Annotated in this window: 776 protein-coding genes, 2 tRNA genes, 12 pseudogenes, 2 CRISPR repeat arrays and 4 riboswitches (2 of these 796 running past the window's edge); of the genes and pseudogenes, 322 read left to right on the plus strand and 468 right to left on the minus strand. The window is 69.2% G+C overall.

Annotated elements, in window-relative coordinates:
* Positions 1-224, plus strand: the end of a protein-coding gene (locus AC0VYP_RS13210; protein ID WP_475469882.1) for a multidrug effflux MFS transporter. It extends 1,348 nt beyond the left edge of the window; 224 of the gene's 1,572 nt are visible here — the last part of the coding sequence; its start codon lies beyond the left edge, outside the window; the stop codon is at positions 222-224.
* 18 nt (positions 225-242) lie between these two features.
* Here AC0VYP_RS13210 and AC0VYP_RS13215 read toward each other — a convergent pair whose 3' ends face one another.
* The 4 genes from AC0VYP_RS13215 to fdh form a co-directional block, all read right to left on the minus strand.
* The gene (locus AC0VYP_RS13215) at positions 243-2,771 is read right to left on the minus strand and encodes an ATP-dependent Clp protease ATP-binding subunit (RefSeq protein WP_475469884.1); all 2,529 of its coding nucleotides are present in this window, start codon (positions 2,769-2,771) and stop codon (positions 243-245) included.
* 155 nt (positions 2,772-2,926) lie between these two features.
* Complete coding sequence (gene nrfD / locus AC0VYP_RS13220; RefSeq protein ID WP_285759991.1) at positions 2,927-3,985, minus strand: NrfD/PsrC family molybdoenzyme membrane anchor subunit; 1,059 nt, start codon at positions 3,983-3,985, stop codon at positions 2,927-2,929.
* Entirely contained in the window at positions 3,982-4,878 is an 897-nt protein-coding gene (locus AC0VYP_RS13225) for a 4Fe-4S dicluster domain-containing protein (protein ID WP_475469886.1), read from the minus strand. Before AC0VYP_RS13225 ends, nrfD begins: the two co-directional genes overlap by 4 nt.
* 2 nt (positions 4,879-4,880) lie before the next feature.
* Positions 4,881-8,132, minus strand: a complete 3,252-nt coding sequence (gene fdh / locus AC0VYP_RS13230; RefSeq protein WP_475469887.1) for a formate dehydrogenase — start codon at positions 8,130-8,132, stop codon at positions 4,881-4,883.
* Positions 8,133-8,311: 179 nt separating this feature from the next.
* On the opposite strand from fdh, the gene AC0VYP_RS13235 reads away from it, so the two are divergent.
* Together AC0VYP_RS13235 and AC0VYP_RS13240 are read left to right on the plus strand one after the other, a co-directional pair.
* The gene (locus AC0VYP_RS13235) at positions 8,312-8,713 is read left to right on the plus strand and encodes a hypothetical protein (RefSeq protein WP_475469889.1); all 402 of its coding nucleotides are present in this window, start codon (positions 8,312-8,314) and stop codon (positions 8,711-8,713) included.
* A 228-nt stretch (positions 8,714-8,941) separates the two neighbouring features.
* Positions 8,942-9,247, plus strand: a complete 306-nt coding sequence (locus AC0VYP_RS13240) for a hypothetical protein (RefSeq protein WP_475469891.1) — start codon at positions 8,942-8,944, stop codon at positions 9,245-9,247.
* A 29-nt stretch (positions 9,248-9,276) separates the two neighbouring features.
* Here AC0VYP_RS13240 and AC0VYP_RS13245 read toward each other — a convergent pair whose 3' ends face one another.
* Positions 9,277-10,713, minus strand: a complete 1,437-nt coding sequence (locus tag AC0VYP_RS13245; protein WP_475469892.1) for a xylulokinase — start codon at positions 10,711-10,713, stop codon at positions 9,277-9,279.
* A 126-nt stretch (positions 10,714-10,839) separates the two neighbouring features.
* Here AC0VYP_RS13245 and AC0VYP_RS13250 point away from each other — a divergent pair, with 126 nt between their 5' ends.
* Positions 10,840-11,412, plus strand: a complete 573-nt coding sequence (locus AC0VYP_RS13250; protein WP_475469894.1) for a GNAT family N-acetyltransferase — start codon at positions 10,840-10,842, stop codon at positions 11,410-11,412.
* Here the strand turns inward: AC0VYP_RS13250 and AC0VYP_RS13255 are convergent.
* The 5 genes from AC0VYP_RS13255 to iolC form a co-directional block, all read right to left on the minus strand.
* A complete protein-coding gene (locus AC0VYP_RS13255; protein WP_475469896.1) occupies positions 11,381-13,762 on the minus strand; it encodes a lysylphosphatidylglycerol synthase domain-containing protein in 2,382 nt (793 codons plus the stop codon). The genes AC0VYP_RS13250 and AC0VYP_RS13255 overlap by 32 nt on opposite strands.
* A gap of 423 nt (positions 13,763-14,185) precedes the next feature.
* Positions 14,186-16,057 carry a 3D-(3,5/4)-trihydroxycyclohexane-1,2-dione acylhydrolase (decyclizing) gene (gene iolD, locus AC0VYP_RS13260; RefSeq protein ID WP_475469898.1) on the minus strand — a complete coding sequence of 624 codons (1,872 nt, stop codon included), beginning with the start codon at positions 16,055-16,057 and terminating at the stop codon, positions 14,186-14,188.
* Positions 16,054-16,953 (minus strand): 5-deoxy-glucuronate isomerase, encoded by a 900-nt coding sequence (gene iolB, locus AC0VYP_RS13265; protein ID WP_285759999.1) that lies wholly within the window; start codon positions 16,951-16,953, stop codon positions 16,054-16,056. Before iolB ends, iolD begins: the two co-directional genes overlap by 4 nt.
* Before the next feature lie 31 nt (positions 16,954-16,984).
* Positions 16,985-17,869: a Cgl0159 family (beta/alpha)8-fold protein gene (locus AC0VYP_RS13270; protein WP_475469900.1), complete on the minus strand. Its 885-nt coding sequence runs from the start codon at positions 17,867-17,869 to the stop codon at positions 16,985-16,987.
* 20 nt (positions 17,870-17,889) lie between these two features.
* Positions 17,890-18,849 carry a 5-dehydro-2-deoxygluconokinase gene (gene iolC / locus AC0VYP_RS13275; protein ID WP_475469901.1) on the minus strand — a complete coding sequence of 320 codons (960 nt, stop codon included), beginning with the start codon at positions 18,847-18,849 and terminating at the stop codon, positions 17,890-17,892.
* 126 nt (positions 18,850-18,975) lie between these two features.
* Here iolC and AC0VYP_RS13280 point away from each other — a divergent pair, with 126 nt between their 5' ends.
* Positions 18,976-19,764, plus strand: a complete 789-nt coding sequence (locus AC0VYP_RS13280; RefSeq protein ID WP_349497210.1) for a GntR family transcriptional regulator — start codon at positions 18,976-18,978, stop codon at positions 19,762-19,764.
* Between the two features lie 159 nt (positions 19,765-19,923).
* Entirely contained in the window at positions 19,924-21,480 is a 1,557-nt protein-coding gene (locus tag AC0VYP_RS13285) for an aldehyde dehydrogenase family protein (protein ID WP_475469902.1), read from the plus strand.
* Positions 21,481-22,060: 580 nt separating this feature from the next.
* Here AC0VYP_RS13285 and gndA read toward each other — a convergent pair.
* Positions 22,061-23,512: an NADP-dependent phosphogluconate dehydrogenase gene (gene gndA / locus AC0VYP_RS13290; protein WP_475469903.1), complete on the minus strand. Its 1,452-nt coding sequence runs from the start codon at positions 23,510-23,512 to the stop codon at positions 22,061-22,063.
* Positions 23,513-23,882: 370 nt separating this feature from the next.
* Between gndA and AC0VYP_RS13295 the strand changes: the two genes are divergently transcribed.
* Positions 23,883-25,181, plus strand: a complete 1,299-nt coding sequence (locus tag AC0VYP_RS13295) for a pyroglutamyl-peptidase I (RefSeq protein ID WP_475469905.1) — start codon at positions 23,883-23,885, stop codon at positions 25,179-25,181.
* Positions 25,182-25,257: 76 nt separating this feature from the next.
* Here the strand turns inward: AC0VYP_RS13295 and AC0VYP_RS13300 are convergent, their stop codons facing one another.
* The gene (locus AC0VYP_RS13300; protein WP_285760005.1) at positions 25,258-26,391 is read right to left on the minus strand and encodes a glutathione-independent formaldehyde dehydrogenase; all 1,134 of its coding nucleotides are present in this window, start codon (positions 26,389-26,391) and stop codon (positions 25,258-25,260) included.
* A 67-nt stretch (positions 26,392-26,458) separates the two neighbouring features.
* Positions 26,459-26,941: a hypothetical protein gene (locus AC0VYP_RS13305; RefSeq protein ID WP_285760006.1), complete on the minus strand. Its 483-nt coding sequence runs from the start codon at positions 26,939-26,941 to the stop codon at positions 26,459-26,461.
* Between the two features lie 116 nt (positions 26,942-27,057).
* On the opposite strand from AC0VYP_RS13305, the gene AC0VYP_RS13310 reads away from it, so the two are divergent.
* A complete protein-coding gene (locus tag AC0VYP_RS13310; RefSeq protein ID WP_285760007.1) occupies positions 27,058-27,375 on the plus strand; it encodes a hypothetical protein in 318 nt (105 codons plus the stop codon).
* Between the two features lie 13 nt (positions 27,376-27,388).
* Here AC0VYP_RS13310 and AC0VYP_RS13315 read toward each other — a convergent pair whose 3' ends face one another.
* On the minus strand, positions 27,389-28,138 hold the full coding sequence (locus AC0VYP_RS13315) for a hypothetical protein (protein ID WP_475469907.1): 750 nt from the start codon (positions 28,136-28,138) through the stop codon (positions 27,389-27,391).
* A 190-nt stretch (positions 28,139-28,328) separates the two neighbouring features.
* On the opposite strand from AC0VYP_RS13315, the gene AC0VYP_RS13320 reads away from it, so the two are divergent.
* Complete coding sequence (locus AC0VYP_RS13320; protein ID WP_475469909.1) at positions 28,329-29,603, plus strand: MFS transporter; 1,275 nt, start codon at positions 28,329-28,331, stop codon at positions 29,601-29,603.
* Between the two features lie 289 nt (positions 29,604-29,892).
* On the opposite strand, the gene AC0VYP_RS13325 is transcribed toward AC0VYP_RS13320, so the two are convergent.
* Entirely contained in the window at positions 29,893-30,513 is a 621-nt protein-coding gene (locus AC0VYP_RS13325; RefSeq protein ID WP_475469911.1) for a TetR/AcrR family transcriptional regulator, read from the minus strand.
* A gap of 265 nt (positions 30,514-30,778) precedes the next feature.
* Between AC0VYP_RS13325 and AC0VYP_RS13330 the strand changes: the two genes are divergently transcribed.
* The 3 genes from AC0VYP_RS13330 (at position 30,779) to AC0VYP_RS13340 (ending at position 34,067) form a co-directional block, all read left to right on the plus strand.
* Positions 30,779-31,738 carry an alpha/beta hydrolase family protein gene (locus tag AC0VYP_RS13330; protein ID WP_475469912.1) on the plus strand — a complete coding sequence of 320 codons (960 nt, stop codon included), beginning with the start codon at positions 30,779-30,781 and terminating at the stop codon, positions 31,736-31,738.
* A 37-nt stretch (positions 31,739-31,775) separates the two neighbouring features.
* Entirely contained in the window at positions 31,776-32,546 is a 771-nt protein-coding gene (locus AC0VYP_RS13335; protein ID WP_475469913.1) for an SDR family NAD(P)-dependent oxidoreductase, read from the plus strand.
* A 567-nt stretch (positions 32,547-33,113) separates the two neighbouring features.
* On the plus strand, positions 33,114-34,067 hold the full coding sequence (locus AC0VYP_RS13340; protein ID WP_475469914.1) for a hypothetical protein: 954 nt from the start codon (positions 33,114-33,116) through the stop codon (positions 34,065-34,067).
* Positions 34,068-34,192: 125 nt separating this feature from the next.
* On the opposite strand, the gene AC0VYP_RS13345 is transcribed toward AC0VYP_RS13340, so the two are convergent.
* The 5 genes from AC0VYP_RS13345 to AC0VYP_RS13365 all read right to left on the minus strand — a co-directional run bounded on the left by AC0VYP_RS13345 (position 34,193) and on the right by AC0VYP_RS13365 (position 41,073).
* Positions 34,193-35,467 carry a M14 family metallopeptidase gene (locus tag AC0VYP_RS13345; RefSeq protein WP_475469916.1) on the minus strand — a complete coding sequence of 425 codons (1,275 nt, stop codon included), beginning with the start codon at positions 35,465-35,467 and terminating at the stop codon, positions 34,193-34,195.
* A gap of 206 nt (positions 35,468-35,673) precedes the next feature.
* Complete coding sequence (locus AC0VYP_RS13350) at positions 35,674-37,128, minus strand: rhamnulokinase (protein ID WP_475469918.1); 1,455 nt, start codon at positions 37,126-37,128, stop codon at positions 35,674-35,676.
* Positions 37,129-37,307: 179 nt separating this feature from the next.
* Positions 37,308-39,359, minus strand: coding sequence for a bifunctional aldolase/short-chain dehydrogenase (locus AC0VYP_RS13355; RefSeq protein ID WP_475469920.1), 2,052 nt, complete (start codon positions 39,357-39,359; stop codon positions 37,308-37,310).
* Between the two features lie 49 nt (positions 39,360-39,408).
* Entirely contained in the window at positions 39,409-40,575 is a 1,167-nt protein-coding gene (gene rhaI / locus AC0VYP_RS13360; protein ID WP_475469921.1) for an L-rhamnose isomerase, read from the minus strand.
* 180 nt (positions 40,576-40,755) lie between these two features.
* Positions 40,756-41,073: an L-rhamnose mutarotase gene (locus AC0VYP_RS13365; protein WP_285760018.1), complete on the minus strand. Its 318-nt coding sequence runs from the start codon at positions 41,071-41,073 to the stop codon at positions 40,756-40,758.
* 411 nt (positions 41,074-41,484) lie between these two features.
* Between AC0VYP_RS13365 and AC0VYP_RS13370 the strand changes: the two genes are divergently transcribed.
* Both AC0VYP_RS13370 and AC0VYP_RS13375 read left to right on the plus strand, forming a co-directional pair.
* Positions 41,485-42,531 (plus strand): LacI family DNA-binding transcriptional regulator, encoded by a 1,047-nt coding sequence (locus AC0VYP_RS13370; RefSeq protein WP_475469922.1) that lies wholly within the window; start codon positions 41,485-41,487, stop codon positions 42,529-42,531.
* Between the two features lie 557 nt (positions 42,532-43,088).
* Positions 43,089-43,490: a hypothetical protein gene (locus AC0VYP_RS13375; protein WP_475469923.1), complete on the plus strand. Its 402-nt coding sequence runs from the start codon at positions 43,089-43,091 to the stop codon at positions 43,488-43,490.
* Here AC0VYP_RS13375 and AC0VYP_RS13380 read toward each other — a convergent pair.
* On the minus strand, positions 43,382-44,395 hold the full coding sequence (locus tag AC0VYP_RS13380) for an NAD(P)-dependent alcohol dehydrogenase (RefSeq protein WP_475469924.1): 1,014 nt from the start codon (positions 44,393-44,395) through the stop codon (positions 43,382-43,384). The genes AC0VYP_RS13375 and AC0VYP_RS13380 overlap by 109 nt on opposite strands.
* A gap of 53 nt (positions 44,396-44,448) precedes the next feature.
* Between AC0VYP_RS13380 and AC0VYP_RS13385 the strand changes: the two genes are divergently transcribed.
* Both AC0VYP_RS13385 and AC0VYP_RS13390 read left to right on the plus strand, forming a co-directional pair.
* Positions 44,449-45,084: a TetR/AcrR family transcriptional regulator gene (locus AC0VYP_RS13385; protein WP_475469925.1), complete on the plus strand. Its 636-nt coding sequence runs from the start codon at positions 44,449-44,451 to the stop codon at positions 45,082-45,084.
* 127 nt (positions 45,085-45,211) lie between these two features.
* The gene (locus tag AC0VYP_RS13390) at positions 45,212-45,814 is read left to right on the plus strand and encodes a hypothetical protein (protein WP_475469927.1); all 603 of its coding nucleotides are present in this window, start codon (positions 45,212-45,214) and stop codon (positions 45,812-45,814) included.
* A gap of 14 nt (positions 45,815-45,828) precedes the next feature.
* Here the strand turns inward: AC0VYP_RS13390 and xylA are convergent, their stop codons facing one another.
* Entirely contained in the window at positions 45,829-46,986 is a 1,158-nt protein-coding gene (xylA, locus tag AC0VYP_RS13395) for a xylose isomerase (protein ID WP_475469929.1), read from the minus strand.
* A gap of 211 nt (positions 46,987-47,197) precedes the next feature.
* On the opposite strand from xylA, the gene AC0VYP_RS13400 reads away from it, so the two are divergent.
* Positions 47,198-47,854: a DUF5701 family protein gene (locus tag AC0VYP_RS13400; protein ID WP_475469930.1), complete on the plus strand. Its 657-nt coding sequence runs from the start codon at positions 47,198-47,200 to the stop codon at positions 47,852-47,854.
* 164 nt (positions 47,855-48,018) lie between these two features.
* Here AC0VYP_RS13400 and AC0VYP_RS13405 read toward each other — a convergent pair whose 3' ends face one another.
* Both AC0VYP_RS13405 and AC0VYP_RS13410 read right to left on the minus strand, forming a co-directional pair.
* Positions 48,019-49,701: an MDR family MFS transporter gene (locus AC0VYP_RS13405; RefSeq protein WP_475469931.1), complete on the minus strand. Its 1,683-nt coding sequence runs from the start codon at positions 49,699-49,701 to the stop codon at positions 48,019-48,021.
* A 7-nt stretch (positions 49,702-49,708) separates the two neighbouring features.
* On the minus strand, positions 49,709-50,335 hold the full coding sequence (locus AC0VYP_RS13410; RefSeq protein WP_475474249.1) for a TetR/AcrR family transcriptional regulator: 627 nt from the start codon (positions 50,333-50,335) through the stop codon (positions 49,709-49,711).
* A gap of 229 nt (positions 50,336-50,564) precedes the next feature.
* On the opposite strand from AC0VYP_RS13410, the gene AC0VYP_RS13415 reads away from it, so the two are divergent.
* The 4 genes from AC0VYP_RS13415 to AC0VYP_RS13430 all read left to right on the plus strand — a co-directional run bounded on the left by AC0VYP_RS13415 (position 50,565) and on the right by AC0VYP_RS13430 (position 54,793).
* Positions 50,565-51,815 carry an ROK family protein gene (locus tag AC0VYP_RS13415; RefSeq protein ID WP_475474251.1) on the plus strand — a complete coding sequence of 417 codons (1,251 nt, stop codon included), beginning with the start codon at positions 50,565-50,567 and terminating at the stop codon, positions 51,813-51,815.
* 60 nt (positions 51,816-51,875) lie between these two features.
* Positions 51,876-52,538 carry a hypothetical protein gene (locus AC0VYP_RS13420; protein WP_285760028.1) on the plus strand — a complete coding sequence of 221 codons (663 nt, stop codon included), beginning with the start codon at positions 51,876-51,878 and terminating at the stop codon, positions 52,536-52,538.
* A 235-nt stretch (positions 52,539-52,773) separates the two neighbouring features.
* Positions 52,774-52,923 carry a hypothetical protein gene (locus AC0VYP_RS13425; protein WP_285760029.1) on the plus strand — a complete coding sequence of 50 codons (150 nt, stop codon included), beginning with the start codon at positions 52,774-52,776 and terminating at the stop codon, positions 52,921-52,923.
* 385 nt (positions 52,924-53,308) lie between these two features.
* Positions 53,309-54,793, plus strand: a complete 1,485-nt coding sequence (locus tag AC0VYP_RS13430; protein WP_285760030.1) for a UDP-N-acetylmuramoyl-L-alanyl-D-glutamate--2,6-diaminopimelate ligase — start codon at positions 53,309-53,311, stop codon at positions 54,791-54,793.
* Here the strand turns inward: AC0VYP_RS13430 and AC0VYP_RS13435 are convergent.
* Complete coding sequence (locus AC0VYP_RS13435) at positions 54,790-55,302, minus strand: globin domain-containing protein (protein ID WP_285760031.1); 513 nt, start codon at positions 55,300-55,302, stop codon at positions 54,790-54,792. The genes AC0VYP_RS13430 and AC0VYP_RS13435 overlap by 4 nt on opposite strands.
* 409 nt (positions 55,303-55,711) lie before the next feature.
* On the opposite strand from AC0VYP_RS13435, the gene AC0VYP_RS13440 reads away from it, so the two are divergent.
* Positions 55,712-56,578: an ATP-grasp domain-containing protein gene (locus tag AC0VYP_RS13440; RefSeq protein ID WP_475469933.1), complete on the plus strand. Its 867-nt coding sequence runs from the start codon at positions 55,712-55,714 to the stop codon at positions 56,576-56,578.
* Between the two features lie 146 nt (positions 56,579-56,724).
* A pseudogene (locus AC0VYP_RS13445) lies at positions 56,725-58,065 on the plus strand (arsenic transporter).
* A gap of 61 nt (positions 58,066-58,126) precedes the next feature.
* Here AC0VYP_RS13445 and AC0VYP_RS13450 read toward each other — a convergent pair.
* Positions 58,127-58,957 (minus strand): metallophosphoesterase family protein, encoded by an 831-nt coding sequence (locus AC0VYP_RS13450; protein WP_285760034.1) that lies wholly within the window; start codon positions 58,955-58,957, stop codon positions 58,127-58,129.
* Positions 58,958-59,112: 155 nt separating this feature from the next.
* Between AC0VYP_RS13450 and AC0VYP_RS13455 the strand changes: the two genes are divergently transcribed.
* Positions 59,113-59,463, plus strand: a complete 351-nt coding sequence (locus AC0VYP_RS13455; protein ID WP_285760035.1) for a helix-turn-helix domain-containing protein — start codon at positions 59,113-59,115, stop codon at positions 59,461-59,463.
* 74 nt (positions 59,464-59,537) lie between these two features.
* Here the strand turns inward: AC0VYP_RS13455 and AC0VYP_RS13460 are convergent, their stop codons facing one another.
* From AC0VYP_RS13460 to AC0VYP_RS13515, 12 genes are all read right to left on the minus strand, one after another.
* Positions 59,538-60,140, minus strand: coding sequence for an ATP-dependent Clp protease proteolytic subunit (locus tag AC0VYP_RS13460; RefSeq protein WP_285760036.1), 603 nt, complete (start codon positions 60,138-60,140; stop codon positions 59,538-59,540).
* A complete protein-coding gene (locus tag AC0VYP_RS13465) occupies positions 60,137-60,808 on the minus strand; it encodes an ATP-dependent Clp protease proteolytic subunit (protein WP_475469935.1) in 672 nt (223 codons plus the stop codon). The genes AC0VYP_RS13460 and AC0VYP_RS13465 overlap by 4 nt, the downstream gene beginning before the upstream one ends.
* A 122-nt stretch (positions 60,809-60,930) precedes the next feature.
* Positions 60,931-62,769, minus strand: a complete 1,839-nt coding sequence (locus tag AC0VYP_RS13470) for an ABC transporter permease subunit (protein ID WP_475469937.1) — start codon at positions 62,767-62,769, stop codon at positions 60,931-60,933.
* A gap of 4 nt (positions 62,770-62,773) precedes the next feature.
* Positions 62,774-64,279, minus strand: coding sequence for an ABC transporter substrate-binding protein (locus AC0VYP_RS13475; protein ID WP_475469938.1), 1,506 nt, complete (start codon positions 64,277-64,279; stop codon positions 62,774-62,776).
* Positions 64,280-64,404: 125 nt separating this feature from the next.
* Complete coding sequence (locus AC0VYP_RS13480; RefSeq protein ID WP_475469940.1) at positions 64,405-65,691, minus strand: MDR family MFS transporter; 1,287 nt, start codon at positions 65,689-65,691, stop codon at positions 64,405-64,407.
* Positions 65,692-65,705: 14 nt separating this feature from the next.
* The gene (locus tag AC0VYP_RS13485) at positions 65,706-66,926 is read right to left on the minus strand and encodes a GTP-binding protein (protein ID WP_475469942.1); all 1,221 of its coding nucleotides are present in this window, start codon (positions 66,924-66,926) and stop codon (positions 65,706-65,708) included.
* 131 nt (positions 66,927-67,057) lie between these two features.
* Positions 67,058-67,906 (minus strand): siderophore-interacting protein, encoded by an 849-nt coding sequence (locus AC0VYP_RS13490; RefSeq protein WP_285760042.1) that lies wholly within the window; start codon positions 67,904-67,906, stop codon positions 67,058-67,060.
* 208 nt (positions 67,907-68,114) lie between these two features.
* Positions 68,115-69,107: a phosphotransferase gene (locus tag AC0VYP_RS13495; RefSeq protein ID WP_475469944.1), complete on the minus strand. Its 993-nt coding sequence runs from the start codon at positions 69,105-69,107 to the stop codon at positions 68,115-68,117.
* A gap of 64 nt (positions 69,108-69,171) precedes the next feature.
* On the minus strand, positions 69,172-69,837 hold the full coding sequence (locus AC0VYP_RS13500) for a response regulator (RefSeq protein ID WP_475469946.1): 666 nt from the start codon (positions 69,835-69,837) through the stop codon (positions 69,172-69,174).
* A gap of 27 nt (positions 69,838-69,864) precedes the next feature.
* Positions 69,865-71,043 carry a sensor histidine kinase gene (locus AC0VYP_RS13505; RefSeq protein WP_475469948.1) on the minus strand — a complete coding sequence of 393 codons (1,179 nt, stop codon included), beginning with the start codon at positions 71,041-71,043 and terminating at the stop codon, positions 69,865-69,867.
* A 110-nt stretch (positions 71,044-71,153) separates the two neighbouring features.
* Complete coding sequence (locus AC0VYP_RS13510; protein ID WP_285760046.1) at positions 71,154-72,806, minus strand: ABC-F family ATP-binding cassette domain-containing protein; 1,653 nt, start codon at positions 72,804-72,806, stop codon at positions 71,154-71,156.
* 340 nt (positions 72,807-73,146) lie between these two features.
* A complete protein-coding gene (locus AC0VYP_RS13515; protein ID WP_285760047.1) occupies positions 73,147-74,139 on the minus strand; it encodes an NAD-dependent epimerase/dehydratase family protein in 993 nt (330 codons plus the stop codon).
* Positions 74,140-74,458: 319 nt separating this feature from the next.
* Here AC0VYP_RS13515 and AC0VYP_RS13520 point away from each other — a divergent pair, with 319 nt between their 5' ends.
* On the plus strand, positions 74,459-75,955 hold the full coding sequence (locus AC0VYP_RS13520; RefSeq protein WP_475469950.1) for a polysaccharide deacetylase family protein: 1,497 nt from the start codon (positions 74,459-74,461) through the stop codon (positions 75,953-75,955).
* 336 nt (positions 75,956-76,291) lie between these two features.
* Positions 76,292-77,119 (plus strand): formate dehydrogenase accessory sulfurtransferase FdhD, encoded by an 828-nt coding sequence (fdhD, locus tag AC0VYP_RS13525; RefSeq protein ID WP_475469952.1) that lies wholly within the window; start codon positions 76,292-76,294, stop codon positions 77,117-77,119.
* Positions 77,120-77,588: 469 nt separating this feature from the next.
* Here fdhD and AC0VYP_RS13530 read toward each other — a convergent pair whose 3' ends face one another.
* The 4 genes from AC0VYP_RS13530 to AC0VYP_RS13545 are packed head-to-tail and all read right to left on the minus strand — an operon-like array spanning position 77,589 to position 80,677.
* Positions 77,589-78,287, minus strand: coding sequence for a glycosyltransferase family 2 protein (locus AC0VYP_RS13530; protein ID WP_475469954.1), 699 nt, complete (start codon positions 78,285-78,287; stop codon positions 77,589-77,591).
* Positions 78,284-78,895, minus strand: a complete 612-nt coding sequence (locus AC0VYP_RS13535; RefSeq protein ID WP_285760051.1) for an SAM-dependent methyltransferase — start codon at positions 78,893-78,895, stop codon at positions 78,284-78,286. The genes AC0VYP_RS13530 and AC0VYP_RS13535 overlap by 4 nt, the downstream gene beginning before the upstream one ends.
* On the minus strand, positions 78,892-79,659 hold the full coding sequence (locus AC0VYP_RS13540; RefSeq protein ID WP_285760052.1) for a PIG-L deacetylase family protein: 768 nt from the start codon (positions 79,657-79,659) through the stop codon (positions 78,892-78,894). Before AC0VYP_RS13540 ends, AC0VYP_RS13535 begins: the two co-directional genes overlap by 4 nt.
* A complete protein-coding gene (locus AC0VYP_RS13545; protein ID WP_475469956.1) occupies positions 79,640-80,677 on the minus strand; it encodes an acyl-CoA dehydrogenase in 1,038 nt (345 codons plus the stop codon). Before AC0VYP_RS13545 ends, AC0VYP_RS13540 begins: the two co-directional genes overlap by 20 nt.
* Positions 80,678-80,844: 167 nt before the next feature.
* Here AC0VYP_RS13545 and AC0VYP_RS13550 point away from each other — a divergent pair, with 167 nt between their 5' ends.
* Positions 80,845-82,107, plus strand: a complete 1,263-nt coding sequence (locus tag AC0VYP_RS13550) for an FUSC family protein (protein WP_475469958.1) — start codon at positions 80,845-80,847, stop codon at positions 82,105-82,107.
* Positions 82,108-82,123: 16 nt separating this feature from the next.
* Here AC0VYP_RS13550 and AC0VYP_RS13555 read toward each other — a convergent pair whose 3' ends face one another.
* The 4 genes from AC0VYP_RS13555 to AC0VYP_RS13570 form a co-directional block, all read right to left on the minus strand.
* The gene (locus AC0VYP_RS13555) at positions 82,124-82,807 is read right to left on the minus strand and encodes a FadR/GntR family transcriptional regulator (RefSeq protein WP_285760169.1); all 684 of its coding nucleotides are present in this window, start codon (positions 82,805-82,807) and stop codon (positions 82,124-82,126) included.
* A gap of 453 nt (positions 82,808-83,260) precedes the next feature.
* Positions 83,261-85,717 (minus strand): glycoside hydrolase family 9 protein, encoded by a 2,457-nt coding sequence (locus AC0VYP_RS13560; protein ID WP_475469960.1) that lies wholly within the window; start codon positions 85,715-85,717, stop codon positions 83,261-83,263.
* A gap of 237 nt (positions 85,718-85,954) precedes the next feature.
* On the minus strand, positions 85,955-87,112 hold the full coding sequence (locus AC0VYP_RS13565; protein WP_285760056.1) for a YeiH family protein: 1,158 nt from the start codon (positions 87,110-87,112) through the stop codon (positions 85,955-85,957).
* Positions 87,112-87,246 carry a hypothetical protein gene (locus AC0VYP_RS13570; RefSeq protein WP_285760057.1) on the minus strand — a complete coding sequence of 45 codons (135 nt, stop codon included), beginning with the start codon at positions 87,244-87,246 and terminating at the stop codon, positions 87,112-87,114. Before AC0VYP_RS13570 ends, AC0VYP_RS13565 begins: the two co-directional genes overlap by 1 nt.
* 205 nt (positions 87,247-87,451) lie before the next feature.
* On the opposite strand from AC0VYP_RS13570, the gene AC0VYP_RS13575 reads away from it, so the two are divergent.
* A complete protein-coding gene (locus tag AC0VYP_RS13575; protein WP_475469963.1) occupies positions 87,452-88,843 on the plus strand; it encodes a GH1 family beta-glucosidase in 1,392 nt (463 codons plus the stop codon).
* Positions 88,844-88,943: 100 nt separating this feature from the next.
* Here the strand turns inward: AC0VYP_RS13575 and treZ are convergent, their stop codons facing one another.
* The 6 genes from treZ to AC0VYP_RS13605 form a co-directional block, all read right to left on the minus strand.
* On the minus strand, positions 88,944-90,692 hold the full coding sequence (gene treZ / locus AC0VYP_RS13580) for a malto-oligosyltrehalose trehalohydrolase (RefSeq protein WP_285760059.1): 1,749 nt from the start codon (positions 90,690-90,692) through the stop codon (positions 88,944-88,946).
* 454 nt (positions 90,693-91,146) lie between these two features.
* Positions 91,147-92,031 (minus strand): putative RNA methyltransferase, encoded by an 885-nt coding sequence (locus AC0VYP_RS13585; RefSeq protein ID WP_475469965.1) that lies wholly within the window; start codon positions 92,029-92,031, stop codon positions 91,147-91,149.
* Between the two features lie 83 nt (positions 92,032-92,114).
* Complete coding sequence (locus AC0VYP_RS13590; RefSeq protein WP_475469966.1) at positions 92,115-94,481, minus strand: beta-xylosidase/alpha-l-arabinosidase; 2,367 nt, start codon at positions 94,479-94,481, stop codon at positions 92,115-92,117.
* A 66-nt stretch (positions 94,482-94,547) separates the two neighbouring features.
* Positions 94,548-95,396: a carbohydrate ABC transporter permease gene (locus AC0VYP_RS13595; RefSeq protein ID WP_475469968.1), complete on the minus strand. Its 849-nt coding sequence runs from the start codon at positions 95,394-95,396 to the stop codon at positions 94,548-94,550.
* A complete protein-coding gene (locus AC0VYP_RS13600; protein ID WP_475474253.1) occupies positions 95,393-96,196 on the minus strand; it encodes a carbohydrate ABC transporter permease in 804 nt (267 codons plus the stop codon). Before AC0VYP_RS13600 ends, AC0VYP_RS13595 begins: the two co-directional genes overlap by 4 nt.
* Positions 96,197-96,297: 101 nt before the next feature.
* A complete protein-coding gene (locus tag AC0VYP_RS13605) occupies positions 96,298-97,587 on the minus strand; it encodes an ABC transporter substrate-binding protein (protein WP_285760064.1) in 1,290 nt (429 codons plus the stop codon).
* 198 nt (positions 97,588-97,785) lie between these two features.
* Between AC0VYP_RS13605 and AC0VYP_RS13610 the strand changes: the two genes are divergently transcribed.
* Positions 97,786-98,811 (plus strand): LacI family DNA-binding transcriptional regulator, encoded by a 1,026-nt coding sequence (locus AC0VYP_RS13610; RefSeq protein ID WP_285760170.1) that lies wholly within the window; start codon positions 97,786-97,788, stop codon positions 98,809-98,811.
* Here the strand turns inward: AC0VYP_RS13610 and AC0VYP_RS13615 are convergent.
* Positions 98,790-100,355, minus strand: coding sequence for a glycoside hydrolase family 43 protein (locus AC0VYP_RS13615; RefSeq protein ID WP_475469970.1), 1,566 nt, complete (start codon positions 100,353-100,355; stop codon positions 98,790-98,792). The two genes, AC0VYP_RS13610 and AC0VYP_RS13615, sit on opposite strands and share 22 nt — an antisense overlap.
* 247 nt (positions 100,356-100,602) lie before the next feature.
* Here AC0VYP_RS13615 and AC0VYP_RS13620 point away from each other — a divergent pair, with 247 nt between their 5' ends.
* Positions 100,603-101,385, plus strand: coding sequence for a L,D-transpeptidase family protein (locus tag AC0VYP_RS13620; RefSeq protein ID WP_475469972.1), 783 nt, complete (start codon positions 100,603-100,605; stop codon positions 101,383-101,385).
* Positions 101,386-101,439: 54 nt separating this feature from the next.
* Here the strand turns inward: AC0VYP_RS13620 and AC0VYP_RS13625 are convergent, their stop codons facing one another.
* Genes AC0VYP_RS13625 through glgX form a run of 3 tightly spaced genes read right to left on the minus strand, consistent with a single transcriptional unit; the run spans position 101,440 to position 106,511 of the window.
* Positions 101,440-101,901, minus strand: coding sequence for a PPOX class F420-dependent oxidoreductase (locus AC0VYP_RS13625; protein WP_285760067.1), 462 nt, complete (start codon positions 101,899-101,901; stop codon positions 101,440-101,442).
* Between the two features lie 57 nt (positions 101,902-101,958).
* Complete coding sequence (treY, locus tag AC0VYP_RS13630) at positions 101,959-104,343, minus strand: malto-oligosyltrehalose synthase (protein WP_475469974.1); 2,385 nt, start codon at positions 104,341-104,343, stop codon at positions 101,959-101,961.
* Entirely contained in the window at positions 104,340-106,511 is a 2,172-nt protein-coding gene (glgX, locus tag AC0VYP_RS13635) for a glycogen debranching protein GlgX (RefSeq protein WP_475469976.1), read from the minus strand. The genes treY and glgX overlap by 4 nt, the downstream gene beginning before the upstream one ends.
* A gap of 241 nt (positions 106,512-106,752) precedes the next feature.
* Between glgX and aroQ the strand changes: the two genes are divergently transcribed.
* The 3 genes from aroQ (at position 106,753) to AC0VYP_RS13650 (ending at position 109,402) form a co-directional block, all read left to right on the plus strand.
* Positions 106,753-107,214 carry a type II 3-dehydroquinate dehydratase gene (aroQ, locus tag AC0VYP_RS13640; RefSeq protein ID WP_475469977.1) on the plus strand — a complete coding sequence of 154 codons (462 nt, stop codon included), beginning with the start codon at positions 106,753-106,755 and terminating at the stop codon, positions 107,212-107,214.
* 127 nt (positions 107,215-107,341) lie between these two features.
* Positions 107,342-108,454, plus strand: a complete 1,113-nt coding sequence (pstS, locus tag AC0VYP_RS13645) for a phosphate ABC transporter substrate-binding protein PstS (RefSeq protein ID WP_475469978.1) — start codon at positions 107,342-107,344, stop codon at positions 108,452-108,454.
* A 96-nt stretch (positions 108,455-108,550) separates the two neighbouring features.
* Positions 108,551-109,402: an SDR family oxidoreductase gene (locus AC0VYP_RS13650; RefSeq protein WP_285760071.1), complete on the plus strand. Its 852-nt coding sequence runs from the start codon at positions 108,551-108,553 to the stop codon at positions 109,400-109,402.
* A gap of 143 nt (positions 109,403-109,545) precedes the next feature.
* Here AC0VYP_RS13650 and AC0VYP_RS13655 read toward each other — a convergent pair whose 3' ends face one another.
* Entirely contained in the window at positions 109,546-110,985 is a 1,440-nt protein-coding gene (locus tag AC0VYP_RS13655; RefSeq protein ID WP_475469980.1) for an aminotransferase-like domain-containing protein, read from the minus strand.
* A 40-nt stretch (positions 110,986-111,025) separates the two neighbouring features.
* Between AC0VYP_RS13655 and AC0VYP_RS13660 the strand changes: the two genes are divergently transcribed.
* Complete coding sequence (locus tag AC0VYP_RS13660) at positions 111,026-111,880, plus strand: DMT family transporter (protein WP_475469981.1); 855 nt, start codon at positions 111,026-111,028, stop codon at positions 111,878-111,880.
* Positions 111,881-111,902: 22 nt separating this feature from the next.
* On the opposite strand, the gene AC0VYP_RS13665 is transcribed toward AC0VYP_RS13660, so the two are convergent.
* Positions 111,903-113,444 carry a glycosyltransferase family 2 protein gene (locus AC0VYP_RS13665; protein WP_475469982.1) on the minus strand — a complete coding sequence of 514 codons (1,542 nt, stop codon included), beginning with the start codon at positions 113,442-113,444 and terminating at the stop codon, positions 111,903-111,905.
* A gap of 485 nt (positions 113,445-113,929) precedes the next feature.
* Positions 113,930-114,532: a CGNR zinc finger domain-containing protein gene (locus AC0VYP_RS13670; protein WP_475469984.1), complete on the minus strand. Its 603-nt coding sequence runs from the start codon at positions 114,530-114,532 to the stop codon at positions 113,930-113,932.
* 20 nt (positions 114,533-114,552) lie between these two features.
* Between AC0VYP_RS13670 and AC0VYP_RS13675 the strand changes: the two genes are divergently transcribed.
* Positions 114,553-115,005 carry a VOC family protein gene (locus tag AC0VYP_RS13675; protein ID WP_285760076.1) on the plus strand — a complete coding sequence of 151 codons (453 nt, stop codon included), beginning with the start codon at positions 114,553-114,555 and terminating at the stop codon, positions 115,003-115,005.
* Between the two features lie 69 nt (positions 115,006-115,074).
* On the opposite strand, the gene AC0VYP_RS13680 is transcribed toward AC0VYP_RS13675, so the two are convergent.
* The 3 genes and pseudogenes from AC0VYP_RS13680 to AC0VYP_RS13690 all read right to left on the minus strand — a co-directional run bounded on the left by AC0VYP_RS13680 (position 115,075) and on the right by AC0VYP_RS13690 (position 116,353).
* Positions 115,075-115,797, minus strand: coding sequence for a pentapeptide repeat-containing protein (locus tag AC0VYP_RS13680; RefSeq protein ID WP_475469985.1), 723 nt, complete (start codon positions 115,795-115,797; stop codon positions 115,075-115,077).
* 77 nt (positions 115,798-115,874) lie between these two features.
* Positions 115,875-116,228, minus strand: a pseudogene (locus AC0VYP_RS13685) (PucR family transcriptional regulator); the annotation flags it as partial.
* Positions 116,195-116,353, minus strand: a complete 159-nt coding sequence (locus AC0VYP_RS13690; RefSeq protein ID WP_475474366.1) for a hypothetical protein — start codon at positions 116,351-116,353, stop codon at positions 116,195-116,197. The gene AC0VYP_RS13690 and the pseudogene AC0VYP_RS13685, both read right to left, overlap by 34 nt.
* A 224-nt stretch (positions 116,354-116,577) precedes the next feature.
* On the opposite strand from AC0VYP_RS13690, the gene AC0VYP_RS13695 reads away from it, so the two are divergent.
* From AC0VYP_RS13695 to pucD, 4 genes are read left to right on the plus strand one after another with little or no spacing between them, the layout of a single operon-like run.
* On the plus strand, positions 116,578-117,447 hold the full coding sequence (locus AC0VYP_RS13695; RefSeq protein ID WP_475469987.1) for an FAD binding domain-containing protein: 870 nt from the start codon (positions 116,578-116,580) through the stop codon (positions 117,445-117,447).
* Complete coding sequence (locus AC0VYP_RS13700) at positions 117,438-117,944, plus strand: (2Fe-2S)-binding protein (RefSeq protein ID WP_285760080.1); 507 nt, start codon at positions 117,438-117,440, stop codon at positions 117,942-117,944. Before AC0VYP_RS13695 ends, AC0VYP_RS13700 begins: the two co-directional genes overlap by 10 nt.
* The gene (locus AC0VYP_RS13705) at positions 117,941-119,296 is read left to right on the plus strand and encodes an 8-oxoguanine deaminase (protein ID WP_475469989.1); all 1,356 of its coding nucleotides are present in this window, start codon (positions 117,941-117,943) and stop codon (positions 119,294-119,296) included. The genes AC0VYP_RS13700 and AC0VYP_RS13705 overlap by 4 nt, the downstream gene beginning before the upstream one ends.
* Positions 119,296-121,695: a xanthine dehydrogenase subunit D gene (pucD, locus tag AC0VYP_RS13710; protein ID WP_475469990.1), complete on the plus strand. Its 2,400-nt coding sequence runs from the start codon at positions 119,296-119,298 to the stop codon at positions 121,693-121,695. The genes AC0VYP_RS13705 and pucD overlap by 1 nt, the downstream gene beginning before the upstream one ends.
* Before the next feature lie 41 nt (positions 121,696-121,736).
* On the opposite strand, the gene AC0VYP_RS13715 is transcribed toward pucD, so the two are convergent.
* The 3 genes from AC0VYP_RS13715 to AC0VYP_RS13725 form a co-directional block, all read right to left on the minus strand.
* Positions 121,737-122,687, minus strand: a complete 951-nt coding sequence (locus AC0VYP_RS13715; protein WP_285760083.1) for a D-alanine--D-alanine ligase family protein — start codon at positions 122,685-122,687, stop codon at positions 121,737-121,739.
* Between the two features lie 57 nt (positions 122,688-122,744).
* Entirely contained in the window at positions 122,745-124,067 is a 1,323-nt protein-coding gene (locus AC0VYP_RS13720) for an aminotransferase-like domain-containing protein (RefSeq protein WP_475469992.1), read from the minus strand.
* Between the two features lie 191 nt (positions 124,068-124,258).
* A complete protein-coding gene (locus AC0VYP_RS13725) occupies positions 124,259-124,420 on the minus strand; it encodes a hypothetical protein (RefSeq protein WP_285760085.1) in 162 nt (53 codons plus the stop codon).
* 357 nt (positions 124,421-124,777) lie between these two features.
* Between AC0VYP_RS13725 and AC0VYP_RS13730 the strand changes: the two genes are divergently transcribed.
* Positions 124,778-125,620 (plus strand): SigB/SigF/SigG family RNA polymerase sigma factor, encoded by an 843-nt coding sequence (locus AC0VYP_RS13730; protein ID WP_285760086.1) that lies wholly within the window; start codon positions 124,778-124,780, stop codon positions 125,618-125,620.
* A 173-nt stretch (positions 125,621-125,793) separates the two neighbouring features.
* Here the strand turns inward: AC0VYP_RS13730 and panD are convergent, their stop codons facing one another.
* From panD to AC0VYP_RS13745, 3 genes are all read right to left on the minus strand, one after another.
* The gene (panD, locus tag AC0VYP_RS13735; RefSeq protein ID WP_475469995.1) at positions 125,794-126,234 is read right to left on the minus strand and encodes an aspartate 1-decarboxylase; all 441 of its coding nucleotides are present in this window, start codon (positions 126,232-126,234) and stop codon (positions 125,794-125,796) included.
* A gap of 94 nt (positions 126,235-126,328) precedes the next feature.
* Positions 126,329-127,327 carry a sigma-70 family RNA polymerase sigma factor gene (locus AC0VYP_RS13740; protein ID WP_475469997.1) on the minus strand — a complete coding sequence of 333 codons (999 nt, stop codon included), beginning with the start codon at positions 127,325-127,327 and terminating at the stop codon, positions 126,329-126,331.
* 49 nt (positions 127,328-127,376) lie between these two features.
* The gene (locus AC0VYP_RS13745) at positions 127,377-127,562 is read right to left on the minus strand and encodes a hypothetical protein (RefSeq protein WP_475469999.1); all 186 of its coding nucleotides are present in this window, start codon (positions 127,560-127,562) and stop codon (positions 127,377-127,379) included.
* A 327-nt stretch (positions 127,563-127,889) separates the two neighbouring features.
* Between AC0VYP_RS13745 and AC0VYP_RS13750 the strand changes: the two genes are divergently transcribed.
* Positions 127,890-128,231, plus strand: a complete 342-nt coding sequence (locus AC0VYP_RS13750) for a hypothetical protein (RefSeq protein ID WP_285760090.1) — start codon at positions 127,890-127,892, stop codon at positions 128,229-128,231.
* Positions 128,232-128,241: 10 nt separating this feature from the next.
* Here AC0VYP_RS13750 and AC0VYP_RS13755 read toward each other — a convergent pair whose 3' ends face one another.
* Together AC0VYP_RS13755 and ilvA are read right to left on the minus strand one after the other, a co-directional pair.
* A complete protein-coding gene (locus tag AC0VYP_RS13755) occupies positions 128,242-128,961 on the minus strand; it encodes a TVP38/TMEM64 family protein (protein ID WP_475470001.1) in 720 nt (239 codons plus the stop codon).
* Positions 128,962-129,014: 53 nt separating this feature from the next.
* Entirely contained in the window at positions 129,015-130,274 is a 1,260-nt protein-coding gene (ilvA, locus tag AC0VYP_RS13760; protein WP_475470003.1) for a threonine ammonia-lyase IlvA, read from the minus strand.
* Positions 130,275-130,447: 173 nt separating this feature from the next.
* Here ilvA and AC0VYP_RS13765 point away from each other — a divergent pair, with 173 nt between their 5' ends.
* Both AC0VYP_RS13765 and AC0VYP_RS13770 read left to right on the plus strand, forming a co-directional pair.
* On the plus strand, positions 130,448-133,018 hold the full coding sequence (locus AC0VYP_RS13765) for a penicillin acylase family protein (protein WP_475470004.1): 2,571 nt from the start codon (positions 130,448-130,450) through the stop codon (positions 133,016-133,018).
* A gap of 709 nt (positions 133,019-133,727) precedes the next feature.
* Positions 133,728-135,305: a glycerol-3-phosphate dehydrogenase/oxidase gene (locus AC0VYP_RS13770; protein WP_285760094.1), complete on the plus strand. Its 1,578-nt coding sequence runs from the start codon at positions 133,728-133,730 to the stop codon at positions 135,303-135,305.
* 94 nt (positions 135,306-135,399) lie between these two features.
* On the opposite strand, the gene AC0VYP_RS13775 is transcribed toward AC0VYP_RS13770, so the two are convergent.
* Together AC0VYP_RS13775 and AC0VYP_RS13780 are read right to left on the minus strand one after the other, a co-directional pair.
* Positions 135,400-136,215, minus strand: coding sequence for an SAM-dependent methyltransferase (locus tag AC0VYP_RS13775; protein ID WP_475470006.1), 816 nt, complete (start codon positions 136,213-136,215; stop codon positions 135,400-135,402).
* 256 nt (positions 136,216-136,471) lie between these two features.
* Complete coding sequence (locus AC0VYP_RS13780; protein WP_285760096.1) at positions 136,472-137,230, minus strand: TetR/AcrR family transcriptional regulator; 759 nt, start codon at positions 137,228-137,230, stop codon at positions 136,472-136,474.
* A 142-nt stretch (positions 137,231-137,372) separates the two neighbouring features.
* On the opposite strand from AC0VYP_RS13780, the gene AC0VYP_RS13785 reads away from it, so the two are divergent.
* Positions 137,373-138,527 carry an acyl-CoA dehydrogenase family protein gene (locus AC0VYP_RS13785; protein WP_285760097.1) on the plus strand — a complete coding sequence of 385 codons (1,155 nt, stop codon included), beginning with the start codon at positions 137,373-137,375 and terminating at the stop codon, positions 138,525-138,527.
* Positions 138,528-138,725: 198 nt separating this feature from the next.
* On the opposite strand, the gene AC0VYP_RS13790 is transcribed toward AC0VYP_RS13785, so the two are convergent.
* Positions 138,726-139,604 carry a helix-turn-helix transcriptional regulator gene (locus tag AC0VYP_RS13790; protein ID WP_475470009.1) on the minus strand — a complete coding sequence of 293 codons (879 nt, stop codon included), beginning with the start codon at positions 139,602-139,604 and terminating at the stop codon, positions 138,726-138,728.
* A 94-nt stretch (positions 139,605-139,698) separates the two neighbouring features.
* Here AC0VYP_RS13790 and AC0VYP_RS13795 point away from each other — a divergent pair, with 94 nt between their 5' ends.
* The 20 genes from AC0VYP_RS13795 (at position 139,699) to hisG (ending at position 170,084) form a co-directional block, all read left to right on the plus strand.
* Positions 139,699-140,142 (plus strand): nuclear transport factor 2 family protein, encoded by a 444-nt coding sequence (locus AC0VYP_RS13795; protein WP_285760099.1) that lies wholly within the window; start codon positions 139,699-139,701, stop codon positions 140,140-140,142.
* Entirely contained in the window at positions 140,139-141,008 is an 870-nt protein-coding gene (locus tag AC0VYP_RS13800; RefSeq protein WP_475470012.1) for an NAD(P)H-binding protein, read from the plus strand. The genes AC0VYP_RS13795 and AC0VYP_RS13800 overlap by 4 nt, the downstream gene beginning before the upstream one ends.
* 677 nt (positions 141,009-141,685) lie before the next feature.
* Positions 141,686-142,285 (plus strand): phytanoyl-CoA dioxygenase family protein, encoded by a 600-nt coding sequence (locus AC0VYP_RS13805; RefSeq protein WP_475470014.1) that lies wholly within the window; start codon positions 141,686-141,688, stop codon positions 142,283-142,285.
* 209 nt (positions 142,286-142,494) lie between these two features.
* Entirely contained in the window at positions 142,495-143,088 is a 594-nt protein-coding gene (locus AC0VYP_RS13810; RefSeq protein WP_475470016.1) for a DUF6309 family protein, read from the plus strand.
* The gene (locus AC0VYP_RS13815; protein WP_475470017.1) at positions 143,085-147,284 is read left to right on the plus strand and encodes an amino acid adenylation domain-containing protein; all 4,200 of its coding nucleotides are present in this window, start codon (positions 143,085-143,087) and stop codon (positions 147,282-147,284) included. Before AC0VYP_RS13810 ends, AC0VYP_RS13815 begins: the two co-directional genes overlap by 4 nt.
* A gap of 42 nt (positions 147,285-147,326) precedes the next feature.
* Positions 147,327-148,583: an aspartate aminotransferase family protein gene (locus AC0VYP_RS13820; RefSeq protein WP_475470018.1), complete on the plus strand. Its 1,257-nt coding sequence runs from the start codon at positions 147,327-147,329 to the stop codon at positions 148,581-148,583.
* Positions 148,584-148,632: 49 nt separating this feature from the next.
* The gene (locus tag AC0VYP_RS13825; protein WP_285760105.1) at positions 148,633-149,493 is read left to right on the plus strand and encodes a TauD/TfdA family dioxygenase; all 861 of its coding nucleotides are present in this window, start codon (positions 148,633-148,635) and stop codon (positions 149,491-149,493) included.
* Positions 149,490-150,257 (plus strand): SDR family oxidoreductase, encoded by a 768-nt coding sequence (locus tag AC0VYP_RS13830; protein WP_475470020.1) that lies wholly within the window; start codon positions 149,490-149,492, stop codon positions 150,255-150,257. The genes AC0VYP_RS13825 and AC0VYP_RS13830 overlap by 4 nt, the downstream gene beginning before the upstream one ends.
* Before the next feature lie 4 nt (positions 150,258-150,261).
* Entirely contained in the window at positions 150,262-151,023 is a 762-nt protein-coding gene (locus AC0VYP_RS13835; protein WP_475470022.1) for a class I SAM-dependent methyltransferase, read from the plus strand.
* A 310-nt stretch (positions 151,024-151,333) separates the two neighbouring features.
* Positions 151,334-154,592: a CRISPR direct-repeat array (repeat unit 28 nt; unit sequence GACCAACCCCCGCGTGTGCGGGGAGCAC).
* 525 nt (positions 154,593-155,117) lie between these two features.
* Positions 155,118-158,138, plus strand: coding sequence for a CRISPR-associated helicase Cas3' (gene cas3 / locus AC0VYP_RS13840; protein WP_475470023.1), 3,021 nt, complete (start codon positions 155,118-155,120; stop codon positions 158,136-158,138).
* 14 nt (positions 158,139-158,152) lie between these two features.
* Entirely contained in the window at positions 158,153-159,787 is a 1,635-nt protein-coding gene (gene casA / locus AC0VYP_RS13845) for a type I-E CRISPR-associated protein Cse1/CasA (RefSeq protein WP_475470025.1), read from the plus strand.
* Between the two features lie 4 nt (positions 159,788-159,791).
* Positions 159,792-160,463, plus strand: a complete 672-nt coding sequence (locus tag AC0VYP_RS13850; protein WP_475470027.1) for a type I-E CRISPR-associated protein Cse2/CasB — start codon at positions 159,792-159,794, stop codon at positions 160,461-160,463.
* Between the two features lie 70 nt (positions 160,464-160,533).
* Positions 160,534-161,793, plus strand: a complete 1,260-nt coding sequence (gene cas7e / locus AC0VYP_RS13855; protein ID WP_475470029.1) for a type I-E CRISPR-associated protein Cas7/Cse4/CasC — start codon at positions 160,534-160,536, stop codon at positions 161,791-161,793.
* Positions 161,790-162,569 (plus strand): type I-E CRISPR-associated protein Cas5/CasD, encoded by a 780-nt coding sequence (gene cas5e, locus AC0VYP_RS13860; protein WP_475470030.1) that lies wholly within the window; start codon positions 161,790-161,792, stop codon positions 162,567-162,569. Before cas7e ends, cas5e begins: the two co-directional genes overlap by 4 nt.
* Positions 162,566-163,225 (plus strand): type I-E CRISPR-associated protein Cas6/Cse3/CasE, encoded by a 660-nt coding sequence (cas6e, locus tag AC0VYP_RS13865; RefSeq protein WP_475470032.1) that lies wholly within the window; start codon positions 162,566-162,568, stop codon positions 163,223-163,225. Before cas5e ends, cas6e begins: the two co-directional genes overlap by 4 nt.
* A gap of 2 nt (positions 163,226-163,227) precedes the next feature.
* Entirely contained in the window at positions 163,228-164,178 is a 951-nt protein-coding gene (cas1e, locus tag AC0VYP_RS13870) for a type I-E CRISPR-associated endonuclease Cas1e (RefSeq protein WP_285760114.1), read from the plus strand.
* Positions 164,179-164,499, plus strand: a complete 321-nt coding sequence (gene cas2e, locus AC0VYP_RS13875) for a type I-E CRISPR-associated endoribonuclease Cas2e (RefSeq protein WP_475470034.1) — start codon at positions 164,179-164,181, stop codon at positions 164,497-164,499.
* A gap of 28 nt (positions 164,500-164,527) precedes the next feature.
* Positions 164,528-167,361: a CRISPR direct-repeat array (repeat unit 28 nt; unit sequence GTGCTCCCCGCACACGCGGGGGTTGGTC).
* Positions 167,362-168,335: 974 nt separating this feature from the next.
* Positions 168,336-168,851, plus strand: coding sequence for a hypothetical protein (locus AC0VYP_RS13880; RefSeq protein ID WP_475474367.1), 516 nt, complete (start codon positions 168,336-168,338; stop codon positions 168,849-168,851).
* Positions 168,763-169,011: a transposase gene (locus tag AC0VYP_RS13885; protein WP_475474256.1), complete on the plus strand. Its 249-nt coding sequence runs from the start codon at positions 168,763-168,765 to the stop codon at positions 169,009-169,011. The genes AC0VYP_RS13880 and AC0VYP_RS13885 overlap by 89 nt, the downstream gene beginning before the upstream one ends.
* A 221-nt stretch (positions 169,012-169,232) precedes the next feature.
* Positions 169,233-170,084: an ATP phosphoribosyltransferase gene (gene hisG / locus AC0VYP_RS13890; protein WP_475470036.1), complete on the plus strand. Its 852-nt coding sequence runs from the start codon at positions 169,233-169,235 to the stop codon at positions 170,082-170,084.
* Between the two features lie 485 nt (positions 170,085-170,569).
* On the opposite strand, the gene AC0VYP_RS13895 is transcribed toward hisG, so the two are convergent.
* Together AC0VYP_RS13895 and AC0VYP_RS13900 are read right to left on the minus strand one after the other, a co-directional pair.
* Positions 170,570-171,574 (minus strand): FkbO/Hyg5 family chorismatase, encoded by a 1,005-nt coding sequence (locus tag AC0VYP_RS13895; protein ID WP_475470038.1) that lies wholly within the window; start codon positions 171,572-171,574, stop codon positions 170,570-170,572.
* A gap of 43 nt (positions 171,575-171,617) precedes the next feature.
* Positions 171,618-178,313 carry a beta-ketoacyl synthase N-terminal-like domain-containing protein gene (locus tag AC0VYP_RS13900; RefSeq protein ID WP_475470039.1) on the minus strand — a complete coding sequence of 2,232 codons (6,696 nt, stop codon included), beginning with the start codon at positions 178,311-178,313 and terminating at the stop codon, positions 171,618-171,620.
* A gap of 1,781 nt (positions 178,314-180,094) precedes the next feature.
* Here AC0VYP_RS13900 and AC0VYP_RS13905 point away from each other — a divergent pair.
* Positions 180,095-180,445, plus strand: coding sequence for a hypothetical protein (locus AC0VYP_RS13905; RefSeq protein WP_475470041.1), 351 nt, complete (start codon positions 180,095-180,097; stop codon positions 180,443-180,445).
* A 262-nt stretch (positions 180,446-180,707) separates the two neighbouring features.
* On the opposite strand, the gene AC0VYP_RS13910 is transcribed toward AC0VYP_RS13905, so the two are convergent.
* Together AC0VYP_RS13910 and AC0VYP_RS13915 are read right to left on the minus strand one after the other, a co-directional pair.
* Complete coding sequence (locus AC0VYP_RS13910) at positions 180,708-181,562, minus strand: response regulator transcription factor (protein WP_475470042.1); 855 nt, start codon at positions 181,560-181,562, stop codon at positions 180,708-180,710.
* A gap of 691 nt (positions 181,563-182,253) precedes the next feature.
* Positions 182,254-182,889, minus strand: coding sequence for an NAD(P)-dependent oxidoreductase (locus tag AC0VYP_RS13915; RefSeq protein ID WP_475470044.1), 636 nt, complete (start codon positions 182,887-182,889; stop codon positions 182,254-182,256).
* 393 nt (positions 182,890-183,282) lie between these two features.
* Between AC0VYP_RS13915 and fabD the strand changes: the two genes are divergently transcribed.
* From fabD to AC0VYP_RS14005, 18 genes are all read left to right on the plus strand, one after another.
* Complete coding sequence (gene fabD / locus AC0VYP_RS13920; RefSeq protein ID WP_475470045.1) at positions 183,283-184,236, plus strand: ACP S-malonyltransferase; 954 nt, start codon at positions 183,283-183,285, stop codon at positions 184,234-184,236.
* Positions 184,237-184,287: 51 nt separating this feature from the next.
* Positions 184,288-186,018, plus strand: coding sequence for an acetyl/propionyl/methylcrotonyl-CoA carboxylase subunit alpha (locus tag AC0VYP_RS13925; protein WP_475470046.1), 1,731 nt, complete (start codon positions 184,288-184,290; stop codon positions 186,016-186,018).
* Between the two features lie 262 nt (positions 186,019-186,280).
* Positions 186,281-187,750, plus strand: coding sequence for an FAD-dependent monooxygenase (locus AC0VYP_RS13930; RefSeq protein WP_475470048.1), 1,470 nt, complete (start codon positions 186,281-186,283; stop codon positions 187,748-187,750).
* Between the two features lie 41 nt (positions 187,751-187,791).
* Positions 187,792-188,121: a TcmI family type II polyketide cyclase gene (locus AC0VYP_RS13935; RefSeq protein WP_285760127.1), complete on the plus strand. Its 330-nt coding sequence runs from the start codon at positions 187,792-187,794 to the stop codon at positions 188,119-188,121.
* Positions 188,118-189,389: a beta-ketoacyl-[acyl-carrier-protein] synthase family protein gene (locus tag AC0VYP_RS13940; RefSeq protein ID WP_475470050.1), complete on the plus strand. Its 1,272-nt coding sequence runs from the start codon at positions 188,118-188,120 to the stop codon at positions 189,387-189,389. Before AC0VYP_RS13935 ends, AC0VYP_RS13940 begins: the two co-directional genes overlap by 4 nt.
* Complete coding sequence (locus AC0VYP_RS13945) at positions 189,386-190,603, plus strand: ketosynthase chain-length factor (protein WP_475470052.1); 1,218 nt, start codon at positions 189,386-189,388, stop codon at positions 190,601-190,603. Before AC0VYP_RS13940 ends, AC0VYP_RS13945 begins: the two co-directional genes overlap by 4 nt.
* 38 nt (positions 190,604-190,641) lie before the next feature.
* Entirely contained in the window at positions 190,642-190,911 is a 270-nt protein-coding gene (locus tag AC0VYP_RS13950) for an acyl carrier protein (RefSeq protein WP_475470054.1), read from the plus strand.
* Positions 190,912-190,999: 88 nt separating this feature from the next.
* On the plus strand, positions 191,000-191,785 hold the full coding sequence (fabG, locus tag AC0VYP_RS13955; protein ID WP_285760131.1) for a 3-oxoacyl-ACP reductase FabG: 786 nt from the start codon (positions 191,000-191,002) through the stop codon (positions 191,783-191,785).
* Positions 191,786-191,848: 63 nt separating this feature from the next.
* Entirely contained in the window at positions 191,849-192,793 is a 945-nt protein-coding gene (locus tag AC0VYP_RS13960; protein ID WP_475470056.1) for an aromatase/cyclase, read from the plus strand.
* A gap of 2 nt (positions 192,794-192,795) precedes the next feature.
* Positions 192,796-195,090, plus strand: a complete 2,295-nt coding sequence (locus AC0VYP_RS13965) for an SDR family oxidoreductase (RefSeq protein WP_475470057.1) — start codon at positions 192,796-192,798, stop codon at positions 195,088-195,090.
* Positions 195,091-195,180: 90 nt separating this feature from the next.
* Positions 195,181-196,677, plus strand: a complete 1,497-nt coding sequence (locus AC0VYP_RS13970) for an MFS transporter (protein ID WP_475470059.1) — start codon at positions 195,181-195,183, stop codon at positions 196,675-196,677.
* Between the two features lie 152 nt (positions 196,678-196,829).
* Positions 196,830-198,374, plus strand: coding sequence for an acyl-CoA carboxylase subunit beta (locus tag AC0VYP_RS13975; protein WP_475474257.1), 1,545 nt, complete (start codon positions 196,830-196,832; stop codon positions 198,372-198,374).
* The gene (locus tag AC0VYP_RS13980) at positions 198,374-198,613 is read left to right on the plus strand and encodes an acyl-CoA carboxylase subunit epsilon (protein ID WP_432707486.1); all 240 of its coding nucleotides are present in this window, start codon (positions 198,374-198,376) and stop codon (positions 198,611-198,613) included. Before AC0VYP_RS13975 ends, AC0VYP_RS13980 begins: the two co-directional genes overlap by 1 nt.
* Before the next feature lie 556 nt (positions 198,614-199,169).
* On the plus strand, positions 199,170-199,844 hold the full coding sequence (locus tag AC0VYP_RS13985) for a hypothetical protein (RefSeq protein WP_475470061.1): 675 nt from the start codon (positions 199,170-199,172) through the stop codon (positions 199,842-199,844).
* A 77-nt stretch (positions 199,845-199,921) separates the two neighbouring features.
* The gene (locus AC0VYP_RS13990) at positions 199,922-201,199 is read left to right on the plus strand and encodes an MFS transporter (protein WP_285760136.1); all 1,278 of its coding nucleotides are present in this window, start codon (positions 199,922-199,924) and stop codon (positions 201,197-201,199) included.
* A gap of 67 nt (positions 201,200-201,266) precedes the next feature.
* Positions 201,267-201,848: an NADPH-dependent FMN reductase gene (locus AC0VYP_RS13995; protein WP_285760137.1), complete on the plus strand. Its 582-nt coding sequence runs from the start codon at positions 201,267-201,269 to the stop codon at positions 201,846-201,848.
* A gap of 178 nt (positions 201,849-202,026) precedes the next feature.
* Positions 202,027-203,220 carry an MFS transporter gene (locus AC0VYP_RS14000; protein ID WP_475470064.1) on the plus strand — a complete coding sequence of 398 codons (1,194 nt, stop codon included), beginning with the start codon at positions 202,027-202,029 and terminating at the stop codon, positions 203,218-203,220.
* Position 203,221: 1 nt separating this feature from the next.
* Positions 203,222-204,091, plus strand: a complete 870-nt coding sequence (locus tag AC0VYP_RS14005; RefSeq protein ID WP_285760139.1) for an alpha/beta hydrolase — start codon at positions 203,222-203,224, stop codon at positions 204,089-204,091.
* Here the strand turns inward: AC0VYP_RS14005 and soxR are convergent.
* Both soxR and AC0VYP_RS14015 read right to left on the minus strand, forming a co-directional pair.
* Entirely contained in the window at positions 204,067-204,540 is a 474-nt protein-coding gene (soxR, locus tag AC0VYP_RS14010; protein WP_285760140.1) for a redox-sensitive transcriptional activator SoxR, read from the minus strand. The two genes, AC0VYP_RS14005 and soxR, sit on opposite strands and share 25 nt — an antisense overlap.
* Before the next feature lie 477 nt (positions 204,541-205,017).
* On the minus strand, positions 205,018-205,935 hold the full coding sequence (locus AC0VYP_RS14015) for an MBL fold metallo-hydrolase (RefSeq protein WP_475470065.1): 918 nt from the start codon (positions 205,933-205,935) through the stop codon (positions 205,018-205,020).
* A 100-nt stretch (positions 205,936-206,035) separates the two neighbouring features.
* Here AC0VYP_RS14015 and AC0VYP_RS14020 point away from each other — a divergent pair, with 100 nt between their 5' ends.
* Positions 206,036-206,221: a cupin domain-containing protein gene (locus tag AC0VYP_RS14020; protein ID WP_285760142.1), complete on the plus strand. Its 186-nt coding sequence runs from the start codon at positions 206,036-206,038 to the stop codon at positions 206,219-206,221.
* Here AC0VYP_RS14020 and AC0VYP_RS14025 read toward each other — a convergent pair.
* From AC0VYP_RS14025 to AC0VYP_RS14045, 5 genes are all read right to left on the minus strand, one after another.
* The gene (locus tag AC0VYP_RS14025) at positions 206,183-207,136 is read right to left on the minus strand and encodes an SDR family NAD(P)-dependent oxidoreductase (RefSeq protein WP_475470067.1); all 954 of its coding nucleotides are present in this window, start codon (positions 207,134-207,136) and stop codon (positions 206,183-206,185) included. The genes AC0VYP_RS14020 and AC0VYP_RS14025 overlap by 39 nt on opposite strands.
* Positions 207,136-207,609, minus strand: a complete 474-nt coding sequence (locus tag AC0VYP_RS14030; RefSeq protein WP_285760143.1) for a MarR family winged helix-turn-helix transcriptional regulator — start codon at positions 207,607-207,609, stop codon at positions 207,136-207,138. The genes AC0VYP_RS14025 and AC0VYP_RS14030 overlap by 1 nt, the downstream gene beginning before the upstream one ends.
* A gap of 489 nt (positions 207,610-208,098) precedes the next feature.
* Positions 208,099-209,346, minus strand: a complete 1,248-nt coding sequence (locus tag AC0VYP_RS14035; RefSeq protein ID WP_475470069.1) for an MFS transporter — start codon at positions 209,344-209,346, stop codon at positions 208,099-208,101.
* Between the two features lie 410 nt (positions 209,347-209,756).
* Positions 209,757-211,043 (minus strand): diaminopimelate decarboxylase, encoded by a 1,287-nt coding sequence (locus tag AC0VYP_RS14040; RefSeq protein WP_285760145.1) that lies wholly within the window; start codon positions 211,041-211,043, stop codon positions 209,757-209,759.
* Positions 211,044-211,079: 36 nt separating this feature from the next.
* A complete protein-coding gene (locus tag AC0VYP_RS14045) occupies positions 211,080-212,012 on the minus strand; it encodes a fatty acid desaturase family protein (protein WP_285760146.1) in 933 nt (310 codons plus the stop codon).
* Positions 212,013-212,262: 250 nt separating this feature from the next.
* On the opposite strand from AC0VYP_RS14045, the gene AC0VYP_RS14050 reads away from it, so the two are divergent.
* Positions 212,263-215,634 carry a non-ribosomal peptide synthetase gene (locus tag AC0VYP_RS14050; protein WP_475470071.1) on the plus strand — a complete coding sequence of 1,124 codons (3,372 nt, stop codon included), beginning with the start codon at positions 212,263-212,265 and terminating at the stop codon, positions 215,632-215,634.
* 236 nt (positions 215,635-215,870) lie between these two features.
* Here the strand turns inward: AC0VYP_RS14050 and AC0VYP_RS14055 are convergent, their stop codons facing one another.
* From AC0VYP_RS14055 to AC0VYP_RS14145, 19 genes and pseudogenes are all read right to left on the minus strand, one after another.
* Complete coding sequence (locus AC0VYP_RS14055) at positions 215,871-216,770, minus strand: GNAT family N-acetyltransferase (RefSeq protein ID WP_475470073.1); 900 nt, start codon at positions 216,768-216,770, stop codon at positions 215,871-215,873.
* A gap of 159 nt (positions 216,771-216,929) precedes the next feature.
* Positions 216,930-219,701, minus strand: coding sequence for a non-ribosomal peptide synthetase (locus AC0VYP_RS14060; protein ID WP_475470074.1), 2,772 nt, complete (start codon positions 219,699-219,701; stop codon positions 216,930-216,932).
* A 1-nt stretch (position 219,702) separates the two neighbouring features.
* The gene (locus AC0VYP_RS14065) at positions 219,703-221,079 is read right to left on the minus strand and encodes a serine hydroxymethyltransferase (RefSeq protein WP_285761689.1); all 1,377 of its coding nucleotides are present in this window, start codon (positions 221,077-221,079) and stop codon (positions 219,703-219,705) included.
* Positions 221,076-222,056, minus strand: coding sequence for a TauD/TfdA family dioxygenase (locus AC0VYP_RS14070; protein WP_475470075.1), 981 nt, complete (start codon positions 222,054-222,056; stop codon positions 221,076-221,078). Before AC0VYP_RS14070 ends, AC0VYP_RS14065 begins: the two co-directional genes overlap by 4 nt.
* Positions 222,053-223,051 (minus strand): TauD/TfdA family dioxygenase, encoded by a 999-nt coding sequence (locus AC0VYP_RS14075; protein WP_475470077.1) that lies wholly within the window; start codon positions 223,049-223,051, stop codon positions 222,053-222,055. Before AC0VYP_RS14075 ends, AC0VYP_RS14070 begins: the two co-directional genes overlap by 4 nt.
* Before the next feature lie 94 nt (positions 223,052-223,145).
* Complete coding sequence (locus tag AC0VYP_RS14080; RefSeq protein WP_475470078.1) at positions 223,146-226,406, minus strand: non-ribosomal peptide synthetase; 3,261 nt, start codon at positions 226,404-226,406, stop codon at positions 223,146-223,148.
* Between the two features lie 12 nt (positions 226,407-226,418).
* Positions 226,419-226,625 carry an MbtH family protein gene (locus tag AC0VYP_RS14085; RefSeq protein WP_285761693.1) on the minus strand — a complete coding sequence of 69 codons (207 nt, stop codon included), beginning with the start codon at positions 226,623-226,625 and terminating at the stop codon, positions 226,419-226,421.
* A 38-nt stretch (positions 226,626-226,663) separates the two neighbouring features.
* Positions 226,664-229,138, minus strand: coding sequence for an ATP-binding protein (locus AC0VYP_RS14090; protein ID WP_475470081.1), 2,475 nt, complete (start codon positions 229,136-229,138; stop codon positions 226,664-226,666).
* A 402-nt stretch (positions 229,139-229,540) separates the two neighbouring features.
* Positions 229,541-234,262, minus strand: a complete 4,722-nt coding sequence (locus tag AC0VYP_RS14095; protein ID WP_475470082.1) for an AMP-binding protein — start codon at positions 234,260-234,262, stop codon at positions 229,541-229,543.
* Positions 234,263-234,677: 415 nt separating this feature from the next.
* Positions 234,678-235,409: a gamma-glutamyl-gamma-aminobutyrate hydrolase family protein gene (locus AC0VYP_RS14100; protein WP_475470084.1), complete on the minus strand. Its 732-nt coding sequence runs from the start codon at positions 235,407-235,409 to the stop codon at positions 234,678-234,680.
* Positions 235,409-236,815, minus strand: a complete 1,407-nt coding sequence (locus tag AC0VYP_RS14105) for a PLP-dependent aminotransferase family protein (RefSeq protein ID WP_475470085.1) — start codon at positions 236,813-236,815, stop codon at positions 235,409-235,411. Before AC0VYP_RS14105 ends, AC0VYP_RS14100 begins: the two co-directional genes overlap by 1 nt.
* Positions 236,812-239,187 carry a carbamoyltransferase HypF gene (hypF, locus tag AC0VYP_RS14110; protein ID WP_475470086.1) on the minus strand — a complete coding sequence of 792 codons (2,376 nt, stop codon included), beginning with the start codon at positions 239,185-239,187 and terminating at the stop codon, positions 236,812-236,814. Before hypF ends, AC0VYP_RS14105 begins: the two co-directional genes overlap by 4 nt.
* A gap of 13 nt (positions 239,188-239,200) precedes the next feature.
* On the minus strand, positions 239,201-240,232 hold the full coding sequence (gene hypE / locus AC0VYP_RS14115; RefSeq protein WP_475470088.1) for a hydrogenase expression/formation protein HypE: 1,032 nt from the start codon (positions 240,230-240,232) through the stop codon (positions 239,201-239,203).
* Positions 240,233-240,276: 44 nt separating this feature from the next.
* Positions 240,277-240,861 carry a cysteine hydrolase family protein gene (locus AC0VYP_RS14120; RefSeq protein WP_285761700.1) on the minus strand — a complete coding sequence of 195 codons (585 nt, stop codon included), beginning with the start codon at positions 240,859-240,861 and terminating at the stop codon, positions 240,277-240,279.
* Positions 240,862-240,967: 106 nt separating this feature from the next.
* Positions 240,968-242,374: pseudogene (locus AC0VYP_RS14125) on the minus strand (condensation domain-containing protein).
* Positions 242,371-243,144, minus strand: a complete 774-nt coding sequence (locus tag AC0VYP_RS14130) for a thioesterase II family protein (protein WP_285761702.1) — start codon at positions 243,142-243,144, stop codon at positions 242,371-242,373. The pseudogene AC0VYP_RS14125 and the gene AC0VYP_RS14130 overlap by 4 nt, the downstream one beginning before the upstream one ends.
* Positions 243,141-244,373: a cytochrome P450 gene (locus AC0VYP_RS14135; protein ID WP_475470089.1), complete on the minus strand. Its 1,233-nt coding sequence runs from the start codon at positions 244,371-244,373 to the stop codon at positions 243,141-243,143. The genes AC0VYP_RS14130 and AC0VYP_RS14135 overlap by 4 nt, the downstream gene beginning before the upstream one ends.
* 2 nt (positions 244,374-244,375) lie before the next feature.
* The gene (locus AC0VYP_RS14140) at positions 244,376-246,439 is read right to left on the minus strand and encodes a non-ribosomal peptide synthetase (protein ID WP_285761704.1); all 2,064 of its coding nucleotides are present in this window, start codon (positions 246,437-246,439) and stop codon (positions 244,376-244,378) included.
* Between the two features lie 113 nt (positions 246,440-246,552).
* Complete coding sequence (locus AC0VYP_RS14145) at positions 246,553-248,469, minus strand: condensation domain-containing protein (RefSeq protein ID WP_475470091.1); 1,917 nt, start codon at positions 248,467-248,469, stop codon at positions 246,553-246,555.
* A 617-nt stretch (positions 248,470-249,086) separates the two neighbouring features.
* Between AC0VYP_RS14145 and AC0VYP_RS14150 the strand changes: the two genes are divergently transcribed.
* The 8 genes from AC0VYP_RS14150 to AC0VYP_RS14185 all read left to right on the plus strand — a co-directional run bounded on the left by AC0VYP_RS14150 (position 249,087) and on the right by AC0VYP_RS14185 (position 259,812).
* Complete coding sequence (locus AC0VYP_RS14150; protein WP_475470093.1) at positions 249,087-250,037, plus strand: MaoC family dehydratase; 951 nt, start codon at positions 249,087-249,089, stop codon at positions 250,035-250,037.
* Positions 250,038-250,080: 43 nt separating this feature from the next.
* Complete coding sequence (locus AC0VYP_RS14155) at positions 250,081-251,439, plus strand: MFS transporter (RefSeq protein ID WP_475470095.1); 1,359 nt, start codon at positions 250,081-250,083, stop codon at positions 251,437-251,439.
* A complete protein-coding gene (locus AC0VYP_RS14160) occupies positions 251,436-252,443 on the plus strand; it encodes a hypothetical protein (RefSeq protein WP_475470096.1) in 1,008 nt (335 codons plus the stop codon). Before AC0VYP_RS14155 ends, AC0VYP_RS14160 begins: the two co-directional genes overlap by 4 nt.
* Positions 252,443-254,131 (plus strand): thiamine pyrophosphate-binding protein, encoded by a 1,689-nt coding sequence (locus AC0VYP_RS14165; protein ID WP_475470098.1) that lies wholly within the window; start codon positions 252,443-252,445, stop codon positions 254,129-254,131. The genes AC0VYP_RS14160 and AC0VYP_RS14165 overlap by 1 nt, the downstream gene beginning before the upstream one ends.
* A gap of 16 nt (positions 254,132-254,147) precedes the next feature.
* Positions 254,148-255,356, plus strand: a complete 1,209-nt coding sequence (locus AC0VYP_RS14170) for a CaiB/BaiF CoA transferase family protein (protein WP_475470099.1) — start codon at positions 254,148-254,150, stop codon at positions 255,354-255,356.
* Positions 255,356-256,072, plus strand: a complete 717-nt coding sequence (locus AC0VYP_RS14175) for a GntR family transcriptional regulator (RefSeq protein WP_475470101.1) — start codon at positions 255,356-255,358, stop codon at positions 256,070-256,072. The genes AC0VYP_RS14170 and AC0VYP_RS14175 overlap by 1 nt, the downstream gene beginning before the upstream one ends.
* Positions 256,069-257,493, plus strand: a complete 1,425-nt coding sequence (locus AC0VYP_RS14180) for a xylulokinase (RefSeq protein WP_475470102.1) — start codon at positions 256,069-256,071, stop codon at positions 257,491-257,493. The genes AC0VYP_RS14175 and AC0VYP_RS14180 overlap by 4 nt, the downstream gene beginning before the upstream one ends.
* Positions 257,494-258,387: 894 nt before the next feature.
* Complete coding sequence (locus AC0VYP_RS14185; protein WP_475470104.1) at positions 258,388-259,812, plus strand: PepSY-associated TM helix domain-containing protein; 1,425 nt, start codon at positions 258,388-258,390, stop codon at positions 259,810-259,812.
* 81 nt (positions 259,813-259,893) lie between these two features.
* On the opposite strand, the gene AC0VYP_RS14190 is transcribed toward AC0VYP_RS14185, so the two are convergent.
* The 3 genes from AC0VYP_RS14190 to AC0VYP_RS14200 are packed head-to-tail and all read right to left on the minus strand — an operon-like array spanning position 259,894 to position 262,389.
* A complete protein-coding gene (locus AC0VYP_RS14190; protein ID WP_475470105.1) occupies positions 259,894-261,150 on the minus strand; it encodes a Dyp-type peroxidase in 1,257 nt (418 codons plus the stop codon).
* A 4-nt stretch (positions 261,151-261,154) separates the two neighbouring features.
* On the minus strand, positions 261,155-261,703 hold the full coding sequence (locus tag AC0VYP_RS14195; RefSeq protein WP_285761718.1) for a copper chaperone PCu(A)C: 549 nt from the start codon (positions 261,701-261,703) through the stop codon (positions 261,155-261,157).
* Positions 261,704-261,759: 56 nt separating this feature from the next.
* Positions 261,760-262,389, minus strand: a complete 630-nt coding sequence (locus tag AC0VYP_RS14200) for a copper resistance CopC family protein (RefSeq protein ID WP_475470106.1) — start codon at positions 262,387-262,389, stop codon at positions 261,760-261,762.
* A 641-nt stretch (positions 262,390-263,030) separates the two neighbouring features.
* Here AC0VYP_RS14200 and AC0VYP_RS14205 point away from each other — a divergent pair.
* From AC0VYP_RS14205 to AC0VYP_RS14220, 4 genes are all read left to right on the plus strand, one after another.
* On the plus strand, positions 263,031-263,576 hold the full coding sequence (locus AC0VYP_RS14205; RefSeq protein WP_475470108.1) for a copper chaperone PCu(A)C: 546 nt from the start codon (positions 263,031-263,033) through the stop codon (positions 263,574-263,576).
* Positions 263,577-263,893: 317 nt separating this feature from the next.
* Complete coding sequence (locus AC0VYP_RS14210) at positions 263,894-264,280, plus strand: hypothetical protein (protein ID WP_475470110.1); 387 nt, start codon at positions 263,894-263,896, stop codon at positions 264,278-264,280.
* A gap of 198 nt (positions 264,281-264,478) precedes the next feature.
* Positions 264,479-265,021 carry a hypothetical protein gene (locus tag AC0VYP_RS14215; protein WP_475470111.1) on the plus strand — a complete coding sequence of 181 codons (543 nt, stop codon included), beginning with the start codon at positions 264,479-264,481 and terminating at the stop codon, positions 265,019-265,021.
* 177 nt (positions 265,022-265,198) lie between these two features.
* Complete coding sequence (locus AC0VYP_RS14220; RefSeq protein WP_285761723.1) at positions 265,199-265,702, plus strand: hypothetical protein; 504 nt, start codon at positions 265,199-265,201, stop codon at positions 265,700-265,702.
* A gap of 271 nt (positions 265,703-265,973) precedes the next feature.
* Here AC0VYP_RS14220 and AC0VYP_RS14225 read toward each other — a convergent pair whose 3' ends face one another.
* The 22 genes and pseudogenes from AC0VYP_RS14225 to AC0VYP_RS14330 form a co-directional block, all read right to left on the minus strand.
* On the minus strand, positions 265,974-266,621 hold the full coding sequence (locus AC0VYP_RS14225) for a GOLPH3/VPS74 family protein (RefSeq protein ID WP_475470113.1): 648 nt from the start codon (positions 266,619-266,621) through the stop codon (positions 265,974-265,976).
* A 199-nt stretch (positions 266,622-266,820) separates the two neighbouring features.
* Positions 266,821-267,537 carry an ABC transporter permease gene (locus AC0VYP_RS14230; protein ID WP_285761725.1) on the minus strand — a complete coding sequence of 239 codons (717 nt, stop codon included), beginning with the start codon at positions 267,535-267,537 and terminating at the stop codon, positions 266,821-266,823.
* Positions 267,538-267,562: 25 nt separating this feature from the next.
* Positions 267,563-268,459 (minus strand): ABC transporter ATP-binding protein, encoded by an 897-nt coding sequence (locus tag AC0VYP_RS14235; RefSeq protein ID WP_285761726.1) that lies wholly within the window; start codon positions 268,457-268,459, stop codon positions 267,563-267,565.
* A gap of 382 nt (positions 268,460-268,841) precedes the next feature.
* Complete coding sequence (locus AC0VYP_RS14240) at positions 268,842-269,648, minus strand: SDR family NAD(P)-dependent oxidoreductase (protein WP_475470115.1); 807 nt, start codon at positions 269,646-269,648, stop codon at positions 268,842-268,844.
* A gap of 217 nt (positions 269,649-269,865) precedes the next feature.
* A complete protein-coding gene (locus AC0VYP_RS14245) occupies positions 269,866-271,377 on the minus strand; it encodes a flavin-containing monooxygenase (RefSeq protein ID WP_475470116.1) in 1,512 nt (503 codons plus the stop codon).
* Positions 271,378-271,563: 186 nt separating this feature from the next.
* Complete coding sequence (locus AC0VYP_RS14250) at positions 271,564-272,445, minus strand: aldo/keto reductase (protein ID WP_475470117.1); 882 nt, start codon at positions 272,443-272,445, stop codon at positions 271,564-271,566.
* A 379-nt stretch (positions 272,446-272,824) separates the two neighbouring features.
* Positions 272,825-274,240 (minus strand): ABC transporter ATP-binding protein, encoded by a 1,416-nt coding sequence (locus AC0VYP_RS14255; protein WP_475470118.1) that lies wholly within the window; start codon positions 274,238-274,240, stop codon positions 272,825-272,827.
* Between the two features lie 50 nt (positions 274,241-274,290).
* On the minus strand, positions 274,291-275,067 hold the full coding sequence (locus AC0VYP_RS14260) for an ABC transporter permease (protein ID WP_475470120.1): 777 nt from the start codon (positions 275,065-275,067) through the stop codon (positions 274,291-274,293).
* Entirely contained in the window at positions 275,064-276,047 is a 984-nt protein-coding gene (locus AC0VYP_RS14265; protein WP_285761732.1) for an ABC transporter permease, read from the minus strand. The genes AC0VYP_RS14260 and AC0VYP_RS14265 overlap by 4 nt, the downstream gene beginning before the upstream one ends.
* A 100-nt stretch (positions 276,048-276,147) precedes the next feature.
* A complete protein-coding gene (locus AC0VYP_RS14270) occupies positions 276,148-277,659 on the minus strand; it encodes an ABC transporter substrate-binding protein (protein WP_475470122.1) in 1,512 nt (503 codons plus the stop codon).
* A 25-nt stretch (positions 277,660-277,684) separates the two neighbouring features.
* Positions 277,685-277,915, minus strand: coding sequence for a ferredoxin (locus AC0VYP_RS14275; RefSeq protein WP_285761734.1), 231 nt, complete (start codon positions 277,913-277,915; stop codon positions 277,685-277,687).
* A complete protein-coding gene (locus AC0VYP_RS14280) occupies positions 277,912-279,105 on the minus strand; it encodes a cytochrome P450 (RefSeq protein WP_475470124.1) in 1,194 nt (397 codons plus the stop codon). Before AC0VYP_RS14280 ends, AC0VYP_RS14275 begins: the two co-directional genes overlap by 4 nt.
* Before the next feature lie 65 nt (positions 279,106-279,170).
* Positions 279,171-280,904, minus strand: coding sequence for an ABC transporter ATP-binding protein (locus AC0VYP_RS14285; protein ID WP_475470126.1), 1,734 nt, complete (start codon positions 280,902-280,904; stop codon positions 279,171-279,173).
* A complete protein-coding gene (locus tag AC0VYP_RS14290) occupies positions 280,904-282,682 on the minus strand; it encodes an ABC transporter ATP-binding protein (protein ID WP_475470128.1) in 1,779 nt (592 codons plus the stop codon). Before AC0VYP_RS14290 ends, AC0VYP_RS14285 begins: the two co-directional genes overlap by 1 nt.
* A 178-nt stretch (positions 282,683-282,860) precedes the next feature.
* Positions 282,861-283,589 (minus strand): class I SAM-dependent methyltransferase, encoded by a 729-nt coding sequence (locus AC0VYP_RS14295; protein ID WP_285761738.1) that lies wholly within the window; start codon positions 283,587-283,589, stop codon positions 282,861-282,863.
* Between the two features lie 46 nt (positions 283,590-283,635).
* On the minus strand, positions 283,636-284,421 hold the full coding sequence (locus AC0VYP_RS14300; RefSeq protein WP_475470129.1) for a thioesterase II family protein: 786 nt from the start codon (positions 284,419-284,421) through the stop codon (positions 283,636-283,638).
* Entirely contained in the window at positions 284,418-285,524 is a 1,107-nt protein-coding gene (locus AC0VYP_RS14305; RefSeq protein ID WP_475470131.1) for a Gfo/Idh/MocA family oxidoreductase, read from the minus strand. The genes AC0VYP_RS14300 and AC0VYP_RS14305 overlap by 4 nt, the downstream gene beginning before the upstream one ends.
* A complete protein-coding gene (locus AC0VYP_RS14310; RefSeq protein ID WP_475470133.1) occupies positions 285,521-286,660 on the minus strand; it encodes a saccharopine dehydrogenase NADP-binding domain-containing protein in 1,140 nt (379 codons plus the stop codon). The genes AC0VYP_RS14305 and AC0VYP_RS14310 overlap by 4 nt, the downstream gene beginning before the upstream one ends.
* Positions 286,657-287,157 carry a thioesterase domain-containing protein gene (locus tag AC0VYP_RS14315; protein ID WP_475474369.1) on the minus strand — a complete coding sequence of 167 codons (501 nt, stop codon included), beginning with the start codon at positions 287,155-287,157 and terminating at the stop codon, positions 286,657-286,659. The genes AC0VYP_RS14310 and AC0VYP_RS14315 overlap by 4 nt, the downstream gene beginning before the upstream one ends.
* A gap of 132 nt (positions 287,158-287,289) precedes the next feature.
* A pseudogene (locus AC0VYP_RS14320) lies at positions 287,290-287,364 on the minus strand (hypothetical protein); the annotation flags it as partial.
* Between the two features lie 334 nt (positions 287,365-287,698).
* Positions 287,699-292,111 (minus strand): annotated as a pseudogene (locus AC0VYP_RS14325) (non-ribosomal peptide synthetase); the annotation flags it as partial.
* A 156-nt stretch (positions 292,112-292,267) separates the two neighbouring features.
* Positions 292,268-298,804, minus strand: coding sequence for an amino acid adenylation domain-containing protein (locus AC0VYP_RS14330; RefSeq protein WP_475470134.1), 6,537 nt, complete (start codon positions 298,802-298,804; stop codon positions 292,268-292,270).
* A 122-nt stretch (positions 298,805-298,926) separates the two neighbouring features.
* Between AC0VYP_RS14330 and AC0VYP_RS14335 the strand changes: the two genes are divergently transcribed.
* Entirely contained in the window at positions 298,927-300,558 is a 1,632-nt protein-coding gene (locus tag AC0VYP_RS14335) for a (2,3-dihydroxybenzoyl)adenylate synthase (protein ID WP_475470136.1), read from the plus strand.
* Between the two features lie 45 nt (positions 300,559-300,603).
* Here the strand turns inward: AC0VYP_RS14335 and AC0VYP_RS14340 are convergent, their stop codons facing one another.
* From AC0VYP_RS14340 to AC0VYP_RS14350, 3 genes are read right to left on the minus strand one after another with little or no spacing between them, the layout of a single operon-like run.
* Complete coding sequence (locus AC0VYP_RS14340) at positions 300,604-301,242, minus strand: isochorismatase family protein (RefSeq protein WP_475470137.1); 639 nt, start codon at positions 301,240-301,242, stop codon at positions 300,604-300,606.
* Positions 301,239-302,480, minus strand: a complete 1,242-nt coding sequence (locus tag AC0VYP_RS14345) for an isochorismate synthase (protein WP_475470138.1) — start codon at positions 302,478-302,480, stop codon at positions 301,239-301,241. The genes AC0VYP_RS14340 and AC0VYP_RS14345 overlap by 4 nt, the downstream gene beginning before the upstream one ends.
* Positions 302,470-303,270 carry a 2,3-dihydro-2,3-dihydroxybenzoate dehydrogenase gene (locus AC0VYP_RS14350; protein WP_475470140.1) on the minus strand — a complete coding sequence of 267 codons (801 nt, stop codon included), beginning with the start codon at positions 303,268-303,270 and terminating at the stop codon, positions 302,470-302,472. Before AC0VYP_RS14350 ends, AC0VYP_RS14345 begins: the two co-directional genes overlap by 11 nt.
* 185 nt (positions 303,271-303,455) lie before the next feature.
* Between AC0VYP_RS14350 and AC0VYP_RS14355 the strand changes: the two genes are divergently transcribed.
* From AC0VYP_RS14355 to map (AC0VYP_RS14370), 4 genes are all read left to right on the plus strand, one after another.
* Complete coding sequence (locus AC0VYP_RS14355) at positions 303,456-303,980, plus strand: PadR family transcriptional regulator (protein WP_475470141.1); 525 nt, start codon at positions 303,456-303,458, stop codon at positions 303,978-303,980.
* Positions 303,977-304,693: an ABC transporter ATP-binding protein gene (locus tag AC0VYP_RS14360; protein WP_475470143.1), complete on the plus strand. Its 717-nt coding sequence runs from the start codon at positions 303,977-303,979 to the stop codon at positions 304,691-304,693. The genes AC0VYP_RS14355 and AC0VYP_RS14360 overlap by 4 nt, the downstream gene beginning before the upstream one ends.
* Positions 304,694-304,767: 74 nt before the next feature.
* Positions 304,768-307,038 carry an ABC transporter permease gene (locus AC0VYP_RS14365; protein WP_475470144.1) on the plus strand — a complete coding sequence of 757 codons (2,271 nt, stop codon included), beginning with the start codon at positions 304,768-304,770 and terminating at the stop codon, positions 307,036-307,038.
* A 222-nt stretch (positions 307,039-307,260) separates the two neighbouring features.
* Positions 307,261-308,046, plus strand: coding sequence for a type I methionyl aminopeptidase (gene map, locus AC0VYP_RS14370; protein ID WP_475470146.1), 786 nt, complete (start codon positions 307,261-307,263; stop codon positions 308,044-308,046).
* Between the two features lie 69 nt (positions 308,047-308,115).
* On the opposite strand, the gene AC0VYP_RS14375 is transcribed toward map (AC0VYP_RS14370), so the two are convergent.
* Positions 308,116-308,379, minus strand: a complete 264-nt coding sequence (locus AC0VYP_RS14375; protein ID WP_475470148.1) for a MerR family DNA-binding transcriptional regulator — start codon at positions 308,377-308,379, stop codon at positions 308,116-308,118.
* Between the two features lie 459 nt (positions 308,380-308,838).
* Between AC0VYP_RS14375 and AC0VYP_RS14380 the strand changes: the two are divergent.
* Both AC0VYP_RS14380 and AC0VYP_RS14385 read left to right on the plus strand, forming a co-directional pair.
* Positions 308,839-309,867 (plus strand): annotated as a pseudogene (locus AC0VYP_RS14380) (GAF domain-containing protein); the annotation flags it as partial.
* A 254-nt stretch (positions 309,868-310,121) separates the two neighbouring features.
* Positions 310,122-310,649 carry a SpoIIE family protein phosphatase gene (locus AC0VYP_RS14385; RefSeq protein ID WP_475470149.1) on the plus strand — a complete coding sequence of 176 codons (528 nt, stop codon included), beginning with the start codon at positions 310,122-310,124 and terminating at the stop codon, positions 310,647-310,649.
* A gap of 31 nt (positions 310,650-310,680) precedes the next feature.
* Here the strand turns inward: AC0VYP_RS14385 and AC0VYP_RS14390 are convergent, their stop codons facing one another.
* The gene (locus AC0VYP_RS14390) at positions 310,681-311,163 is read right to left on the minus strand and encodes a DUF2000 domain-containing protein (protein WP_285761754.1); all 483 of its coding nucleotides are present in this window, start codon (positions 311,161-311,163) and stop codon (positions 310,681-310,683) included.
* 101 nt (positions 311,164-311,264) lie between these two features.
* Here AC0VYP_RS14390 and AC0VYP_RS14395 point away from each other — a divergent pair, with 101 nt between their 5' ends.
* The 3 genes from AC0VYP_RS14395 (at position 311,265) to AC0VYP_RS14405 (ending at position 313,369) form a co-directional block, all read left to right on the plus strand.
* Entirely contained in the window at positions 311,265-311,759 is a 495-nt protein-coding gene (locus AC0VYP_RS14395; RefSeq protein ID WP_285761755.1) for an Lrp/AsnC family transcriptional regulator, read from the plus strand.
* Positions 311,760-311,831: 72 nt separating this feature from the next.
* The gene (locus tag AC0VYP_RS14400; RefSeq protein ID WP_475470152.1) at positions 311,832-312,239 is read left to right on the plus strand and encodes a YchJ family protein; all 408 of its coding nucleotides are present in this window, start codon (positions 311,832-311,834) and stop codon (positions 312,237-312,239) included.
* A gap of 638 nt (positions 312,240-312,877) precedes the next feature.
* Complete coding sequence (locus AC0VYP_RS14405; protein WP_475470153.1) at positions 312,878-313,369, plus strand: ester cyclase; 492 nt, start codon at positions 312,878-312,880, stop codon at positions 313,367-313,369.
* A 492-nt stretch (positions 313,370-313,861) separates the two neighbouring features.
* On the opposite strand, the gene AC0VYP_RS14410 is transcribed toward AC0VYP_RS14405, so the two are convergent.
* The 3 genes from AC0VYP_RS14410 to AC0VYP_RS14420 all read right to left on the minus strand — a co-directional run bounded on the left by AC0VYP_RS14410 (position 313,862) and on the right by AC0VYP_RS14420 (position 317,048).
* Positions 313,862-314,119, minus strand: a complete 258-nt coding sequence (locus AC0VYP_RS14410) for a hypothetical protein (RefSeq protein ID WP_475470155.1) — start codon at positions 314,117-314,119, stop codon at positions 313,862-313,864.
* 440 nt (positions 314,120-314,559) lie between these two features.
* Complete coding sequence (pdxA, locus tag AC0VYP_RS14415) at positions 314,560-315,582, minus strand: 4-hydroxythreonine-4-phosphate dehydrogenase PdxA (protein ID WP_475470157.1); 1,023 nt, start codon at positions 315,580-315,582, stop codon at positions 314,560-314,562.
* 512 nt (positions 315,583-316,094) lie between these two features.
* Positions 316,095-317,048, minus strand: a complete 954-nt coding sequence (locus AC0VYP_RS14420; protein WP_475470158.1) for a DUF5996 family protein — start codon at positions 317,046-317,048, stop codon at positions 316,095-316,097.
* Between the two features lie 489 nt (positions 317,049-317,537).
* Between AC0VYP_RS14420 and AC0VYP_RS14425 the strand changes: the two genes are divergently transcribed.
* The 8 genes from AC0VYP_RS14425 (at position 317,538) to AC0VYP_RS14460 (ending at position 325,654) form a co-directional block, all read left to right on the plus strand.
* Positions 317,538-317,933 (plus strand): ANTAR domain-containing response regulator, encoded by a 396-nt coding sequence (locus AC0VYP_RS14425; protein WP_285761768.1) that lies wholly within the window; start codon positions 317,538-317,540, stop codon positions 317,931-317,933.
* A 160-nt stretch (positions 317,934-318,093) separates the two neighbouring features.
* The gene (locus AC0VYP_RS14430; RefSeq protein WP_285761769.1) at positions 318,094-318,285 is read left to right on the plus strand and encodes a hypothetical protein; all 192 of its coding nucleotides are present in this window, start codon (positions 318,094-318,096) and stop codon (positions 318,283-318,285) included.
* Between the two features lie 103 nt (positions 318,286-318,388).
* Positions 318,389-320,290, plus strand: coding sequence for a helix-turn-helix domain-containing protein (locus AC0VYP_RS14435; protein WP_475470160.1), 1,902 nt, complete (start codon positions 318,389-318,391; stop codon positions 320,288-320,290).
* Between the two features lie 117 nt (positions 320,291-320,407).
* Entirely contained in the window at positions 320,408-321,676 is a 1,269-nt protein-coding gene (locus tag AC0VYP_RS14440) for a hydroxymethylglutaryl-CoA reductase, degradative (RefSeq protein WP_475470162.1), read from the plus strand.
* A gap of 17 nt (positions 321,677-321,693) precedes the next feature.
* Complete coding sequence (locus AC0VYP_RS14445) at positions 321,694-322,614, plus strand: hydroxymethylglutaryl-CoA lyase (RefSeq protein ID WP_475470163.1); 921 nt, start codon at positions 321,694-321,696, stop codon at positions 322,612-322,614.
* 2 nt (positions 322,615-322,616) lie between these two features.
* A complete protein-coding gene (locus AC0VYP_RS14450) occupies positions 322,617-323,030 on the plus strand; it encodes a hypothetical protein (RefSeq protein ID WP_475470164.1) in 414 nt (137 codons plus the stop codon).
* A complete protein-coding gene (locus tag AC0VYP_RS14455; RefSeq protein WP_475470166.1) occupies positions 323,027-324,415 on the plus strand; it encodes a tripartite tricarboxylate transporter permease in 1,389 nt (462 codons plus the stop codon). The genes AC0VYP_RS14450 and AC0VYP_RS14455 overlap by 4 nt, the downstream gene beginning before the upstream one ends.
* Positions 324,416-324,982: 567 nt before the next feature.
* Positions 324,983-325,654, plus strand: coding sequence for an enoyl-CoA hydratase/isomerase family protein (locus AC0VYP_RS14460; protein ID WP_475470167.1), 672 nt, complete (start codon positions 324,983-324,985; stop codon positions 325,652-325,654).
* A 174-nt stretch (positions 325,655-325,828) separates the two neighbouring features.
* Here the strand turns inward: AC0VYP_RS14460 and AC0VYP_RS14465 are convergent, their stop codons facing one another.
* Together AC0VYP_RS14465 and AC0VYP_RS14470 are read right to left on the minus strand one after the other, a co-directional pair.
* Positions 325,829-326,218, minus strand: a complete 390-nt coding sequence (locus AC0VYP_RS14465) for a VOC family protein (protein WP_285761776.1) — start codon at positions 326,216-326,218, stop codon at positions 325,829-325,831.
* The gene (locus AC0VYP_RS14470) at positions 326,208-326,519 is read right to left on the minus strand and encodes an ArsR/SmtB family transcription factor (RefSeq protein ID WP_475470169.1); all 312 of its coding nucleotides are present in this window, start codon (positions 326,517-326,519) and stop codon (positions 326,208-326,210) included. The genes AC0VYP_RS14465 and AC0VYP_RS14470 overlap by 11 nt, the downstream gene beginning before the upstream one ends.
* Before the next feature lie 204 nt (positions 326,520-326,723).
* Between AC0VYP_RS14470 and AC0VYP_RS14475 the strand changes: the two genes are divergently transcribed.
* A complete protein-coding gene (locus tag AC0VYP_RS14475) occupies positions 326,724-327,431 on the plus strand; it encodes a GAF and ANTAR domain-containing protein (protein ID WP_475470171.1) in 708 nt (235 codons plus the stop codon).
* Between the two features lie 77 nt (positions 327,432-327,508).
* Here AC0VYP_RS14475 and AC0VYP_RS14480 read toward each other — a convergent pair whose 3' ends face one another.
* Positions 327,509-328,399 (minus strand): LysR family transcriptional regulator, encoded by an 891-nt coding sequence (locus tag AC0VYP_RS14480; RefSeq protein ID WP_475470173.1) that lies wholly within the window; start codon positions 328,397-328,399, stop codon positions 327,509-327,511.
* Positions 328,400-328,502: 103 nt separating this feature from the next.
* Here AC0VYP_RS14480 and AC0VYP_RS14485 point away from each other — a divergent pair, with 103 nt between their 5' ends.
* Positions 328,503-328,883, plus strand: coding sequence for a YybH family protein (locus tag AC0VYP_RS14485; protein ID WP_285761780.1), 381 nt, complete (start codon positions 328,503-328,505; stop codon positions 328,881-328,883).
* Between the two features lie 44 nt (positions 328,884-328,927).
* On the opposite strand, the gene AC0VYP_RS14490 is transcribed toward AC0VYP_RS14485, so the two are convergent.
* The 5 genes from AC0VYP_RS14490 to AC0VYP_RS14510 form a co-directional block, all read right to left on the minus strand.
* The gene (locus tag AC0VYP_RS14490; RefSeq protein WP_475470175.1) at positions 328,928-330,151 is read right to left on the minus strand and encodes an MFS transporter; all 1,224 of its coding nucleotides are present in this window, start codon (positions 330,149-330,151) and stop codon (positions 328,928-328,930) included.
* Between the two features lie 171 nt (positions 330,152-330,322).
* Positions 330,323-331,459 carry an acyl-CoA dehydrogenase family protein gene (locus AC0VYP_RS14495; protein ID WP_475470177.1) on the minus strand — a complete coding sequence of 379 codons (1,137 nt, stop codon included), beginning with the start codon at positions 331,457-331,459 and terminating at the stop codon, positions 330,323-330,325.
* Positions 331,429-332,475 carry a hypothetical protein gene (locus tag AC0VYP_RS14500; RefSeq protein WP_475470179.1) on the minus strand — a complete coding sequence of 349 codons (1,047 nt, stop codon included), beginning with the start codon at positions 332,473-332,475 and terminating at the stop codon, positions 331,429-331,431. The genes AC0VYP_RS14495 and AC0VYP_RS14500 overlap by 31 nt, the downstream gene beginning before the upstream one ends.
* Positions 332,465-334,036 (minus strand): class I adenylate-forming enzyme family protein, encoded by a 1,572-nt coding sequence (locus tag AC0VYP_RS14505; RefSeq protein ID WP_475470181.1) that lies wholly within the window; start codon positions 334,034-334,036, stop codon positions 332,465-332,467. The genes AC0VYP_RS14500 and AC0VYP_RS14505 overlap by 11 nt, the downstream gene beginning before the upstream one ends.
* A gap of 38 nt (positions 334,037-334,074) precedes the next feature.
* Positions 334,075-334,461: an ectoine synthase gene (locus AC0VYP_RS14510; RefSeq protein WP_285761785.1), complete on the minus strand. Its 387-nt coding sequence runs from the start codon at positions 334,459-334,461 to the stop codon at positions 334,075-334,077.
* A gap of 1,598 nt (positions 334,462-336,059) precedes the next feature.
* Here AC0VYP_RS14510 and AC0VYP_RS14515 point away from each other — a divergent pair.
* From AC0VYP_RS14515 to AC0VYP_RS14525, 3 genes are all read left to right on the plus strand, one after another.
* The gene (locus AC0VYP_RS14515; protein WP_475470183.1) at positions 336,060-336,479 is read left to right on the plus strand and encodes an ANTAR domain-containing protein; all 420 of its coding nucleotides are present in this window, start codon (positions 336,060-336,062) and stop codon (positions 336,477-336,479) included.
* A 306-nt stretch (positions 336,480-336,785) separates the two neighbouring features.
* Positions 336,786-337,445: a DsbA family oxidoreductase gene (locus AC0VYP_RS14520; protein ID WP_475470184.1), complete on the plus strand. Its 660-nt coding sequence runs from the start codon at positions 336,786-336,788 to the stop codon at positions 337,443-337,445.
* On the plus strand, positions 337,438-337,635 hold the full coding sequence (locus AC0VYP_RS14525; RefSeq protein ID WP_285761788.1) for a hypothetical protein: 198 nt from the start codon (positions 337,438-337,440) through the stop codon (positions 337,633-337,635). Before AC0VYP_RS14520 ends, AC0VYP_RS14525 begins: the two co-directional genes overlap by 8 nt.
* Before the next feature lie 389 nt (positions 337,636-338,024).
* Here AC0VYP_RS14525 and AC0VYP_RS14530 read toward each other — a convergent pair whose 3' ends face one another.
* Together AC0VYP_RS14530 and AC0VYP_RS14535 are read right to left on the minus strand one after the other, a co-directional pair.
* The gene (locus AC0VYP_RS14530; protein WP_475470186.1) at positions 338,025-338,285 is read right to left on the minus strand and encodes a DUF7660 family protein; all 261 of its coding nucleotides are present in this window, start codon (positions 338,283-338,285) and stop codon (positions 338,025-338,027) included.
* On the minus strand, positions 338,282-339,259 hold the full coding sequence (locus tag AC0VYP_RS14535) for a hypothetical protein (protein WP_475470188.1): 978 nt from the start codon (positions 339,257-339,259) through the stop codon (positions 338,282-338,284). Before AC0VYP_RS14535 ends, AC0VYP_RS14530 begins: the two co-directional genes overlap by 4 nt.
* Between AC0VYP_RS14535 and AC0VYP_RS14540 the strand changes: the two are divergent.
* Positions 339,162-339,419: pseudogene (locus tag AC0VYP_RS14540) on the plus strand (tyrosine-type recombinase/integrase); the annotation flags it as partial. The gene AC0VYP_RS14535 and the pseudogene AC0VYP_RS14540 sit on opposite strands and share 98 nt — an antisense overlap.
* A gap of 98 nt (positions 339,420-339,517) precedes the next feature.
* On the opposite strand, the gene AC0VYP_RS14545 reads toward AC0VYP_RS14540, so the two are convergent.
* A complete protein-coding gene (locus AC0VYP_RS14545; protein ID WP_285761792.1) occupies positions 339,518-339,871 on the minus strand; it encodes a hypothetical protein in 354 nt (117 codons plus the stop codon).
* Positions 339,872-339,906: 35 nt separating this feature from the next.
* Entirely contained in the window at positions 339,907-340,377 is a 471-nt protein-coding gene (locus AC0VYP_RS14550) for a polymorphic toxin-type HINT domain-containing protein (RefSeq protein ID WP_475470189.1), read from the minus strand.
* A gap of 143 nt (positions 340,378-340,520) precedes the next feature.
* Here AC0VYP_RS14550 and AC0VYP_RS14555 point away from each other — a divergent pair.
* Positions 340,521-341,378, plus strand: a pseudogene (locus AC0VYP_RS14555) (IS630 family transposase).
* Between the two features lie 372 nt (positions 341,379-341,750).
* On the opposite strand, the gene AC0VYP_RS14560 reads toward AC0VYP_RS14555, so the two are convergent.
* The 3 genes from AC0VYP_RS14560 to AC0VYP_RS14570 all read right to left on the minus strand — a co-directional run bounded on the left by AC0VYP_RS14560 (position 341,751) and on the right by AC0VYP_RS14570 (position 354,697).
* Positions 341,751-349,136 carry an RHS repeat-associated core domain-containing protein gene (locus AC0VYP_RS14560; protein ID WP_475470191.1) on the minus strand — a complete coding sequence of 2,462 codons (7,386 nt, stop codon included), beginning with the start codon at positions 349,134-349,136 and terminating at the stop codon, positions 341,751-341,753.
* Positions 349,137-349,219: 83 nt separating this feature from the next.
* Entirely contained in the window at positions 349,220-352,753 is a 3,534-nt protein-coding gene (locus AC0VYP_RS14565; RefSeq protein ID WP_475470193.1) for a LamG-like jellyroll fold domain-containing protein, read from the minus strand.
* Positions 352,754-353,455: 702 nt separating this feature from the next.
* A complete protein-coding gene (locus AC0VYP_RS14570; RefSeq protein ID WP_475470195.1) occupies positions 353,456-354,697 on the minus strand; it encodes an MFS transporter in 1,242 nt (413 codons plus the stop codon).
* 383 nt (positions 354,698-355,080) lie between these two features.
* On the opposite strand from AC0VYP_RS14570, the gene AC0VYP_RS14575 reads away from it, so the two are divergent.
* The 4 genes from AC0VYP_RS14575 to AC0VYP_RS14590 are packed head-to-tail and all read left to right on the plus strand — an operon-like array spanning position 355,081 to position 358,536.
* A complete protein-coding gene (locus AC0VYP_RS14575; protein WP_285756553.1) occupies positions 355,081-355,803 on the plus strand; it encodes a class I SAM-dependent methyltransferase in 723 nt (240 codons plus the stop codon).
* Positions 355,800-356,597, plus strand: a complete 798-nt coding sequence (locus AC0VYP_RS14580; RefSeq protein WP_475470198.1) for a Rossmann-like domain-containing protein — start codon at positions 355,800-355,802, stop codon at positions 356,595-356,597. The genes AC0VYP_RS14575 and AC0VYP_RS14580 overlap by 4 nt, the downstream gene beginning before the upstream one ends.
* On the plus strand, positions 356,594-357,556 hold the full coding sequence (locus AC0VYP_RS14585) for a GHMP family kinase ATP-binding protein (RefSeq protein ID WP_475470200.1): 963 nt from the start codon (positions 356,594-356,596) through the stop codon (positions 357,554-357,556). Before AC0VYP_RS14580 ends, AC0VYP_RS14585 begins: the two co-directional genes overlap by 4 nt.
* Complete coding sequence (locus AC0VYP_RS14590) at positions 357,514-358,536, plus strand: pyridoxal-phosphate dependent enzyme (RefSeq protein ID WP_475470201.1); 1,023 nt, start codon at positions 357,514-357,516, stop codon at positions 358,534-358,536. Before AC0VYP_RS14585 ends, AC0VYP_RS14590 begins: the two co-directional genes overlap by 43 nt.
* 99 nt (positions 358,537-358,635) lie before the next feature.
* Here AC0VYP_RS14590 and AC0VYP_RS14595 read toward each other — a convergent pair whose 3' ends face one another.
* The 9 genes from AC0VYP_RS14595 to AC0VYP_RS14635 form a co-directional block, all read right to left on the minus strand.
* Entirely contained in the window at positions 358,636-359,646 is a 1,011-nt protein-coding gene (locus tag AC0VYP_RS14595; protein ID WP_475470203.1) for an ABC transporter substrate-binding protein, read from the minus strand.
* On the minus strand, positions 359,643-360,434 hold the full coding sequence (locus tag AC0VYP_RS14600) for an ABC transporter ATP-binding protein (protein ID WP_475470205.1): 792 nt from the start codon (positions 360,432-360,434) through the stop codon (positions 359,643-359,645). The genes AC0VYP_RS14595 and AC0VYP_RS14600 overlap by 4 nt, the downstream gene beginning before the upstream one ends.
* On the minus strand, positions 360,434-361,540 hold the full coding sequence (locus tag AC0VYP_RS14605; protein ID WP_432707426.1) for a FecCD family ABC transporter permease: 1,107 nt from the start codon (positions 361,538-361,540) through the stop codon (positions 360,434-360,436). Before AC0VYP_RS14605 ends, AC0VYP_RS14600 begins: the two co-directional genes overlap by 1 nt.
* Before the next feature lie 551 nt (positions 361,541-362,091).
* Positions 362,092-362,595, minus strand: a complete 504-nt coding sequence (locus AC0VYP_RS14610) for a hypothetical protein (protein WP_475470206.1) — start codon at positions 362,593-362,595, stop codon at positions 362,092-362,094.
* A 430-nt stretch (positions 362,596-363,025) separates the two neighbouring features.
* Entirely contained in the window at positions 363,026-364,036 is a 1,011-nt protein-coding gene (locus AC0VYP_RS14615; RefSeq protein ID WP_285756560.1) for an MsnO8 family LLM class oxidoreductase, read from the minus strand.
* A 363-nt stretch (positions 364,037-364,399) separates the two neighbouring features.
* Positions 364,400-364,963: a sigma-70 family RNA polymerase sigma factor gene (locus AC0VYP_RS14620; RefSeq protein ID WP_475470207.1), complete on the minus strand. Its 564-nt coding sequence runs from the start codon at positions 364,961-364,963 to the stop codon at positions 364,400-364,402.
* A gap of 374 nt (positions 364,964-365,337) precedes the next feature.
* Positions 365,338-365,940, minus strand: a complete 603-nt coding sequence (locus tag AC0VYP_RS14625) for a hypothetical protein (protein WP_475470208.1) — start codon at positions 365,938-365,940, stop codon at positions 365,338-365,340.
* 534 nt (positions 365,941-366,474) lie between these two features.
* Positions 366,475-367,002, minus strand: a complete 528-nt coding sequence (locus tag AC0VYP_RS14630; protein WP_475470210.1) for a lytic polysaccharide monooxygenase auxiliary activity family 9 protein — start codon at positions 367,000-367,002, stop codon at positions 366,475-366,477.
* A gap of 671 nt (positions 367,003-367,673) precedes the next feature.
* Entirely contained in the window at positions 367,674-369,125 is a 1,452-nt protein-coding gene (locus tag AC0VYP_RS14635) for a carotenoid oxygenase family protein (protein WP_475470211.1), read from the minus strand.
* An 85-nt stretch (positions 369,126-369,210) separates the two neighbouring features.
* Here AC0VYP_RS14635 and AC0VYP_RS14640 point away from each other — a divergent pair, with 85 nt between their 5' ends.
* A complete protein-coding gene (locus tag AC0VYP_RS14640) occupies positions 369,211-369,888 on the plus strand; it encodes a TetR/AcrR family transcriptional regulator (protein ID WP_475470213.1) in 678 nt (225 codons plus the stop codon).
* Between the two features lie 101 nt (positions 369,889-369,989).
* Here the strand turns inward: AC0VYP_RS14640 and AC0VYP_RS14645 are convergent, their stop codons facing one another.
* The 3 genes from AC0VYP_RS14645 to AC0VYP_RS14655 are packed head-to-tail and all read right to left on the minus strand — an operon-like array spanning position 369,990 to position 374,467.
* Positions 369,990-371,315 (minus strand): MFS transporter, encoded by a 1,326-nt coding sequence (locus AC0VYP_RS14645; protein WP_285756566.1) that lies wholly within the window; start codon positions 371,313-371,315, stop codon positions 369,990-369,992.
* A gap of 14 nt (positions 371,316-371,329) precedes the next feature.
* Positions 371,330-373,048, minus strand: coding sequence for a dihydroxy-acid dehydratase domain-containing protein (locus AC0VYP_RS14650; protein WP_475470215.1), 1,719 nt, complete (start codon positions 373,046-373,048; stop codon positions 371,330-371,332).
* Positions 373,049-373,093: 45 nt separating this feature from the next.
* Positions 373,094-374,467: an FAD-dependent oxidoreductase gene (locus AC0VYP_RS14655; RefSeq protein ID WP_285756568.1), complete on the minus strand. Its 1,374-nt coding sequence runs from the start codon at positions 374,465-374,467 to the stop codon at positions 373,094-373,096.
* Positions 374,468-374,594: 127 nt separating this feature from the next.
* Between AC0VYP_RS14655 and AC0VYP_RS14660 the strand changes: the two genes are divergently transcribed.
* Complete coding sequence (locus tag AC0VYP_RS14660; RefSeq protein WP_475470216.1) at positions 374,595-375,242, plus strand: GntR family transcriptional regulator; 648 nt, start codon at positions 374,595-374,597, stop codon at positions 375,240-375,242.
* A 53-nt stretch (positions 375,243-375,295) separates the two neighbouring features.
* On the opposite strand, the gene AC0VYP_RS14665 is transcribed toward AC0VYP_RS14660, so the two are convergent.
* Positions 375,296-376,279, minus strand: a complete 984-nt coding sequence (locus AC0VYP_RS14665; RefSeq protein WP_475470217.1) for an NAD-dependent epimerase/dehydratase family protein — start codon at positions 376,277-376,279, stop codon at positions 375,296-375,298.
* A 722-nt stretch (positions 376,280-377,001) separates the two neighbouring features.
* On the opposite strand from AC0VYP_RS14665, the gene AC0VYP_RS14670 reads away from it, so the two are divergent.
* The 4 genes from AC0VYP_RS14670 to AC0VYP_RS14685 all read left to right on the plus strand — a co-directional run bounded on the left by AC0VYP_RS14670 (position 377,002) and on the right by AC0VYP_RS14685 (position 380,508).
* Positions 377,002-377,487: a hypothetical protein gene (locus AC0VYP_RS14670; RefSeq protein WP_475470218.1), complete on the plus strand. Its 486-nt coding sequence runs from the start codon at positions 377,002-377,004 to the stop codon at positions 377,485-377,487.
* A gap of 168 nt (positions 377,488-377,655) precedes the next feature.
* Positions 377,656-378,498: an LLM class F420-dependent oxidoreductase gene (locus AC0VYP_RS14675; RefSeq protein WP_475470220.1), complete on the plus strand. Its 843-nt coding sequence runs from the start codon at positions 377,656-377,658 to the stop codon at positions 378,496-378,498.
* Positions 378,499-378,749: 251 nt separating this feature from the next.
* Positions 378,750-379,427 carry a GntR family transcriptional regulator gene (locus AC0VYP_RS14680; protein WP_285756573.1) on the plus strand — a complete coding sequence of 226 codons (678 nt, stop codon included), beginning with the start codon at positions 378,750-378,752 and terminating at the stop codon, positions 379,425-379,427.
* A gap of 73 nt (positions 379,428-379,500) precedes the next feature.
* Positions 379,501-380,508 (plus strand): 1-aminocyclopropane-1-carboxylate deaminase, encoded by a 1,008-nt coding sequence (locus tag AC0VYP_RS14685; RefSeq protein WP_285756574.1) that lies wholly within the window; start codon positions 379,501-379,503, stop codon positions 380,506-380,508.
* A 40-nt stretch (positions 380,509-380,548) separates the two neighbouring features.
* Here AC0VYP_RS14685 and lhgO read toward each other — a convergent pair whose 3' ends face one another.
* Positions 380,549-381,754 (minus strand): L-2-hydroxyglutarate oxidase, encoded by a 1,206-nt coding sequence (gene lhgO / locus AC0VYP_RS14690; RefSeq protein WP_285756575.1) that lies wholly within the window; start codon positions 381,752-381,754, stop codon positions 380,549-380,551.
* 266 nt (positions 381,755-382,020) lie between these two features.
* On the opposite strand from lhgO, the gene AC0VYP_RS14695 reads away from it, so the two are divergent.
* On the plus strand, positions 382,021-382,857 hold the full coding sequence (locus AC0VYP_RS14695) for a hypothetical protein (RefSeq protein WP_475470222.1): 837 nt from the start codon (positions 382,021-382,023) through the stop codon (positions 382,855-382,857).
* 51 nt (positions 382,858-382,908) lie between these two features.
* Here AC0VYP_RS14695 and AC0VYP_RS14700 read toward each other — a convergent pair whose 3' ends face one another.
* On the minus strand, positions 382,909-384,198 hold the full coding sequence (locus AC0VYP_RS14700; protein ID WP_475470223.1) for a YeeE/YedE family protein: 1,290 nt from the start codon (positions 384,196-384,198) through the stop codon (positions 382,909-382,911).
* 306 nt (positions 384,199-384,504) lie between these two features.
* On the minus strand, positions 384,505-385,800 hold the full coding sequence (locus AC0VYP_RS14705; protein WP_475470224.1) for a hemolysin family protein: 1,296 nt from the start codon (positions 385,798-385,800) through the stop codon (positions 384,505-384,507).
* Between the two features lie 198 nt (positions 385,801-385,998).
* Here AC0VYP_RS14705 and AC0VYP_RS14710 point away from each other — a divergent pair, with 198 nt between their 5' ends.
* Positions 385,999-387,927 (plus strand): FAD/NAD(P)-binding protein, encoded by a 1,929-nt coding sequence (locus AC0VYP_RS14710; RefSeq protein ID WP_475470226.1) that lies wholly within the window; start codon positions 385,999-386,001, stop codon positions 387,925-387,927.
* Between the two features lie 49 nt (positions 387,928-387,976).
* Here AC0VYP_RS14710 and AC0VYP_RS14715 read toward each other — a convergent pair whose 3' ends face one another.
* The 20 genes from AC0VYP_RS14715 to AC0VYP_RS14810 form a co-directional block, all read right to left on the minus strand.
* Positions 387,977-389,317: an NtaA/DmoA family FMN-dependent monooxygenase gene (locus tag AC0VYP_RS14715; RefSeq protein WP_475470227.1), complete on the minus strand. Its 1,341-nt coding sequence runs from the start codon at positions 389,315-389,317 to the stop codon at positions 387,977-387,979.
* On the minus strand, positions 389,314-389,490 hold the full coding sequence (locus AC0VYP_RS14720; RefSeq protein ID WP_475470229.1) for a hypothetical protein: 177 nt from the start codon (positions 389,488-389,490) through the stop codon (positions 389,314-389,316). Before AC0VYP_RS14720 ends, AC0VYP_RS14715 begins: the two co-directional genes overlap by 4 nt.
* On the minus strand, positions 389,487-390,626 hold the full coding sequence (locus AC0VYP_RS14725) for an LLM class flavin-dependent oxidoreductase (RefSeq protein ID WP_475470231.1): 1,140 nt from the start codon (positions 390,624-390,626) through the stop codon (positions 389,487-389,489). The genes AC0VYP_RS14720 and AC0VYP_RS14725 overlap by 4 nt, the downstream gene beginning before the upstream one ends.
* Before the next feature lie 73 nt (positions 390,627-390,699).
* Entirely contained in the window at positions 390,700-391,668 is a 969-nt protein-coding gene (locus tag AC0VYP_RS14730) for an ABC transporter substrate-binding protein (protein ID WP_475470233.1), read from the minus strand.
* Positions 391,669-391,717: 49 nt separating this feature from the next.
* Positions 391,718-392,470: an amino acid ABC transporter ATP-binding protein gene (locus AC0VYP_RS14735; protein WP_475474258.1), complete on the minus strand. Its 753-nt coding sequence runs from the start codon at positions 392,468-392,470 to the stop codon at positions 391,718-391,720.
* An 11-nt stretch (positions 392,471-392,481) separates the two neighbouring features.
* The gene (locus AC0VYP_RS14740; RefSeq protein ID WP_475470234.1) at positions 392,482-393,456 is read right to left on the minus strand and encodes an amino acid ABC transporter permease; all 975 of its coding nucleotides are present in this window, start codon (positions 393,454-393,456) and stop codon (positions 392,482-392,484) included.
* Positions 393,453-393,989, minus strand: a complete 537-nt coding sequence (locus tag AC0VYP_RS14745) for a GNAT family N-acetyltransferase (protein ID WP_475470236.1) — start codon at positions 393,987-393,989, stop codon at positions 393,453-393,455. The genes AC0VYP_RS14740 and AC0VYP_RS14745 overlap by 4 nt, the downstream gene beginning before the upstream one ends.
* Before the next feature lie 171 nt (positions 393,990-394,160).
* Positions 394,161-394,949: an ABC transporter ATP-binding protein gene (locus AC0VYP_RS14750; RefSeq protein ID WP_285756586.1), complete on the minus strand. Its 789-nt coding sequence runs from the start codon at positions 394,947-394,949 to the stop codon at positions 394,161-394,163.
* Complete coding sequence (locus AC0VYP_RS14755; protein ID WP_285756587.1) at positions 394,933-395,979, minus strand: taurine ABC transporter substrate-binding protein; 1,047 nt, start codon at positions 395,977-395,979, stop codon at positions 394,933-394,935. Before AC0VYP_RS14755 ends, AC0VYP_RS14750 begins: the two co-directional genes overlap by 17 nt.
* An 82-nt stretch (positions 395,980-396,061) precedes the next feature.
* Complete coding sequence (locus AC0VYP_RS14760) at positions 396,062-396,901, minus strand: ABC transporter permease (RefSeq protein WP_475470238.1); 840 nt, start codon at positions 396,899-396,901, stop codon at positions 396,062-396,064.
* Positions 396,898-397,992 (minus strand): LLM class flavin-dependent oxidoreductase, encoded by a 1,095-nt coding sequence (locus AC0VYP_RS14765; RefSeq protein ID WP_475470240.1) that lies wholly within the window; start codon positions 397,990-397,992, stop codon positions 396,898-396,900. Before AC0VYP_RS14765 ends, AC0VYP_RS14760 begins: the two co-directional genes overlap by 4 nt.
* Positions 397,993-398,267: 275 nt before the next feature.
* Entirely contained in the window at positions 398,268-399,386 is a 1,119-nt protein-coding gene (locus AC0VYP_RS14770) for an LLM class flavin-dependent oxidoreductase (RefSeq protein ID WP_475470242.1), read from the minus strand.
* On the minus strand, positions 399,376-400,338 hold the full coding sequence (locus AC0VYP_RS14775; RefSeq protein ID WP_285756590.1) for an LLM class flavin-dependent oxidoreductase: 963 nt from the start codon (positions 400,336-400,338) through the stop codon (positions 399,376-399,378). The genes AC0VYP_RS14770 and AC0VYP_RS14775 overlap by 11 nt, the downstream gene beginning before the upstream one ends.
* Positions 400,339-400,402: 64 nt before the next feature.
* Positions 400,403-401,347 carry an ABC transporter substrate-binding protein gene (locus AC0VYP_RS14780; RefSeq protein ID WP_475470243.1) on the minus strand — a complete coding sequence of 315 codons (945 nt, stop codon included), beginning with the start codon at positions 401,345-401,347 and terminating at the stop codon, positions 400,403-400,405.
* Between the two features lie 34 nt (positions 401,348-401,381).
* Entirely contained in the window at positions 401,382-402,425 is a 1,044-nt protein-coding gene (locus AC0VYP_RS14785; RefSeq protein ID WP_475470244.1) for an ABC transporter substrate-binding protein, read from the minus strand.
* Positions 402,426-402,461: 36 nt separating this feature from the next.
* On the minus strand, positions 402,462-403,184 hold the full coding sequence (locus tag AC0VYP_RS14790; protein ID WP_475470246.1) for an ABC transporter ATP-binding protein: 723 nt from the start codon (positions 403,182-403,184) through the stop codon (positions 402,462-402,464).
* A 35-nt stretch (positions 403,185-403,219) separates the two neighbouring features.
* A complete protein-coding gene (locus AC0VYP_RS14795; protein ID WP_475470247.1) occupies positions 403,220-404,104 on the minus strand; it encodes an ABC transporter permease in 885 nt (294 codons plus the stop codon).
* Between the two features lie 26 nt (positions 404,105-404,130).
* A complete protein-coding gene (locus AC0VYP_RS14800) occupies positions 404,131-405,147 on the minus strand; it encodes an NrtA/SsuA/CpmA family ABC transporter substrate-binding protein (protein WP_475470248.1) in 1,017 nt (338 codons plus the stop codon).
* Between the two features lie 32 nt (positions 405,148-405,179).
* Positions 405,180-406,265, minus strand: coding sequence for an LLM class flavin-dependent oxidoreductase (locus AC0VYP_RS14805; RefSeq protein ID WP_475470250.1), 1,086 nt, complete (start codon positions 406,263-406,265; stop codon positions 405,180-405,182).
* A 227-nt stretch (positions 406,266-406,492) separates the two neighbouring features.
* Complete coding sequence (locus tag AC0VYP_RS14810; RefSeq protein WP_285756597.1) at positions 406,493-407,251, minus strand: IclR family transcriptional regulator; 759 nt, start codon at positions 407,249-407,251, stop codon at positions 406,493-406,495.
* A gap of 306 nt (positions 407,252-407,557) precedes the next feature.
* On the opposite strand from AC0VYP_RS14810, the gene AC0VYP_RS14815 reads away from it, so the two are divergent.
* The 3 genes from AC0VYP_RS14815 to AC0VYP_RS14825 are packed head-to-tail and all read left to right on the plus strand — an operon-like array spanning position 407,558 to position 409,839.
* Positions 407,558-408,727, plus strand: a complete 1,170-nt coding sequence (locus AC0VYP_RS14815; protein ID WP_475470252.1) for an LLM class flavin-dependent oxidoreductase — start codon at positions 407,558-407,560, stop codon at positions 408,725-408,727.
* A gap of 16 nt (positions 408,728-408,743) precedes the next feature.
* Complete coding sequence (locus tag AC0VYP_RS14820; RefSeq protein ID WP_285756599.1) at positions 408,744-409,277, plus strand: NAD(P)H-dependent oxidoreductase; 534 nt, start codon at positions 408,744-408,746, stop codon at positions 409,275-409,277.
* 31 nt (positions 409,278-409,308) lie between these two features.
* Positions 409,309-409,839: a flavin reductase family protein gene (locus AC0VYP_RS14825; RefSeq protein ID WP_475470254.1), complete on the plus strand. Its 531-nt coding sequence runs from the start codon at positions 409,309-409,311 to the stop codon at positions 409,837-409,839.
* Positions 409,840-410,218: 379 nt separating this feature from the next.
* Here the strand turns inward: AC0VYP_RS14825 and AC0VYP_RS14830 are convergent, their stop codons facing one another.
* From AC0VYP_RS14830 to AC0VYP_RS14840, 3 genes are all read right to left on the minus strand, one after another.
* A complete protein-coding gene (locus AC0VYP_RS14830) occupies positions 410,219-410,581 on the minus strand; it encodes a hypothetical protein (protein ID WP_475470255.1) in 363 nt (120 codons plus the stop codon).
* Positions 410,574-410,825 carry a hypothetical protein gene (locus AC0VYP_RS14835; RefSeq protein ID WP_475470257.1) on the minus strand — a complete coding sequence of 84 codons (252 nt, stop codon included), beginning with the start codon at positions 410,823-410,825 and terminating at the stop codon, positions 410,574-410,576. The genes AC0VYP_RS14830 and AC0VYP_RS14835 overlap by 8 nt, the downstream gene beginning before the upstream one ends.
* A 589-nt stretch (positions 410,826-411,414) precedes the next feature.
* Positions 411,415-411,921, minus strand: coding sequence for an RHS repeat-associated core domain-containing protein (locus AC0VYP_RS14840; RefSeq protein ID WP_475470259.1), 507 nt, complete (start codon positions 411,919-411,921; stop codon positions 411,415-411,417).
* On the opposite strand from AC0VYP_RS14840, the gene AC0VYP_RS14845 reads away from it, so the two are divergent.
* Positions 411,899-412,180 carry a Scr1 family TA system antitoxin-like transcriptional regulator gene (locus AC0VYP_RS14845; protein ID WP_475470260.1) on the plus strand — a complete coding sequence of 94 codons (282 nt, stop codon included), beginning with the start codon at positions 411,899-411,901 and terminating at the stop codon, positions 412,178-412,180. The genes AC0VYP_RS14840 and AC0VYP_RS14845 overlap by 23 nt on opposite strands.
* A 3-nt stretch (positions 412,181-412,183) precedes the next feature.
* Positions 412,184-412,375, plus strand: coding sequence for a DUF397 domain-containing protein (locus tag AC0VYP_RS14850; RefSeq protein WP_475470262.1), 192 nt, complete (start codon positions 412,184-412,186; stop codon positions 412,373-412,375).
* Positions 412,376-412,969: 594 nt separating this feature from the next.
* Here the strand turns inward: AC0VYP_RS14850 and AC0VYP_RS14855 are convergent.
* Positions 412,970-413,797: a carbohydrate ABC transporter permease gene (locus tag AC0VYP_RS14855; protein WP_285756610.1), complete on the minus strand. Its 828-nt coding sequence runs from the start codon at positions 413,795-413,797 to the stop codon at positions 412,970-412,972.
* Complete coding sequence (locus tag AC0VYP_RS14860; RefSeq protein ID WP_285756611.1) at positions 413,794-414,744, minus strand: carbohydrate ABC transporter permease; 951 nt, start codon at positions 414,742-414,744, stop codon at positions 413,794-413,796. The genes AC0VYP_RS14855 and AC0VYP_RS14860 overlap by 4 nt, the downstream gene beginning before the upstream one ends.
* Before the next feature lie 651 nt (positions 414,745-415,395).
* On the opposite strand from AC0VYP_RS14860, the gene AC0VYP_RS14865 reads away from it, so the two are divergent.
* On the plus strand, positions 415,396-416,742 hold the full coding sequence (locus AC0VYP_RS14865; RefSeq protein ID WP_475470265.1) for an ABC transporter substrate-binding protein: 1,347 nt from the start codon (positions 415,396-415,398) through the stop codon (positions 416,740-416,742).
* A gap of 108 nt (positions 416,743-416,850) precedes the next feature.
* Here AC0VYP_RS14865 and AC0VYP_RS14870 read toward each other — a convergent pair whose 3' ends face one another.
* Positions 416,851-417,780 (minus strand): PfkB family carbohydrate kinase, encoded by a 930-nt coding sequence (locus tag AC0VYP_RS14870; RefSeq protein ID WP_475470266.1) that lies wholly within the window; start codon positions 417,778-417,780, stop codon positions 416,851-416,853.
* 108 nt (positions 417,781-417,888) lie between these two features.
* Positions 417,889-418,893, minus strand: coding sequence for an ADP-ribosylglycohydrolase family protein (locus AC0VYP_RS14875; protein WP_475470268.1), 1,005 nt, complete (start codon positions 418,891-418,893; stop codon positions 417,889-417,891).
* A 1,080-nt stretch (positions 418,894-419,973) separates the two neighbouring features.
* Between AC0VYP_RS14875 and AC0VYP_RS14880 the strand changes: the two genes are divergently transcribed.
* Positions 419,974-422,241 (plus strand): terpene synthase family protein, encoded by a 2,268-nt coding sequence (locus AC0VYP_RS14880; protein WP_475470270.1) that lies wholly within the window; start codon positions 419,974-419,976, stop codon positions 422,239-422,241.
* A gap of 247 nt (positions 422,242-422,488) precedes the next feature.
* On the opposite strand, the gene AC0VYP_RS14885 is transcribed toward AC0VYP_RS14880, so the two are convergent.
* Positions 422,489-422,788, minus strand: a complete 300-nt coding sequence (locus AC0VYP_RS14885) for a hypothetical protein (RefSeq protein WP_285756616.1) — start codon at positions 422,786-422,788, stop codon at positions 422,489-422,491.
* Between the two features lie 671 nt (positions 422,789-423,459).
* On the opposite strand from AC0VYP_RS14885, the gene AC0VYP_RS14890 reads away from it, so the two are divergent.
* From AC0VYP_RS14890 to AC0VYP_RS14905, 4 genes are all read left to right on the plus strand, one after another.
* Positions 423,460-424,479: a hypothetical protein gene (locus tag AC0VYP_RS14890; protein WP_475470273.1), complete on the plus strand. Its 1,020-nt coding sequence runs from the start codon at positions 423,460-423,462 to the stop codon at positions 424,477-424,479.
* A gap of 178 nt (positions 424,480-424,657) precedes the next feature.
* The gene (locus AC0VYP_RS14895; protein WP_285757821.1) at positions 424,658-426,022 is read left to right on the plus strand and encodes a pyridoxal phosphate-dependent decarboxylase family protein; all 1,365 of its coding nucleotides are present in this window, start codon (positions 424,658-424,660) and stop codon (positions 426,020-426,022) included.
* A 281-nt stretch (positions 426,023-426,303) separates the two neighbouring features.
* A complete protein-coding gene (locus AC0VYP_RS14900; protein WP_285756618.1) occupies positions 426,304-426,894 on the plus strand; it encodes a hypothetical protein in 591 nt (196 codons plus the stop codon).
* A gap of 312 nt (positions 426,895-427,206) precedes the next feature.
* Positions 427,207-429,366, plus strand: a complete 2,160-nt coding sequence (locus AC0VYP_RS14905) for an FGLLP motif-containing membrane protein (RefSeq protein WP_475470275.1) — start codon at positions 427,207-427,209, stop codon at positions 429,364-429,366.
* Positions 429,367-429,381: 15 nt separating this feature from the next.
* Here AC0VYP_RS14905 and AC0VYP_RS14910 read toward each other — a convergent pair whose 3' ends face one another.
* Positions 429,382-429,993, minus strand: coding sequence for an FMN reductase (locus AC0VYP_RS14910; RefSeq protein ID WP_475470276.1), 612 nt, complete (start codon positions 429,991-429,993; stop codon positions 429,382-429,384).
* On the minus strand, positions 429,990-431,105 hold the full coding sequence (locus tag AC0VYP_RS14915) for an LLM class flavin-dependent oxidoreductase (protein ID WP_475470278.1): 1,116 nt from the start codon (positions 431,103-431,105) through the stop codon (positions 429,990-429,992). Before AC0VYP_RS14915 ends, AC0VYP_RS14910 begins: the two co-directional genes overlap by 4 nt.
* 214 nt (positions 431,106-431,319) lie before the next feature.
* Here AC0VYP_RS14915 and AC0VYP_RS14920 point away from each other — a divergent pair, with 214 nt between their 5' ends.
* Entirely contained in the window at positions 431,320-431,832 is a 513-nt protein-coding gene (locus AC0VYP_RS14920) for a pyridoxamine 5'-phosphate oxidase family protein (RefSeq protein ID WP_285756622.1), read from the plus strand.
* Positions 431,833-431,895: 63 nt separating this feature from the next.
* Here the strand turns inward: AC0VYP_RS14920 and AC0VYP_RS14925 are convergent, their stop codons facing one another.
* Positions 431,896-432,882 (minus strand): SAM-dependent methyltransferase, encoded by a 987-nt coding sequence (locus AC0VYP_RS14925; RefSeq protein ID WP_349497175.1) that lies wholly within the window; start codon positions 432,880-432,882, stop codon positions 431,896-431,898.
* Positions 432,883-433,007: 125 nt separating this feature from the next.
* Between AC0VYP_RS14925 and AC0VYP_RS14930 the strand changes: the two genes are divergently transcribed.
* The gene (locus tag AC0VYP_RS14930; protein WP_285756624.1) at positions 433,008-434,000 is read left to right on the plus strand and encodes an LLM class flavin-dependent oxidoreductase; all 993 of its coding nucleotides are present in this window, start codon (positions 433,008-433,010) and stop codon (positions 433,998-434,000) included.
* Positions 434,001-434,022: 22 nt separating this feature from the next.
* Entirely contained in the window at positions 434,023-435,102 is a 1,080-nt protein-coding gene (locus AC0VYP_RS14935; RefSeq protein WP_475470280.1) for a Gfo/Idh/MocA family protein, read from the plus strand.
* A gap of 225 nt (positions 435,103-435,327) precedes the next feature.
* On the opposite strand, the gene AC0VYP_RS14940 is transcribed toward AC0VYP_RS14935, so the two are convergent.
* From AC0VYP_RS14940 to AC0VYP_RS14950, 3 genes are all read right to left on the minus strand, one after another.
* Positions 435,328-435,507, minus strand: a complete 180-nt coding sequence (locus AC0VYP_RS14940) for a hypothetical protein (RefSeq protein WP_285756626.1) — start codon at positions 435,505-435,507, stop codon at positions 435,328-435,330.
* A 79-nt stretch (positions 435,508-435,586) separates the two neighbouring features.
* Entirely contained in the window at positions 435,587-436,744 is a 1,158-nt protein-coding gene (locus tag AC0VYP_RS14945; protein ID WP_475470282.1) for a glycerol dehydrogenase, read from the minus strand.
* Between the two features lie 208 nt (positions 436,745-436,952).
* Positions 436,953-438,641, minus strand: a complete 1,689-nt coding sequence (locus AC0VYP_RS14950) for a DEAD/DEAH box helicase (protein ID WP_475470284.1) — start codon at positions 438,639-438,641, stop codon at positions 436,953-436,955.
* Between the two features lie 658 nt (positions 438,642-439,299).
* Between AC0VYP_RS14950 and AC0VYP_RS14955 the strand changes: the two genes are divergently transcribed.
* Complete coding sequence (locus tag AC0VYP_RS14955) at positions 439,300-439,662, plus strand: ANTAR domain-containing protein (protein ID WP_285756629.1); 363 nt, start codon at positions 439,300-439,302, stop codon at positions 439,660-439,662.
* A 52-nt stretch (positions 439,663-439,714) separates the two neighbouring features.
* On the opposite strand, the gene AC0VYP_RS14960 is transcribed toward AC0VYP_RS14955, so the two are convergent.
* Positions 439,715-439,864 carry a hypothetical protein gene (locus AC0VYP_RS14960; RefSeq protein WP_475470286.1) on the minus strand — a complete coding sequence of 50 codons (150 nt, stop codon included), beginning with the start codon at positions 439,862-439,864 and terminating at the stop codon, positions 439,715-439,717.
* A 317-nt stretch (positions 439,865-440,181) separates the two neighbouring features.
* A complete protein-coding gene (locus AC0VYP_RS14965; protein ID WP_285756631.1) occupies positions 440,182-440,355 on the minus strand; it encodes a hypothetical protein in 174 nt (57 codons plus the stop codon).
* A 333-nt stretch (positions 440,356-440,688) separates the two neighbouring features.
* Here AC0VYP_RS14965 and AC0VYP_RS14970 point away from each other — a divergent pair, with 333 nt between their 5' ends.
* Positions 440,689-440,898 (plus strand): hypothetical protein, encoded by a 210-nt coding sequence (locus AC0VYP_RS14970; protein ID WP_285756632.1) that lies wholly within the window; start codon positions 440,689-440,691, stop codon positions 440,896-440,898.
* A 241-nt stretch (positions 440,899-441,139) separates the two neighbouring features.
* Positions 441,140-442,108 carry a TIGR03557 family F420-dependent LLM class oxidoreductase gene (locus AC0VYP_RS14975; protein WP_475470288.1) on the plus strand — a complete coding sequence of 323 codons (969 nt, stop codon included), beginning with the start codon at positions 441,140-441,142 and terminating at the stop codon, positions 442,106-442,108.
* A gap of 403 nt (positions 442,109-442,511) precedes the next feature.
* Here AC0VYP_RS14975 and AC0VYP_RS14980 read toward each other — a convergent pair whose 3' ends face one another.
* Positions 442,512-442,721, minus strand: coding sequence for a type II toxin-antitoxin system antitoxin (locus tag AC0VYP_RS14980; RefSeq protein ID WP_285756634.1), 210 nt, complete (start codon positions 442,719-442,721; stop codon positions 442,512-442,514).
* A gap of 13 nt (positions 442,722-442,734) precedes the next feature.
* Positions 442,735-443,634 carry an SPFH domain-containing protein gene (locus AC0VYP_RS14985; RefSeq protein ID WP_285757823.1) on the minus strand — a complete coding sequence of 300 codons (900 nt, stop codon included), beginning with the start codon at positions 443,632-443,634 and terminating at the stop codon, positions 442,735-442,737.
* A gap of 123 nt (positions 443,635-443,757) precedes the next feature.
* Between AC0VYP_RS14985 and AC0VYP_RS14990 the strand changes: the two genes are divergently transcribed.
* Together AC0VYP_RS14990 and AC0VYP_RS14995 are read left to right on the plus strand one after the other, a co-directional pair.
* The gene (locus AC0VYP_RS14990; protein WP_475470290.1) at positions 443,758-444,723 is read left to right on the plus strand and encodes an ABC transporter ATP-binding protein; all 966 of its coding nucleotides are present in this window, start codon (positions 443,758-443,760) and stop codon (positions 444,721-444,723) included.
* Positions 444,720-445,547, plus strand: coding sequence for a hypothetical protein (locus AC0VYP_RS14995; RefSeq protein ID WP_475470291.1), 828 nt, complete (start codon positions 444,720-444,722; stop codon positions 445,545-445,547). Before AC0VYP_RS14990 ends, AC0VYP_RS14995 begins: the two co-directional genes overlap by 4 nt.
* Positions 445,548-445,786: 239 nt before the next feature.
* On the opposite strand, the gene AC0VYP_RS15000 is transcribed toward AC0VYP_RS14995, so the two are convergent.
* The 4 genes from AC0VYP_RS15000 to AC0VYP_RS15015 form a co-directional block, all read right to left on the minus strand.
* On the minus strand, positions 445,787-446,857 hold the full coding sequence (locus AC0VYP_RS15000; RefSeq protein ID WP_475470293.1) for an ABC transporter ATP-binding protein: 1,071 nt from the start codon (positions 446,855-446,857) through the stop codon (positions 445,787-445,789).
* Between the two features lie 26 nt (positions 446,858-446,883).
* Positions 446,884-447,714: an ABC transporter permease gene (locus AC0VYP_RS15005; RefSeq protein WP_475470295.1), complete on the minus strand. Its 831-nt coding sequence runs from the start codon at positions 447,712-447,714 to the stop codon at positions 446,884-446,886.
* Complete coding sequence (locus AC0VYP_RS15010) at positions 447,702-448,643, minus strand: ABC transporter permease (protein ID WP_285756637.1); 942 nt, start codon at positions 448,641-448,643, stop codon at positions 447,702-447,704. Before AC0VYP_RS15010 ends, AC0VYP_RS15005 begins: the two co-directional genes overlap by 13 nt.
* Before the next feature lie 99 nt (positions 448,644-448,742).
* A complete protein-coding gene (locus AC0VYP_RS15015) occupies positions 448,743-449,894 on the minus strand; it encodes an ABC transporter substrate-binding protein (protein ID WP_475470297.1) in 1,152 nt (383 codons plus the stop codon).
* Positions 449,895-450,291: 397 nt separating this feature from the next.
* On the opposite strand from AC0VYP_RS15015, the gene AC0VYP_RS15020 reads away from it, so the two are divergent.
* From AC0VYP_RS15020 to AC0VYP_RS15035, 4 genes are read left to right on the plus strand one after another with little or no spacing between them, the layout of a single operon-like run.
* Positions 450,292-452,592 (plus strand): sensor histidine kinase, encoded by a 2,301-nt coding sequence (locus AC0VYP_RS15020; RefSeq protein ID WP_475470299.1) that lies wholly within the window; start codon positions 450,292-450,294, stop codon positions 452,590-452,592.
* Positions 452,589-453,038, plus strand: a complete 450-nt coding sequence (locus tag AC0VYP_RS15025) for a roadblock/LC7 domain-containing protein (protein WP_285756640.1) — start codon at positions 452,589-452,591, stop codon at positions 453,036-453,038. The genes AC0VYP_RS15020 and AC0VYP_RS15025 overlap by 4 nt, the downstream gene beginning before the upstream one ends.
* On the plus strand, positions 453,035-453,406 hold the full coding sequence (locus AC0VYP_RS15030; RefSeq protein ID WP_285756641.1) for a DUF742 domain-containing protein: 372 nt from the start codon (positions 453,035-453,037) through the stop codon (positions 453,404-453,406). The genes AC0VYP_RS15025 and AC0VYP_RS15030 overlap by 4 nt, the downstream gene beginning before the upstream one ends.
* A 17-nt stretch (positions 453,407-453,423) precedes the next feature.
* Positions 453,424-453,996: a GTP-binding protein gene (locus AC0VYP_RS15035; protein WP_285756642.1), complete on the plus strand. Its 573-nt coding sequence runs from the start codon at positions 453,424-453,426 to the stop codon at positions 453,994-453,996.
* A 103-nt stretch (positions 453,997-454,099) separates the two neighbouring features.
* Here the strand turns inward: AC0VYP_RS15035 and AC0VYP_RS15040 are convergent, their stop codons facing one another.
* The 3 genes from AC0VYP_RS15040 to AC0VYP_RS15050 all read right to left on the minus strand — a co-directional run bounded on the left by AC0VYP_RS15040 (position 454,100) and on the right by AC0VYP_RS15050 (position 457,311).
* A complete protein-coding gene (locus tag AC0VYP_RS15040) occupies positions 454,100-454,498 on the minus strand; it encodes an STAS domain-containing protein (RefSeq protein ID WP_285756643.1) in 399 nt (132 codons plus the stop codon).
* A 118-nt stretch (positions 454,499-454,616) separates the two neighbouring features.
* Positions 454,617-456,053, minus strand: coding sequence for a dihydrolipoyl dehydrogenase family protein (locus AC0VYP_RS15045; RefSeq protein ID WP_475470302.1), 1,437 nt, complete (start codon positions 456,051-456,053; stop codon positions 454,617-454,619).
* A gap of 91 nt (positions 456,054-456,144) precedes the next feature.
* Positions 456,145-457,311, minus strand: coding sequence for a magnesium and cobalt transport protein CorA (locus AC0VYP_RS15050; RefSeq protein WP_285756645.1), 1,167 nt, complete (start codon positions 457,309-457,311; stop codon positions 456,145-456,147).
* A gap of 280 nt (positions 457,312-457,591) precedes the next feature.
* Here AC0VYP_RS15050 and AC0VYP_RS15055 point away from each other — a divergent pair, with 280 nt between their 5' ends.
* Positions 457,592-457,903: a hypothetical protein gene (locus AC0VYP_RS15055; protein WP_285756646.1), complete on the plus strand. Its 312-nt coding sequence runs from the start codon at positions 457,592-457,594 to the stop codon at positions 457,901-457,903.
* A gap of 69 nt (positions 457,904-457,972) precedes the next feature.
* On the opposite strand, the gene AC0VYP_RS15060 is transcribed toward AC0VYP_RS15055, so the two are convergent.
* Both AC0VYP_RS15060 and AC0VYP_RS15065 read right to left on the minus strand, forming a co-directional pair.
* A complete protein-coding gene (locus tag AC0VYP_RS15060) occupies positions 457,973-459,775 on the minus strand; it encodes a hypothetical protein (RefSeq protein ID WP_475470303.1) in 1,803 nt (600 codons plus the stop codon).
* A gap of 366 nt (positions 459,776-460,141) precedes the next feature.
* Positions 460,142-461,143: an EamA family transporter gene (locus AC0VYP_RS15065; RefSeq protein WP_285756648.1), complete on the minus strand. Its 1,002-nt coding sequence runs from the start codon at positions 461,141-461,143 to the stop codon at positions 460,142-460,144.
* 72 nt (positions 461,144-461,215) lie between these two features.
* Between AC0VYP_RS15065 and AC0VYP_RS15070 the strand changes: the two genes are divergently transcribed.
* Positions 461,216-462,157, plus strand: a complete 942-nt coding sequence (locus AC0VYP_RS15070) for a LysR substrate-binding domain-containing protein (RefSeq protein ID WP_475470305.1) — start codon at positions 461,216-461,218, stop codon at positions 462,155-462,157.
* Between the two features lie 325 nt (positions 462,158-462,482).
* On the opposite strand, the gene AC0VYP_RS15075 is transcribed toward AC0VYP_RS15070, so the two are convergent.
* Complete coding sequence (locus AC0VYP_RS15075) at positions 462,483-463,418, minus strand: LysR family transcriptional regulator (protein WP_285756650.1); 936 nt, start codon at positions 463,416-463,418, stop codon at positions 462,483-462,485.
* Between the two features lie 149 nt (positions 463,419-463,567).
* Between AC0VYP_RS15075 and AC0VYP_RS15080 the strand changes: the two genes are divergently transcribed.
* The 6 genes from AC0VYP_RS15080 (at position 463,568) to AC0VYP_RS15105 (ending at position 471,242) form a co-directional block, all read left to right on the plus strand.
* Positions 463,568-464,500, plus strand: coding sequence for a magnesium transporter CorA family protein (locus tag AC0VYP_RS15080; RefSeq protein ID WP_285756651.1), 933 nt, complete (start codon positions 463,568-463,570; stop codon positions 464,498-464,500).
* Positions 464,501-465,078: 578 nt separating this feature from the next.
* The gene (locus tag AC0VYP_RS15085; protein WP_475470307.1) at positions 465,079-465,633 is read left to right on the plus strand and encodes a GNAT family N-acetyltransferase; all 555 of its coding nucleotides are present in this window, start codon (positions 465,079-465,081) and stop codon (positions 465,631-465,633) included.
* Between the two features lie 128 nt (positions 465,634-465,761).
* Positions 465,762-466,754: an ABC transporter substrate-binding protein gene (locus AC0VYP_RS15090; RefSeq protein WP_285756653.1), complete on the plus strand. Its 993-nt coding sequence runs from the start codon at positions 465,762-465,764 to the stop codon at positions 466,752-466,754.
* Positions 466,755-466,841: 87 nt separating this feature from the next.
* On the plus strand, positions 466,842-467,531 hold the full coding sequence (locus AC0VYP_RS15095) for a pyridoxamine 5'-phosphate oxidase family protein (RefSeq protein ID WP_475470309.1): 690 nt from the start codon (positions 466,842-466,844) through the stop codon (positions 467,529-467,531).
* A 391-nt stretch (positions 467,532-467,922) separates the two neighbouring features.
* Complete coding sequence (locus AC0VYP_RS15100; RefSeq protein WP_475470311.1) at positions 467,923-469,044, plus strand: hypothetical protein; 1,122 nt, start codon at positions 467,923-467,925, stop codon at positions 469,042-469,044.
* A 200-nt stretch (positions 469,045-469,244) separates the two neighbouring features.
* Positions 469,245-471,242 (plus strand): FUSC family protein, encoded by a 1,998-nt coding sequence (locus AC0VYP_RS15105; RefSeq protein ID WP_285756656.1) that lies wholly within the window; start codon positions 469,245-469,247, stop codon positions 471,240-471,242.
* Between the two features lie 10 nt (positions 471,243-471,252).
* Here AC0VYP_RS15105 and AC0VYP_RS15110 read toward each other — a convergent pair whose 3' ends face one another.
* A complete protein-coding gene (locus AC0VYP_RS15110) occupies positions 471,253-471,918 on the minus strand; it encodes a cyclase family protein (RefSeq protein WP_475470313.1) in 666 nt (221 codons plus the stop codon).
* Positions 471,919-472,061: 143 nt separating this feature from the next.
* Between AC0VYP_RS15110 and AC0VYP_RS15115 the strand changes: the two genes are divergently transcribed.
* The 3 genes from AC0VYP_RS15115 to AC0VYP_RS15125 all read left to right on the plus strand — a co-directional run bounded on the left by AC0VYP_RS15115 (position 472,062) and on the right by AC0VYP_RS15125 (position 476,555).
* Positions 472,062-472,763 (plus strand): lysophospholipid acyltransferase family protein, encoded by a 702-nt coding sequence (locus tag AC0VYP_RS15115; protein ID WP_285756658.1) that lies wholly within the window; start codon positions 472,062-472,064, stop codon positions 472,761-472,763.
* A gap of 327 nt (positions 472,764-473,090) precedes the next feature.
* Entirely contained in the window at positions 473,091-474,440 is a 1,350-nt protein-coding gene (locus AC0VYP_RS15120) for an FAD-dependent oxidoreductase (protein ID WP_475474260.1), read from the plus strand.
* Positions 474,441-474,776: 336 nt separating this feature from the next.
* The gene (locus tag AC0VYP_RS15125; RefSeq protein ID WP_475470315.1) at positions 474,777-476,555 is read left to right on the plus strand and encodes a penicillin-binding transpeptidase domain-containing protein; all 1,779 of its coding nucleotides are present in this window, start codon (positions 474,777-474,779) and stop codon (positions 476,553-476,555) included.
* 117 nt (positions 476,556-476,672) lie between these two features.
* Here the strand turns inward: AC0VYP_RS15125 and AC0VYP_RS15130 are convergent, their stop codons facing one another.
* Entirely contained in the window at positions 476,673-476,969 is a 297-nt protein-coding gene (locus tag AC0VYP_RS15130; RefSeq protein WP_285756660.1) for a DUF3040 domain-containing protein, read from the minus strand.
* A 138-nt stretch (positions 476,970-477,107) separates the two neighbouring features.
* Positions 477,108-478,736 carry a glycoside hydrolase family 10-like protein gene (locus AC0VYP_RS15135; RefSeq protein ID WP_475470318.1) on the minus strand — a complete coding sequence of 543 codons (1,629 nt, stop codon included), beginning with the start codon at positions 478,734-478,736 and terminating at the stop codon, positions 477,108-477,110.
* A gap of 190 nt (positions 478,737-478,926) precedes the next feature.
* On the opposite strand from AC0VYP_RS15135, the gene AC0VYP_RS15140 reads away from it, so the two are divergent.
* The gene (locus AC0VYP_RS15140; protein ID WP_475470320.1) at positions 478,927-480,189 is read left to right on the plus strand and encodes an isochorismate synthase; all 1,263 of its coding nucleotides are present in this window, start codon (positions 478,927-478,929) and stop codon (positions 480,187-480,189) included.
* Between the two features lie 65 nt (positions 480,190-480,254).
* Here the strand turns inward: AC0VYP_RS15140 and AC0VYP_RS15145 are convergent, their stop codons facing one another.
* The 5 genes from AC0VYP_RS15145 to menB form a co-directional block, all read right to left on the minus strand.
* Entirely contained in the window at positions 480,255-480,851 is a 597-nt protein-coding gene (locus AC0VYP_RS15145) for a hypothetical protein (RefSeq protein ID WP_475470321.1), read from the minus strand.
* A 1-nt stretch (position 480,852) separates the two neighbouring features.
* On the minus strand, positions 480,853-481,191 hold the full coding sequence (locus tag AC0VYP_RS15150; protein ID WP_285756664.1) for a PadR family transcriptional regulator: 339 nt from the start codon (positions 481,189-481,191) through the stop codon (positions 480,853-480,855).
* 563 nt (positions 481,192-481,754) lie between these two features.
* Positions 481,755-483,428, minus strand: a complete 1,674-nt coding sequence (gene menD, locus AC0VYP_RS15155) for a 2-succinyl-5-enolpyruvyl-6-hydroxy-3-cyclohexene-1-carboxylic-acid synthase (RefSeq protein WP_475470323.1) — start codon at positions 483,426-483,428, stop codon at positions 481,755-481,757.
* 96 nt (positions 483,429-483,524) lie between these two features.
* Positions 483,525-484,472: an o-succinylbenzoate synthase gene (locus AC0VYP_RS15160; RefSeq protein ID WP_475470325.1), complete on the minus strand. Its 948-nt coding sequence runs from the start codon at positions 484,470-484,472 to the stop codon at positions 483,525-483,527.
* Positions 484,469-485,308: a 1,4-dihydroxy-2-naphthoyl-CoA synthase gene (menB, locus tag AC0VYP_RS15165; protein ID WP_285756667.1), complete on the minus strand. Its 840-nt coding sequence runs from the start codon at positions 485,306-485,308 to the stop codon at positions 484,469-484,471. Before menB ends, AC0VYP_RS15160 begins: the two co-directional genes overlap by 4 nt.
* 139 nt (positions 485,309-485,447) lie before the next feature.
* Between menB and AC0VYP_RS15170 the strand changes: the two genes are divergently transcribed.
* From AC0VYP_RS15170 to AC0VYP_RS15185, 4 genes are all read left to right on the plus strand, one after another.
* A complete protein-coding gene (locus tag AC0VYP_RS15170; RefSeq protein WP_475474262.1) occupies positions 485,448-486,638 on the plus strand; it encodes an AMP-binding protein in 1,191 nt (396 codons plus the stop codon).
* Positions 486,639-486,908: 270 nt separating this feature from the next.
* The gene (locus AC0VYP_RS15175) at positions 486,909-488,222 is read left to right on the plus strand and encodes a sigma-70 family RNA polymerase sigma factor (protein ID WP_285756668.1); all 1,314 of its coding nucleotides are present in this window, start codon (positions 486,909-486,911) and stop codon (positions 488,220-488,222) included.
* 161 nt (positions 488,223-488,383) lie between these two features.
* Positions 488,384-488,707, plus strand: a complete 324-nt coding sequence (locus AC0VYP_RS15180) for a hypothetical protein (protein WP_285756669.1) — start codon at positions 488,384-488,386, stop codon at positions 488,705-488,707.
* Between the two features lie 62 nt (positions 488,708-488,769).
* Positions 488,770-489,162: a hypothetical protein gene (locus tag AC0VYP_RS15185; RefSeq protein WP_475470327.1), complete on the plus strand. Its 393-nt coding sequence runs from the start codon at positions 488,770-488,772 to the stop codon at positions 489,160-489,162.
* Between the two features lie 38 nt (positions 489,163-489,200).
* Here the strand turns inward: AC0VYP_RS15185 and AC0VYP_RS15190 are convergent, their stop codons facing one another.
* The 3 genes from AC0VYP_RS15190 to AC0VYP_RS15200 form a co-directional block, all read right to left on the minus strand.
* A complete protein-coding gene (locus AC0VYP_RS15190) occupies positions 489,201-489,599 on the minus strand; it encodes a hypothetical protein (RefSeq protein ID WP_475470328.1) in 399 nt (132 codons plus the stop codon).
* A gap of 492 nt (positions 489,600-490,091) precedes the next feature.
* A complete protein-coding gene (locus AC0VYP_RS15195) occupies positions 490,092-490,454 on the minus strand; it encodes a GntR family transcriptional regulator (RefSeq protein ID WP_285756672.1) in 363 nt (120 codons plus the stop codon).
* Positions 490,455-490,467: 13 nt separating this feature from the next.
* Complete coding sequence (locus AC0VYP_RS15200; RefSeq protein WP_285756673.1) at positions 490,468-490,866, minus strand: hypothetical protein; 399 nt, start codon at positions 490,864-490,866, stop codon at positions 490,468-490,470.
* Between the two features lie 114 nt (positions 490,867-490,980).
* Here AC0VYP_RS15200 and AC0VYP_RS15205 point away from each other — a divergent pair, with 114 nt between their 5' ends.
* Complete coding sequence (locus tag AC0VYP_RS15205) at positions 490,981-491,631, plus strand: TetR/AcrR family transcriptional regulator C-terminal domain-containing protein (protein ID WP_475470329.1); 651 nt, start codon at positions 490,981-490,983, stop codon at positions 491,629-491,631.
* 102 nt (positions 491,632-491,733) lie between these two features.
* Here the strand turns inward: AC0VYP_RS15205 and AC0VYP_RS15210 are convergent, their stop codons facing one another.
* The 3 genes from AC0VYP_RS15210 to AC0VYP_RS15220 form a co-directional block, all read right to left on the minus strand.
* Positions 491,734-492,474: a Clp protease N-terminal domain-containing protein gene (locus AC0VYP_RS15210; RefSeq protein WP_475470330.1), complete on the minus strand. Its 741-nt coding sequence runs from the start codon at positions 492,472-492,474 to the stop codon at positions 491,734-491,736.
* Positions 492,475-492,547: 73 nt separating this feature from the next.
* Complete coding sequence (locus tag AC0VYP_RS15215) at positions 492,548-493,192, minus strand: response regulator (RefSeq protein WP_475470331.1); 645 nt, start codon at positions 493,190-493,192, stop codon at positions 492,548-492,550.
* Complete coding sequence (locus tag AC0VYP_RS15220) at positions 493,189-494,454, minus strand: sensor histidine kinase (RefSeq protein WP_475470333.1); 1,266 nt, start codon at positions 494,452-494,454, stop codon at positions 493,189-493,191. The genes AC0VYP_RS15215 and AC0VYP_RS15220 overlap by 4 nt, the downstream gene beginning before the upstream one ends.
* A gap of 119 nt (positions 494,455-494,573) precedes the next feature.
* On the opposite strand from AC0VYP_RS15220, the gene AC0VYP_RS15225 reads away from it, so the two are divergent.
* Positions 494,574-495,161 carry a hypothetical protein gene (locus AC0VYP_RS15225; protein ID WP_285756678.1) on the plus strand — a complete coding sequence of 196 codons (588 nt, stop codon included), beginning with the start codon at positions 494,574-494,576 and terminating at the stop codon, positions 495,159-495,161.
* 138 nt (positions 495,162-495,299) lie between these two features.
* Here AC0VYP_RS15225 and AC0VYP_RS15230 read toward each other — a convergent pair whose 3' ends face one another.
* The 8 genes from AC0VYP_RS15230 to AC0VYP_RS15265 form a co-directional block, all read right to left on the minus strand.
* A complete protein-coding gene (locus tag AC0VYP_RS15230; protein WP_475470335.1) occupies positions 495,300-496,445 on the minus strand; it encodes a tetratricopeptide repeat protein in 1,146 nt (381 codons plus the stop codon).
* 207 nt (positions 496,446-496,652) lie between these two features.
* The gene (gcvP, locus tag AC0VYP_RS15235; protein WP_475470336.1) at positions 496,653-499,532 is read right to left on the minus strand and encodes an aminomethyl-transferring glycine dehydrogenase; all 2,880 of its coding nucleotides are present in this window, start codon (positions 499,530-499,532) and stop codon (positions 496,653-496,655) included.
* A 103-nt stretch (positions 499,533-499,635) separates the two neighbouring features.
* Positions 499,636-499,727: riboswitch (glycine riboswitch) on the minus strand.
* Between the two features lie 176 nt (positions 499,728-499,903).
* Complete coding sequence (locus tag AC0VYP_RS15240) at positions 499,904-500,512, minus strand: MerR family transcriptional regulator (RefSeq protein WP_285756681.1); 609 nt, start codon at positions 500,510-500,512, stop codon at positions 499,904-499,906.
* 242 nt (positions 500,513-500,754) lie between these two features.
* Positions 500,755-501,225, minus strand: coding sequence for a bifunctional nuclease family protein (locus AC0VYP_RS15245; protein WP_285756682.1), 471 nt, complete (start codon positions 501,223-501,225; stop codon positions 500,755-500,757).
* 295 nt (positions 501,226-501,520) lie between these two features.
* Positions 501,521-502,051 carry an FHA domain-containing protein gene (locus AC0VYP_RS15250; protein ID WP_285756683.1) on the minus strand — a complete coding sequence of 177 codons (531 nt, stop codon included), beginning with the start codon at positions 502,049-502,051 and terminating at the stop codon, positions 501,521-501,523.
* Between the two features lie 298 nt (positions 502,052-502,349).
* Positions 502,350-504,848, minus strand: coding sequence for a sugar phosphate nucleotidyltransferase (locus tag AC0VYP_RS15255; RefSeq protein WP_475470339.1), 2,499 nt, complete (start codon positions 504,846-504,848; stop codon positions 502,350-502,352).
* A gap of 128 nt (positions 504,849-504,976) precedes the next feature.
* Complete coding sequence (clsA, locus tag AC0VYP_RS15260) at positions 504,977-505,660, minus strand: cardiolipin synthase ClsA (RefSeq protein WP_285756685.1); 684 nt, start codon at positions 505,658-505,660, stop codon at positions 504,977-504,979.
* A 205-nt stretch (positions 505,661-505,865) separates the two neighbouring features.
* Positions 505,866-506,537, minus strand: coding sequence for a gamma-glutamyl-gamma-aminobutyrate hydrolase family protein (locus AC0VYP_RS15265; RefSeq protein ID WP_285756686.1), 672 nt, complete (start codon positions 506,535-506,537; stop codon positions 505,866-505,868).
* A gap of 511 nt (positions 506,538-507,048) precedes the next feature.
* Between AC0VYP_RS15265 and AC0VYP_RS15270 the strand changes: the two genes are divergently transcribed.
* From AC0VYP_RS15270 to AC0VYP_RS15280, 3 genes are all read left to right on the plus strand, one after another.
* Complete coding sequence (locus tag AC0VYP_RS15270; RefSeq protein WP_475470341.1) at positions 507,049-508,308, plus strand: globin domain-containing protein; 1,260 nt, start codon at positions 507,049-507,051, stop codon at positions 508,306-508,308.
* Between the two features lie 211 nt (positions 508,309-508,519).
* The gene (locus AC0VYP_RS15275) at positions 508,520-510,718 is read left to right on the plus strand and encodes a carbon starvation CstA family protein (RefSeq protein WP_285756688.1); all 2,199 of its coding nucleotides are present in this window, start codon (positions 508,520-508,522) and stop codon (positions 510,716-510,718) included.
* Positions 510,718-510,933 (plus strand): YbdD/YjiX family protein, encoded by a 216-nt coding sequence (locus AC0VYP_RS15280; protein ID WP_285756689.1) that lies wholly within the window; start codon positions 510,718-510,720, stop codon positions 510,931-510,933. The genes AC0VYP_RS15275 and AC0VYP_RS15280 overlap by 1 nt, the downstream gene beginning before the upstream one ends.
* 54 nt (positions 510,934-510,987) lie before the next feature.
* Here the strand turns inward: AC0VYP_RS15280 and thyX are convergent, their stop codons facing one another.
* From thyX to AC0VYP_RS15295, 3 genes are all read right to left on the minus strand, one after another.
* Entirely contained in the window at positions 510,988-511,785 is a 798-nt protein-coding gene (gene thyX / locus AC0VYP_RS15285) for an FAD-dependent thymidylate synthase (RefSeq protein WP_475470342.1), read from the minus strand.
* A gap of 187 nt (positions 511,786-511,972) precedes the next feature.
* A complete protein-coding gene (locus AC0VYP_RS15290; RefSeq protein ID WP_285756691.1) occupies positions 511,973-512,116 on the minus strand; it encodes a GPGG-motif small membrane protein in 144 nt (47 codons plus the stop codon).
* A 166-nt stretch (positions 512,117-512,282) separates the two neighbouring features.
* On the minus strand, positions 512,283-514,481 hold the full coding sequence (locus tag AC0VYP_RS15295) for an anthranilate synthase component I (RefSeq protein ID WP_475470344.1): 2,199 nt from the start codon (positions 514,479-514,481) through the stop codon (positions 512,283-512,285).
* Positions 514,482-514,791: 310 nt separating this feature from the next.
* Here AC0VYP_RS15295 and AC0VYP_RS15300 point away from each other — a divergent pair, with 310 nt between their 5' ends.
* Entirely contained in the window at positions 514,792-517,083 is a 2,292-nt protein-coding gene (locus AC0VYP_RS15300; RefSeq protein ID WP_475470346.1) for a HelD family protein, read from the plus strand.
* Between the two features lie 9 nt (positions 517,084-517,092).
* Here AC0VYP_RS15300 and AC0VYP_RS15305 read toward each other — a convergent pair whose 3' ends face one another.
* The 5 genes from AC0VYP_RS15305 to AC0VYP_RS15325 form a co-directional block, all read right to left on the minus strand.
* Positions 517,093-517,602, minus strand: a complete 510-nt coding sequence (locus tag AC0VYP_RS15305) for an isochorismatase family protein (protein WP_285756694.1) — start codon at positions 517,600-517,602, stop codon at positions 517,093-517,095.
* A gap of 89 nt (positions 517,603-517,691) precedes the next feature.
* Positions 517,692-517,823 (minus strand): hypothetical protein, encoded by a 132-nt coding sequence (locus tag AC0VYP_RS15310; RefSeq protein ID WP_285756695.1) that lies wholly within the window; start codon positions 517,821-517,823, stop codon positions 517,692-517,694.
* A 65-nt stretch (positions 517,824-517,888) separates the two neighbouring features.
* Positions 517,889-519,007, minus strand: coding sequence for an acyltransferase (locus AC0VYP_RS15315; protein ID WP_475470349.1), 1,119 nt, complete (start codon positions 519,005-519,007; stop codon positions 517,889-517,891).
* Between the two features lie 180 nt (positions 519,008-519,187).
* Positions 519,188-520,420 (minus strand): acyl-CoA dehydrogenase family protein, encoded by a 1,233-nt coding sequence (locus tag AC0VYP_RS15320; protein WP_475470350.1) that lies wholly within the window; start codon positions 520,418-520,420, stop codon positions 519,188-519,190.
* A gap of 58 nt (positions 520,421-520,478) precedes the next feature.
* Positions 520,479-521,915 (minus strand): helix-turn-helix transcriptional regulator, encoded by a 1,437-nt coding sequence (locus tag AC0VYP_RS15325; protein WP_285757827.1) that lies wholly within the window; start codon positions 521,913-521,915, stop codon positions 520,479-520,481.
* Positions 521,916-522,146: 231 nt separating this feature from the next.
* Here AC0VYP_RS15325 and aceA point away from each other — a divergent pair, with 231 nt between their 5' ends.
* The gene (gene aceA, locus AC0VYP_RS15330; RefSeq protein WP_475470351.1) at positions 522,147-523,439 is read left to right on the plus strand and encodes an isocitrate lyase; all 1,293 of its coding nucleotides are present in this window, start codon (positions 522,147-522,149) and stop codon (positions 523,437-523,439) included.
* A 96-nt stretch (positions 523,440-523,535) separates the two neighbouring features.
* Positions 523,536-524,312: a CPBP family intramembrane glutamic endopeptidase gene (locus AC0VYP_RS15335; RefSeq protein ID WP_285756699.1), complete on the plus strand. Its 777-nt coding sequence runs from the start codon at positions 523,536-523,538 to the stop codon at positions 524,310-524,312.
* On the opposite strand, the gene AC0VYP_RS15340 is transcribed toward AC0VYP_RS15335, so the two are convergent.
* Positions 524,278-525,540: a CynX/NimT family MFS transporter gene (locus AC0VYP_RS15340; RefSeq protein ID WP_432707393.1), complete on the minus strand. Its 1,263-nt coding sequence runs from the start codon at positions 525,538-525,540 to the stop codon at positions 524,278-524,280. The genes AC0VYP_RS15335 and AC0VYP_RS15340 overlap by 35 nt on opposite strands.
* 127 nt (positions 525,541-525,667) lie before the next feature.
* Here AC0VYP_RS15340 and AC0VYP_RS15345 point away from each other — a divergent pair, with 127 nt between their 5' ends.
* Entirely contained in the window at positions 525,668-526,345 is a 678-nt protein-coding gene (locus AC0VYP_RS15345) for a FadR/GntR family transcriptional regulator (RefSeq protein WP_475470353.1), read from the plus strand.
* On the opposite strand, the gene AC0VYP_RS15350 is transcribed toward AC0VYP_RS15345, so the two are convergent.
* Positions 526,342-526,989 (minus strand): TetR/AcrR family transcriptional regulator, encoded by a 648-nt coding sequence (locus AC0VYP_RS15350; RefSeq protein ID WP_475470354.1) that lies wholly within the window; start codon positions 526,987-526,989, stop codon positions 526,342-526,344. The genes AC0VYP_RS15345 and AC0VYP_RS15350 overlap by 4 nt on opposite strands.
* Before the next feature lie 256 nt (positions 526,990-527,245).
* Here AC0VYP_RS15350 and AC0VYP_RS15355 point away from each other — a divergent pair, with 256 nt between their 5' ends.
* The 3 genes from AC0VYP_RS15355 to AC0VYP_RS15365 are packed head-to-tail and all read left to right on the plus strand — an operon-like array spanning position 527,246 to position 529,826.
* Entirely contained in the window at positions 527,246-528,043 is a 798-nt protein-coding gene (locus tag AC0VYP_RS15355; protein WP_475470356.1) for an ABC transporter permease, read from the plus strand.
* Positions 528,036-528,842, plus strand: coding sequence for an ABC transporter permease (locus tag AC0VYP_RS15360; RefSeq protein ID WP_475470358.1), 807 nt, complete (start codon positions 528,036-528,038; stop codon positions 528,840-528,842). The genes AC0VYP_RS15355 and AC0VYP_RS15360 overlap by 8 nt, the downstream gene beginning before the upstream one ends.
* A gap of 6 nt (positions 528,843-528,848) precedes the next feature.
* Positions 528,849-529,826 carry an ABC transporter ATP-binding protein gene (locus AC0VYP_RS15365; RefSeq protein ID WP_285756703.1) on the plus strand — a complete coding sequence of 326 codons (978 nt, stop codon included), beginning with the start codon at positions 528,849-528,851 and terminating at the stop codon, positions 529,824-529,826.
* A gap of 15 nt (positions 529,827-529,841) precedes the next feature.
* Here AC0VYP_RS15365 and folP read toward each other — a convergent pair whose 3' ends face one another.
* Positions 529,842-530,681 (minus strand): dihydropteroate synthase, encoded by an 840-nt coding sequence (folP, locus tag AC0VYP_RS15370; RefSeq protein WP_475470359.1) that lies wholly within the window; start codon positions 530,679-530,681, stop codon positions 529,842-529,844.
* Positions 530,681-531,625, minus strand: a complete 945-nt coding sequence (locus AC0VYP_RS15375; protein WP_475470361.1) for an Lrp/AsnC family transcriptional regulator — start codon at positions 531,623-531,625, stop codon at positions 530,681-530,683. Before AC0VYP_RS15375 ends, folP begins: the two co-directional genes overlap by 1 nt.
* 361 nt (positions 531,626-531,986) lie before the next feature.
* Between AC0VYP_RS15375 and AC0VYP_RS15380 the strand changes: the two genes are divergently transcribed.
* Both AC0VYP_RS15380 and gdhA read left to right on the plus strand, forming a co-directional pair.
* The gene (locus AC0VYP_RS15380; protein WP_475470362.1) at positions 531,987-533,480 is read left to right on the plus strand and encodes an LCP family protein; all 1,494 of its coding nucleotides are present in this window, start codon (positions 531,987-531,989) and stop codon (positions 533,478-533,480) included.
* 195 nt (positions 533,481-533,675) lie between these two features.
* Positions 533,676-535,028 (plus strand): NADP-specific glutamate dehydrogenase, encoded by a 1,353-nt coding sequence (gene gdhA, locus AC0VYP_RS15385; RefSeq protein ID WP_285756707.1) that lies wholly within the window; start codon positions 533,676-533,678, stop codon positions 535,026-535,028.
* Between the two features lie 56 nt (positions 535,029-535,084).
* On the opposite strand, the gene AC0VYP_RS15390 is transcribed toward gdhA, so the two are convergent.
* Complete coding sequence (locus AC0VYP_RS15390) at positions 535,085-535,663, minus strand: flavin reductase family protein (RefSeq protein WP_349497177.1); 579 nt, start codon at positions 535,661-535,663, stop codon at positions 535,085-535,087.
* A 210-nt stretch (positions 535,664-535,873) separates the two neighbouring features.
* On the opposite strand from AC0VYP_RS15390, the gene AC0VYP_RS15395 reads away from it, so the two are divergent.
* The 5 genes from AC0VYP_RS15395 (at position 535,874) to AC0VYP_RS15415 (ending at position 541,148) form a co-directional block, all read left to right on the plus strand.
* A complete protein-coding gene (locus tag AC0VYP_RS15395) occupies positions 535,874-536,581 on the plus strand; it encodes a cell wall anchor protein (protein WP_285756708.1) in 708 nt (235 codons plus the stop codon).
* A gap of 25 nt (positions 536,582-536,606) precedes the next feature.
* Complete coding sequence (locus AC0VYP_RS15400; RefSeq protein ID WP_475470364.1) at positions 536,607-537,362, plus strand: VldE C-terminal domain-containing protein; 756 nt, start codon at positions 536,607-536,609, stop codon at positions 537,360-537,362.
* Positions 537,363-537,400: 38 nt separating this feature from the next.
* A complete protein-coding gene (locus tag AC0VYP_RS15405) occupies positions 537,401-538,888 on the plus strand; it encodes a TldD/PmbA family protein (RefSeq protein WP_475470366.1) in 1,488 nt (495 codons plus the stop codon).
* Between the two features lie 35 nt (positions 538,889-538,923).
* On the plus strand, positions 538,924-540,327 hold the full coding sequence (locus AC0VYP_RS15410) for a metallopeptidase TldD-related protein (RefSeq protein WP_475470367.1): 1,404 nt from the start codon (positions 538,924-538,926) through the stop codon (positions 540,325-540,327).
* Positions 540,328-540,917: 590 nt separating this feature from the next.
* Positions 540,918-541,148 carry a hypothetical protein gene (locus tag AC0VYP_RS15415; RefSeq protein ID WP_285756712.1) on the plus strand — a complete coding sequence of 77 codons (231 nt, stop codon included), beginning with the start codon at positions 540,918-540,920 and terminating at the stop codon, positions 541,146-541,148.
* Positions 541,149-541,179: 31 nt separating this feature from the next.
* Here AC0VYP_RS15415 and mobA read toward each other — a convergent pair whose 3' ends face one another.
* The 5 genes from mobA to moaA all read right to left on the minus strand — a co-directional run bounded on the left by mobA (position 541,180) and on the right by moaA (position 545,839).
* Entirely contained in the window at positions 541,180-541,755 is a 576-nt protein-coding gene (gene mobA, locus AC0VYP_RS15420) for a molybdenum cofactor guanylyltransferase (protein WP_475470369.1), read from the minus strand.
* Between the two features lie 114 nt (positions 541,756-541,869).
* The gene (locus AC0VYP_RS15425) at positions 541,870-542,502 is read right to left on the minus strand and encodes a hypothetical protein (RefSeq protein WP_475470371.1); all 633 of its coding nucleotides are present in this window, start codon (positions 542,500-542,502) and stop codon (positions 541,870-541,872) included.
* A 34-nt stretch (positions 542,503-542,536) separates the two neighbouring features.
* Positions 542,537-543,199 carry a hypothetical protein gene (locus tag AC0VYP_RS15430; RefSeq protein WP_475470373.1) on the minus strand — a complete coding sequence of 221 codons (663 nt, stop codon included), beginning with the start codon at positions 543,197-543,199 and terminating at the stop codon, positions 542,537-542,539.
* 315 nt (positions 543,200-543,514) lie between these two features.
* Complete coding sequence (locus AC0VYP_RS15435; RefSeq protein ID WP_285756716.1) at positions 543,515-544,702, minus strand: RtcB family protein; 1,188 nt, start codon at positions 544,700-544,702, stop codon at positions 543,515-543,517.
* Between the two features lie 147 nt (positions 544,703-544,849).
* Entirely contained in the window at positions 544,850-545,839 is a 990-nt protein-coding gene (gene moaA, locus AC0VYP_RS15440) for a GTP 3',8-cyclase MoaA (RefSeq protein ID WP_285756717.1), read from the minus strand.
* 218 nt (positions 545,840-546,057) lie between these two features.
* Between moaA and AC0VYP_RS15445 the strand changes: the two genes are divergently transcribed.
* The gene (locus AC0VYP_RS15445) at positions 546,058-546,903 is read left to right on the plus strand and encodes an alpha/beta hydrolase (protein ID WP_285757833.1); all 846 of its coding nucleotides are present in this window, start codon (positions 546,058-546,060) and stop codon (positions 546,901-546,903) included.
* Between the two features lie 14 nt (positions 546,904-546,917).
* Here AC0VYP_RS15445 and AC0VYP_RS15450 read toward each other — a convergent pair whose 3' ends face one another.
* Positions 546,918-548,789 carry an AMP-dependent synthetase/ligase gene (locus tag AC0VYP_RS15450; protein ID WP_475470375.1) on the minus strand — a complete coding sequence of 624 codons (1,872 nt, stop codon included), beginning with the start codon at positions 548,787-548,789 and terminating at the stop codon, positions 546,918-546,920.
* A gap of 120 nt (positions 548,790-548,909) precedes the next feature.
* Entirely contained in the window at positions 548,910-550,340 is a 1,431-nt protein-coding gene (yczR, locus tag AC0VYP_RS15455) for a MocR-like transcription factor YczR (RefSeq protein WP_285756719.1), read from the minus strand.
* 60 nt (positions 550,341-550,400) lie between these two features.
* On the opposite strand from yczR, the gene yczE reads away from it, so the two are divergent.
* From yczE to AC0VYP_RS15475, 4 genes are all read left to right on the plus strand, one after another.
* Positions 550,401-551,099 carry a membrane protein YczE gene (gene yczE / locus AC0VYP_RS15460; protein ID WP_285756720.1) on the plus strand — a complete coding sequence of 233 codons (699 nt, stop codon included), beginning with the start codon at positions 550,401-550,403 and terminating at the stop codon, positions 551,097-551,099.
* A gap of 298 nt (positions 551,100-551,397) precedes the next feature.
* Positions 551,398-553,212, plus strand: coding sequence for a glycoside hydrolase family 15 protein (locus AC0VYP_RS15465; RefSeq protein ID WP_475470377.1), 1,815 nt, complete (start codon positions 551,398-551,400; stop codon positions 553,210-553,212).
* Positions 553,213-553,288: 76 nt separating this feature from the next.
* Positions 553,289-554,788 carry an MFS transporter gene (locus tag AC0VYP_RS15470; RefSeq protein ID WP_285756721.1) on the plus strand — a complete coding sequence of 500 codons (1,500 nt, stop codon included), beginning with the start codon at positions 553,289-553,291 and terminating at the stop codon, positions 554,786-554,788.
* Complete coding sequence (locus AC0VYP_RS15475; protein WP_285756722.1) at positions 554,766-555,500, plus strand: MgtC/SapB family protein; 735 nt, start codon at positions 554,766-554,768, stop codon at positions 555,498-555,500. The genes AC0VYP_RS15470 and AC0VYP_RS15475 overlap by 23 nt, the downstream gene beginning before the upstream one ends.
* A gap of 19 nt (positions 555,501-555,519) precedes the next feature.
* Here the strand turns inward: AC0VYP_RS15475 and AC0VYP_RS15480 are convergent, their stop codons facing one another.
* The gene (locus AC0VYP_RS15480; RefSeq protein ID WP_475470380.1) at positions 555,520-557,310 is read right to left on the minus strand and encodes a protein kinase domain-containing protein; all 1,791 of its coding nucleotides are present in this window, start codon (positions 557,308-557,310) and stop codon (positions 555,520-555,522) included.
* Positions 557,311-557,545: 235 nt separating this feature from the next.
* On the opposite strand from AC0VYP_RS15480, the gene AC0VYP_RS15485 reads away from it, so the two are divergent.
* From AC0VYP_RS15485 to AC0VYP_RS15500, 4 genes are all read left to right on the plus strand, one after another.
* Complete coding sequence (locus AC0VYP_RS15485; RefSeq protein ID WP_475470381.1) at positions 557,546-559,138, plus strand: serine/threonine-protein kinase; 1,593 nt, start codon at positions 557,546-557,548, stop codon at positions 559,136-559,138.
* Between the two features lie 60 nt (positions 559,139-559,198).
* Positions 559,199-559,870 (plus strand): uracil-DNA glycosylase, encoded by a 672-nt coding sequence (locus AC0VYP_RS15490; RefSeq protein WP_475470382.1) that lies wholly within the window; start codon positions 559,199-559,201, stop codon positions 559,868-559,870.
* 116 nt (positions 559,871-559,986) lie between these two features.
* Positions 559,987-563,202 carry an NACHT domain-containing protein gene (locus tag AC0VYP_RS15495; protein WP_475470384.1) on the plus strand — a complete coding sequence of 1,072 codons (3,216 nt, stop codon included), beginning with the start codon at positions 559,987-559,989 and terminating at the stop codon, positions 563,200-563,202.
* A gap of 139 nt (positions 563,203-563,341) precedes the next feature.
* A complete protein-coding gene (locus AC0VYP_RS15500) occupies positions 563,342-566,194 on the plus strand; it encodes an NACHT N-terminal helical domain 7-containing protein (RefSeq protein WP_475470385.1) in 2,853 nt (950 codons plus the stop codon).
* A gap of 59 nt (positions 566,195-566,253) precedes the next feature.
* Here AC0VYP_RS15500 and AC0VYP_RS15505 read toward each other — a convergent pair whose 3' ends face one another.
* The gene (locus AC0VYP_RS15505; RefSeq protein WP_475470387.1) at positions 566,254-567,024 is read right to left on the minus strand and encodes an SIR2 family NAD-dependent protein deacylase; all 771 of its coding nucleotides are present in this window, start codon (positions 567,022-567,024) and stop codon (positions 566,254-566,256) included.
* A gap of 149 nt (positions 567,025-567,173) precedes the next feature.
* Here AC0VYP_RS15505 and AC0VYP_RS15510 point away from each other — a divergent pair, with 149 nt between their 5' ends.
* Both AC0VYP_RS15510 and AC0VYP_RS15515 read left to right on the plus strand, forming a co-directional pair.
* Positions 567,174-568,055, plus strand: coding sequence for a sulfotransferase family protein (locus tag AC0VYP_RS15510; RefSeq protein ID WP_285757835.1), 882 nt, complete (start codon positions 567,174-567,176; stop codon positions 568,053-568,055).
* A gap of 82 nt (positions 568,056-568,137) precedes the next feature.
* Positions 568,138-568,296 carry a hypothetical protein gene (locus AC0VYP_RS15515; protein ID WP_285756729.1) on the plus strand — a complete coding sequence of 53 codons (159 nt, stop codon included), beginning with the start codon at positions 568,138-568,140 and terminating at the stop codon, positions 568,294-568,296.
* Between the two features lie 76 nt (positions 568,297-568,372).
* Here AC0VYP_RS15515 and AC0VYP_RS15520 read toward each other — a convergent pair whose 3' ends face one another.
* From AC0VYP_RS15520 to AC0VYP_RS15535, 4 genes are all read right to left on the minus strand, one after another.
* Entirely contained in the window at positions 568,373-569,200 is an 828-nt protein-coding gene (locus AC0VYP_RS15520; protein ID WP_475470389.1) for an aldo/keto reductase, read from the minus strand.
* A 140-nt stretch (positions 569,201-569,340) separates the two neighbouring features.
* Positions 569,341-570,174, minus strand: a complete 834-nt coding sequence (locus tag AC0VYP_RS15525; protein WP_285756731.1) for a SigB/SigF/SigG family RNA polymerase sigma factor — start codon at positions 570,172-570,174, stop codon at positions 569,341-569,343.
* Between the two features lie 291 nt (positions 570,175-570,465).
* Positions 570,466-571,410 carry a glycoside hydrolase family 16 protein gene (locus tag AC0VYP_RS15530; protein ID WP_475470391.1) on the minus strand — a complete coding sequence of 315 codons (945 nt, stop codon included), beginning with the start codon at positions 571,408-571,410 and terminating at the stop codon, positions 570,466-570,468.
* Positions 571,411-571,484: 74 nt separating this feature from the next.
* Complete coding sequence (locus AC0VYP_RS15535) at positions 571,485-572,675, minus strand: glycoside hydrolase family 64 protein (RefSeq protein ID WP_285756733.1); 1,191 nt, start codon at positions 572,673-572,675, stop codon at positions 571,485-571,487.
* A gap of 715 nt (positions 572,676-573,390) precedes the next feature.
* On the opposite strand from AC0VYP_RS15535, the gene AC0VYP_RS15540 reads away from it, so the two are divergent.
* The gene (locus AC0VYP_RS15540) at positions 573,391-575,370 is read left to right on the plus strand and encodes an amino acid permease (protein WP_475470393.1); all 1,980 of its coding nucleotides are present in this window, start codon (positions 573,391-573,393) and stop codon (positions 575,368-575,370) included.
* A 49-nt stretch (positions 575,371-575,419) separates the two neighbouring features.
* Here AC0VYP_RS15540 and AC0VYP_RS15545 read toward each other — a convergent pair whose 3' ends face one another.
* A complete protein-coding gene (locus AC0VYP_RS15545) occupies positions 575,420-575,785 on the minus strand; it encodes a MerR family transcriptional regulator (protein ID WP_285756735.1) in 366 nt (121 codons plus the stop codon).
* A gap of 146 nt (positions 575,786-575,931) precedes the next feature.
* On the opposite strand from AC0VYP_RS15545, the gene AC0VYP_RS15550 reads away from it, so the two are divergent.
* Positions 575,932-576,888 carry an NADP-dependent oxidoreductase gene (locus tag AC0VYP_RS15550; protein WP_475470394.1) on the plus strand — a complete coding sequence of 319 codons (957 nt, stop codon included), beginning with the start codon at positions 575,932-575,934 and terminating at the stop codon, positions 576,886-576,888.
* A gap of 528 nt (positions 576,889-577,416) precedes the next feature.
* On the opposite strand, the gene AC0VYP_RS15555 is transcribed toward AC0VYP_RS15550, so the two are convergent.
* The 4 genes from AC0VYP_RS15555 to AC0VYP_RS15570 all read right to left on the minus strand — a co-directional run bounded on the left by AC0VYP_RS15555 (position 577,417) and on the right by AC0VYP_RS15570 (position 580,747).
* A tRNA-Pro gene (locus AC0VYP_RS15555) sits at positions 577,417-577,490 on the minus strand.
* 94 nt (positions 577,491-577,584) lie between these two features.
* Entirely contained in the window at positions 577,585-577,977 is a 393-nt protein-coding gene (locus AC0VYP_RS15560) for a hypothetical protein (RefSeq protein WP_475470395.1), read from the minus strand.
* A 13-nt stretch (positions 577,978-577,990) separates the two neighbouring features.
* A complete protein-coding gene (locus AC0VYP_RS15565; protein ID WP_475470396.1) occupies positions 577,991-579,673 on the minus strand; it encodes a phosphotransferase in 1,683 nt (560 codons plus the stop codon).
* A gap of 168 nt (positions 579,674-579,841) precedes the next feature.
* Positions 579,842-580,747 (minus strand): SDR family oxidoreductase, encoded by a 906-nt coding sequence (locus tag AC0VYP_RS15570; protein ID WP_475470398.1) that lies wholly within the window; start codon positions 580,745-580,747, stop codon positions 579,842-579,844.
* Between the two features lie 793 nt (positions 580,748-581,540).
* Here AC0VYP_RS15570 and AC0VYP_RS15575 point away from each other — a divergent pair.
* Positions 581,541-582,962: an aldehyde dehydrogenase family protein gene (locus AC0VYP_RS15575; RefSeq protein ID WP_475470400.1), complete on the plus strand. Its 1,422-nt coding sequence runs from the start codon at positions 581,541-581,543 to the stop codon at positions 582,960-582,962.
* A 134-nt stretch (positions 582,963-583,096) separates the two neighbouring features.
* Complete coding sequence (locus AC0VYP_RS15580; protein ID WP_285756741.1) at positions 583,097-584,035, plus strand: helix-turn-helix domain-containing protein; 939 nt, start codon at positions 583,097-583,099, stop codon at positions 584,033-584,035.
* 22 nt (positions 584,036-584,057) lie between these two features.
* On the opposite strand, the gene AC0VYP_RS15585 is transcribed toward AC0VYP_RS15580, so the two are convergent.
* Positions 584,058-584,768, minus strand: coding sequence for a class I SAM-dependent methyltransferase (locus AC0VYP_RS15585; protein WP_475470402.1), 711 nt, complete (start codon positions 584,766-584,768; stop codon positions 584,058-584,060).
* 107 nt (positions 584,769-584,875) lie between these two features.
* On the opposite strand from AC0VYP_RS15585, the gene AC0VYP_RS15590 reads away from it, so the two are divergent.
* Entirely contained in the window at positions 584,876-585,472 is a 597-nt protein-coding gene (locus AC0VYP_RS15590; protein WP_285756743.1) for a helix-turn-helix domain-containing protein, read from the plus strand.
* A 166-nt stretch (positions 585,473-585,638) separates the two neighbouring features.
* On the opposite strand, the pseudogene AC0VYP_RS15595 reads toward AC0VYP_RS15590, so the two are convergent.
* The 17 genes and pseudogenes from AC0VYP_RS15595 to AC0VYP_RS15675 all read right to left on the minus strand — a co-directional run bounded on the left by AC0VYP_RS15595 (position 585,639) and on the right by AC0VYP_RS15675 (position 603,557).
* A pseudogene (locus AC0VYP_RS15595) lies at positions 585,639-586,147 on the minus strand (2-thiouracil desulfurase family protein).
* Between the two features lie 121 nt (positions 586,148-586,268).
* Positions 586,269-587,696, minus strand: coding sequence for a ribosome biogenesis GTPase Der (gene der / locus AC0VYP_RS15600; protein WP_475470404.1), 1,428 nt, complete (start codon positions 587,694-587,696; stop codon positions 586,269-586,271).
* A gap of 131 nt (positions 587,697-587,827) precedes the next feature.
* Positions 587,828-588,529, minus strand: coding sequence for a (d)CMP kinase (cmk, locus tag AC0VYP_RS15605; protein WP_285756746.1), 702 nt, complete (start codon positions 588,527-588,529; stop codon positions 587,828-587,830).
* A 97-nt stretch (positions 588,530-588,626) separates the two neighbouring features.
* Positions 588,627-589,694, minus strand: a complete 1,068-nt coding sequence (locus tag AC0VYP_RS15610; protein WP_475470405.1) for a prephenate dehydrogenase — start codon at positions 589,692-589,694, stop codon at positions 588,627-588,629.
* Between the two features lie 163 nt (positions 589,695-589,857).
* Positions 589,858-590,220, minus strand: coding sequence for a chorismate mutase (gene aroH, locus AC0VYP_RS15615; RefSeq protein WP_285756748.1), 363 nt, complete (start codon positions 590,218-590,220; stop codon positions 589,858-589,860).
* A gap of 24 nt (positions 590,221-590,244) precedes the next feature.
* Complete coding sequence (locus AC0VYP_RS15620; protein ID WP_475470406.1) at positions 590,245-591,039, minus strand: pseudouridine synthase; 795 nt, start codon at positions 591,037-591,039, stop codon at positions 590,245-590,247.
* A gap of 1,144 nt (positions 591,040-592,183) precedes the next feature.
* Positions 592,184-592,780, minus strand: coding sequence for an SMC-Scp complex subunit ScpB (gene scpB / locus AC0VYP_RS15625; RefSeq protein WP_285756750.1), 597 nt, complete (start codon positions 592,778-592,780; stop codon positions 592,184-592,186).
* Positions 592,777-593,619 carry a segregation and condensation protein A gene (locus AC0VYP_RS15630; protein WP_475470408.1) on the minus strand — a complete coding sequence of 281 codons (843 nt, stop codon included), beginning with the start codon at positions 593,617-593,619 and terminating at the stop codon, positions 592,777-592,779. The genes scpB and AC0VYP_RS15630 overlap by 4 nt, the downstream gene beginning before the upstream one ends.
* A 65-nt stretch (positions 593,620-593,684) precedes the next feature.
* The gene (locus AC0VYP_RS15635; RefSeq protein ID WP_285756752.1) at positions 593,685-594,101 is read right to left on the minus strand and encodes a hypothetical protein; all 417 of its coding nucleotides are present in this window, start codon (positions 594,099-594,101) and stop codon (positions 593,685-593,687) included.
* On the minus strand, positions 594,074-595,045 hold the full coding sequence (locus AC0VYP_RS15640) for a ParA family protein (protein ID WP_285756753.1): 972 nt from the start codon (positions 595,043-595,045) through the stop codon (positions 594,074-594,076). The genes AC0VYP_RS15635 and AC0VYP_RS15640 overlap by 28 nt, the downstream gene beginning before the upstream one ends.
* Before the next feature lie 192 nt (positions 595,046-595,237).
* Entirely contained in the window at positions 595,238-596,221 is a 984-nt protein-coding gene (locus AC0VYP_RS15645; RefSeq protein ID WP_475470410.1) for a site-specific tyrosine recombinase XerD, read from the minus strand.
* 156 nt (positions 596,222-596,377) lie between these two features.
* Entirely contained in the window at positions 596,378-596,998 is a 621-nt protein-coding gene (locus AC0VYP_RS15650) for an NUDIX domain-containing protein (protein WP_475470411.1), read from the minus strand.
* The gene (locus tag AC0VYP_RS15655) at positions 596,995-598,653 is read right to left on the minus strand and encodes a CTP synthase (RefSeq protein WP_475470412.1); all 1,659 of its coding nucleotides are present in this window, start codon (positions 598,651-598,653) and stop codon (positions 596,995-596,997) included. Before AC0VYP_RS15655 ends, AC0VYP_RS15650 begins: the two co-directional genes overlap by 4 nt.
* Before the next feature lie 190 nt (positions 598,654-598,843).
* Entirely contained in the window at positions 598,844-599,746 is a 903-nt protein-coding gene (locus AC0VYP_RS15660; protein ID WP_475470414.1) for a hydroxymethylglutaryl-CoA lyase, read from the minus strand.
* Positions 599,747-599,838: 92 nt separating this feature from the next.
* A complete protein-coding gene (gene ggt, locus AC0VYP_RS15665; RefSeq protein WP_475470415.1) occupies positions 599,839-601,632 on the minus strand; it encodes a gamma-glutamyltransferase in 1,794 nt (597 codons plus the stop codon).
* A 160-nt stretch (positions 601,633-601,792) separates the two neighbouring features.
* The gene (locus AC0VYP_RS15670) at positions 601,793-602,788 is read right to left on the minus strand and encodes a GNAT family N-acetyltransferase (RefSeq protein ID WP_285756759.1); all 996 of its coding nucleotides are present in this window, start codon (positions 602,786-602,788) and stop codon (positions 601,793-601,795) included.
* A 277-nt stretch (positions 602,789-603,065) separates the two neighbouring features.
* The gene (locus AC0VYP_RS15675) at positions 603,066-603,557 is read right to left on the minus strand and encodes a DUF3060 domain-containing protein (protein WP_285756760.1); all 492 of its coding nucleotides are present in this window, start codon (positions 603,555-603,557) and stop codon (positions 603,066-603,068) included.
* A 730-nt stretch (positions 603,558-604,287) separates the two neighbouring features.
* On the opposite strand from AC0VYP_RS15675, the gene AC0VYP_RS15680 reads away from it, so the two are divergent.
* The 4 genes from AC0VYP_RS15680 to AC0VYP_RS15695 all read left to right on the plus strand — a co-directional run bounded on the left by AC0VYP_RS15680 (position 604,288) and on the right by AC0VYP_RS15695 (position 607,303).
* A complete protein-coding gene (locus tag AC0VYP_RS15680) occupies positions 604,288-604,812 on the plus strand; it encodes a DUF6879 family protein (protein WP_285756761.1) in 525 nt (174 codons plus the stop codon).
* Positions 604,802-605,644: a helix-turn-helix domain-containing protein gene (locus AC0VYP_RS15685; protein WP_475470417.1), complete on the plus strand. Its 843-nt coding sequence runs from the start codon at positions 604,802-604,804 to the stop codon at positions 605,642-605,644. Before AC0VYP_RS15680 ends, AC0VYP_RS15685 begins: the two co-directional genes overlap by 11 nt.
* A gap of 217 nt (positions 605,645-605,861) precedes the next feature.
* Positions 605,862-606,317 (plus strand): NUDIX domain-containing protein, encoded by a 456-nt coding sequence (locus tag AC0VYP_RS15690; protein WP_285756763.1) that lies wholly within the window; start codon positions 605,862-605,864, stop codon positions 606,315-606,317.
* A 47-nt stretch (positions 606,318-606,364) separates the two neighbouring features.
* Positions 606,365-607,303 (plus strand): hypothetical protein, encoded by a 939-nt coding sequence (locus tag AC0VYP_RS15695; RefSeq protein WP_475470418.1) that lies wholly within the window; start codon positions 606,365-606,367, stop codon positions 607,301-607,303.
* Positions 607,304-607,348: 45 nt separating this feature from the next.
* Here the strand turns inward: AC0VYP_RS15695 and uvrB are convergent, their stop codons facing one another.
* Both uvrB and AC0VYP_RS15705 read right to left on the minus strand, forming a co-directional pair.
* On the minus strand, positions 607,349-609,457 hold the full coding sequence (uvrB, locus tag AC0VYP_RS15700) for an excinuclease ABC subunit UvrB (RefSeq protein ID WP_475470419.1): 2,109 nt from the start codon (positions 609,455-609,457) through the stop codon (positions 607,349-607,351).
* Between the two features lie 108 nt (positions 609,458-609,565).
* Complete coding sequence (locus tag AC0VYP_RS15705; protein ID WP_475470420.1) at positions 609,566-610,126, minus strand: ATP-binding protein; 561 nt, start codon at positions 610,124-610,126, stop codon at positions 609,566-609,568.
* A gap of 219 nt (positions 610,127-610,345) precedes the next feature.
* Between AC0VYP_RS15705 and AC0VYP_RS15710 the strand changes: the two genes are divergently transcribed.
* Complete coding sequence (locus AC0VYP_RS15710; protein WP_475470422.1) at positions 610,346-611,209, plus strand: helix-turn-helix domain-containing protein; 864 nt, start codon at positions 610,346-610,348, stop codon at positions 611,207-611,209.
* Positions 611,206-611,388, plus strand: coding sequence for a DUF397 domain-containing protein (locus tag AC0VYP_RS15715; protein WP_475470424.1), 183 nt, complete (start codon positions 611,206-611,208; stop codon positions 611,386-611,388). The genes AC0VYP_RS15710 and AC0VYP_RS15715 overlap by 4 nt, the downstream gene beginning before the upstream one ends.
* 21 nt (positions 611,389-611,409) lie before the next feature.
* Here AC0VYP_RS15715 and AC0VYP_RS15720 read toward each other — a convergent pair whose 3' ends face one another.
* The 7 genes from AC0VYP_RS15720 to polA all read right to left on the minus strand — a co-directional run bounded on the left by AC0VYP_RS15720 (position 611,410) and on the right by polA (position 621,283).
* Entirely contained in the window at positions 611,410-612,558 is a 1,149-nt protein-coding gene (locus AC0VYP_RS15720; RefSeq protein ID WP_475470425.1) for a methyltransferase domain-containing protein, read from the minus strand.
* A gap of 225 nt (positions 612,559-612,783) precedes the next feature.
* A complete protein-coding gene (locus AC0VYP_RS15725; protein WP_475470426.1) occupies positions 612,784-614,196 on the minus strand; it encodes an HNH endonuclease signature motif containing protein in 1,413 nt (470 codons plus the stop codon).
* A gap of 449 nt (positions 614,197-614,645) precedes the next feature.
* Positions 614,646-615,440 (minus strand): SDR family NAD(P)-dependent oxidoreductase, encoded by a 795-nt coding sequence (locus AC0VYP_RS15730; RefSeq protein WP_285756772.1) that lies wholly within the window; start codon positions 615,438-615,440, stop codon positions 614,646-614,648.
* A gap of 35 nt (positions 615,441-615,475) precedes the next feature.
* Positions 615,476-616,078 carry a dephospho-CoA kinase gene (gene coaE / locus AC0VYP_RS15735; protein WP_475470427.1) on the minus strand — a complete coding sequence of 201 codons (603 nt, stop codon included), beginning with the start codon at positions 616,076-616,078 and terminating at the stop codon, positions 615,476-615,478.
* A 93-nt stretch (positions 616,079-616,171) separates the two neighbouring features.
* The gene (gene rpsA / locus AC0VYP_RS15740) at positions 616,172-617,674 is read right to left on the minus strand and encodes a 30S ribosomal protein S1 (protein WP_475470428.1); all 1,503 of its coding nucleotides are present in this window, start codon (positions 617,672-617,674) and stop codon (positions 616,172-616,174) included.
* A gap of 392 nt (positions 617,675-618,066) precedes the next feature.
* A complete protein-coding gene (gene arfB, locus AC0VYP_RS15745) occupies positions 618,067-618,483 on the minus strand; it encodes an alternative ribosome rescue aminoacyl-tRNA hydrolase ArfB (protein ID WP_285756775.1) in 417 nt (138 codons plus the stop codon).
* A 46-nt stretch (positions 618,484-618,529) separates the two neighbouring features.
* Positions 618,530-621,283 (minus strand): DNA polymerase I, encoded by a 2,754-nt coding sequence (gene polA / locus AC0VYP_RS15750; protein ID WP_475470430.1) that lies wholly within the window; start codon positions 621,281-621,283, stop codon positions 618,530-618,532.
* 95 nt (positions 621,284-621,378) lie between these two features.
* Between polA and AC0VYP_RS15755 the strand changes: the two genes are divergently transcribed.
* The 3 genes from AC0VYP_RS15755 (at position 621,379) to AC0VYP_RS15765 (ending at position 624,202) form a co-directional block, all read left to right on the plus strand.
* Positions 621,379-621,804 (plus strand): PaaI family thioesterase, encoded by a 426-nt coding sequence (locus AC0VYP_RS15755; protein ID WP_285756777.1) that lies wholly within the window; start codon positions 621,379-621,381, stop codon positions 621,802-621,804.
* A 51-nt stretch (positions 621,805-621,855) separates the two neighbouring features.
* Positions 621,856-622,635 carry a DUF554 domain-containing protein gene (locus AC0VYP_RS15760; protein ID WP_285756778.1) on the plus strand — a complete coding sequence of 260 codons (780 nt, stop codon included), beginning with the start codon at positions 621,856-621,858 and terminating at the stop codon, positions 622,633-622,635.
* Positions 622,636-622,966: 331 nt separating this feature from the next.
* Entirely contained in the window at positions 622,967-624,202 is a 1,236-nt protein-coding gene (locus AC0VYP_RS15765) for an ABC transporter substrate-binding protein (RefSeq protein WP_475470432.1), read from the plus strand.
* 537 nt (positions 624,203-624,739) lie between these two features.
* Here the strand turns inward: AC0VYP_RS15765 and AC0VYP_RS15770 are convergent.
* The 5 genes from AC0VYP_RS15770 to AC0VYP_RS15790 form a co-directional block, all read right to left on the minus strand.
* Complete coding sequence (locus AC0VYP_RS15770; protein WP_285756780.1) at positions 624,740-625,567, minus strand: ABC transporter ATP-binding protein; 828 nt, start codon at positions 625,565-625,567, stop codon at positions 624,740-624,742.
* Positions 625,564-626,436, minus strand: coding sequence for an ABC transporter ATP-binding protein (locus AC0VYP_RS15775; protein WP_475470434.1), 873 nt, complete (start codon positions 626,434-626,436; stop codon positions 625,564-625,566). Before AC0VYP_RS15775 ends, AC0VYP_RS15770 begins: the two co-directional genes overlap by 4 nt.
* Positions 626,426-627,412 (minus strand): branched-chain amino acid ABC transporter permease, encoded by a 987-nt coding sequence (locus tag AC0VYP_RS15780; RefSeq protein ID WP_285756782.1) that lies wholly within the window; start codon positions 627,410-627,412, stop codon positions 626,426-626,428. Before AC0VYP_RS15780 ends, AC0VYP_RS15775 begins: the two co-directional genes overlap by 11 nt.
* Before the next feature lie 10 nt (positions 627,413-627,422).
* Positions 627,423-628,820, minus strand: a complete 1,398-nt coding sequence (locus AC0VYP_RS15785; RefSeq protein ID WP_475470436.1) for a branched-chain amino acid ABC transporter permease — start codon at positions 628,818-628,820, stop codon at positions 627,423-627,425.
* Positions 628,821-629,127: 307 nt separating this feature from the next.
* On the minus strand, positions 629,128-629,691 hold the full coding sequence (locus AC0VYP_RS15790; protein ID WP_285757837.1) for an ANTAR domain-containing response regulator: 564 nt from the start codon (positions 629,689-629,691) through the stop codon (positions 629,128-629,130).
* 161 nt (positions 629,692-629,852) lie between these two features.
* Here AC0VYP_RS15790 and AC0VYP_RS15795 point away from each other — a divergent pair.
* A tRNA-Leu gene (locus AC0VYP_RS15795) sits at positions 629,853-629,929 on the plus strand.
* 345 nt (positions 629,930-630,274) lie between these two features.
* A pseudogene (locus AC0VYP_RS15800) lies at positions 630,275-631,213 on the plus strand (DUF1266 domain-containing protein).
* A 104-nt stretch (positions 631,214-631,317) separates the two neighbouring features.
* Here AC0VYP_RS15800 and pyk read toward each other — a convergent pair.
* The 20 genes from pyk to hisI form a co-directional block, all read right to left on the minus strand.
* Complete coding sequence (pyk, locus tag AC0VYP_RS15805) at positions 631,318-632,748, minus strand: pyruvate kinase (protein WP_285756784.1); 1,431 nt, start codon at positions 632,746-632,748, stop codon at positions 631,318-631,320.
* Positions 632,749-632,862: 114 nt separating this feature from the next.
* The gene (locus AC0VYP_RS15810; protein WP_475470438.1) at positions 632,863-633,423 is read right to left on the minus strand and encodes a type 1 glutamine amidotransferase domain-containing protein; all 561 of its coding nucleotides are present in this window, start codon (positions 633,421-633,423) and stop codon (positions 632,863-632,865) included.
* A 73-nt stretch (positions 633,424-633,496) separates the two neighbouring features.
* The gene (locus tag AC0VYP_RS15815; RefSeq protein WP_475470440.1) at positions 633,497-634,393 is read right to left on the minus strand and encodes a prenyltransferase; all 897 of its coding nucleotides are present in this window, start codon (positions 634,391-634,393) and stop codon (positions 633,497-633,499) included.
* A gap of 132 nt (positions 634,394-634,525) precedes the next feature.
* Positions 634,526-634,945 carry a DUF2784 domain-containing protein gene (locus AC0VYP_RS15820; protein WP_475470442.1) on the minus strand — a complete coding sequence of 140 codons (420 nt, stop codon included), beginning with the start codon at positions 634,943-634,945 and terminating at the stop codon, positions 634,526-634,528.
* Between the two features lie 97 nt (positions 634,946-635,042).
* Entirely contained in the window at positions 635,043-636,497 is a 1,455-nt protein-coding gene (locus tag AC0VYP_RS15825; protein ID WP_475470443.1) for a glutamate synthase subunit beta, read from the minus strand.
* Positions 636,498-636,527: 30 nt separating this feature from the next.
* The gene (gene gltB, locus AC0VYP_RS15830; protein WP_475470445.1) at positions 636,528-641,090 is read right to left on the minus strand and encodes a glutamate synthase large subunit; all 4,563 of its coding nucleotides are present in this window, start codon (positions 641,088-641,090) and stop codon (positions 636,528-636,530) included.
* Between the two features lie 456 nt (positions 641,091-641,546).
* Positions 641,547-643,220, minus strand: a complete 1,674-nt coding sequence (locus tag AC0VYP_RS15835; protein ID WP_475470447.1) for a bis-aminopropyl spermidine synthase family protein — start codon at positions 643,218-643,220, stop codon at positions 641,547-641,549.
* Positions 643,217-644,197, minus strand: a complete 981-nt coding sequence (locus AC0VYP_RS15840) for a hypothetical protein (protein ID WP_475470449.1) — start codon at positions 644,195-644,197, stop codon at positions 643,217-643,219. The genes AC0VYP_RS15835 and AC0VYP_RS15840 overlap by 4 nt, the downstream gene beginning before the upstream one ends.
* A gap of 90 nt (positions 644,198-644,287) precedes the next feature.
* Positions 644,288-645,511: a hypothetical protein gene (locus tag AC0VYP_RS15845; RefSeq protein WP_285756792.1), complete on the minus strand. Its 1,224-nt coding sequence runs from the start codon at positions 645,509-645,511 to the stop codon at positions 644,288-644,290.
* 231 nt (positions 645,512-645,742) lie between these two features.
* Complete coding sequence (lgt, locus tag AC0VYP_RS15850; protein ID WP_285756793.1) at positions 645,743-646,717, minus strand: prolipoprotein diacylglyceryl transferase; 975 nt, start codon at positions 646,715-646,717, stop codon at positions 645,743-645,745.
* Entirely contained in the window at positions 646,714-647,661 is a 948-nt protein-coding gene (locus AC0VYP_RS15855) for a DsbA family protein (RefSeq protein WP_285756794.1), read from the minus strand. The genes lgt and AC0VYP_RS15855 overlap by 4 nt, the downstream gene beginning before the upstream one ends.
* Before the next feature lie 151 nt (positions 647,662-647,812).
* On the minus strand, positions 647,813-648,349 hold the full coding sequence (locus AC0VYP_RS15860; RefSeq protein WP_285756795.1) for a MauE/DoxX family redox-associated membrane protein: 537 nt from the start codon (positions 648,347-648,349) through the stop codon (positions 647,813-647,815).
* 278 nt (positions 648,350-648,627) lie between these two features.
* Complete coding sequence (gene trpA / locus AC0VYP_RS15865; RefSeq protein WP_285756796.1) at positions 648,628-649,437, minus strand: tryptophan synthase subunit alpha; 810 nt, start codon at positions 649,435-649,437, stop codon at positions 648,628-648,630.
* Positions 649,437-650,669, minus strand: a complete 1,233-nt coding sequence (gene trpB / locus AC0VYP_RS15870; RefSeq protein WP_475470452.1) for a tryptophan synthase subunit beta — start codon at positions 650,667-650,669, stop codon at positions 649,437-649,439. Before trpB ends, trpA begins: the two co-directional genes overlap by 1 nt.
* A gap of 181 nt (positions 650,670-650,850) precedes the next feature.
* The gene (trpC, locus tag AC0VYP_RS15875; protein WP_475470453.1) at positions 650,851-651,657 is read right to left on the minus strand and encodes an indole-3-glycerol phosphate synthase TrpC; all 807 of its coding nucleotides are present in this window, start codon (positions 651,655-651,657) and stop codon (positions 650,851-650,853) included.
* A gap of 243 nt (positions 651,658-651,900) precedes the next feature.
* Positions 651,901-652,350: a DUF2752 domain-containing protein gene (locus tag AC0VYP_RS15880; protein WP_285756799.1), complete on the minus strand. Its 450-nt coding sequence runs from the start codon at positions 652,348-652,350 to the stop codon at positions 651,901-651,903.
* A 20-nt stretch (positions 652,351-652,370) separates the two neighbouring features.
* Entirely contained in the window at positions 652,371-652,733 is a 363-nt protein-coding gene (locus AC0VYP_RS15885) for a CD225/dispanin family protein (protein ID WP_285756800.1), read from the minus strand.
* Positions 652,734-652,999: 266 nt separating this feature from the next.
* Positions 653,000-653,368 carry an HGxxPAAW family protein gene (locus AC0VYP_RS15890; RefSeq protein WP_285756801.1) on the minus strand — a complete coding sequence of 123 codons (369 nt, stop codon included), beginning with the start codon at positions 653,366-653,368 and terminating at the stop codon, positions 653,000-653,002.
* Positions 653,368-653,994, minus strand: a complete 627-nt coding sequence (locus AC0VYP_RS15895; RefSeq protein ID WP_475474264.1) for a Trp biosynthesis-associated membrane protein — start codon at positions 653,992-653,994, stop codon at positions 653,368-653,370. Before AC0VYP_RS15895 ends, AC0VYP_RS15890 begins: the two co-directional genes overlap by 1 nt.
* Positions 653,995-654,047: 53 nt before the next feature.
* Positions 654,048-654,389 carry a phosphoribosyl-AMP cyclohydrolase gene (gene hisI / locus AC0VYP_RS15900; RefSeq protein ID WP_475470456.1) on the minus strand — a complete coding sequence of 114 codons (342 nt, stop codon included), beginning with the start codon at positions 654,387-654,389 and terminating at the stop codon, positions 654,048-654,050.
* A 99-nt stretch (positions 654,390-654,488) separates the two neighbouring features.
* Between hisI and AC0VYP_RS15905 the strand changes: the two genes are divergently transcribed.
* Positions 654,489-655,472: a MurR/RpiR family transcriptional regulator gene (locus AC0VYP_RS15905; protein WP_285756804.1), complete on the plus strand. Its 984-nt coding sequence runs from the start codon at positions 654,489-654,491 to the stop codon at positions 655,470-655,472.
* A gap of 50 nt (positions 655,473-655,522) precedes the next feature.
* On the opposite strand, the gene AC0VYP_RS15910 is transcribed toward AC0VYP_RS15905, so the two are convergent.
* The 9 genes from AC0VYP_RS15910 to hisD all read right to left on the minus strand — a co-directional run bounded on the left by AC0VYP_RS15910 (position 655,523) and on the right by hisD (position 665,004).
* Positions 655,523-657,358 (minus strand): ABC transporter ATP-binding protein, encoded by a 1,836-nt coding sequence (locus tag AC0VYP_RS15910; protein WP_475470458.1) that lies wholly within the window; start codon positions 657,356-657,358, stop codon positions 655,523-655,525.
* Positions 657,355-659,256: an ABC transporter ATP-binding protein gene (locus AC0VYP_RS15915; RefSeq protein WP_475470459.1), complete on the minus strand. Its 1,902-nt coding sequence runs from the start codon at positions 659,254-659,256 to the stop codon at positions 657,355-657,357. The genes AC0VYP_RS15910 and AC0VYP_RS15915 overlap by 4 nt, the downstream gene beginning before the upstream one ends.
* A 217-nt stretch (positions 659,257-659,473) precedes the next feature.
* Positions 659,474-660,244, minus strand: a complete 771-nt coding sequence (gene hisF / locus AC0VYP_RS15920) for an imidazole glycerol phosphate synthase subunit HisF (protein ID WP_475470460.1) — start codon at positions 660,242-660,244, stop codon at positions 659,474-659,476.
* On the minus strand, positions 660,241-660,984 hold the full coding sequence (gene priA / locus AC0VYP_RS15925) for a bifunctional 1-(5-phosphoribosyl)-5-((5-phosphoribosylamino)methylideneamino)imidazole-4-carboxamide isomerase/phosphoribosylanthranilate isomerase PriA (protein WP_475470461.1): 744 nt from the start codon (positions 660,982-660,984) through the stop codon (positions 660,241-660,243). Before priA ends, hisF begins: the two co-directional genes overlap by 4 nt.
* 96 nt (positions 660,985-661,080) lie before the next feature.
* Positions 661,081-661,716: an imidazole glycerol phosphate synthase subunit HisH gene (gene hisH / locus AC0VYP_RS15930; protein ID WP_475470463.1), complete on the minus strand. Its 636-nt coding sequence runs from the start codon at positions 661,714-661,716 to the stop codon at positions 661,081-661,083.
* Between the two features lie 61 nt (positions 661,717-661,777).
* Positions 661,778-661,936: a hypothetical protein gene (locus AC0VYP_RS15935; RefSeq protein ID WP_285756810.1), complete on the minus strand. Its 159-nt coding sequence runs from the start codon at positions 661,934-661,936 to the stop codon at positions 661,778-661,780.
* Complete coding sequence (hisB, locus tag AC0VYP_RS15940; RefSeq protein WP_285756811.1) at positions 661,936-662,529, minus strand: imidazoleglycerol-phosphate dehydratase HisB; 594 nt, start codon at positions 662,527-662,529, stop codon at positions 661,936-661,938. Before hisB ends, AC0VYP_RS15935 begins: the two co-directional genes overlap by 1 nt.
* A gap of 79 nt (positions 662,530-662,608) precedes the next feature.
* Positions 662,609-663,703: a histidinol-phosphate transaminase gene (locus tag AC0VYP_RS15945; RefSeq protein WP_475470465.1), complete on the minus strand. Its 1,095-nt coding sequence runs from the start codon at positions 663,701-663,703 to the stop codon at positions 662,609-662,611.
* A complete protein-coding gene (hisD, locus tag AC0VYP_RS15950) occupies positions 663,700-665,004 on the minus strand; it encodes a histidinol dehydrogenase (protein ID WP_475470466.1) in 1,305 nt (434 codons plus the stop codon). Before hisD ends, AC0VYP_RS15945 begins: the two co-directional genes overlap by 4 nt.
* A 202-nt stretch (positions 665,005-665,206) precedes the next feature.
* On the opposite strand from hisD, the gene AC0VYP_RS15955 reads away from it, so the two are divergent.
* From AC0VYP_RS15955 to ybaK, 3 genes are all read left to right on the plus strand, one after another.
* Positions 665,207-665,773 carry a ferritin gene (locus AC0VYP_RS15955; RefSeq protein WP_475470467.1) on the plus strand — a complete coding sequence of 189 codons (567 nt, stop codon included), beginning with the start codon at positions 665,207-665,209 and terminating at the stop codon, positions 665,771-665,773.
* Positions 665,774-665,859: 86 nt separating this feature from the next.
* Positions 665,860-666,537 carry an LON peptidase substrate-binding domain-containing protein gene (locus AC0VYP_RS15960; RefSeq protein WP_285756815.1) on the plus strand — a complete coding sequence of 226 codons (678 nt, stop codon included), beginning with the start codon at positions 665,860-665,862 and terminating at the stop codon, positions 666,535-666,537.
* 40 nt (positions 666,538-666,577) lie between these two features.
* Positions 666,578-667,057, plus strand: coding sequence for a Cys-tRNA(Pro) deacylase (gene ybaK / locus AC0VYP_RS15965; protein ID WP_475470469.1), 480 nt, complete (start codon positions 666,578-666,580; stop codon positions 667,055-667,057).
* Between the two features lie 39 nt (positions 667,058-667,096).
* Here ybaK and AC0VYP_RS15970 read toward each other — a convergent pair whose 3' ends face one another.
* Entirely contained in the window at positions 667,097-667,696 is a 600-nt protein-coding gene (locus AC0VYP_RS15970) for a hypothetical protein (protein ID WP_285756816.1), read from the minus strand.
* 452 nt (positions 667,697-668,148) lie between these two features.
* On the opposite strand from AC0VYP_RS15970, the gene AC0VYP_RS15975 reads away from it, so the two are divergent.
* The 3 genes from AC0VYP_RS15975 to AC0VYP_RS15985 all read left to right on the plus strand — a co-directional run bounded on the left by AC0VYP_RS15975 (position 668,149) and on the right by AC0VYP_RS15985 (position 669,618).
* The gene (locus tag AC0VYP_RS15975) at positions 668,149-668,910 is read left to right on the plus strand and encodes a PadR family transcriptional regulator (protein ID WP_285756817.1); all 762 of its coding nucleotides are present in this window, start codon (positions 668,149-668,151) and stop codon (positions 668,908-668,910) included.
* Between the two features lie 217 nt (positions 668,911-669,127).
* Complete coding sequence (locus AC0VYP_RS15980; RefSeq protein WP_285756818.1) at positions 669,128-669,409, plus strand: Scr1 family TA system antitoxin-like transcriptional regulator; 282 nt, start codon at positions 669,128-669,130, stop codon at positions 669,407-669,409.
* The gene (locus AC0VYP_RS15985) at positions 669,406-669,618 is read left to right on the plus strand and encodes a DUF397 domain-containing protein (RefSeq protein WP_475470471.1); all 213 of its coding nucleotides are present in this window, start codon (positions 669,406-669,408) and stop codon (positions 669,616-669,618) included. The genes AC0VYP_RS15980 and AC0VYP_RS15985 overlap by 4 nt, the downstream gene beginning before the upstream one ends.
* A 57-nt stretch (positions 669,619-669,675) precedes the next feature.
* Here the strand turns inward: AC0VYP_RS15985 and AC0VYP_RS15990 are convergent, their stop codons facing one another.
* A complete protein-coding gene (locus AC0VYP_RS15990; protein WP_285756820.1) occupies positions 669,676-670,476 on the minus strand; it encodes a serine/threonine-protein kinase in 801 nt (266 codons plus the stop codon).
* A gap of 205 nt (positions 670,477-670,681) precedes the next feature.
* Entirely contained in the window at positions 670,682-672,073 is a 1,392-nt protein-coding gene (locus tag AC0VYP_RS15995) for a glycosyltransferase (protein ID WP_475470472.1), read from the minus strand.
* Between the two features lie 75 nt (positions 672,074-672,148).
* On the opposite strand from AC0VYP_RS15995, the gene AC0VYP_RS16000 reads away from it, so the two are divergent.
* From AC0VYP_RS16000 to AC0VYP_RS16010, 3 genes are all read left to right on the plus strand, one after another.
* Entirely contained in the window at positions 672,149-672,676 is a 528-nt protein-coding gene (locus AC0VYP_RS16000; protein WP_285756822.1) for a 2'-5' RNA ligase family protein, read from the plus strand.
* 142 nt (positions 672,677-672,818) lie between these two features.
* A complete protein-coding gene (locus AC0VYP_RS16005; RefSeq protein WP_285756823.1) occupies positions 672,819-673,100 on the plus strand; it encodes an isoamylase early set domain-containing protein in 282 nt (93 codons plus the stop codon).
* 64 nt (positions 673,101-673,164) lie between these two features.
* The gene (locus tag AC0VYP_RS16010) at positions 673,165-673,878 is read left to right on the plus strand and encodes an SDR family NAD(P)-dependent oxidoreductase (RefSeq protein WP_475470473.1); all 714 of its coding nucleotides are present in this window, start codon (positions 673,165-673,167) and stop codon (positions 673,876-673,878) included.
* A 25-nt stretch (positions 673,879-673,903) separates the two neighbouring features.
* Here AC0VYP_RS16010 and AC0VYP_RS16015 read toward each other — a convergent pair whose 3' ends face one another.
* The 3 genes from AC0VYP_RS16015 to AC0VYP_RS16025 form a co-directional block, all read right to left on the minus strand.
* A complete protein-coding gene (locus AC0VYP_RS16015) occupies positions 673,904-675,673 on the minus strand; it encodes an AMP-dependent synthetase/ligase (protein ID WP_285756825.1) in 1,770 nt (589 codons plus the stop codon).
* 100 nt (positions 675,674-675,773) lie between these two features.
* Positions 675,774-676,436 carry a PaaI family thioesterase gene (locus tag AC0VYP_RS16020; RefSeq protein WP_475470475.1) on the minus strand — a complete coding sequence of 221 codons (663 nt, stop codon included), beginning with the start codon at positions 676,434-676,436 and terminating at the stop codon, positions 675,774-675,776.
* 190 nt (positions 676,437-676,626) lie between these two features.
* Complete coding sequence (locus AC0VYP_RS16025; protein WP_285756827.1) at positions 676,627-677,067, minus strand: GNAT family N-acetyltransferase; 441 nt, start codon at positions 677,065-677,067, stop codon at positions 676,627-676,629.
* 115 nt (positions 677,068-677,182) lie between these two features.
* On the opposite strand from AC0VYP_RS16025, the gene AC0VYP_RS16030 reads away from it, so the two are divergent.
* The 4 genes from AC0VYP_RS16030 (at position 677,183) to AC0VYP_RS16045 (ending at position 680,927) form a co-directional block, all read left to right on the plus strand.
* Complete coding sequence (locus AC0VYP_RS16030; protein ID WP_285756828.1) at positions 677,183-678,022, plus strand: helix-turn-helix transcriptional regulator; 840 nt, start codon at positions 677,183-677,185, stop codon at positions 678,020-678,022.
* A gap of 43 nt (positions 678,023-678,065) precedes the next feature.
* A complete protein-coding gene (locus AC0VYP_RS16035; RefSeq protein WP_475470477.1) occupies positions 678,066-678,791 on the plus strand; it encodes an AzlC family ABC transporter permease in 726 nt (241 codons plus the stop codon).
* A complete protein-coding gene (locus AC0VYP_RS16040) occupies positions 678,788-679,099 on the plus strand; it encodes an AzlD domain-containing protein (RefSeq protein ID WP_475470478.1) in 312 nt (103 codons plus the stop codon). The genes AC0VYP_RS16035 and AC0VYP_RS16040 overlap by 4 nt, the downstream gene beginning before the upstream one ends.
* A 133-nt stretch (positions 679,100-679,232) precedes the next feature.
* Positions 679,233-680,927, plus strand: coding sequence for a thiamine pyrophosphate-dependent enzyme (locus AC0VYP_RS16045; RefSeq protein WP_475470480.1), 1,695 nt, complete (start codon positions 679,233-679,235; stop codon positions 680,925-680,927).
* A 72-nt stretch (positions 680,928-680,999) separates the two neighbouring features.
* On the opposite strand, the gene AC0VYP_RS16050 is transcribed toward AC0VYP_RS16045, so the two are convergent.
* From AC0VYP_RS16050 to AC0VYP_RS16060, 3 genes are all read right to left on the minus strand, one after another.
* Entirely contained in the window at positions 681,000-681,926 is a 927-nt protein-coding gene (locus AC0VYP_RS16050; protein ID WP_475470482.1) for an RluA family pseudouridine synthase, read from the minus strand.
* Positions 681,919-682,524 (minus strand): signal peptidase II, encoded by a 606-nt coding sequence (locus AC0VYP_RS16055; protein ID WP_285756833.1) that lies wholly within the window; start codon positions 682,522-682,524, stop codon positions 681,919-681,921. Before AC0VYP_RS16055 ends, AC0VYP_RS16050 begins: the two co-directional genes overlap by 8 nt.
* A gap of 226 nt (positions 682,525-682,750) precedes the next feature.
* Entirely contained in the window at positions 682,751-683,011 is a 261-nt protein-coding gene (locus tag AC0VYP_RS16060; protein ID WP_475470483.1) for a hypothetical protein, read from the minus strand.
* 470 nt (positions 683,012-683,481) lie between these two features.
* Between AC0VYP_RS16060 and ileS the strand changes: the two genes are divergently transcribed.
* Positions 683,482-686,616, plus strand: a complete 3,135-nt coding sequence (ileS, locus tag AC0VYP_RS16065; protein ID WP_475474266.1) for an isoleucine--tRNA ligase — start codon at positions 683,482-683,484, stop codon at positions 686,614-686,616.
* A 118-nt stretch (positions 686,617-686,734) separates the two neighbouring features.
* Here the strand turns inward: ileS and AC0VYP_RS16070 are convergent, their stop codons facing one another.
* From AC0VYP_RS16070 to mraZ, 19 genes are all read right to left on the minus strand, one after another.
* On the minus strand, positions 686,735-687,766 hold the full coding sequence (locus tag AC0VYP_RS16070; RefSeq protein ID WP_475470485.1) for a hypothetical protein: 1,032 nt from the start codon (positions 687,764-687,766) through the stop codon (positions 686,735-686,737).
* A 59-nt stretch (positions 687,767-687,825) separates the two neighbouring features.
* On the minus strand, positions 687,826-688,725 hold the full coding sequence (locus AC0VYP_RS16075) for a DivIVA domain-containing protein (RefSeq protein WP_475470487.1): 900 nt from the start codon (positions 688,723-688,725) through the stop codon (positions 687,826-687,828).
* A gap of 127 nt (positions 688,726-688,852) precedes the next feature.
* Positions 688,853-689,122, minus strand: coding sequence for a YggT family protein (locus AC0VYP_RS16080; protein ID WP_432707429.1), 270 nt, complete (start codon positions 689,120-689,122; stop codon positions 688,853-688,855).
* 72 nt (positions 689,123-689,194) lie between these two features.
* Positions 689,195-689,719: a cell division protein SepF gene (locus AC0VYP_RS16085; RefSeq protein ID WP_475470489.1), complete on the minus strand. Its 525-nt coding sequence runs from the start codon at positions 689,717-689,719 to the stop codon at positions 689,195-689,197.
* 112 nt (positions 689,720-689,831) lie between these two features.
* Positions 689,832-690,560 (minus strand): YggS family pyridoxal phosphate-dependent enzyme, encoded by a 729-nt coding sequence (locus tag AC0VYP_RS16090; protein WP_285756840.1) that lies wholly within the window; start codon positions 690,558-690,560, stop codon positions 689,832-689,834.
* A 1-nt stretch (position 690,561) separates the two neighbouring features.
* Positions 690,562-691,281: a peptidoglycan editing factor PgeF gene (gene pgeF, locus AC0VYP_RS16095; RefSeq protein WP_475470491.1), complete on the minus strand. Its 720-nt coding sequence runs from the start codon at positions 691,279-691,281 to the stop codon at positions 690,562-690,564.
* 144 nt (positions 691,282-691,425) lie between these two features.
* Positions 691,426-692,805, minus strand: a complete 1,380-nt coding sequence (gene ftsZ / locus AC0VYP_RS16100) for a cell division protein FtsZ (protein ID WP_285756842.1) — start codon at positions 692,803-692,805, stop codon at positions 691,426-691,428.
* 391 nt (positions 692,806-693,196) lie between these two features.
* Positions 693,197-693,940: a cell division protein FtsQ/DivIB gene (locus AC0VYP_RS16105; protein ID WP_475470493.1), complete on the minus strand. Its 744-nt coding sequence runs from the start codon at positions 693,938-693,940 to the stop codon at positions 693,197-693,199.
* Between the two features lie 50 nt (positions 693,941-693,990).
* Complete coding sequence (gene murC / locus AC0VYP_RS16110) at positions 693,991-695,430, minus strand: UDP-N-acetylmuramate--L-alanine ligase (protein WP_475470495.1); 1,440 nt, start codon at positions 695,428-695,430, stop codon at positions 693,991-693,993.
* The gene (gene murG, locus AC0VYP_RS16115) at positions 695,427-696,584 is read right to left on the minus strand and encodes an undecaprenyldiphospho-muramoylpentapeptide beta-N-acetylglucosaminyltransferase (protein WP_475470496.1); all 1,158 of its coding nucleotides are present in this window, start codon (positions 696,582-696,584) and stop codon (positions 695,427-695,429) included. The genes murC and murG overlap by 4 nt, the downstream gene beginning before the upstream one ends.
* On the minus strand, positions 696,581-697,933 hold the full coding sequence (ftsW, locus tag AC0VYP_RS16120; protein ID WP_475470498.1) for a putative lipid II flippase FtsW: 1,353 nt from the start codon (positions 697,931-697,933) through the stop codon (positions 696,581-696,583). Before ftsW ends, murG begins: the two co-directional genes overlap by 4 nt.
* A gap of 193 nt (positions 697,934-698,126) precedes the next feature.
* Positions 698,127-699,536 carry a UDP-N-acetylmuramoyl-L-alanine--D-glutamate ligase gene (murD, locus tag AC0VYP_RS16125; RefSeq protein ID WP_475470500.1) on the minus strand — a complete coding sequence of 470 codons (1,410 nt, stop codon included), beginning with the start codon at positions 699,534-699,536 and terminating at the stop codon, positions 698,127-698,129.
* A gap of 3 nt (positions 699,537-699,539) precedes the next feature.
* Positions 699,540-700,595 carry a phospho-N-acetylmuramoyl-pentapeptide-transferase gene (gene mraY / locus AC0VYP_RS16130; RefSeq protein WP_285756848.1) on the minus strand — a complete coding sequence of 352 codons (1,056 nt, stop codon included), beginning with the start codon at positions 700,593-700,595 and terminating at the stop codon, positions 699,540-699,542.
* Positions 700,592-702,004: a UDP-N-acetylmuramoyl-tripeptide--D-alanyl-D-alanine ligase gene (locus tag AC0VYP_RS16135; protein ID WP_475470502.1), complete on the minus strand. Its 1,413-nt coding sequence runs from the start codon at positions 702,002-702,004 to the stop codon at positions 700,592-700,594. Before AC0VYP_RS16135 ends, mraY begins: the two co-directional genes overlap by 4 nt.
* 302 nt (positions 702,005-702,306) lie before the next feature.
* Positions 702,307-703,911 carry a UDP-N-acetylmuramoyl-L-alanyl-D-glutamate--2,6-diaminopimelate ligase gene (locus tag AC0VYP_RS16140; RefSeq protein ID WP_475470504.1) on the minus strand — a complete coding sequence of 535 codons (1,605 nt, stop codon included), beginning with the start codon at positions 703,909-703,911 and terminating at the stop codon, positions 702,307-702,309.
* 63 nt (positions 703,912-703,974) lie between these two features.
* Complete coding sequence (locus AC0VYP_RS16145) at positions 703,975-705,948, minus strand: peptidoglycan D,D-transpeptidase FtsI family protein (RefSeq protein ID WP_475470506.1); 1,974 nt, start codon at positions 705,946-705,948, stop codon at positions 703,975-703,977.
* Between the two features lie 64 nt (positions 705,949-706,012).
* A complete protein-coding gene (ftsL, locus tag AC0VYP_RS16150) occupies positions 706,013-706,447 on the minus strand; it encodes a cell division protein FtsL (RefSeq protein WP_285756852.1) in 435 nt (144 codons plus the stop codon).
* A gap of 73 nt (positions 706,448-706,520) precedes the next feature.
* Positions 706,521-707,525 carry a 16S rRNA (cytosine(1402)-N(4))-methyltransferase RsmH gene (gene rsmH, locus AC0VYP_RS16155; protein ID WP_432707395.1) on the minus strand — a complete coding sequence of 335 codons (1,005 nt, stop codon included), beginning with the start codon at positions 707,523-707,525 and terminating at the stop codon, positions 706,521-706,523.
* Positions 707,526-707,835: 310 nt separating this feature from the next.
* Entirely contained in the window at positions 707,836-708,267 is a 432-nt protein-coding gene (gene mraZ / locus AC0VYP_RS16160) for a division/cell wall cluster transcriptional repressor MraZ (RefSeq protein ID WP_285756853.1), read from the minus strand.
* A gap of 324 nt (positions 708,268-708,591) precedes the next feature.
* On the opposite strand from mraZ, the gene AC0VYP_RS16165 reads away from it, so the two are divergent.
* The 3 genes from AC0VYP_RS16165 to AC0VYP_RS16175 all read left to right on the plus strand — a co-directional run bounded on the left by AC0VYP_RS16165 (position 708,592) and on the right by AC0VYP_RS16175 (position 713,258).
* Complete coding sequence (locus AC0VYP_RS16165) at positions 708,592-709,584, plus strand: AAA family ATPase (RefSeq protein WP_475470507.1); 993 nt, start codon at positions 708,592-708,594, stop codon at positions 709,582-709,584.
* A 129-nt stretch (positions 709,585-709,713) separates the two neighbouring features.
* A complete protein-coding gene (locus AC0VYP_RS16170) occupies positions 709,714-710,934 on the plus strand; it encodes a DUF58 domain-containing protein (RefSeq protein WP_475470509.1) in 1,221 nt (406 codons plus the stop codon).
* Positions 710,935-710,960: 26 nt separating this feature from the next.
* Positions 710,961-713,258 (plus strand): transglutaminase TgpA family protein, encoded by a 2,298-nt coding sequence (locus AC0VYP_RS16175; protein ID WP_475470511.1) that lies wholly within the window; start codon positions 710,961-710,963, stop codon positions 713,256-713,258.
* A 57-nt stretch (positions 713,259-713,315) separates the two neighbouring features.
* On the opposite strand, the gene AC0VYP_RS16180 is transcribed toward AC0VYP_RS16175, so the two are convergent.
* The 12 genes from AC0VYP_RS16180 to AC0VYP_RS16235 all read right to left on the minus strand — a co-directional run bounded on the left by AC0VYP_RS16180 (position 713,316) and on the right by AC0VYP_RS16235 (position 723,129).
* Positions 713,316-713,720, minus strand: coding sequence for a DUF3040 domain-containing protein (locus AC0VYP_RS16180; RefSeq protein WP_285756856.1), 405 nt, complete (start codon positions 713,718-713,720; stop codon positions 713,316-713,318).
* Between the two features lie 269 nt (positions 713,721-713,989).
* Positions 713,990-715,261: a DNA polymerase IV gene (locus tag AC0VYP_RS16185; RefSeq protein WP_475470512.1), complete on the minus strand. Its 1,272-nt coding sequence runs from the start codon at positions 715,259-715,261 to the stop codon at positions 713,990-713,992.
* Positions 715,262-715,282: 21 nt separating this feature from the next.
* The gene (locus tag AC0VYP_RS16190) at positions 715,283-716,059 is read right to left on the minus strand and encodes a methyltransferase domain-containing protein (RefSeq protein WP_285756858.1); all 777 of its coding nucleotides are present in this window, start codon (positions 716,057-716,059) and stop codon (positions 715,283-715,285) included.
* Positions 716,060-716,102: 43 nt separating this feature from the next.
* On the minus strand, positions 716,103-716,516 hold the full coding sequence (gene nusB, locus AC0VYP_RS16195) for a transcription antitermination factor NusB (RefSeq protein ID WP_475470514.1): 414 nt from the start codon (positions 716,514-716,516) through the stop codon (positions 716,103-716,105).
* Positions 716,516-717,079 (minus strand): elongation factor P, encoded by a 564-nt coding sequence (gene efp / locus AC0VYP_RS16200; RefSeq protein WP_475470515.1) that lies wholly within the window; start codon positions 717,077-717,079, stop codon positions 716,516-716,518. Before efp ends, nusB begins: the two co-directional genes overlap by 1 nt.
* A 182-nt stretch (positions 717,080-717,261) precedes the next feature.
* Entirely contained in the window at positions 717,262-718,359 is a 1,098-nt protein-coding gene (gene aroB, locus AC0VYP_RS16205; protein ID WP_475470517.1) for a 3-dehydroquinate synthase, read from the minus strand.
* Positions 718,360-718,413: 54 nt separating this feature from the next.
* On the minus strand, positions 718,414-718,929 hold the full coding sequence (locus AC0VYP_RS16210; RefSeq protein WP_475470519.1) for a shikimate kinase: 516 nt from the start codon (positions 718,927-718,929) through the stop codon (positions 718,414-718,416).
* 127 nt (positions 718,930-719,056) lie between these two features.
* Positions 719,057-720,238 carry a chorismate synthase gene (aroC, locus tag AC0VYP_RS16215; RefSeq protein WP_475470520.1) on the minus strand — a complete coding sequence of 394 codons (1,182 nt, stop codon included), beginning with the start codon at positions 720,236-720,238 and terminating at the stop codon, positions 719,057-719,059.
* 44 nt (positions 720,239-720,282) lie between these two features.
* Entirely contained in the window at positions 720,283-721,080 is a 798-nt protein-coding gene (locus tag AC0VYP_RS16220) for a prepilin peptidase (protein ID WP_475470521.1), read from the minus strand.
* 61 nt (positions 721,081-721,141) lie between these two features.
* Positions 721,142-721,828, minus strand: a complete 687-nt coding sequence (locus AC0VYP_RS16225) for a maleylpyruvate isomerase family mycothiol-dependent enzyme (protein WP_475470522.1) — start codon at positions 721,826-721,828, stop codon at positions 721,142-721,144.
* A gap of 12 nt (positions 721,829-721,840) precedes the next feature.
* Positions 721,841-722,566 carry an SseB family protein gene (locus tag AC0VYP_RS16230; RefSeq protein WP_475470523.1) on the minus strand — a complete coding sequence of 242 codons (726 nt, stop codon included), beginning with the start codon at positions 722,564-722,566 and terminating at the stop codon, positions 721,841-721,843.
* 101 nt (positions 722,567-722,667) lie between these two features.
* On the minus strand, positions 722,668-723,129 hold the full coding sequence (locus tag AC0VYP_RS16235; RefSeq protein WP_285756867.1) for a MarR family winged helix-turn-helix transcriptional regulator: 462 nt from the start codon (positions 723,127-723,129) through the stop codon (positions 722,668-722,670).
* A 134-nt stretch (positions 723,130-723,263) separates the two neighbouring features.
* Here AC0VYP_RS16235 and AC0VYP_RS16240 point away from each other — a divergent pair, with 134 nt between their 5' ends.
* On the plus strand, positions 723,264-723,809 hold the full coding sequence (locus AC0VYP_RS16240) for a YceI family protein (protein WP_475470524.1): 546 nt from the start codon (positions 723,264-723,266) through the stop codon (positions 723,807-723,809).
* A gap of 118 nt (positions 723,810-723,927) precedes the next feature.
* The gene (locus AC0VYP_RS16245) at positions 723,928-724,245 is read left to right on the plus strand and encodes a DUF2470 domain-containing protein (RefSeq protein WP_285756869.1); all 318 of its coding nucleotides are present in this window, start codon (positions 723,928-723,930) and stop codon (positions 724,243-724,245) included.
* A 46-nt stretch (positions 724,246-724,291) separates the two neighbouring features.
* On the opposite strand, the gene AC0VYP_RS16250 is transcribed toward AC0VYP_RS16245, so the two are convergent.
* Positions 724,292-725,485 (minus strand): CaiB/BaiF CoA transferase family protein, encoded by a 1,194-nt coding sequence (locus tag AC0VYP_RS16250; protein WP_475470527.1) that lies wholly within the window; start codon positions 725,483-725,485, stop codon positions 724,292-724,294.
* A gap of 225 nt (positions 725,486-725,710) precedes the next feature.
* Here AC0VYP_RS16250 and AC0VYP_RS16255 point away from each other — a divergent pair, with 225 nt between their 5' ends.
* The 4 genes and pseudogenes from AC0VYP_RS16255 to AC0VYP_RS16270 all read left to right on the plus strand — a co-directional run.
* A complete protein-coding gene (locus AC0VYP_RS16255; RefSeq protein WP_475470529.1) occupies positions 725,711-728,308 on the plus strand; it encodes a protein kinase domain-containing protein in 2,598 nt (865 codons plus the stop codon).
* Positions 728,309-728,422: 114 nt separating this feature from the next.
* Positions 728,423-729,334 (plus strand): aldose 1-epimerase family protein, encoded by a 912-nt coding sequence (locus tag AC0VYP_RS16260; protein ID WP_475470531.1) that lies wholly within the window; start codon positions 728,423-728,425, stop codon positions 729,332-729,334.
* Positions 729,335-729,922: 588 nt separating this feature from the next.
* On the plus strand, positions 729,923-730,126 hold the full coding sequence (locus AC0VYP_RS16265) for a hypothetical protein (protein ID WP_475470532.1): 204 nt from the start codon (positions 729,923-729,925) through the stop codon (positions 730,124-730,126).
* 76 nt (positions 730,127-730,202) lie between these two features.
* A pseudogene (locus AC0VYP_RS16270) lies at positions 730,203-730,401 on the plus strand (IS630 family transposase); the annotation flags it as partial.
* A 24-nt stretch (positions 730,402-730,425) separates the two neighbouring features.
* On the opposite strand, the gene AC0VYP_RS16275 reads toward AC0VYP_RS16270, so the two are convergent.
* A complete protein-coding gene (locus tag AC0VYP_RS16275) occupies positions 730,426-730,737 on the minus strand; it encodes a hypothetical protein (RefSeq protein WP_475474371.1) in 312 nt (103 codons plus the stop codon).
* Between the two features lie 154 nt (positions 730,738-730,891).
* On the opposite strand from AC0VYP_RS16275, the gene AC0VYP_RS16280 reads away from it, so the two are divergent.
* Entirely contained in the window at positions 730,892-731,725 is an 834-nt protein-coding gene (locus tag AC0VYP_RS16280; protein WP_475470534.1) for a helix-turn-helix domain-containing protein, read from the plus strand.
* Complete coding sequence (locus AC0VYP_RS16285; protein WP_475470536.1) at positions 731,706-731,897, plus strand: DUF397 domain-containing protein; 192 nt, start codon at positions 731,706-731,708, stop codon at positions 731,895-731,897. Before AC0VYP_RS16280 ends, AC0VYP_RS16285 begins: the two co-directional genes overlap by 20 nt.
* A 1,123-nt stretch (positions 731,898-733,020) precedes the next feature.
* On the opposite strand, the gene AC0VYP_RS16290 is transcribed toward AC0VYP_RS16285, so the two are convergent.
* The 13 genes from AC0VYP_RS16290 to AC0VYP_RS16350 form a co-directional block, all read right to left on the minus strand.
* Positions 733,021-733,629: a nucleotidyltransferase family protein gene (locus AC0VYP_RS16290; protein WP_475470537.1), complete on the minus strand. Its 609-nt coding sequence runs from the start codon at positions 733,627-733,629 to the stop codon at positions 733,021-733,023.
* Between the two features lie 6 nt (positions 733,630-733,635).
* Positions 733,636-734,757, minus strand: a complete 1,122-nt coding sequence (locus AC0VYP_RS16295; RefSeq protein ID WP_475470539.1) for an XdhC family protein — start codon at positions 734,755-734,757, stop codon at positions 733,636-733,638.
* A complete protein-coding gene (locus AC0VYP_RS16300) occupies positions 734,750-735,895 on the minus strand; it encodes a vWA domain-containing protein (RefSeq protein WP_475470540.1) in 1,146 nt (381 codons plus the stop codon). Before AC0VYP_RS16300 ends, AC0VYP_RS16295 begins: the two co-directional genes overlap by 8 nt.
* A gap of 3 nt (positions 735,896-735,898) precedes the next feature.
* A complete protein-coding gene (locus AC0VYP_RS16305; RefSeq protein WP_475470542.1) occupies positions 735,899-736,846 on the minus strand; it encodes an AAA family ATPase in 948 nt (315 codons plus the stop codon).
* Positions 736,847-737,257: 411 nt separating this feature from the next.
* Positions 737,258-737,677, minus strand: a complete 420-nt coding sequence (locus AC0VYP_RS16310; protein WP_285757845.1) for a PH domain-containing protein — start codon at positions 737,675-737,677, stop codon at positions 737,258-737,260.
* 137 nt (positions 737,678-737,814) lie between these two features.
* Complete coding sequence (ribH, locus tag AC0VYP_RS16315; protein WP_285756877.1) at positions 737,815-738,294, minus strand: 6,7-dimethyl-8-ribityllumazine synthase; 480 nt, start codon at positions 738,292-738,294, stop codon at positions 737,815-737,817.
* 57 nt (positions 738,295-738,351) lie between these two features.
* Entirely contained in the window at positions 738,352-739,641 is a 1,290-nt protein-coding gene (locus AC0VYP_RS16320; RefSeq protein ID WP_475470543.1) for a bifunctional 3,4-dihydroxy-2-butanone-4-phosphate synthase/GTP cyclohydrolase II, read from the minus strand.
* Positions 739,638-740,300 carry a nicotinamide riboside transporter PnuC gene (gene pnuC / locus AC0VYP_RS16325; protein ID WP_475470545.1) on the minus strand — a complete coding sequence of 221 codons (663 nt, stop codon included), beginning with the start codon at positions 740,298-740,300 and terminating at the stop codon, positions 739,638-739,640. Before pnuC ends, AC0VYP_RS16320 begins: the two co-directional genes overlap by 4 nt.
* Entirely contained in the window at positions 740,297-740,914 is a 618-nt protein-coding gene (locus AC0VYP_RS16330) for a riboflavin synthase (protein WP_475470547.1), read from the minus strand. Before AC0VYP_RS16330 ends, pnuC begins: the two co-directional genes overlap by 4 nt.
* Before the next feature lie 109 nt (positions 740,915-741,023).
* Positions 741,024-741,154, minus strand: a riboswitch (FMN riboswitch).
* 145 nt (positions 741,155-741,299) lie between these two features.
* Positions 741,300-741,965, minus strand: a complete 666-nt coding sequence (rpe, locus tag AC0VYP_RS16335) for a ribulose-phosphate 3-epimerase (RefSeq protein ID WP_285756881.1) — start codon at positions 741,963-741,965, stop codon at positions 741,300-741,302.
* A 97-nt stretch (positions 741,966-742,062) separates the two neighbouring features.
* The gene (locus tag AC0VYP_RS16340) at positions 742,063-743,493 is read right to left on the minus strand and encodes an RsmB/NOP family class I SAM-dependent RNA methyltransferase (RefSeq protein WP_285756882.1); all 1,431 of its coding nucleotides are present in this window, start codon (positions 743,491-743,493) and stop codon (positions 742,063-742,065) included.
* A gap of 139 nt (positions 743,494-743,632) precedes the next feature.
* The gene (gene fmt, locus AC0VYP_RS16345; RefSeq protein ID WP_475470548.1) at positions 743,633-744,565 is read right to left on the minus strand and encodes a methionyl-tRNA formyltransferase; all 933 of its coding nucleotides are present in this window, start codon (positions 744,563-744,565) and stop codon (positions 743,633-743,635) included.
* Positions 744,566-744,739: 174 nt separating this feature from the next.
* Positions 744,740-746,167, minus strand: coding sequence for a hypothetical protein (locus tag AC0VYP_RS16350; RefSeq protein WP_475470550.1), 1,428 nt, complete (start codon positions 746,165-746,167; stop codon positions 744,740-744,742).
* 318 nt (positions 746,168-746,485) lie between these two features.
* On the opposite strand from AC0VYP_RS16350, the gene AC0VYP_RS16355 reads away from it, so the two are divergent.
* Together AC0VYP_RS16355 and AC0VYP_RS16360 are read left to right on the plus strand one after the other, a co-directional pair.
* On the plus strand, positions 746,486-748,651 hold the full coding sequence (locus tag AC0VYP_RS16355; RefSeq protein WP_475470552.1) for a primosomal protein N': 2,166 nt from the start codon (positions 746,486-746,488) through the stop codon (positions 748,649-748,651).
* Between the two features lie 149 nt (positions 748,652-748,800).
* On the plus strand, positions 748,801-749,607 hold the full coding sequence (locus tag AC0VYP_RS16360; protein WP_285756886.1) for a nucleotidyltransferase domain-containing protein: 807 nt from the start codon (positions 748,801-748,803) through the stop codon (positions 749,605-749,607).
* A 74-nt stretch (positions 749,608-749,681) separates the two neighbouring features.
* Here AC0VYP_RS16360 and AC0VYP_RS16365 read toward each other — a convergent pair whose 3' ends face one another.
* Positions 749,682-750,395 (minus strand): SAM-dependent methyltransferase, encoded by a 714-nt coding sequence (locus AC0VYP_RS16365; RefSeq protein WP_475470553.1) that lies wholly within the window; start codon positions 750,393-750,395, stop codon positions 749,682-749,684.
* A 121-nt stretch (positions 750,396-750,516) separates the two neighbouring features.
* Positions 750,517-751,845 carry an aminotransferase class V-fold PLP-dependent enzyme gene (locus AC0VYP_RS16370; protein ID WP_475470555.1) on the minus strand — a complete coding sequence of 443 codons (1,329 nt, stop codon included), beginning with the start codon at positions 751,843-751,845 and terminating at the stop codon, positions 750,517-750,519.
* Between the two features lie 61 nt (positions 751,846-751,906).
* Positions 751,907-752,033: riboswitch (SAM riboswitch) on the minus strand.
* Between the two features lie 356 nt (positions 752,034-752,389).
* Between AC0VYP_RS16370 and AC0VYP_RS16375 the strand changes: the two genes are divergently transcribed.
* The 5 genes from AC0VYP_RS16375 (at position 752,390) to AC0VYP_RS16395 (ending at position 756,798) form a co-directional block, all read left to right on the plus strand.
* The gene (locus AC0VYP_RS16375; protein WP_285756889.1) at positions 752,390-752,764 is read left to right on the plus strand and encodes a DUF3870 domain-containing protein; all 375 of its coding nucleotides are present in this window, start codon (positions 752,390-752,392) and stop codon (positions 752,762-752,764) included.
* Positions 752,745-754,037 carry a CaiB/BaiF CoA transferase family protein gene (locus AC0VYP_RS16380; RefSeq protein ID WP_432707398.1) on the plus strand — a complete coding sequence of 431 codons (1,293 nt, stop codon included), beginning with the start codon at positions 752,745-752,747 and terminating at the stop codon, positions 754,035-754,037. The genes AC0VYP_RS16375 and AC0VYP_RS16380 overlap by 20 nt, the downstream gene beginning before the upstream one ends.
* The gene (locus tag AC0VYP_RS16385; RefSeq protein WP_475470557.1) at positions 754,034-755,224 is read left to right on the plus strand and encodes an acyl-CoA dehydrogenase family protein; all 1,191 of its coding nucleotides are present in this window, start codon (positions 754,034-754,036) and stop codon (positions 755,222-755,224) included. Before AC0VYP_RS16380 ends, AC0VYP_RS16385 begins: the two co-directional genes overlap by 4 nt.
* An 85-nt stretch (positions 755,225-755,309) precedes the next feature.
* On the plus strand, positions 755,310-755,774 hold the full coding sequence (locus tag AC0VYP_RS16390) for a nitroreductase/quinone reductase family protein (RefSeq protein WP_475470559.1): 465 nt from the start codon (positions 755,310-755,312) through the stop codon (positions 755,772-755,774).
* A gap of 409 nt (positions 755,775-756,183) precedes the next feature.
* The gene (locus AC0VYP_RS16395; RefSeq protein ID WP_285756893.1) at positions 756,184-756,798 is read left to right on the plus strand and encodes a phosphatase PAP2 family protein; all 615 of its coding nucleotides are present in this window, start codon (positions 756,184-756,186) and stop codon (positions 756,796-756,798) included.
* 71 nt (positions 756,799-756,869) lie between these two features.
* Here AC0VYP_RS16395 and metK read toward each other — a convergent pair whose 3' ends face one another.
* The 13 genes and pseudogenes from metK to pyrR form a co-directional block, all read right to left on the minus strand.
* Positions 756,870-758,063, minus strand: coding sequence for a methionine adenosyltransferase (gene metK, locus AC0VYP_RS16400; protein WP_475470561.1), 1,194 nt, complete (start codon positions 758,061-758,063; stop codon positions 756,870-756,872).
* A gap of 260 nt (positions 758,064-758,323) precedes the next feature.
* Positions 758,324-759,550, minus strand: coding sequence for a bifunctional phosphopantothenoylcysteine decarboxylase/phosphopantothenate--cysteine ligase CoaBC (gene coaBC / locus AC0VYP_RS16405; RefSeq protein WP_285756895.1), 1,227 nt, complete (start codon positions 759,548-759,550; stop codon positions 758,324-758,326).
* Between the two features lie 143 nt (positions 759,551-759,693).
* Entirely contained in the window at positions 759,694-759,969 is a 276-nt protein-coding gene (rpoZ, locus tag AC0VYP_RS16410; RefSeq protein ID WP_475470563.1) for a DNA-directed RNA polymerase subunit omega, read from the minus strand.
* 154 nt (positions 759,970-760,123) lie between these two features.
* Positions 760,124-760,714 (minus strand): annotated as a pseudogene (gmk, locus tag AC0VYP_RS16415) (guanylate kinase).
* Positions 760,715-760,982: 268 nt separating this feature from the next.
* Positions 760,983-761,303 carry an integration host factor, actinobacterial type gene (mihF, locus tag AC0VYP_RS16420; protein WP_285756898.1) on the minus strand — a complete coding sequence of 107 codons (321 nt, stop codon included), beginning with the start codon at positions 761,301-761,303 and terminating at the stop codon, positions 760,983-760,985.
* A gap of 308 nt (positions 761,304-761,611) precedes the next feature.
* Complete coding sequence (gene pyrF, locus AC0VYP_RS16425) at positions 761,612-762,313, minus strand: orotidine-5'-phosphate decarboxylase (RefSeq protein ID WP_285756899.1); 702 nt, start codon at positions 762,311-762,313, stop codon at positions 761,612-761,614.
* Between the two features lie 323 nt (positions 762,314-762,636).
* On the minus strand, positions 762,637-763,617 hold the full coding sequence (locus tag AC0VYP_RS16430; protein WP_285756900.1) for a dihydroorotate dehydrogenase: 981 nt from the start codon (positions 763,615-763,617) through the stop codon (positions 762,637-762,639).
* A gap of 143 nt (positions 763,618-763,760) precedes the next feature.
* Positions 763,761-764,654 (minus strand): dihydroorotate dehydrogenase electron transfer subunit, encoded by an 894-nt coding sequence (locus AC0VYP_RS16435; protein WP_475470565.1) that lies wholly within the window; start codon positions 764,652-764,654, stop codon positions 763,761-763,763.
* 133 nt (positions 764,655-764,787) lie between these two features.
* A complete protein-coding gene (gene carB, locus AC0VYP_RS16440; RefSeq protein ID WP_475470567.1) occupies positions 764,788-768,090 on the minus strand; it encodes a carbamoyl-phosphate synthase large subunit in 3,303 nt (1,100 codons plus the stop codon).
* Between the two features lie 96 nt (positions 768,091-768,186).
* A complete protein-coding gene (gene carA, locus AC0VYP_RS16445) occupies positions 768,187-769,323 on the minus strand; it encodes a glutamine-hydrolyzing carbamoyl-phosphate synthase small subunit (RefSeq protein ID WP_285757847.1) in 1,137 nt (378 codons plus the stop codon).
* Positions 769,324-769,677: 354 nt separating this feature from the next.
* Positions 769,678-770,973: a dihydroorotase gene (locus AC0VYP_RS16450; RefSeq protein ID WP_285756903.1), complete on the minus strand. Its 1,296-nt coding sequence runs from the start codon at positions 770,971-770,973 to the stop codon at positions 769,678-769,680.
* A gap of 17 nt (positions 770,974-770,990) precedes the next feature.
* The gene (locus AC0VYP_RS16455; RefSeq protein WP_285756904.1) at positions 770,991-771,917 is read right to left on the minus strand and encodes an aspartate carbamoyltransferase catalytic subunit; all 927 of its coding nucleotides are present in this window, start codon (positions 771,915-771,917) and stop codon (positions 770,991-770,993) included.
* Complete coding sequence (pyrR, locus tag AC0VYP_RS16460) at positions 771,914-772,543, minus strand: bifunctional pyr operon transcriptional regulator/uracil phosphoribosyltransferase PyrR (RefSeq protein ID WP_475470568.1); 630 nt, start codon at positions 772,541-772,543, stop codon at positions 771,914-771,916. The genes AC0VYP_RS16455 and pyrR overlap by 4 nt, the downstream gene beginning before the upstream one ends.
* Positions 772,544-773,078: 535 nt before the next feature.
* Here pyrR and bldD point away from each other — a divergent pair.
* On the plus strand, positions 773,079-773,573 hold the full coding sequence (gene bldD, locus AC0VYP_RS16465) for a transcriptional regulator BldD (RefSeq protein ID WP_285756906.1): 495 nt from the start codon (positions 773,079-773,081) through the stop codon (positions 773,571-773,573).
* Between the two features lie 193 nt (positions 773,574-773,766).
* Here bldD and AC0VYP_RS16470 read toward each other — a convergent pair whose 3' ends face one another.
* Positions 773,767-774,219 (minus strand): SAV_6107 family HEPN domain-containing protein, encoded by a 453-nt coding sequence (locus tag AC0VYP_RS16470; protein WP_285756907.1) that lies wholly within the window; start codon positions 774,217-774,219, stop codon positions 773,767-773,769.
* A gap of 231 nt (positions 774,220-774,450) precedes the next feature.
* Between AC0VYP_RS16470 and AC0VYP_RS16475 the strand changes: the two genes are divergently transcribed.
* Together AC0VYP_RS16475 and AC0VYP_RS16480 are read left to right on the plus strand one after the other, a co-directional pair.
* The gene (locus tag AC0VYP_RS16475; RefSeq protein WP_285756908.1) at positions 774,451-774,942 is read left to right on the plus strand and encodes a YbaK/EbsC family protein; all 492 of its coding nucleotides are present in this window, start codon (positions 774,451-774,453) and stop codon (positions 774,940-774,942) included.
* 28 nt (positions 774,943-774,970) lie between these two features.
* Positions 774,971-775,570 (plus strand): GNAT family N-acetyltransferase, encoded by a 600-nt coding sequence (locus AC0VYP_RS16480; RefSeq protein ID WP_285756909.1) that lies wholly within the window; start codon positions 774,971-774,973, stop codon positions 775,568-775,570.
* On the opposite strand, the gene metF is transcribed toward AC0VYP_RS16480, so the two are convergent.
* Entirely contained in the window at positions 775,497-776,456 is a 960-nt protein-coding gene (metF, locus tag AC0VYP_RS16485) for a methylenetetrahydrofolate reductase [NAD(P)H] (protein ID WP_475470571.1), read from the minus strand. The genes AC0VYP_RS16480 and metF overlap by 74 nt on opposite strands.
* A 171-nt stretch (positions 776,457-776,627) precedes the next feature.
* On the opposite strand from metF, the gene AC0VYP_RS16490 reads away from it, so the two are divergent.
* The 3 genes from AC0VYP_RS16490 to AC0VYP_RS16500 all read left to right on the plus strand — a co-directional run bounded on the left by AC0VYP_RS16490 (position 776,628) and on the right by AC0VYP_RS16500 (position 780,069).
* Positions 776,628-777,698: a polyprenyl synthetase family protein gene (locus AC0VYP_RS16490; protein ID WP_475470573.1), complete on the plus strand. Its 1,071-nt coding sequence runs from the start codon at positions 776,628-776,630 to the stop codon at positions 777,696-777,698.
* A gap of 198 nt (positions 777,699-777,896) precedes the next feature.
* A complete protein-coding gene (locus AC0VYP_RS16495) occupies positions 777,897-779,129 on the plus strand; it encodes a DUF418 domain-containing protein (protein WP_475470575.1) in 1,233 nt (410 codons plus the stop codon).
* 55 nt (positions 779,130-779,184) lie between these two features.
* Positions 779,185-780,069, plus strand: coding sequence for an SDR family oxidoreductase (locus AC0VYP_RS16500; RefSeq protein WP_285756913.1), 885 nt, complete (start codon positions 779,185-779,187; stop codon positions 780,067-780,069).
* 36 nt (positions 780,070-780,105) lie between these two features.
* Here AC0VYP_RS16500 and thiE read toward each other — a convergent pair whose 3' ends face one another.
* On the minus strand, positions 780,106-780,759 hold the full coding sequence (gene thiE, locus AC0VYP_RS16505) for a thiamine phosphate synthase (RefSeq protein ID WP_475470577.1): 654 nt from the start codon (positions 780,757-780,759) through the stop codon (positions 780,106-780,108).
* A gap of 48 nt (positions 780,760-780,807) precedes the next feature.
* Positions 780,808-781,167, minus strand: a complete 360-nt coding sequence (locus AC0VYP_RS16510) for an Rv2175c family DNA-binding protein (protein ID WP_285756915.1) — start codon at positions 781,165-781,167, stop codon at positions 780,808-780,810.
* A gap of 124 nt (positions 781,168-781,291) precedes the next feature.
* Positions 781,292-781,403, plus strand: a riboswitch (TPP riboswitch).
* Here AC0VYP_RS16510 and thiO point away from each other — a divergent pair.
* The 4 genes from thiO to pknB all read left to right on the plus strand — a co-directional run bounded on the left by thiO (position 781,397) and on the right by pknB (position 785,768).
* On the plus strand, positions 781,397-782,572 hold the full coding sequence (gene thiO, locus AC0VYP_RS16515) for a glycine oxidase ThiO (protein WP_475470579.1): 1,176 nt from the start codon (positions 781,397-781,399) through the stop codon (positions 782,570-782,572). Its footprint overlaps the riboswitch before it by 7 nt.
* Before the next feature lie 100 nt (positions 782,573-782,672).
* Positions 782,673-782,873, plus strand: a complete 201-nt coding sequence (thiS, locus tag AC0VYP_RS16520; protein ID WP_475474268.1) for a sulfur carrier protein ThiS — start codon at positions 782,673-782,675, stop codon at positions 782,871-782,873.
* Between the two features lie 2 nt (positions 782,874-782,875).
* On the plus strand, positions 782,876-783,652 hold the full coding sequence (locus AC0VYP_RS16525; protein ID WP_285756917.1) for a thiazole synthase: 777 nt from the start codon (positions 782,876-782,878) through the stop codon (positions 783,650-783,652).
* A 148-nt stretch (positions 783,653-783,800) separates the two neighbouring features.
* Positions 783,801-785,768 carry a Stk1 family PASTA domain-containing Ser/Thr kinase gene (gene pknB, locus AC0VYP_RS16530; protein ID WP_475470580.1) on the plus strand — a complete coding sequence of 656 codons (1,968 nt, stop codon included), beginning with the start codon at positions 783,801-783,803 and terminating at the stop codon, positions 785,766-785,768.
* A gap of 332 nt (positions 785,769-786,100) precedes the next feature.
* Here pknB and AC0VYP_RS16535 read toward each other — a convergent pair whose 3' ends face one another.
* The 5 genes from AC0VYP_RS16535 to AC0VYP_RS16555 form a co-directional block, all read right to left on the minus strand.
* Positions 786,101-787,816 carry a sodium:solute symporter family transporter gene (locus tag AC0VYP_RS16535; RefSeq protein WP_475470582.1) on the minus strand — a complete coding sequence of 572 codons (1,716 nt, stop codon included), beginning with the start codon at positions 787,814-787,816 and terminating at the stop codon, positions 786,101-786,103.
* Positions 787,813-788,196 carry a hypothetical protein gene (locus AC0VYP_RS16540; RefSeq protein WP_285756920.1) on the minus strand — a complete coding sequence of 128 codons (384 nt, stop codon included), beginning with the start codon at positions 788,194-788,196 and terminating at the stop codon, positions 787,813-787,815. Before AC0VYP_RS16540 ends, AC0VYP_RS16535 begins: the two co-directional genes overlap by 4 nt.
* Positions 788,193-788,933, minus strand: a complete 741-nt coding sequence (locus AC0VYP_RS16545) for a LytR/AlgR family response regulator transcription factor (protein ID WP_475470584.1) — start codon at positions 788,931-788,933, stop codon at positions 788,193-788,195. Before AC0VYP_RS16545 ends, AC0VYP_RS16540 begins: the two co-directional genes overlap by 4 nt.
* A gap of 151 nt (positions 788,934-789,084) precedes the next feature.
* The gene (locus tag AC0VYP_RS16550) at positions 789,085-790,257 is read right to left on the minus strand and encodes a sensor histidine kinase (protein ID WP_475470585.1); all 1,173 of its coding nucleotides are present in this window, start codon (positions 790,255-790,257) and stop codon (positions 789,085-789,087) included.
* A gap of 52 nt (positions 790,258-790,309) precedes the next feature.
* Positions 790,310-790,912, minus strand: coding sequence for a molybdopterin-dependent oxidoreductase (locus AC0VYP_RS16555; RefSeq protein ID WP_475470587.1), 603 nt, complete (start codon positions 790,910-790,912; stop codon positions 790,310-790,312).
* Between the two features lie 288 nt (positions 790,913-791,200).
* On the opposite strand from AC0VYP_RS16555, the gene aroF reads away from it, so the two are divergent.
* Entirely contained in the window at positions 791,201-792,241 is a 1,041-nt protein-coding gene (gene aroF / locus AC0VYP_RS16560; protein WP_475470589.1) for a 3-deoxy-7-phosphoheptulonate synthase, read from the plus strand.
* A gap of 54 nt (positions 792,242-792,295) precedes the next feature.
* Here aroF and thiI read toward each other — a convergent pair whose 3' ends face one another.
* The gene (thiI, locus tag AC0VYP_RS16565) at positions 792,296-793,558 is read right to left on the minus strand and encodes a tRNA uracil 4-sulfurtransferase ThiI (RefSeq protein WP_475470591.1); all 1,263 of its coding nucleotides are present in this window, start codon (positions 793,556-793,558) and stop codon (positions 792,296-792,298) included.
* Positions 793,559-793,753: 195 nt separating this feature from the next.
* Positions 793,754-794,779, minus strand: a complete 1,026-nt coding sequence (locus AC0VYP_RS16570; RefSeq protein WP_285756926.1) for a 6-phosphofructokinase — start codon at positions 794,777-794,779, stop codon at positions 793,754-793,756.
* Between the two features lie 271 nt (positions 794,780-795,050).
* Here AC0VYP_RS16570 and glpK point away from each other — a divergent pair, with 271 nt between their 5' ends.
* Complete coding sequence (glpK, locus tag AC0VYP_RS16575; RefSeq protein ID WP_285756927.1) at positions 795,051-796,529, plus strand: glycerol kinase GlpK; 1,479 nt, start codon at positions 795,051-795,053, stop codon at positions 796,527-796,529.
* A gap of 37 nt (positions 796,530-796,566) precedes the next feature.
* Here the strand turns inward: glpK and AC0VYP_RS16580 are convergent, their stop codons facing one another.
* The 3 genes from AC0VYP_RS16580 to AC0VYP_RS16590 are packed head-to-tail and all read right to left on the minus strand — an operon-like array spanning position 796,567 to position 799,226.
* Positions 796,567-797,226 carry a response regulator gene (locus AC0VYP_RS16580; protein WP_285756928.1) on the minus strand — a complete coding sequence of 220 codons (660 nt, stop codon included), beginning with the start codon at positions 797,224-797,226 and terminating at the stop codon, positions 796,567-796,569.
* Positions 797,227-797,251: 25 nt separating this feature from the next.
* Positions 797,252-798,403, minus strand: a complete 1,152-nt coding sequence (gene macS / locus AC0VYP_RS16585; RefSeq protein WP_475470594.1) for a MacS family sensor histidine kinase — start codon at positions 798,401-798,403, stop codon at positions 797,252-797,254.
* A gap of 4 nt (positions 798,404-798,407) precedes the next feature.
* Positions 798,408-799,226 (minus strand): lysophospholipid acyltransferase family protein, encoded by an 819-nt coding sequence (locus AC0VYP_RS16590; RefSeq protein ID WP_475470595.1) that lies wholly within the window; start codon positions 799,224-799,226, stop codon positions 798,408-798,410.
* A gap of 276 nt (positions 799,227-799,502) precedes the next feature.
* Here AC0VYP_RS16590 and AC0VYP_RS16595 point away from each other — a divergent pair, with 276 nt between their 5' ends.
* Complete coding sequence (locus AC0VYP_RS16595) at positions 799,503-800,270, plus strand: alpha/beta hydrolase (protein WP_475470597.1); 768 nt, start codon at positions 799,503-799,505, stop codon at positions 800,268-800,270.
* Complete coding sequence (locus AC0VYP_RS16600; RefSeq protein WP_475470598.1) at positions 800,267-801,082, plus strand: hypothetical protein; 816 nt, start codon at positions 800,267-800,269, stop codon at positions 801,080-801,082. The genes AC0VYP_RS16595 and AC0VYP_RS16600 overlap by 4 nt, the downstream gene beginning before the upstream one ends.
* A gap of 18 nt (positions 801,083-801,100) precedes the next feature.
* On the opposite strand, the gene AC0VYP_RS16605 is transcribed toward AC0VYP_RS16600, so the two are convergent.
* Together AC0VYP_RS16605 and AC0VYP_RS16610 are read right to left on the minus strand one after the other, a co-directional pair.
* A complete protein-coding gene (locus tag AC0VYP_RS16605) occupies positions 801,101-801,790 on the minus strand; it encodes an endonuclease/exonuclease/phosphatase family protein (RefSeq protein WP_475470600.1) in 690 nt (229 codons plus the stop codon).
* A gap of 38 nt (positions 801,791-801,828) precedes the next feature.
* Positions 801,829-802,263, minus strand: coding sequence for a VOC family protein (locus AC0VYP_RS16610; RefSeq protein ID WP_475470601.1), 435 nt, complete (start codon positions 802,261-802,263; stop codon positions 801,829-801,831).
* A 100-nt stretch (positions 802,264-802,363) separates the two neighbouring features.
* On the opposite strand from AC0VYP_RS16610, the gene AC0VYP_RS16615 reads away from it, so the two are divergent.
* Positions 802,364-802,963: a TetR/AcrR family transcriptional regulator gene (locus tag AC0VYP_RS16615; protein WP_475470603.1), complete on the plus strand. Its 600-nt coding sequence runs from the start codon at positions 802,364-802,366 to the stop codon at positions 802,961-802,963.
* A gap of 33 nt (positions 802,964-802,996) precedes the next feature.
* Here the strand turns inward: AC0VYP_RS16615 and AC0VYP_RS16620 are convergent, their stop codons facing one another.
* From AC0VYP_RS16620 to AC0VYP_RS16630, 3 genes are all read right to left on the minus strand, one after another.
* Positions 802,997-803,947: an ROK family glucokinase gene (locus AC0VYP_RS16620; RefSeq protein ID WP_475470604.1), complete on the minus strand. Its 951-nt coding sequence runs from the start codon at positions 803,945-803,947 to the stop codon at positions 802,997-802,999.
* A gap of 291 nt (positions 803,948-804,238) precedes the next feature.
* Complete coding sequence (locus AC0VYP_RS16625) at positions 804,239-804,631, minus strand: hypothetical protein (protein WP_475470606.1); 393 nt, start codon at positions 804,629-804,631, stop codon at positions 804,239-804,241.
* A 110-nt stretch (positions 804,632-804,741) separates the two neighbouring features.
* Positions 804,742-805,179, minus strand: a complete 438-nt coding sequence (locus tag AC0VYP_RS16630) for an SRPBCC family protein (RefSeq protein WP_285756938.1) — start codon at positions 805,177-805,179, stop codon at positions 804,742-804,744.
* Between the two features lie 352 nt (positions 805,180-805,531).
* Between AC0VYP_RS16630 and AC0VYP_RS16635 the strand changes: the two genes are divergently transcribed.
* The gene (locus tag AC0VYP_RS16635; protein ID WP_475470608.1) at positions 805,532-807,328 is read left to right on the plus strand and encodes an AMP-dependent synthetase/ligase; all 1,797 of its coding nucleotides are present in this window, start codon (positions 805,532-805,534) and stop codon (positions 807,326-807,328) included.
* Between the two features lie 104 nt (positions 807,329-807,432).
* On the opposite strand, the gene AC0VYP_RS16640 is transcribed toward AC0VYP_RS16635, so the two are convergent.
* From AC0VYP_RS16640 to AC0VYP_RS16655, 4 genes are all read right to left on the minus strand, one after another.
* Entirely contained in the window at positions 807,433-808,503 is a 1,071-nt protein-coding gene (locus AC0VYP_RS16640; RefSeq protein ID WP_285756940.1) for a C40 family peptidase, read from the minus strand.
* 554 nt (positions 808,504-809,057) lie between these two features.
* Positions 809,058-810,065, minus strand: coding sequence for a C40 family peptidase (locus AC0VYP_RS16645; RefSeq protein ID WP_285756941.1), 1,008 nt, complete (start codon positions 810,063-810,065; stop codon positions 809,058-809,060).
* Between the two features lie 443 nt (positions 810,066-810,508).
* On the minus strand, positions 810,509-811,876 hold the full coding sequence (locus tag AC0VYP_RS16650; protein ID WP_475470610.1) for an NYN domain-containing protein: 1,368 nt from the start codon (positions 811,874-811,876) through the stop codon (positions 810,509-810,511).
* A complete protein-coding gene (locus tag AC0VYP_RS16655; protein ID WP_285756943.1) occupies positions 811,873-812,145 on the minus strand; it encodes a hypothetical protein in 273 nt (90 codons plus the stop codon). Before AC0VYP_RS16655 ends, AC0VYP_RS16650 begins: the two co-directional genes overlap by 4 nt.
* 229 nt (positions 812,146-812,374) lie before the next feature.
* Here AC0VYP_RS16655 and AC0VYP_RS16660 point away from each other — a divergent pair, with 229 nt between their 5' ends.
* The 3 genes from AC0VYP_RS16660 to AC0VYP_RS16670 are packed head-to-tail and all read left to right on the plus strand — an operon-like array spanning position 812,375 to position 815,235.
* Positions 812,375-814,096 carry a DEDD exonuclease domain-containing protein gene (locus AC0VYP_RS16660; protein ID WP_475470612.1) on the plus strand — a complete coding sequence of 574 codons (1,722 nt, stop codon included), beginning with the start codon at positions 812,375-812,377 and terminating at the stop codon, positions 814,094-814,096.
* A 49-nt stretch (positions 814,097-814,145) separates the two neighbouring features.
* The gene (locus AC0VYP_RS16665; RefSeq protein WP_285756944.1) at positions 814,146-814,922 is read left to right on the plus strand and encodes a rhomboid family intramembrane serine protease; all 777 of its coding nucleotides are present in this window, start codon (positions 814,146-814,148) and stop codon (positions 814,920-814,922) included.
* 37 nt (positions 814,923-814,959) lie between these two features.
* Positions 814,960-815,235, plus strand: a complete 276-nt coding sequence (locus AC0VYP_RS16670; RefSeq protein WP_285756945.1) for an Lrp/AsnC family transcriptional regulator — start codon at positions 814,960-814,962, stop codon at positions 815,233-815,235.
* A gap of 62 nt (positions 815,236-815,297) precedes the next feature.
* Here the strand turns inward: AC0VYP_RS16670 and trpD are convergent, their stop codons facing one another.
* Together trpD and AC0VYP_RS16680 are read right to left on the minus strand one after the other, a co-directional pair.
* The gene (trpD, locus tag AC0VYP_RS16675; RefSeq protein ID WP_475470613.1) at positions 815,298-816,344 is read right to left on the minus strand and encodes an anthranilate phosphoribosyltransferase; all 1,047 of its coding nucleotides are present in this window, start codon (positions 816,342-816,344) and stop codon (positions 815,298-815,300) included.
* Positions 816,345-816,592: 248 nt separating this feature from the next.
* On the minus strand, positions 816,593-817,024 hold the full coding sequence (locus AC0VYP_RS16680; RefSeq protein ID WP_285756947.1) for a helix-turn-helix domain-containing protein: 432 nt from the start codon (positions 817,022-817,024) through the stop codon (positions 816,593-816,595).
* Between the two features lie 535 nt (positions 817,025-817,559).
* On the opposite strand from AC0VYP_RS16680, the gene ctaE reads away from it, so the two are divergent.
* From ctaE to qcrB, 4 genes are read left to right on the plus strand one after another with little or no spacing between them, the layout of a single operon-like run.
* Positions 817,560-818,144 (plus strand): aa3-type cytochrome oxidase subunit III, encoded by a 585-nt coding sequence (ctaE, locus tag AC0VYP_RS16685; protein WP_475470615.1) that lies wholly within the window; start codon positions 817,560-817,562, stop codon positions 818,142-818,144.
* A gap of 16 nt (positions 818,145-818,160) precedes the next feature.
* Positions 818,161-819,117: a cytochrome bc1 complex diheme cytochrome c subunit gene (qcrC, locus tag AC0VYP_RS16690; protein ID WP_285756948.1), complete on the plus strand. Its 957-nt coding sequence runs from the start codon at positions 818,161-818,163 to the stop codon at positions 819,115-819,117.
* Complete coding sequence (gene qcrA / locus AC0VYP_RS16695) at positions 819,110-820,222, plus strand: cytochrome bc1 complex Rieske iron-sulfur subunit (protein ID WP_475470617.1); 1,113 nt, start codon at positions 819,110-819,112, stop codon at positions 820,220-820,222. The genes qcrC and qcrA overlap by 8 nt, the downstream gene beginning before the upstream one ends.
* On the plus strand, positions 820,222-821,949 hold the full coding sequence (qcrB, locus tag AC0VYP_RS16700; protein WP_285756950.1) for a cytochrome bc1 complex cytochrome b subunit: 1,728 nt from the start codon (positions 820,222-820,224) through the stop codon (positions 821,947-821,949). Before qcrA ends, qcrB begins: the two co-directional genes overlap by 1 nt.
* Positions 821,950-822,319: 370 nt before the next feature.
* On the opposite strand, the gene AC0VYP_RS16705 is transcribed toward qcrB, so the two are convergent.
* The 4 genes from AC0VYP_RS16705 to ctaC form a co-directional block, all read right to left on the minus strand.
* Entirely contained in the window at positions 822,320-823,654 is a 1,335-nt protein-coding gene (locus AC0VYP_RS16705) for a L,D-transpeptidase (RefSeq protein ID WP_475470618.1), read from the minus strand.
* Positions 823,655-823,913: 259 nt separating this feature from the next.
* On the minus strand, positions 823,914-824,339 hold the full coding sequence (locus AC0VYP_RS16710) for a cytochrome c oxidase subunit 4 (RefSeq protein ID WP_285756952.1): 426 nt from the start codon (positions 824,337-824,339) through the stop codon (positions 823,914-823,916).
* A gap of 11 nt (positions 824,340-824,350) precedes the next feature.
* Positions 824,351-826,039: an aa3-type cytochrome oxidase subunit I gene (gene ctaD / locus AC0VYP_RS16715; RefSeq protein WP_285756953.1), complete on the minus strand. Its 1,689-nt coding sequence runs from the start codon at positions 826,037-826,039 to the stop codon at positions 824,351-824,353.
* Positions 826,039-826,983 carry an aa3-type cytochrome oxidase subunit II gene (gene ctaC / locus AC0VYP_RS16720; protein WP_432707401.1) on the minus strand — a complete coding sequence of 315 codons (945 nt, stop codon included), beginning with the start codon at positions 826,981-826,983 and terminating at the stop codon, positions 826,039-826,041. Before ctaC ends, ctaD begins: the two co-directional genes overlap by 1 nt.
* Before the next feature lie 410 nt (positions 826,984-827,393).
* Between ctaC and AC0VYP_RS16725 the strand changes: the two genes are divergently transcribed.
* Entirely contained in the window at positions 827,394-827,630 is a 237-nt protein-coding gene (locus tag AC0VYP_RS16725) for a sulfurtransferase TusA family protein (protein WP_285756954.1), read from the plus strand.
* Positions 827,631-827,730: 100 nt separating this feature from the next.
* On the opposite strand, the gene rpsD is transcribed toward AC0VYP_RS16725, so the two are convergent.
* On the minus strand, positions 827,731-828,342 hold the full coding sequence (rpsD, locus tag AC0VYP_RS16730; RefSeq protein WP_285756955.1) for a 30S ribosomal protein S4: 612 nt from the start codon (positions 828,340-828,342) through the stop codon (positions 827,731-827,733).
* 73 nt (positions 828,343-828,415) lie between these two features.
* Between rpsD and AC0VYP_RS16735 the strand changes: the two genes are divergently transcribed.
* Positions 828,416-829,189: a DUF2470 domain-containing protein gene (locus AC0VYP_RS16735; RefSeq protein WP_475470620.1), complete on the plus strand. Its 774-nt coding sequence runs from the start codon at positions 828,416-828,418 to the stop codon at positions 829,187-829,189.
* Between the two features lie 46 nt (positions 829,190-829,235).
* On the opposite strand, the gene AC0VYP_RS16740 is transcribed toward AC0VYP_RS16735, so the two are convergent.
* The 7 genes from AC0VYP_RS16740 to AC0VYP_RS16770 form a co-directional block, all read right to left on the minus strand.
* Positions 829,236-830,210, minus strand: coding sequence for a carbohydrate kinase family protein (locus AC0VYP_RS16740; RefSeq protein ID WP_285756957.1), 975 nt, complete (start codon positions 830,208-830,210; stop codon positions 829,236-829,238).
* 176 nt (positions 830,211-830,386) lie between these two features.
* Complete coding sequence (erpA, locus tag AC0VYP_RS16745; protein ID WP_475470621.1) at positions 830,387-830,740, minus strand: iron-sulfur cluster insertion protein ErpA; 354 nt, start codon at positions 830,738-830,740, stop codon at positions 830,387-830,389.
* Between the two features lie 221 nt (positions 830,741-830,961).
* Positions 830,962-832,065 carry a glycerate kinase family protein gene (locus AC0VYP_RS16750; protein ID WP_475470622.1) on the minus strand — a complete coding sequence of 368 codons (1,104 nt, stop codon included), beginning with the start codon at positions 832,063-832,065 and terminating at the stop codon, positions 830,962-830,964.
* A 102-nt stretch (positions 832,066-832,167) separates the two neighbouring features.
* The gene (pspAB, locus tag AC0VYP_RS16755) at positions 832,168-832,746 is read right to left on the minus strand and encodes a PspA-associated protein PspAB (RefSeq protein WP_285756960.1); all 579 of its coding nucleotides are present in this window, start codon (positions 832,744-832,746) and stop codon (positions 832,168-832,170) included.
* Between the two features lie 37 nt (positions 832,747-832,783).
* The gene (gene htpX, locus AC0VYP_RS16760; RefSeq protein WP_475470624.1) at positions 832,784-833,701 is read right to left on the minus strand and encodes a zinc metalloprotease HtpX; all 918 of its coding nucleotides are present in this window, start codon (positions 833,699-833,701) and stop codon (positions 832,784-832,786) included.
* Positions 833,702-833,912: 211 nt separating this feature from the next.
* A complete protein-coding gene (pspAA, locus tag AC0VYP_RS16765) occupies positions 833,913-834,197 on the minus strand; it encodes a PspA-associated protein PspAA (RefSeq protein WP_285756962.1) in 285 nt (94 codons plus the stop codon).
* Positions 834,194-834,958 (minus strand): PspA/IM30 family protein, encoded by a 765-nt coding sequence (locus AC0VYP_RS16770; protein ID WP_475470625.1) that lies wholly within the window; start codon positions 834,956-834,958, stop codon positions 834,194-834,196. The genes pspAA and AC0VYP_RS16770 overlap by 4 nt, the downstream gene beginning before the upstream one ends.
* 157 nt (positions 834,959-835,115) lie before the next feature.
* Here AC0VYP_RS16770 and AC0VYP_RS16775 point away from each other — a divergent pair, with 157 nt between their 5' ends.
* Positions 835,116-835,712, plus strand: a complete 597-nt coding sequence (locus AC0VYP_RS16775) for a DUF3043 domain-containing protein (protein WP_285756964.1) — start codon at positions 835,116-835,118, stop codon at positions 835,710-835,712.
* 48 nt (positions 835,713-835,760) lie between these two features.
* On the plus strand, positions 835,761-836,765 hold the full coding sequence (locus AC0VYP_RS16780; protein ID WP_285756965.1) for an aldo/keto reductase family protein: 1,005 nt from the start codon (positions 835,761-835,763) through the stop codon (positions 836,763-836,765).
* A 61-nt stretch (positions 836,766-836,826) separates the two neighbouring features.
* On the opposite strand, the gene AC0VYP_RS16785 is transcribed toward AC0VYP_RS16780, so the two are convergent.
* Entirely contained in the window at positions 836,827-837,039 is a 213-nt protein-coding gene (locus AC0VYP_RS16785; protein WP_475470627.1) for a hypothetical protein, read from the minus strand.
* A 225-nt stretch (positions 837,040-837,264) separates the two neighbouring features.
* On the opposite strand from AC0VYP_RS16785, the gene AC0VYP_RS16790 reads away from it, so the two are divergent.
* From AC0VYP_RS16790 to AC0VYP_RS16830, 9 genes are all read left to right on the plus strand, one after another.
* Positions 837,265-838,236, plus strand: coding sequence for a bifunctional adenosylcobinamide kinase/adenosylcobinamide-phosphate guanylyltransferase (locus AC0VYP_RS16790; RefSeq protein ID WP_285756967.1), 972 nt, complete (start codon positions 837,265-837,267; stop codon positions 838,234-838,236).
* Between the two features lie 35 nt (positions 838,237-838,271).
* Positions 838,272-839,003, plus strand: a complete 732-nt coding sequence (locus AC0VYP_RS16795) for an adenosylcobinamide-GDP ribazoletransferase (RefSeq protein WP_475474269.1) — start codon at positions 838,272-838,274, stop codon at positions 839,001-839,003.
* 271 nt (positions 839,004-839,274) lie between these two features.
* Positions 839,275-840,771, plus strand: a complete 1,497-nt coding sequence (locus AC0VYP_RS16800; RefSeq protein WP_475470628.1) for a leucyl aminopeptidase — start codon at positions 839,275-839,277, stop codon at positions 840,769-840,771.
* An 88-nt stretch (positions 840,772-840,859) separates the two neighbouring features.
* Complete coding sequence (gene lpdA, locus AC0VYP_RS16805; RefSeq protein WP_285756969.1) at positions 840,860-842,239, plus strand: dihydrolipoyl dehydrogenase; 1,380 nt, start codon at positions 840,860-840,862, stop codon at positions 842,237-842,239.
* 11 nt (positions 842,240-842,250) lie between these two features.
* A complete protein-coding gene (gene sucB, locus AC0VYP_RS16810; protein WP_475470630.1) occupies positions 842,251-843,717 on the plus strand; it encodes a 2-oxoglutarate dehydrogenase, E2 component, dihydrolipoamide succinyltransferase in 1,467 nt (488 codons plus the stop codon).
* A 356-nt stretch (positions 843,718-844,073) separates the two neighbouring features.
* Entirely contained in the window at positions 844,074-844,970 is an 897-nt protein-coding gene (locus tag AC0VYP_RS16815) for a TIGR01777 family oxidoreductase (protein WP_285756971.1), read from the plus strand.
* A 23-nt stretch (positions 844,971-844,993) separates the two neighbouring features.
* Positions 844,994-845,695, plus strand: a complete 702-nt coding sequence (lipB, locus tag AC0VYP_RS16820; protein WP_285756972.1) for a lipoyl(octanoyl) transferase LipB — start codon at positions 844,994-844,996, stop codon at positions 845,693-845,695.
* Positions 845,696-845,749: 54 nt separating this feature from the next.
* Positions 845,750-846,694 carry a lipoyl synthase gene (gene lipA / locus AC0VYP_RS16825; protein ID WP_285756973.1) on the plus strand — a complete coding sequence of 315 codons (945 nt, stop codon included), beginning with the start codon at positions 845,750-845,752 and terminating at the stop codon, positions 846,692-846,694.
* A 77-nt stretch (positions 846,695-846,771) separates the two neighbouring features.
* On the plus strand, positions 846,772-847,503 hold the full coding sequence (locus AC0VYP_RS16830; protein ID WP_285756974.1) for a DUF4191 domain-containing protein: 732 nt from the start codon (positions 846,772-846,774) through the stop codon (positions 847,501-847,503).
* Positions 847,504-847,577: 74 nt separating this feature from the next.
* On the opposite strand, the gene AC0VYP_RS16835 is transcribed toward AC0VYP_RS16830, so the two are convergent.
* Entirely contained in the window at positions 847,578-848,075 is a 498-nt protein-coding gene (locus AC0VYP_RS16835) for an RDD family protein (RefSeq protein WP_285756975.1), read from the minus strand.
* Positions 848,076-848,350: 275 nt separating this feature from the next.
* On the opposite strand from AC0VYP_RS16835, the gene glnA reads away from it, so the two are divergent.
* Positions 848,351-849,775: a type I glutamate--ammonia ligase gene (gene glnA / locus AC0VYP_RS16840; RefSeq protein ID WP_285756976.1), complete on the plus strand. Its 1,425-nt coding sequence runs from the start codon at positions 848,351-848,353 to the stop codon at positions 849,773-849,775.
* Between the two features lie 418 nt (positions 849,776-850,193).
* On the opposite strand, the gene AC0VYP_RS16845 is transcribed toward glnA, so the two are convergent.
* From AC0VYP_RS16845 to AC0VYP_RS16865, 5 genes are all read right to left on the minus strand, one after another.
* Positions 850,194-850,778 carry a TetR/AcrR family transcriptional regulator gene (locus AC0VYP_RS16845; protein WP_285756977.1) on the minus strand — a complete coding sequence of 195 codons (585 nt, stop codon included), beginning with the start codon at positions 850,776-850,778 and terminating at the stop codon, positions 850,194-850,196.
* A 48-nt stretch (positions 850,779-850,826) separates the two neighbouring features.
* The gene (locus tag AC0VYP_RS16850; RefSeq protein WP_285756978.1) at positions 850,827-851,150 is read right to left on the minus strand and encodes a DMT family transporter; all 324 of its coding nucleotides are present in this window, start codon (positions 851,148-851,150) and stop codon (positions 850,827-850,829) included.
* A gap of 102 nt (positions 851,151-851,252) precedes the next feature.
* Positions 851,253-854,267 (minus strand): bifunctional [glutamine synthetase] adenylyltransferase/[glutamine synthetase]-adenylyl-L-tyrosine phosphorylase, encoded by a 3,015-nt coding sequence (locus AC0VYP_RS16855; RefSeq protein WP_475474271.1) that lies wholly within the window; start codon positions 854,265-854,267, stop codon positions 851,253-851,255.
* Positions 854,268-854,423: 156 nt separating this feature from the next.
* A complete protein-coding gene (locus tag AC0VYP_RS16860; protein ID WP_285756979.1) occupies positions 854,424-854,759 on the minus strand; it encodes a hypothetical protein in 336 nt (111 codons plus the stop codon).
* A gap of 510 nt (positions 854,760-855,269) precedes the next feature.
* Complete coding sequence (locus AC0VYP_RS16865; protein WP_475470633.1) at positions 855,270-857,465, minus strand: carbohydrate-binding module family 20 domain-containing protein; 2,196 nt, start codon at positions 857,463-857,465, stop codon at positions 855,270-855,272.
* Positions 857,466-858,046: 581 nt separating this feature from the next.
* Between AC0VYP_RS16865 and AC0VYP_RS16870 the strand changes: the two genes are divergently transcribed.
* Positions 858,047-858,220, plus strand: coding sequence for a hypothetical protein (locus AC0VYP_RS16870; protein ID WP_285756981.1), 174 nt, complete (start codon positions 858,047-858,049; stop codon positions 858,218-858,220).
* 79 nt (positions 858,221-858,299) lie between these two features.
* Here the strand turns inward: AC0VYP_RS16870 and AC0VYP_RS16875 are convergent, their stop codons facing one another.
* Positions 858,300-860,024 (minus strand): NAD+ synthase, encoded by a 1,725-nt coding sequence (locus tag AC0VYP_RS16875; RefSeq protein WP_475474273.1) that lies wholly within the window; start codon positions 860,022-860,024, stop codon positions 858,300-858,302.
* 220 nt (positions 860,025-860,244) lie between these two features.
* Here AC0VYP_RS16875 and AC0VYP_RS16880 point away from each other — a divergent pair, with 220 nt between their 5' ends.
* The gene (locus AC0VYP_RS16880) at positions 860,245-861,606 is read left to right on the plus strand and encodes a glutamine synthetase family protein (RefSeq protein ID WP_285756983.1); all 1,362 of its coding nucleotides are present in this window, start codon (positions 860,245-860,247) and stop codon (positions 861,604-861,606) included.
* A 283-nt stretch (positions 861,607-861,889) separates the two neighbouring features.
* On the opposite strand, the gene AC0VYP_RS16885 is transcribed toward AC0VYP_RS16880, so the two are convergent.
* Both AC0VYP_RS16885 and AC0VYP_RS16890 read right to left on the minus strand, forming a co-directional pair.
* Positions 861,890-864,775: a helix-turn-helix transcriptional regulator gene (locus AC0VYP_RS16885; protein WP_475470635.1), complete on the minus strand. Its 2,886-nt coding sequence runs from the start codon at positions 864,773-864,775 to the stop codon at positions 861,890-861,892.
* 14 nt (positions 864,776-864,789) lie between these two features.
* The gene (locus tag AC0VYP_RS16890) at positions 864,790-864,969 is read right to left on the minus strand and encodes a hypothetical protein (RefSeq protein WP_475470636.1); all 180 of its coding nucleotides are present in this window, start codon (positions 864,967-864,969) and stop codon (positions 864,790-864,792) included.
* A 393-nt stretch (positions 864,970-865,362) separates the two neighbouring features.
* Here AC0VYP_RS16890 and panB point away from each other — a divergent pair, with 393 nt between their 5' ends.
* Together panB and AC0VYP_RS16900 are read left to right on the plus strand one after the other, a co-directional pair.
* Positions 865,363-866,202: a 3-methyl-2-oxobutanoate hydroxymethyltransferase gene (gene panB, locus AC0VYP_RS16895; RefSeq protein WP_285756986.1), complete on the plus strand. Its 840-nt coding sequence runs from the start codon at positions 865,363-865,365 to the stop codon at positions 866,200-866,202.
* A 138-nt stretch (positions 866,203-866,340) separates the two neighbouring features.
* The gene (locus AC0VYP_RS16900; protein WP_285756987.1) at positions 866,341-867,378 is read left to right on the plus strand and encodes an LLM class F420-dependent oxidoreductase; all 1,038 of its coding nucleotides are present in this window, start codon (positions 866,341-866,343) and stop codon (positions 867,376-867,378) included.
* Between the two features lie 78 nt (positions 867,379-867,456).
* Here the strand turns inward: AC0VYP_RS16900 and npdG are convergent, their stop codons facing one another.
* Together npdG and AC0VYP_RS16910 are read right to left on the minus strand one after the other, a co-directional pair.
* The gene (gene npdG, locus AC0VYP_RS16905) at positions 867,457-868,143 is read right to left on the minus strand and encodes an NADPH-dependent F420 reductase (RefSeq protein WP_475470638.1); all 687 of its coding nucleotides are present in this window, start codon (positions 868,141-868,143) and stop codon (positions 867,457-867,459) included.
* 102 nt (positions 868,144-868,245) lie between these two features.
* Positions 868,246-868,452 carry a hypothetical protein gene (locus AC0VYP_RS16910; protein ID WP_475470639.1) on the minus strand — a complete coding sequence of 69 codons (207 nt, stop codon included), beginning with the start codon at positions 868,450-868,452 and terminating at the stop codon, positions 868,246-868,248.
* A 147-nt stretch (positions 868,453-868,599) separates the two neighbouring features.
* Between AC0VYP_RS16910 and map (AC0VYP_RS16915) the strand changes: the two genes are divergently transcribed.
* The 6 genes from map (AC0VYP_RS16915) (at position 868,600) to AC0VYP_RS16940 (ending at position 875,339) form a co-directional block, all read left to right on the plus strand.
* A complete protein-coding gene (gene map / locus AC0VYP_RS16915; protein WP_285756990.1) occupies positions 868,600-869,451 on the plus strand; it encodes a type I methionyl aminopeptidase in 852 nt (283 codons plus the stop codon).
* Positions 869,452-869,504: 53 nt separating this feature from the next.
* Positions 869,505-870,338 (plus strand): M55 family metallopeptidase, encoded by an 834-nt coding sequence (locus AC0VYP_RS16920; RefSeq protein ID WP_285756991.1) that lies wholly within the window; start codon positions 869,505-869,507, stop codon positions 870,336-870,338.
* A gap of 45 nt (positions 870,339-870,383) precedes the next feature.
* On the plus strand, positions 870,384-871,739 hold the full coding sequence (locus tag AC0VYP_RS16925) for a M20/M25/M40 family metallo-hydrolase (protein ID WP_475470640.1): 1,356 nt from the start codon (positions 870,384-870,386) through the stop codon (positions 871,737-871,739).
* A 114-nt stretch (positions 871,740-871,853) separates the two neighbouring features.
* Positions 871,854-873,890, plus strand: a complete 2,037-nt coding sequence (locus AC0VYP_RS16930; RefSeq protein WP_475470641.1) for a prolyl oligopeptidase family serine peptidase — start codon at positions 871,854-871,856, stop codon at positions 873,888-873,890.
* Positions 873,887-874,825, plus strand: a complete 939-nt coding sequence (locus AC0VYP_RS16935; protein ID WP_432707403.1) for a S66 peptidase family protein — start codon at positions 873,887-873,889, stop codon at positions 874,823-874,825. Before AC0VYP_RS16930 ends, AC0VYP_RS16935 begins: the two co-directional genes overlap by 4 nt.
* A 151-nt stretch (positions 874,826-874,976) precedes the next feature.
* Positions 874,977-875,339 (plus strand): hypothetical protein, encoded by a 363-nt coding sequence (locus tag AC0VYP_RS16940; protein ID WP_475470643.1) that lies wholly within the window; start codon positions 874,977-874,979, stop codon positions 875,337-875,339.
* 137 nt (positions 875,340-875,476) lie between these two features.
* Here AC0VYP_RS16940 and AC0VYP_RS16945 read toward each other — a convergent pair whose 3' ends face one another.
* Both AC0VYP_RS16945 and eat read right to left on the minus strand, forming a co-directional pair.
* On the minus strand, positions 875,477-876,250 hold the full coding sequence (locus tag AC0VYP_RS16945; protein ID WP_475470644.1) for a FadR/GntR family transcriptional regulator: 774 nt from the start codon (positions 876,248-876,250) through the stop codon (positions 875,477-875,479).
* Positions 876,251-876,349: 99 nt separating this feature from the next.
* A complete protein-coding gene (eat, locus tag AC0VYP_RS16950) occupies positions 876,350-877,810 on the minus strand; it encodes an ethanolamine permease (protein WP_475470645.1) in 1,461 nt (486 codons plus the stop codon).
* Between the two features lie 372 nt (positions 877,811-878,182).
* Here eat and AC0VYP_RS16955 point away from each other — a divergent pair, with 372 nt between their 5' ends.
* The 4 genes from AC0VYP_RS16955 to AC0VYP_RS16970 all read left to right on the plus strand — a co-directional run bounded on the left by AC0VYP_RS16955 (position 878,183) and on the right by AC0VYP_RS16970 (position 882,614).
* On the plus strand, positions 878,183-879,541 hold the full coding sequence (locus AC0VYP_RS16955; RefSeq protein WP_475470647.1) for a glutamine synthetase family protein: 1,359 nt from the start codon (positions 878,183-878,185) through the stop codon (positions 879,539-879,541).
* Positions 879,542-879,567: 26 nt separating this feature from the next.
* A complete protein-coding gene (locus tag AC0VYP_RS16960; RefSeq protein ID WP_475470648.1) occupies positions 879,568-880,965 on the plus strand; it encodes an aldehyde dehydrogenase family protein in 1,398 nt (465 codons plus the stop codon).
* 124 nt (positions 880,966-881,089) lie between these two features.
* Positions 881,090-881,854, plus strand: coding sequence for a 3-oxoacyl-ACP reductase (locus tag AC0VYP_RS16965; RefSeq protein ID WP_475470650.1), 765 nt, complete (start codon positions 881,090-881,092; stop codon positions 881,852-881,854).
* A gap of 37 nt (positions 881,855-881,891) precedes the next feature.
* Positions 881,892-882,614 (plus strand): gamma-glutamyl-gamma-aminobutyrate hydrolase family protein, encoded by a 723-nt coding sequence (locus AC0VYP_RS16970; RefSeq protein WP_475470651.1) that lies wholly within the window; start codon positions 881,892-881,894, stop codon positions 882,612-882,614.
* Positions 882,615-882,676: 62 nt separating this feature from the next.
* Here AC0VYP_RS16970 and AC0VYP_RS16975 read toward each other — a convergent pair whose 3' ends face one another.
* A complete protein-coding gene (locus AC0VYP_RS16975; protein WP_475470653.1) occupies positions 882,677-882,991 on the minus strand; it encodes a hypothetical protein in 315 nt (104 codons plus the stop codon).
* A gap of 403 nt (positions 882,992-883,394) precedes the next feature.
* Between AC0VYP_RS16975 and AC0VYP_RS16980 the strand changes: the two genes are divergently transcribed.
* The gene (locus tag AC0VYP_RS16980; RefSeq protein WP_285757000.1) at positions 883,395-884,159 is read left to right on the plus strand and encodes a GntR family transcriptional regulator; all 765 of its coding nucleotides are present in this window, start codon (positions 883,395-883,397) and stop codon (positions 884,157-884,159) included.
* A gap of 78 nt (positions 884,160-884,237) precedes the next feature.
* Here AC0VYP_RS16980 and AC0VYP_RS16985 read toward each other — a convergent pair whose 3' ends face one another.
* The gene (locus AC0VYP_RS16985; RefSeq protein ID WP_475470655.1) at positions 884,238-884,552 is read right to left on the minus strand and encodes a hypothetical protein; all 315 of its coding nucleotides are present in this window, start codon (positions 884,550-884,552) and stop codon (positions 884,238-884,240) included.
* A complete protein-coding gene (locus AC0VYP_RS16990) occupies positions 884,549-884,818 on the minus strand; it encodes a hypothetical protein (protein ID WP_475470657.1) in 270 nt (89 codons plus the stop codon). The genes AC0VYP_RS16985 and AC0VYP_RS16990 overlap by 4 nt, the downstream gene beginning before the upstream one ends.
* Before the next feature lie 68 nt (positions 884,819-884,886).
* Between AC0VYP_RS16990 and AC0VYP_RS16995 the strand changes: the two genes are divergently transcribed.
* Positions 884,887-885,696 carry a GntR family transcriptional regulator gene (locus AC0VYP_RS16995; protein WP_475470659.1) on the plus strand — a complete coding sequence of 270 codons (810 nt, stop codon included), beginning with the start codon at positions 884,887-884,889 and terminating at the stop codon, positions 885,694-885,696.
* Positions 885,697-886,076: 380 nt separating this feature from the next.
* Here the strand turns inward: AC0VYP_RS16995 and AC0VYP_RS17000 are convergent, their stop codons facing one another.
* From AC0VYP_RS17000 to AC0VYP_RS17030, 7 genes are read right to left on the minus strand one after another with little or no spacing between them, the layout of a single operon-like run.
* Complete coding sequence (locus AC0VYP_RS17000; protein WP_475470660.1) at positions 886,077-886,283, minus strand: hypothetical protein; 207 nt, start codon at positions 886,281-886,283, stop codon at positions 886,077-886,079.
* Positions 886,284-886,304: 21 nt separating this feature from the next.
* Positions 886,305-887,348 (minus strand): LLM class flavin-dependent oxidoreductase, encoded by a 1,044-nt coding sequence (locus AC0VYP_RS17005; RefSeq protein WP_475470662.1) that lies wholly within the window; start codon positions 887,346-887,348, stop codon positions 886,305-886,307.
* Between the two features lie 2 nt (positions 887,349-887,350).
* Positions 887,351-887,623, minus strand: coding sequence for a tautomerase family protein (locus AC0VYP_RS17010; protein ID WP_285757006.1), 273 nt, complete (start codon positions 887,621-887,623; stop codon positions 887,351-887,353).
* 1 nt (position 887,624) lies between these two features.
* A complete protein-coding gene (locus AC0VYP_RS17015; RefSeq protein WP_475470663.1) occupies positions 887,625-889,112 on the minus strand; it encodes an aldehyde dehydrogenase in 1,488 nt (495 codons plus the stop codon).
* Positions 889,105-889,836, minus strand: coding sequence for an alpha/beta fold hydrolase (locus AC0VYP_RS17020; RefSeq protein ID WP_475470665.1), 732 nt, complete (start codon positions 889,834-889,836; stop codon positions 889,105-889,107). The genes AC0VYP_RS17015 and AC0VYP_RS17020 overlap by 8 nt, the downstream gene beginning before the upstream one ends.
* Before the next feature lie 6 nt (positions 889,837-889,842).
* A complete protein-coding gene (locus tag AC0VYP_RS17025; protein ID WP_475470666.1) occupies positions 889,843-890,394 on the minus strand; it encodes an amino acid synthesis family protein in 552 nt (183 codons plus the stop codon).
* Positions 890,391-891,020 (minus strand): amino acid synthesis family protein, encoded by a 630-nt coding sequence (locus AC0VYP_RS17030; RefSeq protein WP_285757010.1) that lies wholly within the window; start codon positions 891,018-891,020, stop codon positions 890,391-890,393. The genes AC0VYP_RS17025 and AC0VYP_RS17030 overlap by 4 nt, the downstream gene beginning before the upstream one ends.
* Before the next feature lie 297 nt (positions 891,021-891,317).
* On the opposite strand from AC0VYP_RS17030, the gene AC0VYP_RS17035 reads away from it, so the two are divergent.
* From AC0VYP_RS17035 to AC0VYP_RS17050, 4 genes are read left to right on the plus strand one after another with little or no spacing between them, the layout of a single operon-like run.
* Positions 891,318-892,940, plus strand: a complete 1,623-nt coding sequence (locus AC0VYP_RS17035) for a BCCT family transporter (RefSeq protein ID WP_475470667.1) — start codon at positions 891,318-891,320, stop codon at positions 892,938-892,940.
* The gene (locus tag AC0VYP_RS17040; RefSeq protein WP_475470668.1) at positions 892,927-893,352 is read left to right on the plus strand and encodes an ester cyclase; all 426 of its coding nucleotides are present in this window, start codon (positions 892,927-892,929) and stop codon (positions 893,350-893,352) included. Before AC0VYP_RS17035 ends, AC0VYP_RS17040 begins: the two co-directional genes overlap by 14 nt.
* Before the next feature lie 29 nt (positions 893,353-893,381).
* Positions 893,382-893,885, plus strand: coding sequence for a flavin reductase family protein (locus tag AC0VYP_RS17045; protein WP_285757013.1), 504 nt, complete (start codon positions 893,382-893,384; stop codon positions 893,883-893,885).
* Positions 893,886-893,945: 60 nt separating this feature from the next.
* Entirely contained in the window at positions 893,946-894,635 is a 690-nt protein-coding gene (locus AC0VYP_RS17050) for a GntR family transcriptional regulator (RefSeq protein ID WP_475470669.1), read from the plus strand.
* Between the two features lie 174 nt (positions 894,636-894,809).
* Here the strand turns inward: AC0VYP_RS17050 and AC0VYP_RS17055 are convergent, their stop codons facing one another.
* The 5 genes from AC0VYP_RS17055 to AC0VYP_RS17075 are packed head-to-tail and all read right to left on the minus strand — an operon-like array spanning position 894,810 to position 900,706.
* A complete protein-coding gene (locus tag AC0VYP_RS17055) occupies positions 894,810-895,901 on the minus strand; it encodes an ABC transporter ATP-binding protein (RefSeq protein ID WP_285757015.1) in 1,092 nt (363 codons plus the stop codon).
* Positions 895,898-896,935 (minus strand): ABC transporter ATP-binding protein, encoded by a 1,038-nt coding sequence (locus tag AC0VYP_RS17060; RefSeq protein ID WP_285757016.1) that lies wholly within the window; start codon positions 896,933-896,935, stop codon positions 895,898-895,900. The genes AC0VYP_RS17055 and AC0VYP_RS17060 overlap by 4 nt, the downstream gene beginning before the upstream one ends.
* Positions 896,932-897,843, minus strand: coding sequence for an ABC transporter permease (locus tag AC0VYP_RS17065; protein ID WP_475470670.1), 912 nt, complete (start codon positions 897,841-897,843; stop codon positions 896,932-896,934). The genes AC0VYP_RS17060 and AC0VYP_RS17065 overlap by 4 nt, the downstream gene beginning before the upstream one ends.
* Positions 897,840-898,874 carry an ABC transporter permease gene (locus AC0VYP_RS17070; protein WP_432707405.1) on the minus strand — a complete coding sequence of 345 codons (1,035 nt, stop codon included), beginning with the start codon at positions 898,872-898,874 and terminating at the stop codon, positions 897,840-897,842. Before AC0VYP_RS17070 ends, AC0VYP_RS17065 begins: the two co-directional genes overlap by 4 nt.
* 2 nt (positions 898,875-898,876) lie before the next feature.
* Positions 898,877-900,706: an ABC transporter substrate-binding protein gene (locus AC0VYP_RS17075; RefSeq protein WP_475470671.1), complete on the minus strand. Its 1,830-nt coding sequence runs from the start codon at positions 900,704-900,706 to the stop codon at positions 898,877-898,879.
* A gap of 254 nt (positions 900,707-900,960) precedes the next feature.
* Here AC0VYP_RS17075 and AC0VYP_RS17080 point away from each other — a divergent pair, with 254 nt between their 5' ends.
* The 6 genes from AC0VYP_RS17080 (at position 900,961) to AC0VYP_RS17105 (ending at position 908,049) form a co-directional block, all read left to right on the plus strand.
* A complete protein-coding gene (locus tag AC0VYP_RS17080; protein ID WP_285757019.1) occupies positions 900,961-901,677 on the plus strand; it encodes a metal-dependent hydrolase in 717 nt (238 codons plus the stop codon).
* Positions 901,678-901,794: 117 nt separating this feature from the next.
* Entirely contained in the window at positions 901,795-902,454 is a 660-nt protein-coding gene (locus tag AC0VYP_RS17085; RefSeq protein WP_475474275.1) for an O-methyltransferase, read from the plus strand.
* An 84-nt stretch (positions 902,455-902,538) separates the two neighbouring features.
* Complete coding sequence (locus AC0VYP_RS17090; RefSeq protein ID WP_475470673.1) at positions 902,539-903,696, plus strand: exonuclease SbcCD subunit D; 1,158 nt, start codon at positions 902,539-902,541, stop codon at positions 903,694-903,696.
* Entirely contained in the window at positions 903,696-906,722 is a 3,027-nt protein-coding gene (locus tag AC0VYP_RS17095) for an AAA family ATPase (RefSeq protein WP_475470674.1), read from the plus strand. The genes AC0VYP_RS17090 and AC0VYP_RS17095 overlap by 1 nt, the downstream gene beginning before the upstream one ends.
* A gap of 156 nt (positions 906,723-906,878) precedes the next feature.
* Positions 906,879-907,595, plus strand: coding sequence for an AAA family ATPase (locus tag AC0VYP_RS17100; RefSeq protein ID WP_285757023.1), 717 nt, complete (start codon positions 906,879-906,881; stop codon positions 907,593-907,595).
* A gap of 52 nt (positions 907,596-907,647) precedes the next feature.
* Positions 907,648-908,049, plus strand: coding sequence for a hypothetical protein (locus tag AC0VYP_RS17105; protein WP_475470676.1), 402 nt, complete (start codon positions 907,648-907,650; stop codon positions 908,047-908,049).
* A gap of 23 nt (positions 908,050-908,072) precedes the next feature.
* On the opposite strand, the gene AC0VYP_RS17110 is transcribed toward AC0VYP_RS17105, so the two are convergent.
* A complete protein-coding gene (locus AC0VYP_RS17110; RefSeq protein WP_475470677.1) occupies positions 908,073-910,115 on the minus strand; it encodes a bifunctional copper resistance protein CopD/cytochrome c oxidase assembly protein in 2,043 nt (680 codons plus the stop codon).
* A 246-nt stretch (positions 910,116-910,361) separates the two neighbouring features.
* Complete coding sequence (locus AC0VYP_RS17115; protein ID WP_475470679.1) at positions 910,362-911,387, minus strand: class I SAM-dependent methyltransferase; 1,026 nt, start codon at positions 911,385-911,387, stop codon at positions 910,362-910,364.
* Positions 911,388-911,681: 294 nt separating this feature from the next.
* Between AC0VYP_RS17115 and AC0VYP_RS17120 the strand changes: the two genes are divergently transcribed.
* From AC0VYP_RS17120 to menC, 3 genes are all read left to right on the plus strand, one after another.
* Positions 911,682-912,980, plus strand: coding sequence for an amidohydrolase family protein (locus AC0VYP_RS17120; RefSeq protein ID WP_475470681.1), 1,299 nt, complete (start codon positions 911,682-911,684; stop codon positions 912,978-912,980).
* Positions 912,981-913,221: 241 nt separating this feature from the next.
* Positions 913,222-914,349 carry an alanine dehydrogenase gene (gene ald, locus AC0VYP_RS17125; RefSeq protein WP_475470682.1) on the plus strand — a complete coding sequence of 376 codons (1,128 nt, stop codon included), beginning with the start codon at positions 913,222-913,224 and terminating at the stop codon, positions 914,347-914,349.
* Positions 914,350-914,528: 179 nt separating this feature from the next.
* The gene (gene menC, locus AC0VYP_RS17130) at positions 914,529-915,668 is read left to right on the plus strand and encodes an o-succinylbenzoate synthase (RefSeq protein WP_285757029.1); all 1,140 of its coding nucleotides are present in this window, start codon (positions 914,529-914,531) and stop codon (positions 915,666-915,668) included.
* Here menC and AC0VYP_RS17135 read toward each other — a convergent pair.
* Positions 915,646-916,680, minus strand: coding sequence for an isopenicillin N synthase family dioxygenase (locus tag AC0VYP_RS17135; RefSeq protein WP_285757030.1), 1,035 nt, complete (start codon positions 916,678-916,680; stop codon positions 915,646-915,648). The two genes, menC and AC0VYP_RS17135, sit on opposite strands and share 23 nt — an antisense overlap.
* Before the next feature lie 477 nt (positions 916,681-917,157).
* Here AC0VYP_RS17135 and AC0VYP_RS17140 point away from each other — a divergent pair, with 477 nt between their 5' ends.
* The 4 genes from AC0VYP_RS17140 to AC0VYP_RS17155 form a co-directional block, all read left to right on the plus strand.
* On the plus strand, positions 917,158-919,296 hold the full coding sequence (locus AC0VYP_RS17140; RefSeq protein WP_475470685.1) for a phosphodiester glycosidase family protein: 2,139 nt from the start codon (positions 917,158-917,160) through the stop codon (positions 919,294-919,296).
* 131 nt (positions 919,297-919,427) lie between these two features.
* Entirely contained in the window at positions 919,428-919,799 is a 372-nt protein-coding gene (locus tag AC0VYP_RS17145; RefSeq protein ID WP_285757032.1) for a hypothetical protein, read from the plus strand.
* A 70-nt stretch (positions 919,800-919,869) separates the two neighbouring features.
* Complete coding sequence (locus AC0VYP_RS17150; RefSeq protein ID WP_475470686.1) at positions 919,870-921,525, plus strand: DUF2397 domain-containing protein; 1,656 nt, start codon at positions 919,870-919,872, stop codon at positions 921,523-921,525.
* Positions 921,522-922,746: the 5' portion of a TIGR02678 family protein gene (locus tag AC0VYP_RS17155; RefSeq protein ID WP_475470687.1), read on the plus strand. Its footprint extends 65 nt past the window's final position; the window shows 1,225 of its 1,290 coding nt (coding positions 1-1,225); its start codon is at positions 921,522-921,524; its stop codon lies beyond the right edge, outside the window. Before AC0VYP_RS17150 ends, AC0VYP_RS17155 begins: the two co-directional genes overlap by 4 nt.

A 922,746-nucleotide genomic window follows, 5' to 3' on the forward strand; every position in this document is an offset into this window, starting at 1 on the left:
GGTTGGACCTGCGGGCCCGCGACGTCCTACAGCGTTGCCACGCCGGCTACGAGGTGGTTCCCTACGTGGGCGCCTTGGGCGCGGGGCAGCGCTACGGTCTAGACGGCGAACTCTTCCCGGTGCCGGTGGAAGGCGTCGGCGCGTGGGACCTCCCCGCCGTGCGGACGCCAGGCGACACGCTGGCCGACGTTGACAGCAACATGCTGGAACTGCGGCGCGCGTGAGCGGGAGGCGACGCGCCCTCAGCCGGCGCCGACCGCGGAGTCGGCGGCCGGCTCCACCGAGAAGTGCAGTTCGCCGTGCTCGGCGTCAACGCGGACCCGGTCCCCGGGATGGATCTCGCCGCTGAGCAGCTTGGCGGAGAGCCGGTTGCCGACGGTGCGCTGGATCGTCCGGGCCAGTGGCCGTGCGCCGAACTCCGGCTGGTGGCCGTTCTCGGCGATCCAGTGCACGGCGGCGTCACTGAACACGATGGCGACGTCCTGGACGCTGAGGCGGTGTTCGACGTCGGTGAGCAGCATCCGGGTGATTCGCACCAACTGCTCCTCCCCCAGCGGGGAGAAGACGATGATCTCGTCGATGCGGTTGAGGAACTCCGGGCGAAACTCCTCGCGCAGTCGGCGCATGACGCGTTGACGGGGTTCGTCCCCCGAACCGCTCTCCCCGAGGAAACCGATGGGGCCGCTGCCCGTGACGAGGTCGGAACCGAGGTTGCTGGTCATGATGACCACGACGTTGCGGAAGTCCACCGTGCGGCCCTGCCCGTCGGTGAGCCTGCCGTCGTCGAGCAGTTGGAGCAGCAGGTTGAAGACGTCGGCGTGCGCCTTCTCGATCTCGTCGAGCAGCAGCACGGCGTAGGGGGTGCGCCGGACCGCCTCGGTCAATTCGCCGGCCTGCTCGTAGCCGACGTATCCGGGCGGCGCCCCCACCAGGCGGCTGGCGGTATGGCGCTCCTGGAACTCGCTCATGTCGAAGCGGACCATACGGTCCTGGGAGCCGAACAGGGCTTCTGCCAGGGCACGTGCCAGCTCGGTCTTCCCCACCCCGGTGGGCCCCAGGAACAGGAAACTGCCGATGGGCCGGTCGGGCGAGGCCAGGCCCGCCCGGGAACGGCGCACCGCTTCGGCAACCGCCTCGACGGCCTCATCCTGGCCGATCACCCGCGTGTGCAGGCGCTCCTCCAGTCGGGTGAGCCGATCACGGTCCTCCTGGGTGAGCTGGGCGACGGGGATGCCCGTGGAACGGGAGACCACGTCGGCGACGTCAAAAACCCCGACCTCGGGTACGCCGGTGGGCCCCTCTGAGCGGGCCTGGCTGATCTTCTCCCTGGTGCGGGCGATCTCGTCGCGGGCCTGTGAGGCGCGCTCGTAGTCCTCGTCACGGACCGCCTGCTCCTTGCGGGTTTCCAGGCCCCGCAGCTCCTGCTCCAGCTCACGCAGGTCCACGCTCGGGGTCTTGGTGCGCAACCGCACCCGGGCTCCGGCCTGGTCAACCAGGTCGATGGCCTTGTCGGGCAGGTAGCGGTCAAAGACGTAGCGGTCGGAGAGCCTGGCCGCGGCCACCAGGCTCTCGTCGCTGAAGCGCACCTGATGGTGGGCCTCGTAGCGGTCGGCCAGGCCCCGCAGGATCTCGATGGTGTCCTCGACGCTGGGCTCGGGAACGAGGATGGGCTGGAAACGGCGCTCCAGCGCCGCGTCCTTCTCGATGTTCTGGCGGTACTCCTCGATGGTCGTGGCGCCGATGACGTGCAGTTCACCGCGGGCCAGCGCCGGTTTGAGCATGTTGCCGGCGCTCACCGCGCCCTCCGCACCGCCCGCACCCACCAGGGTGTGCATCTCGTCGATGAACACCAGGAGTTTGGTGGCGTTGTCGCGGATCTCGGTGATGAGGCCGCGCAGCCTCTCCTCGAAATCGCCGCGGTAGCGGGTACCGGCGACGATGCCGGCAAGGTCGAGTTGGACGAGGCGGCGGCCGTGCAGGGTCTCGGGCACCTGGCCGTTGACGATGCGCTGGGCGATGCCCTCCACGATCGCGGTCTTGCCCACTCCGGGGTCCCCGATGAGGACGGGGTTGTTCTTGCGCCGCCGGGCCAGGACCTCGATGGTCTGTTCGACCTCCTCGTCGCGCCCCACCACGGGATCGAGACGGCCGTCGGCCGCCAGCGCCGTCATGTCGGTGCCGTACTCGTCGAGCGTGGGGGTGGAACTGTCGCCTTGCGCGGGCCCGCCCGCCTCGGTGTTGGGCACGGCGCCCGCGGCCGCGCGCAGTGCGTCGGGAGTGACTCCGGCTCCGCCCAGGATCCGGCCGGTCGGGGAATCCTCGTTGGCGGCCAGGGCGAGCAGCAGGTGCTCAGGGGCGATGTAGGGCCAGCCGAGCGCCCGGGCGACCTGGTGGGCGTCGAGCAGGGTGCGCTTGGCCGCAGGGGTCAGCACGGGGGTGGGCGAAGGGGTGTGCGGAGCGCGTTCGGCCTCGGTCGCGGCCGACTGGGCGAGTTGCTGGGGGTCGGCCCCGGTGCGGGTGACGAGCGCCCGGGCCGGCTCGTGGCGCAGCAGCGCCCACAGCAGGTGGGCGGCGTCCAGGTCGGTGTGGTCGGCCTGGCTGGCGCGGCCGATGGCCTCGGCGACTATCTGCCGAGCGGGCTCGTCCATCAACCGGGACAGGTCCACCCGCCGGGTCGGCCCGCTGGGGCCTCCCCTGCCGAAGAACCGGGCCAGGAACTCCTCGTAGGCCCCTTGGTCGAACTCTCCGCCGGCCGGAAAATCGTGCGTCATCGTCGGCTGCCCTTCGTCGGTGCCATTACGACTTGGCAGCCCGTTGGCACCGATGTCCGGCCACGGGCAGCCGAGCCCGACGGGTCCGGCTACCCGTCCTGTCCGATCACAACCCCGTCCCGGCTGCCCGCCACTGGCGGGAAACCGGGGCCCGGTCAGTTCCCTCGAACGGTGTCGGCGGGCTCTTCCCGGTCCGCGAGATCGCCGGCGCGGGCGCGCAGGCGCGCCCGTTGGGGCACGACCGTGTACTTGGGGTCGGCCGCCGAAGCGGTTCCCGCGCAGAAGACACCGAAGCGCGTGCAGGCGGAACCGGCCAGGAGCGCGGCCCCTGACAACGCGGCGGCCAGGCGGCTGCGGCCGCCCAGGAGCACGGCGCCGGTCGCGCCGGCCACGGTCAGCGTCGTGGCGGCCTTCATGAGCCGTCCCGCCCGGCCTCGGTCGTAGGTCTGCGCGGCCAGCCCCATCCGGGCGCGCATGCGGTAAAGCGCCAGCGTCTCCAGTACCGCTCCGGCCACCGCCGCCCGTCGGGCCGACAACGCCTGGGCCATCGGCGCCGCGAGCATTCCGGCACCCCCTGCGGCTGCGGCCGCCGATCCGACGAAGACAAAAGGCATCTCACGGTAACCGTCGTGCCAGGCGGGCACGGCGGTGTCGCAGATGAGCGGCGCGGTGTAGGCGGCCACCGCTGCCCCGCCCAGGGCCGCCGCCAGGGTGGCCGCGGTGCCGGCCCTGGGCAGGAGGCCGGTGAGGTCGCTGATCGCGGCGGCGCCCGCCAGCGGACCGTAGCCGGCCAGCAGCCACGACCCCACGCTCATGGGGGACGTCGGTTTGAAGACCCGCAGCATGTTGACGAATCGTGCGGGGCGCCCCAGGTCGTGGACCAGGGCGACGACCGAGCCGGAGATGGCGGCCAGCGCGGTGAGTTTCATCGCCGTGGCCAGTGCCGGGCGGCCCGTCACGTGGGCACCGGCGGCGAGTCCGGAGGACGCGCCGGCCAGACCGCCCAGGAACAGGTATCCGGCGATGTCGGATTCGGCCCAAGGGACCTGGTTGAGGACAGGCTTTCCGTAGTAGGAACCGAACTCCGCATCGGGGACCATGAGCTGCTCGCCCCGTCGGCGACGGCGTCGGCCGGGGCGGGTTGCGCCGGTCAGGGCGTCGCGGTCCGGGCGCGCGCCGGTGATTCCGTCTTTGGTGACGTCGGAGGTGCTCATCGTCGCCTCCCTGCGAAGGCCAGCGCCACTCCGGCCAGGAGGGCGGCCGCGGCCACGCCGGCGTGGCGCCACATCGACGCCAGGTCTCGGGTGGTCACGACGGGGTCGGGTGGCAGCCCGTAGACCTCCGGTTCGTCCAGGAGCAGGAAGAAGGCGCCGGTGCCGTCCACACCGTCGTGCGGATCGCGTCCGTACAGGCGCGCCGAGGTGATACCGGCCTCCTGTAGGCGCTCCACCCGGGCGTCGGCGCGCTGGCGCAACTCGTCGAGGTCGCCGTACTGGATGGAGTCGGTGGGGCAGGCCTTGGCGCACGCCGGCTCCATGCCCGCGCCGAGACGGTCGTAGCACATCGTGCACTTCCAGGCGCGCCCGTCGCCCTCGCGCTTGTCGATGACCCCGTAGGGGCAGGCCGGCACGCAGTAGCCGCAGCCGTTGCAGATGTCCTGCTGGACGACAACGGTGTCGAACTCGGTGCGAAACAGGGCACCGGTGGGGCATACGTCCAGGCAGGCGGCACTGGTGCAGTGCTTGCAGACGTCGGAGGACATCAACCAGCGGAACTCGCCCCGTTCCTCTGGTCCGGTGTCGGCGCCGGGTGGTCGCGGCAGGGGCATCCCCAGGTTGACGGTCGTCGTGGTGCGCCCGACCCCGGTCTCCTGGCCCCCCAGTGGCTGCCGCTGCTCGATGAAGGCGACGTGGCGCCAGGTGTCGGCGCCCAGTCCCCCGCTGTTGTCGTAGGACATGGCGGTGAAGTCCAGGCCGTCCTCGGGGACGGCGTTCCACTCCTTGCAGGCGACCTCGCACGCCTTGCATCCGATGCACACGCTGGTGTCGGTGAAGAAACCCTTGCGCGAGGGTTCGCCCCCGGTGCGCGGTTGTTCGTCGAGGGTCATGCTCACGCTTCCGTTCCGGTGGTGTCGGTGACTCCGGCACGCTCCTGGTAGGCGTGCACCATGGCGGGGCGCAGTGCGCCGCGCGGGCGGCGGCCCGGTCTGATGTCGGCGGTCAGCGCCTTGACCTCCTGGATGTGGGCGTTGGGGTCCAGTGAGATCGACGAGAGCTCGTTGGCCGCGTCGCCGGTGGCGTAGCCGTTGGTGCCCCAGTGGTAGGGCAGGCCGATCTGGTGGACCGTGCGCCCCTGGACGCGCAGCGGCGCCATGCGGTCGGTGACCAGGACCCGGGCCTCGACGGCGTTTCGGGCGGTGACGATGGTGGCCCAGCCGCCGTGGCACAGGTCCCGTTCGGCGGCCAGTTCCGGTGAGACTTCGCAGAAGAATTCCGGTTGGAGTTCGGCGAGGTAGGGCGTCCAGCGGCTCATTCCGCCGGCGGTGAAGTGTTCGGTGAGCCGGTAGGTGGTCACCACGTAGGGGTAGACGTCGGCTCCCGGGGTCTGGGCGTCGGGGTGGTAGCGGTTGTGGCGCCCCGGATAGAGGAGTCGGGTCGGGCTGTGCTGTTGGTCGTAGAGCGGGTTGCGAAACGGCGAGTCCTGCGGCTCGTAGTGCGCTGGGAGGGGCCCGTCCGTCAACCCGGCGGGCGCGTACAGCCAGCCCTTCCCGTCGGCCTGCATGATGAAGGCGTCGGTGCCGCTGAGCGCGGCCACCCCGCCTGCCTGTGGTCCGGGCCGGTAGTCGGGGTTCTTGTCGGCTTCGAAGTCGGGCACGTCGTGGCCGGTCCACCGGCCGGTCGCCTCGTCCCACCAGACCAGGGCCTTGCGGGGGCTCCACGGTCGGCCTTCGGCGTCGGCCGAGGCGCGGTTGTAGAGCACGCGCCGGTTGGCGGGCCAGGCCCATCCCCATTCGGCGGCGATCCAGTCCTGCCCCGTAGCGGGCACCCTGCGGGCCGCCTGGTTGACACCGTCTGCGTACACGCCGCAGTAGATCCAGCAGCCGCAGGTGGTGGAGCCGTCCTCGCGTAGTTGGGTGGAGGAGGCGAGGGGCACGCCGTGGGCGTCGGAGCCGTTGATCTCGGCCAGGACCGCCTCTGCGCTGGGCTCGTCTCCGTGCTCCAGGGGGTAGTCCCAGGTGAGGTCGAGGATCGGCCGGTTGACGGGATCGGTGGAGCCGGCGAGCTCGCGGCGGATGATGCGTCCCAGGTGGTACATGAACCACAGATCGCTGCGCGCGTCCCCCGCGGGTGCGACGGCCTGTTCGTGCCACTGCAACATCCGGTTGGTGTTGGTGAAGGTGCCCGACTTCTCGGTGTGGGCCGCCGCGGGGAAGAAGAAGACTTCGGTGGCGATCTCCTCGGTGCGCAGCTCCCCGGATTCGATCTCGGGCCCGTCCTTCCACCATGTCGCACTCTCGATCAGTGAGAAGTCGCGCACGACGAGCCAGTCGAGGGCGGCCATCCCCAAACGCTGCAACTTTGCGTTGGCCGATCCCACCGCGGGGTTCTCCCCCATGAGGAAGTAGCCCTTGCAGACTCCTTCCAACTGTGCCTGCACGGTGTCGTAGGTGCCGTGCGAGCCGGTGATGCGGGGCAGATGGTCGAAGCAGAAGTCGTTTCCCTCGTGGGCGGCCTCTCCCCACCATGCTTTGAGCAGGCTGACGGTGTAGGCCCTCATGTTGGCCCAGTAGCCCTTCTGCGCGGAGTCGGCGCGGATGAAGTCGTCCAGGGACTGCTCGTGGTGGGCGTGGGGCATCGGGATGTAGCCGGGCAACAGGTTGAAGAGGGTCGGGATGTCGCTGGAACCCTGGATGCTGGCGTGGCCGCGCAGCGCCATGATGCCGCCGCCGGGGCGGCCGATGTTGCCCAGGAGCAGTTGCAGGATGGAGGCGGCACGAATGTTCTGGGTGCCCACGGTGTGCTGGGTCCAGCCAACCGCGTAGCAGAAGGCGCTGGTGCGATCGGGGCCGGAGTTGGCGGTGAGCAGATCGCATAACTCTTTGAACGTTTCCGGCGCGATACCGCAGGTGCGCTCGACCATCTCGGGCGTGTAGCGGGCGTAGTGCCGTTTGAGGATCTGGAAGACGCAGCGTGGGTCCTGCAGGGTCGGATCGGTCCGGATCGAGCCCCCGACCCCGGCGCCGCCCGCGCCCTGCTGTTCGGGGCGTCCCGCGTTCCTGACGGCGGAGTCGTGTTCGAGGCGGCGACGGGCAAGCTGGTCGCGGTCGCCCGAGGCGGGCGTCACTGCCGCGCCGTCGTACTGCCAGGTGCTGACGTCGTAGTCGCGGTTGTCGGCGGAGAATCCGGAGAACAGACCGTCCAGGTCCTCGGTGTCGCGGAATTCCTCGCAGACGATGGTCGCGGCGTTGGTGAAAGTGGTGAGGTAGTCGCGGAAGTACCTCCCCTCGGTCAGGACATGGTTGATGATGGCGCCGAGGAAGGCGATATCGGTGCCGGCCCTGATGGGAACGTGCAGGTCGGCCAGTGCACTGGTACGGGTGAAACGCGGGTTGACGTGGACGACGGTGGCGCCGCGCGCCTTGGCCTCCATGACCCACTGGAATCCGACCGGGTGCGCCTCGGCGAAGTTGGACCCCTCGATGACGATGCAGTCGGCGTTTTGCAGGTCCTGCATGAACGTGGTGGAGCCGCCCCTGCCGAAGGAGGTGCCCAGCCCCGCGACGGTGGAGCTGTGGCACACCCGGGCCTGGTTCTCCACCTGCACGACGCCCAGGCCGGTGAAGAGTTTCTTGATGAGGTAGTTCTCCTCGTTGTCCAGGGTCGCGCCGCCGAGGCTGGCGATGGCCATGGTGCGCGCCGTTCGCAGTCCTTCGTGCTCGTCCTGCCAGTTGTCGCGCCGCGTGCGCACGACCCGCTCGGCGACCATCTCCATGGCGGTGTCGAGGTCGAGTTCCTGCCAGTCGCGGCCGTGCGGCGGCCGGTAGAGCACGGTGTGCATCCGGGAGGGACCGGTGGTCAACTGGAGCGTGGCCGATCCCTTGGGGCACAGACGGCCTCGGCTGACCGGGGAATCCGGATCGCCCTCGATGTGCACGACCTTGTCGTCGCGGACGAAGATCTCCTGGCCGCACCCGACCGCGCAGAACGGGCACACGGACTTGGCGACCCGATCGACCGTGGCGGTGCGCGGGATGAGCCCGCGGCTGGCGTCGGACTCGGCCGCGGCGCCTCTTCCCGAGGGGTCGCCCCCGGTGGCCTGGCGGTAGACCGGCCATGACTCGATCCAGGAGCGGACTCCCATGGGTTCTCCTTCGCTCGGTCGTCTTCTGCCAAGCGGTGGCACCCCGGGTTCCTCCGCCTTCGCCGGCGGCGGCTACCCCCGGCCCCAGCCTGCGAAACGGAGGAGTTCGGCGCTGGTCACGGGGTTCTCTGGACCCTCGGGGGTAGTGGGGCGCCAGGCCGACATACCTGGAGGACACGGTGGGCGAGGGCAAGCGTTTCGGGTTCGACTTCGATGAGCGGTACGCGCGGGTGCTGGCGGTCCTGGGGGTGCGGCCCGACCGGGCCCACGTGGATGTCAACGGGCAGGCCCTTCGCATCCGGTTCGGCCCGTGGACGGTGGACACGCCCCGCTCCAACATCACCTCGATCCAGGTCGGTGGACCGTTCGTCCCGTGGAAGGTGATCGGGGCGCGCGTGTCGCTGGCCGACGGCGGTTTGACTCTGGGCACCGCTGCCCGGCGGGGGGTGTGCGTGCGGCTTCGCACCCCGGTACGGGGAATCGAACCCTTGGGGCTGCTGCGTCACCGGGGGGTGACCGTCACGGTGGTCGATCCCGATGGGCTGGCAGCAGCGCTGGAGGCAGCACCAGAGACAGCTTGACCTGGGCCGACTCTTTTTTCGCGACGGTTCGGGCAAAGAGCGCTGAAAGTTCGCCGGAGGACGCATAACACCCGCCTTCCAGGGCTAGTCGTCGGGTGCACGCGTGGCCTGGGCGATGGCGAGGGGAGCACCGTCCGGCGGTCCGGTGACGGTGGCGCGCGGTGCGGCCGGCCGCGCCGGAACGCTCCTTGCCGGAGGTCGTGCCGAGGAGCTTGGAGGACGATGGCCGTGGCGTTTTCACCCGGAGGTCAGGAGCGGGTCTTACGCGAGATCGAGGAGCGGTTCCGCGACGACGACCCGGGTTACGTGCGGCAATTCGAGATGCTGTTGCAGGATTCTCGCGGTTGGGACCCCCCTGAGGAGGAGTGGCCCGATGCCGAGGAGGAGCGGTCCTCACTGGTGGTGACGGTGCTGTGCGGAATATTCATGGTCTGCGCGGTGCTGCTGCTGGTGGTGGTCATCGCCGGCTGGAACCCCGAGCCCCCGTCGATGACTTCGCCCCATCCGCCGCCGACGCTGAGTTCGGACCCCTAGCCTCTTCGCCTCGGCCCGAGGGCCGGGGTTCATCGGCCTCTGGCGTGCGCACCGTAGTCAACGGCTGCCGTGTAGGCGGCGAAGACGTCGTCGTAGGCCGCGCGATCGGGTCCGGGCCGCACCGGTAGGTCCAGGCCCAGAGCCGGAGCAGGCACGGAGAGCCCGACCGCGTCCGCTGCGAGCAGGGCCGCACCCAGCCCCGATGCGCTGCGCAGCGTGATGGGGACCAGTTCCACGCCGAGGACGTCGGCGAGCAGTCGCCGAAAAGCGGGGTGACGCGCACCGCCGCCGGCCAGTCGCACGCTCGCGGGCAGCCCGCCCGGGAGCGCCGTCGCGGCGTGGCGCACCGAGAGCGCCACCCCTTCGAGGGCGGCACGCAAGACGGCGGCGCGGTCGGTGCCCAGCCGCAGCCCGGACAGCACACCGGTGGCCAGCGGGTCCAGGACCGGGGTGCGCTCACCGGTCAGGTGCGGCACGAACAGCGTTTTGCCCGCTCCCGGCTCCCCGACTGCGGCCGCGTCGTACAGTTCGGTCCAGTCCGCGCCGAGGAGACCGCGCACCCATTCGAGGGCGATCCCGGCGTTCTGTACCGCCGCCATGCGGTACCAGCCGGTGGCTGCGGCTGTTCGGTAGACGTTGACTCCTTCGACGGCCGCGGGGGTGTCGGTCAGCAGGACGAGTTGGGCACCGCTGCCCACGGTCAGCTGGGCCTGCTGGGCGCGCAGACCGGTCGCGTGCAGCGCCGCGGGGGTGTCACCCGCCCCCACGGCAACGGGGGTGCCCGCGTTCAGTCCGAGTTCCGCGGCGGCCTCGGGGGCGAGTTCTCCCGAGGACTTTGCGGAGGAGCGCACCGGGGGCAGCAGTCGGCCCGGGACGCCCGCCGCGTCGATCGCGGCGGACGACCAGGTATTGGCGGGCATGTCCCACAGCAGGGTGGCCGAGGCGTCGGAGGGGTCGGTGGCTGCGTTGTTGGTGAGGTGCAGACGCAACCAGTCCTTGGGCAGCAGCGCCCAGCGTGCGGCGGCCAGGGCGGCGGGTTCGTGGCGGGCCGTCCAGGACAGCAACGGCCCCAGCATTCCGGGGGTGAGCGGGTTGGCCAGTCGGGTCTGCTCGGCGGCCGACAGGCCGCGCCAACGGACGAGTTCGCCGGTGGCGCGCTGGTCGGCCCACAGTAGCGCCGGGCGCACGGGAGTGCCGTCGGCGGACGCGAGCACCAGGCCGTGCATCTGCCCGTCCAGGCCGATCGCCACGATTCTGGGATGCCCTGCGCGGGCCAGGGCGGCGTGGACGGCGCCCACGCAGGCCGTCCACCACTCCTTCGGGTCGGTCTCGGCCCACCCGTGGGCGGGTGCCGAAACCGGATGGGCGGCGTCGGCTTCGGCCAGAACGGTTCCGTCGGTCGCGACCACCAGCGCCTTGACCCCGCTGGTGCCCAGGTCGATCCCCAACAGCGCGTCGGTGGCCATCGCGCGTCCCCCTCCGGTCGGTGGTCGTGCGCGTGTACCGGCCTCGGGCCGCTAGCACGCCGTGTCCTCGGATACGGCACTAGCATCACACGGGTGAACCGAAACGGATTCGACGGTACGCAGGCCGTGACACGACGATTGTCGCTGCGGCGACCGGAACCGAAGGATGTCGAGGCAGTTCTGGCGGTCCACAGCGACCCGCTGGCCTGCGCGTACAACCCCTTCGACGCGGTGTTCGACCTGAACGGGGCGACGGAGCGCCTGGCGCATTGGGACGAGCACTGGCAGCAGTTCGGGTTCGGCTACCGGGTGATCCGCGAGCACGGTTCGGAGCAGGTCCTGGGGTTCTGCGGGGTCAAGCTCACGATGCTGGCCGATCGGCACGTTCTCAACCTGTTCTACCGGCTGGCACCTGAGGAGTGGGGCCGGGGCGTGGCCACCGAGGCCGCGTCCTGGACTGCGTGGTGGGCCGCCGAGTACCTGCCGGTCTACCCCCTCGTCGCGCGGGTGCGGTCCGACAACACCGCCTCCCAGCGTGTTGCGCTCAAGGCCGGGTTGATGCGCGCGCCGCACCTGGACGACCCGGGCCCCGACGGCCTGGACTGGATCTTCGCGGCCCGCTGGCCCGGTGTCGAACCGGGTGTTCCCTCCCCCGGCGGGGCGCGGGTCAGATCGCCTCGACGCGTTGCAGGTGGCTGAAGGCGGCCCAGCCGGGCAGGACCGGGAGCCAGAAGGTGAGCACCCGGAACAGCAGGACCGCCGGGAGCGCCACGGCCGCCGGGACCCCGGCCACGGCGGTGAGACCACCGATCAGAGCGGCCTCCACCGCGCCGATCCCCCCTGGCGAGGGGGCCGCCGAACCGATGGCGTTGCCGGCCAGGAAGACCACTCCGATCGCGACCACCCCCGGGTCGTGGCCGAAGGCTACGACGCTGAAGTACAGGCACAGCACGAAGGAGAAGGTGAGCAGCAGGGTGCCGCCCATTCCCAGTGCGAGGCGGCGGGGCTGCTGGATCAGATCGAGCAGTTGGGGCAGGACACCCCGGAAGTAGGGTCGGGCGCGGGCCAGGAGCGCACGGCGCAACCGGGGCAGCGCCAGAACCGCGGCGACCACGAGGGAGAGGGCCCCTGCGACGATGAGCAGGGCCAGCGACGGTGCGAAGTCGCCGCCCGGGTAGGCGGTACCGGCGAGGTAGGCGAACAGCAGCAGCAGGGGGACGTGCGTGATGAGCCCGGCGAGCTGGGACACGCCCACCGCGGCGACCGCCTCGGGGGTCGTGGCTCCCGAACGCGCCAGGTAACGGGTGTTGATGGCCAGGGATCCCAGGCCCGCCGGGGTGGCGATCCGGATGAAAGAGGCCGCGAACTGCACCAGCAGGGTCCGCCACAGCGCGATGCGCACGGGGGAGAACCCGATGAGAGACAGGGCGGCGGCGAGCATGCACGCCAGCGACATCGCCAGCGCCCCCCAGGCCCACGGCGCCGAGGGGTTGCGGATGGTACTGAGGTTGACACCGGTGAGCTGGTAGGCCAGCACCAGTCCGACGACCGTTGCCGCCACGACGCTGACCACCGCGCGGGGACGCATTCGCTCCACCTTGGCGGCCTGGGCGGGAGCATCGGGGGCCACCAGCGAGATCTCCTCGCGGATGCGGCCCAACAGGGTGCGGTGTGCGCGCAGCGCACGGCGCAACGCCAAGGGCAGTCCTGCTCCCTGGATGAAGGGGAGGGTCGCGGCGACCGTTTCGGTGCCCGCGCTGCGTACGGCCGAGGCGACGGCGCGGCGCGGCCCCACGCGCAAAGCGATCGTGGTGATGAGAGCCGCGGTGTCCAGTGAGAGGGCCAGCGGACCGGCGGCGATCGTTCCGGTGGACAGTCCGGTGAACATGACGCGTCCGTCGGCACGCAGGGCGATGGTGGCCGCGCTGAGGTTGCGGTGGGCCACGCGGTGGCGGTGCAGCAGGCGCAGCTCGTCCCAGATCCGATCCACGAACGCGTCGTCGAAGGTGTCGTCGGTGACGTCGCCGAGGGCACGGGAGCGGACGTGTTCGCGCACCAGCACAGCGGTGCCCAGGTCCAGTTCGCCCACGGCCAGCAACCGCGGGGTGGCCGCCCCCGCGGCGCCGGCCGCGTACTCCAGCAGCGCGGTGTGCTCGACCCTGCGCCGCACCCCCAGCAGAACGGGGGGTGCGGCGGGGTCGCGCAGGGCGATCCGCGTGAGCAGGCGCTTCCACACGCCGTTGGCCATGTCGGCGCGCAACAGCACGACGTCCAGGCGGCGTCCCACCGTCTCCGCGACGAAGTGCTGGTTGCCCTCGGGGTCACCGCCGCGCGGGGTCAGGCTCAGCGGCTCCATGCCGAAACGGGAGAGTTCACGGTCCAACCGGGGCCGGAGGGGGGCCTGGGCGCCGCTCCCCACCAGGTAGAAGACAAGGTCGGCGCAGATCAGGCCGATGAGGAAGGTCAGCAGCAGGGAGACCACGGTGGTGTAGCCGGACAGGACCACCGAGGCGGCGGTGACCGCGATTCCCAGTGTCATGGCACCGGCCACGCGGGGCAGTTGGACGGGGCGGGCAGCGCGCAGGTAGGCGGTGACCGCGGCGAGGTAGGCGTGCAGCGGACTGCTGGCGATCCCCCCGGCGTCGGAGGCGCTGAGGAAGCCGGGAAGCATGTCGGCGGTCAGGGCGATCAGGGCCGCGTTGAGGCAGAGCACGAGGACGTAGCCCAGGGCTGCGGCGCTCAGGGCCCGCACGAGCTGCCGATAGGCACGGCGCAGCAGCCGTTCGACGACCGTGACGCTGATCAGCAGGATGACGGTGATGTTGGCCAGCCCCGCGGCGATGAACAGCAGCGATTCGGGGAGCAGTCCGCGCAGTTCCTCCGCCTCGGCCGTGCCGGGCGGCCCGGAGGTGAGGACGGCGAACAGCAGTACCAGGAACAGCACCCCGCTTCCGATCACCGCCATCAGCAGGTCGGTTGGTCGGCGCGCCGTTGTGTGCAGGTCGGCGGGGCTCGCGCCGTCTGCCGATACCGCTTGTCCCGTTTCCACGTGTCCTAGATTGCCCTGTCCCCATTGGTCGTCGCGCCAGGGGCGGTCCGTGTGTCGTGGAACGGCGCGCACGACGGTCGGCGGGCGGACCGTGCACGCACCGGTGCCGGGAGGAGCGGGTCTCCGTGCGGTCAAGGCTGTGTCGCGCGTGCGCGCCTGCGCTACACAGGTATCGCGGACCCGGTGTTCACCGGCCGGAGGGGCCCTCCTCCGGACCGGAGAAACATCGGTCGGCAGGCACCGGGCCGGGCGGGTAAATCTCCGCCTCCGCGACTCGAACGGTCGAGGGGCACGGCGGGCAGTGCAGCCGGAGCCCCCGTCCTCGTGGCCGGAAACGGTCAGGTCGGTACCGCCCCGCGCGGGCACGCCGACGCCACCGGAGCCGGCGGCCGGCGGTGGCCGCCGGAGCCGCGCAGCGGGGGATCACAGGTGGTGGCGGCGGGAGACGGAGCGGGCGTCGTACTCTGCGCGGGCGGCGACCGCGGCCGGTCGGGTGGCGGCCTGGGCGACGGGCACGTCCCACCAGGCGTTGGCTCCGGGAGCGGACAGGTCGGGATCGGTCTCGACGTAGACGGCGGCCGGGGCATCACCGTCGCGGGCCGAGCGCAGGGCGGTCCGCAGTTGGGCGACGGTCGTGGCCCGGTGCACGGCCATGCCCAGGCTCGCGGCGTTGGCCGCCAGGTCGATGGGCAGGGGCGCTCCGGTGAACGCACCGGAGGTATCCCGGTAGCGGTAGGCCGTGCCCAGGCGCTCGGCGCCGACCTGTTCGGACAGCCCACCGATGGAGGCGTAGCCGTGGTTCTGCACGATGACGACGACGATCTTGACGCCTTCCTGCACCGCCGTGACGAGTTCGGTGGGCATCATCAGGTAGGTCCCGTCGCCCACCAGTGCGAACACCTCGCGTTCGGGGGCGGCCAGGCGTACGCCGATGGCTGCGGGGATCTCGTATCCCATGCAGGAGTAGCCGTATTCCACGTGGTACTGGCGGGCGTCCCGGGCACGCCAGAGCTTGTGCAGGTCCCCGGGCAGGGAACCGGCGGCGTTGATGACGACGTCGGTGTCGGCCGCGACCTCGGCGAGCACACCGAGGACGTGCGCCTGGCCGGGGACGGCGTGCTCGTCGGGGGCACGGCAGGCCGCGTCCACGACGTCCTCCCAGGCACGGGCGGCTGCACGGTACTCCCGGACATAGGCGGGGTCCACCCGATGGTCGGCCAGGGCGTCGCCCAGCGCCTGAAGGGCGACGCGGGCGTCGCCCACGACGGCGGCGCCGGCCTGCTTGGCGGCGTCGAACCCGGTGATGTTGAGGTTGACGAAGCGCACGGACGGGTCGGCGAAGAGGGTGTTGGAGGCGGTGGTGAAGTCGGAGTAGCGGGTGCCCACGCCGATGACCAGGTCTGCCGTACGCGCGATGTCGTCGGCCGCGGCCGTACCGGTGTGGCCCACGGCGCCCAGCAGTGCGGGATGGCCGTGGGTCAGCGATCCGCGTCCGGCCTGGGTCTCGGTGACCGGGATGGCGGTGGACCGGGCCAGTTCGGCGAGTGCGGCCTCGGCTCCGCTGTGGTGCACTCCTCCCCCGGCGATCACGACCGGACGGCGGGAGGCGCGGATCAGTGCGGCGGCGTCGGCCACCGCCTCGGGGTCGGGGACGGCGCGGCGTACGTGCCAGACCCGGTCGGCGAAGAACTCCAGCGGCCAGTCGTGCGCCTCTGCCTGGACGTCCTGGGGCAGGGCGAGGGTGACCGCGCCGGTCTCGGCGGGGTCGGTGAGTACGCGCACGGCTTTGCGGGCGGCGTCGATGAGCGCTTCGGGCCTGGTGATCCGGTCGAAGAAGCGCGAGACGGGCCGCAGGGTGTCGTTGACGGTGACCCCGGGCTCTGCCGGTACTTCCAGTTGTTGGAGGACGGGGTCGGCGGGCCGCGCGGCGAAGGTGTCGCCGGGCAGCAGCAGGACCGGCAGGCGGTTGATGGTGGCCAGTGCCGCACCGGTGACCAGGTTGGTCGCACCGGGGCCGATGGAGGTGGTGACGGCCTGCACCGAGAGCCGACCGCGTTGGCGCGCGTAGCCCACGGCCGCGTGCACCATCGCCTGCTCGTTGCGTCCTTGCAGGTAGGGGAGATCGGATCCTGGCTCCAGGAGGGCCTGGCCGATGCCGGCGACGTTGCCGTGGCCGAAGATGCCCCAGCAGCCGGTGACCAGGCGGTGGCGCACGCCGTCGCGCTGGGTGTACTGGACGCTGAGGAAGCGCACCAATGCCTGGGCGACGGTGAGGCGGACGGTGGCCCTGCTCATCGGTCGGTTCCTCCGGATCCGTGGGCGGGCCGGGAGTAGAAGGGCAACCGGGGGTCGGGGGCCTGTTCGGCCCAGGTGTCGCGGACCCAGGTATGGACGGGGTCGTCGCAGATGCGCCAGGCGCGCTCGGGGTCGGGGCCGGCCATCACGTTGAGGTAGTACATGTCGTAGCCGGGCACCGCCATGGAGGGACCGTGCCAGCCGTCGGGGATGAGGACGGCGTCACCGCTGCGGACCTCGGCAAGCACGTCGGTGGCATGGCCGGCGCCGGAGGGGTAGACCCGCTGGTAGCCCATGCCGGGGCCGTCTGGCCCATCGGCGATCTCGAAGTAGTAGATCTCCTCCAGGACCGATTCGCCCTCGCGCTCGGTGTCGTGCTTGTGCGGGGGGAAGGACGACCAGTTTCCGGCCGGGGTGAGCACCTCGACGGCGATGAGCCGGTCGGCCTCGAAGGTGTCGGCGGCCAGGAAATTGTTGACCTGGCGGGTGGCCTGGCCTGCGCCGCGCAGTTCGACGGGGACGCCGGAGGCGGGGCCGTAGCGAAACTCCAGCCGGGTGGCGCAGCGGGCGCCGGTGAGGGCGAACCGCCCGCCCCCGGCGGAGGAGATGCGGGCGATGGCGTCGCGGGGGAGGTAGGCGAAGTCGGTGACACCGGAGAACACGCTTCGGCGACCGGCCAGGGTGAACGAGCGTCCGTCGCAGGAGACGTCGCAGGAGCCGGTGAGCGGGAGCACCGCCCATTCGCTGTCACCGGTGCGGAGTTCGTGCCCCTGCCCCGGGGCGAGCTCCAGCACGCGCAGGGAGGAGTAGCCCCAGCCGGCCGACTCGGGGTCGATGCTGGTGGTGTAGGCACCGATGGCGGTGCTACCGGCGCGAAGATGCGGTGACGTGCTCATGGGGCGGGCGTCCCTTCGGGTGAGTGGGTGGTCACAGCAGGCTCACGGCGGTGTCAACGGCACCGGTGACGTCGTCGTCCGCGGGGTAGAGCAGGGTGCGCCCCACCACCAGGCCCTGGACGGAGGGCAGTTCCAGGGCGCGGTGCCAGCGTTCGAAGACGGCCGCGGACTCCCCCGTGACCTCCCCGCCCAGCAGCAGCAGGGGCAGGGTGGTGGCCGCCGCCACCCGTGCCATGTCGGTGACGTCGTCGGTGAGGGGGACCTTCAGCCAGGTGTAGGCGGAGGTACCGCCCAGCCCCGAGGCGATGGCGACCGAGCGGATGACGGCTTGGGCGGAGAGGTCGTTGCGCAGTCGGCCGTCGGCGCGGTGGGCCATGAACGGTTCGACCATCGCCATCAAACGGTGGTGGGCGAGCTCGTTGACGGCGTCGGCGGCAGCGGCCATGGTGGCCAGCGAACCGGGATCGTCGGGGTCGATGCGCAGCAGGAGCTTGCCCGCGTCGAAGCCGGCGCGTTCGATGTCGTCGGCCCGGTAGGCGGTGAAACGGTCGTCGAGCTCGAAGGCCGCTCCGGCGAGGCCGCCCCGGTTCATCGAACCGACGACGACCTTGTCCTCCAAGGCCCCCAGGAGCAGCAGGTCCTCCAGGATGTCGGGGGTGGCAAGTACCCCGTCCACTCCCGGTCGCGCCAACGCCGCCACGAGACGTTCCAGCAGGTTGACACGGCTGGCCATTGCGTCGGGGCGGCCGCTGACACCCAGCGCGCCGCGTGCGGGGTGGTCGGCCGCGATGATCATGAGGCGGCCGCCCCCGGGGGGCAGCAGCGGACGCCTGCGACGGGCGCGGGCGGCCTCCATGACGGTTTCGGGGCGCGTGGCGCGCAGCCGGGTCAGCTCACTGATGGCGGGTGTGGACACGGTCAACCTTCCAGTCGTGGTCACGCGGGCGGGGCTGCGCGGTGGGCGAGCAGTTCCTCGACCTCGGCTGCGTAGGGCATGGCCGGGGAACAGGCCAGTCGGGCGGCCACGATGGCGCCCGCGGCGTTGGCGAACCCGATGACGCGTTCCAGGTCCCATCCGGCCAGCAGTCCGTGGCACAGTGCGCCGCCGAAGGCGTCCCCCGCGCCCAGACCGTTGACGACCTCCACCGGGACGGCCGGGGCGGCGACACGTCGGGTGGGGGTGACCGCCAGCACCCCGGCGGGCCCCTGCTTGACCACGGCGAGTTCCACACCCGCGGCCAGCAGGAGGTCGGCGGCCCGGTCGGGGTCGCGGGTCCCCACTGCGCGCTCGCATTCGTCAACGTTGCCCACGGCGACGGTGGCGTGGGCGAGGGCCTGGCCGTAGAGGTCGCGGGCGAGGTCGTGGTCGCTCCAGAACATGGGGCGCCAGTCCAGATCGAACACGGCGGTGCCGCGCTTGGCGCGCTCGCGCAGTGCGGCCAGGGTCGCGGTGCGGCTGGGTTCGGCGCACAGGCCGGTGCCGGTGACCCAGAAGACCCCGGCGGCGGCGATGGCCGGATGATCGAGGTCGGCCGCTTCGATTTCCAGGTCGGGGGCCTTGGGCTCACGGTAGAAGTACAGCGGGAAGTCGTCCGGGGGGAACAGCTCGCAGAAGGTGACCGGGGTGGGGAGCGCGGCGACCGGGGTGACCCAGCGGTCGTCCACTCCGAAACCCTGGAGCGCGGTGTGCAGGAACTCGCCGAAGGGGTCGGCTCCGGTGCGGGTGATGACGGCGCTGGAGCGGCCCAGGCGCGCGGCTGCGACCGCGACGTTGGTGGCCGATCCGCCGAGGTACTTGCCGAACGTCTCCACCTCGGCCAGCGAGACGCCGGTCTGGAGGGGGTAGACGTTGACGCCGATGCGGCCCATCGTGATGACGTCGAACGCTGGGGTCATGGGGCGCCCTTCACGGCCGGAGCTACTCGGACAGTCCATCTCTACTAGGCAGGGCGAAAGCATGTCAACGATTTGTCTTGACATACTGACTTCACGACTTCCTGCACCGTTGGGTAGGGTGTGCGCGTGACGACGCCCAACAGCCCCCGGCCCTCTTCCCCGGGCATCTGGGATCCCGGCGCCGAGATCCTGGTGGACCACTCCAGCCCGATGCCGCTGTACTTCCAGATCGCCACCCAGCTGGAGAGCGCCATCGACTCCGGTGCCCTGGCCCCGGGTGCGCGCCTGGACAACGAGGTGCACCTGGCCGGCCGGTTGGGCCTGTCGAGGCCCACCGTGCGCCAGGCCATCCAGATGCTGGCGGACAAGGGCCTGGTGGTGCGCAAGCGCGGCGTGGGAACCCAGGTCGTACACAACAGGGTCAAGCGCGGAGTCGAGCTGACCAGCCTGTTCGACGACCTCAGCGCTCTCGACCAGCGGCCCGGCACCCGAGTTCTGGTCAACGTGGTCGAACCGGCAGGGGCCGCGGTGGCACGCGCCCTGGACGTCGCGGAACGAACCGAGGTATGGCGCCTGGAGCGGGTGCGGCTGGCGCGCTCCGAACCGATCGCGCGCATGTGCAACTACCTCCCCGCCGACCTCATCCCGCTGCCCGGCGACGAGGTACTGGAGACGCGCGGCCTCTACCAGCTCCTGCGCGGCGCGGGCGTGCGCATGCACGCGGCCCGCCAGAGCATCGGCGCGCGCGCCGCGAGCCGCGCCGAGGCCGAGTTGCTGGGCGAGAGCGAGGGCGCGCCGCTGCTCACCATGGAGCGCACCTCCTACACCGCCGCGGGGCAGGTCGTGGAGTACGGCACCCACCTGTACCGCGCCTCGCGCTACTCCTTCGACTTCGCGTTGCGGGGAACCGGCTAGTCCCCGCGCCCGCGGGGCGCAACCGCGCGCGGGGCGGGGGGAACTTGAAACCCCGATGCGCGGCGTGACAGCCTCAGCGTGCCCGGGGCACGACCCCGCGCGTTCGACCGTCGCGGCCACCAGTCGCGCGCCGCCCTGTCCACGAGCAATGGAGCATCTGTGACAGCCACGCCCCTGACCGTCAGTTCCGTGATCGCCGGAGAGCCGGCCCCCGGCACCGCGGGCACCTACCTCTCCACCAACCCTTCCCGAACCGAAGAGGTCGTGGCCGAGGTCCGCCTGTCCGGACGCGCCGACTTCACCGCCGCCTGCCGGGCGGCCAAGGAGGCCCAGGCCGCCTGGGCGCGCACCCCCGCCCCCGTGCGTGGCCAGGTCATCGCCAACTTCGGCGACCTGGTGAGCGCGAACAAGGAGGCGTTGGCCCAGATCGTCACTCGCGACATCGGCAAGACGCTGGCCGAGGCGCGTGGTGAGGTGCAGGAGATCATCGACACCGCGGAGTTCTTCCGCGGCGAGGGGCGCAGGCTCTACGGCCAGACGGTGCCATCGGAGATGCCCGACAAGCAGTTGTTCACCTTCCGCAATCCGTTGGGCGTGGCCGCGATCATCACCGCGGGCAACTTCCCCGTGGCCGTCCCCGCCTGGTACATCATTCCCGCACTGCTGAGCGGCAACGCGGTGGTGTGGAAGCCGGCCGAGTACTCGGCCGGGTGCGCGTGGGCGTTCCACGAGCTGCTGGTGCGGGCGGGTGCGCCGCGCGGGGTGGTCAACCTGGTCTATGCCGAGGGGGAGGAGACCTTCGCCGGACTGGAGCAGGCGCTGGACGAGGGCCTGGTGGACAAGGTCGGATTCACCGGCTCCAGCGCCGTGGGCGTGCGCGTGGGCGAGCTGTGCGGGCGGCACCTGCAGAACCCGTGCCTGGAACTGGGCGGCAAGAACCCGATGGTGATCACCGAGGACGCCGACCTTGAGTTGGCGGTGGAAGGAGCCCTGTTCTCCGGGTTCGGCACCGCCGGGCAGCGCTGCACCTCGCTGGGGACGGCGATCGTGCACGAGTCGGTGCACGACCGCTTCGTGGAACTGCTGGCCGAGGCAGCGGGCAAGGCCGCGGTCGGCGACCCGACGCAGGACGTGCTGTACGGACCGATGATCAACGAGCGCTTCGCCGAGCGGTACGAGTCCTACCTGGGCTGGATCGGCGACCATCACCGGGTGCTGGGCTCCACCGGTACCGGGCGCATCGGCGCCGCCAACCCGCGCGAGGGATTCGTGGGGGACGCCGAGGCCGGCCTGTTCTACCACCCGGTGATCCTGGACGGGGTGCGCGCCGACGACCGGGTCTTTCGCGAGGAGACGTTCGGGCCGATCATCGGGGTGGCCTCCTACACGCGGCTGGAGGAGGCCGTCGAGTTGGCGAACCTGCCCGGCTACGGGTTGTCCTGCTCGATCTACACCACCGACCCGGCCAAGGCGTTCGCCTACCGCGCGGGAATCGGGGCCGGGATGGTCAGCGTCAACAACTCCACCTCCGGCGCCGAGGCGCACCTGCCCTTCGGCGGCAACGGGCGCTCCGGCAACGGCGGGCGGCTCTCCGGGGTGTGGGTGCTCGACCAGTTCACCCGCTGGCAGTCACTGAACTGGGACTACTCCGGTCGCCTGCAGAAGGCGCAGATGGAGGGCCCGCAGATCGAGGCGCAGCCGGACTTCCGGCTCTAGGCAGCGGGGCCGCGTCGTCCTCGGACCGGCCGGGGGCGACACGGCCCCGTACGCACAGCGGCTGCGTGCGGTAAAGACTCGGCGGTTTCCCTGACCGGTTCCGCGCGGTGTCCGTTGCAGGGGCCGTGATGCCGGTGCCCGGTCATGATCTGCGGCCTCGTGGCCGGGGTGGTCCTCTGGGGCGGGTGCGGGGACGACGACCGGGCGGACGTCCTTGCCTGGATCGGCTCCGGCGCGCCGCTGTTTCGCACGGACGGGCCGGCCGTAGCGCCCAGGCACCTCTTTCCACCTGTTTCGCGCTGCTGGACGATGCCGGCCGCACGGTAGCGATGGTGGACCGTGCCCCGATGGGGTGCGTACTGCTCGGGGGGCACGTCGCCGAGGGCGGGGACCCGCGCCGGAGCGCCGAGCGGGGGCGGGAAGGGTTCGCGCTGGGCCCCGGGGTCCCATCCGTCCTTCGGGGACCGGCCGGCGAGACGGAGAGCCCGGCACCGCCCGCGGCAGCGGATCGCGACACGGAACACGGGCCCTGCCGTACTCGCCGGCCGGACGGGTCCGGGCACGGCAGGGCGACGGGCGCCTACTCCGCGGAGATCTGCACCTCGCTGCGGTCTCCCGACCAGAGGGTGTGGAAGACGCCCTTCTTGTCGGTGCGACGGTAGGTGTGCGCGCCGAAGAAGTCCCGTTGGGCCTGGACCAGCGCGGCGGGCAGGCGCTCGGAGGCCAGCGCGTCGTAGTAGCTCAGCGCAGAGGCGAAGCCGGGGATCGGGATGCCCGACAGCGCGGCGGTGGCCACGATCCGGCGCCAGGCGTCCTCGCCGTCGGTGACGGCCCTGGCGAAGTAGGGGTCCTCCAGGAGGGTCGCGATGTCGGGGTTGGCGTCGTACGCCTCGACGATGCGGTTGAGGAACTGGGCGCGGATGATGCAGCCGCCGCGCCAGATCTTGGCGATGTCGCCCTTGTTGATGTCCCAGCCGTACTCCTGGGCCCCCGCGATGATCGCGTCGAACCCCTGGGCGTAGGCGACGACCTTGGACGCGTAGAGCGCTGCGCGGACGTCGTCCTCAAAGCTGGAGCTGGGCTTTTGGATGTCGGGGCGCCACGTGATGGCGCCGCGCACGGCGGCCCGCTGGCCGGGCTTGGCCGACACCGAGCGGGCGAACACGGCCTCGGCTATACCGCCGACGGGAACCCCCAGGCCGAGGGCGTTCTGCACGGTCCACACACCGGTGCCCTTGGATCCGGCCTGGTCCAGGATGACGTCAACCAGCGGCTTCTCGGTTTCGGCGTCCTTTTGGCGCAGCACCTCGGCGGTGATCTCGATGAGGTAGCTCTCCAGGTCGCCCTCGTTCCACTGGGCGAAGACATCGGCGATCGCCTCGGGGTCGTGCCCGGCGACACGGCGCAGCAGGTCGTAGGACTCGGCGATGAGCTGCATGTCGGCGTACTCGATGCCGTTGTGGATCATCTTGACGAAGTGGCCGGCGCCGTCGGTCCCCACGTGGGTGACGCACGGTTCGCCCTCCGCGACGGCGGCGATCGAGGCGAGGATCGGGCCCAGGGTCGCGTAGGCCTCGGCGGAACCACCGGGCATGATCGAGGGGCCCTTGAGCGCGCCCTCCTCGCCCCCGGAGATTCCGGCGCCCACGAAGTTGAGGCCGCGCTTCTTGGCCGCGCCCTCCCGGCGGATCGTGTCGTGGAAGTTGGCGTTGCCGCCGTCCACGATGATGTCGCCCTCCTCGAAGAGGTCGCTCAACTGGTCGATGACGGCGTCGGTCCCTGCTCCGGCCTGCACCATGATGATCGCGGTGCGCGGCTTGGACAGGGAGTCCACGAAGTCCTCGACGGACTCCGAGGCGATGAACGCGGCCTCGGGGTGGTCGGCGACGAGGGTACGTGTCTTCTCCGGGGAGCGGTTGTAGACGGCGACGGTGTTGCCCGCTCGGCTGGCGAGGTTGCGGGCGAGGTTGGAGCCCATGACCGCAAGCCCCACCACCCCGATGTTGGCGCGTGCCTCGTGCGTTTCACCCATGCGTGTGCTCCTTGATCCGCGGGGAGCTTCCTCCCCTGCCTGTCCCCTGCATTCGGCGGTGCCCCTACCCAGGAGCAACCGCTCGGCCACCTTGTCCAACAGCCCGGATCGGCGTCGGCGCCGCGGAGCGGCGGAGCGATGTCCGGCGCGACGCGCACGCGGGCGCGGACCGGGTCGCGCGCGGCCCTCGTGTTGCCCGCCCCTGCCGGTGGTCGGCACCAACGTAGCGGCCTCACCAGGCCGGGGACGGGATTGGGTGGGGCGGAAGAGTTAACCAGAACGACAAAATGAGGTATTGCTCAACAATCCTTCAATACATTAAGTTTTCGGATCAGCACTGACCGGAACCGCGATCCGAAAGTGAACAATTATGGCGAGAACCCGCACGGCCGCTCGACTCCTTGCCGGAGCAGTCATGATCACCCCACTGTTGATGGCGGCGTCGCCCGCCGCGGCAGGCCCCGGCAACGGGCCCCGCGCCTGCCTGGACCACGACGGCGCCACCGTCGAGGAGGCGCGGGTGGACGAGGCCGCGGTCAAGGAGATCCTGGAGCGTTCGGGCTTCGACGCCCCCGTGCGCGAGTTCACCGCGGCGCTGTGCAAGGCGCGCACCCAGCGCGCGGCCGAGGCGCTGGTGGAGCGGCACGGGGAGCGGCTGTGGCGCTCGGCGGTGGACCGGGTCCAGGACAAGGGCAAGGGCAAGGGACCGAAGGCCGGGTCCTTGAGCGCCGGGGACGACCGTCCGCTGTACTGGGCCCGCTTGTCCATGACCGGTGCGCTGAACAACTGGTCGCCGGGCTTCGCTCTCTCCGAGGAGGCCCGCGCCGACCTCGTGGCCCGGATGGAGCGCAGCTCACGCGGCTACTCCAGCCTGGAGAAGCCGGCCCGCAAGGGCGTGACGCGCATCGTGGTGACCGGTTTCGACCCCTTCCGGCTGGACAACGACATCCGCCAGGGCAACCCTTCGGGGGCCGCCGCCCTGGCCCTGGACGGCACCCGCGTGGAGACCGGTGCGGGGACCGTGGTCATCGAGACAGCGATGTTCCCGGTGCGCTGGCGCGACTTCACCGACGGCATCGTGGAGGAGGCGCTGCTGCCGGCCTACACCGGGCGCACGACCGCCGACGCGGTGATCACCGTCAGCCAGGGCCGCGCGGGACGCTTCGACCTGGAGGCGTACAACGGCGCGTGGCGCGCTGGCTCCCCCGACAATGAGATGGCCGGCACGCCTGAGCAGGTGCCCGTCCCGCGGGGCGTACCCACCGTGCGCCCTCAACCCCAGTGGACGGAGTCCACGCTTCCGCACGACGCGGTCATCGCCGCCTGGACCGGGGTGTTCCCCGTCTACGACAACACCCAGGTCACCGAGATCCCGGCCGGTTCCGACCAGCAGGTGGCCCGGCCCGACGGTCCCACCGAGGGCTCCACGGCGCGCTCGGGCGGCGGGGGCAACTACCTGTCCAACGAGATCGCCTATCGCAACACCCTGCTGCGCGACGGGTTCGGCAGCGGCATTCCCGCTGGGCACGTGCACACGCCGATCCTGTCCTTCGGCGGGGACAACACCGACGCGGTCTCGGACCCGGTGTTCGAACAGAACCGCACCGCGATCGTCAACCAGGTCGCGGCGATCGTCGAGGTGATCGCCAACGAGACCGTCGGCGACTGACCCCTGGCCATCGACACGCGGTGGGCCCGCACAGGATCTCCTGCGCGGGCCCACCGGATCGGGACGGGCAGCCGGGTCACGGGTGCATGATCACCTTGGTGTAGCCCTCTTCCCGGCGGTCGAACCGCTCGTAGGACACCGCGGCGTCGGCCAGGGGAACCTCCTTGGTCACCACGAACGACGGAGTCGCCTTGCCCGTGGTGATGAGGTCGCGCAACTGGCGGTTGTAGCTCTTCACGTTGGCCTGGCCGGTACCCATGCGCAGGCCCTTCTCGAACATCTTGCCGACCTCGAAGAGCAGGCGGCCGTGCTTGGACTCCTCGTCAACGCCGCCGGGGTCCGAGGGCAGGTAGAGACCGGGCACGCCCAGGGCGCCCGTGGGCCGGACGGTGTGCACCAGCGCGTTGAGCACGACCGCGGGCTCCTCCTTGCCGGGATCGGAGTATCCGCGGGCCTGGTAGCCCACGGCGTCCACGCCCTTGTCCACCCCGCCGTCGGTGGCGTCGCGGATCTGCTCGGCGGGGTCCCCTGTGGTGAAGTCGACCGGGACCGCGCCCATCTGCTCGGCGAGCCGCAGCCGCTCAGGGACCTGGTCAACCACGAACACCTGGGAGGCACCGCGCAGGAAGGCGGAGTAGGCGGCCATCAGCCCGACCGGCCCCGCGCCGTAGACGGCCACCGTCTCCCCCGGGCTGACGTCGGCGAGCTCGCAGCCGTGGTAGCCGGTGGGGAAGATGTCGGCCAGCATCGCGTAGTCGGCCTCGTGGTCGGTTCCCGGCGGCAGGACCAGGCAGTTGAAGTCGGCGTAGGGAACCCGCAGATACTCTGCCTGGCCGCCGGGGTAGGGCCCCATGGCCACATAACCGTAGGCCCCACCGGCGAACCCCGGGTTGACCGTCAGGCAGAACCCGGTCTTCCCCGCGAGGCAGTTGCGACAGAAGCCGCAGGCCACGTTGAAGGGCATGACCACGCGGTCGCCCTTGCGCAGCGTCGAGACTCCTGATCCCAGTTCCTCGATGATCCCCATGTTCTCGTGCCCGAAGACGATGCCGGGCTGGGCGTCGGTACGGCCCTCGTACATGTGCAGGTCCGAACCGCAGATGCAGGTCGAGGTCACCCGTACGAGCACGTCGTTGGGATGCTCGATGCGCGGATCGGGGACGTCTTCGACGTTGACGTCGTAGGGCCCGCGGTAGACGACTGCTCTCATGGTGTGCTCCCAGCGTCGGTCGGTGTCCGGGCCGGCCGGCCCGGACCGTTCGTGCGCGGCGCCTTCCTCACGGGGGCGGTCCGGCCTCATGGCCGGGCACCCCTGCCGTGCGGCGCCGTTCCTTCATCTCCGACTCCTGGACGTGGCGCACTCCCCCGAGCAGCGCCTCGCGGACCGTGCGCTCCGCGTCGCGAAAATGCGTGTAGTAGCCGTCGTCGTACTCTTCGACGAGCTGGTAGGTCCAACGGCCCTCGATGACGTTGCGGCCCACGAGCGAGTGCTCGATCCCGGCCGCGAGCTCCTCGTGTCCGCCGGCCCTGAGCCGCGTGACGACCTCGTCGAGTTTGAGATCGGCTTCCCCGGTGAGCCGGTGCATCGCGTACAGGTGGCCACGGGCACACTCCACGATCTCCAGCGCCTCGGTGAGCCGACCTGCCGCTTCGACAGCGGCGGCGTCCGCTCCGGGCGGACGCCGGTCGGCACCGGGACCGCCCGCGGATGCGTCCAGGTTCTCCATGCCGGGCCGCTGCCCCCGGAGGCTCCGTTCCATGCACACGCCCGGCGCGGCACCGGACCGGCGGCGATGCCGCACGAATGTGGTCAACGGCCGCGCCTCGGGTAGCCGCCGTGGCCAGAGGGACGACCCGCACACGGAGGAGGCCGGACATGGACGCCTTGACCAGGGACGAGATCGACACCGCGCTGAGCGCGCTGGGCAACTGGGAGTACCAGGCGGGAGTACTGGCCCGGCTGGCCCGCACCGACGACCCCGAAGGGCTCGGCCGCGCGTTCGACCAGGCCGCGGGCAAGGACCGCGACCACGTGGACGCGGTGGACACCCCCAACGGACTGGTGCTGCGCGTACGCACTCCGGGGACCGACACGGTGACCGCGGTGGACGTCGAGGTGGCCGCGCGCCTGGAACAGGTCATCGAACTGGGCGGTGCCGATTCCGTGCCCCCGGCCCCGCGGGAGAGGGGCTGAACCTCCCGCAGGTCTAAGGAGCGGCCGGGAAGCTCAGCGCGAGGTACTCGTATTCGCTGTTGCCGATGGCCTCGTCCGCGTCGCGGTCAACGACCACGGCCAGGTAGAGGTCGTCCTCCCAGTCAACGATCGGAACGGCGCGGTCGCGAGCGTCGTGGACGGTGTCGTAGTAGGCGGCCCGCGCACCGTCGGGCGTGTCCCGCAGGCGGGTCCCCACCAGGTGGTTGTGCCGGTCGGTACCCAGAAAAAGGATGCCGCTGCTGTACTCGGTGTCGGCGGCTCCCGTGCCCGGCGCCATGCACAAAACGTCCTCGAGTTCGGTGTCGCTGTCCAGGGAGAACACCGAGTCGTCGGTCCAGGCGCAGATCCGGACCGGGGTCTCCTCGTCCAGGTCGGGGACGCGGAGTTCGAAGGGGAGACGCTCCAAGGCGACCTGGGAGGTGCGGGAATCGCCGGAGCCCGCGTCGGCCGCCACCCCAACGGTGGTCCCGCTCTGGACGACCTCGATGCCCAGCCGAGGAGTGCGGGGCAGGCCGTCGGGGCCTCCCTGTCCCGGTTGTTCCTGCTGCGACGGTTCGGGCGTGACCGGCGCCGACGCGGACTCCCCGACCGCCCCTTGGCCGCCGGAGGCGACGATGGCGTAGATCGCGGCGACGGCGCCGGCACATGCGACCACCGCGAAGACCACGACCAGGGCGGTGACGGAAACCGCGGTGGGGTGCGGAGCGCGGCCGTGGTTTTGATGGTGGGGGTGGTGATCCATTGGGGGGTTCCTCGTCGCGGTGGAGGGGCGGTGCGGCCGGGGTGCTCCGGGCCATCTTGCCCGGTCCGCGCGGGGTGCGCCTGGGGCAATGTACTCAGGTTCACCCGGGGGACGTCCGCCCTGCCCAAGAAAACACCCGATGATGGGCCCTCCCTGTCGCCCGTGCCGACGCCTGGGCTAGAAAGGAACGATGGCCCTCCCTTTCTCCCCCGTACCCGGCTCCCGGCACGACGGCCTGCGCAGCCGGGCCTTTCGGCTGCTGTTGCTGGCCACCGTGGCGAGCTTCAGCGGGTACGCGATGTTGTTGCCGTTGGTCCCGTTGTGGGCGGTCCGGGGCGGCGCGGGTGAGATCGGGGCCGGCGCGACAACGGCGGTCTTCATGCTCACCACCGTCGCGATGCAGCTGGGGATGCCGTGGCTGTTGGCGCGCGGGGGCTACCGGTGGACGTTCGTGACCGGGTCGCTGCTGTTGGGCTTGCCCACCGCACTCGTGGGTCTGTCCTTTGACCTCGTCCCCCTGCTGGTGGTCGCGGCCGTGCGCGGCGTGGGATTCGGCATGGTGACCGTGGTGGGATCGGCGCTGGCCGCCCGGCTGGTGCCGCCCGGGCAGATCGGCCGCGCCGCGGGCTACTACGGAATGGCGGTGGGGGCCCCGCTCCTGGTCGTCCTCCCTGCAGGAGTGTGGCTGAGCCTGAACGTGGGCTTCTGGGTACCGTTCCTCGCCGCGACGCTGGCACCGCTCCTGGGCGCGGTGGCCGCGGCGGCGATCCGGCTCGACGTCCGTGGCGATGCCGACCGGGCCGGACGGGACGGACAGCGCGCCGACGGCCGCACGGTGCTGCGGCTGTGGGGGACGCTTGCCGCCCCCCTGGTGGCGATGCTGGTGCTGGCGGTCGCCTCCAGTGCCGTGGTCACTTTTCTGGCCATCCCCTTGGCGGCCGCACCGTGGGTGGCGACGGCCGGACTGCTGGGGTACAGCGCTGCCGTACTGGTGGGCCGCTGGGCGGCGGGGCTGGCCAACGACCGGGGGCCCGGGCGGTCGCTGCTGGTGGCCGGCGCGCTGGGGGCGTCGTCGGGGATGATCCTGCTGGCGTGGGCGCTGTGGCCGGCAGGCCAGGGGTGGAGCGGGCCGGGGGCCGTGGCCGTGACGTTGGTGATCGTGGGAGCGGTGCTGTTCGGTGCGGGGTTCGGCGGCGTGCAGAACGAAACCATGGTGCTGATGTTTCGCCGGTCGGGTCCGGCGGAGTACGGCACCGCCAGTGCGGCCTGGAACATCGGGTTCGACGCCGGGACCGGCGTCGGCGCCCTGGGGCTGGGGGTGGTCGCCCAGACCCTGGGCTACGGTCCGGCGTTCGCGGTCGCGGCCGTGGCCGCCACCGCCTGCCTGCCCGTGGCGCTGTCGCTTGCCCGCCGCACCGGACGCGGCGGGTCGGCACCGTCAGCGGCCGACGGCGGCGCGTACTAGCCGCAACACCTGTGCCTTGCGCCATGTAGGGGCACCGACGGGCGTCGAGCGCCCGCGCCGACGACCGCGGGCCCAGCCGGGCCGTCCTGAGCACCGGCCGTGCCGTTGCCGAACCGGCCGCTCGCCACGGTGCGACCACCGCCCCGCCTTCCGAAAGGACCGTCGGGCACCGGCCACGACACGGTCGTGCGTAAGGGGCGCGATCGCGCCGTCGAGTAGGCGGAGCCGTGAGCGGGCCGAAGCATCGAGCGTTGTGGACCGCGCATCCGGCGCCGGCCGGCGGCAGTGGTCACGCACTGGCCGACGGCGGGGTCGAGGAGTCGGCGCCTGAACCACGCAGACCGCGAGTAAGCAGTCCGACCATGTGGCGGGGGTTGTACCGGGCGTCGGTCTCGTGTCCGATGCAGAGGTTCCCGATTCCGCGCATCAATTCGTAGGCGTCCACACCGGATGCGATCTGGCCGGAGCTTTCGGCAGCGTCCAACAGCTCCGCGCACACCGGAACGAGCCGATCGAGGAAGTACGCGTGCAGTCGTTGGAATCCGGTGTCGTCCGAGCCCAGCGCGTCGGCGAGACCGTGCTTGGTGATGACGAAGTTGACGAACTGGTTGACCCACGCAAGGAGCGCGTCGAGAGGCGAAGCCGCCTCGGTGAGCAGTCGGGGGCCCGCAGCCGCACATGCCTCCACCTGGTGCCCGTACACCTCGACGACCAACTCGGTACGGGTCGGGAAGTGCCGGTAGATGGTTCCCAGGCCGACGCCCGCTTCCGCCGCGATCTCACGGATCGGCGCGTCAACGCCCGAAGCCGCGAAGACAGCGGCGGCAGCGTCGAGAAGCCTTCGCTCGTTTCGCTGCGCATCGGCGCGCCGAGCCCGACGCGGGGATGTCGCCGATCCCTGTTCTGTCATCTGGATAGTCCCTAAGGGGCCTTGGTGTCGTGGAACGCCTTCCGCACCGCAGGTTACTGGAACGGCGATCCGTTACGAGTGGAGTCGGCCGGACCTCGTCTGCCATCGGCCCATCCGACGATGCCCCGGAGAGCCTTTGACAATCCGGAACAATGTTCCGTATCGTCTTTACCGGAACACTGATCCGTTAAAGCCCGGCCGCGAGCCGGCCGCGGCGTTGCGACGGCGGCGCCGGCCGCACCACTCCACAAGAGGAACCACTTCCATGAGCTACACCGGCTACACCCGCAACCCCGTGCCCGCTTCGGCGGTACTGTCCCTTGCCCCGGTGACACTGCCGACCCCGGATCGCGCCGTCGATCTGGAACTGCGCGTCTCGGCGCCGGTGTCCGGCGCGGGCCTGCCCATCGTCCTGCTGTCGCACGGACACGGACCGTCGAACTTCCTGTCGTCGCTGTACGGCTACGGACCACTGGGGAACTTCCTTGCTGCGCACGGCTTCGTGGTGCTCCATCCCACGCACCTGGACTCGGCGACGCTCGGTCTGCGCGACGCCGACGACCCCGAAGCACCGCTGTACTGGCGCACACGAACCACGGACATGTCGTTCATCCTCGATCACCTCGACGATGTCGAGAAGGCACTGCCCCAGCTGCGAGGACGCACCGATCCAGGCAGGATCGCCGTCGTCGGGCACTCGATGGGCGGGTTCACGGCGAGCCTGCTGCTGGGCGCCCGCACCGTTGACCCGACGAACGGATCGGAACTCGATCTCGCCGACCCCCGCTTCACGGCCGGTGTCGTGATGTCCGCGCCCGGCAGGGGCGGTGACTCGCTGAGCGAGTACGCCAAGGAGCACTACCCCATCCTCTCGGGCACCGAGTTCTCCCACATGGATGCTCCCGCACTCGTCATCGGGGGTGTCGAAGACGTCTCGACCCACCTGACCGTCCGCGGCCCCGAGTGGTACACCGACGCCTACGCGCTCTCCCCCGGCCGCAAAGCGCTGCTCCGACTCTTCGGTGCGGGGCACGCCCTCGGGGGCGTGTCCGGCTACGACGCCGCCGAAGCGTCGGACGAGAACCCGGAACTGGCCGATGCGGCCCTGTGGCTCACCTGGGCTTTCCTGTGCACCGAGCTGGGCCTGGACGAACACGCCTGGGACTTCGCCAGCAACGCGCTCGCAAGCGCACCCGCCCCGCTCGGACGAATCGAGTCCAGGTGACACACGACGGGCCCGCAGGCAACGAGAGGAACAAGCAATGCTCGACAACGGGACTTCCGACGACAACCGCCCCGACGGCGCACCCGGCCGCCTGGCGACGACCGCCCTGATCACCGGAGCCGCACACGGGATCGGCGAAGAGGTCGCCCGACAGCTGAGCCGGCTCGGAACACGCGTGGTCGTCTCCGCGCGCAACCCCGTCAACGCGGCTGCCGCCGTCGAACGCGTTGACGGAGCCGAGGCCCTGCCCGTGGGACTGGACATCTCCGACCAGGAGTCGGTCAACACGGCAGCCGCAGCGTTCGCCGCCCGCTGGGCGCACCTCGACATCCTGATCAACAACGCAGCCGCCCACCCCGACAGGGACGAGACGCCCTCCCGGGCGAACCTCGCGATCGCCACTGACGCTTTTCAGGTGACGCTGTTCGGAACATGGCGGACGACGCAGGCATTCCTGCCCCTGCTGCGCCGGTCGAACCATCCCCGGATCGTCAACGTCAGCTCGGGCGCAGGATCGCACACCGACGAACGGTACGGCTTTCCCGTGTTCGGCGGCACGGCTGCGACCCACGCGATCAGCAAGGCGGCACTCAACGCTTTCACCGCTGTCCTGGCGGCCGAGCTGGCCGACACTCCCGTGATCGTGAACGCGGTCTGCCCTGGCGTGACGGCGACGGTGCCCGGCGCCGAGGCGTTCGGTGCGCGCCCGGTCGAGGAAAGCGCTCCGGGGGTCGTCTGGGCCGCGACCCTGCCCGACGACGGTCCGCGGGGCGGCTTCTTCCGCGACGCCCAGCCCCTCGGCTGGTAGATCCGGTCCCGACCCCGTTCGGAGCCGGCGTGGAAAGCGCGGTCGTCGCATGGCCGCGCCTTCCCGACGATCGAGTTCCTGCCCCGGATCGGGCGGCACCGGCCCGTTTTGCGACGCGCCGACACACCCGTTCCCGCACCCCCCGGTGGTGCGCGCGGCGTGGCGTTCCGGCCCGAGCAGGTCCTTCACCCTCCAGATGATCGTCTCGATCCTCTGGCGCGGCCAGGAGGGGGACCGGCCGTCGTCGGGTTCGTCCTTGCGTGCCGGCCCGATGAACACGTGCCCCGGATCCGCAGCGGCCTTCTCGGCCCCGGCCCCGGCACATCCCTCATCGTCCACGGCCGGGCACTGCCCGGGTCCGATGGGGATGACGTTGAACACGTGCGGGGCCTGTTCGCGTTCGGGTGCGGGGTCTCCCACCAGGTCGAAACGGCGTTGACCGGCCCGATCGCGGCGATGGACGGGACCGGGGCAGGGGAAGGTGTGAACCGGGAGACCGTGGGGGTTTCCTCATCCCTTCAGGGGGAAGAGTCCGGTCGCCCCTCCCCCTCCTCTAAGGAAACCCCTGTGACGGCCACCCCCATCGCCTCCCGGACCGCCGAGGCCATCGACACCTACCGGACCGGCGAACTCACCACGCTCGGGGCCGACGGCACCCCGCTGACCTGGCCAACCGCCGTCTGGCGGCACCCGGACGACACACTGCTCATCACCACGTCCCTGGCCTACGCACAGAAGGCGCTCAACGTCCGACGCGACGGGCGCGTGTCGGTGCTCTTCTCCGACCCCACCGGCAGCGGCCGCGCCGACCTGCCCCAGGTGTTCGTCAGCGGGACCGCCACCTGCCCCGAGGAGATCCTGACCGGTCCCGGCGAGGCGGCCGATTACTGGCGCAGGCTCTTCGAACGCCAGCCGCACAGTCTGGGATACGTCCGGGCGCCGGGACGGTGGCTCATGGACTGGTACTACATGAGGTTGTCCATCACCGTCACGCCCGACCGGGTGGAGACGCGGATCCCCCTCACCGAGCAACTCGCCGCCGGACCAGTCCCCGGCCAGGACCCCGCTCAGGGAACGGAAACCGGTTCCGGGCCGCTCGGCGCCGACCTGGTGGCACGTTTCCCGAGCGGGGTCCTGGGGGTCCGGGACGCCTCCGGAGCGCCGCTGCTGGCGCGCGTGCGCCCCAGGGCCACCGACGCCGGATTCGTCGTCGAGGCGGACGTCCCCGAGGGCGCCGTCCCCGGGAAGGCATCCCTGCTCGTGCACCGGCACGACGAGCACCTCAACGGCATGCACAACGCCCTGGTCCGGGGTGAGCTGCACATGGACGGGGAGCAATGGGTGCTGGTGCCCAGCAAGGTCATCGAACCGATGGGGGCCGGCAACCGCAGCAGCGCGGTCCGCATCCTGCGGGACGCCCGCCGGTCCACGAACCGGTACCTGGAGCGGCGGGGACTCGACCGGCCCAGGATCGAGTGGGGCCAGTTCCAGGAGCTGTTCTCCAAGAGCTCCCCCGCCTAGATCGTTGATGGGGGTTTGGAGGCGCCTCCTGCTGGACGCGGCGAAGGGCGTCAAGGTCGGTCTTCACATACCGATCCTTGACGCCCTTCGCCATAGAAGCAGTTCAGGAATCTCCCCTCAATGATCTAGGCGCAGTACTGCGCCTGCTTGCCGATCACCCGCTGCGGGCAGTCGGCGTACTCGACGAGTTCGAGCACGGCCCCGCGGTTGCGGCTGGTCTCGCGGTTGATGATGGAACCGGGCGGGTAGAAGCCGCCGCCGCTGGCGCCGCCCGGGTACATCTCGTAGGTGAACGCGAAGATCTTCTGGTTGGCCCAGAGCCAGTCGGTGCTGGACCCGTCGGTGATGTAGAGGTCGCTGGACTGCTGGGGGGTGTAGCCGTTGAGGGCGGCCATACGGCGGCCGAGGGCGGCGTGGGTGTCGTAGTCGTCGCGGGTCATGCCGGTCGCGGTCTCGGCGTAGGTGTAGCCGTAGGGCCACAGGATGAGCTGTCCGTAGGTGTGGAAGTCGATGGAGACGCGGATCTGCTGCTTTCCGCCCACGACCCGGCCGCGCACGAAGTTGGACAGCGCCCTGACCTCGGGCGACGACTCGGCTCGGGGGCCGCGGTAGGTCGTGCTGGAGGGGCTGCCGGAGGAGCCGTTGCAGCACCCCCACAAGTAGGCGAAGTTGCGGTTGAGGTCGGTGCCCACCGCGGTGGTTCCGGAATTGGGTTGGCGGTTCTTGCGCCAGCTGCGGTAGGAGCCGGTGGCGATGTCGTACTCGCTGCCGTCGGGATTGAGGCTGGGCAGGACCCAGATCTCACGGCTGTTGAGCAGCCGCGTGATCTGGGCGTCGTTGCCGTAGCCGTCGCTGAGCAGGTCGATGAGGTAGAGGCCCATCTCGACCGTCAGGTGCTCGCGGGCGTGCAACTGGTGGAAGAAGAGGACCTCGGGCTCGTTCTGATCGGTTGCGACATTGGCGCTGATCTTGACGGCGAGGAGGTTGCGGCCCTCATGGGAGGTACCGAAGGTGGTCTTGCGCACGAGAGTGGGGTGGTCGGCCACGGCCTTGTCGATCCTGGCGACCATTTCGGCGTAGTTGTGGTACGCCGAGTCACTGGGGGGGAAGTCCAGGGTCCGCAGGAGCGGGCTGACCTCGAAGCCCAGGGCCTCGATCGCCCTGACCTCGGCAGAGGTCGCTGTGATCTGCACGGAGCCGGTGTTGACCCCGTCGATGGCCGCGCCCGTGCGGGCCACCTCGGTGCGCTCCGCTGCGGTCGCGGGGCCGTCCACGCGGTACTGCGCCGGGGGGCCGGGGCGGGCCGCGCCGTCCTCGGCGTGGGCTCCGGCGGTAGCACCGCCGGAGAGCACTAACGCCGCGAGGGTGAGTGCCGTGAGCAGTCTTCGTCGTCCGTTCACCAATGCCTCCAAGAAGCGGGGGTGGGAGGGCGGAGCCCGCACGTGGACTTCGCCTCCTTATTGACGGACGAGCACCCAGGGGTGTCAATAAGTAACACAATGTCAACATATTGCGCTTTTATGCCTCCGGGCACGTAACTGCCCGGGTCCGACCCCCGAGACGATGTGGGGCTGACCGATAGCGGCCAGCCCCGTTTAGCGGACGGCTACTCCCAGCCGATGCGCGCCGCCGCCGCGGCCCAGTCCGCCTCCGCGCCGCGGGGCTCGTAGCGGCGCACCTCCTGGGTGGCGGCGATCAGCGCGCGCATTCCGGCCAGGTCGCCGACCAGGCCGGCTGCCCGCGCCTGGACCATGACGTTGCCGATGGCGGTGGCCTCGACCGGCCCGGCGAGCACGGGCAGTCCCAGGGCGTCGGCGGTGAGTTGGCACAGCAGGGCGTTGCGCGCCCCTCCTCCGACGATGTGCACCACTCGCAGGTCGCGTCCGGTGAGCACAGCGGCGGTGCGCAGCGTACGCCGGTGGGCCAGGGCCAGGCTCTCCAGGATGCAGCGCAGGACGGCCGCGCGGCCCCGGGGCGGGGTCTGGCCGGTTTCCCGGCAGTAGGCATCGATACGGGCGGGTATGTCACCGGGGGCGAGGAAACGCGGGTCGTCGGGGTTGACGAGGGCGGCGAAGGCCGGCGCAGCCGCCGCCCGGTTGACCAGGGCGGGGAGCGCCGCGGCGTCCAGTCCCCACGTGCGCATGCTCTCGCTGACCAGCCACAGTCCCATGACGTTGCGCAGGAAGCGGGTGGTGTCGTCCACGCCGAGCTCGTTGGTGAAGTTGGCGCGTCGAGCGCCCTCGGTGCGCAGCGGGGCGTCCAGCTCCAGCCCTGCGAGGGACCACGTTCCGCAGGAGATGTAGCCGAATTCGGGCGTGGTGGCGGGTACGCCGATGACGGCGGAGGCGGTGTCGTGGGAGGCGACCGAGACGACGGGGGTGCCGGTGAGGCCGGTGGAGCGAGCGGGATCGGCCAGTAGTTCGCCGACGGTGGTCCCCGGCTCGCGCAACGGCGGCAGCAGTGCGGGGCGCGCCCCCACGGCTTCGGCGAGTCCGGGCAGCCAGGCACGGGTGGCGGCATCCAGCATCCCGGTGGTGGAGGCGTTGGTGACCTCCGCGCCGATCTGGCCGGTCAGCCAGTAGTTGACCAGGTCGGGGACGAGCAGGAGGGTGGCGGCCGCGTCCAGTGCGGCGCTGTCGCGTGCGGCTGCCAACTGGAACACGGTGGTGAAGGGCAGGAACTGCATGCCGGTCAGCGCGTAGAGGCGTTCGGACCCCAGTTCTTCGGCGGTCCGGGCCGCGACGCCGTCGGTGCGGGTGTCGCGGTAGTGGTGGGGCAGGCCCAGCAGCGCGCCGGTGGCGTCGAGGAGACCGTAGTCCACCGCCCAGGAGTCCACGCCCACCGACACGGGGCGGTGCCCGGCGGCCAGTCGCAGCCCCCGCAGCACTTCGCGGTACAGCCCCAGCATGTCCCAGTGCAGACCGCCGGGCAGGCGCACCGGCTCGTTGGGGAAGCGGTGCGCCTGCTCCAGGGCGAGTTCGGCACCGCCCACCCTGCCCACCACGACGCGCCCGCTGGACGCGCCGAGGTCCACCGCGGCGAAGGATCGGGGCTCGGTCATGCGGGGATGCCTTTCGGTCGGGCTCGGGGCGACTCCGCGGTCCGGGGCGTCCACAGTTCGCGGGCCCGGCGACCGCAGGAGTCGTGACAGGGGCGGGGTACCGCTCGGTTGACGGGGTTGGGAACCCCCTGGTGGGGCGGGATGCAGGAGCGGCGCCGCTCCTGCATCCCGCCCGGTGCTCAGCGTAGGAACGCCGCCGCCACCCCGGCGTCCACCGGGACGTGCAGACCGGTGGTGTGGCTGAGGTCGCCGCCGGTCAGGGCGAAGACCGCGGCTGCCACGTTCTCGGGCAGCACCTCGCGCTTGAGCAGGGTTCGCTGGGCGTAGAACTCGCCGAGCTTGTCCTCGGACACGCCGTAGACGGCGGCACGCTCGGCCCCCCACCCTCCCGCGAAGATCCCCGATCCGCGCACCACCCCGTCGGGGTTGACCCCGTTGACCCGGATCCCGTGCGCACCCAGTTCTGCGGCCAGCAGGCGCACCTGGTGGGCCTGGTCGGCCTTGGCCGCACCGTAGGCGATGTTGTCGGGGCCGGCGAAGACCCCGTTCTTGCTGGAGATGTAGACGATGTCGCCCCCCATCTCCTGGGCGGCCATGATCCGGGCGGCTTCACGGGCCACCAGGAAAGAGCCCCGGGCCATCACGCCGTGCTGAATGTCCCAGTCGGCGGCGGTCGTCTCCAGCAGGGGCTTGGAGATGGACAGTCCCGCGTTGTTGACGACCAGGTCCACACCGCCGAAGGCCAGTGCCGCCGCGGCCAGCGCGGCGGCGACCTCCGACTCGTCGGTGACATCGGCGGTGACGGCAACCGCCCGGTCGGCGGTGCCGATCTCGGCGGCCACCTTCGCGGCCGTGTCGGCATCGCGGTCGGCGACGACCACGCAGGCGCCCTCGGCGGCAAGGCGCAGCGCGATAGCGCGCCCGATCCCCGATCCGCCGCCGGTCACGAACGCCACCCGGGTGGCCAGGGGCTTGGGCGCGGCCATGCGCTGGAGCTTGGCCTCTTCGAGCGCCCAGTACTCGATGCGGAACTTCTCCGCCTCCTCGATGGGGGCGTAGGCGGAGACGGTCTCCGCGCCGCGCATGACGTTGACGGCATTGACGTAGAACTCACCGGCGACCCGGGCGGTCTGGGCGTCCGTGCCGAAGGAGAACATGCCCACGCCGGGGACGAGGACGATGGCGGGGTCGGCGCCGCGCATCGCCGGGGAGTCGGCGTCGGCGTGGCACTCGTAGTAGCCCCGGTACTCCTCGCGGTAGGCGGCGTGCAGCTCCTTGAGCCTGGTCACCGCGTCGGCCAGCGGTGCGTCGGCGGGCAGGTCCAGGACCAGCGGGCGGACCTTGGTGCGCAGGAAGTGGTCGGGGCAGGAGGTGCCCAACGCGGCCAGGCGCGGATGCTCGGCGCGGGACAGGAAGTCCAGGACCGCGGCGGAGTCGCTGTAGTGGCCGATCTGGGGGCGGTCGGTGGAGGCGAGACCGCGCAGGACCGGGAACAGGGCTGCCGCGCGCGCCCGGCGCTGGTCCTTGGGGAGGGCGGCGCGGCCCTCCAGAACGGGCCCGAAGGCGTGCTCGTCGGTGGTGCGGGCCTCGATGAACGCCTCGGCGGTGCGGATGATCTCCAGGGAGTTGGCCTCGCACTGCTCGGAGGTGTCGCCCCAGGCGGTGATTCCGTGGCCGCCGAGGATCACGCCGATGGCGGTGGGGGTGGCGGCCTTGATGGCGGCGATGTCCAGCCCGAGCTGGAAGCCGGGGCGGCGCCAGGGAACCCAGGCCACACGGTCGCCGAAGCACTCCGCGGTCAGCTTCTCACCGTCGGCCGCACAGGCCAGGGCGATCCCGGAATCGGGGTGCAGGTGGTTGACGTGGGGGGCTTCCACCAGGCCGTGCATGGCGGTGTCGATGGAGGGGGCCGCGCCGCCCTTGCCGTGGCCGCAGTAGTCGAAGGCCGCGACCATCTCGTCCTCGCGCTCCACTCCCGGGTAGACCCCGGCCAGCGCGCGCAGCCGGTCGAGGCGCAGCACGGCCAGACCGTCCTCCGTGAGCGTGCCCAGGTCACCGCCGGAGCCCTTGACCCACAGCAGCTCCACCGGCTCGCCCGTCACGGGGTCGGTGTCGGTGCCCTTGGCGGAGGTGTTTCCCCCGGCGTAGTTGGTGTTGCGCGGGTCGGCGCCCAGCGCGTTGGAGCGGCGCAGGAGTGCCTGGGCCTGCGGGTGGGGCGTGGGAGAGGTCATCTGGCGGTCGGTCCTTCCGATGGGTTGGGTGGTGTGGGGGCGGGGATGCTCACGCCCCCCATCCCGCCTGGTGGCCGCCCACCCTTTCGGCGGCCACGCGCTCGGCGTAGCCGGAGCGGGCGAAAGCGGTTATGGGGTCGGGGTCCAGCCCCTGCTCGGTGCGCAGGTCGGCCAGGAACGGACGTACGTCGGTGTTGTAGGCGTCCATCAGCGCGGCGTTGGCGCCGAGCACGTCGCCCCGGGCCTGGGCTTCCGCCAGCGTGTCGGCGTTGACCAACAGGGCCTTGGCGGTGGCCTCCTGGACGTTGAGCACCGAGCGGATCTGACCGGGGATCTTGGGCTCGATGTTGTGGCACTGGTCGAGCATGAAGGCGACGCCGGCCTCAGCGGAGAGGCCGCCTCCGCGCACCACCTCGTGCAGGATGCGAAACAGCTGGAAGGGGTCGGCGGCGCCGGCCATCAGGTCGTCGTCGGCGTAGAAGCGGGAGTTGAAGTCGAAGGCGCCGAGTTTGCCCGCGCGCAGCAGGAAGGCGACGATGAACTCGATGTTGGTTCCGGGGGCGTGGTGGCCGGTGTCCACCACGACCTTGGCCTTGTCGCCCAGTTCGAGGCAGTGGGCGTAGGCGGTGCCCCAGTCGGGGACGTCCATCGTGTAGAACGCGGGCTCGAAGAGCTTGTACTCCAGCACGATGCGCTGGTCGTCGCCCAGGCGCGCGTAGACCGCGGCCAGTGCCTCTGCGAGGCGGTCCTGGCGGGCGCGGATGTCGTCCTGGCCGGGGTAGTTGGTTCCGTCGGAGAACCACAGCTTGAGGTCGCGCGAGCCGGTGGCGTCCATGACGTCCACGCACTCCAGCAGGTGGTCCAGGGCCTTGCGCCGCACCGCGGGATCGGGATTGGTGACGCTTCCCAGGCGGTAGTCGTCCTCCTGGAAGACGTTGGCGTTGATGGTGCCCAGGCGCACCCCCTGCTCGGCGGCGTATTCGGCGAGTTCGGTAAAGTCCTCGACGCGGTCCCAGGGGATGTGCAGCGACACGGTGGGGGCGATACCGGTGTAGGCGTGCACCTGGGCGGCGTCGGCGATCTTCTCGTGCGGGGTGCGGGGCACCCCCGGCTGGCCGAACACCTTGAACCGGGTGCCGCTGTTGCCGAACGCCCACGAGGGCAGCTCGATGGCCTGGCGGGCCAGCGGCTCCTTGACTGCACTGAATTCGGTCATCTCGGGAAGCTCCTGCTCCGATCGGCCAAGTCCACTGATTACAACGTTGCAATTCGATGTCGCTTGGATTTTCCGCCTATCAGTCAAGCGGAACGGTGAAAACGACTCGGACGGCAGGGGTCGGGTTGTGGACCGGTTGGGCGTTTGGCGATAAATCGTTTTAACCGACGGCCGGGCCGCTCACGCGAGGTGGAAGACCTCGGTGAGGGGCACCATTGCCTCGTCGGGATTGCCGTCGATGCCCTCGAAAAACGGCGCCATGTCCCGCTGCCAGCGGGCGTTGACCTCCGTACGTTCCATCGCGGCCTGGGCCTCGGCGAAGTCGTCGGTCTCCAGGTAGCCCACGAGGAGGCCGTCCTCGCGGCAGAACAGCGAATAGTTGCGCCAGCCGGACGCGCTGAGCGCAGCGAGCATGTCCGGCCAGATGGCGGCGTGGCGTCGGCGGTACTCGGCCAGCCGCTCGGGCCTCACTTTGAGCAGGAAGCAGACGCGCTGCATGGGTGGTCTCTCCTCGGGGAATGGCCCCCGCTCCGGCGGCACCTCTCGGAGCCCTCGGCCGCTCCGAAGGACGTGGCCGCGCCGACGAGTGCGAGGGCGGAGGGGCAAAGGGGGCTTCTGGGCCACGGCAGCCTCCTCGACGATCGGGCCCAGTCGCCGCCCACCGCGACGAAAAAACGTTTTAATTGAGAGAGACGTTAGATCTGCTCCATCCTTGAGTCAAGAGGCCAGCAAAATTACTAACACAAAGTTACATATTTAGATATTCCATTCTCTATCCTCACCCAGAGCAACTGACCTGCGGGGCTTGTCAACGGAGAGGACACCTTGCCATTGACACGTTTCAATCAAGCTGTGACGATAAGCCGCGCCTCACATGTCCACCGTCGCGACCCTGTTCGGAGCCCCCGCGTGTCCTCGACCGAGAACGTCAAACGGCCTGTCGGCATCAACGACGTCGCGGCACGGGCCGGAGTCTCCCCCGGGACCGTCTCCAACGTGTTGAACCGGCCCGAGCGGGTCGCCGAGGCCACCCGGCTGCGGGTGGAGAAGGCGATCCGGGAACTGGACTACGTGCGCAACTCCTCCGGGCGCAACCTGCGCTCCGGGCGCAGCGACTCGGTGGGGCTGCTCGTCCTGGACGTCACCAACCCGTTCTTCACGATGGTGGCCCAAGGGGTGGAGGACGAGGCCGCCGAGGCCGGGCGCACCGTCATGCTGCTCAACTCGGCCGAGGACCTCGCCCGGCAGCGCCGCTCGCTGCGGCTGCTGGCCGAGCAGCGCGTCGCGGGCGCGGTCGTCATGCCCGTGGACAACGACGTGACCGACCTGATGTGGCTGCGCGACCGCGGCATTCCCTGGGTGCTGCTGGACCGCGGCGACGTGGGCGCCGACCTGGGCAGCAGCGTATGCGTGGACAACCACGCCGGGGGGGTGGCCGCAGGACGGCACCTGATCAACCTGGGGCACGAACGTGTCACCTTCCTGAGCGGTCCGCTCGGCCTGGAGCAGTGCCGCACGCGTCTGGCCGGCCTGCGCTCGGCGCTGGCCGAGAGCGGGATCGACGCGGAGGATTCGGTACGGGTGATCGAGACCGGCTCGTTGACGGCCGCCTCCGGGGAGAAGGGCGTGGAGGAGGTCCTGGCCGGCGGCCCGCGCAGGCGCCCCCAGGCGGTTTTCTGCGCCAACGACCAGCTCGCCCTCGGGCTGCTCAAGGGCCTGGGCGAGCGCGGTCTGAGCGCCCCGCACGACATCTCCGTGGTCGGCTACGACGACATCGACGTGGCGGCCCTGGTCCACCCGGGCCTGACCACGGTGGCCCAGCCCAAGTACGAGATCGGACGGGCGGCGATGCGGCTGCTCAGCGCCGAGCTCGACGACCCCCGCCACGGCTACGAGCGGATGCTCTTCGCTCCCGAACTCGTGGTGCGCGGCTCCACCGCCGCCTACCGCGACTAGACCACGCCCCACCGCACCCTTCAGGGCATCGGAAAGGAACGGCCATGACCGTCGCATCGTCGTTCACGGCCACCGACCAAGCAAGCGCCCGGCCCACGATCGGTCTGGTGGCCGGCGGCCTGGGCGCCTACTGGCCGCAGTTCCCCGATCTACTGCCCGGCTGCGACGCTCCTCCGAACGCGTGGCCGAGCGGATGCGGGGCTTCGACGCCGAGGTGGTCAACGTCGGTTTCGTCTCCGACGCCGTCGAGGGCGCCGAGGCGGCCCAGCGGCTGCGCGCGGCCGACTGCGACCTCATCGTGTGCTTTTTGACCACGTACATGACCGCGACCGTGGTCATGCCGATCGCCCAGCGCTCGGGGGCGCCGGTGCTGCTGATCAACCTCCAGCCCACCGGGTCCATGGACCACGCCTCCTTCGACACCGGTGCCTGGCTGGCCTACTGCGGTGCCTGCCCGCTGCCGGAGATGGCCAACACGTTCGCGCGCGCCGGCGTGGAGTTCCGCTCGGTGTCGGGGTACCTGGAGGACCCGCGCCTGGCGGCGCATCGAGAACTGGGTGCGCGCAGCGGGTGTGCGGTCGGTGCCGCGCGGGGGCCGGCACGGACTCATGGGCCACCTCTACCCGGGCATGCTGGACGTCTCCACCGACCTGACCATGGTCACCGCGGACCTGGGCGGGCACGTGGAGGTGGTGGAGTTCGACGACCTGCGCGTGCGGGCCCCCGAGGCCGACGCCAAGGAGGTGACGGCCAAACTCGCCGAGGCGCGCGAGGTCTTCGAGATCGACGCCTCGGTGGTCGAGGACGACTTCCGCTGGGGCGCGCAGGTGGCGTCCGGGGCGCCCCGGCTCTACGGCGTCTTTGCCGCGGTGGGGCCGTTGACGGCCACGAGGATCTTGCCGACGGTGCCACCGCGCTCCGCGTGGGCGTGTGCTGCGGCTATCTCCTCCAACGGGTAGACGGAATCGACGACGGGGGCGATCGCGCCTCGTTCGGCCAGTGTCGCCAGGCGTTCGAAGAGCGCGCGTTTGGGGTTGCCGCTGAAGAAGCGGACCCGTTGCCGACCGTGCCGGACGGAGAGCGCGATGTAGGCGAGGCTGCGGGGAATGTGGCGGTGGTCGAAGGTGATCGTGACCAGGCGTCCGCCGGGCGCAAGTCTCCTGCGGAACGACTCGAGGTCGGAGAAGGCGGTATCGAGGATGACGTCGAAGGGGCCCAGGCGCTCCGGGGACGTCGTCCGGTAGTCATGGACGACGTCCGCGCCGAGCGCCTCGACCCGGGCGGCCGTCTCCGGCGAGGCCAGAGCGGTGACGTGCGCCCCAGCGGCGCGCGCCAGTTGTACGGCGGCGCTGCCCACCCCGCCCGCGCCTCCGCGGACGAGGATCCGCTCGCCGGGCCGGAGGCGGGCGTGCTGTTCGAGCGCGGTGATCGCCGTCGTCCCGACCGCGGGCAGCGCTGCGGCGCGGATCGGGTCGAGGCCGGCCGGGATGCGGGAGACCCGCTCCAGGCTCGCCTCGATGTACTCCGCGGCGGCGTCCAGTCGCGATTGGCCCCAGACGATATCGCCGACCTGGGGAGAGCGGACCCCTTCACCGACGGCGTTGACGGTGCCGGCGAAGTCCAGCCCGACCCTCTTCGGGAACCCCGGCTGCAGGGCCGCCATGAACCGGACCGCACCGGACCGGGCCAGCAGCTCGCCGCCGTTCACGCTGCTCGCCAGCACTTTCACGATCAGTTTTCCCGGGCGCGGGCGCGGTCGTGGGACCCGCTCGACCCCGAGCACCTCCGGCCCTCCGTAGCGGTGGTAGACGGCGGCGCGCATCAGCTCGGCCATGAGCTCCTCTTCGGATCGGACGATGCTCACGAACCTAGATCGTCGAACGGGCGGGACCGACCGTTCGGCGTAAAGTGGGATGAATGAAGCAGCAGGGTTCTCGGATTCGGGCTTCCCGGGGGGACGCGCGGCGCAACCGGGAACGCATCCTGGCGGCCGCCCGTGAGGCCCTCAACGGGAAAGGCCTCGACGTTCCCGTCGCGACCATCGCCCGCATGTCCGGGCTCGGGACCGCGACCGTGTACCGGCATTTCCCGACCAGGCATGATCTGATCGTCGCGGCCTTCACCCAGCAGATGCACTCCTGCGCCGCGTTGATCACCGCGGCCGCCGAGACGCCCGACCCGTGGGAGGGGTTTCGCGCGGCCGTCACCGGTGTCTGCCGCCTTCAGCGCGAAGACCACGCGTTCACCGCGGCGTTCCTGAACGCCCACCCCACCGAACTCGACCTCCGCAGCGAACAGGCCGCGGCCTTCGCCGCCTTCACGGATCTGGTACGGCGTGCGAAGAGCACGGACCGGTTGCGCCCGGACTTCACCCCCACGGATCTGATCTCACTGCTCATCACGCATAACGCGCTTCTCGGGACCTTCCCCGGTGACACCGTCGCCGCGTCCGAACGGTTCCTCGCCATCACCCTGTCCGCATGGAGCACCACCCAGGATTCCCGGCTGCCGCCCGCACCCGCAATCGAACGCGTGCTCTGGACGGGCGCGTAGCGGTTCCAGCGCATCGGTGTTCGGACGGCGCCGACCTCCGAGGTGCTGTCCGGCGCTGGCGCGCACCGCGGCCCGTCCCACATCATGGGTGTACACCACGACCGCGATCAGATATGAGAGCCGCCGCATGCCCCCTCCCCCGCCCGTGCCCCGCTCGCTCGAAGAGTTCCAGGACCTCGCCGACCAGGTGACGATCGCGGCGCTGCTGCCGACCCCCGTCGTCACGATGGACGGTCATGACTCCTCCCGTCACGCGGGTGGGCGCAAGGGGGTGCTGGCCCTGCCCTCGGACGTACCGCCCGAGACGGTGGCCGGGGCGCTGGGCCGGGGCGTGGGGCTGGCCGCTACCGCGGCTCGACGCGAACGGGTGCACACCACTCGCCGCCAGGGCGGACCGCTCGCGGCGGCGTTCGCGGTCCCGGTCGTCATCATGCTGGCCATGGGCCAATGGGTGGCCGCAGCGGTGGTGGTGGTGATCGCGGCCGTGTGCTGGTCATGGGTGCTGCTGGCGGCACTGGCCCGGCTGCGCGCCCTGGATCTGGCCGCCGATGCCGAGGGGGCGCGGTTGCTCGGCACCGTCGGCCACCCGGGGCACGATTGGGTGGCCGCCTGGGTGGCCGTGGAGACGGCCGGCCAGGACGCAGCGGACAGCCGCCCGCCGTGGCTGCGCGAGCGGGCCGCGCCCGAGCAGCGCCGTGCCGCGCTGCTCGGGTCGCCGCCGCCACGATGACCGGTCCTGCCGCGTCAGCGCACGCCCAGTAGGTGTTCCACAGCGAGCTGGTCGAGGCGTTCGAAGTGGTAGCCGCGCTCTCCCACCTCGGCCAGGTCGATCTCTTCGGCGAGCAGATCCTTGAGGTTCTCGCCGGGGTCGAGGGTGGGCCGGGCCAGCTCGGCGACCCTGGACGCGGCCAGGGCCTCCTGGACGTCGGGGTCGGCGCGGAAAGCCGCGGCCTTCTCTTTGAGGATGAGGTAGTTGCGCATACAGCCCCGCGCCGACTCCCACACCCCGCTCATGTCCTCGGTGCGCGGCGGCTTGAAGTCGAAGTGCAGCGACCCGTCGTATCCACTGCTCTCCAGCAGGTCCACCAGGAAGAACGCCTCCTTGACGTCACCGGCGCCGAAGCGCAGGTCCTGGTCGTACTTGATACCACGCTGGCCGTTGAGGTCGATGTGGAACAACTTCCCCTGCCACAGGGCCTGGGCGATGCCGTGGGCGAAGTTCAGTCCCGCCATCTGCTCGTGGCCGACCTCGGGATTGACCCCCACCATCTCGGGGCGCTCCAACTGGTTGATGAAGGCGAGGGCGTGGCCGACGGTGGGCAGCAGGATGTCGCCGCGCGGCTCGTTGGGCTTGGGCTCGATGGCGAAACGCAGGTCGTAGCCCTTGTCCAGGACGTAGCCGCACAGAACGTCGAACGCCTCGCGCAGGCGGTCCAGGGCTGCTGCGTCGTCCTTGCCCGCCTCGGTCTCGGCGCCGTCCATGCCGCCCCAGCACACGAAGGTGCGCGCCCCCAGTTCGGCGGCCAGGTCGATGGTGCGCACGACCTTGCGCAGGGCGTAGCGGCGCACGTCCCGGCTGTTGGAGGTGAATCCGCCGTCGCGGAACACGGGGTCGCTGAACAGGTTGGTGGTGACCATGGGGACGGTGAGCCCGGTCTCGGCGAGTGCTGCGGTGAAGCGTTTGACGACGGTGTCGCGGGCCGCGGCGTCGGAGCCGGGCGCAACGAGGTCGTCGTCGTGGAAGGTGATGCCGTGGGCGCCGAGCGCGGCGAGCGAGTGCACGGCGTTGACCGGATCGAGGACGGGCCGCACCGCCTCGCCGAAGGTGTTGTGGCCGCGCCACCCCACCGTCCACAGGCCGAAGCTGAAGCGGTCCTCTGGGGTTGGCCGGTAGTCGCTCATGCGGGCTGCCTCTCACGGATGGGCCGGGCGGCTTGGCCGATCCGGCCGCCAGACGCGGACCCCATTAGTTTGATCACTAAACAAATTGCCTGTCAAGCCTGTGCGGCTCCGGAGCCGCAACGACCACGACCACGACCACGACGGGAATGTTTCGCGTGCCGCGGGAGTTGTGGGCGTGCCCCCTTCCCCGCGACGAGAGGTGTACCCGACCATGCCGCCCACCCCCACAGCAGGGACCACCCCCACTGGTATCGCCGGTCAGATCGACCGGCTCGTCGAACTGGGCCTGCCGGCGCTGGCCGGTATGACCGTCGAGGAGTTCCACGCCCTGGCGCGCGACCTCCCAGCCGAGGCGCCGGGCGCGATCGTGGCCGTCCACCCCGGGCTCGTCCCTGCGAGCGCGCTGGCGCCCCTGCTCAGCCGGGGAGACAAGAGCGGGTTCGTCGTGGTGGACATGGCCGACCTCGACGCGTTCGCCCCCATCGACGGTCTCGACGCCCCCGAGGACGCGCTGTACCTGATCAGCGAGGTTGACCGGGGCGACGACATGGCCAACTGGAGCCCCGATGAGGCGCTGCCGGAGATCAGCTCCAGGGGACGGCGCCCCCTCACCATCGGGGAGGGGATCAGCTGGCTGCTCCAGGAGCCCGAACGCCTCGCGCCCAACCACTGCTTCATGACGATCGGATCCCGCAAACGCAGGAAGGGCACCGCCCTGGACTCCCGCACCCCCGCGATCTGGATCAGCGGCGGCACCGGGCGCGACGGCCGCGACAACCGCGGTGCCCCGAAGGTCGGCTGGTGCTGGGCCGGCAACCGACACACCTGGCTCGGGTTCGCCTCTGCCGCTGCGCAGCCGCCTGCCTGACCGGCCTTCGGCGGGTGCGGCCGCATCGAAGAGCATCTGGAACGGCCGTTGGGCGGTGTCCGCGAAGGACACCGCCCCGCTCGACGCACCGGCGGTGCACCGCCGCGCATCCCCGTCGCGGATGTCCGGGGCCGGCGCTCTCGGCCCCCCGGACGCCCACGGGTTCACCTGCGGTCGGCCCCCTGCTCAGTGGTGGCGCCGGTGCTGTCGGGGCGGTCGGCGTCCTGGGCCTCGGACGCGGTCTCGGGTGCGTCCGCCGTGGCGTCCCTTGTGGGCTCCTCCGTGACGGCCTCTCCGCGCGCGACCATCCCGGCGGTGTCGGAGAGCGGGATCTGCTTGAGCAACAGCGCCAGCAGAAGCGCGACGACGAGGAAAGGAACGAGGATCCAGAACACCGGTGCCAGGGAGTCGGCGTAGGCGTCCACGATGACCAGCCTCAGCTGTTCGGGCAGGGACGCGAGGGTCGCCGGATCGATGGTGGCCGCGGCCTCCTCCGCCTCGGCCGCCGAGGCGCCCGCGCCGGAGAACGCCTCGCCGAGCCGCTCGGAGAGACGGGTGGTGAACAGCGCACCGACGACGGCGACGCCCAGGCTCGCACCGACCTCGCGGAAGTAGTTGTTGGTACTGGTGGCGGTACCGACCATCGCGGGGTCCACCGCGTTCTGGACCACCAGGACGACCACCTGCATGACCAGCCCGATACCGCTGCCGAACACGAACAGGTAGGTACAGATGAGCCAGATCGGGGTCTGGCCGCTCAGCGTGGTCATCGCGATCATCGCGACGAGCATGAGGACGATTCCGGCGATCGGGTAGGGCCGGTAGCGTCCGGTGCGGCTGATCGCGAGCCCCGACCACGTGGCGGTGGCGAAGAGGCCCACCATCATGGGCAGCCCCAGCAGGCCGGATGCGGCGGCCGAGGTCCCCGCCGCCATCTGCAGGAAGGTGGGCACGAACGCCAGGGCGGCGAACATTCCCAGGCCGAGCATCAGACCGATGGCGGTGGCGTTGACGAAGATCGGGTTGCGGAACAGCGAGAGCGGGATGATCGGGTCCTGGGCTCGGCGCTCGACCATGAGGAAGCACAGCAGCGCGACGACGAGGCCGCCCGCGGCGAGCAGGGTCACCGGGTCGGTCCACCCGAGTTCGCCGCCGCCCAGGTCGGTGGCGAGGATGAGGCAGGTGGTGGCCACCGACAGCAGCGCCAGGCCGAGCCAGTCGATGCGCTTCACCGGGCGCTTGCCGGGCAGGGTGAGCATCTTCCAGGCGACCGCGAAGGCGGCGATGCCGATGGGGATGTTGATGTAGAAGGCCCAGTGCCAGGTGAGGTGGTTGACGAACAGTCCGCCCAGGAGCGGTCCGGCCACGGCTGAGACTCCAAAGACCGCGCCGAGCGGGCCCATGAACTTGCCGCGCTCCTTGGCCGGGACGATGTCGGCGATGATCGTCTGTGAGAGCACCATCAGCCCGGCGCCGCCGAGCCCCTGCATGGCGCGGAAGGCGACGAAGGTCCAGAAGTCCGGGGCGAACGCGCAGCCGATGGAGGCGACGGTGAAGATCGCGATGGCGCCCAGGAAGAGGTGGCGCCTGCCCAGGACGTCGCCGAGCTTGCCGTAGGCCGGCATGGCGACCGTGGTCGCCAGGAGGTAGGCGGTGGTGATCCAGGTCTGGTGCTCGACCCCGCCGAGCTGGCCGACGATGGTCGGCATGGCGGTGGAGACGATGGTCTGATCGAGGCTGGCCAGCAGCATGCCGCTGAGCAGGGCACCGAAGATGATCCAGATCCGGCGCCGGGTCAGGACCAGCGGGGCCTGCGCGGGCCGGGAGTCGAGGGTGGTGGAGTCCATTGCGGTCCTAGGCTGTGTGGTCGGTCGGGGCCGGGGCGAACAGCGCGCGCGCCGCGGCGAGGTGGGTGTGGACGAGGGCGCCGAGGTCGGTGCCCGGACCGTGGCGCAGGATCTCCTCGGAGGCGGTGCGCATGACGACGCCCACGAGGCGGACGGCCAGGCGGGGCACGGGGTCTTCCTCGGGGAGTCCCTCGCGGGTGCGGACGAGGTCGATCAGCCGCCGGTCGTGCTCCTCCCCGTCGCGCACGATCAGGTTGAGCAGTTGGGGTTCGCGGTCGAGGGCCCGGCGAACGGTCTCGATGTCGTCGAAACCGATGTCGAGGCGGACGAGGTGGCTGACCGAGAATTCGACGAGGTCGTTGACGAGGCGGCCCGGCGCCGCACCGGCGAGGAACCACTCCACCAGGTCGTCGTCGAAACCGTCCTCGACCCGGCCGATGACCGCGTGTTCCTTGGTCGGAAAGTAGTTGAAGAACGTCCGCCGCGAGACACCGACCTCGGCCGCGAGCTCGTCAACGGTGAAGCCCGCCATCCCGTGCTGCGCGACCAGCTCGCGCGCGACCCGGCTCAGTTCATGACGGGTCCTGCTCTTCTTGGCCGCCCGCCCGACCGGTTTTTTTGCACCATCTATCACATCGTGCAATAGTACACTTTGCTTTAAATAGTGCAAAATTACCGCCTCCTCTCGACGCCAGAAGCCCCTTGCGCCACCCCCGCGCACGGCTGCCGAGCAGAAAATCCCATTAGTTTGGTGATTGAATAAATTGATTGCCGAGGCAGCGGCGGCGCAGGCGCCGGCCCGTCCCGCCACACTGGTGCGGGGGCGCCGTCGGCGCGCACGGACATGGGAGAGATGCCGCGTGGTGGGCGTGAGTGAGGGACCGGCCGGATTCCAGGCCATCAGAGAGACCAATCTGGGTATCGTGCTGCGCACGATCCGCGAACAGGCGCCGTGCTCACGCGCCCTGGTCGCGGGCGCCACGGGGCTGACCAAGGCGACCGTGTCCAGCATCGTGGCCGACCTGATCGGCCGGGGGCTGGTCCGCGAGACCGGGCAGCAGGCCGAGCGCAAGGTGGGCCGGCCCGGCGTCATGCTCACCCTGGACCACCAGACCCTGGCCGCCATCGGGCTGGAGATCAACGTCAACTACGTCTCGATCGTAGCCGTTGACCTGCTGGAACAAGAGCTTCTTACCGAACATGTGGAGTTCGACGCGCGCGCGGCCGGACCGGAGGCGTGCGCACGCCGACTGCGTGACGCGCTGCTGGAGGTCATCGGCGACCCCCTGATGCGCCGGCGGGCCCTGCTCGGGGTGAGCGTGGCCGTGCCCGGTCTGATCGACTCCGCCTCGGGCACCGTCACCAACGCGCCCAACCTCGACTGGCACGGTTTCGCCCTGCGCGACCGCCTGTCGGCGCTGCTGGCGGATGCCGGCCACCCGGGACTGGCCCTGCTCGTGGACAACGACGCCAACCTCGGCGCGATCGCCGAGTACCGGGGCGGGCATCTGGCCCGCACCCCCGATCTCGTCTACATCACCGGGGAGGTCGGCATCGGCGCGGGCCTGCTGATGGACGGCCGGTTGCTGCGCGGGTCCGGCGGGTTCGCCGGCGAACTCGGACACATCCCGTTGCTCAAGGACGGTCCCGCCTGCGGTTGCGGCCGACGGGGGTGCCTGGAGGCGCTGGCCGGTGTGGACGCCGTGCTGCGCCGCGCGCTTCCCGACGTCCTGGCTCCCGAGCGCACCGCGAGCATCGACGTCGGCGCCATGGTGGACCTCACGGTGCAGCGTGCCGAGGCCGGGGATCCAACCGTGCTGGAGGCGCTGGAGGACGCCGGGACCTGGCTGGGCCGGGGCGCTGCGACCCTGGTGAACCTACTCAACCCGCGTGCGGTGGTGTTCGGTGGATACTTCGTGCCCCTGGCTCCGTGGCTGCTGCCGCCCTGCCGGGCGGTCCTGGGCGCGCACGTCTTCGCCGCGGACTCCGGAGGATGCCGCGTGGATGCCTCGGCCCTGGGCCTGAGCGCCGCCGCACGCGGCGGGGCGATGGCCCTGGTGGACGCGCTGGACACCGGTGCGCTGCCGTTGCCGCCCAGCCGAAGCGCCGCCTGAGGCCGCGCCGTTCCGTCTGGCAGACGGTGCCGTGTCGGCAGCAACTGGTTGGATACAGGGATGAACGCTCCTGAGGTCGCCCCCCTGCTCCCGTCGGTTCCGGTTCTGCGCGAGCTGTGCCGGGCCATGGCAGCGGTGGAGTTCCTCGTCGCCCCCGACAACAGCTACCGCACGCATTCCTTCGACAGGGGCTGGTCCGAGCCGTGGGACCTCGCGGGTATGGACAACGGCGGCGGCGACAACTACTCGATCGTGCTGTCCGCCGAGGCCGCGCTGATCCGCTGTTTCGACCACGAGTCCCCGATGAGCCCCTACGTCGCCGTTGACGAGGGACTGTGGCCCGGGCTGACCGACGGCCTGCCCCCGGTGTTCGCCTCCCTGCTGAAGCACCCCGACTTCAGTCCGGAGGGCGTGTTCGAGGCCACCGCGCTGCTGTGGCGGGAGGAGGGGGACGGCGCGTGGCGTACCGCGACGGTGGAGTTCCCGCCCGAGGACCGGGGCGACGACGGCGCGGCGTGGTTGCTGGGCCGGCTGACCGCCGCCGACCCCGCCTCGGCGTTCACCGAGCACCTGTCGGTCCAGTACGGCACGGCCGTGGATCCCGCCGCGGTGGCCCATGTCTTCGACGGCGGGGCGCTCACCACCGAGGTGGCGGCGGCCCTCAACCCGGTGGTGGCCGATCCCTCGGCACTGGCCATCCGCGCATCGGTGGAGTGCGGTTGAAGTCGGTGGTCCCGGCGCGGCGGCGACCGCCCTGATGCAGGGAGTGGTCCACCGGCGCCCCAGGGGAAGCCATCGGCAGCGGCGCTGGAGTTTGCCGCAACCTCTGGCCGAGCGGACTCGTGGAGACCCGAACACGAACGCCGGGCGAGCGGCTGCGAGGCGCGTCGTCCCGGTCCGCGTGATCTGGCGAGGACGCGCGCCTGGACGACCTCGCCGGGCACCGTCACGGGTGTTCGTGCTCAATCACACCGACACCGCACAGAAGGTGCGCGCCGCGGATCTCGGCCTGGGCGAGGACGCACACGACCTGGTGTCAGGACACGGGGCCGACCGTCTTGAGCTGGCTCGGGGTGACTGCGCCGTTCTGCGCGGCAACACACGGTGACCCGGCCCTGGGCAGGGGACCGCAGCGGACGTACACTCCTCCTATGAAGCGCACGCACGCGGGACGGGAACGCCAACGGCGCACCCCCTGTGCGTGTCCGGCACCGAGCTCCCGCCCCAAGGCGCCGCACGGCCGCGGCTAGCGCCCCCAGCGGCTCCGCCCCCGCCCCCGTGCGTCTGTGCACGGGACCAGCGGCCCCTCTCCTGATACGAGAGCACCGCGCCCGCACGCGCCCCGGCCCCGCAAGACCCGGTCCGGCGCAGAGCGCCCGTGCACTCCTGCTCCACCTCACCGCGGTGCCCCACATGCTCCGCCGGCTCCCGTTGCGTGCGCGGAGGCGGCTCCTGACAGCGTGCGCGGCACCGCCCCCCTGAAGGGATCGACCGTGCAACTGAGCAAACTGCTGGCCGGGTGCGAATACGAGGTAATCCAGGGCGACCCGTGGACGGAGGTCACCGCCGGGGCGTGCCTGGACGCCGAACGGGCCGCGGCCGGCTGCCTGTTCGTCGCCCTGTCCGGCCCCGAGGCGGGCGGGGCGGCGGCCGGTGCAGCGGCGCTGGCCCGCGGGGCGGCGGCCGTGCTCGTGGACGGCACGGCAGACGTACCGGGATGGGTCGGGAACGCCTGTGTGGTGCGGGTCGCCGATGCACGGGTCGCGACGGCGGTCGCGTCCGCGCACCACCACGGCGAGCCGGGGCGTGCGATGGAGATGGTGGCGGTGACCGGCACCAACGGCAAGACCTCGGTGTCGTCGATGGTGGAGTCGGTGTTGCGAATCGCCGAGGGCGCACGGGTGGGCGTCATCGGAACGCTGGGCAGCCGGATCGGCGACGCGTTGATCCCGATGCCCCCGACCGTGTTGAGCACGCCTGAGGCCCCGGAGCTGCAGTATCTGTTGGCCCGCATGCGCGCAGGCGGCGCCACGAGCGTGGTGCTGGAGGCCACGTCGATGGCCCTGCTGAACCACCGGGTGGACCGCGCGTTCATCGACGTGGGGGTCTTCACCAACCTGACCCAGGACCACCTGGACGACCACGGGACGATGGAGGACTACCGCGACGCCAAACTGGGCCTGTTCCGCGGTCTGTGCGGGCGAGCGGTGGTCAACGCCGACGACCCGGTCTGCGCGGTGGTGTCGGCGTTGATGCCGGGGGCCACCGCCACCTACGCTCTGGACGCCCCGGCCGACTACCGGGCCACCGACCTGTTCGCGGACGCCGGTGGCACCCGCTTCACCCTGCACCACGGCGGCCGCAAGTACCCGGCGGCGGTCCCGGTGCCGGGCCGGTTCTCGGTGTCCAACGCGCTGGCCGCCGTGGCCGCCTGTCACGCGCTGGGGCACGACCTGGCCGGACTCGTGTCGGCACTGGAACGGATTCCCCCGGTCCCGGGACGCTTCGAACGTTTTGCGACCGCGGGGGGCGCCACCGTGGTCGTGGACTACGCACACTCCCCCGACTCCTTGGAGAAGGTCCTGACCGCTATCCGCGGCTTCGCCACGGGCCGGGTCATCACGGTCTTCGGCTGCGGCGGCGACCGCGACATCACCAAGCGCGCCGAAATGGGGCGGATCGCCGGCACCCACTCCGACCTGTGCGTCCTCACCTCCGACAACCCCCGCACCGAGGACCCGGAGACGATCCTGGACCAGATCGCACCGGGTCTGGTCGCCGCCGATGCGGTGTTTCGGCGGTTGACCGACCGGCGGGCCGCGATCGCCCTGGCCCTGACCGCGGCCCGTCCGGGCGACACCGTGCTGATCGCGGGCAAGGGCAGCGAATCCCACCAGATCGTCGGCGAGGAACTGCGGCCCTTCAGCGACATGGCGACCGCTCGTGAACTCGCCGACGCTGCGGACGGGCGGGGCTAGAGCGAGCGGGCCGGACGCTTGTGACGGGCGGTGCTCTCCGTGGCCCCGCCCTCGGCCATCTGTTGGGCGCGGGCCCTGGCCCCGGCCAGCATGGTGGCGGCGATCCACTCGTAGACCAGGATCCAGGACGAGCTGAAGGAGGAGGACCACACCGGCGACAGGTCGCGGATCGCCCGGACCATGGCGCGGCCCACGAAGGGGTAGTGGTCGGGCTTCACCCCGAGCATCTGGTGGTGGTGCGCCCCGAGCTGGCGCAGGTAGTCGGCCACTTCGTGGGGCTGGTCCAAGTGGGTGACCACTTGGAGCAGCACGTCGGCCATGCGCTCGTGCTGGCGGGTCATGTCGGCACCGAACATGGACCGGATCTCCGGGACCAGGTCGAACAGGTGCCAGTAGAAGCGCTCCGCGAGGATCGTGGGGCTGTCGCCGAGATCGGCACAGGAGGCGCGCACCTCCTCGATGGTGCGCTCATCAGGCAGCGGTACGTCATCGATGGGGCGCGGTGCCATGGGCTCTCCGAGGTAATACGACGCGCGGAAGCGAACCAGTCCGTGTGGTGTCCGCTCCGCACCGCCTTGGGCAGGGGGTTGTGCGGTGCAACCGTAGCGATCACCGACACCAACGTGCACAAACCGCGGCTGAGAATACTTTTTCGTAAGCCCCTGACCGTGAAAGATAGTCGTTTCATTTTTTAGCGATAAAAAACACATAGGATTTGCCCATATTTCACTCTTTGTGAGTGGTATATTACCCCGCCCCCGTGATCGGAATGGTCGCTCCGGACCAGCGACAGGGCGGCCGCGTTCACCTCTACCGGCGGACACGGCCCCCAAACACGATCGGGTGGCCCCGCCCGCGACGGCGCCGACGGCTTTGGCCATAGTTGGCGGTTGGAGACCCCCACCGCCGAGGAGCACCATGCCCGACCTGATCCTGGCCAGCGCCCGCCGACTCCCCCGCCCGGTCCCCGAGACCGACCTGCTCGTGGCCGCACTGGACGCAGTGGGGCTGAGCGCCCAGGTGCGCGCCTGGGACGAGCCGCTGGACTGGGCCGAGATCCCTCTGGTCGTGGTGCGCACGCCCTGGGACTACGCCGGGCGCCACGGGGAGTTCCTGCAATGGACCCGGCACGTGGCAGAGGTGTCCCGGCTGCTCAACCCAGCGCCGCTCATCGAGTGGAACAGCCACAAGGGCTACCTGGTGGAACTGGCCGACAAGGGGGCTGCGGTGCTGCCCACCGCGCTGGTGCGCCGCGACGCCTCGCCCGGCCGGCAGGCCGAGGCGCTGCGCGCCTCCGGCACGGGCGAGGTCGTAATCAAACCCGCGGTGGGCGTGGGCGGCCACGGGGCGTTGCGTTCACCCGCCGACGATCCGCGGGCAGCAGACCACCTGGCCGCGCTGACCCGCGAAGGCGATGCGCTGATCCAGCCCTTCGCCCCCTCGGTCCTGGCCGACGGGGAGATCTCTCTGCTGTACTTCGGCGGACGCTTCAGCCACGCGGTGCGCAAGGTGCCCGCCTCGGGCGAGTACCGGGTCCACGAGCACCACGGCGGATCGGTCCTGGACCACACGCCCGATTCCCAGGAGCGCGCCGTGGCCGAACAGGCCCTGGGACTGGCACCGGAAACCACCGGCTACGCCCGGGTCAACCTGGTCCGGACCGCATCAGGACCGGCGGTGATGGAACTGGAACTGATCGAACCCGAACTGTTCCTGACCCGGGACGCCGGTGCCGCGTCCCGCTTCGCCGAGGTCCTGGCCGGCCATGCGGGCGCCCGGCGCTGAGCGAACCCGCTTCCGGGCATACTCCTGACCACTCGCCTGCCCGGCGGTGGTGATGGTTCTCGCCACCGCGGGTAGGTCACCATGAACGTCACGCCCACCGCGCCCGAAGGCGGCACGGGCCCCACGAGCGCGGAGTCTGATCAGCCATGGCAGTGGTGGCCGTCCTCATCTTCATCGGTACGCTCGCGCTGGTGATCTGGCAGCCCAAGGGGCTGGGCATCGGCTGGAGCGCGCTGGGCGGCGCCGCAACGGCGGTGGCGGCGTCGGTGGTGCACCTCAGCGACATCCCCGACGTGGTGGGCATCGTCGGCAACGCCACCCTGGCCTTCGTCGCGATCGTCATCATCTCGTTGCTGTTGGACGCGTCCGGTTTCTTCGAATGGGCGGCACTGCACGTGGCGCGGTGGGGTCGGGGACGCGGAACAGCACTGTTCGTTCTCGTGGTGCTGCTGGGCTCGGCGACCTCGGCGCTCTTCGCCAACGACGGGGCGGCACTGATCCTGACCCCCATCGTCGTACAGATCGTCCTGGCCCTGAAGTTCCCGCCCGGGGCGGCGCTGGCGTTCGTGATGGCCACCGGGTTCATCGCCGACACCGCGAGCCTTCCGCTGGTGGTGTCCAACCTGGTCAACATCATCACCGCCGACTTCTTCGGGATCGGATTCACCCGCTACGCGGTGGTGATGACACCCGTCGGATTGGTGGCGACAGCCGCGAGCCTCGCGGTGCTCCTGCTGTATTTCCGCCGTTCGATTCCCGCGACCTACGCGATGGACGCACTGCCCGCACCGGACACCGCCATCGGCGACCGGCTGACGTTTCGCGCGGGGTGGGTCGTACTGGCGCTGCTGCTGGCCGGCTATTTCGCCGCGGAGCAAGCGGGGGTCCCCCTGTCTGTGGTCGCCGGCCTCGGGGCGTTCGCGCTGGCCGCTGTGGCCGCGCGTTGACCGGCCTTCCTGTTCGCCCGGTTGGATGCGGACCGCCCTGCCGTCCGGCCCGTTGACGTGGGCCGGGTCGTGCGCGAGGCTCCTTGGCAGATCGTGCTGTTCAGCATCGGGATGTACCTGGTGGTCTATGGCCTGCGCAACCAGGGGCTCACCGACGAGCTCGCCCGGCTCTTCGCGTTCTTCGGCGACCACGGCGTGCTCGCCGCCGCCCTGGGGGTGGGCGTCGTCGTGGCCCTGCTGGCCTCGATCATGAACAACCTGCCCGCCGTGCTGGTGGCGGCGCTGGCGATCGGCACGGTGGGCGCCACCGGTCCCATCCACGACGCCATGGTCTACGCCAACGTCATCGGCTCCGACCTGGGACCCAAGATCACCCCCATCGGCAGTCTGGCCACGCTGCTGTGGCTGCACGTACTCGACCGCAAGGGAATGCACATCGGCTGGGGCCGCTACTTTCGCACCGGCGTCGTGCTCACCGTCCCGGTACTGCTCATCACACTGGTCGCCCTGGCCGGCTGGCTGACCGTACTCGGTCCCTGAACAGCGCTCGGGCCCCGCCCCGGGGCGCCGACCGGGCCAACGAGCCGCGACGCCGATCGGGTCACAGGATGCGGTGCGGCAGCACCGGCGGGGCCGGGCGGGCACGCCACTCCCGCGGATAGCCCAGGGACACCTCGTGGAAGCGGACCCCGTCGTGCACGGTGACGCGCGGGATGTGCAGGTGCCCGTAGACCACGGCTGCCGCGCGAAAGCGCCGGTGCCAGTCGGCGGTGTGCTCGGTACCGCACCACTGCGCGAACTCCGGGTAGTGCAGGATCCGGGTGGGCTCGCGGACCAGGGGATAGTGGTTGACCAGGACGGTGGACAGATCGGGATCACAGGCGGCGAGGCGGGCCGCCGTGGAGGCCACCCGGGCCGCGCACCACGCCTGCCGGCTGAGGTAGGGGGAGGGGTCGAGGAGGAACTCGTCGGAACACACCACTCCCGTCTTGTGGGCGTAGGCCAGGGCCTCCTCCGGTGTACTGGTCCCCTCCGGACGCCAGGTGTAGTCGTAGAGCAGGAACAGCGGTGCCACGGTGACGGGGCCGCCCGCTCCCCGCCACACGGGGTAGTCGTCCTCGGGGGTGAGCACACCCAGGGAGCGGCACATCTCGACCAGCGCCAGGTAACGGTCCTCGCCCCTCGGCACGTCGGCCCGGTCGCGCGGCGACCACAGTTCGTGGTTGCCGGGAACCCACACCACCTGGGCGAAGCGATCGCGTAACTGCCGGAGCGCCCATTCGACGTCTTCGATGGTCTCGGCGACGTCCCCGGCGACCAGCAGCCAGTCCTCGGGGCCTTCCGGGCGGATCGTGTCCAGGACGGGGCGGTTGTCGCGGTGGCTGACATGCAGGTCACTGACGGCGAACAGGACGGACGGGCGCGCGGCCACGGGCGGACTCCCCCACGGGTGGATCGGACAACGACTGACCTCGACGTTATCGGGATCGGGGCGCACGATACGCCCGCAGCGAAGCGCCCTCGGCAGGAGGGGCGCCGGTGTCTAGACTGACGGCACCGTCCACCGGCCAGCAGCGGAAGGTCCCCATGAGCGATCGCATCCTGCACATCGTGCCCGATCCCGCCCACGACGAGGAACCGTTGCTGCGCCACCTGATCGGTGACGCGCTGCGCCGTGTCCGGCAGGAGCAGGGACGCACCCTGCGCGAGGTCGCCGACGCCGCCCAGGTCTCCATGCCCTACCTCTCCGAGATCGAGCGGGGACGCAAGGAGCCCTCCTCGGAGGTACTGGCCGCCGTCTACCGCGCACTCGACCTGCGGCTCATCGACCTGGTCGGCGACGTCGGCGAGCAACTGTCCCACCGCTTCGCGCCCGCCGCGCCGACGGCGCTTCCCGCGCCCCGCACCGGCCCGCAGGCGATGCTGCTGGCGGCCTGACCTCCTCTCGCCCCCGTCCCCGTCTTCAGCGGTGGGAACGGGGGCACTGCACCGTCACGACGGTGCTGGGCCGCTCAGCCGGCACGCAATGCGCCGTTGGGGATCACCTGGTCGATGATCCCGTACTCCTTCGCCTGCTCCGCGGTGAGGATCTTGTCCCGGTCGGTGTCCTCGCGCAGGGTCTGCACACTCTGGCCGGTGTGCGCGGAAAGGATCGCCTCGACCTCGGCGCGGACCCGCAGGACCTCCGCCGCCTGGATCTCCAGGTCCGACGCCTGCCCCTGGGCACTGCCGGAAGGCTGGTGCAGCAGTACCCGCGCGTGCCTCAGCGCCGAGCGCTTGCCGGGTGCGCCGGCAGCCAACAGCACGGCGGCGGCCGAGGCGGCCTGTCCCATGCAGACCGTGGCCACGTCGGGGCGCACATACTGGACGGTGTCGTAGATGGCGGTGAGCGCGGTCGCCGAACCGCCGGGCGAGTTGATGTAGAGGTGGATGTCCTGTTCGGCGCTCTCGGCCTCCAGGTGCAGCAACTGCGCCATCACCACGTTGGCCACCCCGTCGTCGATGGCGGTGCCCACGAAGATGATGCGCTCCGACAACAGCCGGCTGAACACGTCGTAGGCGCGTTCGCCGTTGGAGGTGCGCTCCACCACCGTGGGGATCGTGTAGGAGCTCACGCGTCCTCCCCGGCGGTCGCGCCGTTGTCCACGGACCGGCCGACGAAGCCGTAGCCCCGCGAATCGGCGGAACCCACCGCGGCGGCGGAGTCCACGACGTGGTCCACGATCCCGTAGTCCCGTGCCTGCTCGGCGGTGAACCAGCGGTCCCGGTTGCTGTCGCGGGTGATCGTCTCCACGCTCTGGCCGGTGTGCGCGGCGATGCGCTCCTGCATGACGGCTCGGGTGTGGGCAAGGTTCTCGGCCTGGATGGCGATGTCGGCGGCCGTCCCGCCCAGTCCGCCGGAGGGCTGGTGCATCATGATCCGGGCGTGGGGCAGGCTGTAGCGCTTGCCCGCGGTGCCCGCGCACAGCAGGAACTGGCCCATGCTCGCCGCCAGTCCCATGGACAGTGTCGAAACGTCGTTGGGGATGAAGTTCATGGTGTCGTAGATGGCCAACCCGGCGCTGATGGAACCGCCCGGCGAGTTGATGTAGAGGTGGATGTCGTTGCGGGAGTCCTCCGCCGACAGCAGCAGTAGTTGCGCGCAGACGCGGTTGGCGACGGGGTCGTCAACCTGCTCGCCCAACACGACGATCCGGGCGTGCAGCAGGCGGGCCGCCAACTGGTCGTCGAAGGGCTGTGCGGCGGCGACCGCTCCCTCCAGGCGCTGGGTGATCGGTGCCATGGTGTCCTCCTGATGGTGGCCGGACCCGTTCCGGCTCACCACCAGGCTCACCGCTGGAGCACTCCCGGTGGAAGCGAATCTGCCCTGGGGAGATCTGCTACGGGCAGACGACGGCCGGCCCTTCAGCGCCCGGCGCGCCCCCCGGCCACCGTCAGCCCGTCCGGCACCCGGTCAACACGATCGCCCGGCCGGGCCGTACCGGAGCGACGCCGCTGCCGAGCGGGACCGCGCGGGGGCAGGGTGGACAGGGTGACCGCCAGGGCGCCCAGGAGGGCGAGTCCGCCCGCTGGGGCCAGCGCGGCCCACGGTGCGCGCTCGACGTAGCCCATCCCCTCGGCCAGGACCAGACCCCACTCGGGAGCGGGCGGCCGGGCGCCCAGGCCGAGGAAACTGAGCGAGGCCAGGGCCAAGGCGATCCCCGACAGCCGCACCAGCGCGTGCCGCAGGACGAAGGGCAGCACGTTGGGCAGTACCTGGGTTCGGTAGATCCACCAGGTGGAGGCACCGAGGGTCCGGCAGGCCTCGACGTATCCGGTGGCCAACTGTTCGCGCACCAGAGCCGAGGTGTGGGCGGCCAGCGGTGCCCAGGAGGTCGCCGCCACGGCCACGGCCGCCCCCAGAGCGCTCGGCCCCAGGGCCGCGGTGGTGACGAGGCCGGCGACAATGGGCGGCATCGCGTTGACGACCTCCACCGGCCCTCGACTGATCAGGGGGAACATTCCCAGGAGCAGTCCCACGGCCAGGACCGCGACGGTGACGGCCCCGGCCGTGGCGATGGTGCCTGCCGCACCGTGACCGACCCGCGCCAGGACGTCGCGCCCCAACGCGTCGGCGCCGAAGGGCAATGCCCAGGAGGGAGGTGCCAGCCGCATGGAGGTGTCCACCGCCTCGGGGTCGCGCAGCAGGCCGGCGACGATCACCACGCCCAGCACCGCGGCGATGGCCACCGGCAGTGCGCGGCGCAGTCGGCTGTCGGAGGGCGGGGGCGGCGGTGCTCCGGAGAGTGCGGCCCCGCGCAGCGCCGGCCCGATCACGATGAGCTGAGCGAGCGCGGCCAGGGCCCCGGCTGCGACACCCAACAGCAGCAGTATCAGCACGCATGCCTGGAGGACCGGCAGGTCCTGGACGATGGCCGCGCCCACGGCCGTGCGGCCGATACCGGGCACCGCGAACAGCGTCTCCACGGTGACGGCTCCGCCGACCAGGGACACCACGACGAGGGCGAACTGGGGGAACAGCGCGGGCAGGGCGCGGGCGAGTCCGCCGGCGACCACCCGGGTGCTGCGGAACCGCAGGGCCTGCCAGGTCTGGTTCCACTGCTCGCCGAACGCACCGGTCAATCCGTCGTTGACCAGGCGGGCGAGGAGGCCGCCGGCCGGGATCCCCATGGCCAGGGCGGGCAGCACCATGTTCGCGGGGCCGTTCCAGCCGTAGGGCGGCAGCCAGCCCAGCCATACCGAGACCACAACGAGCAGCGCCGAGGCGATGAGGAACTCCGGGGTGGCGGTGAGCAGGGCGGCGGTGAAACCGGTGCCTTCGCGCCGTCTGCCGCGCGAACCGGCGTGCAGGGTCGGCAGGACGAGCAGGGCCGCCAGGAACAGGGCCACGGCCAGTGCGCCGCTCATCAGGGTGAGGGAGACCCCGAGGTTGGCCCAGAGTCCGTCCAGGACGGGGCGGCCCGACACCCAGGAGGTTCCGGGGTCGCCGCGCAGGAGGCCGTCCAGCCAGCGACCGAGCAGGGCGAGGGGGCCGTCCTCCAGGTCGAGGCGCCTGCGCACGGCCTCGACCGCCTCGGCGTCGAGATCGCGGTCGGCGGACCCCGCGCGCAGGATGGTCCGGGCGGGGTCGCGGCCCGACCACCAGGGCAGGGTTCCCAGGACGAGGAGCAGCAGCCCGACCGCGACGACCCGGCTGACGGCGACGATCAGCCATGGAGGCGGCCGGAGGTGGTCAAGGCGCACGGGATCAGCCCGCGGCACTGGTGTCGAGGCCGACGAGGAGCCGCTCACGGGGATCGAAGAGCGCTCCGGTCACGCCGGGCGCATTGCCCTGGATGACACGCTCGTGCAGCATCGGCACGGCGGCGCCGGTCCGCAGGATCGCGCGCTCGGCCTCAAGGACCAGGGTGCGGCGCCGGTCGAGGTCGGCCTCCTGTGCGGCGTCCGCGAGCAGGGTGTCAACCTCGTCGTCGCACAGGCCGGAGATGGCGAACCCGCCGTCGCAGGAGAAGTCGCTGACCAGGTAGGCAACCGGGTCGCCGGAGTCCAGGACGGTCGCGCGCGACAGGATGAACAGGTCGAACGCACCGTCCAGGGCGTCGGCCTCGATCTGGGAGTACTCCCGGATCTCCAGTTGGACGTCGAATCCCGCGGCTTCCAGTTGCTGCTCCAGCGTGGCGGCGACCTCGGGGAGTTCGGCGCGGTCGCTGAAGGTGCCCAGGGTGAGGGGGACGTCGTCGGGGTCGGCTGCGTCGGTGGTGAACCGGGGCTCCGGACGCCCGGCGGACCAGGGCAGCGCCGGGCCCAACAGGCCGGCGGCCCGGTCGGCGCGGGACTCGTAGATGTCGGCGACCAGTGGTGCGGGGTCGATCGCCTCGCGGACCGCGGCGCGCAGTCCCGGGTCGGCGAGAGGGCTGCTCTCCCGGGTGTTGAGGTAGAGGGTGTTGGTGCGCGGCATGGGTACCTCGCGGAAGGTGCCCTCCTGGAGCAACGAGGTCTGCGCGGGCGGGATGGCCTCGACGATGTCGGCCTCGCCGGTGCGCAGCGCAGCGGCGCGCGCGGTGCCGTCGGGAACGAAGGAGACGTCGATGCCGGAGGCGGAGGCGGTGCCGTTCCAGTAGTCGTCGTTGCGGTCCAGGGTGGCGCTGTCGCCGCCGCTGAGCGCGGTCAGCTCGAAGGGTCCGGTTCCGCGGCCGGTGGGGTCCACGGCCTGGCCGTCGTAGGCATCGGGTGCCAGGATGCTGAGTTGGGGGCTGGAGAGCCGCTGGGGCAGCAGGGGGTCGTCGGAGTTGCTGCGGATGACCACGGTGTCCCGGCCGACGGCCTGGATCTCCCATTCGACGCCGTCGAGGATGCGCGGCTTGGGCTCGGCCCGGGTGGCGGCGGTCAGGGCGGTGACCACCGTGTCGGTGGTCATGGGGGTGCCGTCGTGGAAGACGACGTCGTCGCGCAGGGTGAACTCCCAGGTCGTGGCGTCCACGCGTTCCCATCGGGCGGCCAGCATGGGGTGGGGGTCTCCTGGCTCGTCGAGTTGGACGAGCGTCTCGGCGATACCGAGCCGGGACAGTTTGAAGGCGTCGTCGGTGAAGGGGTTGAGCGCCGAACGGGGCGGCAGCAGCATGGCCACGGCCAGTCGGTCGTCGGCGGCAGGCGCCCCCGACCCGCTGAAGCAGCCTGATACGGCGAGCAGGGACAGTCCGGTGGCCATGGCGGTCAACGCACGGAGCAGCCGGGCGAGGGGATGGGCAGGCATGAGGGTCTCTTCTACTTCTGGGCGGGGCCGGGGCAGGATCACCGCGCGGGCGGAGGCCCGGCGACCGGAAAACGGCATTGCGGACGAACAGCCACACCTTACAATGAAAACGACAATGATTGTCGTTATTGTTCAGAGTCGGGCGCCGGATGCCCCTCGCGGACGCGACCGATCAGCAGCCACAACGCCGCACCGCCCAGTGCGGGGACCCCCGCCAGCACGACCCACGGCAGCGCGCCGAACCCGTCCAGCAGGTGCCCGACCCCCGCCCCGCCGACCAGGACCGCCAGTCCGCCGACCGACGACAGGAAGCCGAAGTGCGCCCCCAGACGCCGTTCGGCGGCCAGGTCCGCGACCAGGTCCTGGGCGGTGGGAACGGCCAGCATCTGTCCGAATGTGAGCAGCACCACCATCGACACCGCAGGAGTCAGCGCCCCCCAGCCCGGCGCGGCCCAGACATCCAGCGCCACGACAGCGAACGCCGCCGAGAGCAGCGCGAAGCCCAGCGGCAGCGCACGCCGCGGCCCCAGGCGGGCCCGGGCCCAGTCGGCCATCGGCAGCTGGCCGAGCACGACGAGCAGCGAGGCGAGCGCGAACAGCCAGCCCAGCGCCCACGGGTGCCCCGCGCGCTGCAACTCTGCCGGCAGTGCCAGGTAGAGCTGGTTGTGACTGAGCAGGTAACCGCTGTAGCAGAGCGCGAACAGCCAGAACACCCGGTTGCCCAGCACCTCCGACCATCCCGCCAGGACCGGTTCCGTTGCGTGGCGAGGTGCCGAGCGCGGCAGCCAGCGCACGTGCGCAAGGCCGATCAGCACGAAGGCGCCGGCGGCGACCAGACAGACCAGGGCGAAGTCCACCCGCAGCAGCAGGGCCCCCAGCAACGGCCCGGCGACCGCCCCCACCTCTCCGCAGACCGCGAACAGGGCGAACAGTTCGGATCGGGTGATCGTCCCTCGGCGCTCCAGACCGGCCCCCTGTTCGGCCAGCGCCGCCTCGACCGCCGGCGAGAACAACGCGCCGGCCAGCCCGGTCAGCACCGCGCCGACCAGGACCGACCACAGGTCTCCGGCCAGCGCCAGGATGGCAAATCCCGTGACTCGCAGTGCGCACCCGGCCAGCACGGCGGGCCGGGTGCCGAACCGGTCGGCGAGGGCGCCGCCGAGGGCGAACAGTCCCTGCTGGCTGAACGTGCGCACCCCCAGAACCAGGCCGACCGCCCAGCCCGCCAGCATGAGGTCCTGGGCGAGGTGGACAGCGAGGAAGGGCAGGACCAGGTAGAAGCCGACGTTGAAGGCCAGCTGGGTGAGCAGGAGCAGTCGGGTGGGACCGGGAACGGCGCGCAGGCGGCCCAGCAGCCACCACCGCTGCACCAAGGCTGGGAGGAGTCTGGGCGCACGGGTGGTCGGGGACACGGGAGAGCCCTTGGTCAGTGCGGGTGGGTGAGGTCGTCGGGCGCGGTGGGGAGATCCCATGCCGGGAACGGGTCGGACAGGACAGCCGGGCCCCGCGCGTGCTCGTCCGCGGTGAGCAGGCATTCCTCCGGTGCCGCCTGCAAAGCGTCGGTGCGCAGTCCGGTGCCGATGAAGACGAGTTCCTGGCGAGGGGCGGCCGCCCGGGGGGCTTCCGCGGCGGGGGTCCCCTCCGGCGGTGCCTCGTCGAAATCCCAGAGCCCCGAGGGTTCGAAACGCAGAACCGGGCCGGCCTGGGACCACATCCCGCTCACTGCACCGCGGGTGGCCAGCCAGAAGAAGCCCTTGGAGCGCAGCACCGCGCCGAACTCCGCCGTCTGGACGATGCGCTCGACCACCTGCCACAACCGTTGCGGATGGAAGGGGAGCCCGGCGCGAAAGACCAGGCTGGAGATCCCGTATTCCTGGGTCTCGGGCACGTGGTCGCCGTTGAGCTCGGCCGCCCAGCCGGGAGCGCGTGCGGCCCGCTCCGGGTCGAAGAGATCGGCACCGATGATCAGGGCCGGATCGATGCGGCCGTGACTGGCGCGGACCACCCGGGCCAGGGGGTTGAGCCTGCCGAGCACGGCTGCGACCCGGTCCAGCTCCGCCGGGGCGACCAGGTCGGCCTTGTTGAGCACCAGGACGTCGGCGAATTCCACCTGGTCGATCAGCAGGTCGCTGACGGTGCGCTCGTCGTCCTCGTAGGCATCCAGTCCGCGGGCGGCCAGATCGTCGCCGGCCCCCAGTTCGCGCAGGAAGTTGGCGGCGTCCACCACCGAGACCATGGTGTCCAGGCGGGCACGGTCCAGCAGCCGGGCGCCGCTGTCGTCGGCGAAGGCGAAGGTTGCGGCCACCGGCATCGGTTCGGAGATACCGCTGGATTCGATGAGGAGGTGGTCGAAGCGTCCTTCGTCGGCGAGTCGGCCCACCTCGGCCAGCAGGTCGTCGCGCAGGGTGCAGCAGATGCAGCCGTTGGTCAGTTCAACCAGCCGCTCCTCGGTACGGGACAGGGCACCGCCCTCGCGCACCAGCCCGGCGTCGATGTTGATCTCGCTCATGTCGTTGACGATGACCGCCACGCGCACTCCCGCGCGGTTGTGCAGGACATGGTTGAGCAGAGTGGTCTTCCCTGCCCCCAGGAAGCCCGAGAGCACCGTCACCGGCAGCGTCGCCGCGTCGTCTCCTGTCGCGCCCACGCGCCACCGACCTTTTCGCAATGGTTATCGTTTTCAATATGCCTGTATAGCATCCCCTCTGCCCCGCGCGCACCGGCCCTGCAACGCAACGGGGCCGCCTCCGCGTGCGGAGGCGGCCCCGTTCGACCGGTCTAGGAAGCAGAGGCCGCGGCCTCTTCCGCCTCCACCTGACGGTTCCATTCGGCCTTGCCCGCCTGCCAGCCGTCCTCGTTGTTCCCCAGTCGCCAGTAGCCGGAGATGGACAGGTCGTCGCGGGCCAGGCCCCACTCGACGCGCAACAGGCGGCGCAACTCCTTGACGAACCCGGCCTCGCCGTGGACGAACGCGTGGACCCGACCGGTGGGAACGTCGAGATCGCGGACGGCGGCCACCAGGGCCGCGCCCACGGGGGACGTGCCGCGGTGCAGCCACCGCAGGCGCACTCCGGCCGGCACCGCGAGCTTCTGCTCCTCCTCGGGGCCGGCCACCTCGACGAACACGTGACCGCGGGCGTCCTCGGGCAGGCGCTCGACCGAAGCCGCGATCGCCGGCAGTGCGCTCTCGTCACCGACCATCAGGTGCAGGTCGGCGGCCGGATCGGGGGCGTAGAGGCCCCCCGGCCCCAGGAGTACGATCTCGTCGCCGGCCCGGGCGTTGGCCGCCCAGGGGCCGGCCAGCCCGGTGTCACCGTGGTAGACGAAGTCGATGGTCAGCTCCAGGGACTCGGGGTCCCAGGCCCGCACGGTGTAGGTACGCGTGCTGGGCCACTGCTCGCGCGGGAGGTCCCGGCGCACCGCCTGCATGTCGAAGGGCTCGGGGTAGTCGACTCCGGGCTGCGGGAAGACCAGCTTGACGTAGTGGTCGGTGTACGCCCCCGCCTCGAACCCGGCGAGACCCGCCCCGCCGAGCACCACCCGGATCATGTGCGGGCTCAGCCGTTCGACTGCGCGCACCCGGCCCCGGTTGACCGGTCGGGGATTGCGCTGTGGACGGTCGGACATGGTCACCACCAGCTGTAGTAAGGCACACCTCTTTGTTAGGTAAGCCTAATGCCTCTCCGAAGGGCAGTGACCTCGCACCCCGTCGATGCTATGAACCGATCGATCGCAACGCCGGACCGACCGGTGGCGCCGACACCGCTCGGACCCTCCGGCGACGGGCACCCCCACTCACGGGCCGGTCGGCTGCCCCACGGGCCCGCTCCGTGTCCTAGGCCGAGTCGTCGGCGGCCAACCTCCGCACGGTGTCGCCGAACCCCGACCAGGCCCGCTCCGTGTCGGAGGTGCGGTCGTGCGGTGCGCGAAAGCAGGCGAGGAACTCGGCCGCGTCGGAGAAGTCCCACCTGAGCCGGTAGAACGCCAGAGCCGCCGGATCGGGCACCCTGCCACTGCGCCCGGCGTAGCGGTCGAGATCGGCGGACGTCGCGGCGACCAGCCACAGGTCGCGCTCGGGCAGGGCCAGCCCCACCGTGTCCCAGTCAACCAGCAGGACACGCTTCCCCGCCCAGAGCAGGTTGCCCGGGTGCGGTTCTCCGTGGGTCACCACGGGAGTGCCTGCGCCGAGCCCCACCTGCTCGGCCAGGCGGTCGAACGCGGCCAACCGACGACGCAGTCCCGGCGCGTTGGCCGCGATCAGCCGGCGGGCGGGCTCGGCGTAGGGGCCGCCCGCCCAGGGCCGGCCGGTCCCCGCCAGGGCCGCGGCCAACCGGTGGCGCCCGGGCAGTTGAAGTGAACGGTCGGCAACTGCTGCCGGCGGGGTCTGCCGGTGCAGTTCGGCGAGGAGATCGATGACCCGGCCGCGCTCCTCTGCGGCCAGGTCCTGGCCGAAGTGACCGGTTTCCCCCTCCACGAACGGGAAGACACTGATCGCGTAACGGTCCCCGAGCCGGTGCACCGTCCGGCCGCGCACGGTCCGCAACGGCGCCACGACCGTGTCCGGTCCCCCGTCCTCGGCAAGGACCGCGGCGGTGTCCATGGCGCGCCGCAGACCGTCCAGTGCGGCGGCCCGGTCCGCACCGCAGTGCTCCTTGTGGTCGAGGTCGGCGACGGTGACGAACCACCGCCGGCAACCGGCGTCGAGCACGTGCCAGTGGTGGTCGCCGAAACCGACCGGAGCGTAGTCCGACCGAACGGCGTCGATCCCCCATTCCCGCAGGGAGTGCCGTATTCCGGTCTCGTCGATGTCCGCTGGCCGCTCACGCACGCCGCCACGGTAACGCCCGGTTCCCCCGCACGCACCCGAATTACCGCCCCGGCGGCAGTGCCGGTCAGGTCTCGTCGTCCATCAGCCCGCACCGGTAGGCCCAGGCCGCCACCTCGACGCGGTTGCGGGCGCCGAGCTTGGTCTGGACGCTGGACAGGTGCGTCTTGACCGTGCTGAGCGAGACGAACAGGTCGTCGGCCACCTCGACGTTGGTCAGCCCCTGTGCGACCGCGCGCACGATCTCGGTCTCGCGCCGGGTGAGGTCGTGCTCGGGCATCCCCCCGCGCGCGGCGCGTCCGCCCGTGGCGGTGAAATGCCGCAGCAGGCGGACCGTGACCGTCGGCGAGACCAGCGCGTCACCGCGGGAGGCGGCTCGCACCGCCTCGATCAGCAGCGTCGGCCCGGCGTCTTTGAGCAGGAAGCCCACCGCGCCGCCGGTGAGCGCGGCGTGCACGTACTCGTCGAGGTCGAAGGTGGTCACCACCACGACCTTGAGCGGGTCGGCCACCCCCGGGCCCGCGATCCTGCGGGTCACCTCCAGGCCGTCCAGGCCCGGCATGCGGATGTCGAGCAGGGCGACGTCGGGGCGCAGCCGCCCGGCCATCTCCAGGGCGCCTATCCCGTCGCCGGCCTCACCGACCACCTCGATGTCCTCTTCGGCGTCGAGCATGTAGCGAAATCCGGTCCGGACCATTTCCTGGTCGTCGGCCAGCAGCACGCGGATCACCACGTCGTGTTCCCCTGTCTCACGAGTCCTCTACACCGGGAACCGGGCGTCAACCCGCCACCCTGGGCCGTCCGGCACCGGGCCCGCGGTGAAGTCGCCGTCGAGGATCTTGGCCCGCTCGGCCATCCCGGTCAGACCGTACCCCCTACGCCGGCCGGCGGCCGAAGCACCGCCTCTGCCGTTGTCGCGCACACTGAGTTCCACCCCGTCGCAGGCGACCCGGACCAGGACCTCGATACGGGTGGCATCGCGGGCATGTCGGCGCGCGTTGGTGACCGATTCCTGGGCAATGCGCAGTACGGCGTCGGCGATCTCGACGGGGAGCCGATCGGGGTCGCCCTCGACCCGGACGTCAACCCTCGCCTCGAACTCGCTCCCCTGAGCCGAAAGGGCGTGCAGGGCCGCACCGGGCGGGGACGCCTCATGGCCGGAGCCGTCGTCCTCGCGCAGTGTGGCCACGATCCGGCGCATCGCGGTCAGGGCGTCCCCGCTGGCCTCCTCGATGGCGGGCAGCGCCGCCACCGCCAAATCGGGGCGGGCCGCCGCCACGTGGCGCAGGGCCTGGACCTGGACCACGATGCCGGTGATGTGGTGGGCGGCCGCGTCGTGCAGGTCGCGGGCGAGGAGGAGCCGCTCCTCCCGGCGGGCCTGGTCGATGCGCCAGGCGTGCTGGGACGCGCGCCACCGTAGGTAGAACCCGGGCGCCAGCGCGGCCACGCCGAAAGCGAGGGGAACGACCCAGTTCTGCGGGTCGTCCCCCACCGTCGCCCGGCGCAGCTCGATGGACAGGTAGGCGAGCAGCAGTCCGCCCGCGGTGCACACCAGCGCCCCGGGCGACCCGCGCAGCACGACCAGGTTCGCCAGCAGCGCCAACGCCAGCATCTCGGTCATGGCGACGGGATAACCGAAGAACTGGCCCGGGGGCCCCGCCCCCAGGACTGTGGAGACCACGATGGACCCGACGGTGATCACCGCGGCGACGATCCAGGTGGGGCGGGCCGGGACCGCGGGAGGCAGAACGGCGAGCGCGGCCACCACGGTGACCGCACCGAAGACCGGGGGCAAGTAGTCGCGCCATGACGGCGGCGGGCCCATCCACTCCGAGGTGAAACGCAGGTCGGGCAGCGTGTTGCCGAGATCGCTGTACCAGGCCGCCCCGAGCAGTGCGGCGGCAACGGCGGTCAGCAGCACCGACCTCCGGAGGGACATTTTCCCTGCCTTCTGCCCCGTCTGGTCGTACGTCCTGTTCGGCATCGCCCCAGAATAGGCCGCGCGGTGGTGTCGGGGCCTCGGCCGATCGGCCGAGGCCGTGTGAGCCGTCAGGCGGCGGGCTCGACGACCCGCCCCTGCTCCAGGCGCAACCACGGTCCGTCCCAGCCCCTGCGCAGCCACCGGTCGTGCGTGGCCACCACCACCGATCCCGGCGCGCTGCGCAGGGCCTCCTCCAGTTCCTCGGCCAAGGTCAGCGCGATGTGATTGGTGGGCTCGTCCAGGAGCAGCACCTGCGGGGCGCGGGCCACCAGCAGGGCCAGCGCGACCCGACGGCGCTGGCCGACGCTGAGCGCGCCGACCGGTCGATCGAGGTCGGCGCGCGCCACGAGGCCGAGGCCGGCGAGGTCCGGCGGGTCGTCCATGGTGCGTGTCATGGCCGCGAACAGTCCCGATGGGGTGGCTTCGGGGCGCTTGAACCCGACGTCCTGTTCCAACAGCGCCACCTCGACCCCGCGTCGCCAGCGGACGGTTCCGTGGACGGGACGCAGGGTACGCGCCAGGACGTGCAGGAGGGTGGACTTGCCCGAACCGTTGGGACCGGTCACCAGGAGCCGCCCCGAGCCGGGCAGGTCCAGCTCGGGCACCACCAGTCGGCCCGGGACCTCGACGTCGCGCACCCGCACCGCCGCTCCTTCCGGTGGGATTCCGGTGAGTCCCGCTGCGAAGGAGAGCGGCCGGGGCGGGTGCGCCACCTGGTCGCGCTCCAGCGTGTCCAGGCGTTGGCGGGCGTTGCGGACACGGCGGGCGATCTGTTTCTGCACGGCGTTGCCCATCCCCCCGTAGTCCATCCGGTTGCCGTCCTTCATCGGGCGGAACTGGCCGACCTTGCGGGCGGTGTCGTGCACGGACTGGCGCAGGTGCACCAACTCGTCCTGCTCGTCCCGGTACTGCTGCTCCCAGCGCAGTCGCTCCACCCGTTTCTCGCGCAGGTAGTAGCTGTAGGCGCCCCCGTAGAAGGTGCGTCCCTCGCGGGAGGGGTCGAGGTCGAGGATCTGGGTGCACACCTCGTCCAGGAACACCCGGTCGTGGCTGGCCAGGACGAGCACGCCGGTCGTGGCGCGCAGGTGGTCCTGCAAAAAGGCCACGGCCGCGTCGTCGAGGTGGTTGGTGGGTTCGTCCAGGACGAGGGCTTTGGGACGGCGGACGAGCAGCGCGGCGAGGGACAGGCGTGCGCGCTCACCGCCCGAGAGCGTGTCCAGGGTGCGCTCGGGGTCGCGGTCGGCGAGCCCCAGACCGGCGAGGACGTGCGCGGCCCGCCGGTCGGCGTCCCAGACCTCACGCGTCTCGGCCTGGTCCAAGGCCGCTCCATAGGCGCTCAGCGCCGCCTCTTCTTCGGGGCGGGCGTCCAGGGCCGCGGAGCGTTCGGCGAGTTCCCGCTCGATCGCGCGGACCTCGGCCAGCGCGTCCTCCACGACCGCGCCCAGCGTGGTGGAACCCGGGTAGGGCGGTTCCTGGTGCAGGAAGGCCGTGTCGGCCGGGCGCACGACGGTACCGGCATCGGCGTCCTCGACGCCGGCGAGCAGGCGCAGCAGGGTGGACTTGCCCACGCCGTTCTCCCCGACGAGGCCCAGACGCTGCCCCGGGGCGACGTCAACACAGAGCCCGTCGAAGACGACGTGCTCGCCGTAGATCTTGGCGAGGTCGCGGGCGCTGAGCACCGGGGACTGCTCCTGGTACTGCTGGAATCGGGTGGTGGACAAGAGGCGGCCGCCTTCGTGGAATCGGGGCGGTGGGCCATGGGGCTCGCACCTGCGAGCACGGAATCGTCCGATTCGGCACGGCCCGGCCGCACACGCGGACCGTGCCGAGGCATAGAAGGGACGACACCGAGCCCACACCGGACAGGGGTCTCGGTTGTGCCCGCCGGGCCTGCTCGACCGCCACCGGAACGCGGAGCGGGAGCGCCACGGACGCGGGCGGTCTCGATGTCGTCACTTCACGTCTTCAACGGTAACGGGGACGGCATCCGCGGACAAGTGATTTTCTTGTGCCCGGTGCCGCCCGCGGCGCGCAGCGCGACCGCACCGGCCCTCACCCTGTTCAGACCATGGCTGCGCTGTCGATGAGCTCCGCCACCGTTCTCCTCTCCCGCACGACGGACTCGATGATCGCGTCGAGGTCGGTGGTCGCCCCCCACCCGATGAGTGCGCGGGCCAGGCCGGTGTCGGGGGCCCGGTGCCCGGCCTCGACGTAGCCGGGGCCGCGCGCGATCTCGTGGTCGATGGTGACCAGGTCGGAGGTGGAGCCGGTCACCGTGCGGACCCGTTGGGCCAGGTGCAGGATGCTGGTCTGCTCGGTGGCGCCGAGGTTGACCGCGCGTCCGTACGCGCCGGGTTGCTGGACCAGGCGCACCAAAGCGGGCACGACGTCGTGCACCGAACAGAAACAACGGCGTTGGGAACCGTCGCCGTGCACGGTCAGCGGGCGGCCCTGGAGGGCCTGCTCGACGAAGGTCGGCAGGACCATTCCGTAGCGGGCGCTCTGTCGCGGTCCGGCCACGTCGAAGAGTCGGACGCTGACCGTGGGCAGTCCGAACTCGTGGTGGTAGCGGGCGGTCAGGAACTCCGCCAGTCCCTTGGCCACGGCGGTGCACCAACGGCCCGTCCGGTCGGGGCCGAGAATGCGGTCGTCGCTCTCGCGCAGGGGCTCTCCCTGGCTGCGGCCGTAGACCTCGGCGGTGGAGGCCAGCAGCACGGAACAGTCGTGTTCCAGCGCCGCGGCGAGCACCCGTTCGGTACCGACCGTGTTGACCCGCAGCACCTGCAAGGGGGCGGGGGCGACCAGCAGCGCGCCCACGGGTGCGGCGAGGTGGTAGACGGTGTCGCAACCGGCGATCGCGCGGTCGAGCGAGTGCGGATCCAGCACCGAGCCCTGGACGACGTCGAGGCGCGGATCGCGCAGCGCCCGGTCGAGGTTGAGGGGGTTTCCGGTGGACAGGTCGTCCAGGATCACCACCTCACGGCCCAGATCGAGCAGGTGGTCCACCAGATGGGAACCGATGAAACCCGCTCCACCCGTCACCAGCACCTTCATGCGCCGACCGCCTCCCACCGCAGAAACACCGCCCCGAAAGGCCATTCAACTACGCAGGGCAACCTCGCTGCGGTAGCCAGCAGGCGTGTCCCGCAATCGCCCCCTCCCGCGACCGGGGCAAGAAGTACCTGTTCAGCGATTAACGATTGCCTCACGAGGAGTCCCAAAGCACACCAATTATCGCCAAAACACACACATTCTGATTGCACAGAGTGATGAGAAATCGTACTTTCGGCATGCCTTCTGTTTCCCCGGCCGCTTCCCGTGCCGGGGCCGCACAGGCGGGTTTCTCCGTCACCCACCGACAGGTCGATGCGCCGTGCTCTCACACTCCACTTCCCGCAGTCACCGTCCGGCCGCCGCAGTAGCGGTCGCGACGCTGTGCGTCCTGGCCGCCTGCTCCACTCCGGCCCCGGAGGAGGCACTGCCACCGGGCCTGCGACTGGTGAGCACCAGCGCACTCACCGACCTCGACCAGCGGGAGGAGGTCGTCACCGCCGACGGAATCGCGACGACCGCCCGCTACCCCTTCCTGCCCGGCGCCCACCCGCTGACCCTGGAGATCCGCACGACGATGGCCGAACTGGAGACGGCGTTCCTCTCCAACGGGTCCAAGAACGCTACCCTGGTCCAGGAGACCCACCTGCTCGCGGCCTCCGCCGACGTCATGGGGGCGCGGTTGGTCGCCCAGGAGAAGAACGGGGACTCCGGCCGCAGCAACGCCACGACACGCTGGTACGACGGCCGCACGAAGCTCGCGCTGCCCTGGACGGCGCTACTCGACGGCGAACCGGCGATCAGCGAACTCGGCGACCGGGTCGCGCGTCTTCTGATCAGTGAGCACGACGTCGCCTCCGATGCCCTTCCCGCGGGTCTGTCCGCGCCCTCCTCCCCGGCCTCTGCGACACCGAGCAGAGCGGCTTCGCCGTCGCCCTCTCCGGTGGACGCCACGGTCGCGTGGGCCGACGCCGACAAGCACAAGGGTTCCCCGTTGGAGGATCTCGGCTTCACCGCGGCCGGCGACCTCGTGGTCAGCCTCAGCCCAGGCGAGGTCGCCGGCTCCGACGACGTCCAGATCACCGTGCCCCAAAGCGCCGGACTGCTCTCGGAGTTCGGGCTGCGGGCCCAGAAGTCGGCCACCGGAAAAGCCGTGCTTCCCGTTCCGGGGAAGGAGAAGGCCCCCGCCCACACCATGGACTGCTCCCGCGTCGCGTGCGTGGCGCTGACCTTCGACGACGGCCCCGGTCCCGACACAGCACTGCTGTTGGACCACCTCGCCGCGTACTCCGCGCCCGCGACGTTCTACGTTCTGGGCGAACTCGTGGCCGACAACAAGGACGTGCTCCGACGCGCGACCAGGGAAGGCCACGAGCTGGGCAACCACACCTGGAAGCACGACGACCTCACCCGTCTTTCCGGGAAGGCCGTCGCGGCCGACATCGCCCGCACGAGCAAAGCGGTGCGGGAGGCGACCGGGGCGGACACACCCACCCTGCGACCGCCCTACGGGGCCCACGACGCCAACGCCCAGAAGCACGTGGGCCTGCCGATGATCATGTGGGACGTGGACACCCTGGACTGGCAGCACCGCGACTCCGCCAAGACCGTCAAGAGCGCGATCGCCGACACGACCCCCGGCAGCGTGGTGCTGTTCCACGACATCCACCGCCCCACCGTGGACGCGATCCCCCAGGTGTTGCGAGGATTGCGCGCCAAGGGCTACCACTTCGTGACGGTCTCCCATCTCTTCGGCGGTCAGGACCTCGCCCCGGGCACCGCCTACAACCGGCTCGACCGGCCGACGCCCGAGGGGTGACCGCTCGTCGTGAGGAGCGGATCAGCTGCGCATCGGTCGGGTGAGCACGGGCGTTTCGCCGGGGAAGAGCGTGCCCGGCAAAATCGGGGGCCCGCGCCCCGGCCGCCCGTTCCCGGACCCGGCTGTATGCGTTCCACTGGTCCACAGCCGTTCGCCTCTGTCCCGCGTCGCCCATGCCGTCCTTGGACCGGCTTCCCCCGCAACCGCGCCATCGGTCGCCCGTGACCGTCTCCGATCGGGCCACTGTGGGGACCGCCGCGACCTGGCGGTTCGGTCAGACACGATCGGCCTGCATGATGGGAGGGCAAGCAACGATGCGGGAGGGCGGCGAGACTAATGGGTCGAGTCACGGTCCGGGACAAGGTGTGGCGGATCAAGGGGGCGGAGTCGGGCGAACGGCTGGACTCCCTCGTCGTGGAGGAGCCGCTGGAGATCCGCCTGGGCGGTCGGGCACTCGCGGTCACCATGCGCACACCGGGGCACGACTTCGAACTGGCCACCGGGTTCCTGGTGAGCGAGGGCGTGGTCACCGAAGCCGAGCAGGTCCACTCGATCCGCTACTGCGCGGGGGCGACGGACGACGGGTCCAACACCTACAACGTGCTGGACGTGGTGCTGGCCCCCGGGGTGACGGTGCCGGAGCTGTCGTTGGAGCGCAACTTCTACACGACGTCCTCGTGCGGGGTGTGTGGGAAGGCGAGTCTGGAGGCGGTGCGCACCATCGCCCGGTTCCCGGTGGACGGCGACCCGGTGCGCTTCTCCACCTCGGTCCTGGCCGCCCTGCCGGACCGGTTGCGCGAAGCGCAGCGCGTGTTCGAGCGCACCGGCGGCCTGCACGCGGCGGCGCTGGTGACCCCCGAGGGCGAACTGCTGGCCGTGCGCGAGGATGTGGGCCGCCACAACGCCGTGGACAAGCTGGTCGGGTGGGCGACGCGCGAGCGCGGGCTGCCGCTGTCGGGCACCGGGTTGCTGGTGTCGGGGCGGGCCTCGTTCGAGCTGGCGCAGAAGGCCCTGATGGCGGGCATCCCCCTGCTGGCAGCGGTCTCGGCGCCGAGTTCGCTGGCGGTGGAGCTGGCAGCGGATTCCGGGCTGAGCCTGGTGGGCTTTTTGAGGGGCGAGTCGATGAACGTCTACGCGGGGCGCGAGCGCGTGTTCGTCGGCTGAGCGCTGTCGGAACAGGAATGCGGCAAGAGGCCGGGGCACGGTGCCCGATGAAAAGCGCACATCTGCGCGCTCGCTCCCGTTTCGGAGTGGGCGGTTGCGGAGCTGCCCGACTGTCCGGCGCGCATGGCCGCCGCGCGTTCTCGGCTGCTCCGCAAAGGCGCAGGACCGGACGCGGGCACGACGATGACGAGCTCCGCGCATGGCCGCTCGCGATTTCAGGACGTGGCCACGCGGAACCGCTCCAGGACGCCCGCCCCGGCAAGGCCGCCCACGAGGACCCGGCGCAGCTGCCGCTGTGGCGTGCTCTCCCGGCCGTGCGGTCGGACCGGGTCGGCGCATGGGCCTGGAGCCCCTGACAGGTGCTCCGGGTAGGCCCCGGTCCGCGCACCGGACGAAGCCATCGACGCGGCCGGGCCCCTGGAGCACTGACCGGGGGCGTCCTTGCCGATACAGGCGGTGCCGTCAACGGCTATCCGATCCCCGCCGCGATGTCGGTTAGCCGGTCACCGAATCCCCCGGGCACTCGGGGGGCGGATCGGGCCGAGGTGCGGACGGGGAGATCGACGGGGCGCCGGATGCGATGACCGCGGGCACCGAGTCCGGCCACCAGTGCGTGGTCCTCGGCACGGGCCAGCGGGGCGAACCCGCCGACGTCGAGGTAGGCGGATGCCCGCACCCCGAGGTTGGCCCCGTGCACGTGCGGATGCTCCTCCCGGTGCGCGTCGTACTGGCGCGCGAACGCCTCGGCCAGTCCCGGGGGGCGCCGCGACCAGTCGGCCACGGCCACTGTGCCCACCACCGCGTCCCAGCCGGCCGCGGCGTACCCCAGTTGCGCGGTCAGCCAGCGACGGGGCACGACACTGTCGGCGTCGGTGGTGGCCAGCCAGATCTCATGCGCGGGGTGGGCGCCGGAACGGCCCAGCGCGTAGCGCATCCCCGTGGCCCGCGCGGCCCCGACGCTGCGGTGTGCGACCTCGAGTACGTGGGCGCCGCGGGCCCGGGCGAGGGCCGCCGTGGCGTCGCGACAGTCGTCGGCGACCACGACCAGGTGACAACGGTCGGGCGCGAGGGGGCTCGCGGCCAGCGCGTCGGCAATCGCGCGGAGGCACCGCTCGATGCGCGGGGCCTCGTCGTTGGCCGGGACCACCACGGCGACCGTCTGGATCACGCCAGCCCCTCGCGTTGGGCGACCGAACGTGCGCCGCCCGGGCCAGGGGCCTCGAAGACGTCGAGCACGAAGTCGGTTTCGACGTGGCCGACGACGCGGACCAGGCCCGGAAGGGAACCGAGCGCGGCGTGGACGTCGTCGCCGGTGCGAACATGTTCGACGACCTCGTGGCGCCAGTGCACCGCCAGGAGGGTCGCTCCGGGCCGCAGTGCGGAAACGGTCCGGGACAGCACCGCGTCCAGATCGGTGCCGTCGAAGTAGTAGAGCAGTTCCGAGAGCACCACCAGATCGAAGTCGCCGCTCGGCCAGTCCTGGGGGATCCGCCCTTGGGCGAGGTGCACGTGCTCCGCACCCCGTAGGTGCTCCTGGGCTCGGACGACCGCCGTTTCTGCGCCCTCCCAGGCCACGAGGGAATCGCAGCGCGCGGCGAGCATCCGGGTCAGTGCGCCGATGGAGCAGCCCGGTTCGAACCCCCGCCGGTAGCGTTCGCGCGGCAGCGACGCCAGGGTGAGCGCTCGTTTGCGGCGCTCGTACCAGCGGGTGCGAAACCCCCATGGGTCGCCGGAGCGGGCGTAGGCGTCGTCGAAGTAGGTGGCACCGAGTGTCATCGGAACACGATTTCTGTGGGGCGGTCGAAGTGGGCGAGCATCTGTTCGGACAGGATCGCGGCGTCGTCGGGGTGTTCGCTCAACGGTGCGATCTGGGTGGTGAAGCAGTTGACCGCCTCGGCCTTGCGGCGCTGGATGTTCGCGGGGAGGTCGATGCGCCTCCCGTCGTGCCAGGGGACCTCGCCCTGCCCGGGGACGGCCCAGTGCCACATCCACACCGGGTAGTGGGCGAGGGGGGTACCCGCCGCAACGGCCGCCGCCTCCGCGGCGCGCCCGGTGGCGTCGTGGTCGGGGTGCAGGTCGCCCGGCCACGGGGCCAGGCACAGGTCGAAGCCGGAGCACAGGGCGTTGAGCCGGGTCGCGACTTCGGCCTGGGCCGCCCCCACCGATCCGTCGGGGATGGACAGTTTGACCACCTCGGCGGACTCCGCTCCCAGACAGCGCAGCGCCTCGGCGCGCTCGGCGGAGCGGCGGGCGACGAGTTCGCCCGGGGCGAGGGTCGGGCTGTTCGGGTGCGACGCCTCGCCGTCGGTGACGGCCACGATGCGCAACCGGGCTCCCGCCTCGGCCAGCAGGGCGAGGCTCCCGCCGAAGCCGAGCACCTCGTCGTCGGGGTGCGGGGCGACCACGACCACACTGCGTACGCCGTCGAGGTCGAGAAGGGGGAACTGTGCGAGGTCGGGCCAGGCGCGCCAGTCTTCCTCAGCGGTTCCGCGAGCATCGATGGGGTGCGCGGGATCGCGGTCACCCATTCCCGTGGCCATTGGCCGTCTCCTTTTCCCGGTTGGTGGCGAGCGAGCCGAGCGTCTCCAGCGCGCGGTCGTTCTGGTGTTGGCTCAGGTAGGCGGGGAGGTCCGCGCAGGCGCGGGCGTATTCGGGGTCCGCGGCCAAGGGGCCGGCGCCCAGCGCGCTGCCGGCGTCGGCGAGGACGGAGGCGCACGTCGCGGCGACCACTGCCCGGGCGCGCAGCGTTCGGCGGGCGGCGCCGCCCGCCAGGTCATGGGGGTCCGCGTCGATCTCGTGGGCGGCAAGGCGCAGGACCGCCTCCGCTGCGTGCAGGTCGCGGTCAACGGCCCCCATGCGCGCCAGTGCGTGGGCATCGGCCCGGCCGGCCGCCGCGCGCTCGACGAGCGGGCGGGCCAGGGCCAGTGCGCCGCCGTACCAGCACGCGGCCACTCCGATTCCGCCGTGGTGGAAGCCCGGGCGCCCGATGTAGTCGCCCGGGGCGCCGACCGGCTCGGCCGGGACAGCGTCGAACACGAGCGTCAGGGTGTCGCTGGCGGTCATCCCGCAGGCCGCCCAGGTTCGGGGGTCGGCGACGACGGTGTCGGCAAGGACCGCGAACAGTCGGCGGCCCTCCCCCTCGACCAACGCGCTGACCAGGCCGTGGGTGCATATCCGCGCGCCGGAGCAGAAGCGTTTGACCCCGTCCACCCGCCATTTCCCGCCGTCACGACGGGCGTGCAGGTCGGGCCCCGGCGGATGGGCGGCCCAGACCCCCCACAGCGTGCCCGGTCCGGGATCGGGACCGTGGAGTTCGTCGAGGATGGCCACCGCGTCGGTATGCCCCTCGGCCAGGCGGGCCAAGGACAGGTCGCGGCGACCGAGATCGCGCAGCCGTTCCCAACGCTGCCAGGTTCGGCCCTTGCCGGGGAGCGGGAGGTCCAGTCCGCCCCTGCGGATCTCCTCGGCCAACGCCGCGGCGACGGTTCGAGCGTGGTCGGGCAGCGCGGTGTGACCGGCACCGGCCGCGATTTGGTGGCTGTTGGCCGATTCGGTCACGGCTGCGCCCTCCCCTGTGTCGGCGGTGCCCCACTGCCCCTGAGCCTGTGGGGCAAACGGTTCGGGGCACGGACATGCGGCGTCGAGTGGACCGATCATGGGAGGACCGCGTCGATCGGGGTAGCGCGGCAGGAACGGATGTTCGATCGGGGAAGAAGGAGCGAGCGATGGTGCAGGTCGTGCCCGGGCGGCGGACATGGGTGGCGGAACAGGGCCCCTGGGCCAGGTCGAAGCAGTGGTTGCGGCGCGCGGCGGGCTCGGAGAGCCACGAACGCCACACGCTGCTGTCGATCGGCAAGAGCACCCTGGCCGCGAGCGTGTCCTGGTTGATCGCCTACCACCTGATGCAGGCGTCCTCCGCTGCGTTCGCACCGTTCTCGGCACTGCTGATGATGCAGGTGACGGTCTACCAGTCGGTGGCGCAGTCGCTGCGGTACGTGGCGGCGGTGGCCGCGGGCGTGGCCTTGCAGGGACTGATCGGGTTCGCCGTCAGCCCCGACATGGCCGCCTTCGTACTGGTGACCCTGGTCGCTCTGGTGATCGGCCGCTGGTCGGCGCTGGGCGCCCAGGGCTCCCAGGTGGCGACCGCCGCGTTCTTCGCCTTCTCCACCTACGTCAGCACCACCGGAACCGTGGAACGCCTCACCCAGCTCGGCCAGATCATCGTGCTGGTGCTCATCGGCTGTGCGGTGGGGATCCTGGTGAACCTGCTGGTCTTTCCGCCGATGCGGTACCGGAGCGCCGAATACGGCATCCGTTCCCTGGCACACGCCCTCTGCGACCTCGTCGGCGACATCCACCCCTCGCTCAGCGAGGACTCACTGGACCCCGACTCCACGGACCAGTGGCGCACCCGGGCCGAACGGATGCAAACGCTGGTGGAACAGGCCCGTTCCGGCGTGCAGACGGCGCAGGAGAGCGTCTACCTCAACCCCCGGGGATTCCTGCGGCGCCACCGGGGGCACACCAGTTTCACCGGCTACGCCGCCCTGGTCGAAGCACTGGACCGGGTCGCGCGCCAGCTGGTTTCGGTGACGCTCGGGCTGGACCAGGCGCGCTGGGAGGACGAGCGCGGAGCGGACCACCGCGCGTTCGTGCGCGGCTACGGCGACCTCCTCGCGGCGACGGGCGAGATCACCCGATTGCTCAGCGAGCTCGACGAGGACCGGCTGCGTGAGCAGGCCCGGCACCTGTGCGCGCAGGCGGAGAGGGCGCAGGAGTGCCGCACCCTCCTGAGCGACGAAACCGAGAACGGGTCCCTACCGCTCGCCGACCACACCCGGCCCTACGGGATCCTGATGGTGGAGGCGACCCGGCTCATGGACGAGTTCCAGTACACCTGCGACCTATTGCAGCAGTGCGTGGACCAGGCCCTGGGAAGATCGGAGTGCGACGACGGTTCGACGGAATCCACCACCTTTACAAAGTAGATCTCCAGGCGGTCAACTACCCGAAATCGTCCAGGTGGGCGCACAACCAGTTCTCCACCTCGAGGATGTGCATGGTGGCCGCGGCCCGTGCGGCATCGGGGTCGCGCGCCAGCAGCGCCCGGTAGATGCGCTCGTGGTCCTCGCGCAGGCGCACGGTCATCCCCTCCTCCCGGTGGCCGCGCCACACCCGCGCGTTGAACGTGTGCGACGACAGCCCCCCGTTGATCGCGGCCAGGGTCGCGTTGTTGGTGCTGGCCACGATGGCCTGGTGAAAGGTGAGGTCCGCGGAGACCGTCTCCCCCACACTGGTGCCGTGGCCGATCCGGTCGAGCAGGCCGGCCAGGTGGCGCAGCTGGTCGTCGGTGGCGCGAGCAGCGGCCAGCGCGGTGGCGGCCGGTTCGAGCATGCGGCGCACCTGGAGCACCTCGACCAGGGTCTGGCCGTGCGAGATCTCGGCCAGCACCGAAAACGTCTCCAGCAGGTCGGCGGGCCGCAGCGCGGTAACATAGACGCCGGCTCCGTGCCGGGCCTCCAGAACGCCCAGGGTGATCAGGGCCCGGATCGCCTCGCGCATCGAACTGCGCGACAGTCCCATCTCCGCCGAGAGCTCGCGCTCGGTGGGCAGACGCTGGCCGGGACCGAGCGCCCCCTCGGCGATCATCGACTTGATCCGCTCGATCGCCCGCTGGGTGACCGGCATCCGCTCGGCGTCGTCGGCCTCGGTCAACCGCACGCGTTCGGGGATCGTCACTGTGGCTCCCTTTCTCGGGTCGGACCGGCCGCGCCTCACCCGCCCGGTCCGACCGATTTCTCTGCTGCACATACTGGCACCACCGGTGCGAAGAGGGACGCGCTTCGCAATCGCTCCCCGACGCCCTGGGGCGACTTCCCCGGAAGCCGGCGAATATCTCGGAGCAGCAGTGGTGTTTTCCGACGGACAACGATCACCGGGGCAGACCGGAACCGGAAAGCGTCGGCAACCCGGCCGCACGGGGTGTGACCGCACCGGACAGACCGGAAGAATCGAATGCGTGGAGACCGGTGGTGCGACGGAGGACCACCCGTCCGGGGCGGGATGACGGGGGTGAACCCGGCGCGGGCCCTTGCGACCGCCCTCCATGTGTTGTGGAGGGGAGGGGCCCGCGCCGGGCCGTCAGGCGACGGCGCAGGTGGCGCCGTTGAGGGTGAACCCGGTGGGGGCGGGGTTGGACCCCGACCAGGCCCCGTTGAATCCCAGGTCCACGGAGGCTCCCGGTGCGAGCGTGTTGTTCCAGGCCAAGGAGGTGGCGGTCACCGTGTTCCCGGATTGGGACCACTGGGCGTTCCACCCGTTGGTCAGGGTCTGGCCCGCGGCGAAGGCGAACGTGAGTTGCCAGCCGGAGCGGGGGGTGTCACCGGTGTTGGTCAGACGGACCGAGCCGGTGAACCCACCCTGCCAGGTGTTGGCGGTGTAGGCGACTCGGCACGCGGAATCGCCGCCTCCCGCAACCGTGCGAAACGTTCCGTCGGCCCCGGCTGCGGACCGGTTGCCGGCCCGGTCGCGCGCCACCACGCGGTGGGTGTAGCCGGTGTCGGGAGTGAGGCCGGTCAGGGTGAGGGAAACGGCCGTGGGCGAGCCGACCAGTTCGGTGCCGGAGCCGGTCACCCGGTAGACGTCGTAGCCGGCCAGGCCGCTTCCTCCGCTGTCGGTGGAGGCGTCCCAGGTCAGGACGGCGCCCTGGCCGGTGATCCCGGAGGCGACCGGAGCCCCCGGAACGGTGGGCGCGGTGGTGTCCCCACTGCCCGGGTCGTCACCGCCCTGCCCCTGGTCGGCGATGAAGGAGGCGATCCAGGACAACGGGGCGTTCCAGTTGATGGTCAGCTCGTTGGTGGACCAGGAGTGGATGTCGTCGAGATAGCAGGTCTGGGGCGCACATCCGGTCAATTCCTGATGGGCGAGCTCGTCCCAGGTCCAGCTCTGGGAGTTGGGGCCGCCGGCCAGGGTTCCGTCCGGCGGATTGGGCAGACTCGGGTCGAGCTGGTGGGCGTACCAACGGCTGTGCTGGTTGCGCGCGTCGTTCTCCCCGTAACCGGTCACGTAGGACTGGCCCAGGGCGTTGCGGCCGAAGATGTAGTCCATGCCCTGCAGGACGGTGTCGCGGTAGACGTCGTCGCCGGTGAGGTCGTAGGCCGTGGCCGCGATGATCAGGTTGTTGATCACCAGGTTGTTGGAGCCCCAGTAGAACGCTCCGTCCTCGGTGGCGTAGGCCAGGCCCCATGGGCTGTCGTTGACGATCTCCACCACCCGGTCGGCCGCGGTGACCACGGAGGCACGCACACGGTCGCGGTCGGCGAGGCCGTTGGGCAGGGTGGCGAGTTGGAGCCGGGCCAGCGGGGCGGTCGAGGCCCACTCGAAGCCGAAGTCGCGGAACACGTTCTCGGTGTGCAAAGGCGAGGCGGTGACCTCGGTGCGGTACTGCTGGGCGCCGGTGGTGATGAACAGTTCCGCCGCGGCCCAATAGAACTCGTCGGTGACGTCGTTGTCGTTGTAGGGGCCGCCGCCCTGGCCTTCGGCGGGGGCATAGACGGCCGGATTGGCCTTGGCCGCCGTCCAGGCCGTCTCGGCCGCGTCCAGGCACTCGGCGGCGAACCCGGAGTCGTAGGGCTCGAAGACCCTGGCGCACTGGGCGGCTGTGGCGGCGAGGTTGAGCGTGGCCGCGGTGGAGGGCGGCTGGAGGTAGCGCCGTTGGGGGTCGGCTGCGGGCATCAGGGGAAGCCCGGTCCAGTTTTCGTCGTGGATCTTGTGATGGGCCATGCCCGCCCGCGGCTGCCCGGCGGGCACCTGCATCTTCAGCATGAACTCCATTTGCCAGCGGGCCTCGTCCAGGACGTCGGGGACCCCGTTGCCGTGCTCGGGCACGCGCAGGGTGGAGTCGCCCAGGGCGCCCTCCTGGACATCGGCCACGCCGGTGCGCTCGAAAGCGCTCATCACCTGGTGCACCGAGATCCCGCCGTTGACCACGTACTTGCCGTGGTCGCCCGCGTCGTACCAGCCACCGGACACGTCCAGGGAGTAGTTGCAGGTCCCGGGTGCGCACGGAACGCTGATATCGCCCTGGTTGGGGGCGACGCCCACGTGACCGGCGGCACGACCGTAGCCGGGGGCGACGGAATCGAGGATCTCGATCCCGCTGCGCTGGGGGTAGTAGAAGGACAGCGCGTCCACCCGCAGGGCGTCGTAGGCACCGGTGTCCAGGTCGAAGGGGTGGCTGGCCGCACCGTCCACGGTGAGCCGGTAGCCGCTTCCGGGTTCGGTGTAGTCGCTGAAGTCAACGCTGTGCACCCGGGTGTCGGTGGAGGGGTCGTAGCCGCGGGGCGTGGTCGTGCCCTCCGCGACAACCGTCCCGGAGGAGGTGCTGAGCTCCCAGGCGAGCGGACTCGCGGCGTCGGTGGTCACCGTGGCGTTCTTGGGGCCGTCGGGGAAGTAGCCGACCTGGTTGACCTTGACGATCGGTCCGACGTCGGCGTGAGCGGGTGCCGCGACGAGCGCGGCACCGGCCAGTACTGCGGAACAGGCGAGGGCGGTGGCGGTAAGGGTACGTGGCGCTCGTCTACCGGGTTCGCGGAACACGAGAGTCCTTTCGCAGGGGGACCGACGATGAGGGGGTGCCGGATGCGGAAGGATCACCATTTGGGAGCGCTCCCATTTATGTGATCTATGCCATAGAACCAGGGTTACGAAAGCGTGTCAATGCGTGAGCATCCCCCTGCGGACGCGGCTCCACCGCGCGAGGAGTGCGCGATGGAGCCGCAGGGGCAAAGACCTCCGTCCACGCCCTCCGGCGATGGACTTCGCCGACCGGAAAGGTCAGACCACCACCCCGCGAAACAGCAGGACCGCCAATGCCAGCCCCAGGAGCAGGTTGACAACGGTGGCCGCTGCGAACACCCCGATCGGACGCCAGCCGGCCTCCTTGAGCGCCCCGACCCGAAACTCCAGACCGATGCTGGTGAAAGCCGCGATGAGGAACCAGTCGCGCAATGCCTTGGCGGTGTCCAGCCCGGACTGAGCGGCCTCCCCGACCGTTCCCGCCCAGATCGTGGCGACCACCGACGCCACCAGGAATCCGAGCACGAACTTGGGGAACCGTTCCCACAACGTGCGGCCCCACGACGCGGACGCGGCGGCCGGCTCCGCACCGCTTCGCGGGGCGACCACGAAGGCGAAGTAGGCCGTCAGGGCGACGGCGACCACGCCCATCAGGACGTTCTGCGTCGCCTTGACCACGGAGGCGATCTGCAGCGCCCCCTCCCCCACGATGGCACCGGCAGCCGCAACCGCAGCGGTGGTGTCGATGTTGCCGCCGATCCACGCCCCCGCCTGGGCGTCGCTGAGCCCGATGACCTCGACCAGCCAGGGCAGCAGGAAGATGGAGGGCACCGCGAACAGGATGACCAGGCTCGCGGTGTAGGCCAACTGCTCCTTCTTCGCCTGCACCGACCCGGCCGCGGCGATGGCGGCGCTGACCCCGCAGATGGAGACCGCCGAGGCGAGCAGTGCGCGCAGCCGGTCGTCCAGGCCGAGGCGTCCGCCCAGCCACCAGGTGAACAGGAACACCGAGGAGACCAGGACCAGGGCCTGGAGGACCGCCGGCCCCGCGGAACGCACGATCACGTCGAAGAGGACGGTGGAACCCAGCAGCACCAGACCGGTCTTGATGAAGAACTCGGTGCGAAAGCCGCCGGCCAGCCGGTCGCGCAGCCCCGCCACGCTGAGCAGCGCGTTGGCCACCAGCCCGAGGATGATGGCGTAGACGGGATACTCGACCGCCGAGGCGAGGCCGCCGAGAGCGGTGCCCTGGGCGGCCTCGGGCACCACCGTTTCCAGGGTGCGCGTGGCTGCGGCCAGTGCGACGACAACGGCGACCCCGATAACCGCCCAGTACCAGGCCGGCCGGGGGGCCGGATCGATCTGCGCGGACTCGGATTTCGCACCGGGGCGCACCCCGGCGTCCTCGGCGGCCATCAGGGCACCAGCCCTGCGGGGATGAGGCCGACCAGGGCTGCGGCGAGCAGCACCAGGCCGGTGATGGTGGCGGCCCAGTCCTCACTGATGCGCGGCCGGACGGGGGCCGACTTCTCGGGTTCGTCGTTGCTCATGCGTTGTCCTCGACAGGAAAAGGGACGGTGCCGGAGCACCACGGAACAGCGCAATTTTATATTAAACCTACTGATTTAGTATAGATAAAGGGCGCGGCAATCCCCCTGAAACAAAGGGTCCTTCCCCTCGACCCAGCCCCGGGCGGCGCCTACCCTGGTGAGCTGAACCGGTTAATTCTTTGCCGCCCGACCGTCAGGAGCCGCCGTGACCACGGACCCCCTCCCCACTTTCCCCGCAGGATTCCTGTTCGGCGCGGCCACGGCCAGCTACCAGATCGAGGGCGCGGCCACCGCCGACGGACGGGGTCCCTCCATCTGGGACACCTACAGCCACACCCCCGGTCTGGTCCTGGGCGGCCACAACGGCGACGTCGCCTGCGACCACTACCACCGCTACCACGAGGACGTCGCGCTGCTGCGCGACCTGGGAGTGGACACCTACCGCTTCTCGGTGGCCTGGCCGCGGATCCAGCCGACCGGTTCCGGCACCGCCAACCCCAAGGGCCTGGACTTCTACGACCGCCTGGTGGACGCGCTGCTGGCGGCCGGGATCGAGCCGGTTCCGACGCTCTACCACTGGGACCTCCCCCAGGCGCTGGAGGACGCGGGCGGCTGGCGCTCGCGCGACACCGCCGAACGCTTCGCCGAGTACACGACGATCGTGGCCGAGGGCCTGGGCGACCGGGTGCGGCGCTGGATCACCTTGAACGAACCGTTCTGCTCGGCCTTCATCGGGTACGCCGTGGGCCGCCACGCCCCGGGAGCGCGCGAGGGCACTCCCGCACTGGCCGCCGCCCACCACCTGCTCCTGGCACACGGACTGGCCACCCGGCGCCTGCGCGCGGCGGGAGCCTCCGAGGTCGGCATCACCCTCAACCTGGACCGGCTCCTGGCCGCCTCGGACTCCCCCGCCGACCGCGCGGCGGCCGACCGCGCCGAGACCCTGCACAACCGGGTCTGGCTGGAGCCGCTGTTCAACGGCGCCTACCCCGCCAACGAGGACGAGGTATGGGGCCCGCTGGCCGACGGCTCCTTCCGCCGCGAGGGGGACCTGGACATCATCGGTGCGCCGTTGGACTTCCTCGGGGTGAACTTCTACCGACCGATCATGGTCGCCGACGCACCGCACAACGAGCCCGACCCCGCGCTGCGCACCGCCGTGGACGTACGGGCCCCCGAACAGCCCATCGAGGGCCCCCGCCGCACCACGATGGACTGGCCGGTGGTTCCCGACGCCTTCACCGACCTGCTCGTGGACCTCGACCGCCGCTACCCGGGGTTGCCGCCGATCCTGATCACCGAGAACGGGTCCGCCGAACCCGACGAAGTGGCCGCCGACGGCAAGGTGCACGACACCGACCGGGTGGCCTACCTGCGCGACCACCTGAGCGCGCTGTCGGCGGCGATAAAGGCCGGCGTTGACGTACGCGGATACTTCGTGTGGTCGTTGCTGGACAACTTCGAGTGGGCGTACGGCTACGAACGCCGCTTCGGAATCGTCCGGGTCAACTACGACACCCTGGAGCGGCTGCCCAAGGACAGCTACCACTGGTACCGGGAGCTGATCGCCGCCCACCGGCGGGAAGCCACCGGATAGCCGCCGTTTCGCGGCGCGCTCCGGCAACGCACTCCCCGCACAGCGGGTGGACCGGTTCCGGGGCGCGCCGACCATGACCGCCGGTGCGGGCCCTTGGGCACTACGGCTGGACGCGCAACAGCGCGAAGGACTCCGCCCCCAGGCGCGTCTCGCGTCCGTCCACCTCGGCGCCGCCCCAGACCAGCAGGACGTCGGCGGCCGGAGCGTCCAGCGACACAGCGGCCGGTTCGTTACCCAGGTTGCACACCAGCCGCACCCGGCCGCGATGGATCGTCAACACCCGACCGCCCGCGTCGGCGGTGACCCGGTAGCGGTCCAGCCGCGGGTCGGCAAGCTCGGGGTGGGAACGGCGCAGCGCGATGAGCACGCGGTAGAGCTCCAGCACCGCGCGATGCGAAGCCCGTTCCGGCTCTCCCCAGTCCAGCACCGAGCGGTCCCGGGTGGCCGGATCCATCGGGTCGGGAACGTCGGCCTCGCCCCAGCCGTGCGCGGCGAACTCGCGTCTGCGTCCTTCGCGAACACCCCGGGCCAGCTCCGGATCGGGGAAGGAGGCGAAGAACTGCCAGGGGGTGCCGGCCCCCCACTCCTCCCCCATGAACACCATCGGGGTGTAGGGAGAGCACAGGACGAGCGCGGCGCCGCAGCCCAGCAGGCCGCTGGAGACGGTCGCGGCCATGCGGTCACCGGCGGCGCGGTTGCCGATCTGGTCGTGGTTCTGCAGGTAGGCGAGGAAGCGGTGGCCGGGCAGGCGCGCGGTGTCCACCGGGGCTCCGTGGGTTCGGCCGCGAAAGGACGACCAGGTGCCCGCGTGCAGGAAGGCATGGGACAGGGTGTGTGCCAGCACGCCGGGGGCGGCGAAGTCGCGGTAGTAACCGTGGTCCTCCCCCGTCAGCGCCGCGTGCAGCGCATGGTGCAGGTCGTCGCACCACTGGGCGCTCATCCCGACGCCCCCCGCCTCGCGTGCGGTGACGGTGCGGGGGTCGTTGAGGTCGGATTCGGCGATCAGGCTGAGCGGGCGGCCCAGCCCGGCGGACAGTGCGTCCACCTCGGCGGCGAGTTCGGTGAGGATGGGGACCGCCCGGGTGTCGCGCAGCGCGTGCACGGCGTCCAGGCGCAACCCGTCCAGGTGGAAGTCGCGCAGCCAGCCCAGCGCGTTGTCGATGACGTAGGCGCGGACCTCGTCGGAGCCGGGGCCGTCGAGGTTGAGGGAGGGGCCCCACGCGTTCTCGCCGCTGAAGTAGGGGCCGAAACGGGGAAGGTAGGCACCTGACGGGCCGAGATGGTTGTAGACGACGTCGAGGAGGACAGCGATGCCGTGCGCGTGACAGGCGTCCACGAACCGTTTGAAGGCGTCGGGACCGCCATAGGGTTCGTGCACCGCCCCCCACAGCACGCCGTCGTACCCCCATCCGTGGTGGCCGTCGAAAGCATTGAGCGGCATGACCTCGACGAAGTCCACCCCGAGCGCGGCTAGGTGGTCCAGCCTGCTGACGGCGGCGTCCAGGGTGCCCTCGGGGGTGAAGGTGCCGACGTGCAGCTCGTAGACGACGCCGGGCAGTCGGCGCCCGGTCCAGGCGTCGTCGGTCCAGGCGAACGCCCCGTGGTCGTAGCGGCGGGTGGGGCCGTGCACGCCGTCGGGCTGCCACAGCGAACGGGGGTCGGGCAAAGGGGTGTCGTCGTCATCGAGGAGGAAGGCGTAGTCAACGCCCGCCTCAAGGCCCGGGACCTGCGCCTGCCACCAGCCGCCCTGCGTCGCCTCCATGGGGTGGTCGGCGCCCAGCGCCCGCACTCGAACCCGCTCGCTCTCGGGTGCCCAGACCCTTACACGTCCCGCTCCAGTGGTAGTCACGGCGCTTAACTACCCTTCCGGCGATGGCGGTAACGCCCATGGGGCAGGGCGAGCGTCACCACAGTGGAGCCCGGCCCGGGCGCGGCACGACGCGTGTTGACGGAGAGTACCGGTGACCGGCCGGACCACCGCCGAGGGTGTTGGCGGGGCCGGCCACGGCTGCGACAGGCAGGCGTCAACACGATCTTCGTCAACGGCCGCGGTGTCGGCCTCCCGACCGGGCGTCAACCCCCGGGCGTGGTGGCGCAACCGGTACCACCCGGGCCCGCGGGCAGCGGCGGGAGCGGGTGGACGGCACCGTCGGGCCAGGCGTCGTCGCTGCGGATCGACCCGGCACCCCCGTGTCCGGCTCCGCCCGGTGGCAGGAGACGCCGCGCCCGAAGCGCGGTACCTGGGTTCCGGTCATCGCGGGAAGGCCGGGGCGCCGCACCCACTTTCCTTGCCTCGCTGCAGGTCAGCGGGGTCGGTACACCGACAGGTGGAACGCGGCGGCGGCCTCGATCGGTTCGGTGAGGACGGCTGCGCGCTCGACCAATGCCTGCGGGGTCGTGTGGCGGGCACTGGGCGTCATGGCGACCAGCCCCACGGCCTCCTCCCGGCTCAGCCCCAAGGAGAAGGCGACGTCCTCGCGGCTCTCCAGGGCGAAGTGGGTGTCCAGGCTCGTCGCCAGGCGCTCCTCCTTGCGCGGGTCCACCTCGATCAGCCCCAGGGGGGAGCGCAACCGCGCGAGATGGCCCGGGGCGGGGGTCACGACCAGGAGGGCGCCGTCGGGACGCAGCACCCGGTGGAACTCGGGGCCGTTGCGGGGCGCGAAGACATTGAGGATCAGTCCGAACGCCCCGGTGGCCAGCGGGAGGCCGTGCCAGGCGTCGCAGCCCACCGCTCCGGCGCGCTCGTGGCATTTGGCGGCGCGGCGCAGCGCGAACTTGGAGGCGTCCGCCGCAACCCCGACGGCCTCGGGCAGCGCGTTGAGGACCTCGGACAGGTAGTAGCCGGTCCCGGCGCCGATGTCGGCGACCACCCCGTCCGGCCAGCAGCGGACCGCCACCGCCGCGACCCGGTCGGCGAGCGGGGCGTAGTGTCCGGCCCGCTGGAAGTCGGCGCGGGAGCGGACCATGTCGCGGTCGTCGCCGCCGCCGGCCACCGGGCGGCCGGAGAGCAGGTTGGCGTAGCCCTCCCGAGCCACGTCGAAGGAGTGCCCGGCCGCGCAGCCCAAGGCGTTGCGCACGGGCGCGAGGGCGCCCCCGCAGTGCGGGCAGGCCAGTGCGGCCAGCGCCGGGGCGGGAATGCGCAGCCGGTCGAGGACGGCGGGGTGTCGGTCGTCGCTGTTGGTCACCATGATCGCCGTTCAGGCTATCGCCGCCGTGCGGCGGCGCGGACGCCGGGCGATCCGTACGGGCGGGGCCGCGGGGCCCGCCCGGCTCAGGAGCGGGGCGGGGCCACCGTGACGGGGGCGGTGAGCCTGCGGGTGTGGTCCACCTCCCGGACCGGCCCGACCAGGTGCGGGCGGACGGTATGGCGGATGTCGGAGCTGGAGGCCGCGAGCTCCAGGACCAGTTCTCCGGGTTCCACGATCGCCCGCCCTTCGGGCCCCGTGTAGGCGGCCAGGTCGGCGGGCACCGTGAACTCGACCCTGCGCTCCTGTCCCGGTTCCAGCGCGACGCGGGCGTAGCCGATCAGTTTGCGCAGGGGGCGGGCCACCCGTGCCACCGGATCGCCGAGGTAGAGCTGGACGACCTCGGTTCCGGCCCTCGCCCCGGTGTTGCGCACCGCGCATCCCAGCCGCAGCTCTCCGTCGGTGGACGCCTCCTCGTCCGCGAGCCGGAGATCGGTCCACTCGAACCGGGTGTAGGACAGGCCGTGGCCGAAGGGGTGCAGTGGGGTCGGGTCAACGGCGCTCACCTCGCTGCGCAGTCCCAGCGGTGCGGCGAGGTAGGTCCAGGGCTGACCCCCCGGGCCGCGGGGAACGCTCACCGGGAGCCGGCCCGAGGGGGCGACCCGCCCGCCCAGGACGCCGGCGAGCGCGGGACCGCCCTCCTCGCCGGGGAAGAACATCTGGACCTGCGCCGCGACCCGCGGAGCGAGGCCGCCCAGCGCGTAGGGGCGTCCGGTCAACAGCACCAGGACGACAGGGGTACCGGTAGCGGCCAGTGCGTGGGCGAGGCGTTCCTGGCTCCCGGGCAGCGTCAGGTCGGTGGCGTCGCACCCCTCGCCCGAGGTGCCCCTGCCGAAGAGGCCGGCGCGGTCGCCCAGCACGAGCACGCACACGTCGGCCTCCTCGGCCGCGTGCAGCGCGGCGGCGAAGCCGGTCTCGTCGTCACCGGTCACCGCGCATCCGGCGGCGTGGGTGATCTCGGCGCGGGGCAGTTCCCGGCGCAGTGCGGCCAGAACGGTGGGCACCTCCACTCCCAGCGGCACCTCGGGGTGGTGGGTCCCGACGTGGGCGGGGAAGGAGTAGCAGCCCAGCATCGCGTTCGGGTCGTCGGCCAAGGGCCCTACGACGGCGATCCTGGCGGTCGCGCCCAGTGGCAGTACGGCGGCGTCGTTGGCCAGCAGCACGACCGACTCCTCGGCCACCCGCCGGGCCAGTGCACGGTTCTCGGGCGGGTCGAGGTCGATGCTGCCGCGCTCTCCCGCGGATACGGCGGCCGGCAGTGGTGTCCAGTCCTCGTCCAGGAGCCCCAGTTCGCACTTCTGGGTGAGCACCCGGCGCACGGCGGTGTCCACCGCGGCCTCCGGCAGCAGCCCGGTGCGCACCGCCTCCAGCAACGGGGGGCCGAAACAGTGCACGGTGGGCAGTTCGACGTTGACGCCCGCCTGCAGGGCCAGTGCCGCGGCGTCGGCGTCGGTGCCGGCGACCCCGTGCAGGGTGCGCAGGAACGCGATCCCGAAGTAGTCGGCCACGACCGTTCCGGTGAATCCCCACCGCTCGCGCAGGAGCCCGGTGAGCAGGGAGCGGTCGGCCGCGGCCGGGACCCCGTCCACGTCGGCGTAGGAGTGCATGACCGAGCGGACGCCGCCGTGGCGGACGGCCATCTCGAAGGGGGGCAGCAGCACGTCGGCGGTCTCGCGGGGCCCGACCGAGGCGGGGGCGAGGTTGCGGGCCCCGCGCGAGGCCGAGTACCCCACGAAGTGCTTGAGGGTGGCCACCACACCGGCGGACTGGAGGCCGCGCACGTAGGCGGTGCCCAGGGTGGCGACCAGGTAGGGGTCCTCCCCCATGGTCTCCTCGGTGCGCCCCCACCGGGGGTCGCGGGTGACGTCCAGGACGGGGGCCAGGCCCTGGTGCACACCCACGGAGCGCATACTCGCGCCGATCTGAGCGGCCATGCGCTCCACCAGGTCGGGGTCGAAGGTCGCCCCCCAGGCGAGCGGGACGGGATAGATCGTGGCGGTCCATGCGGTGAAACCGGCCAGGCACTCCTCGTGTGCGATGGCGGGGATGGCGAACCGGTTGGCCGCGGTGATGCGCTCCTGGGAGCGGGCCAGCGCCAGCGCCCCCATGGCGGGGTCCACCGGGGTGGTGCCGAACGGCCGGGTGAGCTGGCCCAGCCCGTGCTCGACGAGGGCGTCGAGGTCGGGGGGCTCGACGGTCATGTCGTGCTGGTGGGGGGCGACGCCTTCGCCGGAGTCGTCGGCTCCCACCCACACGCCGTAGAGCTGGGCGACCTTCTCCCGCAGTGTCATGCGCGCGAGGAGTTCCCCGACCCGCTGGGCCACCGGCAGCGAGGCGTCGCGCCAGGGTGCGGGGCGGCCGACCGGGTCGGCGTGGTGCGGGGGCGAAGTCATGCGGATCTCCTCCTGCTTGCTGGGGGCACCCCGGCCGGGGTGCTGGTCTCACCACACGCGGTCGGCCTATTTGCCGCCCACTCCCATCAGCCCGTTGACCAGGGAGCGCCGGGCCACCAGGTAAAGGAGCAGAATCGGAATGGCCGAGAGCACGACGGCCGAGAGCAGACCGGGGATGTCGGTGCCGTACTGGCCCTGGAACTCGTACAGGCCCAGGGTGATGGGCCGTTTCTCGGGCGAGGTGATGAGGATGAGGGGGAACAGGAAGCCGTTCCACGCCTGGAGCGCGGCGTAGACGGCGACCGTGGCCAGGCCCGAGCGGCTGAGCGGGAGGACCAGTTGCACGAAGGCCCGCAACTGTCCGGCCCCGTCCAGGGCCATCGCCTCATAGAGCTCCTCGGAGATGTCGCGCATGGAGCCGGTGAGGATGAGCACGCATACCGGCAGGGCGAACGCGGCGGTGGGCAGGATGACGGCCAACAGGGTGTCGTTGAGGCCCAGCTGGTTGATGATCAGCAGGACCGGGATGATCACCGCCTGGGCCGGAATGGCCAGGCCCAGGAGGAAGAGCCGGAACACGCCGCTGCTGAAGCGGGTGCGCGAGCGCACCAGCGCGTAGCCGACCGTGGCGGACAGGAACACGACCAGGACGACGACGCCCGCGGTGATCAGGACGGTGTTGAGGACGAAACCGAGGAAACCGTTCTCGATGGCGCGCACGTAGTTGTTGACGGTGGGCCGGGTCGGCGGGGTCAGCGGGTTGGCCTGGGCGTACTCCGGACGCGAGCGCAGGGTGGCCACGAGCATGGCGTACAGCGGCACGGCCACGACCAGCAGCCACAGTGCGGCTCCGAGCCCCGCGAGCGGGTTGGCGCGGGCGCGTCGCGGTGCGGGGGGTGCGGACGAGCGGTTCACATTCCCTCCCGGGTGCTGCGCATCGCCCCGAAACCGGTGAGGCGGACCATGAGCAGGGAGGCCGTGGTGGCCACGACCACGAGGGTGAAGGCGATGGCGCTGGCGTAGCCCAGCTCGTAGCCCCGGAACCCGGTCCAGAACATCAGGTACGGAACGATCGTGGTGTCGGTGCCGGGGCCGCCCTGGGTGAGGATCAGCACGGTGTCGAAGTAGGTGAGGGCGCCCACCACCATGAGCACCGAGGAGGTGGTGATGGTGGCGCGCAGCTGGGGCAGGGTGATGTGGCGGAACCGCAGCAGTCGCCCCGCGCCGTCCACTTCGGCCGCCTGGTAGAGAACGGCCGGGATCTGGCGTGCGCCGCCCTGGTAGAGCAGTGCGTGCAGCGGGATGAACTGCCAGGCGCTGACGAAGACGACGGCCGTGAACGCGCCGGTCGAGGTTCCCAGGATGTTTCCGCTGCCCATGCCTAGGGCGTCGCTGATGCGGGCGACGGGGCCGAAGTTGGGGTCGAGCAGGGATTTCCACAGGACGGCGATGGCCGCAGAGGACAACAGCAGGGGGAAGAAGAAGACCGCCGAGAGGACGGCGCGGTTGCGCTGGGGACCGGCGGCCCACACCCCCAGCAGCAACGCGATCGGAGTCTGTACCGCCCAGGTGGCGGCGGTCAGCGCGAGGCTCAGGACGACGGCCTGTCGCATCACCGGGTCGGCCACCAGCCGCGTCCAATTGTCCAGGCCGGTGGGCGCGGGGGTGGCCAGACCGTCCCAGTCGGTGAAGGACAGGTAGGCCACCAGCACCATGGGCACCACGGCGAAGAGCGCGAAGAAGAGGGCGCCGGGGAGGGCCCAGACGGCGCCCGGACGCCCGGTGGCGGGGCCGCGCGGGCGCCGGGTCCCGGTGGTCACCGCAGGGCCGCCACGGCGTCAACGAACTGCTCGGGGGTGCTCTGGCCGTTGAACAGCTTCTGGATCTCGGTCTTCATGGGGTTGGCGATTCTGCTCTCCAGCGCCTGGTCCCAGGAGAGCTGGAAGGCGGGGGCGTCCTGGACCAGCTGGTACTGGAACTCGGCGAAGTCGGGGCTGGGGCTGTCGGCCAGCAGGTCGGCGGCGTTCGCGGTGGTGGGCACCTCGCCGTTGGCGACCATGTCGCGCACGTAGTCGGGGCTCGATGTCAGTTTGAGGAAGGCCACGGCTTCGTCGGGGTGATCGGTGTCGGCGCCGACGGAGAAGTAGTTGGTGGGGTTGCCCACCACGTTGGCCGGGTCGCCCTCGCCGTCGGGCAGGGCCGGGAAGGGGAGGTAGCCCAGTCCGTCCTCGGCGAACTCCGGAGCCTGGCTGAGCTGGGTGGAGTACTCCCAGGAGCCCATGAGGTGCATGGCGGCGCGTCCTTGGGCCAGCAGGGTGGGTGCGCCGCCCTGGGTGTAGTTGACCGAGGCGAAGTTGTCGCCGAAGGCGCCGCGGTCCACGAGGTCGCTCACGGTGCGGGCGGCCTCCAGCACGACCGGGTCGCGCCAGCCCTCGGGGTCGCCGTCCTGGATACGGCCGAACACCTCGGGGCCGCCGAGGCGGTCCACGAGGTACTGGAGCCACATCTGCTGGGGCCAGCCCTCGGCGCCCGCCAGGGCGAAGGGGGTGATGTCCTCCTCGGTGAAGGTGTCAACGAGGTCGAGGAGGTCCTGCCAGGTCTGCGGGGGCTCGACGCCGGCCTCGGCGAAGACGTCCTTGTTGTAGAAGAGGATCACCGGCTGCGTTCCGCGCAACGGGATGCCGTACTGCACGCCGTCGATCTGTCCGGCCTCCATGACCGAGGGCAGGAACGCGTCGGCGAGTTCGGGGTCGGCGGCCAGGGCGTCGTCCAGCGGCAGCAGCTTGTCGGCCTCGACGTAGGGGCGGATGCTGCCGCCGCCCCAGTTGAAGAAGACGTCGGGGACGTCACCGGAGCCCATCGCGGTGCGGAGCTTGTCCTGGTAGCCGTCGCCGGGTACCGGGATCATCCGAGCGTGGACGGTGGAGCCGGTGTTGAACTCCTCGATCGCCGCCTCCTGGACCACGGCGAGATCGTCCTGGTACATCCAGACGTCCATCCCCGCGTGGTCGTCGTCCCCCCGAGGGGAACAGGCGCTGAGGACCAGCACCCCTGACAGCGCCGCGGCAGCCGCCGCGCGCCCCGATGTCCGTGCGACCGATCGCATGGCGTCTCCTTAGAAACTATCGGTAACTATCCCGAAACTTTGAGAACCGAAAGTACGGGTGGAATCGAGTCGCGTCAATAGGAAAATGAGACCTGCGCCACTCCCCTGCGCCACTTTTCCTGCTCCGAGCACGTAAAATCCCGGGACGTGAGTGCAGATTCAGCGCCGGACACCCCGGACACCGCCGACACCCCGCCGATGACGATCTCGAAACTTGCGGAGGCCGCCGGGGTATCGGTCCCCACGGTCTCCAAGGTGCTCAACGGTCGGTCCGATGTGGCCCCCCAGACCCGTTCCAAGGTCGAGGCCCTGATCCGCCGGCACGGCTACCGGCGCCGCCGTGGCCCCGGATCGGGCCGCGCGGCAACCCTGGACCTGGTCTTCCACGAACTGGACAGCGCGTGGGCCATCGAGGTGATCCGCGGGGTGGAACGGGTCGCCCGCTCCGAGGGGTTCAGCGTGGTGCTGTCGGAGTCGGGCGGCGAGCGCTCTCCCCGCGACTCCTGGGTGGACTCGGTGCTGGCCCGGCAGTCCGCCGCGGTGGTCCTGGTCTTCTCGGACCTCGCCCCCGCCCAGAAGGCCAGGCTGGCCGCGCGCGGCGTCCCCTTCGTCGTGGTGGACCCCACCGGCGATCCGGGGGACGACGTGCCCTCCATCGGCTCGGCGAACTGGAACGGCGGCCTGGCGGCGACGCGTCACCTCATCGAGTCGGGCCACCGACGCATCGGTTTCATCGGCGGCCCGTCGAACGTGTTGTGCAGCCGGGCCCGCCTGGACGGCTATCGGGCCGCGCTGGACACCGCGGGGCTGGGGGTGGACCAGGCGCTGATCCGCTCCGGGGACTTCCACGTGGAGGGCGGACGCGACCACGGCCGCGCGCTGCTGCTCATGGACGACCCGCCGACGGCGGTGTTCGCCGGTAACGACCTACAGGCGCTGGGCCTGTACGAGGCTGCCCGGGAACTGGGGGCCCGCGTCCCCGAGGACCTGAGCGTGGTCGGCTACGACGACCTGCCGGTGGCCCGCTGGGTGGGGCCGCCGCTCACCACGGTGCGCCAGCCGCTGACCGAGATGGCGGAGGAGGCCACCCGGCTCGCGTTGCGACTCAGTCGCGGGGAGACCCCCGCCAATCTGCGCCTGGACCTGGCGACGAGCCTGGTGGTGCGCCAGAGCACCGCACCACCCGCCGCTGCGGTCCGGCCTCAGCCCGAACGGCCCTCGTAGTCGAACCAGTCGATGTCGGCGTGCGCGGCTCCCGTACCGTCGCCGTGCGCGTAGAGCCCCACGTAGGCGCCGGTGAAACCGCCGGCGCTCTGCGTGCTGAGCACCCGGCCGTCAACACAGGCCAACCGGACCGGGGGCTCCCCCGGGCGCGCCCAGGACAGTCGGTAGTCCTGCCCGCGGGCGTGAACGGCCAGGACGAGAGGCCCCGGCGGAACGAGGGCCCGGGCCAGGACCTCTTCCGGTCCGCCGGCGCGGCGAAGGACGCTCAGCACCCGGCCCGCCCCGTCGTCGGCGCGGGTCACGACCAGCAGGACGTGGTGGGTGTCCGCGCGCAACAGCGCCAGACCCGCGCGGTCGGCCACCGCACGCGGGACGAAGTTGACCAGGGCCGCGGCGCGGAAGTCGCGATGGCGCAGGCGCTGGCCCACGAAAGCGGGCGAGGCCCGTTCGGCAAGGGTGGCGGCCAGGGCTCGCAGGCGCAGGTGTCCGGGGCGCTCACTCAGGCTCCACCCGGGTTCGGCCGGCGTGCGCAGGCCGTTCCAGACCGGGGCCAGACCGGGCGCGTCGAAGTCGTCGCGCACCGGTTCGGGGGGCCAGGGGTGGGGTGCGAGGTCGGGCGCGGGCGCCCGGGGTTCCAGCCGGCCCGCCCCGGGCGCGAGGAGCGGCCACCCCTCCTCCCACTGCACCCTGGTCAGAAAGGTCTCCCTGCCCAGGGTGTGGTGGTAACCGCCGTAGGAGCGCGACGCCAACAGCAGCGCCCACCACTCACCGCGCTGGGTGCGCACGAGGTCGGCGTGGCCGACGCCGACGACGGGGTGGTCCAGGCCCAGGTGACGGTGGGTCAGGACGGGGTTGCGCGGGTTGCCCAGGTAGGGGCCGGTGATCGAGGCCGACCGGGCGGCCATGACGGAGTGGTTGTGCTCGGTGCCGCCTTCGGCGGTGATGAGGAGGTAGTGTCCGTCCACCCGGTACAGGTGCGGCCCCTCGGCCCAGACTCCCCCGCGCAGCGCTCCCGTCCACAGGACGTGTTCGGGCCCGGTCAGCCGCATTTCCTCGGCGTCGAAGCGGCGCAGCCAGATTTCGGTCTGTCCCGGCCATTGGGGATCGGCCGCCTCGCGACAGCCGGTCCACCACGCGCTCCCGTCGTCGTCGAAGAACAACGATGGGTCGATGCCGTGCGCGTCCTGGATCCAGTGGGGACCGGACCAGGGGCCTGCCGGATCGGTCGCGGTGAGGACGAAGGACCCGTCCTGGGCGGTTCCGTCAACCAGGGTGCACACCAGGTAGAACCGGCCCTCGTGGTGACGGATCGTGGGGGCGTAGAGGCCGCCGGAACAGCGGATTCCGCTCAGGTCCAGTTGGTCGGACCGGTCGAGGGCGTGGCCCAGGATCCGCCAGTGGACGAGGTCCCGGCTGTGGTGGACCGGGAGGCCGGGGAAGTATTCGAAGGTCGAGGTGACCAGGTAGTAGTCGTCGCCGACCCGGCAGACCGAAGGATCGGGGTGGAATCCGGACAGTACGGGGTTGCGAAAACTTCGGGTCATGGGCTCCCCGTCGGGGCGGTCGGCCGAACGGTATTCCGATAGTTTCGAAAATCTTGCCGGTTGCTTTCGGGACTGTAGGCACCCGCGGCGGCACGGTCAAGCCGTGGCCGGATCCGGCCACGGCTCAGCCGACGGGGCTCGCCCCACCTGCGTCAACACGCGGCGCCGATGGCGGGTGAGCCCGGCAGGGGCAACGCGACGGCCAGGAAAAAGCCATGACATCGTCAATCGCGGGCAAAATCCACGCATGGCTACTAGCAGATCCGGCCGTTTCCGACGGCACACGACGAATGCGGCCGTGCTCGCGGTGTCCACGGTCATGGTGGCAGGGTTCGGCACCGTCGCCCACGCGGGCACCGCCCCCACCGGCTCCTTGCTCGCGGCCGGCGCCCCGGCCGCTGCCGGACTGAACCTGAACGCGGCCGACGTGCAGTCGGGTCTGCTGCGCCAAGGCGCCAAGGGCAGCCAGGTCAAAGCGATCCAGCAACGCCTCATCGACCTCGGCTACTGGCTGGACGGTGCGGACGGGGAATTCGGCCCGCTCACCACGCAGGCCGTCTACGCGGTGCAGAAGGCCGCCGGGATCGAGCGCGACGGCGTGGTCGGTCCGGCCACCCGCGCGGCCCTGGACAAGGGTGCTCGCCCCAAGGCGAGCACGTCCTCGGGCAACGTGGTGGAGATCGACCTGGCACGGCAACTGCTGTTGGTGGTCTCCGACGGCAAGGTGCGCCGGATCTTCAACACCTCGACCGGCTCGGGCAAGCCCTACGTCTCCAACGGGCAGAAGCAGGTGGCCACCACCCCCAAGGGCCGCTACCCGGTGTTTCGTGCGGTGGACGCCTGGGATCCCGGCCCGCTGGGCGCCCTGTACCGCCCCAAGTACTTCAACCGCGGCATCGCCGTGCACGGCTACAGTTCGGTCCCGCCCTACCCCGCCTCGCACGGATGCGCACGGGTGAGCATCGCGGCGATGGACTGGCTGTGGGCCAACGGCAGCCTCAAGCAGCACACTCCCGTCGTCGTGCGCTGACCCGGCCCGTCCGCCGATACCGGACGGCACCCGGTACCGGCGGACGGGAGCCGCTCACGCCAGCCTGGCCGGGAAACCGCCCGTGGCGATGGGCCCCCAACGTTCGGGGGTGATGCGCAGCAGCGCCTTGCCCTGGCGGCGCATCGCCTGGCGGTACTCCTCCCAGTCGGGATGCTCCCCGGAGATGGAGCGGAAGTACTCCACGAGAGGCTCCACCGCATCCTCCCCGGCCAGGACCTCTGCGGTACCGTCCACCTGCACCCATGCCCCGTCGAAGTCGTCGGAGAGCACGACCACGCTCACCCGGTCGTCGCGCTCGGCGTTGCGGGTCTTGGCGCGCTCGGGATACGTGGAGACCACGACGCGCCCTTTCTCGTCCACCCCGCAGGTGACCGGGGACGCCTGCGGTGAACCGTCGGCACGGCGGGTGACCAGGAGCGCGCGGTGGCGCGGCCGCAGGAACTCCAGCAGCTCGGCGCGCTCCACACGGGTGTTGGTGGCGATGGATGGGCTCACGGGTTGTCTCCCCTTGTCTTCGTCTGTGTCGTTCGAGGCGGCACCGCGGAACGGGCGTCAGGCCCGCATCAGGAGCGCCACCGGGTAATCGGCCAGCACGTCGGCCAGCGGGGCAGTGGTGAAGCCGGCGGTGCTGGTGGGGGGCACCGTTCTCCCGGTCAACAGATCGGTCCACTCCCCCTTGCCCGAGGGCAGGGGCACGACGGTATCGCGCCATCCCCCCGCAGCGGCCAGCCCCACGGGCAGGCGGGTGGCGACCACCACCACACCCTGATCGGCCCCACGGGCGAAGGCGAGGCAGTGCCTGGCCGCGGGACCGGAGGCGGGCAGCGGCCGGTATCCGGTGAGTTCACGGGCGCGGCGCAGCCGCAGCGCGGTCGCGACCACGTGCAGTTTCGCCGCCCCGGTCTCGTCCACCGGTGGACGCCATCCGCCGTCCAGGCGCTCCAGCAGCCCGCGGCGCAGGTCGTAGTTGACGAGGCGGCGGTTGTCGGGGTCCACCAGGGACAGGTCCCACAGTTCGGTGCCCTGGTAGACGTCGGGGACGCCGGGCATGAGCAGCTGCACGAGCTTCTGGCCAAGCGCGTTGGACCAACCGGGGCCGCGCACCCGGTCGACGAACGCCGCGACCTCGGCGCTCAACCCGGCATCGCCCAGGACGCGGTCGGGCCAGGCGGCCACCTCCTTCTCGAAGGCGGGATCGGGGTCCACCCAGGACGTGCGCAGCTTGGCCTCCTTGGCGGCCTTCTCCAAGTAGCCCCGCAGCCGGTCCGCGTCGATGGGCCAGGCGCCGACGAGGGTCTGCCAGGCCAGCAGGTCGAGCGTGGGTTCGCTGAGACCCGCGCGCCCGGTCCAGCCCCGAACCGCCTCGGCGAACTCTCCGGGGACCTCTGCGAGCACCGCCAACCGGGCCCGCACGTCCTCGGAGCGCTTGGTGTCGTGGGTGGACAGCGTCGTCATGGACCGGGGCCACGACGCCTCGCGCGCGGCCGCCGCGGCATGGAACTCCGGGACCGTCACCCCGAAGCGATCGGGCGATCCGCCCACCTCGTTGAGCGCGATGAACCGCGAGTAGCGGTAGAAGGCGGTGTCCTCGGTACCCTTGGCGATGACCATACCGCTGGTCTGCTGGATGCGGCGGGCCAGTTCCCCACCGGGATCGGCGCGCACCCCCTCGTCGACGACCGCCAGCGCCCCGGCGAGGTCGGGGCGCCGCTCGGCCGACCTCGCGATCGCGCGCGCCCAGTCCTGTTCTCCCTCCGGCAGGTAGGAACGGTAGACCTCGAACGCGCCGAGGAGTTCGGCGACGGCCCCGCGGGCGCGGTCGGGCTCGACGCCGGGCACCAGGGCGGCGATGCGTGCGACCTCTGCGGCGAGCACGGTCGTGGCGACCGCGCGTCGGCACTCGGTCTCGACCTCGGTGAAATCGGTGGGCACGCCAAGGCCCTCGGCGAGCAGGGTGAGGCGCCCCTGCCCCGTGTCGTCAACGAACACCCCGCAGACCTCGCGCAGCGCGTCGTACCCGGTGGAGCCGTCCACCGGCCAGGAGGCGGGCAGCGTCTCCCCAGGGGCCAGGATCTTCTCCAGCACGATCCAACCGGGGAAGAGTGCGCGCAGCCGGCGGGTGTACTCCCCCGGGTCGCTGAGTCCGTCGGGATGGTCAACCCGGATCCCTTGGACGTCGCCGTCCAGGGCCCAGCGCAACACCTCCCCGTGCGTGGCCTCCAGGACCCCGGGATCCTCCACCCTGACCGCGGCCAGGGTGGTGACGTCGAAGAAGCGCCGGTAGTTGAGCTCGGAGTCCCCACGCCGCCACGAAACGAGCCGGTAGTGCTGGCGTTCCAGCACCTCCAACGGGTTGTCGCCGGGCTCGTAGGTGCCCTCGGCGATGGGGAAACGGTGCTCGTAGTAGGTGATGCAGTCGTCGGCGATGGTCAGGGTGCCGAGGGCTCCCGCACCGTCGTCGCCGTCGTCGCCCAGGACGGGGACCAGCAGCGGACCCGCCGACCAGTCGATGTCGAAACAGCGGGCGTACCGCGACCGGCGGCCGTGCAGCAGCACGTCCCACCACCACTGGTTGGCGGCGGGGTCGGCGATCGACATGTGGTTGGGGACGATGTCCACGACCAGGCCGAGGCCCACCTCGCGCAGGCGGGCCGACAGTTCCCGCCGTGCGCGTTCCCCGCCCAGAGCGGGCGCGGCCCGGGTGGGGTCCACCACGTCGTAGCCGTGGGTGGACCCGGAGGCCGCCGCGAGCATCGGGGAGGCGTAGGCCGCCCCCGTTCCCAGCAGCCGAAGGTAGTCGGCGGTGTCGGCCGCCGCGGCGAAGTCGAACTCGGGGCGCAGTTGCAGCCGGTAGGTGGAGGACGGCGGGGACGGGACGTCCGCCCCTCTCCGCGCCCACTGCTGGGGGTGTCCGACCGACGGACCCGTGCCGCTCACTCCGCGACCGCGGTGCGTTGCAGCAGCATCAGCGAACGGGCGGGCAGCGGAAAGGAGTCCCCGGCCTTGACGGACTGGGCCTGGGTCGGGACCGCACCGGCGACCGTACCGGTCACCACCCCGCCGCCGGACTCGGCGAAGACCTCGCCGCTGGCGGTGTCGGCGACCACCGTCCATTCCGTTCCGTAGTCCGCCTGGGGAACGGTGACCTCGACGTCGCCGTCGTGGGCGTTGAAGCACAACAGGAAGGAGTCGTCGGTGACGCGTTCACCGCGCGCGTCGAGGTCGGTGATGCCGTCGCCGTTGAGGAAGATCACCACACAACGACCGAAGCCCGACCCCCAGTCCTCCTGCGTCATCTCGCTTCCGTCGGGGGTGAACCACGCGATGTCGCGCAGTTCGTCGCCGGTGCGGATGGGGCTGCCCGCGAAGAACCGGGTGCGCCTGAAGATCGGGTGGTGGTGGCGCAGCCGGGTGATCGCGGAGGTGAAGGCCACGAGGTCGGCGTTCTCCTCGGCCTGGGACCAGTCCATCCAGGCGATCTCGTTGTCCTGGCAGTAGGCGTTGTTGTTGCCGCCCTGCGTGCGGCCCATCTCGTCGCCGTGCAACAGCATGGGCACGCCCTGGCTGAGCATCATGGTGGCGATGACGTTGCGACTCTGCCGGCGGCGCAGTTTCAGGATCTCGGGGTCGTCGGTGGGGCCCTCGACCCCGCAGTTCCAGGACCGGTTGTCGTTGTGGCCGTCGTTGTTGTCCTCGCCGTTGTCGGCGTTGTGCTTGTCGTTGTAGGACACCAGGTCGGCCAGGGTGAAGCCGTCATGGGCGGTGACGAAGTTGACCGAGGCGAAGGGGCGGCGGCCGTCGTCCTGGTAGAGGTCGGAGGAACCGGTGATGCGGGAGGCGAACTCCCCCAGCGTCGCGTGCTCGCCGCGCCAGAAGTCGCGCACGGTGTCGCGGTACTTGCCGTTCCACTCGGTCCACAGCGGCGGGAAGTTGCCGACCTGGTAGCCGCCGGGCCCGACGTCCCACGGTTCGGCGATCAGCTTGACCTGCGAGATCACCGGGTCCTGCTGCACGATGTCGAAGAAGGCGCTGAGCCGGTTGACGTCGTAGAACTCCCGGGCCAGCGCCGAGGCGAGGTCGAAGCGGAACCCGTCCACGTGCATGTCCAGCACCCAGTAGCGCAGCGAGTCCATGATCAGCTGCAACGAGTGCGGGTCCCGGGCGTTCAGCGAGTTGCCGGTCCCGGTGTAGTCCATGTAGTACGTGGGGTCGTCGTTGACCAGGCGGTAGTAGGCCTCGTTGTCGATGCCGCGCATGGACAACGTGGGACCCAGGTGGTTGCCCTCGGCGGTGTGGTTGTAGACCACGTCGAGGATCACCTCGATGTTGGCCTCGTGCAGGGCCTTGACCATGGCCTTGAACTCCTGCACCTGTTCGCCGCGCGTTCCCGTGGCCGCGTACCCGCTGTGCGGTGCGAAGAAGCCGATGGTGTTGTAGCCCCAGTAGTTGCGCAGGCCACGGCTCTGCAGGGCGTGGTCGTGCAGGAACTCGTGCACCGGCATCAGTTCGACGGCGGTGACGCCCAGCGTCGTGAGGTGGTCAACGACGGCCGGGTGGGCCAGGCCGGCATAGGTCCCGCGCAGCCGCTCGGGCACGCCGGGGTGGCGCATGGTCAGCCCCCGCACGTGCGCCTCGTAGATGACGCTCTCGTTGTAGGGGGTCCGGGGACGGTTCTCGTTGCCCCAGTCGAAGAAGGGGCTGATCACCACGGAGGTGGGCACGTGGGCGGCGGAGTCGGCGTCGTTGCGCTGGTCGGGGTCGTCGAAGCGGTAGCCGAACAGGGACTCGTCCCACTCCACCTCCCCCGTGACGGCTTTCGCGTAGGGGTCCAGGAGCAGCTTGGCCGGATTGCAGCGCAGGCCGCGGGAGGGGTCGTTGGGGCCGTGCACCCGGTAGCCGTAGCGCTGGCCGGGGCCGACCCCCGGGAGGTAGCAGTGGTGGACGAATCCGCGCACTTCCGGTAGGCGGATGCGCGTCTCGGCTCCGTCGTCGTCCAGAAGGCACAGCTCGACGTACTCGGCTACCTGGGAGTAGAGGGCGAAATTGGTTCCGGCACCGTCATAGGTGGCACCCAGTGGATAGGACGAACCCTGCCAGGGTCGCAAAGCGGACTCCTTCTGAGGCCCCGTCAACCCGTGGGCCGGCGGGGTGGATGCGGACGTGCGGGGCCGCGTCGGCCATGCCCCAAGCCTAGAACGCGCCTTCGCGCAGCACCGTTGTTGGCGCGGCGTGTTGGCGCAGCACGCTCACTAGGCTCGTGAGCAGGCGACCGACTGCTGGTGGTTCACGGCATCGCACGCCTTTTTCCGTGGATTCTCGGATCGAACTGAAAGGACGCCTTCCCCTATGGACAGCGCCGAAACCGCCCGCCCCACAGTGCTTCTGCTGCACGGCCCCAACCTCAACCTGCTGGGTGAGCGGGACCCCGCGCAGTACGGCACCACCACGCTGGCCGACGTGGAGGAGCGGGTGCGCGCGCTGGGCGCGGAGCTGGGCGTCAACGTCGTGTGCGAGCAGAGCAACCACGAGGGCGTCCTGATCGACCACGTGCACGCGGCGCGCGCCATGGACGGAATCGTGCTCAACCCCGGCGCCTTCGCGCACTACAGCATCGCGCTGCGCGACGCCCTGGAAGCGGTGGCCACGCCGTGTGTCGAGATCCACATCTCCAACGTGCACGCCCGTGAGTCGTTCCGGCACACGTCGGTGACGGCTCCGGTGACCCGGGGCTACGTCAGCGGTTGCGGGACGAACGGCTACGAACTGGCGCTGCGCCAGGTGGTCCACCTCATCGCCGAGCGGACCTGACCTCGCCCCTGTTCGACCAGCACAACAGGGTTGACGCCGGGCCAGGTCGGCACGAGTGTTCGGAGCTTGTTAAATTCGTTGACGGCACCCGAGCACCGGGTGTTCAATCAGGGGATCTAGGAGAGCCGTGTTGCCGTCAACCTATCGCAGGATGCCCGCGATCGCGCTGCTGGGCGCGCTGGCGCTGACGACCGGGTGCGGCAGCGACAACGCCGTGCGCGGCAACGACCCGGTGCCGGTGCCGGCCGACCTGGAGTGCGTGGACGGCACCGTCACGGGGTCGGGGTCGAGCGCGCAGGAAAAGGCGATGCAGGTGTGGATCGCCGGTTTCCAGGGGGCGTGCGACGACGCCCGGGTCTACTACGACTCGATCGGCTCCGGTGGGGGACGCAGCCAGTTCATCGACGGCGCGGTGGCCTTCGCCGGCAGCGACGCGGCGCTGGACCCCGCCGAGGCCGAGGAGGCGAGCCGTCGCTGCACGGACGCCGGCGCCATCAACATCCCGGTCTACGTCGTCCCGATCGCGGTGGTGTTCAACCTCCCGGGCGTGGAATCGCTCAACATGGGCCCCGAGACCATCGCACGGGTGTTCACCGGCGCGATCACCGACTGGAACGACCCGGAGATCGCCGAGGCCAACCCCGACGCCGAGCTCCCCGACCTGCCGATCGCGCCGGTGAGCCGATCCGACGAATCCGGCACAACCGAGAACTTCACCGCCTACCTGGAGGCGACGGCCGGGGACGCCTGGCCCTACGAGCACAGCGGCCAGTGGCCGATCCCCCCGGCCGAGGCCGGGCAGGGCAACAGCGGTGTGGCCCAGGCCGTGGAGAGCGGCGGCGGCACCATCGGCTACCTGGAGTCCTCGCACGCCCAGGGGATGTCCACGGTCAAGGTGGGGGTGGGTGACGGATTCGTCGAGCTGTCGCCCGAGGCTGCCGCCGGGGTCATCGCGGCCTCGCCCGAGCGCGAGGGCAACAGCGAGCACGACCATGCGCTGGACCTGGACTACGCGACCTCCGAGACCGGTGTCTACCCGATCGTGCTGGTCAGCTACGAGATCATGTGCCAGACCTACCCGGAGGCCTCCGACGCCTCCGCGGTCAAGGCGTTCGTGAACTACATCCTGAGCGACGAGGGCCAGCAGGCGGCCTCCGAGGAGACCGGGTCGGCGCCGCTGTCGCCGGAGGTGCGCGAGAACCTGGTGGCCTCGGTGGCGACGGTGGACGGCGCCCGATAACCATGGGCCATTCGGTGTTTACCGGTTCTTGACTCGGTCAGCCGTATCGCAGCGGGTGGGGACGGTCCCCGCCCGCGCGCGAGGAAGGCGGTACCGATGCCCAAGCCGGAGCACGGCCAGACCCAGACCTACCCCGGACGTACCGACGAGATGGACCCCAGGCCCCGCGACGAGATGCGCGGCTACTCCGGCAGCGGCAAGCTCGCCGGGAAGATCGCCCTGGTGGCCGGCGGCGACTCCGGTATCGGAAGGGCGGTGTCGGTCGCCTTCGCCAAGGAGGGCGCGGACGTGGCGATCGCCTACCTGTCGGAGGACGACGACGCCCGGCACACCGCGGCGCTGGTGGAGCAGGAGGGGAGGCGCTGTCTGCTCCTGCCCGGCGACCTCGGCGAGGAGCGCCGGTGCGAGGAGGTGGTGACGCGTACCGTGGCCGAGTTCGGGGGGCTGGACGTACTGGTGGCCCACCAGGCGACCCAGACTCCGGTGGAGGACTTCGCCGACCTGCCCACCGAGCAGTTGCGCCGCACCTTCGAGGTGAACGTGTTCGGAGTCTTCTGGCTGCTGCGCGCCGCTATCCCCGTCATGCCCGACGGCGGGTCGGTGATCGTCACCGGTTCGATCAACGGGCTGCGCGGCAACGCCTCGCTGATCGACTACTCGGTCAGCAAGGCCGCGGTGATGAACCTGACGCACTGCCTCGCCCAGCACTACGTCAAGCGCGGGATCCGGGTGAACTGCGTGGCGCCGGGGCCCGTGTGGACGCCGTTGATCCCGGCGACGCTGCCCGAGGACAAGGTGGAGGGGTTCGGTGGGCAGGCCCCGATGGGGCGGGCGGCCGACCCTGACGAGGTCGCGCCGTCCTACGTGTTCTTCGCCAGCGGCCAACTGTCCTCCTACTACTCCGGTGAGGTGCTGGCACCGGTCGGCGGGGAGATCCAGGCCGGCTGAGCTGACTCTTCACGTCGAGGAAGGTGGAAAACCGCTTTCGCGCGGGACGCCGAGGCGGTGGGCCGAGGTGGTGGGCCGCCGCCCACCACCGCCCTCGTGCACGCGCGCAAGCCGCGGTGACACCGCGGGCACCGGCACGCCGGTCAGTACCGGTCCAGGGCGCTGCGCAGACGGCGCACCCCCTCGGCGATCTCGGTGGTTCCCGCTGTTGCGGCGAAGCTCAACCGCACGTGCGGTGCGGGTGCCTCCGCCGGGAAGTAGAACCGGCCCGGCGCGATCGCCACTCCCGCGCGCAGTGCGGCGGCCACGAGCCCGGTGTCGTCGGTCCCCTCGGGCAGGCGCAGCCAGAGGTGGAGCCCGCCGACGGGAACGCGGGCGAGGGACAGTTCGGGAACCTCGGCCGCGAGTGCTGCGACCATGGCCCGACGGCGCTCGTGGAGACCGCGGGCGACCGTTCTGAGGTGGCGTCCCCACCCCGGGGCGGCCACCAGTTCCGCCGCGGCTTCCTGCAACGGCCGGGGCACGAAGAAGTTCTCCACGACCTGGATGGCGCGCAGCCGCTCCATGACCGGGCCGCGGGCCGTGAGGGCGGCGACGCGCAAGCTCGGTGACGTCGCCTTGGTGAGGGAGCGCACGTGCACGACCGTGCCGTCGGGGTCGTCCGCGGCCAGCGGCGCGGGCACGGGGGCGGCGTCGGCGTGCGCCAGGTGGCGGGCGAAGTCGTCCTCCAGGACGAATGCACCGGCCGATCGGGCGATGTGCAGGACCTCGGCCCGTCCCTTCTGCGAGAGGACCGTGCCGGTCGGGTTGTGGAAGAGCGGCTGGCACACCAGCAACCGCGCCCCGGTCGCCCGGAACGCCTTCTCCAGCAGGTCGGTACGGAGTCCGTCAACGCCGACGGGTACCGGAACGGGGCGGGCCCCGCAGGCCCGGGCCACGGCCAGCATCCCGGGATAGGTCGGCGATTCCACCAGGACGGGGGCTCCCGGCGCGGTGAGCGCGCGCAGCGCGGTGGTGAGGGCGCTCTGCCCGCCGGCGGTGATGAGGACGTCGGCGGCGCGGACCGCGCCGCCGATCTGGCGGGCGAACCAGGCGCGCAGCTCCTCGACTCCTTCGATCGGAGGGCTGGTCCATGCGTTGGGGCGGCGGCCCGCGCGGGCGAGTGCGGACGCCAGTTCGCGTTCGGGTTGCAGCCCGGAGTAGAGGTATCCGCTGTTCATCGCGATCACGTCGGGGGCGGGAACGGCCAGGGTGGCCAGGACGCTGGAGGCGTCCACGGTGCGCTCGCCGTGCTCTGCGGCGGCTGCGGCCTGCTCCGCGCTCAGCGACACCTCCTGCCAGGAGGTGTCGGGAGGGTTGGGGGTCCGGGGCTCGACCGGGGCGCGAAAGGCTCCGGAGCCGGGGCGGGTGCGCACCAGTCCTTGCGCGGCGAGCACGGCGAGCGCGCGGGACACGGTGACGGGGCTGACGCCGAAGCGCTCGACCAGGGCTCGGCTCGACGGAAGCTTTTCCCCCGGAGAGTAGCGGTCAAGGTCACCTTTCAGGGCTTTCACCAAATTGTCCACACTGCTACCGTTGTTCATGAAAATAGAGAGTAGCGCTATCAGCCGGGAGGCGATAGCGGTGCGCACCGGGACCCTGCTGGCCGGTGCGGGCGTACTGGCCTTTTCGCTGAACTTTCCGGCCACCACGTGGTCGCTGGGGTCCTTCGGCCCGTGGACCACAGCCGCCCTTCGCTGCGTGATCGCCGGGCTCCTGGCGGGCGGTTGCCTGCTGGCGGCGGGGGCACGCGTGCCGGCCAGGCGGCACTGGCCCGGCCTACTCGTCGTCGCCGTCGGGTGCGTTCTGGGTTTTCCGCTGCTCAGCACGCTGGCGTTGGAGACGACTCGCACCTCGCACGCGGCGGTCGTGATCGGCGGCCTGCCCATCGCGACCGCCGTCGTGTCCTGTCTGCGTACCGGGCAACGGCCGTCGCCGGTGTTCTGGGGAGCAGCGGTGGCCGGAGCCGCGACGGTCGTGGGCTTCGTGCTCCTGGAGGGCGGCGGGTCACTGACCGCGGGGGACGGCTACCTCTTGGCGGCACTGGTGGTCTGTGCGGCCGGTTACGCCGAGGGCGGTCAACTGGCCCGTCACCTGCCGGGCTGGCAGGTGATCGCCTGGGCACTGGTGGCGGCGCTACCGCTGACCACACTGGTGAGCACGGTCGCGCTGACGGCCGAACCCGTGCACCCGGCCTGGACGGGGGTGGCCGGGATGGCCTACCTGGCGGTGGTGACGCAGTTCGTGGCCTTCGTGCTGTGGTACGGCGGGATGGGCGTCATCGGCGTGGCCAAGGCCAGTCAGCTGCAACTCGCCCAACCCCTGCTGACCCTGCTGTGGGCGGTGGCCCTCCTGGGCGAACGCCTCACCCCCGCGGCTCCCGCGGCAGCGGCGGCCGTCCTCGCCTGCATCGTGATCACCCAGCGGGCACGCGGCTGAGCAGCGGGGTGCGTGGGACCGGTCAGCGGCGGCGCAGGGAGCGCAGGGAGCGGGTCAGCCGCGCGGCGGCGCGACGCAGGGCCGTACGGCGGCGCGGCGGCGGGGGCACGTCGTAGGGCACGGACTCGCGACGTGGTGCGGGCAGTCCCGGCCAGGGGCGCTGCTGGGACTCCCCCACCGTCAACGCGGTCAGGTCGATCAGCTCGACCGGCGCGCTGTGCGTCCGGTACCGCCCGTGGATCTCGGCGACGACCAGCGCGAGGTCCTCGCCGGGCCGGCGCACCCGCAGTGCGCGGGCGACCGCGCGCGTACGCCACAACCGCACCCCGGGACTGGTGATGCCGGGCAGGCGGCCGAGCTCGGTGAGCCCTGCGCGAGAGCGCTCGGCGCGGGCGACCAACAGGGCGACGGTCTCGCGGCCGACCCCCACTTCGACGGGGAGTTCCAGCAGGTAGGGCGAGGGAAATCCGGTTCGGGGCGCGACCGGGGCGAAGCCGACCCGGGGTTCGGACAGGTAGTTGGCCTGCACCAGGCGCGCCTCCAGGCCGGAGTCGCCCGCACCGTCCCAGTCGGCGACGAGGGTCACCTCCAGGTCGGTCTCGCTACAGGACAGGAGCCGGTCCACGCAGGCGCGCACCAGTTCGTAGCGGACACCGGTGACGTCAACGACCGCGCGCACGAGCGGGACCCGGCTCTCCTGGACTGCGGCCTGCTCGCGGTAGACCCGCGGATGCGGCATGAACCCGGACAGGACCTCCGCACGGAAGTCGGGCGAGGGCACGCGGGTACGGTTGGGGGTCGCCGGGCCCAGGTGCCAGACCCTGGCCGCACGGTCGGGCACGAACACTCCGCCGGCCTGCCAGAGCCGGTAGCCGAGCTCGGTGTCGTGGCCCAGGGTGAGCGCGGGATCGACCCCTCCCGCCGCCTCGTAAAGGGCACGGCCGACGGTGGCGCAGGAGCCCACGAACGCCTGGAAGCCGAGATGGTCGGCGTCGCAGAGGTCGGTGGTGGAGTGCAGGAGGCGTTCGACCCAGGCATGGGGCCGGGCGTCCGCGAGAAGCCCGGGGAGCGCTCCGGACGCGGTGAGCCGGGCCGTCTCGGCCGGGGTGAACCACTGGTCGGAGGCGAAGCGCGGGCTGCCGAGCGTGACCGCCTCGGGGTGGACGTGCTGCCATCGGACCAGGGTCGCGATGAGGTCGGCCCCGGCGACGAGGTCGGGGTCCAGCCAGCAGATGACCTCACCGGAGGTCACGTGTGCGCCGTAGGCGCGGGCGTGCCCGACCCCCCAGCCGGTGTCCGGGGCCCGCTCGATCCGGCAACGGGCGGGGCGCAGCGCGGGCAGGCGCAACGGGGCCGCGGAGTGGTCGTCCACGACGACCACGTCGATGAGGTGGGCGGGGTAGGTCTGCTCGGCGAGACTGGCCAGCGTGAGGTCGAGCCGGGCCTGGCCGCCACGGGCCGGGATGACGACGCTGACCGAGAGGCGGGGCGTCTCCTCTCCGACCGGGGGCGGGGCCAGCGGCTTCCAGTCGTTGCGAAAGACGCGGGTGTCAACGTGGTCCACCCGGCCTCGGTGGGACACCCCGTCCGCACGTGACACTGCGTACTTAAATGACTGCACATAGTGACTATACGTGAGCTTGGCGGTCCGCGACAGGTTTCGACAGGAACCTCCGCCCCGGACATCGACGCGGGCGGCACCTCGGCCGTCCTCCGAAGCGCCGCCTTCGCCGACAGGACAGACGCTAGCCCGTGGGTACGACACAACGGCGCCGCGCAACCGAAACGCGGTCCGACGAGCGGATCCCGCGCCGTCTCCTGCGGCCGTCCGTTCCGGTCGGGCACCCGGTTCTCCCGGTCGGGACGGCCCCGGTCCCTGCGACAAGGGACCTTGCGCCCCGGAGCGGCGTCGAGGCACACGCAACGGCTGCCCGCACCTGGCCACCAGGGCGTGGCCATGGCCTTTCCACCCCCGTCAGGGCCGCCGCCGAGATCCCGGGCGACGGGCGGGCGGGACGGCGTCCTCGTCCGGCCCGGTGGATGCGACGATCACCCCTCCTCGGCACGGCGCGCACGCAGTGCCCGCACCTTGTGACGGTTGCCGCAGTGCTCCATGGAGCACCAGCGGCGACGCCCCGGGCGGGAGGTGTCGGCATAGACGAGAAAGCAGTCCTCGGCGGAGCACACCCGGATGCGGTGCGCAAACGGACCGGTGAGCAGGTCGACGGCGTCGCGGGCGACGGTGGCGAGCAGTTCGGCGCCACTGGCGGGGCCGGCCCAGCTCCGTTCGCCGGCGGGGCCGATGACCGGCGCCATCGGCGACCGGGCCGCGAAAGCATTGAGGGCACCCAGGTCCTCGAGGGCGAGCGGGCGGTCCTGGGCCCGGGCTGTGGCGACCCGGAACAGCGCGTCGCGCAGGACGCGCGCGTCCGCCAGTTCGGCCTCGGAGACCTCCAGTCGCGGCGTGGGGTCCAGCCGCGACCGCTGCGCCCAGGCGGCGAGGTCGGCGGGGGCGTGCAGCACCTCGTACCGGCGAAACGCCCCCGGGCCTCCGGTGGTCAGCAGCTCCAGGCACAGTGCGCCGGGGTCGAAGCGGTAGGCAGCCCCGGCACGGGAGCGCATCGGCATCCCCGGGGTTGCGGACGAATCCATGTAACCACTATAACCAGCACATGGCACTGCACTGGAAACTGGTCTTCGACGCCACGGACGCACCCGCCCTCGCGGACTTCTGGGCCGCCGCGCTGGAGTACGAAGTGGAGGACACCAGCGCGCTGATCGACCAACTGTTGACCGACGGCCTCGTCGGCGCGGACGCCGTCACCGAGCACAACGGCCGCCGGATCTTTCGCGGCTACGCCGCGATCCGCCACCCCGAGGACCCGTTCGACGCGGTGACCGGCATCGGTGGCGGCCGGAGGCTGCTCTTCCAGGACGTGCCCGAGGAGAAGACGGTGAAGAACCGCCTGCACATCGACGTCCACGGCGCGCCCGGCGAACTCACGGCGCTGGTGGACCGGTTGGAGACGGTCGGCGCCACCCGCGTCCGCGAGGTGGACCAGGGACCGGCCGGGCACTGGTGGATCATGCGCGACCCCGAGGGCAACGAGTTCTGCGCCGTCTAGGGCCGTGGCGGGAAGAGTTCACCCGCCCCTGGGCCCACCTGCCGTTCGCATCGCCGGAGGCCGGTCGGCTCAGTCCGCGGCCACCACCACTCCCATCGCCGCCAGCAGCATCTGGGCCTGGGCCGCGGAGACCGTCGCGCCGCGCATCCACCCGGCCTCGCCCAGGACGACCTCCCCGAGGTCGGCGCCCCTGAGGTCCGCGCCCCGCAGATCGGCACCGCGCAGGTTCGCACCGCGCAGCGCGGACCGGCTCCATGTGGTGTCGCGCAGGTCGGCGCCGCCGAGATCGGCCTCGTCCATGCGCAGCCCGGCCAGTTTCTGACCGCGCAACCCGAGGCGGGGCATCCGCGCCAGCATGAGGTTGCAGCCGGCGAAGGACAGGCCGACCCCGCGGCTGCCCCGGAAATCCGCGCCGCTGAGCCGACAGCCGACGAAGGCGGTCTGCGCCAACAGGGCGCGGTCCCACCGGGTACCGGCGAGGTCGATGTCGCCGAAGCGCGTGTCGGCGCACTCGGCCTCGGTGAAGTCGGCGTCGGGTGCGCCTCCCCCGGTGAACACGGCGTTGTCCAGGACGGCACGCCCCAGACGGGCACCGTCCACCCGGCAGCCGGTGAAGACCGCACCCACGAGGTCGGCACCGCGCAGGTCCGCACCGCGCAGGTCGCACCCGGTGAACCGGCGCTCGCCCTGCTTCACGGGCGATCCCAGCTCCTCGCGCAGGTCCGCGCCGTTCAGATCCGTTCCTGCGAGCTCCCCGCCGTCGGCCAGAACCCGGGCCACCGTCGATTCCACCGCTGCTCCCCTGCTCGTTTTCGCTTCCCCGACTGTCGCGACCGGTGGAGCCTAACCGGACGCGGTGACAAGACCGTTCACTCGCGCAGTCGAAGCGCCAGGAACAGGTCAACCCGCTGATCGATGCGGGACAGGTCGCGCCCGGTCAGCTCCTCGATGCGCCCGATCCGGTAGCGCAGCGTGTTGACGTGGACGTGCATGGCCGCGGCGCAGCGCTGCCACGATCCGGAGTGCTCCAAGAACGCCTGCGGTGTCCACGTCAGGTCGCCCCGGTGGTCGCGGTCGTGGGCCGGCAACGGGCCCAGCACCCGGTCCCGGTAGGACGAACGCACCTCTCCGGGAAGCGAGGCCAGCGAGCGCACGAACTCCTCGGAGTCGGCCGCCCCCGCGTGCCACATCATCCCCCGGTCATGACCAGCTCTCCGCCGGTGGGGTAGCGCTGCGGGCTGGGCAGATCGGTGGTGGGGACCGAGCGCACCGGACGCCGCGCGTGGTGGGCGCCGCTGAGGAAGCGCAGCCGCAGGCGCGGTACGGCGACCAGCTCGCTGATCAGCATGGCCCGTCCTTTGCCGTTGCGCGCAGAAGGACCCCCTGCGCTGCGGCCACGGTAGCCCAGACGGGCTTTTGGAGGAAAACACCGATGAAAGGCCCGACCTGCCGTTCTCTTCATGTCTTCGCGTCCTGGTCCTGGCCCCCGTCAAGTGCTGTACTGGAACCCGGAGAGCGGGCAGGGACCGACACGGCGCACCGTCGCGCGCCGGCGAGCAGCAAGGACGACGTATGCAATTCCTGAGCCCCGCCACCCTGGCGGAGGCGCTCGCCGCCAAGGGCGAGCAGCCGGACGCGGTGCCGATCATGGGCGGCACCGATGTGATGGTGGAACTCAACTTCGACAAACACCGGCCGCCCGCACTGATCGACCTGACGCGCATCGCGGAGCTTCGGGAATGGCGGGTCGAGCCGGGCCACCTGCGCCTGGGGGCCGGGGTGCCCTACACCGAGATCATCGACCGTCTGCGCGGCCGCGCCCCCGGTCTGGCCATGGCCGCACGCGCCGTGGCCTCCCCCCAGATCCGCAACCGCGGCTCGGTCGGGGGCAACCTCGGCGGCGGCTCGCCGGCCGGCGACGCGCACCCACCGCTGTTGGCGGCGGACGCCACCATCGAGCTGGCCTCGGCGCGGGGCGTGCGCCGGGTCGCGGCCCGGGAGTTCTACCTGGGGCCGCGCCGGACGGCGCGCCAGGACGACGAGCTGATCACCGCGGTGCTCCTGCCCGAACCGGCCGGCCCGCAGCAGTTCTGCAAGATCGGCACGCGCAACGCGATGGTGATCGCCGTGGCCTCGTTCGCCCTGGCCCTGAACGGCCGCACCCGCGAGGTCGGGACCGGGATCGGTTCGGCCGGACCGACACCGTTGCGCGCACGGGCGGCCGAGGAGTTCATCGCGGCGGAACTGGACTGGGACGAGGCAACGGCCCCCGCGCCGACGGCCGTACGCCGGTTCGGCGAACTGGTCGCCGCGACCGCCCGCCCGATCGACGACGTGCGCGGCAGCGCCGAGTACCGCAAACACGCCCTTTCGGTCATGGCCCGCCGGGCCCTGGCCTGGGCCGTCACCGACTACCGGAAGGAGATCGCCACGTGCGCGTGACATTCGAGGTCAACGGCCGGGAGGTGTCGGCCGACAACGTATGGGCCGGTGAGAGCCTGCTGTACGTGCTGCGCGAGCGACTGGGCCTGCCCGGGAGCAAGAACGCCTGCGAACAGGGCGAGTGCGGTTCCTGCACGGTCTACCTGGACGGGGTGACGGTGTGCTCGTGCATGGTCGCCGCCGGGCAGGCCCAGGGGCGGGCGGTGCGCACCGTGGAGGGCATGGCCGAGCAGGGCGCGTCCGGCGAGGCCCGGCTGAGCGTGATCCAGGAGGCGTTCGTCGAGGCCGGTGCCGTGCAGTGCGGTTTCTGCACCCCGGGCCTGCTCGTGCAGACCGAGGACCTCATCGCGCGCACCGTCGGTCGGGGCCGCGGTGTCCCCGAGGACGCCGCGATCCGCGAGCACCTGTCGGGCAACCTGTGTCGCTGCACCGGCTACGAGAAGATCGTCGAAGCCGTGCGCACCGCGGCCGAGCGCACAGAGGAGGGCGCCCGGTGAGCACGACCGTGGTCATCGACGGCGCCCATGTGGTGACCGTGACCGGCGCCGAGTACCCCTCGGGCCACGTCGTCGCCGTGGACGGGCACATCACCGAGGTCGGCCCTGGCCCCGCTCCGTCCACGGCCGGCGCCCGGATCATCGACGGACGCGGCTGCGTGGCCACCCCCGGGCTGGTCAACACGCACAACCACCTGTACCAGTGGGCCACCCAGGGCCTGTTCACCGACAACACCCTGTTCGAGTGGCTGGCCGGTTCCTACGAGATCTGGGACCGCCTGGACGCCGACGTGGTCGCGGGCACCACCACAGCGGGGACCGCGTGGCTGGCGTTGTCCGGTTGCACGACCGCCTCCGACCACCACTACATCTTCCCCGACGGGCGCGGGGACATCGCCTCCGCCGAGGTGGAGGCCGCCCGGGCCGTGGGCATCCGCCTCGATCTGGCCCGCGGCTCGATGGACCGCGGACGTTCCGCGGGCGGCCTGCCGCCCGACAGCGTGGTGGAGACGCTGGACGGAGCGCTGGAGGCGACCGCGGCTGCCATCGACACCCACCACGACCCTGCCTTCGACTCGATGACCCGGGTGGCGGTGGCGCCGTGCTCGCCCTTCTCGGTGAGCCGGGAGCTGATGGTGGGGGCCGCCGAGTTGGCCCGCACCAAGGGAGTGCGGCTGCACACCCACCTGGCCGAGACCCTGGACGAAGAGCGTCAGTGCCTCGCGGAGTTCGGCTGCACACCGGTGGAATACGCCGAGAAGCTGGGCTGGCTGGGGCCCGACGTCTGGTTGGCCCACGCCGTGCACCTGTCCGACGACGCGATCGCCCGGGTGGCCGCGACCAAAACGTCGATCGCGCACTGCCCCACCTCCAACGCCCGCCTGGGCGCGGGAATCTGCCGGGTGACCGAACTGGTGGCGGCGGGCGCGGCCGTGGGCCTGGGGGTGGACGGCCCCGCCTCCAGCGAGCTGACCCCGTTGGCGGGCGAGATGCACCAGGCACTGCTGATGGCGCGCGCCCGTATGGGGCCCCAGGCGCTGAACGCGCGCCAGGCCCTGGAACTGGCGACCATGGGCGGGGCCCGCTGCCTCGGCCGCGCCGACGAGCTCGGTTCCCTGGAACCGGGGAAGCTCGCCGACATCGCCCTGTGGCGAGTGGACGGTTACGGCTACGACGTCATCGCCGACCCGGTGGTGGCCCTGACCTTCGGTCCCACTCCCCCACTGGAGCATCTGCTGGTCGGCGGTGCAGGCGTCGTGGACCGCGGAGAGCTCCGCACCGTCTCCGCGGAGGCGGCCGCCCTGGCCGGACGCCAGGCCCACACCAGGCTGCTCCGGGAGGTGAACCGCTGATGACGACCACGACCGGAACCACCGCGTCGGGCCTCTCCGGCGCGATCAAGGACGGGGTTGGCACCAGCCCGCGCCGTCCCGACGGCACCCTCAAGGTCACCGGGGAATTCGCCTACTCCTCGGACATGTGGACAGAGGACATGCTCTGGGGGATGACACTGCGCAGTCCGCACCCCCATGCCCTCATCAAGGGGGTCAACATCACCGAGGCGCTGCGGCTGCCGGGGGTGTACGCCGTCCTCACCCATGAGGACGTGCCCGGCGAGAAGCGCTACGGGCTGGAGTACCTCGACCAGCCGGTGCTGGCCGAGGGCAAGGTCCGCTACCAGGGCGAACCGGTGGCCATCGTGGCGGCCGACCATCCCGAGACCGCGCGCCGGGCGCTGGAGCGGATCAGGGTCAACTACGAGGTGCTGGCACCGGTGTCGGACCCGATCAGGGCCGCGTTCGACCCCGACTGCCCACTGGTGCACGAGGCGGGTTCGCTGCCGGTGCACCGGCAGTACAACCAGAACGGCAACCAGGTCCGCTACCAGCCGATCCGTACCGGCGCCTTCGCCGAGGGCGCCTCGGTGGAGGAGCTGCGCGCCCGGGCCGACGTCACCGTGTCGGGCTCCTACGAGGTCGGCATGCAGGACCAGGCGTTCCTGGGGCCGGAGTCGGGCCTGGCGGTACCGGCCGAGGACGGCGGCATCGACCTCTACATCGCCACGCAGTGGCTGCACGTGGACCAGCGCCAGATCGCCCCCTGTCTGGGGCTGCCCGCCGACCGGGTGCGCCTGACACTGGCCGGCGTGGGCGGGGCGTTCGGCGCCCGCGAGGACCTGTCGATGCAGATCCACGCCTGCCTGCTGGCGCTGCGCACCGGGCGGCCGGTGAAGATCGTCTACAACCGCGAGGAGTCCTTCTTCGGGCACGTGCACCGCCACCCCGCGCGGATGGAGTACGAGCACGGTGCCCTGGCCGACGGCACGCTGGTGTACGCGACGATGCGCATCGTGCTGGACGGCGGCGCCTACGCCTCGACCACCCCGGCGGTCGTGGGCGTGGCCTCCTCCCTGGGCATCGGGCCCTACGAGGTGCCCAACGTGCTGGTGGACGCCTACGGCGTCTACACCACGAACCCGCCGTGCGGGGCCATGCGCGGCTTCGGCGCGGTCCAGGCGTGCTTCGGGTACGAGTCGCAGATGGACCGCCTCGCCGAACGGCTGGGCATGCACCCGGTGGACTTGCGGCTGAAGAACGCCGTGGCGCAGGGATCGCGCATCATCACCGGTCAGGTGATCGACTCGCCGCTGCCGATGGCCGAGATGCTGATACGCGCCCGGGACGCGCCGATGCCGCCCGAGCGCGCGGCCCTGCCCGACCCCGGCGACCCGCGGATCCTGCCCGGCGGGATGGCCAACACCAGCCACGGCGAGGGGGTGGTGCGCGGCGTGGGCTACGGCGTGGGTCTGAAGAACCTGTGCTTCTCCGAAGGGTTCGACGACCACTCCACCGCACGGGTGCGCCTGGAGGTCATCGGCGGCGAGCCGACGGTCCTGGTGCACACCGCCGCGGCCGAGGTGGGCCAGGGCCTGGTCACGATCAAGGGCCAGATCGCGCGCACCGAACTGGGGGTGGAACAGGTCACCATCCACCCCGCCGACACCCGGGTGGGGTCGGCCGGCTCCTCCTCCGCCTCGCGCCAGTCCTACATGACGGGCGGAGCGGTGAAGAACGCCTGCGAGGCGGTGCGCGAGAGGGTGTTCGGCCTGGTCCGCGAACGCGGGCTGGTGGCTCCCGACCATGCGGGCGCCCTGCTGTCGCTGAGCGGGGGCAAGGTCCTCTCCGCCACCGAGGGGGTGCTGGTGAGCCTGGTGGAGCTACTGGGCGACTCCGCGGTGGAGGAGACCCGCGAGTACCGACACCGCCTGACCCAGATGATCGACCCGGTCACCGGCCAGGGCGACTCCCACACCCAGTTCGGGATGTGCGTGCACCGGGCGGTCGTCAACGTGGACGTGGAACTGGGCCTGGTCAAAGTCGTGGAGATGACCGCGGTCCAGGACGTGGGCCGGGCACTGCACCCCCAACAGCTCGCCGGGCAGATCCAGGGCGCCACCACCCAGGGGATCGGATTGGCGCTGATGGAGGAGATTCAGGTCAAGGACAGCGTGATCCGCAATCCGTCCTTCACCGACTACCTCATACCCACGATCGCGGACACCCCGCCGATGCGCCTGGACATCCTGGAGTGCCCCGATCCTCAGGCCCCCTACGGACTGCGCGGGGTGGGAGAACCCGGAACCCTGTCCTCCACTCCGGCGGTGGTCGCGGCCGTGCGCGCAGCCACCGGTCGGGCGCTTTCCCGGACACCGGTGCGCCCCGAGGACATCGTGGGGATCGAGCGGGCGTGACCGTGGCGCCCGGGCACCGAAAGGACCCGGGCGCCCGGTGCTCAGCCCCGCAGCAGCGCCCGGTGGGCGAGTTCTCGGCACACCACGGCGAAGTCCAGGCCCGCCGCCTCCACCGCGAGGGGAAGCGTGGAGGTCTCGGTCATGCCGGGCGAGACGTTGGCCTCCAGGAAGCGCACCGTGCCGGAGTCGTCAACGATGAGGTCGGTGCGCGAGAGGTCGCGCAGCCCCAGGGCCTTGTGGGCGGTGACGGCCGCCTGGGCCGCCGCGGCGGCGACCTCGGCGGACAGCCGGGCCGGGCTGAAGAACTCGGTGCGCCCGGCGGTGTAGCGGGCGGTGTAGTCGTAGGCCCCGCCGTCGGGGACGATCTCCACGGCGGGCAGTGCCACGGGGCCGTCGCCCAGGTCCAGGACGCCCACCGCGATCTCGGTGCCCAAGAGCTGTTCCTCGATCAGCGCGGTGTCGCTGTAGGCGAAGCAGCTGACCAGCGCCGCGGAGAGGTCGGCGGCGCCGGCGACCGCCGTGGCGCCGAACGCGGAACCGCCCTGGTCGGGCTTGACGAACAGCGGCAGGCCCAGGGAGTCCACGATCCGTTCCAGCACGGCCGGGGCGCCGAGGTCGTGGAAGACCGACTTGGGCAGGGCCGCACCGCGGGGGACGGCGACCCCGTGCTCGGCCACCCTGGCCTTGGCGATGGGTTTGGCGTAGGTCGCCCGGCAGGCGTCGGGGCGTGCACCGACATAGGGCACCCCCGACAGCTCCAGGACCTCGCGGATGGCGCCGTCCTCGCCCAGTGCACCGTGCAGGACCGGCAGGACCACCTGCGGCGGGTCGGTGGTCAGTGTCTCCAGCAGCCCCGCGGAGGCGTCGGCGAGCTGCACCTCGATGTCCAGGCGGCGCAGCGCGTCGGCGACCCTTCGGCCGGAGCGCACCGACACCTCGTGCTCGGGTGAGAGCCCGCCGGCCAGCACGAGTACTCGGTTCAGGTCGGCCACGGCCCTGTTCTCCCTCTGTCCTGCCACTGCCGGCGCCCCAGTCTCCTCGCCCCGCCGCTACGGCAGGTCGGGTGCTGGGGCGTCGTCTCCCAGGCGCGGCGGCGCCGACGCGCTGCCGAACGTATCACGCAGCGAGATCTCACTCTCCAGTACGCCGACGAGTCGCCGCACGCCCTCCCGGATCTGCTCCGGGGTGGGGTAGCAGAACGACAGCCGCATGTTGCCGCGGCCGTCGTCGCCGTGGAAGAAACCGGTTCCGGGCACGTAGGCGACGCGCTCGCCGACTGCGCGCGGCAGCATGGCCTTGGAGTCCAGTCCCTCGGGCAGGCGCACCCACACGAAGAAGCCGCCCTCGGGCCTGGTCCAGGAGCTCCCCACGGGCATGAGGGCGTCCAGGCTGGTCAGCATCGCGTCGCGCCTGGCCCGGTACATCTCGTTGAAGTCCTTGATCTGCTCGCGCCAAGGATGCGTGGCGAGATAGCGCCCCACGACCAACTGGTTGAAGCTGGAGTGGCTCAGCATCGCGGACTCGGCGGCCAGGACCAGTTTGTCGCGCACCGCGGAAGGGGCTAGCGCCCACCCGATGCGAAAGCCCGGCGACAGCGTCTTGGAGAAGGAGCCGAGGTAGATGACGTTGCGGGGTGCGTCGGCGCGCAGCGCGCGAACCGGTTCCCCCTCGTAGCGCAGCAGTCCGTAGGGGTTGTCCTCCAGGACGAGGAGGTTGAACCGCTGGCAGATCTCCAGGACCCGTGCGCGGCGTTCGGTGGTGAGCGTGACGCCGGCCGGGTTGTTGAAGGTGGGGACGGTGTAGAAGAACTTGACCCGGGCGCCCTCGGCCGCCAGCCGGGTCAGCATCTCTTCGAGCGCCTCGGGGATCACGCCGTCGTCGTCCATGAGGACGTGTTCGATGCGGGCCTGGTAGGCGGCGAAGGTGTTGATGGCCGTCACATAGGTGGGACCCTCGGTGAGCACCACGTCACCGGGGTCGATGAAGACCTTGGTGACCAGGTCGAGCGCCTGTTGGGAGCCCACCGTGACGATCACGTCGTCGGGACTGGCGTCGATCCCCTCCAGGCCCATGACCTCGCAGATGTGCTGGCGCAGCACGGGATCGCCCTGGGCCGAACCGTACTGCAGGGCGGTGGCGCCCTGCTCGGTGACGACGCGCTGGACGATGTCGCTGAGCGCGTCCAGCGGAAGGGCGCTGACGTTGGGCATGCCCCCGGCCAGCGAGACGACCTCGGGCCGCGATGCGACGGCGAACAGTGCGCGGACCTCCGAGGCCACCATCCCCTGGGCGCGTGCGGCGTAGGAACCGACGTAGGGGTCGATGCGCGAGCCCTGCGGGCAGGGCTTGGACTCTCGGGGATCAACGGACACGATCCACCTCCGCGTACTGATGGCAGGAATCCGGGAGGCAGAGGCGGACCTGCGAGAACGGCGGGCATGCGCCGGTCGGCGCCGCGTCGGCGACCCGGTGGTCGCGGGCAAGTCTACGCACTCGCTCACGGGCACGACCGGCGAAGACCACGAAACCCGCTCGCCGGGGGGCGAACCGCGCGCGAGCGCACTCAGGGGGCGCGTTGCGGCCCCGGTTCGTCGTCTCCCGCTCCCATGATCGCCTCGACGAGCGCGAACACCGCCGCCGGCGGCGGATCCTGCCACAGGAGGGCCGCTGCCGCCTCCAGCATCTGACCATCGTCGAGGTCCTCCCAGTCCACGCGTGCCGTCATGGCCTCTCGCTGCCCCGAAGCGTCCGGGGCAACCAGTGGCAATAGCACCGGTTTCACCCGCCGTATGACTACCCGCGGCTTTTGTGGAGGCAAAGAACCCTTCCGACCGGAGTGAAACCTCGGGCAACCACCCCCTCTGGGGCTGTCGTGGGGGACTCCGGGCGGGTAAGTGTGGAACCGCACCATTTTCGCTCCCGGATTTCCGGGCGGCGATTTCTTAAGGTCCGAATAACGGCCTCGTTGCTTCATTCGCACCCGCGCCCCAACCGGCCCGCGTACTCTGCGCGGGATCTTGCCGGCGTAAGGGGCGGCGCCACTTCGTCACGCCGCCGCCAGGGCCAAAAGCAGGAGATCCACATGGCTGGAACGCAAACCGAGTCCTCGAACGCTGCACGCGCACGGATGCCATGGGCGGTCGCGCCTTATCCGCGCCAGGCCGCCGATGACGATGCTCCGAGCACCGAGGAGCTGTTGACCGAATTAGCGGAGGCGGGTTGCGCGGCCGAGGCCGAACCCATCCGCGCCGAGGTCGTGCGCCGTCACGAACACATAGCCAGACGCGAGGCGCGGCGCTACCGCAACCGTGGTGAACCGCTGGAGGATCTGTACCAGGTCGCCGTGCTGGGTCTGATGCGCGCGATCGAGGGCTACGATCCGCGCTTCGGCAAACCGTTCATCTCCTATCTGATGCCGACGATGTGCGGCGAGCTCAAACGCCACTTCCGCGACCACACCTGGGCGGTGCGGGTTCCTCGCAAGTACCAGGAGCTGCGCACCGAGCTCAACCGCATGACCCTGGAATTCGCGCAGGCCAACGGGCGTTCGCCCACTCTGGTCGAGACCGCGCACGAGCTGGGCCTGGCCGTGGAGACCACTGTCGAGCTCCTCGACGCCGCAGCACAGTACCGGGCACTGTCCCTGGACGCCCCGCACGGGGGCTCCGACGACGACACCGACAGCCTGGGCGACACCATCGCCTACACCGACCGAGCGCTGGAGGGTGTCGTGGACCGGATCGCCTTGAAGGAGGCCCTGGCCCAACTGCCTTCCAGGGAACGGCGCATTCTGCTGCTGCGGTTCTTCGGTGACAAGACCCAGGCGCAGATCGGCGCGAGCATGGGGTTGTCCCAGATGCACGTCTCGCGGCTGCTGTCGCAGACCCTGGAGCGTCTGCGCGACCACATGCGCGAGCGGAGCTGACGCGCTGGGGCAGTCGCCCCGACCGTCTTCGTTGTGACGGAGCACCCCGCCCGATCGTGGACGGGGACGTCCGCCTGCGCCGAGCGCGGGCGGACGGCCTCGTCACGGCGGCAGGGAACCGGGCACGGGGCGGGAACCCCGGCTGGTGCACCTGCTTTCGGCCGCCCCGCGGGTCAGCCGACCCGTTCGCGTGTCCCGGACCCCGTGTGGCCGGCACCGGAGCGCAGATCCGAGCCGGGAACCGGCTGTGCCGGGTCGTCGCCCAGTTCCACGATCCGGTTGGCCGCGTCCACGTGCACGACGCTGGGGACGTGACCGGCCCGTTCGGCCTCGTCCACCACGGCGTAGGAGATGATGATGACGAGGTGGCCGGGGTTGACCAGGTGGGCGGCCGCGCCGTTGATGCCGATCACCCCGCTGCCGCGCTCGCCGGTGATCGCGTAGGTGACCAGCCGGTTGCCGTTGTCGATGTTGACGACGTGCACCTGCTCTCCGTCCACCAGGTCCGCGGCCGCCATGAGGTCGGCGTCGATGGTGATCGATCCGACGTAGTGCAGGTCGGCCTGGGTAACCGTGGCGCGGTGGATCTTGCCGTTGATGAGGGTGCGCTGCACGATCTCTGCGTCCTTAAGCTGTGCGGTCCATCAGGTCTACAGGCCGCGAAGGGTCCCGTGTCCCTCCATCATGCCCTCCGTGCACGCGACGTGCTCACCCGGCGGGGGTGGCGGGCGACACCCCCGCCAGTGACGGGGGCAGGCCGAACGTCACGAAGAGCCGGGGGGCGAGGAAGCTGACGACATGGGAGAAGCCCGCCCGGGTGGGGGTGAGCACCTGGAGGAGGAAGGGCCGGTACTCGCCTCCGTCGCGCAGATACACCCCGAACGCCGGCTGGCCGTTGGCGCCGGCCGGCAGCAGGCGGAAGTCGCCGGGACCGCCCGGGCACCTGGCCGCGAGGTGGCGGCCCACCGCGGCCGGGCCCCGGTACCAGGAGGCGAAGGGCGGCATCTCCCATACCGCGTCGGCGGTGAGCAGGCGGGTGATGGCGGCGACGTCCTTGCGTTCGAAGGCCGCGGCGTACCGGTCGAGCAGCCGACGGTACTCGGCGTCCTCCGGTTCGAGGACGCTTTCCTCGGCCGGGGCGGCTTCGGCGATCCGGGCGCGGGCGCGCTGCAAGGAGCTGTTGACAGCGGTGGTCGTGGTGCCCAGCAGTTGGGCGACCTCGGCGGCGCGCCACTGCAGCACGTCGCGCAGCACCAGGACCGCACGCTGGCGGGGCGGCAGGTACTGGAGGGCGGCGACGAGCGCCAGTCGGAGGCTGTGGCGCTGGGCGACGACCGAGGCGGGATCGCCCCATTCGACGGCGACCGGCACATCGGGCAGGGGGTGCAGCCAGGGAATGTCCGCGGAGCGCCTCGGGTCGTCCTCGGGGTCGGCCGGCGAGCCGCCCAGCCCGGTCGGCAGCGGGCGCCGGGCCCTACCGCTCAGGGCGGTCAGGCAGACGTTGGTGGCGATGCGGTAGAGCCAGGTACGGATGCTCGATCGGGCCTCGAACCCGTCGTAGGAACGCCACGCCCGCAGGTAGGTCTCCTGGACCAGGTCCTCGGCATCGTGCACCGAGCCCAGCATCCGGTAGCAGTGCACCAGCAGCTCGCGGCGGAAGGGCGCCGCCGAGTGCAGGAAGGCGTCGTCGGCGAGCACCTGTTCCATGGTCGTGCCTCTCCCGCGCGTGGCCTGTCGGCACCGACCCTAGACCCCGTCAAGGCACCGTCTCGCCATCTGTGTGGCACAGGATGGCGTTGACGAAGGCGAACACCACGGCGGGCGGAGGCTCCTCTTCTATGAGGGCCATGGCCGCGGCCATCAGCTCGTCGTCGTCGAGGTCGCTCCAGTCGGCGTAGGTCATCATGGTTGTTCTGCTGCCCAGTAGGAGCGCGGTCAACACGCCGGCCCCGTGCGTCCTGCCCGTCCCGGGCCAGATCTCCCGCTCCGGCGCGGGCCCCGGCGATGGGAAAACCCGTACTTTTCCGCCCGGGGACCGTCGGTCGTGCATCGCATCACCGAATCGGCCAATCCATGCGCCCACCAGCACCGAATTACCTCTGGGGCGGGGGGAGCCCCCCACTGGAGACGGGGGCACGGACCTCACCGCCCCTCTTGGAGGCCACCCCGGTGAAACGCGGGCGCGCTTCGCGTAATGGATGCTGCGCGAAGCGCGTCTGCTAACCGGTTCGGCCCGCACGCGGCCGGGGAAGACGCTAGCGTCGCCACCGTGCCCACGACCCGACTCTCAACTGCCCAGGGATGGCTGCGCCGCCTCTACCACGAGCACGGTGAACCCCTCCTGTTGGCCGCCCGAAGCGATCCGCGCCTGCACGACCTGATCGTGGTGCGGGCCGGGGCCCTACAGGCCGACCTGTGCGCACGGGGGATCAGACCGCGCACCCGACGGGCCCGCCAGGCGATCACCGACCAGGCACGCTCGGCCGTGGAGGCGGTCACCGCCCCGAACGCCCGGCTGCCCCCGCCTGTAGCGGACGGCCACAGCTGGTTCTGCCTGGAACTGGCGGCCTGCTACGTGCTGCTCACCCACAACGAGGTGCGCCGCGAATAGGGTGCCGGGCTCAGCCTTCGTCGCCGGTTCGGTCGGCGGGCTCCATGCGACGCGACAGCCGTCGGGCAGCGAACGCGCCCCCGACGACGAACAGCACCAGTACCCCCACGGCCGCGAGAAAGATCGGCGACGTGGGGGTGGCCGCACCACGGCCCAGGAAGACGTAGACGAACACCGAGGGCACGATGCCGATCGCCGTTCCCAGCGTGTACTGCCTCAGGGTGACCGCGGTGAGGGCGGAGCCGTAGTTGACCAGGGTGAACGGGAAGAGCGGGAAGAGCCGGACCAGTGCGACGGCGAGGGTCCCCCGTCGGGCCAGGAATGCGTTGAGGCGGTTGACCCTGCCCCCGGAGAGGCGTTCGACTGCTTCGCGGGAGAGCCCCCGGCCCAGCAGGAACGCGGCGACCGCGCCCAGCGTCGCACCCGCCCATACCAGGGCCGCCCCCAAAAAGATGCCGAACAGCGCCCCGGCAGCCGCATCGAGGAACGCGACGGGAAACAGCGCGACGGTGGCCAGGGCGTAGAGGAGGACGTAGAGCGGCGGCCCCCACGCCCCCAGTCCCGCGACGTGCTCGCGCGCCGTTGCCAGTGCGTCCAGCCCTTGCGTGGCCGCCAACCAGCCGCACCCCGCCAGGATCGCGACCAGCAGGACCACACGCGGCCACGGCGAGCGCAGCAGACGCACCAGCGGGGCGGGGCGCGAGGGCGCCGGAGGCTCTTCGTGTGTCACCGCGGTTGACTCGCTTCCATCCGCCGCACCGTCCTTGGTAGTCGCGGGCCGGGTCAGAGCAGGAAGGAGAACAGCGGCGACCCCGGGGAGACCCGTTCGATCTGCAGCGGGCTCTCCGACATCCGCTTGACCAGGGCCTCGATGTCGTCGGCGCGGTCCAGTTCGATGCCGACCAGCGCGGGCCCGGTCTCCCGGTTGTTCTTCTTGACGTACTCGAAGGCGACGATGTCCTCGCCCTCGTCCAGCACCTCGTCGAGGAAGTGGCGCAGCGCGCCGGGTTCCTGGGGGAAGGTCACCAGGAAGTAGTGGCGCAGCCCCTCGTGCAGCAGGGAGCGCTCGATCACCTCGCCGTAGCGGCTGAGGTCGTTGTTGCCCCCGGAGACGACGCACACGACCGGCCCCTCGGGCCTGCGCCCCAGTGGCATCCGGGCGGCGGCGCTGGCCAGTGCTCCGGCGGGCTCGGCGATGATCCCCTCGTTCTGGTAGAGCGCGACCATCTCCGTGCACACCGCGCCCTCGGGCACCGACACGATCTCGTCAACCAGGTCGCGCACGAGCCGGTAGCAGTGCTCACCGACCCGGCCCACCGCGGCCCCGTCGACGAAGGTGTTGACGTGGGGCAGCGCGACGGGTCCACCGTTGTCCAGGGCAGCGCGCATACTGGCCGCACCGGCGGGTTCGGCGCCCACGACACGGACCCCGGGCAGGTTCTCCTTGACCCACAGCGCGATGCCGGAGACGAGGCCGCCACCGCCGACCGGGACGACGACGGTGTTGACGGGGCCGGTGAGCTGCTGGGTGATCTCCAGCCCCACGGTGCCCTGGCCGGCGATCGTGCGGGGGTCGTCGAACGGGGGGACGTAGACGGCGCCGGTGCGCCGGCTGTCCTCGTGGGCGGCGGCGTTGGCTTCGTCGAAGGAGCGGCCCACGATCACCTGGCGCACCCAGTCGCCGCCGATCGCCGCGATGCGTCGGCGCTTTTGCCGCGGGGTGTTGGAGGGAAGGTAGACCCGTCCCTTGATCCGGAGTTCGCGGCAGCTGAACGCCAGTCCCTGGGCGTGGTTTCCCGCGCTGGCGCACACGACGCCGCGGCTGCGCTCCTGTTCGCTCAACGACGCGATCAGACTGTAGGCGCCGCGCACCTTGTAGGAACGGCACAGCTGGGCGTCCTCGCGCTTGAGCAGCACCGGGACGCCTACGTCGTCGCTGAGCCGGGCGCTGTGCTCAAGCGGGGTACGCCGTACCACCGCCTCCAGGCGGGAGGCGGCACGGACGATCGCGGCGGGGGTCAACTCATCGGGCTCGTGGGACACGGCAGCGATGCTACCTCGCCTGTTGCGGTCCGCTCGTCGATGCGGGAGCCGGTGCACCGCGACGACGGGCGGACCTTTTCCCTGCGGCCGACCGATGCACCCCATAAGCCGGAGTTGTGAAAGTGAGACGCGGAACACGGGCCCCGGCGCCGAGCGGGCCCTACAGTCATCCCATGTCTCGTGCTCAATCCCGTCTCAGGCGCTGGACGCTGGGCGTCCTCGCGGGCCTGGCGGCCCTCCTGCTCGTCACCGCCGGTCTGGCCGTGTGGACCGTGCAGCGTTCCTTCCCCGACACCGACGGCGAACTGTCGGTGCCCGGGCTGAGTGCGCCTGCGACGGTGCATCGTGACGCCGGCGGCATCCCGCACATCTATGCCGACACCTCCCGGGACCTGTTCCTCGCCCAGGGCTACGTGCACGCCCAGGACCGCTTCTGGGCGATGGACTTCAACCGGCACGTGACCGCGGGGCGCACCGCGGAGCTGTTCGGTGCCGACCAGGTCGCGACCGACGTCTACCTGCGCACCATGGGCTGGCGGCGGGTGGCCGAGCAGGAGTACGCGCTGCTGGGCGCGGATACCCGGGAGTACCTGGACGCCTACACCGAGGGGGTCAACGGCTACCTCGACGGGCGCGCGGCACCGGCGGTGAGCCTGGAGTACGCGGTGCTGGGCCTGACCAACGGCGACTACGCGATCGAGCCGTGGACCCCGGCCGACAGCCTGGCCTGGCTCAAGGCGATGGCCTGGGACCTGGCCGGCAACATGGACGCGGAGATCGACCGTGCCTCGCTGCTGGCCGGCGGTCTCACCCGCGAGCAGGTCGAGGAGCTCTACCCCGATTACCCCGAGGCCGAGCACGCCCCGATCCTGGCAGAAGGCACGGTCGAGGACGGCGTGTTCACCACGGGCGGCGGAACCGACGAGGGCGACGCGGCCAACCCTCCCTACGATGCCGCGGAGGCGGCCCGGGTCCTGCGCGAACTGGGCGAGGGCCTCTCCGGCCTGCCCGAGCTACTGGGCCCCGACGACTCCCCCGACCTCGGCTCCAACTCCTGGGTGGTCTCGGGCGACCACACCGCGTCGGGCAGACCGCTGCTGGCCAACGACCCCCACCTGGGTGCGGCGATGCCCTCGGTGTGGGCGCAGATGGGCCTGCACTGCACGACGGTGGGCGAGGAGTGCCCCTTCGACGTCACCGGATTCACCTTCCCCGGCCTGCCCGGGGTGGTGATCGGCTTCAACCAGCAGATCGCGTGGGGGTTCACCAACCTCGGCCCCGACGTCACCGACCTCTATCTGGAGAAGATCGAGGGTGATTTTGCCATCGTGGACGGCGCCGCCGAACCGTTGGAGACCCGGGCGGAGACCATCGCGGTGGCCGGCGGCGACGACGTGGAGATCACGGTGCGCTCCTCCCGGCACGGGCCGCTGATGTCGGACCCGGAATTGGGTGCGCAGTTGCGCGCCCTGGGCGAGGACGCCCCGGTGGATGCCGAGGGCGAACCGGCCGGGACCGCCCGACCGGGCGGATACGGGGTGGCGATGAGCTGGACGGCGCTGCGACCGGGCCGCACCGCCGACGCGATCTTCCTGCTCAACCGGGCCCGCGACTTCGAGGAGTTCCGCACGGCGGCCTCCTTCTTCGAGGTCCCGGCACAGAACCTGGTCTACGCCGACACCGACGGCGGCATCGGTTACCAGGCGCCGGGGCTGATCCCGGTTCGCGGCAAGGGCGACGGGCGCTGGCCCGCACCCGGGTGGGACTCCGACTACGACTGGGAGGGGTTCGTCCCCTTCGAGGAGCTGCCCAGCGTGCGCGATCCGGAGTCGGGGGTGATCGTGGCGGCCAACCAGGCGGTGATCGGCACGGACTACCCGAACCTGCTGACCCGCGACTGGGACTACGGCTACCGCTCCCAGCGCATCACGACCCTCCTGGCCGAGGCGGTCGGGGAGGGCGGGATCACCGTGGCCGACATGTCGCGGATCCACATGGACAACGAGAACTCCGGGGCGCGCGCGGTGGTGCCGCACCTTCTGGCGGCCGAGGTGTCGGGTCCCGCGGCCCGAGCACGCGACCTGTTGGCGGACTGGGACTACCAGCAGGACGTGGACTCCGCGGCGGCGGCCGTGTACAACGCGACCTACAAGCACCTGCTGCCGCTGGTCTTCGACGAACTGGGCGACCTGGGTCCGCCCTCCAACGCCTCGCGCTCCTGGCTGCTGCTGGGCGCCCTGGTGGAGGCGCCGGAGTCTCCCTGGTGGAAGGGGTCCGTCGCCGACAACCGCGACGACGCGCTGGCCATGGCGCTGGAGCGGGCGACCGACGAGCTCACCGACCTCCTCGGCGACGACCCCGCGGACTGGCGCTGGGGCGACCTGCACACGCTGACCGCCACCAACGCCTCGCTGGGCACCTCCGGTATCGCCGCGGTGGAGTGGCTGTTCAACCGGGGGCCGGTGGAGTCGGGGGGCGGTTCCAGCACCGTCAACGCAACCGGATGGAACGCCTCGACCGAGGGGTACGCGATCACCACCGTGCCCTCGATGCGGATGGTGGTGGACCTGGGCGACCTGGACGCCTCCCGTTGGATCAACCTGACCGGCGCCTCCGGACACGCCTTCCACCCCCACTACGCCGACCAGCTGGAGCCGTGGGCGCGGGGCGAGACCTTCCCGATGCGCGCCTCGACCGGGGCGGTGCGCGCCGCTGCCGAGAGGACACTGGTCCTGACCCCGTGACCGCCGGGGCGGGCGCGCTTTCCGCACGAGCGCGTCCTCCCCGCCCGCACGACCGGGCCCGGATGGGCCGACCGGCGCCGTTCGGGTTCGACTCGGTTCGACTCGGATTCGACAATGTCGAACGCAAAGCGTGGAAAAGCGATTGCGGTGCGGCGCCGACGGGACCACCACGGCAATCGTGCTCCCGGACGGGCGGTGTCGGACCCGCGCCCGAGCGGTTTCCAGGGGGGCGAGGCCCCGGGGCCGGTCGCCGCGACCGACCCACTGGAGGCCGTTGCGCGGCGCGCATCCTTACGGGGCGACAAAGGACGGCGGGCATCGGAGCGGCGCCGGGTGCCCCGACCACCAGGCGCCCGTGGGGCGAGGACCTTCGATCAGGGCGCGTGCACCGGGCGGGGAGCGGGTAGGGGTCGGTGTCGGCGGCGCCGGTGGACACCGCGGGGGCCGTCGGGCGGAGCCCGCGTGGGACACGGTCCGCTCCGCGGCCCGATCGTGGGGTGCGGGCGGCCCGCGCGGCCTGGCACGACCCGGGTGGGCCGGTACGCCGGCGCGACCGGTCCGACAGGTTGACACGTCGGAACCCGGAAGGCATTATTCGCAGAAAGTGTTCGACATTGTCGCACGATGGCCGACATAAGGTGACTGGACGGTCCGACGAGCGCGTCCTAAGTCCCCGACCGAGCGGCTCGACGAACCTGTGAGGGGTCCCATGATCACCACATCCCACTCCAGCGGCGACGCCCGGGTGCAGGCCCGCTCGGAACTGTCCCGCGGCACCTTCGACCTCCTGGTCATCGGTGGAGGCATCCTCGGCACCGCGGTGACCTGGATGGCCGCCCAGACCGGGCTGCGCGTGGCGATGGTGGACGCCGGGGACTTCGCCGGCGCGACCTCCAGCGCCTCCTCCAAACTGGTGCACGGCGGCCTGCGCTACCTGCAGACCGGCAACATCGGGCTGGTCGCGGAGAACCACCGCGAGCGCCGCTCCCTGGCCGGTGACGTGGCGCCGCACCTGGTCAACCCGATGCCGTTCCTGGTACCGGTATACAAGGGCGGCCCGCACGGCGCGGCCAAGCTGGGCGCGGGCGTGTTCCTGTACTCCGCGCTCTCGGCGTTCGGCGACGGCGTCGGGCGGGTGATGTCGCCCCTGCAGGCACGCCGCATGGTGCCCGGCCTGCGCACCGACGGACTGCGCTCGGTGGCCGCCTACCACGACCACCAGATGAACGACAGCCGCGTCGCGGTGATGACGGTACGCGCGGCCGTGGAGGCGGGCGCGGTCGTGCTCAACCACTCCGAGGTCGTCGGGCTGCGCACCACCCGCGGCCGGGTCGGCGGCGCCGACCTGCGCGACCGGCTCGACGGCAGCGAGTTCGGGGTGGACGCACGCCTGGTGCTCAACGCGACCGGCCCCTGGGTGGACCACCTCCGCCGGATGGAGAACCCCGACGCCGCGCCCAGCGTGCGGCTGTCCAAGGGCGCACACCTGGTCGTGAAGACGCCGCGGCCCTGGCGCGCCGCGCTGACCATCCCGGTGGACAAGTACCGCGTGTCCTTCGCCATTCCCTGGGAGGACCACCTCCTGCTGGGCACCACCGACGAGGAATACACCGGCGACCCCGCCGAGGTGGGCGTGGTGCAGAGCGACATCGACCAGATCCTGGGCGAGGCGGGGGTCGGCGTGGAGCCGGCGCTGCTGGACCCCGCGTCAATCGTCTACTCCTTCGCCGGGCTGCGGGTGCTGCCCGGCGGCGCCGGCGGCACCAGCGCGGCCAAGCGCGAGACGGTGGTGACCGAGGGGCGCGGCGGCATGCTCTCGGTGGCCGGCGGCAAGTGGACGACCTACCGGCACATCGGGCGCAGCGTGATCGAGCGGCTGCGCCGGCTGAGCTCGGTCCCCCTTGCCGAGGACATGGCGGCACCGCTGCGGACCGTGCCGCTGCCGGGGGTGGCCCGCCCCGACGCCGTGGTGCACCGGCTGCTGGCCGAGGACGCCCCCGGCGAGCGGATGGACGTGCTCGTCGCGCGGCACCTGGCCTCCCACTACGGGAGCCTGGCGTTGGACCTGGCCGCGCTCGTGCGCGAGGACCCGGCGCTGGGCGAGCGCATCCACCCCGACGGTCCCGACATCTGGGCCCAGGTGGCCTACGCCCGCGACCGCGAGTGGGCGGCCACCGCCGACGACGTGCTGCGCCGGCGCACCACGGTCACGGTGCGCGGCCTGGCCACGCCGCAGGTCCGCGCGGCGACCGAGTCGATGCTGGCGCCGCCCCTCCGCGCGGCCTGACCGCACGGGGCGAGCGCCCCGTCGCGGGAAGCGCGTCCTTCTCCGACGCGCTTCCCGCTTTCTTGCCGGCACCGGGGGCGGGAGGGGAAGCGGGTCAGGTCGTGCGGCCCAGGGCCCCGGCGAGCAGGTGGTGGGTGTCGCTGCCACGGGGGGTGTGGTCGTCGGGACGCCAGTCGTTGGCCGCCGCCACGCCCGGCTCCAGGAGCTCCATCCCGTCGAAGAAACGGGCGATCTGGTCGGCGGTGCGGAACCAGCCGCTGCCCAGGCCCCCCTTGACCAGCGCCGCCTCGACGTCGCGGGCGCGTTCGTCACCGGAGTCGTAGAAGTGCGTGATCATCACGTAGCTGCCGCTGGGGAGGCGGTCGCGGATCTGGGCGGCGATCGCCCAGGGGTCGTCCTCGTCGTCGAGGTGGTGCAGGATCGAGGCCATGAACACCGCGACCGGCTGGTCGAAGTCCAACAGGCGCAGGGTGTCGGGGTGCTCGAAGATGCCGTCGGGGTGGCGCAGGTCGGCCTGGATGACGGTGGTGGTCTGGTTGTCGGCCAGCAGCGCGCGGGCGTGGGCGAGCACGATGGGGTCGTTGTTGACGTAGACGACCCGCACCTCCGGGTCGGTCTCGTGCGCGATCTCGTGGACGTTTCCGGCCGTCGGCAGGCCCGAGCCGATGTCGAGGAACTGCTTGATCCCGTTCTGCACCAGGAACCGGGTGGCGCGCTGGAGCATGAACCGGCTCTCCTTGCCCAGCTGCTTGCCCTGGGGGAAGACCTGCTCGACGGCGGAGGCTGCGGCACGGTCGGCCGGGAAGTTGTCCTTGCCGCCCATGAAGTAGTCGCACACCCGCGCGATGCTGGGGACCTCCCTGTTGACCTCGGGCGGGAGCTTCGTGGGGTCCGGAGCCTGCGTTTTCATCCAGGAGTCGTTACCCATGGCGATCGGGCCTCTCAATGTCCGGGGACGATACCCGCGCAAAGCGGTTGCCCGCATGATATTCCCGCAACGGCAGGGACCAGGCGGTTTTCAACTACCCCCCGGTAACCCACTTCTGTGACCAGGGATTCTTCGGTCGAAGCAGCGAAAAAGGTGCCCGAATCGCAATTCCACGTCTCGAAAGATTTGCGATAAGTCCGTTTTAATCCCGTTTCGAGAACCGCGGAGGTCCTTCTGCCTACTGGAGTTGCTGGGGGCCGCCGGCCTCCAGGGCCGCGCGGACCTTGGCCAGGACCTCTCCCCCGGAGGCTCCCGCGGGATAGACGGCGACCAGCACCGCCCCCTCCGGCCCGGAGGGCCGCGACCGCCCCGAGGCGGCGGCGCGCAGCGAACCGGCCAGTTCCTCCGTCACGAAGGACAGCGCCTCCTCCAACCTCTGCGCGACAGCGGCCCCCGTCTCCCCCGGCGTGCGCAGCCACCCGCGCAGCACATGGTTGTGCGCGGCGATCACCGCGGCTGCCAGCACCTCCGCGGCCAGCAGGGTGCGGGCGTCGGTGTGGCCGCGCGACAGGTGCTGGGTGAACAGCGCCTGGTAGCGCGCCGACATCGCGATCTCGCGGTCGCGCAGGCCCGTATGTGCGCGGACCAGCTGGTAGCGGGCCAGGGCGACATCGGGATCGGTGGTGTAGCCGCGCAGCACCATCCGGGCCGCCGCGCACACGGCCGCCACCGGTTCCTCGCCCGATTCCGTCAGGAGCGCGCCGATTTCCTCCACCAGCTCATCCTGGTCGGCGAAGAGGACGTCGTCCTTGGAGCCGAAACGGCGGAACAGCGTGCTGCGGCTGACCCCCGCGGCTACCGCGATGTCGTCCATGGTGGTGGCCTCGAAACCGTGCTCGGCGAACAGCCGCAGCGCGGCGCCCACCACTCCCCGCGAGTGCGCCGGCCGCGCGGTGTCGCGCCCGCGCCGGGCCGCCGTGTCCGTGTGCCGCTGCATCGTCCCCCGTTTTCCGCGCCCGTACCGGTCGGGACGCCCCGCCGATTGTCCCGCCTGCGCGGCACAACGCCGATATTGAGACTGAGTTTCAATCCTTGATACTCAGTGTCATACTGGGCGCATCGCGATGCAAGGAGACCGGATGAGCGACTTCGACCTGTACCGCCCCAACGACGAGCACGACGCGATCCGCGAGGCCGTCCGCGCCGTCGCCGAGGACAAGATCGCCCCGCACGCCGCCGAGACCGACGAGACCGCGCAGTTCCCGCAACGCGCCTACGACGCACTGCGCGCCAGCGACTTCCACGCCCCGCACGTGGGCGAGGCCTACGGCGGCGCGGGCGCCGACGCCCTGGCCACCTGCATCGTCATCGAGGAGGTCGCGCGGGTCTGCGCCTCCTCATCGCTCATCCCCGCCGTGAACAAGCTCGGCTCGATGCCGCTGATCCTGGCCGGCTCCGAGGACGTCAAGCAGCGCTACCTCACGCCGCTCGCCGCCGGCGAGGCGATGTTCTCCTACGGGCTGTCCGAGCGCGAGGCCGGATCGGACACCGCGAGCATGCGCGCCCGCGCCGTCCGCGACGGCGACGACTGGGTGCTGTCGGGGCAGAAGTCCTGGATCACCAACGCCGGGATCTCGCAGTACTACACGGTGATGGCGGTGACCGACCCCGACGGTGCGCGCGGGCGCAACGTCAGCGCGTTCGTCGTGCACGCCGACGACCCCGGCTTCTCCCTGGGCGAGCCCGAACGCAAACTCGGCATCAAGGGCTCCCCCACCCGCGAGCTCCTGTTCGACAACATGCGCATCCCCGGCGACCGGTTGGTCGGCGAGGTCGGCGAGGGGCTGCGCATCGCGCTGCGCACCCTGGACCACACCCGGGTGACCATCGGCGCCCAGGCCGTCGGCATCGCCCAGGGGGCGCTGGACTACGCGCTGGGCTACGTCAAGGAGCGGCGGCAGTTCGGCAAGGCCGTCGCGGAGTTCCAGGGCGTGCAGTTCATGCTCGCCGACATGGCGATGAAACTGGAGTCGGCCCGCCAGATGGTCTACGTGGCCGCCGCCAAGTCCGAGCGCGGCGACGCCGACCTGTCCTTCTTCGGCGCCGCCGCCAAGTGCCTGGCCTCCGACGTGGCCATGGAGATCACCACCGACGCGGTCCAGCTCCTGGGGGGCGCCGGGTACACCCGCGACTACCCGGTCGAGCGGATGATGCGCGACGCGAAGATCACCCAGATCTACGAGGGCACCAACCAGATCCAGCGCCTGGTGATGGCCCGGCAGCTGCTGAAGTAGCCCTTGGGCGGGTGCCCCGCGGGCCACGGCGCTCCCCTGAGGGGAGGGAGCCCGTGGCCCGCGTGCTGTCGGGGGGAAGCCGGCGGCCGTGACCGTGGCCCGTCCTCTGGATCATCGCGGGACGGCACCCCCGGTAGTCGGGGGCGGTTGACTGCGTTTCGCGCCGGACGGCGCACTCCGGCCCCCGGTGGACCGGGGTCAGGCGCCGCGGGATGCGAGCCGGGCGAGCGCGGCGGCGCTCGCGCTGCCCGGCTCGGCGGTGTACATCACCAGGCTCAGGCAGGTGCCGGGCAGCAGCAGGGTCTGGCAGTCCAGGTCGAGGTCGCCCAATTCCGGGTGGCACAAGCGTTTGCGCAAGGCGGGCACCGGGCGCACGTGATGGTCGCGCCACCGGGTCGCGAAGTCGGTACTGTGCGCTGCGAACGCGTTGACGAGCTCGCCGAGGACCCGGTCGGCCGGGCTGCGGACGCTCGCCGCGCGCAGTTGGGCGGCCGTCTGCCGGGCGAACCCGTCGTCCTCCGGGGCCGACGACGAGCACAGCGTGCCGTTGAACCGGATGGCCAACCGTACGGTGTTGCGTTCCTCGACGGGCAGCAGCGCGAAGTCGGTGATCAGTTCGACCGCCGCGCTGTTCCAGGCGAGGACGTCGAGTCGCTCGTCGGCCAGGTAGGCGGGGATCGGCCCCAGCCTGTCCAGCAACCGGCGGGCACCCGCGGGAACCGGTGGCCGACCGGCTCCGACCTCCCGCGAAACCTCCTGCCCGGCCAGCCGTACCAGGTAGTCGCGTTCCTCGGCGGTGAGCCGCAGCGCATTGGCCAGCGAGCCCAGCACCTGCGGCGAGGGACGCGGTGCGCGTGCCTGTTCGAGCCGTTCGTAGTAGCTGGTTGACACCCCGGCCAGTGCGGCCACCTCTTCGCGCCGCAGTCCGGGGGTACGCCGCGCGCGTCGGCCCGGAGGATGGACCGCCGCGGTCGGCATGCGGTCCGGACGCAGCGCTTCGCGTCGGCGGCGCAGGAAATCTGCCAGTTCGGCTCTGCTCACCCGGCCAGGATGGCACAGCGGCCCCGGCGCAGCCACGGACCGGTGGTCCGGGGCTAAGCCGTCCGTTCCTCGACGGTGCTCCCGCCCTCAGCCTGGTGTGGTCACACCCGTTCGACACCGGAGGGCCACCGTGCCACGCACACCCGAAGAGGTATTTCGTCGATTGCTGGATCTGCTGCTGGTCAAGGACATGGACGCCATCGCACGTCTGTGGGCGCCGGACGGCACGGCCGAGTTCCCCTTCGCCACGGGGAGCCAACCGCGGCGGCTGGTCGGACGGGAGGCGGTCCGCGGCTACCTGGCCGACTACCCGGAGCTGATGGACGTGCGTGAGATCTCCGCGGTGACGGTGCACCACACGAAACGGCCGGGGACCGTCGCGGTGGAGTTCACGGCGCACGGCCACACGGTGCGCACCGGTGAGCCCTACCGGCTGGACTACATGACGGTGGTCACCACCCGGGACGGTCTGATCACCCACTACCGGGACTACTGGAGCCCGCTGGCCGCCGCTGCTGCGGCCGGGACGCTGCCCGAACTGCTCGACTCGCTTCGTCCGGAGGTCACCCGATGACCGGTGTACTGGTGACCGGCGGTACGGGGAAGACCGGGGGCGCACTGGTGGACCTGCTGCGAGGCGGTGGGGTCCCGGTCCGGGTGGCCAGTCGCACGCCGTCTGCTCACGACCGCGACGCGGTCCGGTTCGACTGGACCGACCCGGCCACCCATCCGGCTGCGCTCCGGGGGGTCGACCGGGTCTTCCTGGTGCCTCCGGTGAACGCCGTCGATCCGATGCCGTTGGTCGGGCCGTTCCTGGCCGAGGCGCAACGGCTCGGCGTGCGTCGGGTGGTACTGCTCGGTTCCGCCATCGTATTGCCCAACGCTCCCGGCGCGGTGGAGATGGCCGCGCAGGTGCGGGCCCGGCCCGGGTGGGTCGTGCTGCGCGCCTCCGGCTTCATGCAGAACTTCCTGGCCCCGCACCCATTGGGCGAGCGGATACGGCGGCACGGCGAGATCCGCACCGCCGCCGGGGACGGCCGGCTGGGCTGGATCGACGCGCGGGACATCTCGGCCGCCGCCTTCGCGCTGCTGGCCGGCTCCGGAACCGCCTCCGACGATCAACGCGACCACCTGCTCACCGGGCCGAAGGCACTGAGCTACACGGAGGCTGCCTCGATCATCACTGCCCGCACCGGCCATCCGGTCCGGGTGACGCCGATCCGCACCGACGAGCAGGCGGCCCATTACCGGTCCGCAGGTATGCCCGCCGAGTTCGCCACCGCCCTGGCCACTGTGGAGGACGGCGTCAGGGCGGGCCGCGAGGACCGGGTCAGCACTGCGGTACTGGATCTGACCGGCCGCCCGCCCCGCGCTTTCGCCGAGTTCGTCCAGGACCACGCGTCCGAGTGGGCCCATGGCGAGGGGACCGCCGACCGCTGAGTCCTTTGCGCCCCCGGAAGAGACCGGAGAAGTCGGACGTCGCCCACCGGGACTCCCGCCGGGTGCGGGGAGGAGGGTTCCCGACCTGATCGGATGCCGGCCCTGAGGGCCTGGACGCCCCGGCACCGTATCGGCGTTCGCACGGGCGCGTCGGGGGCGGCCCCTCAGGGGGTCGCCCCCGACGCCTGCCCGCAAGCAGCCGAGCACCGCAAAGTGTTCGTCGGAGGCCCGGACGAACGGCGGCGCACCGTATGGCTGCGTGGTCTTCGGGCTTCGCGCGGACCGGAGCGGAAAGAGAACTCCCACATCCCACGCCCCCTCCAGCCCCAGACGAATCAGAACTAATTAATTCGAACTTTCTTCACTCGCGTCCATCCTGGCCGGATAACCGCCCTCATTCTCGATATCTCCCAATTCCCTCTGGACGGGATGCGGGTCAGTGAATATGATCTCACGGTGCAGTCGAAACAACTTCAACTGCGCCAGGGCGGACATCGAACCATGGGGGCAAGGCTGGCTTTTCTCCGCAAAGGCCGAATTCTCTTCGCGGTTTTCCGGCGGCCCGCCCCGCTCGCGAATTCCAACCGTCGGCAGCAGATGCCAATTCCAGGGAAAGCACTCCAGGAGCCATTCGATGAAACCCCGACGGTTTCTCTGCTGGGAGGGTGCGTTGCATTATGTGGTCTGATCCCGGGGAAGTGGTGGCCGTGGACGCCCGGAGGGAGGAGTTCACGAGGTCGGGCTATCTCGTCCTCCCCGAAATGGTGCCCCGAGCCCTGATCGACCGGCTCGTTCCGGAGGTGGACCGCTGGGTGGACGACGGGCTGCGCGCCCGCTCCATAGCGTGCTGCACGGACACGGTGCAGGTGAGCGCACCTCCGGTGATGGAGTTGGAACTGCCCGCCCATGGCGCGCTGCTGACCCATCCGCCACTGATGGACGTGCTGGCGCAGCTCATCGGCTCGTCGTTCGTCTTCCATCACCTGCATAGCGATCGGCACGACGCGGGACGCGGGGGCAAGCCCTGGCATCACGACCGTGAGCCCAACGCCAGCGCCGACCCGTCGTTGACGATGGTGCACGCTCTGCATTATCTGGGCGGCCTGGACGAGACGGTGGACAGCCTGGTGGTGCTGCCGGGCTCCCATCATGAGAGCGCCTCCAAGGATTCCCGGACGCATTTGGGTACCAGCGAGTTACCGGACGAGATAATCATCGACCGCCTGCCCCCCGGGTTGACCGTGCTGATCAATTCAGGGCTTTTCCATGCGCGTTGACCCGCGCCTCCGGTCAGCGATCGCTTCCGTTATTTCGTTGACGCCTCCTACTGCCAGACGGGAACGCAGTGGCGGCCCGCGAAACCGTACTGGCGCCATATGCTCTCCCGGGCGCGGTCGCTGGGTCTTGATGGTGGACGATGGCCAGAGCTCTTCGCGGAGCGCCATTTCACCGAGTACACGCAGACGGCCTGAGGGGAGCATCACTCGTGGAGATTCTGGAGCGCGTCGCCTTCTCCGACGTTCGACTCGACTACCTGAACGAGCATCCGGCCGAACGGGACCACGCGGGGAACACCAACCAGTCCGGGGAGGAGAACCTCTGGCGTGCCGAGAAGCTGCTGGGGGTCTGGTGGCGGGTCCGGCTCTCCCGCCCGGAAGTCCTCTCCGTCGTCCTTCCGTGGCACACCGCCGAGGGAGGGGAGTTCGAGCTGATTCCTCCCTCCGGCCTGACGGTCGGGCAGGTGGCGGCCCGGGTGCGGGCGTTCTCCACCGATATCGAGAAGGCCAACCCGGTCTGCACGGCCAAGATGCGCGTGCTCGGTCAGGCACCCATCACACCGGTGCACCTGAGCACCCTGGCGGTCAACCACATCGACTACGCGGGTTTGCCGTGCAGGGAGGGGCTCATCCACCTCGACGGCCTGCACCGGATGCTGGCCTGGGAGCTGACGGGCAGGCTGGCAAACGGCCCCGGGCTGGAAGTACTGATCGCCGGCGACCCCGAGGGTCCGACCGGTCCCCATACGGCCGAAGGGCCGGACGGGGGATCGTCGGGGTTGACGGGGGATGAGCGGGAGTGACCCAACCGGCGAGAACCCTTCCGCAGGCGCTGGCGCGGGCCGCTCGGCTCCGACCGGACCAGACGGCCCTGACCGACCACGACCGTGCCTACGACTACCGCTCCCTCGCCCGGTCGGCCGACCAGGTCGCCGCCCGTCTCAGGGACCAGGGCGTACGCGCCGGGGACCGGGTCGCCCTGCTCGGCCCACGGGACGCCCGCCTGCTCGTCCTGCTGCACGGTGTTCTGCGGGCGGGGGCCACGGTGGTGGCGACCGACGCGCAGTGGAGCGCCGCCGACCTGGGTTCCAGGCTCCGGTCGGTCGGAGCCCGCCACGCCGTGTGCTCCGAGGAACCGCCGCACGAGCTCCCGGGGCTGCGCGCCGAGGTCGTGGACGTTGACGCCCTCGCGCCCGACGACTCGCCCGTAGCGCTGGGCTTCGAGACGCCGGGCGCGGGCGACACGGCCTATCTCTCCTTCACGTCGGGCTCCACGGGCAGGCCCAAGGCGGTCGCCATCACCCACGCCAACACGCTGCACTACGCGCTGGGGGTGCGCGAACGGCTCGGGCTCGGTGGGGCGGACGCGCCGCGCATCGCCCACCTCACCACCCTGGCGGCCGACCTCGGTCACACCTGTTGGCTGTTGGCCCTGGTCACCGCAGGCTCGGTGCACGTCGTTCCCGAGGACTGCAGGAGGGACGCCGAGGCGTTGTGGGCATCGCTGCGAGACGCCCGCGTCTCGATGCTGAAGACCACCCCGTCGCACATGGCCGCGCTGTTGGAGGAGCGCCCCGATTCCAGCCCTGCTCTGGACACGGTGATCCTGGGCGGCGAACCCCTGCCGCGCCTGCTCGCCGAGCGGCTGCTCACCAAGGGGGTGGGCCGCCGGCTGGTGAACCATTACGGCCCCACCGAGACGACCATCGGCGCCACCTGCTTCATTGCTTCGTCGGTGGAGGACCTTCCCGGCGACGAGGAGAGCGTGCCGATCGGCACGGCGATCGGCGCGGCCCGTCCGCGCCTGCTGGACGGCGAGGGGAACCCGGTCGCCGACGGCTCGGACGGCGAACTGTACATCGGCGGCCCAGGGGTCGGCCTCGGTTACTTCGACTGTCCGGCCGAGACGGCCCGTGGCTTCGTCCGACATGCCGGCGACCGGGTCTACCGCACCGGTGACCTGTGCCGCCGCCGCCCGGACGGCGACCTCGTCTTCCTCGGCCGGGCCGATCGGCAGGTCAAGGTGCGGGGTTTTCGCGTGGACCCGGCCGGAGTGGAACGTGTCATCGGCGGGTGCCCCGGAGTGGTCCAGGGAGTGGTCGTGGCGCGGGACGCTCCGGGCGGCACCACGCTGCTGGCCGCCGTACGCACGGCGGAGGGGCACGACTCCGACGCCACCGTGCAGGTACTCCGCGCCCACCTGCGCGACCGGCTGCCGGAGTACTCGGTGCCCGCCCCGATCGTCGTCCTCGCGGAGTTCCCGGTCAACGCCAACGGGAAACTCGACCGGCCCCGCCTGGAGGCCGCGGTGGACCGGGTCGTGCGGGCCTCGGCCGGGCCCGCCGACGGCGGACGGGCCGCGGCGGAGCCGTCGCACACCTGCCTGACGAGGACGATCGGCGAGCTCTGGGCGGAGGCGCTGGGCCTGCCCGCGGTCGATCCGGACGCGGACGTGCTGCACCTGGGCGGTGACTCGCTGCTGGCCATGCGGACCATCGCGTACCTGCGCCGCGAGGGGCACCGGGTGAGCTTCGACGACTTCTACCGCAATCCGACTCCCGCACGTCTGGCGGCAGCCGCAGCGGCCACGACCGCTCCCCGGCAGGCCGTGGCGGCACCCGTCGTCGCCCGGCACGACCGGCTCGCCCCGGCACAGCGGTGGCTGTCGAGCCGCGGCATCGACGACCCCCGGCACTGGAACCAGTCCGTCCTGCTGCGCTGCGGTCGCCGCGTACGGGCCAAGGCCCTGTCGGCCGCCGTCACCGCCGTCCTGGAACGCCACCCGGCCCTGCGCCGGCCGATCGGCCCGGACGGCCCGGGAGCCGCCAGACCGGCACCCGGCCTGGACGCCGTGTCGTTCTCCCGGATCGAGGCGGCAGGGCCGGAACCGATCTGCGAAACGATCACCAGGACCTGCACCGAACTGCATCGCAGCCTCGACCCGCCCTCCGGCCGGCTGCTCCGCGTCCACCTGTTCTCGGGCGCCCCGTTCACGCAGGACCGCCTGGCACTGATCGCCCACCACCTGGTGGTCGACGGCCTGTCCTGGCGCATCCTCCTGGAGGACCTGGCCCACGCCTACCGCACGGCGCTGTCGGGCGAACAGCCCGTCCTACCCCTGACCGCCGACTTCTACCAATGGGCCGCCGGGCTGCCCCCCGCGCCGGCGCCGCCCGCACGCACCGCTTCGCCGCTGCCGGTGGACGACCCGGTGGGACCGGTCGAACCCGCCGCCCTGACCTGGGCCCTGGACCGGCGCGGGACCCAACGGCTGATCAGCGGGCACGGCGGCGCGCACGGCCTGGAAGCACTACTGCTGTCGGCGTTCGCCGACGCCACGTGCCGCTGGAGCGAGCAGCCCTGGGTGGAGGTGGAGGTGGAGACCCACGGCCGCGACACATCGGGCAGCTCGCCCCACCTCGACACCGTCGGCTGGTTCACCGCGGTGAAGCGGGTACGCCTCGACGGCCTCCACGGATCGGACGTGCCCGTCCCCGCCCGTGTGCGGGAGACCGAGGACCGGGTGCGCGCGGCCCCCGAACTGCCGATGGACGCGGCGGGGCAATCCCCTGAGGCCGCGTTCAACTTCCTCGGCACGTTCCGGCTGCCCGACGAACCGTCCCTGGCCTGGACACCGGCGGACGAACAGGCGGGGACGGCGCGCTGCCGCAGCGGCGACACCCTGTACCGGCTCCGGCTGACCGCCCGTGTGGTGGACGGCAGACTGGTCACCGACCTGGTGTACGCGTGGCCCCGGACGGCGCACGCCAGCGCGCTCGACGTGATGTCCGGGTTCTCCCGCGCCGTGGCGTCCGCCGCCCGGACCGCCGCGCCCCCGCCGGTCAGGGCGCCGTTGACGACGTCGGGGCAGATCCTGCACACCGGGCGCCACCCCGCCCCCGGGCGGGTGCGCGTCGGGCGTGAACCGGTGGACGTCCTGTTGACCGGCGCCACCGGTTACGTCGGCGGCCACCTCCTCACCGCCCTCGTCAACCGGGGCGCCCGCGTCACGTGCCTGGTGCGCGGGGAACGCGACATGGACGCCGCGGCCAGGCTCGACATTCCGCGCGGCGCCGTCGACACCGTCGCCGGCGACATCAACCGCGAAGGGCTCGGCCTGTCCGCGCACGGGCTGGCCCATGCCCGCCGGGCCGACATCGTCGTCCACGCGGCGGCGGACGTCCGGCTGGTGGCCTCGCCGGCCGAACTGGAGCGGACCAACCACACCGCGGTCCGGCGCCTGTTGGCCTGGATCGACACCGAGACCCGCGCGGCGACGCTGCACCACCTCTCCACTCTCGCCGTCGCGGGAACCGTCGGCGGTGGTCCCCGGCGGTTCAGTGAGGCCGACCTCCGCATCGGCCAGAACTTCACCACCCCCTACGAGCGGGTGAAGCTGGCCGCGGAGGAGACCGTCCGCGCCTGGGCGGCGTCGGGCCGCCGCTGCTGTATCCACCGCAGCGGCCACATCGCCGCGCACAGCCGGACAGGTGCCTTCCAGCACAACATCGCCGACAACCGCGTCTACCAACTGGTCCGCGGCTACGTACAGGCCGGCGCCGCGCCCAGCAGGCCCGCCGAGACCTTCGCGTTCTCCTACGCCGACACCGTGGCCGCCGGTATCGCCGCGCTCGCCACCCACCCGTATACGGCCCCCGGCGTCTACCACGTGGAGACCCCGTACTCGGTCCCCCACGACGACCTGGTCCGCTGGATGACCGATCACGGCTACCCGATCGCCCTGACCGACGGCCCGACCTTCGCAGCGGCGCTGGCCCGCGCCGAACGCGAGAACCCCGAAACAGCCCGGCTGACGGCCGCGTGGTCCCATGCCGCGCGGCGCAACGTCGAGATCGACTGCTCCTACACCACCGCCGCCCTCGAACGCCTCGGCGTCCGCTTCACCCCTCCCACCCCCGCCTGGTGGTCCCGATGCCTGGACTGGGCGCAAAGCACGGGATTCCTGCCGACGGCCGTGTCCTGCGCCCGGCCGGTCTGAGCGTCTTCGCGCCCTCCCGTCGCAGCAACGAAGGGAAAACCCGTGTCCCAGCTCTCCCCCGTGCTCACCCAGGCCACCCCGGTGGTGGCCGTCCGCGGCGAAGGCGTGTACCTCTTCGACGCCGAAGGACGCCGCTACCTCGACTTCACCGCCGGTGTCGGGGTGACCGGCACCGGCCACTGCCATCCCAGGGTCGTCGAAGCCGCCCAACGGCAGGCGGGCCGGCTCATCCACGGCCAGTACACCACCGTGTTGCACCAGCCGCTGCTCGATCTCACCGAACGGCTCGGGACCGTACTGCCCGAGGGCCTGGACTCCGTGTTCTACCTCAACTCCGGCAGCGAGGCAGTGGAGGCGGCCGTGCGTCTCGCCCGCCACGCCACCGGCCGGCAGAACGTGATCGTGTTCGACGGGTCGTTCCACGGGCGCACCATGGGGGCGGCGGCCCTCACCACCGCCGGCACCCGCTTCCGCGACGGCATCGGCCCCCTGATGCCCGGCGTGGCCGTGGCCCCGTTCCCCCACGCGTTCAGGCTCGGGCTGGACGCGGAGGCCGCCGTGGAGCACGCGCTGCGCGGCCTGGACCATGTCCTCGCCACGGTGAGCTCCCCCGGGGAGACCGCCGCGCTGTTCGTCGAGCCGGTCCTGGGAGAGGGCGGCTACGTGCCCGCGCCTCCCGGCTTCCTCGCCGGCCTGCGGGAGAGAGCCGACCGGCACGGCATGCTCCTCGTCCTCGACGAGGTGCAGACCGGCTTCGGCAGGACGGGGCGGTTCTGGGCCCACCAGCACGGCAGCGGCACCGTGCCCGACATCCTCATCACCGCCAAGGGCCTGGCCAGCGGATTCCCGCTGTCGGCGATCGCCGCGCCCACCGCGTTGATGCGCAAGGCCCGGCCCGGCTCCCAGGGCGGCACCTACGGCGCCAATCCGGTGGCCTGCGCGGCCGCCGTCGCCACCCTCGACGTCATCAGGGACGAGCGCCTGGTTGACAACGCCGCGGCACAGGGCGAACTGCTTCTGCGCGGCCTGCGGGAGGCCGCCGCCGGCGTCCCCGCCATCGCCGATGTGCGCGGCCTCGGACTCATGGCGGCCTGCGAGTTCCAGCGTCCCGACGGCTCACCCGACCCCGCGACGGCCCGACGCGCCCAGCAGGCCGCCGCGGAACTGGGCCTGCTGCTCCTCACCTGCGGGGTGCACCAGAGTGTCGTGCGCATGATCCCGGCGCTCGTGGTGGACAGTGGCCAGATCGGCGAGGCCCTCTCCCTGTGGTCCAAGGCCGTGACCTCGGCCACGGCCTGAGCGCAGCCCCCGAGCAGACCGTCCGTTCCCGTGCCGGAAAGGTTCACCCATGTCCGACGACACCCTCACCGACGTCAGCTGGGACAGCGACTACCTCGAATCCCACCGCGAGCTGTGGTCCCTGCCGCTGACCGACACCGACCGCGACGCCCTGTGGCGCGACGCGTCCGCCGGGGAGTGGGGCCCGGCCGACTCCGCGCGCCGCGGCCTCCGCTCCTTCGCACTCACCAGCCTGAGGACCGTCGGCTTCGTCCACGTCCGCAACCTCGTGGACGCCTCCGCACCCGAGGACGCCATCGTGTCCGCGCTGTCGTTCCTTCTCCGGGACTTCGGCCAGGTCATCCCGCAAAACGCCCAGGGCGACCTCACCCAGGTCCTGCGGGACCGCGACGGCGACGGCGCCACCGAGCTCGGCTTCCACTGCGACACCTGCGACCTCCTGGTGCTCCTGTGCCTCCAGCCCGCAATCCGCGGCGGCGGCATGACCAAGCTGGCCAGCGCCCGCCGTGTCCACGACATCATCGGACGCGAACAGCCCCGGGCCCTGGCCGCCCTGCGCGAGGACTGGACGTTCGACAGGACCGGCCGCGCGGGACAGCAACTGATCGTCTCCCCGATCCTCTTCACCCAGCCCGACGGGGCCATCGGCTGCTACTACCAGACCCGCACCGTCCGCGCCTCCGCGGAACGCAGCGCCACGCCCGTGACCGCCCGCCACTGGGAGGCCCTCGACGTCCTCGACGAGGTCCTCTACCGGCCCGAGATCGCCTTCGGCCTGCGGTTGGAGGCCGGCGAACTCCTCGTCATCCGCAACAGCAGGGTGCTGCACGGACGGTCGCCCTACACCGACGTCCCCGGCCCCGCCTCCCGTCGCGTACTGCGCCTCTGGATGAACACGGAGGCCCTGTGACCACCGCACACCGGCCCGCCGGCCGGGTCGCCCTCGTCACCGGCGGCGGCAGCGGCCTGGGCCGGGCCTGCGCCCTGGCCCTGGCCCGCGAGGACTGGTCGCTGGTCCTGGCGGGACGCCGCGAGGAAGCCCTGGCCGAGACCGCCGCGCAGTGCGCCGCGCCCCCCGGCCGGGTGCTCGCCGTCCCCACCGACATCACCGACCCCCAGCAGGTCGGGGCGCTCTTCGACGCCGTCCGCAACCGTTTCGGCCGCCTCGACCTGCTGGTCAACAACGCCGGCGCGCCCGCTCCCCGGCTACCTCCCGAGGACGTCGCGTACGAGGACTGGAGCCGGGTGCTGGACACCATCGTCACCGGCGCCTTCCTCTGCTCCCAGCAGGCGTTTCGGATCATGCGGGACCAGGACCCGCAGGGCGGGCGCATCATCAACAACGGCGCACCCTCCGCGCACACGCCGCGCCCCTGCTCCACCGCCTACACCGCGGCCAAGCACGCCCTCCTCGGCCTGACCCGCTCCCTGTCCCTGGACGGACGCCGCCACCGGATCGCCTGCGGCCAGATCGACGTCGGCAACGTCGCCCCGCCGGACGGCAGTCCGCAGCCCCCGGCGTTGCAGGCCGACGGCAGCAGGGCCGTCGAGGCGACCCTGCCCGTCGAACGCTTCACCGAAGCCCTGGTGCTGATGGCCTCCATGCCGCTGGACACCAACGTCCAATCCCTCACGGTGCTGCCCACGACCATGCCGTTCGTCGGCAGGGGCTGATCCCATGCTGGTCAGCGCCCGCTCCTACGACGAATACCGCGCCATGTTCGCGCTGACCGACGAGGACCTCTCCCAGCGCGTGCTGGACTGCCCGGGCGGGGCGGCCGACTTCACCGCCGTCGCCTCCGCCCGGGGCGGCGACGCCCTCGCCGTTGACCCCCAGTACGCCCTCGGCCGGGACCTCGGCCCCCTCGTCCTGCGCGAGATCCAGTACAAACACGCCGACCTCGCGGCCACGGCCGACGCACACATCTGGACCTGGTTCGGTGACGCCGACCGCTATACCCGCCTGCGTCTTCGATCCGCGCGGACCTTCAGCGCCGACCTCGCCACCCGTCCGGAACGTTACCTCGCCGCCGCCCTGCCCTCCCTGCCCTTCGCCGACCGTTCCTTCGACCTCGTCCTCAGCTCGCACCTGCTGTTCTCCTACGGGGCCACCCTCGACGAGGCGTTCCACCTCGCCGCCCTCCTCGAACTCGCCAGAGTGGCCCGCAAGCAGGTCCGGCTCTTCCCCGTCGTACTGCACACCAGCAACCGGCCCTACCCCGCACTCGACAGGCTCAGGCAGCGCCTCCGCGACTCCGCCATCCCCACCCGCCTGGAGCCGGTCGGATACGAGTTCCAGCCGGGCGGCAACCAGGTCCTCGTACTCGACTGCACCCACCACGACCCCCTTCCGGGCACGACCGCCGCCATACACACACCCCACCTGATCGATCCGGCCCGATGGAGGCACCTGGAAACGCCCCGCTCCACCCCGTCATGACCCGGACCCGCACGGGCGCCCCCTCCCGAACGGCTCCGGAGGGAGGCGCACCTCATGAGGAATGGTGGGGCACGACCGAACAGGGGCTTCCCCATCACCGGGAAACGGTTCCGATGCGCCCGTGTATCCGGGGGGCGGGCCTCCTCCTTGTCCTGGTTCGCCGCGGACTGCTCAGACCACGGCGGCCAACGCATCGGACGTCTCGGGGCCGGCGCAGGCATGGGCGCGCTCGAAGTGGTCGAGGTAGGGGCGGGCCAACGGCAGATCGTCTTGGTCGTCGTGCGGGGTGCGGGTGGGACAGGGCTCCAGGGACCAACCCCCGCGTGTGCGGGGAGCACGAAGTCCTGTGTGTTGAGCGAGTGGATGCCTGAGACCAACCCCCGCGTGTGCGGGGAGCACCCACTGGCAAAGGGCGACTGCCTGGTTCTGGGGGACCAACCCCCGCGTGTGCGGGGAGCACTGCCCGGCCCCGGCCGTGGCCTGGTGCCCGGCGGACCAACCCCCGCGTGTGCGGGGAGCACGCGATCGAGCAGGACTCCAACATCGCGATCATGGACCAACCCCCGCGTGTGCGGGGAGCACGCGGGGGTGATGTCGGGGGCGCCGTCGGGCTTGGACCAACCCCCGCGTGTGCGGGGAGCACGGGGGCGTCGTGGCCGACCCTGGCGCCGTCGCCGACCAACCCCCGCGTGTGCGGGGAGCACGACGCCCGATATACCAGCGCACGCCGGGCTCCCGACCAACCCCCGCGTGTGCGGGGAGCACGATTCCTGGACGGGCAAGCCCAACGATTCTTTGGACCAACCCCCGCGTGTGCGGGGAGCACTCGGTGCGTATAGGGCCTGACAGTTTTCCCAGGGACCAACCCCCGCGTGTGCGGGGAGCACCTGCACCACCCCCGACCGGGCCCCGGCCCGGTGGACCAACCCCCGCGTGTGCGGGGAGCACCACCGGCGCATGCGCTCCCTCGTGCAGGCCGCGGACCAACCCCCGCGTGTGCGGGGAACACGTGGCGGCTGCGTGGCAGCAGACGGGCTCTTCGGACCAACCCCCGCGTGTGCGGGGAGCACGATCCCGACCGCGGGCTTGGCCTGCCCGCCGGGGACCAACCCCCGCGTGTGCGGGGAGCACGCGACGCTTCCGAGCAACGTCACCGAGGACATGGACCAACCCCCGCGTGTGCGGGGAGCACGCGGCGGACGCGCTGTTGCCGGACGTCTGCCCGGACCAACCCCCGCGTGTGCGGGGAGCACTGGTCTTATCCCCCATCGCATCCGAATTGCCGCGACCAACCCCCGCGTGTGCGGGGAGCACTAGTTTTCCCGCCCCCGGATGGGGCCAAGATCGGACCAACCCCCGCGTGTGCGGGGAGCACCGCCTTCGGGCACGCGGCGCTCTGCACCTCATCGACCAACCCCCGCGTGTGCGGGGAGCACGCATCACGGGCATCGTCACTTCGGATTGTCTCCGACCAACCCCCGCGTGTGCGGGGAGCACCTCGGGCGCGGCCGCGTAAAAGTCCGGTCCGCGGACCAACCCCCGCGTGTGCGGGGAGCACAGGCCCCGGACTCCGCCGGACTCGTGGACCGCCGACCAACCCCCGCGTGTGCGGGGAGCACACGTTGATCCGCGACAGCCGCGCCTACGCCCGGGACCAACCCCCGCGTGTGCGGGGAGCACGGGCTTTCCTGTGCCTACCGGTTGAACCAGCCCGACCAACCCCCGCGTGTGCGGGGAGCACGCTCGAATCGTGCCATCGAGGGAGAGCTCCGAGGACCAACCCCCGCGTGTGCGGGGAGCACCGGCCAGGTCACCGGCGCGAAGTGGAGTGAAAGGACCAACCCCCGCGTGTGCGGGGAGCACGGGGCGTTGTTCGTTCACGCGGTGCGGACGACGGACCAACCCCCGCGTGTGCGGGGAGCACCCACCCCCGGCCCCCGCCATGAGGGGCGGGGGCGACCAACCCCCGCGTGTGCGGGGAGCACGGCGACTGCGGGCCGCATCCTCCGTGTAGGCGGGACCAACCCCCGCGTGTGCGGGGAGCACTGCGGCCCCCAACGGCTCCGGGACCTCGAGGGACCAACCCCCGCGTGTGCGGGGAGCACGCCTGCCAAGGATTACAGGAATGGCTTGCGACAGACCAACCCCCGCGTGTGCGGGGAGCACGTGCGGCCGGGGGATTGGACTCCCCGCGAACCGGACCAACCCCCGCGTGTGCGGGGAGCACGTGCGGCCGGGGGATTGGACTCCCCGCGAACCGGACCAACCCCCGCGTGTGCGGGGAGCACGCGCACCTGATCCAAAGCTTCGGCGTGTGCCTGGACCAACCCCCGCGTGTGCGGGGAGCACGTGGGGGTGTCTTGGGGGGAGAAGCCCACGAAGGACCAACCCCCGCGTGTGCGGGGAGCACCGACATCGCACCAACCGGTTAGGGAGAAACCCGGACCAACCCCCGCGTGTGCGGGGAGCACCCTCGGCGATGCGATAGATGACGGGGAGGCTCAGACCAACCCCCGCGTGTGCGGGGAGCACTGGGTGCGCCAGGCTGCGCTCGGGGCGTGCTCGGACCAACCCCCGCGTGTGCGGGGAGCACGCTACCCAGCTGATCCGCGCGGGCATCGTCGAGGACCAACCCCCGCGTGTGCGGGGAGCACGCTTCGACTTGGGCGATGTGGCTGCGGGAGTAGGACCAACCCCCGCGTGTGCGGGGAGCACGTGGCCACTGCCGAGGATCAGACCGCGAACACCGACCAACCCCCGCGTGTGCGGGGAGCACCACCACCTCATCCCAACCGCCGACCTCGGCATGGACCAACCCCCGCGTGTGCGGGGAGCACCACCACCTCATCCCAACCGCCGACCTCGGCATGGACCAACCCCCGCGTGTGCGGGGAGCACTCCTGATCGACCGGTCCCAGATGATCCACACGCGACCAACCCCCGCGTGTGCGGGGAGCACGGAGGAATTGGGCTGTTCGAGCTGCTCAGCTCGGACCAACCCCCGCGTGTGCGGGGAGCACGACCTGCAATTTCAGAAACCGAGAGCGCACCCGGACCAACCCCCGCGTGTGCGGGGAGCACCCACGCGAGCACTGCGGGGAGCTCGCTCTGGAGGACCAACCCCCGCGTGTGCGGGGAGCACTGCGTGGCGCGGGGGGAGCGTTTCGTGGTCGTGGACCAACCCCCGCGTGTGCGGGGAGCACTCAGATGTTGATCTGCTTTCCGGCTCGGGCTTGGACCAACCCCCGCGTGTGCGGGGAGCACACGGCGACCGCCGGAGTTTCCTGCGCCAACTCGGACCAACCCCCGCGTGTGCGGGGAGCACGCGTTGTACGGCTTGGTCCTGGCCGTGCGGGAGGACCAACCCCCGCGTGTGCGGGGAGCACTCGGGGGGTTCGGTTCGATCCGGTGGCGGCCTGGACCAACCCCCGCGTGTGCGGGGAGCACAACCCCTTCCGCTTCCTGTACGCCTGCGTGTCCGACCAACCCCCGCGTGTGCGGGGAGCACGTTCGCATACGGGTTCGTGGTCATGGCCTGTGCGACCAACCCCCGCGTGTGCGGGGAGCACCCTTCGCGACCTGCAGAAACGCAAGCCGTTATAGATTTTTAATCTTAGGGATTTCGAATAAAATGGACCCAAATGGTCCAAATTTACCGATTTCACCGAAGCACTTCACCACAGCGCCTTGAACGAGCATCCCGACCCTCCTACTCAGCTTGAACACTGCTCTGGCCATTCCATCCCACTTTGAGTATCGACGAACCAGCCCAGCCCTTCCACCCCTTCAACGTTTCGACTCACAGGGCACTCCCGCACGACTTGGCACAACCATTGAAGATGCCCCCACATCGCCAAAACGAGCAAAATATGACATTTGCCCCCCAGGGGGAGAGTGAGTTCCTCGGAAGCTGTCGAAGTTAAGATCGAGAGCGCTAGCAACTTCCTCGCACGCGCGAGGGTGGGCCAAGCCACTGCTGATTGACGTGGCCAGCCAATAGCACAGCTCCCTGCACGCGCGGGGGTTAGATCAGCAGAGTGACCGAATCTGGCATTTAGCGAATAGCCAATGTTGATTGCTGTAACTTACTTGCCATGTCCTTTCGCCGCTCCCTCCAGAGAGCCACCGCCCGCACTGCCGCCCCCCAACGTGGCAACGACCGGCCTCGGGCGTTGGGCGTGGTGTGGGGCAAGTCCGAAGGACTTCCAGCCCCGTATCCCCTGATCGCGCACCTTCTCGACGCCGCCGCCATGATCGTGGCACTGGGTAGTGACAATTTCCGGATGGGCTTCGGTGGAGCGTCCAAAGCACTGGGGCGACAGGAGCTTCTGTGCCTGGCCCTGTTGGCGGCGCTACATGACCTCGGCAAGGCCATCACCGGCTTTGCCGCCAGGGACAAGACGGCCTGGTTGGCCATGTGGGAGGGGAAACCTCCTTTTTCCGAAGGTTTCTCGCGGGCGCACACCGCCCCGGGACACGCCAGCGCCATACAGGACGGCTGGATCGCGCAGATGGTCGCCGCAGGTCCAGCTGTTAAGACCGTCATCGAATACGTGGGGCTGGTGGTCGGTTCCCACCACGGCAAGGTCCCAGGACTGATGAACACGACCGACGCGCTCACGGCCCTGGCCGCCAGCGGTGACGCGCGGGCCGACTGGGTGTGGGTGCGCTCAGAGATCGCACACACCGTATGGCAGGCGTTGGGCAGCCCGATGTTCTCGGCGGATGAGGACGAACGCTCAAGTCGCGCCCTGGCGGTGGCGGGGGCCTGCGGGATGGTGCAGTGGGCCGACTGGATCGTTTCCCAGGAGTCCTACATCCAGCGCCGCATGGAGCATCTGCCCGGGCCACGGGGGTGGACGGTCGAGGCCGCCCGAGCGTTCTTCGAGTCGGGAATCGAGGCAGCGGCCGCCGAACTCAAACGCATCGGTGTACGGCCGTTGAAGCTGCGGAAGCAGACGTTCGTTGAGCGCTTCGGTTTTGAGCCGCGCGGGGTGCAGCTTTCCCTGCGACAGGAGCTGGCACCCATGATCACCGGGCCTGGTCTGCTGGTCATCACCGACCGTACGGGTGCGGGCAAGACCCAAGCCTCCTTGGATGCCTTCTCCATGATGCGCGAGCGGCTCAACGAAGAAAGAGGGCTGTTGTTCGTCTTGCCGACGATGGCCACCACCGACGCGATGTTCGGGCGGGTCGTGAAAGACATGCGGCGGACTCTGGGCGAGGATGCCACGGTTGAGCTCCTGCATTCCATGGCCAGTTTCTCCGAAGAGGCCGCCCGGTTGTTGGAGAGAAGACCCGGTACTGCCGAGGCCGTGGGTGGGGCCGCGATGGACAAAGCGGTGATCGAGTCCGACTGTGAGCGGGGCAGCCCTTACCGGTCGAAGTGGATGTCGCAAGGGGCGCGGCGTCTGCACGCCACGGTCGGGGTGTGCACTATCGACCAACTGCTCGCGATCTCCCTGCCTTCGCGTTTCCAACCGCTGCGCATGGCCGGTCTGCGCGACAAGGTCGTCGTGATCGACGAGGCCCACACCTGTGACGCCTACTCCCAGAGCCTGCTGCGGCGCACACTCATGTGGCTGGGGGCCATCGGGGTTCCGGTGATCGTGCTCTCGGCGACGCTGCCCGACAAGTTGACGCGGTCTCTTCGTGACTCCTATGACGTGGGTGCCGCTTGTTGGCGGCGTATCAACGGTCTGGGCACGGTGGAGCAGTCGGGGCATGAGCAGCGGGCTCCTTACCCCGGCTGGCTCTACTACGACGCCCGGTCGGCGCGTACCCAGGTACGGCACTCTCCCGTGGGTGAGGTCGCCCAGCTCTCGTTTCGCCTGCACGCAATGGAACTCGCTGAGCGCGATCTGGCCAAGCGGGGGGTGCAGATGGCGGAGCGTTGCCGAAGTGTTCTGGACGCGATTTTCGCGCCTGAGGGGCAGGGCAACGCGTTGATCGTGGTCAACACGGTCACTGCGGCCCAGGCGCTGGCGGTGCGGTTGCGCGCGCAAGCCCCGGCCGATTGCCGGGTGGAGCTGCTGCACGCACGTTTTCCTGTGGGAGAGCGCGGTCGGCGCACGGACCGGCTGGAGCAGCAATTCGGCAAACCCGGCTCGCGGGACTCCGAGCAGCGTCTGGCGCGGCCACGCCGCTCGATCCTGGTGGCGACATCGGTTGTCGAGCAGTCCTTGGATTGGGACTTCGACGTGGTGATCAGCGAGCTGGCGCCGATGTCGCTGCTCTTCCAGCGCGCGGGCCGTGCCCACCGCCACCGCTCTGGCGGCCAGATTCCGCGTGCGTGGCGTCAGTGGTCGGTGCACGTGTTGGCGGGGATCGAGCAGGGGCTCCCGGTGGAGGCCGTCCCTTACCCTCTCGACGAGCTCATGGCCACGTGGGAAGCCCTTGAAGAACGCACGGGCAACGGGCTGGAAGCAGCTGCGGGCCTTCCTGGTCGTCTGGTCGAGGTTCCCACCGGTGTGCAGGAACTGGTGGAGCGGGCCACTCGCGACCAGTTGTGGCTGTGTTCGGAGGATGAGCGTTTCGCCGAGGCGGCGATGGCGTGCTGGAGCGAGGCCACGGTGCAGGCCGGGCAAGGCGAGCAGGTCGTCATCCCCCGCCCCGATCTTCGGGTCAAGGATCTTCACAAGCTGACCAGTGCTTCTGAGGACGTCGAAACGATCCTCACCACACGGCTGGGTGCTGACAGCGTGCGGCTGCTGCCGGTGTGGACCAAGGACGACCAAATGTTTTTGGATGTTGACTGCACGCTGCCGATGCCTCAGGTCCCAGAAGAAGAGGACCAGGAGAAGCCCGGTCGTAAGAAAAAGCGCAAGCGGGTTGACCAGGAGATCGTGTGGAGCATCGTCAAGCACACCATCTCCGCGCGTTCGGCCTTTTGGCACGAGGAAGCCCGATCGCCTTCTCCCGGTTGGTTCGACAGAGACCCCGCTCTGGAGCGCGTGGTCACCGTCGAGTTCGAACGCACAGCGACCGACCACCGCATCGCCGACACCGATGTCACCATCACCGGCCACGCTCCGGTTCACCCGATCAGCGCCTACCGGGTGTTGCTCTCGGAGGATCTGGGCCTGTTCGCCGCGTTCTCACGCCGCTACCGCTAGCAAAGGCACCCCTCTTGGACGACTACGACTACAGCCTGCGCCATTGCCCATGGCTGCCTCGCCGCCACTTCAACAGGGACACCGTGGAAGGAGGTTTGCAGTCCCTTTTCACCACGGCCCAGCACACGATCGACATCGTGGCACCCACCCCTCCGGCTTATGGGGCCGTGTGGCTGGTACTGACCACGCTGACGTATCGCATCACCGGCCTGGACCGACAAGACACCCCGCAGGAGTGGGAGAAGCGCCGCGACGCCTGGTATCGCCATGGCACCTTCACGTCCGTCCCCCCTGAGCTGCGCGACTCCGCCGGCGGTGCGGCGGAGAGCAACCCGGTCGAGGAATACTTCGAGCGCTACGCCGATGCTTTCTTCCTCTTCGGGGACAAGCCCTTCCTGCAGGATCGACGCCTTGTCGCTGAGTGCAAGCAGACCTCGGGGGTCAACAAGTTCGTGTTGGGCCGCCCCACCGGTGTCAACTCGGCCACGTGGTGGACACGCCACCACAAGGACAAACAGACCCCGATTCCCCCTGCGGAGGCCATCTGGTGGTTGCTGGTGCAGTGGTACTACGGTGCTGCCGGCCAGATCACCGCACGCGAGGTTGACGGCAAGTCCTCTTCCTCATCACGGTCAGGCATGCTGCGCGGGAGCATGGTCTACATCCCGCGCGGCAAGACCTTGTTCGAGAGCCTTTTGCGATCTCTGGTGCCTCCGGGAGAAGCCGCACCCGACCCGGGTGTGGCGGCGTTCGCCGACGAGTGCCCCTGGGAGTGGGAGGCCTGGCCCTCCCCCGGACGGCCCGCTCTGCAGCCGGGTGGGATGTGTGCGCTGTTGAGCGCGGTGCACAACCATTCGATGCTGCTGGTACGCGACGACAACGGCGATGTCGCCGATGTCTATCGCACGTGGGCCTACCGCAACCCGTGGCCCGCGCTCAAGAAGATCCCGTTTTTGAGTTACGAGCATTCCAAAGGCAACACCCGCAAGGCCAATCCCTCCCGCGCACTCTGGCGTGAACTCGACGCGCTTCTCCCCAGCGCGCGCAACAACGCGCAACCGAGCCGCGACGGCTATCTCCCTCCCGCGTTCCTGGCCGAACGGCCCGACGAAGGCATCGGGATCGCAGGTCTTACCGCGGTGGCCTTCCACCAGGATCCCAAAACCGTGGACTACGCCTGGTGGCTCTCCCAGACCCCTGTGGCTTTGGCTGAGTTCCTCACCGCGGCTGACGAGAACGAGCGGGCGACGGTGTCCGCCGAGATCCAACAGCTGCTGCAGACCTTCGACACCGAGGCGTGGCTCCTGCGTAGCGCGCTGCGCAGCGCCTGGCGCAATGGTGTTCGCAGCGGCCCCAAGGAGAAACTCCTCGAAGCATGGCCCAACCGCGCCACCCCGCTGTTTTGGAAGCGCGCCGAAAACCTCTTCTACGGGCTTTTGTCCGGTGACCAGAGCACCGCCCCTGCTGAGGACGGTAGCCAGGGCCAGCACAGGGGCCAGCGTGCGATTCGCGCACTGACCTGTGAGATCTACGACGAGGTCACCGACCTCGTCGTGCACGCCGAGACCGCCACATCAGCTGATTACCTCCTGCGTCGCGCGGTGATCCGCCACCGCCCCCGCCTCAACCAAACCGCTCATCGAAAGTGAATCCATGACCACACCACTTGCCGATACGCGTTATCGGCTGAGCGAACAGACTCTGCGTGACTTCGCCAAGGAGTTCACCGAGCTGGCGGCCTTCAACGCCTCAGCCCGCGGCGATCTGCGCACTGCGGTGCGTGCTGATCGCACCGACGCTGTTCGCGCTCAGCGCTACCTGATCAGTTGGATGCACGACGAGTTGGGCGGTCTTCCCTCACCCCACGTGCAGGCGTCGCTGTACACCACGGCCGGTCTCATCGCGCATTTCCACAGTGCCCCGACCCTGCTCGAACGCTATGACCGGCACCTGGAGCAAGAGAAGGAAAAGGAGGAGGAGAAGAGCGAGGAGGAGGGGTTTCCTGCGTGGGTTCCCCGCCTGGACCTGGGACTGGCCCTGGGCGAGGTGCAACGCGCCCAGGAAGCCCGCCGCTCTGAGAGGCCCTCCTCGGAATCCGTCGGCCTCTCACCCATGGAGAAGAGGCTGCAACACCTGTGCCGCTGCGACGACGAGCGGCTACGCCGGTACCTCTTCTCGGCGCTCTCCTACCTGAACTCCGCCGGCGCGGTCCTTCCTGCGTGGTGGCAGCTGGCAGACGATCTTCGCTTCCGCGTCTACCAGCGCAACAAAGTCGCCCTGTATTGGCAGCAGTCCTTCATTTTCGCGCCCCCATGGCGCCGATGACCACACCACCGGTTTTCACCGGCGAGCACACCACCACCTCTTCATTCAACCGAAAGCGAGCACACTCCTGATGAACCCGCGTTTTCTCGACATCCACGTCCTGCAGGCCATGCCCCTCTCCAACCTCAACCGCGACGACCTGGGAGCCCCCAAGGAACTCTCCTTCGGGGGGAAGACACGGATGCGCGTGTCGAGCCAGTGCTACAAACGTGCCACGCGAACCACGTTGAAGGACCTCTCCACCGACGGCCTGTTCGACTTCGGCGACCGTTCCCGCGCCCACGGGCGTTCCATCATCACCGAGCTGCAAGGCCGGGGCTGGGACGAGAAGGCAGCCAGCATCGCCGCACGCGACGTCTTCTCCACCATGGACAAAACCGAGGAAGCCGCTGCGGCCGAAGAGGCCAAGCCCAAGCGCGGCCGCACCAAACCCAAGGCCGAAGAGGTCGAAGGCAGCAAACTGCTGACCAACGTGTTGCTGTTCCTCAACACCAGCGACATCGCACGCCTGGCCGACCTCGCCGAGCAGCATCGCGACGCTTATGAGAATGCCGCAGCCGAAGGAAAAACCAAGACCGAGACCGCGCAGATCAGCTCCAAGGAACTCATCAAGACCCTCAAGGCCGGAACCGGCGCTGGCCTTGCCCTGTTCGGCCGCATGATCGCGGCACTGCCCGAAGGCAACATCGACGGTGCCGTGCAGGTCGCCCATGCCTTCACGACCCACGAGGCCAAACTCGAAGTCAACTACTTCACCGCCGTGGACGACCTGCTCACCGGCACCGGCAAGGAAAGCGGAAGCGCGCACCTGGGAACCGCCGAGTACGCCAGCGGCGTCTTCTACCGCTACGCCACCATCGACATCGCCGAACTCACCCGCAGCCTCGGCGACGAGAAGGCAGCTCTCACCCTCGCGGGTCTCTTCACCCAGGCCTTCGCACTCGCCGTCCCCTCGGGCAAGCGCACCTCCACCGCCCCCCACACCCTCCCCACACTGGTCTACACCGCGGCTCGTACTGACCGCCCCGTCAGCCTCGCCGCAGCGTTTGAAGCCCCGGTTCGCCCCAACCAACACGGCCACCTCGACACCAGCCTCAAGGCGCTGGGAGAACACCTGGCCGGCCTGGACGGCTTCCTCGGCACCGAAGGACGCCTCTGGCACGCCCACTCCGCAATGCTCAGCACCCAGAAAATGCAGGACTCCCTTTCCCGGGACACCTCCGCGAGTTCCGCCGACACCTCCGCAAATACCCACGTGTCGGCCGACGTCTTCGGGGACCGCCTGACCCTGCCGGCCTTGACCGAGCGAATCAGCGCGGGCGCGAAGTGACCGAACGAACCCTCGCGCTCTTGCTGACCGGCCCCTTGCAGTCTTGGGGCTGCAGGTCGTCGTTCAACTACCGTGACACCCAGGACCACCCAACGCTGTCGGGGATCTTGGGGTTGTTGGCCTCCGCCTCAGGAATTACTCGTGATGAGCCTTTGCCCGAGGAATGGTCGGGCCTGAGCATGCTCATCCGCGTTGACCGCGCCGGCACCCCCCTCACCGACTACCACCTCATCGGTGGGGGCTACCCGGCGGCCGAACGGATGATCACCGCCGAGAAGTCACGCCGGGCACACGCTGTCATCACTGAACGCGACTACCTCAGTGATGCCGCTTTCACCGTCTACCTCCAAGGGCCCGCTGAGGTGACCGAGGAACTGGCGCGAGCACTCAAAGCACCGCACTGGTCGCCCTACCTGGGCAGGCGCGCCTGCCCGCCATCCCTGCCGGTGCTTCTTGGAACCGTCGGCGAGAAGAAAGAGGAGATCGCCGCGCGTCTGCCCCTCTACCGGGCCGGCCGCAAAAAAGCAGCCGGAGGGAAACCAGCCGTGTTGCGCGTTGACGCCTACCGCGACGCCCGCTCCTCTGCTCGGGAAGAGGACGACATGCCGGTCAACCGTTGGGCCCGCGACGTACCCACCGGCAGCGACCCCGAGAACCGCTCTTTCAGTGAGCGGCCGGTCAACGAGTTCCCGCTCGAATTCACCACAGACGACTGCGCAGGCATCGGCATCGCCGCTTACACCACGATCGTCACCGCACTGAAGGAAGCAGCGTGAGCGACCCGCAAGAACTCTGGCTCACCCAGATCGTCTTTCCCACCGCCTCGGTGGGACGCTTCCTGCGCGACGCCAGGAAAACGCACCAGATGATCATGGGGATGTTTCCCGACGACCTCGGCGTCCACCCCCGCCGTGCATGCGGGGCGCTGTACCGCATCGAGCCCACTGAGCGTCAAGTCGTGATCCTCGTGCAGTCCACGATCGAACCTAAAACGAAGAAATTCGCGCACAGCCGCACGCTCTCACTCGCCCCGTTACTCGACCGGCTCACCGAAGGCGCGACCGTGCGCTACCGGATCGCCGCCAACCCCATCAAGTCGGCCAAGACACCGGGGGACCGCTCACGCGGCCAGCGCAAAGCCCTGCACGGCCACCATGCCGAGGAGTGGTGGGAGCGCAAAGCCCACGAGGCGGGCCTGCACCTGACTCTCACCCGCAGCCGCCGCTACGACTTCGCCGCGGCCCCTCCAACCGAGGAACCTCCCGAAACGGACGACAAAAAACCCGACCGTCTTCTGCACCACGGAGTCCGCTTCGAAGGACTCGCCGAAATCACCGACCCCAAGGCGCTCACAACCGCCATCGTCAACGGAATCGGTCGAGGAAAAGCCCACGGGCTCGGCCTGCTCTCAATCATTCCCCAGGAGACCTGACCATGGTCCGCCGCTTACCCAAAACCCTGGGAGCGCCCTCGGTCATCGCGCTCCCCCGAGTCATCGACCGATTGAGCTTCCTCTACCTCGACACCGTCAAAATCCAAGCCGACCGCAACGGCGTGTGCGCCATGGTCGAATTCGACGGAGAAACCGAGCGGGTCTACCTGCCCAGTGCGGGCATCGCCTGCATCCTCCTTGGACCGGGCACCTCCACGACCCACGAGGCCATCTCCAAACTCACTCGTGACGGAACCACCATCATCTATGTCGGAGACGCCGGTGTGCGGTGTTATTCGGCGTTCCTCAACGACAGCACAACCACTCGTCTCCTCGACCGCCAAATCGAGATCGTCTCCGACCCACAGCGCCATCTCGACGCCGCGCGCCGTCTCTACGGCATGCGCTACGACGAGCCCCTCCCTGAGGAACTCACACTGGACCGGCTTCGCGGTCTGGAGGGGCGGCGGATGAAAGCGCTGTACCGCACACTCGCCCAGCAGCACAAAATTCCCAGCTTCAAACGCAGCTACGACCCCAACGACTGGGAGTCCCAGGACCCGGTGAACATGGCGCTCACCTGTGCCAACATGACCCTCTACGCCATGGCGACCGCCGTCCTGCTCAGCCTGGGGGCATCGCCGGCCATCGGCATCCTCCACCACGGCCAGCAACGCGCGTTCGCCTTGGACATCGCTGATCTGTACAAAGCAAAAGTCTCGGCACCTCTGGCATTCTCACTTCACAAAAGTCTCCATCCAGACCGGCAGGTCCGGCACCGGATGCGTGAAGATTTCCGCCTCCTGAACCTGATACCGAGCATGGTTGAAAACGTCTACAAAGTATTGGACCTCCCACACAAAAAGCAGTCAGAACCCGCTGACATCGTCAACCTCTGGGACCCCGACGGCGCTGTCCCCTCGGGGGTCAACTACAGCAAAGTGGACTGGTAGATGGCTGGCGGGTTTGTCGCTATCGCCACTACAGCCATCGTGGATGGAACCCGCGGCGCGCTGACTCGATGGATGGTCGAGCCCGCGCCCGGGGTCTACGTCGGGACACTCACAGAACGCGTGTGGAAAGAGCTGTGGGGTGGTCTTTGTTCGTCGATTGATGCTCAAGGCGGGTGGGCCGTGTTGATCCACAACGCTCCAACCGAACAAGGGTTCAGCGTCCTCACCCATGGAGAAGGGATAAGGCGACCTCGCGAAATCGACGGATTTGCATTAATTGGGTGGCCTTTGTCTGAATCTCTTGAGGTTAAAAATCTATAACGGCCCACATTGTTGCAGGTCGCGAAGGGTGCTCCCCGCACACGCGGGGGTTGGTCCGCGTCCAGGAGCCGGTCCCCCGGGGTCATCCCGTGCTCCCCGCACACGCGGGGGTTGGTCCAGCTACGCCGCGCACACGGGCAGGAACCCGAGGTGCTCCCCGCACACGCGGGGGTTGGTCCCGGTTTGTCAACCCCTGCAACCGCTTGCATTGGTGCTCCCCGCACACGCGGGGGTTGGTCCGCGGCCCTGCCCATCCTGACGTTCGCCCGGCAGTGCTCCCCGCACACGCGGGGGTTGGTCCGACGGCGACCACACCGTGAACCTGGCGGGCACGTGCTCCCCGCACACGCGGGGGTTGGTCCCGTGGCGGTTCGCGGCGGTTCGCAGCAGACCAGTGCTCCCCGCACACGCGGGGGTTGGTCTCCCGTGGCTGCATCACGGTATTCCCAAATCAGTGCTCCCCGCACACGCGGGGGTTGGTCCTTTCTGGCTCTGGATGACACCTTCGTCTTCGCGTGCTCCCCGCACACGCGGGGGTTGGTCCGTCCCAGTCCGCCTCCAGCTCGCTCCTGACTAGTGCTCCCCGCACACGCGGGGGTTGGTCAGCATGTCTCATCTCTCTGTGAAGTAGGGGCCCGTGCTCCCCGCACACGCGGGGGTTGGTCCCATGTCCTTCTCTTTTTCCTTGTCTTCCTCCCGTGCTCCCCGCACACGCGGGGGTTGGTCCTAATCCACGCGTCTTCGAGCTTGTCGAGCGAAGTGCTCCCCGCACACGCGGGGGTTGGTCCCGCCGCGGCGCGAACTTCTGGAGTGAACGGGCGTGCTCCCCGCACACGCGGGGGTTGGTCCGCGACGCGGCCCGTAGGGAGCGCGACCAGGCGGTGCTCCCCGCACACGCGGGGGTTGGTCCGGCCACAATCGGGCCGCTCAGGCTCAAGCCGCGTGCTCCCCGCACACGCGGGGGTTGGTCCGACCCCGAACTGATCGACGAATGCCCCAACTGGTGCTCCCCGCACACGCGGGGGTTGGTCGTCCGGGTCGTACTACACGCCGCGCGTCCTCGTGTGCTCCCCGCACACGCGGGGGTTGGTCCGCCGCTATGGCGTCCATCCCGGCGGGGAGGTTGTGCTCCCCGCACACGCGGGGGTTGGTCCAACGGGAGCGGGCGTCTCGCCGGGGGCGGCCGGTGCTCCCCGCACACGCGGGGGTTGGTCCGCGACCTGTTCGCTGACCTCGCCCTTGGCGACGTGCTCCCCGCACACGCGGGGGTTGGTCGGACCCACATGAGTACACCCCCCGACGACGACCGGTGCTCTCCGCACACGCGGGGGTTGGTCGGACCCACATGAGTACACCCCCCGACGACGACCGGTGCTCCCCGCACACGCGGGGGTTGGTCATGAGCACCTGGCTATCCGGATCACCGCCCCGACGGTGCTCCCCGCACACGCGGGGGTTGGTCGAGCGCCACATCAGCTGTGCGGCGGGTTCCTGAGTGCTCCCCGCACACGCGGGGGTTGGTCCATGGGCACCTCGGTGACCAGCCAGTTGGGGACGTGCTCCCCGCACACGCGGGGGTTGGTCCGTCACGTCTACGTCTTCGGGTACGCGCCCGCGGTGCTCCCCGCACACGCGGGGGTTGGTCCCCACTCCTCGAATGGCTCATCGATGCGTCCCCGTGCTCCCCGCGCACGCGAGGGTTGGTCTGACGGCGATGACGATCCACCAGCAAGACAGTGGTGCTCCCCGCACACGCGGGGGTTGGTCCGCCGGAGTCGCCGGTCAGAGCGCCACCGGCGGGTGCTCCCCGCACACGCGGGGGTTGGTCCAAGGGCGGTGGCTCTCCGTAGGACGATCGGCCGTGCTCCCCGCACACGCGGGGGTTGGTCTCCCTCATCGCACTGGGCTCCAGCCGGTGGATCGTGCTCCCCGCACACGCGGGGGTTGGTCCGTGCGTTTGACGCGGTGGATACTTGCCATGCGGTGCTCCCCGCACACGCGGGGGTTGGTCCTACACCCCATCCCATGGCCGCCGCTCGATACAGTGCTCCCCGCACACGCGGGGGTTGGTCGGTGAACTGTCCGGCGTCAACCTCGGTCGGGGCGTGCTCCCCGCACACGCGGGGGTTGGTCGGTGAACTGTCCGGCGTCAACCTCGGTCGGGGCGTGCTCCCCGCACACGCGGGGGTTGGTCCGCGGGAACCGGGCCGCCCCCGGTCCTCACGTGGTGCTCCCCGCACACGCGGGGGTTGGTCCGGGGGGCTTTCTTCCTGGGATGGTGCTGTGAGTGCTCCCCGCACACGCGGGGGTTGGTCCGCAACAGCCTCGGCGCGCTCGGCCTCGACCTGGTGCTCCCCGCACACGCGGGGGTTGGTCCGCGGTTCGCGCTGCCTGGATCAGGGCCTCTCGGTGCTCCCCGCACACGCGGGGGTTGGGCCAGTCCCCCTCATAGAGCTAGCCAGTGGGGGGTGCTCCCCGCACACGCGGGGGTTGGTCCGCGGTTCGCGCTGCCTGGATCAGGGCCTCTCGGTGCTCCCCGCACACGCGGGGGTTGGGCCAGTCCCCCTCATAGAGCTAGCCAGTGGGGGGTGCTCCCCGCACACGCGGGGGTTGGTCCATGCCGTTGCCGGAGACCCGGGGCGGGAAAACCAGTGCTCCCCGCACACGCGGGGGTTGGTCCATGCCGTTGCCGGAGACCCGGGGCGCGGACCTGTGCTCCCCGCACACGCGGGGGTTGGTCCGTGGGCATCACGTACAGAGTCACCTCTACCGGGCGCTCCCCGCACACGCGGGGGTTGGTCCGTGTCGTGGGACCCGGTGGCGGGGCGCACCGAGTGCTCCCCGCACACGCGGGGGTGGCTACGTCGGTGTTTTATGGGGTTCTGGCGCGGTTTTTGTGAAGCGGTCACACAACGTAACGGTCATCAGTGATTATCAGGAACCCTCCGCGCTGATCGTGTTCCCTCGGCAGGGTCCAATCCCATGGACGAGGTCTGCGCATGGATTGCCCGGGCACTGTTTCCCGAAGCCATCGACATCACGGGCACCAACGTGGAGACCACGGAGAATGGGATGTCCATCGAGGCGAGAACAGCGGGTGACGGTGCTTGCTGCCCGGCCTGTTCCCAGTGGTCACAACGGGTGCATGGCTCCTACTGGCGTCATCCCGCCGACCACCCGCCGCCGGATCACCGGTGCGCCTTCGCCTTAGGGTCCGCCGGTTTCTGTGCCCGAACCCCGGATGCGGTCGGCGGACCTTCGTCGAACAGGTGCCAGGCCTGACCCGCCGACGCAGCCGCTGGACCGAGCGGCTGCGCCCGGTACTGGCCGCGACCGGGCTCGCCCTGGCCGGCCGCGCCGCCGCCCGCCTCCTTTGCGGCCACCTGGCGATCCCGGCCAGCCGGAGCACCCTGGTGCGGCAGGTGGCCGCCCTCGATGACCCCGAACCGTCAAAGGTCCGCGTGATCGGCGTGGATGAGTTCGCCCTGCGCAAAGGGCATGTCTACGGAACAGTCCTGGTCAACGTCGAAACCCGCCGCCTGTGGATCTGCTGTCCGACCGAGAGGCGGCCACGGCCGCAGCCTGGCTCCAAGAGCACCCTGATATCGAGGTCCTGTGCCGGGACCGGGCCGCGTTCTACGCGGAGGCCGTCGAACGCTGCGTCTCCGACCACAGGACCGAGCTGCGCCCCGCGTCCTCAACGGCTCAGGAGGAGGCCCCTGAAGCCGAACCCGCGGTCGAACCCGCACCCGCCCCGCTCCGCCGGGCACCGCCACGCCAACCGGGTGTGCGAGACCCACGCCGCCGTCCACGACCTGCGCTCCAAAGGCCACAGCATGAGGTCGATCCAACGCCAGCTCCGGATGGGCGCCAGCACCGTAGTCCGCTACGCCCACGCCGCGACCCGCGAGGAACTGCTCCGCAGGCCGTGCCAGGAGCATTCGAGCCGGGTCAACCCCTTCAAGCCCTACCTCGACCAGCGCTGGGACCAGGAGGGATGCACCAACGCCTGGAAGCTCTTCGAGGAGATCAAGGAGCTGGGCTACCCCGGCGGTTACTCCATGGTGCGCGCCTACCTGTACCCCAAGCGCATCCGAGCCCAGCCGGCCGAGCCGCGACCGCCCCGGGTGCGCAAGGTCGCCGGGTGGATCATGACACCCCCGGATGCCCTGAGCGAGGAGGACCGCATGCCACCTCAAGGAACTGTCCGAGGGGTGCCCGGAGCTGGGGACGCTGGCCTTACTCGTGCGCTTCTTCGGACAGATGCTCACCCGACGGGAAGGGCACCGCCTGGAGGCATGGCTCAACGAGGTGCGTGGATCGGGGCTGCGTGCGCTGCGGGTGTTCACTGAAGGGCTGATACGCGGCCAGGACGCGGTGCGGGCCGGGTTGAGCCTGCCGTGGAGTTCCGGCCCGGTCGAGGGCAACGTCAACCGCATCAAGATGCTGAAGCGGCAGATGTACGGCCGGGCCGGGTTCGCTCTGCTGCGTAAGCGGGTGCTGCTCGCCTGAAAACCATCACGCTTTGTGACCATTCCACAGAAAAAGCGCCAGAACCAGCACTGACGAACAGGACCAAGCGCGGGCGCGCGGTGGTGGACCACATCGCCGCGTTGACGGAACCCCAAGTGATCGAGCAGCACCGCGCCCTAATGCGGTAAGGGCCTGACCTGGTGTGCAAGGGTCTGGGACCATGGAATCTCCAGCCACGTGACAATCAGTAAGGGCTTCTCATGCTGCGCATCGCCATCCCCAACAAGGGTTCGCTGAGCGATTCGGCGGCCAGGATGCTCCATGAGGCCGGCTACCGGCTACGCACCGAATCCAAAGAACTGGTGGTCGTCAACGAGGCCAACGGGGTGGAGTTCTTCTACCTGCGTCCTCGCGACATAGCCACCTATGTCGGGTCCGGACAGCTCGACATCGGCATCACCGGGCGCGATCTGCTGCTGGATTCAGCGGCCCCGGCCGAAGAGGTACTGAAGCTGGGGTTCGCCCGCTCCACGTTCCGCTTCGCCGGTGTGCCCGGATCTGCCGGCAGCGTCAACGACCTGGCAGGCATGACCATCGCCACCTCCTACCCCGGGGTGGTCGCCAAACACCTGGCCGAACACGGCGTGGAAGCGGCCGGGATCGTGCGCCTGGACGGCGCGGTCGAGACCTCCCTGCGGTTGGGTGTCGCCCAGGTCATCGCCGACGTCGTCGAGACCGGTGCGACCCTGGCCCACCTGGGGTTGGAGGTCATCGGAGAGCCCATCATGCACTCCGAGGCCATCATCATCCGCCCCTTCGGGGCCGACGCCTCCCACCCGCCTGCCCAGCGCTTCCTGCGCCGCATGCAAAGCGTTCTGGTCGCCCGCGGTTACGTGATGGTCGATTACGACATCGCCGCCCGCCACCTCGACAAGGCGATGGCGTTGACTCCCGGCCTGGAGTCACCGACCATCTCTCCCCTGCACCGGGAAGGGTGGTCGGCCGTGCGGTCGATGGTCCCCGCCGACAAGGCGCACACGGTCATGGACGAGCTGGCGGCCGTGGGCGCCCGCGCCATCTTGGCCACCCGCATCCACGCCTGCCGTATCTGAACGCGGCTACGGGTACTCCAGAAAGGAACGCACAGGTCGCGCCGTTTCGAACGGAGTTCGGGGCCAGTCCTGTCCGGGGCCGACCGGTCCGATTCGGCTCCGGCCTTCGTGGCCGCTTTGCTCACCTGCCGTCCGGCAGCCCGGCCCCGAGTGTACTGACACCTTGAATCCCTCACCGTTTTTCGAACGGGGTGTGCGGGGCTGTCATGAAACCGATCTTGAGTGGCCCGGAAATGACCTTCTGCCGCTCGCTTCGGAACGGGCGCGATCGTTGTGGGAAAAGGAGCCCTACGCTCAAGCCCCGTGGAAGCAGGCCGGCAGGGTCGGGCCCAGCGAAGTGCCGCCGGGCCCCGCCCCGGGTCGCCCGAGGCGGGGGCCGGGCTGGACAGACCGGCCCCCGCCAAAAGGATGGCTGTGACAACAGCTATGGCTTGAGCAACCCTCGATTCCGCGGCCGGAGGAGAGGTCGTTTCTCTTCGGCTTTGTCAGGGCCCAACCGGCTGCATGATCGCTTCGATCTCCACGAGAAGGTCTGATCGGCAGATGTCCACGGGAAAATAGGCGACATCGGCACCGGCGGGCAGATAGCCACCCAAAAGGTCTCTCACTTTCGGCAGATCGGCGTCGTGGCGTACATAGACCTTGCTGCTGCGGATCGCGGCCAATCCGAAGGTTCCCGGTACACCGTGCTTCAGAAGGTTCTCCGGGGAGACCAGACCGGCGATGTTCTCCATTGACGTGTGCACCTGCGCCTGAAGGTCTCCGATGTTGACACTCTGGTGGCCGCGGATGGAGGCGGTTCCCGAAACGTAGATGGTTCCTGCTTCTTCCTGCGCGGAACCGGGCAAGAACGAAGCCCGGGCGAATTGCGGTGCCCGGGGCCCGTACCGATCCGGATAGCTGTATGCCGAGATCTGCACCGGATTCTCGATGTTGGTGACACCTTGGCGGCTGGTGGCCAGAAGGTAGAACCAGACACCGCGCTCCCGTGCTCCGATGCCCGTGGCCGCGGGTGCCTGCGTCACGTCCAGGGCCTGTTCGTCGAAGGCCAGTGCCCGGCCCAGGCAGAAGTCCCGGTACACCTCCAAACCTTGGTGGTTGTTCCCGTTGATCTCACCGATCGAGTTCCACATCCGAAAGATCGTCGGATACCCCAACTGCTCGAGTACGTCGAAAGCCCTCGAATAGGCGTTGAACACCGGGCGCCGGTACTCGTCCTGATACGGAACGTACGCCGCGCAGAGCACCGTGTTTTTGTCGTGTGCGTAGTAGACGCCGCCGAGCTCACCGGACTCGACTTCTCCCGTAGCGGGCCAGATCTCGTCGAAACCGGTTGCGGGTGATGCGGACATCGGCAGGTCGAGGGCCAGGGAACCGTTCTCGATCCGGGGTGCGGTTGCGGTTGCGGTGTAGCGAATCATCCCGAGCCGACGGTACGCGGTGTTGGGAGTGGCGCTTGCCGGTTCAGCCGGTTTCCAGACAGGCAGCATCGCAATATCTCCAGAAATAGGGGGAGGGATGAGAGGGGTCGTCCTACGCCTCGGAGGCCCGGCTCATTTCCATGTGCAGGTGGTCGGCGAGCTGGCTGCTGGTCGGCAGGTCGAAGAGCAGAGTCGCGGCCACCGTCATCCCGCTGAGGGTGGAGATCCGGTTGCGCAGCTCGATCATGGCCAACGAGTCCAGACCCAGTGCGTCGAACCGATCCGTGCCCACGATGCTTCCGGCGTCGGCATGCCCGAGGATCGAGGCGACCTCAGCCCGCACGAGCTCGTCCAGTTCGATCGTGGAGAGCCCTGCCGGCCAGCGTCTCCGTGTCGGAGGCGCCTCGGTGCGGAAGAGGTCGCGGATAACTGGTGGGGCCTTCGGGGCGTTGCGGTCCAGACGCACCGGTAGCAGGACGGGTTCCTTCGCTCCGAGAGCAGCGTCGAACAGGTCCAGGATCTCGTCAGGGGTGAGGCCGAGAACGCCGTAGGAGCGCATGCGCAGGAGCGCCACCTCCGGGATCTGGTCGCCTAGGCCGCCTTCTTTGCCCGCACCAAGCTCCAGCAAGCCCCAGGCCAGTGACAGCGCGGGCAGGCCCCGCCTCTGCCGATGCACGGCAAGCGCGTCCAGGTAGCGGTTCGCGGCACCGTAGTTGGCCTGCCCCGCGTTCCCGAAAGTTCCGGCGACGGACGAGAACAGGATGAAAGCGCGCAGCGGCAGGGCCTGAGTGGCAAGATGCAGGTTCCAGGCTGCGTCCGCCTTTGACCGCAGCACCGTGTCCATCCGCTCAGCGGTTTGGGAGGCGAGCACGCCGTCGTCAACGACTGCGGCAGCGTGGAGCACTGTGCTCAATGGGGGGTCGCAGGAACGGACGAGTTCGTCGACCGCGGCGGGATCGGAGACGTCGGCCGCGCGGACGGTGACCAAGGCGCCGAGCTCGGTCAGTTCCGCCACCAGTTCGGCCACCCCCCGGGCGTGCCGCCCTTGACGGGACACCAGCATCAGATGCCTTACACGGTGTGTTGTGACCAGGTGGCGGGCCAGCAGCGAACCGAGAGCGCCGGTGCCGCCGGTGAACAAGACCGTGCCGTCCGGGCCGAGAACAGGAGCTGTTTCCGGGATGGTCGGGGTGGCCCCCACTATCCTCAGCGTGTAAGGCACATCGCCGCGCAGAGCGATCTGGTCCTCAGTGGTACCGCCGACCAGTTCCAGGACTCTTTCGATGGGCATGTCGGTATCGGTGTCAACCACGCTGACCTGGCCGGGGTACTCGGCCGACACCGCTGTGGCCATCCCGACCACGGCGGCCGAGGCCAGGTCCGGGTCCAGGCCGGTGGCGTCCCGAGTGACCACGATCAGATGGCCCTCACCGCTCCATGCCTGGAGATCGGCCAGCACACGCGCGGTGAGCTGATGAACGTCCTCCTGCTCGGCGACGGCGTTCACGAGCGTGACCGGGGCCGTCTCCCGAGAAGTGGGCATCGGGACCCAGTGCGGCCGATACAGCATTGACTCGGCCGCAAGCAGGGGGCGGGTGAGCATCGATCCCACGGAAACCAGCGCACGGTCTGTCTCATCGCGGATGTCAACGGTGAACCGGCCCTCACCCGTCCGGGTGCAGCGAACCCTGGCGGTACGGCCGCTTCCGCGATCGAACACCTGGACGTCGTTCCAGGCGAACGGCATGCGGGGGCCACCGGAAGGATCGGCCAAGGCGTGCGCGTGGACGGCGGCGTCGAGCAGAACCGGATGCACGTCGAACGGCCCATCGGCCGCCCGGGGCAGGCTCAGCTCGGCGAAGAGTTCCTCACCGAACGTCCATAGCCTCTGCACTGCCTGGAAAGCCGGACCGTAGTCCAGCTCGGCGTAATTCTTTTCGACGTCGATCTCGGTGGCGCCGGCAGGAGGCCAAGGCGTGGTCGCCAAGTTTACGGGCTTGGCAGAGACGGCCAGTTTCCCTGAGGCATGCCGGGTCCAGGTGCCGCTCCCGGGTTGCTGGGAGTAGATGTCGAAACGGCCGTCCTCGATCACCAGTTGCAGCAGGCAGTCCTGGGTCGGGTCGAGCCGTAACGGACTCTCCATTATGAGTTCGCCGACCGCGCGGCCCCTATTGGCGTGGACGATGAGGTCTACAAAGACAGCGGCCGGCACCACGACCGACCCGCCGATCACGTGGTCTCCGAGCCAGGGGTGGGAGCGCAGCCCGATCTGACCGCCGTGCACCACTCGTGAGGAGTCCGGGGCGACCAGAGCCGGCCCGAGGAACAGATGCCCGCCTCCCGTCTGCACCGCCGCCGGCACCTGGGGCGGGATCCAGTAGCGGGAGCGCCGGAACTGGTAGGTGGGCAGATCGACGGGATCGGAACCAAGGCTGCCCGCGACGTCTCCCCAGCTGATCGAGGCGCCGGCGCAGTGCAGTGTGCCCAGTGCGAGGAACAGGCTGTCGGCCGTACCGGCGGTCGAGACTGAGGGGCCGTACAGGGCTGCGGCTCCCCGTAGTACCGCGTCCGGACCGATCTCCAGGAATGCCCCGACCCCGGAGTCGGTGGCCCTCTGGAGGGCGTCGGTGAAACGCACCGGCAGCCGGGCGTGGCTCACCCAGTACTCGGCGTCGATCTGCGTCAGAGGCTGACCGGTCACGGCAGAGATCACGGTACGGGAGGGCGCACGGTAAGTCAGGGTCTGGGCAACGGCGCGGAATTCCTCCAGCATCGGGTCCAGCAACGGGGAGTGGAACGCGTGGCTCACTCGCAGGCGCCGGTGCCCTGGAAAATTTGCGGCGATCTCGAGAACCGCCTCTTCCACACCGGAGATCACCAGCTTGCCGGGAGTGTTCACAGCCGCCACAGCGACCTCGTGATCGCGGCCTTCCAACAAGGTCAGCACGTCGTTCTCGGTGGCATTCAGCGTCATCATCGCCCCACCGGAGGGGAGGGCGGCCATCAGCCGCCCACGGGCGGCCACCAAGGCCGCTGCATCAGCCAGGGACATCATCCCGGCCACGTGGGCGGCAGCGATCTCCCCCACCGAGTGCCCGGCGAGGACGGCCGGGGTCACGCCCCACGACTCCAGCAGGCGGAACAGGGCCACCTCGAACGCGAACAACGCGGCCTGGGCGTGGTCGGTCCGGTCGAGCAGAGCTTCCTGTTCCTTGTCGGTCCCTCCGAACGCCACATCCTGCACGCTTTGCCCACCCACCGGGCCGATCGCGGCGCTGGTCGCCGCGAAGGACCGGGCGAACACGGGGAACCTCTGCGCCAGTTCACGCCCCATGCCGGCCCGTTGCGCCCCCTGGCCGCTGAACAGGAAGGCGACCTGAATGCCGGGGTCCGCCCTCCGCCCCGCGGTCTCCCCCGCGGCCAGGGCCCTGAGGGCGTCGAGGTCCCCGGCGGCCACCACCGCACGGTGGCTCAACGGGGTTCGGCGCAGCAAGTCTCTGGCCACCCTGTCAGGATCGGCCCGGGGCAGCTCCGACAGCGAGGCTGCCAAGGCCGCAGCCGAGTCCTGTAGGGCCTGCGGGCCGACCGCACTCAGTATCCACGGTAGTGGAAGCGCCTCTGCGGCGTCTCGGCGGTGCTCAGCAGGTGGTGTCTCCTCCAGTACTACGTGGGCGTTCGTGCCACCGATACCGAACGAGGAGACGGCGCTGCGGCGGATCCGCTCGCTTCTCGGCCACGGGCGTCCCTGTTCGAGCAGAGCGACTTTCCCGGAGTCCCATCGGACCCTCCGGCTGGGGTTGTCGGCATACAGCGAGGCGGGCAGGCGCTCGTGCAACATCGACTCGACCATCTTGATCACACCGGCCACGCCGGCCGCAGCCTGTGTGTGCCCGAGGTTTGACTTCACCGACCCCAGCCATACCGGGTTGCGCCGCCCCTGCCCGTAGGTGGCCAGCAGCGCCTCCGCCTCGATCGGGTCTCCCAAAGCCGTGCCCGTGCCGTGCCCGTCCAGTGCGTTGACATCGGTCGGGGTGAGGCCTGCGTCGGCCAAGGCGGAACGGATGACGGCCTGTTGCGCCTGCCCACTCGGCGCGGTGAGACCGTTGGAGGCGCCGTCGGAGTTCACGGCGCTGCCCCGGACCAGCGCCAGCACCGGATGGCCGTTGCGGCGGGCGTCGGAAAGCCGTTCCAGCAGCACCACACCCGTGCCTTCGGCCCAACCGGTCCCGTTGGCCCCGTCGGAATAGGATCGGCATCGGCCGTCGGGCGACAGGCCCCGTTGACGGCTGAACGCCAGGAAGTTCCGCGGTGAGGAGATGACCGTCGAGCCACCGGCCAATGCGAGGGAGCACTCCCCCGATCTCAGTGCTCTGACGGCCCAGTGCAGTGCCACCAGCGACGAGGAACAGGCCGTATCGACTGCGATCGACGGGCCGTTGAAGCCGAACGTGTACGAGATGCGCCCGCAGGCCGTCGCCCGCGAGGAGTTGATGCCCAGCCTTGCTTCCATTTCGTGAACGTCGAAACGCGCTGCGTAGTCATCGCTCATCACCCCGACGAATACGCCGGTGTCGCTCCCTCTCAGGGTCGTGACGTCGATCCCGGCCCGCTCGAACAGCTCCCACGATGTCTCCAGGAGCAGTCGCTGTTGAGGGTTGACGACAAGTGCTTCGTTGGGCGGGATACCAAACGGTTCCGGGTCGAAATCCATGGCGTCGTAGAGGAAGCCGCCTCGACGGGTCGTCGAGTGGCCGACCCGTTCGGCATCCGGGTCGTACAGGTCGTTGACGTCCCAGCCGCGGTCCGTGGGAAAGTCACCGGTGGCGTCCACACCATCTGCGACCAGTCGCCACAAGTCCTCCGGAGAGGAGGCGCCTCCCGGGTAGCGGCAGGCCATTGCGACGATCGCGATCGGGTCGTCCCGTCCCGGGCCCCCGGGAACCTTGATCCGCGCATCCTGCGGCTGGACGGGCGGCTCCGGGCGGCTGAGCAGCCCCAGCACAGCCTTGGGGGTGGGGCGGTCGAAGATCAGCGTGTGCGGAAGGTCGGCACCGGTGAACTCCCCGAGCCTCAGACGCAACTGGCTCCCCGTCAGCGAGGTCAGCCCGAGATCACCGAAGGGTCGGTCGAGCCACCCCTCCCCTATGCTTGCGCCGGTCAGGGCCTCTATCTCGGCGCGCATGAACTCGACCAGGCCCGGATGTGCGTACGGTGCGGCAGGCGCCGAGAACGCCTGCGACCGAACCGGCTGAAGTGGATCGATCAGAGAATTCGGCGACTCGGCTGGCCCGGACGCGGCGCCCCGCACCGTGGCCGTGGCCGGCGTGCCGCCCGCACCCGAAACCGTTCCCGGGACCGAGAAACCAGCCGTGGCCGCAGGCCCCGCCCCACGACCGGAACGTTCGGCGGCACCGGGGACCGGGCCGCCCGTGCGCGGCTGCCACGCAAGCGCACGGCGCAACGGTTTACCGGAAGCGTTGCGCGGGACCTCGGCGATGGTCTCAAAACTCACCGGGACCTTCTCCGGAGACAACTGTTTCGTGCACAGTTGACGCAGACCGCTCCGGTCGAGGACGTCTTCGTCGGCAGGGACGATATACGCGACCGGAACCTGACCGAGCATGTCATCGGGGCGACCCGCCACCAGGACGTCGGTCACCGAAGGATCACGCAGCAGGACGGTCTCGATCTCGGCGGGGTGGATGTTGCGGCCACCGCACAGGAACATGTCATCGATGCGCCCCTCGATGCTCAGTACGCCGTCCTCCAGGCGCCCGGCGTCTCCGGTTCGATACCAACCCTCCACGACATTCGGCGTGGGCCGACCGTGGTAACCGATCATCAGGGCCGGTGTCCGCAGATGGATTTCGCCTTTGACGATCGCGACCTCGACCCCGGGCAATGGGATCAGCCCCGGATCGCCGGGGCGCTGGATGGCGGTCATGCCACAGGTCTCGGAACTGCCGTACCCGTCAACCAGGTCGAGGCCGAAAAGGTCCCGCACGGCGGCCCGAGTCGGCGCCGTGTTGCTGGCACCGGCGCTCAGGCACAGTCGCGGCGCCCAGGCCCGGTCAAGCCGTTCGTTGCGTAGTTTCAGGTAGATCGCCGGCACTCCGAGCAGCACGGCGCCCGGATGCTCGGCCAGGGCAGCCGCTGTGTCATCCACGGCGATCCGGACGTGCGCGCCGATCGTGATGGCACCGCCCAACACGCACGACAACGCGAAACTGGATTGTAGGGGCAGGGGCCAGACGATCGTGTCCTCTCCTGAAAGCCCCAGCATCGGCACGTACCCGGCTGCCGTGGCCCAGACCGTGGCCCGCTGCGAGGTGATGACGCCCTTGGGGTCACCGGTGGTACCCGAGGTGTAGACCAGCCAGGCAGGATCATCCATGGCCAGATCGTCCCGTGGGGACGTATTCCGCCCGCGTGCGGCGGCCGGCAAGCCGTCCTCGACGATCAGCAACCGAAGATTCTCACGAGCAGCGCACAACCGATGCGCGATCCCGGCCTGCGCGGCATGGGCGATGAGCAGAACGGCCCCACTGTCGTCGGCTATGCGTGCCAGTTCCGCCTCGGTGGCGGTCGAGCCGACCGGCACTCCTACGGCCGAGGCCCGCAGCACTCCCAGCCAGTATTCGACGAACTCGACCCCTGCTCCCAGGTGGAGCAGAACCCGTTCACCAGGATGCACTCCCAGTCCTGACGCGATAGCAGCACTACGGCTACGCAACTGACCGTAGGTCACCGAACGGCGTCCGTCACTGTAGGCCGGGCGTTCGGCCGGATGCATAAGCAGTGAAGTCACCAAAGGCCTGATCAGGGAGTCCTGAACCATAAACACGTTTTCGGTGTGGGCCATCTCAGCTCGAACTCCATCAGCATCGGTTGACAAGGAATATCCGATAAAAGAAACCAGGGTTCATCTGACGGCTCACTTGAATGCGAAACAAGGCACGATCGGACCAGGAGCCAGCTCTCCGCCAGACAAGCACTTGCTCCAACCGATCATTCGCACGGATGCCAAGCAGGCTCAAGTTTTCAACTGTGAAATAAACTGTTAATACCGACGACTTATTCTTTAATCTTTTCAACAAATCCGAATAATTTCACTGCGACACAAGCCACACTGAAATCTGTTCCGTGAATAATCTACGCGTTGCGATGGCACGGAAAGGTCGGTCGCTCTTCAGAACTCACGGTCACTCGGCACAGGAAAAATCGTGTGGGTGGTAAATGCCGCTTGTCGCGTATGGCACTTCAGTAGCCCCTTGGGCCGATGGTCGAACAGGATCTTCCCTGCTGCTCCTTCTTCTCAGCTGGCGCCCCCTTACGACAGGCAGGAACACCAAGACGTCCCGTCGATGGAGTAGCGAGGCAGGCCAGAAAGCGAGGGGAGCGATCCAGCAGATGAGGCTCTGTGGCTGCCGGCCGACCCGCGCATTGATCCTGGTCCGTGGTTCCGACTGCCGATCAGCATAATGCCGAAGGTTTCTCAGAACGCACTCTTCCACGGCACACCGGCCTCTTCATGCTCGCCATCTGCTGGAATACCGGAAAAAAATTTTCAGCAGCAACCCCCGCTTTCCAAACGCAGGTCAAAGGCGGTTTCTCATGCTCTCCTCCAGCTCAGAAGTCCGAGTACGGCTCCGAATCACCTCGCCGGAAGAGTGCTTCGGACAATCGGAACCCTGGGGCCCTCTCCTAAGCTGCGGACTCGCCCAAGACACGGTTCTTCAAGAACGCGCGAACCAGCGACACGAATACTTCTCGTGCGCGTTGGGCTTGTGAACAGCGCAGATGCAGAAATCGGGACGCAGGGCCGCCGTTTTCTGCCAACCTAAGGCCGCCGGGTTTCGCAAGGGGACTGGATCGACGCCATTCCTTGAATCCCATTACCCCAGGCCCGCCACCTCGCTCCTTGCCGTTCTTCCGCCAATCCGCGGTACGGGCGCCGGCTCTGCGCGACCCTATAGAGCGGCCTGCCACAAGCGTCAACCGTGCTCTACGCCCGCCCCGCTTCCCGCCGTCCAGGGCCGAGCAAGCACCCACGAAGGCATGGGCGCCATCACCCTGCTCACCGGTGACCACGAAAAAGCCCAACGCGCGTTCCAGCGGTCACTGAAAGAGCGCCTCATGCCCGGCAGCGAACGCGGCGTCGCACCGCAACGCCGCCACCTGGGCGCCCTGTGGCGCATTACCGGGCGCGTTGACGAGGCCCTGGACTCCTACGGACAAGCTCGGGCGACACCTGCCAAGACGCCCGCGTCCGCCTCGTCCTGGCCGACATCACCGCCGACGAGGACAACCCCGCGGTCGGACTGGAACACGTCGAAACCGCCCACCGAATCCAACCTCCCGACCTCCACGCCCCCAGGCGCGACTTGCCCGGCTGCGAAGGAGACGGACCGGCCACGGATCCCATGCTTCCCGCGCGCGATCGGCGATCCCCACTGAGGGGAAGTCCACGCAGGCCACAGCCCCGGCCACCACACTTGGTCAGCACGGTCGGGGCCTTTCCCACCAGCACACCTGACAGCGGTTGCCGAATCTCCCGGCGCGATGACGACGACCACGAAGGACACACTCATGCCCGCCACACCGACGACAAACGCCGAACAAGCCCGCCAGGACATGGTCGATATCCTGCTCCAGCTCCAGAAGGAATGGGGCATGACGCTCGAACAAGCCGGGCTCGAACCCGGAATGCGGGTACTGGAGATCGGGTCCGGCGGATACAACGCCGCACCGATCGCCGAGCTGGTCGGCCCAGAGGGCGAGGTGACCACCATCAACATCGACTCCGACGTCACCGACCGCACCCGACGCGTTTGGGTACCTCATCACGACGGCGCGCGTCTCCGGAACCGACCGTTGTCCGCAGGCGACCATGATCTTGGCCCGCCTGCGCGAGGCACACCGTACTCTGCGCGAGCATGACGGTGTACCCGCTCCCGGAGGCCTCGCCGACGTGGCAAGGCGGGCTCAGGCGGCACTCGCCCAAGCAGCTCCCACGGTTCGTCGGCGCAAGCCGACGCGACCGATCAACCCTCAACAGTGCGACATCGCGCCCCACCTCCCGAGCACCTCATGGGGCATCCTCGAAGACCTTCGGACGGCAGGCCCCGATTTCGCGAGGAGGGGCGACCGGGGCCCGGGGCGTGAAGGAAGGCAGCCACAGGCGTGCGGATGGCAGGCCGTCTCACTCGTGTCCTATCCGGTATCCCACTCCATGGACAGTGGTAATCCAAGAGCTGGCTCCAAGTTTGCTGCGCAGACTGCTGACATGGGTGTCGATGGTGCGACCGTTCTTCGCCCATTCGTTGCCCCAGACCCTCGTCATGAGCTGTTCCCGGGATACCACCTTTTCTCGTTGCGAGAGCAGAAGATAAAGGAGGTCGAATTCTTTCCGGGTCACCTTGACGTCCTTGCCACTGACACGAACCTTTCGTCCCGCGCAATCCAGGTACAGCTGACCGTGGCAGATAACCGATCCCTGAAAAGCCGACTTCGGCCGGGTACGACGCATGACTGCCTCTATCCGGGCAATTAGCTCTCTCAACCCGTAAGGCTTGTTGATACAGTCGTCCGACCCCGCCTGAAGCCCCAGCACCCGATCTAATTCGGTTCCCCCGTCGGTGACTGAAATGATTGGCGTGTCACAAATGGCCCTTATCTGTCGGCAGACCTCAAGTCCATCGAGATCGGGGAGATCGAGGGCCAGGAGGACGAGATCAGCGTTTTCAGCCTCATCGAGTGCGGCCTTTCCAGTGCCGACACTGTCGGCGTCGTAGCCGTTCCGCCGCAGGTTGGAGACAGTAGTCTTGGATAAATTTACATCGTGTTCCACTACAAGAGTGCGAATCACGTACTCCTCCAGGGTGAACTTTCCCCGCGAAAGTGAGTAACCTTTCTTCCAACCGACAAACGCCCCGTTGCCACAGATAAACAATGACAGCCGCTTATATATTCCCGATTTTTTACCGGTGTTTTGCCAGTGTTTTACTGATACCCCAATTGCAGCATTGATTAAAGTCGGACTGTCCGGTTTTGTCAACTATTCTGCATGTTGTTGCAGGAGTGAGGGGAGTTGTCCGCAAAACGCGTATTTCCAGGTCACAGCCAACAAATTAGACCCAATACACCAAATGTGACATAAATCACTTTTTTCCAGAGCTGTTTGCCCAGCCGGAGGCGGGGCCACCACCTGGGCGTCGGCCCAAGTTTTGGCTTCACCATTCACTCGACCCGAGTTTTTATTTCTTTCTCGCTTCTTCTTTGTTATGGAAAAATTAATTCCACGGCTCCCGCGCATTCGAGGACCAGCGCGCAGTCCTCTTCCAAAGGCCCGCGGAGACACCACCGGGCACTCAAGGACGACCTCACGCCGCCGGCGGCGTGTCAGCCGACGTGACGAGGACCGCGAAACCACTCACCCCGCCGGCGGCCGTCCTTGTGCGGACCAGCGGGAGGTGCCGACCATGGCGAACCGGTGCCCTTCTCGGACCGGCCCCCATCCCGTCCTCCCCTGGGAGCACTGGGGGCGCACGGGCTCCGCCTTCCGATACTCGGCATCGCATGCGTCCTCGTCTGCGACGAGAGCACGTGGCCAAGCATCCGGAGCGACTCGTGAAGTGAGGTCTTGACCGGCTCCGATGCGCAGGTCCCTGGATGGCGGAGTGCCTTCGCGACCCGTTTCGTCACGAGGAGCGGAGCAGACGAGGACCGGGGCCGACCTTGTCCGGGGGTCAGTACGCGACACCGACGAACCGGCCGACAGAGGCGGGATCCCGGGACAGGGCGAGCAGGGCGTGGGCAAGATCCGCGCGGGAGATCGAACTGCCGCGTACCACGTTGCCGCCGACGGTCGTGCGATAGACGCGGGTAAGGGGGCCGTCGGTCAATCGAGGCGGGCGTACCACCGTCCACTGGAACTCACTCCGTTCCATCTCCTCCTCCATCACCGCAAGGTCTGCATAGGTCGCGCGCAGGGCAGCTCTGAGAGAGGGGATCACAACACAACGCTGCACAAGCCCTTCACCGTCGGGAACCGGGCCGACCGGCACCGCGCTTAGCGCAAGAAAGCGTTTGACTCCTCCTTCCTCTAGCGCTCGCAAAACCCGGCCGGTCCCCAGAGAAGCGACGCCTACCTGCTTTCTGCCGCGCGGACCCAGCGCGGAAATGACGGCATCCCGTCCCGCGACGAATTCAGCCAGCCTTTGCGAGGTGAGCACATCGGCTGTCACCGTTTCGAGAGCAGGGTGCTTGAGGAGAACCCTCGCCGGATCGCGCACCACGGCTGTCACCCGCCACCCGGAATCGAGAGCTTGCCGGACCACATGCTGCCCGGTTCCACCAGTCGCCCCAAAAACTGTGATCTTCATGGGTTCGGAACCTTTCACGTACGGCCGGTTTCCGGGTTCCCACGATCACTACAACAACGCTAAGTGCCGAGTCAATCGGCTACCGCCCCGGAAGGGCTCCTGCCGGTCAATGGCGGAGAAGAAAAATTTTTATTTGATCTGACATACTTGACAGACCTGCCGAGATGTTCACATTTAAATGAATGAATCTGACTTCATTCTGAAATACCATCCTTGACTGCGATGCCATAGAGGAGTGAAAATAATTTCGGTAGCCGATTCATCGTGAAGCAAATCCGAAGCCACAGTCTCGGTGGAATACGAATTCGAAACCGAGACCAGCCCCACCGAGGAATCGATCACTCGCCCCCCGCACCCGGCAATTATTCTGCACAAAAGCAACATTAGGCGAACATGGAATCCATCGCTTTTATTTTCCCAGGCCAGGGTTCGCAGCGCGTCGGAATGGGAACGGAGTTCCACCAGCGTGCTCCGGACCTGGCCGACACCTACTACCGCACCGCCGACGAAATACTCGGATTCTCGCTCTCGGATCTGTGCCGGAATGCTTCCGCCCAGACGCTGCGCGACACCTCGATCACCCAACCGGCGGTTTTCCTCACCAGTCTCGTAGCCCTGGAGCTACTGCGCGATCACGCTGTGGCACCTGACGTCGTAGCCGGACACAGCCTTGGCGAATTCACGGCGCTCGTGTGCGCCGGGGCACTGGAATGGACCGACGCACTCAGTCTGGTCCGGCGGCGCGGAGAATTGATGAAAACGGTCAACGAGAAGGTTCCCGGGACCATGGCGGCTGTCCTGGGGCTGGAAAAAACCGTAGTGGAGGCGGCCTGCTCCGAGGCCCTGGTGAAGACGGGGCAGATCGTCGAAGTGGCCAACGACAACGGCCCCGACCAGGTCGTGGTCTCCGGGCAGGTGCGAGCTGTCGAGGAACTGATTCAGATAGCGAGAAGTGCGGGCGCGCGGCGGGTCGTGCCGTTGGGTGTCGGGGCGCCATTTCATTGCAGTCTCCTGCAGGAGATCGAGGAGGAATTCGCCGAAGTCCTGGAAGGGACCGATTTTCGCGACCCGACTATTCCGGTGATCTCCAGTGTCACTGCCGAGCCGCTCTCGGACGCCCACGACATCATCCGCATACTGCGTCGCCAGTTGACGGCTCCGGTGCGCTGGCGCGAGACGGTCACCCGTATGTCACACGGGGGGGCGGAAAAATTTGTCGAGGTCGGGCCGGGGCGGGTCCTTACCGGACTGTGTCGGACGATCCTCCCGACAGCCCAGACCTACACGACCGCCACCGTCAACGAATGCGAGAAGACAACCGCCGCCCTTGCCAAAGCGGAACTGTGATCGGTTGCGCGGATTTCCGCTTCGCCAACGCTTCGTGGAGGTAATCGCACAATGCCAGGCAAGGTGTTAGTCGCCAACCGCGGTGAAATCGCGGTTCGGATCATCCGAGCGTGCCAGGACGCCGGGATCTCAACCGTCGCCGTCTACGCCGCACCGGATAGAGACGCCCTGCACGTGCGGGCGGCGGATGAAGCGCACTCGCTGGGCGGGGACACCCCGGCCACCAGTTACCTCGACATGGCGAAGGTGCTGGCTGTGGCGGCTCGATCGGGAGCCGACGCGGTGCATCCCGGTTACGGCTTTCTGTCCGAGAACGCGGATTTTGCGCAGGCAGTCCTCGACGCCGGCTTGACCTGGGTCGGACCACCGCCACAGGCCATCCGCGATCTGGGAGACAAGGTCGCGGCGCGCAGCATCGCACAACGCGTGGGGGCGCCTCTGGTGGCCGGTACTCCCGGTCCGGTCAGTGGTGTTGAGGAAATCCAGGCGTTCGCGGACCGGCACGGGTTGCCCATCGCCATCAAGGCCGCCTTCGGCGGTGGTGGAAGAGGGCTGAAGGTCGCTCGTGCCAGGGAGGAGATCCCGGAGCTTTACGAGTCGGCTGTGCGGGAGGCCACCGCGGCCTTCGGAAACGGAGCGTGTTTCGTCGAGCGCTATCTGGAGCGTCCCCGTCATGTGGAGACGCAGTGCCTGACCGACACCCACGGCAACGTCGTCGTCGTGTCCACTCGCGACTGCTCGTTGCAGCGGCGTCACCAAAAACTCGTGGAGGAAGCACCTGCGCCTTTTCTCACCGATCAGCAGGACGCGGAGATACGTGCGGCATCGAAAGCCATCATGCGAGAAGCCGGCTACGTAGGGGCAGGAACCTGCGAGTTCCTGGTCGGCGCAGACGGGGCTCTTTCGTTTCTCGAAGTCAACACCCGTCTTCAGGTCGAGCACCCGGTCACGGAAGAGGTCACGGGTATCGACCTGGTACTCGAAATGCTGCGTATCGCAGACGGTGAAGAAATCGGTTATGACGATCCCGTCGCCAGAGGGCACTCCATCGAGTTTCGTATCAATGGCGAAGACCCAGGAAAAGGATTCCTTCCCACACCGGGAACAGTGGCTGCCTTTGTTCCGCCGACCGGTCCAGGAGTGCGGGTTGACACCGGGGTGGAATCCGGAAGCGTTGTCGGCGCGGCCTGGGACTCCCTCCTCGCAAAACTGATCGTCACCGGCGCCACCCGGGAGCAAGCACTGGGGCGTGCTCGCCGGGCCCTTGCGGAATTTCACGTTGACGGTATAGCAACCGTTCTTCCTTTCCATCGCGCGATCGTCATGGAACCGGCATTTGTTGGATCTTCGTTCGCCGTTCACACTCGTTGGATCGAGACTGAGTTTTCCGCCGAACTCTCCCCGTTCACACCTCCGAGCACCGGAACCGTGCCCGAATCCCTATGGGAGACAGTCGTTGTCGAGGTCGAAGGCCGGCGTTTGGAAATCGCTGTTCCCGGGCCGTCCACAGCGCCGGGAAACCGGGTGAAGCGACGGGCCAACCCGCAGAGCAGGAGTGCGGTGTCCGGTGACACGCTCTCCTCCCCCATGCAGGGGGCCATCGTGAAAATCGCCGTTCGCGATGGTCAGCACGTCGAAGAGGGCGAACTGGTAGTCATGCTCGAAGCGATGAAGATGGAGCAACCGCTCAACGCACCTCGTTCCGGAACGGTCAGAGGGATCCAGGTCGATGTGGGGGATACGGTCGCCTCGGGTGCCGTCATTTGCGAGATAAAAGAATGATGAGAGCTTCATGTTCGACTCCGACCAGAAAAACGGCAGCGCTCACGGGCAGAAATAAAACCCCTGGAAACCTGCCAAATCCTCGACATCCCGATATCAAAATTTCTTTGGATTCGAAAACCGTTTCGAACGGCAAAGATTTTTGCACCGTCGAACCACCACGAAAACCTTGACCTTCCGGAAAGCGGACCCTTCTTCTCTGAATGCTGCTTTTCCGATGAGTGCCAATTTCGCGCCGGTATCGAAAAACAGGGAGACGCGTGTGGATGCCCAAGTCATTGTCGTGGGTGCCGGCCCAGCCGGAATGATGCTCGCGGGAGAGCTCCGATTGGCCGGAGTGGACGTCATCGTTCTGGAACGCCTCGCCAAGCGCACAGGAGAGTCCCGCGGACTGGGATTCACCGCTCGCACCATGGAGGTTTTCGACCAGCGCGGTCTGCTACCCCGGTTCGGGGAGATCGCGATCAGCAACCATGGCCACTTCGGCGGGCTTCCGGTCAACTTCGGCCTGCTCGACGGCGCCCACCAGGCGGCGAAGAGCGTTCCACAGTCCCAGACCGAGACGGTGTTGGAAGAGTGGGTCCTCGGGATGGGCTGCGACATCAGACGCGGCCACGAAGTCCTTGCCGTGAAGGACAACGGCAACGAAGTGGAGGTCGAGGTCCGTGGACCAGAGGGCATTCTCCGGCTCACCAGCGGCTACCTCGTCGGTTGCGACGGCGGGCGCAGTCTCGTGCGCAAGGCCCTCGAATTCGACTTTCCCGGGACTCCCGCGACCCTGGAAATGTTTCTGGCCGACGTGAAAGGGCTCGATCTCGCACCCAGGATGATCGGGCAGACCCTACCGGGCGGCATGGTCATGGTGGGACCGCTACCGGACGGTGTCACCCGCCTCATCGTCTGCGAACGCGGGACCCCGCCGCAGCGCCGCGAAACACCACCGGCGTACGAGGAGGTCTCCGCTGCCTGGAAACGCCTCACCGGTGACGACATCTCCCACGGAGAACCGGTGTGGGTGAGCTCCTTCGGCGATGCCACCCGTCAGGTCACCGAATACCGCAGGAACAGGGTCTTCCTGGCCGGCGACGCCGCACACATCCACCTCCCGGCTGGTGGCCAAGGCATGAACACGAGCATTCAGGATGCCGTGAACCTCGGCTGGAAACTCGCCGCCGTCGTCCAGGGGCGAAGCCGTGAAGCGCTCCTGGACAGCTATCACACCGAACGCCATCCGGTGGGCGAACGCTTGCTGATGAACACGCGGGCGCAGGGGCTGTTGTTCCTGAGCGGTCCCGAGATGCAGCCGCTACGCGACGTGATGTCCGAGCTCATCGCCTATGAGGACGTGGGTCGGCACCTGGCCGCGATGGTCAGCGGTCTGGAGATCCGCTATCCCGTTGACGGAGGGCGGCACCCCCTGCTGGGGAGGCGTATGCCCGGCCTGAAGCTGTCCGGACCGACCCGTTTCGCCGACAGCACGGAGGTACTGCACAGCGGACGCGGCGTCCTCCTGGATCTGGGGGACAACCCTGAACTACGCCGAAGGGCCGCGGGGTGGGAAAGCCAAGTGGACATCGTGACCGCAGAACTCGGGCCACTCCCGAAGGACAGTCCCCTGAACGCAACCACCGCAGTACTGGTGCGCCCCGACGGTTACGTGGCGTGGGCCGCGCCTGGAAGCCACGGCGACCTGCCCATGGCGCTGGAGCGGTGGTTCGGACCACGGCGATAACCGTCCCCCATCACAGCCGACCCGATTGCGAGGAGACAAACATGCACAGCACTTTGATCGTGGCCCGGATGGCCCTCCATTCGAGTGACGAGGTGGCCCGTCTGTTCGGCTCGTTCGACGCGACCGACATGCCCCATCTCATGGGGACGCGCCGCCGCCAGCTGTTTTCGTACCAGGGCCTCTACTTCCACGTTCAGGACTTCGACACCGACACCGGCGGCAGGCGCATCGAACAGGCCCGGCGAGAGCCGCGCTTCGTTCGGATCAGCGACGACCTGAAGCCCTACATCAACCCCTACGACCCGACCACCTGGCGCTCCCCCGCGGACGCGATGGCCACACGCTTCTACAGCTGGGAGGCGTCAGCGTGAACGACAGGCGAGCTGTGATTACCGGTATAGGCGTGATCGCCCCCGGGGGGATCGGGGTGAAGGAATTCTGGAGCCTTCTCAGCGAAGGGCGGACGGCGACGCGGGGAATCACCTTCTTCGACCCGTCCCAGTTCCGCTCCAGGGTGGCCGCGGAGATCGATTTCGACCCGCTTGCCTCTGGACTGGGCCCCCAAGAGGTCCGACGTATGGACCGCGCAGCCCAACTGGCGGTCGTGGCCGCTCGTGAAGCGGTGGCCGACAGCGGGCTCGAGATCGACCGGCTCTCCCCCTACCGGGTCGGGGTCACCATCGGTAGCGCGGTAGGCGCGACGATGGGCCTGGACCAGGAATACCGCGTGGTCAGCGACGGTGGGCGACTGGATCTGGTCAACCACGGGTACGCGGTTCCCCACTTGTACAACTATCTGGTGCCCAGCTCGTTCGCGGCAGAGGTTGCTTGGGCGGTGGACGCGCAAGGTCCGTGCACCGTGGTCTCCACGGGCTGTACTTCCGGTCTCGACGCGGTCGGCCACGCCGTCGAGCTGATCCGCGAGGGCTCGGCGGACGTCATGATCGCCGGCGCCTCGGACGCGCCCATATCGCCGATCACCATGGCCTGCTTCGACGCCATCAAGGCGACCACGCCACTCAACGACGCCCCCGGAGAGGCGTCTCGCCCCTTCGACGGAACCCGTAACGGATTCGTACTCGGCGAGGGATCGGCCGTGTTCATCCTGGAAGAGCGTGAAGCCGCCAAACGGCGCGGGGCCCACATCTACGCGGAGGTCAGTGGTTACGCCTCTCGGTGCAATGCCTTTCACATGACGGGCCTTCGGCCGGACGGCGTGGAGATGGCCGAGGCCATCGGTGTCGCCCTTGCGGAAGCAGGCACTGCCGCAGCGGAGATCGACTACGTCAACGCACACGGATCAGGGACCAAACAGAACGACCGGCACGAGACCGCGGCGTTCAAGAAAAGCCTCGGGGAGCACGCCTACCGGGTTCCCGTCAGCTCCATCAAGTCGATGGTCGGCCACTCCTTGGGGGCCATCGGCTCGATCGAGATCGCCGCCTCGGTACTGGCCATGGAGAACAACGTGGTCCCACCCACCGCGAACCTCCATACACCAGATCCCGAATGCGACCTGGACTACGTTCCCTTGACCGCTCGGGAGTGGCCGACGGACACGGTGCTGACGGTCGGCAGCGGTTTCGGCGGCTTCCAGAGCGCGATGGTCCTGACGGGCGAGAAACGGGGGACGCGATGAACGCCCGGACCGTGGTCACGGGAATGGGGATCGCAGCGCCCAACGGACTCGGAGCAGAGGACTTCTGGACGGCCACCCGGAACGGCCGGAGCGGGATCGGACCCGTGTCCCGCTTCGACCCCGCCCAGTACCCCCTGCGGTTGGCCGGCGAGGTGCCGGGATTCGTTGCCGAGGACCACCTGCCGGGGCGCCTCCTGCCCCAGACCGACCGGATGACGAGGCTCGCGCTGGTCGCAGCCGACTGGGCGCTGACCGACGCGGGGATCACCCCCGATGAGGTACCCGCCTTCGATATGGGGGTCGTCACCTCCAGCTCTTCGGGGGGCTTCGAATTCGGCCAAGGAGAACTCCAGAAGCTGTGGAGCAAAGGCAGCCGCTATGTCAGCGCCTACCAGTCCTTCGCTTGGTTCTACGCCGTCAACAGTGGCCAGATCTCCATTCGCAACGGGATGAAAGGACCCAGTTCAGTATTGGTCAGTGACCAGGCGGGCGGCCTCGACGCGGTGGCCCAGGCCCGGAGACAGATCCGCAAGGGCACTCCCATGATCGTGACCGGTGGTGTTGACGCCTCCATCTGTCCCTGGGGATGGGTCGCTCAGCTGGCGAGCGGACGGCTGAGCACCGGCGACGACCCGCGGCGGGCTTACCTTCCCTTCGACGCGCACGCCCATGGCCATGTTCCGGGCGAGGGGGGCGCGATCCTTCTCCTGGAGAACGTCGAGAACGCACGATCGCGTGGCGCACGGATCTACGGAGAGATCGCGGGGTACGCGGCTACCTTCGATCCACGGGCGGGCAGCGGCCGCGAGCCCGGACTGCGAACAGCCATCGAGCTGGCGCTTGCGGACGCGGAGGTACGGCCCGAGGACGTCAACGTGATCTTCGCGGACGCCGCCGCCATCCCGGAGATGGACCGTGTCGAAGCCGAAGCCATCGCCGCGGTGTTCGGGCCGTACGGGGTACCGGTGACCGCACCCAAGTCGATGACCGGACGACTGTACTCAGGCGCCGCTGCCCTGGACCTGGCGTCCGCCCTGTTGTCGATCTCCACCGGCGTGATCCCGCCGACCACCAACGTCGAGGCGGTTCCCGACTACCGGCTCGACCTGGTGACGGACGAGCCTCGCTCGACTCCGATACGTACGGCCCTGGTGGTGGCCCGCGGCCACGGCGGATTCAACTCCGCGGTCGTCGTCCAGGCCCCATCAGACTGATCCCTTCTCCCTTCCCATCCACCCGAAGAAGGATTCTTATGAGCACAAAGAATTTCACCCTCGACGACCTGAAGCGAATCCTGCGTGAGGGGGCCGGTTCGGACGACGACATCGACATCGACGGGGACATCCTCGACGCCGGGTTCGAGCAGTTGGGCTACGAGTCCCTGGCTTTGTTGGAGACCGGCAGCCGAATCGAACGTGAGTACGGGATCACCCTCGATGAGCCCTCTCTCGTCAACGCCACCACCCCTCGCGCCCTGATCGCACTGGTCAACGCCCACCTCGCCGACTCCCTCGCTGCCTGAAGGCCGACCGGCGCCCCTTCACCGGGGCGGGTCCCCACTCAACCGACACGGCCGGTTGACCCCACGACCCCCACGTTCAGGAGAAGTCATGCCCCAGCAGGACCAACGAGTCGCCCTTGTAACCGGAGCCACCAGTGGAATCGGCCTCGCCGTCACCCGACTGCTGGCTGTTCAGGGACACCAGGTTTTCATCGGAGCGCGCACCACCGAGAACGTGGTCGGCACGGTGAAACGCTTGCGCGAGGAGGGAATGGACGTGGACGGCGCCACCCTCGACGTCTGCTCCGACGACAGTGTCGAAGCGTTCGTCCAAGCAGCGGTGGACCGCTTCTCCACGATCGACGTCCTGGTCAACAACGCGGGCCGCAGCGGTGGTGGTGTCACCGCCGATATCACCGACGAACTGTGGGAGGCGGTCATCGACACCAACCTCAACAGCGTCTTTCGCATGACCCGGGCGTCTCTCAACGCCGGCGGCATGCGGCACAAGCAACGCGGTCGCATCATCAACATCGCCTCGACCGCGGGCAAACAGGGGGTGGTACTCGGAGCTCCGTACTCGGCGTCCAAACACGGTGTCGTGGGTTTCACAAAAGCGCTCGGCAACGAACTGGCCCCTACCGGGATCACCGTCAACGCGGTCTGCCCCGGCTACGTGGAGACGCAGATGGCCCAGCGGGTCCGCCAAGGCTACGCCGAGGTCTGGAACACCTCCGAGGACGCGGTCCTCGAGAAGTTCAGCGCCAAGATCCCCCTCGGCCGCTACTCCACCCCTGACGAGGTCGCCGGCCTCGTGGGCTATCTCGCCTCCGACACCGCGGCCTCGATCACCTCCCAGGCGCTCAACGTCTGCGGCGGCCTGGGCAACTTCTGACCCGCACGAACACTCGCCGTCCCCCTCCATCGGAGCACCTTTTCACCCCAAGGAGACACCACCATGCCTGAACAAGGCCGTCACGAGGTGGAACACGAGATAACCATTGCGGCCCCGGCCGTCAACGTCTACCGGCTCATCGCGGACGTGGAGAACTGGCCACGGATTTTTCCGCCGACCGTCCACGTTGACCACCTCGAGCGGAGCAGCACCGAAGAGCGTATCCGGATCTGGGCCACCGCCGGTGGCGCCGCGAAGAACTGGACCTCCCACCGCACACTCCTCCCCGACGAACTGCGAATCGACTTCCGTCAGGAGGTCTCCGCCCCGCCCGTGGCCGCAATGGCCGGAACTTGGCTCATCGAACCCCGTTCCGCCAACGAGTCCCGGGTACGGCTCCTGCACGACTACCGTGCGGTCGACGACGACGCCTCGCACCTCGCTTGGATAGACCAGGCCGTCGACCACAACTCGCGCTCCGAACTCGCGGCACTCAAAACCAACGTGGAACTGGACGTTTCGGCCAAAGACCTGCTGCTGTCCTTCGAAGACACGGTCCACGTCGCCGGAGCGGCCAAGGACCTCTACGACTTCGTCAACGAAGCACATCTGTGGACCGAGCGGCTGCCCCACGTGGCGAGAGTCAACCTGGAAGAGGAGACCCCCGGTCTCCAGACCCTTGAAATGGACACGCGCACCAAGGACGGTTCCACTCACACCACCAAGTCGATCAGAGTGTGCTTCCCCCATCATCGAATCTCCTACAAGCAGATCACCCTTCCCGCCCTGATGTCTTTGCACACCGGTTACTGGCTTTTCGAAGAGACGGCCGACGGCGTCACCGCCACCTCCCAACACACGGTGGCGATCAAAAGGGAGGCCGTCGCCGAGGTGCTCGGCACCGGAGCCAAAATCTCCGACGCGCGCTCCTACATTCGCGACGCCTTGGGGGCGAACAGCCGGGCCACACTCGGCCACGCCAAAACCTACGCCGAGCGCGACCGCTGAACATGACCGAGCCGAGCACAGTACTTACCCAGGTCATAGTGGTCGGCGCCGGGCCGGTCGGACTGATGCTCGCCGGTGAGCTGCGACTGGGCGGTGCGGAGGTAATCCTTCTGGAGCGCCGCACCGCTCCGACCAACGAGTCCAGGGCTTCCACACTGCACGCCCGCACCATGGAAATCTTCGACAGCCGCGGACTGCTGCCGGCTTTCAAGTCCCCGCCCAACGATGTGATGGGCCATTTCGGTGGAATTCCCGTCGCCCTTACCCTCCCCACCCCGTACCCCGGTCAATGGAAGGTCCCACAGGTACAGACCGAAGCCGTCCTTCAACAATGGGCGCTCTCCCTCGGGGTGAAACTGTGTCGCGGCCACGAGCTGCACGGCCTCACCGTTCACCGTGACCACGTGGAGGCTCTTGTGGTGGGGCCTGCCGGGCCGGTGCGGGTCAACGGTGCCTATCTGGTCGGATGTGACGGCGAGCAGAGCACGGTGCGTCAACTGAGCGCCGCCTCCTTTCCCGGGACGGACGCGGTCCGCGAACTGATTCGTGCCGATGTGGCGGGAATCAAGGTCCCCAACCGGCGATTTCAACGCCTGCCCGCCGGCATGGCTGTTGCCGCCCGGCGCGGCGACGGGGTCACCCGGGTCATGGTCCATGAGTTCGGCCGAGCTCCGACCGAACACGCGGGTGAACCGGGCTTCACGGAGATCCGGGACTCCTGGGAGCGGGTCACCGGAGAGGACATCGGAACGGGGAGGCCGCAGTGGGTCAACCGGTTCACCGATGCCTCCCGCCAACTGGCCCAGTATCGCCACGGTCGGGTGTTGTTCGCGGGTGACGCCGCCCACCAGCAGATGCCCATCGGCGGTCAGGCTCTCAACCTCGGGCTCCAAGACGCGTTCAACCTCGGATGGAAACTCGCCCTCCACGTCACCGGCAAAGCCCCGGAGACACTGCTCGACAGCTACCACGACGAAAGGCACCCGGTCGGCGACCGGGTCCTGGGAAACATCAACGCTCAGGCAACGCTGCTTCTCGGGGGGCCGGAAACCGACGCCCTGCGTCAACTCTTCGGAGAGCTCGTCAACTACGGGTCCGTCCGACAGAACCTGGCGGGAACGGTTTCCGGTCTGGCCATCCGATACGACACCGGTTCCAGTGGCCATCCGCTTCTCGGAGTGCGGCTGCCGCCGGCCCAACTCGTGTGCGACGGCGTGGAGACAAGCACCGCACGCCTACTGACCCCCGGTCGTGGAGTGCTTCTGGACCTCTGGGGCGGCCTCGGCCACAGAGCCCACCTCAAAGCCGCGTGCGCGCCCTGGACAGACCGTATCGACACGATCACGGCCCGGCCTTTCGATACCCACGGCACTGCGTTGGAAGAGGGCGACGCTCTCCTCATCCGGCCCGACGGTTACGTCGCCTGGGCGTCTCAGGGCAACCCGGTGGGGTTGCCCGAGGCACTGCAACGCTGGTTCGGGCCTCCCTCGACGACCGTTCCTCACCCCATCCTTTCAACCGATCGGAGAGACGACATGAGCAAGCTTGTGGGCAAGACAGCACTGGTGACCGGATCGAGCCGGGGAATCGGCCGAGGGATCGCCGTCCGGCTGGCACGGGAGGGCGCCCTGGTCGCCGTCCACTATGCGGTCGGCCAAGACGCCGCCGAGGACGTCGTCGCCGCGATCGAGAAGGACGGCGGCCGGGCTTTCGCCGTGCAGGCAGAACTCGGGGTTCCGGGGGACGTCCACCAACTCTTCCTCGGACTCGAACAAGGCCTGAAAGAACGTACTGGGTCAACCGAACTGAACGTCCTGGTCAACAACGCGGGTGTCATGGGTGGCGTCTCGGCCCAAGACACCACCTCCGAGCAGTTCGACCGGCTGTTCGCCGTGAACGCCAAGGCGCCCTTCTTCATCATTCAGCGCGCACTGGCCCTCCTCGCCCCCGGCAGCCGGATCGTCAACATCTCTTCCGGGCTCACACGGTTCGCCAACCCCGACGAGATCGCCTACGCGATGTCGAAAGGGGCCGTGGAGCAGCTCGCCCTGCACTTCGCCAAGTTCCTTGCCCCACGCGGCATCACCGTCAACAGCGTCGCACCGGGGATCACCCGCAACGGAAGCCCTGTCTTCGACATCCCCCAGGCAGTCGAACAGATGGCGCAAATGTCAGCCTTTGGCCGGGTGGGCGAACCTCAGGACATCGCTGATGTGGTGGCCTTCCTCGCCTCCGACGACGCGCGATGGATAACCGGGGCCTTCATCGACGCCAGCGGCGGCACTCTCCTGGGCTGAGCATCGCCCGGCGCCGATGCGGCTATCGGCGCCGGGCGGTGTGCGTCCACGCAGACTCGAAACGGTCGGCACGATCCCGGGATGGGCACCATGAAACCCGCAGAGAGCAAGACGCGCCACTCCGCCGACGAGGCCGTCGCCAGGTGGAGCCCGCAAATGTGGGGGCTCCTGATCGTCCTGGCCGGCAACATGCTCATCGACGCTCTCGAAGTGTCCACGGTGCTCGTCGCGCTGCCGTCGGTCGGCCGGGAGCTGAACCTTTCCCTCCCGCTCCTCCAATGGCTGGTGAGCGGATTCGCTCTCGGCTTCGGTATGACCGTGCTGTTCGGCGGCCGGATCGTCGAGTCGTTCGGCCGGCGCCGGGTTTACCTCGCCGCACTCGTCTGTTTTGCCGCGGCCTCTGTGATCGCGGGGCTCACCAACGACCCCACCGTCCTGGTCGCCACCCGATTCGTCAAGGGCGTATGCGCGGCCCTCACCGCTCCCATCGGTCTGGCCATCATCAGCACCGCGTTTCGTCGTGGACCCGATCGTGATCGGGCGGTCGCGGTGTACTCCTTTGTCGGAGCCTGCGGTTTTGTCGCCGGTCTCCTTCTCGCCGGACTGCTGACCGGACTGAGTTGGAGGCTGACTTTTGTTTTCCCGGCTCCCGTCGTCCTGGTGCTCCTCGTGGGAGGGATACTGCTCATTCCCCGTGACGTCCCCGACAGGACCGCGCCCCTGCGCCTCGCGGCTGTGGGAGCAGTGTGCCTGGCCGGCGGTTTCTCGGCTCTGGTCCAAGGAGTCGTGATGGTGCCGGTGCGAGGCTGGGGGGATCCGCTCACCCTCGGAGCCTTTGCCGCGACCGGGGTTCTTTTCCTGCTTTTCTGCGTCGCCGAACATTTCGCGAGTCGGCCGCTGATCCGTTTCGGAGTACTCCGTAACGGCGCACTGATTCGCTCGATGTTAGGCGCCGCGGCCCTCAACGGTTCATTTGTGGGGCTGCTTCTGGTGGCCACGTTGCACATGCAGACGGTGTTGGGATGGTCCCCGGCCGAAACAGCCTTCGCCTTCCTTCCTGCGAGCCTTCCACTGGCAGTCGCCGCACTGTTCTCACAACGCCTGACAAAGCGATTCGGCGCCGTTCGACTGATCGCTGTCGGGGCGCTCGGCCCCCCGCTCGGATACGCCCTCTATTTGAGGCTGTCTCCACCGGTGGTGTACGCGGTGAACATCTTGCCCACGATGCTGTTGGTGGCGTGGGGTTTCGTATTCGGGTTCGCCGCACTGAACGCCCAGGCCGTTTCGCTGGTACCGACGCGCGACCGGGCCTTGGCCAGCGGGCTCTACCAGACCGCTGTGCAGACCGCGGCCGCGGTCGTCCCCGCTCTGGTGGTGGCGTTGCTCCTGACGGGAGCGACACCCGGCGATCCCCAACAGATGCTCGACGGACACCGGTTCGCAGTAGGGGCGATCACGGCCCTAGGCGTGTCAGGGCTGGTGGTCGCTGTTGTCGGTCTAATCGCGGACCGCCGCTGTAGGGGCCGTGACACCACTGGGAGAAGCGCGCGGCCGGAGACGGCACCCACCTGCACGAAAGATCCGTGAAGCCCCAAAGGCGACCTGTCCCCGGAACACTTCCACCTGTCTCTCGCTCCAGTCTTCGCACGCTCGTTTGCGGCCTCCCACCCAAGAAACCCACCTGGAGGGTGAACCCCATGTCCATTACCGACACGACCACCTCGCGCACGCAATGGTCCATGAGCGAGCGGCTGGAGGAACTCGACCTGATCAAAGCCACGGCCTGCAACGGGAGCGATCCCGAGGCGACCCGGCGTCAACACGCCAAGGGAAAGCTGACGGCGCACGAGCGGATCGCCCTGCTCCTGGACGAGGGATCGTTCCACGAGGTCGAGCAGTTGCGCCGGCACCGGGCGACAGGGTTCGGCCTGGAGGACAAGCGTCCTTACACCGACGGCGTCATCACCGGATGGGGGACCGTGCACGGGAGAACGGTCTTCGTCTACGCTCACGACTTCCGGATTTTCGGTGGAGCCCTGGGAGAAGCGCACGCCACCAAGATTCACAAGGTGATGGACATGGCCTTGGCGGCTGGTGCGCCGCTGGTGTCCCTCAATGACGGTGCCGGGGCGCGGATTCAGGAGGGCGTTTCCGCTTTGGCCGGTTACGGCGGGATCTTCCAACGCCACACGAAGGCATCAGGGGTGATCCCGCAGATCTCAATCATGCTGGGGCCGTGTGCGGGCGGTGCCGCCTACAGTCCCGCCTTGACCGATTTCGTTTTCATGGTCCGCGACACCTCCCAGATGTTCATCACCGGACCTGACGTCGTCCAGGCTGTGACAGGAGAGAAGATCAGCCAGAACGGCCTCGGTGGCGCCGACGTGCACTCAACTGTCTCCGGGGTTGCGCACTTCGCCTACGACGAGGAGCGCGCCTGTTTGGAAGACGTACGTTTTCTTCTGTCGTTACTTCCCTCCAACAACCGGGAACTTCCTCCGAGCCAACCGTGCGAGGACCAGACGGACCAGCGCAACGAAGCGTTGTTGACCCTGGTTCCAGAAGATCCCGGACATGTCTACGACGTGCGTGTCGTTATCGAGGAGATCGTCAACAACGGAGAGTATTTCGAGATTCACGCCGACTGGGCCCCCAACATTGTCTGCGCGCTGGTGCGAATCGGCGGAGAGGTGGTGGGTGTCGTGGCCAACCAGCCCGCAGCCTACGCCGGCGTACTGACGATCAAAGCGAGCGAGAAAGCCGCCCGGTTCGTACAGTTCTGCGATGCCTTCAACATCGCACTGGTGACTCTGGTCGATGTCCCCGGTTTCCTGCCGGGGGTTGACCAAGAGCACAACGGCATCATCAGGCACGGAGCGAAACTGCTGTACGCCTACTGCAACGCTACGGTTCCGCGGATTTCCCTCGTGTTGCGCAAGGCCTACGGCGGCGCCTACATCGTCATGGACTCGCGTTCCATCGGCGCGGACCTGGCGTTCGCCTGGCCCGGCAACGAGATCGCGGTCATGGGCGCGGAGGGCGCGGCCGAAGTGATCTTTCGTCGTGCGATCAAGGCATCAGACACCCCCGATGCCTTGCGCCAACAGAAGATCAAGGAGTACCGGGCCCAGCTCATGCACCCTTACTACGCAGCGGAACGGGGCCTGGTGGACGACGTCATCGACCCACGGCGTACTCGCGAGGTTCTCGTTGACGCCCTTGCGATGTTGAGAAGCAAGCATGCTGACCTGCCCCATCGCAAGCACGGGAACCTGCCGCAGTGATGGGCCGGCAGACAGACGCCGCCACGGTCGCCCCCCTTTTTTTCCGAATCGTCAGGGGGCGCCTCGACACCGCGGAACTTGCAGCGCTCACTGTTGTTCTGCTCAGGGCAGCTGCTGTTGCGAGGCCCGAATACGTCGGTGGACGGCAACCGAAAGCCGCCGAATGGCGGCGCTCCTCACAAGCAGTAGTGCGTAATCATGGTCCGCGGAGCTGGTGCGGCACGCCAAGACGACCCTGACCCGAAGCTGTTGTGTTCTCCGTATAGAACGGTCTCCTCAGCCGCCGGTCTGGGGCTGTGCCGTCAGCATGGTTCCTGAATTCACTTTGCCGCTACGGAATAAGAATAAGAGTGCACGGCGACGCACTCTGTGATTCTAGTCACTGCGGCCATTGGCAATATCGATCCACACCTCGTCTCTTGACTGCTGGAGGTGAAAGTGACGGCCCGAGCCCTTGTCCTGCCAGATGGCCCGCTGTTGCAAATCTTCTCCCGGGGCCGAACTCTACGTCGGTGACCTCGCGGTTTCCGAAAATCTGGACATCGCCTCGGAGGGATTCACGACCGCGTTCTGGATGTGGCCGTTCTTTGCATGGAAGGAACTTCCCAGACTGATGGCCCGGAAGCAGATGGTCACCACCGGTTGGCCTTCGGCATATGCGGACGGCGCTCTGGACTATTTTTCTCTACTGACGGAAAATCCAGAGGTGATGTCACGCTCAGTTGAGGGAAGAACCGGCCGGACGGCCAGGTCCTTCCAGACATGAGAGCACGAGTAAATGGAGGTTTTTCAACAATGCCGGAAACAAACATCAGACCAGAGAAACCCCAAAGGCTAGAGGCGGGTTTTGTTTCTTTCGGGATCCTTGAGACGAACTCCCCCGAGGCTGCTGCTGACCTCGTGGACGCGCTTACCAGCGAGGTTCGGCAATGGGCGCGGGCAACTCCGGGGTTCCTGTCTGCCAGGATTCATGTGAGCGTGGACCGGACGGCAGTTGTCCACCGCAGCGAATGGGCGACGGATTCCGACTACCAGGATTCGTTCGTCAACACCGCCCGTGGAAAAACCCTGCGCGAATTGGCGAGACTACCGGGGATTGTGTCGGCGACCTCTGTGCACGCCTTCCCCCTGGATGGCCTTGAGGGGCCAGAGGCCGGCAAGGAGCCGGGGATCGTGGCGGTGGCGGTACGGCACTTCGCGAACCGCGACGCCGTGGACGGGGTGATGGAATTGCTGATGAGCAGTGGAGAGTGGAAGCGGAACTTCCCGGGGTTCATCTCGGCGTCCCCATGCGTCAGCGCCGATGGCACAACCTTCGTCAACTACCCGATGTGGGTTGATGAATCCGCACAACACTCATGGATGAAAGACCCACGGATCTCCGAAGGACAGGAAGAGATCGCTCGCTTGGAGGCTGCTCCCCCGGAGTACTTCATCTGCACTCCAGTTGCGTACATCACAGCGGTTTGACTTGAACTTAAGTTCAAGTTCTATCGTCGGTGCCAACGACATCAGCTGATCGACACCGGCAAGGGAGAGCAGTGGATATGCCCCAGACAGTGACTGCTCCCCTCCACCGCAGAAAAGCAGGCCAGGCAGTTGTACTCGTCTTGGTCGGGACGCTGACGGTCATGGCCGGCGCGACCGTTGCGCCGGCCATCCCTGGAATCCAGCGAACTTTCGGAGACGCCGCGGACGTCGAGTTGATGGCCAGGATGGTCACCACCACCCACGCTCTGGCAATCGTGCTCTTCTCACCGTTCTCAGGCTTCGTCGTGGAGCGCGTCAGCGCTAGGAACGGGCTGATGCTCGGCTTGCTTGCCTTCAGCATCGGTGGAAGTTCAGGGTTCTATCTCCCCACGCTTCCCACGATCCTCATTGGCCGGGCCGTTCTCGGAATCGGAGTTTCACTGGTACTGACCAGCGGAATGACGATGATTGCGGATCTGTACGAAGGTGTGAAACGGCAGCGGTTGTTGGGATGGCAGACAGCTGCGGGCGCATTCGGCGGTGCGGTTCTCCTCTTGGGAGGCGGAGCCCTTGCCGCATTGGATTGGCGGGTTGTATTCCTTGTCTACCTGCTGGGCATCGCATACATCGTCCCAGTGCTGATCTATCTTCCCAGGCCCCGAAGAAAAGCAGAAACTTCTCTGACTCCAGGAAACACGTCCGAGTCCGTCGAACGCCAGACCAAGAAGGTTCCATCGACAGTCGCCGCAGCCCTTGTCGCCATGCTGCTGGGGCAGATTGCTTTTTACTCCGTTCCCGTACAAGTCCCGTTTCTTGTCGAGAATGATTTCGGTGCCAGTTCGATCGTCTCCGGAGCAGTCATCGCCGCACAGACGTTCACCACTGGTATGGTATCGACGCGTTTCGCATTTTTTCGTCGCTTCGCGGCCGAATCCGGACTGGTAGCGCTCTCCTTCTTGGGAATTGGAGTCGGCTACCTCGTACTCTTCCTCGCTCAAAACGCCCTTGTCCTGACGGCCGGTCTGGTAATCATGGGAACCGGTCTAGGAATCCTCATTCCCAATCTCAACAATTGGGTTATGGGCGAGGCAGCACCCCGAATGCGTGCCCGTTACGCGAGCCTCCTGACGACCTCGTTGTTTCTGGGGCAGTTCCTGGCCCCGATCGTGACCCAGCCGGTCGTGGAGGCAATCGGTGTCCAGCACCTTTTCGCTGTTGTTGCCACTGGCGCGCTCGTGGTCGCTGTCGTGTACTTCATCGCGGGACGGCCTCTGGGCCGCACGCCTTCCCATCGGACGAGGTCTGCGGCTTTCGACCGGCCAGAGAAATGCGAACGAGCCGGTCCAACCGGTTGACACAGCCACTTCCTCCGATTCAAGCCTTTTTGAAACAATTGCCCAATCAGCAGCCATTAGGGAAAGCATGTCTAATCCTCTCCGACTGACAATTATCTGTTCCAGCGTCCGGGAGGGCCGCTTCGGTCCCACCGTGGCAAAGTGGTTCACGCAACAGGCCGAACAGCGCCGCGACCTCCAGGTCGGCTTCGTAGACCTTCTCGACTTCCAGCTGCCGCACCAGCTGACGGGTTCCCCCCAACCGCCAGCTACCGAGATGCTGTCGATCTTGCCCCCTCAACTCGATGAGGCCGAAGCCTTCGTCGTGGTCACTCCCGAGTACAACCACAGCTTTCCTTCCTCATTGAAAAGTCTGCTCGACTGGCAGAGGACCCCTTGGCAGGCAAAACCCGTCGGTTTCGTCTCCTACGGCGGCCTGGCCGGTGGTCTGCGCGCGGTCGAACAGTTGCGGCCGATCTTCAGTGAATTGCACGCGGTGACCGTGCGCGACGTGGTCAGCTTCCACATGGCGTGGGACCTGTTCGACGAAAACGGGGACTTGAAAGACCCGGAAGGCTCCTCGGCGGCAGCCAAGATTTTGCTGGATCAGCTCGCCTGGTGGGGACTCGCCCTGCGTGAGGCAAGGGAGAAGCGGCCCTACGGAGGATAGAAGCCCTGTTCTTTGCAGTGGGCCGTCAAGCACGGCTCTGCGGGGGTCTGGACGTTGTCATGCAGACCCCCGCACGGATGCACGCGCGTGGACTCCGTTGTGTTGACCGTCTTGCGAGGCAGCCATGTCAGCGCCCGTCACAGGTCAATCCGCAGCACCAAGCCCTGCTGCGGTTTTCGTGCTCCTCTCGGCTTCGACCCTCACCGTCATGGCCGGTACCGTCCTCTCCCCCGTCCTCACCGCCATCCGGCATGACCTCGACCTCACCGAGACAACTGCCGGGCTCCTGCTCACCGCGCACGGCCTGTCGTTGGCCGTCACCAGTCCACTGGCCGGTCGGCTGGTCGATACTCTCGGGCCCCGCCGTCTCCTGTCCGCAGGACTCCTGTTATACGGCGTTGCCGGCTCGTCCGGCCTTTTGACGACCTCATATCCGGTGCTGATCGCTCTTCGCCTGCTTTTCGGCGTCGGTGCGGCAGTGGTGTTCGTGGCAGCGACTGTGGCCCTGTTGTCACTCTGCTCCGGGACAGGCCAGGACCGTCTGATCGGGTGGCGTTCGGTGGCCATCAGCTGTGGAGGAATCGTTTGGCCCTTGGTGAGTGGGGCGCTCGGGAGTATCGCCTGGAGCTGGTCCTTCGCTGTCTATTTCGTCGCTGTTCCGCTGGGCGTGATGGCACTGTTCACCGTTCCCGAGTCCCGGGTGAGCAGTGCAGGCCCCCGCGTAGGCTCACTCGTGCTGCTCCGACGCAAGCCCGTTCTCCTTTCCCTTTACGCTCTGTCTTTTCTCAGTTCCCTGCTGCTGTACGTCATGGCGGGGTTCCTTCCCCAGCGGCTCGCCGAAACCGGTCTTTCCCATCCCTTTCTGATTTCCCTCTACATCATGGCCACGTCACTGTTCGGAACCCTGGGAGGGTTGGCCTACGTGCGGTTCCGGGGACGTCTGCAACACCAAACAGTGATCCGGACGGCTGCCGTCTGCTGGATGGTCGGGCTGGTTGTGGCGGGTTTGGCAGACCGGCCGGTCTTGCTGATCCTGGCTCCGGCGTTCTTCGGAAGCGGGATGGGCATCGCCGTTCCCGCTCTGACGGTCCTGATCGGCCGGGCGGCTCCGCCCAGCGCGCGCGGCCTGGCCACGTCGATGTCGGCCACAGCCGCTTTCACCGGCCAGTTCTGTGCACCGCTTCTGATCGGCCCCCTGATCGGTGCCACTTCGCTGGGCACAGGTTTCCTCGCAGCCGCGGCGATAGCGGCGGTTGTGGTGATCTCGCTCAGCGCCGGATGGCGCTTGTCCTGTTCCGCAGGCCCCGATACAGCCCCGCCGGATACGATCCGGCGATCGGCGAATCGGCCAGACACCACCGAGGTGCACTGAGATGACCGATGTCCACGAGATCATGCTCGCTGCCGGTGACGTCAAGCTGTCGGCGCTGCTCGCCGAACCCACTCATGCTCCGCCGCGGGCAGTCATCGTGGCCGTACACGGCAGCGGCATGCGGGCCGGTTATTTTCATGGCCAAGCCACCCCTGAACTGTCGCTGTTGGCCCTCGGTGCACGCCTGGGCTTTACCGTATTGTCCATCGATCGCCCTGGTTACGGGTTGTCCGCGCTCCGCCTCCCCAAGGGGCAGGAACTCAACGGACAGGTCACGACACTGCTCGCGGCGCTGACCGACTTCACCCGCAGCCGCCCGACCGGAGCGGGGTTGTTCCTTCTGGCGCATTCTCACGGAGGCAAGCTCGCGCTCGCAGTCGCCGCAGACGAAAGGAGACCGAACTTCATCGGGGCCGATGTCTCCGGTGTCGGCTATCGCTATGCGGAGGACGTCCGAAGCATGCCGGCTTTCGACACCCGAGCGGCTCAGCTCAAGCACTGGGGTCCCCTGGGTCTCTATCCGCCCGACACTTTTCGTCTGGCCGCATCGCTCACCGCAACCGTGCCCGAGCGGGAACAGGAGGAACTACTCGGCTGGCCGGACGTCTTCGCCGATATCATCGGCCGAGTGAACATCCCGCTCCGGTTCACTTTCGCCCAACACGAGCGCTGGTGGAGTCACGACGAGGAGGCGCTGACCGAACTGGCCGAACTGTTGCCGACCGGAGCCAGGATGGAGCGGTTGCCGAACGCCGGACACAACATCAGTCTGGGCTGGGCCGCACGGTCTTACCATCTGAAAGCTCTCGCCTTTTTGGAGGAGTGCCTGGTTTCTCGGGAAGTTGGTCAGCAGGGCGCCGATTCGCCCTGACGGATCTCCAGCCGACGTGGCCCTGGCCCCTCTTCACCCAGTTCATCGTAGGGATTTGCCAGAGTGCACCGTTCCAGGGTGAGGCAACCGCACCCGATGCAGTCGGTCAATTTGTCACGCAAACCGATCAACTGGGCGATGCGCGTTTCCAAGTCGGCTCGCCAGTGCTCGGATACGCAGGCCCAGTCCTCTTGGGTCGGGGTTCGGCCCTCCGGGAGCAGATCGAGGACGTCTCGGATCATGCCGAGTGGAATCCCGACCCGCTGGGAGACGCGGATAAACGCCACCCGACGCAGGACGTCCCTGGTGTAGCGGCGTTGGTTCCCGCTGGTGCGATTGCTCCGGATCAGTCCTTCGCGTTCGTAGAAGCGAAGCGTGGAAGTGGGAATTCCCATGCGTTTTGCGACTGTGCCAATCGTCAACTCCTTGGCAAAGGGGGGGTTCAACATGGCTATACCGTACGGGCAACTTAATCTATGGTTCAACTTTGCGCGGTCCTTGGCCCCACTCTTGGCCCGAGTCCGAGGCCGGGGTCTCCAGCGGCGCGAACAGCGGGGTGAATATCGTGTGCCATGGAGGGACCTCGGACGCCCAACAGCAAACGACAATCACGTAATCACCGGCCAAAGAGTTCCAGCGTCGTGTTTTCGCTTGTCGGATTCCTCCCCCACCGGACAGAGGAGGCCGGGGTTTCGGGGCCCTCCGAATGCACTAGCCGAAACACTGTCCGGCCCGGGTCCTTCCTCCGGGAGGGGTAACTTCATCGTTTCCGGGCTCTTGGGGGAGCCCGCCGAAACCCACTCCGCACCACGTCCTTACTCCCGGGGAGTCCCCCGCTCGGAGGCGGCCCAGAACTCCGAGGCCCCGAGAGAGGGACGGGCAGCCGCAATCGCCCATTGCCGGGTCCTGTCCTGATGCTCCCCTGCCTAGCCGGCCCACTCCGCCCATGGGCCGAGGGTGAAGCCGCCGCCCTCCCGTCGGACTTCCACCGCGCCCGCGCCGCCGAAGTGCGCGGGGACGAGCAGTTCCCGTTCGTCGGCTGCCCGTTCGAGGATCCGGCGGCGACTGGCCACCGCCTGCCTCGGTGCCAGGCAGGCATTGCTGTTGCAGCAGGGGTGGAGGATCTGCACCGGGCTGTGCAGCAGGTCTCCGACGAAGACCGCCCGGTCCCTCCCCGACTCCAGTCGGACAACGGACGACCCGGGGGTGTGGCCCGGCGCGGACTCCAGGGTGAGGTGCTCGTCGAGGCGGTGCAGGCCGTCCCACAGCACGACCTGCCCCGCCTGGTGGACGGGGGCGACGCTGTCCTCGTAGATCAGGCGGTCAACCTCCTGCGCGCCGTTGCCGTACGCGTTGTCCGGACCGTAGTGGAAGTCGTCCGCGGCGGGCACGAGATACCGGGCGTTGGGGAACGTCGGTACCCACTGCCCGTCCGCGTCAACGGTGTTCCAGCCGACGTGGTCAACGTGGAGGTGGGTGTTGACGACGACGTCAACGTCCTGGGGGCGCACACCGCCCTTCTCCAGGAGGCCGAGGAAATCGCCCTGGCAGTGGTGGAACGGCGCCATCCCGGGCCGTTCGCGCCCGTTGCCCGCCCCGGTGTCGACCAGGACGGTCCGCCCGCCGCTGCGCAGTACCCAGGTCTGCAGCGCGAGCACCGTCGAGTCGTCGCCTGGCCTCCAGTGGTCCGGTACCAGCCAGTCCTCGTTGTCCTTCCAGGCATCCGCGCTTGCTTCCGGGAACATGGTGGAGGCGGGCAGGAACGGTTCGTGCCACTCGATGATCCTGATGACCTCGACGTCCCCCAGCACCATGCTCTGCACACTGTCGTTCTCGTTCGTCATGCGTTCGCCCCTAAGAAGGCCGAATGAGCTTCTCAATGCGTATCGGGCTCAATGAAATACGCATCCGTCTCACGCTTCATACGGGAAATATCCTGAGTGGATGGATGTGGTGAGTGACGCGATCTCAGCCGTACACCTGGGGCACCCCTGGTCCCACCGCGTGCGGACGAGCGGGAGCTGGTGCGCGCGGCTGGACCCGTACGACGGCGCGGGCTTCTACGTCGTCCTGAAGGGCAGCTGCTGGCTGTCAACCGACAGCGGCGGCCCGGTGTCCACGGCGGTCTGACACCGAAGACGCGGTCGGGGAAGCGCGCTCGGGCTCACCTCGTGAGGGGCGCCACCCCCAGGAGGGCTGCGGTCCTGGTGTAAACGGCGCCGGCGAGGGTGTCGTCGAGAGCCGGGCGCGAAGGGGTGTCGGGCCGGGACGCGCTGAAGAAGCCTCCGCTGGGGTGGGGGCGGGCGAGGCCGTGGCGAGCCAGACAGGGGTCCGCACCCCTTCGTCCGGGGTGACGGAGAACGGTCGGAACAACGGGGCGCTCAACCGCATCAGCCCGCCGGCGTTGCTGTTCATCGCGGTGCCCTTGACCATGCCGGGATTGGCGCTGTAGACGCTCATCCCCTCGGGCAGGCGGTGGGCGAGTTCCCGCGCCGCCAGGAGGCCGACGAGCTTGCTCGTCGCGTAGACGTTGATCTGGTTGTAGAAACGGTTGCTCCACGATGTTCCCGCGACATCCGGATCGGCGGCGTCGAGCCTTCCCCGCTTCTCCACGAACGAGGACATGTTGACGATCCGCGCCCGGGGCGCGAGCGCCCCTTCGGCCAGCAGGGCGTGAGTGAGCAGGAACGGGGCATGGTGGTTGAGCGCGTAGGTGCGCTCCGCGCCGTCGGCCGTCTGCTCGTACCGGGGGAAGGCCGCCCCCGCGTTGTTGATGAGGACGTCCACCGGGCGGCCGTGGGCGGCCAGCTCCACGGCCAGCGCCCGTACCCGCGACCACTGCTCCAGGTCGGAGGTGTATGTCCTGGGCGGAGCCGCTTCCCGGCCGGCACGGGCCCCGCCGTACAGGCGTTCGGCGGCGGCCCGGGTGCGCGCCGCGTCCCGGCCGACGAGGACGACGCTGTGCCCGGCCCCGACCAGGTGGCGTGCCATCACCAGACCCAGGCCGGAGGCTCCGCCCGTGATGACGGTGGTCCTGCTGTCCATCACCGCTGTTCCTTTTCCGACGGGGCCATGACGTCGGCGGTTTCTCCTGTCGGGCGGGTGTCGTCAACCGCTTGGCGGAGAAGCGCGTGCAGGCGCAGCCTGCTCTCGCGGTCGAGACGGGCGAAGGGTGAGTGCTCGGTGGTGTGCCGGACGACGCGATCACGCAGCGCGCATCCTTCGGGGGTGAGCTGGATGACCTTCACACGGCGGTCGGTGGGGTGGGGGACCCGGCGCACCAGACCGCGCTTCTCCAGCCGGTCGATCATCGAGGTGGCGGTCGAGGCGTCGCACCGCAAGCGGTCGGCCAGCCGGCGCGCGGTCATCTCCCGCCCCCTGCTCAGCCTCCACAGCGCATCGGTCTGGGTATCGGTCAACCCCGCTTCCCGGGCCAGTTCCTTGAGCTCGGTGTGCACGTGGGCGCGAATCGCGAACAGACAGTCGTGGAGCTCTTCGTTCAGTTGCCGGTCGTCCATGACCACCAAAATACATGGAAAACCCAATCATTGGAACATCCACACATCAGATGGGCGGCCCCACCGCCTGCCCCGCACCGAGATCCCGACCGACGAGAAGAAGAGACCGCGATCGGCTCCTTGAAGCACGGCCGCACGTATCTCGCGCCGGCGGGAGTCGTGGTGGAGCGAACGCCGAGCGGCAACGGGACCCACTGGGAATTTGCCCGTCGGGCGGGGGCTACCCGGCGGGTGGGGCGTCGCGCACGCCCGCACCGGCCCCCGACCGACGGCGAGGGCGAACGGCCAGAAGCGTTCACAGGATGGTCGTACCACTGCGACCAGCACCGATTCCGCGCCGCGATCAGCCGTCCTCCCGCCGCCGGCGCAACCGGCCTCCCCGGTCGGCACACCTGGTACCACGATGACAGCAGGAGCCGGCGCGCACACCACGCGTCCGCGAAGTCCCTCCGGACACGTGGGAACGAGCCATGGGGCGAACGCGGACGACTACCCCCCGTCTCGGCGGGCTTCCCGCACACTCGACAAAAGCCCGGGCCAACCGAAGGAGACGACAAACACCGCTGTCAGGAGCAGGAACGCTCCGACGAAAAACGGTGCCCGCAGGCCGAACCCGTCAGCGACGAGACCTCCGGCCAACGCGCCCAAGGGGGACAGACCGTTACCGACAAACCGGTAAGCCCCGTTGACCCGACCGAAGAGGGCAGCGGGAATGACCGTCTGCCGGATGGTGGCCGTCACCACGTTGAAGACCGAGATCCCCACTCCCACGAACGCCAACGCCGTGGCGGCCACCACGGCGTCCGTCGTGACCCCGCCGACCAAGAAGGCAACGGGGCACATCAGGAGCACGGCCTTCAACGCACGCCCCCGTCCGACCGCGGCCACGAGTCCTGGTGCGACCAACAAACCGACCAGACCGCCCACGGCGATAAAAGCCAACAACAGTCCGTAGCCGGTTTGGCTGATTCTCAGCACTTCCAGCGCGTACAGCACGGCGATCCCCAACACCCCGACCACTGCGAAGTTGAGCACACCACCGAGCAGGCACAGAGTCCGAAGGGTCTGATGACGCCAAAGCCAACGAACCCCGAAAACCATCTCCGACCACAACACGGCAGGGGTGAGCGGAACGCATGATCGCGCCGGGTCGCCGCCGACCGTCCGGAGGCTGAACACCAATACCGCCGAGACCACGAACGACAGCGCGTCAACTACGAACGGTGTCGGCTCGGACAGCACGAACAACGCGGTGCCAAGCGGTGCGCCCACGAATTCCACCGTGACGAACTGCCCGCCGAGGATTCGGCTGTTGGCCGTGTCGAGTGTCTCTTTATCGGCCACGTCCGGAACAACTGCCTGAGACAGGTTGTTGGACATGGTCTGGACGGAGCTCAGGGAAAAGGCGGCTATCGCGAGCACGACGACCCCGACCTGGCCTGCCAGCATGAGGGCCACGAATACGACGAGCACTGCCACCCGCACGACGTCACAGATCCACAGCGCGCGCCAGCGGTTGACGCGGTTGACGAGCACTCCCGCGAAGGGCCCCACGCAGGCCCACGGCAGCTTCCCCGCCAGAGTGACCATGGCGACCTGGACCGGGTCGCGGGTGAGCGCGGCGGCGAACACCGCGAGGGCGGTCGTCCTGATCCCGTCCCCCAGACCGGAGACGACCATAGCGGTCCAAAACCGCCAAAAGGCCGGAGAAAAACTCTTGCCCGAGGCTTTAGCCATCAACCTTCTCACTACTCAGGGGCCCGGCAATGGTTTCGGTCCTGACGAACGGCGCCTCTCGGCTCGGCCCGGAGCCGCCGGGTTTTGCGCGTCCGCCCGAAACACGCCGAATCCGTTCGGGGAATTCTTCCTCGCCACCGCAGACAAATCCCGAAATAACGAATACACGAAAAACCGTTTTCCCGGGAAGGGAAACCCGAAATCCCGATTGAACCGAAACCCGCTCCCGCGACTTCACCCGCCATCGGCAAAGCCGACTGCCGAATCGTCTCGACCCCGATGGAAAACCAAGAAATGCAAAGACGATCGAATTCGGCGAAAATTTATTTCCCACCCACCCTCGACCCTATGAAAAAATGGGGAACCGGAAGGAGCTGTAAGCCCCTCCCGGTTTTCGCCGACCGCAGATTTCATAGACCCGAAGGAATCACTTCGTTGGCCACCAGTTGTTCCAGTGTCTGGCGCGAGCGGATCAGATCCAGCGACCCATCCGCCCGACGCAAGACTTCCGCCGCTTCCGGATAGGAATTGAAGTTCTTCATGGACATACTGGAGCAGTAGCTACCGGCTCGTTCGATCACGAGGTAGTCCCCGATTTCGGTACGTCCGAGCGACGCGGGCGCCAGCGCCTCCTCCGGCTGGTAGACGGCCGTGAGGACATCACCGGCGATGCAGCAGTGCCCGACCACGTTGCATTTCTCGACTTCTGTACGCAGGGGCCCTTCCGCGGGCACGGAGACGAGCGGATGGGTGACGCCGTAGTACGACGGACGCGCGATTTCCGTCAGCCCACTATTGATCTTGAGGAAGGTCTGCCCTTCGCTCCCGGTATCGGTCCTGTCGATGACACGTGTAACCAGCGCACCGGACAGTGCCGTCAGGAACGTGCCCGGCTCCACCTCGATCCGCAGCCTACGGCCGGTCTCCTCGGCGAAAGTGGTCAGCTCATCGGCGACGACACGGGCCCACTCCGTGTGGTCGTACTCGGGATCGCTCAACAATGCCTTGACCCGGTAACCGCCGCCCAGGTCGAGCGTCTGCACGTCAGGGAATTGCCGGGCGATGGCCAGCAGTTTCTTCACCGCGTCCACGAGGATGTTCCAGTGGTGACCGGAACCGATATGCGACTGAAGCCGCACCAGTTTCAGGCCGTATTCTTCCAGCGCGGCCTTCATCTCGGGAATCTGGTCGTGCCAGATACCGAAGCTGGAGTTGACACCACCGCTGTTGAGCCGATTCACCAGCCCCGACCCGAACCCGGGATTGACCCGCACCGCGATCGAACCACTGGGATACTGCTTTCCGTATTCCGTCAATTGGTGCAGCGACCCCGCGTCGAACTGCAGCCCTTGGTCGATGAGTTCCTTGAGGCTGTGGTCGAAGACGGCCTCTTGGGCGGTGAGAGAGATCCTTCCGGGGTGGACGCCGGCGAGCACCGCCCGGCGAGCCTCCCATACCGAACTCGCGTCGAACGCGAACCCCTCTCGATCGAAAAGCCTGATGATCGCCTGGCTCGGACAGGCCTTGAGGGAATACCGGACAGTCAACCCGAAAGCATTGGGAAGTGCAGCCATTTCCGCGGCCGCCCTCTTGATCGTCGCCTCATCATAGACAAATGTAGGAGTACCGAACCGTTCGGCGACCATCCTCACATCGTCCGGTGAGAGAAATTTCAGCGATTCCACTTCGACGTCCATGGAAACTCAATTCTTTTCGGAGAAGAAAAGGATGTTCTATTCATCAGCGGTATTCGTTGTCGATTGCGAAGACCTGTTCGGCGAGGGCTCGGACAAGATCCGGGTACGCACCCGCAACCGGTTGCCGTAACCGTCCGGGTCGGCCTGCAACAGAATCTGGTGCAATGTACGCAACCCGTGATGCGGTGTACCCGGCCATAGGTGGTGCACCGTGTGGTAGCCATCGCTGTGGGGGTGGATCAGCCATCGTTGCAGCCGCCCGAGGTTGGTGACCGTGGAGTCGAAAACCGTGTCGGCGTCCGTGTAGCTGTGCTCACTGCTCTCCGCGATGAAACGCAGCACCGGCAAGGCAAGAAAGTGGGCCGCCGCCCAAACGGCCAGGCCTGCGGCGGCTGACGCCACCCCCCATAGCAGGAACGCAGGCAACGCGATTGTCAGCAATGCCCAGAGCAACGGCATGGCGGCGCTGACCGGATCGGCTGCGGTGGCGCGTAGCCATCCGCGCTGATAGGAAACGAGTCGCGGAACGAGACCGCGGACAAATGAGGCCAGGCTGCTGCGATCCAGGCCTTCGATGTCCAACTCGCGGTAACGCTGCCGGTCGGGGTCTTCGTCGGTCCCCAACCGCCCGTGGTGGAACAGGTGCGAGGCACGGTAGTCACCGATCCTGATACCGGTCGGCCATCCGCACAGTACTGCGGCAAGCGTGTCGTTGACCTGTCGGCGCCGTCGGCTCCAATTGAAGTGGCTGGCCTCGTGCACCAGACATTCCATAGCCCTCAACTGGCGGCCCACGAGACACACCGCGACAAGTGTTCCGGCGATTCCAGCACTCACCGACCAGCCGTACAAAAAGACGGTGGTCACCACCATGGAGGGAATCGACACGTGGTCCACCAACGCGACGAACACAGTGATCGGAAGCCTCGTACGGTGCGCTTCACCAATCAACTCGCGTGTTTCGGGCACTTGCCGATAACCACGCTTGTAAGGCCGCGTGATCGGCCCCGGAGAGGGGGGCATGGGCATCGCGCACCTCCCGGTCATGAGATTCCTGCTCCGCCCTTGCGCATGAAAAATTCTCAAGGGCTCGGTCCAGGAAGTTCCTGTCGATCCCACCTTCGGTTGGACGATCGTCGAACGGTAGTCAGGGGAAAACCGGACTTCCCGAGGAGCGCACCTGCCCCGACCGTGGAGACAGTCGGTGACAGGAGAATCGATGACGGACGACCTGAACCCAGCGGCGCTGCGCCGCGCGGTCGAAGAGCTGTCCCCTGAGAAACGAGCGTTGTTGAGTTCGCGACTGGCCGACCGGCAGACGGCCGGCACAACCATGCGGGCCCTGCCTCGGGGAACAGGCGTCCAGCGCTTCCCTGCGTCACCTGGGCAGGAACGATTGTATTTCTTGCACCAGCTGGCTCCTGCCGCGCCGGTCCACCTGCTTCCGTTCATGGTTCGGCTGACAGGAAAGCTCCGCCCAGAAGCCTTGGCCCTCGCTTGGGACACCATGGTGGAGCGGCACGAGATCCTGCGCACCGGTTTCGAGGTGGACCCACGCGAAGGCCTGACTCAGGCCGTGCGGCCTGCCGGGAGCGTAGAACTCGAACTGACGACGCGGGAAATCGATGCGGACGAAGTGGAATCGCGCGTTGCGGCGCTCGTCACCGAACCTTTCGATCTCTCCTCCGCCCCCTTGGCCCGTGCCACGCTGTGGCGGTTGAGAGGCCGGGACGACGAGTGGGTACTGGCTTTGTGCGTACACCACATCATCGTGGACGGCTGGTCGATCGGTGTCCTGGTGGACGAACTCGTCCAGGCCTACACCGCTGTCGTCACCGGATCACCCTCGCCCTTGCGGCCCCTTCCGGTGCAATACGCGGACTTCGCCCATTGGCAGCGGAACTGGCTCTCCAGCGACTCGGCACGCGAGCAGCTCGACTACTGGCACGGGGCGCTGGCCGGCACGAGCAGGCTGCTACTGCCCACCGACCGTCCCCGCGACGCCGGACAGGCAACGATCGGTGAAGCCGTACCGTTTCGGCTGGATCGGGAACTGACCGCAAAGCTGGAGGCGCTGGCACGGTCGGAGCAGTCAACAGTGTTCATGGTCCTGCTCACGGCGCTTTGCTCGGTACTGGGCCGATGGGCTGACCAGGACGACATGGTGGTGGCAACCCCGGTGGCCGGTCGGCCGACACCCGAGGTCGAGCGGCTGGTCGGCTTTTTCGTCAATACGGTCCCCATACGGGTCGAGCTGGGCACGGCGGTTTCGTTCCGCGACCTGCTGCGCCGGACCCGAGCATCGTGTCTGGCGAGCTACGAACACCAGGACATCCCCGTCGAACGCATCGTCCAAAAGGTGGACGGGGAGCGTCACGGGGGACGATCGACGCTGTTCAATGTGATGTTGGCGTTGCGCAACGTCCCGATCGGCACGATCGACCTACCAGAGGTCGAAGCCGAAGTAATCGACTTCCCCCCGACGAGCACCGATTTCGACCTGACGCTGGAACTCGCACCGGACGGCACGGACGGGCTCCGGGGGTGGCTCGTCTACTCCGCCAACCTCTTCGATCCCGCCACTGTGGAACGGATCGCGGCGGGCGTACGGGAAACACTGTCGGCCGCGGCAGCCTCCCCTGACAGCACGCTGAGTGGGCTTCCCGTCGTTTCCCCCGAGGAGCACGCCCTTCTGGTCGAGGAATTCAGTGGAAGGACCGCCTCACCCTTGACCAGCCGACCGTTGCTGGCATGGTTCGACGATCACGTGACCGCCTCTCCTGCGGCCCCGGCCGTGACTGCCGGGGGTGAGACCCTGACCTTTGCCGAGCTCGACGAACGCGCCGATCGACTCGCGCACTGGCTCCGCCGGACCGGTGTCGGCGTGGAGGACAAGGTAGGAGTCTGCCTCAACCGGGACCTGAACCTGATCGTCTCGTTGGTCGCGGTGCTCAAAATCGGCGCTGTATTCGTCCCACTGGAAGCAGACCAGCCGCGCGAACGAATCGCCATGATCGTCGCGGACGCGTGCCCGGGCCTGGTACTCACGACCTCGTCGATCGATGCGGAGCTCGATCTGGCTACGCGCACTATTCGGCTTGACGAAGTCGATCTGGGGACGGGCCGGGTCAACCTGTCCGGCGTCGCGGTCGCCGGACTCAATGCCGCGTACGTGCTGTATACGTCCGGTTCCACCGGAGTCCCCAAAGGGGTGGTGATCACCAGGGAGGGCTTGGCGAACCGCGTCCATGGAATGTGCGCGGAATTCGGTTTCAACCGCGACGACAAAGTCCTGCATCGGACACCGTTGAGCGCGGACACCGCCATGTGGGAACTGCTCGTGCCGTTGTTCTGCGGCGGCGAGTTGGTCATGGCCGAGAAGGGGCGGCACGTCGAGACGCCCTATCTCTATGACACGATGTCGCTGCACGGGATAACTACCTGTTTTTTCGTACCGTCGGCGCTGCGCCTGGTACTCGCCTCTCCGGGATTCGACAGTGCCGCACGCACATTGCGTTTGCTGATCTGCGCCGGCGAGGAGCTCCCGGCGGAACTATCGGAGCGGGTGATCGCTCTCGCGCCGCACACAAAGCTGATCAACTCCTACGGGCCCACCGAGGCCACGATCAACGTCGCCGAGCACTGGGTGACCACACCTGTCCCGACACCGGTGCCGATCGGCCGCCCCGTACCCGGCGCCGACCTGTACGTGCTCGACGATTCGATGCGAGTGCGGCCCATCGGTGTGCCGGGCGACCTGGTCGCCGGTGGGGCCCAATTGGCTCGCGGGTATCTCGCTCGACCGGCGCGGACCGCAGAGGCCTACGTTCCTCACCCCTTTCGGCCGGGCGAACGGCTCTATCGCACCGGTGACAGGGCGCGCTGGCGGACCGACGGTGCGCTGGAGTTCTTGGGCCGGGTGGACAACCAGGTGAAGGTTCGCGGCTACCGGGTCGAGCTGGGCGAAGTCGAAGCCACGCTCCGCGGCCATGAAGACGTCGTGGAAGCAGTGGTCCTCCCCCAAACCGATTCCCGGTCCGAGCTTCGGCTGATGGCGTACCTGACCGCCCGGGACGGGCTGCTTCCATCGGCAGCGTCGCTGCGCACGCACATGGCCAAGTTCCTCCCTTCGCCGATGATCCCGTCCGTTTTCGTCACCGTGGACTCGTTCCCGTTGACCGGGTACGGCAAAGTCAACCGGGGCGCCCTGTCCACAACCGCGGCAAAGGTACAACCGACCGAGGCGGCTCGGGTCACGCCGTCCGACGCCCTACAGGAGGTACTGGCCGCGATCTGGAGCCGTGTCCTGGACGTCCCGCGTGTCGGTGTGCGCGACGACTTCTTCACGCTGGGCGGGCATTCCCTACTGGCCACCCTGGTGGTCGCCCAAATCCGCGATCTGTTCCGGCTCGAACTTCCCATGCGCTTCTTCGTAGACGCGCCGTCGATCGCCGAATTGGCCGAGCTGTTGCGGTCGCACGGCGCCCGGCAGGGCGTCAACGTCAACCGGGTCGCCGCCCTGATCCTCACCGTGGAACGGATGGCCCCTGCCGACGTCGAGTCCGCGCTCACCGACCCGACGGCTCCGTGACGACGGTTCGGCCGAGACGGCAGCCCGTACCGTCTGTTTTTTCAAGCCCCGGCACGCGGTTGGCAAACAGATCACTTGACCGAGGAGGGGCTTGGCCGACCGAAGGCGCCGGACGGCACGGCAGGATCCGGTGACGCGCTGTTTTCACCGTGCCGTCCGATCGCATCTCTTTCCAAGGCCCCGAGGAGGCCACGCCTGGCGCGGCCGTCGCGCCTCACCGTCCGCCGAGATCGTCGTCAGGTCAGGTCGATGCGTTCCTGCTCCACCGGGTAACCGGCCCTGGCGAAGGTCGCGGCCATCGGGGTGTTGGTCACGTCCGTGCCCGCCACGATCCGGTCCACTCCCTCGGCCGCCAGCAGGTGCGTGGCCTCCACCAGCAGGTCGTAGGCGTAGCCGTTGCCCCGATGCTCGGGCACCACACCGATATAGCCGATCAGCGGGTCGCCGTAGTTGCGGCTGGGCACCGAGACGCCCACCGGCTCGTCCCCGGCGAAGGCCACGCGCCACCACTCCCGCGGCGAGGGCATCCACAGGAGATAGTCCATCTCCTGCTGGACGGAGGCCTCCAGACCGGCCTCCTCGATGGTCTTGCGCACATGGGCGTCCAGACTCCCGGTGTTGATGCGGCGGAACAACTCGAAGAACACCGAGTCGTCGGGTTCGGGGCGAAACCCCAACCGTCCCGGCCGCCGCGGGACACCGCACTCAGGGGTCCAGCGGTAGCGGTAGCGCTCGACCAACGGCCGCAGCCCCGCCGCCCGCGCGGCCGCGACGCGAACGTCGGCCTCCCTCTTGACCTGGGGGTCGTGACGCCATCCCGGCGGGAGCTTCAACGTGTACTGGGTCCGCAACGGCGCCTCGGCCAGCAGCCGCACGGCCGCCTCCGCGTCGGTGAAGTCGAACCAGTCCAGCACCTTGGGCTCGGTGTCCTGGGGCCCGCCCCACCAGGCCGCGCGGGCCACGACCACGCCCTCGCGCAGCGCCACCCAGCTCCAGTCGGGGCGGTACTCACCGGCCGCCGCCATCGACGCGTAGGTGTCACCGAACGCGGCGAAGCCGACCAGGCCGGGGTCGGGCAGGGAGTCGAAAAGAGCGTCCTCGCCGACGCCGAGCGGCCGGATGACGAGATCGGGCACGGGGGTTCCCTCCGGAGGGTGCGTTTCTGAAGCGGCGTCAAGGCGCCTCAAGACGGGACAGAGCTTGGGGCCGTTTACTTGACCATTGTCTGCTCATCCTCGACGATACAGGCGTTTTCGGTCCTGAAATTCAAAATATTTTGACCACGGCCAAGGAGGTCAGCCGAAACCGGGAGTCGAACGCGGCAAAGGCAACGCTTCCCGATCAAGTTTCCCGTTGCGGGTGAGTGGGAAACCGTCGAGCACGAAAATCACCGACGGCACCATATACGCGGGCAAACGGGACCGCAGCACTTGCCGCAATTCGTTCGGATCGAGTCCGCGACCCTTTCTTCCCACCACGTATCCGACCAGTGTCCGAATACCGTTTACCGGCGGAGCAGCGGCGACGGCGGCTTCGACACCCGGTTGGTCACGCAAGGCGGTCTCGACCTCCCCCAGCTCGACCCGGTTGCCCGCTATCTTGACTTGAAAATCCAGCCGTCCGATCAGCTTGAGCACACCGTTGGGGAAATACTCCGCCGAATCGCCGGTCGCGTACATCCGGGAGCCTGGCGAAGGGGAGAAAGGGTCGGGAACGAATCGTTCGGCGGTTCGCGCAGCGGCACCCGTGTATCCCCAGGCGAGTCCGACTCCTCCGAGGTAGAGTTCACCAGGCACCCCCACAGGCGCCAAATGGCCATCGACATCAACCACATAGGCACGTTGGCCGGCCATTGGACGACCGTAGGGAACACTGCGCCGGTCAGGGGCGACCTGATCGATTGGATAGATCACGGAGTCCATGGACACCTCGGTGGCTCCCCCGAGGCTGATCACTTGGGCAAACGGGGCGAGAGCGCGCACCCGGTCCGCCAGCCCGACCGGTATCCAGTCACCTCCGAGCAGGACCAACCGCAGCCCGGGAAGCTTTCGCACACCGAGTTTCTCCGCCGCGAACAGCACGAGGTCGAGCAGCGCAGGAACCGAATGCCATATGGTGACGCCGCACGTGCGCAACAGGTCCAGCCAGTGTGCCGGGTCACGGTCCCGCCCCGGATCGGGCAGTACGGTCGCCGCGCCGGCGATGAGCATCCCGAACAGGTCGTAGGTGGTCATGTCAAAGCCCAGCGAGGAAACCGAGAGCACCGCGTCGCCCGGACCGACCTCGAATCTCCGGTTGAAATCACCGAAGTTGTTCACCCGTCCGCGTTGCGCCAGCAGGACTCCCTTGGGGCGGCCGGTCGAACCGGACGTGTAGATCACGTAACACAGGTCCTCGACGGTCGTCGCCCCGGGAGGTTCGGCCGCTGCCGGGCTCTGTTCCCGCAGTGCGATCAGCGGTACCCCGAACGGCGCGAGCCGCTCATGCTCTTTCTCGTCCGCCACCACCATGACCGCGCCGGCGTCGTCAAGCATCAATCGCAGACGTTCGTCCGGATCGGACAGGTCGAGCGGAAGGCACGCACCACCGGCCCGCTGTACCGCCATCAGCGAGACGGGAAGATCCGGGGTCCGCCCGACAGCCACACCCACCACGTCCCCGCGCTGCACTCCTTCCGACCGCAGACGTGCGGCAAGGCCGTCCGCCTGCTCGGCGAACTCCTTGTACGACAGCTCACCGCTCGCGGTCCGTACGGCCGTCGCCCCAGGTGTTCGGCCGACGTGGCGCGTGAACAGCTCCGGCAGGGTGGCCGAGGCGGGAAACTCCGGTTCGGTCGCGTTCCACGTCTCGGCCGCCCGCCGGTGCTCCTCCTCTGTCAGAATGCGCAGTCCCGACACCTGGGACCCGGGCGCGTCAGCCATCGCGTTCAACGTCTGGTCGAGATGAGCCAGCAGGCGATCGATCCGTTCGGCGGAGAAGACGTCCGCGTCGTACCGGCAGCTGACCGCCACGCCCCCGCCCCGGTCCGCGAAGAGCAGGCTTACGTTGACCCCGGCGGGCAGCGCCGGCGGATCCTGCTCGACATCCACGCGCTCCACCTGGTGACCGGGCCACTTCGGTGCGCGTCCGGGCCCTTGGTGGTCAACCAGAACCTGATACGGGACCGCGCCGACTCCTATGACGCGGTCGAGCCGGGCGTGCCTGTGTCCGTGGGCGGCGGCGCCGTCGCGTGCGACCGCGCGCACTAGTTCTTGCACGCTCTGGCCCGGGCTGATCCGTATTCTCAGGATCAGGGGCGCGGTCGCGGCACCGACGAACCGGGGGTTCCTGCGGATGTCCGTGGTGACACCCACGAGGATGTCGTCCTTGCCCGTGTAGCGCCGCAGCACCACAGCCAGTGCCGCCATCAGTACGGCCCGGGTCGGCACCGCTTCGGTGGTCGCCAGACCGTGAGCCGCGGGACCGAGTCCGCGTTTCCTTGTCCCGACCGTATGTCGTGGTCCCTGCCGCCGCAACCGGTCGGTGGGCAGATCCAGTGCCCCGTCGGCGCCTTCGAGAGCGGCCCGCCAGAAATAGTCGCCGTCCTGGCCCGCCTCCGCGATGGGTTCGTTCCCTGGGGTGGCGTCGTGCAGGATCTCCGTGAGTTGTCCGCAGAGAACATCCATCGACCGAGCGTTGACCGTGACGGGGTGGGCGGCCAGGACCACCAGGTGGTCTTCCGGGCCGACTTCCACCAGCGCTGCCCGAGCCGTTGCCGACGCCAGGTCGAACCTGGCACGGACATAGCGTCTGACCAGATCCAGTGGTTCGTCGTCCTCGGCCCGGAATTGTTCCACGCCCAACTGTTCGATCCGCAGCAGAACCCCCACCGGGTCCTCATCGGCCGTCCGGAAACATGTGCGCAGCGCCGGGTTGCGGTCCAACAGCGTGTGCAGTGCCGAGATGATCGGTTCCCGGTCGAGTGGGCCACGCAACCTGAGCACCAGCGACCGGTTGGCCGAACCGTCGTCGGGTTCTTTCAGCCACTGACGAAGACTTCTCCGTTGCGCCACCGAGAGCACGACCATGTCACTGCCTCTTCCCAGAAGGTTCGCCCAACAGTCGGGGGTAACGGGGAAGTGGAAATCCCGACATCAGTTTGCGAACTTCCGCACGTACGAAATCGGCCGCGAAATCGTCCAGTGCGTAGGCGCGGTCGCCGTTCGGGCGGACCGCTTCGAGCACCTGGTGGATCAGCTCTGCGCAGTGGCGCATCTCCGCTGCGCCGAAGCCCCTCTGCGCGACCGAATTCGTGCCGATCCGGATGCCGCTGCATGTCGAGGCCGATCGGCGGTCTCCCGGTACCCGGTTCTTGTTGACGATGATCCCGACACTTTCCAATGCCTTCTCGGCCACGAGCCCGCTGAGGGCGTTTCCTGTCAGGTCCAGTAGGACGATGTGGTTGTCCGACCCGCCGGAGACGACGGTGTAGCCGAGGGCCGTCAGCTCGTCGGCGAGCGCACGGGAGTTGTCCACTGTCCTTCGCATGGTCCGCCGGTAAGCCGCGGTCCGGGCTAGCCCGAGCGCACGGGCCTTCGCGGCGATCATCGGGAGGATCGGCGCCCCCTGGAAGTATGGGAAGAGCGCCCGGGCCAACTGTTCGGCCAGGGTTCGTCCGGTGTCGCCGAAGGGTGTGCCCGCGTCTTTGCCGCACATGATGAGACCGCCGCGCGGACCGGCGAGCTGTTTGTGCGTACAGGTCGTGGTGACATGGGCATGATCGATGGGGCTGGTGTTCAATCCGGCCGCGACGAGGCCGGCGGTATGCGAGATGTCGGCCATCAACAGCGCACCCACCTGGTCTGCGATACGGCGGAACCGGGCCCAGTCCACGTTTCGCGGATACGCGGTCGCACCACAGATGATGAGCTTCGGCCGGTGGAACGCCGCCAAGGCGGCGGCCTCGTCGTAGTCGATGAGGCCGTCGGCGTCCAAGCCGTAGCCGATCGCTTGGAAATACGTTCCGGAGTAGGCGGCTCGGGAACCGTGAGTCAGGTGCCCGCCCTGGTCAAGCCGCATCCCCATGATCGTGTCCCCTGGTCTCAACAGACTGGAGAGCACCGTGTAGTTCGCGGTGGTGGCCGAATGCGACTGGGTGTTGACGTACTGGGCCCCGAAGACCTCCTTGGCCCGATCCACGGCGAGCCGCTCGATCACGTCGGCCTGCTCGCAGCCGGCATGGTAGCGGGCCCCGGGGTACCCCTCCGCGGTGACGTTCATCGCGGCGGAGGAGAGGCAGGCCAAGACCGAGGGGTCGGTCACGCTCGAAGACGCGACCAACGACAACGCGGATTCCTGGCGTTCGTGCTCACCGCACAGGGCGTCGTGGAGCTCGGGGTCATCACCCGCCAGCAGTTCCACCGCCGAAAGGACGAAATCGCCGAGTGGTGTCCCGGCTGAAGTCACTGATGCCCTCGATTCGTGTGAAGATCCGACATGGCTACAAGGATCCTGCGCTTACCGGTGAACGGTTCCCGGGCGTGCGCGGCCAAAAAGTTGTCCACCACCAGAACGTCCCCCCGTTCCCAGTCATAGGAGACCGCCGCGTCCCGGTAGAGCTCGCGGATCAGGTTGACGACCTCATCCTCGATCGGCTCCCCGTCCCCGTAGTAGGCGTTGCGTGGTAGGCCCTCGAACCCGAACTCCTCGACGAGCATCGAGGAAATCTCGGCCGGGAGATTCGAAACGTGGAACAGGTGGGCGTGGTTGAACCAAACGGCTTCACCGGTGACCGGGTGCGCACTCACCGCTTGACGTACCGATGTGGTCCGCAGGCCGTCGTTCCCGACCCAGGAGAACTCGGTTCCTGCCCGGCGGCAGTACTCCTCGGCCTCGGCACGGTCGGTGGTCTGGAACGCCTCCTGCCAAGGCAGGTCGATATGCGGTCCGTAGTTGCGGACGTACCGGACTCCCCGCTCCTCGAACCGTTGTCGGATGCTCTGCGGGATCTGCGGGAGCACGGCTCGCTCACTGGCGACCGGTGTCGCGCCGCCTGTCGCGGGCGGCACGTCGCAGTAGAAGTACAGCCGGCTCGGCCAGTTGTGCGAATAGGACATCTCGTGATGGAACGGAATCCACTGGTCCTGAGCGAACTCTGTGGACGTGAAAACACGGTCGGCGACCTCGATCCGCGGCGCGGCACGTTCCAGGTAGTCGAGCAACTCCGGGGAGAGAGCTCTGGCAGCTCGTCCGAACTCTTCTGGGCCGTTTACCGAGAAACCACGGAACAGCACGGCGCCGTAGGTGTTGAGCTGGCTGATCACCCATTCGCGGCGAGCCGCGATCCAGGCATCCAGACGCTCTTCCGCGCCCCCTCCGTTCACCCGCAACAGGAACGGCTCGTCGTGCAACGGCCGACAGGTGATGTTCTCGTCGGGAATCATCGCGGCGGCACCTCGCTGATCGGGTCGGCCATAGCGGCAAGAATCCGGCGTGGACCTTTGAACGGTTCCCGGGCGTGCGCGGTGATCATGTTCTCGACGACCAGGACGTCGCCTTGTCGCCACTCGAAAGCCGTGGTCTCCTCGTCAAGCGCGGCACGGATCTCTGCCAACGTGGTGTCCGCGATCGCGCTGCCGTCCCCGTAGTAAGTGTTGTGGGGCAGGTCCTCTTCTGGAAGCACTTCCAGAAGCCCCGCGCTGACCTCGGAGGGCAACGAGGTGATATGGAAGAAGGCCGCGTGATTGAACCAGCTGCGCTCACCGGTGAACGGATGAACACGGACGGCGGGACGGACTTGGTGGGTACGGAGGTGTCCCCCGTTGACCCATTCGGCGACGATGTCTGCCTCGGCGCAGTAGGCGTTGACCTCGGCCTTGCGGTCGGTCTGGAACGCTTCCTGCCACGACAGGCCGATACCGGGCAGATAATTGCGCACGTACCGGACCCCCAGATTTTCGAACTTGGCGACGGTCCGCGGCCGCAGTCGGGTGAGTACACGACGCGAATCGGCCAGCGGCGTACGGCCGCCGCTGGTCGGGGGCAACTCGCAGCAGAAGACGATCCGGACCGGCCAGTCAGTGGTGTAGGACTGTTCGTTGTGCAATTGGATGTACTGGTCGGCCGGATACTCGGTGGACGTGTAGACCCCGGCAGAGATCTTGGTCCGTGGTGACGAACGCTCCCCGTACTCGAGAACACGATCGGATAGAACGTCCATTACGGTCCGGAACCCGGCCGCTCCGTGTACGGCGAACCCACGCAGGAGAACCGCTCCCGCCCGGTGCGCGAGTCCGTCCACCAGGTCCTTGTTCGCCCTTAGCCATGTGTTCAGGTCGGCGCCCTCGATCTCGGCCCGAACAAGCGCCGGCAAAGCGCTTTGGGACATGCGCTCCCGGACCGTGATCGGGGGCGGCCCCGCTTCGGGCGAATACCTCATGATGAACTCCAGATTCGTCGGTTTCCATCGTGGTGGCCTCCGCCCGATGGGGAGGAGTCAGGACAACCCCTGACTCGATAACGAAGGCTCGTTGTCAGCTTCGGTCGATACGCGGAATGGGAGCGGTTGCGACGTGGGGCTCCGGTTTTCGCCGTTCGATCAGTCGCGCCACCGAGGCGACGTCGGGAGCCTGAAAAAACTCACCGATTCGCAAACTCACATCACAGGCCGCTCTGATTCGCGCGATCGCACGAATGGCCAGGAGCGAATGTCCACCGAGTTCGAGGAACGAGTCATGCACATCGACCTGTTCCCGTTGCAGTAGTTCGCTGAAGATGTCCGCGACCTTCTGCTCCAACGGGTTTCGCGGACCGACGTGGTCGTTGACAGGTGCCCGCCACCCCTCCGGGTCTGGCAGCGCGTTTGTGTTGACCTTGTTGTGTGGGCCGAGCGGCCATTCGTCGAGCACGACCACGTGAGCCGGCACCATCGGTCCGGGCAACCGTTCAGCCAGATAGCGGGAGAGACCGGGGCCGGTCAATGCCGTGCTGCCGGAAACATACGCGACCAGGCGGACCGGCTCCGATTCCGCCCGGACGGCCACTAAGGCCCGGACGACGTCAGGGTGATTCCGGAGAACCGCTTCGACCTCTCCTGTTTCCACGCGGTTGCCGCTGATCTTCACCTGGCTGTCCGACCGGCCGAGGAACTCGATCGCCCCGTCGGGAGACAACCGGGCCCGGTCCCCGGTGGCGTAAAGGCGTTCGCCCGGTGTCGCGGCGTAGGGGTCCGGGACGAACCGGTCGGCGGTCTGACCGGGCTGGTCGAAGTAGCCGCGTGCAAGTTGTGGACCACCGATGTACAGCTCACCGGGCACACCGGCTGGCTGCGGACGCAGCCGGTCGTCCAGGACATGTACCCGGCTCCCGGGAACCGGGCGTCCGATCGGGACCCCGTCCTTTGAAGGGGCGGAGATCCGACCCGCTGTCACATCGATCGCAGCCTCGGTCGGGCCGTACTGGTTGTACAGCACCGCGTCCGGATAGCGCTCAAGAATGTGTTCGGCCAGATCGACGGTTGTTCGTTCGCCTCCGCTCAGCAGCAGACGCAGACATGCGTGAGTGGGGCCGGAGACGAATTCCTGCCACATCGAGGGGACGAAATGGCAGACCGTTACCTGGTGACGCTCGACGACCTCGTGCAAATGGTCGGGATCACGATGTCCTCCCGGTCGCACGGAGACGGCGGAAGCCCCCTGCGTCAGGGGCCACAGCATTTCCCACAGCGACACGTCGAACCCGATGGGCGCTTTCTGGAGCACCCGGTCATCCGCGGTGATTCGATACTCCTGCTGCATGCCGTCGAGCCGGTTGAGCAGTCCCCGATACGTGCCCAGTACCCCCTTGGGGCGACCAGTCGAGCCGGAGGTGAACAGACAGTATGCGGTGGCGTCAACCGGGGGTACGGCCCTGGGCGGCCGGTCCACCGGATACTGTTCGACGTCATCCGGCAGAACGGCGACCGAGTGGTCCGCGAACAGTCCGGCCGGTTCGGCACTGGTGATGACGAGCCGCGGTTCCCCCTCGGCTATCAGCTGGGTGAGACGCGCCTGCGGATAGCCGGGGTGTATGGGAAGGTAGGCGGCTCCCACTTTGTATATACCGAGCAGGGCCGCCGCCAGGTCGGCGCCGCCCTCCAAGCACACACCGACCCGGTCTTCGACACCGATTCCTCGGGCACGCAAGAGATGGGCGACACGATTGGCCCGTTCTTCCAGCTCACGGTAGGTGATCGGACCGGAGGGCTCGATCACCGCCGTTGCGTCCGGAGCCGCGTCCCTGTGAGCCTCGAACCGCCCGGCGATATCGGGAGCACCTTGGCGAACGGGAATCTCGATCGTGGACAGCCGGAGCAGTTCGTCCAGAACTTCGGCAGGCATCACGGGCAGCTCGGCCACCACAACGTCAGGGTCAGCGGCGACAGCGGCCAGCACCGTCAGGAAAGCAGTGGCCAACCGATGCGCGGTCGGCGGATCGAACAGTTCCGTGGAGAATTCCAACCATCCGTCGAGCCCGCCTTCCGCACACGGGACGAGCTGAAAGGAAAGGTCGCAACGCACCGAGCCGACGAGCGCGGGCTCCACAGCACATTCCAGATCCGGAAGCTGAAATTTCGGCGGCTGCGTGTTGTGCAGCACGATCCAGTGCCGGGCCAACGAGGTCTGTCCCGACTCGTCCCGGTCCGGTTGCAGCTCGTTGATGATCTGCTCGAACGGGACGTCCTGATGCGTGTAGGCGCGCGTGCAGATCTCGCGGATATTTGCCAGTAGTTCTCGAAAGGACTGGTTGTCGTCGAACCGGATACGCAGAGGGATGGTGTTGACGAAGAAGCCGGCCACACGTTCGAACTCGGAACGTTGGCGGCCGGCCAGAGGCGTCCCGATCACCACGTCAGGCGTATTCGCCCAACGTCCCAGGACCACGCTCAACGCCGACAACAGCACCATGAACAGCGTCGCCCGGATACCGTCGGCAACGCCTCTCAACGAGCTGACGACCTGGGGAGGGACCCTGAACGGAACGACGTCCCCGGCATAGGACCTGCGCGCGGGCCGGGGCCGGTCGGTGGGAAGGTCCCCGGCAGGCAGGTTGACGAGCTCTTCCCGCCAGAAATTCAACTGGTCGGCCAGGATCGCCTCGGTCAGCCGTTCCCGTTGCCAAACCGCGAAGTCCACGTACTGGACCGTCAACTCTGGAAGCCTCGGTGGGCGGTCCGCATGCAGCGCCGCGTAGGTCTCGCTCAACTCGTCGATCAACAACCCCAACGACCATCCGTTGACCACGATGTGGTGCACGCATAGCACCAAGACCCACTCGGGTCGTTCAGAGTCCCGCAGCCTCAACAACTCCGCGCGCACCAGCGGTGGCCGAGCCAGGTCGAAGCCGGTCCGCGCCAGTTCGGCCACCCGATCGCGTACCCGGTCGCTGTCGATGTCCGACTGGTGGATGTTGACCCTGGACTGCTCGGATGAGTACACGACCTGGTGAGGCGCTCCCGCCCCGTCGGTGAACCCTGTGCGCAGGACTTCGTGCCGAACCACCAGTTGGTGTACTGCTGCCTGTAGCGCGTCCGTGTCCAACGCTCCGCACAGCCGCAAGGCGCCGCACACGTGGTAGGCGGCCGAACCGGGATGCAGCTGATCGAAGTAGAACAGCCGTTCCTGGCCGAACGACAGCGGCGCGCACGAGCGGTCCCCGGTCCACGGACGGATCTCGTCCGGAGCCTTCGCGATCCCGTTCTCGTCCAACAGGCGATTGAGCATCCGGCGTTGGTTCTCTGTGAACTGCAGGCGCATCCGAGGCTCCCCTCACGCCCGTTCCGTCTGTTCCATCTGCCGCCGAAGGCTCAACGGCCGCATATCGGTCCATACTTCATCGATGTGCGCCAGACACTGTTCCCTCGTGCCGCTCGTTCCCTCGGGCCGCCAGCCGTTCGGTATGGCCAAGTCCGCTCGCCAGATGGAATACTGCAGTTCCTCGTTCAAAACGACGTGATACGTCTGCTCGTCAGCCATGAGTAACCTCCAACGCGGGGTCGGTGTCCCAGCCTCGTCTAAGCAGACTTGCGCACGCGGCCCACTGTTGTGATGTCCGGGGTTCGCCCGACGGTGGGCGCGGCGGTAGCCGACGGCCCGCCGATCGTCGCCGTGGACTGCCCGCTACGGCCGACTGTCGCGGCGACTTCCGCTCGTGAGGAAACGACCAGTTTCTTGAAGATTCGGGCCAGGTACGTCTCGACGGTCTTGTGGCTCAATTCCAGCCTTCTGGCGATCTGCTGATTGGTCCTTCCGTCGCTGACCAGGAGCGCGATCTCCATTTCCCGCCCGCTGAGGCTTTCCAGTTCGTCTTCGGACCTTCTCTCCGGACCGGTCGTCGCCTTGCCGTCCCAGACACACGAATCGACCACACGCGTACGGCCGGCGTTCCCCTCCGAAGGGGCCGGACCACGTCGCATGGGCCCCCGTGTGCCTTCCGGGGCCGCTCCGGCGATTCGCCCGAGATCAGCGGCAAGGGCCCGTAGGTAGTCATTACCGGTCCTGGTGGCCGCTTTCCCCGCACACGCGGCATGCCTCACGGCTCCGTCGAAATCGCCCATCCGCGATTGGAGACTCCCCAGGGCGACGGCGAAATGGGGAACCATGCTGTCGAGCTGGCGCTGTTCACATATCCTCAGGCCGCGCTCGTACTGTGCCATGGCCGCGGTGTACTCGCCGAGCTCCGTCTCGGTGTACGCCAGCCAATAAACGCCTTCGATGTCCACCTCGACGTCGGCGTCGGGCGAAGCGGTGAGGCTCCGGGCGGTGGTCGCGTACCGCCTGGCCTGCTCGTAATCACCTTCTCGACAGGCTGCCGCGGCCAGAACGGCGGCCACGTGACCGGCTCCGGCGCCGGACGGCTCCGGCCGTGTCTCGGTCAAGAGCTCGACGGCCTCCCGGTCCGCCTTGCCCGAACGCAGGGCGAGTACGACTTTCGCCCGGTAAACCGGGGCGGCGGACCGATCCGGCGGGGTGGCCGCCAGCAAGGCGTCCAGATCCGAGCCGGCATCGTCAAACCTGCCGGTCAGGTCGCGCACCCAGGCACGCCACCACATCGCCTCTCCCCGATGGGCCTCTTCCCGTCCGCCCTCCACCAGAGGGTCCAATACACGTGACGCCTCCAGGAACTTCCCGGCCAATGCCAACGCCTTGGCGAGAAGCAAACGGTGGTCAAGCTGGTGTTCGACGGACTGGACGTTCAGGTGTGCCGCGGCCTTCACCCAGGAGACCGCTTTCAGCGGGTCGGTCCACAAACACTCCCGCGCACCGTCCAGGAGTATTCTGGCACCCTCCTCGTCACCATTCACGACAGCGTGTTCCAGATGCCCGGCGACCTGCTCGACCGCTTCCCCACGGGCGATCAGGGCATCGGCGACCCTCGTGTGGGCTCCGAGCATCCACCCCGGTCCGGCCGAATGATAAGCCGTTGCCCGCAGCAGCCTGTTGGCGAATCTCAGTCGGCTCGATTGGCTTTCGACACGGATCACGTCTTCGGCGATCAACTCGTCGAGGGCCGCCCACACGTCGTCGTCGTCGAGTTGGGCCACTTCCTTGAGCAGTCCGGGCTCGAACGGATCGTCCAGCACAGCAGCAGACCTGGCAACCAACCAGCCGTTGGCGGAAAGCTCCCGGAAGTCACGCAGACAGTTGACGAACACGTCGGAAGGCAACTGCGGTGGCGGACCGCAGGACAGATACCGGGCCGTTCTCAACGAGACCAACGTCCGAAGCAGCCCGGGGTTGCCACCGGACTCGTCCAGAAGCTCCGCGCAACAAGAAGCGCTGAGGTCGCCGGGCAGCAAAGCCGCCGCGTCCCGTTCGGACAGCGGAGCGAGCAGGATACGCAGCGCCGTTCCGTTTCTCTCCGCGTTGGCGACCTGGCTGGGGAGCACCCCGTGGAACTGTCGCGGTCGTTGCGCGGTCATGATGAAGACGTTGCCGTCAGGGGGATGTCGCAGCAGGTGCGCGAGCAACGCCATCGACTTCTCATCGGCCCAATGCATGTCGTCGAGCAAGAGCAGCAGGTTTCCGAATCTGCCGACCGCGCTGATCAACTGACGGATGGCGTGCAACACGTGGTAGATCTGGCTCGGCCCCACCGGGGCGGCGAGTGAGGTCGTGCTGGCCAAAGCGGGGAAGACCCCACCCAGCCAGCGCACGTGCTCAGGTGGACAGTCGGCCACCAGTTCGGAACCGAAACGACTGATCAGTCCGTCCAGCGCTTCGGCGAAGACCCCGAACGGCACTCCTTGGGGCGGTGAAGCCGCGGACCCCGCTGCCACCTGCCAGCCCGCGTTCGTCGCGACCTTGGCGCAATCCTTCATCAACGCCGTCTTCTCGCTCCATCGGTCTCCGCTGATCTCGATCAGCCGGGCCTTTGGCGGTCCGCAGTTCAATAGGTGCTCGAATCGAGCAAGAGCCGCGGGGCGGCTTTGGGCGATTGGCTCGGACTTGAGCCCGGGACACGAACCGGGCAGCGCGCCGAGAATCATCAATGAAGCCCCTCCAGTAAGCTCAGCGCCACGGTCGCTGTTGTCCATAAACGACTGTAGGCAGCCGGGGAACAATTGACCTGAAAACGCTACGGGTGCGAGTGTCCCGCCCCAATACCCCACTCTTCGAAACGCAATTGAAGTGGAAGATGAATTACGTCCACCCTATTTTGGGACAACTTCAGGCTACGGTTTGGCCGAGAAACCTCACGCAAAAATTTGGGCGCGAACCACAGAGGCCGGACCCTCCCGAAGAACCAGCTTCACGAGCGAGCATTCCCCGAATCAAAGTTTTCTGAAAATAACTGCAACCAAATAGTAACCTCGCGTAGTGGCCCCGTCAAGATTTACGGTAAGATCCACCTTCCCCGGAAAAACTTCCCGCACACGAAAGCGATTCATTCAACTATCGAATTCCGTCTTGCCCGAAAGCAGCTGAGCTGCCTGTTCATCGGATATCCCGGCTATGCCCTCCAGCAGTTCCGCCAGATCATTGGCGCTCGCCCGGTCGAACTGATCGGCTTGAACCCGCTCGGCCAGTCCGGCGACGGTAAGCCCTCCGGCCAGCAACGCGGCCACCGGAACATCGACCCCGAAGTCGCTCCGGATGCGGACGGCGACTCGGGTGGCGAGAAGCGAGTGTCCTCCGAGTTCGAAGAAATCCCTGTTCACCGGGACTTCAGCCAGACCAAGAACTTCGCTCCACATTCCGGCGAGCCTGAGCTCGACCTGGTTGCGCGGCGCGATGTCCGTCTCCATGGCCGTTTGTCCGACGGGAACCGGCCGATCGGTCGGCCTGACCGTCTCCACTTTTCCCGCCGCTGTCCAACGCCCTTGCCAACCGGTGCGGTACAGCCTGGAGCCATGGGTCACCGGATCGGGCGGGAAGCGTTCCGCCGTCCGCGCGGGTCCGTTTGCGTATCCCCGTGGGACGGCTTCTCCTCCGATGCGGATCTCCCCTACCGCTCCGAGGGGAAGGAGACGTCCTTTCGTATCGAAGACATCCGCCCGCGCAACGATGGCCGGCTCCACCAGTTCGGCAGACGGCAGCACGGTCCGTACCCGATCCACCAGAGAAAACGGGAGGGGCTCGCGGCAGACGATTCGCCGGAGCATCCCGACGGAGGGGTCTGGAAAAGCCAGGAGCCTGTCCACCGAGTCGGCCGACCCGACCAAGGTGGTGACGCCATGCTCGACAATCAAGTCGAGAACCGAATCGCCTTCCCGCCGGAGAACGACGGTGGCACCGGCGCCGAGCAACCACATCAGTTCCACGACAGACGGCTGGGCGAGTACGACCTCTGTTGCCCCCAACGTGGGTAGCGCCGCCATCCGACTGACCGCAGCGGTGTGATCGAACAACAATCCCGACTCGTCCACCAGCGCGAGCGACCGCGGGGAGACCGCCGCTTCGACGCGCTTCGCGGAATAACCGGCCTGCGGCTCGGTATCAAGCCACACCTTGACGGCGTCACCCCACCGTTCTCCGGTCGCGCCCCCTCGAACGCCCAGCACAGCTTTCGGGCGAACCTCCGATGCCCCCAGTGCGACGCACGCCCCGGCTTTGAGTACCGCCAGAACCGCGACGACGCTCTCCACCACCATGGGCGTCTCCACCAGAACGGTGTCCTCCGGACCGACTCCGTAGTCGCGCAGCAGACGGGCGAGCCGATTGGCGTCGGCTTCCATGTCCCGATAGCTGAGGCTCCTGGTTCCCACCGTTACCGCGCAAGCGTCCGCTTCACGGACGGCCCGCTCCTCCACCCGTTCGTGCAGAAACCGTTGGGGAAGGCTCGCGGGAGGCTGAGAGAGCCCGCGCTCCTCGGTCGGGACGAACAGAGGAAGATCCGCCACGGGAACGTCCGGAAGGGTCGGCGCCGTGTCGAGCAGGTTCCGCAAGGCGTCGAGCAGCGCCTGGATCGACGCACTTTCAAAGAGTTCGGACATATAGACGACATGACCAGCGATCCTGCCGTCCTGATGCTCGGCCACCCTCAGATACAACTCGAACTGCGCCCCGGGAGCGGGGCGTTCGAACGGTTCGGCCCTCACATCCCCTACCTGCCATGGGTACATGGGCACGTTCTGCACAACGAGCACCACTCGGACCAACGGTGCTCGGAAGGAGGGCTTCTCCGGTCCGGCCAACCGCAGGATCTGCTCGAACGGCAGTCTCCGATGCGGGTAGGAGGACAGGGAGGCAGTGCGTGCCCGGTCAACCAGTTGCCCGAACGTCGGAGACCCAGACATGTCCAGGGCGGTCGGCACGACGTTGACGAACATCCCGATATGCTCCGCGGTAGCTGGATCCCGTCCGGTGGACGGAGTTCCGATCACCGGTTTGTCCTGTCCCGTCCACCGGGCCAGGACCGCGCCGAGCCCGGCGATCAGGACCATGAACGGCGTGGCGTCGTGCGCGGCCGCGTACGCCTTGAGCCGCTCGGTCTGCGCAAGGCTCAATCCGAACGGCAGCGAGTCGGCCTTCCACTTCGGCTCGGTCGGCATCGGGTGGTCGAGAGGCAGATCAACGGCCTGCGCCTCGTTGAGGTGCTCCCGCCAGAATCGCTCCGCCCCGACCGTGTCGGCCTGGGAAAGCGGACTGTCGGTAATGGCCGAGGCAGGACTCGGGAGGGCTGGCAGGGCTTCCTTCGAGACCAGCAGTCGGTAGCACGCGCCGAGTTCACTCAAAAGAAGACCCAATGACCACCCGTTGACGACGATGTGGTGGGCGCACACACCGAGGAACCAGTCGTCATCGGCGCCACGGATCAGGACAGCGCGCAGCAGTGGCCCTTCCTCCAGTTGAAACCGCTGTTCGGCCAGCTCGTCGATCACCGCGCGGACCGACAGGTCGGGCTCGGGCGTTCCCGATACGTCCACCTGGGTGGGTTCGAGCACGACCTCGTCCAGGACCTCGACGCCTATCCCTCCGTCCGCTCGGAGCCGGAACACCGAGCGCAATGCCTCGTGCCGGTCCACCAGGATGTTCAGGGACCTCCACAGCAGCAGCGGATCCAGTCCGCCGGTCAACCGCACGCCCCCCACCACATGACACGCTCCGCTGGCGCCGATCCTCTGGTCCAGCAGCCACATCCACTGCTGGGCCCGGGTCGCCCCGACCCGCCCTGGAGGCTCCTGCCGCGGTGGTCCGCTCGTCTTGGGCAGCGTGTTCACACAATGGTCGAGGCCGCAAAGCGTCATGCCGTCGAGGAGCTGGTCCACAGGAACCTCGACACCGAACGAATCCCGCACGGCACCCGCCAGTCGGACCGCTGTGAGCGAGTCGAGGCCGTTGGCCACCAGTGAGGTGTCCGCCCCGACCTTGCCGGGGCTCACCCCGAGCACCGCGCCGACGGTGTCGGCAAGATCGGGGTTCCGCAGCCTCACCAGCGGGCGGGGACGCTCCACCGTCGGACTTGCCGAAACCGTCGGCAGACTGCGCTCCATCCACCGGTGACGGCAGGAACCACGCCGGATCTTCCCACTGGTGGTGCGCGGGATGGCGCCGCGCCGGACGAGGACGACGTCGTGCAGCGCAAGACCGTGTTCTGCGACGACAGCCTCGCGGACGGCCTCGACGACGGCTTCGGCCTTCTCAGGGCGAAATCCCCGGACAACCTCGTGCACGAGCACCACTTGCTCGGACACACCGTCATCCACCGAGAAGGCGGCCCCTCCCGATGGACGCAGATCCGGATGGGCACGTTCGGCCGTGTGCTCCAAATCGTGCGGGTAGTGGTTACGGCCGCGCACGATCATCAGATCCTTGTTCCGGCCGGTGACGAACAGCTCTCCGGCCAACACGAAACCCTGATCTCCTGTACGGAGAAAAGCGCGCTCGCCATGACCGGGCGACCTGGCGCCGAAAACCCTTTCGGTTTCCTCAGGACGCCCCCAATACCCGGCGGTCACCCCCCGGCCGCTGACCCAGATCTCGCCCACCGTCCCGGGTTCGCATTCTTCCCCTTCCTCTCCGACGACGATCAGAAGGTCATCGGAGCGAGGCCGGCCACAGCTGGTCAAAGCCACCGATTTTCCGGACGCATCGATCCCCGTAACGGCACGCCCCGACGCGAGTTCCTCCCGGCCGACCTCGATGACGGCGGGAGGCGATTCGCGGCCGGCATTTCCGGAGACGAACAACGTGGCCTCAGCGAGTCCGTAGCACGGAACGAACGCCGACCGCCGGAAACCGGATGGCGCGAATGCCTCCACGAATTCCGCCATCGTGCTCGCCCGAACAGGTTCGGCACCGGTCAGCGCATGGCGCCAATTACTGAGGTCCAACGAGGCCCGCTGCTCGGGATCAATCCGTCGTGCGCATTCCAGGTACGCGAAGTCCGGCGCGACCGATGCTGTGGCGCGCGTCCGGCTGATCGCGGCCAACCAGACCATCGGCTTGCGAAGAAACGTCATAGGGGCGAGCAGCGTAGAGGGGTAGCCCGCGTAGACCGGTTGGAGGATAGCGCCCACGAGCCCCATATCATGATAGGGCGGCAGCCAGCTCACGCATCGGCTGTCAGGATCGGCTCCGATCACGTCCCTGATGACGGCGGAGTTGTGGATGAGGTTGGCGTGCCGGACCATCACGCCTTTCGGCGCTCCGGTCGTCCCAGACGTGTATTGCAGAAAAGCCAGGTCCTCACTCCCCGGCGCCTGCCCGGACCAGTCATCGGCGGCCTCGTCCGGCACCTCATCGGTGACCAGGGTGGCCAGTTGGGCTATCGCGGCGGCGGAGTCGGGCCTGGACCGTATTGCCGTCAGACTCGCCCGGTCGCCGAGGGCCACGGTGACGCCCGCGTCACCGCTGACCGCGATCATGCCGGGAAGCCCTCGCTGCCCAGTAGGCAGATAGACGGGTACGGCGATCACTCGGGCGTACAGGCAGCCGAAGAACCCGACGATGTAATCGATTCCCGGCGAGTACAGCAGCAAGGCACGCTGCCCCGCCCGGCCGAGCCCTGCCGCGACCGCCCTGGCCCTCATGTCCAATTCGCCGTAGGTGATCGAGCGGGTGGCCCCGTTCGCCTCGAGGAACTCGAAGGCCAGCCGTGCCGGCGTGTTCGCGGCACGTTCACGCAGTACGTTGACGATGGTTTGGTGGGTCGTGGAAGAAAAAATCACGCTTGGCACTCCTCCAACCGATTGAACCGGTGAAGCCACATGATCAGTCCCTCGCTATGGGAAAGTGATCGGATTCCAGGCGCTCACCCAAAACCGCGCGTCGTCCTCTCGACGCGCACCCCTGTCAGGGCCATTCGTTTGACAGTGGAATCCGTGTTCCGACACCGGTCTCCCCGGACCTTCAGGGCAAAAAATTTCTTGCCCCAGGGACGATCTTCTTATCCGCTCACGAACCGGCCCTTCTCGTGCGATCGGTCAGAGTTCGCTTTGCGCCATGCCGGCCGCGGCTGCCCCTTTCTCCCACTTGCGCACAAACCGACCACGGTGGAGTTCACCTTCGTCCCGAGGCGGGGCGCCCCCGCCAGGAGAAGCGGACAGGCACCGCCGTACCGGCCCGTGGAATCGGCGATCGCGTTCATCCACGCATTCCACCCCGATCGTTCGTGACCGGAGAACACGCTGCGACGAACGCCGCGAACACCTCTTCGCCTTTCGCGATCTCGGGGTGCCACTGCACCCCGAGGACGAATCGCGCTTCCGGATCCTCCAGCGCCTCGATCAGACCGTCCCCGGTGTGGCCGGTCGGCGTCATCTTGCCGGGGTCCGCGACCCCCTGATGGTGATGGGAGTTGACCGAGGCACGCTCGCCGAAGAGGTCCGCGGCACGACTTCCGACAACGAATCGAACCTCGTGCTCCCCCATTTCCCCTTCCCGTGGGCAATGCTCTTCGTTCCCCAAGGAATCCGGTAGGTGCTGGTACAGGCTTCCCCCTGTCGCGACCGCAAGCAGCTGCATGCCGCGGCAGATGCCGAGGACCGGTGTCCCCTTGGCCAAAGCCGCTCTGAGCAGGAGTAGTTCTGTGGCGTCTCGTTGCGGACGAGCCCGGTCGGTGGCACTGTGCCGGGGGCTGCCATAGAGCGCGGGGTCGATGTCGGCACCGCTCGGCAGCAACAACCCGTCAAGGTGGTCGAGGATGTCGGCCTCGACGGCGCCTGGCGGTAGAACCACCGCTTGAGCGCCATTATCCGTGACCCCTTGGACGTAAGAGTGCTGGATGAGGGTCGCCTGGGAGTCCCAGATATCCCAACGAGCCGACTCACAATAGCCGGCGATACCGATCACGGGTTGACGTGTACCGCGATTCATCACGACCTTGAAACCTGCTCTCGACCGCTTCGGATATCCGGCCAACCGGGCAACCCCGGGTTGTCGGAGTTGTCATGGCCGGCGGTGACGGCCTCGGTGTACAGAGAAGCCGCATCACTCAGCACCGGTGAGTCCGGTTCGAAGGTGAAGCCGTACCCGGGACGCCCGCGCAACCGGGCAACACGCGCCGACAACGCGGACGGGTGTCCGGTGTCACGGACCGCGTCCGCAAAGATGTCCGCGAGTTCCGGCAAGTCGTCCACCGTGATACCGCGGTAGGTCGGCTCGTTCAGACCGACACGGACTCCGGCCTCCACGAAACCGGGCAGACCTGTCATGAAGTTCACCCGGATACCGGCTTGGAACAGGCGGTGGCTTGCCACCTTTGCCGCGATACCTTCCGCTGCCGTGTCCAACCACAACTGATGCCCTGCCGAACATCCACGATCGGCGGCGACCACGGGGATTCCGCGCTCGACCAACAGCCGGCCGAACCGCCGGGTGTTGTCGGCGACCGCGCGCGCGTACTGCTCACCACCGAAATCACGGAATTCCAATAGCGCCATACCGAGACTTATGGTGGTGGCGAAATGGTGGCTGCTGATCAGATAGTCCTGGGTCTGCTCGACCCGTTCGGCGACCTTGGGACTCCGTGTCAGGAAGACCGCCTTCTGCGGCCCGGGAAAGGTCTTGTGGGTGGAGCCGCCGAAACTGTCGGCGCCGCAGTCCAAGGGGTTGGCGTACACACCGCCGAGGACCAGACCGAACCAGTGGCTCGCGTTGACGTGTACCAGTGTTTCGGGACTGGCAGTGCGAACCGTCCGCACGAGGCTTGGGATGTCCACCGGGAAAAGGCAATGGGACTGATCGACGTAGACCAGGGAAGGGCGTTTCTCAGCCAACAACTGGGCCGCGTGCTCCAGGTCCAGGCAATGCGGGTCGGGTCCGCTGAGGCAGTTGACGCCTAAACCCATCCGTTCGGCGATCAAACCGGTCGCGTAGTGGCCGCCGTTCTCCGGCGAGATCGTCATCACCGTCGAACCGGGCGAGCCGCCCAGCGAGGCCAAGACCAATGCCATCGCGCTCAGTCCGCTCAGCGGCCGAACCGACACGTGCCCGGCCTTTCCCAACTGGGCCAGCAACGGCACGGTCAGACTCGTCTCCAACTCCCACAGGTTCTGTCCCCCGCGAAAGTTCCAGCGGTCCGGGTTCCCCTGCTCGTTGAAGAAATACCGGTGATAGGCATCGGTGAGCATGGGCAGTTTCGCCAGACCGGACATGGCGTTCTCGGACGGCACCATGTTCAGGACGTGAGAGGCCGCCCGCTCATTGGCCACGAGCATTCGCAGAACGTCTTCCACGGTGAGATCCGGTTTCTGCATCCCTGCCTCCTTGGGTTCGTTCACTGGTTCTCCTGCCGGGCCCGGATCAGAGCTCCGGCAACCATCACCTGACCGAGTGAGATCCCGCCGTCGTTGCACGGCACCAACCGGTGGCCGTACGCGTGGAAACCGGCTCGACGCAGCTTCACAAGGCAGTTCACCGCCAAGAACTCGTTGAGGAAAACGCCACCGGAGAGCACGACCTGCCGGATTCCCCGGGCAGCGCGAAGTGCGAGGCACCGGTTGACGACCAGCCCGACCACTCCTGAGTGGAATCTGCGACTGATCACCGAAAGCGTTTCGCCGGCCGCGAGGTCCACCGCGATCTGTCGAACCACCGGGCGCGGGTCAACCTCCACACCGTCGGCCCGCGGGACATGATCGAACGAATAAGACTCGGTCAAGGCGAGGTCTCGATCCAGCAGTCCTTCCAGCTCTATCGGCCCTTGCGCCTCGTATTCGGCCCGGGTGCAAAGACCCAGCAACGCGGCGACTCCGTCGAACAAGCGCCCCATACTGGATGTCGGTGGCGCGTTGACCCCTTTGCGGATCATCGTGGTGAAAACATGCCTCTCCCGCTGCGACAGGTCACGGAGGGCCGGGAAAGCGGCGCACGCGGCCTCCGAGGTGCGGAAAGCGTCCAACGCAAGGGCGAAACCGGTCCGGACCGGTTCGCGCACCGCCTTGTCGCCTCCCAACAACGGCAGGTACCGCAACCGGGAAACTCGATCGACACGCTCGAAATCACCGAGCAGGAACTCGCCGCCCCAGATCGTTCCGTCCCCTCCATAACCCGCACCGTCGAAGACGACTCCAAGCGTGGTTCCCGACAACCGGTTCTCCGCCATGCAGGCGGCCATGTGCGCATGGTGATGTTGCACCGGCAGCACCTCGGCCACGTCCTGTTCCACGGCCGTCCTGGTGGCTCTGAACGACGGGTGGGAGTCGCAGGCTATGTACCGTGGCTGCAATTCGTGCAACGCGGCCACGTGGGAGGCGGTCGTCTGATGTGAGGAGAAGGTGGCGTCGTTCTTCAGGTCTCCGATGTGCTGGCTGATGAACACCGATTTCCCGTCGGCCACCGCCACGGTGGTCTTCAATTCCGCCCCTAGTGCGACCACCGGCTCCTGGGAATCGTCCACGCGCACCGGATAGGGCGCGTACCCTCTGGACCTTCGCAGGAAACTGACCAACGGTTCGTCGAGTTCCGGGTGGACCGAACAGCGCACCACGGAGTCGTTGACCCTGATCTGGATGTCCCGGTCGTGGTGGAGTACGAGGTCGGCGACGGAGAACAGCCGGGCAAGGGCTTCGTGGTTGCGGTACTCGATGGGGTGACCGGAGGCGTTTCCGCTCGTCATCACCAGCAGGTCCGGGCCAGGGGGTAGCAACAGCAGGTGGTGCAACGGTGTGGAGGGCAGCATCACCCCGAGACTGGGATTGCGCGGCGCCACCTCTTCGGGGATCGCGCCCGGTATCTTTCGCAGCAGGACGATCGGGCGCGCAGGTGCGATGAGCAGCTCCGCCTCGGCCGGGCCCCACTCGGCGAAGCCCGAGACGCCTGCGAGGTCCGCGGCAAGCAGGGCGAACGGTTTGGAGTCGCGTCGCTTGGCACGCCGCAGCCGTAGCACCGCGTCCCGGTCGCGTGCGTTGACTGCGAGGTGAAAACCACCAACGCTTTTCACTGCGACGATCCGACCGTTGGCCAACGCGTCGCTGGCCAGCCGAAGCGCGTCCTCGCCTTCGGCGAAATCACCTGTCGGCCCAGCGAGCGTCAACCTTGGGCCACAGGCAGGGCAGGCATTCGGCTGGGCGTGGTACCGCCGGTCGCCCGGGTCGGTGTACTCCTTTGCGCAGTCGGGGCACATCGCGAACCGGGCCATGGTCGTCTGCGCGCGGTCGTAGGGCAACTTCTGGATGAGGGAGTACCTCGGACCGCAGTGGGTGCAATTGGTGAACGGATAACGGTAACGGCGGTCGGCCGGATCAAGGACCTCCTGGAGGCAATCCCCGCACACGTGCGAATCCGGCGCGACGAATGTCCGTGCCCGCACGGTGCGAACGCTTTTCCTGATCTCAAATCCGGTCGGCGCTGTCGCGGTGTTGACCGGGACAGCTGTCTCGAGCGAAATACGATCGACGCGCGCCAACAATGGAGCTTGTTCGGTCAACGCGGCAAGAAATTTTTTGAGGACCGGAACGAAACCGTTCACTTCGATCCTGACGCCAAGGGTGTCGTTGAGCACCCAACCCGTCAACCCCATCGCGGTGGCCGTCCGGTAGACGAAGGGCCGGTACCCTACTCCTTGGACGACCCCGTTGACCTCGATCGACCAACGCTCGACAGGCGCTCCCGGATCCGCTTCAGCAGGATGACGGATGTTCTGATGCCGCATGTGTCCCATCCGCTCAGCACAGTCGCGGCAGTTCGGCGCCCTGCAATTCCTCGAGTATCCGAATATGGCCGTCCCGGTCCCGCATTCGCACGGCTGACTCGGTGTCATCCGCCACCTCACCGACGACGACCGCTCGGCGACCATATGGATGGCTATGAAGTGCGGCGAGGACGCGTTCCACCGCTCCTGGATCGAGGAAGAGGCACACGCAGCCCTCGTTCGCGGTGTTCAGGGGGTCGATACCCAGCATGTCGCACGCCATTTTGACCTCCGGGTCAACCGGTAGCGCCTGTTCATCGATTCGCAGCCCGGCTCCCAGCGCTTTGGCGTACTCATGCAGAACCGCCGCCAGGCCACCACGGGTCACGTCCCGAACGGACCTCACGGCGCCGTCCTCGACTGACTCGAACGCTTCGGTGATCAGACCGTTGAGTGGGGCGCAATCGCTGGATACCCGACTCTCGAAGCCGAGGCCTTCACGAACAGACAGCAAATGCACGGTGTGATTGCCGATCGGTCCGCTCAACACGATTTGATCGCCCGCTCGCACGTCGGTCATCCGCAAAGGCGTCCGCTCGAACACACCGATCCCGGTCGTGTTGAGGTAGATCTGGTCCGCTTCTCCCGGACGGACGACCTTGGTGTCGCCTGCCACTATCAGCACACCGGCCTGACGTGCGGTCTCCCGGATCGACTCGAGCACCCGGGTCAGTGCCGCGACCGGAAGACCGGCTTCAATGATCATGCCGAGCGTGAGGTACTTCGGGGTGGCGCCTATTACAGCCAGGTCGTTGACCGTCCCACAGACCGCGATCTTTCCGACATCCCCGTTTCCGAAAAACGGCGGGTCCACCACGAACGAGTCGGTGGTCATCGCCAATTGTCCGGCCGCGACGGAGAGGACGGCGCTGTCTTCCATCTGTCCGATATAGACATCGCCGAGCACAGCCACGACGTACTCGACCAGCTCACGGCTGAGCCGGGCTCCGGTCCCGTGGTCGAGCACGATCTGCCGGCCTGCGAAAGAACGTGTTCCTGTCAGCACGCGGTTCCCGTCCATCGGTGCGTCGGATACATGATCGGTACGGGTCAGGGGGTGACGAAGACCTTGCGCGGCAGCCCGCCTTCGACATCCAACGTCCGAAGGATCTCGTCGGATTCGGCGACCGTGGCGCAGTAGCCGTCCAACCAGTCCAGTGCCCTGATCCGGTCTTTGTCCCGGGCCGAGACCACGCAGTCACTGGGCACCCAGACGTTGTAACCGCGGAAGAAGGCATCCGCGGCGGTGGTCTGGACACAGATCTGCCCCTGCATCCCGGTCACGATGACGGTGTCCACGCCAAGCGACTGCAGGCGCTCGTGAAGGTCGGTCTCGAAAAATCCGCTGTCCTTGTTCTTTTCGACGAGGATGTCGGACTCGTCGAGGAAAACGGGCAGGATCTCGACTCCCTGAGTACCGCGTTGCGCCGGCAATCTGCCCTCGTAGCGTTCGGCGATGGGATCATCCGGCAGGTTGACGAGCTGAAGATGCAGTACGTGGTGTCCACGACGGCGGATCTCGTTGAGGAATCGCGAGAAACTCGGAGTCGCCTCCTCGATCGCTCTGATCCGTTCTTCGTTCTTGTTCACCAGGTCGTACTGCAAATCGTTGGTGAGCACTGCGACCTTGCCCATGAGGACTCCCACCCTTGATACGGCGATGCGCGACGTTTCGTACAACACGTTGGCATCGGCCAGATGCATTCAGTAGTCGGGCGAAACCCTGACAGACGCTACGATCTCAGTCGAATACTCGTCTGTGCTGCTGCGCGGCCAACTCGCCGAGCAACGCTATGTAGTCGGTCGCCAATTGTTCGGCTCTGGCGTGGGTGAACCTGTTCGCCCGGTAACGGAGCAGTACGAACGCGTCTTGATCATCGTGCCTCAACCGCAGGCTCAACGGACGCAGCACGTATTGGCGGGGCGGGTTGACGCGTTCAACTCGAAGGCCGAGGGCCTTCTCCACGATTTCCGGTTCGCGCTCCGCCGTGAACTGGACCTGGGCCATTCGCTCCATCAAGTCGGTTCCGTCGAGGTGGGGGGCCAACAAGTGCGGTGGCAGGTCATTGTGGAGGAAATCGCGGACGACCTGATCGTGGGTCCTCCGGATCAGTTCGTCCCAGGTCGGGTTCGCGGACAGGTTGACGCGCACGATCACGTCATTGGAGAAGTCCGCGACCAGGTCGCGAAGTTCGGTGCGGTCCCGATAGGAGATCGGTGCGTTCACACCAATGTCTTGTTGTCCGGAGTTCCTGGCCAACAAGACAGCGAACGCGACAAGCCCCACTGTGTAGAGCGTCGTGTGCCGTTTCTTCGCCGTCTTCCACAGCTCGGCGAACAGAGAACAGCCGACAGGCATATTCACCATGCCGCCGAGCTGCGCCTCTTCCGGTGTCTCGTCCCCCGGCTCGACATCGGTGGGCAATTCCGCCGGCAGCGCGCCTGCCATCCGCTCGGACCAGTAGGCAGTCAGCTCGGCCCCCCGCGCACCGGCAAGGCGTCGGGCGTGCCACGACGCGAAATCGGACCACTGGACCGACAGCGCGGGCAGCACCGGCTCGGTTCCGCTTACAACAGCGCCGTAGCACACCGCCAGGTCCCGGACCAATACCTCCAGAGTCCTGGCATCGGCGATGATGTGATGGACGAGAAGGAGTGCGATGTGGTCGTCGTCGGCCAACCGGAGCAATCGCAACCGGGCCAGGGGACGCTGATCGAGCGGGAACCGCCGGTCAACTTCCTGTCAACTGATCTCATCACACTCCGCCAGGCCAGACACACGGGTAACCTCGATCGGGACCCTCAGCCGATCCGCGATCACTTGTGTCAACTGGCCGTGCTCCATGCAGAGCGCGGTCCGCAACGTCTCGTGTCGGGCGATCACCATGTTCCACGCGTCCGTCAATTTTCCCACGTCGAGCTGGCCGCGCAAACGCAATCCGCTGATAATGGCCAGGGCCGGACCGGGCCGCCGTTCGATCCCTTGCCACATCCCTTGTTGGGACACGGCCGCGGGGAACCGGGATTCCCCCGGCTGGCGGGGAAGCGACGGGATCCGCTCGGCCCTGCCTCTCCGCGAGCGCAACAGCTCGGCCTCAAGTTCCCCTCGCTTTGCGAAGTCCGAGGCGTCCACCCGTGACGTGCTCATGCTCGTTCCTCCGTTCGCGCCGGCGACAGGCCGTCGGCGAACAAGGCGATCAGCTCCGGAGGAGCGTCGATGAAACTGTGGTGGTTCCCGCCCAAGAGCCGGAAGGTGGTCTTTCCGGTTTCCGACCACCCGCCCATGAGTTGGTGCGGAACCTCGACGTCCTGGTCCCATCCGATCGACGTGATCGGGCAGGCCACCCTTGCCGGTCGCTCGACGCGGTATGCCCTGTGCACCTCGATGTCGGAGAGCAGCACGTCAAGGGTCAACGAAACCATGTCCGCCCGTGGTTCACCACCGAGCCTCGTGAGCAGGCCCCGTACTTCCTCGGCGAGTTCGTGGGGAGCCATCGACAGGAACCGGCCGTATGGCCCGTCGTGAGGCGCGACTTGCGACGAGACGAACAATCGGGCCGGCGTGGAGGCACCGTTGCGGGCCGTCCGCAGGACGGCTTCATAAGCGAGCAGAGCCGAGCTGCAATGACCGAAGAACCCGAACGGACGGTCCAGGTAAGGCGTCAAAGCATCGACCATCTCCTCTGCGAGGGCATCGAACGAGGAGAAGTTCGGCTCTCGCAACCGGTTCTCCCTCCCGGGCAGCTGGACCGCGCACAGTTCCACCTCGTCGTCCTCGCCGATGAACCTCGGCCAATGCCGGTACATGCTCGCACCGCATCCCGAATAGGGAAGACAGAACAGACGGGCAGCCACCCACTCGGAGGGCTGGCTCAGGAGCCATCGGGTGGACCGAACCGACTTCGGCCGCATAGTCATCGCCTCCTGGCAACCAATGGGAGATGTTTGATGCCGGCGATGAAGTTCGAGCGCAAGTGCTCGCTCTCCCCTGCCGGTTCGAAATTCGAAAAGGACTGGTCCAGCTCGTCGAACAGCACTCTCAGGGAAAGTCTGGCGACCGAATGGCCGACGCAGTAGTGCGCACCGCTGCCGAACGCGATGTGTCTGTTGCCCTTGCGGGAGGGGTCGAATGTGTACGGCGCTTCGAACACCTCTTCGTCCCGATTGGCCGAACCGATCCAAACGACGATCGCGTCGCCGGCACGAATGCGGCGGCCCGCCATTTCCAGATCGCTCTGAGCATGCCTCATGAAGTGATTCGCCGGTGACGACCAGCGCAACGCCTCCTCGATGGCCGGATCGTCGATCCCCGGCCCGGCCAGCATCCGCGTCAGTACGTCCGTGCCGGCGAGTTCCGCCAGCATCGCGGTGGGCACGTACGGTGTGGTCACCAGGGCCCCCAGCAGCAGGCTGTAGCAGTTGGCGACCACCTCGCCCGGGGCCGCCGCGCGGCCGTTGACCTCCATTCCCAGCAGCAGACCGATCAGGTCGTCGCGCTGTGGTTTTCGACGGCGGTCCCGGATGGTGTCGGAGAAATAGGCGAACAACTCTCGATGCGCGCGAACCAGAGTGCTCCCAGGATCGCCGTCCACCGTGTACTCGGGGTCGTCTGGGGCAACCGCCATCAGGGACAACCGGGAAATCTCAGGGTAATCGGCCTCGGGCAACCCGAGCAGCGAACCAGCGGCGGCCACGGGCAGCCCGCCGATCGCGTCCGCGAAGTCGAAGGGTTCCTGGCTTCTGGCAGGGAGCAGCAAACGCCGAACGTGGGCGGTGAGATCGTCCCGGAGCCGATCGATCGACCGCATGGCCAACGCCCTGCGCAACGGCTCGCGCATCTGTCGGTGTCGTGGCGGGTCGGTGGCCACCAGCTGCCGACCGGCAGCCGGATCAGACTTGCCCAGCAGATTGAGCAGGGTACCGCGTTCGGAGGTGAACGTGGCCGAATCGCGCAGTACCCGGATGCCCAGCTCGTGTGTGGTCACCGACCAGAACCCGGGACCGCGGTCCGTCTCCTGCCAGCGCACAGGCTCACGCAGTCGCATCTCGCGCCACACCGGGTGCGGGTCGCCGTGCGCGTACAGTGAGGGATCGGCCAGGTTGACCCTGTCGAGATCGATCTCCCCGGCATGTGGCGGGCAAGCCATCCTCATGGTGTTCCCCCGTTCTTTCCGGCCGGTGACGCATCAAACGAATCGATCAGCTCGGCCAGCTCCAGCACGGTGGGTCGGAGATAGAACGTCCGTGCCGACACTTGGATCCCGCGGTCGCTCTGGAGCCGATCAAGAAACTCCGCAGCGGTCAGGGAATGTCCTCCGAGTTCGAAGAAGTCGTCCTCGACTCCGACCTGTTCGATCTCGAACAGCTCGGCCCATAGCTCACACAGATACCGCTGGACGAATCCGACCGGAGGTACATACGGATTTGGCGACGGTCGGGAAAGGGAATCGTCTGGTGGGCGCAGCGCTGCTCGATCCACCTTTCCGGCAGTCGTGAGCGGCACCTGATCGATTACGACCAGCTTGGACGGGACCAGATGCTCCGGCAACCGTTCGCGCAGCCATATTCGTACCCGACCGGCCAGATCCCCCTGGCCTTCATCCTCGGCGACCAGGTAGCCAACGAGTTCTTTGCCGTTCCGCGCAGGAAACGCGACCACCACGCACCCCGCCACGGCGGGATTCTGGTTCAACACGTTTTCGACCTCACCGGGCTCCACCCTGTAGCCGTTCACCTTGACCTGATGGTCCAGGCGGCCCAAGTAGTCCAGCTGTCCGTCCGGCCTGGCGCGGACCATGTCTCCCGTCCGGTAGAGCCTGGAACCGGGATGCCTGCCGGTAGGGTCCGGTACGAATCGATTCGCGGTCCTCGCGGGATCGCCCAGATAACCGCGGGCCAGCCCCGATCCACCGGCGTACAGCTCTCCGGCGATCCCCGGAGGAACCGTCTGAAGGTCCGGGTCGAGTACCAGGACTCGTGACCCCCTGATCGGTACACCGATAGGCAACGGCGCATCCGGGTCGACAGATCGGATCCTCGCGCAAGTCGTGAAAGTGGTGTTCTCGGTCGGTCCGTAGCCGTTGGTGAACTCGATGTCCGGATAGGCCTCCAGCAGACGGGCCGCGGCAGACGGGTCCACCACGTCGCCTCCGACGAGCAGGTGGCGTACCCCGGCCAGATCCGGTAGATGTGCGACGACAAACCGATGGAACAAGCCGGAGGTCAACCACAGCACCGTGACGCCCTCATCGCGTATGGTCGCGCCGAGTCGGCTCAGATCCGGGCGGCCGGGCGGGAACAACACGAGCCGGCCACCGTTGCACAACGGCGCCCAGAGCTCCAGTGTGGACGCGTCGAAAGCGATCGGCGCGGCTTGCAAGAACACGTCGTTGCGCTGGAAGTCGGCCCAGTCCGGGCGACGTACCAGCCGTGTCACCGCCGAATGCGGAACAGCGACTGCCTTCGGCACCCCGGTAGATCCGGATGTGTAGCTGACGTACGCGAGGTTTCCCGGTGCCCCGACGAACTCCGCACCGGGAGCGCGGGCGGACGGCTCCAGTGGCACGACGTCGGCTCCCGACTCGGCGAGCCGCGAAATCAGCGCGCGATCGGACAGGACGACCCGAACCCCCGCCTGCCTGATGAGAGCGGCCAGCCGTTCGGGAGGCGACTCCGGGTCAAGTGCGAGGTAGGCGGCCCCCGCGTTGAGCACGGAGAGCAGTCCGGCCACCAACCGCGGCGACCGTTCGGCCAGGACGCCCACTACCTCCTCTTCGCGTACCCCTCGCTCTCTCAGCCGCTGGGCCAGCCCTTCGGCCTGTTCGGTCAACTCCTGAAATGTAAGGGAACCGTCGGCCTCAGAAGTCACGGCGACCGCCTCTGGCGTACGCGTGGCCCATTCCCCGACCATGTGGTGCAGGCACCCGTGCGAGAGCGATGAGTCGTTTTCATCGGGGACCCCGGGGGGTCCGGTGAAAGGAATGGTCGCTACCGGCTGCTCAGCCGGGGCAAGGGCGGCTTGACCGACCAGACCGGCCGTGAGCTCCACATCCGGCCGGCTCATGGTCGCGGACCTCAGGGCGGGGCCTGTCACCAGTTCCACGCCGTCCACTACGGCCCCGTCCGCCTCCGGCAATCCCTCGGCCAGGTCCCCGAGCGTGGTGAGCGGCGTGAACGCGACCGTGATGCTGCCAGTAGCCCAGCGGACCGGCACATGGTCGCTCCCTGTGCGCCGGTGCATCACCGCCACAAACGCGGCGAGTATTTCACGGAATGGCAGATCCGCTGCGGCCGGCGCCAACCGGACTGGTTCCACACCCATCCACCTCATTCTTCGACGATCCGTCGCATTACCAGCCAAGCCGTTTCCGCGACGGTGTCATTCATATAGAGGTCCCGAACGGTCAGTTCGACATCGAATTCGTCAAGGATCCTGGCGGTCAGGCGAACGGCGATCAAGGACTGGCCTCCCAGCTCGAAGAAACCGTCGTGCACGCCTACACGGTCGGCGTCGAGCAATTCGGCCCACATAGAAGCGATTTCCCGCTCGAACGGAGTTCGTGGCGCCACATAGCCGTTCGGGGAATTAGTCTGCCCTGCCTTTTCACCGGCCAATCGGCCATAGTCGATCCCGCCCGACGACAACCGGGGCAGCTCTTCGAGTTCGACGAATCTTTCCGGGACTTTCCCATCGGGGAGTCGCTCCGCGGCAAGATCGAGCAGCCTTCCCCCATCGAATCGGGTGTCTGGTTCCGGCACCACGAAGGCGACGAGCGTCGATTCCTGAATGACGACGGCAGCGGCCTCGACCCCGGGGAGTTCGGCGACGACCCGTTGCGTCTCGACCGGGTCCGCCTGTCGGCCCCCGGTGGCAGCCTCCCGCTCGGAGGGAGCCGAACCTCCGGCACGGATGGCTCTTCGGCCTCGAACCGGTTCGGGCAACGGGATCCGGGAGAGGCGCAGGCTCGGATCTGACGCAACCGTGTCCAGCACGGTCAGCAGGCTCGCGGCCATCCGTTCCGCTGTGGACCGATCGAACAAATCCGTGCGGTACTCCAATCGGGCGGGATAATCGCCCGCCCCGGGTTCGATGTCGAACAACAGGTCCGCCTTGGCCGTGCCGGTGTCCACGTCCAACTGCTCGAACACCAGGCCGGCTGCTCGCAGAACCGGACGCCCCATGTTCTGGAGCGCGAGGATCACCCGTGCGGGGTCGGCGTCGCTCCTCTGCGCTCGTGCCAGTTCGAGTACCCGGTCGAATGGCATCTCCTGATGGTCGAAGTCGCCCGTGCAATTGTGTTTGACCTGTTCGAGCAGGTCACCGAAGGACGCCTCTACGGCCACGGCTGTTCGCACTACCGTCGGGTTGACGAAGCAGCCGATCAAGGATTCGAGTTCGGGCCGGATCCGGCCGGCCATCGGAGTGGTGACGGCGACATCCCGCTGACCGCTGCAACGTGCCAGCACAACGTTCAGACCGGCCAGGATCACCATGAACAGGGTGGCCCTTCGACGTCGGCCCAGTTCCTGGAGCCGGGTGATGAGAGCGGCGGGCATCACAAACCGGTGAACCGCACCCCGACCGCTGGGAACCGCCGGACGCGGCCGGTCCGCGGGCAGTTCCAACGGGGCCAGCCCTGCGAGGCGATCGGTCCAGTAGCCGTTCAACCGGGCGAGGTGGGCACCGCTGAGCAGGTTCCGCTGCCACACGGCGAAGTCCGCGTACTGGATCGGTTGCTCCGGGAATTCGAGCGGCATGCCACTGAGCAGTGCCTCGTATTGGGCGGCCAACTCGTCCAACAGCAAGGTCGAGGACACTCCGTCAGTGATGATGTGGTGCATCACCAAGAGGGCCACGTGTGCTTCCTGGCCCAACCGCAGCAGGCTGAGCCGGAGCAGGGGTCCTTCCCCGAGGTCGAAAAGCCGACCCGCTTCGGCCTTGACCGCTTGTGACAGGTCTGTCGGGCGTATCCGCGAAACCGGAACGGTCAGCGGACGGTGCCGCCGGATGATCTGGACCGGCGCCCCGTCCCTCAGCTCGAAAACCGTCCGCAAGACCTCGTGCCGGTCCACCACAAGATTGAGCGCGGCCTCCAGGACGGCCGTGTCCAGCGGACCGCTCAGCCGCAGTATCCCGGTGACGTTGTAGGTCGGTAGATCGGGGTCGATCTGGTGCTGCAACCACAGGCTCTGTTGAGCGAACGACGTCTGGACCGCCAGTGCGTTGACTGCGCCATCGGACACGGGCCTCTCCTCCCTCTGGCCTCCGAGCGACCGGGCTCGCGGTCAGGCTTCAAGAGGATGGTCGGCCAACGCGCGCGAAGCACGGTAGTCGGTGCTCTTCCCGACTACCGTGCCTCGCGCCTCGCGCCTCGCACTGTGTCGCGGTCGCGGTAGGCCACCCGGTCGAAAGCCGGGGCCGACCTCCCGTCGATCCTCTGCGTTTGCGGTGCTCGCGCTGTTCACGGGACTCAGCGATCGTCGCTTCGGTGGCGCAGCGCCTCGGATGCTCCCGCTTGGCCCGGCTGGAGCGGGCCTTGCCTCCCAGCCCCCGGGCTCCGGGCGGGCCCGGGGCCGCCCCTTCGGCAGACCTCCCCGACCGCCCGGGAAACACGTCCGCGCGGCCCGGCGGAGGCGTTCCCTCGGCACCGGCAGACCCCTCGCGCCGCACGGCAATCGCAGGCCTCCATCCCGCCCCGCATGGGGCAGACCCCCGCCACGCGGCGTCGGCGGCCCCGTGACGAGGGAGAAGAGCATCCTTTGTGACCCTTGACACTCTGCGCCCGACAAACATAACCTCCCATCTAGTTGTCTAGACACATTGCGTTAACAATGTCCTGCTTCACCCCGACGGAGGACCTATGGCATCCCTGAAGGAAGCCCGTTACGAACTGGTCGAGATCCCGGAGCGCTTCGGCCCGGTCACCCTCGACGTCAACCGGCAGAAAGTCCTGGACTACGCCTACGCACAGCGCGACTTCGGCGACTGGTACTTCCACGGGTCCCCGTTCGGCGGACCGATCGGGCACCCCCTCGTGCTCGCCAACGACCTGCTGTTCCTCTTCTACCAAGGCTACGACGGCAACACCGCCCAGGGGCTGCACACCCACGAGACACTGCGCTTCCACTCCCCGGCGGCGGTGGGCGAGACGGTGACCGTCGAGGGCGGCTACACCGAGAAGTACGAAGCCCGGGGCCAGGGCTACGTCACCCTTGAGGCCACGGCGCGCGGCGCCGACGGCCGTGTGCTCGTCGAGCACACGGGCAAGGAGATCATGCGTACCGTCGCCGGCGACGTCGTCGGCAAGGGCCGCTCGGCCGGGGCGGCACGCAAGCGCTCGGTGCAGGCACTCGTTGACGGGAGCGTCCCCGCGATCACCGTCGCCGCCCACAACGTTCCCGTGCGTGCGGGGATCCCCGCACGGACCGTCTCCTTCACCCAGGACCAGATGTCGCTGTTCTCCTGGGCCGGCAAGGGCTACTCCAACGTGCACACCAGCCCGGAGAAAGCCGCCGCGAGCGGCCTCGACCGCACCATCGTGCAAGCCCAGCAGCAGACCGGGCACATCATCGCCAACCTCGTGGACGTCTTCGGAGCAAGCTGGTTCACCAGCGGCGAGCTGGACCTGCGCTTCGTCTCCCCCGCCTACGTCGGTGACGTGCTCACCACCACCGGTGCGGTCCTCGGCGAGACGGACGGCCGCCTCGAACTCGAAGTATGGGTCGAAAACGGCCAGGGCACGAAAACCGCCGTCGGCTGGGCCTCAGCCGCGATCGACGAGGACACGGCGCGCCCTGTCCAACTGATCTGACCGGCTCGTTCCGGCCATCCCTCAGACGCCAGAGGAACCAACCATGACCAACACCGACCCATCAGCCCCACAAACGCCCGAAGGACGCGCCAAACTCGCCAAACGGGCAGCCGTCGCAAGCCTCGTCGGCACCGCCGTCGAATGGTACGACTACTTCATCTTCGGCACGGCCTCCGCCCTGGTCTTCGGGCGCCTGTTCTTCCCGAACCCCGACGACCCCATCCTCGGCACCCTTTCGGCGTTCGCCGTGTTCGGGGTCGGATTCGTCGCCCGCCCCCTCGGTGCCGTCGTCTTCGGTCACTTCGGGGACAAATTCGGCCGCAAGGTCGCACTCATCACCACCCTGATGATGATGGGCGTCTCCACCTTCCTCATCGGCCTGCTGCCGACAGCCGAGCAGATCGGTATGTGGGCCGCGGCACTGCTGGTGCTGATGAGGCTCATCCAGGGCTTCGCCGTGGGTGGCGAGTGGGGCGGGGCCTCACTGGTGGCCGTCGAGTACGCCCCGGAGGACAAACGCGGCGCCTACGGCAGTTTCCCGCAGATCGGCAACGCCATAGGACTCGTGTTCTCCACCGGCATCTTCGCCGTCGTCTCCCTTCTCCCCGACGAACAGCTCTTCTCCTGGGGCTGGCGGATTCCCTTCCTGCTCAGCGCCGTACTGATCGTCGTCGGCCTGTTCATCCGCTTCAAGCTCACCGAGACCCCCGCCTTCCAGGCCGCGCAGGCGCAGGTGGAGGCCGAGCAGGCGGCCGTGCAGGTCAAGGAGAAGATGCCGCTGGCCGAGATCTTCAGGCACTTCAAGAAGCCGCTGCTGCTGGCGATGGGCATGCGCTTCGGTGAGGCGGTCTTCGGCTACATCGTGCTGACCATCGGCCTGACCTTCGTGGAGAACTACACCGACATCCCGCGCACGCACGTGTTGATCGCCTCGTCGGTCGCCGCCGGATTCGCGATCTACACCTATTACTTCTTCGGCAAGATCAGCGACAGGGTCGGGCGGCGCACGGTGTTCATCTTCGGCTCCGCGTTCGGTGCCGCCGTCGTCTTCCCCTTCTTCTGGGTCCTCGCCGCCGACAACATCGTGCTCATGTACGTCGTCTACACACTCGCCTACGCCATCGGCGTCGGCGCGGTGTACGGGGTGGAGCCGGCGTTCTTCTCCGAACTGTTCGGCACCAAGGTCCGCTACACGGGGGTCTCCCTGGCAGCGCAGATCCCCTCCATCCTGGTCGGTTTCTGGCCCTTCCTCGCCACCGCGCTGTTCGCGGCCACCGACGGCGACCCGTGGCCCATCGCACTGCTGACCGTGGTCTCCCTGGGCATCGGTCTGCTCTGCGCCTACCTCGCCCCGGAGACCAACCGGTCGGACATCAACGAGATCGGGGAAGAGGCCCGATGAGCGCTGGAGCTTCCTGGCGGGACCTCACCGATCCCCGAGCGGCGGAGACCGGGGAGAGCCCCGAGACGGGCCTGAAGGAACCGCTCTTCGAGAACCTCGACATCCCGGAGCGGCTGGGCCCGGTGACCGTGCTGATCGACGACCACAAGATCAAGCGGTTCGCCTTCACCCAGGACGACCACCACCCGTGGCACCTGGAGTCCAGCCCCTTCGAGGGCAGGCGGATCGGCCACGCCGCGCTGCTGGGAAACGACCTCGTCCAGCTGTTCACCACGGTCTACGCGGCCAGCGAGGTCGTCGGGCTGCACACCGAGGAACAGCTGTGGTTCGACTCCCCGGCGTTCCTCGACGAGGCCGTCACCCTGGAAGGCGCCTACACGCAGGCCTACGAACGGCGCGGCCAGGGCTACGTCGTCATGGAGGCCGCAGCCACCGGCCAGGACGGGCGCAGCGTGCTGCGCCATCGCGGGGTCGAGATCCTGCGCACCCGACCGGGTGACGTCGCGGGCCGCGGCTCCTCAGCACCCGGCCCGGACTCGCGCCGCGTCACCGGCGAGGTCCCGGCCGGTGCCCCCGCCTTCGACCCGGTGGCACCGCGACCGGGCCAGGTCCTGCCTCCCCTGGTCAAGGCCATCACCACCGAGCAGGCGGCCGTGTTCTCCCGCATCGGGGAGTACGTGCGCAACATCCACAACGACCTCGGTCTCGCCCGTGACGCAGGAATGCGGGTGCCGATCGTGCAGGGGCAACAACAGTTCGGCGTACTCGCGGAACTGCTGACCCGGGCTTCGGGCGCCGCGTTCTTCAGCGGCGGCTGGATGCGCGTCAAATTCCTCAACACCGTGAACGTGCACGAGCCGATCGAGGCGAGCGGCGTCGTCACAGCGGTTGACGAGGAGAACGTCGAATTCGAGATATGGGTGCGCCGAGCGGACGGAAAGCTCAGCACCGCGGGGTGGGCAAGCGCGCCGCTCCGCACAACCACCGAACGAGAGGGACGGTAATGACGGAGATGACCGGCGGAGCACTGGTGGTCAAGATGCTGGAATCGCTCGGAGTCACCCACGTCTTCGGCGTGGTCGGCGGGCAGACGCTCGCCATCACCGACGCGATCATCGACACCGACTCCATCGAGTTCGTCCACACACGCCACGAGAACGCGGCGGCGGTCATGGCCGACGCCTACGGAAGACTCACCGGCCGCCCCGCGGTGGCGATCTCCACCACCGGGCCCGGCGCCACGAACCTGCTCACCGGCGTCGGCGGAGCGTTCCGCGACTCCAGCCCCGCGATCATCATCACCTGCAACAACAACGGCGAGAACATCCACAAGGACGACGCGCAGAACGCCGACCACATCGACATCTTCCGCAACTACGTCAAATACGGACGGCTGGTCGCACACGCCACCTCGATCAAGCAGGCCATGGAAGAGGCCTACATCAACGCCATGACCGGGAGCCCTGGGCCGGTGCACCTGGACTTCGCCCGCGACACCATCGAGCAGCCGGTGGAGAACCCGCCGACGGTGCCCGCCGTGCACCCGGCCCGTTCCTGGGTGGGCGCCCGACCGGTCGCGCCGGGCGAGCAGATCGAGGCGGTCGCCGCCCGCGTGCTCGCCGCGGAGAAGCCGGTCATCTGGCTCGGCAACGGCGGAAACCGCGGCCAGGCCTCGAACGAGGTCCTCGCCCTGGCCGAAGCGCTGAACATCCCGGTCATCACCACGTTCAACGGCATGGGCGCGGTCCCGACCACCCATCCGCTCGTCTTCGGGGCACTGAGCCGGATGGGAACCAACCTGAGCACCCGCGTGATCGGCGAGGCCGACCTCGTGCTGGCGTTGGGCAACAGCCTCAACGCGGTCTCCACCACGCGCTGGCGCCGCCGGCTCCCCGAGATCGTGCAGGTTGACATCGACCCGGCCATGATCGGCCGGTACTACGCGGACGTGACCACCGGCGTCGTGGGCGACCTCGCGTCCTTCGCCCGGGACCTCACCGCGGCCACCGCGGCGCAGGCCGGGCAGGCACACGGCTCCCGCGCCGGCTGGATAGCGGAACTGCAGAAAGCCGAGCAGGAGTGGTGGGAGCTCAGCGCCGCCGTCGAACCGGAGAACCCGGGGACCGTGTCCCCGGCCGTCGTCGTGCGCCGGCTGCGCGACGTCACCCCCCAGGACGCCGTGCTGATCCCCGACGCCGGAAACCCCGGGGTGTGGTCGTTCCTGTGGGAGATGCCGGTCCCCTACCGCTACATCAAGCCGGTCGGGTTCGGGAACATGGGGTTCGCCCTCCCCGCCGCGATCGCCTCGGTCTGCGACGCCCCGGAGCGGCCCGTGCTGGCCCTGATCGGCGACGGATCCCTCGGCATGAGCCTCGGCGAGCTGGAGACCCTCGCCCGGGTCGGCGGCCCCGTGGTCGTCGTGGTGCTCAACGACTCCAGCTACGGCAACATCCGCCAGGAGCAGGTCCTGCACTTCAACGGACGTACAGTCGGAGTGGATTTCCGGGACGTGGACTTCGCCCAGGTGGCGCGCGGCATGGGTCTGGAAGGGGTCCGGGTGGCCGACCAGGAGTCGATGGTGCGCGCGGTACGCGAGGGCTTCTCCTCCGGTGCGCCCCTCGTCGTCAACGTCGTGCTGGACCGCGAGGCGAACGCCTGGACCTACGAGGCGTTCACCCCCTACGAGGGCTGAAGGCGAGGAGGCCGACATGGAGCAGCAGGACAGCGAGCACACCCCGGGACCGCTCGACGGCGTGAAGGTCCTCGACCTCTCACGCTTCATCGCGGGCCCGCTGTGCGCCCAGATCCTCGGGGACTTCGGTGCCGAGGTGGTGAAGATCGAGCGCCCCAGCGGCGAGGACTCCCGTCACCACGGGCCGTACTGGCAGGGCGAGAGCATCTACATGTTCCTCTACCACCGCAACAAGCAGGCCGCGACCCTGGACACCCGCCACCCGCGCGCCAAGGCGATCCTGGAGGACCTGGTGCGCTGGGCCGACGTCGTCGTCGAGAACTTCCGGCCCGGCACCCTGGAGAAAATGGGGTTGGGGTACGAGCGGATGAAGGAGATCAACGAATCCGTCGTCCTCGTCTCGATCTCCGGGTTCGGGCAGACCGGGCCGGAATCGCCCCGTGCCCTGTTCGACGCGATCTCCCAGGCCTCGTCCGGCCTGATGAGCATGACGGGTGATCCTGACGGCAGGCCGACCCTGAGCGGGACCTACATCGCCGACTACACCACCGGGTACCAGGGGGCGATCGGTGCCATGGCGGCGCTGACGCACCGGGAACGCACGGGAGAGGGGCAGCTGGTCAACATCGCCAGCTACGACACGATGTTCTCCGCGCTGGGCACCCGGTTGATCGCGGAGCTCATGCTGGGGCTGGAGATGCCCCGTTCGGGGTCGCGCGACCTCCTCACCGCCCCCGTGAACGTGTACGAGGCGGCCGACGGTCCGATCTACATCCAGGCCGGGACGGCGTCACTGTTTCCGAAGCTCTGCTCGGTGATGGGCCGCGAAGAGCTCTCCGCCGATCCGCGCTACGCCACGGTGGAGGGCAGGATGGCCGACCAGGCCGCCCTGGAGTCGGCGATCCAGCAGTGGGCCGAGGGGCTCACCCGTGAGGAGATCGCCCGCCGGCTCGACGCGGCGGGGGTGCCCTACGCCAATGTCGCCAGCGTCCGCGAGGTCGCGGCCTCTCCGCAATTGGCGGCGCGTGGCATGATCGTCGAAGCAGAACATCCGTCGCTGGGAACGATCCGCATGCCGAACAATCCCATCCACATGGAGAAGTCGCCGCCCACGGTGCGCAAGGCACCGCCGCAGGCGGGCGAGGACAACGACTACGTGTACGGGAGCATCCTGGGGTTGAACGCCGAACAGATCCGGCAGCTCCGCGCCGAGGGCGTCATCTGATGCCGCGGAGCGTCCTCTACCGGGTGATCTACGACGACATCCTTTCCCAGATAACCTCGGGCTCGCTGAAGGCCGGTGCGAAGCTGGAGAGCGAGCCCGAGCTCGCCCGCCGGTACCAGGTGAGCCGCATGACCGTGCGGCAGGCCCTCGACCTGCTCATCACCGATGAGCTGGTCACGCGCAAGCGCGGCAGCGGCACGTATGTGCGCGAGAACCCGCGTCGTGGACGGCGGCTCAACCGGTTGCGCTCGTTCGCCCAGGAGCTCGCGGGCTCCGATGTGGCCGTTACCAGCAGGACTCTCTCGGCGACCGAGGAAAAGGCTCCACAGGAGGTCGCCGAGGGACTGGGCCTGGAGGTCAACGACGCGGTGAACCGGATCAAGCGCCTGCGCCTCGTCGGCGGGGTGCCGGCGGCGGTGCAGGACGCGTGGGTGCCCTACGCCGCCGCCCCCGGTCTGGCGCGCGACCCTCTGGTGGACGGCTCCCTCTACCGAACCCTGACGGAGAGACACGGCCTGAAGCTCCGATGGGCGGATCAGACGATGACGGCGGCCCTGCTGGAACCCGCTGAGGCGGGGGCGCTCTCGGCGCCAGTGGGCGGAGCGGTGCTGCATTCCCTCCGCATCACCTACTCCGACACCGAAAGCGCCGTGGAGTACACCAACGGCTGGACGCTCCCGGAATTCCCGCTCCTGCTGCGGATCGATGCCGAATGAGCGCTTCCGAACCGACCGTCGTCGCCGTCAACGTCGGTACCTCCGCCGTGCGGTCCGGACTGTTCGACCTCTCCGGCGGGTTGCTGCGCTCCGCACGGGTCGCGCGCGCCACGGGTGTCGGTGACCTCTTCGACGCCTCCGGGCTCTTCGCCGAGGTCGGCGAATCGCTGCGCGAGCTCGCCGTGGAGTCCCGGCCCCGCGCGCTGTGCGTGTCCGCGCACATCGGCAGTGTCGCCGTGGACGCGCGCCTCGATCCGGTGCTGCCGGGCGGCGGGTGGTCCGACACCCGGGGCCTGGACCTGCTGGGCCGTCTGCCGCGTCCGCGGCAGGCGGCGCTGCTCGCCGCCGCCGGACGTCCCGCGCTCTCGGGCGGGGCTGTCGCGCTCGCCCTGACACTGGGAGGGTCCGGCCACGAGGAGCAGGTCCACGCGCTGCTGAGCCCGAAGGACTTCCTCGTGGCCCGGTTGACCGGCCGCGTGGCCTCGGACACGGTAAATGCCGCCTACACCCTGGGCTCCGACGTGCGCGCCCGGTCCTGGCAGTTTGACGCGCTGCGGTCCCTGGGGCTCCCGGAGAGCTGGTTCCCTGCGCAGGTGGAACCGACCTCGGTGGTCGGGGAGGTCCACGGTGTCGGAGCACGGTGCACCGGCCTGCCGGAGGGGACCCCGGTCGTCTCGGGTGGCCCGGACGGCTCGGTCGGCATCGGCGTACTGCTCGGCACCACCCCCTCGGGGATCGCGAACGTGGCGGGAACGACCGATGTGCTGGCCCGTTTGATCGATGATCCCGCCCGTGCACGAGACGGGGCCGTGGTGAATCCGTCCATGGTTCGCGCGATGTGGACCGCCGGGGGCGCGACCGGGATGACCGGCGGCGCGGTCGCCCGTTGGCGGTCGTTGGTGGGGGCGGTCAACGACGAGAGGCTCGGTGCCGTGCCGGTGGGCAGCCGCGATTTGCTGGTCTTTCCCGGCTTCTCAGGGGAGAGGTTCCCCCGCTGGCGGCCCGATGCGCGGGGCGCCGTCCTCGGGCAGGGCCCGGAGCACGGGCCGGCGGAGATTCTCCGTGCCGCGCAGGAAGGAGCGAGCTTCACCGTGCGGGAGGGGGCCGATCTGCTGGATCCGCACCGCGAACTGCCCATGCTGTTCGCGGGGGGCTCTGCCCGTTCCACCCAGGTGGCGCGGCTGCGCGCGGACGCTCTCGGGCGGGCGGTGCACGTCGCGAGCAATCCCGATGTGACCCTGGTCGGTGCGGCCGCCCTGGCACTGGTGGGGATCGGTGAAGTGCGCGACCTCGACGAGGCGCGCGACCGGCTCGGCCTCACATTCAGCGTGGTGACGCCGGACGAACGGCGCAGTTCCCGTTACGACGAGGTGTTCGCGCGTTGGACCGCCGCGCGGGGGTCCGATCGGGCGGCAGTCTGATCACACCTGTTTTCGCGATACCGGGGAAGCGGCGCGGGCGAGGACGCGGTGCACGGCCGTCCGGCCACAGATTCTGACAGGTCTCCCCACTCGGTGGGGCCGCGGCGATAGTCGGACTCGGGTTCCCTGGTACCGGCGAAGGGGGCGCGCCCGACCCGGGTGCGCCCCCTGAGGAGCAGATGGACGCTCCCACCGGAGCAATCGGCCACTCGTTCTGCGCATCAGCCTGGACAGCGTTGGTTCGCCCCCATGGCGCGCCCCCTTCCCGGCCGTCGTCAACCGGTTAACGGACCCGGCACAGAGGTGCCGGGCCCGCGGCGGTGCGCCCAGTCGCTGTCGGCCGGTGTCCCTGATCTCGGCTGCGCGCGCCCACGACTGCCGCGCCTCATCGATCGCGTCCTGTTCATGAACAGGACGCCCAGGCCGAAAATGGTACAGGGGCCCGCCCGCCCCAGCTCCCTAGACGGTTTCGCGGTACCGCTCCCGGGCCTCGTCGGCCCCTTCCCGTTCGCGGGACAGCTCATCCGGATCGCCGGTCGTGGTGTGGGGGTCTGCCCTCGGCGGTAGCGGAGGGCCTGGAGCGGGGCGGGCCCACCGAACGCCCGAGACGAAGGCCGTGTCCGCCCAGGCCTCGGTGAAGAAGATGGCCGCACCCGCCCGATCTGCGCCGAGGAACGTCACGGCAGTGATGGGTGGTCGGCCTGCCGACCGGGGTGGTTTGCACCGCAGGACGGCTTCCGGGCAGAGACTCCTCGGTTCCGCCACGCGTATGCGACGGAATACACGCCGGAACTTCTCGGCGCGGCCGGGAACTTCCACGGGGCCGGACCCGACTTGTCTACCCGTTGCCCCTTCTCCCGCTCATCGGAGCGGAACAGACACAGGAGTCCGCGCGTGTCCACCGACGATCGACCATCCCCCACGATTCCTCCCGGACAGCAGGACCCGCAGCCGTCCGCCGGGCCGGCCCCGGCCGGAAAAGGGCCGACGTGCTCGACCTCCGCATGGTCCCTGTTGCGCCCTCTGGTACTGCGTCTGCACTTCTACGCCGGCGTGCTGGTGGCGCCGTTCATCTTCGTCGCGGCGCTGAGCGGACTGCTCTACGTCTGGACACCGCAACTCGAAGAGGTCGTCCACCGCCACGAGTTGTACGTACCGGTCGGCGACGAGCGGCTTCCCCTGCGCGAACAGGTGGCCGCCGCGGAGGAAGCACTGCCAGCGGGAACCCTGCAGGCCGTTCGTCCCGGCGAGGGCCCCTCCGACACCACCCGGGTGCTCTTCGACCTCGACGGGCTGGGCGAGAGTCACCGCCAGGCCGTTTTCGTCAACCCCTACACCGGCGAGGTCCGAGGGTCCCTGGTGTCCTACGGCAGCAGCGGGGCCCTTCCGGTGCGCACCTGGATCGACCTGCTGCACCGCAACCTGCACATGGGCGACGTGGGCCGGGTCTACAGCGAACTCGCGGCGAGCTGGATGTGGTTGATCGCAGCGGGCGGCGCGGCGTTGTGGGTGGCGCGGCGTCGGCGCAGGAAGCGCGTGCGGGGCGTACTCCTGCCCGAACCGACGGCGCGGGGACTGCGCAGGACGTTGTCCTTTCACGGGGCGATCGGGCTCTGGGCGCTGGCCGGCTTGTTCTTCCTCTCGGCGACCGGTCTGACCTGGTCGCAGTTCGCAGGGGAGAACGTGGCCGGCATCCGCGCGGCACTCGCGTGGGAGACGCCTTCGGTCACCGCGGAGGTCCCCGCCGGCTCCGACGGTTTGATCGGCGTCAACGTGGGGGTCAACCGGGTGCTGGAGAGCGCCCGGGCCTTCGACGTCAACGGCCGGGTGGAGGTCGTCTACCCGGTGGCGGACGGCGCCACCTACACCGTGAGCGAGTTGGACAAACGGTGGCCCACCAGTGCCGATGCCGTGGCTGTGGATCCCGGCACCGGTGAGGTCGTGAACGAGGTCCGGTTCTCCGACTATCCGCTGATGGCCAAGTTCAGCCGCTGGGGCATCGACGCGCACATGGGGCTGCTGTTCGGGGTCGCCAACCAGGTCGTCCTCACCGCCTTGATGCTGGGGCTGCTCACAGTGATGGTGCTGGGCTACCGGATGTGGTGGCAGCGCCGCCCCACCGGTCGCGGTCCGGCACTGGGCCGTGCTCCTGGACGGGGGACGTGGAAGGCGCTCCCGTGGTGGTTGAAGGCGATCGTGGCCGTCGCGGCCATTGCGGTCGGTTGGCTGATGCCGGTGCTGGGGGTGTCCCTGGTGCTCTTCCTCGTCGTCAACGCCCTGCTCGGACGACTGCGCTTTGGAACCGTCAAGACGGACTGAACAACCGACCGGCCGCCGGTTCGGCCGGTCACGACGGTTCCTCACGGGGAGGGCCCCGGCGCGCGCACCGGGGTCCTCCGGTCAGGCCGGGAACAGGGTCTCCCCGATGAAACCGCCCTCGGCGCAGCCCGGCGGAACGGCGAAGACCGCCGAACCGATGGGGCTGATCCACTCGTTGAGGAGGTCCAACTCGTCCAGGCGCCGCTGGATGGGGACGAACTGGAGGTTGACATCGGACTGGTAGGAGACGAAGATCAGTCCGGCGTCCTGCCCCTCATCGCCGAGGGTGGGGACGTCGTAGTTGTAGGCGCGACGGAAGACCTGTTCGTCGGGGTTGTCCGAGCGGGCACGGCGGATGTGGGCGTACTCGGCGATGCGGGGGAAGCCCAGGGGGGTGAGTGCGTCGAAATCCGGTTCGTCGTGCTCGGTGCCGCCGGTCAGCGGCGCCCCGTCGAAGATGCGGCGCCCGACCGACTCCTCCCTGCCCGGACGGTCCAGGCGGTCCCATCCGTCCAGGTCCATCGCGATGCGGCGGACCACCATCCCGGTGCCGCCGTGCAGCCATTCGGGGTTGTCGCGGGGCTCCCACACCATCGTCTCGAACGCGTCGGTGTCGGGTCGGGCGTTGACGGTACCGTCAACCTGTCCCATGAGGTTGCGCATGGTGGTGCCGTCGGGTTCGGCCCCATAGGCGCGGCGGAACCCGTCCTGGGTCCAGCGCACGGTGCCGAAGGCCCGGGTGTCCTTGATCAGCATGCGGGCCGCGTGGGAGACGGTGAGCGGATCGTCGGCGCAGATCTGCATCAGGAGGTCGCCGCTGTTCCACTCCGGGCGGAGCCGGTCCACCGAGAACTCCGGGAGCGGCTTGAGCCAGGCGGGCGCGGGTACTCCGGGGACGCGGTTGACGAGTCCGGGGCCGAACCCGAACGTCACCGTCAGGCGGGCCGGGACGAAGGCGAGTTCGGGTTCGGAGTCGGCCAGCGCCGCCTTCCCCTGGGTGAGCTTTGCGGCGTCGTCGCTGAGCAGGGTGAGGAGGCGGCGGATCTTCTCGGCGTTGACGTCCTCGGCGAGGTTGACGGCCACGAACTTTCCGTGGGCCTGCGGGGGCGTCTCGACCCCGGCCTGGTGCGTGCCGTGGAAGGGGACGGTCTGCCCTCCGTGCGCGGCGGCGCCGGGTGTCTCCCCCAGGGGCGGGGTCGAGCGCGTGTTGAGCAGGGAGTCCGCGCCGACCAGCGCCGCGGCGCCCACACCGGCCGCGGCGCCCCCTAGGAGGAGGTGACGCCGGCTCAGCCGCCCCGTGGAGGGGGCGGCCGGTTCCGGGGATCTGTCGGGGTGCATTTCCCTAGTGCTCCTCGCCGTGGCCCGCGCCGTCGTCGTAGTTCTCGTTGGCTCCCTCGTAGTCCTTCACCGGGGCGCTGAACTCCAGGGTGGATCCGTCGGAGAACTCCAGTTCCACAGCGACCTCGGTTCCGGGATCGAGATCCTCGGTGAGGCCCATGAGCATGATGTGGTCGGCCCCGGGCTCCAGGACGTGGGTGTCCCCGGCCGGCACGAGGAAGCCTCCGTCCTTCTCCTGCATGACGGCGTTGCCGTCGTCGCCGGTGACGACCTCGTGCAGTTCGACCATGCCGGCCACCGGCGAGGACGCCGCCACCACGGAGAGGTCGCCGTCGGCGGGGTTGTTCAGCAGGCCGAAGGCACCGGTCATCCCGTCCTCGGCGGTCACCGCCTTGACCCAGGCGTCCTCGATCGCGAAGGAGTCGGCCTGCGTGTGCTGTTCGGCCCGGTCGGCGTCGGCCTGGGGTTGTGCACCGTCCTGCCCGGCGCAGCCGGTGAGGAGAAGGGCGGCAAGGGTGCCGGCGGCCAGTGGAGTGACGGCTGTCGTTCGCATGTGCGGTGTCTCCCTGTTCTTTCGTGTGGTTGCTGATGGTGGATCGCGGTCTGGGGTCATGCGGGTGGGTGCGTGGTGCGGGAACGCCTGGCGGAGGTCTTCGCGGCGAGGAAGTAGAGGAGCGCGCCCGCACCGGCCCCGATCACGGCCGGCGTCAGCATCCGTGGAAGGGCGGAGGGGTGGTCCACGGCGGAGGCGTCGGCGGACGGTGCGGGGTCCGTTGCCTGCCCGGTCTCCTCCTGCGGGACCAGGGCCGGGGGCGCGGCCGAATGGTCGCCGAGGGTGAAGGTGAAACTCCCGCTGATGGGGTGCCCGTCGCTGGAGATGACCCGCCAGCGCACCCCGTAGCCGCCGTCGGGCAGTCCGGCACGCACCGTCTGGGTGACGTCGGGTCCCTCGACTTCGGCCTCGCCCTCCGCCACCACCTGGGAGTCCCCGTCCAGGACGGTGACGGCGGCCCCGATGTCCATGACCGTGTTGTTGAAGGTCAGCACGATCTCGGCAGGAGGGTCTTCGAGTTCGGCTCCGTCACCCGGCGTCGAGGAGATCAACCGGTCGTGGGCCGATGCGGGTGCCTGTCCCACCGCAGCCACCGCAGTCACCGCCAGTGGAACCGCGAGCATCAGGGCGAGTGCGCGCGACCGGCGCACCCGACGGGAGTCGGCACTCCCCTTCTTTTTCTGCATTCCCCGCTTCTCCTTACCGGCGACCGCGCCTAGCGGCCCGTTCGTGCTCTCCTTCGACAGGAGTCGGCTGCGGGAGCACGGAAGTTCCCTCCCGCCCCGAAGCCTGTCGGGTGACGTGCGCCACTCACTCGATGGGCGTCCCCTCTCCTCGTTGGAGCGACGTTCGCCTGCGCCGGAGCGGACAGCGGGTGCACCGGGTCCGGGCGCTTCGGTCGAAGACGCGGGAGGCACGGCGTCCGCACGGGAGAGCTCCGGCCCGGCGCTTTCGACACGGGGCGGTGGACGCGATCCGCGGCCGCGTGGACATTCCCGGGAACTTCTCGGCGACGGGCCACGACTTCTTGGCCGACACCCGCGGGAGGCTCGGCGAAGGAGCCGGCGGGAAACCGAACGGGCGAGGAGAGGAAGACGTGTTCGCACGCACGAGGCAGTACGTGTCACCCCTGGATCACGATGCCGGGGCCGCGGTCGCGGACCGATCGTCGCGGCGGGAGGCCGGAGCGGGCCGGGGCGTCGGGCGCGGTCACCGCACGGACGGACACCCCACCGTCCCGGACACCGACAGAGGGGGCCTCGTGACGGCCGCGCACCGAAGTCGCCCCCGCCGCTCGAAGCCGGACAGGAGGGGGCGCCTCTCCCTCGTGGTGGCATGGGCGGCCCTGCCCCTGGCCGTACTGGCCACCGGGTGCGGCGGCGGCACCGCATCGGACGCGCTCGGCGACGCTTCCGACACCCGACACACCGGCCCCGACAAAGGCGCCGCGCGTTCGGGCGACCTCCGGGTGGAGGGGGCGTGGATCCCCGAACCGGCGATGCCGGAGATGACGGTCGCCTACCTCACGATCGCCAACGACTCCACCCAGGACGACGTGCTCGTGGACGCCTCGACTTCGGCCTCGCCGGACACCGACCTGTGCTCGACGGTGACGACCGACAGCGGGGCCTCGCAGATGCGCGTCGTCGAGGAGATCCCCGTCCCCGCAGGCGGTTCCACGCAACTGAAGCCGGGCGGATTCCACCTGATGGTCAACGACATCCCCGACCCCGTCGGGGTGGGCGACACCGTGACCCTGACGCTTAGTTTCGCCGGCGGAACCGAGGTGGAGGTCGAGGCCCCCGTACTGGAACGCACCGCCGGCAACACCGAAGAGCGGGATGCGGGCGGCGACCACTCGGGCCACCACTGAACCCGGTGGCACGGCGCCTTCCGAGCGCCCCCGTACAGGCGACGACGGGACGTGGCGGACCCGCCGGGTCCGGAAAAACGCTTCTACCGGAAAACCAGTATTTCTCCGGCGACCGACACGGCGGGCCGGAACCAGTTTTGCGGAAGTCCGGGTTCACTCATCGTCAAGGACCTGTCGCCTCTCGGTCATGGCCAGGCCCTGGAATTCCTGCCAAAATTGCAAAGGCAAGCGATTCCACTGGCTTTCGGCCGATCGAAAAACATTTCCTCGCGAATCGGTTGCCCTTTGCTCTCGCCCCCGAACACCAGGAGGAATGCGTGGGAATTACGAGAATGCCCGCGACCGTCAAGGTCTGTGCCGCGCTGCTCCTGCTGGGCGTGCTGCCGACCGCTCCGGCGTCTGCGGCCGAGACCTCTACCGCGCCCGCTCCCCGGCCCTCGACCGACGCGGCCCAACAGACCCTGTACATCCCCTGCGACGGGGAACCGGGGCTGAGGGCGCAGTTCACCCTGCGTCCGATCGGCGCCGTCGCCACCAACCTGAACTTCACCAACCCGTGCGGACATTTGGTGAGTGTTCGGGTGCTGGTGTCGAGGAGCGAGGGCGGCGTTCGCGAATGCCTGCGCGTGGGGCCCGAGACGAGGGGAAACAAGAATTACCAGCACGGCCCGGGCGGAGGGGTCCAGATCAGCCCGGGCTGTTGAGGCCGTTCGACCGGGTCGAGACGGGACGGGTCCCGGCCCTTTTTCCTGGGTTTTCCCCGCACCGGAACAGGCCACTCCGGAAGAAGACGCATCCGGAGATACTCACATGTCCATACGATTCGAATTTTTCCGCACCCCGCCGATTCGGCGGCGAACAAAATTGCAAGGCACCGAAAAACCAACTTGGGGAGCGAATTCATGCAGAAAACCTCCAGAGGAATCACGGGCCGGCTTTTCGCAGCCTGCACGGCACTGGGGATGGGAATCTCCCTGATGGCCGCTCCGGCGGCCGCGGAGAGCACTGATACCCGCACTGAAGGTGTCACCGGTTTTTCGGACGAGGAGCTTCTGGAATACGGCGACCTGACACGGTCCGACAGTGGGACGGTCACCTACTCGATCGAGCTGACCTCCTACGACGACGGCTCGATTCTGCCCTCCCAGGCGCCCACGACCCTCGGCGACACCAAGACGGAACTGCACAACGGCACCCTTCGCCTGACCACCACCAACTGCCATTCCGTGAAGGTCAGTTACACCAAACTGAACGGGGCCACCATCGAACGCCGCCTCGGGTACAGCCATCTCGGCGTCCGATCCTACCGGAGCTGGGGGTCACAGCGTGATCTGACCACACACTCCTCCAGTTGGTCCGGCCTCCGGCTGACCGGAACAGTGACCGGGATCTTGGACGTGCGCAACCAGCAGATCTTCCTCACCCCCGCGATCGGATGCCGCTAGGCCCCGGCCCAGACCCCTGGACCGGGGACGGCGCCCCCACCACCGAAGCAAAAACGGGAAACACGAAGACGGGTGGGACTCGACGCCTCAACGGGCCCTTCCGTCCACCATCCCCACCGACTGAAGAATTGGATCGACTCGCACATGGGCGAAAGAACAAGGAGCACGACCCGCCTGGTGTCCGTACTGTCAACACTTGCCCTGGGCATCGGACTTCTCGCGCCTCCCGCAAACTCGAAGGAAGTCGCTCAGGGCGGTGACGACCAGGTCGTATTCTCCGACCAGGAACTCCTCGCCTACGGGGACCTCACCCGAACTGAAAACGGAAAGGTCTCCTACTCCATCGACATCGTCGTCTACGACGACGGCACCATCATTCCTGCCGACGCGCCGACCACACTCGGCCGCACCAATACGTCGCTCTCCAACGGGGTTCTTCACCTGGAGACGACCTACTGCCAGAATGTCGTGGTCCGATACAACAAGACCGCCGGTAACACGATCACCCGGCGCTTGGGTTACCAGCACGGCGGATCCCAACATTTCAGGGTATGGCAGAACCACCCCATCGGTTCACGTTCCAACAGCTGGAACAATCTCCGACTCACGGGAAACGTCATCGGGATGATGGACGTCCTCGGACAGGGACTGTTCATGACGCCGCCCATTCCCTGCCGCTGACCCTTCCTGCCCGGGAGTGCCGCACTCCCGGGCAGGACCGGCGCGCAACGCGGTTTCCGAACGCGCGGGGAGGATCGTCCGCCCTGTGATCCGGGAATCGCGTTGCACGGCCGTCCCGCTCGCCCCATCGCTGCCACCGACGCCCCGTCCCGGAGAAAGCACCACCCCGACAACTCATGACTTTCATGTCGAGGCCGGTCCTGCTCACGGGACGTCGTGCCGGTGACTGCCCGGCCGGTCGGGGGGACCCGCAGGGCGCATGGAGCCGGCATCAAGCGAACCGCATTCCCGCCCTGCTGTTCACGACGGTCGTGAGGATCGCGTTGCGGAGTGCGGGGACCTCCGAGTCGAAGCGCTTTTGGAGCGCCTTGAGCGCTGCTTTGTGCGTGCCGCGCTCCTGCGGGCCGAACACGGTCCAGATGTCGCCTTCGACCGCGATCACGGCCAGCGCGGCGTCCTCGATGGGGACCGTCGCCGGGTCGTGGCCCGCGACGACCGCGTTACGCGTGTGCTCGCGCAGCAGGCGGACCTGTCCGGGATCATTGGGGGTGACGGTGCGGGTGGGGAACACCCCCAGCATCCGGCCGCGCTCCACCGTGATCGACCCGTTCGCGACGAGCTGCTCGCACACGGCCTCCTCGGCTCTCACCGTCCCGCGCTGGACGGCGTTGATCCAGTGGCCGGGTTCGTTCGGAGCGACGTCGGCCAGCACTTCGGCGAGGAACGGGTCCTCCGGCGGTCGGACCGCGGTGCGTTCCGCCTTTCCCCCACGGCCGTGCAGCAGCCCGCCGATGATCAGCTCGGCCAGTGCCGCGGCGCGCAGCAGCGGGCCGCGGTAGGTGGTGCTGACAGGGTCGAACCGGCCCTTGTCGGTGTCGTAGCTGATCAGGTAGAGCCGTTGCGGCAGTGTCAGGTCCATGCGGTTCTCCTCTGGATCGTCTCCCCACGCCCGCGGACTCGTGCGGGCGCTGTCGTGTGGGTACCCCGCCCACGGCCTCCCGCACGAGGGCACCCGGTCGGCCGGGCCGATCCCACTGTGGCGCATCGGCTGGAGCGTCCGGCGGGTGAAGGGGACGGGCGGTGCGCCGCTTTACCGATCGCGCGGTTCAACGGGGGTGTCATCGGCGGGGCTCCCAGCGAAAGATCCGGGCCGCCAGCGCGACGGCGACGACGACCCAGCCCAGTGTGGGCACCAGGAGAACCAGCGAGTCCATGACGGGGGTGCCGCCGTTCCAGGCGTTGACCAGCAACTCGGTGGCCGAGCCGCCGGGGAGCAGCCTCTTGAACAGGGTGAGTTCCTCGGTGCCGGTGAACCCCACCCAACCGGACAGGGCAAGGGTCCCGATCATGATGGGAAGCGTGGTCACCTGGGCGTGCTCGGGAGAGTTGGTGAGTCCGGCCGTGGCCAGCCCCAGGCCGAGCATCATGGCCACCGTCGAGAGGACGGCCACGGCCAGGAGGAGAACGTTGGCCGGTCCGCCGGCGACCACGCCCAGCACGGTCAGGATCACTGCCACCTGGGCCAGCGTGATGCCGGTGACGGGGAGCAGGAGCCCGGTGAGGATACCGGCATCGCCCAGCGCGGTGGAGCGCAGCCGCTTGAGGAAGAGGTTCTGCCGACGGGAGGCGAGCGTGGTCACCGTGGTGGCGTACAGCCCCATTGCCACCACGAGGAACACGAGTATCGCGGCGACCCCGCCGAGGTCCACGATCGTGAACTGCTGGTTCAGGTAGATGTAGAACGCGCTGGATGCCGCGGGGAGAACGAGCATGGTGACCAGAACCAGGCGGTTCCGGAAGATCTGGATCAGCTCGCCGAGAGCGATCGAGGGCATCGTGAAGGTCCTTTTCTCGGAAGGTTCAAAAAGTGGTCTGGTCGCTGCCGATGGAGCGGAAGACGTCGTCGAGGCGAGTCGGTCCGGCTGCGAGTTCCCGCAACTCCACGGCGTGGTCCTGCGCCCAGCGGAGCAGGGCGTGCAGGTCCTTTTGCAGGTCGGGGGTCTCGATGAGGAACGTCCCGTCGCTCTCGCGCACTGCCTGGAGCGGTGGCTCCGGCGCGGGGACCGGAAGGGAGAAGCGGATCGTGGCCGGCAGGGTCCGCGTCAGTTCGACGACGGATCCCTCCTTGTGGAAGACGCCTTCGTGCATGAGTCCGATGCGGTCGGCGCGCTGCTGGGCCTCTTCCAGGTAGTGGGTGGTGAGGACGATAGTGGAGCCGTCCTCACGCAGCTTGTCCACGGCGTCCCACAGATCGTCCCGGGCCTGGATGTCCAGGCCGGTGGTGGGCTCGTCCAGGAAGATCAGCTCCGGAGCCCCGTACACGGCGGTGGCGAAGTCGAGGCGCCGCTTCTCGCCGCCGGAGAGCTGGGACACCTTGGTGCCGGCCTTGCGCGTGAGGCCGACGATGTCGAGGACGCGTTCGACCTTGTCCGTGCGCCGGGTGAGGCTTCCGATCAGCCGGACCGATTCCCGCACCGTCAGGTCCGGTGAGAATCCGCTCTCCTGCAGCATGATTCCCGTCCTGGGCCGCACGGCGCGGCGGTCGCGCGGGTTCTGCCCGAAGACCCGCACGGTGCCCGAGGTGGGAAGGCGGTGGCCTTCGACGGCCTCCAGGGTGGAGGTCTTACCCGCCCCGTTCGTGCCGAGCAGGGCGTAGAACTCGCCCCGCCGTACCTGGAAGGACAGGTCCTTGACGGCATGGAAGTCGCCGTAGGCGAGGTTCAGACGTTCGACGTCGATGACTGGAGTAGAGGACATACCGTCCATCTCAGCCGTCGGCGCGCCGATCCGTCAGTGGTGCCGCGTCATGGCTTGCCCCGGAGGAATGTCACGGCGGAGCAATGACGTGGTGTCACTGGTGGCCTCACGGGATCGACGGCACACCGGGGACGAACCCCGTGGTTCTGGTTCCGGGGAGTCCCGCACGCCCGTCCGCGCCCCCGCGCATCCCGCCAGGGCCTCTGCACCCTCGATGCGCTCGCCGGGGGGCACCCGGCAGTCCAACGGCGGCTGGCCCCGTCCCGTGCCTGTGCGAGGCTCGGCGCACGGGAACGGGACGGTACGTGCGCCACCGCGATGATCGAGGTCGCAGAGGTTTCCGGACCGACCGGCGGCGCGGGTCGGCCCCAGCGCCCCGGGGCTACCGCGAGGACGGGGCCGGCTGTGACGTCTGCCTGCGGTGGGCGTTCTCGGCGACACGCCCCATCGCGTAGTCGTAGAGCGGGCGCGTCAGGCGTTTGGCGAGCAGGGCCAGACGCCCGTCCCGGTCGGTGAGGATGAGCCGGCGTCGCCGGTCCACGCCCCGCAGGATCCGGGCGGCGACGTCGTCCGCGCCCAGCCTGGACCCGTTGATCAGCGACACCGCTCCCGCCTCCACCTCGGTGTCACTCCCCCGCAGGGAGGAGGCGAGGCCGCTGCGGAAGAACGAGGGGCAAGTCACCGACGTGCGGATCCCGTAGGGGGCGAGCTCGTGGGCGAGGGTCTCGCTGAGCGCCACCACCGCGGCCTTGACCGTGTTGTAGGAGCTCATCTGCGGTGGGTGGACCAGCCCGGCCATGGAGGAGACGTTGAGGATGTGGCCCGATCCCTGGCGTTTGAACAGCGGGGTGAAGGTACGGCATCCCCGGACGACCCCGAAGAGGTTGGTCTCGGTGATCCGCCGCCACTCCTCCAGGGTGACCACGTCTATACGTCCGCCCGCGGCCACACCGGCGTTGTTCACCAGCAGGTCCAGCCCGTCCCAACGCTGCTCGACACGGGCGAGCGCCATCGCCCAGTCGTCGTCGGAGGTCACGTCCAGCCTCAGGTACTCCACGCCTTCGGGGAGATCCTCGGGAGCCTGTTCGGCCAGGTCGGTGGCGAGGACGCGGTCGCCTCGGGCCGCGAGTGCCGCGACCAGCGCGCGGCCCAGGCCCGAGGCTCCTCCGGTGACCAGTACGCGTTTCACTTCTTGACTCCTCGGCGGGGTTCGGGCTCGAAGCAGCGGTGCCGTCGGGCGGGGCCCGGTCGACGACGGCTCGGGGAGACGGGGCCCGGCGCAACGGGCACCGTGTACGGACCGCACGCCTCCGCGTCACCGGATCAGGCTACCGGGAGCGCCGCCGCCGGATTTTGCTCCGATCCTCCGGGAAGAGGGTTTCCCGGAGGATCGCGGTACCGGCCGTTCATGTCGTCCTTCTGCCCGAGGGCGCGCCCTCGGGTTCACGCCGGAAGGCGAGATTTCCGTCCTGGACCGGAGCACGGCGCAGCAGCCGCACGTCGTCGTGGTAGTCCTTCGACATCAGCCACGGGGACTCCTGCCCCTGCCGGGGCAGGTCCTGGATCGAGCGTTGGATGTAGCCGGCCCCGAAGTCCAGGAACGGTCGCGTCAACCCCGCGTCGGCGGGCAGCACCGGAGCGCACACGGCCCAGGAGTTGGCCTCCATGTACTTCAGGAGCCGGACGAGGTACTCGCACAACAGGCCGACCTTCAACGCCCACGACGCGTTGGTGTATCCGATCGCGAACGCGAAGTTGGGCACCCCGTCGAGCATCATCCCCCGGTAGACCACGTGTTCGGCGAAGTCCACCGGCTCGCCGTCCAGGTCGAGCCGGATGCCGCCGAGGGGAAGCACGTTCAGTCCGGTGGCGGTCACGATGATGTCGGCCTCCAACGCGCGTCCCGATTCGAGTTCGATCCCCGTCTCGGTGAAGGTTCGGACGCGGTCGGTCACGATCGACGCACGACCGGAGCGGATCGCGGCGAAGTAGTCCCCGTCCGGTGCCAGGCACAGCCGCTGGTCCCACGGGTCGTAGGGCGGGTTGAAGTGCACGTCAACCGGGTAACCGTTCGGCAGCTGTTTCGCGGTGGCCCGCCGGATGAACCTGCGGGCCACCGTGGGGAAGCGTTGGCAGAACTTCCAGACCCAGCGCTGCACCAAGATGTTCTTGCGGCGGGCCAGCGCGTGTCCGCGGCCGTCACCCAGGAGCTTCCTGGCCGCGATCGCGAAGAGGTCCCGCGCCGACTGCGCCAGCACATAGGACGGGGTGCGCTGCAACTGGGTGACGTGTCCGGCCGTGGCCGCCATCGCGGGAACGACCGTGACCGCGGTCGCGCCGCTGCCGATCACCACCACGCGTTTGCCCGCGTGGTCGAGGTCCTGCGGCCAGTGTTGGGGGTGGACGACCGGCCCGCGGAACCGCTCACGGCCCTCGAAGGCGGGAGCGTACCCCTGGTCGTACCGGTAGTAGCCGGTCGCCGAGAAGATCCACGAGCAGGTGAGCGTCTCCGCCTCGTCGCCATGGGTGCCCTGGACCCGCAAGGTCCACAACGCGGTCCGGGACGACCAGGACGCGGCGACGACGCGCCTGCCGTACTCGATGTGCTCGGCCGTCCCTTCCTCTTCGACGGTCTCTCGCAGGTAGGACATGATGCGGTCCGCCTTCGCGATGGACACGTCCTCCCGCCACGGCCGGAACCCGTATCCGAAGGTGAACAGGTCCGAATCCGACCGGACACCGGGGTAGCGGAACAGGTCCCACGTTCCGCCGGGGGAGTCCCTCGCCTCCAGGATCGTGTACGACTTTCCCGGCAGTCCCCCGGCCACGTAATGCGCCGCACCGATGCCCGAGATGCCGGCACCGATGATCACCACGTCCCGATGACGGGGGACCGTCTGCGTTGGCTCCGCGCTCATTCGCCTCCCCACACCACGTCGTCCGATCTGCCCCTATCGTCGCGCACGACCACGACCCCCGCCAACGGCTTCGACCGAAACGCCTCGGACGGTGCGGCCTGTACGGCGGCCGAGGGGAGGTCGCGTTCACGCGGAGGGGCGACTCACTGGTTCACGGCGCAGCGGCACCCGAACACTGCACGTGGTTCAGGAGAACGTGTCGGGTCCGACCTCGTCGGGGTCGGGTCCACCACGCACCCCGGTGTCGAGCGCGTCGATGGCGGCGACCTCGTCGGGTGGCAGCACGAAGTCGAAGACGTCGAAGTTCTCCGCGATACGGTGCGCCTTGACCGACTTCGGGATCGGCGACAGACCGTGCTGGATGTGCCACCGGAGCACGATCTGCGCCGGTGTCTTGCCGTGCCCGTCGGCGATGTTGACGATGGTCCGATGCCGCAGAGGGTTCTTCGCCGCGTGCGGATCGGCTGCGGAGTAGACGTTCACCCCGCCGATAGGCGACCACGACTGGGTGATGACGTCGTGCCTGGTGTCGAAGTCGCGCACCTCCTGCTGGGTGAAGAACGGATGCAGCTCGACCTGGTTGACGGCCGGGACCACGCTGGTGCGTTCCACGAGGTTCGCCAGGTGCCCGGGTCCGTGGTTGCACACACCGATGGCCCGTACCCGGCCGTCGGCCAGGAGCTTTTCCGCGGCCCGGTAGGAATCGACCGTGGCGTCCAGCACGGCCGGGGCGGGCCAGTGCAGCAGGTACAGGTCGAGGTAGTCCAGGCCGAGCTTGGCAAGGCTGATGTCGAAGGCGTTCAGCGCGGAGTCGTAGCCGTAATCGGTCAACCACAGCTTGGTCGTCACGAAGATGTCGTCGCGGGCGACACCGGAACGGCGGATCCCTTCACCGACCTCCTTCTCGTTGCCGTAGGCGGCTGCGGTGTCGATCAGCCGGTATCCGTCCTTGAGCGCGGTCTCGACCGCCGGCACGGTCTCCTCGGGCGTGCTCTGGTAGACACCGAGCCCCAGAGCCGGCATTTCGACTCCGTTGTTCAGCGTCAGGAACGGGCTCTGTTCGGTCATGGGTGCTCCTCGAAGTTGTGTGGTGGAGGCGGGGCCGCAAGACCTGCCTCGCCACTGTTTGCGCGGGCCCTGCTACCCAACCGCGCGTTCTGACGCACACGGGAGCCGTAGTCTGCGCCTTCCGGGGCCCGTCCGGTCCCGCTGGCCCGCTCGGCCCGGACCATTGCGCCGATCATGACGCCCACCGCACGAAGACCTCGCGCGGTCCTCCCACAGCGAGCCCTTCGACGCGACCGACGGGACCGTGCCGGCTCAGGGACGAATCGCACCGACGCCGGATCGGGTTGACCGGGATCGGGTGGTGCGCGGCACCGTGTCCCCTTCCGTCTTTCGGTCCGTCGCGCCAGGTGCCTGCCCGGAGCGCTGTGCCGGTCAGGGATCAGGGAATCGGAAGGGCAGACTCACCGACTGTGCGCATGGCGGGGTCGAACTCCAGTACCCGATCGGCGCGCCGGGCCACCGAGCGGTCATGGGTGACGAGCAGGACGGCCAGGCCACGGGTTGCCCGCAAGTGGTCGAGGAGGTCGAGGACCGTTCCTGCGGTCGCGGCGTCCAGAGCAGAGGTCGCCTCGTCGGCGAGGAGTACGTCGGGCTCGGCTGCGAGGGCGCGGGCGAGGGCGACCCGCTGGCGTTGTCCGCCGGAGAGCTCCCCCGGGCGACGGGCGGCAAGGCGGGGGGCCAATCCCACTGCGTCGAGCAGTTCGGGCACCCGGCCACGGGCGGTGCTCCGGTCCAGGCCGCCCAGAATCCGCAAAGGGCGGGTAAGAGCCGTGGCAACGGTGTGAGCGGGGTTGAGCGCGGTTGCCGGGTCCTGGCCGACGAACTGGACGGCACGCAGGTGGGAACGGGTGCGCTCGGCCAGGCCGCAAGGAAGTTCCTGGCCCTTCAGCCGCAGTTCCCCCTGCTCTGGGCGGTGCAGTCCGGCCAAGGCGGTGAGCAGGGTGGATTTTCCCGCCCCGGAAGGCCCCAGGACCACGACGCACTCTCCCGCGTGTACGGCCAGGTCGGCCTCGGTCAGCAGAGGGCGACCGCCCGGAGGCTGGGCCAGGGTGAGTCGGCGGGCCGTGAGAACGGGAACGCCGCCGGAGCGGACCCGCGCCCCGGGGCGGGGACGGACGGCAGGCACCTCCCCCACGTGGACCACCCGGTCGGCGAGCCCGGTGACGAAGTCGGTGTCGTGCGAGATGACCAGGGTGGACATGCGGGGATCACCGCGCCGCCGTCGCAGGGCCACGCGTACGAGTTCCAGGGTGGCGGGGTCGAGGCCACCGGTCGGCTCGTCCAGGACCAAGAGCGGCGGCTCCCCGACCAGTGCGCGGGCCAAGGCCACGCGCTGTGCCTGGCCTCCCGACAGTTCGTGGGGGCGGCGCGACCACACTGCTTCAGGGGCCAGACCGACCTCGGCCAATGCCCGGGCGACCGATTTCGCACGGTCGGCACGACGGCTCCCGGGGAGCCCTTCCCCCACGAGTCCGGCCACGCTGCGCAGCGGGTGAAGCGCACCCGCCGGGTCCTGGGCGAGTATCCCCACGTGCGAACGGCGCCATACCCGTGCGGCGCGACCGCGCCCGATCGGTACACCGTTCCACCTCACCGTGCCGGAGGACCGGTGCAGACCGGGGCCGAGCGCGTCCAGTGCGGCGAGCACGGTGCTGGTCTTGCCGCTGCCGGACTCCCCCATCAGCGCCACGACCTCCCCGGCGGCGATCGTGACGTCGGCGTTCTCGACGACGGGACGACCGGAGGCGTCGTGCACACCGATTCCGGTCAGGACGAGTCCGGTGGTCGGGGGCATCTCTGGTGGCTCCTCGGTGGTGGCGGTGGGGACGGGAGGGACGTGGTCCGTCAACGTTCCCTGTGCGCCGTGCTCTGGGCGAACAGGGCCAGGGTCGTGGTCATGAGGCCCAGCGCGACGGCCGGGGCCGCCACGGCAGCCGGGTTGAGTGCGACCCCGGTCATGTTCTCGCGCAGCATCAATGCCCAGTCGGGGGCGGGCGGGGCCGCGCCGAAGCCGAGCAACCCCAGGGCCGCGGCGATCTGCAAGGCGATGACCAGGCGCAGTCCGAGATCGGCACCCACCAGTCCGGACATGGCGGGCAGTACCTCGCGCACCAGGACGGCGACGGAGCGCTCCCCGCGGGTGCGAGCAGCAATCACGTAGCCGGTGTGGCGGATCTGGGTAACGGCGTCGCGCACCACTCGCAGGGTGAGTGGCGCTCCCCCGCACACGGTGGCGACGATGACGGCCGCGCTCCCGGGCAGACGGGTCGCGGCGACCAGCGCGAGCAGCAGCGAGGGAACGGCGAGGAACACGTCGGCGACACCGGTGAGGATCCGGTCTGTTCGGCGGCCGGCCCATCCCGCGGCCAGACCGCCGGCCACCCCCACGACCGATGCGGCGAGGGCGGCGGGGATCGCGGTGAGGACGAGGGAGCGGCCGCCGGCAACGACCCTGGACCATACGTCGCGGCCCAGCGCGTCGGCGCCGAGCGGGTGGGCCGTGGTGGGGGCGGCCCAGGCAGCGGTGACGGGGCTGGTGGGGGAATACGGTGCCGCCCACTCACCGAGCAGGGTGAACCCGATCAGCACGACGGCGAGAACGGTACCCAGCACGCGGGTCACGGCTGGACTCCTAGGTAACGGGGTGCACGCCGTTTCGGACGGGGCGCACGACGGGGGTCGGCGAGTACGGCGATGACATCGGCGAGCAGCAGACCGCCCAGGACGACGGCTGCGGCCGCCATCGCCACGGCCTGGACCACCGGGGTGTCACGGGCCGAGACCGACGTGACCAGCAAGGAGCCGAGTCCGGGGTAGCCGAACAGGGTCTCCACCACCGTGGCGGCGGCGATGAGGCCGCCCGCGCTGATGGCGACGACCCGGGCCAGGGGGGTGAGCAGGAAGGGCACGACGTCGCGGGCGAAGAAGAGCACAGTGGGGGTGCCGCGCAATCGGGAATCGACCGCGTGCGGGCGGCGCACGGTGTCGGCGACGGCCCCGGCGAGCAGACCCGCCCCGAAGACCACCGTGGGCAGGGCCACCGACAGCACCGGAAGGATCAGGAGGTGGGGGCTTTCCAACGGGGAGCCCCCGGGGGGCAGCAGCGATACCGGAGGCAACCAGCCCAGAGCCCCTGCGAACAGGGCGCTCAGGACCGCGGCCAGAACCACCTGGGGAACGGCGGCCAGGCCGGTGACGACCGCGGTGCGGGTACCACGGGTCCGTGAGCCGGCACCGGCCCAGCATCCGATGACCAGAATCAGCGGGCCGGCGAATGCCAGGGCGAGGACCACCAGGGCGGTTGAGGCGGGCAGCCGTTGGGAGATCGCGTCGGCGACCGGGCGGTCGTTGACGAGCGAGGTTCCGAGCCGGCCGGTGGCCAAGGAACCGAGCCACGCGGTGTAGCGCTGCCAGGCCGGCCGGTCCTGACCGGTCTCGGCTCGCAGCGCGGCCACTTGCTCCACGGTGGCTCCGTTGCTGGCGCGGGCGCCTGCGGCATCACCGGGCAGCAGTTCGGTGGCGACGAACACCATGGCCGAGACGGCCAGCAGCAGGAGCAGGGCGCGCGCGATGGCTGTCAGGAAGGCGCGCAGCGCGGTCATCAGGTCGTCCTTGTCGCTCGGAGCGGGCGGGAGGCGCCCGCGTGCGGGGAGGGAAAGAATGCGGGCCGCCGGGGCAGAGCGGCCCGCACCAGGCCGGGGATCAGCCTCCGACGGTGGCGTTCTCGATGAAGATGCGGTTGAAGCCGGGGCCGGTCGGCATGCCCCGGACGCCTTCAGCGATCAGGTCGAGGCCGTCGCCGAGCCCCCACACCACGTAGCCGCCCTCATCGGCGACCGTGTTCTGGAGCGCACCCAGAAGTTCGCCGCGTCGTGCGTCGTCCGCGGTGGCCAGGGCCTCCTGGAAGTCGGCGTCGAAGTCGGCGTCGGTCCAGCCCGTCTCGTTGATGGGCCCCTCGGAGAGCAGCGCCATGCGGGCGAAGTCCACGAACCCGCTGCCGCCGAGGCTGTTGAGATAGAACGGTTCGACGTTCCAGACCTCGGTCCAGTAGGTGTCGGGCGGGTGGACCTCGACGGTGACGTCGATGCCGGCCTCGCCCAGTTGTTCGGCGGCGAGGGTGGCGGCCTCCTCCATCCCGGGATAGGAGTTGGTGGTGGTCAGGGTCAGTTCGACGCCGTCCGCGCGGCCGGACTCCTCCAGCAGGCGTTCGGCCTCGGCGAGGTCGCGGCGGACGGGGGCCGCGTCGGGCGACGTCGGCTCGTTGGGTGAAAGGACGTCGGTGCCGGGCTCCCCGAAACCGAGGAATACGGTCTGCACCAGTTGGTCGCGGTCCAGCGCCAGTTTCACCGCACGGCGCACGTCGGGGTCGTCGAAGGGCTCGGTCCGGGTGTCCATGACCAGGGGATAGTTGACGGCTCCGGGACGGCGCAGCACCGTGAAGCCGTCCTGTTCCTCGTACCGGCTCGCTGTGGCGGGGCTGATGCTCCCGGCGACGTCGGCCTGCCCGGAGGCGACCGCTTCCGCCCGGGTCTGGGCGTCGGGCATGGCCAGGATCTCCAGGCGTTCGACACCCGGAGTGCTCCCCCACCACGCGTCGTTCCGGGTGAGGACGGCAGTGGTGTCGTCACCCTCGCCCGTGTCGGTGAAGGGACCCGATCCGGGGACGGGGTCGCCGGTGAAGTCGTCGCTGCCCTCGGGGACGACGAAGGTGAGGGAGGCGACCGCCGAGGCGAACTCCGCATAGGGACCCTTGGTGACCAGGTCGAGGGTGTGCTCTCCGGTGGTCGCGGAGGCATCGAGGTCGAACATGGAGAGCCGGCCGTTGTTCTCCGCGCCCTTGCCCTGGATGCGACGCAGCGAGAACAGGACGTCCTCGGCGGTGACGGGGGTTCCGTCACTGAACACAGCGTCGTCGCGCAGGGTCACCGCCCAGGTCGTGAGGTCCTCGGAGTCCCAGGACACGGCCAGCCTCGGCTGGATCCCGCCGTTCTCGTCGGGGTAGGTCAGCACGTCGTAGAGCATTGCGAAGCGGGTGTAGTCGGACTCGTTGCCGACGCGGCCGTGGGGATCCGTGGCGGTGGCCGCCGGGGCTCCGACCGCGGCGTAGCGCAAGGCGGGGACGTCAGCCGAGCTGTCGGCAGTGCTCGCGCAGCCCGCCCCCAGCAGTAGGAGGGCCGAGGCGGCTGCGGCGACATGTCGGCGAGGTGTGTTCATCGGTGGCGTGTTCTCTTCTCGGGGTCTACTCGGTGATGGGACGTGCGCGAGGGAGGTCGCCGTGCAGGGCGATCGCTCCCGATGGGCACAGGTCGGCCGCCAGGCGCGCCTGGGACAGCGCCTCAACGGGAGGGTTGGGGATCAGGAGAACGGCGAGCCCGTCGTCGTCCTGGTCGAACAGGGTTGGCGCAGTGCGCGCGCACTGGCCGGCGCCCGTGCACCTCGCACGGTCGGCACGGAGTCGGGGCGCGTTCACCAGGAGACCCGGACCTGTTCGAGGCCGAAGATGGCGGAGGTGTCCTTGAGCGGAAGTTCCTCGAAGGGTTCCGTGAGGGCGAGGGCGGGTGCTCCGTCCGTGAGAACCCGCAGTGCGATCTCCAGTTCGAGGCGACCGAGGTTCTGGCCGATGCACTGGTGCGCTCCGTAACCGAAGGCGACGTGGTGGCGCTCGGGGCGGTCGATGTCGAAGACGTGGGGGTCGGCGAAGGCGGCCGGGTCGTGGTTGGCCGCGCCCAACAGTGGGATGAAGGCATCGCCCGCGGGGATGGTGGCCCCCTCCAGCTCGATGTCGGCGGTGGCCACGCGCAGGGTGATGGTGTCGGCCACCGAAAGGTAGCGCAGGAGCTCGTCGACCGCCGCGGGCCAGCGGCCGGGGTCGTCGCGCAGCTTCGCCAGCTGATCGGGGTGGCGCAGGAGGGCGACCGCGGCCAGGGGGATCATGTTGCGCGAGGTCTCGTGTCCGGCGTTGAGGGTGATGCCGATCTGGGAGAGCAACGAGGATCGGGTGATCTCCCCCCGCTCCAGCGGTCCGAGGGCCAGCCGGCTGATCAGGTCGTCGCAGGGGTTGGCCTTCTTGTCGTTGACAAGCCGGTTGATCAGCGCGAACAGGTCGTTCAGGGCCGCACCTACCTGTTCGGCGGTACTGGAGCGCGCACCGGTGACGGTGGTGATGGAACGGAAGAACTCAAGGTCCTCGGTGGGCACACCGAGCAGGTGGCAGATCACGGTGGTGGAGACGCGGTTGGCATACTCGGTCACCAGGTTGACCGGCGGCGTCAGGGAGAGCATGCGGGCCAGCTGCTCGTGACAGGTCTGCTCGATGACGGGGCCCAGTGCACGGGTGCGTTTGAGGGTGAACTCGCCGATGAGCATGCGGCGGACAAGGGTGTGGTCGGGGGGGTCCATGCGGATGAAGGGTCGTAGTTCGGCGGCGACCTGCTGCTCCCCGTGGCCCAATGCCGGGAAGTCGGGGTTACGGGCGTCGGAGCTGGCGGCCGGGTCGGCCAGGGCGGCGCGCACGTCGGTGTGCCGGGTCAGCAGCCACGCCCGCTTGCCGCTGGGGATGGTGACGCGGGTGAGTGGACCGGCTGCGCGCATGGCGTCGTAGGAGTCGGGCGGGGTGAAGGGGCAGTTCCGGGGGATGGGGAAGTCGGCGGGGGTGGACATGGGTTCTCTCCGGGGTGGTGCAGGCGGACGGGAAGCGGGGCTCGTGGTCGCGTGCGACGTGTTTTCTAGGACGGTCGGGCGGTGAGGCGCCAGCCCTGGGCGCGCTCCCGACTGCGCAGGAAGTCGGCGTAGCGGCCGTCGCGGGCAAGGAGTTCGTCGTGGGTGCCGCGTTCGGCGATGCCTTGACCGTCGAGGAAGAGGATCTGGTCGGCGTTGCGCACGGTGCCCAGGCGGTGGGCGATGACCAGGAGGGTGCGATCGCGGGCGAGTTCCCCGATGGCTGTGGCCACGATGGCCTCGTTCTCGGGGTCGAGTGCCGCGGTCGCCTCGTCCAGGACGATGATCGGGGCATCCTTGAGCAGGGCGCGGGCGATGGAGACGCGCTGCTTCTGGCCGCCGGACAGCGCGACGCCGCCTTCGCCGACACGGGTGGCCGCGCCTTTGGGAAGTTCGGCCAGGACCGGGTCCAGTCCGGCACGGGTGGCCGCCCGGGCGACCTCTGCATCGGTCGCGCCGGGCCGGCCCACGCGGATGTTGTCGGTGATGGAACCGTCGAAGAGATAGACGTCCTGGAAGACCATGGCCACGCGCTCGGAGACGCCGTCGCTGCCGATGGCGCGCGCGTCGGCGCCCCCCAGGGTGATGCGTCCGCTCGTGGGATCGTAGAAGCGGGCGAGCAGGCGCACCACGGTGGTCTTGCCCGACCCGGAGGGGCCCACCAGTGCCGTCATGGACCGTTCCGCGACGGTGAAGGAGACGTCGCTGAGGACGTCGGGGCCGTCCCCGTAGGCGAAGGAGACGTCGTGGAAAACGATGTCGGAACCCGCCGGGGCTGCCGGGACCGCGGGCTCGGGCAGTGGCCGGACGGCCAGGAGCGCGTTGATGCGGTCCGGTCCGCTCCTGGCCATCCGCAGTGCCGCTCCGAGCTCCGCTGCCGCGGCGAGGGGCTGGATGCAGCGCGCGACGAGCACCAGCAGGCCGACGAGCAGGGCCGCGTCGAGGTCCCCGCCGAGGGCGAAGTAGACGGCCGTGACAAGGAGCAGGGCGAAGACCAGGCGGACCAGGAACCCGAATCCGACGATGGCGGGCACCGCTCGGGTGAGCAGGCGGCGCGCGGCTGCGTGCTGGGCGACCAGCGCGGTGTCGAGGGCGGAGCGTTCGGTCCCGACCCGGCCGAACGCGCGCAGGACCGGTTGGGCGCGGGCGTACTCCAGGACCCGACCGGCAGCCTCGTCCCCGGCCGCGTTGACGGCCGCGTCGTTGCGTTCCACTGCGGCGTTGCTGTGGCGAAAGGCGAGCCATAGCAAAGGGGCGCACACCGCCGCCGCAGCGGCGAGGCGCCAGTCGTAGAAGGCCAGCACGCCGACGGCGACCAACGGGGTGACCACGGCGTCGGCGAGGGGCGGCACGATGTGCACCGGTACCTGCATGGTCTGGCTGACGGCACTGGTGGCGGTGCGGTTGAGCTCGCCCAGGCGTGCTCCGGTGAACCAGCCCAGGGGCAGACGCACCACGTGACCGCCGATGCGCCGGTGCAGGGCACGGGAGATGGAGCCGCCCAGGCTGAAGTTGGCGTAGAGGCCGAGGGCACGCAGCACGGCATAGACCGTGGTGGTGCCGGCCAGGGCCCCCACCCATGGCAGGACGGCGGCCGGGTCGGGACCGAGCAGGACCGCGACGACCGGCACGAGCAGCGCGAACACGGCCCCCTGCAAGGCCGAGACCACGACGACGAGGGCCAGCCGGGCGCGGATCGGGCCGACGTGGTCGGGGCCCAGGGCCCGCAGGAACGAGGTCATCACCGAGAGGTCTCCTTGTCGTGGCCTGCGTCGGGTGTGCTCTGGGCCGCCCAGAGCCGGGCGTAGCGTCCCGATTCGGCCAGCAGCCGCTCGTGGGTGCCCTGTTGGGCGACGCGGCCGTGGTCGAGGACGACGATGTGGTCGGCGTTGGTGACGGTGGCCAAGCGGTGGGCGATGACCAGGAGGGTGCGCCCCCGGGTCAGCGCGGAGAGCGCGTCCTGGATGGCCGCCTCCGACTCGGGGTCGGCGAAGGCGGTGGCCTCGTCCAGGACGAGCACGGGCGGGTCGGCGAGCAGCGCGCGGGCGATGGAGACGCGTTGGGCTTCCCCGCCCGAGAGGTGGGCGTCCTCGCCGACGACCGAGTCGTAGCCGCGGGGGAGGGCGGCGAGGCGCTCGTGGATGCTGGCGGCGCGTGCGGCTGCCTCGATCTCCCGGAAGGCCGCGTCGGGACGGCTCAGGGCGATGTTGTCGCGAATGGAGGTGCGCACCAGTTGGACGTCCTGGAACACGAAGCCGATGCTGCGGTAGAGCTCACCGGTGGGGATGTCGCGCAGGTCGGCGCCGCCCACTGTGATGGAGCCCGCGGTGACGTCGTGAAAACGCGCCAGTAGCGCGGCCAGGGTGGACTTGCCCGCCCCTGAGGGGCCTACCAGCGCGGTCACCGTCCCCGGCTCCAAGACCAGGTCCACCCCGGCCACCGCCTCGGTGTTCTCGGTGTCCTCCTCGGTAGCGGGATAGGAGAAGTGCACCCCGGCCAGGACGACTCGACTGTCCACCGGCAGGCGCCCGGTGCCCTCGGGCAGGGCGGGAAGCGCCATCAGGTCGGTGACGCGGCGTGCGGCGGCGCCGGCTGCCTGGAGTTGCTGTACACGTGAACCGATGACGTTCATGGGTGCGCACAGGGCGGGGGCGAGCAGTGCGAAGGCCACGACGTCGAGCGGCGCACTCCAGCCCTGGAGGGCGAAGAGCGTCCCGGAGACGGTGACGACCACGGTGACCACCGGGGCCGACAGCACGAGGAAGGAGCCTACCGAGGGGGCCATGGTGGAGCGCGACCACGAGGCGAAGAAGTCGGCGAAGGCGTCGGTGGCGCGGGTGAAGCGCGCGTGTGCGCGATGCTGGCCGCCGAAGTGCTTGACGACCCCGATGCCGTCGACGAACTCCACGACGCCGGCGTTGACGTCGTTCATCGCGGCGGCGTAGTCGGCCATCTTGGCCATGGACCCGGCCATCGCACGGGCGAACAGCAGGACCCCGGTGGCGACGACCGCAACGCTGACCAGGGCCAGACGCCAGTTGACGACGAACAGGTAGACGAGGGCGACCAGTGGAACGGTGACGGCCGAGGCGAGGTCCAACAGGGTGTGGGCGACCAAGGAGTGCACTTCGGAGACGTCGTCGTGCAGCGCCTTCTTGACCCGGCCCGAGCCCTGTGCGGTGAACCAGCCCAGGGGTGCGCTGCCCAGGCGTTGGGCAAGGGACCGGCGCACCGACAGCTGCATGTCGTTGTCGGCGTGATGGCTGACCAGGGTGGCCGCAGCGGCGAAGGCCAGGGCGGCCACCGCACCGACAACGGCGGCGGCGACCAGTGCCCAGGCGTGGCCGGGGCCGGGGGGTTCGGCGTCCGCCAGGAAGAGGCGGCCGATCTCCACGACGGCGACCAGGGGGACCAGGCCGAGCGCGGAGGAGGCGACCTGGCAGGCCACGGCAGCACGCATGCGCCCCTTGATCGGGGCGAGCAGTGTTGCCAGCGGCCGGGCGGGGGCTGCTGCGCTCATCCGGGGTGTCCTCCGTTTCTGGGGGTACGGCCTCGGGGGGAGGCGGTGGCGGGGGGCGGCTCGGCGGGACGGCCCGGGAAGGGAACGAGCACGGGGAGGGATGCATACTCAAAACGAAAATGATTTTCATTTTTAATACTACTCCCCCGGCCCTCCCGGGAGGAACGAATCGGGCGCCTCACTTGACCAGCACCCCGATCTCGGGGGTGACCTCTCTGCCCAGATGGGTGATCTGGCGACTGGTCAGCCCCGATTCGACCGCCAACTGGTCCACGCCGAAGGTCTCCCAGTCGTAGGAGTCCTCCACGGTGCGCACCCTGCGGCCCTCGCGGAAGACCCGCCACTCCGTGTTCCAGCGCATGACGGTGGGCCCGGCGGGCTCACCCGCGATCCACCACTCGTAGGTCTGCGCACCCACCGTTTCGCGCACCATCCGGGTCGCCGGAATCGTGCGCGGGGTGTCCACACCCATCAGCTCCACCACGATCGGCGCGCCCACGGGCAACCGCTGGGAGAGCCGGCGCCACAGGTGGATGCGCTCGGGCCGGGTGAGGTGCCCGGCCACCCCGAAGATCACGGCCGCGGAGATGGAGTCGGGCAGCTCCAACTCCTGGGCGGGTTCCGGCACCACCGTCACCCTCCGGCGCAGCCCCGGGTCTCCGTAGACACGGCTGGTGAGGATGGCGCGCATGTTGGGCGAGGGCTCGGCGCTGATGATGTCGGCACCGGGCAGCACCTCGGCGATGGTCGCAGTGACCAGTCCGGTGCCCGCCCCGATGTCCACGACAGGGCCGTGGGAAGTGTCCAAGCCGGCCAGGGCGGCGCGCAGCGCCGGGCCGCTGCTGGCCATGTGGCGGTGCCCGACCAGGTCGAAGAACTCGGCGGCCGGAGAGTAGTAGTCGATCACAGAATGCCTTCTTTGCCAGGCCGCGGTGCGGCTGGGGGAGGGGGTGTCACGGGGTGCTGGGCCAGGGCGGGGAGTCGTGCGCCAGCGCGGGGTCCAGTCGGCGCACGAGTGCGTTGACCACTTGCCTGCGCCCGGGCACGAGGTAGAAGTGGTCCCCGGGGAACACCTCGACGTCCAGGCGGCCGGTGGTGGTCCGCGCCCACCCCCGGGCCTGTTCCATGCCCACCTCGGGGTCGGCGTCGCCCAGGAAGACACTCACGGGGCAGCCCAACGGCGGTCCCTCCGCGGGAACGTAGCGTTCGATCAGCCGGTAGTCGGCCCGGACATAGCCCAGGATCATCTCCCGCATCCCGGGGTCCTCGAAGATGGCGCGCTCGGTACCGCCCAAACGGGTGAGCTCGTCCACCAGGGACTCGTCGTCGCCTTCGTGCACGCGTCCTCCCAGGCGGGCGGCGGGGGCCCGGCGCCCCGAGGCGAACAACCGGACCGGTTCGACGAAGCCGCGCCTGCGCAGTTCCCGTCCCAGTTCGAAGGCCACGGCGGTCCCCATGGAGTGACCGAACAGCGCATAGGGGCGGTCGATCAGTGGGGTGACCGCGTCGGCGATCCCGGCCACCAGGGTCGCCATGTCGTCCACGGGCGGCTCGTCCAGGCGGTCCTCCCGCCCGGGGTACTGGACGCACACGAGGTCGATCCCCGCGGGCAGCAGCGGCGTCCACCCGCGGTAGGAGCCTGCGCCGCCGCCGGCATGGGGCAGGCACAGCAGACGCAGGCGGGCGTGGGGGCGGGGCCGGTAGCGGCGCAGCCAGGAGTCGGTCGGGTTCGCGGTCATGATCGTCCAGTGGTGGTGTGGAGGTCGGCAAGCCGTACGGTCGGCGGGGCGAGCGAGCGCACGAGATCGGGAGGCCCCAACCGGCCGGTGAGGTCCTGCCACATCCGGCTGGCCGCGAGATCGTACTCGCCGACACGCAGCGCGTCGGCGCCGCCCGCGACGTCGCGGGCGAACCCCGCCAGCGCGCGGCCCAGGGCATCGGGCCACAACCGGGTGAAGACCTCGCGGAGCGTCCCGGCCCCGGTCCCCTCCAGGACGGCCGTACTCGCCACGTCCAGGTATCCGGTGTCGGGCCCGTCATGGCGCAGGCGGTGATGGGAATCGCGGGGGGCGTGCAGGCGCGGGCTCCAGACCACGGGGCCGTGGGTGTCGGCCAGGGTGAGTACGCCGGCGTCGGTGGCCAGGGCCAACCGGTGCCACAGAAGCGCGCCGTTGTCGGCGTCGAGGGGGTCCATCTGGTTCTGCACCCGAAGAGTGGCCGGGACGCCGCCGACGACGCCTTGGACCACCCGGTAGGGCTGGGGGGTGGCCGCCAGGGCTGCCAGCTCGGCATCGAACTCGACCGGCTCCGTGAAGGCCCACGGCCGCAGTCCCCCGAGGGCCGCCCCCAGGACGTCCACCAGTGGGTGGAGCACCTGTAGGGCCACGGTGGCCTCCACCGCGCGCACAGTCGTCCGGGTGCGCAGCGCCGCGGCAGCTTCGATGAAGCGGCGTACCGGGCGGACGTGACGGTAGAAGGGGTTGAGCCGGTAGCGGGCTCCGCCGCCGCGCGCCGCGCGCATGGCGCCCGCGAGTTCCCCGTACCCCACGGGATGCTCCTGGAGCACGTGGACGCCTCGTTCCAGGAGGGTGCGCGCGAGCATGCCGCCCGGGCCCCCTGAGACCTCTGCCCCCACCACTACGCATGCCGCGTCAACGTCGCCGGGCAGGCCGGCGGGGTCGGTGTACAGGGGCACGCCCAGGTGCCGGGCGTACCTGCGGGAGAACCCCCCGCCCCGGGCGAGGATCCCGACGAGGTCGAACCCCGGTGCGGCGGTGACCGCGTCGGCGTAGAAGCGGCCGAACCCCGTTCCGCACACGACGGTGCGCAGTGGCGGGCTCACAGCACTCCCTCCTCGACGTCGTCGGATTGCGGGACGCCCTCCTGGAACCGCACCGGCTCCATCGCCCCCGCGTCGGTGAGCCGCGCGACGGTACCGGCGGGGTCCAGGACACGGGCCGCGTAGTGCACCCCCGGCTCGATCCCCCCGCCCACCAGGGCGTGGGCTGCCAGGGCCCCGACGTATCCCGTGGTCCGGTAGCTGTCGGTCAGACGGACCGCCAGGGAACGCACCCGCTCACGGCCCGCCACGCGATCGGTGAGGACGTAGGCCAGCAGGTAGTAGGGGACCCGACCGGCCAGGTCGAGGTCGGCTGCCGCGCGCAGCCGGGCGGTGAATCGGTCGAACTCCTCGGCACGGTGGAGGGGGCGTCCCGCGGCCTCGGTCAGGACGGCGCGGGCGGCCGCTCCGGGATGGACCGTGTACCAGTCGAGGCCGTCGAACCCGAGGTCAACGGCCAACCGCTCGGCCTCACCGGTCAGGAACGGTTGGAGATGGGCCGACGCGGGAAAGAAGGGGGCCCGGACACCTTCCTGGGCGCGCAACGCGCGCGGGACACGCCGTCCCCTGCGCCAAGCGGCCAGGGACTCGCCGAAGGAGAAACCGGTCGCGGACCCCGGCAATGACAGAGCCATGTCGGCGGCAGCGGTGGGCGTACACTCCTCCAACCCACCGGTGTAGGCGCTCAGGTGCGCGTCGGCGCCGTCCGGGGTGAACAGTCGCGGCAGCAGTGCCGAGAGACCGGGCAGAACACCGGCCGACAGCACGGCGGTACGTCCCCGTTCCGCGAGGGCCAACGGGGCCAGGCGGTCGTGGCAGGGGTCGTCCCCGGTGACGTCCGCGTAGTCGGCGCCGGCGGCAATGGCGGCGAGGGCCACCCGGTCCACCACCGCGTAGGAGGGGCCCGCACAGTTGAGGACGACGCGCGCGCCCGCGCAGAACGCCGACAGCGCCGCGTCATCGGCCAGGTCCACGACGACAGCCTCGGTTCCGGGCCCCAGCTCTGCGGTCAGGGCCCGCAGCGGAGCGGGACCGCGCGCGCCCAGGCGCAGGGGGCCGGGCCAGAGCCCGTGCAGGGCTCTGGCCGCGGCGGTGCCGACGGCGCCGGTGGCGCCCAGGACCGCGATGGGCGCGGTCATGCGATCACGTCGCCGTCGGTGATCTCGGCGAGCAGCTTGACGATGCCCGGGGCGTAGGGCACCGACAGGCAGCTGAAGTGGTCGCCGGGGATCTCGGTGACCGTCAGGGTTCCCAGGACCAGGCGTTCCCAGTAGTCGGTGACGCTCTCCTTGTTGCCGGGGAAGGGGTAGGCGCCGCTGTGGCGCAGGAACGTGACGTCGCCGGCGTAGGGCTCCGGCTCGTAGCGCGAGATCGCGAAGACGCTCTGCCGGAAGATGCGGAAGAGGTTCATCAGCGCCTCGGGCTCGTACGTCCCGGCCGAGGCGGGAACGGCCGCGGTCATCCGCTGCACCCTGACATCGCGCGGAAGCGCGGCCAGTTCCCTGAAGCACTCCGCGACGTCGGCGTATTCACCCCGCAGGCGGCCGATCGCACCGTCGGGAAGCAGGCCCGGCGTCTGCTCCAACAGGACGTCGGAGGCGGCGGAGACCCTGTTCTCGTCGGCGGGGAACCCCACACGCGCCGGGTCGATGCCCATCATGACCGCGAAGGCGTACTCCGAGATCAGCTCGTCGTCGAGGCGGAAGGGCGGTCGGTGCGTGCTGATGGCGGTGAGCGAGGCGACTTCGGCACCGGCCTCCCCAAGGGTGCGGGCCACCTCCGTGGCGATCAGGCCGCCCAGGCAGTACCCCACCACGTGGAAGCGGCTGCCGCCGGTGTCCAACAGCGCGCGGGCGTAGTCGGCGGCCCACTTCTTGATGATGACGGAGGGGTCTGCGTCCAGGAACTCGCCGGTGCGGGGCAGCTCCAGCCCGGCCAGGGTCGAGGAACCGCCCGACCGTCGAACGGATCTCGGTGATGAGGGAGCGGTAGGGCACCAGGGTTCCGGTCCCGGCGTGCACGATGGCGGTGACGGGGCCGCCGGAGCCGTTGAGACGCACGTAGGGAGTGGCCGTGGCGCGCTCCTGGGCGGCGTCGGTCCTACCGTCGAGTCCGCGCAGATAGGCGGCGAGGCCCGCGACGGTGGGGGTGCGCAGCATATGGCGCAGTACGACCTCCCACTCGATGTCCCCGGCGGCTTCGACGTGTTCGCCGAGACGGCCCACCATTCGGGCCACGAGCAGCGAGTCGCCGCCGAGGGCGAAGAAGTCGTCGTCGCGGCCGACGTGTTCGCGCTCCAGGAGCTCCTGCCAGAGGCCGACCAGTCCGCGTTCGAGGTCGTCGGCGGGCTCGGCGGAGACGGTGGCCACTCGTGCGCCCTCCGCCTCGCGCGGCAGCAGGCGTTCCAGTGCCGCGCGGTCAACCTTGCCGTTGGCCGTCAACGGGAGCGCGTCCAGCAGCTGCCATTGGCCGGGCACCATGTAATCGGGCAGTCGAGCCGCAACGTGCCTGTTCAGCTCACCGGTGCTGACGGGGACCCGGTCGGTGGCGAGGCGGGTCAGGAACAGGCTCTGCCCGGCCCCGACCAGCCGATCGTCCTCGGCGGGCAGTACCAGGGGCTCCTCGGCCCCCGCCCCGGCCAGCAGGGTCCGCCACTGGTCGCGTGTGGCGAAGGTCTGGTCGGCGTCCGCACGCAGGTCCCGATGCCCCCCGGCCAGGCCCTCCAGGAACTCCATGGACACCATGAGCGGGTACTGCCCCTCCTTGGTGGTCTCGATGAACAGCAGGTGCCCGCCGGGGACGAGCAGTTCTCGTGCGGCCTCCAGCGCGGCTGCGGCGTCAACGGCGTTGTGCAGGACGTTGGCGGCGACGACGACGTCCACGGTGCTGGGCAGGTGGCCCTGGTCGCGTACCGGCAGGTTGACGTCGAAGAGGCCGTACCGCACCCAGGGAAAGTCGGCGAACTGCTCCCTGGCCTCGGTCAGGAAGAACGGCGAGACGTCGGTGAACAGGTAGTCCACCCCGTACTCGGCCAGGGCCGGCACCAGGGCGGCGGTGGTGCCCCCGACGCCCGCGCCCAGTTCCATGACGCGCAGGCGCTCCTCCCCCACGTGCTGTCCGGCGATGCGCGCCAGCGCGGCCGCCGCTGCGGCGTTGAGGTGGCGGATCGCGAGATTGTCCCGGTAGGCGGCTCCGGCGGTCTCCAGGTCGGCGCCCGGGAAGAGCAGGCTGCGCACGTCCAGGCTCCCGCTGACGAGCTCGGGAAGCCGGTCGGCGCAGGTGCGCATGTACTCCAGTAGTTCGGTGCCGTAGTTCACGCGTCGCTCGGCCTCCGTCGCCCGCTGCCACGCGGCCTCCTGCTGCTCGGCGGTGACTGCGCGCAGGCCACGGAAGGCCCCCTCGTCGTCACAGGCCAACCGGCCCTCGCGCACCAGGGCCACCAGCCAGCGCCTCAGCAGGCGGTGGTGCGTACGCTGGGCGTTCAGGGCACCCGCCACTTCCTCGAATGAGTGGGCCGTGTCGGGGGCACCGAACAGGCCGGCCGTGGTGAGGGTCCTGGTGACGGCACCCAGCGCGACCTCGTCCAAGGCCGTCAGGAACACATCGAGGTCGTCGCGGTCCAGGTCCGCGGTCGCCGCGCGGTGGGCCGCGGTGACGGCCTCGGCGAGGCCGTCGGGGGCGGGGGGCGGGGTGGTGGAGCGGGCGGGTTCGGCGAAGGCCGCGAGCCTGCGGGCGTCGCGGGGGCCGACCGCGACGACGGCGGCGGTCGCCACCCCGGGGTGGTTCTGCACCGCCGATTCGATCTCGGCGAGCTCGATCCGGTAACCGCGGATCTTGACCTGGGAGTCCTCCCTTCCCAGGAACTCGATGTCGCCGCCGGGCCGATAGCGCCCCAGGTCGCCGGTGCGGTACAGGCGCTCACCGGTGGCGGGCCGGGTGATGAAACGCTCGGCGGTGCGCTCGGGGTCGCCCAGGTACCCCTGGGCGAGGCCCGCACCGCCGATGTAGAGCTCGCCCGCGACCCAGTCGGGACGGTCGCGCAGGGCCGGGTCCAGGACGTGGAAGGTCTGGCCTGCGAGGGGGCGCCCGTAGGGGATGCTGGGCCAGTCGGGGTCAACCGCACCGATGCGGTGGTGGATGGACCAGATGGCGGCCTCGGTGGCTCCACCAAGGCTGACCAGTTCCAGGCCGGGGACGGCCGAGCGGAGGGTGTCGGGCAGGGTGACCGGGATCCAGTCGCCCGATACCAGTGCCAGGCGCAGGGCCGACAGGTCCTCGTCGGTACCGGAGGCCAGGTAGTCGCCGAGCATCTGCAACTGAGCGGGGACCGAGTTCCACAGGGTGACGCGGTGCCGGGTCGCGAGTTCGGCCCAGTGCGAGGGGTCACCGCGCCGTTCGGCGTCGGGAAGCACGATCGCGCCGCCTGCGGCCAGCGGCCCGAACAGGTCGTAGACGCTCAGGTCGAAGCCGAGATTGGCCAGGGCCAGGACGCGGTCGTCGGGACCGACGCCGAAGCGTTCGTTGACGTCGGCGACGGTGTTGAGGGCCGCGGCGTGGGCCACCATGACGCCCTTGGGCGTCCCGGTGGAACCGGAGGTGTAGATGACGTAGGCCAGGTCGTCGGGGGCGGCCTGGCTCTTCGGCGGGGCGAGCGGGCCGGGGGCGGGGTCGATCTCGTTGACGCACACGGGGATGTGACGCTCGGTGTCCACCGCCTCGACCAACCAGGACTGGGTGAGGACGTGGGTGACGGCGGCGTCGGCGAGGATGACGTCGCGGCGGGCGGTCGGCTGGTTGACGTCAACCGGAACGTAGGCGCACCCGGCGAGGAGTACGGCGTGGGCCGCCACGACCTGTTCAGGACCTTTGTCCATGAGGATGGCCACCCGCGACCCCGGAGCGCAACCGGTCGAGGACAGCCTGGCCGCGGTGGCGATTGCGGCGGCCAGGAGTTCCCCGTGCGTGAGCACCTCGCCGGCTGTGATGACCGCGGGTTCCCCGGGTGTCGCCAGCGCGGCCGCCACCACCCCCTCGTGCAGGAGCGCCGGCGGGCAGGGGGCCCCGGTGGCGTTGGCGTCGGCGCGGGAGTCGGCCTGGTGGCCGGGCAGGCGCAGGGGTGCGTCCTCGGTCCATGCGCCGTCGTCCTCGGCGAGGCGGGCCAGCAGATCGGTGTAGGCGCCGAAAGCGTCCGCGGCCAGCCCTTCGGGCAGGACTCCGTCGCGCACGTCCCAGTTGACGGCCAGGCCGGTTGCGATTTCCTTGACCTGGCAGTCGATCCACACCTGCGGGGTCTGGCTGATGCCGTGGACCTCCCGGGCCGCCCAGGAGTCGGCTTCCGGCGCGCTTCGGGCCCCCAGGGTGCTGGTGAAGACCACCGGCATGAGCGCACCAGGGGTGCCCCGGCGACGGGTGTGCTCGGCCAGGACCTCTCCCCCGGTGAACAGGCCGTGGTCGAGGTCGTCGAGCAGACGCGCGTGCAGCAGGGCGGCGCGTTCGGCGAAGGGCAGCGCACCGTGGTCCTCGACCGCCAGCAGGGTGACGGCGGTGAAGTCGCCCACGAGCCGATGGACGTCGGGGTGCAGATCCAGGCGCTGGTTGACGGGCAGGGCGAGGGTGAAACGGGGGCGGCGGCTCCACCGGGCGATGGTGTCGGCATAGGCCGCCAAGGCCACGGCGGAAGGGGTCAGGCCGTGCCGCTCCGCGCGCTCGCGCAGGCCCGCCCACTGGTCCGTGCGCAGGACCGCGGCATGCCGGGTGAAGGCGGGCTCGGCGGTGGTGCCGTCAACGGTGGGCAGTTCGGGGGCGGCGGGCAGGTCGGCGAGGCGCTCGGACCAGTAGGCGCGGTCCCGCTGGTAGAGGGGGCCGTCCTTGAGCGCGCGCCGTGCCAGGACGTAGTCGCGGAAGGAAAGCGCGAGGGGGGCCGGGGCGTATGCGGGATCGGCGTAGAACGCGGCGAGCTCGGCCAGCAGGAGCTGGACGCTGGCGTAGTCGGCGGCGATCAGGTTCACCGAGAGGTGCAGGACGCTGCGCCGGCGCGAGCGGGTCAGGTGCAGACGCACCAAGGGGCGCTCCTCCCCGGCGGGACGGCCGTCGCTCAACCGGGCGCGTGCCTGCCGCACCGACGCGTCGGGGTCACCGGTCTCGGTCACCGTGAAGGACTCCCCCACCGGATGGTCGAGGACCTGCTGGAAGCCGTCCTCGGACACCGTGACGCGCAGCATGTCGTGCCGGTCCACCAGTGCGGCCCAGGCAGTGGACAGCCGGGCGGGGTCGAGGTCGGCGACGTCCAGTTCCAGGTAGGCGTGACAGTCCAGACCGCCGTGGTCGTAGGCGTTGCCTCGGCCGATCAGGTAGGCGGCCTGCACCTCGGTGAGGGGGAAGGGCTCGTGGCGGGCCTCGGGGGCGGGGGTCAGCGCGGGGGCGGTGGCCTCCAGGTGGGCGATGACCTCGGCGCGGTGGTCGCGCACGGCCGCACGGTGGGCGTCGGTGAGTGCGCCCTTGGGCGCGCGGAAGCGGAGTTCCCCGTCCTGGGTCCACAGGTGGACGCCGGCGCGATCGAGTTCGGTGAGCAGGGTACGGATGTCCATCATGGGTGCGGCGCGCGGTGGTACGACGCGCCGGTCCTCCTTGGCATGTGTCGCGGTTGGGGCCCGCACCGCTTTTTTTCTTGGGTCTGGTGCGGGGCGGGAAGCGGCGGGGGCGGGGATCGTGCGGATGCGTGGACGGGGGTCAGGTGCGGGCGGGGGTCACAGGGCGCCCGTCTCCAGGTCGGCGGTCGTGCCCGCCAGGTGGGCGGCGAGGGCGGCGACAGTGGGGGCGGCCAGGAAGGCGCGGGTCGGCACATCGGTGCCGAATTCCCTGCGCACCGCGGTGACCAGGCGGATGGCGAGCATGCTGGTACCGCCGAGGGTGAAGAAGTTGGCGTGGCGGTCGGTTACGGGGACGCCGATCAGGTCGCCCCACAGGGCGGCCAGGCGCTGCTCCGTACCCGGCAGGGGCGGCCGGCCGGAATCCTCATGGGCCCCTGCCCAGGCGAGTTCGGTGAGCGCGGCGCGGTTGACCTTGCCGTTGGCGGTCAGCGGAAGCGCGTCCAGGACGTGGATCCGTCCGGGGACGGCGTGTGCGGGGAGCCGGCGGGCGAGGAAGGCCGCGAGGGCGGCCTGGGTGACCGGGCCGGCGGCGAAGGCGTGCAGCCTCCGGGCGAAACGGCCGCCTGCGGTGAGGGCCACCGCACGGTGGACCTCGGGGTGTGCTTCCAGCGCGGCCTCGACCTCGCCCAGTTCCAGGCGGTGTCCGCCGATCTTGACCTGGTGGTCGGTGCGGCCCAGGAACTCCAGCGTCGCGTCGGGCCAGTACCGGCCGAGGTCTCCGGTGCGGTACCAGCGCCGACCGGCGTGTTCGCGGAACTTCTCGGCGGTGCGCACGGGGTCGCCGCGGTAGCCCGACGCCACGCCGGCTCCACCGATCCACAGCTCTCCGGGCACCCAGTCGGGGCAATCCCTGCCGTGGGGATCGACGACCCGGTAGCACTGGTTGCGCAGGGGGAACCCATAGGGAACCGAGGACCAGTTCTCCGGGACCTCGCGCACTTCCATGGAGTTGGACCAGATGGCGGCCTCGGTGGCCCCGCCCAGCGCGACCAATGTCGCCCGTTCGGCCGCTTCGGCCAGACGGGGTGCCAGGTCCAGGCCCACCCAGTCTCCGGAGACCAGGGCGAGGCGCAGTGCCCGGGCGAACCCTTGTCGCTGCTGTCCGGCCAGGAGCAGCATGTCCAGCAGGGCCGGGACGGTGTTCCAGACCGTGACGCCGTGTTCGGCGACCAGTTCGCACCAGCGTGCGGCGTCACGGCGCTCGCCCTCGTCGGGCAGGACCAGCGCCCCGCCGGCCCCCAACAGGCCGAACACGTCGTAGACGCTGAGATCGAAGTCCAGGGCGCTGAGGGCCAGGACGCGGTCGTCCGGTCCGACGCCGAAGCGTTCGTTGACGTCGGCGACGGTGTTGAGGGCCGCGGCGTGGGTCACCTCGACCCCCTTGGGGTCACCGGTGGAACCGGAGGTGTGGATGACATAGGCGAGGGCGTCGGGGTGGTGGCGCACCGGTTCCGCGAGTGGAGCCGCGGCCAGCAGGGCCGCCATGCCCACTCCCCCGGAAACGCCGTCGGGGTCGGCGCAGACAACGACGCCGGTCCCTGCGCGTTGGAACATCCGGTCCCGCCGAGCGGGAGGGGTGTCCACCCCGATCGGCAGGTAAGCGGCTCCCGCCGCCAGTACCCCGAGGACCGCCGCGATCTGATCGGCTCCCTTCGGCAGCGTGACGCCCACCGCGTCTCCGGGACGTACTCCGCGCTCGACGAGGGAGGCTGCGACGCGACGGGCGCGTTCGGAGAGTTCGGCGTAGGAGGTCTCGCCCAGTGCGTTGACGAGGGCGGTCCGCCCCGGGTGGGCTTCCGCGTTGGCGAAGAACGCGTCGTGGAGGAGGCCGTGGGGCTCGGGGCCGGCGGTGGCGTTGGCGTGCTCGCGGGCCCGACGCTGGTCGGCTGGCAGGACGATCCCGGGCGGCTTCGGCCCGGCTGCGGTCGCGAAGTCCACCAACAGGCGGCGGTAGGCGTCGAACATGGCGTCCAGGACGCCGCTGGGGAAGAGTTGTTCCACCGCGTCCCAGTGCACGGTGAGCCCACCGTCCGCCTCCAGGACCTGGTTGTCCAGGTGGACCTGGGGCGACTGCGACAGTCCCCACACCCGTGCGCCGAAGGGGGGATCGGTGTCGTACCCCAGGCCGGCTCCGACCCCCAACGAGCTGGTGAAGACCACGGGGACACCGGTTTGGGCCAGGCCGGTGGCGCGGGCGAGCTCGCCCAGGACCCACACCGCCGAGGCGTCGCGATGGTCGAGGTCGCGCCCCAGGCGTCGGTGCAGGCGCGCGGCCGCCGAGGAGAGGTCCTCGCCCGGTTCGCGGTCGTAGGAGGTCAGCGACAGCGAGGTGAAGTCTCCCAGGACGCGGTCCACGTGGGGATGGGCGTCGCGCCGGTTGAACAGGGTGAGGGTGAGGCTGAGTGCGGACTGTCCGCTCCACATCGAGAGCACTTCTCCGTAGCAGGCCAACAGCAGCGCCGACGGGGTGAGGCCCAGTGCCCGGGCACGGTCGGTGAACGCGGCCCACTCGGCGGGGCCGAGCCAGGTGCCGCGTCGGGTGAACCGGGGTGCGTTGACCGCAGCGGGGTCCACCGCGAGAGGGAGCGCCGGGGCCGGGGGCAGCTCGGACAGCCTCTCGCTCCAGTAGGCGCGGGCCCGCCGCACGTCCTCCTCGTCCGGACCGGCCTGGGCGAGGTAGTCGCGGAATGTCAGTTCCACAGGGGCCAGCCGTGCGTCGGGGTCGGCGTAGAGGCGGCCCAGTTCGTCGTAGAGCGTCATGATGCTCAGGGCGTCCAGGACGATGTAGTCGAGGCTGACGCCCAGCCGGGTGCGGGTGCCCCCCTGTCCGGGGTAGCGCACCGCACGGACGTCGAACAGCGGCCAGCGGGTGAGATCGAGGATCTGGTGGCTCATGCGGGTGCGCAGTGCGGCCAGCGCCGTGTCCGCTTCGTCGGCCGTGGCCGTGACGACGGGGATGCGCACCGGTCCGACATCGGCGAGGACGCGCTGGTCGCCGTCCGTGTCGAAGACGGCGCGCAGCATGTCGTGGCGGGCCACCAGTCGGTCGAACGCCTTCTCCAGACCGGCCAGGTTGACATCGGCGCCGTCGAACTCGGTGTAGTGGTGGGTCCCCACGCCTCCGAGGACGAAGTCCTGGTTGCGGCCGATCCAGTAGGCGCGTTGCACGTCGGTGGGAGCGAAGGGCGTGTGGCGACCGCCGGGGTCGGGGCGCACGACGGGGTCGGCCGCTCCCGTGCCCGGCGTGAGACCGGCTGCGAAGTCGCGCAGGCGCGGCGCGGCGAACAGTTCACCCACCCGGGTGTCGGGGTATCCGGCTTCCCTCAGCGCGGCCACCGCTCGGGTGGCCAGCAACGAGTCGCCGCCCAGTGCGAAGAAGTCGGCGGTGCGACCGATCTCCCCTGCTCCCAGGATGTCGCGCCATACTCGGGCGACGTCCCGCTCGACGGCGCCCTCGGGTACGGCGTCGGCCTCCGGGGCGGCTCCGGCCCCTTCCGTCAGCGCCAGTGCCGCGGCCGAGCGGTCGGGCTTGCCGTTGGGGGTGCGGGGCAGTTCCGGCCAGACCTCGATGTGCTCGGGCACCATGTACGCGGGCAGCAGCTCGGAGGCGCGCGCCGCCAGTCCGTCGGGTTCCGGAATCCGGTCGGAGGCGAGAACCACTGCCGCGGCCAGGCGGGGTGCCGCTCCACCGATGACCACCGCGATGGCCGCCGCCACGTGCGGGACGGCGCACAGGGCTGCTTCGACCTCACCGGGTTCGATCCGGTATCCGCCCACCTTGACCTGGTCGTTGACGCGGCCCAGGAACTCCAGCGTCGCGTCGCCACGGTAGCGGGCCCGGTCACCGGAGCGGTACCAGCGCGTGCCCTGTGCGGTGACGAAGGAGTGCGCGGTGCGCTCGACGTCGCCGCGGTACCCGGCGGCCAACGCGGCGCCGCCCACCCATAGTTCACCGGGGACGTGGTCGGGGCGGTCGCGGCCGGTTTCGTCCACGACCCGGCAGCGCACGCCCGGCAGTGGCACTCCCCACGGCATCGAGTGCCATGACGGGTTGACCCGGTCGATCTCGGCGATCGTGGAGTGGACGGCGGCCTCGGTCATCCCGCCCAGCGCCAGGAACCGGCAGTCGGGGGCCTGTGCGCGCACCCGGTCGGGCAGGTCGAGGCCGATGACGTCGCCGCCCAGGAGGACCGCGCGCAGCGGTGCGTCCAGACCGGGGCCGGACTCCGCCTGGGCCAGCAGCATCTCCAGGAGAGCGGGGACGCAGTTGAGGAGGGTGACCCGGTGCTCGTGCATGAGCCGGGCCCAATCGGCCGCGTCCCGACGCACGCCGTCGTCGAGCAGGACCGCCGCCCCTCCACTGGACAGTGGGGCGAAAAGGTCGAAAATCGACATGTCGAAGTCGAGTTCGGCCAGCGCCAGGGTCCGGTCTCCGGGGCCCGCCCCCAGACGGGCGATGAGCACGTTGACCGTGTGCGCGGCTGAACGGTGCGGCATTTCCACCCCCTTGGGCTCTCCGGTGGAACCCGAGGTGAAGAGCACGTAGGCGGTCTGGTCGGGGTCGGGACGCACCGGGCGCGGCAGGGCCGCCGTGTCCGCGGCCCCGGCCACGTCCACCGCCGGGATCCCTTGGGCGGTGGCCCGGTCGAGGTGGGCGGTGTCGGTGAGCACCAGTGCGGCGCGCCCACGGGCCAGCAGGCGGGCCCGTCGCGCCGACGGGATCGACGTCCCCAGGGGAAGGTAGGCGGCTCCGACCGCGAGCACGCCCAGCACAGCGGCGACCTGATCGGTGCCGCGGGGCATCGTGACGGCCACCGTGTCCCCCTGTTCCACGCCTCGCGCGGCGAGCAGGCCGGCGACGCGCAGGGCGTGGTCGGCGAGTTCTCCGTAACAGACGCGGGTGCCGTCCGCTGCGACGAGGGCGGTGTCGTCGGGGCGGTGCCGAGCACGGACGAAGAAGGACTCGTGGAGGGGCCGCGGCGGGCTGGCCGGACCCGACCCGCGTCGGGCCCGGGCGGCGAGCTGCTCGGCGGGGGCCTCGGGAGCAGCCGGTCGATGCCAGGCGGCGGGGTCGGCGACCAGTGCTGCGACCAGCTCGCGGTAGGCGGTGAAAGCCGCGTCGAGGACGCCGGGCGCGAAGGCCGCCTCCCGCACGTCCCAATTGAGCAGCAGGCCACCGTCCAGTTCGGTGACCTGGGCGTCCAGCCACACCTGCGGCCCTTGCGAAATGATCCAGGAGGGACGGCCGAAACACTCCTGCACGGCGTCGCTGAACAGCGGTCCGAGCCCGATTGCGCTGGTGTAGACGACCGGGGCCGGTCGCCCTCGTCCGCCGGAGGCTCGGGCGAGGTCGCGCATGACCTCCACGCCGCTGTAGGCACCGTGGTCGATGGCCGTGTGCAGATCCGCCTGGACCTGGTGGGCGCGCTGGGTGAAGGGAAGGGGATCGGTGACGTTGACGTCGAGCAGGACCGAACCGCTGAAGTCGCCGATGAGGCGCTCGACGTCGGGGTGCAGGGGGGCTCGGTCGAACAGTGGGAGGTTGAGCAGGAAGCGGCGTTCGGCGCTCCAGGAGCCGATGGTCTCGGCGAACACGGTGGCCAGGGCCGCGGCCGGGGTGATCCCGGCCGTTTTGGCGTTGCGTTCCAGAGCTCGGACCTCCTCGGGCGGGAGCCAGTGGTGCAGCCGGCTCGACCGCGCCAACGGACTGCGGCCGGGAGTGAGGTCGGTCGCGTCGATGACGGTGGGCAGGCGGGGCGCCTCGGGCAGGTCCGGCAGCCGCTCCATCCACCAGGAACGGGCCCGTTCGCGGGCCGCCTCCATGCGGGGCGTACGCTCGGCGAGGTAGCGCGCGAAGGTGTAGGACAACGGCGCGGGGGTGAGTTCGCCGTTGTAGGCCAGGCGCAGGTCCTCCAGCAGGATGCGCAGGCTCAGCGCGTCGGCCGCGATCATGTCCAGGTCGATGTGCAGCCGGGTGCGGCCCTCGTCCATGAGGGTGAGCGCGACGTCGAGGACGTGCCCCTCCTCGACGTCCAGGCGCTGGCAGGTGTAGCGCTCGCGCAATTCCTCCAGGCGGCGCGCGACCGCGTCCTGGGGCTGGGAGCGCAGGTCGTGGACGCGGACCCCGCTCCGGGCCGCGGTGGCACCGATGCGTTGGCGTCCGTCGTCCAGGAACCGGACGCGCAGCATGGGGTGACGGGCGGCGACAGCCGCCAGGGCGGTGTCGAGTCGCCCGGGATCCAGGTCGTGGCCGTCGAACTCCGTGTAGAAGTGCGCGCCGACGCCGCCCAGGGGTTGCTCGTCGCGACGACCGATCCAGTAGGCGTACTGCATCGTGGCAAGCGCGAACGGTTCGTCCTCGGCAACGGTCACCGCGGGACGTACTGCCGGGGCGGGCCCGCTGGACCGACGGGGCAGGAGTCTGCTCCACGCGGCCACGGTCGGCTCGCTCGACAGGTCCTCGAACGTGACGTCCGCGCCCTGTTCGCGCCACGCGCCCACGAGCCGGATGAGGCCGAGGGAGTCCAGCCCGTGGTCGAAGAGGTCGTCGTCATCGGCGAAGCCGCCGGCTCCGAGGATCTGCGCGACCTGCGTTCGGATCTCTTCGACCGGTGCCCGCCCGTGTGGTGACACGACGTACCGCCCCCTGCTTTCCGCGTGCTCCACCGCAATCGCTCGAAAACGATAACGGTTTTCATTTACGGCATTATGTATAGCACTGTCGGCTTGGCCCCGTCGAGGCCGATGAGCGAGGAATGGGAGATCACGTGGACGAGAAGGACTGGATCGGCTGGCCGGAGGAGTTCGCGAACGCCTACCGGCGAGCCGGCCACTGGCGCGACCGGACCCTGAGTGAGCTGCTCTGCGACCAGGCACGCGACCTGGGCGAACGCATCGCACTCGTGTCGCCCTCCGGACGGCTGAGCTACGCGGAGCTGGACACCCGTGTGACTCATCTGGCACGGGGGCTTGCCGACCTGCCGGTACGCCCGGGCGAACGGGTATTGCTTCAGCTGCCCAACCGGGAGGAGTACGTGATCGCGCTCTTCGCGCTGCTCCGGATCGGCGCGGTCCCGATCCTGGCCCCGCCCTCACTGGGCCGCGCCGACCTGGTCGCGCTAACCCGGCTCTCCGCGGCCGCCGTCCACGTCGTCGCCGACCGGCACGGCCGACGGGATCTGGGACCGGTCGCGGCGGAGGTCGCCCGCGCCTGCCCCTCACTGCGCCGTCTGGTCGTCGCGGGCGCCCCTGGAACGGGCAACGGCATCACCCTCGGCGCGCTGGAGGAAAAGGGCGCCGCCCTCACCGGCGGGTTCCCCGACGTGTCCCCGAACGCGCTCGCGCTGCTCCTGCTTTCGGGCGGCACCACGGGAACGCCCAAACTGATCCCGCGCACCCACGCCGACTACGCGTACAACGCCCGCGCCTCGGCCGAGGTGTGCGGGGTGGGCGCCGATTCGGTCTATCTCGCCGTCCTGCCCGTCTCGCACAACTTCACCATGGTCTCACCGGGCCTCCTGGGGGTCCTCTGCTCGGGAGGGACCGTGGTGCTGTGCCCCGACCCGAGCCCCACAACCGCCCTCGCCCTGGTGGAGACCGAGGGGGTCACGATCACCTCCCTCGTCCCCGCGCTTGTTCCCCACTGGCTCGACGAGGCCGCCCGGGGCGGGCGCAACCTGAGCAGCCTGGAGGTGCTACAGGTCGGCGGCTCCCGCCTGGACGACACCACTGCGCGCCGTGTCAGCCCGGAACTGGGCTGTGGCCTGCAACAGGTGTTCGGCATGGCCGAGGGTCTGAACAACTACACCCGCCTGGACGACCCCGAGGACATCGTGTGCACCACCCAGGGGCGCCCGCTGTCGCCCTCCGACGAGGTGCTGGTGGTCGACGAGGAGGGCAGGCCCGTACCCCCCGGGCAGCCGGGCGAATTGTTGACCCGCGGCCCCTACACCCTGCGCGGCTATTACCGGGCACGGGAACAGGACCGGTTGTGCTTCACCGCCGAGGGCTTCTATCGCACCGGTGACCTGGTCACCCGTACCGAACGGGGTGACCTCGTCGTGGTGGGGCGCGTGAAGGACCAGGTCAACCGGGCCGGGGAGAAGATCGCGGCGGTGGAGGTGGAGGAGCACCTGCTCGCGATCCCGGGGGTGCGCGCCGCTGCCCTGGTGGGTGTGCCCGACCCTTTCCTGGGCGAACGCGCGGTCGCCGTACTGGTGGCCGGGGGCCACCGCCCCTCGGTGGCAGAGGTCCGGGGACTGCTGCTGGAACGCGGCGTCGCCGCCTTCAAGGTCCCCGACGAGGTGCGCTTCGCCGCGGTGCTTCCGCTGACCGGGATCGGCAAGGTTGACAAGCGGAGACTGCGCACCGAGCTGGGCTCTTCCTGATTCCGCGGACGCGGTGCGGGCACGCCCCGCACCGCGTCCGTCGGATCACCTCCCCAGCGCCGTCATCGCGTTTCGCGTGCTCACCGCCATCGCACAGCGGCGGGTCGCATAGGTGAGGGCCATGGAGTGGTCCTCCGCCGAGAAATCAGCCACGGCGTCGGCCACGATGAAGGGTTCGACGTCGCGCATGAACGCGTCGCAGGCGGTCATCAGGACGCCGATATGGGCGTAGACGCCGCAGACGACCAGTTGGTCGCGTCCGAGGCGGCCCATGGTGGCCGACAGTCCGGTGTTCGCGAAGGCGCTGTAGCGTCGCTTGGTCACCACCGTGTCCTCCTCCCGGGGAGCGAGATCGGCGATGACTGCGGTGTGGGCGGGCTCGTCGCTCAGGCCCCTCCCCCAGAAATCCTGGAGCAGACCCCGCTCCCGGGGCTCCTGGGATCCGGGCTGCGTGGTGTAGATCGTCGGCACGCCCCGTTCCACGCAGCGCTCGCGCAGTGCACGGATGTTGTCGACCAGGGTCGGAACCGGTTCGGCGTCGGCACGGAAGGCGTCCAGGAAGTACCGCTGCATATCGTGGATCAGCAGTACGCAGCGGTCGCCGTCGAGTCGCCAGTCGGCGTGGTTCTTCGGGATCTCCTCCTCGGTGGGCATGGGATAGGCGTCGATACGCGGCAGCGTCATGGGGCATCGTCCTGTCGGGTCGGGCTCCGCGGAGCCACCGGCGGTTCCCGGTGGGGGGACGCCTCTTCGAAGGCGTCGAGCATGGTGCGGAACTTGGCGGAGGTCTCGGCGAGTTCGGCGACCGGATCGGAGTCGGCGACGATCCCCGCCCCGGCGAAGAGCCGGGCCTCGTCGCCCTCAACCTCGGCGCAGCGCAGCGCAACCGCCCACTCGCCGTCTCCGTCCGCGTCGCACCAGCCCACTGCTCCGGCGTAGTGGCCGCGGTCGAAGGGCTCCAGTTCACCGATGGCCTCCAGTGCCAGACGCGTCGGCGTGCCGCACACCGCCGGGGTGGGGTGCACGGCGCGGGCCAGGTCCAGTGACGAGGGGAACGGCTCCGCCAGTCGTCCGGTGATACGCGTACCCAGATGCCACATCGTGGCGGTCGCGGTCACCGAGGGCGCCTCGGGGACGTGGAGCTCCGCGCAGAACGGGCTGAGCGACTCGGCGAGGGCCGCCACGACGAAGGCGTGCTCGTGCCGGTCCTTCGCCGAGGCGACCAGCTCGCGGGCCCGTCGGCGATCGGTCGCGGGATCGGGGTCGCGGGCCGCGGAGCCGGCGAGCGGATGACTGTGGACGGCCGGTCCCCGCCGTGCGACGAGCAGCTCCGGGCTGGCCCCCAGCAGGGTGCGGCGTGCTCCCCCGTGTTCGGGGGGCACGTCCACGGCGAACACGTGGGCGGCGGGGTCGGCGGAGGCCAGGCGACGCAGGAGCTGTCCGGGATCGACAGGGTGGTCGAGGACGAGGCGCAGGGTCCTTGCCAGCACCACCTTGTCCAGCTCCGTTCGGGCGATCCGGCCGATCGCCCGGGCAACGGCACGCGTGTACCCGTGCTCGTCGGTGACACAATGGCGCGCGCTGATCCGGGGCCAGGCCGGCCCCTCGTCACTACTTCCGCCCCTGGGTGGCCTGCCGCTCATCACGACCTTGTGCGGAACAGCGATGTGCACGGGGGCGGCGGGGTCGAATGCCAGGGCGCCGACCGCGACGGGGCGGGACAGGCCCGAGCGCCGGGCCGCGTCGAAGGCGGCGCCGAGGTGCTCGCCCGTGGCCCGTTGGACGCGGGTCCGGGACATATCGCGGGCGAGGAGCGTGTGGCCGGGAGTGCTGAACACGAAGTCACCCGGCCGATACGCGTGGAGTGCGTCCAGGGGTCCGGGCTTCTTCCCGGGCAGGTGGTCCCATCGGTCAGGAGCCAAGGCCGGCTCCCCCGTTGACGCGAAGGTCGTGCATGGTTATGTGCTGTGCCCTGGGTGAAGCGAGGAAGAGCACCGCATCGGCGACGTCCTCCGGATCGGCGATCCGTCCCAGGGGGATCCCTCCCCGGAACGATTCGGGCGATCCCGCCACGGACGACTCCTCCGGGGCGTCCCCTCCCCACAGCTGCCGGCGCATGGCGGTGGCTGTCGATCCCGGCGAGACCACGTTGCACCTGATCCCGAAAGGGGCGAGTTCCAGACCCAGGCACAGGGTGAAACGGGTGGCCGCGGACTTGGACGCCGCGTAGGCGGCCATCCCCGTTCGCGAGAGCCGGGCCGCATCGGAACTGACCGTGACGATCGCACCGGCTCTGCGCGGGGTCATGTGACGCGCGACGGCCGTGGAAACATTGAACACACCCGAGCTGTTGACCGCGAACACCGCCGCCCAGTCCTCTGCGGCGAGTTCCAGGACCGGGCCCGGACACAGGATGCCGGCGATGTTGACGGCCAGGGCGATCGTCCCGCTCTCCTCGATCTCGGCCACCGCCGTCTCGACGGCCGCCCGGTCCGCGACGTCAACCGCGTACCCATCGACGGCGTGCCCCTTCTCTCGGTAGGCCGCCGCCAGTTCCCGGACAGCCGAACCGTCAACGTCCAGGGCCGCGACACGTGCCCCCTGTTCGACCAGGCCGCGCACGACGGCCGCCCCGATGCCTCCGCAGGCCCCGGTCACCAGCGCGGTCCCATCCGCGCCGACCGCATCGCCCCGCCTCTTCCCGACCGCCACTCTGCCCCCTCCAGACCTCCATCAATATTGATAAAGATAATCATTTTCAAAATTTGTGTCAAAAGGGACCTCCCGGAACGTTCCACGGCCACCCACAAACCACGCGCACTACGACGCCTTTCTCGTAAAATCCCAGCTCAAGAGACTATAAACTTTGCGTATACACGTGGTGTATAGTCACCTGCATGTCCATCAGCAACACGTTGCTCGGCCTCCTCGAATCAGGCCCGCGCCACGGCTACGACCTCAAGCGAACCTTCGACGAACGGTTCGGCCACGACCGTCCGCTGCACTACGGGCAGGTCTACTCGACGATGTCGCGCCTGCTGAAGAACGGCCTCGTCGAGGTCAACGGGGTGGAGGCAGGAGGCGGCCCGGAACGCAAGCGCTACGCCATCACCGACGCCGGCATCACCGACGTCGGACGCTGGCTCGCCACCCCGGAGAAACCCGAGCCCTACCTGCAGAGCACCCTCTACACCAAAGTCGTACTGGCGCTACTGACCGGGCGCGACGCCGCCGACCTGCTGGACGCCCAGCGGGCCGAGCACCTGCGCCTCATGCGTGAACTCACCCGCCGCAAGACGAACGGGGATCTCGGCGACCAGCTCATCTGCGATCACGCCCTGTTCCACCTGGAGGCCGACCTGCGGTGGCTCGAACTCACCGCCGACCGGCTCGACAGACTCGCCAGAGAGGTCGGCAAATGACCCGCACCGATTCAGCGGAAAGCACCGGACCCCTGCTCACCGCAACCAGACTGCGCAAGACCTACGGCCCCACCGCCGCACTGAACGGAGCGGAATTCACCATCGACTCCGGTGAGATCGTCGCCGTCATGGGCCCCTCCGGGTCGGGGAAGTCGACTCTGCTGCACTGTCTGGCCGGCATCATCACCCCCGAGGGCGGCACCGTTCACTACCGCGGTCATGAACTGTCCGCCATGTCCGACGCCCAGCGCAGCAAGCTGCGACGCGGGGATTTCGGTTTCGTCTTCCAGTTCGGCCAGCTGGTCCCCGAGCTGACCTGCGCGGAGAACATCGCGTTGCCGCTGCGACTGGCCGGCACAAACCGCAAGGAGGCCGAGTCCTGCGCGCTGGAGTGGATGGCGCGCCTGGAGGTGGACGACGTCCAAAGCAAACGCCCCGGCCAGGTCTCCGGCGGCCAGGGGCAACGGGTGGCCGTCGCGCGGGCCCTTGCGGCGCGGCCCCGCGTCATCTTCGCCGACGAACCCACCGGCGCGCTGGACTCGCTCAACGGTGAACGTGTCATGGAACTGCTCACCACTGCGGCGCGTGAGACCAACGCCGCGGTCGTCCTGGTCACCCACGAGGCCCGGGTCGCGGCATACTCCGATCGGGAGGTCGTCGTCCGCGACGGTCAGGCCCGCGACATCACCTCCGCAACGGCGGGCATCGCATGATCCTCCGGTGGTGCCGCGAGCTGGGGATGGGGGCCAGGTTCGCGCTGAGCGGCGGGCGACCGGGCTGGACGAGGATGCTACTCACGGCGCTGGGGGTCGGCCTGGGCGTGATGCTGCTTCTGCTGGCGTCCACCGCCCCTACCGTGCGGGACGCGATGCAGGACCGGATGGGCGCCCGGTCACCGGTGTTCCTGGAAGGGGGTGAGGAGGCCGGCGGCGACGCCCTACTGGCGTCGTACGAGCTGACCGGTTTCCGGGGAACCATGGTGAGCGGGCTGTTGTTGGAGCCGCTCGGGGACCCGGAAGCGGCCGTCCGCCCCCCGGGGATCGACCGGATACCGACGGCAGGCGAGCTCTACGTCTCCCCGGCCCTGCGCGATCTTCTGCGTTCCGAGGACGGCGCCCTGCTCGCCGAGCGGTTCGACGAGGCGTCGATCGTGGGCGTGATCGGGGTCGAAGGACTGAGCGGCCCCCATGAACTCCACTTCTACCTGGGCACGGACACCCTCTCGAAAGAGCCGGCCCCGTCCGCCGTCTCCTCCTTCGGCGAGGACCGGTCCAACAGCGGCATGGACCCGGTTTTCGTGATGCTGATCGTGGTCATCATCGTGGTGCTGCTGCTGCCGATCGGGGTCTTCGTCCTCACCGCGGTGCGTTTCGGCGGGGAGAGCAGGGACCGGCGGCTGTCGGCGCTGCGGCTGATGGGCGCCGACAACGGGATGACCCGGCGGATCGCCGCCGGCGAGTCCCTTGTGGGCGCGCTCCTCGGACTGCTGGTCGGCGCTTGCCTCTTCCTGGTGGCCCGGATGTTCGTCGGCGAGGTGCCGCTGCCCTACGGAGGCGTGTCGCCGGCGGACACCGTACCCGCACCGCTGATCGCCGCGTCGATCGTGGTGCTCGTCCCTGCCTGCGCCGTCCTGGTGACGCTCTTCGCGCTCCGCAAGGTCGCCGTCAGCCCGCTGGGTGTTTCCCGCGAGGGCACCGACCGGGGCCGCCGGCTGTGGTGGCGGTTGGTGCTGCCTGCCGTCGGGATCGCGATACTGGCCGTGCTCGGCGGTGGGTCGGCCTCCGCGGCCGACGAGTGGGCGATCGTGACCGGCGTCCTGATGACGCTGACGGGGTTCACCCTGTTGTTGCCGTGGATCGTGGAAGTCGTGGTGGCCCGGCTGCGCGGGGGTCCGTTGTCGTGGCAGCTGGCCACGCGACGCCTCCAGTTGAACAGCGGCCCCGCTGCCCGAACCGTCAGCGGCATCACCATCGCCGTGGCCGGCGCGATCGCCCTCCAGATGCTGTTCTCCGCAGTGGACGAGGCGGACCGGGAAGCGACCGGCCAGGGCCCGTCCCAGGTGCAGCTGGTCGCCTCTTCCTCGGTGGACAGCAGCGCCGAGGGCCTGGAGTTCGCCCGAGGGATCGACGGCGCCGAGGGAGTGGCGTCCTCCTTCTCGATCCTGCGGGCCGATCTTCCACTGGTGGGCGCCGAACCCGACTCCTCCGGCCGTCAGGAGAGGCGGTCGGTCGTGGTCGCCGACTGCGCGGCTCTGGACAAGCTGATCACGTTCTCGTCCTGCGCCGACGGTGACGCCTTCGTCGCCGGTGCCGACGGTGACGGCGACTCCTTCGCCGACCGCGGCGACGCGTCGGTCGTGCGTCCGGGCGACCGGCTCGACCTCGACAACGCCTATCCGGGAACCGGCGTCACCGACCCCCGTCCGTGGGACGTCCCGCGGGTGGAGCAGGCCGGAACGAGGGAATTCACGGTCGGGGAAACCTACGAGGGCCTGTTCGTCACCCCGTCGGCCTTCCCTGTGGAGGAACTGTCGGACATCCGGTCCACGGTGCTGATCACCCTCGACCCGAGGGTCCCGGACGCGGCCGAGCACGTGCGCAACCACATCGGGATCGGCGACCCCGGGCTCACGCTGCACGCGCTCTCGCCCGATGCCAACAGTACGGAGATGGCGGCCGTCGGCGATGCGCTCAGGGCCGCCGCGATCGTCACGATGGCGGTGATCGGGGCCAGTATGGTCGTCTCGACGGTCGAACAGCTGCGCGACCGCAAACGGCAGCTGTCGGTACTGGTCGCCTTCGGCACCGACCGCTCGACGTTGGGGGCGTCGGTGCTGTGGCAGACGGCGATCCCTGTGGTGATCGGCCTGGTGATCGCGACCGGCTGCGGAATCGGCCTCGGTCTTCTGCTGCTGCGGATGGCCGGCCTCCCGGTCACCGACTGGCTGTCGTTCGTCCCACTCGTGGGCGCGGGGCTCGCCATGGTCGTACTGGTGACGCTGGCGAGCCTGCCCTCCCTGTGGCAGATGATGCGACCCGACGGCCTGCGCACCGAGTAGCAGGCACAACCGATGCCCGGCCTCCCGTTCGGTGAGTGGACGCGCCGAACGGGAGGCCCCTGCCCGGGGCAGGAAGCACACGCGCGGCGCCTCGCTCCCGGCCGTCAACGAACGACACGGCACACGGGATGCCAAGCCGCGCCCTGCGAGGAGCCGACCGGATCTTCGGTGAGCGGCATGATAATACTGGTATTTTAATACCACCTGGAGAAGGAAACGGCCATGATCGAACTGAAGTCGCCCGCAGAGATCGATCAGATGCGTGTCACCGGCCAGTTCGTCGCGCGGATCCTGAGCGAGCTCAGCACGATCGCCGGCATCGGCGTGAACCTGCTCGACCTGGAGAACCACGCCCGTGGCCTCATCCGCGAACGGGGCGCCCGGTCCTGCTACTGGGACTACGCCCCCTCTTTCGGCCGCGGCCCGTTCCGCAACGTCATCTGCCTGTCCGTCAACGACGCGGTCCTGCACGGACTCCCCCACGACTACACCCTCCGCGACGGGGACCTGCTGAGCATGGACATCGCGGTCTCCATCGACGGTTGGGTGGCCGACTCCGCAGTCAGCATCATCGTCGGCACGCCTGCGGAGGACGACCTTCGCATCGTCCGCGCCACGGAGGAAGCCCTCGGAGCAGCCATCGCGGCTGCCCGGCCGGGCAATCGCCTGGGTGATGTCTCGGCCGCCATCGGCGCGGTCGCCGCGGACTACGGATACCCGGTCAACGTGGAATTCGGCGGCCACGGCCTGGGACGCACCATGCACGAGGCACCCCACGTCCCCAACAAGGACGTGGCCGGCCGCGGCCTCGTGCTCCAGCCGGGCCTGGTCCTCGCCCTCGAACCCTGGTTCGCCCGCACCACGGACCGGATCGTCTTCGACGCCGACGGATGGACGATCCGCACCGCCGACGGCCTGCCCGCTGCGCACTCCGAGCACACGGTCGCGATCACCGAGGACGGCCCCCTGGTGCTCACCCGACGCGACACAGAGGTTCCCCGGCCGTAGAACGCGCCGAGGAACCGATGTCGGGGCGCCGGCGGACGAGGCACGGTAGCCGTCCTCCGGAGCACGGCGCTACCCACCAGAGGGCGGGGCGGCCCCGGCTGAACGACCGTTCTTCCGAGGCACCTCGTCCGGCGAGAACGAACCGATGAACGCCGCGACTTCGGTGTCGGGGACTTTGAGCAGAAGCACCAGCGCATCACGCAGGCGTGACAGCTGCTCGATGTCGCGGTAGCCGCCGGCGGCGCGGAGGCGCGGGGATGCCCCCTCGTCCTCGTAGAACCGCAGGGTGTCGATGCTCGAGCCCGTCGCCCTCGACGGTTCGCCGCACCGCATCCGCTACCGGTCCGGGCCATGATCTCCACCCGCCTACCGCGCCGCCGCTCCCCGTGGAGGCTCGGTGGTCCGAGCCGTGCTCAGTGTGCGGTCGGGAGTGCCCTCCAGAGTCACGTCGGCATCGGTTCGACGGTTCTGCCCCGCGGCTTTCCCGTGACTCGGCGGCGTCCCGACCGACCGGCCCGTGCTCCGCCCAGGACCGGCACGCCTCTCCCCGGCTCGTTTCGGAGCGCGGTCCGGCCGGTGCGATGCGGTGATTCCCGCGCACGCTGCTGGTTAAAGTAGGACGTCAGTCTTTGTGACGTCCTCGCCTGCTCGCTGGTCAGCGGACACCGGGTCGGGGCGGGAAGGGCCGTGATGCCACAAGAACGCCGCCGGGAGGAGGACGGGTCCGCGCCGTTCCCCGACCGCGGATGGGTACTGGCCGAGACGGGGCTGTCAGCGGCCTCCGATCCCGATATGGACCGCTTCGCCCGACTGGTGTCCAGCCTGCTGGACGCCCCCATCGCCCTGGTGTCGCTGGTGACAGAGGACCGCCAGGTGTTTCCCGGGATGATCGGCCTGTCCGAGCCGTGGGCGACCATGCGCGCGACGCCGCTCTCGCACTCGTTGTGCCAGCACGTGGCGGCCGACGACCAGCCGTTGGTACTGCCCGACACCCGGTTGGACCATCGAACCTGCACGAACCCGGCCATCGACGATCTGGGGGTGGTGGCCTACGCGGGGATGCCGTTGAGCGACGGGAACGGCCGTGTTCTGGGGACGCTGTGCGCGATCGACACCAAGGCACGCGTCTGGTCGCGGCAGCAGTTGCGGGACCTCGGCGACCTCGCTGCGGCGTGCAGCGCGGACCTGCGCCTGCGGATGGCCTCGCGCAGCGCGCAACGAGCCCGGCATTCGGCCGAGGACGCCCGCGAGGCGGCCGGCAAGGCGCAGGCGTTGGCCATCCACTCGCAGATCCTGGCCGAGCGCTCGGCCAAACGGGAGCAGGCACTGTCCGAGCAGGCACGGGTGGCGCTGAGCCGGTCGGAGCTGCTCCTGCGGGCCGCCGAAGACCTCGCCGGAGCCGCGAGCCTGATCGACGTACGCCGCCGGGTCCGCGACCTGGTCAGCGGCGACCTCAAACCTTCGTATGTAGGCATCTCCCTGGTCGAGGGCCAGGTACTGCGGCGGGTGGGCGACCCGGAGGTCTCCTACTTCGTGGAGGACTCGCACGGCGTCTACACCGTGCAGGACGGCTGGCCGAGCGCCCGGGCGGCACACGAACGCCGGATGGTCCTGGTTCCCGACCGCGCCGCACTGATCGAGGAGTACAGCGCCGAGGCTGTGGTCGGCTTCGACTCCCTGGGGCTGGCGACTGCCGTATGCGTGCCCCTTCTCGGTTCCCGGCAGGTGGTCGGCGTGATGATGCTGGGCTGGGAGATGCCCTACGAGATCGACACCCAGGAACGCGCGGTGCTCACCACGATCGCGGGTTACGCGGCCCAGGCCGTGGAGCGGGCACTGTTCGTGGAGGAACGCATCACCGTGGCCCACCAGCTCCAGGAGGCCATGCTCACCGAACTCCCCGCCCATTCCGGCCTGGAGCTGGCCTCGCTGTACCGGCCCGCCGCCGACAACGACATGGTCGGCGGCGACTGGTACGACGCCTACCACCTCCCGAACACGGCGAACGGCGCAGAGGCCCCCTGGCCATCACGGTGGGCGACATCACCGGCCACGACATTCACGCGGCAACCCTCATGGGGCAGCTGCGCAGTATGCTCCGCCAGGCCGACCTCGACCATCCCGGCCAGGGGCCGGCGCGGGCCGTCGAGGCACTGGAGTACGCCTGCTCCGCCCTGGCCGTCGAGGCCAGTGGCAGCCTCGTGCACGCCCACCTGCTCCCCGGCCCACAGGGCTGGTCGCTGAACTGGACCAACGCGGGCCATCCGCCACCGCTACTGGCCCCACACCAGGGCCCGGTCATCCGGCTCGAACTCCACGACCGGCTCTTCTTCCCCGGGCTGGAATCCGGGACGCGCACCACCCATGAACACCTGCTGGCCCCCGGAAGTCTGCTACTGCTCTACACCGACGGCCTCGTGGAACGGCGCGGGCACGACATCGACACCGCCATCGACCACGTCGCCGCGTTACTGGATGCACTCGACCATGATTCTCTCCCGGTGCTGCTCGAAAGACTGGCCGAGCGGGTCGCGGCCGACCGCACCGATGACGACATCGTCATCCTCGCGGTGAGAGTGCCGACCACTCCCCCGGAGCAGTAGGGAGCGACGGCAGCAGTAACGCCACGGTTCCTCAGGGCAGCAGGGACAGTCCCTTGGTCAGCTTGTCGATGCGGTTGCGCGGGCCGACCAGACTGATCGCGGAGTAATCGAGGTCCTCGGCCCCGCTCCGGGCCACCTGGTCGAGGTAGTCGTCGTAGACGCGGGTCCGCTGGGCGTGGCCGGGCATGTCCGCGACGAAGACCCCGGCGGATGCGGCGGCGCGGGCGCGGATGGCGGCCAGGCGGCCGCCCGCCGCCGCCAGCACGGAGCACCCGGCCCAGGGCAGTCCCGGATGGGTACCGCCGTCGGCGTCCTTGACGTCCTGGCCCAGCAGCCCGATGACGTTGGCCGAGGTGGCAGCGGCGACGCAGATGACTGCGTTGGCCGCACGCCCCGCCGGCAGACGCTCATCGACGACCACGACCCACTTCAGTCGAGCCGAGCGCGTGGGCTCTGCGGTCAGCATCTCCTCCGGGGCGAATCCCACAGGTGCCGGGGACGACTGCTCAGACATCGATACCTCTCTGGCTAGTCATACGAAACTTGAGCCAGACACTACGGCTTGATTCGAGCAAGCCGCAAACAGTCCGTACTAAGTACGGCTAAAATGACTAAATGGCTAACTTAGATGAACTCGACAAGGCAATTCTCAGGGAACTCCAGTCGGATGCACGCACGACCAACCGGGACGTGGCAGCGGCCGTGGGCGTCTCCCCGACGACCGCGTTGGACCGCACCCGTTCCCTCAAACAGCGGGGCGTCGTCAAGGGCGCCTTGCTGGACGTGGACCTCGCCCAGATCGGCCGTCCCGTCCAGGCCCTGATCGCGGTGCGGATCCGGCCTCCCTCCCGGCACAACATCGAGGCGTTTCGCAACTGGGTGAGCCGTCTGCCCGACACCCTGGGCGTGTTCGTCACGTCCGGCAGCGAGGATTTCCTCGTCCACGTCGCGGTTCCCGACAACGAAAGCCTGTACGCGTTCGTCATCGACCGGCTCACCGAACGTCCCGAGGTCGCCGATGTCCGGACCTCCGTGGTGTACGAGCACATCCGCAACCACCACCCTTCTCCGCCCGAGAACACCACGTCTCCCCGCCCTGGAGGGCGGTAGCTTTCGGGCGGGGGCCGCGGAGCCGGCGAAGGCCAAAACGCAGGCGCTCCACGGATCCTGGACAATCGGGAGATGCCCAAACGCCGTACTCGCACCGATCCGGCCGCCGCGCCCTGCCCCTGTGGCTCACCGAAGGTCTACGGAGGCTGCTGCGCCCGGCTGCATCGCGGCTCGGCCGTGGCCTCCACCGCCGAGGAACTGATGCGGTCGCGCTACAGCGCCTTCGCGACCGGCGAGGCCGGCTATCTGTTGCGGACGTGGCATCCACGGACCCGGCCCCAGCATCTCGACCTGGACCCCGGCCTGGAGTGGCTGGGGTTGGAGATCGTCGGGAGTACCGGCGGCTCGCCCTTCCACCAGGAGGGCACCGTCTCCTTCCGCGCCGTCTACCGCGACGGGCAGGAAGAGGGCGAGCTCCGCGAGAACAGCCGCTTCCTCCGAGCGGACGGCGTCTGGACCTACGTGGACGCTCTCGCCTAGCGGCCGACAGGCAGTGGCTGCCCGGCTCCGCCGCCCTTCCCGGGAAGCGTCGGGGAACGGGCGCGTAGTCGTGGGCCACTCGTTGGCCCCGGTCCCGCCAGGACCTCGCGTGTACCGTTTCGCACCGGTGGGCCCGCGTCCGGGCGGGAGCGGGGGCGGCCAACCAGGCGGAGCCGCCGCCCGTACACGATGAAGCGGACGACACGAAGACCGCGCACCCTGGAGGCGCCTCCCTGCGCCCCCCGACCTGTCCCCGTGACGCTCTTCGCGTTTTCCCACGTGAAACGCTTTCGCTCCCGAACGCGCTGTCAATGACGGACCGCGTTTCATTCACCGTGAACAACCCCGGTCGGATTTCCCACCACTCTCCACGCTTTCCAGGACCACCGGGAGAGGCGCTGATCACGCGCATTCGTCACTCGTGGGGACAATTACCACCGCATCATCGGTTACGCTCCCCCAGTCGCATAATCCGTGCTTTGCGTTCGCAGAATCCCCTACGAATCAAAATTTGCCCCCTACCAGTAATAACGCGGATCACCGCTTAGCCGCACAGCGACTTCGCGGTCATTTCGAGCTGCTCGAATTCGGCGTGCCCCCGCCCCGGCATCATTTCCGAAAAACCAGAGGAGCCGTACGTGATCACCGAGGAACTTCGTGCAACACGGGAGAAAATCGTCCTCGACCACTTCCAGGACGAGGTCGCCCAGCAGTGGGACGACGTTCTCTCCACGTTTCCCCACCCGCGTTACGAGGTGATCGCGCTGGGCGTGGTCCATGACGGTGACGAGGCCGTCCGCGGTTACTACGCCGACTCACGTCGCGCGTTCCCCGACCAGCACCACGAGATGATCCGGCTCCGGCACAGCGACGACGCGGTCATCTGCGAGTTCTACCTGATCGGCACGCATCTGGGTCCGTTCGGATCGATCCCGGCCACCGGCAACGAATTCAAGGTGCGCATGACGGCGTTCTTCGTCTTCGAGGACGACGTCCTGGTCTGCGAGCGCATCTACTTCGATGTGTTGACGATGCTCAAGCAACTGCTCGGCGGACTCGACTACAAAAAACCGAAGAACTGGCTTCTGCTGCTGAGGGCCCTGCGCGGCGCGCGCAAGGAACTGGGGTGAAAGCGCGGGACAGCGCGAATTCGCCGGTCCACCCATCCCTATAAAGCCTTGACCTGGTAGGAGAACTCCGGCTCCCGCCGGAAAAGAACCTTCTCGTTGCACCGGTCGGCCCCGGCCCGACCGTTCGCTCTTCTCCGCCTCCCAAGGCGGAAAAGGCCGGCCGCTGCCCGGTGATGTGTCGGTACGCGCATCCGTTCTTCCCACGGATCGGCTCCGAACCACGCACACCGGCGTCCGGACAGTCCGCGGGGCCGTTGTGCCTCTGCGCCTCGGGGCCAGCCGGCGCGATGCAATGGCACGGCATCTGGCCGGGTCGCGCAGTACCCCTGTGCGACCCGACCAGACACCGCCTGTTCCCGGGCCGACACCGGTTCGGCCCGCTCCCCGGGTGCCCCGCCAGAAGACCCGCCGCACGAGGTAGCCGGGTGGTGGTCGTCGGTCGGTCGGGGCGCCGGAGAAGTCATCGGCGGGAACGTCCGTACTGCTCTGCGCCTAGAAACCGCCGAACAAGGAACCCAAGGAGCCCAGGACCTGCTGTGCCTGCTCGGGGTCGTAATTCCCGTTGATGCACACGGCTACCTCCTCGGCCTCTTTGATCTCTCCGTCTCCTGATGAGCACTTGGCGATGGCGACGCGGTCACCCTGGGGAAGCCCGTCCGCGAACGGGGCGGCAGCGACCGGTGCGGCCGTCAGGGCCAGGGCGCCGGCGGTGGCGCACGCGGTCAGAGCGGTGGCGATCAGGCGCTGCACAAGATCCTCCATGATGTTGCCGAGCTGCGAATACCCCAACCTTCCTCACTGTTGGTGAGCCTTGTCGGCACCACGCCGCAGACCAGGTTACGGACATCATCCGATCGGGCTCAAGCAGGATAGGGAAGACGTTCATCAGCGATTACGGAACACCTGTTTGCCGGTTCCGCGGGGTGGCGTCTCAGGCGCGGCTGCCACCGAACTGTTGCTGGTGACCGGTCCAGGAGCCTCCGCGTTTTCCGGTGCCACGACACCCGGTCCGCACGCAAGGCGCCCACGGGGTCGTTCCAGGCCGGGGCCTAGCGGTTGCGGTCGGCGGCGGGGACGGCCCGGCCGCCTTCGACCACGGGGGTCCGCCCCTTCCTCGGGCACCGGGCCGCGGTGGGCACCCCCCTTCGGGTGTGGGATGCCCACCGCCGCCGTGGCCACGGGGTGCGGTGTCACACCGCGTACTCGGCGCGGATACGGTCGGCGAAGTGCGCGAACTCGGCGCCGTGCTCGAAGGCGGAGCGCATGGTGGCCGGATCGGCTTCTCCGGTGCCCGCGATGTCGAACGCGGTGCCGTGGTCCACCGAAGTGCGCAGGATCGGCAGGCCCACGGTGACGGAGATGGTCCCGTCGAAGTCGTAGGTCTTGGCCGCGATATGCCCCTGGTCGTGGTACTGCGAGAGGACGCCGTCGAACCGGCCCTGGAGCAGTTGGTGGAAGACCGAGTCGGCGGGCACCGGACCGACCACATCCGCTCCGGACGCCTGGGCACGTTCGACCGCGGGGCCCAGATGCATGATCTCCTCGTCACCGAAGGCGCCGTTCTCCCCACCGTGCGGGTTGATCGCGGCGACGGCCAGGCGCGGCCGGTCGTGGCCGAATACCCGGAGCGCGGTGAGGGCCTCGTCGATCTGTGCCGACTGCTGGTTGACGCTGATCTGGTCGAGGGCCTTGCGCAGGGACAGGTGCCGGGTGGCGAAGAAGATCTTCTTGCCGCGGACGACGAACATGGTGTTCTGCCGGGTGGCCCCGGTCAGGGCGCCGAGCATTTCGGTGTGACCGAGGTGTTCGCTGCCGGCCGCCCAGATGGCCTCCTTGTTGATGGGGCCGGTGACGATTCCGGCCACGTCGCGTTCGAGCGCGGCACGCGTGGCCACCTCGATGGCGCGCACCGCGGCGCGGCCGGCCCGCTCGTCAACCGTGCCCCAGGGCAACACGATGTCTTTGAGGACGCCGATGTCGAAGCAGTCGATGGTCCCTTCTTCCTCGGCGGGCAGGTCCCAGGAGTCCAGGGTGCGGACCGTGGCGTCGAGGCCGCAGACCTGTAGCGCACGCCGCAGGACGGCCGCATCGGCGACGACGACGCCGCGCGCCGCGGCCGTGGTTCCCACCTGTAGGAGCGTACGCACGGTGATCTCGGGGCCGATCCCGACCGGATCGCCGACCGTGACGGCCAGCGTAGGGCGTTCAGTCATGGAAGTGTCCTTCTGCTCTGTCGCGTTGCGGGGCCTCGCGGAATGGGGCCGGGGTGCCCGCGAGGGCGTGGTGCCGTGCCGCGGCACAGCGGTGGGGGCGGGGCGGTCGGTGCACTCGTGACGGCCCCTCCGCGGCCGGGCGGGCAGTCCCCGGCGGCCCGGGGGCTTCGTGGAGCGGGAGGGGAGGACCTTCTCTGCCCAACCGCCGAGCGCGCCCATCCGTAGTGTCTCAAGGAGGCTCGGGGACGGCGCGCCACAGGGTGACACATGACCGCCCCGGCCCTCGCCTGCGCCGGCGGGCGGTGACCGTGACGGTTTCCGCTACCGCGACGGGGGCCGGAGGCGCGCGGTGGTGGTGGAGGCCGAGGTCGGTTACCGGCCGAGCCGGTTTCAGGGTTCCCGGGCGTCCTCTCTCTGCGGGGAGGACGCCCGGGACGGCGAGCGGTACTGCTCCTCCCCCGGACAGGCCGTGGTTGCCGGTCCGCCGAAACACGCCGGAGCGGGGTGGGGCGTCAACGGGCGGCTGCCCCGCCAACGCGCGTCCTGAGTTCGGGGTCGGTGATGCCGTTGGTGCAGGCCAGACGGTTGACGTCCCACCCCGCGCGGCGGGCGCCGGCCTGGTAGGCACTCTCGTAGAAGTCCAGCACCGTCTTTCGCGGGTCGGGTGCGGTGCGGACCTCGTCGTAGCGCAGCACCGCGAGGTGGCTTCCGCCGCGCTCGGCCCATGCTGCGGTGTCCGGGGTGAGGGGTTCTTCGGCCAGGCCGTCGGGCTCGGGGGCGGTGTAGGAGTAGAAGGCCGCTTCGGGGAAGGAGGCGTCGCCGAACCAGAAGCCGAAGCTGACGACGTCCCGGGAGTAGGCCTCCCGGGTGACGGAGTCCGTGGTGCCCGACTGCGGCACCGGTGTGTCGCCGAACCGGGTGACGGCGATGTCGAAGGTGTGCCAGAAGTGGTGGACGGGGCTGGTCTTTCCCGAATAGCGTCCCGCGAATTCCTCCAACAGCAGGTTGACCTGGCTGAGCACCTGCCAGTAGCGGGTCACCATGGCCGGGTCGTAGGCGGTGTGCTCGGTGTCGGAGGCGAAGGGCCGGTCGGCGTCGGGAAGGTCGAACGGGTAGGGCCGCTCGATGGTGGCGTGGACGCCGACCGCGGCGAGACCGTCCTGCACCCGCTGGTAGAAACCGGCGACCGACTGTCCGATCAGGGAGAACGAGTACCGCAGACCGGTGGTGGTGGCGATGTCGAGCCGGTGGTCGAGGAAATCGAAGTCGATGCTGAAGACACCGGTGCCGTCGCTCATCGGGCGGGTGGTGATGCCCCGACCGGTGAGGTGGAACGGGACGTTCCACCAGTGGTTGCGACGCGGACTCGCCGCCAACCGGATCTTGCCGACGATCTGGGTGAAGCGGTGCACTGTGGCCTGGGTGTCCTGCCAGGCGGTGAACGGCATGTCGGGGAAGGCGTCCATCGGTGGTCTCCCTAGGGTTCGCCGGCTGCTGCCGGGCAGGGCATCGCCCCGGTTCGGTGGGCGAGGCGACACCGACGTCGGAGCGCTCGCGACACGGCGCCCCGGAGCGGGTCCGACCCGCTCCCCGTACGGTGGCGCGGCCGTGCTCACCCGCCAGCGCGGTGATCCTACTGTCCTGCGTCACTGGAACGCTGTCACTGCCCCCTCAACGGCGCGCCGGACCACGCGGTCCCGGGCCGACCCCTGAGGTGTCTCCCGAAAACCCGACCTCTCACCAGCGACGACAGTCGCAAACATCACGCGCCTCCGAAAGAGCGCAGGCGACGGCGGTGAACGTCGGTGCTGGTGGGCGGCCTGCTCGCACGGGTCAGGTGTGCTTCTTTTTCCACTGGGAATAGGAAAGGATGTTTTCCCATGTAAAGACACCCAGCGATGCGCCAGTACGTCTGCGACCAGTCGGACACACGGCAGCGCTTGGGGGAGGAGCACATGACGGCTGACCACACCCAGGAGACCCCGGACGCGGCCGGGGTTGACCGACACCGACAACTCGAAGAAGAGGTCGCCAGCCTCACCACTGCCCTGCACAGTCGTACAGTCATCGATCAGGCCATCGGCATCACCATGCAGGCGCGCGGGTGCAACGCGGAGGACGCATGGAAGATCATCACCTCCGCCTCGCAACATGCCAACATCAAGGTCCGTGACATCGCCCAGGCGCTGACAGCCAGCGCCGCGAGTCCTGTACCGCTGAACACCACGCGTTCCACGAGGGTCGCGCTGATGGCCGTGCTGGGCACCAGCCAGCTCGCTTCCTCCCAACATCCCCCGCCCACCCCTCCTCCGGGCAAGGAGCGGCCCCCGGGAAACAGGCCGCCCCGGTAGCCACGGGGGACCGCCCGCCCGGTTCGCGACGGCGCCTCGGCCCCCGGTCACCGGGAGCCGCGCCATGACCCCACTGCTGCCCGCCCGGTATCGAGGAAACGGACCCCGGTGTGCCTGCGATCACGGGGTGACCACAACCACGACGCAAGGAAGCCACACGTTGGCGAAGACCGCCTCGGTACACAACGGGGCGGCTCTCGCGACGTCGCCGGCCGGCCAGGTGAGCGGACTGGCACGCAAGCACGATCTCGCGGAAGGGGCGCATCCGACCGAGCAGTGGATCGCCGTGAAACACGTGCGCGACGCCCGTGCACGACGGGCCTCCCGTGAGGACGCCCGCAACCGCGCGTAGACCGTCAACCGTCCGGAGTTGTGTCCAACATCCCGGGACAACCAACCGGAACCGCAGCTCTCATCTGCGGTGATGCGACACTTACGAAATGTGTGACACCCCCGTGCGCCTCGACGACGCCGCGCAGCGTTCGATTACCGACCTGTTGACCCGGCTGGAGTCCGGGGAGCAACTCGCGCGCGAGGACGTGCGGTCGGTCCTCGGCCCGGTTGACGAGACCCTTGCAGCTCAGGCGCAGCGCACGGCCGCACGGATCCGCCGGTTGCGCCGGCGCGACGGCGAGCTCTCCGCACTCATCGCCAGCACCCGCGACCTGGTGGAGGTCCGCGACGTGCAGGCGCTGCTGAAACGGCTCGTGGACCGGGCCCACGACCTGGTGGGCACCGACGTCACCTACATGTCGGTCTACGACGAGCGCAGCAACGAGCTGTTCGTCCGGGCGAGCCGGGGCACCGTCTCCAGCCGGTTCCACGGGCTGCGCGTACCGGCGGGCGTGGGGATCGCCAGTCGGGTCGTGCAGACCATGGCCCCCCAATGGACCGCCGACTACGGGACCGACGACGACTTCGACCGCGACCCGGAGATCGACGCGGCCATCGTCGAGGAACACCTGCGGTCCCTGCTGGGCGTGCCGATGTCGGCGAACGGGGAGATCCTGGGCGTGCTGTTCGCCGCGGACCGTTCCGCGCGCGCCTTCGCCGGCGACGAGATCGCCCTGCTGACGGCGTTCGCCGACCACGCCGCCATCATCTTGCACACCGCCCGCCTGTTCTCCGCGGTGACCGAGGCGGCGGACCGCGCCGAGGAGGCCCAGGCCCGCGCCGAACACCACGTCGAGGCGATGAGCGCCTCTGCACGGGTGCACGAGCGCCTCACCGCGCTGGTGCTGTCCGGGCACGGACCGCGCGAGGTGGCCGCGACCCTCGCCGAGTCGCTGGGGCGGGCCGTGGCCATCGCCGATCGGGAGAACCGGCTGGTGGCGGCGACCACCGACGAGGTCAACCGGTGGTGGCGGCAGGGACGGTTGATCGCGCCGGCCGCCGAGGCGGTCAAACGCAGCCGGGCCTCCGGGCACTGCGCAGACGTGGGGGCGCGAGGGCTGGATGTGGTCTGCGCGGCCATCGCCGGGTCCGCGCTGCTCGGGCTGCTGCTCGTCGGCGAGGGGCCGACCCCCCTCACCGACGTCGAGCGGCGCACCGTCGAACGTTCCGGGCAGATCGTCGCGCTGTTGACCATGCAGCGCGACGCGCTGACCGACGCGGAGGAGCGGGTACGGGGCGAACTGGCCCTGGACCTGGTGTCGGGGACCGCCGACATGGCTGCGCTCGAACGCCGGGCCGCGGTTCGGGGAATCGTCCTGGACCAACCGTGGTCCGGAGTCGCGGTCCCCGCCCCCGACTCCTCCCGCCACCCCCTGCTGCGCACACTCTCCGCGGGGAGTCAGCCGTGGCTGATCGCCACGCAGAGCGAAGGCGTGAGCGTGCTCGTGCCCAGCGCCGATCCGCGGGCCGCCGCCGTGGAGGTACGGCAGCGCTGGCGCGCGACCGGGGGCGGGCCGCTCATCGCCGTGGGTTCCCGGGTCGGGGCGCCCACGGAGATCGCCGACGTCTTGTCCGAGGCGTGGGAGTGCGCGGCGTTCCTGCCCGCACTGGGCATGGCCGACGGCGCGTTCCACGTCAACGACTATGCGCCCTACCTGGCCATGTTCGGTACCGACGGCGCCCGGGCCCTGGCCTACGTGGAGCGGATGATCGGCCCCGTGCTCGCCTGGGACGCCCGCAACCGCACCGGCCTGACCGAGACGGTGGCCGCCTACGCCGACAGTGGAGGCAGCGTCGCACGCACCGCGCGGGTCCTGTACGTGCACCCCAACACCGTCAAGCAGCGGCTGGAGCGGGTGACGTCGCTGCTGGGCGGTGAGTGGAAAACCGGGGACCCGCTGTTCCGCGTCGCCGTGGCCGCCCGGCTGCACCGTCTTCGCTCCACTGCGGATCGGACATGGTGAGCCCTCGATTGGTGTCCGATCCGGACATGTCGCCTGGATCACTCCCACTGCTTACATGGACGGATTCGCAGTGACGCAGCACACATCGCGGCGTCCGTTTCATGGGAGACAGCCACCGTGGCCACCAGCAGCAGGTTGACCGGTTTTCGCAAGCTCGGCGTTCACGAACGACGCGCGGCCGTCGTGCGGGAGAGCGGCCTGGACCCCGACGTGTTCGCGGCCCTGGACCCGGACGGGCTGAGCGTGGACGCCGCCGGCCACATGATCGAGAACGTCGTCGGGGTCATGGGCGTCCCCGTGGGGATCGCCACCAACTTCACCGTCAACGGGCGCGACGTCCTGGTGCCGATGGCCACCGAGGAGCCCTCCGTGGTGGCCGCCGCCAGCAACGCCGCGCGCATCGCGCGCGTCCTGGGCGGTTTCACCACCAGCAGCACCGGGCCGGTGATGCAGGCCCAGATCCAGGTGGTGGACGTGGTCAACCCGCGTGCCGCCCGTCTGCGCGTGCTGGAGGCCCGCGACGAGCTGATCGCCCTGGCCGCAGCACAGGACCCCAAGCTCGCCGAGGTGGGCGGCGGGGTACTGGACCTGACCGTGCGCATCGTCGAGGCCCCGGCCCACACCTACGTGGTGGCGCACCTCGTCGTGGACGTACGTGACGCGATGGGCGCCAACGCGGTCAACACCATGGCCGAGGCGGTGTCGGAGCGGCTCGCCCAGATCGCCGGCGGCCGAGCGGTCCTTCGCATCCTGACCAACAAGGCCGACCTGCGGTTGAGCAGGGCACGCGCGGTCCTGGACTCCGAAGCCCTGGGCGGACCGGCGATCGTGGCCGACATCGTCCACGCCTACCAGTTGGCCGCAGCCGACCCCTACCGCGCGGCCACCCACAACAAGGGCATCATGAACGGCGTATCCGCCGTGGTGCTGGCAACGGGCAACGACACCCGCGCCGTGGAGGCGGGCGCCCACTCCCACGCGGTGGGCGCGGCCGGCCACTACGCATCACTGTCCGCCTTCGAGGAGGACGCGGACGGCAATATCGTGGCGACCCTGGAACTGCCGATGCCGGTGGGCCTGGTCGGCGGAGCCACCAAGACCCATCCCGCGGCGCGTGCCGCCATCGCCGTCACCGAGGTCACCTCCGCACGCGAACTCGGCGAACTGATCACCGCGGTCGGCCTGGCGCAGAACATCGCCGCGGTGCGGGCCCTGGCAGGAGAAGGCATCCAGCGCGGGCACATGTCGCTGCACGCCAAGAACCTCGCCCTCGCCGTGGGCGCCCAGGGCGACGAGATCGACCGGGTCGTCGCGGTCCTCATCACGGAGAAGGCGTTCCGGCACGACCGCGCCGAGGCCGTCCTGGCCGAACTGCGGGAGCACTGATGGCCCCGGGACTGCCCATGCCCGTACCCCAGGCCGGACTTCCCGACCGCGTACGCGTCTACGAGGTGGGGCCGCGCGACGGGCTCCAGGCGGAGGCGGCCGTCCTGGGCGCGGACGTCAAGGTGGAACTGATCCGGCGCCTGGTGGCCGCCGGGCTGCGGGCCGTGGAGGTGACGAGTTTCGTTGACCCCGCCCGGGTCCCGCAGATGGCCGACGCCGCAACCGTGCTCGGTGCGCTGGAGCGCACCGACGGCGTGCGGCACCCGGTGCTCGTCCCCAACCTGCGGGGGCTGGACGACGCACTGGCCGCGGGCGCCGACGAGGTCGCCGTCTTCCTCAGCGTCACCGAATCGTTCTCCCGAGCGAACCTGGGCCGTTCCCGCACCGAGGCAACGGCCGCGGCCGCACGGGTGGTGGAGCGGGCGGGCAAGGAGGGCATCCCTGTCCGGGGCTATCTCTCGATGGTCTTCGGCGACCCCTGGGAGGGGCCGGTCCCGGTCGCCGATGCGGTGGCGGCCGCACGCGGACTGCGGGACATGGGGGTGACGTCGATCTCCCTGGGCGACACGATCGGCGTCGCCACACCCGGACACGTCAAGGCACTCGTCACCGCGCTGGAGGGCGCGGGGGTCCCGGCGGACGACCTGGCCCTGCACGCCCACGACACTTACGGGCAGGCGCTCGCCAACGTCTACGCCGCAATCGAATCCGGGGTCAGCGAGTTCGACTCCTCCGTCGGCGGGCTCGGCGGCTGCCCCTTCGCCCGCACCGCGACCGGCAACCTGGCCACCGAGGACCTCGTGTGGATGCTGCACGGGCTCGGCATCGCGACCGGGGTCAACCTCGACTCCCTCGTCCACACCAGCACCTGGCTGGCCACGCACCTGGGACGGCCCAGCCCCTCCCGGGTGGTCGCCGCCCTCAGCGAACGGAACTGACCATGTCCAACCTGTTGGAGATCTGGGGCGACACCGTCAACTCCAGACACACCGTCGGCGCGATCGCCCTGGGAATCGGTACCGCCACCCCCCTCTATCTGGGTGCCGACTACTTCTTCTCCCGAATCGCCGATCCGTCCCTGGCGGGCTCCTACGCCCTGTTGACCGGACTGGCGGGCTGCCTGATCGCCGGATTCATCGGGGCCCGGCTGTTCGAGCCCAAGCGGGTGGTGACCGAGCAGGACTCGGGCAACGAGGGCCGCGCCGCGGCCATGGACGCCATCGAGGCCGAGTACGGCCCCCTGGGCGACCCCGCCGAACTGCCCGAGCCCGTCCGGGAAGAGATCCGCGCGCTCGGACTCTACGACGACCTGCGCGCGCAGCACGAACGCCACCTCAAGGAGGCCACCCCATGAGTCCGGACCTGCTCACCGACGCCTCGTGGGCCCTGGGCATGGGCCTGCTCGGCGCCGTCGTCTTCGCCCTCATCGGTCTGGTCTCGGGGACCGACGAAACCGCCACGGTCGCGCCGTTGACCCTGCTCGTGGTGCTGTTGGGCGTCCCGGCCGCCGGGGTGTTCACCTTCTTCATGGCGGGGATCGTCGCCAAGCACATCACGCACGCCATTCCCACCGCGCTGCTCGGCATCCCCGGCGACACCATGGCGGTGCCGATGCTGCGCGACGCGCAGATGCTGCGCGACCTGGGCGTGCCGCACATCGCACTGCGCAAGGCCATCTCCGGCGGCGTCATCGCCGCGTTCATCTCGGTGCCGCTGGCCGTGCTCTTCGCGTGGCTGCTCAGTCCCTTCGCCGACCAGATCGGCAAGGCCGCCCCCTGGATCTTCGTGGCCGCCGCGGTACTGATCGCCTACACCTCCAAGGGCCGGCTGGCAGCAGTGCTGGCCCTGGTGCCCTTCGTCCTGCTGATCGTGGGCCTCCAGACGTTCGTCTCCCAGACGACGGGGGGATCGTTGTCGATCAGCTTCTTCCTGGGCATCGCCACCGGCCCGCTGATCGCGGACCTGTTCACCGCGCTGTCCCCGGCCGGGCGCACGACACTGCGCCGCGACTCCCGGCGCAGCTTCGACCTGGCGCCGGACACCCGTACCTGGACGGGGCGCGTCCCCAACCCGCTCAAGGTGCTGGACCGCAAGCAGATCGCCTACACCAGCGCCGCGGCCGGGGTCTCCAGCGCGACGTTCGTGTTCTCCCCCGTGGCGATGACCGTGCTCATGGGTGAGGTCGCCGGGGCGCGCATCAAGAACGGCTACCACCGCCTCACCTCGGTCATGTCGGTGCGCAACGGCACCACCGAGTCCACCTACATCGCCGAAACGCTGATCCCGTTGATCGCGTTGGGGCTGCCCCTGTCGCCGATGGCCGCGGGGCCGGCGGCACCGCTGTTCAACGCTCCCCCGGTGTATACGGTCAACGCCGAGACCGGGCAGACCAACAACCTGCACAACCTGCTCTCGGGCGGGGAGTTCCTGGTCTACGGCCTGTTGGGCGTGGCCCTGGCCGCGATCATCGCCTACCCGTTCGCGATGACCTACGCCCACCGCGCGGCCTCCTTCGTGATGCGCAAGGTCTCGCACGAGGCCATCATCGGCGCCTTCGCCGGCCTCATCATGGTGATCTGCCTGTACGAGGGCGGACTGCTCGCCGTGGGTGTCGCTCTCACGGTCGGCCTGGTCGGGGGGCTGCTCAACAAGGTGTTCAACGTGCATACCGGTGTCCAGTTCATGGGCTTCTACGTCGCGGTCCTCACCGTCCCGCAGGTCCTCGCGCTGATCGGCTGACCTCCGGACCGCCGAGGCGGCGCCCCTCGGGCGGGTGGGTCGCGACCCACCCGCCCGTCGCGTGTCCGCTCCCGGGGGTGTACGCATCTCCGCCGCAGGCCGCCACGAGCACGGGCGAAGAGCCGGCCGTGACGGGAGGGGCACCGCCCCCCCCCCCCCGCAGTGCGGGAAGCCCATGAGAGCAGAGGCCGCAGGCAGTACCCGCCCCGAACCGCGAACCCACCCCCGGAAGTCACTTTTTGTTTTACTATGCAAACTCAAAGTGATAATCACAGGTGGGAGCCTCCCGCGCGAATACCATCAACCCCGACAGAACCGCATGCGTCTCAGTTTCCCGACCGTCGCGGCCGGAGCGAGCACCTCCGGCCCGTCGTCGGGAGCACCCGCATCCACTGCCGCCGGAGGCAGCGGACACACCGGTTTCGTCCCCTCGGCTTCCCCTTTCTTCCCCTCGACTTCCCCGCGTGGCATCCACGAGGACGAACACCCGGTTTCACTTTGCCCCGGGGCGACACGGGGCCGGCGTGAACCTTTCCGGACACACCGACGACCTCTCAAGGAGTTCACGTGCCCGCTCTCGAACGCCACGATGACGTCTTCGTCCTGGACCTCGGGGACACCGAGAACCGCCTGCACCCCGACTGGGTCGTCTCGGTTGACACCATGCTGGACGAGGTGGAGAGGGCCGAAGGACCACGCGCGTTGGTGACCACGGCAAGGGGCAAGTTCTATTCCACGGGCCTGGACCTCGACTGGCTGCTGGCCCACCCCGAACAGCATCCGGCCTACGTCCTCAGCGTCCACCGCCTCCTCGCCAGAATGCTGTCCCTCCCGGTCATCACCGTGGCCGCCCTGCAAGGCCATGCGTTCGGCGGGGGCGCCATGTTCTCCCTGGCCCACGACTTCCGCGTGATGCGCGCCGACCGCGGCTACTGGTGCCTGCCCGAGATCGACATCGACATCGCGTTCACCCCGGGCATATCCGCACTGATCCAGGCGAAACTCTCCTCGCGAACAGCGCACACCGCCATGATCACGGCCCGCCGCTACGGCGGGCACGAAGCACTCGACGCGGCCATCGTCAACCACGCGGTGGCCGAGGACTCTGTGCGCGACACAGCGCTGGAACTCGCCCGACCCCAGACCGCGAAGGCAGGTCCGACCCTTGCCACCGTGAAGGCCCGAATGTACGCACCGGCGTTGCAGATCCTGCGGGACAGCGGTGCACCCGTCAGTTGAAGCCGGACCACCGCGCCTCTCGGCCCGGCTCAGCCGCCCCCTCTGCTCACCCCCAGGAAGGACAGCGCGGCCGGCACCGGGGCCCGGGGCCGCCCGCAACCCGGATGCGGGCCGACTGCTCACTCCGCACGCCCGGGCATCGGGCAAGGGGCGGACAGGCCGCCCTGCTTCGCCTCACCTGCCCGTGCTGGCGATCTGCAGAAGGTTGCCGCACGTGTCGTCCAACACCGCGGTCGTCACGGGCCCCATCTCCGTGGGGGGTTGCGTGAACTGCACGCCGAGTTCGACGAGTCGCCGGTACTCGGCCCGGACGTCGGTCACCGCGAAAGAAGTGAAGGGGATGCCGTCGGCCGCAAGCGCCTCCTTGAAGGGACCGACGGCGGGGTGGCCGTCCGGTTCGAGGACGAGTTGGGGACCGTCCGGCTGCTCCGGGGAGGCAACCGTCAGCCACCGTGCCTCCCCCATCGGAACGTCCTGCTGCTTCACGAATCCGAGGACGTCGGTGTAGAACGCGAGCGCCCGGTCCTGGTCGTCAACGAACACACTGGCGAGGTTAATCCGCATGATTGTTCTCCTCGGGTCGGGGCCATCTGCTGATGATCAGCTGCAAAGGTGCGGTGTCCAGGAAGTGGTACTTGTAGCGGCCACGGCGCTCGGTGCGCACGAGTCCGGCATCCTCGAGGATCTCCAGATGCTGGGAGATCGCCTGCCGCGACGACGCCAGCCCGTGCCCGACCGCGAGGCGGCCGCAGATCTCGAACAGCGTCTGCTCGTCCCGCTCGGCGAGCTCGTCGAGGATCGCGCGCCTGGTCTCATCGGCGATGGCCTTGAAGACGTCTCCCACGCGCACACCATACGCAAGCATTTACTTGCACGTCAATCAACGGAACCTTCCCCTGAATAAAGACGGGTTCTTTGGCATCCGACCTGTACTTCTGCGCTTCTGATCGACTCGTTCCCGTTTACGGCGCGCCGTGGAGGTAGAGGAGGAGGAAGACGGAGCAGTGTGGGTAGCGTGCTCTCTGCAGCACCCGGTCACGGTGTCCGAGCAGAGGGAAAAGGGGCGGCGATGGGGGATCGTTCGAGAACCACCGGGATAGACGCCTATCCCCGGCTTTTCGCCCAAATGGCGAGGGACCTGCTCTCCCAGGAGTCGGTCGAGGACATCCTGGAATCGATCACGGCGCTGGCGGTGACCACCGTGGAAGGATGCGAGGAAGCAGGGGTCCTTCTGGTGAACCGCAACGACCACACCTTCTCGACCCCGGCCGCCACCAGCGACCTGGTCCGTGAATCCGACCGCGCGCAGTTCGAATGCGACGAGGGGCCATGCCTGGACGCCGCCCGCCACCAGCAGAGCTTCTACGTCGAGGACATGGCCAACGAGACCCGTTGGCCCCTCTACCGGCCCCGCGCCATCGAGTTGGGCGTGGGTTCGATGATGGGCTTCGAGCTGTTCACGTACAAGGGCGCGCTCGGCGCACTGGACCTCTACTCGTCCCGTCCTCGGGCTTTCGACGAGCATTCGCGGGAGATCGGCTGGGTCTTCGCCTCGCACGCGGCGGTTGCCGTGGCCGCCTCCCAGCGCGAGGCCACGCTGCAGGAGGGATACGCCACCCGCCAGGAGATCGGGGAGGCCGTGGGCATCCTGATGGAGCGCCACCGCCTCACGAGCGCCGCAGCGTTCGAGCTGCTCAAAAAAGCCTCCATGAACACCAATACCAAGCTCCGTGAGATCGCCCGCCGCATCACCCGCAGCGGGGAGAAACCCGGCTGACCCGGACCGCACAGGCGTCGGCCGGGGACCGGGCCCGGGCGGTTTTGGGACGCGGAGCCCGACAGCGCCGAACGCCCTTACCGCGGAGCCGGTGGGGAGAAGGCCCTGGTGCTGTGCCGGATCAGCTCCCGAAGCGCCGGGCCGGGCGATGCCTTCCAGACCAGCGCGAGTACCGCGGGGGTGGTGGCGTCGTCGATGGCAAGGGCCCTCAGCCGCCCCTTGTGGCCGGTGATCATCGATGCGCACAGGACCGCGACACCGAGTCCGCGGACGGCGAGGGCGGCCACGGCGTCGGGGGAACCGGCCTGGAGCGCAACGGCGGGCTTCAGCCCCTGGGCCGCGCAGGTCAGGTCGAACACGGTCCGAATACCCGTGCCGGTGGGCAGACACATGATCGGATAGGCGCAGATGTCGGCGAGACCGACACTCGGCCGACGCGCCAAGGGGTGCCCCGGGGGGACCACCGCGACGAGCGGTTCACTGATGATCGCCAGCGCGTCCAGCCCCGGAGGCGGCTCGGCGGCCGTGCCGATGAGCGCCAGGTCCACGGCACCGGAGCGCACGCTTTCGACGAGGCGATCGGAGTCGTCCTCGACCAGGACGATCTCCACCCCGGGATGGGCGAGGTGGAACGCCGCGAGGGCATCGAACAGCGGAGTGACCGTGCATCCGATGACCATTCCGACGACGAGACGTCCCCGGATCAGCGCGGAGACCTCCTCGACGGCCTGCCGTACCGCATCCGCCGCGGCAAGCGCGGCGCGGGCGTGTTCGAGCGCGGCCCGTCCCGCCACCGTCAACGTGGCCGTGCGACCGGAGCGGTCGATGAGCGGGGCACCGAGCTCTCGTTCGAGTTGGCGGATCTGGGCGCTGACCCCTGACTGACTGATGTGCACGCGTTCGGCAGCCCGGGTGAAGCCGGCTTCCTCGGCGACCGCGACGAAGTACTCCAGCTGCCTCAGTTCCATAACCAGAAATTCTAGTTCCCAGCAGAGTTATCTGTTGGACTTCTTTTGCCGTTCGATTCATGCTGGACAGCGTTGACGTGGTGTTTCACTGAAAGGAAGTCACGTGTCGGACCTGAAGAAGGCACTACGGGAGAAGGCACTGCGGCCGGAGGACCTGACCCGGCTGTTCGTGGAGCGCTCCAACGCCGGGGACGCCGTGGGCGTCGCGGAACTCTACGAGGAGGACGCCGTCATGGCCTACCCGCCGGGCGGTCGGACAGTAGGGCGCGCGGCCATCGAGGAGCTGTGGGCGTCGGTGCTGGCCGACGCGCCGAGGTTCGAGCCAGAAGCACCGCTTCCGACGCTGATCAGCGGCGATATCGCGCTGACCTCCACACCGCCGCGCGACGGCGCGGGCGCGCGTGCGCAGGTGGCCCGGCGACAACCCGACGGCAGCTGGTTGCGGCTGCTCGACCAGCCCGAATTCATCCCGCCCGCACACTGATCGACCGTTGCGGCGCACACGTCTTTGCCGCAGCGGGGTCCTGCCTACTGGGCGCTCCATGTCCGGGCGCGGGCCCGAACGGCGCCGGTGGCGCCGACCATCACCGCCGAGGCTGCCAGGCAGTACCCGCCGAGCACCGCCACCTGCCCCGGATAGCTCACCCCTGCGTCGATCAGCAGCCCTGCGGCGCCGGGGCCGGCAGCGGAAACGAACACCAGGACGACCGTGACCACCGAACGGATTCCGCCGAGGTGGCGCACCCCGTAGACCTCGGGCCACACCGCACCGAACACGGTGAGCGAAAGCCCATTGGTGACGCCGTACAGCGCCATGAAGACGAAAACGCTCCAGGACTGGCCGACCGCGGCGAGCACGAGCAGCCCACAGCCCAACGGCAGCAGGTAGACCGGCACCATCCGCAGCGCGGTGAACCGGTCCACCAGGTGCCCGCCCACCAGGTTCGCACCGACGGTCGCGGCGGCGTAGACGGTGAACGCCGAAGCGAAGAGCGCGGAATCCCACCCGCGCAGTCCTCCCAGGTAGAGCTGGTGGAAGAAGACGGTGTTACCGATCAGTGCCGGGGCGGCCAGCGCAGCTGCGAGGAGCGGAAAATAGGGGTCGCGCAGCGCCTCCCCACGGGTCCAGTGGCGGACGGAACGCGGAGGCGACCCGTCCGCACGGGCACCGGGGCCGGGCCGATCGCCCAACAGGGACGCCGCCGGCCACAGCGAGAGCAGCAACGCGACGGCGGCCAGCCACCATGCCTGGCGCCACTCCGTTACGGTCACCACCACGACCACCAGGGGCAGCAGCGCCTCTCCCGTGTTGAGGCCCAGGGTCGCCACCGTGGTCGCACGGCCCCGTTCCCGGTCGAACCACCGCCCCATCAGGGTGAAGGACGTGTGGGCCAGCATCCCCTGCCCGAAAAGGCGCAAAACGAAGAGGGCGAGGAGCAGGAGCAGGAGGTGGGTCGCCAGTGCCATCGTCACAGCGCCGAGCACGAGTGCCCCGATCGCCACGAGCACGACCGTTGACGCGCGATAGCGGTTGACCACGGCGCCCAGCCGGGTCAGCGACAGTGCCCCGACGAGGGTCGCCACCATGAAGAGCGCGCCGAACTCCCCGTGGGAGAGGCCGTGTTCGGCGCGGATGTCGTCGGCGAAGAACGAGATGAAGAACGTCTGTCCGAACGACGACAGGAAGAAGAGCAGGAATCCGCCGCTGAGCCTCCTTCGGTTGGCGTGCACGAAATCGAGGTAGGTGGGCATCGTGAGTCGGTCTTCTCGGTCGGCTGCTCGCCATGGCGCGTGCTCCCCGCCAGGGCGCGCAGGGCGCGGCCGACGGCGAGCGGGACGACGGCTTCCGGGAGCGGGGCGGGCACCGGGGCGGTCCTGCGTGTGCTGTCCGTGAAAAGGGCAGGGGCGTTCGGGCCCGGGAGGTCACCCGGCGTCGGCGACCGCGGCTGCGAAAGCGACGTGGTTGGTCGCCCAGTTCACGTCACGGTGTGCTGCCATCATCTGCAGGTCGCGCCAGTGGCGCGACAGCACCGCGTCCTCGGTGTGCGCCGCGGTGCCGGCGAGTCCCACCAGGCGTTGGACGGCGGCGACACACAATCGGGCGAGGTAGGCACGGTCGCGTCTGAGTATGCCTGTCTCCATGGGTGAGAGCGTGCGTCGGCGCATCCCCGCCGTGTGCAGGACGGACCCGATGGAGTCGTACAGGTGCCGCGCGCAGGCCAGTTCCGCCGCGCTTTCGGCGATCCCCGCCTGGACGGTGGGCACCCCGATCCTCCCGGCTGCCCGCACCGAGTCGAGGTACTCGTCGTAGGCGCCTTCCGCGCAGCCGAGGATCGGGCCGATGACGGCGCTGTTGACGTATTCGATGAACGCGACCTCCATGAGGTAGCCCTCGTCACCGGGCAGTTCGGGGGTGCGTTGCGCGAAGCACGCGTCAAGCGGGTAGGCCGACTCCTCGGGGACGAGGACGTCGTCCAGGATCGCCCCTTTCGACCCCGTACCGGCCATCCCGGCCACCTGCCAGGTGTCCGACACGCGCACCCGGTCGGTTCGTACCGGGATGAAGTACCGGCCCGTCTCCGGGGAGTCGTCGCGGACACCGCTGAGGATGAGCCAACTGGCGTGGTCGATCCCCGAACAGAAGCGCCATTCGCCGTCGATGCGCACCCCGCCCGCCTCGCGGGTGATCGTGCCGTCACGGGTGACCGATGCGGTGGCGAACAGTTGGCGGGCACCCGCGGCGAAGAGCACCTCCGCCAGCGGAGGGGGGAAGCGGCTCGCAACCCCGGCGTGGCAGCCGACCACACCGATCGTCCACCCCGTCGAGGGGCACGCGCGGGCCGCGCGCCGGGCCGCCTCGGCAAGGGTCGGCCAGGACGATCCCAGACCGCCGTAACGGACCGCGGTGACGATCTGCAGGAGCTCTGCGTCGAACAGCTCCTCCAGCGTCTGCGCGGGCAGGACGGCGTCCCTGGCGGTCCTGGCGGCGCGTTCCCGCCAGCGAGGGGCCAGTGCGTTGACCCGCTCGGCTATGTCCCGTTGGAGCAGATTCTCTGCCACAGTGCGTCCTCCTGTTCACGTCCCCCCAGGGGGCGGACGACCGGCGCCTCGCAGCAGAACCGGTCGGGGATGATCGGTTGTCCGGAGACCTCGATGAACGCGCGCATCTTCTCGGCACTGTTGGACGCGGCCACCTCGGAGAAGTTCGTGCCGTTCCAGACGAGGAAGACGTAGTCGAAGAACGGGCGAAGCGCCTCGGTCAACGCTTCCAGGGTCACCTGCCCGCTGCTCATCCGCCCCAGCATCTGCCGACGCTTCCACTCGATCTCTTCGGGCGAGAAGTAGAGGGCCTTGTGGACCTCGTCCTTGACTGCCTCGCGACGTGCGTACTCGGCCGGGTCGGGGTGGTCGAACTTCTCCAGGAAGAAGGCGATTGCGTCGGGCCGGAGGAAGTCGGCGACGTGCGCGACCTGCCTGGCCCGGTCCTTTCCGTAGAACTGGAACGCCGCGGTCTCGTAGAAGAAGTTGACGCCGTCGCGGAAGGGCCGGTACTCCTCGCGCTCGGCGAGCGTCGCGGTGCCCAGTTCGAAGAGGGAGCCGGGGAAGTAGCGGGAGGCGGCCGGATCGGCGAACGTATGGAACCACGGCTCGTTGGCGCGGTTGGGCGAGGAGGTCAGCGTCGTGATCCGCCCTTGGGACACCGCCGCGAGCGTGCGCCCGTTGGTGCCGTCGAAGGCGTCGCCCTCGTAGAAGGTCAGGCCGCGCCCTTCCTGCTCGGACCACCGCTCGGCCAGGCGTGACAGTGCGGTGCCGACCCTGGCCATTTCCTCCAGGATTCCCGGGACGCTGGCGAGGAAGTGCTGGAAGAGGGGGCCGGAACGCCTGACCATCCGGTCCTGGTAGTCGAGCACGGACCGGTCGTGGGTGCGGTCCCTGACGGTGGAGCGGACAGGGCCGGCGGGAATCTGCCTGCGGCCGGTGGCCAGGGAGTCGAACTCCGCGGTGAGGGCGATCATCGCCGACGTCTCGACGTAGTCGTGGAGGGGGCCGCGTGCGGGCGGCGTCTCAGCGGTCATCCTGTGCACCGTTTCGCCGGTCGGATTCGGACGCTTCCAGGCCGCGGACCAGGGCACGCTTGTCGGTCTTGCCCGAGTCGGTCAGGGGCAGCACGTCATGGAAGACGACCCGGGCGGGCACCATGTGCCAGTCGAGCGTGCGTGCGCAGTGCTCGACGATCGCCTCCGGATCGGCCGCTGCCCCCTCGTCCAGGACGACGCAGGCCACAGGGACGCTGCCGGCGAGCTCGTCGGCGAGCGGGACGACCGCGCAGTCGGCCACGCCGGGGAACGCGCGCACCCGTGCCTCGACCTCCTGGGGGTCAACCTTGACCATCGCCCGTGCGAAGAGCTCGTCGCGCCGCGCCACCCAGTAGAGGAAGCCGTCCCGGTCCTTTCGGAAGAGGTCGCCGGTGAAGAAGACCTTCGCCTCTCCGAAGACATTCCGCTTGAGGACGCGGGAGGTCAGCTCCGGGTCGCGCCAGTAGCCCTGGGTGACGAGGTCGCCGGCGACCGCGAGCTCCCCCACGGTGTCGTGCCCGGTGACGAGGCGGCCGTCGTCGTCCACGAGGTAGGTGCGGACCTCCGGCAGTGGCAGCCCGACGGAGGTGGGGCGCCTGTCGGCCTCCTCGGGAGGAAGGTAGGCGACCCGCTTGCACTCGCTGAGGCCGTACATGGAGTGGATCAGGACGTCGGGGAACGCCTTGCGCAACCGCGCGATGTGCTCGGGCGGCAGCCGTTGTCCGCTGCTGGAGATGTAGCGGACCGAGGGGAGTGCGTAACGGTGCAGGTCGTCCGCACGGCACAGGTGCGCCAGCACGGGAGGGAAGGCGTGCAGGGCGGTGACCTGCTCGCGGTTGATGAGTTCGATCAGCTCGTGCGGACGCACGGGCATGGCGGGGAACGCGACGACCCGGCCGCCGAAGCTCAGCGGCATCATGACGTTGTGGAAGCCGAAGTCGGAACCGATGGGGGTGAAGGTGAGGACGGCGTCGTCGGCGGTGTTCTTCTGGTGGGCCGTGACGGCCCGGAAGGCGGCGTCCATGTTCTCGTGGCTGGTCGCCACCCCCTTGGGCGCCCCGCTGGAACCCGACGTGTAGAAGAGTGCGGCCAGCGAGCCCTCCAGCGGGATCTGGGCGTCGGCGCTCCGGGGGGAGGCGAGTGGTCGGGAGCGGACCAGCGTGCGCGGTGCGGACCGGCCGGTGTCAACCGGCAGCACCGCGTCGAGCGGGGTCTCGTCGAACACCCCGCTGAAAGTGTCGGGCCGGCCGGTGATCAGGAACGCGGCCTCGGTCTCGTTGATCTGATGGCAGAGTTTCCTTCTGCTGAACGACGGGTGGGTGGTGACCAGGACGCACCCGGCCTTGAGGATGCCGATGACGGCGGCGATGGTCTGCACCGACAGTTCCGCGTAGAGCGCCACCCGGTCGCCGGCCACGGCCCCGCGCCCGACCAGGGCCGTGCGGTGACGCTCGGCCAGGGCGTCGAGCTCGCCGTAGGAGACGTCGCGGCCGGCGAGGGTGACCGCCGTTCGCCCCGGGAAGGTCGCGGCGTTGCGCTCGAAGCGGGCGTGGAATCTCAACGGTGCACCGCCTGAGTCGGAGGGCCGGTTGCCGGGCATCAGTAGGAGGACGCCTCCAGCGAATCGAGGAGATGGCGCTCCGTCCCCTCCAACGCGGGGGCGAAGACGCTCAACAGGACGAGGTCCTGGCCGGAGTCGGCACGGAGGTGGTGGCGGTCGTTCTCTTCCAGGGCGTACAGCACGCCCGGGACGATGCGGTGGACGGTGCCGTGGGAGTCCTCGATGGTCCCGGCCCCCGAGAGGCAGAAACACGCCTCCAGGTGCGAGCGGTACTGCAGGTGCGACGTGGTACCCGCGCGCACCACCGTGTAGCAGACCGAGAAGCCGGTGTTGTCGGTGGCGGTGAGCAGCCGCAGACTGGTGCCGTTGCCCCAGTCAACGTCGAATTTCGTGCCGGCCACATCGGCGAGCGAACGAACGAGCATTACAGCACTCCACAGCGTACGGCGGCCATTGCCAACTATCGGGGCGGAACTTCCGGCCAGTCGATTTGTTCGAGCAGACCGCGAATACCGGAAAGGGACGCCATCCACACCGGAAAGAGCATACCCAAGACCCCGAACCCGGGCAATGGAATACCCCAATCAACGGGAAACCGCAGGCCATGCACGATGCAAACAATGCGCGGCACTAAAACGACATGACTTCTCGGACCGCTTGGACCATTGGGATTATTCCTACCTCCGCCAAGCATTTCTACCAGCCAAAACCATCCCACCTGCGAAAAAGTTCAATACCGGAAGCCCTCAACCAATCCGAAGACCGGGAACCCCGACGCAGTCCGGTCCGGTTGTTCGAATACCGAAGGCCGGTCACTCGCGTCCGACCGTCCACGGGTTTTTCTTCCTGAGGCGGAGGCCACTCCCGGCCACACCGAAAGAGGGATGCCGCCCCCTTCTTCCCCTTGGGACAATTGGCTCCCCCGAAGGAAAAACCGACCTTCTCGGACTCCCCAATTCATGCATCGGTAAGGACGTGGGCGAGGGGACTTCATTCGCGACCGGGTCGAATGGCGGCGCCTCCCCCGCAAAAACGCCCTTCGGTCCACCGGACCGGTCCCCCGACAACGACCGCGCCGTTCACCGCCGGCCGCGAGGCGCGGCCCTGGGAGGGGTGGCGCCCCTTGCCAATCGGGGACACGCATCCCATGCGACCTGCTGCCGACATGCCCGGAGGGCATGCGCCGACAGTTCCCGGCAACGGTTCGCGGGCAACGGTGCGGCGGAGACGGAGGGCCCACAGCATGCTCCTGGAGCAGATGCGCGGAACCGCCCCTCCCGCCGACGAGCCGAGCCCCCCGGGCGGGCGGCGGTCCCCGGTCGTGCGGACCTCTTCCACGCCCCCGCGCGGTACGTCTCCGGAGAACGAACGACCCAGGCCACCGACTCATCGGCGGAGAGGTTACGACGGGAAAGGCGGTTCCCGACCCCGGTCCGCCCAGTTCTTCCACCGAACCGCCACCTTTGCATCGTAGATCTTTGACTGGGGGGGCGGCTGACACCTCATTGCCGGCATCGGGGCGAATGGACCGGCCCCGCACACGCTCGACCCGTCACCGCTTCCACCGGAAGTCCCGACCGTGATGTGCCGGTACCGACGAGGACCGGCCGATCGTCCCGTGTTGGTCGGCCGGGAGTAAAAACATGCGCCCCGGGTAGTCTGACCACGTGGAGCGCTGGGTACACGCGCCCCTGTTTGTCGCCCAGCGGGTGCGGATGTTAGAGAGCAGCCTCCGCGCTGGGGCTTGCCGTTCCGTGCGCAATGTTAGGAAGCAGCGTTGACGCCGGGGCCGCGCGCCCTCTCGCGGGAAGCCCCCTCCTCACCCCCGTTCGCACGGGAGCCCGCTCCCCGGCACCGCCCGGACTCCTTCCCCCGCACCGGATGCAGGTCACGGCGGGCAATGTGTAAGACCCTCTCACTCGGGAATCAGGGGGACGACGACTCGTCCGCCGAACCGCCCAGCGATGCACCGACGGATCCGGGAGAAGCCGGCCCCGGCTGCACCGTCCCCCGGGGAGGAACCATGACAGCTGACGCCGTACCCGAGAACGAGCGGGCCACGAGGGACCACGACCGCATCCGCGAGCTGGAGGCCCAGGTCGACAACCTCACCGCCGCGTTGAGGACACGCGGCGACATCGGCCAGGCGGTCGGCATCACCATGGCGGTCCGGCAGTGCGGCGCCGAACAGGCACTGGACATCCTCAAGAGCGCGTCCCAACACACCAACACCAAGGTCCACGACATCGCCGCGGCCCTGGCCCAGAGCGTGAAGGCTCCCGTTCCCGTGGACGCCTCGCGTTCCATCCGCCACGCGCTGCACATCGTCCTCAGGACCCCGCAGCTGAATCCCGTTCAACACCCGGCGCCCGCCGGTGTTCCCGACCACAGGACCGCCCGCCGCACCGCCCCCGTCGACGAGGAGTCGCGGGCACACTGGTAGGCCGCGCAGGAGTTCCCTCCGGACGCACGATTGGCGGGGCGTGCCCGACCGGATGGGGGTTCCGGTGTCGGAACGACCCCTTGCGGCGGGACGCCGGTCGAGTCCGCGCACGACCAACCGGGGCCCAGACGCACGGCCGGGCGGATACGCCGCCCGGCCTCCTTGGGCGCGACCGGCCGGACATGCTGCTGATCGCGGCAGCCTGTCGCCGTGGGGCACGCCCACCCACTGCCCAAGGGTCTCCAGGGTGACGAAAAGTGCTCCCCCGACGGGAATGCCGCGCCCTGCCCCCCGGTTGGAACACGCATGCCTGAAACCATGAAGGTCGATATCTGGTCGGACGTGCAGTGCCCCTGGTGCTACGTCGGGAAGCGCCGGTTCGAGGAGGGGGTGGCCCTGTTCGGCGGTGCGGTCGAGGTCGAGTACCACAGCTTCGAACTCGCCCCCGACACCCCCGTTGACTACGAGGGCAGCACCGCGGACTTCCTCAGCGAGCACAAGTCCATCCCCCGGGAGCAGGCGGAGCAGATGCTGGCGCAGATGACGACCGTGGCGGCCGGGGTGGGCCTGGACTTCCACTACGAGGACGTGCACCAGACCAACACCGTGAAGGCGCACGAGCTGCTGCACTACGCCAAGGCGCGGGGGCGGCAGCTGGAGATGAAGGAGCGGCTGCTCAAGGCGTACTTCGTCAACGGCCGCCACGTGGGGCGGATCGAGGACCTCGCCGATCTCGCCGCCGAGATCGGCCTGGACCGCGAGGACGTGGTCCGCTCCCTCAGCGGCAGCGAGTACCTGGCCGCTGTGCGGGCGGACGTGGCCCAGGCCCAGCAGTACGGCATCCAGGGCGTTCCGTTCTTCGTGATCGACGGGGTGTACGGGGTGTCGGGCGCCCAGGAGCCCGCGACGTTCGTCAAAGCCCTGGAGACGGCGCGCGCGGAGCGGGAGGCTGCGGCCAATGGCTGACGGGGCGGGCGCTCCCCCGGCCGTGACACCGCTGCGCTTCCTGGGCGATCCGGACGCGGCGGCCTGCGAGGGCGACCTCTGCCCGATGCCCACGACTGCCGGAACAGCTCCCTATGCGGTGGGGGCGGACAACCCGCCGGGAGGCGGACCGGCCGGCGACAACAACGGAGGCGCGCTCTCGGACGGGTGACGGAGCTCTTGTCCCTGTCCTTTCCAACGCTGTCTTCTTCTTTTTCGGCCCGTGTTGACCGGCGGCTCACGACTGCCCGGCCACACGGGCCGCCGCGTGTGCACGGGGCGGCCCCAGCAAAATCTCGGTACCGGCGGGAATCGGGTTGCCGGAATCCGGTGGGACTCGCGCAACCGGGCTCGTTTGCGCCGAAGGCCGAGTGGGCGGACGCACAGGCGGCCTCGGCTGAATCCGGTTGACGGTGTTGCGCGACCACGGCATCGCCCGGGAACCGACCGCACCCGCGATACGACCACCGAGCATCCGGGCAGAACTCCATTATTCATCCACGGGGTGCCTGTGAACGAACACGTCAATCATTTAACTAATTGGCAAACTCGCCAAGAGATTTACTCATAGACGAGTGCTGCTCGAAAAATCGCAGCAATCATCGTCCAATCGGGGGTCTCTGGCACGGGTTCCTCGATTACGTTTTCAAAGAAGCCTTCCATCGCCTCCGTCCAGCGCCCAGCGGAATCCATGAAAGAATCCGTCGTGGCGTTTTCCACTACGATATTTTCATCGCGAATCTTTTTCGCTAATTCTGTCAGAAAATGAGCAAGATCCTCTCTGCTTTGGATCTCGTTCAACTTTACATCGGGCCAATTCATGGAGCCCACTCTAGAGGGTCGAAGTAGTTGATCAAGATTGAGCGTCCTTTATTTTGAGCCGTGAACTTTCTTTCTTCGTTGGAGGCTTCTTCAGGAGTTGCCATGCGAAACGGCATCGGGACGCCCGGCTTTTGGAAAGCCACGAGCCTTCTGTTGTCGAGCGAGTGGATCTTCCCGCCTCTGACCGTCAGGCGCACCGTCGGGAGATCGCTCACCTTAAGGTATCCCGACCGCCATGCGGCGACTGTTTGCTCAATCGTCTCTCCGATGCCGAAACGAGGACCGACAGCATCCTGGTGGAATCGCACCAATTTCGGGTCGATTGTTCTACCATAATTGTGCACTAGGACTGGGTTGCTTCCGGCCAGTGAGCCTCTTCCAACCTGGCGCGTGGCTGGGCCGACGCCCTGGTGACGGGCATGAAGAAAGCTCCTGGTAGACGGGTTCACGACCAAGATCACCAGTCCGCCAGGAGCTCTCCCCTCACCGCCGCCGAAGCCCGGCAACTTCTCCAGGCAGCCAACGGCGACCGGCTCCACGCCCTGTACGAACTCGCTCTGCGCGCCAGGCTCCGCAAGGGCGAACTCCTCGGCCTCCACTGAGAAGACCTCGACCTCGACGGCGGCACCGCCAGCATCAACCGCTCGCTCCAGCGGACCCGCAGCCAGGGGCTGGCCGTCCTGAACACGAAGACCCTGGCCTCCGAGCGGCACATCGCCCTCCCCACCGAATGCATCAGCTCTCTCAAGATCCACCAGGAACGGCAGGAGGAAGAGCGCCAGGCGACCGGAACGGGCTGGACAGACAACGGGCTCGTTCACCACCCCGAACGGCAGGCCGCTCGACCCCACCAACCTCACCCGCCGCTTTCGCCGCCTCCTCCACGGCGCAGGACTCCGGACTATTCGCTTCCACGATCTTCGGCACTCGACCGCCACTCTGCTCCTGAAGCAAGGCGTCGATCTCGTCGTCATCAAGGAACTCCTCGGCCACGCCCGCATCGGCGTCACCGCCGGCGTCTACGCCCACGTCCGACTCCGCCTCCAACGCCAAGCCATCGACACCCTGGGCAACGCCCTCAGCCCGACCGACGGCGACCGTGACGCCCCACCCACCGCAGCAGTCGTCCGCTGAGGTTGCCGTCAGCGTTGCCGTCAAACGCCACAGGAGCCCCACCGGAATTTCCTTCCGACGGGGCTCCTCGATTCCCTCAGATCTCTTATCGGGACACTTTACGGGCTCATAGATCCCTGACCTGATTCCCCATTGCCGTGGACCGAAAACAGGGCGCTCTCAATCGCATCACGAAGATACGGACGCGCGTTTCCTGCGTCAGCCTTTCCCAGCAGGATCGGAAGGAATTCTGAATTCGGGTATCCATCTCCCTCAGCATCCTTCATAGCCCACACTTGCAGCCAGATGGCGATCATCATCTCGTTGCAAGCTCGGGCTTGTTGCAGTGCATCCGAACTTGCCTCCGAGAAAATGAAGCGCGCCGATATCCCCATCCGGTGCCCCAAGGCGAGCAGGAACACTTCCTTGGACTCCGACTCCAGGACCGCAAGCACTCGATCTCGAATATTCATTGATCCATGTTCCAGAAATCCTCGTCCGTCATTGGTCAACTACTGCCGTAGGGCTCGCGAGGCAAGGAGTGAACATCGTACCCGCGATCCCGCAGGACCTTAATCCGAGTGTTTCCATTCGCGATCGTCCCGTCCGGCTTCGCTCTAAGCGCCTCTTTCGCCCCTGGCCTCAACGAAAAGAGGATATCTTCCGTGTCTTGCTTTCCCCAGAAGTCCAGCGAACTCTTATCGAGCGAGCTGTCAGGGTGCAACGACTTCAGAGGCGGATCACAAGGGCCGGAATTGTGAACCAGGACCGGCGTGGCGCCCGCCAGCACATGATAGGTGTGGATGTCGGCGATGGTGAGGTTGTGGACCCTCTGCTCACGAACGCTCCACTGTTTGACCTGTTCGATTTGGACCCACGTGTCCACCGGGGTGCGTAGCCACATTCCCTCGGCCAGCTCACCGGCCGCCACCCACTCGCCCCGATCGGCCACCCAGAACTCGTGGTTGTCGGTGGCCACCACCGGCTCCCCGACCACGCCCTGCGCGCCATCGGAGCCCTCCGATTCCTCCGCGCCCCTTTCGACGGGCGCGCCCAACGGATCGGGTGCCTTCTCGCTGGTGTCCTGAGTCGTTAGTTCGTTTGCGGTTGTAGGGTGGGGCGGTGCCTGGCCCGAAGCCGTTGCCGCTGGCGTTGTCCGATCACGAACGCAGGGTGCTGCGGGGCTGGTTGGGCAAGCAAACCTCCCCTCAGGCACTGGTGTTGCGGTCGCGGATCGTGCTGGAGTGCGCGCAGGGCCTGCCGAACGCGCAGGTCGCGGATGACCTGGGTGTCTCGCGGACCTGGTGGGCGTTCGGCCTCAAACCACACATCGTGGAGACCTAAAAGCTGTCAACCGACCTGCAGTTTGTGACCAAGGTCCGTGACGCGGTGGGTATTTACCTGTCGCCGCCGGAGAACGCCCTGGTCCTGGCGATGGACGAGAAGTCGCAGATACAAGCCCTGGACCGAACCCCGCTGGTGCTGCCGATGGCGCCGACCACGCCGGCGAAGATGACCGTCCGGCACGGCACCACCAGCCTGTTCGCCGCCCTGGACATCGCCTCCGGCTCGGTCATCGCCCAGCACTACCGCCGCCACCAAGAGTTTCTCCGCTTCCTGAAGGTCATCGACGCAGCCGTCCCCAAGCACCTCGAACTCCACCTCGTCCTGGACAACAACGCCACCCACAAGAGCGAGCCGGTCAAGAAATGGCTGCTGCGTCACCCCCGTTTCCACCTGCACTTCACCCCCACCTCCGTGTCCTGGCTCAACCTCGTCGAGCGATGGTTCGCCGAGCTGGCCTGCCGCAAACTCCGCCGCTCGGCCCACCGCAGCGTCGTCGAACTCGAACGCGACATCCGCGGCTGGATCAATGAGTGGAACAAGAACCCCAAGCCGTTCGTCTGGACGAAACCCGCCGACGACATCCTCGACACCCTCGCCTCATACCGCACACGAATCAACGACTCAGGACACTAGTGACTCAAAAAGGAAATCTATTTCTGATGCTTGATTGACTGGGTTTCTCGCCTCGATACTTCCCGAATCAATCACCGAGAAACCAGAGATAAAAGTGGGAATTATTCTCTACATAAACACAAATCCTCTCGATTTCCGAAGCGGCATCCTCTCCTAAAAGGCCCCTGATGGAGTCGCTTGCAACTTCCTTTCGAAGCCTCTCTGTCTGCCGTGAATTAAAAATTGTATCTGCATAAGGGAGCACGCCGCTCAAAAGTGGAAACTCATCCTCATTTACAGTTCGCAAAGTTTCCATCCAGTCCAGCCCGCAAACCCCGCGCAATACTACCTCGCCAAGCTCTGTGCGAACTTGAATATTAATCATTAGATGACTCACTTGTCTGGAAATACACTTTCGACAGCACCATTCCTCACCCATACCGCAACCGAAAACAAGTCATTGCCGTCTGCATCATAGCCAACCTGGTGGCGACTTCTAATCTGGAGAGTATGACGATGGGCAGAACCAGTGCCAAGATTCATGCCCTCTATCGGCTTTCTCATTGCCAATTTGGCCCAGTTTTGAATATGTGCAGGCGTAACCCAGTGCTCGAACTTTGACTTTTCTGCCCAGTTCCAAGAAGCTGAATGATTCGCATCATGCCTTGGGAGGATATGATTATTCATTACATCATCTGAAATTGTTCCATTTCCACAGTTGTGTACGAGTACTGCGGTTTCGCCTGTGCGTACATGGTAGGTGTGGACATCTTGGATGGTGAGGTTGTGGACCCTCTGCTCACGAACAGTCCACTGTTTGACCTGTTCGATTTGGACCCAGGTGTCTGTCGGGGTGCGCAGCCACATTCCCTCGGCCAGCTCACCGGCCGCCACCCACTCGCCGAGGTCGGCCACCCAGAACTCGTGGTTGTCGGTGGCCACCACCGGCTCCCCGACCACGCCCTGCGCGCCATCGGAGCCCTGCACGCCCTCCGATTCCTCCGCGCCCCTTTCGACGGGCGCGCCCAAGGGGTTGGGGGCCTTCTCACTGGCCGCGTTGACCCAGACCTCGACCATCCGCTTGGCACCGGTGCCCACGTGCGTGGCCACCACCTCGCGCGCACCCCCCACACCGGCTTCCGGGTCGGCGGCCACCACACTGGCACCAACACTCAACGACGCGATAGGCACCGATGACCCGTCGGCCAGCAACACCGGCGTGGCTGGCACGAAACTGCACGTGCGCCCAGTACTTGGCCCCGATCTGGACGACGCCCCGCCCGAACCACTGGGGCGCGAGGACGAACCCGACCCCGCACTGGGTTTGGGAGCCGGCGCCGGACGCGTGGGCGGGCGCACCGGAGGCCTGGGCGTACTCGGGCGAAACCGGTTGACGGTGTTGCGTACCCACGGCATCGCCCGGGAGCCGACCGCACCCGCGATACGACCACCGATCGCGCCGCCGGCCCAACCGAACGCACCCCCCAACGCGGTGGCTCCCAGTGCCCCGGTGAAACTGCGGTTCCTGCGCGGTGTGCTGAGCCGGTAGCCGACCCAGCCCGACACCGCGCCGCCCAGGATCGCGCATCCGGCCGTGCCCGCGCCCACGGTCAACGCCGAGCACGCCGCGCCCACCGCGATGCCCACACCCGTGGAGATGATGGTGTTGCGGTGCTTCTTGACGAACCTCTTCGTGCTCCGGTACGCGGACTTGACGGTCTTCTTCGTCTTCTTGTACGCCGACTTGACCGTCTTCTTGGTCTTCTTGTACGCCGACTTCGCCGTGGACTTGGCCTTCTTCCACACCGACTTCCAGAACAACCCGTCGGGGTCGGTGTAGGTCATCGGGTTGTTGTTGGCGTAGATATAGCCATTGATCTGCTGGGCGTCGTCGAAGTCCAGGATCGGGTCCGCGGAGACGAACCGACCGATCGTCGGGTCGTACTCGCGCGCGCCCAGATGCGACAGTCCGGTCGAGGCGTCCACGACCTTGCCGAGGAAGCCCTTGTCGTCGGGCCACAGGCCCTCGGTGTGGCCGCGCTCCTCGCCGAAGGGGGTGAAGCGGCGGCGCACCGTCTCGCCGGTGGTCGCGTCCACCGCGAGCTCGGCGGTGCCGTGGTGGTCAGCTGCCAGGAACGTAAGCCCGTCCGCCTGGGTGCGCACCGCGACGGTCTCGTCGTTGTGGGTGTAGTACCGGGTACCGCTGACGGCACCGGCCTCGGAGCGCAGCTCCATGCCCGGCAGGTAGAGGGTCGTGGCCTGGGCGTCGGTACGGACCAACCGCTCGCCGGTGGGGGTGTAGACGAAGGACATCCGTCCTTCGGCCGTGTCGGCCGTGTTCAGTTTTCCCTCGGCGGTCCAGGTGAGGACCTGTTCCTCCCCCGCGATCACCCGCTTGACGGTGTTGCCGGACTCGTCGTACTCGTAGCGGTAGAGGCGGTCGCCGCCGGGGGTCTCCTCGACCACCTGGGACAGCGTGTTCGGCTGGCCGCCCTGGGGATAGCTGTAGGTGCGGACCGTGTCGGCGCTGTCGGCGGCGGCAGCGGTGGCGGCCTCGTCGGCGCCTTCCCCCTCCTGCTCCTCCCGGGCTGCGGCGGGCTCGTTCTCCTGCCCGTCGGTCGGAGCCTCTTCCACGTCGCCGACGGGGGCGGGAGACTGCTCCGCCTCCGGTGCGGTGGCCTCAGGCGCGGCCTCCTGATCCTCGGGGGCACCGGGGGCGGCCCACTGAAGCGGTCGCGGTTCGGGGACCGGGCCCGACTGGGGCGCCGGCGCGGGGCCCGGCTCCGGGGCGGGGACGGGTACCGGACCGGCGGTCTCCTGCACGGAGGGGGAAGGTGTCTGGGGCAGCGGGGAGAGGCTGGGGCTCGGCTGCGCCGACGCCTCTGCCTCCGGTGCGGGCTCCGCCTCTGCGGAAGGAGCGGTCTGCTGGGCCGCCGCGCTCGCCGCGGCCGAACCGACACCGTGGATGGTCTCGGTGAGGCGGTTGCCGGAGACGTCGTAGGTGAAGGAGTGCCAGTAGGGCTGCGGACCGCCGACGGTCTCCGTGGTGGGCTGGGTGGCGCAGACGTCGTCGCCGGTCTCACCGGTGCTCCACGCCTGGGTCATCCGCAGCAGGTAGTCGTGCTCGAAGCACTGGGTCTCGGAGACCCCGCCGGCAGGAGTGTCGGAGACCCACTGGACGGTGCCCGCGTCGTCGTAGCCGTAGCGGATATCGAGTTTGTCGGAGCCGGGGGCCTGGGTTTCGGCGCGGGAGCGCAGAAGACGACCGGTGCCCTTCTCGTAGTTGTAGGTCAGCCAGGTCGTGGGCCCGCCGCTGGAGAGTTGGTACTGAAGCGGTTCACCGGTCTGGGCGTAGTCGGTTCTGGTGACGTAGGTGCCCTCCGCGCTGCGCATGGTCGTGGGGCGTTGGAGGTCGTCATAACCGTAGAGCAGCGCCTCGGCCTTCAGCCCGCCTCCAGCGGGCATCCCCATCCCGCGGAGCGTACCGTCGAGATTGTAGGTGGCGGTGAAGGTGTAGTTGCCGGCGAGCGCCCCCTGGGAGGCGGGGATCCCGTAGACGGTCCTGGTCGGACGGTAGAGGTCGTCGCGCTCGGTCACCGCAATGCGGTATTGCTCCCCTCCCGCATGGCGGGTCTCCATGTACAGCTGCCCCTTGAGGCGGGTGTCGTACTCCCAGGAGGTGAGCCTGGTGCCGGTGGCGATGCTGCCCTCGTAGGTCGCGGTGAGCCGTCCCAGCAGGTCGTAGGCGTTGGAGACGGTGACGCCCCGCGCGTCGGTGGTGGAGACCAGTTGGTCGAAGTCGTCGTAGCTGAAGGTGCTGGTGCCCGCGTCGGGATCCACCGCCTCGATCTTGCGTCCGCGCTGGTCGTAGCGGTAGCGCCAGGTCTGGCCGGCGGGGCTGGTGACGGACTCCAGCTGTCCGGCCCGGGTGTAGGTGTAGGTGGTGGCGTCGTAGGCCCCGGTGGGGGTCGCGCCCTTGTACTGGCGCTTCTCCGTCTGCTGGCCGCGCGCGTCGGTGATGACGGTGGTGGGGATGCCGCCCTGCACCGGGGTGACGTGCACACGGTCGCCGCCGTAGGAGGCGGTGGAGCGCCACTTCTCGTCGCCGGAGACGCTTTGGATCACCGCGGTGGGCCGGCCCACGCCGTCGTAGGTGTAGCTGGTCTGGCCGTTGACGCTGCCGTTGACGACGGTCAGCAGGCTCGCCGAGGGTGCGCCCTCTGCATAGTAGACGTCGTTGGTCTTGGCGGTCTCGCCGATGGCGTTGTAGAAGGTGTCGGTGACCAGCCGCCCGCCGTCCGGCCCCTTGGTCTGCACCTGGCGGGGGCGCAGGAAGCCGTCGTAGATCTCGTAGGCGGGCTCGTAGGACCCGTCGTTGCGCAGATCCTCGCTCTTGACCGCGACCGGCGCGTCCTTGCTGATGAGGTACTCGAAGCGCTGGCTGGGAGAATAGCCGCGGCTCCTGGAGCGGTCGGGGTGCCAGATCTGGGTGAGGCGCCCCAGGGCGTCGTAGGCGAGGTCGATGCGGCGGTTGTTGGCGTCAACCTCCGCGACGGGGACGCCGCGCTTGGGGTCCAGGTCCATGGTCGTGCGGTGCTTGAGCGCGTTCTCGCCGACGATCCTGGTGGTCAGGCCGTTGGTCTCGGTGTAGGCGATGGTCTCGGTGACGAGGCCGGCGCTGTCGCGCATCTCCAGGACCCGGCCGAAGCGGTCGTAGGAGGTCTGTTCGGCCGTGAGATAGGTCGGGGTGGTGCCGTCGTGGGAGACGAGGTTCTCGACCTTGGTGACGTCGCCCTTCGTGGGGGCGGCGCCGAAGCCCTGGCCGTCGTAGTGCTTGCGCATGTCGGAGAGGACGTCGGTGGCGCGGTCGGGCGTGGTGGTGCAGCCCACCGCGACGATCTCCACCCGGGAGGCGTGGGTGAGCATCCCGGCGGCGGTGTTGTCCGCGTAGGTGGTGCGTACGCACTGGTCGTCGGCGGTGGTGGAGACGTCGCCGAAGTCGTGGACCATCGTCTCGCGGGCGGTCTCGGGGTCGAACGTGGTGGTGGACCTGGTCTCCTGCCACCCGCCCGAGGCCAGCGCGGTGAAGGAGCGCTCGGTGGCGTTGCGCTGGAAGGTGGCCCGGCTGGTGCCCCAGTCCTCGACGCGGGTGGCGGTGTGCCGACGCCAGGGGACGTTGACGTCCTTGTCGACGACGGCCGAGCCGTTGTAGTCGATCTCCTCCAGTTCGAAGCCGGCGAGGTCGTCGTGGTCGGTGTGCTCGGTGCCGGTGGAGTCGGTGACGGTGACGCTGCGCGTCCCGCCGCCCGGCCTCTTGTCGCCGTGCAGTCCGCGCAGGAAGGTGTGCTCGGTGCGGCCGGTCATGCTCTGGGCTCCGCCGCTGCGCACCCGTACCCTGCCGTAACCGCGCCACTGCCCCCAGGTCTGGTGCTTGGCGTCGGTCAGGCCGTTGGGCTCGTCGTGGCGCCAGCCGGCGTCGCCCAGGTACTCGTAACGGGTGTACTCCTCGGGGGCACCGCCGGTGCGGTCCTCCTCGATGAGTTCGGTGACCACGTACTTGTGGAACCAGTCGGTGATGGGGTTCTCGGCGCCCGGCGGGCTCCACTTGACCGGGTAGCAGCGCCCCGTGCTCTCCCCCGGTGTGGGCAGGGTGGTGGGGGTGCATTCACCGCCGGTGTAGTTGACGGTGATCTGGCCGCCGGTCTCGGTGTAGATGTTGGAGAGCCGGAAGCGGTTCAGGGGGGAGATGTGGTCCCCGGGCCTGTCAACGCGGTTGGGCAGCTGGATGCCGCCGAGTTCGATGGCGGGCAGGCTCTGGGTGCCGCCCACGTGCCCCGTCTCGGTGATCGTGGACAGCCACAACGTCCTGGAGCCGTCGCCGTTGTCGGTGAACAGGTGCTTGAGCGCGAAGGAGTTGACCTTGGCGTAACCGCTGCCGGTGCTGACCTGGGTGGTGATGTCGGTGAGGCGTTTGGTGGTCCAGAAGGACGGCGCGGTCTGCGCCCAGGCGCACCTGGTGTCGGCCTTGCAGTCGAGGTCGAAGGGGACGTCGGGCCAGTGGGTGGCGTTTGCCGCGGTGAGCTTGGCGGGGGCGCAGTCGAAGCTGCCGGTCTCCAGGCAGCGCTCGGCGACGGTGAAGGTGACGCGCGCCGGTGCGGTGGTGCTGTAGACCTCGCCCGCGCGCTGGCCGTAGTTGACCCGCTTGAGGTAGCCGCCACGGGTGTAGGCGGTACCGTTGCGGTCGGTCTTGGCCTCGCGGGCGTAGTGGTTGGTCTCCTTGCCGTAGTAGTAGGACATGACGTTGCCGTGCCGGTCCTCGACGTAGTCGAGGTTCCAGCGCCACGCCTGCTGGCACCAGGACTCCGCAAGGGTGCTCTTGTTGCAGGGCTCGTCCTTGTCGTCTCCGAAGACGGGGACGGTCCAGGCGGAGGCGGTCTCCTCCTTGCCGCTGCTCCACCCCGGCAGGCGGTTGAACCCGAAGTAGTACTTGATGCCCTCGACGGTGGTGACGCGCCAGTACTCGCCGTCGTTGTCGCCGTTGACGGCGCCGGTCAGGCGTTCGATCTTGGAACCGTCGTCGCTCTTGAGCCGCCAACGGCCCGTGGCGTCGTCCTTGATCAGCTCGCCCGAGGAACCGCCCAGCATCATGGTGGCGTTGTCGGTGCCCCAGCACTGGTCGCCCAGCGTCTTGTGACCGTCGTCGGCGCACGCCTTGTAGCTGCGTTCGATGTAGCCGGGCTCGTAGGAGAAGCCTTCGCCGACCCAGGACCCCTGGTTGTTGGTCGCGGTGGTGCGCCCGTCCACGGCCTGGGAGGAGTAGCCCAGGTCGATGGCGGGTTCGAGTTCGCCGGGGACGCCCGGCACCTCCACCGGGTGGTTCCAGGAGAAGTCGCCGGAGGAGAGCGACACGTCCCAGTTGGAGGAGGGCGCCAGTTGCGTGGCGGAGTAGCTGCCCTGGGACGAGGAGGCGTTAGCGGCCAGTGCGTAGACGGCAGGGGCGGCCGACGGCTCGGCGGTGAACGGCGACGGGGCGCGCGACCGGGACACGGGGTCGGCGAGCACCTGCGCGGTGAGGGTGTGCTCCTCGGGGTCGTTGCCGGTCTCGACCGGGCGGGGTGGGGAACAGAGCCCCGACTGCGGGGTGTCCAGCACGCACGCGGGCAGGCGGACCAAGTCGAGCCGTGCCCCGAAGTCACCGCCGTAGGCGTCGGCGAAGTCGGAGTAGTCGAGGGACAGCTCCACGCCGGCGGGTCGGGGGTCCCCGTCGGCACGGGTGACCCGCAGCAGCAGTCCTTGGACCCCGGCTGCCTTGGCGGCGTCCTGGCCCATGACCTCGACGTCCACCTTCTCCGGCCCGTCCCCGGTGGCCCCGGGGGCGGGCCGCACGGTGACCGGCAGTCCGCCGACCGACACGGGGCCGGGCTCCTGCCTGGGGAGGGGGGCGGCCCCGCCCTCCGGGGCGAAGACCCTGCCCTGACGCGGTGCTCCCGACTCGGACACCTCGACCGTCGTGACGGCGGCGGTGGGCCAGGCGACGTCGGCCGGCCCGGTGACGGCGGCCTCGTGCTCCTCACCGGGGACGCGCGGTTCGACCTTCGCGTCACTGCCGACGACCGCTGGGCCGAGATCCTGGATCGGTGGTGCTTCGTCGTCGAGCCAGTCGGGCCTGGGCGGCATCGCCTCGGTGAGCGTGACGAGCATGATCACGGCCATGGCGGCGCTCGCGAGGCGCGCGGTCCTGCCGTGGGCACGCCTGTCGAGGGGGGCGGGGGTGGTCATCGGATTCCTCACTGGGGGAAGCGGGGGTACCGCTGGAACGTGGGGAGAAGTGGGGGCGGCCCGGCGTCCGGGCCGCCCGGGGATCAGAGGTCGGGTTGCTCCTCGATCAGGGACAGGAGCCCGATCGTCGTGATGTCGGCGGCGCCGGCGTAGACACGGACATCGTCCACCGCACCGGAGAAGTACTGGCTCCAGTCACCGGAACTGAGCGCGCGTCCTAGGCTGAGTGGCCCGGTGGCTGCCCAGGAGGTGTGCGCGACGGCGGTGTTACCGGCGAGCTGGGCGTTGACGTAGAAGCGGATCTCACGCGCGAAGGCGTCGTAGACCACCGCGAGATGGTCCCCGCTGTACTCCGAGCTGGGCTGAGTCGTGTCGTAGCCGATGGTGGTGGTTTCGGCTGTTGCCCCGTCGGAGTCGGTCAGCGCCAGTTCCCAGCGACCGAGATCAGGACTGTAGCCGAGCTCCAGCTGGTTCTGGTTCTGCCCCGCTTGAGACAGCACCGTCATCGGCTGCTCAGGCGCAGCCGAGGCAAGCCGTGCACGGACGCTGAGGGTGAAGCTTCCGTCGGTCGCGGTGGGCGCGGCCGGGACGAACGCGTGTCCGTCGGTTCCGTCCAGCACCAGGTGACCGCTGCCGATCAGCGCGGGCTCGCCGAAGCCGTCGCCCTGGAAGATCTCCGCTCCACCGGACAGGGCCAGTGGTTGCCCCTCGTTCGCCTCCGGACTGGTTCCGTCCTCGACCTCGTTGAGCGGCCAGTAGGCGACGCGTTCGGTGGGCAGGCTGTACAGGGTGTGGACCTCGTCAGCAGTGATCAGCCTGTCGAAGGCACGCAGGTCCGAGAGCGCCCCGTGGAGATGGTCTCCGAAAGTTTCGGTATCGACGAAGGTGCGCCCGATGCGTCCCTCGCTCCACAATGCCATTGGGGCGACGGAGCCGTCCGGGGACTGTATAACGCTATGGCCGCCGTTACCGCCCTGACCTGGCCGGAAGGATGCCTCGGCTGCCTTGCGGCCGTTGACGTAGAGGGTGGCGTGCCTTCGACGGTCGTCGTTGACGACGGCCAGGTGCGTCCACACCCCTTGGACCGCACTGCCGGGAGCGGCGACGGTGAATCTCCCGGAGCTCCGGTAGTCGGGGAAGGTGATCTGCCATCCGTCGTGACTCTTGGCGTAGCCGAGCACGAAGTCCACGTCTTCGCCGCTGTCCTGGCTGAGTACCGTCTGGTCGCGGTTCGTCGCGTCGAGGCGCACCCATCCCGCCAGGGAGAAGGAAGACTCTGGAAGCCCGAGGTAGGCGCGGTCCGGGTTCAGGTAGGCGTCCTCTGTCCCGTCGAAAAGCGCGGCGGAGCTGCCGGGGCCGCCCGGCCCTGCCGTCCCGAAGGAGACCCCGGGTCCGGCCGGCGCGGGGGTGGGCGAGTACCACTCGCCCGCACCGGTGTCGGCCGCAGTAGGCGATCCCGAAGCCTCGTTGAGCGGCCAGTGCGGGGCTGCGGGACGGCCGGCACTGACGAGGAACATGTAGTTGGCGCGGGTACTCACCCGCCCTGCGGCGTCAACGGCCTCGACGTAGAGACTGTGCGGCCCTTCATATTCGGGGACGAATTCGAGGGCGACGCTCGCACCGGCCCTTGTCGGGGTGAGGGTGTTGGCGGTGGACGGGTGTGTGTTGACCCCGTAACGGTAGGCAACCACATCGGTGGAGGGCGAGCTGATGGTGAAGTTCCCGTAGGAGCCCACCCCGTCGTGCCACTTGTCGTCGTCGGGGTAGGCGGTGGACCGGATCACCGGTTCGGCCGGGCTGGTCGCGTCGTAGACGAACTGGCACCGGGTCTGGTCACCGTCCCAGCTCCATCCCGACCAGGAGTGTCCGTCGTGGGCGCGCACGATCCAGCCGATCACGACGTTCTGCGGGATGTCGGCGGGGATCTGGTAGTAGAAACGGGAGTTCGCGGCCTTGTAGGACGTGGTGAACTCGCGGCGCTGCTCCACTCCCGCGGCGTTGTTCCAGAACACTCGGAATTGGGCGCGGACCTGCTCGACGTTGGCGGAGGAGTGGTCGGGGTCGCGCAGGTAGGCGGAGATGCGCGGCGGCTCGTCCACGTAGGGGCGGCTCGCCCCGTACACGCAGGCCCCTCCGGGGCTCAGTTGCAGGTCGGACTGTTTGGGGAGGGTGGGCGCGGTGTTGTAGCGCACCTCCAGTTGGGCGTTGTCGCAGAACCGCTTCCACTGCGTGTAGTCGGACTCACTGTCGGCGCGCAGACCGAAGGTGGTGGTCGCCCACTTGCCGGCGGCCGCCTGGGTGACGGCGGCCGTGGCGTTGAACCGGGCGTTCTGGTTGGTGGTCGTACAGGAGCCCGCGGTGTTCTTCGGGCTCTTGGTGTCCAGCAGCGAGCTCCAGGCCGGCTGGTTGTTCCAGGTGGTGGACGAGGTGATCGCGCCCGTGCGGTAGAGCCTGACCGGCTTGGCCGTGGTGTTGTAGGTGTGGCGCAGGGTGACCGCGAACTCCGCCGACAGGATCTGCTTGCCGTGGTAGGCCGAGGTGGGGAGGCCGTAGAGGACGCGCTTGGTGCCCACCCCGTTGCAGTAGTAGGGGTCTCCGCTGAGCTGGGGGCAGCGGCCCGTGCCCTCGTCCTTCTTCCCGGCGAACTTCCAGAACTTCTGGCTGGGGTAGCCGCTGGACACCATCGCCCAACTCGACCGGGTCGCGGTCTTCCACACCGGGTCGATGTAGACGGGATAGACAGTGTCCTGCGCGCCGAGCAGGTCGGCGTCGGGGGTGAGCACGAGGTCGTCCCCCGCGACTTCGACGCCGACCTCGGCGAGCTTGGAGCTCTCGGAGGGGCCCTCGACGAGGTCGGGATCCTCGGCCTCGACCACAGCACGCTGCGCGGTCGTGGCTCCGGCGTCCTGCTCGCTCTGTTCCACGGCGCCCGAGTCCCACATCAACGGGACGGGGGCCTCGAAAACCGCTCCCCCTGCTCCGGTGTCAACGGCTTCGAGCCCGCCCTCGGGCCGCTCGCGCACCTCGACGCCCGAGGCGTCGATCGCCAGACGGATCAGGGCGAGATCGGGGTGCTGGGCGGCCTCGGCGCTCTCGACCACGAGGACGTGGGAGACACCGTCCACGTCGGCGCGCAGGATCAGGTTGACCCCGGGCAGGACCGCCTCGTAGACGGCCCGGGTTCCTCCGATCCGGGGCTCGGGGAGTTCGCCCGGCCAGTCCAGGGCGAGGACCTTGCCCGCCCGGGACAGCCGGGCGAGCGGTCCACTCCCGCCGGTGGACAACGACAGTCCGACGGTGGAGGCCTTGGGGCCGATCGTGCCGTCGGCGTGCTCGACGAGCGTGGCATCGGTGTCCACCCACGCGCCGGCACGCAGGACGCGCACCGGCTGGGTGTGCTCGATGGCGGTGAAGGTGCCGTCCGCGTTGGCGTAGACCTCGCGCCGCTCGGCGCGCAGCGTCTCGACCTCGACGCGCTCTCCCGTGTCGGCGGCCTCGGCGAGCGCCTCCCGCTCGTCCGGGGAACGCGCCTCCTCCGCTGTCGCGGGGGAAGCGCAAAGCAGTCCCCCCACCAGGGCGGACGCCATCAGGGCAGCACTGAAGCGCACAACGCGCATGGGCACATCCGATCCAGCATCGTAGAACAACACTCGAACCGAACCGGACAAACCCGGCGGTTTTCTAAATTCGAGCTAAAAGTAGCGGAAGCCTCAGAAGCTTTCCAGCCGGTTTCACATCACAGTGGTCGAGCAGCGAAGAGGGCGAAATCTCTGGTTTAACGCTCTGAGCTGGCTTTGGGGCCTTCAAACCGAAGGTCAACGGAAAGTCCCATGACCCGCTGTCCGGATCCGGCCACCCTTCCGTTCGGCTTCGGGGACGAACGCCCGCGCGCGGAGCGCCGAACGCCGGGAAGCACTCGTCCGCGCAGTTCAGAGCGACTGCCCCTTGGCTGTTTCGCACGCACGAAAGAAAAACAAGGACGCCGGGAGCAAACCGGGCGATCCGTCGAGAACAGCAGCGGGGTACACGGGAGGAATAAACGTCGGCAACGAGGGCAGGGAGGTTTTTTCGTCCGGCCGGCACGAGAAGCGTGCACCGTGCCGAGGGCGACCGGCGTCGCCTGAATCGGGCGGGGAACACAGCTCGTTCACGGTGGCGCATACGGAGGAACCGCGCGGTGGCCGTGTCCGGCTCCGGCCACGGTCACACCGTGGCACGCCGCGTGCCCGCCCAGGAGAAGCTGCGTTCAAGACGGTGACGGTCCGGCGGCGCGGCCGGGGGTGCGAAGGGCTCCGTCCTCCGACCGCGCCGTGTCCGGTTCAGGCCATTTCCCGGGTCCGGAAGTCGCGTGCCCCGGGTGCGAGCGCGGCGAGTGCGGGTGCGAGGAAGCACAGCAGCGCGCAGGTGGCGAGCACCGCCTCGATGCCGAACGCCTGGGCGGCCGGTGCGATGAGCGCCAGCCCCACCGGGGCGAGCCCGTAGGAGAACAGGAAGTCCAGGGACGACACCCGGGCGAGCTTTCCTGGTTCCACCTCGCGCTGGGCCGCGGTGAACCACGGCACGTTGAACAGTTCGATCCCGACCCCGGCCAGGACGTAGGCGGCGATGACGACCACGGGGTCCGTGGCGAACAGCAGGCTCAGCGGCGCGAATCCGTAGCAGGCCAGCCCGGCCAGGGCCGCCCACCCTTGGGAGCGGGGCCGCCAGCGGGCGACGAGTACCGCGCCGGCCAGGGCGCCGGCGGTGTAGGCGGTGAGGGCGGCGGCCAGAACCACCTCGGTGCCGTAGTGGTCCCGGCTGACCAGCGGGAGCAGTACTCCCGTCGCGGAGTACCCGGTGGCGATCACGGCGGTCAGCGCACCCAGGCCGGCCATGAACCAGGGGTGGCGGCGTGCCTCCCGCAGGCCGTCGGCGAACTCGACGTGGAAGGGGGCGCGGACCGACACTCCGACGGCCCGGGGGGCACCGGGCGGGGGGAGCAGGGCTGCGACCAGCCAGAGCAGGCCGGTGCCCAGCAGCAGGACCCCGGTGCCGGCGACGGTGGACAGCAGGGCGGTGAGCCCCGGCCCCACCAGGGTGCTGACCCGCACCGAGAACGTCATCGCGGCGTTGGCCTGCTGGCGCAGCGGCGGATCGACGACCTCGGCGGTGAGTGCCTGGAAGGCGGGGCGGCACGCGCCCTGTCCCGCACCGACCACGGCTGCGGCGGCGGCCATGAGGAGGGTGGAACCGCCCAGCCCGACGGCGAGGAAAGGGGTGGCCAGGGCTGCCGCGATGCCCGACCAGCGCACGACCGCCCGGCGCGAGCAACGGTCGGCCAGGATGCCGCCGACGGGTACGGCGGCGAGGAAGCCGACCGTCCGGGTGGCGAGGACCAGGCCGAGCCCCGCAGCGGTGAGGGAGCCGTCGAGCACGGCCAGCCCCAGGATGAACGGAAGCGCCCAGGTGGCCAGCCCCGAGGCGGTGGTCCCCGACCACAGGCGCACGAAGGCGGGGTCGCGCAGAACGGTCGTCCGCGGTGCTGGTGGGTGGACCGTGTCGGTCGCCGGCGGGGAAGGCACGAGTCGTCTCTCCTTGGGGACGGGCGGTGGTCATCCCCTCCACCTTAGATGGAAACAGTTATCATTCTCAATTTTACCGCACCCCCCGACATTCCCGATCGAAGGCGAACCACCCACGACGTGCCCACATTCCCCCAGGGAGCGTTTTCGGACATGCACCAACTGCGGCGCACTGTCAACAATGGGTGACAATGATTTTCATTCACACTATAGTGGCCGCTGGTAAAACCGACATTGACAGCACCACCCGCCGACCACCGGCGGGTGCCAGGAGTGAGGGGACGCACATGCCCGCAGGAACCGGCCGGGGGACGGCCCGCTGCCGGGGCCCTCCGCAAGGGCCGAGCCGGATACGCAGACAGCCCCCATTCGAAAGGACCCGCGTGGACCACTCCCTGGTCGCCCAGCTCCCGCTCCCGCTTCCCGCCGCACAGGTCGTCGCGCTGAACAAACCCAAGGCCGACCTCGGCACGCACCGCTCCTACGCCTGGAACGGCTGGGATTTCGACGTCCCTCCGGGTGTCTTCCTGCCCGGCGCCACCAGCCGGATGATCCACCAGCGGATCCTCGACGACGACATCGACGTGCGCGGCCGGCGCTACGCCGCCATGGGTGTGGGTCTGGGGGTGGAGACGGTCGTGGCCGGGCTCCGGGGCGCCCGGGAGGTCTACGCGATCGACGTCCACCCCGACAGCGTCGCGGCCGCCGCCGACAACTACGCGCGCCTCGTGGGCGAGCCGGCCAAAACCGCGTTCGTCCCGGTCGTGGCCGACGTCTTCGACGGCTTTCCCGCAGGTGTCCAACTCGACGTCATCACCTTCAACCCGCCGGCCGTCAGCCAGCCCGTCAGCGACGACCCCGACATCGTGCGCAACGTGTGCGCGGGCGCACCGGTCACCGAGGCGTTCTTCACCCAGATCGCCGCGCGCGACCTGCTGGCGCCCGGCGGCGAGGTCTTCCTCATCGCATCCAACACCGCCGAACTGCGGCGCATCATCGGCCACGCCCTCGACACCGGCTTCACCGCCGACATCCACCACCGGCACGACTGGGGCGACGGGGTCCTGACCTACCTGTTCCGCCTGCAGCGGGGAGGCCACGCGTGACCACCCTCGACGACCTGTTCCGCGGAGCGCTCGACGACCCCGCCCCGCTCGTGGCCACCAGCGTGTTCTGGCTGCACCACGGCACCCGGCTCGCCGGCGGGGACACCACCTACCTCAACCAGTACGTCGTGGTCCGGGTCGGGCGGGTGTTCGGCGCGTGCGCCTTCGAGCCGGGCGAGCTCACCCCCACGATCTGCCGGGAGGCGTCCGGCCTGCCCCTGTCCGCCCTGCTGGGCGAGGACCGCCCGCTTCCCCTGCGCACGGCAGCCCTCGACGCCTACCTGGCCCACGCCCGTCCACACCGCGACGACCCCTCGGCGGAAGCGATGCCCCTGCCGCACGGGACACCGGAGGAGCGCGCTCGGGCCCGCGACGCGGCCATCGCCGGCCTCCTTCCCGCCCCGGAGGGCAGGAAGGTGGGGCTCATCGGAGTGGTCAACCCACTGGTCGCGGCCATCCGCGAGCGCGGCGGGGAGTGCCTGCCCTGCGACTTCAACCTGCGCGCCACCCAGTGGGGCGACCCGGTGACCGACGCGATGGCCGAAGTGCTCGACACGGCCGACGCCGTCGTCGCGACCGGGATGACCATCGGCAACGGGACGTTCGGCGAGATCCTGCGCCGCTGCCGGGAGCGAGGGATCCCCTTGGTGGTCTACGCCCAGAGCGGCAGTGCCGTGGCCCGGGCCCTCCTCGGGTCCGGGGTGACCGCAGTGTCGGCCGAACCGTTCCCGTTCTCCCAGTTCAGTGCCGACCCGACCGTGCTCTACCGGTACCGCGTCACGAGTGAGGCGTGATCACCGGGACGGGCCTGGCCGGGTGCCATCACGGCGAGATCCTGCAGGGCGTCTTCTCCGGCGAGGGGGGACGCCCCTGCCGGGGCCTCGTCACCCTGCCGATGTCCTCCCCGGTCGCCCGGGCGGTGTTCACCCCGCTGCCCGGGACCCCGGGCGAGCACATCGTGCTGGACACCCCCGGACGCACCAAGGCCGCGCGCGCGGCGGCCCTGGCGGTCGCCGAGTGCGCGCGCCTGGCCGGGCGCCCGGCGTGCGGCGGGCGGCTCCGGGTCGGTGGCGGGGCCGCCCCCGGCCTGGGGATGGGGTCCTCCACCAGTGACGTCATCGCCTCGATCCGCGCGGTCGCGGCGAGCTTCGGTGCGCGGCCCTCGCCCGGGGTCGTCGCCCGTCTGGCGGTGCGCGCCGAACGGGCCAGCGACCCGATCATGCTCGGGGACCGGCCGGTGCTGTTCGCCCAACGGGAGGGACGCGTCCTGGAGGACTTCGGCCCGGTGCTGCCGGCAATGGCGGTGGTGGGCTGCCTGACCGGCGGCGGGCAACCGGTCAGCACCCTCGACCTGCCCGGCGGCGCCGTCGAGGGCGACGTGGCCGACTACGAGTTGCTGCGCGCGGCGCTGCGCGCGGCCATCACCGACGGCGACTCCGCTGGGGTGGGCAGGGTGAGCACCGAGAGCGCCCGGCTCAACCAGCGCGTCCTGCCCAAGGCCGAGTTCGCGACCCTGCAGGACGTCGCCCGGCGCTGCGGTGCCGTGGGTGTGCAGGTCGCCCACAGCGGCAACGTCGCCGGCCTCCTTTTCGACGCGGGCGTCCCCGACCTCGACGCCCGGCTGCGTTCCTGCGGCACCCGCCTTCGCGACCATGGACTCACCGCTACCCGTATCTTCCGTACTCCCCCCTGGAACAACGGAGCACGATCATGGACGACCACATTTCCGAGACGATCGGCAGACCGGATCTAGTCACCCTCGACGACGGGCTCGTGTGCCTGCGCTTCGAAACGATGAAGGTGGTGTCCGCGCTGGCGGCGGTACGCCACCTGCTTCGAACCGGCGCCGTCCGCCCGGGCGACACCCTGTTGGACAGCTCCAGCGGTATCTACGCCTACGGCCTCGCGCTGGCCTGCCACCGGTTCGGCCTGCGCTGCCACATCGTCGGTTCCACGACCATCGACCGCACGCTGCGTGTACAGCTCGCCGTGCTGGGTGCGACCCTGGAGCAGATGGAACCGTGCGCGGACCTCAAGCTCGACCAGAGCCGCCGGGTCCGGCGCGTCAAGGAGGTCCTGCACGCCAATCCCGGGTACCACTGGATGCGCCAGTACCACGACTCCATCCACTACCTGGGCTACCGCGCGGTCGCCGACCTGATCGCCAAGGAAGTGGGCCCGGGCGACCTCACCCTGGTGGGCGGGGTCGGGTCGGGCGCCTCGACGGGAGCGCTGGCCACGTTCCTGCGGGAGTACTCCCCCACGACCGCGCTCGTCGGGGTGCAGCCTTTCGGCAGCGTCACCTTCGGCAGCGAGGGGGTCGTCGACCCGGAGATCATCATCGCCGGCATCGGCAGTTCGATCCCCTTCGGCAATGTCAACCACTCGCTCTACGACACGGTGCACTGGACGGGGTTCGAGGCGGCGCTGGCCGGGAGCGTGGACCTGCTGCGCCGGCACGCGGTCTTCGCCGGCCTCTCGACCGGCGCCGCCTACCTCGCCGCCCGGTGGGAGCACGCCAGGGCACCGGAGCGGCAGGTGGTGTTCGTGGCGGCGGACTCCGGGCACCGCTACGTCAACTCCGTCTTCGCCCGGCACGCGGAGGCGCCCGCGGTGGAGGACCTGGCGCCGTTGGAGGTCGGCGCGCTGTCGGAGTTGGCCATGCCGTGGTCGCGGATGGAATGGCGACGGGGCGGGGCTCCCCCGCGCGCCGTGCACGAGGGGGCCGGGTGAGTCCGCGCCGAGGCGCCGGTGGAAGGACCGCCGCACCGTGACGGGCGGGGGCGGTGGCCGCGGATGCCCTCCGCCGCCACCGCCCCCGGCGCGTTCGGCTCAGCCGTTCCGCAACGCGGCGAGGTAGTCGGCGAACTTCTCCAGGCCGTTGACGTTGCGGGGGCTGGAGATGCCCTCGTTGTAGTCGAGGACGAAGAAGTTGTCGTTGACCACGGCGGGCAGTTCCGCGGTGACCGGCGAGGACTTGAGGAAGTCGATCTTGTCCTCGGCGGGCTGGTCACCGTAGTCGAGGATGATGACGACCTCGGGTTCCGCCTCGACCACTGACTCCCAGCCGACCTGGGCCCACCGCTGTTCGAGGTCACCGAAGATGTTCTCGCCGCCCGCGAGGCGGATGATGTCGTTGGGCGGGACCTGGCTGCCCGCCGTGAACGGCTGGTCGGTCCCGGAGTCGTAGAGGAAGACCCGGACCGGCTCCCCTTCGGGGACTCCCGCGAGGACCGTGTTGACGCGCTCCTGGAGATCGGTGACGACCTGCTCGGCCCGGTCCTGGACGCCGAAGATCAGTCCCAGCCGTTCGAGGTCGGCGTAGAGGGCGTCCAACGGTGCGACCCGTTCGGGATGGCCGGGGTAGTTGTAGCAGGACTCGGTGTGCATGAAGCTCTGGATGCCCAGGCCGTCCAGGATCTCGGGCGTGATGCCGCGCTGGTCGCTGAAGCCCGAGTTCCACCCGGCGACGACGAGGTCGGCTTCGGCGTCCACGACGAGTTCGCGGTTGAGCAGGTCGTCGCTGAGGAACTCCACCTTCTCGTAGTCGGCGGCCCAGGGGGACTCCGACACCGGCGGGTTGGCCGGGGGCAGCACATAGCCGTGTACGTGGTCCGCCAGGCCGAGAGAGAAGAGCTTGTCGGCGCTCCCGCCCTCGTAGACGACCGCGCGCTCGGGCGTCGTGTACTCGACCTCCTCACCGCAGCGTCGCACGGTGACGGTGTCTGCTTCTCCCCCGTCCTCGACGGTCGCTCCGCAGCCGGTGGCGAGCAGGGTCGCGGCGGTGGCGCAGGCGAGCAGCCTTCCGGCGGCTCGGGGTCCTCGTTGGGCTCGGATGGTCATCGGCGTCCTCTCTCGGGGGCGGGGGAAAGCAGGGTGTACAGCAGTTGGGGGTCGCCGGTCAGGGGGTGGGGGACGACCGCGGCGTTGACGCCGAAGACCTCCTTGATCAACGGGGGCGTCAGGACCTCGGCGGGGGTGCCCGCGGCGACCAGGGCCCCCTCGGACAGCACACCGATGCGGTCGCAGGCCGCGGAGGCCAGGTTGAGGTCGTGCAGGACGACCAGGACGGTGGTCCCGGCGCCGCGCAGCAGCGACAGCAGTTCGATCTGGTGGCGGACGTCGAGGTGGTTGGTGGGCTCGTCGAGCACCAGCACCCGGGGTTCCTGGACGAGTGCGCGGGCCACGAGGACGCGCTGGCGCTCGCCGCCGGAGAGTTCCAGGACACCGCGACGCGCCAGGTGGGCCACGTCCAGCCGCTCCATGGCGTGCCGGCACAGGTCGCGTTCCCGTGCGCTGAGGGGCTGGTTGCCGCGCAGGTGCGGTGTCCTGCCGAGGGCGACGACCTCTTCGACGGTGAAGTCGAGATCGCTGCCGCTCTCCTGGGTGAGCGCCGCAACCGTTCGGGCGCTCTCGCGCAGGCTCAGGGCGAAGAGGTCTCCTCCGCCCAGCCACACGGTGCCGGAGCTGGGCCGCAGCGCCCGGTACACGCAGCGCAGGGCGGTGGACTTTCCCGATCCGTTGGGGCCCACCAGGCCGACGACGTGTCCGTTTGCCACGTCCAGGGAGAGCCTCCGGACGATCTCCTGGCCGTTGAGGGTGACGCAGAGTCCGTCGATGCGCAGGTCCACTACCGGCCTCCAAAAAGGTAGCCCCTGCGGCGCATCAGCGTGATGAACACCGGCACTCCGATGAGAGCGGTGATGACGCCGAGGGGAAGTTCACGGGGGGCCATGAGCACCCGGGAGGCGAGGTCAACCCACACCATGAAGACCGCTCCCACCAGGGGGGCGATCGTGAGTACCCGCCGGTGGTCCGCGCCAACGACGATGCGCACGATGTGGGGGATGACGAGGCCCACGAAGCCGATCGCTCCGCTGACGGCCACCATGGCGCCGGTCATGACGGCGGTCAGGACGAAGAGGCCCCTGCGCAGGCGGTCGCTGTCCACACCGAGGCTCGCGGCGGTCTCGTCGCCCAGCGCCATGACGTCCAGCGACCTGGCGAAGCACCGCAGGGCCACGATGCCGGCGAGGACCACGAGCGCGACCACCGGCAGGGAGCCCCAGGTGGCCGCGCCGAAGCTGCCCATCGTCCAGAAGAGCACGGTGCTGGTGGCCTCGTTTCCCGGAACGAGGTAGACGACGACGCTCATGATCGCCTGGAATCCGAACGACAACGCCACGCCGGTGAGCACCAGCCGCAGTGGGGTCACCCCGACCCGGGAGTAGGCGATCAGGTACACCAGCAGGGTGGCCCCCAGCGCGCCCAGGAAAGCACCGGCGGATACGGCGTAGACCCCGAACACCGTGAGCGCGCCGAGAACACCCACGGCGACCGCTCCGACCGAGGCACCCGAGGAGACGCCCAGGATGAAGGGGTCGGCCAGTGCGTTGCGCACCATCGCCTGGATGGCCACGCCCACGACGCCCAGGCCTGCGCCGACCACGGCCGCCAGCAGCACGCGGGGCGTGCGGATCTGCCAGATGATCTGGTAGCGGGTGACTTCGTCGGCCCCGATCGTGCCGCCGCCGATCGCCGCCCAGAGGTAGCGCACCGTCTCGTGGGGGCCGATGACCGCCGTGCCCAGTCCGATGGCCAGCACGGCCGACACGACCAGGACTGCGGCGAGGACGACGGCTGTCGTCGCGGTACCCAGGGGTGTGGTGGGCCACCGGGGTCTCGACTGTAACGGGGGCTCCGCGGGGTCGGCTCGGAACTCGCCGGGTGGGGGGATCACCTGCCGCACGGGTCGGCCCTCCGATTCTTTATGAAAACGACTATCGTTATCAATATATCCCCCTTCTTCCAGATCGCCGAACCCTGGAATGACCGCGCCGCCACCCGACAGACCCCTCAGACCTCTCAGACCCCCGCCACGACCACGGCACCCCGAAGGGAAATACCCGTTTCCGTGTGCGCGGGATCACCGAACGTAGGGAAAGTGTCCGACGGCAGAAAGGGAGAGAAGCGGCCTGCGCCACTGCGCCACTGCGCCACTGCGACCTGCGGAGCGGGGCACCGCACCGGGAAAACCCAGGGAACACACCGCGCATACCCGCGCCCCGGAAGGCTGTCAACCTGCCGTTCGAGGGCTTTCACGCCGACCGCAAAGCACCATCACGCCTTGGACACGTGAACCGAGAAGGCCGCTCCGAACCCCGGCCCCGCGGATCACGCGCACCCCGCACGCCCCTGCACCCCCCTCACCCGGGCGCCGACACGGCTACGCCCGCCCCGGTCGAGGCGGGCGGGCGCTGCCGGATCACCGAACCTGGGCTCGGGTGGTTACGCTCCGGCCGGGACGCCGGCGAACACGATGGAGAGGTCGTCGCCCTCGGCGTCACGCTGGGTGAAACGAACCTCCAGCACGTCGGCGCCCTCAGGGACGGCGCACTGGAGTTCGTAGAGGTGGGCCCCCTCCTCCAGTTCGGTAGTGCCGGGCAGCGGCGTCGGCTGGTCGGAAGCGGCGCCGTCGGCGAAACACTGGGGGGCAAGTGCACTCACGCCGAAGACCCGCCCGAGTTCGGGGGTCGTGATGAGGAGCTCGTAGCGGACCTCTCCGGTCGCGGTGCGCTGGACACCGTTGACGGTGAAGGCGACGTCGCGCATGTCGTCCCAGTCGTACTCGGCGGGATAGGCCCCGAAGGGGAAGGCGATCACGGCGCTGTCGCCGAAGGCGAAGGGACCGTCGGGATGGCCAGTCGCGTGCCCTGCGACAGCGGGCAGGGCGGACAGGGGCAGGGCGATCGCCACGGCAAGAACAGTCGAGCGAAATACAACACGTCTCACAAAACCACGCCTTCTCTCGTCGAATTCGCACAATGCACGGAGTAAACCGCTCCTGGGTCACCCTACTGACTAACAGAAAAATCATCCGGAAGAAGAATTCCATGCGGACCGATTGTGGTCACGGTTTTTCCACAACCGATTCCCTTGCCTAGAACAAGCCAGCGAGCTGCTTATATGAAGATTTTCACGAGCAGAAGACTCGACCCCACGGCCGGATAAGTGACTATAAAACCGATGCCACACCCGCCTCTGCAGTCACCGATACCACTCGCGTCGATAATTGATCCACCGTGAACGGCCATCGACAGGACCGGGCTGCTTCAACCGGGAACATCGTCCCACGTAACCACCGAAATAATTCCTGGAAACAGTTGAATTCATTCGGCGGGCAGGAAGGAAAGGGGACGGACATGCCTGGAAAAGGCGCAGATCATTCGGCGATCCCGGCGGCCCGCGCGAGCCTGGCGTAGACCTCGCGGAGCCGGCCGGGATCGTGCGTGCTCGTGGTGACCAGCACTTCGTCGGCGCCTGTACGGGCGACCAAACCGCTGAGAGCCGCCGCGGCCTCCTCCTCGTCCCCGGCGATCCCATTGTCCAGTGCGGCCTCGAACAGCTCCCGTTGTTTGGCCGTCATCGTTGACGCGAGCACGTCCTCGACCGTCGGCGAGGGCGGGAAGACGCCCCTGGTGCGGGCGTGCGTGATCGACCACGCCTCCGGCATGAGCAGTCGCCGGGCCTCCTCGGCGGTGTCGGCGACCGCGACGTCGGTGGAGACGACGACATAGGGGTGCGGTGCCCGGGCCGAGGGACGGAAACGGTCCCGGTAGCGCTCGATCCACCGTCGCATCTGCGGCTCCCCGTTGACGGCCGCGATCACCAGGGGCAGGCCGAGAGAAGCGGCCGTCTCGGCCCCCGCCCCGGTGGCCAGGACGAAGGCCGGTATGTCGAGCCCCTGGCCGGGGTGGGCGCGGACCCCGGGATAGGTGTGCTGCGTTCCCGTGAAGTAGCCGAGCAGTTCGGCCAACTGGCCGGGGAAACCGTCGGCCGCGTCGTCGGCCGTGCCGAGCGCCCTGCGAATCCCTCCGGTGAAGGCGACCGAGCGCCCCACCCCCATGTCGATCCGCCCCGGAAACAACGACTCCAGGACCCCGAACTGCTCGGCGACCACGAGGGGCCGGTGGTTGGGGAGCATCACACCGCCGGTGCCGATACGAATCCGCGTGGTGGCCGAGGCCAGCGCTGCGGCCAGGACCGTGGGAGCCGAGCCGGCGATACCGGGGACGCTGTGGTGCTCGGCGACCCAGAAGCGGTGGTAGCCGAGCGCTTCGGCCTGTCGGGCAGACTCGACGGTCGCGCGCAGCGCGTCCGTCGAGTCGCGGCCCTCGCTGATCCGCGAGCGGTCCAGGATCGAGAGGCGAGGCGTGTTCGGTACGGAAGTCACACATGCGTCAACACCGCCCGAGGCCGTGCGGTTCCTGCCCCGAAAGCTTTTGTCGCCTCGACGACGGCGGGACCACCCTGACCTCCGTCGTGCTCCTCACCGACGGGGAGGTGAACCACGGTCTGAGCTGCACGGAGTTCCGCGATCGCGTGCACGCCGAACTTCCCGAGAGGCTTCGCGGCGTACCGGCGTCCACCGTCCTGTTCGGGGAGGCGGACCCGACCGCGCCGGCGGACCTCGCCGAGCTGAGCGGCGGCCGGACCTTCGATGCCCGCGCGACCTCCCTCGATCGGGTGTTCCGGGAGATCCGCGGGTACCAGTGCCCCGTCCCTCTGCCCGCTGAGGGCCGAGGGACGGGAACGGTCAGCGGACCGCGGCGACGGATCCTTGGGCGTCGGCGGCTCGCAGCGCCCGGATCAGGTCTTCCCTGGCCCTGGCGACCCGAGAACGCACGGTCCCCACTGGTACCCCGGCCATGCGCGCCGCCTCCGCGTAGGAGAACCCCTCCAACTGGGTGAGGACGAACGCCCGGCGTCGCTGCTCGCCGAGACCGCTCAACAGGTCCGCCAGCGCGAACTGTTCGTCGAAGCGGGCAGCGTATCCGGGCAGACGGTGCTGGAGCCCGTCCCATTCCTCGACGCCCCGGGTACGGGGGCGTGCGGCAGCCGAACGGTAGCGGTCCACCACTGTGTAGCGGGCGATGGCCAACAACCACGAACGCGCCGAGGAGCGCCCGGCGAAGCGCGGGAGTCCGCGCAGGACCCGGATGAAGGTCTCCTGGGTGAGCTCCTCCACCCATAGTGGGTCGGCCATGCGGGCGATGAACCTGGTGACGTCGGCGCGCGTCTCCGCGACCAGTCGCTCCAGCGCGTCCTCGGCGCCGTCTCGGGCGGCCATGGCCAGGTCGGTCAGTTCGGCGTCATCCATGGCGGACCCGCCCGGGTGCGGTGCGGCCGGGCGAACACGGTCCGGGAGAGGGTTTCGGCGGTACGGGGGCTGCACCCACGCGCACGGCCGGGCCTGCGGGCAGGCGGCAGTCGAACGGAACCATCGTTGGGCTCTCTGTGCTGGTCGCGCCGGAGCGGCCCCACGGCTCGGACGGTCGGGGGCAGGCGGCGGCGCCCCGCCCTCGTCTCGGGCGGGCCGAGTCGCGGACGGGCAGGTGGGTCCCGGGGCGCGCGGAGGGCCGGAAGGCGTCGGGCGCACCGGGAAGATGGGGACCGGGAGCCGCCGCCCCCCTGCCGTACGGGACGCGAGAAGACGTCCCGGCCGCGCCTCTTGAGGGCGGGGACGGGGAGAGGTCAGGCGGCGAGGGGCACGGGAGGACCGCGCAGCACAACGACGTGGCGCAGGAACAGCACGGTGCGATCGCGGCCGCACCGCTTCGCCCTGCGCCAAAGGATCGGACCGGAGATCGGGCCGGGGGCGGGGACCAGGAGCAGCAGAACAGGCAGCAGGAGCGCCGCGACCAGCCGCAGCAGCGCGAAAAGCGCGGCCTCGCCTCGGCGCAGCCACCACGCGCTCACCAGTGCCGCGACGATGTGGGCCGCGATCATGGCCAGGCCGGAACCGTGGTCGGCCGGGTCGTCCGCCACGGCGGCCGGCAGGCCTGCGGCCATCCCGTGCATAGGGGCGCCGTAGGAGGAGCCTGCGCCCTGGACGAAGCTGAAGACGAGGTGCAGGGCGAGCTGCCCCCAGAGCATCCAGCCCAGGATCGTGGCGAATCCCCGTTCCCGCCCTGCGGCCGCCCAGGCGAACGCGAACACCAGGAGGCCGCCCACGAGCGGCCCGGCGACGGGCAGCTCGTGCGCCGATGTCATCGCGTGCCCGCCGGCGGACACGCCGACGCACACCGAGGTGAACACCCCGGCGCGCACGGATCTCAGCTGCGGCTCGACGGACATGGCAGCCCCATGGTCGCACCACCGCCCCGACGGCGAAATCCGGGGCCCGCGCAGTGGAGGCGCGGGAACCAGGACAACGGGCCCGACCAGGGACACGGCCGACGGCGCGAGGGCGGCCTACGATGCCCGTGGGACGCATGGGTCGGTCAGGGGATCGGACGGTTCCTTCTGCGGCAGAAGCCCCGGGGCGAACAGGGCAGCGACATAAGTCCGGGGAGTGCGCCACTGCCGTCGCCGAGTACCGGTCGGTGCACGGCACCGTAGGTGCCACCGGCGGGTTCACGGTGGCCGATCGTGCCCCGGTACCGAGGGGCGAAGGGATTTCGGGGTCGGTTCGTCTCTGGTGTCGTCCCGGACGCCGAACTCCCGGAGACCAGTGCCCCCATCGTTTTCATGGGCCGCGTGGCGGGGCCGAGAACGGTACCGCTCGCCGGGGACTGCTGCAACGGAGGCCGCCTCGTGCCGGCTCCCATCGACCGAGGCCGTCCCCGTGCCGTGTGCCGGGAGGGCACGCGGCACGGGGAGGGCGTCGCGCTACTGGGCGGCGCCGACGTTGACGTCGATGCAGGCGTAGAACGCGTTGTCGGTGTCGGCGACGTTCCAGACCGCCAGGAGCTTCTGTTGCCCGCTGAGACCGCTGAGGTTGACGTTGTGCGTCAGCGATGCCGGCGGCTGGGCGCCGTTGTCGTTGAAGACCGCGAGCCGCTGCCCGTTGGCGTAGTACTCCCAGGTGCTGGTGGAGTGCCGGGCGGTGATCGTCCAGGTGAAGTTGACCGAGGTGCCCACCGGGGTGACCTGCCACCCCTTGGAGTCGTCGTTGAGCTCGGCGAACTGGCTGTTGCCGCCGTGGCAACCGGTCAGTCCCTTGGGGCCCTCGACGCTCTGCGGCTCCCACTGGATGGCACCGCAGGAGACCGTGCCGGCCGCGCACTGGGCCTGGCGGCTGGCCGGTGCCGACACGTAACCGTGGGCGTTGGCCGTCCCGGCGGGCAGGATCGCGAAGACGAACGGGGTGACCGCGGCGACGGCGGCAGCGGAGAGGAATTTCTTCTTCAGGTCCATGTCACGCCTTTCTCGGAAAGGATCACGCTTTCTCCCGCTGGGCGGTGAAGCCCTCCGACTATCAGGAGAGAACGCGTTAGCGGGGTGACGGGAACCGTGCTGGGTCCCCTACGGGAACCGGACCGGACCGGCGCGCCGCGTCGGGGCGGCGATGTTCGCGGGTCGAATGGAGTCCATTTTCTTGGGGGTCGTGCGCTGCGCGAACAGGCGGTCGGCTCGTTTCCCGCAACGGTGGGTACCGTTGACCGTTCGGCGCCGGTGATTGGTAGGCCGGACCGCCCGGTATCGGCTTCCACCGATTGGCCACGACCGTAATTCGACACAAACTCCCCGTCAAGGGTCGATTACGTTTCGTACTCACCGCTGGCCCCGGGGCGGGAATCATGCCTCCGACCCAGCACAACGGCCGCCAACCCGCCTGGTATTGCCGCACGGGAAATCCGGGATGACTCCGGACCTGCAATTCCAGCCGCACCGGCGGCCACCTGGTCCAACTGGTCGGTGCGCAATAAAATCAGCCGCAAATTGTGCATTGCACAAAAAGCAAGACCCCTCTTACCTCTTGGCCACACTTGTCGTGGGGCCCGGTCGCTACGCAGCGCAGACGCCCCGGACCGCACTCTCTCCCACACGGGCCCGTCGAAGGCCCCGACACGCGAGGACCGTGCCGCTCAGCGGGTCGGCGCCCAGTTTCCGTGGAAACCCGAGGGAACGCGGTCGGGCAGATGAACCGCGCCGACGGTCTCCAGGGTGGCGGCGTCGAGCAGGGTGAGGTCGCTGCGCTGGGTGGCCGCGTCGTAGACGAACCCCATCAGCACCCCCTCGTCCTCGGCGGCGTCGGGGTGCGACGGTGCGAAGACGAACTCGCCGGGCTGCCGGCCCGCGCCGAACGAGCGGGTCTGTGCGGTGCCCCGGACGAAGTCGTGCTTGATGATCGCGTCCGCGGACTCGGCACCGCTCCCGTTGACGAGGGCGACCGCGTACCCGTAGCGGTGCCGCTTGCCGACGAGGCGCTCGTTGACCCGGGGGAACTCCTGGCCTCGGTCGTCGAGTCGCTCCTCGCGAACCCTTCCGACACCGAGGTTGACGGTCCAGCGGTGCAGTGACGGACCCCCCTCGTTGGGGCCGGTGAAGTCGGTGGCGAACATCTTGGGGTGTCGCACGACGTCGAGTACGACGCCGTCGCCCTCGTCGTAGGCGTTGAGCGGGTGAAAGACGTAGCAAGGCTCGATCTCGAACCAGCGCACGTCCGCCGAGGTCCCGGAGCGGGGCATGACCCCGATCCTGGCCGGGTATTTCGGGTCCCACGCGTAGGGGAGCCGGAGGTCTGAGCCCCCGCCTCTCGTCATCCGCGCGGTCACCGGGTCGGGCACGCGCACCCGGCCGATCAGCGCGGACAGCACCAGCTTCACCGGCGCGCGCAGATTGCGCGGGACGGTGGCGGGCAGTGCCTGGTTGACGTCGAAGGTGACGGGCAGGTCGTAGAAGACCACGTGTTTCTCGGTCAGCGAGAAGTCGTGCATCATCGGCGACCCGTTCACCTTGATGTTGACCGAACGCCGGGCCCGCCCGTCCGCCCCGATCACCGAGTACCGCACCCGGTTGCCCCTTCCGAAGAAGTAGGAGACGGCGTGGAGCTCACCGGTCGCGGGGTCGCGCTTGGGGTGGGCGGTGTATCCGCCGGGCAGAGTGCCGTCGAAGTCGCAGGGGCCGACGGTGTCGAGTTCGTCGGTGAGTTCATAGCTGGCCGCTCCCCCCTCGACCAGCGCCAGCGTGGTACCGGCGTGCGCGATCACGTTGGTGTTGGCACCGATCTGGTCGAGGCCCGCCCGATGGGTGCGCCCGTGCGGCCGCTCGCCCAAAGCCCGGGCGACATCGGGTGTGCGGATCCACCTGTTGCGGTACCACTCGGCCCGACCGTCCCGCAGCCGGACACCGTGGACCATGCCATTGCCCATGAACCAGTGGTAGGCGGCGGGGTTGACCTCCGACAGCGGGTTGGGCCCGTTGCGTAGGTACCGGCCGTCCAGGAACTCCGGGATCTCCCCGGTGACCGCCAGATCGGTGATCGTGTGCTCCGTGTCCACCGGCGCGAAATTGTCCCGTAGGAACGCGTTGTCCATGCCCTGACTCCTCACTCGACCGACCCAGCATCTATAACACTGTTATCCCCTTAATTAATAACAGCGTTATGCGATACTGGCAAGTGTGAGCATCGAAACCGACACCCGGGCCCGACTCGTCGCCGCCGCCATACGGCTGCTCGCCGACGGCGGCCCCGGAGCACTGCAGGCCCGCAAGGTCGCCGCCGAGAGCGGCGCGTTGACCATGGCCGTCTACACCTATTTCGGGGGAATGGGCGCCCTCGTCGAGGCGGTCGCGCACGAGGGCTTTCGCCGGCTCACCGCCAACCTGGACCGGGTCCCCCGCACCGACGACCCGGTGGCCGACATCATCGCCCAGGGGTACGCCTACCGGCACACCGCCGTTGAGCACCCCAACCTGTACTGGGTGACCTTCGGCCTGTTCACACCGGGCGGGCAGCAGGCACCGGAGTACGCCGTGACCGACGCCTCCGACGCCCCGAACGAAGCGTTCGGGCGCCTCGTGCACAGTGCCGCACGCGCGATCGAGGCGGGGAGGTTCGCCCCGAGTGAACCGGAGTTGGTGGCCGCACAGCTGTGGAGCGGACTCCACGGGTACGTGACACTGGAGCTGTCGGGCCACTTCGGCCCCGGCGGGCAGGGAGTCGCCACCGTCCTCGGCCCTTTCGTGGCGACGCTCGTGGTGGGGTTGGGCGACTCCCCCGACGCGGCCGGACACTCGGGGAAGACGGCCGTGGAAACGTGGCGCCGTATCACCGGCGACGGCCTCGGCATGTCGTGACCGCGACCGGCCCCCCCTGACAGCGGCGGCCCCGGCGCGTTGACGCCGGGGCCGCCCGGTGGGGCGTGCGCGACGACCGGCCGTCGCTTGACGCAGAGCCGTCAGGAACGGAGCGCGTCCTGCGGGTCTTCGTCGATGCTGCTGACGTCGATGTCGCGATGGACGGTCTCCGGGCCCAGCGCGAGTGCGACCAGCGTGATCGCCGAGAGCAACGCCATGTAGGCCACGATCGGCCACCAGTGCCCCGACCACGCGAAGAGGGCGGTAGCGATGAAGGGCGCCAGCCCGCCGGCCAGGACCGATCCGACCTCACGGGAGAACGCGAATCCGGTGAGACGGAACTCGGTGTCGAACAGTTCGGCGTACCAGGCGGCCTGCGGGGACAGCATTGCCGGGTAGGCCAGGCCGAGTCCGACGATGAAGGCCAGCACCACAGCGGTGGTGCTCCCCGTGCCCACCAGCAGGAAGAAGGGAGTCAGCCAGAGCATCGATACGACGGTGCCGAGAGCATAGACGGGCTTGCGACCGATCCGGTCCGAGAGCATGCCGTAGAACGGCACGGTGATCACCTGTACCGCGGAGGCGGCCATGACCGACCACAGCGCCAGCGGCTGCCCCAGGCCCAGCGTCGTGGCGACGTAGGCGACGCCGAAGACGGGCAGCAGGTAGGCGAAGCCGTTCTCCCCCATACGGGTGCCGACCACGATGAAGAAGCTGCGGGGGTGGCGCCTGATCGCGGAGAAGAGCCCCGTCTGCTTCGTGCGGGCTTGCTCCTTTGCGTTCTCGAACGCCGCGGGCTCCTCGATCTTGCGTCGGATCAGGTAGCCGACCAGGACGCATCCTGCTCCGAGCAGGAAGGGAATCCGCCATCCCCATGCCTCGAACTGCTCGGTGGGCATCAGCAGGAACAGGGCGAACACACCGTTGGCGAGCAGCGTGCCCAGGGAGAAGCCGAGCGGCGCCGCGGAGCCGGCCAGTCCCCTGCTCTTGGGGTTGGCGTGCTCGACCGACAGCACGACCGCGCCGGCGTACTCCCCTCCCGCACCGAAGCCTTGCACCAGGCGCAGCACGACGAGCAGGATCGGGGCCGCGACTCCGATGGTGGCGTAGGTGGGCAGCAGTCCGATGCAGGTGGTCGCGCCACCCATGAGGAACAGGGTGAGGACCAGAACGGCCTTGCGGCCGATGCGGTCGCCCAGCCGTCCGAGGACCAGTCCGCCCAGCGGCCGGGCCAGGAAACCCACGGCATAGGTGGCGAATGCCGCGAGGGTGCCGATCAGCGGATCCTCGGAGGGGAAGAACAGGGTGTTGAGGATGATCGCGGCGGCGGTGCCGTAGATGATGAAGTCGTACCACTCCAGGACGGTACCCACGAGTGCGGCGACAGCTGCTCGACGGTTCTGTGGTCGAGCGGGGGCTTGAGCCATCGGTTTTCTCTCTTTCAGGAGTGGAAGGGGCGGCGCAGCACCGCGCCCTGCTGGACGGGGCCGACGAGCGCGGCGTACTGGCCGAGCCAGCCGCGCTCGTCGGCAGGACGCCCGGATCGCACGGGGGCGCCGTCGCGGACCGGGTCGGCGTCGAGCAGCCGGGCGTCCAGATCGATGGAGATGACGTCCTTCTCGCGGATTCCGGCCAGCGGGCCGCCGTCGGCGGCCTCGGGCATGACCTGGCCGACGACGAGTCCGTGGTTGAGGCCGGAGAGCTCGCCGTCGGTCACCACGGCGACCTTTCCCCCGAGCCCGGCACCGTTGAGGGCGGCGACGAAACTTGCGGCGAAGACGGTACCGGGGCCGCCCCGCGGCCCCATGCCTCGAAGCACGATGACGTCGCCGGGGGTGATGCCGTTCTCGCCCAGCGCGGCGATGGCGTCGTCCTCGCCGGCGAAGACCCGGGCCGGGCCGGAGAACTGGCGGCGCGCCGTGCCCGCACCGGCGACCTTGACGATCGCGCCGTCGGGGGCGAGGGAACCGCGCAGGATCAGCAGACCGGGCTCGTCGCGGACCGGGTCGTCGAGACGGCGCAGGATCGTTCCGTCGGCGTCGTCGGCGTCGGCCGCGAGGGCGGCGACCGTGCGTCCGGAGACAGTCAGGGCGTCGCCGTTCAACCGGGGCAACAGGGTCCGTAGCACTGTCTGGACCCCGCCGATCCGGTCGAGGTCCCAGACCTGGTGGGGCCCGTTGGGGCGGATCGCCGCCAGTTGGACCGCCTCGCGCCCGCGCTCTTCGAAGGTGGCCACCACGTCCATGTCGAGGTCGGCCTCGTTGGCCACCGCCGCGAGATGGCGAATGCAGTTGACCGAGCCCCCCAGGGCAAGTGCGACCTCCACGGCGTTCTCGATGGCTGCGGGGGTGAGGACCTTCCGGGCGGTCAGGCCCTCGTTGACCATCGCGACGATGCGTCGGCCGGCATCTGCGGCGCGGGCCCGCATCGGCATGGAATCGGCTCGGGTGGGCGCGGAGCCGGGCACGGTCATGCCCAGGGCCTCGGCGAGCACATGCATGGTGTTGGCCGTGGCCAGACCCGCGCACACCCCGGGGCCGGTGATGGCGGAGTCGGCGAGCTCACCGAGCTGGCGGACCGTCATCTCGCCGGACTTCACGGCCCCCACCGACTCGTAGACCGTGTCGATGTCCACCGAGCAGCCGGCGTAGGTACCGCCCTGCTGGTAGCCCCCGATCACCAGGATGGAGGGGATGTCCAGGCGCGCAGAGGCCATGAGGTGCGCGGGGGTGGTCTTGTCGCACGAGGAGAGGCAGACCATCGCGTCGAGGACTGCGCCCTCCACCGACGCCTCGATGTCGTTGACGATCAGGTCACGCGTAGGCATCAGGTAGCGGGCCTTGCGCCCCGCGCTCGTGACGAAGTCGCTGGGCGCGACCGTGCGGACCTCCAGGGGCAGGCCGCCGGCCTCCCAGATCGCCTCGGCGACGACGTTGACGACGCCGTCGAGGTGGGAGAAGCAGACCGACAGTTTCGAGGAGGTGTTGACGATGGCGATCTTGGGCCGGTCCTGGTCCTCCAGGGCGTGGCCCATTGCGGTCCATTGGGCGCGGCGCACAGCCCACCGGGTGGAACCCGGGACGAACTGGCTGCGCAACCGGCCGGGCTCGCCGCGGTCGCCGTTGACGAGGGGGCGGGGGTCGCTGTGGTCACGGGTCATTGCGGATGCTCCTTGTAACAAGCGTGCGGGGTGGATCGAACGGGTTCAGAGCGCGCTGCCGGCGGCGCGCATGCGCTCGCGGACGTCGGCGCCGTCGATGTCGCGGTAGGCGAGGCCCTCCTCCAGCGACATGAGAGTCGCCGTGGCCGCCGCGTGGCCGTACTCGAAGCACTGGGCGGTGACGCGGGCCGAGGCCAGGGCCTCGTGCTCGGCGCTCAGGCAGCGACCGGCCACGATGACGCCCTCGCCGGTTTCGGGGACCAGCGCGCGGTAGGGCACCTCGTAGTAGTCGTCGAACAGCCAGTGCAGTTTCGGGCGGTCCCCACTGTGCAGTTCGATCGGCCACGCCGAACGGACGATCCCGTCGGGCCGCTTCCGGCAGGCGGTGACGTCGTCGTTGGTCAGGGTCGCCAGTCCCCGAATGCTGCGGGTCTGGCGGATGCCCGCTTCCACGCCGGTGTCGATGACGTGGCTGTTCTCGCACCCGGCGACGGTGTCGGCCAGGAAGCGCGCGTAGGCGCGCACCTGCCGGCGGCCCTGGATCTCGGCCTCGGTGAAGTCGGCGGGGTCGATGACGTTGAGCATTCGCCCGTCGCGCCCGGCCAGCCGAGTGGCGTTTACGAGCAGTTCGGCGGGCCGGGGGGTGCGAAAGATCCAGATCTTGGACCGGGGCAGGTCCAGTCCTGAGGCACGGGCCTCCTCGATGGCCTTGCTGACCTCGGACGAGCAGATGGTGTCCACACCATAGGACGCGGCGTAGGCGTCCATGGCGACGTTGCCGAGCCGGAAGAACATGGTGGGATTCTGGATGGCCCCGTTGTCGCCGAAGGCGGTGGCACCGCCCGAACGTGCCACCACGGCCGCGTCACCCGAGGCGTCGATGACCCGCCCGGCCCGCACGACCGAGCGGCCGGCGTTGGACTCCACCACCACTCCGCGATGGGTGCCGTCCTCCAGGACAGGGGCGACGACCGCGGTGTGCAGCAGGATGCGGACACCCGCCTGCTCGAGGAAACCGTCGGCGGCCTCGCGCCACATGAGGGGGTCGTGCGCCTCGGTCCAGGTCTTTCCGTAGAGCTGGGCATCGGTGAGGCCGCCGCGATCGAGCAGGGCCGCGCGGAAGCGCTCGGCGAATCCGAACACCAGACGCTCGGGGGTGCGGGGGTCCTGTGTCGTGTAGTAGAGGCCGCAGATGGTGCCGGAGAGGCCGGCAACCGCGGCCCCACCGCAGAAACCGTATTTCTCGATGAGGACCACGGAACGGCCTGCCTCGGCGATCACGGTTGCCGCGGCGACGCCGGCCGCGCCACCGCCGACCACGACAGCGTCCACCTCGGCGAGCACGGGCAGGCGGGAGGCGTCCACGTCGCGGGCGTCAATACGCCAACCAGGGAATTCCCCGTCTGATGTATGGTTCATATATTACTAGTACATCAACAGGATATTTCCTGTCCATATCCTCGGGGCGGTTCGGTCGGACCTCTGCGAAGATGGCCGGGCGCGCCGCGCCCCACGACGGGGCCGGCGATCACCAGGAGGAGGGCGCGTGCCGGGGCAGGCGAACAAGGCGGATCAGGCGTACGAACGCCTGGAGGACATGATCACCTTCCAGGAACTGGCCCCTGGGCAACTGCTCTCCGAGTCGATGCTGATGGAGCTGACCGGCTTCGGACGCACGCCGGTACGAGAAGCACTCCAGCGACTGGCGCGTGAGCGCATGGTCGAGATCCTTCCCCGTCGGGGCGTCTTCGTCGCCACCACCTCGATCGAGGAGCACTTCCGCCTCCTGGAGCTGCGCCGCACCCTGGAGGAACTGGCCGTCCGACTGGCGACCTTCCGCGCCCAGACCCGACAGAAGGAGTCGATGCTCGAACTCGCCGGACGCCTGGACGCCTTCACCGGCGACGGCGTCCGCGATTTCGGTGAACTCCTCAAACGGGCGCACACGCTCATGGCCGTGGCCGGGCACAACGACTACCTGCAGCTCGCGATGGCCCCGTTGCAGGCACTGTCGCGGCGGTTCTGGTTCGCCCATCTCCCCGACGTGGCCGAGCACCTGCACATCGCGGCCGGCTTCCACAGCGCGATCCTGCGCGCGGTCGCCCACGGGGACGAGGCCGACGCGGTCGCCTCCTCCCACCGGCTGAACGACTACCTGGTCAACCTGACCTACCAGGCGCTGGGCGCGCCGTAGCTGCTCGGGGCCCGCGCGCTCCGGGCCCCGAGCCATCACCACGGCCGGACCGTTCAGTCGCGCAGCAACGCCGCCTCCGTCTCCGGGGCCAGCCCGACGGCGGGCCGATCGGGACGCCGGGGTGCGTGCCCTCCCAGTCCCTTGAGCCATGCCCAGGTGTCGGTGACCGTCTCCGCCACGGGGCGGCAACGCAGGCCCGCCGCGACCGCCTTGGTGACGTCCCCCCGGTGCAAGGCGTCGTAGAGATCTCCCTCGGGCAGCCAGATCGGCAGGTCGGTCCAGGGCTGGACACCGGCTGCCAGGATCGTCTCGGGGGCGACCCAGTGCAACCGGGCGTCGGCGCCGGTCGCCCGGACGCACGCCTCCAGCAGTTCGCCCATCGTCGCGTGTCCCGGCTCGCTGACCAGGTTGTAGGGGCCGCCGAGCCCGCGCTCGACTGCATCGACGACCCATATCGCGAGGTCGCGGGCGTCGATGTATTGCAGGCCCAGGTCGGCGGGACCGGGGGCCAGAACGTGGCCGCCGCGGGCGATGCGCCCCAACCACCAGGGCAGGCGGCCGACGTTCTCCCGCGGACCGAGGATCAGTCCGGCCCGCCCCAGCAGCGCCCGATCACCGAAAACGGCCAGCGCGGCCAGCTCACCACCCCGCTTGGCCCGGGCGTAGGCGACCTCTCCGTCGTCGGGATCGGCGTTGACGACAGGGCCGTCCTCGGCGAGCCCCGCACGGACGGGCTCGGCATAAACCGAGCGGCTGGAGACGTAGACGTAGCGCTCGGCCCGGTCGGCCAGCAGCCGGGTCGTATCGCGCACGGCCGAGGGGGCGCCCGTCCAGGTGTTGACGACGGCATCCCACTCGCCCCGCTCGAGGGCCCCGAGGCCGCCCTCGGAGCCGCGCTCGCCACGGAGTGCCCGGACACCCGGCGGCGGAGCGTGCCGCCCGCGGTTGAACACGGTCACCTGCCAACCACGCGCCAGCGCCTCGTCGGCGATCGCACGACCGACGAACTCCGTTCCACCCAATATCAGAAGTCGCATGAGGGCCACTCTGCCCCTGATCGCTCTTCCTGGGATCGATGCCTGCTCTCAGCAGATCCGCCGAGAGCAGAAGCGCCCGTCCCGGCGACCACCGTTTCCGGTCCGGGCGGTGCCGTCGCGGTCCGCGGCGGCGTCTCCGCACCGCCCCGGGACGACATCACCATCAGCGACAGCGGAACGGCCGTCCCGCCCACCACCCTGACCGACGGCGACGGCGAGCACGTGGTCGTCAACGGCCAGAAGCCGCCCGCCGGCTCCACCCCGGTGGGCGGCTCGATCCCGCGCCCCGTCGCCACGGCCGAGGCCGAGCGGGGAGGGGCTCCCCGTAGCGGCTGGGGAGCCCCAGGCCGGGCTGCTTCCTAACCGCGTGCCCGCCGGACGGCGCCCTTGCGGATCGTCGTCCGGCGCCCTGATTGGCCGCTTACCCGTACGGGCGGTAGTCATGCACCGACCGTGCGAAATCGTGGCTGTGCCGCGGCAACCGTCGTACCCGTCCCGTGCCGGATCGCAGCCCGACCGGACGCGGCGTCCGCCGACCGCCCCACGCGGCATCGCCCGCTGCTCATATAAGCAGAAGCAAGGAAAAACTTCTCCAAGTGCCTGCATTTGCTAGCTGAAAAGAGAGAACCCATTGCAAATACGATTTGCTGGTTCCTGGGCCGGGCATCACCGCACAGCCGGGACACCGGCAGCGGCCACCCCACCAGCGGAGGACGACGGCAATGGACCCTGCCCCAGGAATCGGCACCGCAGTCCACCACCCCGTTCCCGCTGCTCCGCCTCTTCGGGTCATCGGAGGCGCGGTCCCGGTCCTCCTGGGCGTCAACCACCTTCGCGCGTGGGAGCAGCGCGCGGTCGTCACCACCTACTCGTGTGCCACGAACGGTCCTCGTCGCATGCACTGCGTCGGACCGCTGCTCTACGACGTCCTCGGCTCGCACGTCTTCGCCGCGCACGCCACCCGCAAGGCCCGCGCCCACCACCTCGTCACCGTCGTGGGCCGCGATGGACACCTCGCCGTACTGAGCTGGGCGGAAATCGATCCCGACTTCACCGGCACCCCCGCACTACTGGCCACAGCGGTTGACCACCACCCCCTGGACGCCCTGGGGCCGCAGCTGGTGGTGCCCGCCGACGCCTGCGGGGCGCGCCACATCAGCGCCATCACCGAACTACGCGTCACGGCTGCCGCCGTAGGGCCGGGGTAACCCCGCTCCCCCGGACCAACGCGTCCGCCGAACCGCCCGTCCTGTTTCCTTCGCGTCGTGGACGGGGCCTCCGGGCACGAGGATTTGCCGAGCAGGCAGAGTGGTCGGCGCCGCCTGCGGGTAGTCGAGGACGATTCCGGATGCCGAGGACACGCGAGGGGAACAACGATGACCGCGCTGCGCGACGAACTGGGACCGCATGGGATCTGGAGCGCAGAGCTACGCTCCGAGGACGCCGCCTTGCGCGGGGAGATCCCCGAGGCGGCTGCCGAGCTGGAGGAACTCGGCTTCGGAGCCGTCTGGCTGGGCGGGAGCAGCGGTGTCGAACACGCGGTTCCCCTCATCGAGGCCACCTCGACGCTGACCGTCGCCACCGGCATCCTCAGCATCTGGCAGTACGCGGCCACCGACACCGCCGCGCGCTTCCTGGAGCTCGACCGAGCACACCCAGGGAGGTTTCTCCTGGGCATCGGGGCCAGTCACGCCAGACTCGCCGCTCAGTACAAGCGTCCCTACTCGTCGATGGCGACCTACCTCGACGCGCTGAAGGCCGCCGGCGTCCCGGCCGGACGAATCGTGCTGGCCGCCCTCGGCCCGAAGATGCTCGAACTCTCCCGCGACAGCGCGGGAGGCGCCCACCCGTACCTGGTCACCGTCGAGCACACCGCGAAAGCGCGCGAGCTCCTCGGTCCGGGGCCGCTCCTGGCCCCCGATCTGAAGATCGTCCTGGAGACCGACCCGGCAACCGCCCGCTCTGCCGCCCGCGACTACCTCTCGCGCTACTTGTCCCTGCCCAACTACACGAACTCGTTCCTGCGCCTGGGGTTCACCGAGGACGACTTCGCGGGTGGCGGCAGCGACCGGCTCGTTGACGCCGTCTACGCCTGGGGCGACGACGAGAGGATCCGCAACCGGGTCGCCGATTTCCGGGCGGCGGGTGCGGACCACGTCGCCCTACAGGTGGTCGTGCCCGGCGCCACCGGCTCCCTTCCCCGTGAGCAGTGGCGTTGACTCGCCGCCGCACTGGCCTGACCTCGGGCTGTTCACGCTCCCGCGGTGCCTTGAGAGCGGTCGGACGAGACAGGGGCCCGGTCCGGTTTGCTGGGAAGGGCCGTCGTCGCGGACGAGGACGCACCGGTTCATCTGCGTCACCTCACCGCTCGCCCACTGGGCACCGAGCACCGGGCACCGGCCCGGGGAGACCGCCCGGTCGGCTACCCGGCCCTTGACAATCATGCGACATGCAGCATGCAATATATTGCATGCCAGTTCCCCAGGGCCGAGGGCTCGCCGCCAAGTCACTCCTTCGGGAGAACGCCTATCGAATGATCCGGGACGCGATCGTTGACGGCACGCTCGCTCCGGGCGAACGCCTCGTTGACGGCGACCTGGTGGCATGGCTGGGTGTCAGCCGCACCCCCATCCGAGAGGCGCTGGCACGCCTTGAGCAGGCCGGGCTGGTGCAGACCAAACCGGGACGCTCCACCATCGTCAGCCCGCTGGACGTGCGTGCCGCACGCAACGCCCAGTCGGTGACGGGCGCCATGCACGAACTCGCCGTGCGCGAGGCGCTCCCCCATTTGTCCGCAGCCGAACTGGACGCCATGCGCGACGCCAACTCCCGGTTCGCCGACGCGCTGCGGCGCGGCGACGTCGAGGCCGCACTCGCCGCCGACGACGATTTCCACGGCGTCACGGTCACGGCCTGCGCCAACCAGGCGGTACTCCGTGTCCTCGAGCAGTTCACCCCGGTGCTGCGACGCGTCGAACGGCTGCGTTTCTCCTCGTTGAGCGGCCGTGGGTCGGTCGCCCAACACGAACGGATCATCGCGCTGTGCGCAGAGGGGGACGTCGAGGGTGCGGCCGCCGCAGCCCGCGCCAACTGGCAGACGCTCGTCCCGCTCTTGGACGCCGCCGCCCCCGATACGGAGCACGGCTAGGGCTGTGCCCCCACGACCTTTCCCACTATCGACCGGTCGCACCGCACCGGACGTGTCCCGCCAAGGAGGAACGATGTCCCTCGACGATTTCGAGCGCTATCCGCTGCTGTTCGGCCCCAGCCCCGTACACCCCCTGGACCGCCTCAGCAACCACCTCGGCGGAGCCCGCATCTGGGCCAAGCGCGAGGACTGCAACAGTGGACTGGCCTACGGCGGCAACAAGACCCGCAAACTGGAGTACCTCGTTCCAGACGCACTGCGCCAGGGAGCCGACACCCTGGTGAGCATCGGCGGTGTGCAGTCCAACCACACCCGCCAGGTGGCGGCGGTGGCCGCCAAACTCGGGTTGAAGGCCGTGCTGATGCAGGAGAGCTGGGTGGACTGGCCCGACCCGGTCAACGACAAGGTCGGCAACATCCTGCTCTCCCGCATCGCGGGTGCCCGGGTCCAGCTCGTTGACGCCGGGTTCGACATCGGGGTCAGGGACAGTTGGACCCGGGCGCTGGAGGACGTGCGCGCGGCGGGCGGGACCCCCTACGCCATCCCGGCCGGGGCCTCGGACCACCCGTTGGGCGGTCTGGGCTTCGCCAACTGGGCCTATGAAGTGCAGACCCAGGAAAAGGAGCTGGGGGTCTTCTTCGACACCGTGGTGGTGTGCAGTGTCACGGGCAGCACGCACGCCGGGATGATCGCCGGATTCGCCGGCCAGGACCGGCCCCGCCGGGTCCTGGGCATCGACGCCTCGGCCAAGCCTGCCGCGACCCGTGCCCAGGTCGCCTCGATCGCACGCGCCACCGCAGAACTCATCGGCCTGGGCCGCGACCTGCGAGAGGAGGAGATCACCCTGCTGGAGGGGTGGGCCGGCGACCTCTACGGCATCCCGGTGCAGTCCACGATCGACGCCATCCGGCTCACCGGGAGCCTGGAAGGCATGATCATCGACCCTGTCTACGAGGGCAAGTCCATGGCAGGGCTCATCGACCTCGTCGGCTCCGGCGAGATCCCCAAGGACTCCAACGTCCTCTACGCCCACCTCGGTGGCCAACCCGCCCTCAACGCCTACAGCGGCCTCTTCAGCTGATGCCGATCGTGACCGGGGCGACGGCGGCGAACGGCTCCGGTCACGGCTGTTCCCGCTTGGCGACAGCGCGTTCGGCCAAGTGCGCGCCGATGGGCAGCGCGGCCGTCGCCGCGGGGGACGGCGCGTTGAGCACGTGCATCATCCGGGCGGACTCCGCGATCTCGAAGTCGTGGACGAGCGTGCCGTCGCGGCGTACGGCCTGTGCCCGGATCCCTGCCCCGTGCGGGAGGAGGTCGTGCCGGGTGAGCGAGGGGGCGTAGGCGCGGCACTCCCGGAGGTAGCTGGTGCGCGACAGGGAATTGCGCATCTCGCGTGCACCCGCGCCGATGGCGGATCGGGCCAGGCGCCACGTTCCGGGGAAGGCCGCGACCTCCCACGTGTCGCGGAGGCTGACGGAGAACTTCGGGTATCCCTCCCGGGCCAGCCCCAGGACGGCGTTGGGCCCCACTGTCACCTCGCCCCGGAGGGTGGGGCTCAGGTGGACCCCGAGGAAGGGAAGGGCGGGGTCGGGCACCGGGTAGACGAGGTGGCGCACGAAATCGCTCTTCCCGGCGGGGAGCCGAAAGTACTCGCCGCGGAACGGGACGATGCGGATGTCGGTGGTGACACCGGCCATCCGGGCGAGTCGGTCGGCTTGCAGCCCTGCACACACGACAAGCGCGTCGCAGCTGTTCAGGCCCTGTTCGGCGACGATCTCCACCCGTGTTCGGCTTTCCCGGATGCCGCGCACCGCGGCGCCGAACCTCAGGTCGGCACCTGCGTCGGCGACGACCCGGGCGAGCACCTCGCTCACCTGGCGATAGTCCACGATCGCGGTTGCGGGCACGTACAGGGCACCCGATCCTTCGATGTTGGGTTCGCGATCACGGAGCTGCGCGGCGCTGAGTGTCCGTGCTTCGATGCCGTGGAGTGCGGCGCGCTCCCCCAACCCCCTCATCCGTTCTTCTTCGACCGGGGTGGTGGCCACGAGCAGCTTGCCCCGCTGCTGCCAGGCGATGCCGTGACGGTCGCAGAACTCCTTGGTCCGGGCGGCACCCTCCTTGCTGAAGACCGCTTTGCGGCTGCCCGGGGCGTAGTAGATACCGGAGTGGATGACTCCGCTGTTGTGGCCGCTCTGGTGGCGGGCGACTCCGTGCTCCTTGTCCAGGAGGAGCAGGTCCGCGCCGGGTCGCCTGCGCAGGATGGCGGCAGCGGTGGCCAGGCCGACGATTCCGGCACCGATCACACAGAAGTCGTAGTGCGCCATTGCCCACCTCGGATCGTACGGGGAGCGCCCCGGTAACGTGCCCCGCCGAGGATAACCGCCCCCGGGGCGGGTGGCCGGCGCGTCCCGCCCATCGGCTCGCCGCGACCTTCACAACCCCCTGCCGCGTCTGCCGGCAACGGGCCGGCCCGAAGGGATATGGCCGCCGGGCAAGGTCGTCGTGCCCGGTGGCGACACGAGACTTACCCCTGGCCGCGTTCCCCGCTGCCCTTCCCTGGTCGATGCTGGTCAGAGGAGGATTGACGACGATGGCTGAGACGGTCCTGATCGTGATCGGCGAAAAGAAGCAGTACGCCTCGGCGGTGTCCCCGGAGCGGTTGTTCTTCGTCTACAGCGTGACCGCACCGCCGGATGGGCTGCACCACCGGCCCGAGCGGAAAGTACTGCGGGGCAGCGGGGAACTGTACCGGCGATGGGTGACCGCGGCACGCACGTACGAGGCGGTGCTCGTCGAGGAGGAGACCCGGCTGGACAGGCTGTCGCGCCTGCGGTGGACGGATCTGCTCTCGGGCGGCAGACAACGGGTGGCCCGGGCGAGACAGTGCTATCGGGAGCGGACGGATGCCGCTGCCGCCGCCTACCGGCCGGTGCAGGAGGAGATCGAGGAGCGGCTGGCCGCGCGCGGAGCGGAAATCGAGGCGCGGGAACGGAAACGGCGCATCGCCGCGACCGAGCGCCGGGAACGGGCGGACCGGTTCCATTCGGTGGCCGACAAGGCCGTGTGGGGGTGGATCCTGCTCGCAAAGCGCAAGACGCCCATCGTCGTGGTGTTTCGCCACGACATCGCACCGGCCCGTGCTCTGCCCCGGGGCGACCGCAGGTCGGCGGAGCCGCTGGACGCTGCCGGGCTGGAGGAGTCGCTGCTGGGGCTGCGGACCGTCCGGATCATGATCGTCAGGTGGGAAAGCGCCGCACGTGAGGCGGTGGCCGACGAGTGCTCCGTGCCGGGCGCCTCCCCCGAGCAGTTCGGCCACTGGTGGCGGACGGTTACGGCGCAGAGCTGGCCCAATCCCGCACGTATCCCCGAACGGTCCGGACGCCGGGGCCGCCCCTCCCCTGTCGGGTGGGACGACGACTCCGGCTGACCGTGCGGGCCGCCCCGTCGAAGACCGCGGCCGTGGTGGTGTCCCGCGCCGTCAGCAGACGCTGTCGCCGGGCTTGGGGTTGGCCATCATGAACAGCGAGCGGGCGCGCAGCCCCACCCAGGTACCGGCGATGGCTGCGACGGCCCAGAGCCAGCCGTGCAGGCTGCCCGAGGCGATACCGGCGAGGTAGGCACCGATGTTGCAGCCTCCTGCCAGGCGTGCCCCTATCCCCATCAGGATGCCTCCGACCAGGGCAGCGGCCACGACGTTCCAGCGCAGTCCGGTGTGCAGCTTCCACGCGCCGGCGGCGGCTGCGGCGATCGCGGCGCCGATCATGATGCCGATGTTGGTGAGGCTGTTCTTGTCGGCGAGGACCGGCCCGGCCAGTTGTGCGGCCTGGTCGGGTTGCTGCCAGAACGCCCACGTCTGCGGGTGCAGGCCGATGAACTGGAGGAACTTCGCACCCCACAGGTTGAAGGCGCTGGTGATCCCCCACGCGCCTCCGGAGACGACCAGCACGGCGCCGCCGAGTACGGCCAGCACTAGCGCGCCTGCGAGCATCGGCCAGCTCCCGCGAAGGATCCGCGCGGCGCCCGCGGTGCTGGGGACCGCGCCGACCGGCGGCGGGGTGCGCCGGTTCTGCACGATGCGGGTGCCGACGACCAGAGCGGCGAGCAGCGCGACGGTGACGGCCCATGACCCGGCCCAGCCGACGTGGTCGGAGAGCAGGAAGGGCGGCAGCGCGGGCAGGTCGGCGACCATCGGCCATCCGGCGCTGTAGATGACCGAACCGGCGATGAAGCCCGCCAGTGTCACGAGGATGGCGGACTGCCCGGAGCCGACGGCGAACAACGTCCCGGAAGCGCACGCTCCGCCCAGTTGCATACCGATGCCGAACAAGAAGGCGCCGAGGAACAGGGCGACCCCGATCGGCCCGGCCGAAGGCTGGGGATCGCTGCCGAACAGGCCGGTTCCCGTCCCGATCACCAGGGCGAAGAGTGTCGCGGTGGTGCCCAGCAGCAGGGCGTGGGCGCGAAGCCCGGTCCCGTTTCCGACCGCGACGAACTGGCGCCAGGCCGAGGTGAACCCGAAACGGGAGTGGAAGAGCGCGAGCCCCAGTCCGGTGCCCAGCAGCAGCAGGACGGCCGGCTTGGCTCCGTGTTCCAGCCCGACGTAGGAGGCGAGCACGGCGAGTACGGCGAAAGCGACGACCAGCGGCGTCCAGCGGACCGGTTCCAGCGCCGGTGCTGCGGGGGGCGGCACGGACAGGGTGTTGTGGAAGAGCAGTCCCGCTGTGAACGATCGGCGGTCATCGGTGTCGGGCGGGGCGGATGGTGTCATCGCGACGGTCTCCATGGCATGACGGGCAGCCCGGAACAAGGGGGTGCGGTGGGTCGGGACGGATCGTGCCCTCCCCCTGCCGAAGAAACGGCGGCTCAGCGGGGAGGGGCCGCGTCAGAGAGCGCGGCGGGAAAACCGGCGACGACACAGGCCGTCATCGGTGCTCGTGAGCGACATGGAGATCAGCACCATGCGCAAGAAGATCGTCGGACCAGACATAACGACCACAGGCTACCCCTTGGGTGCGATGCGTGAACAAGGCGGGGACGGCCTGCGGTGGCCCGTCGCCGTCGGATGCCTCTCGGATCACTCCCGCTGTCCCGGGGGCGGTTCGGGGGAGGGCGCCGGGGAAAGGACCACCTCGGTGACGGCGCGGCCGTCGGTGCCGGTGACGGCCGCCGTCCAGGCCCCCAGGTCCACGCGGTCGCCGGGCTCGGTGGGGATGCGGTGGAGGAGGGCGATGACCAGCCCGGCGATGGTGACGTAGTCGCCCTCGGGACGGTTGCCGAGACGGATACCCAGGTCGGGAAGGTCGTGGAGCGGGAACGTGCCGGGGATCCGCACGGAGCCGCCGTCCAGGTGGGCGACGGGCTGTCCCTCTGCGTCGGTCTCGTCGTAGATGTCGCCGACGATCTCCTCCAGCAGGTCCTCCAGGCTGACGATGCCGTCAACCGAACCGAGCTCGCCGACGACGAACGCCAGTTGCTGGCGTTGGGCCGTCAGGTGGTGCAGCGCCTTCGACACCGGAAGCGAGTCGGGGAGCAGCAACGGGGGGCGGGCGAGGTCGCCCGCACTGCCCTGTCCGCGCAGCAGGTCCGACCAGTGCACGACCCCGATGAGGGTGTCGAGGCCCTCCCCCTCGACCACCGGCGCGCGGGAGTGCCCGCGTTGGGCGAGCAGGCGCACCGCGTCCGGGGCCGACAGCGCTGTGGGCAGGACGTTGACGCTGCGGCGCGGCACGAGGATCTGGCGCAGTCGCCGATCGGTGATCGCGAATGCGCCGGTCAGGATGGTGCGCTGTTCCGTCGTCATATCGTGCCGGGTGACGATCATGTCGCGCAGTTCTTCGGTCAACACCTCGTCCCGTCCCGCTTCGGGGTCGGCGCCGCCAAGGCGTACCACCAGGTTGGTGGAGGCGCTGAGCAGCCATACCGCTGGACGGGAGAGCGCGGCGAGCAGGGTGAGCGGCCTGGCGACCAGTAGTGCCCAGGCTTCGGCCCGCTGCATGGCGATGCGTTTGGGGGCAAGCTCGCCGAGGACCAGGGTGACGAAGGTGAGCACTACGGTGACCAGCACGATCGATACCGGGCCGGCTGCGTTGCCGAGGAATCCCAAGGGCTGCACGAGCGGCTGGGCGAGGGAGACGGCGGCGGTGGCCGAGGCGAGGAACCCGGCCAGGGTGATGCCGATCTGGGTGGTGGCCAGGAAGCGGTTGGGGTCGCGGGCCAGGCCGGCGACCAGCCTCCCGCCGGTTCCCCGCTGTTCCAATCGTTTGAGTTGCCCCTCGCGCAGTGTGATCAGCGCGATCTCGCTGCCGGCGAAGATCGCGTTCAGCACGAGCAGGACGAGGACGAGGACGAGCTCGGTCGCGTAGTTGTCCATGGGGCCCTTCAGGCACGTGAGTCCGGACGGGTACTCGAAGACGCGTGACGCACGGACTCACGCATGCCCTCAACGGCTCCGGTGTATTCGGCCCGGCCTCGGCGGTCGGTCGCGGTGGTCAGTCGCGGTGGTGAAGAAGAGGCCGACTCCCTTTATTCAGGTATTTACTACCGGTTTAGTTTGGATTAACGTCGGTGCGTGACCCGCCCATTCCAGTCCCCCGACCAGCGCCGTGCCCCGAGTCTGGCGATCATCGGCGCAGGCCCGCGCGCAACCTCTCTGCTGGAACGCATCACCGCCAACCGCTCGGAGCTGACACCGGGACTCTCCTTCGACGTGCACGTGATCGATCCTCACCCTCCGGGGGGCGGACGGATCTGGCGCCGCGAACAGTCGCGGTGGCTGTGGATGAACACCACGGCCGACGACTGCACGATGTTCACCGACGAATCCGTGACCTGCACGGGCCCCATCGTGGCCGGCCCGACTCTCACTGAGTGGGCGGGCCAGGTGGTGACGGGACGGCTCCCGCTCCCCGCCGGCTTCGAACCCGACTACGACGACCTCTCCGAGGCCGCCCGGGTCACCGGGGGCTGGTTCGCCACGCGCCGGCTGCAGAGCCACTACCTGTCCTGGGTCTTTTGGCACGTGGCCGGTCGCGCCGCCCCCGCGGTGCGGGTGCACACCGTGGCGGCGCGGGCCGTGGACGTCATCGACCTGTCCGACGGACGCCAGCGGGTGGTGCTGGACGGCGACCGGCCGGCCCTTGACGTTGACGCCGTGGTCCTGGCCCAGGGCGGACCGGACACCGCGCCCACCCCCGAGGAGGAGCGGCTGGCCCGCTACTCCGACGCCCACGGGTTGACCTACCTGCCCACCTCCTCCACCGCCGACGTCTCCCTGGACGCCGTCCCGGCACGGGAACCGGTGATCGTGCGCGGACTGGGTCTCGCCTTCATCGACACGATGGTGCTGCTCACCTCCGGACGAGGCGGTGCCTTCCGCCGCGACGCCGCCGGCGAGCTGCACTACACGCCCTCGGGCGCCGAACCCGTGATCCACGCAGGTTCGCGCCGGGGCGTGCCCTACCACTCGAAGATCCACTACGACCTGCCCGGCTCCCGCCCCTCCCTCCCCCGGCACTTCAGTGCCGAAGCGGTGGCGGCGCTCGGCGAAAGCCCCCTGGACTTCGACGAGGACCTGCTGCCCCTCATCGTGCGCGAACTCACCGACGCCGCCTACCGTGAACTGGCCGGCTCGCATCCCGAGCGCCTGTCCGTGGACGCCGACGAGTTCCTGGCCCGCCTGGACGCCCTGGACTGGAGCGATCCGGCGCTCAAGGACCTGGTGGCACAGGCCGTCCCCGAGGAGGCCGACCGGTTCGACGTCCAGGAGTTGGACCGTCCTCTGGCCGGGCTCCGCTTCGCCCGCCCCGCGGACCTGCAGACGTGGATGGTTGACTATCTGCGTGCCGACCTGCACAGGCGTCGCGACGACCGTCACAGTTCCGATCTGGCGGTGTTCCACGCCTTGCTGTCGGTGTTCGGCGTGCTGAGCGAGCTGGCTCCCGACCGGCTCTCCCCTTCGTCCCAGGAGCGCGGGTTCCCCGCCTTCATGGGCTTCTTCAGCTATGTGGCGAGTGGGCCGCCGGGACCGCGCCTGGAGGAGCTGCTGGCGCTGGCCCGCGCCGGTGTGGTGCGGTTCATCGGAGCCGGCACCGAGGTCGGCGCTGTGGACGGCGTGTTCCGGGCGTCGTCCACCAGTACCGGTTCCGTCGTGGAGGCCCGCGCGCTGATCGAGGCGCGCCTGCCCGCCACGACGCTGACCCGCTCGACCGACCCGCTGTTGCGTGCCCTCCTGGACCGGGGGGCGATCCGGGAGCTGGAGCGGACCGATCCCGGGACCGGCACCGCACATCGCACCGGGCTCATCGACGCCGCCCCCGGCGACCAGCGGCTCCTACGGGGCGACGGCAGCCCGCACCCGGCCCGGTTCGGTGCGGGCGCACTGGTCGCGGGGGTGGTGGGCGCGGGCGGTTTCTCCCGTCCCCGCACCAACGCGGGGTTCTTCAGGCAGAACGACACCGTGGCCCGCGCGGTGCTGCGCGCACTGGCCCTCACCCGCTGACCGGCGGGCTGTCCGCCCTCCCGAGGGACGCCGGCGGGAAAGGCCCCGCTCAGCGGGGGGCGGGCAGCCCCAGGTTCTCGCGCAGGGTGGCACCGGTGTACTCGGTGCGCAGCACCCCTCGTTCGCGCAGGAGCGGGACCACCAGGTTGACGAAGTCGTCCAGACCTCCCGGGGTGAGGTGCGGAACGAGCACGAAACCGTCACAGGCCTTGGTCTGCACGTGTTCGTCGAGCTGGGCGGCGACCCCGTCGGGCGTTCCGACGAAGGTCTGGCGCGCCGTGGTCTCCACCACGAGGTCGCGGATGCTCAGCTTCTTGGCCTCGGCGAGTTCGCGCCACGCGCGGACCTGGGCGAGCGGGTCCTTCACCCGCCCTGCCCGGCCCTGGCTGATCGCGGTGTTGCCCGGATCGGGCTCGACGTCGGGGAGCGGGCCGTCGGGGTCGTACGCCGAGAGGTCGCGGCCCCACACCTGCTCCAGGGAGCGGATCGCAGTCTGGCCGCTGACCTGCTGGTAACGGATGTGGCGCGCCCTCTCCTCGGCTTCGGCCGCGGTGCCGGCGACCACGAACGTGGCTGCCGGCATGATGAGCAGGTCCTCCGGCGAGCGCCCGTAGCCGCCCAGCCGCCCCTTGACGTCGGCGTAGAAGTCGCGGCCCTGTTCGAGCCCTCCGTGCCGGGAGAAGATGACGTCGGCGTTGGCCGCGGCGAAGTCCCGCCCCTGGACCGAGTCGCCCGCCTGGATGACGACCGGATGGCCCTGGGGCGAGCGGGGGACGGTCGATTCCCCTTCGACGGCGAAGAAGCGGTCCGTCTGTGCGAAACGGCGCACTCCGCCCTCGTTGACGAACGTCGGCCGGTCGCGCCCCCCGGCCAGCGCGTCGGCGCTCCAGGAATCCCACCACCCTCGGGCGGCACGTACGAAAGCGGCTGCGCGCTCGTAGCGGTCGGCGTGGTCGAGGTAGCCCCCGCGACGGAAGTTCTCACCGGTGAAGGCGTCGGAGGTGGTGACGACGTTCCAAGCCGCCCGTCCGTCGCTGAGATGGTCCAGGCTGGCAAGCTGCCGGGCCAGTTCGTAGGGCTCGTTGTAGGTGGCGCTGAGCGTGCCGGCCAGGCCCAGGTGGCGGGTGACCGCAGCCAGTCCGGCGAGGACGGCGAGGGTGTCGGGGCGCCCTACGACGTCGAGGTCGTGGATGCGTCCCTGGTGTTCGCGCAGGCGCAGCCCCTCGGCGAGGAAGAAGAAGTCGAACCCTCCGCGTTCGGCGGTACGGGCCAGGTGGACGAAGGAGGAGAAGTCGATCTGGCTCCGGGAGGCCGGGTCGCTCCACACGGTGGTGTTGTTGACGCCGGGGAAGTGGGCGGCCAACCGGATCTGCTTACGGGGCGTGGTCATGGGTGGCGCTGCTCTCCGGGTCCGGGACGGTCGGGTTCGGGGCCTGTGCCCCGGGACGGGGGTGCGGCCCGCGGCAGCGGGCTGACCCCCAGCTCCAGACCGAGCTCCATGAGGTAGGTGTCGTGCTCGGTGGTGCCGTTTCGTTCCTCCGGCGGCTGCCCGGGGGTGGTCATGCGCGGGCGTAGCGATTGCCGGCGCGGGGCAGGCCGAAGCGGCCGCGCAGAGTGGCTGTCGGGGAGCCGGGGCGCAGCGCCCCGGCCTGTCGCAGCAACGGGACGACCCCGTTGACGAAGGCCGAGAGGTCGTCGGGCAGTACGGCCGGGTAGAGGGTGAAACCGTTGACCGCGCCTGTCCAGTCCAGGATGCGGGCGGCAAGGTCGTGGGGCGTTCCGGTGAACCGCAGGCCGGCTTCACGGACGGGTGGGGCCGCCAAGGAGTCCAGGCGGTCCCTGCGGTTGAACGCGGTGGCCGTGTCCTCGGCCAGCAGGACCCGGAGGTCGGCCAGGACCGACACGTGCGCGGGATCGCGTCCGGCACGCTCGGCGGCGGCCCTGATCCGGGCGCGCAGCGCGGTTGCGGCGCCGTGTTCGGTGGGCGCGACGAGCACGACGTCGGCGACCGCGGCCGCCACGCTCTCGGCCTCCTCCGAATCGGCGCGTACCACGACGAGAGGGTGGCCCTGCGGCGGGCGGGGTGTGATGGAGGGGCCGCGCACCGACCAGCCGGGGCCGGAGAAGTCCACGTAGTGGAGCCGGTCGGTGTCGACGAAGCGGCCGGTCGCGGTATCGCGGATCTCGGCGTCGTCCTCCCAGCTGTCCCAGAGCCGGCCCACGACGTCGGCGACCGCGGCGGCCTCCGTCCACAATCGCGGGCGCTCCGCGACCGGGCGCCGGCCGAAGTGGCGGGATTCGGCTTCGGTGGTTGACACCTGTACGCGCCAGCCGGCCCGGCCCAGGCTCACGTGGTCGAGGGTGGCCACCGCCTTGGAGACGTGGAAGGGCTCGGTATGGGTGGTGGTGACCGTGGGCACCAGGCCGACGGTGGTGGTCTCGGGGGCGATCCGGGTGAGGGTGAGCAGGGCGTCCAGGCGTCCGCGTACCGTCTGTCCGGTGTCGTCCTGAAGGGCGAGCGAGTCGTCGAGGGTCACGAAGTCGAGTGCGCCTCGCTCGGCTTCGCGCGCCAGTTCGGCGTAGTGTCCGGCGGTGAACAGTTCGGCCGGTTCCGCACGGGCGACCCGCCACGCGGCCGGGTGGGCACCGGCACCGTCGATCGCCGCCCCGATCCGCAGGGGTTGGGGTGCGTCGGACATGGTCGCTGCCTTTCTGGTCGTGGCCCGCCCCCGCCTGTTGACGGGGGCGGGCGCAGTGGCGCCGGCGGCCCGGCTACTCCCGGGGCAGCCCCGGCGGGTTGATCTCGGAGGCGGAGACCGCCTCGGCGTTGACCGCCCAGCGGTCGAGCACCTCCTGGTACTCACCGGTCTCGATCAGGCTGTTGATGGCCGCGTTGAGGGACTCGATGAGGCCGTTGTCCTTGAGGGTCATCGCCGCGATCTCGGCCTTGATCTCGCCACCGCCGGAGATCGTGCCCACGAGCTCGGTCTCGCCGGAGACCTGCGCGTGGTACGAGACGCTGGGTGTGGGGCCCAGGTAGACGTCGATGCGGCCCGACTGCAAGGCCAGGTAGTAGTCGGTGGCGTTCTGGTAGTACTGCAGGTCCAGTGGTTCCAGGCCGGCCTCCTGGTTCTGTTCGTCCCAGCGCAGGAGGATCTCCTCCTGGTTGGTCCCCGAGTCCACCGCGACCGACAGGCCGGCGATGTCGGCGGGCTCGGTGACCTCGGTGAGGTCGCTGCCCACGGCGGTCTCGAAGGACACCGTGTCCACCCGGTAGGTGGCGAAGTCGTAGAGGTCCTTGCGCTCCTCGGTCACGGTGACGTTGGCGAAGGCCACGTCGTACTGGCCGCTCTCCACGGACAGGAAGAGGTTCTCCCAGGAGGTCGCCTGGGTGTCCATCTCCAGGTCGAGGACGTCGGACACGAGTTGGGCGATGTCGGTCTCCACGCCGATGAAGGTCTCGTCGTCGTCGGCGTAGAAGGTCAGCGGGGGCGCGCCTCCGCTGGAGTGGCCGACGGTCAGTGCGCCGGTCTCGCGGATCTCCTCGGGGACCAGCGCGGCGATCTCGGGAACGGCCTCGGCGCGGATGCGGTCCTGGTCGGGAGAGGTGTTGAACCCGCTGTCGCCTTCGGCTCCTGCGGGGGCGTCGGCGTCGGCGCCCCCTCCACAGGCCGAGAGCGCCAGGACGGACGCCACGGCAAGGGCAGGCAGGGCTGTTCTGCGGTGCGGGACGAAGGACATCGGTCTCCTCAGAGGTAGGGGATGGGTTGGGGATCGGGGCCTGGCCCGGTCAGAGGACCTTGGCGAGGAAGGCGCGGGTGCGCTCGTGGCTGGGGGCGTCGAAGACCTGGGACGGGGGCCCGGTCTCCACGATCCGCCCGTCGCTCATGAACACGACGGTGTCGGCGACCTCGCGGGCGAAGCCGATCTCGTGGGTGACGATGATCATCGTGGTGCCGCCGGCGGCGAGGTCCCGGATGACGTCGAGGACCTCCCCGACCAGTTCGGGGTCCAGCGCGCTGGTGGGCTCGTCGAACAGCAGGACCTTGGGGCGCAGGGCCAGGGCCCGCGCGATGGCCACGCGCTGCTGCTGGCCGCCCGACAACTGCCGGGGGTAGGCGTCGGCGCGGTCGGCGAGGCCCACCCGCGCCAACAGCGCCCGGGCATCGGCCTCGGCCTCGGCGGCCGGGCGGCGCAGCGCGGAGCGGGGCGCCTCGGTGATGTTCTCCAGGACGGTGAGGTGCGGGAAGAGGTTGAAGCTCTGGAACACGAAGCCGATCGCGCCGCGCTGGCGCAGGATGTGCTTCTCCTTGAGCTCGTGCAGTACACCGCGACCGCGCCGGTATCCGATCAGTTCGCCGTTGACGCTGACGTAGCCGCGGTCCGCGCGCTCCAGGTGGTTGACGCAGCGCAGCAGGGTGCTCTTGCCCGATCCGGAGGGGCCGAGGACAGCGGTGACCTCGCCCTCGGCGACGGTCAGGTCGATGCCGTGCAAAACCTCCAGGGTGCCGAAGCCCTTGTGGACTCCGCGGATCTCGACCATGGGGCGGGCGGTCACGGGGTACTCCCTCGGGTGGGCGCGATACGGGCGCGCAGGGTCAACGCGGCACGCCGCAGCCGTTGCACCGGGGTGGGCGGCAGGGTGCGCAGTGCGCCCTTGGCGTAGTGGCGTTCGACGTAGAACTGCACGATCGACAGCAGCGTGGTCAGCACGATGTACCAGAGGGTGGCGACCATGAGCATGGGCACGACGTCGCCGGTGCGGTTGTAGATGACCTGGATGCGGTAGAACAGCTCGCCCAGGGCCATGATGTAGACCACCGAGGTGCCTTTGAAGAGGCTGATCACCTCGTTGCCGGCGGTGGGCATGATGGTGCGCATGGCCTGGGGCAAGATGATGCGGCGTACCTGGCGGACCCATGGGATGCCCAGTGCCGCTGCCGCTTCGCGCTGCCCCTGGTTGACGGAGAGCACGCCCGAGCGCACGATCTCCGCCGAGTAGGCGGCCTGGTGCAGGGCCAGGCCGAGCACGGCGGCCGCCATCGGACTGATGAGGTCCATCGTGCCCACGGAGTAGAAGGACGGGCCGAAGGGGATTCCGAAGGAGATCTGGTTGTAAAGGATCGCCAGGTTGTACCAGAAGAGCAGCTGTACGATGAGGGGGATCGAGCGGAACGCCCAGATGTAGACCCAGGCGACCGCGACCAGCAGCGGGCTGCTGGACAGCCGCATCAGGGCCAGGATCACGCCCAGCGCGAAGCCGATCACCGTGCCGTACAGGGTGAGCTGGATCGTGAGCCACAGTGCGTTGAGGACGGATTCGGCGAACAGGTACTCGACGACGACGTGCCACTTCCACGCCGGGTTGGTGAGCAGCATGTTGACGAACATCGCCGCGAGCACTGCGACGACGGCACTGGCGGCCCAGCGCAGCGGGTAGCGCGCCGGGTGTACGGGGCGACCCGCGAGGTCGTCGGTGTCGCGGGCGGGGTCGGCCTGCTCGGTGGCGGGGGTGGAGAGCGCGCTCACTGCCGTCCCTCCCCCCGTCCGGCCGGGGGAAGGGCCTTGTCGAAGGGAAGCGGGCCGATCGTCTCGGGATCGGCCGCGAGATCGAACAGCGGCGTGTAGCCGGCCGCGAGGTAGAGGGCGCGTGCCTCGGGTTGGCGCGGACCGGTGATGAGGTACAGGCGCGCGTATCCTCCACGGGCCGCCTCGGCCTCCAGCGCCGCGAGCACCCTGCTGGCGTAGCCCCGGCGGCGGCTGTCGGCAGCGGTCCACATCCGTTTGATCTCTGCGGTGCGGTGGTCGTAGCGGCGGTAGGCGCCGCCGGCCACGGGGACCCCGTCGCGCAACAACAACAGCAGCACGCCGTGGGGCGGGGCGAAGTCCGACGCGGGGAACCGGGTCATCTCGTCGCTGATGTCACCGTAACGGGCGGTGTACTCCTCGGACAGTTCGGCCAGCAGGGGTGCGGCCTGGGGGTCGTCGATCCGGGTCGCGCGGATCACCAGGTCCTCGGTTGCCGGGGGCGCCGGCGGCTGGGGGCCCATCGGTTTGCTCACTCTCTGACTGCGTGCGGGTGCGCGGATTCGGCGGCCGCGCCGAACGGAACGTGCGGCATGGAGGGATTCTTGGGCACCAAAAACCTATTTGTCAAGTAGGAAAAGTATATTTACAGGTCAGGGGCCTGCCCCCACGGACCGCCGTCCCCGGGCCCGCCGGCGGCGCGGTCCTCAGCGGGACGCCCCGGCCGCCTCACGCACGGCCGCAGCGACGCGCTCGCGCAGGGAGACGAATCCCTGGTCGGCGCGAGGCCGCTCAAGACGAGGCAGGTCGGAGGACTCGTCGAACACGATCCGCCCCGGCCGGGCGCTCAGGACGATGATCCGGGTGCCCAGGTGGACGGCCTCGTCCACATCGTGTGTGATGAACATCAACGTCTTCCCGCTCAGCCGCCACAGGGCGCGCAGCTCCTCCTGCATGCGTTCGCGGGTGAGCGCGTCCAGCGCACCGAAGGGCTCGTCCATGAGCACGATCGCGGGGTCGGGGGCCAGGGCGCGGGCGATCGCGACCCGCTGGCGCATGCCTCCGGACAGCTCGTAGGTACGCATACGGGCCGTATCGGCCAACCCCACCAGTTCGAGCTGGCGCATGGCCCGTTCCCGGCGCTCCTTGCGCCCCACCCCGGTCATGCGCAGCCCGAACTCGACGTTGGCGCGGACGCTGAGCCACGGAAACAGGGTGGGCTGCTGGAAGACGACACCGCGATCGGGCCCCGGTCCGGTAACCGGCCGCCCGTTGACGGCGACCGCGCCGCGCGCGGGCGGGTGGAACCCCGCGACGATGCGGAGCAGGGTGCTCTTGCCCGAACCGGAGGGGCCGACCACCACCAGGTGCTCCCCTTGGGGAAGCCGCACGTCGATGCCCTCCAACGCAGGGACCCACCCGCCACGACCGCGGTACTCGTGGCCCACCGCACGAAGCTCCAGGGCGGTCGGCGCCGTCTCAGCCTCCCGCGACACTCTCGGCCCCCGTGGGAAGAAGCGCCGCCTCGAAAAGGGACCGGTCCGGCGCCGTTTCGATCTCGCCCTGCTCGGCCAGGAACTCCGCGGTCAGGCCGAGGTACTCGGCGAGGCGACCTGGTTCGCCGCTGGTCCCGAGGTAGTCGGCGGAGGCCTGCTCGGCCGCGGTGAGAAAGACGAGCTGGTCCACCTGCTCCTCGGCCTGGGCGGGCTCAAGGTTGAGTTCGGCTGCGATGGCCGCCACGGCGGTCTGCTTGTCATCTCGCAGGAGGGTCACCGCACGGTCCTGTTGGGCGACCCATTCGGCCAGCGCGTCAGGGTAGTCCTCGGCGAACCCGGTGGCAACGACCGCGAGGTCGGCGGTGACCTTCCCCCGTCGGGCCAGTTCACCACTGGTCACCAGCGCGTGGCCGCCCTCGTCGTAGAGCTGCCCGAGGACCGGGTACCACACGAACGCGGCATCGACGTCGCCCCGCTGCCAGGCGGCCTGGATGTCGGGCGGCTCCAGGTCGAGGAGTTCCACGTCCCCCACCTCCAGTCCGGCCTCGTCGAGAGCTGCGATGAGGTGGTAATGGGTGGTGGAGGCGAAGGGCACAGCGACAGTGCGGCCCTCCAGGTCGGCGACGGCGTCGATGCCGTCGACCGCGACGAGCGCCTCGTTGTCGTCGATGACGTCGTGGATCCACGGCACCTGGTAGCCGATGTCCAGCGGCTGCGACAGCCCGCGGGTCACCGGAGCGCTGCCGGCCAGGGCGATGTCGAGTTCACCCGCGAGGAAAGCGGTGTTGACGTCTCCACCGGAGTCGAACTTGTTCCAGGTGACCGTGGTGTCGGGCAGCGCCTCCTCCAGCCAGCCCTGGTTCTTGACGATCAGGTCGCCGTTGGGGATGGACTGGTAGCCGATGCGAAGCTCTCCGGGGATGCCGTCGGCCGGGTCGGCGGCCGGATCGGCACCGCATGCCGACCCCAGGAGAAGGGTCGCGGCGAGCGCGGCTGCGAGTGCTGTCCTGGACGTGGGGCGGGGGGACACGGGCGACTCCTGATGGGCGGGGAGCACGGACGGGCGGAAACGAAAGGGCGGGCGCGGGCGTGCGGAGCGCACGGCCACTGGGTCAGGTACGCCCCCGCCAGGGGGCGAGGACACGGTCGGCTGACTGGAGGAGCCAGTCGATGAGGAGTCCGGAGAGCCCGATGACGATGAGGCCGAGGATGACCACGTCGGTCTGGTTGTAGCGCTGGGCCTCGCGGATCATCCCGCCGATGCCGGGGATGCCGTTGATCGTCTCGGCTGCGACGACGGAGGTGTAGGCCACGCCCACGGCGATGCGCACCCCGGTCATGATCTCGGGGAGGGCATAGGGAAGGACGACCCGGACCGGGAGCTGCCAGGACCGGGCCCCCAGCGAGCGGGCGGCGTTGAGGTAGTCGGGGGCGACGCCGCGCACGGCATCGGCGGTGGCGACCGCCACCGGTGGCAGGGACGCGATGACGAGCAACCAGATCTTGGGTTCCTCGCCGATGCCGAACCAGATGACGAGCAGGCTCAGGTAGGCCAAGGGCGGCAGGGTGCGCACGAAGGTGATGAAGGGCCCCAGGACGGCGCGAGCGGCCGGGACGAGCCCGACGAGCAGGCCCAGCACGATACCGCCCACCGTGCCGTACCCACTGCCGAGAAGGATGCGCCCCAGACTGGTGAGCAGATGCCCCTGCACCGTGGAACCGCTGTAGCCGACGGTGGCCGTGGTCACCAGTTGCGCCCAGACGGCACCGGGAGAGGGCAGGATGACGGGCGGCCAGATCCCCGCGCGCGCCACCGCCCACCAGAGCAGCAGGAAGCCGCCGACGGACAGGGCGCGCAGACCGATCGACCCCGCGGCCTCGGGTATGCGAAACCGCGTCGGCCGGTCGTCGGCCTCGGTGTCGCGGGGAGGGGTCCGCGTGGTGGTGCTCATGCCGTGGCCGCCGGAAGGGCGGCCGTCAGGCGCGGCAGGACGTACTCGCCGACCCGGTACGCCTCTTCCAGGTGCGGCCACCCCGAGAGGACGAACTCCTCTATACCGAGTCCCCGGTACTCCTGGAGGCGGCGGGCCACCTCGTCGTAGTCGCCGACCAGTGCGGTCCCGGCCCCCTCGCGGACCAGACCCACACCGGCCCACAGGTTCGGCGCGACCTCCAGGGCGCGGGGGGAACCGCCGTGGAGCGCGGCCATCCGCGCCTGTCCGACGGATTCCATCCGCGCGTAGTAGTGCTGCATGGCCTCGATCCGGGCGGGGTCCATCCCTGACAGCAGCCGGTCGGCCTCGCGCCATGCCTCGGCCGAGGTGTCCCGGGCGATGACGTGCAGCCTGATACCCAAGCGCACGCTGCGCCCCTGCCCGGCGGCCAGGGAGCGGACCCGTTCGATCCTCTCCGCGATCATCGCGGGCGGCTCGCCCCACATGAGGTAGGTGTCGGCGCGGGCGCTGGCCACCCGTTCCGCGGGGGCCGAGGCCCCGCCGAAATAGATCTCGGGTGCGGGGTCCAACGGATCGGTGGGCCCCGCGTCCTGCACCCGGTAGTGCCTACCGGTGAAGTCGAAGCGCTCACCGGAGAAGGAGCGGCGCAGGACGTCGAGGAACTCGTCGGTGCGGGCGTAGCGGTCGTCGTGGCCGAGGAAGTCGCCGTAGGCGCGCTGCTCGACCGGGTCTCCCCCGGTGACCACGTTGAGCAGCAGCCGGTCGCCCGAGATCTCCTGGAAGGCGCGCGCCTGCTGGGCGGCCAGGGTCGGCAGGACGAAGCCGGGGCGAAACGCCACCAAGAACTTGAGGCGGTCGGTGTGCTGGGTCAGCGCGGCGCAGGTGATCCAGGGGTCAGGGCAGCCCGAGCCCGTCGGGGTGAGGACTCCGGTGAACCCGGTGGCCTCGGCTGCGCGGGCCACCTGGGCGAGGTAGCCGAGCGTGGCGGGGCGCGTGGGCGAGGTGACGCCGCCCGTCCCCAGACGGATGGTGGAGTTGCGGACCGCGTGGCCGTCTCCCGTCGTGGGCAGGAACCAGTGGAAGCGCATGCGGGCCCACCTTTCGCGCGGGTGTTCCGGAGCCACGGATCAAAGTACACTATACAAGTAGGAAAAGATAAGAAAAAGCGGCACCGACCGGGTGGGCACCATCCCCGGCGCCAGGGTGCGCCTCTGCCCTCCGTACGCCCGGCGGCCCCCGGCGGCCTCGCCGAACCGGCCCGCCGACCGCGCGCTCGGCCCTCCGCCGGCCTCGGCCCGGACCGGATCCACCCGAACGCCGGCCCCGAGGGCCGGCGGCTTCACCGGTCGTCCCGACCCGATACTCAGCCGCGGAGGAGCGGCAGGACCTCCTCCCCCACCCTGTGCGCCTCCTCCAGGTGCGGGACACCGGCCAGGATGAAGGAGTCAACGCCAAGGGCGATCAGTTCGTCGAGGCGTTCGGCGACCTGCTGGTAACTGCCGACCAGCCCGAAGGCCGGGCCCCCGCGCAGCAGTCCGAAACCACCCCACACGTTGGGCGCGACCTCCAGGTCGCGGTAACCGTTGACGGGCCCGCCGAGGAAGGCGCGGCTACGGGCCGCCCCTACCGAGTCCCCCGATCGACCCGCCCGCAGCGCCGCGGTGTCGGCGGCCTCGAAACCGCGCCGGACCTCCGCCCAGGCCGCTTCCTCGGTCGCCCGCGCGACCACCTCCGCCCGGACGGCGAAACGGGGGGTGCGTCCAGTGGCGGCGCTGTGTGCGCGCACGGCCGCGAACTTCTCGGCCAGCGCCCCGAAGGGCTCCAACCAGGACAGGTAGTAGTCGGCGTGCCGACCGGCCGCGTCGATCGCCGCGGGCGAGGAGCCCGAGAAGTAGACCTCCGGGAACTCCTGGGCGGCCAGCGCGTCGGGCAGCGCACCGCCCTCGACCCGGTAGAAGCGCCCGTCGAAGTCGAAGGGCCGCTCCTGCCACACTCCCCGGTGCACCCGGAGGAACTCCTGGGTGCGCGCATAGCGGTCGTCGTGGGCGACCTCGTCGCCCCACCACAGCTGCGCGGGACCGCCCCCGCCGGTGATCACGTTGTAGACGACACGGCCGTGCGAGGCGCGTTGGAGGGTGGCCGCCATCCGGGCGGCGTGCACGGGGTTGAGGAAGCCCGGCTGGAAGGCGACCATGAACCGGAAGGTGCGGGTCTCGCGGGCGAGCATCGCGGCCGCGGCCCAGGGATCGTCGGTGAAGGGGAAGGAGGGCATGAGCCCGCCGTAGAACCCGGCCGATTCCGCTGCACGCGCGACATCGGCCATGTGCTCGATGTAGGCGTAGCCGTCGGGCGCGCCGCCCCGCAGTGCCGGAGTGATGCTCCCGGCGACGTGCGGAGCCCAGTCGCCGCGGCTCTCGGCGCGCTCGCGCAGCGACCGCTGGTCGCCGTGCATACCGATGCGCCAGTAGAAGTCAACGGACACGGGCCTGCTCCTGCTCTGCCAGGGCGGGCAGCAGCCGCTCGCCCAACCGGTAGGCCTCGGGGAGCGCGGGGAGCGCCTCGACCGAGAAGGTGCGCACTCCCCGGCGCGCGTAGTCGTCAAAAAGGGCCGCGACGTCGTCGTACGAACCGACCAGTCCGCTGGGCAGGGTGTGCCCCAGGCCCGCGAAGCCCTCCCAGTGCGGCCCCGCATCGCTCCCGGCATCGGCGCGCGCCTCCGCCGTGTCGTCGCGGGCCAGGACCGACAGCTCGACCCCAAGCTCGACGTCGCGTCCCCACCGCGCGGAGCGGCCGGCGAGCTCGGCGCGTACCGCCTTGATGTCGTCGGCCGGGCCCAGCAGGTGCACGTCGGCGTGGCGGGCCGACAGTTCGAGCGCCTCCTCGCCGGTGCCCGAGAGGTAGACGCGGGGAAACGCCCACCCGGTGAGCGGCGCGTCGAAACCGCCCTCCAGCACCCGGTAGAAGCGGCCCTCGAAGGAGAAGGGGCGGCGGGTCCACACGCCCTTGGCAGCGGTGAGGAACTCGTCGGCCCGCCGGTAACGGTCGGGACCGCTCAAAAAGTCGCCCTGGGCTGCGTGTTCGGCCGCGTCGCCGTCCAACGCCGGCCGCCACCCCAGCCGCTGGGCCGAGAAGCGCTGGAGAGTGACCGCCATCTTGGCCGCGTAGACGGGGGTGGCGAAGCCGGGGTGGAACTCTGCGACGACACGCAGATGACGGCTGTGGCGCAGGAGCCCCGCGGCCACCGTCCAGGACTCCTCCCCCAGGGGGTCGTGCGGGACGAGCACGCCGCCCAGGCCGGCCGTCTCGGCCGCACGCCCGGTCTGGAACAGGCGTTCCAGCGGACCGTAGTGGTCGGCACGCACGTCACGGGGCACCGGCCCGAGGCCGGTCGGGGGCCCGTGACGGGTGGGCAGTCTCAGGAGCAGTTCGGTCATACGGGGATCCTCGGTCGAAAGTGGGGGTCGGGGACGGGCGCCGTCAGCACCCGTCCCCGGCGGGTCAGCGCGCGTCGGGGTCCGGAAGCGGCGGGACGAGGGCGTTGACGTCCGCCAGCACGGCCGAGGCGACGTCGGCCTCGCGCGACAGCAGGCCGCTGGCGAAGAGCAGGTCGGCCGCGCGCTGCTGCTCGGCGACGAACTCCCCGGTCACGGGAAGAAGGCCGAAGGGCCTGGTACGCAGGGCGTGCTCCCAGGCGTCCAGGTCGGTGTCGGGCCCTCCGCGTTGCCGGGCGTCCGCGACGAAGAGGGCAGCGGCCTCGCGCGGGTTGTCGCGAATCCAGGCGTCGGACTCCTGCAGGGCGGCGATGATCGCGGCCAGCTCCTCGGAGCGGTTCTCGGCGAAGTCGCGACGGGTGAACCACAGCGAACGGTGGCTGAACAGGCCGTCGGTGGCGACGAGATCACGGGTGGAGACCTGCGCTTCCACCGCGCTCAGGCCGGGGTAGGCCCCCACCCACGCGTTGACGGCACCGCTCAGGAACTCCTCGGCTGCGTTGACTCCGGTGTCCACGGGGATGATGTCGCCCCAGCCCAGCCCTGCGCGCTCCAGTGCGAACAGCAGCAGGGTGGTCTGCCAGGAGCCGTGCGCGATACCGACGGTGCGACCCCGCAGATCGGCGATTTCCTTGATGTCGGAGTCGGCCTTGACCAGCAACCTGCCATTCTCGTGGCGGGGACCCGAGATCGCGACGTAGACCACGTCGTGCCCCTGGCCCTGGGCGGTGATGGGCGGGGTGAAACCGGTGCCGATGAAGTCGTAACCGCCGTCGAAGAGGCGGTCCGCGTGCACGGTGGGCAGCCCTTCGGTGGGGGCGGGACGCTGTCCCTGCGGGAGGTCGCGCAGGTCCACCCACTCGACGTCGGGCAGCCTGCGCTCCAGGATGCCCCGGTGGCGTAGGACGAACAGCGAGTTGTTGTGCGGGAAGTAACCGACCTTGGTGCTCATGGTGTCTCCGGCTGGTTGGGGGTGGGGACGCGGGTCAGGAGGTGGTGCGGGCGAGGATCGCGTGTGCGGCGGCCAGTGGTTCGTGGGCGGCCCAGGCGTGCACGTCCACGGGAGCGGCGAGGAAGCCGTTGCGGTGCAGGAAGTCCTGCTGGACGGCGAGCAGGCCCAGGCGTTCGGCGGAGAGGTCGGGGTGCAGACCGGTGTGGAAGCCCTCCGCGTAGGCGGCTGCCACCCCTTGGGCACCCGATCGGGTCTCGGCCGCCAGGATCCGGCGGACGCGCGCGGGGTTGTCGGCCGCCCAGTCGGCGGCGCGCAGGGTCTGCACCAGGAAGGCGGTGACCAGTTCGGGGCGTTCGGTGAGGATGCGCTCGTGCACGGTGATGGGGCGCGGGGTGCCGTTGTTGACGCGGAAGCGCCGTTCGGGGGCTGCGTCGAGGTCGATGGCGACGACCGCGCCGAGGGCGGCTGCCTCCTCCACGGCCCGGGCGCCCTTGACGTAGACGGCGTTGACGGCACCCGCCGCGAGTTCGGCGAGGCCCGGCCAGGAGGCGGCACGGGCATCGGCGCCCACGGTGGGAGCCAGGTCCGCGGCGACCTCGACCTGTTCGACGTCGTCCAGGGTGTGCCCGGCCAGGGCGAGTGCGCCGGTGAAGCCGTGCAGCGCCATGGCGCGTGGAAAGCTGCGGGCGGGACTGTCCGCGTGGGCGGGGACCGCGACGCGTCGGCCCTTGAGGTCGGCGGGCGAGGCGATCCCCGCGCCGGGGAGAGCGAGCACCGACTGCGCCTCGTCGATCCAGGTCAGACCGATGAGTCGGGTGGGTGCCCCCTCCGATCGGGCGGCCAGGGCCGGTACGTTGCCGCCCTCGCGGAAAAGGCCGAGGAGGCGGTGGTCGAAGTGGTGGCGGGCGATCTCGGGGGGCGCGTCCTGGAGGATGCCCACGTCCAGCCCCTGTTCGGCGAAGGACACGGCGAGCCAGCCGAGGTTGTGGGCCAGGCCGCTGGCGGTGGGAACGGGGCAGCGGGTGTACCAGATCTTGTCCACGCCGGTGGCGGCGGACGACGGAGGGGCGGTGGTCACAGGGGTTCCTCCCGTTGGGCGGCGGTGGACTCGGGGTCAACGGGTGGAGCTGACCCCGAGTTCACCGAGGAAGTCGCGGCGGTAGTCCAGTACAGCCGGGTTGTTGCGGTCGCGGGGGTGGTCGAGGACGATCCGGCGGTTGACGGAGAAACGGCCCCGTCGCAGGACCGCCACCCGGTCGGCGAGCCGGACGGCCTCGTCCACGTCGTGGGTGACCAGGAGGACGGCCGGCCGGTGCCGAGCGCACAGGTCGGCGACCAGATCCTGCATGTGCAGCCGGGTCAGGGCGTCCAGGGCGGCGAACGGCTCGTCCAGCAGCAGCAGTTCGGGGTCGCGCACCAGGGCCCGGGCGAGGGCCGCGCGCTGGGCCTCCCCGCCGGAGAGGGTGGCCGGCCAGGCACGTGCCTTGTCGGCCAGGCCGACTTCGGCGAGGGCACGCGCTCCGGCAGCGCGGGTAGCGGCTCCCCGGGGCTGGCCGATGGTGACGTTGGACAGCACCCGGCGGGCCTGGACCAGGCGCGGTTCCTGGTAGACGGTGGTGCGCCTGGCGGGGACAAGCACCTCGCCGCCGTCGGGCGCCTCCAGCCCGGCCAGGGTGCGCAAGAGGGTGGTCTTGCCCGTGCCGCTGGGGCCGAGCAGGACGAAGAACTCACCGCGCCGGATGTCGAGGTCAACGCCGTCCAGGACGGTGGCGGCGCCGTAGGACTTGCGCAGTCCGCGTACGCGCACGGCGAGGTCGGTACCGGGTCGGGTAGCCACGGGTTGCTCCTGACGGGTGGCGGGACGGTGGGCGGTCATCGGGCCGCCACGTGGGCACGCCAGGGCATCAGCACCCGTTCCAACAGGCGGATCGCCGCGTCGATGAGGAGGCCGATGACGGCGTACAGCACGATGCACAGCACCATGTAGTCGGTACGGAAGTACTGCTGGGCGAGGGTCACCAGGTAGCCGATCCCCGCCGTGGTACCGATCTGCTCGGCGGCGATGAGACCGGTGAGGCTGATAGTCATGCAGATCCGCAGGGCCATCAGGATGCTGGGCAGGGCGCTGGGGATGATGACGCCCAGCGCCAGCCGGGCCCCTCTCAGGCCGAACCCGCGGGCGGCCTCCAGGACCTTGCGGTCCACCCCGCGTACGCCCACGTAGGTGTAGGCGTACATGGGGGCGACGGCCGCGACCGCGATGAGCACGACCTTGAAGGTCTCGTCCACGCCGAACCAGGAGATGAACAGCGGTACGAGGGCCAGGAAGGGAACGGCGCGCACGATCTGCATGGAGGGGTCCACGAGTTCCTCGCCGAGCGCCGTGAGTCCGGACATGATCCCCAGGAGCAGGCCCGCTCCCACCCCCACTGTCACGCCCAGGGCCGCGCGGCCGAACGAGGCCGCCAGGAACTCGGCGAGCTGACCGGTCGCGATCAACTCGCGCAGCGCCGTCAGGACGGCCGGAGGGCTGGACAGGATCCGGGAGTTGACGAAGCCGGCGATCGACCCCCACCACCACAGCCCCACCAGCAAGAGAGGGATGCTGACGCGCACAGCCAGGGACAGCAGCGGGTTGCGGGGGCGGCTCCCCAGGTGGACGGGGCGTTCCAGGCCGGGCGGCGCGGGGCGGGGGCCGGTGGGCGCGGCCTCGGCGAACGGGGGTGCCGCAGGCGACGGCCCGGATGAAACGGTCATGGGAGTGCTCCTGGTCGTGCGCGGGATCAGCTCAGGGCGGCGGGAAGGTCGAAGACGACGTCGGAGGCGGCGATGGGGTCGGGCAGCACCCCGTGGTCGGCGAAGGTGCGGCCCACCGTCTCGACCTTGGCGAGATCGTCCTCGGTGGGGTAGCGGTAGACGGTAGTGGCGCGGGTCAGCTCGATCTCCTCGGCCAACCGGTCGCCGTTGACCGCGGTCGGGCCCTGGTCGAGGAAGACGTTCTGGAACTTCTCCGGCTCGCTCTGCCCCTCTTCGATCAGTTCGTTGAGGACGTCGAAGAAGACCTTGACCGCCTCGGGGTGCTCCTCCAGCAGGTCGGTGCGGGCCGCGAAGATGCCGAGGTCCGCGTCGTTGACGTCGCGGCTGGTGACGATGGTGTCCGCGCCGCTGGCCACGGCCTCGGGATAGGCGTTGACGATCGCCCACCATGCGTTGACCTTGCCGGAGCCGAAGGCCGCTGCGCCCTCCTGGGGGTTGAGGTAGACGCGGTTGACTTCCTCTGGATCGACGCCTTCGGCCTCCAATGCCCGCAGCAGGAGGTACTCGCCCTTTCCTGCCTGGTTGACGGCCACCCGGCGGCCTTCGAGATCGGCCAGGCCCGTCACGTCGCTGCCGGCCGGCACGACGAGTCCGTCGCGCACCGGGGCGGGATCGGTGAGGGGGTCGGAGACGCTGAAGATGCGCAGTTCGTCGGTGCTGGCCAATGCACCCGCGGCCGGTGAGATCGCGCCTTGTTGAAGGTTGACGTCCCCGGATTTCAACGCTTCGGCGGCTGCGGTGAAGGAGGCGTAGGAGCCGCCCCATTCGATGGTGGCCCCGACCTCGGCCAGGCGGTCCTCGAAGATGCCTTCGCGTTTGGCGTAGGCGAGGGGGCCGGCGTTGCCGGGGTCGATGACGCGGATGACCCCGCCGTCGCCTTCACCGCCGGGGCCGACCTCGTCGGCGGTGCCGCAGGCGGTGAGGGCGAGGGAGGCGGCCAGCAGGACGGCGGCGCCGGCGGCGCGCGGACGGAGGGTGCTCATGGGGGTTCGCTTTCTGGGACGGGCCGTGGAGGTCAGGCCGGGTGGCCGGGGGTGGGGATGCCGAGGTGCGGCAGGATCGTCTCGGCGACGTGGTGCGCCTCCTCCAGCAGCGGGTTGCCGGAGAGGATGAAGGTGTTGACGCCCAAGGACTCGAATTCCTGGAGGCGTTCGATGACGTTGGCGTGCGAGCCGACCAGGGCGGTCCCGGGGCCGGGGCGCAGCAGGCCCATCCCCGGCCAGAGGTTGGGGGAGGACTCGATGTCCTTGGCGCGGTCGGGAACCCGCCCACGGTGGGCGGCCAGCTGCCGGTTCTGGCCGACGGAGTCGGCGTTGGTGGTGAGGTCCAGCTGGCGGGCGAAGGTCTCGGGCCGGGTGACCTTGAGCAGGTAGTCGGCGTAGGACCATGCCTCGGCGTCGGTGTCCTTGACGATGAGGTGCACGCGCAGCCCGAACCTCAGGGTTCGGCCGCGTTGCGCGGCTTTGGCGCGCAGGCGGTCGATCTTCTCCTTGAGGTCGGCGGGCGGTTCCCCCCAGGAGAGGTAGACGTCGATCAGTTCGGCTGCCAGGTCCAGGCCGGGTTCGGAGGAGCCGCCGAACCACAGGGGCACGTGCGGCTTCTGCACCGGGCGCAGCTGTTGGAACCCGGTTCCGGCTCCGGTGACGTCGATGTGGTCGCCGTGGAAGTCCACGGTCTCGCCGGCGGTGAGGCGGGTGAACACCGACCAGTACTCGCGGGCGAGGGCATAGCGCCCGTCGTGGGCGAGGGTGAGCCCGTACGTGCTCAGGGTCCGGGTGTCGCCGTTGATGACGTTGATGGTGAGACGGCCGCCGAAGAGGTGGTCGAAGGTCAGCGCCATCTTGGCCAGCAGGACCGGGGAGATGAGCCCCGGGTGCACCGCGACCAGTGGCCGCAGCCGGGTGGTGACATCGGCGAGTGCGGTGCCCAGTACCCACACGTCGTGGAAGGCGGTCGCCAGCAGTGCTCCGGAGTAGCCCAGCCGGTCCACTCCGCGGGCCAGGTTCTGCAGATAGGCGAGGTTGACCTCGCGGCGCCCCTCGGGCTCCCAGGGGTAGGCGCCGTCCTGGGGGACGATGTACCAGAGGACTTCCTTGGCCACGGAGGACTCCCGGAGGCGTGGGGCCGCACCGTACGCACCAGGCACACGACTCGAATACGACCCATATCGGACAAGTGCCCACACCGTATTTGCCACATCATGGAATTGTCAATCAAGTCAGTAGGTTTTATGGGTAATTAGGCGACACCGATGCCCCAGGTCATCGAGGAGAAGGGCGGCCCACACCCGGCAACCGGCCGGCGCAACGGAGCCGCGAAGGTCGCGCCTCAGACAGTGGGGCGCAGCAGGACGCGCTGGAAGGCCGGGGCGTACTCGCGGCCGATCTCAGCGACTTCCGCGACCCGCTCCCGGGGCAGGGCGGTGGCGTCGGCGCGCAGCGCCAGGGCCATCTGGACCTGACCGAACTCGTCGGCCAGAGGCACGGCGACCGTGCGCTTGCCCGCCATCAACTCCTCGTCGTTGACGGCATAGCCGCAGTCGCGCACCCGGACCAGTTCCGCCTCCAGCCGATGCGGGTCGGTGATCGTGCGCCGGGTCAGCGCGACCAGTTCGCCCAGCTCCGCGGCTTCGAAGTCGGGGTTCCAGGCCAGGAGGACCTTGCCCATCGCCGAGGCGTGCAAGGGGATATGCACGCCGACACCGGCTTCGGGGTCGGCCACCTCGCCAACCACGACGATGGCGCTGCGGCCGCTGCGGATCGCCAGTCCCGGCGAGGTTCCCGTGACCGCCGCCAGACTCTCGATCAGCGGCTCGGCCCGATAGAGGCCCCGATGGCGATAGAGCACCTGCCCGAGTTCGGCGACCGAGGCGCCCAGCCGGTACCGCGAGGAACCCGGGTCGCGTTCCAGGAACCCCTCCCCCACCAGCGTGCGCGCCAACCGGTAGGCGGTACTGGTGCGCAGGTCGAGCAGGCGGGCGATATCGGTGGCCCCCAGTTCGGGGCCGTGGTCGCGGAAGCAGTGCAGCACCCGCAGCGCCCGGACCACCGCCTGGGCACCCGACGGCGGGGCATCCTCCACTGCCATCGTTTCCTTTCGCTCCAAACGATCCGGCCGAGAGGACACCTCCGGCCGACGATCGGGCAAACCTACCCGACCCGGCACCCCCGAACCGCAGGACAGTCCACCCGCCCCACCATAATTTCCTACTACACAGGTTGACAAAGTCAATTTAAGAAATCACCCTAAAGAGGGCACGCCGGCGGCCAGACCGGCCGTACGGCGGCCGGCCTGCATCAGCCGCCCGGTCCACAGCGCGCCGAGACGGGAGCGCGCACCGGACCGCCCCTTCCGGACCACGGGGGTCGCCACGAAGCAGAACGGAAGCCTCCGATGACACTGACGTTCCACTGGTTCCTGCCCACCCAGGGCGACAGCCGGGGCATCGTCGGCGGGGGCCACGGGGTGGAGGTCGCCTCCGCGTGGCAGACGCGCGAACCCACGCTGGCCTACCTGGCCCAGGTGGCCCGAGCAGCCGAGCAGTTGGGCTTCGCCGGCGTCCTGACCCCGACCGGGGCCTGGTGCGAGGACGCCTGGCTCAGCACCGCGATGCTGGTCGGCGCGACCCGTCGGCTGAGGTTCCTGGTGGCCCTGCGTCCGGGCCTGCTCTCCCCCACCCTCGCCGCACAGATGGCCGCGACCTACCAGCGCCTCAGCGAGGGACGCCTCCTCCTCAACGTGGTCACGGGTGGAGAGAGCGCGGAACAGCGGGGCCACGGCGACTTCCTGGACAAGGACGCGCGCTACGCACGCACCGACGAGTTCCTGCGGATCGCGACGCGGCTCTGGGAGGGCGAAACGGTGGACTTCGCCGGCGACCACCTCACCGTCGAGCAGGCGACGCTGCACCGTCCGCCCGTAGCGCGGCCACCCGTGTACTTCGGCGGTTCCTCCCCTGCGGCGTTGGAGGTAGCGGCGCGACGCGCCGACACCTACCTGACCTGGGGAGAACCTCCCGGGCCCGTGACCGACAAGATCGACCGGGTGCGCGCCCTCGCCGCCAGGCGCGGACGCGCCCTGGAATACGGCATCCGGCTGCACGTCATCACCCGTGACACGGCGGCCGAGGCGTGGGGCGAGGCGGACCGGCTCCTCTCCCGCCTCGACGACACGACCGTTTCGGGGGTCCAGGCCGGACTGGCCCGCAGCGAATCCGAGGGGCAGCGTCGCATGCGGGCGCTGCACGGCGGGAGCAGGGACCACCTGGAGGTCTATCCCAACCTGTGGGCGGGCGTCGGCCTGGCGCGCGGCGGCGCCGGCACCGCCCTGGTCGGCAGCCACAGTGAGGTGGCCGACCGCATCGAGGAGTACCACCGGTTGGGCATCACCGAATTCGTCCTCTCCGGGTACCCGCACCTGGAGGAGTCCTACTGGTTCGGGGAGGGGGTCCTGCCTCTGCTGCACAAGCGCGGCCTGTGGCACCACCCGGACGCGGCCCCTCCCGCCGCACCCCCACGGGTCCCCCTCGCCCGACCGTCCCTGACCGCCGACCCCGCCACCTGAGCAAGGAGCGCTCACCATGTCCGTCACGGTTCTCGTGGGAAACCCGCGACCGGGTTCCCGTACCGCATCCGCCGCCCTGGCCGCGGCCGATCGGGTCGCCGCCGCCCTGGGCCTCCCCGGTGGGCACGACCTCGTCGAACTGGCCGTCCTGGGGCCGGACCTGCTGGTTCCCGGCCCGCCGCCCGAGGTCGCCGACGCGCTGCACCGGGTCGGGACCGCCGACGTCCTGATCGTGGCCAGTCCCACCTACAAGGCGACCTACACCGGCCTGCTCAAGGTCTTCCTCGACCTGCTGCCCAGCGGGGCGCTGACCGGGACGACGGCCCTCCCCCTTCTGGTCATGGGCTCACCGGCCCACACCCTCGCCGTCGAGGTGCACCTGCGCCCCCTGCTGGTCGAGTTGGGTGCCGAGGTGCCCACTCCCGGTCTCGCCGTCCTCCAGGGCAGCATCGCGGCCGGGGACGGTTCGGAGTTGGACGCCGTCCTCGCTCCCTGGGTCCAGCGGGTCGCCCCCCAGATCCGCCAGCGCCTGCGCGGGGCGACCGCATGATCGCCGTCCCCCTACCCCTCGGAGGTTCCCGATGAGCAAGACCGACACCGTCTCCCCGCCCTCCGGGAACCAGCAGGGCCCCGACACGGCCCGGTTCAGGGCAGCGCTGCGGCACCACCCCGCCGGCGTCGTGATCGTGACCGCCGATGTCGCGGGCGAACCCGTCGGACTCACCGCCACGTCCTTCACCAGCGTCAGTCTCACCCCTCCACTGGTCTCGTTCTACGTGGCCACGTCCTCGACCACTTGGCCGAGGCTGCGCCTGGCCGACTCCTTCGCCGTCCACCTGCTGGGCGAGGAGCAGGCGGATCTCGCGGCGCGTTTCGCCGCCAAGGGCGCCGACCGTTTCGCCCCGCCGACCCGTTGGACGCGCGGGGCGGGGGGCGTCCCCCTGCTGGACGGGGGCACCGTCCGTCTGGTGTGCGCGCGGCACGAGACCCGGCTGATCGGCGACCACTGGCTGGTCGTGGGAGAGGTGACCCACAGCCAGGTGCACGCTGATCCGCCGCCGCCCCTGCTGTACCACCAGGGGGCCTTCGGCGGATTCACCGCGCTGCCCTGAACATGTCGCGGTCACCGCACCGGGATGACGGGTTCGGACGGACCGGGCAACGTCGTGGCGGGCCGAGTCGGCGGGCATCGTGGTGCACCGCCGGCAGGCGGTGGCGCCCGGCCCCGGGGAAGAGGTCCGCGCGAGACACGATGTGTCCACCAGGCGCGTGTTCATCGGCGCAGCCCCTCCCCATCAGCGGGACTGCACGACGGCACACCGCTGAAAGCCCGGGAGACGTTGGCGGTCCGTCCCCGCGTGCGCGGGGCTCACGAACTGTTCGAGCTCGCGGTACTCGGCCACTACGGTCCATCCCCACATGCGTGGGGCTCACGCCGGCGTTGTTGGCGAGGCGTGAGAGCAGGGAGGTCCATCCCCACATGCGTGGGGCTCACGGCACACCAGCGGACACGCCGGGGCCTACCGGCGGTCCATCCCCACATGCGTGGGGCTCACCCACCTGCGCGGCCTTGAACGCCAACGCGGACTTGCCCACCCCTCCCATCCCCGACAGTGCTGAGACCACCACCGCGCCCTGCCCTGGCCCTTTCTCGGCTTGGGGGTTCAACCGGTCGGTGACCTGGAGCAGGTCCCGGGCCCGACCGGTGAACCCATCGGGCGGGGCCGGGACGGCGTCCAACGCCATGGGCACCACCGGCCCCGAATGGACATGAGTGGTGTTGTGGACCCCGCCGTGGACGGTGCGGGCCTGCACGGTGGTCCCCGAGGGGTCACCGGTAATCGTGTTAGCCACGGCCGAACCCACCCCCGAGGGCCTGCCCGGCCGGCTCCGCACCGGCCTCGCCCCGGAGAGCGGAGCGCAGTGTCCAGATGCCCACGACCAGCGCCCCCACGGCTACGGCGAAGGAGGCGATGCCGGCGATGCTGTTCAACTCGCTTAGCCCCAGGCCCGGGAACACCAGCGGTGCCGCGGCGAAGGAGCCCAGCACCACCGCGATCACGACCAGCACGACCGGCCAGGCCCACCCGTGTTTCATGCGCCGATTCTTCCCTGCCCGCAGACGATGGGCGGGTTTCCGCCGAAAACGGCCGCACCTTCTTCGAAGGAGCGGACCACGAGGGCCACCGGCCGGGCAAACCGTCTACACGCAACCGGTGGTGGTCAGACACCGTGTCCGACCTTAGAACGGCTGCCTACCGGGAGCCAGAACCGTGCAATGCAAGTGCAAACCACGCGGACCTACCAGGCCACATCGAACGGCCGGATTGGCCTACTTCCTGACCTGCTGAAACGTATGAGTCGCCCGCGGTCCAACCGTGGACGACTCAACGAAATCCGGGAGAGCTACGCGGCTTGTTCGGACTCGCGACACGTTGACAACAGGAAGAGAGAATCCAGCGCCCCGGAATTTCCGGGGCGCTGGATTCCTCTCACCCCCAGGTGAAAAATGCTGCCAAAATTCCGAGGAAAACAGTAACGAAAGTCAGAAAAAGGCCGATTGCCCTGTCGTTTTTTCCTTCAGTTTTCGCGCTTCGCTTTCGTGAGTATACGAATGCGTAAATTCCTGTAACGAAAACCGAGGCGAAAAAGAGGAGTGTGAGAACTTCTTGCAAGACGAACCCGTTCTAGATGATGTTTCCGGTCACGGCCTGCCTGATGGTGCACCCACCTGCGACAACCCCTGAAATACCTGCCACGGGTCCAGCTACCGGTGCCGTGGGCGGCGCGAGAAAGATACTGGCGGCAGCGACGCCGCCAACCGCTCCAGCGCCGCAGCACACCGCGCTCCACAGCTCTTCTCCCGTGGCCAAGCCTGTGGGGTCAGTCTTGTTGACCGGGTCGCACTGGGCGTAGGTGTAGTTGTTCATCTCTTGGCGAGAGGGGTCGGGTTGGGTGAACTGACTGATCAAAGGTGAGTAGAACCGGTGGTTGAGGTGCACGTCCTGGTTGAGGAATTGGTAGGCGCCGGTATAGGTGAACGGATTGAGTTCTGCGGCCTTCTCCCCTTCCTCGCCAGTGGTGTGGGTCAGGGTCTGTCCGTTGGAGGTGTAGACGTACTCCACCTCGGCTTTTTCGGCTTGGGAGCCATCGGCGGTTGCTGCCAGGCAGTTGCAGAACCTGCTCGATGTCACGGCGAACTCGTACGTGGTGGTTCAGGTGGTTCCGTTCGCCACACACCGGCATCCGGGACTTTCCGGGGCCTTCCGGCTACTGCGCGGGCCGGAGATCGGTGAAATCCTGTATCTGGAAACCGCGATCGGCGGATCTCCGGTGGACGACACCGACCACGTGGCCAACTGCACCCACATGTTCGGGGACTTGCGCGGTGTGGCGCTTCCCCCCGACAAGTCACGCGAGTTCATCGCGGACGTCATCAAAGGAGGCTTCTGAACCATGGACGCGCACGCCACCAAGTGGCACAAGTCCAGCTACAGCAACGCCAGCGGCGGACACTGCGTCGAGGTCGCGGAGACCACGGACGTCGTGCTGGTGCGTGACACGCAGAACCGGGGCCTTGGGCATGTGGGGGTTTCGGTCGAGGCGTGGGGCGCCTTCCTCGCCGAGGTGAAAACCGGTCGCCTGTAGCCCTCCCCCTAGGTTTCGGTCACCCCCCTTTCGCGTGTCGGGAGGGGGTTTGCTCGTGCCCGGGACCGGCTGGACGTGCTCTTTTTCAGAAGCGGGTGAGCAGCCCCAGCAAGGCACACCCGTCCCTCGGGGCCGCACTCCAAAAAGTCGTACGCCGCACCGATGAGCGGGTGTCTTTGTGGAGAGCGCACCGGCAGCGGTCAGCAGTGCCACCTCGACCTGGAAGCAGTCGTGCGGGGCACCGGACACGACACCGTCAGCGGGTGCCGGCGAACCGCTCCATTCCCCTCAGCGCCCCCGTCGAGCACGCGCAGGCCGCTCTGCGCAGAGCGCTGGAGGGCATGACCACGCGCTTTCGTCGAGGAGCGCGCTCGCGCAGGGGCCGGCGGCTGTTGTCCCGGGACATGAAGAGGGTCGTGGTCGCGGTGGGCGGCCGGCGCCGCGACGTATCCGGTGCAGGAATGGCCCGTCCGCGCGAAAACCCACCTCGAACGCTCCCGGTGGCCCCGCCCCGGACAGGCCGACGCCCGCCCCCGATGGGCGGGCCGCGCCGGCTCGGCCGGGGTGGTCCGCCCGCGGGGCGGGCGGGGAAGGCTACTCCTTGACGGCGCCGCCGAGCAGGCCGTTGATGAAGTTGCGCTGCAGGAAGAAGTACACGATGACCAGTGGAAGCGCCACGATCACGGCCGCCGCCGCGGTGACGCCGATGTCCGCGCCCTTGACGTTGCCCGCGAAGAAGGACAGCGAGAGCGGGGCGGTGCGCACGTCCACGTTGTCGGGTACGAGCACCAGGGCGAGCAGGAAGTCGTTCCACGCGTAGAGGAACACGATCAGCGCCAGGGCCGAGACACCGGGCAGCGCAGCGGGCAGCAGCACCTTGGTGAGGGTCTGGAAACGGGAGGCCCCGTCGATGGACGCCGCCTCGGGCAGCGACTTGGGGATGCCGCGGAAATAGGTGTGCATCCAGAAGACACCCAGGGACACCGACAGGCCGATCTGCGGCAGGATCAGCGCCGCGGTGGTGTTGATCAGCCCCATGTCCTTGATCAGGGAGTGCAGGGGAACGATCACGCCTTCGTAGGGCAGGACCAGCCCGATGAGCAGGACGCCCAGGATGGTGGCGCCCATGGGGACCCGGAGCCAGGCCAGCGCGTAACCGGTGAGGACCGACAGGGTCACGGTCACGACGACGACGCTGAAGGCGACGGTCGCGCTGGAGAGCAGCGCCGAGTCGAAACCGCCTCCCGACCAGGCACGGGCGAAGTTGTCCAGGGTGAAGCTGCGCGGCACCCCGAGCGCGCTGGGCCGGGCACCGCGCTTGCTCAGCGCGAGGATCAGGATGGACAACGCCGGGTACAGCGCGATGATCGTGCCGATCACCAGGATGAGGTGGCTGATCACCGACTCGCGACGGGATCTCATCGGGCGGGCTCCCTGTCTCGGAGAAGGAAGAGGACGAGCGCGGTCAGGATCAGGATCATCAGGGTGAGCAGGACCGAAACGGTGGCGGCGATGCCGTAGTCGCGCGTGTTGAAGGCCGCCTTGTAGATGATCACGCTGGGCATGATGGTGGAGTTGCCCGGTCCCCCCGACGTGGTGTTCCACACGACGTCGAAGTTGCGCAGTGCGTAGGTCGTGGTCAGGACCAGACCGAAGGAGATCTCGCGGCGCAGGCCGGGGAGCGTGACGGTGAAGAACTCGCGCACCGCCCCCGCGCCGTCGATACGGGCCGCCTCGTAGAGCTCGGTGGGGATGCGCTGGGCACCGGCCAGGAAGAGCACCATGCACAGTCCGAACATGACCCAGGTACCGATGAGGCCGACGCTGGGCAGTGCGGTCGCGAAGTCACCGAGCCAGGCCCTGGTGATGCCATCCAGCCCGAAGAGGTCCAGGAAGCCGTTGAGGGGACCGTCCGCGGCGTACAGGTAGCGCCAGGCCACGGCCACAACGACCCCGGAGAGGATCTGGGGGACGAACAGCGCGGCCCGGAAGAAGGCGAGCCCGTGGATGCGGATCCGCGCCATGACACCGGCGAGGACGAGGCCGACCGCCGTGGGAAGGACGGCGTAGAAGACGATGAAGACCAGCGAGTTGCGCAACGCGAGGCGCATCACCGGATCGCCCAGGACGTCGATGTAGTTCTGCGGACCGACCCACGTGGCCGCGGTGACGCCGTTCCACTTCCACAGGCTCAGCCAGACCGACTGCCCGAGCGGGTAGAGGACGAACACCGCGAAGAAGACCATGGCGGGCAGTACGTAGAACAGCGCCCGCCAGTCCTTTCGCGGGCGGCCTGGTCGGCGCGCGACGCGGCCGGAGCCGCTTGCGGAGGGGCGCCGGGAACCGGGCCTGGTGGTCACAGCGGGCATCGCCGCTCCTGAGGGCTTGAACGGGGACGGCACGCGACGCAGCTCGGGCACACGACCGACCGTGATGGTTTCGGGTGGGGTGGCGCAGGAAACCACGGCACACGGGGAAGTTTGTGGACGGACAAGCCGATGGGAGCCCCCGCGCCGCACAGGTCCGGCGCCTTGAAGCGCACCCTACTGGAAAGCCCCTGAGTGATGTTTCAGAACCATAGTCCGCTTTGCGAAGATTGATGCTTTTTCAACCACATGCCCCATGGCTCACCGCGAACCGGACACCTCGGGACGACCATGCGCACGCCTCATCACAAAGCACGCATGGGAAGCGCATTCCACCGCCACAGCAACGGATGCGATCAGTTCGTGATGTGAAAATCCGCCCGCCATCTTGTGTGATATGTGCAACTGGCAGGGCGAACCCCTCCAAGGGGCTCAAAATGTAACAATTAAACTTCCTTTGGGCGATGTGGGTTTCCCTTCCTGGACGACCGCTTTCAACGGCTGCGAGGATCTGTCACCGCAACGCGAACCAAGGCTGGCGAGACGGCCCTCCCCCTAGAGGAAAAGTAGAGAATGACGGAAAATACTGCAGATACGGCTCTGAATCCGCTCTTTAGCGCGCGAAACAGACGATTCGGTCGTGCTGGAGTCGGGGTGCTCGTAGCCGCCTCTCTCGTGGTCACCGCGTGCACCCCCGGAGGCGACGAGGCCGGTGGGCCCGCCACGCTCTCCGACGAGAACGAGGTCACCGAGCCGGTGACCCCCGAGCAGATCGCCGAGCTCGGTGACGTCACGCTGCGTCTGATGCTCGACTCCAACGACGAGTCCGCCATGGGCAAACTCATCCCGCGCTTCGAGGCGGAGTACCCCAACGTAACGGTTGACGCGCAGTTCAAGTCGTTCGACGACCAGATCGGCACCGTCGTGGCGACGCTGCAGTCCGGCGGCCAGAACCCGCCCGACCTCGTCCACGGCAACCAGGGCTACTCCGTTGACGGCGTCCTGGTCGAAGGCGGCCTGGTGCGCCCCCTCGACGACATCGCCGACGCCTACGGCTGGACCGAGGACTACAGCCCCTCGCTGCTGGGCCCGCTGCGCTGGTCCAGTGACGGCCGCACCTTCGGTTCGGGCAGCCTGTACGGAATCAGCCCGGTGACCCAGAACGTCGGCGTCTTCTACAACCGGACCAAGCTCCAGGAGCTCGGCCTGGAGGCCCCGGAGACGTTCACCGAGTTCGAGGCAGCGTTGGAGACCGCCAAGGCCGCCGACGAACAGCCGCTCATCATGGGCAACCAGTCCCAGTACCCGGGTTTCCACGCGCTGGGCATCATCGCCGGCGCCGAGAGCGAGACCCTGGCCATGACCGAGTGGATCAACGGTCTGGAAGGCGCGGACTTCGTCAGCGAGGCCAACCTGAAGGCCGCCGACACGCTCCTGGAGTGGGAGGAAGAAGGCTACTTCCAGGAGGGCTACAACGGCATGAGCGAGGAGGACGCCACCAACCGCTTCGGCGAGGGTGACGCGGTCTTCTACATCGCCGGCGACTGGAACGCCGCCCCCCTCGTCGAGGGCGCCACCGCCGACATCGGCTTCATCCCCGCCCCCAAGGGCGACAGCGGCGCGCACAACTCCCAGGGCTCGGCCGGGCTGTCCTGGCACCTCAACGCCGAGAGCACGAACGTCCTGCCCGCGGCGGCGTTCCTGGGCATGCTGATGGACGAGCAGCACGCCGCGGACCTGACCTCGGTCGGCCGCATCCCGCTGTCCGACCCGGGCAACGTTGACCTCGACCCGCTCTCCGAGGACACCATCACCGCCACCCAGACCGTTCTAGGCGACGACGCGCTCGTGGGCTACTGGGACTACGCCACCGACACCATGTACGACACGATGGGCGTCAAGACGCAGGAGCTGCTCGCCGAGAAGATCACGGTTGACGAGTACCTCTCCGCGATCCAGAAGGACTGGCAGATTTTCCAGGCCGAGCGCAACAGCGGCTGATCCGACGCACGCCGGCCGGGCCGGCCGTCCGCCTGAGTGGGATCGGGGGCGCACCCCCTTCCCGCCCGGGCCGGGCGGCCGGCCCGTTCTATGTCGGGCCCACTCCGCTCAGCCGGTCTGATCCGTCAGGAACGCACGCAGTTCGGCGGAGCGGGGAGCCGTCGCGGGGCCGAGCCGCGTGACGGCGATAGCCGCCGCCGCGTTGGCCCAGCGGGCCGCCTGGTGCGGGCTCCGTCCTGCGGCGAGCGCCGCGACGAACGCCCCGGTGTGCGCATCGCCGGCGCCATTGGTGTTGACCGCCGCCACGGCGAAGCCCGCAACGCGAACCGGATCGCCGCCGGATTCGGCCAGGAGGCACCCGCGCGCGGAGTCGCGCAGCACGACCAGGCTCCCCTGCCGCCCCCGGCGCACCAGGTCCGCTGCGGCCTCCTCCGGACGCGACAGACCGGTGACCAGTTCGGCCTCCCGCGCGTTCAGGCTGAGAACGTTGACCCGGGCGAACACGCGTGCCAGGATCGCGGGGTCGATCTCGGCCACCACCGGCGCCGGGTCGAAGACCAGTCGTACCGAGTCGGGAAGTTCCTCGATCCAGCGGACCAGGTCCCCGACCCGTGGACCGGACATGAGCGAGTACCCGGCCACGTAGACGAAGTCGCCCGCTTCCACGGGCGCCTGCGCCAGCTGCGCGTAGGCCAGGTGCCCTTCGGCGCCGAGGCTGCTGATGAAGGTGCGTTCGGCGTCGGAGTTGACGAGGGCCACGCAGAAACCGGTGTCCAGGTCGGGAAGCGGCGGGTGGACCACCTCCACCCCCTCTTCGGCCAGCGCGTGCCTCGCCATGTCACCGTTGCGGCCCGTTCCGTGCGCACCGGCGTAGAGGACCTCCATCCCGCTTCGGGCGGCGGCAGCGATGACGTTGAATCCTCCGCCCGGTGAGGTACTCGTGGACGTGGCGAGCACGTCACCGCCCGCGGGGGGAAGGGCCGGGACGGTCATGACGAGGTCGGCGACCACCGACCCGCAGTGGATGAGGCGGCTCACGGGGCGGCTCTCCTTGGGTTCGTCCGGCGACCGGATCGACGGTCGCCGGAAGTGGGCTGGTCAACGGGGTGCTCCGGCCGGAGCACCCCGTCGCGGCGGGGCGAGGGGTCAGCGTGCGCGCAGGGCCAGTAGTTCGTCGGTCAGCGACTCGAAGTCGATGCCGTTGACGTCGCGCACGGTCGCCGCCGCCTCGGCGGGGAAGGCGGCCGTTCCGTGGCAGGCCCCCAGAATCGCACCGAGGATCGCGGCCACGGTGTCGGTGTCGCCGCCGAGGGCCGCCGCCAGGCGGACCGCCTTCCACGGGTCGTTGACGCAGTGCTGGGCGAGTGCGAAGACCGCGACGACGGACTCCTGGGAGGCCACACTGGTGCCCACCACGTCGTAGGTGAAGTCGAGCACCTCGGCTTCGCCCCGACCGATGACGTGGGTGCGGGCCCAACCGATGCGGGCCGCCATGTCACCGCCGGCGATCCAGTGCCCGCGCGTCGCACCCACCTTGGCCGCGTGCTGGCCGGCGTCCAGCGCCTCCTGCGGGGTGGCACCGGCGATCCCCGCGCTCACCGCGGCCGCGACGGCCGCGGCGGAGGCGATGCCCAGGCCCGTGTTGTGGGTGACCAGACCGGCCTCGACCACTCGGTCGAGCAGGAGGTCGAGGGGCTCGTGCGGGGTGGCCACACCCACCGGGGCGATGCGCATGGCCGCCCCGTTGGTGGTTCCGGTGCGACCGGTCTCCTGGGGGGACTTGCCCTCGGCGATGGCGCTGATGGCGCTCTTGGTCGAGGGGCCGAGGAGGTCGGCGGAGCCCTTGGCCGCCATCTCCTTCTCCCACAGGGTGAGCTCGGTGGCGAAACGGTCGGGGTCGATATGCCCGTCGCCTTCGAGGAGCAGGCGCGCCACCAGCAGCGCCTGCTCGGTGTCGTCGGTGATGGTCCCGGCGCGCAGTCCAGGCGCGATGGGGTGGTCGGCGGGGCCGTCCTCGAACCCTTCGATCACACCGAAACGGTTGGCGATGTCGGAGCGCGACAGCAGTTGGGTGGGCATTCCCAGGGCGTCGCCGATGGCGAGGCCGTGCAGTGCGGCCAGTGCGTGGTCGCGGGTGCGTGCGGTGTTCATCACGGCGGTCCAAACGTCTCGTGGGGGCGAAAGGCGGTCGAGGGGAATCGGTGCCAGGGCGCGGTACTGCCCGTGAGCGTTGCGTGCCCGCTGCGTCAAGGCGGTCGAACACGGCACGTGCCGAGGACTTCCAGCGGTGTGGCCGAACCCCCCGACCTGCTCCCGCGTGGGCAAACAGTCCATCAATAGCGGACGAAATGCGTGCTTGTACACACCGGGGGGTGCGAATCGACTGCCCTCAGGTCGGCCGGGGGACGAGACGACGGCCGGGGAATACTCCGCCCCGAAGCCGGGCACGGCCCCTTCGGCACAGTGGGGCGCCTGCCCCCGAAGTCCCACGACCAACAATTCGAGAGGAAATTAGCAGGTCACAGCGATTCCACTCGCGGAGAGGGACGCGAACCAGCACCGAGGGCGGCCGCTGCCGGCCGGCGCGGGGCACACCGATCCCGTGCGATACGCCGATTCCGGGCGTGCGCCACTTCACGCCGCCGCCACCACGCCGCACTGCGATCCCGACACCTTGGGCAGCCTCCCCTGCGTTTGGGACGCGCTTGCCCGGCGCCCGAACGCAACACCGGGCGGAGCACCGCCTCCTGCCCGAACCGACGATTTCTCATTGCGGATGTTCCGCGACAAAAATCGATTACCACTGCCAATTACGACAAAAGTTACAAGGACGAGAAATAAGGCGAATCATCGACGACTGCCGCGCCCTGCCAACGCGGCCGCCCCGACAATCGGCCCGACCGAAAGGGGGACAATCGAACCGCGTCCAGCCAAGAAGAACCATGCGACTTCACTGCACAACCCTACGGCGACCAGGGCCGACGATGCCGAGCGAGCGACTCTCATTACTCCCCTGTCGCACATCGGGAAATCCCGGCCGCTGCCTCTGGAATTTCCTGCTCCCTGCGCCGTTTTCCTGCCGACCGCTATTGCCGATCATCCCGTGACGGACTCCGCAGCACGACCCCATCGGTCCGGAATTTCAAAAAACCGCCTCGTGTCCCTCGCACCGACCGATAAATTCCGGAGAGTACAACCGTTTTCGGTCTGCTGATGAGAGTGGGCACGCCCATGGAAGCCTTCACACTTCCCGACTTCTATCTGCCGCACCCGGCCACGATCAACCCGAACCTGGAGCGTTCCCGTACGCACAGCATGGAGTGGGCCCGGCAGATGGGCATGCTCGACGCGCCCACTCCCGGCGGCGGCGTCGTCTGGGACGAGGCCGCGCTGGCGGCGATGGACTACGCGCTGCTGTGCGCCTACACCCACCCCGACTGCGACGGCACCATGTTGGACCTGATCACCGACTGGTACGTCTGGGTGTTCTTCTTCGACGACGACTTCCTGGAGAAGTTCAAGTACTCCCGGGACCTGACCGGTGCCCGCGCCTACCTCGACCGTCTCGAACTGTTCATGACCGAGGAGGGCCAGGAGTCCCCCGAGCCGGCGAATCCGGCCGAGGCAGGACTGGACGACCTGTGGCGGCGCACTGTCCCGCTGATGTCGAACGACTGGCGGCGACGCTTCATCACCAGTACGCACAATCTGATGGTGGAGTCCATGTGGGAACTGGACAACATCAACCGGGAGCGGATCGCCAACCCGATCGAGTACGTGCAGATGCGGCGCAGGGTCGGCGGGGCACCGTGGTCGGCCAACCTGGTCGAGGTCGCCGTCGGCGCCGAGGTCCCCGCCCCCATCGCCGGCACCCGGCCGATGGGCGTCCTGTCCGACACCTTCTCCGACGCGGTGCACCTGCGCAACGACCTGTTCTCCTACCAGCGCGAGGTCGAGGAGGAAGGCGAGAACTCCAACGCGGTCCTGGTCTTCGAGCGGTTCTTCGACTGCTCCACCCAGGAGGCCGCAGAACTGGTCAACGACCTGCTGACCTCTCGGCTCGTACAGTTCGAGAACACCGCTCTGGGAGAACTTCCGGCTCTCTTCGCCGAGTACTCGGTGCTCCCGCACGACCAGTTCGGGGTGGCCGCCTACGTCAAGGGGCTCCAGGACTGGCAGTCCGGTGGGCACGAGTGGCACGCCCGGTCCAGTCGGTACATGAACGAGCGGGCGATCACCAGTCCCGGCGGGTCGATCGGGGGGCCGCTCGGCGGACCGACCGGCCTGGGTACGTCGGCTAGCAGGATCGCGTTCTCCCCCGCGGCCTTGGGGATCGGCCTGCGGCACAGGTCCAGGCAGCAGGCACCGCCGCCGTTCCCACCGGTGGGGCACCTGCCGCTTCCCGACTTCTACATGCCCTATCCGATCCGCAAGAGCCCGCACATCGACGCGTCCCGCGCCTACGCGGTCGGCTGGGCCCGGGAGATGGGCATGTTCGACTCCCTTCCGGGAGTGGAGAAGAGCGGAGTGTGGGACGAGCGGCGCTTCCTCGACTTCGACTTCGCCTACTGCGCGGGGATGATCCACGCCGATGCGGGAATCGACCAGCTCAACCTGTCATCGGACTGGTTGGCGTGGGGCACCTACGGCGACGACTACTTCCCCCTGGTGTTCGGTGCAGCGCGCAACGTGGCCGCTGCGAAGCTGTGCAATCAACGGCTTTCGGCCTTCATGCCCCTGGACGCGGGCCAGACGCCCGAGCCCACCAACCCGGTCGAGCGGGGCCTCGCGGACCTGTGGCGGCGTACGGCGGGGCCGATGACCGACTCCTCCCGGCAGCAGTTCCGCACGGCCGTCGAGGACATGACCTCCAGCTGGGTGTGGGAACTGGAGAACCAGGCGCTGAACCGCGTCCCCGACCCGGTGGACTACATCGAGATGCGCCGCAAGACGTTCGGCTCGGACATGACGATGAGCCTGGCCCGGCTGGCCCACTCCGACGACGTGCCACCGGAGATCTACCAGACCCGGGTTCTGCACGAATTGGACACCGCGGCGCAGGACTATGCCTGCTTCACCAACGACCTCTTCTCCTACCAGAAGGAGGTCGAGTACGAGGGCGAGATCCACAACATCGTCGTGGTGGTGGAGAACTTCCTCGGCGTGGACCGGATGACGGCACGCGACGTCGTGGCTGACCTGATGACCGCGCGGATGCGCGAGTTCGAGCACATCCTCGCCAACGACCTGCCGAGCCTGTTCGAGCAGTTCGACCTCGACGAGGCGGGACGCGCGCTGATCATCCGGCACGCCGACGACCTCAAGGAATGGATGTCGGGAATCCTGGAGTGGCACCGGAAGGTCGGGCGCTACACCGAGGCCGGACTCCAGCACAACCGCGAGGACGGCGTGGTGTCGGACTTCTCCTGGCAACCCACGGGGTTGGGGACGTCGGCGGCCCGGGACCTGCTCCCGGCGGGAAGTCCGGTGCCCCGCTGACCCGGCCGGCTTCCCGGGGGCGGCACGCCGAGGGCGTGCCGCCCCCGTCCCCTCACCGAGGACGAAGGGCGCGGAGGACACCCGCGATCCGTGTCACCCGCTGTGTGCCGGCATCCGTGCGGACCGTTCGTAGCGGGCACCGGGCCACAACGGCCCTGCGGGTCGTCGGCCCAGTGCGCCCAGTGCGCCCGGTGACAGGGTGCCTGCCCGCCGAGGCGGCAGGCGCACATCTGCGGGCTCGCGGGGTCTAGTGCTCGTCCCAGTGGTCGTTGTGGACCGCGTGGCGGTGTCCGTCGTGGATGTAGTCGGTGTGGTCGCCGTGTGGCACGGCCACGTGCCCGCATCCCTCCCCGTGGCGATGCTCGTGGGCCGCGTGGGAGCGATGCTCGGTGGTGTTCTCGCACTCGTCGGTGTGGTCCTCGTGGACGCGGTGCAGATGCCCGTCGTGGATGTAGTCGGTGTGGTCGCCGTGTGGCACGGCCACGTGCCCGCATCCCTCCCCGTGGCGATGCTCGTGCCCGCGATGCACTTCGTGCGTCATCGTCATGGTCCTCGCTCCTCACGCGGTTCAACAGCATTGTCGCCGGCCTACTCGATCCGGGCGCGCGCCCGGACGACGGGCATCCGGCCGCACACTCGAAACGCTAGCCCTCTGACCAGGGAAAACAACTCGACTTCCGGTCAACTCTCGCCAAAAGTTGACCTCGCTCGGTGGTCCTGGCCACAAGCGGACGAGCAGGCCCGGAAACACCCTCGGCCACGATTTCACCAATTCACAGTGCACCCATTTGATTACTCTAGGTAAAATATTCGGTGGTCGGGCTGGTCACGGAAGCAGTCGTCCATCGGTGCGGCCTTTTCTCCCCGTGCTCCTCGTCCTCCCTACGACCTAGCGGGCGCCCGGCTCCACCGCGGGCCGACAGCCGGCCACCGGGTGCTACGTGGCGGCAAGAAGCGAGGGTCGATTGCCTGCCTCCCCCTCCAGGAAACCGACCACGGGCGGGGAACGTCCGTTCTTCGCCGCGCGATCGACGAAATCTGGTGGTACGACCGTTCGCCGTTCGTCAGCGCACCGTTGCCGAACGGCTTTCCGGGGCCGCGCTACGAGCACCGTCCTTCCCGGGAACGTTCGGCAAGAACGGCCGGACCGCTTCTCGGCACGCTCGCGGGCCTCTCGACCTCGACGCCCACCCGTCAACTGATAAGGAACCGACTCCCGTGGCCCAGCAGAACCCCCCGTTGCAGTTGCCCTTGCCCGAACGGCTGCCGCGGCACCGCGCGGAGATGAGTGGAGCACTGCGCACCGTGACCGATCTGTGCCCCATCGGAATGACCGCGCAGGAGCGCCGGGCCACGCGTGCCCGGCTGGGCTCTGCGGTCAACGCCGCACCGACGAAAGCGACGGGGCGCCGGGAACGCGAGGCCGCCGCGTACGACGTGCACTTCGGCGTCGAACGCGTCGGCGGGGATCCCGGACGGGTGTTCCTGGTCGGACTGTTCACGGCCTACTGTGATCTGCTCGACGACGTCGAGGCGTGCGGGAGCAGGCTGCGCGCGCAACGGTGGCGGGCCCTGCTCGACGGTTCGACCGCTGTCGTCGGCTTCGCAGCCCGCACCGCGCCGGTCACGACAGTGCCCACCGGCCCGCCCCCACCCCCACCCGTTGCCCCGGACGGTCCAGCCGTGCTGCGGCGGTGGCACGTCGGCCACCGCCTGTTCTTCGTGCTCGTCCAGGCGTTGACCGTCGCGCTCTCCTGCCTGCGCAGCGCACGGGGCGACGGAACCGGGATGCGCGACGCATTGGAACTGGCGATCGTCCTGAACAGGGCGTCAGCGGCCTCCATGCACTATGCCGGGGACTTTTCGGCAGCAGGATACGCCGAGGTGGTGCGGCCCAGCATGGAACCCCCGTTCACCGCTCCCGGGTTCAGCGGCCTTCAGGGACGCGACCACCGGTATCTGATCCGACAGTTCGGCGGCCTGCACGCCGTGGCGGCCGAAATCCCCGGGGGCGCGGACGTCTACCGGCGTTTCACCGCGTCGGTAACCGACCTGCACCGCGCGCACAGTCGCGTCTGTGCGCGGTTCGGTGGTGACGCCCTGCCGACGAGTCTTCGGATGCGCGGCGACCGGCCCGAGCAGGAGGGTGCGCGCTCGGTGGAGGTACTGGCTGTCTTCGCCGAGCGACGCCTTTCGCTGCTGTCCAGGGCCACCGGGCCCGACCCGTCGGGTCGCTGACGGAGCCCTCCCGGGGGCCGCGCGCCGACTCATCAACCGCAAGACTCCGGAGGTTTCCCGCGCGGCCCGATGGAGCCGAGTAGGCTGTCGCGGGTGGTTGACAGGGCACGGCCTTGCGCCCCCTCGCAGCGCGTTTCGGACCGAACCGGCGCGAACGCTTAAAGGAGTCGTCGTGGAGATGGGCCACTGGACGAGTCGGGCGATCGACGCGGTTGCCGACTGGCAGGCCGAGTGGGGCCGATACAACCAGCATCCTTCTCTCGACGTGGATCTCGATGTCCTGGGTGACCGCCTGGCGGAGCTGACCGACCGGCTCACCGGGAACTATCCCTTCTTCCATCCGCGCTACGCGGGCCAGATGCTCAAGCCCCCGCACCCGGTGGCCGTCGTCGGCTACCTCGCGGCCATGTTGATCAACCCGAACAACCATGCGCTCGACGGCGGGCCGCCCACCGCTGAGATGGAACGGGAGGCGGTCGCGGAGCTGGCAGGAATGTTCGGGTTCGACACCCATCTGGGCCACCTCACCTCGGGCGGCACCATCGCCAACCTGGAAGCGCTGTTCGTGGCGCGGGAGATCCATCCGGGCAAAGCCGTCGCCTTCAGTGCGGAGAGCCACTACACGCACGCCCGGATGTGCCACCTGTTGGGTGTGGCAACCCGGTCGGTGGCCACCGACCGGTTCGGTCGTATGGACCCGGCCGCGCTGAACGCGGCGCTGGCCACCGGCGAGATCGGTACCGTCGTGGTGACTGCGGGAACAACCGGGCTGGGCGCGATCGACCCCGTGGACGAGGCCGTGGCGACAGCCCGGGAGCACGGGGTCCGCGTCCATGTGGACGCGGCCTACGGGGGGTTCTACACCCTGCTCGCGGGGGCCGGGGCCGAGGGACTGGCGCCGGAGCCCTGGCACGCGATCGCCGAGTGCGACTCTGTCGTCGTGGACCCGCACAAGCACGGCCTGCAGCCGTACGGGTGCGGGGCGGTACTGTTTCGCGACCCCTCGGTCGGACGGTTCTACCGGCACGACTCGCCCTATACCTACTTCACCTCCGACGAACTCCACCTCGGCGAGATCAGTCTGGAGTGCTCGCGGGCGGGGGCGGCAGCGGCGGCGCTATGGCTGACGCAACAACTGTTCCCCTTGACCCCGCAGGGCCTGGGCGCGGTGCTGTCGGCCAACCTCCGAGCGGCGCGCGGCTGGGCCGAACGCGTCTCCGCCGCACCAGAGCTGACCCTCTACCAACGTCCGCAATTGGACATCGTGACCTATTTCCCTACTGTGGAGCACCCAACTATGGCGGGGATCGACGCGGCCAGCGCAGCTGTGCTGAAGGCCGGCATGGCCGAGGAGGACCCGGTCTTCCTGTCGACGCTCACCGCCGGCCGTTCGGACATGCTGGAGCGGCACCCGGGGGTGGGCGCCGACGCCGACAGCGCACGGGTTCTGCGCAGCGTGCTCATGAAGCCCGAAAGCGAACACCACCTGGACTGGCTACAGGACAGAGTTCGCACACTGGCCAGAGCCGCCACCGGGAGCTGATTTTCGCGGCCTGTCCGGCACGGTCGCGGTGGGCGTTCTTCAAACGGCTGCCAAACGCGCCAAGAAACGCACTCCCACCCCAAGAGAACACAAAGACCCCAGAAGTCTCCCCGGGCCCGGCAGTGGAAAACTCGATGAAAATGGGTGACTTTTTCTCGGGGTTTCTGACAAACGCGAAAAAAGGAGTGGCCAAGATCGGTCACCCAGGGGCTTGTCGCCTTACTTGTGATGGCGCGTCGTTAAGATCGCTGGAGCTTAGCGATTGAAAGGTGTTCACCGCAATGACCCCGGCCCCTGTTTTCAGCCTCGCCGAACTTGAAGCGATGAACCACCAGGAGTTCAAGGCCATCGTCTCGGGAAATCTCGGTGACGAGCACGAGGAACTGTGGGAACTGCTCAGCGGAATCAAGCTCTACCCGCGGACCCGCGCGGTACTGGTGGATCTCCTGCAGACCATCGCACTGCACGCCAACACCGAACGCGTCGAACTCGACCGCCTCAAGGCCGAGTGCCTGGCCGAGGGCCCCGAGGCGCGGAGCCGGTTCTTCGGGGCCCGAAGCGACTACGAATCGCGAAAACGCCGGCGCAACGGATTCAAACGCCTGGTCGAAGCCCGGATGCAGCGACTGAAAACGGCTAAGAGAAACAACCACGAGACCCACCAGGCCCGCAATCACGATCGCCATCGGCTGGGGCTGTGCAATCTCGCGCTAGCGGTGCACCAGCACCGCGACAGCATGCTCGAGGAGGGGATCACCCCCGACAAACACGATCTTGTCCTGTGGGAGGCCCTGGAGAAGATCGAGGTGGAGATGGGCGGACGTGTGATATCCCTGGCCCAGGCGATCGAGTACGGACACTGGACGGACTAACCGAGCCGGTCATGTGAGCCCGTGTTCGACGAATGACCGTTTCATGTTTCTTCTTTCTCCCTGGTAAAGAATAAAAACAATTCTTCACAGAACTCCGACACCTCCAGCGCATAATAAAACCAGAGCGAGGATTAGGCAGGACGGGGAGCCCCCATGGCCCATGCGCTGAACAGCAGCCGATCCACCGACGACGGATCCGAAAGCGCATCCGACCGTGGTGCGGTCCGGCAGTGCTTATCGACGCCGTCCGCGGGATGGAGTGCCCCGCGGACGGCACACGTTGTTTCGAGGACACGCGATGCCGCGTCCCGGTTGCTGACCGGTATCGGGACCCTCCTCGTTCTCCTCCTGCTGAGCGCCGGCGGGGCGACGGCGTGGGCCGCACCGGCGGAGCACGGAGCCGAGGAACCCCGCACCGGTCAGGGTGGGGCGCGGACATCCGCCGGAGGCATCCTCGACGATCAGAGCGGTGTCGAGGCTTCCCTGCGACCGTCCCTGCCTCTCCCCGACGCCCGGGGGGCGACCTTTCACGAGTTCTTCGGCCATTCCGGCGATCCCTACTCGATCGCGCTGCGCGACGCCGAGGCATGCGCGCTTCCCCGGGGTGTTCAGGGGCCGAGCAGTGCGGGCAGCCGCGGCGTGCGGCTGAGCATCACCCAGCAGGACCCGGCCGGCCGGCCATCGGTGCCGGTCCCGGCCGACGTCTTCTACGCCAGTGCCACCGACCTGGTCGTCACCTTCAGCAGTACCGACTTTTTCGGCGAGGTCACAGCGGTCGTGGAGTGCCTGGCCCCAGAGGGCGCCTGGGAGATTGCCGCCGAGGTCTCCTATTCCGTTCTGGCCACGGACTTTCCGCCCATCGGGGTCTTCTTCTCCGCCGAGGAATTCGATCCGGTGGTCTCCGACGGGCAGGTCCTGCTGCGGCTGTGGACCCAGGACAACATGATGACCGGGGAGAGCGCGCCGACCCTGGACGAGGTGAGTGCCGAGATCGACGGGGAACCCGTCGAGATCACGGGGTCGCCGGGAGATGTGCGGATCGCGATGCCCGACGACGCCGAGCCCGGCCTGCACCTGCTGAGCCTGATCCGCGACGCCCCTTATCCCGCCTGGGTCGTCGTGCCGGTCGTCAACGGTTTCGCCGCAGCGGTGGAGCCGGCTCCCCTGCCCGGGACAGGTGCCGACGGTGTTCCCCGGCTCGACGAACTGTCCACCGATCCGCACACGATCGCGATCGCCGTTGCCGTGGCCGCTGCGGCGGGCGGAGCCGCGTGGCTGCTGATCGGGTTCCCTTCCGATGTCTTCAACAAGTCATTGGAAGGCAACCGCGGGCGGATCGGTTCCTGGTGGCAGCGCCTGGGCCGGCTCGTGCGCAGGCCGGGGCGGCCGGGCCGGGTCAAGGCACGTTTCTCACTGTCCAGCGGGGCGGCTTTCCTGACGTTCTGCCTCATCTCGGCGGGATTCCCGGTGCTGCTCGGTTGGGAACCGCCCCCCGAGGGCACCCCCTTGCTGGACTTCCTGGGCCTGGTGGTCGCGGTCCTGGTCACGACACTCGTGTACTCCTGCGCGGCCGAGGTCGCCGACCACCGCTGGTCGGGGGTCGAGGGCCGGTTCGACGTCGCCCCTTTCGCGCTGATCGTGGTCGCGGTCTGCTCGCTGACCTCCTACCTGGCCCAGTTCGATCCGGGCTACTTCTACGGCCTGGTCGGGGGGTTCGTCGCCGTGTCCCAGCGCGGGGCCGCCGTCGGCGACGCCCCCGCAACCGGCGCGAACCGCATCAGGGCCTACGAGGGGCGTGCCACCCTGCTGGCGGCGGTGTGCGTACTGGGCACGAGCGTGCTTGCCTACCTGATGTGGAACTCGGTCGCAGCCCTGGTGGACGACGCCGGCAGCAACTCGTTCGGAGCCCTGCTCCTGGAGAAGTCCCTGCTGGCAATCTTTCTGGTGGGGATCCAGACGGTAGTGTTCGGCCTGCTGCCCATGCGCTTCCTCGACGGCTACCGACTGTGGTCGTGGCGACGGACCTCCTGGGCGGCCGTTTATCTCCCTGCAACCCTGGTCTTCGTCTACCTGCTGCTCATGCACCCCGACGAGGCGGCCGGCAAAACCGTCCCGGACTCGCTGCTGGCCACCGCTGTTCTGTTCGGGGCGTTCGGGGCACTGTCCCTGACCGTGTGGGGGTTCTTCGTGTGGCGGGTGCACCGCGAGACATCCGCTCCCCAGCCACCGCATTCGCTCCCGGCCGCGCCGACCGCCGCGGTTCCTGTCTGCGGCGGTGACCGCACGACGGCCCTCACAGCGCTGGCGACCGCCATGGCACGGGCCGCCGCGCGCAGGACCCCGGGCAGCCGGCCCGGTGATCCACCGGGGCGCACCGGAGAGCCGGCCGGAGACGACAGGCCGGCGCGGCGCCTCCCGCCGGAACCTCCCGATGCCGCCCCTACCGCGGTCCCCGGCGACACCGACGGCTAGGGCCACGACACCGGCCTACTCCCCCGACAACAGCGTCGCGAAGGGGACCGGGTCGTCGAAGGGGTCGCGCGGTTCGGCCCTGCTGCGGCTCCCCACCAGGGCGGCGAACTGGTCGGCTGCCCGATCGATACGGACACCGAGCCGACCGTCTCCGCCCGATCCCCAGTCCTCGGCGGCGGCGAAGACGGCGGTGGGGGCCACCACCGACCTCAGGTAGCCGAACAAGGGACGCACGGCGTGCTCAAGGGCCAACGAATGGCGGGCCGTGCCTCCGGTCGCTGCGATCAGGACCGGTGTGTCGGTCAGTGCGTCCGGCTCCACCGCGTCGAAGAACGTCTTGAACAGTCCGCTGTAGGAGGCGTTGAAGATCGGGGTCACCGCGATTACCCCGTCTGCGTCGGCGATACCGTTGACGACCTCCGCGAGCCCCGGGGAAGCAAAACCGGTGAGCATCCGGTCGGCGAGGTCACGGGCGTGGTCGCGCAGCTCCACCGTTTCGACGGTGGCCTGGTGCCCCTGTTCCCGAAGGGAGCGCACGGCCGATGCGGCGAGCCGGTCGGCCAGCAGCCGGGTGGAGGAAGGGGTGCTCAACCCGGCCGTGACCACGACGACCCTGCGGGCGGTCATCGTGCGGCCTCGACGAGGTCGGTGCCCTCTTCGAGCGTGCCGGTGGCCGCCGCGCGCAGGCCGGCGTGCGTCGGTGCCTCGGGGACGTGCGCGGGGCGCAACCGGTCGAACTCGGCGCGCAGTACCGGGACGACCTCTTCACCCAGTAGGTCCAGCTGTTCCAGGACCGTCTTGAGCGGCAGCCCAGCGTGATCCATCAGGAACAGCTGGCGCTGGTAGTCGCCGAATTTCTCGCGGAAGGTCAGGGTCTTGTCGATGACTTCCTGGGGGCTTCCCACCGTGAGCGGGGTGCCTTCCGTGAACTCCTCCAGTGACGGACCGTTGCCGTAGACCGGGGCGTTGTCGAAGTAGGGGCGAAACTCCGCCACGGCGTCCTGGGAACGCTTGCGCATGAACACCTGGCCGCCGAGTCCGACGATGGCCTGGTCGGCGGAACCGTGCCCGTAGTGCTCGAAACGCCTGCGGTAGAGGTCGATGAGCCGCTGGAAGTGGTTCGTGGGCCAGAAGATGTGGTTCGCGAAGAATCCGTCGCCGTAATAGGCCGCCTGTTCGGCGATCTCGGGGCTGCGGATGGAACCGTGCCAGACGAACGGGGGGACACCGTCCAGGGGGCGAGGCGTGGAGGTGAAGGACTCCAGGGGCGTGCGGAACCGGCCCTCCCAGTCGACGACGTCCTCGCGCCACAGGCGGCGCAGCAGTTGGTAGTTCTCCACGGCCAGCGGGATGCCCTGGCGGATGTCCTTGCCGAACCAGGGGTAGACGGGCCCGGTGTTGCCGCGCCCCATCATCAGGTTGACCCGGCCGTCGGCCAGGTGCTGCAGCATCGCGTAGTCCTCGGCGATCTTGACCGGGTCATTCGTGGTGATGAGGGTGGTCGCGGTCGAGAGGATGATGCGGCTGGTGCGGGCGGCGATGTACCCCAGCATGGTCGTGGGCGAGGAGGGCACGAAGGGGCGGTTGTGGTGCTCGCCCGAGGCGAAGACGTCGAGGCCGACCTCCTCCGCCTTCTCCGCGATCGTCACCATCGCCTTGATCCGCTCGGCTTCGGTCGGCACCGTTTTGGTGGTCGGGTCGGGCGTCACATCGCCCACGGTGAAGATCCCGAACTGCATCTCTCGCCCTCCGGCTTTAGTTCCAATTTCAACTATCTTCTCGAACCTTCGACATGCGGATTCCATTCCCAGCGGGACCCCCGCAACGAGGTGGGGTTGGGCACTTTGCACGTCCTGCACATCCGCTTCGCACCCGATCGTCGCGATGAGTTTCACGGGGCAGGGAAGTCACACTTCTCAACGGTTCCGCCCCGGAACCTTGAGGAGGCAAACCATGGCGGGCAAGAACCCGACCGGAGAGATCGACGCTCGTTACAGCAGCGAGGGCGCGGCCCCCGTACAGTGGGCGCACGCGCGCGGGCTCCTGGAGAGCGCGGAGGTGTTCTGGCTGTCCACGGTGCGCCCCGACGGGCGCCCCCACGTCACTCCGCTGCTGGCGGTCTGGCTGGCGGACGCGCTGTACTTCTGCACCGGAGCAGAGGAGCGCAAAGCGCAGAACCTGGCGCGCAATCCGCATTGCATCCTCACCACCGGCCACAACACCCTCGCCTCTGGCCTGGACCTCGTGGTCGAGGGCGACGCGGTACGGACAAAGGACCACGACCTGCTGAAGCGCTTGGCCGGCCTCTACGTCGCCAAATACGGGACCGCCTGGAGTTTCGAGGTCCGCGACGGCGCCTTCCACCACCCGGGGGGCGGGGAAGCCCTGGTGTACGGGGTCTCCCCCACCAAGGTTCTGGGCTTCGGCAAGGGGACGGAGTCCAGCCAGACACGCTGGCGCTTCTGAGGTCCGCCCCTGCGGTTTCCCCCGCCCTCGGCTCCTGACCCTGAAGGCCGTCGTCCTCCAGGGTCAGGAGTCGAGGCGGGCGACACCACCGAAGTGCCAGCGGGTGGCGTCCGAGAGGTCGCTCTCGGGATCGGGGCGCCACCAGGGCAGATAACTGGCCCCGGGATCGATGAGGGTGAACCCCGCGAAGAAGTCCTCGATCTGCTCCGGATAACGCAGGTAGACCGGCGCGGTGGCACGGCGGTAGGTGTTGGTCATCGCATCGACGGCCACGCCGCCGGCGCTGCGGGTGCCGTGCGCGATGACGACGTGGCTGCCCGGGGCCAGCACTGAGCGCAGGCGGCCGATGATGGCGGCCGGATCCTCGTCGTCGGAGATGAAGTGCAGGACCGCCACGAGCAGGACGGCGACCGGACGGGTGAAGTCGATCAGACGCAGCTGGCGGACGCGGTCCAGGAGATCGGGGCTTCGGGCATCGGCCTTGATCACCAGGGTCTTGCGTTCGCGGGCCAGGAGTGCCCGGGCGTGCGAGAGGACGGTGGGGTCGTTGTCAACGTAGACCACGCGGGAGCAGGGGACGTAGCGTTCCGCGACCTCGTGGACATTGCCCTGGGTGGGGAGACCGGCACCGATATCGACGAACTGGTCGATTCCCGATTTTGCCAGATCACGCACTGCGCGACGCAGAAAAGAGCGATTCTCCCGGGCCGTCTGGAACAATTCGGGAACGTCCCGGAGGATTTCCCGGGCAGCCTCGCGATCGACCCGAAAATTGTCCTTTCCCCCCAGGTAGTAGTCATACATGCGCGCTGGACTGGGCTTTCGCAGATCAACTTCTGGCGGATGCCAGAACGGCGCTTCCCCTCCGGTGAACTTCCACCCCGGTGGTATCGATGCGCTGATGCTGCGCCTCCTGAAATCTACGTGTGGATAGGGCATGCCTGCGCTCGGGCGTGCGCTGCGCGCCCTGCCGTGACCGCGGGCCCGGATGGGAAGAGGAGCGTTGTCGAGATGGGCCGGCACGCTTGTCCGCCATCCTAGTACAGCCATTTTCCGGTGTTTGAAACGCAGCTGTGACGAACGATTGTTGTTTCCCCCCTCTGCTCTGGGTATACGTTTGCCTCTGCGCTCGCCCCGGGGCGAAGTTGTCGCAGAAAAATCGAAAAGGGAGCAGCATGGGATTCGGAGTCGTATTCACGCAGGGTGTCGTTTCCGGTGACCCCTACCGCGTGGGACAGGAGGTACTGGAGCAGGCCACGGCGGCCGACCGACTCGGCTTCGACGCCGCTCTGACCACCGAGCACAAGCACTCCACCGAGTACTTCGGTTCCGCCCTCCCCATGGCGTACGCGATCGCAGCGCGCACAGAGCGGGTGCGAGTGGGGACCAGCGTGGCGCTGGGCCCGCTGTACAACCCGGTGGAACTCGCCCAGGACGCCGCGATGCTCGACCAGATTTCCGGCGGACGACTGTTCCTCGGCCTGGGCGCGGGCTATCTGGAGGAGGACTTCACCACCGTGGGGGTCCCCTTCACCGAGCGCGCGGGACGCCTGGACGAGACGGCGCGGATCGTCCGGTCGGCGTGGACGAACGAGCGTTTCTCCTTCTCCGGCGAGCACTACACGTTCGACGACGTGTCGGTCATTCCCAAGCCCCTTCAGGCCCACGCGCCCCTCCACCTGGGGGCGTGGACCCCTGGTGGGCTGCGTCGCGCCGCGCGCCTGGGCGACGGCTGGATCAGCAACGCCCTGATGTCGGTGGACACCATGGCGCAGATGGCCTCGGCCTATCGCGACGAGGCCGCTCTAAACGACAAGGAGGGCCACGTCAGCGCGGTGCGGTTCTGCTGGCCCGCGCGCAGCCGCGAGGAAGGAATGCGCGACTTCGGCGACACGGCCCTGGCAATGGTGCGCACGCTCTGGGAGTACGGGGCCATCGGCGACATGCCCGGGGTGCGTTCGGCCTCCGACATCACCATCGACGACGCGGTGCGCGACCGGATCATCTTCGGAACCCCCGACGAGTGCGCCGAGTCCATCAGGGGCTTCCAGGACACCGCGGGCGTGCAGGACTTTCTCCTGATCTTTCGTCATCCCACCGGCCCCGGGCAGGCGAAGGTCCTGGCCGCCATGGAGTTGTTCGCCACCGAGGTCGCAAAACAGTTCTGAGAATCCAGCCGAGGAGCTCGCCGTGTCCGTACGTGAACCGATCCGGGTCGGGGTGATCGGCGCCGGTTACGGCTCCGTCGCGCACCTGCCCGCTTACACCGCACTGCCCGAGTTCGAGGTGGTCGCCCTGGCGACCAGCCACGCCTCCTCCGCCGAAGCCGCGGCTGCCCGGTTCGGGATCGAACGGGCCTACGGCGACTACCGGGAACTATGCGCGGACGACCGTGTGGAACTGGTTGACGTGGTGACCAGGCCCAGCCTGCACGCGCCGATGGTGCGCGCCGCCGCGGCGGCCGGACGGCACGTTCTGTGCGAGGCTCCCCTGGCCGTGCACTCCCGGGAAGCCGAAGAGATGTCGGCGGCGGTCCACGACGCCGGGGTCCGCGCCTTCGTGAACATGCAGTCGCGGTTCTCCCCGGGGCTGCGCACCTTGCGCCGCCTGGTGGCACAGGGCTGGATCGGTCGGGTGGCCAACGTCCGCGCCACCGCCTTCTATCCCACTTTCACCCGCCCCGCGGCGGCACCAGGTTCTCTGTGGTGTGCCGACTCAGCAACCGGAGCGGGATCGTTGCGCGTTCACGGCCTGCACACCCTCGACTTGATCAATTGGGTCTTCGGGACGACGGAAACAGTGAGCGGGCACGCGGTCACGTCGCGGACTTCCTGGCCGATGCCCGAGGGCCGGCTGCGTGCCGACAGCGTCAACTCCGCGGCGGTGACCGGACGGTTGCCGCAAGGGGGCGTGTTCTCGCTGCACACCTCGTGGGTGGCCTGGCACGGCAGTGGCTGGAGTCTTGAGGCCTACGGCGACGAGGGAATGCTGCACGCCAGCGCGGCCGGGCACACCGGGCATTTTCCGGTGACGCTGCGGGGTGCGCGACACGATACGGCAGAGCCCACGGAGCTCTTCCCCGCGGGGGCCTCCCGAACGACCGCCGGCAGTGGCGTGCCGCCCTTGGGCGGGCTGCTGACAGCCGTCGCCGAGAGTCTGCGCAGTGGACGCGACGACCCGGATCTGCCGACGTTCGCCGATGGGTTGTCCCTGCTGCGGACCGCGGAATCCGTGGAAGGCGCGCTGTGGGACGGGACCCGATCGGGCTAGCCCCACCGGATCGGACTCCTGGAAGCGGACCATCGGTCGGTGCGACGAAGGCCATGCCCGACCGCGGCCCGTACTCGCCGCCTCTTCGTACGGTACGGGCCGAGAACGGTCCCGCCCTGCACGGCGGTGCGCCGATACCCGGTCCCGCCGATCCAATGGGTCGGCGGGACCGGGCCGGTCAGCCCCAGGCCGATTCGCTCCGGCGGCGGTGCGCGCCGTCCACCGCTAGTCGGGAGGCTCGGTGTCGGCTTCGGTGTCGGGGCGCTCGTCCTGGCCGGGACGGGACTTCTGCTCCGGCTCCTCGGTCTCCTCTGCCGGCTTGGAGAAGTCGATTTCGGGGACCTCGGGAAAGCCCGGGGGAAGCGGAGGGTCGGGGGTGATGGGCGGGTCGTCGTGTCGAGTCATGGCCCCCCGCTACCCATAGGAGGCCGCAGTGAACGAAACGCCGCGCAGCAACCCGGCTCCCGCCTCACCCGACCGCCGTTCAGTGCCTGTTCGGTGCCTCCGGAGCGGGCAGCCCCGCCTCGGAGCGGACCGAACGGCCCAGGACCTCGACCGCCTTGAGGGCGTCCAGCAACGCGTCCTCGGAAACGGGGAACGCGAGATTGTGGATCGTCTCCTCAGGCACGATCGCGGCACGCACGACCTCGCGCAGCGTGTCGTCGTCGGCGTCGCCCAGCCCCACCTCGGTCAGGCTGGTCGGCAGCCCGACCCGCATGGTGAACGCGACGAACTCCCTGATCTCGCTGGTGTCGGCGCCCTCCAGGATCAGTTGGCAGATCGAACCGATGTTGACCTTTTCGCCGTGGGCGAGGCCGTGCGTCTGGGCGACCGCGGTCAGCCCGTCGTGGACCGCGTGTGCGGCGGCCAGACCGCCCGACTCGAATCCGAGCCCCGACAGCAGCGTGTTGGCTTCGACGACCGCCTCGACCGAGGGTGTCACCAGGTCGTTGCGCACCGCGTCGATCGCCGGCAGGGCGTGCTCCCAGAGGATGTCCCAGGAGAGCCGGGCCAGTGCCGTGCCCGCATGCGTCGCGCTGCCGCCCGCCATCGTGGTGGCAGCGGAACGTTGCACGGCGCGGGCCTCGATCCAGGTCGCCAGGGCGTCGCCGACCCCCGCGATGAGGAACCGCACCGGAGCTTTGGCGATAAAGCCGGTGTCAACGAGGACGAGGTCCGGGTTGCGCGAATAGAACCGGTAGGAATCGAACGCTCCGTCCTCGGTGTAGACCACCGAGAGAGCGGAGGTCGGGGCGTCGGTGGAGGCCGCTGTGGGAACACTGACCCAGCGCACTCCGGCGTTGTCGCCCGCGGCCTTGGCGGTGTCGATGGCAGCGCCGCCGCCCAGCCCGATGACCACATCGGCGCCCTGTCCGCGGATCAGTTCCGCGATCCGCTCCGCCTCCGCGGCGGTGGGCACTCCGCCGAAGATCTCGAACACCACCGGCAGGCCGGCCCGTTCGAACGACTCGGTGACGGTCAACTCGGTCAACTTCCGCACCACGTCGTCGGTGAGGATCAGCGGTGTGGATCCGATCTGGGCGACGTAGCGCCCCAACTCGCCCAATGCCCCGCGGCCCTGCACGTAACGGGCCGGTGAGAGCAGCGAGCGCAGTACCGGGGCCTGGGTCGTCTCAGTCACGGAAATGGTCTCCTCGTTCTTTTCTTGCCGACACGATCGAAGAACCTCGTGCTCGCGCGACTGCCGGAGTACGGCGCGATGACCGGCCCCACCCCGGAGGCGCTCGACGGGCCCCTCTCCGGGAGACTGACCGCACAGCTCCGGTTAAACCGCTCGGGAAAGCAGAAACCGCCCCCCGACCGAAATCGAGGGGCGGTTCGGGCAAAGGTCAGCGCGCTTCGTAGCGCTCGCGGCGCACGACCGTCTTCTTCCCCTTGACGGTGCTGCCGCGCAGGGCCTCGATGACGTCCTCGGCGGACGCCTCGGGGACCTCCACCAGGGAGAACCGGTCGGCGATCTCGATCGCACCGATGTCGCGGCCGCTGAGCCCCGACTCCCCGGCGATGGCTCCGACCAGGTCCTGGGGCCGAACCCTGGAACTGCGGCCGATCCCGACGAACAGACGCGTCATCCCGCCCGAAGGCGCGCGCCCCCGCCGCGGTCCGCGTCCGGATGTCTCGCGCCGGTCCCCACGCCCGTCACGGTCACGCTCCGGACGCATGGTGATCTCGGGGATCTCCTCCTCGTCGGCGGCCGCGCCACTGGACTCGTGCGCCAGTTTCACCGCGGCGAGCGCGATCTCCATGACGTCGAACTCCTCGGCGAGCGTCTCGACCACGCCGCGGAACCGGTCCAGGTTGTCCTCCAGGAGGCTTTCCTGGAGCGCGGCCCGGGTCAGTTCGAGCCGCCGAGCCCGCAGGTCGGCGATGCTGGGCATCTTCTCGACCGTGATCTGACGCTTGGTCGCACGCCCGATGGTCTTGAGCATGCGGTGCTCGCGCGGCTCGACGAGAGTGATGGCCACACCCTCGCGCCCGGCGCGACCCACGCGGCCGATCCGGTGCACGTAGGACTCGGTCGCCGAGGGCACGTTGTAGTTCACCACGTGGGTGAGGTGCTCGATGTCGAGACCGCGCGCGGCGACATCGGTGGCGATGAGCAGGTCGGCCGTCCCATTGCGCATCCGCCCCATCACGCGGTCGCGCTGCTCCTGGTTCATCCCGCCGTGCAGGGCCTCGGCCCGGTAGCCGCGGGCGTTGAGGGTCTCGGTCAGCTGGTCAACCTCCTCGCGGGTGCGACAGAAGACCAGTGCGGCGGTGGGGGCTTCCACGTCCAGCACGCGTCCCAGCGCCGCCGGCTTGTGGGCCCGCGGAACCACGTAGGCGCTCTGGCGCACCAGCGGCTCCTCCCCCGGTGCGGGGGTGTCGCGCGCGATCTGGATGCGGACCGGGTCCTGCAGATGGCGACGGGCGATCACGTTGATGCGCGCGGGCATCGTCGCCGAGAAGAGCACCGTCTGGCGGTCTTCGGGGGTCTCCTGGAGGATCGACTCGATGTCCTCGGCGAATCCCATGTCCAGCATCTCGTCGGCCTCGTCGAGGATGACCATCTGGAGCGCGTCCATGGGCAGCGTTCCACGACCGATGTGGTCGAGTGCGCGGCCGGGCGTGGCGACGACGACGTTGACACCGCGTTCCAGGGCCCGCAACTGGCGTCCGATGGGCTGCCCCCCGTAGATGGGGAGGACGCGTGCACCGAGGTCGCGTCCATAGCGGTGCAATGCCTCCGAGACCTGGACGGCCAGCTCTCGGGTGGGGACGAGCACCAGGGCCGTGGGCTCCTTGCCCTTCCCTCCCGCGGGCATCCTCTGGAGGACCGGAAGAGCGAACGCGGCCGTCTTCCCCGTCCCCGTTGCGGCCTGTCCGAGCAGGTCACGACCCTCCAGCAGTGAGGGGATCGCCTCCCGCTGAATGGGCGTGGGCTCCTCGTAACCGAGACCCGAAAGCGCACGCAGCAGCTCCGGCCCCAATCCAAGGTCAGCAAATCCGGTCGTGTCGTCGGTCGTGTTCTGGGTCATGCTCCGGTCTCCTCGTCCCGGGGCAGATGCGCACGGGACCCTCGTTGACGGCGTGTCGCGCTCCTGCGTCCGATCCCGTTGCGACACCGAGGCACCTGTTTTTGGGCGCGGTGGGGCTCATCGGGGCGACGGCCATGGCGACCTGCCGATTGTAAGTCCCGACGGCGTGTCCCTCGTGTCACCCATCGCCAGAAAAGGATTCCGGAGGACTTTTTCCCCGGTTTCATGTGCCCTGGTCATCTCGGCTGAGCAGACGCGAGTATGCGTGGCGACGCTGGGTAGGCGGCGAATCGTGGAGCGTCCGAGCGCGCGCATCGCGCCCGCCGGGCTGGGCCGGGTTGAAAAAACAGCTCGCCGCCGGGGCCCATGCCCGTTCAGGGCATGGGCCCTCTCCCCTTTCACAATCCGGTGTGGTGCGCGCCATGGTTTTAGGCATGTCGCAAACCGGCCGCTGCGGGACACGAGCCGTCAGCGAGAAACCGAGGTCCGGTGATCTGCCAGCTCATCACGGTGCCCGGGAACACACGTTCGGGCCGCAACGTGTGGCCGAACGTAAAGAGGGCATTCAGATTCACGACACCCCCGGAACCCGCCATGCCGCGAGGGATGCCGCATCTGCGACCAGTCGGATGCTCCCTCCGGGCTTGTGGAGGACTCCATGACCGTTGACTCGAAACCGCAGTACGTGCTCCCCGAAGCACTCGTCCACCGCAACCAGGAACTGGAGGAGAAGGTACGTAATCTCACGCACGCGCTGGAGTCGCGTGCGGTCATCGACCAGGCGATAGGCGTGATCATGGCGGTGCGCTCCTGCGATTCAGAGCGTGCGTGGACGATCCTGTCCACCGCGTCCCAGCGCACCAACACCAAGGTCAGGGAGATCGCGTCGGCCCTGACGGCCACCGCGTTCGGCGCGCTGCCCCCCGAGACGGCCAGGCCGGTACGCCATGCCCTGGCCATCATCACGAGTCAACCGCGCCGGAAGCCGGCCTGCCTGCCCGACCAGGACGCCGGCGACTGATCGCGCCGCCCGGCGGCTGCCCGAGCGGAGACGGGAGGCCGCCGCCTCGGGCTCAGTGCCCGGGCGGACCGTTTTTCGGGCTGTCCTGGGGACTCGCCAAGGCATCGAGCAGTGCGAGCAGGCCGGAGCCCGGCTTCTCTTCGTCGATGAGTGCGTACGCGGCTGCCAACATCTCCTCGTCATCGAGGTCGCTCCAGTCCACGTTCTCCACCCCGGGTTGTCTGTCGCCCTCCGCTCGGTTCCCAGCACAACAGCTGGAAAACGAACCGGCCCCCAACCGACGATTTCATGATCACCGAGCCGGCAACACGGCCAATAATGATGAAATCTCTGGCAACGGTACCCTTTTCCACTCGTCCGACACCGCGAAGAACGAAGGCGGGACCATACCGCCGGGGCGACCGGGCAACGCCACGGGCGTCGCGCAAAAGACTTCCGGGGTCGTGGAGATCAAGGACACGCCCGTCCCCGGCCCGGAGACCGGGGCTGGGCGTTGATCACTGATCGGACCGGGCCACCTCAGCGGCGCCGACCGCGCGGCAGCGCAGTGGCGATTCCGGAGAGGTGCAGCGCGACGCAGAGCAGCCCGGCAAGCGCCAGGCTGGTGGGGGTGATGATCTCGGCGACGGAACCGATGGCGATCTCGAACAGCAGGGCGAGACCGAAGAGAACTGCGGCTGCAATGGCGAACATGGAGTCCTCCGAGGGGATCGGTGATTCGGGGGTCGTGTGATTGGTACGGCGGCAGCCCGCTACCCGGCGTGTCGGCGGCCTACGCACATCCGCGGGGTTTTTGCATTCCGGTTCGGTAACGCCCCCCTTCCGCATCGCCTGCGCACAAGGCTTTTCAGCGCGGCGACCTGCACCGGCCACCGGGCGGCAGCCCGGAACGCGACACGGATCCCTGTTCACGGAGCGAAGCGGATGAACGCGGACGTTTCAGTGGAATCTCCTGCCCTGGTCGGGGTAGTGCTACCGCGACCATGAACAGGCCGTCCGTACGGCCGTTGCCCCCTGGAGGCAGCAGTGCGCAGCAGAACGGTACTTCCGGTAATCATCGTCGTCTGGCTGCTCATCGGGGTGCTCGCGGCGGTGCAGCGCGGGTACTTCAACGAATCCGAGCAGAACTGCGCCACGATCGGCAGCACCCTGGTGACCGTGCTGGCCGGTCCCTTGAACTACGTCGGCCTCAACCCCAGCATCGACTGCCCCGAGTTGCCCCAGCCCTCGGAGTAGCCGACAAGAGCGGTCAGATCCCTGTGGGCCGCTGGGTGGGGCTCGGGCCTACCCCGACCCGGCCCAACGGCCCACGAACCCCGGACCCTGTTTCTCAGGGGCGCATGCACCCCGACCGGCGGCGCGATGACGCCACGGTTCGACCGGACGGACGCCTCACCGGAGCAGAGCGATGTGCATGACCCCTCCGGTCTGGGCAGCGGCCCCTTGATCCGTACACCGGACGAGGGGAACGACGCACATGAGAATCGGGTACAAGCTCTTCGCCGAGGCGTACTCGCCACAGGAAATGGTGCGCCAGACCATCCGGGCCGAAGCGGCCGGATTCGACTTCGTCGAGATCAGCGACCACTTCCACCCCTGGCTCTACAGCCATGGGCACTCCGGCTACGCCTGGTCGATCCTGGCGGCCGCTGCCGCCCGCACCGAAGGCATCGAGCTGGCCACCGGGGTGACGTGCCCCTTCATCCGGTACCACCCCGCGGTGGTGGCGCAGGCGGCGGCCACGACCGCGCTGCTCAGCGGCGGCCGATTCGTGTTGGGCGTGGGAGCGGGGGAACGGCTGAACGAGCACGTGGTGGGCCGGGGATGGCCGGCCGTCCATCACCGCCACGCGATGCTGCGGGAGTCACTGGAAATCATCCGGCTGCTGTGGTCGGGGGGCTACCACTCCTTCGAGGGCGAGCACCTCTCTCTGGAGGACGCCCGTGTGTTCGACCTTCCCGAGACGGCACCACCCATCATCGTGGCGATCAGCGGCCCCGCATCGGCGCGGATCGCCGCCGAGTTCGGCGACGGGATCTTCACCACCGAACCCAAACCCGAACTGGTCGGTGCCTACTCCGATGCCGGAGGCTCCGGAGCGGCCTACGGCGAGGTCCCGCTGTCCTGGGCGCCCGACGAGGCGAGTGCGCTCCAGTCGGCACACGAGAAATTCCGCTTCGGGCTGACCGGCTGGAAGGTGCAGTCCGAGCTTCCCAACCCGGTCAACTTCGAGGCCGCCACCGCCCACATCCGCGAAGAGGACATGCGCGCGACCTTCGGCTACGGACCCGATCCGGCGAGTCATCTGGCGGTGGCACGCCAGTTCGCCGACGCGGGGTTCGACAACCTGGCGCTGGTCAACGCCGGCCCCGATCCGGACGGGTTCTTCGACTTCTTCACCGCCGAGCTCGCCGAACCCTTGCGGAGACTGCGGGCGGCGTCCTGAGCAGAAGCCGGGGCGCGGCGTTCGTGAACCGAGGGGGCCGCGGCCATGGATGGCCTGGGCCGGCCAGGGACGGGCGGCGCCGCGAAGTCGTTCATGGTTGCTGGGCGTCCCCCACACGGAGGTGGGCGCGGTGGTGCGCACGGTCGCTGGATCGGAACTGGACGCGAAGACGCTGCGCGCCTTTCTGGTCGGCCGGCTGGTCGCGTTCAAGGTCCCCGGTCACGTGCGGGTCAGTGCCGAGGATCGGCCGAGCAACGCCACGGGCAAACGACTGAAGAAGCGTCTGCGCGACGAGGCCGGTTGGGCCCGCGGCCGGCAGCCACCTCGCCCGACGCACAGTCGAGGGGTCGCTCCGGGCCGTTGGAACGGCGGGGAGCGCCCCCTCGACACGATCGGCAGACGGTCACCCGTCGTCGGCGGAAGGCTTGCGCGGCCGCCCCCGACGCGGGATCTCGCCGGTCTTCTTGGGCATCCGTCCGGCCCCGTCCAGCGCCCTGCGCAGCAAGAACTCGATCTGCGCGTTGGTACTGCGCAGTTCGTCACCGGCCCAGCGGGTCAGCGCGTCGTGCACCGCCGGGTCCAGCCGGAGCAGGATCTTCTTGCGTTCACTCACGCCACGATCACCGTCACGAGTAGAGCGACCCGGTGTTCACGACCGGCTGGGTGGCACGGTCCGCGCACAACACGACCAACAGGTTGCTCACCATCGCCGCCTTCCGCTCCTCGTCCAGTTCCACCACATCCTCTTCCGCGAGGCGCTGGAGCGCCAAATCCACCATGCCCACCGCGCCTTCGACGATGTACTTGCGAGCGGCCACGATGGCACCGGCCTGCTGGCGCTGGAGCATGGACTGGGCGATCTCGGGGGCGTAGGCCAGGTGGGTGAAGCGCGACTCGATGATCTTGACGCCGGCCGAATCGACGCGCTCGGCGATCTCCTCCGACAGCTTCTCGGTGATCTCGTCGGCGTTGTCGCGCAGGGACAACCGGGCTGCCTCTTCGTGGGTGTCGTAGGGGTAGTTGTTGGCGATGTGGCGCACGGCCGCCTCGGTCTGGATGCTGACGAACCTGACGAAGTCGTCCACCTCGAACATGGCCCTCGCGGTGTCCTTGACCTGCCAGACCACGACGGCGGCGATCTCGATGGGGCTACCGCCGGAGTCGTTGACCTTCATGACGGTGGTCTCGTGGTTGCGGATGCGGGTGGAGATGGGGTGCCGCGTGGTCAGCGGGTTGACCCAGCGCAGACCGTCGGTACGGATGGTGCCGGTGTAGCGGCCCAGGAACTGCAGCACACGGGCCTCGTTGGGGGCGACGACCGTCAGACCGGCACAGACCACGAGGCCGATGATGACGAGCAGTGAACCGCCCACGACCGTGAGCACGGTCGGCAGCACGCCCTGGAGGCCGAAGATTCCCCAGGCCCCCACTCCGAGACCGGCCAGGAACAGGAGCAGGGCGAGGCCGAAGACGGGGAGCCCGGCGCGGCCGTCGGCGAGCTTCTCTCTGACCTGGGGGGTGGGCATCTCGACCCCGGTGACAGTGCCTTCTTTGGTGTGCACCTGAAAATTCCTTCCGTTCGCGAAGTGATGCCTTAAGCCTAGCATTGTGATATCACTTTTTTAAGCGAACGGGACGAGAGGATTCTGATGATCGAAGCAAGCGGACTCACCAAGCGCTACGGCGACACCCTGGCGGTGGATCGACTGTCCTTCACGGTCAGGCCCGGCGTCGTCACCGGTTTTCTCGGGCCGAACGGCGCTGGGAAAACGACCACCATGCGCATGGTCCTGGGCCTGGACTCCCCGACCGACGGCAGCGCCACGATCAAGGGAAAGCGTTACGCCGACCTGGTGGCGGCCCCGCGCACGGTCGGCGCACTGTTGGATCCCGGCGCGGTGCACCCGGGTCGCAGCGCCCGCGCCCACCTGCGGTGGATGGCCTACGGTGCGAAAATCACGGCGTCCCGGGTCGAGGAGGTCCTGGGGACGGTAGGGCTGACCGGGGCAGCGGGAAAACGGGTCGGCGGATTCTCGCTGGGGATGCGCCAGCGCCTGGGCATCGCCGCCGCGCTCCTGGGCGATCCCGAGATCCTGATCCTGGACGAACCCCTCAACGGCCTGGACCCCGAAGGCATCGTGTGGGTGCGCACCCTCCTCAAGGGCTTGGCCGACGAAGGACGCACGGTCCTCGTCTCCAGCCATCTGATGAACGAGATGGAGGCCACCGCCGACCACGTACTGGTGATCGGACGCGGCAGACTCATCGCCGACGCCCCGACCGCCGATCTCACCGGAAGCGGAAGCGCCGGGGAGGTCTTGGTCGCCTCTCCCGGGGCAGCCGCCCTGGCCACTCTTCTGACCAGCGAGAACGCAACCGTTCGCGCAGGGGAGGCCAGCACCCTGATGGTGGCCGGGGTAAGCGCCGCGCGCATCGGCGAGGTAGCGATGGAGCACCGTATCCCGCTGTCCGAGCTGACCCCCGAGAGCGCCAACCTGGAGGCCGCCTTCATGGAGCTGACCGCCGCCAGCGTCACCCACCGGTCCGGACGACACGCCACCCGCGGCGACGCCCTGGCCACCGCCCGCGACCTCGGAAGGGCAGGCAGGTCATGACCGCGACCGTTCCCGTTCCCAGCCCCCCGTCCCCTACGGCCCCGCCGCGAGTGGTCGCGGCGGTTCGCTCCGAGTGGGCCAAACTGTGGTCGCTGCGCTCGACCTTCGTCCTTCTCGCCCTGACACTGCTGATCGGTACCGGGTTCAGCGCGCTGCTGGCGCTGGCGCTGGGCGCGGCACCGGAAACCCCGGAGGGGCTGGACACGACATCCCAGGCACTGGTTGCCGCGCAGGTCGGCCCGGCCTTCGCCGGCATCGTCCTGATCGTGCTCGGTGCCGGCTACTCGGCGGCGGAGTACTCCACCGGCACCATCTCGGTCACTTTTGGCGTCACGCCGCGCAGGTGGCGCCACCTGGCCGCCAAGACAGCCGTGACCGCTGCCGTCACCATGGCGGCGGGCGCCGTCGTCGCCCTTGCGGCGTTCTTCGCCTCCCAGGCGGTCCTGGACTCGTTCGGCCTGCCCACCACCGGCCTCACCGATGAGAACGCGGTACGGGCCGTGACCATGGGCGCGGCGACCATGCCGCTGTTTCCGCTGCTGGCGCTGGCGCTGGGCGTGCTGCTGCGCAGCACGGCCAGCGCGATCACCACTGCCCTGGCCCTGATGTGGGCACCGATGGTCTTCGGCGCCCTGCTGCCGCAGTGGGCCCAGGAGAACGTGCTGCGCTATCTGCCCACCACCGCGGTCGACAGCCTGGTCGGCGGCCTGCCAGAGGGGTCCCCGTTGTACCTGGCGCCCTGGGCGGCAGCGCTGCTGGCCGCGGCATGGCCGGCGGTGGCCCTGGGCGCGGCGTTCGCCGTCCAGGCACGCCGCGACGCATAGGACACGTTGCCCGTGGCCGAGCAAAAAGAGTTTCCTCGGCTCACCGGGGCAACGGCGCGCGATCCGGACCTCGCGGAGGCAGGGCTTGCGCTGCGGTCGCACGCACAAGGGCGTGTTCGGTGCACTCGGCGGGTCTCTTCGCACGCAGGGATCAGGCCCCGCTCTCCACCGAGAACACCGCCTGGTCCGGGGCCGTTCGTCGGGCGTCTTCTGCTCGCCGCACGGCCCCGGACCGCCCCTCAGGCGCCGGCGGCGAGCACCGGATGGGGGCGCGGGGTCACCGTGACGGCCGTGCCCGGGGTGAGGTCACCGATGCTGGAGCTGGCGACCTGTGCGATCACCACCTGGTCGTCGGCGAGTCGCACCTGGACCCGGGCCAACGACCCCAGGAAGCTGGCGGCCACCACCCGGGCGGCACCGGCCTCGTCCGGGGTCACCTCAAGTGCCTCAGGGCGCAGCAAAACGGTGACGTCCCCCTGCGCCGACCCCTCCAACAACGGAACCCTGGCCCCCAGCACCTCGGCGTGGCCGTTGACGGCATGGCCGGGGACCTTGTTGGTGAGCCCCACGAAGTCGGCGACGAACTCGCTGGAGGGGCGGGCGTAGATGGTGGCGGGGTCGGCTATCTGCTCCAGGCGCCCCGCACGCATCACACCGACCCGGTCGGCCATGGCCAGCGCCTCCTCCTGGTCGTGTGTGACGAAGAGGGTGGTGATGCCGACCTCCAGTTGGATGCGCCGGATCTCGTCGCGCAACTGGGCGCGGACCTTGGCGTCCAGCGCCGACAACGGTTCGTCCAGCAGCAACACCTGCGGTTCGATGGCCAGGGCCCGGGCGATCGCCACCCGCTGCTGCTGGCCGCCGGAGAGCTGGTGCGGATAGTGCGCGGTGTGCGACCCCAACCCCACCAGTTCCAGCAGTTCTCCGGCCCGGGTCCGCCGCTGCGCGGTGGCCCTGCCGCGCAGCCGCAGCCCGAAGGCCACATTGTCCAGCGCGGTCATGTTGGGGAACAGGCTGTACGCCTGGAAGACCATACCCATGTCGCGCTTGTTGGCGGGACGGTGCGTGATGTCGGTGCCGTCCACCAGGACCCGGCCGGAGTCCACCTGCTCCAGTCCGGCGAGCACGCGCAGGGCGGTGGTCTTGCCGCAGCCCGAAGGGCCGAGCAGGGCCACCAGCTCACCGGGCGACAGCTCCAGGTCGAGCCCGTCGAGGGCGCGCACGGAGCCGAAGGTACGGGTCAGCTCGGCCAGGTGTACGCGCACACCCTGGGCGTTGAGGTGCTTGGCCGCATCGGGGGTCGTCGTCATGTGCGTCTTCTCTTCCGTCGTCACGGTCACGGTCCCTGCCGCGACCCGCGCCGCTGCCCCACGAAGGACAGCAGCGCCAGCAGGACGAACCCGAACATCAGCGCGGCCAGCGAGACCGCCACGGACAGGCTCGCGCTGCGCTTACCGATCTCGAAAACCCTGACCTGCAGGGTGTCGTAGTTGAGCAGGGAGGCGATCGTGAACTCTCCCAGGACCAGCGCGACCGAGATGAGCGCCGCGGAGAGGATGGCGGCTCGTACGTTGGGCACCACCACCCGCAGGATCACCGACCACCAGGAGGCCCCCAGGCTGAGCGCCGCCTCGGCCAGCGTCTTGAGGTCGATGGAGCGCAGTCCCGCGTCCAGCGCCCGATAGGAGTAGGGCAGCACCAGCACCACATAGACCAGGGCCAGGTTCAGGGGCGAGTCGCCCAGAAGGTAGCCGACCCAGGCATAGATCGGGGACAGTCCCACCACGATGACGATGGCCGGGATGGTCAGCGGCAACAGGCAGACGAACTCCAGGACGCGGCGCAGGCGCGGCAGCCGCAACTGCACCCACACCATGGTGGGCAGCAACAGGACCAGCATCCCGAAGACGGTGAGCGCTGCCAGGCGCAGCGACACCCAGATGGCGTCCACCAGCGCGCGGTCCTGGCCGATGGCCAGCCAGGCGTCGGCGGTGCGTCCTTGTGCCCCGCGGGTCGAGAACTCCAGCATCGCCAGCAGCGGGAACAACAAATAGGCGCCGACCACGAACAGGACCGCCCAGCGCAGCGCGGCCGGTCCGCCCGCTCGGCGGCGACGGCTCGGCCTGGGATCGGGCACGGCGGCCTCGGCGGGGGTCAGCGCAGCCATCGGGAGGTCCGCCTTTGCAGCAGGGCGTACAGGGACATCACCACGGCGACCACGACCACCATGCCGAAGGCGAGCGCGTAGCCCACTCCCTCTTGGCCGAGGGAGACCTCACTGGTGAGGACGTTGCGGATCTGCAGCGGGACGATCGGATCGCCCTGGGAGACCAGGGCCGCGGCCGTGGCGTAGGAGGAGAAGGAATTGGCGAAGAGCAGCAGCGCCGAGCCCGCGAAGGCGGGGGCGAGGATCGGGCCGGCGATGTGGCGCCAATAGTGCCAACCGGTGCCGCCCAGGCTCGCGTTGGCCTCGCCCCACTGCACGCGCAGTCCGTCCATGGCGGGCAGGAACACGATGAACATCAGCGGGATCTGGAAGTAGCAGTAGACCAGGATCAGGCCGGGCATGTCGTAGAGCCAGTTGCCGCCGGCGAAGAGGTCCAGTCCGAAGGCGTCGCGCAGCATGATGGTCAACCAGCCGTTGAGGCCCACCGTCGCCAGGAACGCGAAGGCGAGCATGACGCCGCCGAACTGGGCGAGCACGCTGGACAGTGCGGTGACGAGGCGGCGGGTGACACCGTCGCCGCCCGAGCGGCCGGCGGCTGAGACGGCCCAGGCCAACAGGGCGCCCAGAACCGCACCGAGCAGCGCGGTGACCAGGGACAACCAGATGGAGCGGCCGAAGGCGTCCATAAAGCGGGGGCCGGTGATGGCGGTGAGGTTGTCCAGGGAGAAGGCGCCGTTGCTGTCAGTGAAGGCACCGGAGACGACGATGAGCGTCGGCCAGAGAAGGAAGACCGCGATGAAGGCGAAGAAGGGCAGCGCGCCTGCGTGGTCGAGTGCGCAGCGCAGCACGGCACGGGAGCGGTGCGGTCGGGGCGGGGCGGGGGCCGTTGGCGTGGGGGCCTCTGCGGCGAGATCTGTCTCGGGGGTCATGGCGTAGGCGTGTTTTTCCTGACTGGTGGGAGCGGGATCCGGGGCGCGGACGGTGGTTCCGGCCCCGGAACCCTACCTGGAGGGGAGCGGCTGGGCCGGTCAGGCCACCGCGTCGGCCCAGTTCTGTGTCAGGTACTCGGCGGCCGCGTCGCTTTGCTCCTGGGTCAGGGAGACGGGCTCCCCGTCGCTGGCGGGCAGGCGGCCAAAGGCATCGGTGTCGATGGTTCCCGCGGACTCCATCGCCTCGGCGCGCGCGGGGCGGGCGAAGCCGTTGAGGTAGATGTTCTGGCCCTCGTCGGAGAACACGAACTCCTGCCACAGCCGGGCGGCGGCCGGGTGGGGGGCGTCGAGGTTGACGGCCTGGTAGTAGTAGGAGCTCACCACTGCGTCCTCGGGCACGAACACCTGCCAGTTGACCTGGCCTTCGAGGTCGAGGGTCTGCTGGGCGTTGGTGTAGTCCCAGTCGATGACCACGGGGGTCTCGCCCGAGGCGATGGTGGCCGGAGTCGGGTCCACCGGCAGGAAGTTGCCGGCTTCCTTGAGTTCGGCGAAGAACTCCACGCCCGGGGCGATGTCGTTGACGCTGCCCCCGTTGCCCAGGGCGGCCATGACCACCCCGGAGAAGGCAGCGCCCGCCTGGGTGGGGTCGCCGTTCAACGCGACCTTGCCCCGGTACTCCTCGCCCAGCAGGTCGTCGAGGCTGGTGGGGGCGGGGACCTCGTCGGCGTTGTAGCCCACGGACATGAATCCCGTGTAGTCGCCGACGTACTTGCCCTCGGGGTGCTTGATCGAGTCGTCGATGTCGTCCCAGGTCTCGACCTGGTAGGGGGCGAAGTGCTTGTCGGCGTTTGCCAGGGCGACGGCTTGGCCGAGGTCGAACACGTCGGGGGCGCGGTCGGTGCCGGCGTTCTGCTCGGCGGCGTTGATCTCCTCCTGGCTGGTGGCGTCGGAGGCGGCGGAGTTGACGGTGATGTCGTACTTCTCTTCGAAGGTGGAGATCATCTCGCCGTAGTTGGCCCAGTCCGGCGGCAGTGCGATGACGTTGAGCTCGCCCTCCTCCTGAGCGGCTTCGATCAGCCCCTCCAGGCCGCCGAGGTCGGCCGCCGAGGTCGCGCCGGCCGCCTCCCCGCGGTCGGCGCCGTCCCCCGAGGGCGCCGGGGGCGCACCGCAGGCACTCAGGAGCAGCAGTCCGCTCAGTGCGGCTGCGGTCGGCTTCCAGAGCGCGACGGGTCGGTCAGATCGGTTTCGCATGGCGCTTACCATTCCGTTTTCTGCGCGGCCAGGGGAGGCACACCCGCTCCGGCTGGGTACCGGGCCAGGGGTTACGGCCGGGTACGGCCGGTGCGTTGACACGATCCCATGGCGGTCATCGCATTTTGGCAACGGCTTGGAGAACTTAGTGGGGACGATTTCGCCAACCATGACATTTGGCAACATTTAGCAATGAAACAGTACATTCTGGTGGCCCGATCGACCGGGATACGGCCGATCACGTGCACCCTTGCTGCCGTTAAGGGTTGCTATATCGGCTCTGGCGCGGTTAGCTCGGTTTTTCCTGCAGCCGCACCGGGCCGGCCAGCAGACGTCGCTGGCCGACGCCGTTTCGTCCCGCCCGAATCCCCCCGCCCATACGTCCAAGAGCGAGCCCATGAAGAAAGAGCAGCGCCGGTCGATCCGCGCACGCCTCGTAGCGCTGGCGCTCATCCCGAGCACCGCCCTGCTTGCCCTGTGGATCGCCATCACCAGCGTCCTGGTGGGCGACATGGTTGACCTCCGACGGAGCGCGGCCTTCACCGACACCATCGGCATGCCGGTGCTCAGCGTCATCACCGATCTCCAGGCCGAACGGCGCGCCACCATGGAGTACATCGCCGGTGACCGGACCGGACGCGTTGACTACCGCGCGGGTGTGCAGGAGGCCCGTGACCGAACGGACCAGACCATCGACGACTTCGCCGGCGCGCTGGGACGGGTCCCCGATCGTGCGCTGCCCTCCACCGCGCACAGCCGGATCGAGACGTTCGAGGACTACCTCGCGTCGCTCCCATTGCACCGTGCCGCGATGGACGCCATCGCCCCGAGCCGCGCCGGCGGCAGCCACCCCTTCGACATGGCGATCGAGGCCGGGCTGCTCATCTGGGACGTGCAGGTGGAGATCTCCGACCCCGCGCTGTCCCAGCAGGCTCGCAGTCTGACCTCGCTGATGCGCGCCCGCGAACTGCTCTCGCAGGAGGACGCCCTGATCGTCCACGCGGTGACCGCGGACTCCTTCACCATCACCGACCACGCCGACTTCTCCCGCGCGGTCGGGGCACAGCGCTACCTCTACACCCAGATCGCCCCCGAACTCAGCCCGCAGGAACGCGCGGCATACGACGAGGTGACCGGCACGGCCTTCTACCGAACCGTGCGCGAACTGGAGAACGACGTGATCACCGGCGGTCCCCTCCAGACAGGACTGCCCGTCAACAGCCAGGTGTGGAAGAACGCCCGGGTATCGGTGGACCTGGACTTCCAGCGGGTGGAGCGCGACCAGACCGACGCGGTCCTGGAGCAGGGCCGCCAGGCGTCCGTCGAACTCATGATCGGCGTCGTCGCCGTCAGCACGATGGCGCTGGCCGTGGTCGTGGCCTCGCTGCTGTTCTCCCTGCGCGTGGTCCGGGCCCTGGGACAGCGGCTGAACACTCTGCGCGACGCCACCCTGGACTACGCCCACACCCGGCTTCCCGACATCACCCGGCGGCTCAGAGCGGGCGAGCAGGTGGACATCGTCGCCGACGCCCCGATGCTCAGCACAGGCCCCCGGGACGAGATCGGCCAGGTGACCGAGGCATTCAACCTGGCGCAGCGGGCCGCGGTGGAGTCAGCGGCCGAAGAGGCCCGGCTTCGCGCGGGCGTGCGCAACGTCTTCCGCAATGTCGCACGCCGCGCCCAGACCCTGCTGCACCGCCAACTGGGCCTGCTGGACACCCTGGAGCAGTCAGAGACCCAGCCCGCGGTACTTGAGTCGCTGTTCAAGATCGACCACCTGAGCACCCAGATGCGCCGCAACGCCGACAACCTGATGCTGCTCACCGACGACCGCACCCTGGTCCGGCGCAGCGAGGAACCGCTCCCCCTGGGGCACGCGGTGCGCGCGGCCTCCAGCGAGATCGAGGCGTACGCCCGGATCAAACTGCTGACCACCACCGAGGCCGCGCTGCGGGGGCCGGTAGCCGCGGACGTGGTGCGCCTGCTGGCAGAGCTTCTGGACAACGCAACCGTCTTCTCCCCTCCGCACACCCCGGTGATGGTGCGCGCCGAGGCATTGTCCAACGGCTACTACTCCCTGGAGGTCGAGGACCGCGGGCTGGGCATGACCGCCGAGGGCTACACCGAGGCGAACGAGCTCCTGAAAGGCACCTCGGAGGGGTTCAGCCTGGCCGACATGCGCGAGGACTCCCGCCTGGGACTGATCGTGATCGCGACCCTGGCCCAACGCCACCGCCTGAAGGTGACGCTGCGCCCCTCCCCCTACAACGGGACGCAGGCCATCGTGGTGCTTCCCCCCGAGGTCATCGCCGAGCCGGGTACGGCCACCGCCGCACCTGCGCTGCCGGCCCGCCTGACCGAGTCCCCCACCGGACCGCCGCCCCCCGCGCCGACGGCGCTCATGCCTGCGCGCCCGGCAACCCCCGCACCGCGCCGAAGCGCCCCGGCACCGCGCACGACCGCGGAATCCACCTACAAGGGCTTGCCCCGCAGGGTCCGCGGCACCAAAGGCACCCCGGATTCAGCCCCCGCTCCGCAGCCGGACCCCGTGGTGGAGCGCGCACCCGTGCGCCCCCACTCGCCGGCGCGAGAGCGGTCGCTGGAGGAGATCCGGGCCATGATGAGTTCCTTCCAACAGGGCACCCGGCACGGGCGCACCGGCAGCGGAAGCGACCACCACACCACGGAGGGCCGATGACCGATCCCACAACCACCGCTCCGACCACGGCACAACTGGACTGGCTGCTCAACGAGCTGGTGGAGCGGCTGCCCGGTGCACGCGAAGCGGTCCTGCTCTCGTCCGACGGCCTGCTGCTGTCCGCTTCCAGCCACACCGGGCAGGAACGGGCCGAGCGCATCAGCGCCATCGCCTCGGGCTTCTCCAGCCTGGCGCGCGGGGCCGCTCGCCAGCTCGCCGCCAACGAGGTCCGCCAGACCGTGGTCGAGATGGACAACGCCTTTCTCTTCGTGATCGCGGCCGGGAACGGGGCGTGCCTGAGCCTGGTCTCCGACGCCGAGGCCGACGTCGGCCTGGTCGCCTACGAGATCAACCGGCTCGTGCGCCAGGTCGGCCCGCACCTGTCCGCGCTGCCGCGCAACCGTCGCCCGGCAGCACCAGGATTTTCGGGCGGGGAGAACGGTTGAGCGTCACACCCGGCGACGGCTTCGGCGACGGAGGGGGCCGACTGATCAGGCCCTACTCGCTGACCGGCGGGCGCACCCGACCGTCCCGGTCGGATTTCGCCATGACCTCTCAGGTGGTGGCGGTTCCGATGATGCGCCGCGCGGTGGAGTTGGAGCCCGAACACCGTGCGATCCTGGTCGAGTGCGCGCGGCCCGCCTCCGTGGCCGAGATATCAGCCCGGGTTCGCCTGCCGCTGGGCGTCTTGCGCATCCTGCTCGCCGATCTTCTCGACGGCGGGCACGTGATGGTTCATGAGTCAACCTGGCAGCGCGAGCGGCCCGACGCTCAGACCCTGCGTTCCGTGATCGACCGCATCCGCGCTCTCTGAGAAGGAGACGACACGATATGTCCGACACCGCCGGGGTACTCCCCGACGCGTTGAAAATCCTGGTCGCCGGTGGGTTCGGCGCCGGAAAGACCACGCTGGTGGCGGCCCTGAGCGAAGTGGAGTCCCTGCACACCGAGGAGCTCATCACCGCCGAGAGCATCGGCGTGGACGACCTTCTCGGGGTCGAGGCCAAGACCACCACCACCGTCGCCCTGGACTTCGGCCGCATCAGCCTGGACGAGCGCACCGTCATCTACATGTTCGGCACTCCCGGACAACGGCGGTTCTCGTTCATGTGGGAGGAACTAGCCGAGGGTGCGCTGGGCGCGATCGTGCTCGCCGACACCCGCCGGCTGGAGGACTGCTTCGAGACCATCGACTTCTTCGAACAGCGCCAGGTTCCGTTCATCGTCGCCGTGAACTGTTTCAACGGCGTGCGCTCGCACCTTCCGGGCGACGTGCGCATCGCCTTGGACGTGGACTCCGGCGTCCCGGTGATGCTGTGCGACGCCCGCGAACGCGAATCCGTCAAACGCGTCATGATCGAACTGGTCTCGCACGTACTGGAACTCGAACTGTCGGGAGCATAGACGGTTCTGCTCCCGCTCACGGTTCCCGTTCACCGCACCCGACGGGACCGTCGGGCGGTGGCGGGGGTGCCTCGGGGACGGCCGGGGCACCCCTGCGTCATGGCTACTGGTCCGTCCCGGTTACTCCGGTGACCGGACCTTCCTCGTAGCGCTGGCGCGAGGTGTGGGTGAGGGCGGCCTCCACGATCGGGTAGATCTCGAAGGTCCGCTCCAGGTGCAGTGCGTACAGGACCCGCTGGGCCGGACCGGAGGGCTCGGCCAGCACCATGTGCCGCCCCTCCCCGGTCAGGATCCGATAGCACTCCATCAGGGCACGCACCCCGCTGAGGTCCATGAAGGCGACGGTGGAGAGATCGACCACCAGGCACTGGCACCGGTCCCGGTCGGTGGCGTGCAGCAGACTCGCGCACAACTGCGCGGCGTTTGCGATGTCGATTTCTCCGCGCACGGAGAACACCACCGCCTCACCGCACGGAAAGGACTCCCGGTTCTGTCCGGACATGCCGCTACGCCTCCCTTGACAACGCTTCGGCAGTTCCCCCCGTATACACCGATGATATCGATCCGGGCAGCGCCCTCGGACGCGAACGCCCGAATCACTCGGCTTTGCCGCCGCGGCTTCACCGACCGTACGTCTCCAACAGACGCAACCAGACCTCGCTGACCGTGGGAAACGACGGTACGGCGTGCCATAGTCGCTCCAAAGGCACTTCCCCCACCACGGCAACGGTCGCGGCGTGGATGAGTTCGCCCACTCCGGGGCCGACCAGAGTGGCTCCGACAACGACCTGACGGTCCTCGTCCACCACCATCTTGGCGCGCCCCCTGTACCCGGGATCGAACAACGTCGCCCCCGACACCGACCCCAGGTCGTACTCGACCGCGCGCACGCGCAGACCGGCCTCTCGTGCGGCGTGCTCCGTCAGACCCACCGCCGCGACCTCCGGTTCGGTGAAGATCACTTGGGGCACCGCGCGGTGGTCGGCCGTAGCCGCCCACCTGGTCCAGGGCCTGGGCTCGGCGGCCTCTCCCCGAGAACGGGCCGCAATGGTGTCACCCACCGCCCTGGCCTGGTACTTGCCCATGTGGGTGAGAGCGGCCCGACCGTTGACGTCGCCCACGGAGTACAGCCAGCCACCGGCCACTCCACGGACCCGGCAGTCGTCGTTGACGTCGGCGAGCGCCGCTGTGCCGAGGCCCAGCGCTTCCAGGCCGAGCCCGTCGGTGGCAGGACGCCGCCCGGTGGCCATCAGCAGTTCCGCAGCGGTCACGCTCTCCGAACGGCCGCCGGTGGTGAAACGGACGGTGCGTTCTCCGCCCGGGACACGCGACACCTCGACCGTTTCGGTCTCCATGCGTAGGTCCACACCCGCCTCACGCAGTGCGGCGGCCACCAGTTCGCCGGCGAACGGCTCGTTGCCGGCGAGAAGCCGCGGCCCGCGCACCAGTTGGTGCACCCGCGCGCCAAGGGAGCGCCAGGCCCAGGCGAGTTCGCAGGCGACGACGCCGCCCCCCACCACGACGAGGCTGTCTGGCACCGACTCCGCCGCCGTAGCCTCCCGGTTGGTCCAGGGCTGCGCCTGGGCCAACCCTGGGATCGGGGGCAGGACCGGCACGGACCCCGTGCACACTGCGACGGCCAGGCGTGCGGTGAGCGTCACGGTCGCGCCGTCGGGGCCGGTGGCCTCCACGATGCGCGGCGCGGTGATGCGTCCCCGTCCACGCACCAGGGTCACCCCCGCCCCCTTCAACCAGTCGGCCTGTCCGGAGTCGTCGAAGCCGGCGACCATCTCGTCGCGGCGCCGCAGGACGGCACGGGCGTCGATGACGCCGGTGACCGCCTGGGCGCTGCCCTGCACCGCCTTGGCCTGGCCCAGGGCTGCGGCCGGGCGCAACAGCGTCTTGCTGGGGATGCACGCCCAGTAGGAGCACTCCCCGCCCACGAGCCCGGCCTCGACCAGGGCCACCGACAGTCCTCCCGCGACCGCGCGGTCAGCCACGTTCTCCCCTGTGGGGCCGCCTCCGATGACCACCAGGTCGAATTCGTGCTCTGCCATCGCCCAACGCCTCGCTCTCCTCGTGGACACCGCGTCCGTGCCAGACCCTATGCCCGGGGGTGCGGCGGATACGCGGACGACACAGGCTGTTTCACAACCAGCCGCGGCGCTTGAAGAGCGTGTAGAGGACGACGCTGACGCCCACCATCAGTGCCACGGCCATCGGGTAGCCCAATTTCCAGTGCAGCTCGGGCATCGCGTCGAAGTTCATTCCGTAGACGCCGCCGACCACCGTCGGGGCGAATAATATTGCGGCCCATGACGAGATCTTCTTGACCTCCTCGCTCTGCGCATAGCTGGCCTCGGTGAGGTGCTTCATCTCCTCGTTCTGGGCCTGGCTGACCAGGGTGGCGTTGACGGTGAGGATCGAACCGAGCATCTGGCGAAACCCGTCCACCCGCTCGGCGACGATGGTGGCGTGGTCGGCGACGTCGCGCAGGTAGCGCTGCAGTTCTTCGCTGGTGCCGTACTTGTCGAAGCCGGCGACCAGGCCGTCCAGGATGTCCAGTAACGGCCGCGCCGCCCGTTGGAACTCGATGACCTCGCGGGAGAGCTCGTAGATACGCCGCGACACCTTGGGGTCGCCGTTGAAGACCTGGGTCTCGATCTCGTCGATGTCGTTCTGCAGGCCCGCGATGACAGGCGCGTAGCCGTCCACCACCGCGTCGAGGATCGCGTAGACCACGGCCTCGGGCCCCATGCTCAACAGCTCGGGGTCGCCCTCCAGACGACGGCGAACGATCGCAAGGTCGGGGGCCTGGCTATGGCGCACCGTCAACACGAAGTCCTGGCCGGTGAACAGGTGGATCTCGCCGAAGCGCACCTCCTCGACGTCGTCCAGGTAACGGGCGGCGCGCAGGACCACGAACAGCGTGTCGCCGTAACGTTCCAGCTTGGGCCGCTGGTGGGCGACGATGGCGTCCTCCACCGCGAGCTCGTGCAGCCCGAACTCATCGGCCGCGGCCAGCAGTTGGGTTTCGGAAGGCTGGTACAGCCCGATCCAGGCCATCGTCGAGCCTGGCCGTCCCGGCCCCGGGCGACGGGGCAGCCCCGGACCCGGCTGGGTGGGCTGGCGGTGCCCGTCCACATAGACGGCCGCGTCGATGACGCTCTTCTCGACGGGCTGCGGGGGCTGCTCTTCGTCCTCGGCCCTCGGGTCCATGGAGTATTCGGGCGCGTCGGCCTTCGACCGACGTTTGGCAGTGGCCACGGTGGGACGCAGGCTGGGCAGCCAGGAACGCATGCGCCGTTGCGACATCAGGTGACTCCCAAGACAGGTTGATCCGGTGCGACCGCCGGCAGCAAAAGCGTGCGAGCCCAGATGTGGCGGCGGGGACCGAGGGACGGACCGGTCGGGCGCGGCGGGACCGGAGGGGGTCGGACCGCTAATCCGTACTCGGAGGTTGGCCCATGATCGGCCTCACCTCCAGCGTGGTCCGTGGCCTGGGGATTACCAGCCTACCGCCCGGAGAGGCGTTTGGACTCCCCCGCAGGCGGTAGTGGCACCGCACTGTCGCCACCTGAAGGGATCCGTACAGATGGGTATCGCCGGGAGTCTGCTGTTCATTGCCCTGGGCGCGATTCTGGCGTTCGCGATCGAGATCGAGAGCGCCGGAGTGCTCAACATCAACACCATCGGATGGATCCTGATGCTCGTGGGCCTCATCGGCCTTGGGCTGCAGTTCATCACCTGGCGGCCGCGCAGGGCCACCGTCGTGGCCGACGGCCCCACCGACGGCCCCACCGGGGCTGCCGGGCGCGGTCCGCACCTGCGCGACGCCCGTGACGTCGGCCCCGTCGAGGACGACGGCCGCGGCCCGCACCTGCGCGATGCCGGACCCACGCCGTAACGGCGGACCTGACGACTGAGCGGGGCGGGCGCGGCCAGACGGCCGTGCCCGCCCCGCTCGACGGATCTCTCAGCGGCGCAGCAGGTCGCGGACGTTGACGAACAGCAGCGACACCACGACCAGCGCCAGGGGAACCAGAAGCGTGATCTGCCAACTGGCGATGAATGCGGCGATGATCGCGCCGACCACTCCGATCACGACGACGAAGATCGCGAGCCCGGTCAGGAACGACATGAGCTTGCGCCGCGCGAAGGCGTCGAAGGTCGCGAACAGCAGGACGGTCCCGGCCAGTGCCATCAGCATGGTCGCACCGTTGAGCGCCACGATCGTCACGCACAACGCGACGATCAGCAGCGGTGTGCTCAGCGCAGCCCAGACGTGCAGGAAGCGCGTCGGGCGCTGTTCCCCCGAGGCGTAGGGAAGGTGGGGTGAGTGGAGGTGCTCCTGGGGGGCGTGGGCCAGGGGCGCACCGCTCTCCAGTTCTGCGCGGTGCACGTCGCGTTCGTCGGCGAGCGTGGAGCGCTCCCGGTAGCGAGCGGCCAGCGCCTCTTCGGCGTCGGAGATCTTGGAGCGGTACTCCTTGGCCAGGGGCTCGGCGTGCGCGTGCCGGTTCAGCGAGATCTCGGCCGAGGACAGCCTGCGCAGGGCGTCGCGGTCGCGCACGATGTCGGCGTCGGCCTCGCTGATCCGCTCGTCCAGCTCGCCGATGTGGGCGACCAGTTGGGCGCGGGCAGCATCGGGGGTCGGTGCGACCTTTTGCAGGCCGACCCACCACAAGGGGTCGGCCCAGGAGCGCCGGATCGTGCCCTCCCGCTCATAGCGGGGGCCGCTGGGTGCGCGCTCACCGTCGAACCAATCGCGGGTGTCGCGCCCCCACAGGCCGCGGAAGCCCCGGACCCAAGGGGTTTCGTCGTCGATGACGACCGCGTCCCACTCCCGGTCTCCGCCGGGCCCCACGCGGGTGCCGTCACCGCGCGCGTAGTTGACGAAGGGCACGCCGATGCCGTGCCGGACGATGGGGCTGGTGGCCGGGAGGAAGCGCGTGGTCAGGCGGCGCCAGGCACGCACGAGTCCGCGCAGGGCGGCGGGATCCACCTGGATCAGGTAGTCGCCGGGCAGCATCTGGTGGGAGTGGGAGCCGGCGCCGACGAAGACCACCGGGTGGTCACCGTCTCGGTGGAGTTCGGGATCGTCCCAGCTGCGTCGCAGGTCGTCGCCGAGGTACTCGTGGGAGGAGGCCCCGACCCAGGCGGGACGGTACCCCCCTTCGGGGGTCTCCACCAGGTAGACGGTGACCTTCTCCCAGTCGGCCTCGTGGTCGTTGACGCCCCCGTAGATCGACCGCCAGTCGTTCATGGCGTAGAAGAACCAGTACTGCAGCGCGATGTAGCCGCCTTCGCGCACCACTCGGCCGTAGTAGGTGGCGCCGCCGGTGTCGAGGCGGTCGCGGTAGCGGGTGGCGGCCGCAGCCGCCAGTCCGCCTGGGACGGCACCGCGGATCAACAGTGAGAACTTCATGAGGACGTCGAGGACCCGTCCGAAGACGCCGACCGCCGCCAACCGCCCGCTCTTGGGGATGACCGGGTGGGAGACCCGTCGGAACCGGCGCGCCTCGGCACGCAGCGACGACTCCTGGACGAACCGCAGGTGCTGGTGCTGGCCGGGCCACTCGGCGTCGGCGCCGGCCAGACGCTCGGCGGTCAGCTCCCCCGCCGGCACGACCTCGCGTTCCTTGCCCCCGGGCAGGTCCAGCCAGAGACTGCAGCACTGTAGATAGCTCTCGATGTCACTGGGGAAGAAGAGCTCGCCCTTGGTGTACATCAGCACCGGCTCGAACGCCCGGAGCAGTTCCAGATCAGTTTTAGCGCCCATGATTGGGCCTGACATTAATGGATTCAACGGACGTTCTCTGCCTCACTAGGGACGGTTTCGGCTGCGTGGGTCACCATCGTGGCAGGTCGGTCATTACCGTCGTGCCAGGCGATCGGACCACCGCTTCGCTCGCGCCACTTGACGGGTGGTGCGTCGCACCGGCCGCACCAGCGGGTCTGCACCTTGGCGTGGTCGTCCGCCGCTGCGATCCGGCTCGTGCAAATCGGGCCGAAACGGCCTGGTTCGAGCGGCGCGCCACCATGTGGTGCGGGTTCGCGAGGACGGCCGTTGAACGCCGAAAAGACACTGGTGATCGTATTGGCGCGCTCGCGGTGTTGTGATCATCACAGCGGCCCGCGAAGGCTCTCACACAGCGGTGGGCTCGGGGAGGCGGCGTGCGTCGGCGCCGACGGGAGGCATCCATTCGGGCCGTTCGATGTCGGGGAGCGTGGGCGAGGACGGTTCGGGGGCCGGCGGCGCAGGCGGAGGTGCAGCGCTGTCGTGGCGGGTGGATCCCAACCCCGCGACGACCACCAGGGCCATTCCGACCAGTTGCACCGGCGTCGGGCTCTGCGCGATGACCATGACCCCCATGAGAAGGCTGACTGCGGGGTCCAGGCTGACGAACGTGCTGTAGGCGGTACGGCTCATCCGTTGCAGTGCCACCATCTCCAGCAGGAACGGCACCAGGGGGAACAGCAACGCGATGCCGAGGGTGAACAGCAGGACCCGCCAGTCGGGGGCTGCGATGACGCCCGGGGCGCCCAGTGGGGCGGTGACCGTGGCCGCAACCGTCATGGACAGTGCCAGTCCGTGCACCGCGCCGAAGCTGGAACCGACCCGCTGGGCGAGCACGACGTAGAGGGCCACGCACACTGCTCCGGCCAGGGCCAGGCCCACTCCCGCAAGATTGACCTCCGCCGCCCACGGGCTGGTCAGACAGACCACACCGGCTACTGCCGCCAGGATCCACCCCAGTTCGCGACGACGCCGCATGGCCAGCACCGCAACCGCCAGCGGTCCGAGAAACTCGATCGCGGTCGCGGTGCCCAGGTCGATCCGGGCCGTGGCCTCGGAGTAGAAGGCCATCATCCCCGCGCTGACCGTGCCCAGCATCACGACCGCCGCCAACTCTTTTCGCTGCGCTTCGCGCACGGCTCGCAACAGAGAGCGACCGCCGAGCGCAAGCAGGATGAGTGCCGCCCAGAGCAGGCGCAACCAGGTGACGGCGCCGGGGGTGGCCAGCTCGAACAGGCGCACGGCAAACGCACTGCCGGTGTGCAGCACCACCATGCCGACCAGCAGGAGGACGGGGGCGGGCACCTGGATCCGGGCACGCCGAAGCAGGGAGTGGGAAGAGATGATCACCCGACCAATTTGCTGCCGACCATCCGTTGCTGTCCAGGCACCAATAGCGAATGGACCGTATAGTTTTAGTCAATGGATTTGACGCGGTTGAGGCTCCTGGTGGAATTGGAGCGGTTGGGCACGATGGGCGCCGTCTCGGAGGTCACCGGGATGGGCACCTCCGCGATTTCCAAGCACCTCGCGGTGCTCGAGAAGGAAGCCGGAGTCGTCCTGCTCACCCCCGACGGACGCAGGGTCCGTCTCACCCCGGCCGGACATCGGTTGGCCGAGCATGCGGTTGACATCCTCGCCCGGGTGGAGGCGGCAAAGGCGGAGATGACAGGTGAGGGCGACCCCGTCGGCCGTGTGGACCTCGTGACGTTCATCAGCATGGCCGTACCGGTCGTGTTGCCCGCGTTGGAGCGGTTGCGCCTGGATCACCCCGGGATCGACGTGCGCCTTATCGAGCACGAACCCGACCAGGCACTGGAGCTGCTGCACAACGGTGACGCCGACCTCGGGTTGATCTACGAGTACAGCCTGGTCCCCCGCCGGATGCCCGAAACCCTGGCGCTGCACCGCATCGGCTCCGAGCCGCTGCTGCTGGCCCAGTCCGCGCGGTCCGCCGGCGGCGGACGCCGCACCATGACCAGGGAGCGGCTGAGCGAGTTGTCGGGGGCCTCCTGGATCGCCAACTCCCGGGGCAGCGACGAGGACGAGCTGGTGCAACGCATGTGCGGCGCAGCCGGTTTCCGCCCGCGTATCCGGCACCGCATCGACAACCTGGAAGCGGTCAACGCCGTGGTCGCCGCGGGGTGGGGCGTGGGTGTGATGCCCAAGCTGGCCGCACCCCGGCGTCGCGGGATCGCACTCACCCCTCTGGGCGGGCTGGGCGGTGTGCGGCGCATCTACCTGGTCGCGCGCACCGGCAGCTGGGCCTGGCGACCGATCCGCACGGTGGCGCACTACCTGCGCAGCACGGCTCGCGAGATCCTGGACGATGTCAACGAGGTCGAACCCCCCGAACAGGTCTGAGCGGCGACTGCAGACGTGTTCGGGGCAGCCGCCGATGCCTTCCGCGGCGCAGGTCGGCCCGTGCCGCTGCCACCGGTTCGAGGAGCAGGGGCTCGGAACACGCCCACACGTTTGGCTCTACGGAGCGTCATCACACCGGCACGTTTTGCGGTCGGCTGGGCGCCGGTGGGACGGGAACCGGCGAGTGTCCCCAAAAAACGCAGTACGCCGTCGTTGAAGGCGGCGGGCTGCTCGATATTGGTCGCGTGCCCCGCCCTGCCGATCACGGCCGCTGATCCCCGGCGGGGTGACGGCTGCTGTATTGCCACTACGGCACGGCACACCGTCAGGTCGCGACACCCAGGATCATCGGACTGACCGACGGCACGGGAACCTTGCTTGCCGCTTTGCGCATGGCGGAGAGCAACGGTTCGGGGTCGGCCCCGGAGCGGGTGACCGCGACGATGTGGCGCCTAGGCGCTCCGCGCACGGAGCGCACCACGACGTTGGAGGCGGTCAGGCCGCTCCAGGCGAGCCTGGGCATGAGCGCCATGCCCAATCCTGCGCTGACCAGGGCGAGCGCCGCACTGAACTCGTCCACCGTGTGCACGACCCGGGGCTGGAAGCCCGTCTGGTGACAAGCCGCGGACACACAGTCGAACCAGGCCGTGCCCGGCGCCGACATGACCCAGTCCTCATCCGAGAGGTCCGCGGCCAGGTCCACCTCGGCGTACGCGGCGAGGGGATGGTCGTAGGCGAGGACGGCGTCCAGCGGCTCGACCATGATGGGGTGCAGCTGGAACTCCCCCGACCCCTTGGGCGGCAGGTGCACCGAGGACATGGTCACGGCGATGTCGAGGTCGCCGGTGCGCAGCAACTCGGTGCTCTCCTCCGGTTCGGCCTGCACGACCGAGAACCGCCAGCCGGGGTCGGTGCGGCGCAGCCCGGCGAGGGCCGGGGCGATCAGGTCGGAGATCCCGGTGGCGAACGACCCCACTCGGACGACCCCCAGCGATCCCTCGGTATAACGGACCAGGTCGGACTGGGCACGCTCCATCTCGGCGAAGATGACCTGTGCATGGTCCAGGAGCACCCTGGCCGCCCCGGTGAGCAGGAACCGACGCCCGCTCCGCTCGACGAGGGCAACCCCGGCATCCTTGGCAAGCGCCGCGAGCTGCTGGGAAATGGCCGAAGGGGTCACGTGGAGCGCCTCGGCCGTGGCCGCGACGGTGTGGTGCTTGTCAAGCGCTTGCAACAACTGCAAGCGCCGCACGTCGATCATGGGATCACCCTATGTGAGAGAACCAGGTTGTCGGCACGCCCGACCAGGCATGGAAGATGCGGTGCCGGTCGGCCTCCCGCACACGGTCCAGGACGCGCCCGGGCGCCTGTGGAGCGCTCGACCGGGTACGCGAATCCTAGAGTGGGCTCATGGCCCAGATCCTGTTGTACCGCGACCAGGAATCGACTGCGGACCCGGTGCCGCTCTCGGCGGTCGAACACTTGGCCGACGAGGACCATCCGGCCTGGGTAGGAGTCACCGGAGAGGAACAGGACCTCCTGGAAGAGCTCTCCCCCGCATTGGGCCTGCCCCAGGACCAGACCGTGATGGCGCACGCACACCGCAACCGTCCCTGGGCCTGGGACGATGACGGCCGTTTCGTCTTCACCGTGCACGTTCTGCTGGGCGGCCGGCAGGCTCCGCGCTTCACCACTCTGACCGTGTTCGCGACGAAGGCCCTACTGGTGACGGTGGGCCCAGACCTCTCCGAGGCACTGAGCGACGCGCGTCCGCGCCACGGGGTCACCGACCTGATGGGGACGCTCCTGGAGTGGCTGACAACGGGCTACCAGGAAATGGCGATGGACATCGACTCCGCGATCGACGACGTCGAGGGGATGATGTTCGAGGAGGGGCGCGCAGAAGTAGCGCTGGTGCAGCGCCGCAGCTACGAACTGCGCACGCGCGTGCTGCTGTTGCGCCGGGCGGTGATCCCGCTCAGCGAGATCCTGCACGGGGCGGCCAAGGGGCCGGGCGATCCCGGGCGCGGCGTGCAACGCTACCGGGAGGTGTCGGCCCAGCTCGACCACACGGCGCGTCTGACCGAGTCGCTGCGCGACATGCTGATCTCCCTGCTGTCGACCAACCTCAACATCCAGCAGGCGCGGCTCAACGTCACCATGAAGAAACTGACCGGGTGGGCCGCGGTGATCGCCATCCCCACGGCCGTGACCAGCTGGTACGGAATGAACGTCCCGTTGCCGTGGCAGAGCACCCTCTGGGGGGCGGCTCTGGCCAACTGCCTCGTGGTGGGGGCCGCCGCCCTTGTCTACTTCTCCTTCAAGCGGCGCGACTGGCTGTGAGCGGCCGCAGGAACCCTCGCCGGTGTGGGCGCACGAGCCGGCTCCGCGCTGTCTCTTCGACACGGAACCGGAGCGGAAAACACGTGTGTGCACACCGGTCTCTGTGGGCAGGGGGGACGACAAGCCCGCATCGGAACGTGTTCGCATCATCACTATCTGTTGAGACGAACGGTTCGGTGGTGCACGCGCTCCCGGCCGCCACGCGATCCGATCACCCGGGGCGAAGCGCCGCGGCATCCGAAGCGGCGGACAAGAGCGGTGCGACTGAAACGCGGATTTCACCCGTACGCCCCGGCCTCCGCGGCGGATGGCGCCCGCTCCGGGGGCGGCGAGACCCCGGAACGAGGCGGAGAGACCCCGGAACGAGGCGGAGAGACCACTTGCTCCACCGAATCCGCCAGATGTGAAAATCTTCAAAACTTTCCCAACCGACACGAGCACACTTCCTTTTCCTGAGCTGCACCCACGACACCCTTGCCCTACGCGTAGGCTCGCACTTACAGCTCAGGATCACGAAGGGCCGGAACCTTCCGGCCTGAACGGTCAGCGTCGTCCTGAACAGATCGGGTGAGAAAAAGATGCAAAATTCGCTGGAGACCGAACCTCGCGCAGAAGTTTCGGACGTGCTGCGCTTTCGCTACATCGGCTCCTTCGAGGTAGAGGAGCTCTCCGGCCTGTGGGGAGCCCTGCACCGTCACCACACGGCGATCGCCTCACATTTGGAAGATCTGATCACCTCCGTCGAGGAAGGCGAATCCTGGCGCCGGCGCCGAGCGCGCTACCTGGAGTGGCTGGCCGACCCCGACACGATCGCCGTCGTCGCCGAGCACGACGAGGTCGACGCCGGCTATGCGATGGTCACCGTGCGCGAGGACCAGCGAGGTTCCTGGGACCGCGGCGAGCGGGTCGCGATCGTGCAGACCCTGTCGGTGCACCCCGACCACGCCGTGGCCCACATCGGCGGAGGCCTGCTGGACGAAGTGCGCCGCCAACTCGGTGCGATCGGTGTGCGCGACCTCGAACTGCCCGCGGTGGCCGGCAACGCCGAGGCCATGCGGTTCTACGAGGAGCAGGGCTTTCGCCCCTTCGTCACCACGATGGTCTCGCGCATCGGTGCGGGTCCGCACGACTGATTCCACGGACGCGACGGCGCCGGGGGCCCGACCGACGAGGTCGGACCCCCGGCGTCGTCGCGTCCGGCCGGGTTAGCCTGCCCCTGCGGGGCTGCCCGCCCGGGTGGCGCACGAGGGTTGGAGCGCGCATGACCACGTCCCCACTGACCGCAGCGGCAGCACTGCTGGTCGCTGTCCTGGCACTGAGCGGCTGCGCTGACCCCGGTCCGCCCTCGGCGGGTTCGGACAGCGACAACGCGACCAGGGTGGTCCGGGCTGCCAACGGAGAAGTCGAGATCCCGGCCGCCCCCGAACGGATCGCTGTACTGTGGCGCCCCACCCTGGCGGCTGTGACCCAATTGGGCTTCGCACCGGTGGCGAGCATGGGGGACCCCGGCGCCGAGGACGGCGGCCTGAGCCCCTACCTGCCCGAAGGCCATTCCCCCGCGCCGCTGCTGGTCGCCACGGGGCCGGGCGAGGCCGAGATCAACGTCGAGGAATTGGCGGGGGCCGCTCCGGACCTGATCATCGGGGTGTCCACCCAGACGGGGGATCAGGCGGCGCAGTTGCCGCGCCTGAGCGAGATCGCCCCGACCGTGCTACTGGATTGGGAGGGCACGGGCTCCTGGGTGGCCCACCTCACCGAGGTCGCCGAGGTACTGGACGCCTCCGCAGCGGCCGAGGAGGCGCAAGCGGCCTACGAAACCGCGGTGGCCGAGGTGCGGTCGGAGATCGGCGCCCCGTCCGGCACCGAGGTGTCGCTCATCCGACTGCAGAGCGAGGCAGAAGTGCGATTCGAGACACCGCGGTCCTTCGCCGGTCAGGTGATCGACGACCTCGGCCTGAGCCGCCCCGAGGGTCAGCGCACACCGACCGGTTCGGCCGACTACAACTCGGCCAGCTACGAGAACCTGGCCGAAGGCGACGCCGACATGGTCTTCGTGTTCGCCGCAGGCGGCTATGCCGACCAGGCGCCCCGGGCTTTCGACACCGGGGTGTGGGCACAGTTGCGGGCCGTGCGCGAGAAACAGATCTTCCTCATGGACGCCTCCACCTGGGGGGCTCCCGGCTATCCCGCGGCCCATCGCATCCTGTCCGACGTGCGTGCGGCCTTCAACGGGGAGCTCTCCCCGGCGGTATGAGCCAGGCGCTCGGCCTCCCCTTCGACCATCACCCCTGCTAACATCGCCATACATAAAAAACTTTGTACCCACACAAAAGAGGGCACTGTGAGCCACCCGCCGGCCCCGACCGACTACACCCCCACCCCGCGCAGCACCCCCACCCGCAACCGCGACCGGGCGCACTACGACACCGCGACCGTGCACGCCATCCTCGACGCCGACTTCATCTGCCACATGGGCTTCATCGCCGATGACGCGCCCGTGGTGCTGCCCACCCTCTACGCCCGAGTCGACGACCGCCTCTACCTGCACGGCTCCAGTGGGAGCCGGCCACTGCGCAACGCCACCGGCGCAGGTCTCGCAGTGTGCGTCACCGTCACCCTCACCGACGGCCTGGTCCTGGCCCGCTCGGCGATGCACCACTCGCTGAACTACCGCTCCGTCGTGGTGCACGGCATCGCCGAACGCGTCACCGAACAGGCCGAACTCGACCTCGCCTTCACCTCGCTGGTGAACCAGGTGGTGCCGGGCCGGGCCGGGGACTGCCGCGCACCTTCTCCCAAGGAGCAGGCACAGACAGCGGTGCTGCGACTGGACCTGGAGGAGGTGTCGGCGAAGGTGCGCACCGGCGGCGTCGGCGACGCGCCCGAGGATCTGGGACTGGCGCACTGGGCAGGGGTCGTCCCGGTGCGACGGGTCCTGGGCGAACCGGTGCCCGACCCCGCCCTGCCGGCCGGAACCCGGCAACCCGGCTACCTGCGCGCGGCGGTCGAGTCGGCCCGCCAGGCCATTTGAGACGAGCCTCACAACAGCGACGTTTATCCAGTTCAACGACGCTTTGCCTCCTCTTCTCCGCCTTCGGGCGCGCGACGGGGTGCGGCAGGCCCCGGCGGGCGGATAGGTTCTGCGGGTGGCCCGGCAGTTGGTCCGCCATCGTCAACCCGATGGCGTTGACCCACCGACCGCAGCCCGCAGCGCGCGCCGACCCGCCGTGTGCGGGCGTTCGGCGGCACTTCGCCCGGCGCTGCGCGCGCCGGGCGGTGCCGCCCCACCGGCCCCCACCGGTAACGATTGCAGGCACCGGCAGTGCACGTCCGCCGCCACCTGGGCCGCACCAACCGCTACCCTCGTCGGCGTGGCCGACAGCGATGCGAATACCTGCAACTATCCCGGATGCACCCGAGAGGTGCCCCGTGGCACTTCCCCCGGCCGCCCACCCGAGTACTGCGACCTGCCCGAACACACTCGCTGGCGAGCCTGGCGCGAACGTCAGCGGCTACAGCAGGAGGCGGTGGCCGCCGAGGAACAGCACCGCGAGGCCGAGAACACATCCGTGTCCGTGCCCGCCGCCCGCCCGGGAGGTGATCCTGCTCCCATCACCAGCGCACGGCTGCGCGCCGACGAACTTCTGACCCGCTTCGCGGTCCAGGCCGAACAGCTCACCGCCACTCTCGCGTCGGCGACCACGGCGTTCACCGCGATGAGCGACCCTGCCAACGCCGAAGCGCAGGTCGAAGCGGCCCGGGTCGCCGCGGCACGACGGATCGCCGAGGCCGACGAGGCGCGGTTGGCCTCCGACAACGACCGCCGCGCTGCCGAACGCGCCCGCAAGGAAGCCGAGGCCGAGGCCGCCAGGGCCCGCGAGGCGGCCGACTCGGCGATCGGCGCGGCCGGCTCGGCCGAGCGCATGGCCGATCAGGCCATCACCGCCCGCCAAGAGGCACTGGAGGCGGGCGCGGCCGCGACAGCCCTGGCCCAGGCCACAGCCGTCGAACGCGACGAGGCGCTTCAGGCGCGCGAGGCGGCGGCGGCCGAGGCCGAAGCCGCACGCGGCGAGACCGAGCGGGTGCGTACCGAGGCGACCCACCGGGTCGAGCGTGAACGCGCCGCGGCCGCGCTGCGCCTCAGCGAGGTCCAGGAGCACGCGGCAGCCGAGCACACCCGCCTGAGCGAACGGCTGGACGCCCTTCAGGAACAGCTGGGCGAGGCGACGGCGGCCCGCGACACCGCCACCGCGCTGGCCGAACGCACCAACGAGCAGGCGGCCCAGGACCGCGCCGAACGCGATCGTCTTGCGGCCGAGGTGGAGCGGGTCCGCGAGGCGGCCCGCGCCGACCTCAACGAGCAGCGATCCGGTGCTGCCGCAGCCCTGGCCGAGACCCGGGAGGCAGCGGCCCAGCGCCTGGCCGCGGTGGAGGACGCACGCACCCAGGTCCTGCACCGCGCGCAACGCGCCGAAGCCCAGCTCGACGACGCACTGGCCGAACTGAAACAGCTGCGTGCGGCGACGCCTGCCGACGGCTCCTGAACCCCCGGTTGCGCGGCACCGGTGCCGCGCAACCGGGAGGACCAGCGCGCCCGCTGGCCCGGCTCCTCCCGATTCCTCCTACGATTGGGCGTGTGCATGATCAGGGGGCGAACGGCAGCGAATCGGCGGACGCAGACCCGCAGGAGTGGAATCCTCCATCCCGGGTGCGGGCGCGGGTCGCTGAGCGACCGCGCCAACGGATGGACCTGAAAGCACTCTTCGGGCTCGCCTCGGGACGCTTCGCCTGGACCATCGCCGCAAAGGCGGCCATCGCCATGAGCTCATCGTTCGCCCTGGTCGCCTTCCTGTTCGGGCCCGCGGCGGGATCATTGGCGGCGCTGGGCTCGATGACCGTGCTCTACGAGAAGAACACGCCCTACACCCATCGCGCCCTCTCCCTTGGTCTTATCGCGCTGGGCTTCGCGGCCAGCGTCGCGATCGGGTCCGTGGCCTCGGTGTCGCTGTGGTCGGGCGCGCTGGCGATCGGCTTGGTGGCCGGAGTCTCGACCTGGCTGTGCCAGTCGCTGCGGGTGGACGTTCCTGGACCGTTCTTCTTCGTACTGGTCTGCGCCATCGCCACGATCGCCCCCGGCGGCCTGGCAGCGGCGCCCGCGCACACCGCGACGGCTGCCATCGGTGCCGCGATCGGCTGGCTGGTGTCCATGGTGGGTGCGCCCTTCCGTGCGCGCCATCCCGAGAACCGCGCCGTGGCCGAGGCGTTTCGCCAGTTGGCCGCGTTGCTGCGGGCGATCGGCACTCCCCGGGTTGACCATGTCCAGCACCAGGCGTCCCTGGCGGTGTCCAATGCCTGGCGTGTGGTGCTACAGGCCCAGACCCGCGGTTACCGCGACACCCCCGACGCCGCGCGGCTGCGCGCCCTGCTTCGCTGGGTGTCCGACATCCACCTGGCCGCCACCGAGGTGTCGCTGGCCCGTTCCGAACCGCTGCCAGCGGTCGCCTCGAACTTCGCCGAGGGCCTGGCCGTTGCGGTGGGCCGACCGTTGCTGTCGCCCGATCCCGACGGCCTGGACGAGATCCGCAAGGGTCTTCGGCCGCGCTCGTTGGAGTCGCGGCTGTACAGCAACCTGGCCCGCGCCGCCCAGAGCGCCCGCAAGCGCGACCACGAGGTGGAGGGGCTCGGCGGAAAACTGCACGACCGCCGCAACCCGCCCGCGATGGACTCGCTGCGCTCGGGGTTGAGCCGCAAATCCCTGATCCGGCCGACCGCACTGCGCATGGGGATCACCGTGGCCGCAGCCGGTCTGCTGGCCATCGCGCTGGGCTTCGACCGCTACTACTGGGTCTCCATCACCGCCGCCTCGGTGCTGCAGGGCGGCAACGTGGTCCTGACCGCCAACCGGTCGGCCCAACGTGCGCTGGGAACGGTGCTGGGCGTGGTCATCGGGGCGGGCATTCTCATGACCTCGCCCCCGCTGTGGGTGGTGATCATCACCGCGGCGCTGTTCCAGGCACTGGCCCAATTGGTGATCGCCCGCAACTTCTTCTACGCCAGCATCGCGCTGACACCGATGGCGTTGCTCGTCGCCTTCACGGCGTCGCCCTACCCGGTGGACCAGCTGGCGCAGGCACGCGTGGTGGACAGCGTCGTCGGGGCGTTCGCCGGCATCCTGGGCGCACTGCTGCTGTGGCGCAAGGCATCGGCTGCGCGACTGCCGCAGACCATCGTCACGGTCCTGGGCAGCTCCCAGGCGGTCCTGATGGAGGTCCTGGACCCGCAGGTGGAGATCACGCCGGAGCGGCGCTACCGGCTGCGCCGTGACCTGCGTCGCGACCTGCTGAGCCTGCGCGGCGTCTACGACAGTGCCATCGGCGACGTCCCCCGCGCCGAGCACACCCGGCCGCTGTGGCCGGTGGTCATCGCCACCCAGCGCATCGGCTACCTGGCGCTGTCGGCGCTGGCGTTGGAGGAGGCCCCTCCGGCCTCCCAGATCACCCTGCAACGACTGGGCCTGGCCTTCGACGAACTCGCGGCGTCGCTGGTGGAACGGCGGACTCCGCGGCTGGGTGCACTTCCGCGACTGGTGGATTATCCACGCATCAACATGGAACTGCGTGCGCTGTCGTCGTCGATGCGCAGCGCGGTGGCCACCGACGAACGCGACGCCACCGCCGAACAGCAACTTCGGGCACAGCGCGAGCAGCGCCGCGCCCGGGACGAGGTGACCGGGGATCTCTGACCCCCTCGGGCTACTGCGCGGCGAGGGCGAAGGCGCGGACCGGGAAGGTGGCCAGTCCGCGGATCTTGACCGGTACGGCGAAGAACTCGAAGTTCTCCACGGGGAGCTCGTTCAACAGGCACAGGTGCTCCACCACGGGGATTCCCGCTGCCAGCAGCCGGGAGTGCGCGGGGCGTGCCCCCGCGCTGTGGGAGGAGGTGTCGTCGATGTTGACCGAGTCGATGCCGACCAGCGCAGCGCCGGCGTTGACCAGCGCGCGGGCCCCGTCCTCAGTGAGGCAGGGATGCCCGGGGTCCCCGTATGCCTCGGTGCGCCAGTGCCGGTCCCAGCCGGTGCGGATGAGAACGGCGCGCCCGGCGACGTCGGCACCCTTGAACGCCTCGGGGCCCACCTCGCGCTCGGTCGGGTCGATCACGATGCCCGGCAGCGCGGCGACCTTGGAGAGTTCGAGGTCGGCTAGGTCGGAGCCGTCGCGGTAGCGGTGGGCGGGCGTGTCGAGGTAGGTGCCGGTGTTGGCGACCATGGAGATGCGCCCGATCTGGAACTCGGTACCCGCCGCGTAGGTGCCGTGGGAGTCGTCGAAGGACAGGTGGTCCTCGATGACCGGGGCGGGCAGCCCGGGGTAGGTCGTCATACCGGCAACGATCTGGTGGCTCAGGTCGATCAGGCGCGCCATGGTGTTGTGCCCTCGGTTCTCTCGCTCCCGGATAGGTCTAGACCAAACTCTAGCGCGCACCTCGGCGTCCGGACAGGCCAAAGGCACCGCTAGAGTTCACGCGTCGGGAGTGAAGCAGTCAAGGCGAGAAGGAGACACCGTCCGTGTCGCTGTACGGGATCGCCAAATCCGTGATCAAGCCGGTCACCATCGCGCTGTGGCCGCAGCGGGTCGAGGGACTGCAGCACATCCCGGCGCACGGACCGGTGATCATCGCGTGCAACCACCACTCCAACATCGACCCGTTGTTCTTGGGCGTGGTCGTGCCGCGGCCAATCATCTTCATCGCCAAGCAGGAGTTGTTCGCCCAGGGCAACATCGCCCAGCGGATGTTCAGCCGGGCCCTACGGGCCATCGGTCAGGTGTCGGTGGACCGCAGGCCGGGGCAGAGCTCCCAGGAGGCGATGTCCAACAGCCTGGACGTGCTCGCCGACGACAACGTCTTCGGGATCTTCCCCGAAGGGTCGCGTTCGCCCGACGGTCGGCTCTACAAGGGGCAGACCGGCCTGGCCTGGTTGGCACTGACCTCCGGCGCTCCGGTGGTCCCGGCGGCGCTGTCGGGCACCCGGCACATTCGCCCCAAGGGGCGCCGGATCCCCGCGTTGCGCCGGGTGGGGGTGCGCTTCGGGCCGCCGGTGGACCTCTCCTCGTGGAAGGGCCAGGCAGACAAGGCGCGGGCCCGCCGCGAAGCGACCGAGGCGATCATGGCCGACATCCAGCGCCTCTCGGGGCAGGAGCGGGTGGCCCGCTTCGCGGCATCGGCCAAGGCCGAGGCGAAACCCCTGAACGGCCCGGGCAAGCAGTGACACCGCGACCGCGTGAGCTAAACCACAGGCGGTCGGGGCTTGAGGCAGCACCGTACATGCGTTGCAGATGGTGGGGAACCAATCCACACCTTGACGTGCGCGGGGATATCCGACCGCGGTAACGTCCCCCCGGCAACCCGGACAGGAAGAGGGTTGTCTATTTTTATAGTTGGTTTAGTGGGGAATTGTTTTCCGCTACTATTAGGTTAGCCTAGCCTGATTTATCGTGTCCTGGGCGACCGTGGCGCGCGGCACGTCCTGCCGGCCACGCACGTGCCGCCGAATCAGACGCGAAGGATGGAGAATCGAATGACGCGTCCACTGCGAGTGGGAATCGTGGGGTCTGGACCTGCGGGTATCTACGCCGCCGATCTGCTGACCAAGGACGAGACCCTTGCCGCCAGCGGAACGCCACTCAGCATCGACATCCTCGACAAGCTTCCGGCCCCTTACGGGCTGGTCCGTTACGGAGTCGCGCCCGACCACCCCCGGATCAAACAGATCCAGGGGGCGCTGCACAAGATCCTCGACAAACCCGAGGTTCGCTTCCTGGGCAACGTCAACTACGGCGTGGACCTGAAGCTGGACGACCTGCGCCGCCACTACGACGCCGTCATCTTCGCCACCGGCTCCGACCGCGACCGCCCCCTGGACATTCCCGGTGCCGACCTGCCCGGTTGCCATGGTGCCGCGGACTTCGTCTTCTGGTACGACAGCCACCCCGACGTTCCCCACAACTGGCACGTCAACGGAACCAGCGTCGCCGTCATCGGCGCCGGCAACGTCGCCGTCAACGTCGCGCGCATCCTGGCCAAGCACGCCGACGACCTCCTCACCACCGACATCACCGACAACGTGCACCGGGACCTGCTGAACAAGCAGATCACCGACGTGCACGTCTTCGCCCGTCGCGGCATCGCGCAGGGCAAGTTCACCCCGATGGAACTGCGCGAGCTGGACAAGCAGCCCGGCGTCGAGGTGATCGTCTACCCCGAGGAGTTCGACCTCGACGAGGCCAGCCTGGCCGCCATCGAGGACTCCAACCAGATCAAGACCAACGTCAAGGTCCTGCAGAACTGGGCGATCCGCGACCCCCGTGGCGCCGAGCGCCGCCTGCACCTGCACTTCCTGCACCGCCCCGTCGAGGTCCTGGGCACCGAGCGCGTGACGGGCCTGCGCACCGAGGTCATGGAGCTGGACGGCACCGGTAACGCCCGAGGCACCGGCGAGTTCGTCGACCACGACGTCCAGGCCGTCTACCGGGCCATCGGCTACCTGGGCTCCCCACTGGCCGACCTGCCCTTCGACGCCGAGCGCGGCGTCGTGCCCAACGACGGCGGCCGGGTCCTCGACATCGAGGACACCCCCATGCGGGGCGTCTACGCCACCGGGTGGATCAAGCGCGGCCCGGTCGGCCTGATCGGGCACACCAAGGGCGATGCGCTGGAGACCGTGGGCAACCTGGTGGCCGACCACGAGGCGCTGCCCCGGGCCACCGACCCCGCCCCGGAGTCCTTCACCCGGCTGCTGCACGAGCGCGGCGTCCCCTTCACCACCTGGGAGGGCTGGAAGCGCATCGAGGCCCACGAGGAGTCCCTCGGCGTGCCGCACGGACGCAAGCGTGTGAAGGTTCTCGCCCGTGATGAGATGACCCAGATCGCCCGTACCGAGGGCTGACCTCTCTCCGACCCCGAAGCCCCCGGCGTCGCCGGGGGCTTCGGTCGATCTCGCCCGATTACGACGTTCGGGGAACATCCACGCACACCGATGGGTTAGAGTTTCTGGTGGTCGGTGTGGTCTAAGTGTCCCCCGGGCTCTAACCCACGCCTTCGCGGAATACCGCGTGCGGCCCCCGCCCCCGGCGGGGTGCTCCGTACGGCCACATGGAGCCGCGTTGTGCACCACGCCGTGAGGCGACCGCCACACCGGCCACCCACTCACTTGCTCCGCCCCGCGCCTCCCCCTTGAGTCGCGGGGTTTTTCTCATCCTGCCAGGGAAGGACAGCGTGCGCCGTGGACGACAGATGGACGCCTGAAGGGGATGGAGCAGCTGACTTCCCCGCCGCGGCTCCCGCGGGCCCCGGGTTCCCCCCACCCCCTGATACTCACGATTCCGACGAGCCCAAGCCTGCCCCCGAGCCCGAGCGCCGCTCCCGCAAGGGACTGGTCATCGGAATCGTCGCGGGGGTGACGGTCCTGGCCCTGGCCGGGGCCGGCGTGTCCTGGTACGTACTGTCCATGCCCAAACCCGAGGAGACCGTCACCGGCTACGCCAGTGCCTGGAACTCCGGTGACTACCCCGCACTCGCGGAACTGGCCACCGGCGAGGGCGTCGCCGAGGCGTACACCGCCGTGGCCGAGAACCTGGGCGTGGAGTCCACCTCGGTCACCACCGGGACGGTGACCAGCGACGGCGACACCGCGAGCGTCCCCTACACCGTCGCCCTGACCCTGGCCAACGCGGGCGACTGGTCCTACGAGGGCGAGCTTCCGTTGGAGCGGGTTGACGGAGAATGGAAGGTGGCGTTCTCCCCCTCCGTCATCCACCCGCAACTGGGCCAGGGCCAGACCCTGACCCGTGTCAACCAGTGGGGCGACCGCGGTCAGGTCCTGGCAGCCGACGGTTCACGGGTGGACACCCCGGAGAACGCGGGCAGTTCGGTGGGGATGATCGTCGGCGAGGTCGGCACCGCCTCCGCAGAAGACCTGGAGGACCTCGGTCCTGCCTACGCCGAGGGCGACCCCACCGGCGCCAGCGGAATCCAGAAATCCCAGGAGGCCCGGCTCGCAGGCACTCCCACCACCAGTATCCAAATCGTTGACGAGGGGGAGGACGCCGAACCCGACGAAGACGCCCCCGTGGTGGGCAGTATCGAGGGAACTCCCGGCCAGGACGTCACCCTGTCCATCGACCCCGCGATCCAAAGCGCCGCCGGCGCCGCCATCAGCGGGCAGGGCAAACCCACCGCCCTTGTGGCCGTGCGACCTTCCACCGGTGAGGTCCTGGCCGCGGTCAACGCCCCCGGCGGCTTCAACCGCGCCTTCGAAGGGCAGTACCCGGCAGGGTTGACGTTCAAGATCATTTCCTACGACGCGCTGCTGGGCGCCGGCCTGGGCACCGGTGACACCATGGACTGCCCGAAGGTCGCCGAGGTGGGCGGCTGGCCGTTCAAGAACGCCGGCGACGCCGAGTACGGCGACCAGAGCGTGACCGAGGCGTTCGCCACCTCGTGCAACACCGCGCTGGTCCAGGAAGTCGCCGAGCGGCTGGACGGAGCCTCGCTGGTCAACGCGGCCGAGAGGTTCGGCTTCAACAGCGACCTCGACGTGGGCGTCCCGACCCTGGAGTCCTCGTTCCCGACCCCGGACAGCACCACGCTTCTGGCCGCCATGAGCATCGGACAGGGGCAGATGCTCACCTCTCCGCTGCACATGGCCACCGTCCCGGCCGCGGTGGCCGACGGCTCGTGGCGCTCTCCCGTGCTGGTCACCGATCCCGCGCTTCCCGACCAGCCCGAGCCCACACCCGTCCCCAACGCCGAGGCGCTGCGGCCGATGATGCGCGCGGTCGTCACCGAGGGCACCGCCAAGGACGTCGGTTTCACCGGCGACGTGCACGGCAAGAGTGGAACCGCGGAGTACGGAACCGCTGAGGAGGGCGAGGACCTGCCTGCGCACGGATGGTTCGTCGGCTACGAGGACGACGTCGCCTTCGCGGTCATCGTCGAGGACGGCGAGAGCGGTTCGGGTGCTGCCGCACCACTGGCGAAGAAGTTCCTGGACGGACTGTAAGCACACAGCGGCGCGGACGTCTCGGGGTTCGTAGCCGCACGGGCGGCCAACCGGAAGATCGGCGGTTGGCCGCCCGTGTCATGTCCGGGACAACAGACCCGGCGAACGCTTCTGGGCTCAAGGAGCCGACTGATCGGCCACCACTGCTTCAGGGGCGGGAGTGGAGCCGGCGGGAGAGGGAACAGAAGACGCGCCGGGCGTGGCAACGAAGAGCACGACCAAGAGTCCCACGACTGCGAAGGCGATGGCTCCGCAGACCAGCCACGGACGCCACCCGCCGGCACTGTGGGCAACCGCGAAAGAAGGGTCGTCGGACCCGAAAGACGACAGGTGCCCGGCGAGCTGAGGATCGTCCTCACTGAGCCGAATCTCGATCTCAGCGAGAATCCTTCTCTCGTTCTCCCGCAAAGCCACGGCACCCTCCTCGGCGTGTGGGGGACATTCAACGCTGGTGCATGTGGATCTCTGCCCCGTCGGACCGATTTCTATCCGCTTCCACGGGGCCAATTCCACAGGTTTCACGGTCAGCGAGGCTAACCACCAGGTACGTCTTTACTCACCGTCGCTGATCAGGGCCCCGTCTCCGGGCGCGCTCTCACTGCGGTAGACGTCCAGAGCCGTCACGTAGTAGGCGGCGGCCTCGGCCGGGGCATCGGCGTCGAGGTACCGTGCCTCGCCCCCGTCAGGGGCGCCGACCACGGCCACCAGGTTCGCGGCGTCGGCCAACGCACAGAGGTCGTCGCCCTGCCCGGGAACCCGGTACACCGCGTACATCAGGTCGCCGTCGGCGACATTCCAGACCAGTTCGGCTCCCCCGTCGGTCCGCTCCGCGGCCAGGCCGGCCACCGGCGCGGGCGCGTCCTGGGCGCCGTTGGCGACGGGCGGCAGAGCGGGGCGGCCGTAGTGGCGCTCCACAAGGTGCTCGGTGGCCTCCCGGGCTTTTCCGCTGAGATCCTTCATCGAGAAGTAGACGTCGCCCGTGACCGCGGAGTGATCGCGGTTGAAGTCGAGCTGTCGCGACAGCGCGTCCTTGCCCGTCCAGTTGCTCTCCCCGACCCGGTAAGGGGCCTGTCCTATATAGAGGTTGACGTCGGTCCCTTCTACCTCGTCCGCCCACCAGGGCACCAGTTTCGCGTAGTCGGCGGTGGCGAAGCCCTGGTGCCAGTAGAGCTGGGGAACGACGTAGTCGATGGTGCCCGCCTGGATCCAGGCGCGGGTGTCGGCGTTGAGCGCGTCGTAGGACTGCAGACCGCTGGTAGCCGACCCCGAGTCGTCGGTGTTCTTGTTGCGCCAGATCCCGAACGGGCTCACCCCGAACTGGACCCAGGGCTTGCTCTGCTCGATACCGTCGTCGATGTCGGCGATCAACTGGTTGACGTTGTCGCGCCGCCAGTCGTCACGGTCGTCGAAGCCATCGCCGTGGGCCTCCCAGCTGGCATCGTCGTCGAAGGTCTCCCCCTCGGCCGGGTAGGGGTAGAAGTAGTCGTCGAAGTGCACGCCGTCCACGTCGTAGCGTTTCACGACGTCCAGGACGACGCTGGTGACCCAGTTGCGGGCATCAGGGTTTCCGGGGTCGAAGAAGCCCTGCTTGTCGTAGGTGATCAGCCAGTCGGGGTGGCGCTTGACCGGGTGATCGGCGACCAGCCCGTCGAGGTCGGGATCCTTCCAGCCGACCCGGTAGGGGTTGAACCAGGCGTGCAGTTCGATCCCGCGTTTGTGGGCCTCGGCGGTGGCGAACTCCAGCGGGTCGTAACCGGGGTCACCGCCCTGCTTGCCGGTCAGGTAGCGCGCCCACGGCTCCTTGTCCGAGGCGTACACCGCGTCGGCGGTAGGGCGCACGTGGAAGAAGACGGCGTTCAGGCGGAGCTCGGCCGCGCGGTCCAGTTGGGCCACGAGTTCGTCCTGCTGCTTCTTGACGCTCAGCCCGGGCTTGGAGGGCCAATCGATGTTGCGCACGGTGGTGATCCAGGCGGCACGCATCTGGCGCTTGGGCCGCGCGGCGTCAACTTCGCAGTTATCGGGGATCGGCTCCGCCTGAGGGTGCGCCGCGGCAGAGGGAGCCGAGGAACCGGCCCCGGGAAGCCCGCCGACATTGGGCGAGACGCCGTCAGGAACAGTGGCGCACGCCGCAAGCATCGGCGCTGCCAGGCATACCGCCACCGACCGAGTGAACCATCCCATCGCGCGTTTCCCCCGTGCACACCATTCGTCAGCTGCGGACGCAGGCCAGCTTAGGGGGCCGTCAACGGTCCTTCCCGCCAATCGCGGCCTTTTACGTCCCGAAATCACAACCGAAAGGACGATACCCCCGGCATGAGAGAAAAAGGTGCCTCGTTCTCCGTGGTGACCAGGACGCATAGACTGCTGGGTCGTGAACTCCGCCATCGAACCGCCTCTGCGCCTCTTCGTGCGCACCGTGGCGCTCCCCGACGACCGCGCCCTGATCGACCACCTCCCCGAGACCGCACCGCTGGCCTGGATCAGGCGGGGAGAGGGGTTGGTGGCCTGGGGGGAGGCCGCCCGGCTGCGGTTGTCCGCCGAGACCGAGCGCACGGGTCGCACGCGCTTCGCGACTGCGGCGGAGTGGGCGCGCACCCTTCTGGCCGGGGCCGAGGTGACCGACGACGTGAATATCGCCGGCACCGGACCGGTGGTCTTCGGGTCGTTCTCCTTCGACGGGACCGGCACGGACTCGACGGTCGTCCTGCCCAGGGTGATCGTGGGCCGGCGAGCGGGGCGCTCCTGGATCACGACGGTGAACGATCGGCCCGGCCACCCCTCCGATCTGCTGGCGGGCAGCGGGCGGCGGCGCGAGATCGGAGCGCTGCGCTGGTCCGGTGGCGCCCTCGGCGACGATGCGTGGCGCACGGCGGTGGGGGCGGCGGTGGACCGGATCGGCACCGGAGGGCTGGAGAAGGTGGTGCTGGCCCGCGACCTCGTCGCGGAGGCACCCGACCCCATCGATGTACGCACGCTCCTGGACCGCCTGACGGGTGACTACCCCGATTGCTACTCCTACTCCGTCAACGGCCTGGTGGGCGCCACCCCCGAACTGCTGGTGCGGCGCGACGGCGACACCCTCGAATCGCTGGTGCTGGCGGGGACACGTCCCCGTGGGACGGATCCGGACACGGATGCGGCCCTGGCCGCCGCGCTGCTGGACTCGGACAAGGACCTGGCCGAACACGCCTACGCGACAGAGTCGCTGCGCCTGGCGTTGGGACCGTTGTCCGCGCGGTTGACGGTGTCCGATCAGCCGGAGATCCTGCGGCTGGCCAATCTGCAGCACCTGGCCTCCGCGGTGCGTGCCACGCTACGGCCGGGCGTGTCCGCCCTGGACGCGGTGGCGGCGCTGCACCCCACCGCCGCGGTGGGGGGAACCCCCACCGCGGCGGCGATGGAGGCCATCGCCGAGCTGGAGCAGATGGACCGCGGACGCTACGCGGGGCCGGTGGGCTGGCTGGACGGCCACGGTAACGGCGAGTGGGGGATCGCGCTGCGCTGCGCCCACGTCGTGGGAAGGAGCGCACGGTTGTTCGCCGGATGCGGGATCGTGGCCGGTTCCGAACCCGAGGCCGAACTGGCCGAGGCAGTGACGAAGTTCGCGGCGATGCGCACCGCGCTGACCGACTGAGCAGCCTCCTCGACGGCCGCATCACCGGCGGGGCAGTCCCCTCGCCGGCGATGCGGTTCACGTCGTCATGCGCGGACCGCCCAGACCCGGCCCGAGGGATCGCGGTAGGTGGTCCAGTGCACCGGCCGACCGTCACGGTGGAAGTCGTGCTTGGTCAGCATCCTGCGGCGCTGATAGGGGATGCTGGCCGCCCCCATCAGCACCACGAGTCCACCGGCCAGCGCGATCATCCCTCCGTTGGTGAGCACACCGCCCAGGGCGCCGCCCAAGGGGGCGGCCAGCATCGCCCAGAGACCGGTCTCGGGCGAGCTCAGGAGGTAGAGGGGCAGGACGAGCACCAGGTAGAAGGCCAGCGAGGCCATGATGGTGCGCACCGGGTAGTACCTGCTCATGAGGTCGTCGCGCGCCCACATGCGATGGCGGTGGGGTACCCGGATGTTGAAGAAGCGGTAGGCCAGCCAGTTCAGGAAGGGCGGCCGTTCTCTGGCGCGGGTGGCCAGTCCCGCCCACATCAACCCCCGGCGCTCCGCCTTGCTGACGGTGAGTTCGTCGAGATCGCGCAGTTCGAGCGCGGTCTCCACGATCTCGTCCCCGTGACGCTCACGGTAGTGCTTGGGGTACCAGCGCAGTGACCGGCGCAGCTCCCGCTCGTATCGATCCATGTCAGGCGAACCCCATTCCCAGTTGCGGACGCGGCATCAGCAGCCGCGCGCGGGCCGTCTCGGCCATGCGCGCCAACCGCTCGGTCTCCTCGCTCAGGACACGGTGACCGTTGTCGGTGAGGCGGTAGTACCGGCGATTGCGGCCGTTGACGACCTCCTCGCGCTCCACGGCCACCAACTCCTCCCCCGCCAACCGGTCCAGCGCGCCGTAGAGCGTCCCCGCTCCGATACGCACCCTGCCCTCCGACAGGTCACGCACCGTGGTGATGATCGCGTACCCGTGCCGCGGCCCTTCGGTGAGGGCCAGCAGCACGAGGTAGCTCTGCTCTCTCAGTGCCATGATCTATATATATCAGCAAACGATATATAATGGAACCAAGAATTACTGGTCCTGGGCGTCGCCCCAGTCGGCTCCGGGAACGAACAGACAACAGACGGTGGCGCGGGTCCCTGTTGGCCCCGCCGGCAGGCTGCGCTGCCACGTACCGCCGTCAACGGGAACCTGCCGAGCCTGTGCGACGCGGACGTCCGTCCCCAGAACGGCCCGCCCCGGACACCGGGGGCGCCGGTACCGCCCGTCCCGAACGCCAGCGGGCCGCGCTCGTCGAAGGAGACGAACACACCGTCGGGGTCGCGGCGTGCGTAGCGCACCCCGACCACGGCCCCGACGGGGATGGGACCGTAGACGTGGGGGAACAGGGTTCCCGGCTCCACACCGGACGGCGGCGACCATGACCGCCTCGTCGGGTGAGGCGTGCACGAACCCCTGGTGGCGAAAGAGTCAGCGGCAACGGGGCCGGTGCGGTCAACCCAGCGGGCGGGATCCGTCATGGGCAACACGCGTGTCATGGCGTCGAGTATCGCCACCGACCCGTAGGAACCCGCCCGGCAGGGTGCGCGGACTCAGCCGGCGACCGCCGCGGTCACCGCCCCCTGCAGACGCTTGCGCAGCGCTGTCGAGGCGACACGGTCGGTCTGGACCTCCACCACACGCACCCCCTCGCCCAACAGGGCCTTGGGAAGGTCGGTGGCCCATTCCAGACGGGTGTAGGGCAGCTCGGCCACAGCGGCCACCCGCTCCATCGTCACCCCGTGCGGGGTGCCGAACACGCGCTCGAAATCGGGATGGCCCGCCTGCTCCAGCCCGGAGAAGATCCCGCCGCCGTCGTTGTTGACCACGACCACTGCCAGGTCCGGGCGCGGCTCGGCGGGCCCCAGCAGCAGACCGTTCTGGTCGTGCAGCATCGCCAGGTCACCCAGCAGGGCAACGGCCGCCCCGCCGCCCTGGGCCTGGTGGGCGAGCGCCGCACCGACCGCGCTGGAAACAGTGCCGTCGATACCGCTCACTCCCCGGTTGCCGATCACGCGCGCGCCACAACGCGGCAGCATGACGGCGTCGAGGTCGCGGATGGGCATGCTCGACCCGGCGAACAGCAACGAGCCGTTGGCCAGGTGGGAGGCGAGGTCACGGGCCAGCCGGGGCTCGCTCAACGACTCGTCGGCGTCGAGGACCGCGTCCACTGCGGCACGCCCGGTGGCCTCGGCCGCCGCCCAGGAGCGCGCCCAACCGGTGTCGGGCAGAGCGGTGTCGGAGGCGCGCACGGCGGCGACCACGTCGGTGGCGGTGCGCACGGGGTCGGCAAAAGCGAGCGGGTCGTCGGCGACCACCACGTGGCGCCGGGCCTGGCGCAGGTACCCCAGGAGCTGGCGTGACAGACCCGGGCGCCCGACGCTCACCACGATGTCGGGGGCATAGCGCTGGGCGAAGCCTGGGACCGCCAGGAGCTGGCGATAGACCGAGACGGCCTCGAACCGGCGAAGGTTGGAAGTGGGCTCGGCCAACAGCGGCCAGCCCGTGGCCATGGACAATTGCAGGAACGGCACAGGGTCGTAGTCGCCGTCCCCGCAGACGATGACGCCGCGCTCCACGTCGGGCAGTTCCAGGGGCTCGGGTTCGGGGCCGCGTAGGGGCATCGTGATCCAGGGCCGGTTCCGATCGCGCCCCTCAAGGGGTTCGACCCAGGGTGGCCCCGCCCCTTCGGCGTCGGGCACCAACGGGTCCCGAAACGCCAGGTTCAGATGGACGGGTCCCGGCCGGGATCCACGGGTGGCCGTCCACGCGCGGCAGGCCAGCGAACGCCAGTAGGCGACCATTCCCACCACCGGTTCGGGGACACCGACCTCGGTGAAAGAACGGACCGCCGATCCGTAGAGCCCGATCTGGTTGACCGTCTGGTTGGCACCCGTTCCGCGCAGCTCCGGCGGACGGTCCGCGGTCAGGACCAGCAGCCCGACACCGCTCTCGTCGGCCTCCAGCACCGCCGGATGGAAATTGGCGGCCGCAGTTCCCGAGGTGCACACCAGTGCCACGGCCCGACGCGAGACCCGGGCCAGGCCCAGTGCGAGAAAAGCCGCGGAGCGCTCGTTGACGCGGACATGGACGCGGATCGTGGGATGTGCCACCAGCGCCAGGGCGAGCGGGGTCGATCTGGACCCCGGCGCGATGACGGCCTCGGCCAGGCCCAGCCGGGCCAGCTCGTTGACCAGGACTCGCGCCAGGGCGGTAGAGGGGTTCATTCGGACTCTCTTGTAGCGAGACGTGACTGCCAAGTTATAACCACGCGGACGGGCCGGGCAGTCCGCCCCGCACCCTGATGGGTGCTGGATCACCCCTCAGGGTGTCGCCGAACGCCCCTCCCACTGCCCACGCGCCGCCGCCATACGCTGCGGCCACCCGCCCGGGTCCACCTCCACCTCCGCCAACAGCCGTTCGTTGACCACCGGTCGGGAGACGGGGAGGTAGCCCTCCACCGGAAGCAGTGACTCGGCACACACGTCGGCGTCGAGCAGTTGCATCGTGGCCAGCCCGCACGCATAGGGCAGGTCCGGGAGCGCCGCTGCCAGCGCCACCCCCGCTGCCAACCCCACCGAGGTCTCCACGGCACTGGACACCACGACCGGCAGTCCGCACTCAGCGGCCACCTCCAGCGCCGCACCGACACCGCCCAGCGGCTGCACCTTGAGGACGACGATGTCCGCGGCACCGGCGGCACGCACCCGCAACGGGTCCTCCGCCCGACGAACCGACTCGTCGGCGGCGATGGGGACGTCCACCCTGCGCCGCACCCGGCCCAGCTCCTCCAGGGTGGCGCAGGGCTGCTCCACGTATTCCAGGTCGAAGCGGTCCAGCAGGCCGATCATCCGCACCGCGCGATCGACGTCCCAGGCACCATTGGCGTCCACGCGGACCCGGCCGCCCGGACCGATGGCGTCGCGCACGGCCTCCACCCGGGCCAGGTCCTCGTTCTCGCTCTGCCCTTTCTCCGCCACCTTCACTTTCGCCGTGGCGCATCCACCCGCGGCGGTGATGCGGTGGGCCTGCTCGGGGCCCACCGCAGGGACGGTGACGTTGACCGGGACGCGCCTGCGCACCGGCGCGGGCCACCCCAGTTCGGCGGCCTCGTGGCACGCGGCCCACCAGCGGGCGCACTCACGGGGGCCGTACTCGGCGAAGGGGGAGAACTCCCCCCACCCCGCCGCGCCCCGCACGAGCACGCCCTCCCTGACGTCCAGGCCGCGAAACCGGGTGCGCATCGGGATCGCGAACGCCCGGGCCGTCATGGCCGGCGCGGGAACTTGTCGAACTCCGGGCGCCGCTTCTCCTTGAAGGCGTCACGGCCTTCTTGCGCCTCTTCGCTCATGTAGTAGAGCATCGTGGCGTCGCCGGCGAACTGCTGCATTCCGGCCGCACCGTCGCTGACCGCATTGATCGCACCCTTGAGCATGCGCAGCGCCATCGGGGACTTCTCCAGCAGTTCACGTGCCCAGGTGACGGTCTCCCGCTCCAGGTCGGCCAGCGGCACCACCGTGTTGACCATGCCCATGTCCAGGGCCTCCTGCGCGCTGTACTGGCGGCACAGGTACCAGATCTCACGGGCCTTCTTCAGCCCCACCGTCTCCGCCAACAGCCACGAGCCGTATCCGCCGTCGAAGGAACCCACCTTGGGCCCGGTCTGGCCGAACTTGGCGTTGTCCGCGGCGATCGTGAGGTCGCAGCACACCTGCAAGACGTTTCCGCCGCCGATGGACCAGCCTGCGACCATGCAGATGACCGGTTTGGGCAGCCGCCGGATCTGCACCTGCAGGTCCAACACGTTGAGCCGCCCGATGCCCTTGCGCGCCATCTGGTCGTCGCCGATATAACCGTCGTCGCCGCGGATCTTCTGGTCGCCGCCCGAGCAGAACGCCTGATCGCCGGCACCGGTGAAGATGATGACACCGACCTCGGAGTCGTCGCGCGCCTCGTTGAAGGCGTGCTGCAACTCGAAGAGGGTCTGGGGCCGGAAGGCGTTGTGCCGCTCGGGGCGGTTGATCGTGATCTTGGCGATTCCCTCAGCGGTCTCGTAGATGATGTCGCTGTAATCGCCGGACCGCTTCCAGTCCACCAGGCTGCTCACGCTCTCGCCTCTCCTCGCCCAAAACCCGCGTCTTTCGGGCCACAACCTTAGTGGCCCCTCCCCACAGCACTGTACGACCAGCGGCTTCACCGACCGCGGTGCACCCCGCTCGCAGCGGGGAGCACTACCCTTGGCGATCGTGCTGAACCGACCCTTGCAGGTGGTGGCGGGCCTCGCCCCCGAAAGCCTGGCCGAACTGGTGGACACGGCCCTGGACGGGAATGGTCCCGCTGTCCTGCCCATCGCCCCCGGGACTCCGCCCGCGCGGGTACGCGCCCTCGTCGAGGCGATGCGTCCGCACAGCGTGCGGACGCCCGAAGGCACCGAGAACCTCGGCGACGGTGTCGCGGTGTCCGCTGACACCGCACTGGTCATCGCCACCTCCGGGTCCACCGGAACGCCCAAGGGGGTGGAACTGGGCGCAGACGCGCTTCGCCACTCCGCGCGCGCCTCGGTGGAGCGGATGGGGGCCCGAACCGGGGAGGCGTGGCTGTGCGTACTGCCCACCGCGCACGTGTCGGGCCTGCAGGTCGGCCTGCGCGCCCGTGCACTGGGGACGACAGCGCTGTACCGGGAGTTCGACGCGGTCGAGGTCCTGGAATTGGCCGCCCGCCACCGGCCGCACGTGTCGCTGGTCCCGACCCAATTGCGGCGGCTGCTGGCACTCAGCGGCGACCTCTCGGCGTTTCGCACCGTCCTCCTGGGGGGCGCCGCAGCCGATCCCGGCCTGCTGATCGCGGCGCGGGCCGCCGGTGCCCGGGTGATCACCACCTACGGCATGAGTGAGACCTGCGGGGGCTGCGTCTACGACGGACTCCCGCTGGCGGATGTGTCCGTGGAGGTCAACGACGAGGGGCTGGTGCGGCTGGGCGGCCCCGTGCTGTTCAACGGGTACCGGCTGCGCCCCGATCTGACCGCTCGGCACCTGGAGGGCTCGGGCGACCGCATCCGGTTTCGCACCGGCGACCTGGGGGCGCTCGATGCCGGCGGATCGCTTCGGGTACGCGGGCGGGTTGACGACGTGATCAACACCGGCGGCCACAAGGTCGTGGCCGGGGAGGTCGCCGAGCTGCTGACCCGGTTGGACTCGGTGGCAGAGGCCGCGGTGGTGGGGCGGCCCGATCCCGAATGGGGAGAGCGGGTGAGCGCCGTGGTGGTTCCCTCCGACCCCGGGGCCCCGCCCGCCCTGACCGAACTGCGCGACTGGGTGGGCCGGCACCTCCCCCGTTATGCCGCCCCGCGCGAGGTGGAAGTGCGGTCCTCACTGCCGTTGCTGGCGTCGGGCAAACCGGATCTGCGTGCGCTGATCACCCCGTCCGCCCCGGACTGATCGGGTTCGATCGGGAACCTTCCCACCGCGTGAAGCGTCCTACTCCTCAACCGAGCAAGGCCCTACGACCCCGAATCGCGCCGGCCCCCTTTACCTGGTGGCGTCCCCCTAAGCGACAAAAAAGCACGTGACTCCCGTCACTTCGGCCGATATCCAATCGAGATTCGGGAACATTTGACTCTTCTACACGTTGGACATAATGGCGCGCCAAGACGGCGGTTCACCAAGCCGCCGCGTGCCTGACGTCTTGGAAGGGAGGGAGGTGCCCTCATGTCGCGTACTGCCCTAGCCACTTCTCCCACGGTGGCCGAGATCGTGGCCGACAAAGCTGCCTCGGGTGCTCTGGACGAGCTGATCACGCGGGGGCGCTCCCAGGGACATGTGTCCCTCGCGGAGCTTCGCAACGCGTTTTCCGCCGCCGGCATCAGCCCGGCCGAAGGCCGCTCCATCCTGCGGGAACTCTCCGACGCCGGGGTCCGGCTCGCCAACGGGGACGACTCCGCGCTGGAGTCTGTTGACACCAGCGACGACGACGCCCTGGAGGAGGCGCTGGAGGGCGGCGAGACCGGCACCAGGCCCACCAAGTCACGCAAGGGCAAGGCCACAGGCGTGGCCGATACCGAGGCGCCCGAAGCCGACCTCGACGACCAGTCCCCAGCCATGGGCGACTCCGTCCACACCTACCTCAAGGCCATCGGCCGCCGCCAACTGCTCACCGCCGAGCAGGAGGTGGACCTGGCCAAGCGGATCGAGGCCGGTCTGCTGGCCGACTACAAGCTGGGGCTGTTGGAAGAGGCTCCGAGCCCCTCCGCCCTCAGCGACGACGAGCGCGAGTGCCTGGAGCTGGTCTCCGAGGACGGCCGTCAGGCGAAGATGCACATGCTGGAGGCCAACCTCCGGCTCGTGGTCTCGGTCGCCAAGAAGTACAGCGACCGCGGCATGACCCTGCTCGACGTCGTCCAGGAGGGCAACCTCGGCCTGATCCGCGCGGTCGAGAAGTTCGACTACGCCAAGGGGTACAAGTTCTCCACCTACGCCATGTGGTGGATCCGCCAGGCGATCCAACGGGGTTTCGCCGACTCCGCGCGTACCATCCGGCTGCCCGTCCACGTCCTGGAGCTGCTGAGCAAGGTCAGTCGTCTGGAGCGGGACATGCACCAGACGCTGGGACGCGAACCCACTCCCGAAGAGTTGGGACTCGAACTGGACAAGACGCCCGCCCAGATCGAAGAGCTCCTGCGCGTCACCCGCCAGCCGATCAGCCTGGACTCCACGATCGGCGAGGACGGCGAGACCCGCATCGGTGACCTGATCGAGGACATCGACGCTTCCGAGGCGTCGGAGGTGGTCGACCGCCAGCTCATGGCCGACCAGCTGCGCCGTGCACTCGAGGACCTGGAACCACGCGAGGCGACCATCATGTCCTTGCGGTTCGGCCTCATGGACGGCCGGCCCCGCACCCTGGACGAGATCGGCAAGCACCTGGGGCTCACCCGGGAGCGCATCCGTCAGCTGGAGAAGCAGTCGCTGTCCAAGCTGCGCCACCCGAGCCGTGCCCAGCAGCTGTTGGACTTCGCCAGCTAGTCGGGACCGACCGCCGGGCACCGGTCGCGGCACCGATGGCCCCGTACCGCCCTGTTCTCGGGCGCTACGGGGCCATCTGACGTCGTGCCCCTACCGACGTCGATCAAAGAATCGGTCTTCCGGAGGAGGCGCATCCGTCGGCGCACTGAGAAAATACGGCCATGAAGCCGCACAGTGCGTCCACCGAGGAAATGACGGCTCCCCCCGAATCCAGCCGGACGACGGTTTCTGGGGACGACCCCGTCACGAAGGACACGCTGAGCAGATCCGTCTCCCGCCGGGACACCACTCGCGGCCTCGGCGCGGGCAGCGGAGCAGAGACCGCCTGGGGCGTCGGGGTCGTCGCCTTCTTCTCCCTGCTGTTCGGCGCCCCGGGAACCGCGATCGTCGCCGACCAGTCGGGCGTTCTCGGTGTGACGCTGCTATGGCTGGGGCTCCTCGCCCTCAACTTCGCCACGGTCGTCCTCGCACGGGGCCGGCGCTGACCGCCACCGGCGCGGCCACCGCACAACCGAATTCGTCATTTCCCAAGGAGAAGTCAGCAGCCATGTCCACACACCCCGTCCCCGAGGACGAGATCGCCGCATCCCTGCGGGCAAGCCGTGAGCTGGGCCCCGACTACGACGACGCCGTGGCGGCCGCACTTTCCGAGCGCCTGGAGACCAACATCGCCGACCAGGTCAAAGGGCAGTTGGATGCTCGTCTGGGGCAGCCGTCCGCACCCGGTGGATATCCGCCCCACCTCGGCCACGGCCACCAACTTCACCCCAAAGGGCCCAGCGGCAACGCGGTGCGGCTGTCCATGGGCATCGTCTCGTTGGGAATCGCGATCCCGATCTCGGGCATCAGTGCCGGCCTGGCCGGCCCTGGCGGGCTGTTCGTCGCATGGATCGGGATCATCGCGCTGTACGTCCTGGTCGTGCGCGGCATCCGGGACTGAGCCGCACCGGGTGCCGAGGCACCCGATCGGGCCATCGCCTAGGAGCACGCCGAACGCATCGAATCGTCGGTGTCGGTGATCAGGTCCAGGGACTTGGTGACACCGGCCTCGTCACCGGCGTCGATGGCGTTGAGGAAGTCGGCGACGGCATCGGCGCGCTCTCCCGCGTTCGTGACGACCTGCTCGCCGGCGTCCTCCTCCAGCTTTTCCAGGGCGTCCAGATGCCGCTCGAGCGTGGTGTAGTCGCCCTCGTAATAGCTCCCGTCCTGACGTACCTCGCTCTCGATCTGCTGGGCCGCCGTGCGTACCCCACTGATCTGGGACACCACCGCACCGCAGGGCGAGGGGGAGGCCGAGGACAGGGAAGAGGGCAGGCGCAGCACTCCGTCGGAGAACAACTGGACGCCCACGGCGACGACCGCGATCAGGATGAACACCAGGAAGCAGCCGCCCAGTCCGCACCCTCCGCGTCAACGGCCGGAGCCGTAGCGCTGCCGAGGGCCCGACCACGACGAGCCGTGCAGGTAACCGCGATGGTAGGAGGAGTCGCGCGAGGACCGGGACCGGAAACCGCCTCCGCTGCTGCGGGACGAGCGGGAGGTGAAGCCACCGCTACCGCCTCCGCTCGAGCGACGCGGCGAACTCGATCGGCTCGAACTACGTGACCGGAAACCTCCTGAGCTCGATCCCGAACCGGAACGACGTCTGCTCATGGGGGCTCCTCCAGGTGATGCCGGATCGGCCGGGGGCAGGGGCCAGGAAATCGGTACTCGCACCAAAACTACCGATTAATCCAAGAAAATACATTTTTAGTCGCTTTTATGACCCTTGCCGGCCAGCGTGGAACCCCGATGCGTCAGCCACCGTCGCATTCGCTACCGAGAGGGGTGTTTCGCACCGCGCAGGCGATTGCGAGACACCCGCTGCCTTCAGCTGCGCAGGGCCGCCCTGGCGATCTCCACCGCCTCGTCAACGTCGATCCCCAACCCGGAGACGACCTCGGCGTAACGGCGGGCCGCGGCCAGCGCCTCCTCACGCTGGCGGTCTCCCCCCGCCGCGACGAACGTCCCCGAACGTCCGCGGGTCTGCACCACCCCGGCCTGTTCCAGCTCGCGATAGGCGCGGGCAACCGTGTTGACGGCCACCGCAAGCTCTCCGGCCAGGGCGCGCACCGTGGGCAGCTTGTGGCCGACGGGCAGCTCCCCGCTGGCCGCGGCGTGCGCCACGGCCGTGCGGATCTGCTCGTAGGGCGGGACCCTGGACGACTGGTCGATACGCACGAAGTCCGTCATCGTGGTTCTCCGGTCACACCGCCGCTGCGGGAGTGCGCGGAACCAGCTCGATACCGTGCAACCGGTGCGTCTCCCGCAATGTCAGCAGCCGCTCGGCGAGGTCGGTGGCTTCCTTGACGTCGGGTCGGGCCAGCCTGCGCCGACGGTACAGCCGGTCCTCATGTCCACGCGCACCGACCAGCTCGCGCTGGCGGGCATAGGCCGCACGCATGGCATCGGTGAGGGCGACGTCGTAGGCCACCCCCAGACGATTCAGCTCCACGACGTCGGCATCGGCGCGGCGCGCTGCCTCCAGCTCGTCGCCGGTCTGCTGCGCCGTCTCCAACAGCCCGGGCAGCCGCCCGGCGTTCTCGACGTCCTCGGCGTGCAACTCGCGCGCTTTCGAACCGGCCTTGCGACTGCCCAGCACCATCTCGGCTCCTCGTGTCGGGTCGATAGGACAACTCTAGAGGTGTGACGTAAGAGACGCGCGAGCGGCCACGCGTCAACGCCCGTCAACTTTACAAAGTAAGTCTAGGATGGCGGGGTGAGCCGAAACAATGCCGGCCTCAGCGCCGAACGCATCATCATCGAAGCACTGCGCATCATCGACGGGATGGGCCTTCGCAATCTCACCATGCGGCGGCTAGGCGACGCACTGGAGGTGGAGGCCATGGCGATCTACCACCACTTCCCATTGGGCAAGGAACAGCTGTTCGGCGCCATCGTGGAACACATCAGCGACCCCCAGCGCCCTGCCGAGCCGACCGACGGCTTCGACGACGAGGACGACGAGCCGCCGCAGGAGCCTCACCACTGGTACGACCGGCTGCGCGACTGGGCGCACGCCTACCGCGCCGCACTGCTGCGCCACGCCGGAGCGCTACCGCTGATCATCCACCGCCGCCCCGACACCGCGGTCGCACTGCACTCGGCGGAACTGCACTACGCCGCCTTTGCCGAGGCCGGCCTGACCCCCGCAGCGGTACCCGCTGCGGCGGCCTCGCTGGACGCCTACGTCGTCGGATCGGTCGTGCACCAGGTGCGCGACGAGGGGCTGGCCAGCCGCGAACCGGCCGTCATCGACTCCCGGTTCCCCACCGTGGCCGCCCTGCGCTCAACCGGCCCCGACCACGACGGCGCGTTCGACCTGGGCCTGACTGCGCTGCTGCGCGGCCTGACCGGCTTCTCCGGCTAGACCGGAGCACAGGGGCGAAGCAGCGCAAAGAGATCGGGAGAGGGGGAGCTTGTCGGCCGCCCCTCTCCCGACCGCCACGGCCCCGTTGTTGCCGTGTCGCGGTCAGTCGTCCTGCTGCGCGGCAGCAGCGGCGGCAACTGCACGGATGACGACCACTTCCGCTGCGGCCTTGTCCACACCGAGAGCACCGAGCCCACCGGAGCCGTCACCGACCTCCAGCAGCGCGAGCAGGATGTGCTCGGTCCCGACGGCGTTGTGCCCCAGGCGCAGGGCCTCGCGGAACGTGAGTTCCAGGACCTTTCGCGCCCCCGCGTCATAGGGGATCAGGTCGGGAACCTGTTCGACCGCCGCGGGGAGCTCGGCGGCGATTGCCCGGCGAACGGCCTCCAGCCCCACTCCTTGGGCGACGATCGCCCTGGCACCGATCCCGTCGGGCGCGGCCAGGAGGCCCAGTGCCAGATGCCCGGGGCCGATCTCGTTGTTGCCCGCCGCACGGGCCTCGTTCTGTGCCGCCATCACCACGTTCTTCGCCCGCTCGGTGAACCGGTTGAACCCCTGACGGGGATCGAGGTCGGACGGCGTCCCGGGGTCCTTGGCGACGAAGCGTTTCTGAGCCGCCTGCTTGGTGACCCCCATGCTGCGACCGATTTCGGTCCAGGAGGCGCCCGAGCGCCGCGCCTGGTCCACGAAATGGCCGATCAGGTGGTCGGCGATGTCTCCGAGGTGGTCGGCAGCGACGACCGCGCCGGAGAGCTGGTCGAGCTCATCGGGATGTGCGTTCTTGATGGCCTCGATCAGGTCGTCGAGGCGGACCGGGTTGGTCATGCGAACTGGATTCGTCATGCGTCAACCATAGGTTGACGCATGTATTTCGTCAACCAAAAGTTGACGATTGGTGGGGTGGATCCCGGCTCGCTCAGCGGAGCCCCCGTTCCTGGGCCAGGATCGCGGCCTGCACCCGGCTGCGCAGGTCGAGTTTGGCCAGGATGCGGCTGACATGGGTCTTGGTGGTGGTCTCGGTGATCAGCAACCGCCGCGCGATCTGGGAATTGGACAGCCCCTGCCCCACGCACACCAGCACCTCGCGCTCCCGCGAGGTCAACACGGCGAAGGCGTCGTCCTCGGCGGCGGAACGCGCCGACGGGCGAGTCGCAGCGAACTCACCGATGAGGCTCCTGGTCACCGCGGGAGCGATCACCCCCTCCCCCCGCGCGACCGTGCGCACCGCCGCGATGAGTCCGTCGGCCTCGACGTCCTTGAGGAGAAAACCGGCAGCCCCGGCGCGCAGCGCGCCGAACACGTACTCGTTGACGTCGAAGGTGGTCAGAACGAGCACGTTGACACCGGTTCCGGCCAGTTCCCGGGTGGCGGTGATCCCGTCCTTGCGGGGCATTCGCACGTCCATCAGCACCACGTCGGGACGCAGCCGCAATGCGTGCTCGACCGCCTCTTGCCCGTCGGCGGCCTCGGCCACCACCTCGATGTCGGCGACGGATTCCAAGATCATCACCAGTCCCGAACGGACCGCCCACTGGTCCTCGGCCACCACCACCCTGATCAACTCCGCTCCCCTCCCGTTGACGTGTTGACCGGCCCGAGCGGCAGCTCCGCGCGCACCGCCCACTCCCCCGCACCGTTGGGACCGGCGGTGAACACCCCGTCCAGCAGGGCGACCCGCTCGCGCATTCCGGCCAGCCCGGCCCCGGCCCCCAGCCCCTCGCGCCAGCGCGACGGGGCGTGCGGGTCGTAGCCGTTGACCACCCCGATGCGCAGCACGGGCGAGCGTTGCCCGCCGACCAGGTGCACTTCCACGCGCGCCAGTTGCGGACGGGCATACCGCAGGGCGTTGGTCAGCGACTCCTGCACGATCCGGTAAGCAGTGGTGTCCACCTTGGCGGACAGTTCCCCGTCGGGGACCGGCCCGACCAGCTCCACCGCCATCCCCGCGTCCCTCGCTCCTGCCACCAGACGCCCGATCTCGCGCAGACGGGGGGTCACCCGCTCCAGTCCGGTCCGGCCGTCAGCACGCAGCACCCCGATCATCTGCCGCATCTCCGTCAGTCCTCGCACACTGCTGTCGCGCACCACCTCCAGCACGCCGCGCACCCGTTCGGGGTCGAATTCGCGCAGGGACAGCGCTGCGGTGGACTGCACCGCGATGGCGCTGAGGTGGTTGGCAACGATGTCGTGTAGCTCGCGGGCCATCCGACCGCGCTCTTCGGCGACGGCATTGGCCCGGTCCAGCTCCGCCAGGCGCGCGATCTGTCCGGCACGCTGACGCTCCAGCTCCGCGCGCATCCGGTGCTCCCGGATGGTCAGACCACTGATCATGGGGACGTGGAACATCACCACATAGAGGCCGGCGGTCTGCAGCAGGCCGAGCGGCCCTCCCGGGTAGTATCCGCCGGCCACAGAAAAGACCCCGGTCACGAACAGGAGCAGACCGAGCACGGTGAACACCGCGAACGACCAATAGGCCAACCTCCGCCGGCCCCACGCCGCGATCGCGTACAACAGATCCCCGTAGGTGATGAGCACCCAGACCGATGGCCCCAGCAGTACCAGGTCCACCAGCACCACGACCGTGCCGACCGCCAGTCCCACTCCCGGAGCGGTCCGGCGCAGCAACAGGGCGGCGCAGACGACGACCAGCGGCACCAGCAACCAGACCGGCTGGGGCCACGGACGGGCCGCGTAGGCGCCCAGACTCCACAGCACCAGTCCCATGATCAGGTGGGTCACCGCCCACAGGGTGCTGCCCAGGTACAGGCGTCCCCAGAGGATCCGCCGATCGACCAGCTGCCGCCAGGATCCGTCACGCATACCCCCATCACAGCACGTCGGTCCTCTGTGCGCGTCCATCGAAAGAAGGAGCGGATCGTCCTCCCCTCGGCCGATGCCCCTTCCCGGGCGGGTGAGCACAGTGGTGGGACCGACGAGTGATGGGAGACGCCGTGGTCGTGGCCGCGATCGTGATCTGCGAGGCGCTGTTCTGGGTGCTGGTGCTCGGCGGACTCGCCACGCGCTACCTGCTGCGGATGCGCGTGCTGAGCGCCGCCCTGTTCCTGCTGGTTCCGGTGCTGGACGTACTTCTGCTGTCGGTCATCACGGTGCACCTGGCCAAGGGGGCCACCGCCGAGTGGAGCCACGGCGTGGGCGTGCTGTACCTGGGGTTCACCGTGGCGTACGGGCACAGCGTGATCGCCTGGGCCGACGTGCGCTTCGCGCACCGTTTCGCCGGCGGCCCGGCTCCGACGAAGGCCCCCCGCAAGGGAGCGGCGCGCGTTCGCCACGAAGCCGTGGCCTGGGCCCGTGGTTCGGTGGCCGCCGCGATCGGGGCGGGCGTACTGTGGGCGATGATCTGGTTCGTCGGCGATCCCGAACGCGTTCAGGCGCTGTCGGGTTTCTACGCGCCGCTCTCGATCTTCATGCTGGTCAACACGATCATTGCAGGGTGGGGAATCGCGAAGGGCGTGCTCTCGCTCGGCGACGGCACCGCGGCCGAGGAGACAGAACGCGTGAGAACCTGAGCGAAGGCACGCCGTCGGTCGCCGGATCGGACGCCAATGCCCGCCCCTCTCCCGGGGCGCGACCACCGAACTACGCGCCGACCGGCTCTCCAGGGGCGTACTGGCCGTTTCCCCGGGCGGGGCAACCGGAGAGCTGCGCTAGTCGGGCCAGCCCGGGGGCAGGACGTCACCACCGGTCGCCCGGCGCAACCGCTCACGGAAATCGTCGTGCAGGGCACGGCCCCACACGTACTCGCCGGGTGCTCGGACCGCCTGCTCCACAACGGCGCGCAGCGCAGCCGCCCGGGCCTCGCCGCTGGCATGGGGCAGCGCCAAGTGGCTGTAGAGCTGGTCGAGTGCCAGGAAGAGCTCCCCCGCGAGCATGGGCACACTGTCCTGGGCGACCGCCGCCTCCAGGTAGGGGTCCCACCAGGACGGAGCGGGCTCGGTGTCGGCGTCCTCGGCGTCGGGCACGAGGAAACCGCGGCGCAGCCGGGTGCGTACCTCGGCTGCCACGGAAGGATCACGGTGGTCCAGCCCCTCCTCCCATGCGGTCGCGGAGGTGTCGGCGTCACCGCGTACCGCCAGGAGGCGGGCCAGAAGTTCGTAGGCGACACCGGTGTCCATCGGGTCGAGCCCGCCGGGTCCCCCTGCCGTGGCGGCACCGAACTCGGCGATCGCACGCTCGACGTGCACCGCACCCAGCAGGACGCGCAGGGCCGGGTCCTCCTGCGCCGCGAGCCCCCGGGCGATGACCTCTTCGGCCCGCGTCACCGCGCCGCGCGCCAGGAGCCCGCGTGCGTAGTCGTGAGCGGTGGCGGCCACCACGGCGGCGTCCTGCCCCTCCAGCGCCAACTGCCAGTGTTGGTCTGCTCCCTGCTCGTCACCGCGCTCCTCGGCCAGCCGCGCGAGTCCGCGATGGGCGGCCTGGAGGTAGCGCTCGTTGTCGAAGGCCAGGACCTGTCGCCAGGCCGCGGCCTCCTCGGCTGCCGCGCCGGCGCGTTCGTGGAGGAGCGCCAGGTGGTAGGCGGCGCGCGGACCGAATTCGGGGTGGCCGGTGGCCACCGCATTCTCATCCGCGCGGCGCGCGGCAGCAGGATCGCCGAGTTGTTCGTGCACCACGGCCAGTCCGAGGGACGCCTGGGCCCGGCGGGACGGCCCGGCCTCGGCGGCGACCCGTTCGTAGATCGCGGCGGCGCGGCGCAGGTGGCCGGCCTCGGCGAGGTCGCGAGCCTGGTCGCACAGGCTCGCGAAGTCGGAATCTCCTGCGTCGGAATCCAGGGGGGTGCCGGACATGGCGGTCATGATTCGCTTTCCACGCAGGGGGTTGAGTGGCTCGGTTGGGAGCCTAACCGCTGTGTCCGCCGCAGAGAACAGGACAGGCCTGTCCGCGGGAAGATCGACGCGACAAATCCGCCGTCTTTACGTTGTAGATCATTGAAAGGCGGTGTCGATCGGATCGCGGTGGCGACGGCACCGTCGGAACGGGCTGCCGCCACCGCGCCGCAGCGGTTACTCCTCGAACGCCTCGGGCGGCGGGCAGGAGCAGACCAGGTTCCGGTCGCCGAACGCCTGGTCGATACGCGCCACCGGGACCCAGTACTTGGACCGGCGCAGCGAGGGCACCGGGTAGGCGGCCTCTGACCGGCTGTAGGCGTGCTTCCAGTCGTCGGCGGTCAGCGCCTCCGCGGTGTGCGGGGCGTTCTTGAGCGGATTGTCCTCCCGCTCGTATGAGCCGTCGGCGACCCGGTCGATCTCGGCGCGGATCGCGACCATCGCGTTGACGAAGCGGTCCAGCTCTGCCAGGTCCTCGCTCTCCGTGGGTTCGATCATCAGGGTGCCGGCCACCGGGAAGGACATCGTGGGGGCGTGGAACCCGTAGTCGATGAGCCGCTTGGTGAGGTCGTCGTTGGAGATACCGGTCGCCTTCTGCAGACCGCGGATGTCGATGATGCACTCGTGGGCCACGAGGCCGTCGGTACCCGCGTACAGCACCGGGTAGTGGGGGGCCAGCCGCTTGGCGACGTAGTTGGCGGCCAGCACCGCGGTCTCGGTGGCCGCGCGCAGCCCCTCCTCCCCCATCATCCGGATGTAGGCCCAGGAAATCGGCAGGATGCCCGCCGAACCGAACGGGGCGGCCGAGACCGGGCCGACGCCGGTGTAGGGGCCCGCCTCGGACTGGGCGGGGTGGTTGGGCAGGAAGTCGGCGAGGTGCGCGCGCACCGCCACCGGACCGACCCCCGGGCCTCCGCCGCCGTGCGGGATACAGAAGGTCTTGTGCAGGTTGAGGTGGCTGACGTCGGCGCCGAACTCGCCCGGCTTGGCCCAGCCGACGAGGGCGTTGAGGTTGGCGCCGTCCACGTATACCTGGCCGCCGCCCTCGTGCACCAGACGGCACACCTCGGTGATGGTGTCCTCGTACACGCCGTGCGTGGACGGATAGGTCACCATGATCGCCGCCAGCGCGTCACCGGTCTTGGCGATCTTGGCGCGCAGGTCGTCGAGGTCGATGTTGCCGCCCTCGTCGCAGGCGACCACGGTGACGCGCATGCCCGCCATGATGGCGCTGGCGGCATTGGTGCCGTGCGCGGAGCTGGGGATCAGGCAGACCTCGCGTGCGGCGTCACCACGGGAGCGGTGGTACTCCCGAATGGCCAGCAGGCCGGCGAGCTCCCCCTGCGAACCCGCGTTGGGCTGCAGGGACACCGCGTCGTAGCCGGTGACCTCGGCCAACCACGTCTCCAGGTCGCGCACGACGCGCACCAGGCCGGCCGCCTGCTCCAGCGGCGCGAAGGGGTGCAGACCGGCGAACTCCGGCCAGGTCACGGCTTCCATCTCGGCCGTGGCGTTGAGCTTCATGGTGCACGAGCCCAGGGGGATCATCGTGCGGTCCAGGGCCAGGTCCTTGTCGGCCAGTCGGCGCATGTAGCGCAGCAGCGAGGTCTCGCTGCGGTGGGTGTTGAACACGGGATGGGCGAGGTAGTTGACCTCCCTGGCCAGCGCGGCGGGCAGCACCGGGGCCGCCGGGGCCGCGTCGTTGGGCACTCTGGCCCCGAACGCGTTCAGTACCAGGGCGACGTGTCCGGAGGTGGTGGTCTCGTCGCAGGAGATGCCCACGGTGTCGGCGTCCACCCGGAACAGGTTGACGCCCGCCTCGCGGGCGGCCTCGACGACGGCGTCGGCCCGGCCGGGAACGCGCACCCGCAGGGTGTCGAAGAAGGAGTCGGTGAGCACCTCGACCCCGGCGGAACGCAGTCCGGCCGCCAGCAGGACGGCCCGACCGTGGACACGCTCGGCGATTGCCCGCAGTCCCCGGGGGCCGTGGTAGACGGCGTACATCCCGGCCATGTTGGCCAGCAGCACTTGGGCGGTGCAGATGTTGCTGGTGGCCTTCTCGCGACGGATGTGCTGTTCGCGGGTCTGCAGGGCCAGGCGGTAGGCAGGGTTGCCCGCGGCGTCCACCGACACTCCGACCAGACGGCCGGGAAGCTGGCGCTGGAGTCCTTCGCGAACCGACATGTAGCCGGCGTGCGGACCACCGAAGCCCATGGGAACGCCGAAGCGCTGTGTAGAGCCGACCGCGATGTCCGCGCCCAGCCCACCGGGCGAGGTCAGCACGGTGAGAGCCAGGATGTCGGCCGCGACCACGGCCAGCGCGCCGCGCTCGTGGGCGGCTTCGATGAGCGGCCGGGGGTCGCGGACCTCGCCGGAGGCAGCCGGGTACTGCACGAGCACACCGAAGATGTCGCCTTCGGGCAGACCGTCGGACAGATCGGCGACCACGACGTCGATTCCCAGCGGCTCGGCACGGGTCCGCAGCACCGCAAGGGTCTGACCGAAGACGTTGGAGTTGACGACGAAACTGGCGCTCTTGCTCTTGGTGGCGCGCCGGGCCAGCGTCATGGCCTCCGCGGCTGCGGTCGCCTCGTCCAGGAGGGAGGCGCCGGAGACCGGCAGGCCGGTGAGGTCGGCAACCATGGTCTGGAAGTTGAGCAGTGCCTCGAGGCGGCCCTGGGAGATCTCGGGCTGGTAGGGCGTATAAGCGGTGTACCAGGCCGGGTTCTCCATGATGTTGCGCAGGATGACCGGGGGGACGACGGTGTCGTAGTAGCCCTGGCCGATCATCGAGACGAGTACCTGGTTGGTGTCGGCCAGCGCGCGCAGTTCGGCCAGCGCCTCGGTCTCGCTGGCGGGCTCGGGCAGGCCCAGGGCGGCCGGCGCTCCGGGAGCGCTCAGGATGCTGCTGGGGACGGCAGCGGCCATCAGCTCCGCGGTGGAGCCGTACCCCACCGCCTCCAGCATGACCGCGCGCTCGACCTCGTCGGGGCCGATGTGGCGGTCGGCGAAGACGGTGGCGGGAGCGCGGTACGCGGGGACGTGCTGATCCGGCATGGAGACCTCCTGGTCGCTGGGCCGACGAGCGGCTTGCTCCTGGTCTCCCCCTCTGTCACCCACGGTGACCGCGGGCGCGCCGCGGGCGTGGTGCTCCAGAGTGCCTATCCACACGGTCCTTGGTGCCTGAGAGGTTAGCTGGGGAGTCTTGCCCCGTCGGCGCCCCGTGGTCGGGGTCTCTCCCGTGCGGTATCAACGGCTGTTCGTACTGAAACTGTGGCGTACTCTGCCATAGCCATCGTACTGACCGTGCTATCGGGCCCGTGCCCGCGGTGGCGAGAAGCGGGTCACACGCCCGGCCCCGCCGGAAACCCGGTTGCGCGTCGCTTGGCCCCCGGATCCGCGCCGGAAGTCGCCGGCGCGGTTGCGGATCAGCCGGTGCGGCGCTCGCGGCGCCGACGGGCCAGCTCGTCGCCGGGATGGGGGTCCGCCGACCGCGCGTCGGCCGCCGACAGGTTCTCGCCCTGGAGTTCGCTCAGGCTTCCTTCCAGTTCACGCCAGACACGCCCCAACGCGATGCCGAACACGCCCTGTCCGCCCTGGAGCAGGTCCACGACCTCGTTGGGCGAGGTGCACTCGTAGACGCTGACCCCGTCGCTCATGAGGGTGACCTGGGCGAGATCGGCGATGTTGCGGTGGCGCAGGTGGTCCACCGCCGTACGAATCTGCTGGAGCGAGATCCCGGTGTCCAAGAGGCGTTTGACCACCTTGAGGACAAGGATGTCGCGGAAGCTGTACAGGCGCTGGCCGACCGTGTCCTCGGACACGCTGACGCTGGGCTCGACCAGCCGGGTTCTCGCCCAGTAATCGAGCTGACGGTACGTGATACCCGCGGCCGCACAGGCCGCGGGTCCACGGTATCCGACGTCCATTGGCAGCCCCACTACGTCCTGTTCGCACAGCAGGCCCTGCTCACCGGCCAACCGCACGGCTGACCGCCTGTGGTCGGAGGCTTGCTGCTTGCCGCTGATAACCGCCACGCCGAACCTCCGGCTCCTCGACCTGCGGCGGTTTGACAAGGGGAGATAACGCGAGACGCCGCAGGTTGCTTCAACAGTGACGGTAAGCCGGTGGCATGGACAGCGTCAACGACAGCCCTCGGCGCGTCGCGCTTCACGTTCTTTCGTCCGGGTCGCATCCCGGGGAACGACCGGCTCGCCGAAGCACCGCGGAATGGTCGTCCTCCGCGGTGTCTGACGGGCCAACGCGGTGTCACGGCTGCCTACGTGGTCCGGCCGAAGTCCTCGGGAGTGATGTTGTCGAGGAACTCCCGGAAGCGCTCGACCTCGTCTTCCTGCTCATCGGGGATCGGCACTCCGGCCTCCTCGATGACGTCGTCACGGGCATAGATCGGCGTACCCGTGCGCAACGCCAGCGCGATGGAGTCGGAGGGGCGGGCGCTGACCTCCACACCGTTGGAGAACACCAGGTCGGCGTAGAAGATCCCGTTCTCCAGGGCCGTGATGTTGACCGTGGTCAACGTGGCGTCCAACGCGTCCAGGACATCGCGGAACAGGTCGTGGGTGAGGGGACGGGCAGGCTTGACGCCCTGCTGCGCAAGAGCGATCGCGGTGGCTTCCACCGCGCCGATCCAGATGGGGAGGTAGCGCTCCCCATCGGTCTCCTTGAGTAGGACAATCGGTTGGTTGGCGGGCATCTCGACCCGGACGCCGACGACCTCCATGTGCTTCACTGCGGCTCCGTCCCACGACTCGTCGCGTTCGGAGGGACACACACCCCAGGGTGCGCTCTGCTCCGTCTTTCACGGTACACCGCCGAGATCCGCACGAACCGTCCAGGGCGGGACATGGTGGCCCCCGCTCCCCCGACGCGCAGTTGCCCGGAGCCGGGAACTGTGGTTGGCACCCCGACACACGCGCACTCGGCAGCGGTCTTCCCTAGAAGGTTGTCCGAGTTGGGAGAGGTGCAAACCTGTGATCCGGGTGGGGCCGGAAATGCCTCCGCCCCCACCCGTTCGTGTGCGCGACTCAGCCCCGTCGCGGGTTGGTCAGCAGGACCAGGCGGAACTTGCCGATCTGGACCTCGTCGCCACCGCCGAGCTCGGCCTCGTCGATGCGCTCACGGTTGACGTAGGTGCCGTTGAGGCTGCCGACGTCACGGACCCCGAAGGAACCACCGCGGCGATAGAACTCGACGTGCCGCCGCGAGACGGTCACGTCGTCGAGGAAGATGTCGCTGTTGGGGTGACGCCCCGCCGTGGTGACGTCCTTGTCCAGCAGGAAACGGCTTCCCGCGTTGGGACCTCGTTTGACGACGAGGAGCGCGGTGCCCGCCGGGAGCGCCTCCACGGCCGCGGGGTCGTGCCCCACCTCGTCCGCGCCGTCGCTCTCGGCTTCCAGCGCCTGGATGCCGGAGATGGAGATGGTGGACGTCGTCTCGCCGATGCGCTCGCGCGGTTGGTCTCCCCCGGACTTGTTGATGGGGGAACCGCAGTTAGAGCAGAAACGGGCATCGTCCGCAACGGCGTGACCGCACTGCGTGCAGTAAACGCTCGACATAGGTCGGCTCGGCCTCCTACCGCACGGGGCGGTCCTTGATTCGGCTGGTGATCAACAGGTTACGGCGGCGTCGTCCGCCGCACCGTCAGGCTTCATGCCTCACGTTCTCATCCCGCGCAATCGCCCCTTTTTCACCATCTCTTACACCAGGAGCACTCGACTCTAAACCATATCTGTGCGCTGTCCACACCTGCGCCGTCCTGGGGAGTTCCGCGGGTCGGACCGTACCGCGAGCGCGCGCCCGGCACGGCTTTCACCGGACGCGCGCCGGCCGGACGAGTACCCGCCCGGCCGCGGCCTAACCCTCGGCCCGTTCGACCACGGCCGCCCACTCCTCAAGCAACCGCTGGGCGGTGTCGGCATCGGGCCCCTCGGCCCACAGGTGCGTCACCGCCTCGGCGGTGTCGGGCAGGACAAGCGCCCAGGAACCGTCGGGCTCCAGGACCCTGACCCCGTCGGTGGTGTCGATCTCGCGGCCCTCCGCGGCCTCCACCACCTCACGCATCACGCTGCCCTTGACCGCCCAGGGGGTGGGCACCGAACGACGCAACAGGTGCGCCCGCGGGATACGGTCGTCGATCTGGCTGAGCGACAACTTGGTGCGGGCCACCAGGCCGACCAACCGGACGAACGCCGCGATCGCATCGGAGGTCCGGGAGAACTCCGGCAGGATGAACCCGCCCCGGCCGTCCGCAGCGAACACGATGTCATCGGCCATGGCGGCCTTGGTGAGCTCGTCGGTGGCCGTCGGGGTCCAGACCACGCCGACCCCGTGGAAGTTCGCCACCTTCTCGGCGACCCTGGTCGTGGTGACGGGCAACGCCACCTTTCCGCCGCGACGTTCCGCAGCTACCAGGTCGAGCACCACCAGCAGGGCCCGCTCGTTCTCCACGAGCTCGCCGTTGCCGTCCACGATGGACAGCCGCTCGGCCACAGGGTCGAAGCGCACCCCGAAGTCAGCACGCGAGGATCCCACCAGCTCGCCCAGCCGCTGGAGGTCGCGCATCTGTTTGGCCAGGGTGTCGGTGGGCGAGTCCTCGTCCAACCGGTTGTTGACGGTGAGGACCTCTGCTCCGATCCGCCCCAGCAGGGACGGCAGGATCAGCGAACCGGTTCCGCCGGCGCAGTCCACCACGACCTTGAGATCGGCCCCGTCCACACCGGAGGTGTCGATCCTGCGCAGCAGCTCATGGGTGTAGACCTCGACGTCGCGCGAGGGGAAGGAGAGCTCGGCGATCTCGCCCGGGAAGGCACGCCGGTACTCCTGCCGGGAGAACACCCGCTCCAGCTTGCGCTGGGCAGCCGGAGAGAGGTCGGCCCCCGTCTCGTCGAGGAACATGATGTCCACCGACTGCGGGTCCCCGGGGGTCGTGCGCAGCGAGATCCCGCCGCTGAGCCCCGACCGTGAGGTGTGGAAGCGCGCCACCGGCAGTGGCACCGCCTCCAGGTCCTCGACGTTGATGGCCCCTGCCGTGAGAGCGCTGATCACGGCCCGCTTGAACGTCCGCGCGGCCCGAGAGGCGTCCCGGGAGGTGGTGACCACCGCGCCCTTCTTCAGCGTGGTGGCGTAGGCGCTGGCCAACTGAACGGCGAGTTCGGGGGTGATCTCGACGTTGATGAGGCCGGACACGCCACGGGGCCCGAACAGCGATCGTTGCCCTTTGGACTCCCAGATGACGTTGGCGTTGACGACCGCGCCGGCCTCGATCGTCTTGAACGGGTACACCTTGATGTTGTTGGCGAGATACGCCTCGGACTCGATGACGCACTCTTCACCGACGACCGTGCCCTCTTCGACACGAGCACCGGTCATGATGTCGGTGTTCTTGCCGATGACACAGCCGCGCAGGTGGGTGCCGGTGCCCACGTAGACGTTGTCGTGCACCACTGCGCGGTGCAGGAACGCCTCGGAGCGCACGACGACGTTGCTGCCGAGCACGGTGTACTCGCGCAGCTCCGCGCCTGCTTCCACCTTGGCGTAGTCGCCGATGTAGAGCGGGCCCTTGAGGACGGCGTCCGCGTTGACCTCCGCACCCTCCGCGACCCAGATGCCCGGGGACATCTCGAAACCGTCGATCTCCACGTCAACCTTGCCCGAGAGCACGTCGGCCTGGGCGCTCAGATAGCTCTCGTGGGTGCCCACGTCCTCCCAGTAGCCCTCGGCGATGTAGCCGTAGAGCGGGGCGCCGGCCTCAAGGAGCTTGGGGAAGACATCGGAGGACCAGTCAACGTTCTCGCCCGCGGCGAACTGGTCGAGAACCTCGGGTTCCATGATGTAGATGCCGGTGTTGACGGTGTCGGAGAAGACCTGGCCCCAGGTCGGCTTCTCCAGGAACCGCTGGATGCGGCCCGCGTCGTCAACGATGATGATGCCGAACTCCAGCGGATTGGCCACCCGCTTGAGCCCGATGGTGACCATCGCGCCGTTCTCACGGTGGAAGCGCACCATGTCGGTGAGGTCGATGTCGGTGAGCGCATCGCCGGAGATGACGATGAACGGTTCACCGCGCAGGTGTTCCTCGGCGTTCTTGACACTGCCTGCGGTGCCGAGCGGGACCTCTTCGGCGACGTAGCGCAGGTTCATTCCCAGTTCTTCGCCGTCACCGAAGTAGTTCCGGATCAGGGTGGCGAGGAACTGCACGGTGACGACGGTGTCGTCGAATCCGTGCCGTTTCAGCAACCGGAGAACGTGCTCCATGATCGGTCGGTTGACGACCGGAAGGAGCGGTTTGGGTTGGTTCGCGGTCATCGGGCGCAGGCGTGTGCCCTCTCCGCCGGCCATGACAACGGCCTTCATCGCGGCCACCTCCGGGCCCCGGTCAACATGCGGCGAGACGCCCTAACGCGGGCTTTCATGGTGGGGACGCGCTCCCTTCCTTCGCTGGTCGGTGGCCCGGAAGTCACCGGCCACGCGGTCGGCGCCTCTTACGCCTGGGCACCGCGTTCGATCACATCGGGATCGTCGGCCGAATCGACTTCAGGCGCCCCGGGCCCTTGTTCGGACCCGGTGGGGCGATCCAGGCCACGGCTCTGTCGCATGAGCCGCAGTCCCTGGACCGTGTAGAGCAATCCGGCCCACCAGTAGATAGCAGTTCCCCAGATCGCGAAGGCCCAACCCACGATTTGCGCGACATCGCCGACAATGCCGTCATATGCGGCGACGAACAGCAGTGGAAAGGAGTAGAGCAGGCACAGCGTCGCGGCCTTGCCCGCAAAATTGACCGGAAGCGGCCCGTAGCCGTAGTGGCGCAGAATGGGCAGCGCGACGATGATCAGCAGATCGCGCAGGACCAGGATCGCCATCAGCCACCACGGGACGATGTCGCGCACGACCAGGCCGAGCAGGGCCGCGAAGATGTAGAGCCGGTCGGCCATGGGGTCCAGGACCGTACCCAGCCGACTGGTCTGGTTCCAGGCGCGCGCGATCTTGCCGTCCAGCCAGTCGGAGACGCCGGCCATGGCGAGGAGCAGCAAGGCCCACCAGTCCTCCTGGGGCCCAAGGACCAGCCAGAGGAACAGCGGCACACCGAGCAGGCGAACAATGCTGATCAGGTTCGGAACCGTCCAGATGCGGTCCGCCCCGGAACCCGCGCTCGTCGAGATCGCCATCCCACCTCCCCTGCCCCTGTGCTTCGAGACTACCCACTGCCGCACGGGTAGGCGTCACCCTCAGCCGCCACCCGATTCCCGTTGAATCTTCGCATAAACGACAAAAACTCAACGCGCGGGCACGCCGCAACCATGACGCATACTCAGCGTAACGACAGGACGGTGAAAGCACCGCGCCCGGGGGCGGTGCGCCGGGGGCTGTGTCTCAATGGGCGGCCTTGGCAACCAGCTCCTCGAACAACCGGCGGTCGGTTCCCTCCTCCGGGTGCCACCGTACTCCGATCCCGAACCCGTTCCCCGAGACCTCCAATGCCTGGACGGCCTGCTCGTCGTCCCACGCCACGGGCAGCAGGCCGGAACCGACCCGGTTGATACCGGGACCGGGCGCACGACGGACCCTGACCGAGTCGCCGACCGCTTTGCCCAGGCTGCTGGTGAGGCTCACCGCCACATCGACGTCGGCGAGCCGGGAGGCGCCCTCCTGGACATAGGGGAAAGGGGCACCTCCGGCAGCCGCATTGAGGACCTGAAGTCCGCGGTCGATGGCGAGGAAGGGCCGCCCGGCGGCGATCGCCGCCTGGATCAAGGCGATCTCAAAACGGTCGCGCCGCGCATCGGGCTCGGGCGCGCCGGGCCCGGAGTCGACCCCGTGGACCTCCGCCCCGACCGGGGCACCGGTGGTGAAGACCAGCGCGTCGAAACGCTCGACGAGTTCGGGGACGCCGCGGGGGTGGACCGGCGCGAGGACCACCGGCAGGCCGCCTGCACGGTCCACCTCGCGCAGGAAGGGAGTGGCCACGACCGCCGCCTCCCGGATCCAGGCCCCCCATCGCGCGGGTTCGAGGCAACTCGTGATCCCGATGAGCGGGCGGGACATGCGTTCTCCTCCTGCAGGATGGCGCCGGCCGGACGTGGGGGGCGAGGCCGTGCCGATGATGGCGCGAAAAGCGTATTGGCCGACTTGTCGCGACTGAACCGATAACGACATTAACAACACTTCACCGGACTGTCTTATTTGTTACGCAAAGCAACGACGGCTGCCAAAAGCCGCCCCCGCCGCGACCGCGCGGCACCACCTGGGGGAAGACCCGACTATGCCCACACGGAGACGTCCGCGCACCTCCGAATGCCTTTATCACATTGATATCGAGTCGCGCAGGAGAATGTTTCAATCACGGAAAGTAACGAGACAAAACGAACCGTAAACACCGTGCGTAATTATTGAGAATCGGTTGTTGGCCCCGAAAATGGGTGCCACACTTCAGCGCAAGGCGCTCCAGTGAACACATCGGTGGCGATTGGAGCCGCCAGCAGCGGCCCAGCGGCCGCGACCGCCGCGGGGAGGGGCGGTTAGTCGCCCACGCGATCCGAAGGGGACGGGTCACTTCATGCCGTTGAACCCAGGCCTTATCAGAGACACATTCACCGAAGTCGAGAAACAGACCGAACGGGCCACCGCATACTTCTACGGTCGGCTTTTCGCGGAGAACCCACGCCTGCGCGCAATGTTCCCGCCCGCAATGGACGTCCAACGCGACCGGTTGTTCAGCGCACTGGTCACGATCGTGCAGAACCTGGAAAGTCCGGACACCCTATCGGGGTTCTTGGGCCACCTCGGCCGCGATCACCGCAAGTTCGGGGTGGAAGCCGGCCATTACGACGCGGTCGGGGCAGCGCTGCTGACCACTGTGCGCAAGTTCAGCGGCACCGCATGGAGCGTCGAAGCCGCCCAAGCATGGTCGGACGCCTATGCCCTGGCCGCCCGGATGATGATCGAGGCCGCCGAGGAACACTCTGCGTGGGCTCCCCCTTGGTGGCACGCAGAGGTCATCGACCTGGAACGGCCCTGCCGTGACCTCGCGCGCATCACCCTGCGACCCAATCAGCCCTACTCCTACCTCCCCGGTCAGTACCTGTCGCTCCAGGCAGCACGCTGGCCGCGGGTGTGGCGCTCCTACTCCATCGCCAACGCACCGCGCAACGACAACCTGCTCCGCCTGGTCGTGCGCGGCGTGGCGGGGGGATGGGTGAGCAACGCCCTGGTCACCCACACCCGACTGGGCGACCGGGTACTGCTGGGCCCACCGCTGGGATCGATGGTGCTCGACGCAACCTCCGATCGCGACCTGGTGTGCGTGGCGGGAGGCAGCGGGATCGCCCCCGTCAAGGCGATCCTGGAGCAAGTGGTGAGCCTGCCCAACCGCCGCAACGTCGTGCTGCTGTACGGTGCGGGTGATCGCGACCACCTCAGCGAGATCGCCGACCTCATGAAGCTGCGGGCCACTTATCCCTGGCTGCGGGTGGTCTCGGTGCTGGAGCGGGAGTCCGACGACAAACGTCTGTCCCGGGAGGCGCCCGACGGCGAGTCCATCGGCGAGGTGGTGCACGGCAGACTCCGCGACGCCCTGCCCGCCCTGGGCTCCCTGGCCGACCACGACGCCTACGTGTGCGGACCGCCGGAGATGGTGCGTGCCATGGTCCCGGACCTGCGGGCAGCGGGGGTGCGACGCTCGCGGATCTATCACGACCTGACCGCGATCGGGGAGGAGCAGAGCGGCTCCCGGGAGGAGACCGAGGCCGAGGAGCACGACCTCGCCGCGCCGGCCGCCACCGCGGCCGACGAGATCCTGGACCGCTCCGCACTCTGACCCTGCCGGCGAATCGGCGGGCACCACCCAAAACCGGGGGTACCGAAACGACCGGTACCCCCGGTTCCGTGTCAACGGCTCCGGCTGTCTCCCCGACTTCTTCGCATCGAATCCGATCACGCTGCGCTACGACTACTTACGCTTTATGTGAAGACATGGTTAAATCGCGCCCGATCGCTCATCGACGATCCACCATCGCAAGGGGGCGCGCGTGACCACCATCGGCACGGTTCACAAGGGGGCGAACGAACCACCCCGCTGGACCCCCGTCCGCGTTCTCGTCTGGGTGGCGGTCGCCCTGGTCGGCGCCGTGGCATGGGCCGTCATCGCCCTGTCCCGGGGCGAGGAGATCTCGGCGGCCTGGCTGATCTTCGCGGCCCTGGCGTCCTACGCCATCGGCTACCGCTTCTACGCCCGCTTCATCAGCTACCGGGTCCTGCGGGTGGACGACACCCGCGCCACCCCGGCCGAGCGGGTGAACAACGGCGCGGACTTCCATCCAACCGACCGTCGCGTGCTCTACGGCCACCACTTCGCCGCCATCGCCGGCGCCGGCCCGCTGGTGGGGCCGGTACTCGCCGCACAGATGGGATACCTGCCGGGAACGGTGTGGATCATCCTGGGCGTGATCTTCGCCGGCGCCGTGCAGGACATGGTGGTGCTGTTCTTCTCGATGCGCCGCAACGGCAAGAGCCTCGGGCAGATGGCCCGTGAGGAGATCGGCCCGGTGGGCGGGGTCGCCGCACTGGTCGCGGTGCTGGCGATCATGGTGATCCTGCTGGCGGTCCTGGCGATGGTCGTGGTCAACGCGCTCGCCGACTCCCCCTGGGGCGCCTTCTCCCTGATCATGACCATCCCGATCGCGTTGTTCATGGGGTTCTACCTCCGCTACGTACGTCCCGGCCGGGTCATGGAGACATCGGGCATCGGGGTGGTGCTGCTGTTGGCGGCGATCGTGGGCGGCGGATGGGTCGCGGCCGACCCGGTGCTGGCCGAGCTCTTCCACTTCAGCCACAACGAGCTGACCTTCGGCCTCATCGTCTACGGCTTCATCGCCTCGGTCCTGCCGGTGTGGATGCTGTTGGCCCCTCGCGACTACCTCTCCACCTTCATGAAAATCGGCGTGGTGGTGCTGCTGGCCATCTCCATCATCGTGGCGATGCCCAGCCTCCAACTGCCGGCCTTCACCGATTTCGCCTTCAACGGTGAGGGGCCGGTCTTCGCCGGCTCGCTGTTCCCGTTCGTGTTCATCACGATCGCCTGCGGCGCGCTGTCGGGGTTCCACGCGCTGATCGCCTCGGGCACCACGCCCAAGCTGATCGAAAAGGAGTCCCAGGTCCGGATGATCGGCTACGGCAGCATGCTGACCGAGTCGTTCGTGGCGGTGATGGCACTGGTCGCAGCCTGCGTCATCGACCCGGGCGTGTACTTCGCGATGAACATGCCGGCCGGGGCCCTGGGCGAAGGGGTCCAAGGGGCGGCCGCCACGGTGAGCCAACTCGGTTTCACGGTGACGCCCGAGACCCTGCAAGCCACCGCGGACGCTATCGGCGAGGACAGTGTGATCGCCCGGACCGGCGGCGCTCCGACCTTCGCGCTGGGCGCAGCCCAGATCTTCTCCGCGGTGTTCGGCGGGCAGGCGATGATGGCGTTCTGGTACCACTTCGCAGTGATGTTCGAGGCGTTGTTCATCCTGACCACCGTTGACGCCGGCACCCGGGTGGGACGGTTCATGCTCCAGGACACCCTCGGCAACGTCTACAAGCCGATGCGCGACGTCAGCTGGAAACCGGGTCTGTACCTGACCAGCGCCCTGGTCGTTGCCGGATGGGGCTACTTCCTGTGGGCTGGGGTCAACGACCCGTTGGGTGGGATCAACCAGCTGTTCCCGTTGTTCGGCATCGCCAACCAACTGCTGGCGGCGGTGGCGCTCGCGGTGTGCACGACCCTGTTGATCAAGTCCGGGCGGGCCAAGTACGCCTGGGTGACCCTGGTTCCGCTGGTCTGGGACGTGGTGGTGACACTGACCGCCAGCTACCAGAAGATCTTCTCCGCCGACCCCAAGATCGGGTTCTTCGCCCAGCGCGCCCAGTATTCCGAGGCGCTGGCCAACGGGGAGACCTCGCTGGGGTCGGCCGCGACGGTGGACCAGATGCGCCAGGTCGTGGTCAACACCACCGTGGACGGGGTGCTGTCCGCCTTGTTCGCATTGTTGATCATCGTGATCCTGGTGGACGCTGCCCGGGTCTGGATCAAGGCGCTGCGCGCGGGCGGACAGCTGCCCACCACCGAGGAACCGTACGTGCAGTCGAAGCTGTGGGCCCCTTCGGGGCTCGTCCCGACCGCGGCCGAACGGCAGATCGCGCGTGAGCGCGCGGCCGCGGGAGCCGCGGACACCGAGGGTCGCTGATGGGCGGCCGGCTCCGACAGGGCTGGGCGACCCTGGCCCGGGGATTGTCGAGCGCCTGGCAGATCGCGCGGGGCGTGGTCGGCGAGCGTGCCTACGAGATCTATCTGGAGCACCACGCCCGCACCCACGCCGGCACCCCGCCGATGGGCGAACGCGAGTTCTGGCGCCACCACACCGACCGCGGCGACACCCATCCCGGGAGCCGGTGCTGCTGAGAGCAGCGTGGCCCCGCCCCCGTGCAGGGGTGCGGGGCCACGGTCGTCAGCGGGTCAGACCTTGCGCCATTTGGGCGTCCAGGCACCGTTGACGACCTCGTAGTCGCCGAACAGTGCGGGGGCCTCCCTCACCAGGACCGTGCCGATCTTGTCGAACAGCAACCGGATCTCCTCCTCGGCTCCCGGGGCGGTACGCGCTTCCAGGGTGTGGCGCAGGGTGCGGACGTTGGCAGTCCACACCAGGCCGGTGGCCACGCCCTCGGGGGCGAAGCGGCGCATGAACGACGTGCGGTGCTTCTTCACGGAGAAGGGCACTCCCTCCTCGTCGAGGCCGAAGTGGTCGGCCATCCAGAGTTGGAACTGTTCCATCTGCCCGAGGAGTTCGGTGGCGCGCTTCATCAGCTCGGGATCCTCCTGCGCCCATTCGGGGAACCAGAAGGGAAGGTCCTCCAGGCGCACGAAGCGCATCGACTCCTGGGAGATCGCCACGCCGGGACGGTGCCGGATGAGTTCGTGGGTCAGTACCCGGCTGACGTTGTGCAGCACGAAACTGAAGCTGATGTGTTCCAGGACGGAGCCGTGCAGGCTGGCGAGGATGTTGGAGAGGTAGGCGTCCTGGTCGGTGCGTACCCGGGTGACGTTGGGGTTGAGACCGGGTTCCCACGAGCGGTAGCAGAGCCGCCCGGCGAACTCCGCGAGGTTCTGCGGGTCATTGAGGGTGTTCTCCAGATCGCCCCGGTCCAGACGTTCCAGCCAGCTGCTGCCCCCGACCTCGGCGAGGTAGCCGGCGACCTCGTCGTAGTCCAGTTGCGGTCGGGCAACAAGGCGGACCTCGGGTTCGACGCTCTTCACCGGTTCTCTTCCCTACTTGGGTCGTCCAAAGCTAACGGTCCCGGCTGCACCCAGCGAAGGGGTGCAGCCGGGACCGTTATCGAACCTAGCATCCAGCGGGGACGGGGAATGACCGCCTAACTGACCTGGGAAGATTTCGGGTCAGGGACGTCAGTCGATGGTGGGCGGGGTGGATGGGTAACGGTCCTCACAAACCAGCGATGTAACCGCTGGGGGTGAGCAGAACGCCCACGACGAGGAGGACGACTCCCCACAGGAGCTGGCGCCGCAGCAGGGCGGCAACGCCGGAGACGATGAGGACGATACCGAGAATAAGAAGAACGATGCTCATGGCCTACCGACTGCCCCCGCGCCCCCAAGGAAAACAAACTGGATCGTCTAGAACAGTAATTGTGCAGGTCAAGGACACAAAGAAACCTTGAAGCGAACCCCCCGGACCGGCTATAAACCAACGAACCAGCCTGCCCGGGGGTTCCCGGGTGCCCCTGGGAATCTCCTCAGCCGCGCGCCAGACGCAGTGCGTTGGCGATGATCTGCTCGCCCACAGAGGCGGTCAGGATCGATTCCGGATGGAACTGCACAGCCCACCGCTTGGCCCCGGCGTCCTCGATCGCCATGACCACCGGCTCGGGCCCGTCCTCCACGACCGCCGTGACGGCATACCCCTTGACGAGATCGCGCGTGGTGTAGGTGGAGTGGTACCGCGCGGCGGCGAACGCCCCGTCCGCACCCAGATCGCCCAGCAGCGCACCACCGCTTACCAGCACCCTGCCCGGTTTGCCGTGTACCGGCTCGGCAAGGGTCCGAAGCTCGCCGCCGGCGTGCTCGACCATGCCCTGCAACCCCAGACACACACCGAAGACCGGCAGCGATCGGGCGTCCAGTTCGTCCAGCAGCGCATTCATCGCGAAGTCCGCCGGCAGGCCGGGGCCCGGCGACAGGACCACCAGGTCGGGAGCGAACTCGTCCAGCAGTTCGGGGGCGAAGCCGTGGCGCACCGTGGTGACCTGCGCGCCGTGGCGGCGCACATAGTCGGCCAGGGTGTTGACGAACGAGTCCTCGTGGTCAACCAGGAGCACGCGCATCCCCTCCCCCGCCCGGGGAAGCGGGGCCGGCCCGGCTTCCCGGGCTCCGGGCCGGTCCTGCGCGGCCGAGTCGTCGGCATCGGCGTCGGCGTCGGCCAAGGTCTCCAGCAACGCCCGGGCCTTGAGGTAGGTCTCGCGCTCCTCGGACTCGGGGTCGGAGTCGTAGAGCAGTGTGGCCCCGGCGCGCACCGCGGCCACACCGTCGCGGATATGGGCGGTACGCAGGGTGAGGCCGGTGTTCATCGAACCGTCGAAGGAGATCACCCCGACCGCCCCGCCGTACCAGCGCCGGGGCGCGCTCTCGTGCTGCTCGATGAAGCGCATGGCCCAGGTCTTCGGCGCACCGGTGACGGTGACGGCCCACATGTGGGTGAGGAAGGCGTCCAGTGCGTCGAACTCGGGACGCAGGGTTCCCTCGATGTGGTCAACGGTGTGGATGAGACGGCTGTACATCTCGATCTGGCGGCGCCCGATCACTCGGACGCTGCCCGGCTCGCATACCCGCGACTTGTCGTTGCGGTCCACGTCGGTGCACATCGTCAGCTCGGACTCCTCCTTGGGGGAGGACAGCAGCTCCTTGATGTTCTCGGCATCGCCCAGGGGGGTGTCGCCTCGCTTGATGGTGCCGGCGATGGGACAGGTCTCCACCCGCTGCCCCTGCCCGGGGGCGCCGGAGACCCGTACGAACATCTCGGGCGAGGCCCCGACGAGGTACTCGCCCTCGCCGAGGTTGAAGAAGAACTCGTAGGGCGCGGGGTTTCGCTCGCGCAACCGCTCGTAGAAGCGGGCCGGAGAGGCGCAGGGCCCATAGACCCGGTGGCTGGGAACGACCTCGAACAGGTCGCCGCGCCGGAACTTCTCCTTTGCCTCGGCCACGACAGCGGCGAAGGAGCCGGGCTCCGGCGGAGCGGGGACCTCTGCGGCGACCACGGCCGGGGTGGCCGGGGTGGACCGCTCCAGGCCGTCGGTGGCGGTGCCGTCGGAGGCGGTGAACTCGTAGGAGTAGCGCACGCAGGTTTCGCGCTTGCGGTCGCGCACGATGATCGCGTCGGGCAGTTGCAAAACGAGGTCCCGGTCCTCGGCAGCCCGCTCCAGGACCTGGTCAATGGGTTCGAACTGGAAAGCGAGGTCGTAACCGAACGCGCCGTAGAGGCCAAGGTGCGGATCGGTGTCGTTGAAGAACAGTGCCACCAATGAGCGCAATGCCGTGAAAACGCTCGGGCGGCGGCTGCGCTGCTCCTCGGTGAAGAACTCACCGGGGGACGGCTCGGGGACCTCGATCGCGATGTGATCGGCACCGCGCGGTGCCACCAGGGCACCGCACTCCGCGAGTCGGTCCGCCACCGCGGCGAAGAGCACCCGCCCCCGGTCGTTGAGGGCGATCGCGCTGATCCGCCTGCCGCGGGCGGAGATCTCCAGGCAGGGGTTGACGTATCCCAGGTGCCAGCGGCTGTAGCGTCCCGGGTATTCCATGCCGGAGGACAGAACACCGCCGCGCCGATGCTCGACGCGCTCGACCAGCGCGGCGAGGGCGTCCGGGTGGCAGGGCTCTGCGACACGGCGCACGCCGATGCCGCCGCTTGTGGTGTAGGAGTGGGAGCTTGTGTCCACGGGCCGGTCCTTTACGCGGAAGATCGGGCGCGAGAGCCCGAACCCGCGGACAGCAAAAACGACCGCCGGTACGGGCGGTCGCTGGTCACGTGCTGAGGGAATGCGAACCAGAAACGCCGCCTAGGAGCGGCGCCACCACTGATGGGGCTTCTGTGTCGATCGCATCGGAAGAGAGTCTAGCCGTTTCGGGGGGCCGGTGGGGCGCGACTGGCCGACTCGGTGATCTGCTGCGGGCGGAGCCGACACGACTGGTAGGCTACTACATCCACAGAAAAATAGATACCCTTGAGGCGGGAGTCTACCAAAGACTATGGACCTTCGTCAAACTCTCCCTTCGCCCGAGGGGGCGGGAGCACGCGCCGCTGCGCTGGCTGCCGAGCAGGAGTACGTCAGCGCGCTTTACACCCGGCTCGACTCGGTACTGGCCGCGACCGAGGCCGCGTTGAGCGAGGCCCACGGACGGGGCGGTGGCGGCACCCGCCAGGCCCGGATCGAGCGGGAGGTCACCGCGGACGAGCAGTCCCGGCGGCTCGCCAGGCTCTCGGGGGTCGAGCGGGGGCTCTGCTTCGGGCGGATCGACCACCGCGGCAACGGCACCGAAGCCGGCGAACGCTTCTACATCGGACGGATCGGGCTGCGCGACGCCGACTACGAACCGATTCTGATCGATTGGCGCGCCCCGGCCGCCGAGCCGTTCTACTCCTCGACCCCCAACTCCCCCGGCCCCCTGGTGCGCCGACGCCACCTGCACACGCGCGACCGCACCGTGGTCAACCTGGACGACGAAGTCTTCGACCTGGACGGACTCACCGAGACCGAGCGCCGGTCCCTGGTGGGCGAAGCGGCGCTGCTGGCCACCCTTCGCAAGGGGCGGACCGGGCGGATGAGCGACGTCGTGGCCACCATCCAGACCGAGCAGGACCGTGTCATCCGCTCCGGTCTGGCAGGCGTGCTGGTGGTGCAGGGCGGGCCCGGTACCGGCAAGACGGTGGCCGCACTGCACCGCGCGGCCTACCTGCTGTACACCCATCGACGCGTCCTGGCCCGCCGCGGTGTACTCGTGATCGGCCCCAACTCCACCTTCCTGCGCTACATCGGCCAGGTCCTGCCCTCCCTCGGCGAAACCGACGTTGTGCTGTTGACACTGGGCGGCCTGTTTCCAGGAGTGCACGCCACCGCGACGGAAGAACCCGACACCGCGCAGATGAAGGGAGACCCGCGCATGGCCGACCTGATTCGCGCCGCGGTGCGCGGGCGCCAGCGCGCACCGCGGCGGGGGATTCAGGTCCGCGTGGACGACATGGTGCTCAGCATCGACGGCGCGACTTGTCTACGGGCCCGCGACCGGGGGCGTTCGAGTCGCCGCCCGCACAACGTCGCCCGCAAGGTCGTGGTCAAGGAACTGCTCAACGCCCTGGCCCGGGACCAGGCCAAGCAATTGGGCCGCCCCCTGGACACCGAAGACCTGGAATACGCACGGTCGATGCTGTGGGAGGAGGACGCGGTGCGCGCGGCGCTGGACCGGCTGTGGCCCTTCTTGACGCCCCAGCGGCTGCTGAGCGACCTCTTCTCCGCTCCCGACACACTGCGCACGGCCGCCTCGGGCCGGGCCGGGCTGTCCAGGACCGAGCAGCAAGCGCTGCACCGCGCCGAGGGAGCCGAATGGACGGTGGCCGACGTCCCGCTGCTGGACGAGGCCGCCGAACTCCTGGGAGAGGACGACGCGGCGGCCAAGGCCATGGAGCGGCTGGCCGAACGGGAGCGTCGCGCGGAGGAACACTACGCCCAGGGCGTCCTGGAACTCACCGGGCTGGCCGGACAGGGGTTCATCGACGCGCGCGGGCTGGCCGAGCGCAACCGCGACCGCGGGTCGTACCTGACCACCGCCGAGCGCGCGGGCGAGGACCGCTCCTGGGCCTACGGCCACGTGATCGTGGACGAGGCGCAGGAACTCTCCGCGATGGCGTGGCGGATGGTGATGCGCCGGGTACCGACCCGCTCCATGACGGTGGTGGGCGACACCGCCCAGACCGGGGACCCGGCGGGGGCCCGCTCATGGGCCCAGATGCTGGACGCCCACGTCAAGGGCCGCTGGCGCGAGGAACGGCTGATGGTCAACTACCGCACGCCGGTGGAGATCATGGCGGTCGCCACCGATGTCCTGGCCGCGGTGGCACCGGAGCAGGAACCGCCGGAATCGGTCCGCGACGGTGCGCCCGCGCCGCGTGCGGTGCGGCTGCCGGCCTCGGAGCTGCCCGTCGGTCTACCGGCTCTGGTGGCCGCCGAACTAGCCGCGATCGGGGACGGGCGCGTCGCGGTGATCGTGCCGACCTCGCGGGTGGCCGAACTCGCCGCGGTGCTACCGGACGCCTCGGTGGGCGCGGGCCCCACCGTCCTCGACGCCCCGGTCGCCCTGTTGGCGGTCCACGAGGCCAAGGGACTGGAGTTCGACGCCGTGGTCGTGGTGGCCCCGTCGGGCATCGTGGCCCAGTCACCGCAGGGCGGGCACGACCTGTACGTGGCGATCACGCGGGCGACCAGGCGACTGACGGTGGTGCACGAGGGTGCGCTGCCCGAGATGTTGGGCGGACTCGCGAGCTAGCGGACGCGCTCAGGCGAAACGGACCTCGTCGAGGTCGGCCAGCGCGGCTCCCTCGTGGACCAGTTCCTTCTCCACGTCCTGGGAGATGCCGTGTGCGGGCGCGGCGTCGTCGTAGGTCGCGTGGGCGCCCCGTACCAGCGTGACGGGGTGCCCACGGCGCATGGCCGCGCGCGCGGTCGCCCGCACACAGAACTCGCTCTGCATACCGGCGATGACGACGGAGGCACCCACGGGAAGGAGCCCGGCCAGCGGGGTTCCGCTGAAGGCGTCGGGTTCGGTCTTGTCAACCACGAGCTCGCCGGTTCTGGGACGGCAGACGAGCTCCCACCCGAAGGTGCCCGTCTCGTCGGGGTCGTCGGGCCCCCCGTTGTTGCGCACGTGTACCACCGGGGCTCCGGCGAACCGGGCCCGCTCCAACAGGTCGGCCAGGACCGGAGCGACCTCGGCGGCAGCCGGGACGGGCTCGGGGGGCTGGAGCATATTGCGTTGGACGTCGATGAGCAGCAGAACGGTTGTCATGCGCGGAATGCTAACTGTTTGTAGCCAAAACAATGCGTTTCGTGGCCACAAACACGCCGGGGCGGTCATAGCCGGTCCAATGTCTCGAATCAGCCCGTGACGTCCAGAAACGCGCGCTGCTCGGCGGTACGGCTCAGGTCCACGGCCTCCACGGCCTCGTCAACCTGGGAAACGGAACTGACCTCCGCCGAGGGGCTGGTGGGTGGGTAGTAGTCCGTCATGACCACGAGACCGCTCCCTGGAGTGCGCTCCAGGCCAAGCACCGGCAAAAACCGACCGCCCCGCGTCACACGGTGGCGCGCAACCCCGGGATACGGCGCAGCAGCGCGGTGATGACCAGGCTGACCGCGATGACCGCCACGGTTTGGACCAGCACGGTCGCCGTCATGAGCAGGGCGTCGTCGGGCAGACCCGTGAGGGCACGCAGTTCCCGCTGCACGATCAGGTGGACGAGGAACACCCCGAAACTGAGGTCGGAGAACGTCTTGAGCCAACGGCGGGCGGACTCGGTGTCCCTGTCGGGGTCGGTGAACAGGCGCCAGCGCGAACCCAGGCTCTGCAACAGCAGGAACGCGGCCACGGACATGATCACGACGTTGACCGAGAGGTAGTCGTACAGGTACCCGGCGGGAGCGGTGATGGACTGGGCCGGCAGCGTGAACGCTCCGACGCCCAGGGCGGTCACCGCAGTCACGGCCACGAAGACACCACCGGCGATCCAGGTGGACCGGGCCGACAGCCGGGTCTCGCGCAGCAGGTATCCCATGACGTAGTACCCGACGAAAGGCAGGAAGCGGGTGACCGCGTTGGGCTCGCCGATCCCCTGGAAGGCCGCGATGGCCTCGTTGACCAGGCCCAGTCCCGACATCAGGATCGCGAACCACCAGAGCATCCGGGTGCTGGCGTAACGGGTGATGAGACGCAGGAAGGGCGTGAGGACGTAGAGACCGGCCAACACGAAGAGGAAGTAGAGGTGGAGCTCGGGGCTGCCGGAGAAGAGTCGGGCGGGAACGTCCGACCAGGTCAGACCCCCCCGGTAGAAGAGCTCGAGGGAGAGGTAGACGGCGCTCCAGACCACGAGCGGAATGCCGATCCGGGAAAAGCGGCGCTGGTAGAAGGAGCGCAGCCCCTCCTGGCGGGGCTTGAGCAGCAGGGCTCCGCTGATCATGATGAACACCGGTACGCACCAGCGCAGCATCGAATCGATCGCATTGGCGGTCCACCAAGTGGCGGTCCCGAAATCGGTATAACCACCGGTCACGACCGGAGCGGCGGCGTGCAGCAGCACGACCGCGACCATCGCCGCGACACGGGCGATGTCCAGCCACGCGGTGTCAACCGGCGTCGCGCCGGATCTGGGTGCGGCGCTCCGGGACTCAGACCGAACGGGGGAGCTCACGGCCATAGCGGGATCAATCCAATCGTCAGCCGGCGCGTCTTCAGTCGAGATCGTACCGTTACCGGATTCCCAACGATTGCCCAGGAAAACCCGGCTGACACGTCCAACGGCTCGCTTCATACTGCTTTTTCCTGGTCACAGGGTGCGACACTCCGGTTGATCCGCTGTGTCGGTCCCGGGCCGTGCTCAGCGCACCGGCAACCCCGTGACGCTGCGGCCGATGATCAGCCGCTGGATCTCCGAGGCGCCCTCGAAGATGGTGAAGATGGTGGCGTCGCGGTGCCAGCGCTCCACCGGGTAGTCGCGGGTGTACCCGTTGCCGCCCAGCAGCCGGATCGCGTTCTGGGTGACCCAGGTCGCGGTCTCGCTGGCGAAGAGCTTGCTCATCGACCCCTCGGCCTGCGAGAACTCCTTGCCGTTGCGCGCCATCCAGGACGCACGCCACACCAGCAGGCGGGCGGCGTCGATCCGGGTGGCCATGTCGGCGAGGGTGAAGGCGACGGCCTGGTTGTCCCCGATGGGACGGCCGAACTGTGTGCGCTCCCTGGAGTAGTCACGGGCGTACTCGAAGGCCGCACGGGCACATCCCACGGCCATGGCGCCCACGGTGGGGCGGGATGCCTCGAACGTCTTCATGGCGGCCTGTCCGCCCGAAACGCGGCCTTCGCGGACGCGGGACAGCCGTTCGTCGAGCCGCTCCTTTCCCCCGAGCAGGCACCTCCCCGGAACCCGGACGCCGTCGAGGACGACCTCGGCGGTGTGGGAGGCGCGGATACCGTGCTTGCTGAACTTCTGTCCCTGGGACAACCCCGCGGTGCCCGGCGGGACCACGAAGCTGGCCTGTCCACGCGCACCCAGTTCGGGGTCCACCGAGGCGACGACGACGTGCACGTCGGCGATTCCTCCGTTGGTGACCCAGGTCTTGGCGCCGTCGAGGACCCACTCGTCCGTGGCTGCGTCGTAGGACGCGCGGGTGCGAATCGCCCCGACGTCACTGCCGGCGTCGGGCTCGGAGGAGCAGAAAGCGCCCAGGCGCACGTCGTCGGGGGTACCGAACATCTGCGGAACCCATTCCAACAGCTGTTCCTGGGTCCCGTTGGCGCTGACGGCGACCGCCGCCAACGTCGTCCCGGTGAGCGCCAGCCCGATTCCGGGGTCTCCCCAGTACAACTCCTCGTAGACCACGGGGATCGCCACCCCGCTGGGCTCGAACCACTGAGTGGCGAAGAAATCCAGCGAGTACAGCCCGATCGCCGCCGCCTCCCGAAGCACCGGCCACGGCGTCTCCTCGCGCTCGTCCCATTCCGCGGCCACCGGACGGATCACGTCGCGGGAGAAACCGTGCACCCAGTCCCGCACTTCTTGGACCTCTGGGCCGAGCTCCAGACCGAACGCGGGCGGGGAGACGGGATCGGTCATGGGAGCACGTCCTTCGGCGGGTCGGGGCAAGGCGTGCTCAACCGTAGTGCCGCCCCCGCTACTCCCCGTCGTGCTTCTCCAAAAAGGTGTAGACGTCAGTTTCGTCCACTCCGGGGAAAGGTCCGGTGGGCAGTGCGGCGAGGACATGGGAGTGGGCGCGGGCCGAAGGCCAGACGTTGCCCTCCCAGCGGGCGGTGAGCTCCGAGGGCGGACGCACGCAGCACTCGTTGCCGGGGCACTCGGACTTGGTGCGGTGGGTGGTCTCCCGCCCCCGGAACCAGCGCGACTCCTTGTAGGGCACGCCGAGGGTGATCGCGAAGTTGCGCTCGCGGCTCGGGTCCACATGGGCCACGCACCAGTGCGTGCCGTTGGGCTTGTCGGTGTACTGGTAGTAGATGGAGTAGCGGTCGGGTGAGGCGAACACCTGGCGCCCCGACCAGTAGCGGCACATGCGCTGGCCTTCGATGGCCCCGGTGTCGTCGGTTGGGAAGACGAGGCCGTCGTTCTGGTAGGCCTTGTAGATGATCCCGGTCTCGTCGTTGCGGATGAAGTGGCAGACGAGGTCGAGGTGGCGGGTTGCCAGATTGGTGAACCGGTGGGCGGCCATCTCGTAGGAAACCGCGTAGACGTCGCGGAGGTCCTCGACCGAGAGATCACGAGCCTGCTTCGCCTCGGCCAGGAAGGGCACTGCGCTCGTCTCGGGGATGAGCACGGCCGCGGCGAAATAGTTGGCCTCGACCCGTTGGCGCAGGAAGTCGGCGAAGTCGCGCGGCTGGCCGTGCCCCAGGACGAAGTGCCCCAACGTCTGCAAAAGGATCGTACGCGGGGTGTGCATGCCCAGCGACTCCCGCTTGAGGTAGAGGCGGCGGTTGCGGGTGTCGGTGACCGAGCGGACCGAGCGCGGCAGATCCTGCACGTAACGCAGGGTGAAGCCGTAGTAGGTGACCATCGACAGGATCAGCCCCTGGGACAGCGCTCCCCCCCTGTAGCCCACGGCGTCCAGGGTGTCCTGGGCGGCCTTCTCGATACGCTCGAAGTAGTTGCCCCGTTCACGCATCTGGCGTCGTAGATCGGCGTTGGCCCGACGCGCCTCCTCGGGAGTGGCCGTCGGTTTGGCGCTGCGCCGCTTGAGTTCGTCGTAGAGACCGACGATGTGCTCCAGCACGTCGTTGGGCACCCGTTTGCCGACCTTGAGGTGCGGCAGGTTGAGGGACTGGTAGACGGGGTCGCGCTGGGCCTCCTCCACCGTGATCTCCAGTTGCGCACGCCGGCTCGGGGGTTGTCTGGACAGCAGCTCCTCGATCGACACGTCCAGCGACGCGGCAAGCGCGGTGAGCAGGGACAGCTTGGGCTCGCGCTTGCCGTTCTCCAGGAGGGACAGCTGCGAAGGCGCTCGACCCACCCGTTCCCCCAGGTCGGAGAGGGTCAGGTTGCGCGCGCGCCGCAGATGCCGCAGACGCTGCCCGAACGTGACGAGATCCAGGTCACTGGGCAAGGCCGGTATTTCTTCATTCCCGAAGTACGCCATGCGTTCATGTTAGAGAAAGAAACGCGAATCTTCATCCCGACCAACCTCGAAAAACTGAAGAAATTTGCGAAGAATCGGAGATGTCGGCGGGAACAATGCACTCCCTATTGAAAAAAGTTAACTTTTTTCGGAATGCGGACGTTCCAGCCGACGACCACCTTCCAAGGGGATCCAGAACGCAAAAGGCGGGAACAGGCCATGAGCACCATCGGTCGTCAACAGGAAGCCGGCACCGCGCTGAAGCAGCGGTGGGAGACCGACCCTCGTTGGGCGGGCATCGAGCGCACCTACTCCGCCGAAGACGTGGTTCGGCTCCGCGGCTCGGTCACTGAGGAGCACACGCTGGCCCGGCTAGGCGCGAAACGGCTGTGGCAGCTCCTGCACACCCAGGACTACGTCAGCAGCCTGGGGGCGCTGACCGGAAACCAGGCGGTCCAACAGGTCCGCGCCGGCCTCAAGGCCATCTACCTCTCGGGCTGGCAGGTCGCCGCCGACGCCAACCAGGCCGGCCAGACCTACCCCGACCAGAGCCTGTACCCGGCCGACTCGGTTCCCCAGGTCGTGCGCCGGATCAACAACGCGCTCCTTCGCGCCGACCAGATCACCTGGTCCGAGGGCGACGAGAACGCGCCGCACTGGCTGGCGCCGATCGTCGCCGACGCCGAGGCCGGGTTCGGCGGTGTGCTCAACGCCTACGAACTGATGCGGGGCATGATCGCCGCCGGCGCAGCCGGCGTGCACTGGGAGGACCAACTCGCCTCGGAGAAGAAGTGCGGGCACCTGGGCGGCAAGGTCCTCATCCCCACCGGTCAGCACATCAAGACGCTCAACGCCGCCCGGCTCGCAGCTGACGTCGCAGACGTCCCCAGCCTGGTCATCGCGCGCACCGACGCCCAGGCCGCGACGCTCATCACCAGCGACGTCAACGAGCGCGACCGCCCTTTCGTCACCGGCGAACGCACCGGCGAGGGCTTCTACCGGGTGCGCAACGGCGTGGAGTCCTGCGTCGCCCGCGGGCTGGCCTACGCCCCCTACTCGGACCTGCTGTGGATGGAGACCTCCACACCGGACCTGGAAGTGGCCCGCGATTTCGCGGAGGCGATCAAGGCGCGCTTCCCCGACCAGATGCTGGCCTACAACTGCTCGCCGTCCTTCAACTGGAAGCGCCATCTCGACGATGCCACCATCGCCAAGTTCCAGCGCGAGCTGGGGCATATGGGCTACGCGTTCCAATTCATCACGCTGGCGGGCTTCCACTCGTTGAACTACTCGATGTTCGACCTGGCCAAGGGCTACGCCGAGACCGGGATGAGCGCCTACGTCGAACTCCAGGAGGCGGAGTTCGGTGCCGAGGAGCGGGGGTACACCGCGACTCGCCACCAGCGCGAGGTCGGCACCGGATACTTCGACCGGATCAGCACGGCGATCACCCCCGACGCCTCCACCACCGCGCTGGCCGGCTCCACCGAGGCCGACCAGTTCGGACACTAGTGCGTGCGGACGCCTGACGGTCGCACCGTCCCCCGCTCTCATGGCTGGGACCGGGGTGGGGCGGCCGTCCCTTTGCATCCTGCGATGATCTGGTGCATGAGCGAACCCACGAGCGTCCGTGCGCTGCCCCGCAAAGCGATCGGCGCCGAGGTCTGGTGCGTGCTGGCGCTGTCCTTGGGCATGAGCGCGGTGTGGGCGGTGATCTCGTTCACCGCTGCCGCGACGGCACCTGGCGGTTTGAGCGCACAGACGGCCAATCTGGTGACCCCCGCCTCCGAGCGCCCGTGGCTGGACCTTGCGGTGCAGACCTACCGGCTGGTCTTCGCCTTCGCCCCGGTGGCACTGGTGTTCTACCTGTTGTACCGCTCCAACGACTCGGCCCGCACCATCGGCTTCGACCTGCGTCGGCCCGGATTCGACCTGGCGGGCGGAGCGGGCCTGGCTGCGCTGATCGGACTGGGCGGGCTGGTGGTCTACCTGGTCTCGGTCCAGCTGGGCCTGAACCGTCCGATCGTGCCCAGCGAACTGAACGAGCACTGGTGGCAGGTGCCGATCCTGCTGCTGCAGGCGGTCAAGAACGGGGTGGTCGAGGAGGTCATCGTGGTGGGCTATCTTCTGTTGCGCCTGGAACAGCTGGGGTGGTCACCGCTGCGCGCAGCACTGGCCTCCTCGTTCTTGCGGGCCTTCTACCACCTCTATCAGGGGGTGGGCATGTTCGTGGGCAACCTGGTGATGGGGCTCGTCTTCTGCTGGTTCTACCGCCGCTACGGTCGCGTGATGCCCCTGGTGGTCGCGCACTCGCTGATCGACATCGTGGCGTTCGTGGGATCGGTGTACCTCATCGGCCGGCTGGACTGGCTTCCGGGAGCCTGATCTGATCCTCCAGGTGGAGCGGCCGTCCGAGGAAGAACCCGACCGCCGCGTTGCTCACGGCAAGGAGCAGTAGCAGCGCGCCGGGCGCATACCAGGAACCGGTCAGCTCGTGCAGGAGGCCGAAGAGGAACGGCCCGGTCCCCGCGATCAGGTACCCGATGCTCTGGGTGGCCGCCGAAAGCGCAGCGGTGGCCTGGGGCCCCCGGGTGCGCACCGCGAAGAACGTCAGTGCGAGCGGGAAGGTTCCCATCCCCAGTCCGATGAGGGTCGCCCAGGCCCACACACCGGCCACCGGGGCGACGACGAGTCCGGTGCAACCGATGACGTAGCAGACGGCGAAGAGAGCGACGAAGGGCCGCTGGTCGCCCACCCGGGCCATGATCGCGGGCAGCAGGAGCGAGATGGGGATGGAGAGCGCGGTGAGGTAGGACAGGGCCAACCCCGCGTCGGTGGGGCTCATCCCGTTGTCCCTGAGCAGTTGGGCGAACCAGCCGAACATGATGTAGGCGATGGCGGCCTGGGTGCCGAAGAAGACGATGCTCTGCCACCCCATCGGCGTGCGCAACACCGCCCGCACACTCGTCGGGTTCTCCTTCCCCGAACGCGGCGGATCGTGGCGCATTACCAGCGCCCAGGGCACAGCGGCGATCAGCCCGAAGACGGCGAAGGCCGCCAGGGCGAGCCGCCAGTCACCGGTGGCCGCTGTAAGGGGAACGGTGCCCGCGGCGGCGATGGTCGCACCCATGGCGATGGCGGTGGTGTAGACGGTGGTCATGATCCCCACACGGTGGGGGAAGTGCTGCTTGACCAGCGTGGGAAGCAGCACGTTTCCCACCGCGCCGCCCGACAGCGCCAATGCGCTGAACAGCAGGAACAGCCACTGGTCGCCGACGAACGCCCGCAGGGTGAGCCCCGCGGTGAGTGCGGCGAGCGCCCCCAGGATGACCCGGTGCTCACCGGCCCGCCTGATCAGAGTGGGGGTGAGCGCGCCGAAAAGGGCAAAGCACAGGACCGGCAGGGTGGTCAGTAGTCCGGCCATGACAGCGGACATGCCGAGACCGGTGGTGATCTCGTCCAGCAGCGGTCCGATACTGGTGATACCGGTGCGCAGGTTGATGGCTGCCAGACCCACTCCGGCTGCGATCAACCACGCCTGCCTGCGGGGCCGTGAAACGAGGGCTGCCGGCCGCGAGGCGGCGTGCGGCGGTGTCACGGGGGGCGGGGCCACACGCGACTCCTATTCATGGGATGACCGGATGTAGAGTCCGAGAATAACGCATTGACCGTCGAAGGCCATCTCTCGGGCGAGACTGGTCTAAGCTCCGGCGTTAACGAAACTCCTAGGAGGTAAGCGCGTGCCCCTCGCCTCGACGCGTCGTACCGGACTTGTCAACCAGGTCATCACTCAGTTAAGAACGCAGATCGACTCGGGCGAGTGGTCGGTCGGCGACCGCATTCCGACCGAGTCGGAGCTGTCCGAGCAGTTGGAAGTCGGACGCAACACCGTACGCGAAGCAGTGCGGGCCCTCGCTCACGCCGGTCTCCTGGAAATCCGCCAGGGAGCCGGCACATTTGTTCGCGCCTCCAGCGAACTGGGCGGGGCGTTGCGTCGCCGTCTGGAACGTTCTCAGCTCCGCGAGAACCTGGAGGTCCGACGCGCGCTCGAACTGGAGGCGGCCAGACTCGCCGCACTGCGCCACACCGACGCAGACCTCGCCGCCATCGACACGGCGATCGGCGAGCGGGCCCAGGCATGGCGTGAACGCGACGTGAACGCCTTCATCGAAGCCGACTTCACCTTTCACCGTGCCGTCGTGGTCGCCACCCACAACCTGCTGCTCGTCGAGCTCTACGACGACATCTCCCAGGCGGTCTACGAGAGCATCGCGCACACCGTGGACATGACCGGGGCCAGTGACGACGGCCTGGACCACCAGGGCCTGGCCGACGCAATCCACGACGGCGACCCCGAGCGGGCGCTGCGCGAAGCAGCCTGTTATCTCGACGAGCTGGTTACCAAGGCAGAAGGCTAATCCTCGGGGCGCAGCAGACTGGTCCCCACCGCGTGCATCAGCTCCAGCAATTGCGCTCGCGGTGCGCTCCCGCCGGGGCGCAGCGCACGCGCCATCAGCTCCCGAAACGCCCCGAGCACGGCGGCTGCGGCGAACTCCGGCTGAATGCGAGCATTCAGCTCACCGTCGCGCTGCCCGCGGGCGATGCCTCGGGCGGCGATGTCCACCTGGCGGGCCAGTCTCGCCGCGTCGGCCTGGGCTGCGGCCGGCTCGCGCAGCCTGCGGCCCACGATGACCGGTCCGAAGGGGTCGTCGCACAGGAAGTCGATCTCCCGGCGCAGCCGTTCGTGCTCGGTCGCCAGCCACCCCTCCCCCGAATCGATTCGGGCGGTGAAAACAGTGGCGTCGTAGCGGTCGTAGAACTCGTTGACCACCGCCGCGACGAGTCCGTCCTTGTTGTCGAAGTAGCGGTACAACAGACCCGCGGAACAACCGGTGCGCGCCGAGACCTCGGCAACCTCCAGTGTTCCGTCGCGGGTCAGGATGACCTCTCGGGCAGCGGCCAATAACCGTTGACGGGTGGCCATGCCCCTGGCCGACAGTCCCAGGCCGCCCTCCTTCGGGTTCGGGGCTATGCCTTCGCCCTCTACGACTCGTTCCGCCATTGTGACGCCCTTCTCCCACGGCGCCGCCGAACGCATGGGCGTCGCGCGCCGGATGCGCGTGACGGCCCTTTGCCGGGGGCGCACTCCCCAAGTCTGCCCGCACACCCCGGGGCGCGTCCCGCAGTAGCGACAGTTCCCGATTTTTGCCCGAACGACGGTCATACGCGTGCTATGGTCACGTCTTCGCGGCGACCCGGACCTGCTCCGCAGGGACGTGCCTGTTTTCTTCCCCATGGATCAAGGAGTCTGGGGCACGGTGCGGGTTCTTCTCGCGGTGTTCGCCTACGGGTTACGCCGTTATTCCACCTATCGATGGGCCACTGCGGCCAGCGTCGTCGTCAACAGCATTTTCGGGGTCATCAACGCCCTGGTGCTTCTGGCGGTCTTCGAGACACGCCCCCAGATCAACGGTTACACGGCCGCCGACGCCGTCACCCAGGTCTTCCTGGCCCAGGCGTTCATCGGGGTGACCGCGATCTTCGGTCCGCCGCTGGAGCTGGGCGAACGGATCCGCGACGGCCAGGTGGCCATGGATCTGATGCGTCCGGTCGGCTTCGTGCGCTGGTGGCTGGCGACGGACCTGGGACGAGCGGCGTTCAACGTGCTGGCGCGGTCCGTACCGACCTTCGCCGTCGGGGTGGTCCTCTTCGACCTCGCGCTGCCCGCCGAACCGCTGCGCTGGGTGGCCGTGCTGGTGGCGCTGGTCCTGGCCGCGCTGGTCGGTTTCGGCCTGCGCTACCTGTACGCGCTGGCCGGGTTCTGGCTCCTGGACACCCGCGGGGTCAACGCGGTCGCGTGGCTGCTCGGCCCCTTCTGTTCGGGGATGATTCTGCCGCTGGTGTTGTTCCCCGACGCGGTGGCAGCAATCTTGCGCACCCTGCCGTGGGCGGCACTGGTCCAGGTGCCCGCCGAGATCCTGCTGGGCCGGACCGTGCTGCCGGGCGGCACGCTGGGCGGCCTGGCCTACCAGGCGGCATGGGCAGCGGCCCTGCTGGTGTTGGGAACGGTCCTGACCGCGCGGGCCACCCGTCGGGTGGTGGTCCAGGGTGGCTGACACCGTTGTGGTGCCCTACTTCCGGTTGGCCTGGGCCTGGTGTCGCGCACTCGCGCAGTACCCGGTGTCGCTGACCCTGCTGACCCTCGCCCAACTGGGAACGACGACCGTGGAATTGGCGGCGCTGTTCTTCGTGTTCGGGCACGTCAACGCCCTGGCGGGGTTCACTCTGCACGAGGCGCTGCTGATCTACGGACTGACCGGTACGGCCTTCTGCCTGGCCGACCTGCTGATGGGCTCGACCGAACGCCTCGGCGAGCACGTGCGCAAGGGCGGCTTCGACGTCATGCTGGTGCGCCCGGTGTCACCGCTGGTACAACTGGCGACCGACGGGTTCTCCCCGCGCCGTCTGGGCAAACTGGTGCCCGGACTCGTCGCGCTGGTGGTCGCACTGGGCGTGCTGGAGATCTCCTGGACGCCGGGGCGCATGGCCATGGTCCCGGTCCTGGTCGTCTCGGGCGCCGTCATCTGCTGTTCGCTGTGGGTGATCGGCGCGTGCATGCAGTTCTTCATCGCCGAGGCGCGCGAGCTCTCCAACGCGATCACCTACGGCGGGTACGCGCTCAGCGAGTACCCGCTGGCGATCTACGGCCGCGACATCGTGCGCGCGGTGACGTTCGTGGTGCCGCTGGCCTTCGTGAGCTGGCAGCCGGCCCTGTACCTGCTGGGCCGCCCCGACCCGCTGGGGATGTGGCCGTGGCTGCGCTACGCCTCGCCGGTCGTGGCCGTGCTGCTGTGTGCCGTCGCCGCCCTGACCTGGCGCGTGGGACTGCGCCACTACCGATCGACGGGGAGCTGAGACGACGTGACCGAACCGATCATCGAGACCGCGAACCTGGGGCGCGACTTCGTCCGCACGGAAGGACCGCTGCTGCGCCGCCGACGGCGCACCGTGTCGGCCGTGCAGGACGTGGGGTTCACCGTGGCCCCGGGCGAGATCGTGGGCTACCTCGGCCCCAACGGCGCAGGCAAGTCCACGACCATGAAGATGCTGACCGGGATCTTGGCCCCCAGCCGCGGCCGGGTACGGGTGTGCGGTTTGGAACCCTCCCGGCAGCGGACCAGACTGGCCGCCCGAATCGGCGTGGTCTTCGGCCAGCGCACCACCCTGTGGTGGGACCTGCCGCTGCGCGACAGCCTGGCCCTGACCCGGCACCTGTACCGGGTGCCCGCCGACCTTCACGCTGCCCGCCTGGCCGAACTCACCGAACTGCTGGAGTTGGAGCCGTTCCTGACCACTCCGGTCCGCCAGCTCAGCCTGGGCCAGCGTATGCGCGGCGACCTGACCGCCGCGCTGCTGCACGCACCCGAACTGTTGGTGCTGGACGAGCCGACGATCGGGCTGGACGTGGTGAGCAAGTCCGCCATCCGCGAATTCCTGCTGCGGTTGAACACCGAGCGGGGAACCACCATCCTGCTGACCACGCACGACCTGGGCGACGTGGAGCGGTTGTGCCGTCGGGTACTGGTGATCGACCACGGGCGTACCGCCTTCGACGGCGACCTGGCCGGTCTGCGCGCCACCGCACCCACCCCACGCACCCTGGTGGTGGACCTGGTACAGCCGGAAGCCCCCATCGTGGTCCCGGGAGCGCGGACCGTCCGGGTCGAGGGACCCCGGCAATGGCTGGAGTTGAGCACCAACCCCGCAGCCGTCGTCTCCGAAGTGGCCCGCGCCCACCGCATCGCCGACCTCACCCTGCGCGAACCCGACATCGAAGAAGTAGTGGCCCGGCTGTACCGGGCCGGACGGGAAGAACCCACCGCACTCCCCCGACCATGATGCGGGCCGACGGGTTCAAGGGGCGGCCAGCTCCCCCACCGTGTCCAGTGCGCGCCGCGCGGCAGCCGCGTCGTGGACACGAAAAACCCGGGCCCCCTGCCACGCCGAGAGCGCCAATGCAGCGAGCGTCCCGGGCAGGCGCTCGCCCACGGGAAGGTCGAGGGTCTCCCCGATGAAGTCCTTGTTGGAGACAGCGACCAGTACCGGCCACCCCGTGCGCACCAGGACGTCCAGGCGACGGGTGAGTTCGAGCGAGTGGTAGGTGTTCTTGCCGAAGTCGTGGGTGGGGTTGACGAGCACCCGATCGGGGTGCACCCCAAGTGACACCGCCCGCTCGGCCAGGCCGACCACTCCGCGCAGGACCGCGTTGACCACGTCGGCGTAGGCCACGCGGTGGGGGTCGGTGCGCGGGGCCAGTCCCCCGCTGTGGCTGCACACCAGGCCCACGTCGTACTCGGCGGCGACGCGCGCGAGGTCGGGGTCGGCACCCGCCCAGGTGTCGTTGATCAGGTCGGCACCCGCCTCGGCACAGGCCCGGCCCACCTCCGCACGCCAGGTGTCCACCGACAGCACCACTCCCGGATGGCGGGCGCGCAGCTCAGCGACGAAGGGCACGGTGCGCCTGATCTCCTCCTCGGTGGAGACGTGCTCGCCATGACCGGCCTTGACCCCGCCCACATCGATGATGTCCGCGCCGGCCACCACCGCGCGGTCGGCCGCGGCCAGCGCCGCGTCGAAGGCGAAGGTGGCCCCGCGATCGTAGAAGGAGTCCGGGGTTCGGTTGAGCACCGCCATGACAGCGTACGCGCCGGGCCCGAACTCCCCCTGCCCGAGACGCAGGGTGCCCGAAGGCATCACCCTGCGCCCCGGGGCGACGCCGTCCGCAATGCGGCCGGACCGGGATCGCGCGGCCGGTCGTCGATCTGGTGGCGCTCCTTGGTCACCGAGAGATGCTCCCACGACTCCGCATAAGTGACATCGGGGTACCCGCGGATCGTCTCCAGGGTCTCCACGAGGGTGGACCGGTCGGTTGCGGTGACTCCCCCCACGACGTCGTAGCGGCCGAAGCCGGTCGCCGCGAAGGAGACGCCGGCGAGGGTCGCCAACCGGGTGGCGAGGGCACTGGCATCGCCGCGGCAGCGCAGACCGAAGCCCAGATGCTCGTTGGCCCCGACGGCCGAGGGTTCGATGAGCGCGGTCACGTGGACGACGCCTGCGTCGATGAGGCGCACCACGCGCGAGCGCGCCGCGGCCTGGCTCAACCCCACGTGGCGGGCGAGCTCGGCATAGGAGGCCCGTCCGTCCACCTGGAGCCGGTGGACGAGCCGCCAGTCCAGCGGGTCAACGGGCACGTCGCGCAACACCCGCACACTGGAATAGGCGTCCTTGACGATCTCGTCACCTCGGAAGACCTCCGCACCCACGACCCCGGTGATCTCGCGGATCCGGGCCAGCTCCGCGGCCAGCTCCGCGTCGTGGCCGACCCGGACGTGGGCGACAGCCGGAAAGCGTCCTGCTGTCTGCGCGGCGAAAGTCACCGACTCGCGTCGCGCCAACGCTTCCATGACCGGCCGCACCGGCCCGGAAACACGCAATGAAATGTGTCCGAAAACCTCCATCCCCATGACGCCGGCATGGAGCACACCCACGATTCGGATGGCTCCTGCCGCGATCAGGTGCCTGACTCGGGCCCGCACTGCTGTGCGCGAAAGCCCGACGCCGTCCGCAAGCGCCTGATAAGTCGCTCTTCCGTCCCCCTGCAACGCCCGTACGAGCGCGGCGTCAACCGCATCGAGCACGATCTAGTGCCTTTCGTTCCCATGACGGCGCCCAATTCCCCCCGGACACCGCCCCCTCCTGCGGCCAGATCATGACAGCTGTGGCGGCGGTTAACTACTGATCACGAAAGAAACAAGGCCGACTTTGATCCGGTACGACCCAAGAACCGGACATAAAGTTTCTCTATCTGACATAACGTACATGAGGTGGCCAGAGGGTAGTCAGATACCGGTGTGCCAACAACTCCGGCAAAGCCCCACACTGTAATCAGCATTAACGGCCCACCAACGCGGTAAGAGAAGAGAACTGATCCCGCGTGCGCACCTTCCCATCCCCGGAGGGTTACGGCAGCACTCGGAGACGGCACGAGAAGAGGGTCCAATGGCCGAGCGGCGGGACGAGCAAGCGCGCAGCCGCCCAAAGAACACGTGGCGTGCTCTGTTGTGGACGGCCGGATCAACCGTGATTCCGGGCATCGCTCACTTGCGTATGGGACGCCGGCGGACCGGTGCGCTGATCCTGACCTGCTTCCTCTTGTTGGTCGCCGCCATCGTCGCACTCGCCGTCCTGGTGAGCGGGGATCTGATCGGCTGGGCACGCCTGGCCGTCCAGGGCCGCTGGCTGCTCGCCATCTCGATCGCGGCCTTCGCGATATCGGTGGTGTGGATGACCGTGGTGATCCACTCCTACGTGATCACCCGGCCGCTCACCGCCGGCTGGGGCGGTCGGACCGTCGCCGTCGTGGTCGTCGCGGCCCTTTGCCTGGCCGTCGCCGCGCCGGCCGCCGCGATCATGAACACCTCCTACACCGCCTACGACACGCTGTCCTCGGTCTTCGGCGACGAGCGGGACACTCTGCCGCACAACGAGGCCGACCCGTGGAACGGGCGCGACCGGGTGAACGTGCTGTTGCTGGGCGGCGACTCCGGCAGCAACCGCTACGGGATGCGCACCGACTCGATGATGGTGGCCAGCATCGACGTCGAGTACGGCGACGTCGTCCTCATCGGGCTGCCCCGCAACCTGGAGAACGTTCCCTTCCCCGAGGGCACCACGCTGGCCGACCTCTACCCCGCTCCCCAAGGCTTCGGCGATCTGCTCAACGAGGTCTACCAGACGGTGGCCGACGAGCCCGAAGAGCTCGCGATCAACCCGAACGTGCAGGACCCGGGCGCCGACACCCTCAAGTCCGTCATCAGCGGCGCCATCGGCGTCAACGTCAACTACTACATGCTCGTGGACATGCGCGGCTTCCAGGACCTGATCGACGCCATCGGCGGGATCGAGGTCGAGATCGAAGAGCCCATCCCCTACGGCCAGCAGGGCGACATGCTGATGCCCGGCCGCCAGCGGCTGACCGGCAACGAGGCCCTGTGGTACGGGCGCAGCCGCATCAACAGCGACGACTACTCCCGGATGGGCCGCCAAGGCTGCCTGGTCAAGTACGTGGCCCAACAGGCCGACCCCACGACGATCATGACCAGTTTCCAGAGGCTGGCCGGCGCCACCAAGCGCACCTTGCGTACCGACATTCCCCAGTCCAAGATTCCGCACTTCGTGGACCTGGCCGACCTCGTGGCCGAGGGCAACATGAAGACGTTGCAGCTGTCGCCACCGCAGGTCAACACCGCCTACCCGGACTGGGATCGGATCAAGGAACTGGTGGACGACTCGGTGCAGGAACAGGAGGACGCGCAGGGAGGCGGTCAGGAGAGAACGCCCGGCACCGGCGACCTGGACCAGGCCGCGCCGTCGCCCGGCACCACGGAGGAGACCGAGTGGCAGACCTACACCGGGCTGCCCGACCCCGCACCCACCACGCCCGGCCGCCAGGTCGGCGAGGAGGCCACCTCGTTGGACACCCTGTGCCCCTGAGCCCAGACCACGGGTAAGCGGGGACGCTCGGAGCACCCCGCCCGTGAGGCCCGTCACCGGGGCGCTCCTATGATCGTGGCGGGATCGGGCGCAATGGGGCGCCCGAATACCCGCGACACCCATGTCCGTGCCCCTTCGCCGTGCCCGGATCCGGGTGGTGTCGGGGCGAACCGATACAAATGCGGAGGCACACGCATGTCGGCGAACCTGGACGAGAAGGTCCAACCGCTGTTCGACGAGGTACTCAAGCGCAACCCGGGCGAGACCGAGTTCCACCAGGCGGTACGCGAGGTCGTGGAAACCCTCGGCCCTGTGCTCGCCAAGCGCCCGGAGCTAGCGAGCGCCAAGATCGTGGAACGCATCTGCGAGCCCGAACGCCAGCTCATCTTCCGGGTCCCCTGGGCGGACGACTCTGGGGAGGTGCACGTCAACCGGGGCTTTCGCGTCGAGTTCAACAGTGCGCTGGGCCCCTACAAGGGCGGCCTTCGCTTCCACCCCTCGGTGAACCTGGGCATCGTCAAGTTCCTGGGGTTCGAGCAGGTCTTCAAAAACGCGCTGACCGGCATGCCCATCGGCGGTGGCAAGGGCGGCAGCGACTTCGACCCCAAAGGGCGTTCCGACAGCGAGGTCATGCGGTTCTGCCAGTCGTTCATGACCGAGCTGTACCGTCACCTGGGCGAGTACACCGACGTCCCGGCAGGCGATATCGGTGTGGGCGGCCGTGAGATCGGCTACCTGTTCGGGCAGTACAAGCGCATCACCAACCGCTACGAGTCGGGTGTCCTGACCGGCAAGGGGCTGAACTGGGGCGGCGCGCAGGTCCGCAAGGAGGCAACCGGTTACGGCTGCGTGCTGTTCACCGCTGAGATGCTCGCCGCGCGCGACCTGGCTCTGGAAGGGATGCGGGTCGCGGTCTCGGGTTCGGGCAATGTCGCCGTCTACGCCATCGAGAAAGCCCAGCAGTTGGGTGCACGCGTTGTGACGTGCTCCGATTCGAGCGGCTACGTGGTGGACGAGAAGGGCATCGACGTGGAGCTGCTCAAGCAGGTCAAGGAGGTCGAACGCGGTCGGGTGTCGGACTACGCCCGGCAGCGCGGTGCCGACGCCCACTTCGTGTCCGGCTCCAGCGTGTGGGAGGTGCCCTGTGACGTGGCGCTGCCCTCGGCCACCCAGAACGAGTTGACCGGGTCCGACGCCACGACGCTCGTGCGCAACGGCGTCCGGGCGGTGGCAGAGGGCGCGAACATGCCGACCACCCCCGAGGGCGCCCGGGTGTTCGCCGAAGCGGGAGTCGCCTTCGCCCCCGGCAAGGCCGCCAACGCGGGCGGAGTCGCCACGAGTGCACTGGAGATGCAGCAGAACGCCTCCCGTGACACCTGGACCTTCTCCCATACCGAGGAGCGGCTGGCCGAGATCATGCGCCACGTCCACGACAGCTGCTACGAGACGGCCGAGCGCTACGGGCGCCCGGGCGACTACGTGGCCGGAGCCAATATCGCGGGCTTCGAACTCGTGGCCGAGGCGATGCTCGCCCAGGGTCTGATCTAGGGCCCCGTCGGCACGGGCTGTTCCCGGAGGCGCCTGCCCCGCCCTCGGGGACGGCCTCAGTCGAGGGGCGGAGCGGCAGGAGCATCGGCGAAGCGACCGTAACGGCCGCGATGGTAGAGCAGCGGACCGGACTCCCCATCGACGAGCGCGCCGGTGACCCGCCCCACCACCAGCCAGTGGTCACCGACCGCGAGCAGGTCGTGGCGCGTGCAAACGACGTGCGCGGCGGCCTCCTCGATCAGCGGGGTCCCGTCCTCTCCAGGGCTCCACCTGGTCGGCTCGGCGAAGCGGTCGATGCCCTTGGTGGCGAAACGGGCGGCGACGTCCTCCTGGTGGCCGGCCAGGACGTTGACCGTGAACGACCGCGCCTCGCGCAGGCCCGGCCAGGAGCCGGAGGCCGCGTTGACGTAGAACGACACCAGCGGAGGGCTGAGGCTGACGCTGGTGAAGGACGTCGCGGTGACACCGACCGGTCCCCCTGTTTCGGGCAGCGCGGTGACCACGACGACTCCGGCCGCGTGCGATGCCAGCGTGCGCTTGAAGAGTTCGGCCGGTACACCGTCTCCCGCTCCCGGACGAACGCACCGGTCCACCGACTCGCCCGCTCCGGGGATCTCTCTGGCCGACTCTCGCACCGCGTGCCTCCGGTTGATTTGCTGTGACGTCAACTCTCAGATCAGCGAAGCGCCTGCGTCCCCTATTTCCGATTTCCGAACGAGCGGGTGTGAGCGATCTCGCCGTCCGCGGGGCCGTGGCCGGGTCCTGCCACTGCCATTGCCCCTCCCCCTACCCCGTGTGACGATTCGGAGACTGGATGTCGCGGACCACCGCACGACGGGAGTTCCATGACCACGGGTCAACTGTGGGTCCTGATCGGTCTGGGAGTCTTTCACGGAATCAATCCTGGAATGGGATGGCTTGCGGCGGTTTCGCGTGGATTGCAGGAGCGCCGCCGGTCGGCCGTACTGGGCGCCCTCCCGGCGATCGCGGTCGGGCACGCCGCGTCGGTCGCGCTGGTCGCCCTGGTCATCACGGTGTCGGGATCGGTACTGGCCGCACAGTGGTTCGCGATCGTCGGCGGGGCCCTCGTGTGTGCGGTGGGACTGTGGCTACTGCTGCGTCCGGCGCACTTTCACTGGCGCGATGTTCGACTGTCGCTGTGGCAGTTGGGTGCCTGGTCGTTTCTGATGTCCTCGCTGCACGGTGCGGGGCTGATGCTGCTCCCGGTCCTGGCCGGGCGACTCGCGGAGGGGCCCGGCGTGCACGGCGGCCCCGGCCACTCGCACGGCGCGGTCGTGCTGGCGGCCGCACCGGACCAAGGCGCCGAGCCCAGCGGCCCCGGCCTCGACCTGTTGGATGCGACGCTGCTCGGCCTGTTCGCCACGGGGGTGCACACGGTGGCGATGTTCGCCGCGGCCGGGGTTGCCGCCCTGGTGGTGCACGATTTCTTCGCGGTCCAGGTCCTGCGCAGGCTGTCGTGGGCGACTCTGGACCGGATCTGGGCCTTCACCCTGCTGGGTGGCGGGGCCGTCGTGCTGTGGGGAGCAGCATGACACCGACCGGCTAGGGTCTGAAACCATGACGAAGCGGTGGGGCGGGTGTGCGATAACGGCCGGAGTACTGGCGGCCGTACTCGTGGCCGCGGTGCTGGGCGGCCCGTGGCTGCTGCATCGGGCCGGGTTGGACGAGGCCGCACTGCCGTGGGGCCCGGACTGCACCGTCAACGTGGACGGGGAATCCGTGGGCCTGGACCAGGAGCAGGCCATGGCCGCCACGACCGCGGTGGCGCTGCGCTGGAGCGGATCGGAGGCCACCGACCCCGAGGGTGTGCCCCCCGAGGTGTTGAGAGCCCTGGCGGACGGGCCGACCGAGGACGCCGGCCCCATCCTCACCTGCGGAACCGGGTCGGACACGGCACTGGCCCCGGAGGCAATGACCGAATCCGGCCTCACCCCGCGCGCCGAGACGGTGCTCGCCGCGATGGGTGAGGTGTTCGGCGAGCAGAGTCTCGGCGGCTACGCACCGGGCGGCATCGACTCGGGGCACGGTTCGGGCTCGGCCCATTACGACGGGCGCGCCATCGACGTGTTCTACCGACCGGTCAGCGAGGAGAACCGCCGTGCCGGCTGGCTGCTCGCACACTGGCTGGTGGCGCACGCGATGGAACTGGAACTGGCAGTGGTGATCTTCGACGACCGCATCTGGAGCTCCAGGTTCGCGCCCGCCGGATGGCGCGACTACGAGGTCTCCGATCCCGACAACCTGATCCTGCGGCACGTGGACCACGTCCACGTCAACGTCCGTCCCGGAACCCCGGGCACCGGCATCTCCTGACCTGGCAGAAGCGGCGCGAACACGTTACGTTTCCAAGCGTGCGTGAAATCGACCACGAATTCCTGTCCCTGCCCCTACGCGCGCTCGCCGACGCGGCCCTGCAGCGCGCCCGCGATCTCGGCGCCGACCACGCCGACTTCCGGCTCGAACGTATCCGCGGCCAACGGCTCGTCCTGGCCGACGGGTCGGTGGAGAGCTCGGGTGAGACCGACTCACTCGGCTTCGCCGTCCGGGTGGTGCACAACGGAACCTGGGGCTTCGCCGCGGGGACCGAGCTGACCACCGACGCGGCGGCGGCCGTGGCCGCCCAGGCGATCGACGTCGCCAAGGTCGCCTCCGTCATCAGTACCGAGCGCATCGAACTGGCCGCTGAGCCTGCGCACCGCGACGCCACGTGGGTCTCCTCCTACGAGATCGACCCGTTCACCGTCTCCGTGCGCGACAAGACCGACCTGTTGGCCGAATGGAGCCGGCAACTACTGGCCGACCGCCGGGTCAGTCACGTGGACGCGATCCTGCTCCAGGCCAAGGAGCAGAAGTTCTACGCGGACACCGCCGGGACCACCACCACCCAGCAGCGGGTCAGGTTGGCCCCCGAGGTGGAGATCGTCTCCACCAGCGGCGGACGCCTGGAAAGCATGCGCACGATCGCGCCGCCGGTGGGGCGCGGGTACGAGTACGTGCCCACGGTGGCGGCGGAACTCGAAGAACTGCCGGAACTGCTGGCCGCCAAGTTGGCGGCGCCGAGCGTGGAACCGGGCGACTACGACCTGGTGATCGACCCGTCGAACCTGTGGCTGACCATCCACGAGTCCATCGGGCACGCCACCGAGCTGGACCGGGCGCTGGGCTACGAGGCAGCCTACGCGGGAACGTCCTTCGCCACTTTGGACAAGCTGGGCTCGCTGCGCTACGGATCGCCGATCATGAACGTCACCGGCGACCGCACGGTGGAACACGGACTGGCCACCGTGGGCTACGACGACGAGGGGGTGGCAACCTCCTCCTTCGAGTTGATCACCGACGGCATACTCACCGGTTACCAGCGCGATCGCCGAATCTCGCACCTGACCGGGCACGAGCGGTCGAACGGCTGTGCTTTCGCCGACTCCCCCGCGACGATGCCGATCCAGCGGATGGCCAACGTGTCGCTGGCCCCGGACCCGCGCGGCCCCTCGACCGACGAACTGGTGCGCCGGGTCAACAACGGCATCTACGTCGTGGGCGACCGCAGCTGGTCGATCGATATGCAGCGCTACAACTTCCAGTTCACCGGGCAGCGCTTCTACCAGATCCGCAACGGGCGGATCACCGGGCAGCTGCGGGATGTGGCCTACCAGGCGAGCACCACCGAGTTCTGGAACTCGATGACCGCGTTGGGCGGACCGGAGACCTACGTGCTGGGTGGCGCCTTCAACTGCGGCAAGGGCCAGCCCGGGCAGGTCGCGCCGGTCAGCCACGGTTGCCCGAGCGCACTGTTCGAGAAGGTGCGGGTGCTCAATACGGCACAGGAGGCGGGGGCGTGAGCGGCGTGCAATCCGACGAGTCGAAGAGGTCTACCGTGAGCCAGTCACTGCCGGCGCAGGCAGTCGTCGAACGTGTGCTGGAGCTTTCCCGCGCCAGCGACTGCATGGTGCTGGTCAACGAGAACAGCACCGCCAACCTGCGGTGGGCGGGCAACTCCCTCACCACCAACGGGGTGACGCGCAGCCGGGAGGTCACCGTCATCTCCCTGGTCGAGGGGGACAAGGGCACGTCGGTGGGCGCGGTGTCGCGCAGTGGCCTGCGCGACGACCAACTGGCCGAACTGGTGACGGCGTCGGAGGAGGCCGCACGTCAGGCGCCTGCTGCCGAGGAGGCACGGCCGCTACTGGCCCCGGAGGCCGCTGCCACGGCGACGGCAGCGTGGGACGGTGCGCCGGCGTCCACCGACATCGGGGTGTTCTCCGGGTTCGCCCCGGCCCTGGGCGGGGCGTTCGAGCGCTCGGGCGCGGCGGGAACACAGTTGTACGGCTACGCCGAGCACACCATGGCCTCCACGTTCTTCGGCTCCTCGACCGGGGTCCGGCTGCGCCACGACCAGCCGACCGGAACCGTGGAACTCAACGCCAAGTCCGCCGACCCGGCCCACTCGACCTGGGTCGGGCGGGCCACCCGGGACTTCGCAGACGTGGACGTGGCTGCGCTGGAGGCGGAACTGTCGCGGCGGATCGGGTGGGCGCGCAATCGTGTCAACCTGCCCGCGGGCCGTTACGAGACGCTGCTGCCTCCCGAGGCGGTCGCGGACATGATGGTCAACCTCTACTGGAACATGGGGGCGCGCGATTCCTTCGAGGGCCGTACCGCCTTCTCCGCGTCGCGCGGCGGGACGCGGGTGGGCGAACGCCTGGCGAAGCTACCGCTGACCCTGCGCAGCGACCCTGCCGAGCCGGGGTTGGAATGCGAGCCGTTCGTACTGGCCGACGCGCCTGGACGGCGCATCAGCGCGTTCGACAACGGATTGCCCATCAGTGGCGCCAAGTGGATCAGCGACGGCGAGCTGTCCCGCCTCGTGCAGACGCACGACTCGGCGGTACTGACCGCGCTGCCGCTCACCCCGCACACCGGAAACCTGATCCTGGAGGAACCGAAGGCTACGGCGTCCCTGGAGGAGATGATCGCCGGCACCGAGCGCGGACTGCTGGTGACCTGCCTGTGGTACATCCGTTCGGTGGACCCGCGCACGATGTTGCTGACCGGGTTGACCCGTGACGGGGTCTACCTGGTCGAGGACGGCGAGGTGCGGGGCGCGGTGAACAACTTCCGGTTCAACGAGTCCCCGGTCGGGCTGCTGCAACGGGCCACCGAGGTTGGACGGACCGTTCCGGCGCTGTCACGGGAGCTGGGCGACTACTTCTCCCGTACGGCGATGCCGCCGCTGCGGATCCCCGACTTCAACATGTCCACGGTGAGCCAGGCGTCGTAGGTCCGCACAATCCTTCAAACAGCCTTTTCCTACTTGTTTAGTTGGATTACACTAGGGCACGTCCCGTCGGGCAGGTCGCACGACGGGACGCGGGGCCGGCGACGTCCGTGCGGGTACGACGCCACCCCGGGGCGCCTCGCCGGCAGCGCGGACCAGCGAGGCGCCCCCTTGCGATTCCGACATCAAACACAAAGTGCCACCAGATGCATCAATTGGTGCGATAGCACTTTTGCACTTCCTTGACGCGAACAAGTCCGAATCTTTGATCGAAAATCTGGCGACCGATCACGCGAATCCACCTGAAACCAGAGGATTCAGGACTGAATGACGAGAAAAGCATGGGACGCTCCCGAGATCACGTCGTAACAGAGTCTTGACGTAACTGGGGGATCAGCGGTGTAGATTGGGAATCAGCGCTTCAGTCCCCCGCTGAAGCGCACGGCCGGTGTTTCGAGCCCCCGTCGAAACACCGAGCGCGACGTCGGGTGGTTTGCCCCCGTAGCCACCCGGCGTCGCTTTTTTCTTGGCAGATATGGATTCTTGACCATTCCTTGCCATCGACCGCGGCTTTCCACCTCTCAAGGTGAACAATGCGCAATGAACCAGGTCCCGCCCCGCTCCCCGAGCACACACAGTGCTCACGCAGAGAGTGCCGCGCAGAGGCCCGTTGGGTCCTGATCTGGAACAACCCCGCGGTCCACGCACCCGAACGCCGCAAGACCTGGCTGGCCTGCGAGGAGCATCTCGGCTACCTGAGCGACTTCCTCGAACGGCGTGGATTTCTCCGCGAGACCGTGGCCGTGGACGAGTTCACCGGTTGAGCCCTGCCTCTTCGGGAGAGTCCCCCGGCGGTCAGCGAGCGTCCCGGGCCGGGCCGGTCCCCAACCGTGCCCGGGCGTGAGCCAGCGCCTGGGGAGTGTCGCAGTCGGCAGCCGCCTCGGGCAGCCGCACCGGCTCCGGAGCGAGAGGGGCCAGCACCCCGTACAGGGAGCGCCCCGAGTAGTCCGCCAGCGCCACTCGCAGGGCTTCCGCGCGCCAGACGCCGGCCGTCCACTGGAGACGCTCCTCGGCGTTGACCAGAACCGCTCCCGCCCCGGACGACGCAGCCGCCGCGCGCAGCGCCGTGAGCGCCGACTCGTCGAAGAACGGCATGTCCGCCGCCAGGAGGGCGAACCAGGGCGAGGCGACCTGTGCCAGCCCGACACGCAAAGCTGCGAGGGGGCCTGCCCCGGGCGGGTGCTCGCGCACGTAGTGAGCCGCCGGCGCCGCACGCTGGGGGCCGACCACGATGAGGGTGCGAGCGTCGTGGGCCGCGTCGGCCACTCGCTGGAGCAGAGTGCGTCCGCCGACATCGAGCCCCGGTTTGTCCGCCCCTCCCAGACGGCGCCCGGCACCGCCGGCCAGAATGACAGCGTCGAACTCCTGCACCTCACGGCCCCCTTCGCGTTTCGCGGGGCACCAGGGTAGCCGCACAAAAGGGCTCCGGCCGGAGGGGGGAGAGGTCCCCTCCGGCCGGAGCCGGTCCTACGCATTCACCACTGGTCACTTCACGGTTGCCGCGGTGATCAGGTGGTCCAGCAGACTGCGGTACTCCTGAAGCGCCAGGCGCAGGTGCTCGGTGTCACCGTCGCCGCCCTCCTGCCAGGAACTCTCGACCTTGCGCTTGCGCTCGGTGAGCTTGGCGGTGATCTGCTCCAGGGTCTTGCCCACCAGCGCGTCGGCAGCGGCCACGCTGGCCTTGGGGTCGTCCACGAACTCGCCCTGGATCTCGCGCCAGCGCACGCGCAGCGGGTCCGACTCGCCGTTGTCCGAGGCACTGCCGGTTCCCGAGGTCGCGGCGTGGTCGGCGCCCGTGCGGCCGGTGCGCGAAGCGGCCGACGAGGCCGTGCCGTTGTCACCGGTGGAAGTACTGGTCGCGTCCCGTTCGCGGTCGGCACCCGTGCGGCCGGCGGCGGAAACGTCGCCCGTGCCGGGGGCCGCGGGGGTCGAGGCGTCGGAGTTGCTGCGGCCGGCCCCATTGGAGTTGACGACGCGTGCGTCGCGCTCGGTGGTGGGGCGGGTGCTGTCGGCGCCGTTGTCGGTACCGGTGGCGGGGACCGCGTGGACGGCGGTGGTGTCCGCGTCGGTGCGGCCCTTGTCGCGGGTGCGGGATTCGGCGTCACCAAAGGGGTTCATGGTCGGTGTCTCCTCGTGGCTGGGGTTGATCGGATCAGCGGGTTTCCGGCGTGTCACGCCGGGTGGCGGACTCGGCCGGAGCGTCGCGCTGGACCCGGTCCTCGCGGGATTCGGGGACGGTCGTGCGGCCCTCGCCCCCCGCGTGGTCGTTCTTGGTCACGTCCTCTTCGAGCAGTTCACCGAAAAGGGTCCGGTAGTGGACCATGGCGGTGCGCAGCTCCTCGGTGTCGGCCCCACCCTTCTGGTGGCGCTCGACGGCGTCGCGGGCGCTGCGGTAGTGACCGATGGTCTGGGCGTGCTCGACCGAGAGGTCGGCAGCCTGCTGTTCGGGGCCCTCGGTGGGGTAACCGCGGTCGGCCATCACGCGGGTCATCAGCCGGTCGGCGTCGGTGACGGCACTGGCCGGATCGTTGACGAAACGCTCTTGGACGCGGGTCCACTCGGCCGCATACTCAGCACGCGTCTCAGGGCTGAGACTGCGCAGGGTAAGGGCGGAGTGCCGCTTCTGGCGGTCAACGAGCTCACGCTCGGCTGCCTTGCGGTCTTGGTGCTGGTCCACGGCCCGGTCGTATTCCGGGCCGAACTTCTTCTTCAACTGCTGGCTTCGCTGCTTGGGCACCAGCACCGCCGCGGCTGCGACCGCGATGATGGCGAGCACGATGAAAACGGCGAGGCCGATCATCAGTCCCGTGTCCATTACTGCCTCCCGATTCCAGCTCGAGCCTGATCGTGTGTGGCCCGGGGCTTCAACGATTCGGCTGCCCTGGCAAATTGCCATGAAACGCGGTTAATCGGGAGTAGGACGCAAAGTCCCTGATAGGCCTACGAATTGAGCGTGAGAATTGGTGGTGGCACAAACGCCGACCCGGTAATCGGCGCCCCGCGCGGGCATCACCGACAGCGGGACGGATCAGGGCACGATCCGATTCGAGGCCCTGCGGACAATCAGTCCTGCGCCGGGCGGGGGCGGTCGGATCCGGCCGCCCCCGGGACTCGAACAGGATGGCGACGATCAGCCCTTGACGCAGATCACCTGACGCAAGTGCGCAACGACCTCGACCAGGTCCGTCTGGGCTTCGAGGACGGATTCGAGGTCCTTGTAGGCGGCAGGGATCTCGTCGATGACCCCCGCGTCCTTGCGGCACTCCACCCCCGCGGTCTGACTGATCAGGTCGGCCTCGGTGAACATCTTCTTGGCCTTGTTCCGGCTCATCCTGCGGCCGGCTCCGTGCGAAGCGGAGTTGAAGGCCAGCGGGTTGCCCAGCCCGCGCACCACATAGGTGCCCGTGGCCATGGAACCGGGGATGATCCCCAGGTCACCGCGCCCGGCCCGGATCGCCCCCTTTCGGGTGACGAGCACGTCCACGTCGTCGTAACGCTCCTCTGCGACGTAGTTGTGGTGGCAGGAGATCCACTCGTCGAACCGGACCTGCGCGAACTCCTTGCGCAGCACGTCGCAGGCCAGCCCCATCATCACGTCGCGGTTGCGGCGCGCGTAGTCCTGGGCCCAGAACAGGTCCCGGCGGTAGGCGTCCATCTCTGGCGTGCCCGAGACGAACACCGCCAGGTCGCGGTCGGGCAGGCCCTGGTTGTGCGCGAGCTTCTGGGCAGCGCCGATGTGGTGTTCGGCCAGTTCCTTGCCGATGTTGCGCGACCCCGAGTGCAGGACGACCCAAACCGCGCCCGCATCATCGAGGCAGACCTCCAGGAAGTGGTTGCCTCCGCCCAGGGTGCCGATCTGATTGGCGGCACGGTCCCGACGGGCGTGCACGGCCTTGGCCAGGGAATCGAAGCGCTGCCAGAAGGCATCCCAACCGGCGGTCGTGAGACCGTGGAGGCGACGCGGGTCCACCGGGCGTTTGTGCGCGTGGAAACCGACGGGGATCGCCTTCTCCAGGGCGGCGCGCAGCCGCCCCAGGTCGTCGGGCAGGTCCTCGGCGCGCAGCGAGGACCTGACGGCGGTCATCCCGCAGCCGATGTCCACCCCGACCGCTGCCGGGGAGACCGCGTCGCGCATGGCGATGACCGAACCGACGGTCGCGCCCTTGCCATAGTGCACGTCGGGCATCACGGCCAGTCCGTGCACCCACGGCAGCATGGTGATATTGCGCAGCTGGTCCATGGCCGCTTGCTCAACCGTCTGCGGGTCGGCCCACATCCGGATCGGCACCCGCGCGCCGGGCGCCTCGGTGTATGGCATGGGCCACCTCCCTTTCCAGGATTCATGATGACGGCACCGGCTCTCTTGGAACCGGTGCCACCACCAGAAAGCCAGATCGGGCGGGCGGGCGGCAACTGGTTTTCGGTGCGCGGAGGACATCGGAGAACCACGCGCGGCGAGGGCCCGCTATCCCCCGATGGCCGACATCGGGCGCGTCGGCTGGAGGAAGCTGGGGTCGTTGATGCCGTGGCCGGGTAGCTTGCGGGCCACAGCCGCGCGCCATCGCCGGGCCAGTTCGTCGTCGGTGGCGCCCTCGCGCATAGGGGCGCGCAGGTCCGACTCCTCGCGGGCGAACAGGCAGTTGCGGAGCTGACCGTCGGCGGTGAGGCGGACCCGGTCGCAGGTCCCGCAGAAGGGACGGGTGACCGAACCGATGACCCCGACCCGAGCGGGACCACCGTTGACGTAGAACACCTCTGCGGGTGCGCTCCCGCGGACCTCGGCATCGGCCGGTTCGAGATCGAAGGAGGGAGCCAACAGGGCGAGGATCTCGTCCGCGGTGATCATGTCGTCACGCCGCCAGCCGTGCTGGGCGTCCAGCGGCATCTGCTCGATGAAGCGAAGCTCGTACCCGCGTTCCAGACAGTAGGCGAGCAGTTCGGGGGCCTCGGCGTCGTTGATGCCGCGCATCAGGACGGCGTTGACCTTCACCGGGGTCAGTCCGGCCTCCGCCGCCCCCGCCAGACCGTCGAGGACGTCGGGGAGGCGCCGTCTCCTGGCCAGCGTCTCGAACACCTCGGGCTTGAGGGTGTCCAGGGAGACGTTGACCCGGTCCAGCCCGGCCTCGGCGAGGGCCGGGGCCATCCTGGCCAGACCGATCCCGTTGGTGGTGAGAGCGGTGTGCGGGCGCGGCTCCAGGGCGCTGGTGGCTGCGACGAGGCCCGGCAGCCCCTTGCGCAGCAGCGGTTCCCCACCGGTGAAGCGCACCTCGTCGATACCCAGCATCGTCACCCCGATGCGGATCAGGCGGATGAGCTCGTCGTCGGTGAGCAGATCGGGCTTGGGCAGCCAGTCCAGTCCCTCAGCAGGCATGCAGTAGGTACACCGCAGGTTGCAGCGGTCTGTGAGGGAGACCCTCAGATCGGTGGCCACTCTCCCGTAGGAATCGGACAGCACCGGCGTCACCTCCCGGGACGAAACTGGTTGAGATATCGAAGCGTATGCGGGGCAGCATGCGTGGTTTTACCCTTCCCACCTTAGGAGACATGGTGATCGGCCGTTCGGCGCCGGGTCCGTGGCGGCCGTGGTAGCGGCGTGTCGGGCCGATGTGCGGGGAGAATCGGTGCCGTCCCCCCGGGGTGGCCCCGGGGGATCACGAGGAGGAGGCGACCGTGGTGATCAGCACGCGGGAATGGGGGCTGCCCGGTGGGGCCCAGGGCGCGGAGCGGCTGCACGTGCGGGCCTGGGCGCCCGCTCAGGGGGAACCGGACCGGCTGGTCGTCCTGGTGCACGGCTACGGCGAGCACGTGGGCCGTTACGACTACCCGGCCGGTTTCCTGTGCACGCGGGGTGCGGTCTGCTACGGGCTGGACCACCGCGGCCACGGACGTTCCTCGGGCGAGCGGGTACTGGTGGAGGACATCGACGGCCTGGTGGAGGACGTGCACCGGGTGGTCACCCAGGCGCGCTCGGCCTACCGGTCGCTTCCGCTCGTGCTGGTGGGGCACTCGCTGGGCGGGCTGATCGCCGCGCGGTACGTCCAGACCCACCCGGAGCAGGTGGCGGGGCTGGTGCTCAGTGCCCCGGTACTGGGACGCTGGACGGCGGTCGAGGAGTTGCTGGAGGCAGCAGAGATCCCCGACGCCCCCATCGATCCGGCGACGCTGTCGCGCGAGGAGTCGGTGGGCGCGGACTACACGGCCGACGAACTGGTCTGGCACGGCCCCTTCAAACGGCGCACGCTGGAGGCCATCCGTGCCGGGCTGGCCGATGCGTCCGCGGCGGGCCGGGTGCGCGACATACCGTTGCTGTGGCTGCACGGTTCCGCCGACGCACTGGTGCCGTTGGAGGGCACGCTGCAGGGGGTGCTGTCCCTGGCCGGTCCCGACACCAGTGCCAGGGTTTTTCCCGGTGCCCGCCACGAGGTGTTCAACGAGACCAACCGCGACGAGGTGCTGGCAGAGGTCGCACGGTTCGCCGGCCGGGTCGCTCCCGCACGCGGGGGCACCCCGGCCGGCTGAGGACCGAGGCGGGGTCAGTCCCCGTAGAGTTCGGCGATCTCGGTGGCGTAGCGCTCCTGGATGACCCGGCGTTTCAGGGACATCTTCGGGGTGAGTTCGCCGGACTCGGCGGTCCACTCGACGGGGAGCAGTCGCCAGCGCTTGACCTGTTGGACCCGGGCGAGGCGGCGGTTGGCATCGGCGACGGCCTTCTCCACTTCGGCGTGGACCGCCGGATGCCCGGCCAGGGCGGCGACGTCGGTCCGGTCGAGGCCGGCTCTGGCCGCCCATGCGGGAGCGGCGTCGCCGTCCAGGACGAGCAGCGCCACCGGGTAGGGGCGTCGGTCGCCGTAGGCCAGCGCCTGACCTATCAGGGGGTGTTCCTTGAGGAGGCCCTCGATCTCCGCGGGAGCGATGTTCTCACCGCCCGCGGTGATGATGATCTCCTTCTTGCGGTCGATGATCGTCAGGAAACCGTCGGCGTCGAGGGTGCCGATGTCGCCGGTGTGCAGCCAGCCGTCGGGGTCGAGCAGTTCCGCGGTCGCCTCGGGCTTGTTGAGGTAGCCGGAGGTGTTCATCGGTGCGCGCACCAGGACCTCGCCGTCGTCGGCGATGCGCAGCTCCACACCGTCCATGGCCTGGCCGACGGTGCCGAACCGGTAGGCGTCGCCGCGGTTGGTGGTGACGGCACCGCAGTTCTCGGTCATTCCGTAGAGGTCGCGGATGGTGATGCCCAGGCCGGAGAAGAAGCTCAGGACGTCGCGCGGCATGGGTGCGGCCGCACTGGCGAAGAAGGTGGCGCGGTCCAGCCCGACCAGGGCGCGGATCGGGGCGAGCACCTGGGCATCGACCCGGGCGAAGCGCTCGGCCAGCTCGGGCTGGGGGGTGCTGCCGAACTGGCCGGCCTCGATGGAGGAGCGGGCGACCGCGGAGGCCGCCTCGACGACGGCGCGCTGCTCGTCGGGGGCTGCGGCCAAGGCGCTGCCGAGTCCGGCCTTGAGTTTCTCCCAGACGCGGGGCACCGCGAACAGCCCGTTCGGGCGGACCATGCCCAGGTACATCCCGAGCTGGGTGGGGTCGGGGCAGAAGTGGATATGGGAGGCGTTCTTGATCGGCAGGTAGACGCTGAGGACGCGTTCGGCGATGTGGGCGAGGGGCAGGTAGGAGATGGTGACGCCGAGATAGGGGAGCCGGTTGGCGCGTTGGGAGGCCGTGACCTGGTACAGCGCCTGGTGGTGGGTCTCCCCCACGCCTTTGGGCTCACCGGTGGTGCCCGACGTGTAGAGCAGGGTCAGCAGGTCCTCGGGGGTGATCGCCTCGGCCCGCGCGTGGACGGCTGAGGGGTCGGCCGCATAGGCGGCGCGCCCCTGTTCGGTGAACTGTGCCCAGGAGACGAACGCAGGGCCCTTCTCCCGTGGCGGCGGCAGCACGCCGGCGTCACGGACGACCACGGTGCGCAGATCGGGGAGGCTGTCGAAGATGCCTTCCCATCGGGCGAGCTCGTCGGCGCCGTCGAGGACGACGACCGTCGCGGCGCAATCCGCGGCGACATGACGGATCTGGTTGGGGGCGAAGGTCGCGTAGATGGTGAGGGGCACCGCACCGGCGTGCACGGCCCCGAGGTCGGCGATGAGGTGCTGGCTGCGGTTGGGCATCATGATGCCGACCACGTCCCCGTGGCCGACCCCCGCTGCAACGTAGGCGGCCGCCAGCTCCAGGACCTGCTGACGGTACTGGGCCCAGGTATGGGTCTTCCAACAACCGCCGGTCTCGTCGCTGATCCAGTCCGAGAGGGCCGGCGAATCGGCCTCGGCCTCGGCGGTTGCACGCAACCAGTTGACGAGGGTGCGGCCGCTGATCTCGGCCTCGATGCTCGCGCGCGCCTGCACCACAGTGGATTGCTCCATGCCACTCCCCGGTGTTCGCATGTGACTCAAATCACCAGCCGTCGGATGAATCGGACCACGCGTACCGGCCGGGAATCAAGCCCCTCCGCGAGATTGGCCGTGCGCGGGGGAGGCCGGGGCTCAGACGTAGAGGTCGCGCGCGACCGGGGCGGGATGATCGACGGTTTCGGCATAGGCGCGGGCAAGCCGGCGGACGGCGTCGCCGAGGACCTCCGGGGGCTGGGTGTAGGACAGTCGGACGTACTGCTCCAAGGTCCCCTCCGTGCCGAACACCGGCCCCGGGGCCAGATGGACGCCACTGCGGCCGGCGGCCTCGGCCAGCGCGGTGGCCACCGGCTGGGGCAGCCGCACCCACAGCACCAGGCCGCCCCGGGGAACGGTGAAACGCCAGTCGGGAAGCCACTCGCGCAGCTCCCGCACCAGGGCGTCGCGGTTGCGGCGCAGTTGACTGCTGCGCTCGGCGCGCACCCTGGTCATGTCGGAGAGCAGGTGGGTGACGATGAGCTGCTCGACCACCGGACTGGACAGGTCGAAGCGCTGGCGCAGCGAACGCAGTCGCGCCACCATCGCCGGGGTGGTGCGGATCCATCCGATGCGCAGGCCGCCCCACAGCAGTTTGGCGGCCGACCCGACGGTGAACACCCTGCCGTCGGTGTCGTAGGTGGCCATGGGTGCGGGCTGCTCACCGGAGTCGATGGCCATTTCGGCGACCGTCTCGTCCACGACGAGAGAGGTCCCCGACCGGCGGGCCTCCGCCACCACCGCCTCGCGCTCGTCGTCGTCCATGAGCGCGCCGGTCGGGTTGTGGAAGTCGGGGATGAGGTAGGCGAGCCGGGGCCGCCACTGCCGGAAGGCGTCGAGCAGGTAGTCCGGGTCCCACCCCTGCGGCCCCACGCCCACGGTGCGCAGCCGCGCATCGCGGTGCCGCGCGGCGGCCAAGGGGTGGGGGTAGGTGGGCGACTCGACCAGCACCGGGTCACCGGGGTCCGCGAGCAGTTCCATGAGCAAGGCCACGCCCTGTTGGGCACCACTGGTGATGAAGACCTGGTCGGGCGTGGTGGGCAACCCCCGCTCGACGTAGCGTCGCGCCACGGCGTGACGCAGCTCGGGCAGGCCCAGCGACGTGTAGCCCAATCCCCCCACGTGGGCGGCGAGCTGCTGTACCGCCAGCTCGGCGGCGCGCTGGAGTCCGTCGATGGCGGGCGGGGCGGCCACTCCGAGGTCGATGTGCTCGGAGTCGGGGACGAGAAACGCCGCTCCCCCGCCCCCGGTGTCGGGGAGCATCGTCCAGCTGCCCGCGCCCTGCCGACTGTCCAGGTAGCCGTTCTCACGCAGCCAGGCGTAGGAGGCGGTGACGGTGTTGCGGCTCACGCCAAGGGCCGGCGCGAGATCGCGCTCGGCGGGCAGTCTCGTGCGGGTGGGAATGCGCCCGTCCAGGATCAGACCGCTGATGGCCCGCGCCGTGGAGAGATAACACGGGCGCTCGCGCGCTTTGGCGCCGATCAGCTTGGCCAATAGGTGTCCGTTGATCCGCCGCTCACCGACCGCCATAGTGCCACTTCCTCTGATTGGCTCTGGCCCTCATAGTCCCATGATGCCAATATCGACTTCATGGCCCAGTCAAACCTCCCGGAGCGTACTTTCTCACGCCAGTTGTCGCGTCTTTCCGGTCTTTCCCGCCAGGTGTTTTTGTCCCCTCTGCTACCCCGACCGCGCGCCCGCCGCCTCGTACAGCTCTACACAGGGCTTTTTCTCTTCGGACTGGGCGCCGCCCTCCAGGTGTCCGCCCATCTGGGGGGGATGCCATGGGACGTCCTGCACCAGGGACTGCACTTGCAGACCGGCTGGTCGATCGGCACCTGGAGCATCCTCATAGGTATGCTCGTCGTCCTGCTGTGGATCCCTCTGCGCCAGCGCCCCGGCCTGGGCACGATCAGCAACGTCGTTGTGGTCGGACTGTCCCTGGACCTCTCGCTGCTCTGGCTTCCCGAGCCGGAGTCGATCCCCCTGCGGATCATGATGCTGTGCGGCGGCATCCTCGTCACCGGCGTAGGCACCGGCCTCTACATCGGCGCACGGCTGGGCCCCGGCCCCCGGGACGGATTGATGACGGGTCTGGCCGCCAAGGGGCTCTCGCTGCGCCTGGCCCGCACCGTGGTCGAAGTGAGCGTGGTGATCCTGGGCTTCCTCCTCGGCGGCACCGCAGGGGTCGGCACGGTGCTCTTCGTGGTCGCGATCGGGCCCCTCGCGCAGTTCTTCATTCCGATGTTCACGATCGACGAGGCCCCGGAACCCCCCGTACACCCCTGATCCGGCCATGGCCCCCAGCGGCCCCAACGGCCCGGGGCACCCCTTCCGCTTCCAATACGGACGAACCTCACAACAAGCATTTTCGTTCGCTTTCATCCTGTTTCATCCCCGATAAACACCTGCTCGGCAGGGGATGTGGCAGGAACGTGACCTTCTGGACAGCCCGGGTTGTGACAGGTGCTCACGGGCATGACTAACGTTGCCTGGAGCAGTGCCGGCGGGGCACGCGACAGGGCACACCTATGTCCGGCTCCCGTCTTAACGGCTCCGCCCGCACGCGGAGAAATTCAAGATCTTGATGGGGGTGATCGGCGTGTCCGGACTGATCGAGGACTACGCGATGATCGGCGACATGCAGACCGCTGCCCTGGTCGGGCGCGATGGGTCGATCGACTGGCTGTGCCTGCCGCATTTCGACTCCCCTGCCTGTTTCACCGCGCTCCTGGGCGACGAGCAGAACGGTCACTGGTGGATCCGCCCGGCATCGGGCGAGCACAACTCCACCCGCCGCCGCTACCGCCACGAGACACTGATCCTGGAAAGCGAGTGGGACACCCCCGAGGGCACGGTCCGCGTCATTGACTTCATGCCGCCTCGCGGCGGCCATCCTCACCTGGTGCGCATCGTCGAAGGGGTGAGTGGGACCGTGCGGATGAACACCGCCGTACGGTTGCGCTTCGACTACGGCAACGTGGTGCCCTGGATCCATCGCGTGGACAACGAGGTCGTGGCCGTGGCCGGCCCCGACTCGGTGTGGCTGAGCTCCCCGGTCCCCCTGGACGGCCACAACTTCATGCACGACGCCGATTTCACGGTGAGTGCCGGGCAGCGGGTCCCGTTCGTACTGACCTGGCACCCCTCCCACGTGACCGAGTCGGGCCACCTCGACGCCGAGAAGGCGCTCTCCCAGACCGAGCGGTTCTGGCGCGAATGGGTTGACAAGTGCACCTACGAGGGCCAGTACCGCGATGCCGTGGTGCGCTCGTTGATCACCCTCAAAGCGCTCACCTACCGCCCCACCGGCGGGATCGTCGCCGCGCCCACCACGTCCCTGCCCGAAGACATCGGCGGCGTACGCAACTGGGACTACCGTTACTGCTGGCTGCGCGACGCCACGATCACCCTGGAGGCGCTGATCCGCAGCGGCTACACCGAAGAGGCGCAGGCCTGGCGGGAGTGGCTGGTACGGGCAGTGGGCGGCGAACCGCAGCACCTGCAGATCATGTACGGGGTGCGCGGGGAACGCAGGTTGTCGGAATGGGAAGCGGACTGGCTGCCCGGCTATGAGGGGTCCAGTCCGGTACGCATCGGCAACGCAGCTGTGGGCCAGTACCAGCTGGACGTCTACGGCGAGGTCATGGACGTGTTCCACCTCGCCCTGCGGTCGGGGATCGGCTCCGGCGGCGACCACGTCTGGGGGCTGCAACGCTCCCTGGTCAACTACCTCGAATGGTGCTGGGACGAGCCCGACGAAGGCCTGTGGGAGGTGCGGGGACCGCGCCAGCACTTCGTGCACTCGAAGGTGATGGCCTGGGTGGCCGCGGACCGCGCCGTACGAATGATCGAGGAGTACGGCAAGGAAGGTCCGCTGGAGCGCTGGAAGGCGCTGCGCGACACCATCCACGCCGAGGTGTGCGAATACGGCTATGACGCCAATCGCAATACCTTCACGCAGTACTACGGCAGCCACGAGCTCGACGCCTCGTTGCTGCTCATCCCCGAGGTCGGTTTCCTGCCCTACGACGACCCCCGCGTGATCGGAACGGTCGAGGCTATCCGCGAGGACCTGATGGTGGACGGCTTCGTGCTGCGCTACCGCACCGACCGCGAGGGGGTGGCCGACCAACTGCCCGGCGACGAGGGTGCCTTCCTCGCCTGCAGCTTCTGGATGGCCAACGCCCTGCTGTCGATCGGCCGCGAGAAGGAGGCCAGGGAACTGTTCGACCGACTCCTGGCTCTGCGTAACGACGTCGGCCTGCTCGCCGAGGAGTACGACCCTCGCCTGGGCCGCCAGGTCGGCAATTTCCCCCAGGCATTCAGCCACTTTCCGCTGGTCACGACGGCCCTCAACCTCTCCCATCAGGACGGGCACCGCCGCGGCGAGAACTGCTGATCGCGAATTGCCGGGGGATCAGCACCCCCGGCAATTACCCAGGGTTATTTTTTTGGGTACGGGTCAGTAACCCTGCATGATCACCACGCGTATCCCGGCCCGCCTGGACCGGTTGCCCTGGGCTCGCTGGCACTGGCTCATCCTGATCGGGCTCGGCAGCGTCTGGATCCTCGACGGGCTGGAAGTCACCATCGTCGGTGCGGTCGGCTCCCGGATCGTGGAGGAAGGCAGCGGCCTGGGCATCACCGAGGGCCAGGTCGGAATAGCCGCGTCGGTCTATGTGACCGGAGCCTGCCTGGGTGCGCTGTTCTTCGGCCAGCTCACCGAGCGCTACGGCCGCAAGAAGATCTTCCTGCTGACACTGGGCGTGTACCTGGTGGCCACGGTGTTCACCGCGTTCTCCTTCAACATCACCTGGTTCCTCGTCTGCCGGTTCTTCACCGGGTTCGGAATCGGCGGAGAGTACGCGGCCATCAACTCCGCCATCGACGAGATGGTTCCTGCCAGGCTGCGGGGCCGTATCGCGCTGATCATCAACGGTTCCTACTGGCTGGGTGCGGCAGCCGGCGCGGCCTTGGCCTATCCGCTGCTCAACCCCGAGGTCCTTCCCGAGGACATCGGCTGGCGGGTGCTGTTCGGACTGGGCGGGCTCATGGGGTTCATCATCCTGTTCGTGCGCAGGATGGTGCCGGAGAGCCCGCGCTGGCTGGTCGTGCACGGCCGCGAGGAGGAAGCCGAGCGGGTGGTGGGCGCCATCGAGGAGGAGATCCGCTCGGAGACGCACCGGCCCACGCTGCCGCCGGCCGAAGGCGAACTCGTCCTGGAACAGCGCACGACGACCACCCTCCGGGAGTTGGCCGTCACCATCGTGCACACCTATCCGCGACGCACGGTCCTCGGCCTGTCGCTGTTCGCCGGACAGGCGTTCCTCTACAACGCCGTGTTCTTCACCCAGGCACTGGTGCTCACGGCGTTCTTCGGCGTGCCCTCGGCAACCGCGCCACTGTTCATCGTGCCGCTGGCCCTGGGCAACTTCCTGGGACCGGTGCTGCTGGGACCGCTCTTCGACAGCCTGGGCCGCAAACCCATGATCTCCAGTACCTACATCTTGTCGGGGCTGCTGCTGGTGGGCACCGGTGTGCTGTTCCAGAACGGGGCTCTCACCGCAACGACTCTGACCCTCTGCTGGTGCGCGGTGTTCTTCGTGGCCTCCGCCGGTGCAAGCGCGGCGTATCTGACGGTGAGCGAGATCTTCCCCATGGAGACGAGGCCCCAGGCGATCGCCCTCTTCTACGCGGTGGGAACCGCACTGGGCGGCATCCTGGGGCCGACGCTGTTCGCCAGCCTGGTGGAAAGCGGCGAGGTCAGCCACATCGCCTTCGGCTACTACCTGGGCGCCGGACTGATGATCGCGGCCGGAATCGTCGAACTGCTCATCGGTGTCGAGGCCGCACGCCGGTCGTTGGAGGACATCGCCGCTCCACTGAGCGAGCGGAAGATCGCCCCGTTCCCTCCGCCCGGACCGGTCGCCGAGGCCAAGAGAGCGACGGCAGATGACAGCGGCGGCACCGACTAACCTCACCGACCTGGGCGTACAGGGGTGGCCACAGGCCCTGGCACTGTTCAGCGCCTTGCTGCTGTGCTCGCTGATCGGCCTGGAGCGTCAGATCCGGCAGAAGAGCGCCGGCCTGCGCACGCACACGCTCGTCGGACTCGGCGCAGCACTGTTCGTGGTGGTGAGCAAATACGGATTCGGCGACGTCCTGCGCGAGGGCAGTGTGATGCTGGACCCCTCCCGGGTCGCCGGACAGATCGTGTCGGGGATCGGGTTCATCGGGGCGGGGATGATCTTCGTACGCCGCGACACGGTGCGCGGACTGACCACTGCCGCGACCATCTGGGTCTCCGCCGCGGTGGGGACCGCCTGCGGGGCGGGCCTGTGGTTGGTGGCGGTCTTCGTCACGGCCGCGCACTTCCTCGTCGTCTACGTCTACCCTCCGCTCCTGAGGCTGCTCACCCGCTCGGTACCGACGCTTTCGCTGTTGCGGGTCAGCTACGAGGACGGCCGCGGGGCGCTGCGCGCCGTACTGGCCTTGGTCACCGAACGGGGGTACGCGGTGCACGAGGTGCGCACCCGGCGTCGGGACGAGGACGGCCCCTTCCCGGTCATCGATCTGGAGCTGCGGGTACGCGGACTGGCCCGGCTCAACGAGCTCGCGGTGGCACTGGCCGAGGCACAGGGAGTGCGGTCGGTGCACGTGGGCCCACTCGACGACGAAGGCGAGTGACCGTGCTGCCCCGCCCCGATCAGCCGAGAAGCCGCGGGTCTCCCCACACCGCCAGCCCCGCGTCGTCGCAGTCAACCCCCGCCTCGGCTCCCAGGCGCAGGCGCAGCGCGTCGGTGACATCGATGCGCACCAGAGTCTGATCGCCCGACTGCACGGTCTCGGCGTAGCGCTCATCGCCGTCCACGAGCACGGTGAAGACGGCCGAGGCCGTCGGGGCGGAGAGGTCCCCCATCCCCACCACCGCCTCGAAGACGTCCCAGGACCGGGCGAGGTCGTAATCGTTCCAGTTCTCCCCCACACACGACAGGTCCGCTGTCAGCGACCGATTGTACGTACGGTCGTCCATCCTGGCGGTGGTCCATTCGAGGGCTGCGGGAGAGGTGGCGGCCGGGGTGAGCTCGGTGAGGGAGCGCTCTTCGTCGAAGGGCCCGTCGGAGGGACCCGAGGGCGACGGCTCCGGCGTGGGCGAGGGACTCGGCGACGGGCTCGACGGCGGGGAGCTCACCGGGGCGAGCTGCTGGTTGGGTTCGACCGAGGTCGCCGGCTGGTTGCGGTTCCACCGGTCGAATGCGGTGTAGGCACCGACCCCGCCGACGCCCACCGCCACCAGGAGCAGCACCGCGAGCCAGGCCAGCAGCGGCTTGCGGGACTTCTTCTTTTTGCGTTCGCCCGTGTGGGCCGGGGAGCCGGGCACCGGGTCCATGGGGGTGGTGTCCCCCAGGGGGCGCGGTTGCGGTACCGGCCGCACGGGGCTGGACGGCGGCGCGGGCGCCGGCACGGGGCGCCGGGGGGCCGGGGTGCCGCGCATTCCACCGACTGGGCGTTGGGGTCCGGGCCCCCCGAACGTGATGTGGCGCGGAGCTCCGGAGGAGGCCGGGGTGGTCGAGGGCGCGTCCGCGGCCGGGGGTTCCGTCGTGCTCCAGGGTGTGGAGGTGCCCAGCGATCGCACTCTCTTGATCCATTGCAGCACCGAGGGTCGCTCGGCGGGATCGGTGGAGAACACCGCCAGCACGGCCGCGCGTTCCTCGGGGCGGGCGCCGTTGAGCACCGGAAGCTCCGAGAAAACCGTTCGCAGCCGCTCGGGCCCGGGCGGCGGTTCCTGCCCGGTGAGGGTGAAGTAGGCGATGGCACCGAAGGCATAGCGGTCGGCCGCGGGCGAGTACGCTCCGGTGGCCGTCTCGGGCGCGGCGTAGCCCTCGGTGGGCCGCGGCCCGCCGTCGAGACCGCGGGCGGCGATCGCGCCCATCCCGTAGTCGACGAGGGTCGCCTGTCCGTCCCGGTCGATCATCACGTTGCCGGGCGAGAGGTCGCCGTGCACGACAGCGCGTTTGGCGGGGGTGGCCCGCCCCGAGTGCAGGACGTCCAGGACGCCGGCGAGCTGCTCCAGATAGCGCAGGGCTTCGCGCTGGCCCCTGGGCCCCTCGGCGGCGTGTTCGGCACGCCAGTCGCGCAGATCCATGCCCGAAACATGGTTCATGACCAGGTAGAGGGCGCGTTCACCGCCTTCTGCGGCTTGGTCTGCGCGGTGCTCCACCGCCCCTTCGAAGTGGTCGAGGACCCCGACGGCACCGACCCTTGTCACGGAGGCGAGCAGCTCGGCCTGCTCGCTCCACTCATTGCTGAGCTGCGCGAACTGCGCTGCGGTAGTCACAAAGCCGGTGGTGAGCATCTTGACGACGACCGGCTCGACCCAGCCGGCGTCGCCGGCCTCGGCGAGGTAGAGCGTGCTGTCCCCGCCTCGCCCCACCGACCGAACCAGGCGGTACTTGTCCGGTTGGGAATCCGGGCCGACATACAGGGCAGAGCTCACGACGTGTCTTCCACTTCCGCTTGAGGGGACCGAGGGGCGCGGCGGAAAAGCGCAGAGCATCACGATAGACCGCACGCATAACGATCCGTGCCGGTTCCGCTGCCCCTGGGGTGGTTCGTAGCAGGCGACCAGGCGCCCGCTACGCTTCTGGCGGAACCGCACGGGAAACGGATCGGGCGTCTTGGCCCCGTCTCGGCCCCAGATGACCGCTGAATCGCCGCGGTGGAGGGATGACGTGGCAGAGCGAGTGCTGGACGGCCGTTACCGATTGACCGAAAAGCTTGGCACCGGGGGCATGGGCGAGGTCTGGCGAGCCCTCGACGAACGCCTGCACCGCCCGGTGGCGGTGAAGCTGGTACGCCCCGACCTGGTCAACGCCCCCGATGCGATCGCCCGGTTTCGGCGCGAGGCGCGGATGACGGCCCAGCTGACCGGGCACCCCAACATCGTCGTGCTCTACGACTACGGAACCGACTCCGGCACCGTGTACGCCGTCATGGAACTGGTCGAGGGCCGGCCGATGCTCGCAGCACTGGGGCAGGGGCCGGTGCCGGTGGCGCTGGCCGCCCGTTGGGGTGCCCAGGTCTGCGCGGGCCTCTCGGTCGCGCACGACGCGGGAATCGTGCACCGTGACGTCAAACCCGGCAACCTCATGGTGGTGGACTCCGACGACCAGGACGGCGGCACGATCAAGGTCCTGGACTTCGGCGTCGCTGGTTTCGCGGCCCTGCACAGCCGACGGTTGAACCGTGCCGGCGACCTGGCCGGCACGCCGCTGTACATGTCACCGGAGCAGATCCAATCGCTGCCGGTGGGCGCCCCCGGCGACCTGTACTCCTTCGGCGCCGTGCTCTACCAACTGCTGACCGGGTTCCCGCCGTTCCAGGCGCGCGAACCGCTCCCGGTCCTGCGGATGCACCTGACCGAGGATCCCACCCCGCCGGACGCACTGCGCCAGGACCTGCCCCCGAGCCTGTCCGAACTGGTGCTACAACTGCTCGCCAAGGAACCCGCGCAGCGACCGGCGAGCGCCGAGGCGGTGCGTGAGCGGCTGCTGGCCTTCACCGGTGCGCCAGGAGCCCCCCTCGACGCACCCGCGAGGCCGACCGGGGCCCGCGGCCCCGTGGGCCCACGGCAACGCCGCAGGGGCCTGGAGCGCAACCTGGACGAAGCACAGGCCCTGGCTGATGCGGGTTCCTTCAACGACGCGGTGCGACTACTGGAACCGCTCCTGGACGAGGCAGCCCAGGTGTACGGCGTCGAGCACCCGCAGACGCTGCGGGCCCGCAGGCGCCACGCCCACCTGACCGGAGAGGCCGGAGCCCCGGAACGGGCAGCGGCACTACTGGAGGAACTGGTGCGGGCGCTGGACCGGGTGCACGGACGCGACCACCCCGAGACACGGACCGCCCGCTACCACCTCGCGGCCAACACCGGCCGCGCGGGTCGGCGGGCAGCGGCCGCCAGAATCCGGCAGGAACTGCTGGACGACCTGGTCGCGGCGTACGGGCCCTCCTCGAACAAGGTACTGATCAACCGGCTCTACCAGGCGTTCGACGTGGGAGAGTCCGGCGAGCACGGACAGGCCGCGACCCTGCTGGCCGCCTTGGTGCCCGACATGTCCAGGGTCATGGGTGCGTACTCCCCCGACACCCTCACCGCCCGGCACTACCTGGCCGCCTACACCGGACTGGCCGGACGACCGGTCGAGGCCGTGCGGCTGTACCGCGACCTGCTGGCCGACCACATCCGGATGCACGGTCCCGACCACCCCCAGACGGCGCGGATCAAGGCCCGGCTGGCCCGCTGGGAGCGCCCAGGCAGGTGAGTCCGTTCGCCGCGGCGAACGTGTACTGGATGTCGGACGGCGCCGCTAAGGTTCTGAGCCATGTCACGACCGCTGAACGAGATCATGGAGAGCGGCTGGGCCAAGGCTCTGGAGCCGGTGGCCGACCGCATCACGCAGATGGGCGACTTCCTGCGCGAGGAGGTGAGCGCCGGCCGCACCTACCTTCCTGCCGGGGAGAACGTCCTGCGCGCCTTCCAGCAGCCCTTCGACGACGTACGGGTGCTCCTGGTGGGCCAGGACCCCTACCCCACCCCCGGCAACGCGGTGGGCTTGAGCTTCTCCGTGGCCCCCGACTCCCGGCTCCCCGGCAGCCTGCGCAACATCTTCACCGAGTACACCCAGGACCTCGGCCTGCCGATGCCCGCCAACGGTGACCTCACCCCCTGGACCGAGCGGGGTGTCCTGCTGCTCAACCGGGTCCTGACCGTGCGACCGCGCAGTTCGGGCTCGCACCGCAACAAGGGCTGGGAGGCCGTCACCGAGCAGGCGATCCGCGCACTGGCCGAGCGCGGCAAGCCGATGGTGTCGATCCTGTGGGGACGTGACGCCCGCAACCTGCGTCCGCTCATGCCCGACGTGCCGTGCGTGGAGGCCACCCACCCCAGCCCGATGTCGGCGCACAACGGTTTCTTCGGCTCCAAGCCGTTCAGCAAGGCCAACGCGCTGTTGGAGCAGCAGGGCGCCGCACCGATGGACTGGCGCCTGCCCTGAGCCCCGACCCCTCCCCGCTCTCGCCCCGCCCCGTCCCGCGCACCACCGAGCAGTGATCGGCCCGGCGCGCGGGGTCGCGTACCGTGGTCCCCCGCCAGGAAAGGCACCGCCGTCCCGTGGTGAAGAAGACGCTGTCCTACTCCGACGCCCTGCGTATCCTCGGCAAGGACGACTCCGCGCTTCTGGACTTCGCCGAAAAACTTGCGGACGGCACACTCGCGGCGCTGGGCGTTCCCGACCTGTTCGGACTGCGCTCGCAGGTCGTCAAGCACGGACGCGGGGCGGTCGCGCGTGTCCGCGGCAGCCTCGACGGCATGGGCCGCTGGGAGCGCACCGAGCGGATCGAGGCCGCGAACCAGGTGCTGCGGGTCGTGGCGGCCTTCGAAGCGCTGGAGGACGTGCTCGCCCGCTCGGGCGCCCCGTTGTCGGTCAACGATCTCGCGTTCACCGGCGACGAGCAGTTGTCGCTGCTGACCGGATCGCTCACCAACGGCCTCGACGTCCTCCCCGTCCTTCCCGGGTCCGATACCGCGGCCACCGGCACACGAACGACCAGCCACCTGCCCGGCACGATCCGCGCCTTCATCCGCGGCCTCTCGGCCTGGGAACGGCTGAGCGCCACCGACCAGAGCCGGGTCAACCGTGCCTTGGACGAGCTTCCGGAACTGGCTGCGGGCCGCTATGCGGCCTCCTATCGCAGGCTCGCCGCGGACATCCCCGAGTTCGGGGTCTGGGCCGGCCTCACCGAGCACGCCGCCACGCGCGAGCGCATCGACCAGGTCAGCACCGGGCTCTTCGGAATGGAGGAGTTGCTGCGCGGGCTGAGCGCCGACGCCGGTCCGCAGCGCAGGCTCGACGAACTCGCCCTCGCCAATCGCGCCGTCCTGGACCAACCGATGCTTCCCACCGCGGAGGCGCCGGAGGGAATGGTTCTTCCCACGGTCAGCCGCTCCTACCTGAACCCGTGCGGTCTGCTGCGGTTCAGCGACTCCGACTCGCTGCCCTCCGCCGACAGCTGGTGGGCGCAGTCCGAGCGCCACGAGGACCTTCAACCACTGCTGGTCTCGCTGCTGACGCAGTGGCACTGCCGGACCCGGCCCATCGTGCTCCTGGGTCATCCCGGGGCCGGCAAGTCGCAGCTCACCCGGATGCTCTGCGCGCGCCTGCCGGCCGGGGACTTCCTGCCGTTGCGGGTGGAACTGCGCGGGGTACAGGCGGACGCCCCCGTCTATCGCCAGATCGAGGAGGGCATCGCGGCGACACTGGGCACCGAGGTGTCCTGGCGCGAACTGTGCGACCGCGCCGCGGGAGCACTTCCGGTGGTGATCCTGGACGGTTTCGACGAGCTTCTCCAGGCCACCGGCATCAACCGCTCGGACTACCTGGAGCAGGTCCAGCAGTTCCAGGAGCAGCAGGCCGACATCAACAATCCCGTGGCGGTCATCGTCACGAGCAGGACCGTGGTCGCCGACCGCACCCGGTTCCCCGCCCGGACCCCCGTCATCCGGCTGGAACCCTTCGACGACGCGCGGATCGCGCGGATGCTGCGGATCTGGAACCAGGCCAACGCAGCCGAGCAGGCGCAGCGCGGGATCGGCCCGCTCCCGCTGGACGTACTTCTGCGCTACCGGGAGCTTGCCGAGCAGCCCCTGCTGCTGCTCATGTTGTTGATCTTCGACTCCGACACCACCGTGCTGCGCGAGGCCGCCGACGGGTTGGGCCGCGGCGAGCTCTACGAGCGGCTGCTCACCGCGTTCGCCGAACGTGACGTGCGCAAGCATCGCGCACGCCTGACGACTGCCGAGCTGAGCGAGGCGACCGAGGGCGAACTGCGCCGCCTGGAGGTCGTCGCAATGGCGATGTTCACCCGGCACAAGCAGAGCGTGACGGCCGACGAGCTCGACCAGGACCTCGCGGTGCTCTACCCCGACGCGGCCGTACACGCCGCCAACCCGGGGCTGCGCGGCCGGATCACCCCGGCCGACCAAGTGCTGGGCCGGTTCTTCTTCGTGCACGAGGCCCGTGCCGTGCGCAACGGCGAACACAGCAGCGTCTACGAGTTCCTGCACGCCACCTTCAGCGAGTACCTGGTGGCCCGGACCGTGGTCAATGCGCTGGACGAACTGATGGCCGACCGGCTGCACGCCCGGCGCAAGCGCTTCAGCGAGCCGCTCAACGACGGCCTGCTCTACGCACTGACGTCGTTCGCGACGCTGAGCGGACGCGCGGCGATCATGGAGTTCACCGAAGAACTGCTGGCTGCCAGGCTCGCCCGGCGCCCCGAGGACCGGGCGGAGTACCGCGCGCTGCTGCTCGAACTCTTCGCCGACGCCCTGTACCCGGCGCCCAACCGCTCCTTCTCCGCCTACGAGCCCGAGCGGCTGCCGGTCACGCACCGGCACGGTGTCCACACGGCCAACCTGGTCCTGCTGCTCCTGGCGGTCAGCACGACCGGGGTGGACGTCCGGGAGCTCTACCCGACGGGCGCGGGCTCCTGGCAGGAGTGGCGCGGCCTGGTCGGGTTGTGGCGGTCGATGCGCACCGACGAGTGGCACGGGACGGTGGACACCGTCCGGGTGCGACACCTGGACTGCTGGGGCGGCGAACCGCGCACCGTGGTGGAACGCGAGACCGGGGAACCGGTCAACGTCGGCGAATGCGTCGGCTTCGAACTGCGCGCAGACGTGACCATACCGCTGGCGGTGAACAATCCCTACCTGATCACCGTGCCCTACGAGGGGGTGAGTTCCAAGCTGCTGCGTTCGATCGCACTGCGGGTCAACGGCACGGCCGCCCGAATGACGCTGATGCTGCTGCCCTACCTGCGGCACGTCTCCTCCGATCTGGGGACGTGGTTCACCGGCCACGACGACGAGGGCTCCTTGATCGGCTGGGCCGAGGCGCACGACATCCTGGAGCTGCGGCTGGGGGATGCGTCGTTCCACAGCGACGAACGGATCGAGCGCTACGAACGCCTGCTGGCGACCTCCCGACTGGGCCGGATCGAACTCCTGGTGCTGCGCCAGGCCGCCGAAGATCTGGACGAACCGCACGACCGTCGCCCTCACCGCCTCGCGCCGACGGTCGGCAGCTATCTGGATTCCGTGCGTTCGGTCGTCTCCGGACCGGCCCTGACCGCACGGTCGGTGGCCCGGGTCCTGGAGGGACTTCGCCCGCGGCTGCCCGGGGCCGACGGGGCGATCGACCGCATCACCGCCTTGGCCGCCGCCAACGACGAACGGCCCGGGGCCGACGCGGTTCCCCCCGCACGCCGAAAGAACGGCGTGCTGCCTTCTTCCGCGTGGGGCAGCGGTGGATCCGGCTCCGGGTAACGAATCTCGCCCAAGAAAAATCCGCAAACCCCGCCAAACCAGCCGGACACCCGTCATGATGGTCAACGGCGTTCCCCGACCGAGGGTGAGACGTCCTCTTCACGACGACCCGGACCTCCGGTGAACTCTCGGTGGTGGCATGCGCGAACCCGTCCGGTACTGCGACGCGATCAGGATTCTGGGCACCGGCGAGGGACGTGTCGCCGACCTGGTCGATCGGTTGTGCGCGCGCGAGGAAACCGACCTGCTGGACGCGCGCACCGAACTCGTGCGCTTCGCCCACCACGCGCTGAACCGGCTGGACCGGGAGGCGCACCGGCTCCCCCGACGCGAGCGCACCCGACGCATCGCCGCGGCGCACAGCATGGTCGTGGTGACCGCGTTCTTCGAGTCGCTGGACGACACCGAACTCCCCTTCGACCTGGACGGCACCACCGAGGGGTTCGCGGAAGACCCCGGTGGGGTCACCGACCACAAGCAGCTCGGCGAGTTCGTGGCACTGCTGGTGCTGTCGGCACCGCCGCTGCCCCGTGTCCAGCGCGACACCGCCGACGGCCTGGCCCGGGTGCGCCGGTTCTACCTGCGCCGCTGCAAGCAGTTGCCCGGAGTCCTGCGCGGCATGCCGCTGTGGGTGGAACTGGACGAGGTTCATCGCGGCACCGTCACCGAGCGGCTGGGCACGGTGTTGGCCAACCGTTGCACCCGCCGCTACGAGGAGCTGCGCGACAAGCTCGCCGCAGGGTTCCCCGAGTTCGGCGCCTGGGCGGGCCTGCACACCGCACGCCCCCGCTACGGCGCGCTTCCGGAGGTCCCGATGGGACTGTCGCGGCTCCAGCACCGATTGCAGTCGATCAGTACCGGGCGGGTCCCAAGCGCGGTTCGGGGCGCGCTGGCCCGCACCCACCGAGAACGCCTGGACGTCCCCGTCTCCTCCTTGGCCCCGCAGTTGGCCGGGACGTACCTGCCGCCCCTGGGGCTGGCCTACGTCACCCCGGCGTTTCGCGCGACCGAGCTGGGTCCCCGGTCACTGGCCCACGAGGAGTCGTGGTGGCAGGAGCAGGGCGGGCCGCGCGAGGACCTCGCCGAGTTCCTGCTCGGCCACCTGACCGCCCCGCGCGCCCTGCTGTTGCCCCTGGTGGTGTTCGGGCCTTCCGGTTCGGGAAAATCGGCTCTGGTGACGATGCTGGCCGCCCGACTGCCCGAGAGCGACTTCGCCGCGGTACGCGTCAACGTCCGCGACCTGCCCGAGGGGGCGCTGGAACGGGCCCTGGCCGACCGCCTCTCCGGTGCGCTTCTCGCAGCCGGGGCGGAGAACTGCGACGCCCTTCCGGTTCTGCTCCTGGACGGGGTGGAGGAGCTGGGCAGCAGGGCCGGAGTCACGCACAGCGGCCTGCTCGCCGGGGTCGCGGCGTTTCAACACGCACGGGCCGGGGCCGCATCTCCGGTGGCGGTCGTGCTCACCTGTCGCGACAGCACCGCCGCACGGGTGCGCTTTCCTCCCGGAAGCGTGGCGATACGGCTGGAGGACTTCACCGACGCGCAGTTGGGTGCGTGGCTGGACACCTGGAATCGGATCAATGCCGGCTACCTCGACCGGAACGGGGCGCTCCCGCTGGATCGGGATTGCCTGGCCCCGCACCTGCCGCTGGGCAGGCGTCCGTTGTTCCTGTTGATGATGGCGGTCTACGACGGCACCAGCAATGCGCTGCGCAAGCTTTCGGCCCCGTTGCGCGAGGCGGGACTGTACGAACGGTGGCTGCGGATGCTCGCCGATGCCGCCGACCGCCGCGACAGGGCTTCCGCGCCGGCCGACGGCGATCTGGCGGTGCGTTCGGGCCGCATCGAACAGGCCCTGCTGGGCGCGTCGGTACTGGCCTTCTCCATGTTCAACCGGGGTGGACGGCACGCCGACACCGCTGCGGTGACCGCCGACCACACCGCCCTCCTGCATTGGCCGGCGCATTTCGCACGCCCGATGGATCCGCTGCAACTGGGCTGTGCGGTGCCCGCGGACTCCTGGGAGGGAACGGCGCGACTGGTGTTCAGCCATCCGTCGCTGGGCGAGTACTTGGTGGCACGGCTGGTGGCCGAGGAACTGGCGGGGTTGGCCGAGGCCCGCATCCGCGATCGACGGGCGGTGCGCCCCACTCCCCTGGACGACGCGTTCCTGCACGCGCTGCTGTCGTTCACTCCCCTGTCGGTGTCGGGGGAGGTGCCCCGGTTCCTCGCCGAACGGCTGCGGTTGTTGGCTCCGGGCGCCCGCGACGAACTGCGCCTGGCCCTTGCCGAACTACTCCGTGCCGCCGGACGGCATCGGCCCCGGGTCGCCCACACCGGCTACCGCCCCCTGGAGTTGGGGGACGCCGCACGCGAGGCCGCCTACAGCGCGAACCTGATGCTGGCGCTGGTGGCGGTGCACGGTGACGAGGTTCCGCTTCCGGCCCTGTTCGGGCCGGAGTCGTCGGCGCGCTGGCGTGCGCTGGCCCACCTGTGGAAGTCCCAGCTGCCGCCCGAACAGTGGGCAAGCCTGGTGCACGCCCTGGAGGTGCGCGGGACCGACGGCGCGCTGACGGTGCACCGGGGCAGCACCGGCGCGGGGGCCCAGACCGACTCCGGTTTCACCTGGCGCGAGTCGGCGCTGCTGGCCGATGACGCCACCCAACGGCTGTTGCACGCCCTGGAGCCGCTGGTACGGCTGTTCGGAGGAGATGTGACGGCCCGTGACAGCGAGGCGGCCTCCGATGCCAACGCGGTGCTGACGCTGTCCTTCGGCGCCGCGGATGCCGACGACGACGCACTGGTGGACTCCTTCGAACGCGCGTTCACCATGGGTGAGGCGCTGGAATCCGACGACCGCCTGCGTTTCCAGGTGTTCGTGTTGCGTCAACTGCGCGGCCAGGTCCACCGCCTGGGGGCCCGCCTGGTTCCGGTCACCACGCGCCACGTCCGTCCCATCGGTGTGTCCAAGAGCGCTCGCGCCTCGGTGCGTTGACTGGCCGAGGAACACAACGAGCACGTGGCGGCCATCCGCGACGTACTGGCCGGGTACACCTAGTCCCCCGCCAGAATGACGCGCGTCAACCGAGGCAGGACCTCTTCGATCGGTTCGCGCAGGAGGGCGTGGGCCGCGTCGTCGTAGGGGGTCGGTTCGGCGTTGACGATGAGCAGTCGCGCTCCGGCGCGCAGCGCGACATCGCAGAGGGCCGCCACGGGATGAACGGTCAGGGAGGTGCCCACCGCCACCAGTGCTTCGCACTCCTCGACGGCCGCCACCGCGGCCTCCAGGACGTCGGGGTCCAGGCGCTGGCCGAAGGAGACCGTGTCGCTTTTCTGGATACCGCCGCAGCGCACGCAACGCGGGTCGGACTCCTCGTCCAGGCGCTCCAGCACTTGCGGGGTGGGCGTACGCAGTCCGCAGGACAGGCAGACGACCCAGTGGATGGTGCCGTGTACCTCGATGACACGCGCGGGGTCCATCCCCGCCTTCTGGTGCAGGCCGTCGATGTTCTGGGTGACGACGGCGCACAACCGCCCGGCCCGATCGAGTTCGGTGACGGCACGGTGAGCGGCGTTGGGCTCCGCTCTCAGGGCCGGACTGGTCCGACGCACCTGCCACACCTGGCGACGGACGTTGACATCGCAGCGGTAGACGTCGATGTCGTACAGTGCGGCGGCCCCCGGGTTGGTCGTCCACACGCCGCGCGGCCCGCGAAAATCAGGGATGCCGGAGCCGGTGGAGATCCCCGCCCCGGTCAGAACCGTGACGCGATCGCAGCCCGCCAGCAACGCGCCGACCTCGGCGACATCCGCGGTGGTGGCCATGTCCGTTCCCCTCCCCGACGACCAGGACGCCCGTCCATTGTGGCAGCGTTGCCCCGTCTCCGTTCGGGCCGCGCGAATCGCCCGGGCGGCGGTTTCCCTGCTTCGTGAAGTCCGGCAAACGTGCCAAAATCAGACCACTCATGAAACACGTGAAACAGTCGCCGTACATTCTCGTGGTCAACGGGACCAAGATCAGACGTCCGGTCTTCGTGCTGGGCGCGCCGCACTCGGGGGTGGACTTCGTGGCCCGCGCGCTGCGACGTGCGCCCGGATTCCACCTGACCGGGGGCCACCCCAGCGTGTTGAACGCGGTGTACGCGTTCGCGCGGCAGCCCTCCTTGGCCCAGGGGCACGAGTCCGGTGCCGCGCGCCTGGTACGCGACGCGTTCGCCGAGGCATGGCAGCTGACCCCGCTCAGCTGCCCTCGGTGCCCGCCGGGTCCGGTGCCGGCCCGGGAGGCCCCCGAGCCCTGCGAGCACGCCGGTCAGGTCACCCGCTACGGCGACGCCGGCCCCGACCTGCTCTACAGCTCCAGCGCACTGGCCCTGGCCTTCGAGGACGCCGCGTTCGTCCAGGTGATCCGGGACGGTCGGGACGCGGTCGCGGACATGCTCGACGACGAGCACTCCCTGACCTGGTTCAAACCGGGTGTGGCCAACCTGGACGGAGAACTGCCCAACGCGTTCTTCGGGGTGGAGACCGAGGAGGACCGCGACGAGTACCCGGGGCTGTCCACAGCGAGCAAGTGCGCGATGCGCTGGCGCAGTGCCGTGCGGTTGTCGGCGAAGCTGCGCGGCGAACTGGCCCCCGAACGCCTGATGACCCTGCGCTACGAGGAGGTTCCCGGCAAGGAGGTGGAGACCGCCGAACGCCTGTCCGAGTTCGTCGGGGCCAGCGTGTCCGCACTGGAACTGATGCGGCCCGACCCCGACGGCACCGGCTCGTGGCGTGTGCGACTGGACTCCGTTCAACGCACCGACGTGGAGGGCGTGGCGCGCCCGGAGTTGACCAGGCTGGGCTACCTGCGTTGACCGGACCCGTCCTCGCTGTGGACATCAAGGTGGTGCGGGCACCCGTGACGGGCCCCTGGGGACTGTCCCTAAGATGAGGCACATGGGAGCACTGCAGATTCCGAACCTCATCATGCTGATCGCGATCATGGCGATCCCCGTCAGCATCTTCATCGCCGGCATCGTCTACGTCATGCGCGTCGTGCGCAACGGGACCGAGGCCACGCTCGCCCGCGCCACCAGGCGCCGCGAACTGGCCTAGAGCACGACGGACACCCGACGGGCCCGCCCGGTGGTTCTTCTCCACCGGACGGGCCCGTCTGTCGTTGACGGGCGGGTCAGCCGTTGACCTGGTCGGGGTCGGAGCCGAACCGCCGGTTCTCGTTCAGACCGGAGAGCGTGTTGACCTGCTCGACACTCAACTCGAAGCCGAAGACGTCGAAGTTGGAGCGGATGCGCTCCGGAGTGACCGACTTGGGGATCACGACGTTGCCGATCTGCAGGTGCCAGCGCAGGATCACCTGAGCGGCGCTCACCCCGTGCTCCAGGGCGATCGTGGCGACGGTCGGGTCGTCGAGCAGTTTGCCCTGACCGAGCGGGCTCCACGCCTCGGTGGCGATGCCGTGGCGGGCGTGGAAACGGCGCAGCGGTTCCTGCGTGAGCACCGGGTGCAGCTCGATCTGGTTGAGCACCGGGGTGATCCCGCCCTCATTGCTCAGTCGCTCCAGGTGGGCTTCCTTGAAGTTGGAGACACCGATCGCCCGGACCCGCCCCTCTGCGTAGAGACGCTCGATGGCTTTCCAAGTCTCGACGTAGCGGTCCTTGGCCGGAAGCGGCCAGTGGATGAGATAGAGGTCCAGCCGGTCGAGCTTGAGGGCGTCCAGCGTCGCGTCGAAGGCGCGCAGCGTGCTGTCGTAGCCCTGCTCGTCGTTCAACAGCTTGGAGGTGACGAAGAGCTCCTCGCGTGCAACGCCCGACTCCCGGATCGCCTGGCCGACGCCGGCCTCGTTGCGGTAGGCGGCTGCGGTGTCGATGCTGCGGTAGCCGGTCTCGATGGCGGTCCGCACAGGGGCGACCACGTCATCGTTGTCCACCTGCCACACCCCGAAACCCAGCTGCGGGATACGCACGCCGTTGTTGAGGGTGACCTCGGGGACGGTAGTCATGGATACTCCACGTCGTTGGGTGACATTCGTATTGCGACCTCGCATAACCGGCGGGCGCACCGCGTGATTCCGCCTTCGCCCGCCTCGGGGGACGAGAGGCATGTCACATGCCGATGCGCTCGCCGGTCACGGCAGGCTGATCACTCTCCGGCCAGGTCCCGACGCATCCGGCGCAGGGTCTGGGAGAGCAGCCGGGAAACGTGCATCTGGGAGAGGCCGACGTCCGTGGCGATCTCGCTCTGGGTCTTGTTTCCGAAGAAGCGCAACAGCACGACACGTCGCTCGCGCTCGGGAAGCCGATCCAGAGCACCCTTGAGCGCCTCCTTGTCGACCACGCTCTCCAGGGCGTGGTCGGTGGAGCCGAGCGTCTCGCCCAGCGCGGTCTCGTCGTCGGCCTCGCCGAAGGGCATGTCCAACGACAACGCGCTGTAGGCCGAGGCCGCGTCGATGAGTTCGATGGTCTGCTCCACGTCGAGTTCCAGGGCGGAGGCGATTTCCTTGGTGGTGGGGGTGCGCCCCTCCTTGTGGGTGAACTCGGCGACGACCCGGTTCAGCTCGGAGCGCTTCTCCTGGTGGGCACGCGGAACGCGTACCGCCCACGTGGTGTCGCGGAAGTGGCGCTTGAGCTCGCCGGTGACCATCGGGAGGAGGTAGGCGACGAAGGGCTTGCCGAACGAAGGGTCGAACCCGCGGATGGCCTTCATCAGTCCCAGTGTGCCGACCTGGCAGAGGTCGTCCATCGGCTCGCCCCTGTTGCGGTAGCGGCGGGCCTCCCTTCGGACCAGGGGCAGGTGCAACTCGACGAGTTCGCCCCTGATGCGCTCGCGTTCCTGCACGTCGGCGGTCTTGAGCGCCGCCAGTTCCGCGAGCAGTGTCTCGGCACGCCCCGTGGCGCGCGGACGTGCGGGCGGACGGACCGTGTTCTTGGTCCGCGCGACGGTGGTCCGACGGGGTTTCGTGGTCTTGCCAGGCATCGTGGTCTCCTTGGGGTTTCCCGCCAGGTGGGGCTTGCACCTGGTGGAAGCGGTCTTCGCAGATCGCACCCGACGTTGCTGCCGATGCCGAACGCGCGGAGCGCGGGGGATACAACTGCATCGAACGCCGGGGTTCAAGGCCACGCTTTTGGACCTGACCCTCGCATGCCCCCTGAAAAAGGCCGCAAACTCACCCAAGAGAGAAGTCTGGGAAGACCCTGGGAACATGCGAAAGGCGGCGACCGTTCGGTCGCCGCCCCTGACGCTTGCCCTAGCGGGTGGGCATCGTCATCAGCACACCGCCGTGGAGGGGACCTCGTCGATCCGCTCGATACCGGCGTTGCGCTGCTCTCCGACGCGCGTGTTCACGGCGTCGGGGGCGATGGTCTGGCCCTGCTGGTAGTAGACCCAGTCCACGTCCTGCACGTAAGTGCTGGTGCCACCGGTGTGACCGCTCATGTCGATGAACCACTGGTTGAAGTTGATCGACATGGGAGAGCTCGGGTAGTACTTCCCGCCATGCTCGGCCACGAGGTGGGTGTCGATGTAGTACTTAGCTGTGCCGTCGGCGACCTGGATGACCAGGTCGCGCCAGCCCGCGAAGGAACGGTTGACGACGTCGTGGGTGTTGTCGGCCTTCCAGGGGTCGCGCTGGTAGGTGTGGTAGGAGGTGAGGTAGAACGCCTCGGCCCTGGCACCCCAGCCTCCGTTGGGCAGGTACTCGAAATCGAGTTCGCTGTAGTCGGGGTCGTTGTCGTAGGCCAGCGGAGTGATCGTGTAGAAGGTCTGGAGCACCGTGTCGCCGTCGGTACCGGACACCGGCTCGTCGGCGAATTTCACCTTCGCCGCATACGTGCCCTCGTGGAACTTCTCCTCCCCGAACGTCAGTTCGGCCTGGCTGGTACCGGCAGGTGTGCCGTCGGTGGAGGAGGTCAACCGCAGGAGCCGGTCACCGTCCTCGGCGACGAAGGAGATGTTGTCGGCATCCCAGGACGCCCCGGCCACACCGGGACCGCCGGCCCAGCTGCGCACCCGCCATCCCTGCTCGGCGAGTGCGGGGTCGTGGGGGCCGCTGTATACGAAGTCGTCGAAGAACAGTCCGCATTGGGCAGCGGCGGCGTTCTCCTGGGCCGACACCGGGACGGCCTCCGGCACGGCGGCACATCCGGCCAGGGTCAGTCCGAGCACAGCGCCCATGGCCAGTGGCCGCAGGCCGGGGCGTCGTTTCTCGGGCACGGGGGATCACCTCGGGTTGGTCTGGGGGAAGCGAGCAGCGCGCCCGGCAAAACGGCCTGGAACGCGAAAGGTGATCAGAAGGGGCTGATCGTGACCGCGAAGGCGGCGGGGGCGTGGTCCTGGATGTAGGACGCGAAGTCCACGACGTCGTCGAAGGCGAAACCGTACGCCTTGCCGTCCTCGGTGTACTCGTGGAAGACACCGGCGTAGCGGTTGGTGATCGCGTGCTGGTAGAAGGCCGCGGCGTCGGTGGTGGGCTGCTCGGCGACGTCCAGCAGGGTGGAGCGGTTGAAGGCGGCACCCAGGATGGCGGCGACCGGACCGGTGATGCCGTCGTTGGGGGCCGCAAGCGCTCCGTCGCAGAAGAAGACGTCGCGGGTGGAGGGGCGGGAGATGGGGGCCACTCCGTTGTCGAAGACCAGTTGGTCGGAGCCGTTGACGCGTCCGGTGAAGGTGCCCGCGTTGGTGGTGACGCGCAAGTCGGTTCCGGCGTAGCGCGACCAGACCTCGTCGATGTAGGGGTCGTAGTAGTCGCTGGGGAAGACTCCTGTGTCGAGTCCGTGTCCCGGCGCGATGACGCGGAGGCGGTCGCCGACGACGAGCGGGGAGTAGTCGGAGTCCGCGGCGATCGCGTCGAAGACGGCGTCACGCCCCCCCGGTTTGAAGGTACCGGTGGTCTGGTCCGCGTCGCCGGTGAGCTTGATGGACAACGGAACGCTGAACTGGTCCACCATGCTGGTGTTGCAGAACATGCCGGAGGTGTTGTGGGTGAACTCGACCGTGTCGTGCAGGACCTCGTAGTTGGGGTCGGACTCCACCCAACCGGCGGGGTACTGCAACGCGGCCCGGCCGTCACCGTCGGCCACGACCTTGAAACGGAGCTTGTCGCCCAGGGCGAAGTAGATCCGCCCGGACATGAAGGGCAACGACAGTTCGGTGGTGTCCCCGGAGAGCGGGATGGAGTAGTCGGTGAATCCGTCGTCGGTGTTGTCGGATTCGCTGACCGGCCGCAGGGTCCCGTCGGCGGTGACGTAGGACTGCTGGCCCGTCGCCAGGTCGGTGCCGACGATGTAGACGCGAATCTGATCGCTGCCGAACGACCCGCTGTCGTTGGTGATGGTGAGGGGAAGCGCCCCGGCTTGGCCGGCTCCGCTGCCGCTGGTCAGGCCGGCGTTCTGCGGTGAGCCGCAGCCTGCGGCACCGAGCAGGGGAACTCCGACCGCGGCCAGGGTGGCGCCGCCAAGGAAGGATCTTCGGTTGAACATGGTCGCTTGTCCTCACGGAGGGGGCTGAAGTGGGGACCAATCTGGCGACTCAGGACAACAAACGTCAACCTCAAGTAAAAAGTGAACGGCGTTTATCTAACATTTCTACTGGTAACAAAGTTGCCATGTGATTTAGATCACTGTCCAGGAGTGGTCGCATCTGGTTTCGATCCGGCCGCCAACGGCAAGGCCGTCGGGGCAATTGATCCATTTAAGACAATGAAAAATATGAAAAGTAATTTTTCATATGATTTGACGGGATTGACACTCCCCGGCCGCCCAGGCGGACACGCCACCATGCACAGTTGACGCCCGGATGCCAGGGCCGTTGTGCCCGGGGCGCGCAAGGCCGTCGGCAATGCGGCAACTGATCCACCCGGCACAAGCGTTCGGCGTGGATCAGCAGCGTCACGGTGTTCGATCCCGGTGGGGAACCGCCCGGAAAAGTCGTAACGGGACCGAGGCCAGCAGCTGCACGTACAGCGCCTCCGCCATCACCTGCCGGCAGCAGCAACGCTCCGGCCCGACTGTCGGGGGGCCGGGCCCGTCCCCCATCGGGCCCGCCCGATCCATGCGTTTCTTTAACGCCGATCGGGGCGGCGGAGGGGGAGACTCCTTGTCGAGGGTGTTCCCGACGTCTCCGGTCCACCGCAGCAGCGCGGCTCCGGCACGGGGTGACGGGTCCACGCCGCACAGACGAGAGCGAAGGGGCCCGTTGAGCGTCGAACCGAGGTTCGCCATACCGGCGTACATGGCCAGTCCCGCACAACCCAAGGCACCGTCGAACAAGGTGACCCGTTGGCTGTTGGCCGACCAGGTGCAGGCGGTCGGCGCTCGGGCGGCACACCGGCACTCGCCGCCCCAGGCGTGGTGGAAGGTGATGTGCCTGACCGGAGTGGACTACTTCTCGACCCTGTCCTATCTTCCCGGGATCGCGGCAATGACCGCCGGGGCTCTCTCACCGCTGGCCACCCTGCTGATCGTGGTGCTGACCCTGTTCGGGATGTTGCCGATGTATCGCAGGATCGCCCGGGAGAGCCCCAACGGGCAGGGGTCGATCGCGATGCTGGAGAAACTGCTCCCCTTCTGGCAGGGGAAGGTCTTCGTCCTGTGCCTGCTCGGGTTCGTCGTGACCTCCTGGGTGATCACGATTACGCTGTCGTCGGCCGACGCCACCGTGCACGCCCTGGAGAACCCCTATCTGCCCGATGTCCTCAGCGGGCAGAACGTCGCCATCACCGTTGTCCTCCTGCTGGTCCTGTGCGGGGTGTTCCTGCTCGGTTTTCGCGAGGCGGTTGCCGTCGCCATCCCCCTCGTCGCAGTGTTCTTGCTGCTCAACATGGTGGTGATCGGCGTCGGGCTGGTCGAGGTGTTCAACGGCTCCGGTGCGTTCGACAACTGGACGACCGCTCTCACCGCCACCCCGGGCGGTTTCGGCGGCATCATCGGCATCGCGCTGACCGCCTTCCCGCTTCTCGTGCTGGGCCTGTCGGGCTTCGAGACCGGGGTCAGCATGATGCCGCTGGTCGCCGACCACGGCCGGACCGCCGCCCAGCGCCTGGAGTCGCGCATCCGCAACACCCGCAGGTTGTTGACCACCGCGGCGTTGATCATGAGCGTGTACCTGATCGCGACCACGTTCATCACCACGGTGCTGATCCCGCCCGAGGCGTTCGAGAAAGGCGGCGCGGCCAGTGGCCGCGCACTGGCGTACCTGGCACACGAATACCTCGGCAACACCTTCGGGACCGTCTACGACATCAGCAGCATCCTGATCCTGTGGTTCGCCGGCGCCTCGGCCATGGCCGGGCTGATCAACATCGTGCCCCGTTACCTTCCCTCCTACGGCATGGCTCCGGAGTGGGGCCGGGCGGTGCGACCGGTCGTTCTGGTCTACACCTTCGTCAGCGTCAGTATCACCATCGCGTTCAACGCCGACGTGGACGCCCAGTCGGGGGCCTACGCCACCGGAATCCTGGCGATGATGGTCTCCGGGGCGACCGCGGTGACGGTCTCCTCGGTGCGGCACGGGCAGCGGCGCACAGCGGTGGCCTTCAGCGTACTGACGCTCGTCCTGCTCTACGCGCTGACCGCCAACGTGGTCGAGCGCCCCGACGGCATCGCGATCTCGGGCATGTTCATCGCCGGGATCATCGTGATCTCCCTGGTCTCGCGTGTCTCGCGCACCACCGAGCTCAGAGCGGACCGCATCGAGTTCGACCGTGCCGCCCGCCAGTTCATCACCGAGTCGCTGGCCTCGGACCCGACACTGCACCTGGTCGCGAACCGGCGCGACACCGGGGACACCGCCGAATACGCCGAGAAGGAAGCGGACCAACGCCGCAAGAGCCCCGTCCCCGGGCCGGCCGACGTGCTGTTCCTGGAGATCGACGTCATCAATCCCTCCGATTTCAGCGACGTGCTGAAGATCCGCGGAGTCAACATCGGCGGGTACCGGGTCCTGCGGGCGCAGAGCCCGGCAGCACCGAACACGATCGCCGCGATCCTGCTCGCGCTGCGCGACGCGACCGGGGTCAAACCGCACTGCCACTTCGAATGGTCCGACGGCAACCCTCTGGGCCTGCTGCTGCGCTACCTGTTGTTGGGCCGCGGCGACACCGCCCCAATCGTCCGGGAGATCCTGCGCGAGGCCGAACCCGACGAGGCCCGCCGCCCGGATGTGCACGTGGGCTGATCGTGGCCGCGGCGACCGCCGCCGGCCGAAATCGCTGCGGCAGCAACCCTCACTGCAGGTGAGAGCAGTCGGACCCCGGGTTCCGCGTAACGGCGATCACGTCGTCGAGCCGGTCGCACACAGCGAGCAGGTCGGTGATCCGCCGGTCGATGCGCACGCGCTCGGTCACCAGCCGGTCCAGGAGTTCCGGGGACGCTCGACCCGAGTCCACGCATGACAGCACCTCGCGGACCACTCTGCTCGGAAGGCCCGCGGCATAGAGCTGTTGAATCAACAGGACCCGGTCAACGGCGGTGTCGGGGTAATGCCGATGACCGCCGGGGCTGCGATACGCCTGGAGCAGATCCTGTTCCTCGTAATAGCGCAGCGCCCGGACGCTGACCCCCGCCTTGTCGGCGACCTCACCGATGCGCATCGATCCTCCTCCGCCCGGGTGACCTGCCCGAGTTGTACCTGACGTTGACGTCAGGTTCTAACGTAGTGGGCGTCGGCGATCGCCGGGCATTCACCCCACTGACCTCACGAACGGCCGGTCCAGGCCGCGTGGAAAGGCAGAACGTCATGCGCGCAGTCCGATATCACGAGTACGGCGGTGTGGAGGTTCTCGTGGTCGAACAGGCACCGGCCCCCCGTCCCGGCCCGGGCGAGATCCGCGTCCGCGTCGCGGCGGCCGGCGTCAACCCCGTTGACTGGAACGTGCGTTCCGGTGCGGTGCGCGAGATGCTCCCCGTGGACCTGCCAGCGATTCCTGGGCTGGACGCCGTCGGCGTGGTCAACGAGATCGGCGAGGGCGTGCGGGGGGTGGGCACCGGCGACCGTGTCTTCGGGCTGGTCGGCAAGGGCGTGCGGGGGGCGGCGGGCACCGGCGGTGTCTCCGGGCGGGGCGGCGTCACCGGCGCGACAGCGGAGCTGGCCGTGCTCTCGGCCTGGGCCCACGCGCCCACCACGTGGACAGACGAGGAGGCCGCCGGCGCGGGCCTGGCATCCGTGACCGCGATGGGCGGGCTGAAGGCGCTCGGTCCCCTGCGGGGGCGTACCCTTCTCGTCGAGGGCGCCGCCGGAGGCGTGGGCAGTGCCGCGGTCGAGATCGCGGTGGCCCAGGGCGCCACCGTGATCGGGACGGCCAGCGAGCGCAACCACGAGTTCCTCGCCTCCCTCGGAGCCGTTCCCACCACCTACGGCGCCGGCCTGGCGGAGCGCCTGGCCGTCCTGGCCCCGGACGGTGTCAACATCGTGCTCGACACCGCGGGCTCCGGCTCCCTGGCCGACCTCATCGCGATCGCGGGCGACCCCGCTCGCGTGTTGACGATCGCCGACTACGCCAATGCACAGCGCCTGGGCGTGCACCTGGCCATCGCGGAGTACGACTCCACCCTCCTCTCCGAAGCGGGCGAACTCGGCCGGCAGGGCCGTTACACACCGCGCATCGAACTGGCCTACCCCCTCGAACGGATCGCGGAGGCGCACGCATACGCCGAGCGCGGGCACACACGGGGAAAGATCGTGGTCCGCATCTGAGCCGGCCCCCACCGTTCGGGGCCTCCCACCGCCTCGGCGGCGGGAGGCCAGCACCTCGGATCATGTTCCCGGAGTGGTCCGGGTGTCCCGGAGGTCGTTTCGCCAGGGGTCCCCGGTACGCAACCGTCCAGACCGCCGAGACCGGCTCGGGCACGTTGATTGTGAAGCCGGCCCCTGCGACAGCCCGCCGGGTACCGCGCCCGGCTTCCTCGGCCTCAATCGTGAGGCCCTCGCGCGCTCCCGCCACCGTCGCGCCTGCTTCTGGCGGCAAGCAGGCAACGACTGGCTGGGTAACGCTCCCACCATCATCCCGCCCTTGGGCGGCGTTGTCCTTGCCTGAAAGACGTGGGGGGCTCAGAGCGCTGAGGCACTACCGCGGAAGGCTGACTCGGATGCGACGTAGCCTGCTGGCGCGACAGACCGGCGCGCCGCGGCCCGGTGTGACTTCCTGCGAGGGGGACTACGGAAAACTCTCCCGGAACACGACGAAGCCCTGGCGAGAAAACTACTCTCGCCAGGGCTTTCACGTCGGGATGACAGGATTTGAACCTGCGACCCCTTGACCCCCAGTCAAGTGCGCTACCAAGCTGCGCCACATCCCGGCCGCGTTGTGCGAGCCCGTCTCCGGCCTCGCCAACGGGTTTAACTTTAGCGCATCCGCAAGGCTGGTCGTGACAGGTTTCCCGGCGGCCTCCATCACCGTCGCGGCCTCTCTCTCGGCTCCTGGAGGTCGTCTCCGGGCTGGACCTTGTCCCCGGGCACCTTGGGCACGTGGAACACGACCAACCGCACCGGATGGGGCACCGGAAGCGCTCCGTGCAGCTCGTACGGTTCCAGGACCAGGAGATCACCCGAGTTCAGCCGTACCGTCTCACCGTTGACCGAGTAGTCGGCGGCGTCGAGGAAGTAGAAGATCTCGTACAGGTGGCGATGGTAGTGCCGCTCCTCGGTGAAGTCGGCGGGATGCTCGACCAGCAGGACCGCGGCCCGGTTGACGGGGACGCCCACCGGCAGATCGAGGAGGGGGAGCACGCTGCGCCCGTCGGGGCGTTCATCGGGAGCCATCGAATCGGAGTGCACGACGCGCATCGGACCCTGTCTCTCAGACGCCCGGGAGAACCGGGGCTTTGGCGGTTTCGGCCATGACATCCGTGTAGAAGCCGTTGATCAGTTCCAGTCCGCGGGCGTAACAGGCGAGGGCGACCGTGTCCGGTCTGTCGCGGACGATGTGGAAGGGCATGACACTGCACATGTGCGCGGCCTCGGCCAGACGCACCTTGAAGAACCAGTGCGCGTCGTCCTGGGACCAGTCGCTTGCCAGGAACCAGTCCAGGAGGCGTTCCCGGACATCGTGGTAGAAAGCGACCAGGCGGGGAGAGGTGAAGGCGTAGTCGATGGCGTCGTCGCCGGCGTTGACCTCGACCAGGCCGTCGTGGATGAGGTCGTAGAGCGAATTGACGGAGTGCCAGATCTTGCCCAGGTCGTAGGCCACGTCGTAGCCGGAGTTCCCTCTCGGGTCGATCAGGAGGAAACGATGGTTGTCCCGGTCGATCAGGATGTTGTCGAAGTGTGGGTCGCCGTGCGTGCGGACCAGGCGCTCGGGGGTCAGCATGTCCAGCACCGCAGGGTCTCGCTCCAGGTCGTTGACCAGTTGGCGAAGCCCTCTGAGAACGACACCGTTCACCGTGACTTCGGCCGCGGTCCAGAGCCGGCGCCGCTCCGGGAGGGCGTTCGCCGCCTGTGCGAGCCTGCCGCGGATCCGGTCCAGGTGGGTACGGCGGACGTAGTCGGCCGGCGCCGGGAGCGGCGCGACCGGGTAGACGTCGCGCCGCAACGCGGCCAGCGTCCTGCGCGCCCACCGCGCGGCCTCCGCCTCGTCGATGTCGCCCGACAGGATGAGACGGCGCAGGGTGGGGAGATGATGGTGGACGAGGTCCACGGACACGCCGTAGGTCTCGATCCGGGACTCGACCACCTCGGGGAAGTGCCTGCGCGCGTTCCTTTCCAGACCGTGCAGCCAGCCGACCTCGTCGGCCAGCTTCTCCGCACCGGCGCCGACGGCCTCTTTGCGCACTGTTCGCAGCCCCGACGCGGGATGCAGTCGGATGTAGGTCCGTGCGTAGGAGCCGCCCGCCAGTGCTCCGCCGACCACGACGTCGTCCCCATGGATGTCTCGGGTCTGCGCCGCGCACTGGACATGGGTGCGCTGCGCCAGTTGGCAGACCGCCTGGGTCCACGGGAGCCGGAAGGCGTTCCTGGCGAGGATGTCGCCGAGCAGTGCCCGGTCTCCCCCGGTGAGGAAGAGTGTGCCCAGGTATTCCAGGTCGCCCTCATGGCCCAGGCTGTCCAGGATCAGCGCGAGACGGCCTTCGCGGTGGGCGGTGGCGAACACCTGTCCCCGGCGCACGAGGACGCCCCGGTCGGCCACCAGCACGGTGGCCGTGGTCAGGTTGGCGAACGCCGAGAGGATGCCGGGGCGTATCTCGCACGAACAGTCGAGGATGAGGACGCTGCCGCGCCCGTGCCGCAACTGTGCGGCCAGAGCGCGGGCCCGGTCGCACCGGTCCTCCCCCACGACGCACTTCATCATGTCCGAGCGGGGAATGCGCGACGTGGGTGCGTCGTGTGGGGCCGGGGACTTCGGGAAGGTACCGGACCGTTCGCCCGTGATGATCGTGACCTGGCCGAGTGTGCCGTCGAGGACCGCTGCGCGCAGCCGGGTCACGAGGTTGACCGGTTCGTCCGGATGGTGGGGGCACAAGGTGTCGCGCACGATGATCTCCATCGGCTCTCTCCTCTTGCGGAAAACGAGAGTTGACGCGTGCTTGCTTCGTTGCCCGGGGCGGGGTGGGGCCCGACACGGGCTGTGTTCCTCGTGGTTCGTCGTGCTTCGCTGATAGTGGGTGGCTCGTGTCGTATCCGGGCGGGTCGGCACCCCGCGCGGACTGGATCGCTAGTGGTCCGTTCGTGGTGCGCGGGCCTCCCCTATCGCGCTCAGGTACGACGGAAGGCGCTGGGAGACTCCAGCGGGCGGGTCGATGCCCATTTGTTCAAGCCTGGTGGTCTTCAGGCAGGGGCGGGGCGGCCTGGGCGCCCCTGACGCAGGTCGGAGCGCGTACGAGGGCAGGACCAGGGCGGCCGGGAGGCCGGCCGTTTCGGCGATCTTCCTGGCCCACGCGTACTTCGTCACCTTCTCCCGGCTGGCCAGGTGAACGATGCCGCCGCGGTCTTCGGCGATGAGCCGCCCCACGATGGCGGCCACGTCACCCGTCCAGGTCGGTTGGCGTTCGAACCGGTCGTCCAACTCGACGGCCTCCCCCTGCCGGAGTGTGTGCAGGAGCGACTCCGTCCACGTGGGGCCGCGTCCCGACACCCGTTTCCCGTAGAGCACGGGGAGGCGGACGATCAAGTGGTCGGGAACCCGTGAGGCCTCGGTCTCCCCGCGCCGTTTCGTCTCTCCGTAGACCTGGAGCGGGTTCGGGGGGTCGTTCTCCGCGTATCCGTCGGTGGCACTCCCGTCGAAGACGTACTCCGTCGAGATGTACACCAACTTCACTCCCCGGCGCGCGCACTGCTGCGCCACGTTCCCGGTCGTCACGGTGTTCACCCGGTGGGCCATTTCGGGGTCGTCCTCGCACTGCTGCACATCGGCGTTGGCCACGCAGTGGACGCACACGTCCAGCGGCTCCTGCGCGAAGAACGCCTCGACGTCCTCTCCGGAACCGGCCTCGACCCGCCGGCAGCGCGGACGGTCCCGTGAGTACGACCACCCCCGTACCTCGTCGGCGGCGGACAGAGCCGCCATCAGCTCCGAGCCAAGCATTCCGCCCGCACCGGTGACGAGGATCCTTCGGGCCATGTCGCCCTCTTCTTCCGCCGCTCGTGGAGTGCTCGCGGCATCGTCGGATTCGGCGACCGGCAGGAACGGGAGGCGAACGGGACGGGTGACACATATTCCCGATTGGAGGCGTGACGAGGAGCCGGCCACAGATACGGAAAGGAATGAGAAGACCGCCACCCGAATGATCATTGATGCAACCAAGATCACATGGAAGCGCTCCCGCGAGACCATAATCGTTACATTCACGGACAACTGTCAACCATTCACGCAGCCCTATTTTTCAATCATGTAAACTTTGCCAATTAGTATAATTTGTCTGCTTTTTCGCTATTGTGCCACTCGGGGGGCGATCGCGGGCAAGCCCTCCCGATCACAGCCGCCAAGGCCGCCGGAGCACGCCGGCTCCCGAACTGCGGAAATCCTTACCGGACTCCCCTGACCAGGCACAAGGCGGGACCGCCCTCAGGCCCGACGGCTGCGCCAACCGCGCCTTTCACCCGGCCGCCTTCTCTTTGCATTGTTCGCCGGGAAGACGATCGAAATAAACCGAAGGCGGGTCCCGCGACTTCACAACCGACCGCAACGGCTGCCGAATCGGGGATTCCATCAACGAATCGTTCAATCGCGTCCCCCGGGCTTCACTCAAGGGTGGTACCGGTTTTCCTATGCGATTCCCTCCTGGGAAAAACGCCGCCTGGAAGGCAGCCGCCCGCACGGGGAGCCTTGGAGACGAGAAGCAGCGGGGACAGTGGGACTCTCCACTCCCCGGGGGGAGACGCCCCCCTGCTCCCAGGACCCGAGGAAGGCGATCATGCGAGAAAACACCACCCTGTACATCGACGGAACCTGGACCGAGCCCGTGGAGGGATCCGTCCTGGAACTGACCCACCCGGCGGACGGGAACGTCACCGGGCGGGTGGCCCTGGCCGGCGCGGCGGACGTGGACCGAGCGGTCACCGCCGCCGCACGCGCCTTCACCACCTACTCCCGCACCTCTCCCGCCGAACGGATCGCACTGTTGGAGCGGGTCCTGAGCGAGTTCGACCGGCGGACGGAGGACCTGGCGCAGGCCGTCACCGAGGAGATGGGAGCACCGCTGTCGTTGGCCCGGGGCGCGCACGTACCCTCAGGACGCATGCAGATCGTCACCGCGATCGAGGTGTTGAAGGAGTACGTGTTCGAGGAGTCGCGCAACGGAACCGCGATCCGGCACGAGCCGGCTGGAGTCGCCGGGCTGATCACACCGTGGAACTTCCCGGTGCTCCAGGTCGCTGGCAAGACCGCGTCCGCGCTCGCCGCAGGGTGCCCGGTAGTGCTCAAACCCTCCGAGCTCACCCCGTACTCGGCCGCCGTCTTCGCCGAGATCATGGACGCGGCCGACGTTCCGGCGGGGGTCTTCAACCTGGTGTACGGGGACGGCGCGACCGCGGGCACCGCACTGAGCTCGCATCCCGGGGTCAACGTCGTTTCCTTCACCGGTTCCCTGGCCTCGGCGGCGAAGGTCAGCGTCGCCGCTGCGCCCACCATGAAGCGCGTCCACACCGAATTGGGCGGCAAGTCACCGCACGTCCTGCTGCCAGACGCCGACTTCGCCATCGCCGTGGCCACGGTTCACCAGTGGATGATGGCGATGACGGGACAGTTGTGCAGCGCACCCACCCGAACACTCGTTCCGCGGGCACGCCTGGAGGAGTTCCTGTCGGTACTGGTGCCTTCTCTTGAGGCCCTGCGAGTGGGAGATCCGCGTTCCACGGAGACGAGCATGGGTCCGCTCGTCTCCGAGAAGCAGTGGCAGATCGTACAGGGCTACATCCGCGAAGGAATGGCTGCCGGGGCCCGGCTGGTCACCGGCGGCCCCGGAAAGCCGGAGGGCCTGGAGTCGGGCCACTTCGTCCGGCCCACGGTGTTCGCCGACGTCAACAACACCATGGTGGTCGCCCGGGAGGAGATCTTCGGCCCTGTCATGTCGGTCATCGCCTACGACACCGTGGACGAGGCCGTCGCCATCGCCAACGACACTCCGTACGGACTGGCCGCCTATGTCGTCGGCGCCGACCTCGACCGGGCGAAAGCCGTCGCGGCACGCGTGCGGGCGGGGGCAGTCCTCGTCAACGACGCCGAGCTCGACTGGACCGCTCCCTGGGGCGGCTACAAACAGTCCGGCAACGGGCGGGAGTTCGGGGTGGACGGCATGAGCGGTTTCCTGGAGACCAAGGTCGTTCACGGCGGCTGACCACCGGCGAAATCCGAGCCTGGGGACGGCTTTCCCTGGATAGCCGTCCCCGGGTTCGGTCACCATAGAGGAACAGGTGGGGTACGAACGGCAGTGTCCGGGCCGTGCAGTCGAGGACGAAGGGACGTTCCCCTATGACGGAGCTGGGCGATTACCTGCGGACGTGCCGCGGCCGGGTGGACCCCGATCAGGTCGGGATGCCGACTTCCGGCCGCCGCCGGGTGCCCGGGCTCCGGCGTGAGGAACTGGCGGCGCTGGCGGGCGTCAGCGTGGACTACATCGTCCGGCTCGAACAAGGGCGGGTCGGGTCCGCCTCCACCGAGGTGTTGACGGCGCTCGCGCGGGCCCTGGAACTGCGGCCCGACGAACAGGAGTATCTTCTGCGCTGCGCGGCGGACTCCGGCCCGGACCGCAGGCGGTCGCGCTCCGGGTCCTCCGGCGATCCGTCGGTCGCGGGCGGGGAGGCCGGTACGCGGAGGCAGCGTGTGTCCTCCGCGACCCGGATGCTGCTGGACAGTATGACGGGGGTGGCCGCGTTGGTGGTGGGGCGGCGGATGGACATCCTCGCCTGGAACGACCTCGCCGGCGCGCTGCTGACCGATTTCGGCCGGGTACCGATCGAACAACGCAACCACATCAGGCTCGCCTTCCTCGATCCTGACGTCCGAAGTCGTTACCTGGACTGGGAGAAGGTCGGCCAGGAATGCGTCGCGTACCTGCGGATGGACGCGGTCGACTACCCGGACGACCCCGCTCTGGCACGCCTGGTCGGCGAACTGTCCGTCAAGGACGCCGATTTTCGCCGTTGGTGGTCCGAGTACCGTGTGCGCGCCCAGCGGTACGGGCGCAAGCGGTTCTCCCACCCGACCGCGGGCGAGATGGTGCTGGACTTCCAGGTGTTGGACGTGCGCGGCTCAAAGAACCAGTCCCTGGTCGTCTACACCGCCGAACCCGGTTCCCGTTCGGCGGAGGCCCTCGCCTTCTTGTCTGGCTGGGCCGGCACGGGGGCGTCCGCCGCTGCGGGGGCCGGGCGTCCGGCCGACCGTTCCCCGCGGGCAGGCGACGGGTCGTGACGGCCGGGGCCGGAGTCAGCCCTTACCGGTCCGCGGGCAGGCGGCGGGTGGCCCGGACGACGACGTCGTGGATCGTGGTCGCGTGGCCGTCGTGACCGGTCATGGCCCGGTGTGACTCCTGGGCGGTCACGACCTCCCACTGGGCGGGGTCGAGGCGGGCGGTGATGGCGGCAGCGGTCGCCGAGGCCGAGGCGGGCGGCCCGTCAGGGTCATGCCCGTGTCCGTCCGCGGTGGCGTCGTGGTGGAGGTGGCCGACGATGAGGAGGGTGCCTGCGGGGGCCACCCACGAGGCGATGCGGTCGTAGAACTCCAGCTGCGGCATCGCGGGGTGTGCGTAGTGGGTGGTGACCAGGTCGTAGCGGGTGCCCGGCTCCCAGGTGGACAGGTCCGTCCGGACCCATCGGACCCGTTCGGCGACTTCGGCGTCTGCGGCGCGCTCGGCGGCGCGGTCGAGTGCCGCCGGAGCGATGTCGGCCCCGGTGACCTGCCAGCCACGCGTGGCGAGCCAAATCGCCTCGGCTCCGGCACCGCAGCCCGCGTCGAGGGCCGTCCCGGGTACCAGGTCGCCGACCTCCTGGACGAGGTGCGGGTTGGGCCGACCGGTTCCCATGGACTGGGCGCGGTCGCCCTGCCAGATCTGGTCCCAGTACTCGTTGTCGAACGTGTGCTCCACCTGGTGGTGTCCGTCATCGGCGACGACCACGTCGCGGGTTGTTCCTGTCAGCTCTGCCATGTCTGCCCTCTCGACGATGCGCGGCTGCCGGTTCGACACCCGCTCTCCGAGAATGGCCACCGGTCAACAAAATTGCAAACACTGTTGCCGAATGGCAAAATCGACGGATGGACCACTCGACGGACCGCACGCTCGACGCCGTGGGGCCACGGTTGAAACAGCTGCGACAGCGCCGCGACATCACGTTGACCCACCTCGCCGAGGAGACCGGCATCTCGACCAGCACGCTGTCCAGGCTCGAGGCCGGTCTCCGACGCCCCACCCTGGAACAGCTGCTGCCGCTGGCACGCGTGTACGGCGTCACCCTGGACGAGCTCGTAGACGCGCCGCCGACCGGCGACCCGCGCATCAACCTGCGCCCGATTCCCACCGGCGACGGCCGGACCGTCCTGCCCTTGAGCCGCAGGCCCGGTGGCATCCAGGCCTACAAGTTCATCCTTCCCACCGGACGCGACGACGCCGAACCCGACCTCCGCACCCACGAAGGCTACGACTGGGCCTTCGTCCTCAACGGCAGACTACGACTCGTCCTCGGCGAGCACGACCTGATTCTCGAACCCGGTGAGGCCGTCGAGTTCGACACCCGAACCCCGCACTGGTTCGGCGCCACCGGCTCGGGCCCCGTGGAGTTCCTCAGCCTTGTCGGCAAACAGGGAGAACGCGCGCATGTCCGCGCCGCCTCCAGACAGCACGGATCGGCATAGAGCGATTTTGTTCGGGTGAAGCGGCAGCGTTTGCCGACGAGGCCGAGAAACGCCCCTCGTCACGGCATCGGCGTGGTCGGTGCGGAGCAGTATGCCGGGCACCGGGGCGCCTTCATCGGCTGGGGGCAGGGGCAGGGCGGGCCGCACGCCCATCGGTTCGGGTGGGCTACCGGGGCGTGTCCTCCCGCTCCAGGTCGAGGAGGCGCCCCTGAACCTGGAGGATCTCGTTCTCGGTGAAGACGTCGATGCCGTTGTCGCGGAGCAGCCGGGTGGTGACGCCCTCCCCCGGCGTCCTCGCACCGGTGAACGTACCGTCGTAACCTCGTGCAGACCGCAGGAGGGGCTGCCCTCCTTGAGCACGGCGAGCCGGACCCCGTGTTTGCGGGCCGCCCGCAGAGCGGCGTGCGCTCCGGCCAGGAAGAAACGCGTGGCGTCATCCCCGTCGGGGGTGCGGATGTGCGCCTCACCGGCAAGGACCGCCGAGGCATCGCGGCCGGGCTCGATCTCGGCGGGCGGCCGGGGCACGGGCAGCCCGCCGGCGATCTCCGGGCAGAACGCGACCAGGCGCCCTTCGGCTCGCCACCGCCCGAACACCACGTGATCGGTGGGCTTGGCCCGACCGTCATAGCGCACCGGCTGCCCCATCAGGCAGGCGCTGACCAGGATCCGCTCCACCGCTCTCCCCCGCTCTCCCCCGCTTCCGAAGGGCAGAGTACCCCGCCCCTGACCCACGCAACGGGCCCCGGACCGCAGAAGCGATCCGGGGCCCGCAAGCGCGTACGGGGAAGGCGGAGTACTACTTGTTCCAGTCCGGGCGCACGCTGCCCTTGGAGGCGCGGCTCTGGCCGCCCTTCCCGGCCTTCTTCTCCCGGATGCGCATGCTCACCTTCACCGGGGTGCCCTCGAAGCCGAAGTCCTCGCGCAGTCGGCGCTCGATGAACCGGCGGTAGTTCTCCTCCAGGAAACCGGTGGTGAAGAGCACGATGTGCGGCGGACGGGAGTCGGCCTGGGTGGCGAACAGGATCTTGGGCTGCTTGCCGCCGCGCACGGGTGGCGGAGTGGCCGCGACCAGTTCCTTGACCCAACCGTTGAGACGTCCGGTGGAGATACGGGTGTCCCAGCCGGCCAGGCCCGTCTCGATGGCGGGCACGAGCTTCTCGACGTGGCGCCCGGTGGCGGCCGCGATGTTGACCCGCGGGGCCCAGCTGACCCGGCCCAGCTGCCGGTCGATCTCCTTCTCCAGGTAGTAGCGGCGGTCCTCGTCCAACAGGTCCCACTTGTTGAACGCCAGGACGAGCGCACGACCGGCCTCGACGACCTGCTCCACCACGCGGATGTCCTGCTCTGCGAGTGGCTCGCTGACGTCGAGCAGCACGACCGCCACCTCGGCGCGCTCCAGCGCGACGTTGGTACGCATCGTGGCGTAGTAGTCGGCGCCCTGGAGCGCACGGAAGCGCTTGCGGATACCGGCGGTGTCGATGAACTTCCAGGTCGTGCCGCCCAGCTCCACCAACTCGTCCACCGCGTCGCGGGTGGTGCCGGCCACGGAGTTGACGACCACGCGGTCCTCGCCGGCGAGCCGGTTGAGCAGGCTGGACTTGCCGACGTTGGGCCGCCCCACCAGCGCGATGCGCCGAGGGCCGTCCTCGACCTCCTCGGCCTCCAGGGGTGCGGGCACCGGCATCGCCGCCATCATGGCGTCCAGCAGGTCACCGGTTCCGCGTCCGTGCAGGGCGCTGACCGCGAACGGCTCGCCCACTCCGAGGTTCCACAGCACGAGGGCGTCGGAGTCGCCCATGGGACCGTCCACCTTGTTGGCGGCCAGCACGACGGGCTTCTTGGTGGCGCGCAGGACACGCGTGACGGCCTCGTCGGTGTCGGTGACGCCGACGGTGGCATCGACGACGAAGAGGATCACGTCGGCGGTCTCGGCGGCGTACTCGGCCTGTCGGGCGACCATGGCGGCCAGACCGCTCACGCTGGTCTCCCAGCCGCCGGTGTTGACGAGGGTGAACTCGCGCCCCTGCCAGGTGGCGTCATAGGCGACACGGTCGCGGGTCACGCCGGGGACGTCCTCCACGACCGCTTCGCGGCGGCCGATGATTCGGTTCACCAGCGACGACTTGCCGACGTTGGGTCGTCCCACGACCGCGACGACGGGTTTGACGACGGCGTCCTCGCCGTCGGCGATCGCGTCGTCGGGCACGTCGAAAATGTCACTCATCAGGTATCTCTCCCGGTAGCAGAGTCCCCACGCGCCCAGGATGCGTGCCGCGGGGAGTGGTGGTGCGCGCCTCCTGGAAAGGAGACGCGATGAAACCCGGTTCCCACCGCTCGCGGCGGGAACCGGTGCGCTCAGAGGCCGCGCGTCTGGGCCTCGTCGGCAAGTTTGACGACCAGTCCGACAACCTCGTCCAAGGACAGGCCCGTGGTGTCCAGTTCGGTGGCGTCTGCTGTCTGGGTCAGCGGTGACACCGCCCGGCTGGAGTCGAGCTTGTCGCGGCGGGCCAGCGCCGCCTGGGTCGCCGCGACATCGCTCGAATGGACTTCTTTGCTGCGCCGCTGCGCACGCGCTTCGGCGCTGGCGGTCAGGAACAGCTTCACCGGGGCGTCGGGTGCGACCACCGTGGTGATATCGCGGCCCTCGACGACGATGCCGCCGACGGCCGCGCACTCCTCGGCGATGATCTCGCGCTGACGCGCCACGAGCCGCTCGCGCACCTCGGGGACGGCGCTGACCGCGCTGACGTTTCCAGTGACCTCATCGGTCCTGATCGCCTGGGCCACGTCCGTGCCATCCACCTGGACGGTGGGGGCGGAGGGATCGGTGCCCATCGTGATGACCGGCCGCGACGCCGCCTGCGCGACGGCTGCCGCGTCGGTGACATCGATCTGGTTGGAGACCATCCACCAGGTGATGGCTCGGTACATCGCCCCGGTATCGAGGTAGCGCCAGTCGCGGGCCTTCGCCACGCCTTTGGCCGTGCTTGACTTGCCCGACCCAGAGGGACCGTCGATAGCGATGACGATTCCTTCGGCGCGACCTTGCCCGCTCAACTTAGGCTCTCTTTCCGGGGTGGGGATTCCATCTCATCTCAACGGCCAAGCGTACCCGGGTCCGCGCGGGGGTCCGGACTAGCTGGCCACCAGGCTGTTACGGGTGAACCGACCATCCGCGGTCGGCGAGGGCCTGGGCGAGGTCGGCGACGGCAAGGCGCTCCACCGAGAGCTGGGCGACACCCAGCGGCAGGCCGGGCGAGTGGTCGATCCTGACGTCTTCGATGTTGACGCCGGCGTCTGCCGCCGCGGCGAACAACCGTCCCAGGGCACCGGGTTCGTCGGGGATGACCACGGGCAGGACCGTGTAGTCGGGCATGGCCCGGCCGCCGTGCTTGCCGGGGATGCGGTCGTGTCCGGCGACACCGCGCCGCAGGAGCTCGGTGACCGCCTCCCCTTCGTGGGCGCGCAGGGCGGTCGCGGCGGTTGCGAGGTCGAGGGCGATGGCGTCGAGGACGTCGGCCACCGGCCGGGAGTTGTGGCCGAGGATCTCCAACCACATACCGGGATCGCCCCCGGCGATGCGCGTGACGTCGCGCACGCCCTGGCCGGCCAGGGCGAGCGCGTCGGAGTCACCGCCGAGGAGGCGGGCGGCGACAGCAGCCGAGGCCACGTGGGGGGCGTGCGACACCAGGGCCACGGCCCGGTCGTGGGCCGCGGCGTCCAGGGTGACGGGGGTGGCCCCGCACAACTCGGCGAGAGCGGTGACGAGGGCGAGCGCACCCGGGTCGGTTTTGGCGGTGGGGCACAGCGCCCAGGAGCGCCCCAGGAACAGGTCGGCGCGCGCCGCGCTGGGCCCCTGCTTCTCCCGTCCCCCCATCGGATGGCCGGGGACGTAGGTGGCGAGGTCGCAGCCGAGCGCGCCCGCCTCGCTGATCATGGACGCCTTCACGCTGGCCACGTCGGTGTAGACGTGGGCCAGCCCGCGCTCCTGGGCGTCACGCAGTACCGCGGGCACCACCCGCGGCGGGGCGGCGATGACGGCAACGTCCGCGGGGCGTCCAGGATCGGTGGTCAGCGGATGCCCCGCCCCGAGTTCGCAGGCGAGTCGCAGCGTCGCCGGGTCCCGGTCCGACAGTTCGACCCGGATTCCGTGGCGGGTCAGTGCCAGCGCGATCGACGTCCCGATCAGCCCGGCCCCCACTACGACCGCGCGCTCGACCATGTTCGGTTCGCTCCCGTTTTTGCCGCTCAGAATGGTTGTCGTCCAGGTTAGGGCACGTGTGCGCCGGCCGCGAAGCCCCTTCGGGGCGCGTCTGGGCACGGCAACGCGCAGAGGGGGCGCACCGCCTGGGCGGCACACCCCCTCTGCGTTGACCGAAACGGCCCTACTGGGCGATGTCCAAGCGCAGTGCCTGAGCCCCGTGCAGGTAGACGTGCTGAAGTTCGGTGCGCGCACGCTCGGTCTCCACGTGGGCCATGAGGCGGACCACGCGGGGCAGTGCGTGGGGCACCGCGATCTCGGTCGCGCACATCAGCGGAACATCGGAGAACCCGACCTTGCGCGCGGCAAGGGCAGGAAACTCCGAGGCGAGGTCGGGGGTGGCGGTGAACAGCACGCTGATCACGTCGTCCGTGGTCAATTCGTTTCTGCGCATCACTTCCGAGACCAGTTCGGCGGTGGCCTCCAACACGAGCTCGCGCTCGTCGGAGTCCACCTGGACCGCGCCCCGGATCGCTCGTACCGCCACTGTCGTCCTCCGATAATCCGTCAACTACATCCCTGCGGCAGTGTAGAGCTCGCTGACCTCCTTGGGGCTCAACGCGCGCATGGTACCGATTTTCAGGGAGTTGATGCCGATGGGCCCGACCTGGGTGCGAGCGAGGTCCGCGACCGGGTGGCCGACCGCTTCCATGAGGCGGCGCACGATGTGCTTGCGCCCCTCGTGCAGGCGGATCTCCACCAGGGCCCGCGGTTCCGCGTCGTCAACCACTCGGAAGGAGTTGACCTTCACGGGACCGTCCTCCAGCTCCACTCCCTCGCGGATCTGCTTGACGACCTCGCGCGGGATGGGACCGTTCACCTTGGCGATATAGGTCTTGATGACCTTGTAGCGCGGGTGGGTGAGGCGGTTGGCCAGATCGCCGTCGTTGGTGAGCAGGATGAGGCCCTCGGTCTCGGTGTCGAGCCGGCCGACGTGGAACAACCGCTCGTCGGTCTGGCCCGCGTAGTCGGCGAGGGTGGGGCGGCCTTCGGGGTCGGACATGGTGCTGACCACTCCGCGCGGCTTGTTCAGCGCGTAGTAGAGCATGTCCGGCGCGGTGGCGACCCGCATGTCGTTGACGCGGATCTCGGACTTCTCCGGGTTGACACGGGCGCCGAAGCGCCGCACGATCTGGCCGTTGACCGAGACGCGCCCGGCCGCGATCAGCTCTTCGCTGGCGCGCCGGCTGGCCACGCCGGCCTGGGCGAGCGCCTTTTGCAGCCGGATACCGCCGGGCACGTCGGTGTAGGTGTCGCGGGGGCCGTCGGCGGCGTCGTCGTCACGGGGGTTGTACTCCGCGCGCAACGCGCGGAGGCGGGCCTGGGCCTTGGCCGACAGCTCCTGCTCCGCGCGGGCCGTGGAACGGCCGGGACGGTTGACGTAGTGCCGTTGCTTGTCGCCGCGGGGACGCTCCTCACGGGAGCCGCCGCCCGCGCCTGCACGGTCGTCACGGCTGGCATAGGAACCGCGAGAGTCACGGGAGTCACGACCGGAGGAACCCCGGTCATCACGACTGCCATAGGACCCCCCACCACGCGGACGGTCGTCACGGCCCGACGGGCCACGGTTGGCGGAACCACGATCGTCGCGGTTGTACGAACCACCACGCGGACGGTCATCGCGGCTGCCATAGGAACCGCGAGAGTCACGGGAATCACGACGGTCACCACCGCGCTCGTCACGCGCATACGAACCACCGCGAGAGTCACGGGAGTCACGACCGGAAGAACCCCGGTCATCACGACTGCCATAGGACCCCCCACCACGCGGACGGTCGTCACGGCCCGACGGGCCACGGTTGGCGGAACCACGATCGTCGCGGTTGTACGAACCACCACGCGGACGGTCATCGCGGCTGCCATAGGAACCGCGAGAGTCACGGGAGTCACGACCGGAAGAACCCCGATCGTCACGGCCCGACGGACCACGGTTGGCGGAACCACGGGAGTCATGGGAATCACGACGGTCACCACCGCGCTCGTCACGCGCATACGAACCACCGCGAGAACGGTCGTCGCGGTTGCCGTAGGAACCCCCACCACGCGGACGGTCATCGCGGCTGGCGTAGGAACCACGAGAGTCACGGGAGTCACGACCGGAAGAGCCCCGGTCGTCACGGCTGTACGAACCACCGCGAGAGTCACGGGAGTCACGACCGGAAGAGCCCCGGTCGTCACGGCTGTACGAACCACCGCGAGAGTCACGGGAGTCACGACCGGAGGAACCCCGATCGTCACGGCTGCCATAGGAACCCCCGCCACGCGGACGGTCGTCACGGCTGGCATAGGAACCGCGATTGTCCCGGCTTCCGTAGGAGCCGCGGGAGGAACGGTCGGATTCGCCGCGCTCACCACGCGGGGTGGAGTTGCCGCGCTCACCGCGCGGGTCGGGTCGGCCGCGCTCACCGCGCGCGCCATAGGAGCCCCGGTCGTTGCGGGGGCCGTCATCGTTACGTGGTGTGTTCACCGGTGTCGTCGAGACCTTCGATGTCGTCGGGCAGAAATGGTGCGAGGTCGGGAAGCTCGTCGAGGCTGCGCAGCCCCAGTCGCTCCAGGAAATAGCTGGTCGTGCGGTACAGCAACGCACCGGATTCGGTGTCGTGGCCGGCCTCTTCGATCAGCCCCCGCAATACGAGGGTACGCATAACACCGTCGCAGTTGACACCGCGTACGGCCGAAACCCTTCCCCGGGAGACCGGCTGGCGGTAGGCGACCACCGCCATGGTTTCCAGTGCGGCCTGGGTCAACCGCACTTCGTGGCCGTCGCGCAGGAAGTGCTCGACGGCCTCGGCGCACTCGGGACGGGTGTAGAAACGCCACCCCTCGGCGACCTCACGAAGGTCGAAACCACGCCCCTGCTCGGTGTATTCCCGTGCCATGTCGTGCAGTGCGGCGGCGATCTCCTCCACCTCCACTCCGAAGGCGCGTGCCAGCTCGTACTCGGCCACCGGCTGGTCCACGACCATCAGGACCGCCTCCAGGTCGCGGCGCAGCACGGCGGGAACCCCGCCCCTGTCACGGTCGGCCTGGGTACTGGTGTGACTCACGTGGTCGCTCCGTTGTCGTCGGGATCGTCATCGTCGTCGGGGTCCTTGGTCCGGCCGTACTCATCGGCGACCGTCACCTCGCCGGCCCCGCTCCCGGTCCAGGTGATCAGGAGGGCACCCAACGGCTCGGGTTGATCGAACCCGACGTTGGCGGCGCGGTAGAGCTCCAGCAGTGCCAGGAACCGCGCGACGACCTCGAAGGTACCGGTGCAGTTGACGGTGAGTTCGGCGAACGACAGGCTCCCCCGTTCTCGTAGCGCCTCCACGACCAGCAGCCCCTGCTCCGCAACCGAGGTCTTGGTCTGGTGGATGTGCGTCACCGGGACGCTCGGCGGTTCCTTGGGGGTGAGTGCGCGCACCGCGAGCGCGGCGAACTCTTGGGGGCCGAGCCGGATGAAGACGTCGGGGCGGGCCTCGGCGAAGCGCGGCTCCAGGCCGACGGCGCGCGGGTAGCGGCGGCTGTGGGAGAAGATCCGGCCGGAGAAGACCGCGGCGACCTCCTTGTAGGCCCGGTACTGGAGTAGCCGGGCGAACAGCAGGTCACGGGCTTCCAGGAGGGCGAGGTCGGCCTCGTCCTCCACGTCCCCGCGTGGTAGCAGCCGCGCCGCTTTCAGGTCGAGCAGCGTGGCCGCCACCAGCAGGAAATTGCTCGCCAGATCGAGGTCCCAGGAATCTCCGTGGGCCTTGATGTGGGCGATGAACTCGTCGGTGACCTTCGACAGCGACACCTCGGTGATGTCCAGTTTGTGCTTGGAGATCAGCCCCAGCAGTAGGTCGAAGGGGCCTTCGAAGTTGTCGAGATGGACCTGGAAGCCGCTCGGAAGCGTCTCCTCGGTCACGGCGCGAAGATCGAAATGGAGTGGGTCATGTGTACCAGGGTGGCACCGCCTGCGCGGTGCCCGACCTAGTTCTCCGCGAGCCGCTGCACCAGCATGCTCGCGTCACCGTGCTCTTCGAAGTCCGCCAGCAGGACGGCGACCGCCTCGCGGACGATCCGGCCCCGGTCGGCGCTGAGCCCGTGCTCGGCGCGCAGCGTCAACCGGGTCTGCTCCAGGGCGAGGAGTTCGGCGGCGGAAACATACACCGTGATCTTCTCGTCATGGCGCTGCCGACCGCTCGGCTCGGGTGCGGCGCGCTTCTTCTTCGCCGCGGATACCGGGCGGGCCCGCTTCTTGGGCACCACCTCGACTTCTGCCAGGGCTACCGGATCGGCCACAGGGGCGACCGGTTCGGTCTCGGCCGCGGGGGCCGCGGACGTGGGCCTGAAGAACAGGTCCGCCGCACCGGGCAGCGTCACGCGTCGTGAACGCTGAGAGGCCACCTGGCGAGCACCTCCTTGGCCAGTTCGCGGTAGGCGTTGGCGCCCGCCGATGAGGAGTCGAATCGGGTGATCGGCTCGCCCGCCACGGTGGCGTCGGGGAACCGGATGGTGCGATTGATGACGGTGTTGTAGACCTTGTCGCCGAACCCGTCGATGATGGTGGCCAGCACCTCCCGCGCGTGCAGCGTGCGCGGGTCGTACATGGTGCCGAGGAAACCGTCGATCACCAGGTCCTCGTTGAGGCGTTCCTGGACCTTCTGGATGGTGTCCATGAGCAGTGCCACACCGCGCAGTGCGAAGAACTCGCACTCCAGCGGCACGATCACACCGTGGGCGGCCGTGAGCGCGTTGACGGTCAGCAGCCCCAGCGAGGGCTGGCAGTCGATGAGCACGACGTCGTAGTCGTTGATCACCGGGGCCAGCGCGCGGCCCAGCATCTGCTCGCGCGCCACCTCGCCCACCAGCTGCACTTCGGCGGCCGAGAGGTCGATGTTGCTCGGGATGAGGTCGAGGCCCTCGATGCTGGTCTTGAGCAGCACGTCCTCGACCGTGACGTCGCGCTGCATCAGCAGGTTGTAGACGGTGAGATCGAGCTCACGCGGGTCCAGTCTCCCCAGGCCCACCGAGAGCGCGCCCTGAGGGTCGAAGTCCACGAGCAGGACCCGCCGGCCGAACTCGGCTATGGCAGCGCCGAGGTTGATGGTGGTTGTGGTCTTGCCTACCCCACCCTTCTGGTTGCACAGTGCCACGACCCGTGCGGGGCCGTGCTGGTCGAGTGCGACCGGGGCCGGGAACTCCGGCTTTGGTCTGTTGATGATCGTGGTCAGTGCCGCCCCCGTGCTGCGTGTGTGCCCCCAGGGATTGCTTGCCGACTCAGGTTCCGCCTCTTCACCGACGGAGACCGGTGCTGCTGTCTCCGCGTCGTCGTTTCCCGACCAGCTCACAACCCAGGACCTCCCTACGGACCAGCCATTCGTTACCAGTTCAGGCGAACCGGTTGACTGGCCGTCGGAAAAACTCAATATGTCGACAGCGTTGGACCGTCGTTCGGCGACTCTAGAACGTGCGGGGGTGCGAATCAACGCGACACTCGCGGCCTTGACCCTCACCGGACCCTGCCTGGACCCGGGCCTGACTCAGTCCAGCGCGGCGGCCCGAGGGTGGGCGGCCGCGTACACCTCGCGCAGCCGATCGACCGTCACCAGGGTGTAGACCTGCGTGGTCGTGACCGAGGCGTGGCCGAGCAGTTCCTGGACAACGCGCACGTCAGCACCCCCGTCGAGCAGGTGGGTGGCGAAGGAGTGCCGCAGGGTGTGCGGCGAGACATCGTTGAGCCCGGCCCGCTCGGCGGCCGAGCGCAGTACCGCCCACGCGCCCTGGCGGGTCAACCGACCGCCCCGGGCGTTGAGCAGCAGCGCGGGTGTACCGCGGCCGGAGGCGGCCAGTGCCGGTCGGGCCCGGACGAGGTAGGCGTCCAACGCCTCACGGGCGAACCGGCCGACGGGAACGAGGCGTTCCTTTCCGCCTTTCCCGCGAAACCGCACCACGCGCACTCCTTCGGCCCCGGAGTCCGCGCGCAACCGGTCGATGTCGTCAACGTCGAGGCCGACCGCCTCGGAAATACGCGCACCCGTACCGTAGAGGAGTTCCAGCAGGGCCCGGTCGCGCAGTGCGCGCGGGTCCTCCTCGCCGGACACCGCGGCCAACAGCGTCTCGACGTCGTGGAGCGAGATGGCTTTGGGCAGCCGTTTGGGCGGTGTGGGCGGGCGGACCTCGCGCGCGGGGTCGCCCCCGGTGATCCCCTCGCGCAGCGCGAACCGGTGCAGGCCGCGCACCGCCACGACCGTGCGTCCTGCCGAGTTGACGCCCAGCGGCGGGTGGCCGGTGCTGCCCTCGCGCAGGACGCGCAGGAAGGCCGCGACGTCCTCGGCGCCCACGCCTGCCAGTTCCCCGACGCCTCGCTGCGCCAGGAACTCCAGGTAGCGGCGCAGGTCGCGCCGGTAGGAGGTAAGGGTGTTCTCGGCGAGGCCGCGTTCGACCGTGAGGTGATCGAGGTAACCGCGCACGGCCGCCAGCAGGGCGGCTGCGGGCTCAACCGGCTGCGGCCCCTGCTCGGTCATCGTCTGCAAGCTCCCCTCCCGTTGATCGGGGCGATGATGCCACAGCGGACCCGTTTCGCGCGGGCACCACGCGGGCGGGGAGGAAAAAGCGCCGCGCCGCCGCCCGCTCGGGGCGACGGCGCGGCTGGGCCGAGGAGGACCCGGATCGCTCCTGATTTACTCCTGGGCCGTGCGCAGAGTGGCGAAACCGTCCGCTGAGGCCGCGTGCGCGGCGAGGATCCCGAGGATGGTGGCGCCGTTGTGCAGCCGGCCCTGGGCGACCGCGGCCACGGCCTCGGCCAGGGGGACCCATTCGACGGGCATGTCGGCCTCCTCGTGCACGCGCACGAAGTCCACTTCGTCGGCGGGGACCTCGGTGAGGCCACGGGCCAGGAAGATGTGGATGCGCTCGGTGGAGAACCCCGGGGAGGGGAAGAAGTTGACCAGTTCGTGCCAGGTTTCGGCCCGGTGGCCCGTCTCCTCCAACAGTTCCCGCTGTGCGGTGCGCACGGGCGGCTCCCCCGTCACGTCGCGCATCCCCGCCGGCAGCTCCCACAGCAGGTGGTGCACCGCGTGACGGTACTGGCGCAGCAGCAGGACCCGTCCGGCGTCGTCCAGGGCCAGGGCGACCACGGCACCGGGGTGGGTGAAGAGGTCACGGGCGACGAGCTCGTCACCGTCCCGGCCGGGCATACGCACCCAGTCGGTGGTCATCCCGGTCTTGGCGCCCGCGTAACGCTCCTGGGAGCGCTCGACCGGCCAGGACTCGGGAACGTCGGCGAGGGGGGTGCCGCTCACTGGTGGCCGGCCGCTCGGGTGGGGGCGTAGTCCAGTGCGGCCGAGACGAGGCCCGCGAACAGCGGGTGCGGCCGGGTGGGCCGTGAGCGCAGCTCGGGGTGGGCCTGGGTGGCGACGAAGAACGGGTGCTCCTCACGGGGCAGTTCGACGTACTCCACGAGCCTGCCGTCGGGCGAGAGACCGGAGAAGACCAGGCCGGCCGCTTCCAGGCGGTCACGGTAGGCGTTGGCGACCTCGAAACGGTGGCGGTGGCGTTCGGAGACCTCCGGGGCGCCGTCGTAGACCTCGCGCACCAGGGACCCCTCGGCAAGCGCCGCCGGGTACAGGCCCAGGCGCATCGTGCCGCCCATGTCCCGCTCGCCGGCGATCACGTCGGTCTGGTCGGCCATGGTGGCCACGACGGCGTGCTTGGCCTTGTCGTCGAACTCGACGCTGTTGGCGCCCTCCAGGCCGGCGACGTCGCGGGCGTACTCGATGACCATGCACTGTAGGCCCAGGCAGATCCCCAGCAGCGGGATCTTGTTCTCGCGGGCGTAGCGGATCGCGCCGAGCTTGCCCTCGATGCCGCGCACCCCGAAGCCCCCGGGGATCAGTACGGCGTTGACGCTGTCCAGTTCGCGGGCCGCGCCCTCGGAGCTGGCGCAGTTGTCGCTGGCGACCCAGCGGATGTTGACCCGGGTCCGGTGGGCGAATCCGCCCGCGCGCAGTGCCTCGGTGATCGACAGGTAGGCGTCGGGCAGGTCGATGTACTTGCCCACGAGCGCGACGGTGACCTCGTGGTCGGGCTGGTGCACGCGGCCCAGCACGTCGTTCCACTCGGTCCAGTCCACGTCGCGGAAGGACAGGCCCAGTCGGCGCACGACGTAGGCGTCGAGCCCTTCGCGGTGCAGGACCTTGGGGATGTCGTAGATGGAGGGGGCGTCGGGGCAGGACACCACACCGCCCTCGTCCACGTCGCACATGAGGCTGATCTTGCTCTTGAGGCTCTGCGGGATCGGCCGGTCGGAGCGGCACACGATCGCGTCGGGCTGGATGCCGATGCTGCGCAGGGCGGCCACCGAGTGCTGGGTGGGCTTGGTCTTGAGCTCACCGGAGGGGCCGAGGTAGGGCAGCAGCGAGATGTGCAGGAAGAAGCAGTTGTCGCGGCCGATCTCGTGCCGGATCTGGCGGGCGGCCTCCAGGAACGGCTGGGACTCGATGTCGCCGACCGTGCCACCGATCTCGGTGATGACGAGGTTGACGTCAGCCGCGTCCATCGCCAGGATGCGGGACTTGATCTCGTTGGTGATGTGCGGGATGACCTGCACGGTGTCGCCGAGGTAGGCGCCCTGGCGCTCCTTGGCGATGACGCTGGAGTAGATCTGGCCGGTGGTGACGTTGGCCGACGCCGGCAGCTCGGTGTCGAGGAAGCGCTCGTAGTGACCGATGTCGAGGTCGGTCTCGGCACCGTCGTCGGTGATGAAGACCTCGCCGTGCTGGAAGGGGTTCATCGTGCCGGGGTTGACGTTGAGGTAGGGGTCGAGCTTTTGCATGGTGACCCGCAGGCCCCGCGACTTCAGCAGGCGCCCCAGGCTGGAGGCGGTCAGACCTTTTCCGAGACTGGAGGCGACGCCGCCGGTGACGAAAAGGTGTTTGGTACTCGCGGCGGATGCCAAAGTGATGCTCCCGTGGTCGTATGGCTACGGATCGCCAGGATGTGCGACGGGCGACCGTGCGGTGTCCGCGGGCGGTTGACGTAATCGCCACCAGATGCCTCGGACTCCACGGGCGACCAGGATAACACCGTCGCACGCCGCGGTCGCACACTCGCCCGCACGTGGTCCTCACCGCCTGCCACCTGGGCCGTCAGGGCGCGGGAAAGGCTCCGGCCCGGCCCAGCAGCGCCGGGGGTTCCTTCCCGAGGCGGGCACCCAGCCAGTCGCCGACGGCGGCCGTCGCCCCTTGGTCGATCCCCGTTCGCACCCCGCTGCGGTGCAGCATGTAGAGCAGGTCCTCAGTGGCGATGTTGCCGGTGGCCGCCGGGGCGAAGGGGCACCCCCCGAAACCGCCGACGCTGGAGTCCAGGACCCGGACCCCGTGGGCATGGGCGGCCAGGGCGTTGGCATAGCCGGTGTTGCGGGTGTTGTGGAAGTGGCAGCGCAGCACCGCCTGCCCCGCCACCGCGCGGACCCGTTCGACCAGGTCCGCGACCTGAGCGGGCACCCCGACGCCGATGGTGTCCGCGATGGCGACCTCCACGGCGCCGGCGTCGGCGACGCGGTGGGCGATCTCGGCTACGCGCGCGGGCGGGGTCTCCCCGTCGAAGGGGCAGCCGAACGCGGTGGAGACGGTGGCGCTGACCGGTGTCCCCGCCTCCTGGGCCGCGGCGGCGATGTCGGCGAAGACCGCGAGCATCTCCCGGACCGTGCAGCCCTGGTTGCGCACGCAGAAGCCGTCGGTGGCGGGAATCGCGACGTTGACCTCGTCCACCCCGGCCGCCAGTGCCCGGTCCAGGCCGCGGCGGTTGAGTACGAGGCCGATGTAGGCGACGCCGCTGTGGCGGTCGACTCCGGCCATGACCTCTTCGGCACCCGCCATCTGCGGAACGCGCTTGGGGTTGACGAAGCTGACGGCCTCGATCCTGCGCACCCCGGCCGCCACGGACCGTGCGATCAGTTCCAGCTTGTCCTCGACCGGCAGGACCCGGCTCTCGTTCTGCAGACCGTCCCGGGGGCCGACCTCGACGATCTCCACACGCCCTGCACCCATGCGGCCTCCGCTGCTCGTGATCAACGCCTCGGCGGCCAGCCTAATGGCCGTCCCCGGTCGGCCCATGCGGACCGACCGGGGACGGCTCGGCGTCAGGGCAGTTGGACGGCGGCGTGCCCACCGCCGCGGCGCTCGGCTTCGGCTGCGGCGAGGACCCCGCCGTCCGGTAGGAACTCCAGTGCGGCGGCGGCACCGATCTCGGGGGTTGAGGTGAACTGGTGGCCCAGCGCGCTCAGTTCCTTCTCCTCGGGGGTGCCGAAGAAGGCGGGCTCGGCCTGGGTGGTGGCGGCGTTGCGCTGGGAGAGGCGGGGGGCGGCCAGCGCTTCGGGCAGTGTCAGTCCGCGGTCGATGCGGTCCACCAGGAGATGGAGGACGGTGGTGATGATGGTGGCGCCGCCGGGCGTGCCCAGGGCGAGGAAGGGTGCGCCGTCACTCAGCACGATCGCGGGGGCCATGCTGGAGCGTGGCCGTTTGCCGGGCGCGGGCAGGTTGGCGGCTCCGGCACCTGAAGGCGCGACCTCGAACTCGAAGTCGGTGAGCTCGTTGTTGAGGATGAACCCGCGGCCGGGAACGGTGATGCCGCTTCCGCCGGTCTGTTCGATGGTGAGGGTGTAGGACACCACGTTTCCCCACCGGTCGGAGGTCACCAGGTGGGTGGTCGAGGGCCCCTCGTGCTCGCCGGCCTGCTGGGGGGCTGCCGGTGTGCACTCGCCCGAGCCGTCGAGGTCGCCGGGGGCGGCGGGGGCGGGCAGCACCGATGCGTCGTCAACCAGGCAGGCCCGCTGCGCGGCGAACTCGTCCGACAGCAGGGTGTCCAGCGGGACGTCGACGAAGGCGGGGTCGCCGACGTAGGCGTTGCGGTCGGCGTAGGCGAGCTTGCTGGCCTCCAGCGTGTGGTGTTGCAGTCGCGCGGAGTCGGCGGGGTCGGGGTCGAGGGCGGTGAGGATGTTGAGGGCTTCGCCGACGGTGGATCCCCCGGAGGAGGAGGGGGCCATCGAGTACACGTCGAGGCCGCGGTAGGAGACGCGGGTGGGCTCCTGGGCGACGACCTCGTAGCCGCTGACGTCGGCCTGGGTGAGCAGGCCCGGGCGCACCGTGCGCGTGGCGCCGGGGCGCACCGGCGGGTCGGCCGCGGTGGCGGCGATGTCGGCGCCGATGCCGCTGGAGAGGACGCCGGTGCCGTGGCGGGCGAATTCGCGGTAGGTGGTGGCCAGGTCCCGGTTGCGCAGGCGGGTCCCCACTGCGGGCGGCGCGCCACCGGGCAGGAACAGTTCGGCCGTGGCGGGGAAGTCGGCGAAGCGCTCGGCGTTGGCGGCGGTCTGGTCGTGGAAGGTCTGGTTGACGATGAAGCCGCGCTCGGCGAGGCGGATGGCGGGGTTCATCACGGTGCGCAGCGGCCGGTTGCCCCAGCGCTCCACGGCCTGTTCCCAGGTGGCCGGAGTTCCTGGGGCACCCACGGAGAGCCCTGAGGTGACCGCCTCGGCGAACGGAATGGGCTCACCGCCCTCCAGGAAGGAATCCTCGGCCATCGCCGCGGGGGCGGTCTCACGGCCGTCAAGAGTGTGGATCCGTCCCTCTTCGGCGCTGTAGTAGACGAAGTACCCGCCACCGCCGAATCCGGAGGAGTAGGGCTCGGTGACGCCCAGTGCGGCCGCGGCCGCGACTGCGGCGTCCACGGCGTTGCCGCCGGATCGCAGCACCTGCATTCCGGCCTCGGTGGCGTCGCGGTCCACCGTGGCGACCGCTCCCCCGTGGCCTCGGGCGGTGGCGGTCTTTCCGTTGTCGTCGTGGGGTGCGGGCTCCCCGTCGGCCTGGGCCGGTACGGCCGCGGCCGTGGTGAGGACCAGGGCGCCCACTGCGGCTCCGACCCGATGTCTCCAGCGCATCGGTATTCCCCTCGCGTCGGTTCGCGACTCGATGCCGCGAGACAATCACCGAAGGTAGCGTTTCGTGACACCTCGGCACCAGAGCGGACGGAGACCCGATTCCGGGCGGAACCGCCCGGGTCGCTCATCGGCGCGGGACGGGCCCGCGCCGATGAAACGGTCAGCGCAGCGCGAGCGCCGGCCGGACCTCCCAGGTGGTCCACAGCGGCCGGTAGCCCATGCGGTTCCAGAACGGGCCCGAGAGCGGGTTCATGAGGGCGTAGTTGAGCAGCGTGACCGCGATGCCGTGGGCGTCCAGGGCGTGGTGCGCCTGGCTGACGAGGGCGGTACCGATGCCGCTGCCGCGCTCCTCCTCGGCCACCACGCCGTAGCCGATGTAGGCGGCGGGGCCGGCGTTCACGAGCGGCGAGACCCAGCGGGCGCGCTCGGGCGGCGAAACCCAGACCAGGCCCACCGCGCGCCCGCGACGCTCGGCCAACCAGACCCACGACGGGGGCCGGCTGAGCGCCCGCGCGACCACGCGACGGGTCTGCTCGGCCGTCTCGGGCTGGATGAACACGCCGCCGAAATGCTGTTCGTAGCGGTGCTCCTCCATGACCAGGCTCACGACCGCCGCCAGGTCGTGGTGATCGGCGAGGCGGATCGTGACGTCGCGCGGGGGCAGCGACGGGGGAACCCCGCGCCGCCGCTGACGCGCGGCCAGGACCGTGAAGGGCTGGAGCCCGTGGCGTTGCAGGGGCCGTACACCGGAGACATCGCGTGCGGGCCACGTCAACAGCGCGGCCGACTCCGAGCCGGTACCGCTGGGCAGTTCCTCCAACTGGTCGCGCCAACTGGCCAGCAGCGAGTCCAACGCCCCTTCGGGGTCGGGGCCGCCGACGAGCGGGGTGATCCAGTGTTGGTCGGGCACCCCCCAGGTGCGACCGACCTCTCCCGGCTGGAACCAGGAGTAACGCATGGTCCCGGTGGCCATCGGGCGGCCCACTTCGTCGCTGACGGTCAGCAGCGGATTCGAACTGAGCCGCGGATGCGACGGAGCGGGCAGCAGTGGATCGATCTCTGCCCATCGCCGGGCGACCGACCGCACCAGCTGGTCGAACTCGGCTGTACTGCCGGGCGGATCGTCATGCCGCACCCGTGCGACATAACCGCTCATTCATCCCTCCCTGGCGAAACGCGTGTTCCAACGCACGAAGCGCGGGTCGCTGGCGCTCCGCCGCTAGAGCCGCTGATCGATTACCTAAAGTCGCGCCGTGACTACATGAAGAGACAGTATCGTCTCAAGTTACCGCTAGTAGGGAATAATGGAAAATTCCCGACTTCGTATTGAAAATGCTGCTGTGCAATCCCTCGGGGGTGTCGCCACAAACGTTCCAACCGTAACGGAATATCCGAAGTGACGGCAGGGCAGGGGCAGGCACCACGGAACCGGATCAGGGAGCGGCGTCCCCGCCTGCCTCGATGACATTGCCGGTGCCGAGGTCAGCCGAACGCGGGTCACCCGAAGCGTAGTAGACGAGGTTCTTTGAACCGACCACGTTCACCGACGTCGCCGTGCCGACATGGACCTCGTTGCCGCTTCCCGCGACGTTGACGTCACCGCAGGAGCCGTTCAGGACCACCGTCGTGTCGCTGGCCACGACGTTGACGGCACGATCGCCGCAGTCTTCCTTGATGTTCTCCCCGCTGGAGGCGATGGTGAACACGGATTCGCCGTCGGCCCGCACCCCTCCACTCGACTCCGAGGCGTTTCCCGCGCCGGGGATCACGACCTCGGCGTCTCCGTTGCCGACCGAGACACCGCCGTCCTCGTCAATGGAGATACCGGTGCCGTTCTCGTCGCGCAGGTCGATACCGCTACAGCCCGCGCCTGCCAGCATGAACAGGGTCGCCGCACCGGCGGTGGCAAGGATCCGGCCTCGCATGGGGATTCTCCTCAAGTCGTGATCGGGCGGCCGGCTGCTCGGCCACCCGATGATTGGACGCGCGCGGGCCCGCCACGGTTCGCCACGGCGACGATTCGGGTACGGACGGCGACCGAAAGCGGTCACCGCAGGCTGGACTCGTTGCCTGCCGGGGCCTCCCCCGCTCAGGATCAGTAGTCCCGGAGCGTCGAAACGGCGGCGTCCGGTCCTGGTCGAGCCCGGCGACGGCCACCCCATCCATTTCTACGGGGGATGCCCACCAGCACAAGGAACCCACTGTTGGGACCGGTTTCGAGCCGTGGAACCGTAACGAGGCGGTTGCCGGACGAGTGCGGCATCGGTACCGGGAGTCGCGAGGATATCAACGCGCGCTTCCACTACGGGCAATCCGCCCCACGCCGGGTTGCCCCGATGCTCTCGCGGATGGGCCGGTTTATGCGATGACGCAAATATTGGGGATCCCGCATAGACGGCTCAGGTGCGCCACTCGTACGGTCGTGACAACCGGCCCGCAGGGGTCGTCCGAGGGGGTTCGTGGTCATGGCTCGTGAAGGACTGATCCGGCTTACCGGCAACGAAAACGGTACGTGCGGTAAGGACGATTGCCCGAACGTCTACCGGACCGCATCGGGATCATTCGTGGTCCAGGGCGACATGTCCGATGCCTTCAAGGCGCCTGACGGGGAAGGGCTCGTGGAGATTCCCGAGGAGACGTTGAGGGAGGCTGTTCGTGCTCTTGGCTGGTGAGGAGTGGGCTGCTCGCTTTGAAGGATTTCAGCGGGAAGCCTGGCGTCTGGAGACTCTGCCTCAATACCTCATGCCCCAGGAAGCGGAGGAGTTCGAGGCATTCAGGGACGGTGCTCGCATCGATCCGGCATCCGTGTCGAACGAGTACACCGACCGGTTGCGCCGGCAAGTCACACAGGGACGAAGCCAAGGCCGGGTTCATGTGCTGACTCGCCCGCTGTCCGACTACCTTCGGTTCGAGTTCCACCACTACTACAAGGCCCACTCGCTGGCCGGTGAACGAATCCGCATTCTCGACGTGACGGATCGACCCAACCCTCTTGAGGGAGTACAGGATTTTTGGATGTTCGACCGTTTTGAAGTGGTCCTCATGAACTACCACTCCGACGGTCGGCAGATCGGCCGAGAAGTGTTCCATGGCGACGTTGCGCCGTTCCTTGACTACCAGCGGATCGCGGTCGATGAGTCGGTTTCCTTCGAGGAGTATGTGAAGGGCCTTGGCCTTTGATCCCGGGGCGCTGAGACGTTCCAGGTCAGATCTAGCGGCAGCCTTGAAGGAGGAGCGCAACCGGGCCGGATGGACTCAGGTGCGGCTCGCCAAGCGCTGCAACATGAGTCAGACCAAGGTGAGCAACATCGAAAGCGGCAAGTTGACCCCCGCCATAGTCGATGTCGAGCTGATCCTTGAATCCCTGGGCGCCAACGGTCCGCTAGCTACTGAAATCCTGTCGCTTGCCCGCTCCGCCAACACTGAGTGGCAAGATCATTGGACGTCTCGCCGCAGGGGATTGGACAAAAAGCAGAATGAGTTGGCACGTCTGGAGGCGAGAACCAAGGAGTTCCGTTTCTTTCTGCTCTCCATGGTCACCGGCCTACTCGCCACACCCGACTATGTTCGGGCGAGCATCGCCGATGTCTCCGGCGATCAACAAAAAACAATTGCCAAGAAACTTGAACGACAGAGCATCCTGCTCGACACTGAGAAGTCGTTCACTTTCATCCTGACCGAGCAGGCTGCCAGGTGGCCCATCCTTCCCCCTCTTGCAATGGCTATGCAATTGGATCGATTGGCATCGGTTTCCCGCCTGCCCAACGTCCAGTTAGGTGTTCTCCCTCTCACCGGCCATATTCCGGAACGGCCGTTGAACACTTTCACGGTCTACGACCGGCGCCTTGCCACTGTGGAAACCGGAACCGGGGCTCTGACCCTCCGGGACCACCGAGACGTGAACGCTTACCGAGATGACTTCGACAGGTACGAGGAATATACGGTTTGGGGTGAAAACTGTCGGGGACTGTTGTCCGAGTGGTCGATGATTTTTACCCGACAACGCCAATAAAGCGCTGAGTTCGGGCTAGCTTGAGGGATCATTTCCTCGTACTCACCAACACGGGAGGCGGGGACAGCATGGCAGTAGCGGCGACAGAGACCGGCACCAGACACGGCGATTACGTGACTTGCCCCGGGGGCCAGCCTGGGCATGACCCACACCCGACGGCATAGGTTGAGCAAACATCGCAAGCGCGTCCAACGCTTGCCCTATCGAAAGAGTGCGTATGAAGCGCATCATTGCCCGAATGTGGAAGCTCATTCGCGGACCCCTGCAATGGCGCTTCCTGTGGTTCGCGCACGCCAAATTCATGATCGGCGTGACGGGCGTGGTGCGGAACGAGGCGGGGGAGATCCTGCTTCTCAAACACCGAATGTGGCCCGCAGAGCGGCCATGGGGACTTCCCACCGGTTATGCGATCAAGAGTGAAGAGTTCCCGAAAACCATCGTTCGAGAGGTTCGGGAGGAAACTGGTCTCGAAGTCCTTCCTGGCCGACTGGTCCAGGTGACCAGCGGCTACAAGCTCCGCGCGGAAATCGCCTACGAGGCGCTTCACGTGGGTGGAACTCTCAAGCTCGACAGCTTCGAGATTCTGGAGGCGAAATGGTTCAGCCCGGACACGCTCCCGGAAGGGATACAAGAGTCCCACGTCCAACTCATCAGGGCGGGGGCGGCGACCTGACGGAACTCTCCCCGAACGAGTCCGTCACCGGCGTCAAGGCAATGGCGATGCTGGCAGCCATGCGCGCCGACGCGTCTTCGCTCACGGGAAAGCACCCGGCCCACGTGTTCCGGCCTCTCTCGGAAACGCTCAACCGATGGACGGCTCATGGCATCGATACCGCGCTGTTTTATGCAGGTGCAGAAACGGCCAGGCGTCGGTACGCCGGATGCGGGTTGACGAAGATGTTGCCGCTCGACCGCGTACTGATCGGCTGCGAATCCTCGCGTGTCGGTGCCTTCGGCGGGTTCCACCACCCGGATCAGGGATACCGACACCTTCAAATGATGGCCGTCATCACCATGTACGGCCCCATGGAACGACGGAACCCCGAACGCCCCGCTCTGGCCCTGCTCGACCTGCTGCGTGCGTACGCGCATGACTGCCTTCACTACGGATCGCGTAGGCGGTACGTGGAAGTGGCAGGCATCCCCGTCCGCACGCAGTACGGAATCAACTATCGCCGCGCAACCGGGCAGTCCTACTCGGCTGCCGATCAGCACGGAAGCCGCCACACGCGAAATCTCGGAATAGTCATGGAAGGAGCGTGTGACAAAGAGGCGCGTTCCATCACCCGACAGACAGCAGAACGGTTCGGTTTGACGGAACCTTCAGACATTCTCGGCACACTCACCTTCCGAGACGTGACGGGAACGTTGACGGAGGAGGACACCCGGCGCGTGGTGGACGTACCGGAAAGCGAAGAACAGACGCTCTACGCGGCAGCCCTCAGCGGCTACGAGGAAGGTGTCAACCGCCGATACGCGCACTTCCTCTCGGAGTTCGCCCCCGGGGAGGAGAGCGAGTGCCACACACGTCTACTCGCCGCCATCATCAACGGTGATGCGCCGGAGCTGGGGGCGTGGCTGGACGAACGCCACGGCCCGGGGACCTTCACGGGCCTGTTCCGCACGCCGGGCTACTTTGAACCCGGCTTGGCCGTGTAGGCGTTCGCCCCATGCAACAGGGCACCCGCGGGGCGGCTGCGCCTCTCAGCCCATCCCGGCTTCCTCCATGCCGCGCAGCTCCCGCTTGAGCTCCTTGATCTCGTCGCGCAGCCGGGCGGCGAGCTCGAACTGGAGGTCGGTGGCCGCCTGGTGCATCTGCGCCGTCAACTGCTCCACGAGATCGGCCAGCTCCGCCCTCGGCATCGCCGAGACCTCCGCTGAGCGCTCCGCACCGCCGTGCCGGGCCAGGCCCGGCACCGGGGCGCGCCCGCGGTTCTCCTTGCGGTACCCGCCCTCCAACAGGGACTCGGTGTCGAGGTCCTCGCGGTTGAGGGAGTCGAGGATGTCAGCGATCTTCTTGCGCAACGGCTGGGGGTCGATGCCGTGCTCTTCGTTGTAGGCGATCTGCTTGGCGCGGCGCCGGTTGGTCTCCTCGATGGCGCTCTCCATCGAGTCGGTGATCCGGTCGGCGTACATGTGCACCTGTCCGGCCACGTTGCGCGCCGCGCGGCCGATGGTCTGGATCAGCGAGGTGCCCGAGCGCAGGAACCCCTCCTTGTCGGCGTCCAGGATCGCCACCAGCGAGACCTCCGGCAGGTCCAGCCCCTCGCGCAGCAGGTTGATGCCGACGAGGACGTCGTACTCGCCCGCGCGCAGCTCGCGCAGCAGCTCGACCCGGCGCAGCGTGTCAACCTCGCTGTGCAGGTAGCGCACCCGGATACCGAGATCGGTGAGGTAGTCGGTGAGGTCCTCCGACATCTTCTTGGTGAGCGTGGTGACCAGCACCCGCTCGTCGCGCTCCGCCCGCACCCGGATCTCGTGGACGAGGTCGTCGATCTGGCCGTCGGTCGGCTTGACCACGACCTCGGGGTTGACCAGGCCGGTGGGCCGGATGACCTGCTCGACGACGTCGCCGCCCACGCGTTCCAGCTCGTAGCGCCCCGGGGTCGCCGAGAGGTAGACGGTCTGGCCGATCCGTTCGCGGAACTCGTCGGCCTTCAACGGCCGGTTGTCCATCGCCGAGGGAAGCCGGAAGCCGTGGTCAACCAGGGTGCGCTTGCGCGCGGCGTCGCCCTCGTACATGCCGCCGATCTGCGGGATGGTCACGTGCGACTCGTCCACGACCAGCAGGAAGTCCTCGGGGAAGTAGTCCAGGAGCGTGTTGGGCGGGGTTCCGGGCGCGCGGCCGTCGAAGTGCATCGAATAGTTCTCGATCCCGGAGCACATGCCCATCTGCTCCAGCATCTCGAGGTCGTAGGTGGTGCGCATGCGCAGCCGCTGGGCCTCCAGCAGCTTGCCCGCGCCTTCCAGCTCGGCGAGGCGCGAGGTGAGCTCGGTGCCGATGTCCTTGATGGAGCGCTCCATGCGCTCGGGGCCGGCCACGTAGTGCGAGGCGGGGAAGATGTACATCTGCTCGTCCTCGCCGATCACCTCGCCGGTGAGGGGGTGCAGGGTGAGCAGCCGCTCGACCTCGTCGCCGAACATCTCGATGCGGATGGCGAGTTCCTCGTAGACCGGGATGATCTCGATGGTGTCGCCGCGCACCCGGAAGGTGCCGCGGGTGAAGGCGTAGTCGTTGCGGGTGTACTGCATCTGCACCAGTCGGCGCAGGAGGTCGTCGCGGTCCGCCTCCATGCCGACCTTGATGGTGGCCATGCGGTTGACGTACTCCTGCGGGGTGCCCAGGCCGTAGATGCAGGAGACCGAGGAGACGACGATGGTGTCGCGCCGGGTGAGCAGCGAGTTGGTCGCCGAGTGGCGCAGCCGCTCGACCTCCTCGTTGATGGAGGAGTCCTTCTCGATGAAGGTGTCGGTCTGGGGGACGTACGCCTCGGGCTGGTAGTAGTCGTAGTAGGAGACGAAGTACTCGACGGCGTTGTTGGGCAGCATGTCGCGCAGCTCGTTGGCGAACTGCGCGGCCAGGGTCTTGTTGGGCTGCATGACCAGCGTGGGGCGCTGGAGTTTCTCCACCAGCCACGCGACGGTGGCGGTCTTTCCCGTTCCGGTGGCGCCCAGCAGCACCATGTCGCGCTCGCCGGCGGTGGCCCGCTTGGCCAGCTCCGCGATCGCGGCGGGCTGGTCGCCGGCCGGGGTCATCTCGGAGATGACCTCGAACGGCTTGAGCGAACGCTCGATATCGGTCACCGGACGCACGTCGCCTCAACTCCCCCGTCGGACATGATCCACCCTCGGACCCAACCGTATCCCCGGGCTATGACAACAACCGTCGGGTGGCGGAGGATTCCCCGGCGGCGTGATGGCTCAGACGTGCGGCCAGGCGCTTCCCGACAGGTCGTAGGCGAGGTGGAACCACACCTGCCGGTGGCTGCGGAAGCCGTTGTCGCCCCAGGACGTGGCGATGCTGTCCACGAGGGCCAAGCCGCGCCCGGTCTCGGCGGCGAGCCGGTCGGCGAAGCGGTGGGAGGCGAGGTAGGAGCGGTCGCGGTGGTCGTGGTCGGTCCTCTCCAGCTCGCCGCCGTCGCGGCAGGTCAGCGTCATTCCGGTGGGCGAGCGGTCCACCCGCAGCGTGTAGGTCTCGCCGGGCAACCCCGAGCGGGTGTGCGTCAGGGCGTTGGCGACGAGTTCGCTGCCCAGCAGGTCGAACAGGAAGCGGTACTCCGCCCCTTGCGCGGCGGCGCAGGTGTCCAGGAAGGCGTGCACCATCGGCATCAGCAGCGGCTCGCCCCGGAAGGTGAAGGCGCGGCAGGTGTAGTGGAAGCCCTCGAAGGCGCGGTTGAAGTAGTGCTCGTAGCCGCTGGGGATCAGCAGGTTGAGCGGGATCGTCACCTCGGGCATCGGCGGGACGGGGGTGAGGGTGAACATGCGGGCTCCTCGGGGAGAACGGGCGTGCGGAAGGAAGCAGGGGCCGATCGCCCGCGAGAAGGTCCGTTGCCCGGACACGGAGGCGGACGGGGCGTAGCGTGACCAGGGAAACGGAGCGTGATGTGGTGGTCACTGGCCACACTTTCACCATATAGTGAATCGTAGAGTTTCGATAGAAAAATTCTACGATTCATAAAATTATTGATCTAGGCTTCCGCTATGAGCACCCAGCACAGCCCCTCCCTCCGCCTCCGCAGGTTGGCAACCAAGCTTCGCCAGGCCCGCGTCAAAGCGAACTACACGACTCCACAGGTGGCCAAAGCACTGAAGTGGAGCGCGGGCAAGGTCTCCAAGATGGAGACCACGGAGACCAAGCGCATCAGTCCCGGTGACTTGGACAAGCTGATGGACCTATACAAGCTCGATGATCCCGACACACGCAGTGCCATGCACGCGCTCGCCCGAGACGCCAAGGAGCGAGGCTGGTGGTCGAAGTACCGGGAGGTATTCGGAGACCAGGCACTACCGGACTTCGAGACAGAGGCATCGGTGATCCGCTCTTTTGAGGCGTTGACGATCCCCGGTCTGCTGCAAACACCCGAATACGCCGAGGCGATCTTTCGAGGCGGGCGTTACGTGGGCGCAGATGAGATCCGGCGGCGGGTGGAGTTCCGGACCTCACGACGTGACATCCTCACCGCTTTCCCTCCGACCCACCTGAGGACCGTGATTGACGAAGCAGCCTTGCGTCGAATGATCGGCGGCAAGGAAGTCATGCTGGACCAGCTCAAGTACCTGTTGCACATGGCTCAACTGCCCAACATCGACGTCCAGGTGCTTCCCTACGAATCGGGCGCCCACGCGGCGCTCGCGGCACCGTTTACTATCCTGGAGTTCCCAGAACCCTTGGACACCCCGATTGTCTACGTAGAAACCGTCACCGCTTCGTTGTTCCTCGAAGAACCGAAGGACGTGGAGCAGTACAACGCGACGTTCGGCGACATTCAGGGCTCCGCACTCAGCACGTCCCGATCCGCCGCCTTCATCAAGGAGGCGGCTTCCTTTTTAGAGAGCGCCCAGTGACCACACTGAAGTTTCACAAGAGCAGCTACAGCGGACAAGGCCAGAACTGCCTCGAAGTCGCCCCCCTCACCGCAGGCGCAGCCCTACGCGACTCCAAACACCCCCACCACGGCCACCTCACCTTCCCCGCCACCGAATGGGATGCCTTCCTCACCGCCGCCCGCGACCACGCCCTCTAACCGGACACCTGCCGCGCGCCGCTACCCGACCGGGCCGACCTCCCGGCCCGGATCGTCCAGCCACGCCCGCTGGCCGTCCGCGTCCACTGTGAGGCCGAACCGGTCGTGGGCGGGCTTCCCGAGCCCCAGCCACCAGTCGTAGGCGGCGCGGAGTTCGTCGAACAGCCGGCGCGGGCCGTGCTGGCGGACCCGGTACTCCCCCACGGTGTCGGCGGTGACCCGCCATCTCGCCCACGATCCCGTGTCGGCTCCGGTGTCCGCGCCCGTCCCCGGGTCCATCAGGTAGACGGTGAACCCACCGCCCGCGTCGTCGTGGACCACCGTGGAGAGCATTCCGGGCACCCGCAGGCCGATCGCGAAGGACGCGTCGAAGCCCGACACGGGTTCGTAGGGGTGCAGGCCCGTGACGGTCTCGGTGAAGTCGTGGGCGGGATCGACCCGGTCCTCCACGGACCCGTGCGGGGTGCGCTGGTCGCGGACCCACATGAAGCCCACACCTTCCCCGAAGCGGCCCGAGGCGGTGCCGTCGCCGGCCACGTCGAGCGGCAAAAGGGTGCCGTTGTGGAACGCGGTGCCGAACGGGGTGACGACGCGCCCGCCCGGCCGGGTCTGCTCCACCCAGGCGTACGGCACCCACCGCACCGCCGCCGTGGCGATCACCCGATCGTAGGGCGCCCCGGCGGGCCAGCCCGCCGTGCCGTCGGCGGTCACCACCAGCGGATCGACCCCGGCAGCGGCAAGGCTCACGCGGGCACGCTCGGCCAGCGCGGCGTCCACCTCGACGGTGGTGACCCGGTCGTCGCCCAGCCTGGCCGCCAGCAACGCGGCGTTCCACCCGGTGCCGGTGCCGATCTCCAGGACCGTCATACCGTCGTCGAGGGCGAGTGCGCCGAGCATCAACGCCACGACGGAGGGCATGGACGCCGAGGACGAGACGTAGCCACGGCCCGAACCGCCGCCGTCGTCGAGCTGGGTGATGACGGGGGCGTCCCGGTGGACGAGTTCGCTCCAGCGGCCGGGCTCCCGGGAACGGACCACGGGACGGAGGGAGGCGTCCCAGACGGTGTCGGGAAGAAAGGAATCGCGCCGCACGGATTCGAGGACGGGGCGCCACCGCGCGGACAGGCCGCCGACCTCGACGAGCCGGGCGGCCGAAGCAGCGTGGTCCATCGCTCCCCCTTTCGATCCGGACCGGAGCGGAGGATCCAACCGGGCGAGGGGTGGACCCCTTTCTCGCCCCGGCTCCTGACGTTCCTCTACCTACCCAAGGCACGCCTGGCAACCGTGCCGTCGCAGGGACCGGGGCAACGGTAGTGGACCGTGCACGTCTGTCCGCCGAATTTCGCCCCCTGTTGCTCCTAAGCGCTCCTGAGGCGGACCAGGCCACCGCCGGAGCTACCCGCCCGGGTAGGGCTCGGGCCGGACGGTGTGCACGCGCCGGTGCGGAGTGCGCCAGGTCAACACGCCCGGACCGGACTGGGTGAGGCGCCAGTGCGGGTGCTGTTTGAGCCGGTGGTGCTTGCGGCACAGCGCGGCGAGGTTCCCGGGATCGGTTGGGCCGCCCCGGTGGTGGGCGCGGGTGTGGTCGGCGTCGCACTCGACGGCCGGGCGCGGGCAGTGCGGGAACCGGCAGGTGCGGTCGCGGGAGTCGATGTGGCTGCGCAGGACGCGCGGCGGGCGGTAGGCGGTGAGGCCGTGCGTGAGCGGGGTGCCGTCGGGGGCGACGACGGTGAAGCACCACTGGGCGGCCCGGTGGGTGGCCTCCCGGGCGAGGGCGCGGGCGGCGTCGGCCCGGATGGGACCGTGGCCGCAGATCTCGGCGAGCGCCTCGCTGGTCGCGCCGCCCAACTCGGCGGGCAGGGCCGACAACGGGATGATGACGTGCAGCTTGCCCACCGGCGAGAATTCGGCCGGGCGGGGGCCTGCCAGCCCCGGGATGGCGACGGGCTCGACGTCGGCGGATACGGCGGCGTCGTGTTCGGCGAGGTCGGCCGGGATCTCGGGGCCGCTGGTGGCGGGCAGGCGGCCCAGCAGGAGACTCACGGCGGTGTCGGCACGGAGTTGGTCCATGGAACGGCCCCCTGCCGCACCGTCGCGCTTGAGCCCTCGGGCGATCGCGCCGAGGCGTTGCTGGACGGCGAGTGCGTTGACCGTGTCGATGTCGGCGACCAGGAACGAGGCGGTCCCCGGACCGTGCGCCGGGTGGTTGTCCACGACCATCGTGGTGCGGGCCTCGATGGTGCGTCCGTGCCGTTCGCGGGCGCGGTCCGGATCGAGTTCGACGATGACCCGCTTGGCCAGGTTCTTCAACCGGGTTCCCGTGCGGGTGCCGCCCTCAGCGAGCATGCGCGCCTCATAGGCCGCGCACAGCGGTGCCGGCCAGTCGGCGGGCGGGAGGTCGCAGATGGTCCGTGCGCGGGACTCGTCCAACGCGCCGTCGGCCAGTGCGCGGTGGATGCCGGGGAAGTCCGCGACCAGGCGGGAGGCGTGGGACAGCCGGGCTCCGGCGGCTCCGGGCGACAACTGGAGTTCCAGGCCGAGCTCTGCCGCGGCCTCCTCGTGCGCGCTGGTCTGGCGCGGCACGGGGGCCTGGGCCAGGGCCTGATCGGTGAAGGCGGCCATGGCCGCCAGTTGCACCGCCGCCAGCTCCCGGCGGGCGGACTCGATCCGGGTGATGAACTCCAGGAGCTCACCACTGGAGAGCGCCCCCGGATCGACCGCGCGCACCCACGGGGCCACCGCCGTGGGGAGGGAACGGGCGGCGGGGGGCACCTCCTCGCGGAGGCCGAGGGTGGCGGGGGGATTCATGCTCTTATTTTATCGAACACGCGTACGAACAACAAAGGATTCCGGAAGAAAAATCCGATTCACTTTCTCGGAGAACACCGGGTGAGCTGCGATAAGGGTTCAGGGTTCTTCGCGGACCCGCGCGAACCGACGACGGACGGAGAAACCCCGCACCGCTCATCCCACTGCGGGACAACCCCCGAACACCAGGCGTCGAACATGGGCGCGGAACGCGCGGACGGCAAGCGTCCCGCACCCGCCAGGTCCGGCTACGGCACGATCGAACATGGACACAGAACGCACGGACGACAAGCATCCCCCACCCGCCAGGTCCGGCTACGGCACGATCGAACATGGACACAGAACGCACGAACGACAAGCATCCCCCACCCGCCAGATCCGGCTACGGCACGATCGAACATGGACACAGAACGCACGAACGACAAGCATCCCCCACCCGCCAGATCCGGCTACGGCACGATCGAGTCCACGTAACCGCCGTCCACGCGCACGGCGGCACCGGTGGTCGCCGATGCCTGGGCGGAGCTGAGATAGACGACGAGGTTGGCGATCTCCTCCGGTTCGATCAGGCGCCCCAGGAGGGACTGGGGACGGTGCAGGCGCATGAACTCGCGCTGGGCCTGCTCCCAGGGCAGATCCCTGTCCACGAGTTCGTAGACGAAGTCCTCCACTCCCCCGGTGTGGGTGGGGCCGGCGATAACGGAGTTGACGGTCACCCCCGTTCCCGCGGCCTCCTTGGCGAACCCGCGGGACACCCCAAGCAGCGCCGTCTTGGACACGCCGTAGTGGATCATCTCCGCGGGGACGACGATCGCGGAGTCGCTGGCGATGTACTGCACGCGGCCCCAGCCGCGTTCGGCCATCCCCGGCAGGTAGGCGCGGGTCAGCCGCACCCCGGTCAGGACGTTGGTCTCGAAGTAGCGACGCCATTCGTCGTCGGTGATCTCCAGCGCCGGGCGGGCCCCGAAGACACCGAGGTTGTTGACCAGGATGTCCACCGAGGGCACGGCGGCGAGAAGCGCGGCGGTGCCCTCGTCGGTGGTGATGTCGGCGGCGACCAGGGTGGGCCGGGTGCCCGGAACCGCCCGGCGCAGGCTCTCGGCGGCGGTGTCCAGCCGGCCGGCGCCGCGGCCGGTCAGGACCACGCGTGCGCCCGCGGAGGCGAGGCCGGTGGCGATGGCCAGCCCGATGCCCTGCGAGGAACCCGTTACCAGGGCGGTCCTACCGGTGAGGTCGATCTGCACGGTGGTGCGCTCCTTGTCGTCCGCGGGCCGGCCGGTCAGTCGCGGACGGCTCGGCGCTCCAGGTCGGCCCACAGTTCGGCGACCCGTGTGTCCAGGTCGGCCACGGTACCGGAGTTGTCCACCACGACGTCGGCCGCCGCGCGGCGCTCCTCGCGGGTGGCCTGGGCGTCGATCCGCGCGCGGGCCTGTTCCTCGGACATCCCCCGGGTGGCCGCCAGGCGTTCCACCTGGGTCCGGGCCGGGACGTCCACCACGACCACCACGTCGTACATCCCGACGAGCCCGTTCTCCACGAGCAGCGGCACGTCGTAGACCACGACGGCGTCGGGGTCGGCGGCAGCCATCAGCTCCTGGGAGCGCCGCCCCACCCGGGGGTGCACGATGGCGTTGAGCGCGGCGAGCCGGTCGGCGTCGGCGAACACGATGTCCCCGAGACGGGGCCGGTCCAGCTTTCCCTCCGGGGTGAGGACGGCTTCCCCGAACTCCGCGACGATCTCGGAAAGGGCAGGGGTGCCCGGCTCCACGACCTCGCGCGCGATCCGGTCCGCGTCGATCACGACCGCTCCGCGCTCGGCCAATCGCGCGGCCACCGCGCTCTTGCCCGACCCGATTCCCCCGGTGAGTCCCACTTTCAGCATGGGGGTGATCCTATGCGAGCAAAGGGCCGCCCCCGGCCGAAGCCGGGGGCGGCCCCCTACATGTGCTTGCGGATCACCCGCACGCGGTTGCGACTAGCTGTCGCCGGCACCGCCGGCGAGCTTCTCGCGCAGTGCGGCCAGCGCCTCGTCGGAGGCCAGGGCCCCACCGGTGCTCGCACCGTTGGACGAGGACGACGCCGAGCTGGAGCCGCCGGCCGGAGCCTGCTCGCTCTCGAACGGAGCCTCGACGGCTGCCTCGGCCTCGGCGGCCTGGGCCTCCTCGACCTGCTTGCGGTGCGCCTCGAAGCGGGACTGCGCGAGGGCGTACTCGCCCTCCCACTGGTCGCGCTGGGCCTCGAAGCCCTCCAGCCACTCGCCGCTCTCGGAGTCGAAGCCCTCGGGGTACTTGTAGTTCCCCTGCTCGTCGTACTCCGCGGCCATGCCGTAGAGGGTCGGGTCGAACTCGGTCTGGTCCGGCGTGACGCTCTCGTTGGCCTGCTTCAGCGAGAGGCTGATCCGGCGACGGTCGAGGTCGATGTCGATGATCTTGACGAAGATCTCGGTGCCGACCTGGACGACCTGCTCGGGGATCTCCACGTGGCGCTCGGCCAGCTCGGAGATGTGGACCAGGCCCTCGATGCCCTCCTCGACACGGACGAACGCACCGAAGGGCACCAGCTTGGTGACCTTGCCCGGGACGACCTGACCGATCTGGTGGGTGCGGGCGAACTGCTGCCACGGGTCTTCCTGGGTCGCCTTCAGCGACAGGGAGACGCGCTCGCGCTCCATGTCCACGTCCAGGACCTCGACCGTGACCTCCTGGCCGACCTCGACAACCTCGCTGGGGTGGTCGATGTGCTTCCAGGACAGCTCGGAGACGTGCACCAGGCCGTTGACGCCGCCCAGGTCCACGAACGCACCGAAGTTGACGATCGAGGAGACCACACCCTTGCGGATCTGGCCCTTCTGGAGGGTGTTGAGGAAGGTCTGGCGGACCTCCGACTGGGTCTGCTCGAGCCAGGCACGGCGGGACAGGACCACGTTGTTGCGGTTCTTGTCCAGCTCGATGATCTTGGCTTCGAGCTCACGGCCCACGTAGGGCTGGAGGTCGCGGACCCGACGCATCTCGACCAGGGACGCGGGCAGGAAGCCGCGCAGGCCGATGTCGAGGATGAGACCACCCTTGACGACCTCGATGACGGTGCCGGTGACGACGCCGTCCTCTTCCTTGATCTTCTCGATCGTGCCCCAGGCGCGCTCGTACTGCGCGCGCTTCTTGGACAGGATGAGGCGGCCTTCCTTGTCCTCCTTCTGGAGGACGAGGGCCTCAACGTGGTCGCCGACGGCGACAACCTCGCCGGGGTTGACGTCGTGCTTGATCGACAACTCGCGCGAGGGAATGACACCCTCGGTCTTGTAGCCGATGTCGAGCAAGACCTCGTCTCGATCGACCTTAACGATGGTGCCTTCAACGATGTCTCCGTCGTTGAAGTACTTGATGGTCTCGTCGATCGCGGCGAGGAAGGCTTCCTCTGAACCGATGTCGTTGACCGCTACCTGCGGGGTGGTCGAGGTGGCCTCGGTGCTGCTCGTCATGTGTGGGTGGACTCCGGATGCGGACATGGATAGAAGTTGGGCACGCTGTGAGAACACACGGATTCGGATTCGGCTGGTACGGCTGGGCGATACGGCGGCTTCGCGCTTAAGCGCCCCCATAACCCAGCGACCACGGATGCCGACCGACTCGGTTTCCGACCACGGAGAAAACGTGCACTCCGCGTCCGGAACTTTGGCATGCGAATCCACAACGCTCCGACCAGACTATGAGACAGACGCTTCTTGGTCAATCGGGAGCGACCACACAGGCGGGACTTTTGGGTCTTTAGTCGGTTTTTGCGGCAAGTGGCACAGACCTGGAGCCTGGCGGGCCTTGACCCCGCCAGAGGCAACATGCTATGCCACGATCACGGGTCTGGCCAGGACCGGGGCTAATCGTCCTGGGGGCGCGCACGAGAACGTTTGACGTCGGATCGGCGACGCTTGCCCTGGAGCCGGCGCTCCTTGGCGCCCCGGCTGGGCTTGGTCGCCCGACGCGCGCGGGCCGGGGGCGCGGCCGCCTCGGTGAGCAGCGCGGCCATCCGCTCCCGGGCCAGTTCACGATTGCGCTGCTGGGACCGCGAGTCCTGCGCGGTCACGGTGAGCACCCCCGAAACCAGCCGGGACGCCAGCCGGTCGAGGGCGCGCTCGCGCTGGGCGTCGGTCAACACGACGGTGGCGGTGACGTCCACGGACAGCGCCACCCGGGTGTCGGAGGTGTTGACGTGCTGGCCGCCTGGCCCCGAGGACCGGGAGAAACGCCACATCAGCTCGTCCTCGCGCAATCGCACCGAATGCGGGCTCGCCATGGCTGTTCCTCCCTTTCCTCGACGAGGACCGCCCGGACGGGGCGGCTCAGTGTGCGGCGTCGTGCCAGTTGGCCCCGACCCCCACCGAGACGGCGAGGGGCACACGCAGATCATAGGCTTCGGCCATCTTGCGCGAAACCAGTTTTCGGACCGGCTCCAGCTCGTCCTCCGTGACCTCCAGGACGAGTTCGTCATGGACCTGGAGCAGCAGACGGGACGTGTGGCCCGCCTCTTCCAGCGCCCGCTGCACGTCCAGCATCGCGACCTTGATGATGTCGGCGGCCGACCCCTGGATGGGGGCGTTGAGCGCCATACGCTCGGCCATGTCCCGGCGCTGGCGGTTGTCGCTGCTGAGATCGGGCAGGTAGCGGCGGCGCCCCAGCATGGTGGCGGTGTAGCCGTCGCGGCGGGCCTGGTCCACGACCGCTTCCAGGTAATCCCGGACCTTGCCGAACTGGGCGAAGAAGTCCTCCATGAGGACCCGCGCCTCCTTGGGCGTGATCCCCAGCTGCTGGGACAGTCCGTAGTCGCTGAGGCCGTAGGCCAGCCCGTAGTTCATCGCCTTGATCTTGGCGCGCGCCTCCCCCGCCACCTCGTCCACGGGCAGCTTGAAGACCCGGGCGGCGATCTCGGCGTGGAAGTCGTGGCCGGTCTGGAACGCCTCGATGAGCGCCTCGTCACCGGACAGGTGCGCCATGATGCGCAACTCGATCTGGCTGTAGTCGGCGGTGAGCAGGAAGTCATAGCCCTCCCCCACGACGAAGGCGCGCCGGATACGGCGCCCGGCGTCGGTGCGCACGGGGATGTTCTGCAGGTTGGGCTCGGTGGAGCTGAGGCGCCCGGTGGCCGCCACCGTCTGGTTGTAGGTGGTGTGGATGCGGCCGTCGTCGGCAATGGTCTTGATCAGGCCGTTGACGGTGGTGCGCAGCCGGGTCTGGTCGCGGTGGCGCAGCAGGATGACCGGCAGTTCGTTGTCGGTCTGGGCGGCCAGCCACGCGAGGGCGTCGGCGTCGGTGGTGTAACCGGTCTTGATCTTCTTGGTCTTGGGCAGCCCCAGTTCGTCGAAGAGGATCTGCTGCAACTGCTTGGGCGAGCCCAGGTTGAACTCACGGCCCACGACCCGGTGGGCCTCCTCCACCGCTTGGCGCACCGCCGCCGCGAACTCCTCCGCCAGCCCGTCGAGGTAACCGCGGTCGGCGGCGATACCGGTGCGCTCCATCCGCGCCAGGACCGCGGCGAGCGGCAGTTCGATGTCGTGCAGCAGGAGGGTGGCACCGCGCTTGGCGAGGTCGGCGTCCAGGGCCAGTGCCAGGTCGAGGGTGGCGCGGGCGCGCACCGCCAGGGCTGTGCGCGCGGCCTCGTCCTCGTCCTCGGCGTCGTCGGCGATGTCCAGGGTCAGCTGGGCCTGGGCCGGGGTCTCGTCGGCGAGTTCCCTGCCCAGGTAGCGGGTGCAGAGGTCGGCGAGATCGAAGTTGCGGCGCCCCGGCAGTGCGAGATACCCGGCGACGGCGGTGTCGGAGTCGAGCCCGGCCAGTTCCCACCCACGGGACCACAGCGCCAGCATGGGCCCCTTCGCGTCGTGCAGGGCCTTGGGACGTTCGGGGTCGGCCAGCCACGCGGTGAGCGCGGCCTCGTCGGCGGGGTCCAGGACGGCGGGGTTGACGAAGGCGGCGGCCCCCGCGGGGACCGCGATGGCCAGGCCGGTGACGTCGCCGCCGCCGTGCCCCCAGGACCCGGCCACGGCCAGGCCCGCCCGGGCGTTGGTCGCCGCGTGGGCGGCCAGCCAACCGGCGAGCTCGCCGGTGCCGGGCACCGCGAGTTCGACGGTGAAGCCCTCGGCGGGGGCCTCCTGCGCCTTCTCGTCGGCGTCGTCGGTACCCAGCACCGCGAACAGCCGGTCGCGCAGGGTGGAGGCGAACTCCAGCGTGTCGAACAGGGTGTTGACGCCTTCGCGGTCCCAGCCGTCGATGGTCATGTCGGTGACGCCGGCATCGATGGGCGTCTCGGTGTCGAGCTTGTTGAGCTGCTGGTTGCGCAGCACGTCGGAGAGGTGGTCGCGGAAGTTCTGCCCCGCCTTGCCGGTGATCTCGTCGGCGTGCGCCACGATCTCTTCCAACGAGCCGTACTTGGCGATCCACTTGGCGGCCGTCTTGGGGCCCACGCCCGGGACGCCGGGCAGGTTGTCGGCCTTCTCCCCCACCAGCGCGGCGAGGTCGCGGTAGCGCTCGGGCGCGACCGCGTACTTGGCCTCGACGGCCTCGGGGGTCATCCGGGTGAGGTCGGAGAGGCTCTTGCCGGGGTAGAGGACCGTGCAGTCTTCGGTGACCAGCTGGAAGGCGTCGCGGTCGCCGGAGGCGATGAGCACCTCCATGCCGGCGGCACCGCCCTGGACCGCGAGGGTGGCGATGACGTCGTCGGCCTCATAGGTGGCGACCGAGACGCTGGTGACGCCGATGAGGCCCATCAGCTCCTGGAGCAGGCCGATCTGGCCGTGGAACTCTTGCGGGGTCTCCGAACGTCCGGCCTTGTACTCCCCGTACGCCTCGTGGCGGAAGGTTGGCTCGGAACGGTCCCAGGCGACGGCGATGTGCGTGGGGCGCTCGTCGCGCAGCAGCTTGATCAGCATCGAGGTGAAGCCGTAGACGGCGTTGGTGGACTGCCCCGCGCCGTTGACGAACTTGTCGGCGGGAAGCGCGAAGAACGCGCGAAACGCCATGGAATGACCGTCCAACAAGAGCAGGCGCGAGCGTTCCTGCCGGGGGGACGGTGTCTGGTCGGGGGTCGCCTGTGTCTTCACCACAGGGAGAATCCTAGGATGCCCGGAGGACATTTTCGCGATGCGCGCCAACCAGCGCCCCCTATCGCCCCTCTTGTCCCCGGCGAGGAAGGACTCAGATGGCTCTGGACACCGAGGAACTGCGTGAGATCATGGGCGACTCCGCCTACGGGGGCTCCCTCGGCGAGCGGATGGGCCTGGAGTTCCTGGAGGCGTCCGTCGAACGCGTGGTGGGACGCATGCCGGTCAAGGGCAACACCCAGCCCTATGGCATCCTGCACGGCGGGGCCTCCTGCGTCCTGGCCGAGACCCTGGGGTCCGTCGGGTCGGCGATCCACGCCGGCAAGGGCCGTATCGCGGTGGGCATCGAGATCAACGCGACCCACCACCGCAGCGCCTCCGAGGGGCACATCACCGGGGTCGCCACCCCGGTGCACCTGGGCCGCACCCTCGCCACCTGGGACATCGAGATCACCGACGACAGCGGCAAGCGGGTGTGCACCTCACGCCTGACCTGCATGGTGCGTGACGCTCCCGGAGCCTGACCGGCTCCGCCCCGACCACCCGCACCATGAAGAAAGAAGAAAGAGGACCGGATGCCAGGGGTGGGGACCCTCATCAACGTCGTCGCGATCGTTCTCGGCGGTGGCCTGGGAATGCTGCTGGGCGCCCGGCTGCCCGAACGCACCCGGTCGGTCGTGACCGACGCGCTGGGCCTGGTGATCCTGCTGGTCGCTGCGCTCAGCGCGGCGGAGATCCTGTCCCCGGCGCTGGTCGGCGCGGTGGGGTCGGCCGCGCCGACCCTGATTGTGCTGGCCTCCCTGCTGATCGGCGGGGTCGTCGGGTCCCTGCTCCGGATCGAGGACCGGCTGACCCGGCTCGGCGAGGTGCTGCGCACCCGCCTGGCACGCCAGCCGGTGGCCGCGCACGTCTCGGGAGCGGCGGAGCCGGCCGCCGGCCCGGCCGGGTCGGACCGCTTCGTCGAGGGTTTCGTGAGCTCGTCGCTGGTCTTCGTGGTCGGCCCCATGGCGATCCTGGGCGCCATCAGCGACGGCCTGGGAAACGGGATCGACCAGCTCGCGCTCAAGGCCGCCCTGGACGGTTTCGCCGCCATCGCCTTCGCGGCGGCGCTTGGCCTGGGAGTACTGGTGTCGGCCCTACCGGTGCTGCTGTACCAAGGGGCGTTCACCCTGGTGGGCGTCGCCCTGGGCACGTTCCTGCCCGATGCCCACATCGCGGCGCTCACCGCGACCGGCGGACTGCTCCTGGCCGGCGTGGCACTGCGCCTGATGCGCATCCGGGACTTCCCCGTCGCCGACCTGCTCCCCGCACTGTTCGTGGCTCCGGTCCTCACAGCGGTCGTCGCCCTGTTCTGACGGAGCCCGAACGGCGGTCCGGCGACAGGTGCCAATGGCAGCCAAATGTTTACCTTTGCGACCGACCGACCGCCGGGTGCTACGCCTCGCCATCCGAATGTCACGCTCTGCTGAACAAAACCGGCGGATGCGGCGGTTCGGTCGCTTCTCTGACTACAGAGAAGTAACAGCATGAACCCGACTCAGCCGCGACGCCTCAAGTGATCTTCCAGAGTCGCCGCCGCGCGGATTAAGCTCCGCTAACACTCCCGGTTAAGCAACACCTCATCCCCCGAGGTTGGGCCCGCCGGAGGCGAAGCGTGTCTCACGCCATTGAATTGGAGAGAACTGAATGCCTGCAAAGAAGGCCCTCGGCCTCACTTCCATGACCGCAGCCCTGGTCATGGGCCTGGCCGCCTGTAGCGGTGGCGGCAGCGGGGACGGCGGATCCGACGTCGAGCCGCTGCAGTTCGGCTACATCCTCCCCGAGACCGGTCCGCTGGCCTACCTCGGCCCCCCGCAGATCGCGGGCGCCAAGTTCGCGATCCAGGAGATCAACGAGGCCGGCGGCGTCCTGGGCGCCGAGCTCCCCGACATCCTCAGCGGTGACGAGGCCGGCGACGGTGCGATCGCCGCCGACGCCGCGGACCGCCTGCTCAACCAGAACGTCCACGCCATCCTGGGCGCCGCGTCGTCCGGCATGACGATGTCCTTCATCGACCGGGTCACCCAGGCCGAGGTCGTGCAGTGCTCCGGCGCCAACACCGCCCCCACCCTCAGCGACTACGACGACGGCGGGTACTTCTGGCGTACCGCGCCCAGCGACCTGCTGACCGGCCCCGTGCTGGCCAACGAGATCGTCGCCGACGGCGCCTCCTCCGTGGCCGTCATCTACCGCGCCGACGACTACGGCCAGGGCCTGGCCGAGGCCACCGCCACCGCCCTGGAAGAGGCCGGTGCGGAGGTCGTCGCCCAGGAGAGCTACGAGCCCCAGGCCACGAACTTCAGCTCCATCGTGCAGTCGGTCAGCGGCGAGGAGCCCGACGCGATCGCGCTGATCTCCTTCGACGAGGGCGTGCAGCTCATCACCAACTTCGTCGAGAACGGCTTCGGCGCCGACCAGATGTACAGCGCCGACGGCATGGCCAACAGCGAGCTGGGCTCCATGGTCAACACCGGCGACCCCGGCATCATCGACGGGTTCAAGGGCGCGACCCCCGGTGTCAACAACCAGGCCTTCAACGAGAAGCTGGCCGAGATGGACAGCTCGCTGAAGGACTACGTCTACGGCCCGCAGATCTACGACTGCGCGATGGTGGTCGCCCTGGCCGCCGAGGCCGCCGAGAGCACCGACCCGGCCGTCTTCGTCGAGCAGATGGCGGCCGTCACCACCGGCGAAACCAGCTGCTCCACCTTCGCCGAGTGCCGTGACATCCTCGCCGACGGCGGCACCATCGACTTCCAGGGCCAGAGCGGCCCGCTGGACTTCGACGAGAACGGCGACATCACCGTCGCCTCGTACCAGATCTACGGTTTCGAGGACGGCGGCGAGTTCAAGGCGCTGAGCTACACCGAGGCCGGAGCCTGATCCACGGGCCGGGTCCGCGCCTCGCGGGCCCGGCCACCGGCACCACCCGCGCTCCTGCCCCCACCGGGGGCAGGAGCGTTTTCGTGTGCCACGACCGGTGTCCCCGGAGGCAGTTCGCGGACACCGCAGCGGTGCCCGGACCGCCCGGGGCCGTGCTCCACGCACCGCACAGCACTCCACGTCCGACGCGGCAGCGCACCCCCAGCCCCGCACCCGTTGCCCGCAACCGCACCCGTACCCGCACCGCCCGGGGCCGTGCTCCACGCACCGCACAGCACTCCACGTCCGACGCGACAGCGCACCCCCAGCCCCGCACCCGTTGCCCGCAACCGCACCCGCACCGACTTCGTCCTGTCCGTACGGGCGTCTCGCCCCCGAGGCCGGCCGCCCGGGCTCCACTCCCCCCGGGCTCACCACCGGATCGGCGCCCGGGACACGACCCACGGGTTCGGAAAGCCGTGCGGGACGCTCCGCGTACACCGAAACGGCCCGGCCGGGGATGTCCCCGGCCGGGCCGTTTCGGTGTACTGCCCCTGGTCAGCCCTTGGCGAGGGTGCCCAGGTAGAGCTCGATGACGTTGGGGTCGCCCAGAAGCTCGGCCCCGGTGCCGGTGTAGGCGTTGCGGCCCTGGTCGAGAACGTAACCGCGGTCGCAGATCTGCAGGCAGCGACGAGCGTTCTGCTCAACCATGATCACCGAGACACCGGTGGAGTTGATCTGCTTGACCCGCTGGAAGACCTCGTCCTGGTAGATGGGCGAGAGGCCGGCGGTGGGCTCGTCCAGCAACAGCACCGACGGGTCCATCATCAACGCCCGGCCCATCGCGACCATCTGGCGCTCGCCGCCCGAGAGCGCGCCGGCCTTCTGCTTGCGGCGCTTGGCCAGCAGCGGGAAGAGCTCGGACACGACCGCGAAGCGCTCGGCGAACTTCTTGGGCCGCAGGTAGGCGCCCATTTCCAGGTTCTCCTCGACGCTGAGCGTGGGGAACACGTTCTGCGTCTGGGCGACGTAGCCCACACCCTGCGAGACGAGCTCGTGGGCGGAGAGGTTAGCGATGCTCTTGCCCCGCAGCACCAGGGAGCCCGAGCGGACCGGGATCAAGCCGAAGATCGTCTTGATCAGCGTGGACTTGCCGGCGCCGTTGGGGCCGATGATCGCCACGACCTCGCCCTCGGTGAGGGTGAGCGTGCAGCCGTTGAGGATGTTGACCCCGGGGACGTACCCGGCGACCATCTCGTTGGCGACCAGGAGGTAGTCGTCGAAGTTCTCCACACCCTCGGAGTCCGCGTTCTGCAGGACCTCCTCGCGGTGCTCCTGGATCGCCGCGACTTCCTCGTCCGGGACCTCGGGGACGTCGGTGCTCATGACTCCTCCTCCGACCCGGCCGCCGCGGCCGGCTCGTCGTGCTGGGCGCCGAGGTAGGCGTTGACGACCTGCTTGTTGCTGCGGATGTCGGCGGGACGGCCCTCGGCGATCACCTGGCCCTGGGCCAGGACCACGATCCAGTCGCTGATCCCCATGATGACGTCCATGTCGTGCTCGACGAAGACCACGGAGACGCCGTCGTCGCGCAGGGCCGTGATGTGGCCGAGCAGCGACTGCACCAGTGCCGGGTTGACGCCGGCCATGGGCTCATCGACCATCAGCAGAGACGGGTTCACCATCAGCGCCCGGGCCATCTCCAGCAGCTTGCGCTGGCCGCCCGACAGGCTTCCGGCCATGTCGTCACGCTTGGCGATGAGCTTGAACCGCTCCAGCAGCGACTCCGCCTGGGCCAGGTTCGCCTTCTCCTGGGCCTTCCACCCCGGACGCCAGAACGCGCCGAGGAAACCCTCGCCGGTCTGTCCCGGGGCGGCCAGCAGCATGTTGTCCAGCACCGACAGTCGCGTCAGCGCCTTGGTCAGCTGGAAGGTCCGCACCATGCCCAGACGAGCCACCTGGTGCCCGCGCAGGCGCCGCAACTGGTGGTCGTTGAAGGACCACTGGCCCTCGTCGGGCTGGTCGAATCCGCTCAACAGGTTGAACAGCGTGGACTTGCCCGCGCCGTTGGGGCCGATCAGTGCGGTGATCGTGCCCCGTTGGACCTCAAGGTGGTCCACGTTGACCGCGGTGAGTCCGCCGAACCTGCGTTTGATGCCCGATGCCTTGAGGATCGGGTCGGGCTTGGCGACGCCCGGGACCGGCTCGGTACCGGCCAGGGGGTCGGCAGCGGCCCGCACTTCGTCACTTGACATTGACCAGCATCTCCTCACGCTTGCCGATGATCCCCTGCGGCCGGTAGATGATCAGCAGCAGCAGCGCCAGGCCGACGAAGGCGTGCCGCAGCGCGCCCACATCGGAGTTGCTCAGGAAGGGCAGGAGCCCTTCGGCAGCCGCCCCGCGCAGCAGTCCGTCGAAGATCGACAGCAGGAACCACATGATGATCGCGCCCAGGACCGGGCCGAAGGTGCGGCCCGCGCCGCCCAGCAGCAGCATCGCCCACAGGTAGAAGGTCACCTGCGGCATGAACAGCTCGGGGGTGACCGTCTGCTGGGCCAGCATCCACACACCGCCGGCTAGGGCGCCGAAGACGCCGCCCAGGACGAGGCTCTGCATCTTGTAGGCGAAGACGTTCTTCCCGAGGCTGCGCACCGCGTCCTCGTCCTCGCGGATGCCCTTGAGCACACGCCCCCAGGGGCTGTGCACGAGCATCCAGGAGATGGCGCAGGCGACCCCGACGAGGCCCCAGCCGACCACCATCACCCAGAGGGCCTGGTGGGTGAAGTTGACCCCGAGCAAGCCGTAACTGCCCCGCGGGAAGGGGTTCACGTCGTAGAACGAGCGCGCGAAACCCTGCAGTCCGTAGACACCGCCGGTGAGGGGCGCGGCGAACTGGGCCCGGTAGAGCAGCCGCAGGACCTCGGCGACCGCGATCGTACAGATGGAGAGATAGTCGGCTCGCAACCGCAGGGTGGGGATTCCCAGTAGCAGTGCGAGGACGACGGCGCAGAGAACGCCGACCAGGAACCCGACCGGGAGCGGCAGTCCGAACGTGTTGACGCTGATCGCGACGCCGTAGGCGCCCACCAGCATGAAGCCGACCTGGCCGAAGTTGAGCAGGCCGGTGTAACCGAAGTGCATGTTGAGCCCGATGGCGGCCAGGGCGTAGAAGGCCGCTGTCGGAGCGATCGCCGAGCGGAAGGCCTCGGCGAGGATTTGCAGCAAGTCCATTGTGCGTCTCCTAGCCGACCCGTTCCCGGCGGCCCAGGATTCCCTGAGGCCGGACCAACAAAACCACGATCATGATGCCGAGGGCCCACGCGTTCATCAGCTCCGTGGGGAACCACAGCGTCGAGAGCATGGCGACGAGACCGACGACGATGCCTCCGACCATGGCGCCGTACGCGGTGCCCAGGCCACCGAGGATGACCGCGGCGAACATGAGCAGCAGCAGGCGGAAGCCCATCTGCCAGTCCACGGTCTGGTTGAGGCCGTAGAGGACGCCGCCCAGTGCCGACAGCGCACCGCTGAGACCCCACACGTAGAGGGTGATGCGGTTGACGTTGATGCCCGAGGACTCCGCGAGGTCGCGGTTGTCCGACACGGCGCGCATCGCCTTGCCGATCCTGGTGTATTGCAGCATCACACCGACCAGGATCAGGACCAGGATCGCGATGCCCATGATGATGAGGTCGCGGGGGACGATCGAGACCGGCCCGATGTGGATGGGCTGCTGGATCTGGTACTCGTTGTAACGCATTCGGTTGGCGCCGAAGGCCACGGTGATGATGTGGCGGATCAGCAGCGCGAAGCCGATGGAGACGATGAACATCTGGATGAGGGCGACGTTGCGCTTGCGCAGCGGCTTCCAGATGAACCACTCCATCCCCAGTCCGAGGAGCGCCCCGGCGAGCACCGCGAGCACCGCGGCGATGATCAGGGGAATACCGCCGAAGATGGTTCCCGTGCTGAACATCAGGGCCATCATCGCGCCGAAGGTGACCATGTCGCCGTGGGCGAAGTTGGTCATCCTGGTGGTACCGAAGATGAGTGAGAGACCGATCGCCGAGATGGCGATGATGAGGCCGAAGATCAGGCCCGACACCGACAGCTGAAGCGCGGCGACCCCGAAGGGGGTTCCGGCGCTCACACCGGTCTCGGCGGCGGCACCGTCTGCGGAGTCGTTGACGGCACCGTCGTCGGCACCCGCGGCACCGTCGGTCTCCGCGCTCGGGCTCGGCTCCTCCGGGGCCTGGGTGGCCTCGGCCTCGGGGACGAGTCGGAAGAGGAGACGCGCCTCCTGGCCCTCGGTCACCGGTCGCAACGGAGCACGCTCATAGGCCTGCTCGTTGACGTCAACTCCGTCCGGAAGAGTCTCGGGGTCCAGGACGACGCGGTAGTCGCTGCCCGGCCCGGGTACCTCTACCCGCCACTCTCCGTCGGAGTCGGTGGAGTCCGAACCGATCTCCTCCTCGCCCTTGTAGGCGGTGAGGAGCACTCCCTCGACGGGGCTCTTGGCCGGGTCGGTGAGGGTGACGACCAGCGACTCACCCCCCGGGGTATCTGCTGAGGCCGCTCCCGGGACCGCCAGAATGACGGCGATCACGGCAAGCAGCAAGGTCACGAGGCGTTTGCGCACGTGCGCTCCCTTGCGCATCGATGTACCGGACCCGGGCGGAAGACGCACCGGAACCGGGCTATGGCTTGAGTGGGATGGCGTGAGTTTAGCCCGATTTAGGACGTCCATTCAGCATCGCTAAAGCCACGTGACCCAAACGTCACTGCTTCGTGCGCATCCGTGATGCAATCGATAACGGGAACGTGACCCCTGTTTTTGCAGCTCACCAGTTGCGGGGATGCCGGGGAGCACAAAACGGGGGCGCGCCGGGTGACGGCGCGCCCCCGCAGGATGTTTCGGGACGCGGTGGAGAAGAGACCGAAAAGGGTTACTTGCCGTCGAGGGTCTCCACGACGGTCTCGGCGACCTTGCGCATGGTCAGCCTGCGGTCCATCGAGTTCTTCTGGATCCAGCGGAACGCCTCGGGCTCGCTGAGCCCGTGCTTGCTCTGCAGCAGGCCCTTGGCCCGCTCCACCAGCTTGCGCGTCTCCAGGCGTTCGCCCAGACCGGTGACCTCCGCCTCCAGTGCCGATATCTCGGCGTAACGACTGACCGCCATCTCGATCGCGGGCACCAGATCGGCCTTGTTGAACGGTTTGACCAGGTAGGCCATCGCGCCGGCGTCACGGGCGCGTTCCACGAGATCGCGCTGGGAGAACGCGGTCAATATCACGACCGGCGCGATCCGCTCGCCGGCGATCCGCTCTGCGGCGGAGATGCCGTCCAGGATCGGCATCTTGATGTCAAGGATCACGAGGTCGGGCCGCAGCTCGCCGGCCAGTCTGACCGCGGTCTCCCCATCACCGGCCTCCCCCACGACGGCATAACCGTCCTCCTCAAGCATCTCCTTGAGGTCCAGTCGGATGAGGGCCTCGTCTTCCGCGATCACCACGCGGCTCTGCGTCTGCGTCACAGACAAGAGCGTACCGAGATCCGCTAGGATGGTCTGCACCAGGCAGGGAGTTCGCACTGCTTCCCGGGGCCCTTTTTGCACGAGACCGCTCCGGCCAATACAGTGGCAGCTTCCGCCAAGTCGGACAAAAATTAATAAATGCCCCGATATTCCAACCGGCAGAGAAAATGAGCTCAAACCTCATACAGTGTGGGTTCGAATCCCACTCGGGGCACCAGCACGACCAGAGAGCCATCCCATCCGGGTGGCTCTCTTGCTGTTCGACCCTCCTTGCATCCGTCCCGGTACCGGCCGGCGGCCGGACAGTGCCTCCACGTCCCGAGGTTTCCCGGGCCACCCTGTCCGCATCCTTCATCGGCGCGAAACACCGACCCGTTCCCGGTACGGCGCTACTCAATCGGGCTTTTGGGCCCTACCGAAGCGGCCGAATCAATGGGACGGGGTCACATCACGGCTACAACCTGAGTACAACACGCGGGTTTGGTCGCCGTTGCGGGCAGCGGTCCTTGATCCTGGTATCCAACGGAAGCGGACAAGGCTCGGGAGGTGGAAGGGAGTGACGGTGTTCACCGCGGTGGTCGCAGTCATGGGCCTGTTGGCGATCGTGGCGTGGGTTGTCGTGGCCTGGGCCTCCCACCGTTGACAGCCGTGGCTGCTGGCACCCCTGAGCGGACTTGCCGTCGTCCTTGTCGGACTCGGCCGGCCGGGGTGGGCGCTGCTGCCGATCATCGCGCTGGCGGCAGGGTCCTTCGCGGAGTTGGTGATCGGCTCACGCGAGGCGCCGACCCTGCGCACCAAGGACACCGACGCCCCCTTGAGCACGGAACGGTGGGCCGCCGCGGTGGCGGCGCCCTTCCGGGTCGCGCTGGCCGAACCGTGGGACGTGGTGGCGCGCCCTCAACTGCGGCGGCGCTACCGCAAGGTCTTCGAGCTGGAGTGGGGCGTGACCGACCGGGAATCGCTGCTGACGACGGTGGACCGGCTCTGGAACGAACTGCACACCGGTCGCAGTACCGACCTGCTGGTCAACCTGCGCACGGGCACCGCGCGCAGCCGTGACCCGGAAGGGGGCGGTCCCGGGCAGAGCATCGTGTTGACCACCGGACAGGCGCAACGGATGCGCGCGGTGATCGGCGCCGACGAGTCCGCCGAGACCATCGTGATCGGCGCCTACCAGTGGTGGAAGTCGGCGCATCTGGTCCGCCTGGCCTGCGGCGGGGCCACCCTGGACTGGTTGAGCCCGGTGGAGACCCAGGGGCTGCTCAGACGGGTCGCCTCCGACCTGCAACGCCGTTACGGCAGCTGGGACCAGTTGGCAGCGGCGTTCCACGCCGGATATCTGCTGTGGCAGGGCGGCGGTTCCGAGGATGCCGGCTCCGATCGGGTCTGGACTGCGATGGGGCTGTTGACGACCGATCCGGCCAGCCCGTGGAACCTGTTGCCGTGGGACATGCCGCTGGAGCGGGTGACGACGGGCGAGAAGACCGAAGCCCGGCCCTGAAAGAGGATCGGGGTGGCAAAAAGCGACGACCGCGCTCCCCTGGCATCGGGCGGGAGACGAAACATGCCCGCTACCAGGGAACGCGGTCGTGGGGCCGAAAAACCTCAGCTGTGATGGGCGATGGCGTCACCGATGCGGTGCACCCGCAGCATGTTGGTGGACCCCTGGCTTCCGGGAGGGCTGCCGGCGACGATCACGATCTTGTCGCCGCGCTGGTAGCGACCCATCTCCAGCAGCTCCGTCTCGACCTGGCGGACCATGTCGTCGGTGTTGTCGACCCACGGCACGAGGTGGGTCTCCACGCCCCAGCTCAGGGAGAGCTGTGCCCGGGTCTTGGGCTCGGTGGAGAAGGCGAGCAACGGGATGGGCGAGCGGTAACGGGCCAGGCGGCGTGCGGTCTCACCGCTCATGGTGAAGGCCACGAGCGCCTTGGCGCCGACGGTGGCGCCCACCTCGGCCGCGGCTCGGGCGATGGCCCCGCCGGTGGTCTCGGGGACCCGGTTGAGGACGTGCGAGGCGCGCAGGGACTCCTGCTCGGCCGCAGCGATGATGCGCGCCATCGTCTGCACGGTCTCGATCGGGTACTGCCCGACGCTGGTCTCGCCGGAAAGCATGACCGCGTCCGCCCCGTCGAGGACGGCGTTGGCGACGTCGGAGGCCTCGGCCCGGGTGGGGCGCGGCGAGCTGATCATCGATTCGAGCATCTGGGTGGCGACGATGACCGGCTTGGCCTTGTCGCGGCAGCGCTCGACGGCGCGCTTTTGCACCATGGGGACGTTTTCGAGGGGCAGTTCGACACCGAGGTCGCCGCGGGCGACCATGACGGAGTCGAAGACCTCGATGATGTCCTGGAGGCGCTCGACGGCCTGCGGCTTCTCGACCTTGGCGATGAGGGGGACGCGCACGCCCACCTCGTCCATGATCTTGTGGACGTCCTCGGCGTCGGTGGGGCTGCGCACGAAGGACAGCGCGACCATGTCCACGCCTTGGGCGAGGGCCCAGCGCAGGTCCCGCTCGTCCTTCTCGGTGAGGGCGGGCACGGCGACCGAGACGCCGGGGAGGTTGAGTCCCTTGTTGTTGGAGACGGTGCCGCCGATGAGCACGCGCGTGTGGACATCGGTGCTGGAGGACTTGACGCACTCCAGCACGACGCGGCCGTCGTCGATGAGGACGCGGTCACCGGGGCGGACGTCGCCCGGAAGGCCCTTGTAGGTGGTGGACACCCGGTGCCGGTCCCCCGGCACGTCGTCGATGGTGACGGTGAACTCGTCACCGGGGTGCAGGTCCACCGGTCCGTCGGCGAAGGTGCCGAGGCGGATCTTGGGTCCCTGGAGGTCGGCGAGGATGCCCACGCTGCGACCGCTGGCGGCAGCGGCGGCTCGCACGTTGTCGTAGTTGGCGCGGTGGTCGTCGTACGTACCATGGCTGAGATTGAGTCGCGCTACGTCCAGCCCGGCGTCAACGAGCTGGCGGAGGATCTCCGGGCTCGATGTTGCGGGGCCGAGGGTCGCGACGATTTTTGCTCGACGTGTCACATACAACACTTTAGGGCGTCCGGCCGGTCGATTGGTCTAAACCAAGTTGCGAGTACGCGTCAACCGGCTGACGCGCAGAAGAACGCGCCGCCGGGATTGACACGAACGAAAACGCTATCGACCGGTGGCGAAGGCACGGACCAAAGCCGATCCGAAGGCCGGCAGGTCGTTGGGGTTGCGGCTGGTGACGAGCGTGCCGGGCGCGCTGGTGCAGACCACGACCTCTTCGTTGACCCAGTCCGCCCCGGCGTTGACGAGGTCGGTGCGCAGGCTCGGGTAGGAGGTGAGCCTGCGCCCGCGTACGGCGTCGGCCTCGATCAGGGTCCAGGGCGCGTGGCAGATCGCGGCGACGGGCAGGCCGGCGTCGAAGAACTCCCGGATCAGGGCGACGGCGCGTTCGTCGGTGCGCAGGTAGTCGGGGTTGGCGACTCCCCCCGGCAGGACGAGTCCGGCGAAGTCGGTGGCCTTAACGTCGTGGACGGTGGCGTCCACGACGAAGGTGTCGGCCTTGTCGAGGTGGTTGAAGCCCTGAATGGAGCCGCTTTCGGTGGAGATCAGCCTCGGTTGTCCACCGGCCTCCTGGACTCGGCCCCAGGGGTCGGTGAGTTCGACTTGCTCGGTGCCTTCGGGTGCTGCGAGGAAGGCGATGGTACGACCGGTGAGTTCGGTTGCCATGAGGTGACGGTCCCCTTTTCGCTCTCGTGGCGTGAATGGTTACACCGGTTGCGGCTGCCCGCTGCGGATCAGATCATGCGTCGGCCGGTGTCCTTTGCCTGACCGGTGTGCTCCCGCCCAGGCGGCCGTTGTCGCGCAGGGCGGTGAGCGCGCGCAGGGTCGCGAGGTCGCGCTGGGCGGCGTGGGCTCCGGGGCACCAGGCGATGTGCTCGGCCGGCCAGCCTCCGTCGAGCGCCTGTGCGGCCTGGAGGGCGTCGAGGTGGGCGCGGATGAGGGTGTCGGCGAAGAGCGGCCGGATGATGTGGCGGGGGGTCGGTGCCAGGTCGAGAGGGGTCGGCCCCCGAAACGTTCCGGGGGTCATGGTGACGGTGCGCAGCAGCATGGGGGCGAGCCGGCGCAGCTCGGTCTGGGCGCGTTCGCGGTCGGAGACGTGCTCCAGGAAGGTGCAGACCGCAACGGCCTGTTCGGGGCGGATCCAGCGGAGAGCGGCTATGCGGGTCCAGCAGAAGGCGGTGGCGTGGTCGCGCCACCGGCTCGGGGCGTGGTGCTTGTGCAGCAGTGCCACGATGAACGCGGTGGGGTCGAGTGCACTGGAGTGGTCGGTCAGCTCACGCCACCAGGGTGCCGCGTCCGAATGGCGCACACCGGGCAGGACCGGGGGCAGTCCCCCGTCGGGCCGGCTGACACTGGTCAGGTAGCGCAGCAGCCCGGGAAGGACGTCGCGCGGCAGAGGGCCGAGCTCGTCGAGGACGCTCAGAGCGGTGGCCGCTGCGAGGGGTTGGCTGGCGTGTCCGCGTAAGTCGGGTTCGAGGGCGTTTCCGTACCCTCCGTTGACGTTGCGGTAGGTGTCCAGGGCCGCACGGACGGGCTCTGCGGGACCGTTCTGGAACAGGTAGGCGAAGCGGTAGCGATCAATGAGCCGAGCGTTCCGGGCGATGTAGTGTTCGGCGGGCTCAACAGGGCTGATCATCGTTTCGGTCATAGTTTGAGTGTCGCCCGACTTCTGTGGAACAAACATCCGCCGAATGTCGTAATTTCGTACATCTTCGCAGGTCATTGGCGCCTTCCGGGCGAAGTTGCACCAATGGATCCAAACGCTTTTTTAACGCCTCCCGACGAGGCGGGCCCGGTTTCGCCGTGTGGTCAGCCAGGCTGCTCCGGCCCAGGACAGGGCCACTGTCGTGGCTACCGCGGCCTGGGCGAGGACGAGGTACTGCTCCGGGTAGAGGACACCGGTCAGGTAATGCGCGATGAAGCCTTCCTCGGTGAGCCCCTGTTCGCCGGCGCGGCTTCGGGCCCAGTACTCGAGGCCGGTGAGGGGGCAGTCCCAGCCGATGACGACGATGCCCAGGGCGTAGACGGCGAATGCCATGTGCGGCCAGATCGCGCGCGGCCACCGCCAGGCAAGAAAGCCACCTGCGACGACGTATCCGAGGAAGGCGAAGTGCATGACCATGGCGGCCTCGCCCAGTACGTGATATCCCACGTCGTCCACGCTATGGGCGGCGCAAACGAGCGGCATCCGCTTTTCTACTCAATCGGCCCGGGGAGCGCCGGTGGACGTGGTACGGCTCCGGACCGCGAGGCGGTCCGGAGCCGTACACGAACAGAACAACAGGTCAGACGAGCGGGCGTTCCGTGGGAGGAATCGCGGTGGGCAGGACGGTCCGACCGCTGAGATGGCGGTCAACCGCCGCTGCAGCGCTGCGGCCCTCGGCGATCGCCCACACGATGAGCGACTGCCCGCGGCCCATGTCGCCGGCGCAGAACACACCGTTGACGGTGGTGGCGTAGTCGGTGTCGCGCACGACGTTGCCGCGCCCGTCCAGCTGGACGCCCAGGTCCTCGATCATCCCCTCCTTCTGCGGGCCGACGAAGCCCATGGCGAGGGTGACGAGCTGTGCGGGGATTTCCCGCTCGGTTCCCGCAACGGGCTCGAAGCCCTTTTCGCCGCGCTTGACCTCGACGAGCTTGAGGCTCTGCACGTTGCCCTCGTCATCGCCCACGAACTCGACGGTGTTGACGGAGTAGAGCCGCTTGCCGCCCTCCTCGTGGGCGCTGGTGACCTTGTACAGCATGGGCATGGTTGGCCAGGGCTGACCCTCGGGCCGTTTGGCCGGGGGCTTGGGCATGATCTCCAACTGGGTGACCGAGGCCGCGCCCTGGCGGTGGGCGGTGCCCACGCAGTCGGCACCGGTGTCGCCGCCGCCGATGACGACGACGTGCTTCCCCTGTGCGGAGATGGGCGGCTGCTCGTAGTCGCCCTCCTGCACCCGGTTGGCCAGGGGCAGGTACTCCATGGCCTGATAGATGCCCGTGAGCTGGCGACCGGTGGCCGGCAGGTCGCGCCACGCGGTTGCGCCGCCGGCCAGGACGACGGCGTCGTGGGAGCTCTTGAGTTCTTCGACGGTGACGTCCGCACCGATGTCAACGCCGGTGCGGAACTCGGTGCCCTCGGCGCGCATCTGGGCCACGCGCCGTTCGATGTGGCGCTTCTCCATCTTGAATTCGGGGATGCCGTAGCGCAGCAGGCCGCCGATGCGGTCGGCGCGCTCGTACACGGTCACGGTGTGACCGGCCCGGGTGAGCTGCTGGGCGGCGGCCAGGCCGGCCGGCCCCGATCCGACGACCGCGACGGTGTGCCCGGTGCGGGTGGTGGGCGGCTGGGGACGCACCCAGCCCTCCTCCCATGCCCGGTCGATGATGGAGACCTCGACGTTCTTGATGGTCACGGCCGGCTGGTTGATGCCCAGCACGCACGCCGACTCGCAGGGAGCCGGGCACAGTCGCCCGGTGAACTCCGGGAAGTTGTTGGTGGCGTGCAGCCGTTCGATGGCCTCGCCCCAGTCGTGGCGGTAGACCAGGTCGTTCCACTCGGGGATGAGGTTGCCCAGGGGGCAGCCGTTGTGGCAGAAGGGGATTCCGCAGTCCATGCAGCGTGACGCCTGCTTGACGACGGTTCCGCGCTCGAAGTCCTCATAGACCTCGCGCCAGTCCTGGATGCGCACGTCCACGGGACGGTGGCGGGGCAGCTCCCGCTCGGTTGTGGTGAGGAAACCCTTGGGGTCGGCCATTGTGCTTCTCCTTCCTTGGTCGGTGCTGCCCTAGGACTGGGCGGCGGCCATGATGGCCTGGGCCACGTCGCGGCCGTCGCGCTCGGCTTCGGCGCGGGCGGTGAGGACGCGCTTGAAATCGCGGGGCATGATCTTGGCGAAACGCTCGACGGCCAGGTCGAGGTCGGCGAGCAGCGCCTGGGCGACGGTCGATCCGGTCTCGGCGTGGTGCCGGGTGAGCGCGTCCTCCAGGAAGACGCGGTCGGTGTCGTCGAGGGGGTCGATGTTGACCATCTCGGCGTTGACCCGGCCTTCGTCGAGGTCGAGCACGTAGGCGATGCCGCCGGACATGCCCGCTGCGAAGTTGCGCCCGGTGCGGCCCAGGACGACGGCACGTCCGCCGGTCATGTATTCGCAGCCGTGGTCGCCGACGCCTTCGACGACGGCCAGTGCTCCGGAGTTGCGCACGCAGAACCGCTCACCCACGACGCCGCGCAGGAACACCTCGCCGGAGGTCGCGCCGTAAGCGATGACGTTGCCGGCGATGATGTGGTCCTCGGCCGCGAACTGGGCGCTCTCGGAGGGACGCACGGTGATGCGGCCGCCGGAGAGCCCCTTGCCGACGTAGTCGTTGGCGTCACCGACCAGGCGCAGGGTGACGCCCTTGGGGATGAACGCCCCGAAGGACTGCCCGGCGGATCCGGTGAAGGTGACGTCGATGGTGTCGTCGGGCAGGCCCGATGCGCCGTGGCGCTTGGTGACCTCGTGGCCCAGCATGGTGCCGACCGTGCGGTTGACGTTGCGCACGGGCAGGTCCAGCTTGAGCGGTGTCGCGAACTCCAGGGCCCCCTCGGAAAGCTGGATGAGGGTGTTGTCCAGGGCCTTCTCCAGCCCGTGGTCCTGGGTGCGCATGTGCCGGCGGTGGTCGCCGGCGTAGGGCTCGACCTCGTGCAGGATCGGCGACAGGTCCAGCCCCGACGCCTTCCAGTGGTCGACGGCCTCGCGCACGTCGAGCATGTCGACGGCCCCGACGGCCTCGTCCAGGGTGCGGAAGCCGAGCGCGGCGAGGTACTCGCGCACCTCCTGGGCGATGAACTCGAAGAAGTTGACGACGAACTCGGGCTTGCCGGAGAAGCGCTCGCGCAGCTCGGGGTTCTGGGTGGCCACGCCGACGGGGCAGGTGTCGAGGTGGCAGACGCGCATCATGATGCAGCCCGACACGACGAGGGGCGCGGTGGCGAAGCCGAACTCCTCGGCGCCCAGCAGCGCGGCCACGATGACGTCGCGGCCGGTCTTGAGCTGGCCGTCGGCCTGCACGACGATGCGGTCGCGCAGACCGTTGCGCAGCAGGGTCTGCTGGGTCTCGGCGAGGCCGAGCTCCCAGGAGGTGCCCGCGTGCTTGAGCGAGGTGAGCGGGGAGGCACCGGTTCCGCCGTCGTGGCCGGAGATCAGCACGACGTCGGCGTGGGCCTTGGACACACCCGCCGCCACGGTGCCCACCCCGGCCTCGGACACCAGCTTCACGTGGACCCGCGCCTGGGGATTGGCGTTCTTCAGGTCGTGGATGAGCTGGGCGAGGTCCTCGATGGAGTAGATGTCGTGGTGCGGCGGAGGCGAGATCAGGCCGACCCCGGGGGTGGAGTGCCGGGTGTCGGCGACCCACGGGTAGACCTTGTGGCCGGGCAGTTGGCCGCCCTCGCCGGGCTTGGCGCCCTGCGCCATCTTGATCTGGATGTCGTCGGCGTTGGTGAGGTAGTGCGAGGTGACACCGAAACGCCCCGAGGCGACCTGCTTGATGGAGCTGCGCCGCAGGTCCCCGTTGTCGTCGGGGGTGAAGCGACGGGCGTCCTCACCGCCCTCGCCGGTGTTGGACTTGCCGCCGAGGCGGTTCATCGCGATGGCGAGCGTCTCGTGGGCCTCGGCCGAGATGGAGCCGTAGGACATCGCGCCGGTGGAGAAGCGCTTGACGATGGCGGAGACCGGCTCGACCTCGTCGATGTCCAGGGGTTCGCGCACCCCCTCCTTGAGGGTGAACAGGCCGCGCAGGGTCATGAGCGTCTCGGACTGCTCGTCAACCTTGCTGGTGTACTCCTTGAAGATCTCGTAGCGCCGGGTCCGGGTGGAGTGCTGGAGCTTGAAGACCGTCTCGGGGTTGAACAGGTGCGGCTCGCCTTCGCGGCGCCACTGGTACTCCCCGCCCACGGCGAGGCGGCGGTGGTCAACGGGGTTGTCGGCGTGGGCCACGTCGTGGCGCATCCGGACTTCCTGGGCCAGGACGTCGAAGCCGACACCGCCGAGCCGGGAGGTGGTGCCGGTGAAGGCGCGGTCCACGACCTCGGGCCCGAGGCCCAGTGCCTCGAAGATCTGCGCGCCGGTGTAGGAGCTCACCGTGGAGACGCCGATCTTGGACATGACCTTCAGGACACCCTTGCCGTAGGCCTTGACGGTGTTGCGGGCGGCCTGCTGCGGGTCGATTCCGTTGATGACGCCGCGCTTGGCGAGGTCGCGCACGGACTCCAGGGCCAGGTAGGGGCTGACCGCGGACGCACCGTAGCCCAGCAGCAGCGCCATGTGGTGGCACTCGCGGGCGTCGCCGGCCTCGACGATGAGGCCGACGTCGGTACGGGTCTTCTCGCGGACGAGGTGGTGGTGGACGGCCCCGGTGAGCAGCAGCGTCGGGATCGGCGCCTGCTCGGGGTCGGTGCCGCGGTCGCTGAGCACGATGATGTGCGCGCCCTCGGCGATGGCGGCCGACACCTCGGCGCAGACCTCGTCGAGGCGTGCGGCCAGGGCCGCTCCCCCGCCGGCGACCGGATAGGTGCCGGTGACGGTGTGCGCGCGGAACGCCGGGTCGCCGTCGGGGCTTCCAGCGGCGACGATCGCGGCCAGTTCGGCCTCGTCAACGATGGGAGTGGGCAACACGATGCGGCGGCAGTCGTCGGGGTCGGGGGAGAGTACGTTCTCCTCTGCCCCCAGTGCGGTGCCCAGGCTGGTGACCATTTCCTCGCGGATGGCGTCCAGCGGCGGGTTGGTGACCTGGGCGAAGTTCTGCGAGAAGTAGTCGAAGAGCTGTCGGGACTTGGCCGAGAGCGCGGCGACGGGGGTGTCGGTGCCCATGGACCCCAGGGCCTCGGCCCCGGTGCGTGCCATGGGGGTGAGGATGATGCGCAGCTCTTCCTCGGTGTAACCGAACACCTGCTGTTCGTGGACCAGGTCGGTGACCGTGGCGGCCTCGGCCGCGGGCAGGTCCGCCAGGCGCACGACCCCCTCGGCCAGCCAGTCAGCGTAGGGGTGCTCGGCCGCGAGTTCGGCCTTGACCTCGTCGTCCTCGATGATGCGGCCCTGGGCGGTGTTGACCACGAAGATGCGGCCGGGCTGAAGCCGGCCCTTGCGCACGACGCGCTCGGGTTCGATGTCGAGGACGCCGACCTCACTGGCCAGGACGACGAGGCCGTCCTCGGTGACCCAGTAGCGGCCCGGGCGCAGCCCGTTGCGGTCCAGAACGGCGCCGATGAGGGTTCCGTCGGTGAAACTCACGGAGGCCGGACCGTCCCAGGGCTCCATGAGCATGGAGTGGAACTCGTAGAAGGCACGCACCGAGGGGTCCATCTCGGTGTGGTTCTCCCAGGGCTCCGGGATCATCATGAGCACCGAGTGGGGCAGCGAGCGCCCGCCCAGGTGCAGCAGTTCCAGGGCCGCGTCGAAGGACGCGGTGTCGGAGTCGTCGGCGTCCACGATGGGGAAGACCCGGGAGAGGTCGCCGGGGATGAGGTCGCTGGCCAGGGTGGCTTCGCGGGCCCGCATCCAGTTCCGGTTGCCCTTGACCGTGTTGATCTCGCCGTTGTGCGCGACGTAGCGGAAGGGGTGCGCCAGGGGCCAGGAGGGGAACGTGTTGGTGGAGAAACGCGAGTGCACCAGGGCCAGGCCCGAGGCGTAGCGCCGGTCCGACAGGTCGGGGAAGAAGGGCTCCAGCTGCGGCGTGGTCAGCATGCCCTTGTAGGTGATGGTGCGCGGCGAGAGGCTGGGGAAGTAGACGCCGACCTCGTGCTCGGCGCGCTTGCGCACGCAGTAGGCGTAGCGCTCCAGTTCGATGCCGCCGAGTCCGGCCGAGGGGGTGCCGGCGCGGCCGCTGATGAACAGCTGGCCGAAGAACGGCATGGCCTCGGCCGCGACGGGGCCGCAGTAGCGAGGCTCGAAGGGCAGGTCGCGCCAGCCGAGGAGGGACAGCCCCTCTTCTTCGACGATGCGCTCGATGGCGGCGACGGCGGCGCTGCGCTCGGCCGCCTCGGCGGGCAGGAAGGCGATGCCTGCGGCGTAGGTTCCCGCTTCGGGCAGCTCGAAGCCGCACTCCTGGCGGAAGAGCTCGTCGGGGAGCTGGGTGAGGATGCCGACCCCGTCGCCGTCGTCGGGGTCTGCCCCGGAGGCGCCGCGATGGTCGAGGTTGCGCAGCACGGTCAGCGCCTTCTCGACGATGTCGTGGCTGCGACGGCCGGAGAGGTCGGCCACGAACCCGATACCGCAGGCATCGTGTTCGTAGGAGCTGTCGTACAGGCCCTCGGAAGTGGACTTCGCGTTCGGTCGGACAAACGAACGCCGCACCTGGCCAGCAGGCATCTACCCTCCTGTCGTCTTTCGTCTGAGCTTTGTGAAAAGCGCAATCGGGACGACATTGGCCCTGCTGCGACGGCACGCCAGGGCCGCTCTTACCCACACCCGTTTCCCGCAGGCCCCAGGAGTCGGGGCTTGCGGGCACTTCCTCGTGACAACCGGTGATATACCAGGTGATCGCGGCACCCGCGGTGAATTTACGTTGTCTCCGGTCCGAACCGCCAACGGACTGGAGGTCTAGACCAACCGTCGCCACAGTGCGACGGTCGTTCATGGCGAGGGGTACCCCTTCGCCCGTCCCTTTGCAGGATACGGTGCCCGAAACTCACCGTTTCAAGCGGCATGCGGCTATGTATCCGGCAAAAGCGCTCGCAAACCCCGCTCGGGGAAAGCAGCTTCGCAAGAATACACGCCACATCCGGCCACTCTTCTACTAAGGCTCGCCTTACCAGGGGTTATTCCCTACTCGGCGGCCACGTGGCCCGCGAGGTGGGCCACGGCCTCGTCGAGGGCGGGGAACCGGTGCAACGGCAGGTCAAGCAAGGTGTGTCCGGCCAGCCAGGGCAGGGCACGAGCCACGAGGGTACGGGCCTGTTTCTTGTTGACCGGAGTGCCCAGATCCGCGGAGAGGCGGGTCAGCCCTTCCCTGAGCACCGCCGCGATCGAGCCGTGGGCGCGCCGGCGCAGGTACTCCCCCAGCAGTGTTTCGACGGGGGTGCCGACAACCGGACGGTCGGCGTCGGCGGAACGCACGGTGAGCAGTGCACGACGCTCGTCGGGCACGCCCCGTTCGACCTCCAGCACGTGGTGCCCGCCCACGATCGCACGCAACCGGTTCAGGCCGGCGGCATCGCGGACCTGGGGAGCGTCCGCGGCCAACACGACGCGCAGCACGTCTGCCCCGGAAGCCAGAATCACCCGTTCGGCAAGAGCCTCGTGGCCACCGGTGAGGTCCAGAACGGCCGTGCGTGCGCGTACCGGTGCGGTGAACCAGGCCGTGAGGCCAGCGCGTCGCGCCCCTTCGGGCAGTGCGGCGCGCGGCCACCTCCCGACGTAGAGGTCGGGGGCGAGATCGGCCCAGACACGCGTGGCGGCCTCGGCGTCCATTGCGGTCGCGGATTCGCGGGCGTTCGCACCCTGACTGTAGATCCGGGCGTCACCCTCCGGTTCACGCGGATTCGTCGGGGTTCGCGCGGTGGGGCGCAGCACGTAGAGGTCGCTGGCCGCACCGATCGCCTCGGCGCCCAGGTACCGGTTGAAATCGGGCCACAACGCCTCGGTGGCGAGGTTGAGGCGGGTGAGACGCTCCTGTGTCTTGGCCACCAGTGCCGGGGTGGTTTCGCTTGCCCCGTAGGCCATCAGCACGCGCGCGGTCTTGGGCCGGGCCAGCCCTTCCAGACCGCGGCGCACGAACAGCTCCACCCCCTCAGGGGTGTACGGCGGATCGGTGAAGACCAGGTCGGCCGTCGAACGCAACGATGCCGGCAGCCCCAGGCGCAAATCGGCGAAATAGCAGCGCACGTTCAGCCCCAGTTCGGTGGCCTCGGTATCGATGTATCTCAGCATCCGCTCGTCGATGTCAACCACGACCGCCTCGACGCCGGGGTGGACCAGCGCGAGGGCCAGCGACGTGAGGTCGTGGTCGCCCACACACAGCAGCCGCGCCCCCTGGAGGTCGAACCGGGTGGCCAGGAACACCGCTCGGCGCAGCGCGGTGTGCGCGGTGGCGGCCACGTGGTCGAGGTCGGCGCGCGCCGTGGGGGCCTGCGCGACCAGGCGTTCCAACCGCGCGAGTGCTTCGCGGTGCGGGGCGAGGAGGTGACCGACCGGGTCGGCCAGACCGGGCCTGGCCGCGAACGCGGCGTAGCGACCGGGTTCACGCAGGCGGATCCGGTGGCCGTCGTCGTCGAGTTCGCCCTCCAGAGCCGTCAGAACCGCGGCGGTGACCCGGTGGGCGACGGTGGTCGCCCGCACGAGCTCGCTCGGGGTGAACCAGCCGCCGCCGGCGAGGGTCGCCAGGACGCGATGGGCACGAGTGGCGTCAACGCCCTGCTCGGCGAGCAGGGCGGTCAACGCGGGAGAGAGGTCGGTCATCGTCAACTCGACGGGCTGCGGGCGCTGGAGGCGCTCGCTCAACCGGTCGCTCCTTCGGTACCGGCCTCCGCACCGGTACCGGCCTCCGCACCGGGGTCGGCGCCGGTCTCGGTACCGGCCTCCGCACCGGTACCGGCCTCGGTGTCCGTCTCGGGTTCACCGAGGAAGTTCTCCCGTTCGCCCACTCGGTACAGGACAGGCATGTCGAACTTGACGTTCAGCGCGATCAGCGGCGAGGAGAGGTCCTCCGTGTCCTCGGGCGTCTGGGAACCGATGGACTGGACCCAGATGATGATCAGATAGTGGCCGTTGACGGTGGCCTCGGCGGAGCTGAAGCCCGCGCCGAGAACGTCGAAGGGCGCGTCAGTGGTCGGCGGCACGAGGAAACCGGGCTGTTCGGCCCCGTCCTCGTCGGCAACCGGCTCCAGAGCGGCGGCCACCGCCTTGGCCGCGTCGATGTCGCGCAGTTTGAACAGCGTGGCCAGGGCGACGTAGTCGTCAGAGGCGTATCCGGCACGGGCCGCCTGGGAGCAGTCGGCCTCGGCGAGCGCCGCGGCGGCCTTGTCCCCCCAGACGGCTTCGGAGCAGTTCTCGGAGAGCGACTGGGACGCCAGCGCGAAAGTCATGCCCTGACCGGTGATCTCGGCGTTGCCGCGGCCAAAGACCTCCTCCTCGTTGAGGGGACGGGGGTCCATCTCCCGCTCGGGAAGGACTTCACTGGCCTCCCCGGAGTCATAGACCTCGTAGCGGGTGGGCATCGCCTCGCCGGCGGTCGCACCGGGCCCGAGGAGGTCAAGCAGCAGGACCACGACGAGACCGACGACCGCGAGTCCCAGGACGCCGAGAAGGACCGGAACGATCGGACCGCGCTTGCCCGACCGTCGTCCACCGCCTTTGCGGCGCGAACCGCGCGCACGGTTGGCACGCTCCTCGGACCGGCCTTCACCGGAGGGCGCCGCTCCAGCGGGTTTCCTGCGCCGGCCGGGGGTTCCGGACGCGGGCGACTCGGTAGATGACACCTGCAACCTCTTCGGTAAGCGAAACGGGGGACGACCACGGTCAAGGAGACCAGGGTATTGGAATCTCCGCTGGGGCTTGACGCCCCGGGGTCAGCCCTCTCCCCCTTCTTGCGCGGCGGCCTCATGAACCCGCTCGTAGACCACGACGGCAGAGTCCATGACGACCACGTTGAGCGTGGCCATGGAATCGTCGTCCCCGGGCTTGCCACCGTCCGCGCGGGCCACCCAGAACACGGCGAGGTAGTGCCCCATCACCTGAGCAGTGGCCTGGCTGTAGCCGCTCTGGAGGCCGTCGATCTCGGTGTTCATGGGTAGGACGAAGCCCGGTTCGGCACCGGAGTCCAGGTTGGCCAGGGCGGTGTCGGCTGCGTCGGAGTCAACCAGGTCGAAAAGGGTGAACTGTGCCACATACTCCTCGCCCGGGTCCTGGTAGACGCCGCGGGCCGCGGCGGAGCAGGAACCGGTGGAGAGGTCCTGGGCGAACTGGTCCCCCCAGACCAGGGCGGTACAGGTGTCGGTGACCTCGGAGTCGCGCAGGGTGAGCTCGAAGTCGTCCAACGACAGGGTCTGCGTGGAAGAGCCGAAGACCTCTTCTTCGGTGAGGGGTTCCTCGTTGTCCGCGCGTTCCGCGATCGGAGCGAAGAGCTCCTGCTCGGACTGGGCGTAGAACAGGTCCGGGGTGAGGGTGCTGTGCCCCTCGGGCGGTTCGACGATGGGGGCGGGAGCCCCCTCGCTGGTGCTCTGCACCGGGTTGATCAGCCGATAGGTGAAGACACCGAGCAGGCTCAGCATCGCGACGACGGCCAGGGCCAGCAAAATTGCGAGCACGGCGGTGCCGCGCTTGCGCCGACTCTGTTCGGCCAGCGAGTAGACCATTTGGCCGGGACGATCACCCAGGACGGTGACCTTGCTCAGTGCCGTGGCGGAGAAGCGCGAGACCTGCCCGATCGCACCGGAACCGGCCTTGGCCCGAGGTGCGCGCCGCATCCCACCGGGCGGAGTCTTCGGTTCGCTCGACGCACGCCGTCCCCGGTTCCCGGAGCGCTTGGCCTTGCCGCCCCGGGCTGCGGTACGACCACCGCTCTTGGCGCGCGAACCACGGGCACGCGGTTCGGGGTCGGGGTCGGGTCCCTCTTCTTCTTCGACGTAGTCGTCGTAGTACTCGTCGTCGTAGTCGTCCACGACCTCGTCGGCGGGGTGCCTGGAAATCGCGCGCGTGGCACTCGCGGACCGGCCCTGGGCGGAGCGCGCCCTCCGGGACCTGCGCCCGGTCGGCTCAGCGGAGTCGGATTTTCTCAAGGCTCGAACACTCATCCAGCTCGGGTGGGGTCCTTTGCGGGTATGCGCCCGCAAAGGACCACCGCGGTCAGTTTCGGCGTCTGCCGTCACCGCGCCACTGGCTCGGTTCAGGAGGCCGTTGGTTCGTCGGACTTGTCGGTGCCGGCACCGGGACGCAGCACCTGGGCTGCGCTCCTGCGGTTCGACGACGATGGCGCCGTCTCAGTGGGCGGAGCCGGACGTGTCAGGCTGGACGTCACTGCTCTGCTATCTGCTCTGTGCATCACTGTCGCCGGTGTGCGGATCGCTCGCTGCTCCCGAGTCGGTTCCGATGATCTGGGTTCCCTCGTCCTCCCCTTCGGGCAGCACCCGGGTGGAGAAGCGGTCGAGGCGCCTGCCCGCCCACACGAAGTAGGCCAGTGCGGCGGCGAAGACCACGATCGAGGTCCAGTTGTTCAGTCGGAAACCGAGTACTTCGTTGGCGGGGTCAACCCGCATGTACTCGATCCAGAACCGCCCCACACAGTAACCCATGATGTAAAGCGCGAAGAGCCGTCCGCCGCGCAGCGCGTCACCGTAGCGCCGCCCCAGCCATGCCAGCAGGATCGCCAACCCCAGGCACCACAGGGATTCGTAGAGGAAAGTGGGGTGGTAGGTAAAGACTCCCGGCTCCATCCCCGGGCGTAGTTGACCTGCGTCGGTGAGGGAGACCTGCAACGCCCACGGGAGATCGGTGGGACCGCCGAACAACTCCTGGTTGAAGTAGTTGCCCCAGCGGCCGAACGCCTGGGCCAGCGGGATGGTGGGGGCGATGGCGAACGACAACTGGGACATCGACAGGCCCCGGCGGCGGGCCACGAGCCAGACGCCCAGCGCGCCCAGCGGAATGGCTCCCCAGATGCCCAGACCGCCGTTCCAGATGTAGAGGGCCTGGATGGGGTCGCGGCCGGGCCCGAAGTAGAGCTGGTAGTCGCTGATCACGTGGTACAGGCGGCCACCGACCAGACCCAGCAGGACCGCCGGAACGGCGAGATCCATGATGGTGCCCGGACGCCCGCCCATGGCCGCCCAGCGGCGCTCGCTCCAGTAGACGGCGGCAACGACACCGGCGAGGATGCACAGTGCGTAGAAATGGATGGTCAGGGGCCCAAGATGGAGGGCGCTGATGCCCGGGCTGGGGATAGCCGCGAGGGCGCGGCCGGACTCGGCAGCGCCCTCGGTGATGCTCGAAGCGGTCGTCATTGCTCCGTCGTTTCGTTGGCGGTCGGGGATGGGGATGGTGAGTTGTCGTCGGTGCTCTGCGGCCGGGTGTCGGGCTCGCCCGGTGAGGCCGCCTCGATAGTGTCGGCGAGGTCGATGGGGTTGTCGATACCGCCGGTGTAAAGCTCTCCGTTGATGTAGACGGACGGGGTTCCGCCGAACGCGTTGGGGCCCTCATAGCGGTCCTTGACCGCATTGGTGGCAGCCAGGATCTGCTCGACGTAACTGCCGGCCAGGAAGGAGTCGTCTCCCTGGTCCCCGCTCTGCTGGTACTCGGCGAACGCGTCAACGACCCCGGCCTCGGAACGTACCCGCTCGGCGAAGGCGGCGTCGGTGATGCCGAGCTCCTCGCCCCAGGCGATCAGCTCGTCGGCGCTGTAGCCTTCGGCGGTGCCGTTGGGCTGGTTGGCGAACAGCAGCTGGTTGTACTCGACGAACTTGCCGTAGTCGGCTGCGGCCCGGGCTGCTGCTCCGGCACGCAGCGAGTTGGTTCCGGCCGGCGGTCCGCCGGCTGCGAAGATGCTGACCGGCCGCAACTGGAGGACGGCCTTGCCCTGGGCTGCGAGCATGTTCAGCAACTCGCCGTTGGCTTCCTCGAAGTCCGCGCAGTGGGAGCACTGGTAGTCGGCGTAGACCTCCACCAGGGGCGCACTGGCGTCCTCGACGGCGAGCACTGTGCTGCCGTCCTCCTGGAGGGTCTGCGGGGGAAGCTGCTTGTCCCAGCCGGAGAGGCGCTCGGCGACGAGATTGCCGGTGGAGTTGGCCTGCGAGGTGATGATGAAGTAACCGCCGCCCACGATGAGGGCGACGACGCCCAGCGCCACCGCCATCACGGTCAAGAGCTTGTTGCGCTTGGCACGCCGCTGCTCCTTGAGCCGTTCCTGCTTGAGCCGCTCGCGATTCTCTTTCCGCGACGCCTTGCTCATGAGCCGATCACCATTTCCTCGCTGGATACGTTGCGCCGGGCCGCGCCCGCTCGGACACCGCACAGTGGTGCGTCTTCGCGGCACACGGCCCGGTCCACTTCGCGCGCGCCTCCCGAACGGAGCAGGGGGCGGCGTGGTCGGTAAGGGGGTACTACTCGTCTGACTTCTCGCCGCCGGAGTCCGGGTAGAGGCCCAGGAATCCGTCGAGCGCGAAAGGAGAGCGCGGCCAGACCATGACGATACCCGCAAGCAGCATGAAGCCGATGTCACGCACGATGTCCACACCGTAGGCGGTCTCCCCCGCGGCCACCTGGCCACCCGAGGAGAAGCAGCCGCAGTCGATGGTCAACCCGCGCGCCCACGCCGAGATGATTCCGGCGATGAAGACCGCCATCAGCAGGGCGCTGAGTGCCGCGACGTAGCGCGTGGCCAGGCCGATGATCAGCAGGAGCGCCAATGCGATCTCGAACAGGGGCAGGGTGTAGCCGATGAACTGGTTCATCCCGTCGCTGAAGAGCTCGTAGGCCGCGACCGAGCGAACCGACTCCTGCGGTTCGATGGCTTTGAGGTAGCCGGCATAGCCGAGCACTCCGGCCAGGGCGATGCGTGCCACCAGGCTGACCCACGGTCGCAGGTGTTCCCACCGGGACGTCGCGTTGGGCGGGCTCTGTTCGGTATCCGTTGACATGGCCTTCCCCGGGATTCGTCGTGCCTGCTGGTGGGCGGGCCGAATAGGCCCCGTAGCGACCCGCGCGACTCGGGTGGCCGCCGCACGCGACAAGCCTACTGTGCGTAGCCGAGTGGTAACGCTTAAGGCGGGTCGAAAGCAGGGCGGACCCGATTCTCACGGCCGCACGCAGCACAGTAGCCCCCCGACCGGAGCCGGGGGGCGGGAAAAAGGTCCCGACAAAGGGGTCTCACCCAATTCTCACCCGGACCGCTCGCGCTGCCCAGGTGAAGGGCACCTCAGCGCGCGGAGCGCACCCCTTCGGCGAGCTCGGTCGCGAAGGACCGGACCGCGACCAGGCCGGTCTCCAGGTCGGGGGCGTCCAGGATCCGCTGGCAGAAACCCGCACCGACGATGACGCCGTCGGCGTAGGCCGCGACCTGTGCGGCCTGGGCTCCGTTGGAGATCCCCAGGCCGACGCAGACCGGGAGGCCGCTGTCGGCGGTGACCACTCGGGTGCGCTCGACGAGACGCTCGGCCATCCCCGAGACCTCGGCCCGGGTACCGGTGACACCCATGAGCGACGCCGCGTAGACGAACCCGCGGGACGCCTGGCAGGTGAGCGCGAGCCGGGCGTCGGTGGAGGAAGGCGCGACGAGGAAGACGCGGTCGAGGCCCGCGGCGTCGCTGGCGGCGATCCAGGGCTCGGCCTCTTCGGGGATGAGATCGGGGGTGATGACCCCCGCTCCCCCCGCCGCGGCCATGTCCGCTGCGAAGGCGTCCACCCCGTAGCGCTCGATCGGGTTCCAGTAGGACATCACCAGTGCGGCGGCGCCCGTCTCGGCGGTCGCCCGCACCACGGCCAGGACGTCCTTGGGGGTGGTACCGGCCACCAGGGCCATGTCCGCGGCCTTCTGGATGGTCGGGCCGTCCATGGTGGGGTCGGAGTAGGGCAGGCCGACCTCGATGACGTCGCACCCTCCCTCGACCATGGCCTGCACGACCCGGATCGATGACTCGACATCGGGGAAACCCGCGGGGAGGTAGCCGATGAGGGCTGCCCGCCCCTGCTCCTTGGCCTGGGCGAGCTTGCTCTGGAGGGTGGTCATCAGGCCTGCTGCCCTTCGTCGTCGCCGGTGAGCCCGAAGTAGGCGGCGGCGGTGTTGACATCCTTGTCGCCGCGGCCCGAGAGGTTGACCAGGATGGTCGCCTCCGGTCCCAGCTCGGCGCCGATCGTGCGGGCGCCGGCAAGCGCGTGGGCGCTCTCGATCGCCGGGATGATGCCTTCCGTCCGGCACAGCAGCCGGAACGCCTCCATCGCGTCGGCGTCGGTGACGGCGGAGTAGGTCGCACGTCCGGACTCCGCGAGCCAGGCGTGCTCCGGGCCGACCGCCGGATAGTCCAGGCCGGCGGAGATGGAGTGGCTGGGGACGGTCTGACCGTACTCGTCCTGCAGCACGAACGTGCGGGTTCCCTGGAAGACACCGGGACTGCCGCCCGTGATGGAGGCGGCGTGCCGTCCGGACTGCACACCGTCCCCGCCGGCTTCGAAACCGTAGAGGCGCACCGAATCGTCGGGGACGAAGGCCGCGAAGATGCCGATGGCGTTGGAGCCGCCCCCCACGCACGCCGCGACCGCGTCGGGCAGCGCTCCGGTCCGCTCCAGGACCTGTTCCCGTGCCTCGGCACCGATCACGTAGTGCAGGTCGCGCACCATCGAGGGGAAGGGGTGCGGGCCGGCCACCGTGCCCAGGAGGTAGTGGGTGGAGTTGACGTTGGCCACCCAGTCGCGAAACGCCTCGTTGACGGCGTCCTTGAGGGTGCGGCTGCCGATGGTGACCGGGATGACCTCGGCGCCCAGAAGGTTCATCCGGGCGACGTTGAGCGCCTGCCTGCGGGTGTCCTCCTCCCCCATGTAGACCACGCACTCCAGGCCCAGCAGGGCGCAGGCGGTAGCCGTCGCGACGCCGTGCTGGCCTGCGCCGGTCTCGGCGATCACCCGGGTCTTGCCCATCCGCTTGGTGAGCAGGGCCTGGCCGAGCACGTTGTTGATCTTGTGCGAGCCGGTGTGGTTGAGGTCTTCGCGCTTGAGCAGCACCCGCGCACCGGAACAGTGGGCGGAGAAGTTCTTGGCGTCGGTGAGCGGGCTGGGGCGCCCGGTGTAATCGGCGAGCAACGCACTGAGCTCGGCCTGGAAGTCCGGATCGGCCTTGGCCTTGTCCCAGGCTTCCGTGACTTCGTCGAGAGCGGCTACGAGGGCCTCAGGGCTGAAACGGCCGCCGAAACGGCCGTAGTGCCCGCCCTCGTCGAGATAGCCGGGTACCGGGTGTCGGGTATTCATGGTCAACGGGTCTCCAAAAACCGCGCGGAACGGGCGCGGCGGGCGAAGTGGACAAAGCAGCACAGCGCCGGGAACCCGCGACCGGTTCGGCTGCCCCGGTGCGAGTTCCCTAAGGCCATCGCCCGGCGGGCGCCGCGAAACGCGGCGCCGGCCGGGGGGCGGAGTGTGACCGCACGGCGGCCTAGTGCCGATCCCGCAGCGCGGGGTGCGCGCCGGCGGTGACGAGGTCGGCCACGGCGTCGCGCGGGTTGCGCCCGACGACCAGGCTCTCTCCGACGAGGACGGCGTCGGCTCCCGCACTAGCGTAGGCGAGAAGGTCGTGAGGGCCCCGAACGCCGGACTCGGCGATCTTGATCTTGTCGTCGGGGATGGTCGGTGCCAGACGCGCAAAGACGTCCCGGTTGACCTTGAGGGTTTTGAGGTCGCGGGCGTTGACCCCGATGACGGTGGCTCCCGCATCCAGGGCGCGCACGATCTCGTCCTCCGTGTGCACCTCGACCAGCGGGGTGAGCCCCAGGGACTCCGCGCGTTCCACCAGGGAGATCAGTGCGTCCTGGGGCAGCGCGGCGACGATCAGGAGAACGGCGTCGGCACCGTGTGCCCTGGCTTCCCACAACTGGTAGGAGCTGACCACGAAGTCCTTGCGCAGCAGCGGGGTCTCCACCATCGCGCGTACGGCGGCGAGGTCGGCGAGGCTGCCGCCGAAGCGGCGCTGCTCGGTGAGGACGCTGATCAGGCAGGCGCCGCCCGCGGCGTAGTCCGCGGCCAGTGCGGCCGGATCGGCGATCGCAGCGAGGGCCCCCTTGGACGGACTGGAGCGCTTCACCTCAGCGATGACCTGGACGCCTGGGCTGCGCAGCGCGGCGACCACGTCCTTGGGCCAGGGCACGCCCTCGACTCGCTCCTTGAGCGTGTCCAAGGGTATGGCTGCCTGTCGGTCAGCGAGGTCCGCGCGTACTCCGTCGAGGATCTCGTCGAGCACGCTCACGATGAGAGAGCCCCCTCCATGTTGGCTTTGCGTCATGGCCGTCTTCGTGGGCACCGACCGTTGCGGCGCTCGAAGCATCGCCGGGACGGGGTCAGCGCACTGAAAGCCCCCGCTCCCGGTGCCACCGATCGTATCCACCCCGGTCGAGGCGCGGGGCACCGGCTCGGCCGATACGCGCGGCGCACGCGGCGCTCGTAAGCTCCGCCCCCGTGGATCGACGGTAGCGGGTCCGGCAGGGGTCGGTCAGGCGAACCAGGTGGCCCCCGGCGCCAGGAAGGCGCCGAAGGGAAGATTGCGCACGAGCCAGTAGAGGAGGATCGCCGCGAGAAGCAGGTACAGCCATACAGGGCTGGCCATCGTGGTGCGGGTCGCCTTGGGCGGCCGAAACGACTGGTAGAGCCACTTGATGTACCAGAACGCCACGAAGGGAACCACTGCGACGGCGAAGATGTTCATTTGCGCCGCGCCCAGCACATCGAGGTGTGTGAGGGCGGCGACGGCACGGGTGGTCCCGCATCCGGGGCAGAAGGTGCCGGTGAGCATCAGCCACGGGCAGGTCGGGTAGTTGCCCGGCTCGTTGGGGTCGATGAAATGCACCATCACCGCGGCGGCCAGGCCGACCACGCCCACAGCGATCGGCGCCGCCGCCGGGTGGAGGCGGCGCCGTTTCGCGGATACCGGGTAATCGGTCATCGAGGGCTGGACCGAACGACCTAGTAGGTGCCGGAGGAGTTGACCGCAGCGGCGATGACGATGGCGTAGAAGATGATGATGAGGACCCAGGCGACGACCGCGCCGATCGCCGACCAGATGGCGAACTTCTTGGCCTTCTCCGACGCCTCCTGGGCGCCGGCGTAGTCGCCCACGGCCCACTTGCTGTTGACCTGGCTGGAGAAGACGATCGAGGCGACGCCCAGGGGCAGGCAGCAGAACAGCGTGCTCAGGATGGCCCAGATGAGGTAGTTCTCCGGAGGCTGGCCACCTCCGGGGTAGCCGGCGGGGCCGCCACCGGGGTACCCGCCGGGAGGGCCGTAACCGCCGGGGTTCTGAGGACCGGAAGGAGGACCGTAGCTCATGGTTCGTGTTCTTTTCTGATGACGGGAATGGGATTGGACGACAGCGCGGCCGGGGCGGGATCGTCAACAGGGCCACGGTTGGGATCGCCCACCCCCGTACGACACTCCGGCCGACGCTCAAGATCAGAGGTCAGGCGAACCGATCAAACCAGAGACCGGGTGAAATATCGAGTCAATACATCCCCGTTCGGGAATGAGAAACGAAATTTCAACTGGATCGCAGCTGTTTCGACCCCTTCTCGCGACGGGCCCGTGACCGGTACCGGTCACTCGTTGCCGGCGCTCACCGAAGCGCGGTCGTGCGCCTTGCGCGACGCGGGCTCATCGCCCTCGTCGTCACTGGTCTGACGCTCGGGGACCAGCAGGTCCTTGGTCTTGGCCAGCAGACTGGCGTCGTACTGCTCGCGGGTCATGGGCAGCGGACGGGGGGTCTTGCGCCCCAGGCCCGCGCGCTTCATGACTCCGGCCACCGCAGCGCAGGCGATGCTGCCGACCAGGGCGACAATAGTCCAGGTAATGAGGCTCTGACCAGCGATGATGGCGACACCGGCCACGGTCCAGATCACGATCCAGGACGCGGTCAGGAACCAGGCCGACAGGGTGTTGCCGTGGTCGTCGTGGTGCTCGTCGGACATCAACGCTCCTTGGGTTCTGCGTTCTCATTGGACACGGCGCCGGGGGCGTCCGCGTCGGGCGTGCCGGGGCCCGGTAGGGGGTCCGCGGTGGGGTCTGCTCCGCTGTCCAGCGACTTCCACAGCTCGGCGGGGTCGTCGGTGCGGGTCGCGGCCGGTGCGTCGTGGCGATCGTACCTGCTGCCCATGACAGGCCATGCCGCCCCCCTGAGCAGGGTCAGCACACCTGCGACGACGAGGAGGAGCGCGGCCGTCGCGGCGACGACCGGCCCGAGCGGGACGAGTCGCACCGCGGAGAGGTCCCCGTCCGCGGTGGCGAGACGCTCGGCGGTGGCGGCGAGCGCCGCGGAGCGCGTACCGGTGTAGACACCGGCCAGCCCGGCCACGCCCAGCACCGCTACCAGCAGGCCCACGACGCGGCGTCCCGTGCCACGGGTCGCGACGACGGCGACGACGGAGGCGAACGCGGCCCAGCCCAGCGCCGAGGCGAGCGGGCTGACCTGGGAAGCGGGTAGGTCGAGCAGGATCGGGGCGAGTCCGTTGCCCATGTCCACCCGCGCGGTGGCCCAGTCCTGCGCGGTAGCGGCCAGCAGCAGAACCGCTCCTGCCGCGGTGGCCGTGAGCGTCAGGAGGTACTGCCCGGAGCCGGCCGGTCAACGGCGGGAGGACACGGTGGCGACGCTCACAGCAAGGGGTCCGCGTCGAAGCAGGTGCGCGCGCCGGTGTGGCAGGCGGCGCCGGTCTGGTTGACCCGGACCAACAGGGTGTCGCCGTCGCAGTCCAGGGCGACCGAGACGACGCGTTGGGTGTTGCCCGAAGTCGCACCCTTGACCCAGTACTCACCGCGGCTGCGCGACCAGTAGGTGGCCGCGCGGGTATCGATGGTGCGGCGCAGGGCCTCGTCATCCATCCAGGCGAGCATGAGAACCTCGCCGGTGTCGTGCTGTTGCACGACGGCCGCCACCAGTCCGTCCGAGGTGCGTTTGAGGCGCGCGGCGATGCCGGGGTCCAGGTCCGTGCTCATGCGGTGCAGTTTATTACCCCGTTCGCATTGGCGTTATCGGGGTCCCGAGCTGGTTCCAGGCCCCGATAACGTCGAGGCCAGCCCACGAGAGGAGTGTCCGTGACCGCTCAGCGACTCGCCGCCGAACTGGCGGACAAGCCGGCGGCGTTGACCCGCCTGGCCGACCGCCTGGCCCGCCGCGACCCCTACGCCGCGCTGCCCGCGCTGCTGGACGACGAGCCGGCCGCGATCGTACTGCTGGGGGCCGGGGCAGGCCACTACGTCTGCGAGGTCGCAGCGGAGCGGATGCGACGGGCGGGACTGGGCGCGTCGGCGGAGTCGGCGACGGCCGCCTTCTCCACCCCGGGCGGCCCCGACACCCTGGTGGTGGCGGTGGCGTTGGGCAGCGCGCGCCGGGAACTGTGCGAATCGCTCCATCGCTACGCCGGCTCCTCGGCGATCGTCGTACTGACCGACGACGCCGAAGGCCCCGAAACGCGCTACGCCGACCTGGTCGTGCCGCTGCTGACGAGCGGCGAGGTCAGCGGCCTGGAGAGCGGCGGGGCCCAGCAGGCTCTGGCGCTGTTGCTCCTTCTGGCCTCCCGGCTGGGCGCACCCACGCCTGGGAGCTCGGCCGATGTCGCGGTGACCCTGCGGCGTTCGAGCAATGCCGTCTCCGACCTGATGGCCCGCGCCGCGGAGTGGGTCCCGGGGGTTGCCGGTCTGCTCTCGACGCGTCCCGGCCCCTACCTGGTGGCGCCGGCCGAGCGGTCGTCCTCGGCGCGCCTGGGTGCTCTTGCGCTGCGACGCGGACCGGTGCTGGCCGCGCACTCCTGCGAGACCGGGGAGTGGTCGCACACCGAGCGCCACCTGGCAGCGGTGCAGGACTACCGGGCGCTGCTGTTCGCCGGCTCGCGTTTCGACGAGCGCTTCGCCGACCACCTGGGGTCGCTGAAGGGCACGTTCGTCTGTGTGGGCGGTGAGGTCCCCGGCGCGGCCATGGTGCTGCGCTACCCCGGGGACACCGACCCCGACATCGGCGTGTTGACGGAGCCGGTGATCGCGGAGCTGCTCGCGCTGCACTGGTGGAAGCACCGGCGCTGACCGCGTCGGGCACGGGACGCTTGCCGCGTCGCCGGATGGATGGTCGGGGATCAGGCCGAACTGGTGACCCAGGAGGCGTGCAGGTCGGCGTAGACACCGGGCCGCACCACCAGTTCGGCGTGGCTGCCGCGTTGGACGACTCGGCCGGCGTCGAAGACGAGTACCTCGTCCGCGGCTTCCGCCGTTGAGAGGCGGTGCGCGATGGCAACGGAGGTGCGGCCGCTGGTGAGCCGTTCCAGTGCGCGTTGGATGCGCACCTCGGTGGCCGGGTTGACCGCGGAGGTGGCCTCGTCGAGGACCAGCAGGTCGGGGTCGGCGACGTAGGCGCGGACCAGCGCCACGAGCTGGCGTTCCCCGGCCGAGAGCGATTCCCCTCGTTGGCCGACCGGGGTGGCCAGACCGTGGGCGAGTCCCGTCAGCCACTCCCCCAGGCCCATTTCGGTGATGGCCTCGACCAGTTCGGTGTCGGTGGCCTCGGGGCGGGCGAAGCGGATGTTCTCCCCGAGTGTGCTGTCGAAGAGGAATCCCTCCTGCGGAACCATGACCACGCGGGCGCGCAGGGAGGAGAAGGCGACCTCCCGCAGGTTGACGTCGTCGAGGAGGACGGCGCCCTTGGCGGGGTCCATCAGCCGGGTGAGGAGCTTGACGAAGGTCGTCTTGCCCGATCCGGTCTCCCCGACCACCGCCACCCGGCGGCCCGGGCGGATCTCCAGGTTGACGTCGTCGAGCACCAACGGCCCGGAGGGGTAGGCGTAGGAAACCTGGTCGAAGCGCACGGAGACGGGGCCGCGCGGTAGTTCCCTGCCCCGGGGCCCGGGGTCGGCGATGTCGGGGACGGTGTCGAGGACGCCGAGCACACGCCGCCAACCCGCGATGGCGTTCTGTGCCTCGTTGAAGATCTCGGTCGCCATGATCATCGGCGTGATGAAGAGGGTGATCACGAAGAGGAACGCCACGAGCTCGCCCGCGGTGAGCTCGCCCGCGATGCCCAACAGGACCCCCGCGACGACGATGCTGGCGTAGGCCAGCGCCGCGATGAATTCGGCGAACGGTGAAACCGCCATGGACAGGCGCTGGGCCCTGACCTGGGCGGTCCGGGTGGCCAGAACCGTCTCGTCCACCCGTCGGGCGGTGCGCGTCTCGGTGCCGTGGGCGCGGATGACGGCCGCTCCCATGACCGTCTCACCGATGACGCCGAGCATGTCCCCGGTGCGCTCGCGGACCGCGAGGTAGGCCTTGGACAGCAGTTTCTGCAACCAGCGCACGCCGAACAGCAGGGGGAGGAAACAGACCCAGGTCAACAGTGCGAGCTGCCAGGCGTAGACGGACATGAGCACGGTGGCCACGATCAGCTGGCCGACGCTGACGATCAGCAGGACTCCGCCGCGCTGCATGAAGGCACTGATCTGGTTGACGTCACCGGTGACGCGGGAGACCAGGGCGCCCTTGCGCTCGCTGTTCTGGGTGAGCACCGACAGGTCGTGCACGTGCCGGAACGCCTTGCGCCGCAGGGTGGCCAGTCCGAACTCGGTGGCCCGGTACAACCGGGCGTTCATGAAGTAGGAGCAGATCCCGGTCAGCAGGACCAGTACGGCGCATACCGTGACCGCGCGGGCCACGAACCCGATGTCGGGACCGCCCTCGGCGACCAGACCGTTGTCGATCACCTGTTGGACCGCGACGGGGACCACGATCCGTCCGGCGGTGGCCACCAGGGCGAGGAAAAGGGTGAGGAGGAGGCCGTGGGCGAATTCCGGTGAGAGGGCCAGTCCGCGGCGCAGCGTCGCCCAGGCGGAGTCGGTGGAGCGGTGCAACGCGGGAGCCGCGTCGGCGTTGGTGGGGACACCCTCCGCGCGGTCGGGACGGGTGGGCGCCGGAGCGCTCATCGGGTGACCTCCTGTTCGGTGGCGGCGTCGGCAACACGCTGCTCGGCGGCGTTTTCGTAGGCGGTGACGAGCGCGTGGTAGCCCGGGGACCGCTCCAGCAGTTCGGCGTGCGTCCCGCGGTCGTGGACGGTGCCCTGCTCCAGGTAGACGACTTCGTCGGCGAGCTCGATGGTGGCCCTGCGGTAGGCCACGACGACCACGGTGGCCGACAGTTCGATGTCGCGGAGCCCACCGAGGATCTGCGCCTCAACCTGCGGGTCCACGGCGGAGGTGGCATCGTCCAGGATGAGCAGCCTGGGCCGGCGGACGAGTGCCCGGGCCAGGGCGAGGCGCTGGCGCTGACCGCCGGACAGGCTGGTACCGCGCTCGCCCAGGCGGGTGTCGAGACCCTCCGGCAGGGCTGCGACGAAGGAGTCCGCACGGGCCAGCCGCAGTGCCTCCCATACGAGGGCGTCGTCGATGTCGCCGCCGAGGGTGACGTTGTCGCGGACGGTGTCCTCGAAGACGAAGGCGCTCTGCGGCACCAGCGCGGCGGTGCGCGCGATCTCCCCCGGGGCGAGTTCGCGGACGTCGGTCCCGTTGAACCGGACCGTTCCGGAGTCGGGGTCCACCAGGCGCATGAGCAGTGTGGTGAGGGTGGACTTGCCCGCGCCGGTGGGACCGACCAGGGCGATGGTGCGTCCGGAGGCCAGGGTGAGGTGTACGTCGCTGAGGACGGTGGTGCGGGGTTCGGCCTCGATGCCCTCGGGTGACTGGACGGAGAGGTCGCGGGTGGCGTTGCCGTTCTCCTGGTAGGCGTTGACGTAGGAGAACCCGACTTCGTCCAACTCGACCCGCAGCCCGCCCTCACCGTCGAGGGGGGTGCGACCGTGCTCGGTGCGGCCCTGGGCTCCGAGGACCGCGCTGACCCTGCGCCAGCCCACGACGCTGCGCGGCATGTCGCCGAGGAGCCAGCCCAACGAGCGGACCGGCAGGGCCAACAGGGTGAACAGATAGGCGATCTGGACGAGGTCGCCGGAGCTGACCGCGCCGCTCTCGATGCGGATCGCACCGATCAGCAGTACCGCCAGTACACCCAGGTTGGGCAGGGAGTCCATGACCGGATCGAACATGGCGCGCATCCGGCCAACCCGGATCTGGGCGTCGCGCAGCCGGTGCGCGGCGGCGGTGAAGCGTTCGGTCTCGGTGTCCTCGCGTCCGAGGCTCTTGACCACGAGCGCACCGTCGAAGGACTCGTGGGCGACTTCGCTGACCCGGGCGCGCAACATCTGCGCTCGGGTGTCCACCGGGGTGACCTTGCGCTGGAAGACGACGTTGGCCACGGCCAGCGCCGGGAAGACGACGAAGCCGACGAGGGCGAGCACCGAATCGGTGAGCAGCATCGCCGCTGCGGCGATCACGAGCATGAACACGCTGCCCACCGCCATGGGCAGCGGGGCGAGCGGCCCCCAGGCGGCTTCGACGTCGGCGTTGGCGTTGGACAGCAGTTGGCCGGTGGGATGGCGCTGGTGCCAGGAGAGCGGGAGGTCCAGGTATTTGCGGGCGACGGCCTGCCGGTACCGGGCCTGCATCCGAAACTGCATGAGACCGGCGTAGAGGCGGCGGGCTGCGAGACCGAGCCCCTTGAGAACGCCGACCGCCAGCAGCAGGGAGGCTGCGGCGGCCAGCGCACCGGTGGTGGTCTCCCCTTGCGCGAAGGCCGGGAGGATCACGTCTTCGGTGACGCGTCCCAGGACGGTGGCGGAGGCGACCGCGACTCCTGCGTGGAGTGCGGCCCCGCCCACGGCGAGGGCGAAGATCCACGGCTCGGCGCGGATCGCGACCCACAGGACGCGCAGGCCCTCCGCCAACACCCGGGAATCCACTGCGGGTCTTTCCGTAGTGACTCCCTGTGACATACGTCCCCCAGCTGCGTCGGTGGTGGCGAGAAAAGGCCCGCCTGTGGGGGCGGGCGGATCGGTTCCACACCGTACTGCGGCGGCGCGGCAACCTGTACCGGTTTGTTCAGCGCTCACGGACCACGACGTATTCCGCCACCGTATGACCCGTTCCGGCCAGCCGGGGCGGCTGGGGGCGCCTGCCGTGTCCGCCGGTGCGGGCGGACACGGCGGGCGCTCAGCGGACGGGATGCCCCTTTGCCCGCAGTTCGGCCTTGACGTCGTTGACGGTGAACTCGCCGAAGTGGAAGACACTGGCCGCCAGGACCGCGTCGGCACCGGCGTCAACGGCAGGAGCGAAGTGCTCCACCGCGCCCGCTCCACCACTGGCGATCAGCGGGACGGTCACCACCGCGCGCACCGCGCGGATCAGCTCCAGGTCGAAGCCCGACTTGGTCCCGTCGGCGTCCATGGAGTTGAGCAGGATCTCACCGGCACCGAGGTCGGCGGCACGCTGCACCCACTCCACCGCGTCGATGCCCGTCCCGGTGCGCCCGCCGTGCGTGGTCACCTCGAATCCGCTGTCGGTACGGGTGTCTCCGGTGCCCCTGCGCACGTCGGCGGAGAGCACCAGGACCTGGTTGCCGAAGCGCTGGGCGATCTCGCGGACGAGCTCGGGGCGGTGGATGGCCGCCGTGTTGATCCCGACCTTGTCGGCCCCCGCACGGAGCAGCCGGTTGACGTCATCGGTGGCGCGCACGCCGCCGCCGACGGTGAGGGGGATGAACACCTGTCCGGCGGTGCGCCCCACCACGTCGTAGGTGGTCTCACGGGCACCGCTGGAGGCGGTGACGTCCAGGAAGGTCAGCTCGTCGGCACCTTCGGCGTCGTAGCGCCTGGCCAGCTCGACGGGGTCGCCGGCATCACGCAGGTTCTGGAAGTTGACGCCCTTGACGACCCGGCCTGCGTCCACGTCCAGGCAGGGGATGACGCGGACTGCCAGGCTCATCGGGCGTTCTCCTCGCCGCGCACGGCGGCCAAGGCGTCCTCCATGGTGAACGCGCCCTCGTACAGGGCGGTGCCCATGATCGCACCCTCGACGCCCTCTGGCACGAGCGCGGCGATGGCCCGCAGGTCCTCGATGCTGGACACGCCGCCGCTAGCGACGACGGGCTTGTCGGTGCGGGCGCAGACGTCGCGCAACAGGTCGAGGTTGGGGCCCTTGAGGGTGCCGTCCTTGTTGACGTCGGTGACGACGTAGCGGGCGCAGCCCTCGGCCTCCAGGCGCTCCAGCGTGGCGTGGAGGTCCCCGCCGTCACGGGTCCAGCCGCGCGCGGCCAGGGTGGTGCCCCGCACGTCCAGGCCGATGGCGATCTTGTCGCCGTGCTCGGCGATGATCTTGGCGCACCAGGCGGGGTTCTCCAGGGCGGCGGTCCCGATGTTGACGCGGCGGCAACCGGTGGCCAACGCCGCGGCCAGCGACTCGTCGTCGCGGATTCCGCCCGACAGCTCGACCCTGACGTCCAGGGTGCCGACGATCGAGGTGAGCAGTTCACGGTTGTGCCCGCGCCCGAACGCGGCGTCGAGATCCACGAGGTGAATCCAGTCGGCGCCGGCGTTCTGCCAGCCCAGGGCGGCCTGGAGGGGGTCGCCGTAGCGGCCGCCGGAGTCGGCCTTTCCCTGCACGAGCTGGACGGCCTGCCCTCCGGCGACGTTGACGGCCGGCAGCAGTTCAAGGGTGGACGCCATGGTTGGTTGACCTTTCACGATCGGATGGATGGTTTTCGACGGTCCTGTCGCGGGCGCGGGGCGAAGAGCACCCGCCGCCCGGGCCGTCGGGGTGGTTCAGAGGGTGGCGACCCAGTTGGCCAGGAGCCGTGCCCCGGCGTCACCGGACTTCTCGGGGTGGAACTGGGTTGCCCAGAGCGGGCCGTTCTCCACTGCCGCGACGAAAGGGGTCCCGTGGGTGGACCAGGTGACCAGCGGCGGACGCACATAGGGGCTGGTGACCTCCAGCTCCCAGTTGCGCACCCCGTAGGAGTGCACGAAGTAGAACCGCTCGCCCTCGTCGGTTCCGGCGAAGAGCCGGGAGCCCTCGGGGACGTCAACGGTGTTCCACCCCATGTGCGGCACCACGGGGGCGTTCAAGCGCTCCACCGTCCCCGGCCACTCGTCGCAGCCCTGCGTGGTGACCCCGTGTTCGACCCCTTGGGCGAACAGGATCTGCATGCCCACACAGATACCGAGGACCGGCCGTCCGCCGGCGAGGCGCTTGCCGATGACGCGGTCACCACCGGCGGCCAGCAGTCCCGCCATGCAGGCGGCGAAGGCGCCCACACCGGGCACCAGTAGACCGTCGGCCTCCAGCGCGGCGTGGGGGTCACCGGTGACGGTGACGTCGGCACCGGTGCGTTCGACGGCGCGCTGCGCCGAGCGCAGGTTGCCCGATCCGTAATCGAAGATGACGACGCGTGGCTGCACGTGCGGGCACGCCTTCCTTGGTCGGGGTCGCGGGCCCGGCCGCTGGGGCCGTCCCACGGGGTCAGAGGTAGTCGAGGCGCAGCAGCCCACCGGCCACCGCCAGGGCCGCGCAGGCGGCCAGGGCGACGGACAGGGGCTTGGCGGTCTTCCACGTCGAAAGGGCTCCGCCGGCCAGGAGACCGCCCAGGACGATCAGGAGGACGGGCCAGAGTGCGGACACTACAGCGCACCCTTGGTGGAGGGCACCCAGGTGATGCGCGGGTCGAGCTCCGAGGCGAAGCGCAGCGCACGGGCGAACGCCTTGAACTGGCATTCCACGATGTGGTGTGCGTTGCGGCCGTAGGGCACGTTGATGTGCAGCGCAACGCGGGCCTGGGCGACGAAGGACTCGAAGATGTGCCGGGTCATGGTGGTGTCGTAGTCGCGGCCGATGGTGGGCGCCATGCCCGCGGGCTCGGAGTGCACGAGGTAGGGGCGGCCCGAGACGTCCACGGTGACCTCGGCGAGCGCCTCGTCCAAGGGGACCTTGGCGTCGGCGAAACGGCGGATGCCGACCTTGTCGCCCAGCGCCTCACGGAAGGCCGCCCCCAGCGCGAGAGCGGTGTCCTCCATGGTGTGGTGGGAGTCGATGTGCAGGTCGCCCTCGGTCCGCACCGTGAGATCGAACAGGCCGTGCTTGGCGAGCTGGTCGAGCATGTGGTCGTAGAAGCCGACACCGGTGGAGATGTCGGCGACGCCGGTTCCGTCGAGGTCGATCTCGACGAGGACCTTGGTCTCCTTGGTGGTGCGTTCGACGCGGCCGGTGCGGCTCATGGGTTCTCAGGTCTTTCTGTGGTCGGGGATGGTCGAGGCGCAGCGGCACCGCACGGTCGGCGGGGCTGCGCCGGATGGATCAGGACCGGCCGGTCACGTCGAGCAGGGCGCGGCGAAACGCCGTCATCTCCTCCGGGGTCCCGACGGTGACGCGCAGCCATTGGGGCGGGCCCACCTCCCGCACGAGCACACCGTGCTCCAGCAGGCCCTGGAAGACCGCGGCGCGGTCGTCGAAGCGGCCGAAGAGCACGAAATTGGCGTCGGAGTCGGCTGCGGCGAACCCGTGCCCGCGCAGCCAGTCCACCAGGCCGTCCCGTTCGGCGCGCAGGCGCTTGACCGCTCCCAGGAGCTCGTCGGCGTGGGCCAGTGCGGTGATGGCCACCGCCTGGGTGACGGCGGAGAGGTGGTAGGGCAGCCGGACCAGTTGCAGGGCGTCCACGGTGGCGCTGTGCGCCGCGAGATAGCCCAGCCGCGCTCCGGCGAGCGCGAACGCCTTGGACATCGTGCGCGTGACGATGAGCCGGGGGTGGGAGGGCAGCAGCGTCAAAGCGCTGGGGGTCCCCTCCCGCCGGAACTCGGCGTATGCCTCGTTGACGACGACCACACCGGGGGCGATCCGCGCGACCTCTTCGATGGTCTCCAAGGGCAGCGCGGTACCGGTGGGGTTGTTGGGCGAGGTCAGGAACACCACTGAGGGCTGGTGCACGGCGATGGCGCTGTGGGCGGCCTCCACGTCGATGGCGAACTCGGCGGTGCGCGGCACCGGAACCCACTGGGTTCCGGTGCCCCTGGCGAGGATGGGGTGCATGGAATAGGAGGGCTCGAAGCCCATGGCCTTGCGCCCCGGGCCGCCGAACGCCTGGAGGATCTGCTGGAGTACCTCGTTGGAGCCGTTGGCGGCCCACACCTGGTCGCGGTCGAGCCCGTGGTCGAGGTAGCGGGCCAGGTCGGCACGCAGCTGGAGTGCGTCGCGGTCGGGGTAGCGGTTGAGGCCCGCGGCGGCCTCGGCCACCGCGCTGCCGATCTCCTCGGCCAGTTGCGGCGAGGGCGGGTAGGGGTTCTCGTTGGTGTTGAGGGCCGCGTCAACGCTGAGCTGAGGCGCCCCGTAGGGGGTCTGACCTCGCAGGTCATCGCGCAGCGGAAGGTCGGCCAGTCCGAAATCGGTGTCGTTCACGCCTGCTCCTCCAGGGGGATGCGCGCGGTGACCGCCTCGCCGTGGGCGGGAAGGTCCTCGGCCTCGGCCAGGGCCACCACGTGGTGGGCGACCTCGGCCAGCGCGGCACGGTCGTAGTCGACGACGTGGATACCGCGCAGGAAGCTCTGCACGCTCAGGCCCGAGGAGTGGCAGGCGCACCCACCGGTGGGCAGGACGTGGTTGGAGCCGGCGCAGTAGTCGCCCAGCGAGACGGGCGAGAACGCGCCGACGAAGATCGCGCCGGCGTTGCGCACCCGGGCCGCGACCGCGCGGGCGTCGGCGGTGATGACCTCCAGGTGCTCGGCAGCGTAGGCGTTGACCACGGCCAGGCCGTGATCGATGTCGTCCACCAGGACGATCCCCGATTGGCGCCCGCCCAGCGCCTCGGCGACCCGCTCGGCGTGCTTGGTCGCAGGTACCCGTACGGTGAGCTCGGCCTCGACCTGGGCCGCGAGTTTTGTGGAGGGGGTGACCAGGACAGAGGCCGCGATCACGTCGTGCTCGGCCTGGCTGATCAGGTCCGCCGCGACGTGGCCGGGGTCGGCCGTGTCGTCTGCGAGGACGGCGATCTCGGTGGGGCCGGCCTCGGAGTCGATCCCGATCACGCCCTTGAGCAGGCGTTTGGCTGCGGCGACCCACACGTTGCCGGGGCCGGTGACCAGGTCGGCACGCGCGCACTCGTCGGTGCCGTAGGCGAACATGGCGACGGCCTGGGCGCCGCCCACCGCGTAGACCTCGTTGACGCCGAGCAACGCGCAGGCGGCCAGGATCGTGGGGTGCGGCAGCCCGCCGAACTCCGCCTGGGGCGGGGAGGCCACGGCCAGTGAGGGGACGCCGGCCTCTTGTGCCGGGACGACGTTCATGACGACGCTGGAGGGGTACACGGCACGACCGCCCGGCACGTAGAGCCCGACCCGGTTGACGGGCACCCAGCGCTCGGTGACGGTGCCGCCGGGCACGACCCGAGTGGTGGAGTCGGTACGCCGCTGGTCGCGGTGGACCAGGCGGGCACGGCGGATCGATTCCTCAAGGGCCGCACGCACGGTGGGCGCGAGTCCGGTGAGCGCCTCTTCGACGGCGGTACGGGGAACCCGGATCCGACTCAGCCGTACACCGTCGAAGCGCTCGCCCAGTTCGATCAGCGCCTGAGTACCGCGATGACGCACGTCCTCGCAGATGGGACGGACGGTCTCGACCGCGGCTGCGACGTCTAGCTCGGCGCGCGGCAACGTGTCGCGCGGGTCCGCGGGGTTTCCTCGGAGATCGATTCGGGAGATCACCCCCTCAGTCTAGGGGCGAGGCCCACCGACCTGCGGCGGGACTTCGGGCGGCTTCGCCGCATAACTCCACAAAAATCTATTGATAAGTGCCACCTAACTTTGGAACACCTAACCTTATTTGAATAAATAAAGGCTTGCCTAAGCGACACGAATTACGTCACCCTTAACTGTGAATTGTTTTTTCATGCGCTATTATTGGGACATGACTACGAGCACTCCGAGTTCCGACCGCGGCCTTTCCAAGTTCCACCGCCTGCTCGTCAACCAGTTGCGCAACGAGTTCACCGCCTCACAGCAGTACATCGCGCTGGCTGCCTGGTTCGACGACCGCGACCTGCCCCAACTCGCCCGCGTCTTCTACCAGCAATCCCTGGAGGAACGCGACCACGCGATGATGATGGTGCGCTTCCTGTTGGACAATGACGTTCCCACCGCGATTCCCTCGACCGGGGAAATCCGCAACGACTTCGACTCACCGCGCGATCTCGTGGCACTGGCCCTGCGCCAGGAGCGCGAAGTCACCGAGCAGATCCATCTGCTGGTGAAGGCCGCCCGGGAGGAGAACGACTACACGGGCGAGCAGTTCCTGGGCTGGTTCCTCCAAGAGCAGACCGAGGAGGTCGCCAAGATGTCCACCCTGCTGGCGGTGGTGGACCGCGCGAACGGCAACCTGTTCGACCTGGAGACCTTCGTGGCCCGGGACATGCCCGATTCCTCCGGCGGCGAAGCGGGTGCGCCCGAGACCGCGGGTCCCGGCATCACGGTCTGACCCGCCCGGCCCGAGTGATCGTCGGTCATCACGGCCTTCCGCGTTTTTCGCGGGAGGCCGCCGCTGTTTGTGGGCATACTTGTCCAATGCCAAACAGGCTGCCGCTCTTTCCGCTCGGGTCGGTCCTGTTCCCAGGACTGGCCATGCCCCTACGCGTGTTCGAGGACCGCTACCGCGAACTGGTGGAGGACCTGCTCGCCCTACCCGCAGACGAACCCCGCGCCTTCGGCGTCCTCGGCATCGAACTGGGGCACGAGGTGGGCGAGCTCTCCGCCGACCAGCTCTCGGCGGTCGGGTGCGTCGTCGAGATCACGGACGTCCAGCGCGACGAGGAGGGGGGATTCGACCTCGTCGTCACCGGGACCGGGCGGTTCCAGGTCCGCGAACTCCTCCCGCCCGACTCCGCGCACGCCTACCTGCGTGCGGTCACCGACCCGCTGCCCGACGAGGTGGGCGCGGGCGCCGACGAACTGTGCGAGCGCGCCATCCGGTTGTTCTCGCTCTACTGTGAGCGGCTCAACGGTATCGGCGTTGTGGCGGAACCCCCCGAGGAGTTCCCGGCCAAAGCACTTCAGGTGTCCTACTCGGTTTCGGGCGCCATGATCGTGGACCAGTCGGACAAGCAGGCCCTGCTGGAGGCCGAGCACGCTGCCGCCCGTCTGGAACTGGTGTGCGATCTGCTCCGCCGGGAGAACCGGGTCCTTTCCAGCCTCCGGCTCCTGCCGGCCGGGCGGTTCCTGCGTCACGAGGTCAACCTGAACTAGCGCGGTGGCGTACGCGCCCTCCGTCTGGAGAGAAGAGCAGTTGAGCGGAAAAGGCACCCCGGCCACGATCGCGGCGACGCGGGGCAAGGCCGCCTACACCCTGCACCCCTACACCGTGTCCGGGGCCGCCTCCTACGGCGAGGAGGCCGCCGACTCCCTGGGCACCGAGCACGGCCGGGTGTTCAAGACCCTGGTGGCCGAGGTCAACGGCACATTGGTCGTCGGGGTGGTTCCGGTGGCGGGCAAACTCGACCTCAAAGCCCTGGCCACAGCGGTGAGCGGCAAGAAGGCGCAGATGGCCGACCCCGCTGCGGCCGAGCGCGCCACCGGTTACGTGCGGGGCGGGATCAGCCCGTTGGGCCAGCGCAAACGGCTGCGTACCGTGGTGGACGCCTCGGCCGCGCACTACCCGACCGTGTTCGTCTCCGCAGGGCGTCGCGGCCTGCAGATGGAACTGGCTCCGCACGACCTGATCCGGCTCACCAACGCGGTGACCGGCGCCATCACCGCTCTTTCCTGAGCCCGTGACCGGGAGGCTCTCGCTACCGCGGCATTCGTCCTAGCGCTCGACCGGTGCCGGCCCCCTGCTGTTGTCGGCCTCGTCATGGACGGGTTCGACGGTGTCGGTGCGGGCGTCCTCGGCGGTCGGCAGGTCACCGCGCCAAAGGCTGACCGCGTCGAAGAGGCCGTACTGCAAGATCGCGACGAAGGGCCACAGCAGCAGCGCACTGTGGGAGCGCAGGCTCAGGCCCTGCTCCACCACGTCGCCGGGAGCGGCGAAGGACTGTGCCCCGCTCGCCGAGAAGACGTCGAGTCCGACACCGACGACCCAGGCCAGGACGGCCCCCGCCAGTGCGCCGGCGCTGATGCCCAACAGGGTGGGCATCCGCAGGTCCACCCCGTGGCGCCTGGTCGAGGAGTACTGGGCGAGGTAGGCCAGGTAACCGGTGAGCAGACCGGCTACCAGCATCATCAGGGCGTAGTAGCCCTCTCCAGCGAAGACGGTCTCGGAGAGTGGGTAGAAGACGGTTGTGCCACCGGTGGTGACCGTCACCTGCCCTCTGGGGGCGATCAGCCACCAGAGCAGGCCCAGGGGCGCGCCCAGCAGTGCGACGCAGCCGAAGACCACCGCTCCGGCAGCGATTTTTCGCTCGGTCACCGCGTCTGCCACCTGTCCAATCGGTCGTGTCCGATCCGCGGAGGCGGTCGGGGCCGGGGACGGCGAAGAAGAGGTCCCCGGTCGAGAACGAATGTATCCCCCGACCGGGGGCGGGAAAATCAGTGGAAACGGCAAATCCCGGAATCACGATGACGCAATGACGACGTCCGCGCCGAGGCGCGCCGCCTCCTCCTGCCGCCGCTGAGGAGCGCACCATGCTCAACGCGTGGCTGGACTGGCACCGGGCGACCGGCCGGCACAAATGCGCGGGGGTGTCGGCGCACCTGCTCGAAGAGACCGCGCGGCACAACGGTCACCTCGACGCCCTGCGCGAACCGGCCGACGGCACGACCGTACTCTCCCACCGACCGTTGACGGCGACCTATTGCCGATATATCGTTAACTTAATCGATAGTTTGGGACTGTCGGAGATTACTACGAGAGGATCATTGATGAACGCCATGGCGATGCCCTGGAGCTGGCCCCCTGCCCACCGAGGGCGGGGCGCCCGCAGGGGACGCGGGGAGCGCCCCACTCCCTGGTCAACGGTTGAGGCATCCCGCCCGGAGGACTTCGACCAGCACCAGCCACCGCCACCGCCACCGCACCCCGGCGGGTTCGGCCCCTGGGGCGGCCCCGGCGGACCGTTCGGCGGACCCGGTGGACCCTTCGGCCCGTTCTCCGGCGGCCGAGGACACGGGCACGGCCGCTGGCGCGGTCGCGCCCGCCGTGGAGACGTCCGCACCGGAATTTTGCTGCTCCTGGCCGAGGGACCGCTCAGCGGCTACGAGATCATCAAGGAAGCCCGCCAACGCAGCAACGGCGCCTGGCGGCCCAGTCCCGGCTCGGTCTATCCGATGCTCCAGCAACTGGAGGACGAGGACCTGGTCCAGCACGCACAGACCGGCGGCGGCCGACGGCGCCCCTACGAGCTCACCGAAGCGGGCCACACCTACGTCGCCGAGAACGCGGCGGAACTGACCCCCCCGTGGGAGTCGGCGGCGGCCGAGTACGCCGACTCCACCGCCGACTACACCGAGCTCAACTCCCTGGCCGCCCAGTTGTCGGCCGCGGCGGCCCAGGTCGCCCAGGCGGGCACGCCCGAACAGCTGGAACGCGCCAAACGCCTCCTGGCCGAGACCCGGCGAGGGCTGTACCGCATCCTGGCCGAGGAGGAGCCCGACGACGGGGAGGACGAGGAGAAGGCGCGGTAGGCACACGGTGTCCGACGAACCGGCGAAGGACGACCGTTCGGGGTCCCCTCCCGAACGGTCGTCCTTCGCCGGCGCCCACCAGGGCCACCCCTAAGGCCGGCTCAACCGATTGCCGTGGAAGACAAACGGTGACCGGCGGGGTTTCCCAGCAAAAGCTCACGGCTGTCCGTGAACCCGAGAAGATCGCACATCCCGTCGAAGTGCGGAAGCAGAGGAAGTGCTCGAGCAGGCGACGGGCGATATTGGGCAGGATCACCGCCATATCGCGGTCGTCCCGAACGGGGTCAGTGAGCACGCCGGCCTGGACGGAGCCTGGGAGATCCTGGACTTTCCCAGCGACCCTTCCGTCCTTTATGTGGAGTCAGGCGGGCCTACCACAATGACGGACATGGTGCGGGAGGTTGACGCGAAACGGCAACGCTTCTTCACCGTCTGCATGCAAACCCTCAACCCTCGCGCCTCGATTGAGCTGATGGCCTCGATTATGGGAGAGCTATGACCGAGTCGCAGGACCGGCCCGGCCTCGCGTGGCACAAGTCCTTCTACAGCGGCAGCGGAGGCGGCAACTGCGTCGAGGTGGCGCGCGGTCTGTGTCACATGAACCTTCGTGACTCCAAGAACCCCGAGCACGGCTTCCTCTCCTTCGCCGGTGCCGAGTGGGATGCCTTCCTGGCCTCGGTCAAGGCGACCGGGTCGAGCGGGCCCTGACCGCTCCGCTCAGAGTCCGACACTCACGAGGCGGTATCGAGCAGGCGCGAAACGACGTCAGCAGTGCCCCGCGGCGGCGAGTCGGCCGACTTCGCGCAGCAGCTTCTCGGAGCAGGGGCGCCGGGCGGGATCGGGTGCCAGTGCGGCCTCCACCAGTGGGAGCAACCCGTGCGGCATCCCCCGCAGGTCCGCCCGTCCCTGGAGCGCCCGCATCGCCACGGTCTCGACGCTTCCCGTTCCGAAGGGACGCCGCCCGGTGGAGGCATACGCCACGAGACCACCCCAGGCGAAGACGTCGGCCGCCGCCCGGGGAGGATGCTCGTGGAACTGCTCGGGGCTGATCCAGCCGGGTGAACCGAGGACCTCCTCTCCTTCGGGTTGAGGCTCGTCCATGGCCTGGGCGATGCCGAAGTCCAGGATCCGCGGCCCGCTCGACGAGAGGATGACGTTGTCGGGTTTGAGGTCGCGGTGCACCACGCCTGCCCGGTGGATGGCCACCAGCGCCTGGGCGATGCCGGCGGTGAACTCCACCAGTTCGCGGCCCGCCATGGGCCCCTCCCCGACGATGTGTTCGCCCAGGGTCGGCCCGGCGATGTAGGGCATCGCCAGCCAGGGCTGATACGCCCCGATATCCGCCTCGATGGGGTGAACCGAAAAGGAGTCGCCCACCCGGGCGAGCAGGTCCACCTCCCGGACGAAACGGGCACGATAGGTGGGGTTCGTGGCGAACTCCTGGTGGACGACCTTGACCGCGACCCGCTCCCCCGTCGCGGTCAGCGCGGCGTACACGGCGCCCATGCCGCCGACCCCGATACGCTCCAGGATTCGGTAACCGCCGATCTCGACGGGATCGGACACCGAATCGTCCTCTAACCACGCCGGGGGCGGGGCCGGGTAGGGAACGGTACCGAGCTGCGCGGGAACGGACATCCGTGAACTCCAGAAAGCGCGTACAACCGGCGAGTGCCGCTTCCCGGTCACCTATGCCCATTCAACTCACTTGTTCACGAAGGGTGACGAAAAATACTCGCCTCTGTTTGAGAAAATTCAAGGAAACAGCTGGTCAAGGACCCGCTTCCGAGGATGCGACCGAGGCCGGTCCCATCCGCTCCAACAGGCGCAGCGCCGCCCATCGAGGGCCGCGCTCGGCGAGAAGCGCCCCGAGCCGCGTCAGACCCCCGGCGGGGGCGCGCAGCAACGCGGCGGCGGCACTGCCGATGTCCCGGGCGGTGGACCGGTTGGGGTCCAGGCAGTACCCGGCTTCGGCGAGTTCGGTGTCGTGGGCGATGGCGAACTGGTCGCCTGCGAACGGCAGTACCAGGGCCGGAACTCCCGCGTGCAGTGCCTCCGCGAAGAAGTACGGGGCGCCGTGGTGCACGAAGAGGTCCGCACGCTCCAGGAGCGTCTGCCGGGGGATGACCGGCTCGACGAGCACACGGGGGCCGGCGAGACCAGCGAGCGCTTCGGCACGTCCACCCGCGGCAACGACGACCGCGGCGTCGGGGACCGCGGCACGCACCCCGCCGACCACAGCACGCAGGACGTCCTCACGCGCACTGAGCAGGGCACCGAAGGAGACGAGGACCAACGGTCCCTCCCCCAACTCCCCCAGGCGCGCCTGCCAGGCGAGGGACAACTCCTCGGCCTCTGTGCAGTGCCCGGCGAAGACGGCCGCGGGATCACCCATGGGGGTGGGCAGGCCGGGCAACGGCGGATAGTCGAAGAGCCGGGCCCGGGGGGAGGTCAGTGCGAAGGCACGGGGCACGCGCGGTCGTTCCGGGGCAGCAGCGGCGATGATCCGGTTGAACTCGGCGGTGAAGTCGTCGTCGGTGCGGGCAGCCGCCTCGCCCAGCACCCCCAACTCGGCGTCCGCGGGGCGCAGCGCCCGGGGCCAGGCGTAGGGAACACCGGAATAGGTCCCATGGCCGGGAATGGCTCCGGGATGGCCCGGACAGAAACTGGCGAAGGGCAGATCGAGGCAGTGCAGGGCCAGAGTGGTGGCGTAGCTGAGCTGGTTCACCAGGAACCAGTCGGGCCGCAGTCCCGCGGCGGCGGTGGCGAGGGACTCCCGAACCTCGTCGGGACGGTCGAGCGCGCGGAGACGACGGTGCCGGATCTGGGCGAGCAGCACGGGAACCGCACCGCGCCGGGTGGCGTCGAGGAACTCGCGCGGGCCCGGCCCGCCGGCGACCGTGGAGTCGTCGCTGGTGCGCAGCGCGTAGAAGTCCAGGCCGGCCTGCTCGGCGAGCGGGGCGAACTCGGCAGCGCAGGCGAAGGTGACCCGGGCTCCGGCCCAACGCAGTGCGGAACCGATCGTGGCCAGCGGTCGGGCGTGTGAGCGGGAGGGCGGAGCCACGACGACGACATGCGGAGCGGTTTCTCTCAGCGTGGAAGGCGTTGTGTGCGCGGCTGTGGGGAACCGGTTCGCCCGAGGGACGTCGCTGTTGTGGCTCACGGTTGCTATTCGCAACCGTCGGCCCCCCGGATTGGCCGGGGGCGAACCATCGCAGATCAACGGAAAGAGCAGCAGGTGGCCGGAGCGCAGACGGTGGAGCTGGTATTGGACACTCGACTCGACGCGGCGGTGCGCAGCGGGTGGACGCGACTACAGGCGCACGGGCTGCCCAGCCTTGCCGACCACCCCCATCCGACGAACCGGCCGCACGTAACGGTCGCGACGTGTGCGGCCGACACACCGGTGGACTGGCAGCGGGTGGCCGAGGCGGTGTCGTCGTTGCCGGTGCCGGTGCGGTTGGACCGGCTGCACGTCTTCACCGGGCGCAGACCGGTGCTGGTATGGCTGGTGCGGCCGGATTCGGTACTGGAGCAACTGCACCTGCGGGTCTGGCGCGCCCTGGGCGAGGCGTCCGTGCGCAACCCCCTGTACGCGCCGCAGCGCTGGGTCCCGCACGTGTCCCTGGCGCGGGGCGCGCATCTGGGGATCGGCGCCGCGACGGCTGCCCTGGGAACGACCGGTCCGCTTGCGGGCACAGCGGTGGCCGCGCGCCGCTACGACGGCCGCACCCGAACCGTTCACACACTGGCTCCCTCTCGTTAAGACGCATTTGGTTCACAGACAACACGCAGAGTAAGCGTGTCATTGCGATGCACCATAAGGCCGGTGATCGACACTGGTGCGGGGGTACGCGCCGTCTTGGACGACAGCGTGTCCCCGGCAACCGATCCAGGGGGAAGTGGCAATGATCAAGCGCTCGAAGCCCAGCAAGAACGGCCAGGTGAAAGTGACCTTCAGCCTGCCCGTCGAAGAGCCGGCGGGCCCGGTGTCGATCGTAGGGACGTTCAACGAATGGGACCCCTATTCGCATCCGCTGAAGCCGCGGGCCAACGGCCAGCGCAGCGTGGCGGTGACCGTTCCCGCCCAAAGCACCCTGCACTTTCGCTACCTCGGCGAGAACGGAACCTGGTTCGACGACACGGATGCCGACGCGGTCCACGAGGACGGTGGACGGCTGAACGTGTGAGGGGGTCGTGGACCGCCCGCCGCGCAGGCGGGCGTCCGCGTTCAAAGCGGCGGAAGGGGGCGGGATGCGGATCGACGGTGCACGGGTGATCGTGACCGGTGCTTCGGGGACGCTGGGCGGACTGCTGGCGACCGAACTGCACCGACGCGGTGCACGGCTGGGGCTGATGGGCCGCGACCAGGAACGGCTGGCAGCAACCGCCGCCCGGCTGGGCGACAGCCCTGCTGTGGGGTTCGAGGCGATGGACGTGGAGGCCGGGCAGGAAGCGGTAGGAGTGCTGGCCGAGCGGCTGGGCGGCCTCGACGCCATCGTGCTCGCGCACGGCGTCGCCGCCTTCGGAGCGGCCGTCAACGAGGACGATGCTGTCAACGAGCATCTGCACCTGGTCAACGCGTTGTCCCCGATGGCGCTGGCGCGCGCCGCGGTAGCGGCGTTCGGCGACGGGGGCGGGACTGTCGCGGCGATCTCCGCGGTACTGGTCAACTACCCGACGACGGGGATGGCCGCGTACTCGGCGAGCAAGGCGTCGTTCTCGGCGTGGCTGAGCGTGCTGCGCGCCGAGCAGCGACGCCGGGGGGTCACGGTGCTGGACGTACGCGCCCCGCACATGGAGACCGGCCTGACGACGCGGCCGATTGCGGGGAACGCTCCCTCGGCCCTGCCCAAGCCCTACGACACCGCCGAGTTCGCCGCCGCGGTCGCCGAGGCGATCGAGAAGGGGGCGGGGGTCCTCTCCTACGATCCGCGTGCCCGGTCCCTCTCCTCTCGCGCCCACTGACCGGTCCGCGCAGAGCCGCCCGGGTTCACCGCTTCGTGTACATCGCCTCGACCTCTGTGGCGTACGCGGACAGGACGGCGTCCCGGCGCAGTTTCAGGGTGGGGGTCAGCGTCTCGTCCGCCTCGGAGAAAGGCGTGTCCACGATGGTGAAGGCACGGATCGACTCGGCCCGTGAGACCTCGGCGTTGGCCGCGTCCACGGCCTCCTGTACGGCCGCGCGCACCTGCTCCCCCGATTCGAGCTGATCCCGGGTATCGGGGTCGAGGACGACCAGCGCGGTCACGAAGGGCCGCCCGTCGCCCAGCACCATGCACTGGCTGATGAACGGCTGGGCGCGCAGCCGCTCCTCCATCGGGCCGGGAACCACGTTCTTGCCCCCGGCTGTCACCAGGATCTCCTTCTTGCGCCCGATGATGCGCAGGTTGCCCTCGTCATCGAACTCCCCCAGGTCACCGGTGGCGAACCAGCCGTCGGTGAACGCCCCTGCGGTCGCCTCCTCGTTGTTCCAGTACCGCTGGAACACCTGCGGTCCCTTCAGGAGGAGCTCCCCGTCCTCGGCCAGGGCCGCCGAGACCCCGGGCAGCGGCGCCCCGACCGTGCCGGGCCGCACCCGCCCGGGACGGTTGGCGAGGACGGCCGCGGTGGTCTCGGTCAGGCCGTAGCCCTCGATGACCTCCAACCCCATGCCCCGGTAGAAGTGCAGCAGCCGGGCCTCCAGGCTGCCGCCTCCGGTGATCACGCGATTGGTGTTGCCGCCCAGGGCGTCCAGCACCCGGACGTAGACGAGCCGGTGAAACAGTGCGCGCCGGGCGCGCAGCAGGGGCCCGGGGCCGCCGGTGTCAAGCGCCTCGCTGTAGGCGACGGCGGTTCGGGTGGCAGCGTCGAAGATCCGCCCTTTCAGTCCGCCGCCCGACCTGGCCTTGGCCCCGGCGTGGATCTTCTCCAATACGTAGGGCACGGCCAGCAAGAACGTGGGGCCGAAGGTCGTGAGATCGGTGAGCAGGCTGCGCACGCTGGCGGTATGGGCCAGGCGCACACCGGCGTGCATGGCGCAGACCTGGACCACCCGCCCGAAGACGTGCGCCAGCGGCAGGAACAGCAGGGTGGCCGGCCGCGAACCGCCGGGCCCGTCGGCGAACAGTTCGGGCAGCGCGGCGATGATGTTGTCAACCTCGGCGAAGAAGTTGGCGTGGGTGAGCACGCACCCCTTCGGTGCACCTGTGGTACCGGAGGTGTAGACGAGAGTGGCTGGGTCCGCCGGGACGACGGCGGCCCGCCGGTCCCGCACGGCGGACTCGGCGATCTCGGCGCCACGGCTCTGGAGGTCCTCGATCGCGCCCTCGTCCAGTACCCACACCTCGGGCGGGGTTGCGCGGTCGGCGGTGGCCGAACGGACCTTCTCCGCGCGCTCGGCGGTGTCGGTGACACACGCCACGGCAGCCGAGTCTTCGAGGATCCAGCGGATCTGCCCGGTGGAGGAAGAGGGATAGACGGGAACCGGGATCGCGCCGACGCTCCACAGCGCGTAGTCCAGCAGAGTCCACTCGTAACGGTTGTCGGCCAGGATCGCGACCCGGTCCTTGGGGCCGATCCCCGCTCCGACGAGTCCACGGGCCACCCGGGTGATGTGCGCGGCGAACTCCGCCGCGCTCACGTCACACCATTCGCCGTCGGTGAGTCGGGCGACAACGGCGCGGTCCGGATGGCGGGCGGCCGTGGTGAACACCGGCTCGGCCAGGCCACCCGTGCTGGGCGGGGTGGCGCTGGCAGGCACGGACCGGATGGTTGAGGTCATACCTCATCCCTATCGGACCGGACGGTGATCGCGCGCCGGGGTCGGGGCCGACCGGGCATGATTTTGACCATGAAACCCGCCTGTCCCCGCTTACGGCCGGTCAGGAACGCGACACGGCTATCTGGAGCATGACCGCGGTGCCCTCTGCGGTGACCACACCGTGGTGGCGGATCTCGGCGGAGACGAAGACCTTGCGGCGCTCGATGCCGGTGATTCGCGCGGCGACGGTCAGTTCGGCGCCGATGGGGGTGGGTTTGCGGTAGTTGACGTCGAGGTTGGCGGTCAGACTCGGGCGCCCCGTCATCGAGGACGCGGAGCCCAGTGCCTGGTCCAGCAGGGCGGCGACCCATCCGCCGTGGACGAGTCCGGGCGGCCCCTCGTAAAGTCCGTTGAGGGTGACCTCGGCGCGCACCTCCTCGCCGTCACGGACCAGCTCCAGGGGCGGGGCCAACGGATTGGCGGGGCCGGCCACGATGTTGGACAGGGTGCCGTATTCGGTGTGGCCGTCGGGCCAGGTCCGGCGGACCATGGTTCCCAGCGGGCGCGGATCGGCGCCGAGCTGCTCGGTGAGCGCGGCCACCGTCCGGGCGGCCCCGGCGAGGACTGCGGTGTCGGCCTGGGTCCGGGCCACGGCGTGCACCAGACCGCGCACCTGGTCAACCAGGTCCAGAAGCTCTGCGGGGAGCTCGCTGTGCTCGACGACGGCGAAACCGAGGTCGCCGAGGTCGGAAAGCTTCGCGATCGGCTGCGCGTCAACGGTCATAGGGGTTCTCATCAGTTCTGTTGGCACGGGGTGATGGCACGACGGGACGGTGACACCGAAACCGAATGATACTCGGTGGTAGTTTCGCAGGTCGGCACCCCCTCCCTCAAACCGAATAACATTCGGTTAAGAGTGGGGGCGACGGCTCCCCGCTCCTGCCGCCCGATGGAGGACCTCCGCGTACCGGTGGCTAGCCCAGCTTTTTGGACATGTGCCGGTGTGCGATTCCCGCATCGTCGAATTCCGGCCCGTAGGCGGTGTATCCGAGCCGCTCGTAGAACCCGAGGGCATGGGTCTGGGCATGCAGTTCCATCTCGGTCAGTCCCCGCAGCACCGCGCGTTCCTCGATGGCACGCACCACCGCCGCTCCCGCTCCCGTACCGCGTGCATGACGCAGCAGGGCAAGCCTGCCGAGCAGGCCGCGACCGTCCACGACGACCAACCGCCCCGCCCCGATCGGGACCCCGTCCAAACGGGCCAGGAAGTGGTCGGCTTCCGTGTCACGGTGGTCCCACTCCTCCTCGATCGGCACCTGCTGCTCCGCCACGAAGACGGCTCCACGGATGGCGAAGACAATGGCCCGGTCCTGGTCGCTCTCGGCGACAACGATGTCCAACACGTCGCCGACCATAGCGGACACCTCGAACCGTCACTGGAGACCGGCCCCGTCCGCGTTTCCCTCACCGACGGCACCACCGCGACGGCCCGCGCGGAGCCACCGGCCACCGGCCACCTAGGCTGGTACCATGCCCACTGCCGAGCACGCCCGTTACTGGCGCCACCCCGGATTACCCGGGATGGACCTGTTGCGCGCCCGATTCGTGCGGCACACCTTCACCCGCCACGTCCACGACACCTACACGGTCGCCCTGATCGAATCCGGTGTCGAGGAGTACAGCTACCGGGGGCAGTTGCACCGCGTCGGCCCCGGCGACCTCGGCCTGGTGGACGCCTGGGAGCCACACACCGGACAGGCCGGGATCCCCGAGGGCTGGAGCTACCGGGTGCTGTACCCGAGCCGGGAACTGATAGGAGAGGTCGCCGCGGAGGCCGGGATCACGGGTACCTTCTCCTACCGGGACTCCCGGGTGGTGGACCCGGAGGCGGCCTCGCTCGTGCGCATGGCCCACCAGGCGGCCGAAGGCGGCGACTCGCTGGCGGCCTCATCACTGACCCGCATCGCACTGGACCTGCTGGTTCGGCGGCACGCACGCGCCGCGATCCGACGCCCCGAGGCAGCGCTCCCCTCCGCGCGCGCCGCAGTACTGGCCGCCGACCTCCTGGGCGAACGACTCCTGGACCCGCCGGCCCTGGAGGAACTGGCCGCAACCGCGCAGGTATCGCCCTTCGCACTGCTGCGAGCATTCAGAAACACCTACGGTCTGCCGCCGCACGCCTGGCTCAACCAGCAGCGGGTCCACCGGGCCCGCACCCTGCTCTCCCAAGGGGACACACCGGCGGAGGTGGCCGCACGTGTCGGGTTCGCCGACCAGTCCCACCTGACCCGACACTTCAAACGGCACGTAGGGGTCCCCCCGGGAGCCTTCCGGCGCGGGGTGTTCCGCCCGGATGCAGGGGCGCAATAACGTTCAAGACCGGAGCGGGCCGTTGTGCCTAAGGTCGGTTTCCGTGAATCGATTCTCTTCTGCTTCCCCCGGCATCGCCCTGCTGAACAGGGCGCCCGTACGGGACGGGCTCGGTGTGGGCCTGGCCGTGGGGTTCTCCGGACTCGCCTTCGGCACAACCGCCGTCACCGCGGGGCTCTCGGTGGCCCAGACATGCGCCTTGAGTCTGCTCGCCTTCACCGGGGCCTCCCAGTTCGCGCTGGTCGGCGTGATCGCGGGCGGCGGCAGCCTGGTGGCCGGCACGCTGGGCGCCCTGCTGCTGGGCACCCGCAACACCCTCTACGGACTGCGCCTCGCCGACCTCCTGGACTGGCGCGGTGCCAGGCGCCTGATCGCCGCTCAGGGAGTCATCGACGAGACCAGTGCCGTGGCATTGGCCCAGCACGGGCGCTCGGACGCGCGGGCGGGCTTCACCACCACCTTCGCGGTCCTGTTCCTGTTGTGGAACGCCACCACCCTGGTCGGAGCGCTGGCCACCGAGCGGATCGGCGACCCCAACGCCTTCGGACTGGACGCGGTCGGGCCCGCGATCTTCTTGGCCCTGCTGTGGCCACGGTTGATGGAAGGCGGACGCACCCTTCTCGTCGGCGTGCTGGGAGCGGCGATCGCACTGGCCGCCACCCCGTTCCTGCCGCCCGGGGTTCCCGTCCTGCTGGCCTCCGCGGCAGCGCTCATCGCGCTGGACTCGCCCTCCCCCGCCGGACCGACCGGCCAGGAGGACTCCCGATGACGCTGTGGATCGCCGTAATCGCCACCGGGATCGGCTGCTACCTGCTCAAATACGCGGGGTTGGCCGCACCTCGGCGTCTGCTGGACAACCCGTGGGTGCGCAGGTTCGCCAGGACCGTTCCCGTCGCGCTACTGGCCGCGCTCATCGCTCTGCAGGCCGTCGCGGAAGGCGATCGGCTGGTCCTGGACGTGCCCCGGCTGTGCGCACTGGCCACGGCGGTACTGGCTCTGCTCCTGCGCGCCCCGTTCCTGCTCGTCGTCCTGATCGCGGCAGGCACCGCCGCGGGGCTTCGCGCGCTCGGGGTGTGAGTGACGCGCCGAACCGTTCGGGACAGCGTCGCGCACGGTTCGGCGCAACCCGCCGCACCGCTCATGCATCCCCATCGATGAGTGGGTAGGAGGACGGGGACCGACGGATCACGACAACGGACAAGGACCCCTTGTGGCCAAGCCTCCGCTTCCCGCCTCGACCGCCGCCCAGCAGGTGGTGGACGTGCTCGCCGCCGCCGGAATCCGGCGCTGCTACACCGTTCCGGGCGAGAGTTTCCTGGAACTCAGCGACGCCATGGAACTCCACCCCGCCATCACCCTGGTGTCCACCAGGCACGAGAACGGTGCCGGGTTCATGGCCGAGGCTGACGCGAAACTGACCGGGGTGCCCGCGGTCGCCGCGGCAACCCGCGGACCGGGCGCCGCCAACCTGGCGGTGGGCGTGCACACCGCGATGCAGGACTCCACCCCGATGATCGTGTTCCTGGGGCAGGTGGAAACGGACAACCTGGGGCGGGAGGCATTCCAGGAGGTGGATCTGACCGCCTTCTACGCACCCATCACCAAATGGGCCACGACGGTCACCCGTGCCGACCGGCTGGCGCAGACCACCGCGCAGGCGGTGCGGATCGCCACCTCCGGCCGTCCGGGACCGGTCGCCGTCGCGGTCCCCGCCGACCTGTTCGGCCAGGTGGTGGAGGAACCGGCAGCGCTTGCGGGAACGGTGCGACAGGCGCGCCCCGCGCTGGGGGACGACGAGCGGGACCGACTGGCGGGTTGGCTGGCCGCCGCAGAGCGCCCGGTCATCATCGCGGGCGGCGGCGCCCGGTGGGCCCGAGACGAGCTGGTGGCCGCCGCCGAGCACTTCCGGGCCGGGGTGTACTCCTCGTTTCGCCGACAGGACGTCTTTCCCAACGACCATCCGCTGTACCTGGGGCATCTGGGACTCGGCTGCCCCAAACCCGTGCTGAACGCGCTCGAGGAGGCCGACGCGGTCCTGGTGGTGGGCTCGCGGCTGAGCGAGATCACCACCCAGACCTACCGGCTTCCCGAGAGCGGCGCTCCCGGCAGCGAGCCCTCGGTCGCCCAGATCGACATCGACCCCGCCCAGGTGGGAGCGGTGACCAAGGTGTGGCTGGGCGCGGTCGCCGACAGCGGGCGCGCATTGGCGGCGCTGGCGCAAGTACCGGTGGAACCGCAGCAACGCGACTGGTCCCGTGCCCACGGGGCGTGGGTGGACACCTGTACCGCGCCGGCAGGGGTGTTCGAGCACCCGGGGGGCCTGCTGCACCCGTGGGCGGTGGTGGAGACCATGCGCTGGCTGCTGCCCGAGGACACCGTGGTGACCAACGACGCGGGAAACTTCGCGGCGTTCCTGCACCGTGGCTGGTCCTACCGCGCACCCGCCACCCAATTGGGGCCCACCAGCGGCGCGATGGGCTATGCGGTGCCCGCCGCGGTGGCCGCCAAACTGGCCGAGCCCCAGCGCACCGTGGTGGCGGTGGTCGGCGACGGCGGGCTGCTGATGACCGGTCAGGAATTGGAGACCGCAGCCCGGCTGGGACAGCGCATCGTGGTCGTGGTCTTCCAGAACGGGCTCTACGGCACCATCGCCATGCACCAGGCCCGCGAATTGGGGCGTACCGCGGCGGTGGAGATCAGTGGGCCGCTGGACCTGGCCGGCTATGCCCGTGGCCTGGGCGCACTGGGAGCCACCGCCACCACCCCGGCAGAACTGGAGAAGGCGCTGCGGGCGGCGCTGGAGGCCGACGGCCCCACGCTCATCGACTGCCGCACCGACCCCGACATCATCAGCCCCGAGACCACTCTGTCGGAACTGATCGAGGGGCACGCCGACCGGGGCTGATGATGTGCTCGCCCTCGGATCCACCTGCGCCGACACCGGCTGCGGGCACGGGGCCTCCTGCCGCGACCGGGGTCAGTCCTCGCGCAGAGCGGCCAGGGCCTGCTCCAGGTCGTCGGGGTAGGGGCTCTCGAAACTCACCGGCCGGTGCTCGGTGGGGTGGTCGAAGGCAAGGCGTACCGCGTGCAGCCACTGGCGGCGCACACCGAGCCGCTCGGCGAGGGTGGGGTCGGCTCCGTAGAGGTGGTCGCCCACGCACGGGTGCCGGGTGGCCGACATGTGCACCCGGATCTGATGGGTACGGCCGGTCTCCAGCTTGACCTCCAGCAGGCTCGCCGCGCGAAACGCCTCGATGGTGTCGTAGTGGGTGACCGAGGGGCGTCCTCCCGCGACGACGGCCCACCGGCCGTCTCCCGCGGGGTGGCGGTCGATGGGCGCATCGATGGTGCCGCGCAGCGGGTCGGGATGCCCCTGGACCAGCGTGTTGTAGTACTTGTCCACTGTGCGCTCCTTGAAGGCGCGCTTGAGGACGCTGTAGGCGGTCTCGCTCTTGGCGACCACCATCAGGCCGGTGGTGTTGGCGTCGAGGCGGTGGACGATCCCCTGGCGCTCGGCCGCACCGCTGGTGGCCAACTGCACCCCCGAGGCCAGCAGCCCCTCAAGAATCGAGGGGCCGGTCCATCCGAGAGTGGGATGGGCGACCACCCCGACGGGCTTGTCCACGACCACGATGTCGGCGTCCTCGTGGACGATACGCATACCGGGCACGGCTTCCGCGCGCGGCACCGGAGCACTCGGGGGCGGAGGCAGCGCGACATCCAGCCAGGAACCGGCCTGCACGCGGTCGGACTTGGCCGCCGCTCCCCCGTTGACCAGGACGTTTCCCTCGGCGATCAGTTCGGCGGCGCGCGTGCGGGAGAACCCGAACATGCGGGCGATGGCGGCATCGAGCCGGTCGCCTTCGAGCCCGTCGGGTACCGGCAGGCTGCGGTGGTCACTCACGACCGTTCTCCTCAGTGGTGGGGCGCGGGGCGTCCGGGCCGGCAACCGGCTCCGCCCCGTCGCGGGTGCCGTCGATGTTGATACCGCGGAAAGCCAGCACCACCGCGAGTATGCCGCCGCACACGATGGCGGAGTCGGCGATGTTGAAGACCGGCCAGTTGGGCAGCTGAATCCAGTCCACGACGTGTCCGTGCAACGGCGCGGGCGGGCTGAACAGGCGGTCCGACCAGGTGCCGACCGCCTCGGGCCCCGTCAGGGCAGCCGACACCTCACGGGTGTCGGGTCGCCAGACCCGGTCGATGAAGTTGCCGGTGGCCCCGCTCAGGATCAACCCAAGCGACACGGTCCAGCCGAAACTGCGCAACCGGCCCGAGATCCGCAGGATGTAGACGATCACACCCACCATGATCAGACTGAAGACCCAGGTCATGCCGGTTCCGATGGAGAAGGCCGCGCCCGGGTTGAACACAAGCGTCAACTTCAGGAACCCGCCGAACAGGACAACAGGGTCCATGGGGGTGAAGTTGGCGAGCGCGATTTCCTTGGTGGCGAAGTCCGCGACCACCAGGACCACCGCGATGGCCAACAACAGGAGCACATAGCGGCGCGGCCTGCTCGGACGCGCGGCGGGCGCGGTCTCGGGGCCCCGGTCGGGGTCAACGTCGTTCAGCGGAACTCCTCAAGCGTGGTCGCGCCCAATGGACGCAGTGGTCGTCCGGGGGCGTCTCGCGCACTGGCCGGCGCGTCCGGCGGATCGGGGAACGCGCGAAACCCCCAGTGTAGTGGGGGGCTCATCCGGGTCGGCCTGCCCCGGGCGGCACGGATCACCCGGCCCGAGTGCTTCCGTCGTAGTCCTGGGCCAGCGCATCGAGGTGGGGTTGGTCCAGAGCGGCCGGTCCGCCGTGCGGACCGGTGTGCACCTCGATCACCCAGTCGGTGTCCTCGCTCCCCCCGGACAGTGGGTCCCGGCCGACCGTGCACGGTTCGTAGCCCTGGTCCTCCAACTGCTCGGCCAGCTCTTCGGCGTCCTCCCTGTCCTGCAGTGCCACCAGGACGCTCCCCGGCAAGGGCGTCGTGTCTGCCATGTCAGGCGCTCCTCTTGATCACATGGTTCGTCGCACGGTCTCGCCGCAAGTATGCCGTGGCCCCGGTCACCCGGCGAAAACTGCCATGAGCGCCTTGCCAGGTGCGTTATCCTCTGTTCCAGCAAGGCGTAGACGGGGACGAGTACCGCGCCGGACACGACCGTGAGCGACCCGGGACTGGTGCGAGCCGGGGGCACGACCGTGCGGGAAGATCACCCCTGAGCCGCCGGAGGAAAGGCGCGGACCCCCAACGGGTTCAGCACCCACTAGAACCGGCAGCGGCAGCAACGAAGTGGGACGTGTTCCTTCGCTCGGAGGACACCTCCAAGGAGGGTGGTACCGCGGGGCCGGGTCAATCGGGCCTCGTCCCTCCGTCAGGCCAGTTTTCCTGATGGAGAAAGGTACGCCCCGTGTCCGACGACGCCCCTCGGCCCCTCCCCGCTCTTCCCGCGCAGATCGACCTCCCCGCGATGGAGCACGACGTACTGCGCCGATGGTCGGAGCAGAAGGTCTTCGATCGTTCCCTCGAACAGACGCGGGGCGGCCCCAACTGGGTGTTCTTCGAGGGTCCGCCCACCGCCAACGGCCAGCCCGGCGTGCACCACGTCGAAGCGCGCGTGTTCAAGGACGTGTTCCCGCGCTTCAAGACGATGAAAGGCTTCCACGTCAACCGCAAGGCGGGCTGGGACTGCCACGGCCTGCCGGTCGAGGTCGCGGTGGAGAAGGAGCTCGGCCTTTCCGGCAAGAAGGACATCGAGGAGTTCGGTGTCGCCGAGTTCAACGCCCGTTGCCGCGAGTCGGTGCTGCGCAACGTGGACGCCTTCACCGCGATGACCGAGCGCATGGGCTACTGGGTCAACATGGACGAGGCGTACCGCACCATGGACCCCGAGTACGTGGAGTCGGTGTGGTGGTCCCTGAAGCAGATCTGGGACAAGGGTCTGCTGACCCAGGACTACCGGATCAGCCCGTACTGCCCTCGCTGCGGCACCACCCTGTCCGACCACGAGGTCGCCCAGGGCTACGAGACCGTGACCGACCCGTCGGTCTACGTGCGCTTCCCGCTGGCCTCCGGGCCGCTGTCGGAGGGGGACGCGGCGGCTTCGCTGCTGGTCTGGACGACCACCCCGTGGACGCTGGTGTCCAACACCGCTGTCGCCGTGCATCCCGATGTGGAGTACGTGGTCGCCAGCGACGGCACCGAGCGGTTGATCGTAGCCGAACCCCTGGTCGGCGCGGCACTGGGTGAGGGCTGGACTCTCACCGGCGAGCGCTTCACCGGGGCACAGATGGAACGGTGGTCCTACCGCCGCCCCTTCGAACTGGTGGACTTCGAGGCACCCGCGCACTTCGTGGTGCTGGCCGACTACGTCACGGTGGAGGACGGCACCGGCCTGGTGCACCAGGCCCCGGCGTTCGGCGCGGACGACATGCTGGTGTGCCGCGCCTACGGACTCCCGGTGGTGAACCCGGTCCGCGCCGACGGAACCTTCGAGGAGAAGCTGGACCTGGTCGGGGGCCTGTTCTTCAAGGCCGCGGACAAACCGCTGGTGGCCGACCTGAAGGCACGCGGCCTGTTGTTCCGCCACGTCGCCTACGAGCACAGCTATCCGCACTGCTGGCGGTGCCACACGGCACTGCTCTACTACGCGCTGCCGTCGTGGTACATCCGCACCACCGAGATCAAGGAACGGCTGCTGGAGCAGAACGCCGGTACCAACTGGGTCCCCGAGAACGTCAAGGACGGCCGCTACGGCGAGTGGCTGCGCAACAACATCGACTGGGCCCTGTCGCGCAGCCGGTATTGGGGAACGCCGCTCCCCATCTGGCAGTTCCCCGACGGCCGCCAGATCTGCGTGGGCTCGCTCAAGGAACTGGGCGAACTGAGCGGCCAGGACCTGTCCGCCCTCGACCCGCACCGCCCCTATGTGGACGACATCGTCATCCCCGACCCCGAGGCCGACCCCTCCCTGCCACTGGAGCAGCGGGTGGCGCGCCGGGTTCCCGAGGTGATCGACGTGTGGTTCGACTCCGGTGCGATGCCGTTCGCCCAGTGGGGGGCACCGCACCGCAACCTGGAAACCTTCGAGGCGAATTTCCCGGGCCAGTACATCTGCGAGGCCATCGACCAGACCCGCGGCTGGTTCTACTCGATGATGACGGTGAGCACGCTGGTCTTCGGCGAGTCCTCCTACGAGAACGTGGTCTGCCTGGGCCACATCCTCGCCGAGGACGGCCGCAAGATGAGCAAGCACCTGGGCAACATCCTGGAGCCGATGCCGGTGATGGACCGGCACGGCGCAGACGCGCTGCGCTGGTTCATGGCGGCCAGCGGCTCACCGTGGATGCCGCGCAAGGTCGGGCACGCGGCACTGGAGGAGATCGTCCGCAAGGTCCTGCTGACCTACTACAACACCGCGTCCTTCTTCACCCTGTACGCCGGTGCCGGCGAGCGCCCGTGGAGCCACTCCCGCCTCGCCGAGGCGCCCGAACCGACACAGCGCCCGCTCATCGACCGCTGGGTGCTCTCCGAGCTGAACAGCCTGGTGCGGACGGTGGACGCGGCGCTGGAGCGGTTCGATCCGGCAGCGGCCGGACGCGCCATCACAGCGTTCGTGGACGACCTGTCCAACTGGTACGTGCGACGCTCGCGGCGCCGATTCTGGGCGGGGGCCAACACACCCGAGGGCGCCGCGGCGTTCGCGACGCTGTTCGAGGCGTTGGAAACAGTCACGCTCCTGATGGCGCCCATCGTACCGTTCCTGACCGACCACGTGTGGAACGCATTGCGCCGTCCCGAAGCAGCCGAATCGGTGCACCTCGCGGCGTGGCCGGTGGCCGACGAGTCGCTGATCGACACCGGACTGTCGGGGCAGATGGCTCTGACCAGGCGCCTGGTGGAACTGGGTCGGGCCGCGCGGGCGGACTCCGGCCAGCGCACGCGCCAGCCGCTGGCCAGGGTCCTCGTGGGTGCGGCCGGATTCGGTGACCTGCCCGAGCAGCTCCGGGGCCAGATCACGGAGGAACTGAACGTCCTCGAACTCGACCCGTTGTCCGTGGTGGGCGGCGACCTGGTGGACTACTCGGTCAAACCGAACTTCCGGGCACTGGGCAAGCGGTTCGGCAAGGGGACGCCGCCGGTGGCCAAGGCGATCCAAGCCGCAGACGCCAAGGCCCTCGTGGAGCGGCTGCGCGCGGAAGGGGCCGCCGTGGTCAACGTAGCGGGCGAAGACGTCACCGTGGATCCGGAGGAGGTCCTGATCACCGAGCAGCCCCGCGAGGGATGGGCGGTCGCCACGGAGTCGGGTGAGACGGTCGCCCTCGACCTGGAGCTCACCCCGGCATTGCGCAGGGCGGGTCTCGCCCGCGAGGTGGTCCGCCTCGTCCAGGATGCCCGCAAGTCCAGCGGCCTGGACATCTCCGACCGGATCGAACTGTGGTGGTCGGCCACCGACGACACCACGGGGGAGGCCATCACCGAGCACGCGGAAACCATCGGCAGCGAAGTCCTTGCGGTCTCCCTCTCCGAGGGCAAACCGAACGGCAACGCGCACGAAGTGTCCTCCACGGACTTCGGAGTGGCGCTATGGCTGCGTAAGTTCTAGCGGTGTCGCGGGGCCGGTCGCCGGGGTCCGCCCCTCGGCGGCCGGCCCGCTGCCGTATACGCCCGCCGGCGTGGGCGGGAGTCCGACCGGGTCGGGTCGTGGGCCGGCGTGTACCGCGCTAGCGGTCCGCGTGCTTGAGCGTCGTGGCCTTCTCGGGCACGTCAGCGGAGGGGGCGTCGGGGCCGTCTGCGGGCCCGACGTCGTCTTTCGGCGCCGCGTCGTCGGCTGGCGGCCGCGGATCGGCGTCGGTGTCCTGGGCCTCGGCGGGCTGGGCGTCGTCCTTCTCGGGGTCAGCCGTCGCAGAGGGATCCGCCTCGGCGGGCTGGGCGTCGTCCTTCTCGGGGTCAGCCGTCGCAGAGGGATCCACCTCGACGGGCTGGGCGTCGTCCTCTGCTTCAATGAGGCCGGCTTCGGCCGGTTCTTCGTCTCCCGCCGCCCCTGCCGTATCGGCTTCGGCAGGAGAGGCATCGCCGTCTTCGGCGGTGTTGACGGCAGGCGGGACAGTCGCCCCGTCGGCGGAGCCGGTTGGCGACGGAGGCTGCGCAGCGCCTTCGCCGGGAAGATCAACAAGCGATTCGTTCGTCACGTCTGCGGACCGTTCATCCGCCTTGGCGACGTTGCGCGCCAGATCTGCGGTTGCGCAGTCGTCCTCGGCGGGCGGCGAGGAATCGGGCTCCACCTCGTCGGCAGTGGAGTCAACGGCGGACGTGTCCTCGTCCACCGGGTCGGGGTGGCCGTCGCAGGACGGTAGGGAACTGGGTACGGCAGGAGGACGGTCCGCGGACTCCCCTGAAAACGCGGCAGCCCGCACCGGTTGCGAAACCGGTGCGGGTGCAGTCGTGCCGGTGCTGCCGACCTCCTGGTTCGAGTCTGCGGCGGACATCACCGCCGGAACCGGAGCTGCTTGGACGGACGCCTTCCCCAAACCGTCCGTCCCGAGCACTCCCACGGCATCCGAAACCAGGTGGTCCCTGCGCTGTTTCGCACCGAACAGGTTCTTCCTGTTGCGGACGAACTCTATCGCGAGCAGGACAGCAGACAGGCCGCTGATGCCGATCGCGATATAGACCAGAGTCAGCTCTGCGAGCGCCAGCGCCACGCCGATCACGACGAATGCCGCGATGACGAGGACCAGGCAGATGATGATCACCGGGTTGGATGCCTTTTCACGAACTCGAGGAGCTCATTGTCGTAATGCGGTTGGCCGGCTCAGTGGCGGTCGTGGGGCTCACCCGGGTGGTAGCCCCCGTGCTGGGCGGGCTCGGGCGAAGCGAACGGGTTGCCACCGGGTGCACCGCTGCCGGGGCCGCCGGAGTGCTGTAGCGAGGGGTTGGCACCGGTGGGCGCCATGGTCTGGAAACCACCCGTGCTGTTGGGGCTGTTGTGCTCGTTGGCGCCTTCGGCCAGCTCACGCAACTGCCGCTCGAAGTAGTCCTTGAGGCGGCTGCGGTACTCGCGCTCGAAGTCCTTGAGACCGGCGACGCGGTGCTCCAGCTTGTCGCGCTGCTCGACCAGCGTGCCCATGACCTGGCGGTGACGCTCCTGGGCGTCGCGGTCCAGGTTCTCCGAACGCGCACGGGCCTCGTTGACGATCTGCTCGGCCTGGCGGCGCGCCTTGCCCAGGATGTCGTCCGCCTCGTGGCGGGCGCGGCCCAGGGTGTCGTCGGCCTCGCGACGGGCATCGGAGATCGCCTGGTCGGCGGTCTGCTGGGCGAGAGCCAGCACGCGCGCGGCGGTGTCCATGTTGTCCTCTGCACCGGGCAGGCCCATGGGCGCGACGGACTGGACCGGCTCGGGGTGACGCATGGGCTCGGGCTGACGCATCGGCTCCGGCTGACGCATCGGCTCGGGCGGACGCATCGGCTCGGGCTGCGGCTCGGGCATCATCTGGGGTTCCTGGGGCTGGAAGTCATTCATCCCAGCCGGCGGAACCTTGCCGCGCAGGCACTCCGCGAGCTTTCCGCGCAGTTCCTCGTTCTCCTGGATGAGGCGGTCCAACTCGGACTCGACCTCGTCGAGGAAGGCGTTGACCTCTTCCTCGTCATAACCCGGCCGTAGCCGGGTGGTACTGAACTGTTTATTCCGTACATCCGCGGGTGTCAGCGGCATGTTCGTCTCCTTGGCGCGCTTGGACTCTGTCCGTAGGGACGCTACCTGATCGTGACCTTACGGCAATCCAGATCATGACCAAGACCACGTATCGGAACCGGAGCTTACCTTTCCGACATCTTGGACCTCACACCGTGTACGGGGCTACGATCGCCCTCAGGATCACCACGATGAGGAAGAGGACCATAAAGCTCAGGTCGAACTGGATGCTCCCCAACTGGACCGGCTTGATAAACCGACCGAGGAACCTCAACGGCGGATCCGTGACCGTATAGACCGTCTCGGCCAGAACCAACACGAATCCGGTGGGTTCCCAGGACCTGGTGAACGACTGAACCAGGTTGAACACCATCCGCCCGATCAGTACGAGCAGGTAGATACTGAGGACCCAGTACATAAGGGTGCCCAGTACGTGGACAATACTCACAATCGCGCCCCGACAGCCTCGTCACCGGACGTGTGTGCTGATCTAACTCTGATTGAAGAACCCTCGCTCAGCAATACGTGCCTTGTCTTCCGCGGTCACCTCGACATTAGCCGGGGAGAGCAGGAAGACCTTGTTGGTTACACGCTCGATACTGCCGTGCAGCCCGAAGATGAGCCCCGCCGCGAAGTTGACGAGACGCTTGGCGTCGCTGTTGACCATCTCGGTGAGGTTCATGATCACCGGTATTCCTTCCCGGAAATGCTCTCCGATAGTACGCGCTTCGTTGTACGTCCGGGGATGCAGTGTGGTGATTCGAGCGAGATCCGCGGTGGCAGGCGCGACTGCGGTCACGTTTCGTCGTTCGTTCGGAGACACGGCGTAGTCGCCCTGCTCTGTCACGGACTCGGGACGCGCGTCGAGACGGGACTCGGGGTCCCGGTCGCGCCGGTCCTCGATGCCCTCGTCGAAGTCATCGAAGTCATCATATTCATCCGCATAGCGGTGATCGTAACGGTCGTCCTCCACGAGGCCGAGGTAGACCGCCATTTTGCGCATAGCGCCGGCCATCTCTTGTCCTCCGTCGTCCCTGTGGTGATTTACCGCAGATGACTTATCGCTGGCTTATGCCCTGCTCACCCCGCGGGCGAGGGCCATGGGCTCCAAGGTCCATGTGGGGACATTACCCCACGATCGCCGCACGATCGCCGAGCAACGCCGTACCTATCCGCAGGTGTGTCGCCCCCCGTTCCACGGCGGCCTCCAGGTCCCCGCTCATGCCCGCGGAAATGGCCGTGGCACGAGGGTAGCGAGAGCGAACGACAGCGGCGACCTCGTACAACCGATCAAAAGCCGCCCGCGGGTCGGCCCCGCGCGGCGCGACCGCCATGACCCCGCCCAACACGATCCCCTCGGCCTCTGCGATCGCCTTGGCCAGGTCCGGCACATCGGCGGGATCGGCACCTCCCCGCGGCCCGATGACCCCTTGTTCGGAGTCGGGATCGAGGTTGACCTGGACCAGACAGTTCAGCTCGCGCCCAGCGGCACGCGACCGCGCGGCCAATGCCTCGACCAGGCGTCCGCGGTCCACCGAATGGACGACGTGAGCGTAGCCCACCACCGACGCCGCCTTGTTCCGCTGCAATTGCCCCACAAAATGCCAGTTGAGATCGATATCACCGCATTCTGCGGCTTTCGGGGCGGCTTCCTGGTCCCGGTTCTCCCCCACGTCCACCATCCCCAGTTCGGCGAGAATACGCACGTCAGAGGCGGGATGATTCTTGGTGACCGCGATGATGCGAACCTCGTCCGGTGAACGCCCTGCCGCTTTGCACGCTGCGGCGACCCTCTCCCGCACGACCTGAAGATTGGCGGCGATCACGGCGCGCCGGTCGGCAGCCTCCTGGACCATGTCAGCCTCTCCACACATAGCCGGCAAAGCGTCCGGTGCGTCCGTCGCGCCGATAGGAGAACAATGCGGGGTCCTCCAGAGTGCAGCGCCGGTCGTGGCGGACGGTGACGCCGAGCCGGGTCAGCTGGGCGGCCACACCGGCACGAATATCCACTCCGGGTGTGCCGGCGAAGGTGGTGCAGCCCGCTTCGGGGACCGCTCGGACCACCTCTTCCTTCAGCTCGGCGGGCACCTCATAGTGCCCGCCACAGATCGAGGGCCCCAGGAGCGCGGTGCACCGTGCGGGGTCGGCCCCCAGGCCGGCCATCGCGGCCAGCAGCTGCGCGGCCACATTGCCGACCGTCCCGGGGCGCCCCGAGTGGGCGGCCCCGATGACACCAGTGCCCGGGTCTGCGACCAGCACGGGAAGACAGTCCGCCACCAGAACCGCGAGGGCGAGACCGGTTTCGACCGTCACCACCGCGTCAACGCTCCCGACCGCCCCGGGACCACGGGCAACCGCGACCTCCACACCGTGCACCTGGTCCATCCAGACCACCCGTGCGGGGTCGAGGCCGAACCCGCGCGCGGCCTCGTCCCGGTTGGCAGCGACCGCTTCGCGATCGTCGCCGACATGGGTGCCGAGGTTGAGGGAGTCGTAGGGGGCCTCGCTGGAACCGCTGCCGTGGCGCCGGGTGAACCCGGCGTGGACACCGGGGACCAGTTCGATGGTGGTGGTCATGGGGTGGACCGGTTTCTTGTCGGGTGCGAAAAGGATGGGAGTGGGGGTCCCTAACGCCGAAACGGCGGGGCGCTCCCATGAGAAGCGCACCGCCGATCCGGTCAGCCTGGTGTCCGTACCCGCCGTCCGGCGGGACGCGACGGGCTACTTGAGGAAGTCCGGGACGTCGAGGTCGTCTCCTTCGTCGAAGACCACCCGACGCCGCGGCGTCGGGACCTCGTTGCTCCGGGAGAAGGGGCTGTCGGATCCCGGCCCGCGCGACAGGCCGTAACCGTTCTCGCCAACCGCATGGATACTGCGCGGCTGGTAGACCTGCTCCTCCGGCTCCTCCTCCGGTTCGGGCTCGGGTTCGGCCGCCTGCGGCGCCTCGGGTTCGGGTTCGGGCTCGGGCGCGCGGACCGGCTCGGGCTCGGGTTCGGGCCGGACACTGACCGGTTCGGGCTCGGGCACACGGACCGGCGCGGCGGCGGCCGGCGGGAAGGAACGCTCCGGACGCACGGGGGCGGGAGCAGGCTGGGGCTGCGGCGCCGGCGGGCTAGGCGCGGTCGCCGCTTGGGGCGGGGGGACTGCCTCCACGCGAGGCTCGTCGAACCCTGCCGCGATCACGGTCACCCGTACCTCGTCACCCAGCGCGTCGTCGATGACCGCACCGAAGATGATGTTGGCGTCGGGCGCCGCAGAGTTGGCGACGAGTTGGGCCGCCTCGTTGATCTCGAAGAGTCCCAGATCCGATCCGCCCTGGATCGACAGCAGGACGCCATGGGCACCGTCGATGCTGGCTTCCAGCAGCGGCGAGGAGATAGCCATCTCGGCTGCCGCCACCGCACGATCGTCGCCGCGGGCGGAGCCGATCCCCATGAGCGCCGACCCTGCCCCGGACATGACCGACTTGACGTCGGCGAAGTCCAGGTTGATGAGGCCGGGCGTCGTGATCAGATCCGTTATGCCCTGGACACCGGACAGCAGTACCTGGTCGGCGGCCTTGAACGCGTCCAAGACACTGACCTGGCGATCCGATATCGACAGCAGGCGATCGTTGGGGATGACGATGAGTGTGTCAACCTCTTCGCGGAGCATGGCTATGCCCGCCTCGGCCTGGGTGGCGCGCCGCTTGCCCTCGAATCCGAAGGGGCGGGTGACCACGCCGATGGTGAGTGCGCCCAGGGACCGGGCGATGTTGGCGACCACCGGGGCGCCGCCGGTACCCGTACCGCCGCCCTCCCCCGCCGTCACGAAGACCATGTCGGCGCCCTTGAGCACCTCTTCGATCTCTTCGCGATGGTCCTCGGCGGCCTTCCGGCCGACATCGGGGTTGGCCCCCGCGCCGAGTCCGCGGGTCAATTCGCGGCCGACGTCCAGCTTGACGTCGGCATCGCTCATGAGCAGCGCCTGAGCGTCGGTGTTGATGGCGATGAACTCGACGCCCTTAAGTCCCTCTTCGATCATGCGATTGACGGCGTTGACACCGCCGCCGCCGATACCGACGACTTTGATGACCGCGAGGTAGTTCTGCGGTGCTGCCACGACGAGGGGCCTTTCCGCTCGCTTCTTGCCAACTCTGCCGATCGGCCCGGGCGGACGCGATTCGCGTCGCCCTCAGGGGTGGATCGGCTCGAAAGCTGTCCGGTTCTGCTCTGACTTGGTATAACGCCCGGGTACTCCGTTGCGGGAAGCCCCGGGACAGTGGGCCGATGCGGTCTGCAAACGCACATCAGCCGGTCTCAAGCACCGATTCCGGATGCTTGCCATGCGTACTTATGTCAACTAAAGGTATTGCTTCCCGACAGTAAGCCTGCGCCCACCGCGGGAGCAACCAACCACGAGCTCAGACTATCGGCGTGTCGGACGGGCGGGCGGTGGGCGCGCCGGGCGGACCCGGCTTTGTGAACGACAACGCCCGGACCTGCCCCGCGCCTCACTTGACCACCGCGACGCCCTGGGCGCTGACGTCGTACCGGCGATCGGCGGCGGCAGGATGTTCGCGCATGAGTACCTGCAGCACACGGGCCTTGTCCGGGCCGCGATCCACGTCCCCCCAGGAGACGGTCGCCCCGTTGTCGAGGTCGAGCACGATCGAAGAGCGGTCGGACGCCTCGATGGTGTTCACTGTTGACAGGACGGCAGGGGGAAGCTCGTCGGCGACAGCCGCGGCGTCCGCGATCGCCGGATTGTTCTCGACCTCGCCCTTGACGGTCACCAGGGGGTAGTCCGAGGGCCTGGTTTCGGAGTCCTCGATCCGGACCCCCTCCCCATCGACGAGCTGGAACCCGTCCCCGACCTGGATGGCCAACACCGGAAGCCGCTCGGTGACCTCCACGACCAACGTGGCCGGCCAACCGCGCGAGACGGTGACCGCCTGCGCGAGCCGCAACTCCTCGGCGCGGTGGGCCGCTGCTTCGATGTCCACCCTCGCCAGAGGGGTTCCAGTGGCCACGTTGACCGCGGCGACCACGTCCTGTTCGGCGAGCCGTTCCAGTCCGATCACCTCGACCTGCCGCACCACCAACAGCCGCGAACCGAGGAGCACCCAGGTCATGACGGCCAGCAGGGCGACCACCAGCAAGGTGACGAAAGCAGCCTTCCAGGGGTCGGACACGCTCCGGCCCGTCCCCTGGGGGACGGAACGGGTTCGCTGGTCGGAGCTCTCGGCAGCGCTCACCAGGTCCTCTCCGTCTCGTGCCCGGGCTGAAACGACAACCGTGCCGGGTGCTAACCGGCCTGCTGGACCAACGCCGCGACGATCACCGGACCGAGTTCGGTGACGTCGCCCGCGCCCATCGTGAGCACGATGTCACCGGGGCGGGTCACCTGCGCGACGCGAGCGACCGCATCGGCGCGGTCCACGTGGTGGTAGACCCGCTCATGGGCGACCTGTCCGGTGATCAGCTCGGCGCTCACCCCTGGCTCGGGGTCCTCGCGGGCGGCATAGATGGGAAGCACGACGACTTCGTCCGCGAGGGTGAGCGCTTCGGCGAACTCCGTCGCGAAGATGCGCGTGCGACTGTACAGGTGCGGTTGGAACAAAGCCACGACCCGCCCGGCGGGCGCGTCGGGGGCGGACTTGGCCGCACGGGAGGCCAATGCGGCACGTACCGCGGTGAGATCGGCGGTCAGTTCGGTGGGGTGGTGGGCATAGCTGTCGTAGACGCGTACCCCACCGGCCTCGCCCTTCAGTTCGAAGCGGCGGGCCGCGCCCGTGAACTCGGGCAACCCCTGGGCGGCCACCTCGGGATCGTGTCCGAGTTCGTCGGCGACGGCTACGGCCGCGGCGGCGTTGAGCACATTGTGCGTACCGGGCACGGAGATCGCGCACTTGATGGGGTCTCCCCCATCGGCGATCAGCGTGAAGTCGGTGGCGAAACCGTCGGCTTCGATGTCGGCGACCCGGTAGTCGGCTTCGGGTGTCACCCCATAGGTGCGCACCCGTTTGCCTCGTTCCCGGGCGACCTCTGCGACGCGCCGGGCCCCGGGGTCGTCGATCCCGATGATCAGGGTCTCGGCGACCCGGTTGACGAAGGCCGCGAAGTTGCTGTGGATCTCTTCCAGACCGCCATAGTTGTCGAGGTGATCGGCTTCGACGTTGGTGACCACGGCGACCTTGGGCGAGAGCATGAGGAACGAGCCGTCGCTCTCGTCGGCCTCCACCACGATGACGTCACCGGCGCCGGCGTCGGCGCCCAGGCCGGTGGTCACGAGTTTTCCACCGATGACGTAGCCGGGTTGAGCCCCCAGGTGCTGGAGGAGGACCGTGACCATCGACGTGGTGGTGGTCTTGCCGTGCGTGCCCGAGACCGCGACCCCTCGCCGGTCCAGCAGCAGGGCACCGAGGGCGGCGGCCCTGGGCAGGATGCGCAGGCCGCGCTCCAGCGCCTCGACCAGCTCGGGGTTGGTGGGGCGGATCGCCGAGGAGACCACGAGGGTGTCTGCGTCCGCAACGTTGGCGGCGGCGTGGCCGACATGCACGTCGGCGCCAAGCTCGGCGAGCTCGGCGAGCAGTTCGCTGTCGCGGGCGTCGCTCCCGGAGACCTCGACGCCGCGTTGCAGGAGCACCCGCGCGATACCCGACATGCCGGCCCCGCCGATGCCCACGAAGTGGACACGACCGAGCTTCTCGACTGCTACCGGCTCGGTGGGCTCGACCAGGCTCATCGGGCGTCCCTTCCGGGGTCGCCGTAATCGGCGTCGTCCTCGGAGTCGTCAATGGGTGCGTCCACACCGCTGCGCCGCTGAGCGATGGCCATGACCTCGCGGGCGAGCGCCATGTCGGCGTCGCGACGTCCCATCTTCGCGGTGGCTTCCGACATCGCGACCACCCGGTCGGTGTCGGTCAGCAGGGGGATCAACTGGTCGCGGATCCACTGCGCGGTGAGCGCCGAGTTGTTGACCAGCAGACCGCCACCGGCCTCGACGATGGGTTCGGCGTTCAGGCGCTGTTCGCCGTTGCCGATCGGCAACGGCACGAAGGCACCCGGCAAACCGACCGCTGTGAGTTCGGCGCAGGTCAGCGCGCCGGAGCGGCACATCGCCACGTCTGCGGCGGCGTAGGCCAGGTCCATCCGGTCCACGTAGGGAACGACCACGTAGGGCACACCGTCACGGGTGCGGTCCTCGGGCTCGTCGGCGTTCTTGGGGCCGACCACGTGTAGGACCTGCACGCCCGAGGCGCAGAAGTCACTGGCGGAGTCGAACGCCGCCTGGTTGACCGCCTGCGCACCCTGGGAACCGCCGAAGATCAGCAGCGTGGGCAGGTCCGAGCGCAGACCGAAGTGGGCGCGGGCCTTGTCCCCCAGGGCCAACCGGTCCAGCGAGGAGATCTGCTGACGCAGCGGGATGCCGATGAAGCGGCCGTTGCGGATGTCGGTGTGGGGGTGTCCGGTGAAGACGTGCGGGGTGAGCCGCGAGCCCAACCGGTTCGCCAGGCCCGGGAGAGGGTTGGCCTCGTGCACCACGATCGGTACCTTGCGGCGACGCGCCGCGAGATAGCCGGGAGTGGCCACGTAGCCGCCGAAGCCGACGAGGACGTCGGCCTGGATCTGGTCGATGTACCCGGCCGCGGTGCTGATGGCGTTGGCCAGTTTTCCGGGAACGGACAGCAGTTGGGGCGTGAGCCTGCGCGGAAGCGGAACAGCCGGGATCTCCCCCAGCTCGTATCCCCGCATGGGAACGAGTCGCTGCTCAAGCCCCCGCTCTGTTCCCAGGCACAGCACCTGGGTGTCGGGGTCGATGCGCAGCAGCGCATCTGCCAGGGCAAGGGCCGGCTCTACGTGACCGGCCGTGCCACCGCCGGCGAGGACTACCCTCATCGTCGCCGATTCCTCCTCGCTTGGACCTGCGTCGGACGTGTCTTGGTCGGGGCCCGGCCGGCCGGCGCCTTTGCGCCGCCATTGTCCAGGCCCAGCCAGCTTAGGGCCCTTTCCAGGTGTGTCGGACCCCGGGCTGCCAGCGCCCGGCGCGCATCGGGCTCGCTCTTGGCGAGCGCCAACAAGATGCCCAAGCCGACCAGGATCGGGATGAGCGCGGAACCACCGGCGGAGACCAGCGGCAGCGGGATACCGGTGATCGGCAGAACCCCGATGACAGTACCGATGTTGACCAGGGCCTGAATAGTGATCCAGGTGGTGATGGCAATCGCGGCGAGTTGGACGAAGGGGTCCTTGACCCGGGAGGCCACCCGAAGTCCGGAGAAACCGAGGACACCGAAGAGGCAGACCACGATCAGGGTGCCGATGAGACCGAACTCCTCACCGATGATGGCGAAGATGAAGTCGCTCTCGGGGTGGGGAAGGTTGCCCCACTTCTCGCGGCTGCCGCCGATCCCCACCCCGAACAGGCCGCCGGTGCCCAACGCGTAGAGGCCGTGGAGGAGCTGGTAACCGCCGTCGTAGGGGTCGGCTTCGGGGTTCCAGAAGGAGGTGAGCCGGGCCATCCGGTAGGGCTCGACGGCGATCATGATGCCGACGAGCGCACCGACCAGGCCCAGCGCTCCGAGGAACAGCCGTCCCGGGGCACCCACCACCCACAACAGTGCTACGAAGACCGCCATGAGAACGAAGGAGGTTCCCAGGTCGCTTCCCAGCAGCACCAGCAACACCAACATGCCGCAGCCGGGCAGCAGCGGTACGAGGAGGTGGCGCCACTCGACGAGCTGTTTGAGTTCCTCCTTGCGCGCCAGGACATTGGCCCCCCACAGCGCGAAGGCCAGTTTGGCGGGTTCCGACGCCTGGACGGTGAGACCGCCGATCTCCAGCCACCGGACCGCGCCGTAGTACTCCTCACCCCGAAAGACGGTGAGGACCAGCAGCACGATGGAACCGAGCATCAGCGGATAACCCAGTAACCGAAAGACCCGTACCGGCGTTTGGGAGGCCAGGATCATCAGCGGCAGGCCGATGGCGGCTGCACCGATCTGCTTGTTGAAGATCGAGAACGCCGAGCCGGTCTCGGTATAGGAGTTGACCATCGACGAGGACAGCACCATGACCAGCCCGAGAGCGGTCAGCAGAAGCGCACTGCCAAAGATCAGGTAATAGGACGTAAGCGGACGGTCGAGGCGCCGAGCGAAGTCGCGGACCCCGCTGAGGACCGCCCCCCCACTGGCACCGCCACCCACTCGGACCCTGGTGGCCGAAGGGACCGATGTCGTCACCGCCATGTGCATTCTCCGCCCGCGCCCGAAACCGCCCTAGCGTCGAACAAGTTTGGCGGCAAGAGGCTTTGAGCCATCGCACATTACCGGCGTGTTGGGGTTTTTTCTGACACGGGACCGGCTGGTGACGCACAACTGACACTTCGGTTGTCCCGGTTGACATAGCGATTGGACAACAAGACGGGTCTTTCCTGGTGTCTTAGACCCGTATCGACCGCACCTCGGCGGCGAAGGCGTCACCGCGGACGTTGTAGTTGGCGAACATGTCCATGGAGGCGGCGGCCGGAGCGAGCAGTACCGTGTCCCCGGATCGGGCCAACCCCGCGGCAGCGGTCACGACCTCGGCCATCGCCGCCCCGTCGGTGCGCTCGACCTCGACCACCTTCACGTGTGCCGCGTGCTCGGTGAGAGCCGCGCGGAGCCGGTCGCGGTCGGCGCCCAGAAGGACAACGGCGCGCAGCCGATCGGCCGCGCCCGCGACCAGGTCGGCGACATCGGCTCCCTTGAGCAGACCGCCGGCGATCCACACGATCGAGGGGTACGCGGCCAGCGACGCCGCGGCCGCGTGCGGGTTGGTGGCCTTGGAGTCGTCCACGTAGTCCACACCCGCGACGGTGGCGACATGGGCGATGCGGTGCGGCTCGGGGGCGAATTCCCGTAGGCCCGCGCGGACCGCCTCCGGCGCAACGCCGACCGAACGGGCCAGCGCCGCCGCGGCCAGCGCGTTGGCGACATTGTGGGGCGCCGCCGGTACGACATCGGCCACGGTGGCCAGTTCCTCGGCGCTGCCGGCCGGGTCGGGTACGAAGGCACGATCCACCAGCAGGTCTTCCACCAGGCCCAGTTCCCCCGGACGTGGCGTCCTCAGGCCGAAGCCGACCAAGGGGGTATGGGGATCGCCGTGCTTCTCGGCGAGCGCGCGGGTGGCGGAATCGGCGACGTTGACCACCCGGATGGTGCCCCGCGCGTAGACCGCGGCCTTGGCCCCGGCGTAGGCGTCCAGGCCGCCGTGCCAGTCGAGGTGGTCGGCTGCGATGTTGAGGACGACGCCCGCGTGCGGACGCAGGGACGACGACCAGTGCAGTTGGAAGCTGGACAGCTCCACGGCCAGGACCGTGGGGCGACCGGGGCCCCGGTCGAGCACCGCCTCGATGACCGGGGTGCCCACGTTGCCGACGGCCAGGGCTCGCCGGCCGTCGGCGCGCAGCATCGCTTCGAGCATGCGCACGGTGGTGGTCTTGCCGTTGGTACCGGTGATGGCCAGCCACACCTGGTCGGCGGGCTTGAGGCGCCAGGCGAGCTCGACGTCCCCGATCACCTCGATGCCGTCGCGTGCCGCGGCCACCAGCAACGGCGAGTCGGGGCGCCAACCGGGAGAGGTCACCACCAAGGTGGTGCCCTCCGGCAGGGCGGGGTCTCCGAGCTCGACGGCGATCCCCTCGGCGCGCAGCTCTTCGGCACGCGCACGGTTGGCGTCGTCGTCGCGGCCGTCCACCACGGTCACCACCGCCCCCAGGGAGAGCAGGGCGCGTGCGACCGGGGGCCCGGAGACCCCCAGTCCGGTGACGCAGACAGTCAACCCGCGAAGGTCCAGCACCGTGTCAGTCATGGGTTACCGCGGCATCCATTCCAGGTAGAAGAGGGCGATCCCGGCTCCCACGAACAGGCCCTGGATGATCCAGAACCGGATCACGATGGTGGTCTCCGCCCAGCCCTTGAGCTCGAAGTGGTGCTGGAGCGGAGCCATCCGGAACACCCGTTTTCCGGTGAGGCGGAAGGAACCGACCTGAATGATCACCGAAGCGGTGATGAGGACGAACAGCCCACCGATGACCAGCAACAACAGTTGCGTGCGGGTGGTGATGGCCAAGCCGACCAGGAGTCCGCCCAGTGCCAGTGAACCGGTGTCGCCCATGAAGATCTTTGCGGGCGGGGCGTTGTACCAGAGGAAACCGATGCAGCCGCCCAGCGCCGCCGCGGCCACGACCGCGAGGTCCAGCGGGTCACGCACCGTGTAGCAGTTGGGGTCGAGGGCGTTGATGCAGCTCTGGCGCAGCTGCCAGTTGCCGATGATGACATAGGCGACCAGGGAGAGGATCATCGCTCCGGTGGCCAGGCCGTCGAGGCCGTCGGTCAGGTTGACCGCGTTGGAGGTGGCCACGATCAGGATCAGCGCCCAGATCACGAACAGCCAGATCGCCAGGGGCGGACCGAAGTCGCGCAGCAGCGACAGGTGGGTGGACCCGGGCGTGTAGGTGTAGTTGTTGGGGAACTGCGTCACGCCGACGGCGAAGCCGACGCCCACGATGACCTGGCCCAGCATCTTGGCACCACTGCGCAGGCCCAGGCTTCGACGCTTGTAGATCTTGATGAAGTCGTCGAGGAAGCCGACGCAGCCCATCCCGACGAACAGGAACATCACCAGCAGACCGGAGACCGTCGGCGGGGTCATGGTCGCCAGGTGCGCGCCGAAGTACCCGGAGACCGCGCCCAGGATGATGACGATGCCGCCCATGGTGGGCGTGCCCTGCTTGGTCTTGTGGCCCTCGGGGCCGTCGTCGCGGATCTCCTGACCGAACTTGAACCGGTACAGCAGCTTGATCAGCGGCGGCATGAGCACGAAGGACACCAGCAGGGAGAGCCCCGCGGCGACGAGAATCCCGGTCACTTGGCAGCCTCCACACCGGTCAGCTGCTCGGCTACCTTTTCCAGCCCGGCCACGCGCGATCCCTTCACCATGACGATGTCCTTGGGGCGCAGGCGCTCGGCCAACGCGGCTACTGCCTGTCCGACGTCGGAGACGCCCACGATCTCTCCCTGCCAGTCGGCCACACCCCGCGCGCCCTCGGCGATGGGTGCGGCCTGGTCGCCCACGACCACGAGTACGTTGACACCGCTGCGGGCGACCTGACGGCCGACCCTTTCGTGCTCGGCCCGGTGCGTCTGCCCGAGCTCCGCCATATGCCCCAGCACCGCGAAGGCGCGGCGATCGGTTGCCAGCGCGGCCAGGGTCGTCAACGCGGCCGCCATGGACTCGGGGTTGGCGTTGTAGGCGTCGTTGACGACCGTAACGCCATCGGCGCGCTCGGAGACCTCCATCCGCCACCGGCTGACCGGCTCCGCCTCGCTGAGCGCGACGGCGACCTCCTCGATACCCATGCCCAGTTCGACGGCGGCAGCGGCCACCGCGAGGGCGTTGTGCACCTGGTGGACACCGACCAGGGACAGCCGGACCGGGGCCTGCGCCCCGGCGATCCCGAGGACGAACGTAGCGCGTCCCGCGGTGTCCAGTACAACGTCGGTGGCGCGCACGTCGGCGTTCTCGGCCAGGCCGTAGAACACGACCTTGGCGTCGGTGCGGGCAGCCATCGTGGCCACTGCGTCGTCGTCGGCGTTGAGGACGGCCACGCCACCCGCGTCGGCCGAGGGAAGGCCCTCGACCAGCTCGCCCTTGGCCTGGGCGATCGCGGCGCGGCTGCCGAACTCGCCCATGTGGGCGCTGCCCACGTTGAGCACGATGCCGATCCGCGGCGGTGCGACCTCGCAGAGGTAGGCGATGTGGCCGATCCCGCGGGCGGACACCTCCAGCGCGACGAACCGGGTCTGCTCGTCGGCACGAAGCGCGGTGAGCGGGTGCCCGATCTCGTTGTTGAACGATCCGGGGGGTGCGATGGTCGGCCCCAGCCTGCCGAGCACCTGAGCCAGCAGGTCCTTGGTGGTGGTCTTGCCGGACGATCCGGTGACGCCGACGATCTCGGCCTGGGGCAGCCGGTCCACGACCTCGCGGGCCAACCGGCCCAGTGCGGCCACGACCTCGTCGTCGCCACCGGCGACGAGCAGGTGGGGGCCTTCGACCGGCCGGGAGGCCAGGACCGCTGTCGCGCCGGCCGCCACCGCTGTCGTGGCGAAGTCGTGTCCGTCAACCCGCTCGCCGTTCAACGCGACGAACAGGGAGCCGGGGCCCGCCTGCCGCGAGTCGATGACGACGGGGCCGGTGACGACGTCCGTGGGCCGCGCCGATCCGCAGATGCGGGATTGGGTGATCTCAGCGATCCGATCGAGCGTCAGCGCGATCAAATCCACTCCTCATGTCGGGCCCGGTCCACCGCGCGTGAAGCGCTCTTGACGGTGGACACCGTGCGAAATACGGGGATGATGTACAAGAGCCGCAAGGCGGCGTGATGACGCCACGGTGCCGGGCTGCAATTGCCGGACCCCACCTTAGAACATGTTTGGTTATCGAGTTGCGCCCCGGCCGGAATGTGGCACGAGTGAGACCGAAACCCGGCTTCCCGTACGGGCAAGGCCAAGCAGCTCTCGGACGGTGCCCGGCGGCCGGGCGGTCCCCTGCGCGGTCGGGCCGGGACGACACTCCCGGATCAGTCCTTGCCGATCCGCCACCGCAGCGCCGCGCGCAGCACCTCACGGTCGTCGAAAGGCAGAACCTGGTCCCCGACGTACTGACCGCGCTCGTGGCCCTTGCCTGCAACGACGATCACGTCACCGGGTCTGGCACGCTCCACGGCCAACTCGATCGCAGTGAGCCGATCGGGTTCCACGGTGATCCTGGCCCGATGGTCGGCGGGGACCTTCGCAACGCCCTCAAGCATGCTGGTCACAATAACGACCGGGTCCTCGGTACGAGGATTGTCGTCGGTGAAGATCACCGAGTCCGCCAGCCGCACCGCCGCCTCGCCCATCAGCGGCCGCTTGCCGCGGTCCCGGTCCCCACCGCAGCCCACGACCATGGTGAGCTCGCCCTCGGTGATGGAACGCAGGGCGGCGAGCACCGCCTCGATCGCACCGGGTTTGTGCGAGTAGTTGACGATAGCGGTGAAGTTCTGTCCCTCGTCAACCCGCTCCATCCGCCCTGGGACACCGGGGGCCTCCGCGACACCGTCCAGGGCGGTGGCCAGCGGGATTCCCGCCTCGACCAGCCCGACGATGGCAGCCATCGCGTTGGCGACGTTGAAGGGGCCGGGCAGCCGCACGGAAGCGTCGAGTTCGAGACCGCCCGGTCCCACCACCCGGAAACGACTTCCCTCGGGCCCCAGGACGACGTCGGTGGCCCGCCAGTCGGCCTCGGGGTCCCCTTCCGCGGAATAGGTGGTGACGGGGATCTCACCGCGTGCGGTGACCATGTCCACGAGCGCACGGCCGAACCGGTCGTCGCGGTTGACCACGGCGATGGAGGCGAACTCCGGGGTGAAGAGCTTCGCCTTGGCGTCGAAGTAGTCGCGCAGGTCCGCGTGGAAGTCCAGGTGGTCCTGGGAGAGGTTGGTGAAGACCGCGACCTCGTAGCGCGCGCCGGCCACCCGCCCCATGGCGAGGGCGTGGCTGGAGACCTCCATGGCCGCAGCGGTCACCTCGCGCTCCCGCATGAGAGCGAACAGCCCGTGCAGGTCGGTGGACTCGGGTGTGGTGAGCGAGGAGTTGACGCGCTCGTCGTCCACCCGCATCTCCACGGTGCCGATCAACCCGGTACGCAGTCCGGCCGCACGCAGCCCGGACTCCACCAGGTAGCTCACCGTGGTTTTGCCACTGGTGCCGGTGGTTCCGATGAGAAGAAGGTCCTCGGAGGGCCGTCCGTAGACCCACGCCGAGATCTCCCCGAGGAGGGAACGGGGGTCGGGCACCGTGACCACGGGTAGCCGGGTGGCCGCCGCACGGTCGTAGCCCTCGGGGTCGGTGAGGATCGCCGAGGCGCCCGCTCCGGCCGCCTGGAGGGCGTAGTCGGCCCCATGGGCGCGGCTGCCGGGCAGGGCCGCGTAGAGGTCTCCGGGGCGCACCGCGCGGGAGTCGTGCGTGATGCCGGTGATGGCCGTAGCCAACACGTCTCTCTCCTCCACCGCCTCTGGACCACCGGGAACGGCCACCGTGCCCAAGGGCGGCTCTGTGGGATCCACGCACGTGATGAAGGAGTCCTGGCCCAGCAACGGGGCGAGCTCGGACAACGGGCGCGGCTGGATCTGTTCTGGACGCATTACGGGTGACACGCTGTGAGGCTATCGGCTGGTGAGCGGGGGTCGTTAATTTACGCGCCCGGACTACTCCCTCAACCGGAGTTTGGGCGGCTCGGTACCCGTGGGGGGCACCTGATCGGTCTTGAGCGCGAAGGACATGACGTCGGTGAAAACCGGCGCCGCGGCCTGCCCGCCGTACACCTCGCTCTTGGGGTTGTGCAGCACCACGAGCACGATCAGCTCGGGGTCGTCGATGGGTGCCATACCGACGAAACTGCTGGTGTACTGCCCCTGCTCGTACCGTCCCGTCTCCGGGTCGATCCGGTTGGCGGTACCGGTCTTGCCGCCGACCCGGTAGTCGTCGATCCGGGCGGCCTGCGCGGTGCCCTCCTTCCCGGTCACCGCCTCCAGCATCAGCCGGACCTGCTCGGCGGTGTCGGGACTGATGACCCGGCGCTTCTCGCGGGCCGGCGAAGCGGTGAAGTCGCCCGTCTCGTCAACGGTCCCCGCCACGAGGCTGGGTTCCACCCGGACCCCGTCGTTGGCGATGGTGGCGTAGACACTGGCCAGTTGGACGGCGTTCACCGAGAGGCTGTGTCCGAAGGAGATGGATGGCTGGTCCGTACCCGACCAGTACTGCGGGTCGGTGAGGATGCCCTGGTTCTCGCCCGGCAGTTCCAGACCGGTGGGCTGTCCGAAACCGAACTTGCCCAGGTAGTCGTACAACTTGTCCGGCCCCAACTGGTCACCGATGTAGATGGTGCCGACATTGCTGGAGGTGGCCATGATCCCGTTGACGGTGAAACGCTCGGTCGGGTGGTAGTCGGAGTCCTTGAAGGTGCGGTCGTAGCGCTGGATGGAGTAGGGAACCGTATACACGGTGTCGGGCGTGGTGACGCCTTCCTCCAGTGCGCCGGCGACGGTGATCGCCTTGTTGGTGCTGCCCGGCTCGAAGGCGTCGGCGACCGCGCCGTTGCGCCGATCCTCCTGGGTGGAGCCGTCGATGTCGTTCTGATCGTAGGTGGGGTAAGTGGCCATGGCCCTGATCCGCGCCGAGCGGTCCATGACGACCACACTGCCGCCTTCGGCGTCGAGTGCGTTGACCCGTTCGGCCAGCGTCTGCTGGGCGTGCCACTGGATGTCCTGGTCGATGGTGAGACGCACGCTCCGCCCCGGAACGGGTTCCTTTGCGAGGCCCGCCACCATGGGGATCTGGGTGCCGCCCCGGCCGACCTCGACCTGCTGCTTGCCGGCCTCGCCGGCGAGCGTGCGCTCCATGACGGCCTCCAGCCCTTCCAGGCCGTGGCCTTCTGCTCCTACGAACCCGATCAGGTTGGCGGCACCGGTCTCGTCGGGGTAGACGCGCTTGTAGTCGCGTTCGGAGGAGACTCCCTGAAGGTCCAGTTCGTCGAGCTCGCGCCAGTCCTGTTGCGACACCTGCCGCTTGATGACCTGGTAGCGGCTGGGCTCGCCCTCGGGCGTGGTGGCGTCGAGCTTGGCCGTGACCTCCTCCACCGGCAGGTCGAAGCGTCCGGAGAGCTCGGTGATGATCTGCTCCCGCTCGTCCGCCTTGACCTCCTTGGGGTCCACGAAGACCGTGCGCACCTCGACCGAAATGGCGAACGGGCGGCCGGAGGCGTCGGTGATGTCGCCGCGGACCGTGGGAATGTCGATCGTGGTGAGGCGGGTGTCGGACGCCTGGGAGGCGTAGTGGGCGGCTTCGAAGCCCTGGATCTGGATTAGGCGCCCGCCGAAGACGACCAGCACCACGACGAGCAGGACGACGGCAACCTTGATGCGCGGTCCCGGCTCACTGCGGCGGAAGGTACGGCGCAACAGTGGTGCGGTGGGCCCGCCGCCCGAGGTCTTGCGTGCCGGGCGCCGCGGGGCCCGGCCGCCCGGCGCGGGCCGACTGCGCGCTGCCTGTGGAGCGCGGCGTCGAACCGGTTCGGCGCCGGCGCGTCCGCGCGGCTGACCGTCTGCGGAGCGCTGGCTGGGACGACGACGGCGGGCCGCGGACCCGGGCCGGCGCGGGTCGCGGTCACGCGGGGTACTCAAAGCTGTTTCTTCTCCCGATCGTCGGCACCGCCCGCCACGGGCACGGGTCTGTGTCCGGGGCCGGTCACGGGGCCTCACGCCCGCCGGTCAGCACCTGCGCCGATTCGCCCTCGACCTCGATGAAGCGCGGGGCCTCGCCGGGCTCCATGCCGAGCTCCTCGGCGGCATCGGCGATGGCCTCGGACGTCTCGGAGTGCAGGTTCGCTTCGCGCAACGCCTGTTCCTGCTGGGCCAGGGTGCGGTTCTCCTGTTGCAGGCGGCTGATCTCGAAGGTGTCCTCTGCGAGGACCGTGCGCAGTACGAGCAGGCACACCAGCGCGCCACCGAGCAGGCCCAGGACGAGCAGCACGAAGGGCATGCGGGGCGGCCGTGCCGAGGGCCGCTGGGCCGCCGCACCACGCTGGGTGGGCACGGTCGTGGGCCGGGGCGGGGACGCGGGCCGGGTACGGGGCTTGGTGGCCGTGCCGCTGCGGATGGTGCGGTCCTCGGTGATACTCATGCGGCCTCCCGAACGCCGTCGAAGCCCCCGTGGTCTGCTCCCGGGGACATGCTCTTCGCTACGGAGCCGCCCATCACGGCTCCCGGATCCTCTCGGCGGCCCGGAAGCGGGCCGACGCGGCACGGGGGTTGCGCTCGTTCTCGTGTTCCGAGGGCTGTTCGGAACCGCGGGTGAGCAACCGGAGTTCGGGCTGCCGGTCGGGCAGCGGCACCGGTAGGTCCTGGGGGGTGGTGTCGGTGCTCAACGCGGCCAGGGCACGCTTGGTGAGCCGGTCCTCCAGGGAGTGGTAGGACAGCACCGCGATGCGCCCTCCGAGGGCGAGACGCCCGATTGCCGCAGGAAGCGTCCGTTCCAGGATGGTGAGCTCGGCGTTGACCTCGATGCGAAGCGCCTGGAAGGTGCGCTTTGCAGGGTTTCCGCCCGTGCGTCGGGTCGCGGCCGGGATGGCGTCGCGCACCAGTTCGGCGAGGGCGCGCGTGGAGTCGAGGCGCGCCTTGGTCCGCTCGCGCACGATGGCCGCGGCGACCCGCGAGGCGAAGCGCTCTTCTCCGTAGACCTTGAGGATGCGGGAGAGCTCTCCCGCGGAGTAGGTGTTGACCACCTCGGCAGCCGTTCTGGGCTGTGTGCGGTCCATCCGCATGTCCAGCGGGGCGTCGTAGGAGTAGGCGAAGCCCCGGTCGGCCTCGTCGAGTTGCGGGGAGGACACGCCGAGGTCCAACAGCACGCCGTGGACGCGGTCGATGCCGAGGCCGTCCAGTGCGCTCGGGATGTCGGAATAGATCGCGTGGACGAGATCGATCCGATCGGCAAAGGGGGCGAGACGCTGGGCGCTGCGCTCCAACGCGGTGGTGTCGCGGTCCACGCCCACCAGGCGCAGCCCGGGGTGGGCACAAAGAAGCGCCTCGGAGTGGCCGCCGAGACCGAGTGTGCCGTCCACGACGACGGCTCCGGGTTCGGACAGCGCCGGGGCGAGAACCTCCAGGACACGGTCCAGCATCACCGGGACGTGGGCCGGTCGGGGGTCGGTGGGGTCACCCGGACGCGGCCGTTCGCTCTGCTTCGCCACGTCGTCACCCATCAGCACTTCCATCCCCCTCGCCGTCCGCAGCCGCTCATACGGTGCGGTCCGGTCTCACATCCCCGTGCGCCTGTTCGGCGCATTGCCGCCACGAATCAACCGTTGGGCCGGTTCGGGCCCGCGAACGCCGATGTCACCGCGGTTGTCTCTCGCGGCCGTCACCTGACGCCGGGGAAGATGCCTCAGCTGACCTGGATCGTTCTCGTTCGCGGGCTCGGACCGGGCAAGGATCGACGGTCGTGACCCCGTCTGTCTATCGACCCGCGTCGCCGGTTCGGTTGGCCGAAACCTGCGCGACGGTGCCGTGGAGTCACAGCACCCCCGGCAACACCTCCTCCGACAGATCCGCGAATACCTCTTCCTGTTCGGCCTCGTAACGGGCCCAGGCCTGCGCGTCCCAGATCTCCAGGCGCGTGTTGGCCCCGATGACCACGCAGTCCCGGTCCAACCCCGCATAGGAGCGCAGGGTGCCGGGGACGGTGACCCGGCCCTGTTTGTCGGGCCGTTCATCGGACGCACTGGCGAAAAAGACGCGACTGTAGTCGCGCACTGCTTTGGCGGTGACGGGAGCTGATCGAAGGGCTTCGGTGATGCGCTCGAATTCGCGCACCGGAAAGGCGTAGAGGCAGCGCTCTTGGCCTTTCGTGACCACCAGTCCCCCCGACAGTTCGTCGCGGTACTTCGCCGGAAGGAACAAGCGTCCCTTCTCGTCGAGGCGTAGCGAGTGGGTTCCGAGAAACATCGGCCCCACCTCCCCAAGCCTCCGTGGAGCAGTCCCCTCCTCCACGCGGCCCCACTGTACTCCACTCTCCTCCACAGTGAACAGAATCCACGCCCGCCACGACCAGCCATCTCCGACAAAACAGCAGGTCAGGGACGGTGGAGCGGAGTGGGGGGCTGCGCACCTCCCACGGGGTGTCGTGGGACGGGTGCTCCCCGGGCCGCACCGCACCAGCGCGGACCAGGCGCGGCACCGCGCAGGTCAACTTCGTCGTTTTGGTTTGCAAACCACCGCTTTACGCCTAGCCTCGTTTTCGATCAGGGCAGACGCTGCGAGAGGGGACACGTGTCACTTGACACGCGGTTGAACAGCCACGACGAAGGGGGCGTGGGCGGCGTCGCCGGTGTCCTGGCCACCGCCGAGAAGGTCCGCTCCGCCGTGGAGTCGGTCATCGAGGGCAAATCGGAGACGGTGCGCATCGCACTGACCGTGCTCCTTGCCGAGGGGCACCTGCTGATCGAGGACGTCCCCGGCGTCGGCAAGACCATGCTGGCCAAGGCACTGGGCCGCTCCGTCAACTGCCAGGTGAACAGGGTGCAGTTCACCCCCGACCTCCTGCCGAGCGACATCACCGGTGTGAGCGTCTACCACCAGGAACTGCACGAGTTCCAGTTCCAGCCCGGACCGGTCTTCGCCCATATCGTGCTCGGCGACGAGATCAACCGCGCCTCGCCCAAGACGCAGTCGGCACTGCTGGAGTGCATGGAGGAGGGACAGGTCAGCGTCAACGGGGTGACCCGGTCCCTGGAACGCCCGTTCATGGTCGTCGCCACGCAGAACCCAGGGGACATGGAGGGCACCTATCCCCTGCCCGAGGCCCAGCGCGACCGGTTCATGGCCCGCATCGCCGTGGGCTACCCCTCCGCCCAGGCGGAACTGGACATGATCGACAGCCACAGTTCCCAGTCCCCGCTGGAGAGCATCCGGCCGGCGGCCAGTACCCACGACGTCCAGGCGATGATCGCGGAGGTGCGCTCCATCCACGTCTCCCCCGCCGTCAAGCGTTACGTGGTGGATCTGGTGGCGGCCACCCGAACCTCCTCCGCACTGCGGCTGGGAGCCTCCCCGCGTGCCACCCTGCACCTGGTCCGCGCGGCCCGGGCCTACGCCGCCCTGGACAACCGCGGCCACGTCCTTCCCGACGACGTTCAGGCCCTGGCCGTCCCCGTCCTCGCTCACCGGCTGCTCCCCAGCCCGGAAGCCCAACAACAACAGAGGCTGCCGGAACAGGTCGTCAGCGACCTCGTCTCCCGGTTGCCGGTCCCCGATCGCCGGTAGTACCGCGGCAGCGGGGCGTCTGCGCCCCGCAGCCGCGCCGCCCTCTGGCGCCGCCCACCCACCTGGCGAGGACACCGTCGTGCAGCACCTTTGCAGCGTCTGCCCACCCCGGATCACCGAGGTGGACGGATGAACCCCTTTCGTTCCCTCACCGCGCGCGGCCGGATCTTTCTGTGCGTGGGGCTGGTCATCGTCGTGGGCGCGCTCGCCGTCGGGGAGCGCGACCTGCTGCGTATCGGGGTATTCGTGGTTCTGCTGCCGGTGGTGTGCGCACTGGTGATGGTCAGGGTTCCGCGCGGTGTCACCCACACCAGGGAGTTGTCGCCGGCGCGGATACCGGTGGGCGGCGACTGCCGGGTGGCGCTGACCGTGGTCAACACGGGAAGGACGACGTCCCCTGGAAGCGTCCTGGTCGAGGACCGTCTTCCCTACGCTCTGGGTGATCCGCCCCGGTTCGCTCTCGGGCGGCTGCGGCCGGGCGAGCGGCGGACCGTCACCTACCGGTTGCGTTCGCACATGCGCGGTCGCTATCCCGTCGGCCCACTCACCCTGCACTTCGTCAACCCCCTTGGGTGCGCCCGCTTCACCCGTGAGGTGGGGACGGGGGCAACCCTGCTGGTCACCCCCGCCGTGGTGGACCTGGCGGGGGCGGTTCCGCGCGGGGACAGCGCCGAGAGCGGGGAGAGCCGGTTGCGCGTCTCCGCCAGTGCGGGCGACGACGACGCCGTACCGCGCGCGTACCGGCACGGTGACGGAATGCGCCGGGTGCACTGGCGCTCCACCGCGCGAAGGGGACAGCTGATGGTTCGACGCGAGGAGCAGCAGTGGCGCGACCACAGTTCGATCCTGTTGGACGTCCGATCCGTGGCCCACGCAGGCCAGGGAACGGACTCTTCGCTGGAGACGGCGATCACCCTGGCCGCGTCCATCGCGGTGCACCTGTTGAAACGGGGGCAGGAACTGCGGTTCATGGCCGGAAAGACCGAGATCAGCCCGCTTCACCGCGGCGACCAGGTACTGGACGCACTGGCGGTCCTCCAGACCGAACCGGGGACCTCGCTCAAGGAAGGGACCGCCCTGGTGGGTCAGTCCACGATCAGTGGACGCGGTCTGCTGGTGGCCGTGGTGGGAGCACTGCGTACCGACGAGGCGCGCACCCTGGCCGCCTGCCACGGCGAACGGGGCAACGGTCGGGTGGTGGTGTTCACCCCGGGGGCCGCCTGGGCCGCACCCGAGGCGGCGGACCGCGCCCGGGAGCACCTCGTCCAGGCGGGATGGCGGGTCCTGGAACCGAGTTCCGCCGATGAACTGGGCGCGCTGTGGAGCGGCCTTGCCGCTGGTGTCCGATGAGGCGGCACGGCGGTTTCAAACCGCGCGTGGCACTGCCCCTGGCAGCCATGGTCACCACACTGTGCGCGTTCTCAATGCTCGATCCGGTTTTCGCCACATCCGGCTGGTGGTACGGGTCTGCCCTGGCCGTGCTGGTCGTGACCGGCATCGGCGTCGCCCTGAGCTGGTCGAGGGTGCCCGCGATACTGGTGCCACTGGCCCAGATCGTGGGGGTGGCGTGCACGGTGACCGCCGTCTACGCGCCCGAATCCGCGATCCTCGGTTTCCTCCCCACTGCGGCTTCCTTCTCCGCCCTGAGCGACCTGATCGCCCTGGGCTTCGGCGACATCCGGATGAACATCAGTCCCGTCCCTGTTTCGGCGGGACTGCTCGTCGTGATGACTGCGAGCCTGGGCGGCCTGGGCGTGCTCGTCCATCTGGTGGCGGTGCAGCTGCGCCTGGCCGGTCTCGCCGGAATGGCGCTCCTGGCACTGGTGTTCGTCCCTCTCACCGTGCACCACGAGGGAGTCACCTGGAGCGCGTTCGCGCTGACCGCGCTGGGATTTCTGCTGCTGCTGGCGGTGGAAGGCTCCGAGCGTTCCGCCGGATGGGGGCTGCGCGTCCCGCCTTCGGCCGAGGCGAAGAACACGTGGGCGAGCCGCACCGGCTCCTACCTGCGCCAGCTTCTCACCACCGCGCACATCGCCGTTGTCGCTGTGGTCCTGGCACTGCTGGTGCCCTTGGCGGTCCCCGGGATGGTCAACGACGCGGTGTTCGCTCTGGCCAGCGGGGCGCGCGACGGAGGGCAGACGGTGACGACGGTGAATCCGCTGGCCAGTCTGCGCCGCGACATCACCTCGCTGGGCGATCGGCGGATCCTGGAGTACCGGACCAGCCAGAGTCGGCCCGACTACCTGCGCATGCACGTCCTGGACACCTTCGACGGGGAGAACTGGACGATGTCGCCGGTCGAGGCGTCCCAGCGCAACCGGGTCGACGACCAGGACCTCCCCGAACCGGACGGGTTCGTCACCCCCGCCCCCGATCAGTTGGCCACGACCCAGGTCACGGTGAGCTCCGGGACCCAACGCATGGATTTCCTCCCCCTGCCCTACCCCACCCGCAACCTGGCGATCTCCGGTGACTGGTTCACCGACCCGGAGACCCTGATGGTGTTCTCCCCCCGCGGCGAGGCCAGAGGACTCACCTATGAGGCGGTCAGCGCCGCGCCCGAACCGAGCAGCGCCGCACTCGCCCGCACCAGCGCTACCGGGGCCCGCACCGTGGATTCGCGCTACCTGGATCTCCCCGACGGCGTCAACCCTCGGGTGAGGGAACTCGCGGAATCCATCACCGGTGATGCCAGTAGCACCCACGCGCGCGCGGTAGCCCTGCAGAACTGGTTCACCTCCGGGGACCGGTTCGACTACGACCTGAGCCCGGAACCGGTGCCCGAAGGCGCGGACCCGCTGGCGCACTTCCTCTTCGAGGACCGGGTCGGCTACTGCCAGCAGTTCTCAGCGGCGATGGCAGTCATGGCACGCCAACTGGGCATTCCCGCCAGGGTCGCCGTGGGGTACACCTCCGGGACCTCGGTCTCCGCCGACCGCTGGATCGTGACCGAGCGCAACGCCCACGCCTGGCCGGAGCTGTACTTCGAAGGCGCCGGATGGCTGCGGTTCGAGCCGACGCCGTCCTCGACCGATGCCCAGCCCAGTGCCACCGTCCCCGGCTACGCCTACCCGGCGGAACCCGACACCTCCTCGCCCGAGGGCCCGGGGTCGGCGGCACAGCCCGAGGACAGCGAGGGCGCGGGGACCGACAGCGAGTCCGGCGAGACCTCGGCACCCGTGCCCGGCGGCAACCTGGCCGACGACTTCGGGGGCGGCACAGTGGTGGAGGAGTCCTTCCCCTGGACCGGCGTACTGATCGGTATCGGAGCGGTCGCGGCGCTGTTGCTGCTGCCCGCGCTGATCCGCGGTGCGGTGCGACGGGTCCGCTGGGGCAGGGCCCGCGATGCGCTGGGGCGCTCACGTGCGGCATGGCTGGAACTGCGCGACGACCTCGTGGACCTGGGGGTGGAGTGGCGTCCTGCGGAGAGTCCGCGCGGGCTGGGCCGGCGTCTGGAAAACGAGTACCGGCTGGGTTCACACGCCAAGGAGTCCCTGCGTCGGATCGTGGCTGCCGAGGAGGCCGCACGATATGCGCCGGACCCGCTGGAAGGCCGGGGGCTGGGGAGCGACGGTCGCACGGTCCGGCTCGCCCTGGGGGCGCTGCAGTCCACCCGAGCCCGAATCACGGCGGTGCTGTTGCCCCGATCGCTCTACACCTCACGCCGGTTCTGACCCGGGCTCCCCTCCGCACGGGCAAGGGACACGGGTCAGAACCGGCGAGGAGCGCTGTTACTCGCCCTCTTGCCGGCGACGCCAGCGCTCCTCGAAGCGGTTCATCATTCCAGGGCGCTGTTGCCGACGCTGCTTGGGCTGGGCCGCCTGCTCGCCCTCGGCCCCGGACGTCCCGCCTGCGGCACCGCGAAGCCCGGAGAGACCCCAGAGCACCGACGCCAGCATGACGATGAAGCCCACGATGCTGACACCGACGGTCCACGGCTGCTCCGAGGCGGTGATCAAACCGCCGAGGAGCAAAAAGATGCCCAGCACGAAGCCGATCGATGCTTTGATGATCCGGCGCTTGTAGTGGACCTGCGGGTTCGTCTGACGAACGGTGTTCGCGAACTTCGGGTCCTCGGCATACAGCGCCCGCTCGATCTGTTCGAGCATGCGCTGCTCGTGTTCAGAGAGCGGCACGACGCCTCCCAAAAACAGTCCCCGGTTGGGGCGACGGGTACTGAACAACGGTCTGATGGCCAGTGATATGCCCAGAATACGGGGACTTAGCGCCCGGTGAAAAGAAAAGATGTGCGCGTAGGTGACCCACATGAGTCACATTACCCTCGACCTCTGTCGGTTTCACGGGTTCCCACATCCCTCTTTCTCCCCCAGATCAGGGGAATCGCTGTACGGCCGGGGGTGTCCCCCCTGAGTAGAACGTGCCGCGAGGCGGCAAAGTTGCCGGATCATCCTTTGTCTTCCTCCCGAGCCGCAAGGACGGCCGGACCGATCATGTTGGCCCCGAACTTCCGGGCCACGGCGTCCATGACCTGCTCAGCGGCTCGCCAGTCACTGTCGGGCTCATCGAACGCGAGCTGGCGGTGCACCCGCTCTTGTGCTTCCAGTCCTTCGACCCGTACTCCCACGAGTCTCAGTGGTACCCCGTGCAGTCCGGAGGCTGCGTAGAGTTCACGGGCCGCCGCGAACACTTCCCTGGCGACATCGGTGTGTTCGGTGAGCGTGCGCGAGCGGGTGATGGTGCTGAAGTCGCCGCGGCGCAGTTTGACCACCACCGTGCGGCCCACCTGTCGGCTCTCCCGCAGGCGGCGCGCCACCTTCTCGACCAGTCTCAGCAGTTCGCGGTGGATGACCTCGGTGTCGAAGACGTCGGTATCGAAGGTCTCCTCGGCACCGATGCTCTTGTCCACGCTCTGGGGGCTGACCGGGCGGGGGTCGCGTCCCCACGACAGCTCCGCCAGGTGGGTGCCGAGCGCCTGGCCGAGTTCGTGGCGCAACATCTCGGGCGGGGTACGCGCGACGTCTCCCACCGTGCGCAGTCCCAGGCGTTTGAGGGTCTGCTCGGTCTTCTCCCCGACCCCCCACAGCGCACCGACCGGCAGCGGGTGCACAAAGGCGGTGACATGCGCGGTGGGAATCAACAGCAGTCCGTCGGGTTTGCAACGGGTGGAGGCGAGCTTGGCGACGAACTTGGTCGCCGCGACCCCCACCGAACAGGTCAGGCCCTGCTCCGCGCGGACTCTGGAACGGATGAGTTCGGCCACGCGCACCGGACCGCCGAGCCTGCGCCGGGCTCCGGCCACGTCGAGGAACGCCTCGTCCACCGACAGGGGCTCGATCTCGGGAGTGACCGAACGCAGGATGTCCATGACCGCCGCCGAAACCCTGCGGTAGGCGGCACCGTCCGGGGGGAACACCACGGCGTCCCGGCACAGCCGAAGCGCACGTGACATGGGCATCGCGGAGTGGACTCCGTACTCCCTGGCCTGGTAGTTGGCCGCCGAGACCACTCCGCGCGGACCGGTACCGCCGACGATGACCGGACGGCCCTCGGTCTCGGGGTGACGCAGCTGCTCGACCCCGGTGAAGAAGGCGTCCATGTCGATGTGCAGGATCGAACAGTCGTCGTCATCGGGAACGCCGCTGTCCAGCGGGACGATCCCCTGCTCGGTCACCATGCCGCGCACGGCCCTGCCGCGTTCGAGTTGGCGCCGACTCATCTGGGTCCGCCGTTCGTGGAGCTATGCGGGACGCCGGGCCAGCAGGTGCAGCTGGGTGGCGATACCGGAGAGACCGGGGTGGTCGGAGGCCGCGCGCTCCAGAGCCATCAGGGCTTCAGGAGTCTGGGCATCCTCGAAGACCCGCCCGGGGAGGAGGTCGGCCAGTACCCGGACCCCGCGCAGCCGGACATCGACCAGCCCTGCCTCGTGGGCGAGGGCGACGAGTCGTTCGGCGGTGAAGCGGCGCGGCATCGGATCGGCGGTCCCCCAGCGCCCGTCGGTGGACTCAAGGAGGTGCAGGGCGTCGTCGAGGTGACCGGCCAGGGCCCGGTGCAAGACCGCCGCCACGGCGTTGGCCGCGACCAGACTGACCGCACCCTCCGGCCTGGTCACCGACACCACGTCGCGCAGCGCGGCAGCGGGGTCCTCGACGTACTCCAGGACGTTGTGCATCAGGACCAGGTGGGCGCGCCCCTCGGGCAGGAGGTCGGCCAGGTCCCGGGTCTCCCCCTGGATGGCGCGCACCCGCACGCCCGCTTCGGCGGCGCGGCGCTCCAACGCGGCCAGGGAGTCCGGACTGGGCTCCACGACGGTCACCTGGTGGCCGAGTTTCGCCAAAGGAACCGCGGAGCCGCCCGTGCCACCGCCCGCGTCCACGATCTCCAACGGGCCACCTGCCCGCGCGCTCGCGGCAGACAGTTCGGCGTCGAGTACTTCCCACACCACTGCGGTACGCGCCAGGCTGGCTGCGCGGTGGGATCCTGTGGTGGGGAATGCGGCGCCGGCTCTGTCTGTCACGAGCGAGTCCTTTCCTGACCGCGCGCCCTTGCGCGGGGTGACGCTAAAGCGTGAGCGACGGCTTGTTCTCCATCAGCCGGGAGAGCAGACCGTTGATGAAGGTCGGGGATTCGTCGGTGGAGAGTTCCTTGGCAACCGCGACCGCCTCGGCGATCGCGACCCCGTCGGGGATGTCCTCTGCCCACAGCAGCTCGTAGGCACCCATCCGCAGGATGTTGCGGTTGACCACCGGCATACGCTCCAGCGTCCAGCCGATGGCGTAGGTGTCGAGCAGCTCGTCGATGCGACCGCGGCGGTGGTCCACCGCCGCGGCGAGCTGCTCGGTGAACTCGTTGATCGGAGGCTCGGGCTGGGAACGCCGCCGCTGGATCACCCGCTCCACGGTGACCCCGCGGAGTTCGGCTTCGTAGAGTACTTCCACGGCGCGGCGGCGCGCCTTGCGTCGTGCTCCACTCATTAGTTGACGCGGCCGAGGTAGTCGCCGGAACGGGTGTTGACCTTGACCTTCTCGCCGGTGCTGATGAACAGCGGCACCTGGATGACGGCGCCGGTTTCCAGGGTCGCGGGCTTGGTACCGCCGGTGGAGCGGTCGCCCTGCAGGCCGGGATCGGTCTGGGAGATGGTGAGCTCGACGGAGGCGGGCAGCTCGATGTAGAGCGGGTTGCCCTCGTTGATGGCGACGACCGCGGTTGCGCTCTCCAGCAGGTAGTCGGCGTTCTTGCCGACGACCTCGCGCGAAATGAAGAGCTGATCGTAGGTGTCGGTGTCCATGAAGACGTAGGACTCGCCGTCGGCGTAGAGGTACTGCATCTCGCGGCGGTTGACGTTGGCGATCTCCACCTTGATACCGGCGTTGAAGGTCTTGTTGACGACCTTGCCGGAAGTGATGTTCTTCAGCTTGGTGCGCACGAACGCACCGCCCTTGCCCGGCTTGACGTGCTGAAATTCCACCACGCTCCAGAGCTCTCCGCCGTCGAGCCTCAGGGTGATGCCATTTTTCAGGTCGTTCGTGGTAGCCACTTCGGTCGTCTCTCCCAGCCGTCAGGCGAAAAGTCGTTGATCAAACATGCCCCGGCGGGCCTGGGCCCTCTGGGCACCGCGGCGCACGCGGACAAGAGCATCGAGGTTCCGGCGCGCCCGTCTCGCTCCGCGAAACCGGGCCGGCCCCTGGCCGATGACCGGAACTGCTCACTAGAAGGAGTCTAGTGGGTGTTGGATGCGGTGCCGCTCACCGCCCGGTAGGCGCCGTCCAGCAGGTCGGGGTCCGGGGCGGCCAGAATCGCGGGCTTGGCCAGGCCGTTCAGGACGACGAACCTCAGAGTGGCGCCCCGGGTCTTCTTGTCCACCCGCATGGTGTCGCGCAGCCCGGGCCACGCCTCTGCCGGGTAGTGCACGGGCAGCCCCACCGACGTGAGGATCTCGGCGTGCCGCCGCGCGGTGGCGTCGTCGATGCGACCGTCCAGACGGGCGAGTTCGGCCGCGAAGGCCATGCCGATGGAGACGGCGTAGCCGTGCCGGAAGGTGTAGTTCTCGGCGCGTTCGATCGCATGGCCCAGCGTGTGGCCGTAGTTGAGGATCTCGCGCTGACCGTCCTCGCGCAGATCGGCGGAGACGACGTCGGCCTTGACCGCGATGGCGCGTTCGATGAGCGTGCGGGTGTGGCGCCCCTCGGGACGGACCGCCCCTTCGGGGTCGGCTTCGACCAGGTCCAGGATGACCGGGTCGGCGATGAACCCGGCCTTGACGATCTCGGCGAGTCCGCCGATGTAGTCGGCGCGGGGCAGCGAAGGCAGCGTGCCCAGGTCGCACAGCACACCGGCCGGCGGGTGGAAGGCACCGACGAGGTTCTTTCCCTCGGCGGTGTTGATACCGGTCTTGCCCCCGACCGCCGCGTTGACCATCGCCAGCAGGGTGGTGGGGACCAGGACGGCGCGCACGCCGCGCAACCAGCTGGCGGCAAGGAAGCCGGCGAGGTCGGTGGTGGCCCCGCCGCCCACGCCCACGACGACGTCGGTCCGGGTGAAGGCGGCCTTGCCCAGGCTCGCCCACAGCCCGGCCAGCACCGTGGCGTCCTTGGCGGCCTCGCCGTCGGGCACGGGCAGCGGATGGACCTCGTAACCGGCGGAGGCGAGCGCCGCGCACACCGGGCGGGCGACGGGGTCCAGCGACTCGGGGTGGACAACGGCGACCCGGCGGGCGGCCTCGCCCACCAGGCCGGGCAGCTCCCCGAGGACGCCACTGCCCACGACGACGTCGTAGGGGGCGGAGGAGCCTCCGACAGCGATCCGGGTGGCGGTCATCGCGCGTGCACCGACTCTCCTACTCCGCTCGGGTGTACCTGATCGGTTCCCGGCTCAGCCATCGACGCCCACCAGGGTCTCCACGATGTGGTTGACGACCTCATCGGGGTGGTAGCCGCTGGTGGGAACCGTGTGCACGGCGAGGCCCTCGTAGACGGGCAACCGCTCCTCCAGCAGGGATTTGAGCCTGGCCCGCGGGTTGCCCGTCAAAAGCGGCCGGGCCTGGTTCAGGCCGACCCGCTTGGCGGCGTCGGTGAACTCCACCTGAAGGTAGACGACGTGGTGGCCGACGAGGTCGGTCCGGGTGGCGGCGTCGAGGACGGCGCCACCCCCCAGCGCGACGATGCCGGTTCCGGTGCGCAGGGCCTCGACGACGGCTGCGCGCTCCAGTGCACGAAAGGCCGGTTCCCCGTCCTCGATGAAGATGTCGCCGATGGGCTTGCCCGCACGGGCCTCGATCTCGATGTCGGTGTCGGTGAACGCCACGCCGAGCCGCTCGGCCAGCGCCTGGCCGACGGTGGTCTTGCCCGCGCCGGGCGAACCGATCAGGACCGCGCGTGGTCTGCCCATCGGGAAATCTCCTTCTCGTTCACTGCGTCTGCCGGCAGGGGCGCAAGCGCGTTCCCCTGCCCCGCCCCCATCGTGTGGGTGGGCCCTGCACCGTACCGGGCGCCGGGCCCGGCACCGATGCGCCCGACTACCTGATTTCCAGCGAGTCCAGGTAGCCGCGCAAGTTACGGGCGGTCTCGGGTACCGAGTCGCCGCCGAACTTCTCGATGGCGGCCTCGGCTAGGACCAGCGCGACCATCGCCTCCGCGACGACCCCGGCCGCGGGAACGGCCGTCACGTCGCTGCGCTGGTGGTGGGCCTGGGTCGCCTCGCCGGTGACCACGTCGATGGTGTCCAGCGCACGGGGCACGGTCGCGATCGGCTTCATCGCGGCGCGCACCCGCAGGGCGTCACCGGTGCTCATCCCGCCCTCGACACCACCTGCGCGGTTGGTACGGCGGCGCACTCCGTCGGGGCCGGGCTCGATCTCGTCGTGGGCTGCGGAGCCGCGTCGTGCGGCGGTGCGGAAGCCGTCGCCGACCTCCACGCCCTTGATCGCCTGGATGCCCATGAGCGCACCGGCGAGGCGTGCGTCGAGGCGGCGGTCCCAGTGCACATGGCTGCCCAGGCCCGGCGGCAAGCCGTAGGCCAGGACCTCGACGACGCCGCCGAGGGTGTCGCCGGTCTTCTTGGTGTCGTTGACCTCGGCGATCATGCGGACGCTGGTCTCGGCGTCGAAGCAGCGGACCGGATCGGCGTCCACGCGGGCGAGGTCGTCGGGGCCGGGCAGCGGGGAACCGTCGGGGACGTCCACCTCCCCCATGGAGACGACGTGGCTGAGCACCTCCACTCCCAGCGCCTGGCGCAGGAAGCAGCGCGCGACCTCGCCGATGGCGACCCGGGCGGCCGTCTCCCGGGCGCTCGCGCGCTCCAGGATGGGACGGGCCTCGTCGTGGCCGTACTTCTGCATGCCCACGAGGTCGGCGTGTCCGGGGCGCGGACGGGTCAGCGGCGCGTTGCGCGCGATCCCGTCGAGCACCTCGGCGGGCACCGGGTCAGGGGACATGACCTGTTCCCATTTGGGCCACTCGGTGTTGCCGACCTCGATTGCCACGGGGCCGCCCTGGGTGCGGCCGTGCCTGATGCCTCCGATGACGGAGACCTGGTCCTGTTCGAATTTCATGCGGGCGCCCCGGCCGTACCCGGCGCGGCGGCGGAGCAGCGCGGCGGCGATGTCGTCTGAACAGACGGACACACCGGCCGGGAGGCCCTCCAAAATCGCGACGAGTGCCGGTCCGTGGGACTCTCCAGCGGTCAGCCAACGCAACATGCCCTCGATCTTTCCATGTCCTGGTCTCGGGGCTGACATCGGTCTCACGTGGTGAACCAGGGCAGGGGGTCGCCGAGCACGGCGACGGCGAGGGCTCCGGCGATCATGAAGGGCCCGAAGGGAATGGGGGTCTTGCGCCCTGCTCGGCCCAGCGCGATGAGGACGAGGCCCACGGAGGCCGAGAGCAGGAAGGCGGCGAAGGTCCCGCTGAAGACCGCGCCGAGCCCGCCCCACCCCAGGTAGAGGCCGAGCAGACCGGAGAGTTTGACGTCGCCCCACCCCATACCGGCCGGGTAGATGAACCACAGCAGCCAGTAGCAGGCACTCAGCGCCGCCATACCGATCAGCGCGTTGACGGCGTGACCGGGACCGCCGGGCGTGGTGACCGCGGCCAGGGCGAGCAGGGCCAGGGCGATGGGGTAGGCCGGCAGGACCAACGGGTTGGGGAGACGATGGGTGCGCGTGTCGATGACCGCCAGCACCGCGCCCCACAACGCGAGGAAGCAGAAGGCGACGAGCTCGACGGCCGACCAGTCGGGGGCGCGCACGCCGAGTACCGCGAAGGCGACGGCCGTGGTGACCACGACGGTGCTGGGCGCACCGACCCGCTCGCCGTCCGGGCCTCGGCCGGTGGCAACCAGCCGCCACGGCAACGGGGACCAGCGCCGCCAGGCCACGGGCGTCCCCGATCCCGGGTAGGTGGCCGGGGGCGGAGGGGAGTCGTCGGCCGGATCGGGTTCGTAGCGCTGGAACAGCGGAACCACCCGACCGACGGGGAGCGCGAGCGCGCCGCCCAGCACGGCGAGGCCGAGCACGACGAGGATGTCGGGGAGGGAGGGCATGGCGAAACTCTATTCGCCCGGCCGACGCTCTCCCCGCCCAGACCGCGGCGACTGTGGACGGTCAGCCCAGCGCCAGGTCGCGGACCCCGGTCCCGGCCAGCGCCGAACGGCCCGCCTGGCCGGGCAGCGCCCGACCGGTGGCCGCGCGCACGAACGCCAGACCGGTGAGCCCGGTGCCCTCCAGTGCCGAGCGGTCGGCGGTCTCGGCGAACAGTCCACCGACGAGTTCCACCCCGGGGCCGGTGGCCCACGGCCGGCGCCCGAGCGCGTCGGCGAGGTCCAGGCCGTGCACGAGGATCTCCAGGACCCGGGTGACGAGGAAGTCGGTGAGCGTCATCGCGTCCCCGTGGCGTGTACGCACCATCCGGTCGCCGGGGGCCGCACGGAGCAGGGGCCGCAACCGTGCCCGGAGGCGCGCACCGGCCGCGGCGATCAGCGCGGGATCGGCGCGCTCGGCCGCGGCCATCGCGCTCTCCACCCGATCAGCGTTGACCTCCGCGGAGAAACGGACGTCAGGGCGGTAGTACCCGGCTGCGCCGGTCCGGGCACCCGGTGGAGGGGGCGCCGCCTCCAGCACCACCACGACCCTGTCCAACGCACCGACGGTGTGTACAGCGAGCGCGGCCACGTCCCAGGGGGCGCAGCGTGTCGCGCGCCGGTACTCGGTCGGCGTGATCCGGGCGAGCGCGTCGAGAAGGGCGTCGGTCTCCGCGTCGAGGGCGGCGAGCACATCGGTGTGGGTGGCCATGGACGATCAGGATTAGGAGGCGGGGCGGGACCCGGGGTAGTCGCGGCGGGCGCGGACGACCGCGCTCAGCTCCACTCCCCCGGGCAGGACCGGTGCGAGTTCGGTGGCCAGGCGTTCGGCGACGCGGCGGATCGACTCGTCGTCGCGGACGTCGAGTTCGAGGCGGACCCCGATGTCGGCACGCTCGGAGTCGTGGATGCGCACCCGTTCGATGCCGAACTCGGTGTGGGTGATGCGGTAGATGAGCGCGAGGACCTGCGGGTCCTCCTTGGGCTCGGGAACCGTTCCGTGCTCGGCGAGACTGGTGAGGAAACGGCCCTGGACGGCGTAGGTGACCGGGCCGGCGATGTTGACGACGAGCGCGTCGGCACCGTCGTCGAGGGCCGCGCGACAGGCGTCCATCGCGGTGAAGGGAAGCGGGCGGGCGTCCTCCCGCCAGCGTCGGACGGAGTCCACCGAGGTGAAGGCGAGTACGCCCCGACGGCCGTCCTTGCCGACGAGGACGGGCATGGCGACCTCGCTCTTTTTGTCCACGGTGAGGCCGTGGGCACCTTCCCCGACCTCGGTGGCCGCGGCGACCACCGGGATGAGGAGGCGGGAGGCTCCCAGCGCGGCCAGTACCTGGCGCTCCCCCACCGCCCCCTGGGCATAGTCGTCAAGGCGTGTGCGCACAGCGGGGTCGGCGCTCCCGTCGTCATCGCGGAAGTGCTGCGCGCCGATAATGCGTGGTCCCGTCACGAAAGGTGACTCTACTTGTTCCGCTGCGGGCATCGCGGTCGAACCCGTCCCCGTCCCGTGGGCGATGCGCCGCGGCCCACGGGACGGGGACGGGTGAGGGGTCAGGCTCCGGCGCGCAGGCTGGCGGCGAGCGAGCCCATGATCTCGCCGAGTGAGGCGACCTGCTCCGGGCTGAGCTGGTCGAAGAGGCTCGTGCGGACGGTCGCCACGTGTCCGGGGGCGGCCTGGCGCAGGGCAGCGCCGCCCTCGTCGGTGAGCACTGCCCAAGAACCCCTGCGGTCCTCCGCGCAGTTCTCACGACGCACGTAACCGTCGCGTTCCAGGCGCGCCACCTGGTGCGACAGGCGGCTCTTGGAGACGATGACGCTGTCGGCGAGCACGCGCATCCGCAGGCGCTGGCCCTCGGCTTCGGCGAGGTGGACGAGGATTCCGTACTCGACCAGCGTCAGCTTGTCACGGCGTTGCAGGTCTCGATCGAGGCGTTCCTGGAGAAGGGAGTTGACGACGAGAAAGTTGCGCCATGTTTGCTGCTCCTCGACATCCAGCCAATTGACCGTGCTCATGAGGGCAATCGTACTTGCGCTTTCTCGATCTCAGGCTAAACTCTCTTCCCAGCAAGATTCTTTCGGGGACATTGTGGCCGCTTTCGGTCCGACCCCTCGAACAGCACACGTCAAACCACCAACAGGGGGACACCATGGCCGAGAAGCAGCTGAAGCCGGGAATCTGGAAGATCGACGCCGCCCACTCCGAGATCGGCTTCTCGGTGCGGCACATGATGGTCAGCAAGGTGCGCGGCCGGTTCGAGAAGTTCGACGCCACCCTCACCGTCCCCGAGGACCCCGCCCAGGCCTCGGCGACCGCGACCATCGACGCCACCTCCATCAACACCGGCCAGCCCCAGCGCGACGAGCACATCCGCTCCGCCGACTTCTTCCAGGTCGAGACCTACCCGGAGTTCACCTTCGCCTCGACCGGTGTCGCACAGAAGGGTGAGGAATTCGTCCTGACCGGCGACCTCACCATCAAGGGCATCACCAACCCCGTCGAGCTGGTCCTGGAGTTCAACGGCTCGACCCTCGACCCCTACGGCCTCCAGCGCGCCGGCTTCCACGCCGTGACCGAGATCAGCCGCAAGGAGTTCGGCGTGGACATCGAGATGCCCATGGACGGCGGCGGCGTGGTCGTGGGCGACAAGATCAAGATCGAGATCGACGCGGAGTTCACCCTCCAGGAGGGCTGACCGATCCGCCGGCCGCCCCTGCCACGGATGGTCGGGCAGGTACGGCGATAACGTTGGGGGCCGTCGGCGCGCGCCGACGGCCCCCTCGCTCTGTCCGCCCGCCTCCGAAGGGACCACGTTGTCGGCCAACCCGTTCGCACCCGAGGTCGTGCGCGCCGTCATCGCGCACATGAACGACGACCACCCCGAGGACACCCTCCTCATCGTGCGCGCCCTGGGCGGACTGCCCGACGCGACGGCAGCACGGATGACCGGCCTGGACGGCACGGTCGGCGTGTATGCCGGGACCGTTGACGGCGATGAGACCACCGTGCAGATCCCCTGGTCGGAACCCATCACCGAGCGCGCGCAGATCCGAACCGAGGTGGTCGGCCTCTACGAGCAGGCCTGCTCCCGACTGGGCCTGCCCCCTCGGGGCGCGGACGGCGGGCACTGAAGCACCCGATGCGCCGACGGGGTGACGGCCCCGCCGGCGCGTCCGGTCAGGAGCCGGTCCCCAGACCGTCCAACCAGGCGCGGACGCTGTCGTTGTGCTCGCCCAGCCCGGGCGGGGGAAGATGGGTGGCGCGCCCGGCCGCGCCCTCTCCGGGGTGTGCGTCGAAGCGGATGGGCGGACCGGGAAGTTCGATCGGGCCCAGCACCGGGTGCTCCACCCCCACCACCAGCCCCTGCGAACGCGTCTGATCCCATTCGTAGACCTGGTCGATGGTGCGGATCGCACCGCAGGGGATGCCGATCGCGCCGATCCGCGCGAGCCACTCGTCACGGGATCCGGTGGCCAGCACCTCCTCGATGAGGGCGGTCAGCGCGGCGCGGTTGGCGACCCGGTCGGCGTTGCGGGCGAAGCGGGGGTCCTTGGGGTCCAGGCCCAGCACGGAAGCGAACTTGGCCCACTGCGCCTCGCTGGCGACGGCGACCTGCACCATCTCTGAGCCGCAGGCGAAGGCCCCGTAGGGCGAGATGGAGGGGTGGTGGTTGCCGATCGGCTCGGGGACCTGGCCCGCGACCGTCCACCGGGTGCCCTGGAAGGCGTGCACCCCCACGATGGAGGCGAGCAGCGACGTGCGTACCACCCGACCCTTTCCGGTGTGTTCGCGCTCGTAGAGAGCGCTGAGGGTCCCGTATGCGCCGTGCATCCCGGCCAGGAGGTCACCGATCGGCACACCGACCTTGGTCGGTTCGGCGGCGGAGGGGCCGGTGACGCTCATCAGGCCGGCCTCCCCCTGGGCGATCTGGTCGTATCCGGCACGCCCGCCTTCGGGGCCGTCGTGGCCGAATCCGCTGATGGAGCAGACCACGAGTCGGGGGTTGAGCTCGTGCAGGCGCTCCATGGAGAAACCGAGCCGGTCCAGCACTCCCGGACGGAAGTTCTCCACCAGTACGTCGCTGGCCCGTACCAGCCGGGTCAATTGGACCTGTCCGTCCTCGGACTTGAGGTCGAGTTCGATTGATTCCTTGTTGCGGTTGCACGACAGGAAGTAGGTACTGACGGGGGCGTCGTCGGGACCGACGAACGGTGGCCCCCAACCGCGGGTGTCGTCGCCGGTTCCCGGCTGCTCCACCTTGATGACCCGTGCACCCAGGTCGCCCAGCATCATGGCCGCATGCGGCCCGGCCAGTGCCCTGGACAGGTCCAGAACCACGATACCGGCCAGTGGCCCGCCTTCCTCAACCACGTGCACCCTCCCTCTCGACCTCACCCCGGCCGGTTACAGGCGGGATCGACCAGACATTGGCCTAGCCACTGGGCCAATGTAGCGACCTGTGACGTAATCGACAAGGGAGCCCCTAGGGGAAACAACCGGGAGCCGCCATCGGCCACGACTCCGTTCTCTCACCTACTCTGAAAAGACCAGACCCAGAACTTTGGTCCAACCGGCAACTGAAGGCGCCCCTCGACGATGGCTGCTCCCGACCCCCTCGACCCCGACGCGCAGCACACCCGCAAGATCGCCCCCGCCCCGCCCACCACGCGGCTCCCGCCCGACGCCGACCGTACCCGGCGGGCGACGGCCTTCCTCCGGCCGGGCACCCCGGCCGAGGGCATCGATCAGACGCGGACCGTCGTACGCCCCGAACCCACCCGAAACCTTGGCGGTCCCGCCAAGAACGGGGACACCACCTGGTGGCAACGGCTCTTCGCACCACTGCTGGAGTTGATCGGCCGACTGACGCGACGGGTCGTCCAAGGGCCGGCCGGCGAACTGGAGTACGCGATCCCCGCGGAACTTCGCCGGACCTACGACGTCCAGGGCTACATCGGCTCCGGCGGCGAAGCGGTCGTCTATCTCGCCGAACCCTCGGCCAAAGGGGAAGAGGGGCGGCAACTGGCGCTGAAGCTGTACCGCCCGGGCCACGACGTCAACCGCGACCTGCTCGAACGGCTGCGCGCCCGACGCTCCCCCGACCCCCACACCCCCGCCATCCACGGCTACGGCAGGGCCCGCAGCGCCTGGGGGGAGGAAATCGCCTGGGAGGCCCAGGAGTACTTCCCCGAGGGGTCCATGCGCACCCTCATGGACGGCGCCCCGCTCCCCGACGACCGGTCCCGCGCCATCGTCGCGGCCGTGGCCGACTGCCTGCGCCACTGGCAGGAATCCCTTCAGCACAACCACACCGACGTCAAGCCCGAGAACCTGCTGATCCGCAGTCTCGACCCCCCGGTGTTCGCCCTCACCGACTTCGGCGGCGCGGTGCGCGCGACCATGAGCCGGGTCTACGGCGAGCAGGCCATCACCGAGGCCTACGCCGCTCCGGAAGTCGTCGAGGGCCGCCGCGAGGCCCCGGCGGCCTGGTGGTCGCTGGGCATCATGGTGCACGAACTCCTCACCGGACGCCGCCCCGAACGCGGGGAGAACTGGCTCACCGCGCGCACCACCGAGATCGACGTCTCGGCAATCGCCGACGAGCACTGGCGGCTGCTGGCCCGTGGGCTGCTCACGCCGGTTCCCGAAGCGCGCTGGGGCGACGCCCAGGTGCGCGATTGGCTGCTCGGCGAGCGCCCCAGCGTCGTCAAGGCACGCAGGCACGCCCCGCTGAAGTTCGCCGAGGTGTCCCACGACGACCCGCCCAGTCTCGCGTTCGACCTGCTGGACCGCTCCGACAAGGGCGCCGTCTGGCTGCGCACCCACCACCAGGTACTGCGCACCTGGCTGGACCGCGAAGTGCGCGACTACACCTTCGACCGCGCCCACCTCGACCAACTGGCCGACCACCCCGAGCGCGCCCACCTGGCGATCAGCGCGCTGGCCGCCCAGTTCGTCCCCGGCATGACCCCGCGCTATCGCGGCCACGAGATCAGCGCCGAGGGCGTGCTCGCGCTGGCCGTGGGCGAGGGCAGCCGCCACTCCACGTTGCGCGAGGCCGTCGAACTGGGCGCACTCGGATTGGCCGCGCGGCACTGGTGCGGGCACGCGCGATGCCGCGCCGAGAGCACCAACCGGTGCGTCCTGTTGGAGCGGGCCCAGCACGAGGTCCCGCTGATCATGCGCCAGACCCGGGCGACCGTGGACCGGTTGGCCCGCACCGCGGGCTCCTCGCGCCCCGAGGAACACGACTGGGAAGCCGCCTGGGCCCACGCGACCGAACTGGTCCTGGCCCCCGAGGAGTCCACCACCCGCTACCGCCGACTGCTTCGGGCCCAGTCCTGGCAGCCGGGCCGGCGCAGCGACGCGCCGCGCACCGAGTGGTGGAGCGAACAACGCACCACGGCACTGCGCGGCGCCAAAGGCGAGACCGCGACGAACGCGGCCGTGGTCACCGCCGTGCTGCTGCTCCCGAGCGCCGTGCAGGCCGGCGCGGTACGCCGGGAACGCGAACGGGTCGAGAGCAGGGCGCGCTGGAACGACCGCTGGACACGGCTCACCACGATCGCCACCGGCGGATGGAGAAGCGCCCGCGACCGGGTGGCCGAGGCCGTGGAGGGGCACGGTCCGGGGACACCGCACTCCCCATGGGACCGGCACGGCAGCGCCGACCCCCGCAAGGCCGCCCGGGCGGAGCGTGAGCGGCAGCGTGACGTACGGCGGGCCGAACGCGGGATGGCGCAGGTCAAGCGCGCGATGAACGCGGGGAGCTGCCGCAGGTTCGCCCGTCCGGCCGCCTACCTCGGCATCCTGGACGGCCTCGGCCTGTGGCTATGGCAGCTGCGCGGCGACGGCGTGTACAGCGATCAGGAATGGGTGCAGGAGCTCCAGGCGGTCTTCCAGGCGATCAAGGACAGCCCGCCGATCGCGGCCCTGGGCGACCTCGCCACCGGACTCCTGGAACTGATTCCCGGCGGACTCGCGCTGAGCTGGTGGTTCGCCGTACTCCTGGGTGTGGGGCTGCTCTATCTCGGGCGCATCGCCGCAAGCTCACAGCGCAAGGCCGGCGCCCAGCTGGCCGCCTACCGACTCGCGGTGGTGGGCAGCGTGGTCATGGCGATCCGGTTGGCCTCGCACGGACTGTTCTTCACCTTCATGGGAATCCTCATCCCCATCGTCGTCTTCACCGGCTGACTCCGTCGGCGCGCCCCGACCTCGCCCGGGCAGGACCTTTCCCGGCCCGGGCGGGGGCGCACGGGTTATCATCGCCGGTGGTCCGCTTTCCGCGGGCCTAGAACGGTGGTGGTCATGGGCGAGAAGAACAACGACGTGATCGTGCTGGAGGCCGGAGAGTACCGGGCCACAGTGGATCCCCTCGGTGCTGCGCTGCGCACCCTGAAGGCGCAGGGACGCGACCTGATCTGGGGCTACCCCGAAGGGGAACCGCAGTTGTCCCAGGGGCAGGTGCTGATTCCCTGGCCCAACCGGATCGACCGGGGCCGCTACTCCTTCGAAGGCACCGACTACCAGTTGGCGGTGAACGAGCCCGCGCTGGACAACGCGATCCACGGGCTCACCCGGACCCTGCTCTGGGAAACCGCCGAGGCCGGCACCGCATCGGTCCTGTTCACCCTCCTGCTCGACGGCGCTCCCGGCTACCCGTTCCGGCTGGAACTGTCGGTGCGCTACACCCTCGACGCCGAACTGGGGATGGACGTCCGGATCACGGCGCGCAACACCGGGGAGCACAACGCCCCCTACGGCAACGCCACGCACAACTTCCTCACCATGCAGCGCCCCGTGGACGAGACCGTCCTGCTGCTGCCGGCGGACTCCTGGCTGCCCACCGACGAGCGGCTGCTGCCCGCGGGCGCGCCCCGACCGGTGGCGGACACCGAGTACGACTTCCGCACCCCGCGCCGGTTCGGCGACGTGGTGCTGGACAACGCCTTCACCGGCCTGACCCCGTCCGCGGACGGACGCATCTGGACGGTACTGGAGGCCGACGGGGTCCGGGTGGGCCTGTGGTGCGACGACAGCTACTCCTGGATCCAGATCTTCAGCGCCGACCGCCCGGGGCCGCAGAACCGGCGCCATCTGGCGGTGGAGCCCATGACCTGCCCGCCCAACGCGTTCGCCACCGGTGAGGACGTCGTCGTCCTGGCGCCCGGGCAGCAAGTGGAGTCGACCTACGGGATCACCACCGCACCGCCGGTCTGAGAGTCCTCTTCAGAACTACACGACCTTTACGGCGTAGATTCATAGAGCGAAGCACCTTCCCTCCGCGCCCGGGGAAACCTGTCGGGGGTGGAGTCCGATGCGGACTCCACCCCCGACAGACCAGGCGCGCGATCGTGACATGCGACGATGACGCGGGCCGACCGCCCTACCGGAGCGGAGCCTCCTCCGTGTCTTGACTGCCGATGGGGCATCCGAGGCCGGACCCGGTGGAGCCGGCGACGAACGTGGCGAGCGGGGAGCAAACGAGGGACTGGATATTGATCGGCACGTCGCCGGCGACAGCGGGCGGGGCCGCACCCCCGAGGACGGCGGACGACAGGGCGAGGACGGCAAGGACACGGCGCATAGCGCTCCGATCTACGACGGTCGCAATCAACCACTCTTGGCATTCGTAAGCTCTCGCAGAGTAGTCAACGCTGGTCATAGGTCCTTGTCCACCACCCTGGAACCACGTCTCGTGGGACGCGACGACCTGCACCCGAGCAGCCGTGGACACCGGCGGCCATCCGTGACGGCGAAGGCCGGAACGGCCCGCTTCCTCGTCCCGGCACACAAGACCATCCCCGCGTGAGCGGGGCTCACGGAGGCATCGTCGCCATCCGAGCCCGACGCATCGTCAAGGCCGTCGGCTCTGACGGCACCACCACCTACAAGGTCGTGGCCAACGGCTGCACCTGCCCGGCCGGCATCAAGGCCGAGCACGTCTGCTGCAACCGCGTGGCCGCGACCATCCTCACCCTCGCAGCCTGTCCCCTCCCCCTAGTGCGGTGACTGAAAAGGTTCGCCGGGTTCGTTAAGGCCGGACAGGGTGGCAGGTGAAAACTCGCCCCACCCTGGAAGGCACCCGGTGGCCGAACCCGTCTAAGCACGCAGACTCACCCCACCCGAGGGACAAAAACTCCAACGCGTCGTCCGCCGGGGCAGCACCAACAGCGTCCGCTACCGGCAGGCGATGATCATCCTGGCCTCCTCCAGCGGCAACACCGTCCCCGCCGATCGCTCGCCTGGTCGCCGCCGACCAGGACACCGTCCGCGACGTGATCCACCGCACTCGGCAACCCCCCGGCACATCAATCCGTGCCACAGACGACCGTGTGGGACTCGACCACGACAGCGCCCTCGGGCAAGGGGAAGGTGTCATCGGGGTAGACAGTACGCACCCAAAGATCTGTGCCACTGGTATACAGGTCGTGGCGTTCGATCGCTTCCCACAAGTCATAAGGCAAAGCTGCGGCGGCACAAGCACAGTGTCTTCCGTACCCTTTTCGCAGCGGTGAACTCATCCCGGAGAAGGAGACACCCGATTCGTCGGGTTCTCCCCCCTGGATCACCTGCACTACCGTCACCAACAGGTCAATGCCCTCGGGAATGTCCACACTCATTACCCTTGACCTCCTTACTCGAAAAGCACTCGCGGAATCCCTCTGTGCCCAACCGTGACGCATGCAAGGCTGTGACCTCAAGCGTTATTACAAAAGAGCCACGTTATGTCTCCCCAAGTGCCCCGGCGTGCCATCAACGTGCTGTCATGTAACCATGGCTGATACCCCGTCGCCCGTGTGGAAGCAGTTCGGAGACGAGTTCCGCAAACTCCGGCTGCAAGCGAAGATAACCCAAGCTCAGTGCGCTGATGCGTGCCAGGTCGTACGCTCGCATATCAGCCACATTCAGCGCGGTACTCGTCGGCCGGCAGAGACGCACGTCACCGCGCTCGACAACCTGTTGGGCACAGACGGAAAACTCACTCGCCTCTGGCATACGCTCAACAGGCAGGCCAGCAACGGCGACTGGTTCGCGGACAGCGTGCTCCTCGAACAGCAGGCCATAGAGATCAGGGACTACCAGTCCCACGTGATCCCCGGTCTCATCCAGATCGAGGACTACGCGCGGTCCATCCTCATGTCCGCCCAACGGTGGGCCGATCGGGGTGAGGACCTGGAAAAACGCGTCAAGTCCCGTATGGAGCGCAAGAAGGTCATGCATGACACCGGCAGCGGCAAGCCTCTGCTCTGGTTCCTCATCGGCGAAGATTCCATTAGGCGTACAATTGGTTCAAGCAAGGTGATGCTTGCCCAAATCGAACATATCGTAAATCTGGTCGATAGTGGCTTGATAAATCTACAAATGGTAACGCAAGAGTCGCAGGCTCATTGTGGGATGGCCGGTGGTTTTCGAACGATGGCTTTCATCGGGCAGTCACCGATGGCATTCGTAGATCACGCAGTTGGTGAAGTATGCCTGGAAGAGGAAAGAGATGTCAGACGCTGCAATCTAATCTACGGAACGCTCCAGGCTGAAGCTTTGTCATCTATCGAAACGTTGACCGAACTCCGAAAGCAGATCGATCACTATGGACAGCACAACTCATAATTGGCACAAATCAAGCTACAGCAGCAACAACGGTGGGAACTGTGTCGAGGTTGCCGAAACGGCGGAGGCAGTTTTTGTTCGTGACACGCAGAACCGGGGCCTTGGGCATGTGGGGGTACCGGTTGAGGCGTGGAGTGCGTTTCTCGCTGAAGTGAAAGCGGGACGCGTTTAGCCCCGCGTTAGATGACGACAACCCTCGGGGGTTCTCCGGGGGTTTTGTCACGCCTGGGATTGTGAACGGTACTGGTTGGCCAGTCACCCCTGCCCACAGGGGGTATTCAGGTCTTCGTCTCCAGATGGTGCTGGGCCTGAGACTGACATCCCCCCTCTGTCTCCGATCGGGCAAAGTGTGTCGAGGCGCCTCGGGCAAGAGCAAACCGCGCGGTCCTGACCGACAAGAAAGCCTGCGGGGTGGCCGCGTACCCTTCCACCTACGCCACGGTTACGCCTTGTTGGCGTTCACCCTGGGACCGTCGCCCACCATGCCGCCCAATGCCTCGGCCGATCCGTAGAAATGCTGCTCAACGTGTACGCGCACCGGAGCGACAGCAACGACCACGAAGCAAACCGCGTCGTGAGGGGCGCACCCGAAAAAATTGGGTCCACCACGGGCCGACTCCGCGAAAACACCCCCGAAAAACCTCAGCCCAGAGGGCCAGAACCATGAAAATGGCCCCTCCCCGCGTACGCGGGGAACACGTGGAGACGGCCGTGGAGAGGGCCGTCCTTGCGGGACCATCCCCGCGTGCGCGGAGAGCACTAGGCGCGGTAGGCCGCGGCCTCGACGAGGGAGGGAGCATCCCCGCGTGCGCGGGGAGCACTCGGCGGCGTCGCGGGTGTCCTGGGGTTCGCCGGGACCATCCCCGCGTGCGCGGGGAGCACACTTCTTGACCCTGGACCGAGCTCAGGAAATCGGGACCATCCCCGCGTGCGCGGGGAGCACCCTTGATGACCAGGGACTCTACCAGCGGGTAACCCTCGTTTCATTCACTTGTCGAGAAAAGAACATCCGACACGAAAAGCCACCTGTTTCGCACAAGGCAGACAAACGCCACTCCCACGAAGCCCGCCCCCGGGGCCGGCCCTGCCGGGAATGCCCCCTGCCCACGGGCGCTCCCGGCCCGGTGCCCGGGCCCCCGGGAGGCCGAACGGGTCCTTCATCAAAATTGAGGATGCCCGAGCGGGCTCCTCGGTCCCGACCCGTACCCGTCACACCCCCGCATCGCGCCTGTCACCCGGTTCGACCCCGATACGACCGGCGCCGTGCGTCCGCACCGGCGCGCCGGCCGCGCGGGTCAACTGTCCGAGCCGTCGAGGGCCGACCGCAGCCTCGCCAGGTCCTCCGGGGTGTCGATGTCGTCGGGGGCGGCGACGTCGGCGCACTCCACCCGGGTGACCAATTCGGGGTTGGCGCGCAGGAAGGGACGGGCCCCGGTATCGCCGCGGGCCAGTGCGCACACGCCCGGCCAGTGCGCGCGCGCCAGCAGGACGGGATTGCGCGGGGCGCCCGAGTAGGCGGCGACCGCGACCTCCGCCCCTCGGTCGTGGGCCTCCAGCAGCCTGCGGACGGCCGCGGACGTGATGAGAGGCTGGTCGGCCAGCGCCACCACGACGGCGGGCACGCTGCCTGGCAGCGATGCCAGACCCGCGCACAGCGAGGACCCCATGCCAGTGGCCCATTCGGGGTTGTGCACCTCCAGGGCTCCCACCACCGGCACCCGCGCCGCCCCCGTCACCACGTGGACGGGGGCGCAGCCGGCGTCGCCCAGCAGGCGCACCCCCCTGTGAACGAGACGCTCCCCCGCCAACTCGACCAGGGCCTTGGGCGTGCCCAACCGGCTGCCCGTGCCCGCCGCCAGCAGCAGGCCGGCCACCCCGGAAGGATGCGTCGGACGTGTCGCCACGGGGGCTCAGACCGTGCTGGGGATCAGCGGCGTGTGATGGATCGGCCCGGAACCGCTGGTGAGCGGACGGCCACTCCCTCCCCAGCGGGTCTGGATGAGCTCCGCGGCGATGGACACGGCCGTCTCCTCCGGGGTGCGCGCCCCCAGGTCGAGCCCGATCGGTGAGCGCAGTCGGGCGAGCTGGTCGGCGGGGACGCCGACCTCGCGCAGCCGGGCCAGCCGGTCGGTGTGGGTGCGGCGGCTGCCCATCGCGCCGATGTAGCCGGCCCCCGTCGCCAGTGCGGCCTTGAGGACCGGGACGTCGAACTTGGGGTCGTGGGTGAGCACGCAGATGGCGGTGCGCTCGTCGATCTCCTCGGCGATATCGCCGAGGTAGACGTGCGGCCACTTGACCACCACCTCATCCGCGCGCGGGAAACGCTTGGCGGTGGCGAAGACGGGCCGGGCATCGCAGACGGTGACGCGGTAGCCCAGGTAGGCGCCGATGTCGGCGACCGCGGCGGCGAAGTCGATCGCGCCGAAGACGAGCATGCGGGCGGCCGGGGCGAAGGACTGCACGAACACCTCCAGTTCGTCGCCGCGCCGTTGGCCGTCGGCACCGTAGCGCAGGATCGCGGTGCGCCCCTGGGCGAGCAGGCCGCGGGCGTCGTCGTCGACCGCGTCGGCCAGCCGTCCCGTGGACAGGTCCCCTTCCCCCCGGTCGGGCCAGATGACACGACGCGCGCCCAGGTCGGGACCGGAGGCGACGGTGGCCACCGCCACCGGGCGGTGGCCGTCAACGGCGTCGATGACGTGGCCCAGGCTCGGGTAGCGGCTCGGGTCGATCGGCTCGACCAGGATGTGCAGTGTTCCGCCGCAGGTGAGTCCCACGGAGAACGCTTCGTCGTCGCTGACGCCGTAGCGCCGGCGCACCGGCTTCCCGGTGGCGATCACCTCCCGGGCGAGTTCGTAGACCGCCCCTTCGACACAGCCGCCCGACACACTGCCCACGACCTCGCCGGAGGCGCTGACCGCCATGGCGGCCCCCACCTCTCTGGGGGCACTGTGGTAGGCGTTGACCACGGTGGCCAGTGCAAACGTCTCCCCTGTCGCGAAGAGCTCGGCGACGGCACTGCGGATGTCACGCATACGCTCCTCCTATCCCGGTCCTGGCGCCTGTAACAGCGGTGGCCAACTCTTCCAACGCGCCCAGGCTGTGCCCCGACACGAAATCGTCAACGTGGGGCAGTGCGGCCGCCATTCCGGCGGCCAACGGGGCGTAGCCCGGCTGGGCCTTGTGCGGGTTCGCCCAGATCACACGGTGGGCGAGCCTGGCCAGTCGGGCCATCTGGTCGCCCAACAGCGCGGCGTCGCCGCGCTCCCACCCGTCCGAGGCGACGACGACCAGCGCCCCCCGCGCCATCCCTCGTTGTCCGTGCAGGTCGAGGAACTCCTTGAGTTCCGCGCCCAGCCGGGTCCCCCCGCTCCAGTCGGGGATGGCGGCGCCCGCCGCGGCCATCGCCGCGTCGGCGTGGCGGTTGCGCAGCGCGGACGTGAGCCGGGTCAGCCGGGTCCCCACACTGAAGGTCTCGGTGTTGCGAATGTCGCCCCTGGTCACCGCATGCGCCAGGCGCAGCAGCGCGTCGGCGTAGGGCGCCATGGAGCCGCTGACGTCGATCAGGAGGACCACGCGGCGCGGCCTGGTCGTGCGGGAACGGTGCAACAGGCGCACCGGCTCGCCTCCGCTGCGCAGGGTCGCCCGGATGGTGCGGGCGTAGTCGAGCCGACCACGCGCAGCGGGCGCCATCCGGTGGGTCCTGCGCTGTTCGCGACGGGTCGCCAGCAGCGCGAGCAGGCGGGCGACCTCGGCGCGCTCGGCCGGGTCGAGGGACGCGAGATCCTTGGCGCGCAGCACGTCAACGTCGCTGGCCGCCGATGCCTGCTCTGCTTCCTCCCGGGCGGGCGGAGGGCCCTTGGGCGCCTCGGGGCGCCACATGGGGGCGCGCACCGCCTCCATCGGCCCCGGAGGGACCGGGAGTCGTCGGGGAGCGCCGGCGAAGTAGTACGCGAAGCAGGCGTCGTAGGCGGGCAGGTCGGCTGCCCCCGCGCACAGGGTGAGACGCCCCGCCCAGTAGGCGTCGGTTGCATCGGTGACGTCGAGAGTGCCGAGCGCCCGCAGGAACGCCTGCGCGCGGGCGGTGTCGGCGGGCAGGCCGGCCGCGCGCAGCGCCCGGACGAACCCCAGCATCACGGCGGTGACGTCGGGATCGGTGGCCGGCGAACGCACCGGTCAGCCCGTCTTCCCGGCAGTTTGTCCGCTGAACAGCGCGGACAGCCGCCCGCTGACCGTCTCCTGGTCCTCGCGGTGCTTGACCAGCGCACCGAGGGCGCGGGCCGCGGAGTCGGGGGCGAGTTCGCGGGCCCCCAGGGCCAGCAGGGCCGCGGTGAAGTCGATACTCTCGGCAACCCCCGGCGGTTTGAGCAGGTCGAGCCCTTCGACCGGGTCGCGCATCGCCTGGGCCGCACGCGCGACCTGCTCGCTCAACCGCTCCCCCGCTCCCGGAAGGCGGCGGGCGATGATGGCGGCCTCGCGTTCAAAACCGGGGTGGGGCGTCCAGTGGTAGAGGCAACGGCGCTTGAGGGCGTCGTGGACCTCCCTGGTCCGGTTGGAGGTGAGGACGACCACGGGCGGCACGGCCGCGCGGATCGTACCCAGCTCCGGGATGGAGATCTGGAACTCGGACAGGAACTCCAGCAGGAACGCCTCGAACTCGTCGTCGGCGCGGTCGATCTCGTCCACGAGGAGGACGGCGGGGGCTGCGCCGCCGCTCTCCAGTGCGCGAAGCAGTGGCCGCGCCAGGAGGAAGCGGCGGTCGTAGAGGCCGGATTCCAGGCGCTGCACCTCGGCGACCCCGGCGGCCTGGGCCGCGCGCAGGTGGAGCAGTTGGCGGGGGTAGTCCCAGTCGTAGAGGGCCTGGGCCGCGTCGATGCCCTCGTAGCACTGCAACCGGATGAGCGGGCCGCCCAGCGCACGGGCGAGCGCCTTCGCGAGCTCGGTCTTGCCGACCCCGGCGTCGCCTTCGAGGAAGAGGGGGCGGCCCATCTTCAGGGCCAGGAAGCAGGCGGTGGCCGCCCCGTCGTCGGCGAGGTAGTCCTGGGCGTCCAGCAGCTCGGCAAGGTGCTCGGGGGTGTCAACCACGGGTGCGGTGCGGTCGGCAGCGGAGTCGTCACCGTTCATCGGGCCCCTTCCTGGCTGTGTGGCCAGGCTATTGCCCTGAGGACTCCGGGGGAACGATCAGGATCCTCCAAAAACACCGGGTCCGAATCGTACTTTCGTACCTATCCGTACCACCGTGTGTGTTGGACGGACGGGGCTCCCGCCCGAGGGGCGGGGCTCCGTCCAACGCCGATCGGGACGTGGCCGGGTCAGGCGAGGATCAGCGACAACAGCGCCAGAACCACGACGACGCACCAGATCAGTGCGGCCACCCGGTCCATCTGCTGCTGTCGAACGTGCTTTCTACGTCGATTCTTGACGTCCATAACTGTAGGACGCCCGGACCACCTATTCGGTTCTCCTGTTTTTACCGAAAGTGACGAAAAATCGACGTTCCGGCCACAGAAAGCCACCGTCCGCCGCGGCAGTGGGTCAACGGCGCGGCTCTGCCGCCTCACCGTACTGGTGGAGCAGTTCCTGGAACCGGGCGAGGTCGGCACGGGCGCGGTCGCCGTCGTTGCTCTGGATGGCCATCACCGCCAGGGTGGAACCGTCGAGCAGGTCGATGCTGGGCCAGGGCTCCCCCACCGGCATCCGCGCATCCACGATCTCGGGCCAGACCAGCACGTGGGTGCGGATGGAGTTGACCACGGTGACCCGGTTCTCGGTGAGTTCCAGGTGGGGCCGGGCCAGCAGGTGCAGGCCCGCCGCCATGACCGCGCCCAGGGCGACCAGGGCCACCCGGTCGGGGACGCCCCACTCACCGGGCATGATGACCGCCAGCACCAGGAGCGTCAAGAAGATCAACGCGGCCAGGCCGTAGGCGACCCACCGGACGTTGCGCGGACGCATCGTCAACCGCAGCGCCCCGTTTCCCTGCCCGCTCACTGTCTCCCCGTCCTTCACGTCTTTTGATGGCACGCCATCGCCCGCCTTTCCCGTCCCGCTCGCGTTGCCCGCCGGACCCGGCGGGATCACGCGTAGAAGCCTCAGTCGTGCCGGGCGCGCAGTCCGCGCAGCACCAGGGCGGTGTCCAGCGCGGCGACGGTCGCCTCCCAGCCCTTGTCCTCGTGGCTACCCGGCAGACCGGCTCGCTCACGCGCCTGTTCCAGGGTGTCACAGGTCAACACGCCGTTGGCAACGGGGCGTGATTCGCGCAGGGCGACGTCGGTGAGGCCCTGGGTGAGGGACTGGCAGACGTATTCGAAGTGCGGGGTCCCGCCCCGGATGACCGCTCCCAGCGCGACCACCGCGTCATGGCCCCGCGCCAGCTCCTGGGCGACGACGGGGATCTCGACCGCGCCGGCGACGTGCACCACCGTCGGCTCCACGACACCGGCTTCCTTGGCCGCGGCCAGGGCCCGCTCCAGCATCGGGGCAACGATGTCGGCGTTCCACCGGGTGGCGACGATCCCCAGGGTGAGGCCCTCCGCCTCGACGACGTAGTCGGGGCGCCCCGCTCCACTCATGTTCGTGTCCTCACTGTGCGTGGGGCGCGTCCGGACGCGCCCCTTCGGTAGATGCGGTCAGGAGGCGAGACCGGGCAGATCGTGGCCCATACGGTCGCGCTTGGTGATGAGGTAACGCAGGTTGTCGGCGGTGACGACTGCGGGCATCTGGATCCGCTCGGTGACCTCGATCCCGTTGCTGTGCAGTCCTTCGGCTTTGCCGGGGTTGTTGCTGAGCAGGCGTACCGAGCCGACCCCCAGGTCGGTGAGGATCTGGGCCGCGGTGCCGAACTCGCGCGCGTCGGCGGGCAGGCCGAGTTCGAGGTTGGCGTCCACGGTGTCGGAGCCGGCGTCCTGGAGTCGGTACGCCTCCAGTTTGTGCAGGAGGCCGATTCCCCTCCCCTCGTGCCCGCGCAGGTAGACCAGCACCCCACGGCCCGCCTCGGCGATGCGTGCCATGGCGGCCTCCAACTGCTCGCCGCAGTCGCAACGGTAGGAGCCGAACGCGTCACCGGTGAGGCACTCCGAGTGCAGCCGGACCAACACGTCCGCGCCGTCTCCGAGGTCGCCGTGGACGAGTGCCACGTGCTCGGCCCCGTCGATCTCGGCCCGGTAGCCCACCGCCCGCCATTCGCCGTGACGGTTGGGGATACGGGTCTCCACAACGCGTTCGACGAGCTTCTCGGTACGGCGGCGGTACTCGACCAGTTGCTCGACCGAGATCAATTTGAGCCCGTGTTCGTCGGCGAAGTCGCGCAACCGCGGCAGGCGGGCCATGGTCCCGTCGTCGTTGACCACCTCGGCGATCACTCCCGCGGGACGCATGCCGGCGAGCCGGGCGAGGTTGACGGCGGCCTCGGTGTGGCCACGACGCGCCAGGACACCCCCCGGCCGGTAGCGCAACGGCAGGACGTGTCCGGGGCGGGTGAAGTCGCCCACGGCGCCGGCCGGGTCGGCCAGCAGTCGCAGCGTGTGGGCACGGTCGGCGGCGGAGATCCCGGTGTGCACCCCCGAGCGCGCGTCCACGGTGACCGTGTAGGCGGTGCGCATGGAGTCTTCGTTGGTCGCCGTCATGAGCGGCAGGTTGAGGCGGTCCAGGTCCTCCCCGAGCATCGGCGCGCAGACGACCCCGGAGGTGTGTCGGATCATGAAGGCCAGCAGTTCGGGGGTCGCGGCCTCCGCGGCGAAGATGAGATCGCCCTCGTTCTCGCGGTCGGCGTCGTTGACGACGACGACCGCGTGTCCGGCGGCGATCTCCTTGATCGCGGCGTCGATGTCGTCCAACTGGATCTGGCCGGTGTCCTCGACCGTGCTCACGGGTCCTCCTTGAAAGCTGCTTGGCGGGGTCTGGCTGGCTGGACGGTTCATGCGGTCACCCGACGGGACGAGCGGTCCGCGGCCTGATCGGTTCGGTACCGGCGGGTCCAGTCGCGGATGCCGATGGCGGCGAGCACGAAAAAGACGCCGTAGACGAGGCCGCTGACCCACAACCCCGCCATGAGGGTGAGAGGGATCCCCACCAGGTTGACGATGATCCACACCACCCAGAAGTCCACGAGTCCGCGGCTCTGCGCGAACATCGCGACGGCGCTCCCCACGAAGATGAAGGCGTCCAACCAGGGCGACCAGGAGATTCCCGTGTAGCTGAAAGCCGTTGCCACCGCCACCGTGCCCACCGACAGCAGGCCGGCCAACAGGAGGCGTTCTCGGGTGGTGGCGGGACGAACCGGCAGTTCGGCGCCACCGCGCATACCGCGCGACCACCGATACCAGCCGTAGACGGCCAGGACCGCGAACATGACCTGCTTGAGTGCGTTGCCCACCAGCAGGGCGTTGACGGAGACCGCGAACAACAACACGGTTCCGGTCAGCTGCACCGGCCAGGTCCAAATGCTGCGGCGGATGGCGAAGGCGACGGTGGCCAGGGCTGCCATGTTGCCGATCAGGTCGGCCCAGCGGACGTGTTCGCCGAACAGGGTGAAACCCGTGTAGGCCCATTCCAGCCACCAGGCCCCCGTGCCGCTCACCGGGTGTCTCCGGCCCGGTGGCCGAGCAGACGCTCGACGTATTTGGCGATGACGTCCACTTCGAGGTTGACCGGCGCGCCGACCGGTTTGGCACCCAGGGTGGTGAGGTCCAGCGTGGTGGGGATGAGGCTGACCGTGAAATGGGCGTCGCCCGCCTCGACGACCGTGAGGCTCACGCCGTTGACGGTGATCGATCCCTTCTCCACCACGTAGCGCGCAAGCGCGGGGGGTACGGAGACACGCACCGTCTCCCAGTCGGTTCCGGGGACGCGCTCGGTGATGACGCCGGTGCCGTCCACGTGGCCCTGCACGATGTGGCCGCCCAGGCGGGCCGAGACCTTCGCCGCCCGTTCGAGGTTGACCGGGGATCCCGGCTCAAGGGCGCCGAGGCTGGATCGGTCGAGGGTCTCCTTCATGACGTCGGCGCTGAAGTGGCCGTCTTCATGCCCGGTGACGGTCAGGCAGACACCGTTGACCGCGATGGAGTCGCCGTGGGCGGCGTCGGAGGTGACGGTGGGACCGTGGATCGTCAGTCTGGCGGCCTGTCCTGCGGCCTCGCCGACCGGCGTGATCGAGACGACCCGGCCGAGCTCTTCAACGATTCCGGTGAACACGAGAGCGCCATCCCCTTTGCCTGGTTCGGCTCCGGGGGTGTGGGGATGGCTGAAACCATCGAGGGTGGTGTCGCCGACACCTTGAACAAGGTTCGGTCACACCGGTCCCACGCGCGCTGCCTCCCATCCGGACTTTAACCGTCGGTACCGGAATCCCACCGGTTCAACCGGCCGATGGCTTCGGCCGGGTCGCGGACTATAACCGCCGGTTCGGACTTTCACCGACCCCGGAGCACGCGTTTTCGTACGTCTTGGTCAACAAGTGTGCCACGGGCGGGTATTCCCGCTCCACCCGAGGGCCCGACAATCGAATGTCCGCAATCCAGCGGAAGGGCGGGAACGCATCCCTGCTCCGGCCGATGGCGGGCGAGGTCACCGCGCCCCCTCAGCCGGCCGCGCGCTCCGCCTGGGCGCGCAGCGCGTCAACGGCCGCGGCCGGATCCTCCTGGCCGTAGACCGCCGAGCCCGCCACGAAGACATCGGCTCCGGCCTCGGCGCAACGCTCGATCGTCTCCGCGCTCACCCCGCCGTCCACTTGGAGCCAGACAGCGGCGTCGGTGCTGCGGATCAGCTGACGGGCCCGTCGGATCTTGGGCAGCACAACGTCCAGGAACTTCTGGCCGCCGAACCCCGGATCGACCGACATCACCAACAGCATGTCCAGTTCCCCGAACAGGTCGGCGTAGGGCTCGACCGGCGTCGCCGGGTTGAGCGCCAGTCCCGCCCGTGCGCCCAGGCGCCGGATCTCGCGCAGCGTGCGCACCGGGGACTTGGCCGCCTCGGCGTGAATGGTGACGCTGCCCGCGCCCGCCTCGGCGTAGGCCGGAGCCCAGCGGTCGGGGTCCTCGATCATCAGATGGCAGTCCAGTGGCAGCGCCGCCGCCTTGTGCAGGGACTCCACGATGGGCAGCCCCAGCGTCAGGTTGGGGACGAAGTGATTGTCCATGACATCGACGTGCAGCCAGTCGGCCGAGTCGGCGACTGCCGCGGCCTCTTGGGCGAGGTGCGCGAAGTCGGCGGAGAGGATGCTGGGAGAGATCTGGATCGCCACGGGACAGAAGCTTAGCCGTATGCGCCGGTCGCGGCCTCGCCCCTCACCCCTTTCCAGCAGGGCGGAGACGACGGGCGCGACCCGGCCGGGGATTCGGTCAGTGCTTGCGCACCAGGGCAAGGAACATGGCGTCGGTGCCGTGGCGGTGCGGCCAGAACTGGGCGAAGGGGCCCGCGGCGACGTCGGCGACCTCGTCGAGGTACGGGGCGGCCTCGATGAGTTCGGCGTCGGTGCGCTCCGCCAGGACCGCCTCGACGATGTCGCGGGTCTCGGCCAGGTGCGGCGAACAGGTCACATAGCCCACGACGCCACCGGAGCGCGCGGCGTCCAACGCGCGGTTGAGCAGGTCGTGCTGGAGGGGGGCCAGCCCGGCCGCGGTCGTGGGGGTGCGGCGCCACCGCGACTCCGGCCGGCGGCGCAGGGCCCCCAGCCCGGTGCAGGGGGCGTCAACCAGGACCCGGTCGAAGGCGCCGTCGCGCCATGCCGGCCGGGTGGAGTCGGCCACGACCGCGCGGGCGGCGTCGCGAACCGAGCGGTGAACGGCCCGGGCCACCAGTCCGGCCCGCGCGGGCTGGACCTCGGCCGCCAGCAGGCGGGCATCACGCTGGCCGGCCAGCCCGCCCAGTAGCCCGGCCTTGCCGCCTGGACCCGCGCACATGTCCAGCCAACGGGCGTCGGGGCCGGTCAGCGGAACCCTGGTGAGCGCGAGGGCGACGAGCTGACTGGCCTCGTCCTGCACAGCGGCGCGTCCCTGCTGGATGGGACGCAACAGACCGGGGTCGCCCTCGGTGAGGTAGGCCGCGTAAGGGGAGAGGCGCCCCGCCTGGGCTCCCTCCTCCACCAGGTCGGCAACCGATGCACGACCGGGTTTGGCCACCAGGGTCACCAATGGGCGCTCGTTGTGCGCGGCGAGCAGACGTTCGGTCTCGGCCAGTTCCCCGGAAAGGTCCTCCCCCAACGCCTCGGCCAGCGCACCGACGATCCAGCGCGGGTGGCTGTGGACGACGGCGAGATGGCCCAGGGCGTCGGCCGAACGGGCGGGGGCGACGATGGCCAGCCAAGCGTCGAGGTCACGGGCGCTCACCTTGCGCAGAACGGCGTTGGCGAACCGGGAACGGTGGTGACCGATGACCTTGCGGGCAAGGTCGATGGTGGCGCTGACCGCCGCGTGCGGCGGGATCTTGGTGGACAGCAGCTGGTGGGCGCCCAGGCGCAGTACCGGCAGCACCTCGGGATCGACCGATCGGATGGAGCGGTCAACGCAGGAGTTGAGAATCGCGTCGTAGGTCCCCTGGCGGCGCAACGTACCGTAGGTGAGCTCGGTGGCCAGGGCCGCGTCGCGGCCCGCGACACCGCGTTCGCGCAGTGTCGCGGGCAGGAGCAGGTTGGCGTAGGCGTCCCTGGTCTCCACCGCGCGCAGCACGTCGTAGGCCACCCGTCGCGCCAGGTCCTTGGGCACGGGTGGCGTCGCGGGGCGGCCCCGCCCACGACGCGTGGAGCGGTAGGGGGAAGAGGAACGGTCAGTCACTGTCGATCAGCCTCACGCCTGGAGAATCCGATGCGGCCCGCGGTCCCCGCGGGTCACCCATCGAGGGTACAGATCTCCACAGTTCAACGAGCAGCTGATCGCCCGCCGGGCCGTCGCCGGAAGCCAGGGCGCGGACCGGTCAGGCGCTCCCCAGGCGCTCGTCGTCACCGGGGCGGACACCACGGGCCCAGTTGACCGCGGGCATCATGCGCTTGCCCTGGGGCTGGACGTGGCCGAGGCGCACCGAGCGGGTGGCAGTGCCCACGAGGACGTGTTTCTTGCCGATCTCCAGACGCCCCGGCGGGAGCGCGGGAGCGTCCTCGACCAACGCGACCGGGCCGAGTTTGAGCCGGGTTCCGCGAAAGACCGTCCATGCTCCGGGAGCCGGGTCGCAGGCGCGGATGAGGCGGTCGATGCGCAGGGCCGGGGCGTGGAAGTCCACCTCGGCGTCCTCGGGGTTGAGCTTGGCGGCGTAGGACACACCGTCCTCGTTCTGGGGACGGGACTCGAGCGAACCGGCGGCGACGCCGTCCAGGGTGCGGACCAGCAGTTCGGCACCCGAGTGGGAGAGGCGTTCGAGCAGGACGCCGCTGGTGTCGCGCGGCCCGATTGGCTCGGTGACCACCCCGTACACGGGGCCGGAATCCAATGCCGGCTCGATCTGGAACGTGGCCGCACCCGTGATGTCGTCGCCGTGCAGGACGGCGTGCTGCACGGGGGCGGCGCCGCGCCAGGCCGGGAGCAGTGAGAAGTGCAGGTTGATCCATCCGTGCCGGGGAATCGCCAACGCCTCCTTGCGCAGCAGTGCCCCGTAGGCCACCACCGGGCAGCAGTCCGGTTCGAGCGCCCTCAGCCGCGCGAGGAAATCCGGCTCGCTCGCCTTGGCCGGTTTGAGCACCTCGATCCCGGCCTCGGCTGCCACCTCCGCGACCGGACTGGGCGAGACCTTGCGCCCGCGACCCGACACCGCGTCGGGGCGGGTGACGACCGCGACGACCTCGTGCTGAGAGTCGAGCAGCGCTCTCAACGACGGTACGGCCGCCTCCGGCGTTCCCGCGAAGACCAACTTCATCTACGGACCCCATATTCCAGACGTTCGTTCCGACCCGCCGCCGCGCGGCACCGTGCGAGGACGGCCCCGCGGCGGTCCGGGTGCACACAGCGTAATGACAAACGCGGGTCCTGGAAGCGACGACGGCCGGCGCGCCGAGCGGACACGTCGGGGCGGCGTATCTGCTGGACGGGATCAGCGGCGCATGCCGTGCCGGGCGGCGACGGAGATGTGCGGGTCGGGGTGGAGTTGGAAGAGGAGTTCCAGCGCACGGGCGCGGTCGGGGTGATCGAGGTCGGCCAGGAGCGCCACGAGCGGGAGTTCGCGGGGGCCGATGAGACGGTCCAGGAGACGGGTGTAGTCCTGGAGGCCGCGCTGATGGCTGAGGCCCACGACGGCCTCTGCGACCAACCAGGCGCGGTCGGTGTCGCAGAGCGGTGGGACGGGGGCGATGGCATGGCCGGCCAGCCATTGGCGACAATGACGCCACATCAGCGGGTCGGCGAGTCCGGCGCGGACCGCGGGTTCGGCCCCGGGTCCCAGGCGCCCCAACAGGACCACCGCGATCCCGCGCTGTCCGGTCCCGGCTCGTGCGGCAGCGGCGATCAGACCCGCTGCTGCATCCTCCTCCGTGCGCTCGGCCAACCACCCCAGGAACTCCACCGCACGCTCGGACTCGGAGTAGCCCGACAGTGCGGCGAGGAGTTCGTCCGCCTCGGCGTGGGCATGGCCGCCGAGGACCGGGGCAGTCATTCCGGACGCATTGAGCAACCGGTTGAGGCCCCAGCGACCCAGCGCAGTGAGTTCGACGCCCACGGCCGAGGGCCGGGTGACCGCGCCGTGGCGGATCAGTTCCCCCAGGGCGTTGCGCACCGTGGGTTGGGCGAGCGTGCTCAGGCTCTCGGTCTCGGCCGCGTTGACGAGACCGTCGGTGACCGCGTCGTCGAGGACCTCTGCGGCCAGTCGGGCGATGCCGGACTCGGGCTGGACGGCGCGCCCGCACTGGTAGAGCTCGAACATGAATTCACCGAGGACCCGTTCGGCCACGCGCTGGGCACCGTGGCCGGTGTCCTCGTCGAACTCGGTGAGGGCGACGTAGACCGCGAGCCAGTGGCGCAGCGTCAGCGGGTCGGAGTCCCCTCCGCCGAGCTCGGGGGTTCGTCTGGCGCGGCCCGATTCCATGGTGAGCAGGCCGGTGTCGAAGGCCGTGTTCCACACCCACGCCATGTCCGGGTCCTGGACATCGCCGTCGTGGGCGACCGGGCGCACCGCGGGCAGTTCCCGCAGTGCCCGTGCGGCCGGACCGGGCTCGGGGCGGCCGTCGACGACGCGGGGGCGGTGCTCCTCGGCCCAGTCGGCGAGTGCGCGGAGGGCGACCAGGAACGGTGAGCGACGGGCAGATGCGGCGAGCTCGGATTCCGGAGCGAGGCGTACGGGCGCCACCGGCGAGGGGTCGGGGCGGGTAGTCGGCGGCTTCAACACAACCTCTCCCACCGGCTTGGCGCAGAAAACCCACTGGCGGTGCGCCCGGCTCAGCCAGGCGCGCACCGGACCGTTCTCTCTCGGGGCAGCGGCTCCGGGCACCAGGTGCTCTGCGGCGGCGTGGTCAGTGTGTCCACTCACCCGCCCAGCGTGGCACAGCGACCGACGGCGAGGCGGAATTTTCCGACTTTCCCGAGCTTTCCCAATGACCATAATTCGCCCCATAAACCGTCCGCTACGGCGAAAGGGGGCGACCGGCTCCGCGGACCGTCCCTCCTCTGCGATGGTCCGGTGCCGGCACGCGCACGCGGGCCGGGGCGAACGAACCGACGCGCCCGGCCGGGCAGCGGTACCGCAACGCTTCGGCGGGCCGCCGGGGGGCGGACGGGCGAACCGCCGGCACCGGCCCGCCTCGCAGGCGCACCACCGTGGTCGGCCCCCTCTGGTAGGACTGTGGGCGTGACCCACCAGCCCGGCCCCGACGAAGGGGCCCTGTTCGACGTGCCCCGCGCCAAGGCCGCGGCCCGCAGGAAGGCTCCTGTTCCACGTCGCCCAGCGGCCGAGCGTGCGGTGGCCCGTGTCCTGGTGGACACGCCGCTGCCCCACCTGGACCGTCCGTTCGACTACCAGGTGCCGGACGACATGGACGACAGCGCCGTGCCCGGCTGTCGGGTCCGGGTGCGGTTCAACAACCAGACGCTGGACGGCTTCCTGTTGGAGAGGGTCGCCGAGTCCGATTTCCAGGGCCGCCTGGCCTACCTGCATCAGGTGGTCTCGCCCGAACCGGTGCTCACCCCCGAGATCGCCGCGCTGGCACGCGCCGTCGCCGACCGTTACGCCGGAACCCTCAACGATGTACTCCGCCTGGCCGTCCCCCCACGCCACGCCCGGGTGGAGAAAGAACGGAAGGAGCAGAGAAGCGGCAACGCCTCTGCCCACACGGCCGCGCAGGAGCCCGAAACCGCGCCTGCTGCCCCCTCCTCTGCCGAAGACGGCCCGGAGGAGCACGGGGCTCCCCCGGGCCCGGAGCAACCCGCCCCGACCGTCACCGAGCCCGATGCCGGGCCCGGCCCCTGGGCGGACTACCCGGCAGGACCGGCGTTCCTCGCCGCTCTGCGCGCGGGACGCGGGCCCCGGGCGGTGTGGGACACCGTTCCCGGCCCCCAGTGGTGTGATGCGATCGCGGTGGCAGCCGGGGCCGCGTCGGCATCGGCGCGGGGCAGCCTGGTGGTGCTCCCCGACGGCCGTGACGTCGCCGCGGTGGACACGGCACTGTCCGCACGGCTGGGACCGGGCATGCACGTCGCGCTGACCGCCGAACTGGGCCCCGCCGAACGGTACCGGCGCTGGCTGTCGGTGCTGCGTGGCGAGGTCGGCATCGTCGTGGGAACCCGTGCCGCGATGTTCGCGCCGGTGCGCGACCTCGGCCTGGTGGTGCTGTGGGACGACGGCGACGACGTGCACGCCGATCCGCACGCCCCCTATCCGCACGCCCGCACCGTGTTGTCGCTGCGGGCGCACAGCACCGGAGCGGGCGCGCTGATCGGCGGGTTCACCCGCACCACCGACGCCGCCCAACTGGTGGAATCGGGCTGGGCGCATCCGCTGGGCGCGGACCGGGAGCTGCTGCGGCGCCGCGCCCCCCGGATCCGCGCGGCCGGCGACGACGCGGAACTGGCCCGGGACGAGGCCGCCCGGTCGGCCCGTATGCCCAGCATGGCGCTGCGGGTGGCCCGCGAAGCCGCAAAGGAGGGACCGGTGCTGATCCAGGTCCCCAGACGCGGCTACCTGAACGCGTTGGCGTGCGCTCACTGCCGCGCTCCCGCGCGCTGCCGCACCTGCCAGGGGCCGTTGGCGATGCGCAGCGCGCACGCGATGCCCTACTGCCGGTGGTGCGGTCACATAGCCGGGGACTGGGGGTGCCCGGACTGCCGGCACACCCGGATGCGCGCCACCGTCGTGGGCGCGCGGCGCACCGCGGAGGAGTTGGGCCGGGCCTTCCCGTCGCTGCCGGTCCGTACATCGGGGCGCGACGAGATCCTGACCGAGATCGGCGATCGCCCCGCCCTCGTGGTGGCCACCCCGGGTGCGGAACCGATGGTGCCCGGAGGGTATGCGGCGGCGGTGTTGCTGGACGGGTGGGCGCTGTTGGGCCGGGCGGACCTGCGCGCCACCGAGGAAGCGCTGCGCCGGTGGTGCGGTGCGTCCGCGCTGGTGCGCCCTGCGGAGGAGGGGGGGCAGGTGGTGGTACTGGCCGATCCGTCCCTGCCCGTGACCCAGGCTCTCATCCGGTGGGATCCGCCGGGTTTCGCCGAACGCGAGCTCGCCGAGCGCCGGGAGCTGGGCTTCCCGCCCGCCGTCGCGATGGCCTCGGTGACCGGGGAACCGGCGAACGTGCGCGAGCTACTGGACCAGCTGGTGCTTCCCGAAGGAACCGAGCTGCTCGGTCCGGTGGCGGTGGCGAACGGCTTCGGCGAAGGAACCGCCGAGCGCGCCCTGTTGCGGTTGCCCCGGGGGTCGGCCCGGGAACTGTCTACCGCGCTGAAAGCCGCTGCGGCGGCGCGCAGCGCACGCCGGGACGAAAAACTGGCGCAGGTGCGGGTGGACCCGCTCGACGTAGTGTGATCCGCTTCACCTCACTGATCGCGGGCATGTCCGCCGCTGTCCCCGCCCCGGTGGGGCCGGCGTCGTGGCCGTCGGAAAATTCCCTGGTGGGTCCGGGCCGTCGGTGGCTAGAGTGCGGTGGCCCGCCCCCGCGACGGAAAAGACCGCCCATGAAGCACTCGACCCCGGAGTTCGCCGCGCTGGCCCACCGCGGCACGATCCTGCGGTGCGAGATCGGCTCCACCGTGCACGGCACGGGCCTGCCCGGGCAGGCCGACCGCGACGAGATGGGTATTTGCGTGGAACCGCGGGAGTACGTGATCGGCCTGCGCCAGTTCGAGCAGTACGTCTTCCAGACCAGCCCCGAAGGCGAACGGTCAGGGCCGGGGGACCTCGACCTGACGGTGTACTCGCTGCGCAAGTGGACGCGGCTGGCGTTGTCGGGCAACCCGACCGTGCTGTTGGCGCTGTTCGTATCCGACTCCCACACCACGCACCTCACCGACCTGGGCCGGGCGCTGCGCGCCAACTCCGACCGGTTCGTCTCGACGGAGGCGGGGAACCGGTTCCTGGGCTACCTGCGCGCCCAGCGCGACAGCATGTTGGGGTTGCGTGGGGGGCGCCACACCAATCGCCCCGAACTGGTGCGGGAGCACGGGTTCGACACCAAGTTCGCCAGCCACATGATCCGGTTGGGCGTCCAGGGCGTGGAGCTCCTGGAGACGGGCCGCATCAGCCTGCCGATGCCCGAGCCGTGGTCGTCATGGATCCGCGACTTGCGCCTGGGCCGCCGTTCACGCGACGAGGCGTTGGCTGTGGCGGCAGAACAGGAAGCGCGTCTGACCGCCCTGCTCGGAACCGCTGACGTGCCCGCGCGGGCCGATCACGCCTGGGCCGACGCCTGGCTGGTGGATGCCTACGAGAGCAGTTGGGCGTCCCGGGACGGTGATCGGGAGGGCACGGCGCAGCCCGGTTGACCGCGGGGCCGCGTCCCGCGACCGCCGATCAGGACGCGGACCGATCTCCTTGGTCACGGCCGCGCCTCACGTGCTCAGGGCCGACGCGCCACGCCGGCCAGGACACCGGTTCCGGTGGCCGCGACCTCGTCGTCGGGATAGGGCCACCAGGCGATATCGGCCGTTCCCGGTTCGAGCAGGTCGAAAGGCTCGAACAGCGTGGCCGCGCGTTGCCGTGCATGAGGGTCGGCGTCGTTAGGCGGTCGCCGGCAGATGACGAGATGGCTCCCCGGGGCGAGAATCTCGTACAACCCCCGCACCAATGCGCCCACGGCATTGTCGCCGGGCAGCGCATCGGCGTTGAGGACCACGCCGAGCGGCGAGGTCAGATCGAGGAGACCGCGAAGGCCGAGCTGACCGGCGATCCCGGCTGCGTCCAGGCGCTTGACGTGCAGGGTCACCGGGCCGTTGACATGCACCGCGGTCCGGCTGCCCACCGACGCCGCAGCCCCGGTGTCCACGTACACGACGCGGGAGTCGGGGTCGTGCGTCCGCGCTACGCCGTGGACCCCTTCGGCAGCAGGAACGCCGGAGCCGATGTTGACGAACTGCCCGATGCCCAGATCGGTGGCGAGGTAGCCCACGCAGCGCCGCAGGAACCCCGGGACGGCAGTGATCACAGCAGGATCGGGAGGCGTCACGGCAGGGGCATCGCGCAGGTAGTTGACGATATGGACGACCCGTGGGCCGGGCACGTCGAGCAGGGGCGGTTCGACGTCGGCGCGCAGTGCCGTCCTGTGGTCAGTCACGATCGCTCCCCGAGCCTCGGCCGATCGAGGTCGGGGCGGGCCGGACGGATCGCGCCGCGAACCCGATTCCCGTGACCTCCGTCATAGCGATCGATGCTACCCGCTTGCCGGGAGAGGCCGCCTAGGGGTGGGGTCTGGGGTCGGGGACCGGCGAGACCCGCTCGTTGACCAGCGCATATTCCCACTGCGGGCCGTGCTCGGCGAGCTCGGCCACTGCACGGACCAACCGGTTGACGTGCTCGACGGTGGTACCGAGGCCGAGGCTGGCCCGCGCTGCCTGCGTGTGCCCGGGCGGGAGGAGTTCGCGGGTGAGCAGGTGTGCGCAGAACAGGCCGTCGCGCACACCGATCCCGTACTCGGCCGAGAGCGCGGCAGCCAGCAGGTCCGCGGGCACGCCGTCCACGACGAAGGAAACGATGCCCACCCTGGGGTGCTCGGGGCCCCACAGGCTCAGGTCGTGGACCGCCGGGATTTGCGCGAGCCCCGTGCGCAGCCGGTCCAACAGGGACTGTTCGTACTCGTGGAGGGTGTCCTGGCCCGCCTCGGTGAGTGCGGTGCAGGCGGCGGCCAGGGCGACCGCGCCAAGGACGTTGGGGCTTCCCGCCTCGTGACGGGCCGGGAGGTCGTTCCAACGGACATCGTGCTCGCTGACGTTTGCGGTGGCACCGCCCCCGGCGAGGTAGGGCTCGGCCGCGCGCAACCAGTTGACCCGGCCGGCCAGCACCCCCGCGCCGAAAGGCGCGTAGAGCTTGTGCCCGGAGAAGGCCACGTAGTCCACGCCGGTGGCCGCGAGGTCGAACGATGCATGCGGGACGAGCTGGGCGGCGTTGACGGCGATCCGGGCTCCTGCGGCGTGGGCGACGGCCGTCAACTCTTCGACCGGCCACAGTTCACCGGTGACGTTGGAGGCAGCCGTGACCACCAGCAGCCGCGGGCCCTCGGGCGCGGCGAGCAGCGCCTGACGCGCGGACTCGACCGCGGCCTCCGGGCTCGCGGGCAGCGGCAGCCGCACGACGCGGCCGGCGGTGCTGCCACGGTGCTGCCACGGCAGCAGCGCCGCGTGGTGCTCTCCGGCGAAGACGACGACGGTGCAGGCGTCGGGCACACACCGGGCCAACAGGTTCAGGGCGTCGGTCGTACCGCGTACGAAGACCACGGCGTCGTCGGCGCGCGCGCCGACGAACCGGGCCACCCCGAGCCGCGCCTTCTCGTAGGCGTCGGTGCTGACCTGGGAGTGAAACCCCGCCCCCCGGTGAACGCTGGCGTAGTAGGGCAGGGCGTCGGCCAGGGTGGCGCGCACCGCTTCGAGGCAGGGGGCGCTGGCGGCGTAGTCGAAGTTGGCGTAGGACACCCGCTCGCCGTTGACCAGCGGGATCAGGACGTCGGCACCGACCACGTCCGGCTGGGGGCTCAGGGGTGCGGAGATCGGGGCTGGGGCGACAGTGGTCACGACATACCTTCCATGGGTCACAGGGGACCCCGGGGTACGCATGGAGCGACCTTGCAGACGGGGTCCGCGCTTGCCTGACACGTTGACGTTCTCGGCCGTGTCTCGACCTGGTCCTCACCCGGGGCACCCCACCGCGGAAGGAGGGTTGCCGGCCAGCGAGCCGGGGCTTTGCGCTGGCGCTCATGACCTGCCAAGGACTATAACCCACGAATCCACCCCGCTCGCGGGAACCCCCCGTGTGACCTGACGCACCCCGACAGGGGACGGCCCGCCGGCCGGTCACTAGAGTGGGGGAATGGGTCTCGGGCACGACCTCGCGCAGCGCCGGGCGGACACCGCCCCGTGGCGCCACGGCCCGTCCGGGATTGCTGCCCTGCGCCACGCGGACGACGCCCCCGAGTGGTCCGGCAACCGGTGCATCGGCCATAATTGGCCGCATCTGCCCCTCCCGCCGAGGGCGGTCCGAATTCTGGCCGTCCTGCCCAGGCGCGAGAATCCAGTCCCCCGGATTCCTCGCATGCCCTGATGGAGGGACACCCACGCCATGCATGACAGCGAACGCCTGCACCGCCTGGCCGACCCCGACGTGGTCCTCGTCTCCGGCTACGCACGGCTCCCCGATGCCGTGGCCGGCCACTCCCAGTACGAACGCCTCGGCGTCGTCCTCGCCGTGAACCTCGGCGACGGTCGAATCGTCGCCGCCGACACCACCCTGCTCACCGACCTCGCCAAGGAATTCTTCCGGGTCCTGGTCGAAGGGCTGTCGGTCTACGACGACATCACAGAAATCGCCAACCGTGTGCAGACCCGCTACGCGGGGCAGTCCGGTGGCGCACTGGCCACTGCGCTGCGACGCTGCCTGGAGACCTGCCTGCAGTTGCGCGCGGCCCACCGCACCGTTGACGCGAGGGAGAAGTGAACCGTTGACCACCACCGACCGACAACCGCACCGGCCACTGGCCGGAATCCGGGTCGCCGACCTGTCCCGGGTACTGGCCGGCCCCTACGCCACGATGCTGCTGGCCGACATGGGGGCCGACGTGGTCAAGATCGAGCATCCCGAACACGGTGACGACACCCGTTCGTGGGGACCGCCTTGGGCCGGTGACCAGGCGGCCTACTACCTCTCCCTGAACCGGGGCAAGCGCAGCCTCGCCATCGACCTGAAAGACCCCGAAGGGCTGGCCGCGGTACGTGAGCTCTGCGCGGGGGCCGACGTGGTCGTACAGAACTTCCGTCCCGGTGTGATCGAGCGCCTCGGCCTGGGATACGAGCAGGTCAAAAAACTCAACCCCGGGGTCGTGTACTGCTCCATCAGCGGCTTCAGTTCCGGGCACAGTCCAGCGGGACGCGCGGGCTTCGACGTGATCGTGCAGGGCGAGAGCGGTCTGATGAGCACCACCGGCACTCCCGGGGGAAGCCCCACCAAGATCGGCATCCCCATCAGCGACGTGTTCACCGGTCTCAACGCCGCCGCGGCCATCTGCGGTGCGCTCACCGGGCGCGAACGCACCGGCACGGGCACCCACGTGGAGGTGTCGTTGATCAACTCCGCGCTGTCGAGCCTGGTCAACGTCGCCCAGCGTGGGCTGGTGACCGGAGCCGAACCGGAACGGTTCGGCCAGGCCCACTCGACGATCGTGCCCTACCAGGTGTTTCCCACCGCCGACGCCGAGATGATCGTTGCCGCCGGCAACGACTCGTTGTACCGGCGACTGTGCACGGCGGTGGGACGCGCCGAGCTGGCCGACGACCCCCGGTTCGCCACCAATCCCGACCGGGTCGCCAACCGGGAAGTACTGGTGGCCGAGCTCACCGCCGCCCTGTCCGCCAAGGGCGCGGAGGAATGGCTGCCGATCCTGACGGCGGCGGGTGTTCCGGTGGGCAAGGTCCGAGGGGTGCTGGAGGCGATCCGCGCCGCCGACGCCTCGGGCGACGCCGCCACGATCACGGTTGACCACCCCACTCTGGGCGACCTCGAACTGGTGCGGGCCGGCTTCCGCTTCGACTCCCCCACCCCCGAAGCAGACGCAGCCGTACTCCCGCCCCCGCTACTGGGCCAGCACTCCACCGCTGTCCTGGAGGGCCTCGGACTGACCGACGAGCAGATCGCCGGGCTCGTAGCGCGCGGGGTGGTCAACCAGAACGGACAGACCCGATCCACGACTCGACGAGGAGCCGATCACCGATGAGCACATCCGCCAAGGTCCCAGCCCCCGACCCACTCGACTTCCTGGCCGTGGACGCCTCCCTGAGCACCGAGGAGGCCGACATCCGCGACGCGGTGCGCGCCTTCGCCGAGCGCGAACTCCTCCCCGACGTCGCGGACTGGTTCGAGGCCGGCACGCTGCCCAACCCGCGCGAACTCGCCAAGCAGGTCGGTGAACTGGGCCTGTTCGGCATGCACCTCACGGGCTACGGCTGTGCCGGAACCAGCGCCGTGGCCTACGGTCTGGCCTGCCGTGAGCTGGAGGCGGTCAACTCGGGTCTGCGCAGTTTCGTGTCGGTCCAGGGGTCGCTGGCAATGGCCGCGATCCACCGGTACGGCTCCGAGGAACAGAAGACGGAGTGGCTGCCGCGGTTGGCCGCGGGCGACGCCATCGGCTGCTTCGGCCTGACCGAACCCGACTCCGGCAGCGATCCCGGATCGATGCGCACCCGCGCCCGCAGGGACGGCACGGACTGGGTGCTGGACGGCACCAAGATGTGGATCACCAACGGTTCCGTCGCCGACGTGGCCGTGGTGTGGGCGACCACCGACGAGGGGGTGCGCGGGTTCGCGGTCCCCACGGACACGCCGGGGTTCGGCGCCAACGTCATCCACCGCAAACTCTCGCTGCGCGCCTCGATCACCGCCGAACTGGTCCTGGACGGGGTGCGGCTCCCCGAAACGGCACGGCTGCCGCTGGCCGAGGGGCTGGGGGCCCCGCTGTCGTGCCTGAACGAGGCACGGTACGGGATCGTTTGGGGCGTGGCGGGTGCGGCGCGCGCCTGCTACGCGGCCGCTCGCGACTACGCGCTGACCCGCGAGCAGTTCGGCGGCCCCATCGCCGGCTTCCAGCTGACCCAGCGCAAACTGGCCGACATGGTGGTGGACGTCAACCAGGCGTCGCTGACCGCGCTGCACCTGGGCCGTCTCAAGGACGCCGGGGCCTGCCACCACAACCAGGTGAGCTTCGGCAAGCTCGCCAATGTGGCCGCCGCTCAGCGCGTGGCCGCCGCTGCCCGCTCGGTGCACGGTGCCAACGGCATCACCCTGGAGTACCCGGTACTGCGCCACATGCTCAATCTGGAGACGGTGGCCACCTACGAGGGCACCGAGGAGATCCATGCACTGAGCGTCGGCCAGGCCGTGACGGGGATCTCCGCTTTCCGCTGACCCCGGGTACGCCGTGTCCCCGGTCCGCCCGGGGACACGGCGTGCACCACAATGGAGGGGCGAGCGCCACGTGTAGGGAGATGCGATGGAGAACGGTACGAAGCGGTTCGAGATGACGCGACTGAGGCGCACCGCCGACGCCGTCGTAGGAGGGTTCCTCAAGTACGGCTTCGGTCCCCGCGACACCCACCTGCTGACCACCCGGGGCGTCAAATCCGGCTTTCTGCGGACCACCCCGGTCAGCCTCGTGGACAACCCCGAGGGCCGCTTCCTGGTGGCCCCCTACGGCGTGGTGGGCTGGGTACGCAACATCCGCAAGAGCGGTTACGCGACGCTGCGCCGCGGCGGGTGGATCGAACTGATCAGCGTGGTCGAGGTCGGTGCCGAACGCGCCGCCCCGGTCCTGCGCGAGTACGTCAACCACCCCCGCGCCGCCGTGGTGGGAGGCTACTTCCGGGCCTGCGCGGACGCACCGGTCGAGCGGTTCGTGGAGGAGGCCGCCGAACACCCCGTGTTCGAGATCGTCCGCAGCACCACGATCCGGATCTGACCAGCGTTTGGCTTGTGTCCTGCCGGTACAGCGCGCGGCCGGGCCCACCGGGACCCCCGACGCGGGTTCCCGGTGGGCCCGGGGCGGACGGACGGGGCCCAGCTGGAGCGACCTCGGGGACTTCGGCACGACCGTTCCACCGATGACGTCTCGTACGTGGCCCTGATCGAATCCCCTCGGCGCAGGATGGCCAGCGTCCGATGCCGGATCGGCGCGGGGGCAGGGGGCGCGATGCCGGATCGAACCGGCTCTCCTGGGAAAGGCGGCGCTGCTCGGTCCGAACGGCCGGGACAGGTTCCGGTAGGCGCTCCCCTTTCGTGGCATGGCGCGTTGGGCGCCCACCGGTGGGAGCGGTCGGGGACAATGGCCCTCGGGCCCGCGAGCGTTCGTGGGGGCCATCACCGTTCAGATGACCGCAGAGACCGCCGGAGCGACCGTGATCCGCAGGATGCCGGAACCGCGCGGGGCCCGGCTCGTGACCGACGGCCTCGACCCCAAGACCTGGCTCGTCGCGGCAAGCGTGCTGGTGGGCTGGGGCACCAGCGGCCTCGTAGGCGTGGGCTGGGCGCTGGCCGCCCTGTGCTTCGCCGGGGTGCTGCCCGTTCTGCTGATCAAACTGCGGGTGCGCAGCGGCGCGTGGAGCGACCGCCACCTCGGGGTCCGGCGGCAGCGGCTGATGGCCATGGCGATGATCGTGGCCTCGGTGACGTGCGGCGCGGCTCTCATGGCCGCGCTGGGCGCCCCAGTACCGATGGTCGCCCTGCTCGTGGCCATCGGTGCGGTTCTGACCCTGCTCGGGGCGATCACGTTCGTCTGGAAGATCTCCGTGCACACGGCGGCGTCATCGGGCAGTGTCGTGATGCTCGTACTGGTCTACGGGGTCTGGGCACTGCTGGCCGCGCCGCTCGTGGTACTGGTCGGCTGGTCGCGCGTGGCCCTGCGCGACCACACAGCGGCCCAGACCGTCGCGGGGGCGGTCGTGGGCAGCACTGCGGCGTGGGTCGTTTTCTCCCTCGTCTTCTGACCGGGACCGTGCACGTCGTCGGCCGCGCCCCGTTCGGGGCGCGGCCGACGACGAACGGCTTCCGGGACCGGTCAGGCGCCCGCGGCGGCCTTGAGGGCCTCGGCGCGGTCGGTGCGCTCCCAGGTGAACTCGGGGAGCTCGCGCCCGAAGTGACCGTAGGCGGCGGTCTTGGAGTAGATCGGGCGGAGCAGGTCGAGGTCGCGGATGATCGCGGCCGGACGGAGGTCGAAGACCTCCTGGACGGCCTTCTCGATGGCCTCCGGTGCCACCTGCTCGGTGCCGAAGGTCTCCAGGAAGATGCCCACGGGCTGGGCCTTGCCGATCGCATAGGCGACCTGGACCTCGACGCGATCGGCCAGGCCGGAGGCGACGATGTTCTTGGCGACCCAGCGGGTGGCGTAGGCGGCGGAACGGTTGACCTTGGACGGGTCCTTGCCGGAGAAAGCTCCGCCACCATGACGGGCGTAACCGCCGTAGGTGTTGACGATGATCTTGCGGCCGGTCAGACCGGCGTCGCCCATCGGGCCGCCGATCTCGAAGCGGCCGGTGGGGTTGACCAGCAGCCGGTAGTCGTCGGATTCGAGGCCGTAGCTGGCCACGACCGGCGCGATCACGTGCTCCTTGATGTCGGGGGTCAGCAGCTCGCGCAGGTCGATGTCGGGAGCGTGCTGGCTGGAGACCACCACGGTGTCCAGACGGACCGGGGTCGTGCCGTCGTACTCGATGGTGACCTGGGTTTTGCCGTCGGGGCGCAGGTAGGGGACGGTTCCGTCGCGGCGCACCGCGGACAACCGCTGCGCCAAGGCGTGCGCGAGCTTGATCGGCAGCGGGAGCAGCTCGGGCGTCTCGTTGTTGGCGTAGCCGAACATGAGGCCCTGGTCGCCGGCGCCCTGCTTGTCGAGGTCGTCGGTGCCCTGGTTCTCGCGCGCCTCATAGGCGGTGTCGACACCCTGGGCGATGTCGGGTGACTGGGCACCGATGGACACCGAGACCCCGCAGGAAGCGCCGTCGAAGCCCTTCGCGGAGGAATCGTAGCCGATCTCCAGGATCTTCTCGCGGATGATGCTGGGGATGTTGACGTAGGTGGACGTAGTCACCTCTCCGGCGACGTGCACCTGCCCGGTGGTGATCAGGGTCTCCACCGCGACCCGGCTCTTGGGGTCTTCAGTGAGCATCGAGTCGAGGATCGCGTCACTGATCTGGTCGGCCATCTTGTCGGGGTGGCCTTCGGTGACCGACTCGGAGGTGAAAAGGCGACGGGACACGTTGAGGGACTCCTTGCAGCGGCTGCTGGCTGACAGTTGTCGCGCCGGCCGGGAGAACAGGGGGGAGGCCGCCCGTTAATTTCCGACCAGCGTGGTTGGTTTATGGTCCCACTGTAGTGGGCGCCTGGCGGCAACCGCGAGGGTACACCCCGGGCGTCCCCCGCAGGGTCCCCTGGAATCATCGGTTTCTCCCCGCACACAACGGCGCTGGGCAGGGCTTACGTAGCCTACTTGGTAACCGGTCACCCGCAAATGCGGCGCTACCGGCCGCTACCAGTATCCCCGGGAATGCGCGTGGCGACCAGATCCCAAACCTGATCGGCCACGTCCTCCTTGGGGCCGCGTTCGATCTCCACCGAGGCACCCTCTGCGGTCAGCACGACGGCCTGGTTGTCAGCGGTGCCGAACGCCCGACCGTCGCCGACCTGGTTGACCACCAGCAGGTCGCAGCCTTTTCTGGCGAGTTTGGCGCGACCGTTGTCGAGCACGTTGTCGGTCTCGGCAGCGAAACCGACCACGATCTGGCCGGGCCGGGCACGCTCGCGACTGACCTCGGCGAGGATGTCGGGGTTCTCCACCAGGGCGATCGGGGCCGGCGTGGTCCCAGCCGTTTTCTTGATCTTGCTGGCGGTCACCGTGTCGGGCCGGAAGTCGGCCACCGCGGCGGCCATCACCACCACATCAGCCGTGGCGGCACCCTCCAGCACGGCTTCGCGCAGTTCACGAGCCGAAGTGACCCTGCGCACGTCCACCCCCGCGGGGTCGGGCAACTCGACGTTGGCAGAGAGCAGGGTCACGGATGCTCCTCTGGCGGCCGCGGTGGCGGCCAGCGCGTATCCCTGCCTGCCCGACGAGCGGTTGCCCAGGAAGCGGACCGGGTCGATCGCCTCACGGGTCCCCCCGGCGGAGACGACGACGCGCACTCCGGCGAGGTCGGCGGTTCCCGCCCCCCTCGCCAGAACTCTGCGGGCGACCGCGAAGAGCGCAGCGGGATCGGGCAGACGTCCCCGACCGGTGTCGGCTCCGGTGAGCCGACCCACTGCCGGGTCGAGCACGACGGCCCCGCGGGAGCGCAGGGTGGCGACGTTGGCCTGGGTGGCCGGGTGCTCCCACATCTCCGTGTGCATGGCGGGTGCGAAGACGACCGGACAACGGGCGGTGAGCAAGGTGTTGGTGAGGAGATCGTCGGCGAGTCCGTGCGCGGCCTTGGCCAACAGATTGGCGGTGGCCGGGGCGACGAACACGAGATCGGCCCCCTGGCCGATACGCACGTGCGGAACTTCGTGGACGGTGTCGAAGACCCCTGTCGCCACTGGCTGCCCGGACAGCGCCGCCCAGGTGGGCTCCCCGACGAAGCGCAGGGCCTCGTCGGTGGGGACCACTCGGACGCGGTGGCCGGACTCGGTCAGGCGGCGGAGGAGCTCGCAGACCTTGTAGGCGGCGATCCCCCCGCCAACACCGAGGACGACCTCAGGTTCGGCTGACATACGCGGCTCGTCTCCGTCTCCCGTGCGGGTCAAGCCGCTACCGTCGCGGCCCGCGGCCCGCGTGGGCGCGGTCCGCGCCCACGACGGTAGCGAAGCCGGCCCACCTCGTTCCGCCCGACCCCTGCGGGGCGCGGGCAGGACTGTCAGCGGTCGTGCGGGTTGTCAACCGGCTCGGAGGTCAGCAGGCGCTCCCGGACCTCGCGCAGCGCGATGGACAGGGACTTCTCCTGGACCTGGGTCTCGACGAGCGGGCCCACGTACTCGAGCAGGCCCTCGCCCAACTGGGCGTAGTAGGCGTTGATCTGGCGGGCGCGCTTGGACGCCATCGTGACCAGGCTGTACTTGCTGTTGACGACCTCAAGGAGCTCGTCGATCGGCGGGTTGGTGATGCCTTCGGCGACGGGCGGTGTACCGGCCAAGGTGCGTACCCCTAGGTGGTCAGCCGGCCCCGACAGATGCAGGGCCGTGGGATGTGAGGATGCGGACGGGATCGGGACGGCGGCGGGCCGCTCGAACGCCGTGGCGCCGGCGGAGAAACCCCCCGCTGCCCGGGCACCGCGAAGCCTGCCTGGGCTACGGCGCGACTACCAAAGTTAGCAGCTCATCGCAGACGTCGTGTACCGACGTGTTGACCAGGGTTGTGTCGAACTCCTTCTCGGCCGCGAGTTCGACCCGGGCGGTGTCGAGTCAACGCTGCACGACCTCGGGGGACTCCGTTCCCCTCCCGGTGAGCCTGCGCACCAGTTCCTCCCAGGAGGGCGGGGCGAGAAAGACCAGGAATGCGTCGGACATGTTGCCGCGGACCTGCCGGGCCCCCTGGAGCTCGATTTCGAGGAGGACCGGCTGCCCCGCCTCCAACCGCTGCACGACGGGGGCGCGCGGCGTGCCGTAGCGGTTGCCGGCGAACTCGGCCCACTCAAGCAGCTCGCCGGAAGCGATGAGCCGCTCGAACTCCGCGCTGTCGACGAAGTGGTACTCGACACCGTCGGTCTCTCCGGGGCGAGGCGTACGGGTGGTGACGGAGACCGACAGCCACACCTCGGGGTGACGGCGGCGGAGTTCCTTGACCACCGTGCTCTTGCCGACTCCGGACGGACCGGAGAGGACCGTGAGCCGCCTCGGCTGACTGGGCCGACTGGCGCGGGTTCCGGGCTCGACAGGCACTGGCTCTCAGACTCTCAACCCCCGCGACACGCGGGTTCGACGGTGGTGGCGGCGCAAGGGTGAGATCGAGGCGCGACATGTGCCGCGCGCAATCGTCCGGCCCGGCTCCACGGAAGGGCTGTCGAGTCGTCAACAGCAGCGGGCGGCCCTGTGGCGTGGGTCTTTTATACCAGCTGAAAGCAGGTCGGCCTGCCGACGCGCTGGACGCGTCGGCAGGCCGACCGTGTGACGACGCTGGCGCGCTAGGCACGCCGGGGCCGCACCTGAACTACTCGGTTCCGCCGAACTCGCTTTCCAGCGCGGCGCGCTGGTTGGCGCCCAGGCCGCGGACGCGCCGCGACTCGGCGATGTTGAGGCGCTCCATGATCTGCTTGGCACGGACTTTGCCGACGCCGGGGAGCGACTCAAGCAGTGCGGAGACCTTCATCTTGCCGATGACGTCATCGGTCTGACCGCCCTTAAGGACGTCGGTCAGGGAGATGCCACCGTGCTTGAGACGGTTCTTGACCTCCGCGCGCTCTTTTCTGGCCTTGGCGGCCTTCTCAAGAGCCGCAGCGCGCTGTTCAGGTGTGAGGGGAGGAAGGGCCACGCCGGGTCACCTCGGTTTTCTCTAGTTTTTGGAGGGCGGACGCCTGCGCAAGTTAGTAGGTTCCAGGCCCCTTCGGCAACGCAAAGTGGCTTTTCAAGCGCTATTTCATCCAACTAACTACGTTGAGTGATGCAACGAATGCGGAGAGGAGCGAAAATCGGGACTTTGGTCCTGACTAGCCGCCCGAGCTGGAACGAAGCCCCAGCCCACCGATTTGAGTGACCTTAACCACAGCAGGCACCTCCAGCGCAATTTCGGACGAACATATCCAAGGACCACTAAAGACCCAAAAGGATCTCGGCGGCGCTTTACGCAGACGTCGCCTCGGCCCGACGGATCGCCGAAGCGATGGACGCCGCCGCTGCACCGGGATCCGCGGCGTTGGTGATCGGGCGGCCGATCACCAACAGGTCGGATCCCGCTGCAAGGGCTTCCTCCGGAGTGGCAACCCGGGCCTGGTCCCCACGGTCGGAGCCTGCCGGGCGCACCCCAGGAGTGATCATCGTGATGTCGGGACCGACCTCGGCCCGCAGCGAGGCCACCTCGTGGGCCGAACAGACGAGAGCACGTGCCCCCGCACCGACGGCCAGTGCGGCGAGGCGGCGCGCCGCATCCGAGGTGGACCCGCGCAGGCCGATCTGCTCCAGAGCCGAGTCGTCCAGCGAGGTGAGCACCGTGACGGCCGCGATCTTCGTGTCCGGGGCCGCCTCGACCGCAGCTTTGATCATGTCGGCGCCGCCGGCGGCGTGCACGGTCAGGATCGAGGGCTTGAGCCGCGCCACTGCGCGGGCCGCTCCGGCGACCGTTGCCGGGATGTCGTGCAGTTTGAGGTCCAGGAAGAGCGCGACCTTGCTGGCCCCGCGCATCGTGGTGATGACCTCGGGCCCGTAGCGCAGGTAGAGCTCCAGTCCCACCTTCAGCGTGCTGACATGTGGTGCGACCGCGGATGCCCAGCGGGCGGCGGTCTCAATGTCGGGTGCGTCGATGGCGACGGCGATAGGCGCTGCCACGATCGTTCTCCTTCGTGTCAGGAATGGTTGGGCCGGATGGACCGCCCCGGGTGGGGCGGGTCGTCACCGGGAGCGGACGGGCCCGCTCCCGATCCCCGGTTTCGTCAATGGTCAAGCGCTGGGACACCATGTCACGCGTGGCGCGATTCGGACACGCGGCGATCATGCCCAGGAAACCGGTGGTCACGCACCGATTCAGGTCTCTGGTCGAGGACGATTGCCCTGGAGGCCACAAGAAGGCACCCAGGGCGCCTCCTGCGGCCCCGGAAGGCGACATCGGTAGAACTCGGTGACTTTGCGGATTTGATCCGGCACGGGCCGTCTCAGCGCCCTTCGCCACGAGGGCGTCCGCGATGGTCATCGTCGTGCCGGGGCCCCGGCGGACGATGCGCGGCACCCACGAGATCGGCTGCCCGCCCCACACCGCGATCCACCAACGCCTGCTCGAATTCCCGGAGAATCCGCACGCAGGCCGAGGGGTCGTTGAAGATCACCGTACCTACCGCCACCGCGCTGGCTCCGGCGAGGACGAATTCCAAAGCGTCGGAACCCGTACGCACGCCACCCATCCCGATCAGGGGCACCTTCGGCAGCGCGGCGTGCACCTCGTAGACGCAGGCGATCGCGATCGGGCGGATCGCCGGCCCCGAAAGCCCGCCGACTCCCCCGGCAACCGCCGGACGCATTGTGACGGGGTCGATGGCCATCCCCCGGACCGTGTTGACCATGGACAGGCCGTCCGCACCGGCGGCCACGCATTCCTGTGCCAGGGCCACCAGATCGGGGACATCGGGGGAAAGCTTGGCGAAGACCGGGATGTCCGAACGCGTTTTCGCACGCACCGCGTTCACGACCCGGGCGGCCGCACCCGCGTCGTGGGCGAAGTGCCGTCCCCGCTCCGCCAGGTTGGGACTGGAGAGGTTGACCTCGATCATGGTGACCCCGGAGGCGTCCGAGAGTCTGCGGGCCAGCTCGGCGTACTCCTGTGGGGAACCCCCCGCCACCGAGACGACTGCCCTCCCGCCCCGGGAGAGCAGCCAGGGAAGGTCCCGTTGCAGGAAGACTTCGATGCCCGGCCCCTGGAAACCGACCGCGCTGAGCATCCCGCTCGGCGTCTCGGCCACCCGGGGCGCCGGGCGCCCGGCCCTGGGCTCCACCATCACCGACTTGGTGACGAGCGCGCCGATCCGCGCGATGTCGAAGAACTGTGCCAGCTCTCGACCGGAACCGGCACAGCCGGCCGCCGTCATGATGGGGTTGGCCAGCTCGATGTCGCCCAACCGGACCCGAAGGTCGGGGGTCATGCCGCGTCCACCTCTCGTGTTCGCACTGCCGTTGCCGGGCGTGGGCCGCGCTCCGTCCGGGGCCGCCGGCTCCGGGACGCCCGCAACGGGCGGCAGGGCCGTCCCCTGCCACCAGGCCGCCCCGGGAGGAGCGCTCGACGCGCTCACCCGGCCTCGCGAGCGGGATAGTCGTCGTCGGTGCGCGCCTTCCATCCCGGAGCGCCGAGCGCGTCGAAGGGAATGGTCCCGACATCGTCGAAACGGATCCGTTCCCCCCGAAAGACCGGACCGTCCACGCAGGAGCGCACCATGCGGGTGATGCCGTCCCCGCCCACCACCGGGACGACACAGCTCATGCAGACCCCGGTGCCGCACGCCATCGTCTCCTCGACCAGCGCCTGCACCGGTATGTCGTGGTGCAACCCCAACGCGGTGACCTCGCGCAGCATCGGCATCGGCCCGCAGGTGTAGACGACATCGGAGCGAGCGTCCTCGATGACCTGGCCGAGTGCGTCGGTGACCCTGCCCCGCACACCGAAGGAGCCGTCCTCGGTGGTGAACGTCGCGGTCTCCGCCAGCCGGCGTGCCGCCATCGCGCCGAGCACCTTGTCCGACGAGGCCGCGCCGAGGACGAAGTCCACCCGGCAACCGCGACGGCGCAGGGCCTGGGCGAGGGGGAACAGCGGTGCGCTGCCGTACCCGCCGCCCACCAGCACGCAGTTCACGGGGTCCCTGGGCAGTGGGAACGGCTTTCCCAGTGGACCGATGATGTCGAGAAGATCACGGGAGCGGCGCTCGGCGAGCCACGCGGTGCCCTTGCCCCGGACCGCGAACAGGAACTCCACCGTCCCGCCGTAGTCGGGTTTGACGTCATGGACGGCGAACGCCCTGCGCAGCAACATGCTGGACTGCTCCCCGCCGACCGCGATCGCGATGAACTGCCCCGAGCGGAACCGTTCGGCGACTCCCGGGGCCACGACCGTGATGGCGTGATAGGAGTCCACCCGTCGCACGGTCAGCACCGGGCTGCTCATCTGCACCGGCCGGAAGTCACTCACCCCTGGGACCCTCATTCCTCTGACGTTCGGTCCCCATTGTCCTGCAAACCGAACGCGGCCGTTGAACACGCGACGGCCTTGCGGGTGTGTGGGCCGGGGTGACCGCCCCGGCCCACACACGCGCCATCGGACGCTACTGCGCCGAGGCGCGCAGCGTCTCGGCGTGCTCCTGAAGGGAGTGGACCGTGATCTGTCCACCGATCAGCGCCTCAATGCCCTGCACGGCCGCGGCGAGTCCCTGAACCGTGGTCACACTGGGCACCCCGCGCATGACGGCGGCGGTACGGATCTCGTAGCCGTCCAGACGCGGGCCGGACTGGCCGGCACTGCCGAACGGGGTGTTGATGATGAGATCGACCTCGCCGTCATGGATCAGCTGGACGATGGTGCGCTCGCCGTCGGCGCCGGTACCCGAACTGTGCTTGCGCACGACGGCGGCCTGGACGCCGTTGCGGCGCAGCGCGAGCGCGGTTCCCTCGGTGGCGAGGATCTCGAAGCCGAGGTCGGCCAGCCGCTTGATCGGGAAGATCATGCTGCGCTTGTCACGGTTGGCGACCGAGACGAAGACCTTCCCGGAGACGGGGAGCGTGCCGTGCGAGCCGAGCTGGGACTTGGCGTAGGCGGCGCCGAAGTTCACGTCCAGCCCCATGACCTCGCCCGTGGAACGCATCTCCGGGCCGAGCACCGTGTCCACGCCCTGGCCCTGGTTGTCCATGAAGCGATTGAAGGGCAGCACGGCTTCCTTGACCGCGACGGGCGCGTCCAGGGGGAGGGTGCCGCCGTCGCCCTCGGCGGGCAGGATGCCCTCGGCGCGCAGCTCACGGATGGTGGTGCCCATCATGACGCGCGCCGCCGCCTTGGCCAGCGGAACGGCCGTCGCCTTGGACACGAAGGGCACGGTACGCGAGGCGCGCGGGTTTGCCTCAAGGACGTAGAGCACGCCCGACGCCAGCGCATACTGCACGTTGAGCAGGCCGCGGACGCCCGTTCCGCGGGCGATGCCCTCGGTGGAGTAGCGGATGCGCTCGATGTCCTCGTTGCCCAGGGTGATCGCCGGCAGCGCGCACGCGGAGTCACCGGAGTGGATGCCGGCCTCCTCGATGTGCTCCATGATCCCGCCCAGGAACAGGTCGGTTCCGTCGTAGAGGGCGTCCACGTCGATCTCGATGGCGTCGTCGAGGAAGCGGTCAACCAATACCGGGTGCTCGGTGGAGACCTCGGTGTTGCGCTCGATGTAGTCGGCGAGCATCGCCTCGTTGTAGACGATCTCCATTCCGCGCCCGCCGAGCACGTAGGAGGGGCGCACCAGGACGGGGTAGCCGATCTCGTCGGCGATGGCCTTCGCCTCGTCGAAGGACTGGGCCATGCCGTGCTTGGGCGCGGGGAGCCCGGCCTCGGCGAGCACCCTGCCGAACTCGCCGCGGTCCTCTGCAAGGTCGATCGCCTCGGGGCTGGTGCCCACGATGGGCACTCCGGCCTCCTTGAGCTTGCGCGCCAGCCCGAGTGGAGTCTGGCCGCCCAGCTGCACGATGACTCCTGCCACCTGGCCGGTCAGCTGCTCGGCGCGCACGACCTCCAGGACGTCTTCCAGGGTCAGCGGCTCGAAGTAGAGCCGGTCGCTGGTGTCGTAGTCGGTGGAGACGGTCTCGGGGTTGCAGTTGACCATGACGGTCTCGTAACCGGCCTCCGACAGCGCGAAGGAGGCGTGCACGCAGCTGTAGTCGAACTCGACGCCCTGGCCGATGCGGTTGGGGCCGGAGCCCAGGATGATCACCTTGGGCCGAACGCCTTCGGGAACCTCGGTCTCCTCGTCGTAGCTGGAGTAGAGGTAGGGCGTCTGCGCGGCGAACTCGGCGGCGCAGGTGTTGACGGTCAGGTAGACCGGGTGCACGTCCAGGGCATGACGCAGCTCGCGTACGACCTCCTCGCTCTTGCCGGTGATCTCACCGATCTGGCGGTCGGAGAAGCCGAGTCGTTTGGCGGAGCGCAGCAGGTCCGTCTCGAGCTTGGGCGCGGCCGCCAACTCGCGGGCCTTCTCCTCCAACAGCAGCAGCTGGTCCAGGAACCAGGGGTCGATCCGGGTGGCCTCGTAGAGCTCCTCCACGGTTGCCCCCGCGCGAAACGCCTGCTGGACCTGGCGCAGCCGGTGCTCGGTGGGAGTCGCCGCCGAGCGCAACAGGTCGGCCTTCTCCCCGGGGTCGCCGTCCCAGGTCAACCCCACGCCCTTCTTCTCCAGGGAACGCATGGCCTTCTGCAACGCCTCGGGGAAGGAGCGGCCGATCGCCATGGCCTCGCCCACCGATTTCATGGTGGTGGTCAGGCCGGGGTCGGCTCCGGGGAACTTCTCGAAGGCGAAACGCGGAACCTTGACGACCACGTAGTCCAGGGTGGGCTCGAAGCTGGCCGGGGTCTTCTCGGTGATGTCGTTGGGAATCTCGTCGAGGCTGTAGCCGATGGCGAGCTTGGCCGCGATCTTGGCGATGGGGAAACCGGTCGCCTTGGAGGCCAGTGCCGAGGAGCGCGAGACCCGCGGGTTCATCTCGATCACGATGATCCGGCCGGTATCGGGGTGGACCGCGAACTGGATGTTGCAACCACCGGTGTCCACGCCGACCTCGCGGATGACATCGATACCGATGTTGCGCAGGCGCTGGTACTCGCGGTCGGTGAGCGTCATGGCGGGCGCCACCGTGATCGAGTCGCCGGTGTGCACACCCATCGGGTCGAGGTTCTCGATGGAGCACACGACGACCACGTTGTCGTGGACGTCGCGCATGAGCTCCAGCTCGTACTCCTTCCAGCCGAGGATGGACTCCTCCAGGAGGACCTCGGTGGTGGGAGAGAGCGCGAGTCCCTGACCGGCGATCCGACGCAGGTCCGCTTCGTTGTGGGCGAAGCCCGAACCGGAGCCGCCCATGGTGAAGGAAGGACGCACCACGACCGGGTATCCGAGCTCTTCCGCGCCCGCCAGGCACTCCTCGATGGTGTGGCAGATGTGCGATCGCGCCGACTCCCCGCCGATCTTGGCGACGATGCCCTTGAAGACGTCGCGGTCCTCGCCGGACTGGATCGCGTCGATGTTGGCGCCGATGAGCTCGACGTCGTACTGCGCCAACACGCCCGACTCGTGCAGTGCGACCGCGGTGTTGAGCGCGGTCTGACCGCCCAGAGTGGGCAGCAGCGCGTCGGGGCGCTCCTTGGCGATGATCTTCTCGACCATTTCGGGAGTGATCGGCTCGACGTAGGTGGCGTCGGCGAACTCGGGGTCGGTCATGATGGTGGCCGGGTTGGAGTTGACGAGGATGACCCGGAGGCCCTCGTCCTTGAGCACCCGGCACGCCTGGGTGCCCGAGTAGTCGAACTCACACGCCTGGCCGATGACGATCGGCCCGGAGCCGATCACGAGTACGGATGACAGGTCTTTGCGACGCGGCATTGCTTGTATTCCCCAGTGTCAACGGGAGGACGGCCGCGCGAGGCGCCCGGTCGGGCGCGACCGCGGCCGCGAGAAGTGTGCTGGTGCCGGGCGGGATCAGACGCCGGCAGTGTCCTTGTCCTTGTGGGCGGCCATCAGCGCGACGAAGGAGTCGAAGAGCTCCGCGGCGTCGTGCGGGCCGGCCGCCGCCTCCGGGTGGAACTGGGCGCTGAAAGCGGGACGCTCCAGCAGCCGCAGCCCCTCCACGACGTTGTCGTTGAGTCCGATGTAACTGACCTCGGCGGGCCCGTACGGAGTGTCAAAGGGCGCCTGGGCGTCGGCCTGCACCGCGAAACCGTGGTTCTGGCTCGTGATGTAGACGCGTCCGGTCCGGGTGTCGCGGACCGGTTGGTTGACGCCTCGGTGCCCGAAGGGCAGCTTGTAGGTGCCCAGGCCCAGGGCACGGCCCAGGATCTGGTTGCCGAAACAGATACCGAACAGCGGTGTTCCGGCGTCCAGCACTCCGCGCATCGCGGCCACCGCCGTGTCGGCGGTGGCCGGGTCACCGGGACCGTTGCTGAAGAACACCCCGTCGGGGCCCAGCGCGAGGATCTCCTCGGCCGTGCTGCTCGCGGGCAGCACCCGGACCTCACAACCGCGCTCGGCCAGGCGCTGGGGCGTCATGGCCTTGATCCCCAGGTCGATGGCGGCGACGGTGTAGCGGGCGGGCATTCCCTCGGGCGGAGACACGATGTAGGGCTCGGTGGTACTGACCTCGGCCGAAAGGTCGGCCCCCGCCATGGCCGGGCTGGCCAGCACGCGCGCGAGCAGCGCGTCGGCGTCGAGTTCGACGGTGCTGACCGCAGCGCGCATCGCACCCTTGTCGCGCAGGTGTCTGGTGAGCGCCCGGGTCCCGGGCATGGCGATTCCCACGACCCCCTGGCGGCGCAGCTCCTCGTCCAGGGTGCGCTTGGCGCGCCAGTTGGAGGGGATGCGCGCGGGTTCGCGCACGACGTAGCCCGCGACCCAGATACGGCCCGACTCGGGGTCGTCGTCGTTGACCCCGGTGTTGCCGATGTGCGGGGCGGTCATGGCCACGATCTGGCGGTGGTAGGAGGGGTCGGTGAGCGTCTCCTGATAGCCGGTCATGCCGGTGTTGAAGACGATCTCGCCGAAGGTCTCACCCTCGGCCCCGAAAGAGGTGCCTCGGAAAACGCGGCCGTCTTCGAGCACAAGGATGGCGGGTACCTGCATGGTTTTCTTCTCCTCCGTAGGACGGCCGTGCGCCGCCTGGTCGTTCACCGCTCCTCGCTCGCTACGCCACCGGCGAGAGAAGCGCTACGCGCAACCGCCACCGACGACTCCGCTCGCTGCGTCAGGCTCACTCCGCCGCCCCCGAACACAAGGATCGCGGGTACCTGCATGGTTTTCTTCTCCTCCGTAGGACGGCCGTGCGCCGCCTGGTCGTTCACCGCTCCTCGCTCGCTACGCCACCGGCGAGAGAAGCGCTACGCGCAACCGCCACCGACGACTCCGCTCGCTGCGTCAGGCTCACTCCGCCGCCCCCGAACACAAGGATCGCGGGTACCTGTGCCTGGCTGCTTGTTGTCACTGGACCTTCCCATCGAGGACCGTCGGGATACCGCGCAGGAACGTCGCTGCGACCCGACCGGGCAACCGCATGCCCCGGTAGGGGGTGTTCGCGCTTTTGGAGACCATGGACGCGGCGTCAACCACGCGTTCCGCAGCGGTGTCGTAGAGCGTGATGTTGGCGGGTTCGCCGATCACGAGCGGGCGGCCGTGACCGGCCAGTCGGCCGATGCGTGCCGGGATCGCCGACATTCGCTCAGCCACCCCCGCCCAATCCAGAAGCCCGGTGTCAACCATCGCGTGCTGCACGACCGAGAGTGCGGTCTCCAAGCCGATCATTCCCATTGCGGCGTTGGCCCACTCCGTCTCCTTGGCCTCGACCGGGTGCGGGGCGTGGTCGGTGGCAACGCAGTCGATGGTGCCGTCGGCCAGCGCCTCACGCAGCGCCTGGACGTCCTCGGCGGTGCGCAGAGGCGGGTTGACCTTGTAGATCGGATCGTAGCTCTCGGCGAGCTCGTCGGTGAGCAAGAGGTGGTGCGGGGTGACCTCTGCGGTCACGTCGCAACCGCGGCTCTTGGCCCAGCGGATGATCTGCACGGACCCCTTGGTGGAGACGTGGCAGATGTGCAGGCGGGAGCCGACGTGTTCGGCGAGCAGGCAGTCGCGGGCGATGATCGCCTCTTCGGCCACCGCCGGCCACCCGCCCAGTCCGAGACGGTCCGAGACCTCGCCCTCGTTCATCTGGGCGTGCTCGGTGAGGCGGGGCTCCTGGGCGTGTTGGGCGACGACACCGTCGAATGCCTTGACGTACTCCAGGGCGCGGCGCATCAGCAGCGCGTCGGAGACGCACATACCGTCGTCGGAGAACATACGGACCCTGGCCGCGGAGTCGGCCATCGCACCGAGTTCGGCCAACCGCTCGCCTCCCAGGCCCTTGGTCACCGCGCCGATGGGCTGCACGTCGCAGTACCCGGCCTCACGGCCGAGCCGCCAGACCTGCTCGACGACTCCGGCGGTGTCGGCGACGGGGTCGGTGTTGGCCATCGTGCACACGGCGGTGAACCCGCCCATGGCAGCGGCGCGGGAACCACTGGCGACGGTCTCCGCGTCCTCGCGACCGGGCTCGCGCAGGTGGACGTGGATGTCCACCAGCCCGGGCAGGGCGACGAGGCCGGCGGCCTCGACGATCTCGGCGCCCTCAGCGGACAGGTCGGGGCCGAGGTCGGCAATGATCCCGTCGCGCACGAGGATGTCGGCGGGCTCCCCGCCGAGGACGCGGGCGCCCCTGATCAGGTAGGTCGTGGTCTGGCTCATGTCTGTTCTCGTCTCCCCTAGTTCCCGATGCCGGACTCGGACCCGCCGAGCAGCAGGTAAAGAACGGCCATACGCACGCTGACACCGTTGGTGACCTGCTCCACGATGGTGGAGCGGGGCGAGTCGGCGACCTCCGCGGAGATCTCCATCCCGCGGATCATCGGCCCCGGGTGCATGACCACGGCGTGCTCGGGCAACTGGGCGAAACGGTCACCGTCGAGGCCATAGCGCCGGGTGTACTCGCGCGCGGAGGGGAAGAACGCGTCGTTCATCCGCTCGGCCTGGACCCGCAGCATCATGACGACGTCGCTCTTGGGCAGGACCTCGTCGAGGTCGTAGGAGACCTCGCAGGGCCAGCCGGCGACCGAAACCGGCAGGAGGGTGGGCGGGGCCACCAGCGTGACGTGGGCGCCGAGGGTGCGCAGCAGCAGCACGTTGGAGCGGGCGACCCTGCTGTGCAGGATGTCGCCGACGATGGCCACGCGCAGGCCGTCGAGGCGTCCCATGCGCTCACGCATCGTGTAGGCGTCCAGCAGCGCCTGGGTGGGGTGTTCGTGGGTACCGTCGCCGGCGTTGAGGACGGCACCGTCCACCCAGTTGGACAGTCTCCGTGCCGCGCCGGAGGCGCCGTGCCGGATGACCACGCCGTCGGCGCCCATCGCCTGCAGGGTGAGCGCGGTGTCCTTGAGGCTCTCGCCCTTGGAGACGCTGGAACCCTTGGCGGAGAAATTGATGACGTCGGCCGACATGCGCTTGGCCGCGGCTTCGAAGGAGATACGGGTTCGGGTGGAGTCCTCGTAGAAGAGGTTGACCACCGTTCGGCCACGCAGGGTAGGCAGCTTCTTCACCGAGCGTCCGCCGACCTGGGCGAGCTCTTTGGCGGTGTCAAGGACCAGGGTTGCTTCGTCGAGGCTGAGGTCGCCGGCGGAGAGCAGGTGTCTCATCGGTTGTCGCCCTCCGCGTGGGTGCTCTGCACGGTGGTGTCGCCGGCGTGGCCGGCACGGCGTTTGGCCGGACCGATGAGCACCGCGTCGCGCCCGTCGATCTCCTTCAGCAGCACGGTGACGCTCTCGCGCACGGAAGTGGGGAGGTTCTTGCCCACGTAGTCGGCGCGGATGGGCAGTTCACGATGGCCGCGGTCCACCAGGGTGGCCAACTGGACGGCGCGGGGCCGCCCGAGGTCGCCCAGAGCGTCCAGGGCCGCGCGCACGGTGCGGCCGGAGAACAGGACGTCGTCGACGAGGACGACGGTGCGGCCGTCGATGCCCTCCGGGGGAATCTCGGTGCGGCCGAGTGCACGGGCCGGTGCCAGGCGCAGGTCGTCGCGGTACATGGTGATGTCGAGGGAGCCCCAGGGGACCGGGCGGTCCTCGACACGTTCGATGCGCTCGGCGAGACGCTGGGCGAGCGGGACTCCACCGCTGGGAATGCCCAGCAGGGTGACGTCGGCCCCGCCCTTGGTGCGCTCCAGCACCTCGTGGGCGATCCGGGTCAGCGCCCGGTCGATCTCGGGGCCTTCGAGGACGGCTCTGGATTCATCGCCATCATCAGCATGTTTTTGGGCATGCATGAGATGACCTCCTTCCCTGCCTCACAGAACAGGTCGTTAAAGGACGTCGGACGGCCATCACGCTATCAGCGCGGCCCCCGGCGACCGGGGGAGGCCTGGGACGCAAGGACCGGGGGCTGACAAAAATATGACACTCATCACTAGACTGGATCTTGATTTCCAACGCGCACAACTGGAGGGGACGGGGACGATTGGAGGTGGCCACCTGGACCTCCGTCCCGGAAAGCCTTGTGCGGACAGGCTTTCGATCAATGATCCGGAACCGATGTGTCCTATTTCAGTGAGGTATGAGAGACCTCTCACTTACGCACAGTTTGGACACTTAATCGTCGCGTTTTCACCCAACGGCTTGACCTGGCGACCGGACCGCCTTACCGTCACTGTCCGTAACCATTCTGGGGGGCACGGTCGCGCGACGTCCGTACGAAACCGCACACAAGCGGCTTAACGGGCCTAGCGCGATGACCGAACGAACTCGCTCGCCGAGTCCGCTGCCCGCACCAGCCACCTTCACGGCCGGGGAGCACTGAAGAAGATGCCATCCGAATACGCAAAGTCTCTGGGCGCGCGATTGCGCGCCATCCGCACCCAGCAGGGCTTGTCCCTGCACGGGGTCGAGGAGAAGTCGCACGGGCGGTGGAAGGCCGTCGTGGTCGGTTCCTACGAGCGCGGCGACCGCGCCGTTACCGTGCAGAAGCTGGCCGAGCTGGCTGACTTCTACGGTGTGCCGATGTCGGAGCTGCTCCCGGGCGGGGCCGCGCCGTCGCCGCTGGCCCCGACGCCCAAGCTGGTCATCGACCTGGAGCGCATGCAGCAACTGCCCCAGGACAAGGCCGGGCCGCTCGCCCGCTACGTCGCCACCATCCAGAGCCAGCGGGGCGACTACAACGGACGCGTGCTGTCCATCCGCCAGGAGGACCTGCGCTCGCTGGCCGTGATCTACGACCGCTCGCCGGGCGACCTCACCGAGGAGCTCATCAACTGGGGCGTGCTCGACCCCGAGGCCCGCCGCGCGGTGGACGCCTTCTAGAGTCCTCCGGGCGACGCGTCGCCCGGCAACGGCTTCTTCTTCACCTGTGGCCGCGCCCCTCCCAGCAAGGCGCGGCCCCCGGGCGCGCGTTTTGCACGCCCGCTTCCCCTCGTCCCCAGGGGAAACAACGGATCCATGACAGCGGTGGCCGCCATCAACGGCCGCCGCTGTGCTGTCGGGACGCTGCGTCAACCTACCCCGTGCGGCGCAGCGGGCCGCACCCCAACAGGGACTCCACCACCGCCAGGAAGGCGCGGGCGTCGTTCAACAGGACATCCGCCTGCTCCGCGGTGACCGCGGGCCCCAGGCCGGCCTCGGCAGCCGCCCTCTTGGCCGCACCGGCGGCGAAGTACAGCGCCCACTCGTGGAGCTCGGGTGCTGCTGCGGGCAGCAACTCCCACGCACTGCGCGGGCCGCGTGCCCGTCCCTGCTTGGCCCCGGGATCAGCACGCTGGGCCAATACGGCGGCGGCGGTGCGCAGCGCGGCGAGATGAGCGTTGACATAGCGCAGGGCCGGGGTCGGGGCGTCCGCGGATTCGGTGAGATAGCCGCGCGCGGAGTCCAGGGCGGTCCCCACCCCGGGGACGAGCGTCCTGCGCGGTCGTCGCGCGACGTCGGAGACAGAGAAAATCGCCGGTTGGGACATTGGCGTCACCTCCAGAGGTGGCTGCCTCCTGGACGCGGTGCGGGCAAGGGGCTTGTCCACCCCCGCCCGAGCGCACGCGCCGCGGGCCGCCACGGGGGCAGCGACACGAGGGGAAACACGGCAGCCTGGGCCGAACAGCAGTTCGATCTAGTATTCATTGAACACGCTCGAACAGGCGTTCGTCAACGGTCGGCCCACCTTTCGAGGCCACCAGGACCTAGGATCGCCCCCATGCACCGTAATGCACGAAAAGTCGCCGACCTTCTCACGGACAAGGGCGCCCCCGGCCAGGTGCGGGAACTTCCCGAATCCGCCCGAACAGCGGCGGCCGCCGCAGCGCAATTGGACTGCGAGGTCGGCGCGATCGCCAACAGCCTGGTCTTCTCCGCACTGGACGCGGACGGCGAGCCCTCCCCCGTACTCGTACTGACCAGCGGCGCGCACCGGGTGGACACCGCCAAGGTCTCCGCCCTGATCGGCGGGCACCGGGTGGAACGTGCGACTCCGGATTTCGTACGCACCCATACCGGACAGCCGATCGGCGGGGTCGCACCCCTGGGCCACCCGGCACCGGTACGCACCCTCGTGGACGAATGGCTGGCCAAGTACGACGTGGTGTGGGCCGCGGCCGGACACCCGCACACGGTCTTTCCCACCTCGTTCGACGAACTGGTCCGTCTCACCGGCGGGGACCCCGCCGACATCGGCCAAGATCAGGGCTGATCACGAGGCCAGCCCCTAGGGTGTCGATGTGGAAACCGAAATCGAGATGTGGGAGCTGGCCGGGCCGGCGTTCGTCAACGCGGTCCCCGCGTTGATGGAGATCTACTATGCGGCCATGTCTCCGCCGCCCGACCAGTTGTCCGGGCGCCAGGCGATCATGCGCCAGCATGCCGACTATCCCCGCTTCCATTCGGTCACCGCGGTGACCGGCCGGGGAGAGGCGGTCGGCTTCGCCTACGGCTTCCACGGTGCGCCAGGACAGTGGTGGCACGACGTGGTCAGCGCCGAACTCGGCGGCTCCGACCCCGCTGGCGCCCGCCATTGGCTCGGGGACTCCTTTGAGGTCGCGGAGGTCCACGTCCTGCCGGCCTGGCAGGGCCGCGGCGTGGGCCGGGCCGTACTGCACCGGCTCACCTCCGGGCGCCGAGAGCGCACCGCGGTGTTGTCCACGCACACCGGACCCACCCCCGCCAGAGGGCTGTACTCCTCGTTCGGATTCACCGACGTGCTGGCGGAGTTCTACTTCCCGGGCAGTCCGGGACGCGCTTTCGCGATCATGGCTGCGCCGCTGCCGCTACCACTGCCGGGCGGCGGACCGGGACGAGTCGCTGGTAGATCTCGCGAGTAGCCGTGGACTGGTTGAAGGTGATGAAGTGGATCCCGGGGGCTCCCTCGTCCAACAACCGCTCGCACAAGCGCGTGGCGTGCTCGACGCCCAGCGCGCGCACGGCTTCGGGGTCGTCTGCCACCCGGGCGAACTCCTCGGCCAACCGCGTCGGGAACGGCGCGCCGGAGAGCTGCTCGGAGCGCGCGATGGTGGCGTACTTCGTGACGGGCATGATCTCGGGGATGATCGGCACGTCGCATCCCTTGGCCGCCACCCGGTCGCGCAACCGCAGGTACTCGTCGGCCTCGAAGAACATCTGGGTGATGGCGTAATCGGCGCCGGCCCTGCACTTTCGGACGAAGAAGTCCACGTCGGTGTCGATGTCGGTGGAACGCGGGTGCTTGTGCGGGAAGGCCGCGACGCCCACACAGAAGTCGCCGCTCTCCTTGATGAGGCGCACCAGCTCCTCGGCATAGGTGAGCCCCTCCGGATGGGTGGTCCACTCCCCCAGCGGGTCACCGGGCGGGTCACCGCGCAGCGCCAGCATGTTGGACACCCCCACTCCGGCAAAGCGGCCGATGAGATGACGCAGTTCACGCACCGAGTGGTTGACCGCGGTCATGTGCGCCACCGGAAGCAGAGTGGTGTCGGTGGCCATGCGCTCGGTGATGTTGACGGTGCGGTCACGGGTGCCGCCGCCTGCCCCGTAGGTCACCGACACGAAGTCCGGCCCCAATGCCTCCAACTCACGGATGACCCGCCAGAGTTTGCGCTCGGCCTGGGGCGTTCTCGGGGGGAAGAACTCGAAGGAGAAAGTGGGTTGACCTGCGGCGATCAGCTCGCGGATGTGTCGCGGGCGGGGATTGAGCGCGTGCGAGGCGACCGAACGCGTGGGTGATCCGAGCATGGCCTCCACTGTAGTCCACCTTCGCGGTGGGGTTTAAGTCCCCATAAGGCTTTGGCGACCTTGCCGGCCCTTCGTCTCGTTCCGGGCCGTCGGCACCGGCTCGCCCCGCCCCGGACGGTCAGGACGGCCGGCCGGAACGGGGTGATCGAGCGCACCCGATAGCCTGCCGGTATGAGCTTCTCCCACCTCTCCCCACTCTCGTTCGTGCGCCCGGCGGTGGACGCCGAACTCGAAGCGTTCGTCGAGCGCCGCCGCGCTCTCGTCCTGGGGATCGGTGCGGAACTCCGACCGGTTCTGGACGCCCTGGATGCCATGATCACCGGCGGCAAACGGCTGCGCCCGGCGTTTTGCTACTGGGGTTGGCGCGGGGCCGGCGGCGGGGAGGAGCGCGGGATCCACCAGGCCGCGGCATCCCTGGAACTGCTCCAGGCATGCGCGCTGATCCACGACGACGTCATCGACAACAGCGACACCCGCCGCGGCGCACCGGCGGCGCACCGGCGGCTGACCGAGTTGCACGCGACCTCCGGCTGGGACGGGGACTCCGCCTCCTTCGGCCAGGGCGCAGCGGTATTGCTGGGCGACCTGTGCCTGGCCTGGTGCGAGGACATGTACCAGTCCAGCGCGCTGCCGGCGGCGGCCCTGTCCGCCGGACGCGAGCCGTTCAACCTCATGCGCACCGAAGTGATGGCCGGCCAGTACCTGGACCTGTTGAACCAGGCGAAGGGCTCCGAAACCGTCGAGGACGCACTGCGGGTCATGCGGCACAAGACGGCCAAGTACACCATTGAGCGGCCGATGCACCTGGGCGCGGCCCTCGCCGGACGCGGGCCGGAGCTCGCACCGGTCTACACCGCCTACGCCCTGCCCCTGGGGATCGCCTTCCAACTCCGCGACGACATCCTGGGGGTGTTCGGCGCACCGGAGGAGACCGGCAAACCCACCGGGGACGACCTGCGCGAGGGCAAGCGCACGGTCCTGGTGGCCGAGACCCTGCGCCTGACCTCCCGGACCGACGCCGCAGAGTTTCGCCGTCTCCTGGGCGACCCGAAACTGGGGACCGACGCAGTGGACTGGATGCGCTCGGTGATCACCACCAGTGGTGCCCTCGACGCATGTGAGGAGCGGATCGTCGGCTATGTCGCCGAGGCCAACCGCGCCCTGGAGCACGAGGCCCTGTTCGCGGACGCGCGTCCGGCCCTGGCCGATCTGATCCTCGCCGCGACCGAGCGCAAGCACTGAGGCGATCGGAACTGCCGGGCCGCTCCCGGGAGCGGCCCGACCTCGGCCACGAGATGGCGGCAGCCCACAGCCGACCACACCATCTGCTCCTTTTGTCCGATACCGAATGGAACAATGAACACGCCCGGTCCGGGTACCGCCCCGCCCGGCCGGCGAAACGAGCCATCCCGGTAGAACGCCCCTGAGGAGTTCCCCCCGATGACCACGGAAACACCCTCGTCGTCGCTTCGGACACCGGCGGGAAGGGGCGAACGCGCACTCGCCCCCGATCTTGCCCGTGGCCTGATGCTGCTGTTGATCGCACTGGCGAACACCGCCTGGTACCTGTGGGCCTCGGACTCCGCGGCGACCTCGATCCACCCCACCGACGGATCGCCCGCGGACATGATCGTGCAGGGCGTTTTGATCACGGCCGTGGACATGCGGGTCTACCCGATGTTCGCCTTCCTGTTCGGTTACGGCATGGTGCAGCTCTCCACCCGCCGACGCGCCGCGACCAGCGAGCGTGCCGCTTTGGGACTGCTGCGGCGGCGCAACCTCTGGTTGCTGCTCTTCGGCCTGGTGCACGCCGCCCTGTTGTGGATGGGCGACATCCTCGGGGCCTACGGCCTGGTCGGACTACTCATGGGCCGGCTGTTCCTGCGCCGCACCGACCGCACCCTGCTGGTGTGGTCCGGCGTGCTGACGGGCCTGCTGGGGGTGCTGGTGGGGTCCTCGGTGGTGGGCGCGGTGTTCGCCGCGCGCGGCGACTGGGACCCGGGCGCAAGCATGAACTTCCTGTCCATGGCCAGCGCGATGCTGGGCGAGCCCGACTACCTTGCCTCGGTCGTCCAACGGCTGATGTTCTGGCCCGTTCTCGTGCTGTTCCAGGGGGTGCTGTCGCTGGTCGTGCCCATCGCCCTGCTCCTGGGTTTCTGGGCTGCGCGCCGGCGTGTCCTGGAGGAGCCGGGTCGCCATCCGGGGTTGCTGCGGGCCACGGCCGTGCTGGGCATCGGGGTCGGTTGGGCGGGCGGGCTCCCGCACGCGCTGCACCACGTCGGTGTCGTCGAGGTCTCCGCCGCCTCCGCTTCGGTGTTCCAGACCAGCCAACTCGTCACCGGACTGTTCTGCGGGATCGGTTACGTCGCGTTCTTCGGGCTCCTGGCCCACCGGCTCAGCGAGCGTGCGGCCACCAGTGCACCGGTCGTGGCGCTCACAGCGGTCGGCAAGCGCTCCCTGTCGTGCTATCTGGCCCAGTCGGTGCTGTGCGCCCCATTGCTAGCCGGTTGGGGTCTGGCCCTGGGCGGGCAACTGCACAGCGCCTCGATGGCTGCCTTCGCCATCGCTGTCTGGCTGATCACGGTCGCGCTGGCCTATCTCCAGGAGCTCCGTGGTCAACGCGGACCGGCCGAGACACTGCTGCGACGGCTCACCTACCGACGCGCCGCGTAATTCCCCGGCGCGCCGGTGGTGCGCGTAACGGGTCATTCACCGAAGATAGGGAGCCATGGGTGAGGACCAGGAAGCAACGCACACCATTGGCACTACCGGCGCGACGGGAGCGCTGGGCGGCAGAGTAGCCGCCCGGTTGGCGCGACGCGGGGTCGCGCAGCGGCTGATCGTGCGCGACATCAACCGCGCGCCGGAGCTGACCGGTTCCAGCGCGGCGATGGCGGTCTACGAGGACCGGGTCGCGTTCACACGCGCGGCCAAGGGGACCGACGTGCTGTTCCTCGTCTCGGCTCCCGAGGCCACCGACAGGGTCCGGCTGCACATCAACGCCGTGGACGCGGCGCTGGACGCCGGGGTCCGCCATGTCGTCTATCTGTCGTTCCTGGGGGCCGGGCCCGCTTCGACCTTCACCTTCGCCAGGGATCACTTCTACACCGAGGCGCACATCCGCTCGACGGGCGTGCGGCACACCTTCCTGCGGCCGAGCCTGTACCTGGACCTGCTGCCGCGCTGGGCGGGTGAGGACGGCGTGGTCCGCGGACCCGCCGGACAGGGACGGGTCGCGTGGGTGTCGCGGGACGACATCGCCGACGTGGCCGCCACCGTCCTGGCCGATCCACAGACGCACGAGGACCGGACCTACGACGTCACCGGCCCGGAGGCAGTGACGCTGTCGCAGACAGTGGACCGGCTCTCCGGGGTGACCGGGAAGCGGATCGGATACATACCCGAGACCTGGGAGGAGGCCCTGGCCTCGCGTGGCGGTCTGGGTGCACCGGACTGGGCCGTGGAGGGATGGGTCAGTTCCTACGCGGCGATCGCCGAGGGCGAACTGGACCGGGTGAGCGAGACGGTACTGGACCTGACCGGTCACCCCGCCCAGTCGATCGAGGGCTACCTGCGCAAGCATCCCAGCGCGCTCTCGCACGTGTACAAATGAGCACCGTGGCCACCGGGACCCGGTAACCGGGTGTCGTCAGCGGCAGGCCCGGTCGAGCCCCCGCTTGAACTGGGCGGCCGCTGCCCTCGGGTCGGCGGCATCGGTGATCGCGCGCACCACGACGACCCTGCGGGCGCCGGTGGCCAGGACCTCGGGCAGGTTGTCGAGGTCGATACCGCCGATGGCGAACCAGGGCCGACTTGGAGAACTGTCGGCGACCGCGCGGATGACCGGGAGCCCGGCCGCTGCCCGACCCGGCTTGGTGGGAGTGGCCCAGGCCGGCCCCACACAGAAGTAGTCCACCCCGTCTTGTGCGTCGGCTGCCGCGGCCAGTGCGACGCTGCTGCTGGACCGACCGATGAGGGGCCCGTCGCCGATGATCTCGCGGGCGTCGGGAACCGGGAGGTCGTCCTGGCCCAGGTGCAGGATGTCGGCGTGGACGGCGCGGGCGATGTCGGCGCGGTCGTTGACCGAAAGCAGGGCGCCGTGGCGGTCGCAGGCGTCGCGCATGATCTCCAGCGCCGCCAGTTCCTGGCGCGCCTCCAGGCTCTTGTCGCGCAGTTGGACCGCGTTGACTCCCCCGGCCAGTGCCTCGTCGAGGAACGCGGCGAGGTCGCCGCGTTCGCGTCGGGCATCGGTGCACAGGTAGAGACGGGCCGCATCCAGGCGTTCTCGCAAACTCGCAGTCACGCGTTTCACCCTAGCCCCGACCCGGTGCCCTGCCGCGGGCCGGGCGGACTACAGCAGCAGTGCCTGTGCGCGGCGTCGGACCTCGGTGCCGCGGTTGGCCTGGAGCGCCTCGATGGGAGATCCGGGAAGGCTCTCGTCTGAGGTGAAGATCCAGCGCAACGCCTCTTCGTCGCTGAACCCGCAGTCCGAGAGAACCGTGATGGTGCCCTGCAGGCCCTTGAGGGTGTCGCCGTCAACGATGAAGGCGGCCGGGATCGAGGGCACCCCGCTGCGGGTGGCTCCCAGGAGCCGGTACTCCCTGATCAGCTGCTTGATGCGGTTGGGGCTGACGTTGAGCGCCTTGGCCGCTTCTTTGATGGTGAGCCACTCGCCGACGAGGGCGTCGGTGTCGCGATCGATCTGTATCACCCTCCCAATCTCCCACACAACGACCACGGTCGCGGGCCCTGTCCCCGGTTATCGCTTTGGGCGTAGTGGGCCGGGCCCCTTCGGCGGGGAACCGGGCAAGCACCTAGAATCGTGGTGAACGTACACAGATCCCCGCGGGAGCCGGGTGTGATCCGGCTGAGAGGGAGGCTGCAAGCCTCCGACCGCACGAACCTGATCCGGGTCATGCCGGCGAAGGGAGTGGAGCGTCATGGACCATGAGTCGTCCCCTCGACGGACCTCCCTCACGGCCCCGGACGTGGTTGTCGCGGGAGCCGGACTCATCGGGCTGGTCACCGCGTGGCGGGCCGCCCGGCTGGGCCTGAGGGTCGGCGTCGTCTCGCCCGAGGAACCCGGAACCGCGTCGGGTGTGGCCGCGGGGATGCTCGCCCCGGCCACCGAGGCGACGTTCGGGGAAGAACCGCTGATGCGCTTCGGGATCACGTCCCGCGACCGCTACCCGAGTTTCCTCAACGAACTGGCCGAGGACACCGACGTCTCCCCCGGGTACCGGACCAAGGGCACGCTCCAGGTCGCCTTCGATACCGACGACATGGCCGTCCTCACCGAGTTGCGCGACCTCCGGGATCGGCTGGGGCTGCGGACCGAACGCTTGACCTCGCGTGAGTGCCGCCGGCTGGAACCGGCGCTGGCGCCCTCGGTCCGCGGCGGGATCCTCGCTCCCGACGACCACTCCGTGGATCCGCGCAGACTGACCGCGGCGCTGCGCTCCGCCTGCCTGCGACACGGTGTCGCCTTCATCCCCGAACGGGTCGCCGAGGTGGTCCTGGCCGACGGCACGGTCCGAGGAGTGCGCCTGACCGACGGCACGACCGTGCCGGCCGGCCAGGTCGTCCTCGCGGCAGGCACCTGGACTTCGCAGATCGGAGGGCTTCCCACGGGGACCGTCCCGGTACTGCGGCCGGTCAAGGGCCAACTGTTGCGCCTGCGCACCCCCACCGGAGAGGATCCCATCGTCGGCCGAACCGTTCGGGGCCTGGTCAGGGGCTCCCCCGTCTACCTGGTTCCGCGCGACGACGGGGAAGTGATCGTGGGCGCGACCCAGGAGGAGATGGGACATGACACCCGTCTCACGGTGGGCGGGGTCTGGGAGGTCCTGCGTGATGCCCGGGAGCTGGTGCCGGGGGTCGCCGAGCTGGAGATCGCCGAGACCTGCGTGGGCCTTCGGCCCGGTTCTCCCGACAACGAGCCCCTGCTGGGCCCGACCGGAGTTGCGGGCCTGCACCTGGCGGTCGGTCATTTCCGGCACGGCGTACTGTTCACCCCGGCCACCGGGGACGTCATGGCTCAGGCCCTGACCACCGGCAGCCTGCCGGAGTACGCCCGCCGTTTCGACGCCGCCCGGCACTTCGGCGCCACGGCCTGACCGGCAAGAGGCCGCCTGTCCTGTCATCGCAGCAGTAGTTCGGGGATCGGGCGCCGTGCGCACGGCGCCCGATCCCCGCGGAAAGGTTCGAGTGAGAACAGTGGACGTGATCATCAACGGTGAACGACGCCACGTGGACACGGGCGCCACCGTGGCCGACGTGGTGCGCGGGTTGACCGACGCGCACAGCGGTGTAGCAGCTGCGGTGAACGACGAGGTCGTCCCCAAGACCCACTGGAACGACACCGAGGTGTCGGCCGGGGACCGGGTCAACGTGCTGACCGCGGTTCAAGGGGGCTGACGATGACTGACACCACTTCAGAGCGCGACCCCCTGGTGATTGCGGGACGGGCGTTCGGCTCACGGTTGATCATGGGAACCGGCGGAGCGCCCTCCCTCCAGGTCCTGGGCGAGGCACTGCGCGCCTCGGGAACCGAGTTGACCACCGTTGCGATGCGCCGGGTGGACCCGGGTGCCCAGGGATCGGTCTGGGACGTGCTGCGCGAGAACGGCATCCTGCCGCTGCCCAACACCGCCGGCTGTTTCACCGCGACCGATGCCCTGCGTACGGCCAGGCTGGGCAGGGAGGCACTGGAGACGGACTGGGTGAAGCTGGAGGTGGTCGCCGACGAACGCACGCTCCTGCCCGACCCGGTGGAACTGCTGGAGGCCGCCGAGCAGCTGGTGGACGACGGTTTTGTCGTCCTTCCCTACACCAACGACGATCCGATCCTGGCGAGGCGGCTGGAGCAGGTGGGCTGTGCGGCGGTGATGCCGTTGGGCGCCCCGATCGGTTCGGGGCTGGGCATCCGCAACCCGCACAACATCGAACTGATCGTCGAGGAGGCCGGCGTGCCCGTCATCCTGGACGCCGGGATCGGAACGGCCAGCGAGGCCGCGTTGGCCATGGAACTGGGCTGCGACGCCGTCCTGTTGGCGACGGCGGTGACCCGCGCCCAGGAACCGGTCCGCATGGCGCGGGCCATGCGTGACGCGGTGACCGCGGGCCGCCAGGCAAGGCGGGCGGGACGGATCCCGGTGCGCCGCTACGCACAGGCGTCCTCACCCGCCGTGCAATGACGCGGTGCCACACGCCGGGCGACACACCGCCCGGCGTGGTGCGAAGACGCGTCCGCACCTGCGACGGAAGCACTCATTACCCGTTTTCCACGGACAAGAAACAGTCTCAGCCGCACTCCGTGCCGCATTCGCCCGTAAACTGCCCTTCGTGGACATGACGACTGCGGACGCGCTTGTTGGAACGACCCTTGATGGCCGCTACCTCATCCAGTCACGGGTCGCCGGGGGCGGAATGGCCACGGTCTACGCCGCGCACGATGAGCGACTGGACCGTCACGTCGCGCTAAAGGTGATGCATCCGACCCTGGCGCGCGATCCCCAATTCGTGCAGCGCTTCATCAACGAGGCGCACTCCGTCGCCAAGCTCTCGCACCCCAACGTCGTCCAGGTCTACGACCAGGGCACCGACCAGGGGCACGTTTACCTGGCGATGGAGTACGTTCCCGGACGTACGCTGCGCGAGCTGCTCAAGGCACGCGGTCGCCTGAGCCCCCGTGAGGCACTTCAGGTAATGGTCCCGGTACTCGCCGCGCTGGGCGCGGCCCACCAAGTAGGCATGGTGCACCGGGACATCAAGCCCGAGAACGTCCTCCTGACCGAGGACGGCAGGGTCAAGGTCGTGGACTTCGGTCTGGCCAGGGTCGTGGAGGCGACCCAACAGGGGCTGACCAAGACCGGGGCTCTGATGGGTACCGCCGCCTACCTCTCACCCGAGCAGATCTCGCACAACACCGCCGACTCCCGTACCGATGTCTACGCATGCGGGATCATGCTGTACGAGCTGCTGACCGGCGCGCAGCCGCACACCGGCGAGAACCCCATTTCGGTTGCCTACCAGCACGTGAACGAGGACGTCCCCCGACCGTCGCGAGTGGTGGAGGGCATCTCGCCGAGCGTTGACGCCTTGGTGGTTCGCGCCACCGAGCGCGATCCCCGCTATCGGCTCACCGACGCCGGCCAGTTCCTGGCGGCCGTGTTCGAGGTGGAACGCTCCCTGGGACAGACCGGCGCGAACGTGACCTTCGCCCCCGTCATGGCCGGCGCCGTCAACGAGGTCGCCTCCGGCCCCGCCGAGCCCGAGAACCAGACTCTCGTCGTCGATCTGAAACCGGGTGACCTTCCCCCGGTCGAGTACGACGACGATGACTACGACGACCATCGGCCGCCGCGACCCAGCATGCGCTACCCGCTGATGTTGATCGGGGCGCTGCTCCTGGTGGCCGGCTTGGGCTTCGGCTGGTGGATGCTCGCAGGGCGCTACGAGGTCGTTCCCGAACTCGTAGGGCTGGACCGCGACACCGCCCGGCAGGAACTCACCCCCTTGGGCCTGAAGATCACCGTCTCCGACGACACCGTCTACAGCGACGAGGCGCCGGCCGGCACCATCGCGGCGACGAACCCGAAAAACGGCGACAACATCCTGCCCGGGGAGATCATCACCGTCACCCTCTCCGACGGACCCCAGTTCGTCGAAGTCCCCGATATCTCCGGAAAGCCGATCAACGAGGCCCTGCAACTGCTGGAGGACGTCGGGCTGACCGACATCGAACAGCAGGAGGCTTCCTCCTTCGACGCCGAGCCCGGCACGGTGCTCTCCTCCGACCCCTCCCCGGGTGAGAAGGCCGATCGCGAGGGCAGCGTAGTGCTGTCGGTGAGCACCGGGTTCGCGGTGCCCGAGGTGGTGGGGAGCAACGTCAACGACGCGCGATCCCTGCTGGAGGAGAAGGACCTCAAGGTCGAGATCACCGAAGAGCACAACGACGACGTACCCAAGGACCAGGTCATGGAGCAGTCGCCCGGCGACGGTGAGAAGGTCGGCGCCGGAGACACGGTGACGCTCAAGGTCTCCTTGGGGCCGGAGATGGTGGAAATTCCCGACATTCGCGGTTGGAAGGTCAACGACGCACGCAAGAAGCTGGAGGAACTCGGCTTCACGGTGAAGGTGCACCGTTTCGTCGGCGACTTCGTCGGCGACTACAACCCCAAGAACGAGGCCGACAAGGGCTCGGAGGTCGAGATCTGGGTGTCGCCGTTCCCCAACGGCGACGGGGACAACGACAATAGGCCGGGCGGCGGTCGCGGCGGGGGCAGGAACAACAACAACGACGACGACTGATCCGGGGACCCGCCCGAACGAGGGCTGCCGTCCGGCCGCGCCTCCCATCGCGGCGGCCGGACGACCTCTCCCCGCGCCGTTCCCCTCCTGCCCACCGCCGGAATGGTCGATGGCGACCCAACGGCGCCGGGTCCTCCCCCTCGGTAAATCGCAACGAAGCGGTCGGGGCAGGCTGCGCTGACCGATCCGTTGCTCTTTGAGATCACCCTAGGCTGCACCAGGCCGGTCATACCTGCTTCCCCTGCCCCGATCGGCAGGCGGTGCCAAGCCGTCGGCACACGGACCCGCATAGCCGATGAGTGGTTCGTTCTCGACGACGAGCGGCAGGCGCATCAGCGCCAGCGCCCCGCCTCCTGCTCGGGCAGGTGCAGCCTGGCCAGCATCGCGAGCACGTCACCGGGCACCCGCTGCCGCGTGATCAGCGAGACCCCGATCATCACTCCGGGGACCAGCAGAACCAGGAAGAATCCCGCCGGCCCCTGAAGGGCGCCCGGCAACGGCACCCCCACCGGGACGTCGTTCGCCGACAGGGCTTCGACGGCGCTGCCGGCCAGACCGACCACCAGACCGGCTGCGGCCCCCACATCGGTGAGCCCACGCCACCAGATCCCGATGAGCAACAGGGGGGCGATGGTCACCGCGCTGAGGCGCAGCCCGGCGAACGCTATCGAGGCCAGGTCGGCTCCGGCCAGTTCCGGCCACGCGGTGACGATCAGCAGCGGTGTTCCGGCCGCCAGGAGCGCACCCCAGCGGTAGGCCGTGCTGCCGCCGCCGAGCACGCACTGCGAAATGGTCCCGGACAGCGCGGCGGCGAGCCCCACCGAGACCGTGACCACGGCCGACGCGACGCCGGCCGCGATCAGCACCGTCATCAGCACCCCGCTGCGCCCGGGCAGCATGCGCTCGGGCAGTTGCAGGACCGCCAGGTTGACCTGCCCGTTGACCAACAGCTCTCCCACGTAGATCCGGGCGAGCATCGCGTAGACCAGCGGAACGAGCGTGAAGACCACGACCAGCGCGGCGACCAGGGCCACCAGCCGGCGGGCCGCCCTGGGGCTGGGCGTCCCGTAGAAGCGGGTGGGGAACTGCAGGAGCCCGATAACGCCCAGAGCCACCGAGAGGTACGGCAGGTACCCGCTCAACGAACCCGGTCCGGGTCCCGGCCCGTGCCATCCGGTTTCCTCCGCCGGAGTGGGATCGACGTGGTGGGGGATCGTCGTTCCCGTTTCGAACAGCAGCACGGTGCCCGGAACGAACGCGTGCACGCCTGGTTCGAGGACCGACCGGGTGGCGACCGTCTCCCCCTGCACGGATACCAGCACGGTGACCGGGGTCGGCTCGGTGACGCCCACCGCCTGCCGGCGATCGATTTCCATCTCGGTGTCAACGCGAAAGACCGGGTCGTCGGTCACAGGGGCTCGCGGGGCGCCCTGCATCTGCCAGGCCACGAGCAGTGCGAGGGCGGGCAACGCCAGGGCTGCCAGCTTGAACCAGAAGTGCACGGCCTGGAAACGGGTACTGGAGACGCCGGAGGAGGACAGGGTCAGGACCAGGGTGACAATCGCCGTCGCCGACCAGGCCGTCCACTCCGGAAGGCTGGTGAAGGCCCGCAGCAGCAAGCCGGCCGCGATGTACTGGGCCAGGAGGAAACACCATCCGACGATCACCGCGCTGGCGCTGGTCATCCGACGGACGACGCGGGAGCCCAGGCGCCATTCAGCGAAATCCGAGTAGCTGTACACCCCTGCTCTACGCAGCGGGGTGACCACCAGGACGGCCAGCAGCACGCAGCCGAGGGCGACGGCGCTAAGCGACCCGAGGGCCTGAAGGCCCTGGGCCAGCAGCAGGCCGGCCACCCCCAACAGGAGCACCGCCGAGAGGTGCTCCCCAGCGGCGGCCGAGGCGAAGAGCAGGCTCCCCGGAGGAGCGGTCGCCAGGACGAACCCCGCACCGGCTGCGGTACGCCGGCGGTTGAGCAGCCCGGTGGTGATCAGGGTCATGACCATGACACAGCCGACGAACAGCAGCCCGCCGGCGAGCTCGGTCACGAGCCGACCGATCCCGGCGCGTCCAGGCGTTCGGCCAGCCGGACATAGACCGGGATGATCAGTACCAACAGGAGCGGCAGGCAGGCCCCCACTGCGAGTCGAATCCACCCCACGCCTTCGACGGAGAGCACGCCGGTCCGGGGGGCGAGTGCGAGCACGGCGACCGCGAGCAGGAGCAACACGACTGCGACGGTGACCGTCGCGAGGCTCAACCGGAGGTGGCGACGCATGTGCGCGGCGACGTCGGTGGTGCGTGCATGCGCCTCGACCGAGGCGGGTTCGGGGGTGATCCCCAGCGCTCGGCTGGTCGCCGGGGCCGCCACCGCGGTGCGGCGCGGTACCGGGGGCGGGGGCCGGGAAGACGCGGACGGCGAGTTCACCCTGTTCGGCCAGTACCTGAGCCGCGACGCACGAACTGGTCCCGGACTTCGCGGGTCTGCCTGCGGCTGACCGGAAGCAATTCGTCCCCGACCTGCACCTTGATCCGCGGGCCCTCGAAGCGAAGTTCGGAGACGTGCCTGGTGGCGACGAGCATACTGCGGTGGATTCGCACGAACCCTGCTCCGTCCCACTCGCGCTCCAGCGCCCCGAGGGTGCTACGGATAAGGAAGGCTCCATCGGCGGTGCGCAGCCGAACGTAGTCGCCCTTGGCCTCGGCGAACCAGATCTCGGAGCGCGGGATGAAGCGGGTGCGCCCGGCCAGCTCGATCGGAACCCTGACCTCGGTCAACGGGGTGTCCCTGACGCGGGCGACCAGCCGGCCCAGTGTGGCTGCCAGGCGTTCTTCTCTGATGGGTTTGAGCAGGTAGTCCACGGCGTTGAGTTCGAAGGCGGCGACGGCGTAGTCCTCATGGGCGGTCACGAACACGACCGCCGGCGGCCGGGGCAGTGCCGCCAGAAAACGGGCGAGGTCGATCCCGCTGGGCCCCGGCATGTGCACGTCCAGGAAAAGTGCGTCGAACCGGTCGCCCGCCTCGGCACGCTCACCGATCAGTCGGGTGGCGCCGGTGGCGCCGCCCGTAGTGGTCACCTCGGTGACGCGCGAGTCCCTGTCGAGCAGGTAGGCCATCTCCTCGCGCGCGGGGATCTCGTCCTCGACTACCAGGACCCGAAGCATGCCACCGAGAATGGCCCAGCACGGGACGGCTCGCAAGCAGTTCGGGGTGATGCGAAGGGAACGGAGGGCGATATGGCTGGATCGGGGCTGAGCAGCGCACCCAGCCCATTGTGAAGGCGGCATCGACCGCACTTCGCCGCCGAATCGAGCCTCAGCGACCGGGAGTCAGCCGAAACTTCGGGATGCGCAGGCTCACCCGGGTGCCCGCGCCGGGAGCCGTCTCGACCACCAGCCCGTAGGCGTCGCCGAACATGGTGCGCAATCGTTCGTTGACGTTGGCCAGGCCGATCCCCGCGGAGGCGCCCGCCTCTCCTGCCAGGATCGCTCGAGCCCGTTCGGGATCCATGCCGACTCCGTCGTCCTCGATGCTGATGTGCGCCTCGGCTCCGGCGTCACGGGCGATGACACTGACGTGGCTCAGGCCGGGGCGGCCCTCCATCCCGTGCCGGATGGCGTTCTCCACCAGTGGTTGCAGGCTCAGGAAAGGAACCTGGACGGCCAACACGTCCGGGGCGACCTGCACGCTGAGGCGCAGCCGGGAGCCGAACCGGGCCCGTTCCAGAGCCAGATAGCGGTCGATGGAGCGCAGTTCCTCCTGCAATGTGGTGAGGTTGCGCGATCCGCGGAACGAATAGCGGGCGAAATCGGCGAAGTCGAGGAGGAGTGCGCGCGCCCGGGTGGGGTCGGTGCGCACGAAGGAGGCGATGGTGGTCAGGCAGTTGTAGACGAAGTGCGGGGAGATCTGCAGCCGCAGCGCCTTGAGCTCGGCGTCGGCCAGTCGGGCGCGCGAATGGTCCAGATCGGCGAGCTCCAGTTGTCCGGAGATCCAGCTGGCCACCTCGGCGGTGGCCCGGACCAGGACCGGTGACGCCTGTGCGTCGAAGGCGAGAAGCGCGCCGACCGGGCGGTCGTCGACAACGACCGGGGCCGCCACAACCACACGCAACGGGCAGGCCGGGTCGGCGCAGTGGAGCCGGTCGTCGGTGTGCAACCGGGCTCCGGTGATCGCCGGAATCGCCAGACTCGGACAGTCCTGCCGGTGGACGGCCCCCACCCCGTGCCAGGCGAGGGTGTGGGTGGTGTCGATGAGTGCCACTGCCGGGCTCCCCAGCAGCGCGTGGACGTGCCGGATCGCACGGGTGGCGGACTCGCGGTGCAGCCCCTGACGCAGCGCGGGTGCGGCCAGGGAGGCAGTGTGCAGGGTCGAGCACGTGGCGTCGGCGGCCAGCGCCCGCCGGCTCCGGTTGACCGCACGGGATCTCCGGATCAGTTCACCGGCGCACACCACGGCGATCAGGGAGGCGACGGCCGCGACGTAGACCATAGGCACAAGCTAGAGGGTTGACCGCCCCGACGAAAAACGATCGGCTCGCGGCTCAGCTCAGCGGTGGCCCCTCCCCCGGCTCTTCCTGGTAGGAGAACCGCTGTTCGGACCAGGGGTCGGCGCGGTTGTGGTAACCGCGCTCCTCCCAGAAACCGCGCCGGTCGGCGGTCAGGTACTCGATCGCGCGGACCCACTTCACGCTCTTCCAGCCGTAGAGGTGCGGCACCACCAAGCGGACCGGGTACCCGCGCTCGGCCGAGATCCGCTCGACACCGTGGTGGGTGGCCAGCAGCACGTCGGAGCGCAGGAAGTCGTCCATTCGCAGATTGGCGCTGTAGCCGTACTCGGCCCAGACCATGACGTGCGTGGCGGCGTCGGCCGGTGGGGCCAGCTCCACCATCAGCGCACTGGAAACTCCTGACCAGGCATTATTCGGAATTGTGAACTTGGTCACGCAGTGAAAGTCCGCAACTACCTCGACCCTGGGGAGTTCGTCGAAGGCCGACCAGTCCCAGCGGTGGGTGGTCGCGGAGTCGGTCGCCCCGTAGACGCAGAGGTCCCATCGCTGCTGGCGGAACTTGGGCACCGGCCCGTAGTGCAGGGCAGGAAATTCGCGCGGGACGTACTGCCCCGGCGGCAGTCGCTGCTCAGACAATCGATCTCCTCGTGATGAGGTGTCCGGGACATACTGCCAGTCCCGGCGGAGGACCCCAAAAACCCGAGGGTAGGAAGCACCGGCGGGGAATGCGCTATAGTCACAGCCATGCAGCGAAACTTCTGGCGCTTTTATGGCTACCGGCCCACGGGATCGGTCGCCCTACTAGCGCTACGCTGACAGGACGACTTCAAAAGCCCCGGGCCGACGGCCCGGGGCTTTTTTGTCTGTCCGGACACCTTCCACTTCAGCCAGCCAGTCTTCATCGCCCGGCAAAGGACAACGTTCATGGTCATCGTGATGGCTCCCGAAGCAACCTCCGACAACATCGACTCGATCGTGGAGCTGGTCGCCACCGCGGGCGGCGCAGCGTACGTCACCAGAGGGGTGAGTCGGACGATCATCGGGCTGGTCGGCGACATCGAGCAGTTCGAGACGCTCGGTATCGCGGCGATGGCCGGGGTCGGCGACGTACTGCGCATCTCCGTGCCCTACAAGCTGGTCAGCCGGGAAAACCACGGGAGCCGGACCGTGGTGAGCGTGGCCGGTGTCCCCATCGGGGGCGACACCATGACGCTGATCGCCGGGCCGTGCGCCGTGGAGACCCCTGAGCAGACCCTGGCGGCAGCCATGATGGCCAAGAGCGCGGGGGCCTCGTTGCTGCGCGGCGGCGCCTACAAGCCCCGCAGCTCCCCGTACGCCTTCCAGGGCCTCGGCGAAGCAGGATTGCAGATCCTGGCCGATGTGCGCGAGGAGACCGGGCTGCCGATCGTGACCGAGGTCGTGGACGCCCACGACGTGGAACTCGTCGCCTCCTACGCCGACATGCTCCAGATCGGTACCCGCAACATGCAGAACTTCGCGCTGCTCCAGGCCGCCGGCGAAGCGGGCAAGCCCGTGATGCTCAAGCGGGGAATGAGCTCCACCATCGAGGAGTGGCTGATGGCGGCGGAGTACATCGCCCAGCGCGGCAACCTCGACATCGTCCTGTGCGAGCGGGGAATCCGTACCTTCGAGAAGGCCACCCGCAACACCCTGGACATCAGCGCGGTCCCGGTCGCACAGAACCTGTCCCACCTGCCGGTGATCGTGGACCCCTCCCACTCGGGTGGCAAGCGCGACCTCGTCCTGCCGCTGTCACGGGCGGCGATCGCGGTCGGGGCCGACGGAATCATCGTCAACGTGCACCCGCACCCCGAGACGGCACTGTGCGACGGCCCGCAGGCACTGGTGGGCGCCGACCTGGAGGCACTGGCTGCCATGGTCGCGACCCTGCCGGCAGCGGTGGGGCGTCCCCTGACGCCCGCACGCGTACCCGCCGGGGTGTGAACGCCGACGGCTGAACGGCGGGCGAGACGCCGAACCGTCTCGCTCGCCCGCTGCTTACCCGGTCTCTTCGCTGCCGAAGTAGCTGGGCCGGTGCAGCTGCACCGTTGAGGCCAGGTGCTCGGCCAGCTCCGCCGCGTCCAGACGCTTCTCGATCTGGCGCAGGTCCTCGATCTTGGCTGCGGTCTCCACCTGCCGCGGGGTCAGCATGGTGCAGCAGTCCTCGTCGGGCAGTTCGGAGATGGCGAGGGTGCCGATCTTACGGGCCTGGTCCATGATCTCGGTCTTGTCCATTCCGATCAACGGACGCAGGATCGGCAGGTTGACGGAGTCGTCCAGGGCCGTGATGTTGGTCAGGGTCTGGCTGGACACCTGTCCGAGCGCGTCCCCGGTGACCAGGGCCGCGCCGCCGAGGGTATCGGCCAGCGCCTCCGCGGTCTTGAGCATGAGGCGCCGCTGGGCGACGATCTGCAGACGCTCCACTCCGGAATTCTTGATCTGCTGCTGCGCCTTGCCGAAGGGGATGACGTAGAGCCGCGAGTTGCCCTGGAAGCGGTCGAGCTGGCGGACCAGGCTGTAGGCCTTGTAGATGGACTCGGGTCCGGTGAAGGGCATACCGGAGAAGTGCAGGAAGTCCACGCGCAGACCGCGCCGGATCATCCGGTGCGCGGCGACAGGTGAATCGATACCGCCCGACATCAGCACGAGCGCCCGCCCGCTCATTCCGGCGGGCAGTCCGCCCTGGCCGGGCATTCCGTCGGTGAAGACGAACACCTCGTCCTTGTCCACCTCGACGAACAGGGTGTTGTCGGGCTTCTTGAGCCGAACGGTCAGATGCGGGTGCGCCTCCCTGACCGCGGAGCCCAGGTGGGTGGCGATCTCGAAGGAGGACAACGGGAAGCGCTTGTCGCGGCGACGGGCACGCACGGCGAAGGTACCGGTGCGCTCGGCCATTGCCCGCAGGCTCACCGCGGTGACCGCGTCAACGTCCTTGGGCACGCGGCGCACCAGGTGCACCCACACGATGCCCATGACATTGCACATGCGCTCGCCCAGCTCCGCGACCTCAAGGTCGGAGGCACCGGGCATGCGCAGCATGATGACGCCCTTGCGCTGGGATATCTTCATCTCGCCCAGGCCCTTGGCCGCGGTGCGAATGTTGTTCTGCAGACGCCGCTCGAAGAGGTGTCGGTTGCTGCCCTTGAGCACGATCTCGCCGAGCTTCATCAGCACGCACAGCTCGCCGAGACCGTCCGGGCCCGTCTCGACTGCGACGTCCGCACTGGTGTGGGGGGCCGCGGAATCGAGCGACGCGGACATGACGGTACCTCCGGGGTCTGGTGGAACGAGGGGGCGGTCTCACACGGGGGCCGCTTGCATCCAGTATCGATCACCGGCGCAACCGTTTTGTCCGCCCCTCCCGTGTGTCAACCGCAACAGGTCCCGTCGTCCCGGGGACAGGCGTCCGGGCCCCGTCGCAGCTGGCGGCGGGGCCCGGACAAAGGCAGGCGGGGTCTATCCGAAGAAGACCTCGGCCTCCTCGTACCGCTCGACCGGAACGGTCTTGAGGACATCGGTGGCCGCGGCCAGGTCCACGCGAACGATGTCGGTGCCCTGGAGCCCGACCATCTTGCCGAAGTCCTTGTCGTTGACCGCGGCGATGGCGTTGGCGCCGAGACGGGTGGCGAGCACCCGGTCGAAGGCCGTGGGGGTTCCGCCGCGCTGGACGTGCCCCAGGACGACCGAGCGGGCCTCCTTGCCGGTGCGCGACTCGATCTCCTCTGCGAGACGCTGGCCGATCCCGCCCAGACGGACGTGGCCGAAGGAGTCCATCTCGCCGGTGCTGAGCTCCATCTGCCCGTCCTTGGGGTGGGCCCCCTCGGCCACGACGATGATCGGCGCGTAGTTGGTCTTGAACCGGCTCTCGACGTGTGCGACGACCTCGTCGATGTCGAACGGACGCTCGGGGATGAGGATGACGTTGGCTCCGGCGGCCATGCCGGAGTGCAGCGCGATCCAGCCCGCGTGGCGGCCCATGACCTCCACGATCAGAGCCCGGTGGTGCGACTCGGCGGTGGTGTGCAGCCGGTCGATGGCCTCCATCGAGATGTTGACCGCGGTGTCGAAACCGAAGGTGTAATCGGTGGCGTTGAGGTCGTTGTCGATGGTCTTGGGGACACCGACGACCTTGACGTCACGATCGTAGAGCTGGCGCGCGACACCGAGGGTGTCCTCGCCGCCGATCGCGATCAGGGCGTCCACGCCGAGGCCGGCGAGGTTGTCCTTGACCCGCTCGACGCCGCCGTCGATCTTCATGAGGTTGGTGCGCGAGGAACCGAGGATGGTTCCGCCGCGCGGCAGGATCCCGCGGACAGCTGAGATGTCCAGCGGCATCGTGTCGCCTTCGAGAGGACCACGCCAGCCGTCGCGGAAGCCGACGAACTCGTAGCCGTAGTCCTTGATGCCCTTGCGGACCACCGCGCGGATGACCGCGTTCAGTCCCGGGCAGTCCCCGCCACCGGTCAGCACCCCGACTCGCATGTGCGTGTACTCCTTGACTCGTCAGAAACCCTTGCGCCATCGATGGTGCCCGTGTGCGGCACCTGTCCATGGACTTTCGACCTCGCGGCTCGCCCTCGTCAGCAGAACGGCGTCGCCGTGACCGACATCACGAAAACGATGACACCCAGAGTTGAAAAACAATCACCAGGGGTAGGTCCCTGCGGTGAACACGCACCGCGGGACCGCGCTCTCGCGACCACGCCCATCACATGGTCTAGACCATATCGCCCTAGGTACTGGAGGCCAACCCATGGCGGTACTCACGATCGACGCCGGAACAACCGGGGTCACCGCGCTCATGGTCAGCGAAGACGGCCGGGTGCTGTCGCGCGGCTACCAGGAGTTCGCCCAGCATTATCCCGACTCCGGCTGGGTGGAGCACATCCCCGAGGAAATCTGGCAGGCGACCCTCGGAGCCTGCCAGAGCGCCGTTGACTCCGCCGGGGAACGGCCCAGCTGCCTGGGGATCACCAACCAGCGTGAGACGGCAGTGCTGTGGAACCGCAACCGTGCCACCGCGCCGCGCCGCGCCATCGTGTGGCAGGACCGGCGCACCGCGGGCATCTGCACCGAACTGCGCGACGCCGGTCACGAGCCGCGCGTCACCGAGCTCACCGGCCTGCGTCTGGACCCCTATTTCACCGCGACGAAACTGACCTGGATCGCCCGCAACGACCCGCGCGCCTGGCAGGGGGTGGAGTCCGGCGACGTGGTGGTGGGCACCGTGGATTCCTACGTCATCGCCCGCCTGACCGGCGGCAGCAGACACGTCACCGACGCCTCCAACGCCTCGCGCACCCTGCTCTACGACATCAGCACCGGTGCCTGGTCACCGGAGCTGTGCGAACTGTTCGGCGTTCCGATCCAGGCATTGCCCGAGGTCGTCCCCTCCTACGGAACCGTGGGCGAGACCGATCCGGATTCGTTCTTGGGGCTGCGCATCCCCATCGCGGGAATCGCCGGCGACCAGCAGGCCGCGATGTTCGGACAGAACTGCTACCAGCCGGGAACATCGAAATGCACGTACGGAACCGGGTCGTTCGTTCTGGTCAACACCGGAAAAGAACCGGTGGCGCCCGAGCAGGGGCTGCTGTCGACTGTGCTGTGGCAGCACCCCGACGGCACCCGCGACTACGCGCTCGAGGGATCCATCTTCGTGACGGGCGCCGCGGTGCAGTGGCTGCGCGACGGCCTCGGGCTCATCGACAAGGCGTCGCAGTCGGAAGGTCTGGCACGCAGCGTCACCGACTCGGGGGGCGTGGTGTTCGTGCCGGCGCTCACCGGTCTGGGGGCTCCCGACTGGGACCCCCACGCGCGCGGCGCGATCTTCGGCATCACCCGCGGTACGACGCGGGCCCACCTGGTGCGCGCCACACTCGACGCGATCGCCTTCGAGGTGCGCGACGTGGTGGCCGCCATGGCCGACTCCTCCGGGACAGAGCTCGCCGAACTGCGGGTGGACGGCGGCGCGTCGTCCAACAACCTGCTCTGCCAACTCCAGGCCGACCAGCTCGGGGTCGCGGTGGCGCGCCCGCGCATCCAGGAGACCACCGCCCTGGGCGCGGCGTTCCTGGCCGGGCTGGGGACCGGGGTGTGGTCCTCGACCGAGGAGCTGATGCAGACCTGGCAACTGGACCACCGCTTCGAGCCCGGTGCGCGCGACGACGCCGCACACCGACGCTGGCGGGTGGCCGTCGAGCGCTCCAAGGGCTGGACCGAGCTGACCTGATCCGCTCGCCCGGCCCTCGACGGTCGGGGAGGCGTCCCTACTCGTCGAGTCCCTGGTCGATGGCGTAGCGCACGAGCTCCACACGGTTGTGCAGTTGCAGCTTGTTGAGCGTGTTCTGCACGTGGTTCTGCACGGTGCGGTGGGACAGGGTGAGCCGGGAGGCGATCTGCTTGTAGGTCAGCCCCTTCGCGACCAGGCGCAGGACCTCGGTCTCACGACCGGTCAGCCGGGGGGTGTCGGGATCGTCAACGGGTGCGGGGGCGGCTGCCAGGCGCCGGTACTCCCCCAGCACCAGCCCGGCGAGCCCGGGCGTGAACACCGCGTCGCCGTGGTGGGCCCGGGTGACGGCGTCGATCAGCTCGTCCTTGCTCGCCGACTTCACCAGGTACCCGGTGGCGCCGGCCTTGACCGCGTCCAGCACGTCCTGCTGCTCACCGCTGGCCGACAGGATGAGGATGCGCGGCGGATCGGACTGTGCCAGCAGTTGCTGGGTGACCTTGACCCCCGACATGTCGGGGAGTTGCAGGTCGACCACGGCGACGGTGGCCCGCGTCGCGGGGGCGATGCGCACCGCTTTGGCGCCGTCGCCGGCGGTGGCCACCACCTCCAGGCCGGCCTCGGTGAGGTCCCGGGCAACCGCGTCGCGCCACATCGGGTGGTCGTCCACCACCATGACTCGGATCTGGGCGTCGTGCATGGGCTGACTCTAACCCGCCGCGCGGTCAGCGCGGCACCCGAAGCTCGATCTCCACGCCCTCCTGGGGAGCAGTCGTGACCGTGGCCTCTCCCCCGAGGTCGCGAATCCTGCCGCGGATGGACTGGGAGAGTCCCAGCCTGCCGTCGGCCTCGGCCTCGGCGACCCGTTCGGCAGCCATCCCGGGGCCGTCGTCGCGCACGGTGACCACCACCGTGTCCCCTTCGTCCTCGACCAATACCCAGACCCTGGTGCCAGGGGGGCAATGACGGTTGACGTTGGCCAGTGCTGCGCGTACCGCGGCGTCGATCTCCGCTGCGCCGGCTGCGGGCAGCGGAACCTCGGTGGCCGGGGTGGAGACCGTGACCAGGGTCGCGGAGTGGATGCTGAGCAACGCCCCGAGGTCGGCGGTGGTCGTGGTGGACGAAGTCTGCCGGTGCTCCGCCCCGACCAGGGCTCTCAGTGCGGCCTCCTGCTCGCCGGCGAGGCGTCCCAGGTCGGCCGCCTCGCCGCCGAGTTCGGTCCCGCGCCGCTGCACCATCGCCAGGACCTGGAGCACGGAGTCGTGGATGGTGCGGGCCAGTCGCTCGCGCTCACGGGTGCGGGCCTCCAGCTCGACGGCCTGGGCGAAGCGGTGTTCGGCCTCGGCGGCGATGTGGGCCATGTAGCCGACCGCGTAGCCGGCGAGGAGCAGCAGGACCATCCCGCTGATGACCGCGGCGGTGATCTCGCCGCGCAGGATCGTGTCGCACACCCCGTAGCCCAGTGCTGCGGCAACGGCCCACCGCCGGCCGCCCATGACCGCGGCTGCCAGCGGCGCTGCCCCGAACCAGGTGGCGGTGAGCGGGGGCGCGACCGCCAGGTAGTCCTCCCCCGCCACGATGCCGGTGCTGAGCATGCACGCGAAGGTGATCACGAGGTCGGCGGCGACCAGCCCCCAGGACCTGCGCGCGGGCTCGGCGTAGGCATAGGTGGCGAAGACCGTCCACACACCCATGCCGACGATGACCAGCCACGCCCCCACCGGGTGGGACAGCGTCTTGGAATACTGCATGACCAGTGCCGCGGCATAGACGACCGAGGCGATCCGAAACACCGCGATCCCCCGCCACAGGGGCACCTCGAAACCGTACGCGCGTTTCTCGGCTGTCTGCGGGGGGATCGTGCCGGCCGGGTCCATCAGGTCACTCGGCGTTCTTGGCCTCGGCCTTCGCGGCCTTCTTCTCGGCCTTGCGCCTGACGCGCTCGGCCTTCTTCGCCGTGCGCTCGGCTCGGCGGCGGTCCTTCTCGGAGGCGCTCTGCTCCTTGCGCTCCTCCTTGGCCGCGGCCTCGATCTCCGACTTGACCGACTGGGCGTACCGGTTGACGTACTCCTGGCCGGAGAGTTCCATGAGGGCGTACATGATCTCGTCGGTGATGGCGCGCAGGACCCGCGGGTCCTTTTCCATGCCCTGGTACCGCGAGAAGTCCAACGGCTTGCCGAACTTGACCTTGGGGCGGATACCGAGCTTGGGCAGGGTGCGCCCCGGCGGCATGATCTTGTTGACGTTGATCATCGCCATCGGCACGACCGGGGCGTTGCCCTCAAGGGCCAACCGGGCCACACCCGTGCGGCCGCGATAGAGCTTTCCGTCGGGAGAGCGGGTCCCCTCCGGATAGATCCCCAGGAGTTTGCCCTGCTTGAGCACGCGCAGCCCGGTGCGCAACGCACCCTCGCTGGCCTTGCCGCCGGAGCGGTCGATGGGGATCTGCCCGACCCCGGTGAAGAACATCCGGCTGAGGAACCCCTTGACTCCCTTGCCCGTGAAGTACTCCGCCTTCGCGAGGAAGGTGATCTTGCGGGGCAGGGGAAGCGGACCGAAGAAATGGTCGGAAAAGGACAGGTGATTGCTCACCATGATCGCCGGACCGTGTCGCGGAACGTTCTCGACACCGTAGGCGCGCGGCTGCCACAACACCGCGAGTACCGGGCCGAGAATCGCCTTGACCACCCAGTAGAACACCGCTCACCCCCGCACGTGCGGGGAGCGTTCGACCTGATTGGTCACGTTCACCTTCCCGCTGCCACGAATAATCGCCGCCATCCTCCCATCACTTGCGCACTACTACCAATGCCGGCCCGGGTTACTGCGGGGTAGCAACGGGGGATCTGCGCGCCACGCGATGGTGCACGGGGGTACCGGCCTTCAGAGCGCTCGACTAGTTTCATAGTTCCCTGCGCGGGCCTCGTCGGCCCCGCGCGCTCCAGCCGACCACGATCCCCAGGGAGCACCCGAGTTATGTCGTTACTGCCAGGCGCCGAACCGTTTCGGCACAGGGGCGGGCGCGTCGGCGTCGTACTGTGCCACGGGTTCACCGGTAGCCCGCAGTCGATGCGTCCGTGGGCCGACCGGCTGGTCACGGCCGGCTGCACAGTGGACCTGCCTCTGCTGCCCGGGCACGGTACGAACTGGCGGGACATGCGTTCCACCACCTCTGACGACTGGTTGGCGGCGGCGGACGAGGCGTTCGCGCGGGTGCGCGCCGAGTGCGACGACGTCTTCACCATGGGCCTGTCCATGGGGGGGTGTCTGGCACTGCGCCTGGCCCAACTCCACGAGAACGACATCCGCGGGGTCGTGGTGGTGAACCCGTCCATCGCGGTGGAGGAACCGCTGCTGCACATCGGCCACGCGGTGAAGTTCCTGGTGCCTTCGGTCAAGGGGCTGACCAACGACATCAAGAGGCCCGGGATGAGCGAAACGGGCTACGACCGGGTCCCCACGGCCGCGGCGGCGACCCTCCCCCGATTGTGGCGGGCGACCCGGAACGGCCTCCCGACGATGACGGCCCCGATCTTGGCCTACAGAAGTCCGCAGGATCACGTCATCGGTCCCCAAAGTCTGCGTATCCTCACAAGTAAGGCGGTCGCGTCCGCGGTTACCGTCCGCTCGCTCGACGACAGCTACCACGTCGCCACCCTGGACAACGACGCGGACGCGATCTTCGACGGCAGCCTCGCCTTCGTACGCGAACACAGCAGGCGCGGGGAAGGACTTCACGCATGACGGATCGTCGCGGCAACGGACTACTCGCCGACACCTACGTTCCGTTGATCCTGCTCCCCCCGACACTCGCCGACACCATGCTGTCGGCGTTGGGGCGAGCAGGTATCGCGGCCTATGCCACCCCGCTGGACAACGACGTACTGGAACCGAGCGAGGCCCCGGGCGACGAGCCGCCCACCGACCACCTCTACGTGGACGCCAACGAACGTCGCGCCGCCGAGGAGGTCCTGCGAACGGAGCTCCCCGACCTGGAGGAGCGGCAGGACCCGGCCGGCCCCGCAGTGGTGGACGTGGCCCCCGACGAGGACAAGCGGCAGCCGTCCCCGGACGCGTCTGCGGCCACTGGCGACGACGCGGTGTGGGAGGACCTGGTCTCCAGGTTCTACGAGTCCGCCACACCGGAGCGGGCCTGGCCGGACGCCGAGAACGTCAGCACGGACCCGCCTTCTGCACCGGACTCCGAGGACACCGACGGGAACGACGACGTCGGAACGACCTCGCTCCTGTCCGACCCGCAGCGCCTTGGCAGCACCGAGCGTCGCCGCCCTACGGGGCCCGACGACGGCGACCATTTCGTGCCCCCTCCTCCGCCCCCGTTTCCCCGTGGCGACCTCACCAGCCGGTTGGCCTGGGCCGGCCTGATCGGCGGCCCCGCCGCACTGCTGGTGGCCACCCTCATCGGGATGTCGATCCAGGGCTGGCAGGTCCTGGCGATCCTGGCGGCATTCGTCGCGGGGTTCGTGGTGCTGCTGATCAGGATGGGCGACCAACCGCCCAGCGACTCCGGCCCCGACGACGGCGCGGTGATCTGAACACCGCAGCCGTACAGGTCAGTACGACAGCAGGAGTTCGGCCAGGAGCGGACGGTGGTCGGTGGCGGCCACCAGATCGGCACGGGAGGGCTCCTCGGGGACCCCGGCCCCCACGACACCGAAGCGGGGATCGGCGAGGACCGCGTCGATCCGGGTGCGTGGCCGCCGGGCGGTGAAGGTGAACAGTTCGCCAGCCGGTGCCAATTCGGCCGTGTCGGTGAACGCGCGGGTGAGCAACCGCCAGGTCGGCCCTCCGGGAAGTTCGTTGACGTCGGCGGCCAGGACGACGGGGGCCTGGTGGCGGGCGAGCAGCGCGAGCAGTTCCTTGGCGTGCTGAAGCCGTGCCCGCGGGTCCAGGTCGAGATGGGTGACCGCCACCAGGGCCTCGTGGCCCTGGTGGTTCAGCACGACCAGGGACAGCGCCCGCAGGTGCAGGCCGCGATAGCGGCGTAACCGGTGGTGGTGGCTGAGCAGGACCGAGATCTCGGGGCGCACCAGGATCGCCAGTCCTCCCGGGCGCCTGTTCACCGCGAGACGCAGTCCGCAGCGGCTTGCGAGGAGCCGGCGTTTGCGGCGCCACCCCAGCAGGCGCGGCGCTTCCTGGAGGCAGACCACGTCGGGACGGCACGCTTTGACCACCCGTGCGACAGCCGCAGGGTCGTCACGCAGTGAACGGACGTTGTAGGAGAGTACGCGCAGGGTCGCCACGGGGCCCAAATACCCGGTCCGGCGGGAACGACACCGGATCAGCCCTGCTCGCTCCCCTCGGCGCCGACGTAGCTCCGGACGAACTCCGCCGACGGTGCGATCGGGGTGATGACGTCGATGAGGACCCCGTTGGGGTCGGCGACGATGAAGTGCCGCTGGCCGAAGTCCTCGCTGCGCAAGGCGAGTTCGGGCACCAGCCCCGCCCGGAGCACGAGCCGCTCGTATTCGGCGTCCACGTCGGCGACCTCGAAGTTGAGGAGGAGGCCCTGCACCGAGACGCGCCCTCTCGCGGGCAGCGTCTCATGGCGGTGGTCGAGCAGGGCGAGCTCGTAGCCCGGCTCCCCGGGCAGCCTGAGGCTGACATACCAGTCCGTCTCGAACACGATCTCGAACCCGAAGTGCTCGGCGTAGAAATCTCTGGACCGGGTGACCTGGTCCGTACAGATCACCGGATAGAAGCTCGACAGACGCATCGTCCCGACTCCGATCAAATAAAAACCTACCGAAGGTATGTGTTGGTATCGTAGATACGTACTCGCGGTATGTCAACGGACGGATGATGGGGTGCGGTGGATGTCAAACCGTCGGAGCAACGTCGAGCGCAGCAGGCAGACCAGGCACCGACTCCTGACGGAGGGGCGTCAACTGTTCGCCGACAACGGCTACGCCGCCGTCGGGCTCACCGAGGTCACCGATGGCACAGGGCTGACCAAGGGAGCCCTCTACCACCACTTCGACGGCAAGGCCGGACTGTTTCGTGCCGTGGTCGCGCAGGTGCAAGACGAGGTGGGCCAGCGGGTGGCCGCCGCCTCCGAGGCCGAAACCGATCCATGGCTGCGATTCACGGCCGGCTGCCGGGCCTTCCTCGAAGCGGGCTGCGACCCCGAGGTGCGCCAGATCATGCTGGTGGACGGCCCGGCCGTACTGGGGTGGTCCGAATGGCGCGACATGGACGACGCCTCATCGGCTCGCCACCTCGCAGACGCGCTGTCGGGGTTGATCGGCGCCGGGGTGATCACCCCGCAACCGGTCGCCCCCCTGGTCCACCTTCTTTCAGGCGCCATGAACGAGGCGGCCCTGTGGCTCGCCGGCTCCGCGACACCGGACGACGACCTCTCCGCGACCGTGGCCGCGTTGTCACAGCTGCTGGGCGCCCTGCGCACCGCACCTTGAACGGGTCCCGACAGCGGTATCGCAAAACGGCCCTCAGAGGCGAACCAGGTCTCCGGCTCCGGCGATGCCGGCCTCGGAACCGAGTTCGGCCACCCGGATGTCGGCGAGGGTGCGCACGACGCGACCGGTGACGTGGCGGGCGAACGACTCGCGGACCGGGCCGATGAGGATGTCGCCGGCGTCGGAGACACCGCCACCGATGACGAAGCGCTCGGGGTCGAGGATCGCCGCCATGTCGGCCAGCCCTTGTCCCACCCAGTCGCCGACGACGCGGAAGCACTCCAGGGCGGCGGGGTCTCCTGCGAGGGCGGCCTCGGTTATGGCCTGGCCCTGGATGCGCTCGGGGTCGCCCTCAGCCGACTTGAGCAGCCGCTCGGCCCGCAGCGGTGCCGTCTTGGCCAGGTCCTGGGCCTCTGCGACGAGTGCTCGCCCGCTGGCGTACTGCTCCCAGCAGCCGCGGTTGCCACAACCACAACGACGACCGTCGGCGACGATCCGGTAGTGCCCGATCTCGGCCCCGATCCCGTATCGTCCGCGGAACAACTGGTGGTCGATGATCACCCCACCACCGATTCCGGTACCGAGGGTCACGCAGACCACATGGCCGACACCGCGCCCCGCGCCGAAGCGCGCCTCTCCCCAGGCCGCGGCGTTGGCGTCGTTCTCGATGACGATCGGGAGGTTGACACGACGCTGGATACGCTCCCTGAGCGGTTCTCCGCGCCAGGCAAGGTTGGGGGCGAAGACGACGGTGGAGCGGGTCTCGTTGACGAAGCCCGCCATTCCCACTCCCACCCCCTCGATCTGCCCCTGCGGGTAGTGGGCGAGCAGTTCCTCGATGGCGTCGCAGACGACGTCGGCGATGGCGTCGCTGCTGATGGAAGGGGTGGGGTACTTGACCTTCTCCAGGATCCGACCGTCCGGGTCAACAACGCCGGCGGCCACCTTCGTGCCGCCGATGTCCACGCCGATCGTCAACCGCATGGACGGCTCCTTTTCACGTTGCATGCCCGACCCGCGTTCGCGCGCCGCCAGGGGCGAATCAATTGGAGTAAACCATTGGACTATACCGGTGGCCCCTCCGATGGCGTTCGGGTGGCCTGCGCACGGCCCGCAACGGAGCCGGACGACCGCCGCGCCCGTCTGCCCCTATGGGGGTACGGCAACCGTGACCCACCCCATAATGGGCGAAATCGCCATGGTTGAAAAGACTGGGACACCGCACAGGCCCCGCAGCCGGAGACTGCGGGGCCTGCGGGTCGAGTCGGCTCCGGATCAGTCGCGCGGTTTGAGAGGGGTCACGTTGTCAGGTGTCTCCTCGTCCGATCGCCGGGCCGCGTTTTCCTGGAAGGAGCGCTCCACAGCCGACAGGGTGCGCCCGAAGGCGCCGAACATCAGCGTTCCGGCCTGCCCGAGATGGCGGCCGACCTCCGGCAGGGTCGTACGTGCGATACCGACCACCTGGTCGAGCAGCGGTTGCGGGGCGGCGGGCTCCTCCTTGACCGCCTCCTCCCACACGTCGCCCTTGTGCGGTGGTGGAGAGGCGATGCTGGAGACCCCCTTGCGTACGCCCGCGATGATGAGCTTGCGCTGGAGCGCGTTGACCAGCCGGAGGGCGTCGTCGATGATGTCCGAGGAATTCCCGGAATCAGGAGTGGGCTGAGCCATGGGTCACCTGCCTGTTCGTGGTCTCTGCTGTCACGTTAACCGGCCGTGGCCGCCAGGAGTTCCGCCCTCCTGCGAAACCAGGGGAATCCCCGATACGGCCTCAGGGCGGTTCACCCCCGTTCGACCCGCCGCCGCAGCCCCTTGAGCGCGGTGTCCACGATCTGGCGCTCGCCACGGCGCCGCATGATGCCGGGAACCGGTACGCGCAGGGCGATCGACAGTTCGTAGGTGACGTCGGTGGCCGACGGTGACTGCTCGGCCAACGTGTAGGAACCGGTCATGGCCGACAGCGCGCTGCCCGCCTCCACCAGTTCCCACCTGACTCCGAGCCCGTCCCAGGAGTACCCGAGGGTGTAGGTGTCCTTGACCAGTCCGGCGTCGATGGTGAAACGCACCCGCGCGGGGCGCCCGTCGGCCCCGTGCTCCACGACGTCGGCGGCCTTGATGCCGTCGGCCCAGTCGGGATAGGACGCGAAGTCCGCGATCACGCCGAGGATGTCGGCCGGAGGCGCACTGATCGTGACGGCGGAACTGGTGTGGTCGCTCATCGGCGGTTTTCCTCACTGGAGGTCGGGGTGGATGCGCCCCACCTTCGCTCACGAGGGCGGCGGTCACAACACGCGCCCCGCGGAATCGGCCCGAGACCCACCTCCTCCGCCGAACCAGGAGGACAAAGGCCACAAAACCTCTCTGATCCGTGCATACTTGGCCTTCTCCGGCCTCGGGTACCGCAGTGATTCCCGATCGAACGGGTATCGCGCGGCAGGGGTCGCGTGACCAGCCCTCAAGCGGGGATCACCGTCCAATACCGAATGAGAACCGGTTCTACCAGCTGTCGGCGGAACTTGTTACCGTCATCACGTCCCCTTGTGTACCCCAGTTAGTGCAGGAGCTGAACAAGTGCGCGAGTACTCCCGTCCGCCAAAGGTCGAGCTTTCCCCCGACGCGCGCCTGACCGGCACCGTGTTCGCCCGTGCCGCGGAGGAGCCCTCCGCCGTGATGTTCAAGCGGCAGGAATCGGGCCAGTGGCACAACGTCACGGTCAAGGAGTTCCACGACGACGTGGTGGGAATCGCCAAAGCGCTGATCGCAGCGGGTATCGGTCACGGGGACCGGGTCGGACTCATCTCGCGCACCCGCTACGAGTGGACGGTCATCGACTACGCCGTCTGGAGCGTGGGGGGCGTGGTCGTGCCGATCTACGAGAGCTCCTCCGACGAGCAGCTCACGTGGATCCTCGGCGACTCCGGGAGCAAGGCCGTTTTCGTGGAGACCGGCGAGCACGCCGAGCGGGTGGCCGCTCTCCGCTCCGAACTCCCCGAGCTCGCGCACACCTGGCAGATCGAGGGCGGCTCTCTCAAGGAACTGGTCGCGACGGGGACCGAAATCGCCGATTCCACCCTTGAGGAGCGCCGCACCGCCGGCACGCCGGACGATCTCGCCACGCTCATCTACACCTCCGGCACCACCGGGCGCCCCAAGGGGTGTGAACTGAGCCACCGCAACCTGCTCTTCGACATCCGGAACGTCATCGAGGGGCCCCTCAAGCCGATCTTCACGATGGAGGGGCGTGCGACCCTGCTGTTCCTTCCGCTGGCACACGTCTTCGCACGGCTGATCCAACTCGGCTGTGTGGAATCAAAAACCGTGATGGGCCACTTCCCCAGCACCGGGCCGGAACTGATCGACACCCTGGGCGTCTTCAAACCGACCTTCCTGCTGGCCGTGCCCCGGGTGTTCGAGAAGGTCTACAACAAGGCCGAGCAGAAGGCCACCTCGGAGGGACGGGGGCGGATCTTCCACGCGGCCGCCGACACCGCCATCGCCTACAGCAAGGCATTGGACGCCGGAAAGCCGGGCCTCGGCCTGCGTGCCAGGCACGCGGTGTTCAGCAAGCTCGTCTACGGCAAGATCCTGGCCGCGCTGGGCGGCGAGGCCAAGCACGCGGTCTCGGGCGGATCTGCGCTGGGCGACCGGCTCGGCCATTTCTTCCGCGGGATCGGGCTCACCGTCCTTGAGGGATACGGCCTCACCGAGACCTCCGCACCGACCTCGGTGAACGGCCCCGAGGAGAACCGCATCGGCAGCGTGGGACGCGCACTGCCCGGCACCGCGATCCGGATCGACGACGACGGCGAGATCCTCGCCAAGGGCGACCACGTGATGCGGCGCTACTGGAACAACCCCACGGCGACCGCTGAGTCGTTCAACGAAGACGGCTGGTACCGCACCGGCGACCTGGGCAGCCTGGACGAGGACGGCTACCTGCGCATCACCGGCCGCAAGAAGGAGATCATCGTGACCGCGGGCGGCAAGAACGTCGCCCCTGCGGTGATCGAGGACCGGATCCGGGGCAACGTCCTGGTGAGCCAGTGCATGGTCGTCGGCGACAACCGCAACTTCGTCTCCGCGCTGATCACCGTTGACGCCGAGGCACTGGAGTTCTGGAAGAAGCAGAACAACAAGACGGGCTCCATCGCCGACCTCGTGGACGACGCCGACCTGCGCGCGGCCGTGCAGGAGGCGGTGAACGAGGGCAACAAGGCGGTTTCCACGGCCGAGTCGGTCCGCAAGTTCACCATCCTGCCCGTGGACTTCAGCGAGGAGTCCGGGCAGATGACCGCCTCCCTCAAGATCAAGCGGCACGTCATCGCCAAACAGTTCGGCGACGAGATCGACCGGCTCTACTCCGCCTGACCCGTTCGGGAGCCGAGAAGCCCGAAGGGCGCCCCGGCCGGCCCCGAAACGACCGGTGCCCCGCCTCCCTTGCCAGGGAGGCGGGGCACCGTCGTGTGCGGCGGCTAGGGCCGGATGCCTCCGACGAACACGCCACGGTAGTAGGAGCTCAGGTCCACCACGCCGATCGGCTTGGACGAGGTGGAGGCGTGCACCATTCGGCCGTCTCCGGTGGCCATCCCCACGTGCGTGGGCGAAGAGCCGTAGAAGAACAGCAGGTCCCCTGCCTGGAGGTTGTCCCAGGAGACGCGCTGTCCGGCACCGAACTGCTGCTGGGAGGTACGCGGCAGGCTCACGCCTGCGGCGCGCCAGGCAGCCTGGGTCAGGCCCGAGCAGTCGTAACCGCCAGGCCCCGTTCCGCCCCAGACGTAGGGCTTGCCGACCTGGGCGAAGGCGAAGTCCAACGCCGTTTTGGCGTTGCCGGTCGCCGGCCCGTCGTAACTGGCCCCACCGCTTGAGGAGGAACCCCCCGAGGAGGACGAGCCACCTCCGCCGGTGCCCGCGTTGCTCACTCCTGCGTCGCCGACCCCGGCCGTGGCCTGGGCACGCTCTTCGGCGGTGAGCTCTTCGAGCAGTTCCTCCTGCTCGGCGATCTTGGCCTCGCCCTGCTCCTTGGCCTCCTCAGCCTCATCGAGCTTGTCCTGGGCCTCCTGCTCGGTGGTCTCGGCCTGGGCTTCGAGCTTCTCCAGCTTGTCGCGCTCTTCGACGTAGCGGTCGAGGCTGCTCTGCTGGTTCTCCGAGAGGTAACCGAGGTCCGCGGCCTGGGCGAGGATGTCCTCAGGGCCGCTGGAGCCGATCAGGAAGACCGGGGAACTGTAGTCGGCGCCGCTGTAGGCGGCGCTGGCCAGCGTGCGCACCGAGCCACGCAGGTCGTCGAAGCTCTCCTGGGTGTCCTTGAGGTCACCCTTGATCTCGTCGAGCTTCTTCTTCGCGGCCTTGTGGTCCTGCTTGGCCGTGTTGTAGGTCTCGTTGAGGCCGGAGAACTCGGCCTCCAACTCCTCGATCTTCTCCCGGACGTCGGCCGCGGTGGGATCCGCGAAGGCCACACCCTGGGAGACGACGAGTCCTCCTGCGGCGAGAACGCTTACGGCCGCCAGCCGGCGACGGTAAGAGCCACGATCATGGCGTTTATCCACGGTTGTGGCACACCTTTCTCCCATCTCCGCCTACCGAGACAAGACTGCGTGGGTTCGGGCTGCTGAACAGGGGGCCCTACAGCCCCGGCACGAACCGGCGCTGATTCACCCGGAAGGGAACTTGCCCGTGTGGCCCGAGACTGGTGGGGGTACGGGCCGTTGAGGAGGTTCTTCGGCCTCCGCGCGCTGGGATGGATTGCGAGTGCGTCACGGAGTTCGGCGGGAGGGGTCGCTGCCATCCTGGTGATGGCGAGAATGACGACTCCACTCGGCGATGAACATAGTGCATCCCCACCCCCCATCTCAACCAATTCGTTATTTTGATGGCAGTATTCGCAAAAGCCATAATTAAGACATACGTTCGTCCGAAAATCGCGCAGCCCAGTATCGGCAAGCCCTGGAACAGCGATCGCGGCCCGCGGGAGGTCTCCCACAGGCCGCGATCGCGCCTGAAATAATGTGAACAGCGTCTCCCCGGCCCGGCCGCCCGAAGAAGGCCATCGGGAAGAGGAAACCCCCTCAGTCGCAGGTCACACGACTGGAGGGGCGAACCTCTAGGGGCGAACGGCGAACTGGAACTGCCCGTCCCAGTACCCGGCCAACGGAACGACCTCGACGTTCTTGCCCGTGCGCGGGGCGTGGACCATCTGGCCGTTGCCCGCGTACAGGCCGGCGTGGGTGAGACCGCCGTAGAAGAAGATCATGTCGCCGGGTTGCATGGCGTCGTAGCTGACCCGCTGTCCGGCTTCGGCCTGCCCGTAGGTGGTGCGGGGCAGGGAGACGCCGGCCGCGCCCCAGGCACGCATGATCAGACCGGAGCAGTCGAAGCTGCCCGGGCCGGCGCTGCCGTAGACGTAGGGCTTACCGATCTGGGCGTAGGCGAAGTCGAGGGCACTGGCCGCACTGCCCGAGGCCGAACCGGTGTAGCTCCCGCCGACAGCACCGCTGCCGTCGGCCGAACCGCTGGGGCTGGGGTCCGCATCGGGGAACTGCTCGAGCAGTTCCTCCTGCTCGGCGATCTTGGCCTCGACCTCCTCCTTCTTCTCCTCCAGCTCGTCCTTCTGCTTCTTGGCCTCGACCAGGAGCTCGTCGTTCTCCTGCTTGAGTTTGATCAGGCGCTCGGAGGAACCCTCGAACTCGTCCAGCTGGCTCTGCTGGTTCTCCGAGAGGTAGCCGATGTCGGCGGAGTGGTCGAGGATGTCCTCGGGGTTCTCCACCGTGAGCAGGCTAGAGGTGGATTCGAGGTTGTTGGACCGGTAGGCCGCGCTGGCGAAGGCCGCGACACTGTCGCGCAGCTCCTCGTAGCGCTCTTCCTCGTCACCGACCTGCTTGTCGAGTTCGTCGGCCTTCTTCTTGACCGTGTCGTACTCTTCTTTGGCCTGGTTGTATTCCTCGACAATGCTGCCGACCTCCTCATTGAGGTCCTCGAGCGTCTGCTCGACCTCTTCCTGAGTGGGGTCGGCGTGTGCGACACCGGCGGGCAGAATCAGACCGCCCGCCGCCATGACGCTGAGGCCGGCCGCGATCCGGCGGGCCGCGCGCCGTCCACCGTTGTTGGTCATGGGCGGTACACGCTCCTTTGATCAAGTCCGCTGAGAGGTGGGTAAGAGGGGGATGTGCGTCCGCGAACAGGACGCGTGAGCCAGGGGCGCGAATGTCACAACCATCGGGCGCTCGTCCATGGCTCCGGATAGAACCTAGCGGAACGCTCCCCCAGGCTCAACCAGGAGCGTCGGCCATCGGTGCGGACACAACGGGATATCCGCCCCACCCGGGGGCGCACCACCCATCCGAATCGTCCGTTTCATCACCGGTTGACGGACCCTCCGGCACCGATCGGGCCTCTTCAGAGCGCCGTCGGACGGCAGCGCGGTTGTGGACCACGGACCCTACGCCATCCGGGCACCCGACGGATTTCACCGGAAAAGCGACCGATGTGCCATGGCCGACATTCAGCGGTTCCCCATAGCATCCGGCCGGTCCGAACGACAGACCTTTCCCGGCTTCAGTCGAGCCGGCGAAGCAGCAGCGCCGAGGCGACCGTGCGCGCACCCTCGCGGCGCACGGCCGACACGATCTCCTTGTCCGAGGTGACCACTGCCAACGGCCGCCCCTCCGGTTCAGCTCGAACCAGTCGGATGATCAGCTCGTCCGCGGTCTCGCCGGGGTCACTGAAGAGCAGGCGGACCCGCCTGGTCGCCGACAACGCGAGCGGTGCCTCCACCTCCGCACCGTCGAACACGCAGGTGATCTCGGACTTGGTCCGACTCGCCAACCCTTCGAGGCTGGCCAACAACCGGCTGCGCTGGTCGGCCAGCGGCAGGGTCCCGTATCCGGTCTTGGTGACGTTGTAACCGTCCACCAGCAGGTGGATGCGCGGCATGACCAGGAGCCGGTCGATGAGACCGGGGTCGTCGTCGGGCAGGCCCCGTGCGGGGACCCCGGTCGAACGGGTCTGGGTCTCGTCCGCGATCAGATCGGCGGGCAACGTGATCGACGTGGGCAGCGCGAGCTCACGGCGCAGCCCATGGGCCGCGTCCTGGAGCACGTCGATGAGCACGCGGAGGCGCGACTCCTCGGCGCTGCGGCCGACCCGCGCGGCCCGACGGGCGTTCTCCACCTGGGCCTCGGCCGCAGCGAGCTTGTTGCGCAGCCGCCGGTTCTCCGCCTCCACCGAACTGACCTGGGCCGCGGCGGTTCCGCTTCGGTCACCCGCCTCGGCCTCGATCTTCCTGGCGTAGGCGACCGCCTCCTTGGCACGCTGCCGCTCGACATGGACCTTGCGACGCAGCTCGGTGATCTCGGACTTGTGATCGCGAAGGTCGGTGCGCAGTCGTTGCAACTCGGCACGGTGCTCGGTCTTGGTCTCCTCCAGACGGTCGCGGAGCTGCGCCACCTCCTCGGCCGTGGCGTCGGCCTCTTTCGCGGTCTCCTGACGCTCCAGTTCGGTGTGGAGGCTGTCGACCATCGCCGCCCAGCCCTCGGGCCGCAGGAGGTAGGCGGTGGCGGCCACCGTTACCGGATCGGCTGCCGGCGGGATCTCGCCCTCCGTGATCTCCTCGGCCAACTGGGGCCATGCCTGACGCATCCGTTCGGCGACCTGGACACGGAATTGGGGGTCGCTCTCCAACTGCGCAGCGATCTGCGGGCCGGCCAGCCGGGCACGGCGCCTCGGCTCGAACCGGGCGACCTTGCGCAACATCGGAGGAAGGTCGCCAGCGGGCAACACCCCGAGGATCTCCGAGCCGTACTCGATGACCCGGGCACGCACGGCCTCGGGCAGCGGTCTGGCCGGACGTTCGGCACCGGCGGACTCGCCTGCGGACTCCTGGGCGGTCTCGGCCGGCTCCTCCCCCTCGCTCTCGCCGCTCATGGGTGCGCCACGCTCCCGGACCCATTGGCAGCCTCATCGGCGGCGGGGCGATCGACCAACTCAACGGAGTCGGCCGCTGAGCACCAGCGGCAGCGCACCTGCTCAACGGTTTCGGCCAGCACCTCACGCTCCTCCACCTGCCCCTCCCCGGACAGGTCGAAGTGCAGGTAGTCGCGCGCACGGACCGTACGGGTGACGTCAAAACGCGTCAGGTTCCCGCACTGCTTGCAGCGCCACCTCTGGTTACCGGTCGGCACCGAAATGCTCACAGCCTTGTCCTCCTCCATGGGTTCCGACCCTATTTGCCAGGCGCGCGAAAGTACCCGGAGAACACGGCCGTCGCCGAGAATCCCCGGTGCGGATCAACGAATGATGCGTCCCTCATCTTTCCACGGTCGCGCTGGGAGGAGGCTGGGGAGCGCGGGCGGGGCAGCGCCTTCATGGACGACCTGGCCGACCGAACCCGCCCGCGTCCGCACCCACGCGTACCCTGACCGGGTGGCCCAACCCCACCTGCCGATGCAGGCAACCCTCGACGAACTCGGAACCCCTCTCTCCGCCACGACATTTGTGGTCGTGGACCTGGAGACCACCGGCTCGCGCCCTGACCGCGGAGCCGGCATCACCGAGATCGGCGCGGTCAAAGTCTGCGGAGGGGAGGTCCTGGCAGAGTTCGAGACGCTGGTGGACCCCGGTGAACCCGTACCGCCGTTCATCACGCTGCTCACCGGGATCAGCCAGGCCATGGTCGACTCCGCTCCCCCGGTCGCAGCAGTGCTGCCCGACTTCCTGTCGTTCGTCGGGCCGGATCCCACCATCGTCCTGGTGGCCCACAACGCTCCGTTCGACATCGGTTTTCTGAAGTCCGCCTGCGCCGCCCACGATGTGGACTGGCCGGGGTACCCCGTACTGGACACCCTGCCCCTGGCCCGTCGGTTGGTGTCGCGCAACGAGATCACCAACCACAAGCTCGCCACCCTGGCGGGTTTCTTCGGTACCGCCGACCAGCCGACGCACCGCGCACTGGCGGACGCGCGGGCCACTGCGGGAGTCCTGCACGGCCTGTTCGAGCGGTTGGGCCCCTACGGGGTGCAGACCTGGGAGGAACTGCGGTCCTTTCGCAGCGCCCCGACACCGGCCCAGCGGGGCAAACGGCATTTGGCCGAGGGCCTCCCCCAGAAGCCGGGCGTCTACGTGTTCGAGGACGCAGCAGGTGCGGCACTCTACGTCGGCAAGAGCACCAACCTGCGCAAACGCGTACAGTCCTATTTCACCGCCTCCGAGACCCGCTCCCGGGTGCGCGAGATGGTCGGACTGGCCGAGCGGGTCACCCCGATCGTGTGCGGAACCGCGCTGGAGGCCGAGGTGCGCGAACTGCGGTTGATCACCGAGCGCAGTCCGACCTACAACCGGCGCTCACGCAACGCCGAACGGCTGCCGTGGGTAGAACTGACGCACGAGACGTTCCCGCGGCTGTCGGTCGTGCGCAGGACCGACGGCGACGCCCACGCCTATCTGGGCCCCTTCTCCAGTGTGCGGGAGGCCGAGCTGGCCCGCGAAGCGGTGCACCAGACGTTTCGCATCCGCCAGTGCACCCAGCGCATCAAGGCGTCCCGACCGGTCAGAGCCTGTGCACTGGCCGGGATGGGACGCTGCGGCGCGCCGTGCGAAGGGGCGGAGGACGTCGAGGAGTACTCCGCGCACACCGCAGCCGCGGCCCACGCGATGTCGGCCGACGTCTCCCCAGTGGTGGAGGCACTCACCGCGCACATCGCCGACCTCGCCGGGCAACTGCGCTACGAGGAGGCCGCGGTCCACCGCGACCGGCTGGCGGCGTTCGTGAAAGGCGCGACGCGCGCCCAGCGCCTGCAGGCGATCGCGACGGTGGCGCACCTGGTAGCCGCACGCCCGGACGGCCCCGACTGGGAACTGTGCGTGGTACGCCACGGACGGCTCGCCGGGACCGCACGAATGCCCCCGGGCTCCGATCCGCATTCCTTTCTCAAAGCACTGGTGGACACCGCCGAGACAGTCGCTCCGGGCCGTGGGCCGGCCCCCAGGGCCAGTGCGGCCGAGACCGAATGCGTGCTGCGCTGGTTGGAGGGCCCACTGGTGCGGCTGCTGGAACTGGAACACGACTGGGCGAGCCCGCTCAACGGCGCGCAAAAGTACCTGGGGCTGACAGACTGGGACCGGGCCGCACCCTTCACCCAGCGGTGACCGGGACCACGCTCACCGACAGCTCCCCACCTAAAACGACGAGGGTTCGATGGCCGGCATCCCACTCAGCGACGACTACCCGGTGCGCCGGATACCGATCGTCACCTACCTGCTGGTCGCCGCCAACGTCACGGTCTACCTGCTGTCACCGATGTCGCAGTTGGCCGTCTGGTACAGCGCGGAACTGGGGGCGCGGCTGTGCTCGGTGGACGTCTACCTGCTGCACTGGGCGGCCTTCCCGACCGAGCTGCTGACCGGGAGGCAGCTGACGGCGGAGCAGGCAGCCGCATTCACCAGCTGCCCCGTCGGGGAGTACACCAAGGTGCCGTGGATGTCGTCGGTGAGCTCGATGTTCCTGCACGGTGGAGCACTGCACCTCCTCGGCAACATGGTGTACCTCTTCGTTTTCGGCCCGTGTGTGGAGGACCGCCTCGGGCGGCTGCGCTACCTGGCCATCTACCTGCTGTCGGGTGTTGTGGCCTGCTACGGGTTCGTTCTGGGCGAAGGCATCGGTACGACTCCGATGGTGGGCGCCTCCGGTGCGATCTCCGGAGTCCTGGGCGCCTACCTGGTGGTGCAGTTCCGCAGCAGGGTCATCACACTGGTCCTGGGCTTCATCCCGGTGCGGCTGCCGGGATGGCTCATGGTGGGGGCCTACTTCGCGCTGCAGTATTTCCTGTACCTCAGCCTGAGCATCTCCCCCGACGCCGAGAACAACACCGCCTATGGTGCGCACGTCTATGGTTTCATCGCCGGACTCACCAGTGGACTGCTGATCTACCGGGTCCGCTGGCGCTCGGGCGCCCGCCTGTCCGACGTGCACTGAGACACCCGGATCCCAAGCGAATTCGAGGAGAGAACCCGTGGTCACCGCAATCGTGCTGATCAAGGCAGACGTCAACCGCATCCCGGAGGTCGCCGAGGCGATCGCCGACCTGGAAGGGGTCAGCGAGGTCTACTCGGTGACCGGCGGGGTGGATCTGATCGCGCTGGTGCGGGTGCGTCAGCACGAAGAGCTCGCCCAGGTCATCCCGGGCAGGGTGAACAAGGTCCCGGGGGTGCTGTCCTCCGACACCCACATCGCCTTCCACGCCTACTCCCACCACGATCTGGAGTCGGCGTTCTCCCTGGGAATGTGACCCGCCGCTTCCGCAGATCCGCCCGTGAAACGGATGGGTCTGCGGAAAGCAAGGGTCGCGGGTCAGCCCCGCTTGGCCAGGGACTGGCTGGTCTCGACCCACGTGTCGAGGGTGGCTTTGGCCTTCCCCGAGTCCACTGCCTCGGCTGCGCGTTCCAGTCCGCTGCGCAACGCGTCGAGGAGCGGCCCGGACACGCCGTCCGCGGTGGCCAGCGCGCCCGCGGCGTTGAGCAGAACCGCGTCGCGGACCGCACCGGTACGCCCGTCCAGGAAGTCGCGCACCGCCTGGGCGTTGAACTCGACGTCCCCGCCGCGCAGTGCGTCGGGCTGCGCGCGCGGCAGGCCGAGGTCAGCAGGATCCAACCGCTCCTCGTGGACCTGCCCCTGAGCCACGACCCATACCGCGGAAGTGGTGGTCGTCGTCAGCTCGTCCAGCCCGTCGTCACCGCGGAAGACCAGCGCACGCACCCCGCGGTCGGCGAACACCCCGGCGATGACACCGCACATGCGGGGATCGAACACCCCGATTGCCGAAGCGGTGGGCCGCGCGGGATTGGTGAGCGGTCCGAGGAAATTGAAGACGGTGGGCACTCCGAGTTCGCGCCGCGGTTTGGCCGCGTAACGCAACGACGGATGGAACAACGGGGCGAAACAGAAAGTGATCCCGGCTTTCTCCACCATCGTCGCGGCCTGGCGGGGGGCGAGGTCGATGACCACGCCCAGCCGCTCCAGCACGTCGGCCGTACCGCAGGAGGACGACGCGGCACGGTTGCCGTGCTTGACGACCCGGGCACCGGCCGCGGCGGCGACGATGGCCGCCATCGTTGAGACGTTCACCGTGTGGGCACGGTCTCCGCCGGTACCCACGATGTCCAGGGTCAACCCCGGCACCGTGACCGGCACCGCGTGGTCCAGCATTCCCTGGGCCAGGCCGGAGACTTCCGCCACCGCTTCGCCCTTGGCGCGCAGGGCGACTGCGAAGCCCGCGATCTGGGCGTCGGTTGCCGAGCCCGACATGATCTCGTTCATCGCCCACGCGGTGTCGGCTCCCGACAGGGAGGCGCCGCCCAGCAGCGCGTTGACGAGTTCGGGCCAGGTTCGTGCAGTCACTTGGGATCCTCGATGTCACCGGTGGGAAATTCGTGGAACGTCACGGATGTGTCCCGGAGTCGCGTGGGCCGCTCAGGCGGGGCGTCGCAACGCGCGCGGGAGGGACCGGCACCGCCATCGGGCGGTGTCGGCGCCGTGGCGCAGCGCGCCGCGAAAGGCTCGGAGCGTGGGAGCACCGCCGCGCGGAGGCGCGGCGGCCGACAGTGGTGACATCGGTGTGGTGCGGTCCTTGTGGATCGGCCCCGGCGCTACTGCACGGGGGCGAGCGTACGTGCGCGGTCGCGCATCAGTTCGGCGAGGGACTCGGCGAGGGCGACCGGGTCGATGGGGTGGCTGACCACCTTGTCGGCCCGGGACCACGTCGCCAGCCAACCGTCGTCGCGGCGACCGATGAGCACCAGCACCGACGGGCAGTCGAAGATCTCGTCCTTGGCCTGACGGCAGAGTCCCATCCCTCCCGCGGGTTTGGCCTCCCCGTCCAGGATGGCGACGTCGATCGCGGCGTCCTCAAGGCGCCGCATCGCCGCAGGAGCGGTCGCACACTCCACCAACTCGACCTTGGGGACATCGATCGCGGGGCGCCGCCCGATCGCCAGGCGTACCTGCTCCCGGACCGAGGCATTGTCGCTGTAGACGAGGACACGCATCTTCGCGGTGTTCTCGGTGCCGGTGTCGGCCATGGTTACCGTCCTTGTATCCGCCTGAGGGGTCTCGACGCGCTGAACGCCGACACCACGCCGTGACCTCTTCGGTTGTCGCGGACCCCGCGCCACGCTGGGGACGCCGGTCTGCGCAGGATCGGCGCTCCCGTGTTACCCCGGCGGAGCCGCCGCCACACCCGCCGGGCCTGGCCGGGTGTGCCCACCCCGAGCCTATTGCCTCAAGGCCCGGAGGACGACAGGATGCCAGGGACGAACACAGGGCGGGCCGGCGGGCCCGCATACAGCACCCCATAGTGCGACCCCCCGCGGGCGGACGACGGCCTTTCCCTGACGGGTCAGCGCGATAGGGCCGGTCCGAAACAGCAACCGCCGCGGGGACCTCGGAGTGATAACGGGGACGTCACGGCGCGTCTGACGAGATCAACGCCCGACGACGCCCGCGGCGTGGTCCATTGTGCGCGTTACGGGGGGTCGTGCAACGCCCCCCGTCAGATAGCGCAATAATGCTGGCGTGGCGACAGCAACCGCGAACCAAGAAACAGGACCGACACCAGTGCATGGTGCGGCTAAGCGACCTGACCTGGTGAGCGTTGGCACCATCGTTTGGTTGGCCAACGAACTCATGTTCTTCGCAGCGCTGTTCGCGATGTACTTCACCATCCGATCGGTGACCAAGGGCAACCCTGACCTGGGTGCGTGGCCTGACGCGCACCTCAACGTCGCGTTGTCCACGACGATCACCATCATCCTGGTGGCCTCCAGCTTCACCGCGCAGTTCGGCGTTTGGGCCGCGGAGCGCGGTGATGTCAAGAAGCTCCGAAAGTGGTTTTACATCTCTTTTGCCATGGGCGCGATCTTCATCGTCGGCCAGGCATACGAGTACTACGAGCTGATCGTGCACGAAGGACTGACCCTGCAGTCCAGTGCCTACGGCTCGATGTTCTTCCTCACCACGGGTTTCCACGGTCTCCACGTCATCGGTGGTCTGATCGCGTTCCTCATCATGTTGGGACGCACGTACGCCGCGAAGCGCTTCACTCACCAGCAGGCGACCAGCGCGATCGTCGTGTCCTACTACTGGCACTTCGTCAACGTGGTCTGGATCGCTTTGTTCGCAACCATCTACCTACTTCAGTAACCCGAACGGGGAAACCGTGAAATGGATTACCGCGCGGCGACGGCATCCCCTTGCGGGGTATGTCGTCGTCATCATCGCGCTGGCCTTTTTCGGGGTGGGGTACACCTTCGTGGCCCCCGCCACCAGTCCGGCGCAGGCGCAGAACGCGAGCGCCGAGTCCGACCTGGCCAACGTGGACCTGGCGAACGGCCGCGAGCTGTTCAACCAGAGCTGCGCGAGCTGCCATGGGCAGGACGGCAAGGGCATCACCAAGACCGAGGCCGGTAACGCCGGCGCCTGGGGACCGGACCTGACCGGTGTGGGCGCCGCTGCGGTGGACTTCCAGGTCAGCACCGGGCGTATGCCTTCGGCCAACCCCGATGCCCAGATGCCTCGCAAACCGGCCATGTACGGCCGCGACGACATCAACGACATCGCGGCCTACGTTGACGCGCAGTTCGGCGGCGGACCCGGCATTCCCGTGAACGTCCCCGGCGACAAGCCCAAGCGCGCCGACTTCGAGTCGGAGGCCGACTACGAGGAGGCCACTGAGCTCTACCAGTCCTCCCTGGAGCAGTACACCGGCGGTGGCGACACCGAGGCCGGCATGAAGCTCTACATGACCAACTGCGCGCACTGCCACAGCTGGTCTGGTGGGGGCGGCGCCCTGACCGACGGCCGTTGGGCCCCGGACCTGAACAGCGCGACCCCGCGTCAGATCTACGAGGCCATGCTCACCGGCCCCGGCGCGATGCCCGTCTTCCAGGACTCAAACGACGAGGTCGGCGGCGAGGGCGGCGCGATCAGCTCCAGCGAGAAGCAGTCCCTGATCAAGTTCATCGTGGACCTGGAGAACGAGCCGAACGCCGGCGGTTACTTCGGGCTCAACCGCGTCGGCCAGGTGGCCGAGGGCTTCATCGGGTGGACTGTCGGCATCAGCCTGATCGTGGCGTGCGCGATCTGGATCACCGCGAAGCAGCGAGCACATGACTGATAACAACACTGACAACGGCAACGGCAACGGTTCCGAGGAACCCCGCGAGCGGGTGATCGGTACGCCCACCGGCGGTGGCGACGCGCTGGTGGCGGGCAAGGAGGAACCGCACCGCAAGCACGAGGGGCCCTACCTGGCCGAGGAGACGCACGCGCGTCCCGAGGAGACCCAGATCCGGGGCGAGAAGATCGCTGCGGTGTGGTTCCTCATCGCGTTCCTGGCCGGCGTCGGTTTCTTCGTCAGCTACTTCTCGTTCGCGCCCAACGCCGCCAACGAGCCGGTCATCGCCGACCCGGCCACGGCGCAGCTGGCCAACGCCTTGATGGGCGGCACCCTGGCCCTGTCGCTGTTCGCCATCGGTGCGGGCATGACCGTGTGGGCACGCCAGATCCTGCCCCACTACGAGGTCGCCTCGCCCTACGACGAGCTGCCCTCCCCGCCGAAGGAGAAGAGCTCGTTCAGCGAGTTCTTCATGCGCAGCGCCAATGAGAGCGGCTTCACCAAGCGCCCCTTGATGCGGCGGACGCTCCTGCTGGCCATGGCCCCGCTGGGCCTGGCCCCGATCGTCCTGCTGCGCGACACGGGTCCCGCTCCGCGTGACACGCTCAAGTTGACGCTGTGGGAAGACGGACTGCACATCGTCGTCGAGGGAACCGGCCGCCGTATCAAGGCCGAGGACCTCAGCGAGACCGGCGGCATGATCAGCGCGCTGCCGGAGGCGCACGACGGGGACCACGGGCTCAGCCTGGACGACCAGGCCAAGACCGTCATCCTGCTCATCAAGATGGACCCCGACGACTTCGGGCCCCAGATGAACCAGCAGCGTCTCGACTGGACGCACGAGGGCATCATCGCCTACTCCAAGATCTGCACCCACGTGGGCTGCCCGGCCGCGCTCTACGAGCGCACCACGCACCGGATCCTGTGCCCGTGCCACCAGTTGACCTTCGACGCCTCCAACGGCGCCGAGGTCGTTTTCGGACCGGCCCACCGCCCGTTGCCGCAGCTACCGCTTAGAGTGGACAACGAGGGCTATCTCGTCGCGGCCGGAGATTTCTCCAGCCCGGTCGGCCCGACCTTCTGGGACGCCGAGGTGAAGAACTGATGAGCGACAACCAAGCACCGCAGGCGCCGAAGGCGATGCGGGGAGTCGGCAATTTCATCGACGACCGGTTCCATCTGGCGAAGATGGGCGAGAAGAACCTGCGCAAGGTCTTCCCGAACCACTGGTCGTTCATGCTCGGCGAGATCGCGCTGTACTCGTTCATCATCTTGCTGCTGAGCGGCGTGTTCCTCACGCTCTGGTTCAACCCGAGCATGGGGCACATCGTCTATGACGGCTCCTACGAGCGCCTGCGCGGCGTGGGCATGAGCGAGGCGTACGCCTCCACCCTGCACATCACCTTCGATGTACGCGGTGGACTGCTGATGCGCCAGATCCACCACTGGGCGGCGCTGATCTTCGTCGCCTCCCTGGTGATCCACATGCTGCGGGTGTTCTTCACCGGCGCCTTCCGCAAGCCCCGCGAGATCAACTGGTTGATCGGCGTCGCCATCTTCACCCTGGCGATCGTCGAGGGCCTCTTCGGCTACTCGCTGCCCGACGACCTCCCCTCGGGCATGGGTCTGCGCATCTTCCAGGGCGTGCTGCTGGCCCTGCCGCTGATCGGCACTTACGCGTCGTTCTACCTCTTCGGGGGCGAGTTCCCCGGCGAGGTGATCATCCCGCGGTTGTACAGCCTGCACATCTTGGTCATCCCGGCCATCCTGCTGGCGCTGATCGCCGCGCACTTCATGATCCTGTGGCACCAGAAGCACACCCAGTACCCCGGAACGGGCCGAACCGAGAAGAAGGTCGTGGGAACCCCGATGTTCCCGGCCTTCGCCATCAAGGCCGGCGGGTTCTTCTTCTTCACCTTCGCGGTGATCGTGGGCCTCAGCGCCTTCGTGCAGATCAACCCGATCCACCTGTTCGGGCCGTTCACCCCGACGTCCATCACCGCGGGCCTCCAGCCCGACTGGTACATGGGCTTCCTGGAAGGCTCTCTGCGCATCTTCCCGAACTGGTTCGACATCACGATCGCGGGTTACGCGATCCCGATGGGCGTGCTGATCCCGGGACTGGGCTTCATGGGGATCCTGTTCGGCGGGCTGGCTGCCTGGCCGTTCGTGGAAGCGTGGATCACCGGCGACAAGCGTCCGCACAACCTCGCCGACCGCCCCCGCAACGCCCCGGTGCGTACCGGTCTGGGCGCTGCGGGCATCACCTTCTACGGGCTGCTCTGGCTCGCGGGGTCCAACGACATCCTGTCGCACACCTTCGAGATCAGCCTTTACACGACGACGTGGATCTTCCGGATCGGCATCTTCGTGGGACCGGTGATCGCCTACATCATCACCAAGCGGATCTGCCTGGGGATGCAGCGGCGCGACCGCGAGACCCTTGAGCACGGCTACGAGAGCGGCACGATCGCTCAACTCCCCGGTGGCGAGTTCGTCGAGGTCCACAAGGAGTCCTCGCCGGAGACGGTGCACGTCCTGGAGAGCAAGGAGTCCATGACTCCGCGCATCGAGACGCCGGCCGCCAACGCCAACGGCGTGGAGTCCCCCGCGTCGCGCAGCCTCATGGGCAAGCTGCGCGCCCGGTTGGCCGACTGGTACACGAGGGACAACATCTCCTTCGTGGGTGTGGAGCCGCACAGCGGCCACCACCTGCACCACGGCTCTCACAACGGGGACGGTCCCACCCACGGCGTCCAGGGCTCTGAGAACGGCCACGGAGGCTCCACGGCCTCCGACAAGGTCACCCAGGGCGCGGGACAGAACAAGTAGCGGTCAAGCAGCAACGGGAGGACCCTGGTCGGCCTAGGCCGACCAGGGTCCTCCTTGCTTTGTGCGCCCTCAGCTGCTCCAGGGCACGGGGAGGGCCGGCCCCCACACATGACCCGCCGGACGCACGCCGCAAAACGCGTCTGGGAGGCAACGACGGCGACGCGCACCTCCTGCGCCGTGCCGGGCAAGCAAGGAAGCCTCCCGGCCCTGCTCAGTGGCTCTGGGCCCCCTCGCGCCGCCCCCTTCTTCCCCGGCCCGGGACGGTAGGGCGGCACGAGGGGCCCATCCGGCAGATGAAACGGGGGTGGGCGATCCGTTCGGATCGTCCACCCCTTCGTCGATCGCACGCGGTTTCCTCGTGGCGCAGCGACTACCGCTCGGCGGAACCGTGCGGGCTTCCGGGGGAGCCCGCCTCATCGGTCTTGTCGGCCTCGCCGGTCTCGCTGTTGTCCAGCCACTCCTCCCAGGAGCGCTGCCAGTAGCCCCAACCGTTGTCGACCTCGAGCTCGCGGTCGGTGCCCTCGATGACGACCGGATCGCCCATGAGCGAGTTCTCGTAGAACCACTTGGCGTCCTCGGTGCTCATGTTGGTGCAGCCGTGGCTCAGGTTGGCCTGGCCCAGCGAGGAGTTCCACGGGGCGGCATGGGTGAACTCGCCGCTGTTGGAGACACGGACCGCGTAGTTGACGTCCAAGTAGTAATAGCCGGGGCTTCCCTGCGGGATGCCCACGGTGGCGGAGTCCATGATGAGGTGCTGGTACTTCTCCATCGTCAGATGTACCCCGGAGGTGGTGGTGAAGGCCCGGGTAGTGGCGTCGCCGTTGCTGATCGGGAAGTCCTTGATCTGCTCGCCGTCGCGCTCGACCACCATGCGGTGGGAGGAGTCGTCGATCGTGCTGACCTGGGAGCGGCCGACCTCGAAGTTGAGTTGACGGTTCTTCACGCCGTACACGCCCTCTGCGGCGTTGACGCCGGCCAGGTGCATGTTGACGGTGACCTTCTGGCCGGGGGTCCAGTACTCCTTGGTACGGAACACCACCATCTGGTCGCCGAACCAGTTCCAGGCACCTTCGGCGGGTTGGTCGGAGACGACCTCCATGGCCGCCTCGACCTGGGCCTTGTTGCTCACCGGCAGGTCGAAGTTGACCACCACCGGCATCCCCACCCCGACGGTGTCACCACTCGTGGGGAAGTTGGACTGGACCTCCAGGTGTTTCCCGTTGGGCGTGTCTGAGGTGGTGAACGCGCTGGTGGATTCGCTCTGCTCACCTTCCGGGTTCTCACCGGTGGCCACGACCGTGACTTCGCTTCCGGGTGTCAGTGTCCAGTCGCTGGTCCACTCGGTGCGCTCCTCGTTGAGGGTGCCGGTCACCGCATCGAAGGCGTCGGATCCGGCGGCAGGAGGCGAGGGAGCGGCCTCCGGGACCCCCTCCGCCTCGATGTCGCCTCCGACCGGCGCGACGGTGACCGTGACGTCGGAGATGGTCCCTCCCCCCGCAGTGACCGTGACGGGTGCGTCGGGGCGGACACCGGTCTCGTCGGCGGCCGGAGTGATGGACAGCTTCACCGGGGCGGACTTCGCAGCCTCCCCGCTGCCCTCTTCCTGCTCCGTCGCTCCGGAACACGCCGCAGCGAGAAAGAGGACGGCTCCTGCCAGTCCGGCCCCGAGCCGACGGATTACCAGTGGTGATGCGCTGCCTTTCACGCGTGCGACCTCCAACGTCAAGTCCGACCCAGTGGGGTGTCAGTCCCTGGGACGTGGCACGAAGCAGAAAAGTTCGGTGAACCGGGAACGAGAAAAGGTGGGACCCGCGAAGGACCGGATGTCTTCTTGGACGAAGGCACCGAACCACTCGAAAAGACGATAACCCCGGCGGGTCGGGGCTCCCCGGAGGGAAACCCCGACCCGCCGGGGTCGTGGACTGCTTTTCACCTGGGCATGACCCAGGTTGGTACGGAACCGCCTAGTGCTGGAACTCTCCGCGGTAGTACTCGAACACCCAGCCGATGGTGGTCAGGATGATCGCGAAGAACCCGATGAACACCATCCACCAGCCGATGGCCACGCCGACCGCGGTGAAGGCGACCGCCATGGCGACGAACAGCGGCCAGACGCTGTGCGGGCTGAAGAACCCGTACTCGCCGATGCTCTCGTCGATCTCGCCGTCCAGACGCTCTTCCGGCGGAAGCCCGTGGAACCGCTCGCTGTGACGAGCGGACTGCCAGAGCCAGAAGCCGATCATCCAGCCGAAGCCGACCGAGACGGTAAGCGCGACCGTCCCGGTCCACTCGATGTGGCCCTCGGCCAGCCAGGCCCACAGGGCGTAGAGGGCCGCGACGCCACCGAAGAAGGTCGAGACGCCGATGAACAGATATGCCTGCATCTTCATGGTGACTCGCCCTAGTCCGTGCTTGCCGGGGAAGCCGCGACCGCGCCGGGGGCGGCGGCGTGCGGGTGGTGCAGGTCGAACGCGGGGCGCTCGGACCGGATCCGGGGCAGCGAGGTGAAGTTGTGCCGCGGGGGCGGGCACGAGGTGGCCCATTCCAACGAACAACCGTAGCCCCAGGGGTCGTCAACCTCGACCTTGGGCGCGTTCTTGTGCGTGGTCCAGATGTTCCAGAAGAAGATCAGCGTGGAGGCGCCCAGAACGAACGACGCCACCGAGGAAATCTGGTTCAACACGGTGAACCCGTCACTGGGCAGGTAGTCGGCGTAACGACGCGGCATGCCTTCCGCACCCAGCCAGTGCTGGACCAGGAAGGTGCCGTGGAAGCCGAAGAACAGCAGCCAGAAGTGGATCTTGCCGAGCTTCTCGTCGAGCATCTTGCCGGTGAACTTGGGCCACCAGTAGTAGAAGCCGGCGAACATCGCGAACACGACCGTGCCGAACACCACGTAGTGGAAGTGCGCCACCACGAAGTAGGAGTCGGTGACGTGGAAGTCGATGGGCGGTGATGCGAGCAGCACACCGGTCAGGCCACCGAAGAGGAACGTGACCAGGAAGCCCACGACGAACAGCATCGGGGTCTCGAAGGTCAACTGGCCGCGCCACATGGTGCCGATCCAGTTGAAGAACTTCACGCCCGTGGGCACCGCGATGAGGAACGACATGAACGAGAAGAACGGCAGCAACACCGCGCCGGTGGGGAACATGTGGTGCGCCCACACCGTCACCGAGAGGCCGGTGATCGCGATGGTTGCGGCCACCAGGCTCTTGTAGCCGAAAATGGGCTTGCGGCTGAAGACCGGGAGGATCTCCGTCGCGATACCGAAGAACGGCAGCGCGATGATGTAGACCTCCGGGTGCCCGAAGAACCAGAACAGGTGCTGCCACAGGATGGCGCCGCCGTGCTCGGGGTTGAAGACCTGGGTGCCGATCATGCGGTCCGCGCCCAGAGCGATCAGGGCGGCCGTGAGCACCGGGAACGCGATCAGCACCAGCACGCTGGTGAGCAGCGTGTTCCAGGAGAAGATCGACATCCGGAACATGGTCATACCGGGAGCGCGCATGCACAGGCCGGTGGTGATGAAGTTGACCGCACCCAGGATGGTGCCCAGACCGCTGACGGCCAGGCCCAGGATCCAGAGGTCGCCGCCGATGCCGGGCGAGCGCACGGCATCCGACAACGGGGTGTAGGCGAACCAGCCGAAGCTGGCCGCGCCACCGGGGGTCAGGAACCCGCTCAGCACGATGAGGCTGCCGAACAGGAACAGGTAGTACCCGAAGAGGTTGATCCGCGGGAACGCCACGTCGGGCGCGCCGATGTGCAGCGGGAGCATGATGTTGGAGAACCCGACGAAAAGCGGGGTCGCGAACATCAGCAGCATCACCGTGCCGTGCATGGTGAACAGCTGGTTGTAGGTCTCGTTGGTCATCAGCTGCATACCGGGGTACATCAGCTCGGCGCGGATGAGCAGCGCCATGATGCCACCGATGATGAAGAACGCGAACGAGGTGATCAGGTACATGTACCCGATGACCTTGTGGTCCGTGGACGTCATCCAGTTGACGATGATCGAGCCCTTGCGGGTGGGGCGCAGCGCTTCCACCCGGTTGGGGGCCGTCGTCGAATTGGCAGTAGTGGTCATTACTGGTCGTCCTCCTCGGCGACTGCGGCCTCGGAAGAGGTCAACGGCGAGGGGCTGGGCGAGGGGTCGATGACCGCGTCCTGGTCCACCTGTCCCTCTTCCTGCCCGGCCGGTGTGGGAAGCGCGGCGGGGTTGTTCTGCCGCTCCTCGAGCCAGGTCTGATAGTCCTCGGGGCTGACCACCCGCAGGGTGAACAACATGCGGGAGTGGTCAACGCCGCACAGCTCCGCACAGCGGCCCGCGTAGTCGCCCTCGACGCCGGGCAGCACCTTGACCTGGAACTGGTTGGGGTGGCCGGGGATGGCGTCCATCTTGAAGGCGAACGACGGAATCCAGAACGAGTGGATGACGTCGGGCGAGGTCAGGTCGAAGTGCACGACGCTGTCGCTCGGCAGCACCAGGACCGGCATGTCCTCGGTGGTGACGGTGGGGACGCCGGCAACCGAGACCTGCTCGCCGGCGGTGTCCAGGATCGGCTGATCCTGCGCGTCGGAGTAGTCGAACTTCCAGCTCCACTGGAAGGCGTTCACATCGACGTAGACGTCGGCGGGCTCGTCGGTCTCCAGCAGGTAGGTCTGGTCCTTGGCGGTGAAGTAGAACAGCACCGCGATGACGACCATCGGCAGGACGGTGTACAGCGCCTCGATGGGCATGTTGTAGCGCACCTGCGGCGGCAGCTGCTCGGAGCGCTTGCGGTGGAAGATCACCGACCAGATGATCAGTCCCCATACGAGAATGCCGACCGCGAACGCCGCCACCCACGAACCCTGCCAGAGCGTGAGGACACGCTCGGCCTGCTCGGTGATCGGCTCCGGCACACCCAAACGAGTGAACTCGTTCGACGCGCAGCCGGTCGCGGCTATGCCCAGCGCGGCGAGCGCGGCGCCACGTGGTGCCCATCGGCGCAGCGCGGGGCGCCGATTCCTATGGCGGGTCGGACTCACGGATTGCCTTCCCAGCGGTGAGTGCCCGCGCGAGACGCGGGCGGTCGTATATCCAAAGCGTGTCAAGCGGAAACATTATCGCGGACAGGCCGCGGTACTGATCACGGGTCCGGCAGGTCAGCGTGTTGCGTAGCGAACCCCGAGGTGGTTCGGCCCTGGCCGTATATCGGCCGGCCCGATCCGTACCGGGTCCGCGCGAACATCGCTGGCGAGGCGCTGCGACACCCGCAGCGTCTTCTGCGGTGCCCGAAAGCACATCCGCGGTGCCGTACCGCCGCCGGGGTCTCCCCTGGCGACAAGCGGGCTAAAGCGAGAGTATCGCTGTGTTCACCTGACCCTTAACCGGGTGCCTTTTAGCCGCGGACCGGGATAAAGATTGGGATACGACCTGATGCGACAAGGAGTTCGCGGTGCCTGAGCAGCCTTTGCTGACCATCGACGCCATCGGACGCAAGTGTCCGATCCCGATCATCATGCTGGCGGGCCGCCTGCGCGAGGTCCCGATCGGCTCGGTGATCGCGGTGACCGCGGACGATCCTGCGGCCAAAGCCGACATCCCTGCGTGGTGCCGTCTGAAAATGCAGGAGTTCGTCGCCGAGGTCCCCCTCGAACGCGGGAGCAGGTTCGACATACGGCGCACCTACTAGACGGCGCCGGCCCTTGTCCGTACCAAGGGCATCGGACACGGCAGGGGCCGCACGAACGTCGCGGTGGACGTGATCGTGCGGCCCCTGGGCACACCCGCGGTTAGCGGTTGTAGTACTCCACGACGAGCTGCTCGTCGAAGGGCACGGGAACCTGCTCACGCTTGGGGCGGTCAACGACCGCGATGCGCAGGTCCTTGTGGCTGACGGCCAGGTAGCCGGCGATCTTGTCGTCGGCGTGCACGGCCTCGGAAGCCTCGACGAACGGGACCATCTGACGCGACTTCTCGCGCACTCCGATGATCTGGCCCGGCTTGACCTGGTACGAGGGGATGTCAACCTTCTTGCCGTCCACGGTCACGTGCCCGTGGTTGATGAACTGGCGCGCGGCGTAGATGGACGCCGCGAAGCCGGCGCGCAGAACAACCGTCACGAGACGGAGCTCCAGCTCGGCGATGATCTCTTCACCGGTACGCCCAGGGCGCTTCTTCGCGTTCTCGTAGATGCGAGCGAGCTGCTTCTCCGAGAGGTCGTAGTACCAGCGCAGCTTCTGCTTCTCCGCCTGGCGAACGGCGTAGTCGCTGGTGGAGCGACGAACGCGACGGCCGTGCTCACCCGGGGGGTAAGGCCGCTTCTCGAAGTAGCTGACCGCCTTACGGGTCAGCGGGGTACCGGCGCGCCGGGACAACCGCACCTTCGGTCCGGTGTAGCGCATTCAAGTCCTCCGTTTTCGGTCTCTTGCAAAAACGGGAATCCTAGGTAAGGCTTGCCTAAGTCTAGGAGGTGTCATGCGACAGCCCAGCCCGTCCGCGATTGAACGGGTCCGTTCCCTTGCCGCCACGGCGACCCCGACCACAGCGGCGTTGGCAGACGATCCCGGCACGCGTTTCAGCGTGCGCGGGGCAGTCGATCATGCCGGTCGCGCGGTTCTGCTCATCGACGAGGGCCACCCGCTGCACGAAGTGCTCAGGGAGACCCGGCACGGATGCGCCGACCTTGCGATCAGCGTCGATCTCTCCGCGCTCAGGCATGTGGGTCAGACACCCACTGTACGCGCCCGCCTGTGGTGCGAGGGTTGGGTGTCAGTAGTCCCCGCAGGTGAGCGCCGCGAGGCCGCTCTTGCCATCTGGGAACAAGTCCCCGATGACGAGCTGCTCGCCGCAGTCAACCATGATCCCACACCCCGGACACCGCTTCTCGCACGGGTCGAACCGGCAATGGTGATCTACGACACCTACGACGACTCGGGGGTCATCGACGGCGGCGCCTACCTGGAAGCAGCCGCCGACCCCTTGGTGGAGACGGCCGAATCGCTGATCGGCCACGTCAACGACTGCCATCGGGACGAACTCGGTGCCGCACTGCGGCACGTGCCCAACGCCCCCGAGGGCTCGGCCTGGTTGTGGGAACTGGACGCGCACGGGGCGACGCTATGGGTGCAGCCCTATCTCAGCCGCCGACCCGTGCTGGTTCGGCTCCCATGGAGCTCCTGCGCCACGGCCCCCTGCGACCTGGAGCGCGCGCTGCACGACCTGCTCGCCCACCGGGAGGTCACCCGCTAGGACCCGGCCCTGCCGGGGCCTGCGCGGCCCCCGGCAGGGAGGTGGATCAGACCTGTGCTGCCTCAACCTCGGCCGCGGCGGCCTCGCCGTAGGAGCGCGAGACACGCGCGACGAGGCTCGCGGCGTTCAGCCGGTACTCCTGCGGACCGTCCACCTCAAGGCTGTGCGCGGCCACGGCGTTGCCGACCTGGGCACAGCGCTCCAGGCTCAGACCCCACGCGGTAGCGGCCAGGAACCCGGCACGGAAGGCGTCGCCCACACCGGTGGGGTCGACACGCTCGTCCACCTCGGCGGCGGGAACGTGCAGGGACGGCTCGCCCGTGCGGTCGATCCGCACCCCCTTGCCGCCCAGCGTGGTCACCCGCGTGCCCACCATGGCCAGGATCTCGTCCTCGGTCCACCCGGTCTTCTGTTCGGCCAGCGCCTTCTCGTACTCGTTGGTGAACAGGTAGGCCGCGCCCTTGATCAGGCTACGGACCGAATCGCCATCCATCCGGGCGAGCTGCTGGGAGGGGTCGGCCGCGAAGGCCAGCCCGCGGGCCCGGCACTCCTCGCTGTGGCGCACCATCGCCTCGGGGTCGTTGGCCCCGACGAGCACGAGGTCGAGTCCGTCCGTGCGCTGGGCCAGCGGCCACAGTTCGATGTTGCGCGCCTCGGACATCGCCCCGGCGTAGAACGAGGCGATCTGGTTGTGGTCCGCGTCGGTGGTGCACACGAACCGGGCGGTGTGCTTGATCTCGGAGATGTGCACACCCGAGACGTCCACCCCGTGGCGCTCGAGCCAGGCGGCGTACTCGGTGAAGTCGGCGCCGGCGGCCCCGACGAGGAGGGGGCGCAGGCCCAGGCAGCCCAGCCCGAAGCTGATGTTGGCGGCGACGCCGCCTCGGCGCACCTCCAGCTCGTCAACCAGGAAGGAGAGGGAGACCTGCTCCAACTGGTCGGCGATGAGCTGCTCTGCGAAGCGCCCCTCAAAGGTCATCAGGTGGTCGGTGGCGATGGATCCAGTAACCGCGATGCGCACTGCGGGGGGCTCCTTGGCGTCAAGGGATGAATGATCCGGTTAGGCGAAAACGGGTTCCAGGGTACCCAGGCGCGGGCACGGCGTCAGTCCCGCCCGCCATCGGGACGAAAACCGACGGGGCCGACACAGCAGTGCTGTGTCGGCCCCGTGGACGGTCCGAGCGCTCGGCGCGACCCCTAGTTGAAGGAGTCGCCGCAGGCGCAGGAACCGGTGGCGTTGGGGTTGTCGATCGTGAAGCCCTGCTTCTCGATGGTGTTGACGAAGTCGATGGTGGCGCCCGTGAGGTAGGGAGCGCTCATGCGGTCGGTGACGACACCGACGCCGTCGAAGTCAACGACCACGTCGCCATCGAGCTCGCGCTCGTCGAAGAAGAGCTGGTACCGCAGGCCCGAGCACCCACCGGGCTGGACGGCCACACGCAGTCGAAGGTCGGTGCGGCCCTCCTGCTCAAGGAGTGCCTTGACCTTGCCCGCGGCTTCGTCGGTCAGGACAATCCCCTGTGCGGTGCTGGCCTCGCTCTGAACCGTCATCTGCTGAATCCTCCAAAATGGGGCGGCCGCCGCCCCGGCGGCCTGGATACCTCAGACGTGCCAACGTCGAGGTCCACGCGTGCATTCCACGTCTGTGCGGCGCGGTAGCGCCTTCATGCTTGCTACCAGGGTAGGTCGTCACCGGCGTTCTCGCCATCACGGCCCTGTTCGGCGGGCCGCGCCCTCCCGCGGGAACGCTCTACCGCTCCTCGGGGCTCCCTTCAGCGGTCCCAACGCTTGGCGACCTGTCCCGCAAGGCGGCGCAGCTCCTCCGCGGAGCGGGACAATGCCGCCTCGACCGAACCGGCCGACTCCACGAGGGAGTAGGTCTCGGTGATCCCGGCGGCCGCCGCCTCGGCTCGGCCCACCGCGATCCGCCCGGCCAGGACCACGCAGGGGACGCCGTGCCTGGCCGCCGTTGTCGCGACGCCCTGTGGGAGCTTGCCGCGCAAGGACTGCGAGTCGAACGACCCCTCGCCGGTGACGACGAGATCGGCATCGGCCACGAGCGCGTCCAGACCGACCGCGGCCAACACGCGCTCGACTCCCGATTCGACCCGCCCTCCGAGCAGGAGCAGGGCGTAGCCCAGGCCACCGGCCGCTCCGGCTCCGGGGGTGGAGTGCAGATCGCCTTCGGGATCGGTCTTCGCGGCGAAGGCGGTGAGTGCTGCGTCCAGGCGCTGCACCTGATCGGGGTCGGCACCCTTCTGCGGGCCGAAGATCGCACTGGCACCGCTGATCCCAAGGAGCGGGTTGTCAACGTCGGTGGCGGCGATGAGGCGTACACCACGGGTGCGAGCGCGCGCCGGCGCGAGGTCAACCTCGCCTTGGAGGTCGACTAGCGCTGCCCCGCCCCCGCCCAGTGCGGCTGCCGGCTCTGCTCCGAGAGCGGCGAGCAGACCGGCCCCGCCGTCGTTGGTACCGCTGCCGCCCAGACCGACGACCACGGTCGTCGCTCCGCGGTCGATGGCGTGGGCGAGGAGTTCCCCCACACCGCGGGTCGAGGTCACCCCGGGATCGCGTTGTTGCGGAGAGATCTGGTCCAGTCCGCAGGCAAGCGCACTCTCCACGTAAGCGGTGTCGTCCACCAGGAGGTAACGGGCCTCTACCGGGTCGCCCAGGGGGCCGGTCACCTGGGCGTCCACGAGGGCTCCGCCGAGAGCGGAGTGCAGGACCCCGACGAAACCGGGACCGCCGTCGGAGAGGGGGACCAGCTCGCAGCCGGCTCCGGGAGCGGTCGAGTGCCAGCCTTCGGCAACGGCCTCTGCCGCCTCTACAGCGGTCAGGGTGCCGGCGAACTTGTCAGGAGCAATAACGATACGCACCCCACCAGTGTGCCCAACTCACGCCGGATCGGCGAGCCGGCAAGCGGTTTCCGTTCGCCTATCGGTAACAGAAGTCCGCATTGCGGAAATCTGGCAGTGGCTTCAGAGGCCGGGGGCTCCGTAGACCGGGAACCAGCGCGACTTGTCCTGCTCGATGGCGAGGTCGTCGCCGATCAGCGCGGCGATCTGCAGCTCCAGTGCCGTGTCGCGGTTGGCCTTCCCCTGGGGCGCGAACGGGTAGAAGGTGCCGCGCTTGTACAGGTAGACCAGGGCGAACTTGCGCCCCCGCGCGTCGGCGAACGTCACCAACGAGCACAGCAACGACGGCCCGAACCCTGCGCTCTCCAGACTTGAGTTGACGGCGTGCAGATCGGTGACCAGGTCGCTGATCCCGGTGGATTCCCCGGGATCGGTGCGCAGGACCAGCCATGTGTAGCCGTACTCGTCCTGGACCGGCTCCACCGCGGGCCCGCCGTCGGCGTTGAGGAGTTCGGTCACCTCCTGTTGAAGGGTGGCGAACGCCTTTCCCTCCGCTGCCCGAAAGGCCACCGAACCCGAACCGGTGGGTGCGAACTCCGACGTGGCCTCCAACGTCACGGCCGATGACGGCAACCCGAACAACTGGTCGAGGTTGGGCTTGGCCGGCTTGGAGCGGCCCAGCAGTGCTCTGAGGAAGCTCACGGATCAGGGTCCTTTTCTGGTTCGGGCTTCGATGGGCTCAGGCTCCGGTTCCCAGATGACGGGAGATCCCGGCCAACTGGGCGAGTCGCTGCTCGACCGGGGGGTGGGTGGCGAAGATCGAGCTGATGCTGACGCCCTTCTTGGAGAACGCCGGGGTGAAGAAGAAGGCGTTGAAGGGTTCGGCCTTGCGCAGGTCGTCGGTGGGAATTCGGGCCATGTCCCCGGTGATCTTGGTGAGCGCACTGCCCAGTGCAGAGGGGCGTCCGGTGAGATAGGCCGCCGCACGGTCGGCCGACAGCTCGCGGTAGCGCGAGAGAGCGCGGGTCAGCACGAAGCTGAGCGCCCACACGATCGCGCTGACCACGACCACCAGCAGCGCGATCATGGCCGGGCTGGGGCCGTTGTTGTTGCGGCCGCCCCCGCCGAAGACCGCGACGCGCAGCCCCATCTGGGTGAGGAAACCGGCCACGATCCCGAGAAAGCCCGCGATCGTCATCACCATGACGTCGCGGTGCGCCACGTGGGACAGCTCGTGGGCCAGCACCGCCTCCAGTTCCTCGTTGTCGAGGCGGCGCATCAACCCGGTGGTGGCGCAGACCACCGCGCTCTTCTCGTTACGGCCCGTGGCGAAGGCGTTGGGCACATCGGTGCGGGCGATGGCGACCTTGGGTTTGGGCATGTCGGCCAGCGCGCACAGCCGGTTGACCACGGCGTGCAGCTCGGGCGCCTCCTGCGGGGTGACCTCGTGGGCACCCATCGCGTAGAGGGCGATCTTGGCGGAGGAGAAGTACTGGAAGAGGGCGAAGCCCACGACGATGAGGCCGACCAGCCACACAGGCATCCCCACCAGGACCAGGGCGACCACGAAGGCAATGTAGACGAGGACGAGGATCGACATCGTCAGGACCATCCGGGTGGTGAGCCCCCGGTCGGGAATGAACTTGCTGCCTGCCACGGCTTCGCCTTTCGCCGGATCCGCTGGTGGGAAATACCCAGCTACCAGCGAAGCTTAGGTGGAAAAAGTTGGATTCTGGTTAGAGCGCGCCGCTGCTCCAACGGTTCCATCCGGCCGGTCACGACCCGGAGGCGAAAACGCAACGGCCGCCGCGACGCGATGTCGCGGCGGCCGTGAGCCGGACCGTCAGGGGTAACGCCTTCGGGGCCGTCTAGCCGACGTCGGGGATGAGTCCCTCGTCGCCGAGCATCTGACGGACCTCGTCCATGCTGGCGTCCGCCGGGGGCAGGATGAACTGCGACGGCGCCAAGGAGTCCGCGGGCAGCGGCTTGCCACCCTCACGGACCTTCTGCAACAGGTCGTGCAGCGCGCCACGGAAGTTCTCCTCGCTGCCGGACTCGATCGCGTCCTCGAGGGTGCGGTCGAAAGAGTTCAGCAGTTCGAGGTCGGCATCGGACAGGTCGAGCTGCCCTTCGCCCATGATGCGGACGATCACGCGTTCCCCCCCTGCTGACCAGAGGCGTTGCCGCCTTCGATCTGCGGGGTGGACGCTCCGCCGCCGCCGAGCTGACGCTTCATCTGCTCGAGCTCGGCCTCTACACCCGTGGTGCTGGCCATGCGGTCGAGCTCTGCCTGAATGTCGTCGCGGGGCGCACCGGAGACGTCGTCGAGCGCACCGGAGGCCAGGAGCTCGTCGACGGCGCCCGCGCGCGCCTGCATCTCGGCGGTCTTGTCCTCGGCTCGCTGGACCGCCAGGCCGACGTCACCCATCTCCTCGGAGATGCCGGAGAACGCCTCACCGATCTGCGCCTGTGCCTGCGCAGCGGTGTAGGTGGCCTTGATGGTCTCCTTGCGGGTACGGAAGGAGTTGACCTTGGCCTGAAGGCGCTGAGCGGCCAGGGTGAGCTTCTGCTCCTCGCCCTGCAACTGCTCGTGCTGCGCGCGCAGGCCGTCGATCTGGGACTGCAGTCCCGACTTGCGGGTGAGGGCCTCTCGGGCAAGGTCCTCACGGCCCTGCCCCAGAGCGGCCTGTCCCTGGTTGGTCAGCTTGTTGGCCTGCTGGTCCAACTGCTGGATCTGGAGTTCGACCCGCTTGCGCGAGGTGGCTACATCGGCCACCCCTCGCCGGACCTTCTGCAGCAGTTCCAACTGCTTCTGGTACGAGTAGTCGAGAGTCTCGCGAGGGTCCTCGACTGAGTCCAAGGCTTTGTTGGCCTTGGATTTGAAGATCATGGAAAGTCGCTGAAACACGCTCATTGGCGTGGCCGTCCTCTTCTCGGTCCGTATCGGCTGTTCCCAGCGGGCGCTCTAGCCAACCCTACGCGCTATGGCAAGAGGTCGCCATGAAGCGCGAACCGGTTACCCTGATGGAGTGTTCCGACGTCGCTCCGCCCCAGCATCCCAAGAGCAGGTTATGAGCAGCTCCGCTAGTTCCGAGGCCGGTCAAGCGCCCAGCGGTAAGGGTGTCTCCGACAAGAAAGCGGCCCCCACGCCCAAGCGCAGTGAGTCCGCCAACAACCTCCGCAGGCCGCTCAGCGCGCCCCAGACTCGCAAAGAAGCCTATAAGCAGTACCGCGAGCGGGAACGCCGCCGGATGCAGCGAGAGCGCGCCGGACTGAGCAAGGGATCAACCGATCCCTACACGCGGCCGCAGGACGAGGGCCCTGTGCGGGCCCTGGCCCGCGACTACGTGGACTCCCGGCGCAGCATCAGCGAGTTCTTCCTGTACTTCTCGCTGGCCATCATCGTGCTGTTGTTCCTGCCGATCCCAGAACTCCAGTTGGGCGCCACCTACGTGGTGTGGCCGCTGATGATCGTCACCATGATCACCGAGGGCATCTTCACGGCCCGCCGGGTCAAGGCGATGATCGCCAAGCAGTACCCCAACGAGACCAAGAACGTGCGCGGCGCAGGCATGTACGCGGTGATGCGCCAGCTTCAGATCCGCAAGCTGCGCCTGCCCAAGCCGCGGGTGAAGCCCGGCGACGAATTCCTCTCGAAACACCGCTGATCTGGGCCGACCGGGTTTTCGAGAACCCTGCGCCCTAGAGTTCGGGGTATGGAGTTTCGTCATCTTGGCAGCAGCGGCCTGGTCGTCAGTGAGATTTCCTACGGCAACTGGATCACCCACGGGTCCCAGGTCGAGGAGGAGTCAGCGGTGGCCTGCGTACACGCCGCCCTCGACGAGGGCGTCACCACCTTCGACACCGCTGACGTCTACGCGGGGGGCCGGGCCGAGGAGGTGCTGGGCCGGGCCCTGAAGGGGCAGCGCCGTGACGGCCTGGAGATCTTCTCCAAGGTGTTCTGGCCGACGGGCGAAAGCCGTAACGACCGCGGCCTGTCCCGCAAGCACATCGTGCGCGGCGTCGAGGACTCGCTGCGCCGGCTGGGCACCGACTACCTGGACCTCTACCAGGCGCACCGGTTCGACCACGGCACACCGCTCGAAGAGACCCTTCGCGCTTTCGACGACCTGGTCCGCCAGGGCAAGGTGCTCTACATCGGAGTGTCGGAGTGGCGCGCCGAGGAGATCGAGCGGGCTCTGGCGATCGCTGACGCGCTGGGGCTACAGCGCCCCGTGTCCAACCAGCCGCAATACAACATGCTGTGGCGGGTCATCGAGTCCGAGGTCGTGCCGGCGAGCGAGCGCGGCGGCCTCGGACAGATCGTGTGGTCCCCGATCGCCCAGGGGGTACTGACCGGCAAGTACCCGCCGGGCCAGGCCCCGCCCGCGGGGTCACGGGGCACCGACGAGAAATCGGGTGCGCGGTTCATCAAGCGCTTCCTGGACGATCAGGAGCTGCTCACCAGGGTTCAGGGACTGTCCGGATTGGCTGCGGAAGCCGGGCTGACCCAGGCCCAGCTCGCGGTGGCGTGGGTCCTGCAGAACCCCAACGTGTCCTCGGCGATCGTCGGCGCCTCACGGCCCGAGCAGGTGCGCGACAACGTCCAGGCGGCAGGGGTCCGGCTCGATGCCGGGCTGCTCGCCCGGATCGACGAACTGCTGGGCGACTCCGTCCAGCGCGACCCCGCGCTGACGCAGAGCCCTGAGGCGCAGCGCTAGAAAGCCCGGTGCGGGCCGCCCGTGAAGCGACCGCCCGCACCCCGATGACCGCGTCCAGCGCTCAGGAGTCCTCGCTGAGACTCATCGTGTAGATCACCGCGTCGTTCTCCAGCAGTGTCACGCGCTCGACGCCCTCCGCCCGGAGTTCACGCCAGCTCTCGCCCAGCCAGCTCTCGGCGTCGCCCTTGGACGACAGCATCTCTTGGGGCAGGGCCGTGTTCGGGTCGGCAAGGACCGTTCCGTCGGCTCTCTCGTACCGCCAGCTCCACGCCATGGACTACCTCTCACTGGGCCGAGTCGGTCACCAGGGAGCCTATCCAGCACCGGGGGTGAGAAACCGGATCCCGGCCGAACAAGCGCTCGGCACCGGGTATGGGGTTAACTGTCGCACGTGCGAATCCGTCTCTCCGGCACAGCGGGCCCGTCCGGTTGGCCTGCTCCCAATTGCCGTTGTGCCTCTTGCAACCGCGCGTCACACAACCGGCGCCTACCGGTCAGGGTGACCGTTGACGACGCGTTCACGCTGACCGGCCCCGACGGGCCGCTCCCCCGTCATCTGCCAGCCGGATACTCCCTGGTCGAGACCGTCTACGGGACCCGGGTGGACGGGGCCGACGGAGGCCGACTGCTGTATGCCAGCCCCGGAGCCCCCGCCGAGCCGCCCCGGGACATCGGCGCCCCCGGCACTCCGGTCCCCGAACATCAGGTGGACCTGGCCCTGGTGGATGCAGCGGGGGCTCCGGAGACCATCGGAGCGCTGCGTCGTGCCGGGGTCGTGGGTTTCACCACCGCCGTGGTGGCGGTGGGCGGCGACCACCGGGTGCACTCCCCCGCCGAGTTCGCACGCCGGGCACGACTGTGGGGAGCGCTGGCCCCCTCCGACGGCCAGGACCTCACCTGTCCGCCCGCAACCTGGCCGCCGCCTCGGGTGCGCGGGCCGTACCGGGTCCTGATCACCGGGGGCGCGCGCTCGGGCAAGTCCACCGAGGCCGAACGGCGGCTGCTCGGCGAGCCCGACGTCCTCTACCTGGCCACCGGGCCCGCACCCGACGACGACCCCGCCTGGGCCAAACGGGTGGCCGCCCACCAGGAGCGGCGCCCGACGTGGTGGCGCACCGCCGAGACCCTGGACGCGGTGGAGGTACTGGCGCAGGCCGACGGCGCGGTGCTACTGGACTGTGTGGGCACGTGGCTGTCGGGGACGATGGCGGAACTGGGGATGTGGGACGAGGAGGCCCCCGGCGACGCCGAGGACCGGCTGGCCGCCCGGATCGACGAACTCGTCGCCGTTTGGCGTCGATGCGACGCCTACGTGGTGGCGGTCACCAACGAGGTCGGCTCGGGCGTCGTCCCGGCGACGACGAGCGGCGGGGTGTTCCGCGACTGGCTGGGGCGACTCAACCAGCTGCTGTCGGCCGAATGCGAGGAAGTCGTCCTGGCGACGGCCGGGCGCGTGGTGCAGCTGCCGTGACGCCGGTGGTCCGCGACGCGGTGGACGGGGCCCGCATGGCCGTGGGCACCCTGACCGCCATCCCGGTCCGGGTCGTCCGGGTGGACCGTGTGGTCGCCGGTTGGGCGATGGCTCTGGCGCCGCTGGTAGCGGTACTGCTCGGGGGGCTCTGCGCAGTGGTCCTGGCCGCGGCCCTGACCGTGGGGCTGGACCCGTTGTTGGCATCGGTGCTGGCCGTGGGTGCGTTGGCGGTACTTACCCGGGGGCTGCACCTGGACGGGCTGGCCGACGTCGCCGACGGCTTGGGCAGTGGCCGACCTCCTGAAGGCGCTTTGGCCGTCATGCGACGGTCCGACATCGGCCCGTTCGGCGTGGTCGCCCTGGTGATGACCGTGCTGGTCCAGGTGCTCGCCCTGGCTTCCGTCGTCGAGTCGGGCGCACTCACAGCAGCGCTGGCCTTGGGAACCGGCCTGCTCTCGGGACGTCTGGCCATCACCTGGGCGTGTGTACGGGGAGTGCCCGCGGCACGCTCCGAGGGTCTGGGCTCGTTCGTGGCCGGCAGCGTCGCCCCGTGGGCGGCGACCCTGGTCAGTGCGGCAGTGGTGGCTGGCTGCCTGCTGGCCCGCCCCGGGTTCGTACCTGCGCTGTTGCTGGGGTTGGTCGCCGCCGCGGTGCTGCTGTGCCATACCCGGCGCCGCCTCGGCGGGATCACCGGCGACGTCCTGGGCGCCCTGACCGAGACCGCGACGACGACTGCGCTGTTGGTCACCGCCGCCTCCCTGAGCTGAACAGCCCTTGCGCCACCCGGCTGTAGTCAGTCTCACATTTCTTCACACCCGCCCCCGGCGACGCCGACGGCGGACGGTAGGGCCGCACCACCCCGCAGAATCGGCGGCGCAGGGGGCTGCACCGCGCTCCCAGCACCGTGTACGACCCCTGGCACGGGGGCGAACAGGTGTTTTCAGCGCCTTGACTCCTTCCGGGAATCCTTGGGCGGTTTTGTGCCCGACCAGGGAGGCGCGTCCCCAGCCGCACGTGGCAAGGACTAGCATCGAGGTCGTGAGCACGTCGCTGGCAGTCATCACCGAGTCCCCAAGTTCGCTCGACGTCAACGCGGTAGTCGTCGGTTACCACTCCGGGGCCGATGGCCCGGAGCCCGCGTCGGGCGCTCACGACGTCAACTCCGCCTTCACCGGCGGACTCGGCCGGGCCCTGGCTCTGCTGGGAGCCACCGGAGCCCTGGAGGAGGTGAACACCATCCCTGCTCTGGGTGCCGTCAAGAGCCCCCTCGTCGTGGCGGTCGGCCTGGGCGACGCCCCCGTTGAGGGCGAGAGCGTCACCGCCGACACCCTGGCCCGCGCCACCGGCACCGCGTTGCGCTCCTTGGCCGGCAAGTCCCGGATCGTCCTCGCACTGCCGGCCCAAAGCGCCGAGCAGACCGGGGCGATCGCGCTGGGCGCACTTCTTGGCGGCTACTCCTTCGACCGCTACCGCACCTCTGCCACCGACTCCCCGGCCGAGTCGGTCTCCGTGGTCAGCACCGCCGACGGCGCCGCCGAGGCGGTGAACCGCGCCGAGGTGCTGGCCTCTTCGGTCAATCTGGCCCGTGACCTGGTGAACACGGCCCCCGCCGACCTGAACCCCGAGGACTTCGCCGGAATCGCCGAGGAGGTGGCCCGCGAAAGCGGTCTCGCCGTCGAGACCCTCGACGAGCAGGCGTTGGCCGAGGGCGGCTACGGAGGCATTGTCGGCGTCGGCCAGGGGTCGGCCAATCCGCCCCGCCTGGTGCGGTTGTCCTACACCCATCCCGACGCCGCCAAGACGATCGCCTTCGTGGGCAAGGGCATCACCTTCGACTCCGGCGGCCTGTCGCTGAAGCCCGCGGCCTCCATGGACTGGATGAAGTCCGACATGGGTGGCGCGGCCTCGGTCCTGGCCGCACTGCGCGCGATCGCCGCACTGCGGCCCGCGGTGAACGTCGTCGGATACCTCGCCATCGCCGAGAACATGCCCAGCGGAACCGCGCAGCGCCCCTCCGACGTCCTGACCATCTACGGCGGCAAGACCGTCGAGGTGCTCAACACCGACGCCGAGGGCCGTCTGGTCATGGCCGACGCCCTGGTGCGCGCGCACGAGGACGCCCCCGACCTGATCGTGGACGTGGCCACCCTCACCGGTGCGCAGTTGGTCGCGCTCGGGACCCGGGTGTTCGCAATCATGGCCAACGACGACGACGTGCGCGCGCGGGTCGCCGACGCCGCGGCCGAGGCAGGCGAGGCCGCCTGGCCGATGCCGCTTCCCGTCGAACTCCGAAAGGGCCTGGACTCGTCCGTCGCCGACATCGCCAACGTGGCGGGCGAGCGCTGGGGCGGAATGCTCAGCGCCGGGATCTTCCTCAACGAGTTCATCGCCGAGGGCGTCAAGTGGGCTCACCTCGACATCGCCGGACCGGCCTTCAACAGTGCCGGCCCGCACGGTTACACCCCCAAGGGCGGAACCGGCTCGGCTACGCGCACCCTCGTGCGCATTGCCGAGTCCTACGCCGGGAACTGGTAGAAAGCAAGACGGCCGGGCGCGCCCGATGTGTCCGGCCCCGTCAACGGTCCGCCTGAAAGCACCGAAACAACCAAGGAGTGTCCTTCCCGTGAGTGAGAGCGGCGGCACATTCGACCTCGTCATCCTCGGCGCCGGCAGCGGCGGCTACGCGGCCGCCATCCGCGCCTCCGAGCTGGGCCTGAGCGTCGCCCTTGTCGAAAAGGACAAGCTCGGCGGCACCTGCCTGCACTACGGATGCATCCCGACCAAGGCACTGCTGCACGCGGCCGAGGTCGCCGACAGCGCCCGCGAGAGCGAGAAGTTCGGCGTCAAGGCCACCTTCGAGTCGATCGACGTCGAGGGGGTGCACAAGTACAAGGACAAGGTCGTCAGCGGCCTGCACCGCGGCCTGGGCGGCCTGCTCAAGGCGCACGGGATCACCATCGTGGAGGGCGAGGGCAAGCTCACCGCCGAGAACCAGGTGACCGTGGACGGCAAGGTCTACGAGGGCGCCAACATCATCTTGGCCTCCGGATCCAAGCCGCGCACCCTGCCGGGGCTGGAGCTGGACGGCGAGAAGATCATCTCCAGCAACGACGCGCTCAAGCTCGACCGCGTCCCCGAGTCCGTGATCGTGCTGGGCGGCGGCGTGATCGGCGTGGAGTTCGCCAGCGTGTGGCGCTCCTTCGGCGCCGAGGTCACCATCGTCGAGGCTCTTCCGCACCTGGTCCCGGTCGAGGAGGAGTCCAGCTCCAAGCTGCTGGAGCGCGCCTTCCGCAAGCGCGGCATCAAGTACGAGCTCGGCACCCCGTTCGAGAGCGTCAAGACCACCGACTCCGGTGTCAGCCTGACCCTCAAGGGCGGCAAGACCGTCGAGGCCGAGCTGCTGCTGGTCGCCGTCGGCCGCGGCCCGGTCTCGGAGGGCCTGGGCTACGAAGAGGCCGGGGTCCAGCTGGAGCGCGGCTTCGTCAAGGTGGACGAGAACCTGCACACCGGCGTGGGCAACATCTACGCCGTGGGCGACCTCATCCCCACCCTCCAGCTCGCGCACGTGGGCTTCGCCGAGGGCATCTTCGTGGCCGAGCACATCGCCGGGCTCAACCCGGTGAACATCGACTACGACGGCGTCCCGCGGGTCACCTACTCCGAGCCCGAGGTCGCCTCTGTGGGCATCACCTCCGCGACCGCGGCCGAGCGCGGTATCGAGACCACCGAGTTCGTCTACAACCTGGGCGGCAACGGCAAGAGCCAGATCCTGCAGACCCAGGGCGCCGTCAAGCTCATCGCGCAGAAGGACGGACCCGTCATCGGCGTCCACATGGTCGGCAGCCGGGTCGGCGAGCTGATCACCGAGGGACAGCTGATCTACAACTGGGAGGCCCTGCCCTCCGAGGTCGCGCAGCTGATCCACGCCCACCCGACCCAGTCCGAGGCCCTCGGTGAGGCCCACCTCGCACTGGCGGGCAAGCCGCTGCACGTCCACGACTAGTTTTCCCCGCCGTGGGCAGCGGGCGGGCCCAGTCCAGGGCCCGCCCGCTGCCGTTTTCCAGCCTTGCGACACAGTTCATACAAGAGGGACAAATGTCAACTTCTATTTCCATGCCCGCGCTGGGCGAAAGCGTCTCTGAGGGCACTGTCACCCAATGGCTCAAGAAGGAAGGCGACACTGTCGAGGCCGACGAGCCCCTTCTCGAGGTCTCCACCGACAAGGTGGACACCGAGATCCCTTCGCCGGTCTCGGGTGTGCTGACCAAGATCCTGGTCGCCGAGGACGAGACGGTCGATGTCGGTGCCGAGATCGCCGTCATCAGCGAGGCCGGCGAAGCCCAGGCCGAGCCCGCGCCCGAGGCCGCACCGGAACCGGAGCCCGAGCCCGAGCCGGCCCCCGAACCCGAGCCGGCCCCCAAGGCCGCTCCCGCTCCTGAGCCGGCTCCCGCCCCGGCCCCCGCAGCCCGCTCCGCCAAGCGCGAGGACGACCTGCCCCCGGTGGATCTGGAGACGCTCAGCGGCACCGGCCAGGTGTCGGGGACCGACACCGACGCCTACGTGACCCCGCTGGTGCGCAAGCTCGCCTCCGAACAGGGCGTGGACCTGTCCGCGGTGGAAGGCACCGGAGTGGGCGGACGCATCCGCAAGCAGGACGTCCAGGACGCTGCGCGCAAGCAGCGCGAGCAGCGCACCGCCGCCCCGGCCGCCCCCGCCGCCGCGTCCGCGGCTCCCCGTCGCAGCGGCCCCGCCGACACCAGCCTGCGCGGTCGCACCGAGACCATGTCCCGACTGCGCCAGACCATCGCCGAGCAGATGGTGGAGTCGCTGCGCGTCTCCGCCCAGCTCACCCAGGTGATCGAGGTGGACGTCACCAAGATCGCCCGGCTGCGTGACCAGGCCGCCGAGGCGTTCCAGTCCCGCGAGGGTGTCGAACTGGGCTTCTTCCCGTTCTTCGCGCTGGCCACGGTCGAGGCACTGAAGGTGCACCCCAAGCTCAACGCCGTCATTGAAGGCACCGAGGTCACGTACCACAGCATCGAGAACCTGGCGATCGCCGTGGACACCGAGCGCGGTGTGCTGGCGCCGGTGATCAAGGACGCCGGTGACCTCAACCTCGGTGGCCTGGCCCGCAAGGTCTTCGACCTGAACGAGCGCGCCCACACCGCCGGTCTCAACCCCGATGAACTGAGCGGCGGCACGTTCACGCTGACCGACACCGGCGGCGACGGTGCGCTTTTCGAGACCCCGATCATCAACCAGCCGCAGGTGGGCATCCTGGGCACCGGGACCGTGGTCAAGCGCCCGGTCGTGGTGGACGACCCGCAGCTGGGCGAGGTCATCACGGTTCGCTCGATGGTGTACCTGGCGCTGAGCTACGACCACCGTCTGATCGACGGTGCCGACGCGGCGCGGTTCCTCGGTGACGTGCGCGAGCGCCTGGAGGAAGGCGCGTTCGAGGCGGAGCTGGGCCTGGCCTGACCCCCCTCTGCCCCGTCCGCCGTGCGGGCGGGGCAGCGCGGACCGTATCCGAACCGGTTCGGTGAGGACTCGCGGAAAAGCAGTGTGGCGGCACCCTTATACGGGTGCCGCCACACTTTTTACCCCACCATCATCCCCTGGTGATCCCCACCACCAAAGGTCTGTGTGCGCCCGTGCGCGCTACGGGCGACCGTCGAAGACCCGGGGGAATTTCTTCACACCCCGCATCTCCGTTAATACTCAGCGTAGTTCATCCCTGGTACCGCGTGTGACGGATCCATGGAAAACCTTTAGGTTTTCTCCGCTGGGGCGCGCCCTGGCGCGTTCTCTCCCCGTCTCGGGGTAACTCTTGGGTCATGAGGATCGCGATCACCGGGGCCTCCGGGCTCATCGGCTCGGAACTGAGCCGCTCCCTAACCGCAGACGGCCACGACGTCGTGCACTTGGTCCGCAGACAACCGCACACCATGGCCGAGGTCCGCTGGGACCCCGAGGGCAACACAGTGGACACCGAGGGGCTTGCGGGGGTGGAGGCGGTGGCACACCTGGCCGGGGCCTCTCTGGGGCCGGCCAGGTGGACGGACGCGCGCAAGCGACTGATCCGGGAAAGCCGCACCGTGGGCACCGAGACATTGGCCACCGCACTGGCCGGCATGGCCACCCCGCCGGCACGTCTGGTGTCCGGCTCGGCCATCGGTTTCTACGGTGACACCGGAAACGAGGCCGTCACCGAGGGGGCACCGCGCGGACGCGGCTTCCTCGCCGATGTGACGGCCGACTGGGAGGCAGCCACCGCCCCCGCGCAGGAGGCGGGGATCTCGGTGGCCCACGCCCGCACCGGTCTGGTCCTGGCACGCTCGGGCGGCCTGCTGGGCACCGTCCTCCCGCTTTTCAGGGCGGGGCTGGGCGGCCGGCTCGGCAGCGGACGCCAGTACATGAGCTGGATCTCACTCGCCGACGAGGTCGGTGCCCTGCGTTTTCTGCTGGAGCGGCCCGACATCACCGGTGCGGTCAACCTCACCGGTCCCGAGCCGGTGACCAATGCGGCCTACACCAGGGAGATCGGCCGCATTCTGGGGCGCCCCACCGCGCTTACGGTGCCGGGGTTCGCAATGCGTGCGGCACTGGGCGGATTTGCCGACGAAGCCGCTTTGGTCAGCCAGCGAGTGCGCCCGAAACGCCTGCTGGACTCAGGTTATTCCTTCCACAATCCCGACGCCGGAAGCGCGCTGACCGCCATCCTCGGCCGGTAGCGCCGGGGCGTAAGGTGGAACGCGTGAGCGAGCTCCTGTATCAGTGGTTGGGCGAGGCACCGGTCCCCTACGAGGAGGGCTGGGAGCTTCAACGGCAGCTCCACAGGCGCCGTGTCGCCGACCAACTGCCGGACACCGTGCTGCTGTTGCAGCACGAACCCGTCTACACCGCGGGGAAGCGCACCGGCCCCTGGGACCGGCCGCAAAGCGACCCCGGTGCACCTGTCGTTGACATCGACCGCGGCGGCAAGATCACCTGGCACGGCCCCGGCCAGCTCACCGCCTACCCCATCGTCAAACTCGCCGATCCGATGGACGTCGTCGCCTACGTGCGCATGCTCGAGGACGCGATCATCGGCCTGATCAGCGAATTCGGTCTGGTCGGCAAGCGGGTGCCGGGGCGCACCGGAGTGTGGTTGGACGCCGCGCCCGAGCGGGGGCTCATCGAACGCAAGATCGCGGCGATCGGCTGCCGCGTCTCCCGCGGGGTCGCGATGCACGGATTCGCAGTGAACTGCGACAATGACTTGTCGTGGTTCGACCGGATCGTCCCGTGCGGAATCTCCGACGCCGGTGTCACCTCCCTCTCCGCGGAGTTGGGGCGCACCGTCGGTGTGGACGACGTCCTGGAGCCGACCCGGCGCCATTTGGCCGCAGCGCTGGGCGCGCCGACCTACAGCAGCGCCCACGGTCGGCCCGCGCTCCCCGAGTTCGCGGACGCTTGATCCCCATGCGCACCGAGTGGACCCCCACGAGGGGTGAAGGAAAGGAAGACCGCGTTGAGCATCGCTCCTGAGGGACGCAAGCTGCTGCGTGTCGAGGCCCGCAACAGCGCGACTCCCATCGAGAAGAAGCCGCCGTGGATCAAGATCAAGGCGAAGATGGGGCCGGAGTACACCGAGCTCCACTCGTTGGTCAAGAGCGAGGGCCTGCACACGGTGTGCCAGGAGGCCGGCTGCCCCAACATCTACGAGTGCTGGGAGGACCGCGAGGCAACCTTCCTCATCGGTGGCGACTCCTGCACCAGGCGCTGCGACTTCTGCCAGATCGCCACGGGCAAGCCCAGCCCCCTGGACCGGCGCGAACCCCTGAAGGTCGCCGAGTCGGTACGCAAGATGGAGCTCAAGTACGCCACCGTCACCGGTGTCGCCCGCGACGACCTCGACGACGGCGGGGCCTGGCTGTACGCCGAGACGGTCCGCAAGATCCACGAGCTCATCCCGGGCACCGGTGTCGAACTGTTGATCCCCGACTTCAACGCCGACCCTGAGCAGTTGGCCGAAGTCTTCGGGTCGCGCCCGGAGGTGCTGGCGCACAACATCGAGACGGTGCCGCGCATCTTCAAGCGCATCCGACCGGGTTTCCGCTACGAGCGCTCCCTCGAAGTGATCACCCGTGCCCGCGAGGACGGTCTGGTCACCAAGTCCAACCTGATCCTGGGCATGGGCGAGGAGCGCGAGGAGATCAGCCAGGCGATGCGCGACCTGCACGAGGCGGGTTGCGATCTGCTCACGATCACGCAGTATCTGCGCCCCTCCAAGCTGCACCACCCCATCGACCGTTGGGTGAAGCCGCAGGAGTTCGCCGACCTCGGCAAGGAAGCCGAGGAAATCGGCTTCGCGGGGGTCATGTCGGGTCCGCTGGTACGTTCCTCCTACCGTGCGGGACGGCTGTACAAGCAGGCGATCGAGAAGCGGGAAGCCGCGGTCCCCACCCAGTCCTGACAACGTGATCAACCTGAAACGGCAGCCCAGGGGCTGCCGTTTCACGTATGCGCTCCGATTCGCCCTATCCTGGGGACATGGCGAAAAAGCCCAAGGACACCCAGACCGGCCCGGCGACCGACGCCCAGGGCACGGACGGCGCTGAGAAGCCGCCCGGCAGAATCAAACAGCTCCGCATGGTCGCCAAGGTCGTGCGGCAGCAGAGCCCCAGGAGCATCCCGATCGCCGTGGCGATCGGGCTGGGGATCGTGCTGCTGGCCGTCCTGATTGGCTTCTTCACCGGCAGTCTCCTGTTCGCGATCCCGTTGGGCATCAGCATCGGCCTGCTGGCCGGCTTCATCGTCTTCACGCGCAGTGCCCAGCAGGTCCAGTACAAGATGCTGGACGGCCAGTTGGGGGCGGGAATGGCGATCCTGCAGAACATGCGCGGCGACTGGACCGTCGAGCCCGGCGTCAACGCCAACCGCAGCATGGACATCGTGCACCGCGCGGTGGGCCGGCCCGGAGTGGTGCTGGTCGGCGAGGGCGACCCCCATCGGCTCAAGCAGCTGATCGCCGCGGAGCGCAAGCGCGTCTCCCGGGTCGCCTACGACACCCCCATCTACGACGTGCAGGTGGGCAACGGCGACGGTCAGGTCAAGGTCTCGGAGTTGCAGAAGCGGATGCTGAAGCTGCCGCGCAACCTGGACAAGCCGCGGGTGGCGGAGCTGCGCTACCGGCTCAAGGCAATGCCGGCAGCCGTCCAGACCCCGCGGGGCCCGATGCCCAAGGGCGTGAAGATGCCCAAGCCGCCCAAGCAGAACCGCTGACTCGCCACAGCAACTTCTCGGCCCCTGTGCAGCACGTGCACAGGGGCCGTTCTCGTCGGCGCGGAGCGCTTCTTTCAGAGGCGGACGCTGATGGTGCCGGCCAGGCGGTCGTGGAGGCCACGCTGATCGCGGTCGTAGACGACCGCGGGGACGACAAGGCAGAGTAGGACGGTGCGCACGATCATCGCGACCGGCCAGGGCAGCGCCCGCTCGCCGGTGGCGGCAAGCCCGCTCCCGGTCAGCAGTTTGCCCGCGGTGGTGCCGAACAGGGTGAGCAGCACGATGACCATCACCGCGAACACCGCGACGGGCAGCAGGGCCGCGCTGGGGGGCGTCCCGCCTTCCGGAGCCGGTGCGAACACCGAGGGTGCGCCGAACAAGGCGGAGGCGAGCAGGCTCGCCAACAGCCAGTCGATGATCAGGGCGACCACCCGGCGACCGAATCCCGGCACCGAACCGGAACCGCTCTCCGGCCGGCCCAGCCGGTTGCCCCTGTACTCGAACTGCGTCTCGTCCGCGTCTCCGGGTCCGAAAGTCCCGGCGCGGCCGTCGCGGCCACCTGCATCACCCATGGCATCCACGGTACTGGCGACTCTTCAGGGCCCCTTACCGGGTCTACCGTGGACGATCGTCAACATGGGGAAGTCTTGACCCTGAAAGACGTTGATTCCTGAGGTCAAACGGGAAAACCACCGTCTCCGTAACATGCGTGAAACATATGGGACACGGGTCGGAAATCGCACGCTCTTAGCGTCAAAGTCGTAGCCGGGAGGTGGCGGGGGTCGGATGTTCGCGACGAAGCGAACCGCCTACCCGCGCGACCTCTTACACCTGCACGGAGGTAATTTTGTTCAGCAGTGCCGATGAGGTCCTCGCCTATATCCAGGAAGAGGACGTCCAGTTCGTTGACGTCCGGTTCACCGATCTGTTCGGTGGCGTCAACCACGTGACGCTTCCGGTCGAGAACATCGATGCGGACTTCTTCACCAACGGCCAGATGTTCGACGGGTCTTCGATCCGCGGCTTCCAGGCCATCCACGAGTCGGACATGGTGCTGCTCCCCGACCTCAGCACCGCGGTGATCGACCCGTTCCGCGAGTTCAAGACGCTGAACATCACGTTCTTCGTGCACGACCCCTTCACGCTGGAGTCCTACAGCCGGGACCCGCGCAACGTCGCCCGCAAGGCCGAGGCGTACCTGAAGAGCACGGGCATCGCCGACACCGCCTTCTTCGGCCCCGAGGCCGAGTTCTACATCTTCGACGACGTCACCTTCGAGACCAAGCCCAACGGTGGCTTCTACTCGATCGACTCCGTCGAGGGCGCTTGGAACACCGGCACCAAGAAGGAGGGCGGCAACCTCGGTTACCGCCCCCGCTACAAGGGCGGCTACTTCCCCGTCGAGCCGGGCGACCACTACAGCGACCTGCGTTCGCGCATGGCCCGCAAGCTGATCGAAGCCGGCATCCCGGTCGAGCTGCAGCACCACGAGGTCGGCACCGCCGGCCAGTCCGAGATCGGCTTCAAGTTCGGCACCCTGCTCGAGCAGGCCGACCGCGTGCAGCTGTTCAAGTACATCGTGAAGAACGTCGCCAACGAGGCGGGCAAGACGGTCACGTTCATGCCCAAGCCGCTGTTCGGCGACAACGGCTCGGGCATGCACTGCCACCAAAGCCTGTGGAAGGACGGCGCCCCGCTGTTCTTCGACGAGAGCGGCTACGCGCAGCTCTCCGACACCGCGCGCTACTACATCGGCGGTCTGCTCAAGCACGCTTCCTCCCTGCTGGCGTTCACCAACCCGACGGTGAACTCCTACCACCGTCTGGTTCCGGGCTACGAGGCCCCGATCAACCTGGTGTACTCGCAGCGCAACCGCTCCGCCTGCGTGCGCATCCCGCTGACCGGTTCCAACCCCAAGGCCAAGCGCCTGGAGTTCCGGGTCCCCGACCCCTCGGCCAACCCGTACCTGGCGTTCTCGGCCATGCTGATGGCCGGCATCGACGGCATCAAGAACAAGATCGAGCCGCCGGAGCCGCTGGACAAGGACCTCTACGAGCTTCCTCCGGAGGAGGCCGCTGAGATCGCCAAGGTTCCCGCCTCGCTGGACGCGGTGCTGGACAACCTGGAAGCCGACCACGACTACCTCGTGGAAGGTGGCGTCTTCACCGAGGACCTCATCGAGACCTACATCGACTACAAGCGCACCGAGGAGATCGACTCCCTTCGCCTGCGCCCGCACCCGCGGGAGTTCGAGCTGTACTACGACATCTAAGAGTTGATCGCCGTGGCCTGCGCCGCTGGGAGATCTTTTCCCACCGGACGCACACCTGGCGGGCTCTGAGGGTCGCAGGGGCCATCGACGGCACACGCCGTCGATGGCCCCTCTCGTTTCTCTGCGCCGAGGCGGGCACCATGAGGACGCGGGTGGGCGGCGCACCTTCAGGACCGGCACGACAGAGGCAATCGGCGTCGCGAACGCTGGTCCCCCGTCCGCGACCACGGACGCGAAGAGGTTCCGCAGGGTGCGCCGGCCGGGCTCGGGTGACGGCTCGTACCGCTTCCGCGGCCTCCGAGGATCGATCGCACCGACGGCCTCCATCGGTTGACGCCGCTCCCCGCCGTCGTCCCCGGCGGTTTCGCGCCCTCCCGGCCATCGCCCGGAAGCCCCGGGCGAATGCCGACCCGCCCCCTCAGCCGCCGTGCAGGGCGGGGTCCAGGTCGAGGCGCAGGATGTGGACGAGGACGGCGCGCACGTCCTCTGCGGTGACGGTGTCCTCGGCGAACAGGGCTTCCAGGCACAGGCCGTCGGTCGCCGCAACGACCGCGCGGACGGCCACCGGATCGTCGGTGTAGCGGCGGGCGATGTCGGCGACCAGGTCGATCCAGCGACGCGCGACCGGGCGCAGTGCGGGACGGCGCGCCGCCAGGAGGGTCAGCTCGTACTCGGCGAGCATCCGGCCGCGGCCGGCGTGCCCCGCGGCCGCGATGAGCTCGGCCACCCCTGCCCCTACCCGGTCGCCCTCGACGAAGTCGCGCAACTGACGGGCGTAGGCGTCGGCGGCGTCGGTGAGTGCGGCGACGAGGAGGTCGTCCAGGGTGGCGAAGTAGTAGACGGCGGAGCTCGCGGGCACCTCGGCCTCACGCGCCACCGCCCGATGGGAAAGCCCCGCCACACCGTCGCGCTCGATCACCCGCAGGGTGGCCGCGATGATGGCGGCTCGGCGACGCTGTCCGCGCGCCCGCCGCCCGTCGTCGTGCTCGCTCGCCTCGGGCATGCTTCCCGCTCTCCTTCCACCGGGTCTTTTGGACTGCGCGGTCAGACCCTAGTGGGCCGCCCCGAGCTCCAGTGCCAGAACCCCGGCGATCACCAGGCCGATCCCGCCGGCCTGGATCCAGGTGAGTCCCTCCCCCAGGAACAGGGCTCCGATGAGCGCCACCAGCGCGACGCCGGAGGCCGCCCAGATCCCGTAGGCGACACCGACCGCCATCCCGCGGTTGAGCACCTGGGCCAGGATGGCGAAGGCGGCGAGGTAGGCGACGACAGTGATCACTGAGGGGATCGGCTTGCTGAACCCCTCAGAGAACCGCAGCGCGACCGTCCCGGTGACCTCGGACACGATGGCGAGGGCGAGCAGTGCGTAGACCACGGGACACCTTCCATAAAGTTGAACAATAGTTCAACTTTATGGACGCGTTTTCGACGATGTCAAACCCGTCCGGGGCCCGCTCGCGACGGGCCCCGGACACGGTCAGCTGTCGTAGAAGACGCGCTCCATCACTGCCCGGGCGCGGCGCGTGGCGCGACGGTACTCCTCCAACAGCCGCTCCCCCGGCCCCTCCGCCTCGTCCTCGGAACCGTAGCCCAGCGCGGCGGCGACCGCGGTGCGCTCGCGCAGGTCGGCGGGGATCAGGTCGCCGCCCTTGTTGCGCACGAGCATGATCGCACCGCGCACCCGGGAGGCCAGCCGCCAGGCGACCTCCAGCGTCGCGGCGTCGTTGACGTCGAGCAGGCCGCGCTCGACCGCCACGTCCAGGACCCGGATCGTGCCGGTCGTGCGCAGCTCCGGGATCTCGTGGGCGTGGCGCAACTGGATGAGCTGAGCCACCCACTCCACGTCGGAGAGGCCGCCGCGCCCCAGCTTGGTGTGCAGGGTGGGGTCGGCACCGCGCGGCAGCCGCTCGGACTCCATCCGTGCCTTGAGGCGGCGGATCTCCAGCAGCGTCTTCACCGAGATCCCGTCTTTGGGATAGCGGATCGGGTCGATCAGCGCGGTGAAGCGCTCCCCCAGTTCGGCGTCGCCGGCGATGGGGATGGCGCGCAGCAGTGCCTGGCTCTCCCAACTGGCCGACCAGCGCTGGTAGTAGGCGGCGTAGGAGTCGAGGGTGCGTACCATCGGTCCGTTCTTGCCTTCGGGGCGCAGGGCGGCGTCCAGGCGCACCGGGGGCTCGGCCGCGGGCAGTTCCAGCAGCCGGGTCAGCTCGCGCACGATGGCGCCCGCGGTCTCGGTGGCCGCGGCCGTGTCCGCACCGGGCAGCGGGGCGTGCACGTACATCACGTCGGCGTCGCTGGCGTAGGTCAGTTCGTTGCCGCCGAACCTGCCCATCCCGATGACGCAGAGCCGGGTACACGGCTCTTCCCCCCTTTGATGGGCCACCCGTTCGGTGGCGGCGCGCAGGGCCGCGTCGATGGTGACCGCGGAGATCGCGGTGAGCGCGTCGCCGACCCCGTTGACACCGGTCACGCCGAGCAGGTCGGCTGCGGCCGTGCGCAGCAGCTCACGGCGCCGCAACGCACGCACCGCGGCCACCTGGTTCTCGGCCGTGTCGTGGCGGCGCAGCGCGGCATCGGCCTCCACGATCAACTCGACGTTGCGGCGCTGGCGCAGGTCGGAGTCGTCGGCGAGGACGGCCACCGACTCCGGGGCACGCAGGAGCAGGTCGGTGACGTAGCGGCTGGTGCCCAGGAGCCACGCCATCCGCTCGGCGACGCGAACGTCGTCGCGCAGCAGCCTCAGGTACCACGGCGTAGTACCGAGCGCCTCGCTCACCTGGCGAAATCCCAAAAGTCCGGCGTCGGGGTTGGGGGCGTCGGCAAACCAGCCGAGCATGACCGGCAGGAGGGTGCGCAGGATGGCGGCCCGCCTGGTCACGCCCGCGGTCAGGGACTCCAGGTGCCGCAGCGCGCCGCGCGGGTCGGTGAAGCCGAGTGCCTCCAGCCGGGCCCCGGCCTGCGCGGTGGACAGCCGCGCTTCCTCTCCCGGCAGCCGGGCGACCGCTTTGAGCAGCGGGCGGTAGAACAGCTTCTCGTGCAGGGTGCGCACCTGTCCGGCGCGGCGGCGCCAGGTGGCGGTGAGGTCGGCGACGGGGTTGACGCCGAATCCCAGCGAACGGCCGAGGCGGCGCAGTTCGTCCTGTCCGGAGGCGGTCTTGGGATCGGGCAGCAGATGGGTGCGGCGCAGCCGGTAGAGCTGGAGCAGATGCTCCACCCTGCGCAGGAACCGGTAGGCGTCGGCCATCTCGGCAGCGTCGTCGCGGCCCACGTAGCCGCCGTGCGAGAGCGCGTCGAGCGCCACCAGGGTGCCGCCCGAACGCAGTGTCTCGTCGGTGCGCCCGTGCACCAGCTGCAACAACTGGACCGCGAACTCGATGTCGCGTAGGCCGCCGGGACCGAGTTTGAGCTGGCGGTCGGCCTCCGCGCGGGGAATGTGCGCCTCCACCCGGCGGCGCATGGCCTGGACGTCCTCGACGAAGTTCTTGCGCCCGGCCGCCTGCCAGACCAGCGGGCTGATCGCCTGGACGTAGGCCGCGCCCAGTTCGGGGTCGCCGGCGATGGGGCGGGCCTTGAGCAGCGCCTGGAACTCCCAGGTCTTGGCCCAGCGCTCGTAGTAGGCGAGGTGTCCCGACAGCGGGCGCACCAGGGGCCCATTCTTGCCCTCGGGCCGCAGCGCGGGGTTGACCTCCCACAGGGTGCCCTCGGCGTCGGTCTCCCCTGGGATGCGCATCATGGCGGCGGCCAGACGGGAACCGGAGCGCAGTGCGGCCTCGGTGTCCACGGTGTCGTCGAGGGGCTCTGCGACGAAGACCACGTCCACGTCGCTGACGTAGTTGAGCTCGCGCCCACCGCACTTGCCCATTCCGATGACGGCGATCCGGCAGCGGGCGGCGTCGTCGGGGAACTGGGCGCGTGCGATGGCCAGGGCGCCCTCCAGGGTGGCGGAGGCGAGGTCGGCCAGTTCCGCCGCCACCTCGTCCAGACTCTGCAGGCCGGTCAGATCCCGCCCGGCAAGGCGCAGCACCCTGCGGCGGTAGGCCAGGCGCAACGCGTGGGCCACATCGGCGGGCTCGCCGTCGGAGAGGTCGGCCGTGGGCGCGGGCGAATTGGGGTCGGCTCCGACCGTGTGCAGCAGTCCGGTACGCAGTTCTTCGGTACCGGGAAGGCGCGCGGCGTCGGCGCCGAGCAGCTCCCGCCAGTCACCGGGATGGCGTGCCAGATGGTCGGTGAGGGCGGTACTGGCACCCAGCACGCTGATCAGTCTGGACCGCAGTTCCGCGTCCTCGACCAGTGCGGTGCGGATCTCCTCGGCCTCGGTGGAGCGCTCCACGAGCCGGGTGAGACCCAGGAGCGCGAGGTCGGGGTCGGGGGCCGCGCTGAGCGCGTCCACGATCACCGCGTGCGGACCGGGGTCGAGTCCCGACTCGGCCATCAGCCGCACCGAGCGTGCACCGTCACCGAACCCGCGGCGCGCCAGCGCCCCCGCGGTCATCTCCGAACCATTCCGAGTCGCCACGACGACAACCGTAGTGCGCGCATGCCCGGTGGGGTGGAACCGAGGCCCCTTCCTGAGTGGATGTCCGGACACACGAAAGGCCGGGCACCCTGCGGGGAAGGGCGCCGGCCTGATCGTTGCGGACGGTGGGGGTTACCAGAAGACGGCGATGGCGACGTTGAGGATGGCCAGGACGCCGGCGATGACGGCGAGCCTGGTGGCGGGCTTGCGGAGGTTGAGCACGGCCACGACGGTGACGGCGACGGAGATCACGAGCTTGACGCCGATCTTGACGTGGTTGAAGTCGCCGTCGCCCATCTCACCCACGCCGACCAGGAGCAGGCCGGTGACGAGCTGGAGGAGGGAGCTGTGCAGGATCACCTTGGGCGACTTGGCGTGCCCGCTGATCAGCTGAAGGAGGAACCCGGCGACGATGCCCGCCATGCCGAGTAGGTGCAGGAATACGAGCGCGGAATAGACGATGTCCATGGCCCGCACGCTACTACGACGTGTAGGACACCTGTTCACCAGTAGGACATCGCCGCATCGGACGGTACCCGACCTGCGAGATCTCGATCGATACTCCCGCGGAGCAGGGCATGATCCGCCCGCCCCCGGGGCATCGCGCACCGCGGTGACAGGTGGGGACGGGCCCGGCATCGATCACGCGGCGATGCGAGCGGAGTGGGTGACGTCCCGGATCAGCCACCCATGCTGATGTATCCCATGGCTGCGGAGACGGCGAGGAAACCGACGATCGCGGTACCGGCAACCCAGAGTTTCGTCTTCACGGCGGGACTCCGATCTTTTGGGGTCACTGGGCAGGCTACGGGATACACCGGCTGGGGACCAGGGCTCTTTGCCGCTTTGCGCACGGTCCGTGCCGCCGTGGCGACACCGCGCCGCTGTCCTCGGCAGGTGTGCGACAGGGTGCGGCCTGCGGCGATCCGGTTGTCTTGAACCGGATCGAAGTCGGACAGGACTTTCAGGAGATCAGGCTCAGCCCCAGTTGTCGGCGAAGGTTCGGGAACAGCCGCCGCCACTGTCATCGGCGGTTGCAAAACGGTTGCCGCGCTGCTCCCACTCGACCGTGCCGTCGGGGTTCTTCTTGACGTACTTGTAGGTGAACGAGGTGCCCCCGGGCAGGGAGACCGTGCCCTTCCAGAGGGGGTAGTCGGTGGAGGAGAGCTTCACGGCTTTTCCCGGGTCCCAATTGCCGAGTTGGGCGACGGAGCCGACCACGTAGACCTCCTGGCCGTGCCAGGTGGTGACGGTGGGGTGGAAGCGGGCGGTGACGGCGGAGCATCCGCTGCCGCCTCCCCCTCCGCTGCCGCCGGCCGCGACGTTCCAGGTGACGTTGTAGGAGGCACCACCGGTACCGCTGCGATTGGGATCGTTCTCCCATTCGGCGGTGCCGCCGGGAGAGACCTTGACGAGCTTCCAGGCGAAGGGGCCGTCGATGTCGGCCGAACCCGTCCAGGTCGGATAGGTCGCCTCGTCGGTGCTCAGCTTCAGTCCGTCCCGAGGGTTCCACGAACCCAGTTCGGGCACGGAACCGACGGCATAGACCTCCTGGCCGTAGTCGGTGGTGACGTCGGCCGTGAACGAGGTGCTCCCCCCGCCCGGCGGCGGGCCGACCGGGCCGCAGCCGCCGGGGTCGAGGCACTCGGTCAGGGCCTCGATGTGCAGGGCCACGCCCCGGTTGGCGGGGATGGCGGCGGTGAAGGCGCCGTCCGAGACGGTGAGGACACCACCGGTGCACGCGTCGGCCTCGGCGTCGTAGGTGCCGCGGGCCACGTTGCAGTAGTCGCCGTCGGGCAGGCCGGTGGTGAACGTCTTGTCCCAGACGCTGGAAGTGGCGTTGAAAGCGGCGTAGCCGGCGGTGCCGCGGGCGAACCCGAGGCGGCCGTTGCCGTCGGTGGTCACGCTGCCGATGCCGTGGCCGTCCGTGGCGTTGCGGAAGCCCGCCATCCCCAGGACCTGCTCGTTACGGTGTTCGCAGATCCAGGCGGCGGAGTCGCAGTCGGTGGCGTTGGTGGTGCCGTTCGTCGAGCTCGGCGGCCCCTCGGCCTCCACGGAACCGAAGGCGTAGCTGGACATCAGCTGAGGCGTGCCGTAAGGGTGCGCCATCATGAACGCGTCCGCCAGGTAGTAGCGGTCGCCGTCCTTGTAGGTCAGCGTCGGGGTGGCGCGCTGGGTGTCGTGGTTGTCGATGAAGACGACCGCCTGGGCCGAGGTCAGGCCGCCGTAGTCGGGCATGGCGCCCAGGGAGGCGATGGTGCCGTCACTGAAGGCGGAGGCGACTGCGCGCTGGTAGTCGAAGTTGGTGACACCGCCGTAAGGGGCATAGGCGGTGTAGGGCACAGTGGCGTCGCCGTAGACCTCGTGGAAGAGGTCGGGACGGCCACCGAAACCGGGGACGTCGTGCAGCCGGTCGATGATGTCGGCGAGGTGCGCTTCCTGCACGTGCTTGGCCGCGTCCACCCGGAAGCCCGCGACCCCCAGGTCGATCACCGTGTTCATGTACTTGGCGATCATGCGTCGCACGTCGGCGTCGGCGGTGTTGAGGTCGGCCAGGCTCAACAATTCGCAGTTCTGGACCTCGGCCTTGTCGTTCCAGTTGGTGATCTCGCGGTAGCAGGGGCCGAAGTCCGCGCGGGTGTAGCTGTCGCCGGAGCCGTCGCCGAACAGGTCGGGATAGGAGTACTTCTCGAAGACGGTGCCGGCGCTGCCGGGGCCGGCACCGACCGATCCGGTTCCGCTCATGTGGTTGAGGACCATGTTGACGTAGATCTTGACCCCGGAGTCGCGGCAGCGCTCCACCATGTGAACGAATGCGGCGCGGTCGCCCCGCCTGGTCTGGTCGATCTTGTAGGAGACCGGCTGGTAGTCCTGCCACCAGGGGTAGGTCCCCCCTTCTGCGGCGGGGAGGACGACGTGCTCTTGGGGCGGGGAGACCTGGACTCCGCCCCAGCCGTTGGGGCCGAGGGTCGTCTCGCACTCCTCGGCGACGGAGTCCCAGCGCCATTGGAACAGGTGGACGATGGAGTCGCCGTTGGCCTCGACCGCCGCTTCCCGAGGCTGGGGCAGGGGGTCCGCGTGCGCGGTCGAGACGGCCGTCAGGGGGGTCAGGGACAGGACGAAGCCGAGGACGGCCGCCAGCAGGACGGCCAGTGGTCTGCGAACTGCTGTCATCACGCTCTCCAAAGCGAGACGGGGGGACTTCCCGAACGGGAGGAACACCGTGAGATGAAGCGAACCTGCAAGCGATGCAAGAACTTTCACAGTGAGACGAAGGTAACAACTGATCGCCGCTTTGTGAACTCCGCATTTCCGAGTGCACAAAAAAAGAAGTCCCTCGCAGCAAAATGATGCTTTTGCTTACTTTTCGCACGATAAGTTTGACATTCGGCAACTCGTTGACCATGCGCAAAAGCGACATGACCACCGCGACATCCAGCCCCCCGAGCACCACGCACCCCGGACGAATCCCTCACCCAGCGCACTCCCTTGCAGAGATTGCAAGTATTTGCAAAACCGTTGGTTGTCGCCTCGGAGGGGAGGGGCGGTACACGACATGGAGACGTCCGTCCGGCTGCCCCGCAGTGCCCCGCCGGCCCGACGGGACCGGACCGCGGTCTTAGCCGGCGGGCGGCACCACCCCGACGATGCGCGCCGTCTAAGGAGTTCGCCCGATGTGCGATCTGGCGTCTTAGCGAAAGTCTGTGGTCAGTCGGGCGGAACCACCCGCCCGAGCGAACCGAAGGACGGCAACCATGCACCCCGACATCACCCGCGCCCTGGCCGACGACCACCGCGCCGCGCTCATCCGGGAAGCACAGAACCGGCTGACCCGCCGTCAACGACTGATCGACGCCGCCGACCGTCGCCGGGACGCACGAACCCGCACGGGCGGTAGCGGGCATCGGAACAAGGGCCTGGCGGCCTGAGCGGTGGCCGCACGGCCGACCACCGCCCCGATTACCTGTACTGCGTGGCCCTCGCCCATCGGCGGGGGCCACGAGCCGTTCAGACGGTCCAGCGGTTGGTGATGGGCAACCGGCGGTCCCTGCCGAAATTGCGCTTGCTGACCTTGGGGCCGGGCGGATACTGGCGGCGCTTGTACTCGGCGCGGTTGACCAGGCGGATCATCCGGTCCACCAGGTCGGCGTCGTGCCCGGCCGCGACGAGCTCGGCACGGCCGAGGTCCGTCCCGACGTAGTCGTCCAGCAGTGCGTCGAGGACGGGATAGTCCGGCAGCGAGTCGGTGTCGAGCTGTCCGGGACGCAGTTCGGCGCTGGGCGGTTTGGTGATGGAGTTCTCCGGGATCGGGGCCGTCTCCCCCCCGCGCTCGGCCTCGGCGTTGCGCCAGAGCGCCAGTTCCCAGACCAGTGTCTTCCAGGCGTCCTTGATCGGCGCGAAACCGCCCGCGGAGTCCCCGTAGAGCGTGGAGTAGCCTGCGGCCAGTTCACTCTTGTTCCCGGTGGTCAGGACAAGATGGCCCTCCTGATTGGACAGTGTCATCAGTAGCTGGCCGCGGACGCGCGCCTGGAGGTTCTCCGCCGCGAGCCCGTCGATCTTGACGGCGTCCTCGAAGGCGTTGACCATCGGCCCCACCGCCACGGTTCGGCCGTTGATGCCCTGGCGCCGCACGAGCTCCTCCGCGTCGGAGACGGAGTGGTCGCTGGAGTAGCGGCTGGGCATGAGCACCGCGTGCACCAGTTCCGGGCCGATCGCATCGGCGGCGATCGTGGCCACCAGGGCGGAGTCGATACCACCCGACAGCCCGAGGATGACCGAACCGAACCCGTTCTTGCGGACGTAGTCGCGGGTCCCCAGGACAAGCGCCGAGTAGACCTCCGCGATGTCGTCCAATCGGGGCTCCACGACGTGCGGGCGCACGGCGAAGGAGGGCACCGGTTCCTCGGAGAGGAGGTGGCGTTCCACCGTGATGCCGCCGCTGACGGCCCCCCACACGCCGGGGCCGCCTGAAGCAGGGAGATCGAGATCGGTGACCAGCAGATTCTCGTCGAACTGCGGGGCGCGTGCCAGGAGCTCACCGGAAGCGTCCACCACGAGGGAGTCCCCGTCGAACACCAATTCGTCCTGGCCGCCGACCAGGTTGACGTAGGCGAGCGCCGCGTCGGCCTCGCGCGCGCGCCGGGCGCACAGTTCCAGACGCTGGTCGTCCTTGTCCCGCTCGTAGGGCGAACCGTTGAGGACGACGAGCAGCCCCGCGCCGGCGTCGCGCACCGCGGCCACCGGGCCGCCGTCCTGCCAGAGGTCCTCGCAGATGGCGAAGGCAACATCGATCCCGTGCAGGCGTACAACGGGCAGGATGTCGCCGGGGACGAAATAGCGGAACTCGTCGAAGACGCCGTAGTTGGGCAGGTGGTGCTTGGCCGAAGTGAACACCACGCGGCCCTTGTGCAGCATCGCCACGGCGTTCTGCGGTGCCCCGGTGGGCTGGCCGAGCCGGGTGACGGCGTCGGCGCGCCTGCTCAGGAAGCCGGTCACCACGGGGAGATCGCCCAGTCCCTCGTCGGCGAGGCGCGCGGCGAGGGCATGCGCGGCCTCGATGGAGGCGTCCGCGAACGTCCGGCGCAACGCCAGGTCCTCGACCGGGTAACCGGTGAGCATCATCTCCGGGAAGACGACCAGGTGGGCGCGCTCCCCCACGGCGCGTCGCGCGTAGTCCACGACGAGTCCGCAATTACCTTCCAGGTCACCGACAGTGGGGTTGACCTGGGCCATAGCTATTCGCAGTTGTGCCACGCGCACGAGCCTAACGAACCCCTCTCGGACCAGCGGCGACAACCCTCCGGGGTGAAGCCGCACCGGCCTTGCGCCCCGCCTCCACCTCCCTTGGGGCACCCTCGGTTAACGTCGAGGTAACCCCCACCAGGCACACTTGTACTGAGGTGTCTGGTAGGAACGCTTCAGGCGTCCTTGGACCGTATGAGGAAGGTGGACCGTGAACCGACAGCAGGAATTCGTGCTCCGGACTTTGGAGGAGCGCGATATCCGCTTCGTGCGCCTGTGGTTCACCGACGTGCTCGGCTACCTCAAATCGGTGGCCGTGGCGCCGGCTGAGTTGGAGGCGGCTTTCGCCGAGGGCATCGGGTTCGACGGCTCAGCGATCGAGGGCTTCGCCCGGGTGCACGAGGCCGACATGCTCGCCCAACCCGACCCCACGACGTTCCAGGTGCTGCCCTGGCGCAACGAGCCGCACGGAACCGCCCGGATGTACTGCGACATCCTCATGCCCGACGGGACACCCAGTTACGCCGACCCCCGGCACGTGCTCAAGCGGCAGCTGAGCAAGGCCTCGGACCTCGGGTTCACGTTCTACACGCACCCCGAGATCGAGTTCTACCTGCTGAAGAAGAAGCCCGAGTACGGCGAGTTCCCCGAGCCCAACGACGACGGCGGGTACTTCGACCACACCCCGCACAACAGCGCGCACGACTTCCGGCGCAACGCCATCATGATGCTGGAGGACATGGGCATCTCGGTGGAGTTCAGCCACCACGAGGGCGGCCCCGGCCAGCAGGAGATCGACCTGCGCTACGCCGACGCGCTGACCACCGCCGACAACGTCATGACGTTCCGGCTGGTCATGAAGGAGGTGGCGCTGGAGCAGGGCATCTACGCCACGTTCATGCCCAAGCCGTTCACGGAGTTCCCGGGCTCGGGCATGCACACCCACCTGTCGCTGTTCGAGGGCGATCGCAACGCCTTCTACGAGCCGGGCGCGGACTACCAGCTGTCCAAGGTCGGTCGGGGCTTCATCGCGGGCCTGTTGGCCCACGCATCGGAGATCACCGCGGTGTGCAACCAGTACGTGAACTCCTACAAGCGGCTGTGGGACAACGCGGCGGCCTCGGCGGGCATGGGCGGCGAAGCGCCGGCCTATGTGTGCTGGGGGCACAACAACCGCTCGGCCCTGGTGCGGGTTCCGATGTACAAGCCCACCAAGAGCAACTCCAGCCGGATCGAGTTCCGCTCGCTGGACTCGGCCTGCAACCCCTACCTGGCCTACGCGCTGATCCTGGCGGCGGGCCTGAAGGGGATCGAGGAGGGCTACGAACTGCCCCCCGGCGCCGACGACGACGTGTGGGCGCTCACCGACTCCGAGCGCCGAGCGCTGGGCATCACGCCCCTGCCGCAGAGCCTGGACGAGGCGATCCGGGTCATGGAGGGCAGCGAACTGGTCGCCGAGACCCTGGGCGAGCACGTCTTCGACTTCTTCCTGCGCAACAAGAAGGCTGAGTGGGAGTCCTACCGTCGCCAGGTCACGCCCTACGAGCTGCAGCGCTACCTGCCGACCCTGTAAGCCGCACCGTGCGCGAAGCGGTCCCGAGCGGCCTCACCGGTACTCGAATCCGGTGGGGCCGCGGTACGCGGCCGGGCGGCACTGCGGATCGTGGAGCGCACGCGCCTGGAGTTCGCACGGCCCATGACCGGGTTCGACCGATCGTGAACTCGGCCGGTTTCCAGAACCACTTCCCTCCCGGCGTGCGCCACGGGCGACGGTCCCCGCCTGCACTGCGCCCGTCGGGGGCAGGGTTGACCCCACCGAACACGAGGAGTACTGACGGGGGCCGACCGCACCGCGCTCACCCCATACCCAACTCACGGGCACGCACGGCCGCGGCGTTGCGGTTGGTGACCTCCAGCTTGGCGAAGAGGTTGGACACGTGCACACTGACCGTCTTGGGGGAGATGGACAGCGTCCGTGCGATCTCGCGGTTGGTGCGTCCTTTGGTGAGGCCGGCAAGAACCTGGGCTTCCCGCGGGGTGAGACCGGAGATCGCCGCCGGTGTGCCTCCTGCGACCTCTGTCGCGAGTCGCCGGAGGCGCGCCGATCCCGTCTTGGCGGCGATTCGCCGGACTTCGGCCAGCCGCCGTGCGGCTTCGGCACGGTCCCCGACAGCCGCGGCGACCCGTGCCCCCTCGGCCAGCGCGGCGGCCGTTTCCAGTGGCCGTCCCGCGCTGTGCCATGACCGGGCGGCCGTGTCCCACTGCTCCAGTTGCGCATGGTGGTCCGCGCACAGCAGCGCCTCTACCTCCGCCGCATAGGCTGCCTCGGTGTCGTCGGTGAGCATGAGGTCCTCGACGAGCGCGCGCACCCCCAGGCGCAACTGTTCGCGATCCCCGGGTGAGATCCCGTGCTCGGCCGGCGCGCCCGCCGCCCGATGCCAGAGTTCGGCTCCGATGCGGGCCAGCCAACCGAAGAGGTAGACCGGTAGGTCGCGCTCCTGCCGGTCGCGAAGCAGCCGCTCCAGCCTGCGCCGGCAGGGCCCGAGGTCGCCGTGGATCAGGTCCAGCCGCAGCACGACCAGTTGCCATCGGACGAACTCTCGAAAGCGCAGCGGTTCCGTCGCCCCGGCATCGATCTCGGCCAGGCACTCCCGGGCGAGGTCGAGGTCGTCCTGCCAGATGGCGATCTCCGCCCCCAGCACGAGCCCTCTGAAGCGCAGTGCCCTTGCGGTCAAGCGCGGCAGGGTTTCCTCGGCGTAGCGGGCCGCAGCGTCCAACCGTCCCATGTGCAGGTTGATGAGCGCCAGGCTCCACTCCTGGAACGGACGCAGGCCGTCGCGGTCCCCGTGCCGCTCCTTGCCCCCGAGAAGCCGCAGGCCCTCGGTGAAACGCCCCTGAGTCGTGTACAGGACCCCTATGTTGTTGAGCGCCCGATCCTTCAACCGGGAGGAGCCGATGGCAAGGGCGATCTCCCGCCCCTGGTTCAGCAGCACCATCCCCTGTTCGGGGTCGTCGCCGAGGTCGCCGCGCACGCTTCCCATCGTGATGAGTGCGCTCGCCTCACTGGCCCGGTCACCCACCTCCCTGGCCAGCCGCAGCGTCTCCTGGGCGACGTTCCACGCCTCCTCGCCCGCTCCGCGCAGCATGAGTTCGGCTGCCAGGCTCGACATCAGCTTGGCCCGGTCGTCATGCCCGGCGGGCAGGACGCGAAGTGCGTCGCGCAGGTCGGCCAGGGACTGTTCGTGGGCCGTGTCCTTGTACGCTTCCCCGCGCACGTGCAGTAGATGGGCGACGCGCACGGCGTCGGTCCCGGCCGTGGGGCCGGCCGGGACCGATGCGGCCAGTTCGTCCAGGGCCGCAGTGGCATAGCGCACGGCACGCTCGGCCTCGTCGGCGACGATGGCGGTGCGCGCTGCGCGGTGGAGCGTTTCGACGTGGTCGTGCCCGACCCGCGCGGCGGCGTCGGGAACCAGTTCCCACAGCTCCAGCACCCGCTCCAGCATGTGCAGTCGTTCGGGGTGGGCCAGCGCGCCGCCCGCCTCCTCGGCCGCGCGCCATGCCGCCCCCAGGGCGCGGGGCAGGTCGTGCGCGGCGTAGGCGTGGTGGGCGAGCCTGGTGACCAGGCGCGTCACCGGCAGGGCGGACACCGCGTCGGGGTCGTCGATCAGCTCGGACAGTGCCATCACGTAGCGGCGGTGCAACCTCACCCGTTCGCCGGGCAGGAGGTCCTCGTGGACGGCCTCGCCGAGCAGGGTGTGGCGGAAGGCGTAGCCCTCGCCGTCGGTGCGCAGGACGTTGGTATCGATAGCGGCACGCAACGCGGCCTCCAACACCTCCTCGGGCATGTCTGCGACGGTTGCGAGCAATCGGTGGTTGACGCGGTCGCCTCCCAGTGCCGCGAGTTTGACCACGAAGCGAGCGGTTTCGTCAAGGCCGCGCAGCACACCCAGGAAGAGCTCACGGGGGCCGTCGGGCACGCGCGGATCCCCCACGTCGGGCAGTTCGAGGAGGGACTCGACGAACAGCGGGTTGCCGCCGCTGCGGGCGTAGAGGAGGTCGAGGACGCGGGGGGCGAGGTCGGCGCCCCTGATTCCGGCGGCTTGGCGGGCGACCTCCGCGCGCGACAGTGGGGACAGTTCAACCCTGGTCACCGCTGGCAGGCGCTCCAGTTCGGGTAGCAGACGGCGCAGCGGGTGAAGGCGGTGCAGGTCGTCGGTCCGGTAGCTGATCAGGAGCTGGACCGGTGCACGGTACAGGTTGCGGAGGAGGAAGACGAGGAGGTCGCGGGTGGAGCGGTCGGCCCAGTGCAGGTCCTCGACGACGAGGGTGAGCCCGTCGCTGCCGGCCCGGGATTCCAGCAGAGCCAGGACCTCCTCGAACAGCTGTCCCCGGCCCTCGTCGGAGTCGGTGGGGCGAAGGCCGAGCTCGGGCAGTAGTCGGGGCAGTTCGCGGGAGTGGTCCGAGGGGGCGGGGGCCTCGCGCACCAGCCGGCGCAGCGCGGTGACGAACGGGGCGAATGGCAGGCCGTCCACGCCCAACTCCAGGCAACCGCCGGTGACCACTCGACCCATCGGCGCCTGGGCCGCGTACTCGCGCAGCAGCCGGGACTTGCCGACCCCGGCGTCCCCGGCCACGAGGACAGCGGTCGCTGCCTCGCGGCGGGCGCGATCCGCGTCCTCCAGCAACAGACGGATCTCGGCCCTCCGACCGACGAACAGGGGACTCCGGTCACGCTGGTCCATGGAACCCAAGGATGTCAGCCGGCGGTCGCCCGAGAGGGCTGCGACGCCGACCGGTCCCGGCCGTTTCTCGTCGGCCGGTCGCTCCTGCGGGGCAGCGACGGGAGCGACCGGGCCAGTCGCTCGTTGCGTGCCCGGGAACGGGTCGTCTCCTGGTACTGGCGGGCCAGTTCTGCCGCATGGTTGACGTGGTTCATGGTGATCGCTCCCGATGACTGGGTTTCCGAGTGTTTTCACCCGTTCGACTCCGAGCCTGTGGCTAAGGCCACAGGCGGCGCCATCGGAAGATCGCCCTAGATCCACCCGCCCCGGACGGGGTGTGCCTTAGCCGATGTGACCGGCCCGGCCTCCCCCACCGGACGACGGCAACGGCGGGGTTGGGGGCCGCTCGGAAAGCCTCCGGCTGAACGGTCCGATCTCACTTCCAGGCCGGATGGAACAAGACGCCGAATTGGTTGTAAAAACGAGGAAAGACCGTTCAACCGACCGTGCGATGATGAGCCTTGCCGGCGTCATCCGCGCCGGAAATCGTGACCGACACGTCCGGGGACGCCCGTTCAGCGGCGCTTCGAGACAACGAAGGAAACGCTATGAGCAACACACCCTCCACGACCGCTCTCTACGGCGGCGTCACCAACCGCCGCGTGACCGTGCGCGACCTCGCCCTGGCCAAGCAGCGCGGGGAACGCTGGCCGATGCTCACCGCCTACGACGCCCTGACGTCGCGGGTCTTCGACGAGGCGGGCATTCCGGTGCTCCTGGTCGGGGACTCCGCCGCGATGGTGGTCTTCGGCTATGACTCCACTCTCCCCGTCACCATCGACGACATGGTGCCCCTGACCGCCGCGGTGTCGCGCTCCACCAAGCGCGCGCTGGTCGTGGCCGACCTCACCTTCGGCTCCTACCAGGGCTCGGCGGAGCAGGCACTGGCCGCGGCCTCGCGCCTGATGAAGGACGGCGGCGCCCAGGCGGTGAAGCTGGAGGGCGGCCGCCGGATCGCACCCCAGGTGGAAACCCTGGTGAGCGCGGGTATCCCGGTGATGGGCCACATCGGCCTGACCCCGCAGTCGGTGAACGTGCTGGGCGGGTACCGGGTCCAGGGGCGCGGCGAGGCGGGTGCGGACCTGCTGGCCGACGCCAAGGAACTGGAACGTGCGGGTGCCTTCGCGGTGGTGCTGGAATGCGTTCCCGCCGACCTCGCAGCCGAGGTCACGGCGCAGCTCACCATCCCCACCATCGGTATCGGCGCGGGCGTGCACACTGACGCCCAGGTTCTGGTGTGGCAGGACATGGCCGGGCTCACCCCGCACGTGGCCAAGTTCGTCAAGACCTACGCCGACCTCGGCGCCAGCCTGACCGCGGCTGCACGTTCCTACGCAGAGGAAGTGGTCGCGGGGACCTTCCCCGAGGAGCGGCACTCCTACAGCTGAGTACCGCCGCGGTGACACGACCGCCCGGGGGCCACGGCTCCCGGGCGGTCTGGTTTATGCTGCCCACAACTTAAAACCGAATGCTACTCGGTAGTAGTGTTGGGTCCGTTCTGGCGAGCGAGACAGCGGAGGCTTCCCATGCACCTCTCCATGCCCATGGGCTACTCGGGCGACATCAAGCAATCGGTGGACCAGGTGGTCGAGCTTGAGAAGGCCGGGCTGGACACCGTGTGGGTGGCCGAGGCGTACGGGTACGACAGCCCGACCCTCATGGGCTACCTCGCGGCGCGTACCGAGCGTGTCACCATCGGGGCGGCGATCATCCCGCTCTACACCAGGACCCCCAGCCTGATCGCACAGACCGCCGCCGGTCTGGACTACCTCTCCGACGGTCGGGCCATCATCGGCCTGGGCGCCAGTGGTCCACAGGTGATCGAGGGCTGGCACGGTGTCCCCTACACCAAGCCTCTCGCCCGAACCCGGGAGATCATCGAGATCTGCCGCTCGGTGTGGGCCCGGGAGACACCCCTGACCCACGAAGGCAAGGTCTACACCCTGCCGCTGCCGGCCGAGCAGGGCACCGGCCTGGGCAAACCACTCAAGATCATCAATCACCCGGTACGTCCGTCCATCCCGTTGTACGTGGCCGCGCTGGGCGAGAAGAACGTGGAACTGACCGCGGAGGTCGCCGACGGGTGGCTTCCGCACCTGTTCATCCCGGAGAAGGCCGCAAGCGTGTGGGGGGCCTCCCTGGCCGCCGGGCGGGCGAAGCGGGATCCGGGACTGGGCGAACTCCAGATCGCGGCGGGCGGCATGATCGCGATCGGCGAAGGCCCCGAGACCAAGAAACTGCTGGACTTCGCCCGGCCGACGATCGCGCTGTACGTGGGCGGCATGGGCGCCAAGGGCAAGAACTTCTACAACTCGCTGGCCCAGCGTTACGGCTACGAGGAGGCAGCGGCCACCATCCAGGACCTGTACCTGGCCGGCAAGAAGGACGAGGCCGCCGCCGCGGTGCCGGACGAGATGGTGGAGCTGATCAACCTGGTGGGCCCGGAGTCCTACGTCCGCGAGCGCATCGAGGCGTTCCGCGAGGCAGGGGTGACCCACCTGAACCTGATCCCGGCCACCGACGACCCGGTGGCGCTGGTCGAGAAGGTCCGGAGCTGGCTGTAGCCGCTTCTGCCTCCCCCGTTCGGTGGGTGGGCCACCGCAGGTTCGCGCCCCGCCCACCGGACCGGTACCGCCACTGCGTCACACGTGGGTGATCCGGATTCCCGCGTGCGTCTTGTAGCGGCGGTTGACGGAGATGAGGTTCGCGGTGAGCGCCTCGACCTGATGGGCGTTGCGCAGCCGGCCGCCGAAGATGCCGCGCACCCCGGGAATGCGTGCGGCAAGCGCGCGCACGGTGTCGGCGGCCGCGCGGTCGTCCCCCAGGACCAGGACGTCCAGGTTGACCTCGGCGACCTCCGGGTCGAGCAGGACCACGGCCGAGACGTGGTGGAAGGCCGCGACCACGCGGCTGTCGGGGAGGACGGCGGCAGCCTGTTGCGCCGCGCTGCCCTCCTCGACCGGCAGCGCATAGGCGCCTTGCTTGTCGAAGCCCAGCGGATTGACGCAGTCCACCACGATCTTGCCGGCCAGGACCTCCCTGAGGGAGGCGAGCAGGTCGCGGTGACCGTCCCAGGGCACGGCCGCGATCACGACGTCGGCCGCCGCGGCGGCGTCGGCGTTGGCCAGTCCGCGCACCGGCAGGTCGGCGCCGAGCCCGTCGGCCGCGTCCTGGGCACGCTGTGCACTGCGCGAGCCGAGAATGACGTCGTGCCCGGCGAGAGCGAACCGACGCGCCAGGCCGCGGCCCTGGTCACCGGTCCCACCGAGGATCGCGATGGAGAGTCCGCTGACATCGGGCGCGTCGTGGGGAGAGGTCTGAGCTGTCATGGCACCGATCATGGCACCCGAGCGGCCTCGGGTCACGGACCGCCCCCACCACAACCGAATCCGACTCGGGTTACGTCCTCGGCCGGCGCCGAGGAGCCGTCCTCAATCGCGGTTCCACTCCTCGTCGGCCTCGTCCCAGTTCTTGTTGCGCTCGGCCGCGGTACTCAGTGCGGCCTGCGCCGCGGCCTTGTCGGGGTAGGGCCCCATGCGGTCCTTGCCCGGGCTTCCCGGCCCGTACTCGACCTGATTGGTCTTCAGGGAGTACCACCACTGGCTGCCATCCCCCGCACTGGTGCCGTGCTCGGCCACGAACGCCTCCTGATATCCGTCTGCGTACTGCGTCCGCCCCGGACGTCGTCCGCCCCGGGCTCTTGAGGTCCCTACCCCGCTCGCGCCCGATCCACCGGCGATCGCGGCGCGCGTTGGACCCGGGAGCCTTAACTACAATTGCTGTCCATGACTACCCCGCTGGTTCCCGGGCGAATCTCGCCCCAACGCACGGTTCCGCCGTCGATCCCCCGCCCCGAGTACGTGGGCAAGAAGCACCCCGTCGAGGGCGTGCTGGGCGACGTCCAGACCGCGGAGACCATCGAGGCCATGCGCGTGGCCGGACGCATCGCGGCCCAGGCGCTGGAAGAGGTCGGGCGCAACGTCCGTCCCGGTGTCACCACCGACGAACTCGACCGCATCGGGCACGAGTTCCTGTGCGACCACGGCGCCTACCCCAGCACCCTCGGCTACAAGGGCTACCCCAAGTCGCTGTGCTCCTCGCTCAACGAGGTCATCTGTCACGGGATCCCCGACGACACGGTCGTCTCCGACGGCGACATCGTCAACATCGACATCACCGCCTACATTCACGGCGTGCACGGCGACACCAACGCCACTTTCCCGGCCGGTGACGTTGACGAGGAGTCCCGCCTGCTGGTCGAGCGCACCCGCGAGGCGACCGCCCGCGCGATCAAGGCGTGCCGTCCGGGCCGACAGGTCAACGTGATCGGCCGGGTCATCGAGTCCTACGCCAAACGGTTCGGCTACGGGGTGATCCGCGACTTCACCGGCCACGGCGTCGGGCCGGAGTTCCACTCCGGCCTGGCGGTGCCGCACTACGACGACCCGCGCGCCGACACCGTGCTCGTCCCCGGCATGACCTTCACCATCGAGCCCATGATCACCTTGGGCACCATCGACTACGACATCTGGCCCGACGGCTGGACCGCGGTCACCCTGGACCGCAAACGCACCGCACAGTTCGAGCACACCCTCGTGATCACCGACGACGGCGTGGAAATCCTCACGTTGCCCTAGACGCGGCCCCGGGTCCACCGTCGCCGCCGGGGGTGGCGTTAGGCTCGGGCCTCGTGAAGATCCTCATCTCCGCCGACATGGAAGGCGCGACCGGAGTCACCTGGCCCGCCGACGTGGAGCCCGGCACCGAGCAGTGGCAGCGCTGCCGCGCCATGTTCACCTCCGACGTGAACGGCGCCATCGCGGGGTTCTTCGACGGCGGCGCCACCGAGGTCCTGGTCAACGAGGCGCACGCGACCATGCGCAACCTGCTGCTGGAGCGTCTGGACGAGCGTGCCGCCATGCTGACCGGACGGCACAAGGACCTCACCATGGTGGAGGGCGTGCAGCACGGCGACGTTGACGGGGTGGTGTTCCTCGGCTACCACTGCGGTGCGGGCACCGAAGGCGTCCTGGCCCACACCTATCTGCCCAACTCCATCACGGGGGTCTGGCTGGACGGCGAACCCGCGAGCGAGGGCCGGCTCAACGCGCGGGTGGCCGCGGAGTACGGCACCCCGGTGGTCCTGGTCACCGGGGACGACCGTGCCTGCGCCGACGCCCTCGGTTACGCGCCCGGTGCCCGAACGGTCGCGGTGAAGGACTACGTCTCCCGCTATGCGGCGGTGTGTCGCCCCCCGGCCCGTACCTTCGCCGACATCTCCCGGGAGGCCGCGGCAGCGGCGCTCCTGGCCAAACGGCACCCACCCGCGGCACCGGCGCCCATGACGGTGGAGGTCGAGGTGGACGCCGCCCAACTGGCCGGCGCCGCAGCGATGGTGCCGGGAGTGGAACAGGTCGGCGAACTACGGGTCCGCTACACCTCGTTCGACGCCTACACGATGATCCGGTGCTTCAAGGCGGTGACGACGCTGATCTCGGCGGCCGTGGAGAAGCACTACGGCTAGGCGCGTGGTCCGGCCCGCAGAAAGCAGTGAGTGAGGAGCCCCACGATGCAGGAGTCCGTCAACTGGAACACGGCCGACGACGAGGTCGTCCGCTTCACCTCGGACCTGATTCGGATCGACACCACCAACCGGGGAGGCGGCGACTGCGTGGAACGTCCGGCGGCCGAGTACGCCGCCGGTCTCCTGGCCGAGGCGGGCCTGGAACCCCTGTTGCTGGAATCCGCGCCGGGCCGGACCAACGTGGTGGTCCGGATTCCCGGCAGCGATCCGGGGGCCGACGCCCTGTTGGCGCACGGCCATCTCGACGTGGTACCGGCCGACCCGGCGCACTGGCAGTTCCACCCGTTCTCCGGGGAGGTCAGCGACGGCACGGTCTGGGGCCGGGGCGCGCTGGACATGAAGAACACCGTGGCCACACTGGTGGCCCTGGTCAGGGAGTGGGCGCGCAGCGGTCGGCGTCCGCGCCGCGACCTCGTACTGGCCCTGACCGCCGACGAGGAGGACAGCGCCGCGTACGGCTCGGACTGGCTGGTTCGCGAGCACGCCCAGCTGTTCGAGGGATGCACGGAGGCCATCGGGGAATCCGGCGCCTACACCTTCCACGCCACCGACTCGGCCGGTGAACCGGTTCGGCTGTACCCGGTGGCTGCCGGAGAGCGCGGCAGCGCCTGGCTTCGGTTGAGCGCACACGGCACTGCCGGGCACGGCTCCAAGGTCAACCGGGACAACGCGGTGGGCGCGGTGGCTGCCGCGGTGGCCCGCATCGACGCCCATGAATGGCCGGTGCACCTGACCCCGGTGACCAGGGCGGCGATTACCGGTATCGGCGCGGCCCTGGGCGTGCACACCGGTCTGGACGCCCCCGGTTTCGATCCCGCTCGCGACCTGGACGCCGTGGTGGCACGGTTGGGGCCGGCCGGACGACTGGTGGCCTCCAGCGTGCGCAACAGCGCCAACCCCACCATGCTGTCGGCCGGCTACAAGGTGAACGTGATTCCGGAGTCGGCCTCGGCCGGGGTGGACGGGCGCATGCTTCCGGGCGCCGAAGAGGAGTTCGTCACCGCGTTGGACGCCCTGACCGGCCCCCGGGTGGACTGGGAGTTCGCCCATCGTTCAACGGCACTGCTGTCACCGGTGGACGCCCCGGTGTTCACCCAGATGGAAAAGGCCCTCCTGGAGTACGATCCGCAGGCGCACGTGGTGCCGTTCTGCATGTCCGGCGGCACCGACGCGAAGCAGTTCGCCACCCTGGGAATCAGGGGCTACGGGTTCACCCCGTTGCTGCTTCCTCCGTCCCTGGACTACAACGCCCTTTTCCACGGGATCGACGAGCGGGTTCCCGTGTCGGCGCTGCACTTCGGGCTCCGCGTCCTCGACCGGTTCCTCACCGAACCGGCCTGATCGCGCCCTCGTCCGGTTGAACCGGTGTTCCTGTGCGATTCCCGGCGGTCGGTCAACACGATCGGGCACTCTGAACAGTGTTGGCGCCGATTTTCACAGAGAGGGAGAGCCCCCGTGCACCAGAGCCCCATTGCTCACGGCTCGTGGCCGTCCCCGATCGACGCCGCGCTGGTGGCGCGGCACGACGGGGCGCCCGGCTGGCCCGCGGTCCTGGGCGAGGAGGTGTGGTGGACCACGCCGTTGCCGCAGGAGGGCGGCCGGGTCTCACTGTGCCGAACCCGGCTGGACAGTGTTCTGGATTCCCCTGAGACGGTGCTCCCCGCACCATGGAACGTGCGCAGCCGGGTGCACGAGTACGGTGGCCGTCCCTATCTGCTGCTCCCGGGGCACGACGGACCGACCCTGGTGTTCAGCGAGTACGGCGACCAGAGGCTGTACCGCTACGAACCGGGCCGGGCGCGGCACCCGCACGACCCGTCTCCGGGGCCGGTGGCGCTGCCGACCCCGTTGACGCCGGAGCCCCGGCTGCCCTCTGGCACGCGTTACGTGGAACCGATCGCGGGGCCGGGCGGCGAGGAGGTGTGGTGTGTCCGCGAGACACACACCGGATCCGCACCCACCGACGTGGTACGCGACCTCGTCGCGGTTCCCCTGGACGGCTCGGCCGCCGAGGCCCCCGACGCCGTCCGGGTCCTGGTGCGCGACACCCACTTCCTGTGCTGCCCACGGGTGTCCCCCGGCGGAGGACGCCTGTCCTGGATCGGCTGGGAGCACCCGGCGATGCCCTGGGACTCAACGCTGTTGCGTGTGGCCGACCTGGACGCGGGGTCAGTGGTGGGTGAGCCGCGCACGGTGGCTGGCGGCCCCGACGAGGCGGTCGTCCAGGCCGAATGGAGCGATCCCGACACGCTGTACTACGTGTCGGACCCCCAGGGCTGGTGGCATCCGCACCGGATCGACTTCACCGCGGGAGGGCGGCCCGTCTCGGCGGGGGCGTCGCTCGTGGCGGATTCCCCCGAGGAGTTCGGCGGTGCGCTGTGGCTGTTGGGATCGTCCTGGCTGGCCCCCATGGAAGACGGCCGCCTGGCGGTGGTGCACGGGCGTGCCGCAACATCCCTGGGCCTGCTCGACCCCGGTACCGGCACACTCGCCGACGTCAACACCCCGCACACCGAGTGGTTCTCGCGATTGGCGGTGGCCGGGGACTTCGTGGTCGGGGTGGCGGCGTCCCCGACACTGCCCGCAGAGGTGGTGCGGGTGGGGCCGAAGGGGTACCAGTCGCTGAGCCGACCGAGCGCTCCCGTCGAGAGCGTCCACGCCGATTACCTGCCCCGGCCCGAGGCACGGGTCTTTCCCGGGGTGGGCGGACGCGAGGTCCACGCCAACGTCTACCCTCCGTACAATCCTCGCGCCCGGGGGCCGGAAGGCGACCTTCCACCGTTCGTGGTCTTCGTGCACGGGGGCCCCACCAGTCGCAGGCCCATGGTGCACGACCTTGAGGTCGCCTACTTCACCAGTCGGGGCATCGGCGTGGCCGAGGTCAATTACGGCGGTTCCACCGGGCACGGACGTGCCTACCGCAACCGACTGCGCGAGGAGTGGGGTGTGGTGGACGTACAGGACTGCGTCTCGGTGGCCGAGGCTCTGGCCGCGGAGGGTGCGGCCGACCCCGAGCGGCTCGGGATCCGCGGCGGCAGCGCGGGGGGCTGGACGAGCGCGGCAGCGCTGGTGTCCTCCACCGTGTTCGCGTGCGCCACCATCAAATACCCGATCCTGGACCTCACCGGGTGGCGGACGGGCGAGACCCACGACTTCGAGTCGCAGTACCTGGAGACCCTTGTGGGCGGTTGGCCGCAGGAGCGGCAGCGCTACTCGGAGCGTTCACCGGTGAACCGGGCCGAAACGGTCGGCGTGCCGTTCCTGCTCATGCAGGGCCTGGAGGACGCGATCTGCCCACCGGTGCAGTGCGAGCGCTTCCTGGAACGCATCGCCGGCCGCGGCGTCCCGCACGCCTACCTGGCCTTCGAGGGCGAACAGCACGGTTTCCGGCGGGACTCCACCATCATCGCCGCGCTGCACGCGGAGCTGTCGCTGTACGCCCAGGTGTTCGGGTTCCAGAGCGACGCACCCGACGTGGAGCTGAACGCGTGAGGACCGTCCCCCAACTGCGCAGGCCGCCCCGCTTGCGTCCGGGTATGCGGGTGTCGGTGGTGGCGCCGTGCAGTCCGATGCCGCGCGAACGACTGGAGCGCGCGTGTTCGATCGTCGAGGCCTGGGGTTTGGAGCCGGTCCTGGGAGAGCACGTGCTGGACCGGCACCCGCGGCTGCCCTACCTGGCCGGGCTGGACTCCGACCGCGCCGCCGACCTTCAGGCGGCGTGGCTGGATCCCACGACGTCGGCGGTGCTGTGCGCGCGTGGGGGCAACGGTGCGCACCGGGTGGTGGACCTGCTGGACTACTCGGCGATGCGGACGGTGGCACCCAAGGTGTTCGTGGGCTACAGCGACGTGACCGCGCTGCACGAGGCGTTGGCGATGGAGCTGGGCGTGTCCACCTTGCACGGACCGGTGATCGCAACTCGGGAGTTCCTGGAGGAGGAGGCGACTGCGGAGGGGTTGCGCGCGACCCTGCTCGACCCGGATTCCCTGGTGAAGCTCACCTCTCCCGGAGCCGAGACACTGGTACCGGGTACCGCGCGGGGGGTGACGTTCGGGGGGAACCTGAGCCTGCTCAGCGACGGGTTGGCCACTCCGCACAGCCGGCTCTCGGGGACGGGCGGCATCCTGCTGCTGGAAGACGTCAGCGAGGACGTCTCCCGGATCGACCGGATGTTGGGCCAGCTGCTGCGCACCGGCTGGCTGTCGGGGGTCGCCGGTATCGCACTGGGCTCGTGGCGGGACTGCACGCCCGGCCCCGACGTGGTGCGTGCGCTGCTGGTCGAACGGTTGGCTCCGTTGGGCGTCCCCGTGGTGGGGGACCTGGGGTTCGGGCACTGCCCCGTCCAACTGACCGTGCCGCTGGGCGCCATGGCCACCCTCGACGCCGACGCAGCGACGCTGACCCTGGACGCCCCCGCGCTGGCCTGACTCCTTGCGCGGCCCGACGTCGGTCGGTCGTCCCGAGGACATCTCCTACTTTCGGCCTAACCCGATTCCAACCTCATGGACGAGGACTTCTCACCCGATTCCACGCATACTCGAAGGAGAGGCCCAGACACACCAGAGTGGGGGAAGCACGATGGCCACGGCACAGTTGAGTGGAAATGCCGGCGTCTGGGGGCTCCACGGAGCCACACGCTTCGAACACCGGCGGGCGCCGACCCGGCTGCGAACCTTGTGGTCCGTCACGAGCGGTGTCCTGGGCGCGCTGTTCGCGGCCGAGCTGGTGCTGCCCGAAGCCGACCCCGATGAGGTCCGCTCCCTGCTCGTCGAGCTGGGCCGCCTGGACGCCTCGGCCCTGCCCGCCGAGCGGACGGTTGCACTGGAGGCGTTCCAGGCGGACAAGGGGCTGCCGGTGAACGGAGTCGCCGACGGCCGCACCGTCTCCGGGCTCATGCGGTCCGTCTCCGAAGTCCGGGAACTGCGCGAACTCGGTTTGTGAGCCGCCGCCAAGGATCAGGCGGCCGTTGCCCACTGGTCCCCGACGTTTCTGCTCGGGGAACCTCAGCCGTGACGCCGGCTCCGGACGGGCGCGACAGCAGGAGGGCGCCCCGGACGACCGGTCGTTGAGATGGCGGCCTAGTCCAGGAAAGCGCGCAGCAGTGCGCTGGTGCCGTCGAGGTGTTCGGTGACCGCGGCCCGAGCGGCCTCGGGGTCGCGGGCCTGGATGGCGGCGACGATCGCGGCGTGCTGGGCGCGGCTGTGCTCCAGGTTCTTGGCCAGCATCGGCATGGCGTTGAGCAGGTCGTTGACGCGCATGCGGGCGTCGGCCAGAGCAGAGGTCAGCGTCACCGAACCCGTGAGCTCGGGGAGGGTGAGGTGGAAGGCGGTGTCGCGGCGGCGGTAGTCCTCGATGGTCGCGTCCTCTGCCTCGGACATCCGCGCGATTAGGGTCTGCTCCTGCTCCGCGCTGAGCCCTCGGGCCGCCAGGAGAACTGCGCTGCCCACTTCCAGGGCGAGGCGGAAGGTGAACAGGTCGTCGAGGCCGGAGTCCATCTGGCGCAGGAGCCGCTGGGCCTCGGCCCGGCTCGGGCGGGGCGGCACGTAGGTCACGAAGGTGCCACCGAAACGGCCGCGCCGGGACTCCACGTAGCCGGCCTCTTGGAGAGCGCGGATCGCTTCGCGCAGCGTGATGCGGCTGACCCCCAGCCGGGCGGACAGCTCGCGCTCAGCGGGGAAGCGTTCGCCGCGCGGCACCACGCCCAGCTTGATCGCCGAGAGCATGCGCTCGACGGTCTCCTCGAAGGCGTTGCCCGCGCGTACCGGGCGAAAAACCGCCTCGGCCGTCGGCTCGCCGGGCCCGGCCCCGTGCTCGGACCGCGACTCGCCCACACCGACCTCGCACTCGCTCACGCAGCGCGTCCCCGACGGCTACTTTCTGCTGTTGACGACTACCACCATAGGACGGGAGCCGGCGGCGAAGGACCGGGCCCGCGCCGCCGGCGCGGCGGCCTACTTCAGCTCGGACTCGGCCTTCTCCAGCAGCGCGAACTCCTCCTCGGGTGCGTTGGCCACCAGTCGGTGACGCGAGTAGAACCAGAAGTAGGCGAGGAAGACCACGAAGATCGCCGCGGTGATCCCCGCACCGACCATGTCCACGAAGAAGGTGGCCGCCACCGCGCACAGCGCGAGCACGAAGGCGATTCCGGTGGTCACCGTTCCGCCGGGCGTGCGGTAGGGGCGCTCCAGGTCGGGTTCGCGGCGGCGCAGCACGATGTGCGACAGCGTCATCAGGACGTAGGACACCGTCGCGCCGAACACCGCGATGTTGATCAGTTGGTCGCCGTTGCCCACGGCGGTGGCCAGCAGGAAGCCGATCGTTCCGGGGACGATGAGCGCCAGGTAGGGGGTCTTGCGCTTGCCGGTGACCGACAGCCAGCGGGGCAGGTAACCGGCCCGGCTGAGCGCGAAGAGCTGGCGCGAGTAGGCGAAGATGATGGAGAAGAAGCTCGCGACGAGGCCGGCCAGTCCCACGTAGTTGACGAAGTCGGCCAGCAGGGTGTTGCCGCCGTATGCCTGGCGCAGCGCCTCGGGCAGCGGGTTGGTCAACTCCGACATCAGTGCCGCGCCCGCGCCGCCCGGGGCGAGCACGAGCATGCAGGCACCGGTGATGATCAGCACCGTCATTCCACCGATGATGCCGCGCGGCATGTCGCGCTTGGGGTCGCGCGCCTCCTCCGCTGCCAGGGGGACCCCTTCGATGGCCAGGAAGAACCAGATGCCGAACACGAACGCGCCGAGGACGCCCGCGTAGCCGAAGGGCAGGAACTCGCTGGCTCCCAGGGCGTCGGTGGGCGCGATGTCGAAGAGGTTGGTGGGGTCGAACTTGGGGACCATGCCGATGATGAAGGCGACGAGGGCGACCATCGCCACTCCGGTGATGACGAACATCAGCCGCAGCGCCTCCCCCACGCCCCACAGGTGGATGCCCACGAAGATCAGGTAGCAGGCGAGGTAGACGACCCACGCGGGGGTCCCGCCCAGCAGGCCCAGGGCCTCGACGTAACCACCGATGAAGACGGCGATGGCCGCCGGTGCGATGGCGTACTCGATGAGGATCGCGGTCCCGGTGGCAAACCCCCCGAGCGGCCCCAGCGCGCGGCGGGCGAACCCGTATCCCGCACCCGCGGTGGGGAGTGCGGAGGCGAGTTCGGCCAGGCCGAACACCATGAACAGGTACATCATGCCCATGAGGACGAAGGCGATGAGCAGGCCGCCCCACCCGCCCTCGGCAAGACCGAAGTTCCATCCGGCGAAATCGCCGGAGATGACGTAGGCGACCCCGAGCCCGGCGAGGAGGACCCAGCCGGCCGCGCCCTTCTTCAGCTGCCGTTTTTGCAGGTAGTCCGCGCTGGCGGTGGAGTAGTCCGCGCCCTGGATGTGGACGTGTCTCGTACTGTCGTCGTCTGCCACTTGTCTGTCCGCCTCACTCGTGCGTCGTGGTGGCCCCGACCGCCCCGCCCCCGCCCTTCGGCCCCACCCCCGAAAGGTATTAGGTCGGTCCATTGCCGATAGCCGATGATGATGCGGCGGTCGCGCGAAGCGTGTCAAGCATGCGACCGATTTCCCCACCCTCACACGATCGGGATCTGATCGGGTTTCGGCCTGGTTAAGACCGGTTGCCGACCGATCCGTCATTGACATCGGGCGCCGCGGCCTGCTTCTATTCGCTCAATGGTCTGGTCCTGAACCTTAAAGAACCGCGGTGGCGGCCGCGCAGGAGACGCGAACGCCGGGAGCGCGTGCACCGTGTGGGACGCCGAGGCGTGGAGAAGGAGCCCGAAGGTGCGAACGAACGACGGCGGCCTGCCCCTGGACGAACTGCGCGAGGACGTGCGGTCCGGCGCGGTCAACACGGTCCTGGTGGCCTTCACCGACATGCAGGGCCGCCTGCAGGGCAAGCGCCTGTCCGGCCGGTTCTTCCTGGAGGAGGTGCTGGAAAACGGCACCGAGGGCTGCAACTACCTGCTCGCGGTGGACGTGGAGATGAACACCGTCAACGGCTATGCCATGTCGTCCTGGGAGACCGGTTACGGCGACTTCGCGATGGTGCCGGACATGGACACCCTGCGCCGCACACCGTGGCAGGACGGCCAGGTCATGGTGACTGCCGACCTCGCCTGGCACGACGGGTCGGCGGTCGTGGCCTCGCCGCGCCAGATCCTCAAACGCCAGACCGAACGGCTGGCCGAGCGCGGCTGGCACGCCGAGGTGGGCACCGAACTGGAGTTCGTGGTCTACCGCGACTCCTACGAGGACGCGTGGAACAGGGGATACCGCGATCTCACCCCCGCCAACCAGTACAACGTCAACTACTCCGTCCTGGGCGGCGCCCGGGTGGAGCCGCTGCTGCGCCGCATCCGCAACGAGATGACCGGCGCCGGGCTCTACGTGGAGTCGGCCAAGGGCGAGTGCAATCTCGGCCAGCACGAGATCGCCTTCCGCTACGACGAGGCCGTGCGCACCTGCGACAACCACACCGTGTACAAGAACGGCTCCAAAGAGATCGCCGCGCAGGAGGGGATGTCGCTGACCTTCATGGCCAAGCCCAACGCCCGCGAAGGCAACTCCTGCCACGTGCACATCTCGCTGCGCGACGCCGAGGGGCGCCCGGTGATGGCCGAGGGGCAGGGAATGTCCGCCATCGGCGAGCAGTTCCTCGCCGGGCAGGTGGCGGCGCTACGCGAACTGACCCTGTTGCTCGCACCCAACATCAACTCCTACAAGCGGTTCGTTCCGGGCAGCTTCGCGCCCACGGCGGTCGCCTGGGGGGTGGACAACCGCACCTGCGCGCTGCGCCTGGTGGGCCACGGTCACTCCCTGCGGGTGGAGAACCGGGTCCCCGGCGGTGACGTCAACCCCTACCTGGCGGTGGCCGCACTCATCGCAGCGGGCCTCGACGGCATCGACCGCGGTCTGGAACTGGGCGAGGCCTGCGCCGGGAACGCCTACACGTCCGGTGCGCAGACGGTCCCCACGACCATGCGCGAGGCGCTGGAGCTGTGGGAGGGCAGCGCACTGGCCCGCGCGGCCTTCGGCGAGGAGATGGTGGAGCACTACGCCAACCACGCCCGCGTGGAGCTGGCGGCCTTCGAGTCCGCGGTCACCGACTGGGAGATGTACCGGGGCTTCGAACGGCTCTAGAGCCTTCACGGTTGTCCAACGATCAGATGTCCACCGCACACGGCGAGGGGGAAGCGATGACGGGGTCGTCGTACAAGGTGATCAATCCGGCGGACGGGGAGGTGATCGCCCGCGTCGAGCTGGCCTCGGTCGAGGCGACCGACGCGGCGGTCGCCCGCGCGAGCGCCGCGTTCGAGGGCTGGCGCGCCACTCCCCCGGGCGAACGGGCCCGGCTGCTGCGCGCGGTGGCGGCACGCATCGATGCCCACCGCGAGGAGCTGGCCGCCATCGAGATCCGCAACGCCGGGCACCCGATCGGCCAGGCCCGCTGGGAGGCGGGCAACGCGCGCGACGTCTTCGAATACTTCGCGGCCGCCCCCGAACGCGAGACCGGCCGACAGATCCCGGTCCCGGGCGGTTGGAGTGTGACCTTCGCCGAGCCGCTGGGCGTGGTCGGGGTGATCGTGCCGTGGAACTTCCCCATGCCGATTCTGGCCTGGGGCGCCGCACCCGCGCTGGCCGCCGGCAACACCGTCGTCGTCAAGCCGGCCGAGCTGACCCCGCTGACCGCGATCCGGATCGGTGAACTGGCCCTTGAAGCGGGGTTGCCCGAAGGCGTGCTCCAGGTCCTGCCCGGCGCGGGACCGGTCGCCGGGGAACGGCTGGTACGCCACCCCGGCGTCGCCAAGATCGCGTTCACCGGTTCCACCGCCGTGGGCAAGCGCATCATGGCTGCCTGCGCCGACGACCTCAAACGGGTGACCCTGGAGCTGGGCGGCAAGAGCGCCAACATCGTCTTCGCCGACGCCGACCTGGCCAAGGCAGCGGCGGCCGCACCCTCCAGCGTGTTCGACAACGCGGGCCAGGACTGTTGTGCGCGGTCGCGGCTGTTGGTGCAGCGCTCGGTGTTCGACGAGTTCATGGAACTGCTGGAACCGGCGGTCAAGGGCGTGGTCGTAGGCGACCCGTGGGACGAGGCCACCGAGATGGGTCCGCTGATCTCGGCGGCCCAGCGCGACCGGGTCGCCGGCTACGTGCCCGAGGGCGCCCCGGTGGCGTTTCGCGGAACGGCTCCCAGCGGACCGGGGTTCTGGTATCCGCCCACGGTCCTGGCTCCGGTGGACCCGGCCTCCCCGGCGTTCACCGAGGAGATCTTCGGGCCGGTGCTGTCGGTACTGCCCTTCGAGGATGAGGCCGACGCCGTGCGCATCGCCAACGACACCGTGTTCGGACTGGCCGGCTCGGTCTGGACCCGCGACGTGGGTCGGGCGTTGCGCGTCTCGCGCGCGGTGAACGTCGGAAACCTGTCGGTGAACTCCCATTCCGCCGTGCGGTACTGGACGCCGTTCGGCGGCGCCAAGCAGTCGGGGATCGGCCGGGAGCTGGGACCCGACGCGCTGGCGGCTTTCACCGACACCAAGACGGTTTTCCTCTCCGACGAGTAGATCCGTCCGTCCCCCGTTACACCCATCGGCCGTCCCGCTCCCGGCCGCGGTGCGTCCCGGAGGCGTTCCGCGCGACCGGGTCGCGGGCGGCACCAGGCAGGACCTAGGTAGAAAGAGCAGGGAGATGCAGCGGTTCGAAGGACGCGTCGCCGTCATCACCGGCGCGGGCAGCGGCATCGGCCGAGCGACCGCGCTGCGGTTGGCCGCGGAGGGCGCCACCATCGTGGCGGTCAACCTGGACACCTCCGCGGGCGAGCGGATCGCCGAGGAGACCGGCGGGTCGTTCATCGCCGCCGACGTCACCGACGAGGCGGCCGTGGAAGCGGTCTACGCCCGGACGGTCGAGGCGTACGGCAGCGTGGACGTGGCGTTCAACAACGCCGGGATCTCCCCGCCCGAGGACGACTCGATCCTGACCACCGGGATCGACGCCTGGCGCCGGGTCCAGGAGGTCAACCTGACCTCGGTCTACCTGTGCTGCAAGTACGCGCTGCCGCACATGCGCGAGCAGGGCCGGGGGGCGATCGTCAACACGGCGTCCTTCGTGGCGACGATGGGCGCGGCGACGTCGCAGATCTCCTACACCGCCAGCAAGGGCGGCGTACTGGCGTTGAGCCGGGAGCTGGGGGTGCAGTTCGCCCGGGAGGGGATTCGGGTCAACGCCCTGTCCCCGGGACCGGTCAACACGCCGCTGCTCAAGGAACTGTTCGCCGCCGACCCCGAGCGGGCGGCGCGCCGGCTGGTGCACGTGCCGTTCGGACGGTTCGCTGAACCCGAGGAGATCGCGGCGGCGGTGGCCTTTCTGGCCAGCGACGACGCATCCTTCATCACCGCGTCCAACTTCCTGGTGGACGGCGGCATCTCGGGCTCCTACGTGACCCCGCTGTAGTCCGTTTCCCGTCCGCGATCACCCTTTGGAGAAGACCGTGTCCCCGGCCCGCCCCGTCATCGGCCTGTCCGCCTATTCCGAGCACGCCCGGTGGGGCGAGGCGTGGAGTATGCCCGCCACCCTGCTGCCCCAGGCCTATGCCGATGCCGTGGCCGCGGCCGGTGCCCTTCCGCTGTTGATTCCCTCGGTCACGGGCGTCGCCGCGATCGTGGACCGGGTGGACGCGCTGATCCTGGCGGGCGGGGGCGACATCGACCCCGCCCGCTACGGGGCCTCCCCAGACGCCGAGACCGCCGGGGTGCGCCCGGAGCGCGACGGCGCGGAGTCCGAACTGCTGGCAGCGGCGCTGGAGCGCGGTATCCCGGTGCTGGGGATCTGCCGGGGCATGCAACTGCTGAACGTCGCCCGTGGCGGCACACTGCACCAGCACCTGCCCGACGTGGTCGGCCACTCCGGTCACCGGAGCGAGGTCGCGGTCTTCGGGCCGCACGACGTCAAGGTCGCGCCGGACTCGCTCACCGCCCGGGCGTTGGGCGAGACCGCACTGTCCGTGCCCAGTTACCACCACCAGGCGGTGGACCGGTTGGGCCGAGACGTCATCGCCACGGCCTGGTGCGACGACGGCACCGTGGAAGCGGTGGAGTACACCGACCGCCCCGACGTCCTGGGGGTGCAATGGCACCCGGAGATGGGGGCGGACCCCCGCCTGCTCGCCTGGTTCACCGAACGGGCTCGCGTTTCTGCCCTCGATCACCGCTGACCCCGACCGCCTCCCCCTTCGATCGACGTTTGGCGGTGTGCGGCCGGACGGTCGGCGGGTGGTCAGTCGCTGCCGCACACGACGGTGCGGCTCATCAGGACGCGGGCGCCCTCGGGCAGGGGCGCGGCGTCGCCGTGGTCCAGCACGCGCAGCCAGACGTCGGTGCGGGGCGAGTAGAGGTCGTGGCGTTCGATGGCCTCCCACAGGTCGTGGGGCAGCGGAGCGCAGTAGCAGGCGCAGTGCTGGTTGAGCCCTGCGTAGCGGGGCGAGCGCTTACCGGCCAGCGAGATACCGGTGTCCTCGTCAACCTCGCCGCCCTTGACCACCTGCACGGTGCTCACCGAGACGACGACCCCGTCGGGGAGGGTGATGGTCATGCCAAAACTCCTTGATCGGTGAAGGGGTTTCGATACCGGCCGTGCCCGGGGAGAGTTCGACGCTTGCCAGGGCTTCTGAATGCTCCGGACGCCATCGTTTCCGGAAGAGGAAAGGGCGCACGGCCACAAGCACACGACGAAGCACCACACGAAGACGAACCTCATTGGGAAAGGTCAACCGGTCGGCGGAGCGGGGCGCATCCCACCCCAGCGGGGAAAGAACATGCGAGCCTGGACGGAACCGATCCGAGGCGTCGGAACTGTTCCTGGACACTCTCGAAAATATATACTTAGGTGTTAGGTGTCAACGCCTAGGATAAAACGAGTCGCGGAAGGGGCCGCTTTGGGAGAGTTAGACTGCTGCCGAACTTAGGAGTCAGGAGTTAGGAGAAGGGAGTCAGTCATGATCGATGCGCCTCGATCCCGTTATCAGCAGGTCGCGGACCTCATCCGCGAAGCGATCCAGCGTGGGGACTATGCACCCGGATCGGCTCTTCCCAGCCAACCCACCCTTGCCGGCAAGTACGGAATCAATCAGACCAGCATCGGGAAGGCGATCGCCCTGCTCCGCAGGGAAGGGCTGGTTCGGGTGATCAAAGGCAAGGGAGCCTACGTGCGGGAGATCCCACCGATCAGTCGATACGCCGTGACGCGCTATGCCGAAGCCGTCCGGGAGAGTGGTACCGCGCGGGGAGCCTTCGACGCGGAGATGGCACAGCGAGGACACGAGTCCCGGACCGAACTCGTCCAATGGGGAGAGACGGTCGCCCCTCAGGTGGCCTCGGATGCCCTGGACCTGACAGCCGGGGCGAAGGTCGCGATCCGCAAACGCCACATGCACGCCGACGACGTACCCGTACAGATCGCGACCTCATACGTTCCGTGGGAACTGGCCAAAGGCACCGCCATCGCCGAACAGGACACCGGAAGCGGCGGCACCTACTCGCGCCTCGCGGAAGCGGGACACACCGTGGAACGCTTCACCGAAACGATCCGTTCACGGATGCCCACTCCGGAAGAAGCGGACTTCCTGCGGCTCGACGAAGACCAACCCGTCTACGACGTGCTCCATACCGCTTGGACCGCAGAAGGACGCGCCGTGGAAATCTGCGTGCACGTCATGCCCACCACCCAATGGGTTCTTCACTACGAGTGGCCCGCGTCCTGACCACACCTCGATGCAGGGAACGTCGCACAGCACTGAAAGGAACCCAGCCACCCCATCGGCCCCCAAGGGGCGGGGTGGTCAGTCGCTGCCGCACACGACGGTGCGGCTCATCAGGACGCGGGCGCCCTCAGGTAGGGGTGCGGTGTCGCCGTGGTCCAGCACGCGCAGCCAGACGTCGGTGCGGGGCGAGTAGAGGTCGTGGCGTTCGATGGCCTCCCACAGGTCGTGGGGCAGCGGAGCGCAGTAGCAGGCGCAGTGCTGGTTGAGCCCTGCGTAGCGGGGCGAGCGCTTACCGGCCAGCGAGATACCGGTGTCCTCGTCAACCTCGCCGCCCTTGACCACCTGCACGGTGCTCACCGAGACGACGACCCCGTCGGGGAGGGTGATGGTCATGCCAAAACTCCTTGATCGGTGAAGGGGTTTCGATACCGGCCGTGCTCCGGCTGCGCTACGACACCTGCCGGGGCTTTTGCGCACTCCGGAACCGCAACTACGGCAACCTCATCGCCAAGCCGGAAAGCGCAGAGCAGGAGTACGAGCCGCCCCGACTGCTCGGGAAGCGGCATGTCCCCAGAACAGAGCACAACATCCACCAGAACACTCATGTCATTTTTATGAGAACTCCTATTGATGAGTTGAGGATACTCGATCCACGCCATTCATCAACTCCTCCTTAGGACTTGCTCGTGTTTTTTCTGGACAGGAGTACTCTTAAAGAGGTCCGGTCTTGAGGCTGACCAGAGGCGAAGAAGAGGAAGCGGTCATGAGCCCCGGAGTTCCGAAGTACCATCGAATCGCCAACGAGCTGCGCAAACGCGTTCATGATGGGACTTATCCCCCGGATGAGGCCATCCCCGCCGAGACGGCTCTGGCGCAGGAGTTCCGGGTCAGTGTCCCGACGATCCGACAGGCCGTCTCCGTTCTTCGAGCCGAAAGCCTGCTGGAGTCCCGGCACGGTCGAGGGACGTTTGCCCTGGCCAGTTCGCGACTCCACCGCAAGTCCAGGCATCGCTACGGACGCGCTCGCTCAGACAACAAGCTCCTCACCTCTCACCTGCGCCACGAGATCGTCTTCGCCGGCAGAGGCCCTCTGCCGGACCACATAGCCGACTATGCCGGTCTCGCGCCGGGCGCGGAGGTGGTCATCCGACGCCGGAACCTCTACGACAAGGAGACGGGCCGCGCCGAAGAGGTCGGGGCCAGCTACATCCCGATGGGCATAGCCGCCGGGACCTTCCTCGAAGAGCCCGATGTCGTTCCGAAGGCACTATTTCTGTGTGTCGAGGACCTGAGCGGCAAGCGGTACGCCCACGCGCGTGACTACTGGCTGTCTCGCCCCGCAACCGAGGAGGAGTCGGAGATCCTGTCTGTCCCGCACCCGAACCACGTGATGCATGTGACCCACGTGGCGCGGGCCGAGGACGGGAGCCTGCTGGAGATCTCGGAATCCTCGTGGCCGGCGAATCGGGTGTTGATCATCGATGAGTACGACATCGAGCAGGTGGCGCAGGAGCCGGAGGGGTATTCAGAGGTCTAGCGGCCCCGCCGGACACCGCGGGAACGGCGCGCCGTCCTTTCCCGGTACGAAACAGCGCGCGTCCATCACCACTGCCAGGAACGACACCCTCTTGGGCAAGCAGCGAAAACGCCCCTGACTCCGCCCACCTGATGCGGCGGCGCAGGCCAAGGGAAACGTCGTGTTCAAAAACTCAAGAGGCTTCCGGCATCGACGCCTTCGGGCTGACCGCGCCCCCGGGCGAACAGCGGATGTCGGGGCCCCAACGGGCCGTCGTGGGCGCTTCCGGTGTGAAGACGCCGGGCGGCCGGTCAAAGAACGCGGCTAGCCCTCCGCTCCACCGATCGTGATCTTTTCCGTTCGTCGGGCGCGGTCCGACGGTCGGCTGAGTGGAGAGACGGTCAGTCGCCGCCGCACACGACGGTGCGGCTCATCAGGACGCGGGCACCTTCGGGCAGGGGCACGGCGTCGCCGTGGTCCAGGACCCGCAGCCAGACGTCGGTGCGGGGCGAGTGGAGACGGTGGCCACGGAGACGCCCCGCCGGGGAGGAGGACACACGACGAGAGGGGCCTCCCGGGTCGAGGAGAGCGCCCTCTCGTGCGCGCATGTGCCGTGTGGAGCCCGGTGCCTACCGGAAAGCGGGCATGACCTCGTTGATGAACAGTTCGAGGGACACGCGCTTCTCCTTGTGGGGCAGGCTGTTGTCGATCCAGAAGCTGTACTCGTCGATCCCCAGTTCCTCGTACCGGCGCAGCCGTTCGACGACCTCTTCCGGGGTGCCGATCATCGCGGTCCGGCGCAGGGACTCGGGCTCGAATTCCGGGCGCTCGGCGAACTTCGCGACCGGGCTGGGCTCCAGGAACCCGTTCTCGGGGGTCTGCTTGTTCCCGAACCAGGCGTCGAAGGTGCGGTAGTAGCGCTGGATCGCCTCGGCCGCCGGACGCCAGCCGTCCGGGTCCGAGGGGCTGTGCACGTGGGTGTGGCGCAGGACCATGATCTCCGGCTTGGCCACCTCCGGGTGGTTGCGGACAGCGGTCTCGAACTTGTTGACCAGGTTCTCGACCTCCTCGATGCCCTTCATCAGCGGGGTGACCATCACGTTGCACCCGTTGGCGACGGCGAAGTCGTGCGAGGCGGGGTCGCGCGCGGCGACCCACAGCGGAGGGTGCGGCTGCTGTAGGGGCTTGGGCACGCTGGTGGACGTGGGGAACTGCCAGATCTGACCGTCGTGCGCGTAGTCGCCCTGCCAGAGGGCCCGGACCGCCGGGACCAGTTCTCGCAGGTGCGTTCCCCCGTCCGCCGCGGGCAGTCCGCCGGCGAGGCGGTCGAACTCGAACTGGTGGGCCCCCCGCGCGATGCCGATCTCCGCTCGCCCGCCGCTGATCACGTCGAGCAGGGCGGCTTCGCCCGCGGCCCGGATCGGGTTCCAGAAGGGAGCGATGATGGTGCCCGCGCCGAGGCGGATGGTGGTGGTGCGCGCCGCCAGGTAGGCGAGCTGCGGGATCGGGCTGGGCGAGCTGACGAACTCCATGGAGTGGTGCTCGCCGACCCACACTGTGGAGAATCCGCCTTGCTCCGCGATCTGCGTGAGCTCCGTCAGGTTCTCGAACTGCTGCTGGGGACCTTCGCTCTCGTCCCATCGCTCCATGTGCGCGAACAGGGAAAATCTCACTGCTACTCCTGGTCTTCGGTGTCGGCGGGCCGGCCGCCGCCGTTGTCGTCGGTCCGAGGGGGCGGTTTTGTCCCGGTGCTGTGCGCGGTGTCCATCTCCGCGAGGGTCACGTCGCCGGTCGCCCAGTGCGTCCTGGGTACCTCGTGGACGACGACCCGGATGTACTCCGGTCTGGTGTTCACGGTGCGCAGCACCGAGGCGTGCACCTCGTGGATCAGGTCGCGGATCTGCTCGGGGGAACGGCCCTCGGAAAGGGTGATGTCGATCTGGGGCATCTCAGCTCCGGAGGACGAACGGGTCGGACACCGGTTCCTCGCTGGTGTTGATCCAGACGCTCTTGAGCCGCGTGTACTCCTTGATGGTCTCGGTGCCGTGTTCGACACCCACCCCGCTGCTCTTGAACCCCTGGCGCGGCGACATCGGGGACATCGCACGGTAGGTGTTGACCCATACGGTCCCCGCCTCCAGGCGGGTGGCGACGCGGTGGGCCCGCGCCAGACCGGAGGTCCACACACCCGCCGCGAGTCCGAACTCGGTGTCGTTGGCCAGGCGCACGGCCTCCTCTTCGGTGTCGAAGGGCATGACCGCCAGGACGGGTCCGAAGATCTCCTCCCGCACCACGCGCATGTCGTTGTGCACGTTGACCAGCACGGTGGGTTCGTAGAAGTACCCGCCGAGGCCGCCGTCCGAGGAGCGGCCTCCGATCAGGACCCGGGCTCCCTCGCTCCGGCCAAGGTCCACATACCCGGCGACCTTGTCCCGCTGGTCCTCGAAGGCCAGCGGACCGATCTCGGTAGTCTCGTCGAGCGGGTCGCCCATGCGGATGCGCTCTGCCCGTGCGGAGACGAGTTCGAGCAGTTCGTCGTAGACGGACCTGTGCGCAAGGACCCTGCTGCCCGCGATGCAGGTCTGCCCCGCGGCCGCGAAGATCCCCGCGACGACGCCCATGGCCGCGTTCGGGATGTTGGCGTCCTCGAACACGATGTTGGGCGACTTGCCGCCGAGTTCCAGGGTGGAGCCGACGAAGCGGCCGGCCGTGGCGGAGGCGATGCGCGATCCGGTCGAGGTGCTGCCGGTGAAGGAGATCTTGGCGATTCCACGGTGGTTGACCAGGGCCTGTCCGGCCTCGGCACCGAAGCCGGTGACCACGTTGACGGCCCCCGGGGGGAAACCGGCCTCCACCACCAGCTCGGCCAGCCGGACGACGGTCGCCGAGGTGTACTCGGAGGGCTTGACCACGACGGTGTTCCCGGCGCAGAGCGCGGGGGCCAGCTTGCTGGTGGTCAGCGTCAGCGGCGAGTTCCACGGGGTGATCGCCCCGACGACGCCGAGCGGTTCCCGGGCGGTGTAGTTCAGCACCCGCCGGTCCGACGCGGGGATCACGTCGCCTTGGATCTTGTCCGCCAGACCCGCGTAGTAATAGTAGTACTCGGGCAGCCCCGCGAGCTGACCGCGCATCTCACGCAGGAGCTTGCCGTTGTCCAGGGTCTCCATGCGGGCGAGCTCTTCGGCGTTCTCGGCGATCAGGTCACCCAGTCGCCGCAGCAGCCGCCCCCGCTTGGTCTGGCTCAGGTCCCGCCAGCGCGGGTCCTCGAATGCCTGGCGTGCGGAGACCATCGCGCGTTCGACGTCGGCGGCGTCCCCCCGCGCCGCTTCGTAAAGGGGGTGGCGGGTGGCCGGGTTCGTGCTCTCGAAGTAGCGTCCGGAGGCCGGCTCGACCGGCTCGCCGCCGATGAGGTGGTTCAGCTTCCTGAGTTCAGACATGGGCGTGGTCTCCGATGAAGGCGGTGATGCTCTCGACGAGCGCCTGCGGCTGTTGCACAGGGAGCATGTGGCGGGCTCCGGGCACGGTGGTCGCGAGACAGTTCGGGATCGCGGCGGCGAGCCGGAGGGTCATCGCGGGCGTTGACCCCGGGTCCTCCTCACCGGTAACGGCCAGGGACGGCACAAAAATCCGTCCCAGGTCCGGCCCCAGTTCGGCGTCCGCGGTCGCGAACACCTGATAGCAGTGGAGGAAGGAGTTGACGTCGTTGGCGAGCAGGGTGCGTTCGGTGAGCGCCACCCGGTCCGGGCTGACGTCGGTGCCCTCGTACCACCGCCGCAGCGAAGCGGCCGCAGCCGCCCCGAAGTTGACGCGCGCGGTCTTAAGGCGTCGCAGCACGTCCTCGCGCTCTCCCGGCGTGCGTCGGCACACCGAGCTGACCGAGGTGAGCGTCGCGACCAGGTCGGTCCGGTGCAGGGCCAGGTGCTGGGCGACGAGCGCTCCGAGCGAGAAGCCCACCACGTGGGATCGCGCGGGGATTTTTGTCGCCACGTCCTCGGCGAGGTCCGCCAGGGTCGTTCCCGCGGGCGCCGGGGAGCCCGGGCGGTGACCGAGCAGATCGGGCGTCACGACGGTGAAACGGTCGGCCAGCAGCTCGGCCACGGGTTCCCACATGGTGTGGTCGAGCCCGACACCGTGGAGCAGCACGAGGGTCGGTTTGGTCATGGGTGTCTACTGTTCCGTCGAAAGGTCGGCCAGTCGTTGCTGCGGGCGTCCACGGGAGGCGGCGGCGAGCGCGATGACGATCTCGTCCGGGTGCGGCGCGTCGGCGACGCGCATCTCCACGGTCTGGTGGTGGGAGCGGATCGTGGCGTCGGTGATGTGCTTCAGCGGGATGTCGAACACCGCTCCGACCCCGCCGCGTTTTTCCACGGCGGGCAACAGGGTGGTCGCGTTGGCCGCCTCGCGGAAGTGGTTGCCGAACTTCAGCGTGTGGATCAGGGCCGAGCCATGCTCCACCTCCCCGTCCAAGCCGACGATGGCCGCCTTGCCGTAGGCCTCGGCAGGTTCGCCGAGCGCTTCGAGGACCTCCGGCGCGAGGAGCTTGCCAAGGTCGGAGGCGGTGGCGTCGATGCCGGGGCCCAGGTCCTGGACGAAACCCTGACCTGCCCAGGGGTTGTCGATGACGGCCGCCACGACGGCGATGCGGGCTGCGGGGTTGACAGGACGGCCGCCCTCGGCGGTGGTCACCTCGACGTAGGTGACGATCTTGCGGATGTTCATGACAGGACGTCCTCCAGGTTCTGCGCGGTTACGGCGCGGTCGGTGGTGCGGTCACCGATGCGCGGGTGCGGGCGCGGTCCGGTCGATGCCGCGGCGATAACGACGATCTCGTCGGCCCGCGGCGCGTCTCCGACCCGCGCGCTGATGGTCTGGTAGTGGCTGCGCGTCGCGGCGTGGGTCTTGTGCCACATCGGCACGATCAGGTCCTCACCGGCTCCGGCGCGTGCGTCGGAGAAACAGATGATGGACTCGCCCCGCAGGAACTCGCGCACGAGGTTGCCGAAGTAGGGCGTGTGGATGAGGGCCCCCGCGTGCTCGATCTCCCCGGCGGTGCCGACGATCGCGGCTTTCCCGAACGCCTCGATCTCGTCCGCTCCGCCCAGGGCCGCGATGAGGTGGTCCGTGAGGATGCCGGCAAGCACCGGCGCGACGCGCCCCTGCTCTTCGGACAGGTCCGCGAGCGGCTCCCTTCCCGCCCAGGGGTTGCGCACCACCGCAGCCACGCTGGCCCGCCGCGCGGGGTGAACCGGACGCACTCCCGCCTCTGTGACGACGACGTCCCGATAGGTCACCAGCTTGCGCAGAGCGATCCGCTCGGCGGTGGAATGGGAGGCGATCTCTTGCATGGCACAGACATTAGATCGTTCATGTATGCAAGGTCAAGAGTGAGCGCGTCCAGGCGCAACAGCCGACCAGCACTCCGGCGGACTTCTTCCCAACAAGCCCCCAACTGCAATTATTTGCAAGCTTTCACGTGCGGGAGGATGACCGCGAACCCAAGTCTTGACATGCGCACTGTGACATGGCTTACGATCTCTTGCATGCCAGAGTCGGTGAAGCGGCTCGTCGAACCGAGGAGTCCCATGTCTGAGCAGCCTCCCGCGGGTAGGGAAACTCCCCGCGCAACGGCGCAGGAGAAGCCCGTGCCGGCGGAAGTCGGTATACCCGGGCCGGACGGTGCGCCGGGGGCAGGACTCTCCCGCGGCCTCGACGGCGTGGGGAAGCCGCCCACGGGCCGGGGAGTCCGACAACTCGGTTCGGTCTTCTGGATCTCCATCGCCGTGGCCGTGGTCTTCGTCGCCTGGGCGGCGCTGTTCACCGAAAACCTCAACAGGGTCACAGCGACCTCATTGAACTGGGTCACCGCGTCGTTCGGATGGGGCTATCTGTTCGCGACGCTGGGCATCCTGGTCTTTCTGGTCTTCCTGGCGTTCAGCCCCGTGGGCCGGACCCGGCTCGGCAAGGACACCGACCGCCCGGAGTTCTCCAACCTCACCTGGTTCGCCATGCTCCTCGGCGCGGTGATGGGCATCGGCCTCGTCTCCTACGGCGTCGCAGAGCCCATCTCGCACCTCGCGGTCCCGCCCCACGGGCTCGCCGAGCCCAACACCCCGGAGGCCGCTGTCCGCGCCCTCCAGTACTCCTACTTCGACTGGGGGCTACACGCCTGGGCGGTCTTCGCCGTGTTCGGGCTCGCGATCGCCTATTCGACCTACCGCAAGGGGCGCCGGCCGCTCGTCAGCCAGCTCTTCACCCCGTTCCTGGGAGACCGGGTCAACGGCCCGATCGGCAAGGCCATCGACGTCCTCTCCGTCTTCGCCACGCTCTTCGGCACCGCCACGTCCCTGGGCCTCGGAGCGCTTCAGATCAGCAACGGGATGGGGCGCCTGTTCACAATCCCCGTCAACTCCGTCTTCCAGGTCCTCGTCATCGCGGTGATCACGGCCATCTTCACCATGTCGGCCGTCACCGGCATCAACAAGGGCATCAAGATGCTGAGCTACGTCAGCGGTGCCATGGCGATCGGCATGTTCGTCTTCGTGCTGGCCGTCGGCCCCACCGTCTTCCTGGCCAACCTCTACATCGAGTCGCTCGGCCTGTGGGCGAGCGACTTCTTCCGGATGAGCCTGCAGGGCGCCGCCTTCGGCGACCTGGAGTGGATGCAGGGATGGACCTACTTCATGCTCGCGTGGTGGGTCTCCTGGGGGGCGTTCGTCGGGATCTTCCTCGCCCGGATCTCCCGGGGACGCACGATCCGCGGATTCATCGGCGGCGTGCTGACGGTACCGAGCATCGCCTTCTTCACCTGGTTCGCGGTCTTCGGAGGAACAGCCATCCACGTGGACCTGTTCCAAGGCGGGGACATCGCGGAACAGACCGCCGCCGACTTCGGCAACGCCTTCTTCGCGACGCTCGACCACCTCCCGCTCTCCACGGTGACGTCCGTGGTCGCGGTCCTGCTCGCGGTGATCTTCTTCGTCACCAGCGCGGACTCCAACACCTACGTGCTGGGCACGCTGACCTCCCACGGCTCACTCAACCCGAGCCGCCCGGTACTCGTCCTCTGGGGTGTGCTCACCGGACTCACCGCGATGGTACTCATGCTCGCGGGCGGCCTCGGCGCCCTCCAGAACACGGTCATCGTGACCTCACTGCCCTTCCTCGTGATCATCGCCGGCCTGACCATCGCCCTGGGCCGGGAGATCACGGCCGACCACCACGCCACGAACTCCCACACGAAGGAGAAAACCGATGCCGCACGCTGAGTCCCGCCGGACGAGTATCCAAAGGACCTGGGAGAAGGCCTGGAACCACGGCGAGGTCAACGCGCTCGACGAACTGCACGGTCCCGGCTACCTGCGCCGCAACGCGGAGTCCCATCCCCTGGACCTCGACGCGTTCAAGGCGTCGATCCTCGCCACCCGCTCCGCCTTCCCCGACCTGACGACAACGGTTGACGAGATCGTCATCGAGGGCGACCGCGCCGCGATCCGCTGGCACAGCTCCGGGACGCACCAGGGCGCGCTCCTGGGTGTACCCGCCACACGACGCCTCGTGCGGGTGAGCGGGGCTACCTTCGCCCGGTTCGAGGACGGGCGGATCACGGAAGAGGTCGTGACCTGGGACCCCCGCACGCTGCTCACCGCGCTCGGAATCATCAGCGTCGGCCAGGACTAGTCCCACCCACAACACCGAGGAGCACACCCGTGGACACCCTCCCCGCGAAAATCGACACCGACCTCATGAAGCAGGTCAACAAGCAGTTCGTCACCGGAGTCACGGTCGTGACGGCGATGGACGGCGACACGCCCAAGGGCCTGGCCGTCAACGCCTTCTCCAGCATCTCGCTGGACCCGGCCGTGGTGATGGTGTGCGTCCAGCACACCTCCTCCACCCACGACTGCCTGTTCCGGACCGAACACCTGGCCGTCAACATCCTGTCAACCGAGCAGCTCGAAGTCGTCACCCGTTTCGCGGGCAAGTCCGACGACAAGTTCGCGGGCCTCGACTGGGCTCCGGGCCCCCACGGAAGCCCGCTGATCGCCCGCAGCAGCGCCCGGATGGAGGTGCTGATCCGGGAGCGGCTCCAAGCCAGCACGCACACGGTGTTCATCTGCCGCGTGGTACACGCCGAGGTCACGGACACCGCTCCCATGGTCTACAGCGCCGGTCGGTTCTTCGACGGTGCGGCACTTCCTCCCCTGGGATAATCGACCACGCGTTTCACTCATGGAGAAGGAGGCGTCCCAGTGGCGCGAGGCACGCGCGATTTGAGCTCCACATCCATTCAGGCCACCGTCATCAAGGAGATGCGCGGACGCATCATCAGCGGCAGCATCGAACCGGGCAGCCCTCTCTCGGAGCTCGCCCTGGCCGAGGAATACGGGGTCAGCCGCACACCGGTCCGTGAAGCGCTCAAGCAGTTGCAGACCGAGGGCCTGGTCGAAATCCGGCCCAGGGTCGGCACCTTCGTCACGGCTCCGTCCAGACGGGAGATCACGGAGCTCTTCGAGATGAAGGAGCTGCTCGAAGGCGCGGCGGCCAGGCTCCTCGCGCTCCGGGGACGGGTGCCGGAGATCGATCAGCTGGAACGCAACCTTCGGGAATCCGACGAGGCGGTCGCACGGGACGACCGGAAGCGCTACGCCGATCTGGTGCACGAGTTCCACGACCTCGTCGTCCGGGGAGCCGACAACCACAAGTTGGAGGCGCATTACCGGACGCTCATGAACCAGCTCGCCTACCCCCGCCTCGTGATGACGTCGCTGAACCAGCCCGGACGTCCGCTCCAGTCCGAACGCGAACACCACCTGGTGCTGGAACTGGTGCGGTCGAAGGACAGTGACAGTGCCGAGCGGGTCATGAGGGAGCATGTGCGGGAGAGCCGTCGCGCCCTGCTGGCGAGCCTTCCTGGGTCGAGTGTCCACGACGGCCGTGGGAGTGGGCGTCCCCGATCGTGACGGCCCGGCTCAGGACCGTCGAGGGGAGCACACGGTCGTCCGGCTGGACGCGGGGTGCGGCGAGGAAGGCGTCGGGATCGGTCTTCGCAGACCGACCCCGGGCGCCCTTCGCCGTGTGCAGGAGGTTCCCGCCCCCGTGAACGATCCGGGAATCGTTTAGGCCGGTCTCCTGGATCAGCGGAACAGGGCCTGCGCATGGCAGGCAGCGGTGTGCTGCTGTGCCGTGGTCCCTGGAACCGCACCGGCGGCTCCGCTCCCGTCCGGGAACACGTCCCCGCCTGTTCTGGTCGCGGCCCCGCCGGGAATCGGGGCCGGCACCGGGTCGAGGGTCCGGCACGCCTGTGCCACACCCGCCCGGGCCGCGTCGCCCGAGGAGAGGACCGGACAGCGCGGGTGGAACCGGCAGCCGCCCGGGATTCGGGCGGGGTCGGGTGGCTCCCCGGCGAGAACGGTGGCCGGTTTGACCTGCGACTCCGGAAGCACCGAGAGCAACGCCCGGGTGTAGGGGTGACGGGGCGCGGTCAGGACCTCCTCCACCGGGCCCGCCTCCACGATCCGGCCCAGGTACATCACCGCGACCCGGTCAGCGATGTTCCATGCCAGACCGAGGTCGTGCGTGACGACCAGGGCGGACAGGCCGAGGTCGTCGCGCAGCCCCATCAGCAGCGCCAGGATCTCGCCGCGCACGGAGGCGTCCAGGGAGGCGACCGGTTCGTCGGCGACGATGACCTCGGGTTCGAGCACGAGTGCGCCCGCGATGACCACGCGCTGGCGCTGCCCGCCCGAGAGTTCGTGCGGGTAGCGCAGGAAGAACCGCTCGGCTGGGCGCAGCCCCGCGCGGGACAGGGCGCCGGCGACGAGCGCGCGCTCGTCTGCTCGCACACCGTAGTGGATGCGCAAACCCTCCGCGACCGCCTCGTAGACGCTGTGGCGAGGGTTGAGGGAACCGCTCGGGTCCTGGAGCACCAACTGCACCCGGCGGCGGTACGCCTTGAGGTCGCGCGCACGGTAGCCCAAAGGGACACCGTTGAACAGCACCGATCCATGTGTAGGGCGCTCAAGGCCGAGCAGGGTGCGCGCCAGGGTGGACTTGCCGCACCCCGACTCCCCCACCAACGCGACGATCTCCCCCGACCCCAGATCCAGATCCACCCCGTCAACCGCGCGTGCCACCGCACGGCCGCGCCTGGCCGGAAAATGCACGCCCAGCCCCGACGCCGACAGCACCGTGCGCGTGTCGGACACCGTCCGATCGGGGATCGTCATCGTCGCCTTCCCTCGGGAGCAGCGGGAACCTCAGCCGCCGAGGCACGGAGGGACCTCGGTGAAGGCCCCCCTGGCGGAACCAGGATGCAGGCCGCCGCGCGATCGGGGCCGGCCGGGCGCAGTGCCGGATCGACACGCGCGCACTCGGCCACCGCACGCGGGCACCGGGGGCAAAAGGAGCATCCCCCTTCCAGCTGCGCCGGGTCGGGAGGATCGCCGGCCAGGCCCCGCGGGGCGCGTCGTGCGGCAGGGTCCCCGACAGTGGGGAAGGCCGCGCCCAACGCGGCGGCGTACGGGTGGACAGCGGTGGCGAAGACCGTCCGCGCCGGTCCTTCCTCCACCACCCGCCCCGCGTACATCACGGCGAGACGGTCACAGGTATCGGCCAGCACCGACAGGTCGTGACTGATCATCATCAGGGCGATGCCGTGCTCGGTGACCAGGCCGTCGATCAGCCGCAAGATCTGCGCCTGGATCATGACGTCCAGTGCGGTGGTGGGCTCGTCGGCGATGATCAGCCGCGGTTCGCAGGCCAGAGCCATGGCGATCATGACCCGCTGGCGCTGCCCGCCCGAGAGTTCGTGCGGGTAGGCGGCGGCCTGGTGCGCGGGCAGGCCGACCTGCTCCAGCAGATCGCCCGCCCGACGTTCGGCGACGGCCGGAGTGATCGCCCCCTTGCCGTGCAGCAGGATGGGCTCGGTGATCTGGTCACCCACCCGGTGCACGGCGTTGAGCGAGTGCATCGCGCCCTGGAAGACGATGGAGGCACCGGCCCAGCGCACGGCGCGCAGCCGACCCCATCTCATGGTGAGAACGTCCTCGCCGTCCAGGAGCACCCGGCCGGTGACGGTCGCATTGGCCGGCAGCAGCCGCAGGACGGCCAGTGCCACGGTGGACTTGCCGCACCCCGACTCACCGGCCACGCCGAGCTTGCCGCCGGCCGGCACGGTGAGGTCCACTCCGCGGACGGCCGGGACGGTGTGCCCACCCACCCGGTAGGCGACAGTGAGGTCGCTGATCTGCAGGTGGTTCACCGGCGCTCCCGCAGTCGGGGATTGAGGACGACTTCCAGGGCGCGCCCGCACAGGGTGAAGGCCATGGCCACCAGGGCGATCGCCAACCCGGGGGGAAGCAGGTACCACCACACCCCGGAACTGACCGCCCCTGCCCGGCGCGCGTCCTGCAGGATCGCCCCCCAGGACACGGTGGTGGGGTCGCCCAGTCCCAGGAAGGCCAGCGTCAACTCGGCGATGATGGCGCTGGCGACCAGCAACGTGGTCTGCGCCAGGACCAGGGGCATCACGTTGGGCAGGACGTGGCGCACCATGACGTGTACGTGGCCGCCGCCGAGTGCGCGGGCGCGCTCGATGTAGGGGCGCGCCTCCACCGCCAGGGTCTGGGCACGGACGAGCCGGGCGGTGGTGGGCCACGCGGTGACGCCGATGGCGAGGACGATGGTGAACGTGCTGCGGTCCAGGACAGCGGCCAGTGCGACCGCCAGCACCAGGGTTGGCAGGACCAGGAACCAGTCGGTGACGCGCATCAGCACGACCCCGGCCCACCCCCGGAAGTGCCCGGCGACGATCCCCACGAGCGACCCCAGCGCGACCGAGACCAGGGTGGCGAGGAAACCGACCGTCAACGAAATACGCGATCCCCAGATGACCAGGTCGAGCAGCGAGCGTCCGAAGTTGTCGGTGCCCAGGGGATAGGCGGCTGCCGGAGGCTGGTACGGCTCGTAGGGGGCCCGGATCACGCTGAGGTCGTCGGCGGTGACCAGCAGCGGTGACGTGAGTGCCACGAGCACGAACAGCACGAGTCCGGCGAGGCCGACGAGTCCGGCCGGGGTGGTGCGGTAGGCGCGCCAGACGTCAACGAGGGCCTGGCGGCGGCGCCGCCAGGCGAGGGCGCGCGGCGAGTCGGCCGGGGTGGTGGCGCTCACGGGCGCACTCGCGGGTCCAGGAGCGGGTACACCAGGTCAGCGAGCAGGTTCATGAGGATCACCGACGCGGAGAAGAAGATGAACATCCCCTGGACCAGGGGAAGGTCGGGCAGGCGGAGCCCCTGGTAGAAGAGCTGGCCCAGCCCCGGCCAGGAGAACACCGCCTCGACGAGGATCGCCCCGGCCACGACCTGGCCGAGGTTGAGGAAGATGAGGGTCACCGTGGGCAGCAGCGCGTTGGGCACGGCGTGGCGGCGCAGTACGAGGGCATCGCGCAGTCCTTTGGCGCGCGCGGTCATGAGGTAGTCGGAGCCCATCTCGTCCAGCAGCGAGGAGCGCATGACCATCAGGTACTGGGCGTACAGGACTGCGACCATCGTGGTGACCGGAAGAACAAGGTGGTGGGCGGTGTCCAGGATCGCCGCCGTTCCGGTGACCCCCGGGGTGGACATCCCTCCGGTGGGGAACAGCTGGGGCAGGACACCTCCGGCCCCGCCCGCGAACACCACGATCAGGACGAGACCGAGCCAGAACGTCGGCACCGACCACAGGGTCAGCGCGATCCCGGTGGTGACCTGGTCGGTGACGCGGCCCCGTCTCCAGGCCGCCCTGGTGCCCAACCACAGGCCCAGGGCCGCCGCGAGGAGGGTCCCGGTGCCCACCAGGAGCAGGGTCGGCCACAGCCGGTCGGCGATGAGTTCGGTGACGGGGAGCCGATACTGGTAGGAGGTGCCGAGATCGAAGCGGGCCAGTCCCGCGCAGTAGTCCAGGAACTGCTGATGCAGGGGCTTGTCCAGGCCGTACTGCCGACGCAGCTCGGCCAGTTGCTCGACACTGACCGGACGGCCCTGGGTCATGGCACGGACCGGGTCACCGGGCAGGACACGGAACAGGAAGAACGCGGTGAGCATCACCGCGATCAGCGAGACCGCGGCCCCGGCCAGGCGCGTGGCGACGAGCCGGAGCATCGGGCCCGGGTCGCCCCTCTTCACGCGCTGCGGCGCGGCTTTCTCGGTCGTCGCTTGGGCCACGCTCACTCCCGGTCGTCGGCGCTCGCGCCGCGGCGGCGCAGGACGAGGAGGACGACGGCGCCGCCCACGACCACAACGGCCAGCACGATCCCGCCGATCAGGAACGGGGAGGGCCCCGGGTCGGTGTCGGACGCGGCCGGCTGCGCCGACCACCAGCTCCAGTAGCCGTCCTGGCCCCAGAGGTTGCCCCCGGGGTCGGGCTGGGGCTGGATGGAGGCGATCTGGTCGGAGCGGTAGGCCTCCAGCATGTCGGCGTAGACGAGGACGTTGACGACGGCCTCGTCGTGGAGCACGCGCTGCATATCGTGCACGATGTCGGCGCGGGCACCCGGTTCGTACTCGGCGAGCTGTCGGGAGTAGAGCCGGTCGTAGTCCTCGTTGCAGAAATAGGAGTCGCTGCGCATCGTGCCGGGCCGGTCCGGCAGTGCGTCGCAGGTGTGCAGGCCCAGGACGTAGTCGGGGTCGGGATTGACGGTCCAGCCGGTGAAGATCAGGTCGTACTCGCCGTCGTTGAGCCGGTCGCCGATCTGTCCGGAGTCGATGTACTGACCCTGCACCTCGATGCCGATGTCGGCCAGCCACTCCTCCATGAACTGGCCGATCTGGACGTAGTCGGGCCGGTCGTTGTGCACCGCCATCCGGAAGGAGAGACGGTCGCCGTCCGGGGAGACCCTGACACCGTCGTCCCCCTCCTCGTAGCCGGCGTCGTCGAGCACCTCCCGGGCTCGACCGGTGTCGAAGTCGAGGCGCTCGTCCCCCGCCGGTTCCCAGTGGTAGTCGGGGTAGCGGGCCGGTATGTAGCCGCCCGCCGCGGTTGCGTACCCGCCGTAGACCCGATCGACCAGGACGTCCTTGTCGATGCCGAGCATGATCGCCTGGCGCACGGCCCGGTCGCCCAGCGCGGGATGGCCGTCTCCGATGGGGTCGCCCCCGCTGGTGCGGGCGCCGGGGTTGACGGTGAAGGCGGTGAATCGTTTGCCGTCCGCGGCGTTGACGGTGATGCCGTCGGTGCTTTCGAGGGCGTCGGCCTGGGCCGGGGTCAGGTTGTGCACGACCGACACCTCGCCTCTGCGCAGGGCCTCGACCATGGCGTCCTGGTCGGTGTAGTAGCGCAGGACGAGACGGTCGAAGCCGGGGGGGCCGCGCCAGAAGTCGGGGTTGGCGTCCAGGGTGATGGACTCCCCCGCGGCGTAGTCGGTGAGGATGAAGGGGCCCGAACCGACCACGGGGTAGTCGTCGTTGGGGAAGCCGACGTAGTCGTTGACGTCGGACCAGAGGTGTTCGGGCAGGATCGGGACGTCCAGGGCGAGCATGGTCGCCTGGGGCTCGGACAGTTCGATGACGAGGCTGCCGGGGTCGGGAGCGGTCGCGCTCTCGAAGTTGGCGACGAAGCTGCCGTTGGCGGTGGCCGCGCCCTCGTCCTCCATCATCGTGGTGAGCGTCCAGGCCGCGTCGGTTGCGTCCAGGGGCTCGCCGTCGCTCCAGGTGAGCCCGTCCCGGATCCGAAAGGTCCAGGTGAGACCGTCGTCGGAGGTCTGCCAGCTCTCGGCGAGCTCTCCCCCCGGGGTGTTGTCCTCGGCCGAGGGGACGGTGAGCATGGGGTAGATCAGCCGCAGCACGTTGGTGCTGCTGGCGAGTTGGGCCTGGAAGGGGTTGAAGGTGTCAACCGGCTGGGACACCGCGATCGTGAGGGTTTGGCCCTCGGGGGCATCGGGGGCGTCCTGGGCCGACGCGGCGGGGGCGAGCGCCGGGGCGGTGAGGACGAGGGCCGCGGAAAGTGCAGCCGTCCGGTAGGGGAACCATCGTCGGGCGGGAGACTGCGGCACGGCCATGGTGTCGATCCCTCTAAGACATCGGGGCAAGAGGATGTGACGGGGTGTCTCGTTGCTGGTTGTCTACCAGCGCGGTGACGACAGCGTCAACGATCGACATCGACATTTCACAACCGAATGATTACAACGCGTATATAGTCCCGGCTGCACGGGGTCGCGAATCGGAAGCGCAACGTGATTGTCACCTCCTGGCCAGTAATTATGGTCTTTTCGGCAATTCGCCAGAAAAGCCGCCAGCCGCTACGGTTCCCGCCATGATGGGGCACTCTCACGCACTGAGCGGCGTGGTCGGTTGGATGGCAGTCGTTCCGTTTCTCAACGGGACCGAGGTCATGGGCGTCAGGTTCGATCTGGGGCCGGGTGAGATCATCGCCGGCGCACTGGTCTGCGCGGGCGCCGCGCTGATCCCCGACCTCGACCACAAGAGCGCCACCATCACCAACACCTACGGGGTGTTCACCCGTACCCTGGGCGCCCTGTTCAACTGGGCGTTCGGCGGTCATCGCAACGGGACCCACTCCATATTGTTCGTCCTCCTCATGGGCGGCATGACCCAGGCACTGGCGCTGTGGTCGGACCTCGCCGTACAGATCTTCGTGTTCCTCCTCATCGGCATCGCCTTCAACGGCCTGGGCTACGGCATGAGCAAGAACAAGGTCGCGGCCGAGATCATCAACGCGTTAGCGACGGCCGGTATCACGCTGGCGCTCTACACCTCCGGGGTCAACTACAACTGGATCGGTATCGCGGTCGCCTTCGGCTGCATCCTGCACTTCATCGGAGACATGCTCACAGAGGCGGGCGTCCCCCTGTTCTGGCCGGTGTGGAAGTACCGTTTCGGTCTGAAGTTCATGGGGTTCAAGACCGACGGCAAGGTGGAGCGCAATGTCATCACCCCGGTACTGACCCTGGCGATCGTCCTGTTGTCGGTGTACCTGTTCCCCTGGCTCGAACTCATGCCCGACGCGTAGGACCAAAACGAGGCGGGCGCCCTCCCGGGCAGACCGGGCGGATCCTCCGGTTCCACCATTCCCGCGAAGCCGGCGGTTCCTTCGAGGAGGGCCGCCGGCTTGTCCTACGCTGATGGCGTGACACGCATCTCGGAGAGTCTCAGTCCACAGCTGCACGACTATCTGGTCGAGCACAGTTCACCGGTGGACCAGGTCCTGCTGGACCTGGCCGCCGAGACCGAGCGGCGCTTCCCCGACCGCGCGGGGATGCAGATCGGTGCCGAACAGGGGTTGTTCATGACCGCCCTGACGCGATTGAGCGGCGCCCGTGACGCCGTGGAGGTGGGTACCTTCACCGGCTACTCCTCCATCTGCCTGGCCAGGGGACTGCCCGCGGACGGCCGCCTGCTGGCCTGCGATGTCAGCGAGGAATGGACCTCGGTCGCGCACGACTACTGGGGGCGGGCCGGCGTGGCGGACCGGATCGAACTGAAGCTGGCCCCCGCGCTGGAGACCCTGCGCGCGCTGGCCGGGCAACCGCAGTTCGACCTCGCCTTCATCGACGCCGACAAGGAGGGCTACATCGGCTACTGGGAAGAACTCGTACCGCGGATCCGCCCGGGCGGCGCACTTCTGGTGGACAACGTCCTCTCCCATGGCCGGGTGATCGACCCCGCCGAGAACGGATCGGCGGTCCAAGGCATCCGCGACTTCAACGACCACGCCCTGGCCGACTCCCGGGTCGATCTGGTCATGCTCCCCATCGGGGACGGCCTCACCCTGGCTCGTAAGAAGTAACAAGCCGCGCGGGGGCCGATCCGATCCACAGATTTCTCCTCGGCCTCCCCTACCTCCTCCGGTTCACCGATAACCTCCGGGGTTATGCGTCTGCTGCACACCTCCGACTGGCACCTGGGGCGCTCCTTCCACCGGGAGAACCTCCTGGACGCCCAGGCGGCGTTCATCGACCACCTCATCGCGACCATCCGGGCCGAACGCGTGGACGTCGTGTGCGTCTCCGGCGACCTCTACGACCGCGCGCTGCCACCGGTCAACGCGGTCCGACTGTTCGGCGACGCACTGGCCCGCATCCAGGGCACCGGGGCCAGGGCGGTGTTGATCAGCGGCAACCACGACTCCCTGGTGCGCATGGACTACGCCACCGGGCTCATCGACGTCTCCGGCATCCACCTGCGCAGCTCCGTCGAACAGACCGCCGTCGCCACCCCGGTGGTCATCGACCACGAGCGCAGCGGCCCCGTGGCCTTCTACGGCATCCCCTATCTGGAGCCCGAACTCGTACGCCAACCCTGGGGCCTTGCCGAGCGCGGACACACCGCGGCGATCTCCCGCGCCATGGACCTGGTGCGTGCCGACCTCGCCACCCGTACCGACACCCGGTCGGTGGTTCTCTCCCACGCGTTCGTCACCGGCGGCGAACCCAGCGACAGCGAACGCGACATCAGCGTCGGCGGCAGCGCCAACGTCGCGGCTTCGCTGTACGACGGCGTGGACTACGTGGCCCTGGGCCACCTGCACGGCCGCAAGCGCATCACCGAGACGGTGCGGTACTCCGGTTCCCCGCTGGCCTACTCCTTCTCCGAGCACCACCACGTCAAGGGCTCCTGGCTGATCGACCTGGACTCTTCCGGGGTGGCCTCCGCCGACTTCGTCGAGGCACCGGTCCCGCGCCCCCTGTCCAGGCTCAGCGGCCGGCTGGACGACCTGTTGAGCGACCCCGCGCTGGCCCGCCACGAGGACCACTGGGTGCAGGTGACGCTGACCGACGCGGTCCGGCCTCGGGGCCCCATGGAACAGCTGCGCGAGCGCTTCCCGCACACCCTGGTCCTGGAATTCGCACCGGAGGGCGACCTCCCGGCGCGGGAACTCGACTGGGTACGGCGCACCTCCGGGCGCCCTGCCCCGGAACTGGTGCTGGACTTCGTGGAATGGGCTCGCACGGCCCCGGCCAACGACGCCGAACGTGCCCTCATCGACCGCGCGTTCGAGGAGATCCGAGTCGCGGAAGGACGCAACTGATGCGCCTGCACACCCTGACCGTCACGGCGTTCGGCCCGTTCGGCGGCACCGAGACCGTGGACTTCGAGTCGCTGGGCGCCGGGGGGCTGTTCCTCATCCACGGACCCACCGGGGCGGGAAAGACCTCGGTGCTGGACGCCGTGTGCTTCGCGCTGTACGGAAAGGTCCCCGGAGCACGGGAGGCAGCCAAGTCCCTGCACAGCGATCACGCGGGCCCCAGCGTCAAACCCGAGGTCACGCTGGAGACCACCATTCGGGGACGACGGATCCGCGTCGTGCGCTCGCCCAAGTGGGAGCGCCCCAAACTGCGCGGGAGCGGGACTCGGGTGGAGAACGCCTCGGTGCTGGTCCAGGAGCTGCCGGCCGGGGGCGATCCGACCCCGATCAGCACCCGCCCCGGCGAGGCCGACGAGTTCATCGGCGACCTGCTGGGCCTGAACCGGGAGCAGTTCTGCCAGCTGGTGCTGCTGCCCCAGGGCGACTTCGCGCGTTTTCTTCGTTCCGGCGCGGACGAACGCCGCAAGTCCCTGGAACGCATCTTCGACACAGGCGTGTTCGCCAAGGTCGAGAAATGGCTGGCCGAGCACGCACTGGGTCTCAAGCACGCGGCCGACGCGGCCGAGCAGGAGGTCTCCAGGGTCGCCGACCTGATCGCCGATCGCTCCGGCAGTCCCCGTCCGATCGACACCGGACTGGACGACCTCACACCGTGGGCCGCCGAGCTGGCCTGTGTCGCCCGGGGAACCGCCTTCGACGCCGCCGAGGCCGCCGCAGAACTCGCCGACCACGACCGTCGTGCCGCAACGGCCCTGCGCGCCGGACGCGAGCTCGCCATCAGCCGTAACCGGCTGGCGAAGGCCAGGGCAAGATCCCAGGAGCTGGCCGGGCGTGCCGACTGGCGGGCCGGACTGCGCGCACAGGTCGAGGCCGCCGACCGCGCCATGCCGGTGGTCCAGCTGATCAGCGGGACCGACCAGGCACGAGCCCGGTTGGAGAAGGCCCATCGGCGGGCGATCGACGCACTGTCGTTCACCGACGCGCTCCTGGACCTTCCCGACCTCGTCCTGACCCCCGATGATCCTGCCGACGTCCCGGCCGGCGACGACGCCTTGGCCCGCGGTGAGCTCCGGGCGGCCGAGCGCCTGCGTCGCGACGAGATCGCCCGGCTGACGGAGCTGCACAAGTCGGCGGTGGAACGCGACCGCGTCCGCCGTGAGCTCGATCGGCTGGCCGCCCGGATCGAGCAGTTGACAACGGCCCACGAAACCACCGCCACCGAGCTGGCCGACCTCCCCGATCGGCGGGCCCCGGTCCTGTCGGCACTGGAGCAGGCGCGCTCGCGCACGGGAGCACGTGAGGCCCTCGAACTGCGGCTCAGTGCGGCACGGACCGTGCACGATGCCGTCCGGGAGTCGGAGCGGCTGAGAGCCGAGCTGGGCAGCGCCCAGGAGGCCCACCTGAGTGCGCGGGAGAGCGCTGTGGCCGCCGAGGAGAGGGCCGTTGCACTGGACGAGGCGCGTATCGCCGGGATGGCCGCCGAGCTCGCCGACACGCTCGCCGCCGGCTCGGCCTGCCCGGTGTGCGGCTCAGCCGAGCACCCCGCACCCGCCCTGGGTGATGAGGGCCGTCCCACCAGGGACGACCAGGCAGCTGCACGGCGCGCCGCGACGACCGCCCGGGAGCGGCGCGAGGCCGCGAAGAGCATCGTGGACGCCCTGACCGAACGACTGGCCGCGGCACAGGCCGCGACTCAAGGATGCGACGCCTCCGCAGCCGCGGAGGCGGTGGAGACGGCACAGGCCGAACTCACCGTGTCCGATGCGGCCGAAGCAGAGGTCGTCAGGTTGGACGAGCGTCTTGTTGCACTGGACGACGCCTTGGAGCGGGCGCGGAGCGAGGCGACACGGATCGGCACCGAGCGCGCCACGGCGCAGGCCGAGGTGGCGGAGCTCGGCCGACAGGAGGCGCGGCTCACCGAACGCCTGGACGAGGCGCGCGGCGACGATGCCGATCTCGCCGCGCGCGAAGCCCGGCTGACAACCGAGGCCGACCTTCTGCAGTTCGCCGCCGAGACCCTGGGCGACCGGTTGACCGCTGCCGAACAGGTGGTGGAAGCCCGTCGGGAACTGCGCCGGGGCCTGGCCGAGTCCGGGTTCGACGGCGTCGAGGCGGCCAATCACGCGGCACGGACAGCGGTTCAGCTACGGGAACTGCGCAGGCAGGGCGAGGAGTACGACCACGAAAGGGTTCGGGTGGACACCGAGCTCGACGATCCCGACCTGGTTGCCGCCGGGATGGCCGCCCCACCCGACCTCGCCGCCTTGGCGGACGCCGCGGCGGAGGCCGAACGGATGCGCGAGCAGGCCGGGGCGTGGCGGGACCGCCTGGACGAGCGTGCGCGGCGCCTGGAGCGGCTGCGCGCAGACCTCACCTCGCGGCTGGCGGACTCACTGCCGGCCCGGGAACGCCACGCGCTGGCCTACGGCCTGTCCCAGTTGGCGGCGGGGACCGCCAAGGACAACCGGGACGGGGTCCAACTGTCGTCCTACGTGCTGGCGGCCCGCCTGGAGCAGGTGGCCGGTGCGGCCAACGACCGGCTCGCCTCCATGTCGGGTGGGCGCTATCTCCTGCGCCACACCGTGGACAAGGCCGCGGGCGATCGTAAACGTTCGGGTGGCGGTCTGGGGCTTCGGGTGTTGGACTCCTGGACCGGTCAGGAGCGCGACCCCGCAACCCTCTCCGGCGGGGAGACGTTCATCAGTTCCCTGGCACTGGCCTTGGGGCTGGGGGACGTCGCCGGTGCCTCGGCCGGTGCAGCCGACATCAACACCCTGTTCGTCAACGAGGGGTTCGGCACCCTGGACGAGGACACCCTGGAGGAAGTGCTGGAGGTCCTGGACGAGCTGCGGGATGGAGGGCGCGCGGTCGGTGTGGTCAGTCACGTCGCCGACCTGCGCAATCGCATCCCCACCCAGCTGAGGGTTTCCAAGACCGCGTCGGGGTCCACGATCGAGCAGACCTCGTGACCGGAAATCGACAATGGTGCACCCGGCGTCGCGGACGGGGTCGGGTTCTCGCGGCATTTCGTCTCACCACCGTCAAGTGTTTTTTGAACTGCCCTCTATCCGATTTTGATCGAAGCTTTTAATCGCGGCTTACCCGTAACGGTGACATACCCGACGATGAATACCATTCGCGTCTCCACTCATCCGCTACCCGCCAAACCGCCCAAAAGCCACACGTTGCGCTATCCCCGACGCTCGTTGGTGCTGCTCGGCGGTATTCCCGGCGCCGGAAAGAGCACTCTGATCAACCGGCTCTACGGTCTCACCGGCACCGAGACCAGCACTGTGCGCACCTCCGACGGGGTGTGGATCGTGGATTCCCTACAGTCGCGCAATCGCCTCACCCCGATTCTTCGAGGAGTGCCCTACCCGAGCTGGCGCTGGGTCGTACACGTACTGCACTATGTCCGGGTCGTGGCCGCGCTGCGCGGTGGCGGCCCTGTCATCGTGCACGAGGCCGCCACACGGGGGATCATCCGCCGACTGATCGGCCTGTGCTGCCGGGCTGCCGGGGTCCAGATGCACGTCCTCCTGATCGACGCCGACCCCCGCGAAGCCAGACAGGGGCAGATCACTCGCGGCCGGGTCATCACGGCGCGCAGCTTTCGCACGCACGAGCGACGCTGGCGTGCGCTGATCGACGCCTGCGCCGGCGCCTCCACACTGCCGGGGTCCCATTCGGTGGTGGTACTGAACCGGGTCCGCGCCTCGGGGCTGCGCAGAATCGTGTTCGGGGCGAGGCCGGCGGCCGGCCGGTCGTCATACGGCCCGGCCGCACGGGTCCTGACCTGCCCGCAGGTCTACAGCAGCGCCGCCCTCCTCACGACACTGTGAAGCGGTATGGGGGCGGACGCGGGGCCTGCGCGCCCGGTGGGACAATCGTCCGGTGAATTCGCTGCTCATCAATATCGTGGCCTTCGGGGCTGGCGGTGTCCTGGTCAACGCCGCGCTCCAAGGGTTGCTGCTCGTCCTCTCCGGAAACGGGTCCGGCACCGGTCCGCGCCGCGTGCTCGGTGTCGCGGCCTTCGCGGTGCTGGCGCTGCTTCCGGCACTGGCCGCTTTCGACCTGCTGAGGCGCGCACCGGACGGGGGACCATGGGCCGCGCTCGCGTCGGCCCTGTGCGTGGCCCTGCTGGTCTACTGCTCGAACCTGGCGTTCACCGCACTGTTCCTGCGCCGGCTTCCAACGGCCCGCAGCGCACCCGCTCAGCCGCCGGTACTGGGCGGCCTCGCGGCGTGTGTGCTCCTGGGCGCGGCCGGCGCCGGCCTTGCGACGTTGCTCGCCTGATCCCCTCCTCTACGGCGCGGGGGTCAGCTGTTCTTCTTCGCGCGACGCTCCAGTGAGGCGAGGTAGGCGTTGTACTCGTCCATGTCGGCGTCGTCGGACCCCCCGCGCCGACTGTGGCGCTCGCGGCGGCGCTCCATGCGTTCGTCGTCACGGATCCACTGCACCACGAGCACGAGCAGCACCAGCAGTGTCGGGATCTCCCCGAGGGCCCAGGCCACTCCCCCGCCGGCGTACTGGTCGTCGGCCAGGCTGGTCAGCCACGGTACCTGGAGTCTGCTGTAGTAGTCGGCCGCCAAGGGCTCGGTCTGCATCATGATGGCGATGCCGAAGAACGCATGGAACCCCATGACCAGCAGCAGGAGCACGATCCGCAGCAGGTGGGGCACCTTCCGCGGCGCGGGGTCCACGCCGATGATGACCCAGTAGAACAGGAACCCGGTGAGCAGGAAGTGCACACCCATCACCAGGTGTCCCAGGTGGTTGAGCATGAGGTAGCTGAACAGCGGGCTGAAGTAGAGCACGTAGGTACTGCCCACGAACATCGGCACCGCGAAGCCCGGATGGGTGACGAAGTGGGAGAAACGGCTGTTGAGGAAGGCGGTCAGCCACTCGCGCGGGCCTTTGTCCCCGCGTTGGCGGGCCGGTTTGAGAGCCCGCAGCGCCAGCGTGACCGGGGCACCCAGGACCAGCAGGATCGGGGTCAGCATGGACAGTGTCATGTGCTGGATCATGTGCGTGCTGAACAGGACCATCGAGTAGGTCGCCAAGCCGCTGAGCTGGGTGATGACGATGGTGAGCAGTCCCAGGAACCACGCGATGACGCGCCCGACCGGCCAACCGTCCCCGCGGCGCACCAGCCGGACGACGCCTGCCGCGTAGAGCCCGCCCAGCACGACCACCAGCAGGATGAAGAACAGGTCGAGACGCCACAGGGTGAGCAGGGTGGTGGCGCTCATGGGGGGCGGCATCGAGAAGCCCAGGAGCTCGCGCACGGGGTTGACGGCGGCGTCGAAGTCGATCGGTGACTGCGGCGGTGCGGTGCGGCTCAGTGCGGCGGCAAGTCCCATCGTCGCCGACAGGAGCAGGACCTCGACCACGGCGAGCCGGGTGAACCCTGCCCGGCCACTGGTCTCGGTGAGGTTCGCGACGATGTGGCGCCGGTGCAGCCAGCCGATGAAGCCCGCAACCGCGAACAGCATAATCTTGGCGAGCATGATCAGCCCATAGGAGGTGGTGAACAGCTCGGTCGGGGTGTAGAGACGGCCGGCGGCGCTGGCCAGACCGCTGACTCCGACGCCGATCCAGGCCCACAGCGCGAGCCGGCTGAACCGGCTCACGGCCACGGACAGGTGTTCGCTGTTGGCACGCAGCGCGTGGAAAGCGAGCGCCGCGAGGCCGCCGACCCAGAGCGAGATGGTGATGAGGTGCAGCGCGACACCCGTGACCGCGAGTTCATGGCTGGGGGCGGAGGCCGCGTGACCCGTGAGAGCGGGAGGCACCAGTCCGACCAGGGCCAGGCCGAGCAGACCTATCACGCCGGCCGGGGTTGCGGCTGTTCGCCCGATCAGGGCGACCCCGGTGGTGATGAGGATGACCGTCATCAGGGCGATGCCCTGGGGAACCGAGCCGGCATAGCTGGTGATCTGATCATCCAGGACCGCCATGGGGGGCAGACCGAGAATGTCGGAGAGCTGGAAGACGAGCGTGGCGCAGGCGGCTACCGCCCAGGTCAACGCGGCCCAGGAGGAGGCGCGCAGATAGGACTGCGCCTGCTCGCCGAGCTCCCCCTTGCGCAGGGGCAGCAGGAACACCGCCATGACGAGCAGACCGACGGTCAGTGCCCCGGCCAGACCCATCGTGTTCTTGGCGATGGGCAGCCCCCAGCGGGTGACCATGCCCGCGTCAGGAAGGCCGGGGATGACCTGGGCGACCCCCGCTCCGCCGAGCACCAGCGCGGTGGCCAGTGCGATGAGGGACGCCACAGCTGCGGCAGCTGCGACCAGTACGGCGTCCTCACGGGCGCGCCGACCGTTTCTCTTGGTGTCCGGGGTCCCAGGGGATGCCACGCCTGCCGCTCCGTCGTCGTCGGGATTACTGCTGTCTGCGGAGGTGTCTGATCACCAGCCCAGCGATCCCGACTCCTACGACCACGCCGAGACCTCCCCACAGCCACGGGGCGATCACGTCGGCCGCGTCACCGAAAAGCAAGCCCATAACGTCCAGTGCGGACACCGCCTCGACCAAGAGTAGACGAGGGACCATCTTCTACGATTTCGCCCCCGCCGCAGCGCACATTACGAGAAAAAAGCAGGTCAGGACACAGATCCGCGAATCAGAACATGTGCGCCCTTCTCCGTGTCCACGACCTCTCGGCGCAGGTCGGGGTATTCGGCCAGCCAGCGGTCGCTGATGGCGCGCTCCTCGGCGCGGATGGTGTCGTCGAGGACGACGACCGCGTCGGGCGCGCAACGTGCGACCAGAGCGGGGAGCGCCGGGTAGCGTGCCTGGGGACCGGTCGCGGCCGGCGGGCCGTCCACGAAGAGCAGGCCGATCCCGTTGACACCGTCGAGCCCGTCGGTGTCGTACCAGGGCTGGGAGTGTGCTTCGGGCCCGCCTCCGGGAGTCCAGTCTCGGAGGGGCGCGTGGCGGATCTCGACGATGTCGGTGAGCCCGTGGGCGTCGATGAGCGCGCGTGACAGTTCGGCGTACCGCTCGTCGTGCTCCAGGGCGATCAAGCGTCCCTTCCCTGCCTTGCGCAGCGCGTATCCCAGCCAGACGCTTGAGGAACCGCTGCCGCACTCGACCACCAGTCCGGGGCGGCGCTCGGCGATGGTGGCGGCGATCAGACCCAGCACGTCGGGGGACGCGGCCCAGCCGCGCAGCGGCGGCATGAAAGATCCCGGGGCAACGAAGTCCCGCAGTTGCAGCCAGGCGACATGCTGCTCGTAGTCGCGACGGCCCTGTACGGTGACGTGTTCTTTGAGTGCCTTGATCTCCGCGGAACGCTGCTCGGCGTGTCGTTGATCGCGTTCCCTTGCGTCGGTGCGCAGCATCTCCAGGGCCCCGGTGATCTCGTGTCCGAGCTCCGTTCGTGCCCGCGCCAATTGTTTGTCCTGGGCAGCACGGTCGGAGCGGGCCAGCCGGTCCAGGCGGCGCAACGCACGCCGCACGGTCACCAGGAGCAGGGCCACACCTGCACCGATTCCGACGAGCAGAACCAGTTGGACGGCGTCTGCGACAGCGAGTGTGCCGCTCACCGCCAAGACGGCTGCGGCAACCGCTCCGACGGCAACCGCGAGGACGGGAGGCGCCCACAAGCGAGTGCGAGGAATTCTCATATTCGGTCCTCCAGCGGGGGCCTGACCCCGGTCCAGCTACCGGCTTTGGGAAATATCAAATAGATATTTGAACAAAACGCCAGCGAACCGGAGGGCAACTGGGAAAAATAGGAAACCCGCAGGACACCGCCTGACGGCGCTGCCGACATTAGCGCAATGCCAACCGGGATCGCGATACGGTCGCCAAACCGAAAACGGGTATTCGCCAACCGTTCGTGCCCCGGAAAGGCTCCCGTGGCCGAGCGCCCCGGGAACACGTCGCCGCATCGGCCGATCACCATTAAAGGGGACTAGATGCGCCAGTTCGATCTCGTCATCCGATCCCAGTGCACGGTCACCCCCATGGGGGTGGGGCCCGCGGCGGTCGCGGTCTTCGGAGGGCGGATCGCCGCGGTCGGCGACTACTCGGCCGACCTCCCCGCCGCCGCCGAGACCGATCTCGGCCAGATCGCCCTTATGCCGGGATGTGTGGACATCGACGTCGCCGTCCAGGCTCCGGGCCAGTCGCTGTCCCAGGGTTATGCCCGCACCACCAGGGCCGCTGCTGCCGGTGGTGTCACCACCATCGTCGTGGCCCCGGCACCGGCTCGCCCGGCCATCACCTCCACCGCCGCGCTGCGCGCCCATCTGCACGCATCAGCTGGAGTGTCGGCGACGCACGTGGCCTTTCTCGGTGGCATCACCCCGCGCAGCAGCCCTGCCGAACTCGCCGATCTGCGCGCCAACGGAGTACTGGGGTTCGCTTGCTCGTTGTCCGACGGGGGCGAACCCGACCTCGCCCCGCTGGGCGACATCCAATTGCGCAAGATCATGGCCGAACTGGCGATGATGGACGTTCCCCTGTTGGTCCACGCCGAAGACTCCGGGGAGTTGAACACCCCCGAGCGGGAGGGCAACGCAGCGCTGCTGGCGGCTCGGCCCCCGCGGGCCGAACGACGTGGCCTGGAACGGGTGATCGCGGCGGCCCGGGTGAGCGGAACGCGGGCACACGTGGCACCTTTTGTCGCAGCCGAGTGCGCAGCGGTCCTCGCTGCTGCACGGGCGATCGGGGTCCCCATCAGCGCCCAGACCTGTCCGCACTATCTGTGCCTGCCCGCCGAGCACGTGCCCGACACGGACCCTTCCTACCGCTGCCGTCCACCGATCCGCTCCGACGCCAATCGGGGCGCCCTGTGGAGCGCCCTGCTGGACAGCGCCGGCGACATCGTCGGTTCGGTTTCCTCCGGTCATCGCCCCGGAACGGGCGTGGCAGCCATCCGCTGGACGCTTCCCGCTCTGTGGACCGCGGCCCGGCGACGCAATCTCGACCTCGCCCGGTTGAGCCTGTGGACGGCCCAACGACCGGCCGAGGTGATCGGGTTGACCGGCAAGGGGCGCATCCAGGCCGGCTACGACGCCGACCTGGTGGCCTTCGATCCCGATTCCGCGCAGGTGGTTCCGGTCACCGAGGGCGGCCCCTACGCCACCCGACGCTTGCAGGGCAGGGTCCTGGGTACCTGGCTGCGGGGGATGGCGGTACCCACCAGCTCCGACTCCATCGCGACCGCGGGGCGCGGGACGCACGGAGGTCCGCTGCTCCCGATTCGGCTCTGAGTAGGCAGGCCGAACCGGGGAGGGACGACCGGCGCGGGTGGCTCGCCGGGGTTCCCCCGAGGCATCAGGGTGGGCGTACCCAAGCAACGGGCGCGAACCGGTTCCTCACGGTCCGGCCGGGGACTCTTTACACTTCGTCAACAGAGATGCGATTTCTCAGGCAAAGTGCCGGTAGCTCGGTCTGGGGTATCCGGTTCAGAGTGGAGTGGCAGTCCCAGCGGCGATCCATCGGAGGAACACAGTGCGCGTCGGGGTACCCCGCGAAGTCAAGAACCACGAGTACCGAGTGGCAATCACTCCCGCGGGCGTGCACGAACTGGTCCGCCGCGGCCACGAGGTGGCCGTCGAGCGCGGCGCCGGACTCGGCTCCTCGATCACCGATGACGAGTACACCACCGCCGGTGCCCGGATCCTTGACGATGCGGACCAGGTTTGGGAGCAGGGCGACCTCATCCTGAAGGTCAAGGAGCCCGTCGCCGAGGAGTACCACCGGATGCGCGAGGGCCAGGCCCTTTTCACCTACCTGCACCTGGCTGCGTCACGTGCGTGCACCGACGCCCTGCTGGAGCGCAAGGTCACCGGGATCGCCTACGAAACCGTGCAGCTGCCCGACGGATCGCTACCGCTGCTGGCACCGATGTCCGAGGTCGCCGGCCGGCTCGCGGCACAGGTAGGGGCCACCACCCTGCAACGACCCAACGGTGGACGCGGCGTCCTGATGGGCGGTGTCCCAGGTGTTCGTCCTGCGAAGGTCGCGGTGTTGGGGGCCGGCGTGTCCGGCTTGAACGCCGCTCAGATCGCCGTCGGCATGGGGGCGGACGTCACCGTTCTCGACCTCAACGTCAACAAGCTGCGCCAGGTGGACGCGGTCTACCAGGGGCGGGTCAAGACGGTCGCTTCCAACGGCTTCGAGGTCGAGCAGGCCGCTCTGGAGGCGGACCTGGTGATCGGCGCGGTACTGATCCCCGGAGCCAAGGCTCCCAAGCTGATCAGCAACGAATTGGTCGCGCGGATGAAGCCGGGAGCCGTGCTGGTGGATATCGCGGTGGACCAGGGCGGCTGCTTCGCCGACACTCGCCCCACCACGCACGCCGACCCCACGTTCGCCGTGCACGAGACGGTGTTCTACTGCGTGGCCAACATGCCGGGCGCGGTCGCCAACACTTCTACGCACGCGCTGACCAAGGACACCCTGCGTTACGTGGTGGCGTTGGCCGACAAGGGCTGGCGGCAGGCGCTGTCGGAGGACCGGTCGCTGGCTCTGGGTCTCAACACCCACGACGGTGCCGTGACCAACGAGGCTGTCGCCCGGGCGCACGGCCTCGATGTCCTGGACGTCCTGGGCCGCCCGGAACGCCTTACCGCGTAATAGCACCCGAATTATCGGGAAAGTCCCACAATAGGCACCAAAAGCAGCGCGATAATGTGGTGTTCGCCGCGATATCGGTGTGCCCGGGCCGGTAGTCGGGTCGGGGTGGAGGGGATACCGTCGAATAGGGCCGGGGCGTTTCGGCCCCCTATTCGCAATCCCTTGGAGGCGATGGCCCAGTGGCACGCACGGAGCCGACCACGCTCACCCGGGTCGTCGCCGTCGAGGCAGCCCTGGTGCGGCTGCCCCTGGCTCATCCCCGTCCGCGCCACCGTGCCGAACGTGAGCGCGGACGATTCGCCCGCCACATCCTGGTGCGGGTGCGCGACGGTTCGGGGGTGATCGGCTGGGGTGAGGCCCCCGGGGCCGACGACGCCGCCTGGCACGCGCTGACCGAACGTTTCGCGCCCGCGCTGCTGGAGCACAACTGGCACCGCCCCACCGAGGTCTCTCTCGCCTGGCGGTCCCTGGCGCCGTTTGCGGCGGTGGAGTCGGCTTTGGACACCGCGTGCTGGGATCTGTGGAGCAGACAGCGCGGGACACCCCTGGCGCACGCTCTTGGCGGCTCGCGTACCGCGGTGACCACCGGCGTGACACTGGGCCGCCAGCCCTCGCTGGAGTCGCTGGTGCACGAGGTGAACCGGCAGATCGGAAGCGGCTGCAAACGGATCCGGCTGGAGGTCGAACCGGGCTGGGACGTGGACGTGGTGCGCGCCGTGCAGGAGGTGTTCCCGTATCTGGTGCTCCAGGTGGACGGGCGCGGACGCTACACCGAGGCGCCCGAGCACCTGGCCGCACTGCGCGCATTGGACGAGTACGGCCTGTTGGCCATCGAGCAGCCGTTCGCGGCCCCCGACCTGCACGCGCACGCCCGGCTCCGGCAGGAGCTGCGGACCCCGGTGGCGCTGGACGGCTCGATCGACTCGTTGGAGCGCCTGGACGAGGCGATCCGCTTGGAGGCGGGCTCGGTGCTGAATCTGCGGGTCGCCCGGATGGGTGGGCTCACACCGGCACGGCGTGCACACGATCGTGCGGCGGACGCCGGATGGCGGGTGTGGTGCGGTTCCGATCTGGAAACGGGAGTGGGCAGGGCATCGATCGTTGCGCTCGCTTCCCTGCCCGGAATAGATCTGCCCTGCGAGATGCCGGGGGCAGGGGCCCGTTTCACCCGCGACCTGGTGACGCCCTCGGTGCGTCCCCACGACGGCATCGCGGCGATTCCTCTCACCCAGCCCGGGCTCGGCTATGAGGTGGACGAGCGTGCCGTGTGGGGGATGGCGGTGCGCTCGACCTCGCTCACCAGCGACGGGACCGACTGATCTTTGGACCCGCCGCGTCGAGGCCGCCTCGGCTCTGGCTGATGTGGCCGGCGATCGTGACCGGGGGGTACTTGGCGGGATGGGCGGAGTCAACGCAACTGGGCAATGCGGTGACCAGGGCGTCGAAATTACCGCCGTGAAAGAACGCCGCGGAGCGGCGCCGAGCCGCGTGGCCACGGGTATCCGTGGGACTGGCGACCCGGTGGACGGCAGAGACCCAGCGGTCGTTGGTCCATCTGGCCATCAGGTCGCCGAGATTGACCACCAGCGCCCCCGGCTCCGGTAGCACGTTCTGCCAACGCCCCTCGTGGTCCATGATCTGCAGGGCGTTGACCGGATCGCTCCACAGCACGGTGAGGATGCCGAAATCGGTGTGCGCCCCCATGGCGGGACGGTCCGGCTCGGCCGGGTCGTCGGGTACGACCGGACCGCTGCTGAGTCGCAGTGCGTCCAGGGAATGGCCTGTATAGGTGTGGAAGAAGCCTTCGGGAAGGTCGAGGGAGACGGCAAAGATCCGGGTGAGGCGGCGTGCCACGTTCTGCGCAGCTTCGAACCAGGTCATCACCTGGGGACGGAATCGCGGGAGTCCGACCGGCCAGATGTTCTCGGGGTAGTCCGTAGCGGGGAGGGCGCGGTCGCGGTGGTCGCTGGCTTGGGTTCCGACGGTGAACGCCTCGAACAGGTCGCCCGGGGATCGGGCACCGAGGCTGTAGGCGGGCCGTTCGGTGCTGGGCGGACTGTAACCACGGGCGATTCCTGCCGAGGGCCCTTGGGCGGCACGCTTGGCGGGGAGCGGTTGGTCGAAGAAGGAGTCGAGGGCCAGACCGAGGCCGTGAATGGCGGATTCGGGAACCCCGTGCCCGGTGAACTGCATGAACCCGATGTTGCTTGCGGCAGCGTCCACTTGGGCTGCGATGGCGGCCCGGTAGCGGGCCGACCCCATCTCCCAGCGGGTGATGTCGATGACGGGGACCTTGAAGGGGCGCACGGTCGCCTTGGCCGAGCGGGTCATGGTGCTCCTCAGCTGTCGAACACCCGGCGCGGACGCGACGAGTGCTGGTTGCCGCGCCCCTGCGGGGGCGCGGTTTCGAGGCGGTCCGCACCGTCTGGCGCCGAGCCCCGCTGATCCGCGTCTGTCGGGGGGCCGCGCCGGTTCCGAAGGGTGTGATGCGTCGGGGTCTCGCGCATCGACCGGCCCCCTTTTTCTCGTCTTCGCACCCTCACCGGGTCCTTCGCCGGCTCTGCGAGCCCGGATCGACCACAGCGATTGGTGTGACCCTAGAAACGATCGGTTTCAGGACTGTCAACGCGTGTGACAGAACTGTTTCGCAACGTTGTGATGACGGGTTTTTCTTTACATCGCGCAACGTGTCAAACACACAGCGCACATCCGCCACACGAATTTCCGACGACCCAGCGCGCCACTTCTGTTACTTTGCGTGACGGTCGATCGGGTTCGCCGGTCCGGACACAACCCGAGGACCCCGCTATGCCCACGCGCTTCGCTGTCGCCCTGCTGGTTCCGGTACTCGTCGCGGGGCTGTGCGGAGCGGGTCGGAGCCCGGTAGCCGAGCAACGCTCCCATCCGGTCGCCCCCGGCGTGGTCCTCACCGTTGTTGACTCCGCCGGGATCGGGAGCGCCCAGCGCTTCACCGAACTCGGTGTGGAGTTGTCCGGCGATGTCCGGGTGGGCTACCTGGACTCGGGAGTGGTCGCCCACGCCGAACCGGTCGCGCAGCGGGCCCGGGCCGCGGGGGCGGTGGCCGCCGTCAACGGCGACTTCTTCGACCTGGGCGGGTCATCGGCCCCGCTGGGTGGGGCTGTGAGGGACGCAACGGTGGTGAAGTCTCCCGCGACGCACTGGCGGAGTGCTGCCGTGTTCGACGCCGACGGCACCGGCCGGATCGCCGAACTGGACTTCACCGGCACGATCGGGCTTCCCGGGGGAAACGTGGCCCTGGACCGGCTGAACAGCCACGAAGTACCGGAGAACGGGATCGGGGCGTTCACCGAACTGTGGGGCGACTCCCCGCGGGCACGGGCGGTACGGGACGCGGGCCGGGTCTACGAAGTGACGGTGACTCAAGGGCGGGTGGCCGAGGCGAACCACCACGCAGGGAACGCCCCGATCCCTGCCGGTACGACCGTCCTGCTGGGCAGGGAAGCGGGGGCCGACCGGCTGGCCCGGTTGCGCACGGGCGACCCGGTGACCGTGGAGTGGGACATCCGGGCCGGAGGCGGCGTCGTCCACACCGCGATCGGTGGGCGCCACGTCCTGGTGCGCGAGGGCCGGATCGCCGACGTGGACGCCACGGTCCGCCACCCCCGCACCGCGGTGGGCTTCTCCGCCGACGGGCGGCAGATGTGGTGGATCACCGCCGACGGCCGCCGTCCCGGTACACGGGGCGCGACATTGCGCGAGATGGGCGAGCGGCTGCTGGAGTCGGGGGCGTGGTCGGGCCTGGAACTCGACGGCGGGGGTTCGGCGACCCTGGCCGCGCGGACCCCTGGTGGACCGATCCGGGTGGAGAACCGCACCGGTGAGGGCGAGCGCGCCGTACCCAACGGTCTGGCGGTGTACGCCCCGCAGGGCAGCGGGACGGCGCGCGGGCTGTGGGTGCGTCCGGCCGTGGAGCAGCGCCCCGCACCGGGGTCCGCCCTGCCCGAGCAGGCCGACCCGCACCGGGTGTTCACCGGGCTGACCCGACGGCTGGCTGCGGACCCCTACGACGAGGGGTTCGGCCCGGCCGGGCCGAGCGGGCACCCGGTGGTGTGGGCAGCCGATTCGGGGACGGTCGCGGACGGAGTCCTGCGGGCCGGCGCCCCCGGCCGGGTGACGGTCGGCGCCGATATGGGGCGGGCACGGGGCGGGCTCCGGTTGGAGGTCCTGAAAGGACCCGAGCGGCTGGAGCCCAGCAGGGAGGAGATCGGGCTGGCGGATGCGGCGTCCTCGGTCGTGCTCGTGCTGTCGGGGGTGGCGCCGGACGGGACCCGGGCGCCGATCGAGACGGACGACATCACCGTGGACCACGACCCGGGGCTGGTCCGGGTGACGCCCGAGGAAGCCGGAGTATTGCGGGTGACGGCCGTGGCCGGGAACGGTTCGGGCGCGATCCGGCTGAGCACGGGACCGGCGAGCGTACGGATACCGGTGAGCATCGGCTCGGTCGATCGTGTCCTGGCCGACTTCGAGGACGCGGCCGACTGGACCGCGCGTGCGGCCCGCGGACAGGCACGCACCGAGCCGACGGCCGGCCGCACGGGGCTGGGGTTGGCGTTGTCGTACGACTTCTCCGGGTCGGATGCCACGCGAGCCGCCTACGCCCACCCGCCGGCACCACTGCGGGTCGGGTTGACGGCTTCGATGCTTCGGCTGTGGGTATCGGGCGACGGGCAGGGCGCACGGCTCGCGGTCACGGTGTCGGACGAGGACGGTCAACAGCGCACACTGTACGGCCCGCGCGTCACCTGGTCCGGCTGGCAACAGGCCGAAATTCCCATTCCGGCCGCATTGTCCCAACCGGTGGCGGTGGAGCGTCTCTACCTGGTAGAGACGTCGGCGACCGCCTCCTACACAGGCCGTATCACCGTGGACGAGCTCACCGCAGCGGTCGTCGCCCACGAGTGAACGGGCCCATAATTCACAAGAGAACACATTGCGTGATTGCTTTCTTGCAATCTCTTATCGGTGGCCTTGCTTGGCCGGTCGGACGTCCGGGATGATTGGCGTTCGACACAAACCCCTGAAGGAGGGAACCCGTGGCGCTGTACGAGGTGCAGGCCCGCAAGTGGGAGAACGGCTGGGAACTCCGCGTCACCGACGTCGGGGTCACCTGGTCGCCGTCCCTGGGCGACGCCGAGTCGCGGGCCCGGGAGTTCATCGCCACCCAGTTGGAGCGGGACGAGCGCACGATCCACTTGGACCTGGTCCCCCACGTCAGTGACGACCTCGACCAGCTCGCGGTGGAGGCGAGACGGGCGCTGCACACCGCCGACGAGGCGATGCGGGGCGCAGCCGCGAAAACCAAGGAGGCCGTGTACGGCCTGACGGACGCGGGACTGAGCGCCAACGACATCTCCAACTACCTGGGGTTGTCGGCCCAGCGCCTGGAACAGCTCGTCCAAGGGTGAGGCCCTTGCCGTAGTCCGTCGGCAGAAGCAGCAGGAAACAGTCGCCGGAGGGACTAAGTTGGGGCGGGTCATGCCTAGTCAAGCCGACCACACCCCCCGCACAGAGGACGACCTGTCGGACGGTCCTGCCGAGACCGGTTTCCCCGGATCCGACGACCCGCTCACCCGGCTGGGACTCTACAGCTACCTGACCGCGCGCGAGCGGCGCGGTTACATCGCGATCATGCGACTGTTCACGTCCACCCTGCTGGCCGACCTCGGCGCGGGTGAAGTCGCCGCCGCACTCGCCGAGGCCGAGAGGCGTGGTGAGGTGGAGCCGGGCGAGTCCCGGCTGGAGACGGTCGTCGACCGCCTGGAGCAGCTGGCCAAGTGGGGCAACCTGGTTCCCGGTCGGCGCGAGCCGGTCGCCACGATCGCGGAGTTCACCCAGAGCCGGATGCGCTACCAGGTGTCCAAACTCGCAACGCGGGTGCAGCGCGAGGTCAACGGGGTCCTCGCGGTGGCCGAGGGCGCTCGCGAAGTCTCCCGAGAACTGCTGCCGGCCATCGAACAGGGCCTGGCGGCGATCCAGCACACGGTCGGCGAGATCCGCACCGTGGAACGCAGCGGCGCCGACGGCACCGCGCGACGGCTGCGCGAGGACCTCGCCCGTCACGTCACCACCTTGTTCCTGCAACACGACGAGTTCGCCGCAGCCGTCCGCGACTTCTACGCCTATCTCGGCTCGGTCATCGCACGCTACGACCTCGCCCCGGCCGAGATGTCGGGCTTCAAGCACATGCTTTTGGAATACGTGGAGCTGATCGCCAAAGACGTGCTGCGCCACTCCGAACCGATCGTGGACCGCCTGGGCGCGCTGGAGCGCTGCCGTACGGACCTGCTGGACCTGCTGGGCGCGCGTGGCGACGACCTCTCCTCCTCGTCGGCCCTCCCCCGCTTCGCGACGCGGCCCGGGCCCGCTGTCCAACCCGAGCTGATGGAACGGGCTCCCGGGCGGCGTGCCTCGGACTGGGACGGCCTGGCCGACTGGTTCGTCGGCCGTCCGGGGCGCCCCTCCGAGGTGAGCGCGTTGCGCGACGCCACCAGCAGGGCGATCACCGCGCTGCTGACCAATGTCAAACGGGTCAGCGGGGTGGGCGGGGTGGACCCCGGCCGCCGACGCGACCTGTTGACTCTGGCCTCGTGGTTCGACGAGGCATCGCCCGAGGCCGCGCACGACCTCTACACGAGCGCGTTCGGCCTGTTCTCCGCCCGCCACCTGGCACTGTGCAACGAGGACGACGCAGCCGCGCCGGACCGGTCCTGGGCCGAGGGCGCGCGCGTGCGGGTGGACGTCAACGTCGGCAACCGCGGGGAGCGCGCGGCGACGGGGCGGATCCACCCCGTCACCGAGGATCCGCTGGGCCGGGCCGCGTTGCTCCAGGAGCAGGAGCAGCGACGCCGCCGGCGCGACACCGCGGTGGGCGAGTTGGCGGCCTCCGCGCAGGACCTGGCCTCGGCCCGGCTGTCGGGCGACGCCCTGGAGATCTTCTGCGAGCTGCTGGCTCTGGCCGGTGCCTCCCGGGACACCCCTGCGGAAGGGGGGATCGCGGCCGACCCCATCAGCGGTCTGACCCTGTCCGTCGAGCAGCGGCGCGGACACTCCGCCCGGGTGGGCTCGGTACTGGGCACCCTGGAACTGCGCGACACAGAGGTGCGCCTGGAACTGACGGAGCCGATGCGATGAACCGCCGGGAACGTCCCCTGGGGCTAAACGAGCGCGCCGCGTTCACCGGATTGGACGATCTGGAGACCGCGCAACTGCGCCGCTACGTGCGGGTCCTCCTGCGGCACCCGCTGCTGCGCCCCGGCGGCCCCGGCGGCGAGGCGCTGAGCGGTGTACGGCGCAACGCCGACCGGCTTCAGTCCCTGTTCGCGGCCTACCTGGGCTACCGCCTCGTTGTGGAACCGACGTTCGCCCGGTTGTACAAGACCCCCCGACCGGGCGGCGGTGTGCGCGGCGCGCACAAACGCAGCGGAGCGGCGTTCACCCCGCGCGGTTACGCCTACCTCGCGCTGGTGCTGGCCGTGCTGACCGGTGGCGGAACGCAGTTGCTGCTCTCGCGGCTGGTCTCGGAGGTACGGGCCGCCGGCGCCGAGGCCGGCCTGGAGGTGGGTACGGGAATCGTGGACCGGCGTGCACTCACCGCCGCCCTGCGCCATCTCATCGAGCTCGGGGTACTGGCCGAAACCGACGGCAGTGTCGCCGCGTGGGCCGACGACTCCGGCCGGGAGGCTTTGCTGGACGTGGACCCCGAGCTGCTGGGCCATCTGGTGGCCGCACCGCTGGGGCGGGCCGATTCCCCCGGCGAACTGGTCACCGCTTCCCCCGGGCTCGGCGACGACCGGCACGTCGTGCGGCGGCGGCTGGTCGAGGACCCTGTCGTGGCCCACGCCGATCTGAGCCCCGGCCAACACGACTGGCTGCGCCGCAACCTGGGACGCGAGGCAGAACTACTGGAAGACGTCACCGGCCTGCGCTTGGAGGCGCGCGCCGACGGAGTACTGGCGGTGGATCCCGACGGTTATCTGACCGACCGTGCCTTCCCCGGGCCGGGCACCGTGGAGCGCGTCGCGCTCTTGACGCTGGCCGAGCTCTTCGACGACGCACCCGGCACTCCCGCGGTGGGTACCGAGCCGAGCGCGAAAGAGCCGGCGGCCCGGGCCCCGGGGGCCACGGTGGTTGACACCGCGCGTTTCACCGCGGCCGTGACGGTCATCGCGCAGCGGTATCCCCAGGCATGGTCACGGGAGGCCGTGCGCGACCCCGGCCAACTGGCCCGGTCGGTACTGCGGGCGCTGTCGGAGTCGGGACTGGCCCGGGTGCTGCCCGGGTCTCTCGTGGCCATCAGTCCGGCCGCAGGCCGCTACCTGCCGGTCCTGGACGCTCCGGAGGAAGAGGGAGCAC

Source organism: Nocardiopsis sp. iso_186 (genome assembly GCF_056173365.1).

Coding starts and splice junctions, on each gene's coding strand:
- AC0VYP_RS13215 (WP_475469884.1), bottom strand. CDS start 2,771: ATGACGCACGATTTTCCGGCCGGCGGAGAGTTCGACCAAGGGGCCTAC.
- nrfD (WP_285759991.1), bottom strand. CDS start 3,985: ATGAGCACCTCCGACGTCACCAAAGACGGAATCACCGGCGCGCGCCCG.
- AC0VYP_RS13225 (WP_475469886.1), bottom strand. CDS start 4,878: ATGACCCTCGACGAACAACCGCGCACCGGGGGCGAACCCTCGCGCAAG.
- fdh (WP_475469887.1), bottom strand. CDS start 8,132: ATGGGAGTCCGCTCCTGGATCGAGTCATGGCCGGTCTACCGCCAGGCC.
- AC0VYP_RS13245 (WP_475469892.1), bottom strand. CDS start 10,713: ATGGCCACCGACGCGCTGTTGGGGATCGACCTGGGCACCAGCGGGGTC.
- iolD (WP_475469898.1), bottom strand. CDS start 16,057: ATGAGCAGGGCCACCGTCCGCCTCACCGTCGCCCAGGCATTGGTGCGC.
- iolB (WP_285759999.1), bottom strand. CDS start 16,953: ATGAGCACGTCACCGCATCTTCGCGCCGGTAGCACCGCCATCGGTGCC.
- iolC (WP_475469901.1), bottom strand. CDS start 18,849: ATGACCCCAGCGTTCGACGTCATCACGATGGGCCGCATCGGCGTCAAC.
- gndA (WP_475469903.1), bottom strand. CDS start 23,512: ATGGGTGAAACGCACGAGGCACGCGCCAACATCGGGGTGGTGGGGCTT.
- AC0VYP_RS13295 (WP_475469905.1), top strand. CDS start 23,883: ATGGCGAGAACCCGCACGGCCGCTCGACTCCTTGCCGGAGCAGTCATG.
- AC0VYP_RS13300 (WP_285760005.1), bottom strand. CDS start 26,391: ATGAGAGCAGTCGTCTACCGCGGGCCCTACGACGTCAACGTCGAAGAC.
- AC0VYP_RS13305 (WP_285760006.1), bottom strand. CDS start 26,941: ATGGAACGGAGCCTCCGGGGGCAGCGGCCCGGCATGGAGAACCTGGAC.
- AC0VYP_RS13310 (WP_285760007.1), top strand. CDS start 27,058: ATGGACGCCTTGACCAGGGACGAGATCGACACCGCGCTGAGCGCGCTG.
- AC0VYP_RS13315 (WP_475469907.1), bottom strand. CDS start 28,138: ATGGATCACCACCCCCACCATCAAAACCACGGCCGCGCTCCGCACCCC.
- AC0VYP_RS13320 (WP_475469909.1), top strand. CDS start 28,329: ATGGCCCTCCCTTTCTCCCCCGTACCCGGCTCCCGGCACGACGGCCTG.
- AC0VYP_RS13325 (WP_475469911.1), bottom strand. CDS start 30,513: ATGACAGAACAGGGATCGGCGACATCCCCGCGTCGGGCTCGGCGCGCC.
- AC0VYP_RS13330 (WP_475469912.1), top strand. CDS start 30,779: ATGAGCTACACCGGCTACACCCGCAACCCCGTGCCCGCTTCGGCGGTA.
- AC0VYP_RS13335 (WP_475469913.1), top strand. CDS start 31,776: ATGCTCGACAACGGGACTTCCGACGACAACCGCCCCGACGGCGCACCC.
- AC0VYP_RS13350 (WP_475469918.1), bottom strand. CDS start 37,128: ATGACCGAGCCCCGATCCTTCGCCGCGGTGGACCTCGGCGCGTCCAGC.
- AC0VYP_RS13355 (WP_475469920.1), bottom strand. CDS start 39,359: ATGACCTCTCCCACGCCCCACCCGCAGGCCCAGGCACTCCTGCGCCGC.
- rhaI (WP_475469921.1), bottom strand. CDS start 40,575: ATGACCGAATTCAGTGCAGTCAAGGAGCCGCTGGCCCGCCAGGCCATC.
- AC0VYP_RS13365 (WP_285760018.1), bottom strand. CDS start 41,073: ATGCAGCGCGTCTGCTTCCTGCTCAAAGTGAGGCCCGAGCGGCTGGCC.
- AC0VYP_RS13385 (WP_475469925.1), top strand. CDS start 44,449: ATGAAGCAGCAGGGTTCTCGGATTCGGGCTTCCCGGGGGGACGCGCGG.
- AC0VYP_RS13390 (WP_475469927.1), top strand. CDS start 45,212: ATGCCCCCTCCCCCGCCCGTGCCCCGCTCGCTCGAAGAGTTCCAGGAC.
- xylA (WP_475469929.1), bottom strand. CDS start 46,986: ATGAGCGACTACCGGCCAACCCCAGAGGACCGCTTCAGCTTCGGCCTG.
- AC0VYP_RS13400 (WP_475469930.1), top strand. CDS start 47,198: ATGCCGCCCACCCCCACAGCAGGGACCACCCCCACTGGTATCGCCGGT.
- AC0VYP_RS13405 (WP_475469931.1), bottom strand. CDS start 49,701: ATGGACTCCACCACCCTCGACTCCCGGCCCGCGCAGGCCCCGCTGGTC.
- AC0VYP_RS13420 (WP_285760028.1), top strand. CDS start 51,876: ATGAACGCTCCTGAGGTCGCCCCCCTGCTCCCGTCGGTTCCGGTTCTG.
- AC0VYP_RS13435 (WP_285760031.1), bottom strand. CDS start 55,302: ATGGCACCGCGCCCCATCGATGACGTACCGCTGCCTGATGAGCGCACC.
- AC0VYP_RS13440 (WP_475469933.1), top strand. CDS start 55,712: ATGCCCGACCTGATCCTGGCCAGCGCCCGCCGACTCCCCCGCCCGGTC.
- AC0VYP_RS13455 (WP_285760035.1), top strand. CDS start 59,113: ATGAGCGATCGCATCCTGCACATCGTGCCCGATCCCGCCCACGACGAG.
- AC0VYP_RS13465 (WP_475469935.1), bottom strand. CDS start 60,808: ATGGCACCGATCACCCAGCGCCTGGAGGGAGCGGTCGCCGCCGCACAG.
- AC0VYP_RS13475 (WP_475469938.1), bottom strand. CDS start 64,279: ATGCCTGCCCATCCCCTCGCCCGGCTGCTCCGTGCGTTGACCGCCATG.
- AC0VYP_RS13490 (WP_285760042.1), bottom strand. CDS start 67,906: ATGTCCGACCGTCCACAGCGCAATCCCCGACCGGTCAACCGGGGCCGG.
- AC0VYP_RS13505 (WP_475469948.1), bottom strand. CDS start 71,043: ATGTCCCTCCGGAGGTCGGTGCTGCTGACCGCCGTTGCCGCCGCACTG.
- AC0VYP_RS13515 (WP_285760047.1), bottom strand. CDS start 74,139: ATGAAGGTGCTGGTGACGGGTGGAGCGGGTTTCATCGGTTCCCATCTG.
- fdhD (WP_475469952.1), top strand. CDS start 76,292: ATGGGTCGAGTCACGGTCCGGGACAAGGTGTGGCGGATCAAGGGGGCG.
- AC0VYP_RS13535 (WP_285760051.1), bottom strand. CDS start 78,895: ATGACACTCGGTGCCACCTACTTCGACGACGCCTACGCCCGCTCCGGC.
- AC0VYP_RS13540 (WP_285760052.1), bottom strand. CDS start 79,659: ATGGCCACGGGAATGGGTGACCGCGATCCCGCGCACCCCATCGATGCT.
- AC0VYP_RS13550 (WP_475469958.1), top strand. CDS start 80,845: ATGGTGCAGGTCGTGCCCGGGCGGCGGACATGGGTGGCGGAACAGGGC.
- AC0VYP_RS13555 (WP_285760169.1), bottom strand. CDS start 82,807: ATGCCGGTCACCCAGCGGGCGATCGAGCGGATCAAGTCGATGATCGCC.
- AC0VYP_RS13565 (WP_285760056.1), bottom strand. CDS start 87,112: ATGGCCGCCGAGGACGCCGGGGTGCGCCCCGGTGCGAAATCCGAGTCC.
- AC0VYP_RS13570 (WP_285760057.1), bottom strand. CDS start 87,246: ATGAGCAACGACGAACCCGAGAAGTCGGCCCCCGTCCGGCCGCGCATC.
- AC0VYP_RS13585 (WP_475469965.1), bottom strand. CDS start 92,031: ATGGTGACCAACAGCGACGACCGACACCCCGCCGTCCTCGACCGGCTG.
- AC0VYP_RS13590 (WP_475469966.1), bottom strand. CDS start 94,481: ATGACTTCGCCCCCGCACCACGCCGACCCGGTCGGCCGCCCCGCACCC.
- AC0VYP_RS13600 (WP_475474253.1), bottom strand. CDS start 96,196: ATGGTGCTGGTGGCCTACCTGTCCTTCACCGACTGGGACGGTCTGGCC.
- AC0VYP_RS13605 (WP_285760064.1), bottom strand. CDS start 97,587: ATGCGATCGGTCGCACGGACATCGGGGCGCGCGGCGGCTGCCGCGGCG.
- AC0VYP_RS13610 (WP_285760170.1), top strand. CDS start 97,786: ATGACGATCTCGAAACTTGCGGAGGCCGCCGGGGTATCGGTCCCCACG.
- AC0VYP_RS13615 (WP_475469970.1), bottom strand. CDS start 100,355: ATGACCCGAAGTTTTCGCAACCCCGTACTGTCCGGATTCCACCCCGAT.
- AC0VYP_RS13620 (WP_475469972.1), top strand. CDS start 100,603: ATGGCTACTAGCAGATCCGGCCGTTTCCGACGGCACACGACGAATGCG.
- aroQ (WP_475469977.1), top strand. CDS start 106,753: ATGGACAGCGCCGAAACCGCCCGCCCCACAGTGCTTCTGCTGCACGGC.
- AC0VYP_RS13650 (WP_285760071.1), top strand. CDS start 108,551: ATGCCCAAGCCGGAGCACGGCCAGACCCAGACCTACCCCGGACGTACC.
- AC0VYP_RS13655 (WP_475469980.1), bottom strand. CDS start 110,985: ATGAACAACGGTAGCAGTGTGGACAATTTGGTGAAAGCCCTGAAAGGT.
- AC0VYP_RS13670 (WP_475469984.1), bottom strand. CDS start 114,532: ATGGATTCGTCCGCAACCCCGGGGATGCCGATGCGCTCCCGTGCCGGG.
- AC0VYP_RS13675 (WP_285760076.1), top strand. CDS start 114,553: ATGGCACTGCACTGGAAACTGGTCTTCGACGCCACGGACGCACCCGCC.
- AC0VYP_RS13690 (WP_475474366.1), bottom strand. CDS start 116,353: ATGCTGATCAGCGAGCTGGTCGCCGTACCGCGCCTGCGGCTGCGCTTC.
- AC0VYP_RS13695 (WP_475469987.1), top strand. CDS start 116,578: ATGCAATTCCTGAGCCCCGCCACCCTGGCGGAGGCGCTCGCCGCCAAG.
- pucD (WP_475469990.1), top strand. CDS start 119,296: ATGACGACCACGACCGGAACCACCGCGTCGGGCCTCTCCGGCGCGATC.
- AC0VYP_RS13725 (WP_285760085.1), bottom strand. CDS start 124,420: ATGACGGCACGCGTGGACTGGGAGGACCTCGACGATGGTCAGATGCTG.
- AC0VYP_RS13730 (WP_285760086.1), top strand. CDS start 124,778: ATGGCTGGAACGCAAACCGAGTCCTCGAACGCTGCACGCGCACGGATG.
- AC0VYP_RS13740 (WP_475469997.1), bottom strand. CDS start 127,327: ATGGAACAGGTGCTCGCCGACGACGCCTTCCTGCACTCGGCGGCGCCC.
- AC0VYP_RS13765 (WP_475470004.1), top strand. CDS start 130,448: ATGTCTCGTGCTCAATCCCGTCTCAGGCGCTGGACGCTGGGCGTCCTC.
- AC0VYP_RS13770 (WP_285760094.1), top strand. CDS start 133,728: ATGATCACCACATCCCACTCCAGCGGCGACGCCCGGGTGCAGGCCCGC.
- AC0VYP_RS13775 (WP_475470006.1), bottom strand. CDS start 136,215: ATGAAAACGCAGGCTCCGGACCCCACGAAGCTCCCGCCCGAGGTCAAC.
- AC0VYP_RS13780 (WP_285760096.1), bottom strand. CDS start 137,230: ATGCAGCGGCACACGGACACGGCGGCCCGGCGCGGGCGCGACACCGCG.
- AC0VYP_RS13785 (WP_285760097.1), top strand. CDS start 137,373: ATGAGCGACTTCGACCTGTACCGCCCCAACGACGAGCACGACGCGATC.
- AC0VYP_RS13800 (WP_475470012.1), top strand. CDS start 140,139: ATGACCGGTGTACTGGTGACCGGCGGTACGGGGAAGACCGGGGGCGCA.
- AC0VYP_RS13805 (WP_475470014.1), top strand. CDS start 141,686: ATGTGGTCTGATCCCGGGGAAGTGGTGGCCGTGGACGCCCGGAGGGAG.
- AC0VYP_RS13825 (WP_285760105.1), top strand. CDS start 148,633: ATGTCCGACGACACCCTCACCGACGTCAGCTGGGACAGCGACTACCTC.
- AC0VYP_RS13835 (WP_475470022.1), top strand. CDS start 150,262: ATGCTGGTCAGCGCCCGCTCCTACGACGAATACCGCGCCATGTTCGCG.
- cas3 (WP_475470023.1), top strand. CDS start 155,118: ATGTCCTTTCGCCGCTCCCTCCAGAGAGCCACCGCCCGCACTGCCGCC.
- AC0VYP_RS13850 (WP_475470027.1), top strand. CDS start 159,792: ATGACCACACCACTTGCCGATACGCGTTATCGGCTGAGCGAACAGACT.
- cas7e (WP_475470029.1), top strand. CDS start 160,534: ATGAACCCGCGTTTTCTCGACATCCACGTCCTGCAGGCCATGCCCCTC.
- cas1e (WP_285760114.1), top strand. CDS start 163,228: ATGGTCCGCCGCTTACCCAAAACCCTGGGAGCGCCCTCGGTCATCGCG.
- cas2e (WP_475470034.1), top strand. CDS start 164,179: ATGGCTGGCGGGTTTGTCGCTATCGCCACTACAGCCATCGTGGATGGA.
- AC0VYP_RS13880 (WP_475474367.1), top strand. CDS start 168,336: ATGAGGTCGATCCAACGCCAGCTCCGGATGGGCGCCAGCACCGTAGTC.
- AC0VYP_RS13885 (WP_475474256.1), top strand. CDS start 168,763: ATGCTCACCCGACGGGAAGGGCACCGCCTGGAGGCATGGCTCAACGAG.
- hisG (WP_475470036.1), top strand. CDS start 169,233: ATGCTGCGCATCGCCATCCCCAACAAGGGTTCGCTGAGCGATTCGGCG.
- AC0VYP_RS13895 (WP_475470038.1), bottom strand. CDS start 171,574: ATGCTGCCTGTCTGGAAACCGGCTGAACCGGCAAGCGCCACTCCCAAC.
- AC0VYP_RS13905 (WP_475470041.1), top strand. CDS start 180,095: ATGCCCGCCACACCGACGACAAACGCCGAACAAGCCCGCCAGGACATG.
- AC0VYP_RS13915 (WP_475470044.1), bottom strand. CDS start 182,889: ATGAAGATCACAGTTTTTGGGGCGACTGGTGGAACCGGGCAGCATGTG.
- fabD (WP_475470045.1), top strand. CDS start 183,283: ATGGAATCCATCGCTTTTATTTTCCCAGGCCAGGGTTCGCAGCGCGTC.
- AC0VYP_RS13925 (WP_475470046.1), top strand. CDS start 184,288: ATGCCAGGCAAGGTGTTAGTCGCCAACCGCGGTGAAATCGCGGTTCGG.
- AC0VYP_RS13935 (WP_285760127.1), top strand. CDS start 187,792: ATGCACAGCACTTTGATCGTGGCCCGGATGGCCCTCCATTCGAGTGAC.
- AC0VYP_RS13945 (WP_475470052.1), top strand. CDS start 189,386: ATGAACGCCCGGACCGTGGTCACGGGAATGGGGATCGCAGCGCCCAAC.
- AC0VYP_RS13950 (WP_475470054.1), top strand. CDS start 190,642: ATGAGCACAAAGAATTTCACCCTCGACGACCTGAAGCGAATCCTGCGT.
- fabG (WP_285760131.1), top strand. CDS start 191,000: ATGCCCCAGCAGGACCAACGAGTCGCCCTTGTAACCGGAGCCACCAGT.
- AC0VYP_RS13960 (WP_475470056.1), top strand. CDS start 191,849: ATGCCTGAACAAGGCCGTCACGAGGTGGAACACGAGATAACCATTGCG.
- AC0VYP_RS13965 (WP_475470057.1), top strand. CDS start 192,796: ATGACCGAGCCGAGCACAGTACTTACCCAGGTCATAGTGGTCGGCGCC.
- AC0VYP_RS13970 (WP_475470059.1), top strand. CDS start 195,181: ATGAAACCCGCAGAGAGCAAGACGCGCCACTCCGCCGACGAGGCCGTC.
- AC0VYP_RS13975 (WP_475474257.1), top strand. CDS start 196,830: ATGAGCGAGCGGCTGGAGGAACTCGACCTGATCAAAGCCACGGCCTGC.
- AC0VYP_RS13980 (WP_432707486.1), top strand. CDS start 198,374: ATGGGCCGGCAGACAGACGCCGCCACGGTCGCCCCCCTTTTTTTCCGA.
- AC0VYP_RS13985 (WP_475470061.1), top strand. CDS start 199,170: ATGCCGGAAACAAACATCAGACCAGAGAAACCCCAAAGGCTAGAGGCG.
- AC0VYP_RS13990 (WP_285760136.1), top strand. CDS start 199,922: ATGCCCCAGACAGTGACTGCTCCCCTCCACCGCAGAAAAGCAGGCCAG.
- AC0VYP_RS13995 (WP_285760137.1), top strand. CDS start 201,267: ATGTCTAATCCTCTCCGACTGACAATTATCTGTTCCAGCGTCCGGGAG.
- AC0VYP_RS14005 (WP_285760139.1), top strand. CDS start 203,222: ATGACCGATGTCCACGAGATCATGCTCGCTGCCGGTGACGTCAAGCTG.
- soxR (WP_285760140.1), bottom strand. CDS start 204,540: ATGTTGAACCCCCCCTTTGCCAAGGAGTTGACGATTGGCACAGTCGCA.
- AC0VYP_RS14015 (WP_475470065.1), bottom strand. CDS start 205,935: ATGACGAACGAGAACGACAGTGTGCAGAGCATGGTGCTGGGGGACGTC.
- AC0VYP_RS14020 (WP_285760142.1), top strand. CDS start 206,036: ATGGATGTGGTGAGTGACGCGATCTCAGCCGTACACCTGGGGCACCCC.
- AC0VYP_RS14025 (WP_475470067.1), bottom strand. CDS start 207,136: ATGGACAGCAGGACCACCGTCATCACGGGCGGAGCCTCCGGCCTGGGT.
- AC0VYP_RS14030 (WP_285760143.1), bottom strand. CDS start 207,609: ATGGACGACCGGCAACTGAACGAAGAGCTCCACGACTGTCTGTTCGCG.
- AC0VYP_RS14035 (WP_475470069.1), bottom strand. CDS start 209,346: ATGGCTAAAGCCTCGGGCAAGAGTTTTTCTCCGGCCTTTTGGCGGTTT.
- AC0VYP_RS14040 (WP_285760145.1), bottom strand. CDS start 211,043: ATGGACGTCGAAGTGGAATCGCTGAAATTTCTCTCACCGGACGATGTG.
- AC0VYP_RS14050 (WP_475470071.1), top strand. CDS start 212,263: ATGACGGACGACCTGAACCCAGCGGCGCTGCGCCGCGCGGTCGAAGAG.
- AC0VYP_RS14060 (WP_475470074.1), bottom strand. CDS start 219,701: ATGGTCGTGCTCTCGGTGGCGCAACGGAGAAGTCTTCGTCAGTGGCTG.
- AC0VYP_RS14070 (WP_475470075.1), bottom strand. CDS start 222,056: ATGATTCCCGACGAGAACATCACCTGTCGGCCGTTGCACGACGAGCCG.
- AC0VYP_RS14075 (WP_475470077.1), bottom strand. CDS start 223,051: ATGAGGTATTCGCCCGAAGCGGGGCCGCCCCCGATCACGGTCCGGGAG.
- AC0VYP_RS14080 (WP_475470078.1), bottom strand. CDS start 226,406: ATGCGCCTGCAGTTCACAGAGAACCAACGCCGGATGCTCAATCGCCTG.
- AC0VYP_RS14085 (WP_285761693.1), bottom strand. CDS start 226,625: ATGGCTGACGAGCAGACGTATCACGTCGTTTTGAACGAGGAACTGCAG.
- AC0VYP_RS14090 (WP_475470081.1), bottom strand. CDS start 229,138: ATGATTCTCGGCGCGCTGCCCGGTTCGTGTCCCGGGCTCAAGTCCGAG.
- AC0VYP_RS14100 (WP_475470084.1), bottom strand. CDS start 235,409: ATGAATCGCGGTACACGTCAACCCGTGATCGGTATCGCCGGCTATTGT.
- hypF (WP_475470086.1), bottom strand. CDS start 239,187: ATGCGGCATCAGAACATCCGTCATCCTGCTGAAGCGGATCCGGGAGCG.
- AC0VYP_RS14120 (WP_285761700.1), bottom strand. CDS start 240,861: ATGGGCAAGGTCGCAGTGCTCACCAACGATTTGCAGTACGACCTGGTG.
- AC0VYP_RS14130 (WP_285761702.1), bottom strand. CDS start 243,144: ATGACTATGCGGCCGAAGTCGGTTCGGTCCACCCGATGGCTCCTGAGC.
- AC0VYP_RS14135 (WP_475470089.1), bottom strand. CDS start 244,373: ATGGCTTGCCCGCCACATGCCGGGGAGATCGATCTCGACAGGGTCAAC.
- AC0VYP_RS14150 (WP_475470093.1), top strand. CDS start 249,087: ATGGCATCCCTGAAGGAAGCCCGTTACGAACTGGTCGAGATCCCGGAG.
- AC0VYP_RS14155 (WP_475470095.1), top strand. CDS start 250,081: ATGACCAACACCGACCCATCAGCCCCACAAACGCCCGAAGGACGCGCC.
- AC0VYP_RS14160 (WP_475470096.1), top strand. CDS start 251,436: ATGAGCGCTGGAGCTTCCTGGCGGGACCTCACCGATCCCCGAGCGGCG.
- AC0VYP_RS14165 (WP_475470098.1), top strand. CDS start 252,443: ATGACGGAGATGACCGGCGGAGCACTGGTGGTCAAGATGCTGGAATCG.
- AC0VYP_RS14170 (WP_475470099.1), top strand. CDS start 254,148: ATGGAGCAGCAGGACAGCGAGCACACCCCGGGACCGCTCGACGGCGTG.
- AC0VYP_RS14175 (WP_475470101.1), top strand. CDS start 255,356: ATGCCGCGGAGCGTCCTCTACCGGGTGATCTACGACGACATCCTTTCC.
- AC0VYP_RS14180 (WP_475470102.1), top strand. CDS start 256,069: ATGAGCGCTTCCGAACCGACCGTCGTCGCCGTCAACGTCGGTACCTCC.
- AC0VYP_RS14190 (WP_475470105.1), bottom strand. CDS start 261,150: ATGCACCCCGACAGATCCCCGGAACCGGCCGCCCCCTCCACGGGGCGG.
- AC0VYP_RS14195 (WP_285761718.1), bottom strand. CDS start 261,703: ATGCGAACGACAGCCGTCACTCCACTGGCCGCCGGCACCCTTGCCGCC.
- AC0VYP_RS14200 (WP_475470106.1), bottom strand. CDS start 262,389: ATGCAGAAAAAGAAGGGGAGTGCCGACTCCCGTCGGGTGCGCCGGTCG.
- AC0VYP_RS14215 (WP_475470111.1), top strand. CDS start 264,479: ATGCAGAAAACCTCCAGAGGAATCACGGGCCGGCTTTTCGCAGCCTGC.
- AC0VYP_RS14225 (WP_475470113.1), bottom strand. CDS start 266,621: ATGGACCTGACACTGCCGCAACGGCTCTACCTGATCAGCTACGACACC.
- AC0VYP_RS14230 (WP_285761725.1), bottom strand. CDS start 267,537: ATGCCCTCGATCGCTCTCGGCGAGCTGATCCAGATCTTCCGGAACCGC.
- AC0VYP_RS14235 (WP_285761726.1), bottom strand. CDS start 268,459: ATGTCCTCTACTCCAGTCATCGACGTCGAACGTCTGAACCTCGCCTAC.
- AC0VYP_RS14245 (WP_475470116.1), bottom strand. CDS start 271,377: ATGAGCGCGGAGCCAACGCAGACGGTCCCCCGTCATCGGGACGTGGTG.
- AC0VYP_RS14250 (WP_475470117.1), bottom strand. CDS start 272,445: ATGACCGAACAGAGCCCGTTCCTGACGCTGAACAACGGAGTCGAAATG.
- AC0VYP_RS14255 (WP_475470118.1), bottom strand. CDS start 274,240: ATGCCCCCGACCACCGGACTCGTCCTGACCGGAATCGGTGTGCACGAC.
- AC0VYP_RS14265 (WP_285761732.1), bottom strand. CDS start 276,047: ATGACCGCGCTGCGCGCCTTCCTGACAGCCATCGCGCGCGCCCTGCTC.
- AC0VYP_RS14270 (WP_475470122.1), bottom strand. CDS start 277,659: ATGAACACACCTCGCCGACATGTCGCCGCAGCCGCCTCGGCCCTCCTA.
- AC0VYP_RS14280 (WP_475470124.1), bottom strand. CDS start 279,105: ATGTCCACCCCCGCCGACTTCCCCATCCCCCGGAACTGCCCCTTCACC.
- AC0VYP_RS14285 (WP_475470126.1), bottom strand. CDS start 280,904: ATGACCTCGTTCCTGCGGGCCCTGGGCCCCGACCACGTCGGCCCGATC.
- AC0VYP_RS14290 (WP_475470128.1), bottom strand. CDS start 282,682: ATGAGCGCAGCAGCCCCCGCCCGGCCGCTGGCAACACTGCTCGCCCCG.
- AC0VYP_RS14300 (WP_475470129.1), bottom strand. CDS start 284,421: ATGACCGCGAACCCGACCGACTCCTGGCTGCGCCGCTACCGGCCCCGC.
- AC0VYP_RS14310 (WP_475470133.1), bottom strand. CDS start 286,660: ATGACCGCGCCCATCGCGGTCCTGGGCGCCACCGGCGCCGTCGGCACC.
- AC0VYP_RS14335 (WP_475470136.1), top strand. CDS start 298,927: ATGGGAGATCACGTGGACGAGAAGGACTGGATCGGCTGGCCGGAGGAG.
- AC0VYP_RS14340 (WP_475470137.1), bottom strand. CDS start 301,242: ATGACGCTGCCGCGTATCGACGCCTATCCCATGCCCACCGAGGAGGAG.
- AC0VYP_RS14355 (WP_475470141.1), top strand. CDS start 303,456: ATGTCCATCAGCAACACGTTGCTCGGCCTCCTCGAATCAGGCCCGCGC.
- AC0VYP_RS14360 (WP_475470143.1), top strand. CDS start 303,977: ATGACCCGCACCGATTCAGCGGAAAGCACCGGACCCCTGCTCACCGCA.
- AC0VYP_RS14365 (WP_475470144.1), top strand. CDS start 304,768: ATGCTACTCACGGCGCTGGGGGTCGGCCTGGGCGTGATGCTGCTTCTG.
- map (WP_475470146.1), top strand. CDS start 307,261: ATGATCGAACTGAAGTCGCCCGCAGAGATCGATCAGATGCGTGTCACC.
- AC0VYP_RS14375 (WP_475470148.1), bottom strand. CDS start 308,379: ATGCGGTGCGGCGAACCGTCGAGGGCGACGGGCTCGAGCATCGACACC.
- AC0VYP_RS14385 (WP_475470149.1), top strand. CDS start 310,122: ATGGGGCAGCTGCGCAGTATGCTCCGCCAGGCCGACCTCGACCATCCC.
- AC0VYP_RS14390 (WP_285761754.1), bottom strand. CDS start 311,163: ATGTCTGAGCAGTCGTCCCCGGCACCTGTGGGATTCGCCCCGGAGGAG.
- AC0VYP_RS14395 (WP_285761755.1), top strand. CDS start 311,265: ATGGCTAACTTAGATGAACTCGACAAGGCAATTCTCAGGGAACTCCAG.
- AC0VYP_RS14400 (WP_475470152.1), top strand. CDS start 311,832: ATGCCCAAACGCCGTACTCGCACCGATCCGGCCGCCGCGCCCTGCCCC.
- pdxA (WP_475470157.1), bottom strand. CDS start 315,582: ATGACTGAACGCCCTACGCTGGCCGTCACGGTCGGCGATCCGGTCGGG.
- AC0VYP_RS14420 (WP_475470158.1), bottom strand. CDS start 317,048: ATGGACGCCTTCCCCGACATGCCGTTCACCGCCTGGCAGGACACCCAG.
- AC0VYP_RS14425 (WP_285761768.1), top strand. CDS start 317,538: ATGACGGCTGACCACACCCAGGAGACCCCGGACGCGGCCGGGGTTGAC.
- AC0VYP_RS14445 (WP_475470163.1), top strand. CDS start 321,694: ATGCCCGTACCCCAGGCCGGACTTCCCGACCGCGTACGCGTCTACGAG.
- AC0VYP_RS14450 (WP_475470164.1), top strand. CDS start 322,617: ATGTCCAACCTGTTGGAGATCTGGGGCGACACCGTCAACTCCAGACAC.
- AC0VYP_RS14455 (WP_475470166.1), top strand. CDS start 323,027: ATGAGTCCGGACCTGCTCACCGACGCCTCGTGGGCCCTGGGCATGGGC.
- AC0VYP_RS14465 (WP_285761776.1), bottom strand. CDS start 326,218: ATGCGGATTAACCTCGCCAGTGTGTTCGTTGACGACCAGGACCGGGCG.
- AC0VYP_RS14470 (WP_475470169.1), bottom strand. CDS start 326,519: ATGCTTGCGTATGGTGTGCGCGTGGGAGACGTCTTCAAGGCCATCGCC.
- AC0VYP_RS14475 (WP_475470171.1), top strand. CDS start 326,724: ATGGGGGATCGTTCGAGAACCACCGGGATAGACGCCTATCCCCGGCTT.
- AC0VYP_RS14480 (WP_475470173.1), bottom strand. CDS start 328,399: ATGGAACTGAGGCAGCTGGAGTACTTCGTCGCGGTCGCCGAGGAAGCC.
- AC0VYP_RS14490 (WP_475470175.1), bottom strand. CDS start 330,151: ATGCCCACCTACCTCGATTTCGTGCACGCCAACCGAAGGAGGCTCAGC.
- AC0VYP_RS14500 (WP_475470179.1), bottom strand. CDS start 332,475: ATGACCGCTGAGACGCCGCCCGCACGCGGCCCCCTCCACGACTACGTC.
- AC0VYP_RS14510 (WP_285761785.1), bottom strand. CDS start 334,461: ATGCTCGTTCGTTCGCTCGCCGATGTGGCCGGCACGAAATTCGACGTT.
- AC0VYP_RS14515 (WP_475470183.1), top strand. CDS start 336,060: ATGACAGCTGACGCCGTACCCGAGAACGAGCGGGCCACGAGGGACCAC.
- AC0VYP_RS14520 (WP_475470184.1), top strand. CDS start 336,786: ATGCCTGAAACCATGAAGGTCGATATCTGGTCGGACGTGCAGTGCCCC.
- AC0VYP_RS14525 (WP_285761788.1), top strand. CDS start 337,438: ATGGCTGACGGGGCGGGCGCTCCCCCGGCCGTGACACCGCTGCGCTTC.
- AC0VYP_RS14530 (WP_475470186.1), bottom strand. CDS start 338,285: ATGAATTGGCCCGATGTAAAGTTGAACGAGATCCAAAGCAGAGAGGAT.
- AC0VYP_RS14535 (WP_475470188.1), bottom strand. CDS start 339,259: ATGACGACGAGATCGACGCCTTGCTTCAGGAGCAGAGTGGCGGTCGAG.
- AC0VYP_RS14545 (WP_285761792.1), bottom strand. CDS start 339,871: ATGAATATTCGAGATCGAGTGCTTGCGGTCCTGGAGTCGGAGTCCAAG.
- AC0VYP_RS14560 (WP_475470191.1), bottom strand. CDS start 349,136: ATGACCACCCCCGCCCCCCTCGACAGGCGTGCCCACGGCAGGACCGCG.
- AC0VYP_RS14565 (WP_475470193.1), bottom strand. CDS start 352,753: ATGCGCGTTGTGCGCTTCAGTGCTGCCCTGATGGCGTCCGCCCTGGTG.
- AC0VYP_RS14590 (WP_475470201.1), top strand. CDS start 357,514: ATGGACGACCACATTTCCGAGACGATCGGCAGACCGGATCTAGTCACC.
- AC0VYP_RS14595 (WP_475470203.1), bottom strand. CDS start 359,646: ATGACCATCCGAGCCCAACGAGGACCCCGAGCCGCCGGAAGGCTGCTC.
- AC0VYP_RS14620 (WP_475470207.1), bottom strand. CDS start 364,963: ATGGATGACGCCGAACTGACCGACCTGGCCATGGCCGCCCGAGACGGC.
- AC0VYP_RS14625 (WP_475470208.1), bottom strand. CDS start 365,940: ATGTCCGTCGAGCCGCAGCTGAGATCCGTGCGCGCCGGGGTGTTCACC.
- AC0VYP_RS14630 (WP_475470210.1), bottom strand. CDS start 367,002: ATGGACCTGAAGAAGAAATTCCTCTCCGCTGCCGCCGTCGCCGCGGTC.
- AC0VYP_RS14635 (WP_475470211.1), bottom strand. CDS start 369,125: ATGGACAACGCGTTCCTACGGGACAATTTCGCGCCGGTGGACACGGAG.
- AC0VYP_RS14645 (WP_285756566.1), bottom strand. CDS start 371,315: ATGGCTCAAGCCCCCGCTCGACCACAGAACCGTCGAGCAGCTGTCGCC.
- AC0VYP_RS14650 (WP_475470215.1), bottom strand. CDS start 373,048: ATGACCCGTGACCACAGCGACCCCCGCCCCCTCGTCAACGGCGACCGC.
- AC0VYP_RS14655 (WP_285756568.1), bottom strand. CDS start 374,467: ATGAACCATACATCAGACGGGGAATTCCCTGGTTGGCGTATTGACGCC.
- AC0VYP_RS14665 (WP_475470217.1), bottom strand. CDS start 376,279: ATGCGACTTCTGATATTGGGTGGAACGGAGTTCGTCGGTCGTGCGATC.
- AC0VYP_RS14670 (WP_475470218.1), top strand. CDS start 377,002: ATGGACCCTGCCCCAGGAATCGGCACCGCAGTCCACCACCCCGTTCCC.
- AC0VYP_RS14675 (WP_475470220.1), top strand. CDS start 377,656: ATGACCGCGCTGCGCGACGAACTGGGACCGCATGGGATCTGGAGCGCA.
- AC0VYP_RS14680 (WP_285756573.1), top strand. CDS start 378,750: ATGCCAGTTCCCCAGGGCCGAGGGCTCGCCGCCAAGTCACTCCTTCGG.
- AC0VYP_RS14685 (WP_285756574.1), top strand. CDS start 379,501: ATGTCCCTCGACGATTTCGAGCGCTATCCGCTGCTGTTCGGCCCCAGC.
- lhgO (WP_285756575.1), bottom strand. CDS start 381,754: ATGGCGCACTACGACTTCTGTGTGATCGGTGCCGGAATCGTCGGCCTG.
- AC0VYP_RS14695 (WP_475470222.1), top strand. CDS start 382,021: ATGGCTGAGACGGTCCTGATCGTGATCGGCGAAAAGAAGCAGTACGCC.
- AC0VYP_RS14700 (WP_475470223.1), bottom strand. CDS start 384,198: ATGACACCATCCGCCCCGCCCGACACCGATGACCGCCGATCGTTCACA.
- AC0VYP_RS14705 (WP_475470224.1), bottom strand. CDS start 385,800: ATGGACAACTACGCGACCGAGCTCGTCCTCGTCCTCGTCCTGCTCGTG.
- AC0VYP_RS14715 (WP_475470227.1), bottom strand. CDS start 389,317: ATGACCACGCCCCGTAAGCAGATCCGGTTGGCCGCCCACTTCCCCGGC.
- AC0VYP_RS14720 (WP_475470229.1), bottom strand. CDS start 389,490: ATGACCACCCCCGGGCAGCCGCCGGAGGAACGAAACGGCACCACCGAG.
- AC0VYP_RS14725 (WP_475470231.1), bottom strand. CDS start 390,626: ATGTCCGACGCACCCCAACCCCTGCGGATCGGGGCGGCGATCGACGGT.
- AC0VYP_RS14730 (WP_475470233.1), bottom strand. CDS start 391,668: ATGTCCTTCGTCCCGCACCGCAGAACAGCCCTGCCTGCCCTTGCCGTG.
- AC0VYP_RS14735 (WP_475474258.1), bottom strand. CDS start 392,470: ATGGTCGAGATCCGCGGAGTCCACAAGGGCTTCGGCACCCTGGAGGTT.
- AC0VYP_RS14760 (WP_475470238.1), bottom strand. CDS start 396,901: ATGAGCACCACCACGCGGACCCCTCCCCGCGACACCGAGGCCGACGAC.
- AC0VYP_RS14765 (WP_475470240.1), bottom strand. CDS start 397,992: ATGCGCTTCCACTGGTTCCTGCCCACGACGGGAGACGGCCACGCGGTC.
- AC0VYP_RS14775 (WP_285756590.1), bottom strand. CDS start 400,338: ATGACCGAACTGCTCCTGAGACTGCCCACCCGTCACGGGCCCCCGACC.
- AC0VYP_RS14780 (WP_475470243.1), bottom strand. CDS start 401,347: ATGAGCACCAAGGTCGGTTACTTCCCGCACAACAACTCGCTGTTCGTC.
- AC0VYP_RS14795 (WP_475470247.1), bottom strand. CDS start 404,104: ATGACCGTTTCATCCGGGCCGTCGCCTGCGGCACCCCCGTTCGCCGAG.
- AC0VYP_RS14800 (WP_475470248.1), bottom strand. CDS start 405,147: ATGAGCACCCTCCGTCCGCGCGCCGCCGGCGCCGCCGTCCTGCTGGCC.
- AC0VYP_RS14810 (WP_285756597.1), bottom strand. CDS start 407,251: ATGGCAGTGGAGGATGCCCCGCCGTCGGGTGCCCAGGCGGTGGTCCGG.
- AC0VYP_RS14815 (WP_475470252.1), top strand. CDS start 407,558: ATGACACTGACGTTCCACTGGTTCCTGCCCACCCAGGGCGACAGCCGG.
- AC0VYP_RS14820 (WP_285756599.1), top strand. CDS start 408,744: ATGTCCGTCACGGTTCTCGTGGGAAACCCGCGACCGGGTTCCCGTACC.
- AC0VYP_RS14825 (WP_475470254.1), top strand. CDS start 409,309: ATGAGCAAGACCGACACCGTCTCCCCGCCCTCCGGGAACCAGCAGGGC.
- AC0VYP_RS14835 (WP_475470257.1), bottom strand. CDS start 410,825: ATGAAACACGGGTGGGCCTGGCCGGTCGTGCTGGTCGTGATCGCGGTG.
- AC0VYP_RS14850 (WP_475470262.1), top strand. CDS start 412,184: ATGGACGCGCACGCCACCAAGTGGCACAAGTCCAGCTACAGCAACGCC.
- AC0VYP_RS14855 (WP_285756610.1), bottom strand. CDS start 413,797: ATGAGATCCCGTCGCGAGTCGGTGATCAGCCACCTCATCCTGGTGATC.
- AC0VYP_RS14860 (WP_285756611.1), bottom strand. CDS start 414,744: ATGCCCGCTGTGACCACCAGGCCCGGTTCCCGGCGCCCCTCCGCAAGC.
- AC0VYP_RS14875 (WP_475470268.1), bottom strand. CDS start 418,893: ATGAACACCGCACGCACCCGCGACCACGCACTGGCCGCACTGCACGGC.
- AC0VYP_RS14880 (WP_475470270.1), top strand. CDS start 419,974: ATGGAAGCCTTCACACTTCCCGACTTCTATCTGCCGCACCCGGCCACG.
- AC0VYP_RS14885 (WP_285756616.1), bottom strand. CDS start 422,788: ATGACGATGACGCACGAAGTGCATCGCGGGCACGAGCATCGCCACGGG.
- AC0VYP_RS14895 (WP_285757821.1), top strand. CDS start 424,658: ATGGGCCACTGGACGAGTCGGGCGATCGACGCGGTTGCCGACTGGCAG.
- AC0VYP_RS14900 (WP_285756618.1), top strand. CDS start 426,304: ATGACCCCGGCCCCTGTTTTCAGCCTCGCCGAACTTGAAGCGATGAAC.
- AC0VYP_RS14910 (WP_475470276.1), bottom strand. CDS start 429,993: ATGACCGCCCGCAGGGTCGTCGTGGTCACGGCCGGGTTGAGCACCCCT.
- AC0VYP_RS14915 (WP_475470278.1), bottom strand. CDS start 431,105: ATGCAGTTCGGGATCTTCACCGTGGGCGATGTGACGCCCGACCCGACC.
- AC0VYP_RS14920 (WP_285756622.1), top strand. CDS start 431,320: ATGGCGGGCAAGAACCCGACCGGAGAGATCGACGCTCGTTACAGCAGC.
- AC0VYP_RS14925 (WP_349497175.1), bottom strand. CDS start 432,882: ATGGCTGTACTAGGATGGCGGACAAGCGTGCCGGCCCATCTCGACAAC.
- AC0VYP_RS14930 (WP_285756624.1), top strand. CDS start 433,008: ATGGGATTCGGAGTCGTATTCACGCAGGGTGTCGTTTCCGGTGACCCC.
- AC0VYP_RS14940 (WP_285756626.1), bottom strand. CDS start 435,507: ATGACTCGACACGACGACCCGCCCATCACCCCCGACCCTCCGCTTCCC.
- AC0VYP_RS14950 (WP_475470284.1), bottom strand. CDS start 438,641: ATGACCCAGAACACGACCGACGACACGACCGGATTTGCTGACCTTGGA.
- AC0VYP_RS14955 (WP_285756629.1), top strand. CDS start 439,300: ATGACCGTTGACTCGAAACCGCAGTACGTGCTCCCCGAAGCACTCGTC.
- AC0VYP_RS14965 (WP_285756631.1), bottom strand. CDS start 440,355: ATGTTCGCCATTGCAGCCGCAGTTCTCTTCGGTCTCGCCCTGCTGTTC.
- AC0VYP_RS14975 (WP_475470288.1), top strand. CDS start 441,140: ATGAGAATCGGGTACAAGCTCTTCGCCGAGGCGTACTCGCCACAGGAA.
- AC0VYP_RS14985 (WP_285757823.1), bottom strand. CDS start 443,634: ATGCCCACCCCCCAGGTCAGAGAGAAGCTCGCCGACGGCCGCGCCGGG.
- AC0VYP_RS14990 (WP_475470290.1), top strand. CDS start 443,758: ATGATCGAAGCAAGCGGACTCACCAAGCGCTACGGCGACACCCTGGCG.
- AC0VYP_RS14995 (WP_475470291.1), top strand. CDS start 444,720: ATGACCGCGACCGTTCCCGTTCCCAGCCCCCCGTCCCCTACGGCCCCG.
- AC0VYP_RS15000 (WP_475470293.1), bottom strand. CDS start 446,857: ATGACGACGACCCCCGATGCGGCCAAGCACCTCAACGCCCAGGGTGTG.
- AC0VYP_RS15005 (WP_475470295.1), bottom strand. CDS start 447,714: ATGGCTGCGCTGACCCCCGCCGAGGCCGCCGTGCCCGATCCCAGGCCG.
- AC0VYP_RS15010 (WP_285756637.1), bottom strand. CDS start 448,643: ATGACCCCCGAGACAGATCTCGCCGCAGAGGCCCCCACGCCAACGGCC.
- AC0VYP_RS15015 (WP_475470297.1), bottom strand. CDS start 449,894: ATGCGAAACCGATCTGACCGACCCGTCGCGCTCTGGAAGCCGACCGCA.
- AC0VYP_RS15020 (WP_475470299.1), top strand. CDS start 450,292: ATGAAGAAAGAGCAGCGCCGGTCGATCCGCGCACGCCTCGTAGCGCTG.
- AC0VYP_RS15025 (WP_285756640.1), top strand. CDS start 452,589: ATGACCGATCCCACAACCACCGCTCCGACCACGGCACAACTGGACTGG.
- AC0VYP_RS15035 (WP_285756642.1), top strand. CDS start 453,424: ATGTCCGACACCGCCGGGGTACTCCCCGACGCGTTGAAAATCCTGGTC.
- AC0VYP_RS15040 (WP_285756643.1), bottom strand. CDS start 454,498: ATGTCCGGACAGAACCGGGAGTCCTTTCCGTGCGGTGAGGCGGTGGTG.
- AC0VYP_RS15045 (WP_475470302.1), bottom strand. CDS start 456,053: ATGGCAGAGCACGAATTCGACCTGGTGGTCATCGGAGGCGGCCCCACA.
- AC0VYP_RS15050 (WP_285756645.1), bottom strand. CDS start 457,311: ATGTCGCAACGGCGCATGCGTTCCTGGCTGCCCAGCCTGCGTCCCACC.
- AC0VYP_RS15055 (WP_285756646.1), top strand. CDS start 457,592: ATGGGTATCGCCGGGAGTCTGCTGTTCATTGCCCTGGGCGCGATTCTG.
- AC0VYP_RS15060 (WP_475470303.1), bottom strand. CDS start 459,775: ATGGGCGCTAAAACTGATCTGGAACTGCTCCGGGCGTTCGAGCCGGTG.
- AC0VYP_RS15070 (WP_475470305.1), top strand. CDS start 461,216: ATGGATTTGACGCGGTTGAGGCTCCTGGTGGAATTGGAGCGGTTGGGC.
- AC0VYP_RS15075 (WP_285756650.1), bottom strand. CDS start 463,418: ATGATCGACGTGCGGCGCTTGCAGTTGTTGCAAGCGCTTGACAAGCAC.
- AC0VYP_RS15080 (WP_285756651.1), top strand. CDS start 463,568: ATGGCCCAGATCCTGTTGTACCGCGACCAGGAATCGACTGCGGACCCG.
- AC0VYP_RS15085 (WP_475470307.1), top strand. CDS start 465,079: ATGCAAAATTCGCTGGAGACCGAACCTCGCGCAGAAGTTTCGGACGTG.
- AC0VYP_RS15090 (WP_285756653.1), top strand. CDS start 465,762: ATGACCACGTCCCCACTGACCGCAGCGGCAGCACTGCTGGTCGCTGTC.
- AC0VYP_RS15105 (WP_285756656.1), top strand. CDS start 469,245: ATGGACCTGAAAGCACTCTTCGGGCTCGCCTCGGGACGCTTCGCCTGG.
- AC0VYP_RS15110 (WP_475470313.1), bottom strand. CDS start 471,918: ATGGCGCGCCTGATCGACCTGAGCCACCAGATCGTTGCCGGTATGACG.
- AC0VYP_RS15135 (WP_475470318.1), bottom strand. CDS start 478,736: ATGGGATGGTTCACTCGGTCGGTGGCGGTATGCCTGGCAGCGCCGATG.
- AC0VYP_RS15145 (WP_475470321.1), bottom strand. CDS start 480,851: ATGGATCGATACGAGCGGGAGCTGCGCCGGTCACTGCGCTGGTACCCC.
- AC0VYP_RS15150 (WP_285756664.1), bottom strand. CDS start 481,191: ATGGCACTGAGAGAGCAGAGCTACCTCGTGCTGCTGGCCCTCACCGAA.
- menD (WP_475470323.1), bottom strand. CDS start 483,428: ATGAACCCCTCTACCGCCCTGGCGCGAGTCCTGGTCAACGAGCTGGCC.
- AC0VYP_RS15160 (WP_475470325.1), bottom strand. CDS start 484,472: ATGACGGCCCGGGCGTTCGCGATCCCGATGCGCACCCGGTTTCGCGGC.
- AC0VYP_RS15175 (WP_285756668.1), top strand. CDS start 486,909: ATGTCGCGTACTGCCCTAGCCACTTCTCCCACGGTGGCCGAGATCGTG.
- AC0VYP_RS15180 (WP_285756669.1), top strand. CDS start 488,384: ATGAAGCCGCACAGTGCGTCCACCGAGGAAATGACGGCTCCCCCCGAA.
- AC0VYP_RS15185 (WP_475470327.1), top strand. CDS start 488,770: ATGTCCACACACCCCGTCCCCGAGGACGAGATCGCCGCATCCCTGCGG.
- AC0VYP_RS15195 (WP_285756672.1), bottom strand. CDS start 490,454: ATGACGGACTTCGTGCGTATCGACCAGTCGTCCAGGGTCCCGCCCTAC.
- AC0VYP_RS15200 (WP_285756673.1), bottom strand. CDS start 490,866: ATGGTGCTGGGCAGTCGCAAGGCCGGTTCGAAAGCGCGCGAGTTGCAC.
- AC0VYP_RS15210 (WP_475470330.1), bottom strand. CDS start 492,474: ATGACGAATCCAGTTCGCATGACCAACCCGGTCCGCCTCGACGACCTG.
- AC0VYP_RS15220 (WP_475470333.1), bottom strand. CDS start 494,454: ATGCGTGACGGATCCTGGCGGCAGCTGGTCGATCGGCGGATCCTCTGG.
- AC0VYP_RS15225 (WP_285756678.1), top strand. CDS start 494,574: ATGGGAGACGCCGTGGTCGTGGCCGCGATCGTGATCTGCGAGGCGCTG.
- AC0VYP_RS15230 (WP_475470335.1), bottom strand. CDS start 496,445: ATGACCGCCATGTCCGGCACCCCCCTGGATTCCGACGCAGGAGATTCC.
- gcvP (WP_475470336.1), bottom strand. CDS start 499,532: ATGCCGGATCAGCACGTCCCCGCGTACCGCGCTCCCGCCACCGTCTTC.
- AC0VYP_RS15250 (WP_285756683.1), bottom strand. CDS start 502,051: ATGTCGAGCGTTTACTGCACGCAGTGCGGTCACGCCGTTGCGGACGAT.
- AC0VYP_RS15255 (WP_475470339.1), bottom strand. CDS start 504,848: ATGAAGGCCGTTGTCATGGCCGGCGGAGAGGGCACACGCCTGCGCCCG.
- clsA (WP_285756685.1), bottom strand. CDS start 505,660: ATGGCGATCTCGACGAGCGCGGGTTCCGGGGCGGACCGCATCTGGACG.
- AC0VYP_RS15265 (WP_285756686.1), bottom strand. CDS start 506,537: ATGTCCCGCCCGCTCATCGGGATCACGAGTTGCCTCGAACCCGCGCGA.
- AC0VYP_RS15270 (WP_475470341.1), top strand. CDS start 507,049: ATGCCGTTGAACCCAGGCCTTATCAGAGACACATTCACCGAAGTCGAG.
- AC0VYP_RS15280 (WP_285756689.1), top strand. CDS start 510,718: ATGGGCGGCCGGCTCCGACAGGGCTGGGCGACCCTGGCCCGGGGATTG.
- AC0VYP_RS15290 (WP_285756691.1), bottom strand. CDS start 512,116: ATGAGCATCGTTCTTCTTATTCTCGGTATCGTCCTCATCGTCTCCGGC.
- AC0VYP_RS15300 (WP_475470346.1), top strand. CDS start 514,792: ATGGACCTTCGTCAAACTCTCCCTTCGCCCGAGGGGGCGGGAGCACGC.
- AC0VYP_RS15305 (WP_285756694.1), bottom strand. CDS start 517,602: ATGACAACCGTTCTGCTGCTCATCGACGTCCAACGCAATATGCTCCAG.
- AC0VYP_RS15310 (WP_285756695.1), bottom strand. CDS start 517,823: ATGACGGACTACTACCCACCCACCAGCCCCTCGGCGGAGGTCAGTTCC.
- AC0VYP_RS15315 (WP_475470349.1), bottom strand. CDS start 519,007: ATGGCCGTGAGCTCCCCCGTTCGGTCTGAGTCCCGGAGCGCCGCACCC.
- AC0VYP_RS15320 (WP_475470350.1), bottom strand. CDS start 520,420: ATGACCGATCCCGTCTCCCCGCCCGCGTTCGGTCTGGAGCTCGGCCCA.
- aceA (WP_475470351.1), top strand. CDS start 522,147: ATGAGCACCATCGGTCGTCAACAGGAAGCCGGCACCGCGCTGAAGCAG.
- AC0VYP_RS15335 (WP_285756699.1), top strand. CDS start 523,536: ATGAGCGAACCCACGAGCGTCCGTGCGCTGCCCCGCAAAGCGATCGGC.
- AC0VYP_RS15350 (WP_475470354.1), bottom strand. CDS start 526,989: ATGGCGGAACGAGTCGTAGAGGGCGAAGGCATAGCCCCGAACCCGAAG.
- folP (WP_475470359.1), bottom strand. CDS start 530,681: ATGCCTTCGGGCACCCTGCGTCTCGGGCAGGGGGAGTTCGGGCCCGGC.
- AC0VYP_RS15380 (WP_475470362.1), top strand. CDS start 531,987: ATGGCCGAGCGGCGGGACGAGCAAGCGCGCAGCCGCCCAAAGAACACG.
- gdhA (WP_285756707.1), top strand. CDS start 533,676: ATGTCGGCGAACCTGGACGAGAAGGTCCAACCGCTGTTCGACGAGGTA.
- AC0VYP_RS15395 (WP_285756708.1), top strand. CDS start 535,874: ATGACCACGGGTCAACTGTGGGTCCTGATCGGTCTGGGAGTCTTTCAC.
- AC0VYP_RS15400 (WP_475470364.1), top strand. CDS start 536,607: ATGACGAAGCGGTGGGGCGGGTGTGCGATAACGGCCGGAGTACTGGCG.
- AC0VYP_RS15415 (WP_285756712.1), top strand. CDS start 540,918: ATGCGCAATGAACCAGGTCCCGCCCCGCTCCCCGAGCACACACAGTGC.
- AC0VYP_RS15425 (WP_475470371.1), bottom strand. CDS start 542,502: ATGAACCCCTTTGGTGACGCCGAATCCCGCACCCGCGACAAGGGCCGC.
- AC0VYP_RS15430 (WP_475470373.1), bottom strand. CDS start 543,199: ATGGACACGGGACTGATGATCGGCCTCGCCGTTTTCATCGTGCTCGCC.
- AC0VYP_RS15435 (WP_285756716.1), bottom strand. CDS start 544,702: ATGCCATACACCGAGGCGCCCGGCGCGCGGGTGCCGATCCGGATGTGG.
- AC0VYP_RS15450 (WP_475470375.1), bottom strand. CDS start 548,789: ATGGAGCAATCCACTGTGGTGCAGGCGCGCGCGAGCATCGAGGCCGAG.
- yczR (WP_285756719.1), bottom strand. CDS start 550,340: ATGGCGGTCGGTGAGCGGCGGATCAACGGACACCTATTGGCCAAGCTG.
- yczE (WP_285756720.1), top strand. CDS start 550,401: ATGGCCCAGTCAAACCTCCCGGAGCGTACTTTCTCACGCCAGTTGTCG.
- AC0VYP_RS15465 (WP_475470377.1), top strand. CDS start 551,398: ATGGGGGTGATCGGCGTGTCCGGACTGATCGAGGACTACGCGATGATC.
- AC0VYP_RS15470 (WP_285756721.1), top strand. CDS start 553,289: ATGATCACCACGCGTATCCCGGCCCGCCTGGACCGGTTGCCCTGGGCT.
- AC0VYP_RS15475 (WP_285756722.1), top strand. CDS start 554,766: ATGACAGCGGCGGCACCGACTAACCTCACCGACCTGGGCGTACAGGGG.
- AC0VYP_RS15490 (WP_475470382.1), top strand. CDS start 559,199: ATGTCACGACCGCTGAACGAGATCATGGAGAGCGGCTGGGCCAAGGCT.
- AC0VYP_RS15500 (WP_475470385.1), top strand. CDS start 563,342: ATGCGCGAACCCGTCCGGTACTGCGACGCGATCAGGATTCTGGGCACC.
- AC0VYP_RS15505 (WP_475470387.1), bottom strand. CDS start 567,024: ATGGCCACCACCGCGGATGTCGCCGAGGTCGGCGCGTTGCTGGCGGGC.
- AC0VYP_RS15515 (WP_285756729.1), top strand. CDS start 568,138: ATGGGAGCACTGCAGATTCCGAACCTCATCATGCTGATCGCGATCATG.
- AC0VYP_RS15520 (WP_475470389.1), bottom strand. CDS start 569,200: ATGACTACCGTCCCCGAGGTCACCCTCAACAACGGCGTGCGTATCCCG.
- AC0VYP_RS15525 (WP_285756731.1), bottom strand. CDS start 570,174: ATGCCTGGCAAGACCACGAAACCCCGTCGGACCACCGTCGCGCGGACC.
- AC0VYP_RS15535 (WP_285756733.1), bottom strand. CDS start 572,675: ATGTTCAACCGAAGATCCTTCCTTGGCGGCGCCACCCTGGCCGCGGTC.
- AC0VYP_RS15545 (WP_285756735.1), bottom strand. CDS start 575,785: ATGCGCATCGGTGAGGTCGCCGACAAGGCGGGGGTCAGCGTCCGGGCG.
- AC0VYP_RS15550 (WP_475470394.1), top strand. CDS start 575,932: ATGCGCGCAGTCCGATATCACGAGTACGGCGGTGTGGAGGTTCTCGTG.
- AC0VYP_RS15560 (WP_475470395.1), bottom strand. CDS start 577,977: ATGCGCGTCGTGCACTCCGATTCGATGGCTCCCGATGAACGCCCCGAC.
- AC0VYP_RS15565 (WP_475470396.1), bottom strand. CDS start 579,673: ATGGAGATCATCGTGCGCGACACCTTGTGCCCCCACCATCCGGACGAA.
- AC0VYP_RS15570 (WP_475470398.1), bottom strand. CDS start 580,747: ATGGCCCGAAGGATCCTCGTCACCGGTGCGGGCGGAATGCTTGGCTCG.
- AC0VYP_RS15575 (WP_475470400.1), top strand. CDS start 581,541: ATGCGAGAAAACACCACCCTGTACATCGACGGAACCTGGACCGAGCCC.
- AC0VYP_RS15580 (WP_285756741.1), top strand. CDS start 583,097: ATGACGGAGCTGGGCGATTACCTGCGGACGTGCCGCGGCCGGGTGGAC.
- AC0VYP_RS15585 (WP_475470402.1), bottom strand. CDS start 584,768: ATGGCAGAGCTGACAGGAACAACCCGCGACGTGGTCGTCGCCGATGAC.
- AC0VYP_RS15590 (WP_285756743.1), top strand. CDS start 584,876: ATGGACCACTCGACGGACCGCACGCTCGACGCCGTGGGGCCACGGTTG.
- der (WP_475470404.1), bottom strand. CDS start 587,696: ATGAGTGACATTTTCGACGTGCCCGACGACGCGATCGCCGACGGCGAG.
- AC0VYP_RS15610 (WP_475470405.1), bottom strand. CDS start 589,694: ATGGTCGAGCGCGCGGTCGTAGTGGGGGCCGGGCTGATCGGGACGTCG.
- AC0VYP_RS15645 (WP_475470410.1), bottom strand. CDS start 596,221: ATGACCGAGCAGGGGCCGCAGCCGGTTGAGCCCGCAGCCGCCCTGCTG.
- AC0VYP_RS15660 (WP_475470414.1), bottom strand. CDS start 599,746: ATGGGTGCAGGGCGTGTGGAGATCGTCGAGGTCGGCCCCCGGGACGGT.
- ggt (WP_475470415.1), bottom strand. CDS start 601,632: ATGCGCTGGAGACATCGGGTCGGAGCCGCAGTGGGCGCCCTGGTCCTC.
- AC0VYP_RS15670 (WP_285756759.1), bottom strand. CDS start 602,788: ATGAGCGGTTATGTCGCACGGGTGCGGCATGACGATCCGCCCGGCAGT.
- AC0VYP_RS15675 (WP_285756760.1), bottom strand. CDS start 603,557: ATGCGAGGCCGGATCCTTGCCACCGCCGGTGCGGCGACCCTGTTCATG.
- AC0VYP_RS15690 (WP_285756763.1), top strand. CDS start 605,862: ATGAAGCGCATCATTGCCCGAATGTGGAAGCTCATTCGCGGACCCCTG.
- AC0VYP_RS15695 (WP_475470418.1), top strand. CDS start 606,365: ATGCTGGCAGCCATGCGCGCCGACGCGTCTTCGCTCACGGGAAAGCAC.
- AC0VYP_RS15705 (WP_475470420.1), bottom strand. CDS start 610,126: ATGTTCACCCTCACCCCCGTCCCGCCGATGCCCGAGGTGACGATCCCG.
- AC0VYP_RS15710 (WP_475470422.1), top strand. CDS start 610,346: ATGAGCACCCAGCACAGCCCCTCCCTCCGCCTCCGCAGGTTGGCAACC.
- AC0VYP_RS15720 (WP_475470425.1), bottom strand. CDS start 612,558: ATGGACCACGCTGCTTCGGCCGCCCGGCTCGTCGAGGTCGGCGGCCTG.
- AC0VYP_RS15725 (WP_475470426.1), bottom strand. CDS start 614,196: ATGAATCCCCCCGCCACCCTCGGCCTCCGCGAGGAGGTGCCCCCCGCC.
- coaE (WP_475470427.1), bottom strand. CDS start 616,078: ATGCTGAAAGTGGGACTCACCGGGGGAATCGGGTCGGGCAAGAGCGCG.
- rpsA (WP_475470428.1), bottom strand. CDS start 617,674: ATGACGAGCAGCACCGAGGCCACCTCGACCACCCCGCAGGTAGCGGTC.
- arfB (WP_285756775.1), bottom strand. CDS start 618,483: ATGGCGAGCCCGCATTCGGTGCGATTGCGCGAGGACGAGCTGATGTGG.
- AC0VYP_RS15755 (WP_285756777.1), top strand. CDS start 621,379: ATGGCTCTGGACACCGAGGAACTGCGTGAGATCATGGGCGACTCCGCC.
- AC0VYP_RS15760 (WP_285756778.1), top strand. CDS start 621,856: ATGCCAGGGGTGGGGACCCTCATCAACGTCGTCGCGATCGTTCTCGGC.
- AC0VYP_RS15765 (WP_475470432.1), top strand. CDS start 622,967: ATGCCTGCAAAGAAGGCCCTCGGCCTCACTTCCATGACCGCAGCCCTG.
- AC0VYP_RS15770 (WP_285756780.1), bottom strand. CDS start 625,567: ATGAGCACCGACGTCCCCGAGGTCCCGGACGAGGAAGTCGCGGCGATC.
- AC0VYP_RS15775 (WP_475470434.1), bottom strand. CDS start 626,436: ATGTCAAGTGACGAAGTGCGGGCCGCTGCCGACCCCCTGGCCGGTACC.
- AC0VYP_RS15780 (WP_285756782.1), bottom strand. CDS start 627,412: ATGGACTTGCTGCAAATCCTCGCCGAGGCCTTCCGCTCGGCGATCGCT.
- AC0VYP_RS15810 (WP_475470438.1), bottom strand. CDS start 633,423: ATGGCAACCGAACTCACCGGTCGTACCATCGCCTTCCTCGCAGCACCC.
- AC0VYP_RS15815 (WP_475470440.1), bottom strand. CDS start 634,393: ATGATCAGCCCTGTTGAGCCCGCCGAACACTACATCGCCCGGAACGCT.
- AC0VYP_RS15820 (WP_475470442.1), bottom strand. CDS start 634,945: ATGCCGCTCGTTTGCGCCGCCCATAGCGTGGACGACGTGGGATATCAC.
- AC0VYP_RS15825 (WP_475470443.1), bottom strand. CDS start 636,497: ATGGCCGACCCCAAGGGTTTCCTCACCACAACCGAGCGGGAGCTGCCC.
- gltB (WP_475470445.1), bottom strand. CDS start 641,090: ATGCCTGCTGGCCAGGTGCGGCGTTCGTTTGTCCGACCGAACGCGAAG.
- AC0VYP_RS15845 (WP_285756792.1), bottom strand. CDS start 645,511: ATGAGTGTTCGAGCCTTGAGAAAATCCGACTCCGCTGAGCCGACCGGG.
- lgt (WP_285756793.1), bottom strand. CDS start 646,717: ATGACGACCGCTTCGAGCATCACCGAGGGCGCTGCCGAGTCCGGCCGC.
- AC0VYP_RS15855 (WP_285756794.1), bottom strand. CDS start 647,661: ATGAGCAAGGCGTCGCGGAAAGAGAATCGCGAGCGGCTCAAGCAGGAA.
- AC0VYP_RS15860 (WP_285756795.1), bottom strand. CDS start 648,349: ATGTCAACGGATACCGAACAGAGCCCGCCCAACGCGACGTCCCGGTGG.
- trpA (WP_285756796.1), bottom strand. CDS start 649,437: ATGACCACCCTCCAGAGCAAGCTCGCCCAGGCCAAGGAGCAGGGGCGG.
- trpB (WP_475470452.1), bottom strand. CDS start 650,669: ATGAATACCCGACACCCGGTACCCGGCTATCTCGACGAGGGCGGGCAC.
- AC0VYP_RS15880 (WP_285756799.1), bottom strand. CDS start 652,350: ATGACCGATTACCCGGTATCCGCGAAACGGCGCCGCCTCCACCCGGCG.
- AC0VYP_RS15885 (WP_285756800.1), bottom strand. CDS start 652,733: ATGAGCTACGGTCCTCCTTCCGGTCCTCAGAACCCCGGCGGTTACGGC.
- AC0VYP_RS15890 (WP_285756801.1), bottom strand. CDS start 653,368: ATGTCCGACGAGCACCACGACGACCACGGCAACACCCTGTCGGCCTGG.
- hisI (WP_475470456.1), bottom strand. CDS start 654,389: ATGAGCACGGACCTGGACCCCGGCATCGCCGCGCGCCTCAAACGCACC.
- AC0VYP_RS15910 (WP_475470458.1), bottom strand. CDS start 657,358: ATGAGCGCTCCGGCGCCCACCCGTCCCGACCGCGCGGAGGGTGTCCCC.
- AC0VYP_RS15915 (WP_475470459.1), bottom strand. CDS start 659,256: ATGTCACAGGGAGTCACTACGGAAAGACCCGCAGTGGATTCCCGGGTG.
- hisF (WP_475470460.1), bottom strand. CDS start 660,244: ATGAGCCTGGCAGTCCGCGTCATCCCCTGCCTGGACGTGGACGCAGGC.
- priA (WP_475470461.1), bottom strand. CDS start 660,984: ATGGCGTCCACCCTTGAACTGCTGCCGGCCGTCAACGTCGCCGGAGGG.
- hisB (WP_285756811.1), bottom strand. CDS start 662,529: ATGAGCCGCACCGGCCGCGTCGAACGCACCACCAAGGAGACCAAGGTC.
- AC0VYP_RS15955 (WP_475470467.1), top strand. CDS start 665,207: ATGACTACGAGCACTCCGAGTTCCGACCGCGGCCTTTCCAAGTTCCAC.
- AC0VYP_RS15960 (WP_285756815.1), top strand. CDS start 665,860: ATGCCAAACAGGCTGCCGCTCTTTCCGCTCGGGTCGGTCCTGTTCCCA.
- AC0VYP_RS15975 (WP_285756817.1), top strand. CDS start 668,149: ATGAACGCCATGGCGATGCCCTGGAGCTGGCCCCCTGCCCACCGAGGG.
- AC0VYP_RS15985 (WP_475470471.1), top strand. CDS start 669,406: ATGACCGAGTCGCAGGACCGGCCCGGCCTCGCGTGGCACAAGTCCTTC.
- AC0VYP_RS16005 (WP_285756823.1), top strand. CDS start 672,819: ATGATCAAGCGCTCGAAGCCCAGCAAGAACGGCCAGGTGAAAGTGACC.
- AC0VYP_RS16010 (WP_475470473.1), top strand. CDS start 673,165: ATGCGGATCGACGGTGCACGGGTGATCGTGACCGGTGCTTCGGGGACG.
- AC0VYP_RS16015 (WP_285756825.1), bottom strand. CDS start 675,673: ATGACCTCAACCATCCGGTCCGTGCCTGCCAGCGCCACCCCGCCCAGC.
- AC0VYP_RS16020 (WP_475470475.1), bottom strand. CDS start 676,436: ATGACCGTTGACGCGCAGCCGATCGCGAAGCTTTCCGACCTCGGCGAC.
- AC0VYP_RS16025 (WP_285756827.1), bottom strand. CDS start 677,067: ATGGTCGGCGACGTGTTGGACATCGTTGTCGCCGAGAGCGACCAGGAC.
- AC0VYP_RS16030 (WP_285756828.1), top strand. CDS start 677,183: ATGCCCACTGCCGAGCACGCCCGTTACTGGCGCCACCCCGGATTACCC.
- AC0VYP_RS16040 (WP_475470478.1), top strand. CDS start 678,788: ATGACGCTGTGGATCGCCGTAATCGCCACCGGGATCGGCTGCTACCTG.
- AC0VYP_RS16060 (WP_475470483.1), bottom strand. CDS start 683,011: ATGGCAGACACGACGCCCTTGCCGGGGAGCGTCCTGGTGGCACTGCAG.
- ileS (WP_475474266.1), top strand. CDS start 683,482: ATGGAGCACGACGTACTGCGCCGATGGTCGGAGCAGAAGGTCTTCGAT.
- AC0VYP_RS16075 (WP_475470487.1), bottom strand. CDS start 688,725: ATGCCGCTGACACCCGCGGATGTACGGAATAAACAGTTCAGTACCACC.
- AC0VYP_RS16080 (WP_432707429.1), bottom strand. CDS start 689,122: ATGTACTGGGTCCTCAGTATCTACCTGCTCGTACTGATCGGGCGGATG.
- AC0VYP_RS16085 (WP_475470489.1), bottom strand. CDS start 689,719: ATGGCCGGCGCTATGCGCAAAATGGCGGTCTACCTCGGCCTCGTGGAG.
- AC0VYP_RS16090 (WP_285756840.1), bottom strand. CDS start 690,560: ATGGTCCAGGAGGCTGCCGACCGGCGCGCCGTGATCGCCGCCAATCTT.
- pgeF (WP_475470491.1), bottom strand. CDS start 691,281: ATGACCACCACCATCGAACTGGTCCCCGGTGTCCACGCCGGGTTCACC.
- murC (WP_475470495.1), bottom strand. CDS start 695,430: ATGAGCCTGGTCGAGCCCACCGAGCCGGTAGCAGTCGAGAAGCTCGGT.
- murG (WP_475470496.1), bottom strand. CDS start 696,584: ATGAGGGTAGTCCTCGCCGGCGGTGGCACGGCCGGTCACGTAGAGCCG.
- ftsW (WP_475470498.1), bottom strand. CDS start 697,933: ATGGCGGTGACGACATCGGTCCCTTCGGCCACCAGGGTCCGAGTGGGT.
- murD (WP_475470500.1), bottom strand. CDS start 699,536: ATGACTGACACGGTGCTGGACCTTCGCGGGTTGACTGTCTGCGTCACC.
- AC0VYP_RS16140 (WP_475470504.1), bottom strand. CDS start 703,911: ATGCGTCCAGAACAGATCCAGCCGCGCCCGTTGTCCGAGCTCGCCCCG.
- ftsL (WP_285756852.1), bottom strand. CDS start 706,447: ATGAGTATCACCGAGGACCGCACCATCCGCAGCGGCACGGCCACCAAG.
- rsmH (WP_432707395.1), bottom strand. CDS start 707,525: ATGGGTGACGACGTGGCGAAGCAGAGCGAACGGCCGCGTCCGGGTGAC.
- mraZ (WP_285756853.1), bottom strand. CDS start 708,267: ATGTTTCTCGGAACCCACTCGCTACGCCTCGACGAGAAGGGACGCTTG.
- AC0VYP_RS16170 (WP_475470509.1), top strand. CDS start 709,714: ATGAACCCCTTTCGTTCCCTCACCGCGCGCGGCCGGATCTTTCTGTGC.
- AC0VYP_RS16185 (WP_475470512.1), bottom strand. CDS start 715,261: ATGAGTCGGCGCCAACTCGAACGCGGCAGGGCCGTGCGCGGCATGGTG.
- nusB (WP_475470514.1), bottom strand. CDS start 716,516: ATGAGTGGAGCACGACGCAAGGCGCGCCGCCGCGCCGTGGAAGTACTC.
- aroB (WP_475470517.1), bottom strand. CDS start 718,359: ATGACCGCCACCCGGATCGCTGTCGGAGGCTCCTCCGCCCCCTACGAC.
- AC0VYP_RS16210 (WP_475470519.1), bottom strand. CDS start 718,929: ATGGGCAGACCACGCGCGGTCCTGATCGGTTCGCCCGGCGCGGGCAAG.
- aroC (WP_475470520.1), bottom strand. CDS start 720,238: ATGTTGCGTTGGCTGACCGCTGGAGAGTCCCACGGACCGGCACTCGTC.
- AC0VYP_RS16220 (WP_475470521.1), bottom strand. CDS start 721,080: ATGCCCTCCCTCCCCGACATCCTCGTCGTGCTCGGCCTCGCCGTGCTG.
- AC0VYP_RS16225 (WP_475470522.1), bottom strand. CDS start 721,828: ATGGCCACCCACACCGATGTGCTCGCCGCCCTCGACGCGGAGACCGAC.
- AC0VYP_RS16235 (WP_285756867.1), bottom strand. CDS start 723,129: ATGAGCACGGTCAATTGGCTGGATGTCGAGGAGCAGCAAACATGGCGC.
- AC0VYP_RS16240 (WP_475470524.1), top strand. CDS start 723,264: ATGGCCGAGAAGCAGCTGAAGCCGGGAATCTGGAAGATCGACGCCGCC.
- AC0VYP_RS16255 (WP_475470529.1), top strand. CDS start 725,711: ATGGCTGCTCCCGACCCCCTCGACCCCGACGCGCAGCACACCCGCAAG.
- AC0VYP_RS16260 (WP_475470531.1), top strand. CDS start 728,423: ATGGGCGAGAAGAACAACGACGTGATCGTGCTGGAGGCCGGAGAGTAC.
- AC0VYP_RS16275 (WP_475474371.1), bottom strand. CDS start 730,737: ATGAGTGTGGACATTCCCGAGGGCATTGACCTGTTGGTGACGGTAGTG.
- AC0VYP_RS16280 (WP_475470534.1), top strand. CDS start 730,892: ATGGCTGATACCCCGTCGCCCGTGTGGAAGCAGTTCGGAGACGAGTTC.
- AC0VYP_RS16285 (WP_475470536.1), top strand. CDS start 731,706: ATGGACAGCACAACTCATAATTGGCACAAATCAAGCTACAGCAGCAAC.
- AC0VYP_RS16295 (WP_475470539.1), bottom strand. CDS start 734,757: ATGCGTGACATCCGCAGTGCCGTCGCCGAGCTCTTCGCGACAGGGGAG.
- AC0VYP_RS16305 (WP_475470542.1), bottom strand. CDS start 736,846: ATGAACGGTGACGACTCCGCTGCCGACCGCACCGCACCCGTGGTTGAC.
- AC0VYP_RS16310 (WP_285757845.1), bottom strand. CDS start 737,677: ATGCGTCCGCGCAACGTCCGGTGGGTCGCCTACGGCCTGGCCGCGTTG.
- ribH (WP_285756877.1), bottom strand. CDS start 738,294: ATGAGTGGAGCGGGGCGCCCCGACTACGTCGTCGAGGCGGAGGGCCTC.
- AC0VYP_RS16320 (WP_475470543.1), bottom strand. CDS start 739,641: ATGAACCGTCCAGCCAGCCAGACCCCGCCAAGCAGCTTTCAAGGAGGA.
- fmt (WP_475470548.1), bottom strand. CDS start 744,565: ATGAAGTTGGTCTTCGCGGGAACGCCGGAGGCGGCCGTACCGTCGTTG.
- AC0VYP_RS16360 (WP_285756886.1), top strand. CDS start 748,801: ATGAAGCACTCGACCCCGGAGTTCGCCGCGCTGGCCCACCGCGGCACG.
- AC0VYP_RS16375 (WP_285756889.1), top strand. CDS start 752,390: ATGCATGACAGCGAACGCCTGCACCGCCTGGCCGACCCCGACGTGGTC.
- AC0VYP_RS16385 (WP_475470557.1), top strand. CDS start 754,034: ATGAGCACATCCGCCAAGGTCCCAGCCCCCGACCCACTCGACTTCCTG.
- AC0VYP_RS16390 (WP_475470559.1), top strand. CDS start 755,310: ATGGAGAACGGTACGAAGCGGTTCGAGATGACGCGACTGAGGCGCACC.
- AC0VYP_RS16395 (WP_285756893.1), top strand. CDS start 756,184: ATGACCGCAGAGACCGCCGGAGCGACCGTGATCCGCAGGATGCCGGAA.
- coaBC (WP_285756895.1), bottom strand. CDS start 759,550: ATGTCAGCCGAACCTGAGGTCGTCCTCGGTGTTGGCGGGGGGATCGCC.
- AC0VYP_RS16430 (WP_285756900.1), bottom strand. CDS start 763,617: ATGACCCCCGACCTTCGGGTCCGGTTGGGCGACATCGAGCTGGCCAAC.
- carB (WP_475470567.1), bottom strand. CDS start 768,090: ATGCCGCGTCGCAAAGACCTGTCATCCGTACTCGTGATCGGCTCCGGG.
- carA (WP_285757847.1), bottom strand. CDS start 769,323: ATGCAGGTACCCGCCATCCTTGTGCTCGAAGACGGCCGCGTTTTCCGA.
- AC0VYP_RS16450 (WP_285756903.1), bottom strand. CDS start 770,973: ATGAGCCAGACCACGACCTACCTGATCAGGGGCGCCCGCGTCCTCGGC.
- AC0VYP_RS16455 (WP_285756904.1), bottom strand. CDS start 771,917: ATGAGACACCTGCTCTCCGCCGGCGACCTCAGCCTCGACGAAGCAACC.
- pyrR (WP_475470568.1), bottom strand. CDS start 772,543: ATGCATGCCCAAAAACATGCTGATGATGGCGATGAATCCAGAGCCGTC.
- bldD (WP_285756906.1), top strand. CDS start 773,079: ATGCCATCCGAATACGCAAAGTCTCTGGGCGCGCGATTGCGCGCCATC.
- AC0VYP_RS16470 (WP_285756907.1), bottom strand. CDS start 774,219: ATGTCCCAACCGGCGATTTTCTCTGTCTCCGACGTCGCGCGACGACCG.
- AC0VYP_RS16475 (WP_285756908.1), top strand. CDS start 774,451: ATGCACCGTAATGCACGAAAAGTCGCCGACCTTCTCACGGACAAGGGC.
- metF (WP_475470571.1), bottom strand. CDS start 776,456: ATGCTCGGATCACCCACGCGTTCGGTCGCCTCGCACGCGCTCAATCCC.
- AC0VYP_RS16490 (WP_475470573.1), top strand. CDS start 776,628: ATGAGCTTCTCCCACCTCTCCCCACTCTCGTTCGTGCGCCCGGCGGTG.
- AC0VYP_RS16495 (WP_475470575.1), top strand. CDS start 777,897: ATGACCACGGAAACACCCTCGTCGTCGCTTCGGACACCGGCGGGAAGG.
- AC0VYP_RS16500 (WP_285756913.1), top strand. CDS start 779,185: ATGGGTGAGGACCAGGAAGCAACGCACACCATTGGCACTACCGGCGCG.
- thiO (WP_475470579.1), top strand. CDS start 781,397: ATGGACCATGAGTCGTCCCCTCGACGGACCTCCCTCACGGCCCCGGAC.
- AC0VYP_RS16525 (WP_285756917.1), top strand. CDS start 782,876: ATGACTGACACCACTTCAGAGCGCGACCCCCTGGTGATTGCGGGACGG.
- AC0VYP_RS16545 (WP_475470584.1), bottom strand. CDS start 788,933: ATGCTTCGGGTCCTGGTAGTCGAGGACGAGATCCCCGCGCGCGAGGAG.
- AC0VYP_RS16550 (WP_475470585.1), bottom strand. CDS start 790,257: ATGGTCTACGTCGCGGCCGTCGCCTCCCTGATCGCCGTGGTGTGCGCC.
- aroF (WP_475470589.1), top strand. CDS start 791,201: ATGGTCATCGTGATGGCTCCCGAAGCAACCTCCGACAACATCGACTCG.
- thiI (WP_475470591.1), bottom strand. CDS start 793,558: ATGTCCGCGTCGCTCGATTCCGCGGCCCCCCACACCAGTGCGGACGTC.
- AC0VYP_RS16570 (WP_285756926.1), bottom strand. CDS start 794,779: ATGCGAGTCGGGGTGCTGACCGGTGGCGGGGACTGCCCGGGACTGAAC.
- glpK (WP_285756927.1), top strand. CDS start 795,051: ATGGCGGTACTCACGATCGACGCCGGAACAACCGGGGTCACCGCGCTC.
- AC0VYP_RS16580 (WP_285756928.1), bottom strand. CDS start 797,226: ATGCACGACGCCCAGATCCGAGTCATGGTGGTGGACGACCACCCGATG.
- macS (WP_475470594.1), bottom strand. CDS start 798,403: ATGGACCCGGCCGGCACGATCCCCCCGCAGACAGCCGAGAAACGCGCG.
- AC0VYP_RS16595 (WP_475470597.1), top strand. CDS start 799,503: ATGTCGTTACTGCCAGGCGCCGAACCGTTTCGGCACAGGGGCGGGCGC.
- AC0VYP_RS16600 (WP_475470598.1), top strand. CDS start 800,267: ATGACGGATCGTCGCGGCAACGGACTACTCGCCGACACCTACGTTCCG.
- AC0VYP_RS16610 (WP_475470601.1), bottom strand. CDS start 802,263: ATGCGTCTGTCGAGCTTCTATCCGGTGATCTGTACGGACCAGGTCACC.
- AC0VYP_RS16615 (WP_475470603.1), top strand. CDS start 802,364: ATGTCAAACCGTCGGAGCAACGTCGAGCGCAGCAGGCAGACCAGGCAC.
- AC0VYP_RS16620 (WP_475470604.1), bottom strand. CDS start 803,947: ATGCGGTTGACGATCGGCGTGGACATCGGCGGCACGAAGGTGGCCGCC.
- AC0VYP_RS16625 (WP_475470606.1), bottom strand. CDS start 804,631: ATGGCTCAGCCCACTCCTGATTCCGGGAATTCCTCGGACATCATCGAC.
- AC0VYP_RS16630 (WP_285756938.1), bottom strand. CDS start 805,179: ATGAGCGACCACACCAGTTCCGCCGTCACGATCAGTGCGCCTCCGGCC.
- AC0VYP_RS16645 (WP_285756941.1), bottom strand. CDS start 810,065: ATGACCAACAACGGTGGACGGCGCGCGGCCCGCCGGATCGCGGCCGGC.
- AC0VYP_RS16650 (WP_475470610.1), bottom strand. CDS start 811,876: ATGAGCGGCGAGAGCGAGGGGGAGGAGCCGGCCGAGACCGCCCAGGAG.
- AC0VYP_RS16665 (WP_285756944.1), top strand. CDS start 814,146: ATGGCCGGCATCCCACTCAGCGACGACTACCCGGTGCGCCGGATACCG.
- AC0VYP_RS16680 (WP_285756947.1), bottom strand. CDS start 817,024: ATGGCCGACACCGGCACCGAGAACACCGCGAAGATGCGTGTCCTCGTC.
- qcrA (WP_475470617.1), top strand. CDS start 819,110: ATGACTGATAACAACACTGACAACGGCAACGGCAACGGTTCCGAGGAA.
- qcrB (WP_285756950.1), top strand. CDS start 820,222: ATGAGCGACAACCAAGCACCGCAGGCGCCGAAGGCGATGCGGGGAGTC.
- AC0VYP_RS16710 (WP_285756952.1), bottom strand. CDS start 824,339: ATGAAGATGCAGGCATATCTGTTCATCGGCGTCTCGACCTTCTTCGGT.
- ctaD (WP_285756953.1), bottom strand. CDS start 826,039: ATGACCACTACTGCCAATTCGACGACGGCCCCCAACCGGGTGGAAGCG.
- rpsD (WP_285756955.1), bottom strand. CDS start 828,342: ATGCGCTACACCGGACCGAAGGTGCGGTTGTCCCGGCGCGCCGGTACC.
- AC0VYP_RS16735 (WP_475470620.1), top strand. CDS start 828,416: ATGCGACAGCCCAGCCCGTCCGCGATTGAACGGGTCCGTTCCCTTGCC.
- erpA (WP_475470621.1), bottom strand. CDS start 830,740: ATGACGGTTCAGAGCGAGGCCAGCACCGCACAGGGGATTGTCCTGACC.
- AC0VYP_RS16770 (WP_475470625.1), bottom strand. CDS start 834,958: ATGAGCGTGTTTCAGCGACTTTCCATGATCTTCAAATCCAAGGCCAAC.
- AC0VYP_RS16775 (WP_285756964.1), top strand. CDS start 835,116: ATGAGCAGCTCCGCTAGTTCCGAGGCCGGTCAAGCGCCCAGCGGTAAG.
- AC0VYP_RS16780 (WP_285756965.1), top strand. CDS start 835,761: ATGGAGTTTCGTCATCTTGGCAGCAGCGGCCTGGTCGTCAGTGAGATT.
- AC0VYP_RS16785 (WP_475470627.1), bottom strand. CDS start 837,039: ATGGCGTGGAGCTGGCGGTACGAGAGAGCCGACGGAACGGTCCTTGCC.
- AC0VYP_RS16795 (WP_475474269.1), top strand. CDS start 838,272: ATGGCCGTGGGCACCCTGACCGCCATCCCGGTCCGGGTCGTCCGGGTG.
- AC0VYP_RS16815 (WP_285756971.1), top strand. CDS start 844,074: ATGAGGATCGCGATCACCGGGGCCTCCGGGCTCATCGGCTCGGAACTG.
- AC0VYP_RS16830 (WP_285756974.1), top strand. CDS start 846,772: ATGGCGAAAAAGCCCAAGGACACCCAGACCGGCCCGGCGACCGACGCC.
- AC0VYP_RS16835 (WP_285756975.1), bottom strand. CDS start 848,075: ATGGGTGATGCAGGTGGCCGCGACGGCCGCGCCGGGACTTTCGGACCC.
- AC0VYP_RS16845 (WP_285756977.1), bottom strand. CDS start 850,778: ATGCCCGAGGCGAGCGAGCACGACGACGGGCGGCGGGCGCGCGGACAG.
- AC0VYP_RS16855 (WP_475474271.1), bottom strand. CDS start 854,267: ATGACCGCGGGGGCGCTGGCGCGCCGCGGGTTCGGTGACGGTGCACGC.
- AC0VYP_RS16860 (WP_285756979.1), bottom strand. CDS start 854,759: ATGGACATCGTCTATTCCGCGCTCGTATTCCTGCACCTACTCGGCATG.
- AC0VYP_RS16865 (WP_475470633.1), bottom strand. CDS start 857,465: ATGACAGCAGTTCGCAGACCACTGGCCGTCCTGCTGGCGGCCGTCCTC.
- AC0VYP_RS16870 (WP_285756981.1), top strand. CDS start 858,047: ATGCACCCCGACATCACCCGCGCCCTGGCCGACGACCACCGCGCCGCG.
- AC0VYP_RS16875 (WP_475474273.1), bottom strand. CDS start 860,024: ATGGCCCAGGTCAACCCCACTGTCGGTGACCTGGAAGGTAATTGCGGA.
- AC0VYP_RS16885 (WP_475470635.1), bottom strand. CDS start 864,775: ATGGACCAGCGTGACCGGAGTCCCCTGTTCGTCGGTCGGAGGGCCGAG.
- AC0VYP_RS16890 (WP_475470636.1), bottom strand. CDS start 864,969: ATGAACCACGTCAACCATGCGGCAGAACTGGCCCGCCAGTACCAGGAG.
- panB (WP_285756986.1), top strand. CDS start 865,363: ATGAGCAACACACCCTCCACGACCGCTCTCTACGGCGGCGTCACCAAC.
- AC0VYP_RS16900 (WP_285756987.1), top strand. CDS start 866,341: ATGCACCTCTCCATGCCCATGGGCTACTCGGGCGACATCAAGCAATCG.
- npdG (WP_475470638.1), bottom strand. CDS start 868,143: ATGACAGCTCAGACCTCTCCCCACGACGCGCCCGATGTCAGCGGACTC.
- map (WP_285756990.1), top strand. CDS start 868,600: ATGACTACCCCGCTGGTTCCCGGGCGAATCTCGCCCCAACGCACGGTT.
- AC0VYP_RS16925 (WP_475470640.1), top strand. CDS start 870,384: ATGCAGGAGTCCGTCAACTGGAACACGGCCGACGACGAGGTCGTCCGC.
- AC0VYP_RS16940 (WP_475470643.1), top strand. CDS start 874,977: ATGGCCACGGCACAGTTGAGTGGAAATGCCGGCGTCTGGGGGCTCCAC.
- AC0VYP_RS16960 (WP_475470648.1), top strand. CDS start 879,568: ATGTCCACCGCACACGGCGAGGGGGAAGCGATGACGGGGTCGTCGTAC.
- AC0VYP_RS16965 (WP_475470650.1), top strand. CDS start 881,090: ATGCAGCGGTTCGAAGGACGCGTCGCCGTCATCACCGGCGCGGGCAGC.
- AC0VYP_RS16975 (WP_475470653.1), bottom strand. CDS start 882,991: ATGACCATCACCCTCCCCGACGGGGTCGTCGTCTCGGTGAGCACCGTG.
- AC0VYP_RS16980 (WP_285757000.1), top strand. CDS start 883,395: ATGATCGATGCGCCTCGATCCCGTTATCAGCAGGTCGCGGACCTCATC.
- AC0VYP_RS16985 (WP_475470655.1), bottom strand. CDS start 884,552: ATGACCATCACCCTCCCCGACGGGGTCGTCGTCTCGGTGAGCACCGTG.
- AC0VYP_RS16990 (WP_475470657.1), bottom strand. CDS start 884,818: ATGGCGTGGATCGAGTATCCTCAACTCATCAATAGGAGTTCTCATAAA.
- AC0VYP_RS17000 (WP_475470660.1), bottom strand. CDS start 886,283: ATGCGCGCACGAGAGGGCGCTCTCCTCGACCCGGGAGGCCCCTCTCGT.
- AC0VYP_RS17010 (WP_285757006.1), bottom strand. CDS start 887,623: ATGCCCCAGATCGACATCACCCTTTCCGAGGGCCGTTCCCCCGAGCAG.
- AC0VYP_RS17015 (WP_475470663.1), bottom strand. CDS start 889,112: ATGTCTGAACTCAGGAAGCTGAACCACCTCATCGGCGGCGAGCCGGTC.
- AC0VYP_RS17020 (WP_475470665.1), bottom strand. CDS start 889,836: ATGACCAAACCGACCCTCGTGCTGCTCCACGGTGTCGGGCTCGACCAC.
- AC0VYP_RS17025 (WP_475470666.1), bottom strand. CDS start 890,394: ATGAACATCCGCAAGATCGTCACCTACGTCGAGGTGACCACCGCCGAG.
- AC0VYP_RS17030 (WP_285757010.1), bottom strand. CDS start 891,020: ATGCAAGAGATCGCCTCCCATTCCACCGCCGAGCGGATCGCTCTGCGC.
- AC0VYP_RS17040 (WP_475470668.1), top strand. CDS start 892,927: ATGCCGCACGCTGAGTCCCGCCGGACGAGTATCCAAAGGACCTGGGAG.
- AC0VYP_RS17055 (WP_285757015.1), bottom strand. CDS start 895,901: ATGACGATCCCCGATCGGACGGTGTCCGACACGCGCACGGTGCTGTCG.
- AC0VYP_RS17075 (WP_475470671.1), bottom strand. CDS start 900,706: ATGGCCGTGCCGCAGTCTCCCGCCCGACGATGGTTCCCCTACCGGACG.
- AC0VYP_RS17080 (WP_285757019.1), top strand. CDS start 900,961: ATGATGGGGCACTCTCACGCACTGAGCGGCGTGGTCGGTTGGATGGCA.
- AC0VYP_RS17090 (WP_475470673.1), top strand. CDS start 902,539: ATGCGTCTGCTGCACACCTCCGACTGGCACCTGGGGCGCTCCTTCCAC.
- AC0VYP_RS17095 (WP_475470674.1), top strand. CDS start 903,696: ATGCGCCTGCACACCCTGACCGTCACGGCGTTCGGCCCGTTCGGCGGC.
- AC0VYP_RS17100 (WP_285757023.1), top strand. CDS start 906,879: ATGAATACCATTCGCGTCTCCACTCATCCGCTACCCGCCAAACCGCCC.
- AC0VYP_RS17115 (WP_475470679.1), bottom strand. CDS start 911,387: ATGAGAATTCCTCGCACTCGCTTGTGGGCGCCTCCCGTCCTCGCGGTT.
- AC0VYP_RS17120 (WP_475470681.1), top strand. CDS start 911,682: ATGCGCCAGTTCGATCTCGTCATCCGATCCCAGTGCACGGTCACCCCC.
- AC0VYP_RS17135 (WP_285757030.1), bottom strand. CDS start 916,680: ATGACCCGCTCGGCCAAGGCGACCGTGCGCCCCTTCAAGGTCCCCGTC.
- AC0VYP_RS17140 (WP_475470685.1), top strand. CDS start 917,158: ATGCCCACGCGCTTCGCTGTCGCCCTGCTGGTTCCGGTACTCGTCGCG.
- AC0VYP_RS17150 (WP_475470686.1), top strand. CDS start 919,870: ATGCCTAGTCAAGCCGACCACACCCCCCGCACAGAGGACGACCTGTCG.